General features: G+C 69.6%; 831 protein-coding genes, 16 tRNA genes, 1 other RNA gene and 8 pseudogenes (2 of these 856 cut by a window edge). 431 read left to right on the top strand and 425 right to left on the bottom strand.

All coding sequences use genetic code 11. The features are described from left to right. The 8 genes from H5368_RS04855 to H5368_RS04820 all read left to right on the top strand — a co-directional run. Nucleotides 1–139, top strand: the end of a protein-coding gene (locus tag H5368_RS04855; protein ID WP_182821896.1) for a glycosyltransferase. The gene continues 1,088 nt to the left of window position 1, outside the view; only the last 139 of its 1,227 coding nucleotides appear in the window; its start codon lies beyond the left edge, outside the window; it ends in the stop codon at nt 137–139. Between the two features lie 122 nt (nt 140–261). Continuing rightward, nucleotides 262–510, top strand: a complete 249-nt coding sequence (locus tag H5368_RS04850) for an acyl carrier protein (RefSeq protein ID WP_182821894.1) — start codon at nt 262–264, stop codon at nt 508–510. 7 nt (nt 511–517) lie between these two features. Next, nucleotides 518–2,041 carry an AMP-binding protein gene (locus H5368_RS04845; protein ID WP_182821892.1) on the top strand — a complete coding sequence of 508 codons (1,524 nt, stop codon included), beginning with the start codon at nt 518–520 and terminating at the stop codon, nt 2,039–2,041. After that, nucleotides 2,038–3,024, top strand: coding sequence for an NAD(+) synthase (nadE, locus tag H5368_RS04840; protein ID WP_182821890.1), 987 nt, complete (start codon nt 2,038–2,040; stop codon nt 3,022–3,024). Before H5368_RS04845 ends, nadE begins: the two co-directional genes overlap by 4 nt. Further along, nucleotides 3,021–4,094, top strand: coding sequence for a hypothetical protein (locus tag H5368_RS04835; protein ID WP_182821888.1), 1,074 nt, complete (start codon nt 3,021–3,023; stop codon nt 4,092–4,094). The genes nadE and H5368_RS04835 overlap by 4 nt, the downstream gene beginning before the upstream one ends. Before the next feature lie 3 nt (nt 4,095–4,097). Further along, nucleotides 4,098–5,300, top strand: coding sequence for a GNAT family N-acetyltransferase (locus tag H5368_RS04830; RefSeq protein WP_182821886.1), 1,203 nt, complete (start codon nt 4,098–4,100; stop codon nt 5,298–5,300). Nucleotides 5,301–5,316: 16 nt separating this feature from the next. Continuing rightward, complete coding sequence (locus tag H5368_RS04825; RefSeq protein ID WP_255486349.1) at nt 5,317–6,537, top strand: glycosyltransferase family 4 protein; 1,221 nt, start codon at nt 5,317–5,319, stop codon at nt 6,535–6,537. Between the two features lie 29 nt (nt 6,538–6,566). Beyond that, nucleotides 6,567–7,766: a pyridoxal-dependent decarboxylase, exosortase A system-associated gene (locus H5368_RS04820; protein WP_220486498.1), complete on the top strand. Its 1,200-nt coding sequence runs from the start codon at nt 6,567–6,569 to the stop codon at nt 7,764–7,766. A gap of 21 nt (nt 7,767–7,787) precedes the next feature. Here the strand turns inward: H5368_RS04820 and H5368_RS04815 are convergent, their stop codons facing one another. The 7 genes from H5368_RS04815 to thiD form a co-directional block, all read right to left on the bottom strand. Next, complete coding sequence (locus tag H5368_RS04815) at nt 7,788–8,510, bottom strand: acyltransferase (RefSeq protein WP_182821882.1); 723 nt, start codon at nt 8,508–8,510, stop codon at nt 7,788–7,790. A 25-nt stretch (nt 8,511–8,535) separates the two neighbouring features. Then, nucleotides 8,536–9,837 (bottom strand): hypothetical protein, encoded by a 1,302-nt coding sequence (locus tag H5368_RS04810; protein ID WP_182821880.1) that lies wholly within the window; start codon nt 9,835–9,837, stop codon nt 8,536–8,538. A gap of 38 nt (nt 9,838–9,875) precedes the next feature. Beyond that, entirely contained in the window at nt 9,876–10,646 is a 771-nt protein-coding gene (locus tag H5368_RS04805) for a CpsD/CapB family tyrosine-protein kinase (protein ID WP_182821877.1), read from the bottom strand. Continuing rightward, the gene (locus H5368_RS04800) at nt 10,643–12,232 is read right to left on the bottom strand and encodes an XrtA system polysaccharide chain length determinant (protein ID WP_182821875.1); all 1,590 of its coding nucleotides are present in this window, start codon (nt 12,230–12,232) and stop codon (nt 10,643–10,645) included. The genes H5368_RS04805 and H5368_RS04800 overlap by 4 nt, the downstream gene beginning before the upstream one ends. Continuing rightward, complete coding sequence (locus H5368_RS04795) at nt 12,232–12,849, bottom strand: XrtA/PEP-CTERM system exopolysaccharide export protein (RefSeq protein WP_182821874.1); 618 nt, start codon at nt 12,847–12,849, stop codon at nt 12,232–12,234. The genes H5368_RS04800 and H5368_RS04795 overlap by 1 nt, the downstream gene beginning before the upstream one ends. A 100-nt stretch (nt 12,850–12,949) precedes the next feature. Next, complete coding sequence (locus tag H5368_RS04790) at nt 12,950–13,765, bottom strand: alpha/beta fold hydrolase (protein ID WP_182821873.1); 816 nt, start codon at nt 13,763–13,765, stop codon at nt 12,950–12,952. A gap of 20 nt (nt 13,766–13,785) precedes the next feature. After that, nucleotides 13,786–14,589, bottom strand: coding sequence for a bifunctional hydroxymethylpyrimidine kinase/phosphomethylpyrimidine kinase (gene thiD, locus H5368_RS04785; protein ID WP_182821872.1), 804 nt, complete (start codon nt 14,587–14,589; stop codon nt 13,786–13,788). A 70-nt stretch (nt 14,590–14,659) separates the two neighbouring features. Between thiD and H5368_RS04780 the strand changes: the two genes are divergently transcribed. Then, entirely contained in the window at nt 14,660–16,330 is a 1,671-nt protein-coding gene (locus H5368_RS04780) for a SulP family inorganic anion transporter (RefSeq protein WP_182821871.1), read from the top strand. Between the two features lie 72 nt (nt 16,331–16,402). On the opposite strand, the gene H5368_RS04775 is transcribed toward H5368_RS04780, so the two are convergent. The 3 genes from H5368_RS04775 to H5368_RS04765 form a co-directional block, all read right to left on the bottom strand. Beyond that, a complete protein-coding gene (locus H5368_RS04775; RefSeq protein WP_182823760.1) occupies nt 16,403–17,806 on the bottom strand; it encodes a PhoH family protein in 1,404 nt (467 codons plus the stop codon). Nucleotides 17,807–17,914: 108 nt separating this feature from the next. Continuing rightward, nucleotides 17,915–18,394, bottom strand: coding sequence for a peroxiredoxin (locus H5368_RS04770; RefSeq protein ID WP_182821870.1), 480 nt, complete (start codon nt 18,392–18,394; stop codon nt 17,915–17,917). Between the two features lie 22 nt (nt 18,395–18,416). Beyond that, a complete protein-coding gene (locus H5368_RS04765; RefSeq protein ID WP_255486348.1) occupies nt 18,417–19,112 on the bottom strand; it encodes a glycine cleavage system protein R in 696 nt (231 codons plus the stop codon). A 66-nt stretch (nt 19,113–19,178) separates the two neighbouring features. On the opposite strand from H5368_RS04765, the gene dapA reads away from it, so the two are divergent. Further along, nucleotides 19,179–20,090 (top strand): 4-hydroxy-tetrahydrodipicolinate synthase, encoded by a 912-nt coding sequence (dapA, locus tag H5368_RS04760; protein WP_182821867.1) that lies wholly within the window; start codon nt 19,179–19,181, stop codon nt 20,088–20,090. Between the two features lie 22 nt (nt 20,091–20,112). After that, complete coding sequence (locus tag H5368_RS04755; RefSeq protein ID WP_182821865.1) at nt 20,113–20,631, top strand: hypothetical protein; 519 nt, start codon at nt 20,113–20,115, stop codon at nt 20,629–20,631. A gap of 16 nt (nt 20,632–20,647) precedes the next feature. Here H5368_RS04755 and fdxA read toward each other — a convergent pair whose 3' ends face one another. Together fdxA and H5368_RS04745 are read right to left on the bottom strand one after the other, a co-directional pair. Beyond that, the gene (gene fdxA, locus H5368_RS04750; protein WP_182821863.1) at nt 20,648–20,971 is read right to left on the bottom strand and encodes a ferredoxin FdxA; all 324 of its coding nucleotides are present in this window, start codon (nt 20,969–20,971) and stop codon (nt 20,648–20,650) included. Nucleotides 20,972–21,095: 124 nt separating this feature from the next. Continuing rightward, nucleotides 21,096–21,171: transfer RNA gene (locus H5368_RS04745), tRNA-Glu, on the bottom strand. Nucleotides 21,172–21,308: 137 nt separating this feature from the next. Between H5368_RS04745 and pcnB the strand changes: the two genes are divergently transcribed. The 6 genes from pcnB to pgi all read left to right on the top strand — a co-directional run bounded on the left by pcnB (nt 21,309) and on the right by pgi (nt 26,865). Beyond that, complete coding sequence (gene pcnB, locus H5368_RS04740) at nt 21,309–22,628, top strand: polynucleotide adenylyltransferase PcnB (RefSeq protein WP_182821860.1); 1,320 nt, start codon at nt 21,309–21,311, stop codon at nt 22,626–22,628. Beyond that, nucleotides 22,625–23,146 (top strand): 2-amino-4-hydroxy-6-hydroxymethyldihydropteridine diphosphokinase, encoded by a 522-nt coding sequence (folK, locus tag H5368_RS04735; protein ID WP_182821858.1) that lies wholly within the window; start codon nt 22,625–22,627, stop codon nt 23,144–23,146. Before pcnB ends, folK begins: the two co-directional genes overlap by 4 nt. 41 nt (nt 23,147–23,187) lie before the next feature. Further along, nucleotides 23,188–24,003, top strand: a complete 816-nt coding sequence (gene panB, locus H5368_RS04730; protein ID WP_182821856.1) for a 3-methyl-2-oxobutanoate hydroxymethyltransferase — start codon at nt 23,188–23,190, stop codon at nt 24,001–24,003. A gap of 15 nt (nt 24,004–24,018) precedes the next feature. Next, nucleotides 24,019–24,873 (top strand): pantoate--beta-alanine ligase, encoded by an 855-nt coding sequence (gene panC, locus H5368_RS04725; protein WP_182821854.1) that lies wholly within the window; start codon nt 24,019–24,021, stop codon nt 24,871–24,873. Nucleotides 24,874–24,965: 92 nt separating this feature from the next. Then, a complete protein-coding gene (gene panD, locus H5368_RS04720; RefSeq protein WP_182821852.1) occupies nt 24,966–25,346 on the top strand; it encodes an aspartate 1-decarboxylase in 381 nt (126 codons plus the stop codon). 4 nt (nt 25,347–25,350) lie between these two features. Then, nucleotides 25,351–26,865 (top strand): glucose-6-phosphate isomerase, encoded by a 1,515-nt coding sequence (gene pgi, locus H5368_RS04715; protein ID WP_182821850.1) that lies wholly within the window; start codon nt 25,351–25,353, stop codon nt 26,863–26,865. Here the strand turns inward: pgi and queG are convergent. After that, nucleotides 26,849–27,964, bottom strand: coding sequence for a tRNA epoxyqueuosine(34) reductase QueG (gene queG / locus H5368_RS04710; RefSeq protein WP_182823758.1), 1,116 nt, complete (start codon nt 27,962–27,964; stop codon nt 26,849–26,851). The two genes, pgi and queG, sit on opposite strands and share 17 nt — an antisense overlap. 59 nt (nt 27,965–28,023) lie before the next feature. Between queG and H5368_RS04705 the strand changes: the two genes are divergently transcribed. The 6 genes from H5368_RS04705 (at nt 28,024) to H5368_RS04680 (ending at nt 35,493) form a co-directional block, all read left to right on the top strand. After that, a complete protein-coding gene (locus H5368_RS04705; RefSeq protein WP_182821848.1) occupies nt 28,024–29,523 on the top strand; it encodes an NAD(P)H-hydrate dehydratase in 1,500 nt (499 codons plus the stop codon). After that, nucleotides 29,520–30,008 (top strand): tRNA (adenosine(37)-N6)-threonylcarbamoyltransferase complex ATPase subunit type 1 TsaE, encoded by a 489-nt coding sequence (tsaE, locus tag H5368_RS04700; protein WP_182821845.1) that lies wholly within the window; start codon nt 29,520–29,522, stop codon nt 30,006–30,008. Before H5368_RS04705 ends, tsaE begins: the two co-directional genes overlap by 4 nt. An 88-nt stretch (nt 30,009–30,096) precedes the next feature. Next, nucleotides 30,097–31,614, top strand: coding sequence for an N-acetylmuramoyl-L-alanine amidase (locus H5368_RS04695; RefSeq protein ID WP_182821843.1), 1,518 nt, complete (start codon nt 30,097–30,099; stop codon nt 31,612–31,614). A gap of 61 nt (nt 31,615–31,675) precedes the next feature. Further along, nucleotides 31,676–33,541: a DNA mismatch repair endonuclease MutL gene (mutL, locus tag H5368_RS04690; RefSeq protein ID WP_182821841.1), complete on the top strand. Its 1,866-nt coding sequence runs from the start codon at nt 31,676–31,678 to the stop codon at nt 33,539–33,541. Beyond that, on the top strand, nt 33,541–34,494 hold the full coding sequence (locus H5368_RS04685; RefSeq protein ID WP_182821839.1) for a DUF1684 domain-containing protein: 954 nt from the start codon (nt 33,541–33,543) through the stop codon (nt 34,492–34,494). The genes mutL and H5368_RS04685 overlap by 1 nt, the downstream gene beginning before the upstream one ends. Before the next feature lie 21 nt (nt 34,495–34,515). Next, nucleotides 34,516–35,493, top strand: coding sequence for a TraB/GumN family protein (locus H5368_RS04680; protein ID WP_182821837.1), 978 nt, complete (start codon nt 34,516–34,518; stop codon nt 35,491–35,493). Here the strand turns inward: H5368_RS04680 and rnfB are convergent. The 4 genes from rnfB to H5368_RS04660 form a co-directional block, all read right to left on the bottom strand. Continuing rightward, nucleotides 35,484–35,915, bottom strand: coding sequence for an Rnf electron transport complex subunit RnfB (rnfB, locus tag H5368_RS04675; protein ID WP_182823756.1), 432 nt, complete (start codon nt 35,913–35,915; stop codon nt 35,484–35,486). The genes H5368_RS04680 and rnfB overlap by 10 nt on opposite strands. A gap of 13 nt (nt 35,916–35,928) precedes the next feature. Beyond that, nucleotides 35,929–38,031 (bottom strand): methionine--tRNA ligase, encoded by a 2,103-nt coding sequence (gene metG / locus H5368_RS04670; protein ID WP_182821835.1) that lies wholly within the window; start codon nt 38,029–38,031, stop codon nt 35,929–35,931. 149 nt (nt 38,032–38,180) lie between these two features. Beyond that, the gene (locus tag H5368_RS04665; RefSeq protein ID WP_182821833.1) at nt 38,181–41,207 is read right to left on the bottom strand and encodes a TonB-dependent receptor; all 3,027 of its coding nucleotides are present in this window, start codon (nt 41,205–41,207) and stop codon (nt 38,181–38,183) included. Between the two features lie 257 nt (nt 41,208–41,464). After that, nucleotides 41,465–41,884, bottom strand: coding sequence for a DUF2147 domain-containing protein (locus H5368_RS04660; protein ID WP_182821830.1), 420 nt, complete (start codon nt 41,882–41,884; stop codon nt 41,465–41,467). Between the two features lie 82 nt (nt 41,885–41,966). Here H5368_RS04660 and apbC point away from each other — a divergent pair, with 82 nt between their 5' ends. Both apbC and dcd read left to right on the top strand, forming a co-directional pair. Continuing rightward, nucleotides 41,967–42,821, top strand: a complete 855-nt coding sequence (gene apbC, locus H5368_RS04655; protein WP_182821828.1) for an iron-sulfur cluster carrier protein ApbC — start codon at nt 41,967–41,969, stop codon at nt 42,819–42,821. Between the two features lie 12 nt (nt 42,822–42,833). Then, a complete protein-coding gene (gene dcd / locus H5368_RS04650; protein ID WP_182821826.1) occupies nt 42,834–43,412 on the top strand; it encodes a dCTP deaminase in 579 nt (192 codons plus the stop codon). Nucleotides 43,413–43,418: 6 nt separating this feature from the next. Here dcd and H5368_RS04645 read toward each other — a convergent pair whose 3' ends face one another. Next, the gene (locus H5368_RS04645; RefSeq protein WP_182821824.1) at nt 43,419–43,853 is read right to left on the bottom strand and encodes an HIT family protein; all 435 of its coding nucleotides are present in this window, start codon (nt 43,851–43,853) and stop codon (nt 43,419–43,421) included. 16 nt (nt 43,854–43,869) lie between these two features. Next, complete coding sequence (locus tag H5368_RS04640; protein ID WP_182821822.1) at nt 43,870–44,589, bottom strand: dienelactone hydrolase family protein; 720 nt, start codon at nt 44,587–44,589, stop codon at nt 43,870–43,872. 129 nt (nt 44,590–44,718) lie between these two features. On the opposite strand from H5368_RS04640, the gene rimO reads away from it, so the two are divergent. Continuing rightward, a complete protein-coding gene (gene rimO, locus H5368_RS04635; RefSeq protein WP_182821820.1) occupies nt 44,719–46,125 on the top strand; it encodes a 30S ribosomal protein S12 methylthiotransferase RimO in 1,407 nt (468 codons plus the stop codon). Here the strand turns inward: rimO and greB are convergent. The 3 genes from greB to H5368_RS04620 all read right to left on the bottom strand — a co-directional run bounded on the left by greB (nt 46,113) and on the right by H5368_RS04620 (nt 48,731). Further along, entirely contained in the window at nt 46,113–46,616 is a 504-nt protein-coding gene (greB, locus tag H5368_RS04630) for a transcription elongation factor GreB (protein ID WP_182821818.1), read from the bottom strand. The genes rimO and greB overlap by 13 nt on opposite strands. 5 nt (nt 46,617–46,621) lie before the next feature. Further along, entirely contained in the window at nt 46,622–47,116 is a 495-nt protein-coding gene (locus tag H5368_RS04625; protein ID WP_182821816.1) for a hypothetical protein, read from the bottom strand. 91 nt (nt 47,117–47,207) lie between these two features. Next, nucleotides 47,208–48,731, bottom strand: coding sequence for a helicase HerA-like domain-containing protein (locus H5368_RS04620; RefSeq protein WP_182821814.1), 1,524 nt, complete (start codon nt 48,729–48,731; stop codon nt 47,208–47,210). Between the two features lie 135 nt (nt 48,732–48,866). Between H5368_RS04620 and H5368_RS04615 the strand changes: the two genes are divergently transcribed. From H5368_RS04615 to H5368_RS04600, 4 genes are all read left to right on the top strand, one after another. Beyond that, nucleotides 48,867–50,417: a transglycosylase SLT domain-containing protein gene (locus H5368_RS04615; protein WP_182821812.1), complete on the top strand. Its 1,551-nt coding sequence runs from the start codon at nt 48,867–48,869 to the stop codon at nt 50,415–50,417. Between the two features lie 36 nt (nt 50,418–50,453). After that, complete coding sequence (locus tag H5368_RS04610; protein ID WP_182821810.1) at nt 50,454–52,055, top strand: YdiU family protein; 1,602 nt, start codon at nt 50,454–50,456, stop codon at nt 52,053–52,055. Nucleotides 52,056–52,095: 40 nt separating this feature from the next. After that, nucleotides 52,096–54,009 carry an ATP-binding cassette domain-containing protein gene (locus H5368_RS04605; RefSeq protein WP_182821808.1) on the top strand — a complete coding sequence of 638 codons (1,914 nt, stop codon included), beginning with the start codon at nt 52,096–52,098 and terminating at the stop codon, nt 54,007–54,009. Between the two features lie 158 nt (nt 54,010–54,167). Next, complete coding sequence (locus H5368_RS04600; protein ID WP_182821806.1) at nt 54,168–55,175, top strand: sensor domain-containing diguanylate cyclase; 1,008 nt, start codon at nt 54,168–54,170, stop codon at nt 55,173–55,175. Nucleotides 55,176–55,193: 18 nt separating this feature from the next. On the opposite strand, the gene H5368_RS04595 is transcribed toward H5368_RS04600, so the two are convergent. Then, nucleotides 55,194–56,993 (bottom strand): M14 family zinc carboxypeptidase, encoded by a 1,800-nt coding sequence (locus H5368_RS04595; RefSeq protein ID WP_182821804.1) that lies wholly within the window; start codon nt 56,991–56,993, stop codon nt 55,194–55,196. A gap of 119 nt (nt 56,994–57,112) precedes the next feature. Between H5368_RS04595 and H5368_RS04590 the strand changes: the two genes are divergently transcribed. Both H5368_RS04590 and H5368_RS04585 read left to right on the top strand, forming a co-directional pair. Then, a complete protein-coding gene (locus tag H5368_RS04590) occupies nt 57,113–58,672 on the top strand; it encodes an oligopeptide:H+ symporter (RefSeq protein WP_182821802.1) in 1,560 nt (519 codons plus the stop codon). 8 nt (nt 58,673–58,680) lie between these two features. Beyond that, entirely contained in the window at nt 58,681–59,292 is a 612-nt protein-coding gene (locus H5368_RS04585; RefSeq protein WP_182821800.1) for a rhomboid family intramembrane serine protease, read from the top strand. Nucleotides 59,293–59,307: 15 nt separating this feature from the next. On the opposite strand, the gene H5368_RS04580 is transcribed toward H5368_RS04585, so the two are convergent. After that, complete coding sequence (locus H5368_RS04580; RefSeq protein ID WP_182821797.1) at nt 59,308–59,487, bottom strand: hypothetical protein; 180 nt, start codon at nt 59,485–59,487, stop codon at nt 59,308–59,310. A 199-nt stretch (nt 59,488–59,686) separates the two neighbouring features. Here H5368_RS04580 and H5368_RS04575 point away from each other — a divergent pair, with 199 nt between their 5' ends. From H5368_RS04575 to cfa, 6 genes are all read left to right on the top strand, one after another. Continuing rightward, nucleotides 59,687–60,448 (top strand): hypothetical protein, encoded by a 762-nt coding sequence (locus H5368_RS04575; protein WP_182821795.1) that lies wholly within the window; start codon nt 59,687–59,689, stop codon nt 60,446–60,448. 11 nt (nt 60,449–60,459) lie between these two features. After that, on the top strand, nt 60,460–60,738 hold the full coding sequence (locus tag H5368_RS04570) for a GNAT family N-acetyltransferase (RefSeq protein WP_182821793.1): 279 nt from the start codon (nt 60,460–60,462) through the stop codon (nt 60,736–60,738). 81 nt (nt 60,739–60,819) lie between these two features. Beyond that, nucleotides 60,820–61,533, top strand: a complete 714-nt coding sequence (locus H5368_RS04565; protein WP_182821791.1) for a pseudouridine synthase — start codon at nt 60,820–60,822, stop codon at nt 61,531–61,533. Nucleotides 61,534–61,787: 254 nt separating this feature from the next. After that, nucleotides 61,788–61,997, top strand: a complete 210-nt coding sequence (locus H5368_RS04560) for a cold-shock protein (protein ID WP_096297887.1) — start codon at nt 61,788–61,790, stop codon at nt 61,995–61,997. A gap of 142 nt (nt 61,998–62,139) precedes the next feature. Beyond that, nucleotides 62,140–62,961, top strand: a complete 822-nt coding sequence (locus tag H5368_RS04555; protein WP_182821789.1) for a DUF3298 and DUF4163 domain-containing protein — start codon at nt 62,140–62,142, stop codon at nt 62,959–62,961. A gap of 87 nt (nt 62,962–63,048) precedes the next feature. Beyond that, nucleotides 63,049–64,179 carry a cyclopropane fatty acyl phospholipid synthase gene (gene cfa, locus H5368_RS04550; protein ID WP_182821787.1) on the top strand — a complete coding sequence of 377 codons (1,131 nt, stop codon included), beginning with the start codon at nt 63,049–63,051 and terminating at the stop codon, nt 64,177–64,179. Nucleotides 64,180–64,245: 66 nt separating this feature from the next. On the opposite strand, the gene H5368_RS04545 is transcribed toward cfa, so the two are convergent. Beyond that, nucleotides 64,246–66,471 carry a M3 family metallopeptidase gene (locus H5368_RS04545; RefSeq protein WP_182821785.1) on the bottom strand — a complete coding sequence of 742 codons (2,226 nt, stop codon included), beginning with the start codon at nt 66,469–66,471 and terminating at the stop codon, nt 64,246–64,248. 60 nt (nt 66,472–66,531) lie between these two features. On the opposite strand from H5368_RS04545, the gene H5368_RS04540 reads away from it, so the two are divergent. After that, a complete protein-coding gene (locus H5368_RS04540; RefSeq protein WP_182821782.1) occupies nt 66,532–67,041 on the top strand; it encodes a glutathione peroxidase in 510 nt (169 codons plus the stop codon). 33 nt (nt 67,042–67,074) lie between these two features. On the opposite strand, the gene H5368_RS04535 is transcribed toward H5368_RS04540, so the two are convergent. From H5368_RS04535 to H5368_RS04510, 6 genes are all read right to left on the bottom strand, one after another. After that, nucleotides 67,075–67,485 carry a universal stress protein gene (locus tag H5368_RS04535; protein ID WP_182821780.1) on the bottom strand — a complete coding sequence of 137 codons (411 nt, stop codon included), beginning with the start codon at nt 67,483–67,485 and terminating at the stop codon, nt 67,075–67,077. Between the two features lie 87 nt (nt 67,486–67,572). Continuing rightward, on the bottom strand, nt 67,573–68,382 hold the full coding sequence (locus tag H5368_RS04530) for a ferredoxin--NADP reductase (protein ID WP_182821778.1): 810 nt from the start codon (nt 68,380–68,382) through the stop codon (nt 67,573–67,575). A gap of 47 nt (nt 68,383–68,429) precedes the next feature. Further along, complete coding sequence (locus H5368_RS04525; RefSeq protein ID WP_182821776.1) at nt 68,430–70,313, bottom strand: ABC transporter ATP-binding protein; 1,884 nt, start codon at nt 70,311–70,313, stop codon at nt 68,430–68,432. Nucleotides 70,314–70,388: 75 nt separating this feature from the next. Then, nucleotides 70,389–71,273, bottom strand: coding sequence for a DUF4097 family beta strand repeat-containing protein (locus H5368_RS04520; RefSeq protein WP_182821774.1), 885 nt, complete (start codon nt 71,271–71,273; stop codon nt 70,389–70,391). A gap of 43 nt (nt 71,274–71,316) precedes the next feature. Next, complete coding sequence (locus tag H5368_RS04515) at nt 71,317–71,880, bottom strand: hypothetical protein (RefSeq protein WP_182821772.1); 564 nt, start codon at nt 71,878–71,880, stop codon at nt 71,317–71,319. Beyond that, entirely contained in the window at nt 71,877–72,452 is a 576-nt protein-coding gene (locus tag H5368_RS04510; RefSeq protein WP_223878033.1) for a sigma-70 family RNA polymerase sigma factor, read from the bottom strand. The genes H5368_RS04515 and H5368_RS04510 overlap by 4 nt, the downstream gene beginning before the upstream one ends. Nucleotides 72,453–72,561: 109 nt before the next feature. Between H5368_RS04510 and H5368_RS04505 the strand changes: the two genes are divergently transcribed. After that, nucleotides 72,562–74,091 (top strand): fumarate hydratase, encoded by a 1,530-nt coding sequence (locus tag H5368_RS04505; protein WP_182821768.1) that lies wholly within the window; start codon nt 72,562–72,564, stop codon nt 74,089–74,091. Nucleotides 74,092–74,154: 63 nt separating this feature from the next. On the opposite strand, the gene H5368_RS04500 is transcribed toward H5368_RS04505, so the two are convergent. From H5368_RS04500 to H5368_RS04480, 5 genes are all read right to left on the bottom strand, one after another. After that, entirely contained in the window at nt 74,155–75,420 is a 1,266-nt protein-coding gene (locus H5368_RS04500) for a phospholipase D-like domain-containing protein (protein WP_182823754.1), read from the bottom strand. A gap of 109 nt (nt 75,421–75,529) precedes the next feature. After that, on the bottom strand, nt 75,530–76,591 hold the full coding sequence (locus tag H5368_RS04495; protein ID WP_255486447.1) for a phospholipase A: 1,062 nt from the start codon (nt 76,589–76,591) through the stop codon (nt 75,530–75,532). Nucleotides 76,592–76,703: 112 nt separating this feature from the next. Further along, nucleotides 76,704–77,189: a DUF456 domain-containing protein gene (locus tag H5368_RS04490; protein WP_182821764.1), complete on the bottom strand. Its 486-nt coding sequence runs from the start codon at nt 77,187–77,189 to the stop codon at nt 76,704–76,706. Nucleotides 77,190–77,257: 68 nt separating this feature from the next. Further along, nucleotides 77,258–77,743, bottom strand: a complete 486-nt coding sequence (locus H5368_RS04485) for a glycine zipper 2TM domain-containing protein (protein WP_182821762.1) — start codon at nt 77,741–77,743, stop codon at nt 77,258–77,260. Nucleotides 77,744–77,826: 83 nt separating this feature from the next. Next, nucleotides 77,827–78,309 carry a hypothetical protein gene (locus H5368_RS04480; protein ID WP_255486346.1) on the bottom strand — a complete coding sequence of 161 codons (483 nt, stop codon included), beginning with the start codon at nt 78,307–78,309 and terminating at the stop codon, nt 77,827–77,829. Nucleotides 78,310–78,374: 65 nt separating this feature from the next. Here H5368_RS04480 and H5368_RS04475 point away from each other — a divergent pair, with 65 nt between their 5' ends. Continuing rightward, entirely contained in the window at nt 78,375–79,178 is an 804-nt protein-coding gene (locus tag H5368_RS04475; RefSeq protein ID WP_182821760.1) for a tRNA threonylcarbamoyladenosine dehydratase, read from the top strand. Here the strand turns inward: H5368_RS04475 and H5368_RS04470 are convergent. Further along, nucleotides 79,175–79,936, bottom strand: coding sequence for a TatD family hydrolase (locus tag H5368_RS04470; protein ID WP_182821758.1), 762 nt, complete (start codon nt 79,934–79,936; stop codon nt 79,175–79,177). The genes H5368_RS04475 and H5368_RS04470 overlap by 4 nt on opposite strands. 3 nt (nt 79,937–79,939) lie before the next feature. Beyond that, complete coding sequence (locus H5368_RS04465) at nt 79,940–80,170, bottom strand: DUF6116 family protein (protein WP_182821756.1); 231 nt, start codon at nt 80,168–80,170, stop codon at nt 79,940–79,942. 182 nt (nt 80,171–80,352) lie between these two features. Here H5368_RS04465 and H5368_RS04460 point away from each other — a divergent pair, with 182 nt between their 5' ends. The 4 genes from H5368_RS04460 (at nt 80,353) to H5368_RS04445 (ending at nt 85,454) form a co-directional block, all read left to right on the top strand. Then, a complete protein-coding gene (locus H5368_RS04460) occupies nt 80,353–81,171 on the top strand; it encodes a glycine zipper 2TM domain-containing protein (RefSeq protein WP_182821754.1) in 819 nt (272 codons plus the stop codon). 156 nt (nt 81,172–81,327) lie between these two features. Continuing rightward, nucleotides 81,328–82,497 carry an acyl-CoA dehydrogenase family protein gene (locus tag H5368_RS04455; RefSeq protein ID WP_182821752.1) on the top strand — a complete coding sequence of 390 codons (1,170 nt, stop codon included), beginning with the start codon at nt 81,328–81,330 and terminating at the stop codon, nt 82,495–82,497. A 59-nt stretch (nt 82,498–82,556) separates the two neighbouring features. Next, nucleotides 82,557–83,111: a GNAT family N-acetyltransferase gene (locus tag H5368_RS04450; RefSeq protein WP_182821750.1), complete on the top strand. Its 555-nt coding sequence runs from the start codon at nt 82,557–82,559 to the stop codon at nt 83,109–83,111. A 60-nt stretch (nt 83,112–83,171) separates the two neighbouring features. Next, a complete protein-coding gene (locus tag H5368_RS04445; RefSeq protein ID WP_182821748.1) occupies nt 83,172–85,454 on the top strand; it encodes a thiamine pyrophosphate-dependent enzyme in 2,283 nt (760 codons plus the stop codon). Nucleotides 85,455–85,483: 29 nt separating this feature from the next. On the opposite strand, the gene H5368_RS04440 is transcribed toward H5368_RS04445, so the two are convergent. The 3 genes from H5368_RS04440 to H5368_RS04430 all read right to left on the bottom strand — a co-directional run bounded on the left by H5368_RS04440 (nt 85,484) and on the right by H5368_RS04430 (nt 88,736). Then, complete coding sequence (locus H5368_RS04440) at nt 85,484–87,133, bottom strand: EAL domain-containing protein (protein ID WP_220486496.1); 1,650 nt, start codon at nt 87,131–87,133, stop codon at nt 85,484–85,486. Between the two features lie 100 nt (nt 87,134–87,233). Next, nucleotides 87,234–87,719: an OmpA family protein gene (locus tag H5368_RS04435; protein WP_182821744.1), complete on the bottom strand. Its 486-nt coding sequence runs from the start codon at nt 87,717–87,719 to the stop codon at nt 87,234–87,236. 123 nt (nt 87,720–87,842) lie between these two features. Further along, nucleotides 87,843–88,736, bottom strand: coding sequence for a folate-binding protein YgfZ (locus tag H5368_RS04430; protein ID WP_182821742.1), 894 nt, complete (start codon nt 88,734–88,736; stop codon nt 87,843–87,845). A 100-nt stretch (nt 88,737–88,836) separates the two neighbouring features. Between H5368_RS04430 and H5368_RS13590 the strand changes: the two are divergent. From H5368_RS13590 to H5368_RS04130, 60 genes and pseudogenes are all read left to right on the top strand, one after another. Continuing rightward, nucleotides 88,837–88,923: pseudogene (locus H5368_RS13590) on the top strand (DUF1674 domain-containing protein); the annotation flags it as partial. Nucleotides 88,924–89,007: 84 nt separating this feature from the next. Beyond that, nucleotides 89,008–89,397: a succinate dehydrogenase, cytochrome b556 subunit gene (gene sdhC, locus H5368_RS04420; protein ID WP_182821740.1), complete on the top strand. Its 390-nt coding sequence runs from the start codon at nt 89,008–89,010 to the stop codon at nt 89,395–89,397. Next, nucleotides 89,394–89,807: a succinate dehydrogenase, hydrophobic membrane anchor protein gene (sdhD, locus tag H5368_RS04415; RefSeq protein ID WP_182821738.1), complete on the top strand. Its 414-nt coding sequence runs from the start codon at nt 89,394–89,396 to the stop codon at nt 89,805–89,807. Before sdhC ends, sdhD begins: the two co-directional genes overlap by 4 nt. Before the next feature lie 15 nt (nt 89,808–89,822). Next, nucleotides 89,823–91,613 (top strand): succinate dehydrogenase flavoprotein subunit, encoded by a 1,791-nt coding sequence (gene sdhA / locus H5368_RS04410; RefSeq protein ID WP_182821736.1) that lies wholly within the window; start codon nt 89,823–89,825, stop codon nt 91,611–91,613. An 11-nt stretch (nt 91,614–91,624) separates the two neighbouring features. Further along, the gene (locus H5368_RS04405) at nt 91,625–92,416 is read left to right on the top strand and encodes a succinate dehydrogenase iron-sulfur subunit (protein ID WP_182821734.1); all 792 of its coding nucleotides are present in this window, start codon (nt 91,625–91,627) and stop codon (nt 92,414–92,416) included. Nucleotides 92,417–92,468: 52 nt separating this feature from the next. Continuing rightward, nucleotides 92,469–92,894 carry an MAPEG family protein gene (locus H5368_RS04400; RefSeq protein ID WP_182821732.1) on the top strand — a complete coding sequence of 142 codons (426 nt, stop codon included), beginning with the start codon at nt 92,469–92,471 and terminating at the stop codon, nt 92,892–92,894. A 20-nt stretch (nt 92,895–92,914) separates the two neighbouring features. Beyond that, nucleotides 92,915–93,163, top strand: coding sequence for a succinate dehydrogenase assembly factor 2 (locus tag H5368_RS04395; protein ID WP_182823745.1), 249 nt, complete (start codon nt 92,915–92,917; stop codon nt 93,161–93,163). Continuing rightward, nucleotides 93,093–93,563 (top strand): hypothetical protein, encoded by a 471-nt coding sequence (locus tag H5368_RS04390; RefSeq protein WP_255486344.1) that lies wholly within the window; start codon nt 93,093–93,095, stop codon nt 93,561–93,563. The genes H5368_RS04395 and H5368_RS04390 overlap by 71 nt, the downstream gene beginning before the upstream one ends. Nucleotides 93,564–93,589: 26 nt before the next feature. Then, complete coding sequence (locus H5368_RS04385; RefSeq protein ID WP_182821730.1) at nt 93,590–94,831, top strand: lipoprotein-releasing ABC transporter permease subunit; 1,242 nt, start codon at nt 93,590–93,592, stop codon at nt 94,829–94,831. After that, nucleotides 94,824–95,564: a lipoprotein-releasing ABC transporter ATP-binding protein LolD gene (gene lolD / locus H5368_RS04380; RefSeq protein ID WP_182821728.1), complete on the top strand. Its 741-nt coding sequence runs from the start codon at nt 94,824–94,826 to the stop codon at nt 95,562–95,564. The genes H5368_RS04385 and lolD overlap by 8 nt, the downstream gene beginning before the upstream one ends. A 144-nt stretch (nt 95,565–95,708) precedes the next feature. Then, nucleotides 95,709–98,159, top strand: a pseudogene (locus H5368_RS04375) (DNA internalization-related competence protein ComEC/Rec2); the annotation flags it as partial. Further along, entirely contained in the window at nt 98,107–98,796 is a 690-nt protein-coding gene (locus H5368_RS04370; protein WP_182821724.1) for a MotA/TolQ/ExbB proton channel family protein, read from the top strand. The pseudogene H5368_RS04375 and the gene H5368_RS04370, both read left to right, overlap by 53 nt. 7 nt (nt 98,797–98,803) lie before the next feature. After that, entirely contained in the window at nt 98,804–99,247 is a 444-nt protein-coding gene (locus H5368_RS04365) for a biopolymer transporter ExbD (protein WP_182821722.1), read from the top strand. Continuing rightward, nucleotides 99,244–101,085 (top strand): lipid A export permease/ATP-binding protein MsbA, encoded by a 1,842-nt coding sequence (msbA, locus tag H5368_RS04360; protein WP_182821720.1) that lies wholly within the window; start codon nt 99,244–99,246, stop codon nt 101,083–101,085. The genes H5368_RS04365 and msbA overlap by 4 nt, the downstream gene beginning before the upstream one ends. Then, a complete protein-coding gene (gene lpxK / locus H5368_RS04355) occupies nt 101,082–102,104 on the top strand; it encodes a tetraacyldisaccharide 4'-kinase (protein WP_182821717.1) in 1,023 nt (340 codons plus the stop codon). Before msbA ends, lpxK begins: the two co-directional genes overlap by 4 nt. Beyond that, nucleotides 102,097–102,870 (top strand): 3-deoxy-manno-octulosonate cytidylyltransferase, encoded by a 774-nt coding sequence (gene kdsB, locus H5368_RS04350; protein ID WP_182821715.1) that lies wholly within the window; start codon nt 102,097–102,099, stop codon nt 102,868–102,870. The genes lpxK and kdsB overlap by 8 nt, the downstream gene beginning before the upstream one ends. A 7-nt stretch (nt 102,871–102,877) precedes the next feature. Beyond that, nucleotides 102,878–104,302, top strand: coding sequence for a thioredoxin-like domain-containing protein (locus tag H5368_RS04345; RefSeq protein WP_182821713.1), 1,425 nt, complete (start codon nt 102,878–102,880; stop codon nt 104,300–104,302). Continuing rightward, nucleotides 104,299–106,212, top strand: coding sequence for an excinuclease ABC subunit UvrC (uvrC, locus tag H5368_RS04340; protein ID WP_182821712.1), 1,914 nt, complete (start codon nt 104,299–104,301; stop codon nt 106,210–106,212). Before H5368_RS04345 ends, uvrC begins: the two co-directional genes overlap by 4 nt. Continuing rightward, nucleotides 106,209–106,856 (top strand): CDP-diacylglycerol--glycerol-3-phosphate 3-phosphatidyltransferase, encoded by a 648-nt coding sequence (gene pgsA / locus H5368_RS04335; protein WP_182821710.1) that lies wholly within the window; start codon nt 106,209–106,211, stop codon nt 106,854–106,856. Before uvrC ends, pgsA begins: the two co-directional genes overlap by 4 nt. Further along, a tRNA-Gly gene (locus H5368_RS04330) sits at nt 106,847–106,922 on the top strand. Before pgsA ends, H5368_RS04330 begins: the two co-directional genes overlap by 10 nt. 75 nt (nt 106,923–106,997) lie before the next feature. Next, nucleotides 106,998–107,071: transfer RNA gene (locus H5368_RS04325), tRNA-Cys, on the top strand. A 528-nt stretch (nt 107,072–107,599) separates the two neighbouring features. Next, nucleotides 107,600–108,391, top strand: coding sequence for a CpsB/CapC family capsule biosynthesis tyrosine phosphatase (locus H5368_RS04320; RefSeq protein WP_182821708.1), 792 nt, complete (start codon nt 107,600–107,602; stop codon nt 108,389–108,391). Nucleotides 108,392–108,424: 33 nt separating this feature from the next. Beyond that, nucleotides 108,425–109,129, top strand: a complete 705-nt coding sequence (locus H5368_RS04315) for a polysaccharide biosynthesis/export family protein (protein ID WP_182821706.1) — start codon at nt 108,425–108,427, stop codon at nt 109,127–109,129. A 33-nt stretch (nt 109,130–109,162) separates the two neighbouring features. Continuing rightward, nucleotides 109,163–111,460: a polysaccharide biosynthesis tyrosine autokinase gene (locus H5368_RS04310; RefSeq protein WP_182821704.1), complete on the top strand. Its 2,298-nt coding sequence runs from the start codon at nt 109,163–109,165 to the stop codon at nt 111,458–111,460. Nucleotides 111,461–111,472: 12 nt separating this feature from the next. After that, the gene (locus H5368_RS04305; protein WP_182821701.1) at nt 111,473–112,981 is read left to right on the top strand and encodes a DnaJ domain-containing protein; all 1,509 of its coding nucleotides are present in this window, start codon (nt 111,473–111,475) and stop codon (nt 112,979–112,981) included. Further along, entirely contained in the window at nt 112,978–114,144 is a 1,167-nt protein-coding gene (locus H5368_RS04300) for a hypothetical protein (RefSeq protein ID WP_182821699.1), read from the top strand. The genes H5368_RS04305 and H5368_RS04300 overlap by 4 nt, the downstream gene beginning before the upstream one ends. Before the next feature lie 116 nt (nt 114,145–114,260). After that, nucleotides 114,261–114,701 (top strand): hypothetical protein, encoded by a 441-nt coding sequence (locus H5368_RS04295; protein WP_182821697.1) that lies wholly within the window; start codon nt 114,261–114,263, stop codon nt 114,699–114,701. 150 nt (nt 114,702–114,851) lie between these two features. Further along, a complete protein-coding gene (locus H5368_RS04290) occupies nt 114,852–115,280 on the top strand; it encodes a hypothetical protein (RefSeq protein WP_182821695.1) in 429 nt (142 codons plus the stop codon). Nucleotides 115,281–115,412: 132 nt separating this feature from the next. After that, entirely contained in the window at nt 115,413–116,753 is a 1,341-nt protein-coding gene (locus H5368_RS04285) for an O-antigen ligase family protein (RefSeq protein WP_182821693.1), read from the top strand. 28 nt (nt 116,754–116,781) lie between these two features. After that, complete coding sequence (gene tviB, locus H5368_RS04280; protein ID WP_182821691.1) at nt 116,782–118,065, top strand: Vi polysaccharide biosynthesis UDP-N-acetylglucosamine C-6 dehydrogenase TviB; 1,284 nt, start codon at nt 116,782–116,784, stop codon at nt 118,063–118,065. Nucleotides 118,066–118,165: 100 nt separating this feature from the next. Then, entirely contained in the window at nt 118,166–119,881 is a 1,716-nt protein-coding gene (locus H5368_RS04275; protein ID WP_182821688.1) for an ABC transporter ATP-binding protein, read from the top strand. Nucleotides 119,882–119,892: 11 nt separating this feature from the next. Then, complete coding sequence (gene pseB, locus H5368_RS04270; protein ID WP_182821686.1) at nt 119,893–120,909, top strand: UDP-N-acetylglucosamine 4,6-dehydratase (inverting); 1,017 nt, start codon at nt 119,893–119,895, stop codon at nt 120,907–120,909. Further along, nucleotides 120,906–122,066: a UDP-4-amino-4,6-dideoxy-N-acetyl-beta-L-altrosamine transaminase gene (gene pseC, locus H5368_RS04265; RefSeq protein ID WP_182821683.1), complete on the top strand. Its 1,161-nt coding sequence runs from the start codon at nt 120,906–120,908 to the stop codon at nt 122,064–122,066. Before pseB ends, pseC begins: the two co-directional genes overlap by 4 nt. After that, nucleotides 122,063–122,761, top strand: coding sequence for a pseudaminic acid cytidylyltransferase (gene pseF / locus H5368_RS04260; RefSeq protein WP_182821681.1), 699 nt, complete (start codon nt 122,063–122,065; stop codon nt 122,759–122,761). Before pseC ends, pseF begins: the two co-directional genes overlap by 4 nt. A gap of 1 nt (nt 122,762) precedes the next feature. Beyond that, nucleotides 122,763–123,878 (top strand): UDP-2,4-diacetamido-2,4,6-trideoxy-beta-L-altropyranose hydrolase, encoded by a 1,116-nt coding sequence (gene pseG / locus H5368_RS04255; protein WP_182821679.1) that lies wholly within the window; start codon nt 122,763–122,765, stop codon nt 123,876–123,878. Between the two features lie 34 nt (nt 123,879–123,912). Continuing rightward, a complete protein-coding gene (pseH, locus tag H5368_RS04250) occupies nt 123,913–124,395 on the top strand; it encodes a UDP-4-amino-4,6-dideoxy-N-acetyl-beta-L-altrosamine N-acetyltransferase (RefSeq protein ID WP_182821676.1) in 483 nt (160 codons plus the stop codon). A gap of 11 nt (nt 124,396–124,406) precedes the next feature. Then, on the top strand, nt 124,407–125,474 hold the full coding sequence (gene pseI, locus H5368_RS04245; RefSeq protein WP_182821674.1) for a pseudaminic acid synthase: 1,068 nt from the start codon (nt 124,407–124,409) through the stop codon (nt 125,472–125,474). Nucleotides 125,475–125,500: 26 nt separating this feature from the next. Next, nucleotides 125,501–126,907 carry a hypothetical protein gene (locus tag H5368_RS04240; RefSeq protein WP_182821672.1) on the top strand — a complete coding sequence of 469 codons (1,407 nt, stop codon included), beginning with the start codon at nt 125,501–125,503 and terminating at the stop codon, nt 126,905–126,907. Next, the gene (gene wecB, locus H5368_RS04235) at nt 126,885–127,997 is read left to right on the top strand and encodes a UDP-N-acetylglucosamine 2-epimerase (non-hydrolyzing) (RefSeq protein ID WP_220486494.1); all 1,113 of its coding nucleotides are present in this window, start codon (nt 126,885–126,887) and stop codon (nt 127,995–127,997) included. Before H5368_RS04240 ends, wecB begins: the two co-directional genes overlap by 23 nt. Continuing rightward, complete coding sequence (locus tag H5368_RS04230; protein ID WP_220486493.1) at nt 127,990–129,126, top strand: glycosyltransferase; 1,137 nt, start codon at nt 127,990–127,992, stop codon at nt 129,124–129,126. Before wecB ends, H5368_RS04230 begins: the two co-directional genes overlap by 8 nt. An 11-nt stretch (nt 129,127–129,137) precedes the next feature. Beyond that, a complete protein-coding gene (locus H5368_RS04225) occupies nt 129,138–130,448 on the top strand; it encodes a hypothetical protein (RefSeq protein WP_182821668.1) in 1,311 nt (436 codons plus the stop codon). A 19-nt stretch (nt 130,449–130,467) separates the two neighbouring features. Next, a complete protein-coding gene (locus tag H5368_RS04220; RefSeq protein WP_182821666.1) occupies nt 130,468–131,604 on the top strand; it encodes a hypothetical protein in 1,137 nt (378 codons plus the stop codon). 79 nt (nt 131,605–131,683) lie between these two features. Beyond that, a complete protein-coding gene (locus H5368_RS04215; protein WP_182821664.1) occupies nt 131,684–132,832 on the top strand; it encodes a glycosyltransferase in 1,149 nt (382 codons plus the stop codon). Beyond that, nucleotides 132,820–133,977, top strand: a complete 1,158-nt coding sequence (locus H5368_RS04210; protein ID WP_182821662.1) for a glycosyltransferase family 4 protein — start codon at nt 132,820–132,822, stop codon at nt 133,975–133,977. Before H5368_RS04215 ends, H5368_RS04210 begins: the two co-directional genes overlap by 13 nt. Then, complete coding sequence (locus H5368_RS04205) at nt 133,974–135,155, top strand: glycosyltransferase family 4 protein (protein ID WP_182821660.1); 1,182 nt, start codon at nt 133,974–133,976, stop codon at nt 135,153–135,155. The genes H5368_RS04210 and H5368_RS04205 overlap by 4 nt, the downstream gene beginning before the upstream one ends. Next, the gene (locus tag H5368_RS04200) at nt 135,152–136,276 is read left to right on the top strand and encodes a hypothetical protein (RefSeq protein WP_182821658.1); all 1,125 of its coding nucleotides are present in this window, start codon (nt 135,152–135,154) and stop codon (nt 136,274–136,276) included. Before H5368_RS04205 ends, H5368_RS04200 begins: the two co-directional genes overlap by 4 nt. 17 nt (nt 136,277–136,293) lie before the next feature. Next, nucleotides 136,294–137,313 (top strand): sugar-transfer associated ATP-grasp domain-containing protein, encoded by a 1,020-nt coding sequence (locus H5368_RS04195; RefSeq protein WP_220486492.1) that lies wholly within the window; start codon nt 136,294–136,296, stop codon nt 137,311–137,313. Further along, the gene (locus tag H5368_RS04190; RefSeq protein WP_182821656.1) at nt 137,310–138,518 is read left to right on the top strand and encodes an ATP-grasp domain-containing protein; all 1,209 of its coding nucleotides are present in this window, start codon (nt 137,310–137,312) and stop codon (nt 138,516–138,518) included. The genes H5368_RS04195 and H5368_RS04190 overlap by 4 nt, the downstream gene beginning before the upstream one ends. A gap of 27 nt (nt 138,519–138,545) precedes the next feature. After that, a complete protein-coding gene (locus tag H5368_RS04185) occupies nt 138,546–139,319 on the top strand; it encodes a YdcF family protein (protein WP_182821654.1) in 774 nt (257 codons plus the stop codon). Between the two features lie 50 nt (nt 139,320–139,369). After that, nucleotides 139,370–140,482, top strand: coding sequence for a GDP-mannose 4,6-dehydratase (gene gmd, locus H5368_RS04180; RefSeq protein WP_182821652.1), 1,113 nt, complete (start codon nt 139,370–139,372; stop codon nt 140,480–140,482). Nucleotides 140,483–140,484: 2 nt separating this feature from the next. After that, nucleotides 140,485–141,426 carry a GDP-L-fucose synthase gene (locus H5368_RS04175; RefSeq protein WP_182821650.1) on the top strand — a complete coding sequence of 314 codons (942 nt, stop codon included), beginning with the start codon at nt 140,485–140,487 and terminating at the stop codon, nt 141,424–141,426. A gap of 11 nt (nt 141,427–141,437) precedes the next feature. Next, on the top strand, nt 141,438–142,622 hold the full coding sequence (locus H5368_RS04170; RefSeq protein ID WP_182821648.1) for a LegC family aminotransferase: 1,185 nt from the start codon (nt 141,438–141,440) through the stop codon (nt 142,620–142,622). Further along, nucleotides 142,619–143,806, top strand: a complete 1,188-nt coding sequence (locus H5368_RS04165; protein WP_182821646.1) for a UDP-N-acetylglucosamine 4,6-dehydratase — start codon at nt 142,619–142,621, stop codon at nt 143,804–143,806. Before H5368_RS04170 ends, H5368_RS04165 begins: the two co-directional genes overlap by 4 nt. A 1-nt stretch (nt 143,807) precedes the next feature. Then, nucleotides 143,808–144,503 (top strand): sugar transferase, encoded by a 696-nt coding sequence (locus H5368_RS04160; RefSeq protein WP_182821644.1) that lies wholly within the window; start codon nt 143,808–143,810, stop codon nt 144,501–144,503. Nucleotides 144,504–144,573: 70 nt separating this feature from the next. Then, on the top strand, nt 144,574–145,035 hold the full coding sequence (locus tag H5368_RS04155) for a VanZ family protein (RefSeq protein WP_182821641.1): 462 nt from the start codon (nt 144,574–144,576) through the stop codon (nt 145,033–145,035). Nucleotides 145,036–145,071: 36 nt separating this feature from the next. Then, a complete protein-coding gene (locus tag H5368_RS04150; protein ID WP_182821639.1) occupies nt 145,072–145,506 on the top strand; it encodes a VanZ family protein in 435 nt (144 codons plus the stop codon). Nucleotides 145,507–145,559: 53 nt separating this feature from the next. Continuing rightward, nucleotides 145,560–146,906: a phosphomannomutase gene (locus tag H5368_RS04145; protein WP_182821637.1), complete on the top strand. Its 1,347-nt coding sequence runs from the start codon at nt 145,560–145,562 to the stop codon at nt 146,904–146,906. 305 nt (nt 146,907–147,211) lie between these two features. Further along, the gene (locus H5368_RS04140) at nt 147,212–147,742 is read left to right on the top strand and encodes a hypothetical protein (protein WP_182821635.1); all 531 of its coding nucleotides are present in this window, start codon (nt 147,212–147,214) and stop codon (nt 147,740–147,742) included. A gap of 145 nt (nt 147,743–147,887) precedes the next feature. After that, nucleotides 147,888–148,421, top strand: a complete 534-nt coding sequence (locus H5368_RS04135; RefSeq protein ID WP_182821633.1) for an outer membrane beta-barrel protein — start codon at nt 147,888–147,890, stop codon at nt 148,419–148,421. A gap of 346 nt (nt 148,422–148,767) precedes the next feature. Then, nucleotides 148,768–149,163 (top strand): GxxExxY protein, encoded by a 396-nt coding sequence (locus tag H5368_RS04130; RefSeq protein ID WP_220486491.1) that lies wholly within the window; start codon nt 148,768–148,770, stop codon nt 149,161–149,163. Between the two features lie 243 nt (nt 149,164–149,406). On the opposite strand, the gene H5368_RS04125 is transcribed toward H5368_RS04130, so the two are convergent. Both H5368_RS04125 and H5368_RS04120 read right to left on the bottom strand, forming a co-directional pair. Next, complete coding sequence (locus tag H5368_RS04125) at nt 149,407–150,699, bottom strand: type II toxin-antitoxin system HipA family toxin (protein ID WP_182821631.1); 1,293 nt, start codon at nt 150,697–150,699, stop codon at nt 149,407–149,409. After that, nucleotides 150,696–151,055 carry a helix-turn-helix transcriptional regulator gene (locus H5368_RS04120; protein ID WP_182821629.1) on the bottom strand — a complete coding sequence of 120 codons (360 nt, stop codon included), beginning with the start codon at nt 151,053–151,055 and terminating at the stop codon, nt 150,696–150,698. Before H5368_RS04120 ends, H5368_RS04125 begins: the two co-directional genes overlap by 4 nt. A 195-nt stretch (nt 151,056–151,250) precedes the next feature. Here H5368_RS04120 and H5368_RS04115 point away from each other — a divergent pair, with 195 nt between their 5' ends. Beyond that, on the top strand, nt 151,251–151,496 hold the full coding sequence (locus H5368_RS04115) for a type II toxin-antitoxin system prevent-host-death family antitoxin (protein ID WP_182821627.1): 246 nt from the start codon (nt 151,251–151,253) through the stop codon (nt 151,494–151,496). Further along, nucleotides 151,493–151,879 (top strand): type II toxin-antitoxin system VapC family toxin, encoded by a 387-nt coding sequence (locus H5368_RS04110; protein WP_182821624.1) that lies wholly within the window; start codon nt 151,493–151,495, stop codon nt 151,877–151,879. The genes H5368_RS04115 and H5368_RS04110 overlap by 4 nt, the downstream gene beginning before the upstream one ends. Nucleotides 151,880–152,082: 203 nt before the next feature. Here the strand turns inward: H5368_RS04110 and H5368_RS04105 are convergent, their stop codons facing one another. The 3 genes from H5368_RS04105 to H5368_RS04095 are packed head-to-tail and all read right to left on the bottom strand — an operon-like array spanning nt 152,083 to nt 154,311. After that, nucleotides 152,083–153,513, bottom strand: coding sequence for a deoxyribodipyrimidine photo-lyase (locus H5368_RS04105; RefSeq protein WP_182821622.1), 1,431 nt, complete (start codon nt 153,511–153,513; stop codon nt 152,083–152,085). Then, complete coding sequence (locus H5368_RS04100; RefSeq protein WP_182821620.1) at nt 153,513–153,743, bottom strand: DUF378 domain-containing protein; 231 nt, start codon at nt 153,741–153,743, stop codon at nt 153,513–153,515. Before H5368_RS04100 ends, H5368_RS04105 begins: the two co-directional genes overlap by 1 nt. A gap of 34 nt (nt 153,744–153,777) precedes the next feature. Next, entirely contained in the window at nt 153,778–154,311 is a 534-nt protein-coding gene (locus tag H5368_RS04095) for a fasciclin domain-containing protein (protein WP_182821618.1), read from the bottom strand. Between the two features lie 98 nt (nt 154,312–154,409). Between H5368_RS04095 and H5368_RS04090 the strand changes: the two genes are divergently transcribed. The 6 genes from H5368_RS04090 (at nt 154,410) to H5368_RS04065 (ending at nt 160,649) form a co-directional block, all read left to right on the top strand. Then, entirely contained in the window at nt 154,410–155,279 is an 870-nt protein-coding gene (locus H5368_RS04090) for a MerR family transcriptional regulator (RefSeq protein ID WP_182821616.1), read from the top strand. A gap of 178 nt (nt 155,280–155,457) precedes the next feature. Beyond that, on the top strand, nt 155,458–156,957 hold the full coding sequence (locus tag H5368_RS04085) for a catalase (protein WP_182821614.1): 1,500 nt from the start codon (nt 155,458–155,460) through the stop codon (nt 156,955–156,957). 75 nt (nt 156,958–157,032) lie between these two features. Next, nucleotides 157,033–158,043: an NAD-dependent epimerase gene (locus H5368_RS04080; protein ID WP_182821612.1), complete on the top strand. Its 1,011-nt coding sequence runs from the start codon at nt 157,033–157,035 to the stop codon at nt 158,041–158,043. Further along, nucleotides 158,040–159,050: a UDP-glucose 4-epimerase GalE gene (gene galE / locus H5368_RS04075; protein WP_182821610.1), complete on the top strand. Its 1,011-nt coding sequence runs from the start codon at nt 158,040–158,042 to the stop codon at nt 159,048–159,050. Before H5368_RS04080 ends, galE begins: the two co-directional genes overlap by 4 nt. A 261-nt stretch (nt 159,051–159,311) precedes the next feature. Then, nucleotides 159,312–160,460, top strand: coding sequence for an MraY family glycosyltransferase (locus tag H5368_RS04070; protein ID WP_182821608.1), 1,149 nt, complete (start codon nt 159,312–159,314; stop codon nt 160,458–160,460). Nucleotides 160,461–160,562: 102 nt separating this feature from the next. Beyond that, nucleotides 160,563–160,649 (top strand) — tRNA-Leu (locus H5368_RS04065). Nucleotides 160,650–160,657: 8 nt separating this feature from the next. Here the strand turns inward: H5368_RS04065 and H5368_RS04060 are convergent. Beyond that, complete coding sequence (locus H5368_RS04060) at nt 160,658–160,837, bottom strand: hypothetical protein (protein WP_182823963.1); 180 nt, start codon at nt 160,835–160,837, stop codon at nt 160,658–160,660. A gap of 121 nt (nt 160,838–160,958) precedes the next feature. Here H5368_RS04060 and H5368_RS04055 point away from each other — a divergent pair, with 121 nt between their 5' ends. Next, complete coding sequence (locus tag H5368_RS04055; protein WP_182823736.1) at nt 160,959–162,587, top strand: FMN-binding glutamate synthase family protein; 1,629 nt, start codon at nt 160,959–160,961, stop codon at nt 162,585–162,587. A gap of 4 nt (nt 162,588–162,591) precedes the next feature. On the opposite strand, the gene H5368_RS04050 is transcribed toward H5368_RS04055, so the two are convergent. Genes H5368_RS04050 through H5368_RS04035 form a run of 4 tightly spaced genes read right to left on the bottom strand, consistent with a single transcriptional unit; the run spans nt 162,592 to nt 167,164 of the window. Beyond that, nucleotides 162,592–163,830 carry a cation:dicarboxylase symporter family transporter gene (locus tag H5368_RS04050; RefSeq protein WP_343203852.1) on the bottom strand — a complete coding sequence of 413 codons (1,239 nt, stop codon included), beginning with the start codon at nt 163,828–163,830 and terminating at the stop codon, nt 162,592–162,594. Further along, a complete protein-coding gene (locus H5368_RS04045; protein WP_182821606.1) occupies nt 163,827–164,666 on the bottom strand; it encodes an SIS domain-containing protein in 840 nt (279 codons plus the stop codon). The genes H5368_RS04050 and H5368_RS04045 overlap by 4 nt, the downstream gene beginning before the upstream one ends. 12 nt (nt 164,667–164,678) lie before the next feature. Next, entirely contained in the window at nt 164,679–165,779 is a 1,101-nt protein-coding gene (locus H5368_RS04040) for a dipeptide epimerase (protein ID WP_182821604.1), read from the bottom strand. Further along, nucleotides 165,776–167,164, bottom strand: a complete 1,389-nt coding sequence (locus H5368_RS04035; RefSeq protein ID WP_182821602.1) for an SH3 domain-containing protein — start codon at nt 167,162–167,164, stop codon at nt 165,776–165,778. Before H5368_RS04035 ends, H5368_RS04040 begins: the two co-directional genes overlap by 4 nt. A 332-nt stretch (nt 167,165–167,496) precedes the next feature. Between H5368_RS04035 and H5368_RS04030 the strand changes: the two genes are divergently transcribed. The 3 genes from H5368_RS04030 to H5368_RS04020 all read left to right on the top strand — a co-directional run bounded on the left by H5368_RS04030 (nt 167,497) and on the right by H5368_RS04020 (nt 173,655). After that, nucleotides 167,497–168,879 (top strand): transglutaminase domain-containing protein, encoded by a 1,383-nt coding sequence (locus H5368_RS04030; protein ID WP_255486443.1) that lies wholly within the window; start codon nt 167,497–167,499, stop codon nt 168,877–168,879. Between the two features lie 41 nt (nt 168,880–168,920). Beyond that, nucleotides 168,921–171,965: a TonB-dependent receptor gene (locus tag H5368_RS04025; RefSeq protein ID WP_182821600.1), complete on the top strand. Its 3,045-nt coding sequence runs from the start codon at nt 168,921–168,923 to the stop codon at nt 171,963–171,965. 85 nt (nt 171,966–172,050) lie between these two features. Then, nucleotides 172,051–173,655, top strand: a complete 1,605-nt coding sequence (locus tag H5368_RS04020; RefSeq protein WP_182821598.1) for a serine hydrolase — start codon at nt 172,051–172,053, stop codon at nt 173,653–173,655. Here the strand turns inward: H5368_RS04020 and H5368_RS04015 are convergent. Continuing rightward, a complete protein-coding gene (locus H5368_RS04015) occupies nt 173,607–174,119 on the bottom strand; it encodes a YetF domain-containing protein (RefSeq protein WP_182821596.1) in 513 nt (170 codons plus the stop codon). The genes H5368_RS04020 and H5368_RS04015 overlap by 49 nt on opposite strands. Before the next feature lie 160 nt (nt 174,120–174,279). Here H5368_RS04015 and H5368_RS04010 point away from each other — a divergent pair, with 160 nt between their 5' ends. Both H5368_RS04010 and H5368_RS04005 read left to right on the top strand, forming a co-directional pair. Beyond that, nucleotides 174,280–174,642, top strand: a complete 363-nt coding sequence (locus tag H5368_RS04010) for an Hpt domain-containing protein (protein ID WP_182821594.1) — start codon at nt 174,280–174,282, stop codon at nt 174,640–174,642. After that, nucleotides 174,639–175,865, top strand: a complete 1,227-nt coding sequence (locus H5368_RS04005) for an EAL domain-containing response regulator (protein WP_182821592.1) — start codon at nt 174,639–174,641, stop codon at nt 175,863–175,865. Before H5368_RS04010 ends, H5368_RS04005 begins: the two co-directional genes overlap by 4 nt. A 56-nt stretch (nt 175,866–175,921) precedes the next feature. Here H5368_RS04005 and H5368_RS04000 read toward each other — a convergent pair. After that, a tRNA-Val gene (locus H5368_RS04000) sits at nt 175,922–175,996 on the bottom strand. Nucleotides 175,997–176,146: 150 nt separating this feature from the next. On the opposite strand from H5368_RS04000, the gene H5368_RS03995 reads away from it, so the two are divergent. The 4 genes from H5368_RS03995 to H5368_RS03980 all read left to right on the top strand — a co-directional run bounded on the left by H5368_RS03995 (nt 176,147) and on the right by H5368_RS03980 (nt 181,042). Continuing rightward, nucleotides 176,147–177,133, top strand: coding sequence for a Ku protein (locus H5368_RS03995; protein ID WP_182821590.1), 987 nt, complete (start codon nt 176,147–176,149; stop codon nt 177,131–177,133). Between the two features lie 9 nt (nt 177,134–177,142). Continuing rightward, nucleotides 177,143–179,593 (top strand): DNA ligase D, encoded by a 2,451-nt coding sequence (gene ligD, locus H5368_RS03990; protein WP_182821588.1) that lies wholly within the window; start codon nt 177,143–177,145, stop codon nt 179,591–179,593. 198 nt (nt 179,594–179,791) lie between these two features. Beyond that, nucleotides 179,792–180,736 carry an SDR family oxidoreductase gene (locus H5368_RS03985; protein ID WP_343203902.1) on the top strand — a complete coding sequence of 315 codons (945 nt, stop codon included), beginning with the start codon at nt 179,792–179,794 and terminating at the stop codon, nt 180,734–180,736. 96 nt (nt 180,737–180,832) lie between these two features. Then, nucleotides 180,833–181,042 carry a hypothetical protein gene (locus H5368_RS03980; protein WP_182821584.1) on the top strand — a complete coding sequence of 70 codons (210 nt, stop codon included), beginning with the start codon at nt 180,833–180,835 and terminating at the stop codon, nt 181,040–181,042. An 8-nt stretch (nt 181,043–181,050) separates the two neighbouring features. On the opposite strand, the gene dinG is transcribed toward H5368_RS03980, so the two are convergent. Then, entirely contained in the window at nt 181,051–183,180 is a 2,130-nt protein-coding gene (gene dinG / locus H5368_RS03975) for an ATP-dependent DNA helicase DinG (protein WP_182821581.1), read from the bottom strand. A gap of 89 nt (nt 183,181–183,269) precedes the next feature. Beyond that, nucleotides 183,270–183,345 (bottom strand) — tRNA-Phe (locus tag H5368_RS03970). Nucleotides 183,346–183,496: 151 nt separating this feature from the next. Here H5368_RS03970 and H5368_RS03965 point away from each other — a divergent pair. Beyond that, on the top strand, nt 183,497–183,955 hold the full coding sequence (locus H5368_RS03965; RefSeq protein ID WP_255486338.1) for a DUF6491 family protein: 459 nt from the start codon (nt 183,497–183,499) through the stop codon (nt 183,953–183,955). Here H5368_RS03965 and H5368_RS03960 read toward each other — a convergent pair. Genes H5368_RS03960 through ftsY form a run of 4 tightly spaced genes read right to left on the bottom strand, consistent with a single transcriptional unit; the run spans nt 183,931 to nt 187,830 of the window. Next, entirely contained in the window at nt 183,931–184,206 is a 276-nt protein-coding gene (locus H5368_RS03960) for an oxidative damage protection protein (protein ID WP_182821579.1), read from the bottom strand. The genes H5368_RS03965 and H5368_RS03960 overlap by 25 nt on opposite strands. Further along, a complete protein-coding gene (gene mutY, locus H5368_RS03955; RefSeq protein ID WP_343203878.1) occupies nt 184,203–185,285 on the bottom strand; it encodes an A/G-specific adenine glycosylase in 1,083 nt (360 codons plus the stop codon). Before mutY ends, H5368_RS03960 begins: the two co-directional genes overlap by 4 nt. Continuing rightward, entirely contained in the window at nt 185,282–186,520 is a 1,239-nt protein-coding gene (locus H5368_RS13470; RefSeq protein WP_255486336.1) for a hypothetical protein, read from the bottom strand. The genes mutY and H5368_RS13470 overlap by 4 nt, the downstream gene beginning before the upstream one ends. After that, nucleotides 186,517–187,830 carry a signal recognition particle-docking protein FtsY gene (ftsY, locus tag H5368_RS03950; protein WP_182821575.1) on the bottom strand — a complete coding sequence of 438 codons (1,314 nt, stop codon included), beginning with the start codon at nt 187,828–187,830 and terminating at the stop codon, nt 186,517–186,519. Before ftsY ends, H5368_RS13470 begins: the two co-directional genes overlap by 4 nt. Before the next feature lie 69 nt (nt 187,831–187,899). Here ftsY and rsmD point away from each other — a divergent pair, with 69 nt between their 5' ends. The 7 genes from rsmD to H5368_RS03915 all read left to right on the top strand — a co-directional run bounded on the left by rsmD (nt 187,900) and on the right by H5368_RS03915 (nt 193,254). Further along, nucleotides 187,900–188,523, top strand: a complete 624-nt coding sequence (gene rsmD / locus H5368_RS03945; protein ID WP_182821573.1) for a 16S rRNA (guanine(966)-N(2))-methyltransferase RsmD — start codon at nt 187,900–187,902, stop codon at nt 188,521–188,523. Nucleotides 188,524–188,590: 67 nt separating this feature from the next. Continuing rightward, complete coding sequence (coaD, locus tag H5368_RS03940) at nt 188,591–189,094, top strand: pantetheine-phosphate adenylyltransferase (RefSeq protein WP_182821571.1); 504 nt, start codon at nt 188,591–188,593, stop codon at nt 189,092–189,094. A 50-nt stretch (nt 189,095–189,144) separates the two neighbouring features. Then, nucleotides 189,145–189,642, top strand: a complete 498-nt coding sequence (locus tag H5368_RS03935; RefSeq protein ID WP_182821569.1) for a hypothetical protein — start codon at nt 189,145–189,147, stop codon at nt 189,640–189,642. Nucleotides 189,643–189,705: 63 nt separating this feature from the next. After that, on the top strand, nt 189,706–189,960 hold the full coding sequence (locus H5368_RS03930) for a YfhL family 4Fe-4S dicluster ferredoxin (protein WP_182821567.1): 255 nt from the start codon (nt 189,706–189,708) through the stop codon (nt 189,958–189,960). After that, nucleotides 189,957–191,738 carry a gamma-glutamyltransferase gene (ggt, locus tag H5368_RS03925; RefSeq protein WP_182821565.1) on the top strand — a complete coding sequence of 594 codons (1,782 nt, stop codon included), beginning with the start codon at nt 189,957–189,959 and terminating at the stop codon, nt 191,736–191,738. The genes H5368_RS03930 and ggt overlap by 4 nt, the downstream gene beginning before the upstream one ends. A gap of 15 nt (nt 191,739–191,753) precedes the next feature. Then, entirely contained in the window at nt 191,754–192,347 is a 594-nt protein-coding gene (locus H5368_RS03920; protein ID WP_182821562.1) for a hypothetical protein, read from the top strand. 13 nt (nt 192,348–192,360) lie between these two features. Beyond that, nucleotides 192,361–193,254 (top strand): MBL fold metallo-hydrolase, encoded by an 894-nt coding sequence (locus tag H5368_RS03915; protein WP_182821561.1) that lies wholly within the window; start codon nt 192,361–192,363, stop codon nt 193,252–193,254. A gap of 9 nt (nt 193,255–193,263) precedes the next feature. On the opposite strand, the gene H5368_RS03910 is transcribed toward H5368_RS03915, so the two are convergent. Further along, nucleotides 193,264–193,899 (bottom strand): winged helix-turn-helix domain-containing protein, encoded by a 636-nt coding sequence (locus tag H5368_RS03910; RefSeq protein ID WP_182821559.1) that lies wholly within the window; start codon nt 193,897–193,899, stop codon nt 193,264–193,266. A 73-nt stretch (nt 193,900–193,972) separates the two neighbouring features. Then, entirely contained in the window at nt 193,973–194,602 is a 630-nt protein-coding gene (upp, locus tag H5368_RS03905) for a uracil phosphoribosyltransferase (protein ID WP_182821557.1), read from the bottom strand. 173 nt (nt 194,603–194,775) lie between these two features. Between upp and H5368_RS03900 the strand changes: the two genes are divergently transcribed. After that, complete coding sequence (locus H5368_RS03900; protein ID WP_182821555.1) at nt 194,776–196,197, top strand: metallophosphoesterase family protein; 1,422 nt, start codon at nt 194,776–194,778, stop codon at nt 196,195–196,197. Nucleotides 196,198–196,485: 288 nt separating this feature from the next. Here H5368_RS03900 and H5368_RS03895 read toward each other — a convergent pair whose 3' ends face one another. Continuing rightward, on the bottom strand, nt 196,486–197,976 hold the full coding sequence (locus H5368_RS03895; protein ID WP_182821553.1) for an aminotransferase class III-fold pyridoxal phosphate-dependent enzyme: 1,491 nt from the start codon (nt 197,974–197,976) through the stop codon (nt 196,486–196,488). A 136-nt stretch (nt 197,977–198,112) separates the two neighbouring features. Between H5368_RS03895 and H5368_RS03890 the strand changes: the two genes are divergently transcribed. Together H5368_RS03890 and queA are read left to right on the top strand one after the other, a co-directional pair. Next, on the top strand, nt 198,113–198,544 hold the full coding sequence (locus tag H5368_RS03890; protein WP_182821551.1) for an Lrp/AsnC family transcriptional regulator: 432 nt from the start codon (nt 198,113–198,115) through the stop codon (nt 198,542–198,544). 13 nt (nt 198,545–198,557) lie between these two features. Next, a complete protein-coding gene (queA, locus tag H5368_RS03885; protein ID WP_182821548.1) occupies nt 198,558–199,589 on the top strand; it encodes a tRNA preQ1(34) S-adenosylmethionine ribosyltransferase-isomerase QueA in 1,032 nt (343 codons plus the stop codon). On the opposite strand, the gene H5368_RS03880 is transcribed toward queA, so the two are convergent. Further along, nucleotides 199,574–200,131: a YaeQ family protein gene (locus H5368_RS03880; protein WP_182821547.1), complete on the bottom strand. Its 558-nt coding sequence runs from the start codon at nt 200,129–200,131 to the stop codon at nt 199,574–199,576. The two genes, queA and H5368_RS03880, sit on opposite strands and share 16 nt — an antisense overlap. A gap of 196 nt (nt 200,132–200,327) precedes the next feature. On the opposite strand from H5368_RS03880, the gene H5368_RS03875 reads away from it, so the two are divergent. The 7 genes from H5368_RS03875 (at nt 200,328) to secF (ending at nt 208,724) form a co-directional block, all read left to right on the top strand. Continuing rightward, nucleotides 200,328–201,413: a Fe(3+) ABC transporter substrate-binding protein gene (locus tag H5368_RS03875; RefSeq protein ID WP_182821545.1), complete on the top strand. Its 1,086-nt coding sequence runs from the start codon at nt 200,328–200,330 to the stop codon at nt 201,411–201,413. A gap of 43 nt (nt 201,414–201,456) precedes the next feature. Next, on the top strand, nt 201,457–203,142 hold the full coding sequence (locus H5368_RS03870) for an iron ABC transporter permease (RefSeq protein ID WP_182821543.1): 1,686 nt from the start codon (nt 201,457–201,459) through the stop codon (nt 203,140–203,142). Further along, a complete protein-coding gene (locus H5368_RS03865) occupies nt 203,139–204,131 on the top strand; it encodes an ABC transporter ATP-binding protein (protein ID WP_182821541.1) in 993 nt (330 codons plus the stop codon). Before H5368_RS03870 ends, H5368_RS03865 begins: the two co-directional genes overlap by 4 nt. Nucleotides 204,132–204,201: 70 nt before the next feature. Further along, nucleotides 204,202–205,344 (top strand): tRNA guanosine(34) transglycosylase Tgt, encoded by a 1,143-nt coding sequence (gene tgt / locus H5368_RS03860; RefSeq protein WP_182821538.1) that lies wholly within the window; start codon nt 204,202–204,204, stop codon nt 205,342–205,344. Between the two features lie 88 nt (nt 205,345–205,432). Beyond that, entirely contained in the window at nt 205,433–205,783 is a 351-nt protein-coding gene (gene yajC / locus H5368_RS03855; RefSeq protein WP_182821537.1) for a preprotein translocase subunit YajC, read from the top strand. 99 nt (nt 205,784–205,882) lie between these two features. Beyond that, nucleotides 205,883–207,745 (top strand): protein translocase subunit SecD, encoded by a 1,863-nt coding sequence (gene secD / locus H5368_RS03850; RefSeq protein ID WP_182821534.1) that lies wholly within the window; start codon nt 205,883–205,885, stop codon nt 207,743–207,745. Nucleotides 207,746–207,758: 13 nt separating this feature from the next. Continuing rightward, nucleotides 207,759–208,724 (top strand): protein translocase subunit SecF, encoded by a 966-nt coding sequence (secF, locus tag H5368_RS03845; RefSeq protein WP_182821532.1) that lies wholly within the window; start codon nt 207,759–207,761, stop codon nt 208,722–208,724. Between the two features lie 172 nt (nt 208,725–208,896). On the opposite strand, the gene H5368_RS03840 is transcribed toward secF, so the two are convergent. Beyond that, the gene (locus H5368_RS03840; RefSeq protein ID WP_182821530.1) at nt 208,897–209,721 is read right to left on the bottom strand and encodes an inositol monophosphatase family protein; all 825 of its coding nucleotides are present in this window, start codon (nt 209,719–209,721) and stop codon (nt 208,897–208,899) included. Nucleotides 209,722–209,808: 87 nt separating this feature from the next. On the opposite strand from H5368_RS03840, the gene H5368_RS03835 reads away from it, so the two are divergent. The 3 genes from H5368_RS03835 to H5368_RS03825 all read left to right on the top strand — a co-directional run bounded on the left by H5368_RS03835 (nt 209,809) and on the right by H5368_RS03825 (nt 213,715). After that, nucleotides 209,809–210,588, top strand: coding sequence for an RNA methyltransferase (locus tag H5368_RS03835; protein ID WP_182821528.1), 780 nt, complete (start codon nt 209,809–209,811; stop codon nt 210,586–210,588). Nucleotides 210,589–210,668: 80 nt separating this feature from the next. Beyond that, complete coding sequence (locus H5368_RS03830) at nt 210,669–211,589, top strand: phosphate/phosphite/phosphonate ABC transporter substrate-binding protein (protein ID WP_223878041.1); 921 nt, start codon at nt 210,669–210,671, stop codon at nt 211,587–211,589. Further along, the gene (locus H5368_RS03825) at nt 211,586–213,715 is read left to right on the top strand and encodes a GGDEF domain-containing phosphodiesterase (protein ID WP_182821525.1); all 2,130 of its coding nucleotides are present in this window, start codon (nt 211,586–211,588) and stop codon (nt 213,713–213,715) included. Before H5368_RS03830 ends, H5368_RS03825 begins: the two co-directional genes overlap by 4 nt. 5 nt (nt 213,716–213,720) lie before the next feature. Here the strand turns inward: H5368_RS03825 and H5368_RS03820 are convergent, their stop codons facing one another. Together H5368_RS03820 and H5368_RS03815 are read right to left on the bottom strand one after the other, a co-directional pair. Further along, entirely contained in the window at nt 213,721–214,314 is a 594-nt protein-coding gene (locus H5368_RS03820; protein ID WP_343203877.1) for an exopolysaccharide biosynthesis protein, read from the bottom strand. A 49-nt stretch (nt 214,315–214,363) separates the two neighbouring features. Further along, nucleotides 214,364–215,674: a hemolysin family protein gene (locus H5368_RS03815; protein WP_182821520.1), complete on the bottom strand. Its 1,311-nt coding sequence runs from the start codon at nt 215,672–215,674 to the stop codon at nt 214,364–214,366. 275 nt (nt 215,675–215,949) lie between these two features. Here H5368_RS03815 and H5368_RS03810 point away from each other — a divergent pair, with 275 nt between their 5' ends. Next, on the top strand, nt 215,950–216,576 hold the full coding sequence (locus H5368_RS03810) for a DUF47 family protein (RefSeq protein WP_182821517.1): 627 nt from the start codon (nt 215,950–215,952) through the stop codon (nt 216,574–216,576). Between the two features lie 9 nt (nt 216,577–216,585). Beyond that, the gene (locus tag H5368_RS03805; RefSeq protein ID WP_182821515.1) at nt 216,586–217,698 is read left to right on the top strand and encodes an inorganic phosphate transporter; all 1,113 of its coding nucleotides are present in this window, start codon (nt 216,586–216,588) and stop codon (nt 217,696–217,698) included. Nucleotides 217,699–217,728: 30 nt separating this feature from the next. Here H5368_RS03805 and H5368_RS03800 read toward each other — a convergent pair whose 3' ends face one another. Continuing rightward, nucleotides 217,729–218,139 carry a hypothetical protein gene (locus H5368_RS03800; RefSeq protein WP_182821513.1) on the bottom strand — a complete coding sequence of 137 codons (411 nt, stop codon included), beginning with the start codon at nt 218,137–218,139 and terminating at the stop codon, nt 217,729–217,731. A 40-nt stretch (nt 218,140–218,179) separates the two neighbouring features. Between H5368_RS03800 and H5368_RS03795 the strand changes: the two genes are divergently transcribed. After that, nucleotides 218,180–218,512, top strand: coding sequence for an MGMT family protein (locus H5368_RS03795; RefSeq protein ID WP_255486333.1), 333 nt, complete (start codon nt 218,180–218,182; stop codon nt 218,510–218,512). 64 nt (nt 218,513–218,576) lie between these two features. Then, entirely contained in the window at nt 218,577–219,230 is a 654-nt protein-coding gene (locus H5368_RS03790; protein WP_182821508.1) for a rhomboid family intramembrane serine protease, read from the top strand. A gap of 24 nt (nt 219,231–219,254) precedes the next feature. Here the strand turns inward: H5368_RS03790 and H5368_RS03785 are convergent, their stop codons facing one another. The 3 genes from H5368_RS03785 to H5368_RS03775 form a co-directional block, all read right to left on the bottom strand. After that, nucleotides 219,255–221,264 carry a M13 family metallopeptidase gene (locus tag H5368_RS03785; protein ID WP_182821506.1) on the bottom strand — a complete coding sequence of 670 codons (2,010 nt, stop codon included), beginning with the start codon at nt 221,262–221,264 and terminating at the stop codon, nt 219,255–219,257. A 136-nt stretch (nt 221,265–221,400) separates the two neighbouring features. Next, nucleotides 221,401–223,485, bottom strand: a complete 2,085-nt coding sequence (locus tag H5368_RS03780; RefSeq protein ID WP_182823726.1) for a M13-type metalloendopeptidase — start codon at nt 223,483–223,485, stop codon at nt 221,401–221,403. A 133-nt stretch (nt 223,486–223,618) separates the two neighbouring features. After that, nucleotides 223,619–225,484: a monovalent cation:proton antiporter-2 (CPA2) family protein gene (locus H5368_RS03775; protein WP_182821504.1), complete on the bottom strand. Its 1,866-nt coding sequence runs from the start codon at nt 225,482–225,484 to the stop codon at nt 223,619–223,621. 343 nt (nt 225,485–225,827) lie between these two features. On the opposite strand from H5368_RS03775, the gene H5368_RS03770 reads away from it, so the two are divergent. Beyond that, the gene (locus tag H5368_RS03770; protein ID WP_182821502.1) at nt 225,828–227,180 is read left to right on the top strand and encodes a DEAD/DEAH box helicase; all 1,353 of its coding nucleotides are present in this window, start codon (nt 225,828–225,830) and stop codon (nt 227,178–227,180) included. An 82-nt stretch (nt 227,181–227,262) separates the two neighbouring features. On the opposite strand, the gene H5368_RS03765 is transcribed toward H5368_RS03770, so the two are convergent. The 3 genes from H5368_RS03765 to trxA form a co-directional block, all read right to left on the bottom strand. Next, the gene (locus tag H5368_RS03765; protein ID WP_182821499.1) at nt 227,263–229,278 is read right to left on the bottom strand and encodes a bifunctional serine/threonine-protein kinase/formylglycine-generating enzyme family protein; all 2,016 of its coding nucleotides are present in this window, start codon (nt 229,276–229,278) and stop codon (nt 227,263–227,265) included. Nucleotides 229,279–229,398: 120 nt separating this feature from the next. Then, nucleotides 229,399–229,866, bottom strand: a complete 468-nt coding sequence (locus tag H5368_RS03760) for a DUF4442 domain-containing protein (protein ID WP_182821497.1) — start codon at nt 229,864–229,866, stop codon at nt 229,399–229,401. A gap of 4 nt (nt 229,867–229,870) precedes the next feature. Beyond that, nucleotides 229,871–230,746, bottom strand: coding sequence for a thioredoxin (gene trxA / locus H5368_RS03755; RefSeq protein WP_182821494.1), 876 nt, complete (start codon nt 230,744–230,746; stop codon nt 229,871–229,873). 100 nt (nt 230,747–230,846) lie between these two features. Between trxA and H5368_RS03750 the strand changes: the two genes are divergently transcribed. The 7 genes from H5368_RS03750 to rlmH all read left to right on the top strand — a co-directional run bounded on the left by H5368_RS03750 (nt 230,847) and on the right by rlmH (nt 237,687). Then, on the top strand, nt 230,847–231,497 hold the full coding sequence (locus tag H5368_RS03750; protein ID WP_182821492.1) for a DUF998 domain-containing protein: 651 nt from the start codon (nt 230,847–230,849) through the stop codon (nt 231,495–231,497). Between the two features lie 87 nt (nt 231,498–231,584). Next, the gene (gene leuS, locus H5368_RS03745; protein WP_182821490.1) at nt 231,585–234,335 is read left to right on the top strand and encodes a leucine--tRNA ligase; all 2,751 of its coding nucleotides are present in this window, start codon (nt 231,585–231,587) and stop codon (nt 234,333–234,335) included. A 50-nt stretch (nt 234,336–234,385) separates the two neighbouring features. Further along, nucleotides 234,386–234,964, top strand: coding sequence for an LPS assembly lipoprotein LptE (gene lptE / locus H5368_RS03740; protein ID WP_182821488.1), 579 nt, complete (start codon nt 234,386–234,388; stop codon nt 234,962–234,964). Between the two features lie 19 nt (nt 234,965–234,983). After that, the gene (gene holA / locus H5368_RS03735) at nt 234,984–236,021 is read left to right on the top strand and encodes a DNA polymerase III subunit delta (protein WP_182821486.1); all 1,038 of its coding nucleotides are present in this window, start codon (nt 234,984–234,986) and stop codon (nt 236,019–236,021) included. Continuing rightward, nucleotides 236,018–236,701 (top strand): nicotinate-nucleotide adenylyltransferase, encoded by a 684-nt coding sequence (gene nadD, locus H5368_RS03730; protein ID WP_182821484.1) that lies wholly within the window; start codon nt 236,018–236,020, stop codon nt 236,699–236,701. Before holA ends, nadD begins: the two co-directional genes overlap by 4 nt. Nucleotides 236,702–236,729: 28 nt before the next feature. After that, nucleotides 236,730–237,182: a ribosome silencing factor gene (rsfS, locus tag H5368_RS03725; protein WP_182821482.1), complete on the top strand. Its 453-nt coding sequence runs from the start codon at nt 236,730–236,732 to the stop codon at nt 237,180–237,182. 34 nt (nt 237,183–237,216) lie between these two features. Further along, nucleotides 237,217–237,687, top strand: coding sequence for a 23S rRNA (pseudouridine(1915)-N(3))-methyltransferase RlmH (gene rlmH / locus H5368_RS03720; protein ID WP_182821481.1), 471 nt, complete (start codon nt 237,217–237,219; stop codon nt 237,685–237,687). 12 nt (nt 237,688–237,699) lie between these two features. Here the strand turns inward: rlmH and H5368_RS03715 are convergent, their stop codons facing one another. Further along, nucleotides 237,700–238,371, bottom strand: coding sequence for an energy transducer TonB (locus H5368_RS03715; RefSeq protein WP_182821479.1), 672 nt, complete (start codon nt 238,369–238,371; stop codon nt 237,700–237,702). Nucleotides 238,372–238,756: 385 nt separating this feature from the next. Next, nucleotides 238,757–239,494, bottom strand: a complete 738-nt coding sequence (locus H5368_RS03710) for an SIMPL domain-containing protein (protein ID WP_182821477.1) — start codon at nt 239,492–239,494, stop codon at nt 238,757–238,759. 122 nt (nt 239,495–239,616) lie between these two features. On the opposite strand from H5368_RS03710, the gene H5368_RS03705 reads away from it, so the two are divergent. Genes H5368_RS03705 through tldD form a run of 4 tightly spaced genes read left to right on the top strand, consistent with a single transcriptional unit; the run spans nt 239,617 to nt 247,091 of the window. Continuing rightward, nucleotides 239,617–240,213 carry a Maf family nucleotide pyrophosphatase gene (locus H5368_RS03705; RefSeq protein ID WP_182821475.1) on the top strand — a complete coding sequence of 199 codons (597 nt, stop codon included), beginning with the start codon at nt 239,617–239,619 and terminating at the stop codon, nt 240,211–240,213. Continuing rightward, nucleotides 240,210–241,691 (top strand): ribonuclease G, encoded by a 1,482-nt coding sequence (gene rng / locus H5368_RS03700; RefSeq protein ID WP_182821473.1) that lies wholly within the window; start codon nt 240,210–240,212, stop codon nt 241,689–241,691. The genes H5368_RS03705 and rng overlap by 4 nt, the downstream gene beginning before the upstream one ends. A gap of 27 nt (nt 241,692–241,718) precedes the next feature. Continuing rightward, entirely contained in the window at nt 241,719–245,594 is a 3,876-nt protein-coding gene (locus H5368_RS03695; RefSeq protein ID WP_182821471.1) for a YhdP family protein, read from the top strand. A gap of 54 nt (nt 245,595–245,648) precedes the next feature. Next, entirely contained in the window at nt 245,649–247,091 is a 1,443-nt protein-coding gene (tldD, locus tag H5368_RS03690) for a metalloprotease TldD (RefSeq protein WP_182821468.1), read from the top strand. A 62-nt stretch (nt 247,092–247,153) separates the two neighbouring features. Here the strand turns inward: tldD and yjgA are convergent, their stop codons facing one another. After that, nucleotides 247,154–247,741, bottom strand: coding sequence for a ribosome biogenesis factor YjgA (yjgA, locus tag H5368_RS03685; protein WP_182821466.1), 588 nt, complete (start codon nt 247,739–247,741; stop codon nt 247,154–247,156). Between the two features lie 90 nt (nt 247,742–247,831). Here yjgA and pmbA point away from each other — a divergent pair, with 90 nt between their 5' ends. Both pmbA and H5368_RS03675 read left to right on the top strand, forming a co-directional pair. Then, nucleotides 247,832–249,145, top strand: a complete 1,314-nt coding sequence (pmbA, locus tag H5368_RS03680) for a metalloprotease PmbA (RefSeq protein ID WP_255486439.1) — start codon at nt 247,832–247,834, stop codon at nt 249,143–249,145. Between the two features lie 85 nt (nt 249,146–249,230). Next, nucleotides 249,231–249,674, top strand: coding sequence for a DUF4870 domain-containing protein (locus H5368_RS03675; RefSeq protein WP_182821461.1), 444 nt, complete (start codon nt 249,231–249,233; stop codon nt 249,672–249,674). A gap of 10 nt (nt 249,675–249,684) precedes the next feature. On the opposite strand, the gene H5368_RS03670 is transcribed toward H5368_RS03675, so the two are convergent. From H5368_RS03670 to tilS, 3 genes are read right to left on the bottom strand one after another with little or no spacing between them, the layout of a single operon-like run. Beyond that, entirely contained in the window at nt 249,685–250,578 is an 894-nt protein-coding gene (locus H5368_RS03670) for a farnesyl diphosphate synthase (RefSeq protein WP_182821459.1), read from the bottom strand. Then, nucleotides 250,571–250,840, bottom strand: a complete 270-nt coding sequence (locus H5368_RS03665) for an exodeoxyribonuclease VII small subunit (protein ID WP_182821457.1) — start codon at nt 250,838–250,840, stop codon at nt 250,571–250,573. The genes H5368_RS03670 and H5368_RS03665 overlap by 8 nt, the downstream gene beginning before the upstream one ends. A 9-nt stretch (nt 250,841–250,849) precedes the next feature. Then, nucleotides 250,850–252,178: a tRNA lysidine(34) synthetase TilS gene (gene tilS / locus H5368_RS03660; RefSeq protein ID WP_182821455.1), complete on the bottom strand. Its 1,329-nt coding sequence runs from the start codon at nt 252,176–252,178 to the stop codon at nt 250,850–250,852. A gap of 104 nt (nt 252,179–252,282) precedes the next feature. Here tilS and H5368_RS03655 point away from each other — a divergent pair, with 104 nt between their 5' ends. Beyond that, nucleotides 252,283–253,350 (top strand): NADH:flavin oxidoreductase/NADH oxidase, encoded by a 1,068-nt coding sequence (locus H5368_RS03655; protein ID WP_182821453.1) that lies wholly within the window; start codon nt 252,283–252,285, stop codon nt 253,348–253,350. Nucleotides 253,351–253,374: 24 nt separating this feature from the next. Here H5368_RS03655 and H5368_RS03650 read toward each other — a convergent pair whose 3' ends face one another. The 3 genes from H5368_RS03650 to H5368_RS03640 form a co-directional block, all read right to left on the bottom strand. Next, entirely contained in the window at nt 253,375–254,334 is a 960-nt protein-coding gene (locus H5368_RS03650) for an acetyl-CoA carboxylase carboxyltransferase subunit alpha (protein WP_182821451.1), read from the bottom strand. Nucleotides 254,335–254,411: 77 nt separating this feature from the next. After that, a complete protein-coding gene (gene dnaE / locus H5368_RS03645) occupies nt 254,412–257,981 on the bottom strand; it encodes a DNA polymerase III subunit alpha (protein WP_182821449.1) in 3,570 nt (1,189 codons plus the stop codon). A gap of 84 nt (nt 257,982–258,065) precedes the next feature. Beyond that, the gene (locus H5368_RS03640) at nt 258,066–258,701 is read right to left on the bottom strand and encodes a hypothetical protein (protein WP_182821447.1); all 636 of its coding nucleotides are present in this window, start codon (nt 258,699–258,701) and stop codon (nt 258,066–258,068) included. A gap of 186 nt (nt 258,702–258,887) precedes the next feature. On the opposite strand from H5368_RS03640, the gene H5368_RS03635 reads away from it, so the two are divergent. Then, a complete protein-coding gene (locus H5368_RS03635; RefSeq protein ID WP_182821445.1) occupies nt 258,888–260,948 on the top strand; it encodes a tetratricopeptide repeat protein in 2,061 nt (686 codons plus the stop codon). 31 nt (nt 260,949–260,979) lie between these two features. On the opposite strand, the gene H5368_RS03630 is transcribed toward H5368_RS03635, so the two are convergent. The 20 genes from H5368_RS03630 to H5368_RS03535 form a co-directional block, all read right to left on the bottom strand. Further along, entirely contained in the window at nt 260,980–261,654 is a 675-nt protein-coding gene (locus H5368_RS03630; protein ID WP_182821443.1) for a ribonuclease HII, read from the bottom strand. Continuing rightward, the gene (gene lpxB, locus H5368_RS03625; protein WP_182821440.1) at nt 261,651–262,844 is read right to left on the bottom strand and encodes a lipid-A-disaccharide synthase; all 1,194 of its coding nucleotides are present in this window, start codon (nt 262,842–262,844) and stop codon (nt 261,651–261,653) included. The genes H5368_RS03630 and lpxB overlap by 4 nt, the downstream gene beginning before the upstream one ends. Next, nucleotides 262,841–263,626, bottom strand: a complete 786-nt coding sequence (lpxA, locus tag H5368_RS03620; protein WP_182821438.1) for an acyl-ACP--UDP-N-acetylglucosamine O-acyltransferase — start codon at nt 263,624–263,626, stop codon at nt 262,841–262,843. The genes lpxB and lpxA overlap by 4 nt, the downstream gene beginning before the upstream one ends. Before the next feature lies 1 nt (nt 263,627). Continuing rightward, the gene (fabZ, locus tag H5368_RS03615) at nt 263,628–264,086 is read right to left on the bottom strand and encodes a 3-hydroxyacyl-ACP dehydratase FabZ (protein WP_182821436.1); all 459 of its coding nucleotides are present in this window, start codon (nt 264,084–264,086) and stop codon (nt 263,628–263,630) included. Continuing rightward, nucleotides 264,083–265,108 carry a UDP-3-O-(3-hydroxymyristoyl)glucosamine N-acyltransferase gene (lpxD, locus tag H5368_RS03610; protein ID WP_182821434.1) on the bottom strand — a complete coding sequence of 342 codons (1,026 nt, stop codon included), beginning with the start codon at nt 265,106–265,108 and terminating at the stop codon, nt 264,083–264,085. Before lpxD ends, fabZ begins: the two co-directional genes overlap by 4 nt. A gap of 13 nt (nt 265,109–265,121) precedes the next feature. Then, entirely contained in the window at nt 265,122–267,584 is a 2,463-nt protein-coding gene (gene bamA, locus H5368_RS03605) for an outer membrane protein assembly factor BamA (RefSeq protein WP_182821433.1), read from the bottom strand. A gap of 63 nt (nt 267,585–267,647) precedes the next feature. Then, nucleotides 267,648–269,003: an RIP metalloprotease RseP gene (rseP, locus tag H5368_RS03600; RefSeq protein ID WP_182821430.1), complete on the bottom strand. Its 1,356-nt coding sequence runs from the start codon at nt 269,001–269,003 to the stop codon at nt 267,648–267,650. Nucleotides 269,004–269,024: 21 nt separating this feature from the next. Continuing rightward, the gene (locus H5368_RS03595; RefSeq protein ID WP_182823724.1) at nt 269,025–270,209 is read right to left on the bottom strand and encodes a 1-deoxy-D-xylulose-5-phosphate reductoisomerase; all 1,185 of its coding nucleotides are present in this window, start codon (nt 270,207–270,209) and stop codon (nt 269,025–269,027) included. Next, on the bottom strand, nt 270,194–271,018 hold the full coding sequence (locus H5368_RS03590; protein WP_182821428.1) for a phosphatidate cytidylyltransferase: 825 nt from the start codon (nt 271,016–271,018) through the stop codon (nt 270,194–270,196). Before H5368_RS03590 ends, H5368_RS03595 begins: the two co-directional genes overlap by 16 nt. Further along, nucleotides 271,015–271,785, bottom strand: coding sequence for a polyprenyl diphosphate synthase (uppS, locus tag H5368_RS03585; RefSeq protein WP_182821426.1), 771 nt, complete (start codon nt 271,783–271,785; stop codon nt 271,015–271,017). Before uppS ends, H5368_RS03590 begins: the two co-directional genes overlap by 4 nt. Nucleotides 271,786–271,795: 10 nt before the next feature. Next, on the bottom strand, nt 271,796–272,353 hold the full coding sequence (gene frr / locus H5368_RS03580) for a ribosome recycling factor (RefSeq protein WP_182821424.1): 558 nt from the start codon (nt 272,351–272,353) through the stop codon (nt 271,796–271,798). A gap of 60 nt (nt 272,354–272,413) precedes the next feature. Further along, entirely contained in the window at nt 272,414–273,373 is a 960-nt protein-coding gene (locus tag H5368_RS03575) for a cation diffusion facilitator family transporter (protein WP_182821422.1), read from the bottom strand. Between the two features lie 59 nt (nt 273,374–273,432). Then, nucleotides 273,433–274,155, bottom strand: coding sequence for a UMP kinase (pyrH, locus tag H5368_RS03570; protein ID WP_182821420.1), 723 nt, complete (start codon nt 274,153–274,155; stop codon nt 273,433–273,435). Nucleotides 274,156–274,286: 131 nt separating this feature from the next. Continuing rightward, the gene (gene tsf, locus H5368_RS03565) at nt 274,287–275,156 is read right to left on the bottom strand and encodes a translation elongation factor Ts (RefSeq protein ID WP_182821418.1); all 870 of its coding nucleotides are present in this window, start codon (nt 275,154–275,156) and stop codon (nt 274,287–274,289) included. An 87-nt stretch (nt 275,157–275,243) separates the two neighbouring features. Further along, nucleotides 275,244–276,128, bottom strand: a complete 885-nt coding sequence (rpsB, locus tag H5368_RS03560) for a 30S ribosomal protein S2 (RefSeq protein WP_182821416.1) — start codon at nt 276,126–276,128, stop codon at nt 275,244–275,246. Between the two features lie 313 nt (nt 276,129–276,441). Then, nucleotides 276,442–276,702, bottom strand: coding sequence for a hypothetical protein (locus H5368_RS03555; RefSeq protein WP_182821413.1), 261 nt, complete (start codon nt 276,700–276,702; stop codon nt 276,442–276,444). A gap of 139 nt (nt 276,703–276,841) precedes the next feature. Beyond that, nucleotides 276,842–277,900, bottom strand: coding sequence for a spore coat protein U domain-containing protein (locus tag H5368_RS03550; protein WP_182821411.1), 1,059 nt, complete (start codon nt 277,898–277,900; stop codon nt 276,842–276,844). Beyond that, nucleotides 277,897–280,290 carry a fimbria/pilus outer membrane usher protein gene (locus tag H5368_RS03545; RefSeq protein ID WP_182821408.1) on the bottom strand — a complete coding sequence of 798 codons (2,394 nt, stop codon included), beginning with the start codon at nt 280,288–280,290 and terminating at the stop codon, nt 277,897–277,899. Before H5368_RS03545 ends, H5368_RS03550 begins: the two co-directional genes overlap by 4 nt. Before the next feature lie 7 nt (nt 280,291–280,297). Further along, a complete protein-coding gene (locus H5368_RS03540; protein ID WP_182821406.1) occupies nt 280,298–281,101 on the bottom strand; it encodes a molecular chaperone in 804 nt (267 codons plus the stop codon). A 28-nt stretch (nt 281,102–281,129) separates the two neighbouring features. Continuing rightward, the gene (locus tag H5368_RS03535) at nt 281,130–281,654 is read right to left on the bottom strand and encodes a spore coat U domain-containing protein (protein WP_182821404.1); all 525 of its coding nucleotides are present in this window, start codon (nt 281,652–281,654) and stop codon (nt 281,130–281,132) included. 269 nt (nt 281,655–281,923) lie between these two features. On the opposite strand from H5368_RS03535, the gene map reads away from it, so the two are divergent. The 5 genes from map to dapE are packed head-to-tail and all read left to right on the top strand — an operon-like array spanning nt 281,924 to nt 287,842. After that, the gene (gene map / locus H5368_RS03530; protein WP_182821402.1) at nt 281,924–282,700 is read left to right on the top strand and encodes a type I methionyl aminopeptidase; all 777 of its coding nucleotides are present in this window, start codon (nt 281,924–281,926) and stop codon (nt 282,698–282,700) included. Nucleotides 282,701–282,719: 19 nt separating this feature from the next. Further along, entirely contained in the window at nt 282,720–285,332 is a 2,613-nt protein-coding gene (gene glnD, locus H5368_RS03525) for a [protein-PII] uridylyltransferase (RefSeq protein WP_182823723.1), read from the top strand. Next, nucleotides 285,329–286,333 (top strand): 2,3,4,5-tetrahydropyridine-2,6-dicarboxylate N-succinyltransferase, encoded by a 1,005-nt coding sequence (gene dapD, locus H5368_RS03520; protein WP_182821400.1) that lies wholly within the window; start codon nt 285,329–285,331, stop codon nt 286,331–286,333. Before glnD ends, dapD begins: the two co-directional genes overlap by 4 nt. A gap of 19 nt (nt 286,334–286,352) precedes the next feature. Further along, nucleotides 286,353–286,712 (top strand): Spx/MgsR family RNA polymerase-binding regulatory protein, encoded by a 360-nt coding sequence (locus tag H5368_RS03515; protein ID WP_182821397.1) that lies wholly within the window; start codon nt 286,353–286,355, stop codon nt 286,710–286,712. Further along, entirely contained in the window at nt 286,709–287,842 is a 1,134-nt protein-coding gene (dapE, locus tag H5368_RS03510) for a succinyl-diaminopimelate desuccinylase (protein WP_182821395.1), read from the top strand. The genes H5368_RS03515 and dapE overlap by 4 nt, the downstream gene beginning before the upstream one ends. A gap of 74 nt (nt 287,843–287,916) precedes the next feature. On the opposite strand, the gene H5368_RS03505 is transcribed toward dapE, so the two are convergent. Beyond that, nucleotides 287,917–288,612 (bottom strand): hypothetical protein, encoded by a 696-nt coding sequence (locus H5368_RS03505; RefSeq protein WP_182821393.1) that lies wholly within the window; start codon nt 288,610–288,612, stop codon nt 287,917–287,919. 356 nt (nt 288,613–288,968) lie between these two features. On the opposite strand from H5368_RS03505, the gene asnB reads away from it, so the two are divergent. Continuing rightward, a complete protein-coding gene (gene asnB, locus H5368_RS03500; protein ID WP_182821392.1) occupies nt 288,969–290,693 on the top strand; it encodes an asparagine synthase B in 1,725 nt (574 codons plus the stop codon). Nucleotides 290,694–290,705: 12 nt separating this feature from the next. Here asnB and H5368_RS03495 read toward each other — a convergent pair whose 3' ends face one another. The 4 genes from H5368_RS03495 to arsH all read right to left on the bottom strand — a co-directional run bounded on the left by H5368_RS03495 (nt 290,706) and on the right by arsH (nt 296,617). Beyond that, the gene (locus tag H5368_RS03495) at nt 290,706–293,066 is read right to left on the bottom strand and encodes a penicillin acylase family protein (protein ID WP_182821390.1); all 2,361 of its coding nucleotides are present in this window, start codon (nt 293,064–293,066) and stop codon (nt 290,706–290,708) included. A 39-nt stretch (nt 293,067–293,105) separates the two neighbouring features. Beyond that, a complete protein-coding gene (gene parC, locus H5368_RS03490; protein WP_182821388.1) occupies nt 293,106–295,349 on the bottom strand; it encodes a DNA topoisomerase IV subunit A in 2,244 nt (747 codons plus the stop codon). Nucleotides 295,350–295,428: 79 nt separating this feature from the next. Continuing rightward, nucleotides 295,429–295,842 carry an arsenate reductase (glutaredoxin) gene (gene arsC / locus H5368_RS03485; RefSeq protein ID WP_182821386.1) on the bottom strand — a complete coding sequence of 138 codons (414 nt, stop codon included), beginning with the start codon at nt 295,840–295,842 and terminating at the stop codon, nt 295,429–295,431. 10 nt (nt 295,843–295,852) lie between these two features. Beyond that, on the bottom strand, nt 295,853–296,617 hold the full coding sequence (gene arsH / locus H5368_RS03480) for an arsenical resistance protein ArsH (RefSeq protein WP_182821384.1): 765 nt from the start codon (nt 296,615–296,617) through the stop codon (nt 295,853–295,855). Between the two features lie 38 nt (nt 296,618–296,655). Between arsH and H5368_RS03475 the strand changes: the two genes are divergently transcribed. The 5 genes from H5368_RS03475 (at nt 296,656) to H5368_RS03455 (ending at nt 300,440) form a co-directional block, all read left to right on the top strand. Continuing rightward, nucleotides 296,656–297,006, top strand: coding sequence for a metalloregulator ArsR/SmtB family transcription factor (locus H5368_RS03475; protein WP_182821382.1), 351 nt, complete (start codon nt 296,656–296,658; stop codon nt 297,004–297,006). Between the two features lie 3 nt (nt 297,007–297,009). Continuing rightward, the gene (locus tag H5368_RS03470) at nt 297,010–298,296 is read left to right on the top strand and encodes an arsenic transporter (protein WP_182821380.1); all 1,287 of its coding nucleotides are present in this window, start codon (nt 297,010–297,012) and stop codon (nt 298,294–298,296) included. 64 nt (nt 298,297–298,360) lie between these two features. Beyond that, a complete protein-coding gene (locus tag H5368_RS03465; RefSeq protein ID WP_182821378.1) occupies nt 298,361–298,852 on the top strand; it encodes an arsenate reductase ArsC in 492 nt (163 codons plus the stop codon). Further along, nucleotides 298,849–299,346, top strand: coding sequence for a glyceraldehyde 3-phosphate dehydrogenase NAD-binding domain-containing protein (locus tag H5368_RS13405; protein WP_220486489.1), 498 nt, complete (start codon nt 298,849–298,851; stop codon nt 299,344–299,346). The genes H5368_RS03465 and H5368_RS13405 overlap by 4 nt, the downstream gene beginning before the upstream one ends. Next, nucleotides 299,343–300,440, top strand: a complete 1,098-nt coding sequence (locus H5368_RS03455) for an ArsO family NAD(P)H-dependent flavin-containing monooxygenase (protein WP_182823721.1) — start codon at nt 299,343–299,345, stop codon at nt 300,438–300,440. The genes H5368_RS13405 and H5368_RS03455 overlap by 4 nt, the downstream gene beginning before the upstream one ends. A gap of 186 nt (nt 300,441–300,626) precedes the next feature. On the opposite strand, the gene H5368_RS03450 is transcribed toward H5368_RS03455, so the two are convergent. Next, nucleotides 300,627–300,713: transfer RNA gene (locus H5368_RS03450), tRNA-Leu, on the bottom strand. A 254-nt stretch (nt 300,714–300,967) separates the two neighbouring features. Between H5368_RS03450 and rnr the strand changes: the two genes are divergently transcribed. After that, the gene (rnr, locus tag H5368_RS03445; protein ID WP_255486436.1) at nt 300,968–303,457 is read left to right on the top strand and encodes a ribonuclease R; all 2,490 of its coding nucleotides are present in this window, start codon (nt 300,968–300,970) and stop codon (nt 303,455–303,457) included. A 20-nt stretch (nt 303,458–303,477) separates the two neighbouring features. Next, nucleotides 303,478–304,236, top strand: coding sequence for a 23S rRNA (guanosine(2251)-2'-O)-methyltransferase RlmB (rlmB, locus tag H5368_RS03440; RefSeq protein ID WP_182821375.1), 759 nt, complete (start codon nt 303,478–303,480; stop codon nt 304,234–304,236). Nucleotides 304,237–304,331: 95 nt separating this feature from the next. Here the strand turns inward: rlmB and rnt are convergent. The 11 genes and pseudogenes from rnt to H5368_RS03385 form a co-directional block, all read right to left on the bottom strand. Then, a pseudogene (gene rnt / locus H5368_RS03435) lies at nt 304,332–304,907 on the bottom strand (ribonuclease T); the annotation flags it as partial. A 79-nt stretch (nt 304,908–304,986) separates the two neighbouring features. Beyond that, the gene (locus tag H5368_RS03430) at nt 304,987–305,787 is read right to left on the bottom strand and encodes a putative DNA-binding domain-containing protein (RefSeq protein WP_182821373.1); all 801 of its coding nucleotides are present in this window, start codon (nt 305,785–305,787) and stop codon (nt 304,987–304,989) included. Continuing rightward, nucleotides 305,777–306,625: a DUF692 domain-containing protein gene (locus tag H5368_RS03425; protein ID WP_343203876.1), complete on the bottom strand. Its 849-nt coding sequence runs from the start codon at nt 306,623–306,625 to the stop codon at nt 305,777–305,779. The genes H5368_RS03430 and H5368_RS03425 overlap by 11 nt, the downstream gene beginning before the upstream one ends. 57 nt (nt 306,626–306,682) lie before the next feature. Next, nucleotides 306,683–307,102 (bottom strand): EF-hand domain-containing protein, encoded by a 420-nt coding sequence (locus H5368_RS03420; RefSeq protein WP_182821369.1) that lies wholly within the window; start codon nt 307,100–307,102, stop codon nt 306,683–306,685. A gap of 86 nt (nt 307,103–307,188) precedes the next feature. Further along, on the bottom strand, nt 307,189–307,893 hold the full coding sequence (gene phoU, locus H5368_RS03415) for a phosphate signaling complex protein PhoU (protein ID WP_182821366.1): 705 nt from the start codon (nt 307,891–307,893) through the stop codon (nt 307,189–307,191). Next, nucleotides 307,890–308,732, bottom strand: a complete 843-nt coding sequence (pstB, locus tag H5368_RS03410) for a phosphate ABC transporter ATP-binding protein PstB (RefSeq protein ID WP_182821364.1) — start codon at nt 308,730–308,732, stop codon at nt 307,890–307,892. The genes phoU and pstB overlap by 4 nt, the downstream gene beginning before the upstream one ends. Nucleotides 308,733–308,757: 25 nt before the next feature. Continuing rightward, complete coding sequence (gene pstA / locus H5368_RS03405) at nt 308,758–309,639, bottom strand: phosphate ABC transporter permease PstA (RefSeq protein ID WP_182821362.1); 882 nt, start codon at nt 309,637–309,639, stop codon at nt 308,758–308,760. After that, nucleotides 309,639–310,607 (bottom strand): phosphate ABC transporter permease subunit PstC, encoded by a 969-nt coding sequence (gene pstC / locus H5368_RS03400; protein WP_182821360.1) that lies wholly within the window; start codon nt 310,605–310,607, stop codon nt 309,639–309,641. Before pstC ends, pstA begins: the two co-directional genes overlap by 1 nt. 52 nt (nt 310,608–310,659) lie before the next feature. Continuing rightward, nucleotides 310,660–311,748: a phosphate ABC transporter substrate-binding protein PstS gene (gene pstS, locus H5368_RS03395; protein ID WP_182821358.1), complete on the bottom strand. Its 1,089-nt coding sequence runs from the start codon at nt 311,746–311,748 to the stop codon at nt 310,660–310,662. Between the two features lie 387 nt (nt 311,749–312,135). Continuing rightward, the gene (locus H5368_RS03390) at nt 312,136–313,083 is read right to left on the bottom strand and encodes a restriction endonuclease (RefSeq protein WP_182821356.1); all 948 of its coding nucleotides are present in this window, start codon (nt 313,081–313,083) and stop codon (nt 312,136–312,138) included. Between the two features lie 82 nt (nt 313,084–313,165). Continuing rightward, nucleotides 313,166–313,441 carry a polyhydroxyalkanoic acid system family protein gene (locus tag H5368_RS03385; RefSeq protein ID WP_182821354.1) on the bottom strand — a complete coding sequence of 92 codons (276 nt, stop codon included), beginning with the start codon at nt 313,439–313,441 and terminating at the stop codon, nt 313,166–313,168. A gap of 86 nt (nt 313,442–313,527) precedes the next feature. On the opposite strand from H5368_RS03385, the gene H5368_RS03380 reads away from it, so the two are divergent. Next, nucleotides 313,528–314,322: an FHA domain-containing protein gene (locus tag H5368_RS03380; protein WP_182821352.1), complete on the top strand. Its 795-nt coding sequence runs from the start codon at nt 313,528–313,530 to the stop codon at nt 314,320–314,322. Here the strand turns inward: H5368_RS03380 and H5368_RS03375 are convergent. Both H5368_RS03375 and msrP read right to left on the bottom strand, forming a co-directional pair. Next, nucleotides 314,299–314,955: a protein-methionine-sulfoxide reductase heme-binding subunit MsrQ gene (locus tag H5368_RS03375; protein WP_182823714.1), complete on the bottom strand. Its 657-nt coding sequence runs from the start codon at nt 314,953–314,955 to the stop codon at nt 314,299–314,301. The two genes, H5368_RS03380 and H5368_RS03375, sit on opposite strands and share 24 nt — an antisense overlap. Further along, the gene (gene msrP / locus H5368_RS03370) at nt 314,946–315,917 is read right to left on the bottom strand and encodes a protein-methionine-sulfoxide reductase catalytic subunit MsrP (protein WP_182823712.1); all 972 of its coding nucleotides are present in this window, start codon (nt 315,915–315,917) and stop codon (nt 314,946–314,948) included. Before msrP ends, H5368_RS03375 begins: the two co-directional genes overlap by 10 nt. A 99-nt stretch (nt 315,918–316,016) precedes the next feature. Here msrP and serC point away from each other — a divergent pair, with 99 nt between their 5' ends. The 4 genes from serC to aroA are packed head-to-tail and all read left to right on the top strand — an operon-like array spanning nt 316,017 to nt 320,767. After that, entirely contained in the window at nt 316,017–317,123 is a 1,107-nt protein-coding gene (gene serC / locus H5368_RS03365; protein ID WP_182821350.1) for a 3-phosphoserine/phosphohydroxythreonine transaminase, read from the top strand. Continuing rightward, a complete protein-coding gene (gene pheA / locus H5368_RS03360) occupies nt 317,116–318,315 on the top strand; it encodes a prephenate dehydratase (RefSeq protein WP_182821348.1) in 1,200 nt (399 codons plus the stop codon). The genes serC and pheA overlap by 8 nt, the downstream gene beginning before the upstream one ends. Beyond that, the gene (gene hisC / locus H5368_RS03355) at nt 318,315–319,442 is read left to right on the top strand and encodes a histidinol-phosphate transaminase (protein ID WP_185115151.1); all 1,128 of its coding nucleotides are present in this window, start codon (nt 318,315–318,317) and stop codon (nt 319,440–319,442) included. Before pheA ends, hisC (H5368_RS03355) begins: the two co-directional genes overlap by 1 nt. After that, complete coding sequence (aroA, locus tag H5368_RS03350) at nt 319,439–320,767, top strand: 3-phosphoshikimate 1-carboxyvinyltransferase (protein ID WP_182821344.1); 1,329 nt, start codon at nt 319,439–319,441, stop codon at nt 320,765–320,767. Before hisC (H5368_RS03355) ends, aroA begins: the two co-directional genes overlap by 4 nt. A gap of 50 nt (nt 320,768–320,817) precedes the next feature. Here the strand turns inward: aroA and H5368_RS03345 are convergent, their stop codons facing one another. Both H5368_RS03345 and H5368_RS03340 read right to left on the bottom strand, forming a co-directional pair. Continuing rightward, on the bottom strand, nt 320,818–321,420 hold the full coding sequence (locus H5368_RS03345) for an energy transducer TonB (protein WP_182821341.1): 603 nt from the start codon (nt 321,418–321,420) through the stop codon (nt 320,818–320,820). A 72-nt stretch (nt 321,421–321,492) separates the two neighbouring features. Next, nucleotides 321,493–322,140, bottom strand: coding sequence for an energy transducer TonB (locus H5368_RS03340; RefSeq protein ID WP_182821339.1), 648 nt, complete (start codon nt 322,138–322,140; stop codon nt 321,493–321,495). A 106-nt stretch (nt 322,141–322,246) separates the two neighbouring features. On the opposite strand from H5368_RS03340, the gene serS reads away from it, so the two are divergent. From serS to H5368_RS03320, 4 genes are all read left to right on the top strand, one after another. Then, nucleotides 322,247–323,539 carry a serine--tRNA ligase gene (serS, locus tag H5368_RS03335; protein ID WP_182821337.1) on the top strand — a complete coding sequence of 431 codons (1,293 nt, stop codon included), beginning with the start codon at nt 322,247–322,249 and terminating at the stop codon, nt 323,537–323,539. Between the two features lie 90 nt (nt 323,540–323,629). Beyond that, a complete protein-coding gene (locus H5368_RS03330) occupies nt 323,630–324,610 on the top strand; it encodes a LysR substrate-binding domain-containing protein (protein ID WP_182821335.1) in 981 nt (326 codons plus the stop codon). A gap of 71 nt (nt 324,611–324,681) precedes the next feature. Then, nucleotides 324,682–324,771 (top strand) — tRNA-Ser (locus H5368_RS03325). Nucleotides 324,772–324,910: 139 nt separating this feature from the next. Further along, a complete protein-coding gene (locus H5368_RS03320) occupies nt 324,911–325,558 on the top strand; it encodes a response regulator (protein WP_182821333.1) in 648 nt (215 codons plus the stop codon). A gap of 21 nt (nt 325,559–325,579) precedes the next feature. On the opposite strand, the gene rne is transcribed toward H5368_RS03320, so the two are convergent. Beyond that, on the bottom strand, nt 325,580–328,786 hold the full coding sequence (gene rne, locus H5368_RS03315; RefSeq protein WP_182821331.1) for a ribonuclease E: 3,207 nt from the start codon (nt 328,784–328,786) through the stop codon (nt 325,580–325,582). 450 nt (nt 328,787–329,236) lie between these two features. Between rne and H5368_RS03310 the strand changes: the two genes are divergently transcribed. Further along, the gene (locus H5368_RS03310) at nt 329,237–330,205 is read left to right on the top strand and encodes an RluA family pseudouridine synthase (RefSeq protein WP_182821329.1); all 969 of its coding nucleotides are present in this window, start codon (nt 329,237–329,239) and stop codon (nt 330,203–330,205) included. Between the two features lie 40 nt (nt 330,206–330,245). Here H5368_RS03310 and H5368_RS03305 read toward each other — a convergent pair whose 3' ends face one another. After that, a complete protein-coding gene (locus H5368_RS03305) occupies nt 330,246–330,587 on the bottom strand; it encodes a 4a-hydroxytetrahydrobiopterin dehydratase (protein WP_182821327.1) in 342 nt (113 codons plus the stop codon). 108 nt (nt 330,588–330,695) lie between these two features. Here H5368_RS03305 and H5368_RS03300 point away from each other — a divergent pair, with 108 nt between their 5' ends. Continuing rightward, the gene (locus tag H5368_RS03300; protein WP_182821325.1) at nt 330,696–331,289 is read left to right on the top strand and encodes an NfuA family Fe-S biogenesis protein; all 594 of its coding nucleotides are present in this window, start codon (nt 330,696–330,698) and stop codon (nt 331,287–331,289) included. 28 nt (nt 331,290–331,317) lie between these two features. Beyond that, the gene (locus tag H5368_RS03295) at nt 331,318–333,012 is read left to right on the top strand and encodes a hypothetical protein (RefSeq protein ID WP_182821323.1); all 1,695 of its coding nucleotides are present in this window, start codon (nt 331,318–331,320) and stop codon (nt 333,010–333,012) included. 77 nt (nt 333,013–333,089) lie between these two features. On the opposite strand, the gene H5368_RS03290 is transcribed toward H5368_RS03295, so the two are convergent. Together H5368_RS03290 and H5368_RS03285 are read right to left on the bottom strand one after the other, a co-directional pair. Further along, on the bottom strand, nt 333,090–333,521 hold the full coding sequence (locus tag H5368_RS03290) for a c-type cytochrome (RefSeq protein ID WP_182821321.1): 432 nt from the start codon (nt 333,519–333,521) through the stop codon (nt 333,090–333,092). An 8-nt stretch (nt 333,522–333,529) separates the two neighbouring features. After that, a complete protein-coding gene (locus tag H5368_RS03285; protein WP_182823709.1) occupies nt 333,530–333,865 on the bottom strand; it encodes a cytochrome c in 336 nt (111 codons plus the stop codon). Nucleotides 333,866–334,120: 255 nt separating this feature from the next. On the opposite strand from H5368_RS03285, the gene H5368_RS03280 reads away from it, so the two are divergent. Genes H5368_RS03280 through H5368_RS03270 form a run of 3 tightly spaced genes read left to right on the top strand, consistent with a single transcriptional unit; the run spans nt 334,121 to nt 341,834 of the window. Then, the gene (locus tag H5368_RS03280) at nt 334,121–335,236 is read left to right on the top strand and encodes an efflux RND transporter periplasmic adaptor subunit (protein WP_223878044.1); all 1,116 of its coding nucleotides are present in this window, start codon (nt 334,121–334,123) and stop codon (nt 335,234–335,236) included. Further along, nucleotides 335,233–338,739, top strand: a complete 3,507-nt coding sequence (locus H5368_RS03275; RefSeq protein WP_182821317.1) for an efflux RND transporter permease subunit — start codon at nt 335,233–335,235, stop codon at nt 338,737–338,739. The genes H5368_RS03280 and H5368_RS03275 overlap by 4 nt, the downstream gene beginning before the upstream one ends. Beyond that, nucleotides 338,736–341,834 carry an efflux RND transporter permease subunit gene (locus H5368_RS03270; RefSeq protein ID WP_182821315.1) on the top strand — a complete coding sequence of 1,033 codons (3,099 nt, stop codon included), beginning with the start codon at nt 338,736–338,738 and terminating at the stop codon, nt 341,832–341,834. Before H5368_RS03275 ends, H5368_RS03270 begins: the two co-directional genes overlap by 4 nt. Here H5368_RS03270 and H5368_RS03265 read toward each other — a convergent pair. The 5 genes from H5368_RS03265 to ykgO all read right to left on the bottom strand — a co-directional run bounded on the left by H5368_RS03265 (nt 341,805) and on the right by ykgO (nt 345,691). Next, a complete protein-coding gene (locus tag H5368_RS03265) occupies nt 341,805–343,037 on the bottom strand; it encodes a TraB/GumN family protein (protein WP_182821313.1) in 1,233 nt (410 codons plus the stop codon). The two genes, H5368_RS03270 and H5368_RS03265, sit on opposite strands and share 30 nt — an antisense overlap. A 5-nt stretch (nt 343,038–343,042) precedes the next feature. Next, complete coding sequence (locus H5368_RS03260; RefSeq protein WP_182821311.1) at nt 343,043–343,927, bottom strand: carbon-nitrogen hydrolase; 885 nt, start codon at nt 343,925–343,927, stop codon at nt 343,043–343,045. Nucleotides 343,928–343,987: 60 nt separating this feature from the next. Then, entirely contained in the window at nt 343,988–345,019 is a 1,032-nt protein-coding gene (locus tag H5368_RS03255) for an agmatine deiminase family protein (RefSeq protein ID WP_182821309.1), read from the bottom strand. Nucleotides 345,020–345,023: 4 nt separating this feature from the next. After that, nucleotides 345,024–345,350, bottom strand: coding sequence for a hypothetical protein (locus H5368_RS03250; protein ID WP_182821307.1), 327 nt, complete (start codon nt 345,348–345,350; stop codon nt 345,024–345,026). Nucleotides 345,351–345,565: 215 nt separating this feature from the next. Next, nucleotides 345,566–345,691 carry a type B 50S ribosomal protein L36 gene (ykgO, locus tag H5368_RS03245; protein WP_057628212.1) on the bottom strand — a complete coding sequence of 42 codons (126 nt, stop codon included), beginning with the start codon at nt 345,689–345,691 and terminating at the stop codon, nt 345,566–345,568. A 132-nt stretch (nt 345,692–345,823) separates the two neighbouring features. Between ykgO and cmk the strand changes: the two genes are divergently transcribed. The 10 genes from cmk to H5368_RS03195 all read left to right on the top strand — a co-directional run bounded on the left by cmk (nt 345,824) and on the right by H5368_RS03195 (nt 355,375). Beyond that, the gene (cmk, locus tag H5368_RS03240; protein WP_182823707.1) at nt 345,824–346,504 is read left to right on the top strand and encodes a (d)CMP kinase; all 681 of its coding nucleotides are present in this window, start codon (nt 345,824–345,826) and stop codon (nt 346,502–346,504) included. Between the two features lie 156 nt (nt 346,505–346,660). Further along, entirely contained in the window at nt 346,661–348,349 is a 1,689-nt protein-coding gene (gene rpsA, locus H5368_RS03235) for a 30S ribosomal protein S1 (RefSeq protein ID WP_182821305.1), read from the top strand. A 68-nt stretch (nt 348,350–348,417) separates the two neighbouring features. Further along, a complete protein-coding gene (locus H5368_RS03230) occupies nt 348,418–348,720 on the top strand; it encodes an integration host factor subunit beta (protein WP_182821303.1) in 303 nt (100 codons plus the stop codon). Nucleotides 348,721–348,769: 49 nt separating this feature from the next. Continuing rightward, nucleotides 348,770–349,018, top strand: a complete 249-nt coding sequence (locus H5368_RS03225; protein ID WP_182821301.1) for a lipopolysaccharide assembly protein LapA domain-containing protein — start codon at nt 348,770–348,772, stop codon at nt 349,016–349,018. 1 nt (nt 349,019) lies between these two features. Continuing rightward, nucleotides 349,020–350,198, top strand: coding sequence for a lipopolysaccharide assembly protein LapB (gene lapB, locus H5368_RS03220; RefSeq protein WP_182821298.1), 1,179 nt, complete (start codon nt 349,020–349,022; stop codon nt 350,196–350,198). Next, nucleotides 350,096–351,223 (top strand): lipopolysaccharide biosynthesis protein, encoded by a 1,128-nt coding sequence (locus tag H5368_RS03215; RefSeq protein ID WP_255486312.1) that lies wholly within the window; start codon nt 350,096–350,098, stop codon nt 351,221–351,223. The genes lapB and H5368_RS03215 overlap by 103 nt, the downstream gene beginning before the upstream one ends. After that, on the top strand, nt 351,224–353,137 hold the full coding sequence (locus H5368_RS03210) for a nucleoside-diphosphate sugar epimerase/dehydratase (RefSeq protein WP_182821296.1): 1,914 nt from the start codon (nt 351,224–351,226) through the stop codon (nt 353,135–353,137). Next, nucleotides 353,134–354,033, top strand: coding sequence for a UTP--glucose-1-phosphate uridylyltransferase GalU (galU, locus tag H5368_RS03205; protein ID WP_182821294.1), 900 nt, complete (start codon nt 353,134–353,136; stop codon nt 354,031–354,033). The genes H5368_RS03210 and galU overlap by 4 nt, the downstream gene beginning before the upstream one ends. Before the next feature lie 124 nt (nt 354,034–354,157). After that, complete coding sequence (locus H5368_RS03200) at nt 354,158–354,679, top strand: hypothetical protein (protein ID WP_182821292.1); 522 nt, start codon at nt 354,158–354,160, stop codon at nt 354,677–354,679. A gap of 144 nt (nt 354,680–354,823) precedes the next feature. Then, nucleotides 354,824–355,375 carry a hypothetical protein gene (locus tag H5368_RS03195; RefSeq protein WP_182821290.1) on the top strand — a complete coding sequence of 184 codons (552 nt, stop codon included), beginning with the start codon at nt 354,824–354,826 and terminating at the stop codon, nt 355,373–355,375. Nucleotides 355,376–355,428: 53 nt separating this feature from the next. Here H5368_RS03195 and H5368_RS03190 read toward each other — a convergent pair whose 3' ends face one another. From H5368_RS03190 to H5368_RS03180, 3 genes are all read right to left on the bottom strand, one after another. Beyond that, nucleotides 355,429–356,634 (bottom strand): acetyl-CoA C-acyltransferase, encoded by a 1,206-nt coding sequence (locus tag H5368_RS03190; protein ID WP_182821288.1) that lies wholly within the window; start codon nt 356,632–356,634, stop codon nt 355,429–355,431. Nucleotides 356,635–356,665: 31 nt separating this feature from the next. Then, the gene (locus H5368_RS03185) at nt 356,666–359,038 is read right to left on the bottom strand and encodes a 3-hydroxyacyl-CoA dehydrogenase/enoyl-CoA hydratase family protein (protein ID WP_182821286.1); all 2,373 of its coding nucleotides are present in this window, start codon (nt 359,036–359,038) and stop codon (nt 356,666–356,668) included. 86 nt (nt 359,039–359,124) lie between these two features. Then, nucleotides 359,125–359,742 carry a TetR family transcriptional regulator gene (locus H5368_RS03180; protein WP_182821284.1) on the bottom strand — a complete coding sequence of 206 codons (618 nt, stop codon included), beginning with the start codon at nt 359,740–359,742 and terminating at the stop codon, nt 359,125–359,127. 222 nt (nt 359,743–359,964) lie between these two features. Between H5368_RS03180 and ndk the strand changes: the two genes are divergently transcribed. The 18 genes from ndk (at nt 359,965) to H5368_RS03090 (ending at nt 377,509) form a co-directional block, all read left to right on the top strand. Then, the gene (gene ndk, locus H5368_RS03175; protein WP_182821282.1) at nt 359,965–360,390 is read left to right on the top strand and encodes a nucleoside-diphosphate kinase; all 426 of its coding nucleotides are present in this window, start codon (nt 359,965–359,967) and stop codon (nt 360,388–360,390) included. 51 nt (nt 360,391–360,441) lie between these two features. Then, complete coding sequence (gene rlmN / locus H5368_RS03170; RefSeq protein WP_182821279.1) at nt 360,442–361,632, top strand: 23S rRNA (adenine(2503)-C(2))-methyltransferase RlmN; 1,191 nt, start codon at nt 360,442–360,444, stop codon at nt 361,630–361,632. Continuing rightward, nucleotides 361,619–362,434 carry a type IV pilus biogenesis/stability protein PilW gene (locus H5368_RS03165; RefSeq protein ID WP_182821276.1) on the top strand — a complete coding sequence of 272 codons (816 nt, stop codon included), beginning with the start codon at nt 361,619–361,621 and terminating at the stop codon, nt 362,432–362,434. Before rlmN ends, H5368_RS03165 begins: the two co-directional genes overlap by 14 nt. Beyond that, nucleotides 362,431–363,246: a RodZ domain-containing protein gene (locus tag H5368_RS03160; RefSeq protein WP_182821274.1), complete on the top strand. Its 816-nt coding sequence runs from the start codon at nt 362,431–362,433 to the stop codon at nt 363,244–363,246. The genes H5368_RS03165 and H5368_RS03160 overlap by 4 nt, the downstream gene beginning before the upstream one ends. 132 nt (nt 363,247–363,378) lie before the next feature. Next, nucleotides 363,379–364,023, top strand: coding sequence for a tetratricopeptide repeat protein (locus tag H5368_RS03155; protein ID WP_182821272.1), 645 nt, complete (start codon nt 363,379–363,381; stop codon nt 364,021–364,023). Next, nucleotides 364,020–365,231, top strand: a complete 1,212-nt coding sequence (bamB, locus tag H5368_RS03150) for an outer membrane protein assembly factor BamB (protein ID WP_182821270.1) — start codon at nt 364,020–364,022, stop codon at nt 365,229–365,231. Before H5368_RS03155 ends, bamB begins: the two co-directional genes overlap by 4 nt. Nucleotides 365,232–365,234: 3 nt before the next feature. Continuing rightward, nucleotides 365,235–366,650, top strand: a complete 1,416-nt coding sequence (gene der, locus H5368_RS03145; protein ID WP_182821267.1) for a ribosome biogenesis GTPase Der — start codon at nt 365,235–365,237, stop codon at nt 366,648–366,650. Further along, nucleotides 366,647–367,222 (top strand): NTP transferase domain-containing protein, encoded by a 576-nt coding sequence (locus tag H5368_RS03140; RefSeq protein WP_182821265.1) that lies wholly within the window; start codon nt 366,647–366,649, stop codon nt 367,220–367,222. Before der ends, H5368_RS03140 begins: the two co-directional genes overlap by 4 nt. Further along, nucleotides 367,219–368,454, top strand: coding sequence for a gephyrin-like molybdotransferase Glp (gene glp / locus H5368_RS03135; protein ID WP_182821263.1), 1,236 nt, complete (start codon nt 367,219–367,221; stop codon nt 368,452–368,454). The genes H5368_RS03140 and glp overlap by 4 nt, the downstream gene beginning before the upstream one ends. A gap of 78 nt (nt 368,455–368,532) precedes the next feature. Continuing rightward, nucleotides 368,533–369,669 (top strand): molybdopterin-synthase adenylyltransferase MoeB, encoded by a 1,137-nt coding sequence (gene moeB, locus H5368_RS03130; RefSeq protein WP_182821261.1) that lies wholly within the window; start codon nt 368,533–368,535, stop codon nt 369,667–369,669. An 85-nt stretch (nt 369,670–369,754) separates the two neighbouring features. Then, nucleotides 369,755–370,780, top strand: coding sequence for a DUF2272 domain-containing protein (locus H5368_RS03125; RefSeq protein WP_182821259.1), 1,026 nt, complete (start codon nt 369,755–369,757; stop codon nt 370,778–370,780). Between the two features lie 24 nt (nt 370,781–370,804). Next, nucleotides 370,805–371,686, top strand: coding sequence for a bifunctional methylenetetrahydrofolate dehydrogenase/methenyltetrahydrofolate cyclohydrolase FolD (folD, locus tag H5368_RS03120; protein WP_182821256.1), 882 nt, complete (start codon nt 370,805–370,807; stop codon nt 371,684–371,686). 77 nt (nt 371,687–371,763) lie between these two features. Then, nucleotides 371,764–373,221 (top strand): IMP dehydrogenase, encoded by a 1,458-nt coding sequence (guaB, locus tag H5368_RS03115; protein WP_182821254.1) that lies wholly within the window; start codon nt 371,764–371,766, stop codon nt 373,219–373,221. Between the two features lies 1 nt (nt 373,222). After that, nucleotides 373,223–373,444 (top strand): hypothetical protein, encoded by a 222-nt coding sequence (locus H5368_RS03110; RefSeq protein WP_182821252.1) that lies wholly within the window; start codon nt 373,223–373,225, stop codon nt 373,442–373,444. After that, the gene (gene guaA, locus H5368_RS03105; protein WP_182821250.1) at nt 373,441–375,024 is read left to right on the top strand and encodes a glutamine-hydrolyzing GMP synthase; all 1,584 of its coding nucleotides are present in this window, start codon (nt 373,441–373,443) and stop codon (nt 375,022–375,024) included. Before H5368_RS03110 ends, guaA begins: the two co-directional genes overlap by 4 nt. Next, the gene (gene tadA, locus H5368_RS03100; RefSeq protein ID WP_182821248.1) at nt 375,015–375,524 is read left to right on the top strand and encodes a tRNA adenosine(34) deaminase TadA; all 510 of its coding nucleotides are present in this window, start codon (nt 375,015–375,017) and stop codon (nt 375,522–375,524) included. Before guaA ends, tadA begins: the two co-directional genes overlap by 10 nt. A gap of 53 nt (nt 375,525–375,577) precedes the next feature. Then, on the top strand, nt 375,578–376,132 hold the full coding sequence (gene orn / locus H5368_RS03095; protein ID WP_223878046.1) for an oligoribonuclease: 555 nt from the start codon (nt 375,578–375,580) through the stop codon (nt 376,130–376,132). A 108-nt stretch (nt 376,133–376,240) separates the two neighbouring features. Continuing rightward, the gene (locus tag H5368_RS03090) at nt 376,241–377,509 is read left to right on the top strand and encodes a DUF2254 domain-containing protein (protein WP_182821246.1); all 1,269 of its coding nucleotides are present in this window, start codon (nt 376,241–376,243) and stop codon (nt 377,507–377,509) included. A gap of 46 nt (nt 377,510–377,555) precedes the next feature. On the opposite strand, the gene ppsA is transcribed toward H5368_RS03090, so the two are convergent. Continuing rightward, a complete protein-coding gene (gene ppsA, locus H5368_RS03085) occupies nt 377,556–379,931 on the bottom strand; it encodes a phosphoenolpyruvate synthase (RefSeq protein ID WP_182821244.1) in 2,376 nt (791 codons plus the stop codon). Between the two features lie 134 nt (nt 379,932–380,065). Here ppsA and H5368_RS03080 point away from each other — a divergent pair, with 134 nt between their 5' ends. The 3 genes from H5368_RS03080 to H5368_RS03070 are packed head-to-tail and all read left to right on the top strand — an operon-like array spanning nt 380,066 to nt 381,638. Continuing rightward, the gene (locus tag H5368_RS03080) at nt 380,066–380,887 is read left to right on the top strand and encodes a pyruvate, water dikinase regulatory protein (RefSeq protein WP_182821241.1); all 822 of its coding nucleotides are present in this window, start codon (nt 380,066–380,068) and stop codon (nt 380,885–380,887) included. A gap of 39 nt (nt 380,888–380,926) precedes the next feature. Further along, nucleotides 380,927–381,460, top strand: coding sequence for a DUF1249 domain-containing protein (locus H5368_RS03075; RefSeq protein ID WP_182821239.1), 534 nt, complete (start codon nt 380,927–380,929; stop codon nt 381,458–381,460). 4 nt (nt 381,461–381,464) lie between these two features. Further along, nucleotides 381,465–381,638, top strand: coding sequence for a hypothetical protein (locus H5368_RS03070; RefSeq protein ID WP_182821236.1), 174 nt, complete (start codon nt 381,465–381,467; stop codon nt 381,636–381,638). A gap of 77 nt (nt 381,639–381,715) precedes the next feature. Here H5368_RS03070 and H5368_RS03065 read toward each other — a convergent pair. The 7 genes from H5368_RS03065 to H5368_RS03035 form a co-directional block, all read right to left on the bottom strand. Beyond that, nucleotides 381,716–381,791: transfer RNA gene (locus H5368_RS03065), tRNA-Glu, on the bottom strand. A 38-nt stretch (nt 381,792–381,829) separates the two neighbouring features. After that, a tRNA-Ala gene (locus H5368_RS03060) sits at nt 381,830–381,905 on the bottom strand. Between the two features lie 69 nt (nt 381,906–381,974). Further along, a complete protein-coding gene (locus H5368_RS03055; RefSeq protein ID WP_182821234.1) occupies nt 381,975–382,868 on the bottom strand; it encodes a copper resistance protein B in 894 nt (297 codons plus the stop codon). Continuing rightward, the gene (locus H5368_RS03050; protein WP_182821232.1) at nt 382,865–384,640 is read right to left on the bottom strand and encodes a copper resistance system multicopper oxidase; all 1,776 of its coding nucleotides are present in this window, start codon (nt 384,638–384,640) and stop codon (nt 382,865–382,867) included. Before H5368_RS03050 ends, H5368_RS03055 begins: the two co-directional genes overlap by 4 nt. Nucleotides 384,641–384,656: 16 nt before the next feature. Next, nucleotides 384,657–387,002, bottom strand: coding sequence for a heavy metal translocating P-type ATPase (locus H5368_RS03045; protein WP_182821230.1), 2,346 nt, complete (start codon nt 387,000–387,002; stop codon nt 384,657–384,659). After that, nucleotides 386,999–387,397 carry a heavy metal-responsive transcriptional regulator gene (locus H5368_RS03040; RefSeq protein ID WP_182821228.1) on the bottom strand — a complete coding sequence of 133 codons (399 nt, stop codon included), beginning with the start codon at nt 387,395–387,397 and terminating at the stop codon, nt 386,999–387,001. The genes H5368_RS03045 and H5368_RS03040 overlap by 4 nt, the downstream gene beginning before the upstream one ends. A 6-nt stretch (nt 387,398–387,403) precedes the next feature. After that, complete coding sequence (locus tag H5368_RS03035; protein WP_182823701.1) at nt 387,404–387,775, bottom strand: DUF411 domain-containing protein; 372 nt, start codon at nt 387,773–387,775, stop codon at nt 387,404–387,406. A gap of 322 nt (nt 387,776–388,097) precedes the next feature. On the opposite strand from H5368_RS03035, the gene H5368_RS03030 reads away from it, so the two are divergent. From H5368_RS03030 to H5368_RS03010, 5 genes are all read left to right on the top strand, one after another. After that, on the top strand, nt 388,098–388,757 hold the full coding sequence (locus tag H5368_RS03030) for an NAD-dependent dehydratase (protein ID WP_182821226.1): 660 nt from the start codon (nt 388,098–388,100) through the stop codon (nt 388,755–388,757). A 98-nt stretch (nt 388,758–388,855) separates the two neighbouring features. Further along, a complete protein-coding gene (locus H5368_RS03025) occupies nt 388,856–389,134 on the top strand; it encodes a PepSY domain-containing protein (protein ID WP_182821224.1) in 279 nt (92 codons plus the stop codon). Nucleotides 389,135–389,145: 11 nt separating this feature from the next. Then, nucleotides 389,146–389,724 (top strand): cytochrome b/b6 domain-containing protein, encoded by a 579-nt coding sequence (locus tag H5368_RS03020; protein WP_255486307.1) that lies wholly within the window; start codon nt 389,146–389,148, stop codon nt 389,722–389,724. Between the two features lie 107 nt (nt 389,725–389,831). Beyond that, nucleotides 389,832–390,524, top strand: a complete 693-nt coding sequence (locus H5368_RS03015) for a response regulator transcription factor (RefSeq protein ID WP_182821221.1) — start codon at nt 389,832–389,834, stop codon at nt 390,522–390,524. After that, nucleotides 390,521–391,963 (top strand): ATP-binding protein, encoded by a 1,443-nt coding sequence (locus tag H5368_RS03010; RefSeq protein WP_182821219.1) that lies wholly within the window; start codon nt 390,521–390,523, stop codon nt 391,961–391,963. Before H5368_RS03015 ends, H5368_RS03010 begins: the two co-directional genes overlap by 4 nt. Here H5368_RS03010 and H5368_RS03005 read toward each other — a convergent pair. Further along, complete coding sequence (locus H5368_RS03005) at nt 391,893–392,591, bottom strand: SDR family oxidoreductase (protein WP_182821216.1); 699 nt, start codon at nt 392,589–392,591, stop codon at nt 391,893–391,895. The genes H5368_RS03010 and H5368_RS03005 overlap by 71 nt on opposite strands. 108 nt (nt 392,592–392,699) lie before the next feature. After that, complete coding sequence (locus tag H5368_RS03000; RefSeq protein ID WP_182821214.1) at nt 392,700–393,164, bottom strand: hypothetical protein; 465 nt, start codon at nt 393,162–393,164, stop codon at nt 392,700–392,702. Between the two features lie 211 nt (nt 393,165–393,375). On the opposite strand from H5368_RS03000, the gene hemN reads away from it, so the two are divergent. The 18 genes from hemN to H5368_RS02910 all read left to right on the top strand — a co-directional run bounded on the left by hemN (nt 393,376) and on the right by H5368_RS02910 (nt 411,880). Next, nucleotides 393,376–394,785 (top strand): oxygen-independent coproporphyrinogen III oxidase, encoded by a 1,410-nt coding sequence (hemN, locus tag H5368_RS02995; protein ID WP_182821212.1) that lies wholly within the window; start codon nt 393,376–393,378, stop codon nt 394,783–394,785. 19 nt (nt 394,786–394,804) lie between these two features. Then, nucleotides 394,805–395,563, top strand: coding sequence for a helix-turn-helix domain-containing protein (locus tag H5368_RS02990; protein WP_223878047.1), 759 nt, complete (start codon nt 394,805–394,807; stop codon nt 395,561–395,563). Nucleotides 395,564–395,707: 144 nt separating this feature from the next. Continuing rightward, nucleotides 395,708–398,035, top strand: a complete 2,328-nt coding sequence (locus H5368_RS02985; RefSeq protein WP_182821210.1) for a nitric-oxide reductase large subunit — start codon at nt 395,708–395,710, stop codon at nt 398,033–398,035. 3 nt (nt 398,036–398,038) lie between these two features. After that, nucleotides 398,039–399,280 (top strand): NnrS family protein, encoded by a 1,242-nt coding sequence (locus tag H5368_RS02980; RefSeq protein ID WP_182821208.1) that lies wholly within the window; start codon nt 398,039–398,041, stop codon nt 399,278–399,280. 3 nt (nt 399,281–399,283) lie between these two features. Beyond that, nucleotides 399,284–399,691, top strand: coding sequence for a SirB2 family protein (locus H5368_RS02975; RefSeq protein ID WP_182821206.1), 408 nt, complete (start codon nt 399,284–399,286; stop codon nt 399,689–399,691). A gap of 48 nt (nt 399,692–399,739) precedes the next feature. Beyond that, nucleotides 399,740–401,278 (top strand): copper-containing nitrite reductase, encoded by a 1,539-nt coding sequence (gene nirK / locus H5368_RS02970; protein WP_255486306.1) that lies wholly within the window; start codon nt 399,740–399,742, stop codon nt 401,276–401,278. A 3-nt stretch (nt 401,279–401,281) separates the two neighbouring features. Further along, nucleotides 401,282–402,052 (top strand): formylglycine-generating enzyme family protein, encoded by a 771-nt coding sequence (locus H5368_RS02965; RefSeq protein ID WP_182821204.1) that lies wholly within the window; start codon nt 401,282–401,284, stop codon nt 402,050–402,052. Then, nucleotides 402,049–402,624: an SCO family protein gene (locus H5368_RS02960; protein ID WP_182821202.1), complete on the top strand. Its 576-nt coding sequence runs from the start codon at nt 402,049–402,051 to the stop codon at nt 402,622–402,624. Before H5368_RS02965 ends, H5368_RS02960 begins: the two co-directional genes overlap by 4 nt. A gap of 271 nt (nt 402,625–402,895) precedes the next feature. Continuing rightward, the gene (ccoN, locus tag H5368_RS02955) at nt 402,896–404,398 is read left to right on the top strand and encodes a cytochrome-c oxidase, cbb3-type subunit I (protein WP_182821200.1); all 1,503 of its coding nucleotides are present in this window, start codon (nt 402,896–402,898) and stop codon (nt 404,396–404,398) included. A gap of 1 nt (nt 404,399) precedes the next feature. Beyond that, nucleotides 404,400–405,071 (top strand): cytochrome-c oxidase, cbb3-type subunit II, encoded by a 672-nt coding sequence (gene ccoO, locus H5368_RS02950; protein ID WP_182821198.1) that lies wholly within the window; start codon nt 404,400–404,402, stop codon nt 405,069–405,071. Beyond that, a complete protein-coding gene (locus H5368_RS02945) occupies nt 405,068–405,211 on the top strand; it encodes a cbb3-type cytochrome c oxidase subunit 3 (protein ID WP_182821196.1) in 144 nt (47 codons plus the stop codon). Before ccoO ends, H5368_RS02945 begins: the two co-directional genes overlap by 4 nt. Next, a complete protein-coding gene (gene ccoP / locus H5368_RS02940) occupies nt 405,208–406,152 on the top strand; it encodes a cytochrome-c oxidase, cbb3-type subunit III (protein ID WP_182821194.1) in 945 nt (314 codons plus the stop codon). Before H5368_RS02945 ends, ccoP begins: the two co-directional genes overlap by 4 nt. A 41-nt stretch (nt 406,153–406,193) precedes the next feature. Continuing rightward, the gene (locus H5368_RS02935; protein WP_182823695.1) at nt 406,194–406,445 is read left to right on the top strand and encodes a hypothetical protein; all 252 of its coding nucleotides are present in this window, start codon (nt 406,194–406,196) and stop codon (nt 406,443–406,445) included. Further along, nucleotides 406,445–407,998: a 4Fe-4S dicluster domain-containing protein gene (locus tag H5368_RS02930; protein ID WP_182821191.1), complete on the top strand. Its 1,554-nt coding sequence runs from the start codon at nt 406,445–406,447 to the stop codon at nt 407,996–407,998. The genes H5368_RS02935 and H5368_RS02930 overlap by 1 nt, the downstream gene beginning before the upstream one ends. Further along, the gene (locus H5368_RS02925; RefSeq protein ID WP_182821189.1) at nt 407,998–408,504 is read left to right on the top strand and encodes a FixH family protein; all 507 of its coding nucleotides are present in this window, start codon (nt 407,998–408,000) and stop codon (nt 408,502–408,504) included. Before H5368_RS02930 ends, H5368_RS02925 begins: the two co-directional genes overlap by 1 nt. 1 nt (nt 408,505) lies before the next feature. Further along, nucleotides 408,506–410,923 carry a heavy metal translocating P-type ATPase gene (locus tag H5368_RS02920; RefSeq protein ID WP_343203875.1) on the top strand — a complete coding sequence of 806 codons (2,418 nt, stop codon included), beginning with the start codon at nt 408,506–408,508 and terminating at the stop codon, nt 410,921–410,923. Beyond that, a complete protein-coding gene (gene ccoS, locus H5368_RS02915; protein ID WP_182821186.1) occupies nt 410,920–411,162 on the top strand; it encodes a cbb3-type cytochrome oxidase assembly protein CcoS in 243 nt (80 codons plus the stop codon). Before H5368_RS02920 ends, ccoS begins: the two co-directional genes overlap by 4 nt. Continuing rightward, a complete protein-coding gene (locus H5368_RS02910) occupies nt 411,152–411,880 on the top strand; it encodes a sulfite exporter TauE/SafE family protein (RefSeq protein ID WP_182821184.1) in 729 nt (242 codons plus the stop codon). Before ccoS ends, H5368_RS02910 begins: the two co-directional genes overlap by 11 nt. An 11-nt stretch (nt 411,881–411,891) precedes the next feature. On the opposite strand, the gene H5368_RS02905 is transcribed toward H5368_RS02910, so the two are convergent. The 5 genes from H5368_RS02905 to ald all read right to left on the bottom strand — a co-directional run bounded on the left by H5368_RS02905 (nt 411,892) and on the right by ald (nt 418,362). Then, a complete protein-coding gene (locus H5368_RS02905) occupies nt 411,892–413,235 on the bottom strand; it encodes a replication-associated recombination protein A (RefSeq protein WP_182821182.1) in 1,344 nt (447 codons plus the stop codon). Nucleotides 413,236–413,302: 67 nt separating this feature from the next. After that, entirely contained in the window at nt 413,303–413,908 is a 606-nt protein-coding gene (locus tag H5368_RS02900) for a hypothetical protein (RefSeq protein ID WP_182821180.1), read from the bottom strand. Nucleotides 413,909–414,150: 242 nt separating this feature from the next. Further along, entirely contained in the window at nt 414,151–414,774 is a 624-nt protein-coding gene (lolA, locus tag H5368_RS02895) for an outer membrane lipoprotein chaperone LolA (RefSeq protein ID WP_182821178.1), read from the bottom strand. 94 nt (nt 414,775–414,868) lie between these two features. Continuing rightward, nucleotides 414,869–417,235 carry a DNA translocase FtsK gene (locus H5368_RS02890; protein WP_182821175.1) on the bottom strand — a complete coding sequence of 789 codons (2,367 nt, stop codon included), beginning with the start codon at nt 417,233–417,235 and terminating at the stop codon, nt 414,869–414,871. A 56-nt stretch (nt 417,236–417,291) separates the two neighbouring features. Further along, a complete protein-coding gene (ald, locus tag H5368_RS02885; RefSeq protein WP_182821173.1) occupies nt 417,292–418,362 on the bottom strand; it encodes an alanine dehydrogenase in 1,071 nt (356 codons plus the stop codon). Nucleotides 418,363–418,525: 163 nt separating this feature from the next. Here ald and trxB point away from each other — a divergent pair, with 163 nt between their 5' ends. The 4 genes from trxB to infA all read left to right on the top strand — a co-directional run bounded on the left by trxB (nt 418,526) and on the right by infA (nt 421,755). Beyond that, a complete protein-coding gene (gene trxB / locus H5368_RS02880) occupies nt 418,526–419,479 on the top strand; it encodes a thioredoxin-disulfide reductase (RefSeq protein ID WP_182821171.1) in 954 nt (317 codons plus the stop codon). A gap of 38 nt (nt 419,480–419,517) precedes the next feature. Further along, nucleotides 419,518–420,660 (top strand): GNAT family N-acetyltransferase, encoded by a 1,143-nt coding sequence (locus H5368_RS02875; RefSeq protein WP_182821169.1) that lies wholly within the window; start codon nt 419,518–419,520, stop codon nt 420,658–420,660. Continuing rightward, nucleotides 420,657–421,448 (top strand): leucyl/phenylalanyl-tRNA--protein transferase, encoded by a 792-nt coding sequence (gene aat, locus H5368_RS02870; RefSeq protein ID WP_182821167.1) that lies wholly within the window; start codon nt 420,657–420,659, stop codon nt 421,446–421,448. The genes H5368_RS02875 and aat overlap by 4 nt, the downstream gene beginning before the upstream one ends. 88 nt (nt 421,449–421,536) lie before the next feature. Then, nucleotides 421,537–421,755, top strand: a complete 219-nt coding sequence (gene infA / locus H5368_RS02865) for a translation initiation factor IF-1 (RefSeq protein ID WP_182821165.1) — start codon at nt 421,537–421,539, stop codon at nt 421,753–421,755. Between the two features lie 86 nt (nt 421,756–421,841). Here infA and clpA read toward each other — a convergent pair whose 3' ends face one another. After that, on the bottom strand, nt 421,842–424,136 hold the full coding sequence (gene clpA / locus H5368_RS02860) for an ATP-dependent Clp protease ATP-binding subunit ClpA (protein ID WP_182821162.1): 2,295 nt from the start codon (nt 424,134–424,136) through the stop codon (nt 421,842–421,844). Between the two features lie 179 nt (nt 424,137–424,315). Further along, entirely contained in the window at nt 424,316–424,636 is a 321-nt protein-coding gene (clpS, locus tag H5368_RS02855) for an ATP-dependent Clp protease adapter ClpS (protein ID WP_182821160.1), read from the bottom strand. 166 nt (nt 424,637–424,802) lie between these two features. Here clpS and H5368_RS02850 point away from each other — a divergent pair, with 166 nt between their 5' ends. From H5368_RS02850 to H5368_RS02830, 5 genes are all read left to right on the top strand, one after another. Beyond that, nucleotides 424,803–425,285 carry an NUDIX hydrolase gene (locus H5368_RS02850; RefSeq protein ID WP_182821158.1) on the top strand — a complete coding sequence of 161 codons (483 nt, stop codon included), beginning with the start codon at nt 424,803–424,805 and terminating at the stop codon, nt 425,283–425,285. Then, nucleotides 425,282–426,394 (top strand): tRNA 2-thiouridine(34) synthase MnmA, encoded by a 1,113-nt coding sequence (gene mnmA, locus H5368_RS02845; RefSeq protein WP_182821156.1) that lies wholly within the window; start codon nt 425,282–425,284, stop codon nt 426,392–426,394. The genes H5368_RS02850 and mnmA overlap by 4 nt, the downstream gene beginning before the upstream one ends. Further along, the gene (hflD, locus tag H5368_RS02840; protein WP_223877923.1) at nt 426,391–426,999 is read left to right on the top strand and encodes a high frequency lysogenization protein HflD; all 609 of its coding nucleotides are present in this window, start codon (nt 426,391–426,393) and stop codon (nt 426,997–426,999) included. Before mnmA ends, hflD begins: the two co-directional genes overlap by 4 nt. Before the next feature lie 140 nt (nt 427,000–427,139). After that, nucleotides 427,140–427,919, top strand: coding sequence for a hypothetical protein (locus H5368_RS02835; protein WP_220486485.1), 780 nt, complete (start codon nt 427,140–427,142; stop codon nt 427,917–427,919). A 119-nt stretch (nt 427,920–428,038) separates the two neighbouring features. Continuing rightward, nucleotides 428,039–428,980 carry a hypothetical protein gene (locus H5368_RS02830; protein WP_182821153.1) on the top strand — a complete coding sequence of 314 codons (942 nt, stop codon included), beginning with the start codon at nt 428,039–428,041 and terminating at the stop codon, nt 428,978–428,980. Here H5368_RS02830 and H5368_RS02825 read toward each other — a convergent pair. From H5368_RS02825 to H5368_RS02810, 4 genes are all read right to left on the bottom strand, one after another. Next, nucleotides 428,958–430,169 (bottom strand): metallophosphoesterase, encoded by a 1,212-nt coding sequence (locus H5368_RS02825; protein ID WP_182821151.1) that lies wholly within the window; start codon nt 430,167–430,169, stop codon nt 428,958–428,960. The two genes, H5368_RS02830 and H5368_RS02825, sit on opposite strands and share 23 nt — an antisense overlap. 151 nt (nt 430,170–430,320) lie before the next feature. Beyond that, nucleotides 430,321–432,924 (bottom strand): bifunctional aconitate hydratase 2/2-methylisocitrate dehydratase, encoded by a 2,604-nt coding sequence (gene acnB, locus H5368_RS02820; protein ID WP_182821148.1) that lies wholly within the window; start codon nt 432,922–432,924, stop codon nt 430,321–430,323. Nucleotides 432,925–432,975: 51 nt separating this feature from the next. Then, on the bottom strand, nt 432,976–433,380 hold the full coding sequence (locus H5368_RS02815) for a type II toxin-antitoxin system VapC family toxin (protein WP_182821146.1): 405 nt from the start codon (nt 433,378–433,380) through the stop codon (nt 432,976–432,978). Continuing rightward, on the bottom strand, nt 433,377–433,628 hold the full coding sequence (locus H5368_RS02810; RefSeq protein ID WP_182821144.1) for an AbrB/MazE/SpoVT family DNA-binding domain-containing protein: 252 nt from the start codon (nt 433,626–433,628) through the stop codon (nt 433,377–433,379). The genes H5368_RS02815 and H5368_RS02810 overlap by 4 nt, the downstream gene beginning before the upstream one ends. Before the next feature lie 211 nt (nt 433,629–433,839). Between H5368_RS02810 and acnA the strand changes: the two genes are divergently transcribed. Next, complete coding sequence (gene acnA, locus H5368_RS02805; protein ID WP_182821142.1) at nt 433,840–436,599, top strand: aconitate hydratase AcnA; 2,760 nt, start codon at nt 433,840–433,842, stop codon at nt 436,597–436,599. A gap of 40 nt (nt 436,600–436,639) precedes the next feature. Here acnA and H5368_RS02800 read toward each other — a convergent pair whose 3' ends face one another. After that, the gene (locus H5368_RS02800; RefSeq protein WP_182821140.1) at nt 436,640–437,056 is read right to left on the bottom strand and encodes a nuclear transport factor 2 family protein; all 417 of its coding nucleotides are present in this window, start codon (nt 437,054–437,056) and stop codon (nt 436,640–436,642) included. A gap of 192 nt (nt 437,057–437,248) precedes the next feature. Between H5368_RS02800 and H5368_RS02795 the strand changes: the two genes are divergently transcribed. Next, the gene (locus H5368_RS02795) at nt 437,249–438,922 is read left to right on the top strand and encodes a long-chain fatty acid--CoA ligase (protein WP_182821137.1); all 1,674 of its coding nucleotides are present in this window, start codon (nt 437,249–437,251) and stop codon (nt 438,920–438,922) included. Nucleotides 438,923–439,107: 185 nt separating this feature from the next. Further along, nucleotides 439,108–440,025 carry a crotonase/enoyl-CoA hydratase family protein gene (locus tag H5368_RS02790; protein ID WP_182821135.1) on the top strand — a complete coding sequence of 306 codons (918 nt, stop codon included), beginning with the start codon at nt 439,108–439,110 and terminating at the stop codon, nt 440,023–440,025. 15 nt (nt 440,026–440,040) lie between these two features. On the opposite strand, the gene H5368_RS02785 is transcribed toward H5368_RS02790, so the two are convergent. The 15 genes from H5368_RS02785 to hrcA all read right to left on the bottom strand — a co-directional run bounded on the left by H5368_RS02785 (nt 440,041) and on the right by hrcA (nt 461,095). Continuing rightward, nucleotides 440,041–442,188 carry an ATP-binding protein gene (locus H5368_RS02785; protein ID WP_182821133.1) on the bottom strand — a complete coding sequence of 716 codons (2,148 nt, stop codon included), beginning with the start codon at nt 442,186–442,188 and terminating at the stop codon, nt 440,041–440,043. Between the two features lie 5 nt (nt 442,189–442,193). Beyond that, complete coding sequence (locus H5368_RS02780; protein WP_223877924.1) at nt 442,194–443,255, bottom strand: two-component system response regulator; 1,062 nt, start codon at nt 443,253–443,255, stop codon at nt 442,194–442,196. Between the two features lie 160 nt (nt 443,256–443,415). Further along, nucleotides 443,416–444,942: a lysine--tRNA ligase gene (gene lysS, locus H5368_RS02775; protein WP_182821128.1), complete on the bottom strand. Its 1,527-nt coding sequence runs from the start codon at nt 444,940–444,942 to the stop codon at nt 443,416–443,418. Between the two features lie 49 nt (nt 444,943–444,991). Next, nucleotides 444,992–446,120, bottom strand: a protein-coding gene (gene prfB, locus H5368_RS02770) for a peptide chain release factor 2 (protein ID WP_182821126.1) whose coding sequence is annotated in 2 segments (ribosomal slippage) — nt 444,992–446,044 and nt 446,046–446,120 — 1,128 coding nt in all. Because the reading frame shifts where the segments join, the coding sequence is not laid out codon by codon here. Between the two features lie 168 nt (nt 446,121–446,288). After that, nucleotides 446,289–447,638 carry a hypothetical protein gene (locus H5368_RS02765; protein WP_182821123.1) on the bottom strand — a complete coding sequence of 450 codons (1,350 nt, stop codon included), beginning with the start codon at nt 447,636–447,638 and terminating at the stop codon, nt 446,289–446,291. 108 nt (nt 447,639–447,746) lie between these two features. Beyond that, nucleotides 447,747–449,417, bottom strand: coding sequence for a single-stranded-DNA-specific exonuclease RecJ (gene recJ / locus H5368_RS02760; protein ID WP_182821121.1), 1,671 nt, complete (start codon nt 449,415–449,417; stop codon nt 447,747–447,749). A gap of 71 nt (nt 449,418–449,488) precedes the next feature. Next, on the bottom strand, nt 449,489–450,424 hold the full coding sequence (locus H5368_RS02755) for a phosphoglycerate mutase (protein WP_182821119.1): 936 nt from the start codon (nt 450,422–450,424) through the stop codon (nt 449,489–449,491). A gap of 22 nt (nt 450,425–450,446) precedes the next feature. Next, nucleotides 450,447–450,908 carry a transcription elongation factor GreA gene (greA, locus tag H5368_RS02750; protein WP_182823687.1) on the bottom strand — a complete coding sequence of 154 codons (462 nt, stop codon included), beginning with the start codon at nt 450,906–450,908 and terminating at the stop codon, nt 450,447–450,449. Between the two features lie 8 nt (nt 450,909–450,916). Continuing rightward, a complete protein-coding gene (carB, locus tag H5368_RS02745) occupies nt 450,917–454,162 on the bottom strand; it encodes a carbamoyl-phosphate synthase large subunit (protein ID WP_182821117.1) in 3,246 nt (1,081 codons plus the stop codon). Between the two features lie 3 nt (nt 454,163–454,165). Next, complete coding sequence (carA, locus tag H5368_RS02740; RefSeq protein ID WP_182821114.1) at nt 454,166–455,314, bottom strand: glutamine-hydrolyzing carbamoyl-phosphate synthase small subunit; 1,149 nt, start codon at nt 455,312–455,314, stop codon at nt 454,166–454,168. 144 nt (nt 455,315–455,458) lie between these two features. Next, on the bottom strand, nt 455,459–456,172 hold the full coding sequence (gene dapB / locus H5368_RS02735; protein ID WP_182821112.1) for a 4-hydroxy-tetrahydrodipicolinate reductase: 714 nt from the start codon (nt 456,170–456,172) through the stop codon (nt 455,459–455,461). Between the two features lie 69 nt (nt 456,173–456,241). Further along, on the bottom strand, nt 456,242–457,372 hold the full coding sequence (dnaJ, locus tag H5368_RS02730; RefSeq protein WP_182821110.1) for a molecular chaperone DnaJ: 1,131 nt from the start codon (nt 457,370–457,372) through the stop codon (nt 456,242–456,244). 111 nt (nt 457,373–457,483) lie between these two features. Next, nucleotides 457,484–459,403, bottom strand: coding sequence for a molecular chaperone DnaK (dnaK, locus tag H5368_RS02725; protein ID WP_182821108.1), 1,920 nt, complete (start codon nt 459,401–459,403; stop codon nt 457,484–457,486). 100 nt (nt 459,404–459,503) lie between these two features. Continuing rightward, the gene (gene grpE, locus H5368_RS02720) at nt 459,504–460,007 is read right to left on the bottom strand and encodes a nucleotide exchange factor GrpE (RefSeq protein WP_182821106.1); all 504 of its coding nucleotides are present in this window, start codon (nt 460,005–460,007) and stop codon (nt 459,504–459,506) included. A gap of 5 nt (nt 460,008–460,012) precedes the next feature. After that, complete coding sequence (gene hrcA / locus H5368_RS02715) at nt 460,013–461,095, bottom strand: heat-inducible transcriptional repressor HrcA (protein ID WP_182821104.1); 1,083 nt, start codon at nt 461,093–461,095, stop codon at nt 460,013–460,015. Between the two features lie 89 nt (nt 461,096–461,184). On the opposite strand from hrcA, the gene recN reads away from it, so the two are divergent. Further along, the gene (gene recN, locus H5368_RS02710) at nt 461,185–462,873 is read left to right on the top strand and encodes a DNA repair protein RecN (protein WP_182821101.1); all 1,689 of its coding nucleotides are present in this window, start codon (nt 461,185–461,187) and stop codon (nt 462,871–462,873) included. 9 nt (nt 462,874–462,882) lie between these two features. Here the strand turns inward: recN and fur are convergent, their stop codons facing one another. Further along, on the bottom strand, nt 462,883–463,287 hold the full coding sequence (fur, locus tag H5368_RS02705) for a ferric iron uptake transcriptional regulator (protein ID WP_182821099.1): 405 nt from the start codon (nt 463,285–463,287) through the stop codon (nt 462,883–462,885). A 103-nt stretch (nt 463,288–463,390) separates the two neighbouring features. On the opposite strand from fur, the gene bamE reads away from it, so the two are divergent. Then, on the top strand, nt 463,391–463,780 hold the full coding sequence (gene bamE / locus H5368_RS02700; RefSeq protein ID WP_182821097.1) for an outer membrane protein assembly factor BamE: 390 nt from the start codon (nt 463,391–463,393) through the stop codon (nt 463,778–463,780). A 4-nt stretch (nt 463,781–463,784) separates the two neighbouring features. Here the strand turns inward: bamE and H5368_RS02695 are convergent, their stop codons facing one another. Continuing rightward, a complete protein-coding gene (locus H5368_RS02695) occupies nt 463,785–464,039 on the bottom strand; it encodes an RnfH family protein (protein ID WP_182821095.1) in 255 nt (84 codons plus the stop codon). A gap of 1 nt (nt 464,040) precedes the next feature. Then, on the bottom strand, nt 464,041–464,472 hold the full coding sequence (locus H5368_RS02690) for a type II toxin-antitoxin system RatA family toxin (protein WP_182821093.1): 432 nt from the start codon (nt 464,470–464,472) through the stop codon (nt 464,041–464,043). Between the two features lie 55 nt (nt 464,473–464,527). On the opposite strand from H5368_RS02690, the gene smpB reads away from it, so the two are divergent. Beyond that, complete coding sequence (gene smpB / locus H5368_RS02685; protein WP_182821091.1) at nt 464,528–465,028, top strand: SsrA-binding protein SmpB; 501 nt, start codon at nt 464,528–464,530, stop codon at nt 465,026–465,028. A 6-nt stretch (nt 465,029–465,034) separates the two neighbouring features. Here the strand turns inward: smpB and H5368_RS02680 are convergent, their stop codons facing one another. Further along, nucleotides 465,035–467,227, bottom strand: a complete 2,193-nt coding sequence (locus H5368_RS02680; protein ID WP_182821089.1) for a CHASE domain-containing protein — start codon at nt 467,225–467,227, stop codon at nt 465,035–465,037. A gap of 143 nt (nt 467,228–467,370) precedes the next feature. Between H5368_RS02680 and ssrA the strand changes: the two genes are divergently transcribed. From ssrA to H5368_RS02665, 3 genes are all read left to right on the top strand, one after another. Next, nucleotides 467,371–467,724: a transfer-messenger RNA gene (gene ssrA, locus H5368_RS02675) on the top strand. A gap of 142 nt (nt 467,725–467,866) precedes the next feature. Beyond that, nucleotides 467,867–468,619, top strand: coding sequence for a response regulator (locus H5368_RS02670; protein WP_182821086.1), 753 nt, complete (start codon nt 467,867–467,869; stop codon nt 468,617–468,619). Then, on the top strand, nt 468,616–470,604 hold the full coding sequence (locus tag H5368_RS02665) for an ATP-binding protein (protein WP_182821084.1): 1,989 nt from the start codon (nt 468,616–468,618) through the stop codon (nt 470,602–470,604). Before H5368_RS02670 ends, H5368_RS02665 begins: the two co-directional genes overlap by 4 nt. A 27-nt stretch (nt 470,605–470,631) precedes the next feature. On the opposite strand, the gene H5368_RS02660 is transcribed toward H5368_RS02665, so the two are convergent. The 10 genes from H5368_RS02660 to H5368_RS02615 form a co-directional block, all read right to left on the bottom strand. After that, nucleotides 470,632–471,363, bottom strand: coding sequence for a helix-turn-helix domain-containing protein (locus H5368_RS02660; RefSeq protein ID WP_182821081.1), 732 nt, complete (start codon nt 471,361–471,363; stop codon nt 470,632–470,634). Between the two features lie 108 nt (nt 471,364–471,471). Continuing rightward, nucleotides 471,472–472,308, bottom strand: a complete 837-nt coding sequence (locus tag H5368_RS02655) for a universal stress protein (protein ID WP_182821079.1) — start codon at nt 472,306–472,308, stop codon at nt 471,472–471,474. 99 nt (nt 472,309–472,407) lie between these two features. Further along, entirely contained in the window at nt 472,408–473,085 is a 678-nt protein-coding gene (locus H5368_RS02650; protein ID WP_182821077.1) for an OmpA family protein, read from the bottom strand. A gap of 100 nt (nt 473,086–473,185) precedes the next feature. Beyond that, the gene (gene alr, locus H5368_RS02645) at nt 473,186–474,325 is read right to left on the bottom strand and encodes an alanine racemase (RefSeq protein ID WP_182821074.1); all 1,140 of its coding nucleotides are present in this window, start codon (nt 474,323–474,325) and stop codon (nt 473,186–473,188) included. Nucleotides 474,326–474,329: 4 nt separating this feature from the next. After that, nucleotides 474,330–475,745 carry a replicative DNA helicase gene (locus H5368_RS02640; protein WP_182821072.1) on the bottom strand — a complete coding sequence of 472 codons (1,416 nt, stop codon included), beginning with the start codon at nt 475,743–475,745 and terminating at the stop codon, nt 474,330–474,332. Nucleotides 475,746–475,939: 194 nt separating this feature from the next. Further along, nucleotides 475,940–476,392 (bottom strand): 50S ribosomal protein L9, encoded by a 453-nt coding sequence (gene rplI / locus H5368_RS02635; protein WP_182821070.1) that lies wholly within the window; start codon nt 476,390–476,392, stop codon nt 475,940–475,942. Nucleotides 476,393–476,495: 103 nt separating this feature from the next. Further along, entirely contained in the window at nt 476,496–476,726 is a 231-nt protein-coding gene (rpsR, locus tag H5368_RS02630) for a 30S ribosomal protein S18 (protein WP_182821068.1), read from the bottom strand. 11 nt (nt 476,727–476,737) lie between these two features. Beyond that, entirely contained in the window at nt 476,738–477,193 is a 456-nt protein-coding gene (gene rpsF, locus H5368_RS02625) for a 30S ribosomal protein S6 (protein ID WP_182821066.1), read from the bottom strand. 191 nt (nt 477,194–477,384) lie between these two features. Next, entirely contained in the window at nt 477,385–479,187 is a 1,803-nt protein-coding gene (locus H5368_RS02620) for a DUF885 domain-containing protein (protein WP_182821064.1), read from the bottom strand. A gap of 51 nt (nt 479,188–479,238) precedes the next feature. Beyond that, entirely contained in the window at nt 479,239–479,580 is a 342-nt protein-coding gene (locus H5368_RS02615; RefSeq protein ID WP_182821062.1) for an iron-sulfur cluster assembly accessory protein, read from the bottom strand. An 82-nt stretch (nt 479,581–479,662) separates the two neighbouring features. On the opposite strand from H5368_RS02615, the gene asnS reads away from it, so the two are divergent. The 14 genes from asnS (at nt 479,663) to H5368_RS02545 (ending at nt 492,157) form a co-directional block, all read left to right on the top strand. Beyond that, entirely contained in the window at nt 479,663–481,063 is a 1,401-nt protein-coding gene (gene asnS, locus H5368_RS02610; protein ID WP_182821060.1) for an asparagine--tRNA ligase, read from the top strand. 3 nt (nt 481,064–481,066) lie between these two features. Further along, on the top strand, nt 481,067–481,372 hold the full coding sequence (locus tag H5368_RS02605; protein ID WP_182821058.1) for a hypothetical protein: 306 nt from the start codon (nt 481,067–481,069) through the stop codon (nt 481,370–481,372). An 11-nt stretch (nt 481,373–481,383) separates the two neighbouring features. After that, nucleotides 481,384–481,713, top strand: a complete 330-nt coding sequence (locus H5368_RS02600; RefSeq protein WP_182823685.1) for a hypothetical protein — start codon at nt 481,384–481,386, stop codon at nt 481,711–481,713. Between the two features lie 37 nt (nt 481,714–481,750). Next, nucleotides 481,751–482,536, top strand: coding sequence for an SDR family oxidoreductase (locus H5368_RS02595; protein ID WP_182821056.1), 786 nt, complete (start codon nt 481,751–481,753; stop codon nt 482,534–482,536). Between the two features lie 98 nt (nt 482,537–482,634). Then, nucleotides 482,635–484,059 carry an aldehyde dehydrogenase gene (locus H5368_RS02590; protein ID WP_182821054.1) on the top strand — a complete coding sequence of 475 codons (1,425 nt, stop codon included), beginning with the start codon at nt 482,635–482,637 and terminating at the stop codon, nt 484,057–484,059. A gap of 32 nt (nt 484,060–484,091) precedes the next feature. After that, nucleotides 484,092–484,754, top strand: coding sequence for a carbonate dehydratase (gene can / locus H5368_RS02585; RefSeq protein ID WP_182821052.1), 663 nt, complete (start codon nt 484,092–484,094; stop codon nt 484,752–484,754). 1 nt (nt 484,755) lies between these two features. Continuing rightward, on the top strand, nt 484,756–485,193 hold the full coding sequence (locus tag H5368_RS02580) for a RidA family protein (RefSeq protein WP_182821050.1): 438 nt from the start codon (nt 484,756–484,758) through the stop codon (nt 485,191–485,193). Beyond that, nucleotides 485,190–485,738, top strand: coding sequence for a 3-hydroxyanthranilate 3,4-dioxygenase (locus H5368_RS02575; protein ID WP_182821048.1), 549 nt, complete (start codon nt 485,190–485,192; stop codon nt 485,736–485,738). The genes H5368_RS02580 and H5368_RS02575 overlap by 4 nt, the downstream gene beginning before the upstream one ends. A 10-nt stretch (nt 485,739–485,748) precedes the next feature. Beyond that, nucleotides 485,749–486,774: an amidohydrolase family protein gene (locus H5368_RS02570; protein ID WP_182821045.1), complete on the top strand. Its 1,026-nt coding sequence runs from the start codon at nt 485,749–485,751 to the stop codon at nt 486,772–486,774. A 34-nt stretch (nt 486,775–486,808) separates the two neighbouring features. Beyond that, entirely contained in the window at nt 486,809–488,101 is a 1,293-nt protein-coding gene (kynU, locus tag H5368_RS02565; RefSeq protein ID WP_182821043.1) for a kynureninase, read from the top strand. Further along, nucleotides 488,098–489,465 carry an NAD(P)/FAD-dependent oxidoreductase gene (locus H5368_RS02560; protein ID WP_343203874.1) on the top strand — a complete coding sequence of 456 codons (1,368 nt, stop codon included), beginning with the start codon at nt 488,098–488,100 and terminating at the stop codon, nt 489,463–489,465. Before kynU ends, H5368_RS02560 begins: the two co-directional genes overlap by 4 nt. Continuing rightward, the gene (gene sbcB, locus H5368_RS02555; RefSeq protein ID WP_182821039.1) at nt 489,465–490,913 is read left to right on the top strand and encodes an exodeoxyribonuclease I; all 1,449 of its coding nucleotides are present in this window, start codon (nt 489,465–489,467) and stop codon (nt 490,911–490,913) included. The genes H5368_RS02560 and sbcB overlap by 1 nt, the downstream gene beginning before the upstream one ends. Before the next feature lie 9 nt (nt 490,914–490,922). Further along, the gene (locus H5368_RS02550; protein WP_182821037.1) at nt 490,923–491,609 is read left to right on the top strand and encodes a DUF2461 domain-containing protein; all 687 of its coding nucleotides are present in this window, start codon (nt 490,923–490,925) and stop codon (nt 491,607–491,609) included. A gap of 2 nt (nt 491,610–491,611) precedes the next feature. After that, on the top strand, nt 491,612–492,157 hold the full coding sequence (locus tag H5368_RS02545) for a DUF2939 domain-containing protein (protein WP_182821035.1): 546 nt from the start codon (nt 491,612–491,614) through the stop codon (nt 492,155–492,157). 24 nt (nt 492,158–492,181) lie between these two features. Here H5368_RS02545 and H5368_RS02540 read toward each other — a convergent pair whose 3' ends face one another. The 4 genes from H5368_RS02540 to H5368_RS02525 form a co-directional block, all read right to left on the bottom strand. After that, nucleotides 492,182–493,087 carry a 5'-nucleotidase gene (locus tag H5368_RS02540; protein ID WP_182821032.1) on the bottom strand — a complete coding sequence of 302 codons (906 nt, stop codon included), beginning with the start codon at nt 493,085–493,087 and terminating at the stop codon, nt 492,182–492,184. Between the two features lie 70 nt (nt 493,088–493,157). After that, a complete protein-coding gene (locus H5368_RS02535; RefSeq protein ID WP_182821031.1) occupies nt 493,158–493,943 on the bottom strand; it encodes an NAD kinase in 786 nt (261 codons plus the stop codon). A gap of 77 nt (nt 493,944–494,020) precedes the next feature. Continuing rightward, complete coding sequence (locus H5368_RS02530; protein WP_182821029.1) at nt 494,021–498,910, bottom strand: NAD-glutamate dehydrogenase domain-containing protein; 4,890 nt, start codon at nt 498,908–498,910, stop codon at nt 494,021–494,023. A gap of 66 nt (nt 498,911–498,976) precedes the next feature. Further along, nucleotides 498,977–500,125 (bottom strand): acyl-CoA dehydrogenase family protein, encoded by a 1,149-nt coding sequence (locus tag H5368_RS02525; RefSeq protein WP_182821027.1) that lies wholly within the window; start codon nt 500,123–500,125, stop codon nt 498,977–498,979. Nucleotides 500,126–500,331: 206 nt separating this feature from the next. On the opposite strand from H5368_RS02525, the gene H5368_RS02520 reads away from it, so the two are divergent. Genes H5368_RS02520 through H5368_RS02505 form a run of 4 tightly spaced genes read left to right on the top strand, consistent with a single transcriptional unit; the run spans nt 500,332 to nt 506,186 of the window. After that, the gene (locus H5368_RS02520) at nt 500,332–501,261 is read left to right on the top strand and encodes a metalloregulator ArsR/SmtB family transcription factor (protein WP_182821025.1); all 930 of its coding nucleotides are present in this window, start codon (nt 500,332–500,334) and stop codon (nt 501,259–501,261) included. Then, complete coding sequence (locus H5368_RS02515) at nt 501,258–502,334, top strand: homocysteine S-methyltransferase family protein (RefSeq protein ID WP_182821023.1); 1,077 nt, start codon at nt 501,258–501,260, stop codon at nt 502,332–502,334. Before H5368_RS02520 ends, H5368_RS02515 begins: the two co-directional genes overlap by 4 nt. Further along, complete coding sequence (gene metH, locus H5368_RS02510; protein ID WP_182821021.1) at nt 502,331–505,018, top strand: methionine synthase; 2,688 nt, start codon at nt 502,331–502,333, stop codon at nt 505,016–505,018. Before H5368_RS02515 ends, metH begins: the two co-directional genes overlap by 4 nt. A 10-nt stretch (nt 505,019–505,028) precedes the next feature. Continuing rightward, nucleotides 505,029–506,186: an MFS transporter gene (locus tag H5368_RS02505; RefSeq protein WP_182821019.1), complete on the top strand. Its 1,158-nt coding sequence runs from the start codon at nt 505,029–505,031 to the stop codon at nt 506,184–506,186. 30 nt (nt 506,187–506,216) lie between these two features. On the opposite strand, the gene H5368_RS02500 is transcribed toward H5368_RS02505, so the two are convergent. From H5368_RS02500 to H5368_RS02480, 5 genes are read right to left on the bottom strand one after another with little or no spacing between them, the layout of a single operon-like run. Then, entirely contained in the window at nt 506,217–506,936 is a 720-nt protein-coding gene (locus H5368_RS02500; RefSeq protein ID WP_182821017.1) for a DUF2058 family protein, read from the bottom strand. Between the two features lie 6 nt (nt 506,937–506,942). Then, nucleotides 506,943–507,158, bottom strand: coding sequence for a SlyX family protein (locus H5368_RS02495; protein WP_182821014.1), 216 nt, complete (start codon nt 507,156–507,158; stop codon nt 506,943–506,945). A gap of 3 nt (nt 507,159–507,161) precedes the next feature. Next, complete coding sequence (locus H5368_RS02490; RefSeq protein WP_182821011.1) at nt 507,162–508,505, bottom strand: UDP-glucose/GDP-mannose dehydrogenase family protein; 1,344 nt, start codon at nt 508,503–508,505, stop codon at nt 507,162–507,164. Nucleotides 508,506–508,511: 6 nt separating this feature from the next. Further along, entirely contained in the window at nt 508,512–509,306 is a 795-nt protein-coding gene (locus H5368_RS02485) for an FKBP-type peptidyl-prolyl cis-trans isomerase (protein WP_182821008.1), read from the bottom strand. A gap of 56 nt (nt 509,307–509,362) precedes the next feature. Then, entirely contained in the window at nt 509,363–510,304 is a 942-nt protein-coding gene (locus H5368_RS02480) for an FKBP-type peptidyl-prolyl cis-trans isomerase (RefSeq protein WP_182821007.1), read from the bottom strand. 206 nt (nt 510,305–510,510) lie between these two features. Here H5368_RS02480 and H5368_RS02475 point away from each other — a divergent pair, with 206 nt between their 5' ends. The 4 genes from H5368_RS02475 to H5368_RS02460 are packed head-to-tail and all read left to right on the top strand — an operon-like array spanning nt 510,511 to nt 513,073. Continuing rightward, nucleotides 510,511–510,795, top strand: a complete 285-nt coding sequence (locus H5368_RS02475; protein WP_182821005.1) for a hypothetical protein — start codon at nt 510,511–510,513, stop codon at nt 510,793–510,795. Nucleotides 510,796–510,798: 3 nt separating this feature from the next. Then, on the top strand, nt 510,799–511,161 hold the full coding sequence (locus tag H5368_RS02470) for a GntR family transcriptional regulator (protein WP_182821003.1): 363 nt from the start codon (nt 510,799–510,801) through the stop codon (nt 511,159–511,161). Further along, nucleotides 511,158–512,030 carry an ABC transporter ATP-binding protein gene (locus tag H5368_RS02465; RefSeq protein ID WP_182821001.1) on the top strand — a complete coding sequence of 291 codons (873 nt, stop codon included), beginning with the start codon at nt 511,158–511,160 and terminating at the stop codon, nt 512,028–512,030. Before H5368_RS02470 ends, H5368_RS02465 begins: the two co-directional genes overlap by 4 nt. Then, nucleotides 512,027–513,073: a hypothetical protein gene (locus H5368_RS02460; protein WP_223877926.1), complete on the top strand. Its 1,047-nt coding sequence runs from the start codon at nt 512,027–512,029 to the stop codon at nt 513,071–513,073. The genes H5368_RS02465 and H5368_RS02460 overlap by 4 nt, the downstream gene beginning before the upstream one ends. A 74-nt stretch (nt 513,074–513,147) precedes the next feature. Here H5368_RS02460 and H5368_RS02455 read toward each other — a convergent pair whose 3' ends face one another. Beyond that, nucleotides 513,148–514,542 carry a class II fumarate hydratase gene (locus H5368_RS02455; RefSeq protein WP_182820999.1) on the bottom strand — a complete coding sequence of 465 codons (1,395 nt, stop codon included), beginning with the start codon at nt 514,540–514,542 and terminating at the stop codon, nt 513,148–513,150. Between the two features lie 147 nt (nt 514,543–514,689). Between H5368_RS02455 and purB the strand changes: the two genes are divergently transcribed. The 9 genes from purB (at nt 514,690) to pilH (ending at nt 526,122) form a co-directional block, all read left to right on the top strand. Further along, nucleotides 514,690–516,060, top strand: coding sequence for an adenylosuccinate lyase (gene purB / locus H5368_RS02450; RefSeq protein WP_182820997.1), 1,371 nt, complete (start codon nt 514,690–514,692; stop codon nt 516,058–516,060). A gap of 34 nt (nt 516,061–516,094) precedes the next feature. Further along, nucleotides 516,095–517,324 (top strand): cupin domain-containing protein, encoded by a 1,230-nt coding sequence (locus H5368_RS02445; RefSeq protein WP_182820995.1) that lies wholly within the window; start codon nt 516,095–516,097, stop codon nt 517,322–517,324. Then, nucleotides 517,321–518,232, top strand: coding sequence for a GNAT family N-acetyltransferase (locus H5368_RS02440; protein ID WP_343203873.1), 912 nt, complete (start codon nt 517,321–517,323; stop codon nt 518,230–518,232). The genes H5368_RS02445 and H5368_RS02440 overlap by 4 nt, the downstream gene beginning before the upstream one ends. A gap of 132 nt (nt 518,233–518,364) precedes the next feature. After that, nucleotides 518,365–521,232: a 2-oxoglutarate dehydrogenase E1 component gene (locus H5368_RS02435; protein ID WP_182820993.1), complete on the top strand. Its 2,868-nt coding sequence runs from the start codon at nt 518,365–518,367 to the stop codon at nt 521,230–521,232. Nucleotides 521,233–521,273: 41 nt separating this feature from the next. Continuing rightward, the gene (sucB, locus tag H5368_RS02430; RefSeq protein ID WP_182820991.1) at nt 521,274–522,512 is read left to right on the top strand and encodes a dihydrolipoyllysine-residue succinyltransferase; all 1,239 of its coding nucleotides are present in this window, start codon (nt 521,274–521,276) and stop codon (nt 522,510–522,512) included. Between the two features lie 15 nt (nt 522,513–522,527). Beyond that, entirely contained in the window at nt 522,528–523,964 is a 1,437-nt protein-coding gene (gene lpdA / locus H5368_RS02425; protein ID WP_182820989.1) for a dihydrolipoyl dehydrogenase, read from the top strand. A gap of 102 nt (nt 523,965–524,066) precedes the next feature. Further along, on the top strand, nt 524,067–524,660 hold the full coding sequence (locus tag H5368_RS02420; RefSeq protein WP_182820987.1) for a TIGR00730 family Rossman fold protein: 594 nt from the start codon (nt 524,067–524,069) through the stop codon (nt 524,658–524,660). 9 nt (nt 524,661–524,669) lie between these two features. Continuing rightward, a complete protein-coding gene (locus tag H5368_RS02415) occupies nt 524,670–525,662 on the top strand; it encodes a YhdH/YhfP family quinone oxidoreductase (protein WP_182820984.1) in 993 nt (330 codons plus the stop codon). Nucleotides 525,663–525,732: 70 nt separating this feature from the next. After that, nucleotides 525,733–526,122 carry a twitching motility response regulator PilH gene (gene pilH / locus H5368_RS02410; protein ID WP_182820982.1) on the top strand — a complete coding sequence of 130 codons (390 nt, stop codon included), beginning with the start codon at nt 525,733–525,735 and terminating at the stop codon, nt 526,120–526,122. Nucleotides 526,123–526,156: 34 nt separating this feature from the next. On the opposite strand, the gene H5368_RS02405 is transcribed toward pilH, so the two are convergent. Continuing rightward, on the bottom strand, nt 526,157–527,041 hold the full coding sequence (locus H5368_RS02405) for a DnaJ C-terminal domain-containing protein (RefSeq protein ID WP_182820979.1): 885 nt from the start codon (nt 527,039–527,041) through the stop codon (nt 526,157–526,159). Between the two features lie 129 nt (nt 527,042–527,170). Between H5368_RS02405 and H5368_RS02400 the strand changes: the two genes are divergently transcribed. Further along, a complete protein-coding gene (locus tag H5368_RS02400) occupies nt 527,171–527,650 on the top strand; it encodes a peroxiredoxin (RefSeq protein WP_182820977.1) in 480 nt (159 codons plus the stop codon). Between the two features lie 3 nt (nt 527,651–527,653). Here H5368_RS02400 and pbpC read toward each other — a convergent pair whose 3' ends face one another. The 8 genes from pbpC to smc form a co-directional block, all read right to left on the bottom strand. Beyond that, entirely contained in the window at nt 527,654–530,014 is a 2,361-nt protein-coding gene (gene pbpC, locus H5368_RS02395) for a penicillin-binding protein 1C (protein WP_182820975.1), read from the bottom strand. A gap of 55 nt (nt 530,015–530,069) precedes the next feature. After that, nucleotides 530,070–535,007: an alpha-2-macroglobulin gene (locus H5368_RS02390; RefSeq protein ID WP_182820973.1), complete on the bottom strand. Its 4,938-nt coding sequence runs from the start codon at nt 535,005–535,007 to the stop codon at nt 530,070–530,072. A 117-nt stretch (nt 535,008–535,124) separates the two neighbouring features. Next, nucleotides 535,125–537,851 carry a DNA gyrase subunit A gene (gene gyrA / locus H5368_RS02385; protein ID WP_182820971.1) on the bottom strand — a complete coding sequence of 909 codons (2,727 nt, stop codon included), beginning with the start codon at nt 537,849–537,851 and terminating at the stop codon, nt 535,125–535,127. A gap of 149 nt (nt 537,852–538,000) precedes the next feature. Beyond that, nucleotides 538,001–539,059 (bottom strand): S-methyl-5-thioribose-1-phosphate isomerase, encoded by a 1,059-nt coding sequence (gene mtnA / locus H5368_RS02380; RefSeq protein WP_182820969.1) that lies wholly within the window; start codon nt 539,057–539,059, stop codon nt 538,001–538,003. Nucleotides 539,060–539,088: 29 nt separating this feature from the next. Further along, on the bottom strand, nt 539,089–540,042 hold the full coding sequence (gene epmA, locus H5368_RS02375) for an EF-P lysine aminoacylase EpmA (RefSeq protein WP_182820967.1): 954 nt from the start codon (nt 540,040–540,042) through the stop codon (nt 539,089–539,091). Beyond that, complete coding sequence (gene ligA / locus H5368_RS02370) at nt 540,039–542,393, bottom strand: NAD-dependent DNA ligase LigA (protein ID WP_182820965.1); 2,355 nt, start codon at nt 542,391–542,393, stop codon at nt 540,039–540,041. The genes epmA and ligA overlap by 4 nt, the downstream gene beginning before the upstream one ends. Nucleotides 542,394–542,435: 42 nt before the next feature. Next, a complete protein-coding gene (gene zipA / locus H5368_RS02365) occupies nt 542,436–543,182 on the bottom strand; it encodes a cell division protein ZipA (RefSeq protein WP_182820962.1) in 747 nt (248 codons plus the stop codon). A 19-nt stretch (nt 543,183–543,201) separates the two neighbouring features. After that, nucleotides 543,202–546,705, bottom strand: a complete 3,504-nt coding sequence (gene smc / locus H5368_RS02360; RefSeq protein ID WP_182820960.1) for a chromosome segregation protein SMC — start codon at nt 546,703–546,705, stop codon at nt 543,202–543,204. A gap of 215 nt (nt 546,706–546,920) precedes the next feature. Between smc and H5368_RS02355 the strand changes: the two genes are divergently transcribed. Next, nucleotides 546,921–547,823: a DNA ligase gene (locus H5368_RS02355; protein ID WP_182820957.1), complete on the top strand. Its 903-nt coding sequence runs from the start codon at nt 546,921–546,923 to the stop codon at nt 547,821–547,823. Between the two features lie 24 nt (nt 547,824–547,847). On the opposite strand, the gene ugpC is transcribed toward H5368_RS02355, so the two are convergent. After that, on the bottom strand, nt 547,848–548,960 hold the full coding sequence (gene ugpC, locus H5368_RS02350; RefSeq protein ID WP_182823679.1) for a sn-glycerol-3-phosphate ABC transporter ATP-binding protein UgpC: 1,113 nt from the start codon (nt 548,958–548,960) through the stop codon (nt 547,848–547,850). Nucleotides 548,961–549,096: 136 nt separating this feature from the next. On the opposite strand from ugpC, the gene H5368_RS02345 reads away from it, so the two are divergent. Together H5368_RS02345 and pgl are read left to right on the top strand one after the other, a co-directional pair. After that, on the top strand, nt 549,097–550,476 hold the full coding sequence (locus H5368_RS02345) for a GH1 family beta-glucosidase (protein ID WP_182820955.1): 1,380 nt from the start codon (nt 549,097–549,099) through the stop codon (nt 550,474–550,476). 109 nt (nt 550,477–550,585) lie between these two features. Next, on the top strand, nt 550,586–551,329 hold the full coding sequence (gene pgl / locus H5368_RS02340) for a 6-phosphogluconolactonase (RefSeq protein ID WP_343203872.1): 744 nt from the start codon (nt 550,586–550,588) through the stop codon (nt 551,327–551,329). Nucleotides 551,330–551,356: 27 nt separating this feature from the next. On the opposite strand, the gene H5368_RS02335 is transcribed toward pgl, so the two are convergent. The 11 genes from H5368_RS02335 to H5368_RS02285 form a co-directional block, all read right to left on the bottom strand. Further along, nucleotides 551,357–552,406: a glutathione synthetase gene (locus tag H5368_RS02335; RefSeq protein ID WP_182820953.1), complete on the bottom strand. Its 1,050-nt coding sequence runs from the start codon at nt 552,404–552,406 to the stop codon at nt 551,357–551,359. Nucleotides 552,407–552,410: 4 nt separating this feature from the next. Beyond that, nucleotides 552,411–554,288 (bottom strand): tyrosine/phenylalanine carboxypeptidase domain-containing protein, encoded by a 1,878-nt coding sequence (locus H5368_RS02330; RefSeq protein WP_182820951.1) that lies wholly within the window; start codon nt 554,286–554,288, stop codon nt 552,411–552,413. Then, complete coding sequence (locus H5368_RS02325) at nt 554,281–555,024, bottom strand: N-formylglutamate amidohydrolase (protein ID WP_220486480.1); 744 nt, start codon at nt 555,022–555,024, stop codon at nt 554,281–554,283. The genes H5368_RS02330 and H5368_RS02325 overlap by 8 nt, the downstream gene beginning before the upstream one ends. A 162-nt stretch (nt 555,025–555,186) precedes the next feature. Next, nucleotides 555,187–558,291, bottom strand: a complete 3,105-nt coding sequence (locus tag H5368_RS02320) for a discoidin domain-containing protein (protein WP_182823672.1) — start codon at nt 558,289–558,291, stop codon at nt 555,187–555,189. A 50-nt stretch (nt 558,292–558,341) separates the two neighbouring features. Then, entirely contained in the window at nt 558,342–559,178 is an 837-nt protein-coding gene (locus H5368_RS02315; RefSeq protein ID WP_182820948.1) for a carbohydrate ABC transporter permease, read from the bottom strand. After that, the gene (locus H5368_RS02310) at nt 559,175–560,056 is read right to left on the bottom strand and encodes a sugar ABC transporter permease (protein ID WP_182820946.1); all 882 of its coding nucleotides are present in this window, start codon (nt 560,054–560,056) and stop codon (nt 559,175–559,177) included. Before H5368_RS02310 ends, H5368_RS02315 begins: the two co-directional genes overlap by 4 nt. Continuing rightward, nucleotides 560,053–561,300, bottom strand: coding sequence for a sugar ABC transporter substrate-binding protein (locus tag H5368_RS02305; protein ID WP_255486296.1), 1,248 nt, complete (start codon nt 561,298–561,300; stop codon nt 560,053–560,055). Before H5368_RS02305 ends, H5368_RS02310 begins: the two co-directional genes overlap by 4 nt. Before the next feature lie 57 nt (nt 561,301–561,357). After that, nucleotides 561,358–562,869, bottom strand: coding sequence for a glucoamylase family protein (locus H5368_RS02300; protein WP_255486426.1), 1,512 nt, complete (start codon nt 562,867–562,869; stop codon nt 561,358–561,360). Between the two features lie 76 nt (nt 562,870–562,945). Next, nucleotides 562,946–565,918: a TonB-dependent receptor gene (locus tag H5368_RS02295; RefSeq protein WP_182820942.1), complete on the bottom strand. Its 2,973-nt coding sequence runs from the start codon at nt 565,916–565,918 to the stop codon at nt 562,946–562,948. A 65-nt stretch (nt 565,919–565,983) separates the two neighbouring features. Next, a complete protein-coding gene (locus H5368_RS02290; RefSeq protein WP_182820939.1) occupies nt 565,984–567,042 on the bottom strand; it encodes a LacI family DNA-binding transcriptional regulator in 1,059 nt (352 codons plus the stop codon). Between the two features lie 126 nt (nt 567,043–567,168). Beyond that, nucleotides 567,169–567,468, bottom strand: coding sequence for a YciI family protein (locus H5368_RS02285; protein ID WP_182820937.1), 300 nt, complete (start codon nt 567,466–567,468; stop codon nt 567,169–567,171). A gap of 348 nt (nt 567,469–567,816) precedes the next feature. On the opposite strand from H5368_RS02285, the gene H5368_RS02280 reads away from it, so the two are divergent. From H5368_RS02280 to H5368_RS02270, 3 genes and pseudogenes are all read left to right on the top strand, one after another. Continuing rightward, nucleotides 567,817–568,770 carry a ScpA family protein gene (locus H5368_RS02280; protein ID WP_182820935.1) on the top strand — a complete coding sequence of 318 codons (954 nt, stop codon included), beginning with the start codon at nt 567,817–567,819 and terminating at the stop codon, nt 568,768–568,770. 26 nt (nt 568,771–568,796) lie between these two features. Continuing rightward, nucleotides 568,797–569,378: pseudogene (gene scpB, locus H5368_RS02275) on the top strand (SMC-Scp complex subunit ScpB); the annotation flags it as partial. Between the two features lie 193 nt (nt 569,379–569,571). Further along, the gene (locus H5368_RS02270) at nt 569,572–571,188 is read left to right on the top strand and encodes a pseudouridine synthase (protein WP_182820929.1); all 1,617 of its coding nucleotides are present in this window, start codon (nt 569,572–569,574) and stop codon (nt 571,186–571,188) included. A gap of 45 nt (nt 571,189–571,233) precedes the next feature. Here the strand turns inward: H5368_RS02270 and H5368_RS02265 are convergent, their stop codons facing one another. Genes H5368_RS02265 through H5368_RS02255 form a run of 3 tightly spaced genes read right to left on the bottom strand, consistent with a single transcriptional unit; the run spans nt 571,234 to nt 573,576 of the window. Beyond that, nucleotides 571,234–571,521 (bottom strand): DUF3247 family protein, encoded by a 288-nt coding sequence (locus tag H5368_RS02265; protein WP_182820927.1) that lies wholly within the window; start codon nt 571,519–571,521, stop codon nt 571,234–571,236. Between the two features lie 59 nt (nt 571,522–571,580). After that, nucleotides 571,581–572,378 carry an amidohydrolase gene (locus H5368_RS02260; RefSeq protein ID WP_182820925.1) on the bottom strand — a complete coding sequence of 266 codons (798 nt, stop codon included), beginning with the start codon at nt 572,376–572,378 and terminating at the stop codon, nt 571,581–571,583. Nucleotides 572,379–572,430: 52 nt separating this feature from the next. Further along, nucleotides 572,431–573,576 (bottom strand): pyridoxal phosphate-dependent aminotransferase, encoded by a 1,146-nt coding sequence (locus tag H5368_RS02255; protein WP_182820922.1) that lies wholly within the window; start codon nt 573,574–573,576, stop codon nt 572,431–572,433. 78 nt (nt 573,577–573,654) lie between these two features. Here H5368_RS02255 and H5368_RS02250 point away from each other — a divergent pair, with 78 nt between their 5' ends. From H5368_RS02250 to H5368_RS02155, 20 genes are all read left to right on the top strand, one after another. Beyond that, a complete protein-coding gene (locus tag H5368_RS02250) occupies nt 573,655–574,137 on the top strand; it encodes a DUF3293 domain-containing protein (RefSeq protein ID WP_182820920.1) in 483 nt (160 codons plus the stop codon). Nucleotides 574,138–574,173: 36 nt separating this feature from the next. Beyond that, on the top strand, nt 574,174–574,821 hold the full coding sequence (gene ccmA, locus H5368_RS02245) for a heme ABC exporter ATP-binding protein CcmA (protein WP_182820918.1): 648 nt from the start codon (nt 574,174–574,176) through the stop codon (nt 574,819–574,821). After that, on the top strand, nt 574,821–575,489 hold the full coding sequence (gene ccmB, locus H5368_RS02240; protein ID WP_182820916.1) for a heme exporter protein CcmB: 669 nt from the start codon (nt 574,821–574,823) through the stop codon (nt 575,487–575,489). Before ccmA ends, ccmB begins: the two co-directional genes overlap by 1 nt. Before the next feature lie 141 nt (nt 575,490–575,630). Next, nucleotides 575,631–576,380 (top strand): heme ABC transporter permease, encoded by a 750-nt coding sequence (locus H5368_RS02235; protein WP_182823668.1) that lies wholly within the window; start codon nt 575,631–575,633, stop codon nt 576,378–576,380. Beyond that, on the top strand, nt 576,377–576,547 hold the full coding sequence (locus H5368_RS02230; RefSeq protein ID WP_182820914.1) for a heme exporter protein CcmD: 171 nt from the start codon (nt 576,377–576,379) through the stop codon (nt 576,545–576,547). The genes H5368_RS02235 and H5368_RS02230 overlap by 4 nt, the downstream gene beginning before the upstream one ends. Then, complete coding sequence (gene ccmE, locus H5368_RS02225) at nt 576,544–577,032, top strand: cytochrome c maturation protein CcmE (protein WP_182820911.1); 489 nt, start codon at nt 576,544–576,546, stop codon at nt 577,030–577,032. The genes H5368_RS02230 and ccmE overlap by 4 nt, the downstream gene beginning before the upstream one ends. After that, nucleotides 577,033–578,955: a heme lyase CcmF/NrfE family subunit gene (locus tag H5368_RS02220; RefSeq protein WP_182820909.1), complete on the top strand. Its 1,923-nt coding sequence runs from the start codon at nt 577,033–577,035 to the stop codon at nt 578,953–578,955. After that, nucleotides 578,952–579,527, top strand: a complete 576-nt coding sequence (locus tag H5368_RS02215; RefSeq protein WP_182820907.1) for a DsbE family thiol:disulfide interchange protein — start codon at nt 578,952–578,954, stop codon at nt 579,525–579,527. The genes H5368_RS02220 and H5368_RS02215 overlap by 4 nt, the downstream gene beginning before the upstream one ends. Continuing rightward, complete coding sequence (locus tag H5368_RS02210; protein WP_182820905.1) at nt 579,527–579,985, top strand: cytochrome c-type biogenesis protein; 459 nt, start codon at nt 579,527–579,529, stop codon at nt 579,983–579,985. The genes H5368_RS02215 and H5368_RS02210 overlap by 1 nt, the downstream gene beginning before the upstream one ends. Then, nucleotides 579,985–581,064: a cytochrome C biogenesis protein gene (locus H5368_RS02205; protein WP_220486479.1), complete on the top strand. Its 1,080-nt coding sequence runs from the start codon at nt 579,985–579,987 to the stop codon at nt 581,062–581,064. Before H5368_RS02210 ends, H5368_RS02205 begins: the two co-directional genes overlap by 1 nt. Before the next feature lie 51 nt (nt 581,065–581,115). Further along, on the top strand, nt 581,116–582,231 hold the full coding sequence (locus tag H5368_RS02200) for a homoserine O-acetyltransferase (protein WP_182820901.1): 1,116 nt from the start codon (nt 581,116–581,118) through the stop codon (nt 582,229–582,231). A gap of 70 nt (nt 582,232–582,301) precedes the next feature. Next, nucleotides 582,302–582,910, top strand: coding sequence for a cysteine dioxygenase family protein (locus H5368_RS02195; protein WP_182820899.1), 609 nt, complete (start codon nt 582,302–582,304; stop codon nt 582,908–582,910). A 57-nt stretch (nt 582,911–582,967) separates the two neighbouring features. Continuing rightward, a tRNA-Leu gene (locus tag H5368_RS02190) sits at nt 582,968–583,054 on the top strand. Nucleotides 583,055–583,139: 85 nt separating this feature from the next. Next, complete coding sequence (locus H5368_RS02185; protein WP_182820897.1) at nt 583,140–584,219, top strand: site-specific integrase; 1,080 nt, start codon at nt 583,140–583,142, stop codon at nt 584,217–584,219. Next, on the top strand, nt 584,216–584,776 hold the full coding sequence (locus tag H5368_RS02180; protein ID WP_182820895.1) for a hypothetical protein: 561 nt from the start codon (nt 584,216–584,218) through the stop codon (nt 584,774–584,776). Before H5368_RS02185 ends, H5368_RS02180 begins: the two co-directional genes overlap by 4 nt. A gap of 96 nt (nt 584,777–584,872) precedes the next feature. Further along, on the top strand, nt 584,873–585,070 hold the full coding sequence (locus H5368_RS02175; RefSeq protein ID WP_182820893.1) for a DNA-binding protein: 198 nt from the start codon (nt 584,873–584,875) through the stop codon (nt 585,068–585,070). Further along, nucleotides 585,067–585,342, top strand: coding sequence for a hypothetical protein (locus H5368_RS02170; RefSeq protein ID WP_182820891.1), 276 nt, complete (start codon nt 585,067–585,069; stop codon nt 585,340–585,342). Before H5368_RS02175 ends, H5368_RS02170 begins: the two co-directional genes overlap by 4 nt. Next, a complete protein-coding gene (locus H5368_RS02165; protein WP_182820889.1) occupies nt 585,342–585,608 on the top strand; it encodes a hypothetical protein in 267 nt (88 codons plus the stop codon). The genes H5368_RS02170 and H5368_RS02165 overlap by 1 nt, the downstream gene beginning before the upstream one ends. A gap of 285 nt (nt 585,609–585,893) precedes the next feature. After that, on the top strand, nt 585,894–588,278 hold the full coding sequence (locus tag H5368_RS02160) for a phage/plasmid primase, P4 family (RefSeq protein ID WP_182820887.1): 2,385 nt from the start codon (nt 585,894–585,896) through the stop codon (nt 588,276–588,278). Nucleotides 588,279–588,481: 203 nt separating this feature from the next. Further along, nucleotides 588,482–589,201, top strand: coding sequence for a hypothetical protein (locus H5368_RS02155; RefSeq protein WP_182820885.1), 720 nt, complete (start codon nt 588,482–588,484; stop codon nt 589,199–589,201). Nucleotides 589,202–589,234: 33 nt separating this feature from the next. Here the strand turns inward: H5368_RS02155 and H5368_RS02150 are convergent, their stop codons facing one another. The 5 genes from H5368_RS02150 to H5368_RS02130 form a co-directional block, all read right to left on the bottom strand. After that, nucleotides 589,235–589,672 carry a terminase small subunit gene (locus H5368_RS02150; protein ID WP_182820883.1) on the bottom strand — a complete coding sequence of 146 codons (438 nt, stop codon included), beginning with the start codon at nt 589,670–589,672 and terminating at the stop codon, nt 589,235–589,237. Between the two features lie 102 nt (nt 589,673–589,774). Continuing rightward, nucleotides 589,775–590,932 (bottom strand): phage portal protein, encoded by a 1,158-nt coding sequence (locus tag H5368_RS02145; protein WP_182820881.1) that lies wholly within the window; start codon nt 590,930–590,932, stop codon nt 589,775–589,777. Continuing rightward, on the bottom strand, nt 590,929–591,462 hold the full coding sequence (locus H5368_RS02140; protein ID WP_182820878.1) for an HK97 family phage prohead protease: 534 nt from the start codon (nt 591,460–591,462) through the stop codon (nt 590,929–590,931). Before H5368_RS02140 ends, H5368_RS02145 begins: the two co-directional genes overlap by 4 nt. Before the next feature lie 59 nt (nt 591,463–591,521). Further along, nucleotides 591,522–592,745, bottom strand: a complete 1,224-nt coding sequence (locus tag H5368_RS02135; RefSeq protein WP_182820876.1) for a phage major capsid protein — start codon at nt 592,743–592,745, stop codon at nt 591,522–591,524. A 149-nt stretch (nt 592,746–592,894) separates the two neighbouring features. Next, nucleotides 592,895–593,305: a hypothetical protein gene (locus tag H5368_RS02130; protein WP_182820874.1), complete on the bottom strand. Its 411-nt coding sequence runs from the start codon at nt 593,303–593,305 to the stop codon at nt 592,895–592,897. Between the two features lie 385 nt (nt 593,306–593,690). On the opposite strand from H5368_RS02130, the gene H5368_RS02125 reads away from it, so the two are divergent. From H5368_RS02125 to H5368_RS02115, 3 genes are read left to right on the top strand one after another with little or no spacing between them, the layout of a single operon-like run. Then, complete coding sequence (locus H5368_RS02125; RefSeq protein ID WP_182820872.1) at nt 593,691–593,906, top strand: hypothetical protein; 216 nt, start codon at nt 593,691–593,693, stop codon at nt 593,904–593,906. Between the two features lie 54 nt (nt 593,907–593,960). Further along, on the top strand, nt 593,961–594,788 hold the full coding sequence (locus H5368_RS02120; RefSeq protein ID WP_182820870.1) for an NRDE family protein: 828 nt from the start codon (nt 593,961–593,963) through the stop codon (nt 594,786–594,788). After that, nucleotides 594,764–596,182 carry an alpha/beta hydrolase gene (locus H5368_RS02115; protein WP_182820868.1) on the top strand — a complete coding sequence of 473 codons (1,419 nt, stop codon included), beginning with the start codon at nt 594,764–594,766 and terminating at the stop codon, nt 596,180–596,182. The genes H5368_RS02120 and H5368_RS02115 overlap by 25 nt, the downstream gene beginning before the upstream one ends. A gap of 240 nt (nt 596,183–596,422) precedes the next feature. Here H5368_RS02115 and H5368_RS02110 read toward each other — a convergent pair whose 3' ends face one another. The 6 genes from H5368_RS02110 to H5368_RS02085 form a co-directional block, all read right to left on the bottom strand. Beyond that, nucleotides 596,423–596,851, bottom strand: coding sequence for a hypothetical protein (locus tag H5368_RS02110; RefSeq protein WP_223878064.1), 429 nt, complete (start codon nt 596,849–596,851; stop codon nt 596,423–596,425). 41 nt (nt 596,852–596,892) lie between these two features. After that, a complete protein-coding gene (locus H5368_RS02105) occupies nt 596,893–597,090 on the bottom strand; it encodes a PspC domain-containing protein (RefSeq protein ID WP_182820864.1) in 198 nt (65 codons plus the stop codon). After that, a complete protein-coding gene (locus H5368_RS02100; protein WP_182820862.1) occupies nt 597,087–598,151 on the bottom strand; it encodes a class III poly(R)-hydroxyalkanoic acid synthase subunit PhaC in 1,065 nt (354 codons plus the stop codon). The genes H5368_RS02105 and H5368_RS02100 overlap by 4 nt, the downstream gene beginning before the upstream one ends. 1 nt (nt 598,152) lies before the next feature. Next, entirely contained in the window at nt 598,153–599,535 is a 1,383-nt protein-coding gene (phaE, locus tag H5368_RS02095; protein WP_182820860.1) for a class III poly(R)-hydroxyalkanoic acid synthase subunit PhaE, read from the bottom strand. A gap of 58 nt (nt 599,536–599,593) precedes the next feature. Beyond that, nucleotides 599,594–600,226: a phosphatidylcholine/phosphatidylserine synthase gene (locus H5368_RS02090; protein WP_182820858.1), complete on the bottom strand. Its 633-nt coding sequence runs from the start codon at nt 600,224–600,226 to the stop codon at nt 599,594–599,596. Between the two features lie 68 nt (nt 600,227–600,294). Then, nucleotides 600,295–602,160: a D-(-)-3-hydroxybutyrate oligomer hydrolase gene (locus tag H5368_RS02085; protein WP_255486292.1), complete on the bottom strand. Its 1,866-nt coding sequence runs from the start codon at nt 602,158–602,160 to the stop codon at nt 600,295–600,297. A gap of 142 nt (nt 602,161–602,302) precedes the next feature. Here H5368_RS02085 and H5368_RS02080 point away from each other — a divergent pair, with 142 nt between their 5' ends. Then, nucleotides 602,303–603,106 carry a 3-hydroxybutyrate dehydrogenase gene (locus tag H5368_RS02080; protein ID WP_182820856.1) on the top strand — a complete coding sequence of 268 codons (804 nt, stop codon included), beginning with the start codon at nt 602,303–602,305 and terminating at the stop codon, nt 603,104–603,106. 31 nt (nt 603,107–603,137) lie between these two features. Next, a complete protein-coding gene (locus H5368_RS02075; RefSeq protein WP_182820854.1) occupies nt 603,138–603,809 on the top strand; it encodes a response regulator transcription factor in 672 nt (223 codons plus the stop codon). Nucleotides 603,810–603,833: 24 nt separating this feature from the next. On the opposite strand, the gene H5368_RS02070 is transcribed toward H5368_RS02075, so the two are convergent. From H5368_RS02070 to H5368_RS02060, 3 genes are all read right to left on the bottom strand, one after another. After that, complete coding sequence (locus H5368_RS02070) at nt 603,834–604,322, bottom strand: 8-oxo-dGTP diphosphatase (protein WP_182820851.1); 489 nt, start codon at nt 604,320–604,322, stop codon at nt 603,834–603,836. Nucleotides 604,323–604,397: 75 nt separating this feature from the next. Beyond that, nucleotides 604,398–607,766 (bottom strand): PAS-domain containing protein, encoded by a 3,369-nt coding sequence (locus H5368_RS02065; protein WP_182820849.1) that lies wholly within the window; start codon nt 607,764–607,766, stop codon nt 604,398–604,400. A gap of 109 nt (nt 607,767–607,875) precedes the next feature. Beyond that, nucleotides 607,876–610,161 carry a TonB-dependent receptor gene (locus tag H5368_RS02060; RefSeq protein WP_182820847.1) on the bottom strand — a complete coding sequence of 762 codons (2,286 nt, stop codon included), beginning with the start codon at nt 610,159–610,161 and terminating at the stop codon, nt 607,876–607,878. Nucleotides 610,162–610,331: 170 nt separating this feature from the next. Here H5368_RS02060 and H5368_RS02055 point away from each other — a divergent pair, with 170 nt between their 5' ends. The 3 genes from H5368_RS02055 to H5368_RS02045 all read left to right on the top strand — a co-directional run bounded on the left by H5368_RS02055 (nt 610,332) and on the right by H5368_RS02045 (nt 615,143). After that, a complete protein-coding gene (locus tag H5368_RS02055) occupies nt 610,332–611,735 on the top strand; it encodes a GntP family permease (protein WP_182820845.1) in 1,404 nt (467 codons plus the stop codon). A 119-nt stretch (nt 611,736–611,854) separates the two neighbouring features. After that, nucleotides 611,855–613,594 carry a DUF1800 domain-containing protein gene (locus H5368_RS02050; protein ID WP_182820843.1) on the top strand — a complete coding sequence of 580 codons (1,740 nt, stop codon included), beginning with the start codon at nt 611,855–611,857 and terminating at the stop codon, nt 613,592–613,594. A 10-nt stretch (nt 613,595–613,604) separates the two neighbouring features. Next, nucleotides 613,605–615,143, top strand: coding sequence for a DUF1501 domain-containing protein (locus tag H5368_RS02045; RefSeq protein ID WP_182823664.1), 1,539 nt, complete (start codon nt 613,605–613,607; stop codon nt 615,141–615,143). Between the two features lie 297 nt (nt 615,144–615,440). On the opposite strand, the gene pnp is transcribed toward H5368_RS02045, so the two are convergent. From pnp to prmB, 37 genes and pseudogenes are all read right to left on the bottom strand, one after another. Beyond that, the gene (gene pnp, locus H5368_RS02040; protein WP_182820841.1) at nt 615,441–617,549 is read right to left on the bottom strand and encodes a polyribonucleotide nucleotidyltransferase; all 2,109 of its coding nucleotides are present in this window, start codon (nt 617,547–617,549) and stop codon (nt 615,441–615,443) included. 124 nt (nt 617,550–617,673) lie between these two features. Beyond that, nucleotides 617,674–617,937 carry a 30S ribosomal protein S15 gene (gene rpsO / locus H5368_RS02035; protein ID WP_182820839.1) on the bottom strand — a complete coding sequence of 88 codons (264 nt, stop codon included), beginning with the start codon at nt 617,935–617,937 and terminating at the stop codon, nt 617,674–617,676. A gap of 178 nt (nt 617,938–618,115) precedes the next feature. After that, on the bottom strand, nt 618,116–619,099 hold the full coding sequence (gene truB / locus H5368_RS02030; RefSeq protein ID WP_182820837.1) for a tRNA pseudouridine(55) synthase TruB: 984 nt from the start codon (nt 619,097–619,099) through the stop codon (nt 618,116–618,118). 9 nt (nt 619,100–619,108) lie between these two features. Continuing rightward, a complete protein-coding gene (gene rbfA, locus H5368_RS02025; protein WP_182820835.1) occupies nt 619,109–619,495 on the bottom strand; it encodes a 30S ribosome-binding factor RbfA in 387 nt (128 codons plus the stop codon). Continuing rightward, nucleotides 619,492–622,068, bottom strand: a complete 2,577-nt coding sequence (infB, locus tag H5368_RS02020; RefSeq protein WP_182820833.1) for a translation initiation factor IF-2 — start codon at nt 622,066–622,068, stop codon at nt 619,492–619,494. The genes rbfA and infB overlap by 4 nt, the downstream gene beginning before the upstream one ends. Nucleotides 622,069–622,162: 94 nt before the next feature. Further along, nucleotides 622,163–623,674 carry a transcription termination factor NusA gene (nusA, locus tag H5368_RS02015; RefSeq protein WP_182820831.1) on the bottom strand — a complete coding sequence of 504 codons (1,512 nt, stop codon included), beginning with the start codon at nt 623,672–623,674 and terminating at the stop codon, nt 622,163–622,165. A 7-nt stretch (nt 623,675–623,681) separates the two neighbouring features. Beyond that, on the bottom strand, nt 623,682–624,281 hold the full coding sequence (gene rimP / locus H5368_RS02010; RefSeq protein WP_182820829.1) for a ribosome maturation factor RimP: 600 nt from the start codon (nt 624,279–624,281) through the stop codon (nt 623,682–623,684). Between the two features lie 184 nt (nt 624,282–624,465). Further along, nucleotides 624,466–624,542: transfer RNA gene (locus H5368_RS02005), tRNA-Met, on the bottom strand. Nucleotides 624,543–624,604: 62 nt separating this feature from the next. Next, entirely contained in the window at nt 624,605–626,062 is a 1,458-nt protein-coding gene (gene nuoN, locus H5368_RS02000) for an NADH-quinone oxidoreductase subunit NuoN (RefSeq protein WP_182820827.1), read from the bottom strand. A 28-nt stretch (nt 626,063–626,090) separates the two neighbouring features. Next, the gene (locus H5368_RS01995) at nt 626,091–627,602 is read right to left on the bottom strand and encodes an NADH-quinone oxidoreductase subunit M (RefSeq protein WP_182820825.1); all 1,512 of its coding nucleotides are present in this window, start codon (nt 627,600–627,602) and stop codon (nt 626,091–626,093) included. A gap of 13 nt (nt 627,603–627,615) precedes the next feature. Continuing rightward, a complete protein-coding gene (gene nuoL / locus H5368_RS01990; protein WP_182820823.1) occupies nt 627,616–629,700 on the bottom strand; it encodes an NADH-quinone oxidoreductase subunit L in 2,085 nt (694 codons plus the stop codon). Between the two features lie 3 nt (nt 629,701–629,703). Further along, nucleotides 629,704–630,027 carry an NADH-quinone oxidoreductase subunit NuoK gene (nuoK, locus tag H5368_RS01985; RefSeq protein ID WP_182820821.1) on the bottom strand — a complete coding sequence of 108 codons (324 nt, stop codon included), beginning with the start codon at nt 630,025–630,027 and terminating at the stop codon, nt 629,704–629,706. Beyond that, nucleotides 630,027–630,677 (bottom strand): NADH-quinone oxidoreductase subunit J, encoded by a 651-nt coding sequence (locus H5368_RS01980; protein WP_182820819.1) that lies wholly within the window; start codon nt 630,675–630,677, stop codon nt 630,027–630,029. Before H5368_RS01980 ends, nuoK begins: the two co-directional genes overlap by 1 nt. Before the next feature lie 3 nt (nt 630,678–630,680). After that, the gene (nuoI, locus tag H5368_RS01975; protein ID WP_182820817.1) at nt 630,681–631,169 is read right to left on the bottom strand and encodes an NADH-quinone oxidoreductase subunit NuoI; all 489 of its coding nucleotides are present in this window, start codon (nt 631,167–631,169) and stop codon (nt 630,681–630,683) included. After that, nucleotides 631,169–632,269 (bottom strand): NADH-quinone oxidoreductase subunit NuoH, encoded by a 1,101-nt coding sequence (nuoH, locus tag H5368_RS01970; protein WP_182820814.1) that lies wholly within the window; start codon nt 632,267–632,269, stop codon nt 631,169–631,171. Before nuoH ends, nuoI begins: the two co-directional genes overlap by 1 nt. Next, nucleotides 632,266–634,518 carry an NADH-quinone oxidoreductase subunit NuoG gene (nuoG, locus tag H5368_RS01965; protein WP_182820812.1) on the bottom strand — a complete coding sequence of 751 codons (2,253 nt, stop codon included), beginning with the start codon at nt 634,516–634,518 and terminating at the stop codon, nt 632,266–632,268. Before nuoG ends, nuoH begins: the two co-directional genes overlap by 4 nt. Beyond that, nucleotides 634,515–635,882 carry an NADH-quinone oxidoreductase subunit NuoF gene (gene nuoF, locus H5368_RS01960; protein ID WP_182820810.1) on the bottom strand — a complete coding sequence of 456 codons (1,368 nt, stop codon included), beginning with the start codon at nt 635,880–635,882 and terminating at the stop codon, nt 634,515–634,517. Before nuoF ends, nuoG begins: the two co-directional genes overlap by 4 nt. A 14-nt stretch (nt 635,883–635,896) precedes the next feature. Beyond that, nucleotides 635,897–636,424 (bottom strand): NADH-quinone oxidoreductase subunit NuoE, encoded by a 528-nt coding sequence (gene nuoE, locus H5368_RS01955; RefSeq protein WP_182820808.1) that lies wholly within the window; start codon nt 636,422–636,424, stop codon nt 635,897–635,899. Then, on the bottom strand, nt 636,421–637,731 hold the full coding sequence (locus H5368_RS01950) for an NADH-quinone oxidoreductase subunit D (RefSeq protein ID WP_182820806.1): 1,311 nt from the start codon (nt 637,729–637,731) through the stop codon (nt 636,421–636,423). Before H5368_RS01950 ends, nuoE begins: the two co-directional genes overlap by 4 nt. Then, nucleotides 637,728–638,510, bottom strand: coding sequence for an NADH-quinone oxidoreductase subunit C (locus H5368_RS01945; RefSeq protein WP_182820805.1), 783 nt, complete (start codon nt 638,508–638,510; stop codon nt 637,728–637,730). The genes H5368_RS01950 and H5368_RS01945 overlap by 4 nt, the downstream gene beginning before the upstream one ends. Beyond that, entirely contained in the window at nt 638,503–639,090 is a 588-nt protein-coding gene (locus H5368_RS01940; RefSeq protein ID WP_182820803.1) for an NADH-quinone oxidoreductase subunit B, read from the bottom strand. Before H5368_RS01940 ends, H5368_RS01945 begins: the two co-directional genes overlap by 8 nt. After that, nucleotides 639,081–639,437 (bottom strand): NADH-quinone oxidoreductase subunit A, encoded by a 357-nt coding sequence (locus H5368_RS01935; protein WP_182820801.1) that lies wholly within the window; start codon nt 639,435–639,437, stop codon nt 639,081–639,083. Before H5368_RS01935 ends, H5368_RS01940 begins: the two co-directional genes overlap by 10 nt. Before the next feature lie 88 nt (nt 639,438–639,525). Continuing rightward, nucleotides 639,526–639,610 (bottom strand) — tRNA-Leu (locus tag H5368_RS01930). A 63-nt stretch (nt 639,611–639,673) separates the two neighbouring features. Continuing rightward, entirely contained in the window at nt 639,674–640,120 is a 447-nt protein-coding gene (gene secG, locus H5368_RS01925) for a preprotein translocase subunit SecG (RefSeq protein WP_182820799.1), read from the bottom strand. Between the two features lie 24 nt (nt 640,121–640,144). Further along, nucleotides 640,145–640,897 carry a triose-phosphate isomerase gene (gene tpiA, locus H5368_RS01920; protein WP_182820797.1) on the bottom strand — a complete coding sequence of 251 codons (753 nt, stop codon included), beginning with the start codon at nt 640,895–640,897 and terminating at the stop codon, nt 640,145–640,147. 65 nt (nt 640,898–640,962) lie between these two features. Then, a complete protein-coding gene (locus H5368_RS01915) occupies nt 640,963–641,916 on the bottom strand; it encodes an isopenicillin N synthase family oxygenase (RefSeq protein ID WP_182820795.1) in 954 nt (317 codons plus the stop codon). A 75-nt stretch (nt 641,917–641,991) separates the two neighbouring features. Continuing rightward, nucleotides 641,992–643,392 (bottom strand): phosphoglucosamine mutase, encoded by a 1,401-nt coding sequence (gene glmM / locus H5368_RS01910; RefSeq protein WP_182820793.1) that lies wholly within the window; start codon nt 643,390–643,392, stop codon nt 641,992–641,994. Continuing rightward, on the bottom strand, nt 643,389–644,279 hold the full coding sequence (gene accD / locus H5368_RS01905) for an acetyl-CoA carboxylase, carboxyltransferase subunit beta (protein ID WP_182820791.1): 891 nt from the start codon (nt 644,277–644,279) through the stop codon (nt 643,389–643,391). Before accD ends, glmM begins: the two co-directional genes overlap by 4 nt. Nucleotides 644,280–644,325: 46 nt before the next feature. Further along, nucleotides 644,326–645,150: a tryptophan synthase subunit alpha gene (trpA, locus tag H5368_RS01900; protein ID WP_182823661.1), complete on the bottom strand. Its 825-nt coding sequence runs from the start codon at nt 645,148–645,150 to the stop codon at nt 644,326–644,328. 8 nt (nt 645,151–645,158) lie between these two features. After that, complete coding sequence (gene trpB / locus H5368_RS01895; RefSeq protein WP_182820789.1) at nt 645,159–646,373, bottom strand: tryptophan synthase subunit beta; 1,215 nt, start codon at nt 646,371–646,373, stop codon at nt 645,159–645,161. Continuing rightward, nucleotides 646,370–647,056, bottom strand: a complete 687-nt coding sequence (locus H5368_RS01890) for a phosphoribosylanthranilate isomerase (protein WP_182820787.1) — start codon at nt 647,054–647,056, stop codon at nt 646,370–646,372. Before H5368_RS01890 ends, trpB begins: the two co-directional genes overlap by 4 nt. Before the next feature lie 12 nt (nt 647,057–647,068). Next, nucleotides 647,069–647,887: a tRNA pseudouridine(38-40) synthase TruA gene (gene truA / locus H5368_RS01885; RefSeq protein ID WP_182820785.1), complete on the bottom strand. Its 819-nt coding sequence runs from the start codon at nt 647,885–647,887 to the stop codon at nt 647,069–647,071. A gap of 52 nt (nt 647,888–647,939) precedes the next feature. Continuing rightward, the gene (locus tag H5368_RS01880; protein ID WP_343203870.1) at nt 647,940–649,745 is read right to left on the bottom strand and encodes a FimV/HubP family polar landmark protein; all 1,806 of its coding nucleotides are present in this window, start codon (nt 649,743–649,745) and stop codon (nt 647,940–647,942) included. Between the two features lie 106 nt (nt 649,746–649,851). After that, nucleotides 649,852–650,868 (bottom strand): aspartate-semialdehyde dehydrogenase, encoded by a 1,017-nt coding sequence (locus tag H5368_RS01875; RefSeq protein WP_182820783.1) that lies wholly within the window; start codon nt 650,866–650,868, stop codon nt 649,852–649,854. A 53-nt stretch (nt 650,869–650,921) separates the two neighbouring features. After that, nucleotides 650,922–651,926, bottom strand: a complete 1,005-nt coding sequence (locus tag H5368_RS01870) for a D-glycerate dehydrogenase (protein WP_182820781.1) — start codon at nt 651,924–651,926, stop codon at nt 650,922–650,924. Continuing rightward, nucleotides 651,919–653,028 (bottom strand): chorismate synthase, encoded by a 1,110-nt coding sequence (gene aroC, locus H5368_RS01865; RefSeq protein ID WP_182820779.1) that lies wholly within the window; start codon nt 653,026–653,028, stop codon nt 651,919–651,921. Before aroC ends, H5368_RS01870 begins: the two co-directional genes overlap by 8 nt. A 130-nt stretch (nt 653,029–653,158) precedes the next feature. Further along, nucleotides 653,159–654,073, bottom strand: a pseudogene (gene prmB, locus H5368_RS01860) (50S ribosomal protein L3 N(5)-glutamine methyltransferase); the annotation flags it as partial. Nucleotides 654,074–654,206: 133 nt separating this feature from the next. Between prmB and H5368_RS01855 the strand changes: the two are divergent. The 3 genes from H5368_RS01855 to H5368_RS01845 all read left to right on the top strand — a co-directional run bounded on the left by H5368_RS01855 (nt 654,207) and on the right by H5368_RS01845 (nt 657,724). Continuing rightward, complete coding sequence (locus H5368_RS01855) at nt 654,207–654,857, top strand: SCO family protein (RefSeq protein WP_182820774.1); 651 nt, start codon at nt 654,207–654,209, stop codon at nt 654,855–654,857. Continuing rightward, the gene (asd, locus tag H5368_RS01850) at nt 654,854–655,702 is read left to right on the top strand and encodes an archaetidylserine decarboxylase (RefSeq protein ID WP_182820772.1); all 849 of its coding nucleotides are present in this window, start codon (nt 654,854–654,856) and stop codon (nt 655,700–655,702) included. Before H5368_RS01855 ends, asd begins: the two co-directional genes overlap by 4 nt. 93 nt (nt 655,703–655,795) lie before the next feature. Continuing rightward, entirely contained in the window at nt 655,796–657,724 is a 1,929-nt protein-coding gene (locus tag H5368_RS01845) for a DEAD/DEAH box helicase (RefSeq protein WP_182820770.1), read from the top strand. Nucleotides 657,725–657,743: 19 nt separating this feature from the next. On the opposite strand, the gene H5368_RS01840 is transcribed toward H5368_RS01845, so the two are convergent. Continuing rightward, on the bottom strand, nt 657,744–657,920 hold the full coding sequence (locus H5368_RS01840) for a hypothetical protein (protein WP_182820768.1): 177 nt from the start codon (nt 657,918–657,920) through the stop codon (nt 657,744–657,746). Continuing rightward, a complete protein-coding gene (locus tag H5368_RS01835; RefSeq protein WP_182820766.1) occupies nt 657,917–658,666 on the bottom strand; it encodes a sulfurtransferase in 750 nt (249 codons plus the stop codon). The genes H5368_RS01840 and H5368_RS01835 overlap by 4 nt, the downstream gene beginning before the upstream one ends. Nucleotides 658,667–658,790: 124 nt before the next feature. Here H5368_RS01835 and H5368_RS01830 point away from each other — a divergent pair, with 124 nt between their 5' ends. Continuing rightward, a complete protein-coding gene (locus H5368_RS01830; protein WP_182820764.1) occupies nt 658,791–659,972 on the top strand; it encodes an NAD(P)/FAD-dependent oxidoreductase in 1,182 nt (393 codons plus the stop codon). A 22-nt stretch (nt 659,973–659,994) separates the two neighbouring features. On the opposite strand, the gene H5368_RS01825 is transcribed toward H5368_RS01830, so the two are convergent. The 11 genes from H5368_RS01825 to H5368_RS01775 form a co-directional block, all read right to left on the bottom strand. Continuing rightward, a complete protein-coding gene (locus H5368_RS01825; RefSeq protein ID WP_182820762.1) occupies nt 659,995–660,615 on the bottom strand; it encodes a hypothetical protein in 621 nt (206 codons plus the stop codon). Between the two features lie 62 nt (nt 660,616–660,677). Further along, nucleotides 660,678–661,547, bottom strand: coding sequence for a hypothetical protein (locus tag H5368_RS01820; RefSeq protein ID WP_182820760.1), 870 nt, complete (start codon nt 661,545–661,547; stop codon nt 660,678–660,680). Beyond that, nucleotides 661,544–661,918 (bottom strand): DUF6164 family protein, encoded by a 375-nt coding sequence (locus H5368_RS01815; RefSeq protein ID WP_182820757.1) that lies wholly within the window; start codon nt 661,916–661,918, stop codon nt 661,544–661,546. Before H5368_RS01815 ends, H5368_RS01820 begins: the two co-directional genes overlap by 4 nt. Nucleotides 661,919–661,946: 28 nt before the next feature. Continuing rightward, nucleotides 661,947–663,797 carry a GGDEF domain-containing protein gene (locus tag H5368_RS01810; protein ID WP_220486468.1) on the bottom strand — a complete coding sequence of 617 codons (1,851 nt, stop codon included), beginning with the start codon at nt 663,795–663,797 and terminating at the stop codon, nt 661,947–661,949. Nucleotides 663,798–663,824: 27 nt separating this feature from the next. After that, nucleotides 663,825–664,103: a hypothetical protein gene (locus H5368_RS01805; RefSeq protein ID WP_182820753.1), complete on the bottom strand. Its 279-nt coding sequence runs from the start codon at nt 664,101–664,103 to the stop codon at nt 663,825–663,827. An 11-nt stretch (nt 664,104–664,114) separates the two neighbouring features. Beyond that, the gene (locus H5368_RS01800) at nt 664,115–664,933 is read right to left on the bottom strand and encodes an SAM-dependent methyltransferase (RefSeq protein WP_182820751.1); all 819 of its coding nucleotides are present in this window, start codon (nt 664,931–664,933) and stop codon (nt 664,115–664,117) included. Continuing rightward, a complete protein-coding gene (locus H5368_RS01795) occupies nt 664,933–665,460 on the bottom strand; it encodes a GNAT family N-acetyltransferase (RefSeq protein ID WP_182820749.1) in 528 nt (175 codons plus the stop codon). The genes H5368_RS01800 and H5368_RS01795 overlap by 1 nt, the downstream gene beginning before the upstream one ends. A gap of 18 nt (nt 665,461–665,478) precedes the next feature. Further along, nucleotides 665,479–666,099 carry a hypothetical protein gene (locus H5368_RS01790; RefSeq protein ID WP_182820746.1) on the bottom strand — a complete coding sequence of 207 codons (621 nt, stop codon included), beginning with the start codon at nt 666,097–666,099 and terminating at the stop codon, nt 665,479–665,481. Then, on the bottom strand, nt 666,092–666,895 hold the full coding sequence (locus tag H5368_RS01785; protein ID WP_343203869.1) for a transferase: 804 nt from the start codon (nt 666,893–666,895) through the stop codon (nt 666,092–666,094). The genes H5368_RS01790 and H5368_RS01785 overlap by 8 nt, the downstream gene beginning before the upstream one ends. A gap of 172 nt (nt 666,896–667,067) precedes the next feature. Further along, complete coding sequence (locus H5368_RS01780) at nt 667,068–667,334, bottom strand: DksA/TraR family C4-type zinc finger protein (protein WP_182820744.1); 267 nt, start codon at nt 667,332–667,334, stop codon at nt 667,068–667,070. A gap of 76 nt (nt 667,335–667,410) precedes the next feature. Beyond that, the gene (locus H5368_RS01775) at nt 667,411–667,650 is read right to left on the bottom strand and encodes a hypothetical protein (protein ID WP_182820742.1); all 240 of its coding nucleotides are present in this window, start codon (nt 667,648–667,650) and stop codon (nt 667,411–667,413) included. Between the two features lie 166 nt (nt 667,651–667,816). Between H5368_RS01775 and H5368_RS01770 the strand changes: the two genes are divergently transcribed. Together H5368_RS01770 and H5368_RS01765 are read left to right on the top strand one after the other, a co-directional pair. Continuing rightward, complete coding sequence (locus H5368_RS01770; RefSeq protein WP_182820739.1) at nt 667,817–670,891, top strand: ligand-binding sensor domain-containing diguanylate cyclase; 3,075 nt, start codon at nt 667,817–667,819, stop codon at nt 670,889–670,891. A 53-nt stretch (nt 670,892–670,944) separates the two neighbouring features. Then, nucleotides 670,945–672,264: a mechanosensitive ion channel family protein gene (locus H5368_RS01765; RefSeq protein ID WP_182820737.1), complete on the top strand. Its 1,320-nt coding sequence runs from the start codon at nt 670,945–670,947 to the stop codon at nt 672,262–672,264. A 71-nt stretch (nt 672,265–672,335) separates the two neighbouring features. On the opposite strand, the gene H5368_RS01760 is transcribed toward H5368_RS01765, so the two are convergent. Continuing rightward, entirely contained in the window at nt 672,336–672,494 is a 159-nt protein-coding gene (locus H5368_RS01760; RefSeq protein ID WP_182820735.1) for a hypothetical protein, read from the bottom strand. On the opposite strand from H5368_RS01760, the gene H5368_RS01755 reads away from it, so the two are divergent. Continuing rightward, entirely contained in the window at nt 672,481–672,681 is a 201-nt protein-coding gene (locus tag H5368_RS01755) for a hypothetical protein (protein ID WP_182820733.1), read from the top strand. The two genes, H5368_RS01760 and H5368_RS01755, sit on opposite strands and share 14 nt — an antisense overlap. Here H5368_RS01755 and H5368_RS01750 read toward each other — a convergent pair whose 3' ends face one another. From H5368_RS01750 to H5368_RS01725, 6 genes are all read right to left on the bottom strand, one after another. Then, nucleotides 672,682–673,221 (bottom strand): hypothetical protein, encoded by a 540-nt coding sequence (locus H5368_RS01750; protein ID WP_182820731.1) that lies wholly within the window; start codon nt 673,219–673,221, stop codon nt 672,682–672,684. A gap of 81 nt (nt 673,222–673,302) precedes the next feature. Next, complete coding sequence (locus H5368_RS01745) at nt 673,303–674,580, bottom strand: TIGR03862 family flavoprotein (RefSeq protein ID WP_182820729.1); 1,278 nt, start codon at nt 674,578–674,580, stop codon at nt 673,303–673,305. A 3-nt stretch (nt 674,581–674,583) separates the two neighbouring features. Further along, a complete protein-coding gene (locus tag H5368_RS01740; RefSeq protein ID WP_182820727.1) occupies nt 674,584–674,925 on the bottom strand; it encodes a zinc ribbon domain-containing protein YjdM in 342 nt (113 codons plus the stop codon). 94 nt (nt 674,926–675,019) lie between these two features. After that, nucleotides 675,020–675,193, bottom strand: a complete 174-nt coding sequence (locus H5368_RS01735; RefSeq protein WP_182820725.1) for a DUF1328 domain-containing protein — start codon at nt 675,191–675,193, stop codon at nt 675,020–675,022. 39 nt (nt 675,194–675,232) lie between these two features. Then, a complete protein-coding gene (locus H5368_RS01730; RefSeq protein WP_182820723.1) occupies nt 675,233–675,538 on the bottom strand; it encodes a hypothetical protein in 306 nt (101 codons plus the stop codon). Between the two features lie 88 nt (nt 675,539–675,626). Further along, the gene (locus H5368_RS01725; protein ID WP_182820721.1) at nt 675,627–676,160 is read right to left on the bottom strand and encodes a riboflavin biosynthesis protein RibA; all 534 of its coding nucleotides are present in this window, start codon (nt 676,158–676,160) and stop codon (nt 675,627–675,629) included. 155 nt (nt 676,161–676,315) lie between these two features. Between H5368_RS01725 and H5368_RS01720 the strand changes: the two genes are divergently transcribed. Continuing rightward, nucleotides 676,316–677,287, top strand: a complete 972-nt coding sequence (locus H5368_RS01720; protein ID WP_182820719.1) for an SDR family NAD(P)-dependent oxidoreductase — start codon at nt 676,316–676,318, stop codon at nt 677,285–677,287. A 24-nt stretch (nt 677,288–677,311) separates the two neighbouring features. Further along, nucleotides 677,312–677,644: pseudogene (locus H5368_RS01715) on the top strand (mechanosensitive ion channel family protein); the annotation flags it as partial. 38 nt (nt 677,645–677,682) lie between these two features. Here the strand turns inward: H5368_RS01715 and H5368_RS01710 are convergent. Together H5368_RS01710 and H5368_RS01705 are read right to left on the bottom strand one after the other, a co-directional pair. Beyond that, on the bottom strand, nt 677,683–677,991 hold the full coding sequence (locus H5368_RS01710) for an AzlD domain-containing protein (RefSeq protein WP_182820717.1): 309 nt from the start codon (nt 677,989–677,991) through the stop codon (nt 677,683–677,685). Further along, nucleotides 677,991–678,740: an AzlC family ABC transporter permease gene (locus tag H5368_RS01705; protein WP_182820715.1), complete on the bottom strand. Its 750-nt coding sequence runs from the start codon at nt 678,738–678,740 to the stop codon at nt 677,991–677,993. Before H5368_RS01705 ends, H5368_RS01710 begins: the two co-directional genes overlap by 1 nt. A gap of 184 nt (nt 678,741–678,924) precedes the next feature. Between H5368_RS01705 and H5368_RS01700 the strand changes: the two genes are divergently transcribed. From H5368_RS01700 to H5368_RS01675, 6 genes are all read left to right on the top strand, one after another. After that, on the top strand, nt 678,925–679,479 hold the full coding sequence (locus H5368_RS01700; protein WP_182820713.1) for an NADPH-dependent FMN reductase: 555 nt from the start codon (nt 678,925–678,927) through the stop codon (nt 679,477–679,479). Nucleotides 679,480–679,649: 170 nt separating this feature from the next. After that, nucleotides 679,650–680,336: a protein N-lysine methyltransferase family protein gene (locus tag H5368_RS01695; protein WP_223877933.1), complete on the top strand. Its 687-nt coding sequence runs from the start codon at nt 679,650–679,652 to the stop codon at nt 680,334–680,336. Further along, the gene (locus H5368_RS01690) at nt 680,333–680,638 is read left to right on the top strand and encodes a YkgJ family cysteine cluster protein (protein ID WP_185115396.1); all 306 of its coding nucleotides are present in this window, start codon (nt 680,333–680,335) and stop codon (nt 680,636–680,638) included. Before H5368_RS01695 ends, H5368_RS01690 begins: the two co-directional genes overlap by 4 nt. 13 nt (nt 680,639–680,651) lie before the next feature. Then, the gene (locus H5368_RS01685) at nt 680,652–680,915 is read left to right on the top strand and encodes a hypothetical protein (protein ID WP_223877934.1); all 264 of its coding nucleotides are present in this window, start codon (nt 680,652–680,654) and stop codon (nt 680,913–680,915) included. A 60-nt stretch (nt 680,916–680,975) separates the two neighbouring features. Further along, the gene (locus tag H5368_RS01680) at nt 680,976–681,524 is read left to right on the top strand and encodes a peroxiredoxin (RefSeq protein WP_182820710.1); all 549 of its coding nucleotides are present in this window, start codon (nt 680,976–680,978) and stop codon (nt 681,522–681,524) included. A gap of 51 nt (nt 681,525–681,575) precedes the next feature. After that, nucleotides 681,576–681,743 carry a hypothetical protein gene (locus H5368_RS01675; protein ID WP_182820708.1) on the top strand — a complete coding sequence of 56 codons (168 nt, stop codon included), beginning with the start codon at nt 681,576–681,578 and terminating at the stop codon, nt 681,741–681,743. Between the two features lie 11 nt (nt 681,744–681,754). On the opposite strand, the gene H5368_RS01670 is transcribed toward H5368_RS01675, so the two are convergent. Further along, nucleotides 681,755–682,711, bottom strand: a complete 957-nt coding sequence (locus tag H5368_RS01670) for an NAD(P)/FAD-dependent oxidoreductase (RefSeq protein ID WP_182820706.1) — start codon at nt 682,709–682,711, stop codon at nt 681,755–681,757. Next, entirely contained in the window at nt 682,708–683,613 is a 906-nt protein-coding gene (locus tag H5368_RS01665) for a dienelactone hydrolase family protein (protein ID WP_182820704.1), read from the bottom strand. The genes H5368_RS01670 and H5368_RS01665 overlap by 4 nt, the downstream gene beginning before the upstream one ends. A 292-nt stretch (nt 683,614–683,905) precedes the next feature. On the opposite strand from H5368_RS01665, the gene H5368_RS01660 reads away from it, so the two are divergent. Next, on the top strand, nt 683,906–684,211 hold the full coding sequence (locus H5368_RS01660; RefSeq protein ID WP_182823961.1) for a hypothetical protein: 306 nt from the start codon (nt 683,906–683,908) through the stop codon (nt 684,209–684,211). Between the two features lie 22 nt (nt 684,212–684,233). Here H5368_RS01660 and H5368_RS01655 read toward each other — a convergent pair whose 3' ends face one another. Together H5368_RS01655 and H5368_RS01650 are read right to left on the bottom strand one after the other, a co-directional pair. Then, nucleotides 684,234–685,091: a PA4780 family RIO1-like protein kinase gene (locus tag H5368_RS01655; protein WP_182820702.1), complete on the bottom strand. Its 858-nt coding sequence runs from the start codon at nt 685,089–685,091 to the stop codon at nt 684,234–684,236. 77 nt (nt 685,092–685,168) lie between these two features. After that, nucleotides 685,169–685,708, bottom strand: coding sequence for a DUF2058 domain-containing protein (locus H5368_RS01650; protein WP_182820700.1), 540 nt, complete (start codon nt 685,706–685,708; stop codon nt 685,169–685,171). A gap of 192 nt (nt 685,709–685,900) precedes the next feature. On the opposite strand from H5368_RS01650, the gene azu (H5368_RS01645) reads away from it, so the two are divergent. Both azu (H5368_RS01645) and nirK (H5368_RS01640) read left to right on the top strand, forming a co-directional pair. Then, entirely contained in the window at nt 685,901–686,356 is a 456-nt protein-coding gene (gene azu, locus H5368_RS01645) for an azurin (protein ID WP_182820697.1), read from the top strand. 173 nt (nt 686,357–686,529) lie between these two features. Further along, nucleotides 686,530–687,699, top strand: a complete 1,170-nt coding sequence (gene nirK / locus H5368_RS01640) for a copper-containing nitrite reductase (RefSeq protein WP_182820695.1) — start codon at nt 686,530–686,532, stop codon at nt 687,697–687,699. A 107-nt stretch (nt 687,700–687,806) separates the two neighbouring features. On the opposite strand, the gene H5368_RS01635 is transcribed toward nirK (H5368_RS01640), so the two are convergent. Further along, a complete protein-coding gene (locus H5368_RS01635) occupies nt 687,807–688,454 on the bottom strand; it encodes a DNA-3-methyladenine glycosylase (RefSeq protein ID WP_223877935.1) in 648 nt (215 codons plus the stop codon). Between the two features lie 31 nt (nt 688,455–688,485). Here H5368_RS01635 and H5368_RS01630 point away from each other — a divergent pair, with 31 nt between their 5' ends. After that, nucleotides 688,486–689,106, top strand: coding sequence for a trimeric intracellular cation channel family protein (locus H5368_RS01630; RefSeq protein WP_182820693.1), 621 nt, complete (start codon nt 688,486–688,488; stop codon nt 689,104–689,106). Between the two features lie 29 nt (nt 689,107–689,135). Here the strand turns inward: H5368_RS01630 and H5368_RS01625 are convergent, their stop codons facing one another. Genes H5368_RS01625 through H5368_RS01615 form a run of 3 tightly spaced genes read right to left on the bottom strand, consistent with a single transcriptional unit; the run spans nt 689,136 to nt 691,641 of the window. Further along, nucleotides 689,136–689,708: a DUF488 domain-containing protein gene (locus H5368_RS01625; protein WP_182820691.1), complete on the bottom strand. Its 573-nt coding sequence runs from the start codon at nt 689,706–689,708 to the stop codon at nt 689,136–689,138. A gap of 27 nt (nt 689,709–689,735) precedes the next feature. Then, nucleotides 689,736–690,719 carry a pseudouridine synthase gene (locus tag H5368_RS01620; protein ID WP_182820689.1) on the bottom strand — a complete coding sequence of 328 codons (984 nt, stop codon included), beginning with the start codon at nt 690,717–690,719 and terminating at the stop codon, nt 689,736–689,738. Then, nucleotides 690,664–691,641 (bottom strand): NAD(P)H-quinone oxidoreductase, encoded by a 978-nt coding sequence (locus H5368_RS01615; protein ID WP_182820687.1) that lies wholly within the window; start codon nt 691,639–691,641, stop codon nt 690,664–690,666. The genes H5368_RS01620 and H5368_RS01615 overlap by 56 nt, the downstream gene beginning before the upstream one ends. A gap of 122 nt (nt 691,642–691,763) precedes the next feature. Here H5368_RS01615 and azu (H5368_RS01610) point away from each other — a divergent pair, with 122 nt between their 5' ends. Further along, nucleotides 691,764–692,381, top strand: a complete 618-nt coding sequence (gene azu, locus H5368_RS01610) for an azurin (RefSeq protein WP_182820685.1) — start codon at nt 691,764–691,766, stop codon at nt 692,379–692,381. 68 nt (nt 692,382–692,449) lie between these two features. Here azu (H5368_RS01610) and H5368_RS01605 read toward each other — a convergent pair whose 3' ends face one another. Continuing rightward, nucleotides 692,450–693,346 (bottom strand): LysR family transcriptional regulator, encoded by an 897-nt coding sequence (locus tag H5368_RS01605; protein WP_182820683.1) that lies wholly within the window; start codon nt 693,344–693,346, stop codon nt 692,450–692,452. A gap of 101 nt (nt 693,347–693,447) precedes the next feature. Between H5368_RS01605 and H5368_RS01600 the strand changes: the two genes are divergently transcribed. Further along, nucleotides 693,448–694,284 (top strand): class III extradiol ring-cleavage dioxygenase, encoded by an 837-nt coding sequence (locus tag H5368_RS01600; protein ID WP_255486287.1) that lies wholly within the window; start codon nt 693,448–693,450, stop codon nt 694,282–694,284. Nucleotides 694,285–694,314: 30 nt separating this feature from the next. Beyond that, a complete protein-coding gene (locus H5368_RS01595; RefSeq protein WP_182820681.1) occupies nt 694,315–695,109 on the top strand; it encodes an SDR family oxidoreductase in 795 nt (264 codons plus the stop codon). Nucleotides 695,110–695,247: 138 nt separating this feature from the next. Here the strand turns inward: H5368_RS01595 and H5368_RS01590 are convergent, their stop codons facing one another. After that, nucleotides 695,248–696,177: a M14 family metallocarboxypeptidase gene (locus H5368_RS01590; protein ID WP_182820679.1), complete on the bottom strand. Its 930-nt coding sequence runs from the start codon at nt 696,175–696,177 to the stop codon at nt 695,248–695,250. After that, nucleotides 696,174–697,009: pseudogene (locus tag H5368_RS01585) on the bottom strand (alpha/beta hydrolase). The gene H5368_RS01590 and the pseudogene H5368_RS01585 overlap by 4 nt, the downstream one beginning before the upstream one ends. Nucleotides 697,010–697,169: 160 nt before the next feature. Here H5368_RS01585 and H5368_RS01580 point away from each other — a divergent pair. After that, entirely contained in the window at nt 697,170–697,403 is a 234-nt protein-coding gene (locus tag H5368_RS01580; RefSeq protein WP_220486464.1) for a DUF6522 family protein, read from the top strand. 10 nt (nt 697,404–697,413) lie between these two features. Here H5368_RS01580 and H5368_RS01575 read toward each other — a convergent pair whose 3' ends face one another. The 3 genes from H5368_RS01575 to H5368_RS01565 are packed head-to-tail and all read right to left on the bottom strand — an operon-like array spanning nt 697,414 to nt 699,774. Further along, nucleotides 697,414–697,788, bottom strand: a complete 375-nt coding sequence (locus tag H5368_RS01575; protein ID WP_182820677.1) for a YajD family HNH nuclease — start codon at nt 697,786–697,788, stop codon at nt 697,414–697,416. A gap of 52 nt (nt 697,789–697,840) precedes the next feature. Beyond that, nucleotides 697,841–698,743, bottom strand: a complete 903-nt coding sequence (locus H5368_RS01570; RefSeq protein WP_182820675.1) for an acyltransferase — start codon at nt 698,741–698,743, stop codon at nt 697,841–697,843. Then, nucleotides 698,743–699,774 carry a histone deacetylase family protein gene (locus H5368_RS01565; RefSeq protein ID WP_182820673.1) on the bottom strand — a complete coding sequence of 344 codons (1,032 nt, stop codon included), beginning with the start codon at nt 699,772–699,774 and terminating at the stop codon, nt 698,743–698,745. Before H5368_RS01565 ends, H5368_RS01570 begins: the two co-directional genes overlap by 1 nt. Before the next feature lie 186 nt (nt 699,775–699,960). Here H5368_RS01565 and H5368_RS01560 point away from each other — a divergent pair, with 186 nt between their 5' ends. Then, a complete protein-coding gene (locus H5368_RS01560; RefSeq protein ID WP_255486285.1) occupies nt 699,961–701,553 on the top strand; it encodes a M20/M25/M40 family metallo-hydrolase in 1,593 nt (530 codons plus the stop codon). Nucleotides 701,554–701,559: 6 nt separating this feature from the next. Here H5368_RS01560 and H5368_RS01555 read toward each other — a convergent pair whose 3' ends face one another. Both H5368_RS01555 and H5368_RS01550 read right to left on the bottom strand, forming a co-directional pair. Then, nucleotides 701,560–704,061 carry a diguanylate cyclase gene (locus H5368_RS01555; protein ID WP_182820671.1) on the bottom strand — a complete coding sequence of 834 codons (2,502 nt, stop codon included), beginning with the start codon at nt 704,059–704,061 and terminating at the stop codon, nt 701,560–701,562. A 33-nt stretch (nt 704,062–704,094) separates the two neighbouring features. Next, complete coding sequence (locus H5368_RS01550) at nt 704,095–704,310, bottom strand: hypothetical protein (protein ID WP_182820670.1); 216 nt, start codon at nt 704,308–704,310, stop codon at nt 704,095–704,097. Between the two features lie 92 nt (nt 704,311–704,402). Between H5368_RS01550 and chrA the strand changes: the two genes are divergently transcribed. Continuing rightward, nucleotides 704,403–705,632, top strand: coding sequence for a chromate efflux transporter (chrA, locus tag H5368_RS01545; RefSeq protein ID WP_182820669.1), 1,230 nt, complete (start codon nt 704,403–704,405; stop codon nt 705,630–705,632). A 52-nt stretch (nt 705,633–705,684) separates the two neighbouring features. Then, a complete protein-coding gene (locus H5368_RS01540; protein WP_182820668.1) occupies nt 705,685–706,431 on the top strand; it encodes a UPF0149 family protein in 747 nt (248 codons plus the stop codon). Between the two features lie 42 nt (nt 706,432–706,473). Here H5368_RS01540 and crcB read toward each other — a convergent pair whose 3' ends face one another. The 5 genes from crcB to H5368_RS01515 all read right to left on the bottom strand — a co-directional run bounded on the left by crcB (nt 706,474) and on the right by H5368_RS01515 (nt 709,546). Continuing rightward, nucleotides 706,474–706,857, bottom strand: coding sequence for a fluoride efflux transporter CrcB (gene crcB, locus H5368_RS01535; protein WP_182820667.1), 384 nt, complete (start codon nt 706,855–706,857; stop codon nt 706,474–706,476). A 54-nt stretch (nt 706,858–706,911) separates the two neighbouring features. Continuing rightward, complete coding sequence (locus H5368_RS01530; protein WP_343203901.1) at nt 706,912–707,100, bottom strand: hypothetical protein; 189 nt, start codon at nt 707,098–707,100, stop codon at nt 706,912–706,914. 303 nt (nt 707,101–707,403) lie between these two features. Beyond that, entirely contained in the window at nt 707,404–707,820 is a 417-nt protein-coding gene (locus H5368_RS01525; protein ID WP_182820665.1) for a DUF1801 domain-containing protein, read from the bottom strand. A gap of 150 nt (nt 707,821–707,970) precedes the next feature. Continuing rightward, complete coding sequence (locus H5368_RS01520) at nt 707,971–708,477, bottom strand: DUF4755 domain-containing protein (protein ID WP_182820663.1); 507 nt, start codon at nt 708,475–708,477, stop codon at nt 707,971–707,973. A 31-nt stretch (nt 708,478–708,508) separates the two neighbouring features. Further along, complete coding sequence (locus H5368_RS01515) at nt 708,509–709,546, bottom strand: hypothetical protein (RefSeq protein ID WP_182820661.1); 1,038 nt, start codon at nt 709,544–709,546, stop codon at nt 708,509–708,511. Between the two features lie 235 nt (nt 709,547–709,781). Between H5368_RS01515 and H5368_RS01510 the strand changes: the two genes are divergently transcribed. After that, nucleotides 709,782–709,982 (top strand): hypothetical protein, encoded by a 201-nt coding sequence (locus tag H5368_RS01510; RefSeq protein WP_182820659.1) that lies wholly within the window; start codon nt 709,782–709,784, stop codon nt 709,980–709,982. A gap of 96 nt (nt 709,983–710,078) precedes the next feature. Here H5368_RS01510 and H5368_RS01505 read toward each other — a convergent pair whose 3' ends face one another. From H5368_RS01505 to H5368_RS01490, 4 genes are all read right to left on the bottom strand, one after another. Then, a complete protein-coding gene (locus H5368_RS01505; protein WP_182820657.1) occupies nt 710,079–712,145 on the bottom strand; it encodes a S9 family peptidase in 2,067 nt (688 codons plus the stop codon). Nucleotides 712,146–712,268: 123 nt separating this feature from the next. Continuing rightward, complete coding sequence (locus H5368_RS01500) at nt 712,269–712,886, bottom strand: YbhB/YbcL family Raf kinase inhibitor-like protein (RefSeq protein ID WP_182820655.1); 618 nt, start codon at nt 712,884–712,886, stop codon at nt 712,269–712,271. 64 nt (nt 712,887–712,950) lie between these two features. Then, on the bottom strand, nt 712,951–714,426 hold the full coding sequence (locus H5368_RS01495; RefSeq protein ID WP_182820653.1) for a UdgX family uracil-DNA binding protein: 1,476 nt from the start codon (nt 714,424–714,426) through the stop codon (nt 712,951–712,953). Beyond that, nucleotides 714,426–715,649, bottom strand: coding sequence for a putative DNA modification/repair radical SAM protein (locus H5368_RS01490; RefSeq protein ID WP_182820651.1), 1,224 nt, complete (start codon nt 715,647–715,649; stop codon nt 714,426–714,428). The genes H5368_RS01495 and H5368_RS01490 overlap by 1 nt, the downstream gene beginning before the upstream one ends. Before the next feature lie 118 nt (nt 715,650–715,767). On the opposite strand from H5368_RS01490, the gene H5368_RS01485 reads away from it, so the two are divergent. Further along, on the top strand, nt 715,768–716,490 hold the full coding sequence (locus H5368_RS01485; protein ID WP_182820649.1) for an rRNA pseudouridine synthase: 723 nt from the start codon (nt 715,768–715,770) through the stop codon (nt 716,488–716,490). Nucleotides 716,491–716,497: 7 nt separating this feature from the next. Here the strand turns inward: H5368_RS01485 and H5368_RS01480 are convergent, their stop codons facing one another. The 5 genes from H5368_RS01480 to gntA form a co-directional block, all read right to left on the bottom strand. Next, a complete protein-coding gene (locus tag H5368_RS01480; protein WP_182820647.1) occupies nt 716,498–717,055 on the bottom strand; it encodes a DUF3228 family protein in 558 nt (185 codons plus the stop codon). After that, on the bottom strand, nt 717,052–717,648 hold the full coding sequence (locus H5368_RS01475; RefSeq protein ID WP_182820645.1) for a DUF6151 family protein: 597 nt from the start codon (nt 717,646–717,648) through the stop codon (nt 717,052–717,054). Before H5368_RS01475 ends, H5368_RS01480 begins: the two co-directional genes overlap by 4 nt. 13 nt (nt 717,649–717,661) lie before the next feature. Next, entirely contained in the window at nt 717,662–718,711 is a 1,050-nt protein-coding gene (locus H5368_RS01470) for an LD-carboxypeptidase (RefSeq protein ID WP_182820643.1), read from the bottom strand. 91 nt (nt 718,712–718,802) lie between these two features. Then, a complete protein-coding gene (locus H5368_RS01465; RefSeq protein ID WP_182820641.1) occupies nt 718,803–719,414 on the bottom strand; it encodes an urea carboxylase-associated family protein in 612 nt (203 codons plus the stop codon). After that, the gene (gene gntA, locus H5368_RS01460) at nt 719,411–720,106 is read right to left on the bottom strand and encodes a guanitoxin biosynthesis heme-dependent pre-guanitoxin N-hydroxylase GntA (RefSeq protein WP_305067756.1); all 696 of its coding nucleotides are present in this window, start codon (nt 720,104–720,106) and stop codon (nt 719,411–719,413) included. Before gntA ends, H5368_RS01465 begins: the two co-directional genes overlap by 4 nt. Nucleotides 720,107–720,412: 306 nt before the next feature. Between gntA and fabR the strand changes: the two genes are divergently transcribed. Then, complete coding sequence (gene fabR, locus H5368_RS01455; RefSeq protein ID WP_182820639.1) at nt 720,413–721,057, top strand: HTH-type transcriptional repressor FabR; 645 nt, start codon at nt 720,413–720,415, stop codon at nt 721,055–721,057. A gap of 53 nt (nt 721,058–721,110) precedes the next feature. On the opposite strand, the gene H5368_RS01450 is transcribed toward fabR, so the two are convergent. Beyond that, nucleotides 721,111–722,535 carry a hypothetical protein gene (locus H5368_RS01450; RefSeq protein ID WP_182820638.1) on the bottom strand — a complete coding sequence of 475 codons (1,425 nt, stop codon included), beginning with the start codon at nt 722,533–722,535 and terminating at the stop codon, nt 721,111–721,113. Between the two features lie 259 nt (nt 722,536–722,794). Between H5368_RS01450 and H5368_RS01445 the strand changes: the two genes are divergently transcribed. The 3 genes from H5368_RS01445 to H5368_RS01435 are packed head-to-tail and all read left to right on the top strand — an operon-like array spanning nt 722,795 to nt 723,995. After that, nucleotides 722,795–723,331 carry a DUF2975 domain-containing protein gene (locus tag H5368_RS01445; protein ID WP_182820637.1) on the top strand — a complete coding sequence of 179 codons (537 nt, stop codon included), beginning with the start codon at nt 722,795–722,797 and terminating at the stop codon, nt 723,329–723,331. A gap of 1 nt (nt 723,332) precedes the next feature. Further along, nucleotides 723,333–723,554 (top strand): helix-turn-helix transcriptional regulator, encoded by a 222-nt coding sequence (locus tag H5368_RS01440; protein WP_182820636.1) that lies wholly within the window; start codon nt 723,333–723,335, stop codon nt 723,552–723,554. Nucleotides 723,555–723,557: 3 nt separating this feature from the next. Further along, entirely contained in the window at nt 723,558–723,995 is a 438-nt protein-coding gene (locus H5368_RS01435; protein WP_182820635.1) for a hypothetical protein, read from the top strand. Between the two features lie 366 nt (nt 723,996–724,361). Here the strand turns inward: H5368_RS01435 and H5368_RS01430 are convergent, their stop codons facing one another. Next, nucleotides 724,362–724,709: a DUF1428 domain-containing protein gene (locus tag H5368_RS01430; RefSeq protein WP_182820634.1), complete on the bottom strand. Its 348-nt coding sequence runs from the start codon at nt 724,707–724,709 to the stop codon at nt 724,362–724,364. A 193-nt stretch (nt 724,710–724,902) separates the two neighbouring features. Between H5368_RS01430 and trmY the strand changes: the two genes are divergently transcribed. Further along, nucleotides 724,903–725,496 (top strand): tRNA (pseudouridine(54)-N(1))-methyltransferase TrmY, encoded by a 594-nt coding sequence (trmY, locus tag H5368_RS01425; RefSeq protein WP_182820633.1) that lies wholly within the window; start codon nt 724,903–724,905, stop codon nt 725,494–725,496. A gap of 17 nt (nt 725,497–725,513) precedes the next feature. Here trmY and H5368_RS01420 read toward each other — a convergent pair whose 3' ends face one another. Further along, entirely contained in the window at nt 725,514–725,984 is a 471-nt protein-coding gene (locus H5368_RS01420) for a DUF1456 family protein (protein ID WP_182820632.1), read from the bottom strand. 70 nt (nt 725,985–726,054) lie between these two features. Between H5368_RS01420 and H5368_RS01415 the strand changes: the two genes are divergently transcribed. Beyond that, a complete protein-coding gene (locus tag H5368_RS01415) occupies nt 726,055–727,935 on the top strand; it encodes a glycerophosphodiester phosphodiesterase family protein (protein WP_182820631.1) in 1,881 nt (626 codons plus the stop codon). Nucleotides 727,936–727,953: 18 nt separating this feature from the next. On the opposite strand, the gene H5368_RS01410 is transcribed toward H5368_RS01415, so the two are convergent. The 3 genes from H5368_RS01410 to H5368_RS01400 form a co-directional block, all read right to left on the bottom strand. Then, nucleotides 727,954–730,410, bottom strand: coding sequence for a cation-transporting P-type ATPase (locus H5368_RS01410; protein ID WP_182820630.1), 2,457 nt, complete (start codon nt 730,408–730,410; stop codon nt 727,954–727,956). A 66-nt stretch (nt 730,411–730,476) separates the two neighbouring features. Next, nucleotides 730,477–731,604 (bottom strand): PHB depolymerase family esterase, encoded by a 1,128-nt coding sequence (locus tag H5368_RS01405; protein WP_182820629.1) that lies wholly within the window; start codon nt 731,602–731,604, stop codon nt 730,477–730,479. A gap of 13 nt (nt 731,605–731,617) precedes the next feature. Beyond that, a complete protein-coding gene (locus tag H5368_RS01400; RefSeq protein ID WP_182820628.1) occupies nt 731,618–732,028 on the bottom strand; it encodes a CopG family transcriptional regulator in 411 nt (136 codons plus the stop codon). 185 nt (nt 732,029–732,213) lie between these two features. Here H5368_RS01400 and H5368_RS01395 point away from each other — a divergent pair, with 185 nt between their 5' ends. After that, the gene (locus H5368_RS01395; protein WP_182820627.1) at nt 732,214–733,479 is read left to right on the top strand and encodes a ferredoxin reductase family protein; all 1,266 of its coding nucleotides are present in this window, start codon (nt 732,214–732,216) and stop codon (nt 733,477–733,479) included. Nucleotides 733,480–733,487: 8 nt separating this feature from the next. Here the strand turns inward: H5368_RS01395 and H5368_RS01390 are convergent, their stop codons facing one another. The 5 genes from H5368_RS01390 to H5368_RS01370 form a co-directional block, all read right to left on the bottom strand. Next, the gene (locus tag H5368_RS01390; protein WP_182820626.1) at nt 733,488–734,162 is read right to left on the bottom strand and encodes a DUF5666 domain-containing protein; all 675 of its coding nucleotides are present in this window, start codon (nt 734,160–734,162) and stop codon (nt 733,488–733,490) included. A gap of 131 nt (nt 734,163–734,293) precedes the next feature. After that, complete coding sequence (locus H5368_RS01385) at nt 734,294–734,725, bottom strand: hypothetical protein (protein ID WP_182820625.1); 432 nt, start codon at nt 734,723–734,725, stop codon at nt 734,294–734,296. 81 nt (nt 734,726–734,806) lie between these two features. After that, nucleotides 734,807–736,894, bottom strand: a complete 2,088-nt coding sequence (locus tag H5368_RS01380; RefSeq protein ID WP_182820624.1) for a toll/interleukin-1 receptor domain-containing protein — start codon at nt 736,892–736,894, stop codon at nt 734,807–734,809. A gap of 63 nt (nt 736,895–736,957) precedes the next feature. After that, nucleotides 736,958–738,658 carry a hypothetical protein gene (locus H5368_RS01375; protein WP_182820623.1) on the bottom strand — a complete coding sequence of 567 codons (1,701 nt, stop codon included), beginning with the start codon at nt 738,656–738,658 and terminating at the stop codon, nt 736,958–736,960. Nucleotides 738,659–738,723: 65 nt separating this feature from the next. Next, nucleotides 738,724–739,359 (bottom strand): tetratricopeptide repeat protein, encoded by a 636-nt coding sequence (locus tag H5368_RS01370; protein ID WP_182820622.1) that lies wholly within the window; start codon nt 739,357–739,359, stop codon nt 738,724–738,726. A gap of 191 nt (nt 739,360–739,550) precedes the next feature. Between H5368_RS01370 and H5368_RS01365 the strand changes: the two genes are divergently transcribed. After that, a complete protein-coding gene (locus H5368_RS01365) occupies nt 739,551–740,030 on the top strand; it encodes a VOC family protein (RefSeq protein ID WP_182820621.1) in 480 nt (159 codons plus the stop codon). Nucleotides 740,031–740,071: 41 nt separating this feature from the next. Here H5368_RS01365 and H5368_RS01360 read toward each other — a convergent pair whose 3' ends face one another. From H5368_RS01360 to H5368_RS01330, 8 genes are all read right to left on the bottom strand, one after another. Further along, nucleotides 740,072–741,187, bottom strand: a complete 1,116-nt coding sequence (locus tag H5368_RS01360) for an alkene reductase (RefSeq protein ID WP_182820620.1) — start codon at nt 741,185–741,187, stop codon at nt 740,072–740,074. Between the two features lie 4 nt (nt 741,188–741,191). After that, a complete protein-coding gene (locus H5368_RS01355; RefSeq protein WP_182820619.1) occupies nt 741,192–741,752 on the bottom strand; it encodes a type 1 glutamine amidotransferase domain-containing protein in 561 nt (186 codons plus the stop codon). 124 nt (nt 741,753–741,876) lie between these two features. After that, nucleotides 741,877–743,904, bottom strand: a complete 2,028-nt coding sequence (locus tag H5368_RS01350) for a hypothetical protein (RefSeq protein WP_182820618.1) — start codon at nt 743,902–743,904, stop codon at nt 741,877–741,879. Between the two features lie 11 nt (nt 743,905–743,915). Then, nucleotides 743,916–744,716 (bottom strand): CbbQ/NirQ/NorQ/GpvN family protein, encoded by an 801-nt coding sequence (locus H5368_RS01345; RefSeq protein WP_182820617.1) that lies wholly within the window; start codon nt 744,714–744,716, stop codon nt 743,916–743,918. Nucleotides 744,717–744,719: 3 nt separating this feature from the next. Further along, nucleotides 744,720–746,087, bottom strand: coding sequence for a cbb3-type cytochrome c oxidase subunit I (locus H5368_RS01340; RefSeq protein ID WP_182820616.1), 1,368 nt, complete (start codon nt 746,085–746,087; stop codon nt 744,720–744,722). A gap of 38 nt (nt 746,088–746,125) precedes the next feature. Then, nucleotides 746,126–746,968 (bottom strand): cytochrome c, encoded by an 843-nt coding sequence (locus tag H5368_RS01335; RefSeq protein ID WP_182820615.1) that lies wholly within the window; start codon nt 746,966–746,968, stop codon nt 746,126–746,128. A 10-nt stretch (nt 746,969–746,978) separates the two neighbouring features. Continuing rightward, nucleotides 746,979–747,104: a hypothetical protein gene (locus tag H5368_RS13460; protein WP_255486281.1), complete on the bottom strand. Its 126-nt coding sequence runs from the start codon at nt 747,102–747,104 to the stop codon at nt 746,979–746,981. 140 nt (nt 747,105–747,244) lie between these two features. After that, nucleotides 747,245–748,198, bottom strand: a complete 954-nt coding sequence (locus H5368_RS01330; RefSeq protein ID WP_255486280.1) for a DUF4344 domain-containing metallopeptidase — start codon at nt 748,196–748,198, stop codon at nt 747,245–747,247. Between the two features lie 109 nt (nt 748,199–748,307). On the opposite strand from H5368_RS01330, the gene H5368_RS01325 reads away from it, so the two are divergent. The 3 genes from H5368_RS01325 to H5368_RS01315 are packed head-to-tail and all read left to right on the top strand — an operon-like array spanning nt 748,308 to nt 750,264. Next, entirely contained in the window at nt 748,308–749,096 is a 789-nt protein-coding gene (locus H5368_RS01325; protein WP_182820613.1) for an SHOCT domain-containing protein, read from the top strand. Between the two features lie 29 nt (nt 749,097–749,125). Beyond that, nucleotides 749,126–749,836 carry an SIMPL domain-containing protein gene (locus H5368_RS01320; protein ID WP_182820612.1) on the top strand — a complete coding sequence of 237 codons (711 nt, stop codon included), beginning with the start codon at nt 749,126–749,128 and terminating at the stop codon, nt 749,834–749,836. After that, complete coding sequence (locus tag H5368_RS01315; RefSeq protein WP_182820611.1) at nt 749,833–750,264, top strand: hypothetical protein; 432 nt, start codon at nt 749,833–749,835, stop codon at nt 750,262–750,264. The genes H5368_RS01320 and H5368_RS01315 overlap by 4 nt, the downstream gene beginning before the upstream one ends. A 58-nt stretch (nt 750,265–750,322) precedes the next feature. Here H5368_RS01315 and H5368_RS01310 read toward each other — a convergent pair whose 3' ends face one another. From H5368_RS01310 to H5368_RS01300, 3 genes are all read right to left on the bottom strand, one after another. Next, on the bottom strand, nt 750,323–751,126 hold the full coding sequence (locus H5368_RS01310; protein ID WP_182820610.1) for a hypothetical protein: 804 nt from the start codon (nt 751,124–751,126) through the stop codon (nt 750,323–750,325). Nucleotides 751,127–751,228: 102 nt separating this feature from the next. Then, nucleotides 751,229–752,104 carry an ABC transporter substrate-binding protein gene (locus H5368_RS01305; protein ID WP_182820609.1) on the bottom strand — a complete coding sequence of 292 codons (876 nt, stop codon included), beginning with the start codon at nt 752,102–752,104 and terminating at the stop codon, nt 751,229–751,231. Nucleotides 752,105–752,305: 201 nt separating this feature from the next. Continuing rightward, nucleotides 752,306–753,619 carry an aminotransferase class V-fold PLP-dependent enzyme gene (locus tag H5368_RS01300; protein WP_182820608.1) on the bottom strand — a complete coding sequence of 438 codons (1,314 nt, stop codon included), beginning with the start codon at nt 753,617–753,619 and terminating at the stop codon, nt 752,306–752,308. A 298-nt stretch (nt 753,620–753,917) separates the two neighbouring features. On the opposite strand from H5368_RS01300, the gene H5368_RS01295 reads away from it, so the two are divergent. Together H5368_RS01295 and H5368_RS01290 are read left to right on the top strand one after the other, a co-directional pair. Further along, nucleotides 753,918–754,871 (top strand): TerC family protein, encoded by a 954-nt coding sequence (locus tag H5368_RS01295; RefSeq protein ID WP_182820607.1) that lies wholly within the window; start codon nt 753,918–753,920, stop codon nt 754,869–754,871. Between the two features lie 125 nt (nt 754,872–754,996). Then, nucleotides 754,997–755,407: an RcnB family protein gene (locus H5368_RS01290; protein ID WP_182820606.1), complete on the top strand. Its 411-nt coding sequence runs from the start codon at nt 754,997–754,999 to the stop codon at nt 755,405–755,407. 55 nt (nt 755,408–755,462) lie between these two features. Here H5368_RS01290 and H5368_RS01285 read toward each other — a convergent pair whose 3' ends face one another. Next, nucleotides 755,463–755,633, bottom strand: a complete 171-nt coding sequence (locus H5368_RS01285) for a hypothetical protein (protein ID WP_182820605.1) — start codon at nt 755,631–755,633, stop codon at nt 755,463–755,465. Continuing rightward, on the bottom strand, nt 755,626–756,219 hold the full coding sequence (locus tag H5368_RS01280; RefSeq protein ID WP_182820604.1) for a nucleotidyltransferase family protein: 594 nt from the start codon (nt 756,217–756,219) through the stop codon (nt 755,626–755,628). Before H5368_RS01280 ends, H5368_RS01285 begins: the two co-directional genes overlap by 8 nt. A 92-nt stretch (nt 756,220–756,311) precedes the next feature. Between H5368_RS01280 and H5368_RS01275 the strand changes: the two genes are divergently transcribed. Further along, a complete protein-coding gene (locus H5368_RS01275; protein WP_182820603.1) occupies nt 756,312–756,755 on the top strand; it encodes an FKBP-type peptidyl-prolyl cis-trans isomerase in 444 nt (147 codons plus the stop codon). A gap of 42 nt (nt 756,756–756,797) precedes the next feature. Here H5368_RS01275 and H5368_RS01270 read toward each other — a convergent pair whose 3' ends face one another. The 4 genes from H5368_RS01270 to H5368_RS01255 form a co-directional block, all read right to left on the bottom strand. Beyond that, entirely contained in the window at nt 756,798–757,712 is a 915-nt protein-coding gene (locus tag H5368_RS01270; RefSeq protein ID WP_182820602.1) for a restriction endonuclease, read from the bottom strand. A gap of 36 nt (nt 757,713–757,748) precedes the next feature. Next, a complete protein-coding gene (locus H5368_RS01265; protein ID WP_182820601.1) occupies nt 757,749–758,342 on the bottom strand; it encodes a hypothetical protein in 594 nt (197 codons plus the stop codon). A 61-nt stretch (nt 758,343–758,403) separates the two neighbouring features. Continuing rightward, nucleotides 758,404–758,616, bottom strand: coding sequence for a hypothetical protein (locus H5368_RS01260; RefSeq protein WP_182820600.1), 213 nt, complete (start codon nt 758,614–758,616; stop codon nt 758,404–758,406). A gap of 10 nt (nt 758,617–758,626) precedes the next feature. Continuing rightward, nucleotides 758,627–758,995, bottom strand: a complete 369-nt coding sequence (locus H5368_RS01255) for a hypothetical protein (protein WP_182820599.1) — start codon at nt 758,993–758,995, stop codon at nt 758,627–758,629. Nucleotides 758,996–759,159: 164 nt separating this feature from the next. Here H5368_RS01255 and H5368_RS01250 point away from each other — a divergent pair, with 164 nt between their 5' ends. The 3 genes from H5368_RS01250 (at nt 759,160) to H5368_RS01240 (ending at nt 763,954) form a co-directional block, all read left to right on the top strand. Continuing rightward, nucleotides 759,160–762,249 carry a DUF3427 domain-containing protein gene (locus tag H5368_RS01250; protein WP_182820598.1) on the top strand — a complete coding sequence of 1,030 codons (3,090 nt, stop codon included), beginning with the start codon at nt 759,160–759,162 and terminating at the stop codon, nt 762,247–762,249. 85 nt (nt 762,250–762,334) lie between these two features. Further along, nucleotides 762,335–763,582: a hypothetical protein gene (locus H5368_RS01245; protein ID WP_182820597.1), complete on the top strand. Its 1,248-nt coding sequence runs from the start codon at nt 762,335–762,337 to the stop codon at nt 763,580–763,582. A gap of 60 nt (nt 763,583–763,642) precedes the next feature. Further along, a complete protein-coding gene (locus tag H5368_RS01240; RefSeq protein ID WP_255486276.1) occupies nt 763,643–763,954 on the top strand; it encodes a DUF1153 domain-containing protein in 312 nt (103 codons plus the stop codon). Here the strand turns inward: H5368_RS01240 and H5368_RS01235 are convergent. From H5368_RS01235 to H5368_RS01215, 5 genes are all read right to left on the bottom strand, one after another. Then, complete coding sequence (locus H5368_RS01235; RefSeq protein WP_182820596.1) at nt 763,916–765,364, bottom strand: RNA-directed DNA polymerase; 1,449 nt, start codon at nt 765,362–765,364, stop codon at nt 763,916–763,918. The two genes, H5368_RS01240 and H5368_RS01235, sit on opposite strands and share 39 nt — an antisense overlap. 1,240 nt (nt 765,365–766,604) lie before the next feature. Then, entirely contained in the window at nt 766,605–770,186 is a 3,582-nt protein-coding gene (locus H5368_RS01230; protein WP_182820595.1) for a methylmalonyl-CoA mutase family protein, read from the bottom strand. A 49-nt stretch (nt 770,187–770,235) separates the two neighbouring features. Continuing rightward, a complete protein-coding gene (locus H5368_RS01225) occupies nt 770,236–771,927 on the bottom strand; it encodes a GAF domain-containing protein (protein ID WP_182820594.1) in 1,692 nt (563 codons plus the stop codon). After that, the gene (locus H5368_RS01220; RefSeq protein ID WP_220486460.1) at nt 771,924–772,487 is read right to left on the bottom strand and encodes a biliverdin-producing heme oxygenase; all 564 of its coding nucleotides are present in this window, start codon (nt 772,485–772,487) and stop codon (nt 771,924–771,926) included. Before H5368_RS01220 ends, H5368_RS01225 begins: the two co-directional genes overlap by 4 nt. A gap of 142 nt (nt 772,488–772,629) precedes the next feature. Beyond that, complete coding sequence (locus H5368_RS01215; RefSeq protein ID WP_182820592.1) at nt 772,630–774,762, bottom strand: C1 family peptidase; 2,133 nt, start codon at nt 774,760–774,762, stop codon at nt 772,630–772,632. A gap of 85 nt (nt 774,763–774,847) precedes the next feature. Here H5368_RS01215 and H5368_RS01210 point away from each other — a divergent pair, with 85 nt between their 5' ends. From H5368_RS01210 to H5368_RS01200, 3 genes are all read left to right on the top strand, one after another. After that, nucleotides 774,848–776,476, top strand: a complete 1,629-nt coding sequence (locus tag H5368_RS01210) for a phospholipase D family protein (RefSeq protein ID WP_182820591.1) — start codon at nt 774,848–774,850, stop codon at nt 776,474–776,476. 192 nt (nt 776,477–776,668) lie between these two features. Beyond that, nucleotides 776,669–777,772, top strand: coding sequence for a Glu/Leu/Phe/Val dehydrogenase (locus H5368_RS01205; protein WP_182820590.1), 1,104 nt, complete (start codon nt 776,669–776,671; stop codon nt 777,770–777,772). 107 nt (nt 777,773–777,879) lie between these two features. Beyond that, nucleotides 777,880–779,037, top strand: a complete 1,158-nt coding sequence (locus tag H5368_RS01200) for an acyl-CoA dehydrogenase family protein (protein WP_182820589.1) — start codon at nt 777,880–777,882, stop codon at nt 779,035–779,037. Here H5368_RS01200 and H5368_RS01195 read toward each other — a convergent pair. Continuing rightward, entirely contained in the window at nt 779,034–781,883 is a 2,850-nt protein-coding gene (locus H5368_RS01195; protein ID WP_182820588.1) for an autotransporter serine protease, read from the bottom strand. The genes H5368_RS01200 and H5368_RS01195 overlap by 4 nt on opposite strands. A 148-nt stretch (nt 781,884–782,031) precedes the next feature. On the opposite strand from H5368_RS01195, the gene H5368_RS01190 reads away from it, so the two are divergent. The 7 genes from H5368_RS01190 (at nt 782,032) to H5368_RS01160 (ending at nt 788,048) form a co-directional block, all read left to right on the top strand. Beyond that, complete coding sequence (locus H5368_RS01190; RefSeq protein WP_182820587.1) at nt 782,032–783,207, top strand: acetyl-CoA C-acyltransferase; 1,176 nt, start codon at nt 782,032–782,034, stop codon at nt 783,205–783,207. A 122-nt stretch (nt 783,208–783,329) separates the two neighbouring features. Beyond that, a complete protein-coding gene (locus H5368_RS01185; RefSeq protein ID WP_182820586.1) occupies nt 783,330–783,677 on the top strand; it encodes a hypothetical protein in 348 nt (115 codons plus the stop codon). Between the two features lie 114 nt (nt 783,678–783,791). Continuing rightward, entirely contained in the window at nt 783,792–784,151 is a 360-nt protein-coding gene (locus H5368_RS01180; protein ID WP_182820585.1) for a hypothetical protein, read from the top strand. A 98-nt stretch (nt 784,152–784,249) separates the two neighbouring features. Then, nucleotides 784,250–785,857, top strand: coding sequence for a carboxyl transferase domain-containing protein (locus H5368_RS01175; protein ID WP_182820584.1), 1,608 nt, complete (start codon nt 784,250–784,252; stop codon nt 785,855–785,857). A gap of 125 nt (nt 785,858–785,982) precedes the next feature. Then, a complete protein-coding gene (locus H5368_RS01170) occupies nt 785,983–786,543 on the top strand; it encodes a polymer-forming cytoskeletal protein (protein WP_182820583.1) in 561 nt (186 codons plus the stop codon). Further along, entirely contained in the window at nt 786,540–786,908 is a 369-nt protein-coding gene (locus H5368_RS01165) for a hypothetical protein (protein WP_182820582.1), read from the top strand. The genes H5368_RS01170 and H5368_RS01165 overlap by 4 nt, the downstream gene beginning before the upstream one ends. Before the next feature lie 240 nt (nt 786,909–787,148). Continuing rightward, on the top strand, nt 787,149–788,048 hold the full coding sequence (locus H5368_RS01160) for a transporter (protein WP_182820581.1): 900 nt from the start codon (nt 787,149–787,151) through the stop codon (nt 788,046–788,048). 277 nt (nt 788,049–788,325) lie between these two features. Here H5368_RS01160 and H5368_RS01155 read toward each other — a convergent pair whose 3' ends face one another. From H5368_RS01155 to H5368_RS01145, 3 genes are read right to left on the bottom strand one after another with little or no spacing between them, the layout of a single operon-like run. Further along, nucleotides 788,326–788,565 carry a DUF6587 family protein gene (locus H5368_RS01155; protein ID WP_182820580.1) on the bottom strand — a complete coding sequence of 80 codons (240 nt, stop codon included), beginning with the start codon at nt 788,563–788,565 and terminating at the stop codon, nt 788,326–788,328. A 2-nt stretch (nt 788,566–788,567) separates the two neighbouring features. Beyond that, nucleotides 788,568–790,448, bottom strand: coding sequence for a ferrous iron transport protein B (gene feoB / locus H5368_RS01150; protein ID WP_182820579.1), 1,881 nt, complete (start codon nt 790,446–790,448; stop codon nt 788,568–788,570). Further along, nucleotides 790,445–790,693 carry a FeoA family protein gene (locus tag H5368_RS01145; RefSeq protein ID WP_182820578.1) on the bottom strand — a complete coding sequence of 83 codons (249 nt, stop codon included), beginning with the start codon at nt 790,691–790,693 and terminating at the stop codon, nt 790,445–790,447. The genes feoB and H5368_RS01145 overlap by 4 nt, the downstream gene beginning before the upstream one ends. An 84-nt stretch (nt 790,694–790,777) precedes the next feature. Here H5368_RS01145 and H5368_RS01140 point away from each other — a divergent pair, with 84 nt between their 5' ends. The 6 genes from H5368_RS01140 to yeiP all read left to right on the top strand — a co-directional run bounded on the left by H5368_RS01140 (nt 790,778) and on the right by yeiP (nt 798,546). Beyond that, nucleotides 790,778–791,563, top strand: coding sequence for an enoyl-CoA hydratase-related protein (locus tag H5368_RS01140; protein ID WP_182820577.1), 786 nt, complete (start codon nt 790,778–790,780; stop codon nt 791,561–791,563). Between the two features lie 111 nt (nt 791,564–791,674). Next, nucleotides 791,675–793,687, top strand: coding sequence for an acetyl/propionyl/methylcrotonyl-CoA carboxylase subunit alpha (locus tag H5368_RS01135; protein ID WP_182820576.1), 2,013 nt, complete (start codon nt 791,675–791,677; stop codon nt 793,685–793,687). An 8-nt stretch (nt 793,688–793,695) separates the two neighbouring features. Then, nucleotides 793,696–794,589 (top strand): hydroxymethylglutaryl-CoA lyase, encoded by an 894-nt coding sequence (locus H5368_RS01130; RefSeq protein WP_182823644.1) that lies wholly within the window; start codon nt 793,696–793,698, stop codon nt 794,587–794,589. Beyond that, nucleotides 794,586–797,168: an EAL domain-containing protein gene (locus H5368_RS01125; RefSeq protein WP_182820575.1), complete on the top strand. Its 2,583-nt coding sequence runs from the start codon at nt 794,586–794,588 to the stop codon at nt 797,166–797,168. Before H5368_RS01130 ends, H5368_RS01125 begins: the two co-directional genes overlap by 4 nt. Nucleotides 797,169–797,199: 31 nt before the next feature. Then, nucleotides 797,200–797,970, top strand: coding sequence for an SDR family NAD(P)-dependent oxidoreductase (locus H5368_RS01120; protein WP_182820574.1), 771 nt, complete (start codon nt 797,200–797,202; stop codon nt 797,968–797,970). A 9-nt stretch (nt 797,971–797,979) separates the two neighbouring features. Beyond that, nucleotides 797,980–798,546, top strand: coding sequence for an elongation factor P-like protein YeiP (yeiP, locus tag H5368_RS01115; protein ID WP_182820573.1), 567 nt, complete (start codon nt 797,980–797,982; stop codon nt 798,544–798,546). Here the strand turns inward: yeiP and H5368_RS01110 are convergent. The 3 genes from H5368_RS01110 to H5368_RS01100 are packed head-to-tail and all read right to left on the bottom strand — an operon-like array spanning nt 798,543 to nt 802,060. Next, nucleotides 798,543–800,333 (bottom strand): DUF4105 domain-containing protein, encoded by a 1,791-nt coding sequence (locus H5368_RS01110; protein ID WP_182820572.1) that lies wholly within the window; start codon nt 800,331–800,333, stop codon nt 798,543–798,545. The genes yeiP and H5368_RS01110 overlap by 4 nt on opposite strands. A gap of 15 nt (nt 800,334–800,348) precedes the next feature. Beyond that, nucleotides 800,349–800,651, bottom strand: a complete 303-nt coding sequence (locus H5368_RS01105; protein WP_182820571.1) for a DUF2388 domain-containing protein — start codon at nt 800,649–800,651, stop codon at nt 800,349–800,351. Continuing rightward, nucleotides 800,648–802,060: an FAD-binding oxidoreductase gene (locus H5368_RS01100; RefSeq protein ID WP_182820570.1), complete on the bottom strand. Its 1,413-nt coding sequence runs from the start codon at nt 802,058–802,060 to the stop codon at nt 800,648–800,650. Before H5368_RS01100 ends, H5368_RS01105 begins: the two co-directional genes overlap by 4 nt. 112 nt (nt 802,061–802,172) lie before the next feature. Here H5368_RS01100 and serA point away from each other — a divergent pair, with 112 nt between their 5' ends. Continuing rightward, nucleotides 802,173–803,414, top strand: a complete 1,242-nt coding sequence (gene serA / locus H5368_RS01095; protein ID WP_182823642.1) for a phosphoglycerate dehydrogenase — start codon at nt 802,173–802,175, stop codon at nt 803,412–803,414. Here serA and H5368_RS01090 read toward each other — a convergent pair. Beyond that, entirely contained in the window at nt 803,408–803,911 is a 504-nt protein-coding gene (locus H5368_RS01090) for an NUDIX hydrolase (protein WP_185115586.1), read from the bottom strand. The genes serA and H5368_RS01090 overlap by 7 nt on opposite strands. A 255-nt stretch (nt 803,912–804,166) precedes the next feature. Between H5368_RS01090 and H5368_RS01085 the strand changes: the two genes are divergently transcribed. Genes H5368_RS01085 through mtnC form a run of 5 tightly spaced genes read left to right on the top strand, consistent with a single transcriptional unit; the run spans nt 804,167 to nt 808,887 of the window. After that, nucleotides 804,167–805,633, top strand: a complete 1,467-nt coding sequence (locus H5368_RS01085; RefSeq protein WP_182820568.1) for an amino acid permease — start codon at nt 804,167–804,169, stop codon at nt 805,631–805,633. Nucleotides 805,634–805,645: 12 nt separating this feature from the next. Next, a complete protein-coding gene (locus tag H5368_RS01080) occupies nt 805,646–806,944 on the top strand; it encodes an amino acid permease (RefSeq protein ID WP_182820567.1) in 1,299 nt (432 codons plus the stop codon). A gap of 22 nt (nt 806,945–806,966) precedes the next feature. Next, nucleotides 806,967–807,611, top strand: coding sequence for a methylthioribulose 1-phosphate dehydratase (locus tag H5368_RS01075; RefSeq protein WP_182820566.1), 645 nt, complete (start codon nt 806,967–806,969; stop codon nt 807,609–807,611). A 16-nt stretch (nt 807,612–807,627) separates the two neighbouring features. After that, complete coding sequence (locus tag H5368_RS01070; RefSeq protein ID WP_182820565.1) at nt 807,628–808,182, top strand: acireductone dioxygenase; 555 nt, start codon at nt 807,628–807,630, stop codon at nt 808,180–808,182. A gap of 12 nt (nt 808,183–808,194) precedes the next feature. Next, a complete protein-coding gene (gene mtnC / locus H5368_RS01065; RefSeq protein WP_182820564.1) occupies nt 808,195–808,887 on the top strand; it encodes an acireductone synthase in 693 nt (230 codons plus the stop codon). 79 nt (nt 808,888–808,966) lie between these two features. On the opposite strand, the pseudogene H5368_RS01060 reads toward mtnC, so the two are convergent. After that, a pseudogene (locus H5368_RS01060) lies at nt 808,967–810,166 on the bottom strand (calcineurin-like phosphoesterase C-terminal domain-containing protein); the annotation flags it as partial. A gap of 205 nt (nt 810,167–810,371) precedes the next feature. Here H5368_RS01060 and H5368_RS01055 point away from each other — a divergent pair. Further along, the gene (locus tag H5368_RS01055; RefSeq protein WP_182820562.1) at nt 810,372–812,213 is read left to right on the top strand and encodes a diguanylate cyclase; all 1,842 of its coding nucleotides are present in this window, start codon (nt 810,372–810,374) and stop codon (nt 812,211–812,213) included. A 17-nt stretch (nt 812,214–812,230) separates the two neighbouring features. On the opposite strand, the gene hisIE is transcribed toward H5368_RS01055, so the two are convergent. The 14 genes from hisIE to hisS form a co-directional block, all read right to left on the bottom strand. After that, a complete protein-coding gene (gene hisIE, locus H5368_RS01050) occupies nt 812,231–812,830 on the bottom strand; it encodes a bifunctional phosphoribosyl-AMP cyclohydrolase/phosphoribosyl-ATP diphosphatase HisIE (protein ID WP_182820561.1) in 600 nt (199 codons plus the stop codon). Continuing rightward, entirely contained in the window at nt 812,823–813,596 is a 774-nt protein-coding gene (gene hisF / locus H5368_RS01045; RefSeq protein ID WP_182820560.1) for an imidazole glycerol phosphate synthase subunit HisF, read from the bottom strand. The genes hisIE and hisF overlap by 8 nt, the downstream gene beginning before the upstream one ends. After that, nucleotides 813,590–814,360 carry a HisA/HisF-related TIM barrel protein gene (locus H5368_RS01040; RefSeq protein WP_182820559.1) on the bottom strand — a complete coding sequence of 257 codons (771 nt, stop codon included), beginning with the start codon at nt 814,358–814,360 and terminating at the stop codon, nt 813,590–813,592. The genes hisF and H5368_RS01040 overlap by 7 nt, the downstream gene beginning before the upstream one ends. Continuing rightward, nucleotides 814,357–814,953 (bottom strand): imidazole glycerol phosphate synthase subunit HisH, encoded by a 597-nt coding sequence (hisH, locus tag H5368_RS01035; protein ID WP_182820558.1) that lies wholly within the window; start codon nt 814,951–814,953, stop codon nt 814,357–814,359. The genes H5368_RS01040 and hisH overlap by 4 nt, the downstream gene beginning before the upstream one ends. Nucleotides 814,954–814,955: 2 nt before the next feature. Continuing rightward, nucleotides 814,956–816,029, bottom strand: coding sequence for a bifunctional histidinol-phosphatase/imidazoleglycerol-phosphate dehydratase HisB (hisB, locus tag H5368_RS01030; RefSeq protein WP_182820557.1), 1,074 nt, complete (start codon nt 816,027–816,029; stop codon nt 814,956–814,958). Further along, nucleotides 816,026–817,108 carry a histidinol-phosphate transaminase gene (gene hisC, locus H5368_RS01025; protein ID WP_182820556.1) on the bottom strand — a complete coding sequence of 361 codons (1,083 nt, stop codon included), beginning with the start codon at nt 817,106–817,108 and terminating at the stop codon, nt 816,026–816,028. The genes hisB and hisC (H5368_RS01025) overlap by 4 nt, the downstream gene beginning before the upstream one ends. Further along, on the bottom strand, nt 817,105–818,412 hold the full coding sequence (gene hisD / locus H5368_RS01020) for a histidinol dehydrogenase (RefSeq protein WP_182820555.1): 1,308 nt from the start codon (nt 818,410–818,412) through the stop codon (nt 817,105–817,107). Before hisD ends, hisC (H5368_RS01025) begins: the two co-directional genes overlap by 4 nt. Then, nucleotides 818,409–819,323: an ATP phosphoribosyltransferase gene (gene hisG, locus H5368_RS01015; protein ID WP_182820554.1), complete on the bottom strand. Its 915-nt coding sequence runs from the start codon at nt 819,321–819,323 to the stop codon at nt 818,409–818,411. The genes hisD and hisG overlap by 4 nt, the downstream gene beginning before the upstream one ends. 11 nt (nt 819,324–819,334) lie before the next feature. Further along, the gene (locus tag H5368_RS01010; protein WP_182820553.1) at nt 819,335–819,661 is read right to left on the bottom strand and encodes a YerC/YecD family TrpR-related protein; all 327 of its coding nucleotides are present in this window, start codon (nt 819,659–819,661) and stop codon (nt 819,335–819,337) included. A gap of 100 nt (nt 819,662–819,761) precedes the next feature. Beyond that, entirely contained in the window at nt 819,762–821,555 is a 1,794-nt protein-coding gene (locus tag H5368_RS13585) for an XVIPCD domain-containing protein (RefSeq protein WP_343203868.1), read from the bottom strand. A gap of 53 nt (nt 821,556–821,608) precedes the next feature. Beyond that, complete coding sequence (locus H5368_RS01000) at nt 821,609–822,151, bottom strand: hypothetical protein (RefSeq protein ID WP_182820552.1); 543 nt, start codon at nt 822,149–822,151, stop codon at nt 821,609–821,611. 186 nt (nt 822,152–822,337) lie between these two features. Further along, nucleotides 822,338–822,694, bottom strand: a complete 357-nt coding sequence (locus H5368_RS00995) for a hypothetical protein (RefSeq protein WP_182820551.1) — start codon at nt 822,692–822,694, stop codon at nt 822,338–822,340. Continuing rightward, a complete protein-coding gene (locus H5368_RS00990; protein WP_182820550.1) occupies nt 822,691–824,598 on the bottom strand; it encodes an aromatic amino acid lyase in 1,908 nt (635 codons plus the stop codon). The genes H5368_RS00995 and H5368_RS00990 overlap by 4 nt, the downstream gene beginning before the upstream one ends. Continuing rightward, entirely contained in the window at nt 824,588–825,979 is a 1,392-nt protein-coding gene (hisS, locus tag H5368_RS00985) for a histidine--tRNA ligase (RefSeq protein WP_182820549.1), read from the bottom strand. Before hisS ends, H5368_RS00990 begins: the two co-directional genes overlap by 11 nt. 134 nt (nt 825,980–826,113) lie before the next feature. Between hisS and H5368_RS00980 the strand changes: the two genes are divergently transcribed. Both H5368_RS00980 and H5368_RS00975 read left to right on the top strand, forming a co-directional pair. Next, nucleotides 826,114–826,190 (top strand) — tRNA-Pro (locus H5368_RS00980). Nucleotides 826,191–826,275: 85 nt separating this feature from the next. Further along, entirely contained in the window at nt 826,276–827,553 is a 1,278-nt protein-coding gene (locus H5368_RS00975; protein WP_182820548.1) for an MFS transporter, read from the top strand. A gap of 38 nt (nt 827,554–827,591) precedes the next feature. Here the strand turns inward: H5368_RS00975 and H5368_RS00970 are convergent, their stop codons facing one another. The 8 genes from H5368_RS00970 to H5368_RS00935 all read right to left on the bottom strand — a co-directional run bounded on the left by H5368_RS00970 (nt 827,592) and on the right by H5368_RS00935 (nt 836,393). Next, nucleotides 827,592–828,620 (bottom strand): patatin-like phospholipase family protein, encoded by a 1,029-nt coding sequence (locus H5368_RS00970; RefSeq protein WP_182820547.1) that lies wholly within the window; start codon nt 828,618–828,620, stop codon nt 827,592–827,594. Between the two features lie 2 nt (nt 828,621–828,622). Continuing rightward, nucleotides 828,623–829,912, bottom strand: coding sequence for an argininosuccinate lyase (gene argH / locus H5368_RS00965; protein WP_182820546.1), 1,290 nt, complete (start codon nt 829,910–829,912; stop codon nt 828,623–828,625). A 16-nt stretch (nt 829,913–829,928) separates the two neighbouring features. Beyond that, a complete protein-coding gene (argC, locus tag H5368_RS00960) occupies nt 829,929–830,876 on the bottom strand; it encodes an N-acetyl-gamma-glutamyl-phosphate reductase (RefSeq protein ID WP_182820545.1) in 948 nt (315 codons plus the stop codon). Continuing rightward, nucleotides 830,869–832,242 (bottom strand): acetylglutamate kinase, encoded by a 1,374-nt coding sequence (locus H5368_RS00955; protein ID WP_182820544.1) that lies wholly within the window; start codon nt 832,240–832,242, stop codon nt 830,869–830,871. Before H5368_RS00955 ends, argC begins: the two co-directional genes overlap by 8 nt. Then, entirely contained in the window at nt 832,239–833,324 is a 1,086-nt protein-coding gene (locus H5368_RS00950) for an acetylornithine deacetylase (protein WP_182823638.1), read from the bottom strand. Before H5368_RS00950 ends, H5368_RS00955 begins: the two co-directional genes overlap by 4 nt. A gap of 17 nt (nt 833,325–833,341) precedes the next feature. After that, nucleotides 833,342–834,550, bottom strand: a complete 1,209-nt coding sequence (locus H5368_RS00945; protein ID WP_182820543.1) for an argininosuccinate synthase — start codon at nt 834,548–834,550, stop codon at nt 833,342–833,344. A 69-nt stretch (nt 834,551–834,619) separates the two neighbouring features. Further along, nucleotides 834,620–835,666 carry an N-acetylornithine carbamoyltransferase gene (locus H5368_RS00940; RefSeq protein ID WP_182820542.1) on the bottom strand — a complete coding sequence of 349 codons (1,047 nt, stop codon included), beginning with the start codon at nt 835,664–835,666 and terminating at the stop codon, nt 834,620–834,622. A 235-nt stretch (nt 835,667–835,901) separates the two neighbouring features. After that, complete coding sequence (locus H5368_RS00935; RefSeq protein ID WP_182820541.1) at nt 835,902–836,393, bottom strand: hypothetical protein; 492 nt, start codon at nt 836,391–836,393, stop codon at nt 835,902–835,904. Nucleotides 836,394–836,498: 105 nt separating this feature from the next. Here H5368_RS00935 and cysS point away from each other — a divergent pair, with 105 nt between their 5' ends. The 3 genes from cysS (at nt 836,499) to H5368_RS00920 (ending at nt 839,637) form a co-directional block, all read left to right on the top strand. Then, entirely contained in the window at nt 836,499–837,917 is a 1,419-nt protein-coding gene (gene cysS, locus H5368_RS00930; protein ID WP_182820540.1) for a cysteine--tRNA ligase, read from the top strand. Next, the gene (locus tag H5368_RS00925) at nt 837,914–838,354 is read left to right on the top strand and encodes a SufE family protein (protein WP_182820539.1); all 441 of its coding nucleotides are present in this window, start codon (nt 837,914–837,916) and stop codon (nt 838,352–838,354) included. Before cysS ends, H5368_RS00925 begins: the two co-directional genes overlap by 4 nt. 68 nt (nt 838,355–838,422) lie before the next feature. Then, entirely contained in the window at nt 838,423–839,637 is a 1,215-nt protein-coding gene (locus H5368_RS00920; RefSeq protein ID WP_255486419.1) for an MFS transporter, read from the top strand. Nucleotides 839,638–839,691: 54 nt separating this feature from the next. On the opposite strand, the gene dksA is transcribed toward H5368_RS00920, so the two are convergent. Beyond that, nucleotides 839,692–841,008, bottom strand: a complete 1,317-nt coding sequence (dksA, locus tag H5368_RS00915) for an RNA polymerase-binding protein DksA (RefSeq protein ID WP_255486272.1) — start codon at nt 841,006–841,008, stop codon at nt 839,692–839,694. Between dksA and yidD the strand changes: the two genes are divergently transcribed. Genes yidD through H5368_RS00900 form a run of 3 tightly spaced genes read left to right on the top strand, consistent with a single transcriptional unit; the run spans nt 841,001 to nt 843,451 of the window. Continuing rightward, on the top strand, nt 841,001–841,240 hold the full coding sequence (gene yidD, locus H5368_RS00910; protein WP_223877944.1) for a membrane protein insertion efficiency factor YidD: 240 nt from the start codon (nt 841,001–841,003) through the stop codon (nt 841,238–841,240). The two genes, dksA and yidD, sit on opposite strands and share 8 nt — an antisense overlap. Further along, entirely contained in the window at nt 841,233–842,582 is a 1,350-nt protein-coding gene (locus H5368_RS00905) for a dihydroorotase (RefSeq protein ID WP_182820537.1), read from the top strand. Before yidD ends, H5368_RS00905 begins: the two co-directional genes overlap by 8 nt. Beyond that, a complete protein-coding gene (locus H5368_RS00900; protein ID WP_182820536.1) occupies nt 842,582–843,451 on the top strand; it encodes a M23 family metallopeptidase in 870 nt (289 codons plus the stop codon). Before H5368_RS00905 ends, H5368_RS00900 begins: the two co-directional genes overlap by 1 nt. Nucleotides 843,452–843,455: 4 nt before the next feature. Here H5368_RS00900 and folE2 read toward each other — a convergent pair whose 3' ends face one another. The 6 genes from folE2 to efp form a co-directional block, all read right to left on the bottom strand. Beyond that, nucleotides 843,456–844,379 carry a GTP cyclohydrolase FolE2 gene (folE2, locus tag H5368_RS00895; RefSeq protein WP_182820535.1) on the bottom strand — a complete coding sequence of 308 codons (924 nt, stop codon included), beginning with the start codon at nt 844,377–844,379 and terminating at the stop codon, nt 843,456–843,458. A gap of 77 nt (nt 844,380–844,456) precedes the next feature. Then, nucleotides 844,457–845,131, bottom strand: a complete 675-nt coding sequence (locus tag H5368_RS00890) for a phytoene/squalene synthase family protein (protein WP_182820534.1) — start codon at nt 845,129–845,131, stop codon at nt 844,457–844,459. Beyond that, entirely contained in the window at nt 845,128–845,820 is a 693-nt protein-coding gene (gene gph / locus H5368_RS00885; protein WP_182820533.1) for a phosphoglycolate phosphatase, read from the bottom strand. The genes H5368_RS00890 and gph overlap by 4 nt, the downstream gene beginning before the upstream one ends. Next, complete coding sequence (gene ubiG, locus H5368_RS00880) at nt 845,817–846,542, bottom strand: bifunctional 2-polyprenyl-6-hydroxyphenol methylase/3-demethylubiquinol 3-O-methyltransferase UbiG (RefSeq protein WP_182823631.1); 726 nt, start codon at nt 846,540–846,542, stop codon at nt 845,817–845,819. Before ubiG ends, gph begins: the two co-directional genes overlap by 4 nt. Nucleotides 846,543–846,544: 2 nt before the next feature. Further along, the gene (locus H5368_RS00875; RefSeq protein WP_182820532.1) at nt 846,545–847,894 is read right to left on the bottom strand and encodes a TRZ/ATZ family hydrolase; all 1,350 of its coding nucleotides are present in this window, start codon (nt 847,892–847,894) and stop codon (nt 846,545–846,547) included. Then, nucleotides 847,894–848,460, bottom strand: a complete 567-nt coding sequence (efp, locus tag H5368_RS00870) for an elongation factor P (RefSeq protein WP_182820531.1) — start codon at nt 848,458–848,460, stop codon at nt 847,894–847,896. Before efp ends, H5368_RS00875 begins: the two co-directional genes overlap by 1 nt. Nucleotides 848,461–848,519: 59 nt before the next feature. Between efp and epmB the strand changes: the two genes are divergently transcribed. Together epmB and H5368_RS00860 are read left to right on the top strand one after the other, a co-directional pair. Next, nucleotides 848,520–849,524 carry an EF-P beta-lysylation protein EpmB gene (gene epmB / locus H5368_RS00865; protein ID WP_182820530.1) on the top strand — a complete coding sequence of 335 codons (1,005 nt, stop codon included), beginning with the start codon at nt 848,520–848,522 and terminating at the stop codon, nt 849,522–849,524. Between the two features lie 63 nt (nt 849,525–849,587). Beyond that, nucleotides 849,588–851,678, top strand: a complete 2,091-nt coding sequence (locus H5368_RS00860; RefSeq protein ID WP_182820529.1) for an EAL domain-containing protein — start codon at nt 849,588–849,590, stop codon at nt 851,676–851,678. A 562-nt stretch (nt 851,679–852,240) separates the two neighbouring features. Here the strand turns inward: H5368_RS00860 and htpX are convergent. Next, a complete protein-coding gene (gene htpX, locus H5368_RS00855; protein ID WP_182820528.1) occupies nt 852,241–853,146 on the bottom strand; it encodes a protease HtpX in 906 nt (301 codons plus the stop codon). A gap of 86 nt (nt 853,147–853,232) precedes the next feature. On the opposite strand from htpX, the gene gluQRS reads away from it, so the two are divergent. The 4 genes from gluQRS to phbB all read left to right on the top strand — a co-directional run bounded on the left by gluQRS (nt 853,233) and on the right by phbB (nt 856,309). Beyond that, nucleotides 853,233–854,162, top strand: a complete 930-nt coding sequence (gluQRS, locus tag H5368_RS00850) for a tRNA glutamyl-Q(34) synthetase GluQRS (protein ID WP_182820527.1) — start codon at nt 853,233–853,235, stop codon at nt 854,160–854,162. A gap of 50 nt (nt 854,163–854,212) precedes the next feature. Then, complete coding sequence (locus tag H5368_RS00845) at nt 854,213–854,953, top strand: beta-ketoacyl-ACP reductase (RefSeq protein WP_182820526.1); 741 nt, start codon at nt 854,213–854,215, stop codon at nt 854,951–854,953. Between the two features lie 88 nt (nt 854,954–855,041). Further along, nucleotides 855,042–855,560, top strand: a complete 519-nt coding sequence (gene phaR / locus H5368_RS00840) for a polyhydroxyalkanoate synthesis repressor PhaR (protein WP_182820525.1) — start codon at nt 855,042–855,044, stop codon at nt 855,558–855,560. Nucleotides 855,561–855,568: 8 nt separating this feature from the next. Then, a complete protein-coding gene (phbB, locus tag H5368_RS00835) occupies nt 855,569–856,309 on the top strand; it encodes an acetoacetyl-CoA reductase (RefSeq protein ID WP_182820524.1) in 741 nt (246 codons plus the stop codon). A 39-nt stretch (nt 856,310–856,348) separates the two neighbouring features. Here phbB and H5368_RS00830 read toward each other — a convergent pair whose 3' ends face one another. Both H5368_RS00830 and H5368_RS00825 read right to left on the bottom strand, forming a co-directional pair. Next, the gene (locus H5368_RS00830; RefSeq protein WP_182820523.1) at nt 856,349–857,257 is read right to left on the bottom strand and encodes a M48 family metallopeptidase; all 909 of its coding nucleotides are present in this window, start codon (nt 857,255–857,257) and stop codon (nt 856,349–856,351) included. A 22-nt stretch (nt 857,258–857,279) separates the two neighbouring features. Next, the gene (locus H5368_RS00825) at nt 857,280–859,163 is read right to left on the bottom strand and encodes an SUMF1/EgtB/PvdO family nonheme iron enzyme (RefSeq protein ID WP_343203867.1); all 1,884 of its coding nucleotides are present in this window, start codon (nt 859,161–859,163) and stop codon (nt 857,280–857,282) included. Between the two features lie 106 nt (nt 859,164–859,269). Between H5368_RS00825 and rnd the strand changes: the two genes are divergently transcribed. The 7 genes from rnd (at nt 859,270) to H5368_RS00790 (ending at nt 865,287) form a co-directional block, all read left to right on the top strand. Further along, nucleotides 859,270–860,388, top strand: a complete 1,119-nt coding sequence (gene rnd / locus H5368_RS00820) for a ribonuclease D (protein WP_182820521.1) — start codon at nt 859,270–859,272, stop codon at nt 860,386–860,388. Nucleotides 860,389–860,402: 14 nt separating this feature from the next. Next, a tRNA-Ala gene (locus H5368_RS00815) sits at nt 860,403–860,478 on the top strand. Nucleotides 860,479–860,562: 84 nt separating this feature from the next. Beyond that, a tRNA-Arg gene (locus H5368_RS00810) sits at nt 860,563–860,639 on the top strand. Nucleotides 860,640–860,707: 68 nt separating this feature from the next. Further along, nucleotides 860,708–862,243, top strand: a complete 1,536-nt coding sequence (locus tag H5368_RS00805) for an aldehyde dehydrogenase family protein (RefSeq protein WP_182820520.1) — start codon at nt 860,708–860,710, stop codon at nt 862,241–862,243. 7 nt (nt 862,244–862,250) lie between these two features. Further along, the gene (locus H5368_RS00800; RefSeq protein WP_182820519.1) at nt 862,251–863,306 is read left to right on the top strand and encodes a quinone-dependent dihydroorotate dehydrogenase; all 1,056 of its coding nucleotides are present in this window, start codon (nt 862,251–862,253) and stop codon (nt 863,304–863,306) included. Nucleotides 863,307–863,335: 29 nt separating this feature from the next. Next, nucleotides 863,336–864,376: a UDP-N-acetylmuramate dehydrogenase gene (gene murB / locus H5368_RS00795; protein ID WP_343203900.1), complete on the top strand. Its 1,041-nt coding sequence runs from the start codon at nt 863,336–863,338 to the stop codon at nt 864,374–864,376. 41 nt (nt 864,377–864,417) lie between these two features. Further along, nucleotides 864,418–865,287, top strand: a complete 870-nt coding sequence (locus tag H5368_RS00790) for a DMT family transporter (protein WP_182823629.1) — start codon at nt 864,418–864,420, stop codon at nt 865,285–865,287. A gap of 75 nt (nt 865,288–865,362) precedes the next feature. Here H5368_RS00790 and H5368_RS00785 read toward each other — a convergent pair whose 3' ends face one another. From H5368_RS00785 to ispG, 3 genes are all read right to left on the bottom strand, one after another. After that, on the bottom strand, nt 865,363–868,665 hold the full coding sequence (locus tag H5368_RS00785; RefSeq protein ID WP_182820517.1) for a S8 family serine peptidase: 3,303 nt from the start codon (nt 868,663–868,665) through the stop codon (nt 865,363–865,365). A 146-nt stretch (nt 868,666–868,811) separates the two neighbouring features. Next, the gene (locus H5368_RS00780) at nt 868,812–869,540 is read right to left on the bottom strand and encodes a phosphatase PAP2 family protein (RefSeq protein ID WP_182820516.1); all 729 of its coding nucleotides are present in this window, start codon (nt 869,538–869,540) and stop codon (nt 868,812–868,814) included. Beyond that, nucleotides 869,515–870,807: a flavodoxin-dependent (E)-4-hydroxy-3-methylbut-2-enyl-diphosphate synthase gene (gene ispG, locus H5368_RS00775; RefSeq protein WP_182820515.1), complete on the bottom strand. Its 1,293-nt coding sequence runs from the start codon at nt 870,805–870,807 to the stop codon at nt 869,515–869,517. Before ispG ends, H5368_RS00780 begins: the two co-directional genes overlap by 26 nt. 536 nt (nt 870,808–871,343) lie before the next feature. Here ispG and xseA point away from each other — a divergent pair. The 3 genes from xseA (at nt 871,344) to H5368_RS00760 (ending at nt 876,017) form a co-directional block, all read left to right on the top strand. Then, nucleotides 871,344–872,687, top strand: a complete 1,344-nt coding sequence (gene xseA / locus H5368_RS00770; protein ID WP_182820514.1) for an exodeoxyribonuclease VII large subunit — start codon at nt 871,344–871,346, stop codon at nt 872,685–872,687. Between the two features lie 180 nt (nt 872,688–872,867). Continuing rightward, entirely contained in the window at nt 872,868–874,259 is a 1,392-nt protein-coding gene (locus tag H5368_RS00765; protein WP_343203899.1) for an aldehyde dehydrogenase family protein, read from the top strand. Nucleotides 874,260–874,322: 63 nt separating this feature from the next. Next, a complete protein-coding gene (locus tag H5368_RS00760) occupies nt 874,323–876,017 on the top strand; it encodes a VWA domain-containing protein (RefSeq protein WP_182820512.1) in 1,695 nt (564 codons plus the stop codon). A gap of 30 nt (nt 876,018–876,047) precedes the next feature. On the opposite strand, the gene H5368_RS00755 is transcribed toward H5368_RS00760, so the two are convergent. Next, a complete protein-coding gene (locus tag H5368_RS00755; RefSeq protein ID WP_182820511.1) occupies nt 876,048–878,909 on the bottom strand; it encodes an EAL domain-containing protein in 2,862 nt (953 codons plus the stop codon). A 198-nt stretch (nt 878,910–879,107) separates the two neighbouring features. On the opposite strand from H5368_RS00755, the gene H5368_RS00750 reads away from it, so the two are divergent. Genes H5368_RS00750 through H5368_RS00735 form a run of 4 tightly spaced genes read left to right on the top strand, consistent with a single transcriptional unit; the run spans nt 879,108 to nt 883,172 of the window. After that, on the top strand, nt 879,108–879,731 hold the full coding sequence (locus H5368_RS00750; RefSeq protein WP_182823627.1) for an RNA polymerase sigma factor: 624 nt from the start codon (nt 879,108–879,110) through the stop codon (nt 879,729–879,731). Then, nucleotides 879,728–880,729 (top strand): hypothetical protein, encoded by a 1,002-nt coding sequence (locus H5368_RS00745; protein WP_182820510.1) that lies wholly within the window; start codon nt 879,728–879,730, stop codon nt 880,727–880,729. Before H5368_RS00750 ends, H5368_RS00745 begins: the two co-directional genes overlap by 4 nt. Next, a complete protein-coding gene (locus H5368_RS00740) occupies nt 880,729–881,316 on the top strand; it encodes a YigZ family protein (protein ID WP_182820509.1) in 588 nt (195 codons plus the stop codon). The genes H5368_RS00745 and H5368_RS00740 overlap by 1 nt, the downstream gene beginning before the upstream one ends. After that, entirely contained in the window at nt 881,316–883,172 is a 1,857-nt protein-coding gene (locus tag H5368_RS00735; protein ID WP_182820508.1) for an ABC transporter transmembrane domain-containing protein, read from the top strand. The genes H5368_RS00740 and H5368_RS00735 overlap by 1 nt, the downstream gene beginning before the upstream one ends. A gap of 46 nt (nt 883,173–883,218) precedes the next feature. Here the strand turns inward: H5368_RS00735 and H5368_RS00730 are convergent, their stop codons facing one another. The 3 genes from H5368_RS00730 to H5368_RS00720 form a co-directional block, all read right to left on the bottom strand. Beyond that, on the bottom strand, nt 883,219–884,847 hold the full coding sequence (locus tag H5368_RS00730; RefSeq protein ID WP_182820507.1) for an acyl-CoA dehydrogenase family protein: 1,629 nt from the start codon (nt 884,845–884,847) through the stop codon (nt 883,219–883,221). 25 nt (nt 884,848–884,872) lie between these two features. Beyond that, nucleotides 884,873–885,211 (bottom strand): hypothetical protein, encoded by a 339-nt coding sequence (locus tag H5368_RS00725; RefSeq protein ID WP_182820506.1) that lies wholly within the window; start codon nt 885,209–885,211, stop codon nt 884,873–884,875. A 72-nt stretch (nt 885,212–885,283) separates the two neighbouring features. Next, nucleotides 885,284–886,033: a DUF72 domain-containing protein gene (locus tag H5368_RS00720; protein ID WP_182820505.1), complete on the bottom strand. Its 750-nt coding sequence runs from the start codon at nt 886,031–886,033 to the stop codon at nt 885,284–885,286. 142 nt (nt 886,034–886,175) lie between these two features. Between H5368_RS00720 and H5368_RS00715 the strand changes: the two genes are divergently transcribed. Both H5368_RS00715 and H5368_RS00710 read left to right on the top strand, forming a co-directional pair. Beyond that, a complete protein-coding gene (locus H5368_RS00715; RefSeq protein ID WP_182820504.1) occupies nt 886,176–886,919 on the top strand; it encodes a DNA-formamidopyrimidine glycosylase family protein in 744 nt (247 codons plus the stop codon). Nucleotides 886,920–887,006: 87 nt separating this feature from the next. Next, nucleotides 887,007–887,531, top strand: coding sequence for a hemerythrin domain-containing protein (locus H5368_RS00710; RefSeq protein WP_182820503.1), 525 nt, complete (start codon nt 887,007–887,009; stop codon nt 887,529–887,531). Nucleotides 887,532–887,598: 67 nt separating this feature from the next. Here H5368_RS00710 and H5368_RS00705 read toward each other — a convergent pair whose 3' ends face one another. Next, nucleotides 887,599–889,200 carry an SDR family oxidoreductase gene (locus tag H5368_RS00705; protein ID WP_182820502.1) on the bottom strand — a complete coding sequence of 534 codons (1,602 nt, stop codon included), beginning with the start codon at nt 889,198–889,200 and terminating at the stop codon, nt 887,599–887,601. 103 nt (nt 889,201–889,303) lie between these two features. Beyond that, nucleotides 889,304–889,879 (bottom strand): tRNA (N6-threonylcarbamoyladenosine(37)-N6)-methyltransferase TrmO, encoded by a 576-nt coding sequence (tsaA, locus tag H5368_RS00700; protein ID WP_223877946.1) that lies wholly within the window; start codon nt 889,877–889,879, stop codon nt 889,304–889,306. A 103-nt stretch (nt 889,880–889,982) separates the two neighbouring features. Between tsaA and H5368_RS00695 the strand changes: the two genes are divergently transcribed. Beyond that, the gene (locus H5368_RS00695; protein WP_182820501.1) at nt 889,983–890,540 is read left to right on the top strand and encodes a hypothetical protein; all 558 of its coding nucleotides are present in this window, start codon (nt 889,983–889,985) and stop codon (nt 890,538–890,540) included. A 50-nt stretch (nt 890,541–890,590) separates the two neighbouring features. Here the strand turns inward: H5368_RS00695 and H5368_RS00690 are convergent, their stop codons facing one another. The 10 genes from H5368_RS00690 to H5368_RS00645 all read right to left on the bottom strand — a co-directional run bounded on the left by H5368_RS00690 (nt 890,591) and on the right by H5368_RS00645 (nt 900,731). Continuing rightward, the gene (locus H5368_RS00690) at nt 890,591–892,723 is read right to left on the bottom strand and encodes a M13-type metalloendopeptidase (protein WP_255486265.1); all 2,133 of its coding nucleotides are present in this window, start codon (nt 892,721–892,723) and stop codon (nt 890,591–890,593) included. A gap of 165 nt (nt 892,724–892,888) precedes the next feature. Next, on the bottom strand, nt 892,889–893,332 hold the full coding sequence (locus H5368_RS00685; protein WP_182820499.1) for a hypothetical protein: 444 nt from the start codon (nt 893,330–893,332) through the stop codon (nt 892,889–892,891). A gap of 111 nt (nt 893,333–893,443) precedes the next feature. Beyond that, on the bottom strand, nt 893,444–893,650 hold the full coding sequence (locus tag H5368_RS00680) for a cold-shock protein (protein WP_182820498.1): 207 nt from the start codon (nt 893,648–893,650) through the stop codon (nt 893,444–893,446). Between the two features lie 97 nt (nt 893,651–893,747). Next, nucleotides 893,748–894,500 carry an S-methyl-5'-thioinosine phosphorylase gene (locus H5368_RS00675; protein ID WP_182823623.1) on the bottom strand — a complete coding sequence of 251 codons (753 nt, stop codon included), beginning with the start codon at nt 894,498–894,500 and terminating at the stop codon, nt 893,748–893,750. Between the two features lie 24 nt (nt 894,501–894,524). After that, entirely contained in the window at nt 894,525–895,085 is a 561-nt protein-coding gene (locus H5368_RS00670) for a hypoxanthine-guanine phosphoribosyltransferase (RefSeq protein WP_182820497.1), read from the bottom strand. Beyond that, complete coding sequence (nagZ, locus tag H5368_RS00665) at nt 895,082–896,083, bottom strand: beta-N-acetylhexosaminidase (RefSeq protein ID WP_182820496.1); 1,002 nt, start codon at nt 896,081–896,083, stop codon at nt 895,082–895,084. The genes H5368_RS00670 and nagZ overlap by 4 nt, the downstream gene beginning before the upstream one ends. Nucleotides 896,084–896,095: 12 nt before the next feature. Then, nucleotides 896,096–896,611, bottom strand: a complete 516-nt coding sequence (locus tag H5368_RS00660; protein ID WP_182820495.1) for a CYTH domain-containing protein — start codon at nt 896,609–896,611, stop codon at nt 896,096–896,098. Between the two features lie 39 nt (nt 896,612–896,650). Further along, nucleotides 896,651–897,982: a 23S rRNA (uracil(1939)-C(5))-methyltransferase RlmD gene (gene rlmD / locus H5368_RS00655; RefSeq protein ID WP_182820494.1), complete on the bottom strand. Its 1,332-nt coding sequence runs from the start codon at nt 897,980–897,982 to the stop codon at nt 896,651–896,653. An 85-nt stretch (nt 897,983–898,067) separates the two neighbouring features. Continuing rightward, nucleotides 898,068–898,676, bottom strand: a complete 609-nt coding sequence (locus tag H5368_RS00650) for a YdbL family protein (RefSeq protein ID WP_182820493.1) — start codon at nt 898,674–898,676, stop codon at nt 898,068–898,070. Between the two features lie 24 nt (nt 898,677–898,700). Further along, nucleotides 898,701–900,731, bottom strand: coding sequence for a hypothetical protein (locus H5368_RS00645; protein ID WP_182820492.1), 2,031 nt, complete (start codon nt 900,729–900,731; stop codon nt 898,701–898,703). Between the two features lie 34 nt (nt 900,732–900,765). Between H5368_RS00645 and H5368_RS00640 the strand changes: the two genes are divergently transcribed. Continuing rightward, nucleotides 900,766–901,515, top strand: a complete 750-nt coding sequence (locus tag H5368_RS00640) for a response regulator (protein ID WP_182820491.1) — start codon at nt 900,766–900,768, stop codon at nt 901,513–901,515. Here the strand turns inward: H5368_RS00640 and recO are convergent. From recO to rpoE, 9 genes are all read right to left on the bottom strand, one after another. Next, nucleotides 901,491–902,237, bottom strand: a complete 747-nt coding sequence (gene recO / locus H5368_RS00635) for a DNA repair protein RecO (protein WP_182820490.1) — start codon at nt 902,235–902,237, stop codon at nt 901,491–901,493. The genes H5368_RS00640 and recO overlap by 25 nt on opposite strands. Before the next feature lie 18 nt (nt 902,238–902,255). Next, entirely contained in the window at nt 902,256–903,191 is a 936-nt protein-coding gene (era, locus tag H5368_RS00630; RefSeq protein WP_182820489.1) for a GTPase Era, read from the bottom strand. Then, nucleotides 903,188–903,871 carry a ribonuclease III gene (gene rnc / locus H5368_RS00625; RefSeq protein ID WP_182820488.1) on the bottom strand — a complete coding sequence of 228 codons (684 nt, stop codon included), beginning with the start codon at nt 903,869–903,871 and terminating at the stop codon, nt 903,188–903,190. The genes era and rnc overlap by 4 nt, the downstream gene beginning before the upstream one ends. Then, nucleotides 903,858–904,238 carry a DUF4845 domain-containing protein gene (locus H5368_RS00620; protein WP_182820487.1) on the bottom strand — a complete coding sequence of 127 codons (381 nt, stop codon included), beginning with the start codon at nt 904,236–904,238 and terminating at the stop codon, nt 903,858–903,860. Before H5368_RS00620 ends, rnc begins: the two co-directional genes overlap by 14 nt. Nucleotides 904,239–904,293: 55 nt before the next feature. Then, nucleotides 904,294–905,085 carry a signal peptidase I gene (gene lepB / locus H5368_RS00615; protein WP_182823622.1) on the bottom strand — a complete coding sequence of 264 codons (792 nt, stop codon included), beginning with the start codon at nt 905,083–905,085 and terminating at the stop codon, nt 904,294–904,296. Nucleotides 905,086–905,107: 22 nt separating this feature from the next. Then, the gene (gene lepA, locus H5368_RS00610) at nt 905,108–906,901 is read right to left on the bottom strand and encodes a translation elongation factor 4 (protein WP_182820486.1); all 1,794 of its coding nucleotides are present in this window, start codon (nt 906,899–906,901) and stop codon (nt 905,108–905,110) included. A 148-nt stretch (nt 906,902–907,049) separates the two neighbouring features. Beyond that, a complete protein-coding gene (locus tag H5368_RS00605; protein WP_182820485.1) occupies nt 907,050–908,564 on the bottom strand; it encodes a DegQ family serine endoprotease in 1,515 nt (504 codons plus the stop codon). A 69-nt stretch (nt 908,565–908,633) separates the two neighbouring features. Then, nucleotides 908,634–909,689, bottom strand: a complete 1,056-nt coding sequence (locus H5368_RS00600) for a sigma-E factor negative regulatory protein (RefSeq protein WP_182820484.1) — start codon at nt 909,687–909,689, stop codon at nt 908,634–908,636. Nucleotides 909,690–909,698: 9 nt separating this feature from the next. Further along, nucleotides 909,699–910,313: an RNA polymerase sigma factor RpoE gene (gene rpoE / locus H5368_RS00595; protein WP_182820483.1), complete on the bottom strand. Its 615-nt coding sequence runs from the start codon at nt 910,311–910,313 to the stop codon at nt 909,699–909,701. A gap of 197 nt (nt 910,314–910,510) precedes the next feature. Here rpoE and H5368_RS00590 point away from each other — a divergent pair, with 197 nt between their 5' ends. Continuing rightward, nucleotides 910,511–912,170, top strand: partial view of a 3-hydroxyacyl-CoA dehydrogenase NAD-binding domain-containing protein gene (locus H5368_RS00590; RefSeq protein WP_182820482.1) — the 5' portion only. The gene runs 395 nt beyond the window's last position; 1,660 of the gene's 2,055 nt are visible here — the first part of the coding sequence; it begins with the start codon at nt 910,511–910,513; the stop codon falls past the right edge of the window.

Genomic DNA, 912,170 nt, shown 5'->3' with positions numbered 1-912,170 from the left:
GACCTGGGACGCCGCCGCGATGTCGGCTGCCTGCAGTCGTGGCTGGGACGCGGTTGCCGTTGACACCCTGGCCGCCTGCGAGCACGTGCTGGCGCAATGGCGGCCGGCCGCGGTCACGCGTGCGGCATCAGCCGCCTAGGGCTGCCGCCCGCCCGCCCGCACAGGGCCGGTCTGCACGCCATTCCACGTTCTGTGGATGTGAGAGGGGCGGGCACGCATGTGCGATCCCCATCGCCGACCGATACGGACAGCGCGAGCCAGATGGACTTCAAGACAATCGTCAAGCCCTTCATCCTGGGCAATTTCCTGTTCACCGATGACGCCACCGCCGTCGCCGACGACTCGTCGCTGATCCGCGGTGGAATCGTCGACTCCACCGGCATCCTGGAACTGATCGAGTTCCTCGAAGCCACCTGCGGCATCCGCGTCGCCGCGGAAGAAATGGTGCCGGCCAACTTCGACTCCATCGACACCATCAGTGCATTCCTCCAGCGCAAGACGGCCGCCTGAGCGCGCCGTGATCGCACTGGCGCAACGCTTGCTGACCACGGCGCGGGCCACGCCGGATGCGCCCGCGCTCGTCGCCGGGGAACACCGCATGGACTATGCCGCGCTGGCGGACCAGGTGCGGCGGTTTGCCGCGATGCTGGAGTCCCGGGGTATCGGCGTTGGCGAGCGCGTGGCCATCGTGCTGCCGAACTCGATCGAGGCCGTGGTGGCCTGTTATGGCTGCTGGCTCGCCGGCTGCATCGCCGTTCCGCTGGCGTCGCGGTCGCCGACGCGCGAGCTGCGCCCACTGCTGCGGCATGCCGGGGCACGCATGACCGTGCTCGAAGCGTCCAACGCCGACGCGCACGCCGCCGTTGCCGGCTGCGACCGCCAACCGGCAACGATCGTGCTTGGCGACCGCGCGCCGGGCGCCGGCGCAACGGGCTGGGACGAGGCGCTGCGCATCGCGCCACGGGCCGGGTCGCGGGGTGCCGGTGCGGTGGCGTCGATCATGTACACCTCGGGCACCACGGGCCGACCCAAGGGCGTGACGCTGACGCACGCGAACTTCGCCGCCAACGTCGACGCCATCATCGCCTACCTCGCACTGGATGCCGCTGACAGCGCCATCTCGGTGCTGCCCTTCCATTACGCCTACGGTGCGTCGGTGCTGCACACGCACCTCGCGATCGGCGCGCGGGTGGTGATCGAGCCGAACCCGATGTTCCCGCGCCTGCTGGTCGAGACCATCGAGCGCGAGCGCCCAACCGGCTTCCCGGGCGTGGCGTCAAGCTTTGCACTGCTGCTCGACCACGCGGCACTCGCCGGACATGACCTGTCCAGCCTGCGCTACCTGACCAATGCCGGCGGTGCGCTGCCGGTCGCACTGGCACGGCGCCTGCGCGAAGCGCTGCCTGGCGCGGCGCTGATCGCCATGTACGGCCAGACCGAAGCCACGGCCCGATTGACGTGGCTGCCGTCCGATCGCCTGGACGCGAAGCCCGGTTCGGCTGGCCGGGCGATCGCCGGCGTGAGCCTGCAGGTGCGCGACGAGACCGGCATGCCATTGCCGCCGGGTGCGGAAGGCGAGGTCTGGGTCCGGGGTGACAACGTGATGTCCGGATACTGGCGCGATGCCGCCGCGACCGCCGCGGTCCTGCGCGACGGCTGGCTGCGCACGGGCGACATCGGCCATCTCGACGACGATGGCTTCCTGTTCCTGGCCGGGCGCCGCAGCGACCTGATCAAGACCGGCGGGCATCGCGTGCATCCGATGGAGGTGGAAGAAGTGCTGCACGAGCTGCCCGGCATCATCGAGGCGGCCGTGGCCGGGGTGGACGACGAGGTGCTGGGCCAGGTGGTCAAGGCCTGGGTGGTGACCGACGGGCGCGCGCTCGACGCGCGCGGCGTGCGTGCGCATTGCCGGGACAGGCTGGCGGCGCACAAGGTGCCGAAGCTCGTCGACTTTGTCGGCGCGCTGCCCAGGACCGCCTCCGGCAAGGTCCGGCGCGCCGTGCTGGCCGAACCCGTCGCGGAAGGGGAACCGTCATGACGCCCCTGGGTCACCACGTGCTCGACCTGGATCTCGAGGCCGAGGCCGACCGCATCGCCGCCAGCCTGCGCGCCGCCACCGCACGCGAACTCCATCGGCGCGGGCTGGTCGTGGCCATCTCCGGCGGAATCGATTCCTCCTGCTGCGCCGCGCTGGCAGTGCGGGCGCTCGGTCCGGATCGCGTGTTTGCCCTGATCCTGCCGGAGCGGGATTCCTCCGCCGACAGTGCGGCCCGCGCCAGGCTGCTCGCGGAGCACCTGGGCATCCGCAGCGAGACCAAGGACATCGCACCCGCGCTGGCGGCGATCGGCTGCTACGAGCAGCGCGATGCGGCCGTGCGCCGGGCGCTGCCCGGCTACGGCGACGACTGGCGCTTCAAGATCACCATCGACGGCGGCACCGAGGGCCGCATCAACGTCTTCCAGCTCGTGGCCGAGGCACCCGACGGCAGCCGGCACGCCTGCACCCTGGGGCTTGCCGATTACCTGCAGATCGTGGCCGCGACCAACTTCAAGCAACGCCTGCGCAAGGCGTTGGAGTACTTCCACGCCGACCGCCTCAACTACGCCGTGGTCGGCACCCCGAACCGGCTCGAATACGACCAGGGATTCTTCGTCAAGAACGGTGACGGCTCCGCCGATGTGAAGCCCATCGCGCATCTCTACAAGACACAGGTCTACGCCATGGCGCGCCACCTCGGGCTTCCCGAGCGGCTCTGCGCCGCGGTGCCCACCACCGATACCTACAGCCTGTCGCAGGGGCAGGACGAGTTCTACTTCGCGCTCGGCTACCGCGACATGGACCTTGCGCTGTGGGCGCTGGAGCATGGCCGCGACGCCGTCGACCTCGGCCAGGCGCTCGGGATGGACGCGCGACGCGCGGAGGCGATCTACGCCGACATCGAAAACAAGCGCCGCACCACGCGTTACCTGCACGCACCACCGGTCCTGATGGGCGAGCCCGGCCTGGCGTGCACGGCATGAACGTCGAAACCGCCACCTGCCTGCCCGACTACGTCGTTTTCGGCACAGAGGCACCGGACCCGCGCGCCGCCGCGATCGAGGCCTGGACCGGCACTCTCGGCCCCGACGACGCCCTCGAACAGCGATACGACGCGCTGTGCGAAGGCTCGCCGTGCGGCGCGCCGGTGCTGCGCCTGGTGCACCACGTCGCCAGCGGGCGCTGCGTGGGCGTTGCGGCGCTGGCACCGCGACGCATGGTCCTGCGCGGCCGCGAGGTCCGCGGCGCCGTGCTCGCGCATTTCGCCATCCATCGCGGGCACAGGTCGCTGGGTCCTGCGGTGATGCTGCTCGAGAGCCTCCTGGCCGCGGCCGCGGGCCGCGTCGACGTGGTGTATGGCATTCCGCGCAACAGCGAAGGCGCCGGCGCCGCGCTGCGCCGCGCCGGGCTGCGGCCGATCGGCGAGATGCAGAGGCTGGTGCGCGTGGTGCGCCATGGGCGGTACCTGGCGCGGAAGATCCCGGCGCCGTTGGCGCGCACGGCAGGCTGGGTGGTCGATCGCGTGCACGCCCTTCGCGACCTGACGGCTGCATGGCGCGCGCCGCCGCTGCGCAGGCAGTGGATCGACGCCTGCGACGCCCGCATGGACCGGATATGGGCCCGCGGTGACGCAGGCGAGGCGCTGACATCGGAGCGCGGCGCGGACATCCTGCGCTGGCGCTTCGACCATGCGCCAGGCGCCGGGGTGCGCTATCTGGTGCTCGAGGACGACCGCGGCGGCGCGCTCTGCTGGTTCGCATGCGAAGTCGATCCACGCTGGCCGCATATCCTCAACGTGGTCGATTTCTGGTCGCTTGGCGGCTGCGATGGGCCCAGCGCGCACCAGGTCCGCGCGCTGGTCCGCCAGGCATGGTGCGACGGCATGGCGACCGTCAGCCTGTCGCTGTGCGCGACCGCGGCGGGACGCGCACCATGGCGCTCTGCAGGCTTCGTCGAGCGCGGGCGGCAGGTCGTGTACGGCAGCTGGTTCGACAGCGACCTGGCCGCGCAGCCGCCGGCGCTGCATTTCACCGATTTCGAGCAGGACGGCTAGCGCATGGCCGGACACATCGCAGGCACGACCTGGCGCGACGCGCCGCGCGCCCCAGGCAAGGCACGGGTGATGCGCGGGGAAATCGCCGCGCTGGCAAGCCGCGAAGGGCTGGAAGCAGAGTGGCTTCAACTGGAGGCCGACGCGGATGGCTCGCCGTTCACCACCTGGCACTGGGTGGACGCCTGGCTGCGCAATCTTCCGGCCGAAGTCGTGCCGCTGGTGTTCCGCGCATACGACGCAGCCGGCCTGGGCGCGATCGGCCTGCTGGTGCTCGCGGCGGAGCAGGGCGCGCGCCGCCTGTTCGGCAGGTATTCGTTGCGCCTGCAGGAAACCGCCGACGCGGAACTCGACGAGATCACCGTCGAGTACTCCGGCCTGCTGGTGCGCCGCGGTGCCGAGGCGCGTGCCTACGCCGCGCTGTTCGAATCGTTGCACGCGTTCCAGCCCCGCTGGCGGCGGTTGCGCATCGTCGCGACGACGCACGGGGCCGCCATCGCCGCGGCGTTGCCGACGTCGATGCAGGCGGTCAGCATGCAGGCGCGGCGTTCGCACTACGTGGACCTCGCCGCCGTGCGTGCATCGGGAGGCGACTACGTGGCGACGCTGGGTGCGAGCAGCCGCGGCGGCCTCAGGCAGACCGCACGCGCGTACGCGGCATTGGGCCCGGTGCGCTGCGACGTCGCCACCGATGCCGGTACCGCATTGCAGTGGCTTGGCGAACTGGAAGCCTTGCACACCGGATACTGGCGCTCGAGGGGCCGGCAGGGGTCCTTCGCCAGCGCGTTCTTCGCGCGCTTCCATCGTGACCTCGTCGCGACGGGCACGACGACGGGGTACACCCGCATCACCAGGGTCAGCGCCGGTGACACCGTCGTCGGATATCTCTACAACCTGTGCTGGCGCAACCGGATCTACTTCTACAACAGCGGGCTCAACTACGGGCTGCTGGACAAGCACGATCGTCCCGGCATCTTCGCGCTGCGCGCGGCGATCGAACAGGCCGTGGGCGAGGGCCGCGACGAGTTCGATCTGCTCGCTGGAACGCAGGCGTACAAGACGCGCCTGGCCACGAGCTCGCGCCTCCTGCACTGGATCGACGTGCGCAGGAACGGGCCGATGGCGTCCTGCGAACGACTGCTGGCGACGCTGGCGCGACGGCATCGGGGGGCGATCCCGTTGGCGCAAGCGCTGGCCGTGCCGGACTGACACAAGGAACGATTGAATGGACAGCATGGGCAACGCGGGTCGCCAGGCGGTACGCAAGGTGCTCTACCACCACCGCACGCAGGGCAAGGCGGTCGAAGGCGTGCACATCCGCGGCATCACCGATGCCCTGCGCGCGCGGGGCGTCGCGGTCGACATCATCTCGCTGCCGGGCGCGGATCCGTATTCGTCGCCGCGCGCGATGTCGCCCACCCGCCAGGCGAGGCCGTGGATGAAGCTGGTCACCCGCCTGCCGGAGCCGCTGTTCGAACTCGCCGAGCTGGCCTACAACCTCGTGGCCGGCTTCCGGATCGCCGCCTGGTTGCATCGCAACCCCGACGTCGATTTCATCTACGAACGGTACTCGCTGTTCATGTACGCGCCGATCTGGCTGGCGCGGATGCGCGGCATCCCCATCATCCTGGAGGTCAACGACTCGGCCACCGTCGAGCGGGTCCGGCCACTGGCGTTCCGGCGCCTGGCGATGGCCATCGAGCGTCGGGCATTCCGCAAGGCCAGCGGGCTGGTGTTCGTGTCGAGCATCTTCCGCGACCGTGCCCTGGCGGCGCACGGCAGCATGGCACCCGCGATCGTCACGCCCAATGCCGCGGATATCGCCAAGTTCACCTTCACCGCGGAGCAGCGCGAGGGCACGCGGGCGCGCCTGGGCCTGGACGGCCACGTGGTCTGTGGCTACCTCGGCGGGTTCGTGCCATGGCATGCGATCGACCGCTTCGTGCGCCTGATCGCGGACCATCTCGCGGCGGCGCCGCAACTGAAGCTGCTGCTGGTCGGCGACGGGGCCACCTATCCCGCGCTGCGCGCGTTCGTCGAATCCCGGGGACTGTCCCGCCAGGTGGTCATGACAGGGCGCGTGGCGCACGACGAGGTGCCCGGCCTGCTTGCGGCGATGGACATGGCAGTGCTGCCGAGCGCCGGTGACTACACCTCGCCGGTGAAGCTGTTCGAGTTCATGGCCTGCGGCGTGCCCCCGGTCGCCCCTGATTTCGAGCCGATCCGCGAGGTGCTGGTGGAGGACGAGACGGGCTGGATGTTCCGGGCCGGCGACCTCGCCGCCGCGGTCGAGCGCGTGCTGGCGCACAGTCGCGACAGCGCCGGGCTGGCCCGCGTGGGTGCCGCCGCGCGCAACTACATCACCGCCCACCGGCAATGGCGCAACAACATCGAGGAGCTCCTCGCCTTCCACCATTCCCTTGCCTCAGGGATGGCCACCCGTTGATGGACACGAGAAGCACGAGGAACCCGACGATGACCTGGCCGACGGACGCGAGCGGTGAATTGCTGGTCGGTGGCAAGCCGCTGACACGCGTGGTCGCGGCGGTCGGCGCCACGCCCTGTTACCTCTACGACCGGGGTCGGCTGACCGCGCGCAGCAGGAGCCTGCGGGCCATGCTGCCGCCCGGCGTGCGCCTGCACTACGCGATGAAGGCCAACCCGATGCCGGCGCTCGTGGGGCACTTGGCGTCGCTGGTGGACGGCATCGACGTCGCCTCCGGGGGTGAACTGCGCGTGGCGCTCGACGCCGGCGCGGATCCCGAACACATCAGCTTCGCCGGCCCCGGCAAGTCAGCGTCCGAGCTTGCCCAGGCGCAGGCCGCCGGGGTGCTCGTGAACATCGAGTCGTTCCGGGAGATCGACATCCTGGCGCGCGCGAGCGACGCCACGGGAACGCCGGCACGTGTGGCGCTGCGCGTGAACCTGCCGTTCGAACTCAAGGCCTCGGGCATGAAGATGACCGGGGGCGCGCGCCAGTTCGGCATCGACGCCGAGGAGATCCCGGCCGCGCTGCGCGCGATCGGCGCGGCGGGGCTCGCGTTCGAGGGTTTCCACATGTTCGCCGGATCGCAGAACCTGCGCTCCGCGGCCATCGTCGAGGCGCAGTCGCGCAGCTACGACCTGGCCATGGAATGGGCGGGCCTGCTGCCGGCGCCGCTGCGCAGCCTGAACCTGGGCGGCGGCTTCGGGATCCCGTACGCAGCCAACGAGTCGGACCTCGACCTGGCTCCGGTGCTGGACAACCTGGCCGGCCTGTCCGCGCGGCTCGCCGGCGATGCGCCCGGCGCGCACATCGTGATCGAACTCGGCCGTTACCTCGTGGGCGAGGCGGGGATCTACGTGGCGCGCGTGGTCGACCGCAAGCATTCGCGCGGGCAGGTCTTCCTCGTCGTCGACGGCGGCATGCACCATCACCTGGCGGCGTCAGGCAACTTCGGCCAGGTCATGCGCCGCAACTATCCGGTTGCGGTCAATGGTCGCCACGGCACTGTCGAAACCGCCAGCGTGGTCGGGCCGCTGTGCACGCCGCTGGACCTGCTTGGCGACCGCATGGAACTCGGCGTGGCCGAGCCCGGTGACCTGGTGGTGGTGTTCCAGTCGGGAGCCTATGGGCGCAGTGCCAGCCCGCGTGCCTTCCTCGGCCATCCGGACGTGGTCGAAGCCCTGGTCTGAGGGCACCGGCGCGACCGCCTGTCAGGCGGCGGCAGCCTGCCCGACCATGCCGATCCGCCGGGCCGGGTTGCCGGCGACGATGCTGTAGGGCGCCACCTTGCCGGATACCACGGCGTGCGCGGAGACGATCGCGCCTTCGCCGATCTCGGTGCCGGGCATGACCAGCACGCCGGTGCCGATCCAGGCATGGTCGTGGACCACGATGGGCTTCACGTCCGCGGCGTCGGGTGCGCCGCCCATGCGGCGACGCTCGGGATCGGTGGGGTGGCCACCCGAGTCGCGGAACGTCACCCCGCCCGCGACCTGCACGTGGCGCCCTATGCGGATTTCGCGCCCCACCACGAAGCGCGTCTGGTGGGCGATGTCGGAATGGTCGCCGATCTCCAGCCGCGGCCTGCTGCTGAAGCTCGCGGCAAAGTTGATGGAGATCAGCCCGCTCACGCGCACGTGGTCGCCCACCACCAGCTCACCGCTGCCCTGCACCCAGGGCACGTGGATGCCCGTGGTCACGCCGCGGCCGACGCGGGTGCAGTACGCCTTGAACAGCGGCTCGGCGACCAGCACCCGGCGGAGGAAGAACAGCGTGCCGCGCGCGGCGAGGAAGAGCCAGAGATAGGGTTTCACCACGACGCGTGGTGCCGGCAAGGTCAGGCCGCGACCGATGCCCCGCAACCGCCGCGCCGCGGCGGCTGCGGGGTGGGGCGAGGTGCGCGCCCAGTGGCGCAGCGCCGCCAGCGTGTTCACGTCGGCGCGCCCAGGGCAGCGGCGCTCACCGCGGTCGGTTCCTGTACGACATCCACAGGTACCAGACGTTCTGGTGGACGTCGTCAAGGAGGTCACTGTCGCGCTCGTAGCGGGTGTAGCTGATGGCCGAACTCCAGTGCCGCGTCCACTGCTTTTCCAGGGTCACGCCGGCGCGCCGGGTGTCTTCCTGCGCACCGAGGTGCGTGTATTCGACGCGTTCGCTGCCGGCCCACGCCCGCAGCGTCACATCCGCGCCGAAGCGGTAGTCGAATCCGAGCAGCACGCCCTCGACGTCCTCGTCGGGCTGTTGCGCATCGAGGTAGCGCAGCCGCTGCGCGTACGGCTCGACCCGCCAGCCAAGGCGCTCGCCGCTGTAGGCCCAGGCGACGGTGACGCGTTTTTCGCGGTAGGCGGAGGCGATGACGGCACTGTCGTCGACCAGTACGCCTTCGGGAATGGTGGCTGCCACCCGACCGGCGACACCTTCGACGAGCGACGTGTCGGCAGCGTCCGAAAACTGGTCGACAAGCGTCAGTGCAAGCCGGCTGCGCTCACCGGGTCGCCAGCCGGCTTCGAGGCGCAGCAAGGGTCCACTGCTGCGCTCGCCGTCGGCATAGTCCAGCCGCGAGTAGCCGACGTCGATGGCGTAGTCGGTGTTGGCCTGGGCACGGATGTAGTGGGCGTACAGGTCGGCGCGCTCGTGGTCGCGGGCGGACAGGTCCTGGTCGTAGTCGACATCGGTCCACTGCGCGTTCAGGCCCAGGCTGCTGTTCGCGTCGAAGGCCTTGGCCACGCGCACCGCGGCGCCGATCCGGTTGGAGTCGAATTCGTCGGTGACCTCCGCGTGGGTGTCGATGTAGCGCGCTTCGGCGCGACCCTGCAGGGTGTCGCCGATGTTGAACAGGAAGTTCGGTCCCAGCGACAGCACGTTGACCTGCTGGCGGTTGTCGGGCGAGTCGGCGGCAAAGCGGTCGATCGCCTGGAGTTCCAGCTCGTCCTGGATCGAGAAGCTGAGGCGCTCGTCGATCATCACCCAGTTGAGGTAGGCGGACAGGACGCCTTCCACGCCGTCGTCGACGCCGTGATCGAAGTTGCGGTAGTCGCCGCGACCAGCCACCACGGCCTGCACGGTGGAACCTTCCTGGGTGACGACGAAGCCCACGCCGGTGCGCAGGATCCGCTGGCTGTCCGGGTCGACCGCCGCCAGCTGCACATTGTCATCGTGCTCCACGCCGGCATCGACCACGTAGTCGATGCGGAAGGCCTGGGCGACTGCTGGCGTCGCCAGCGCCGCCGCCACGGCAACCGCGATCAACGACGTCCGCATGCGGGACCTTCCCATTGGCAATCCCCCTCCGTTGGCGATCAGTGGTTGTCGTTGAACACGATGCCGGCGAGCTTGTCGGGGTCGAAGTTGGCCGCGGCCTTGTCGATCGCGTCCAGGGTCACCTTGCCGTAGCCGGCAACCAGCACCACGACATCGGCAAGGTCCGACAGGATGCGTGCGTCGGGGGAATTCAGGGCCGACGGCGCATCGAGGATGATGTAGCGGTTCGGGTCGGCCGAGCGCAGCGAATCGATCATGGTCCGCGCGCGCGCCGAGGTGAAGTACTCGCCGGCGATCTCGCGGACGCTGCCGTTGGGGATCAGCTGCAGGCGGGGGATGCCGGTGGGGTACTGGATCTCGGCGAGGTCGTCGATGCCACCGCCCAGGTAGTCCATCAGCCCGCGGTTGTCGCTGCCGGCGGCGAGTGCCATGTGGTGGCTCGGGTGCAGCGCATCGCAGTCGACCAGCAACGCCGTCTTGGCTTCGTCGAATGCGAAGGCCAGCGCGAGGTTGCGGGCGACGAAGCTGCCGCCACACCCGTGCGCCACCGGCGCCACCAGGGTGATGAAGTTCTGGTTGCCGCGCAGGTTGAGCAGCCTGGTGCGCAGGTCGCGGAACGCATCGGCCTGGACCCGGACCGAATCCTGGCGATGGATCAGGCGACGCTCCTCGAGCGCACGCGGCGAGAGGGGCGCCTGCTGGACGCGGGCCAGGTGGCGCGAACCTTCGTGGCGTGTTGCCGCGCCGTCGGCGGCAGGCTCCGCGGCGTCGCGCGCCGGGTGCGGGTCGATCAACGATGCGGTGCTCATGCGGCCACGACCTTGTAGGCGTAGGTGAAGACATAGACCAGTACCACCGAGCCGACCATCGCGATGGCGAGGGCCATCGAGGCGTACTCGCGGCGGCGCTCGCCCGGAGTCGGATAGGCGGGCACGGTGGTCAGCAGCGGCAGTTGCGTGTGCTTCACGATGAGATGGGGCGAGCGCACGCGCGGGTCGAGGCGCACCACCGCGAGCACCAGCGCCAACGGCAGCGCGATCGCCACCAGCAGGCCCGCGGCGGCGATGTGCATGAAGCGCAGGCCCGTCGGGCGCAGCGGCATGGTCGCGGGATCTTGCACGCGCAGGGTCAGGCCGCGATTTTCCTGGTCGAGGCCCATCGACACCCGCGCGTTCTCGCGCCGGCGCAGCAGGTCCTGGTAGATCTCGCGGTTGACCTCGTAGTCGCGGGTGAGCTCGGCCAGCGCACCCTCGGAGGCCGCGATCCGCCGGCTCCGGTCGAGTTCGTCATCCAGCAGCGACTGCGCGATCTGCAGCCGCGAGCGCGTGGCCGCGGTCTCGCGCCGCGCCTGCGCCAGCTGGCTGCGCAGCTCCTGGTAGAGCGGGTTGGCCTGCGCCTCGTCGGACAGGCCGCGTGCACCACCGGGTGATTCGCGGCGGCTGCGCTCGTCGGCAAGCATGCGGTTGATGTCGTCGATCTGGTGGCGGAGGCGGACGACGTCGGGATGCTGCTCGGTGTAGGCCAGCAGCAGCCGGTCGTGCTCGGACTGGAGCTCGATCAGGCGTGTGCGGTACAGGCCTTCGCGGGTCTGCACGGCGGTGACCGCGGACTCGCCGGAGAGCTGCGCCTCGATCGAGGATTCGCGCGACTCATGCTCCAGCAAGGCCATCCGCGTCTGCTCGAGCTGGGTGCGCAGTGCACCGATCCTGGAGGTGGCATCGGCGGCGCTGCCGGGCTGGGCGTCGACGTTGCGGGACTGGTATTCCTGCAGGTTGCCCTCGGCGCTCGACAGCTTGGCGTGGTACTCCTGCACCTTGCTGTCGATGAACTCGTAGGCCTCGCGGCTCTCGCGTCCCTTGGCCGCCGCGGCCTCGCTCATGAACATGGCCCCGAAGGCTTCGGTGATGCGGAAGGCGCGCTCGGGGTCGCGGTCGCGGTAGCTGATCTGCACGAGTTCCGGGCGCGGGCTCTCGATCAGGGTGCGGTTGCGGATGTCCTCCATCAGCCGGTCCTGTTCGAGCGCGCTGGGATTTTCATCAAGCCAGCCACCGACAGCCATGGCGGCCGACAGGACCTTGCGGCCGTAGACGATCTGGCGCGCCATGCCGGCGCGGTCGGCCACGCCGGTGGGCACCGCGCGGCCCTCGAGCAACGGCTGGATGATGTCGCTGTCCTGGGCGAGGATCGTGACCGACGCGGTATAGATGCGCGGGATCACGAACAGGCCCACGACCAGGGTGAGCAGGGCGATCGCGGTGAAGATGGAAACCAGCGGCACGATGCGCGTCCGCACTTCGCGCAGCAGGATGGGAAGAAGCTCGTTTGGCGTGAGTTCGGACGTGCTGGGCTGCGGAAGGCCGGGACGTCGCGGCGCGGCCAGGGCGTTGGAAGCCATCAGAATGCACGCTCCGGAATCGTGATCACGTCGCCTGGTGCCACCCGGTGGTTGGTGGTCAGGTCGCCGCGGTCGAGGATGCGGTCCAGGCGCACCGCATAGGTCGTGGTCGACTCGTCGTTGCGGCGGTACAGCGCGGCACGGTCGGACGCCGCGAACTCGTTGACGCCGCCTGCCGCCAGCACCGCGTCGAGCACGGTCATCCCCTGGCGGTACGGGATCGAGATCGGCTGGCGCACGGCGCCGGTGACGCGCACGCGGGACAGGTATTCGTGGCTGCGCAGGTCGGTCAGGATCACGGCGACCTGCGGGTCACGCACGAAGGCGGCAAGCTTCTGCTGGATGTCGGCGGCCACGGCCGAGGGGGCGAGGCCACCGGCCACCACGTCACCGACCAGCGGCACCGAGATCCTGCCGTCCGGCCGCACCGGTACCGTGATCCCCAGTTCGGGATTGCGCCACACCGTCACCTGGACGATATCGTCGACACCGATCAGGTATTCGCCGACAGCGGCGCGCGGCTGGTCCGGCGGGACATCCACGCTGCCGCGGCTCGATGCGCATGCGCCCAGCAGGGCAGCGAGCGCGAGGGTGGCGATCAATCGGAACACGATCATGTGCTGCACTTCCACGGAACCGGGATTGCCAGTAACAACGGCAAAGCCCGGTGCGCCCGGTCACCGCTTGAGCGTGCTGCGCCTGGTCAGCCGCGTATGTTCAGCTTCCGAGCGAGTCGGCGACCGCGTGCGGCGACTTCATCCATGCGTAGTGGTCCGCGGGCACGCCCAGTTGGGCAGTCGACAGCGTGGTGACCCGGGCCTGTGACCTGGGCAGTCTCGAGAGCAGGTGATGCAGCGATGAGGCGGGGGCCAGCCAGTCGCGCTCGAGGAGCGTGGCGCGCACCGGTATGTCGAGCGTGGCCATGCGTGGCTCCAGGTCGCCCAGGCCGCGCACCGCGTAGCGGCCGCTGATGGCCGTGGCGGACCAATCGCGCAGCAGTCCGCGTGCTTCGTTGCCGCCAAAGCCGATGCTGCGCCCTGGCAGCGCGCCGGCCCGATCCGCCAGCCAGGGCAGGAAGCGGTACGCCATCGGCAGCCACATGCGTTCGCGCAGGCGGAAGGCCCGCCACCACGGTGCGCCGCTGCCCACCAGCCAGAGCGTCGTGGCCGCGTCCGGGGCGAGCGCGAGCCTGCAGCAGGCGAGCTGGCCGCCGAGGCTGTGGCCACCGGCCACGCGCGCCAGGCCGGGCAGGGCCGCGTCGATCGCGGCCTCGCTGGCCGGGATGTCGTGTTCGAGCAGCTCGCGATAGCCCCAGTCCACCGCGCGGCCGGCGCGCAGGCTGCTGCTGCCATGGCCGCGCCATTCGTGGATGAAGACCGCCGTGCCGCGCTCGGCAAGCGCGTCGGCGAATGGCAGGTAATGGCGCGCCGCGATGCCGAGCGCCGGCAGCCACAGCAGGCTGCGGCGTGGCTGCGCCGGGATGCGCGCGAGCAGCTCGTAGCGGTGGTCGTCGCCGGTCCTGAGTGCAACCACGCGCGCATCGCCGGCACCGATCACCGCCGGCGCGCCGCCATGTGGCCAAGCACCAGCACGTCGCTGCGTCCCGGGCGGATGCCGAGCTGCAGCGCACGGTGCACGTAGGCCACGGCCTCGGCACAGGCCGCGGCCATGGGGCGACCGAGGCAGAGGTTCGCCGCGATCGCCGAGGCGAGGGTGCAGCCCGTGCCATGGCCATCGACGTCCATGCGCGGCTGGCGGAACTCGTGGACATCCGCGCCATCCGCCAGCCGGTCGACCACAACGCCGCCTTCGGCGAGGTGCCCGCCCTTCAGCAGCACGGCACGCGCGCCCATCGCGCGCAGCGCCGCAAGCGCGTCGCGCGCGTCCGCCGCGTCCGTGATCGACGCGCCGAGCAGCAGTTCGGCCTCGGGGATGTTCGGTGTCAGCAGGTCCGCCAAGGGCAGCAGGCGCGTGCGCATGGCATCGAGCGCGTCGGCTTCGAGCAGGCGCGCGCCGGAGGTGGCCACCATGACCGGATCGACAACCAGCCATGCTGGCCGGTGCACCTCGAGTGCGTCGGCGACCGCGTGGATCACCTCGGCCGAGGCCAGCATGCCGAGCTTGACCGCGCCGATGTTGAAATCGTCGAAGCAGGCGTCGATCTGCGCGCGCAGGAACGCCACCGGCGGCACGTGCACCGCGGTCACGCCACGCGTGTGCTGCGCGGTGAGCGCGGCGATCGCCGACAGGCCGTGCACGTCGTGCGCGGCGAACGCCTTGAGGTCGGCCTGGATGCCGGCGCCGCCGCCGGAGTCGGAGCCGGCGATGGTCAGCGCGGAAACGATGGTCTTGGACATGCGCCTATTGTGCCGGGTCCTCGCTGCCTATGATGGGGAGGTCCCCGATGGAAGCCGAGGCCCCCACCGCATGATCGCCGCAGTCGAAGCCTGGCGCGCCGGCCTGTTCAAGCGCGAGCGCTGGCTCGCCGACATCACCGCGGGCATCGTGGTGGGCATCGTCGCCCTGCCGCTGGCGATGGCGTTCGCGATCGCCAGCGGCGTCAAGCCGGAGCAGGGCCTGTACACCGCGATCATCGCGGGCGCGGCGGTGGCGCTGTTCGGCGGTACCCGCATCCAGGTGGCCGGCCCAACCGGCGCCTTCGTGGTCATCCTCGCCGGCGTGGTCGCCGAGTTCGGCGTGCAGGGGCTGCTGGTGGCCACGCTGATGGCCGGGGTGATCCTGGTGGTGATGGGGCTTGCGCGGCTTGGCGGGGTGATCCGCTTCATCCCCGATCCGGTGATCGTAGGTTTCACGGCCGGCATCGCGGTGATCATCTGGGTGGGCCAGTGGCAGTACTTCTTCGGGCTTCCGGCACCGGCCGGGGGGGCGTTCTACCACCAGGCCTGGAGCCTGCTGCAGGCGCTGCCCGGGCTGCACCTGCCGACCACGCTGCTGGCGCTGGGCAGCCTGGTGCTGGCGGTGCTGGGCCCGCGGTTGCCGTACCTGGCAAAGGTGCCGGGTCCGCTGCTGGCGATGCTCGCCGCCACCGCGTTCAACGCCGCGTTCGCGCCGGCGGGCGTGGCCACGATCGAATCGGCCTTCGGCGCGATCCCGCGCGAACTGCCGTCGTTCGCCTGGCCGGACATGGACTTCGACACCGTCACGCTGCTGCTGCCGGCGGCGTTCACCATCGCCATGCTCGGCGCGATCGAATCGCTGTTGTCGGCGGTGATCGCCGACGGCATGGGCGGCACCCGCCACGACTCCAACCAGGAGCTGGTGGGGCAGGGCATCGCCAACATCCTGTCGCCGCTGTTCGGCGGCATCGCCGCCACCGGCGCACTGGCGCGCACCGCCACCAACCACCGCAACGGCGCCACCGGACCGCTCGCCGCGATGGTGCACTCGATCACCCTGCTGCTGGTGCTGGTGGTCCTCGCCCCCTACGCGGGCAAGGTGCCACTGTGCGCGCTGGCGGCGATCCTGTTCGTGGTCGCCTGGAACATGAGCGAGGCAGGGCGCTTCCTGCGCATGGCGCGCAGGGCTCCGCGCGCCGACGTGGCAATCCTGCTGGTCACTTTCGCGCTCACCCTGCTGACCGACCTGGTGGTGGCGGTGAACATCGGCGTGATCCTGGCCATGTTCCAGTTCATGCGCCGGATGAGTGCTTCGGTGGAGGTGGTCCAGCACGGGCAGGCAAGCCTGCAGCAGGAGCTCGCCCTGGCCGGCATGGAGGCGCTGCCCGAGGACGTCCTGGTGTACGCGATCGAGGGACCGTTCTTCTTCGGTTCCGTCGACTCGCTGCAGCGTGCCCTGTCGTGGTCGCGCATCGCGCCAAGCCATGTCGTGCTGCGGCTCGAGCGCGTGCCCTTCATGGACGCCACCGGCCTGAAGCGCCTCGAATCGACGATCGCCGGCCTGCGCGCGCGCGGCATCCAGGTGCTGCTGAGCGGCGCCAACCTCGCCGTCCTGCGCAAGCTGGTTCGCGCCGACATCATCCGTCGCGACGACCCCGCCAGCTACTTCAAGGATCTCGCGTCCGCGCTGCGCCATGCGCAGGCCGCACGCACGAGCGACAAGGCGTCGCAGGACGAGTGACCGCACGCCCGGGGTCTTCCCCCGCGGGCGCGGAGGGAAGACGTGGCTGGTTGCCGTCCCGCGGCGACGCCCTTACAGCACCTCGGACGCGTAATCCGCCAGGCGCGAGCGCTCGCCGCGGCGCAGCGTCACGTGCGCGCTGTGCGCCCAGTGCTTGAAGCGATCCACCGCGTAGGTCAGGCCCGAGGTGGTTTCGGTGAGGTAGGGCGTATCGATCTGCTCCACGTTGCCCAGGCATACGATCTTGGTGCCCGGGCCCGCGCGCGTGATCAATGTCTTCATCTGCTTGGGGGTCAGGTTCTGCGCCTCGTCGAGGATCAGCCAGCGATCGAGCAGGGTGCGCCCGCGCATGAAGTTCATCGAGCGGATCTTGATGCGCGACGCCAGCAGGTCGTTGGTGGCCGCGCGGCCCCAGCTGCCGCCTTCCTTGTTGTGCGGCATCAGCACTTCCAGGTTGTCGGTGAGCGCGCCCATCCACGGCGTCATTTTTTCTTCTTCGGTACCCGGCAGGAAGCCGATGTCCTCGCCGACGCTGATGGTGGCGCGCGTCATGATGATCTCGCGGTAGCGCTGCGCATCCATCGTCTGCGCCAGGCCCGCCGCGAGCGCCAGCAAGGTCTTGCCGGTGCCGGCGGTGCCGAGCAGGGTGACGAAATCGATCTCCGGGTCCATCAGCGCGTTCAGCGCGAAGTTCTGTTCGCGGTTGCGCGCCACGATGCCCCACACCGCATGCTGGTGGCTGCGGTAGTCGTCGACGATCTGCAGCGTGACGCGGTCGCCTTCCACTTTCGCCACGCGCAGCTCGGCATCCTCGTCGCCGGGCAGGTACAGGTACTGGTTGGGGTACCAGTCGTCCTCGTCGCTGCGGCGCAGCTCGTAGTAGGTGCGGCCCTTTTCGGTCCAGGACTTCAGGTCCTTGCCATGCCGCTGCCAGAAATCGTCCGGCAGCGCGGTGGCGCCGGTGTAGAGCAGGCTGAAATCATCGAGCGCGCGGTCGTTCTCGTAGTCCTCGCTGGCGAGTCCCGCGATCGCCGCCTTGATGCGCAGGTTGATGTCCTTGGAGACGAACACCACCGGGTGGTCGGGCTCCGCGCGGCGCAGGTCGAGGATCGCGCCGAGGATGCGGTTGTCCGGCCCGGCCACCGCGAACGAGCCGGCATCCTCCCTGGGCGCGGTGGTCTGGAAGCGCAGGCAGCCGGAGCTGCCGGTGCCGCGCAGCTGCAGCCCGCCGGGGCGCTCCAGCCTGAGACCGGAGGCGATGCGGTCGGCGCCCTGCGCCTCGATCAGTTCGTTGATGAAGCGGCTGGCCTGGCGTGCGTTGCGGCTCGCCTCCGTCGTGCCCTTCTTGCCGTTGTCGAGCTCCTCGATGACCTGCATCGGCAGGTAGACGTCATGCTCCTCGAACTTGAACAGCGCGGTCGGGTCGTGCATCAGCACGTTGGTGTCGAGCACGTATATCAGCTTCGCGTCTGTGATCATCAGGACTCCAGTCCCGTCAGTGGAAGATGGCAAACGGATGCGCGCGGCGGCAGGCCGGCGGGGTGTGCGCGGGAGGGCGGGGACGCCGTGCTGCGCGGGGGCGGCTCACCTGGAGCGCGCGTCCTTCAGGGCGTCGAGCACGGCCTGGGCGTGGCCCGGCACGCGCACCTTGCGCCAGGCGCGATGGATGCGGCCGGCGGGATCAAGCAGGAACGTGCTGCGCTCGATGCCGAGCACCTTGCGGCCGTACATGTTCTTTTCGCGGATCACGTCGAAGGCGCGGCACAGGGCCTCGTCGGCATCGCTGACCAGCGGGAAGCGGAAGCCCTGCTTCGCGCAGAAGTTGTCGTGCGACTTCACCGTGTCGCGCGAGACGCCAAGCACGTCGGCGTCCAGCGCATGGAAATCGGCGAGCAGGACGTTGAAGTCCAGGCCCTCGGTGGTGCAGCCGGGCGTGGCGTCCTTGGGATAGAAGTACAGCACCAGCCAGCGGCCCGCATGCGCATCGAGCGTGGTCGTGCTGCCACCGGAGAGCTGCAGCGGAAGCTTGCGCGTGGCGCGGTCGATCGTGTCGTTCTCGTTCATCGGTCTGCTTTCGGCGCCCGCGTCAGAACTTCATCGGATCCATGATGGCGTCGAGGTTGAGGTGGTCGCAGAACTCGAGGAAGTCGTCGCGCAGCGCGGCGATGTGCATGTCGGCCGGCACGCCGATGGTGATCTGCGCCGAGAACATGTCGGCGCCGGTCTGCATGGCGCGGTAGCGCGAACAGTGCAGGCTTTCGATGGTGATGTTCTGGTGGTCGAAGAAATCCGCCAGCTGGAACAGGATCCCCGGCTTGTCCGACGCCACCACTTCGACGATGTACGGCAGCAGGTTGGACTGGATGGGCTTGGGGCCGGTGCGGTACCAGACCAGCTTCAGGTCTTCCTCGCGCTCCAGCCGCGAAAGCATGGCCTCGAGCTTGGCGACCGCGTCCCAGGAGCCGGTGGCCAGCGCGGTCACCGAGACATCGCGGCCAACGGTCGACAGGCGCGTGTCGACCAGGTTGCAGCCGCTGTCGGCAATGCGTCGCGACACCGCCAGCAGCGGCGAGCGGGGATGCGTCGTGTAGGCGTTGATCAGCAGGTGGTTTTCGGTCGGCGCGGGCCGGGCGGTGGTGTCGGTGTCGGTCAAGGCGGGTTCCACGGGAGCGGCGATGGCGAAGGAGACCCGGGGAGCCGCTTCCCGCCGGGGCCTGAACGCAGGCTCCGCGGGCGCCCGGAGGCTGTGGCCAGCATACTTGCCCGCGCTTCGAGGCCGCAAGTAAGATCGACCCCGCCGCGCGCATACTTGCGCCGCGTTCCGCACGTTTCCCCTCGAAGGCCCAGCTTGCATCTTTCCGGCAGCATCACCGCGCTGGTGACTCCCTTCACGGCGTCCGGCGACCTTGACCTCGACGCCTGGCAGCGCCTGATCGCCGCGCAGCTGGCGGCGGGCACCCAGGCGCTCGTGGTCGCCGGTTCCACCGGCGAGGCCGCGGCGCTGACCGACGACGAATACGAGACCCTGCTGCGTGCCGCCGTGGTGCAGGTGGCGGGGCATGTGCCGGTGTTGGCCGGCACCGGGCAGTCGGCCACCGCGCGCACCATTGCGCAGACGCGTCGCGCCGCCACGTGTGGCGCCGATGCGGCGCTGGTGGTCACGCCGCCCTACGTGCGGCCCACCCAGGCCGGCCTGCTGGCGCATTACCGCGCCGTGGCCGACGACGGCGCGCTGCCGGTGGTGCTGTACAACGTGCCGCCGCGCACCGGCTGCGACATGCTGCCGGCCACCGTTGCCGGGCTGGCCACGCATCCGGCCATCATCGGCATCAAGGAAGCGCGCGGCGACGCCGACCGCATGCAGGCGTTGCTGAGCCTGCGCGGCCCGGGCTTCAGCATCCTCAGCGGCGACGATCCCACGGCCGTGCGTGACATGCTGGCCGGCGCAGATGGCGTGGTGTCGGTGGCGTCCAACGCCGCGCCCGCGGCGTTCCGCCTGCTGTGCGACCTGGCCCGCAGCGGCGATGCCGTGGCGGCCGCCGCGCTCAATGCGCGGCTGGGCGAGACGGTCGCGTTCTGCGGGGTGGAATCCAACCCGATCCCGGTCAAGGCGCTGCTCGCAAGGCGCGGCCTCGGCCATCGCGACGGCATCCGCCTGCCGCTGCTGCCGCTGTCCCATGCCCATGCCGCCGCGGCCGACGGCATCGCCGCCGGCCTCGAGGCCCTCGAACAATCCTGCCGCGACCAGCTCGCGGCCTGAACCGCTTTCCCAGGAGACCGTCATGCCGCTTTCCCGCACAGCCCTTCGCTCGACCACCGTCGCCGCGCTCGCCGTCGTACTGGTCGCCACCACCGGCTGCAGCTGGTTCCGCAAGGACAGCGCCCTGTTCACGCCGAGCCCAGAGAACCGTCCGCTGGAAGTGCCGCCGGATCTCGACCGCCCCGACACCAGCTCGGCGCTGCGCATGCCCGAGGCCGGCGGCGTGAGCCGCTCGAGCATGTCGGCCCCGGCGGCCGCCATGGCCGCGGCCAGCAACGGCTTCACCGTGGCCGCCGAGCGCGACGCGGTGTTCCAGCGCGTCGAAGGCCTGCTGCAGGGCATCGACGGCGTCACCGTGGTCAGCAAGGCGCAGCTGCTTGGCACCTATGACATCGATTACGCCGACAGCAAGTTCCTGGTGCGCGTGACCAAGGTCGATGGCGGCACCTATGTCTCCGCGGTCGATCCGCGCGGGCTGGCCGCCACCGGCGAAGGCGCGGTCAAGGTGATCGCGGCGTTGAAGGCAGGCCTGGCGCCGTAAGCGCGGCAGGCGTTGCTCAGCGCTCGAGCAGCGGCAGCTTGTTCGGCTTGCCTTCCCATTCCTTGGCGTCGGGCGGGCCGTCCTTGCGGGTGGTGATCACCGGCCACTCCTTGGACAGCTCGGCGTTCAGCGCGAGAAAGCCTTCCTGCCCCGCGGGCACGTCGTCCTCGGGATAGATCGCGCCGATCGGGCACTCCGGTTCGCACAGCGTGCAGTCGATGCACTCGTCGGGGTCGATCACCAGGAAGTTTGGTCCTTCGTGGAAACAGTCGACCGGGCACACCTCGACGCAGTCGGTGTACTTGCACTTGATGCAGTTTTCGGTGACGACGAAGGGCATGGCGCGGGCAGGGTCCGTTGCAGGCCGGCCATTGTAGCGCCAGCAGGCAGGCCGCTGGCGGCGCGTGGCCGTCGCGCAAAAAGACAGGGCCCGCATCCGTCGCCGGTTGCGGGCCCTGTTGGATTGGTGCTCCCTACGGGATTCGAACCCGTGTTTTAGCCTTGAGAGGGCCACGTCCTGGGCCTCTAGACGAAGGGAGCTGGATGTTGCATCGCCGACCGTAAGGGCGGCACCGGTTGGACGACCGGCCCCACGACAGCGTCGTCAACGCAGCGTGGCTTGCTAGTATAACCAGCTGCGGGAGCTGTTTGGCAGCCCCACCCTGAACTTTTTACAGATGCCCAACGACATAACCATCGACTCCCCAGTCCTGCGGATCATCCCCCGCGACCAGCACTGCATTTCCCGCAAGGGCATCAGTCCCAACGCCCTGCGCGTCCTCTACCGCCTGCGCGAATCCGGCCACGACGCCTACCTGGTGGGTGGCGCGGTCAGGGACCTGCTGGTGGGCGGCAATCCCAAGGATTTCGACCTCGCCACCAGCGCCACGCCGGACGAGGTACGCGCGCTGTTCCGCAACTGCCGCGTGATCGGCCGCCGCTTCCGCCTGGCGCACGTGGTGTTCGGCCGCGAGATCATCGAGGTCGCCACCTTCCGCGCCAACGTCGACGACGGCAGCGGCGACCGCCAGACGCACGAAGGCGGCCGGCTGCTGCGCGACAACGTGTACGGCAGCGTCGAGGACGACGCGATCCGCCGCGACTTCACCGCCAACGCGCTGTACTACACGATCGACGACTTCTCGGTGCGCGACTACGTGGGCGGTTTCGAGGACGTGCAGAACCGCGTGCTCAGGCTGATCGGTGATCCGGAGACCCGCTATCGCGAGGATCCGGTGCGCATGCTGCGCGCGGTGCGCCTGGCGGCCAAGCTCGACTTCCGCATCGACGACGCCACCGCGGCGCCGCTGCATGCACTGGCGCCGCTGCTGGCCGAGGCCGCGCCGGCGCGGCTGTTCGAGGAATGCCTGAAGATGTTCCTGTCCGGCCACGCGGTCGCGAGTTTCGAAGGCCTCGAGCGCCACGGCCTGCTGCGCGCGCTGCTGCCCGAAAGCGCCGCGGCGCTGGCCGCGAACCGCAGCGGCGCGCTGCGCCGCGTGCTGATCGAAGGCCTGCGCGGCACCGATGCGCGGGTGGCGGCCGACGAGCCGGTATCGCCTTCGTTCCTGTTCGCGCTGCTGCTGTGGCCGGCCTATTGCCGCACCCTGATGAGCCTGCAGGCGCAGGACGTGCACGCCGCCGATGCCCAGCGCCGCGCCGCCGACCGCGTCACCGTGCACCAGCTGGAGGCGATCGCATTGCCGCGCCGCTTCTCGGTGCCGATGCAGGAGATCTGGCTGATGCAGTCGCGGTTCGGACAGCGCCAGCGCAAGCGCGTGACGCGCATGATCGCGCACCCGCGCTTCCGCGCCGCGTTTGATTTCCTGCTGGCCAGGCAGGCGGCGTCCGACGACCACGCCGAGGACATCGCGTTCTGGCGCGAGGCCCAGCTCGATCCCGACAACGCGATCGCCATCAGCTCTGCGTTCGAGGCCGACGACGAGGCCGCGCCGCCGCGCCGCCGCCGCCGCCGACCGCGTCCCGCGCAGGCGGGATGACCGCGCCGGCCGTCATCGCGGCCGTCGGCCTGGGAGGCAACGTCGGCGACGTGCGCCACGCGCTGGCGTCGGCGCTGGCGGCGCTTGACGCATTGCCCGGCACGCGGCTGCTGCGTGCTTCGCGGTGCTACCGCACGCCGGCCTGGGGCATGCAGGCGCAGCCCGATTTCATCAACGCCGCCGCCACGCTGCAGACCACGCTCGCGCCGCGCGCGCTGCTCGACGCACTGCTGGCGATCGAGCGCGACCACGGCCGCGAGCGCGCGGCCGACGGCAGCCGCTGGGGTCCGCGCACGCTGGACCTCGACCTGCTGGTGCACGCCACCGCGGTGGTGGAGGTGCCCGGACTCGTGCTGCCGCACCCGCAGATGCACCTGCGCGCCTTCGTGCTGGTGCCGCTGGCGGAGATCGCGCCGGACCTGGACGTGCCCGGCCACGGCTCGGTGCGCGCGCTGCTGGCCGAGGTGGACGCCAGTGGCGTGGTGGCGCTGGAGCCGGGGCATGCGGCGTCGGCGTAACATGGCCATCTCCCCTGGTTTCCGGTTGCAGCACTCCATCCATGGCCACCACTGAACAACGCCGTCCGATGACGGTGCCCGGACTTGCCGACGCGCGTCGCGCGGGCCGCAAGCTGACGATGCTGACCGCTTATGACGCGGGCTTCGCGCGCGTGTTCGACGCCGCCGGCATCGACCTCATCCTGATCGGCGATTCGCTGGGCATGGTGGTGCAGGGGCGCGATTCGACGCTGCCGGTGACCGTCGACGACATCACCTACCACACCGCCTGCGTCGCGCGCGTGGTGCGCCACGCGCTGCTGGTCTCCGACCTGCCGTTCCAGGCCGACGCCACGCCCGAGCGCGCGCTGGATGCGTCCACGCGCCTGCTGCAGGCTGGCGCGCAGATGGTCAAGCTGGAAGGCGCCGACCACAAGCTGGATGTGATCCGTTTCCTCACCGAGCGCGAGATCCCGGTCTCCGCGCACCTCGGCCTGACGCCGCAGTCGGTGCTGCGCTTTGGCGGTTTCAAGGTGCAGGGCCGCGACGATGCCGCCGCCGCCAAGCTGCGCGCCGACGCCCGCGCCGTGGTCGATGCCGGCGCCACGCTGGTGGTGCTGGAGGGCGTGCCGTCCCCGCTCGCCGCCGACATCACCCGCGACAGCGCCGCGCCCACGATCGGTATCGGCGCCGGCCCGCACTGCGACGGCCAGGTGCTGGTGATGCATGATTTCCTGGGCCTCGATTCCGGCCATCGCCGCCCGAAGTTCGTGAAGGACTTCCTTGCCGAGGGCGGTTCGGTCGAGGGCGCCGCGCGCGCCTACATCGCCGCCGTACAGGACGGCAGTTTCCCCGACGCCGCGCACTCGTACGCCTAAGGGCAGCGCAGGCACGTGACCGAAGTCGCCACCACGCTTGAGGTGCTGCGCGCACGCGTCGCCGGTTGGCGTCGCGAGGGCCTGCGCGTCGGACTGGTGCCGACCATGGGCAACCTGCATGAAGGCCATCATTCGCTGGTGCGGCTGGTGCGTGCACGCGCCGACCGCGTGGTGGCGAGCGTGTTCGTCAATCCCACCCAGTTCGGACCCGACGAGGACTACGCGCAGTATCCGCGCACGCCCGAAGCCGACGTGGCCGGGCTCGAGGCCGCCGGCTGCGACCTTGCCTGGATGCCGTCGGTGGAGCTGATGTATCCGCTGGGCCTGGCGCGTGCGGTGCGCGTGCAGGTGCCGGGCATCACCGACGTGCTGGATGGCGCGCACCGCCCCGGGCATTTCGACGGCGTGTGCACGGTGGTCGCGCGGCTGTTCAACCAGGTGCAGCCCGACGTCGCGGCGTTCGGCCGCAAGGACTACCAGCAGCTTGCGGTGATCCGGCACATGGTGCGCGACCTCGCGTTCCCGGTGGAGCTGCTGCCGGCACCGATCGTGCGCGAAGCCGACGGCCTGGCGCGCAGTTCGCGCAACCAGTACCTCGCCGCCGGCGAGCGCACGCTGGCCCCGTCGATCCACCGCAGCCTGCTGGCGATGCGCGATGCGCTGCGCGGCGGCATGCCGTGGCGCGAGGTCGAAGCGTTTGGTGGCGCGCAACTGGCGGCGGCCGGGTTCCAGGTCGACTACGCCGTGGTGCGTACCCCGTTGCTGGCCGAGCCGGGCAGCGAACAGGGCGGCGAACGCGTCGTGCTGGTGGCGGCACGCCTGGGGCGGACGCGGCTGATCGACAACCTGGAATTCAGCCTCGACGCGTGAACGGCCTGACCCGGGCGTTGGCGGGTGGTCAGGCCGTCATCTTGTAGAATCCGCGCATTCCCACCCCTGGACGGCCCCACGGCCCGACGCCCATGCTCCTCACGCTCCTCAAAGCCAAGATCCACCGCGCCACCGTCACCCACGCCGAGCTGCATTACGAAGGCTCCTGCGCGATCGACGGCCGCCTGCTCGACCTCGCCGGCATCCGCGAGTACGAGCGCATCGAGATTTACAACATCAACAACGGCAAGCGTTTCGCGACCTACGCGATCCGTGGCGAGGAAGGCAGCGGCATCATTTCCGTCAACGGGGCCGCCGCGCACCAGGCCGAGACCGGCGACCTGGTGATCATCTGCGCCTACGGCGCCTGCGACGAAGCCGAAGCGGCGGCGTTCAAGCCGAGCCTGGTGTACGTCGACCGGCAGAACCGCATGACGCATACCAACGACGCCATCCCCGCACAGGCCGCCTGAGGGGATGGCCGGCGAAGCGCTGGTCCGCCAACTCCTGGCCCACGCGGAGCGTCTCGCGCCGGCATGCATCGCCGGCCTGGTCGCCGGCGAACCCGGCCGCGCCGCGGCGCTCGCCCTGCGCGTCGGGCCGCTGTACGCCAGCTTCGCGCGCCAGCGCCTCGATGCTCCCACCCTCGCCACGCTTGGCGCGCTGGCCGGCCACGTACGGCTGTCGCTGGCGCTGCGGGCACTCGTCGACGGCGCCACCGTCAACGCCACCGAAGACCGCCCGGCGCTGCATACCGCGCTGCGTTCGGCGATCGGCCGCGGCGACGTGGCGCGTGACGCGCACGCTGCCGCGATGGCTGCACGTGGACGGATGGCGGCGCTCGCCGCCGGCCTGCGCGACTCGGGCGTCACCGACATCATCAACGTCGGCATCGGTGGTTCCGACCTCGGGCCGCGGCTGGTGGTGGATGCGCTGAAGGACCTGCATGACGGCCGCTTCCGCATCCATTTCGTCAGCAACGTCGACGGCAGCGAGATCCAGCACGTGCTGCGCGGGCTGGACCCGGCGCGCACTGCGGCGATCCTGGTGTCGAAGAGTTTCAGCACCCAGGAGACGCTGCTCAACGGCGCGGTGATCCGCGACTGGCTGGGCGGCGGCGAACGCCTGTACGCGGTGAGCGCGAACGTCGCGCGCGCCGAAGCCTTCGGCGTGGACCCGTCGCGCGTGCTGCCGATGTGGGACTGGGTGGGTGGCCGCTATTCGCTGTGGTCGCCGGTCGGGTTCGCGATCGCGCTGGCGGTCGGGATGGATGGTTTCAACGCCCTGCTGGCCGGTGCCGCGGAAATGGACGCGCACGCGGTCGAGGCGCCGCTGGACGCCAACCTGCCGATCCGCCATGCGCTGGTCGCGGTCTGGAACCGCAACGCGCTCGGCCTGCCGACGCAGGCGGTGCTGCCCTACGACCAGCGCCTCGCGCTGCTGCCGGCCTACCTGCAGCAACTGGTGATGGAAAGCCTGGGCAAGTCGGTGCGCGCGGATGGGCAACCCCCGGGCGTGGCCACGGTGCCGGTGCTGTGGGGCGCGGCCGGCACCGGCGCGCAGCACAGCTTCTTCCAGGCACTGCACCAGGGCACCGACGTCGTGCCGGCGGATTTCATCGGCGTGGTGCGCCCGGCGCATCCGTATCGCGAACACCACGAAGTACTGCTCGCCAACCTCCTGGCGCAGGCCGAGGCGCTGGCCAACGGCCATGTCGACGCCGACCCGCACAAGGCCCACGCCGGCAACCGGCCGTCCACGCTGCTGCTGCTCGATGCCCTGACCCCGCAGGCGCTGGGCGCGCTGCTGGCGATGTACGAACACAGCGTCTACGCGCAGTCGGTGCTGTGGGGCATCAATGCCTTCGACCAGTGGGGCGTGGAGCTGGGCAAGCGCCTGGCCGGGGACGTGCTGCCGGCGCTGCGTGGCGAATCCGCCGCCGCGGACGCGGTCACGCGCGCGCTGGTCGAGGAAATCAGGGCGCGGGAATGAGACGCAGCGGGATCGCCGCCGCCACGCCGCCACGCGCGCCGTGCCGCGCCAGCGCCCACGCGACATGCTCGGCCACCACCGGATCGGCACTGTCACGCCGCGAGGCGAGGGCGACCAGCACGTCCGGCGTGGACGGCGCGTTGCCCAGCGCCACGGCGATGTTGCGCAGCCAGCGCCGGTAGCCGCTGCGGCGCAGCGCGCTGCCTTCGGTGCGCTGCAGGAATTCGCCTTCGGTCCACGCGAACAGTTCGGCCAGCGTCGCCTCGTCCAGGTTGTTGCGCGCACGGAAGTCGGGCTCGTCGCTGCGCCGCGCGAACTTGTTCCAGGGACACACCAGCTGGCAGTCGTCGCAGCCGAAGATGCGGTTGCCGATCAGCGGCCGCAGTGCTTCGTCGATCGCGCCCTCGTGTTCGATGGTCAGGTAGCTGATGCAGCGCCGCGCGTCGAGCTGGTTTGGCGCCACGATCGCCTGCGTCGGGCAGATCTCCATGCAGCGCACGCAGCTGCCGCAGTGCGCGGTCGCCGGTGCATCGGCGGGCAGCGCAAGGTCGAGGTAGATCTCGCCCAGGAAGAACCAGGAGCCGCCGTCGCGATCGATCAGGCAGGTGTGCTTGCCGATCCAGCCGAGGCCGGCATTGCGCGCCAGGGCGCGTTCGAGCACCGGGGCGGAATCGACGAATACGCGATGGCCGAACGGGCCGACTTCGGCGGCGATCCGGTCGGCCAGCGCTTGCAGGCGGTTGCGCATCAGCTTGTGGTAATCACGCCCCAGCGCGTAGCGCGCGACATAGGCGCGCGTGCCGTCGGCAAGCGTCGCCCAGGCTTCCTGGTCGTCGCGGCGACCGTAGTCCAGGCCCACCGACAGCACGCTCACCGTGCCGGGCAGGAGGTCGGCGGGCCGCGAGCGCTTGTCGCCGTGGCGCGCCATCCAGTCCATCGAACCGTGGAAGCCGCGCGCCAGCCAGTCGCGCAGGTGGCCTTCGTCGGCGCCGAGCTCGATGCCGGAGATGCCGCAGCGCTGGAAGCCTGCTTCGCGCACCAGGTCGCGGATGCGCGTGGCGAGCGCCAGCAGGTCCGGTGCGGAGGCGGTCGCCTCGATGTGCGCGGCTGTCGGTGGCAGGGAAGGGATCACGATGCCGCAAGTATAGAATCTGCGCCATGCATGCCCCTGCAACCCCCGCCGGGACGCCACTTTACGACACCGCGGCCCTGCGCCTGCTGGAAACCCGTGCGACCGCGGCGCTGGGTGGTGACGCGTTCGAGTCCATGCGCCGCGCCGGCGTGTCGGCCTGGCGTTTCGCGCTGCGCCACTGGCCGCAGGCACAGCGCCTGCTGGTGCTGTGCGGACCGGGCAACAACGGTGGCGACGGCTACGTGTTCGCGCGCCATGCGCTTGAATCGGGGCGCGAGGTGACGCTGCTGCATCCCGCCGGGCACGAAGCGCGCAGCCCGCTGGCGCTGCGTGCGCAGGCGGAATACGCCGCTGCCGGCGGACGGGTCGATGTCGCCGGCGCCCGGCTGCCGGCGTGCGACCTGGTGGTGGACGCGGTGTTCGGCATCGGGTTCCGCGGCGCGCCGGATGCCGCGTGCGCGCGGCTGTTCGCGGCGGTGGATGCGCTCGGCATCGATGTGCTGGCGCTCGACGTGCCGTCCGGCATCGATGCCGGCAGCGGGGATGCCGCAGGCGCCGCGGTGCACGCCACGCGCACGTTGCAGTTCCTCGCCGCGCATGCCGGCCTGCGTACCGGCGCGGCGCTGGAATATACCGGCGTCCTGGCGCATGCCGACCTCGACCTCCACGACGAGGTGCACGGTGGCATCCCGACGTATGCACGCCTGCTGTCGCCCACGCCGGATGTGCTCGCCGCGGCGTTTCCGCCGCGCCGTCGCAATGCGCACAAGGGTGACGCCGGCCACGTACTGGTGGTGGGCGGCGACCACGGCATGGGCGGCGCGGTCATCATCGCCGCGGCGGCCGCACTGCGCGCCGGCGCCGGCCTGGTATCGGTCGCCACGCGCGAGGCGCACGTCGCCGCGTTGCTGGCGCGCATACCGGAAGCCATGGTGCATGGCGGGGATGATCCGGACGCATGGGCCGCGCTGTTTGCCACCGCCGGCGTGTGCGCGCTCGGCCCCGGGCTTGGCCGCACGGCGTGGGCGCACCGCTTGCTGGACATGGCGCTGGCGTCCGGCAGGCAGCTGGTGCTCGATGCCGATGCCCTCAACCTGCTGGCGGCCACGCCGCGCGCCTTGCCGCCAGCCACGATCATCACCCCGCACCCCGGCGAAGCCGCGCGCCTGCTTGGCGGCTCGGCGGTCGATGTGCAACGCGACCGCTTCGCCGCCCTGCGCGCGCTGCGCGAGCGGATGGGCTGCGTTGTGGTGCTGAAAGGCGCGGGCACGCTGGTCGCGGCGCCCGGGCGCGACACCATGGTGATCGATGCCGGCAATCCGGGCATGGCGGTCGGTGGCATGGGCGATGCGTTGACCGGGGTGATCGCCGCGCTCTGCGCGCAGGGACACGCGCCCGCCGATGCCGCGGAGCTTGGCGCGCTGCTGCACGGCGTGGCCGGCGACCGTGCCGCGGCCGCCGGCGGAACACGCGGGCTGCTGCCGACGGACCTGGTCGACGCGCTGCGGCGGAGCGTCAATCCATGAGCGCGCCGCCGCGCGAGCTGCACCTGGCCGACGAGACCGCCACCGCGGCGCTGGCCGCCGCGCTGGCGGCCACGCAGCCGGCGTGGGCGGCGGTGCACCTGCATGGCGATCTCGGCGCGGGCAAGTCGACGCTCGCGCGCGCCTGGTTGCGGGCGCTGGGCGTGACCGGCGCGGTCCGCAGCCCCACCTACACCCTGGTCGAACGCTATCCGCTGGCCGAGGGTGGTGAGGCGCTGCACCTCGACCTGTACCGGATCGGGGACGCCGGCGAGCTCGAGTTCCTCGGCCTCGACGACAGCGATGCCCGGCTGTGGCTGGTTGAATGGCCGGAACGCGGGCTGGCGGCCCTGCCGCGCGCCGACCTGGAGGTCTGGCTGGCGGTGGAGGGCGAAGGGCGCCATTGCCGGCTGCACGCGGCCACTGCGGCCGGGGCCGCCTGGCTCGCCGCGCTCGACGCATCACGCCGGGTTGCCGATCTTTCCTGAACCGCAGCCATAGGAAGGTCTGGCATGCCACGGATTCCAAAGGGAAAAGAAGTTGCAAACCTTTCGTTATGGTGATTGACTGATTGCCATGCGCGCCCGGGGAATCAACCTCCAGCAGATCCTGCTCGGTGCGGCCCTCTTGGCCGCACTGCTGTGGAATCTTGCCCACGCCGCTGAAATCAAGGGCTTGCGCGTCGATACCGGTCCCACCGGCACGCGTGCGGAACTGCAGCTCGACGCGCAGGCGGAATTCAAGCTCATCACCCTCGCCAACCCGGACCGTCTGGTCGTCGACCTGCCGGGCAGCCGTCTGGCGCGCGGCTTTTCATTGCCGGCGGCGGTGGGCGTGGTGAAGGCGGTACGCAATGGCCAGCCGGTGCCCGGCACCACGCGCATCGTGTTCGACCTCGCGTCCCCGGTGGTCGTGCTGAACCCTCGGATCGAGGCCGCCGGCAACGGCAGCCGCCTGGTCCTGGAGTGGCCCGGCGACCTGCCGGGCGATCCGATCGCGAAGATCGCCGCCGCCACGCAGGCGGCCCCGGGTCCGACTGCTGCCACGCAGGGGCCGGGCGCAGTGCCGCAGGTGACTGCTCCGGTGCCGGATCCTTCGGCGGCATCGGCCGCCGCCACCTCGCGGCTGATCGCCGGCCTGCCGCCCGTGGCCAAGCCTCCGGCCGCGGCCGTGCCGCAAGCGCAGCCGGCGCGATCCACGCCGCAGGAAAGCGCGCCACGCGTACTCCCTTCCGTGCCGACCACCGTCGCCACCGGCGTTCCGACGCGGGTCACGACGCCCGAGTCCGCCACGCCCACGCCGCCGCCCGCCAACCGGCCGGCCACCGCGGTCACCGGCCGTCCGCTGGTGATCGCCATCGACGCCGGCCATGGTGGCCAGGATCCCGGAGCCGTCGGCCCCACCGGCAAGCGCGAGAAGGACATCACGCTCGCGATTGCCCGCGAACTCGCGCGGCAGGTCAACGCCACGCCCGGCCTGAAGGCGCACCTGGTGCGCGACGTGGACGTGTTCATCCCGCTCAACCGCCGCGCCCAACTGGCGCGTGCCGCTGGTGCCGACCTGTTCATCTCCATCCATGCCGACGCCGCCGAGAACCGCAACGCCAAGGGTTCGTCGGTCTACGTGCTGTCGCTGAAGGGTGCGTCCTCGCAGCGCGCGCGCTGGCTGGCGGACAAGGAAAACGCCGCCGACCTGATCGGTGGCGGCAAGCTGCCGACGTCCGACAGCATGCTGACCAACGTGCTGCTCGACCTCACCCAGAGCGGGCAGATGAAGGCGTCGGAGGATGCCGGCAACCACATCCTCGCCGGCCTCAAGCGCATCGGCAACAACCACAAGCCGCATATCGAACGCGCCAATTTCGCCGTGCTGCGTACCTCCGACATGCCGGCGATGCTGGTCGAGACCGCGTTCCTGTCCAACCCGGAAGAAGAGAAGCGGCTGATCGATCCGGCGTTCCAGGCCAACGTGGCGCGCGCGGTGCTCGACGGGGTCAAGACCTACTTCACCAGCCAACCTCCGCCGGGCACGCTGTTCGCCGCGCGCGCGGCGTCGACGCAGGCTGCTGGCGCGGCGGGCGGCGGCAGCCCCTGAAGCTCGCTTATCATCGCGTCTGGCCCACACAGCCGGACGCGTCGCGGCCGGTGCCCATCCCTTGAGCATCCGCCAGCTTCCCGACACCCTCGTCAACCAGATCGCCGCCGGCGAAGTCATCGAACGCCCCGCGTCGGTGGTCAAGGAACTGGTCGAAAACGCGCTCGATGCCGGCGCGCGCCGCGTCGACATCGACCTCGAGGAGGGCGGCGTGCGCCTGGTGCGCGTGCGCGACGATGGCGGCGGCGTGGAGCCCGCGCAGCTGACGCTGGCGATCTCGCGCCACGCGACCAGCAAGATCGCCTCGCTCGACGACCTGGAAGTGGTGGCCACGCTCGGCTTCCGCGGCGAGGCCCTGCCGTCGATCGCCTCGGTCAGCCGCTTCACCATCACCTCGCGACGCGATGGCCAGGCGCACGGCGCCAGCCTGCAGGTCGATGGCGGCCAGGTCGGCGAGGTCGCCCCCAGCGCGCATCCGGTCGGCACCACGGTCGAGGTGCGCGACCTGTTCTTCAACGTGCCGGCGCGGCGCAAGTTCCTGCGCGCCGAGCGCACCGAGCTCGGGCACATCGAGGAGTGGCTGCGTTCGTTGGCGCTGGCGCGCCCGGACGTCGAGCTGCGCATCGCGCACAACGGGCGGGCGTCGCGGCGCTATCGCGGCGGCGACCTTGCCGGTGGCGAAGCCGCGGGCGAGCGCCTGGTGGAGACGCTTGGCGACGGCTTCGCGCAGCAGGCGCTGCGCGTGGACCACGCGGTCAACGCGCGCCAGGCCAGCGACGGCAGCCGGGTGCCGGCGCTGCGCGTGCATGGCTGGATCGCGCAGCCCACCTATTCGCGCGCCAGCGCCGACCAGCAGTACCTGTATGTCAACGGCCGCGCGGTGCGCGACCGCAGCGTCGCGCATGCGGTGAAGCAGGCCTATGCCGACGTCCTGTTCCACGGCCGGCAACCGGCCTACGTGCTGTTCCTGGAGATCGATCCGTCACGCGTGGACGTGAACGTGCACCCGGCCAAGCACGAGGTGCGTTTCCGTGATGCGCGGCTGGTGCATGACTTCGTCTACCGCGCGCTGCACGATGCGCTCGCCGAGACGCGCGCCGGCAACGCGCCGCTGGTCGCCGCGGTGGGCGTGCAGGCGGTGGTGTCGCGCGAACTGGCCGCGCAGGTGTCGTCGCAGTCGCACCTGTCGCTGGGCGTGGAGCAGGCGCGCGATGCGTATGCCGCGCTGTACGGCGCCGCGCTTAATGCCGGCGCTGCAGCGGCCGTGGCCGAAGGCGGCGCCCAGGCGTGGCCGGCATTTCCGGCGTCGGCGCAGCCACTGCCGGCCACCGGCGAGGACGGCATTCCACCACTGGGGTTCGCGCTCGCGCAGCTGCACGGCATCTTCATCCTCAGCCAAGCCGCCGACGGCCTGGTGGTGGTGGACATGCACGCCGCGCACGAACGCATCGGCTACGAAAAGCTGAAAAACGCCCACGACGGCGCCGGCGTGCGCGTGCAGCCGCTGCTGGTGCCGCAGCCGGTGGCGGTGAGCGAGCGCGAGGCCGACGTCGCCGAGCGCGAGGCCGCCACGCTCGCCGAACTCGGCTTCGAGGTCTCGCGCACAGGCCCGCAGTCGCTGCTCCTGCGCGGCGTGCCCGCGCTGCTCGCGCAGGGCGACAGCGAGGCATTGCTGCGCGACGTGCTCGCCGACTTGCGCGAGCATGGCGCCAGCCGTCGCGTGGGCGCGGCGCGCGACGAGCTGCTGTCGACCATGGCCTGCCACGGTGCGGTGCGCGCGAACCGCCGCCTCACGATCGCCGAAATGAACGGCCTGCTGCGCGACATGGAGGCCACCGAGCGCTCCGGGCAGTGCAACCACGGGCGTCCCACCTGGACGCGTTTTTCGCTCACCGACATCGACCGCTGGTTCCTGAGGGGACGCTGATGACCCGTTCCACGACGCGCGCAGGCACCGTCGCCGCCGCGCTTTCCCTGGCCCTGGCCCTGTCCGCCTGCGAGCGCGCCACACCCGGCACTGCGGCGGCTGCCGACCGCCCCGCAGCCAGCCAGGCGATGCTCACCCGCGAGGCCGACTGGCGCGCCGAGCGCCGTGCGCGGTTGCTGGCCGAGGACGGCTGGACCAGCCTGATCGGCCTGCACTGGGTGGAACTGCGCGCGCATTACCTCGGCAGCGACGCCACCAGCGGCATCCGCCTGGCCAAGGGCCCACCCAAGCTCGGGCTCGTGCAGCGCGACGGCGAGCGCATCTATTTCACCCCCCAGCGGAACGTGGCCGTGACCCTCGATGGTGCGCCGATCAAGGGGCGGGCCGAGCTGCGCGACGACCAGGCGGACGCGCCAAGCCTGCTCGGCTTCGACGACGGCAAGGGCGCGCTGACCGTGATCCGCCGCGGGCCACGCAAGGCGCTGCGCGTGCGCCATGCCGATGCCGCCACGCGCACCGGCTTCGGCAGCATCGAATACTGGCCGGTCGATCCCGGCTGGCTGGTGGACGCACGGTTCCGCGTGCACCCCGCGGGCCGCACCATCGACATCGCCAGCATCACCGGCGGCGTGGAGGCGATGGCCAACCCGGGCGTGGTGGAGTTCGAACGCGAGGGCGAGACGTACCGGCTCGAGGCGCTCGACGGCGGTGAAGGCGGACTGTTCCTGATCCTCGCCGACCGCACCAATGGCCACGGCAGCTATGGCGCGGGGCGTTATCTCGACGTCGCCGCGCCCGACGCGCAGGGTCGGGTGAGCCTCAACTTCAACCGCGCCTACAATCCACCCTGTGCCTTCACGGCGTTCGCCACCTGTCCCTTGCCGCCGCCGGAGAACCGCCTGGACCTGGCGGTGACCGCGGGCGAGATGGCCTACGCCGCACCCGTCAACTGAACCCACGACTCCAGGAACGCCATGCCCATCGCACGACGCCTCGCCACGCCGCTGCTTGCCGCCACCCTCGCCATGTTCCTGCTGCCGGGTGCCTCGGCGCGCGACGCGGACCAGGCCGCCCGGCCCGCGGCCGCGCACACCGCACCGGTCCCGCTGCTGTGGAAGGTCTCCGACGACGACAACGCGCTGTACCTGCTCGGCTCGTTCCACCTGCTGCTGCCTGGCGACTACCCGCTGTCGACCGATGTCGACCTGGCGTTCGCCGACGCCGAGAAGGTGCTGTTCGAGCTGTCGCCGGAGGAGATGGCGTCGCCGCAGCTGGGCCTGCAGATGGCGCAGGCGGCGATGCGCACCGACGGCACCACCCTCGACAGCCAGCTCCCGCCCGAACTGGCGCAGAAGCTCGCCGCATGGGGCGAAGCGAATGCGCCGCAGCTGGCCAGGCTGGGCATGGCACCGGCGACGCTGCAGGTGTTCGAGCCCTGGTTCGCCGGGCTGATGATCACCATCTCGCAGCTGACCGGCTACGGCCTCGATCCCGCGCTGGGCCTGGATGCGCACATCGCGGCGCGTGCCGGGACCGCGCAGAAGCCGACCGCCGGGCTTGAAAGCGGCGCGCAGCAGATCGCCTTCCTCGACGGCATGGGCGCCGACGAGCAGCTGCAGATGCTGTCCGATGCGATCGACCAGGGCGCGGCCGGGCGCGACGAAATGATGGCCCTGCACGCCGCCTGGCGCGCGGGCGACATCGACCTGATGCTGCGCGAGATGGTGGCGGAGATGCGCAAGGAATACCCCGAGCTCTACCGCGTCATCAACGTCGAGCGCAACGATGCCTGGCTGCCCAAGCTCGAGCAGCGCCTGCGCGAGGACGGCGACGACGACACCCTGGTGGTGGTCGGCGCGATGCACCTGCTGGGCGAGGACGGCGTGGTCGAGAAGCTGCGCGCCAGGGGCTACCAGGTGGAGCGCGTCTGCTCGGCCTGCGTTCAGCCCTGAGGCGGCGGGGCGGTCGTCGACCGCGCGGGCAGCATCACGATGCAGTCCACGGGACATGCCGGCACGCACAGCCGGCAGCCGGTGCACAGCGGTTCGAGGACCACGTGCATGTGCCTGGCGGCGCCGACGATCGCGTCCACCGGGCAGGCCTGGATGCATTTCGTGCAGCCGATGCAGTCGGCCTCGATGACCACGGCCACCTCGGGCGCGACCTTCAGCCCGAGCGCGCGGTCATAGGGGATCGCGGCCGTACCCAGCACGCGCGCCAGCGCACGTGCGCCGGCGTCACCGCCCGGCGGACAGCGGTCGGTGCCCGCCAGGCCCGCGGCCATCGCCTCGGCATACGGCCGGCAGCCGCCGTAGCCGCACTGCCCGCACTGGGTCTGCGGCAGGATGCGATCGAGGCGCGCGCAAAGGTCCATCACCCGTGGGCGGTCAGCGCACCGGCATGCCCGGCTCGGCGCCGGCATCGGCGCACAGCAGCGCCAGTGCGCCGCCGTCGAAACCCGCGGACAGGATCATCCCTTCGCTCAGGCCGAAGCGCATCTTGCGCGGCGCCAGGTTGGCGATGAACACCACGTTGCGGCCCACCAGGGCCTGCGGCTCGCCGTAGCTTGCGCGGATGCCGGAGAAGATCTGGCGGCAACCGAGTTCGCCGGCGTCGAGCTCGAAGCGCAGCAGCTTGTCGGAGCCTTCGACGAAGTCGCAGGCCAGCACGCGGCCGATGCGCAGGTCGAGCTTCGCGAAGTCTTCGATGGCGATGGTGGCAGCTGCGGGGGCGACTGCAGGCGTCGCGGCCGCCCCGGCCGTGGCTGCGGCCGGTGCCTTGTCCAGCGGGTCACCGGCGAGCTTGAGGCTGGCGGCCTGCGGCACGGCCTGGGTGGGCTTGAGGTTTTCCTTGCTGGCGTCGGTCATGGCGGCGATGTGCTTCGGGTCGATGCGGGTGAAGAGGGGCTGGTAGGCCTGGATGCGGTGGCCCAGCAGCGCTTGTGCGACGTCATCCCAGCTGCCCAGCGGCGCGGCGAGAAAAGCCTCGACCTGTGCCGCCATCGCCGGCAGCACCGGGCGCAGCGCGCCGGCCAGCACGCGGAACAGGTTCAGCCCCTGGGTGCAGACGGCATGCAGTTCGGCGTCGGCACCGTCCTGCTTGGCCAGCACCCACGGCTTCTTCTCGTCGATGTAGCGGTTGGCCTCGTCGGCCAGCGCCATGACCTGGCGCAGCACGCTGGCCGGCTCGTTGTTGTCGTAGGCCGTGCGCACGCCGTCGAGCGCGGCCACGAAGCGCGCATGCATGTCCGGCTCCGGCAGGGCGGCGGCCAGCATGCCGCCGAAACGCTTGTCGATGAAACCGGCGCAACGGCTGGCGAGGTTGACGAACTTGCCGACGATGTCGGAGTTCACCCGCGCCACGAAATCGGCCAGGTTGAGGTCGAGGTCGTCGACGCCGCCGGACGACTTGGCCGCGTAGTAGTAGCGCAGGGCTTCCGGCGCCAGGCCGGACTCCAGCCAGGTGCGCGCCATCACGAAGGTGCCGCGCGATTTCGACATCTTGGCGCCGTCGACAGTCAGGTAGCCGTTGACGTGCAGCCGAGTGGGCGCGCGCAGGCCGGCGCCGTGCAGCACCGCCGGCCAGAACAGGCCGTGGAAATTGACGATGTCCTTGCCGATGAAGTGGTGCATCTCGGTATCGCTGCCGGGCGTCACGAAGCGCTCGAAGTCCATGCCGTCGCGCGCGCACAGCGCCTTGAAGCTCGACAGGTAGCCGATCGGCGCGTCGATCCAGACGTACAGGTACTTGCCTGGGTGGCCGGGAATCTCGAAGCCGAAGTAGGGCGCGTCGCGCGAGATGTCCCAGGCGCGCAGGCCACCCTCGCCATCCAGCCATTCCATGAGCTTGGCCTTGACCCCGGGCACGGCCACGTCCCCGGCCAGCCAGTCGCGCAGGAAGGCCTCGAAATGGCCGAGCTCGAAGAAGAAATGTTCGGAGTCGCGCAGTTCCGGCGTGGCCCCGCTGACCACCGACCGCGGCGCGATCAGCTCGGTCGGCGAGTAGGTGGCGCCGCACTGCTCGCAGTTGTCGCCGTACTGGTCCGGCGTACCGCAGTTCGGGCAGGTGCCCTTGACGTAGCGATCGGGCAGGAACATGCCGCGTTCGGGATCGTAGAGCTGCGCCACGGAACGGCGCGCGATGTGCCCGCTCGCGTCCAGGCGAGCGTAGATCTCCTCGGTCAGCGCGCGGTTGCCGTCGGAATTGGTGGAGTCGTAGTGGTCGAATGCCACTCCGAAGTCGGCGAAATCGCGCTCATGCCCGACCTGGATGCCCGCCACGAAGAGCTCGGGCGTGGTGCCCGCCTTCTCCGCGGCCAGCATGATCGGCGTGCCGTGGGTGTCATCGGCGCACACGAAGTGCACCGTGTCGCCGGCCATGCGCCGCGCGCGCACCCAGATGTCGGCCTGCACGTAGCCGACCAGGTGGCCGATATGCAGCGGGCCGTTGGCGTAGGGCAGGGCGCAAGTGGTGAGGATGGCGCGGGGCATGGGCATCGGGCGCGGGTAAAGGCCGCGCATTATCGCATGCGTGCGTGCGAGGCCCGGTTGCCGCATCGAGCCGGCCTTGCCGGCGCCGCCCCGGAAAGAAAAAGGGCCCGGCTTGCGCCGGGCCCCCGCGGAACAGTGAAGCGAAACGCTTAGAACTTGTAGGTCGCGCCTACGTAGATGAAGCGACCGATGTTGTCGTAGAGCGCGGTGCCGAGGTCTGCACCGAAATAGTTCAGCGGCGGATCCTTGTCGAACACGTTGTCCACGCCAACGTACAGGTCCAGTCCGCTGTCACCGAACTTATAGCCGGCCTGCATGTTGTGGTAGACCCAGGAGCCGTTGCGGATCGGGCTCTGCGAGCCCGGGTTGGATCGGTAGCTCGCCGGCGTCACGCGGAGGTTGCCGTCCACGTAGTTCAGGTCCCACGAACCTCGCCAGTTGCCCCTGCGGTACGTGCCGTTGAGCTGCGCGCGCCAGCGGGGATCGGTGAAGTAGGTGACGTACTCGAGGAACTCGTCCGGGAAGTCCTGGAACGCCCACTCGCGCGACTGGATCATGCGCGTGCCGACGAAGCGCAGGGTGCTGTTGCCGCCCAGCATCTCGAAGCGGTAGTCCACCTCGAGGTCGACGCCCACGCGGCGCGACTTGGCGAGGTTTTCGTTCAGGGCCAGCCAGTTCGTGATGCTGTAGGCGGGGAAGTCGCGACCCTGCGGATCGGTGTAGCCGCCGGTCGGTGCGCGGCTGATGAAGCTGCAGAACTTGTTGTTGATGCCGCCGGGCGAGTCCACGCAGCGCGTCGCATTGGTCTGCGCCGTGACAGCGCCGATCGCGTCGTGCAGGGTGACGCGCCAGTAGTCGACGGACACGCCGAGGCCCTCGACGAACCCGGGCTGCCAGACAAAGCCGAACGACACCGACTCCGCCTCTTCCTGGGCCAGGTTCGGGTTGCCACCGCTCACGCCGGGGCGGTTCGCCGAGTAGGTGTCGACCCAGCCCACCGGGACGCCCAGCGCCGTGCAGTTCGCCTGGCGGAGAGCGACGTCAGGGGCGGTGGACGGGCGGTTGGGGTTGGTCACCTGGTAATTGCAGGGATCGTTGATGGTGGCGAAGTTCTGCGACTGCGGATTGAACAGCTCGCCGATGCTCGGCGCGCGGACCGCCTGGGCGTGCGTGCCGCGGAAGCGCAGCGACGGGATGATGGTCCAGTCAAGGCCCACGTTCCAGGTCACGGCCGAACCGATCGTGCTGTAGTCCGAGTAACGTCCCGCCAGGTCGATCGCGAGGCGCTCGACGCCCGGGAGGTCGGCCAGCACCGGGATGGTGGTCTCGGCGAACACTTCCGTCACGTCGTACTCGCCGCCGCGGCTCGGGATGGCGTTCAGGAACGTCAGGCCCAGGGCTGCCAGCGGATCGGTGTTCTCCTGGCTCTTCTCCTTGCGGTACTCGACACCGCCGGCGAAGCCGACGTCACCCGCCGGCAGCGAAAACAGGCGGCTGTTGGCGACGGACGCCGAAACCACGTGCTGCTCGAGCTTCGAGCTGTTCAGCGAGTTGGTGTTGAACCAAGCCGCCGCATCCGGGTTGACTGCACCGTTGCCGAAGGTGCTGAACGGCACGCAGCCCGTACGCGCAAACGTCGAGTAGATCGCGTTGGTGTGCGGGTTGATGGCATTCGGATTGAGCGTGGTGCGGCAGACGATGTTGCCGGTGGTCGGGTCGACGACCGAGTCCATGCCGGCGTGCCAGCGCTCGTTGATGCGGTTGTTCAGGTTGAGGCGCGAGATCGTCGTCTGGCCGTAGTTGGCCGAAGCCTCGTAGCTCCAGTCATCGCCGAAGTAACCCTCGATGCCCAGCACCGCGCGTGCGGTCTGACGCTCGACGTTCTCGCCACGGCGGCCGGCATCGACGTTGAAGCGGGAGACCTGGAGGATCTTCTGGCCGTCGAGGACGGGAAGCGTCGAGGCGTCCATGAGCGCACCCAGCTGGGGTGAGATGAAGGCGTTGTCGCGACGGATGCGGATCGGCTGGTCGAAGGCCGGCTGACCGAAGAACTGGGACTCGGTCTTGCTGTACTTGCCTTCGAAAAACAGGCGGTGGTTCTCATCGAGATCGAAGTTGACCACGCTGTTGAAGCTGAAACGGTCGAACGCCGGCTGCAGGTCCGCAACCGAGTTGAGGTCGGCGAAATCGCAGTCCACGCAGGACGAGGCGCTGACGACGGTGCCGTCATAGCGGTTGGGGCGGAAGCTGCCGTCCTGGTCGAAGATGTAGCGGTTGCCCCAGGTGGCCGGGTTTGCCGGGTTGAACGTGCCGATGGTGAAGGTGCCACCAAAGGAAATGGAGTGGTTGCCACCCGGGCCTGAAACGATCGTCTGCGGATTGCTCTCGCTCGGCGGCCTGCTGGCGTCGAAGTTCGGGTTGGGAACCGAGACGAGGAACTCGCGGCCGATGCGGCGATCGCCACGGCCGAAGCGGTCCTGCGTGCTGTATTCGAGCGAGATGGCGGCCGAGCCGCGGCCGTCGGCGAAGTCGCTGCCGCCGGAGAAGCTGATGAACGAGCGGTCGAAGCCGCCTTCGCTAGCCTGGCCAGTCTGGCCGCGCAGTTCGAAGCCTTCGAAGGACTTCTTCATGATGAAGTTGACCACGCCGGCGACGGCGTCAGCGCCGTAGACGGCCGATGCGCCGCCGGTGATCACTTCCACGCGCTCGATCCACTCGGTGGGGATCGTGTTCACGTCGACCGCGGTGGAGCCGGGGCTGGCGCCCACGTGGCGGCGGCCGTTGACCAGGACCAGCGTGCGCGAGGTGCCCATGCCACGCAGGTCGAGCAGGCCAAGGCCCGCGGTACCGATGAAGCGCGTGGAGTTGCCCAGGGTGTAGTTGGGCGAAAGGGCCGGAAGCTTGGTCATCAGGTCGCCGATGTTCACGGCACCGGTGGCCCGGATTTCTTCCGCGGTGATCGCCGTGACCGGCGACGGCGTGACGAATCCGGCGCGCGCGATGCGGGAGCCGGTGACCGTGACGCGGTCCAGGTCGGTGGTCGCCTGGTTGCTGCCCGTTTCGCTGGAGGCTGCGTCCTGCGCGAAGATCGGGCCAGTGGCCGGCAGGGCGATTGCAGCCAGAAGGGCTGCACTCAGGCGGCTTCGCCTGAAGGATGTGTTCTTGCTGAATGACATGGTTTGCTCCCCTGGAAGAAAACGACGCTTGGACTTGGATTCACGGGAGCGCGGTTTGCAAGGACCAGGCGCCGCCGTGAGCTGGCACGCTACCACCCCGAAAGCTTTCGTTAAAGCCAGTTGAAGATTTTGTTACGGCTACCGACGCGAGCCTTCGAATCGCGACCCGACTGACGGTTCCATTTCCCGTGTCGGCGCCCGCAAATGCGAAAAGCCCGGCTCTCGCCGGGCTTTTCTGATACGCCAGGGACGGCGGCCTATTCGCGGACCCAGACCTGCTCGCGGCAGATGAAGGCCACGCAGCCGGACACGCCCAGCCGGTTGTCATCGATCAGCTTGGCCTTGGCCTTGTAGGTCTTGCCCTTGGCCGGGTCGAGGATGTGGCCGCCCGTCCATTCGCCGGAGTCCGGCTTCAGGCCCCAGAGGATGGTCATGCCCTTGATCGGCTTGCCCTTGTTGGCCCCGTCGCACTCGTCGCAGGCCGGATTGGGGCCGCGGTCGGAGTGCAGGATGTCGACCACGCGGCCCGACAGCTTGCCGCCCGCCTCGGTGATCTCGACGATCGACTTCACCTTGCCGGTCTCGTCGTCGATGGTCTTCCAGCGGCCGACCGCGTCGGCGGCGATGGCCGGCGATGCCAGCATCATTGCCAGCAGGATGAAAAGTGGCTTGCGCATGTGGTCTCCGAAATGTGCCCGAGCGATGCCGCGTTTGTACCACGCCGCCCACGTGGGCGGAGCGGTCCATTAGACTGGCGGCATGTCAGCACGCATCCCGTCCCGCGCCGTCCAGGGCAAGCTTTCCCCCCTTCCACGCATCCGCAACATCATTGCCGTGGGTTCCGGCAAGGGTGGCGTGGGGAAATCCACGACCGCCGTGAACCTGGCGCTGGCCCTGGCCGCCACAGGCGTCCGGGTGGGCATCCTCGACGCCGACGTCTACGGCCCCAGCGTCCCGGCCATGCTGGGGTTGTCGGGCCGGCCCGACAGCCCGGACGGCAAGTCGATCATGCCGATGCGCGCGCACGGGGTGGAGGCGATGTCGATCGGCCTGCTGGTCGACCAGGACACGCCGATGATCTGGCGCGGGCCGATGGCGACCTCGGCCTTGACCCAACTGCTTGGCGACACGCTGTGGGGCGGCGAGGATGGGCTGGACTACCTGGTGGTGGACCTGCCGCCCGGCACCGGCGACATCCAGCTCACCCTGGCGCAGAAGATCCCGGTGGCCGGCGCGGTCATCGTCACCACGCCCCAGGACATGGCCACGCTCGATGCGCGCAAGGCGCTGAAGATGTTCGAGAAGGTCGAGGTCGCCGTGCTGGGCCTGGTCGAGAACATGGCCGTCCACGTGTGCACGAATTGCGGCCACGCCGAACACCTGTTCGGCCAGGGCGGCGGCAGTCGCATGGCGGCGCAGTACGGGGTGCCGCTGCTGGGCTCGCTGCCGCTGGAGCTCGCGATCCGCGAGCAGGGCGATGCCGGCGTGCCGGTCGTGGTGTCCGCTCCGGATTCGCCCGCGGCCGAAGCCTATCGCCAGCTGGCCCGCAACCTGGTCGCCGAGCTCGACAAGCGCCCGCGCGCGCCGAGCGCGATTTCCGCCTCGCTGATCTGACCGGAACCCCGAATGAGCATCAAGTCCGACCGCTGGATCCGCCGCATGTCCGAAACGCCGGGGGGCATGATCGAGCCCTTCGAGCCCGGCCAGGTCAAGCACGCCGGCAACGGCGAGCGCATCGTCAGCTACGGCACCTCGAGCTACGGCTACGACGTGCGCTGCTCGCGCGAGTTCAAGGTGTTCACCAACATCAACTCGACGATCGTCGACCCCAAGCGCTTCGACCCGAAGAGCTTCGTGGACATCGAGGCCGACGAATGCATCATCCCGCCGAATTCGTTCGCGCTGGCGCGCACGGTGGAGTACTTCCGCATCCCGCGTGACACGCTGGTCGTATGCCTGGGCAAGAGCACGTATGCGCGCTGCGGGATCATCGTCAACGTCACGCCGCTGGAGCCCGAGTGGGAAGGCCACGTGACGCTGGAGTTCAGCAACACCACGCCGTTGCCGGCACGCATCTACGCCAACGAAGGCGTGGCGCAGATGCTGTTCTTCCAGTCGTCGGCCGACGACATCTGCGAGACGTCCTACAAGGACCGCGGTGGCAAGTACCAGGGCCAGACCGGGGTCACCCTGCCGCGCACCTGAGGCGGTTCAGTCCAGCAGCGAGTGGCGCAGCACCGAAATGCAGTCCACCAGGGTTTCCGGCGCGTAGGGCCGCGCGGCCACGCGCCCCCAGACCGGCGCCGGCCAGGCCGGATCCTGTTCGAAACGCGCGATCACGTGCACGTGCAGCTGCGGCACCAGGTTGCCGAGTGCGGCGACGTTGAGCTTGTGCGGCCGGTATTCGGCGAGCAGCAGCTGCTCGCAGCGCGCGACTTCCTCGCCCAGCTGCGCGCGCTGCTCCGGCGACAGGTCGACCAGTTCCCGGGCCTCGGGCACCCGCGGCACCAGCACCAGCCACGGGTAGTTGCTGTCGTCCATCAGGCGCAGGTCGCACAGGGCGAGCGTGGCCAGCGGATGGGTGTCGGCGGCCAGCTGCGGGTGCAGGGCGTAGGGCTCGGGCTGGTGCTGTTTGCGCTTGGACATGGGGGAGTCCTCCGGGTCAGGGTGGCGGCGCGGCGCCTGCCGGGGCACCGCAGGCGCGGTGCAGGAAGTCGAGCGTGCGCTCGTGCGCCAGGCGGGCGCTCGCCGCGTCGTGGTGCAGCGGGTCGACGTCGCGGTTGAAGCCGTGGCCGGCATCGTGGACATGCAGTTCGGCGGCGGGCTGCGCGCGCCGGTGCGCCTCGACGTCGGCTGGCGGGATGCTGTGGTCGCGCCCGCCGAAGTGGAACAGCATCGGCGCACGCATCGGCTCGTCCAGGAATTGCACCGTGCGCGCGCCGTAGTAGCTCACCGCGGGCAGGCCGAGGCGGGTGTTGGCGAGCCAGGCCACGCTCCCGCCCCAGCAGAATCCGACCACGGCGACGCAGGCCGGCGCCCCGGGTGACGCCTCGGCCAGCAGCGTGCGCAGCTGCGCCGCCGCCGCGGCCACGATCGCCACCGCGCGCTCGAAGCCCAGTGCCGACGCCAGCGCGCGGCCGCCCTCGAAGCCCGCCTCGTCGTAGGCGAGCTGGGCGTCGCGTTCCACCGGATCGAACAGCGCCGGTGCCAGCGCAAGCAGGCCGTCGCGGGCATAGCGGTCGGTGACCGCGCGCATGTGGGCATTGACCCCGAAGATTTCCTGGACCACCACCAGGCCGCAGCGCGGGGTCGCATCGGGCCTGGCGAGCCACGTGCCCACCTCGCCGATTCCCGGAACCTCAAGCGTGCCGCGCGTGCCCATGGCGGGTCTCCTGGTGGGGCCGGCTGCTCCGGTCCTCGGGTCGAGTCTAGCCCCCCGGTATACTCGCGGCGCGAAATCCATCCCCCGGGCCTGCCGTTGCGCGGCCCCCCAGCGAGCCTCCCCGAACGCATGTCCCAGCCGTCCCCCGCACCAGCCAGCCCGCGCGTCGGGTTCGTCAGCCTCGGCTGCCCCAAGGCGCTCGTCGACTCCGAACGCATCCTCACCCAGCTGCGGGTGGAGGGCTACGAGCTCGTGCCCAGCTACGACGACGCCGACGTGGTGGTGGTCAACACCTGCGGCTTCATCGATTCCGCGGTGGCCGAGTCGCTGGACGCGATCGGCGAGGCCATGGCCGAGAACGGCAAGGTGATCGTGACCGGCTGCCTCGGCAAGCGCGCGGAGCTGATCCGCGAGGCGCATCCGGGCGTGCTGTCGATCAGCGGCCCGCAGGACTACGCCAGCGTGATGTCGGCGGTGTACGCGGCGCTGCCGCCGCGGCGCGATCCCTTCCTCGACCTCGTGCCGCGCCCGCGGCTCGGCGCGGAAGACTACGCGTCCGGCGTCAAGCTCACGCCCCGGCACTACGCCTACCTGAAGATTTCCGAGGGCTGCAACCACCGCTGCAGCTTCTGCATCATCCCGTCGATGCGCGGCGACCTGGTGTCGCGCCCGGTCGACGACGTGCTGCGCGAGGCCGAGCGCCTGGTCGCCGGCGGCGTGCGCGAGCTGCTGGTGGTGTCGCAGGACACCTCGGCCTACGGCGTCGACCTTCGCTATGCCGAGCGCACGTGGCGCGGCAAGGCGTACCAGACGCGCATGAAGGCGCTGTGCGAAGGCCTCTCGGAGCTCGACGCCTGGGTGCGCCTGCATTACGTCTACCCGTACCCGCACGTCGACGACATCATCGAACTCATGGTGCAGACGCGCGCCGACGGCCAGCCGCGGCTGCTGCCCTATCTCGACATCCCGTTCCAGCACGCCAGCCCGCGCATCCTGAAGCTGATGAAGCGGCCCGGCGCGGTCGAGCGCACGCTCGAGCGCGTGCAGGCGTGGCGCGCCGCCTGTCCGGAGCTCACCGTGCGCTCGACCTTCATCGTCGGCTTCCCGGGCGAGACCGATGCGGAGTTCGAGGCGCTGCTCGACTTCCTCGACGAGGCGCAGCTCGACCGGGTCGGCGCATTCGCCTATTCGCCGGTGGATGGCGCGGCGGCCAACGCGCTTCCGGACCCGGTGCCTGACGAGGTGAAGGAAGAGCGCCTGGCGCGTTTCATGGCGCGCCAGGCGGAGATCTCCGCCGCGCGGCTGGAGGCCAAGATAGGCAGCGTGCAGCGCTGCATCGTGGATGCCATCGACGGCGACCTCGCCATCGCGCGCTCGATGGCCGACGCCCCCGAGATCGACGGCCTGGTGCAGGTGCAGGACGGGCGCGAAGCGGGCCTGCGCCCCGGCGAGTTCGTCGACGTGCGCATCATGGGCAGCGACGAGCACGACCTCTACGGCGAGGTCGACTACGGTTCCACGCTCTACCTCGGATAGTCGACCGCGAGCACCGCGAACCGGCGCGCGCCGGTCGGGAGCTGCGCTTCGAATGCGTCGTCGACGCGCTTGCGCAGCAGCGCCCGCGCCAACGGTGCGTCGATGCTGATCCAGCCGAGCGTCGCGTCGATCTCGTCGGGGCCGACGATGCGGTAGCGGTGGACCTCGCCGGACGCGATGTCCTCGATCTCGACGCTCGCGCCGAAGAACACCGCGCCGGCGTCGGACGGGACGGTGTCGATGACGCGCAGGACCTCGAGGCGCTTCGACAGGTAGCGCACGCGGCGGTCGATCTCGCCGAGCTGCTTCTTGCGGTAGTGGTACTCGGCGTTTTCCGAGCGGTCACCCTCGGCGGCCGCGGCGCTCAGCGCGCGCACCACCTCGGGCCGGCGCACGCGCCAGAGATCATCCAGCTCGGCCTTCAGGCGCGCGTGGCCGGCGGGCGTGACCAGGGCGGTGCTCGCCTCCTGCGGCGGTCGCCAGCGGCCCATGCGCGTCAGCGCTTGCCGGTGGCGGCGCCGCGGCGCAGCGCCACGCCGCCGTCCTGGGGCGCGAGTTCGTCATGCGAGGGCAGGGCGAAGCGGTGGTCCGGCTCGTCCTTGGCGTCGGGGTCGAGCAGCACGAGGCCGCTGCCCGGCTCCAGTGACCAGCTGCCGACGCTCTCCACACCTGCCGAGCTGAGCGCGTAACGGCCATCCGGCTCGATCGCCAGCTGCGTGCCGGGCGCACGGAACACACCCGAAAACGCGCGTGCATCGAAACGCGTGCCGGCCCCGGCCGGCGAGGTGTGGTCGGCCACCACCACGGCGTCGGTGCCGGGTACGTTGGCCGCGGCCGGAATGGCTGCCGTCGGCGCCACGCCCGGACGCATGGCGCCCGCAGCGCGCGAGGCCTGCGGCACCGGCACCGGATCGGGATCCGGCGCCGGCCGGCAGCCGACGGTGGCCAGGGCGGCACCGAGCAGGAGGGCCGCGGGGGCGGTGTGGCGCATGGCATGCATCCGGGTGAGGGGTCGGGCGCAGTGTCGCCCGTCGTCCGTGGTCGCGGCGTGGTGCCCCACGCCGCCGAAAGTCGGCCCGAGCTCAGCGCTTGCCGGTGATCCCGCCGAAGATGCCGCGCAGGATCTGCCGCCCGATCTGGTTGCCCACGGTGCGCGCGGTCTGCTTGGCCATGGTCTCCACCATGCCCTGGCGCCGCTTGGTGCCGAACAGTGCGTCCTTCACCGACTGGCCGAAGCCGCCGCCTGCGGCGTCGTCCTCGGTCGTGGTGCGCGCCTTGGGCGCCTGTGCGGCTTCCAGCGTTGCCGCCGCCTTGGCCGCCAGCATCTCGAACGCGGATTCGCGGTCCACCGTGGTGTCGTACTTGCCGCCGACCGGGCTGGCCGCGCGCACGCGCGCGCGCTCGGCCTCGGTGATCGCGCCCATGCGGCAGCGCGGTGGCGCGATCAGGGTCTGCTCCACCGGCATCGGCGCACCCTTGCCCTGCAGGGTGGAGACCAGCGCCTCACCGGTGCCGAGCTGGGCGATGACCTTGGCCACGTCGAGCGCGGAGTTGGCCACGAAGGTCTCGGCCGCGGTGCGCACCGCCTTCTGGTCGCGCGGAGTGAAGGCGCGCAGGGCGTGCTGCACGCGGTTGCCGAGCTGGCCGAGGATCTCGTCGGGCACGTCATCGGGGAACTGCGAGCAGAAGTAGATGCCCACGCCCTTGGAGCGGATGATCCGCACCACCTGCTCGACACGCTGGCGCAGCGCCGGCGGCGCGTCCTTGAACAGCAGGTGCGCCTCGTCGAACACAAATACCAGCTTCGGCTTGTCCAGGTCGCCGACCTCGGGCAGGTTCTCGAACAGCTCCGACAGCAGCCACAGCAGGAACGTCGCGTACAGGCGCGGCTTCAGCACCAGCTGGTCGGCGGCGAGGATGCCGATCACGCCGCGGCCATCGGGCGTGGTGCGCATCAGGTCCGCCAGTTCAAGCGCCGGCTCGCCAAAGAACTGGTTGCCGCCTTCCTGTTCCAGGCGCAGCAGCGCGCGCTGGATGGCGCCGATCGACGGCGCGCTGACCAGGCCGTAGGACGTGGAGATGGCCTTGCGCTCTTCGGCCACCAGCGCCAGCAGGGCGCGCAGGTCGGCAAGGTCGAGCAGCAGCAGGCCGCGGTCGTCGGCCAGCTTGAAGGTGATGTCCAGCACGCCGGACTGGGTGTCGTTGAGCTCCAGCATGCGCCCCAGCAGCGTGGGGCCGATCTCGCTGACCGTGGTGCGTACCGGGTGCCCGGACTTGCCGTAGATGTCCCAGAACAGCACCGGGCTGGCCTCCGGCGTGTAGCCGTCGGCGCCGATCATCGCCGCGCGCTGCAGCAGCTTCTCGCCACCGTCGCCGGCGACGGCCAGCCCGGCCACGTCGCCCTTCACGTCGGCCAGGAACACCGGCACGCCAATGCGCGAGAAGCCTTCCGCCAGCGTCATCAGCGTGACCGTCTTGCCGGTGCCGGTGGCGCCGGCGACCAGCCCGTGGCGGTTGCCGTAGCGCGGCAGCAGGTGCACGCGGCCACCGGTCTCCGGCAGTGCATCGGGCGTCGTGACGGCCTTGCCGACGAGGATCGGGTCCATGGTCTCTCCTGTGCGCAAGCCCCGGATTCTAGCGGCTGAACCCCCCAGCCCGGCGCGCACGCGATGTCCTTGCCGCTGCTCGTCGCCGGCGGCTACCCTGCCAACCCCCGCAGTCCACCCCCCAAACCGATCCCCATGCCCGATTCCGCAGTGCTCTTCCGCCGCCTGGCGCTCGTCGCCATCGCCTTGACGTTCACCTTGCACGCCCCGGCGGCACTGGCGCAGTCCAAGCGCGACCGCGCCGCGACCGAGGGCCTGGTGGAACGCATGGCCGCGGCCGAGGTCCGCTACCGCGAATCGCTGGTGCGGGCGGCCAACAACGATCCCGAGGCGATCGCCGAAGGCAACGCCGCGCTGGAGGACATGGAGGACGTGATGGTCGCCTGCGAGAAGCAGCGCGGCTGCAACGTCAGCCGGATGCTGCCGGGCTGGAAGCGGCTGCTGAAGGCGCAGGCCGACGACGTCGCCGGCGTCGACGGCGAGGAGCCCGAGGCCTGGGCGGAAGGCGAGGGCGAACTGCCGACCGGCGACGTGCCCGACGCCGCGAGCGCCGCGGCGCTGCTCAGCGAGGACGGCCAGCGCTTCGTGCGCATGGTGCAGTTCAACCCGGCGGTGCAGGCCGGCATCCGCCGCTGGCTGACCGACATGCGCGTGTCGCTGGTCACCAGCCACGAGAACTACCAGTACATGCGCCACATGATGTCGCCGGCGTTCGAGCGTCGCGGCCTGCCCGAGGCGTTGCTGTTCGGGATCATGGCCAAGGAGTCCAACGGCCGCGTGCATGCCGGTTCGCGCGCCGGCGCGGTCGGCCCGCTGCAGTTCATGCCGGCTACCGGTCAGCGCTTCGGCCTGGGCCCCGACGGCACCGGCTTCGACACCCGCTACGACCCGCGCATGTCGTCCGACGCCGCCGCCAGCTACCTGAGCGAACGCTTTGCCGAGTTCGGCAACGACGTGGAGATGTGGCTGGCCGCCTACAACGGTGGCGAAGGACGCGCGGCGCGCATCCACCGCGGCAGCGGCGGGCGCAAGTTCTGGGACGCCGACGTCTACAGCCAGTTCCCCGCCGAGACCCGCGACTACGTGCCGATGGTGATCGCGGCGGCGTGGCTGTACCTGCATCCGCGCGAATACGGCCTGTCGTTCCCCAGGGTGGATGCGCGCCCGGCGACCTTCGCCCTGGCGCGCCCGGCGTCGATCTACGAGCTCACCATCTGCATGGGCGACGGCGGCAGCCGCCATGGCTACCTGCGCAGCCTGCGCAACCTCAATCCGCGCTACGAGGCCGACACGGTGATCGCTGGCGGCACGATGCTCACCGGCACGGTGCGCATGGCCGGCCTGTACAAGCGCTGGTGCGCCCAGGGCAAGCGCGCCGACCTCGCGCGGCAGCTGATGGGCAGCAGTGTGGATGCCGCGCTGGTGCGCACCGGGCCGATCGAAGTGGTACGACCGGGCGATGCGGGCGGCGAGGGTGCCGCCGGCATGCCGGGCGCCACCACGCCGGCGCCAGCGCCGCAGCGCGGCGCGCGCGAACACCGCGTCGCCCGTGGCGAGACGCTGGCGGCGGTGTCGCGCCGCTATGGCTGCGACGTGCGGGTGCTGGCGCGCGCGAACGGCGTGCAGGCGCCGGGGTATGCGATCCGCGTCGGCCAGCAGCTGAAGCTCGAGGGCTGCAAGGGCTGACGGCGGCGCTCACGCGGGTCCTGCGAGACTGCGCTCATGCCGCTGCGCTTCGACAACGCCTTCCTGCGTGAACTCCCCGGCGACCCCGACCAGGGGCCGGGCACGCGCGAGGTGCCGGGCGCGGCCTGGTCGCGGGTGATGCCGACGCCGGTGGCCGCGCCCCGACTCGTGGCCGTGTCCGCGGACATGGTCGCGGCGCTTGGGCTGGATGCGCATGACGTGGCCGCGCCCGGATTCGCCGCCACCTTCGCCGGCAACCACCTGTGCCCCGGCATGGATCCATGGGCCGCCAACTACGGTGGCCACCAGTTCGGCCACTGGGCGGGGCAGCTCGGCGATGGCCGCGCGATCAGCCTGGGCGAGGTGGTCGCGGGCGATGGCCGCCGCCACGAGCTGCAGCTCAAGGGCGCCGGACCCACGCCGTATTCGCGCCGTGCCGATGGCCGCGCGGTGCTGCGCTCCTCGATCCGCGAATTCCTGTGCAGCGAGGCCATGCACCATCTCGGGGTGCCGACCACCCGCGCGCTGTCGCTGGTGGCCACCGGCGACAGCGTGGTGCGCGACATGTTCTACGACGGCCACGCCGCGCCCGAGCCGGGCGCGGTCGTGTGCCGCGTGGCGCCGTCGTTCCTGCGCTTCGGCAGCTTCGAGCTGCCGGCCTCGCGCGGCGATGTCGTGCTGCTGCGGCAGCTGGCGGAGTTCTGCATCTGGCGCGACTTCCCCGAACTCCTGGGCAGCCGTGCCGGCGCGCCGCTGGCGCGGCTGCGCGACGCGGCCGCCTTCGACGGGACGCTGCTGGCGGCGTGGTTCCACGAAGTCTGTGTCCGTACCGCGGTCGTGGTAGGGCACTGGATGCGGGTCGGGTTCGTCCATGGCGTGCTCAACACCGACAACATGTCGATCCTCGGCCTGACCATCGATTACGGCCCCTACGGCTGGATCGACGACTACGACCCCGACTGGACGCCCAACACCACCGACGCCCAGGGCCGCCGCTACCGCTTCGGCTGGCAGCCGCGGGTGGCGCACTGGAACCTGGCGCGGCTGGCCCAGGCGCTGTCGCCGCTGTTCGCCACGGCCGCGCCGCTGCAGGCCGGCCTCGATGCGTACGCCGCCACCTGGGCCGAGGCCGAGCGTGACAACGCCGCCGGCAAGCTGGGGCTGTCGGCCTGCGACGACGACGACCTCGCGCTGATGCGCGAGCTGCAGGGGCTGCTGCACGCCGGAGGCGCCGACATGACGATTTTCTTCCGCGCACTGGCGGACATCGACCTCGCAAGCCCGACGTCCGCGCCGCTGCGCGCGGCGTTCTACGACGACGCGCTGCAGGCGGCGACCGAACCGGCGCTGGCCGAGTGGCTGGCCCGCTACGCCGCCCGCTGCCGCGCCGACGCGCTGCCTGCGGAGGCGCGCGTGGCGCACATGCACGCCGCCAATCCGCGCTTCGTGCTGCGCAATTACCTGGCGCAGCAGGCGATCGACCGTGCCACCCAGGGTGACGATGGCGGGGTGCTGGAGCTGCTCGAGGTCCTGCGCGACCCCTACGACGAGCAGCCGGGGCGCGAAGCCTTCGCCGCGCGCCGCCCTGACTGGGCCCGCGACCGCGCCGGCTGCTCGATGTTGTCCTGCAGTTCCTGAATATGCGGGCCGGGGTCCCCCGGACCGGTAGAATGCGCGGATGCCCCTGATTACCGTGAATGCCGTCGACTACAGCGTCGGCGGCCCATTGCTGCTCGAAAAAGTCGACCTCGCCATCGATGCCGGTGAGCGCATTGCGCTGATCGGCCGCAACGGCGCCGGAAAATCCACCCTGATGCGCCTGCTGTCGGGCGAACTCAAGCCCGATGACGGCGACATCCGCCGCGAGGGCGCGGTGCGCGTGTCGCGCCTGGAGCAGGAGGTGCCCGCGGGCGCCGCCGGCACCGTGTTCGACGTGGTCGCCGAGGGCATGGGCGAGCTCGGTGCGTGGCTGGCCGAGTTCCATCACCTGAGCCATGCCGAGGTGTTCGACGGCGATGCGATGTCGGCCGTGCAGGCGAAGATCGACGCCGTCGACGGCTGGGGTGCCGACCAGCGCGTGGAAGAGACGTTGCAGAAGCTCGACCTCAATGGCGACCTGGTGTTCGGCGAGCTGTCCGGCGGCATGAAGCGCCGGGTGCTGCTGGCGCGCGCGCTGGTGTCGACCCCCGACGTGCTGCTGCTGGACGAGCCCACCAACCACCTCGACATCGCCGCCATCGACTGGCTCGAAGGCTTCCTCAAGGGCTGGGCGGGCGCGCTGGTGTTCGTCACCCATGACCGGCGCTTCCTGCGCGCGCTGGCTACGCGCATCGTCGAGATCGACCGCGGCCAGGTCACCGACTGGCCGGGCGACTGGGCCAACTACCAGCGCCGCCGCGAGGAGCGGTTGAACGCCGAGGCGCAGGAAAACGCGCGCTTCGACAAGTTGCTGGCGCAGGAGGAGATCTGGATCCGCCAGGGCATCAAGGCGCGCCGCACCCGCGACGAAGGCCGCGTGCGCCGCCTGGAGGCGATGCGCAACGACCGTGCCCAGCGCCGCGACCTGACCGGCAACGTGCGCATGGAGACCGCGACCGCGGGCAACTCCGGCAAGAAGGTCATCGAGGCCAAGCACGTGTCCTTCAGCTACCCGGGCAAGACGCTCATCCGCGACTTCTCCGGCACCATCCTGCGCGGCGACCGTATCGGCCTGATCGGCGCCAACGGCACTGGCAAGACCACGCTGCTGAAGATGTTGCTGGGTGACCTGCAGCCGCAGCAGGGCGAGATCCGGATTGGCACCCAGCTGCAGGTCGCGTATTTCGACCAGTACCGCGCCACGTTGCGCGAGGACTGGAACGCGCTTGAGAACGTCGCGGAGGGCCAGGATTTCGTCGAGATCGGCGGCAAGCGCAAGCACGTCATCGGCTACCTGCAGGACTTCCTGTTCACGCCCGAGCGCGCGCGCGCGCCGATCACGCGCCTGTCCGGCGGCGAGCGCAACCGCCTGCTGCTGGCCAAGCTGTTCGCGCAGCCGTCCAACCTGCTGGTGATGGACGAACCGACCAACGACCTGGACGTCGAGACGCTGGAACTGCTGGAGGAGTTGCTCGGCGAGTACGCCGGCACGCTGCTGCTGGTCAGCCATGACCGCGACTTCCTCGACAACGTGGTGACCTCGACCCTGGTGATGGAAGGCGACGGCCGCGTGGGCGACTACGTCGGCGGCTACAGCGACTGGCTGCGGCAGCGCGCCGCGGTGCGTGCCGGCGACGCCGCGCCCCGCGCCCCGACGCCCGCGCCTGGCCAGGCGGGCAGCGGATCAGGGAGCGACGCCGCCGCGCAGGCAGTCGTGGTGTCCGCGCCCCGCCGCAAGCTCGGCTTCAAGCTGGAACGCGAGCTGGAACAGTTGCCCCTGCGCATCGAAAAACTCGAGGCGGACATTGCCCGGCACATTGCGGCGATGAACGACCCCGCGTTCTACCAGCAGGAGCGCGCCGCCATCGATGCGCACAACCACGCCGTCGCGCTCGCGCAGGCGGAACTCGATGCCGCCTACGCGCGCTGGACGGAGCTGGACGCGGCGTCGTGACGAGGCCGCCGGCCGCGCGTGGCGCCGGGCCGGAGTCGTCACCCGCGACGGGCTAGACTGCGCCGGATCGGGACAGGGGCGACACGACCACGATGGAGTTGCGGGCACCAGATGCCAGGGAGGCGCGTGAGCTGCGCTTCGTCGATCGCATGCACGGGATGCGCACGCTGGCCGTGCCGCTGGCCGGTCTCGCCGTGGGAATCGTGCTCCAGGGCCTGGGCGCGCCCGCCTGGGCGTGGGCGGTGCTGCTGTTCAACATGTTTGCCTGGCCGCATGTCGCGTGGTGGCGGGCGCGCCGCAGCGACACGCCGCAACGCGCCGAGTTCCACAACCTCATGGTGGATGCCTTCAGCGCGGGCGCGTGGATCGCGACCATGCAGTTCAACCTCGTGCCCAGCGCGGTGTTCTTCACGCTCATTGCGGTTGCGAACATCGCGGTCGGTGGCTGGCGGTTTGCCGCGCGCACCACCCTGGTGCTGGTGCTGGCCTGCCTCGCGGTGTCGGCCCTGCAGGGATTCCCGGTGCAGGTGGATGGCAGCCTGACCGATTCCCTGGGGGCCTTGCCGTTCCTGGTGCTGTTCGCATGCACGCTGGCCTTGCTCACCCATGCGCTGGGCCGCCGCGTGGCGCGCCAGAACCGCCTGCTGGAGCGCCTGAACCGGATGGACGTGCTGACCGGGTTGCCCAACCGCCGGCACTGGAACCAGGCGTTGACCACCGAACTCACGCGCCACATGCGCACGCGCCGGCCCGCGGTGCTGCTGCTGATCGACGTCGACAACTTCAAGGAAGTCAACGACGAGCATGGCCATGCGGCGGGTGACGAGGTGCTGCGCTGCATCGCCGACGTGCTGCGCGCCTGCGTGCGCGACATCGACACCGCCGCGCGCCATGGCGGCGACGAGTTCGGCGTGCTGCTCGCCGAAACCGACCTGCGCGGCGGCGCCGTGGTGGCCGAGCGCATCCGCACCGGTTTCCTCGCGGCGCGGTCGGTGGCCGCGTCCCGGCAGGACTGTACCTTGAGCATCGGCATGGCCGAGGCCGACTGGCTGGTGCTGACCGCCGACGAGTGGATGCACCGCGCCGACGCCGCGATGTATCGCGCCAAGGACGCGGGACGCAACCGCGTCGAAGTGCATGCCCCGGAGCTGGCGCGCACCGACTGAGCGCGGCAGGCGCGGGTGCTACGGTGCCCGGTCGATGCGGAACACCGGGTACAGCGCGTGGCGCTCGTCCCAGCTCGGATGCCTGCGGTGGAAGAACTCCAGGCGCGCCTGCGGGCTGCCGGCAAACGCCGCGTCGTCGCGCAGGCGGGCCTCGAACGCCGCTTTTACCGCAGGGTCCACGAGCATGTCGCGGGCCACGTCCTCGGCGACGTAGGCCTCCATGTATTCCTTGCGCTCGAAGGCGTTGTTGAACACGCCCCAGGCAGCAAGCGAATCCGGGGCCTGCGGCTCCAGCAGCGCCACCGCCACGCGCGCGCGTGCCTGCGCGATCGGCACGAACAGCGCGCCCGCGGCCAGCTCGCGCGTTTCGGGCCGCCAGTCGCCGGCGAGCTCCAGGCGCTGGTGGCCTTCGCTGGACGTCGCCGCAAAGTTCGCGGTGTCGGCGCGGAACACGTGCACGGGCATTGCCTGGCGCGCGCTGTCGAGGGTGCGGAATTCGACGCCGTGCAGGCGCAGCGCCGCGGCCACGCGCGCGGCATGGCGCGACGGCACCAGGTAGCCGCCACGTGGCGCCACGATCGTGCGGCCCGGCAAGACTTCGTCGCGCAACGGCATGGACCACGTCAGCGGCACGGACTCGTCGTAACGGGTCATCAATGCGCCGGAGATGTCCGAGGGCGTGCGCGTCCAGGCATAGCCGCGGAAGTCCACGTGGCGCACCCGGTCGCTGGCGCGGTAGTCGAGCGCCAGGGTAGTGCCGCCAAGACGGGTGGCGGCGGCATCGGCGTGCGTGGCGAGGCGCAGCCACCGCGCGCCGTCGCGGGCGGTGCGTTCCAGCATCGCCACCACCAGGTTGCGGGTGATGCGCACGCGCACCGGGTACGACTTCCACGAGTGCGTCTCGACCAGGATGCCGAAGCGGTTGCGCAACGGGAAATACCCGTGCGAGAAGCGCGGCGGCGGGACGCCGTCGGCAATCCCCGAGTCGGGGTTGTCGTCCTCGATGAAGGAGGGGTAGAACGGCAGCGGCAGTGAACCCGACGCGGTGAGCGCGGCGAGCAGGCCGGTGCGGAGGTCCAGTCCGGCGGCGCGCAGGCCGGCGTCGCCGGAATGCAGTGGCTCGACCTGCACCGAGATGTCGTGCTCGAACTGCGCGCCGTTGGTGGCGTGCAGGTCAACGGTGGCGATGGGGTCCCACTCCGCCACCAGCCGCAGCATGGCCTGCATCTCGGCCGAATCGGCCTTCAGGTAGTCGCGGTTGAGGTTGAAGTTCTGCGCCGTGGTGCGCCAGCCCATCTGCTCCGGGCCGCGCTGGTTGGGACGGTTCCAGGCGCCGAAGCGCTCGTGGCCGTCCACGTTGAACACCGGCACGAACACCAGCACCTGGCGCTCGAGCGCGCCCGGCGCGGCGGTTCCTTCCAGCACCTCGCGAAGCGCGAGGAAGCCGGCATCCTTGCCGTCGATCTCGCCGGCGTGGATGCCACCCTGGACCAGCAGCACCGGCAACCTGGCGGCGCGCGCCGCCGCGGGCGTGAGCGCGCCGCTGCGCGAGGCCACCAGCACCTTCATCGGCCGTCCCTCCGGCGTGGTGCCGAAGTCGCCGCAGCGCACGGCCTCCGGCCAACGCGCCGCGAAGGCCTCGCAGAGTGCCGGCACCTCGTCGTAGCGCCCGGTGCGGACGAAGCCGGAGCGCTCCGATTCGGTCACCAGCGTTGCCGCGGGCACCTCGTTGCCTGCACCCGAGGCCAGGGCGGGCAGGGTGCACGGCAGCAGGAGCAGTGCCAACAGCAACGGCAGGCGGCGGACGGGACTTGGCATGCGTGTTCCGGTGCGTACGGGTGGGCCGCGATCATGCCGTATCCCGCACCGGGCGGCGCGCGCGGCGCGGGTGGATACGCTAGCCTTCGCATCTTTCCGCACACGGGCCACCCCGGACGATGACCGCCAACGTTGCCGCAGGCGCGGGCAGGATGCCGCGCCAGATCCCCTTCATCATCGGCAACGAAGCCTGCGAGCGCTTCAGCTTCTACGGGATGCGCAACATCCTGGTGCAGTTCCTGATCACCTCGATGCTGCTGCAGGAGTTGACCGACTCCGCGCGCGCGGGCGAGGCCAAGGACATCATGCACAGCTTCATGATCGGGGTGTATTTCTTCCCGCTCCTGGGTGGCTGGCTGGCCGACCGCTGGTTCGGCAAGTACCACACGATCCTCTGGTTCAGCCTGGTCTATTGCGCGGGGCATGCCTGCCTGGCCATGTTCGAGGACAGTCGCGCAGGATTCTTCACGGGATTGGGCCTGATCGCCCTCGGCGCCGGCGGCATCAAGCCGCTGGTTGCGTCATTCATGGGCGACCAGTTCGACCAGTCCAACAAGCGCATGGCGCGACTGGTGTTCGACGCGTTCTACTGGATCATCAACTTCGGCTCGCTGTTCGCGTCGCTGCTGATCCCGATCGCGCTGAAGAACCTCGGCCCGGCCTGGGCGTTCGGCATCCCCGGCATCCTGATGTTCATCGCCACGCTGGTGTTCTGGCTGGGCCGGCACCGCTACGTGCGCGTGCCGCTGCCGCCCAAGGACCCGCATTCGTTCGCCAATGTGGTGCGCACCGCGCTGCTGGCGCGCGTGCCGGGGCGCGGGCGTCCCGGCCTGCTGCTCGCGGCGGCATGCCTGCTGCTGGCGCTGGGCTCGCTGACCCTGGTCGACACCCTCGGCATCGTGATCTGCCTGTGCATCGTGCTGGTGCTGGTGCTGGTGGGCATCGGCGGCGGGGCGTGGATGCAGCTCGACCGCGCCCGCGCCGTGCATCCCGAGGCCGCAGTGGACGGCGTGCGCTCGGTGCTGCGCGTGCTGGTGATCTTCGCGCTGACCACGCCGTTCTATTCGCTGTTCGACCAGAAGGCCTCGACCTGGGTGCTGCAGGGCCAGCAGATGACCATGCCCGACTGGTTCACCGCCTCGCAGATGCAGGCGTTGAACCCGGCGTTGGTGATGATCCTGATCCCGTTCAACAACCTGGTGCTGTACCCGCTGCTGCGCCGCATGGGCTGGGAGCCGACCGCGCTGCGGCGGATGACCGCGGGCATCGCCTTCAGCGGCCTGGCCTGGGTCGTGGTGGGTGGCATCCAGGTGGGCATGGATGGTGGTGATCCGATGTCGATTGCCTGGCAGATCCTGCCGTACGCGCTGCTGACCTTCGGCGAGGTGCTGGTGTCGGCGACGGGGCTGGAGTTCGCCTACAGCCAGGCACCGCAGGCCATGAAGGGCGTGGTGATGAGCTTCTGGAACCTCACCACGACCATCGGCAACCTGTGGGTGCTGCTGTCAAACGCGGCGGTGCGCAACGGCGCGGTGACCGAGCGGATAGCCAGTACCGGGCTGAGCGAGGCGGCCTTCCTGATGTTCTTCTTTGCAGGTTTCGCGTTCCTCGCGGCGCTGGCGTTCGGCCTGTACGCGCGGCGCTACCGGATGGTCGACAACTACCGCGCGGCGGTCTGAGGCAGCACATGGACGCACCCGTCACCCTCGTCATCCTCGCCGTCACCGTGCTGGTGTCCTGGCAGGCGTTCGGCAACCGCCGCCTGCTGGAGCGCCTGCTGCTGTGGCCGCCGGCGATCGAGCGCAACAGGCAGTTCGATCGCCTGGTCACGCACGGCTTCGTGCATGCCGACTGGCAGCACCTGCTGTTCAACATGGTCACGCTGTATTTCTTCGGTCGGCACGTGGAGCGCATGTTCGCGCCCTACCTCGGCGCGTTCGGCTTCGTGCTGTTCTACCTGTCGGCGATCGTGGTCGCGATCCTGCCGACGTACCTGCGCCACCGGCACGATGCCGCGTATCGCAGCCTGGGTGCGTCGGGCGCGGTGTCGGCGGTGCTGTTCGCCTTCATCCTGGTGCAGCCGTGGTCGCTGATCTTCGTGTTCTTCCTGCCGGTGCCAGCCATCGTGTACGCCGTGCTGTATGTCGGCTATTCGATCTGGATGGACCGCCAGGGTGGCGACAACGTCAACCACAGTGCGCACCTCTGGGGTGCGGGCTACGGCGTGCTGTTCACGGTGACGATGGAGCCGCGCGTGATCGAGGTGTTCCTGGCGCGGCTGATGTCGCCGTCGTTCTGACGGCGGGGCCCGCGGTCAGGAGATCGATTCTTCGGCCGTGGCAGCGGTGTCCACGTCGTACGCGCGCAGCAGGCGGGCGTAGACCAGCGAGTCGAGCTGGCTGAATTCCAGGTTGTCGACCTCGCCGGCGCGGACAAGGTCGAACAGCCGGGTGACGGCCTGGTGCTCGGTGCTGGTGTCGATATCGGCGTACATGGCTGGGCTCCCCTGGTGTTGGCGGGGTGGTACGCATCAAGCGTGCCAGTCGCGCTGGCGTCGCCCGGGCGCGCCGCCAGGTGACGCTGGGGGTCAGCCCCGCGCACGTGCGGGCCGGCTATGACGCGGTGCGCTGCGCTCACCGGGCGTGCATGGCGGGGGTGATATTGCTTGGCGCACACCCGCCAGGAGATTGCGAATGGCCGTCAACCGCCCGCAAGCAAGCGAACTGCTCAACATGTCCGAGATGCGCCTCTTCGACGACAGCCGCCCCTCCGCGCTGCGCGCGATGACCCGCGCCGCGCTGGCGGCCCGGGTCGCCAGGGCGCGCGCCGCCCGCGACCGCGCGCGCGACCTGCTGAAGCGGCAGAAGCAGGCCGCGCGGGCACGTGGTGACGTGGCTGGCGGGCGCACCGAAACGGCCCTTCGCACCGAGCGCAAGGAAGCCTTGCTGGTCGACATCCTGCAGCGCTTCGTGGAGGCGCGCCGCGAGGCGCCCGCCGCGGCGGCCGCATCCCGGGCCACCCCGGCAGGCAAGACCGCGACGCCTGCCGCGGCCAGGGCCGCGCCGGCCAAGCGGGCCGCGAAGACCACGAGGGTGGAGGAGGCCGCGAAGGCGACCGCGCCGGCCAAGGCCACCAAGACCATCAAGACCACCAAGACCACCAAGACCACCAAGGCCACCAAGGCCACCAAGGCCCTCACCCCCCGCAAGGCGCTGGCCAATACCCGCAAGCTGCTGGCCGCCAAGCAGCAGCGTGACCGCGAGGCGCAGCCCTGGCAGTCGCTCGACCCCACCACCAGCCACGTTCCGGATGCCGGCTACCAGTCGCCCGAGGCCAAGGCCAAGGCGCTGGAGTTGCATGCCGCGGAGAGCCGCCAGGCGTCGATCCATGGCAGCATGAGCGCGCGCGACCGGCACGCGCAGGGCCGTCGCGACCATCGCGGCGACACCGACTGAGGAGACGCGCGATGGAGCAGCTCGACATCATCCACCACGCCATCCCGGGGCGCTTTGTCGCCGACGTCGACGGCCATGCCGCCTATCTCGACTACGAGATGGGCGACGGGGTCATGCATATCACCCACACCGTGGTGCCGGAGCAGGTCGGCGGGCGCGGCATCGGCGCACAGCTGGTGCAGGCGGCGTTCCGCCATGCCCGCGAGGAAGGGTGGAAGGTGCGCAGCCTGTGCGCCTACGCCAGTGCCTGGCTGGCCAAGCATCCGGAATACGCCGACCTCGCCGCCTGAGGGTCCGCGGCGCCCGCGAGCGCGATCCGCCGGGGTCTGCCAGACTTGCGCCCCGTTTTGCCAGCCCCGGATCCGCGCTCCATGCGTCTCAACAAGCACATCAGCGACACCGGCGCCTGCTCCCGCCGCGAAGCGGACCGCCTGATCGGCGAGGGGCGGGTCACCGTGAACGGCCAGCGCGCCCGGATCGGTGCCGAGGTGGGCGAGGGCGACCAGGTGCGCCTCGACGGCCAGCCGCTCAGCGCGCGCAGCGCCGCCCCGGGGCGGCGCCGACACGTGTACATCGCGCTGTACAAGCCGGTAGGCATCACCTGCACCACCGAAAGCACGGTGGACGGCAACATCGTCGACTTCGTCGGCCACGAGCAGCGGATCTTCCCGATCGGGCGCCTGGACAAGGATTCCGAGGGCCTGATCCTGCTGACCAGCAACGGCGACATCGTCAACACGATCCTCCGCGCCGAGACGAAGCTCGAGAAGGAATACCTGGTGGCGGTGAACAACCCGGTCACCGACGCGTTCCTGCGCGGGATGGCCAAGGGCGTCCCGGTGCACGGCGAGCTGACGCTGCCGTGCCGGACCGGCAAGCTGGGCCGCTACGGCTTCCGGGTGACCCTGGTGCAGGGCCTGAACCGCCAGATCCGGCTGATGGCGGCGCACTTCGGCTACCGCGTGAAGCAGCTGGTGCGGGTACGGATCGGGCCGGTCAAGCTGGGCCACATGAAGCCGGGTCGCTGGCGCAACCTGACCGACTCGGAACTGGCCACGCTGCTGCCGGGGTTGGAGGCGCTGTAACCCGGCCAGCCAGGGGGTTCCAGCCACGGGCTATTCACACTTTCAATCGAAAGTGCGGTATGGTGCGCCCACTGTTCAAGGCGGGATCACGGTACATCGTGGCTCCGGTGCGGTAGATCCAAAGGTTTCAAGGCCGGTCGTACGGCCGGGTCCGGAAGATCCGCTCCATCGTTCCTGTGTTACCCCTTGCTTACACAGTCTCGGATCCGCTTGCGGACCGTGCATCCTCTAAAAATGTTCAAGGAGTAACACTCATGTCCGATCGTCAGACCGGCACCGTCAAGTGGTTCAACGACGCCAAGGGCTTTGGTTTCATCACGCCCGAGAGCGGCCAGGACCTCTTCGTCCACTTCCGTTCGATCCAGGGCACCGGCTTCAAGTCGCTGCAGGAAGGCCAGAAGGTTTCGTTCAAGGTCGTGCAGGGCCAGAAGGGTCTGCAGGCTGATGAGGTGCAGGCCGTCTAAGGCCCGCATTTCGCAACGCAGCTTTGCCGGAAACCCCGGGCGGAAACGCCCGGGGTTTTCCGTATGTGCGCGATGGCGTGATCGCAGGCATCACGTGCGAGCGCTTAGCCTTTCCACCGTCACGGACTTGAGGGGGATCCCGATGAAGCGCCTGCTGTTCTGCGTGCTGTTGCTTGTGTTGGCCGGCTGCCGCCGCGAGGCGGACGTGCCCGGCGGGTCCGGAGCCGTGGCCCCGGCGCCCGGTGGCGCCGCCACGCCCGCCGCGGCCGGCGCCGAAGTGCCGCTCGTGGACGTGATGGAAAGCACCAGCGGTTACATCATCGGCATCAGCTATCCACCGGGCGCGGCCCGGTACCCGGGCCTGGCCTCGGCGCTCAAGGCCTATGCCGACAGCGCGCGCGGCGACCTCATGGACGCGGTGGCCACCGCCGGCGAGGGCGGGGAGGGCATGCCCTACGACCTCTCGCTGCCGTTCGACATCGTGCTGGACACGCCGCAGCTGGTCGCGGTGAAGGCGGAGGGCACCAGCTACACCGGCGGTGCGCATGGCACGCCCCTGGTGGCGCGCTTTGTGTGGCTGCCCGAACGCCAGGAACTGCTGAGCGCCCCGGCGCTGATTCCCGATCCCGCCGGATGGCGCGATGTCTCCGCGTTCGTGCGCGAGTCGCTGCACGCGGCGCTCTCGCAGCGCATCGATGCCGACGAGCTCGAGCCGGTCGAGCGCGCGCGCCTGCTGCGTTCGATCGGCCGCATGATCGACGATGGCACGGAGCCGCAGCCGGCGAACTTCGCCGCCTTCGAGCCGGTGCCGGGCCCCGATGGCCGCCTGCGTGCGCTGCGCTTCGTGTTCCCGCCCTACCAGGTGGGGCCGTACTCCGACGGGGTGCAGACGGTCGAAGTGCCGGCATCGCTGCTGCTGCCGCACGTCGCGCCGGCCTATCGCGGCCTGTTCGCCGCCGGCTGAGGCCCGCTCCCCTCCAGCGGCCACGGCGTGGCCTGCGCCGCCACTCCGCGCTATCTTCGGCCCGGGCAAGTGCGGGAGACAGGCGCCATGCATCCGGTCCGTGAACGCATCGAGCGCCTGCTCGCCTCGGCGGACGTGCGCGTCGATGGCGAACGTGCCTGGGACATGCAGGTGCACGATGGCAGGCTCGCCGCGAGGCTGCTTGCCGGCGGATCGCTCGCCCTGGGCGATGCGTACATGGATGGCTGGTGGGATGCGGGCTCGCTGGACGGGTTGCTTGCCAGGCTGCTGGCCGGCGGCATCGACCGGCGCGCGCCGGGCCTGGCGGATGCCCGCGATGCGGTGCTCGCGCGGCTGGTCAACATGCAGTCCAGGCGACGCAGCCGCACCGTCGGCGAGCGCCATTACGACCTGGGCAATGCGTTCTATCGCGAAATGCTCGGGCGCTCGATGGTGTACAGCTGCGCCTACTGGCGCGACCGCGAGGGTCTGCCGCTCGACGACCTCGATGCCGCCCAGGACGCCAAGCTCGACCTGGTGTGCAGGAAGCTCGGGTTGAAACCCGGCATGCGCGTGCTCGACATTGGCTGCGGCTGGGGCGCGGCGCTGAAGTACGCGGCGGAACGCCATGGCGTGAGCGGCGTGGGCGTGACGATCTCGGCGGAGCAGGCGCACTTCGCGCGCGCGCTGTGCGCCGGCCTGCCGGTGGACATCAGGCTGCAGGATTACCGCGACCTGCGCGGTGAACGCTTCGATCGCGTGTTCTCGATCGGCATGTTCGAGCACGTCGGCCTGCGCAATTACCGGAGCTACTTCGAGCTGGTGCGCGCCGTGCTGCCGCGCGACGGCTTGTTCCTGCTGCACAGCATCGGCGGCAACGTGTCGCAACGGCGTACCGATCCGTGGATCGCGCGGCACATCTTCCCCAACTCGATGCTGCCGTCGGCACGGCAGATCGCCCAGGCCTGCGAAGGGCTGCTGGTGATCGAGGACTGGCACGGGTTTGGCGCGGATTACGACCGCACGCTGCAGGCATGGCGCGCCAACATCGAGTCGGCGTGGGAGCGGCTGCCGGCGGGCTACGACGTGCGGTTCCGGCGCATGTGGAGGTATTACCTGGCAGCGTCCATGGCGGGTTTCAGGACGCGGCGGATCCAGTTGTGGCAGGTGCTGATGTCGCCGGACGGCATACCGGGCGGGATTGTCGTACCGCGATAGCCGCACATCCCCGGCGGAACCGGACCCTTCCCCCGCCGGAGCGGAGGAAGGGTGGTCGCAATGGTGTTACCTGGCGTCGCTGCCGCCGCTCGGCGGCGCACCGTCGTCACTGACCGCACCGTCAAGCCCGCGCTTGACCAGCAGCGGCTGGATGTCCGGGGTCTTGCCCGAGAAGTCGGTGAACAGCTGCAGCGCGTCCTTGCTGCCGCCCTGCGACAGCAGCGTGGCGCGGAAGCGGTCGCCGTTGGCGCGCGTCAGGCCGCCGTTCTCCTCGATCCAGGCCACGGTGTTGGCGTCCAGCACCTCGGACCAGATGTAGGCGTAGTAGCCCGCCGCGTAGCCGCCCATGATGTGGCTGAAGTACGTGGTGCGGTAGCGCGGCGGCACGGCGGCGAAGTCGAGGCCGGCGGCCTTGAGCGCCGCGGCCTCGGTGGCCAGCACGTCGCCGGCCTTGGGCAGCTTGTCGGCCGGCAGCTGGTGCAGGTACTGGTCGAGCATCGCCGCGCCGAGGTACTCGGTGGTGGCGAAGCCCTGGTTGAACTTGGCGGTGGCGACCACCTTGTCCAGCAGCGCCTGCGGCATGGCTTCGCCGGTCACGTGGTGCTTGGCGTAGTTGGCCAGGATCGACGGCCAGTCGGCCCACATCTCGTTGACCTGCGACGGGAACTCGACGAAGTCGCGCGGCACGCTGGTGCCGCTGAAGTACGGGTACTTCACGTCCGAGAACATGCCGTGCAGCCCATGGCCGAACTCGTGGAACATCGTGGTGACCTCGTCCCAGGTCAGCAGCGTCGGGCCGGCCTGCGGCTTCGGGATGTTCTGGTGGTTGGCCACGACCGGCAGGGTCTTCTCCAGCCCCGACTGCGACACGTACGAGCTCATCCACGCGCCGCCGCGCTTGGAGTCGCGCGCGTAGGGGTCGAAGATGAAGATCGCGAGCTGGCTGCCGTCGGCGTTGTGCACGTCGTACACCCAGGTGTCGGCGTGGTACTTCGGCAGGTCGGTGCGCGCCTTGAACGTGATGCCGTACAGCTGGGTCGCGGCAAAGAACACGCCGTTCTCAAGCACGTTCTTCATTTCGAAGTAGGGCTTGAGCTGGGATTCGTCGAAGTCGTACTCCGCCTTGCGCACCTTCTCGGTGTAGTAGGCCCAGTCCCACGGCGCGAGCTGGAAGGTCGGCTCGCCCTTGGCGGCCTGCTCGCTGTCGATCATCGCCTGCAGCTTGGCGGCCTCGTTGCGGGCATTGGCGACCGCGGCCGGGGCCAACTGGCCGAGCATGGCATTGACCGCGTCGGTGCTCTTGGCGGTCTCGTCGGCAAGCACGTAGTCGGCGTAGGTCTCGAAGCCCAGCAGCTTCGCGCGTTCGGCGCGCAGCTTCAGCACGGTGGCCACGATCTCGCGGTTGTCCCACTTGTTGCCACGCGCGCCACGCACCACCGACGCCTCGTGCACGCGCTGGCGCAGGGCACGGTTGTTGAGCTGCGGCAGCGGCGGCTGGCCGGTGGTGTTGAGCAGGGTGATGACGTACTTGCCGTCGTGGCCGCGCGCCTTGGCGGCGGTGGCCGCCACGTCGATCTGCTCGGGGGTCAGGCCGTCGAGCTCGGCGGCGGTGTCGACCACCACCGCGGAATCGTTGACCTCGGCCAGCACGTTCTGGCTGAAGGTGGTGCCCAGCTTGGCCAGCTCGCCGTTGATTTCCTTCAGGCGCGCCTTCTGCGTCTCGTCCAGGGCCGCGCCGGAGCGCACAAGGTCCTTGTAGTACTCCTCGACCAGGCGCACGCCTTCGGCATCCAGGCCCAGCGTGGCGCGGGTGTCATGCAGGGTCTTGATGCGCGCGAACAGCTTGGGATCCAGCGAGATGGCATCGCGGTGCGCGGCGAACTTCGCCGAGTAGTCGGCCTGCAGCTTCTTGCGCGCGTCGTTGGTGTCGGTGCCCACCAGGTTGAAGAACACGCGCATCGCGCGGCCCAGCGTCTTGCCGTTGGTCTCCAGCGGCAGGATGGTGTTCTCGAAGGTCGGCGGCGCGGGGTTGTCGGCGATCGCGCGCACTTCGGCGAGCTGCTCGGCCATCCCGGCATCGAACGCGGGGGCGAAGTGCTCGTCGCGGATCCTGTCGAAATGCGGGTACTGCAGCGGCAGCGTGCTCTCGGACGCGAAGGGATTGCCCTTGCGGGCCTCGGCGCTGGCGGACATGGCGGACTCCGCGGGGGCGGCGGTGGACTGGGCGAGCGCGGGGGACAGCGCGGCGCCGGCGAGCACGGCCGCGAGGGCCAGGGACAGCGGATGCTTCATCAGTTACTCCGGAGGTAGACTCAACCACCCAAGGGTACCGTGCCCGGGTCCAGGCAGGACATGACGAAAGACAGGGGTACGCCGTCCGCCACGTCGGCCACCGCATTCAGCGCGACCCGCATCGATGGCCGGCCGCAGCCGCTCGCCGACTACGCCGGACAAGTGCTGCTGGTGGTGAACGTGGCGTCGCAGTGCGGATTCACGCCGCAATACGCGGGCCTGCAGCAGCTGTGGAGCGACTATCGCGACCGCGGGCTGGTCGTGCTCGGGTTCCCCTGCGACCAGTTCGGCCACCAGGAGCCGGGCAGCGATGACGAGATCGCGCGCTTCTGTTCCATCGACCAGGGCGTCGATTTCCCGATGTTCGCCAAGGTCGAGGTCAACGGCCGCGATGCGCACCCGCTGTGGACCTGGCTGAAATCCGAGAAAGGCGGGGTGCTGGGCATCGACGCCATCAAGTGGAACTTCACCAAGTTCCTGGTGGGACGCGATGGCCGCGTGCTGGCGCGCTATGCGCCCACCACCACGCCCGACGCCATGCGTGCCGATATCGAGGCCGCGCTCGGCTGAAACCTGCCCGGGCCTGCGCCCGGGGCGCGGCGATCAGCGGACGATGGTGACCGGCAGCTCGGTCTGGGCGATGACCTTGCTCGACACCGAGCCGAGGAACATGCCCTTGACCGAACCGCGTCCGTGCGAGCCCATCACCAGCAGCTCGGCCTTTGCGGTCCTGGCGGCCGCAAGAATGGCTTCGGCCGGCTCGCCGGTTACCGCCATCTCGCGCACCTCGATGGCGCTGCGGGCAAGCGCCTTGCGCGCCGGGGCGAGCATCTGTTCGTGGTTCTCGGCATGGATGCGCGCGACCGTCTCTTTGCCGATCCTGGTCGCCACGCCGGGGAAGGGCTCCGGGTTCACCGCGACCAGGAAGATCGTCGCCGGCTTTGCCAGTTTGCGCGCAAGCTGGTTGGCGTACTTCGCTGCGCGGACACTGATGTCGCTGCCGTCAACGGCCACCATGATCTTCATCGTCGGGAGTCCTCGGTTCTGGATCGATGCGGCGATTCTACGCGCTGGGCGCGCAGGCCGGCCAACGCGCCGGCATCACTTCTCGACGAAGGCGCGCTCGAACACGTAGTCGCCCGACACGCCGATGCGCTTCGACGCGGTGAAGCCGCGCCCATCGAGCAGGCTGCGGAAATCGGCGAGCATCTGCGGGCTGCCGCACAGCATGGCGCGGTCGTGGGCGACGTCGAGCGGGTCCAGGCCGAGGTCGGCCATCATCTGGCCACTCGCCATCAGCTCGGTCAGGCGTCCGCGCCGGGGGCGGCCGTCGAACACGAAGTCCTCGCGGCTCACCGCCGGGTAGTACAGCAGGCGGTCTCGCAGGATGTCGCCGAGCAGTTCGTGCCTGGGCAGTTCGTTGACGAAGTAGTCGCGGTAGGCGAGGTCGGCTTCGCGGCGCACGCCGTGGCAGAGCACCACGCGTTCGAAGCGCTCGTAGGTTTCCGGGTCCTTGATGATCGAAAGCCATGGCGCCAGGCCGGTGCCGGTGCCCAGCAGGTACAGGTTGCGGCCGGGGTGCAGGTCGCTGATGAGCAGGGTGCCGGTGGGCTTGCGGCCGATCAGCACATGGTCGCCGGGGCGGATGTCGCGCAGCCGGGACGTCAGTGCGCCGTCGGCCACCTTGATGCTGAAGAACTCGAGCTGCTCTTCCCAGTTGGCGCTGGCGATGGAATACGCGCGCAGCAGCGGCTTGCTGGAGCCGTCGCCCTGGGGGATCGGGAGCCCGATCATCACGAACTGGCCGTTCTCGAAGCGGAAGCCGTCGTCGCGGGTGGTGGTGAAGCTGAAGTAGTCGTCCGTCCAGTGACGGACGTCCAGCACCGTCTCGGTGCCAAACGCGGATGACATGCGGGGTTCTTGGCTGGGGAGGAAACCCCGCCATTGTACCGCCGCCGCTAGCGGTAGCCCGCGGCCTGCAGCTCGAACAGCTCGGCGTAGCGGCCGCCGGCGGCCATCAGCTCGGCGTGGGTGCCACTGGCTTCGATCCTGCCGTCGGCCATCACCAGGATGCGGTCGGCCATGCGCACGCTGGAGAAGCGGTGCGAGATCAGGATGGCGGTGCGGTTGTCGGACAGCTCGCGGAAGCGCTGGAAGACTTCGTATTCGCTGCGCGCGTCGAGCGCGGCGGTGGGTTCGTCGAGGATCATCACCTGGGCGTCGCGCATGTAGGCACGCGCGATGGCGACCTTCTGCCACTGGCCGCCCGACAGGTCCACGCCGGTCTTGAAGCGGCGGCCGATGACCTGGTCGTAGCCGCCGGGCAGGCCGGCGATGACCTCGTCTGCCAGCGCGCGGCGCGCGGCGGCCTCGATCCGCGGGCGGTCGCCCATGGCCTCCACCTGGCCGACGCCGATGTTCTCGGCCGCGGTCATGTGGAAGCGCACGAAGTCCTGGAAGATCACCCCGATGTTGGCGCGCAGGTCGTCGAGGTCGTAGTCGCGCAGGTCGCGGCCATCGAGGAGGATCCGGCCCTCGTCCGGGTCGTACAGGCGCGCCAGCAGCTTCACCAGCGTGGTCTTGCCGGCGCCGTTCTCGCCCACCAGGGCCAGCACTTCGCCGGCGTGGAGCTGGAAGTCGACGCCGCGCAGCGCCCAGCGCGCGGCGTCGGGATAGCGGAAGCCGACGTTGTCGAACACGAAGCCGGATGCGATCGGACGCGGGATGGGCGAGGCATCGGGGCGCGAGACGATCTCGGGCTGGATCTCGAAGAACGAGTACAGGTCGTCGAGGAACATCGCCTGGCCGGCGACCTGCGAGAACCCGATCAGCAGGCTTTCCAGCAGCTGCCGCAGGCGGCGGAAGCTGCCGGCCAGGAAGGTGAGGTCGCCGATGGTGAAGTCGCCCTGCACCGTGCGCCACGCGATATAGCCGTAGGCCACGTAGTAGCCCAGCGTGCCGAACGCCGCCAGCAGCGCGCCCCAGAACGCGCGCCGCCGCGCGAGCGTGCGGTTGGCAAGCAGGAACGCCTGCGACAGCACGCGGAAGCGTTCCACCAGGAAGCGGTTGAGGCCGAAGATCTTGACCTCCTTGGCGCTCTCCACGCTGGCACCGGTCTGGCGCAGGTACTCGAGCTGCCGCCGCTCGGGCGTCCACTGGAAGTTGAGCGAATAGTTGAGCGCGTTGAAGTGCGCCTCGCCGACGAACGCCGGGATCAGCGCGACCGCCAGCAGCACGATCAGCCACGGCGCATACACCAGCAGGCCGGCGGCAAAGCTCACCACGGTGATCATGTCCTGGGCCTGGCCGAACAGCTGGCCCATCAGGTTCATGCGGCCCATGGTCTGGCGGCGCGCGCGGTCCAGCTTGTCCTGCAGTTCCGGGTCCTCGAAATCCTCGAGGTCGAGCGTTGCCGCGTGCTCCATCAGCCGCACGCTGGCGGCGTTGGTGAACATTTCCGACAGCACCGAATCGCAGTACGACACCAGCCGACCGAGCAGGTCGGAGACGATCGCCAGCGCGAACTCCAGCGCGATCAGCATGGCCAGCGGGCGCAACAGCCCCGCTGCCCAGGCGTCGCCGAAGCCGCCGTCGATCGCGCCGCTGCCCACCAGGCGGATCGCCTCGTCGATGATCAGCTTGCCGATGTACAGCATGGCCACCGGCAACAGCGCGCGGATGACGCGCAGGCCGAGGCTGGCGACGGTCAGCGGGCGGCTGGTGCGCCAGATTTCCTTCAGGAACGGCGGCAGGTTGCGCAGCGCGTTGACGCGCTCGCGGAACGACGGGTTGGACGAGGGACGGGGCGGGGCGCTGTCGGCTGCGGGGCTGGCTGGGCTCATGGCGCCATCATGCCGGGCGCCCTGGAGGCACGGGTGAAATCACGGCCGGCGGGCAGGCGCCGCCGGCCGCTGTGGTCAGTCGAGCGACAGGCGCGCGTCGCCGGAGAACGTCTCCAGCTTGACCTCGCCGTCGCCGCTGCCGTAGCGGTGTTCGAAGCTCGCGCCCGGGCCGTACTTCTTGCGCTTGACGTCGGCACCGGCCGCGTCGAGCGAGCCGCTGAAGCTGGCGCCGCTGGCGCGCGCGGACAGATCGCGGGGCAGCGTGAGGCGGATGTCGCCGCTCACCGACTCCAGCGTGATGCTGCCGCCGCTGGCCAGGCCGGTGCGGATGCTGGTGTCGCCCGATACAGAGCTTGCGTCCAGCCGGCGCAGGCGTTCGCCGCGGGTGTCGATGTCGATGTTGCCGGACACCGACTCGGCCTCGACGCTGCTGCCGATGCGCCCGCGCAGCGCGATGTTGCCGCTGACGCTGTCGACAGCAACCTCGCGGCTGTTGAGGTTCAGCCGCAGGTTGCCGCTCACGCTTTCGATGCTCGCTTCGCCCGGCGCGCCCACCGCAACCACCGCGCCGCTGACGCTCTCGATGTCGAGCTTCGCGCCGCCGACCCCGGTGACGTTGACGCTGGCGGCGACCGAGTCGACCTCCAGGCTGGCCTGGCGCGGGATGTCGATGACCAGGGTGGTCGGTTCGGAATTGCGGCTGTTGCGCGGGTAGCGGACCTCCACCGAGAGGCTGCGCTCGCCCCCTTCGATGACCAGGCGTTCCACGCCGTCGCCGAGGCTGCCGGTGATGCGGACTTCGGCGCGGTCCCAGGTGCGCACCTCGATGCTGCCCTTGAGGTTGGAGACTTCGACGCTGCCGCGGGCGTCGAGCGTGCGGGTTTCGTTGATCGGGGTGGCGGCGAAGGCCGGCGCGGCGAGGGCGGCGACGACGCCGGTGAGGAGTAGGGAACGGATCATGGCGGGCTCCAGGTGGTCGGGCGGGACGTGAGGGGATACGGCATCAGGCAAGCCGGCGTGCCAGCGACAGCCGCTGCGCATAGATGCGCTGCAGGCGCTGCACCAGGAACACGGCATCGGGGTCGCGCTCCAGCGCGGCGCGCACTTCGCCTGCGCTGCGGTCGAGTTCCGCCGCCACGCCGCCGGCGGCATCCGGCACCATGGTGGTGGCGCGCGCGGCATCCAGCTCGCGCAGCGCGCCGAGGTACTCGCGGGTCATGGCGTCGGCGACGCGCAGCAGTGGTGGGTCCTCAGCGGCATCGGCCGTGGCGGCCAGCGCGGCCTGCGCGGTCTGCGGGGCGGGGCGCGGCGCCAGCTGCCAGGCCACGGCCACCGCGACCAGCAGGGACGCGGCGATGGCGTATGGCACCAGCCGGGCAGGACCGCGGTGCCGCGCGCGAGCTCGCGCGTGGCCGCCGCGGGCAGTCGCCGGCGGGCGCGCCAGCTGTGTGGCGATCGCAGGCCAGAGGTCGCGCTGTGGCGCCACGTCCCGGCGCAAGGCGGCGAGCCGCGCGTGCAGGTCCGGCGGCAGGCTGCCGTGGTCGGCGTCGTGATTGTCGTGGTTCATGCGAAGTCTCCAAGTCGCGTGCGGAGCAGCCGGCGCGCGCGGTGCAGCTGCGCCTTGGAACTGCCCACCGCCATGTCGAGGGTCATGGCGATCTCGTCGTGGCTCCAGCCCTCGATGTCGAACAGCACCAGCACCGCGCGGGCGCGCGGCGGCAACGACGCCACCGCGCGGTCGAGGTCGAGCGCCAGCGCGGTGCCGTGGCCGGCGGAATCGGCGCCGGCCAGCGCGTCGATCACGTCGCCGTCGTCGCCATCCAGCCCCGGCCGTGCATTGCGTGCGCGCAGGTCCATCAAGGCGGTGTTCACCGCCAGCCGGTGCAGCCAGGTGCCGAAGGCGCTGTCGCCGCGCCACTGCGGCAGCGCCCGCCAGGCGCGCAGGAAGGCCTCCTGCACGAGGTCCTCGGCGCGTGCGTGCTGCCAGCCGGCCAGCCGCAGCACCACGCCGTGCACGCGCGCTGCGTGGCGGCGGTACAGCGCCTCGAAGGCCGCGGCATCGCCTGCCGCCGCGGCGCGCGCCAGCGGCAGGTCACGGTCGCCGGCATCGGTGGCCCGGTCGTGGCAGGGGGCGGTCATCGCGGCATCGAGCATACCCAGTCGGATGCACCGTCATGCCGGAAGGTTTAAGCCGCGCCTGCACGGCAGCGTAAAATGCGCGATTGACCCGCCAGCAGCCGAGCCAGCCGTGACCGCCACCGCCATTCGCCAGGACGACCTGATCCAGAGCATCGCCGATGCCCTGCAGTACATCAGCTACTACCACCCGGTGGACTACATCCGGAACCTGGCCGCGGCCTACGAGCGCGAGGAGTCGCCGGCGGCGAAGGATGCGATGGCGCAGATCCTGATCAATTCGCGCATGTGCGCCGAGGGCCACCGGCCGATCTGCCAGGACACTGGCATCGTCACCGTGTTCCTCGAGATCGGCATGGACGTGCGCTGGGACGACGCCACCATGGGCGTCGAGGACATGGTCCACGAAGGCGTGCGCCGCGCCTACGCGCACCCCGACAACAAGCTGCGCGCGTCGGTGCTGGCCGACCCCGCCGGCAAGCGCATCAACACCCGCGACAACACGCCGGGGGTGGTGAACTTCAAGGTGGTGCCGGGCAGCAAGGTCGACGTGATCGTGGCCGCCAAGGGCGGCGGCTCGGAGGCCAAGGCCAAGTTCGCGATGCTCAATCCGTCCGACTCCATCGTCGACTGGGTGCTGAAGACGGTGCCCACCATGGGCGCGGGCTGGTGCCCGCCGGGCATGCTCGGCATCGGCATCGGCGGCACCGCGGAGAAGGCGATGCTGCTGGCCAAGGAGGCGCTGATGGAGCCGATCGACATCGTCGACCTGCAGGCGCGTGGCGCGTCGAATCGGGCGGAGGAACTGCGCCTGGAGCTGTACGACAAGGTCAACGCGCTCGGCATCGGTGCGCAGGGCCTGGGCGGGCTGACCACGGTGCTGGACATCAAGGTCAAGGACTACCCGACCCACGCCGCCAACCTGCCGGTGGCCATGATCCCCAACTGCGCGGCCACGCGCCATGCGCACTTCACGCTCGACGGCAGTGGTCCGGTGATGCTGGACCCGCCGTCGCTGGAGGACTGGCCGAAGCTGGTGCACGACACGTCCAAGGGCCGCCGCGTCGACCTGGACACGGTCACGCCGGAGGAGGTCGCCAGCTGGAAGCCGGGCGAGACACTGCTGCTCAACGGCAAGCTGCTGACCGGCCGCGATGCGGCGCACAAGCGCATGGTGGGCATGCTCGACCGCGGCGAGCCGCTGCCGGTCGATTTCCGCGGCCGCTTCATCTACTACGTGGGGCCGGTGGATCCGGTGCGCGACGAGGTGGTGGGACCCGCCGGTCCGACCACGGCAACGCGCATGGACAAGTTCACGGAGCAGGTGCTGAGCCAGACGGGCCTGCTCGGCATGATCGGCAAGGCGGAGCGGGGGCCGGTGGCGATCGAGGCGATCCGCAAGCACAGGTCGGCGTACCTGATGGCGGTCGGCGGTTCGGCCTACCTGGTGTCCAAGGCGATCAAGGCGGCGCGGGTGGTCGGCTTCGAGGACCTGGGCATGGAGGCGATCTACGAGTTCACGGTGCAGGACATGCCGGTGACGGTGGCGGTCGATTCCACCGGCGAGTCGGTGCACGAGACCGGGCCGCGGGAGTGGCAGTCGCGGATCGGGCGAATTCCGGTGGTGGTGGAGTCGGTCTGAGCTTCGCGGAAGCTGGTTTCTCGCGAAGGCGCGAAGGCGCGAAGGGGGGGCGGGGGGAAGCGCCTAGAGCTGGGAGCGGATGGGGCGGACGATCTGTTCGGCGAGTTTCTCGCGCAGCGGGCGCCGCTCCCACATTTCGTGGGAGTACTGTTTGGCGTGCTTCAGGTCGTCCTCGAACACCTGGGTCATGCGTTCGGCGAAGGCGTGGTCGTAGACGTTGAGGCTCGCCTCGTCGTTCAGGCGGAACGAGCGGATGTCGAAGTTGGTGGAGCCCACCGAAACCAGTTCGCGGTCCACGACCAGCAGCTTCACGTGGATCATGGTGGGCTGGTATTCGTGGATCTCGATGCTGGCCTGCAGCAGCTCGCCCCAGCTGGCCTTGGATGACAGGCGCACGGTCTCGGAGTCGATGTGCTTGCCGGGCAGCATCACGCGCACCTTCACCCCGCGCTTGCGGGCGGCGATCAGCGCCTTGGTGATCAATTCGTCCGGCACGAAGTAGGACGCGGTCAGGTCGATGCTGTGTTCGGCGGCGGCGATGGACGACAGGTACATCAGGTGCATGCTTTCGCTGCCGCCGGCGGGCGAGGCGATGAACAGGTGTGCGTCCATCTCGCCGGCCGGCCCGATCTCGGGGAAGTAGTCGGGGCCGTTGAGCAGCTCGCCGGTGGTCTTGATCCAGTTGTCGTTGAACGCGGCCTGCATCTGCGCCACGGCCGGGCCCTCGATGCGGAAGTGGGCTTCGCGCCAGTGGTCGGGATCCTGCGCGTGGCCAGTCCACTGGTCGGCGATGCCGACGCCGCCGGTGAAGCCGACACGCCCGTCAATCACCAGCAGCTTGCGGTGGGTGCGGTTGTTCATGCGGCCGAGGTTGTACCAGTGCAGCGGCCGGTAGCGCTCGACGCGCACGCCGGCGGCGTCCATGCGCTCCAGCAGCTCCGCGTCCATCTTGATGCTGCCCACCCAGTCGACCACCAGGTGCACGCGCACGCCGTCGCGGGCACGGGCGGCCAGCGCGTCGGCAAACTTGCGGCCGATGTCGCCCGACCAGTAGATGTAGGTCTCGAAGGTGATGGTCTTCTCGGCGGCGGCAATCGCCTCGAGCATCGCCGGGAAGATCTGGTCGCCGTTCTGGTAGTCGACCACATGGTTGCCGGGCAGGATCGCCGGGCCCAGCAGCACCGACATCTCGCGGCGGAACTGCGGGTCGGCCACGGCGTGCGTGTGCTCGACCTTGCGTTCGATCTTCTTCTCGGGCGTGGTGAAATTCATCGCCACTACCACGGCCAGTACCGTGGCGATGACGGTCAGGACGATGGTCCAGGCCATTTTCTTGCGGCTCCAGGTGCGGCGGGTCATGCAGTCCCCTCGGCGGTCTCTGGCCGGGTGCGCCTACTGTGGGTGCCGGGTATTCAGCATCGCGTGAAACCGGGCGCGCTCAGAACCAGTCGATCACCGAAATGCCGAAGCCGACATACGTCGCGCGATGGTCGTAGTCGAGCATGCTCTCGCCGTAGCCGTCGAACAGCTGCAGGTGGCCGCGCAACTGGTTGCTGATCGGGAAGCCCCAGTCGAACTGCAGCGCGCCGTGCGAATCCTCGCCGCCGCGCAGCGAGTGGCGCGCCATCAGCGAATACACCTGGCCGTCGTCGCGGGTGTGCACCAGGGTGACATCGCCGCGGCCGAGGTAGTTTTCGATCCCGGGATTGTCGTCATTGCCGCCGTCGGACAGCCGGATCCACGGGCGGAACGTCAGCGCCCAGTTGTCGCGGTCGAGCCCGACGTTGAACATCACCCGGTTCCAGCTGCGCGACAGCGGATCGGGGCGTCCGTTCGACTGGTGGTTGATGCCGATCGCCGCCATCCGCCCCTTCCAGCCCAACAGGCTGTAGTTGTTGCGGACCACGAGCAGCACTTCCGGCTCGTAGTTGGTCTCGCGGAACGGGCGCGAGGCGTCGCTGTTGAGCACCTGCCAGCGCGAGCTCTGCGTATAGCCCATCCACACGTCGCCGTTGTCGCCGAAGATGTTCTCCAGCGCCTTGGTCTTGAAGCTGATCTGGAACTTGGTCTCGAACTCGTCGGTGTCCATCGCCTGCGGCTCGACGCCGGGCGACGAACTCGCGGGCGAGCCGTTCTGGTCGCTGCTCCAGAACACCGGCAGCAGGTACACCGGCTTGTAGGCGCGCATGTTGAACGTGCCGAGCTTGGAGTCGCGCGCGAGCTCCCAGCGGCCGTCGAGCAGCGAGCCGCGGCCGGCGTTGGCCAGCGCCTCGCGGCGCGGATCATCGTCGTGCGGGTAGAAGTCGCTGCTGGTGTCGGCCGCCCGCGCCCGCGCCGGTGTGCTTTCGGGCGCTGCATCCTCCGCGCGTGCGCGCGCCGCGGCTTCGTCGGCGGCCTGCGGCGATCTCGCCTGGCGGCCCGCGGCGAGGTCATAGCAGGCAAGGCGCTCGACATCGATCTCCATCGCGACGCAGGCGACCGGGCTGGCGGGCAGCGGCATGGACTCGGCCAGCGCCGCAAAGGGCAGGGCACACAGCAGGGGCAGGACGGCCGGCAGGCGTGGTGGCATGGGGGGCTTGATCGCGGAACGTGGCGCGCAGTCTAGCGTGGCCTCACAGGAACCATGCGAAGGCGAACAGCCCGAGCATCGCGAAGGCCAGCGCGAGTTTCAGCACGACTCCGAACACGATGCCCAGCCAGGTGCCGAATCCGACCCGGGTCGCCTGCCCCACATCGCGCCCGTGCATCAGTTCGCCGGCCAGCGCGCCCACGAACGGGCCCGCGAACAGGCCCACCGGGCCGAAGAACAGGCCGGCGAAGGTGCCGAGGATCGCGCCGGCGACCGCCTTGCCGCTGGCGCCCACGCGCTTGGCACCGAGCGCGGTGGCCCAGAAGTCGATCACGATCGAGAGCACGGTCAGCACGCCAAGGACGGCGAGCGTGGCCACGCCGATCTGCTCGAATCCGCCAGCCCAGGCCGCAAGCAGCATGCCGGCGAACACCAGCGGCAGGCCGGGAAGCGCCGGCATGATCGTGCCGATGATGCCCGCCACCACCAGGATCGCGGCAAGGACGTAATAGAGGGACTGTGCATCCATGTGGGCAGCCTGCCTGTGCAAGGACGGCCCGCAATGCGGGCCGTCCGGGGAACAACGGGGGATGCGACTCAGCGCATCGTGGCGCGGCCACCTGCCACGCGCACGTACGAGCCTTCGCGGATGCCGCCGAGGTCGGTCTGGGTGACCACCGTCATGCGGCCGTTGTCGAGGCGCACGTGCACGTCATAGACCGAGTCGCCCTGCACGCGGTTCTGGATCGCGTTGCCGGCCACCGCGCCGCCGACCGCGCCGGCGACCGTCGCGGTGTTGCGGCGGCCCTCGCTGTCGGTGCTGCGGCCGGCGATCTCGCGCGCGGCCACGGCGCCCACCACGCCACCCAGGACCGCACCGGTGGCGTTGGGGGTGTTGCCGCCACGCGCGCGGTGGTCGATGCGGGTGACCACGCCGCAGTCCTGGCAGGCGTAGTTGGACGAGCCGGTGTTGCCGTAGCCACCGCCCGAATAACCGGGCGAGTACCCGGGCGACGTGCTGGCGCAGCCCACCAGAGTGAGCGCGGCAAGCGCGGTGGTGGCACCGATCAGGCGAATGTTCATTGCGTTGCTCCTGCGATCACGGGGGAGGCGGGAAGGAGTGACTTCCACCCGGCGACCTTAGGAGCAGCCTCGTGAACAGCCGATCAACCGCGGAAATCGCGATGGCAGGCCTTGCAGTCCTCGCCGATCGCCTCGGTGGTCGCCTTCAGGCCGGCGCAGTTCATGGGCGGTGACGCCAGCGCACCGTCGATCCCGGCGCGGAACTTGCCGGCATGGTCGGCGAAGCGGCTGTCGTCGCGCAGGTCGGCGAACGCGGGCTCCAGGTCGTTGCCCAGCGTGCGCAGCGCCTGCAGGTGCGGCAGCACGTCGGTCGGCGCGCAACGGTTGGCCTGCAGCGCGTCGCGCAACTGCGCGCTGTGCGCGGACAGCAGCTGCATGGCGGCGTGCGGGTAATGGTCCTGCCAGGTCTTGCGCGCTTCGAGCGTGCGCAACAGCATCACTACCGCAATCACGCCAAGCACCAGCCCGAGCAGGAACACGAACAGGTAGCGGGCCGCCGACGACGGCGGCTTGCCCGCCATGCTGGCGGGACGGGCGTGGGGCGTGGCGTCTGGCGGCATGGACATGCGGGCACTCCGGCTGGCGGTGGGTCAGCGCCGATTGTATGCGGCGCTCCCGCTAAAATGGGCGCATGGACAAGCACTGGCAGGACAGGTTCGCGGGCATCGACCGCCTTTACGGACGCGGCGCGGTGGAGCGCCTTGCCGCCTGCCACGTCGCGGTGGTCGGGCTGGGCGGCGTGGGCTCATGGGTGGCGGAGGCGCTGGCGCGCAGCGCGGTGGGCAGGCTCACGCTGATCGATGCCGACGACCTGTGCGTCTCCAACACCAACCGCCAGCTGCCGGCCTTGGAAGGCCAGTACGGGCGCGCCAAGGTCGAGGCGATGGCCGAGCGCTGCCGCGCGATCAATCCGGCGATGACGGTCGATGCCGTGCCGAGCTTCCTCACGCCGGCCAACCTCGACGAGCTGCTGGACCGCGGCTACGACCTGGTCATCGATGCCTGCGACAGTTTCCGCAGCAAGGTGGAGGCGATTGCCTGGTGCCGGCGCCGCAAGCTGCGCCTCATCACCGTGGGTTCGGCCGGCGGTCGCGTGGATCCCACCCTGGTGCGCGTGCGCGACCTGTCCAGGACCGAGCACGACGCGATGCTGGCCCTGGTGCGGCGCAAGCTGCGCGGCGAGTTCAATTTCCCCAAGGGGCCGCGGCGCTACTTCAGCGTGCCGGCGGTGTATTCGCTGGAGAATGTGCGCTATCCGCAGGCCGATGGAAGCGTCTGCGGCCTGCGCCCGCAGGTCGGCGGTGCCGAGGCGCTCAACCTCGACTGCGGTGGCGGCCTGGGCGCGGCCACGCACATCACCGGTGCATTCGCGTTCGCCGCGGCGGGCAAGGCGCTGGAGATGCTGCTGGCGCGTGCGCAGCCGCGCGAAGCCTAGCCGAGCGCGAACAGGCGGCGCGCGTTGGCGCTGGTGGCGTCGGCGACCACGCTGGCATCCACGCCGCGCAGCGCGGCGATCGTCGCGCACACCACCGCGAGCCGCGCCGGTTCATTGCGCTGGCCGCGGAGCCCGGCGTCGGGCTGGTCCGGCGCGTCGGTTTCCAGCAGCAGGTGTTCGATCGGCATGTCCGCGGCCAGCCGGCGCAGCCGCTGCGCGCGCTCGTAGGTCACCGGTCCGCCAAGCCCGAGCAGGAAGCCCTCGCGCCACAGCACCTCGGCTTGCTGGCGACTGCCGGAAAAACTGTGCACCACGCCGCGCAGGCCGCCGATGCGCCGGATCGCGGCGATCACCGCGTCCACCGCGCGGCGCGCGTGCACGATCACCGGCAGGTCGAACTCGCGCGCAAGCCGCAGCTGGCCGTCGAACCAGTGCGCCTGCCGCGCCGGGTCCAGGCCATCCACGAAGTAATCGAGGCCGCATTCGCCGACCGCCACCGGGCGCTCGCGCGCAAGCCAGGCATCCAGCTGCCCGAGGTCTCCCGGGCGGTGGTGGGCGAGGAAGGTCGGATGCAGGCCGTAGGCCGGGTACAGGCCAGCGTCGAGAGCGGCGGCATCGCGGAGGCCCGGCCAGGCATCGGCGTGCGTCGCCGGCAGCACCTGCATGCGCACGCCCGCCGCGCGCGCACGCGCGACCACGTCCGCGCGATCGGCGTCGAACTCCACTGCGTCGAGATGGCAATGGCTGTCGACCAGCATGTTTCAGCCGCGCCGGGCTTCGCCGTCGATGGTGGACTTCGCTGTCCCGCCCGCGGGCCGCTTGCGGCGCGCGAGCAGCAACGCACCCAGGCCGAACAGGATCTCGTCGACGAACGGCAGCGGATCCGGGACCACGAGGGTGACCAGGAACAGGCCAGCGGCCGCCATGAACAGCTTCGGGAAGCTCAGGCGACCCAGCCATCGCATCAGCGGGATCAGCAGGGGATTGGGCATGGCGACACTCCACGGGCGTGCGATGCGGGCACGCTAGCACGCGGCCGGGTGTGGCCTGGTTCACGGATCGGCAAGCTTGCGGGCGCGGTGGCCGGTGCCTGTTCAGGAAGGAAGTGTTCGAATCCCGTTATCCGCGGAACCTTCCGCACGATCCGCCGGTACCGCCCACGAGGAGGCGCTCCATGAAGAACAACACGCTAGCCATTGCCCTCGCTTCACTGCTCGTCGGTGGCGTTGCCGTCGCCGCCTTCCAGGGTGGTCGCACGGACCAGCCGCGCGCCGACATCGCCGCCGCCGGCACCTCGCTCGACGTCAACGGCGACGCCTCCGAGCCGCGCCTCGAGGATGGCGCCATCCCGAGCGCGGGTCGCCTTGAATATGCCGACGTCGTCGCCGTCAAGCCGGTGACCGAGCGCGAGGCGCTGTTCGCCACCGTGATCGGCTCCGAGGCGATCCGCGAAACCACCACCAGCTCCAGCCCGCGCCAGGTGTGCGAGGACGTGGTGGTGCAGGAACGCCTGCCCGAGCGCGACGGCAACATCGGCGGCACGGTCGCGGGCGCGGTGATCGGTGGCCTGGTCGGCAACCAGGTCGGCGGCGGCAACGGCCGCAAGCTGGCCACCGTGGCCGGTGCCGTTGGTGGCGGTTATGCCGGCCGCGCGGTGGATCGCCGCCATGTCGGTGGCCAGGTCGTGGAACGCGTCGACCGCCAGTGCCGCACCGTGCAGGACAGCGCACAGTCCTCGCGCGTGGTCGCCTACAACGTGACCTACCGCAACCCCGATGGCACCACCGGCACCATGCGCACCGACAGCAAGCCCGGCAACCGCATTCCGCTCGGCAACCAGGACGTGACCGTCGGCTACGACGTCACCTACCGCTACGACGGCGACGAGCGCAGCATCCGCATGGTCGAGCGCCCCGGCGACCGCCTGCCGGTGATCGATGGCCAGGTGGTGACCCAGGTCGCCAGCGTCGACGGCGACAGCGAACGCGGCTGATCGCCGAGCCACCACGCAGGCACTGACGCGGGCCCGGGATTTCCGGGCCCGCGTCGTTCCGGGGGGTCGCCGGCCGGGCCGGACCGGTGCCGTGGCCTGCCGGGCGCCGCCGACCATCGCTACAATGCCGGGTTTCCGCCGACCGGTTGCGCTTCCATGTCCCTGAATGCCCATGACCTCTACGACGTCCGCTCCCTGCTCAGCGACGAGGAGCGCGCCGTGCAGGACACGGTGGCGCGGTTCACCGACGAACGCGTGCTGCCGATCATCGGCGACTGCTTCGACCAGGGCCGCTTCCCGAAGGAGCTGATCCCGGAGATCGCCGCGCTCGGCCTGCTGGGCGCGACGCTTCCCGCCGAGTACGGCGGCTCGGAGCTCAACTACGTCAGCTACGGCCTGATCTGCCAGGAGCTGGAGCGCGGTGACAGCGGCATCCGCAGCTTCGCCAGCGTGCAGTCGTCGCTGTGCATGCATCCGATCTTCGCCTACGGCACCGAGGAGCAGAAGAAGCGCTGGCTGCCCGACATGGCCGCCGGCAAGGTGATCGGCTGCTTCGGCCTGACCGAGGCGCACGGCGGCTCCGACCCGGCCAACATGAAGACGCATGCCAGGCAGGACGGCGGCGACTGGGTCATCAACGGCGCCAAGATGTGGATCACCAACGGCAACCTGGCCGACATCGCCATCGTCTGGGCGCAGACCGACGACGGCATCCAGGGCTTCATCGTCGAGAAGGACTTCGCCGGCTTCAGCGCGCAGGAGATCAAGCACAAGATGAGCCTGCGCGCGTCGGTGACCAGCGGCCTGTTCTTCGACAACGTGCGCGTGCCCGAGGCCAACCGCCTGCCGAACGTCAAGGGCCTCAAGGGGCCGCTCGGCTGCCTGACCCAGGCGCGCTACGGCATCACCTGGGGGCCGATCGGCGCGGCGATCGCCTGCCTGGACGAGGCGCTGGAGTACAGCAAGGAGCGCATCCTGTTCGGCCGGCCGGTGGCCGCCACGCAGAGTGCGCAGATCAAGATGGCCGACTGGGCGCGGCGCATCACCGGCGCGCAACTGCTGAGCCTGCAGCTCGGCCGCCTGAAGGATGCCGGCAAGATGCAGCCCACCCAGGTGAGCCTGGCGAAGTGGAACAACTGCCGCATGGCCATCGACATCGCCCGCGAGGCCCGCGACCTGCTCGGCGGCGCCGGCATCACCACCGAACACTGCCCGATCCGCCACGCGCTGAACCTGGAATCGGTGATCACCTACGAGGGCACCGAGACCGTGCACCAGCTGGTGGTGGGCCGCGAGCTGACCGGCATCAACGCGTTCGCCGGCTGACTGCCGTCCGGGCGCCGCGCCGCGGCGCCCACTGCTCCACGCGATACAGGTGCGCTTCCATGGCCTTGACCGAGCCCTGCCTTGAAACCGATCGCCTGCTGCTGCGCCCGCCGCAGCTCGGCGACTTCGACCGCTACGCCGAACTGCTGGGCCACGAGCAGGCCGCGCGCCACATCGGCGGCCAGCAGCCGCGCGCGGCGGCGTGGCGCAAGTTCCTGCAGATGCCCGGTGCCTGGGCGGTGCAGGGCTTCGCCATGTTTTCAGTGATCGAGAAAGCAAGTGGCACCTGGCTCGGCCAGGTCGGTCCGTGGAAGCCGGAAGGCTGGCCGGGCAACGAGATCGGCTACTCCTTCCACCCCGATGCCTGGGGCAGGGGCTACGCCACCGAAGCCGCCACCGCCACGATCGACTGGGCGCTGGACAACCTCGGCTGGGACGGATTCATCCACTGCATCGCGCCGCAGAACCTCGCCTCGCAGCAGCTCGCCCGACGACTCGGCTCCACCCTGCGCGGACCCGGGCGCCTGCCCGCGCCGTATGAAGACGCGCCTGTCGACATCTGGGGCCAGAGCCGCGCGCAATGGCGCGCACGTGCCGCCACGCGCCCCACCTGACCCCCAATGCCCGAGTCGCCGCGCTGCCGGCGACGCCCTGACCACGGAAATCGCCACGCCATGTCGCAGCCTGTCCCACAGCCCATTCCCGCGCGCATGCGCGGCCTCAACCGCGCCGAGATCTGCGACGTCAATTTCAGCGAGTTCGTGCGCGGCTGGAACGGGCATGTCGATGCCCGGCCGTCGGCCGACGAGGCGATCCTCGATGGCAGCGCGCTCGACGCGCGCGGCTTCCGCGAGCTGTTCGAGTCGCAGCTGATCAGCCGCCACCTCGACCTGATGGCGCGCGTGCTGCGCGTGCAGGACAAGGTCTTCTACACCATCGGCTCCAGCGGCCACGAGGGCAATGCGATGGTCGCGCGGCTGACGCGGCATACCGATCCGGCGTTCCTGCACTACCGCTCCGGCGGCTTCATGGCCGAACGCTTCCGCAAGCTGCCGGGCATGGACCCGGTGATGGATTCGGCATTGTCGTTCGCCGCCAGCAAGGACGATCCGGCCAGCGGCGGCCGCCACAAGGTGTGGGGCAGCAAGCCGCTGTGGGTGCTGCCGCAGACGTCCACCATCGCATCCCACCTGCCCAAGGCGTTCGGCACGGCGGTGGCGATCGAACAGGGCCGGCGCATCGGCCATGCGCTGCCGATTCCCGCCGACAGCATCGCCATCTGCTCGTTCGGTGACGCGTCCAGCAACCACGCCACCGCGCAGACCGCGTTCAACGCCGCGGCCTGGACGGCGTACCAGAAGCTGCCGGCGCCGGTGCTGTTCGTCTGCGAGGACAACGGCATCGGCATCTCGGTGAAGACGCCCGACGGCTGGGTGGCGCGCAACTTCGCGCAGCGCCCGGACCTGGATTACTTCGCCGCGGACGGCCTCGACCTCGCCGCCGGCTACGGCGACGTGCAGCGCGCGGTCGAACACTGCCGGCGCACGCGTCGCCCGACCTTCCTGCACCTGCGCACCACGCGGATCATGGGCCACGCCGGCACCGACTTCGAGATCGAATGGCGGCCGCTGGAGGAGCTGTGCGCGGTGGAGGCGAGCGATCCGCTGCTGCGCTCGGTGGCGATCGCACTCGAGTCCGGGCTGATGTCGAAGGACGAGGTGCTCGCGCTGTACGAGGCGACGCGCGCCAGGTGCTTCGCCGCCGCCGAGGACGCCGACCGCCGCCCGCGCCTGGATTCGCTGGCAGACGTGATGGCGCCGCTCGCGCCGTACACGCCCGCGGCGGTGCAGGCCGAGGCCACCCGCGCCGACTTCGACGCGCGCCGGCTCGAGGTGTTCGGCGGCGAGGCGAAGCTGCCGGAGAACCAGCCGCCCAGGCACCTCGCCATCCAGATCAACCAGGCGTTGCACGACCTGTTCTGCAAGTACCCCGAGACCCTGCTGTTCGGCGAGGACGTGGCGCAGAAGGGCGGCGTGTACACCGTCACCAAGGGACTGCAGAAGGCGTTCGGTCCGCGCCGCGTGTTCAATACGCTGCTCGACGAGACGGTGATCCTCGGCCTGGCGCAGGGCTACGCCAACATGGGCCTGCTGCCGCTGCCCGAGATCCAGTACCTGGCGTACTTCCACAACGCCTGCGACCAGATCCGCGGCGAAGCGGCCAGCCTGCAGTTCTTCTCCAACGGCCAGTACCGCAACCCGATGGTGGTGCGCATCGCGTCACTCGGCTACCAGCGCGGCTTCGGCGGGCACTTCCACAACGACAACTCGATCACCGCGCTGCGCGACATCCCGGGCCTCGTGGTCGGCTGCCCGAGCCGTGGCGACGATGCCGCGACCATGCTGCGCACGCTGGCCGCGCTGGCCAAGGTCGACGGCCGCGTCTGTGCGCTGCTCGAACCGATCGCGCTGTACATGGCCAAGGACCTGCACGCGCCCGGCGACGGCGGCTGGCTGACCAGCTATCCGGCGCCCGGCGAGGCGATGACGCTCGGCGAAGGCCGCGTGTATGGCGAAGGCCACGACGACCTGGTGATCTTCACCTTCGGCAACGGCGTGCCGATGAGCCTGCGCGCCGCGCGCGCCATCGAGCAGACGCACGGCTGGAAGGTGCGCGTGGTCGACCTGCGCTGGCTGGTGCCGCTCAACGATGCCTTCATCCAGCAACAGGCAGCGAGCGCAAAACGCATCCTCGTGGTCGACGAAGGTCGGCGCAGCGCCGGCGTGGGCGAGGGCATCATCACCGCCGTGGTCGAAGGCGGGCATGGCGCGCTGCCGCTGCTGCGCGTGGTCGGCGCCGACACGTTCACGCCGCTCGCCGGTGCGGCGTTCCTGGTGATTCCCTCGGATGCCGAGATCGTGGCTGCCGCCGACCGCCTGGCCGTGCGCGCGCCGTAGCGCGTCGAGGCGCCACGCACCGGCGCGCGCTACGCCTGCGTGCGCAACAGCATCGCGAGTGTCTCGGCGTCCATCGGCCGCGCGATGCCGAAGCCCTGGCCGATGTCGCAGCCGGCAGCCACAAGCCAGTCGCGGGTGGCGTCGTCTTCGATCCCTTCGGCGGCCACGGTGGCGCCCAGTTCGTGCGCCAGGCCGATCATCGCCGTGACGATCGCCTGGTCCGAGCGCGAGTCGAGCACGGAGGTCACGAACGAGCGGTCGATCTTCAGCTCGTCGGGTGCCAGGCGGCGCAGGTTGACCAGCGAGGAGTGCCCGGCGCCGAAGTCGTCCACGGAGATGCCGATGCCCTGCGCGCGCAGCCGCGGCAGCGCCATGGCGACCAGATCAGGCTCACGCATCACGTCGGTCTCGGTGACCTCCAGCATCAGCCCGGGGCCGTGCCGGCGGTTGATGGCGATGATCGCGTCGACAAGCCCCGCGTCGGCCAGGTCGTTGGCCGAGATGTTCACCGAGACGTGCAGCGGCGGCTCCGCCACCGGCCACTGCCGGCGCTGCTGCAGGCCGCAGCGCACCAGGTGCAGGCTCATGGCGCCGATCACGCGCGCCTGTTCGGCAAGCGGCACGAACTCGTCCGGTGCCAGCGGGCCGCGCTGCGGGTGGTGCCAGCGGACCAGCAGTTCGGCGCCCAGCCAGCGGCCGCTGCGCAGGTCCAGCTTGGGCTGGAACGCGTAACCGAGGCGGCCGTGGTCGATGGCGTACTGCAGGTCGGCGAGCAACGCCAGGTCCTGCCTGGCGCAAGGCGCCACGGGCGCGCCCGCGCGCTGGCGCCTGCGCCATGCGAGGGTGCCGCCGCCGAGCATGATCAGCGCCCCCAGCGCGCCGCTGATCGCCGGCCACGGCAGTCCCCTCGGGGCGCTCAGGTTGCCGATCCATTCCACGTACAGGTCGTTCTGCGTTCCGCTGGCGCGCAGGCGTTCAAGCGAGGCGTCGATCCGCGCCACCAGGTCTGCGCGGCCGTGGCGGGCGGCGAAGACATAGCGGCGCTCCAGCAGCGGCGGGCTCAGTGCGACCATGTCGCGCAGGCCGTGCTGGTGGATGGCGTAGTAGCCGATGCCGGTGGGCGCGAGCGCATAGTCGGCCTCGCCACGGGCCACCGCGACCAGGGTGTCGGCCTCATTGTCGCGCTCCACCAGCACCACGCCGGGGCCGGCCTGCGTGCGCAGGGCTTCCCAGGCAAGGCCGGCATGCTGCACGGCCACGCGCACGTCGGCCAGCTCGTCGAGAGAATCCAGCACCGCCCGCGACCGCGGGCCGAACAGGGCATGGTGGCGGATCAGGAGCGGCTCGGTGAACAGGAAGCGCTGCTCGCGCTCGGCCGACCAGAACATCGGCACGATGTCGAGTTGGCCGCGGGCCAGGCGCTCCAGCGCGTCGTCCCATGCGCCCAGCTCGAAGCGCGGCTCCATGCCCAGGTCGCGCGCCACTTCACGCGCCAGCGCCACGTCGAAGCCGTCAGCCTGGCCGTTCGCGTCGATGAAATGGTAGGGCGGGTAATCGGCATCACCGCCGATGCGCAGCGTCTCCGCCGCCGTGGCGACCGCGATGGCCTGGGCGAAAAGTGCGATGGCCGCAAGCAGCCAGCCGGACCGCCTCGCCACTTCCCTGCCACGGCCGGTCATCGCCCTCCCCAAGGCTTCCATTGCGCGGCATCCGTTTGACCGTGGGCCATGTGTAGCACAGCCGGGTGGGTGCTCGACGCAACCCGGCTGCCGGGGACTGTTACGGCGCGACGACCTTGACGTCCACGCGCCGGTTGGGCGCCAGGCAGGTGATCAGCGCCTGGCCTTTTTCGCCGTCGCACGCCGCCACCGGTTCCACGCTGCCGCGGCCGACGGCGGTGATGCGGTCGGCGGGCACGCCGGCCGCCGCCAGGTAATCGCGCACGGCCGCCGCGCGCTTGCGCGACAGCTCCACGTTGCCCGCCGCGCTGCCGATGCGGTCGCTGTGGCCGATGACGTGCACCACGTCGACCGCCGGCAGGACCCGCACGCGCGCTGCCAACTGGTCGAGTTCGGCGCGTCCGGCCGGGCTGATGTTGTCGATGCCGGACTTGCCGAATTCGAACAGCGCGTCCCCCGACAGCGTCTGGTTGAAGCTCGCCGGTGGCGCCTCGGCGGCAGGCGCCGGCGGAGGCGTGCTGGTGGCACAGGCGGCCAGCAGGCAGGCGGCGAGCGAGGTCGCCACGAGTGCGATCGAACGGGTCATGCGTTTCCCCTTGCGTGATGGTCACGGGCCGGCCGGACGGCCGCCCGCTGCGCGGATTCCCCCGCAGCGGAGCATAGCGTCACGATGCCACCGCGCTGCGACGGCGCTCGCGGTTCGGGTGCGTCAGCGCGCCAGTCCGTCGCGCAGTGGCAGCACGGCCAGCGTCCGGCCATCGGCTTCGAACGTGGCCGAGTCATCCCGTTCCAGGGGCAGCACCGCAAGTGCGAGTGCTGCAGCAGGACATGCGCTGCCGGCCGCATCGCCACTGCACGCGACCGTGCCCAGCGGCTTGCCGTCGCCCAGCACGTCACTGCCCGCCGCCGGTGCAGCCGGTGCGCCGAACAGCACAAGCCCGCGCTTGGCCTTGCCGAGGAAATGCGTGCGCGCCACGATCTCCTGGCCGGGGTAGCAGCCCTTCTTCACGCTGTAGGCCTTCAGCCGGTCCAGCGACAGCTGTTGCGGCGTCCACGCTTCGGTCTGCGATGGCGGCAGCCGCGGCCAGCCGTGGGCGAGGTCGAAGGCGTGCCAGCGCGCCTGCGCCGCCGGGTCGGGCCCGGCCGCGACGGCGGAGACACGCAGGCTGCGGGGCAGGGTGCCGTCGCCGAAGTCGAGTTCGACGCCGGAGGCGTCGTCGCCCGCAAGGACCGCGCCGCTGGCGCGCTCCGGCGCGGTGAACGCACCCGCCACGTGCAGCTCCGGTCGCGCCGCCACCTTGACCTTGCTGCGGAACACCAGGCCGCGCAGGCGCGCTGCCAGCGCTTCGGGGTCGCCGTCTGGAACCAGCATCCAGACGCTCTCCGGACCCAGGCGCAGCACGGCGAACAGCGCAATCACCCGCCCCTTGGGCGTCAGCCAGCCGCTCCAGTGCCAGCCGTTGTCCGCAAGGGCTGCGACATCGCTCATGCACTGCGCTTGCGCGAAGGCGAGCGCGTCACGGCCTTCCAGGCTGATGACCGCGTGGTCGGGAAGTGCGAAGCAGCCGGCGTCCACGACGCCCGGCTTGTCCAATATGGCCATGGGAACTAGACTTTCATTCGTGCCAGACCCCGAGATCATAGGCGAAACGCCGCCCCCGACCGTCCCCGTGCATCCCGCGGACGCGGTGGCAACGCCGCCACCCGCGCCGGAATACGGGGGCCGCGACGGTCCCGACCCGACGCGCTACGGGGACTGGGAAAAGAACGGACGCTGCATCGACTTCTGATGCGTTCGCCGCCCCGGGCGGCCTGACCAGACCCCACCAGCCAACGCGGCAGTCATCGCCGCCCAGCGAGAGATGCCTGCCGCGATGAGACACCCAAACCGCCCCCTGTCGCCGCACCTCCAGGTGTACCGCTGGCAGATCACCATGCTGATGTCGATCCTGCACCGCGCCACCGGCATCGCGCTGGTGGTCGGCGCGTTCGGCCTGGCCTGGTGGCTGCTCGCCGTTGCCGCCGGCGGCGACGCCTACGCCTCGGCCAGCGCCTGCCTCGCGTCGCCGCTTGGCCGCATCGCGCTGTTCGGCTTCTCGCTGGCGCTGATGTACCACCTGCTCAACGGCATCCGCCACATGCTGTGGGATGCCGGCTGGGGCTTCGAGCTGCCGGAGGTGTACCGCTCCGGTTACGCCGTGTTCGTGCTGACCGCGGTGCTGACCGCGGCCATCTGGTTCTTCGCGCTGGGAGGTGCGGCATGAGCGACGTGAAAGCCGGCGCCGCCGCGCGCCGCGACCTGCGCACGCCGCTGGCGCGCGCCCGGGGCATCGGCTCCGGCAAGACCGGCACCGGCCACTTCTGGTACCTGCGCCTGACCTCGATCGCGCTGATGCTGCTGGTGCCGTGGCTGGTCGGCACGCTGGTGTCGCTGATCGGGGTCGACCTCGCCACCGCGCAGGCGGTGCTGGCGCGTCCCTACAACGCCATCCTGATGGCCGCCCTGCTGGTTGCGCTGTTCTGGCACACCAAGCTGGGCCTGCAGGTGGTGATCGAGGACTACGTGCACAACCGCGCGGTCGAAGTGACCCTGCTGGTGCTCAACTCACTGCTCTGCGCCCTCGGTGCCCTGGCTTCGCTGTACGCGATCGCCCGCATCGCGCTGCTTGCCTGACCTGCGAAGCCCAAGATGACCAACGCCTACAAGATCACCGAACACAAGTACGACATGATCGTGGTGGGGGCCGGCGGTGCCGGCCTGCGCGCCACCTTCGGCCTGGCCCACAAGGGCCTGAAGACCGCCTGCATCACCAAGGTGTTCCCGACCCGTTCGCACACCGTGGCCGCGCAGGGCGGCATTTCCGCCGCGCTCGGCAACATGGGCGAGGACGACTGGCGCTTCCACTTCTACGACACCATCAAGGGTTCCGACTGGCTGGGCGACCAGGACGCCATCCAGTACATGTGCCGCGAGGCGATCCCGGCGATCATCGAGCTCGAGCACCAGGGCGTGCCGTTCTCGCGCACCGAGGAGGGCAAGATCTACCAGCGCCCCTTCGGTGGCATGACCACGCACTACGGCAAGGGCACCGCGCAGCGCACCTGCGCTGCCGCCGACCGCACCGGCCACGCCATCCTGCACACGCTGTACCAGCAGTCGCTGGCGCACCAGGCCGAGTTCTTCGTCGAGTACTTCGCGCTCGATCTCATCATGGACGCCGACGGCGCCTGCCGCGGCGTGCTCGCCATCGACATGGCCGAAGGCACGCTGCACCTGTTCCGCGCCCAGGGCACGGTGCTGGCCACCGGCGGCTACGGCCGCGCGTACTTCTCCGCCACGTCCGCGCACACCTGCACCGGCGACGGCGGCGGCATGGCGCTGCGCGCCGGGCTGGGCCTGCAGGACATGGAGTTCGTGCAGTTCCATCCCACCGGCATCTACGGCGCCGGCTGCCTGATCACCGAGGGCGTGCGCGGCGAGGGCGGCATCCTGCGCAACTCCAACGGCGAGCGCTTCATGGAGCGCTATGCGCCCAACGCCAAGGACCTCGCGTCCCGCGACGTGGTGAGCCGCTCGATGACCATCGAGATCCGCGAAGGCCGCGGCGTGGGCGAGCACAAGGACCACATCCACCTCGACCTGACCCATCTCGATCCGGCCGACATCCACGAGAAGCTCCCCGGCATCGCCGAGAGCGCGCGGATCTTCGCCGGCGTCGACGTCGAGAAGCAGCCGATCCCGGTCATCCCCACCGTGCACTACAACATGGGCGGCGTGCCGACCAACTACCACGGCGAAGTGGTGCAGCTGAAGGACGGCAACCCCGACGCGATCGTCCCCGGGCTGTACGCCATCGGCGAGGCCGCCTGCGTCTCGGTGCACGGCGCCAACCGCCTCGGCTCCAACTCGCTGCTGGACCTCGTGGTGTTCGGCCGCGCGGTCGCCAACCGCTGCGCCGAGACCATCCGCCCGGGCGGGCCGCACAAGTCGCTGGCGCCGGACGCCTGCGACCGTTCGCTGGCGAACCTCGACAAGCTGCGCCATGCCAAGGGCGACACGCCCACGGCGGTGATCCGCGACCGCATGCAGCGCACCATGCAGGCGGATGCCGCGGTGTTCCGCACCGGCGAGACGCTGGCCGAGGGTGTCACCAGGATCCGCGAGATCAACGATTCGTTCGCCGATGTCCGCGTCAGCGACCGTTCGCTGGTGTGGAACTCGGACCTGATCGAGACCTTCGAGCTGCAGAACCTGCTGGGCCAGTCGCTGGCGACCATCGTGGCCGCGGAGAACCGCAAGGAATCGCGCGGCGCGCATGCCCGCGAGGACTTCCCGGACCGCAACGACGCCGAGTGGCAGAAGCACTCGCTGACCTGGGTGGACGATGCCGGCAACACCCGCATCGACTACCGCCCGGTGCACATGTACACCCTCGACGACGAAGTCGAAGTCGTGCCGCCCGTCGCGCGCGTCTACTAGGATCAAGGCAGATGGCTGAATTCTCACTCCCCAAGAACTCGACGATCCACAAGGGCAAGCGCTTCGCGGCGCCCGCCGGGGCCTCGCGCGTTCGCGAATTCAAGGTCTACCGCTGGAGCCCGGACGACAGCGAAAACCCGCGCACCGACACCTACGAGGTCGACCTCGACAAGTGCGGGCCGATGGTTCTCGACGCGCTCATCAAGATCAAGAACGAGATCGACCCCACGCTGACGTTCCGCCGTTCGTGCCGCGAGGGCATCTGCGGCTCGTGCGCGATGAACATCGACGGCACCAACACGCTGGCCTGCACCAAGGCCATCGCGGACTGCGGCAAGGGCAAGGGCGAAGTGCCGATCTACCCGCTGCCGCACATGGAGGTGGTCAAGGACCTGATCCCCGACATGACGCACTTCTACGCGCAGTACGCGTCCATCCAGCCGTGGATCCGCACCCAGAGCCTGCCGCCGCCGGACCGCGAGCGCCTGCAGAGCAAGGAAGACCGCGCGAAGCTCGACGGCCTGTACGAGTGCATCCTGTGCGCCTGCTGCAGCACCGCCTGCCCGAGCTACTGGTGGAACGGCGACCGCTACCTGGGCCCGGCAATCCTGCTGCAGGCCTACCGCTGGATCGTCGACTCGCGCGACGAGGACACCGGCGCGCGCCTCGACGACCTCGAGGACCCGTTCAAGCTCTACCGCTGCCACACCATCATGAACTGCACGCGCACCTGCCCGAAGGGACTCAATCCCGCCAAGGCGATCGGCGAGATCAAGCAGCTGATGCTGGCACGCCAGGTCTGATCCAACCCGCGCCGGCACCCGCCGGCGCGTTCGTTTCGGGGGAACGAAATCCATGCTGGCGACCCATCCGATCCTGCTGCCCGCGCTGGTGCTGGTGGCGCTGACCTTCGTGGTCATGGTGCGCATGTACCGACAGCGCGTGGCGCAGATGAAGCGCGAGCGCATCCACCCGCAGGCGGTGGCCACCTCCGCACAGTCCGCGCAGCTGCTCACCGACAGCGGCGCGGCCGACCACTACCGCAACCTGTTCGAGCTGCCGGTGCTGTTCTATTTCGGCGTCGCCGTCGCGCTGGCGCTTGGCGTGCACGACGTCGGCCTGCTGGTGCTGGCCTGGCTGTTCGTGGCGCTGCGCGTGGTGCACGCCGTGATCCACTGCGGCTACAACAAGGTCATGCACCGCTTCAAGGCGTTCCTCGCCGGCAGCGCGCTGCTGCTGCTGTTCTGGATCCGCCTGGCCTGGTGCCTGCTGGCGGCATGAGCACGCTGGACGACAGCATCCTGGATGACGACACCGAGTTCCGGCGCCTGCGCTGGAAGTGCCGCCGCGGCATGCGCGAGCTCGACCGCCTGCTCGAACGCTGGCTGGAGCGCGAATGGCGGCAATCCCCGGCCGACGAGCGCGCGGTTTTCCTGCGCCTGCTCGACAGCGAGGACGATAGGCTGTGGAAATGGTTCCTTGGCCACGCCCAGCCCGATGACCCCGAACTCGCCGCACTGGTCCGGCGCATCGCCGACCTGCCGCATTGAGTGGCGCCCCTCGCGCTGGCTGCTGGCCGCGCTGATCCTGCTCACCGCGCTGGCCGCGTGCGCGTTGCCGGCGAGCGGCCTGCCGCGGCCCCTGGCGTGGCTGCTGGTTCCGGTGGTGCTGGCATGCGGGCTGGCCGCGGCGCGTCGCCATGCCCGCGCGGCCCCGGGCGTGGTCGCAATCGATGCCAGGCGGCGCGTGCTGGTCGACGGCGTGGCGGTGGCGCAGCCACGGCTGCAATGGCGCGGACCCCTGGCGGTGCTGTCCTGGCGCGATGCCGGCGGGCACAGCCGCTACCGCAGCTGGTGGCCGGATACCCTGCCGCCGGCGCGCCGCCGTGAACTGCGGCTGGCCGCCGACAACCTGATTCCCGCCCGCGCCACGCCACAAATGGCACCATAGCGGCCTTCGAGCCCGCGCGAGACCCGATGTTCAAGCCCATCCCCGTGGCCATCGGCCTGCGCTACCTGCGCGCCAAACGCCGCAACGCCTTCATCTCCTTCATTTCCCTGGCCTCCATCCTCGGCATCGCCGTGGGCGTCACCGCGCTGATCACCACGCTCGCGGTGATGAGCGGCTTCCAGCGCGAGATCCGCGACCGCATGCTGGAGATGACCCAGCACGCCACGGTGTCCGCCGACGGCGCGCGCATGGAGAACTGGCGCGATGCGGTGGCCGCCGCCAAGCGTGACCCGCGCATCGCCGGCTCCGCGCCCTACATCTCCACCGAGGCCCTGCTGTCCGGCCAGCGCCGCCAGCCGGCCATGCTGCGCGGCATCGTCCCGGGTGATGAAGCCCAGGTGTCGGTGCTCGGCGAACGCATGGTCGAGGGCAGCCTCGATACGCTGGCTCCGCGCAGCTACAACATCGTGCTCGGGCGCGAACTCGCCGCGTGGCTGGGCGTGCGCGTCGGCGACAGCGTGATCGCCACCACCGACTACCAGGCCTCGCCCATGGGCGCGGTGCCGCAGCTCAAGCGCTTCACGGTCAGCGGCATCTTCGAGGCCGGCTACCAGGAGTTCGACAAGGGCCTGGCCATCGTCAACCTCGAGGACGCGCAGCGCCTGCTGCGCATGGGTGACGCCGTCACCGGCGTGCGCCTGCAGATGCACGACATGGACCTCGCGTTCGACATCGCCCGCGACCTCGCGCTGGCACTCGACGGCCCGTACCGCGTCAGCGACTGGACCAGCGAGAACGCCAACATGTTCCGCGCGCTCAAGCTCGAGAAGACCATGATGGCGATCCTGCTGTCGCTGATCATCGCCATGGGCGCGTTCAACCTGGTGTCGTCGCAGGTGATGCTGGTGACCGACAAGCAGGCCGACATCGCCATCCTGCGCACGCTCGGCCTCACCCCGCGCGGGGTGATGCAGGTGTTCATGGTGCAGGGCACGCTGATCGGCGTGATCGGCACGGTGCTGGGGGTGGTGGGCGGCATCGTGCTGACCCTCAACCTCGAACACATCCTGCGCGCCATCGAAGGCCTGTTCGGCGTGGTGCTGATGCCGGCCGACGTCTACTACATCACCGGCCTGCCGACCGAACTGTCGGCCAACGACATCGCCTGGATCGCCGCGGTGGCGCTGGCGATGGCGTTCGTGGCCACCATCTATCCCGCCTGGCGCGCGGCGCGCACGGCCCCGGCGGAGGCGCTGCGCTATGAGTGAGCACACGCGCGCATCGCGCATCAACCACGGCAACGGTCACCAGGGCGAAGTGCTGCGCGCCGAACGCCTGGGCAAGACCTACGCCGAAGGCAAGCTGCGCACGCCGGTGTTCGATGGCCTGGAGCTGCGCGTGGATGCCGGCGAGACGGTCGCCATCCTCGGCGCGTCCGGCGCCGGCAAGAGCACGCTGCTGCACCTGCTCGGCGGGCTGGACACGCCCACGGCGGGCGAGGTGTTCGTGTGCGGCCAGGCGATGGGCTCGCTGCCCGACGCCGAGCGCGGCCGGCTGCGCAACCGCGCGCTCGGCTTCGTCTACCAGTTCCACCACCTGCTGCCCGAATTCACCGCGCTCGAGAACGTGATGCTGCCGGTGATGCTGTCCGGCGCCGCGGTACCGGAATCGGCGGCCCGCGCACGCGCGCTGCTGGAATCCGTCGGCCTCGGTCACCGCCTCGAACACAAGCCCGGCGAACTCTCCGGCGGCGAACGCCAGCGCGCCGCCGTCGCCCGCGCCCTGGTCAACAGCCCCGCCTGCGTGCTCGGCGACGAACCCACCGGCAACCTCGACGACAGGACCGCCGCCACCGTCTTCGAACTGATGCTCGACCTCAACCGCGCCGAACGCACCGCACTGGTGCTGGTCACCCACGACCGCAGCCTGGCCCGCCGCCTCGACCGCGTCCTCGAACTCCACGAAGGCAAGCTCCGCGAAATCCCCCCCGCCACCGCCTGACCCAACCAACAACCGCCCCTCTTCGCGCCTTCGCGCCTTCGCGAGAAAAAAGCCCCTATCCCTGACCCCGCAACAGGGACGAAGGCGATCGCCACTACGTCCTGACGCAGCCACGCTGGCTTTCCTTGCATCCGGGCAGTCGGCATGAGCGGAATCATCGCGGCCCCCCCGCTCGGCGTGGGCGCCGCAGCAGCCCTGGTCGCCGGCGCCCAGGCCTGCCTGCTGCTCCCCGCGCTGCCCCCGGTCGCGTTGCTCGCGGCCCTGCTCCTCACCGGTCTCGTCGCCTGGTGGCGGCGCCAGGATCGCTGGCGATGGGCCGCCGCCGCGCTGTTCGGCTTCGGCCTGTGCGGCCTGCACGCGGCGGCATCGCTGGCCGCGCAACTGCCGCCCGCGCACGAGCGCGATGACTTCCAGCTCGGCGGCCGCGTCATCGGCCTGCCGGTGCACGAGGCGCGGCGCACGCGCTTCGACCTGCGCGTCGATGACGATCCCGCGCTGCCTGCGTTCCTGCGCGGCGCGCGGCTGCGCCTGTCCTGGTACGACAACGAATGGTCCGATGAACCCTCGCGCCGCGGCGAGATCGTCGCCGGTGGCGACTGGAACCTGCACGTGCGCCTGCGCGCGCCGCGCGGGCTGCGCAACCCGGGCAGCTTCGACAGCGAGAAGCACGCCATGGCGCAGCGCGTGGTCGCCACCGGCTACGTGCGCGAACCGGCCGACGCCGTGCAGCGCGGCCAGCCGCGCGGCATCGACGCTTGGCGCGACCGCATGGCCGCGCGCATCGATGCGGCGGTCACCAGCAGCTCGTCGCGCTACGTGCGCGCGCTGGCGCTCGGCGACACCCGCGCGCTCGACGATCGCGACTGGGAGATCCTGCGCGCCACCGGGCTCACCCACCTGATCGCGATCTCGGGCTTCCATGTCGGCATGGTCGCGGGCTTTTTCGCGCTGCTCGGCTCGGGGCTGTGGCGGCTGCTGCCCGGCCTCGGGCGCGTGCTGCCGCGGCCGCAGGCGTCGGCGGCGGTGGCGCTGTGCGGCGCGGTGGGCTATGCCGCGGTCGCCGGCTTCGCGCTGCCTACGGTGCGCACGGTGCTCATGATCGCCGTGGTGGTGGCGGCGCGGCTGTGGCGTCGGCCGCTGCGCATCGCCGATGCGCTGGCGCTGGCGGCGATCGCGGTGCTGCTGGTCGATCCGCTGGCGCTGCTGTCGGCGGGCTTCTGGCTCAGCTTCGCCGGCGTGGCCTGGCTGGTGTGGTGCCTGCCGCAGGCGCGCGGCGGCAACCTCGCGCGCGAGTTCCTGTCGGCGCAGTGGGTGGCCACGCTCGGCCTGCTGCCGCTCACGGTGATCCTGTTCGGGCAGGCCTCGCTGGCCGGGCCGTTCGCCAACCTGGTGGCGATTCCGTGGTGGAGCCTGGTGGTGGTGCCGCTGTCGCTGCTCGGCACCGCGCTGGACGGCCTGCACGCCGGCTGGGGCGAGGGCGCGTGGCGGCTGGCCGCGTGGGCGTTCGACCTGTCGTGGCCGGCATTCGCGCGGCTTGGCGCCAGCCCGCTGGCGCTGTGGTGGCTGCCCGAGCCGCGCTGGTTTGCCCTGCCGATGGCGCTGGCCGCGGCGTTCTGGCTGCTGCTGCCGCGCGGCATTCCCGGCAAGCCGCTGGCCGCGCTGCTGTGGCTGCCACTGCTGTGGCCCGATCGCCAGCTGCCGCGCCATGGCGAAGTGGAGCTGGTGGTGGTCGATGTCGGCCAGGGCCTGGCGCTGCTGGTGCGCACCGCGCGCCATGCGCTGCTGTACGACATGGGCCCGGCGATCCCCGAGGGCTACGACGCCGGCGAGCGCACCGTGGTGCCGGCGCTGCACGCACTCGGCGTGCGCCGGCTGGATGCCATGGTGGTGAGCCATGCCGATGCCGACCACGCCGGCGGGCTGGCCGCGGTGCGCCGGCGTTTCCCCGCGCCGCGCCTGCTCGCGCCGGAAGGCGCCGGCATCGACGAGGCGTCGCCGTGCCTGGCGGGCGCCCGGTGGCAGCACGATGGCGTGGCCTTCCGCATCCTGCATCCGCCGCTGCATTTCCCCTACCTGCGCAACGAGGCCAGCTGCGTGCTGCGCATCGAGAGCGTGCATGGCGCCATGCTGCTGGTCGGCGACATCGGCGCGCCGGTGGAGGAGCGCCTGGTCGGCCGCGTGCCGGAGGACCTTCCGGCCGAGGTGGTGGTGGTCGGGCATCACGGCTCGCGGCACTCGTCCACGCCGGGCTTCGTCTCCGCCATCGGCGCGCACCTGGCGCTGGTGTCGGCCGGCCACGGCAACCGCTTCGGGCACCCGGATGCCGGTGTCGTGGCGCGCTGGGAGGACGCGGGCGCCCGCGTGCTGGAGACCGCCGTGGGCGGAGCCTTGCGCATCCGCCTTGGCGCGGACGGCCTGGAGGCCGGCACCGAACGGGCGCGGCGGCCGCGGTTGTGGGATTCCGGGCGCAAGCGGGGGAAGAGGGTCGCGGTATCCTATCCGCCGGATTGAACGGCGGGCCCCCCGGCCCGGGGAGCAAGGCGTGCTGGAACTGGTCAAGGCAGGCGGATGGCCGATGCTGCCGCTGCTGCTGCTGTCGGCGGTGGCGCTGGCAATCATCGTCGAACGCTACTGGACGCTGCGCCGCAGCGTGGTGGTGCCCGCGGGCCTCGGCCGCGAAGTGCGCGACTGGGCCGGCCGCGGCGGCCATCTCGACCCCGCGCACATCGAGTCGCTGCGCGGCAACTCGCCGCTGGGCGCGCTGCTGGCGTCGGTGCTGGACATGCGCAACCGCCCGCGCGAGGAGATGCGCGAGCGCGTCGAGGATGTCGGCCGCCACCTGGTGCACCGCATGGAGCGCTACCTCAACGCGCTCGGCACCATCGCCGCCGCCGGCCCGCTGCTGGGCCTGTTCGGCACCGTGGTCGGCATGATCCAGATGTTCCTCGGCATCATGGATGTCGGCATGGGCGAGATGAACGAGCTCGCCGGCGGCATCGGCAAGGCGCTGGTGTGCGCGGCGGCCGGCATGATCGTCGCGGTGCCGGCGCTGATGTTCCACCGCTACTTCCGCGCGCGCATCGACGGCTACATCATCGACATGGAACACGAGGCGATCCAGCTGATGGACGCCATCGACCACCGTGCCAGGCGCGTCGCACCGGCCGCGGACGGCCACGCCGGCCATGCGGGCCACGACGCCGGCTACGCCATCGATCCGGCGCGGGCCTGAGCGCCGCATGCGCATCCGTGACCGCCGCGCCGAGGACGTGCCCGAGATCAACCTCGTGCCGCTGATCGACGTGATCCTGGTGCTGATCATCTTCTTCGTGGTCACCACCACCTTCGATACCCGCTCGGTGCTGAAGCTCGAACTGCCCAGCGCCGATGCGCGCCCGGCCGACAACGACCCGCAGGCGCTGAGCGTGCTGGTCAACGCCGACGGCCGCTACTTCATCGACGACCGCGAGGCGCTGCGCACCGACGTGGATTCGCTCAAGGCGACCATCATTGAAGTCGCGGGCGACGACCGCGAACGCGCCGTGCTGCTGCGCGCCGACGCACGCACGCCGCACCAGGCGGTGGTGACCGCGATGGACGCGCTCGGCCAGCTCGGCTTCAAGCGCGTGGCCATCGCCACCGCGCCCGCGTCCGGCGCGCGCACGGCGCCGCCCACGCAATGAGCGGAAGCACCCGCAACAGCACCGCTGCCGGCAAGCCCGCGGCCGGCGCGTCGGGGTCCGCCGTCGCGGCTGCTGCGGCCGCGGCCGAAGCTTCCACGCCCAGCGCCTGGGTCACCTACCGCCGCCTGCTCGGCTTCGCCGCGCGTTACTGGCCGCTGCTCACCGTGGCCACCGTCGGCATGGTGATCGAGGCCGGCGCGGGCGCGGCCTTCGTGTGGCTGATGAAGCCGCTGACCAACGACGGCTTCGTCGATCCCAAGCCCGAGATGGCGCTGATCCTGCCGCTGGCGATCATCTTCCTGTTCCTGCTGCGCGGCGTGGCGACTTTCTGCACCGACTACGGCATGGCGCGCTCCGGGCGCAGCGTGGTGCGCGACCTGCGCGAGCTGGTGCTGGGCAAGTACCTGCGCCTGCCGAGCAGCCGCTTCGATACCGAGGCCGTGCCCAACATGGTCAGCCGGCTCAACTTCGACACCGAGCAGGTCACCCAGGCCAGCGCCGATGCGCTGAAGATCATCGTCGCCGACGGCCTGACCATCCTGTTCCTGTTCGCGTTGATGCTCTACACCAGCGTCAAGGTCACCATGGCGATGATCCTGATCGCGCCGCTGATCGGGGTGCTGGTCTGGTACGTGGGCGGCCGCTACCGGCGCATCAGCCGCGGCATCCAGAGCAGCATGGGCGACCTGGCGCACAGCGCCGAGCAATCGCTGGCCGCGCAGCAGGACGTCAAGGTGCACGGCGCGCAGGCCTTCGAGCAGGCGCGCTATTCGTCGCTCGCCAACCGCGTGCTGCGGCTCAACATGAAGGTCGAGACCACCCGCGCGCTGTCGTCAGGGCTCGTGCAGATCCTCGCCGCGCTGGCGCTGGCGGCGATCGTGTGGGTGGCGATCGGCGAGGCGCTGGCCAAGCGCCTGGACCCCGGCGAGTTCATGCAGCTGATGACCGCGATGATGGGCATCATCCCGTCGCTCAGGCGCATCACCAACGTGCAGAGCGTGATCGGGCGCGGCGTGGCCGCGGCCGAGCGCCTGTTCTCGATCCTCGACGACGTCGAAGAGGACGACCGCGGCCGCACGCCGGTCGACCGCGCGCGCGGCGAGCTGGTGTTCGACGACGTCAGCCTGAGCTACGCGCGCGGCGAGGGCAGGGTGGCGCTGGACCACGTCAGCTTCACCGCGCGCCCGGGCACGGTCACCGCGATCGTCGGGCGCTCCGGCAGCGGCAAGACCAGCCTGATCCGCCTGGTGCCGCGCTTCTACGAGCCCGATTCCGGCCGCATCACCCTCGACGGCACGCCGCTGGCCGAGTACGCGCTCGCCGACCTGCGCCGCCAGGTGGCGCTGGTGGGCCAGCGCGTGGCGCTGTTCGACGACACCGTGGCCGCCAACATCGCCTACGGCATCGAGGCGCCGCGCGAGTCGATCCGCGCCGCCGCCGAAGCGGCGAATGCCTGGGAGTTCATCGAACGCCTGCCGCAGGGCCTGGACACCCCGATCGGCGAGAACGGCGCGCTGCTGTCCGGCGGCCAGCGCCAGCGCCTGGCCATCGCGCGCGCCATCCTGCGCGACGCGCCGATCCTGATCCTCGACGAAGCCACCGCCGCGCTCGACACCGAATCCGAACGCCTGGTGCAGGACGCGCTGCAGCGGCTGATGCCCGACCGCACCACGCTGGTCGTCGCGCACCGCCTGTCGACCATCGAACACGCCGACCAGGTGCTGGTGTTCGACCAGGGCCGGCTGCTGGAGCAGGGCACGCACACCGAGCTGCTGGCGCAGGGCGGGCTGTACGCGCACCTGCACGGCATGCAGTTCCGCGAAGGCGGGCCGGCGTGAGCCGCGTGCGCCAGGCGCCGCGCTGGTGGTTCGACGGCAGCACGCCGCCGCTGCCCGCGCGCATGCTGTCGAAGCTCTACGCCGCGGCCGTCGCCGCGCGCGTCTCGCTGTACCGCAAGGGCCTGCTGCGGCGGAAGCAGGCCGGCGCGCCGGTGGTCGTGGTCGGCAACCTGATCGCCGGCGGCAGCGGCAAGACCCCGCTCACGCTGGCCATCGTCGAGCGCCTGAAGGCCGCGGGCTTCACCCCGGGCGTCGCCAGCCGCGGCTACGGGCGCAAGGATGCGCGCGCCGCGGCCTGGGTGGATGCCGATACCGCGCCCGCCATCGGCGGCGACGAACCGGTGCTGATCGCCCGCCTGACGGGCGTGCGCGTGCGGGTGGATGCCGACCGCGCCGCCGCCGCGCGCGCGCTGGTCGCCGCCGGCTGCAACGTGGTGGTCTGCGATGACGGCCTGCAGCACTACGCACTGGCCCGCGACATCGAGATCGAAGTCATCGACGGCCGCCGCCGCCACGGCAACGGCCTGCCGCTGCCGGCCGGGCCGATGCGCGAACCCGCCGCGCGCGCCGCCAGCTGCGATTTCCGCGTGCTCAACGTCGGCAGCGATCCGGACCTCGTCGCCGGCTTCGGCGAATGGCCGATGTGGCTGGCGCCCGGCGACGCCATGCCGCTCGCCGGCGGCCGGCCGCGCAAGCTGTCGGACTTCATCGGCCAGCGCGTGCATGCCGTGGCCGGCATCGGCGACCCGGAGCGTTTCTTCACCATGCTGCGCAGCCTCGGCATCGCGGTGGTGCCGCATGCGTTCGCCGACCACCACGCCTACAGCGAGGACGACCTGCGCTTCGGCAGCGACCTGCCGGTGCTGATGACCGCCAAGGACGCGGTGAAGTGCGCGGCCTTCGTCACCGAGCGCCATTACATGGTGCCGGTGCGGGCGGAGCTGCCGGAGGCGTTCTGGATCGCGTTCCTGGCCAGGTTGCCCGCGGCGCGCACGCAGGCCGGCGGCGCCGATGCCTGAGCTCGACTTCATCGTCGCCATCCCCGCGCGCTTCGCGGCCACGCGCCTGCCGGGCAAGCCCCTGCAGCTGCTCGGCGGCGAGCCGCTGGTGCTGCATGTCGCACGCCGCGCCCTGGCCGCCGGCGCGCGCGAAGTCTGGGTGGCGGCCGACGACGCGCGCATCGCGCAGGCGCTGGACGGCAGCGGTGCGCGCGTGGCGATGACCTCGCCCGGCCACCTGTCCGGCAGCGACCGCCTGGCCGAATGCGCCGACATCGCCGGCTGGGCGGACGACGCGGTGGTCGTGAACCTGCAGGGCGACGAGCCGTTCGCCCCCGCGGCAGGGATCCGCGCGGTGGCGACCGCGCTGGTCGCGTCCGGCGCGGAGATGTCCACGCTCGCCACGCCGGTGGAGGACGTCGCCACGCTGTTCGACCCCAACGCCGTCAAGCTGGTCCGTGCCGCCAACGGCGACGCGCTGTACTTCAGCCGCGCGCCGCTGCCGTGGCCGCGCGATGCCTTCGCCACGGCGCAGGGGCGCGGGCAGATGCCCGGAGGCCACCACTGGCTGCGCCACATCGGCATCTACGGCTACCGCGCCGGCTTCCTGCGGCGCTTCGCGGCGCTGCCGCCCACGCCGCTCGAGCGCATCGAGTCGCTGGAGCAGCTGCGCGCGCTCGAGCACGGCCACCGCATCGCCGTGGCGCTGTCGCCGGAGCCGTTCCCGCCGGGCGTGGACACCCCCGAAGACCTGGCGCGCGCCGAGCTCCGACTGCAGCAGGCATAATCGGGCGATGGATGCAGTCCTCGCCCCGGAATTCCCGCCGAGCCTGGAATGGCTCAACACCACCGCGCCGGTGCGCATGGCGCAGCTGCGCGGGCGCGTCTGCGCGCTGGCCTTCGTCAACGCCGGCTCAGCGTGGTCCATGCAGCGCATGGTCGATCTCGCCCACCTGCGTGGCCGCCATGGCGAGCGCCTCAACGTGGTCGCCGTGCACGTGCCGCGTTTCGACCACGAGCGCGATCCGCGCCGCGCCGCCAAGCGCCTGAACCGGCAGACCATCGAATTCCCGGTCGCCCACGACGCCGACTGGACGCTGTGGCAGCACTACGGCATCGAGGCCTGGCCCACGGTGGTGCTGATCGACGCCGACGGCCGCATCCGCGAGCGCTTCACGGGTGACGGCCAGCTGCGCGAGCTGGACTCGGCGGTCGCCGCGCTGAACGCCGAGGCCAGGCCGCGCTCGCGCAACGTCGAGCCCATCGAGATGCGCCGCGTCGGCGAGCCGATGCTGCCGCTGCGCTTCCCGATGGGCATCGCCCTGTCGGGCAACTACCTGTACGTGGCCGACAGCGGCCACCACCGCGTGCTGGAGTGCGACCACTCCGGCCGCGTGCTGCGCCAGTTCGGCTCCGGCGGCCCGGGCTTCATCGACGGTCCGATGGAGTTGTCCGCGCTCAACCGGCCGCAGGGCCTGTGCATCGAGCGCGACATGCTCTACGTCGCCGATACCGGCAACCACGCGGTGCGCCGCATCCAGCTGCGCTCGGGCGACATCGACACCGTGCTCGGTGCCGGCCGCCCGGGCACCCCCGTCGAAGGCCCGGTCGGCGATCCGCGCACGGTGGCGCTGGACCAGCCGCGCGCGGTGTCGCTGGCCGCGGGCGCCATGTTCATCGCCACCGCCGGCGACAACCGCCTGTGGCGCTACGACATGGGCACGCCGGGCATCACGCTGCTCGCGGGTTCCGGCCTGCTGGACGTGGTCGACGGTGTCGGCCGCGCGGCGGCGTTCGCCGAGCCGGTGGCGCTGGCCTCGGTGCAGCAGGTGGTCTACGCGTGCGATGCCGCGGGCTCGGCGATCCGTTCCGCCAACGCGCGCAGCGGGCTGGTGTCGACGCTGGTCGGCCGCGACCCCTGGAACCACGGCAACGCCGACGGCGTGCGCACCGACGCCGCGCTGCAGCAGCCGCAGGCGATCGCGCTCGATCCCAATTCGCCGGTGCTGTGGATCGCCGACAGCGGCAACGACTGCCTGCGTTCGTTGCGCCTGGGTGGCGGCGAGATCAGCACCTGGCCGCTTCCGCAGCGCCTGCACGCGCCCTGCGGCCTGGCCGTGGCCGACGGGGTGGTGTGGATCGCCGACACCGACGCGCACGCCGTGCTGCGCCTCGACACCCGGGATGGCGCGCTGCGCCACATCCCCATCGGCGAATGACCGCGGCCGGCAGCGTGCCGCCCGACGGGCCGCCCCAGGGCGGGGCTGCGGCCTTCGACGGCAAGGCCTTCGTCCGCGGCCTGAGCACCGCGCCCGGCGTGTACCGCATGCACGCCGCCGACGACAGCGTGCTGTATGTCGGCAAGGCCGGCGCGCTGAAGAAGCGCGTTGCCAGCTACTTCAGCGCCAGCCCCAAGAGCCCGCGCACCACCGCCATGCTGGCGCAGGTGGCGCGCATGGAGGTCACGGTCACGCGCACCGAGGCCGAGGCGCTGCTGCTCGAAAACCAGCTCATCAAGTCGCTCAAGCCGCGCTACAACGTGCTGCTGCGCGACGACAAGAGCTATCCCTACATCCTGCTCACCCGCGAGGATGCGCCGCGCATCGCCATGCACCGCGGCCCGCAGACGGTGCCCGGCAACTACTACGGCCCGTACCCGGGCGTCATGGCGGTGCGCGAGACGCTCAACCTGCTGCACAAGCTGTTCAAGCTGCGCAGCTGCGAGGACAGCGTGTACCGCAACCGCACGCGGCCCTGCCTGCAGTACCAGATCGGCCGCTGCAGCGCGCCCTGCGTCGGCTTCGTCGAGCAGGCCGAGTACGACGATGCCGTGCGCCGCGTGCGGCTGTTCCTCGAAGGCCGCAGCGACCAGCTGGTCGACGAACTCGCCGCCGGCATGGAGGCGGCAAGCCAGGCACTCGCCTTCGAGCGCGCCGCGCGCCTGCGCGACACGCTCGCCAGCCTGCGCAGCATGCAGGCGCGGCAGTACGTCGACGGCCGCGCCGCGGATCTCGACGTGCTGGCCATCGCCATGGAAGGCACGCACGCCTGCGTGCTGCTGCTGGCGTTCCGCGACGGCCGCAACTTCGGCACCCGCGCGTTCTTCCCCAAGACCAACGGCGTCGATGAACCGGCCGAAGTGCTGGCGGCGTTCGTGTCGCAGTACTACACCGGCCAGGTGCCGCCGCAGGAGATCGTGCTCGACCGCGCCATCGAGGACATCGACCTGCTGCAGGAGGCGTTCTCGCTGCAGGCCGGGCGCAAGGTGGTCATCAAGCCCAGCGTGCGCGGCGAGCGCGCCGGCTATCTGGACATGGCGCGGCGCAATGCCGTGCAGCAGCTGGCGACCATGCTCGGCAGCCAGGCGGCGCAGGCCGCGCGCGCGGAATCGCTGCGCGCGCTGCTCGGCCTGGCCGCGCCGGCCAGGCGCATCGAGTGCTTCGACATCAGCCACACCATGGGCGAGGCCACCGTGGCCTCGTGCGTGGTGTTCGATGCCGAAGGCCCGGTGCGCGGCCAGTACCGGCGTTACAACATCGCCGGCATCGAGCCGGGCGACGACTACGCGGCCATGCACCAGGTGCTGTCGCGGCGCTTCCGCCGCGCCGCCGACAGCACGCCGGGCGAGGGCGACGGCCCGGTGCTGCCCGACGTGCTGCTGATCGACGGCGGCGGGGGGCAGGTGGCGCAGGCCAACGCGGTGCTCGGCGAACTCGGCATCCAGGGCGTCACCGTGGTCGGCGTGGCCAAGGGCGAAGCGCGCAAGGCCGGGCATGAAACGCTGCTGCTGCCGGACGGACGCGAGCTGCAGCCCGGCGCGGCATCGCCCGGCCTGCAGCTGGTGCAGCAGGTGCGCGACGAGGCGCACCGTTTCGCCATCACCGGCCACCGCGGCCGCCGGCAGAAGGCGCGCAGCACCAGCCGGCTCGAGGACATCCCGGGCATCGGCCCGCGCCGGCGCGCCAGCCTGCTCAAGCATTTCGGCGGGCTGGGCGGGCTGCGCGCGGCCGGCGTCGCCGAAATCGCGCGCGTCGAAGGCGTCAACCAGGCGCTCGCGGAACGGATTTACGCCACACTGCACGGCCTGGACGCCCCCGCGCCAGGCGCCAAGGCCACGCGAGACCCATGAAGCTCACCATCCCCACCTGGCTCACCCTGCTGCGCATCGTCCTCATTCCGGTGATGGTGCTGATGTTCTACCTGCCCTGGCAGTGGAGCAATTTCCTGACCGCGGCGATCTTCGGCTTCGCCGCCATCACCGACTGGCTGGATGGCTGGATCGCGCGCCGCTACAACCAGTACTCGGCGTTCGGGGCGTTCCTGGATCCGGTGGCCGACAAGCTGATGGTCGCCACCGCGCTGTTCCTGATCGTGCAGGGCCATCCCACGCCGTGGATGGCGTTCTGGGCGGCGGTGATCGTGGGCCGCGAGATCGCGGTGTCGGCGCTGCGCGAGTGGATGGCGGAGCTGGGGCAGAGCGCGACGGTGAAGGTGGCCACCATCGGCAAGATCAAGACGGTGGTGCAGATGGTGGCGCTGCTGGCGCTGCTGTACGCGGTGACGCCCGACAAGAATCCGCCGCGGCCGCAGGCGTGGCTCGGCGAGCCGATCTTCCACATCGGCGACTGGATGCTGGCGGTGGCGGCGCTGCTCACGCTGTGGTCCGGATTCGAGTATTTGCGTGCGGCGTGGCCGGTCCTTCGCGCAAGTGAGGGCGCACCTGTTGACAACGTATCCGCGACCCGTAAAATGCCTGGCTCAGCGCGGGAATAGCTCAGTTGGTAGAGCGCAACCTTGCCAAGGTTGAGGTCGCGAGTTCGAGTCTCGTTTCCCGCTCCAGGTTTGAGACAAGACCCCGGCAACGGGGTCTCGTTGTGTCAGGCCCGGCAATTCGCCTGGCGCCAGTTTCAAGTGGGCCTCATGGCAGAGTGGTCATGCAGCGGACTGCAAATCCGCGTACGCCGGTTCGATTCCGACTGAGGCCTCCAGAAAATCGAAAGGGCCAGCTTCTTTGCGCAACACGCAAAGAAGCTGGCCCTTTTTTCGTGCGCGTGCCGGGCACGAAGGCGCTGCGGGTGCCGGGTACCAAGGGCCTTGAGGACTCATGTCCCCCGGCGATGGCCTTGGCCATCGCCTCCTCCTTGACTTCGCCCTCAAGGCCCTTGGCACCCGGTGCGCCGCATCGCGCGTGGCTGAAAAGCACACCTCGCGATCCTGGCGCTTTGCTCTCCGTCTCGTGCTTTGCTCTTCGCCTTGGCCCTGGCTCGTCGTCTTGGCCGTTGCTCTCCAGTACCGGCAGGCGCCAAACAGACCCGAAGTGGTCGTGAGGCCTTCGCGGGGAAGTCAAGGAGGAGGTATCCGCCGCAGGCGGATACCGGGGGACATGAGCCGCGAAGGCCTCACGGCCACCACAGGGGCATTCGGCGCTCCAGCTTGGCGGCGTGAGGAGGGGTAAAGGCAGGCGGTGGTAAGGTGCGCGGCTGCATTGTTTGCACGCTGCCACACGGATCCGCGGCATGTTGGACCTCCATTGCCACCTGCTCCCCGCGATCGATGACGGGGCGGTTGACCTTGCCATGTCGCTGGAGATGGCCCGCATCGCGGTGGCCGATGGCATCACCGTGACGGCCTGCACCCCGCACATCTATCCCGGCATGTACGAGAACAAGGGCCCGGACATCCGCGCCGCGATCGTCGCCCTGCAGGCCGAGCTGGACCGCGAAGGCATCGCCCTGAAGCTCGTGGAAGGCGCCGACGTGCACCTCGACCAGGGGCTGGCCGCCGGCATCCGCGACGGCCGCATCCCCACGCTGGCCGGCTCCCGCTACCTGCTGTTCGAGCCGCCGCACCACGTGGCGCCGCCGCGCCTGGAAGACACCATGTTCGAGCTGATGGCCGCAGGTTATGTGCCTGTGGTCACACATCCGGAGCGGCTCACCTGGGTGGAGCAGCATTACGACACCTTCGTGCGCCTCGCCGGGCGCGGGGTGTTCATGCAGGTCACCGCCGGCGCGCTCACCGGGCGTTTTGGCCGCCGCGCGCAGTACTGGGGCGAGCGGTTCGTGGGCGAGGGCCACTGCCACATCCTTGCCACCGATGCCCACCACCCCACGCGCCGCCCGCCGCTGCTGGCCGAAGGCCGCGAGGCCGCGGCGCGCCTGGTGGGTGCCGAGGAGGCCGGGCACATGGTCCTCACCCGGCCGTCCGCCATGCTCCTGAATTCCGCAGCAGATACACTGCCGCCCCTTCCCGCACCACCGGCCAGGGCGCGCAAGCCCTTCTGGTCGCGCCTGCTCCGTTCCGCATGACCGCAACGGCGCTCCTGTCACGAGGCTATATATATGCGTAAGTCCTGGATCGTCCTGTTCGCGGTGCTGCTGGCCATGGTGCTGGGCGCGTGCGCCTCGCCCAACCGCGCCGCCCACCGCGCCAACATGGGCGTGGTGCTGCCGCCGCCGGATACCACCACCGCGTCGGGTGCCTACGAAGGCGCCACCGACTACCGCGTCGGCGCCCAGGACCTGCTGGAGATCAGCGTGTTCGGCGTGGAGGAGCTGAAGCACCAGGCGCGGGTCAACTCCAACGGCCTGATCAACGTGCCGCTGGTCGGCAGCGTGATGGCAGGCGGCAAGACCGTGCCCGAGCTCGAGGCCGAGCTGGGCCGCAAGTACGCCGACGGCTACCTGCAGAACCCGCAGGTCAGCATCTTCGTCAAGGAATACACCAGCCAGCGCGTCACCCTGGAAGGCGCGGTCAAGAAGCCGGGCATCTATCCGCTCACCGGCAAGACCACGTTGCTGCAGGCCGTGGCGATGGCAGAGGGGCTGGACGAGTTCGCCGACCTCGAAGGCGTGGTGCTGTTCCGCCACGTGGACGGCAAGCGCATGGCTGCCGCGTTCGACCTGGCCGCGGTGCGCCGTGGCGACATGCCGGACGCGCAGGTGTACGGCGACGACATCATTGTCGTCGAGCGTTCCGGCAGCAAGTCGGCGTTCCGCGAATTCCTGCGCACGGTGCCTGCAATGGCCATGTTCTTCGCGCTCTGAGCGCCATTAAAACCGTTACGGACAACAAACCACATGCAAGACGACAAGCTGCCGGGCGATCCGGCGGACGATTCCAGAAGCAACCTGCCGGCGCGCCGCGAAGGCACGCAGCTTCCCGCCATCGCCGGCGGGCGTGGCGTGGCCCTCGAGCTGTTCGAGGACAAGCGCGCCGACGATGACGAGATCGACCTGCTCGCCTACTGGCGCATCCTGGTCAAGCGCCGCTGGCTGGTGCTCGGCGTGCTCGGAACGGTGGTGGCATTGGCGCTGATCGCCACGCTGATGATGCCGCCGGTGTACCGCGCGTCCGCCACCCTGCAGATCGACCGCGAGTCGGTGCAGATCATGAACATCGAAGGCGTGGGCAATGCCGAAGGTTCGGCGCCGGACTTCCTGCAGACCCAGTACGAGCTGCTGAAGAGCCGCAGCCTGGCCGAGCGCGTTGCCAACGAGCTGCAGATCGATGCCGCCACCGTCGACCAGCTCGCCTCCACCGGCTGGTGGGAGCGCGCCACCGGTGCGCTGCGCCCGGAGACGAAGGTCGATGCGGAAGCGGAAGCGCTTCCCGATCCCATCGACGAGGGCACAAGCCCCGACGCGCTGTCCAACCTCGGCCAGGCCGTGGGCATCGTGCGCAACGGCCTCACCGTCGAGCCGGTGCGCAACTCGCGCCTGGTGCGCGTGCATTACGACTCCACGCTGCCGGCGTTCTCGGCGCGCGTGGTCAACGCGGTGGCCGATGGCTTCATCGCGTCCGCCATCGAGCGCAAGTTCGATGCCTCGTCGTATGCCAGCAAGTACCTGGAAGAGCAGCTCGCGCTCGCCAAGGGCCGCCTGGAAGAGTCCGAGCGCGCGCTGGTCGCGTTTGCGCTGAAAGAAAACATCGTCGCCAGCGGCGAGGGCAGCCAGTCGCTGGAAAGCCAGAACCTCGGCGCGCTGAACGCCGCGCTCGCCAGCGCGCAGGACGACCGCATCCGCGCCCAGGCGGCGTGGAGCCAGGTCAGCGGCGGCGGCGCGTTGCCGGCGGCGGCCATCGGCACCTCCATCCTCAATACCCTGCAGCAGCAGCGCGCCACGCTCAACGCGCAGTACCAGCAGCAGCTGCAGACCTACAAGCCCGAATACCCGAGCATGCAGGCGCTGAAGGGCCAGATCGACGAGGTCGACCGCCAGATCGCGCAGGAGCGCGCATCCGTGCGTGGCTCCATCAAGGCCGAGTACGACGCCGCCCAGGCCCGCGAGACCATGCTGGTCGCGCAACTCAACAGCCTGCGCACCAAGACGCTCGATGTCGACAACCGCTCCATCGACTACAACATCCTGCGCCGCGAGGTGGACACCAACCGCCAGCTCTACGACGGCCTGTTGCAGCGCTACAAGGAGATCGGCGTCGCCGGCGGTGCCGGCGTTGGCACCAACAACATCTCCATCGTCGACCGCGCAGTGGTGCCCACCGGGCGCTTCAAGCCCAGCCTGTCGAAGAACCTCGCCATCGGCCTGCTGCTCGGCCTGATGCTCGGCGTGCTGCTGGCGTTCGTGCTCGAATTCCTCGACGACACGCTCAAGAGCCCGGAAGACATCGAGCAGCACCTGCGTCTCGCCGTGCTCGGCATCATCCCCGACCTGCGCAAGCAGAGCGTCGCCGACGCCATCGCCGATCCGCGCTCGGCATTCTCCGAGGCGTATCGCTCGGTGCGCACCGCGCTGCAGTTCTCCACCGATCGCGGCGTGCCCAAGGTGCTGCTGGTCACCAGCCCCAGCGCGTCGGAAGGCAAGTCCACCACCGCGCACACGCTGGCGCGCAACTTCACCCAGCTCGGCAAGCGCGTGCTGCTGATCGAAGCCGACCTGCGCAATCCGTCGCTGCACAAGGTGCTCGGCGTGCGTTCGGAGACCGGGCTTTCGAGCCTGCTCGCCGGTGCCGCCAGCGCCAGCGACGTGGTGATGGATACCGACGACGAGCGCCTGAAGGTGATCCTCGCCGGCCCGCTGCCGCCCAACCCGGCGGAACTCCTGTCCGGCAGCCGCCTGCTGTCGATGCTCACCGTGGCCGCGGAAACCTACGACCAGGTGATCATCGACGGCCCGCCGGTGCTCGGCATCGCCGATGCGCCGATCCTGTCGAACGTGGTGTCCGGCACGCTGCTGGTGGTGCAGGCCGGCGAGACGCGCATCAAGACCGCGCAGGCCGCGCTCAAGCGCCTGGCCGCGGCGCGCGCGCGCGTCATCGGCGGGCTGCTCACGCACTACGACGCCAAGGTCGCGGGCTACGGTTACGACTACGCCTCGTACTACTCCTACGGCACCACGCCGAAGCTCGCCGGCAAGTAACGGGGCGCGGGGATGACCACGGGGAGCGACGACGCGCTGGATGTGGCGCTCGGCCTGCTGCGTGCACCCGCACTGCGTGGCACGTTGCGCGCCCGACCGCTGCCCGACGGCATGGGCGAGCTGCTGGCCATCGCGTCCGGCTCCGTCGATCGCGCACGCGCCGCCGCTTCGCGCACCGGCCACGATTACGGCGAGCTGCTCGAGGCCTCGCGCTTCTACGTGCAGCAGGTGCTCCTGGCCGAAGGAGCCGATGCCTACCGCGTGCTCGGCGTGGCGCGTGGCGCGGAGCATGCCGAGATCCGCGACCACCACCGCCTGCTGTTGCGCTGGCTGCATCCGGACCGCAACGAAGGCGCGCAGTGGGAGTCCGCCTTCGCCACGCGCGTCAACGCGGCCTGGACGCAGCTGCGCAGTGGCGAGGCCATGGCCGATTACGACGCGCAGCTGGATGCCGCCGCGGGGCAGGGCGCAACGCCATCGCCATTTAACGGAATGCGGGCGCGCCCGCGCGGTGTGCGGCTGGAGGGCGACGCGCCGACCAGTCGCGCCGGTCCATTTGCCGTCGCCGGGCTGGGCCTGGCCTGCGTCGCCCTGGCCTGGCTGGCGGTGCAGCGCGAAGGCGAGCTCGACCGGCTGCGCGATGCCCCGACGGATCTAGCCGCCGGCGTGAGTGCGGACGCGCTGTCGACACCGGCGCCGGCGCAATCGCAGGCGTCGACGCAGGAGGTGCCATCGTTGTCGCAGCGCGTGTCGGCGCTCGTTGAAGCCGCCCAGCAGCGCGCTTCAACGCCGCCGGCCGCGGCGGACATCGCGCCATCGCCGCCTGTCGCGCGCACTGCCGAGCAGCCTCCCGCCACGGCCGCAATGGCGGGCACCCGGGTTGCGCAACGCGCTGCCGCGCTTTCGCCAATACCCGCACTGACAGCGCCGGCACCGGCAGCGTCCCTAGCTTCGACAGCATCGGCACCGAAGGCAGCCACGCCACCGGCAACGCCACCAATCCGTCGCGCCGAGCCCGCACCGCAGGACACATCCGCCATCAGCATCGCCCACGCCGCCGCGTCTTCGCGCATCGCAGTAGCGGAAGAGTCGCCCGCGGCATTGGCCTACAGCGACGCCACGCCAGCCGCCACATCGCGGGCATCGTCCGCCACCCAATCCAACAGCACCCCCAGCGACCCGCTGCAACTCATGCGCGAAGCCGAAGCCACCGTCGGCACACTCACCGCATACCTCACCCGGACCGATGCGCCGGCGCCCGCCTTCCTCGACCCGGCGATCCGACTGCAAGCCGCCGGCGTGCGCAACCGCCTGCATGCAAGGCTCGACGCGCGGCAGCGCCGCAGCATGCAGATCGAGGCACCGGCCTGGACGCTCGACGACCGGCGCGCCGCGCTGCTCGGCGCCTACCGCATCCAGGCCGCGCGCGGCACGCAGGAAACCGGTCTGCTGCGCCTGCAGCTCGCCCGCGATAACGACGCCTGGCGCGTCTCCGAGTTGCAGCTGGAGCCGGCGCGATGAGCCCCGTGCGCTGGCTGCTGTTCGCGGCCTTGCTCGCCGTGCTGGCGTTCACCGGCGTGCGCCTGGTCGCCACCCGCGGCGCGCAGGCGGCCGTCAGCGCCGACCTGGCCGAAGCACAGGCCCGCCTGCGTGCCGGTGACCACGCGTCCGCCACCGCGCTGGCCCGCAGCGTGCTGGCGCGCGAACCCGCGCAGGGCCGCGCCTTCGGCATCCTCGCCGCGGCACTGGGCGACGAAGGCAGCGCACAAGACGTGCAGGCGCGGTACGAAATCGCCGCGCGCCGTGCCCCGCGCGACCTGCAGGTGCGCGGCTGGCTGGCGTCGCAGGCGCTCGAATCCGGCGACTACGCCACCGCCATCGACCACATCGACGCCATGCTCAGCGTCTCCGACCGCAGCCATCGCGAGCTGCTGCCGCTGCTGGCCCAGCTGTCGCAGGACCCCGGGTTCGCCAAGGCACTGGCCACGCATCTCGCGCAACACCCGCGCTGGCGCACGGCCATCCTCAACACCGCCGCCAACTCCGGCCTGCCGGATGCCGCCGACAACCTGCATGGCGCACTTCGCGCGCAGGGCCGCCTGGCGCCGGACGAGGTCGCGCGCTGGATCGACGGCATGCTGAAGGACGGGCGCTGGGGCAACGCCTACGCGCGCTGGGTCAGCGGCCTGGAAGACGTGCCCGAGCGCCTGCCGGTGCCGTGGAACGGCGACTTTTCGCGCATGCCCGCGTCCAGCGGCTTCGACTGGCGTCTGCGCCGCACCAATGGCGTGGTCTTCGACCGCATCGCGCTGCCCGGCGGCGCGCACGCCGCGCGCTTCGCGTTCCTGGGCCGGCCGGTGGCCGATGTCGGCCTTGAGCATCCGCTGCTGCTGGCCCCGGGGCGTCACGTCTTGACCCTGCGTGCGCGCACCCGCGCCCTGCGCTCGGACCAGGGCCTGGAATGGACCCTCACCTGCGGCGACGGCCGCACCCGCATCGCGCAAGGTGCGCGCGTGCGCGAGGCGCGCGACTGGGGCACGCTGGAGTTGGCGTTCGAAGTGCCGGCCAGCGAGGGCTGCGAAGGCCAGTGGCTGCGCCTGGTCAACCCGGCGCCACGCGGCGTGGCACAGGTGCTGCGTGGCGAACTGCATGTGACCGACGTCACCATCAAGCCCGCCGGCTGACGGCCCTGCCAACGCGCAGCCCGCAAGCGGCAAGGCGTGGGGCGGCTGGACGGACTGGCACGATTCCTGCATCATGCTTCGCGGTCGCAAGCAACATCCCACGGACGGATCACCACATGTCACGCATCGCCCTTCATTTAGCCAGCGCCCTCGTCGCCTGCGCGCTTGCCGCCAGCGCCCACGCGCAAACCCCAACTCCCGCAGCCGCCGCCATCGCGCCGGCAGCACCTGGCATCGCCCTCGGCGTGGACAGCGGCTCCGTGCTGGTCAGCACCGGCGGCGAGTTCGGCCAGGCCAGCAGCGGGCAGCCCATCGCCCCCGGCCATCGCGTGCTGGTGGCCGAAGGCGGCCGCGCATCGCTCACCTATGCCAACGGCTGCGCCAAGTCGCTGGCCACCGCTGGCGTGTACACGGTCAGCGCCGACTGCGACTCCACCCGCCCGGCCGGCGGGCTGAGCACCGGGGCCAAGCTCGGCATCGGTGCCAGCGTGGCGGCGATCGCCGCGGTTGCCGGTGGCGGCGGCAGCGATCGCGACACCCCGCCGGTCAGCCGCTGAGGCTGTCACGCTGCCGTCATTCCACTGAACCATCCTGTTGAAAACACAGGGAAATCAAGCGGATTCGCGGTTGCGCCAGCGCCCCTCGTGCTCTACCCTGTGTTGCGGCGCGTCAATGCCGCTCCCCACGCTACACACCGGAAGGATTCCATGAAGACCTCGCTCCTGCTCACCGCCGCACTCGCCACCATTTTCTCCGCGCCTGCCCTGGCGCAGGGTGCCGGTGCCACGCTCCGCATCGACAGCGGCAGCGCCATGGTCAGCACCGGCGGCGAGTTCTCCACCGCGTCCTCGGGCGCCCAGCTGCCCACCGGCGCGCGCGTCATGCTTGGCGAAGACAGCCGCTCCACGCTGGTCTACACCAACGGCTGCACCCAGGCCCTGAACGACCCGGGCGTGTATCGCGTTGCCGCCACCTGCGTCGCGGCCACCGGTGCGGGCGGCTCCAGCGCTGCCGGCACTGCCGGCGTCGACCTGGGTGGCGCTGCCATCATCACCGGCGTGACCGCGCTTGCCGCGGCCGGCCTGGCCAGCATGGACGACGTCGAGTACGTCGCGCCGCCGCCGGTCAGCCGCTGACCAACGCCCCGCACGGGGCCGGCAGACATCCGACGGGACGGGCTTGCCCCGTCCCGTTTTTATTGGGGAATCGAACAACGCATGGACGGTGCATCAGCCACCGCAGGTTTACGCGGGCGTGACACGGCGGCATTGGCTGCCGTCGTCGCGCTGCTGGTGCTGTCGCTGGTCGCCGGCGGCAGCTCGCAGGAGTCCGCCGGCGGCGTGTTCGCCGCGCGCCTCCTTGCCCTGCCGCTGATCGCCTGGGGCGGCTGGCTGTTGCTCCGCCAGGGCGCGGCTGATGCGACGCATCGCGCCGGCGCCGTGCAGTGGGCGTGGCTGCTGTTCTTGGCGGCGCTGGTGGCCATCCCGCTGCTGCAGCTGTGGCTGCCCGGCGCCATGGCGGGTGGCGAGGGCAGGGCGGCGCTGGGCCACGATCTGCAGCGCTTCGGCGCGGAGGCTCCCGCGCACTGGTCGCTGGCCCCCGCCGCCACGCGCGATGCCGGCTTCGCCCTGATGCCCGCGCTCGCGGTGTTCGCGCTCACCCTGGCGCTGCCCACGCAGGCACAGCGCAGGCTGGCCGTGGTCGTGGTGCTGATGGCCGTGGCCAGCCTGCTGCTCGGCATTGCCCAGCTCGGCGCGCCGCAGGAAAGCGCGCTTAACCCGTACCCGCAGTGGCAACCGGCCATGAACGGCTTCTTCGCCAACCCCAACCACCAGGCCACGCTGCTGGTGGTGGCCGCCACGCTGGGCTGCGCGCGGCTGGCCACGGCCGTGGGTCGCTGGCCCACCGGGCGCCCGCACCGCGCAGCAACCATCGCGGTCGCGGCGCTGGTGATGCTGCTGACGATCGTGGCGCTGCCCCTCACTGGCTCGCGTGCCGGCGTGGTGCTCTTCATCCTCGCCTGCGGCGTAGTGGTGGCGGCGCACTGGCCCGCATGGCGCGGCAGCCGCCGCGGTCGCGTCATGTTGGCCGCAAGCCTGGCGCTGGCTGGCGTCGGCCTGCTCGCGGCGCTGCGCTGGATGCAGGTGGACACCGTGGACGAGCTGCGCGCCCCGCTGCGCGCCGTCACCGGCGAGATCGCGGCGCGCTTCGCGCCCGCGGGCACGGGCCTGGGCAGCTACGTGCCGGTGTTCGAGCAGGAAGCCCCGCGCGAGATGCTGATGGGCGAGTACATCAACCATGCCCACAACGAATACGCGCAGTGGTGGCTCACGGCCGGCGTGCCGGCGCTGGTTGCCATGGTCCTCGGTACCGTAGCCCTCGCACTGACCGTGCGAGGCCTGTGGCGCCTGCCGGCGGACGCGCGCGGCCTGGGCGTGACCGCGCTGGTGGCGCTGGCCGCCATCCTGGCGCACTCCATCGTCGACTACCCGCTGCGCACGCCGGCCATGCTGGCGGTGGCCGCCGCCTTGGCCGGGATCGCCGCGGCACAGGCCGCGCGGGAAGGTCGTGGCCGCGACCCGCATCGATTGCCCGTCAAGACGGGATAATCGCCATCAACTTGTCAGGGGTTACCGCATGAACCAGTTTCCGGCGCCAGCTGCCACCCGCATCGCCGTGGTGGGCCTGGGCTACGTGGGCCTGCCGCTCGCCGTCGAGTTCGGCAAGCAGTACGCCACCGTGGGCTTCGACATCAACGCCGCGCGCGTGGCCGAGCTGTGCGCCGGCAAGGACAGCACGCTCGAGGTTGAGCCGGAGCTGCTGGCCAGCGCCACGCAGCTGGGCTTCACCAGCGATCTCGACGGCATCCGCGACTGCAACGTGTACGTGGTCACCGTGCCCACGCCCATCGACAGCGCCCGCCGCCCGGATCTCACCCCCTTGCGCCGCGCCAGCGAGTCGCTGGGCAAGGTGCTGCAGCCCGGTGACACCGTGGTGTACGAATCCACCGTGTATCCCGGCTGCACCGAAGAAGTGTGCGTGCCGATCCTGGAGCAGGTGAGCGGCCTGAAGTTCAACGTCGACTTCTTCTGCGGCTATTCGCCTGAGCGCATCAACCCCGGCGACAAGCAGCATCGCGTCACCACCATCATGAAGGTGACCTCCGGCTCCACGCCGGCCGCCGCGGACTTCGTGGACGCGCTGTACGCCAGCATCATCACCGCCGGTACCCACAAGGCCAGCAGCATCAAGGTGGCCGAGGCCGCCAAGGTCATCGAGAACACCCAGCGCGACCTCAACATCGCCTTGGTCAACGACCTGGCCATCCTGTTCAACAAGCTCGGCATCGACACCCTGGAAGTGCTGGAAGCCGCAGGCACAAAGTGGAACTTTCTCCCGTTCCGTCCGGGCCTGGTGGGCGGGCACTGCATCAGCGTGGATCCGTACTACCTGACCCACAAGGCGCAGGAGGTGGGGCACCACCCGGACGTGATCCTGGCCGGTCGTCGCACCAACGATGGCATGGGTGCCTACGTGGCCAATGAGGTGATCCGGCTGATGGTGCGCAAGGGCATCAACCCGGTGAACGCGAAGGTGCTGGTGCTGGGCCTGGCATTCAAGGAAAACTGCCCAGACCTGCGTAATACACGTGTGGTAGACGTAATCGACGGCCTCAAGGAGTACAGCGCGCAGGTGGACGTGTGCGACCCGTGGGTGAATCCGGCTGAGGCCAGGCACGAATACGGGTTGGACCTGCACACGCCCGCCAAGGGCGAGTACGACGCCATCGTGCTAGCTGTGGGGCATAAGGAGTTCTGCGACCTCGCGGATGAAGGCGTGCGCAAGTACGGCAAGCCGCAGTCCGTGGTGTACGACGTGAAGCATGTGTTGCCGCGGGAAACAGTGGATGGGCGCCTGTGATGCCTCGGCTAACCGAATGAGTACCGTAACATCAGCGTCAGCAAGTTTTCGGGCATTCATTGGGCACTTGGCACCGCGCAGGCGGCGGCAGCTTGGTCTGTTGTTCCTGCTCATGCTCGTGGGCTCACTGGCCGAGATCGTGACTATTGGCGCAGTTGTGCCGTTTATTACGCTGCTCGCGCGGCCTGAACTGGCCGCTGAATACCCCGCCCTCGAAGGCATCTTCTTACACATGGGCTGGCAGGATGTCGGATCATTGGTCCTGCCCATGTCGGCCATGTTCCTAGGAGTGGTTGCCACTGCAACGGCCATTCGGCTGCTGCTGATCTACCTGAGCAACAAGCTCGTCTATGCGATCGGGCAGGACATCGGCGTCAAACTCTTCCGGGTGATCCTGCACCAGCCTTACGCCTTCCATCTAACCCGCAATACCGGCGATGTGTTGGCGGACGTCAACAAGGTCCAGATGCTGCTGGGTGGCTTCCTGCGCCCGGCGATGGATGGTGCCATCGCGCTGATCCTCAGCATCGCCATCCTTGTTGCGCTGATGGTGGTGAATGCCGTCATTGCGCTCAGCGCCGGTATGCTGTTCGCTGCGATCTATTTTGCCGTGATCCGCCTGTTCCGTTCGCAGCTCAAAGTCAACAGCAAGGTGATCGCGGAAACCCAGGGTCGACGCATCCGCGTCGTGCAGGAGGGACTCGGGGGTATCCGCGATGTCCTGCTGGACGGCAACCAGGACCATTACGAAAGAGAGTTCAACGGCCATGACCGGCGGCTCCGCAGGGCCCAGGCCGCCAACGCCTTCTTGGGGCAGGCGCCGCGATTTGTAGTGGAGGCCATTGGCATCGCCGTCATCGTCGCCTTGGCCTATGCGCTTTCGCTGCAGCCAGGCGGGCTGCTGGGCTCCCTACCGATCCTGGCTGCCCTCGCGTTGGGCGCGGCGCGCCTGCTACCGCTGATCCAGAAGATCTACCTCGCCTGGGCGCAGTACACCGGCAATTTCAACGTCTTTGTGGACGTTCTCTCGGCCTTAAACCTGCCGATGATTATGGAGCGCGACGCCGCCCCAATACCGCTTCCGTTCAACAAGGAAATCCGGATCGAAGGTATCAGCTTTCGTTATGCGGAAGATGAGCCCGACGTACTTACGGATATCAACCTCACGATCCCCAAGGGAAGTCGGGTGGGCATCGTAGGCAAGACCGGTAGCGGCAAAAGCACTTTGATGGATATCGTGATGGGCCTGCTTGATCCGAGCCATGGCCGGTTTTTAGTTGATGGCGCATCCATTGATGGGAGCAATAGAAACGCTTGGCGCGACCACATCGCCCATGTGCCGCAGCACATCTATTTGTCCGACACGTCAATCGCCGAGAACATCGCGCTGGGCATCGCACCGGACTCCATAGATCACGTGCGGTTACATGAGGCGGCACGCCAAGCCCAAATCGCCGACTTCATAGAAGCCCATCGCCAAGGTTACGACGCTAAGGTAGGGGAGCGCGGCGTTCAACTTTCGGGTGGGCAACGCCAGCGCATCGGTATTGCACGTGCGCTGTACAAGCAGGCTGACGTGCTTGTATTCGACGAAGCCAGCAGCGCGCTCGATACCGGGACCGAGGCTGCGGTCATGGAAGCAGTTGGCCAACTTGGCCCAGAGCTGACCGTTATCATCATTGCTCATCGCGTACAGACGCTGCGGGTCTGCGACTTGGTACTGCGCTTGGACGAAGGACGAGTGGTGTCAGCGGGAAGCTATGAGGATGTGATCGAACAGAGCGCGTCCGCATTTACCAACGATACGAATCACTGAGAAGGCAAAATATGCTCAACGATACATCTATCCTCCTGACAGGTGGCACCGGCTCGTTCGGAAAGGCATTCGTCAAGACCGTCTTGGAGCGCTATCCGAACATCAAGCGTCTGGTGATCTACAGTCGTGACGAGCTCAAGCAGTTCGAGATGGCCCAACAGTTTCCAACCAAGAGCTATCCGCAGATTCGATACTTCATTGGCGATGTTCGTGACGCGGATAGGCTTCGCCGTGCAATGGAAGGAATCGACACCGTCGTGCACGCGGCAGCGTTGAAGCAGGTGCCGGCAGCTGAGTACAATCCGTTCGAGTGCATCAAGACCAACGTTATCGGTGCGCAGAACGTGATTGAAGCATGTCTGGACACTTCGGTCCGAAACGTCGTGGCCTTGTCCACAGACAAGGCAGCCGCGCCAATCAATCTATATGGAGCCACCAAACTGTGCTCCGACAAGCTTTTTACCGCCGCCAATAATATCCGTGGACATCGGGATATTCGCTTTAGCGTGGTCCGCTACGGCAACGTCATGGGAAGCCGCGGCTCGGTGATTCCGTTCTTTCTGGAGCGTAAGGCGAGCGGAACGCTGCCCATTACGGATCCTGCAATGACTCGGTTCAATATCAGCCTCCAAGAGGGCGTTGATATGGTGCTCTGGGCGCTGGACAACGCAGTGGGCGGGGAAATCTTCGTTCCAAAGATTCCCAGCTACCGGATTACTGACGTTGCCACGGCAATCGGCCCGGAGTGTGAGTACCCGGTGGTGGGCATCCGGCCTGGTGAAAAAGTTCACGAGGAGATGATCACCGCAAGCGATAGCTTTAACACGGTTGATCTTGGTCCCTACTTCGCCATCTTGCCCAGCGCCGGGGTTCATTCGGTGGCGAGTTACTGCACCGATCATGGCGGCAAGCCTGTTTCCGCCGGATATGCCTACAACAGCGGAAGCAACGATCGATTCTTGGATGTGGATGAACTGCGCGCGTTGATCCGCGAATACGTGGATCCGTCGTTTGAGACTGTGGAATGATTCCGTACGGTCGCCAAGACATCACCCAGGCGGACATCGATGCGGTAGTAGGCGTGTTACAGTCCGACTTCCTTACCCAGGGGCCCCAGGTGCCCCTGTTCGAGAAAGCGGTCGCAGAATACGTCGGCGCCCGCCACGCATTGGCGGTCAACAGCGCCACCTCAGCCCTGCATATCGCCTGTTTGGCGCTGGGTCTAGGTCCGGGCGAGTGGCTTTGGACCACGCCGGTCACTTTCGTTGCCTCCGCGAATTGCGGGCTGTATTGTGGCGCGCGGGTCGATTTCGTAGACATCGACCCACGTACCTACAACCTGTGCCCGCAGGCACTCGAGCGGAAGCTCGTCGCCGCGCAAGCTGCCGGCCGCCTGCCCAAGGTGGTGGTCGTTGTCCATCTGTGCGGGCAACCATGCGACATGGCCGCCATCCACGCGCTTGGCCAGCGCTACGGTTTCAGGATCATCGAAGACGCCTCGCATGCCATCGGAGGCAGGTACAAGGGTGAGTTCATCGGCAACGGCCGCTACAGCGACATCACCGTCTTCAGCTTCCACCCGGTCAAGATCATCACCACCGCCGAAGGCGGCATGGCGCTCACCAACGATGTGGAGCTCGCCAACAAGATGGCCCTGCTGCGCAGCCACGGTATCACTCGCGATGTGGCGCAGATGACGCACGCCTCCGACGGCCCCTGGTTCTACCAGCAGATCGACCTCGGCTTCAACTACCGAATGACCGAGATGCAGGCTGCCCTTGGTGTCAGCCAGATGGGCCGCCTCGACCAATACGTCGCGAGCCGCCACGAACTGGCCTCGCGCTACGACAAACTGCTTGCGGACCTGCCGGTGACTCGACCTTGGCAGCATCCTGACAGCTATTCCGGCCTGCACCTCTACGTCATCTGCCTCCAACTCGATCAAATCGACAAGACTCACCGCCAAGTGTTCGAGTCGCTGCGCGAACGGGGCATCGGCGTGAACCTGCACTACATCCCGGTGCACACTCAGCCCTACTACCAGCAAATGGGCTTCAAGGCAGGCGACTTCCCCGAAGCTGAGCGCTACTACGCCGAGGCGATCAGCCTGCCGATGTTCCAGACCTTGAGCGACGCGCAGCAGGATGAGGTTGTCGCAGCTTTGCGTATCTCTCTTGGATCATGAAAGTCGCCATCATCCCCGCCCGCGGCGGCAGCAAGCGCATCCCGCGCAAGAACATCAAGCCTTTCTGCGGCAAGCCGATGATCGCCTGGTCGATTCAGTCTGCGCGCCTTTCCGGCTGTTTCCACCGCATCATCGTTTCGACGGACGATGCCGAAATCGTCGAGGTCGCCCGTGCCCACGGCGCCGAAGTCCCCTTCATGCGCCCGCCCGAGCTGTCGGACGACCACACCGGCACCATCCCGGTCATCGCTCACGCCATCGACTGGATGACCCGCAACGCGAGCCCGGTCGACTTCGTCTGCTGCCTCTACGCTACCGCGCCCTTCGTCCAGGCCGAAGACCTGCGACGCGGGTTAGACGTGCTGCAACAGAGCGGCGCCGACTACGCTTTCTCCGTCACCAGTTACGCCTTCCCGATCCAGCGCGCGATCCGCATCACCACCGATCAGCGGGTGGAGATGCTCAACCGCGAGTACTTCAACGCCCGCTCGCAGGATCTGGAAGAAGCCTTCCATGATGCCGGTCAGTTCTACTGGGGCCGCGCCGCCGCCTGGCTGGCCGGTGAGCCGCTGTTCTCGCACGATGCTGCTCCCGTGCCGCTGCCGCGCCATCGCGTGCAGGACATCGACACCGCGGAGGACTGGGAACGCGCCGAATGGCTGTTCAAGGCCATGCAGTCGCGGGCGCAGGATTAATATGAAAGTTGCCTTCCGCTCCGACGCCTCGCGGCAAATCGGTACCGGTCACGTCATGCGCTGCCTGACGTTGGCCGACGCGCTCGCGGCCAGCGGCGCGGACTGCCAGTTCATCTGCCGCGCGCACGAAGGCAACCTGATCGACTTCATTCGAGGGAAGGGCTACGTCGTCCATGCGTTGCCTATTACCCATAAGGCAAGCGCGGACTCGACCGCGCCCGGCTCGGACGCATCTACCGCCGTCCTTGCCCACAGCCACTGGCTCGACGCCACGCAAGCGCAAGACGCCGAGGCTTGCGTCCGCATCCTGGCGGCGCAGCGCCCCGATTGGCTGATCGTCGATCACTACGCGCTCGATGCCCGCTGGGAGCGCACTCTGGCGCCGCACTACCAAAAGCTGATGGCGATTGACGACCTAGCAGACCGGCCCCACGCTTGCGATCTGCTACTCGACCAAACCTTCGGTCGCGAGGCGACGGACTATCGCTCCCTTGTACCCGCCGCCTGTCACCTGCTATGCGGCTCACAGTACGCTTTGCTGCGACCTGAATTCGCAGCCTTGCGCCCCTACAGCTTGCTGCGCCGAGCCCGGCCAGCGTTGCGCGAGGTACTGATCACCATGGGCGGCGTCGACAAGTACGACGCGACCGGGCAGGTGCTGCAGGCGCTGAGTACCAGCCCCCCCTTGCCTGCGGAGTGCCGAATCACGGTGGTCATGGGCGCGACGGGACCGTGGCTGACCAAGGTGCAGAGCCAGGCGCAAGACATGCCTTGGCCGACTCGCGTGCTGGTTGGGGTCAGCGACATGGCGCAACTGATGGCCGATAGCGATCTGGCTATTGGAGCGGCGGGGGCGACATCGTGGGAGCGGTGTTGTCTGGGAGTACCAACCATCATGCTCGTGTTGGCCGAGAACCAACGCAAGGTCGCGCAGGGTTTGGAACAGGCGGGTGCGGCAAAGCTCATCAACCTTAGCCACAGCGCACCTACCCAGATAAGCCAAGCGCTCGTTGCATTAATGGGCGATGCAGCGCAACTGCTGCATATGAGCGAGTGCGCCGCGAGCATCGTGGATGGATCGGGTGTGAATGCCGTGATGCTGGAACTGGAGGTTTGAGATGAGAAAATCCAATCTGACAGGCGTCCGACCAATGAACGAAGGGGATCTCGACCTGGTGCTGTCTTGGCGGAACCATCTAGAAGTTCGGCGCTATATGTACACGCAGCATGAGATAACGCGCGAGGAGCACGCGCGCTGGTTCGCACGGACGTCGCAGGATCCGGAAAGGCATCTGCTTATGTTCGAGATCGACACAACCCCCCTTGGCTTCATCAACCTCCACCAGATCGCGAGTGGTGGTATCGGTGACTGGGGCTTCTACGTGGCGCCGCATGCGCCAAAGGGAACTGGTCGAACACTTGGACTGACCGCTCTAAGGTATGCGTTTGAAGCTGCGCGGCTGCACAAACTGTGCGGTCAGGCACTAGCCGTCAACGAACCCTCCATTCGCTTCCACCTGAACCTGGGTTTCCAGCGAGAGGGCGTTTTGCGTCAACAACACTTCGACGGCCAGAAACACTACGATGTGGTTTGCTTCGGCCTGCTCGTCAGTGAATGGCATCTAGCGAATTAAGAGAGAATCCGATGTCGAACATGCCATACGTAACCATCGCCCAGCGTCGAATCGCTGCCGACGCGCCGCCCTACGTCATCGCCGAGCTCTCTGCCAACCATAACGGCAAGCTTGCCACCGCGATGAAGCTCATCGAGGAAGCAAAGGAGGCCGGGGCGGATGCGGTCAAGCTGCAGACCTACACCGCAGATACCATCACTTTGAACAGTGACGCCGAAGAGTTCCAGATTCACGGCGGCCTCTGGGACGGCAAGACGCTCTATCAGCTTTACCAAGAAGCGCACATGCCCTGGGCGTGGCACAAGCCCCTGTTCAACCATGCCCGCAAGCTCGGCATCACCATCTTCAGCTCGCCGTTTGACAACACCGCGGTCGACCTGCTTGAAGGCCTTAGCGCTCCGGCTTACAAGATCGCCTCTTTCGAGGCGGTCGACCTGCCCTTGATCAAGTACGTTGCCAACACTGGCAAGCCGATGATCATCTCCACCGGCATGGCGGATGCGGAGGAGATCCAAGAGGCCATCGACGCGGCACGCGAAGGTGGCTGCAAGGAGCTCGCCATCCTTCACTGCGTGAGCGGTTACCCCGCGCCGGCGGAGGACTACAACTTGCGAACCATCCCCGACATGATCAAGCGTTTCGGCCTGGTCACCGGCCTGTCCGACCACACACTCGACAACGTCACTGCGGTCGCCAGCGTCGTCGTGGGCGCGTCGATCATAGAAAAGCATTTCACCCTCGACCGCAGCGGCGGCGGTCCGGATGACAGCTTTTCTCTGGAGCCGGCGGAACTGGCGGCGCTTTGCCGCGACAGCAAGACCGTGTGGGCAGCGCTGGGGAAGGTGGATTACGGAAGCAAGTCGAGCGAGCAGGGCAACATGAAGTTCCGGCGATCTCTGTACTTCGTAAGGGATATGCAGGCGGGGGACGTGGTCACGGCTGACGACGTGCGAAGTGTGAGGCCTGGGTACGGGCTTCCACCCAAGTACCTGAATCAGGTTCTCGGTCAGGTGGTCGCCGTGGACGTGAAGGCTGGCACAGCAGTCAGTAGCGCCGCACTTACGGCTGACGGACGATGAGGGGCTAGGGGCTCCGTTGGTTGAATATGATTACTGATAAGAGTCCAGATTTTTTTCTGGCGCGATCCAATAAGGTTCTTGAAACCTGCGATTGGTTGGGACGCGTGCTGAATCGTATTCACCGCGTCGATTTCTCGCACAGTTTCTGGACGAGAGTTTTGGCTGCGTATGCGACTGCCGCCTACAATCAAAAGGAATTCTTCGCCGCGGAGGTTTATCCATTTCCGGTTACCTTCCAGCCGATCAATGGATGGTCGCCAGCGGGGAGGGTGGAGGTACTGCGGGATCGGGTTATAACGACATTGCGCTCGTACAGAGGAGCGCACCCCCTGACGGATATTCCGGACAAGATCCCAAAGTCCCGACGGATAGCCGTCGGCGTCCGAGCTGACTTAATTTCGAAGGAATTGGATGCTGTTCCCCTTAGCTTCAACTGGGTGCCATTTCTCGGAGATCACAATCCAGGTGCCAGAGCGCGACTGCTCGAAGAGGCAGAGCTTCAGAAGACGACGAGCTCCAAGAACATTTGCCGCAACGTGCCACAGATATATGTCGAATACTTCGATGCCTTGCTCGGACATTTGAAAAGGGCGGAGGCACTTGGAGTCGAAAAGGTGTTCGTTGAACACTATGGTTCGTCGTTTGAGCTAATCTTCGCCGCCTATCTGTCGGAGCGAATCGGGGCTGAGTTGAACCAGCTACAGCAGGGCGGATTCGTTGGCGAGACGGTTATTTCGATCGAACCGATGAAGCGGGCGCAGTACGACCGCCTCTTGACTTATGGATGGCGCGCGGGACCACAGGATTCGCCGTATTTTGCGATCCGACTGGAACAGTTCGAAGGCGATTTCAGGAGACACGCTGCCGAGAAGGTCTTCAGGGACTTGCTAGTCGTGTACGGGAGTCCAGCGACATCGCAAGCAATGCAAGAGCATTATGAAGAGTTTACCGAAGGGCTGCTGGCGGGAATTGACAGGAATAAATTTCCCAGGATCCTGTTGCGCCCAAGGGCGAAAAGCAGGTTCCTCAGGATGACTGACTACCCGAAGGCATTTAAGATGGCGAGGCGGAGTGAAATCGATAGCGGGCACCGCCCGATCTCTTCTCTTTGCGCGACATCTTCTCTGGTGATTCAAGTGACCACGCCGTCGACGAATTTCCTGGAATGCATTTTTGTGGATAAGCCGGTCTTAGCATTAGATACGAATCAATTCCCTACTCAGATCTTGAGGCCGCACCTTGAGTTCTTCAGGCGTGCGGGAATTCTTCATGAAAGTACTGCCGCTATGGTTGGATTCTTGAATTCGGTGGACGTATCCCTGTGGTGGGGGCAGTTGATCCGCGAAGAAGAATATAAAGAGTTCAAGAGGTTGTTCACAAGGTCGAGGGTGCAGTATCTGGAACAGTTGGATGGACGAGAAAATGATATCTAGAATTTCGATTGTTGCCGGAGCTCGCCCCAATTTTGTCAAGATTGCGCCAATTCTTCGCAATCTTGAGCGGGAACGCACCGTTGGAAGTAGCGGCATCCGGTGCCGCTTGATTCACACTGGACAGCATTATGACCATGGAATGAGCCAGAGTTTCTTCGACGATCTGGGCATCCGGGCGCCTGACGCTAATCTCAACTGCGGCTCGGGCACCCAAGCCGAAACGACGGCGGCAATTATGGTCGCTTTCGAGCGTGAGCTGACCACGCATCTGGCCGACCTTGTGCTGGTAGTTGGAGACGTGAACAGCACGCTGGCTTGCAGCATCGTCGCCAAGAAGATGGGGTGCCTGCTGGCACACGTCGAGGCGGGCATTCGCTCCGGTGATATGAGCATGCCGGAAGAAATTAATCGCATTGTGACGGACAGTTTGAGCGATATCTTCTACACGCCCAGTATCAGGGCCAATCAGAACCTTCAGCGGGCCGGAGTTGCGGAGAAGAGCATAGTTTTCGTTGGAAACGTGATGATTGACTCATTGGTTGGTAATTTGGAACGATTGCAGCGGCCAACTATCTGGGAAGAAGCGGGGTTGGCATCCGGGCAATACATCGTCCTCACCATGCATCGGCCTGCAACGGTAGATAATTCCAATCAGGTGCAAGGGTTGCTCGAAGTGATCTGCAGGCACACTGATCTGCCGATTGTCTTTCCAGTACACCCGCGTACGCGGGACAAGGTGGAGGGGGTAGCCCACCGCTACCCGAATCTTTTGTTGGTGCCACCTATGGGATACCTCGAGTTTATTTACCTGGTGCGACGGGCGAAAGGTGTGATCAGCGATTCGGGAGGCATCTCCGAAGAGACCACTTATCTGGGCGTGCCCTGCATCACCCTGCGCGACAACACCGAGCGACCGGAGACGATCACGCAAGGCACCAATCGTCTTGTGGGCCACGATCACGGGAGGCTGCGCAAAGCCATGGCGGACCTGATGGCTGGCAAGTGGCAGCATGGGCAGATACCAGAGAAGTGGGACGGCCGTACGGCCGAGCGCATCGCCGCGCACTTGGAAGGATTGGCTAGTGCGTAAGAAGAAGTATCTGATCGTCAGCCGTTCGTTCTATCCAGCCAATTCTCCGCGTGCCAACCGGACGACGGAACTCGCGAAAGAGCTGTGCCGACAGGGCCATACGGTAACGGTCTTGACGCCACACCATCCTGAGCAGGACGCCCTTGCCGCGGAGTACGGGATGGCAATGGCCGATCTCGGACAGGACTTGTGGCCTGAAGTCCCGATCTCATTCCGCGGTAAACAGAACATGATGCTGCGTGCCATCAGGCGCGCGCTGCTCTTGGCGATCGACTACCCCTCGATTCAGCTGCTTTGGCGCACCGCCCGGGCTTTGGAAAGACTCCCCCGGCACGATGTATTGATTTCGATCGCCGCCCCACACCCGGTTCACTGGGGGGTGGCGCGCGCACAGCGTCGCGGGCGGCTGCCGGCGGATGTGTGGCTGGCAGACTGCGGCGACCCTTACATGGGCCGGGAGAACGATTCGTTCTCCGTCATGCCTCATTTCAGCTTTCCGGAGAAAGCCTTCTGCCGGGGGGCTGACGCCATCACAGTGCCTGTGGAGGGAGCCAGAGATGCCTACTATCCGGAATTTCGCAGCAAGATCCATGTGATCCCACAGGGCTTTCGCTTCGCCGACTACGAACATCTGAAGATGATCACGCCTCTTCAGGATGGAGTGGTGCGCTTCGCCTACGCGGGGCTCTTCATTCCGGGGCGACGCGACCCGACTCGGTTCCTCCAAGAGCTGGCGGAGCGCAAGGAGGTCTTCGAGTTCCATGTGTTCACCACGAGTCCGATGCTTGTGGAACCATTCGCCAAGCGAGACCCCCGGATCATTGTTCGTGACGTCCTCCCGCGCAGGCGGGTCATGGAAGAGCTTGCGTCCATGGACTTCGTTGTCAACTTCGAAAACGTGGGTGCCCGTCAAACGCCAAGCAAGCTGATCGACTACTGGCTGTGCGGCCGGCCGATCCTCAACTTGCGCGACCATGATCTGCCGACCGAGGTGATCCATCAGTTTTTGGCCGGCCGGTACGATGCGGCGCTTCAGATCGATCGACCGGAACGCTACGACATTTCCAATGTCGTTTGCCAGTTCGACCGCCTGGCCGACGAGTCGCTGGCGCGCGGGTTGCAGCGCTGAGCAGGGCGGATATGCGGACACCTTCGGAACTTAGCCCCCGGCAGCTCACGGCCAGAAGCCCCACGCTTGGCCGTTCTGCACGGCTCTACCTGCTCGCGCTGCTGGCGCCTTTTGTCTCGGTGGTGCTGGCGGTGTTGCGTCCGCGGGATCCCGCATCCCGCAATTTGGTGTGGATATTTACCGTCTATTTTGGCGCAGCCTTCTACATGGCTGCCAACTCGGCGTCTGATTCCGTCAGGTATGCAGAGTGGCTGCAGGAAATGCACCAGTCCGATTTCGGACTGGGCGACCTGCTCGGGTTGTTTTTTTCGCAGGGCAGCAAATACCAGGACGTCTACCAACCCCTGCTGACCTATGTGATTTCGCTAGTGACTGATGAGTATCGGATACTCTTCGCGGCCTTCGGGCTGTTGTTCGGCTACGTGTATTCGCGCAACGTGTGGTTCCTGATTGACCGGATTCCCGGTCGGTTCGGCGCGCTGGTGGTGTTCCTCTTGGTGGCCTATGCCTTCCATGTCAACATCGGCTCTGGTCTCAACGGCGTCCGGATGTGGACGGCGCTTCACGTGTTCGTGTTCGGATTCCTGCACTACCATGCCACGGGGCGGAGGAAGTACCTCGCCATCGTCTTGGCTACACCTCTGATCCACTTCTCCTTCTGGCTCGCTTGCTTCGTGACGGCCGCCTATTTCTTGGTCCGACGGTTTGGTCTGGCTGTCTATGTGTTCTTTCTGATATCGATGCTGGGCGCCGCGCTTGACCTTTCCACCGTGCAGACACTGATGGGCTATCTTCCCTTGCCGATAGAGGAGCGCGCCTCCAGCTATATCGGCGCAGCAGACGCCAACCCGGACGTGATGGAGGACCGCAGGAACTCCGCGATCTGGTTCCTGCAGCTGAACCACTGGCTGACGGCCGCCTTCTTCACCTTCAGCGCAAGCTGGATGGTCTGGCGTGGATGCCTGCGTCAACACGGCGGCCTGGTACGCAACCTGCTTGTGTTCGGCATGCTTTTGTACGGGGTGATCAATCTGGTCAGCTACATTCCGTCACTGGGCCGATTCTATGCGCTGGCCGAGATGCTGCTCCTCGCTGCGCTCATCCTGTTCGTGGCGGTTGGGGCCGGCCGTAAGCGTCTGGATCGCCAAGTCATGGCTGGCGCCTCGTTGATGCTCATCCTCAACTTGGCCTTGGGCGTGCGCTTCATGCTCGGCTTTGCCTCGATCTGGTTAATTTTGGGCAATTTCTTTCTGGCGCCGTTCACAAGCGCTGATCAGAGCCTATATGAGTTGATTTTTTACGTACTGCGGGGAATGCGGTGAGCGCTCGGGGTGCGGGTTGATGAGGCTTCCACCGCTCAAGGAAAGTGCGCTGTGGCTGTACACCAATCTTCGTGGTTGGCGAACACGGCGCAAGCTTGTTGTGTTTGAGAGCGACGATTGGGGCGCAATCAGGATGCCCGGGCAGCATGCTTACGATGCCTTGCTCGCTGCCGGAATCCGGGTAGATCGCTCGCCCTATGATCGCCTCGATTGCTTGGAGCGCCGTGAAGATCTGGACGCGCTTTTCCAGGTTCTTGATACCTATCGCGATGCCCGAGGGGGGGCGGCCAAGTTCACTTTCAATACGATCATGGGGAACCCGGATTTCGAAGCGATCCGGCGTGATGGTTTTGAGCGGTTTCACCATCAGCATATATTTGACAGCTACCGCGACTATCACGGGGACAATTTGGAGCGGGTTTGGCGCGATGCGATGCTGGAGGGCCTGATCAAGCCCCAGTTCCATGGACGCGAGCATCTGAATTCGATGCTATGGATGAGAGACCTCACGACAGGGGTTCGGGAAACCCGGGCGGCATTTGAGTATCGCTTCTACGGATTGCGGGCGCAGACCTCATCCCGCTGGCAGCACCATTACAAGGCGGCGCATTGTGCCGAGTCACCGGACGAGATGCGGGAAATTGGCCGAATCGCGACGGATGGGCTCGACATATTTGAGCAGACGTTCGGGTTCCGAAGCAGCACCTTTGTTGCCTGCAATTATGTACTGCCAGCCGAGCTGGAGGGCCATCTTGCAGGGCAGGGCATATCCATGATTCAAACCCAGCGTGGATATGTCCAGCCCCAACCCGGTGACGAGGGGCGGCGGAAGCTTGTTTATCGTTATCCGGGCCAGGCTAACTCGTATGGACAGCGGTACAGCGTTCGCAACATCCTCTTCGAGCCGTATCTGGATGGAGGGCAGGACTGGTGCGAACGGGCCATTGGTGAAATGGCCTTGGCATTTCGCTTGGGAAAGCCTGCGGTAATTTGCACTCACCGGGTGAACTATGTAGGCGGCATGGACGTACAACATCGGGACAGCAGTCTCGCGCAGCTTGAGCGCTTCCTCAGCGCAATGCTCCAGCGCTGGCCCGACTTGGAGTTCATCAGCAGCGACGAGCTGGCTCATGCAATGGGGGCCGCCGGAGCATGATTGCCTTCTCTCTCATGTCAGCGGATGGATGGTTGCAGAAAGGTGCATCACGTTAATGCGTCATCGCGGACAGCCTAAGTTGAGTACGGCATTGCAGCCAGATGAGGACGTTGTCGGACAGCGTGTCGGCATAAGGATCTCCATCGTCTGCATTTCGCTGCGGAGTGGGGGCACCGAGCGGATCGTCAGCCGCATCGCGAACCATTTTTCCAGTCGGCATGACGTCAATATCATCACCCTTGCCCGGGGCGAGACGTTTTTTGCGCTAGAAGACGGGGTTCAGGTTTCGCAGCCGTCGCACTTCGTGGGGCGAACGGTAAAGCCGGTCAGGGTTCTGTTGCAGCTAGCTCACGTGTATTTCGCTTGCAGACGACTGCCGTCAGATCTTTGCCTCATTTTTGGAGAGGACATCAGTGGACCTGTGACTATCGCTGCCCGTCTCGGGGGGGTATTGCGTGCGTGGGTGTTCTTTCGCGGCTCCCCGGAACGTTCTCTGCACGGTGTGAACGGACTGCTCAACCCCGTCCTGTGTGGATTCGCGAGTCGGATCATAGTGCAGACCCGCTCTACGGCGGACGGACTGCTAAGGCGCTATCGTTTCAATAAGATCAGCGTCTGGTCGAACCCGATCGAGATGCCGGAAGTGGTGCGGGACATGCGCGCGCGCCAACTAATTATCGTCAACGTGGGATCCATTGGTCGCCTGAAAAATCAGGAAGGTTTGCTTCGGATCTATCATTCTCTGGAACGCAGGGAGCAATGGCACCTGTTGTTCATTGGTGATGGGCCGAAGCGCGTGCTGCTGGAACAACAGGTCGAACAACTTGGCATGCGCGCTTCGGTTCAGTTCTGCGGCCAGCGGAAAGACGTCGGCAGTGAACTTGGCCGTGCATCCATCTTTGCCTTCACCTCCCTCTCGGAAGGATTTCCAAATGCGCTGGCTGAGGCGCTCGCAGCCGGGTGCGCGTGCGTAAGTTACGACTGTCCGACCGGTCCGAGTGAACTGATCCAAGACGGGGTGAATGGATTTTTGGTGCCCTTGGGGGACGAGTCACTGTTTGCTCTGCGTCTTCAGCAGTTGATCGACGACGAGTCATTACGCTCCACTTTTTCAGCGGCGGGACGTGACTCCATGCGCCGGTATGAGGCGAGCGCAACCATGCAGAAGCTGGAGGCGATGATTGCCGCGGGTGGTCGGAAGAGGGGCAGGGCTACATGCGACTCCTGATCAACACCTCCATTCTTCGCTTTGGTGGTGCGGTCCAAGTGGCGCTGTCGTTCATCCATGAGTGCCGAAGCCATCCTCAGCACGAATACCACGTGGTGCTTGGACCTGGCGTGGGAGCGGTGCTGGATCCGGCCGCCTTTCCGTCAAACTTCCATTTCCAACACAGTGCCTTCGGCGTGATGGGGTTGCGTGCCACCCGGCGCGTGCATCGCGAGATGGTCGCGATTGAGGCACAAGTTCGCCCCGACTGCGTGGTCACCACCTCCGGCCCGTCCTACTGGCGCAGTCGCGCACCGCATCTGATGGGGTTCAACTTGCCCTTGTACATCTATCCGGAGTCGCCTTACGTGCAGGCCCTTTCGCCTGTGCGCAAGCTGCGGCTGGCCGCGCGCCGTTGGTTGCACTGCCGGTACTTCCGCCGCGATGCGGATGCGTTCATCGTGCAGACGGATGACGTGAACGAGCGCGTTCGGCGGTTGTTTGCAAGTGATCGCGTGCATACCGTCACCAACAACTGCAGCGGCTGGTACAACAACCCTCCGTCGCATGCGCCCAGACTGCCGCCACGCGCCGACGGGGTGTTTCGGTTCCTCACGCTTTCCAGCTACTACGCCCACAAGAACCTGGAGCTGATACCCAAGGTGGTTGCGGCACTTCCAGAGCATCTGCGTAATCGCGTGGAGTTTGTGCTGACCCTGGACGAGGAGACCTATCGGAGGCGGATCAGCACGTCCATCCCGCCGCAGCTGCGCCTGACCGGCCCCGTGCCGCCGCCCGAGTGTCCTGCCCTGTACGCCGAGTGTGACGCGATGTTTCTGCCGACGCTTGCCGAATGTTTTTCCGCGTCTTACCCGGAGGCGATGAGAATGGGCACTCCCATCGTCACCACCGATCTCGGCTTTGCAAGAAGCATCTGCCAAGATGCAGCGCTCTACTTCAATGCTGGCGACGCCGAGTCCGCGGCGGGCGAGGTCGCACGGTTGGTGGAGGATCCTGCGCTGCAGGCCACGCTGCGTGAGCGTGGTGCCAAGCGGCTGGCTGCGTTCGACACGCCGGCGCAACGAGCGGAAAAGATCTTGGAGATCTGCGAACAGTCGGCCGCGGCGCGGGATTATTCCGCCGGGGCCAAGAGCGCTCGACGATGAGTCCCAGGGGGGCAGGAGCGCCGACCGGACGCCATCTGGTCATTCTCAACCAGGCGGCGAACTACCTGACGGTGGGCTTCGCCAACGCGTTCAATCGCCGCTTCGGCTCGGTCACATTGGTGACCGGTAGCGTGCACGTGCAGGGAGAAGCGCTCGATCAAGAGATCAAAGTCCACTACATCAATCGCTGGCATGAACGGCCTGCCAGAAAGAAGGCGCTTTCTTACGGCCTGGCGCTGCTGCGCATGTGGTGGCTGCTCTTAACAAAGTATCGCCGACACGAGGTACTGTTTGTCTCTGTGCCCCCAATGGCGTACCTGCTGAACCTGGTTTTGCCGCATCGCTTCAGCATGGTGATCTGGGACATCTACCCGGATGTGCTGAAGATCAGCGGGATGAAGGAATCCCATCCTGTGTACCGCATCTGGAGCTGGCTGAATCGGCGCTCGTTCCAGCGGGCATATCGATTGTTCACCATCAGCGAAGTGATGGCCGACGCGCTGGGAAGGTATGTCGACCGCAACCGGTTGGTCGTGCAGCCGATCTGGTCGATGTTCCAGGGCGGCGAACGGGTCGAGCGCGCGGACAATCGCTTCCTGCGGGACCACCACACGGATGGGCGCTTTGTGGTCCAGTATTCCGGCAACATCGGGCTGACGCACAACGTGGAACTGCTGATCGACGTTGCCGAGCGGCTCAAGGATGATGACCGGATCCTGTTCCAGATCATCGGCCGCGGACCCCGAGAGCTCGCCATCCGCCGCAAGGTGGCGGAGCGCGGGCTTTCCAATGTAAAGATGCTGCCGTTCCAGTCCGACGACATGTTTCCACACTCTCTTTCCGCCGCGGACTTGGGAGTTGTGATGCTCGACGAACGGGTGAGCCAGGGCTCCGTGCCCAGCAAGGCCTACAATCTGATGAGCTTTGGGGTGCCATCGCTGTACGTGGCGACGCCGGACAGTGAGCTTGCCCGATATGCGAACGGGTTTGGTCATGCGCAATGTTTGTCTGCTGGGCAGCTTGGGAAAATTGCTGCGTTCATCCTGGAATTGGCGTCTCGACCTGAATTGCAGGAAAAGATGGCCGGAAATGCCAGGGTCGCGTCTGGTCATTTCACACGGGCCAACGCGGATTGCGTTGTCGATGCCTATCTTGAGAAGAGTGATTTGAAGCGATGAGGCGAGTATTCCTGGACAATATCAAGAACCTGCGCGGCTGGCGTGCGCCCCGCAAGCTTGTGTCTTTCGCTGTCGATGACTATTGCAATGTGCGCGTGGCTTCGGTCCGCGCGCTGGACAATCTGAAGCGGGCTGGCCTTGATGTATCGGGGCAGTTCGACCACCTGGATACCGTTGAAACGCGGCAGGACCTCGAAGCGCTGTTCGCGGTGCTCGACTCGGTGCGCGGTGTCAATGATCGACCGGCGCTGTTTACTGCGTATGCGCTCTCTGCGAACCCGGACTTTTCGCGCATCCGTGAGGGCGGACGGACCTATGAGTACGAGTCCGTTCCGGACACCTTCGCAAGGTTGTCCGACGAGCAGCCGGAAGCCTATGAGGGTGCATGGGCGCTTTGGAAGGAGGGCATGCGCAAGGGGCTGATCCAACCCCAGTTCCATGGCCGCGAACATCTCAACGTGGACCTGTTCGAGCGCAAGCTTCGCGCGGGCTCGGCCGACCTGAAGGTCAACCTCGAGAACAACAGTGTCGCCGCGCTCACCGCTGAGCGGTCAATGCCCGGCGTAGGTTTCACGCATGCATTCGGGCTGCACGCGCGCTCTGAGCTGGCGGGGCATGAGGATCTCCTGCGCGACGGTCTGGACCTGTTCGAGAAGGTCTGGGGCTTTCGCTCCTCCACTTTCACGCCGCCGGCGCAGAAGCTGCATCCGTCGCTGTACCGGGTGGCGGAGGCGGGTGGCGTGCGGTCCATCGACAAGCCGTTGCGCTGCGTTCGGGCGATGGGTGACGGTGCGCAGCGACGCGAGACGAACCGCAGCGGACGCCAGCGCGGTCAGGATCATGTGACGGTAGTGCGCAACGTGGTGTTCGAGCCAAGCAAGGACATGGGATTCGAGCCCGTTGAGCGCGCCATGGCTCAGGTTGCCGCGGCATTTCGCTGGGGTCGGCCGGCCGTCATCAGCTCGCATCGGGTGAATTACTGCGGCCATCTGGACGAATCCAACCGCACGAATGGACTGGATGCCCTGCGCCGGCTGCTCAAGCGCATCACCGCGCGTTGGCCCGAAGCGGAGTTTGTGAGCGTGGACAGGCTGGTCGGAGAAATGGAGGCAGTGGGGTGAGATTGGCGCATCGAGTGATGTATCTGGGCTATTACGCCCGTCGCATGAAGTGGCCGTTGTTGCGGAGCTTCATGCACGCTGTGAAAGAGCGTGAAGGCATGGGGATGGCGCGCCAGGTGTTCGCGTTCCTGCGTGACTCCCTTCGCTACAACATCTCACCCCTGGAGTGGTATCAGTTCGGGTTCGCCGGCTTGGGTCACGAGGAGAAGCTCACCTGGGCTGGTACGGGCACCATGTACGAGTTCCAGCTATCGGCCAATCCTCCGGACAAGCGTGGGGTGCTGGATGACAAGCGTCGGTTCCACAGTGCTTACCGTGAGTTCTTCCGCCATCCGCTCTGGTCCATCGACGAACTGGAGCGCGACCTGTCGCTGGCGGGGCGCGTTTTGTCCGGGCATGAACGCCTGGTATTCAAGAGCTCGAACGGCAAGTGCGGCGCCACCGTCAAGGTCCATCGTAGTGCGAACCTGAACCCGGAAGGCTTGGTCGAGTGGATGCAGGCGCACGGGTTCGACATGGTGGAGGCCTTTGTCGAGCAGCACCCGGCGTTGCAGGCGCTGTCCCCATCCGCTGTCAATACGGTGCGGATTTTCACGCTTCTGGACGATGGTGGGCAGGTCCGGATCCTCGGATGCCGTTTGCGCATTTCGGTGAATTCACACGTGGACAATTTGGCGGCTGGAAATCTGGCCGCACCGATCGACGAGGAGACCGGCATCGTCGACGGTCCCGGTGTTTATTCGGACATTACGCGGCCGTCGGAGAAGGCGCATCCGATCACGGGCACGCCCATTGTCGGGTTCGAGGTGCCGTTCTGGCGCGAAACGTTGGAATTGGTGCACAAGGCCAGCTTGATGCATCCGCAGAACCGTTCCATCGGTTGGGACCTGGTGATCACACCGGAGGGACCGGGACTGATCGAAGGCAATCACGACTGGTGCAAGCTCGTATGGCAGCTGCCCGTGGGGCGGGGCCTCAAATCTTTGCTGGATGTGTCCCGCGATCCTTCGATGATCGTTTCCGGGTGGCGCGAATGACCGGTATCGAAAGCCTTGGCGGCCCTCTCCCCGCCGCGTTCGCTACCTACGGCTGGTGTCGTTCGACCTACACCGTCGTGAAGTCCCTCGCACTGCGGGGCGTGGCCGTGCACGTGGGCGATTCATCTCCTATGGCTATGTCTCGCTACTCGCGTTACTGCAAGAGCTTCACCCGGCTCCCGGATTTCTATGAGAAGCCTGAGCAGTACGTGGATGCCTTGGCCCTGGCGATGGAAAAAACCGGAGCGAAGGTTCTGCTTCCCTGCTTTGAGGATATTGAAGTGGTGATCCGGCACCGCAGTCGGCTCCCCGACCATGTACTCATGGCTTTGCCCGGGCTTGCTGATTGGGAGCGCGCGGAGGACAAGTACGATTACGTGCAGGCGCTGGAGTCCACTTCGTGTCCTACGCCGCGCACCCGGAAAATTGGCTCTGCCGATGAGCTGGCGGACATACGCAAGGATTTCACCTTTCCCGTGGTGGTGAAGATCCGTACGGGAAACGGATCCAGGGGGGTAGAAATTGTCGACCGGCCGGATGACCTGGAGTCGACGTTCTTCCGCATCGTGGACACCTTTGGGCTGCCTCCGCATCGATGGCCGGTCATCCAGGAGCGGCTTACCGGCAGGAAGTTCAAGCAGGAAGGCATCTTCGTCGGGGGCCACAGCGTCGCGAATGTGGTCTACCAGATCCTGCGCTGCAAGGAGCCGGACCTGTTCGGGACTTCCACGCTCCGGGAAACGCTGGACCATCCCGAACTTGCGGGCTACGCCGTAGACGCGCTGTCCGCGCTGAACTGGAACGGTGTCTACAACACCGATTGGATCTGTGATGAAGAGGGGACGCCGCACCTGATCGACATCAACGGCCGGCTGAGCGGTGCGTTGGCCATTTGCTATGCCGCCGGGGTCGATATCCCGTGGATGTGGTACCAGATGGCGATCGGCCGCGTGCCTGATCCCCAGTTGGCCGAGCCGGGAGTCCGGGCCCGGTGGCTGCTTGGGGACATGATCGGCGTGGTCCAACATCTCCGCGCCGGGGCGTTCCGTCAGATGCTGCAGATTTTCCGGCCGCAGCGGGGCTACATCGACGACTTCTCTTTGGCAGACCCGGTTCCACTGGGCGCCGAGGCGGCCGACTATCTCTACAAGTTCGTGAGTTCGGGAGGGTCGTTCACGCCGACCACGAAGGGCATGGTCCGCTAGGGGCGGCCGCCTGCTGCCGGTGACTCGATGTACGAACTCATGAAATCCCTTTCGCTGCTTGCCTATCCGCTGGGGCTGGGCTTGCTGCTCTCTGCGGCGGCGCTGGTGCTGTGCCGTATCGGGCTGCAGCGGTCCGGCTCGATCGTGCTCGGGTCGTCGATCCTGGTCATGTGGGTATTCTCGATGCCGGTGGTGGCCGACCACATGGTGGCGGCGCTCGAACGCGGCTGGCCTGACGTGCGGGTGGAAGCGTTGCCCGAGGCGGATGCGGTGCTTGTGCTTGGCGGCGCGTTCGGCACCGGCAATGGTCGCTTCCTGTACCCCTCTGCCGGCGGGGCGGTGGACCGCTACTGGCACGCAGCCAGGATCTACCGTGCAGGGCGGGCGCCGCGGGTGATCCTTAGCGGAGGTCGTCAGCCGCATCGCACCGGCGGGCTCACGGAGGCCGGGGCAGGCGCGATGTTCCTGGCCGACATGGGCGTGCCGCGGGAGGCCATGATCCTTGAGGCGCGGGCGCTGACCACACGGGGCCATGCGGAAGAGCTTGGTCCGCTGCTGGCCGAGCATGGGATCGGCTCGCTGCTTGTGGTCACCTCGGCTGCGCATATGCGGCGATCGATGGCGACCCTTTCCGGACTTGACGTGACCCTTGTGCCTGTGGCTACCGGCTTTTCCGTTTCAGGCGAGTCCGGCTTCCGGGTGCGAAGGCTGCTGCCGAGCGCCAGCGCGCTGTCGCGAAGTACATGGGCCATCCATGAACACATCGGATTGGCCTACTACCGAATTCGCGGCTGGGCCTGAGGCCCCTCCGCACCTACCATTGACACTTCAAGAACGGAAGCAACAACCACATGACCAAGAAAGCATTGCTGACCGGCATCACCGGCCAGGATGGCGCCTACCTGACCGAGTTCCTGCTGGGGAAAGGGTATGAGGTGCACGGCATCAAGCGCCGCGCCTCCCAGTTCAACACCCAGCGCATCGACCATGTCTACCAGGACCCGCATGAGCCGGACCAGCGCCTGGTGCTGCACTACGGGGACCTGACCGACTCCACCAACCTGATCCGGGTGGTGCAGGAGGTGCAGCCGGACGAAATCTACAACCTGGGTGCCCAGAGCCACGTGGCGGTGTCCTTTGAGAGCCCGGAGTACACGGCCAACAGCGATGCCATGGGCACGCTGCGCCTGCTCGAGGCGATCCGCATCCTGAAGATGGAAGACCGGGTGAAGTTCTACCAGGCGTCCACCTCGGAAATGTTCGGCAAGGTGCAGGAGGTGCCGCAGCGCGAGACCACGCCGTTCTATCCGCGCTCACCCTATGGGGTCGCCAAACTTTACGCCCACTGGATCACGGTCAACTACCGCGAATCCTATGGCCTGTACGCGTGCAGCGGGATCCTGTTCAACCATGAGTCGCCGCTGCGCGGTGAGACCTTCGTGACCCGGAAGATCACGCGGGCGCTGGCGCGGATCTTCCTGGGCCTGGATGCCTGCCTGTACCTGGGCAACCTCAATGCCCTGCGCGACTGGGGCCACGCGCGCGACTACGTGGAGGCGCAGTGGCTGATGCTTCAGCAGGAGGAGGCAGAGGACTTCGTCATCGCTACCGGCAAGCAGCATTCGGTGCGTGACTTCGTGGTAGCGGCCGCGAGCCGCCTTGGGCTGGAGATCGAGTGGCGCGGCGAAGGCGCCGACGAGCATGGGGTTCTGGCCGCGGCACCCGATGAGTGCAAGACCCCGCCGGGTAGCCGGATCGTGGCGGTGGACAAGCGCTACTTCCGCCCTGCGGAAGTAGAAACGCTGTGGGGTGATGCGAGCAAGGCGAAGGAGAAGCTGGGCTGGGAGCCGCGTACCAGCTTCGATGAGCTGGTCTCGGAAATGGTGGAGAAGGACCTGGAGTGGGCGCAGCGCGACGCGCTAATCGAGAAGAACGGCTACCGCGCCTACCGGTTCCGGGAATGACCATGGACACCAACAGCAGCATTTTCGTGGCCGGCGGCCGCGGAATGGTTGGCAGTGCGATCCGCAGGGCGCTTGCGGCGGAGGGCTTTGGCAATGTTGTGGCACCCGCGCGCTCCGAGCTCGATCTCATGGATCAGCCCGCGGTCGCTACCTGGTTCGAGGTCAATCGCCCGGAGTACGTGTTCCTGGCGGCTGCCAAGGTGGGGGGCATCCACGCCAACGACACCTACCCGGCCGATTTTCTCCACGACAACCTGGTGATCGAGACCAATGTTATCCATTCGGCCTGGAAGATCGGCGCGAAGAAGCTCTGCTTCCTCGGCTCGTCGTGCATCTATCCAAAGCACGCGCCGCAGCCGATGAACGAGGACCAACTGCTCACCGGCCCGCTCGAGCCCACCAACGAGTGGTATGCGATTGCGAAGATTGCTGGGATCAAGCTGTGCCAGGCGTATCGCCGCCAGCACGGGTTCGATGCGATCAGCCTCATGCCGACCAACTTGTATGGACCGGGCGACAACTTCCACCCGGAGAACTCACATGTGCTGCCGGCGCTGATCCGGCGCTTCCACGAGGCCAAGGAGGAGGGACGCGCCAACGTGGTGATCTGGGGCTCCGGCACGCCGCGGCGTGAGTTCCTGCACGTGGACGACCTGGCGAACGCCTGTGTATTCCTGATGCGCGGCTATTCGAGTGAGCAGTTCGTCAACGTGGGCGTGGGCAAGGACATCTCCATCCTCGAGCTCGCACAGCTGGTCGCAGACGTGGTTGGCTACCGGGGCGAGATTCTTACCGACCCGGACAAGCCGGATGGCACCCCGCGAAAGCTGCTGGACGTATCGCGGCTCGAGGCGCTCGGATGGCGCGCCTCGATCGGTCTGGAAGTGGGGATCCGCGGTGCGTACCAGTGGTTCCTCGACAATCGCGGCACGGCAAGGCTTTAGGGGTTGGCGCCATGAAAGGTGATGGGGAAAGCATCGCGAGGGAACTCGTCGACATGGTGGCCGGGCTCTATGCGCCCGAACGGAAGGTACCCCTGCACCGCCCGGTGTTTGAGGGCAACGAGAAGCAGTATCTGGTCGACTGCATCGACTCCAACTTCGTCTCTTCGGTAGGCGCTAAAGTTGTCGAGTTCGAGCAGCGGATCGCGGAGTTCACCGGCGCCGGCTATGCGGTTGCGACCGTCAACGGCACCGCCGCGTTGCACGTGGCACTGCAACTTGCCGGCGTGGGCCGGGACGATGAGGTCATCAGCCAGGCGCTTACCTTTGTCGCGACCTGCAATGCCCTCAGCTATGCAGGCGCTATTCCGGTGTTCGTGGATGTAGACAGGGACACTTTGGGCCTTAGCCCGGTTGCCCTCCGGGCCTTCCTCGAAGCGCACGCCGAGCGCCGTGACGGCGGCTGCTGGAACATAACTTCGGGCCGTCGCATTGCCGCCTGCGTGCCGATGCACACCTTCGGAATTCCCCTGCGGATCGCCGAGGTGGCTGTCATCTGCGACGAGTGGGGCATCGCCTTGGTGGAGGATGCCGCCGAGTCGCTGGGCAGCTGGGTGGGCGATCGCCACACCGGCACCTTCGGCAGACTGGCCACGCTCAGCTTCAACGGCAACAAGGTGATCACTACCGGCGGCGGCGGGATGATCATTACAGACGACGCGGATCTCGCCAAGCGCGCGAAGCATCTGACCACCACAGCCAAGGTACCGCACCCCTTCGAGTTCGTGCACGACGAGATCGGCTACAACTACCGGTTGCCAAATCTCAACGCGGCGCTGGGCTGCGCGCAGATGGAGCTGCTGCCGCAGATGCTCGAGATCAAGGCCGGGGTGGCGCAGCGCTACCGCGATTTCTTCGCCGGCACCGGTGTCAGCTTCGTGGAGCCACTGCCGGGGGCGACGGCCAACTGGTGGTTGAACGCTATCGTGCTCGGCTCAGAGGAGGAGCGCGACGCCTTCCTGCAGTACACCAACAGCCGCGAAGTGATGACCCGCCCGGTCTGGCGCCTGATGTCGCGCTTGCCCATGTTCCAGCAATGCCAGCATGACGGGCTGGAGACTTCCCGTTGGCTGGAGGCGCGGGTCGTGAACTTGCCCTCCAGCGTTCCCGAGAGTGAATTCCCGAGGTTGCGTGCTTGAACATTCTTGAATTGATCGGCCGCACCGCGCCGCTCTTCGACACCGACATCCAGCGCCACGAAGCCGAACTCTCTGGCCTTGTGCAGTCCAGCCGCTTTTTGGTAATCGGCGGCGCCGGCTCCATCGGCCAGGCGGTGACGCGCGAAATCTTCAAGCGCAAGCCGCGTGTGCTGCACGTGGTCGACATCAGCGAAAACAACATGGTCGAGCTGGTGCGGGACATCCGCAGCACGCTGGGCTACATCGAGGGCGACTTCCGCACCTTCGCCATCGACTGCGGTAGCCGTGAGTTCGCCGCGCTGATGGCGGCCGGTCGGGGCTACGACTACGTGCTCAACCTCTCCGCACTCAAGCACGTGCGCAGCGAGAAGGACCCGTTTACCCTGATGCGGCTGGTCGAGGTGAACGTGCTCAACACCATCAGCACCATCGCCCAGGCGCGGGCGGGCGGGGCACGCAAGTACTTCTGCGTGTCCACCGACAAGGCTGCCAACCCGGTGAACATGATGGGTGCCAGCAAGCGGATCATGGAGATGTTCCTGATGCGCGCCAGCCTGGAGCAGCCGATTTCCACAGCGCGCTTCGCGAACGTCGCGTTCTCCGACGGCTCGCTTCTGCACGGGTTCAACCAGCGGGTTGCGAAGCGGCAGCCGATTTCGGCGCCAAACGACGTACGTCGCTACTTCGTGACGCCGCAGGAGTCGGGCGAGCTGTGCCTGAGCTCATGCCTGCTGGGCGGCAATCGAGACATTTTTTTCCCGAAGCTGAGCGAGGAGCTGGACCTGACCCGCTTCTCGGACATTGCCGTGCGCTACCTGCAGTCACTCGGTTTCGAGCCGCATGAGTGCGACAGCGAAGACGAGGCGCGTGAGTGGGCGGATGAACTGATCGCCGCCAAGAAGTGGCCGGTCTACTTCTTTGCGAGCGACACGACAGGTGAGAAGGACTTCGAGGAGTTCTTCACCGATGCCGAGACGCTGGACATGGACCGGTTCGCGAACATCGGCGTGATCCTCAATGAGCCATCGTTTGACGACGCGCGGCTGGAACACTTCCTCGCGACCATCGACGCTATCCGCAGCGGCGCGACCTGGGACAAGCCCGAGATCGTCGATCTCTTCAACCACATGATTCCGGACTTTGCCCACAAGGAAACGGGCAAGTATCTCGACAACAGGATGTGACATGCAGCGATTGCTCGACATTGTGTTTTCCGGCCTGGCCCTGCTGGTGCTCTCGCCCCTGCTGGTGCCCATCGCCATCGCACTGCGCCTGAGCGGCGAGGGCGAGATCTTCTACGTGCAGCAGCGGATCGGGCGAGGCGGTCGTTTCTTTGGTCTGTACAAGTTTGCGACCATGTTGAAGGACAGCCCCAACCTGGGCACTGGCACCGTGACCGTAAAGCACGATCCGCGTGTGCTGCCGATGGGCCGTTTTCTGCGCAAGACCAAGCTCAACGAGTTGCCGCAGCTGCTCAACATCTTCAAGGGCGACATGAGCATCATCGGCCCGCGGCCTCAGACGCAGCGCTGCTTCGACGCCTTCCCGCCGCGCTCGCAGGCGGAGATCGTGAAGGTGCGCCCGGGTCTGTCTGGCATCGGCTCGATCGTCTTCCGCAATGAGGAGGACCTGATGCACGCCAGTGCCGAACCCGAGCGCTTCTACGACGACGTGATCATGCCTTACAAGGGAGCGCTGGAAGAGTGGTACGTCGCCAACCAGGGGTTGTGGACCTACCTGTGCTGCATTGCCGTGACAGCGTGGGTGGTGCTGGTATCGGGATCCGGGGTTGCCTGGCGGGTGTTCCGGTTACCCGAGCCGCCGGTGGAACTGCTTGAAGCGGGCGGAGCGGTCGGGGCCTCCGACAGAGGGGTGCAATGACGCCGGTCGAATGCTACCGGGAGGTCGCCCGGCTGCACGTACCTCGGATCGATACCTCGGCAGCGCCATGATGAATGTTGTTTCCGACTTGGCGCTGGCTGTACTGGTGCTGGCCGTGGGCTGGTTTCTTGCTCGCCGCGGAAGCATCTTTGCGCGCGTGCTTATTTTCGGCTCCGCGCTGTTGATCTCCGCCCTTCTATTCCTGCCCGGCCCGCAGATCTCTGGCGCTGTTGGCGCGGATGGCCTCATTTTCCTCCGCCAACTCGCCGCTCACACTCCTTGGGGCGTCTCGGAATGGGTCCACTTCCTGATCTTCATGTGGCTTGGCTTCCTGCTGTGGCTGGTCCGCGCCGACCTGCGGGGATGGAAAGCCTGGACCTTAGTGGCGGTCCTCTCCGTTGGTGCCGAACTGGCTCAGGACCTCGCTCCCGGCCGCGCCCCCCGCCTGGACGATGTGCTGTTGAATCTGGCAGGGGGCATGGCCGGCATCCTCCTGGGCATTGCCCTCCGACGCCTCCGCAAGGGTCCATAGGCCCGGATATGCAGCGCGACCGTCCTGACGCTTGGCGTGGAGCTGCTGCTGGCCCGTGGTAGCCCTCCGGTGGTGGCGGTGCTGCTGGTAGCTTCCGCCCTGGCAGTGTCGGCGATGTTGTTCCTCCCCACCGCGGTGCTGGGCGACTGGTTCGGCATGGACCGCGTGCATCGCCTGTGCGGCCTGACACGCGGCACGCCGCAGGACCCGCCGGAATGGATTCACCTCTTCGCCTTCGTCTGGCTGGGCCTGCTGGTCTGGCTGGCGCGCAAGGACGTGCGCAACTGGTGGGGAGTTGTCTTGGTCGCGGCCTTTGGCGTGGCCGCGGAGTTGTCGCAATGGCTGACGGATGGGCGGCAGCCGAAGCTTGAGGATGCGGCGTTGAATGTTCTTGGCGGGTTGGCCGGGGTTCTGCTCGCGTGGATCGGTTGCTCGCTGATGGCCGCCTGGGGCCGTCGAAGCGGTCGCTGATGCGACAGCAGCTACCGGTATGATCCGGGTCCCCGCACCGCAGGAGCACGCCCGTGTCATCGAAAGCATTCAAGGCCTATGACATCCGCGGGCGGGTCCCCGATGAACTCGATGAAGCCCTGGCCATGCGCATCGGCGCTGCCACCTCGGAGTTGCTCGGCCCCGGTGCGGTCGTTGTCGGGCACGACATCCGCCTGAGCAGCCCTTCGCTGCAGGCGTCGCTGGCGCAGGGCCTGCGCGAAGCCGGCCGCGAGGTCGTCGATATTGGCCTCTGTGGCACCGAGGAGGTCTATTTCCAGACCGATCACCTGGGTGCGGCCGGTGGCGTGATGGTGACCGCCAGCCACAACCCCATGGACTACAACGGCCTGAAGCTGGTGCGCGAGAACGCGCGGCCGATCAGCGCCGATACCGGCCTGTTCACCATCCGCGACCGTGCGCTGTCCGACGACTTCACCGCGGGGCAGGGCGCCGGCGGCAGCCGCGCGATGACCGACAAGTCGGCGTACATCGCGCACCTGCTGACCTACGTGGCAGGCGTTGCGCTCAAGCCGCTGAAGATCGTCAGCAACCCGGGCAACGGCGGCGCCGGCACGGTCATCGACCTGCTGGCACCGCACCTGCCGTTCGAGTTCGTGCGCGTGCAGCACGAACCGGATGGCACCTTTCCGAACGGCATCCCCAACCCGCTGCTGCCCGACGCGCGCGCCGCCACCGCCGACGCGGTGAAAGCGCATGGCGCCGACTTCGGCATTGCCTGGGACGGCGACTTCGATCGCTGCTTCTTCTTCGACCACACCGGCCGCTTCATCGAGGGCTATTACCTGGTCGGGCTGCTGGCCAAGGCGCTGCTTGCGCGCAGCCCGGGCGGCAAGGTGGTGCACGACCCGCGGCTGCTGTGGAACACGGTGGAGATGGTGCGCGAGGCCGGCGGCACGCCCGTGCTGTGCAAGAGCGGCCACGCCTTCATCAAGGAGAAGATGCGCGCCGAGGACGCGATCTACGGCGGCGAGATGAGCGCGCACCACTACTTTCGCGAGTTCGCGTACGCCGACTCCGGGATGATCCCGTGGCTCCTGATCGCGGCTCTGGTGTCGACCAGCGGACTGTCGCTGGCCGAGCTGGTGGAAGACCGGATGGCGAAGTTTCCGTGCAGCGGCGAGATCAACTTCACGGTGGCGGATGCGGGGGCGTCGATTGCGGCGGTGCTGGGGCATTTCAGTGCGTTGGAGCCGGAGCTGGATTACACGGATGGGTTGTCGGCGGATTTCGGGGATTGGCGTTTCAATCTGCGCAGTTCGAATACGGAGCCGTTGATCCGGTTGAACATCGAGACGCGGGGGGATGAGGGGTTGCTGCTTGAGAAGGTGGGGGAGATCAGGGGGTTGTTGGGGGGGTAGAGCGGGGTCTCGCGAAGGCGCGAAGGCGCGAAGGGGAGCGACTTGGGGGGGGGCGGGCCGGGTTTACACGCGGTTGCTATGCGGGGGGCGGTACGGTGTGGCGTCTCCGTCGATGCGGGTGCGTGATGGATCCTCGGAAATCGATGGCAGCAATAATGGTGTTGGCGCTGCTGGCTGCATGCGGCGGGGAGGAGGCTCCGGCTGGGCAGTTGCCGGCTGCTGGACCAGAGGATCAGGTGGGGACGCCGGCGGTCGGGCCGCGCGAAGCGCTTCCGGGAAGCGCGTCGGGAGGGCCAGACGGCGGCGTGGAATCCGAGGTCGTCTACACCCCGATCGACTCGCTGGCGCCGACGCGTCAGCTCGACGTTACCGTGGAAGGCCAGCGCGAGGGTCGCGAGGCGCGCCTGTTCAAGAGCCCGCAGGGCTACGCCATCTATGTGCTGCCGCAGCTCGAGATGACGCCCGAGGAGCCGTGCTGCGACCTGGCGTATGCGCGCGTGGACGACGGGTTCTTCATGCGCATCGAGCGCATCGACGATGCGATGGACCTGGCCACGCTGCGCGAGAACATGCAGCTCGCCCTGTCCAGCGTCGGCCCGGCGGAGGAGGCGGGCTTGCAGGCGTATTTCCCGCCGGAGGCGCGCGCGGAAGTGGAGCTCTCCATGCGCGCGGTGGGCGACGGGGTGAGCATGGCGATGCTGGTGGCGCGCATCGACGGCGGTCGCTACCGGGTGACGCAGCACTTGCCGCACCGCGAGGCGCTGGAAGGCATCCCGCCGAGCTTCCGGGCGATGCTTGGCAGCCTGCGGACGACGGCGCCCAAGGGCGAGGGCTAAAAAGCCGATGCGAAGACTCGAGCAGCGCATCGCGCCAAAATAAAGCCTGCTGGTGGAACGATACGTGGTAATTTCGTGACTTCGTTCCACGAATCTGGACTCCATGTTCCGGGGCGTGACCCCACAGAACACAGGAGCTCCACCCATGAACAAGACCAACCTTCTTGCCGGTACCGTCCTCGCCGCCGCACTCGGCGCGCTGTCCTTCGGCGCCCAGGCCGCGGAGCCCGTCGGCTTCTACGCCGGCGCCGGTGTCGGCCAGTCCATGGTCGACGAGTACTTCGCCGACGACGAAGACACCGCGTTCCAGGTATTCGGCGGCTACCAGGTCAACCCGTACTTCGGCGTGGAACTGGGCTACACGGATTTCGGCGAGGCTGACCTCAGGGGCGGCGTGGGCAAGGTGGAATCCGACACCGTGTCCCTCGTTGCAGTGGGCACGCTGCCCTTCACCGACAGGTTCTCGGGTTACGCCAAGGCCGGCTTCCACAGCTGGGATGCCGAGGTCCGCGCGCCGGGCGTGGGCCGCGCAAGTGACGACGGCACCGACCCGACCTATGGCCTGGGCCTGCAGTACCGGTTCACCGACAACGTCGCGCTGCGCGGCGAGTACAGCCGCTTCGAGCTGGACGACGTGGATACCGACCTGGCACAGGTGCAGGTGCGCTTCGACTTCTGACCCGGTAGTGCGGTACGCGTGATCAAGGGCCGTCGGCAGGGATGCTGGCGGCTTTTTTTGTTCTCGCGAAGGCGCGAAGGCGCGAAGGAGGGCTTTTTGGGTTTGGTTTGGGTGGGGGCGGGCGTGGCGGTACCGGCACCCCCGATGGACCAACCCCTGACCTGCTTTTCTTCGCGCCTTCGCGCCTTCGCGAGAACCCGCTCTCGGCAATTGATTCCCCGGAGGTAATTTCTTGACTTGAGGTTGGGGGGATTGCTGACGGGTTTTTGCGGGGTGGTCGGGTTGGTGGGTGGTGTGGAGAAGAGCAGGGTCTCGCGAAGGCGCGAAGGCGCGAAGGGAGCGGGATATGGGGTTTGATATGGGGAGGGTGGAGGAGCGGGTGGGGCGGGCCGTGGTGGATGTGGCGGTGGCGGTGCATCGGGAGCTGGGGCCGGGGTTGTTGGAGTCGGTGTATGAGGTGGTGATGGGGGCGGAGTTGGGGAGGCGGGGGTTTGCGGTGCAGAGTCAGGTGCCGGTGGGGTTCGAGTGGCGCGGCCTGCGGTTCGAGGAGGGCTTTCGCGCCGACATGATCGTGGACGGCTGCGTGCTGCTGGAGCTGAAAAGCGTCGAACACCTCCACAACGCCCACCGCAAGCAACTCCTGACCTACCTCCGCCTGACCAATCTCAAACTCGGCTACCTCCTCAACTTCGCCGAGCCCCTCATGCGCCAAGGCATCACCCGCACCGTAAACAACCTCTGACCGCCCTTCTTCGCGCCTTAGCGCCTTCGCGAGAGACCGGGTTTTTTTGAAAAGCAGGGGGTCTCGCGAAGGCGCTAAGGCGCGAAGGGAGCGATGGCGGGGGTTGATTGGGCGGTGGTGTGGTGTGGCGGGTGGCGATCAGGGCGTGGGGCGCGGGGGCCGTGAACAACATCCGAGACGCCTTTCTTCGCGCCTTCGCGCCTTCGCGAGAGACCCGTTTTTCGCTTCTCTCCACGCCACGCGTTACGCCCGCATGGCCCGCCCGATCTCCACCGCCCTGCGCTCCGGCACGCCCGCCCGCTCGGCAAACCCCATCCAACCTTCCACCTGCGTACGGATCTCCGCCACCAGCTCCCGCGCCTTCGCCGGCTTGATGCCGCAGAACGCCCCGAACCGCACGAAGTCCTCCGCCTCAAAATGGTCGCGCTTGCCGTTGAGGCTCATCTGGTGCTGGTGCGTCCAGCTGCCCTGCGGGTTGTACGCGTAGCTGACATCGAACGCGGGCGACAGGCGCCACTCGCCCTTGCGGTTCATCAGGAAGGCGATGTTCTTGACGTGGTCATCCTGGTTGCGGATCAGCACGTTGAGCACGGCGCGGCGGAACTGCTGTTCGATGTCCAGCGCAGGCAGGCCGAGCAGGCGGATGGTTTCCACGGCCTGCTCGTAGGAATGCGCGCCGGCGGCGTTGAAATCGAAATGGCGCAGCGCGGCGAGCGACTGCATGTGCAGCTTGCCGCCGCTGGATGTGCGGTCGAAGCGGCGGGTCATGAAATGCGCGCGGCCGCCTTCGCGGTGGATGCGGCAGGCGCTCATGTCGATGCCGGCGGCGACCGCCAGCAGGTGGAAGGCGTATTCCACCAGGCCGAAACCTTGCGGGTCGGCGAGCTCCTTGTCGCGGTTGTCGCTGATGCCGTCGAACTTGATCAGCCAGGCGCTGAAGCCTTCGCCGGCCTTGACCTGGCCGGAGCGGAACTCGCCGGTCTGTTCGTTCCAGGCCAGCACGGCCTTGGCGCGCGCGCCACCGGCGGAGGTGCCCACGCGCAGGATGTCCTCGAGGTCGCCGCGGTCGTCATCGCCCATGAGCGCGCCGGCGAGTTGGCCACGCTGGTTGAGCACGTCGTTGGCGAGCCGGGTGAGGGCATCGATCTCGACGGCGCGTGACTGCCGCGGCAGGCCCGACAGGCTGGGATGGAATTCCAGCGCGCCCATGCCGCGGCTGCCGATGTAGCAAAGGCGCTCGACCGGGTTGAAGCTGCCGGGCGCGCGGCCTTGCGCGGCGAGCCACGCGTCGATGAGCGCGTTGCCGAAGCGGTCGGGCAGGGCGTCGGCGAGCATGCCCGGCAGGCCCTTGAACGCCTCGCGCGGGAGGCCGGGGAATTCGAAGGGTTCGCGGCCTGGCGGCATCATGATCGGGGCGACGCGGATGCCGCTGTCGGCGAAGTCCGGCATGTACTGGAACACCGCGCGGTCGCGGTCTTCCAGCCAGCTCACCGCGCCGATGTCGCGGCCCCAGAGGCGGACGGTGGCGTTGGTCACGGACTGTCGTCCTCGCCCCAGGCCCAGTCGGTGGCCTTGGGTGTTTCCGCAGGCGTGCTGGCGCGGCGGCGCTCGCGGCCGCCGAGCCTGGCGCGCTCCACGGGGCGCACACCGGGGGCGGGCAGGCTGTCGAGCAGGCGGCCATCCAGCCCCAGGACCTGCAGCACGCGCAGCAGGGTGTCGAGCGAGGCGTTGGCGCCGGCTTCCAGGCGCTTGATGCTGCTGGCTGAGGTGCCGGCCTCGCGGGCCAGCGCGGCCTGGGTCAGGTTGCGGGCGAGGCGCAGCTGGGCCAGACGCTCGCCGAGGGCGAGGAGGGAGGCTTGAATCGTAGCGTGACGGTCTGTGCAAGAGCCCATATATGACCCCTAAATCTATAAATTAAGCGTTGTGGGTCAAATAATGTCCCTATCGATACTCCCTGTCAAAGTCTCAGGGCGCGGTAGATCGAAGATCTGCGCGCGTGGTGGAAGGAAAGGCTCGCAGTGTTTCTGCACGTGACGCCACTTCCCGACCGGACTAGACTAAGCAAACTTAGCTAACCAGAGATGCGCATGGCCATCGTCAATATCCATGAAGCCAAGACCCAGCTGTCCCGCCTGATCGAGCGGGCACTGGCCGGGGAGTCCATGGTGATCGCCAAGGCGGGAAAGCCGTTGGTCAAGCTGGTGCGCCTGGATGCGCCGGACGCATCGCGAATCCGTCGCCTCGGCTTTCTCGTCGGCGAAATACAGGTGCCGGAAGAGTTCGACCGGATGGGCGCCGATGAAATCGACGCCATGTTCGGTGGCATGGCATGAAGTTCCTGCTGGATACGCATCTGCTGCTGTGGGCCGCAGGTGCGCCGGATCGCCTCCCTGCGCAGGCACGGAAACTGATGGAATCGCCGGAGCATGAGCTGGTGTTCAGCGCCGCCAGTCTGTGGGAAGTGGCGATCAAATCCGGACTTGGGCGCGAGGACTTTAAGGTGGACGCCAGCGTGCTGCGCCGCGGCCTGATCGAAAACGGCTACCTGGAGTTGCCCATTGCAGGTGACCACGTGGTCGCCGTGGCGGCGTTGCCGCCCCTGCACCGCGATCCGTTCGACCGGCTGCTGGTGGCCCAGGCGCAGGTGGAGGGCATCACCTTGTTGACGAGTGATCCGCTGGTGGCCGCGTACCCGGGGCCGGTGCGGAAGGTGTGAACTTGGCGGAGCCCGACCCGCACCGTAAACAACCTCTGACCAGCTCTCCTTTGCGCCTTCGCGCCTTCGCGAGACGGATCAAAAAGCAGGGTCTCGCGAAGGCGCGAAGGCGCTAAGAAAGGCAATTGCGGAGTTGCTGGCGCCGCCCCCATCAAATCGCTCTTCTTCGCGCCTTCGCGCCTTCGCGAGAGACCAGTCTTGGCTTATCCCACGCCACGGCTTGCGCCCTGTTTCAGCTGCGTGAACGCCTCGAGCGCATCGCGCCGGCTGTCTGCCAGGTCCACGATCGGACGCCGCGGATAGTGCCCGGTGCGGATGCCCGCCATCTCCCACGGCGCATGCCGCGCCTTCGCCGGCAAGCCGCGCAGCTCCGGCACCCAACGCGCGATGTACTCGCCCTTGGGGTCGAACTTCTGCGCCTGCAGCACCGGATTGAATACGCGGAAGTAGGGGGCGGCGTCCACGCCGGTGCCGGCGACCCACTGCCAGCCGAGCGTGTTGTTGGCGAGGTCGGCATCGACCAGCGTGTCCCAGAACCAGCGCGCGCCGTGGCGCCAGTGCATGCGCAGGTTCTTGGTGAGGAAGCTGGCGACGATCATGCGCACGCGGTTGTGCATCCAGCCGGTGGCCCGGAGCTCGCGCAGGCCGGCATCGATGATCGGCACGCCGGTCTGGCCGCGCTGCCAGGCGTGCAGCAGGTCGGGCGTGGGTTCGGCCCAGGCGAAGTCGGCGAAGCGCGGGTTGAAGTCGGTGTCCGGCGTGTGCGGGAAGTGGTGCAGCACGTGGTGGGCGAACTCGCGCCAGCCGAGCTCGCGCACGTAGGCGGCGCGTTCGTCTTCGTGGCCGGCATTGGCAAGCGCGTCGACGATGCGCCAGGGGGCAATTTCGCCGAAGTGCAGGTGTGGCGACATTCGCGAGGTGAGCGAACGGTCGGGGCGGTCGCGGCCCTGGCGGTAGTCGTGCAGGGCGTCGCTGGCGAACGTGCGCACGGCGGCATCGGCGCCGTGTTCGCCTGGGGTCCAGGTATTCCAGAAACTGGAATCCCAGCGGAGCGATGGCTGCAGGCCGAGGGAGTCGAGCGTGACTTCGCCGGGAAGGGCATCGTCGAATGATGGGAGCCGGTCGGGCGCGTCCATGAGGCGCGGCGGATTCCACTGCGCGAGTGCGGCCTTCCAGTAGGGGGTGAACACGCGGTAGGGATCGCCGAGGCGGGTTTCGACCTGCCAGGGTTCGAACAGCAGGCTGCCGTTGTACGCATCGGCGCGCAGGCCGTCGCGACGCAGTTCGCGGCGGACGTGGGTGTCGCGCGCGTCGATCGCGGGTTCGTGGCGGCGGTTCCAGAACACCGCGGACGCCCCGGAGGAGGCGGCCGCGGCACGCAGCGAGGGGAGGGAATCGCCGCGAAACACATGCAGGCGGGAGCCGCGTTGGCGCAGGTCGGCATCGAGCGCGGCAAGCGCGTGGTGCCGCCAGGCATCCGATGCGGCACCGGGCGCCCACGCGCCTTCTTCCTGTGGCGCGTGGACGTAGACCGGTACCGGTGCGAGGCCGGCGTTGAGCGCGCCCTGCAGGGCCGGGTTGTCCCGCAGGCGCAGGTCGTTGCGGAACCAGACCAGCGCTGCGGGGCGCGACATCAGCGGCGCAGCTCGGCCCGGCCGTCGTCGGTGGCCACGCTGGCCTGCATCAGCGGCAGTATCTGCCACAGCGCGGACAGACCGACCAGCACATAGACCAGGCGCGCCAGCATGGCGTCCTGGCCGCCGAAGATGGTGGCCACCAGGTCGAACTGGGCGGCACCGACCAGGCCCCAGTTGATGCCGCCGATGATCACCAGCGCGAGGGTCACGATGTTGAGGACTTTCATGGGTGTCTCCAGTCTAACGGGGGCAGGGGATGGCTCAGGTACCGGGGATCAGGACCTTGTCGATCACGTGGATGACGCCGTTGGTGGCGTTGACGTCGGCCTTCACCACCTTGGCGCCATCGACCGTCACGCCGCCGTTGGCGGCACTGATGTCGACCGACGCGCCGTTGACGGTCGCCGCGCTGTCCATGCCCGTGACGCGGGCGGCCGGGTAGCGGCCCGGGACCACGTGGTAGGTCAGGATGGCGACCAGCTTGGCCTTGTTCTCGGGCTTCAGCAGGTCGTCGACGGTGCCGGCCGGCAGTGCGGCAAAGGCCGCATCGGTGGGCGCGAACACGGTGAACGGGCCCTTGCCCTTGAGCGTGTCGACGAGATCCGCCGCGGTCAGGGCCGCGGCCAGGGTCTTGAACTGGCCGGCGGCCACGGCGGTGTCGACGATGTCCGACTGCGCCTTTGCGGGCTTGGCGGTGGCGGTGCCGGCGGAGCCGGCGAAGGCCAGCGGGGCGGCCAGGCCAAGGGCAAGGGCGATGGTCAGGCTGCGGAGCGGGTTGGCGTTGATGCGGGTCATCGGAGGTTCCGGGGTTGGGGTGGTGGCGCAAGTCTCCGCGCCAGGCCGTTAATCGTTTGTACAAAACAGTCATGTACATGTGTTGTACATTGCATGGCATGTTCCCCGTCAAGGCCGCCGCCGAACTCAGCGGGCTCACCCCCGAAACCCTGCGTGCCTGGGAGCGCCGCCATGCGGCCGTGGTGCCGCACCGCGACGACAAGGGCCGGCGGCTCTATGACAGCGCGATGGTGGAGCGCCTGGCGCGCCTGCACCGCCTGACCGATCGCGGCCATCCGATCCGCGACCTGGCCGCGCTGGCCGACGACGCGCTCGACCGGCTGCTGGAAGAAGGACGCCACACCGCGTACGGCGGCGTGGAAGCGCTGCCCGAACGCATGCTGGATGCGATCGCCGAGTACCAGGTGGACGTGTTCGACCGCGACCTGGCGGTGGCGATCACCACGCTGCCGCTGCCGGTGCTGATGGCGCGCGTGGTCACTCCGCTGCTGCGCGAGGTGGGCGTGCGCTGGGCCGACGGGCGCCTGGCCATTGCGCAGGAGCGCCTGGTGAGCAGCCTGCTGCGCGCGCGCCTGCTGTCGGTGCTCAACCAGCAGGCCCGCGGGTCGCGGCCGCGCGTGCTGTTCGCCACGCTGCCCGGCGAGCGCCACGAGCTGGGATTGATCGGCGCGGCGCTGCATGCCTACGAGGCCGGCGCGCCCGTGCTGTATCTCGGCACCGAGCTGCCGGCGCGTGAGTTGGCGCGCGTGGCCGAGCGGCTGGGCGCGGCGGCGGTCGCGATCAGCTCGGTCGATCCCGCGCAGGCACGCAGCGCGCTGCAGGATCTGCAGCTGCTGCACGAGGTGCTGCCGCCGGGCGTGGCGGTGTGCGTGGGTGGCGCGAATGCGCGCTACCTCGTCGAGGCGCTGGGCATCGCGCGGGTGCGCGCGGTGAGCGATGCGACGGAGCTGGCGCGCCACGCGGCGTGAACCCTTTGGAAGCCAGGCGGGTTTGATGGTTTGCTGCCCCTGGCAGCGCAGCCTTATAGGTACGGGCTATCGCATCTGCCAGTCCAATTCATTGGCATTCAGGGCGATGAAGGGTGGATGATCGGGTGGACCCGTGCTGCGCCGTCTGCAGCCATTCCCTGACCAGAGGACCAGCCAGATGAGCACTCCAGCCGACAAGCCGCACCCGCCCTCGACCACCGGCGCCGGCGCGCCCGCCGTGAGCGACCGCAACTCGCTGAGCATCGGGCCGGATGGCCCGATCGTGCTGCACGACGTCCACTTCCTCGAGCAGATGGCGCACTTCAACCGCGAGAAGGTGCCGGAGCGCCAGCCGCACGCCAAGGGCGCGGGCGCGTTCGGCACGTTCGAGACCACGCAGGACGTGTCGCGTTACACAAGGGCCGCGCTGTTCCAGCCAGGGGCGAAGACCGAGATGCTGGCGCGCTTCTCCACCGTGGCCGGCGAGATGGGCAGCCCGGACACCTGGCGCGACGTGCGCGGGTTTTCGCTGAAGTTCTACACCAGCGAGGGCAACTACGACCTGGTGGGCAACAACACGCCGGTGTTCTTCGTGCGCGACCCGATGAAGTTCCCGCATTTCATCCGCAGCCAGAAGCGCCTGGCCGATTCCGGCCTGCGCGACAACCACATGCAGTGGGACTTCTGGACCAACAACCCCGAATCCGCGCACCAGGTGACCTACCTGATGGGCCCGCGTGGCCTGCCGCGCACCTGGCGGCACATGAACGGCTACGGCTCGCACACCTACATGTGGGTGAACGCCGCCGGCGAGAAGTCCTGGGTCAAGTACCACTTCCACACCCGCCAGGGCATGGGCTTCTTCAACAACGGCGAGGCCAAGGACATGGCCGGCGCCGACGCCGACTTCCACCGCCGCGACCTGTTCGACGCCATCGCCCGCGGCGAGCATCCGCAATGGGTGATGTCGGTGCAGGTGATGCCGTACGCGGATGCCAAGGCCTACCGCATCAACCCCTTCGACCTGACCAAGGTGTGGCCGCACGCGGACTATCCGCTGATCGAGGTCGGCACCATGACGCTCAACCGCAACCCGGAGAACTTCTTCGCGCAGATCGAGCAGGCGGCGTTCTCTCCGGGCAACACGGTGCCGGGCATCGGGCTGTCGCCGGACAAGATGCTGCTGGGCCGCGCGTTCGCCTACAACGATGCGCAGCGCAACCGCATCGGCACCAACTTCCACCAGCTGCCGGTCAACCAGCCCAAGGTGCCGGTGAACACCTACATGTTCGACGGGCAGATGGCCTACCACCACAGTGGCAGTGCGCCGGTCTACGCGACCAACAGCGGCGGTCGCCCGTGGTCGGACGAGACCGGTGCGGTCGACAACGGCTGGGAGGCCGACGGCACCATGCTGCGCAGCGCCTACACCCTGCGCGCCGACGATGACGACTTCACCCAGCCCGGGATCCTCGTGCGCGAGGTGTTCAGCGACGCCGACCGCGATGGGCTGGTGGAAACGGTGGCCGGTGCGCTGCTCGGCGGCGTGCGCAGCCCGGTGCTGGAGCGCGCGTTCGACTATTGGAAATCGGTCGATGCCGACGTCGGCCGGCGCATCGAGGAGAAGGTGCGCAGCGGCAGCGCGCCGGAACCTGCGGCCGGCATGAGCGAAAGCTAGACCGCGCGCGCGGCGGCATGCCGGGGCGGCCCGGTGGGCGGGGTTATCATTGCCCTTCCCACCGGAGCCCCTTGAATGAAAGTCCTCGTCACCGGCACTGCCGGCTTCATCGGCAGCCATGTCGCCCTCAAGCTCCTTGCGCGCGGCGACGAGGTCATCGGCTTCGACAGCCTCAACGACTACTACGACGTCAACCTGAAGAAGGCGCGCCTGGCGCGCTTCATGGATCATCCGCGCTACACCCACGTGCAGGCGGATCTCGCCGATCGCGCGGCGGTGGAAGACGTGTTCGCGAAGCACAAGCCGCAGCGCGTGGTGAACCTGGCGGCGCAGGCCGGTGTGCGCTACGCGGCGGAAAACCCGCACGTGTACGTGGCCAGCAACGTCACCGGATTCCTGCACGTGCTGGAAGGCTGCCGCCACCACGGCGTGGAGCACCTGGTGTTCGCGTCCACGAGTTCGGTGTACGGCGCCAACCGCGCCATGCCGTTCAACGAGCACCAGGGCACCGAGCATCCGCTGACGTTGTACGCGGCCACCAAGAAGGCCAACGAGATGATGGCGCACTCGTATGCGCACCTCTACGGCATCGCCGCCACCGGGCTGCGCTTCTTCACCGTGTACGGGCCGTGGGGCCGGCCGGACATGGCGCTGTTCCTGTTCACCCGCGCGATCCTCGCCGGCGAGCCGATCAAGGTCTTCAACCACGGCCACCACCGCCGCAGCTTCACCTATGTCGACGACATCGTGGAAGGCGTGGTGCGCGCGCTGGACCGCGTGCCCACCGCCGACCCTGCGTGGAAGGGCGAGGCACCGGATCCGGGCACCAGCGGCGTGGCGCCGTACCGCATCTACAACATCGGCAACGAAGAGCCGGTGGAACTGCTGCGCTACATCGAGGTGCTGGAGCAATGCCTGGGCAGGAAGGCGGTGATGGAGTTGTTGCCGCTGCAGGCCGGCGACGTGCCCGATACCGAGGCCGACGTGTCCGCGCTGGTGGCCGACGTGGGCTACCGGCCGCAGGTGGGCGTGGAGGAAGGCGTGGCGAACTTCGTGCGCTGGTACCGCGAGTACCACGGCGCATGAAGATCCTGGTCTGCGGTGGCGCGGGCTACATCGGCAGCCACACCTGCGTGGCGCTGGCCGCGCGCGGCCACGACGCGGTGATCTACGACAACTTCTCCAACAGCTCGCCGGTCGCGGTGGAGCGCATCGCCGAGCTGGCCGAGCGCCCCGTGGCGCTCGTGGAAGGCGACATCCGCGATGCCGCGGCACTCGCCGGTGCGCTGGACGGCGTGGACGCCGTGATCCACTTCGCCGCGTTCAAGGCGGTGGGCGAGAGCTGCGAGCAGCCGCTGGCGTACTTCGAGAACAACATCGGCGGCAGCGTCACCCTGCTGCAGGCGATGGAAGCCGCAGGCGTCGCCAACCTGGTGTTCAGCTCGTCGGCCACCGTGTACGGCGACCCGGACAGCGTGCCGATCAGGGAGGACGCGCCGCTGCGCGTCACCAATCCCTATGGCCGCACCAAGCTGGTGGTCGAGGAGCTGATCGGCGACCTGTGTGCGGCGCGGCCGGGCTTCAACGCGCTGCTGCTGCGCTACTTCAATCCGGTGGGCGCGCACCCCAGCGGGCGCATCGGCGAAGACCCCGGCGGCATCCCCAACAACCTGATGCCGTACATCAGCCAGGTGGCGGTGGGCGCGCGCGACTGCCTGAGCGTGTTCGGTGGCGACTATGCGACGCCGGACGGCACCGGCGTGCGCGACTACATCCACGTGATGGATCTCGCCGAGGCGCACGTGCGCGCGGTGGAGACGCTGCGCCCGGGCTTCGGCTGCCAGGCGGTGAACCTGGGCACGGGGCAGGGCGTGAGCGTGCTGGAGCTGGTGCGCGCGTTCGAGCAGGCATCGGGTCGCAAGGTGCCGTACCGGGTCGTCGCGCGCCGCGCCGGCGACGTGGCCATGTGCTGGGCCGACCCCTCGCGCGCGGCCGAGCTGCTGGACTGGCGTGCCCGGCTCGACGTGCAGCGCATGTGCGAGGACGCCTGGCGCTGGCAGTCGGCGAACCCGGCGGGCTACCGCACCGGCTGAGCAACGCGCCGTGCATGTCGTGCGCCGCGCTTCCGGAAATGTGACGGCTATCGCATAATCCGCGCCGGGGACACATGCCGCCGCCGTTCGCTCGACGCCTGTCACGGCACTGCGATCGGCGCCGGCCAATATTTACCTGACTGACGTGCCGGTTCGCCCGCGGATTGTTGCGTAGAATGTTGCCCTGCAGCATTGGCGCGGAAATTGCTTCTGCTTTCCGCCACCGGAAGCGTATGGCGCATCGGAGAGCGCAGTCGAGACATGGAATTTCTGATTGAGACCGGATTGCTCCAGGGCCTGGCTGCCGCCGCGCTGACGTGGCTGACGATGAAGGCGCTGCATCCTTTCGCGCGCCGCCTGAACCTGCTCGACTTCCCCAAGGGGCGCAAGGACCACGCCCATCCGACCGCCATCACCGGTGGCCTGGCGATGGCGTTGGCGTTCATCGTGGTGCTGGTGACCGTACGCCACTCCTACGCGCTGGCGTCGCTGGTCTCGTTCACCAGCGCGTCGGTGCTGCTGGTGGCGGTGGGGCTGTACGACGACCGCAACGACCTGCGCTGGTACTGGCGCATTCTTGCGCAGACGATCGCCGCGCTGATCATGATCTACGGCGCCGGCGTGCGCGTGGAGCAGCTGGGCGCGGTGTTCGGCCTGGACGACCTGGCGCTGGGCTGGCTGTCGGTGCCGTTCACGGTGTTCGCGACCATCGGCATCATCAACGCCATCAACATGATCGACGGCGCGGACGGGCTGGCTGGCCTGCTGGTGGCGGCATGCCTGGTGATGCTGGCGGCAGCGGCGCTCTACGCGGGCAACGCGTCGCTTTCGCGGCTGGGCTTGACCATCGCCGGGGCGGTGGGTGCGTTCCTGGTCTACAACATGCGCTTCCCCTGGCAGCCGCGCGCCAAGGCGTTCATGGGCAACGCCGGCAGCGCCTTCCTGGGCCTGGTGGTGGCGTGGGTGGTGTTCCGCCTGACGCAGAACGCCAGCCATCCGGTGAACCCGGTGCTGGCGCTGTGGCTGATCCCGGTGCCGGTGATGGACTGCCTGGTGCTGACCGTGCGCCGTTCGCGCGAAGGCCGTTCGCCGTTCTCGGCGGGGCGCGACCACATTCATCACTTCATGCAGGACGGCGGCTTCGGGCCGACCCAGGCGGCGCTGCTGCTTGCGGCCTTCAGCGTGGCCTGTGGCCTGGCCGCGGGTCAGGCGATGCGTTTCGACGTGCCGCACCCGGTGATCCTGGCGACGTTCCTGCTGCTGTGCGTCGGCTGGTACTGGGTGAGCGCCGACCGGCTGCGCGCACTGGCGTTCTTCGCCGTGCTGCGCCGATTACCCGTGTTCGGCACGGCGCCGCAGCGGCCGCAATCGCGGCCTGGCGTTGATACCGTCGAGACCGACGGCGCCTGAACCCGGGTGCCCGGCGCCACTCGAACGCCACGCAAGGCCGGTCACCGACGCTTGCTGCGTATTGCATGCTGGGGCCGCGCGCCGCGCACCCATGCCTGAACTGCCCGGGTGGCGAAACTGGTATACGCAAGCGACTTAAAATCGCTCGGCCGCAAGGCCATGCGGGTTCGATCCCCGCCCCGGGCACCACGCAGGCATCAGTCGCGCGTTTTCGCCGGCACGAACGGCGAGACCGGATCGCTGGCCGGGAAGGTTTCTTCCAGGGCTTCGTCCTGGTTCTCGCTTTCATGCTGCTTGCGCTCGCGGCGCTGCTGCGGCTGCTCCGGCGGTTCGGGCTTGCACGAGTCGTTTGGCAGGTCTTTGCGGTCGCGTGTCACGGTGGTTCACCGGATGGATGCGGAGCCCATGGTGTAGCGCTTCGTGCGTTGTGGCGGCGTGACCTGCCGCGTCTGTGGGATCATGCGGCCGCGCCGCTCCGGCGTGTCATCCTGTCCCGCAATGCACCGCTATTTCGCCTACGTCGCCAGCATCGTCCTGGCCGTGCTGTCGCTCGTCGCCGCGCTGGCGTGGGCGCCCGGGTGGTGGGCGGCGTTCGTGGTGTTTGGCATGGCGGCGGTGGTCGGCACCGCAGACGTGCTGCAGCGCACCAGCACGCTGCGGCGCTGCTACCCGGTGCTGGCGCACTTCCGCTACGCGCTGGAGGGCATCGGGCCGGAGATCCGCCAGTACCTGATCGAGCGCGACACCGAGGAAGTGCCGTTCTCGCGCGAGCAGCGGGCGCTGATCTACCAGCGGGCCAAGCACGAGCAGGACACGGTGCCGTTCGGCACCGTGCACGACGTGTACGGCGGCGACTACGAGTGGATCAACCATTCGCTGGTGCCCACGCACCTGCAGAGCCACGATTTCCGGGTACGCGTGGGCGAAACGACGACGGCGCCCTACGACACCAGCGTGTTCAACATCTCGGCGATGAGCTTCGGCTCGCTGTCGGCGAACGCGATCCGCGCGCTCAACCTGGGCGCGAAGCGCGGCGGCTTCTACCACGATACCGGCGAGGGTTCGATCTCGTCGTACCACCGCGAGTTCGGCGGCGACCTGGTGTGGGAGATCGGCTCGGGCTACTTCGGCTGCCGCGACGACAACGGTGCGTTCGATGCCGGGCGCTTCGCGGCCAACGCCGCCGATCCGCAGGTCAAGATGATCGAGATCAAGCTGTCGCAGGGTGCCAAGCCGGGCCACGGCGGCATGCTGCCGGCCGCCAAGGTGACGCAGGAGATCTCGATCGCGCGCGGGGTGCCGGTGGGCGTGGACTGCATTTCGCCGTCGCAGCATTCGGCGTTCACCACGCCGGCGGGGCTCCTGGAATTCGTGGCCAGGCTGCGGGCGCTGTCGGGCGGAAAGCCGGTCGGATTCAAGCTGGCGATCGGCCACCCGTGGGAGTGGTTCGGTGTCGCCAAGGCGATGCATGAGACCGGGATCCTGCCGGATTTCATCGTGGTGGATGGCGCCGAGGGCGGCACGGGCGCGTCGCCGGTGGAGTTCATCAACCACATCGGCGTGCCCATGAACGAGGCGCTGATGCTGGTGCACAACACGCTGGTGGGCCTGGACCTCCGCGACCGGGTGAAGGTGGCCGCGGCAGGCAAGATCACCAGTGCATTCGGGATCGCGCGCACGCTGGCACTGGGCGCGGACTGGTGCAACGCCGGCCGTGCCTTCATGTTCTCGCTGGGCTGCATCCAGGCGCGCAGCTGCCACAACGACAAGTGCCCGACAGGCATCGCCACCCAGGATCCGTCGCGGTGGACGCGCCTGGACGTGGAGAACAAGGCGGCGCGCGTCGCCAACTACCAGCAGAACACGCTCAAGGCGCTACGCGACCTGCTGTGTGCGGCGGGCCTCAACGGTCCCGCCGAGCTCGGTCCGGAGCACATCCTGCGCCGCACCTCGAAGATCAACGTGCGTTCGCTGGCGGGCATCTACAACTACCTCAAGCCCGGCCAGCTGCTGTCCGGCGAGGTGCCCGACCACGCGGTGTTCCAGGCGTTCTGGCAGGTGTCGCGCAGCGATACCTTCGCCGCGCCGCGCAGGGTGATGGAGATGCGCGCCTCGAAGGCCGGCTGACGCGCTACCCGTCCTGGCGCGCCACGATGCTCGTGGCGGTGAGGTCGCCGGTGACGTTGCCCACGGTGGAGAACACGTCGGGGATGTTGTCGACCGCCAGCAGCAGCGCCAGCGGTTCCACCGGCAGGCCCATGGCCTGCGTGACCGGCAGGTTGTTGGTCATGAAGCTCACCTGCCCGGGCAGGCCCACCGAGCCCATGCTGATCAGCGCCGACAGCACGATCGCGGTGCCCACCTGCACGCCGCCCAGCTCGATGCCGTACATCCAGGCGATGAAGCTCACCACGCCGATGTACTGCACGGGGCTGGTGATGCGGAACAGCGACACCGCCATCGGCAGCACCAGCGAGGTGACGTGCAGCGGATAGCCGAGGCGCTCGCGCGCGCAGTCGACCATCGCCGGCAGCGACGCCAGCGATGACTGCGTGCTGGCGGCGATCGCCTGCGCCGGCGCGATGCCCGCCGCGAAGCGGCGCACCGGCTCGCGCGCCACCAGCGCCGCCACCAGGTACAGCAGCACGGTGACCATGATGTACAGCGTGCACAACAGCAGCACGTACCAGCCAAGCGCGCCCAGCACACCCGCACCGACGCGCGCGCACACCGCCAGCACCAGCGCGAACACGCCCACCGGCGCCGCCCAGAGCACCCAGCGCACGATCACGATCATGGTGTCGGCGATCGACTGCACCAGCGCCAGCAGCTGCGCGCGGCGCTCGGGCAGGATGCGCGTGGCGGCGAAGCCGAAGAACAGCGAGAACACCACCAGCGGCAGCATGGCGTTGGCCGCCGCCGCGGCCAGCGCGTTGTTGGGGATCACCGTGGCGATCCATTCGCCGAAGCTCGCGGCGCGGCCAGGCTGGGTGGCCTCGGAGCCGATCGCGGCGCGGAATGCCTCGACCAGCGACGCGTCGCGCGGCACCAGCGAGAGCAGGGTGGGCGCCATGACCGCCGTGAACGTGCCGGACGCGATCAGCAGCACGGCGAACACCAGCATGGCGCGGCGCGCGGTGCGGCCCGAGGCCGCGGCATCCGCTGCCGTGTTGACGCCCAGCACCACGAGCGCCGCGACCAGCGGCACCACGGTCATCTGCAGGGCGTTGAGCCAGAGCCTGCCGACCGGCTGCACCGCGTCGGCCACGTTGGCGGCGAGCGCGCTGTCGTGGAAGGCGAGGGCCAGCCCGACGACGGCGCCGAGGACGAGGGCGAGCAGGACGCGCGCGGCAGTGGACATTCGTTTCATGGTTCGATCATCGCCTGATTTGCGACCAGCTGGCGCAGGTGCGCCTCGTCCTCGCACAGCAGCAGGAACACCAGGTCGAGCAGGTGCTGCAGCGCCGCCTGGTACAGCAGCAGTTCAACGTGCCCGCGCGGCTCGTGCGCCGACACCAGCAGGCTGACCTCGGCATTCGCGCGCAGCGCGTTGGCGGTGTGGCGGGTGATGGTGACCACCTTGCCGCCGCGCGCACGGAACCGGCGCGCGGTATGGCAGAGCGTGCCCTCTTCGCCGTGTTCGGAGAACACCAGCAGCACGTCGCCGGGCGCGGCCGACGAGGTGCCCACGCCCATCAGCGCCGGGTCGAACAGGTGGATGGCGGTGCGCCCCAGCATCGCCAGCTTGATCGCGAACGCGCGCGCGTTGAGGCCGTCGTGGCCCAGGCCGACCGCGTACACCTTGTCTGCGGCGCGGATGGCGGCGGCCACCGCGTCGATGCGCTCATGCGGGTTGAGCACGCGCGTGGCCTGCTCGGCCTGCGACTTGGCGCGCCACAGCGTGTCGGCCAGCGCCGACCAGGGGTCGACGATCTCGGCGCCGGCGTCGATGCCCGAGCCGTCATCCTCGCCGTCGTGGCGCGCCAGCGACTCGCCGATCGAGTACTTGAGGTCCGGATAGCCCTTGAAGCCGAGCTTCTGGCTGAACTTCACCACGCTCGACTGGCTGATGCCGAGCGCATTGGCGAGCTGCTGCGAGGAGTAGTCGCGCAGCAGGTGCGCGTTCTCCAGCATGAAGTCGGCGATGCGGCGCTCGATGGCCGACATGCGGTCGCGTTCGCCACGGATCTTGAGCAGGGGAGGCATGTGCGCCGCCGGTCAGCCCGGGATGGCTTCCAGGCCGCGGATGCCGCGGATGCCGAGGCCGGGCGCGTCGCCCACCGAGATCTCGGACTCGTTGAACTCCACGCCGCCGTCCACCGGATTGAAGCGGCACAGCGACGGCCCGTCGAGGTCGACCTTGGTGATGGCGCCGCCCTTGGCGATCGCCAGGTGCACGGCTGCCGCCACGCTGACGCTGGATTCGATCATGCAGCCGATCATGCATTCAACGCCGTACACCGCGGCGATGTCGGCGATGCGCACCGCGTTGGAGATGCCACCGGTCTTCATCAGCTTGATGTTGATGATGTCGGCCGCGCGGCGCTGGATGAGGTCGATGACCTCCGCCGGGCCGAACACGCTTTCATCGGCCATCACCGGCGTGAGCACGCGCTCGGTGACGTACTTGAGCCCTTCGATGTCGCGCGCATGCACCGGCTGTTCCAGCAGCTCCAGCGCCACGCCGGCATCCTCGAGGGTGCCCACGGCGCGCACCGCCTGCTTCGGCGTCCAGCCCTGGTTGGCGTCCAGGCGCAGCAGGGCGCGGCCGTCGACTGCGGAGTGGATGGCCTTGACGCGCTCGATGTCGACGCCGATGTCCTTGCCCACCTTGATCTTCAGCGATTCAAAGCCGCGTTCCACCGCGGCCAGCGAGTCGGCCACCATCTTGTCGATGTAGTCGACGCTGATGGTGATGTCGGTGGTGACGACCGGGTCGCCGCCGCCGCCGAGGATGCGGTAGAGGGGGGCGCCGTAGAGCTGCCCGAACAGGTCGTAGAGGGCGATCTCCACCGCCGCCTTGGCGCTGGTGTTGCGCTCCATGGCCGACTGCACCAGGGCGACGTTGCGGTTGAGGTCGGCGACCTCGCGGCCGATCAGCCGTGGGCCGATCACGCGGCGGATGGCCTCAACGATCGAGCCGTGCGTGTCGCCGGTGATCACCGCGGTGGGCGCGGCCTCGCCGTAACCGACATGGCCGGTGTCGGTATGCACCTCGACCACGATGTCCTCGACGGTATCGACCGTGCGCAGCGCCGTCTTGAACGGCGTCTTCAACGGAACGCGCAGCATGCCGAGGCGGATTTCAGTGATCTTCATGGGCGGATGCGCTGGATGCTGGTGATGCGGTCGATGGTCGGTGTATCCGCGTTCGACAGCATCGGCAGGATCGGCGTGACCACCACGCCGTTGAGGTGCAGGCGGCGCAGTTCGCCATCGTCGCGGCGCCAGGTCATGCCGCTGGTGTCGTGGATGGCGTAGGGCGCACCGTCGACGTGGCCGAGCATCATCATCACGTGGCCCGGGATGTACACCAGGTCGCCGACGCGCGCTTCGCGCAGCAGCTTGCGGCGCCTGTCGTGGCTGTCGTCCGCGGTGAGCGGCAGGCGGTTCAGCGCCGGGCTGACCGCCTGGTGGCTGGTGTTGCGCGGCAGCAGCACGCCGAAGCTGCGGTAGACCTCGGAGACAAAGCCGCTGCAGTCGCGCGCGTTGTACGAATGCCCCCAGCCGTAGCGCTCGCCGAGGAACTTGAACGCCTGGCGGATGATGTTGGCCTCGGTCAGCGGCAGGTAGTCGTTGGCGACATCGGCCGAACGCGGGATGAGCGCGGGCGCGAAGGACAGCGTGCCGTCGGCCGCGCGCACCGGCAGTTCGACGACGTGTGCGGCATACGGATGCTGGCCGTTGACCGCGCGGTCGCCCGGCCAGTCGGCCAGTACCGGCACGCGCACGCCCATGTCGAGCTGCACGTCGGAGACCGCGGGCCGCTCGGGGGTGAAGACGGTGCGCGCGGTGGCGCCGGTGACGATGAGGTACGGCGCTCGGCGGCCGTAGTCGAGGATCGCCTGCCTGTCGCCTTGGGCGATGGCCTCCTTCTCCACCCACGCCGCATAGCGCTGGCTGACCACGAAGTACCAGGCGCGGTCGCGGCTCTCGTGGACGATGGCCACCGGATCGCCGGGGAACAGCGCGCTCTCCTGGAAGCGGTCGATGTCGTGGTCGTCCGGCGAATTGAACACGCGCAGGCGGGTGGGGAAGGTGCGCAGCGCGGCGCGGCGCACGGCCATGCCGTAGCGCGTGACCTGGGTCTGCGGGATGGACTTCAGCGCGAGGTTGGCTTCGATGCGCGCCATCTGCCGTTTGCTGCCGACCGCGCCGGTCTCGTCGTAGAGCTCGCGCTCGGGCATGACCGAAAGCGCTTCGATCCATGCCTTGACCTGTCCGCCGTCGAGCGTGCCGGGCAGCGCTTCGATGTCGTGCAGCGACGGGTCTTCGTCATGCATGCGCACGTTCTGCTGGGCGATCTGGTCGCGGCCGAGGATCACGCGGTCGGGCTGGCGCAGGCGTGCGATCCAGTAGTCCGGCGTGAGCTGCGCCTCGACGATGCCCGGCACGTCGTGTGCGGGCGGCGCGGGCACGGGTTCCCGCGCGGAAAGCGCGGGTGCGGCGAACAGCAGGAAGAGCAGCAGGGCTGCGTGGCGCATGGATTGTCCCCTCCCCGGCACATCGGGGCCGGGCTTGATCATGGAATACATCATTCGGCGAAATCAATACAAAAGAATAAATTATTGACCGCCTGTGAACGCCATGTTACACAGCCATTCAAGCCGTTCCCCCAGGGGCAAGGAGTGGGTCAGGCGTGCAGATGACGGGGGGTTCCAAACCGATGTCACGACGTGTGGGCCACGGCCTGCTGCGATCGGGAACCTGCGTGCTGCTGCTGGCGGTGGCCATGCAGGCGGGCGCGGGGCAGGCGCCGGCTGTTGCTGGCGACAGCGCCGGCAGCAGCGGCAACGCCGACATTGGCGAACGGCTCATGGCACCGACCGACATCGTGGCGCTGGTGGATGCCGGCGACTTCGCCGCTGCCGGCAAGCTGATCGACGCCGGACTCGCGCAGCAGGGACTCACCTCCGACCAGCGCATGGCGCTGGAGTTCCAGCGCGAACGCATGCGCCGCATCCTGATCGACTTCAGCCTGGACGAAGCCGGCGCCAGGGCGCGCCTGCGACGCGACATCCCGGACCTCGACGACGCCGAGTTCGCGCGTTGGGATGCCGCGGGTCTCATCGAAGCGCGGGTGATCGACGGCCAGCGCCGCTGGTTCAACCGCGGGCCTTCCAACCTGTATCGCCTGAGCGAGGAGGCCCGGCAGCGCCGGGCCACGCCGCCGAGGTTCAACGACAGTCCGCTGGAAGCCGCGCACCCGCACCACGCCGAGGTGCGCGACGCAGCGCTCGCCGGCGGCGCGCGCGCCGCGGCACCGCGCCGCGTGCGGGTGACGCAATCGCTGACCGTCGATGCCGACGCGGTACCGGCCGGCGAGACCGTGCGCGCATGGATTCCGTACCCGCGCGCGTTGCCGGGCCAGCAGGAAGACATCCGTTTCGTTGCCAGCGTGCCCGCAGGCCACGCGATCGCACCCGACACCACCTTGCAGCGCACCGTGTACCTCGAGGCACCCGCCGTGGCGGGCACGCCGACCGCGTTCTCGATCAGCTACGAATTGACCACGTTCGGCCAGTACGTCGCCATCGATCCCGACCGGGTGGTGGCGGCGGAGATCACGCCGGAGCTCGCGCCGTTCGTGGCCGAGCGTGCGCCGCACGTGGTGTTCAACGACGCGATGCGGCTGAAGTCGGCGCAGGTGCTGGCGGGCGAGACCAACCCCTACCGCATCGCGCAGAAGCTGTTCGCATCGGTCGACGCGCTGCCGTGGGCCGGCGCGCGCGAGTATTCCACCATCAGCAACATCAGCCAGCACGCGCTCGAGCAGGGCCATGCCGACTGCGGCCAGCAGACGCTGCTGCTGATCACCCTGCTGCGCATGAACGGCATTCCCGCGCGCTGGCAGTCCGGCTGGATCTTCTCCGACGGCGCCTACAACAACATGCACGACTGGGGCTGGATGTACCTGGCCCCGTACGGCTGGGTGCCGATGGATGTCACTTTCGGCCGCTTGCCGGGCGCCGGCGATGCGCTCGCAGGCTTCTATCTCGGCGGCATGGACGCCTACCGCATCGCCTTCAACGACGACTGGTCGCGCGAACTCGTGCCGGCCAAGCAGCACGTCCGCTCGGAAACCGTCGACCTGCAGCGCGGCGAAGCCGAGTGGGCAGGCGGCAACCTGTATTTCGACCAGTGGGATTACGGCTTCGAGTGGCAGCTGCTGCCACCCGATGCCGATGAACGTACCTGACCAAAGCCAACCATCACGCACATGTTCCGGGGAGAACCGCAATGAAGGCCAGCCATACCAGATTCCGTCGCGCCGCACTCAGCATCGCGCTGGGAGCGTGCCTGTCCACCATGGCGCCGATGGTGCTGGCGCAAAGCGCCACCGGCTCGGTCGCGGGTCGCGCCAGCGCCGGCGACCAGGTGCAGGTGACCAATGTCGCCACGGGCGCCACGCGCAATGTCACGGCGGGTGCGGACGGCACGTACCGCCTCGGCTCGCTGCAGGTGGGCAGCTACAACGTGCAGGTGATCCGCAACGGGCAGACGGTCGGTGAGCCGGTGCCGGTGGCCGTGTCGCTGGGTGGCACGACCACGGTGAACCTGGGCAGCGGCGGCGGCGTGGCCGACATGGCCGCGGTGACCGTGGTCGGTGATCGCGTGGTCAACCGCGTCGACGTCAAGTCCACCGAGACCGCCACCAACGTGACCCGCGAAGAAATCTCGCGGCTGCCGGTCGACCAGAGCCTCAGCTCGGTGGCCATGCTGGCGCCCGGCGTGATCGGCGGCAACTCCAGCTTCGGCGGCATGTCGTTCGGCGGCTCGTCGGTGGCGGAGAACTCGGTCTTCATCAATGGCCTGAACGTCACCGACTTCTATCGTCGCCAGAGCTTCTCCACCGCGCCGTTCGCGTTCTTCCAGGAGTTCCAGGTCAAGACCGGCGGCTATTCGGTGGAGTTCGGTCGCAGCACCGGTGGCGTGATCAACGCCGTGAGCCGCTCGGGCAGCAACGAATTCGACGCCGGCGTGGAATTCACCTTCGAACCGAGCGCGTGGCAGAGCTCGGGCGATGACCAGTTCTACGCCGACGGCAGCGTCAACGTGCGCGCCAGCCACGACCGCAGCAGCTTCACCAAGGCCAACGTCTGGGCGTCGGGTCCGATCGTGCGCGACCGGCTTTTCATGTTCGCCATGTACGAGCAGCGAGAGAACACCTCGGGCTTCACCAATGCCGGCGGCAGCAGCTGGAGCGAACGCGAGGGCAGCAACGGGTTCTGGGGCACCAAGGTCGACTGGGTCCTGTCCGACAACCACCTGCTGGAGCTGCTCGCGTTCTCCGACGAGGGCGACACCGACACCGCGCTCTACACCTATGATTTCGCCAGCCGCACGGTCGGCGACGCGCCGCCCAGCCAGTCCACGGCTTCCAGCGGCGGAAAGAGCGGCTCGGTCACCTACACCGGACACTTCGGCGAGAACTTCACCGCCAAGGCCATGTACGGGATCAACCGCAGCAGCAGCTTCCTGCGCTCGCCGCAGGATGCGCTGTGCAGCTGGGTCACCTACAACAACGCCTCCTACGGCGCGGTCTACCGTGGAATGGGCAGCCCGTCGCTGGGTTGCCACCCGGGTTCGAACGTGGTCTCGCACGAGGACGAGCGCAAGGCCAAGCGACTGGACTTCGAGTGGGCGGTGGGCGACCACTTGCTGCGCTTCGGCTGGGACCACGAGCTGATGACCACCGACCGGGTGACGTTTTACCCCGGCGACGGCGTGCAGTACACCGCGTACGGCCGCACCAGCGCCACCCAGGTGCTCGACAACGGCACGCCGCTTCCGGCGGGTGTCAACGCGTTCCTGATGGCCCGCGAGCGCGCGGACGGCGGCGTGTTCGACATCGAGGCCAGCGCCTACTACCTGGAAGATGTCTGGAGTGTCACGCCGAACCTGCTGGTCAACCTCGGCCTGCGCGTCGACACCTTCGACAACAAGACCGCGGCCGGCGCCAGCTTCATCGAGATGGACAACCTGGTGTCGCCGCGGTTCGGCTTCTCGTGGGACATGAAGGGTGACGGCAGCACCAAGCTGTTCGGCAACCTGGGCCGCTACTACATGCCGGTCACCAGCATCATCAGCTACAACTTCGCCGGTGGCCTGCTCGACGAACGCACGTTCTACGCGCTGAATGGCTGGAGCGCGGCGACCAACCCGGTGACGGGTGCGCCGTACATGGCACCGGTCATCGGCCAGCAGATCGGCGCGGTGGACGACCAGTTCAACATCAGCGTGCGCGACTACCGCCAGAGCGTGGACCAGGACATCGACGCTGTGTACCAGGACGAGGCCATCGTCGGCTTCCAGACGATGATCAACCAGGCCTGGTCGTGGGGCGTCAACGCCACCTACCGGCGCATGCCCAACGCGCTCGACGACGTGCGCATCAACGCGCTCTGCGGCGTGCGCCACGGTACCTTGTGGCCGATCGCCAACCCGGGCGACGAGTTGACCCTGTGGGGCACCACCGCGATGGGTTGCGCCCAGGACGGCTGGGTCACCATCGATACGGCCAAGGAGGGCTACATCACCGTGGGCAGCAACCGCGTGATCGGCTACTCCAAGCCCAAGCGCACCTACACCGGCGTGGAATTCCAGATCGACCGCGCCTGGGACGAGAAGTGGGCGTTCAACGCGTCCTACCTGTGGTCGAAGTCGGAGGGCAACCACGAAGGCCCGGTGAACTCCGATACCAACTACGGAGACACCGGCATGGTCCAGCACTGGGACCACCCGGCCAACAACGACCGCTACGGCGACCTGTTCAACGACCGCCGCCACCAGATCAAGCTGCGCGGCAGCTACCGCTTCAACGAAATGTGGAGCGTGGGCGGCACGGTGACCGCGCTGTCGGGCGGGCCGATCACCGCGTTCGGCGTGACCTGGCCGGACGAGAACTTCGCGGTGGCGAGCTACACCAGCGAGGGCAGCGGCGGCGGCACCGGCTGGCTGTGCGTGGCCCGGTGCTCCGGCAACGACCCGAATGGAGTTCCCTACACCTGGCAGGACCGCGTGTACGAGCGCACCGAGCGTGGCGCCTTCGGCCGCATGCCGTGGACCTATAACGTCGGCGCGAACGTCACCTGGGAACTGCCGGTGGACGGCATCGACCTGAAGGCCCGCCTGTCGGTCTACAACCTGCTCAACGACCAGGAAGTGATCAACGTGCGCGCCCGCTACGAGGGCAACCCAAACGAGCGCCGTCCGACCTTCGGCACCGGCACCCGCTGGCAGTCGCCGCGCTACGCGCAGCTGGTGGTGAGCTGGAACTTCTGATGCGCGGTTCGAAGTCGTGATGATGCATGCCCACCGCCGGTCCGCCGCCGGTGGGCATGCGAAGACTGCAGGGACGGGGCCTGAAATGCTGAAACGTGCTTGCTGCGCCGCGACGCTGGCCGTCGCGGTCTTTTTCGTGCCCGGTGCGGGCCGCGCCGCAGGGCCGCCGCCGTCCGCGGCGATCACGGCGGCGGTCGACGACGCGGTCGCGCGTTACGACCTGCCCGGCATCGCGGTGGGCGTGGTCGTGGATGGCGAGGTGCGCCAGGTCGAGGTGCGCGGCGAGATCGCAGCCGGGAGCGGGGAGGCGGTGGACCGGCACACGATCTTCAAGATCGCGTCCAACACCAAGGCGATGACGGCGGCGCTGCTTGCGCGCCAGGTCGATGCCGGGCTGCTGGCCTGGGACGACCCGGTGGTGAAGCACCTGCCGGGCTTCCGCATGTACGAGGACTGGGTGACGCGCGAGATCCAGGTGCGTGACCTGCTGATCCACAACAGCGGGCTGGGGCCGGGCGCGGGCGACCTGATGCTGTGGCCGGAGCCCAATGCGTTCACGCGCGACGAAGTCGTGGCGGGTCTTGCGCACCTGAAGCCGCGCTGGAGCTTCCGTTCGCGCTACGCCTACGACAACACGCTGTACATCGTGGCGGGCGAGGTCGCGGCGGCGGCGGGAGGCGTGCCCTATGACGAGCTGATGCGGCGCGAAGTGTTTGCGCCGCTCGGGCTGGAACGCTGTCGCGTCGGCGCGTGGAACGCCAGCGAGGCCGGCAACGTGGCGCAGCCGCATGCGCGCCGTGACGGACGCAACGTGGCAGTGCGTACCGACGTCGCAACGATCGCCGACATGCCGATGGCCGCCGCCGGCGGCATCCGCTGCAGCCTGGACGACATGCTGGCGTGGGCGCGGATGTGGCTGCAGCCGGAGCGACATGGCCTGGTCGCGGGCAAGCCATGGCTGTCCGCGACGCAACGCGACGCGGCATGGGTGGCGCATATGCCGATGCCCTTGTCGCGGCGCATGCGCGCCTGGGATGGCAGCCATTTTTCCGCATACGGCTACGGCTGGCGGCTGACCGATGTCGACGGTACGTGGAAGGTCTCCCACACCGGCACGCTGTCGGGCATGTATTCGGCGCTGACCCTGCTGCCGGAGAAGGGCGCCGGGTTCGTGCTGCTGATCAACGGCGACGCGGACGAGGCGCGCACGGTGCTGAACCAGGTGCTGGTGAAGCACTTCACTGCGGCAGGGGAGGCGCGCACGGTGGCCTACTACGCCGACGCGCTGGCCGCCGAGCGCGCGGCCGCGCGCGACGATCGCGCCGCCGGTGTTGCTGCACCGTTGGGTGGCACTACGCCGCGCACCCCGGTGGCGCCTGCCGCGATGGCGCGCTGGCTGGGCGTATACCGCGATCCGTGGTTCGGCGAGGCGTCGGTCTGCGCGCGCGGCGACGAGGTGCGCATGGTGGCTGCGAAGTCGCCCAGGCTGTCCGGTCGGGTGATGGCATCGGGCGGGCGCATGCTGGTCGAATGGGACACGCTCGACAGCGACGCCCACGCCTGGCTGGATTTCAGCGCAGGCGAGGGCGGTGGCGCGGCGCGCCTGGCGATGGCCAAGGTCGACCCGGACGCGGACTTCAGCTACGACTTCGAGGACCTGGCGTTCGTGCGCGTGGGCGACTGCCCCTGATCGCCATCGCGGGCGAGCAGGGTGATCTCGCCGGTAGTCTCCACGGTGGCGCATGCGACCTCATGGATGTCGTTGAGGCCTGCACGGCGGACGCATGCCATCAGTTCGTCCTCGGTGATCAGTTCCTTGCGCATTTCGCGGTACAGCAGGCGGCCATCACGCACGATCACGCGCGGCGCCTCGTCGGTGAGTCGGCTGAATGACGGAAAGCGGAACTCGAGCAGATTGATCAGATACGACCAGGCAGCCACCACGGACGCCAGGAACACGAAGTCGCTTGGCGATTCCGACCCCACCGACATGGCGTCGGCCACCAGCGCGCCCACGATCACCAACGCCAGCATGTCGACCGGTGAGTTGTTGCCGAGGCTGCGCTTGGGCAGGATCCGTACCACCACCATCACCGCGAAATAGATGGCGGTGCCGCGGAGCAGGAGTTGCGGAAGCGACGTGGACAGATCCATGGCAGGGCCGCGCGGAGGTTTGGGCGCGCAGGATAGGACCGGCGGGTCGCCGCGGCGTGATGCCGCGGGGTGTGACCGCCCGCACGCGCCGTCCGGGGCCAGCCCGGTAGCATGCTGCAAGGCAGCAATCATCTCGATCGAGCTGCTCCAGGGGGGGGGCATGCCATTCGACGTGCGGGTGCTGAGTGAAAGTTCGGGGGACGATCCAGGCGCCATGGTGGAACTCGTCGAGTGTTTCGACGAGGTCGCCACGGGCATCCGTGCCGGCCTCCTGCAGGCGATTGCGCAGGGCGACGCGGCGCAGGTCGCCGCGCTGGCGCATTCGCTGAAGTCTTCGTCCCGCGCGATGGGCGCGATGGCGCTGGGTGAGCTGTGCGCAGAGCTCGAAGCGCACGGCGGGGCAGGTCGCCTCGCCGGGTTGGGTCCGGCCGTGACCGCGGTGGTGGCGGAACTGGATGCCGCACTTGCGGCGATGCGGTACTGGCGCGCGGTGCAGGCGCCACAGGGGAGGACCGGCATTTGAAGATCCTGATCGTGGACGACGACGATTTCACCACCCGCCTGCTGCAGATCCAGCTGCGCGCGATGGGCCTGAAGGACAGCGGCTACGCCGGCATCGAGTCGAGCTCGAGCGGTGCCGACGCGATCGAGCGGCTCGCGCTCGCGCCCGCCGACTTCGGGCTGGTGTTCTGCGACCTGCGCATGCCTGGAATGGACGGCGTCGAATTCGTGCGCCACCTGGTCGCGACGGAATTCCGCGGCGGGCTGGTGCTCATCAGCGGCGCGGAGCCGCGCGTGCTGCAGATGGTCGAGCAACTGGCCCGCCAGCAGGGTCTGGACGTGCTCGGCAGCCTGGCCAAGCCGGTCACGCCGGGCAGCCTGCGCACGTTGCTGCAGGGGCGCGAGTCAGCCGGCCTCGGCGGCAAGTGGGCCGACTGCGCGACGCAACCAGGTACCACCGCCGATGCCGCCGAGCTTGAAGCGGCCATCAATGGCGGCGAAATCGTCAACCACTACCAGCCGAAGATCGACCTGCGCACCGGCGCGGTGGTGGGCATGGAAGCGCTGGCACGCTGGCAACACCCCGAGCGCGGCATCGTGGCACCGGATGACTTCCTGCCGCTGGTCGAAAGCGCCGGCCTCGTGACTCCGCTGACGCGCGCGGTGCTGGTCAATGCGCTGCAGCACGCATGCTCGTGGAATGGTGCCGGGGGCGGGCTGGACGTGGCGGTGAACGTGTCGCTGGCCAGCCTCGGCAGGCTGGACTTCCCCGATCGCCTGGCGGGATTGGCCGCCGAGGCGGGATTTCCGCTGGAGCGGCTGGTGCTCGAGCTGTCCGAATCACGCCTGCCGACCGAACCGCGCGCCCAGCTCGATATCCTGAGCCGGCTGCGGCTGAAAGGCGTGCGCCTGGCGCTCGACGATTTCGGCACCGGCTTCACCAAGCTGGCGCAGCTGCGCGACATGCCGTTCTCCGAGCTGAAGATCGACCGCGCGTTTGTCCAGGGCGTGGCCGGGGATGCCTCGCGGCGCGCGATCGTGCAGGCCGCGCTGGCGCTGGCGCGCGAACTCGATGTGGAGACGGTCGCCGAAGGCGTCGACAACGCGGAGGATCTCGCCTGCCTGCGCGCGCTCGGTTGCGGCATGTTCCAGGGCTACCTGGTGGCGGAACCGATGCCGGCCTGCGACGTGGTGCCCTGGCTGGATGCCTGGCCCACCCTGCGCGAGGGCGTGCTGGGCGCCTGAGCCCCGAGGCAACAAAAAACCCCCGGGAGACCGGGGGTTCTTGCATGCGCGAAACATGGTGGGCGGTGCAGGGATCGAACCTGCGACCCTTGCCGTGTGAAGGCAATGCTCTACCGCTGAGCTAACCGCCCGAAACAGCGCGCAAGTATACAGCAGCACACGCGGTTCCTGGCAAGGGTCCGGCCGACGCGGCCCGCATCGCCATGCCCGGGCAGGCTTCACCCGCGTCTCACCGCGCCAGTCCTAGCGTCGACAGCCCCAACCCCTTCGCGAGGGACGCCATGGCGCGCCCGATCTGGACCGGAACCCTTTCGTTCGGCCTGCTCAACGTGCCGGTGTCGCTGATGTCCGGCGAGCGCCGCATCGACCTGCATTTCCGCATGCTGGATTCGCGCGACAAGAATCCGGTCCGCTACGAGCGGGTCAACGCCGAGACCGGCGAGGAAGTGCCTTGGAAGGACATCGTCAAGGCCTTCGAGTACGACAAGGGCAGCTACGTGGTGCTGGAGCAGGAGGACATCAAGTCCGCCGCCCCCGAGAGCCACGAGACCGTGGAGGTCGAGACCTTCGTGGACGCGTCGGCGATCCCGTTCCAGTACTACGAGAAGCCCTACATCCTGGTGCCGGCCAAGAAGGCCGAGAAGGGCTACGTGCTGCTTCGCGAAACGCTCAAGGCGACCGGGCAGGCCGGCATCGCACGGGTGGTGATCCGCACCCGCGAATACCTGGCCGCGGTGCTGCCGCGCGATGATGCGCTGATGCTGATGCTGCTGCGCTATCCGCAGGAGCTGGTGGACCCTGCGGAGCACCGCCTGCCGGAGGGTGAATCCGCCGACTACAGGATCAGTCCGAAAGAGCTCGAGATGGCCAAGCAGCTCATCGCGTCGATGAGCGGCGAATGGGACCCGAGCGGGTACAAGGACGAATTCCGCGAGCGCCTGGAGAAGGTGATCCGCGACAAGATGAAGGCCGACGGCACGGTGGCCAAGCCGGACGACAGCGAGTTCGAGGCGCCGGAAGGCGCGGCGACCAATGTCGTGGACTTCATGGCACTGCTGCAGAAGAGCATCGGCAGCAACAAGCGCACGCCGGCGAAGAAGTCCGCGGAGGGCGACGACAAACCGGCGGCGAAGAAGGCCGCCGCGAAAAAGGCACCGGCGAAGAAAACCGCTGCCGCGAAGAAGGCCCCCGCCGACAAGCCGGCGGCAAAGACCGCCAAGGCGCCGGCGCGCAAGGCCGCCAAGGGCACGGCGCGCAAGGCGGGCTGAGGCAGCGCAATGAGCCTGCGCGAATACGCCCGCAAGCGTCGCTTCGACGGCACCCCCGAGCCGTCTGGCGATGCACCCACGAGCGTCGGCCATCGGCCGATCTTCGTGGTGCAACTGCACCACGCCAGCAGCCGCCACTACGACTTCCGCCTGGAGGCCGATGGCGCGCTGAAGAGCTGGGCGGTGCCGAAGGGGCCGTCGCTGCGCGCGGGCGAGAAGCGCCTGGCGGTGGAGGTGGAGGATCACCCGCTGTCGTACGCCACGTTCGCCGGTGACATCCCCGAAGGCCATTACGGCGCCGGCCACGTGGACGTGTTCGACCACGGCCACTGGGCCTGCGATGGCGACCCGCTGGAAGGCATCGCCGCCGGCAAGCTGGATTTCACCCTGAGCGGCAGCAAGCTCAAGGGCGCATGGAAGCTGGTGCGCACGAAGAAGGCGGGCCGCCAGGCGCAGTGGCTGCTGATGAAGCGCAGCGACGCGCACGCCGCGGACATGGAGGCGGACGACCTGGTGGATGCACCGTCGAAACCGCGTTCCGCCGCCAAGTCCGCCAAGGCAACCAAGGCCACGAAGCCCCGCGCCCCGCGCAAGGCCGACGCGCGCTGGCGCAAGGCCGCACTGGCGCTGCCGGGCGCGAAGGACACCGGCGTGCCGGCAGGATTCGAGCCGCAGCTGTGCACGTTGCGGGGCGCGGCGCCGCCGGGCGACGACTGGCTGCACGAGATCAAGTGGGACGGCTATCGGCTGATGGTCGACATGGTCGACGGCGTCGCGCGGTTGCGCTCGCGTGGCGGACTGGACTGGGACAAGACCTTCCCGGACGTGGCCGCAGCGGTCGCCGCGCTGCCGGTCTCCGACGCCTGCCTCGATGGCGAACTGGTGGTGCTTGGCCCCGACGGCCACAGCGACTTCTCCGAGCTGCAGCGGGTGATCGACGGCAGCTCGAAAGCCGCGCTGCGCTATCTGGTGTTCGACCTCGTCGGCCTGGCGGGTGTCGACCTGCGCGGCTCGCCGCTGGGCGCGCGCAAGGCCTTGCTGAAGTCGCTGCTGCCCGAGGCGCCGCACCTGCTGGCCTACAGCGACCACGTCGTCGGCCATGGCCCCGAGGTCTACGAGGAGACCGGCCGACAGGGCATCGAGGGCGTCATCTGCAAGCGCGCCGACAGCCTGTATCGCGGCGGCCGCGGCAACGACTGGCTGAAGGTGAAGCACGAATCGGCGGACGAGTTCGTGGTGGTCGGCTACACCGATCCCAAGCGCAGCCGTACCGGCTTCGGCGCGCTGCTGATGGCCACGCGCGAGCGTGGCGGGCTGCGCTACGTGGGGCGCGTGGGCACCGGTTTCGACGACGCCATGCTGCGCGACCTCACCGCGCGGCTGCGCAAGCTGGAGCAGAAGCAGGCGACGGTCGAGCTGCCGGACCACATCGCGCTGCCGCTGCGCACCGTGCACTGGGTGCGCCCGGAGCTGGTCGCCGAGGTGGCGTTCCGTGGCTGGGCCAAGGAGGGCCTGCTGCGCCAGGCCGCCTTCAAGCGCCTGCGCATCGACAAGACGGCGCGCGACGTGGAGGAACCGCAGGTGGCAAAGGACGAAGTGACGGCCGGGCGCATCACCAGCCCGGACCGGGTCGTGTTCGAGGGCGCGAAGTACACCAAGGGCGACGTGGCCGAGTACTACCGCAGCGTCGCCGACTGGCTGCTGCCGGAGCTTGCCGGGCGGCCACTGTCGCTGCTGCGCTGCCCCGACGGCACCAAGGGCCAGTGCTTCTTCCAGAAGCACCACGCCGAAAGCCTGGGCGACGATGTGCGCGCGATCGTGTTGAAGCAGAAGAGCGGCAAGGAGCCGTACCTGTACATCGACGACATCGCTGGCGTGATCGACCTGGTGCAGATGAACACGCTCGAGTTCCATCCCTGGGGATCGCGCGTGGACGATCCCGAGCTGCCGGACCGGCTGGTGTTCGACCTGGACCCCGGCGAAGGCCTGGGCTGGGCCGACGTGGTGCGCTCCGCGCGTGACATCCGCGCGCGCCTGGCTGAAGCGGGGCTGGAGAGCTTCGTGCGGCTGTCCGGCGGCAAGGGCGCGCACGTGGTGGCGCCGATCGCGCGCGGCCCGGACTGGGATGACGTGCGCGCGTTCTGCGGTGGCTTTGCCGAAGCGATGGCGCTGCAGGCGCCGGACCGCTACGTGGCCACGATGTCCAAGGCCAAGCGCTCGGGGAAGATGTTCATCGACTGGCTGCGCAACGCGCGCGGCGCCACCAGCGTGGCGTCGTGGTCGCTGCGCGCGCGCAAGGGCGCGCCGGTGGCGGTGCCGATCCGCTGGGATGAGCTGGGCAAGGTGGCGGGCCCCGCGGCGTTCGACCTCGCCAAGGCGAAGCAGCGGGCTGCTCGGTTGCGCAAGGATCCGTGGGATGGGTTCGCGACGCTGGAGCAGGCGTTGCCGAGCTGGGAGTGATGGGCGTGGCGCCATGTGCTCGCGATGCGGGCCGGCATGACGGGGCGACCACGGCGAGGGTGGCAGTCTCGTTCCATCAACTGACCTGGGAGCATGGATATGGCGAAGGCTGTCTCTCGCAAAGGCGCGAAGGGCGCGAAGGATGCGGCGCGCGCGAAGGGCGCTGGTGCTGACGCAACTGTCGCTCGCCAGCGTGAGATCCAGGCGAAGGCAGATGCAGCCTCGAAGCGCGCGTCGAAGAAGCGTGCCGGCAAGAAGGCGGCGAAGAAGGCGACGCAGGCGGGGACGCGGCGGCAGCCGGAGAATCCGATGCCTGCGCAGCATCTGGCCAAGCCAGGTCACGAGCATGCGCTGGCGTTGGCGCCGCGGTTCGAGGCGCCGGATTACGTCGGCAGTGGCAAGCTGGAGGGCGTGGCGGCCATCATCACCGGCGGCGATTCCGGCATCGGCCGGGCGGTGGCGGTGCTGTTCGCACGCGAAGGCGCCGATGTGGCGGTGATGCACCTGGACGAAGACGAAGACGCCGCGGTGACAAAGCGCCACGTCGAGGCCGAAGGCCGCCGCTGCCTGGTCATCGCCGGCGATGTCCGCGATCCGAAATTCTGCAGGAAGGCCGTGCGCAAGGCGGTCAAGGCGTTCGGACGGCTGGACGTGCTGGTCAACAATGCCGCCTTCCAGCAGCACGTCGATCGCCTGGAAGACCTGGGCAACCGCCACCTGCAGGAGACGCTGCAGACCAATATCGCCGGCTACTTCCACATGGCGCGCGCCGCGCTGCCACACATGGAGCGCGGTGCCAGCATCATCAACACCGGCTCCGAGACCGGCATCTTCGGCAGCCCGAAGCTGCTCGACTATTCCGCGACCAAGGGCGCGATCCACGCATTCACCATGTCGCTGGCGTCCAACCTGCTGGAGCGCGGCATCCGCGTGAACTGCGTGGCGCCAGGCCCTGTGTGGACGCCGCTCAACCCGGCCGACAAACCCGCCAAGGACGTCGCGGAGTTCGGCAAGGACAGCGACATGAAGCGCCCGGCGCAGCCGGAAGAGGTGTCGCCGGCGTACGTGTTCCTGGCGTCACCGGTGATGTCGTCGTACGTGAATGGCGTGATCCTGCCGGTGATGGGCGGGCCGCGTGGCTGATGCGCGCATCACGACAACGCGCGCGTGACGCCGAATTGACATGCAGCGCACGCGCCGTGGTCGAGCATCGGAGACCCCACCAGCGAGGCCACGACCATGACCCAGCCTGACAAGAAGTCCGACGTCCTCAAGGACCGCCCCGCAGGCGAGGACGCCCACCGCGAACAGCGCGAGTACCCGCACGGCTCGGGCGACCGCAACACGGTCTCGCCCTCAGCACCGGACGACGTGGATCGCAACTTCCACGGCGGCACGCAGCGCACCACCGAGTCCGACCCGAAGCCGCGCGACCCCGCGAAGCCTTAGCCCGCGCGTCAGCCGATCACGCGTTCGAACGGCGGCAGCGCATCGATGATGCGCTTGCCGTAGCGACGCGTAAGCAGGCGCGAGTCGAGGATGATGACGCGTCCGGTGTCGGTGGATGTGCGGATCAGGCGCCCGGCGAACTGGGTCAGCGTGCGCAGGGCATGCGGCACGGCGATCAGGTTGAAGGCGTTGTGGCCGCGGCTCTCCAGCCATTCGCCCAGCGTGGCGGTCTGCGGGTCTGTGGGCACGGAGAACGGCACCTGGGTGATCACCACCGTGGTGCAGGCCTCGCCGGGCAGGTCGAGGCCTTCGCCGAACGAGTTCAGGCCGAACAGCACCGAGCCCTTGCCCGCGGCGATGCGCGCGACGTGGTCGGCTACGGTCTGCGACTTGTTGCCCATGCCCTGCACGAGGATCTGCTTGCGGCGCGCGCCGGACATCAGCTCCGCCACTTTTTCCATTTTCCAGCGCGAAGTGAACAGCACCATGCTGCCCTTGCCCCAGTCGAGCTCGCGCTCGAGGTAGTCGGCGACGGCCACGGGATGGCCTTCGCGATCGTCGGGCGTGGCCGGGAACTGCGGGATGACCAGTTGCGCCTGGCGCGGCAGGTCGAAGGGCGAGGGCAGGCTCACCATTTCGGCGTGGTCGGGCAGCCCGGTGTCGATGGCGAACGCCTGGAAATCGCCACCGCCGGTCAGCGTGGCCGACGTCATCACCACCGAGTCGACGTCCTTCCACAGCAGCTGGCGCAGCACCTGTGCGGCCGAGACCGGCGAGCAGTGGCAGACCAGGTCGCCGTCGCGGGCCTGGGTGAGCCAGCGGGCCATGGGCGGCGAACCGTCGCGGTCTTCGCGCCGCCAGCCCGACCACAGCGCGTGCTGTTCCTCGACCATCTCCAGCGCCATGCCGAGATTGCGCTGCAGGCGCTCCTTGGCGGGATCGTCCTGCTTCGACTTGGCGACGATCTGCTGCGCGGAATGCACCCAGTTGAACAGGCTGCGCGTGTCGTCGCCGAGCGCTTCCACGGCGGGCATCCAGTCCGAGGGCAGGCGGCCATGCGGCGCGCGCCACATGGGATCGCGGTCACCGGGTTCGGGCGTCCAGGCGTGTTCGAGTTCGACGCGAAACGCCTTGAGCGCCTTGGCGACGCGCGCCGCCAGCTCCACGGCGTCGCTCGGCAGCAGCGTGCCGATCGTGTCCTTGCCGACCAGGCGGTAGCTGGCGGTGACCAGGCCCTGCATCCGTGCCACGCGCCTGGCCATGTCGCCCAGCGGCAGGCGCGCCGCGCCCTGGTCGATGGCGACGCTGGCGACGTGGTGGCCTTCATCGAGCACCAACAGCATGTCCGCGGGCGCCGCCAGCAACGGCTGGCTGTTTTCCGCATCCCCCAGCGACAGCGAAGAGAGCAGAAGCGCGTGGTTGGTGACCACGATCTGCGCGTCACGCACGGTGGTGCGCGCGGTGAGCACCGGGCACTGCGCGGCATAGCCGCAACGACGTCCCGCGCAGGCCGACGCCGGCGTGGTGATCTGGCTGCGCAGGGCAGGGCTGACGAGCTCCGGCGCGGCATCGAGGTCGCCATCCCACAGGCGATCGGTATAGGCCTCGAGGAGACGCGTCGCGGCCTCGATCTCGAACGGGGACAGCGGGCGGTCGTACAGTGGCTCCTCGTCGGGGAACATCGCATCCTGGCTTGAGCCGCCCTGCATTTCGGCGGCGTTGCGCGTGCACAGGTAGCGGGTGCGGCCCTTGGCCAGCGCCACGCGCGCCTGCAATCCGGTGGCGGCGAGGAACGCGGGGATGTCGCGTCCGACCAGCTGCGACTGCAGGGCGACGGTGCCTGTGCTGATGACCAGCTTCTTGCCGGTGGCCAGCGCGATCGGCACGCCGGCCGTCAGGTAGGCGAGGCTCTTGCCAACGCCGGTCGGTGCCTCCGCAATGCCGATGCCGCCAGTGGTCGCCAGCGCCCGCGACACCACGCCGATCATGTGGCTCTGCGCACGCCGCGTGCTGAAGCCGGGCGTGTTGGCCTGCAGGCTGCCGTAGGCGGCGCGGATGTGGTCTTTCAGTGCTTCGGTCAGGACGCGCGTGGTGGCAGTGGCCGCTTGTGCCGTGGGCTGCGGCCCGGAATCATTCATGGCGTGGATTTTCACATGTCCACGAACGAAAAGCCCCGCAGGGCAAATGCCGTGCAGGGCTTGCGGTCAGACTTGCTGTTGCGTCGCAATGGTGGCCGGGGAGGGAATCGAACCCCCGACACGGGGATTTTCAATCCCCTGCTCTACCAACTGAGCTACCCGGCCACTGGCGAGCGCGGAATGATACGGCGGCGGCGCGCGGGCGGCAAGCATCACCGCAGCTGAACCTGCCCGCGAGGTGCCGCAGCCGGCGCATGCGGCGCGTTGCATGATGGCGTCACCGATGGTAAATGCCGCACGGCGGCGGGAGGCAACGATGGCCACGCAAACAGTCGCCCGGATGGGCATGGCGCTCGCCGCGGCGCTGGTGGTGTCGGCATGTGCGACGGGTGGCGGACGCCTGGACGCGGGGGAAAAACTCACCATCTATCGCGCCGCGGCGGGTGCGCCGGTGGGCAGCTTTCCGTACCACGGCAACATCACTGGCTGGACGCCGCTGGGCGATGGCGCGATCGCGCTGTGGACCGGCCCGAGTCGCGCCTGGTTGCTGGACCTCGACGGCCCATGCCCGGACATCGACTTCAGTCCGGTGATCGCCGTGACCAGCAGCGAGGGCGGGCGTGTCATGGCACGCTTCGACAAGGTGCTGGCCAGCGGCCACGGCTCCATGCAGATCCCCTGCCGCATCCGCGAGATCCGGCCGCTCGACACCCGGCAGATCAAGGCCGCCGAGAAGGCGGCCCGCGACGATCAGGGCGCGTCTTCGGGCACGTAGCCGGCGGGCGCTTCGGCGCCGCCGCCGAACAGGAACTTCTCCATCTCGCCTTCGAGGAAGGCGCGGGTGGCGGGATCCAGCGGCGACAGCCGGTTCTCGTTGATCAGCATGGTCTGGTGCGCCAGCCACGCCGCCCAGCCGGCCTTGCCGATATGCGCGAACACGCGCTTGCCAAGATCGCCCGGCCACGGCACGAAGGCGAGGCCTTCGGCATCCTGTTTCTGGTATTCGCAGTACACGGTGCGGCTCATTGCGGCGGATCCTCCTGGTGCTCGGCGAACTGCATGTCGAGCAGTGTCCTGACGGGCGCCGGGATCCCGAGGGCATCGATCGCGTCATGCGACACCCAGCGCAGGTCGTCATTGTCGCCCACCGCGGCGGCGGGGGCGACGGCGCGCCAGCGCAGCGGGAGCAGCCTGAGCCGGTAATGGCTGAACGCGTGGGCGATCGGCTCCAGCGCCTCGCCTTGCGCATAGTCGCCGTCGGCGTGGGCGTGGAACAGCGCGCGCGCGGCGTCGTGGTCTTCGGCCTCGGGCAGGGACCAGAGCTGGGCCCACACACCGGCCGGAGGGCGTCGCCTCAGCAGCACGCGGCCTTCGCCGTCGCGCAGCACGAGCAGCACGGCTTCGCGCTGCGGCAGGGCCTTGCCGGGCTTCGGCGTGGGCAGTTCGGCGACGCGACCTTCGATGCGTGCGACGCAGCCGTCCTGCAGCGGGCAGAGGATGCACGCCGGGTCATGACGCGTGCACAGGGTGGCGCCGAGATCCATCTGCGCCTGTGTGTAGTCGGCCAGGCGCGCGTCGGGCAGCTGCGCCTGCGCGTGCTGCCAGAGCTGCTTCTCGACCGCCGGCAGGCCGGGCCAGCCGCTGACGCCATGGACGCGGGACAGCACGCGCTTGACGTTGCCGTCGAGGATCGCGTGTCGGTCGCCCCAGGCCTGCGACAGGATCGCGCCCGCGGTGCTGCGGCCGATGCCCGGCAGCGCGAGCAGCGCATCGAAATCGCGCGGCAGTCCGCCGTCGTGGCGTTCGACGCACGCGCGTGCCGCGGCATGCAGGTTGCGGGCGCGTGCGTAGTAACCCAGGCCCGACCAGAGCCCGAGCACGTCGTCGAGCGACGCCGCCGCGAGCGCCGGCAAGTCGGGCAGGGCCGCCACGAAGCGCTCGAAATAGGGCACCACAACGCGCACCTGCGTCTGCTGCAGCATGATTTCCGACAGCCACACCCGGTACGGCGAGCGCGGGTGCTGCCAGGGCAGGTCATGGCGGCCGTGGATGTCAAACCAGGCCAGCAGCCGCGGCGCGAAGCCACTGTCGAAAGCCGCGTTCACGGCGATTCGTCGATCGATACTTCGACGCCTTCCAGCACGCCGCCTGGCACTTCGATGCGTGGCGCAGTGGCGTGCGCACGCAACGGTGGCAGCGGCGACCCGTCCGCCGCGCCCTGCGACCAGGCGAGGACCTCGGTGATGCGGAACCGCGCTTCGGCGCGCGCGTCGCCCCGCGCAAGCTGTGCGGCCACCGGGTCGCCAAGCGTCGCCGCGCCGGCGTAGGCGATGGAAAACGGCAGCGGCGTGTCCGGTGCGTCCAGCGGCGACGGCAGCGTCGGCCAGGCTTGTGGCCATTCCGCGAAGCGCCCGGACAGCTCGACCAGCAGCGCGCGCGACAGTGCGATCCGCCCGCGTGCGTCGAGTGTCGGTATCACGCCTTCACCGTGCAGCACCACGTCCGCCGGCGCGAGCGACCACGCACCGTCGCGCAGCCGCAGCGGTCCATGCAGGCCCAGCGCGAATGGCAGCGTGGTGTCGCCGCCCTCGTAGCGCGCGCTGGCGCCAAGGCGCAACGGCTGCACGCGCAGGGTGCCGGCGTCGCTGCGAAGTGGCCCGGATGCGGTGAGGTAGGCGGGCAGCCGCCAGCTGCCGGTGTCGAGCGTGGCGCGGCCGGTGACAGCGGCACCGCTGCCGTTCTCCAGGCGTTCGGCCGCGATGCGCAGGTCGAACAGGACCGTCATCGGCGGTGCCAGCACCAGGCGACCGCGTGCCTGCGCGGCCAGCGGATCGCCCGCGCGCAGTGCCTCCAGTGAAAGCCGGAACCCTTCAACATGCCAACCAGCGCCGTCGATGTGCCCGTCGTTGACAAGCAGGCCGTTGCGCAGCGTCGGGATCCGCCCGTCGCCGGGTGGCCGCGCCGCAAGCCAGGCCTGCAGTGCGACGACATCGAGGCGTGGGGAGTCGAGTTCGATGCGGTCGAATTCGAGCGGCGCGGCGCGGTTGCGCAGCGTGGACCAGGGCAGGGAGAGGTACACGCGCCCGGCGCGCAGCAGCGGCGCGGCGGCGCCCGGCTGGCGCGCAACCACATCGCGCACCTCGAGCATCGGCGTGCCACGCAGGCGATAGCGCGCCTGGCCGGAAGCGCTGATCTCCAGGCCGAGGATGTCGCCCGCCGTGTCCAGCGCCAGCCGCGACAGTCGCTGCGGCTGCAGCAGCAGCGACAGCGCGACGACGGCTGCGAGCAGCAGCAATACCAGCGTCCCCGCCAGCCAGGCGGCAACGCGGCGCCGGGTCACGCGCCCAGCGCTTCCGGCAGCAGTGCGTCGACGAAGGCCTCGGCGTCGAATACGCGCAGGTCCTCGGGGCGCTCGCCGATGCCGGCATAGCGGATCGGGATGCCGAACTCGCGCGCCAGCGCGAACACCACGCCGCCCTTGGCGGTGCCGTCGAGCTTGGTGACCACCAGCCCGGTCACGCCGGCCGCGGCGTGGAACTGGCGCAGCTGCGACAGCGCGTTCTGGCCGGTGGTGCCGTCGATCACCAGCAGCACTTCGTGCGGTGCGGCGTCATCGAGCTTGCCGAGCACGCGCTTGATCTTGCCGAGCTCGTTCATCAGCCCCTGCTGGGTGTGCAGGCGCCCGGCGGTGTCGGCGATCAGGATGTCGGTGCCGCGCGCGCGTGCCGCCTGCAGCGCGTCGAACGCGACCGAGGCGGCATCGGCGTTCTGGCCCTGCGCGATCACCGGCACACCGTTGCGCTCGCCCCAGGCCTGCAGCTGCGCGACCGCGGCGGCGCGGAAGGTGTCGCCGGCGGCCAGCATCAGGCTGCGGCCCTCGTCCTTGTAGCGCCGCGCCAGCTTGCCGATGGTGGTGGTCTTGCCCACGCCGTTGACGCCAACGGTGAGGATCACGAACGGGCGCACCGCCGGGTCGATCACCAGTGGGCGCGCCACGGGCTCCAGCATGGCGATCAGGTCGCCGCGCAGCGCGCCGAGCATGGCGTTGGCATCGGCGAACTCGCGCGCCTTCATGCGCTTGCGCAGCGACTCGACCAGCTGGGTGGTGGCGGTGACGCCGACGTCGGCGGTGAGCAGCGCGGTTTCGATCTCGTCGAGCAGGTCGTCGTCGAGGCGTGGATTTCGCGAGAACAGGCCGCCGAGCCCCCGCGCGAAGCCGCTGCCCTTCAGGCGTTCGCGCCAGCCCGACTTGCCGGGTGCGGCGGCGGGCTTTTCCTGGGTGGTCGACGAAGCAGGCCTGGCCGGCACGGGCGCGACCAGGCCTGCCGTAAGCGGCGTGTCCGGTGCCACCGGAGCCGGTGGCTCGACAGCCACCGGTGCGGCGGCCACGGCGGCATCCATGAATGCCTGCACCTTGGCTTCGGCTTCCGCTGCGGCATCGGCCGCAGCAGCCGCATCGGCCGCGTGGACGGTGCCCGCTGCGTGGTCCACGTCGGCGACGGGCTCCGCGGCCGCGTCGCTCCCGGGCAGGTCGCGGCCAGGCGCGTTCGGAAACGCCGCCGCCAGCGCCTCGATGTCCAGCTTCGGCCTGCCGGCATTCCCTCCGCCGGTGCCTGCTTCGGGTTTCTTGCGGCGGAAAAAGCTCACCATTGCGCTGGCAACCGGACCGTGTGGGGGAGGGGGTGCACATCGCCGCGCGAGCGCGGACAATGACGCGGCATGGTATCACCGGCCCGAAATCCGACCCTTCCGCGACGCGCCGGGCCCGCCGGCAGCGTGCGCATCATCGGTGGGCGCTGGCGCGGGTCGAAGCTGCCGGTGGCCGATGCGCCCGGCCTGCGCCCGACCTCCGACCGCGCACGCGAGACCCTGTTCAACTGGCTGCAGCCGATGCTGCCCGGCGCGCGTGTGCTCGACCTGTTCGCCGGCAGCGGTGCACTCGGGCTTGAAGCGCTCTCGCGCGGTGCCGCCGAAGCGCTGCTGGTCGAACGCGATCCTGTGCTGGCCCAGGCGCTGCACGCCAGTTGCACCCGCCTGCACGCGGGTGATGCCGCGACCGTGGTGCGTGCCGACGCACTGGACTGGCTGCGCCTGCCGGTGCACGGGCAGTTCGACCTGGTGTTCCTGGACCCGCCATTCGCCGACGATGCCTGGGCCACGGCGCTGCAGCGCCTGCCGCCGTGGCTCGCGCGCGGCGCATGGCTGTACATGGAGTCGCCCGCCGGCGTTGCGCCCGCGCCCGGTGCGGGCTGGCGCCTGCATCGCGAGTCCTCCACGCGCGATGCGCGCCACGCGCTGTACCGCCAGGCGCCCGCCGACGCGGCCGGGCACGCCCCGGCTTGAGCGCCACCGGGCGCGGCGCTGCTACACTCGCCGCGGCCCCAGCCACCCGACCCGGCGCAGCGACGCGATGACCACAGCACGCAACAGGATCGCCGTCTATCCCGGCACCTTCGATCCGATCACCAACGGCCACGTCGACCTGGTGGACCGGGCCGCGCCGCTGTTCGAGAAGCTGATCGTCGGGGTTGCCGAAAGCCCGGGCAAGGGTCCAGCGCTGCCGCTGGCGCTGCGCGTCGAGCTCGCCCGCGAGGCGCTGGCCGCGCACGCCAACGTGGAGGTGATGGGCTTCGATTCGCTGCTGGCGCACTTCGTGGCCGAGGTCGGCGGCGGGGTGCTGCTGCGCGGCCTGCGCGCGGTGTCGGATTTCGAGTACGAGTTCCAGCTGGCCAGCATGAACCGGCACCTGATTCCCGAAGTCGAGACGCTGTTCCTGACCCCCGCGGAACAATATGGCTTCATCTCATCATCGCTGGTACGCGAGATCTCCCGCCTTGGCGGCGATGTCTCGGGGTTCGTGCCGGCGGCAGTGGCCGATGCGCTGCAGGCCGAATGGCGGCGCACCAAGCTTTGACCAGCGGAACCACACGTTCCGACCTTCCAGAAAAACATGGGGAAACTGCAATGAACACGATGTCCCGCCTGCTGCTGACCGCTTGCCTCGCACTTCCGTTGCTGGCCGCGTGCAAGAAGGAAGAAGCCGCGCCCGTCGCCGTCGCGGCGCCGCTGACCGCACCCGCGGCCGGGTCCGACGACGCCGCGTGGCGCGCCTACGTCTCCGACGTGGTGACGCGCAACATGGAGGGCATCGGCAACCAGCCCTTCGTGTATTTCCTGCCGTCCACGGCGGGCGCAGAGGACCAGACCGGCGCCTATGAGCGCCTGCTCGACAAGGCCAAGGGCGACGTGGCCCGCGGCATCGTCAAGGGCAACCTGCTTGCGTACGCGTCGGCCGATTCCGCCCGCATGGGCGACATCGTGGTGGAGTCGTTCGCCGGCGTGCCGGCCGACACCATGAAGGGCGTGCGCGTGCTGTTCATCGGCGCCGCGGCCGACAAGGACCGCGTGGCGACCGCCGTGGCTCCGGCCGGCGTCGAATACGTCTTCATCGAAGCGAAGTGATCCAGGCGCTGCCGCCGGCATCGTCCGGCGGCGGCCCTTGCGGGCAGGGTCTACAATGACCCCATGGCCCTGCGCATCAACGAACTCTGCGTCAACTGCGACGTCTGCGAGCCTGCCTGCCCGAACGAGGCGATCTCGCAGGGCGAGACCATCTATGTGATCGATCCCGCGCGCTGCACCGAGTGCGTGGGTCATTTCGACGAGCCGCAGTGCGTCGTCGTCTGCCCGGTCGAATGCATCGACCCGGACCTGGACATCCCTGAAACCCACGACCAGTTGCTTGCCAAGCTCATGCGACTGCGGGAGAACGTTGCATGAGCCTTCGCCACCTGTTGCACCTTGGCGCGCTGTCGCTGCTGTTGTCCCTGGTGCCGGCCTGCGCCAGCGTGGCCGATGGCGAACGCATCACCGCCGGCGCGACATCCGCCGCGCCTGCGTCCAGGCCGCCGGGCGTGGCCGTGGCCTCGGCGCACGCGCTGGCCACCGACGCCGGCCTGGAGATCCTGGCCGCTGGCGGCAACGCCTTCGACGCCGCGATCGCGGTGTCGGCGGTGCTGTCGGTGGTGGAGCCGATCAGTTCGGGCATCGGCGGTGGCGGATTCTTCCTGCTGCACGATGCCGCCAGCGGCAAGGACCTGTTCGTGGACGCGCGCGAGACCGCGCCGGCCGCTGCCACGGCTGCGAAGTACGTGCAGGCCGACGGTGGCTTCGACCGCGACCGTGCCACCAACGGTGCGTGGGCGGCCGGTATTCCGGGCCTTCCGGCGGCGTTCGTTCACCTGCAGGCGGAGCATGGCCAGCTGCCGCTTGCGCGCAGCCTGGCGCCGGCGATCCGCATCGCCCGCGACGGCTTCCCGGTGTATGCGCGCATGGCGCGCGGCTACCAGGCGCGGCGCGAGGTGATGGAGCGCTACCCCGGCACCCGCGAGGTGTACCTGGCCGGCGGCCGGCCGATCGCCGAAGGCGACCTGTTCCTCCAGCCCGACCTGGCGCGCACGCTGCAGGCCTTGGCCGACCACGGGTTCGACGGCTTCTATCGCGGCGACGTGGCGGAAAATCTGCTGGCCGGGGTGAGCGACGCCGGCGGCGAATGGACCGCCGAAGAGCTCGCAGCCTACCGGGTGCGGGTGCGCGAGCCGATGCGCTTCCGCTACCACGACTGGGAGGTGGTGACCGCGCCGCCGCCGTCGTCGGGCGGCATCGCCATGGCGCAGATGCTGCAGATCCTCGCGCCGTACGACCTGGATGCGCTGCCCGAGGCGCAGCGCGCCCACCTGGTGGTGGAGTCGATGCGCCGCGCGTTCCGTGACCGCACCTTCTACCTGGGCGATCCCGACTTCGTGAAGGTGCCGCAGCGCCTGCTCGCCAGCCCCGATTACGCGGCCGGCCTGCGCGCCACCATCCATCCCGAGAGGGCGACGCCCAGCGACCTGCTGTCGGGTGCGCCGACGCCGCTGGAAGACGACGAGACCACGCATTTCTCGATCATCGACGCCGACGGCAACCGCGTGGCGGCGACGCAGACGGTGAATCTGCTCTACGGCTCCGGCCTGGTGGCGCCCGGCACCGGCGTGCTGCTCAACAACGAGATGGACGATTTCGCGCTCATGCCGGGCACGCCCAACGCGTTCGGCGTGATGGGGTACGACGCCAACGCGCCGGCGCCGGGCAAGCGCATGCTGAGTTCGATGACGCCCACCTTCATGGTCTCCGACGAACGCATCGCCGTGCTCGGCACGCCCGGCGGCTCGCGCATCATCACCATGGTGCTGCTCGGCGCCCTCGGCTACGACGCCGGCCTGTCCGCGCAGGATGTCGCGGCCCTGCCGCGCTACCACCACCAGTGGATGCCGGACCGCATCTCGGCGGAGACCGGCACCTTCACCCCTGGCGTCGCGCGCGCGCTGCAGGCGATGGGCCACGCGGTCGACCTGCCGGAGCCCGAGCGCGACGGCCGCGCCTCCAGCCACGTCTGGGGCAACATGCAGACGGTGGCGTGGGACCGCACCACCAACACCCTCGAGGGTGGCAGCGATCCACGCAATCCGGTCGGCAAGGCCGCGGTCGTGGCCGCGCCGGCAGCGCCCGCCCGTTAGGCCACGGGGCGCGCCGTGATCGAGCCACCTCCGAAACCCTGGTACCTCAAACTGCCGGCCAAGCTGGGCGCGACCGTGTTCTTCCTGGTCGCGCTGACCACGCTGATCGGCAACCTGCTGGAGCTCGATGCCAAGCGGCGCGAGCGGGCGGAGCAGCTCGCGCCGGTGGCCACCATCGCGGTGCCGGCGCCTGCGGACCCCGACGGGACGCCGGCGGCACCGCCGGCGGCACGGCGCCTGGCCCTGCAGCTGGAGCGCATCGTGGTGCTTGGCGATGGCACGGTCGGCACCACCGACTGGCGCTTCGCGGTGGAGGCCGGCGGCGAGCCCTTGTTCGTGCTGCAGCAGGACGCGCTCGACGACACCGCCGGCCGCAACGTCGCGCTGCCGGCCGGCGCGCGCACCACGTTGCGGGTCGCCCCGGCGGGGTCGCTGGTGACGGTGAAGGCCTGGCGCGGCAGCCGGCTGCGGCTGCCGAGCGCGGAGCCCGATGCCAGCGGGCAGGGCAGGCTGGCGCTGGATGGCGCCATCGCGCCGCTCGAGGTGGTGGCGATCGATCCGGCCGGCGGCCATTTCATCCTGCATTTCTCGGCAACCGCCGCCGACTGAGTACTATCTGCCCATGAAACTCTGGTCGATCGACGGCAACACCCAGAAGCTCGACGGCGGCGCGATGTTCGGCAATGCGCCGCGCGCGGTCTGGGCCAAGTGGGCGGCGCCCGACGACGCCAACCGCATCCCGCTCGCCACGCGCTGCCTGCTGGCCACGCCACTTGCCGGGCGCACCGTGCTGTTCGAGACCGGGATCGGCGCGTTCTTCGAGCCGAAACTGCGCGAGCGATTCGGCGTCACCGAGGACCGCCACGTGCTGCTGGATTCGCTGGCCGCCGCCGGCTTCCGCCACGAGGACATCGACGTGGTGGTGCTGAGCCACCTGCACTTCGACCACGCCGGCGGCCTGCTCGCTCCGTGGGCGGAAGGCGCGGCGCCGGCGCTGCTGTTCCCCAATGCCACCTTCGTGCTCGGCCGCGAGCAATGGGCGCGCGCAGTGGATCCGCATCCGCGCGACCGCGCCAGCTACATCCCGGAGTTGCCCGGGCTGCTCGAGGCCAGCGGACGCCTGGAGCTGGTGGACGGCGTGCACACGCCCGCGCTCGGCAACAGCGTGCGTTTCCACTACAGCGACGGCCACACGCCGGGGATGATGCTGGCCGAGATCGTCGGCCCCGACCTGCGTGGCGGCGAGGCGCACGGCGGGGTGGTGTATTGCGCCGACCTGGTGCCGGGCCTGCCCTGGGTACACGTGCCGATCACGATGGGCTACGACCGCTGCGCCGAGACCCTGATCGACGAGAAGCAGGCGTTCCTCGAGGACAAGCTGGCGCGCAACGTGCACCTGTTCTTTACCCACGACCCGGAGTGCGCGCTGGCGCAACTGGCGCGCGACGCGCGCGGCCGGTTCACGGCGGAGCACCGGCTGGCCGGACTGCACGCACGGAGCCTGGGCGCTGCCTGAGCGCGGCGCTCAGCGCGCGACGGGGGCCAGCAGCAACCAGGCGGCCAGCAGTGCCGACAGCAGCAGGACGACGATGACCACGAGACGATGCCGGCGCGCGTGCCCGGCATGCTCGGGCGCGCCCGTTGCGTCGGCACTGATGTTCGGCGTCACGTGCCCGCTGCCCGGTGGCGCCGGGGCGCGCTGCCCGCGCGCCGCAGCCTGGACCGGCGTGCCGCTGGTTGCGGCACCGTTGCCTGGCAGGGTCGCGCCCGCCGGGACCAGCACCGCCGGCGTCGTCAGCCGGTAGCCCACGCCGTAGACCGTGGAAAGGGTCCGCCCGGCCTCGCTGCCCAGGGCGATGCGCAGCCGGCGCATGGTCTTGGACACCGCGCTGTCATTCACGTGCTCCACGCCTGGCCAGGCTTCGGCCACGAGGGTGCTGCGCGGCACGACCTGCTCGGCATGCCGCAGCAGGCAGCCCAGGACTGCGAAGGCACGCTCGTCGAGTTGTGCGCGGTAGTCGTCGCGGATCAGCTGGTGGCTGTCGATGTCGAGGCGGTTGCGTCCGAACAGCCAGTGCGCGCCCGCCGGTGCGCCGTCGGCCGCATGCGACCGGCGCGAGCCGGCAGGACCGGAAAACAGCGTGAACAAGGGGCTGGCCACACTTGGCCCAACGCCAGGCGTGCGCCAGGCAGGCCATCGGCGCGTGCAAGGCGCGCCGGCCGAGCCGGCGGACTCAGGCGCGGGTGCCGAAGATCTTGTCGCCGGCGTCGCCGAGGCCGGGATGGATGTAGCCCGTGTCGTCGAGGCGCTGGTCGATGGCTGCGGTGAAGACCTCGACATCCGGGTGCCGCGCCTCGAGCGCGCGCAGGCCTTCCGGTGCCGCCACCAGGAACAGGCCCTTGATTCGGCTGCATCCGGCGGCCTTGAGCATGTCGACGGTGGCGATCAGGGTGCCGCCGGTGGCCAGCATCGGGTCGAGGATCAGCGCGGTGCGGTCGGCCATCTCGCCGACCAGGTTCTCGTAGTAGGGCACCGCCTGGAGCGAGGCCTCGTCGCGCTTGATGCCGACCACGCTGACCTTGGCGGCCGGGATGAGTTCAAGCACCCCGGGCAGCATGCCCAGCCCCGCGCGCAGGATCGGCACCAGGGTCACCTTGCGGCCCTTGATGCGGGTCACGCGCACCGCGCCGGCCCAGCCGGCCACCTCGGCGTCTTCGGTCTCGAGGTCGGCGGTGGCTTCGTAGGTGAGCAGGGTGGCCACCTCGGCCGACAGCTCGCGGAAGGTCTTGGTGCTGTTGTCGGCGCGGCGCAGAAGGCCGAGCTTGTGCTGCACCAGCGGGTGGCGGACTTCGACGATCTTCATGCGCTATCCAGGCGTGCGATGCGCGAAGTCTGCAGCAAACCCGGTCAGAACGCAGTGCTTGCAACAGGACATGCCGGGGACAGCGGTGCATCAGCTGCAATCCGGGCGTCATGGAGCGAAGCGAAGATGTTGCGGTTCCATGACATCCGCCCCCGATGCAAGGTTGATTGCCGATGCTCCAGCGCCTGGTTTCCGTTTCTGTTTCCGCCCTGCTTGCAGTACTGCTCGCGCTGGCCGCGGCCAACCCCGTGATCGCCCGCGATACGGCAGTCGATGCCGCGGGTGACGCGCGCGAAGCGGAGCCCAACACCCTGGTGCCCGCGGGCGACCCGCGCTATGCGCCCGCAACGCGGCCGGACCGCGTCATCGCCTCGCCCGCCGCGGATCCGGCGCGTGGTTTCCACGTGGCATGGCGCACTGCCGACGGCGTGGATGCACCACTGCTGGAGCTGGTCGTCGCCGGCGACTCGCCGGACATGGGCGCGCCGCACCGTGTCGCCGCGCGCAGTCGCGCGTTCACGACGGAAAACGGCACGGGCCGGCAGCACCGGGTCACGGTCGACGGACTCGAGCCCGACACGCTGTACGCATTCCGCGTGCAGGGCGGCAACGGCTGGTGGAGCCCGTGGCGGCAGCTGCGCACCGCGGCGGCCGCGGGTGCGCCGCTGGAATTCCTGTACTTCGGCGACACCCAGAACAAGAACGCCAGCCTTGGCACGCGCGTCGTGCTCGAGGCGATGCGCCACGCCCCCAAGGCGCGCCTGGCGCTGTTCGCCGGTGACCTGGTGAGCGGCGGGGACGGCGAAGACGACAACGAGTGGGGCGAGTGGTCCGACATCGCCGCGCCGCTGGCATCGACCATGCTGGTCGCGCCCCTGGCCGGCAACCACGAGTACTTCGAGGAGTTCGAGGACACGCCCCGGGAGCGCCGCGTGCTGGGCGCGCACTGGGCGCACATGTTCGCGCTGCCCGGCAACGGCGCGCCGGGCGCTGAGGCGACGACCTACTGGTTCGACATGCACGACGCGCGCTTCGTGGTGCTCGATGGTACCTCGGCGCTCGACCTCGGCACCGTCAGGGCGCAGGCCGCGTGGCTCGACGGCGTGCTGCGCGACAGCCCGCGCGCGTGGACGGTCGTGGCCATCCACCAGCCCATGTACTCGCCGCGCGAAGGGCGCGACAACCGCGTGCTGCGCCGTCACCTGATGCCGGTACTGGAGCGCCACGCCGTCGACCTGGTGCTGCAGGGCCACGACCACACCTACGGTCGCCGCGCCGGCGACGCCGGCAAGGCCACGCCGCAATACGTGGTGTCGGTGGCCGGTGCCAAGCAGTACCTGTTGTCGCAGGAAGCGCGCGAGACCATGGCGCCGGTTGCCGAGGACACGCAGTTGTTCCAGGTGATCCGCATCGACGGCGACACCCTGCATTACGAGGCGCGCACCGCCACCGGTCGTCTCTACGACGCCTTCTCGCTGGTCGGCGATCGCGCCACGGGCCGCCGGATCATCGAACACACCGAAGGCCGGATCGGGCAGCGTGACTGCGGCCGCTCGGCCACGCTCAAGGGCCGCACGGATCGCTGCTGGGAGTAGGGCGCTTCACTTGGGTGGCGGGTACCAAGGGCCTTGAGGACTCATGTCCCCCGGCGATGGCCTTGGCCATCGCCTCCTCCTTGACTTCGCCCTCAAGGCCCTTGGCACCCGCCCCACAGCCGCGACCCGGCCCCAAAGTGGCCGGGAGGCCTTCGCGGGGAAGTCAAGGAGGAGGCATCCGCCGCGAGGCGGATGCCGGGGGACATGAGCCGCGAAGGCCTCACGGCCACCACAGGGCACGTCAGGCCTCCAACGCCCCTCAGGCCACGGAGTAGCAGCGCGAGGTAATCAGGCCGCCGCCTGCACCCGCGGGCCTTCGAGCAGCGCGCGCTTGACCATCGAGACCACCAGGTCCAGTTCGTCCTCGCCCATCTCGAAGCGCGGGGTGAAGCGCAGCGAGTTCTCGCCGCCGTGGATCACGCCCAGGCCCTGTTCGCGCAGCCACTCTTCCGACGAACCCGCGCCGTAGCCCTTGAAGCCCGGTGCCAGCTCGCAGGAGAACAGCAGGCCGGTGCCCTGAACCTTGGTGATCAGCCCGCCGAGTTCGGCCTTCAGCGCCTCCAGCTTGTCGAGCGCCTGCTGGCCGCGGGCGCGGATGTTGGCGCGCACCTCGGGCGTGACCAGGCCCAACACCGTGACGCCGACATCGGCCGCGCGCGGGTTCGCGGTCATGGTGTTGCCGTAGGTGCCACGCTTGTAGATGCCCGCGGCGCGCGCGTTCACCGCCAGCACCGACAGCGGATACTGGCCGGCGTTGAGCGCCTTCGAATAGGTCTCCATGTCCGGCGCCTCCTGGCCCTCGAAGCCGGGGTAATCGACGATCGACAGCGCGCCGGTGGCGCGCAGGCCGGCCTGGATGGAGTCGACCAGCAGCAGCGCGCCATGCGCCTTGGTGAGTTCGCGCGCGGCGGCGTAGAACGCGACCGGCACGCTGCGGCCCGGGTCGCCTTCGCCCATCACCGGCTCAAGGAACATCGCCTCGATGAACCAGCCCTTGGCATCGGCGTCGGCGAAGGCCTGCTTCAGCGCGGCCAGGTCGTAGGGCGGTACGACGATGACGCTGTCCTCGTGGCGGTAGCTGGCCAGTGCGCCTTCGTACGCCTTGCGCGAGGAATTGGAGTACAGCGCCGGTGCCTCGGTGCGACCGTGGAAGGCGCCCTTGACCACCAGGCGCTTGATCGTGCGGCCGGCGTGGCGGGCGCCGGACTCGGTCATGGTCTTGGCGTTGGTGTCGGCGATGCGCGCGGCCAGCGACACCGACTCGGAGCCGGAGTTGAGGCACATGATGGCGGCATACGGGCAACCGCCGATGCTGTGGCCGATCTCGGCGCGCAGCGCGCGGTCCAGGCGCAGCTGCGACAGGCTGGGCGTCATGACGTTGGCCATCGCCTGCGGCTTGGCCATCGCCTCGATCACCGCCTGCGGCGCGTGGCCGAAGCCGAGCATGCCGTAGCCGCCCGTGTCGTACAGCACCGCGCCCTTGAGGGTCACGATCCACGGCCCGCGCGCTGCGAGCGCGACGTAGGGGTTCACGCCGTCCTGCGGATAGAAGTTGACGTAGCCGGCCTGCACGGCCTGGATCTGCGCGTCCTCGTCGAGGTCGAGCAGGTCGGCGAAGTCGGCTTCGATACGCGAGAATTCCGCTGCCGCTGCGTCGATCGCGGCGACGAGGTCGGCGTGATTGGCGGCAAACCGCTCCACGGTGGCGTCATCGAGGCCGGGGGTGCGGCGGTGGCCCTTGCGGGCGCGGAGCGTGGCGAGCCTGGCGGTCACGGACATGGTGCTGATCCTCGGGTTGGAGTGGCACCCCTCCGGCGCCTCGACCTCTATTATCGCCATGGGTTCGGCGCTTGGTAGGTGCGAATTGCGCAATAGTCGGGTAGCTTTCGTCGAATCGACGTATGGAATGTGCGAGATGAAGCTCACAGGCTCCGATGAGGCCCTGCTGTCGCTGCTGCGCGAGAATGCCCGCGCGTCCACCGCCGAGATCGCCCGGCGCCTGCAACTGTCGCGGACCACGGTGCAGAGCCGGATCGAGCGCCTGGAGCGCATGGGCGTGATTGCCGGCTACACGGTGCGGGTGAAGGATGACTTCGAACGCGAGCGCATCCGCGCGCTGATCATGGTCACCGTGTTCCCCAAGCAGGCGCCGGCCGTGGTCGAGGCGCTGCGGCAGATGCCGGAGCTGCGCAGCCTGCAGTCGGTCAGCGGGCCCTGGGACCTGGTGGCGCAGGCCGTGGTGCCGACGATCGGCGACATGGATGCGTTGACCGACCACATCGGTGCGCTCGACGGCGTGGAACGCACCACCTCGTCGCTCGTGCTGTCCACCAAGTTCCAGCGCTGACGGAAACCCCGCTTTGAAAAAGTCCGATTTCCATTTCGACCTGCCGCAGGCGCTGATCGCCCAGGCGCCGCTGGCCGAGCGGTCGGCCAGCCGCATGCTGGTGGTGCCGCCGGGAAATGCCGCGTTCGAGGACCGCCAGGTGCGTGACCTCGCCGGGTTCCTGCGCAGCGGCGACCTCGTGGTGTTCAACGACACGCGGGTGATCCCGGCGCGGCTGTTCGGCCACAAGGCCGGCACCGGCGGACGCGTGGAAATCCTCATCGAGCGCCTGCTGCCCGGCAACGAGGCCCGCGCGCAGGTGGGTGCCAGCAAGACGCCGAAGCCGGGCAACCGCATCCTGTTCGACGCCGGCGGCGAAGCCGAAGTGCTGGCCCGCGACGGCGCCTTCCACCACCTGCGCTTCCATGTCGACGGCGCGCTGGAGTCGTGGCTGCTGAAGGCCGGCCGCCTGCCGCTGCCGCCGTACATCCAGCGCGATGCCGGCGCCGATGACGCCGAGCGCTACCAGACGGTGTTCGCGCGCGAGTCCGGCGCGGTGGCCGCGCCCACCGCCGGCCTGCATTTCGACGCGGCGCTGCTCGCGTCGCTGCGCGCGCGCGGCGTCGGTTTTGGCCACGTCACGCTGCATGTCGGCGCCGGCACGTTCCAGCCGATGCGCGTGGACGATGTGCGCGACCACCACATGCACAGCGAGTGGATCAACGTCGGCGCGGAACTGGTGGAGCAGGTGCACGCGACGCGCGCGGCCGGCGGACGCGTGGTGGCGGTGGGCACCACGGTGGTGCGGGCGATGGAGTCGGCCACGGTCGACGGCGTGTTGCGGCCATTCGCCGGCGAGACCAGCATCTTCATCTTCCCCGGCTACCGCATCACCTCGGCGGACGTGCTGCTGACCAACTTCCACCTGCCCGAGTCGACCCTGCTGATGCTGGTGTCGGCGTTCGCGGGCAAGGGCCGTGTGTTCGCGGCGTACGCGCACGCGGTGCGCGAGCGCTACCGCTTCTTCTCCTACGGCGATGCGATGCTGCTTTACCCCGGCAGCTGAGGGCCGCCCTGCAGCCAGCGCGGGGTGAACACGACGTTGGCGGCATCGCTCATCAGCTGCAGCTCGCCGTCCTGGATCATCGCGGTCAGGCGCATGCCGCGTTCGAGCAGGCTTTCCATCGCGGCCACGGTGTCGGCGCCGATGTCGACCACCACCAGGTTCCTGACGCGCGCCAGTGCCGCGCTGTTCTTGGTCCACCAGATCGCGGCGCCGCCGCCGCTGTAGGTCACCACCACGACCTGCCTGGCACGGCCGGCGGCCTTGCGGATGCGGCTTTCATCCGGCTGCCCGAGGTCGATCCACTGCTCGATGTCGCCGGTGTAGTCACGGCGCCAGAGGTCCGGTTCCTCCTCGTTGCTCAGCCCGCGGCCGAACTCGAGGCGCTCGTCGGCGAACAGCGCGAACGCCAGCAGCCGCACCATCAGCCGGCCCGGGGTCTCCGACGGGTGCTGCGCCAGGGTGAGGTTGTGCAGGGCGTAGTAGTGCCGGTCCATGTCGCTGACCTGCAGCTCGACCTTGTAGACGGTGGCATTGGGGGCCATGGGATGGGTCCGCGCAAAGCAGGCGATTGTAGGCGCTTTCGCCGCAGTGGCCGGCCGCAGCGGCAGGACGCAGCGGGGCCCGTGCACGGTGCGGCTGGTCGCTGCGGGCCGCGGGTGAGACAATAGTGATTCTCATTACCGACGTGCCGACCGTTGTCGCCGCGCCCGCCAATCATCGCCAGGAGTCTCCGTGCACATGCCGTCCCGATTCCCCCGTACTTCGAGCCTGCTCGCCGCAGCCTGCGCCGCGCTGCTCCTGGCCGCCTGCGGCAAGCAGGCGGCGCCCGCGCAGGAAGCCGGTGCCGCGACGCCGCAGGCAGACGCAGCGGCTGGCGCGGTCAACCTCTACACCACCCGCGAGCCCGGCCTGATCCAGCCGCTGCTGGACGCGTTCACCCGCGATACCGGCATCACGGTCAGCACGGTGCTGCTCAAGGACGGGTTGATGGAGCGCCTGAAGGCCGAAGGCGAGCGCTCGGCGGCCGACGTGCTGATGACCGTCGACACCGGCAACCTGCTTGACGTGGTCGAGGCCGGCCACACCCAGGCAGTGGACTCGGACGTGCTCGAATCCGCAATCCCGGCGCACCTGCGCGGTGCCGACGGCCACTGGTTCGCGCTTTCGCTGCGCGACCGCGTGCTGTACGCGCACCGCGACCTGGCGCTGGAGTCGTTCGCCTACGAGGACCTCGCCGACCCCAAGTGGAAGGGCAGGGTGTGCATCCGCTCCGGCCAGCACCCGTACAACACCAGCCTGTTCGCGGCGATGATCGCGCACAACGGCGAGGAGGCCACCGAGACCTGGCTGCGTGGCGTCAAGGCCAACCTGGCGCGCAAGGCGGCCGGCGGCGACCGCGATGTCGCCCGCGACATCCTCGCCGGCATCTGCGACATCGGCCTGGCCAACGCCTACTATGTCGGCCGCATGAAGAACGCCGAGCCGGGTTCCGAGCAGCACCAGTGGGGCGAGGCCATCAAGGTCATCCGCCCGGTGTTCGCCGACGGCGGCGGCACGCACGTCAACATCAGCGGCGCGGCAATTGCGCGACATGCGCCGAACCGTGACAACGCGGTGCGGTTGCTGGAATACCTGGTCTCCGACGAGGCGCAGAGCCTGTACGCGCGTGCCAACTACGAGTATCCGGTGAAGGCCGGCGTGGAACTGGATCCGGTGGTGGCGAGCTTCGGCGAGCTGCGCGTCGACCCGTTGCCGCTGACCGAGGTGGTGCGCCATCGCCGCCAAGCCAGCGAACTGGTCGACAAGGTGGGCTTCGACAACTGAACCGGTGCCGGTCCCGCGTGCCGGTCCGGCCGACGCCCAGCGCATGACGCTTCACGCAAACCGCGGTGCCGCGGCGGCGCTGCGCCGCCTCGACCCATGGCAGCTGGCCGCGGCAGGCATCGCCGCGGTGGTGCTGCTGCCGCTGCTGTCGCTGGCCTGGACCGCGCTGCAGGGCAGCGCCGGCATGTGGTCGCATGTCGCGGTGCACGTCTTGCCGACCGCCGCGCGCAACACCTTGCTGCTGCTGGGCGGCGTGGGCGTGCTGGTGGTGGCGATCGGCACCGGCGCGGCCTGGCTGGTCACCGCCTATGACTTCCCGGGCCGGCGCACGCTGGCGTGGGCATTGCTGCTGCCGCTGGCGGTGCCGACGTACATAGTGGCGTTCGCCTACCTGGACCTGCTGCATCCGCTGGGCCCGGTGCAGGGCGTGGTGCGCGCGCTGCTGGGCTACGACAGCCCGCGCGACTTCCGCCTGCCCGACATCCGCTCGCTGGCCGGTTGCATCGTGCTGCTCGGCTTCGTGCTGTATCCCTACGTGTACCTGACCACGCGCGCGATGTTCATGACCCAGGCGGCCGGGCTGATCGAGGCCGCGCGCACGCTGGGCGCCTCGCCGGCGGCGGTGTTCCGGCGCGTGGCGCTGCCGCTGGCCCGGCCCGCGATCGCGGTGGGCACGGCACTGGCGCTGATGGAGGCGCTCAACGACATCGGCGCCTCCGAATTCCTCGGCGTGCAGACGCTTACCGTGGCGGTGTACACGACCTGGATCACCCGTAGCGACCTGCCCGGTGCCGCGCAGATCGCGCTGTCGATGCTGGTGGTGGTGGTGGCGCTGCTGGCGCTGGAGCGCCACGCACGCCGCCGCCAGCGCTACGCCTCCGGACAGCGGCCGCGGCCGATGCAGCCGCTGCGGCTGCGTGGTGGCCGTGCGGTGCTGGCCTTCTCGCTCGCGCTGCTGCCGGTGGTGGTGGGCTTCGTGCTGCCGGCCGCCTACCTGGTGGTGGAGACATTGGCGCGGATGGGCAACGGCGGGGTGTCGCCGCAGTTGCTGGCGAGCACGCGCAACACGGTGCTGGTGGCGGTGGCCGCGACCCTGGCCACGGTGTTCGCCGGCCTGGTGATGGCGTGGGCGCTGCGGCTTGCGCAGGGCCGTCGCCGCGAGGCATCCGCCGCGCTGAGGCTGCGGGCGGCAAGCCTCGGCTACGCCGTGCCCGGCACGGTGCTGGCGATCGGCCTGCTGATGCCGCTGGCGTGGTTCGACGATGGTGCCAACCTGGCGCTGCGCGCGCTCGGCATGGAACCGCGGATGCTGCTGATGGGCTCGATGGCGGCGCTGGTGCTGGTGTACCTGCTGCGCTTCCTGGCGATCGCGGCCGGCGGCATCGAATCCGGCCTGGCGCGTATCCCGCCGTCGCTCGACCAGGCTGCGGCCAGCCTCGGCCACCGTGCCGGCGCGACCCTGCGCCGCGTGCACCTGCCACTGCTGCGCCCGTCGCTGGCCGCGGCCGCGCTGCTGGTGTTCGTGGACGCGATGAAGGAACTGTCGGCGACGCTGCTGCTGCGGCCGCTGGATTTCGAGACACTGGCGACCTGGCTGTATGCCGAGGCATCGCGTGGCACCTACGAGGAGGGAGCGGTGGCGGCATTGCTGATCGTGCTGGTGGGACTGTTGCCGGTGGTGCTGCTGGCACGCACCGGGCTGCGTTTCGGCCAGGAGCGCGCGTCGTGAGCGCGGCGCTGCTGCAGCTGGACGCGATCGATGTCTCCTATCCCGCACCCGGCGGGCCGAAGGTGGTGGTCGACCGGCTTTCGCTGCAGCTCGAGGCCGGCACCATCGGCTGCCTGCTCGGTGCTTCGGGCTGCGGCAAGACCACCGTGCTGCGCGCGGTCGCCGGCTTCGAACCGGTGCGCAAGGGATCCATCACCCTGGATGGCGGCTGCGTGTCGAGGCCCGGGCTGTCGCTGCCTCCGGAGCAGCGCCTGGTGGGGATGATGTTCCAGGACTACGCGCTGTTCCCGCACCTCGACGTGGCGGCCAATGTCGCGTTCGGACTGCAGCGGCTGGCGCGTGCGCCGCGCGCCGCGCGGGTGGCGGAACTGCTGGCACTGGTTGGCCTGTCGACCTCGGCCGGGGCCTATCCGCACGAGCTCTCCGGCGGCCAGCAGCAGCGCGTGGCACTCGCGCGCGCGCTGGCGCCGGGCCCGGCGCTGCTGCTGCTCGACGAGCCGTTCTCCAACCTCGACACCGATACCCGCGAACACCTGGCACTGGAGCTGCGCGCGCTGCTCAAGGCGGCCGGTACCACGGTGCTGATGGTCACCCACGACCAGGCGGAGGCGTTCGCCATGGCCGACCGCATCGGGGTGATGGACCGCGGCCGGATCCTGCAGTGGGACGGCGCCGAGGCGCTGTACCGGCAGCCGGCGGACCGCTTCGTGGCCGGCTTCATCGGGCGCGGCGCGCTGGTGCCGGCGGCGTCCCTGGGCCTGGCGGGCGACGATGACGTGCTGCTGCGTCCCGAGGCGCTGTACCCGCACGCGGAGGGCACGATCCACGGCGAGCTGCTGGCGTCTGCATTCCGCGGCCCCGGGCACGCCGGCAGCGTGCGCCTGCCTGGTGGCTGCGTGGTGGAGATCGACCTCGAGGCCGGCCACGTGCCGGGCGGCGCGATCCGCCTGCGCCTGGACGAGGACGGGCTGGTGCGCTTCCCGCGCTGAGCGCGGTTTCCGTGGCCGCGCCCGATCCGCGACAATGGCCGGCCTTGTCCACGCCCCGGCAGCACCGTCCATGTCCCGCATGCAGTTCCAGTTGTCCGCCCGCGACGGCGGCGCCCGCCGCGGCCGGCTCACGTTTCCGCGCGGGGTGATCGAAACGCCGGCGTTCATGCCGGTCGGCACCTACGGCACGGTCAAGGGCCTGCTGCCGGAACAGGTCAAGGCGCTGGGCGCGCAGATCATCCTGGGCAACACCTTTCACCTGTACCTGCGGCCGGGCCTGGAGGTGATCGAAGCGCACGGCGGGCTGCACGGCTTCATGCGCTGGGACGGGCCGATCCTCACCGACTCCGGCGGCTTCCAGGTGTTCTCGCTGGCGCACCGGCGCAAGATCACCGAGGCCGGCGTGACCTTCTCGGCGCCCACCGACGGCTCCAAGGTCTTCCTGGGGCCCGAGGAGTCGATGCACATCCAGAAGGTCCTCGGCTCGGACATCGTGATGATCTTCGACGAGTGCCCGCCGGTGCAGGTGGACGGCGCGCCCGTCGACGCGCGCGTTGTGGAGCGTTCGATGGAGCTGTCGCTGCGCTGGGCCGAACGCTCCCGGCGGGCCCACGAGGGCAACGACGCGGCGCTGTTCGGCATCGTGCAGGGCGGGGTGCACCACGACCTGCGCACGCGCTCGGCGGCAGGCCTCAAGGCGATCGGCTTCGACGGCTACGCGATCGGCGGCCTGGCGGTGGGCGAGACCGAGGCCGAGCGCAACGCCATGCTCGAACACACCTGCCCGCAGCTGCCGGAAGACCGCCCGCGCTACCTGATGGGCGTGGGCAGGCCCGAGGACCTGGTGGAGTCGGTGGCGCGCGGCGTGGACATGTTCGATTGCGTCATGCCGACCCGCAACGCGCGCAACGGCCACTACTTCACCTCCACCGGAACCGTGCGCATCCGCAACGCCCGCTACGACCGCGACAACGGGCCGATCGAGGCCGGTTGCGGCTGCCCGGCGTGTGCCGGCGGCTATAGCCGCGCCTACCTGCGCCACCTGGACCGCTGCAACGAGATGCTCGGCCCGATCCTCGGCACCCTGCACAACCTCTGGTACTACCAGTCGCTGATGGCGGGGATGCGCCAGGCGATCGAGGCGGGAACCTTCCAGGCCTTCCGCGAGTCTTTCCATGCCGTGCGCGCGGCCGCGGCCACCCGGCCAGGCTGACCGCGCGGCCTGCATCAGGCGTTGAAAGCGCCCGCCGCCGGCCGCATGGCATACTTCCCCGCTGATTTCCGCCTTGATGGATGAACCCATGAGCCTGCCCAACCCGCTCGACCTGCTGATCGCCCCCGCCTATGCCCAGGCCGCCGCCCCGGCCGCGGCGCCGAGCATGCTCACCACCCTCGCGTTCCCGGTGATCCTGCTGCTGATCATGTATTTCCTGATGATCCGCCCGCAGATGAAGCGCGCCAAGGAGCATCGCGGCATGCTGGAAAAGCTCGCGGTCGGCGACGAAGTGATCACCAGCGGCGGCATCGCCGGCGTGGTGCGCAACATCGGCGACAGCTTCCTGACCGTCGAGATCGCCAACGGCGTCGAGATCCGCGTGCAGAAGGGTTCGGTCGGCAACGTCCTGCCCAAGGGCACGCTCAAGGCGGCCTGACCGCCGCCACACGCTCTCCCGAGCCCGGCGAGCGGTTCCGCCGCCGGGCCCCGACCATGTCGCTCCCGTCCGCGGGAAGACCTCCCGCAAGACGAAGCCATGCTTGAATTTCCCCGCTGGAAGTACGTCGTCATCCTCATCGTGGTGCTGTTGAGTGCGCTGTACGCGCTGCCCAACATCTATCCGCAGGATCCCTCCGTGCAGATCACCGCCAACCGCGGCGCCACCATCGGCGCCGAGCTGCGCGGCAAGGTGGACGCCGCGCTGGCCGAAGCGGGCGTCACCGCCAAGGCGGTCGATACCGACGACAAGGAAATGATGGTGCGGCTGGCCAGCCTGTCCGACCAGACGCTGGTCGCCGACGCGCTGCGCCCGGTGCTGGGCGAGGACTACATCGTCGCGCTCAACCTCGCGTCCACCGTGCCGGCGTGGCTGGAAGCCGTCGGCGCGCGGCCCATGCTGCTGGGCCTGGACCTGCAGGGCGGCGTGCATTTCGTGCTGCAGGTCGACCAGAAGGCGGCGCTGGACAAGCGCCTTGATGCCTACGCCGACGAGATCCGCGCGGTGCTGCGCGACAACCGCATCCGCTACGAGTCGGTGGAGCGCACCGCCGGCGGCGTGACCGTCGCCAACCTGGCCGATGCCGCCGACGCCGACCGCGCCATGCGCCTGCTGGCCACCGCGCAGCCGACGCTGCTGCGCGAGGCGGTCGGCAAGCGCATCACCACCCGCGTCCCGGACGTCGAACTCAACCAGATCTCCACCGACGCGATCGACCAGAACATCACCACGCTGCGCAACCGCATCGACGAGATCGGCGTGGGCGACCCGGTGATCACCCGCCAGGGCGCCGACCGCGTGGTGGTGCAGCTGCCCGGCGTGCAGGACACGGCCGAGGCCAAGCGCATGATCGGCGCGACCGCCACGCTGGAATACCGCGCGGTGGTGGACGGCGATCCCTTCGACGCGGTGGCCAGCGGCAACGTGCCGCCCGAGGCGCGCGTGTACTACCGCCGCGAAGTCGGCGTCGACGGCCGCCCGATCCCGGTGCTGCTCAACAAGCGCGTGATCGCCTCCGGCGAGCAGATGGTGACCGCGCAGTCGACACTCGACGAGAACGGCATGCCGGCGGTAAGCGTGACGCTCAACAACCTCGGCGGCCAGCGCATGTTCGACTTCACCTCGATGAGCGTCGGCAAGCCCATGGCGGTGGTGTACATCGAGCGCATCCCGCAGCTGACGACCAATGCCGCCGGCGAGGAAGTGCGCAGCTTCCGCGTCAGCGAAGAGGTGATCTCGGTCGCGAACATCAACGGCGTGTTCGGCAAGCAGTTCCAGACCACGGGCCTGGAGAAGGCCGAGGCCGACGGCCTGGCGCGCCTGCTGCGCTCGGGTTCGCTGGCGGCGCCGATGGACTTCATCGAAGAGCGCATCGTCGGCCCGAGCCTCGGCAAGGAAAACGTCGCGCGCGGCACCACGGCGGTGCTCTACGCCTTCGTGTTCACCCTGCTGTTCTTCGGCATCTACTACCGCATGTTCGGCCTGTTCACCTGCATCGCGCTGCTGCTCAACCTGCTGATGGTGGTCGCGATCATGAGCCTGTTCGGTGCCACCATGTCGTTGCCGGGCTTCGCCGGCCTGGCGCTGTCCATTGGCATGTCGGTGGACGCGAACGTGCTCATCAACGAACGCATACGCGAGGAGTTGCGCGCGGGCATGCCGGCACGGGCGGCGATCGCCAACGGCTACGACAAGGCCTCGGGCACCATCTTCGACTCCAACATGACCGCACTGCTGGCCGGCATCGCGCTGTTCGCGTTCGGCACCGGGCCGCTGAAGGGCTTCGCGGTGACGATGGTGATCGGCATCCTGACCTCGGTGTTCACCGCGGTGACGGTGTCGCGCGGCATCGCCACGCTGGTGTACGGCGGGCGCAAGAAACTCACCACCCTGCCCATCTGACGGGAACACGACCATGACCATTTTCCCGTTGCGGCTGATCCCGGCCACCCCGAACATCGACTTCATGCGCCTGCGCTGGGTGTCGGTGCTGCTGTCGCTGGCGCTCACCATCGGCTCGATCGCGGCGATCGCCGGCATCGGCTTCAACTACGCGCTGGATTTCACCGGCGGCACCGTGGTGGAGCTGCGCTTCGAGCAGGCGGCCGACGTCGACGGCGTTCGCGAACGCCTGGAGGCGGCAGGCTACGGCAGCGCGCAGGTGCAGACCTACGGCAGCGGCAGCGACCTGCTGGTGCGCCTGCAGCCGCGTGACGGCGAGACCAGCGCCGACGCCAATGCGCGCACCGCCGAGGAAGTCCGCGCGGCGGCCTCCGCCGACGGCAATGAGGCGACCATCCAGGGCAACGCGTTCGTCGGGCCGCAGGTCGGCCGCGAGCTGGCCTGGAACGGGCTGTACGCGCTGCTGTTCGTGGTGGTCGGGTTCCTGATCTACATCGGCTTCCGGTTCGAGTGGAAGTTCGCGGTCGCGGCCATCGTCACCACCTTGAACGACGTGCTGATCGTCGCAGGCTTCTTTGCGGTCACCGGGCGCGAGTTCGACCTCACGGTGCTGGCCGGCCTGCTGTCGGTGATGGGCTTCTCGATCAACGACACCATCGTGGTGTTCGACCGCGTGCGCGAGAACTTCCGCAGCATGCGCGCGCCGCCGCACGAGGTGCTGAACGCGTCGATCAACCAGACCCTGTCGCGCACCATCATCACTTCGGTGGCGGCGTTCCTCACGGTGTTCGCGCTGTACCTGTACGGCGGCGGGTCGCTGCAGGGCATGTCGTCGGCGATGATGATCGGCATCGTATTCGGCACGCTGTCGTCGATCTTCGCGGCCTGCCCGCTGCTGACCATGGGCTTCCTGAAGGTCACCAAGCAGGACCTGCTGCCGAAGGCCCGTGACGACGAGGAACTCGCCCGCCGGCCCTGATCGCCCGCGTCTCCGTGCCCCGGAGCGCGGGGCTGGGTGCACGTACGAAAAACCCCGCATCGTGCGGGGTTTTTTTGTCAGCCATCGCTCTCCGAAAGACCTGCTTTTCTTCGCGTCCTCAGCGAGCTTCGCGAGACAAAGGCTTCATCCATCCGCCACCGGCCCCCAAGGTTCAGAACGCGGCCGCGTAGCCGGAGGCTTCGATGGTCTTCTGCAGGGCGTCGGCCAGCTTGAGGTTGCCGGCCAGGACCTGGCGGCTCTGCATGGCGATGTGCATCGGCCCCAGTGCCGCGCCGCGGAAGTCGCTGACGCGGCCGCCGGCTTCGCGCACCAGCAGGATGCCGGCGGCGACGTCCCACACCTGCACGCCGGCCTCGAAGTAGCCGTCGGTGCGCCCGGCGGCCACGTAGGCCAGGTCGAGCGCGGCGGAGCCCGTGCGGCGGATGTCCTCGGCCGTCGCCAGCACCTGGCGCACGCAGTCGAACTGCGCGGCCACGCGCGCGCGTTCGCGCGGCGCGAAGCCGGTGGTGATGGTGGCGCCGGCCAGGTCCTTGCGCTCGCCGATGCGGATGCGGTGGCCATTGAGCTGCGCGCCGCTGCCGCGGCTGGCGGTGAAGAGCTCGTTGCGCAGCGGGTCGAAGATCACCGCATGCAGCGGCTCGGGACCCTCGCACAGCGCGATCGAGACGCACCAGTGCGGAAAGCCGCGCAGGTAGTTGCTGGTACCGTCCAGCGGATCGATGACCCAGGTGTAGCGGCTTGGCCCGCGGCTGCCCTTGAGGGCCCCGCCTTCCTCGCCGAGCACGGCGTACTCCGGATAGGCGCGACGCAGTTCCTTGATCACCGCGGCTTCGGCCAGTCCGTCGACCTCGCTGGCGTAGTCCATCCGTTCCTTCTCGACCACGTTGAGTGCGTCGAGCTTGTTCATGTTGCGCAACAGGACGTTGCCGCCGGAGCGGGCCGCCTTGACCATGATGTTGACAGCAGGTTGTAGCATCGCGGGCAGGCTCCGGGCGCTTGGGATGGACGGCAGGGGAAAAGAACGGGCGGCTCGAGGCCGTCGCGCAGTTTACCATCCGCACCCATGAACATCGCGCAGCCAGTCGGCGAAATCCGCATCGTCCTCGTCGGGACCCAGCATCCGGGCAACATCGGTGCCGCCGCCCGGGCCATCAAGACCATGGGACTGGAGCGCCTGGTGCTGGTTGCGCCCGAGCGCTACCCGCATGGCGATGCCATCGCGATGGCGGCCGGTGCCGACGACGTGCTGGATGCGGCGCGCATCGTCGGCAGCCTCGCCGAGGCGGTCGCCGACTGCGCGCTGGTGCTGGGCTGCACCGCGCGCAGCCGGCGCATCGCCCTCGAGGAACTTGCGCCGCGCGCCGCCGCCGCGCGCCTGCACGACGCCGCGGCCGCGGGTGCGCAGGTGGCGCTGGTGTTCGGCCGCGAACGCACCGGCCTCGACAACGACGAGCTGCAGCTGTGCCATGCGGCGGTGCATATCCCCGCCAATCCCGACTACAGCTCGCTGAACCTGGCGGCCGCGGTGCAGGTGCTGTCCTACGAACTGCGGATGGCCGCACTGGCAAGCGACCCGCGGGCCACGCCGGTCGCGCCGTCCGGGGAACCGCGCGACGCGCCGGCCAGCCACGCCGAGCTGGAGGGCTTCTTCGCGCAGTTCGGCGAGACCCTCGATGCGATCGATTTCCACAAGGGCAGGGCACCGGAGTCGGCGATGCGCAAGCTGCGGCGGATCTTCCTGCGCTGTGGCCTCGACGCGCGCGAGGTACGCCTGCTGCGCGGCGTGCTCGCCGACGCCCAGCGCATGGCGCGCCTGGCGTCCGCGCCGCCCCCGGGGCCGTGAGTGGCAGGTGCCAGTGCGGGTGTTTTCCGCTAGGCTGCCACGCTGCACCGACACTGTGACGCGAGCCTCATTTGACCGCGATGTTCCGCCGCCTGCGCCACCTGCCAGCCGCGATGGTCCTGTGCCTTCTCGCGTTCCTGCCCGCGGCGTCGGCCAACGATGCCGGCGTGCTGGTGCTGGGGCGCATCAGCGACGACCCCGCCGCGCACTACGACCAGCTCAAGCCGCTGCTTGATTACGTGGTCCCGCGGATGGCGGATGTCGGCATCCGCGAGGGCCGGATCCTGATGGCGCGCGACCTGAAGCAGATGGAGAGCTACCTGCGCCGCGGCCGCGTGGACTGGGTCACGGAGACCACCGCGAGCGCCCTGCAGCTGCAGACGCGTGCCGGCGCCGAACCGCTGCTGCTCACCGAGCGCAGTGGCGTGAGTACCTACCGCACGGTGTTCTTCGCGCGCCGCGACAGCGGCATCGACAGCCTCGACGACCTGCGCGGGCGCAGCATCGCCTTCCAGAACCTCAATTCCACCAGCGCCTACTACCTGCCGGCGATGGAGATCATCAGCCGTGGCCTGCCGATGGAGATCCTGCTGTCGCCCGGCGACCGCCCGGTGGCAGGCTCGGTGGGCTACCTGTTCGCGCGTTCGGAGCTCAACATCGCCACCTGGGTGCACAAGCGGCTGGTCGATGCGGGTGCGCTCAGCAACCTCGACTGGGAAAGTCCGCAGCGCATGCCCGCGAGCTACCGCAGCGACCTGGTGGCGTTCCACGTCACCCCCGACTTCCCGCGCGCGCTGGAGATGGTCCGCGGCGACCTGGAACCCGCGGTCAAGGCGCGCCTGCGCGAGGTGCTGGCCGCCGCCGCCAACGACCCGGATGCCAGCGAGGCGCTGTTGCGCTTCTTCAACACCACGCGCTTCCTGCCCATGGACGCGGCGACCGCGCGCTCACTCGACGTGCTGCGCGCCGGCGTGGCGCGTGTCGGGGCGAAGATCGAATGAGGCTGCGCGACGGCCTGCATGCGCGGTTCCTGGCTGCGGTGGTGCTGGCGCTGCTGGTGGTGCTGGCGGTGGTGACGCTGGTCCTGCATCGCCAGGACGTGATGCGCCGGGAAGTGCTGGCGCTCAGCAAGGAGTCGATGCACGCGCTGGTCTTCGACCGGCTGGCCGAACGCGGCGAGGCGGCGGCGGTGCAGCTCGCGGCGAGCCTGGTCAACCCGCTGTACTACTTCGACCTGGACCAGATCGGCGCGCTGCTGCGCGCGGTGATGAAGCAGCCCGACGTCGCCTACGCGGTGGTCTACGACACCAGCGGCGCGGTGATCCATGACGGGTCCGGCGACATCGCGACCTTCGGCCAGGTGATGGACGACGCGCTGGCGTACGAGGCCATCGCCGGCACCGGCCCGCACGTGCAGTCCAGCGACCGCATCCTCGACGTGTCCACGCCGGTGCGGATGGGCGACCAGCGCCTCGGCGGCCTGCGCATCGGCTACTCGGTGGCGTCGGTCGCGGACGACGAGGCGCGCGCCGTGCAGGGCATGAGCGCGCGGCTGACCGAGATCGGGCGCCGCCATGCCGGCTGGATCGCGGCGTTGATGGCGGCGCTCGTGGTGTTTGGCGCGGCGGTCAGCTTCCTCGTGCAGCGCACGCTGGTGCGCCCGATCCGCCAGCTCGCCGACGCCGCGCGCGAGATCGAGGCCGGCAATTTTGCGGCCGCTGTCCCCAGCGACGGACGGCGCGACGAGCTCGGCGACCTGATGCGCGCGTTCGGCCGCATGGGCGACAGCATCGTGCGCCACGACCGCGACATGCGGCGCATGGCCTACACCGATGCGTTGACCGGCCTTTCGAACCGGCTGGCGTTCCGCGAGGTGCTCGACCGCCGCCTGATGGAGCTGCACGGCGCCGGCCACCAGCTGGCGCTGCTGTTCGCCGACATCGACGACTTCAAGCGCATCAACGACACCCTCGGCCACGACGCCGGCGACGAGGTGCTGGTGCAGTTCTCGACCCGCATCCAGGAGGCGGTGGAGCGCCACGGCGGCGCAGGCGCGCACCTCGCGCGGTTCGGCGGCGACGAGTTCGTGGTGCTGATCGAATCCGAGGCGCTGGCCGAGGGCGGCATCCGCGGCGTGGCCAGCCGGCTGGCGGAGACACTGGTGGCGGAGCTGAGCCGCCCGATCCTGGTGCGCGGCCGGCAGGTGTTCCTCGGGACCTCGATCGGCATCACCCTGTTCCCGGACGATGCCGTCGGCGCCAGCATGCTGATGAAAAACGGCGACATCGCGATGTACCAGGCCAAGGTGGCGGGCAAGAACTGCTACCGCTTCTACAGCCGCGCGATGGACCAGGCGGTCGAGCGCCGCGTGCGCATGGAGCAGGACCTGCGCGGGGCGTGGGAGCGCGGCGAGCTGAGCATTGTCTACCAGCCCGTGTTCCGGCTCGAGGACACCCGCCTGGTCGGCGCCGAGGCGCTGCTGCGCTGGAACCACCCGGAGCACGGCATGGTGGCGCCGTCGGTGTTCATCGATGTCGCCGAGCAGAGCGGCCTGATCGAGGTCATCGGCCCGCAGGTGTTGCGCGCGGCGTCGCAGGATGCGATGCGCTGGCGCCGCGACTTCCCGGGTCAAGAGCTGTTCGTCTCGGTCAACGTGTCGGCGCGGCAGCTGCGCACCGGCGACCTGGCGGCGCAGGTCGAGCGGGTGCTGGAGGAAACCGGCCTGCCGGCCGGCTGCCTGCACGTCGAACTCACCGAGACCGCGGTGATCGGCGACGAGTTGCGGGTCAGCAGCCTGCTGTCACGTTTGCGGACGGCCGGGGTGAAGGTCTGGCTGGATGATTTCGGCACCGGCTTCTCGGGCCTCAGCCACCTGCGGCGGGTGCCGGTGGACGGCGTGAAGATCGACCGCAGCTTCATCGCCGACGTGCTGCGCGACCCCGACGACCTGGCGCTGACCACCGCGATCATCGCCATGGCGCATTCGCTGGGCATCACCGTGGTCGCCGAAGGCGTGGAGAAGGAAGGCCAGTTCAACGTGTTGCGCGAGCGCGGCTGCGACCTCGCGCAGGGCTACTGGCTGGGCTATCCGATGACCGTGCACGACTTCCGCCGCCTGCTGGCCTGACAGCGTCAGAACAGGCGGTCGAGCCACTCCGTGGCCACCGCGGCGAGGGTGCCACCGGTCACGCCGAAGATCACGATGGCCGCGATCCCGGCGCCCCACGACAGCAGCAGCAGCGCGCCATCGCGCTCGAGCAGTGCCAGTGCATACGCCAGCAGCAGGACCCCGAACACGTAGTTGGTGAACGGGATCGGCAACGCCAGCAGCAGGCCGAGCAGCACAAGCAGCACGCCGGTGAACATGGTGGCCGCGCGGTGGTCGATGAGCGCCGCCAGGCGCGGCCGCACCAGGTGTTCCAGGCGCAGCAGCCACGGCGAGATCCGGTGCTCGAACCGCGCCAGCGTGCCGCGCCTGGGGCCGCGCGTGGCGACGAAGCCCGGCAGCCACGGGCGGCGCAGGCCGAGCACCAGCTGCAGGCCCACCAGGCTGACCAGCGGCCCGCTGAGCGCGCCGGCCACGCCGGGCACCGGCAGGAACGCCGGCAGGGTGGCGATGAACAGCAACATGCCGAACATGCTGCGGCCCAGGCCGTCGAGCAGGGTGCGCAGCGGCAGCAGTTCGTCGACCGGCCCGTCCACCAACGAGGCCAGGATGGTGCGCACGCTGGCCTGCGGCCGCTTCGCGCGCGGCCCGCCTGTTGCGCCGTCGTGGTCAGCCATCGCCGACCGGGGCGGTGGCGTCGGTGCGCTGCAGCAGCAGCTTGTCCACGCGTGGACCGTCCAGATCGACCACTTCGAGGCGCCACACGCCCCATTCGAAGTGCTCGCCGGCGTTGGGGATGCGGCCGAAGTGGGCGATGGTCATGCCGGCGGCGGTGTTGTAGTCGTGTTCGTCCTCGTTGGGCAGCGGTCCGCCACCCAGCAGCTCGCGCAGCGAGTCGGCGCCGAGCGCGCCATCGACCAGCCACGAGCCATCGTCGCGCTGCACCACCAGCGGATGCGAGTCGGCGCCTTCACCGCTGGAGGTGCGGCCGATGACGGCCTCGAGCACGTCGTTGACGCTGATGATGCCGGTGACGTCGCCGTATTCGTCCACTACCAGGGCCAGCGACTGCTGGCCTTCGCGCAGGATCTCCACCAGCTTCAGCGCCGGCGTGGACTCGGACACGAACAGCGGCTCGCGCATGTCCTTGAACAGGTCGAACTCACCCGTGTCGATGCGGTCGATCAGCGACTTCACCTCCAGCACGCCGACCACGTCGCTGTCGTCGCGGCGATACACCGGGTAACGCGAGAACGGGGTGGCGCGCATGATCGCCAGGTTGTCCTCGAAGCTCTTGGCGGCGTCGAGCCAGGCGATGCGCGTGCGCGGCGTCATCAGGCTCTCGGCGAAACGGTCGCCCAGCCTGAGCACGCGGTTCATCATGTTGCGTTCGTCGGCGTCGATCACGCCCTGCTCGTGGCCCTCGCTCACCAGCATGCGGATCTCCTCTTCGGAGACCGCGTTGCGGTTGTCGTCGCGGATGCCGAGCAGCCGCAGCACCAGGCGGTTGATCGCGCCCAGCGTCGCCACCACCGGCTTGGCACCGGTGGCCAGTGCCTGCAGCGGGATCGCCACCGCGGCCGAGATGCCCTCGGGGTTGGTCAGCGCCAGGCGCTTGGGGATCAGTTCGCCGAAGATCACCGACCCGGCGGTGATCAGCCCGACCGCGGTGCCGATGCCGATCGGGCGCGCGTACTCGATGGCGGTCGGGAACACGTCGGCCAGCCAGCTGGCGATCATCTGCCCGATCGCCTCGCCGCCGAACACGCCGGTGAGCACGCCGATCAGGGTGATGCCGATCTGCACGGTGGACAGCAGGTTGTCGGGGTGCTCGGCCAGCTTGAGCGCCGCGCGCGCGCCGCGGCTGGTCTCGGAGAGCTGGCGCAGGCGCGACGTGCGGGCGGTGACCAGCGCCATCTCGGACAGGGCGAAGAAACCGTTCAGCGCGATCAGCGCCATCACGATCAGCAGTTCGAGCACGGCGGCGGATCCTGTCGTCGGCAAGCGGCGCGGCGCGGTGCCGCGGGGCGTGTCTGCAGCACGGCAGGCGCGCGGGCCTGGCGGTGCTGCGGCGGTCTGGATTCGCTTTCCATCGGGTTCCGGGGGAGGGGCGCGCGGTGCGCGGGGCGATCATAGCAGGCGCCGCGACAGCGGCCGGAACCGTGGATACAGGGGCACAACGGTCTTTAAACCGTCATAATTCGCCGCCCGCGACGCCGGGTGCACCCCATTCGACTGCGACGAGGCAGCGCGCCATGTTTTCCCTGCAGACCATGTTCGGCCAAGGCAACCAGTTCTACACGCTGCTCGAGGAGGCGGCACAGGCCGCCCTGGACGCGGCCCGCGCGCTGCACCAGATGCTGAAGGAAGCCGACCGCCAGCCGGCGCTCGACGCCTTCAAGCTGGCGCGCCTGCGCGAGCGCGCGGCCTCGGAGAAGATCAGCCAGGCGCTGGTGGACAGCTTCATCACGCCGATCGAGCGCGAGGACATCGAGGCGCTGGGATCCGCGCTGTACAAGATCCCCAAGCAGATCGAGAAGTTCGCCGACCGCTACTCGATGGCCACCCAGCACCTGGAGCACATCGACTTCGCGCCGCGCGCGGCGATGCTCGAGCAGGCCGCCGGCGTGGTGCTGAAGATGGTCCGGCAGCTGCGCCACCTCAAGCTGGAGCCGATGAAGGCGCTCAACGACGAGCTGCGCGCGCTCGAGAACGAGGCCGACCGGCTGATGCTGGAGCTGTACCGCGACATCTACTCCGGCAAGCTCGATGCGCGGCAGATGTTCCTGCTCAAGGAGTTCTTCGAGATCCTGGAGAAAGCCATCGACCGCTGCCGCGAGGCCGGCGTGGTCGCGTTCGGCATCGTGCTGAAGAACAGCTGAGGCCGCGCCATGCTCGCCCTCGTGATGACCGTGGTCGTGGTGGCGCTCGCCTTCGAGTACATCAACGGCTTCCACGACACCGCCAACTCGATCGCCACCGTCGTCGCCACCAAGGTGCTGTCGCCGATGCAGGCGGTGGGCATGGCCGCGGGCATGAACCTGATCGGCGCGCTCGCCGGCACCGCCGTCGCCAAGACCATCTCCTCGGGGCTGATCGACGCCGGCGTGGTCGACGTCGGTTCGCTGCTGATCCTGTGCGCGCTGCTTGGTGGCATCGTCTGGAACCTGATCACCTGGTGGTGGGGCCTGCCGTCATCGTCGTCGCACGCGCTGATCGGCGGCCTGATGGGCGCCGCGCTGGCGGCGGCGTCGAACAATTTCGGGAGCATCATCTGGTCCGAACCCGCGGAGCCGCTCTACCAGAGTGCCGGCGTGTTGTGGAAGGTGATCGTGCCGATGGTGAGTTCGCCGGTACTCGGGTTCGCGGCGGGCTTCCTGTTGATGGGGGTGCTGTTCTTCACCATATCCATGATGGCGCGCAGTGGCGGCTGGCTGGCGCGCATCGCCCGGCCGCGCTGGGTCAACGGCTTCTTCGGCAAGGCGCAGATCGTCAGCGCCGCCGGCATGGGCTTCGCCCACGGCATGAACGATGCGCAGAAAACCATGGGCATCATCGCCCTGGCGCTGGTCAGTGCGCAGTCGGCCGGCACCCTGGATGCGCTGCCCCCATGGTTGGCCTTCCTGCATCCGTCGGACGCGGCGCTGGCCGAGGGTGACATCGACACCTGGATCAAGGTCAGCTGCGCGCTGGTGATGGCCGCGGGCACCGCCGCCGGCGGCTGGCGGATCATCAAGACGCTGGGCCACAAGCTGGTGAAGCTGCACCCGATCCACGGCTTCGCGGCCGAGACCAGCGCGGCCTCGGTGATCCTGGCGGCGTCGTCGCTGGGCATCCCGGTGTCGACCACGCACAACATCTCGTCGGCGATCATGGGCGTGGGTACCGCCAAGCGGCTCAACGCCATCAAGTGGTCGGTGGTGCACAAGATGCTGTGGGCGTGGATCCTGACCATCCCGATGTCGGGTGGCATCGCCTACCTGCTGTTCAAGCTGGCGGCCTGACCGACGGTCCCGCAGGCGGCCCGCGGTCTGTCAGAGCAGGTCGCCGTCGGCGCCGAGCGCGCGCTCGAGGCGGTCGCCCATGCCGCCGATCTCCAGCACCAGGCGGCCGAGCTCGGCCGCATCCAGGCTCTCGTAGGGGCGGTTCTCGCACAGCTGCAGGTAGGGCACGCCGTCGAGTTCGCCGATCGCCAGGTAGCCGACGCGCGTGCCCCAGTTGAACGACAGCGCGCGGCGCGCATCGATGCCGGTGATCGGCGCGACGGCGGTACTGGCGCGCAGGTAGCAGCGGCCGTCATCGTCGTGCAGTTCGGAAAGGAAGATCGCCTGGTGGCGACGGCCGGCGTCGAGCGACAGCTCCACGCAGAGCACGTACGGCTCCTGCATGGTGACCTTGAACCCGTTGCCGGCGACGTGGCGGCGGACCTGTTCGAAGTTCTGCATGGCGGGGACCGGGGATGGACGTGCTGGCTATGCTAGCGCAATGGACGCGCCGACCCCCGCCGAACTGATCCTTGCCGCCGTGCGCGCGATCCCCGCGGGCGAAGTGGCGGCGTACGGCGAAGTGGCGCGCCGCGCCGGCCTGCCGGGGCGTGCGCGCCTGGCGGCGCGCGTGCTGGCCGGCAACGACGACCCGCGCCTGCCCTGGCACCGCGTGCTGCGCAGCGACGGGCGCATCGCGTTCCCGCGCGACTCCGCCGGATGGCTCGAGCAGTCCAGGCGCCTGCGCGCTGAAGGCGTGGCGGTGGTGGAAGGCAGGGTGCGCATGCCGCGTGGCGCAGGCTCGCTCGATGCCGACATCTGGGGCCCGGCGTGAGCGCGTCGACCGGATCGCGGGTGCGCAGCCGTTATCATGGAGGCTGTCCGTCCAAGGATCGGGAATGCTGAACAACCTGCCGCCCGTCACCAAGGGGCTGTTGATCGTCAATGCCGGCGTGTTCCTGCTGCAGTCGGTGCTCGGCAACGTGGCATTCGCGCCGTTGATGCTGTGGCCGCTGGGCACCAATGCCTTCGACCTGATGGCCGGTGCCCAGGCGTTCCAGCCGTGGCAGCTGCTCACCTACGGCTTCCTGCATGGCAACCTCGCGCACCTGCTGTTCAACATGCTGGCGCTGGTGATGTTCGGCGCACAGCTCGAATACACCTGGGGCCAGAAGCGCTTCCTGACCTATTTCCTGGTGTGCGTGGCGGGTGCCGGGCTGTGCCAGCTCGGGGTGGGGAGCTGGGCGGTGTCGCAGGGCAGTGGGGCATTCCCCACGGTCGGCGCGTCCGGCGGCGTGTTCGGGTTGCTGCTGGCCTACGGCATGCTGTTCCCGAACCAGCGGGTGATGCTGCTCATCCCGCCGATCCCGATGAAGGCGCGCACGCTGGTGCTGGTCTACGGCGCGATCGAACTGCTGATGGGCATCACCGGCACGCAGTCGGGTGTCGCGCATTTCGCGCACCTCGGCGGCATGCTGTTCGGCTGGCTGCTGATCCGCAACTGGCGCGGCCAGCCGCCGTTCAAGCGGCGCGCGCCCACGCGACGGTTCTGATCGCCCGTCGCGTGGCTGGCGCGGTCAGCGCCAGAGCGAGACCTGGTCGTCGTCCTTGCGACGCATGGCGTCCGTCGCCTTGCAGGCGAACACCTCGCTGAAGGCAGGCTGGTTGCTGAGCGGACCGTTGGCGCGCCACTTGCCCGGCGCATGCGAAGCGCTGGTCGCCTGCTGTTCGGCGAAGGCGGCCGAGGGCTGCTGGCGCCAGAGTTCCGCCCAGGCGGTGTAGAACGCCTGCCTGCCGTCTTTCTCCAGCGCGGGCTGTGCCTGCTGCAGCGCGTCCCAGGCCAGCTCCACCGCGGCCAGGTCGGCCGCGTTCTCGTCGCGCGTCAGCGTGGCATTGACCTTGCGGCCTTCGAGGTTGGGAATGTCGTAGCCACCGTACTGCGCCGACAGACGGTTCAGGCGGTCACTCCACGCACCGGCGGTGCCCGGCGTCCACCAGTCGCGCACGGTGCCCGAGGCATCGAGCATGCGACCCTTGCCGTCGATCGCGTGGCTGAGTTCGTGCGCGATGAGCGCGCCGAGGCTTCCGTAATGCGCGGCACCGTCACGCGACATGTCCAGCACTGGCGGCTGCAGCACGGCGGCGGAAATGACCAGGCGGTTGTGGGCGGCGTCGTAGGCCAGCGCGGGCTGGTGCGGCTGCACGTTCCAGCGGCGCTCGGCGTTGCCGCGCCCGATGCGCTTCATCTCTTCGCGGTGGTGCCAGGTGGATGCGATCAGCATGTTGCCGCCGAAGCTGCCGCGGCCCATCGGCTGCACGGTGTAGTCGACGTCGCGCCGCGGTGCGCCGACTTCGATCTTCAGCGCCGCGAGCTTCTTGCCGGCTTCGGCGCGGGTGGCCTCGTCCATCCAGGTGTTGCGGGCCAGCCCGCGCACCAGCGCATCGCGGACTTCGCCGGCGATCGCCTCGGCGCGGCTGCGGCTCGCGTCGGGCAGGTAGCGGCCGACGTACTCGCGCGCCACCATCTGCCCCGCGGCGTGGTTGATCGCCTGCAGCGTCAGCAGTTCGCGGCTGGGCTGAGCGGTCTCGCTACGCAGCACGCGGCCACGGAAGTCGAATTCGGCGTCGCGGAACCCTTTCGACAGGTAAGGCGCCATCGCGTTGCCGACCTGGAAGCGCAGGTAGGTCTTCCACTGCGCCGGCTTCAGGCTGCCGACCATGTCGTCAAGCGCGGTGAACAGCGCGGGGTTGGCGATCGACACGCTGTCGTCGGTGACGCCCTGCGCGGCGAGGAAGGCGTCGAGCTGCAGGCGCTTGTATGTCTTGCCGAGCGTGTCGGTGGCGACCAGCGCGTGGTTCTGGCGCGGATCGCGCAGTGTCGGGATGGGACGCGAGGCGCGCGCGATGCGGGTTTCCAGGTCGATCACCTGCTGCGCTTCGCCCGCCAGGTCCTTCTCGGCGGTGCCGGTGAGGGCGAGGATCTTCTGCACGTAGTTGTTGTAGCGGCCGAGCAGGGCGCGCGCGTCGGCGTCCTCGCGGGTGTAGTACGCGGGGTCCGGCAGGCCGGTGCCGCCCTGGGCGAAATAGCCGACGTGGCGCTCGAGGTCGGCCAGGTCGAGGTCGGCGCTGAAGTTGAACGCCACCGGGATGCCGACCTGGTGCAGCGCGGCGATCGCCGGCGGCACGTCCTTGGCGCGCTTGATGCCATTGATGCGGTCGAGCAGGGGCGCGATCGGCCTGGAACCATCGGCCTCCACCGCGGCCTCGTCCAGGCCGCTGGCCCAGAAGTCACCGAGCAGCTTCTGCACGTTGCCCTGTGGCGCGCTCATCGACGTCGACAGCAGTTCGCGCTGCTGCTCCAGCACGCGCGCCTGCAGCTCTCCGAGCGCCGATACCGTGCCGGTCGCGGGCACCGGATTGGCAACCAGCCAGTCCTTGTTGGCAAAGGCGTAGAAATCGCCGCAGGCGGTCGGGCCGGCCGGCGCCTTCGGCGCGGCGCGGCGGCGCTGCGCGTCCGCGTCGGGGGCGGCGAGGCCGAGCAGCAGGCTGGCGGCGAGGGCAAGGACGAGCGGCTTGTGCTTCGGCATCTGGGGGACCTGCGGTGGGATCGCGGCAGTCTATCAAGCCGTGCGTGCGCGGCCATGAACCCGGCGCGCAGCCTGGAAACGCGGAAGGCCCGGCGTCTGCCGGGCCTTCCTTCACGCATTGCCCGTGGTCAGGCGCTTACCAGATGACGACCTGGTCCTTGCCGCCGCGAACCATCGGCTGGCCCGGCTTGCACGAGTACGCGGCCGCGAACGAGCCGAGGTTGGACGGCGCGCCGATCGCGCGGAAGTTCGCCGGTGCGTGCGGGTCGGTGTTGAGGCGCACGGCCAGTTCCTGGTCGGTGAAGTTGCGGCGCCACACCGTGGCCCAGTTGGCGAAGAAGCGCTGGTCGCGCGTCAGGCCGTCGGTGCCGGCATCGGCCGTGCCATCGGTCGCCTTCTTCATCGCGTCGTAGGCCACCGCCAGGCCGCCGAGGTCGGCGATGTTCTCGCCCAGCGTCAGCTTGCCATTGACGTTCTTGCCCGGCACCGCCTCGTAGCCGTCGAACTGCGCCACGAGCTGGTCGGTGAGCTTCTTGAAGCCGCTGGCGTCCGCCTCGCTCCACCAGTTCTCGAAGTTGCCGGTCGGACCGAAGCGGCTGCCCTGGTCGTCGTAGCCATGGATCATCTCGTGGCCGATCACCGCGCCGATGCCGCCGTAGTTCATCTCCGCCGGCGCCGCAGGATCGAAGAACGGCGGCTGCAGGATCGCCGCCGGGAACACGATCTCGTTCTGCAGCGGGTTGTAGTAGGCGTTGACCATCTGCGGCGGCATGCCCCACTCGGACTTGTCCACGGGCTTGCCGATCTTGGACAGGTTCCACTTGTAATTGAACTCGTTGGCGGCCAGCACGTTGCCGATGTAGCTGTCGCGCCCGGTGGCCAGGCCATTCCAGTCACGCCACTTGTCCGGGTAGCCGATCTTGGGGGTGAAGCCGGCCCACTTTTCCATCGCCTTGGCCTTGGTCTCGTCCGACATCCAGGCCAGGTTTTCGATGCGCAGCTTCAGCGCATCGCTCAGGTTCTTGACCAGGGTCTCCATCTGCGCCTTGGACTCGGCCGGGAACGCGACCTTCACGTACATCTGGCCCAGCGCCTCGCCGGCCTGCGATTCGATGACGTCGAGCACGCGCTTGCCGCGCTCCTTCATTTCCTTCTGGCCGCGCAGCACCTGGCTGTAGAAGTTGAAGTGTTCCTGCGCGAACGCGTCGGACAGGTAGGGCGACGCGCCATCCACGGCGTGGAAGCGCAGGTAGGCCTGCCACTGCGCCGGCGGCACGTCGGCCAGCATCTTGCTGATCTCGGCATGGAACGCCGGGATCGCCAGCGAGAACGTCGCCGGCGTGGCCACGCCCTGCGACTCGAAGAACGGCGCCCATGGGAAGTTCGGGGTCAGCTTGTCGGCGTCGGCGATGCTCACCGGGTTGTAGAACAGCGACACGTCGCGCGACATCTCCTCGCTCGACTTGGACGGCTTGGCCAGGCGCGTCTCGAACGCGATCACGTCCTTGGCCTGCGCCTGCGCATCGGCGGCGGCGATGCCCGACAGCTCCAGCACCTTGGCGATGTGCTGCTGGTAAGCGTCGAGCTTGTCCTTCTTGTCGGCGTCGAAGTAGTAGCCGCGATCCGGGAGGCCCAGGCCGCCCTGCATGGCGTAGGCCATGTTCATGTCGGACTTCTTGAAGTCGGCCTCGGCACCGAAGCCGAACAGGGTGTTCTGGCCCTTGGCCGCGCTGCTGCGCAGGTGCCCGACGATCTTCTCCTGGCTGTCGAGCGCGGCGATCGCGTCCAGCTCGCCCTGGATCGGGGTGATGCCCTGGGCGTTGATCTTCTCCGCGTCCATGCCGGTGGACCAGAAGTTGCCGACGATGGCTTCCACGCCACCGGCGTCGGCCATGGCCGCGGCCTGTTCGGCCAGCTGGCGCTGCACGGCCTGCGAGCGCTCGTCGAGCATCTCGAACGCGCCCCACGAGGTGCGGTCGCCGGGGATCGGGTTGGCCGCGAGCCAGGTGCCGTTGACGTGGCCGCCAAAGTCGACGCAGGCCTCGACCGAAGGATCGAGGTCCGAGGCCTTGAAGCTGTTGACGCCGGGGAGCTTCGATTCGTCGAGCGTCAGCGCGGCGGGCGCCGGCGCGGCGGCGGGGGTGGCGGTGGCGACGGGCGGGGCGGCCGTCTCGCGCTGGCAGGCGGCGAGCGCGACGGTGACCGCCAGCGACAGCAGCAGGATCTGGGGTGTGGACTTGGACTTGTGGCTCACGGTGTGCTCCGCCCGGTTGGGCATGGGAAAGGGCGCGGCCCGGGTCCGGGCCGACGCGCAACTCTACGCCCGCCAACCCCGCGGGTTGGTGTGTCGGAGGTCATGGCGCCGGTGCGCCATCGTCCTCGGCGGGGTCCGGCCGCCGCGTGCCGGGGCCGGGGTCGCCCGCCGGGTTGAGCACCTGTGCCTGGCGGCGGGGCGCGGTAAGCGGCGTGGGCAAGGGGCCGGCGCCGGTGTTGGTGCGCATCAGGCCGACGCCGGCGCCGATGCCCGCGGAGAGCTCCAGCTGGAAGCGTTCCACCTCGAGGCGTCGGACCTCGGCGGTGACCCGCGCCGCCTCGACCGGATCGACATCCAGCTGTCGCAGCGCCGCCTCGCCGAACAGCACCGCGGATTCGAAGGTCTCGCGCACCGAGTAGTCGACGCCCGCGATGGCGAGCTGCAGCGCGTGCACGCGGTCGTAGGCCCTCACCAGCAGCCGCGCCTGCGGGAACGCGCTGCGCGCCAGCGCCGCGATGCGGTCGGCGGCGTCCTTGTCGTCCACGCAGACCGCGATCGCGCGCGCACTGCCGGCGCCCGACGCACGCAGCACGTCCAGCCGGGTGCCGTCGCCGTAGTAGACCTTGAAGCCGAAGCCCGCCGCGTTGCGGATCATGTCGACGTCGCTGTCGATGATGGTCACGTCGATGTCGCGCGCCAGCAGCGACTGGCTGACCACCTGCCCGAAGCGGCCGAAGCCGATGATCAGCACGCTGCCGCTCTGGCCGGACGCGGCATCGATGCCGTCCAGCGAGGCGTCCGCGGCACGCGTCGCGCGCCGCACCAGCAGCATCGCAAGCGGGGTGAGCGCCATCGACAGCACCACGATCGCGGTCAGGCTGTCGTTGGCCCCGCCGCTGATGATGCCGGCGGACTCGGCGGCGGCGAACAGCACGAATGCGAACTCGCCGCCCTGCGCCATCAGCACGGCGCGGTCCAGCGCATTGCCGTGGCTGCTGCGCATGAAGCGCGCCACGGTGTAGATGCAAAGTGCCTTGGCGATCATCATCGCCGGCACCGCCAGCACCACCAGGCGCCAGTCCGCGGCCACTGCCGCCAGGTCCAGCGACATGCCGACGGCGAGGAAGAACAGGCCCAGCAGCAGGCCGCGGAACGGCTCGATGTCGGCTTCGAGTTCGTGGCGGAAGGTCGACTCCGACAGCAGCACGCCGGCCAGGAACGCGCCCATCGCCATCGACAGTCCGCCCATTTCCATCAGCAGCGCCGCGCCCAGCACCACCAGCAGGGCGGCCGCCGTCATCAGTTCGCGCGCGCGCGACGCCGCCAGCAGCCGGAACAGCGGGTTCAGCAGGTACAGGCCGGCCACCACCAGCGCGACCAGCGACGCGACCGCCATGGCTGACGATGCCAGCCGCGATGCGGCGCCGTCGGCATCGGGCAGCGGCGACATGAACGCCACCAGCGCCAGCAGCGGGACGATCAGCAGGTCTTCGAACAGCAGGATCGACACCATCTTCTGGCCGCGTGGGGTGGCGATGTCGCCCCGTTCGGCCAGCACCTGCATCACGATCGCGGTGGAGGTCAGCACGAAGCCGGCGGCGCCGATGAACGCCACCGGCGCGGGCAGCCCGAGCAGCAGGCCGACGCCGGCCAGCGCGGCGGCGCAGCCCAGGATCTGCAGCGGGCCGAGGCCGAAGATCTCCCGGCGCAGGCTCCACAGGTGCGACGGCCTCATCTCCAGCCCGACCACGAACAGGAACATCACCACGCCGAGCTCGGCGACGTGCAGGATCGCCTCGGGCCGCGCGAACCAGCCGAAGCCGAACGGGCCGATCACCATGCCCGCGGCCAGGTAGCCGAGCACGGAACCCAATCCGAGGCGGCGGAACAGCGGTACCGCGATCACCGCCGCGCCGAGCAGGGCGACCACGTGGACGAGTTGCGAGGTGTCGGAGGCTGCTTCCATGGGCATCGTTCGGGCGCGCAGGGCGTCGTCGGGGCAAGGTCGGGCGAGTATGCGCGCGGGTCGCGCCGGCGGCGTGCCATGAACCAAACGCGCTGTCCGCATGGCGGCATGCCGCGCATCGCGCATTCATGCCGTATGATGCCCGGGTTGGCGCACGGCAGTCCGTATCTCCGGTCATTGCCAAGCCGCGGCCGCCGCAAGGCGACACCACGGCCTCTTTTACTCCCGCACGTCTTTCGTAGCGCAGACACGGCCCGGTTCCTCCGGTCGCCGTCAAAAATTGATTGCCCGCCGCGCGGATCACGGAAATCGCCGGGCGAACTGTCGAACCAGGAGTTGTTCCATGACGTCCGATATCCGGACTTTCGAGAGCCTTGGGCTCTCGCAAGGGCTGCTGCGCGCGCTTGTCGCCAGCGGCTACACCCAGCCCACCCCGATCCAGGAACAGGCCATCCCGCTGATCCTCGCCGGCCATGACGTGCTTGGCGCGGCCCAGACCGGCACCGGCAAGACCGCCGCCTTCGGCCTGCCGATGCTGCAGCGCCTAGGCAAGGAAACCCCCGCCCGTGGCCCGCGCAAGCCGCGCGCGCTGGTGCTGGTGCCGACCCGCGAGCTCGCGGTCCAGGTTGCCGAAAGCATCAAGGAATACGGCCACCACATGAAGCTCAACGTCACCACGATCTTCGGTGGCGCCGGCATGCAGCCGCAGATCGACAACCTGCGCCGCGGCGTGGACATCCTCGTCGCCTGCCCGGGCCGCCTGCTGGACCACATGCAGTCCGGCCATGCCAAGCTCGACGCGGTCGAGATGCTGATCCTCGACGAAGCCGACCGCATGCTCGACATGGGCTTCCTGCCGTCGATCAAGCGCGTGCTTGCGCGCGTGCCCAAGGAGCGTCAGACGCTGCTGTTCTCGGCCACGTTCGAGGCGCGCATCAAGGCGCTGGCGCTGGAGTTCATGCGTGATCCGCGCCAGGTCGAGGTGGCGACGCAGAACACCATTGCCGACACCATCGTGCACCGTGCCCACCCGGTCGACTCGGCCGCCAAGCGCGACCTGCTGGTCGACATCCTGTCCAAGCGCCACACCGAGCAGGTGCTGATCTTCGGCAAGACCAAGCACGGCTGCAATCGCCTGGCCGAACAGCTGGAGAAGTCCGGCCTGCCGGCGGTCGCGATCCACGGCAACAAGAGCCAGGCGCAGCGGCAGAAGGCGCTCGACGCGTTCAAGTCCGGGCGCGCCCGGATCCTGGTGGCTACCGACGTCGCCGCGCGCGGCCTGGACATCCCGAACCTGCCGCTGGTGATCAACCACGACCTGCCGATGGTGGCCGAGGACTACGTGCACCGCATCGGCCGCACCGGCCGTGCCGGCGCGACGGGCGAGGCGCTGTCGCTGGTGTCCCCGGAAGAGGGCGCGCTGCTGCGCGACATCCAGAAGATGCTGAAGGCCGAGATCGAGATGGTGGTGGTGCCCGGCTTCGAGCCGAGCCGTCCGATCCGCCTCGACGCGCCCAGGCCGCCGAACGGTGGCCGTGGCGGGCGCCCGGCGGGTGACCAGCGTCCGGCGCGGCCCGCGGCGCATCGTGGCCATGGCAAGGCGCAGCCGCGCAGTGCACAGCCGCATGCGGGTCCGCAGGTGCCGGGCAGCCGTGGCCGTGGCCAGGGTGCGGGAAGGCGCGACTCGCGCGCCTGATCCAGGCCGGGCGTCACGCTTGAGCGCCACCGGGCAGCCGCCCGGTGGCGTTTTCATTTCCGGGTCGTGGGCAGCGGCGCGGTCAGAGGTCGCGGACCAGCCGGAACCCGACGTCGTCGTAGCCGCGGCCGCCCTCGCGTCGGCCGGCGTCACCGCGCCAGCTGCCGCCGCTGGTCACGCGGTACTCGCAGCTGCCGCTGCAATCGACGTTCCACTCGGCCACCGCACGCGATCCGCCGGCCGTCGCGGGCAGGCGACGCCACTCCGACGACGTCGGCAGGCGGTAGGAGCGGCCGTCGCGCTTGCCTGCCCAATGCGCATAGGCCGCGGCGTCGTCCCACGACACGCAGACCACCGCGTCACCGGCACCCTGGTCAAAGCCGGGGCTGCGCCAGGTGCGCGGCGCCACCACGCGCAGCAGCGAAGCGCGTTCGCGGCAGCGGGCCGGCTCGCGGCCGGTGGCGCCGGCGAATTCGCCGAAGTCGGCACGGCTGACCGCGCGGCGCATCGCGGCCAGGCGCATGCCGCCTTGCTGCACCAGCACCGTGTCGATGTTTCCGCCCTCGATACGCTCACCGGGCAGCGGGATCTTGCGCGCGCGTGTATCCAGCGCCGCCAGTGCACGCGCGTCGAGCCCCATCCTGCGCCCGGACTCCACCGCGGCGAGCGCGGCGGTACGGTCGTAGGCGGCCGCGGCGGTATCGACGCGACTGGAGATGGCCTTGCGTGTCCGTTCGCGCAGGCCCGCGAGCGCGGGCCCGTCGGAGCGCGCGGTGCGCGACGCGAGCTGGGTCGCCTGCATGACGCTGCTGCGGGCCGCGGCATCGTCGCCGCGCTGCATCTCGCGCTCGGCATCGAGGGCCAGCGCGGCGATCAGCGCGTCCGCGGTTCCCGCCACCTTGAGGTGGCCGCTGTCGGCCTGCCAGGCATTGAGGACGCTGGTGTAGGCGTTGTCGCCGGCGGGCGCGGTGAGCTTGCGCTCGCGCAACTGGCGTTCGGCCGCCACCAGCCAGGTCTCGGCATCGGATTCGGGTGCGGCACGCAGCAGCGCGTCGTCGGGGCTCGCGAGCGCGGTGATGCGTTTTCCGGCACCGATGCCCGTGGCCATGGACCCGTCGCCTGCGGTCGCTGCCGCCGCCGCGGCGTCGGCGCCGCCGGCGCGATAGAACGCGCGCGGCCCTGCGCCATCGCGCGAGGCCAGGCCGATCCCCGCGGCGACCACCAGGCCCGCGACCAGCCAGGCCTTGGCCGGCACCGCGCGCAGGCGCTTGCCCAGGTCATGGCCGACGTCGGCCGGCCCGCGCCCGCCGCGTTCCACCTTGTCCAGCGCCGCGAGCATCTGCGCGGCATCGCTGAAGCGCCGGTCGGGTGACTTGGCAAGTGCGCGATCGATGAATGGCTGCCAGTGGCGCAGTTCGCGCGGCAGGCGCGGGATCGGGTCCTGGACGTGCATGACCGCCATCGACAGCGCATCGGGTGCGTTGTAGGGCAGCGACCCGACCAGCATTTCCCAGGCCAGCACGCCCACGCTGTAGAGGTCGGCGCGTGCGTCCACGGGCTCGCCGCGCGCCTGCTCGGGTGGCATGTAGGCGGTGCTGCCCACGGCCAGGCCCGCGGTGGTGACGCGCGAACCGTAGCCGCGGCGCAGGGCGATGCCGAAATCGGCCAGCTGCGGCCGGTCGGTATCGTCGAACAGCACGTTCTCGGCCTTGACGTCGCGATGCACGATGCCGCGCGCGTGGGCATGGCGCAGCGCGTCCAGCAGCGCCTGCAGGATGGCGCGGACCTGCGGTTCCTTGCCGCGCAGGTCGCGCTGGCCGAGGTGGCCGTGGGCCATGTGCGGCATCGAGTAGTAGGGCAGGCCCTCGCCGGTGCGGCCGACGTCGTGGATGCCGACGATGTTGGGGTGGTCCAGGCGGGCGACGGTGCGCGCCTCGTTCTCGAAGCGGCGGCGGCTCACCTCGTCGGTCAGCGCGTCGGGCAGCATGACCTTGATCGCCACCTCGCGGCCCAGCGAGCGCTGCTCGCCGAGGTAGACCGTGGACATGCCGCCCGCACCGAGCACGCGCGTGAGCCGGTAGCCGGCGATCTCCGGCATCGGCATCGGTGCTGGCGCCCCTGCGCTGTGATCGTTGGCTTGCGACATCACGCCCCCCTGTGGCACCAGCGAGGATACCGGCTGGACATCAGCTGCGCCTGCGGCGGGATGCGACCCGGGTCACGCCCCGGCACCTCCGTGCGCCGCCTGCTTGCGGCGCACGTACAGCTGCTTGCGCACGCTGGCGACCACCTGCCCACCGGCGTCGTGCACCTGGGTGTCGAACCAGTGCAGGTGCTTGCCGCCGTTGGCGGTCGCCGCGCGCATGGTTTCAAGCACGTCCTCGCCGAGGTCGAAGCTCGCCTCCACCGTGCCGCGGCCCGGCTTGACGAAGCGGATCTCCGCGGCCTGGTCCCAGACCAGGTAACCGCGACCCAGCGAGCGCATGGTCAGCAGCATCCAGAACGGGTCGGTCATGGCGAACAGGCTGCCGCCGAAATGCGTGCCGACGTAGTTGCGGTTGAACCAGTGCTGGCGCATGCGCACGCGTGCATGGCGGTAGTCCTCGGAGATCGCGGTGATGCGGATGCCCGAAAACAGGAATGGCGGCCATACGTTCATGATCCGCCGCAGCGTGGAGGCCCGCACGCCGTCAGGACAGCAGCAGCGCCGACATCTGCCGGCGGTAGCGGGCGACGAGGTCGTCATCGTCGATCACGCGGAACGCTTCAATCAGCGCCTTGCGCGGAAGGCCGTCCTCGAAGCTGCGGTCGCGGCGCAGCATGTCCATGAACTGCTGCAGCGCGGCTTCCGGGCGGCCGGCGACGATGTGCTGCGCGCCGAGCAGGTGGCGGGCGCGCAGGTCGGCGGGGTCGCGGCTGATCGCCATCTCCAGCACCTCGACCGACGGCGCATCGCGCAGCAGTGCCGCGAAGTCGAGGCTGGCGCGGGCGCGCACCGCGCGGTCGTCGGTGGCGAGGTTGGCGGGCAGGGCATCCAGCAGCTGGCTGGCTTCCTGGGTGACACCGGTGGCGAGCAGGGCCAGTGCCAGCTCGAGCTTCAGGCTGTCGTCGTCCGGCGCGGCTTCGCTGGCGTGGCGCAGGCGCAGGACCTCGGCGTGCGGATCGGGCGGCGGCGGGGCGGCGGCCTCCGCGGCTTCGGCTTCGGCCGCGGCCGGCACGATGCCGTGCTGCGTCAGGAACTCGCGCAGCTGGCCCTCGGGCAGCGCGCCGGGGAACCCGTCGACCGGCTGCCCGTCCTTCACCAGGATGATGGTGGGGATGGAACGGACCTGGAACGCACCGGCCAGTTCCTGCTGGCTGTCGACATCGATCTTGGCCAGCACGAAGGCGCCGTTGTACTCGGCCGCGAGCTTCTCGAGGATCGGCCCGATGGTCTTGCACGGGCCACACCATTCGGCCCAGAAGTCGATCAGGACCGGCGTGTGCAGAGACCGGCCGAGGACGTCCGCCTCGAAGTTGTCGGCGGTGGCATCGAAGACGTGGGGTGACGCGGTGGACGGGGACATGGCGGGATCCAATCGGCGATCGACAGGAGATTGTGCCAGCGCTTGCCGTTTGCAAGCGCGCGGGGCGACGATGCCGCTCCCCCGGACAGGCACATGGCGCATGGCGGCAGCGCGCAACAGGTTGCACACGCACGCACGCACGCGCGATCCCTGGCGGTGGCTGGGCCTGGCCGCGGCGGCCAGCTTCGTGCTCGCGCTCGCAGGCTTCGGGATGGCGCTCGACGGATTTGCGCACCAGCTGCATCCGGTGGCGGTGCTGGGGGCCACCGGCGTGCCGCACGCGCCCGGATTCAACCTGCTTGCATTTCTGGTGCCCGGCGCGCTGGCGGCGGTCCTGGCGCTGCGCGCGCGCACCGCTCTGCGCCCTCCCGCTGCGCTTGCCGCACGCCTGGGCTGGACGCTGGCGCTGCTTGCGGCCCTCGCGTTTGCCGCACAGGGGCTGCTGCCGCTCGACCTCGATGCGCCCGACCAGGCGCGCAGCCGGCTGCACGGCGCGGCGTGGGCCATGTGGGAGATCGCGTTCGTGGCCGCGACGGTGCTGCTGGCGCTGGCGGGTGCGCGCACGCGCCCGGCGATGGCCGCCGTGCATGCCGCGTCCGGCGCCGCCGTGCTGGTGTTCGCCTCGCTGGCAGGCGACGCGCTGCCGGCGCCGCTGGTTCAGCGCATCGCGTTCGCCGCGTGGTTCGGCTGGCTGGCATGGATCTCCTGGACGGGTGCCGCCGGCACGGGCACGGCGCAACGCGGCGGCTGATGGCGGGCATGGCGCGCAGCGGCGTGAATGGCGGCCCCGGGTGCGCTGCGGTAGGCTTCCGGGCCCCCTTCCACCGGTTCAAGCCACGTGTCCAACGTCCCCGAAAGCCCTGATTCCCACAGCTACCAGCCACAGGCCGTCGAGGCGGCGGCGCAGGGCTTCTGGGATCGGGAGCGCGCGTTCGAGGTGTCCGAGGACAGCGCCAAGCCCAAGTTCTACTGCCTGGCGATGCTGCCGTACCCGTCCGGTGCGCTGCACATGGGCCACGTGCGCAACTACACCATCAGCGACGTGATCAGCCGGCACAAGCGCATGACCGGCCACAACGTGCTGCAGCCGATGGGCTGGGACGCGTTCGGCCTGCCGGCAGAGAATGCCGCGATCAAGAACCGCACCGCGCCGGCGAAGTGGACCTACGCCAACATCGACCACATGCGCGCGCAGTTGAAGTCGCTGGGCTACGCGATCGACTGGTCGCGCGAATTCGCCACCTGCAATCCCGACTACTACGTCCACGAGCAGCGCATGTTCGTGCGGCTGATGGAAAAGGGCCTCGCCTACCGCCGCAACTCGGTGGTCAACTGGGATCCGGTGGACCAGACGGTGCTCGCCAACGAGCAGGTGATCGACGGCCGCGGCTGGCGCTCCGGCGCGCGGGTGGAGAAGCGCGAGATCCCGCAGTGGTTCCTGCGCATCACCGATTACGCCCAGGAGCTGCTAGACGGACTGGACCGGCTGCCCGGGTGGCCGGAGCCGGTCAAGACCATGCAGCGCAACTGGATCGGCCGCAGCGAAGGCCTGGAACTCGGCTTCCGCGTGGACGGCGAGGACGCGCCGCTGGTGGTCTACACCACCCGCCCGGACACGCTGATGGGCGCGACCTTCATCAGCATCGCCGGTGAACACCCGCTGGCGCTGAAGGCCGCCCGCGACAACCCCGAACTGGCCGCGTTCCTCGCCGAACTGCGCCGCGGAGGCGTGTCCGAAGCCGACATCGAGGCGCAGGAGAAGCGCGGCATGGCCACCGGGCAGTGGGCCATCCACCCGGTGACCGGCGAGGACCTGCCGATCTATGTCGCCAATTTCGTGCTGATGGGCTACGGCACCGGTGCGGTGATGGCGGTGCCGGCGCACGACCAGCGCGACTGGGAGTTCGCCAAGGCCTACGGCCTGCCGGTGCATCCGGTGATCGTGCCTCCGGGTGTTGCCGACGCCTTGCGCGAGGTCGCCAGCGATGTCGCCCACGACTCTGATCCGTTCCAGGCGGCGCTGGCCGGCGGTTCGGTCGACGCGTACGACACCTCGGCCGCGGTGGCGATGGTCCGCGACTTCATGGCGGGCATCGAACAGCGCGGCGCGTACACCGAGCGCGGCATGCTGGTGAATTCCGGCGACTACGACGGCATGGATTTCGACGCCGCGTTCGCGGCGCTGGCCGCGCGTTTCGAAGCCGAGGGCATCGGCCGCCGCCGCGTCAATTTCCGCCTGCGCGACTGGGGCGTCAGCCGCCAGCGTTACTGGGGCTGCCCGATCCCGGTGGTGTACTGCGGCGCCTGCGGCGCGGTGCCGGTGCCGGAAGACCAGCTGCCGGTGCTCCTGCCTGAGGATGTCGAGGCCGCGTTTGCCTGCGGCACGGTGCACTCGCCGCTCAAGTCCGACCCGGAATGGCGCCGCACCAGCTGCCCGAAGTGCGGCCAACCGGCCGAGCGCGAGACGGACACCTTCGACACCTTCATGGAGTCGAGCTGGTACTACGCGCGCTACACCTCGCCCGGCGCCGCCGACATGGTCGATGCGCGCGGCAGGTACTGGACGCCGGTCGACCAGTACATCGGCGGCATCGAGCACGCCATCCTGCACCTGCTGTACTTCCGCTTCTTCCACAAGCTGCTGCGCGACCAGGGGCTGGTGGACAGCGACGAACCCGCGGTCAACCTGCTCACCCAGGGCATGGTGGTCGCCGACACCTATTACCGCGAGGCCGCCAACGGCGCGCGCGACTGGATCAACCCGGCCGATGTCGAGGTGGAGCGCGACGAGCGCGGCCGCGTGCTCGGCGCGCACCTGCGCAGCGACGGCCAGCCGGTGGTGGTCGGCGGCATCGAGAAAATGTCGAAGTCGAAGAACAACGGCGTCGATCCGCAGTCGATGGTCGACAAGTACGGCGCCGACACCGTGCGCCTGTTCTCGATGTTCGCCTCGCCGCCGACGCTGTCGCTGGAGTGGAACGAGGCCGGCGTGGAGGGCATGTCGCGCTTCATGCGCCGCTTCTGGCGCGAGGTCCAGAAGCACGCCGACACGCTTCCCTTGCCCGCGGGGGACGTGTCGCCACCCACGGCTGCGCAGCGCACCCTGCGGCGCCAGCTGCACGAGACCATCCAGAAGGTCGGCGACGACTACGGCCGCCGGCACAGCTTCAACACCGCGATCGCGGCACTGATGGAGCTGCTGAACCACGTCACCAAGTTCGACGACGCCTCGCCGGGTGGCCGCGCCGTGCGCCACGAAGCGCTGTCGGCCATGGTGCTGTTGCTGAACCCGGTCACCCCGCATGCCTGCCACGCGCTGTGGCAGGTGCTGGGCCACGCGGAGACGGTGCTGGAGGATGTCGCGTTCCCGGTCGCGGACCCGGCGGCGCTGGTGCGCGACGCGCTGACCCTGGCGGTGCAGGTGAACGGCAAGCTGCGCGGCACCATCGAGGTCGCCGCCGACGCGGCGCGCGAGGCCATCGAGGCCGCCGCGCTCGCCGAGCCCGGCGTGGCGCGCATGCTGGACGGACGCACGGTGCGCAAGGTGATCGTGGTGCCGGGCAAGATCGTGAACGTGGTGGCGTCATGACCGCCACGCCCCCGCTTGCCGCGCCTGTCCGCCTCGTACAGACTCCGTCGATGACCCGTTCCCATCTCCGTACCTTCGTGCTCGCGCTGCTGGTGCTCGCGCTCCCCGCCTGCGGCTTCCACCTCCGTGACGCGCTCTCGCTGCCGGCAGACCTGGACCGGGTCCGGGTGATCGCGCAGGACCCCTACAGCGCGCTGGCCCAGTCGCTGTCGCGCTCGCTCGAGCGCGCCGGCATCGAGGTGCCGGCGGGCGACAGCCCGGGTGCGTCGGTGCTGCGGATCCACTCCGAGCAGTGGGAGTCGCAGCCGCTCAGCGTCGACCAGTTCGGTCGCGCCCAGGAATACACGCTGCGCTACGCGTCGGTGTTCTCGCTGGTCGACGGGGAGGGCGGCACGCTCGTGCCGCAGCAGGTGATCGAACTGTCGCGCGACTACGTGTCGCTGCCCCAGGATTCCACCGGCTCGGAAAGCGAGCGCGAGCTGCTGTCGCGCGAGTTGCAGCGCGAGATGGCGTCGGCTGTGCTGCGCCGGATCGATTCGGTCACGCGCAGCCGCGCGGCGGACGCCGCGGCCGGCATTGCGGTCCCGGCCGTGCCCCCCGTCGCCGAGCCCGACGCGGGCACGCCCTGAGCGGGCCGGACCGGTCGCCATGGCCCGGGATCTGACCCCGGAGCAGCTCGCCTCGGGACTTGCCGGCATGCCGCTGGCACCCGTCTACCTGGTCGCCGGCCCGGAAATCCTGCGCGTGCTGGAAGCGGCGGATGCGATCCGCGCGCGGGCGCGCGAGGAGGGCTTCGCCGAGCGCGAGGTGTTCGATGTCGACGGTCGCGACATCGATTGGGACGGACTGGAAGCCAGCCTGCGCGCGCCCAGCCTGTTCTCGGCGCGGCGCGTGATCGAGGTGCGGCTGCCGACCGCCAAGCCGGGCAAGCAGGGTGCCGAGGTCATCACCACCTATTGTGCCGATCCGCCGCCCGACACCTGCCTGCTGGTCACCGGCGGCGAGTGGAGCGGCAAGCACGGCGGCAAGTGGAGCGAGGCGATCGCGCGTGCCGGTGCCATCGCCGTCGCTTGGGCGATCAAGCCGCATGAGCTGCACGGCTGGGTCGAGGCGCGGCTGCGGCGGCGCGGCGTGCGCGCCGACCGCGACGCCGTGCAGCTGCTGGTCGAACGCGTCGACGGCAACCTGCTGGCCGCCGCCCAGGAAATCGACAAGCTGGTATTGCTGGCCGAGGGTGGCGTGATCGATGCCGCGCGCATGCAGGTGCTGGTGGCCGACGCCGCGCGCTTCGACGTGTTCCGCCTGGTCGACGCTGCGCTCAACGGCGAGGGCGCGCAGGCGGTGCGCATGCTGGCCGGGCTGCGCGCCGAGGGCGAGGCGGTGCCCGCGCTGATGGGCATGGTGGTGATGGAGCTGCAGCGCGCGGCGGCGCTGGCGCGGGTGCAGGCGCGTGGCGGCAACCTGGCCGCGGAATTCAAGGTGCAGCGGGTCTGGGATGCGAAGCAGGCGGCCTACAAGCGCGCCCTGGCACGCCACCCGGCCGCCCGCTGGGAGCGCTTCGTGGCGGTGGCCGGACGCATCGACCGCATCGCCAAGGGGCGCGGCGAGGGTGATGCGTGGCAAGTGCTCGAGCGCCTGCTGCTCGCGGTCGCCGACGCGCGCGCGCTGCCGCTGCTCGCGGCGTGACACTGCTGGCCTGCTACGGCGGCAGCTTCGATCCGGTGCACCTCGGCCACCTCGCCATCGCGCGCGCGGTGCGCGACCGGCTCGGCGCCGAGGTCGTACTGGTGCCTGCGGCGGACCCGCCGCACAAGACGCACACGCATGCCGACGCCGAGGCGCGCGCGGCGATGCTGGAGCTGGCGATCGCCGGCGAGCCGGGGATGCGCGTCGACCGGCGCGAGCTGCATCGCGAGGGGCCGTCCTACACCATCGACACCCTGCGCCTGATCCGCGCCGAGCAGGGTCCGCAGCGGGCGATCGCCTGGGTCGTCGGCGGCGATTCGCTGCTCCGGCTCGACAGCTGGCACCGCTGGCGCGAGCTGTTCGCGCACGGCCACGTGCTGGCCGTGGAGCGTCCGGGTACGCCGCTGGACCCGTCCACCGTGGAGCGCCTGGCCGTGACGGTGTACCGAGGCATCGAGTTCAGGCGTCGCGCGGCCACCGCGCTTGCCGATTCGCCGGCGGGTGGCTACGCCGTACTCGCGCTGCCGGAGCTGCGCGCGGAGTCCTCCACCGAAGTCCGGCGCCGCATCGCCACCGGGGAAGACTGGCCGTCGCTGGTGCCAGCGGCCGTTGCCGCACATATCCGCCAACATGGGCTGTATGCCGGGGGTCCCGGGTCCGGGTCCGCCGCTTCGCTATAATCGCCGCCACGCCAACGAGTCGACCCCATTGACCACGCCCACCCAAGTCATCAAGACCAGCCTGCCCAACCCGCCCCCCGCCGTTGAAGTGCTGCTGGCCACCGTGCTCGAGGCGGTCGCCGAACTGAAGGCCCAGGACGTCGTTGAAATCGATGTCCGAGGCAAGACCAGCGTCTGCGACTACATGGTGGTGGCGTCCGGCACCTCGACCCGTCATGTCAAGGCGATCGCCAATGAGGTGGTCCGCTTCGCCAAGCGCCTGGACTGCCAGCCGCTGGGCGTGGAAGGCGAGCGCGAGGCCGAGTGGGTGCTGGTCGACCTGGGCGACGTGGTGGTGCACCTGATGCTGCCGCGCGTACGCGAGTTCTATGCACTCGAACGCCTGTGGACGGTCGGCGACGAGCCGCCTGGCCGCGACGATGCCCCCGAGGCCGCCGCCGACATGGCCGCGGTCCCCGCGCCCCGCCAGACGCGGCGCTGATCCCTCGCCTGCAGGCTGCTGGCGCGCGGACCCCATGAAGGCGCGCCTGGTCGCCGTCGGTGAACGCCCGCCGGGCTGGGTGTCCGAAGGCTTCGGCGAATACCGCAAGCGGCTGTCGCACTGGCTGCCGCTGGAGCTTGTCGAAATCACCCCGGGCCTGCGCGGCAAGGGCCGCGACGCCGTGCGCGCGACCTTTGACGAAGGCCAGCGCGTGCTGGCCGCGCTGCCGCGCGACGTGCACGTGGTCGCCCTGGACGGCCGCGGCCGCGCCTGGGATTCGGAGGCGCTGGCAACCCGCCTGGAACATTGGCGGGGCCAGGGGCGCGACCTCGCCTTCCTCGTCGGCGGGCCCGAGGGCCACGCCGACGAGGTGCTGGCGCGCGCCGACGAGACCTGGTCGCTGGGCCCGCTGACGCTGCCGCACATGCTGGTGCGCCTGGTGCTGGCGGAGCAGCTGTACCGCGCGGCCGCGCTGCTCGCCAACCACCCCTACCACCGCGCCTAGGCGCGGCGACGGTCAGCCGCGGTCGAGGCTGAACGCGATCGGCACCAGGCCCAGCGCCTGGACCGGCTCACCACCGCGCAGCGCCGGGCGGAAGCGCCAGTGGCGCAGCACGTGGCGGCGCGCGGCCTCGTCCAGGCGGCGATGGCCGCTGCCGGCATGGATCGTGACCTCCAGCGGCCGGCCATCCACGCCCACCAGCACCTGCAGCATCACCGTGCCCTCGGCGCCATCGCGCAGTGCGTCGCGCGGGTAGGGTGGCGCACTCGCGTCGCCGTACTCCAGCCGCATGCCGGTAACCGGGCCCTGCCCGGGCTGCGCGGCGACGGTATCGCCGGGATCGATGGCGGGCTGCGGATCCACCGCGATGCTGCCGTGCTCGACCACGACCGCCGCCGGCGTGGCGGCTGCCTGGATGCGTTGCAGCGGTGCCGGTGCGCGCACGGTGGGCTGCGGGCGCACCACCTCGACCCGCACCGGCGGCGGATCAGGGGGCCTGGGGCGGTCGGGGACCAGCACGACCACCGGCGGCGCTTCGGCGCGAGGCACCTCCAGTGGTCGCGTCATCGGCGCGAGCAGCAGCAGGAATGCCGCCGCGTTGAGCAGCAGGGTGCCGCTGATGCCGGCGATGCGGCCGGGATCGGGGCGTGCGGCGTCGTGACCGGGGACAACGGGCTGCAGGACCATGGACCACCTCCCTCGATGCACCGGCTGATGTCCGGTATCGATGCCAACGCGCGGGACGCGGCCGAGGGGTTGAGCGGGCCGCATGCGCGACTGGGCGATGTGTCCAGATTGCCCGCTCGATGCGGACGTCGCAAGGCACGCGCTGACGCGCGGCCGCCTGCAGGCGACCGCCGGTGAGGCCGTGCGGCGACCGGCTCAGTCGCCGCCGGGTGCGGGGTCGTGGCCGCGGTCGGGGGCCAGGCCGCCGTCTTCCGGATCCGGGCGTGGCTTCGCGCCGTCCCGAGCATCCTCGCGATCACGCGGCTGGGGTTCGGCGTAGCCCGGGTTCTTGCCTGGCCGAGTGTCCGGGGATGGTGGTGCGGGCTTGCGATCGGAGCCGCCCATGTCAGCGCCCCAGCTCGAATACGACGTCGAGGTTGGCGTCGAGCGTGGTTTCGCCCGGCGAGACCGACGTGGACGCCGCATCGCTCGCCATCTCCGCCTTCACCATCCTCATCATCGGCTGCGGGGGCTGGAAGGCGCCGCCCTCGCTGATGCTGACGATGCGGCGAACGCGCAGGTCGAGCGTCCTGGCATACATCGCGGCGCGCGCGCGCGCGAGCTCCAGCGCGGCGCGGCGCGCCTCGTCATACACCGCCTCGGGCTCGTCGATCTCGAACGCCGGGCCATTGATGTCGTTGGCACCGCTGGCGACCAGCGCGTCGAGCACCTTGCCGAGGCGGTCGATCTCGCGCACCTTGATGCTGACCGTGTTGCTGGCGCGGTAACCGGTGATTTCCGGCGCCTTGTTCTCCGCGTAGCGGTATTCGGGATTGACGCTGATCCCCGTGGTGCGGATGTCCTTTTCGGCCACGCCCGCTTCGCGGATCGCGGCCATCACCTTGGTCATCTGCGCGGCGTTGGCGCGCATCGCCGCGCTGGCGTCGGTGGCCTGGGTGACGACGCCGGCGGACGCCGTGGCGACATCGGGCACCCGGCTCGCCTGGCCGCGGGCCGAGACCGACAGCAGGGTGGCGTCGGCGCCGGCCTGCATGGCAGGGGTCTGTGCGGAAGCGGTCATGGGGGTGGCACCGAGGGCGAGGGCGCAGGCGAGCAGCAGCGGGCGCAGGGCGGAATGGGGCATCGTGGTCTCCAGGTGCGAAGGGAACAAGGGTCTTGCGCATGCAGTGAACGGGTCGTGAGCCGTTCCGGGGTTGGCCGGCGCGCGCGCGTCGGGCCAGCGTTCATGCGCGGTATCCTTGCCCGATGCTGCATCTTGCCTCGCAATCCCCCCGCCGCCGCGAATTGCTCGCGCGCCTAGGCCTCGACTTCGGCGTGCTCGATGTCGACGTCGTCGAAGTGCGTGCGCCGGGCGAAGCGCCGGCCAGCTACGTGGCGCGCGTCGCGCGCGAGAAAGCCGGGGCCGGACTGCTGCGCGTGGTCGCGGTGCCCGCTGCCGTGGTGCTGGGGTCGGACACCGAAGTGGTGCTCGATGACACGGTGTTCGGCAAGCCAGCGGACGCCGCCGAGGCGGCTGCGATGCTGCGGCGCCTGTCCGGGCGCAGCCACCAGGTGCTGACCGCGGTCGCGCTGGTGTCGGCCGGGCGCGAGGCGTCGGTGCTGGTGGCGACCGACGTCACGTTCGCCGACCTGTCCGACGAGGACATCACCGAATACGTCGCCAGCGGCGAGCCGATGGGTCGCGCCGGCGCGTATGCCGTGCAGGGCGGGGCCGAGCGCTTCGTGACCCGCCTCTCCGGCAGCTACTCGGCGGTGATGGGCCTGCCGCTGCACGAGACCGCCGTGCTCCTGCGCGGCTTCGGGATCACCGCGCGCACGCCGCGCGCCGGCGCCCTGGCATGAGCGAGGAAATCCTGGTCAACGTGACTCCGCGCGAGACCCGCGTGGCCGTGGTCGAGAACGGCATGCTGCAGGAGCTGCACATCGAACGCGGCTGGCGGCGTGGCGTGGTCGGCAACATCTACAAGGGCAAGGTGCAGCGGGTGATGCCGGGCATGCAGGCGGCGTTCGTCGACATCGGCCTGGAACGCGCCGCGTTCCTGCATGCCAACGACGTGATGCGCTCGCTGCGTCCACCCGAGCTGGTCGGCGACGAGCCGCCGCAGCCCGCGGCCACCCCCCCGGTCAGCGAGCTGCTGCGCGACGGCCAGGACATCGTGGTGCAGGTGGTCAAGGATCCGATCGGCACCAAGGGCGCACGCCTGACGATGCAGATCAGCATCCCGTCGCGCTACCTGGTGCTGCTGCCGCAGTCGACCGTGGTCGGCGTGTCCGCGCGGATCGAGGACGAAGCCGAGCGTGCGCGCCTGAAGTCGCTGGTCACCGGGTTCTCGGCGGGCAACCAGCACGGCTACATCGTGCGCACCAATGCCGAGGGCCAGCCGTCGGAAGCGCTGGCCGAGGACATCGCCTACCTGGCGCGCGCCTGGCTGCTGGTCGAAGGGCAGGTCGCCAGCGCGCGCGTCGGCACCTGCGTCTACGAGGACCTGACCCTGCCGATGCGTGCGGTGCGCGACCTGATGCGCCGCGACGTGGAAAAAGTGAAGGTGGATTCGCGCGAGACCTGCGATCGCCTGAAGGTGTTCGCCGCGCAATACATGCCCGGGCTCGCCGAGCGGATCGAGCACTACAGCGGCGCGCGCCCGGTGTTCGACCTGTATGGCGTGGAGGACGAGATCGGCCGCGCGCTGGAGAAGCAGGTGCCGCTGAAGTCCGGCGGCTACCTGGTCATCGACCAGACCGAGGCGATGACCACCGTCGACGTCAACACCGGCTCGTTCCTCGGCCAGCGCAACCTCGAGGAGACGGTGTACCGCACCAACCTGGAGGCCGCCCAGGCGGTGGCGCGCCAGCTGCGGCTGCGCAACCTGGGCGGCATCATCATCATCGACTTCATCGACATGGTGGATGCCGAGCATCGCCGCCAGGTGCTGCGCACGCTGGAGAAATCGCTGCTGCGCGACCACGCCAAGACCACGGTCTACGACTTCTCGCCGCTGGGCCTGGTGGAGATGACGCGCAAGCGCACCGTCGAAAGCCTGGAGCGCCAGCTCAGCGAGACCTGCCACGAATGCGGCGGCCGCGGCATGCTCAAGACCGACGAGACCGTGACCTACGAGATCTTCCGCGAGATCGTGCGCGCGGTGCGCCAGTTCGATGCCGAGCGCCTGCTGGTGATCGCGTCGCCGAAAGTCGTCACCCGGATCACCGAGGAGGAGTCGGCGGCGGTCGCCGAACTCGAGGAATTCCTCGGCAAGTCGATCCGCTTCCAGGCCGACGAGCAGTACTTCCAGGAACAGTTCGATGTGGTGCTGCTCTAGCCACGCCGGGCGCGCGGGGTGGGGCTGATGCCGTCGCCGCTGCGCCGTGGCGTGCGCGTGGCATGGCGCGGTGCCTGGTACGTGGTGGCCATCGGGCTGGTGCTGATGGCGCTGGGCGCCGGCATCACCAGCCAGCTGCTGCCGCTGGCCGAGCGCCATCCCGACCGTATCGCCGCCTGGCTGGGCGAGCGCGCGGGGCGCACGGTGGCCTTCGACCATGTGCAGACCGAATGGACCCGGCGCGGCCCCCTGCTGCGCCTCGACGGCCTGCGCATCGGCGACGGCCCGCACGCGATCCCGATCGGCGCGGCCGAAGTGCTGGTCTCGCAGTACGCGGGCCTGCTGCCGGGGCGTTCCTTCACCGAACTGCGGCTGCGCGGACTGGAACTCACGCTCGAGCGTGGCGATGACGGGCGCTGGGAAGTCCGCGGCCTGCCGGGCCAGGCGCAGTCGGGTGGCGACCCATTCGCCGCGCTCGAAGGCCTCGGCGAGCTGCAGGTCATCGATGGGCGCCTGGCGGTGCTCGCCCCGGCACTCGGCATCGATGCCGGGCTGAGCGAAGTCGACCTGCGCCTGCGCGTGGACGGTGCGCGCGTGCGCATCGCGGCGCGCGCATGGATGCGCAAGGGCGTCTCGCCGCTGGACATCAGCGCCGAACTCGATCGCGGCAGCGGCGATGGCCGTGCCTGGCTGGCGCTGCGCGATGCCGACCTGGAGGCCTGGTCCGGCCTGCGCGCGGCGGGCGTCGGCGCGGCGGCGGGCACCGGCAGGATCCAGGCCTGGGCGGACCTGCGTGGCAACCGCGTCACTGCCCTGCAGGTCGCGGGAAAGCTCGACGACGTGCGCCTGCGCGGCAGCGCGGTGGCGGGCGGCGTTCCACCCTCGCTGGATTTCGGGCGCGTCGAGATCGATGCGCGCTGGTCGGTGGTCGCGGGTGGCTGGCGCTTCGACGCGCCGCGGCTGCGCGTCGGTGCCGGCGACGACGCCCAGGTGCTCGATGGCCTGCTGCTCGCCGACGGGGCGCGCCGCGCGCTGGTCGCCGATCGGATCGACGCCGGCCCGCTGCTGGGATTGGCGGCGCTCGCCGGCGCCATGCCGCCCGCAGTCGCCAAATGGCTCCTCGACACGCGTCCGGGCGGCGTGCTGCGCGCTGTGGATGTCGCGGGTGATGCCAGCGGCCGCTTCCGCGCCCGTGCGCATGTCGAGGGCCTGCGGTTCGACGCGGTCGGAGACGCGCCGGGCGTGTCCGGACTCTCGGGCACGCTGTCCGGCGACGCCGACGGCGTGACCTTCGAATTCGACCGCCAGGCGACCCTGGGTTTCGACTGGCCGCGCGGCTTCGGGCCGCCGGCGCATGCGGTGCGCCTGGCCGGCCAGGTCACCGGCTGGCGCGACAGCGAGGGCTGGCACGTGGATACGCCGGCGCTGCGCGTGGCCGGCGACGGCTACGGCGCCGACGTGCGCGGTGGCCTGGTGTTCCAGGGCGACGGTTCGCGGCCGCGCGTGGACCTGGTCGCGGCCATCGACGACGCCAACATCGCCGTGGCCCGGCGGTTCTGGGTGCGGCACCGCATGCCGCGCGCGGCGCTGGCGTGGCTGGACGCGGCGCTCGTCGGCGGCCATGTGCGCGGCGGGCGTGCCGTGCTGTCCGGCGACCTCGACGACTGGCCGTTCAACGGCTCGGGGCAGGCCGCAGGTCCGGGGATGTTCCATGCGCGTGCACAACTCGACGACGTGGTGCTGCGCTTTGATCCCGACTGGCCGCTGGCCGAGGGCCTCGATGGCGACGTCGATTTCGTCGCCGACGGGTTTTCGGTGGCCGGCAGCGCCCGCGTGGCCGGTGTGCCACTGCCGGCGCTGTCCGGCGGCATCGCGCATTTCGGCGACGCGCCGCTGCTGGTGCGCGCCGACATCGCCGGCGATGCCGGGCCGGTGCTCGCGCTGCTGCGTGCCAGCCCGCTCCGCAAGGGCCGCGAAGCGCTGCTGCAGGGGCTGTCCGCCACGGGTCCGCTGCGCGCGCAGTTCGCGCTCGACCTGCCGCTGCACCGCTCACCGGCAAGGCCGGTGATCTCCGGCCGGGTGCTGCTGGAAGGCGCCACGCTGGGCGACAGGCGCTGGGACGTGGCGTTCGAGGATGTCCGCGGCGAAGCGCGCTACGACGGGCAGGGCTTCGTCGCCGAAGGGCTGCGCGTGCGCCGCGACGGCCAGGCCGGCACGCTGGCGTTGCGCGCCGGCATCGGGCACGTCGCCGATCGCGGCAATGCCTTCGAGGCGGAACTCGGCGCCAGCCTGGCCGCGTCCGAGCTCGCCGCACGCGCGCCGCAGCTGGCCTGGCTCGGCGACCGCCTGCGCGGGCGTTCGCGCTGGACGCTGGCGGTCGCGATCCCGGTCGACGCCGGTGCCGACGGCGGTGGCGGGCGCCTGCAGCTGCGCTCGGACCTGGTGGGCACGCAGTTGCTGCTGCCGGCGCCGCTCGACAAGGCGGCGGCCACGCCGCTGGCGGCCCGCATCGATGTCGACCTGCCGCTGGGCGAGGGCGACGTGGACGTGGTCCTCGGCAACCGGGTCGCGCTGCGCGCACGCAGCCGCGGCAACCGCACCGGGGTGCTCGCGGTGCTCGGCGGCAACCGCATCGAAGGCGAGCCGCCGGCCTCCGGGCTGGTGGTCAGCGGGCGCACCCCGGTGCTGGATGCGCTCGACTGGGCGGGCCTGGCCGGTGGCGGTGGTGGCGCGGACGGCGGCGCAGGTGGCGACGGGCTCGCGCTGCGCCGGATCGACGTGCAGGCCGGGCGCCTGCAGTTGCTGGGCAGCGCGTTCCCGCAGACCCGCGTGGTGGCCGAACCGGTGGCGACGGGAACCGCGGTGCGCTTCGACGGACCCGCACTGGCCGGTGGCCTGCTGCTGCCGCGACGTTCCGGTGCGGCGCTGACCGCACGGCTGCAGCGGCTGCATTTCCCCGCACCGGGTGCGCGCGCTGGCGGTGGCCGGCAGACCGCCGACGCGAAGACAGAGGCCCTGCCGGGCGAGGCCATCGATCCGGCGCGCATCCCGCCACTCGACATCAGCGTCGACGACCTCCGCTTCGGCGCTGCCACGCTCGGCACGGCCCGCCTGCGGACCCGACCGACCGCGAACGGGCTGCAGGTCGAGGAGTTCCATGCCGTGCAGGGCCGCCAGCGCATCGACGTGGAAGGTGACTGGCTGGGGCGCGGCGAGGCGGCGCGCACACGCGTGGAGGCCACCCTGGCAAGCCGCGACTTTGGCAGCCTGCTGTCCGGCTTCGGCCTGGGCCAGCGGCTGGACGGCGGCGAAGGCGAGGCGAACTTCGACGCCACCTGGCCTGGTGGCCCCGCGGGTTTCCGCCTCGACGCACTCCAGGGTCACCTGGCGGTGACCATCAAGGATGGCCGCCTGGTGGAGGTGGAACCCGGTGCCGGCCGCGTCCTCGGCCTGCTCAGCATCACCGAGCTGCCGAGGCGCCTCACCCTGGATTTCCGCGACTTCTTCTCGAAGGGTTTCGCCTTCAACCGCATCGGCGGCACGGTCGTGTTCGGTGGTGGCCAGGCGCGCAGCGACGACATGCTGATCGATGGCGCCGCGGCGGAGATCAGCATCCGCGGCACGGCCGACCTGCGCGCGCAGACCTACGACCAGCGCATCGAGGTCGTGCCGCGCACCGGCGGGCTGCTGACCGCGGTCGGGGCGCTCACCGCGGGCCCGGTCGGTGCCGCCGTCGGTGCGATGGCCAACGCGGTGTTCGAGCGGCCGCTGGGCCGCGTGGGCGCCAAGGTCTACCACGTCACCGGGCCGTGGAAGGACCCCAAGGTCGAGGTTGAAGGGCGCGAGGTGCCGCCCGCGGCGGGGACGGCGCCGGTGGACAGGGAGCCGGGCGGCGCGGGTTGATTCGCTGCCCGGTGCCCGCATGTTCCCGGGCTACGCTTTCCAGGACTCCAGCCGATGACCCAAGCCCTTGCCCTTGCCGAAGCCCGCCTGCTGCTGCCCGCGGGCCTGGATGGCGGCGGCCTCGAACGTGCGTTCGGGCAATTGCTGGGGCCGGGCATTGATTTCGGCGACCTGTATTTCCAGCACGCGCGGCGCGAGAGCTGGTCGGTCGAGGACGGCATCGTCAAGGACGGCTCGCACTCGATCGAGCAGGGCGTGGGCGTGCGCGCGATCAGCGGCGAGAAGACCGGGTTCGCGTATTCCGACGACATCAACGGTGCGGCGCTGCTTGCGGCGGCGCAGTCGGCCCGCGCCATCGCGCGCAGCGGACACGAGCATGCGGCGAAGACGCTGGTGCCGGCCGGCGCGCGTTCGCTGTACGCGGCGACCGACCCGATCGACGCGATGGGCAACGACGCCAAGGTCGAGGCGCTGCGCCGCGTGGACCGGCTGCTGCGCGCCGCCGACCCGCGCGTGAAGCAGGTGATGGTGAGCCTGTCGGGCGGTGTCGACACGATCCTCGTGGCGCGCTCGGATGGCGTGGTCGCCGGCGACGTGCGCCCGCTGGTGCGGCTCAACGTGCAGGTGATCGTGGAGCAGGGCGGCCGCCGCGAGAGCGGCTACGCCGGCTACGGCGGCCGTTACTCCTACGAAGAGCTGCTCGGCGACGGGCGTCCGGAGCAGTTCGCGCGCGAGGCGCTGCGCCAGGCGCTGGTCAACCTCGATGCGATCGACGCGCCGGCCGGCATCATGCCGGTGGTGCTTGGCCCCGGCTGGCCCGGCGTGCTGCTGCACGAAGCGGTCGGCCACGGCCTGGAGGGCGATTTCAACCGCAAGGGCACCAGCACCTATGCCGGGCGCATGGGCCAGCGCGTGGCCGCGCCGGGCGTGACCATCGTCGACGACGGCACGCTCGACAACCGCCGCGGCTCGCTCAACGTCGATGACGAAGGCACGCCCACGCAGTGCACCACCCTGATCGAGGACGGCGTGCTCACCGGCTACATGCAGGACACGCTGAACGCGCGCCTGATGGGCGTGGCGCCGACCGGCAACGGCCGCCGCGAGTCGTTCGCGCACCTGGTCATGCCGCGCATGACCAATACCTACATGCGCGCCGGCCAGGACGACCCCGCCGACATGATCCGTTCGGTGAAGAAGGGCCTGTACGCGGTCAACTTCGGCGGCGGCCAGGTCGACATCACCAGCGGCAAGTACGTGTTCTCGGCCACCGAGGCCTACCTGATCGAGGACGGCAGGGTCACCGCGCCGGTGAAGGGCGCCACCCTGATCGGCAACGGCCCTGAGACGATGCAGAAGGTGCGCATGGTCGGGCATGACATGGCGCTCGACGACGGCGTCGGCGTCTGCGGCAAGGACGGCCAGAGCGTGCCGGTGGGCGTGGGCCAGCCGTCGCTGCTGATCGATGGCATCACCGTCGGCGGCACGCGCGCCTGATGCCGGCGCGCATTGCCATGCGCGCGGGAGGAGGACCGCCTGCCGGAGCCGGCATTGCCGGCTCAGGACGTGGCGTCGTCGCCGTCCGGGTTGGCGCCCCCGTCGTTGAACTGCTCGGTCTCGCCGTCGCCGGGCTGCAGCAGCGTGCGCACCTCGCGGAACAGCTCGCGGAACGCGCGCGGCGGCTTGTTCGCCTTGCGCTCGGCGAGCGCGTTGCGCACCAGCTGCCGCAGGCGCTGGCGGTCGGCGCCGGGGAACTCGTCCAGCAGCGCGGCCAGCGCGGCGTCGCCGTCGTCGCCGAGCAGGCGTTCGCGCCAGTCCTCGGCGCGGTGCAGGCGCGCGGCGTCGATGCGCGCGGCTTCGCCGCCCACTTCCAGCGCGTCGCGGAGCGCGTCCAGCGCGTCGTCGTCCTCGCGGCGCAGCTGCTTGGCCAGGAACGCGATCTCGCGCTTGCGCGCGATGTGCGAGGTGATGCGCCGCGCCCGTTCGATGAACTCCGGCAGGTCTTCGCCGAGCGGCAGCTTGTCCAGCCGACCCGGGTCCAGCGCCACCAGCTGCTGCGCGAGCGCCAGCACGTCGAGCGCCTCGCGGCGCTGCGCGCTGCGGCTCTCGCCAAGGAATTCGCCGGTGTCTTCGTTCTTGCCACGCATGTGCCGCACCCCGTATAGACCATGAAGGATAATCCATTGCAGACCCAGCCGACCGTAGTCCCGCCCGCCACGGACGACAGCCGCGAGCGCCTGGCGCAGCTCCAGGGCATCACCGCGGAACTCCTCGACCGCGCGCGCGCCGCGGGCGCCAGCCAGGCCGAGGTGTCGTGCTCCGAGGAGCGCGGCCTGAACGTCAGCGTGCGCATGGGCGCGGTGGAGACGGTCGAATCCACGCATGACCGCGGCATCGGCGTGACCGTGTACTTCGGGCAGCGCAAGGGCAGCGCGAGCACCGCCGACCTGCGCCCCGAGAGCCTGGAAGCGACCGTGGCGCAGGCCTGCGCGATTGCCCGCCACACGGAGGACGACCCGGCGGCCGGGCTTGCCGACGCCGCGCTGATGGCGCGCGAGGTACGCGAATTCGATACCTGGCATCCCTGGGCGCTGGATGCCGACCACGCGATCGACCTGGCGCTGGCCTGCGAGCAGGCCGGACGCGATGCCGACTCGCGGATTGCCAACTCCGACGGCGCGTCGGTCGGCAGCGGCACCTCGCTCAGCGTCTACGCCAACAGCCACGGCTTCGTCGGCGCCGAGCGCGACAGCCACCACAGCATCGGCTGCGCGTTGATCGCCGGCGAAGGCGACGCCATGCAGCGCGACGGCTGGTACAGCGTGGCGCTGGCGGCCGAAGACCTGCAGTCGCCGGCCGCGATCGGCCGCCAGGCAGCGCAGCGCGCCGCAGCGCGCCTCGATCCCAAGCCGCTGGCGACCGGCCGCTACCCGGTGCTGTTCGCCTCCGAGGTCGCGCGTTCGCTGGTCGGGCACCTGCTGGGCGCGGTGTCCGGCGGCGCGCTGTACCGCGGCGCGAGCTTCCTGGTGGACAGCGTCGGCGAGCAGCTGTTCCCCGACTGGTTCGCGATCGACGAACGGCCGTTCCTGCAGCGCGGGCTGCGCTCGTCGGCCTACGACAGCGAGGGCGTGGCGACGCGCGAGTCGCCGCTGGTGGCCGGGGGCGTGCTGCAGCGCTACGTGCTGGGCAGCTATTCGGCGCGCAAGCTCGGGCTGCAGACCACCGGCAATGCCGGCGGCGTGCACAACCTGGAGGTGGTGGCCAATGCCGGCGACCTCGAGGACATGCTGCGCGGCATGGGCCGCGGCCTGCTGGTCACCGAGTTGATGGGGCAGGGCGTGAACACCGTCACCGGCGACTATTCGCGCGGCGCCGCCGGGTTCTGGATCGAGGACGGCGTGGTCGCCTTCCCGGTGGACGGCATCACGATCGCCGGCAAGCTGCGCGAGATGTTCTCCGCCATCGACGCCGTGGGGCGCGACGTCGACCCGCGCTCGCACATCCGCACCGGCTCGATCCTCATCGGTGGCATGACCGTCGCCGGGGAATGAGCCGGGTGCCATCGGTTGGGTTGCGCTGCCTCGCGGCATCCCCATGCTATGGGGAGGCCCGGATGCGCCGGCCAGGAGACCCGTGATGCAACAGACCACCCATCTCGCCAGCACACCCGCCACCGGCAGCGAACGCCAATGGGCCGCGCTGGCGCACATTGCCGCCCTTGTCCTTGCGCTGTGCACCAGCTGGATCGCCGGCGTGGCCGGCATCCTTGGCGCCGGGGCCGTCTACCTGTTCAAGCGCGGCGACTCGTCGTTCGTCGCCAACCATGCCCGCGAGGCGTTGAACTTCAACCTCAGCATGTTCATCTACGCCTGCATCGCCTTCGCGATCGGCGTGGTGCTGGTCGGGGCCACCGTGCTCACGCTCGGCATCGGCATCATCCTCACCGCGCCGGCCGGGCTGGCGCTGATGGTCGCCATCGCCGCGATCGCGCTGATGTGGCTGGTGTGCAGCATCATCGCCGCGATGAAAGCCTGGAACGGCGAGTCCTACCGCTACCCGCTGACGATGCGCCTGTTCTGACCCGCGCGCGTCAGTGCCTGCGCTGGACCGCGAATTCGGCGAGCGTGGCAAGCGTGGCGGCGCGCGGGCCGAACGGCGCCAGCGCGTAGCGGATGGTGGACGCGAGCGTCGCGAGGCGCCCGCGTGAGGCGTCCACGCCGACCAGCGCCGGGAACGTGGCCTTGTCCTGCGCCGCGTCCTTGCCGGCGGTCTTGCCCATCGTGGCACTGTCGCCCTCGACATCGAGCAGGTCGTCGCGCACCTGGAACGCAAGCCCGAGCGCGTCGGCGTAGGCGTCCAGGCGCAGGCGTGCGTCGGCATCCGCGCCGGCGACGATCGCGCCCATGCGCACGGCGGCGCGGATCAGGGCACCGGTCTTGAGCGCATGCAGGTGCTCCAGCGCGACCAGCGTGGCCGATGCGTCGCCGGTTGCGGCCAGGTCGAGCGCCTGTCCGCCGCACATGCCGGCGCCACCGGCCGCGGCGGCGAGTTCACGCAGCATCGCAACACGCACGGGATCGCTGGTCCCGGCGTCGGCCAGCACGGCGAAGGCCAGCGCCTGCAGTGCGTCGCCGGCGAGGATGGCGGTGGCTTCATCGAATGCGACGTGCACGGTGGGCTGGCCGCGGCGCAGGGCATCGTCGTCCATCGCCGGCAGGTCGTCGTGGACCAGCGAATAGGCATGCACGAGCTCGATCGCCGCGGCGGCCGCGTCGAGTGCGTCCTCATCCGCGCCAAAGGCGGTGCCGGTGGCGTACACCAGCAGCGGGCGCATGCGCTTGCCGCCGAGCAGCACGGCATGGCGCATGGCCGCGTGCAGGCGCGGTTCGGCGGCAGGGTTGCGTTCCAGCGTACGTTCGAGGACGGCGTCGATGCGCTCGCGCCACGCTGCGATCCGCGCGGCCCTCGCCTCGGGGTCAGGCATCGTCGATGTCGCGGCCCGGGAAGGGCTCGGCGCGCTCCGGTTGCTGTGGATCGGTCAGCAGGCGCACGCGGAGCTCGGCCTGCTCCAGTGCCTGCTGGCAGCGGCGGTAGAGGCCGACGCCGCGCTCATACGCGGCAAGCGAATCCTCGAGGCTCATCTCGCCGTGCTCCATCTTCTCCACCAGTTGCTCGAGCAGGTCGAGCGAGGCTTCGAAGTCGGCGACGGGCGAGGCGTCGTTGGTGGTGGCGGGCTTGCGTGGCATGCCGCCAGTTTACGCCATGTGCCGCCAGTGGAGGCCTGCGCCACGGGCGCGCAGCCACGTGGCAAGGCGGGCCGACAGCAGGCTGTCGCCGGCCGCGAGCAGGATGCCGTCGGCGGCCGTCAGCAGCGGCATGCGCGCGCGTTGCCAGGGCGGCAGCGCGTCGCGCTGGAGCAGGTCTTTCAGTGCATGCGAGTGCGTGCGGCCAGGGAGCACGATGCGTTCGCCGCCGCGCCGCGCATGCGCTGTCAGCGGTGCATCGAAGCCGTCCGCGCCGAGCAGCGACAGCGTGCCACCCCCGGGCAGCGGCAGCGGCGCGCGGCCGTCCCATCCGGTTTCCCAGTCCGCGGGCAGCGGCGCCAACTGGGCGCCGGCGTGCAGGCGGCCGCGCCACGCGTGGACCGCCGCGCCCGCCCATGCGAACGCCGCCACGCTGTCGCCGCGCGCCGGGAGCAGGTCGTCCGTGATGCGGGCGACGCCGGTGGCCGGCAATGGCGGCAGCGCCAGGTCGGCGATCCACGCGCGCAGCACGCGCGCGCGCCGCGCCGCGGGCAGCGCGAGCAGGGCACTGATGGACAGGCCCGGATCGCCTGGCGACGTGGTCGGTGATGCATCGCGTGCCGCATGGAGCCCCCTCTGGTCGCCTGCGGCCAGCAGGTCGCTGGCCTCCGCGGACAGCGCCGCGCAGCGCGCGAGCGCGGCGTCGGCCTCGGGCCAGCGTGCGCGCAGCAGCGGCATGACCTGGTGGCGCAGGTAGTTGCGGTCGTGGACGGAGTCGGTGTTCGCCGGGTCGTCCAGCCACGCAAGCGCGTGCCGCGTGGCGTAGGCATGCAGCGTGGCGCGCGGCAGCGCCAGCAGCGGGCGCCACAGCCCGCCCCGTGCGAAACGGCGCCAGGCGCGCATCGATGCGAGTCCGTCGGGGCCGGATGCGCGCAACGCACGCAGCAGGAAGGTCTCGGCCTGGTCATCGCGATGGTGCGCCAGCGCGAGCACCTCGCCGTCGCCCAGCGCGGCGGCGAACGCGGCGTGCCGCGCCGCGCGCGCGGCCGCCTCCAGCCCGAGTCCCGCATCGCGCGCCACGCCGACGCGCGCCACGTGCAAGGGCACGTCGAGCGTGGCGCAGGCGCGCGCACAGTGCGCGGCCCAGGCGTCGGCATCGGCGTGCAGTCCGTGGTGGACATGGATCGCGCGCAGTCCACGTGCGCGGATCGAGGCGTCGGCGGCCAGCAAGTGCAGCAGCACCGTGGAATCCAGCCCGCCGCTCAGCGCCACCAGCACCGCACCGGCAGACACCGGGCAATCGGGCAGGGCGATGCTGTCGGGAAACGGAGGCGAGCGCATGCCACGATGGTGCCATGCCCCCGCAATGCAGTGATCCGTCGCCGGGCACCTGCCTGCGGCCGCGCTGCGCCTACAGTGGTCCGCCACGTCCGCGGAAGACCTCCATGAGCCAGCTGTTCCAGCCACTGCGCCAGCGCGACATCGTGCTGCGCAACCGCATCGCCGTATCGCCGATGTGCATGTACTCGTCGGCCGACGGCCTGCCGGGCGACTGGCACCTGGTGCACCTGGGCAGCCGCGCCGCGGGTGGCGCCGGCGTGGTGATGACCGAGGCCGCGGCGGTGTGCGCCGAGGGGCGCATCTCGCCGCAGGACGCGGGCATCTGGAACGACGCGCAGGCCGTGGCCTGGGCGCCGGTGGCGCGCTTCATCGCCGGCCAGGGCGCGGTGCCGGCCATGCAGCTCGCGCACGCCGGGCGCAAGGCCAGCACCCATGCACCGTGGCGCGGCGATGGCGCGGTGCCGTTTGCGGACGGCGGCTGGACCGTCGTGGCGCCCTCGGCCGAAGCCTATGCCGACCACTATCCCCAGCCGCTGGAACTCGACGCGGACGGGATCGCGCGCGTGGTCGCGGATTTCCGCGCCGCCGCGGCACGTGCGCTGGATGCGGGCTTCCAGCTGGTCGAGCTCCATGCCGCGCATGGCTACCTGCTGCACCAGTTCCTGTCGCCGCTCGCCAACCGGCGCAGCGATGCCTGGGGTGGCGGCTTCGAGGGCCGCACGCGGATCGTCCGCGAGGTGGTGTCCGCCGTGCGCGAGGCGTGGCCCGAGCGCCTGCCGTTGTGGATGCGGATCTCGGCCACCGACTGGGTCGATGGTGGCTGGGACGTGGAGCAGAGCGTGGAACTGGCGCGCGGCGTGAAGGCGCTGGGCGTCGACCTCATCGACGTGTCCAGCGGCGGACTGGACCGGCGGCAGGAGATCGCGACCGGCCCCGGCTACCAGGTGCCGTTCGCCGCGCGCATCCGCCGCGAGGCTGGCATCGCCACCGGCGCCGTGGGCCTGGTGACCGAAGCGGCGCAGGCCGAGCGGATCGTGGCCACCGGCGATGCCGACGTGGTGCTGGTAGCGCGCGAGTCGCTGCGCGATCCGTACTTTCCGCTGCGCGCGGCGAAGGCGCTGGGCGTCACGCCCGCGGTGCCGGTGCAGTACCAGCGCGCCTGGGGCGACTAGGCGGCCCTGGCGCGTACGTGCCGCTCAGGCGGCTTCGTACGCGCCGTAGCTGCGCAGGCGCTTGTAGCGCCTGTCCAGCAGCTGCTCGCTGGACATGCCGTCGAGGGCGTCGAGCTCGTTGAGCAGCACGGCCTTCAGGCGCTTGGCCATCTGCTTCGGGTTGCGGTGCGCGCCGCCGATCGGCTCGCGTACCAGCTTGTCCACCAGGCCCAGGCCGAGCAGGCGCTTGGCGGTGAGACCGAGCTGCTCGGCGGCGTCGCGCGCCTTGCCGGCGTCCTTCCACAGGATCGAGGCGCAGCCTTCGGGCGAGATCACCGAATAGGTGCTGTATTCGAGCATCAGCGTGCGGTCGCCCACGCCGATCGCGAGCGCGCCACCCGAGCCGCCTTCGCCGATCACCGTACATATGATCGGCGTCTTCAGCTCGGCCATTTCCATCAGGTTGCGGGCGATCGCCTCGGACTGGCCGCGTTCTTCGGCGCCGATGCCGGGGTAGGCGCCAGGCGTGTCGATGAAGGTCAGCAGCGGCAGCCTGAAGCGCTCGGCCATCTTCATCAGGCGCAGCGCCTTGCGGTAACCCTCGGGGCGCGGCATGCCGAAGTTGCGGCGCACCTTGGCCTTCGTGTCGCGGCCCTTCTGGTGGCCGATGATCATCACCGGGCGGCCGCCGATGCGGCCGAGCCCGCCAACGATCGCCGGGTCGTCGGCGTACGCGCGGTCGCCGGCCAGTTCCTGGAACTCGTCGCAGATGAAGCGGATGTAGTCGTTGATGTAGGGCCGCGCCGGGTGGCGCGCGAGCTGCGACACCTGCCACGGCGACAGGTCGCGGAAGATCTGCGCGGTGCGCAGGCGCAGCTTGTCCTGCAGCGTGCGCAGTTCGGCGTCCACGTTCACCGACGAGCCGGATCCGGCATGGCGCAGGTCCTGGATGCGCGCCTCAAGGTCGGCGATCGGCTGTTCGAAGTCGAGGTAATTCGGGTTCATCGACGGTCTTGGCACGGGAAAGCGGCCAGTCTAGCCGACGGCGCCCGCGAAGGCCGTACCCCGGCGTGCGGTCGCGACTACGGCGCCGGTTGCGACCAGGGCCTGGCGCCGACCGCCACGCGCACCGCCTTGACACCGGGCTGCGCACGCAGTTCGCCGACCATGGTCGGGTCCACGCGCACCGACTGCGCGCCGTTCACGTCGAGGCTGCCGGCCGCGCCGCTGGCCAGCAGCAGGTCGTAGCGCAGTGGCGTGGATCCCGGACGGTGGCGCGCGAACAGCGCTTCGACGCGTTCCAGGACGCCTGCCACGCGCAGGTCCAGGCGCAGCGACATGCGCTGCGCGGCCTGCTCGCAGACCTGCTGGAAATCCCAGGCGCGGCGTGCGCGCAGCGAAAACCCGCCGCTGAACTCGTCTTCCCGCAACCCGCCTTCCACGATCACGATGCGGTCGCGCGTGAGCAGCGCCGCATTCTCGAACCAGGCGTCCGAGAAGAACGCGCATTCCAGCCGCCCGCGCCCGTCCTCGATGTGCACGAACGCCTGCGACTCGCCGCGCTTGCGCATGCCCGCGACCTGGCCGGCGACCACCACCGTGACCTCCTGGCGCCAGCCGCCGCGCCCCCCGTCCTTGCCGCCGCCGCGCGTCGATGCAGCCGATTCCCACAGCGCATCGAGCTGGCCGAGGTCGCAGCCGACCAGCGCCCTGAGTTCCTCGCGGCAGGGGTCGAGCGGATGGCCGCTGAGGTAATGGCCGAGCGTCTCGCGTTCGCCGGCAAGCCTCTGCTGTAGCGGCCATTCCGCGGTTTCGCGCAGCTCGATGCGCGCCGCCGCCTGCGGCTCGGCGAACCCGCCGAACAGCGAGGCCTGCCCGGCCTCGCGTTCGCGCGCGAGCTGTTCGGTCGCCTTCAGCACCTCGGGCAGCTGCAGCGTGAGCGAGGCGCGGTTGAGGCCGAGCGCGTCGAGCGCGCCGGCGTTGACCAGCGCCTCCAGCGTGCGCCGGTTGAGGCGCGCGGATTCCACGCGGCGGCAGAAATCGAGCAGGTCCGCGTACGGTCCGCCCCTGCGCCGCTCCTCCGCGATCGCCTCGCAGGCACCCTGGCCGACGCCCTTCACCGCGCCCAGCCCGTAGCGCAGCGTGACGCCGTCCATGGCCTGGAACATGTAGCCCGAGGCGTTGACGTCCGGCGGCTGCACGTCGAGTCCGAGCTTGCGCGCCTCGTCGAGGAACATGACCACCTTGTCGGTGTTGTCCATGTCCGACGACAGCACCGCCGCCATGAATTCGGCCGGGTGGTGCACCTTCAGCCACGCGGTCTGGTAGGCGACCAGCGCGTAGGCGGCCGAGTGCGACTTGTTGAAGCCGTACTCGGCGAACTTTTCCATCAGGTCGAAGATCTGCGTCGCCACCTTCGGGTCGACGCCGTTGCCGGCGGCGCCGGATTCGAACTTGGCGCGCTCCTTGGCCATCTCCGCGGCGTTCTTCTTGCCCATCGCGCGGCGCAGCAGGTCGGCGCCGCCCAGCGAGTAGCCGGCCAGGACCTGGGCGATCTGCATCACCTGTTCCTGGTAGACGATCACCCCGTAGGTCGGCTTGAGCACCGTTTCCAGCGACGGATGCGGATACCTGACCACGGCGTTGCCGTGCTTCCGGTCCACCCAGTCCTTGTCCATCCCCGAGCCCAGCGGGCCGGGGCGGAACAGCGCGGCCAGCGCGATGATGTCCTCGAACACGTCTGGCCTGGCGCGCTTGAGGAGCTCGCGCATGCCGCGCGATTCGAACTGGAACACCGCCACCGTCTCGCCGCGCGCGAACAGCTCGTAGGTGGCCTTGTCGTCGAGCGCGAGCTTGGTGATGTCGAGCGGCGCGGCCGACGGCTCCGCGCCGGTCCGCGCGCGCGCGTTGATCGCCTTCACCGCCCAGTCGATGATCGTCAGCGTGCGCAGGCCGAGGAAGTCGAACTTCACCAGCCCCACGCTTTCCACGTCGTCCTTGTCGAACTGGGTGACCGGGTTGCGGCCGCGGCCGTCGCCGTCGTGTTCGGCATACAGCGGGCAGAAGTCGGACAGCGGCGACGGCGCGATCACCACGCCGCCGGCGTGCTTGCCGGCGTTGCGCGTCAGGTCCTCGAGCTGCAGGGCGAGGTCGATGAGGTCGCGCACGTCGTCCTCGTCGCCGTAGCGGGCGATGAGTTCGTCGGAGCGCCAGGCGTCGTCCTTGCGCCCCTTCTCGGTGCGGCCGAGTGCATCGGCGAGCGACACGCCCAGCGTCATCGGCACCAGCTTGGCGACGCTGTCCACGAACCCGTATGGGAAGCCGAGCACGCGGCCGGTGTCGCGCACCACCGCCTTGGCGGCCATGGTGCCGTAGGTGATGATCTGGCTGACGCGGTCGCGGCCGTACTTGGCGGCGACGTACTCGATCACCTCGTCGCGGCGGTCCATGCAGAAGTCGATGTCGAAGTCGGGCATCGACACGCGTTCGGGGTTGAGGAAGCGCTCGAACAGCAGGTCGTAGGGCAGTGGGTCGAGGTCGGTGATGCCCAACGCCCAGGCGACCAGCGAGCCGGCGCCCGACCCGCGGCCCGGACCGACCGGGATGCCGTGGTCCTTGGCCCAGTTGATGAAGTCCGCGACGATCAGGAAGTAGCCGGGGAAGCCCATCGAGACGATGACGCCGAGCTCGGTGTCCAGGCGCGCGTCGTAGCTGGCGCGGTCGTGGCCGGGCGCCAGCGGCTGCACGGCCAGGCGCCGGTCGAGCCCGTCGCGCGCCTCGCTGCGGATCCACGAATCCAGGGTGTGGTCGCTGGGCACCGGGAACGCCGGCAGGTAGTACGTGCCCAGGCGCAGCTCGAGGTTGCAGCGCTGCGCGAGCGCCACGGCGTTGTCGATCGCGTCGGGCGCGTCGGTGAACAGCGCCACCATCTCGTCGGCGGACTTCAGGTACTGCTCGGCGGTGTGCTCGTGCGGGCGGCGCGGGTCGTCGAGCGCGCGCCCGGAGGCGATGCACACGCGCGCCTCGTGCGCGTCGAAGCCGTCGCCATCGAGGAAGCGCACCTCGTTGCCGGCCACCAGCGGCACCCCGCAGGGCGCGGCGGCGTACAGCGCGAAGTCGTTGAACGCGGCCTCGTCGGCAAACCCGCAGCGCGCCAGCTGCAGGTGCAGGCCGTCGTCGAGCACGCCGCGCCAGTCGCGCAGCCAGGCTTCGGCCAGGTCGTGCTTGCCGGCGGCCACCAGGCGTCCGGCCGGGGAGTGGCGGCCGGCGAGCGCGAACAGGCCGCGGTGGTCCTCGCGCAGCCATTCCGGACGCACCACCACGCCATCGTGGCGCTGGCCTTCCATCCAGGCACGCGTCAGCAGGCGCGAGAGCGCCAGGTAGCCGTCATGGTCGCGGCAGAGCAGGGTGAGCGTGGCCGGGGCATCGTTGCCGTCGGCGACACTGATGTCCGCGCCTGCGATCGGCTTGATGCCGGCGCCTTCGGCGGCCTTGAAGAATTTGACCAGCGAAAACAGGTTGTTGCGGTCGGTGACCGCGACCGATGGCTGGCCCATGGCCACGCAGCGCTTGACGAGGTCCGGGATGCGGATCGTCGAGTCGGCGAGTGAATACTCGCTGTGCAGGTTGAGGTGGACGAAACGAGGGGACATCGCGGGACCGGCGTGGCAACACGCAGGTTAGGTGCCCGCTCCCGCGCGGACAAGGCTTGACAGCCCGATCCGCGCGGATCGCCCTCAGTGGACCTGGAACCGTGCCGCGCCGGCCTCGTCGAGGTAGGTGCTGCGACCGCGCTCGAGGATGTGCGCCAGCAGCCGCACCTCGGCCTCGCGCGCCTCCAGCCATTCGTCGCGTCCGAACGCGATCCCGTGCGGGCGTTCGCCGCGCAGGATCGCCTCCTCGACCCGCAGGCGACGGAAATCGAGGTAGGCCTCGAGTTCATCGATCAGCGCCGGCATGGCCAGGTCGACCAGCAATGCGTAGTCGAGGCCACCGACCACCGGCACGGCGTCCGGCAACAGGCGCTCGGTGCCGTTGGCGTAGTCCTCCAGCAGGCGGATGCGATCCTTGAGGCCGGGGTCAAGCTGCCAGGCGGGTTCCCGCGCGAGCATCCGCAGGGCCCGCAGGCAGCGCGCCCGCTGTCGGATGCCGGCGAGCCTGGAACTGGTCGTCTGTTGTCCGAGGACCTGGCGCGTGGCGCTTGCGATGACGTCGAGCTGCGGGACCTGCTCCGGTCCGGCCAGCGCGCTGGCCACGCTCTGGAACCGCGCGATGGTGCGCTGGTCGGGGACCCGGCCGGCAATGTGGTTGCGACGCGCGCGCCCCGAAGGATCGGCCGTGGGCAACGGAAGAGTGTCGAGATGGACGTACATGGCGTTCTCCGGATGGAGCGCCTTCTGGCGGGATCCAAGCGTGCTGCAGTTTCGTCCGCGAAGCTTGACGGAAGCGTGCGGGGACCATGATGGAGATGCGAGGGAATGCGGTGTTGCCGGTCCGGGGCGGTTCCGGCGTTCTTACCGGGACCCGCTGCTGGGCGCTATCGGGCCGGCATTTCCATGGTGGATGACGCACGCGTCTATCGATTCGGTGACGTCGAAGTCGACACCGCCGCACACCGGGTCGTGCGCGGCGGGCACCCCGTGGCGCTGGAACCCAAGGCCTACGCGGTCCTGCTGGTGCTGCTGGCGCAACCCGGCTACGCGATTTCGCGCGATGACCTGCTCGACCAGGTCTGGGGACACCGCCATGTCACGCCAGGCGTCCTGAACCGGGTGGTTGCACAGCTGCGCAAGGCGCTGGGCGATCATGCGGAGCATCCGCGCTACATCCAGACCGTGCACGCGGTCGGGTACCGGTTCATGTGCGATCCGGAAGTGGATGTCGCCCCGGCACCGCCCGTCGCGTCGGATATTTCAGACGGCATGCCCGCGTTGGAAATTTCGGCGGTGCACGACCTGGCCGAGGAACGTGGCGCGGGCCGGTCTCCCTGGCTGCGCGTGGTGGCGGTGGCAATGCTGGTCGTGCTCGCGACGACCGCGTGGTGGCGCTTCGCCCCGCCCCAGGCCACGTCGCCTGCCGCGGCCACGATCGCGCTCCGCCCGTTCACGATGGTCGGCGGCAGCGCCGCCGATGCATGGTTCGCCGAAGGCCTCGCCGTGGAGTTGCACGACGCGCTGGCATCGGTGCCGGGCCTCAGGGTGGCGGCGCTGATGGACCCGTCGGATCCGCGCCGAAAGGCCGACGTGCGCGAGCTCGGGCGCATGCTCGATGTCCGCGCCGTGCTCGACGCCAGCGTCCGCCGCGATGGCGACCGGGTGCGCATCAGCGCGCGCCTCAGCGATACCGGCACCGGCTACGTGCTGTGGAGCCGCAGTTATGAACACGCGCTTTCGGAAGTGTTCGACACCCAGGGCGCGATCGCCGCCGAGGTCGTGGAATCCATGCTCGGCGCGGTGCCGGGCCAGGGCGAGTCGCTGCGGCGGCGCCTCGCGCCGACGCGCAGCGTGGCGGCGTTCGAGGCCTACCTGCGCGGCGTGGAACTCGCGCGCTCCCCGCTCGACCGCGAACGCAGTGGCCAGGCCGCGGAGGCGTTCCGCGCGGCGCTCGCCGAGGACGCGGGGTTCGCCCGCGCACAGGCGGCGCTGTGCACCACGGAAACCCGGCGCTTCGAGTACTGGAACGATGCCGAGGCCCACCAGCGTGCGCTGGCGGCCTGCAGGCGGGCGCTGGAGATGGTGCCGGTGCCGCCGGAGGCGTCGCTCGCCCTCGGCAACCTGCTGCGCGTGGATGGCGAGCTGGACAAGGCCGAGGTCCATTTCAACGCCGCCAGCCACGCACCGGCGGTCGCGGCGCTGGCGCATGTCGGCCTCGGCAAGGTGGCGGCGGCGCGTGGCGATGTCGCAGGGTCACGCCGGCAGTTCGACCGGGCGCTGGCGCTGGCGCCGCAGGACGCGCGGGTTCACGCCGAGATCGGCTACCAGGCGTATCGCGACGGGCGTCTGGGGGACGCGCGGCGCGCCTACCGCCGCGCGCTGGAGCTCGACCCCGACAACGCCGGCAACTGGAACACCCTCGGGTTCTTGCACCTGCTGGCGGGCGAGGACGACGAGGCTTCACGCGCCTTCGAGCGGTCGATCGCGATCACGCCCAGCGCCGACGTGCTGGCGAACTTCGCGCTCCTGCGCGGCCAGGCCGGCGATCACGAGGGCGCGGTCGCGCTGTACCGGCGCGCGCTCGAACTCGACCCCGACGACTACATCAACTGGGGCAACCTGGCCGACGGCCTGCGCGCCAGCGGCGCCGCACCGGCGGAGGTGCGGGCGGCCTACAGTGAGGCGGAGCAGCGCGTGCGCCGCTACCTGGGCATCAACGAGGGAGACGGCTATGCCCAGGCCGCGCTGGGCTGGTACTGCGCCAACCTCGGCAAGCGTGACGAGGCACTTGCCCTGGTGCGGACGTCCGGCGCCGCGGAAACCGGCGATCGCGCGGAGATCGCGCTCTACAACGCCGAGAGCCTGGCGATGCTGGGCCTGCGCGAGGCCGCGCGCCAGGAGTTCGAACGCGCGCGCGAAGCAGGGATTTCGGACGCACGGATCCGCGCAAGCCAGCTCCGCGAATGATCCCGCGCGCCGGCGTGCCGCGTCCGCTGAATCAAGGGGCGGACACGCCGAGGTTCGCGAACAGGTCGCGGGACTCGGATGCGCGCACCGGCGCGAAGCTCCTGCGATGCTCGGGGCAGGGGCCGTGCGCGCGCAGGGCCTGCAGGTGCGCGGGCGTGCCATAGCCCTTGTGCGCATCGAAGCCGTAGTGCGGATAGCACGCATGCAGCGCCTGCAGGGCGCGGTCGCGGGTGACCTTGGCGAGGATCGACGCGGCCATGATGCTGCGGTCCCGCGCGTCGCCGCCCACCCAGGCCTCGGCCGGGCAGGGCAGTCCGCGTGGCAGCGCGTTGCCGTCGATGCGTGCGCAGCCGGCGGCATGGGCGACGCCTTCGACGGCCTGGCGCATGCCCAGCATGGTCGCCTGGTGGATGTTGAGCCGGTCGATCTCGGAGGCGGCGATCGTCACCACGTGCCAGGCCAGCGCGCGCTCGACGATGCGCGCATACAGGGTTTCGCGCCGCGATGCGCACAGCTGCTTGGAGTCGTCGAGTCCGTTGACGCGCGGCCGCGCCGGGTCGAACACCACCGCGGCCACCACGACCGGGCCCGCCAGCGGGCCGCGGCCGGCTTCGTCGACGCCCGCGACCAGCAGGGTCGCCGCGAGGCTGCAGTCATGCCCATCGCTGCGGGTGATGCCGCCGGCGCGTGGGGGGCGCTGCCTCATGCCGGCGCCTCTGCGGACGCGGCGACGTGGTGGCGAGGATCGACGAGTTCGGCTACCGCGCCGGCGGCCTCGTGCGAGGCGTCGCGGCGCAGCATCAGGTGCAGTTCGCGGTAGCGCGGCGCGAGAGCCGCGACCGCATCGGGGTCGGCGAACCAGGCCAGCACCGCCTCCGCCAGTTTCTCCGGCGTGCAGTCGTCCTGCATCAGTTCGGGCGCGATGGTTTCGCCGGCCAGCACGTTGGGCAGCGCGTAGCGGTCGACCTTCAGCAGGCCGAGGCCCTTGACGATCGCATGCGTGGTCGGCGCGATGCGGTAGCCGACCACCATCGGCCGCTTGGCCAGCATGGTTTCGAGCGTCGCGGTGCCTGAGGCGAGCAGCACCACGTCGGCGGCGAACATCGCGTCGCGTGCCTGGCCGTCCAGCAGGTGGACCGCGGGCAGGATATGGGCCGGATCGGGGAGCAGCGCGGACAGGGCACCGCGGCACGCGGCGTTCGCTGCCGGCACCAGGACCTGCAGGCCGGGAATGCGCTGCCCGACCAGTGTCGCCGCCGCCAGGAAGGTGGGGCCGAGGCGTCCGATCTCGCCGAGCCGCGAGCCGGGCAGTACGGCCAGGACCGGTGCGCCGCCGGGCAGGCCAAGCCGCGCGCGCGCGGCGGCACGATCGGGTTCGAGCGGCATGGCATCGGCCATCGGGTGGCCGACGAAGCGCGCGTCCACGCCGTGGCGGGCGTAGATCGCCGGCTCCATCGGGAACAGGCACAGCACGCGGTCGGCGCTGCGGCCGATCTTCGCCGCGCGGCCCTGGCGCCAGGCCCACACCGAGGGGCTGACGTAATGCACGGTGCGGATGCCACGGGACTTGAGCTGGCGTTCCAGCCCGAGGTTGAAGTCGGGCGCATCGATGCCGATGAACACGTCCGGGCGCCAGTCGACAAGGCGCGCACGCAGCCCGCGTCGCAGCGCCAGCAGCCGCGGCAGGTGCGCGAGCACTTCGCTGAGGCCCATCACCGCCAGCTCGCCGGCGTCGTGCCAGGTGTCGACGCCGGCGGCGCGCATCGCATCGCCGCCGACGCCTGCGAACCCGGCATCCGGGAAACGCGCCCGCAGGCTGTCGACCAGTCCCGCGCCGAGCAGGTCGCCCGAGGCCTCGCCGGCCACCAGCGCGAAGCGCGGCGCGCGCGCGCTCACCGCAGCAGCGGCCGTTCGCCGGCCTCGATGAAGTCGAGCATGCGCCGCACGTCGTCGCTGTCGACGGCCATCGCCGCGAGCCTGGCGCGCGCGTCGTCCAGGCTGTCGCCGGACATGTACACCGCGCGGTAGGCGCGGCGGATCGCGGCGATACGCTCACCGTCGAACCCGCGGCGCTTCAGGCCCTCGGCGTTGATCCCGCGCGGCCGGCCGTAGCCGTCCTGCGCGACCATCAGGTAGGGCGCGACGTCGCCGTTGACGAACGCGCCCATGCCCACGAAGGCATGGTCGCCGACCCGGCAGAACTGGTGCACCCCGGCGAAGCCGCTGAGGATGACGTGGTCACCGACCGAGACATGGCCGGCCAGGGTGGCATTGTTGGAAAACACGCAGTGGTTGCCGACCACGCAGTCGTGCGCCACGTGCGCGTAGGCCAGCAGCCAGTTGTCGTCGCCGATGCGGGTGACGCCGCCACCGCCCAAGGTGCCGCGGCTGATGGTCACGAACTCGCGGATGACGTTGCGGTCGCCGATCACCAGCTCGACGCGCTCGCCGCGGTACTTCTTGTCCTGCGGCTCGCCGCCGATCGCGGCATGGCCGTGGACACGGTTGTCGCGGCCGATGCGGGTGGGCCCCTGGATGCTGCAGTGGCCGCCGATGCGGCTGCCATCGCCGATCTCGACGTCGGCGCCGATCGAGGTGAACGGGCCGATCGTGACCCCTTCGCCGATCCGCGCAGCAGGATCGACGACCGCGCTGGCGTGGATCGTCGTGGCGGCCATCTCAGTCCTTGACCTCGGCGCACAGGATGTCTGCGCACGCGACCTGTTCGCCGTCGACGCTGGCGAGGCCGCAATAGAGCGTCATGTTGCGGATCTCGCGCTTGATGGTGACCTCGAGGTCGAGGCGGTCGCCGGGCTCGACCATGCGCGAGAAGCGCGCGTTGTCGATCTTCACCAGGTACGACAGGCGTCCTTCCGCGGTGCCGCCCTGCGAGAGCTGGGTGAGCACGCCGCCGGCCTGCGCCAGTGCTTCGACCACCAGCACGCCCGGCATCACCGGGCGATCGGGGAAGTGCCCCTGGAAATACGCTTCGTTCACCGTGACGTTCTTGTAGGCGAGGACGCGCCTGTGCGCCTCGAATTCGACCACGCGGTCGACCAGCAGGAACGGATAGCGGTGCGGCAGCATGGTACGGATGGCATTGACGCCGATCGGCAACTGCACGGCGGGTGGGGTCATGGTGTCTCCTTGTCGAGGCGCTGCACCTGCCGGGCCAGCGCGTCGAGTTGCCTGAAGCGAGCGGCGCTCTTGCGCCAGCTCCGCGTGTCCATCAGTGGCGTGCCGGAAGAATACTCGCCCGGCGCGTCGATCGAACTGGTGACCAGGGCCATCGCGTTGATCATCGCGCGGTCGCAGACGGTGAGGTGGCCGAGGATGCCGGCGCCACCACCGACCAGGCAGTAGCGGCCGATCACCGCGCTGCCGGCAACCGCCGCGCAGCCGGCCATCGCGGTATGCGCGCCGATGCGGACGTTGTGGCCGATCTGGATCTGGTTGTCGAGGCGCACGTCCTCCTCGAGCACGGTGTCTTCGATGGCACCACGGTCGATGGTGGTGTTGGCGCCGATCTCGCAGTCGTCGCCGACGCGCACGCCGCCCTGCTGCGGCACCTTGGTCCAGCGCCCGCCGTCCATCGCCAGGCCGAAACCGTCGGCGCCGAGCACGGCACCCGGGTGGATCAGCACGCGCTCGCCCAGTCGCACGCGGCGCACCAGGGTGACGCGCGCCACCAGATGGCTGCCCGCGCCCACCACGCAGTCTTCGCCGATCACGCAGCCCGCGCCGATGATCGCGCCCGCACCCACCACAGAGCGCTCGCCGATGACCACGAAGGGACCGATCTCGGCGGAGGGATCGACTTTCGCCCCGGACCCGACCACCGCGCTGGCGTGCACGCCGGGGCGCGGCGCCCGTGGTGGATCGAACAGCGCGGCGATGCGCGCGAACGCGACGTAGGGGTCGCGCGCGACCAGCAGCGTGCGGTCAAGACCGTCGGCGTCCGACTCGCCCACCACCACCACGCCTGCCGCGGAGCCTGTCAGCTGGCTGCGGTAGCGCGGATTGGACAGGAACGAAAGCTGCCGCGGGCCGGCACCGGACAGCGTGGCGACCGCGTCGACCTCGGTCCCGCCGTCACCGCGCAGCACCAGCCCGAAGCGTTCGGCCAGCGCCGCCGCCGTCAGGGTCGTGGTCGAGTGCATGGGATGCCCGCCGTTAGAACGCGCCGCCGAAGGTGAACTGCAGGCGCTCGATCTCGTCGCCTTCCTTCTTGCGCAGCGGGAACGCGTAGCTGATCGAGATCGGCCCGACCGGTGCGCGCCACATCAGCGCCACGCCGGCCGACGAACGCAGTTCGCCGGTGTCGAACGCGTCCATGTCCTTGAACACGTTGCCGAAGTCGACGAACGCCGAGACGCGCGCCGCGGGCGAGTCGAGCAGGGTGGGGAAGAACATCTCCAGCGCGCCGATGGTCTTCACCGCGCCGCCGACGACCTGGCGGTAGTTGCTGCCGAACGCGGACTCGCGCGGGCCCAGGGTGTTGTCGCGGAACCCGCGTACCGAGCGCGCACCACCGGCGTAGAAGTTCTCGAAGAACGGCAGGCCGTCCGCGATCGCATTGCGGCGCTGCGGCAGGTCGTCGGTGTCCTCGGGCGAGTCCGGGTCGTAGACGATGCCTTCGCGGGCCGGCCCGTAACTGTCGCCGTAGCCGATCTCGGCGCGGGTGTTGAGCACCAGCGCGCGCGAGATGGGCCAGTACTTGGAAAACTCGTAGTTGAGCTTGTAGTACTCGGCGGTGGAGCCCGGCAGGGTGACCTCGGCCGAGATCCGCTGCAGCGTGCCGCGGCTCGGCTGCAGGAAATCGTTGCGGGTATCGCGGGCCCAGCCCACCTCGCCGCGCCAGGCGTGGAAGGTGCGCTGGCCGATGACATCGATGTAATCGACGATCGACTGCGGCGAGCTTCCGCGGAATGCGAAGATCTGGTTGCTGTCGATGCCGAACATCGCCGAGAAGCTGTCGTGTTCGGAAATCGGGATGCCGAGCATGACCTGCGCGGCGCGGCTGGTCGACGAGTACTGCGCGGTGTTGAACTCGGAGTTGTCGAATTCGCGCCACCAGACGTTGTAGCCGAGCGACAGGCCGTCATCGGTGAAGTAGGGGTTCACGTACGAGAACGAGTAGCGCTGCAGGTAGACGTTGCGCTGCGCCTCGATCGAGATCCGGTTGCCGCTGCCCAGGAAGTTGTTCTGCGACAGCTGCACCGACGTGGTCATGCCGCTGAGCTGCGAGTAGCCGAGGCCGAACATGAAGCTGCCCGACGTGGTCTCGGTGACGCTGAACTCCACGTCGACCAGGTCGTTGCTGCCGGCGACCGGCTTGCTCTCGACGTTGACGCTGCCGGATTCGAAGAAGCCGAGGCGCTGCAGGCGGACCTTGGAACGGTCGATCGCGGCCTGCGAATACCACGCGCCCTCGAACTGGCGCATCTCGCGGCGCATGACCTCGTCGGAGGTGCGCGAGTTGCCCTTGAACACGATGCGGCGCACGTTGACGCGCGGCCCCGGCACCACCTGCAGGTTGATCGAGACCTTGCGGTTCTCGCGGTCGATGTCGGGGATCACGTTGACCTGGGCGAACGCGTAGCCGATGTTGCTGAGCGTGGCGGTGATCTGGTCGGAGCTGAACTCGAGGAGCGCGCGCGAGAACGACATGCCCGACTGCATCAGCACCAGCTTCTCGATGTCCTCCTTGGGCAGCACCGTGTCGCCGGTGACCTCGACCTTGTCGACGGTGAACACCTCGCCCTCGGTGAGCCCTGCGGTGATGTACATCTCGCGCCGGTCGGGGCTGATCGCGACCTGGATGTTGTCCTCGCTGAAGTCGACGTAGCCGCGGTCGAGGTAGAAGTTGCGCAGCTTCTCGCGGTCGCCCTCGAGCTTCTCGCGCGAGTACTGGTCGTCGCGGCGGTACCAGCTGAGCCAGTTGCTCTCGCCGGACTCCCAGCTGTCGGTGAGCTCCTCGTCGTCGAAGGTTTCGTTGCCGACCAGGTTGATGTGGCTGATCTTGGCCGCCTTGCCTTCCTTGACGTTGATGGTCACGTCGACGCGGTTGCGGTCGAGCGTCGACACGGTCGGCGTGATCTCGACGTTGTACTTGCCGCGGTTGTTGTACTGGCGGGTGAGTTCCTGGGTGACGCGGTCCAGCGCGAGGCGGTCGAAGGTCTCGCCCTCGGCCAGGCCGATGTCGCGCAGGCCCTTGCTCAGGTCCTCGGTCTTGATGTCCTTGTTGCCGACCAGCGTGAGCTTGTTGATGGCCGGGCGCTCGGTCACCGTCACCACCAGGATGTCGCCCTGGCGGCCGATGCGCACGTCCTCGAAGAAGCCGGTCTTGTACAGCGCGCGGATGGCGTCGCCGACGCGGCTGCTGTCGACCGTATCGCCACGTTCGATCGGCAGGTACGTGAATACGGTGCCGGCGCCGATGCGCTGCAGGCCGTCGACACGGATGTCGCTGACCGTGAAGGCGCCCCGGGACACGGCTGTACTTGCCGGCGTGGCGGGCGGCGGCGCAATGCCGAAGGCGGCCTGCGGATCGACCGGCTGCTGGGCCAGGGCCGGGGTCGCGAGCGACGAGGCCAGGGCGAGGGCGAGCAGGCGGCGTTTCGGGTATCGCGTCATCAAATGCGTCCGGGTGTGGCGGTTCGGGGGTATACGGGTCGTGCAGCGGTCTTGCGGGTGGCGTCAGCGCACCAGTTGCAGGATGTCGTTGTAGAACGCCAGGCCCATCAGGCCGGCGAGCATCGCAAGTCCGACGTACTGGCCGGCAACCATCGCGCGCTCGCCGAGCGGGCTGCCCTTGACCAACTCGATAAGGTAATACAACAGGTGACCGCCGTCCAAGATCGGGATCGGCAGCAGGTTGATGATGGCCAGGCTGAGCGACAGCAGGGCGAGGAAGCTGAGGAACCACGCGGGCCCCAGGTTCGCCGAAGCGTTGGCGTAGCGGGCGATGGTGATCGGGCCGGACACGTTTTCCGCCGATGCGCGGCCGGTCAGCAGGCGCCGGATCATGCCCAGCGAGTCGCTGGCCAGGCGCCCGGTCTCGGCGACCGCGGCCGGCAGCGCGGCCAGCGGACCATGGCGCAGCAGGGCATCGGGCGTCGGCGCCCGGGCGGCATCGGGGGTGATGCCGAGCGCCCAGAAGGGTTCGCGGCCCTCGACTTCGGCCAGGGCAGGGGCGAGTTCCAGCGCCAGGCGCTCACCGTCGCGCTGCACCTCGACCATTCCGGTGCCACCCTGCTCGCCCAGCGCCTGCACCAGCGGGCCGATCGCGTCGAACGAGTCCACGGGGTTGCCGTCGATGGCGGTGATGCGGTCGCCGTCGGCCAGCACGCCCCAGGCGGCGCCGTCCTCGCGCACGCTGCCCACCACCGCCGGCAGCAGGTGGCTGCGCGGCACCAGGCCGATCGCGCGGACCGCGCCGCGCTCGTCCATGTCGGCGGGCAGGGTGGACAGCCGCAGGGCGCGGGTGGCCTCGTCGCCGGCGGCGGTGCGAACGCGCACGTCCAGATCGCCACGGTCCATCGCCGCGGTCGTCAGGGCGATCGCCGCCTCGCTCCAGGTCGGCGTGGCGCGTTCGCCGACCGAGAGCACCGTGTCGCCGGGCGCGAGGCCGGCCTCGGCGGCGATGCCCGAAACCTGGCCCAGCACCGGCATGAAATCAGGCCGGCCGATCACGAACATCGTCCACAGCAGCGCGACGCACAGCAGCAGGTTGGCCAGCGGGCCCGCGGCGACGATGGCGATCCGGCGCCACACGGATTTGCGGTTGAAGGCCTGCCCGGCCTCGGCCGGGTCGACGTCGCCCTCGCGCTCGTCGAGCATCTTCACGTAGCCGCCGAGCGGCAGCGCGGCGATGACGTATTCGGTGCCGTCGCGGCCGCGGCGCGACCACAGCGGCTTGCCGAAGCCGATCGAGAAGCGCAGCACCTTGACGCCGTTGCGGCGCGCCACCCAGTAGTGGCCGAATTCGTGGAATGTCACCAGCACGCCAAGGCTGACGATCATCCACCACACGGAACCGAGGAACGTACTCATGGGGGCGCGGATCCGTGTGCGTCAGGCGCGGTGGCGGGACAGGGCGGCGGTGGCGACGCGGCGGGCTTCGCCATCGGCTTCGCGCAGTACGTCGAGCGAGTCGGCGGCGCGCGCGGGCAGCGCCTCCAGGGTCTCCGCGACCAGCGCGGGAATGGACAGGAAGCCTACCCGGCCCTGAAGGAAGGCTGAAACCGCGATCTCGTTGGCGGCATTGAGCACCGCCGGCGCAGTTCCGCCGGCAGCCAGGGCGGCATAGGCGAGGCCGAGGCAGGGGAAGGCGGCGGTGTCCGGCGCCTCGAAGTCGAGCCGGCCATGCGCCAGCAGGTCGAGGCCGGCGACGCCCGACTGCACCCGCTCCGGCCAGCCCAACCCCACCGCCAGCGCCGTGCGCATGTCGGGCAGCCCCAGCTGCGCGAGGGTGGAGCCGTCGATGAACTCGACCAGCGAATGCACCAGGCTCTGCGGGTGGACAAGCACGTCGACCCGGCCCGGCGCCAGGCCGAACAGGTGGCAGGCCTCGATCACCTCGAGGCCCTTGTTCATGAGCGTGGCTGAATCCACCGAGATCTTCGGGCCCATGGACCACTTGGGGTGGGCCACGGCCTGCGCCGGGGTGACATCGGCCAGCGCGGCGTGGTCGCGCCCGCGGAACGGCCCGCCGGAGGCGGTCAGCACGATGCGCCGCACCCCAGCGGCGGCGCCGTCGCCGGGCAGGCACTGGAAGATGGCGTTGTGCTCGCTGTCGATCGGGATGATCCGTGCGCCGCCGTCGCGGGCCGCGGCCATCAGCAGCTCGCCGGCCAGTACCAGCGATTCCTTGTTGGCCAGCAGCAGGCGCTTGCCGGCGCGCGCCGCGGCCAGCGTGGAATCGAGGCCGGCGGCACCGACGATCGCGGCCACGACCGTGTCGCACTCCGGGCCCGAGGCGAGCGCGTCGATGGCGGCGGCCCCGGCATGCGCGCGCGTCGCCAGGCCGGCATCGGCCAGGCCGTCGCGCAGCGCGGCAAAGCCTGCGTCATCGGCGATCACCGCGTCGTCGGGGCGGTGCGTGCGGCACAGCGCGACCAACGCCGCGACGTTGCTGCCGGCGGCCAGCACGCTGGCGCGCATCGTGTCCGGATGGCGCGCCACGACGTCGAGCGCGGACGCACCGATCGAGCCGGTCGCGCCGAGGATCGCCACGCGTTGCATCAGAAGCCCAGCCAGAACTTGCCGAGCGCGAACACCGGGAGGGCGGCGAGCACGCTGTCGAGCCGGTCCATGATTCCGCCATGGCCGGGGATCAGGTTGCCCGAGTCCTTGGCGCCGACATGGCGCTTGAGCAGGCTCTCGAACAGGTCGCCCACGACCGAAAACAGCACCGTCAGCAGCGCCACCAGCGCCACCAGTGCAAGTTGCGCCGGCGACGTGCCCAGCAGCCACGCACCGAGCACGGCGACCAGGATGCCCACGGCCAGGCCGCCGACCAGGCCGGCGACGGTCTTGTTGGGACTGATGCGCGGTGCCAGCTTGCGCTTGCCCCAGGCGCGGCCGGCGAAGTACGCGCCGGTGTCGGTGGCCCAGACGGTGGCCAGGGCGAGCAGCAGCCAGCCCGGGCCGTCGTGGTGCAGCAGCGCGAGCGCGCACCAGGCGGGTATCACCGCCAGCGTCGCCGCGGCCAGCTTGAACACCCGCGCATTGGTGTCGTGGTCGGACGCGAAGTCGTAATGCACCAGCCACAGCATGGCCAGCAGCCACCACACCACGCCCACCACCAGCGCCAGCTTGAACAGCACCATCGTGCCGCCCGACCCGCCGGTGGCCCACGCCAGGGCGACCATCAACAGCAGGTTGAGCACCAGCAACGCGCCGCGCGCCAGCGTGTCCTCGATCTCGGCCAGCGCGAACCACTCCCACATGCCGGCGAGGAAGACGATCGCGGCAAGCAGCACCATCCACTGGGTCGGCAGCAGGAGCACGGCGGCGATGGTGGCCGGCCCCATGATGAAGGCGGCGAGGAGGCGGGTGCGGGTCATGGCGTCGGGGTGTCCGTGGTCGGTGCGGCGGCCACGGCCACCTGGTCGCCGGTCAGCCCGAAACGGCGCTCGCGGCTGGCGAAGGCGTCGAGCGCCTGTTGGAGGGTCGCGGCGTCGAGGTCGGGCCACAGCAGGTCGGTGAACCACAGTTCGGTGTAGGCCAGCTGCCACAGCAGGAAATTGCTGATGCGCAGGTCGCCGCCGGTGCGGATGAACAGGTCGGGTGCCGGCAGGTCGGCCAGCGCCAGGCGCGCGGCGAGCGCCGCCTCGTCGATGTCGTCCGGCGACATGCGGCCGGCGGCGACTTCCACGGCCAGTTCGCGCGCGGCGCGGGCGATGTCCTGCCGCCCGCCGTAGCTGGCGGCGATCGACAGTGCCAGCCGGCGATTGCCCGCGGTCAGTGCCTCGGCCGCCTGCATGCGCGCGGCGATGGCCGGGTCGAAGCGGCCACGCTCGCCGATGAAACGCACGCGCACGCCGCGCCGGTGCAGTTCGCCGACTTCGCGCTCCAGCGCATTGAGGAACAGCTTCATCAGCGCCCCGACCTCTTCGGCGGGACGGCCCCAGTTCTCGCTGGAAAACGCGAACAACGTGAGCGCCTGGATGCCGCGCTCGATGCAGAAATCGATGCACAGGTTGACCGCGCGCGCGCCGGCGCGATGGCCGATGGCGCGCGGGCGCTTGCGACGTGCCGCCCAGCGGCCATTGCCGTCCATGATGACGGCGACGTGGCGCGGTACCGGTTGCGATGTGGCCGTGGCGCTCATCGTGCCGCCATCAGACCGCCATCAGCTCCTGCTCCTTGGCCCTGACCACTTCATCGACGTCCTTGATCGCCTCGTCGGTGATCTTCTGGATCTCGATCTCGCTGCGGCGCTCGTCGTCCTCGGAGATCGCCTTTTCCTTCAGCATGTCCTTGACCTGCTGGTTGGCGTCGCGGCGGATGTTGCGGATCGCGACCTTCGCGCTCTCGCCTTCGCTGTGCACGACCTTGGTCAGGTCGCGGCGGCGCTCCTCGGTCAGCGCCGGCAGGTTGATGCGGATGACCATGCCCGAGGTGTTGGGCGTCAGGCCAAGGTCGGAGGCCAGGATCGCCTTCTCCACGGCACTGACCATCGGCTTTTCCCACGGCGTGATGGTCAGGGTGCGCGCGTCGCTGACCGTGACGGAGGCGACCTGCGTCAGCGGCATGTCGGAGCCGTAATAGTTGACCCTCAGGTGGTCGACCAGCGCGGTGGAGGCGCGCCCGGTGCGCACCTTGCCCAGGTCGTGGCGCAGGGCCTCGACGCTCTTCGCCATGCGCGTCTGCGCGTCCTTCTTGATCTGGTTGGGCATCGTGGCCTCGCTGCGGTAAGCAAGCGGCGGATTATAGGCGATGCCGGGACACGCGCGGCCTCACTCGCGCGCCGGAACGCCGCCGTCGTGCTCGTGTCCGCCACAGGCGGCGCCGCTCCGCTCGACCTGCAGCGTGGCGTGGCCGATGCCGAAGCGCGCCGCAAGCGATGCGCCCAGGTCATGCAGGAAGCGGTCGTCGTCGTCGCCCGACGGGCGCACCAGGTGCGCGGTCATCGCCACTTCGCCGGCGCCCAGCGACCAGATGTGCACGTGGTGCACCGAGTCGACCCCCGCTTGCGCGGCGAGGAACGTGCGCACCGCGGCCTGGTCGATCCCCGTCGGCACCGCGTCCATCGCGGCGTCGAAGCTGTCGCGCAGCAGCCGCGCCGCGCCGACCGCGACCACCACGCCGACCAGGAGTGCGGTGGCAGGGTCCAGCCAGGTCCAGCCCCAGGCCAGCATGCCGATGCCGGCCACCACCGTGGCCAGCGAGATCGCGGCATCGGCCAGCAGGTGCAGGTAGGCACCGCGGCGGTTGAGGTCGTGGCCGCGCCCGCCTTGCACCAGCAGCGCGCTGCCGAGGTTGACCGCGATGCCGATGGTGGCGACGACCACGATGGTCATGCCGGGGAGTTCGGGCGGGGCGGACAGGCGGCGCAGCGCCTCCCAGGCCAGCGCGCCGGACAGGCCCACGAGCAGGGTGGCATTGGCCAGCGGCGAGAGCAGTGTGGCGCGTCGCCAGCCGTAGGTGTGGCGTTCGGTGGCCGGCCATTGGGCCATGGCCGCCGCACCCCAGGCGAGCGCCAGTCCGAGCACGTCGCCGAGGTTGTGCAGCGCGTCGGACAGCAGCGCCAGTGAGTTGGTCAGGAACCCGTAGCCCGCCTCGAGGACGGTGTAGGCGAGGTTGACCAGGGTGACGGTGGCGAAGGCGCGCGTCGACGAACCCGGGGCAGGGCCATGGTGGTCGCTGCTGCCATGGGCATGGCCATGGTGATGGCCGGGGTCGTGTGGGGCGTGCATGGATTCGAGCCTGCCAGCCGCCGCGGGCGGACACTATTCCAGCGGCGGCTGGTTGCGCGTCAGCTGCGGCCCTGCACCAGCGTGCCGATCGGCTCGCCGCGCAGGATGCGCAGCAGCTGGCCCGGCTGCTCCATGTCGAAGATGCGCAGCGGCATGTCGGCGTCGCGGCACAGCGCGAACGCGGCGGTGTCCATCACCTGCAGGTCGCGGCTGAGCACTTCGTCATAGGTCAGGCGGTCGAAGCGCTTTGCGCCGGGGTGCTTCTTCGGGTCGGCGTCGTACACGCCGTCGACCTTGGTGGCCTTGAGCAGCAGGTCGGCGCCGATCTCGATCGCGCGCAGCGCGGCGCCGGAGTCGGTGGTGAAGAACGGGTTGCCGGTGCCGGCGGCGAAGATCGCGATGCGGCCCTTCTCGAGGTGGCGGATGGCGCGGCGGCGGATGTAGTCCTCGCACACGTCGTTGATCTTGATGGCGCTCATCACCCGCGCGCGCGCGCCGAGCTTTTCCAGCGCGTCCTGCATGGCCAGCGCGTTGATCACCGTCGCCAGCATGCCCATCTGGTCGCCGGTGACGCGGTCCATGCCGCCTGCGGCCAGGCCCGCGCCGCGGAAGATGTTGCCGCCGCCGACCACCACGCCGATCTCGGCGCCCGCCTGCTGCGCTTCGATGATCTCGCGCGCCAGGCGGCCGATGACCTTGGGGTCGATGCCGTAGTCCTCGTCGCCCATCAGGGCCTCGCCGGACAGCTTGAGCAGGACACGGCGGTAGGCGAGTTGGGACATGGGATACTCCGGCGGACAGCGGCGTGGATTCTATCCGATCACGCGACACGGGCGGCCGCTCGTGCAACAAAAAAAGGCCGCGGATTGCTCCGCGGCCCCTTTGCTTCACGACGGTTGCGCCGTACGGCAGATCAGGCCAGGCCGGCCTGCTTCATCACTTCGGCGGCGTAATCCTCGACCACCTTCTCGATGCCTTCGCCAACCGCCAGGCGCTCGAAGCGCACGACGTCGGCGCCGGCAGCCTTCAGCACCTGCTCGACGGTCTGGTTGGTGTCGAGCACGTAGGCCTGGCCGTACAGCGAGACTTCGTTGACGATCTTGGCCACCTTGCCGCCGATGATCTTCTCGAGGATCTCGGCCGGCTTGGCGCGGTCCTTCTCGGACATCTTGGCCAGCTCGATTTCCTTTTCCTTGGCAAGGAACTCGGCCGGAACGTCGGCCGCCTTGTTGTAGGGCGGGTTCATCGCGGCCACGTGCATGGCCAGGCCACGCGCGAGCTCGACATCGCCACCCTTGAGCTCGACCAGCACGCCGATGCGGCCGCCGTGCACGTAGGCGGCGACGTTGTCGGTGCTGGCGATGGTGGCCATGCGGCGCACCTGCACGTTCTCGCCGACCTTGGCGATCAGCGCGGCGCGCGCCTCGTCGACGGTCTTGCCGTCAACGGTGGCGGACTTCAGCGCGTCGATGTCCTGCACGCCAAGCGCGGCGTCGGCCACGGCCTGGGTGAAGGCGAGGAAGTTCTCGTCCTTGGCGACGAAGTCGGTCTCGGAGTTGATTTCCACCAGCACGGCGCGGCCGTCGGCCTGCGCGGCCACGATGCGGCCTTCGGCGGCGACGCGGTCGGCCTTCTTGTCGGCCTTGGCCAGGCCGGACTTGCGCAGCGCCTCGGCGGCGGCGTCGACGTTGCCGCCGGCCTCGGTCAGGGCCTTCTTGCATTCCATCATGCCGGCGCCGGTGCGCTCGCGCAGTTCCTTGACCAGGGTTGCGGTGATTTCCATGGGGACCTCGGTAGCTGTGGGTTCGATGGTCGGCGGCCGCGCACGATGGCGCGGTCGCCTGGTACGCCGCTGGGACGCAGGTGTGGCTTACTCGGCCGCAGGCGTCGCGTCGGCAGCCTTCGCCTCATCGGCGACAGGTGCCGCGTCGGCGGCCGGGGCGTCGGCCGCGGCCTCGTCAGCACCCTTGGCGGCGTCCGTGGGCTTGGCCTTGCGGGCCGGGGCGCGGCGCGGCTTGTCGCCATCGGCGCCTTCGCTGAAGTCTTCCTCGCGCACGTTGGCGGCGCTCGGCGCGGCAGCCTTGCCCTCGAGCACGGCGTCGGCCGCGGCGCGGGCGTACAGCTGCACGGCGCGGATGGCGTCGTCGTTGCCGGGGATGGCGTAGTCGACCAGGGCCGGGTCGTAGTTGGTGTCGACCACCGCGATCACCGGGATGCCGAGCTTCTTGGCTTCCTTGATGGCGATGTCTTCATGGCCGATGTCGATCACGAACAGCGCGTCGGGCAGGCGGTTCATTTCCTTGATGCCGCCCAGCGAGGCCAGCAGCTTCTCGCGCTCGCGGCGCAGGCCGAGGACTTCGTGCTTGACCAGCTTGTCGAAGCTGCCGTCGGTCTCGCCGGCTTCCAGCATCTTCAGGCGCGACACCGACTGCTTCACGGTGCGGAAGTTGGTCAGCGTGCCGCCGAGCCAGCGCTGGGTCATGTACGGCATGTTGCAACGCTCGGCTTCTTCCTTGATCGGATCGCGCGCGCTGCGCTTGGTGCCGACGAACAGGATCATGCCGCGCTTCTGCGCGATGCCCGAGATGAAGTTCATCGCGTCGGTGAACAGCGGAACGGTCTTCTCGAGGTTGATGATGTGGATCTTGCCGCGGGCGCCGAAGATGTACGGCGCCATCTTGGGGTTCCAGTAGCGGGTCTGGTGGCCGAAATGGACGCCGGCTTCGAGCATCTGGCGCATGGTGACCTGGGACATTGCATGTGACTCCTGATGGGGAACCCGGCCGCCGGAAGGGTAGGGGCGGCTCGCCACCGCGGCCCGCGAGGGCGACAGTCGGCGAAAGGTTCCGGGGTTGGGCCTCCCCGCTGCCTCCGTATCCAGATCCCGGGTCCTCGTGGACCAGGGACACCCCGGAACGGGTGTTTGCAGCAGGTGTGTATTCGCCTGCGTCCCTCGCTGAGGGATGCGCCATGCCCGGCGTGGGCAGCATTGCGGCAAGACCTGCCGGCAAAGCCCGACGATCATAGCGCCCGCGGCGGTCCGCTGGCAACCAGACGCCGGTCGGGGATCAGAATACGACCGTCGTGACCGGAGCCGCATCCTCGGTCGCCGCGGCCCCCGTGCCGTCGACGGGCGCGTTGTCGATCCGGTAGGGCTGCGGGGAGGAACACGTGACCCGCAGCGCATCGGGCCAGGCAGGTTCGCGCGACTGGATGGTGCACGCGTCCACCAGGACGAGCGTGACGCGCATCGGCACCTGGTCGCTTGCCTCGCCAGCGCCCGTTGCAAGCAATGCGAGGCACAGGACGAACATGCGCAGGGCGGACATCGGCGGGGGTTGGCACGAAGGTGGAAGGGATGCGCCGCATCATCCCCCTCGACATCCACCAACGTTGGAACCCCTGGCCGATCTGTGACCTGCATCGCCCCGCGACCGGACGCCGTAGACACTCCGGGCCCAGGGGACGTCAGAACACCAGCGTGATGGTGACGGTATCCGAATAGCTTCCGGCCGCCGGCGTCGGCTGCGCAGGGACGCGCCCATGCACCGTCAGGCTCTGCGTGGCATTGGTGCCGGTTCCGATGCTGTTGTCGGTGGCGATCGCCTTCCCACCCCAGCGCTGCGTGCGCTGCGCGTCCCGGTACAGCTCATAACGCAGGTAGTTGCCGTTCGGCCCGGCCATCCGCCGGGTGGTGCCTGCGGCATTGCTCCCGTCGTCCAGGCCCACGCGCCAGGGTGTCCCCGCGGGGCAACGCAACTGGATGGTCGAGGTCTGGTCGCGATTGCCCGGAAGCGAGGCGACGGCACCGAAGTCCAGGTCGGTGGCGGTGCTGACGTGGCAGGTGTTGGCGAAGGTCGCGCTGACATGCGTATAGAAGGTGACGCTCGGGGTTGCGTCCAGCAGGCAGCGCTCGGGGCCGGGGGCGGTGGGAGCGTTCCCGGGGCTGCCCTCGTTGTACGCGTAGCGGATCTGGCCGCCATGGATCTGGCTCTGGAACCCGTAGGTAGCCGGCAGGCTCTGTCCAACGCGTGCCCGGGCGTGGACGGGGAGGTAGGCGGTGCCTTGGTCGCCGGTCGTGTTCGTTCGCACATCCAGCACTGTGCTGTGCAGGACGTAACCACTGCTGCCCGCATTGGGGGGGATGAGCTGCGAATGGGCCGGGTCGGCATACAGGTCGTAGGCCATCTGCGCGCCGTTGTAGTTGGTCATCCAGCGCGGATTGATGCCGGGGATCGGGGTTCCCTCCGGGATGAACATGCAGATGCGATAGGCGATGGCCGGACGTCCATTTCCGCGATTGCAGGTGATCGCAAGGCTGTCGCTGGTGGACTTGCCCGTGCCGCCGACCTCGCCAAATGCGATGGCCAGGCTTCCCGTGGACCAGCAGCTCTGGGCGTGGGCGGGCAGCAGTGTGCCGCCGCCGAGAAGAAGCAGCAGGAAGGCCGGTTTCCATGCAGCGGTCGTGCGGTGCCGCCGCATCACGGCGCACGTACCCGTGCTGGAAGGAAGCGGCATGCGGTTCATCGGCATATCAGGTCGCCTGGCTCGTCGGGGGCTCCGCTGCCCGCGGGGAGGGTGGGCGCGGCCATGCACAGCTGGTCGCCGGTCTGGACGCGCAGGCGCATCCCCTCCGGCAGGTCCGTGAGCCACACCATTCCACCATGGCCGACCACGGTATCGGGTGCCCGGTCGGCATCGAATTCGCCGTCCGCGGGTTCCAGCCACACCCGGCTGCCGACGGGCAACAAGCTGCCTGCGTGGTCGCGCAGCACCAGGTCCACGGGATGGATGCGCTTCATCTTGAACGCCGCCAGCATGCCGCTGCGACGCTGCGGCACGGCATCGATGCTGGTTTCGCCCAGTTGGGTGTCGACCGGCAGGTCAAGCGGATCGATCGACAGCCGGTTGGCCTGCCATGCGTTCAGGCGGCTGACCAGCAGCAGCCCGTTCGCGTCGGTGTGACCCACGACCCGGTTCTCCAGGCGCACCGGAACACCGGCAAAACCGCTCGTGTCCACCACCGCGAACGCGTCGTCGACCCGGCGCATGGCGTAGGCGTGGCCGCGCACGAGTACGAGCCCGCCGCTGGCGCTGCCGTAGGTCGTGGTGGCCGACGGCGTGTTGCCATCGCCGCGCCAGTGGTTGGCGCCCAGTGTCCACTGCCCGTTCTGGCTGAGCCGGGAGACTTCGGCCTGCGCGCCCGGCTGGTCGCCGGCCGTGGCCTGGGCGCGCCATCCCCAGCCGCCCAGGTCGCTGTTCGGGGCGCGGTGCGCGCCCATCGACAGCCCGCGGCTGCGATCGCCATGGCGTGCACTCGCGGACACCGAAGCGTGGCGGTCCAGCGGCATCGACCAGTACAGATAGGCGCTGTCGCCGGCGTCGTCGTCGAGCCCGCGACTGAGGCTGACGCTCACCGTCGCGTTGCGCGGCAGCTGTCGCGACCAGTTGAGCGTGGCATAGCGGCGCGCCTGGTTGTCCTGGTCGGCCTGCAGGATGTAGCTGGCGCCGAGCTGACCGAGCCGGGTGTTGAAGCCGGCGAAGGCCTGGTCGGTGCGGCGTGGCAGCGCGCCGGTTTCGAGGCTGCCGGCGTCGCGGAATCCGGCGCTGCGGTGGGTGCTCGAGGCGAACAGGTTGAACGCCGGCGAGTTCCACTGGTAGCCAAGGCTGCCGAGCGTGCCGTTGTGCCCGGCGTGGCGGCTGCCGGCCGCGGCACCGGTCAGCAGGCCACCGCGCGCGCCCACGCGCCAGCCGCCCCCGACGCCCGCCAGTTGCAGGCCCGGGGCAAGCTGGGTGTGGCCTTCGAGCGTGGCGCGGTCGCTCATGCCGCGGCGGGCGGTCGCACTGAACACAGGATCATCGGCGTAGTCGAAGGACTGCTGGCCGTAGCTCCGACGCATCGCACCCAGCTCCACCGACCAGTCCACCAGCCCGGCCTCGAGCAGTTGCGGCGTGCCATACAGGGCGAAATCCAGCACCCGGCGCTGGCCGTTGATGTCGGTGAGCACCATCTGCGCCTGCCCGGCACCACTGAGCATCGGCGCGCTGTCGATCACGAACTGCCCGGGCTGCACGCGCTGGCTGGACTGCTGGATGCCGTTGATCAGGATGTCGACGGTCGACGGCAGCACCGCTTCGCCGGCGAAGGAGGCCAGCGGGGTTGTGATGCGGTATGGCTGCAGCGCGAAGTTGCGCGAGATGCGGATCCCGCCGATGCGGGTCGGGCGCGTCCACGACAGCGCGCCGGTAAGCGTGTCGCCGACGGTCACGGTGAGCATGCGCTCCGGGTCGTCGTATTCCCAGAACGAGTCCAGGCGCACTGCCTCGTGCCCGTCGCGCGCGCCGCGCGCGCGGAAGGCGCGGCTGCTGCCGGTGTTGACGAACACGCCGGGCCCCAGGCCGAAGAGGCGCAACTCGTTCCACGCGCCGAGGCTGGAACTGTTGTCGTCGTGCTGCCCGTAGACGTCGTAGTTCAGGATCAGGCCCGGGATGCGGCTGGCGGGGTCGGCCTGCAGCGGAGCGGGGGTGACGTAGCCGCCGCGCGCCTGCGCGGCCCCCAACAGGTCCAGCGGTGCAAGCAGGGCCAGGTGCTGCCGCGCTTCGTCGTACTGCACCTGCAGGCCCGGCAGGGCGTCCAGCGCGACCAGGCCCTGCGCTGTTGCGCTGCCCGTCCAGCGCAATCCCAGCCCGCGCAGCGTGGCGGCACTTGCGTGGAGCCGCCGGTGGACCAGGACGAAGCGCGCCAGCGTGCCGGTGGCGACCTCGTTGAGTGAAACGTCGAGGTAGAGCTCCTGGCTGCCAGGCGTTGTGGCTGCCTGTGCGCTGTCCGCTTCATCGGCCATGACCGCGGCCGCGCCCGCGCCGCGCGCCTGCACGCCGACCGGGACCGCGGACAGCGACAGGGCAATGGCCAGCACGGACAGTTCAGGGAGTCGGCGATGAAAGCGGCAGGATCTGCGGGTCCTGGTCGTCATTCAGTCTCACCCTGAGGCTTGCGCCGCGGAGCCCGTCGGCGGGCAGGGACAGCGGCCATTGCATGCGCTGGCCAGCGAGGACGTAGCCCACCAGTCCGGCAATGAGCGGCGTCTCGGCTCCGGCAGCGTCGATCCGTACCAGGTCGCTCAGCCGCACGCGGCGCGTGCCAAGGTTGACCACCGTCATGCGCGCGTCCTCGCCGGTCCCCTCCACGACGGTGGACAGCGTGGAGGCATCGGTGGGCGCGCGGGGCCCGGGTGCGTCCTGCGGCGTGGCGCCCGCAGGCAGCACGAAGACCGGCACCGAGTACTGCAACAGGAACTGCAGGCCCGACGAGGCCGGTTGCCCGGGGTCTGGCAACTCGTCGACGAGCAGGCGGAAAGCGCGCTCCGACGGCACCGCGCCGGCCTGCGGCCGCACGATGCGCACCAGCTGTCGCTGGCCGGGTGCGATCCGCACGATCGGCGGGCTGGGCAGCAGCTCGCGGCTCGGCTCGAGCCGATCAGCTGCGGCATCCTGTGACCACGCCATCACCCGGACCTGCGCCTGGATGGGCTGGTCGCCGGTGTTGCTCAACCACAGGGCCTCGGCCTGCTCGCCCGCCTCCAGTTCCACGGAAATGGGGGCGACCTGCAGGCTGGCGGCGCCGACCGGCAGCGCCGCGAGCATGCCCAGCCCCGCCAGCGCGAACGCCAGCCATCGGAACGGCCGGCGCCGCGGTGCCGGGGCGGAGTGGAGGTGCGTCCGGGTCATGGCCGCCGATCGCATCCGGGACCGATGCTCAGTACACCACCCGCGCGGTGACCGTGTCGGTGTAGGTGCCGGCCGGGAAGTTGGTGGACGGCACGCGTCCATGCACGGTGTAGGTCTGGCTCGCGGCGTTGCCGGTGCCGGTCTGCATGTTGACGGCGGTGGTGTTGCCCCAGAAGTTGCTGAAGCCGCCGTCGCGGTACAGGTCATACGGCACGTAGGCGCCACCGCTGAACATGCGACGATCACCCGCCGCCGGTGCCGCCGCATCGGCCGCCGAGTTGACGCCGCCGGTGAGGCCGATGGCGTAGGGCGTGCCCGCCGAGCAGTTCACGTTCAGGGTGCCCGTGGCAGTCACCGGTGCGCCGGTGGAGCGGGTGTGGCTCAGGAAGTCGATGTCGGTCGGCGCGGTGGCGCTGATGGTGCACGACTCCTGGATCACGATGCGGACCTGGAAGGTGGCGCTGTCTTCGGCCGCGTGCGCGCTGGCGATCATGCCAAGGGACAGGGCGCTGGCGAGAACGGAAAGCGTGATGGACTGCTTGGAGAGATGCATAGTGGTTCCCAGAGTGAGTGTGACGGGCCGCACGCTTGCGGACGGAGATCCTCAAGCAAAGGGCGTGCCAACTCCGGAAGATCCGCGGGCCATCATGTCTGCAGTGGCGTACGCAGCGGTATGGTCGGATCCGGGCAGCGTTCGCCCGCGGAATCCCGCGATGGCGGAGCACGGCGGCCGAGCTGCCGCAGCACGTCACATTCCGGGCATTCGCTGACCATGCGCGCGCCGTCCTGCGGGCTGGCAGCCGGGTGGGCGATAATGGCCCGATGACCATTACCCCCAAGACCCCCGAACAGATCGAGAAGATGCGCGTTTCCGGCGCCCTGGCCGCCGAGGTGCTGCAGGTGGTCGCCCCGCACGTGGTGCCGGGCGTGACCACCGAGGAGCTCGACCGCATCTGCCATGACCATATCGTCAACGTGCAGCAGGCCACGCCGGCCAACGTCGGCTACAAGGGCTATCCCAAGGCGACCTGCATCTCGGTCAACAACGTCATCTGCCACGGCATCCCCAACGACGCCAAGGTCCTGAAGGACGGCGACATCATCAATATCGACGTCACCGTCATCAAGGACGGCTGGCACGGCGACACCAGCCGCATGTATTTCGTCGGCACGCCGTCGGTGATGGCCAGGCGCCTGGTGGAGGTGACGCGCGAGGCGATGTTCCGCGGCATCCGTGCGGTGAAGCCGGGCGCCACGCTGGGCGACATCGGCCACGCCATCCAGTCCTACGCCGAGGCCGAACGCTTCAGCGTGGTGCGCGAGTACTGCGGCCACGGCATCGGGCAGGTCTACCACGAGGAGCCGCAGGTGCTGCACTACGGCCGCCCGGGCGAAGGCCTGGTGCTGGCCGAGGGCATGACCTTCACCATCGAGCCGATGATCAACGAGGGCGCGCGCCACACGCGCCTGCTGCCTGACGGCTGGACCGTGGTCACCAAGGACCGCAAGCTGTCCGCGCAGTGGGAGCACATGGTCGCGGTGACCGCCGACGGGGTCGAGATCCTGACCCGCCTGCCCGGCGACGACAACGGGCTCTGAGATGTCCACCGCCGCGCCCATGCCCCCGGACGCGACCGGTTGCGCGCCGCGCGAAGGCGATGCCGGCTGGGTGCTCGCGCAGCGCGACGCGCTGCTGCAGGGCGATGCGGATCTTGCCGGGCGCTTCGACCTCGGCATCGACGCCGATCGCCTGATCGCACAGCGCGCGCGCGCGGTCGACGCCATCGTGGTCGCGGCCTGGGAGCGCTGCATTCCCGCAGGCGCCGATGCGGCACTGTTCGCCGTTGGCGGCTACGGTCGTGGCGAGCTGTTCCCGCAGTCCGACATCGACCTGCTGGTGCTGGCCGAGCCCGACTCGCAGCTGCGCCATCGCGAGGCGCTGGCGCGCTTCATCGCCCTGCTCTGGGATGCCGGACTCGCGGCCAGCCACGCCACGCGTTCGCCCGTGCAGTGCACCGAAGCCGCCGCCGACCTGACGGTGATGACCGCGCTGCTGGATGCGCGCGCGCTGGTCGCGGACGCGGATGCGTTGGCCACCCTGGCACGTGCGATCGCGCCGGACCGCGCGTGGCCGGCGCGCGACTTTTTCCTGGCCAAGGCGGACGAACTGGCGCGCCGCCACGCGCGCTTCGGCGACACCTCGGACAACCTCGAACCCAACCTCAAGGAAGGCCCGGGCGGCCTGCGTGACCTGCAGACCGTGGGCTGGATGGCGCGCCGCGCGTTCGGCACGCACGAGCTGCAGCCGCTGGTCGCACTGGGCCAGGTCGGTGCCGACGAGGCCGCGGCGCTGGAGCGCGAGCGCCGCGCGCTGGGGCGCCTGCGGTTCGGCCTGCACCTGGTGGCCGGGCGCGCCGAGGAACGGCTGCGCTTCGACCACCAGAAGCCGCTGGCCGCGCGCCTCGGCTTCGCCGACGACCGTGACAACCTCGGCGTCGAGCAGATGATGCAGGGCTTCTACCAGAGCGCCGCGGTGGTGCGCCGGATCGGCGACCGCCTGCTGCAGCGCTTCGAGGAGCACTTCGACGGCACCGCCGCGCCCGAGCCGGTGGATGACGACTTCGAGCTGCGCCGTGGCTACCTCGCCGCCCGCGAGCATCACTGGCCGCATGGCGACATCGGCGCGGTGTTCGCGCTGTTCGCCACCTGGGCGCGGCTTGGCGAACTGCGCGGATTGCACACGCACACTGCGCGTGCGCTGGCCGAAGCGCTCCCCGTGCTGCCGGCCTATGGCGACGCCACGTCCGCGGCGCGTGCGGCGTTCATGGCGCTGCTCCGCGGGCCGTCGCCGGTGCGCACGCTGGAACGCATGGCGCGCCTGGGCGTACTGGGGCGCTGGATCCCGGCGTTCGCCCAGGTGTCCGGGCGCATGCAGTTCGACCTGTTCCACGTGTACACCGTCGACCAGCACACGCTGGCGGTGCTGCGCAATCTGGCGGCATTTGCCAACGATGATGGCGACGCGCGCTTCTCGATGGCGCACGAGGTCTGGCCGACGTTGCGCAAGCCGGAATTGCTGTTGCTGGCCGGGCTGTTCCACGACATCGCCAAGGGACGCGGTGGCGACCATTCCGAGCTCGGCGCGGTCGACGCGCGCGCCTTCGGCGAAGCGCACGGCCTCGGCGAGGGTGACACCGCGCTGGTGGAATGGCTGGTACGCAGGCACCTGCTGATGTCGATCACCGCGCAGAAACAGGACATCAGCGATCCGGCCGTGATCCACCGCTTCGCCACGGAAGTCGCCGACCGCGAGCGCCTTGACCATCTCTACCTGCTCACCTGCGCCGATATCGCAGGCACCTCGCCCAAGCTGTGGAACGCCTGGAAGGATCGGCTGCTGGCCGACCTGCGCAACGCGACGCGCCTGGCGCTTCGCCGCGGCCTGGAACATCCCGTGGCCGCCGGTGAGCGCATCGTGGAGGCGCACGCCGCGGCCAAGGCGCTGCTGGTCGCGGACGGGGTGGGCGATGACGAGGCCGAGGTGCTGCTCCGGCAGTTCCCGGAGGCGAGCTTCCTGCGCGCGCGGCCCGAGCAGATCGCATGGCAGGCCGGCGCGCTGCGCGAAGCCGGTGACGCCGGGGTCGTGGTGCGCGCGCGGCTGCTGGCCGCCGCCAGCCAGGCGATGGAGGTGTTCGTGCATGGCGATGACCGCGACGGCCTGTTCGCGGCGATCGTGATCACGCTCGACCGCCTGGGCCTGGAGATCCAGCACGCGCGCGCACTGGACGGGCCGGGCGGCGCCATCTTCGACAGCTTCCAGGTGCTTCCCGCCGACGCGCGTGCCGAGGGTGACGCGCAGGGCATCGCGCGCAGGCTGGCGGCGGTGCTCGCCGCACCGCTGGACCGCGTGCGTCCGGCGCGCCGCGCGCAACCGCGCCACCTGCGTCATTTTCGCATCCCGCCGCAGGTCGATTTCGCCACTGCCGCAGACGGCGGTGCCACCGTGCTCAGCCTGGTCTGCACCGACCGGCCAGGCCTGCTGGCCGACGTCGCGCATGTCCTGCGCCGCGAAGGCCTGCGCGTGCACGACGCACGCATCGCCACCTTCGGCGCACGCGCCGAGGACGTGTTCCGGATCACCGGACAGGACAACACACCGCTGGACCAGGACGCCTGTGCACGGCTGCACGACGCGCTGCTGGCCAGGATCGATGGAGAACCACCCGCATGACCACGAAGAAGAAGCTGCCGGCGAAGAAGGCAGCCAGCGCGAAGGCCACCGCGCCGTCGACGGCCGCGAAATCCACGCCAGCCACCGCCCCCGCGCCGGCCACCAAGTCCGCGAAGAAAGCCTCCAGGCCCGCGCCCTCGGTGGCCGTCGAACCGGCCGTCAGGAAGCCGGAACATGACCTGGCCTTCATGATCAACAGCGCCTGGGAGCGACGCGCCACGCTGACGCCGGAGGAACTCGAGGGCTCGACCCGGCCACTGGTGGAGCGCGTGATCGACGGCCTCGACAGTGGCCGCCTGCGCGTCGCCGAGCCGGACGGCGCCGGTGGCTGGACGGTCAACGAATGGCTGAAGAAGGCGGTGCTGCTGTACTTCCGCGTCCAGGAGATGGAGGTGATGGAAGGCTGGCCGTCGCCGTACTGGGACAAGATCCCGCTGCGCTTCGAGGATTTCGACGAAGCCGCGTTCCGCAAGGCCGGTGTGCGCGTGGTGCCGGGCGCCATCGCGCGGCGCGGAAGCTTCATCGACAGGGACGTGGTGCTGATGCCGTCGTTCGTCAACATCGGCGCGCACATCGGCACCGGCACCATGGTCGATACCTGGGCGACGGTCGGCTCCTGCGCGCAGGTCGGCAAGCACTGCCACATTTCCGGAGGCGCCGGCATCGGCGGCGTGCTGGAGCCGCTGCAGGCAACGCCCACGATCATCGAGGACCACTGCTTCATCGGCGCGCGTTCCGAAGTCGTGGAAGGTGTGATCGTCGGCCACCACAGCGTGATCGGCATGGGCGTGTTCCTCGGCCAGTCGACGCGCATCTACAACCGCATGACAGGCGAGACCAGCTACGGCGTGGTGCCGCCGGGCAGCGTGGTGGTGGCGGGCTCGCTGCCGTCCGCGGACGGCACGCATTCGCTGTACTGCGCGGTGATCGTCAAGCAGGTCGACGCGCGCACGCGCGCGAAGACCTCGGTCAATGACCTGCTGCGCGGGCACGCGCTCTGAGCGCGCGCGGAGGCCGGCGATGACCACCCTGTACGGGCTCGACAACTGCGACAGCTGCCGCAAGGCGCGCAAGTGGCTGGACCGCTTCGGCATCGCGCACACGTTCGTCGACTACCGCGCCAGCAAGCCGGAGCCCGAGGTGCTGCAGGAGTGGGCGGCGCAGGCCGGCGGCTTTGCGCTGCTGGTCAACAAGGCGTCGACCACCTGGCGCCAGCTGCCGGAGCACCGCAAGGCGGCGGGCTCGGATGCCGAATGGAAGCTGCTGCTGCGCGAGTACCCGCAGCTGGTCCGGCGCCCGGTGGTCGTCACCGACGATGGCGTGCTCAGCCAGGGCTTCAGCGACAACAGCTTCAGGAAGCGCTTTGGAGTGGGCGCGTGAGCGAGGTGCTGGCGCTGACCAAGGAACTGGTCATGCGCGCCTCGGTGACGCCGGACGATGCCGGCTGCCAGGTGCTGCTGGCCGAGCGCCTGGCGCGCGCCGGGTTCGGCTGCGAGCCGCTGCGCTTCGGCGCGGTCGACAACCTGTGGGCGACGCACGGCGAGGGTGGGCCGGTATTGGTTCTGTTGGGCCATACCGACGTGGTGCCGACGGGCCCGCGCGACGCCTGGGCCAGCGATCCGTTCGTGCCCGAAGTGCGCGACGGCAAGCTGTACGGTCGCGGCACCGCCGACATGAAGGGCAGCGTGGCCGCGTTCGTGGTCGCCATGGAACGTTTCGTGGCCGCGCATCCGCACCACCGCGGCACCATCGCGCTGCTGCTGACCTCCGACGAGGAGGGCGATGCGATCGATGGCGTGCGCCGCGTGGCGCAGGTGTTCCGCGAACGCGGCCAGCGCATCGACTGGTGCATTACCGGTGAACCTTCATCGAGCTCGCGCCTCGGTGACCTGGTGCGCGTCGGCCGTCGCGGTTCGCTGTCGGCGACGTTGCTGGTGCGCGGCATCCAAGGGCATGTCGCGTATCCGGAGAAGGCCCGCAACCCGGTGCACGCCGCATTGCCGGCGCTCGCGGAACTGACCGCGCGAAGCTGGGACGACGGCTTCGAGAGCTTCCCGCCCACCAGCCTGCAGGTCAGCAACGTGCAGGCCGGTACCGGCGCGGGCAACGTGATCCCGGGTGAGTTCACGGTGCACTTCAACCTGCGCTACAACCCGCACTGGGATGCGTCGCGGCTGGAGTCGACGATCGAATCGATGCTGGCCCGCCATGGCCTCGACTTCGACGTTGGCTGGCATCGCAGCGGCGAGCCGTTCCACACGCCGGAAGGGCCGCTGCGCGCCGCCGCGCGCGAGGTGCTGGCGCGCATGACCGGCAGCGAGCCCGAGGAGAGCACGGGTGGCGGCACCTCGGATGCGCGCTTCATCGCGCCGCTGGGTGCGCAGTGCATCGAGATCGGGCCTGTGAACGCCAGCATCCACCAGGTCGACGAGCATGTGGCGGTTGCCGATCTCGAAGCGCTGCCCGGGATCTACCAGGCGCTGATCGAGCACCTGCTCACTCCCGCCTGAGCCGCAAACGGCGACGGCCACCGGAATGCGGTGGCCGTCGCCATTATCAGGTGGCCGGTACGCGGCCGCGACGTTCAGGGCTTGCCGGGACCCTTGCCGTTTCCGTTGCCGTTTCCGTTGTTGCCATTGCCGCGGCCCTTGCCGTTGCCCTGGCTACCCTTGCCATTGCCATTGCCATTGCCTCGGCCCTGGCTTGCACCCTGGCCTTTGCCCGGCGCGGCATGCTCCGCGTGCCCGCGGCCCGGCCTGTCGTGCGAGGCCTTGCCGCCGCGGCGATCCGGGCGCGACCAGTCGACGCGCACGTCACGGTCGATCACGATCGGATGGCCCCAGCGGCCGTAGGTATCCACCTGGCCGCGCTTGAGCGCGTGGAACGCCGGTGAACCGGGCTTGATGCCCAAGCGCTGCGCGGTCGCGCCCCAACCCTGGCCGGGGTGGCGGTCGTACTCGCGCACGACGTCGCGGCACGGGATGCGCAGCGAATGCGCAAGCGCGCAGGCGTAGTACACGTCGCCCGGGGCCCAGCGGCGCTGGTCAAGCAGTTCGACCAGCAGCGGGCGCGGCGCACCGTAATAGCCGGTCATCTCGTCCATGAACGGGTCGCGGTACTGGCGGCCATAGTCGTTGATCTCGCCCAGGCGTGAATCGACCCAGACATCGCCGGTGCGGGTGTTGTAGCCGATGGTCTGGGCGGATGCGGTGGCGGCGGTGGCGGCCAGGCCAAGGCCCAGCGCGAGTACGAGCGTGCGGATGCGGTGGTTCCGGGTCATGTTCGTTCGCTCCTTGAGGGTGGCGACATTCTGGATCCCCAGGCGATGAATCGGGGGTGATGCATCGGCACCCGTGCGGAACGCGTTCAGCGGGTGGGAGGAAAGAGGGCGTCACGCGCGCTTGACGGCCACGTGGAGTGGAGGCTAGTTTCGAGGCCATGTCCCGCCACCCCGCCGCCACGCGCACTGCCTGCAACCGCAACAATCGCGGTTCGGACAATCGCGTGCGCGATCCGCGGGCGGGCGACTAGGCAGGCGACACCAGCCAGGCAACCCGAAACCCGCGCCCGGCGCGGGTTTTTCGTTTCCGCGCAGGCGTTCCACCGCCGGTGATTGCCGGCACAAGGAGCTACGCCATGTGTTCCATCCTCGGCATCTTCGACCTTCGCCTCGGGGCCGACGTGTCCCTGCTTCGTCCCCTGGCGCTGTCGCTCTCGACGCTGCAGCGCCATCGCGGTCCGGACTGGTCCGGCGTGCATGCCGAACCGGCCGCACTCCTCGTGCACGAGCGGCTGGCGATCGTCGACCCGGCCGGCGGCGCGCAGCCGCTGCGTTCGGCCGACGGCAGCCTGGTGCTGGCGGTCAATGGCGAGATCTACAACCATCGCGAGCTGCAGGACGGGCTGCAGGATGGCTACGCGTTCCAGACCGGTTCCGACTGCGAGGTGATCAACGCGTTGTACAGCCATCACGCCGGTCGCGCGGATACCGGCGCAGAGGCGGATGACATCGGCCCGTGGCTGGCGCGGCTCAACGGCATCTTCGCGTTCGCCCTGTGGGACAGCGTGCGCGGTCGCGCGGTGATTGCGCGGGATCCGATCGGCGTCTGCCCGCTCTACTGGGGCCATGACGGTGACGGCCGGCTGTGGGTCGCATCCGAAATGAAGGCGCTGGCCCGGCACTGCGACGACGTGGCGCAGTTCCCTCCGGGCCACTGGTACGACACCGCGACCGGCACGCTGCACCGCTACTTCTCTCCCGCGTGGCGCGACCATGACGCGACGCGCGGCATGGTGGTCGCAGCGGACGCGCTGCGGCACGCCTTCGAAGCGGCCGTCCATCGGCAGATGATGAGCGACGTGCCCTACGGCGTGCTGCTGTCGGGCGGGCTGGATTCGTCGCTGGTCGCCGCCTGCGCGGCGCGTTTCGCACGGCGGCGGATCGAGGATGACGACGCGTCCGAAGCGTGGTGGCCACGGCTGCACTCGTTCGCCATCGGCCTGGAAGGCTCGCCAGACCTCGCAGCGGCGGAAGTCGCGGCCGCCGCACTCGGCACCGTGCACCACGGTTTCATCTACACCTTGCAGGAAGGCATCGACGCGGTGCCGGAGGTGATCCGGCACATCGAAAGCCACGACGTGACCACGGTGCGCGCATCCACGCCGATGTACCTGCTGGCACGGCGCATCAAGGCGATGGGCGTGAAGATGGTGCTGTCGGGCGAGGGCAGCGACGAGATCTTCGGCGGCTACCTGTACTTCCACAAGGCGCCCGACGCGCGCGCGTTCCACGAGGAGACGGTGCGCAAGCTCGATGCGCTGTACCAGTACGACTGCCTGCGCGCCAACAAGGCGATGATGGCCTGGGGCGTCGAGGCGCGCGTGCCGTTCCTCGACCTGGAGTTCCTCGACCTGGCGATGGGCATGGACGCGCACGAGAAAATGGTGCGCCAGCGCGGCACGGCGCGCCCGCCGATCGAGAAGGCGGTGCTGCGCGAGGCATTCGACGGGTTGCTGCCCGACGCCATCCTGTGGCGGCAGAAGGAGCAGTTCAGCGATGGCGTCGGTTACGGCTGGATCGACGGGCTGAAGGCGCATGCCGCGCAGGTCGTCGGCGCGCGCGCATTCGCCGAAGCGGCTCAGCGCTTTCCGTACGCGCCGCCGCTGACGCGCGAAGCGTACTGGTACCGCAGCCTGTTCGACGATGCATTCCCCGGCGCGGCCTGCGCGCGCACCGTGCCCGGTGGGCCGTCGATCGCCTGTTCGTCGCCCGCGGCGATTGCCTGGGACGCGGCGTTCGCAGGCCAGGCTGATCCGTCCGGGCGCGCAGTGATCGGCGTGCACCAGCCCGCCGGCGTGTGACGCCTGCGCGCCTCAGCGCGGTGCGAGCACCAGTGCATGTTCGGCCTTGCCCGGCAGGAACGGCGTGGGCCGGCCGTGTACCCAGTCGTCGTGGCCCGCGCCCCAGAACGGCGACAGCGGATGGCCGCTCTGTCCGCCTGGCATGTGGATGAAGCCGTCGGCCTCGCGGCCGGGCGACACCACCATGCGCTGCGACGCGCCGAAGGCCGGGCCCTGCACGCGCGGCATGTGGGTGTCGCCGGGCAGCGCATCGGCCGGCATGCACAGCCACCCGCGCGCCGGCCTGGGCAGCGCGGACGCCAGCGGATGGCAGATGCGCGCGGTGTTGTATTCCCCCCAGTTGCGCGCGGCCAGCGGGCCCTGGGCCGACAGTTCGTCGCGCACCGCCACGGCGGCATCCTCGAACAGCGCTTCCCAGCTGGCGAAGCGTCGCGGCAGCAGGTGCGCGGGCCGCTGCGACACCAGCGGCCAGGCCACGCCTTCCAGCTGCGGCAGCGCCGGCATCGCGAAGTCGTCGCCGAGTGCCGCGCGTGCGGGCGCCAGCAGGCCATCGGCGATGCGCTCGTTGACCGCGATCCGCCAGGCACGCACCACGCGGTAGCTGGTGGACGCGGGATCGGCGCGACCCTCCCACTGCGCCGCGGCTGCGGAGAGGACCGCGAGTGCCGGCGTGGGCGATGTCGCCGAGCGCTCGCGCAACAGCCGCCACCAGCGCGCGAGGAACAGCGCGCGGTCGTCAAGCTGGATGGCGAGCAGGTCGCGCTCGTTGAAGCGGTCGGCCGCTCGCAGCGCGTCGCGGATCTGCGCGCCGCGCGCACCGAGCGCGTAGCCGCCGTCACCGATGCGTTCCAGCGAGGGCCCGCTCACCACGCGGCTGTTGGCCGTCCACAGGCGATCCACGGTGGGCGAGGCGAGGGTCGGGGCGTTGCGGGTGCTGGCCCCCCACGGCGGACACGCGTCGCTGCCCGCCTCCGTGACGGGTTGCACCGGCGTGCAGCCGGATGCGCGCTGCGGCAGCGGGCCGATCAGCCGCCATGCGATGCGACCACCACGGTCGCCGATGACGAGGTTCTGGGTGGGCATGGCGGCATCGCGCGCCAGCACCAGGGCATGGTCGATGCCGCGGGCGCGCGCCATGCCGGCCAGGCCGAAGTTGACCGCGCCCGGCAGGTGCGCCGTCCAGCGCAGGCTGAGCACGCGGCCATCGTCGAGTTCGTGCAAAACCGTGCCCCACGGCGTTTCGCGCACGTCCAGCGCCACCGGGTCCGCGCCGGCGACGAGGATCGTCTCGCGGTGCGTTTCCACCGCGGCGCACCCGCGGGCCGGGCTCGGGCCGCAGGGCGTTTCCAGCGCCCAGTCGAGGTAGTCACCGTAGCTGTTGGTGAAGCCCCAGGCCACGTGGCGATTCGAGCCCACGATCACCGCGGGCAGGCCGGGCAGGGTGAAGCCGGACACATCCACGCCGCCGGATTGCGCGCCCGCATCAGCGTAGTGCAGGCGCGCGCGAAACCAGGTGCCGGGCGCACGCAGGCCGAGGTGCATGTCGTCGGCGACGATGGCGCGGCCATCCGCGGTCAGCGTGCCGGCCACCGCGAAGTTGTTGCTGCCCGGCTCCGGCGCGTCCGGCAGCGGGCCAATGCCGCCGGCCTCCGGCGCGGGCAGCCGGCGCAGGTCGAGGACGTCCGCGCCGGGCAGCGTGGCATCGCCGATCGCATCGCCGGACAACGGCGCGTCCCAGCTGGAGCCGGCATGGGTGACCAGCGCATGCAGCGCCGCGGGCAGGTGCGGGCGCACCTTCCACAGCGCGAGCTCGCGCGCGTTGCCGGCGTCCTGCAGGTCGAAGTACATCGCGAATGCGACCAGCGCCGAGTCCTCGGCACGCCACGGCTCCGGCGCGGTGCGCAGCAGCAGGTAGGGCCATGGACGCACATCGAGCGCGGCCAGCCCGGCATTGACGCCTTCGACATAGGCATCGAGCTGCGCGCGCCGGTCGCCGAGGATGGCGTCGAGATTGGCCGCGATGCGTGCGCGCATCCGGTGCACGCGATGCGCGCGGTCGGCATCCAGCGCGACCGGGCCGAACAGCGCGGCGAGTTCGCCAGCCGCGGTGCGGCGCATCAGGTCCATTTCGAAGTAGCGTTCCTGCGCGTGCACGTAGCCCAGAGCGCGCATCGCATCGGCCTCGGTGCCGGCGTCGATGGTGGCCACGCCGAGCGCATCGCGGGTCACGGTGACCGGTGCCGCGAGGCCGGACAGCCCGGCATTGCCGTCGAGCAGCGGCAGGCTGGCGCGCAGCGCCCACCATCCCGCCAGCGCGGCCAGCGCCACGCACAGCAACAACAACGCCGCCAGCCGCAGGCACCAGCGCACCATGCACGATCCTCCCCCTCAGGAAGGATCGATTATGCGGACTTATTCCACCGAGAGCGCGTCGACTTTCTGCCATCCACGCGGCAGCAGGCCACCGCGACTGCCGCGCGCCGCCATGTAGGGTTCCAGCTCGCGCCAGGACAGGGTCATGGTGCGCGCGCCGGACTGCACCGCCAGGCTGCCGCCTTCGGGCACCGAGACGATCGCCACCACGCGTTCGGTGGCGCGCTTGGCCTTCGGGATCTCGATGATCTTGTTGCCCTTGCCGCGGTCGAGCTCGGGAAGTTCCGACACCGGGAACACCAGCAGGTGTCCGGCACTGGTCACCGCCACGATCCGGTCGCGCTCCACGCTCGCAACCGGCGCCGGCTGCAGCACGCGTGCCTCGGGCGACAGCGACAGCATCGCCTTGCCGGCCTTCTGCCGTCCGGTCAGGTTCTCGAAGCGGGTGACGAAGCCGTAGCCCGCCGATGACGCCAGCGCGAAGCGGCTGTCGTTCTCGCCGCTGGCCATCGCCACGAACGCCGCGCCCGCCACCGGCGAGAAGCGCCCGGTCAGCGGCTCGCCATTGCCACGCGCCGACGGCAGGCCGTGCGCGAGGGTGGAATAGCTGCGTCCGGTGGAGTCGAGGAAGGCCACCTGCTGCGAGGTGCGCCCACGCACCGCCTGCAGCGGCGCGTCGCCTTCGCGGTAGGACAGCGCCGAGGCCTCGACGTCATGGCCCTTGGCCGCGCGTACCCAGCCCTTCTGGCTGAGCACGATGGTCACCGGCTCGCTGGCCACGAGGTCGGTTTCGGCCAGCGCCTGCGCGGCGCCGCGCTCGACCAGCGGCGAGCGGCGGGCGTCGCCGAACTTCTTCGCGTCCGCCAGCAGCTCGTCCTTGACCATCTTGCGCAGCTTCGCCTTGCTGCCGAGCGTGGCCACGAGCGATTCGCGTTCGGCGGCCAGCGCATCCTGTTCGCCGCGGATCTTCATTTCCTCCAGCCGCGCCAGCTGCCGCAGCTTGGTTTCCAGGATGTAGTCGACCTGCTCGTCGTCGAGCGCGAAGCGCGCCTGCAGGACGGCCTTGGGCTCGTCCTCGGTGCGGATGATGCGGATCACTTCGTCGAGATTGAGGAACGCGACCAGCAGGCCTTCCAGCATGTGCAGGCGGCGCTCGACCTTGTCCAGGCGGTGCTGCAGGCGGCGGGTGACGGTGTCGGCGCGGAACACCAGCCATTCCGCCAACAGCGTGCGCAGGTCCTTGACCTGCGGCCGGCCGTCGAGGCCGATGATGTTGAGGTTGACCCGGTGGCTCTTCTCCAGGTCGGTGGTCGCGAACAGGTGGCCCATCAGCTGGTCGGCATCGACGCGGTTGGAGCGCGGGATCAGCACCAGGCGCACCGCGTTGGCGTGGTCGGACTCGTCGCGGATGTCCTCCAGCCACGGCAGCTTCTTGGCGCGCATCTGCGCGGCGATCTGTTCGATCACCTTGCCGGGGCTGGCCTGGTAGGGCAGCGTGGTGATGACGATGTTGGCGCCTTCGCGGTCGAAGGTGGCGCGGGAACGCACGCTGCCGTGGCCGGTCTCGTAGATCGCGCGCAGGTCGGCGGCCGGGGTGATGATCTCCGCGCCCGTGGGGTAGTCGGGGCCGCGCACGTGCTCGCAGAGGTCGGCGACCGTGGCTTCGGGGTCGTCGATCAGGCGCACGCAGGCGCTGACCACTTCATTGAGGTTGTGCGGCGGCACGTCGGTGGCCATGCCCACGGCGATGCCGGTGGTGCCGTTGAGCAGCAGGTGCGGCAGGCGCGCCGGGAGCCAGGTCGGCTCCTCGAGCGTGCCGTCGAAGTTGGGCACCCAGTCGACCGTGCCGTGGCCGAGTTCGCCGAGCAGCGCCTCGGCGATCGGCGTGAGCTTGGACTCGGTGTAGCGCATGGCCGCGAACGACTTGGGATCGTCGGCCGAGCCGAAGTTGCCCTGGCCCTCGATCAGCGGGTAGCGGTACGAGAACGGCTGCGCCATCAGCACCAGGGCTTCATAGCAGGCGCTGTCGCCGTGCGGGTGGTACTTGCCGATCACGTCGCCCACGGTGCGCGCGGATTTCTTCGGCTTGGCGCCGGCGCCGAGGCCGAGCTCGCTCATCGCGAAGATGATCCGGCGCTGTACCGGCTTCAGGCCGTCGCCGATGAAGGGCAGGGCGCGGTCGAGCACCACGTACATCGAGTAGTCGAGGTAGGCGCGCTCGGCGTACTCGCGCAGCGGGATCTGTTCGAAGCCGTGGAAAACGGGGCGGACGGTGTCGTTCATCGGGACTGCAAGGACCGGGGGACGGCAATTCTACCGGCCGCCGTGAGCCACGCGAAAAACCCGCGCCGGGGCTGCGTCGTCAGGCGCCGGCCCGCGGATCGGTGACGACCTCGCCATCTTCCTTGGTGAACGGCGCCGCGAGCGGCGGCAGGATGTCGAGCACGGCCTCGGACGGCCGGCTCAGCCGCACGCCGCGGTCGGTGCGCACGAAGGGACGGTTGATGAGGACGGGTTCGGCGAGCATGGCGTCGAGCAGGGCGTCTTCGGACAGCGCAGGGTCGTCGAGGCCCAGCTCCGCGTACTTCCCCTCCTTGGCGCGGATCGCATCGCGCACGCCAATGCCGGCGTCGCGGATCAGCGCGACGAGCTCTTCGCGCGACGGCGTGTCGGCCAGGTACTCGACGACTTGCGGTTCGATGCCGGCGTGGCGGATCAAGGCAAGCGTGTTGCGCGAGGTGCCGCAGCGGGGGTTGTGGTAGATCGTGGCGTGCATGGGGGCCTCCTCAGGTGCAGCAGGATCGGGCGGGCAATGTGTTGCCGGGTGCCGCTTCGACTGCCGAGCTGGCCGCCGCCAGCGCACGGGCAGCAAGGTCACCCTTGCGCTCACTGTAGCGGTTGGTCAGATGGTCGCTGCGGCCACGCACCAGCAGGGTGAACTTCACCAGCTCCTCGACCACGTCGACCACGCGGTCGTAGTACGGCGACGGCTTCATGCGGCCGGCGTCGTCGAACTCCTGCCAGGCCTTGGGCACCGACGACTGGTTGGGGATGGTCACCATCCTCATCCAGCGCCCGAGCAGGCGCAGGGCGTTGACCACGTTGAACGACTGCGAGCCGCCGCAGACCTGCATCACCGCCAGCGTCCGGCCCTGCGTTGGGCGCACGCCACCTTCCTCCAGCGGCAGCCAGTCGATCTGGTTCTTGAATACCGCGCTCACCGCGCCATGGCGTTCCGGACTCACCCACACCTGGCCTTCGGACCACAGCGACAGCGCGCGCAACTCCGCCACCTTCGGGTGGTCGGCATCGACGCTGCCCTGCATCGGCAGGCCATGGGGATCGAACACGCGGGTTTCCGCGCCGAAGTGGCGCAGCAGGCGCTCGGCCTCGCGCGCGAGCTTGCGGCTGCACGACTCCGGGCGCAGCGAACCGTACAGGAGCAGGATCCGTGGCGGATGTTCGCTGCCGGTCCCCGGCGCCAGTGGATCGAGAAACGAAACCGGCACCGCGTCGGGTACCAGGTTCGGGAGTCCGGCATGCGTCGTCATGGTTGCCTCACGCAAAATGTTTCGACTATTCTAGAAACATGGAACTGAAAAGCGCAACCGCCGCATTGGCCGCCCTGGGGCACCCGACGCGTCTGGCGGTGTTCCGCCTGCTGGTCGAGGCCGGGCCCGAAGGCCATACGCCGGGGGAGATCATGGATGCGCTGTCGCTGCCCGGCGCCACCCTGTCGTTCCATCTCAAGGAACTCACCGCGGCGGGCCTGATCGACGGCGAAGCACAGGGCCGGCACATTTCCTATCGCGCCGATTTCAGCGCGATGAACGGCCTGGTCGAGTTCCTGACCCGGAACTGCTGTGGCGGCGACCAGGGCCGTTGCCCGCCTGCATCCCGACCGGTCCCCGCTGGCGCCCGCAAAGCGCGTGGAGCCTGAGACGTGCTGCTCGCGCTGCTGATCTTCATCGCCACCATCGCCCTGGTCATCTGGCAACCGAAAGGCCTCGGCGTCGGCTGGAGTGCGTCGCTCGGCGCGGTGCTGGCGCTGCTGACGGGCGTCGTCGGCGTAGCCGACATCGCCACGGTCTGGGGCTTCGTCTGGAACGCCACCTTCACCTTCGTCTCGGTGATCCTCATCAGCTTGGTGCTCGACGAGGCGGGCTTCTTCGAATGGGCGGCGCTGCACGTGGCGCGCTGGGGCGGGGGCAACGGGCGCAGGCTGTTCGTCTTCCTCGTGCTGCTCGGTGCGGCGGTGGCGGCGCTGTTCGCCAACGACGGGGCGGCGCTCATCCTGACGCCGATCGTGATCGCGATGCTGCTGGCGCTGAAGTTCAGCCCCGCGGCCACCCTGGCGTTCGTGATGGGCGCGGGATTCATCGCCGACACCGCGAGCCTGCCGCTGGTGGTGTCCAACCTGGTCAACATCGTCTCGGTCGATTACTTCGACATCGGCTTCGCCGAGTACGCCTCGGTGATGGTCCCGGTCAACCTGGTTTCGGTGGCCGCAACGCTTGCCGTGCTGCTGTGGTTCTTCCGCCGCGACATTCCCGGGACCTACGACGTGACGCAGTTGCGGGATCCGGCTCTGGCCATCATCGATCGCGCCACCTTCAACGCCGGCTGGGTCGTGCTGGTCCTGTTGCTGGTCGGGTTTTTCGGGCTCGAACGCCTGGGCGTGCCGATCAGCGCGGTGGCCGGGGCCGGCGCGCTGGCGTTGCTGGTGGTGGCCGGGAGGGGGCACAGGATCTCGACCCGCAAGGTGGTGCGCGATGCGCCGTGGCAGATCGTGGTGTTCTCGCTGGGCATGTACCTCGTGGTCTATGGCCTGCGCAACAACGGATTGACCGACCACCTGGCCGGGTTGCTCGACTCGTTCGCCAGCCATGGCGCGTGGGCCGCGACCTTCGGCACCGGCCTGCTCTCGGCCTTCCTGTCGTCGGTCATGAACAACATGCCCACCGTGCTGGTGGGCGCACTGGCCATCGACGCCAGCCAGGCAGAGGGGCCGGTGCGCGAGGCGATGGTGTACGCAAACGTCATCGGCAGCGACCTGGGACCCAAGTTCACCCCGATCGGCAGCCTGGCCACGCTGCTGTGGCTGCATGTGCTTGCGCGCAAGGGCATCCGCATCACCTGGGGCTACTACTTCAAGGTCGGCATGGTCCTGACCCTGCCCGTGCTGCTGGCGACGCTGGCCGCGCTGGTGCTGCGCCTGGGACTCGCGTGAGCGGCGCTCGGCGGGCCCGGCCACTCCCAACCTGTTTTCCCCGCCCACTGCCGAGGTGACCGCCATGAAGGACCGATACAACATCCTGTTCGTATGCACCGGCAATTCGGCCCGCAGCATCATGGCCGAAGCCGTGGCCAACCGCCTCGGCGGCGAACGCATGCGCGCCTTCAGCGCGGGGAGCCATCCGCAAGGCCATGTGCACCGCGGCGCGCTGCAGGTGCTGGACGCCGCCGGCCTTGCGACATCCGGACTGCGCAGCAAGAGCTGGGAGGAATTCGCGGCTGCGGATGCACCGGTGATGGACCTGGTGATCACCGTCTGCGACCGCGCTGCGGCAGAGGCCTGCCCCCACTGGCCCGGTCATCCGGTCACCGCACACTGGAGCATTCCCGATCCGGCCGCCGTCGAAGGCAGTCCGGAGCAGGTGGAGCGGGCCTTCAGCCTTGCGCTGCAGATGCTGCACCAGCGGATCTCGTTGCTGCTGTCCCTGCGCCCCGGTGACTGGGACCGTCTTGCCATCGAATCCCTTGCCGCAATGGAGACCAACGCATGACCATCCGTGTCGGCATCAACGGCTTCGGCCGCATGGGTCGCCTGACGCTGCGCGCGGCGTGGGACGAGGCGGACATCGAGTTCGTCCACATCAACGATCCCGCAGGCGACGCGGCCACGCTGGCGCACCTGCTGAACTTCGATTCGGTCCACGGCCGCTGGGACCGCGCGATCGCCGCCGACGGCGATGTGCTGGTCGTCGACGGCAGGCGCATCCCCTCACGCGCAACAAGGAACTTGCGGCCAGCGACTGGTCGGCTTGCGACGTCGTGGTCGAAGCGTCATGCCGACGCCGACGGCGTTTCGCTGGACGTGGGCTTCTACTACATGGCCAACGCCATGGGCCGGCTGCTGGGTACGGTGCTGTCCGGCTGGGTATACCAGGCCGCGGGGCTGGAGGCCTGCCTTGCAATCTCCGCCGTGCTCGTCGCGCTTGCCGCGATCATTTCGATCGGACTGCCGCAGCATCACCCTTCCGGGGCGTCGTCCGCATGAGCACCACGCGGGACCTTGACGTGGATGTGCTGGTGATCGGGGGCGGGCAGGCCGCGCTCGCCACCGCGTACTTCCTGCGGCGCACGGGACTGTCGTTCCTGCTGGTCGACGCCGAGGATGGCCCCGGCGGGGCGTGGCGGCACGCATGGGATTCGTTGACGCTGTTCTCCCCCGCCACATGGAGTTCGATCGCGGGCCGGCAGATGGTGTCGCAAAGGGAAGGGTATCCCGCGCGCGACGACGTGCTCGCCTACCTGTCCGACTACGAGGCGTACTACGCGATCCCGGTCGAGCGGCCCGCGCTGGTGCAGTCCGTGCACCGCGCGGACGGCCGCCTCGTCGCATCCGGCGCGGGCCGGCGATGGTCGGCCCGCGCGATCGTCAGTGCGACCGGCACCTGGCGCAATCCCTTTGTTCCGGAGTATCCCGGGGCGGCCCTGTTTGCCGGCGAGCAGCTCCACTCCTCGCACTACGTCGAGCCGGAGCGTTTTACGGGGAAGAAGGTGCTGGTCGTGGGTGGAGGCAACTCGGGCGCGCAGATCCTCGCGGAGGTGTCGCGGGTGGCCGAGGCACGCTGGGTCACGCAGCAGGCGCCGTCCTTCCTGCCCGACGACGTCGATGGCCGCGTGCTGTTCGCGCGCGCCACCGAGCGCTGGAGGGCGCAGCAGGCTGGCAAGGTCGTGGACGTGCCCGTCGGCGGACTCGGTGACATCGTGATGGTGCCGCCGGTGCGCGAGGCCCGCGGGCGCGGCGTGCTCCATGCGGTGGCACCGTTCGAACGTTTCACCGCCACCGGCGTGGCGTGGGCCGACGGCCGCGCGGAGCAGGTGGATGCCGTGATCTGGTGCACCGGATTCAGGCCTGTACTGGGCCACCTGCAGCCGCTGGACGTGCTTGAAGCCGATGGCCGCGTTCTCGTCGACGGTACGCGCTCGGTGAGATGCCCGCAGCTCTGGCTGGTCGGCTACGGCGACTGGACCGGCGCGGCCTCGGCCACGCTGGTCGGCGTGACACGCTACGCCAGGGACACCGTAGCCGGGATCAGCGCCGCACTCGAGCCAGTTCCCCAGAACTCGCCGAACGCCTCGCCATAGCGGCAGCACCGGCACGTGGCGGGTGCGCAGCACGTGGGTGGTGGTGCTGCCCACGATCATGTTGCGGATCCGCGAATGTCCTGGGCACCCAGGACAGCGAAACCGGGGCGGAGGCACAAAAAACCCCGCTTTCGCGGGGTTTCGTGTCATCTCGTCGAAGGGCGTGGCCCCCCGACATGTTGCAGATGGTGCCCGGAAGAGGACTCGAACCTCCACGGAGTTGCCCCCGCTAGCACCTGAAGCTAGTGCGTCTACCAATTCCGCCACCCGGGCAGGTGGGCGCGTATGTTGCAATGCGGTGCACCCGGTGTCAACGCCTGTGTGAGAAGTTCACCACGGCCCGCGCGTACAATTGCGCGATGACAAAGACCACAGGCAAGGGCGGCAGCGGCCGCGACATCTCTTCCGCCAAGGCGAAGAGCGGCAAGGCGCAGGGCGACCAGCCCGGGAAGGGCGAGACCGGCGGCAAGGAACACGGCGCACATCCGCCATCGCCGCGCGCAAAGCCGGCCGCGCTGCCCGGCTGGATGCCCGATCCGGCACTGGTGCGCGCGATGTCGGCTTCATCGCGTGGCACGACGGCCAAGGCGCGCGACACGACGCGCGACGCGCCTCCGGATTCCCCCGCACAGGCCGAGGCGCAGAAGCCTGCCGCGCCCAAGACTCCGCCTCCCCAGGCGCGATCCACGCGCGCACCCACGCGCAGGGACGCACCGCAGCCGCACCGGAAGCAGGCACCGGCGCCTGCCGCGGGTATGCCGTTCCAGGATCCGCAGGCCGCACGTGAAGCCGGCCGCTACGAGCATCCGATCGCCAGCCGCGAAGCGATCCTTGAAGTGCTGGCCGGCGCCGATGGCCCGATGGATGCCGAAGCACTCGCCGCGCGCCTCGGCCTGCTCGAGCCGCACCGCGCCGACGCGCTGGACAAGCGCCTGGGTGCGATGGTTCGCGACGGCCAGATCCTCAAGAACCGGCGCGGCGGCTTCGTGCCGGCGCGCCAGCTCGACCTGATCCCGGGCACGGTGATCGCCAACCCGGAAGGCTTCGGCTTCCTGCGGCCGGAAACCGGCCACGGCGACGACCTGTTCCTGCCGCCGGCGGAAATGCGCAAGGTGATGCATGGCGACCGCGTGCTCGCGTCGGTCACCGGCGTCAACCGCCGCGGCCGCGAGGGTGCGATCGTCGAAGTGCTGGAGCGTCGCGTCACGCGCCTCATCGGCCGCTTCGCGCTGGAGTCCGGCATCAGCTACGTGGTGCCGGATGACAAGCGCATCCAGCGCAACATCCAGATTCCGGCAGATGCACGCCAGGAGGCACGCGACGGCCAGCTCGTGGTCTGCGCGATCGTCACCCCGCCCGACAGCCATCGCCCGCCGATCGGCCGCATCCTCGCGGTGCTCGGCGACAAGCTCACCGCGTCGATCGCGGTCGAGGCCGCGATCCACGGCCATGACATCCCGCACGAGTTCCCGCCCGAGGTGCTCGACGAGGCCATGGCCGTGCCGCTGGAGGTGGACGCCGCGTCCGCCGAGCGCCGTCTGGACCTGCGCCGCCTGCCGCTGGTGACCATCGACGGCGAGGACGCCAAGGACTTCGACGACGCCGTCTATTGCGAGCCCAACCGCGACGGTTTCCGCCTGATCGTGGCGATCGCCGACGTCTCGCACTACATCCGCCCGTCGGCGCCGCTCGATGTCGAGGCGCAGAAGCGCGCGACGTCGGTGTATTTCCCCGGCTTCGTCGTACCGATGCTCCCGGAAACGCTGTCCAACGGCATCTGTTCGTTGAAGCCCAAGGTCGATCGCCTGTGCTTCGCCTGCGACATGCAGGTCGACCGCAAGGGCAACGTGGTGTCGTCGTCGTTCCACGAGGCGGTGATGAACTCGCACGCGCGCCTGACCTACACCCAGGTCTGGAACGCGGTCGGCGAGGGCGTCCCCGAGGCCGATCGCGACGCCGCCCAGGCCTTCATCGGCGCGCAGCTGCCGCAGGTTCGCCAGCTGCACCAGCTGTTCCAGGTGCTGGAGAAGGCGCGCCGCCAGCGCGGCGCGATCGACTTCGAGACCTCCGAGGTGCGCTTCGTGCTCGGCCCGCAGGGCGAGGTGACCCAAGCCGGCATGATCCAGCGCAACGACGCGCACAAGCTGATCGAGGAATGCATGATCGCGGCCAATGTGCAGGCCGCGCTGTTCCTGCTCGAAGCCGCGGTGCCGGCGCCGTTCCGCGACCACGACCGGCCGCCGGAAGCCAAGTACGCCGACCTGCTGGAGTTCCTGAAGGAATTCCAGCTGCGCCTGCCGACCTGGCAGAAGGTGCAGCCCAGGGACTACCGCAAGCTGCTGGAGACCGTGCGCGAGCGCCCGGACGCGGCGCTGCTGGAGTCGGTGCTGCTGCGCAGCCAGTCGCTGGCGGTGTACGCGCCGGAGAACATCGGCCATTTCGGGCTGGCGCTGGAGGCGTACGCGCACTTCACGTCGCCGATCCGCCGCTACGCCGACCTGCTGGTGCACCGCGCCATCAAGCACGCGCTCAGCGGCGGCAAGGCCGCCAATTACGAATACTCCGCGCACCAGATGACCGCGCTGTCGCTGCAGTGCTCGGAGCGTTCGCGGCGCGCCGACGAGGCGCAGCGCGAGGTCGACGAGCGCTACCGCGCGGCATGGATGGAAGAGCACATCGGCCGCGAGTTCGACGGCGTGGTGAGCGGCGTGACCAGCTTCGGCCTGTTCATCGAACTGGCCGAGTCCAAGGTCAACGGCCTGGTGCACGTGACCCAGTTGCCCAACGACTTCTACCACTTCGACCCGATCCGCAAGACCCTGACCGGGCAGCGATCGGAGCGCGAATACCGTCTGGGCGACAGCGTGCGCATCGTGGTGCTCAAGGCCAGCGTGGAGGAGTTGAAGATCGACTTCCGTCTGGTCGGCGAAGGCCAGGGCACGCCCGGTGACCCGGGTGAGCCGCGCGGGCAAGCGCCGCGCGGCCAGCCGGCGAAGCGCGCGAAGAAGAAGTACTGAGCGCGACCGCCAGGGCACTTATGACAAGCAAGCAGAACCAGTGGATCGTCGGCATCAATGCGGTCGCGTCGGCGATCGAGCACGATGCAGACAATGTGCGCGAAGTGTTGCTGGAGGCGGGCGGCAAGAACCCCCGTATCGGCGACATCGAGGACAACGCGCGCCGACGCGGCATCGACGTGCGCCGCGTGGCGCAGCAGGCGCTGGACGGCGTGGCCGGTGGCCTGCGCCACCAGGGCGCGGTGGCGCGCTACGCCGCGGCGAAAACCTTCGACGAGGATGCGCTGCCGGGCCTGGTGGAGGCGGCCGAAGGCCGTGCGCTGCTGCTGGTGCTCGATGGCGTACAGGACCCGCACAACCTCGGCGCCTGCCTGCGCAGCGCCGCCGCGGCGGGCGTGACCGCGGTGCTGATCCCCAAGGACAAGGCGGTGCAGGTCAACGCCACGGTGCGCAAGACCTCGGCGGGCGCCGCGGACAGCATCCCGGTGGTGCGCGTGACCAACCTCGCGCGCAGCCTGCGCGAGCTGCAGAAGCAGGGCGTGTGGATCTACGGGCTGGCGGGTGACGCCGCCGCGTCGCTGTACGCCATCGACCTGCGCGGCAATGTGGCCCTGGTGCTGGGTGGCGAAGGCGAAGGCCTGCGTCGCTTGACCCGCGACATGTGCGACCAGCTGGTGTCGCTGCCGATGCCCGGTGCCATCGCGGCCGGCGTTGAAAGCCTCAATGTGTCGGTGGCCGCCGGCGTGTGCCTGTTCGAGGCGGTCCGCCAGCGCGTCTAGGCGGGCAGGGTGTCGCCGCCGACAGCCGGGGTGCCCTGCGCGCCGCCGGCACTGTCCGAGGCACCTGCCTCGGGCGCCGGCTGGGCATGCCGGCCCCAGGCGTTGGCGATGATGCAGAACAGTTCGCCGGTGCGTTCGGTGTCGTAGACGGCCGAGTGCGCCTCGTCGCTGTTCCAGTCCATGCCCGCCGCCTGCACCGCGCGCGCCAGCACGGTCTGGCCATAGGCGAGGCCCGCCATGGTGACGGTGTCGAACACGCTGAAGGGATGGAAGGGATTGCGCTTGTGCCCGCTGCGCGCGACCGCGGCATTGAGGAAATTCAGGTCGAAGTGCGCGTTGTGGCCCACCAGGATCGCGCGCTGGCAGCCGTGCTTGCGCATCGCCGCGCGCACCGGCGCGAACACGTGGTCCAGCGCCTCGTGCTCGCCTTTGGCGAAACGGAAGGGATGGTCGAGGTCGATGCCGGTGATCTGCAGCGACTTCGGATCGATGTCGGTACCGGGTGCCGGCACCACGTGCGCGCTGGCGCCTTCGCCGAGCACGTAGCGGCCGGTCGCGTCCAGGTCGACCGGGCGCACCGCGATCTCCAGCAGCGCGTGGCGGTTCCAGTCGAAGCCGCCGGTCTCGACATCGACCACCACCGGCAGGAAGCCGCGGAAGCGCGCCGACATGGGGGCGAAGGACGGGGGCGTGGAAGGTTCGGGCAGGGTGCTCACCGGCGCTAGTCTAGCCGAGCGCGCCGGCCACCTTTCAACGCCGCACCCCGGTCACGATGCCCTGGCGGTGCCATTGCCGCAGCATCGCCACGCCCTGCGCGAGAAAGCCGGCATCGCAGGCCATGCCGGCCTCGCCGGCCAGCGCCGCCAGCTGTTCGCGACCACCCAGGGCGGGCGCCTCATCCAGACGTTGCAGCAGCCGCCAGGCCAGCGCGCTGGGCGCGTGGAACCGGACCCGGCCATCGGCCTCGCGATGCAGCAGCAGGAGCGTCGGCTGCAGCGGTGGCTCGCCCGGCTGGAAATCCGGGCCGATGCGCTGCACCGGCCAGGCATAGGCCAGTGGCCAGGCCAGCGGCGACAGCACGGGCGCGCCCGACAGCAGCGCTGCGTCGACGTCGGTGGCGGGCGCGTCGAGCGGGTCATGGGCGATGTCATCGATGCGTGCCTCGCTGATCTGCAGCGCCAGTTCGATCCATTCGTAGTGCGCCAGTTCGGCCAGCCACGGCTCGCGGCCGCCACTGTCCTCGAGGTAGCGCAGGAACTCGCGCGCCACCTCGGTGAACAGCGGCGTGCGCGCGCCATGCCCCCGGTAGAAATCGCGCACGAGCGCTGGCCAGCGCTCGCCGTAGACACGCTTGATCACCGGGAAGTTGCCGCCCAGCAGGCCCTCGATGTTGTTGAAGAACAGGTCGCGGTAGATCTCCAGGCGGCGCGGCTCGATGCCGGCGGGCGGCGGTGCGCGTTCCGGGTCGCGGATGTAGGCGGCCAGCGCGTCCTGTTGCGCGCGCAGGGTTTCTTCGCCGCTCCGGTCGCCGGGGACGCGATCAGGCGGCATGGTCGCGCAGCGTCGCGGCAGTCAGATGGCCGCGCACGGTATCCAGTTCGCCGAGCAGCGCGTCGAAAGGCGGGAAGTTGAAGTCGCGCTCCAGGACCGTCGGGTGCGTGCCGTGCACGCGGTAGGCCTCGGCGAGCAGCGCCCAGACCGGGTCGCCGACCGCCGCGCCATGGGTGTCGATCTTCAGGTCCGGGGCTTCGTCGTAGTGGCCGGCGACATGGATGCAGGCGATTCGCGAGGATGGCAGCCCGCGCAGGAACGCATGCGCGTCATAGCCGTGGTTGGTCGCATTGACCACGATGTTGTTGACGTCGAGCAGGAGGTCACAGTCGGCTTCGGCCAGCACCGCGTTGATGAACTCCAGTTCGTCGAGCGCTGTCGCCGCTTCGACCGGAATGACGGCGTAGTAGGAAATGTTCTCGACCGCGATGCGGCGGCCCAGGATGTCCTGCGCACGGCGGATGCGCGCGGCGACGTGGTGCACCGCCTCCTCGGTGAACGGCAGCGGCAGCAGGTCGTAGAGCTGGCCCAGGCGGTCGCCGCAGGCACTCAGGTGTTCGCTGTAGAGCGGCGCACGGTGTGCGTCGAGAAAGCGCCGCAGCTTGTGCAGGAAGGTCTCGTCCAGCGCGGCCGGGCCGCCGAGGGAAAGCGACAGGCCATGGAAGACCATCGGGTGGCGTGCCGCCAGTTCGGCGAAGGCATCGCCCATGGCGCCGCCAACGCCCATCCAGTTTTCGGGCGCGGCCTCGAGGAAATCGAAGCTGCCCGCGGGCGCCGCGCGCAGCTCCGCGAGCAGGCCGCGGCGCAGCCCGAGGCCAACGCTGCGAGGGTCGAGCACCGGCACCATGGCGGCTACCGGTGCGCGCGCGCCGCGCGCACCGGTGTCAGGCCTGGCTCAGGCGGCGCCGCCGCACTTGCCCTCGCCGCACTTGCCTTCGCCGCACTTGCCTTCCTGTGCCGCCTTGCCGTCGCCTGCCTTCTTTTCGGCGTGGTGCGCGTCGTGCTCGGCCTGGTCGACGAAACCGTCGCTGTTGACGTCCATGGCCGCGAAGTAGGCGGCATCCTTGTCCGGGTGGCGCGCGGTGAATTCGGCGGCGGAGATGCGGCCATCACCGTCGCTGTCGACCTTGCTCATGCCGCAGGTGCCTTCGCCGGTCTTGGCGGCGGGCTCGCCGGTGGCCTGTGCGCTCACTGCGGTGCCGGCCGCCATGTAGCCGCTGCCCAGCTGGTGCATGGCGAACGCGGAGCCGGAAAGTGCGATGCCGCCGAGCGCGGCCATGGCCAGGGCGACGGGTTTGTTCGTGGGCTTCGACATGTCGGTCTCCATCTTGCCCGGCGGATGCCGGGAGGCGGATTATGCCGCAGCCCGGCGTGCTGCATAGCAGCACACGCGGCCGGCATTCAGGCGGTGGTATTGGTGTCGTCGCGCTTCTCGCGGGGCGGCAGGTTGTCCTCGCCACGCACCACGAACCAGATGTTCTCGGCGATGTTGGTGGCGTGGTCGCCGATCCGTTCGAGGTTCTTGGCCATGAACAGCAGGTGCGTGCAGCCGGTGATCGCGCGCGCGTCCTCCATCATGTAGGTGAGCAACTCGCGGAACAGGCGGGTGTAGGCGGCATCGAGTTCGGCATCGCGCTCGCGGACGCGCTGCGCGGCCTCCGCGTCGGCGTTGCGGTAGGCCTCGAGCACGTCGCGCACCTGGCGCGCGGCGAGCACCCCGAGTGGTGCAAGGCCCCCGGCGAGCGGCAGCGGCGGCGCCTGGTTGAGCGCCTTGGAGCGCTTGGCGATGTTGCTGGCGTAGTCGCCGATGCGCTCGAGGTCGGACACGATGCGCAGCGCGGCGAGGATTTCGCGCAGGTCGCGTGCCAGCGGGCCGCGCGTCGCGGTCATCATGACGTCCTGGCTGACCTCGCGCTCGATCGCGTCGATGGCCTCGTCGTTGGCGATGATGCGCTCGGCGGCGCGATCGTCGCGGCGCTCCACGACATCGAGCGCGGCTTCGAGCTGGGCGACCGACATCTCGCCCATGCGCAGGATCTCGTCGATGATGCGTTCGCGTTCTTCGTCCTGGGCGCGCAGGATGTGGTCATGGGGCTGCATGGTCATCCGAACCTTCCGGTGATGTAGTCCTCGGTCTGCTGCTTCGAGGGATTGGAAAAGATGGTCGCGGTGGCGTCGTGTTCGACCATATCGCCGAGATACATGAACGCCGTGTAATCGGAGACGCGCGCGGCCTGCTGCATGTTGTGGGTGACGATGACGATGGTGTAGTCGAGCTTGAGCTCTTCGATGAGCTGCTCGATGCGGCTGGTGGAGATCGGGTCCAGCGCCGAGGTCGGCTCGTCGAGCAGCAACACCTCCGGCTTCAGCGCCACCGCGCGTGCGATGCAAAGCCGCTGCTGCTGGCCGCCGGACAGGCCCAGCGCGCTCTGCTGCAGCTTGTCCTTGACCTCGTCCCACAGCGCCCCCTGGCGGAGCGCGCCTTCGACGCGCGCGTCCATCTCGGCCTTCGACAGCTTTTCGTGGTGGCGGATGGCGTAGGCGATGTTCTCGTAGATGGTCATCGGGAACGGCACCGGCTTCTGGAACACCATGCCGACCTTCGAACGCAGGCGGTTCATCGGGTACTTGGGCGCCAGGATGTCCTCGCCGTCGAGCAGGATGCTGCCGCTCGCCACCTGCCCCGGATACAGGGCGTAGATGCGGTTGAACACCCGCAGCAGCGTCGACTTGCCACAGCCGGACGGCCCGATGAGCGCACTCACGCGCTTTTCGGGGATGTCCATGTTGACGCCCTTGATGGCGTGGAACTTGCCGTAGTGGAAGTCGAGGCCGCGCACCTGGATCTTGATCGGCGCCTTCGCGGCGGCCGTGGCGCGTTCCGGGGTCGCGGTGGAAAACGCGATGCGCCCGGCTGCTTGGAGGTGGGGGGAGCTGTCGTTCATCGACGGGATCCGGAGGGGAAGGGTGTCAATCATTCGGGATGCGGTTGCGCAGCAGCAGCGCACGCGCCACCAGGCCGATCAGCAGCACGAACACGGTCAGCACCAGCGCACCGGCCCAGGCCAGCTGTTGCCAGCTCTCGTAGGGGCTGGCGGCGTACTGGTACATGACCGTGGGCACGCTGGCCATCGGCTGCATGATGTTGCTGTTCCAGTACAGGTTGCCGAACGCGGTGAACAGCAGCGGCGCGGTCTCGCCGCTGATCCGCGCCAGCGCCAGCAGGATGCCGGTCACGATGCCCGCCGACGCGCTGCGGTAGAGGACCTGCACGGTGACCTTCCACTGCGGGACGCCGAGCGACAGCGCCGCCTCGCGCATCTGCGTCGGCACCAGCCGCAGCATCTCGTCGGTGGTTCGCAGCACCACCGGCAGCACGATGAAGGCGAGCGCGACGGCACCGGCGAAGGCCGAGAAATTGCCGCCGCTGCGCATCACCAGCAAGGTGTACACGAACAGGCCGAGCACGATCGATGGTGCCGACATCAGGATGTCGTTGATGAAGCGCACGGTGCCCGCGATGCGGCTGCGGCTGCCGTACTCGGCCAGCCACGTGCCCGCGGCGACGCCCAGCGGCGCGCCGATCAGGATCGCCAGCCCGCACATCACGGCCGAGCCGAACAGCGCATTGCGCAGGCCGCCTTCGGCCATCGGCGGCGGCGTGTCCTGGGTGAACAGCTGCCAGTTCACGCCGGCGATGCCCTTGCTGACCAGCGTCCACAGGATCCAGGCCAGGAACACCAGCCCGAGCACGGCCGCAACGCAGGACAGCACCATCGCCGCCGCACTGGTGATGCGCCGGCGCAGGTACAGGCTGTCGGCGGCCCGCTGTCGATCGACCACGGCCGACATCAGTTGCCCTCCCTGCGTGCGAGCCGCGACAGCATCGTGCGTGCCAGCGCGAGCACGATGAAGGTCACGATGAACAACACGAAGCCGAGCAGCAGCAGCGCGGAGCGGTAGGTGTCGGTGGCTTCGCCGAAGTCGTTGGCGATCAGCGCGGCGATGGTGGTGCCGGGCTCAAGCAGCGACGGCGTCAGGCGCACGCTGTTGCCGACCACGAACGCGACCGCCATGGTCTCGCCCAGTGCGCGCCCCAGGCCGAGGAAGATGCCGCCGATCACCGCCGAGCGTGTGTAGGGCAGCACCACGTCCCAGCAGACCTCCCATTTCGTCGAGCCCAATGCATAGGCCGACTCCTTCAGCCGCGTTGGCACGGTCAGGAACACCTCGCGCATCACCGAAGAGATGAAGGGGATGACCATGATCGACAGCACCAGGCCGGCGGTGAGCAGGCCGATGCCCAGCGGCGGGCCCTGGAACAGCGCGCCGACCAGTGGCAGGGTGCCGACGTGGTCGTTGAGCCACGGGGTGACGTGTTCGGTCATCACCGGGACGAACACGAACAGGCCCCACATGCCGTAGATGATCGACGGAATGCCCGCCAGCAGCTCGATCGCTGTGCCGACCGGTCCACGCAGCCAGCGCGGCGCGACCTCGGTCAGGAACACCGCGATGCCGAAGCTCACCGGCACCGCCACCAGCATGGCGATGATCGCGGTGACCACCGTGCCGTAGATCGGCGCGAGCGCACCGTAGCGGTTCTCGACCGGATTCCACTCGGACGACAGGAAGAACGACAGTCCCTGCGATTGCAGGGCGTCACGGCCCCCCCAGAGCATCGCCAGCGCGGCGGTGGCGAGTGACAGCACCACGAAGACCACGGTGGCCACCAGCGCGTAGCGGAACCAGCGGTCGGCGCGCGCATCGCGCATGTCACGCGTGCGCGGGACGGTGTCGGGGAGTGTGCTGGCGCTCATCTGGGTCCCTGGCGTGCGAGGACGCCCGCCGCGGATGCGGCGGGCGCTGGCGTCACTTGTACTCGGCGGCCCAGTACGCCTCGATCTGCTGCACCAGCTCCGGCGGCAGCGGCACGTAGTGCAGGTCGGCGGCCTGCGCCTGGCCATTCTCGAGCGCCCACTTGAAGAAGGCCAGAGCGGCCTTGCTGCGCGCCGGATCCTTCGGCTGCTTGGGCATCAGCATGAAGTTGGTGGCGGTGATCGGCCAGGACTCGGCGCCGGGCGCGTCGGTGATCACCAGGTTGAAGTCGGTGGCGCCGGCCCAGTCGGCGGTACGCGCCGCGGCGGCGAAGCTGTCGGCGCTCGGTGTCACGAAGTTGCCGGCGGCGTTCTGCAGCGAGGCGTACGGCATGGTGTTCTGCAGCGCGTAGGCCAGCTCCACGTAACCGATCGAGCCCTTGATCTGCTGCACATACGAGGCCACGCCTTCGTTGCCCTTGCCACCGACGCCCAGCGGCCAGGACACCGAGGTGCCTTCGCCAACCTTCGCCTTCCACGCCGGGCTGACCTTGGACAGGTAGTTGGTGAAATTGAAGCTGGTGCCGGAGCCGTCGGAGCGGTGCACGATGCTGATCTTGCCCGCAGGCAGGCCCAGGCCGGGGTTCAGCGCGGTGATCGCCGGATCGTTCCAGGTCGAGACCGTGCCGAGGAAGATGTCGGCGAGCAGCGGGCCGCTGAGCTTCAGCGCACCCGGCGCCAGGCCTTCGATGTTCACCACCGGCACGACGCCGCCGATCGCGGACGGGAACTGGCCGAGGCCTGCCTCCGCCAACTCGGCGCTGCTCAGCGGCTTGTCGCTCGAGCCGAAATCGACGGTGCCGGCCTTGACCTGCGCGATGCCGCCGCCGGAGCCGATCGACTGGTAGTTCACCTGGCTGCCGGTGGCGGCGTTGTAATCGGCCGACCAGCGCGAAATCAGGGGATAGATGAACGAGGCGCCGGCGCCGGACACCTGCGTGGCGACCGCGTCGCCGGCGCTGTCGGCAGATCCCGAAGCCGCGTTGGATGCAGTGGCCGGTGCGTCGGCGGAGGGCTGGCAGGCGGCGGCAAACAGCGCGACGGCGAGCGCCAGCGAGGCAGTGCGGAGCGTGGGCAGGGACATGGTGGGGTTTCCATAGGGAAGGAACGCCTTGCGGCGTACGGCCATTGGATGATGTTTTTATGACGCCTTCATGACAGCTGCCGCGCGGTTGCGTGGTCCAGCAGAAGGTTCTTCTACCAGTACCGGGGGAAGGGTTTCGAAAAAGCGGTGCCTGGCTCTTGGCTTTGCCCTGGGTTGCGGAGCCCCGTGGCGGCCTCTGCGCCGGCTACCGGCGCCCGACGCAAAAAAAGGGCCCGCAACGGGCCCTGGAATGCGAAGCATGAGGAGGAGAGAGGAGGGCAGCTTCTGATGGTTCCGGCCGTGGCAGGCATTCAAGCCTGTCGCAGTGACCCGCACATGTCGCAGCGGTGACAGGTGGATGACAGCGCGGGCAAGCGACCGACGCCGTCAATAGCTGCGGCATTGGCGGAAGCGCACCGGTGCCGCGTGCCCGGCGGGTGGTGTCAGCTGGACACGCGACGCGGCCAACGCCGGATAGCGCTCGATCAGCGGACAGACCGCGGCGAAGGCGTCATGGTCGGTATCGACCGCGGCCAGGAACACCTCCATGGTGGAAGGCGACGACCAGATCACGCGGTCGACCATCGGCAACGTGGACACCGCACTGGCCACGTCGCGGCGCTGCTGCTCGAGCGCGGCGTCGTCGGGATAGCGTTCGGGCGCGGGCGGCGGCGGAGCAGCTGAAACTGGCGCCGCGCCGGCGGGGGCTGCCTGTGTCAGGGGTGCAGGCCCCGGCCGGGCATCGGCATCGCCACGCGATGCCGAAAGCGCGGTGAACAGCGCCACGCCCGCCAGCAGCGCCAGCAGCCAGGCCGCCAGCGTGCGCTGGCGCGCGCGCGTGGCCGCGGCGGCGCGCAGTTGCCCGAGCAGCGGCGCGGGCACCAGGGCGCGGAGTTCGGGCCAAAGGGTGGCGCCGTCGAGCAGTTCGATCTGCGCGCGGCGCGCCGGCGCGCGCGCGTCGGCGGCAAAGCGCCCCTGGGTGACCAGCAGGCCGCCCGCGGCGTCCTGCACGCGCATGGCGGCGGCCAGTTCGTCCACGTCACGCCGGCCGAGTACGAATGCGCGGCCGTGCTTGCAGGCCAGCAGGTGATGCACGCCTTCGCATTCGAGGGTGAAGTCGCCATCGCCGGAGGGCGCCTCGCGGTCGACCACGCGGGTGAAGCCACGCAGCGCGAGTGCATCGAGCACGAGCGTGATGAAGCTCCGCCACGACATCTCCGACAGCGCCTCGATGCCGCCCGCCGCCTCGTCGCGGCGCTGCAGCACGCCCCGGATGACGAACGTGGCCGCCGCACCCACGGCAAGCGCCGCGGCGATCGCTACCAGCCAATGCATTGCTGCGCCCACGCGTGCTCTCCTGTCCAGGGCGTGAAGGATAGTCGCAAAGGCCGCGCCGACGGCCGGCGCATGGGCCGGGTCAGGCGAAGCGCTCGTCCAGCACGCGGCGGATCTCGGATTCGATCGTCCCGCGCATTGCCGACATCAGGAATCCGAGCTTGGCGCTGAGGTGCAGTTCGCTGGGCAGCAGTGCGATATGGCCGTCGATGCCGCTGCGCGAGAAATGCAGGGTGTCGCCCTCCCAGACGCACTCGGCGCCAAAACGGTCGGCGAGCTTGTCGGCGACCTGCTGAACTGCGTCGCGCGCCTCGGCAGGTGGAAGGGAATGCGCGTGGCGGATGTCGATGCCGGACATGGGATCCAACCTCTCTGCGTGGCCGGCCATTCTGCGGGCGCGCCGGCAGCGTTCCAAGCCTTTCCGCATGCTAGATTGCCTGCCGCATGGATACGCTCAGGCTTCGATTCGCGGGCAACGACGTCGATCTCCCGCTCACGGGGGGCGTGCACGGCATTGGCCGCATTGCGGATGGCAGCGGCGCGCTGGGCCCGGTGGCCGCCTCGCCGGCTGTCGCATTCTGCGTCGACCGTCGTGGCGTATGGCTCACGGTCCCTCCCGAAACCCGTGGCGTGCACGTCAACGGCCGCCCCGTGCGGCGCATGGCGATGCTGCGCGTGGGCGACGCGATCTTCGTCGACGGCACCGAGATGCGGCTGGTCGCGGCGCAGCCACCGCGGCAGCCGGACGCCGGTTTCGAAGACAGCGGCACGGAGCCCGGGGATGCGCGCGTGGTGCTGCGCGGCGTCGGCGGCCAGTACCACGGCCGCAGCTTCACGCTGGAGCGGCCGCGCCTGGTGGGGCGTGCCGCCGAAGCCGATATCCGTATCGATGAACCGGCCTTCGCCGAGCGCCATGCACGCCTGGAGATCCACCGCGGCGAAGTGGTGCTGCGCGACCTGGGCTCCGCCGAAGGCAGCGTGGTGAACGGCGAGGCGGTCCGCGACGCCGTGCTGCAGGCCGGTGACCAGGTGGTGTTCGACGCCCACCACCGGTTCGTGGTCGAGGCCCCGGCCGCCGCGCGCACCGCGCGTGCCGTCGAGCCCGAGGATTCCGGCTTGCCTGCCGCGGCGGACCCGTCCCGGCGGGGCAGCGGTGGCATGCGGCTGCCGTGGCTGCTGGTCGCCGCACTCGTGCTGGCGGGATTGCTCGCGTTGCTACTGCTGTTTGGCGCCGGCTGACCCGGTTGCCGCAGGCCGCGCCGCGCCCGTGCGTGCGGCGCGCCGCCACACGCGCCAGCCAAGCAGCACCACGAGGATGCCGGCATACAGCGCCGGTTCGCGGACGTCGGATTTCACGATCCACCAGAAATGCAGCACCGCCAGTACCGCGATCGCGTACACCGCGCGGTGCAACCGGGTCCATCGCCTCCCGAGCCTGCGCATCCAGCCGCGGGTCGATGTCACCGCCAGCGGCACCAGCAGCAACCACGCGGCGAAGCCGACGGTAATGTAGGGGCGCTTGGCGATCTCCTCGAACACCAGCGCCCAGTAACCGCGCAGGTCGAGCACCAGGTAGGCAGCGAAGTGCAGCGTGGCGTAGGCGAACGCGTACAGGCCGAGCATGCGGCGGAAGCGCAGCACCACCGCCTGGCCGCTGAGCGCACGCAACGGTGAGATCGCGAGCGTGACCAGCAGCAGGCGCAGCGCCCACAATCCCAGTTCGTGTTCGATCGCGGCCACCGGCTCCGCGCCGAGGGCGTCGATGTCGGCCCCGGTGTACACCTGCCACACCTGCCAGCCCAGCCACCCGAGCGGCGCCAGCGCCAGCGCGTGGACGGCCGCCTTGGCCGCGGCGACCCGGTTCAGTACCAGCGCTCCAGGTCCAGGCCGGCGTACATCGAGGCGACCTGTTCGGCATAGCCGTTGAACGGGAGGGTAGGGATGCGCCCGGCGAACAGGCGGTTGGCGGTGCCGGCGATGCGCCGCTCGGTCTTCTGGCTCCAGCGCGGGTGGTCGACGGCGGGATTGACGTTGGCGAAGAACCCGTATTCCCGCGGCTGCATGTCGTTCCAGGCCGTGCGCGGGCGGGTGCGGGTGAACTCGATGGCGACGATCGACTTGATGCCCTTGAAGCCGTATTTCCATGGCACCACCAGCCGCAGCGGCGCGCCGTTCTGCTGCGGCAGCGGCTTGCCGTACATCCCGGTGACGAGCAGGGTCAGCGGGTGCATGGCCTCGTCCAGGCGCAGCCCCTCGCGGTAGGGCCAGTCGATGATGCGGCTGCGGACGCCCGGCATCTGCCGCGGGTCGGCGAGCGAGGTGAAGGCGACGTACTTCGCGGCGGCCGTTGGCTGCAGCCGCCTCAGCACCGCGCCAAGCGGGACGCCCAGCCACGGGATCACCATCGACCAGCCTTCCACGCAGCGCATGCGGTAGACGCGTTCTTCCGGAACCAGCCCGGCCAGCAGGCCATCGATGGCCAGGGTGCCGGGCTTCGCGCATTCGCCGGAGACCGCGATGTTCCAGGGCGAGGTCACCAGCGTCTTCGCCGCGCGCGACGGATCGGCCTTGCCGCTGCCGAACTCGTAGAAGTTGTTGTAGCTGGTCGCGTCCTCGTAGCGCGTCTGCTCCTCGGCGGTGCGCAGGCCGGCGGCCAGCGATGCCGCGGACGGTGCGGGGCCTGCCACGGGGGCTGGCGGTTCGCCGCCACGGCAGCCAGCCGCCACCAGGGCGGGTGCCACCGCCAGGGTCTTCAGCAGGCGCCTGCGGTCGCGGTAGACCGCCTCGTCGGTGATTTCATCGCTCGCGATGGTCGGGATGTCGCGGTGGCGCATGCTTCGGGTCTCCATCCGGCCGCTGCTGTTGCGCTGCGGCATACTGCGGTCCAAACCCCAACGCTGCGCCGATGGCGCGCGCAAATCAAGGAACCTGCCATGTCCCGCGCCTACAACTTCAGCCCCGGTCCAGCCGCCATTCCGGAGAGCGTGCTGCGCCAGGCGCAGCAGGACATGCTGGAGTGGGGCGATGCGGGGGCGTCGATCGTCGAGATCAGCCACCGCGGCCCCGAGTTCATGGCGGTGGCCGCGACGGCCGAGGCCGACCTGCGCACGCTGCTCGCCATTCCGGACGATTATGCGGTGCTGTTCCTGCCCGGCGGCGCCACCACCCAGCAGGCGCTGCTGCCCTTGAACTTCGCGTCGCCCGGGCAGCGCGCGGACTACGTGTTGACCGGGCACTGGGGCAAGACCGCGACGCGCCAGGCCGGCATGTACGTCGACCTCAACGTGGCCGCGAGCAGCGAGGCCGGTGGCTTCCGCGACATCCCGCCGGCGGGCGAATGGCGCCTGTCGCCGGATGCCGCCTATGTGCATGTCACCGCCAACGAGACCATCCATGGCGTGGAGTTCCGACCCGCGGTCGCCGGGGGGCATGCCTTCCCGGACACGGGCGACGTGCCGCTGTTCGCCGATTTCAGCTCCAGCATCGCCTCGGAGCCGCTCGACATCTCGCGCTTCGGTGCGATCTACGCGGGTGCGCAGAAGAACCTCGGGCCGGTCGGCATCGCGGTGGTGATCGTGCGCCGCGATCTCCTCGAGCGCGCCGGCCAGCCGCGCGCGGACATCTTCGACTACCGCCTGCAACTGGCGGCCGACTCGATGCTCAACACGCCGCCCACCTGGAACTGGTACCTCGCCGGACTGGTGTTCCGCTGGATGCTGGACGAAGGCGGCGTGACGGAGTTCGCGCGCCGCAACGCCGAGAAGGCGCGACTGCTGTACGCGGCGATCGACGGCTCCGGCGGCTTCTACCGCAACGAGGTCGCGACCGCGGTGCGCTCGCGGATGAACGTGCCGTTCTTCCTGGCCGACGACGCGCACGATGCCGCGTTCCTGGAAGGTGCGCGCGAAGCCGGGCTCATCGGCCTCAAGGGCCATCGCGTGCTCGGCGGCATGCGCGCCTCGATCTACAACGCCATGCCGGTGGCGGGCGTGGCGGCGCTGGTCGACTACATGCAGGCGTTCCAGCAGCGCCATGGCTGAATCGACACCGGGCAAAGGTCGCAGGAAGGCCGGCAAGAAGGTCGCAGGATCACCACCGCAGGCCGCGGCCACCGCGGCTCCGACGCGTGTCGCCGTCACGGCAGCGGCCAAGTCAAGGCCCGACCTGGCCACCGTGCGCGGGCAGATCGACGGCATCGACCGCGAGATCCAGGCGCTGATCGCCGAGCGTGCCCTGTTCGCGCGCCAGGTCGGGCGCGCCAAGGGCAAGCTGGCCGCGGCGGTCGAGTACTACCGGCCCGAACGCGAAGCCCAGGTGCTGCGCCGCGTGGTGGACCGCAACGACGGCCCGCTGGCTGACGAGGTGCTGGTGCGCCTGTTCCGCGAGATCATGTCGGCGTGCCTGGCCCAGCAGGAGCCGCTGAAGATCGGCTACCTGGGCCCGGAGGGCACGTTCTCGCAGCAGGCCGTGCACAAGCACTTCGGACATTCCGCGCGCGGCCTGCCGCTGGCGAGCGTGGAAGAGGTGTTCGACGAGGTCGCGGCTGGCGCCGCGGATTTCGGCGTGGTGCCGGTGGAGAACTCGGGGCAGGGCACGATCCAGTCGACGCTCGACCTGTTCCCCACCTCGCCGCTGAAGATCTGCGGCGAGGTGGAGCTGCGCGTGCACCAGTACCTGCTGTCGCGCACCGGTCGAATGGAAGACGTCGAACGCATCTATTCGCACGGCCTGTCGCTGGCGCAGTGCCGCAACTGGCTGCGGCAGCACCTGCCCGGCGTCGAGGCGCACGCGGTGTCGAGCAATGCCGAAGGCGCACGCCGCGCGCGCAACGCCGATGACGCCGCGGCCATCGCCGGCGACAGCGCCGGCCACGTCTACGGCCTGAAGGCCATCGCCGGACCGATCGAGGACCGCAGCGACAACACCACGCGCTTCCTGGTGATCGGGCGCGCGTCGTTCCCGCCGTCCGGCAACGACCGCACCTCGCTGCTGGTGTCCATTCGCGACCAGCCGGGCGCGCTGTACCAAGTGCTGGAGCCGCTGGCGCGGCACGGGATCAGCATGAACCGCATCGAGTCGCGGCCCGAGCACGGCGCGCTGTGGCAGTACGCGTTCTTCATCGATGTCGGCGGCCATGTCGACGAGTCCCCGCTGAAGGACGCATTGGCGGAGGTGGATGCATTCGCCGGCGACGTGCGGGTGCTCGGCTCGTATCCGGTGGCGGTGCCGTGATGGCGCACGACGATGCCGCATGGGCGCAGGCGCGTGCGGTCGCCCCGGTGCGGGCGCTGCGCGCCTACGACCCGGGGCATGACATCGTCGCGCTGCGCGGCGCCTTTGCTCCCGGCGTCCTGCTCGAACTCGGATCCAACGAGAATCCGTACGGGCCGGGTCCGCGCGCACGCGCCGCCGCCGGCGCGGCGCTCCGCGACATCCAGCGCTATCCCGATCCGCTGGCCGGCGGGCTCAGGCGCGCGCTGGCCGCGCATCACGGCGTGGAGCCCGCGCAACTGGTGATGGGCAACGGCTCGCACGAGTTGCTGATGCAACTGGCGCAGGTGTTCGCCGGCCCAGGTGACGAGGTGCTGGTACCGGAGTACGGGTTCGCGGTGTTCGCCATCGCCGCCCACGCCGCAGGTGCCACGCTGCGCCGCGCACCGTCATTCGCGGTGGATGCCGTGATGCCGCGCGGACACGACCTGGTTGCGCTGCGCGCGGCGGTCACGCCCGCCACCCGCCTGGTCTACATCGACAACCCCAACAATCCGACCGGCACCTGGTTTGGCGCGGCGGCATTCGCGCGGTTCATGGACGCGGTCCCGGACGACGTGGTGGTGGTGCTCGACGAAGCCTATGCCGAGCTTGCCGACGCGGCGGACTTCGCCAGCGCACTGGCGCTGCTGCCGCGCCACCGCAATCTGGTCATCACCCGCACCTTCAGCAAGGCCCATGGGCTGGCCGGGCTGCGGATCGGCTACGCCATCGCGAACGTGGCCGTGGCCGCGCTGCTCGAGCGCGTGCGCGAGAGCTTCAACGTGGGGCTGGTTGCGCAGGCGGCGGCGACCGCGGCGCTCGCCGACCAGGCCTGGCTCGCCGACACGTCGCGGCGCAACAGTGAGGAGCGTGGGCGCCTGGGTACGGCGCTGCGCGCACGCGGCTTCGCCGTGGCGCCTTCGCAGGCGAATTTCCTGCTGGTCGACACCGGTGCCGCGACGGCGCGCATCGAGGCGGCACTGCTCGCGTCGGGCATCGTGCTGCGGCCGATGGCGGGTTACGGGCTTTCCGGGAGCCTGCGGATCACCGTCGGCACGGCCGCCGACAACGCGCGCCTGCTGCAGGCGCTGGACGCGCTGCCGTGAGCGCCGTGCGCGAGGACTGGGTGGCCGCGCGCGGAAGGGCGCTGTCCGGCGACACCGGGGTCCCCGGCGACAAGTCGATCTCGCACCGCGCGGTGATGCTGGCTGCGCTGGCCGACGGTGTGTCGCGCATCGACGGCTTCCTCGAGGGCGAGGACACCCGCGCCACCGCGGCGATCTTCCGCGCGATGGGCGTGCGCATCGATGCGCCATCCGAGTCCACGCGGGTCGTCCACGGCGTTGGGCTCGACGGCCTGCGCGCGCCTGCGTCGCTGCTCGACTGCGGCAACTCGGGCACCGCCATGCGGCTCCTGTCCGGCCTGCTCGCGGGGCAACCCTTCGACACCGTGCTCGGTGGCGACGCGTCGCTGTCGCGCCGGCCGATGCTGCGGGTCATGGCGCCATTGCGCGCGATGGGTGCCGCGATCGACTCAGACGACGGCGAGCGGCCGCCACTGCGCATCGCTGGCGGGCATCGCCTGCAGGGCATCCGCTTCGATTCACCGGTGGCCAGCGCGCAGGTCAAGTCCGCGGTGCTGCTGGCCGGGCTGTACGCCGAGGGTGGCACCGAGGTGCACGAGCCGCATCCGACCCGCGACTACACCGAACGCATGTTGTCGGCATTCGGCTGGCCGGTTGACTACGCGCCCGGCATGGCGCGCCTGGCTGGCGGCCATCGGCTGCGCGCGCGCGACATCGAAGTGCCGGGTGACTTCTCGTCTGCGGCCTTCCTGATCGTGGCCGCCACGCTGGTGCCGGGGTCTTCGCTCGTGCTGCGTTCGGTCGGCGTCGATCCGCGCCGCACCGGGCTGCTCGATGCGCTGCGTGCGATGGGTGCCGACATCCGTGAACGCGAGCGCCGGGCGGGGGCCTGCGGTCCGCTGGCCGACCTCGAGGTGCGGTACGCGCCGCTGCACGGCATCGCCCTGCCAGAGGCGCTGGTCGCCGACATGATCGACGAGTTCCCGGTGTTCGCCATCGCCGCCGCCTGCGCGCAGGGCACCACGCGCGTGACCGGTGCGGCCGAACTGCGCGTCAAGGAGTCCGACAGGATCCACGCCATGGCGACCGGCCTGGCCGCGCTGGGCGCCGACGTGCGGGAAACACCGGATGGCATGGTCATCGAAGGCGGCCGGCTCCGCGCCGGGCGCGTCGACAGTCTCGGCGACCACCGCATCGCAATGGCGTTCGCGGTGGCGGCACAGCGCGTGGAGGGCGAGGTCGCGATTGCCGACGTGGCCAACGTCGCCACATCGTTTCCGGGGTTCGACGCGCTGGTGCGGTCGCTCGGCTTTGCGCTGGAGCGCGCGCCGCCGATCTCCGGCTGACTGCGAACCGCGTGCGGCACCACCAGCACGCGTCACCCGGGGTGCGACCATCAGCGGTCGAGGCGGAACTCCACCGGCACTTCAACGGTGGAGGTCACGGCCTTCCCGCCGCGCATCGCCGGATCGAAACGCCACTGGCGCACCGCTGTCACGGCCGCCTGGTCGAGCGCGCGCGAGCCGCTGCGGCGCGCCACATCCACGCTGACCGGCGCACCGCTGGCATCGATGTCGGCGCTCACCAGCACCGTGCCTTCCTCGCGGGCACGGTAGGCCGTCGCCGGGTAGGTCGGCTCGACGCGCGTGACCGGCCTGGCCGCGCGGTCGGGCTGGACCCGTGGCGGCACCTTCGCCGCCGGGGCGCGGGCTGGCGTGGCCTCACGCGCGCGCTCGGCCTCCTGGCGCGCCTCATCCGCGGCGCGCTCGCGTTCCGCGGCGGCGTCCTGCGCGTCGCCGATCTCCACGGCGGGCGGGAGGGCGGGTTGTGGCGCGCTGGAGACACTGCCGCGCTGGTTGTACACGTACCAGCCGAAGGCCAGCAGGGCGAGCAGCAGCAGGATCCAGATCAGCGGGCTGGCGCTCTTGCGCGCGTACACCGCGTCGTCGCCCCCGGGCGGCGGCGGCGGCGGGGCGGGCGACGGGTTCGGATTGGACATGGCGGGTTCCTCGCAGCGTGATACGCCGAGCCTTCCACACTGCAGGTTGTGTCCGTGTGTGCGCCGCGCCTGTCAGCGGCCACTTTCGAACAGGATCGGCACGTTGACGACGCCAGCGGTTGGCGTCCCGTCGCGCATCGCCGGCCGGAAGCGCCAGCGTCGCACGGCATCGCGCGCGGCGCGATCAAGGTCGGTCGAGCCGCTGCTCGAAATCACCTCGACCTGGGCCGGCAGGCCACGGGCGTCGACATGGATGCGCAACAGCACCTCGCCGGACTGCCCGCGGCGCAGCGCGTTCGGCGGATACCTGGGGCCCGGATTCTCGATTGGCACCGGCGAACTGGCGGAAAGACCGGTCTCGGCCGGGCGGCTGTCGCCAGCAAACGTCTCTGTCCCGGGCGGGGGCTCGGGTGGGCGCGCCGGCGCCCGGGCAGCGGGTTCTTCGATCCGTGCCGCCGACTCGGGGGTTTCCGGCAGCGTCGTGTCGGCAGGGAGGCCTCCAGGCGGCGGTGCGGGCAGGGGCCGGAAGGCCGGTGACGCGGTGGCCGGTGCCTGTTCGTCTGCGCGCACGGGCGCGTCGTCGCCGCGCTGGCCAAGCCAGATCAGCAGGAACAGCGCCATGCCCACGCCGACCGCGGCGGCGACCATCCACCAGCCGCGCAGGGAGGGCAGGGGAGAAGACTTGCGGGCGCGGTCGCGCGCGGGGCCGGGTGCGGGCATCGGGAGCCGTGATCAGTGGGGTGCCGCCGATTCTGCCACGCGTGCGTGCAGCATTCGGCCGACCGACGCGTGATAATCCCGGGTCCGTCACGAATCCACAGACCTGATGCTCGATCCCAACCTCCTCCGCCAGGATCCCCGCGCGCTTGCGCAGCAATTGCGCGAAAGCCGCGGCGTCGACCTCGATGCCGACTTGCTGGAGCGGCTGGAAACCGGGCGCAAGTCACTGCAGGTGCGCACCCAGGAATTGCAGAACCTGCGCAACACGCGCAGCAAGGCGATCGGCCAGGCCAAGGCGCGCGGCGAGGATGCCGCCCCGCTGTTGGCGGAAGTCGCCGGGCTGGGCGAGGAGTTGAAGGCATCCGAAGCCGGGCTGGACCGCATCAAGGCGGAACTCGAAGCCATTGCGCTCGGCCTGCCCAACCTGCCGGACGCCAGCGTACCGGCCGGCCGCGACGAGTCGGGCAACGTTGAACAGCATCGCTGGGGCACGCCGCGCGCGTTCGACTTCGCGGTGCGCGACCACGTCGACCTCGGCACGCGCCACGGCTGGCTCGACGGCGACGCCGGTGCCCGCCTCTCGGGTGCGCGCTTCACCGTGCTGCGCGGCCAGCTGGCACGCCTGCACCGCGCGCTCTCGCAGTTCATGCTCGACCTGCACGTGGGGAGCCACGGCTACGAGGAGACCAACGTCCCGCTGCTGGTCAACGCCGAGTCCATGCGTGGCACCGGCCAGCTGCCGAAGTTCGAGGACGACCTGTTCGCGACCGTGGTCGGCGAGGGCGACGCCGCCACCCGGCGCTACCTGGTGCCGACCGCCGAGGTGCCGTTGACCAACACCGTGCGCGACACGATCGTCGAGGCCGCCGACCTGCCGCTGCGGATGGCCGCGCATTCGCTGTGCTTCCGCGCCGAGGCCGGCGCCCATGGCCGCGACACCCGCGGCATGATCCGCCAGCACCAGTTCGAGAAGGTCGAACTGGTGTCGGTCACGCGTCCCGCCGACAGCGATGCCGAACACGAACGCATGACGCGCTGCGCCGAGGTGGTGCTGGAGTCGCTGGGCCTGCCATACCGGCGCATGTTGCTGTGCAGCGGCGACATGGGCTTCTCGGCGCAGAAGACCTACGACCTCGAGGTGTGGTTGCCCTCGCAGGACACCTGGCGGGAGATCTCGTCGTGCTCCAACTGCGGAGATTTCCAGGCCCGGCGCATGCAGGCGCGCTGGCGCAACGCTGAAACCGGCAAGCCCGAGCCGGTGCATACCCTCAACGGTTCCGGCGTTGCCGTGGGCCGCGCGCTGATCGCGGTCATGGAAAACTACCAGCAGGCGGACGGCACGATCACGGTGCCGGACGCCCTGCGGCCGTACATGGGTGGCCTGGAGTTGTTGTCCTGAAAACGGGACGGTCACCGGTTATCAGGCGTCATTGTTGCAATAGAGGGCGAATCTTGGTCAAATAGCGTCCATTGTTCCGGAGGATGCGCCATGCAGGATCTGAACGATCTCTATTACTTCGCCATGGTCGTCGACCATGGCGGATTCGCGGCGGCCGAGCGTGCCCTCGGCATTCCCAAATCCAGGCTCTCGCGGCGCATCAGCCAGCTGGAAACCGAGCTCGGCGTGCGCCTGCTGCAGCGCTCCACCCGCCGCTTCGCCGTCACCGACGTCGGCCAGAGCGTCTACCGCCATGCACAGTCGATGCTGGCCGAGGCCACCGCCGCGCGCGAGGTCGTGGACCGGCTCAGCGCCGAGCCGCGCGGACTGGTGCGCGTCAGCGTGCCGGTCGGCCTTGCCCAGCAGCAGATGCCGCAGATCCTGCCGGAATTCCTAGCGCGCCATCCGCAGGTGCGGCTGCAGATGCATGTCAGCAACCGCCGCGTCGACGTGATCAACGAAGGCTTCGACGTCGCCATCCGCGTGCGCAACAAGCTCGACGACGACGGCAGCCTGGTGATGCGCAGCTTCGGACAGATCCAGGAACTGCTGGTCGCCAGCCCGACCTATCTGGATCGCGCCGGCCGCCCGACGTCGCCGGAAGAATTGAACGACCACACGACCATGACGATGGGCGAGGACGAAGTGCGCCAGCGCTGGGAGCTGCAGGGCACGTCCGGCGAGACGCGACGCATCGAACTGAAGCCGCGCGTCGCCGGATTCGATTTCCCGATGCTGATGGCGCTTGCCAAGCAGGGGCTGGGCATCACCATGCTGCCGGAGACGCTGTGCGCCGAACCGGTGCGCAACGGCGAACTGGAAGTTGTGCTGCCCGAATGGCGGCTGCCGCAGGGCATCGCGCACGTCGTGTTCGCGTCGCGCCGCGGCATGTTGCCGGCGGTACGTGTGTTCATCGATTACCTGGCCGAGAAGCTGCCGCCGCTGATCGAGTCCTCGCGCGTGGATTGCGGCTCGTGCCGCCGCGGCGAGAGCGAAGGCCACGTGCACGCCGCGCCGGCCGCCGCCGCCTGAGCCGTGTCGCCCGGCGTCGCGCATGCGACAATCCGCGCCGCGCGCGATGCGTGCCACGTGCCTGCGTTCCCGGAGAGATGGCCGAGTGGTTTAAGGCAGCGGTCTTGAAAACCGCCGAAGGGTCAAACCTTCCGTGGGTTCGAATCCCACTCTCTCCGCCACTCCAGGCCCCCTTGCGTATCCCATGAATGCGCCCTGCGTCACGGATGCGCGGCAACTTTCGGGCCTCTCCGTCTTGCGACCCCCCAAGGGCGCGGGTAGCCTCCGCCACAGGGGCAACAAGCAGGAGAGGGGACAAGGATGACCATCAGGGTCTACGTGGTGGATGACCACGCACTGGTACGCGCCGGGATGCGCATGATCCTGTCGGCTGAAGCCGACATCGAAGTGGTGGGCGAGGCGGAGAGCGGCGAAGTGGCATTGCCACAGATCCGCGCGCTGAAGCCCGATATCGTGCTGTGTGACCTGCACCTGCCCGGCGTCAGCGGGCTGGAAGTCACCGAGCGCATCGTGCGCGGCGAATACGGGCCGCGCGTGATCGTGGTGTCGGTGCTCGAGGATGGGCCAATGCCCAAGCGCATGATCGCCGCCGGTGCGGCGGGTTATGTCGGCAAGGGTGGTGATGCGGCCGAGCTGTTGCGGGCGGTCCGCGAGGTCCACAACGGGCGCCGGTTCCTGGCCAGCAACGTGGCCCACAACCTTGCGCTGTCAGGACTGGAGGGCGACGAGTCGCCGTTCGATTCGCTGTCGCCGCGCGAGACGGAGGTCGCGATGCTGCTGGTGCAGGGCCTGCGCCAGGAAGAGATCGCGCGTCGGCTGAGCCTCAGCGCGAAAACCGTCAACACCCACAAGACGCGGCTGTTCGAGAAGCTGCGCATCCACGACAACATCGCGCTTGCAAGGCTTGCCAGCCAGTACGGCATGACCGATCCCGCGCACGCCATCTGACGCGCGCGGGACGGTTGGCGATCAGGCGCCGCGTGGCGCCTGGTCGTCGTCGCCGGACGGGGTGCGGTGGCGGCGGGCCTCCAGTTCGACCTCGCCCACGCTGTCTGCCTCGGTGTCCGCGCTGGCCGAGGCCACTGCGGCGGCTTCGCCCGCATCGGCCGGATGGCCGGCCGGGATGCCCGGGTCCATGTCGGCACTGGCCGGCTGCGCCGGTTCCACCGCGTCGAACAGGCCTCGCGGCTGTGCACCGAGGGGGGTGGGGGCCGGCTCGACCGCCATGTCAGGCTGGACGATCACGTCCGGTGCCACGACGACGTCAGGTTCGACCACCGGATCGGCGGCAACCACCACGTCCGGCTCGCCAGCGACCACGGGCGCCTCGAGCACCTGCGCAGGCTCCACCACGGGCGCGTTGACAGCCTGCGCCTGCTCGGTCACGGGCGCATCCACAACCGGCGTCGGGGCGACCACGGGGGCCTCGACAACCTGTGGCGCCGGCTGCGACACCGCGGTGGCGTGTTCCCCGGACTGCGCCCGGACCGGCTCGACCACCTCCGGCGTCGACACCGCGCTGGCCTGGACTGCCTCCATCCGGGCCGGTCGCGGCTCATGCGCCTGCTCGTCCGCGCCTGCGTCGGTGTCCAGTCCGATGACGGCGGCCGCGGCGGCAGCCGCCGGGGAGGCCGGCCTGCGCTTGCGCGCCGGCTTGGCTTCGGCCTCGTCGTCCTCGAAGTCGAACTCCGGCTGCGAGCTGTCGGCCGCGGCTACGTCGCCCGCGTCCTCGGCCGACACGCCATCGTCCTGGCCGTCGGCCGCGTTGCCTTCACCACCGCCGCGGCGGCGGCGACGGCCGCCGCGACGTCCGCGACGGCGACGCGGGCCTTCGCCAGTGCCGTCGGCGCTGTCGTCATCAGCCGTGGCATCGGCGCTGTCCTGCTGCTCATCGTCGTCCTCGTCGGAGTCGCCCGCGGCCGGGGGCGCGGGACGTGGCGTGGACTGGGCGACGGGGCGCGGTTCAACGGCCTGCACGGTGGCAGTGGCGGTCGTCGAAGCGGCTTCCGGCGCGACAACCGCGGCGGCGGCCGGCAGGATCGCCTCGTCCACGACCGACAGCTGGCTGCCGACCGCCTTCGCCGCCTCCACATTCGCCGGCTCGCGGCGCTGGCGGCCCTGCTGCTGGCCACGCTCGCCTTCGCCGCGCGGCGGCCTCGGCGGACGCGGCTGCCTGGCCTGCTGCTGTTGACCACCCGTGCCGGCGGGCTGCTTCGCCGCCTGCGGCTGTGCCTGCTGCTGCGGCTTGTCCTGCTGCCTGCCGCGGCCCGACTGCTGCTCGCCGCGACGGCCATCGCGGCGGCCATCGCGGCCATCGCGTGCACCGTTCTTGCCACCACGCGCGTCGCGCTCCTGGCGCGGGCCGCGCTCGCCGCGGTCGTTGCGGCGTCCATCCTGCTGGCCGGCATCGCGGCCCTGCGGTTGTGCGACGCTGCTCGAGCCACCCATCAACGACTTCAACCAACCCATCAGCCCGCCCGACGCGGCGGCCGGCGCCGGGGCAGGCGCCGCCGCGGCCACGGGTGCGACCTCCGGCTGCACTTCGGGCGCGGCGCGCTGCTCGCGCACCGGTGCCGGATGCGCATGCTGGACATGCGTGATCGCGGCAGGCGGCGGCACGTTGAGGTTGGCCTTGGTCAGCGCGATGGTGGCGACCTTGCGCGGCGTGCCGCGGCGATAGCTCGGCTTGGCCGAGTCTTCGTCGAGCTCGTTTGCGCGCAGGCGCGTGACCTCGTAGTGCGGGGTCTGCAGCTGTTCGTCGGCGACGATCACGATCGGCGACGCGTGGCGCTGCTCGATCTCGGCCAGCGCGCTGCGCTTCTCGTTGAGCAGGTAGTTGGCGATGTCAACCGGGGCCTGCACCAGCACCTGTCCGGTGTTGTCCTTCATGGCGTGCTCTTCGGCGACGCGCACGATCGACAGCGCCAGCGACTCGATGCTGCGCATGCGGCCGTGGCCCTCGCAGCGCGGACAGACGATCTGGCTGGACTCGCCCAGGCTCGGGCGCAGGCGCTGGCGCGACATCTCCAGCAGCCCGAAGCGCGAGATGCGGCCGATCTGCACGCGCGCGCGGTCGTACTTGAGCGCGTTCTGCAGCTTGTTCTCCACGTCGCGCTGGTGCTTGCTCGACGACATGTCGATGAAGTCGATGACCACCAGGCCGCCCAGGTCGCGCAGGCGCAGCTGGCGGGCGACCTCTTCGGCCGCCTCGAGGTTGGTGTGGAACGCGGTTTCCTCGATGTCGCCGCCCTTGGTGGCGCGCGCTGAGTTCACGTCGACCGCGGTCAGGGCTTCGGTCTGGTCGATCACCAGCGCGCCGCCGGAGGGCAGGCGGATGGTGCGCTCGTAGGCGTTCTCGATCTGCGACTCGATCTGGAACCGGTTGAACAGCGGCACGTCGTCGGTGTAGTAGCGCAGCTTGCGCAGGTTGTGCGGCATCACCTGCTCGACGAATTCCTTGGCCTCCTCGAACATTTCCGGGGTGTCGACCAGGATCTCGCCGATGTCGGCGCGCATGTAGTCGCGCAGCGCACGGATGATCAGCCGCGATTCCTGGTAGATCAGGAACGGCGCGGGCTTGCTCAGCGCGGCTTCGGCCACGGCGCGCCACACGCTCAACAAGTAGTCGAGGTCCCACTGGAGCTCTTCGGCGTCACGGCCGACGCCGGCGGTGCGGATGATCACGCCCATGTCATCGGGGATCTGGAGCGCGTCCATCGCCTTTTTCAGCTCGGCGCGGTCCTCGCCCTCGATGCGGCGCGACACGCCACCGGCGGTGGGCGAGTTCGGCATCAGCACCATGTAGCGGCCGGCGAGCGAGATGAACGTGGTCAGCGCCGCGCCCTTGTTGCCGCGCTCGTCCTTGTCGACCTGCACCACGACTTCCTGGCCTTCGCGCAGGAGCTCCTTGATGCCGGCCTTGTTGTGGTCGACGCCGGAGGCGAAATAGTCGCGGGAGATTTCCTTCAGCGGCAGGAAGCCGTGGCGCTCGGCGCCGTATTCGATGAAGGCGGCTTCAAGCGAGGGCTCGATGCGGGTGATGCGGCCCTTGTAGATATTGGATTTCTTGTGCTCTTTCGACGGTTGCTCGATGTCGATGTCGTACAGGTTCTGGCCGTCGACGATGGCGACGCGCAGCTCTTCTGCCTGCGTCGCGTTGATCAGCATGCGTTTCATGGTGCGTTCCTCGCGCGCTCTCGCACGCGGAACGCCGGGGCGTTTCGCCTGGATGTGGCCTGCCGCCGGCGCGTGAGCGCCAAGGCGACCTCGGTTGCTTCCAGCGCTGCACACCACGGCGGGCCGCGGGAGCGCTTGTACTCTTGATTTTGGTTTGGGCCGGCGGCAGCGGGTGCCGATGCCATGGAGGCAGGGGCGTCCGCGCCGCTGGGACATGTTCAGCGCCGGTGCCGTGGCACCGGGCGATCACAGGAACTGCTGTCCAGCCGCTAACATGGCTGCCCCGTGGGCAGTGGCCGCGCGCTGTACGGGATCCGCGGAAGGCCGGCTTTTGGCCGGTGAACTTCCTGCGAAATCAGCACCTTATCTCGCGGCGCGAGTGTATCAGAAAAAGACTCCGGGCCGGTTGCCGCAGGCAGCCGGCTCCGCATGCAGGCAGGACTCCAGCGAATGACCGAACGCAAGCCCGATCCACCCGCCACCGGCGGCGTCCGCACGGTTCGGATCCCCGACGATCGCGACGGGCAGCGCCTGGACAACTTCCTGCTCGGGCAGCTGAAAGGCGCACCGCGCTCGCTGGTCTACAAGATCGTGCGCAGCGGCCAGGTGCGCGTGAACGGCGGGCGGGTCAAGGCCGACCGGCGCCTGGAGGCGGGCGACGAGGTGCGGATTCCGCCGGTGCGGCTGGAGGAGGCCGGCGAAAAGGGCGTGCCCGGGCGCAGCCTGCTGGACGCCATGGCCGCCAGCATCGTGTTCGAGGACGCCCGGCTGCTTGCCATCAGCAAGCCGGCGGGCATCGCCAGCCACGGCGGCAGCGGCATCAGCTTCGGCGTGATCGAAACCCTGCGCGCCCTGCGGCCGGGCGAGCCACTGGAACTGGTGCACCGCCTGGACCGCGACACCTCCGGCCTCATGGTGGTGGCCAAGAAGCGATCGGCGCTGACCGGGCTGCAGGCGCTGATGCGCGAGGACGGCGGCGCGGGGCTGCGAAAGCGCTACCTGGCGCTGCTCACCGGGCGCATGCCCGACGGCGTGATGAGCGTGGATGCCCCGCTGCACGTCGGCCTGCGCCAGGGGGGCGAGCGCCATGTCCAGGTCAACCCGGCGGGCAAGGCCTCGCTCAGCCATTTCCGCGTGCTGGAGCGGCTGGGCGGACATTCCTATTGCGAGGTGCGCATCGAGACCGGCCGCACCCACCAGATCCGCGCCCATGCGCGGCATATCGGCCATCCAGTCGCCGGCGACGACAAGTACGGCGAGCCCGAGGTCAACCGCCGCCTGCGCGACCAGGTCGGGCTGCGGCGCATGTTCCTGCATGCGGCGTCGCTGGAATTCGCGCTCGACGACGGCAAGGCGCCCTACGTGCTGAGCGCGCCACTCGACCCGGAGCTGGGCGAGGTCCTGGACCGCTTGCGCTAGTCGCTCCCGCGGCCCACGGCCCTGGCACGTCCCGGATGGATCAGCCCGCGATCGCGTCCGCGCGCGCGGCGCAGATGAAATCGTTCTCGCTCAGCCCGCCGACATCGTGGGTGGAATAGCGGAGCACGCAGCGGTCGTAATGCACGCCGAGATCCGGGTGGTGGTCCTCGCGGTTGGCCATGTGCGCCAGCGCGTTCACGAACGACATGGTCCGGTAGTAATCGGGGAAGCGGAACGTGCGCGTCAGTGCCTGGCCGTTTTCGGCCAGCGCCCAGCCGGGCAGTTCCGGCAGCAGTTCGTGGACGCGCGCTTCGCTGAGCCTGTGTTCGCTGCCCTTGCGCGGCGTGCAATGTGCCTGGGCAAGCGGGATGAGGTCGGACATGGTGTCTCCTGTGGCCGGATGTACGGCCGGCCTGAACGAAAGGTGTGGCGCCGTGCGCGCGCCCGCCGTGTATACGGCAATGGCGGGCCGGGCGGCTAGAATACGCCCATGATCCAGATCTCCGAATCCGCGCAGACCCATTTCCGCAAGCTGATCGAACGCGAAGCCGTGTCGGGCATGGGCGTACGGCTGGCCGCGATGCGGGCCGGCACACCCGATGCCGACGTCCGGCTCGAGTTTGCCGCACCCGACGAACTGCAAGGCGACGAGTGGGCGATCGACTGCCAGGGGTTCACGCTCTGGCTGGACGCGACCAGCGTGCCGTACCTCGACGGCGCCGAGATCGACTACGCCACGCTCGCCACCGGCGGCCAGCTGCAGATCCGCGCGCCCAAGATCAAGGGCCAGGAACCCGACGCCGGCGCGTCGCTGGTCGAGCGCGTGCGCTGGACCGTGGAGCACGTGGTCAACCCGCAGCTCGCCCAGCATCGCGGCCATGTCGACGTGGAGGAAGTCCGCGCCGACGGCGTGGTCCTGCTGCGTTTCGGCGGCGGCTGCCACGGCTGCGGCATGGCCGACGTGACCCTCAAGCAGGGCATCGAGAAGACGCTGATGGAGCGCGTGCCGGGGGTGACCGCTGTGCGTGACGCCACCGACCACGACACCGGCGCCGCGCCGTACATCCCGCGCGCCTCGGCCTGATCGCGCAGCCGCGCTTCGACCGCGACGGATGTTCTCCTCCGCCGAACTGATCGAAGCCCTGCGCCGGCGCATGCGGCGTTCGCTGCGTCCGCCGCCTCCGGTGGGCGAGTTCCCGCCCGGCTGGCGCGAGTGGTTCGCCGCCACGGGCACGCGCAGTCGCGGGGTGGTGGGTGCCGCGGCCGGTGATATCGCCGCAATCCTGATGGCGCGCGAGCCGCAGCTGTCGACCCGCGTGCTCGAAGTGCTGGGCCCTTGGCGTGCCTACGCCACGTTGTGGCGCCAGGGCTGGCAGCCGGCCAGCCGCGATGAACGCGGCACGCGGGTCGCGGCGATGACGCTGAGCATGCTGTTGCACCTGTTGTTCGCGCTCGCCCTCGTGTGGCTGATGCATGCGCGCTTTTTCGTGTTTCCGGCGCCGGAAGCGGCCCGCGAGGGCGAGCAGGTGATCCAGGTCGAATTCATCGGCACCGGCACGCCCGAAGATGCCGGCGGCGGCGCCGCACAGGCGATCAGCGACGATGCGCCGGCGCCTGCCGCATCGGCATCGGCCGCGCCATCGGCGGCGACGTCACGCGAGCCGCAGGTCGTTCCGCCGCCAGCGCCGCTGCCCGAGCCGGGTGAGGCGCTGGCCGAGGCGCCCGCCGTGGCGGTGGTCGCACCGGCGCCGTCCCCGCTGCAGGTCACCGAGGTCGCCGTGCCGGACAGCGTCTTCACGGTGCCGCCGCCGCGGCCCGTCGACATCGCCGCGCCCACCGTTGCACCGAGGGATGTGGTGGCGCGCGTGCGTGAAATCGATGTCGCCGAAGCCCCGCTTTCGCCGGTGCTGGCCGAAGTGCGCACGCGCCCGATCGAGGTGGCCGTGCCCCGGCCCTCGCCGCGCGGCGTGGCCGTGGTCGAGCGCGAGATCGAGGTGGCCTCGGAGACCGCCAGGATCGACACGCTCCCAGCCCGCGAATTGCCGACGATCACCACCAGGCAGCCCGCCGCGCAGGCACCGGCGGTGCGCGACCGCGGCGTTCCGATGCCGAGCGCTCGCCCGGCCGCCGCTGCACCGGCAACAACCGTGGCGACCGCCACCGCGGCCGATGCTCCCGGCAGCGCGAGGCAGCCCGCTACCGGCACCGTCGCCGGCGCGACGCGGACGCCCGCAGGCGGGCGCCCGGATGCCACGGGCAGCGGTGCGCGTGCCACCGGGTCGGCGGCGGGTGCCGGTCCAGCCGCGGACGCCAAGCCGGGCACGCTGCCGTCGCCGCGTCGCGGTGACGACCGCGGTGATTCCACGCGCAACGTCGCCGGTGGCCAGGCCGGCAGCTCGGGCCTGTTCAACGCCGACGGCAGCGCGCGCCTGCCGGGTGGCGGCCGTGTCGGTGGCGGACTGCCACCGGGCACGATCACCGAGGACTTCGCCAAGATCGACCGCAATGGCACCTGGCTGAAGCGCCCGCCGATCGGCTACGAGCCGACGTCGCTGGACCGCTACTGGGTGCCGCATGAAAGCCTGCTGGCCGAATGGGTGCGCAAGAGCGTCACCGAGGTCAGGATCCCGATCCCGGGAAGCTCCAAGTCGATCCGCTGCGTGACGGTCATGCTGGCCCTCGGCGGGGCCTGCGACATCGTCGATCCCAACATGCAGGACATCGAAGCCACCGCGCGCAAGCCACCCGACGTGCCGTTCAAGCGCGAGCTGCAGGAAGACCAGGAAAGCCTGGGTCCGGCACCGTAGCGGAAAAAAGGAAAAGCCCGCGCCAGGCGGGCCTTCCAGGGCGCTTCAGTCGCGGGGAATTCGCGCGACAGCCGCCGTCACTTGCCGGCGTGCGCGCCGTGCAGGTCGCGCAGCTGGCCCGGGCGCGACGCGAAGTACGCGGCGAGGTCGGCGATCTGCTGGTCGTCCAGGCCACGCGCCTGGCTGGACATGAGCGCATGGTCGCGCGCGCCGCTGCGATAGGTCTGCAGCGCATGCGCGAGGTAGTCGCGGTACTGGCCACCGAGCTTGGGATAGGTGGGATCGAGCGGGACGTTGCCGTCGGCGCCATGGCAGTCGATGCACGACTGGCCGGTGGCGGCACCCTTGGCATTGGCCTGCTGCTCGCCCTGGGCGATGCGGCCAACCGGCAGCGCATTGACCGACGTGGCGGATGCGACACCGCTGGCCGTCGTGCCGTCGCCGCAGGCGGCGAGGCCGACGGTGGCGACCAGGACGAGGGCGAGGCGTGCGGCTTTGGCGATCGTCATGGGGCGGCTCACGGCGTCAGTCCGGAAATGAAGGCGGCGATGTCGGCGATGTCCTGCTCGGAAAAGCTCTGCGCCTGCACCTGCATGGTCGGGTGCTTGCGCGTGCCGTCGCGGTACTCGGTGAGCGCGTTGACCAGGTATTCGCTGGACTGGCCGCCGATCCGCGGCACGTGGTAGTGCGGATAGGCGTTCTTGTATCCCTCGATGCCGTGGCAACCCACGCACGTATAGGTAAGCATGCGCCCGCTCTCGGCGTTGCCCGCGGCGGCCTGCTGCGCGATGGCGGCGGGAGCGAACGAGGCAAGGGCAAGGGCGAGGCAGGCGGCGATCGGCATCGGTCGCATCATGTCTGGGTCCGCATCCTGAGGCTGGTGGTATGACTGGGAGCGAGCGGCCTTGCGGACGCGTGCAATCGGCGCAGTATAGCCGCCGACCCGACGACTGTTAACGCCGCGCGTTGGCGACCTCCACATGCGCACCGGTGCCTTGCCCTGCCGCTCGCCACCATGACCTTCGGCGGATATGCGTCGCGGGGCCGGTGCTATACCTTGCTACCACACCATTCTGGCTGCCTCTCCATGCTTCCGAGCTCACCCGTCATGCGTCGCCGCGCCGTCGGCCTCGCCGTCCTCATGTTGTCCGCCAGCCTGTTCCTGCAGGGCTGCCGCGGCGGCGCCGATGCCGCGGCGAAGGATGAGAAAAAGGCGCCCGAGGCGGTGCCGGTCGAAGCCGTGGCCGCTGCACCGCGCGCGATCGCGGCGAGCTACAGCGGCAGCGCGACCCTGGAGGCGCGCGCCGAAGCACAGGTGGTGTCGAAGACGTCGGGCGTCGCGTTGCAGGTGCTGGTGGAGGAGGGCGATGCGGTGCGCGCCGGCCAGGTGCTGGTGCGCATCGATGCCGATCGTGCACGGCTCAACCTGGCGCAGGTCGACGCGCAGATGCGCAAGCTCGAAGCCAATTTCCGCCGTGCCAGCCAGCTGGTCGAGCAGCAGATGGTCAGCGTCGGCGACCACGACCAGCTGCGCTACGACCTGGAAAACGCGCGCGCGGCGTGGCGGCTGGCGCAGCTGGAGCTGTCGTACACCAACGTGGTGGCGCCGATTTCGGGCGTGGTTGCATCGCGTTCCATCAAGACCGGCAACTTCGTGCAGATCAACACGCCGATCATCCGCATCGTCGACAACTCGCGGCTGGAGGCGACGCTCAACGTCCCCGAGCGCGACCTGACCACGCTGCGCGCCGGGTTGCCGGTGCGCATGCAGGTCGATGCGCTGCCCGGCCGCAGCTTCACCGGCGTGGTGGACCGCATCGCACCGGTGGTCGAGGCCGGCAGCGGCACCTTCCGCGTGGTCTGCGCCTTCGACCCCGATGACAGCGCGCTGCAGCCGGGCATGTTCGCGCGCATGGGCATCGACTACGACAACCGCGCCAACGCGCTGGCCATCCCGCGCACCGCACTGCTCGAGGACGAAGGCGACCCCGCGGTCTTCGTGGTCCGCGATGGCAAGGCCGTGCGCACGACCATCGAAACCGGCTATGTCGAAGGTGCCTTCGTCGAGGTCCGCAAGGGCCTGGACGCCGGTGATCGCGTGGTCACGGCGGGCAAGGTCACGCTGCGCGACGGCAGTGCGGTCCAGGTGATCGGCGATCCGCCCGCGGTGGCCGCCAAGGCGACCACCGAGGCCGGCGCCAAGGCCGCCGGGCAGACGCGATGAGCAGCCGCGGCGGGGAAGGCCGCGACCTGCACCACGCGGATGACGTCGACGGCACCGTGCGCGCCGACGGCCTGGTCGGATTCGCGGTGCGCCGCCGGGTGACGGTGGCGATGGTGACGGTCAGCATGCTGCTGTTCGGGCTGATCGCGCTGGGCAACCTCAAGGTCAACCTGCTGCCGGACATCAGCTATCCCACGCTGACCGTGCGCACCGAGTACACCGGTGCCGCGCCGCAGGAGATCGAGACCCTGGTCAGCGAGCCGGTGGAAGAGTCGCTGGGCGTGGTGAAGGGTCTGCGCCGGCTGAAGTCGGTGTCGCGCACCGGGCAGAGCGACGTGGTGCTCGAGTTCGCCTGGGGCACGGACATGGACCAGGCCAGCCTGGAGGTCCGCGACAAGATGGAGACGCTGCAGCTGCCGCTCGAGGTCACGCCTCCGGTGCTGCTGCGCTTCAACCCCGCGACCGAGCCGATCCTCCGCCTGGCGCTCAGCAGCAGTGCCGAGGGCGACGTCGAGCGCGAACTGCCGCTGCTGCGCCGCTATGCCGACGACGACCTGAAGAAGAAGCTTGAAACCGTGCCCGGTGCGGCGGCGGTGAAGGTCGGTGGTGGCCTCGAGGACGAGATCCAGGTCGAACTCGACCTGCAGAAGCTGTCGCAGATCGGCCTCTCGGTCGCCGCGGTCGTGCAGCGCCTGAAGGAAGAGAACATCAACCTGTCCGGCGGTCGCCTGGAGCAGGGCACGCAGCGCTACCTGGTGCGCACCGTCAACCAGTTCGCCGGCGTGGACGAAATCCGCGGCATGCTGGTGGCGACGCAGGCCGGTGGCTCCGGCGGCGCCGGCGGCGCCGATGAGGTCGCGCGTCTTGCGGCCGCGTCCGGAGACGCTTCGGTGATGGCCGCCGCGATGTCGGCGCAGAGTGCGGCTTCCGCATCCAACCGCGCCGTGGCCGATGGCCGTGCGGTGCGCCTGGGCGATATCGCCGAGGTCCGCCAGGGCTTCAAGGAACGCGAGGCGATCATCCGCCTCGACGGCCGCGAGGCGGTGGAGCTTGCGATCTACAAGGAGGGCGACGCCAACACGGTCGCCACGGCGGACGCCGTGGAGCAGCGCCTGGTGCAGATCCGCAAGGACCTGCCGTCGGGCATCGAGCTGGCGGTGGTGGACGACCAGGCGAAGTTCATCCGCGCGGCGATCTCCGATGTGCGCACCGACGCGCTGATCGGCGGCGCGCTGGCGATCCTGATCATCTTCCTGTTCCTGCGCAATGCGTGGAGCACGTTCGTGGTCGGCATCTCGCTGCCGGTGTCGATCATCACCACGTTCTTCTTCATGGACCAGTTCGGCCTGAGCCTCAACGTGATGTCGCTCGGCGGCCTGGCGCTGGCCACGGGCCTGGTGGTGGACGACTCGATCGTGGTGCTGGAGAGCATCGCCAAGGCGCGCGAACGCGGCCTGGGCGTGCTGGACGCGGCGATTGTCGGCACGCGCGAGGTGGGCATGGCGGTCGTGGCCTCCACGCTGACGATCATCGCGGTGTTCCTGCCGCTGGTGTTCGTGGAAGGCATTGCCGGGCAGCTGTTCCGCGACCAGGCGATGACCATCGCGCTGGCCGTCGGCATCTCGCTGCTGGTGGCACTGACCCTGATCCCGATGCTGAGCGCGCTCAAGGCGCGCGCGCCGCTCGCGTTCCCGGAAGAGGCCCCGCACCCGCAATGGCGGCCCGAAAAGCGCTGGCAGCGTCCTGCCGCCGCGACCGGGCGCGGCATCGGCTGGCTGTTGCATGCCGTGTTCTTCGGCATCGCCTGGGCGCTGGTGCGTGCCTGGCGGTTGCTGGTCGCGGCGGTCGGTCCGCCGATGCGCACGGCCAGCCGGGTGGCGATGGCGCCGTACGCGCGCGCCGAAAGCGGCTACCTGCGCGTGCTGCCGAAGGCGCTCGGCCGGCCACGGCTGGTCATCGGCGTGGCGCTTGCGGCGTTTGTCGCCACCATGGCCATCGTGCCCACGCTCGGCACCGACCTGATCCCGCAGCTCGCCCAGGACCGCTTCGAGATGACCGCACGGCTGCCGCCCGGCACGCCGCTGCGCGAGACCGATGCGCTGGTCCGCCAGGTGCAGCAGGCGCACGCCGACGACGAGGGCGTCGCGGTGCTGTTCGGCGTCAGCGGCACCGGCACGCGCCTGGATGCCAATCCCACCGACAGCGGCGAGAACATCGGCCGGCTGACCGTGGTGATGGAGGACGGCGGCAGCCGCGCGCTCGAGGCGGATCTGACCGAGGGCCTGCGCGCGACCATGCAGGAGCATCCGGGCGCTCAGGTCGATTTCAGCCGTCCGGCGCTCTTCAGCTTCTCCAGCCCGCTGGAGATCGAGCTGCGCGGCCAGGACCTGGACGACTTGGCGGCCGCCGGACAGCGCCTGGCCGCGCTGCTGCGCGACAGCCCGTACTACGCGGACGTCAAGTCGACCGTGGAGCAGGGCGCGCCCGAGATCCGCATCGTGTTCGACCAGGAACGCGCCGGTGCGCTCGGGCTGACCACGCGCCAGGTGGCCGATGCCGTGGTCAATTCGGTGCGTGGCGAGGTGGCCACGCGCTACGACTTCCGCGACCGCAAGATCGACGTGCTGGTGCGGGCGCAGGAAGGCGAGCGTGGTTCGGTGCAGGCGATCCGCGACCTGATCGTGAATCCGGCGTCCGCACGGCCCGTGCGCCTGTCGGCGGTGGCCGACGTGATCGCCACCACCGGCCCCAGCGAAGTGCATCGCGCCGACCAGGTGCGGGTGGCGGTGGTGTCGGCCAACCTGCGCGACATCGACCTGGGTGCCGCGGTCGAGGACGTGCGCCGCCTGGTCAGCGAGAACCCGCTTGGCGCCGGCATTGGCCTGCACGTCGGTGGCCAGGGCGAGGAGCTCGCCGATTCGCTCAATTCGCTGCTGTTCGCGTTCGCGCTGGCGATCTTCATGGTCTACCTGGTGATGGCGTCGCAGTTCGAATCGCTGCTGCATCCGTTCGTGATCCTGTTCACCATCCCCCTGGCGATGGTCGGCGCGATCCTGGCCCTGCTGCTGACCGGCAACACCGTCTCGGTGGTCGTGTTCATCGGCCTGATCCTGATGGTGGGCCTGGTGGTGAAGAACGCGATCATCCTGATCGACAAGGTCAACCAGCTGCGCGAAGCGGGCGTGGCCAAGCGCGAGGCGCTGGTGGAGGGTGCGCGTTCGCGCCTGCGCCCGATCGTGATGACCACGCTGTCCACGCTGTTCGGCTTCATGCCGCTGGCGCTGGCGTTCGGCGAGGGCGCCGAGGTCCGCTCGCCGATGGCGATCACGGTGATCGGCGGCTTGCTGGTGTCCACGCTGTTGACGTTGCTGGTGATCCCGGTGGTCTACGACCTGCTGGATCGCCGCGGTGACGCGCACTACCTGGAGCGCGGACGACGCGCGCGTGCCGCGACAGGTGCCGCGACAGGTGCCGCGACCGACGACGACGGGCTGCCTGCATGAGCGTTGCCGAGTTCAGCCTGCGTCGCCCGGTGACGACGGTGATGCTGTTCGTCTCGCTGTTCGTGGTCGGCCTGATCGCGTCGTTCCGGCTGCCATTGGAGGCACTGCCGGACGTGTCGGCACCGTTCCTGTTCGTGCAGCTGCCGTACGAGGGTTCCACGCCGGAGGAGGTCGAGCGCAATGTGCTCCGCCCGGCGGAGGAGGCGCTGGCCACGATGACCGGCGTCAAGCGCATGCGTGGCGAGGCCACCGCCAACGGCGCCGGCGTGTTCATGGAGTTCAGCGACTGGGACCGCGACATTGCGATCACCGCCTCCGAGGCGCGCGAGCGCCTGGATGCCATCCGCCAGGACCTGCCCGACGATTTCCGGCGCTACTTCGTGTTCAAGTGGTCCACCGGCGACCAGGCGATCCTGCGCGTGCGCCTGGCCGGCGATGTCGACCTGTCCTCGTCGTACGACCTGATCGACCGCCAGCTCAAGCGGCGCATCGAGCGCGTCCCGGGCGTTGCACGCGTGGAGATCAATGGCGCGCCTGCCAACGAGGTCGAGATCGCGATCGACCCCGACCGCCTCAACGCCCACGGCATCGCGCTCAATGCGCTTGCCGAGCGCCTGCGCACGGTGAACTTCTCGGTGTCGGCCGGCATGATCGAGGACGGCGGCGTGCGCCTGCGCGTGCAGCCGCAGGGCGAGGTGAGCGAACTGGCCGAGCTCCGCGACCTGGTGGTCGATGCCAGCGGCCTGCGGCTGGGTGACGTGGCCACCGTGCAGCTGAAACCCGAGCGGGTGGACGTCCGTCGCCGACTGGAAGGGCGCGCCGCGGTGGGGTTGGAGGTCTACAAGGAGCGCGATGCCAACCTGGTCGAGGTCTCGCGCAACGCGATGGCCGAGATGCGGGCGGCCGGCAACGAGCCCGGCCTGGAGGGCGTGGAGTTCAAGGTCCTGCAGGACATGGGCGAGTCCGTGACCAGTTCGCTGCTCGAGCTTGCCGAGGCCGGGGCGATCGGCCTGCTGCTGTCGATCCTGGTGCTGTTCTTCTTCCTGCGCCACTGGCCGTCCACGCTGATGGTGACCCTGGCCATCCCGATCTGCTTCGTGATGACGCTGGGCTTCATGCATTTCTTCGGCGTCACCCTGAACATCCTCAGCCTGATGGGCCTGCTGCTCGCGGTGGGCATGCTGGTCGACAACGCGGTGGTGGTGGTGGAGAGCATCTACCAGGAGCGCGAGCGCAACCCGGGTGACACCTGGCGGGCGTCGATCGTGGGCACCCGCAACGTGGCCATCGCGCTGTCGGCGGGCACCCTGTGCCATTGCATCGTGTTCCTGCCCAACCTGCTCGGCGAAACCAACGACATCAGCATCTTCATGGCGCAGATCGCCATCACCATCTCGGTGTCGCTGCTGGCCTCGTGGCTGGTGGCCGTGAGCCTGATCCCGATGCTGTCGGCGCGCATGCCCACGCCGCCGGCGCTGGCGGAGAAGGGCGGCATGATCCGCCGCATGCAGGGGCGCTACGCGCGCCTGCTGCGCTGGACGCTGGTGCATCGCGGCTGGAGCGTGGCCGGCATCGTGCTGGTGATCGCGGCCAGCGTGGTGCCGATCAAGGGCACGACCTTCGACATGTTCGGCGGTGGAGACCAGGGCGAGCTCAACGTGTACTACCAGTGGAAGGGCAGCTACACCACCGCGCAGATGTCGGAGGAGATCGGGCGCGTCGAGGACTTCCTCGACCAGAACCGCGAGCGCTTCCGCATCACCCAGATCTACTCCTGGTTCGGCGAAGACACCGATTCCGGAACAATGCTGACGTTCGACGACGACGTGAAGGACACCAGCGAACTCGCCGAGGCGATCAGCAAGGCGCTGCCCAGGTCGGCGCGGGCCGAGATCGGCGTGAGGGGAAACGGCGGGCAGGGCGGTGGAGGCGGCGGGTTGGGCAAGAACGTCAGCGTGCAGCTGGTGGGTGACAGTGCCGCGCAGCTGCGCGACATCGCCGACGACGTGGTGCCGATGCTCGAAGCACGGCCCGGGCTGCGCGACGTGCGCGTCGACCAGGGCGACCGCGGCGAGGAATTGGCGGTGCGCGTCGACCGCGAGCGTGCGGCGGCGTTCGGCTTCAGCGCCGAGCAGGTGTCGTCGTTCGTGGCGATGGCTTTGCGCGGCAGCCAGCTGCGCGAGTACCGCCGCGGCGACGCCGAAGTGCCGGTATGGGTGCGCTTCGAAGGTGCGCAGCAGTACCAGCCTTCGGACATCGCAGGCTTCATGGTGCGCAGCCCGGACGGGCGCCAAGTGCCGTTGCTGGCCATGGTGGACATGGAGGTGCAGCCGACGGACAGCCGCATCGCGCGCCACGACCGGCAGACCGCGGTCGGCATCCAGGCCAACCTGGAAGGCGAGACCACGATGGAGGAAGCGCGCAACGCGATGGAAAGCGTGATTGACTCGCTGTCGCTGCCGGCCGGCTACGGCCACAGTTTTTCGGGCAGCGGCTTCGAGGACGACCAGAAGGCCATGCAGCAGATGCTGTTCAACCTGGTGCTGGCGCTGCTGATGATCTACGTGGTGATGGCGGCGGTGTTCGAGTCGCTGCTGTTCCCCGCTGCCATCATGAGCTGCGTGCTGTTCTCGATCCTCGGCGTGTTCTGGCTGTTCTGGCTCACCGGCACGTCCTTCACGGTGATGGGCTTCATCGGCATCCTGGTGCTGATGGGCGTGGTGGTGAACAACGGCATCGTGATGGTGGAACACATCAACAACCTGCGCCGGCGCGGCATGTCACGCACCGACGCGCTGGTCGAGGGCAGTCGCGAGCGCCTGCGCCCGATCCTGATGACGATGGGCACGGCGATCCTGGCGATGGTGCCGATCTCGCTCAGCGACACGGTGGTGCTGGGCGGGCTGGCGTACTCGCCGATGGCGCGCGCGGTGGCCGGCGGGCTGGCGTTCTCGACCGTGGTCAGCCTGCTGTTCCTGCCGACGATCTACGCGATGCTGGACGACCTGGCCAACGGCAGCGCCAGGCTGCTGCGCCGCGCCCGTGCCGGGCGCGGTGGTCCGGCATCAGCCGAACAGCTTGCCGAGCATCCGTAGGCCGCCGGTCCAGACGCCGATCGCGGTGCCCATGCTGGTCAGGAAAAAGTTCAGCAGCACCCGCGCCACGCGGTTGCGCCACCAGCCGCGTACGGTGCCGACATCGTCGCGCAGGGCCATGAAATCGGCATAGGTCGGCTTGCGCAGCGCGGCTTCCACCAGCGCGCTGACCGTCCCCGAGGCGAGTGCGGGATGCAGCGGCGTGATGGGCGAGGCGATGAAGGCGGCCAGGATGCTCAGCGGATGGCCGCCGGCGATCGCGCAGCCCAGCGCACCCAGGCCGCCGGTCACCAGCACCCACTGCAGCATCAGGTCGGCGCCGACATCGAAACCGCCGCGCCAGAATCCCCAGGCAAAGCCGCCGAGCACGACCACGGCGATGGTGATCTCCATCCACGGCACGCGCGACTTGGGCTTGACGGTCTCGAGGCCCGCGCGCACATCGTGTGGCGGCTCGCGATCGTCCGCGAGGTGCGCCGCGAGGCCCTTGAGGTGTCCCGCGCCGACCACGGCCAGTACTTCGTGCGCGCCGGCCGGCGGTTCGCGCAGCCGCGCGGCCATGTAGCGGTCACGCTCGGTGATGATGGCTTCGTACAGCTCGGGAACTTCGCCGGCGAATTCGCTGAAGCTTGCTTCCAGCACATCACCCTGCTTGAGGCGCTCGATGTCGTCGTCGCCGACCGCGTCGCTGGCGATCAGCCCCATCATCAGGCTGCCGCTGACCTTGGCGCGGCCCCACCAGCCGAGGCGCTGCATCGCGCGCCGGAAGGTCAGGCCGACGTCACGGTCGATCAGCTGCAGCGGCAGGCCCAGGGCACGCGCGTCGGCGGCCGCGGCCATGAGCTCGGCGCCGGGCTCGACGCCCATCTGTTCGGCCAGCCGGCGCTGGTAGCTGGCGAGCGCCAGGTTGGCCGCGAACAGCGGCGTCTTGCCTTCGCGCAGCACCTTGACGAGGTCGAGCCGGCCCAACGAGTCGGGATCGGTCATCGCCTGCAGGCGCTGCGCGTCGAGTTCGACGGCGACCGCGTCGTAGTGGCCGCTGGCGATCGCCGCGCGCACCGCGTCCACGCTGGCGCGCGACACGTGCGCGGTGCCGAGGAGGGTGTAGCGCACGCCGTCGCGCTCCACGATGGCATGCGGCTGGCCGGCGAGGGCGGCCTCGGCCGCCGCGCGCGTCGCGGCCCCGTCAGGCGCGTCGGTCACGCCGTTCAATCGCGGTAGCGCCTGAGCAGGTCGCCGTACGCATCGATGCGGCGATCGCGCAGGAACGGCCAGATGCGGCGGACGTGTTCGCTGCGGCCCAGGTCGACTTCGCAGGTGAGGATGGTCGGGTCGCTGCCGGCCTCGGCCAGGAACTCCCCCTGCGGGCCGAGCACGTGGCTGTTGCCCCAGAAGTCGATGCCCGATGCGCCCAGCGGCGATGGCTCGTGGCCGACGCGGTTGCACGACAGCACCGGCAGGCCGTTGGCCACGGCATGGCCGCGGTGGCTGAGGATCCACGCATCGCGCTGGCGGGCCTTCTCCGCGGCGTCGTCGTCGGGGTCGAAGCCGATCGCGGTCGGGTAGAGCAGCAGTTCCGCGCCGGCCAGCGCCATCAGGCGCGCGGCCTCCGGGTACCACTGGTCCCAGCACACCAGCACGCCGAGGCGGCCGACGGCCGTATCGATCGGCTCGAAACCGAGGTCGCCGGGGGTGAAGTAGAACTTCTCGTAGAAGCCCGGATCATCGGGGATGTGCATCTTGCGGTACTTGCCGGCGGTCGAGCCGTCGGCGTCGAAGACCACGGCGGTGTTGTGGTACAGGCCGGCGGCGCGCTTCTCGAACAGCGAACTGACCAGCACCACGCCATGCTTGCGGGCCAGCGCGCCAAGGCGCTCCGTGCTTGGTCCGGGAATCGTCTCGGCCAGGTCGAACTCGTCGACGCACTCGTGCTGGCAGAAGTAGGCGCCGTTGTGCAGTTCCTGCAGCAGCACGAGCTTGGCGCCCTGCGCGGCGGCCTCGGCCACGCGCTGCTCGATGACGGCGAGGTTGGCCTCGGCGTTGCCGTGGTTGCGCTCCTGCACGAGGGCGACGGGGAGGGTGGTCTTCTTCATTCTGCTGCTGCCGTGGGCGGACGGACCCGCCATTGTAGTGGCGCGAGTGCCAACGCCCGCTTACACCAGCCCGCGCGGCAGTTGCATGCTGATGCAGTGGAGGCTGCCGTTCTGCCAGATCAGCGACCGGCACGGGACCTGCACGACTTCGCGGCCCGGGTGCGCCGCGGCCAGGACGTCGGCCGCGCGGTCGTCGGCGGGGTCGCCGTAGGCCGGCATCAGCACCGCGCCATCGATGACCAGGTAGTTGGCATAGCTTGCGGCGAGCCGCCGGCCTTCATCGACGACCGGCTGCGGCCACGGCAGCGGGTGCAGCGTGTAGGGCGCGCCATCGATCGTGCGCAGCGCCGCGATCTCGTCAGCCATGGCGCCGAGTTCGGCGTGGTGGCGGTCACCCGGGTCGTCGCAGGCCTGGAACACGATGCCATTGCCGGGCGCGAAGCGGGCGAGGGTGTCGATGTGGGCGTCGGTGTCGTCGCCCTCGAGGTAGCCGTGTTCGAGCCAGAGCACGCGGTCCTGCTGCAGCCATGCCGCGAGGCGCGCGGACAGGTCTTCGCGGCTGGCGTCCGGATGGCGCTCGTGCAGGCAGCGCCACGTGGTCAGCAGGCTGCCCGCGCCGTCGGTTTCGATGGCGCCGCCTTCAAGTGCGAAATCAATGTGTTGCCTGGTATTGTTGAAGAAGATTCCCGAGTCGGCGAGACGCTCGACCAGGCGGTCATCCTCGCTTGCCTCGAACTTGCCGCCCCAGCCGGTGAAGCGGAAATCCAGCAACCGGAACCCGTTCGCGCCAACCAGCGTGATCGGGCCGGTGTCGCGCAGCCAGGTGTCGTTGTAGGGAATGGCGAGGAACGCCACGCGTTCCATGTCGATGCGCGCCGACGCCAGGCGTGCGCGCGCATAGGCCTCGACGTCGTCGTCCGCCACGCACACCAGCACGCGCTGGAAGCGGGTGATGGCCGTGACCAGCGCGATGTAGGTCTCTTCGACGTCGGCCAGACGGTCGGCCCAGTCGGTGCCAGCGTGCGGCCACGCCAGCAGGATCGCCGACTGGGGTTCCCACTCGGCGGGGAAGCGCAGCGTGTCTTCGTTCATGGGCTCAGCGGATGGGCGGCTTGGGTCCGGCCTCGGCCGGCGTGGCCTGGTTGGCGACCGCATCGACGACGCGGGTCTTCTCGAAGTAGACCGTGAACGCCGGATAGACCCAGCGGTTGATGGTCGGCCACTGCCGCTTCTGGCCACCGCGCGGGTCGAGTCGCTCGCTTGGCGCGCCGAAGCGCGCCTCGACGTCGGCCATGGTCGTGCCGCGCGCGGGCATGGCGAGGCCGGTTTCGCTGCGGGCGCGATCGACCAGCAGGGTGTCGGCGGACGCCGTGCCGGCACAGGCCAGCAGGGCGGCGGTGGTCATGGCAAGGATCAGGCGCATGGTGGATCTCCCCGTGGGCGCTGCACGGCGCAGCCGCAGCGTTTTTAGCAGATCGCGCGGCCGTGCGCCGTGGCGACGCGACGAAGCGGGCGCACGGTCACGTCCGACGCGCACGCCGGATACGCGAAAGGCCGCATTTCTGCGGCCCTTCGGAATCGGGAGCTGTCCAGCCGCGGCGCGATGTCATGCGTCCGCGGCGGCTCCCTCCGCGCGGCTCAGCGCTGGCGGGCCTTGAAGCGCGGGTTGGACTTGCAGATCACGAAGATCTTGCCGCGACGACGAACGACCTTGCAGTCGCGGTGCCGGGTCTTCGCCGACTTGAGTGAGGACAGGACCTTCATGACAAACCTCGAAACGGGTTGGGGCAATCAAGCCGGCAATTCTACCGGGCTTTCCGCTCCAGACTCAAGCCCCCGCACGGTTTGCCGCCGGGCGCGGTCTAGAATGGCCACCCACCCGCGGAGTCGGACATGATCCAGGACGCCATACCCGTATTGACGATCGACGGCCCATCGGGCTCCGGCAAAGGCACGATCAGCCGTGCGGTGGCCGGGAGGCTGGGCTGGCACTACCTGGATTCCGGCGCCCTGTACCGCGCCATCGGCGTGGCCGCGGGTTGGGCCGACCTGGACCTGGACGACGGTGGCGCGCTGGTCCGCTGCGCCTTCGACACCCACATCGGCTTCCGCGACGACGGCCGCGGCGAGTTGCGGGTGCTCGTGAACGGCCACGACGCCACCGACGAGTTGCGCACCGAGACCGCGGGGGCCGCGGCCTCGGCGATCGCGGCCATCCCGGAAGTCCGTGCGGCACTCAAGGAGCGCCAGCGGGTGTTCCGCAAGCCCCCCGGGCTGGTCGCCGACGGTCGCGACATGGGCACGGTGATCTTCCCCGATGCGGCGACCAAGGTGTTCCTCACGGCCAGCGCCGAGGAGAGGGCGGAAAGGCGCTATAAGCAGTTGAAGGACAAGGGGGTTTCTGTTACGTTGGATGGTCTGCTGCGAGAGATTCTCGCCCGCGACGCCCGCGATGCCAATCGCGCGGTGGCGCCGCTGCGGCCGGCCGAAGACGCCGTCCGCATCGACACCACCGGCCTTGGCATCGAAACGGTCGTCGAGCGCGTTCTGGCCCTGGTGCCGGGGCACGCGGGCTGAACTTCCGCGGCAGGTTGGTCCCGCGTGGCACCTGCCGCGCGGATTTTCCGTGCAATGAGCACTCATGGCGACGCGCAATCCCGCGCAAGCCGCAACGGGTGGACCGGGCAACGCGCCTCGCGCGCCGGTCTGTTTCGTCAACCGGGTAATTTTTCAATGACCGAATCATTTGCAGAACTGTTTGAACAGAGCGAGGCCGCCCTCGGCAAGCTGAAGCCGGGTTCCATCGTCACCGGCGTCGTGATCCAGGTGCGGACCGACGTGGTGGTGATCAACGCCGGCCTCAAGTCCGAAGGCATCGTGCCGATCGAACAGTTCCGTAACGACGCCGGCGAGATCGACGTCGCCGAGGGCGACATCGTCAAGGTCGCGCTCGACTCCCTCGAGAACGGCTTCGGCGAGACGGTGCTGTCGCGCGAGAAGGCCAAGCGTTCCATGGTGTGGGACGAGCTCGAGGAAGCCCTCGAGAAGAACGAGACCATCACCGGCCGCATCAGCGGCAAGGTCAAGGGCGGTTTCACCGTCGACATCAAGGACGTCCGCGCGTTCCTGCCCGGTTCGCTGGTCGACGTGCGCCCGGTGCGCGACCCGGTGTACCTGGAAGGCAAGGAACTCGAGTTCAAGCTCATCAAGCTCGACCGCAAGCGCAACAACGTGGTCGTCTCCCGCCGTGCGGTGGTCGAGAGCGAGCATTCGGAAGAGCGCGAGCAGCTGATGGAGAAGCTGGTCGAGGGCGCCGTGCTGAAGGGCGTCGTCAAGAACCTGACCGACTACGGCGCGTTCGTGGACCTGGGCGGCATCGACGGCCTGCTGCACATCACCGACATGGCCTGGAAGCGCGTGCGCCATCCGTCCGAAGTCGTGGAAGTGGGCGCCGAGCTCGACGTGCGCGTGCTGAAGTACGACCGCGAGCGCAATCGCGTCAGCCTGGGCCTCAAGCAGCTGGGCGAGGATCCGTGGGACAACATCGCCCGCCGCTACCCGTCCAACACCCGCGTGTTCGGCAAGGTCTCCAACGTCACCGATTACGGCGCGTTCGTCGAGATCGAGCCGGGCGTCGAAGGCCTGGTGCACGTGTCCGAGATGGACTGGACCAACAAGAACGTCAACCCGCAGAAGGTCGTGCAGGTGGGTGACGAGCTCGAGGTCATGGTGCTCGACGTCGACGAAGAGCGTCGCCGCATCTCGCTGGGCATCAAGCAGGTCACGTCCAACCCGTGGGAGACCTTCGCGGCCATCCACAAGAAGGGTGACAAGGTCGACGGCCAGATCAAGTCGATCACCGACTTCGGCATCTTCATCGGCCTGGACGGCGGCATCGACGGCCTGATCCACCTGTCCGACATGAGCTGGAACACCAGCGGCGAAGACGTGGCGCGCAACCTCAAGAAGGGCGACACGCTGGAAGCCGTGGTGCTGGCCGTGGACCCGGAGCGCGAGCGCATCAGCCTGGGCGTCAAGCAGCTCGAGCAGGATCCGTTCGGCCAGTTCATGGCGGCGCATCCGCGTGGCACCAAGGTCACCGGCACCGTCCGTGAAGTCGACGCCAAGGGCGCGATCATCGACATCGCCGATGGCGTGGAAGGCTACGTGGCCGCGCGCGACATCTCCGATGAGCGCATCGACGACGCCAGCCAGCACCTGAAGGTGGGCGAGACCATCGAGGCCAAGTTCACCGGCATGGACCGCAAGGGCCGCACGCTGCAGCTGTCGATCCGCGCCAAGGACGAGGCCGAGGTGGCCGACACCCTGGCCGACTACAACCGCGCCGCGTCGGATGCCTCCAGTGGCACGACCAAACTCGGTGCCCTGCTGCGCGAGCAGCTGGACAGCAAGTCCGAGTAAGCCAGCAAGACCCGGGGCGGCCTGGCACCAGCCAGGCCGCTTTCGGTTGTCGAGGCCACGATGGCAACATGACCAAATCCGAACTGATCGAAATCCTCACCCAGCGCCAGGGGCACCTGAAGGCCGACGACGTCGACCTGGCGGTGAAGTCGCTGCTGGAGATGATGGGCGGCTCGCTGGCCACCGGCGAACGCATCGAAGTGCGCGGTTTCGGCAGCTTCTCATTGCACTACCGTCCCCCCCGCACCGGGCGCAATCCCAAGACCGGTGATGCCGTGGCGTTGCCCGGCAAGCATGTCCCGCACTTCAAGCCCGGCAAGGAACTTCGCGAACGCGTCAGCGACGTGATGCCGTTGCCTGCCGAGGACTGACCGCTCCACGTCTGTCTGCGTGGCGTGGGCTCGGCTAAGCTAGCGGCCCATGCGTCCTCTCCGAATCCTGTTCGCCCTTGCATGCCTCGTCGCAGGCGTCGCCGTGGGCGCACTCAACCCGCAGGTGGTCGCCGTGGACTTCGGCTTCGCCACGCTGCGCCCGACCCTCGGGGTCGCGCTGCTGGCCACGCTGCTGCTCGGCGCCATCCTTGGCGGCATGGCGATCGTGGCCTCCGTGGTGCTGCCGCTGCAACAGCGCCTGCGCCGCACGCGCGCCACCCCCACCGACGCGAGCTGAGATGGCCTTCATCACCGAGTGGTTCTGGTTCTTCCTGCTGCTGCCGATCGCGGCGCTCTCGGGCTGGGTGATCGGTCGCCGCGGCGGCGAGCGCCACAGCGACAGCCAGGTCAGCAAGCTGTCGACCACCTATTTCCGCGGCCTGAACTACCTGCTCAACGAGCAGCCGGACAAGGCCATCGAGCTGTTCCTGCATATCGCCGAGCTCGACAAGGACACCTTCGAGACCCAGGTCGCACTCGGGCACCTGTTCCGCCGCCGTGGCGAGGTCGACCGCGCGATCCGCCTGCACCAGGGCCTGGTGCAGCGTCCGGACCTCAACGACCAGCAGAAGGTGCAGGCCCTGCTGGCGCTCGGCGAGGACTACATGCGCTCTGGGCTGCTCGACCGCGCCGAGACCGTATTCACCGACCTCGCCCGGATCGACCAGCGCGCGCCGCAGGCGCTCAAGCACCTGATCGGCATCTACCAGGCAGAGCGCGACTGGCCGAAGGCCATCGAGAACGCCACCCGCTACGAGGCCGCGACCGGCGAGCCGATGGGCAAGCTGATCGGCCAGTTCGAATGCGAACTGGCCGAGCGCCTGCGCGTGGCCGGCGAACGCGACGCGGCCCGGGACGCGATCGCGCGTGCCTACGCCGCGGATTCGACGTCGGTGCGCGCCGGCATGCTCGAGGGCAAGCTGGAGATCGATGCCGGCAACGACGTCGCGGCCATCCGCGCCTTCGAACGCGCCGCGCGCCACGATCCGGATTTCCTGCCCGAGCTGCTGCCTCCGCTGCTCGCGGCGTATGCCCGGGTGGGCGACAGCCCCGGCGCGCGCACGTTCCTCACCGAGATGGCCGAACACTACAGCGGCGTCGCGCCGGTGCTGGCGCTGACGCGGCTGGTGCAGGCGGAGGAGGGCGTGCCGGCCGCGCGCGGGTACCTCGCGCAGCAGCTGAAGGACCGGCCTTCGGTTCGCGGCGAGGCCGCGCTGATCGAACTCGCGCTCGCCGATGGCGTCGAACACGGCGAGACGCTCGAGCAACTGCGCCACATCACCGACCAGTTGCTGGTGCGCAATCCGAGCTATCGATGCAATCGTTGCGGATTCGGCGCGCGCAGCCACCACTGGCAGTGCCCGTCCTGCAAGGAGTGGGGCACGATCAAGCCGCTGTTGAACTACGCAGTGGTCTGAGCGTGGGCGGCATGGTGTGGTCGTGGCTGGTGCCCTGGTTGCTTGCGTCCGCAGTGGTCGCGGCAGCCGGTGCGCGCGTGGCCCGCTGGCATGCAGTGCGCCACCGGTTGCTCGACCAGCCCGGCGCACGCCGCAGCCACAAGGTGCCGACGCCGCGCGGCGGTGGCATCGGCATCGCCATCGCCTGGGGTTTGGCCTGGCTGGTCGCGCCGTGGCTGCTGCCCGTGCCCGGCACGCTCGCGGCAGCCGTGCTGGCAGGCCTGCTGTTGGTCGCTGGCGTGGGCTTCGTCGACGACCACCGGGCGCTGTCGGCGTGGTGGCGGCTTGCGGCGCATGTGGCGGCGGGCGGACTGGTCGCGTTGGCACTCGCTGCCCATGGCGCGGCGCCGTGGCAGGTGCTGTTCGCGCTGGCCGCGGTCCCCGTGCTGGTCAATGTGTGGAACTTCATGGACGGCATCGACGGGCTGGCTGCAAGCCAGGCGGCCCTGGTCGCGCTCACGTTCGCGTTGCTTTCCGGCGCGCCCTCCGCCTGGGCCGTGCTGGCGCTGGCCCTGGCCGCGGCCTGTGCCGGGTTCCTGCCGATGAACTTCCCGCGGGCACGGATCTTCCTCGGCGATGTCGGCAGCGGCACCCTCGGCTACGCGATCGCGGTGCAGGCGAGCCTGCTGCTCTGGTCGGATGCGGGCGGGCAGGGTCTCGTGCCCGTCGTGCTGCTGCCGCTCTCGGCGTTCCTGGTTGACGCGACGTTGACATTGGGCAGGCGCATCGTGCGTGGCGAGGCATGGTGGATGCCACACGTGCAACATTCCTACCAGCAGCTCGCATTCAGCTTGGCCGACCATCGACCGGTCACACTGCTCTATGGCGCGTGGACGGCGGCTGCGCTGCTGTTGGCCCTGGTTTCCGCCACGCGCGTGACATCATTCCGTTTTGCCGCGGCGGCCATGTGCCTGCTGCTCGCGGCTGTTGCATGGCGCGCTGCCCGGGGGGGCGTCGGGCACCCAGACGAGCAGGATCGCCACTAGATGACCTTCTGGAAGGACAGGTTCAGGATCGCATTGCCGCGCTACGCCGTGGTCGGCCACGACCTGATGATGGTCTGGGTGGCCTGGTCCGGCCTCAACTATTTCCGGCAACCGGCGCTGGGCGGGGCCGGCGACGGCGCGGTGCTCACGCCCGAGCTCACCCTGATCCTGCTGGTACAGGGGCTGATCTTCTGGCAGGTGGGCCTGTACCGGGGCGTGTGGCGCTTTGCCAGCATCCCCGACCTCGTCAACATCATGAAGGCGAGCATGTTCGGCCTGCTCGCGATCGTGCCGTTGCTGTTCTTCGTGTTCGACCGCGCCGGTGAGATCCCGCGCACCGTGATGCTGGCCTATCCGGTGGTGCTGTCGGCACTGCTGGGCATGCCCCGGCTGCTGTACCGCGCCTGGAAGGACCACGGCACGTCGCGCACCGACCAGGCTGCGCTGCGGGTCCTGATCCTGGGTGCCGGGCAAGCGGGCGAAGCACTGGTCCGCGACCTGCGGCGGGCGGGTGCCTACCAGCCTGTGGGCTTCCTGGACGATGCCGCCAAGCTGCGCGGCAGCCACCTGCAGGGCCTGCCGGTGCTGGGCAAGATCGAGGACCTCGGGCGCATCGCGCCGGAGACCGCGGCGCAGTTGCTGGTCATCGCCATGCCGTCGCTCGACGCCACCGCCATGCGGCGCATCGTGGCCGCCTGCGAGCGCACCGGCCTGCCGTTCCGCACCGTGCCGCGGCTCAACGACCTGCTGGAAGGCCGCTCGCTGCCGGGTGAACTCAAGGAGGTCGCGATCGAGGACCTGCTCGGCCGCAAGCCGGTCACTCCGGACTGGAAGGCGATCCGCGGCTGGCTTGGCGGCCGCAGCGTCCTCGTCACCGGGGCCGGTGGGTCCATCGGCGCCGAGCTTTGCCGGCAGTGCGCCCGCCACGGTGCCCGACAGATCGCGCTGATCGAGATGGACGAGCTGGCGCTGGCGACCACCGAGGCGGAACTGCGTCGCGACTTCCCGCAGATCGAATGCATCCCCGTGCTGGGCGACTGCGGTGACCCCGCCGTGGTCCGCCACGCGCTGGCGCTGTCGGCGCCGGAGGCGGTGTTTCATGCCGCCGCCTACAAGCAGGTGCCGGTGCTGGAGTCGCAGCTGCGCGAAGCGGTGCGCAACAACGTGCTGGCAACCGAGACGGTCGCGCGCGAGGCCCAGGCCGCGGGCGTCGGTGCGTTCGTGCTCATCTCGACCGACAAGGCGGTGGACCCGGTCAACGTGCTCGGTGCCACCAAGCGGCTGGCCGAGATGGTGTGCCAGTCGATGACCCGGCGCGGGAACACGCGTTTCGTGACGGTCCGGTTCGGCAACGTGCTCGATTCCGCCGGCAGCGTCGTTCCGCTGTTCCGCGCGCAGATCCGCCAGGGCGGGCCGGTCACGGTGACCGATCCGGAGGTCACCCGCTACTTCATGACCATCCCCGAGGCCTGCCAACTGATCCTCCAGGCGGTGGCGATCGGGTCGATCGAGGCGGTCTACACCCTCGACATGGGCGAGCCGGTGTCGATCCGCCTGCTTGCCGAACAGATGATCACGCTGGCGGGCAAGCAGCCCGGACGCGACATCGCAATCGTGTACACCGGCCTGCGCCAGGGCGAGAAGCTGCACGAGACGCTGTTCCATGCGGAAGAGCGCTATCGGCCCACCTCGCATCCCAAGATCCTGCAAGCCGAGGCACGCGAGGTGGATACCGAGCGCATCGAAGCCGCCACCTCGCGCATGCGCGATGCCGTGGGTCGCTACGATGTGGAAGCGCTGGGTCGTCTGTTGCGCGACTCTGTCCCCGAATTCGCGCCGCTCATGGCGCACGAAGAACGCAAGATGGCGGCCACGGTGGTTGCCTTCCCGGCAAGGAACGCGAGAAGGACATGACGCAACGCATCCGCAAGGCGGTTTTCCCGGTGGCAGGCCTCGGGACCCGGTTCCTGCCCGCCACCAAGACGGTTCCCAAGGAGATGCTCCCGATCGTCGATCGGCCGCTGATCCAGTACGCGGTGGACGAGGCTGTGGAGGCCGGCTGCGACACGCTGATCTTCGTGACCAACCGCTACAAGCACGCGGTCGCCGATTATTTCGACAAGGCCTACGAACTCGAGCAGAAGCTTGAAAAGGCCGGCAAGCATGAATTGCTCGAGGTCGTCCGCAACGTGATTCCCGCGGGCGTCCGTGCCGTCTTCGTCACGCAAACCGAAGCCCTGGGCCTCGGGCATGCCGTCCTGTGTGCCAGGCCGGTGGTCGGTGACGAGCCGTTCGCGGTGCTGCTGCCGGACGACCTGATCTGGAACCGCGGGCCAGGCGCGCTGGCACAGATGGTGGACCTGGCGCAGGCCACCGGTTCAAGCGTGATCGCCACGCAGGTCGTGCCGAAGGAACAGACGTCGAGCTACGGGATTGTCGCGACCAGCGAATTCCAGGATCGGGCTGGCCGGATCACGGCGATTGTCGAAAAGCCGTCGCCCGAGGAAGCGCCAAGCAACCTGGCAGTGGTCGGGCGGTATGTCCTGTCGCCGCGGATCTTTCCGCTGCTCGAGGCCACCGCGCCGGGGCGGGGCGGGGAGATCCAGCTCACGGATGCGATCTCGGCCCTGCTGGCCGAGGACGAGGTGCTGGCCTACAGGTTCCAGGGCACCCGCTTCGATTGCGGCACCCATATCGGCCTGATCGAGGCCACCATTCGTCACGCACTGGACCATGAACTGCTCAGCGAGGCCGCCCAGGGCTTCATGCGTGACGCATTGTCTGAATTGGGTGTACTTGATGTCCAGTGAAAGTCGACGCGCGGCGCGCGTGACAGGTTCACGGGGGTATGGTTATAGTCGCCGGGTCGGGGGGGCGCGCAATCGCGTTCCTGCGTCAAGTGTCTGCACATCACCCTAGGGAGAGACCCATTCCATGAAGCTTGCATCAACTTTTGCGGCACTGACGCTTGCCGTCGCCGCGACCTACAGCGTCCCCGCCACCGCCCAGACTACCCATGCGAACGCGTCGCAGCCGGCCGCTCGCTGTCAGGGCGCCCTGCCGGCGTTCGAAACGGCCATCCGCAAGCGCCCGCTGGCCATCCAGAACGAAGGCACCGCGTCGAGCTACATCACCTGTGGCTTCGAGTTCGACGCCGGCGCGGCCATCGACAACTCGGCCGTCCTGCTCGACACCTACTTCACCAACACCACCACCGCGCCGGTTTCGCTGACCTGCACCGCGGTCACCGGTTGGCAGACCGGTGAAAACGAGTTCGTCAGCCGGACCGAAGTCATCGCTCCGGGTGCGCAGAGCGAGGACATGTTCTGGTTCGCCGACGACTTCGCGGGCGGCGGCATGGCCTCGGGCCTGGTTGCCATCAGCTGCAACCTGCCGGTCGGCGTGGGCATCAACGACACCTACATTTTCTGGGACACGGACGACGCCCCGGTCTGATCGCGCTGTCGTACGTAATCGCAGGGGCGCCGGATTTCCGGCGCCTTTTCGTTTCAGAGGCGTGCCGGGCCTTGCCGCCCGCACCCCCAAAGGCCAAGTGGACGCATGAATCGCAACAGCAGGACCCCCATCATCGTCGCCGCGGTGCTTGTCGCCGCGGTGGTCATCGGCACCATCGCGATGCGCGGCCGGAGCGAGCCCGCGCCCGCCACCGCGGCGGATTCCGCGGCAAGCGACGTCGCGCGCACGGTTCCGGCGCCGGTCAGCCCGCCGCCACGTTCCCCGGTCGCATCGCGCGCGTCGAGCGGGGCTCAGTTGGCCGCGCATGTCGAACGACGCGCGCAGCGCCGGGATGAGCATATCGCCCGGACCGCGGCGCTGAAGAAGCAATCCGCCGAGCGGTTCGCCGCCGAGCAGGTCGACCCGGCCTGGGCGCCGCAGAAGGAAGCCGAACTCACCGGCATTGCCGGCCAGCCCGGCTTTGCAACGGCGGGCGTCAAGGCGACCAGCCTGAGCATGGACTGCAAGAGCAGCATGTGCCGGATCGACGGGCAGTTCGCCAGCAATGGCGAAGCGGAAGACTGGATCCTGATCTACATGTCCAGCGTGGGTTCCGCGATGCCCAGCTCGGTGGTGTCGCGCACCCAGAATCCCGATGGCAGCACGCGCGTCGAGATCTACGGCCGGGCGCGCTGAGAACCACGGATCCGCGCGATGCAGTGACCGCACCGCGCGGATCATGCCGCCGGTCAGAGCGCCTCGAAGATCCCGGCGGCGCCCATGCCGGTGCCGATGCACATCGTCACCATGCCGTACTTCTGTTCGCGTCGACGCATGCCGTGGACGATGGTGGCCGTCCGCACCGCGCCCGTGGCGCCGAGCGGATGGCCGAGCGCGATGGCACCGCCCAGCGGGTTCACCTTCGACGGGTCGAGCCCGCAATCGCGGATCACCGCAAGCGCCTGGGCGGCGAAGGCTTCATTGAGCTCGATCCAGTCGAGCTGGTCGCGGGTCAGGCCCGCCTGCTTCAGGGCCTTCGGGATGGCCGCGATCGGCCCGATCCCCATCACCTCCGGACGCACGCCGGCCACCGAGAACGACACGAAGCGCGCGAGCGGCGTCAGGCCGTAGTCCTTGATGGCCTGTTCGGACGCGAGCAACACCGCGCCCGCGCCGTCGCTCATCTGCGACGAGTTGCCGGCGGTCACCGTGCCGCCGAACTGGCCGTTGCGGAACACCGGACGCAGCTTCGCCAGGCCCTCGGCCGACGTGTCGGCACGCGGGCCCTCGTCGTGCTCGACCAGAAGCTTCTTCGTGCGGATGGTCTTGCCGCCGAGGTCCGGCTGGCGCGAAAGCACTTCGTAGGGGCTGATCTCGTCGCGGAACTCGCCGGCCTTGGCCGCGGCCAGCGCCTTGCGGTGCGACTCGACCGCGAACGCGTCCTGGTCCTCGCGCGAGACCTTCCATTCCTCGGCGACCTTTTCCGCGGTGATGCCCATGCCGTAGGCGATGGCCACGTTGTCGTCGCGGAACACGCTTGGCGACAGCGCCACCTTGTTGCCCATCATCGGCACCATGCTCATGCTTTCGGTGCCGCCGGCGAGCATGAGGTCGGCATTGCCCAGCCGGATCTGGTCTGCGGCGAGCGCCACGGCCTGGAGGCCGGACGAGCAGAAGCGGTTGATGGTCTGTGCCGCCAGCGTGTCGGGCAGGCCGGCCAGCAGCACGCCGATGCGCGCCACGTTCATGCCTTGCTCGCCCTCGGGCATGGCGCAGCCGATGATCGCGTCGTCGATGCGGTTGACGTCGATGCCCGGTGCCTGCGCGACGACGGCCCTCAGCACGTGCGCCAGCATGTCGTCCGGCCGGGTGTTGCGGAACACCCCCTTGGGCGCCTTGCCCACCGGGGTGCGGGTGGCGGCGACGATGTATGCGTCCTGGATCTGCTTGCTCATGTTGGTCTTGTCCTGTGTCGTCGGGCGCGCGTCAGTTGCGCAGCGGCTTGCCGGTCTTGAGCATGTGCGCGATGCGCGACTGGGTCCTGTCCTGCTGCGCGAGCTCCACGAAGTGCTGGCGTTCCAGGCGCAACAGCCAGTCCTCGTCGACGACTGCGCCACGATCGACCTCGCCGCCGCACAGCACGGTGGCGATGCGGGTCGCGATCTCGTAGTCGTACTCGCTGATGAAACGACCTTCCAGCATGTTGACCAGCAGCATCTTGAATGTGGCGATGCCGACGTCGCCGGCAACACGCACCTGGCGCGCCGGCATGGGCGGGCGATAGCCCGCTTCGGCCAGCGCGGCGGCTTCCTGGCGCGCCACGTGCAACAGCTCGAAGGCGTTGAACACCACCCGGTCACCGGCGCGCAGGAGGCCCAGCTCCTTGGCCTCGACCGCCGAGGCCGACACCTTGGCCATCGCGATGGTCTCGAACACGCGCTTGAGCTCGACGAACACGTCACCGTTGGCTCCGGCGGCCTGCGAGGCGCGGACCGCGAGCTCCTTCAGTCCGCCGCCCGCCGGCAGCAGGCCCACGCCGGCCTCGACCAGTCCGATGTAGCTCTCGAGGTGCGCGACGGTCCGGGCGCTGTGCATCTGGAACTCGCAGCCGCCGCCGAGCGCCAGGCCGCGCACCGCGGCCACCACCGGCACCAGCGAATACTTGATCGCCTGGCTGGTGGCCTGGAAGTTCGCCACCATGGCTTCGAACGCGTCGACCTTGCCGGCCTGCAGCAGCCCGAGCGCACCGGCGAGGTCGGCACCGGCGGAGAACGGCTCCTTCGGCTGCCAGACCACGAGGCCGGCGAAGTCGCGCTCGGCGCGGGCCACGGCTTCCTGCAGGCCGTCCAGTACATGGTCGGACACGGTATGCATCTTGGTCTTGAACGACGCCACGGCGATGTCGTCGCCGTCGGTCCACATGCGGATGCCGTCGTTCTCGAAGACCGTCTCGCCCCTGGGGAACGACTCTCCCAGCAACGGATCCGGGAAACGCTGGCGCTTGTAGACGGGCAGGGCGGAGCGCGGCAGGCGGGCATTCTTGCCGGGGCTGTAGCTGCCCTCGGCCGAATGCACGCCGTCGCGCCCGTCGAACACCCAGTCCGGCAGGGGCGCGTCGCTCATCGCCTTCCCGGCGACGATGTCGTCGGCGATCCACTGCGCGACCTGTTTCCAGCCTGCCGCCTGCCACGTCTCGAACGGACCCAGCGACCAGCCGTAGCCCCAGCGGATCGCCAGGTCGACGTCGCGCGCGGTCTCGGCGATGTCGGCCAGGTGGTAGGCGCTGTAATGGAACAGGTCACGGAACGTGGCCCACAGGAATTTTGCCTGCGGGTGGTCGCTGGCGCGCAGTTTCGAGAACTTCTCGACCGGGTCGCGCGTCTTCAGGATCTCGACCACCTCGGGTGCGGCCACGCGGTCGGCAGGGCGGTAATCGCCGGCCGCCGGGTCGACGACCAGGATGTCCTTGCCCACCTTGCGGAAGATGCCGGCGCCGGTCTTCTGGCCCAGCGCGCCCTTCTCGACCAGCCCGGCGAGCCACTTCGGCGACTTGAAGTACTTGTGCCAGGGGTCGTCGGGCAGGGTGTCGGCCATCGTCCTGATGACGTGGGCCATGGTGTCCAGGCCGACGACATCGGACGTGCGGTAGGTCGCCGACTTGGGGCGTCCCACCAGCGGGCCGGTGAGGGCATCGACCTCGTCGAGCCCGAGGCCGGTCTCGCGGGTGTGGTGGATGGTGGACAGGATCGAGAACACGCCGATGCGGTTGCCGATGAAGTTGGGCGTGTCGCGGGCGTACACGACGCCCTTGCCCAGCGTCGTGGTCAGGAACGTCTCCAGGCCCTGCAGCACCGCCTTGTCGGTGGTGCGCGCCGGGATCAGCTCGGCCAGGTGCATGTAGCGCGGCGGGTTGAAGAAGTGCACCCCGCAGAACCGGCTGCGCAGCGACTCGGGCAGCACGTCGGCCAGCTTGTTGATGCCCAGGCCCGACGTGTTGCTGGCCAGTACGGCGTGGTCGGCGATGAACGGCGCGATCTTCGCGTACAGGTCCTGCTTCCAGTCCATGCGCTCGGCGATCGCCTCGATCACCAGGTCGCAGTCCTTGAGGCGCTGCAGGCCGAGCTCGTAGTTGGCCGGGGTGATCACCGTGGCCAGGTCCTTCGACGCCAGCGGGGCAGGGCTCAGCTTGCCGAGGTTGGCGATCGCCGTGGTGACGATGCCGTTGGGGTCGCCCTCCTTGGCCGGGAGGTCGAACAGCACCGTGTCGACGCCGGCATTGGTCAGGTGGGCCGCGATCTGCGCCCCCATTACCCCGGCCCCGAGTACCGCGGCCCTGCGCACAAGCAATTTCTCGGACATGTTTCCTGGCTCCATGATGGACTTGTGAAACAAGATCAAATCTTAAGCGCAACAATTTGATCTGATTGAATATCTGGTCGCAACGATCAACTCTTGAGGCCGGCGGCCGCGAACCGGATCAGCTCCTCGGCCGCACGCTTGCGGTGCGCCACCTCGCTGACGCTTGCCGGGCGCTTGATCAGGCCGAACTCGGACATGGCATAGGTGAGCGCTCCCGCCAGGAAATCCAGGCGCCAGTAAAGCTGCTCCTTGTCCAGCTGCGGCACGCACTCGGCAATCGCCTTGGCAAACTCGCGCAGCACGTGTCCGTACTGTTCTGACAGGAACTTGCGCAGGCCGTCATTCTTCTCGGCGTAGGCGCGGGCGATCACGCGGATGAAGGCCACGCCACCCTGGCGGTCACGCGCCAGCGCCAGCGCGGGCTCGATGAATGCCGCCAGCAGGGGCTCCAGCGCGCCGGGTGAGGCCTCGCGCGCCTCGCCGAGCAGTTCAAGCCGGCGGCGGCTCATCTCGTCCATGCGGCGGCGGAAGACCTCGTTGATGAGATTCTCCTTGCTGCCGAAGTGGTAATTGACCGCGGCGATGTTGACGTCCGCGCGGCTGGTGACCTGGCGCAGCGACGTGCCGCCAAAGCCATGCAGGGCGAACAGCTCCTCTGCGGCGCCGAGGATCCTGTCCTTGGTCGAAAACTGGGTGGTGGCCATGGCTGCCGGGAACCGATCCTGAATCAAACGCTTGTTTTGATACTAGGTGCAGGCCGCCGCTCCGGTCAATCGCCGATCATGTCGGAAGTGCGTGCAGGCAGCGTGTGCGTTCCGGTAGAATCACACTAGCCATATCGGCTAAACCCGCGCCCTGCGTGGGTTTTTTCTGTTACCTTCTGGGACTGCCTGAAACATGGCGGCCCGCCTTCCGGAGAATTCCCCATGGCGCTGGAGCGCACCCTGTCCATCATCAAGCCCGATGCCGTCGCCAAGAACGTCATCGGCGAGATCTATGCCCGCTTCGAGAAGGCCGGCCTCAAGATCGCCGCCGCGAAAATGAAGCAGCTGTCGCGCGCGGAGGCCGAAGGCTTCTACGCCGTGCACCGCGAGCGCCCGTTCTTCAATGCACTGGTCGAGTTCATGATCAGCGGCCCGGTGATGATCCAGGTCCTGGAAGGCGAGGGTGCCGTGCTCAAGCACCGCGACCTGATGGGCGCAACCAACCCGAAGGATGCCGCCGTCGGCACGATCCGCGCCGACTTCGCCGATTCCATCGATGCGAATGCCGTACACGGTTCCGACGCCGCCGAGACCGCTGCCGTCGAGATCGCGTACTTCTTCCCGTCGACCGACGTCTACGTTCGTTGATTTTCCTGCCACGGATATACGCGGTGGACGTGCCCTTGATCCGCGTGATCCGTGGCAAATGACCTTGACCTCAGAAGCCCAGTGACCGAAGCAACCGCCAAGCAGAACCTGCTCGACCTCGACCGCGAGGGGCTGGAGCGCTTTTTCGCCGATGAACTCGGCGAGAAGCGTTTCCGTGCGCATCAGGTGATGAAGTGGATCCACCACCGGCACGTCACCGACTTCGACGAAATGACCGACCTCGGCAAGCCGCTGCGCGCCAAGCTGCAGGAGCGGTCCGAGGTGATCGTGCCGCAGGTGCATTTCGACAAGCCGTCCACCGACGGAACGCACAAGTGGCTGCTGGGCATGGATGGCAAGAACGCCATCGAGACCGTGTACATCCCGGACAAGGGCCGCGGCACGTTGTGCGTGTCGTCGCAGGTCGGGTGCGCGCTCAACTGCAGCTTCTGTTCCACCGCGACCCAGGGTTTCAACCGCAACCTGTCGACCGCCGAGATCATCGGCCAGGTATGGGTGGCCGCGAAGCACCTCGGCAATATTCCGCACAAGCAGCGCCGGCTCACCAACGTGGTGATGATGGGCATGGGCGAGCCGCTGATGAACTTCGACAACGTGGTGCGCGCGATGAGCGTGATGCGCGACGACCTCGGCTACGGCCTGGCCAACAAGCGCGTCACCCTGTCCACCGCCGGCATGGTGCCGATGATCGACCGGCTGTCGGAGGAGAGCGACGTGTCGCTGGCCGTCTCCCTGCACGCCGCCAACGATGAGCTGCGCACCGAACTGGTGCCGCTCAACAAGAAGTACCCGATCGCCGAGCTGATGGCCGCCTGCGAGCGCTACGTGCGCCGCAAGCCGCGTTCGTCGATCACCTTCGAATACACGCTGATGAAGGACGTCAACGACCAGCCGGAGCACGCGCGCCAGCTGTCGCGGCTGATGCGCCAGTTCGGCAACGCCCTGCAGGTCAAGGACGCCGCCAAGGTCAACCTGATCCCGTTCAACCCGTTCCCCGGCACGCGGTACGAGCGTTCCGGCGAGGACGCGATCCGTGCGTTCCAGAAGCTGCTGCTCGACGCCCAGGTGCTCACCATGGTGCGTCGCACGCGCGGCGACGACATCGATGCCGCCTGCGGCCAGCTGAAGGGGCAGGTCGCCGACCGCACCCGCCGTCAGGCCGAGTTCCGCAAGCATCTCGCGCAGGTCTCGGACGGGGAGGGCGGCGATGCGGCGGCTTGACCTCGTTGGCCTGGCGGTGGCCTGCTCGCTGCTGGCCGCAGGCTGCTCGCGCCTCACCTTCGTCAAGCCGAGCGCGCAGCGCGGCGACTCGACACAGGTCGCCGCCCAGTACGATTTCAGCGATGACGGCCAGGCGCGCGGCAAGGCGTCCACGCGTGGCCACCTGTTGCGTGGCGAACAGGCGCTGCGCGCCGGCCGCTATCCGGAGGCCGCTGCCGAAGCACGTCTGGCGATGAAGATCGATGGCCGCGACGCCGATGCGCATACGCTGCTTGCGCTTGCGCTCGAGCGCCAGGGCGACAGCCGCGAAGCCGGCAAGCACTACGCCCGCGCCGCCGGACTCAAGCCTTCCGGCGCCACGTTCAACAACCATGGCGCATGGCTGTGCCGAAACGGACGCGCCGCCGAATCGCTGGCATGGTTCGACCGCGCCCTGGCCGACCGCAGCTATGCCAGCCCGGCCTCGGCGCTGGCCAACGCCGGCGCATGTGCCGACGAAGGCGGCCAGCCCGGGCGCACCCAGCGCGACCTGCGCGCGGCGCTCGCCCTCGATCCGGTGAATGCCGTCGGCCTGGAAGCGCTGGCCCGGCACCTGCACGGGCGTGGCGACGATTTCGAGGCGCGCGCGTTCTCCGAGCGCCGGCTGGAGGCGGCACCGGCGTCGCCGGCCGCGCTGCAACTTGCGTCACAGATCGAAGACAAGCTCGGCGACAAGGCTGCCGCCGCTCGTTATGTTCAGCGCCTGCGGACGGAATTCCCGCACGCGCAGGCAGTGCTGCCCGGGGACAGCAGTTCACGATGATGCCGCCAGACCACAACATGGCCGATGCCGAGCAGGGCTGTGGCCGCCGCCTGCGCAATGCGCGCGAGGCCGCAGGACTTTCGATCGAGGATGTCGCGACGCGGCTGAGGATGCCGGTGCGCGTCGTCGAATCGCTCGAAGCCGAAGACTGGAACCGGCTCGGTGCCCCGGTCTACGTGCGTGGCCAGTTGCGCAGCTACTCGCGCCTGCTGGGCCTGTCCACCGCCACCATGCAGGCTGTCGTCGGCGTCGCGCCGGTGGAGCCGGTGGCGCTGGTGCCTCGCACCTATGTGCCGCGCATGCGCATCGTGGCCGAGCAGTTCGCCAAGCGCCTGGTCTACGCGGTGATCACCGTCGCCATCGCCTTGCCGGTGTGGTTGGCCACCCGGCCGCACCTCGCCACGCAGGGCGCCGCGTCCGCCTCCCTCGACATGCCCGTGGTCTCCACTGCAGGCCAGCCCGGCGCGCCGGCGGTGGCCAGGCCGCGCCAGCCGGTGCCGCTGGTCGCATCGATGGCACCGGTCGCGCAGCGCGCCGGCAGCGCGACGGCGGCGCTTGAACTGCGCCTCGTCGATGACAGTTGGGTGGAGATCACCGGCCGCGACGGACAGGTCATCGAGCACTCCCTGCTGCGCGCGGGCAACACGCGCAGCTTCGTGGTCGGGGATGTCGGCGGCATGGTGTTCGGCAACGCCGCCGCGGTCGAACTGCGTCTCAACGGTGCCCGGCAGGACCTTGCACCCTTGCTTCGGGCGAACGTCGCCCGCTTTACGGTATCCTCTGACGGATCGCTGGTGCCTGCTGGTCGTTGACCGGGGTGTCACGGCAGCGGTGGCCCGCAGCGCGGGCCATCCGCGTGCAACCGAGGACCCGTTCGCGGGTCGCATTCCTTCCCATAGCTGCCCGCGGACACCCCGGGTGGCTCGCAGCCCGATCGGACGGTCATGGCAGTAGACGAGTTGCTCGATGAGCACGAACAGGGCGAACGTGTTCGCCAGTGGGTGCGCGAGAACGCCCTTGGCGTTTTCGCCGGAATTGCGGTGGCGCTGGGCCTGGTCTGGGGCTTCCAGCAGTGGCAGGCGCACCAGCTGGAGCAGCGCATGGCACAGGGTGATGCCTACGCGGCAGTGAATGCGAGCATCGCCGCCGGCGACCTGGACAAGGCCCGTGACCTGGCCGCCGCGGCCGAACTGAACGACGGCGCGTTTGCGGCGTTGCTGGCGCTGGACCTGGCGAAGGCGCAGGTCGATGCCGGCGACACCGACGCCGCCACGGCGACGCTGGCTGCCCTGACCGACCCCGGCCCGGCGCTGGAACCGGTGGTGGCGCGCCGCCTGGCGAGCCTGCACGTCGCGGCCGGCAAGGCCGACGAGGCGCTTGCGGTGCTGGGCGATGCCGCCGATGCCGGCAGCCTCGAGACCCGCGGCGATGCGCTCGTGGTGGCCGGTCGCACCGATGATGCACGCGCCGCGTATACCGCCGCGCTGGCGGCGCTGGACGTTGCCGCGGTGCCGCAGCGACGCATCCTTGAAATCAAACTGATCGATGCCGGCGGCGTGCCGGCCCACACGGAAGGCAACGCCCGATGACCCAAGCACAGCGCACCAGCCCGCCCCGGGCCGGTTCCCGATTCGCCACCCGCGCCGCGACCGTGCTGGTCTGCCTCGTCGTGGTCACGGGCTGCAGCACCGTCAAGGGCTGGTTCGGCGGCAAGGACAAGGACGCCAAGGCCGGCCAGCCGGCCGAGCTCGTCGAGTTCGCGGCCACCGCCAATCCCAGCCGCCTGTGGAAAGCCAGCGCCGGCAAGGGCGAGGGCTCCTCGGGCGCGCGCCAGGGTCCGGCCGTGGCCAATGGCAGGGTATTCGCCTCGTCCATCAAGGGCGGGGTCCGCGCGTTCGACCTGCAGTCCGGCGCCCAGGTCTGGCATCACGCCAGCGACCTGCGCCTGACCGGCGGTCCGGGCGCCGGCGACGGCCTGGTGGTCGCGGGCACGCTGGACGGTGAAGTCGTGGCGCTTGACGCGGCCACGGGCACGGAACGCTGGACGGCCAAGGTCACCAGCGAAGTCATCGCCGCACCGGCGATCGGCCAGGGCCTGGTGCTCGTGCGGTCCAATGAAGGACGCGTCACCGCGTTCGACGCGGCCACCGGCCAGCGCCGCTGGTTCTGGGTGCAGGACCTGCCCACGCTCACCGTCCGCGGCAATGCGCCGGTGACGCTTGGCCCCGGTCACGCCTTTGTCGGCATGGACGATGGTCGCGTGGTCGCGCTTGCCCTCGGCGATGGTCGGGTGCTGTGGGAGCAGCCGATCTCGCTTGGCGACGGCCGCACCGAGCTCGATCGCATGGCCGACGTCGACGGTGCGCCGGTGCTCGAGGACGCGGTCCTGTTCGCGAGCAGCTACAAGGGACGCACGATGGCCTTCGATGCGCCGACTGGCCGCCCGCTGTGGGCGTCGGAAAGCGGCGGCGCAGGCAGCGTGGCCGTGGGCAGCGATCGCCTCGTGGTGAGCGACCGGACCGGCACCGTATGGGCGATCGACAAGTACGTCGGCACCGCCTACTGGCAGCAGCCCGCGCTGGCCAACCGCAACCTCGGTCCCGCGCGCATCCATGGCGGCCATGCGGTGGTCGGTGATTTTGACGGTTACCTGCACTGGATGCGCCTGCTGGACGGCGAGTTCGTGGCGCGTGCGCGCGCCGGTCGCAGTGCACTCACCGGTCCTCCGGTCGTGGTCGACGGCATCCTCGTGGTCCAGGACGTCGGCGGCGACATCAGCGCCTGGCGCATCGACTGACCCATGCTGCCACTGGTCGCTCTGGTCGGTCGCCCGAACGTCGGGAAGTCGACGCTGTTCAATGCGCTGACGCGCACCCGCGATGCGCTGGTCCATGACCAGCCCGGGGTCACCCGCGACCGTCACTACGGCGTGTGCCGCCTGGACGAGGACCGGCCGTTCGCGCTGGTCGACACCGGCGGCATCTCCGCCGGCAACGCCCATCTCGAAACCGGCAACCTTGCGGGCGCCACCGCGCGCCAGGCCCGCGCAGGCGCCGAGGAAGCCGACCTCGTGCTGTTCGTGGTCGATGGCCGCGAAGGACCCTCGGCGCTGGACGACGAGATCCTCTCATGGCTGCGCAAGGCGTCGCGGCCCACGTTCCTGGTGGTCAACAAGACCGACGGGATCGACGCGCGCGAATCGCTCGCGGAATTCTCGCGCTACGGCTTCAGCGACGTGTTCGCGGTGTCGTCGGCGCACCGGCACGGCATCGACGACCTGGTCGACGATATCCTGGCCAGGTTGCCGGAGCAGGGCGAGGCACCGGTGCCGGACAACGATCCGGAACGGATCCGCGTCGCCTTCGTCGGTCGCCCCAATGTCGGCAAGTCGACGCTGGTCAACCGCATCCTCGGCGAGGAGCGGATGATCGCCTCCGAAGTCGCCGGCACCACGCGCGATTCGATCGCCGCCGACCTCGAGCGCGACGGCCGCCGCTACCGGCTGGTCGACACCGCCGGCATCCGCCGCAAGTCGCGCGTCGACGAAGCGGTGGAAACCTTCTCGATCATCAAGACCCTGCAGTCGATCGAGCAGTGCCAGGTGGCGGTGGTGATGATCGATGCCAACGAAGGCGTGACCGACCAGGACGCCAGCGTGCTGGGCGCGGTGCTCGATGCCGGACGCGCCCTGGTGGTGGCGGTGAACAAGTGGGACGGCCAGAGTGACTACCAGCGCGAGCAGGTCGAGTCGTTGCTGTCGCGCAAGCTCGCCTTCGTGGAGTGGGCGGAGGCGGTGCGCATCAGCGCGCTGCACGGCTCCGGACTGCGCGAACTGTTCCGCGCCATCCACCGCGCGCACGCCTCGGCCACGCGCCAGTTCAGCACCGCCGAGGTCACGCGCGCGGTCGAAGTGGCCTACGAATCCAATCCGCCGCCGGTGGTGCGCGGACATACCGCCAAGCTGCGCTTCGCGCACCCGGGTGGTGAAAACCCGCCGACCATCGTCATCCACGGTACGCGCCTGCGCACCTTGCCCGACAGTTACAAGCGCTACCTGGAAAACTTCTTCCGCAAGCGCTTCAAGCTGGTCGGAACGCCGGTGCAACTGGTGTTCAAGGAAGGCGAGAACCCCTACAAGGACCGCAAGAACGTGCTCAGCACGCGCCAGGTGGTCAAGAAGCGGCGGATGATCCGCCACGTCAAGCGCGGGAAGTGAACGCCGGCGCGACGACGCTTGGCCTGCTGGCCGGAGGGCGCGCCACGCGCCTGGGCGGGATCGACAAGGCCTGGCTCGAACGCGGTGGCGTTGCCCAGGTGCTGCGCCTGGCGGATCGCGTCCGCAGCGAGGTGGACGCCGTGATGGCCAGTGCCAACCGCGATCATGATCGTTATGCCGCCCACGGCATGGCGGCGGTCGCGGACCGGTTCACCGGCATCGGTCCACTCGGGGGACTGGATGCCCTGGCCGAAGCGTGCGCCACGCCTTGGCTGCTGACGCTGCCGGTCGACCTGCTGTCGGTCAACGACTGCCTGCTGCGCAGCCTGCGTGCGGCCGGCGAAACGGGCGCGTTTGCCGAAGACGATGACGGCATGCAGCCGCTGGTCGCGCTGTGGCGGGTGGCCGCCTTGCGCGCCGCACTCCCGGCGGCCATCGCGTCGGGCGCGCATGCGGTGCATCAGCTGCAGGCAGGCCTGGGCATGGCCCCGGTCCGCTTCGAGGGGGTGCGCTTCGGAAACCTCAACACGCCGTCGGATCTTGCCGCAGCCGGCATGGCGGCATCACCATGAACGATCCGGCGACGTTCCCGACGCGCATCAGCCACGCGGAAGCGCTGGCGATCGTCCGCACCCTGGGCGTCGCCCACGCCACCGGCGCGCAGGACCTGTCGCTTGCGCGCGCGCACGGCCACGTGCTGTCCGCGGACCTGGTGGCGGGCATCGCGCAGCCGCCGTTCGACAATTCGGCGATGGACGGCTACGCGCTGCGCCATGCGGATCTGGCGAATGTTGGCACCACCTGCCTGCGGCTGGTGGGCGAGCAGTTCGCCGGCCGCGCCCAGCCCTTGCTGGTGGGCGCCGGTGAATGCGTGCGGATCACCACCGGCGCACCCATGCCTGCGGGCACCGACACCGTGGCCATGAAAGAGGACACGTGTGTCGATGGTGACCGCGTGGACGTGCTGGTGGCGCCTGCCGCAGGCCGCCACGTGCGTCTTGCCGGCGAGGACTGCGTGCCTGGCGACCTCCTGTTGCGCGCAGGCGAAGTGCTCACGCCCGCGCGCGTCGCGCTGGCCGCGTCGCAGGGCGTGCCGACGCTGGCGGTCGCGCGCCGACCGACCGTGGCCGTGTTCACGACCGGCGACGAACTGGTGGAGCCGGGCCTGCCGCTGGCGCCCGGCCAGATCCACAACAGCAACCGCGAACTGCTGATGGGCCTGCTGCGCGCCGACGGCCTGGAGCCGGTCGCCTGGCCCACGCTGCCCGACGATCCCGCGCAGGTCGAGTCCGCGCTGCGCCACGCCGGCCATGCCTTTGACGTGGTGCTGACGTGCGGCGCGGTGTCCGCGGGCGAGAAGGACCATATTCCCGCGCTGCTGCAGGCCGAGGCGCGGATCGCCTTCTGGAAGGTGCGCATGAAGCCCGGCATGCCGCTGCTGCTGGCCGAAGGGGGTAGCCTCGGCGGAGCGCTGTTCCTGTGCCTGCCAGGCAACCCGGTTTCGGTGCTGGCGACGTGGCTGACCCTGGGCCGCCCGCTGGTGGACGCCATGCAGGGCCGGACGGCGCGACGTGCTCCGTGGCGGGCGCGGCTTGCCACCCCCTGGCGCAAGAGCCACGAGCGCCTCGAGTTCCTGCGCGGGCGACTGCGGCAGGGCGCGGACGGCGTGCCGGAGGTGGAGCCGAGTCCGGCGGATGGCTCACACCGCATGCGCGCGGCGGCGGATGCCGATGTGTTGCTGGTGCTGGACGAGGGCCCCCGGGACTACCCGGCGGGTGCGTTCGTCGATGTAATGCCGTGCTGAACCGGGCGAAGCGCGCATCCTGTCCACCTCGGGTTTCCCGCAGTCGGCGAAGCGACGGCAATGGTCGATAATCACGGCATGCCTGCCAACGAAACCACGCCGCGCGAGGCGCAGCGGCGACACGCTGCCGGCGCCCGCCTGGTCGACGTGCGCGAGGAACACGAGCGCAGCGCCGGCATGGCCGACGGCGCCGTCGGCATTTCACGTGCTGAACTCGAGGACGACCCGGGCTTCCACTTCCCGGACCGCGACACCGAACTGGTGTTGATCTGCCAGACCGGTGGCCGCTCGATGCTCGCCGCCGAGTCCTTGCAGCGGCTCGGCTATCGCCACGTCGCCTCCGTGCGCGGCGGCACGCTGCGCTGGATCGCGGAAGGCCTGCCGGTCACGCGGCCACCCGCGCACGAGGTCGACAGCGATTTCCACGAGCGCTACTCGCGGCACCTGCTGCTCCCGGAAGTCGGCGCTCGCGGCCAGCGCCGGCTGGAGGCCTCCCGCGTGCTGATGCTGGGCGCGGGCGGCCTGGGGTCGCCGGCGGCGTTCTACCTGGCTGCGGCCGGCATCGGCCACCTGCGCATCGCCGACGACGACATCATCGAGCGCAGCAACCTGCAGCGCCAGATCCTGCATACCGACGCCGACATCGGCATGCCCAAGGTCGACTCCGCCGAGACGCGCCTGTCGGCGCTCAACCCGCGCATCACCGTCGAAGCGGTCCGCGAACGGGTCACCTCAGGCAACGTCGAACGCCTGCTCGAGGGCGTCGACCTCGTGGTCGACGGTGCCGACAACTTCGCCGTGCGCTACCTGCTCAACGATGCCTGCGTGAAGCTCGCAATCCCCCTGGTGTACGGCGCAGTGCACAGGTTCGAAGGCCAGGTGAGCGTGTTCGACGCCGGCCGCCACCGCGGCCAGGCGCCGTGCTACCGCTGCCTGTTCCCCGAGCCGCCGCCGCCGGAGTCGGCACCCAGCTGCAGCGAGGCCGGCGTGCTCGGCGTGCTGCCCGGCGTGATCGGCATGCTGCAGGCCACCGAGGCACTCAAGCTGCTGCTGCACGTTGGCGAGCCGCTTGCCGGTCGCCTGCTGCACTTCGATGCGCTGGGAATGCACTTCCGCGAAACCACGCTGCGGCCGGATCCCGGATGCCCGGTATGCGCGCCCGGCACGCCGTTCCCCGGCTACATCGACTACGCCGCCTTCTGTTCGGGCGCCTGACGCGGCGCTGCGGCGTCGCCGCCGCGTGAGCGATCGGCGGCTTTGATGCCCTAGGCTGTGCGCTGCATCCGGGGAGCGACGATCGATGGCCAGACCCTCAGCTTGGCAACTGCTCGTTTGCGCGGCGACGCTCTGGTTGCTGGGCGCGGCCGGTACCGCACAGGCCGCCGACCCGTGTCCATTGCTGCGCGCGCAGACCGGCTCGCCCGCCATCGTCACGCGCATCGCCGCTGTCGCCTGCGAGGAGCACCAGCTCTGGTACCGGCCCTTCATCGATCGGGAAGGTCGCCTGGCCGGTTCGCAAGTTCGCGAGGCCGAGGCGGCGCTGCTCGCCAACGGCCAGCCGGCGTGGCTGCGTGTGGCCGACTACTGGCGCGGCAGCGGCCTGCTGTACCAGGCGCTGCAGCGCCCGGGCGCGAACGACTGCGTGCAGGCCAACGGCGCGTACGCGGCGCCCGCCTGTCGTGCCTTCATCGTCGATACCCCGTGGTCCGCCGCCTTCGTCTCATGGGTGCTGGGGCGTGCGGCGCTGCCGGGGTTCCGGGGTTCGGCAAGCCATGTCGGCTACGTGCGCGACGCCTACCGTGATCCCGAGGGGAGCGCCTACCGGGTCGCCGATCCGCGCGCGGTGCGGCCGGGGCAGGGCGACCTGCTGTGCTATGTGCGCGTGGCCGCGCGCAGCTACGGATTTCCCGGGCTTGCCAGCCTGTTGAGCAGTGACGACAGCGGCCTCGGCATGCACTGCGACATCGTGGTGGCCGCGCAACCCGGCGACGCGACGGCGTACCTGGTCGGCGGCAACGTGCTGGACGGGGTCACGATGCGCTTGCTGCCGCTCACCCCCGGTGGACAGTTCGCCGAGCTTCCGACGCGACCGGTGGATGGCGCCAGCTGCACGCCGGACACGCCGGCCGGGTGCAGCGCCAATCGCCAGGACTGGGCAGTGCTGCTGCAGCTGCGGCCGGCGCAGGAGCTCGCCGGGCTTGCGCCTGCACGGGCAGTCCTGCCACCGGCCATGGCGCCGTCATCCCCGCGGTGCTGCGTGAACTGCGTGGTCGGTTCGGGTGTTCCGCGCTGTCCTGCAAGCCGACCTTTGAATCAGGGACAATGACGCCCCCACGCGCACGGCATCGGTATGTCAGACATCTCCAGCCAGGCCCGCATCCTCGACGGCAGGCGGATCGCGGATGAGCTCCTCGATACCCTCAAGCTGCGCGTCGACCGGCGCATCGCCGCTGGCCACGCGCCGCCCGGGCTGGCCGTCGTGCTGGTGGGCGACAACCCGGCGTCGCGTTCGTACGTGCGCAACAAGCGGCGCGCCGCGGGCATCGTCGGCATCCGCGCGCTTGACTTCGACCTGCCGGAAGGCACCAGCGAGGCCGAACTGCTCGCGCTCATCGACCGGCTCAATGCCGATCCGTCAGTCAACGGCATCCTGGTGCAGCTGCCGCTGCCCGGCATCCCCGATGCCACGCGCCTGATCCACCGCATCGACCCGCGCAAGGACGTGGACGGCTTCCATCCCGAAAACGTCGGCCACCTGGCGCTGCGCCAGTTCGGGCTGCGGCCATGCACGCCGCGCGGCATCACCACGCTGCTGGCGTGGACCGACCGGCCGGTGCGCGGGCAGAGCGCGACGATCGTCGGCGTCAGCAACCACGTCGGCCGGCCGATGGCGCTGGAGCTGATGATCGCCGGCTGCACGGTCACCAGCTGCCACAAGTTCACGCCGCCCGAGGTGCTGCGCCGCCACGTGGGCGAGGCCGACATCCTGGTGGTCGCGGTGGGCAAGCCCGGCATGATCCCGGGCGACTGGATCAAGCCGGGCGCGGTGGTGATCGACGTCGGCATCAACCGCCTCGACGACGGCCGCCTGGTCGGCGATGTCGGGTTCGCCGAAGCCGCGACGCGGGCGAGCTGGATCACGCCGGTGCCGGGCGGCGTGGGCCCGATGACGGTGGCCACGCTGATGCAGAACACCCTGGAAGCCGCGGAAGCCGCCGACGGCGCGGAATAGGGCGTTCCGCACGCGCGGCGAGACCCGCCGGCCCGCGGCGGCGTACAATGGCACGCTTCACCCCAACTGGCCCGCCCATGCTGCGCATCCAGGCTGAAGCGCTGACCTACGACGATATTTCGCTGGTCCCCGCCCATTCCATCGTCCTGCCCAAGGACGTCACGCTCGCCACCCGGCTGACGCGCACGCTGCGCCTCAACATGCCGATCGTGTCGGCCGCCATGGACACCGTGACCGAAGCCAGGCTCGCCATCGCCATGGCCCAGCTCGGCGGCATCGGCATCATCCACAAGAACATGAGCCTCGAGCGCCAGGCGATCGAGGTCGGTAAGGTCAAGAATTTCGAGGCCGGCGTGATCCGCGAGCCGTTCACGGTCGGTCCGCAGACCTCGATCGGCGAAGTGCTGCGCCTCACCCGCGCGCGCAACATCTCCGGCGTGCCGGTGGTCGACGGCGACCAGCTGGTCGGCATCGTCACCGGCCGCGACATGCGCTTCGAGACCAAGCTCGACGACCCGGTGCGCAACATCATGACCCGCAAGGACAAGCTGGTCACGGTGGGCGAAGGCGCCAGCGACGAGGAAGTGATCGGCCTGCTGCACCGGCACCGTATCGAGAAGGTGCTGGTGGTCAACGACGCCTTCCAGTTGCGTGGCCTGATCACGGTGAAGGACATCCAGAAGGCCCGCGACAACCCGAATGCCGCCAAGGACGCCTCGGAAAGCCTGCTGGTCGGCGCCGCGGTCGGCGTGGGCGGTGACACCGAGGCGCGCATCGAGGCGTTGGCCGCGGCGGGTGTGGACGTGATCATCGTCGACACCGCGCACGGGCACTCGCAGGGCGTGCTGGACCGCGTGGCCTGGGCGAAGAAGCACTTTCCGCAACTGCAGGTCGTGGGCGGCAACATCGTCACCGGCGACGCGGCGCTGGCGCTGATGGACGCCGGTGCCGACGCGGTCAAGGTCGGCGTGGGCCCCGGTTCGATCTGCACCACGCGCGTGGTGGCGGGCGTGGGCGTACCGCAGATCACCGCCATCGACATGGTCGCCTCCGCGCTGCAGGACCGCATCCCGCTGATCGCCGACGGTGGCATCCGCTATTCGGGCGACATCGGCAAGGCGCTTGCCGCGGGCGCGTCCACGGTCATGATCGGCGGGCTGTTCGCCGGCACCGAGGAAACACCGGGCGAGACCGAGCTCTACCAGGGCCGCAGCTACAAGAGCTATCGCGGAATGGGCAGCCTTGCGGCGATGGAGAAGGGGTCCAGCGACCGCTATTTCCAGGAGGCCGCCGACGCCGACAAGCTGGTGCCGGAAGGCATTGAAGGCCGCGTGCCGTACCGCGGCCCGCTGAGCGGCGTGATCCACCAGTTGATCGGCGGCCTGCGCGCCACCATGGGCTATGTCGGCTGCGCCACCGTGGAAGACATGCGCACCCGACCGGAGTTCGTGAAGATCACCGGGGCCGGCCAGCGCGAGAGCCACGTCCACGACGTGCAGATCACCAAGGAACCGCCCAACTACAGGACCGGCTGAGATGGCTTCGCCCTCCGGCAAGCCACCCCGCCGGCGGCGCCTCGGCACGGGACTCGTGGTCCTGCTGCTGCTTGCCGCCGGCGTGTTCGCCTACGGCGAATACCGCGCCTGGCAGCTGCGTGATTCCTGCACCGGCAACGCCGGCCGCTGGGACCGCGAACGCCAGCAATGCACCTTCCACGGCGGCGAAGTTCCCGCGCCGCCCCTGAGCCCGCCTCCATGACCGACCCGCATCGCGACAAGATCCTGATCCTCGACTTCGGCGCGCAGTACACGCAGCTGATCGCGCGCCGCGTGCGCGAACTGGGCACCTACTGCGAGATCTGGGCCTGGGACCATGACCCGGCCGAGATCGCCGCGTTCGCGCCCAAGGGAATCATCCTGTCCGGGGGGCCGGAGTCGACCACCGGCATCGATGCCCCGGTCGCGCCGCAGGAGGTCTTCGACAGCGGCGTGCCGGTGCTGGGCATCTGCTACGGCATGCAGACCATGGCCAAGCAGCTGGGCGGCGAGACCGAGGCCGCCGACGCGCGCGAGTTCGGCCATGCCGAAGTCGTGCTGGTCGCCTCCGACCGCCTGTTCGGCGAGCTGAAGGACCATCCGGGCCTGCCGCCACGGTTGGACGTGTGGATGAGCCACGGTGACCACGTCTCGCGCGCGCCGCCCGGCTTCACCGTCACCGCAAGGACCGCGCGTGTGCCGGTGGCGGCGTTCGCCAACGAGGACAGGCGCTGGTACGGCGTGCAGTTCCACCCCGAGGTCACCCACACCAAGTCCGGGCACGAGCTGCTGCGCCGGTTCGTGGTGGAGATCTGCGGCTGCGACACGCTGTGGACGGCCGAGCACATCATCGACGACCAGGTGGCGCGCGTGCGCGCGGCCGTCGGCGGCGACGAGGTCATCCTCGGCCTGTCCGGCGGCGTCGACTCGTCCGTGGTCGCGGCCCTGCTGCACCGCGCGATCGGCGACCAGCTGACCTGCGTGTTCGTCGATACGGGCCTCTTGCGCTGGCAGGAAGGCGACCAGGTCATGGCCACCTTCGCCGACGCCTCCGACGCGCACGGCCTGGGCATCCGCGTGATCCGGGTCGATGCGCGCGAGCGTTATTTCGCGGCGCTCGCCGGGGTCACCGACCCCGAGGCCAAGCGCAAGATCATCGGCAACCTGTTCGTCGAGATCTTCGACGAGCAGGCCGGCAAGCTCGCCAATGCCAAGTGGCTGGCGCAGGGCACGATCTATCCGGACGTCATCGAATCCGCCGGCAGCAAGACCGGCAAGGCGCACGTCATCAAGAGCCACCACAACGTCGGCGGCCTGCCTGAGCACATGAAGATGGGCCTGGTGGAGCCCCTGCGCGAACTGTTCAAGGACGAGGTGCGGCGCATCGGCGTGGCGCTCGGACTGCCGCACGAGATGGTCTACCGGCATCCGTTCCCGGGCCCCGGCCTCGGCGTGCGCATCCTGGGCGAGGTGCGCCCGGAATACGCGGAGCTGCTGGCGCGCGCGGATGCCATCTTCATCGAGGAACTGCGCAAGGCGGACCTGTACGACAGCACCAGCCAGGCGTTCGCCGTGTTCCTGCCGGTAAAGTCGGTGGGCGTGGTGGGTGATGCGCGGGCCTACGAGTGGGTGATCGCATTGCGCGCGGTGGAGACCATCGACTTCATGACCGCGCAGTGGGCGCACCTGCCGTACGAGTTCCTCGGGCGTGTGTCCAACCGCATCATCAACGAGGTCCGCGGCGTGTCGCGCGTGGTGTACGACATCAGCGGCAAGCCGCCCGCCACGATCGAATGGGAGTGAGGCCTGCATTGCACGCGCCCGAAGCCGACACCGCACGCGACCTGCACTGGATGCACCACGCCCTTTCCCTCGCCGACCGCGCGCAGGGCGAGGACGACGAGATCCCGGTAGGGGCGGTGCTGGTGGACGCGGCAGGGAGGTTGCTCGGCGAAGGCTGGAACCGCAACATCACCGAGCACGATCCCAGCGCGCATGCCGAGATCGTCGCCATGCGCGAGGCAGGCAGGACGCTGGGCAACCACCGCCTGCTCGGCTGCACGCTGTACGTAACGCTGGAGCCCTGCGCGATGTGCGCCATGGCGATGGTGCACGCGCGCGTGGAGCGCGTGGTATTTGGCGCCACGGATCCCAAGACCGGTGCGGCAGGCAGCGTGTTCGACCTGCTGGCCGACCCGCGTCACAACCATCGCGTGTTGGTGGATGGTGGCGTGCTGGCCGAGGAAGCCGGCGCGCGCCTGCGCAGCTATTTCCGTGCCAAGCGCGGCCGCCCGCCGGCTTGAGGTTCGCGGCAGCGCGTTATCATGCGCATCCGTAGACATGGCAGGGAGCAGGCGTGGGCGCGAACGACAGGCTGGTCTGGATCGACCTTGAAATGACCGGGCTCGACACCGGCAGCGACACGATCCTCGAGATCGCGACTGTCGTCACCGATGCCAACCTCGAGGTGCTGGCCACCGGCCCGGAGCTTGCGATCGCGCATCCGCTCGAACGCCTCGAAGCGATGGACGACTGGAACCGCAACCAGCATGGCCGATCCGGCCTGTGGCGGCGCGTGCTGGAGGAGGGCGTCGACATGGCCGAGGCGGAGGAGCGCACTCTGGCCTTCCTCGCCGAATGGATCGGGCCGAACCAATCCCCGATCTGCGGCAACTCGATCTGCCAGGACCGGCGTTTCCTGCACCGCTGCATGCCGCGGCTGGAGCGTTATTTCCACTACCGAAACCTCGACGTGAGTACGGTCAAGGAACTGGCGCGGCGCTGGGCTCCGGAGGTCCTTGCGGGCGTGCGCAAGGCCGGCACGCACACCGCGCTCTCCGACGTGCAGGACTCCATCGCCGAACTGCGCCACTACCGCCAGGCGATGGGCGCCTTCGCTCCGCACGACTGAGTACGCGCCGCGCACCGTCATGCCCGGCGCGCAGCCCGTCCTGCTCGGGTCCGGGTACGGCGCAAGCGTTGCGCTACCCTTCCCGCGACAGCCAACGAGAAGCGACCGATGACATCACGCCTGCACTGGCTGCTGCTGCATCTGACCCGCAAACTCTGGTTCCGCGCCAGCCTGTTCTCGGTGATCGCGGTGGGAACCGCGCTTGCCGGCGCGTTGGCAAGCCCTTACATACCGGCCGAGCTTGCCGCCCAGCTCGGCGCCAATGCAGTCGGCAACATCCTCGACATCCTGGGCTCCAGCATGCTGGCGGTCACCATCTTCTCGCTCAGCACCATGGTGTCGGCCTATGCATCGGCGACCAGCAGCGCCACTCCGCGTGCGATCCAGCTGTTGCTGGCGGACACGACCAGCCAGAACACGCTGGCGATCTTCATCGGCTCGTTCGTGTTCAGCCTGGCTGGCCTGATCGCATTGAGCACCGGGTACTACGGCGAGCAGGGCCGCCTTGCCCTGTTCGTGGTGAGCCTGGCGGTGACCGTGGTGATCGTGGTGGCCCTGCTGCGCTGGATCGATCACGTATCCAGGCTCGGCCGCGTCGGTGACACCACCGACCGGGTCGAGGAGGCTGCCAGCGCCGCCATGCGCAGCCGCCGCGAACTGCCGCACCTGGGCGGCCAGCCCCTGCGCGATCCGGGTCAGGACATCCCCGGCGATGCCCGCACGATTCGATCACGCTGCATCGGGTACGTGCAGCACATCGACATGGGTGCGTTGCAGGAGTTGGCTGGATCCCACCACGGGCAACTGTTCCTGTGCGTACTGCCCGGGGCGTTCGTCGATCACTCGCGGGCCCTTGCGCACGGTCTTGGCATGCCGGCCAACGACAAGGTCGATGCGTCGGTGTGCAAGGCCTTCACCATCCAGGACACGCGGTCGTTCGACCAGGACCCCCGTTTCGGGGCTTCGGTGCTGTCGGAAATCGCTTCACGGGCGCTGTCACCCGCGATCAACGACCCGGGCACCGCGATCGACGTGATCGGTCGCGCGGTGCGCCTGCTGTCGATCTGGAGCGAGCCCGTCGAGCCTCGTGCAGTCGACTACCCGCTGGTGCACGTGCCCGGCATCGCGCTCATCGACCTGTTCGACGACCTGTTCACCCCGATCGCGCGCGATGGCGCAGCGGTGGTCGAGGTGGGTATTCGCCTGCAGAAGGGCTTGCGCGCACTTGTCCATCTGGACGGACCACGCTATGCCCATGCCGCGCGACACCATTCGCGCCTTGCCTGCGAGCGCGCGATGGCCGTGCTGCGGATCGAACACGACAAGGCGTTGATCCGCGCGCTTGCCGAAGAGATTGCCGGGAGCCCTGTCGCCTGACCCGATGCAGCCGGGCTCCCGTTCCGATCCGGGACGTACGACCCGCTCAGCCGGCAGCCTTCAACTTCGCCAGCCTCAGCCAGGTGTCGACCACGGTGTCGGGGTTGAGCGACAGGGACTCGATGCCTTCCTGCATCAGCCATTCGGCGAGATCCGGATGGTCGCTCGGGCCCTGGCCGCAGATGCCGATGTACTTGCCCTTGGCCTTCGCGGTCTGGATGGCCATCGACAGCAGCTTCTTCACCGCCGGGTCGCGCTCGTCGAACAGGTGGGCGACCACCGCCGAATCCCGGTCCAGGCCCAGGGTCAGCTGGGTCAGGTCGTTGGAGCCGATCGAGAACCCGTCGAACATTTCCAGGAACTCGTCCGCCAGCAGCGCGTTGGAGGGCACTTCGCACATCATGATGACCTTGAGCCCGTTGCGGCCGCGCACCAGGCCGTTGGCCTCGAGCACATCGAGCACTTTCCGGCCTTCGTCCAGCGTGCGCACGAACGGGATCATCACCCACAGGTTGTCGAGACCCATCTCCTCGCGCACGCGCAGCACCGCCTTGCACTCGAGCGCGAAGGCATCCGCGAACGACGGATCGACATAGCGGCTGGCCCCGCGGAAGCCGATCATCGGGTTCTCTTCTTCCGGCTCGTAGCGCTGGCCGCCGAGCAGGTTCGCGTACTCGTTGGACTTGAAGTCCGACATGCGCACGATCACCGGGTTCGGCGCCACCGACGCGGTCAGCGTGGCGATGCCCTCGGCGAGCCGGTCGACATAGAACTCGACCGGGCCCGCGTAACCGGCGATGCGTTCGTCGATCTTCCTGCGGATGTCCGCGTCCTGCTGGTCGTACTGCAGCAGGGCGTTGGGGTGCACGCCGATGTGGGCGGCGATGATCATCTCCAGGCGCGCGAGGCCGATGCCGGCGTTGGGCAGCTGGCCGAAGTCGAAGGCGCGCTCCGGGTTGGCCACGTTCATCATGATCTTGAGCGGCGCTTCGGGCATCGACGACAGGTCGGTGGTGATGTGCTCGAATGGCAGGGCGCCGTCATAGATGTAGCCGGTGTCGCCTTCGGCGCAGCTGATGGTGACGACGCTGCCGTCCTTGATCGTATCCAGGCCGTTGCCCGTGCCCACGACCGCCGGCACGCCGAGCTCGCGGGCGATGATGGCGGCGTGGCAGGTGCGGCCGCCACGGTTGGTGACGATGGCGGCGGCGCGCTTCATCACCGGCTCCCAGTCGGGGTCGGTCATGTCGGCGACCAGCACGTCGCCGGGCTGCACGCGGTTCATGTCGTCCAGCGTGCGCACCACGCGCGCGGTGCCGCTGCCGATCTTCTGGCCGATGGCGCGGCCTTCCGTGACCACGGGGCCGCGCGCGCCCAGCATGTAGCGCTCGATCTGCGTGGCCTTGGCGCGCGACCTGACCGTCTCGGGGCGCGCCTGGACGATGAACAGCTTGCCGCTGGCGCCGTCTTTCGCCCACTCGATGTCCATCGGGCGGCCATAGTGCTCTTCGATGGTCAGCGCCTGGCGGGCAAGCTCCGCCACGTCCGCATCGTCGATCGAGAAGCGGTTGCGCAGCGCTACGGGGGTGTCCTCGTTGCGCACGCGCTCGCCGGGCTGGTCGGAATACACCATGCGGATCTGCTTGGCGCCGAGCGAGCGGCGCAGGATCGCCGGCTTGCCCTGGCGCAGCGTGGGCTTGTAGACATAGAACTCGTCCGGGTTCACCGCGCCCTGCACGACGTTCTCGCCCAGGCCGTAGCTGGAGGTGATGAACACCACGTCGCGGAAGCCGGACTCGGTGTCGAGCGTGAACAGCACGCCGGACGCGCCGATGTCCGAGCGCACCATCAGCTGCACGCCGGCCGACAGGAACACGTCCTCGTGCTTGAAGCCGTGGTGCACGCGGTAGGCGATGGCGCGGTCGTTGTAGAGGCTGGCGAACACCTCCTTGACCTTGACGACCACGTCGTCGGCGCCGGTGACGTTGAGATAGGTTTCCTGCTGGCCCGCGAAGCTGGCGTCGGGCAGGTCTTCGGCCGTGGCCGAGGAGCGCACTGCCACCGCGACCTCACCGCCGCCGTTGCTGGCGCACAGCTTTGCGTAGGCGTCGCGGATCTCCTGTTCAAGCTCCGCCTGCAGCGGGGCCGCGATCACCCAGCCGCGGATCTCGGCGCCGGCAAGGTTCAGCGCCGGCACGTCCTCCACGTCGAGCGTGGCCAGTTTGTCGAAGATCCGCTGGTGCAGGTCGTTGTGCGCCACGAACGCCTGGAAGGCATCCGCGGTCGTGGCAAACCCGCCAGGCACCGAAACGCCGAGCCTTGCCAGGTTGCCGATCATCTCGCCGAGCGAGGAGTTCTTGCCGCCCACCTGGGCAAGGTCGGTCAGGCGCAGATCGTCTAGCCACAGGATATTGGCGCTCAAAACGGGCACTCCGGAGATGCGAAGGGGTCACGCTGGGGAAGGAAGCCACGACGCCGGGGGCGCCGGCGGCCGACATTGGCTATTTTAGCAAGCCAGCACGCCGCAATGCCCGCGGCTCCCCACAGGAACAACGCATGCCCATGCCGCGCCCGGTCTTTTACGTCTCAGACGGCACCGGAATCACCGCAGAGACGATCGGCCACAGCCTGCTGACGCAGTTCACCGATACCCGCTTCTCCACCGAGCGCATTCCATTCGTGGACAGCGTGGAGCGCGCCACCGAGATCGCCGCGCGCATCCAGGCGGCCGGCGTGACCAGCGGCCTGCGCCCGATCGTGGTCAATTCCTGCGTGGATCCCGACCTGACCCAGGCGATCGCCGGGAGCGGGGCACTGGTATTGGACGTGTTTGCGCCGTTCATCGCGCCGCTGGAGGCTGAACTGGGCCAGATGCGCCAATCGCGGGTCGGGCAGGCGCACGGCATGGTCGACTTCGACAGCTACCACCGGCGCATCAACGCCATGAACTACGCGCTGACCCACGACGACGGCATCGCCATCAACTACGACGCCGCCGACGTGATCCTGGTCGCGGTGTCGCGCGCCGGCAAGACGCCGACCTGCGTCTACCTGGCCCTGCATTACGGCGTGAGCGCGGCCAACTACCCGCTGACCGAAGAGGACCTGGAACACGACCGTCTGCCGCCACGGCTGCGCGCGCACCGCAGCAAGCTGTTCGCGCTGACCATCGACCCGGTGCGGTTGCAGCAGATCCGCCAGGAGCGGCGCCCCAATTCGAAGTATTCGCAGCTGGAGACCTGCAGGCGCGAGGTGGCGGCGGCGGAGGCGCTTTACCGCGCCGAGCGTGTGCCGGTGTTGAGCACCACGCACACCTCGATCGAGGAAATCGCCAGCAAGGTGATGAACACGCTGGGCATCCGCCGCGGGATGTTCTGACCCGGCCCCGGTGCAGGCGGCTGCGTGTAGGATCGGGACATGTCCAGTCTTGCCGCACGCCCGCTCCATGTCCCGCAGCTCAGCCGCCTCGGCTGGCTGATGGCGCTGTATGCCGAGAACCACGCGCGCCTGGTGCGCCTGTTCGAACCCGGTGACCTGGCCGAGGGCACGTACCTTTCGCGGACCGGGGACGGACTGGAGGTGAGGCTCGACGTGATCGTGCGCCACGCCTATACGAGCGAATTGCGCCTGGCCTACGACGCACTGCCGGATCCGGTGACCGGCGAACCGGATCCATCGGTGTACGTGCGCCTGTATCGCGACGCGCGCCAGGCGGAGGCGACGCATTGCTATGTCGGGCGCCGCTGGCAGGACACCATCGGCATGTTTCCGCCTCCCAAGGCGGTGCTCGGCCACCGCGTGCGCATGAACACGTTCCTGGGAAAATGGCTGCAATACCTGGCCGAACAAGGGCACGGCGTGGCGACCCTGGCGCCCCTCGCGACTTCATCCGGGGCGCCGGACGCGGTGCTAGCATCGGCGGGCACGTCCCCAGAAACCACCCCGAGGTGATCCCATGACGACCAAGCTCGACAAGCCCCTGAAGCGCGAAGTCCAGATCGGCGACAAGGCCTACACCCTCACCATCGACGCGACCGGCCTGAAGCTTGTCGAAAAAGGACATCGCAAGGGCATCGAGGTCGAGTGGACCGAGATCGCCAACCGCGACGGCGGCGGCAGCGACGGCTGAACGGTTCCGCGGCCGCAATGCGCGGGCCGTGCACGCAAAGAAAAAGCCCGCCATTGGCGGGCTTTTCCATGCAACGTTGGCGTCCCCACGGGGATTCGAACCCCGGTGTCCACCGTGAAAGGGTGGTGTCCTAGGCCTCTAGACGATGGGGACCTGGATCTTTGACCGCTGGTCCCGAGGGACCTTGTGATTGGTGGAGCCAGGCGGGATCGAACCGCCGACCTCCTGCATGCCATGCAGGCGCTCTCCCAGCTGAGCTATGGCCCCACGTCTTGGTGAGCGCGAGATTCTAGGGGCGGCGACGGATACCGTCAACACCTGTGTGATGCGGAACCTTCAGAACCACCAGCGAACGCCCGCGACCCATTGCGTCTCGTCGCCGTCGGCGCCTGCCGCGCGACGCAGTTCGGCGCTGCGCCCGTGGCGTCGTTCGCGCACGATGCCGATGTAGGGCGCGAACTGACGATGCACCTCGTAGCGCAGGCGCAGGCCGGTTTCGGTCGATGACAGGCCGGAGCCGATGCGGCGCGCCGCGTCGTCCTCGCCATGCACCCAGGCGCCAAGCGCCGGCTGCAGCACCAGGCGGTTGGTCAGCAGCAGGTCGTACTCCAGCTGCAGGTGGGCCGCGGTGCGGCCGGATGCGCCGACATACGCCGTCGCCGCGACCTCGAAACGCCCCGGCGCGAGGCCCTGGATGCCGATGGCGCCCCAGGTGCGCGACGGTCCCGGCTCGAAGTCCTGGCGCACGCCTGCCACCACGTCCCACCACGGGCCGATGCTGCGGCCGTACAGCAGCTCGGCGTCGGCGTGGTGGGTGCGCCCGCCGTCGCGTTCCACGCCGGCACGCAGCCACAGCCGGTCGGTGTCGGTGCCGTACCAGGCTTCGCCTTCGACACGTTGGCCGCGCCCATCGTCACTGTCGGTGATCTCGAAATGGTCGAGGAGCACGCGCCAGTTGCGTGGCGAGGCGTGCTCCATGCCGTGGCCGAGCTCGGGGAAGGCCGCGGCGCGGTCCGCGGCGGTAAGTGCAGGTACGGGGAAGTGCGGCTGGTCGGCGCCCACTGCGTTGTCATGCGCGTGACGGGGCGGCTTCGCCTCGCCAACCGCCGCGGGCACCGGACGTGTCGGTGCGTGCTGCGCGTGGTCCTCGTGCTGTGCGGCCGCGTTGCCACAGGCCAGCAGCGTGCCCAGGACGGCCGTGGCGACCCCGCTTGCGGAGGGGCGGCTCATGCGGACTCCTCCACGCGCACCTCGCGCATCATCCCGGCCTCCATGTGGTACAGCAGGTGGCAGTGGAAGGCCCAGCGCCCGAGCGCGTCGGCACGCACGCGATAGCTGCGCCGCGTACCCGGCGGCATGTCGACGGTGTGCTTGCGCACCTGGAAATTGCCGTCGGCGTCCTCGACGTCACTCCACATGCCGTGCAGGTGGATGGGGTGGGTCATCATGGTGTCGTTGACCAGCACGATGCGCATGCGCTCGCCGTAATTGAGGCGCAGCGGTTGGGCGTCGGCGAACGGCTGCGCATCGAACGACCAGGCGAACTTCTCCATGTGCCCGGTGAGGTGCAGCTCGACCTCGCGCGAGGGATCGCGTCCGTCGGGATCGCCGCCGATCGAGTGCATGTCAGCGTAGGTGAGCACGCGCCGGCCGTTGTCGCGCAGGCCGATGCCGGGATCGTCGAGCCTGGGCGCCGGGGTCATGGTCTGCATGTCGACGATCGGGCTGCCGTCCTCGCTCGGCGGATGCGCCTGCATCGCCATGCCGCCGCCGCCATGGCCCATGCTCGCGCCGCAGCCGCCTTCCATGGCCTTCATCATCGCCGCGCCGCAGCCGCCCTCCATGCCCTTGCCGCCGCCGGCATGGCTGCCGTGGCCCATGTCGTCCATGGTCAGCAGCGGGCGCGGGTCGTTGGCCGGCACGGGTGCGGCAAGCCCCGGGCGCACGGCGAGCGTGCCGCGTGCGTGGCCCGTGCGCCCCATGTCCTGGGCGAAGATGGTCCACGCATCCTGACCCGACGGCTCCACGATCACGTCGAAGGTTTCGGCCACCGCGATGCGGAACTCGTCCACGCTCACCGGATGGATCGGCAGGCCGTCCGCGGCCACCACGGTCATCTTCAGCCCGGGAATGCGCACGTCGAAGTAGGTCATCGCCGAGGCGTTGATGAAGCGCAGCAGCACCTTTTCTCCGCTGCGGTACAGGCCGGTCCAGTTGGCCGCGGGCGTGCTGCCGTTGCAGAGGTAGGTGTATGTGTGCGCGTTGATGTCGGAGATGTCGGTGGGCGTCATGCGCATCCGGCCCCAGGCGGCGCGGTCGCGCAGGGTGGCGGCCAGGCCGTCGCTGCGTACGTCGCGCACGAAATCGCCGACAGTCGGCTTGTAGTAATTGTCGAACTCGGCCAGCTTCTTCATCCGGCGATACAGCGCGGCGGGATCGTGGTCGGTCCAGTCGGACAGCAGCACCACGTGCTCGCGGTCATGGCGGTAGGGGAGGGGCGCGATCGGATCGATGATGATCGCGCCGTACAGCCCGGCCTGTTCCTGGAACAGCGAATGGCTGTGGTACCAGTAGCTGCCCGACTGGCGCAGCGTGAAGCGGTACAGGTAGGCCTCGCCCGGCGCGATGCCGTCGAAGCTCAGTCCGGGCACGCCGTCCATGTTGGCCGGCAGCAGGATGCCGTGCCAATGGATCGAGGTCGTCGCATCCGGCAGGCGGTTGGCCACGCGCAGGGTGACCGTGTCGCCTTCGCGCCAGCGCAGGATCGGTGCGGGCAGCTGGCCGTTGACGGTGATCGCGCGCCGCACGCGTCCGGTGAAGTCGACCTCGGTGGAGCCGATGGCAAGGTCGAACTCACGGCCGCGCAGTTCGGTGCCGGGCGTCGCGCGCCCGATGGCGGGCCCGTCGCCGGCCCAGCTGTTGAACGCCAGCAGGGAGCCAGCTGCGGCGACGCCGGTGACGAACTGGCGCCGCGCGGGATCGAGGGGTTTGTCTGGTGTCATCTGCGGATTCCGGAATTCAGTTGAAGCGCCGTGCACCCAGGCGCAGCGCATTGGCGACCACCGACACCGAGCTCAGGCTCATCGCCAGCGCCGCCAGCATGGGGCTCAGCAGCAGGCCGGTGAACGGATACAGCACGCCGGCCGCCACCGGCACGCCGATCGCGTTGTAGAGGAAGGCGAAGCCCAGGTTCTGCTTCATGTTGGCCACCGAGGCCTGCGCGATGCGCCGTGCACGCACGATGCCGCGCAGGTCGCCACCGACGAGCGTGACCTGGGCGCTCGACATGGCGACATCGGTCCCGGTGCCCATGGCGATGCCGACATCGGCGGACGCCAGCGCCGGTGCGTCGTTGATGCCGTCGCCCGCCATCGCCACGCGGCGGCCTTCGCCCTGCAGCCGCGCGACCAGCGCCGACTTGTCGGCTGGCCGCATCTCGCCGTGGACCTCGTCGATGCCGAGCTCGCGCGCGACCGCGCGTGCGGTTGCTTCGCCATCGCCGGTGGCCATGACGATGCGGATGCCCGCGGCATGCAGGCCGGCGATCGCCTCGTGGGTGCTGGCCTTGACCGGGTCGGCCAGGACCACCAGGCCGGCAAGGAGGCCGTCGACGGCCACGTGGACCACGCTGGCGCCATCGGCGCGCAGCGCGTCGGCACGGGTCGCAAGTGGCGCGGGATCCGCGCCCGCACCCTGCATCAACACGGTGTTGCCGACCGCGATGGCGCGGCCATCAATGCGACCGCGCACGCCGATGCCGGTGTCGGAGTCGAAGTCTTCGGCGGCCGAAAGCGGCAGGCCGCGCGCACGGGCCTCGGCCACGATGGCATCGGCCAGCGGGTGCTCGCTCACCTGGTCGAGGCTTGCCGCGAGCCTCAGGACCTCGGAGGCATCGAAGCCGTTGGCAGCCACCACGTCGCGGAACGCCGGCCGGCCCTCGGTGAGCGTGCCGGTCTTGTCGACGACGAGCGTGTCGACGACGGCAAGGCGCTCGATGGCCTCGGCATCGCGGAACAGCACGCCGGCCTTGGCTGCGCTGCCGGTCGCGACCATGATCGACATCGGCGTGGCCAGGCCGAGCGCGCAGGGGCAGGCGATGATCAGCACCGACACCGCGTTGAGCAGCGCGAACGTCCACGACGGCTCCGGGCCGAACATGCCCCAGACGAAGAACGTCAGCACCGCGATCCCCAGCACCGCCAGCACGAACCAGTAGGCGACCCGGTCGGCCAGGCGCTGCATCGGCGCGCGCGAGCGCTGCGCCTGCGCCACCAGCTGCACGATCCGCGCCAGCACCGTGTCGGCACCGACCTGGGTGGCGCGGATCACCAGTGCGCCGTTGCCGTTGAGCGTGGCGCCCACCACGCGGTCGCCGGGTGCCTTGGCCACCGGCACCGGTTCGCCGGTGAGCATGGACTCGTCGACCGGTGAGCGGCCCTCGATCACCTCGCCATCCACCGGCACCTTCTCGCCGGGGCGCACGCGCAGGCGATCGCCGACGTGCACATGGGCGAGCGGAATGTCCTCGTCGTCGCCATCGGCGCGCAGGCGACGCGCGGTGGTGGGTGCGAGGCCCAGCAGCGCCTTCATCGCCGACGAGGTCCTGGAGCGCGCCCGCAGCTCCAGCAACTGGCCGAGCAGGGTCAGCGAAACGATCGTGGCTGCGGCCTCGAAGTACACGCCGACCCGGCCGTGCTCGCGGAAGCCGTCCGGAAACAGCCCGGGCGCGATCGTGGCCACCGCGCTGTACACGAACGCCGCCGACACGCCGATGCCGATCAGCGTCCACATGTTCGGGCTGCGATTGCGGATCGACGCCACGCAGCGCTCGAGGAACGGGCGGCCAGCCCACAGCACCACCGGCGCCGTGAGTGCGAACTCGATCCAGGTGCGCGCGGTAGTGGACAGCGCGTGCAGGTGATGGCCCCACATCGCCAGCACCACCACCACCACGGTAAGCGGCAGCGTCCACCAGAAGCGCCGCGTGAAGTCGACCAGTTCCGGGCTGTCCGCGTCGTCCAGCGAAGGCATTTCCGGCTCGAGCGCCATGCCGCAGATCGGGCAGGTGCCGGGACCTTCCTGGCGGATTTCAGGATCCATGGGGCAGATGTAGATCGTGCCGGGCGGCGCGGCGGGCACGCTGTCCGGGGCAGGGGAGAGGTAACGCAGCGGATCGGCCACGAACTTCGTTCGGCAGCCGGCAGAGCAGAAGTGGTGGTCGATGCCGTCGTGGCGGGCGTGGTGTGGCGTGCGCGCCGGGTCGACGGACATGCCACACACGGGATCCCTGGCCGCGGCGGGTCCGTCGGCAACGTGCTTGCCGCACGCACCACCGGCGTGACCGGCGACCGTATCTTCGTTCATTCGTGTTCGCCTGAAAGGGAGGCCAGGATCGGGCAGTGCGTGACATCGCCGTGTCCCGGGCAGGCGTCCACCAGGGCACGCAGGCCGTCGCGGATGCGCTCGAGCTCATCGATCTTGCGCTCGACCTCGCCCAGCCGCAGGTGGGCGGCCTGGCGCACGGCCGCCATGTCCTCGCCACGGCTGGACCAGAGCGCCAGCAGGTCGCGGATCTCGCGCAGCGTGAACCCCAGGCCCTTGGCACGCCGCACGAACCGCAGCCGTGCGACATCGTCGTCGCCGAAGCTGCGGTAGCCCGACGCCTGCCGATCCGGCGCCGGCAGCACGCCGTTGCGCTCGTAGTACCGGATGGTGTCGATTGGTGTGTCGGTGCGCTTGCTGAGTTGTCCGATCTGCATGGCCTGCTACTCGCCGTGGCGCGCGTAGACCGACGTCGTGCCGTCGCGCGCCACCAGTTCGACCACGAACGGCTGGACGCGTCCGTCCGGCATTTCCATGCCCGGGGATCCGGCAGGCATGCCCGGCAGCACGAGCCCCTTGGCATCCGGCTTCTCCGCCAGCAGGCGCTTCACGTCTTCCGCGGGCACATGGCCCTCGATGAAGTATCCGCCGATCTCGGCTGTATGGCAGGACCCCTTGACGTAGGGCACGCCAAGGGCCTCCTTGACCGGGCCCATGTCGTCGACGTCGCGCACGTCGATGCCGAAGCCGGCGGCACGCATGTGCTCGATCCACGCGCTGCAGCAGCCGCAGCTCGGGCTCTTGTGCACGAGCATCGTGGGCAGGGCCGCCCTCGCCGGTGCGGCTGCAACGACTCGGGGTGAAGCCTGTCCTGCGGGCACGCTCGCGTTGCTGCATGCGAGCAGCGCCAGCGGCAGCAGGAAGAGCAGCGTGCGCGGGCGCTTGCGGATGATCGAGCGATGCATGGGAATGTCTCCACGATGGATGGCGCCCGGGGTGCGCGGGTGTGCCTGGTGGCGCGTAGTGTGGACCCTTGAGCAAGGTCCAAGGTCAAGCAGGGGTGCGGTTTGCGTGATAACCAACTCGAGATCTATCGCATAAGCTACGGATTCATATGACATTAGGTGGGTGTAATCCATGAAACTGCTGCTTGTGGGCGCAACCGGGCTGGTGGGCAGCCACGTCCTGGCGCTCGCGCTGGCCGACCCCCGGATCGGATCCGTGGCCGCTCCAGCGCGGCGTGACCTGCCCGCGCATCCACGACTGCTGTCTCCCCGCGTGGATTTCGAGCACTTGCCCGAATCCGCCAGCTGGTGGCAGGCGGGCGCCGTGATCTGCACGCTGGGGACCACGCTGCGCGCGGCCGGGTCGCGTGAGGCTTTCCGCCAGGTCGACTACGCGTATCCGCTCGCCGTCGCCCGCATCGCCAGGCGCCACGGCACGCCGACCTGTGTGCTCAACTCGGCAATGGGCGCGGATGTCGCGTCGAAATTCTTCTACAACCGCATCAAGGGCGAACTGGAGCGCGACCTGGCACAGGTCGGTTTTACGTCGCTGACGTTCGTGCGCCCCGGGCTGATCGGCGGCGAACGCGACGAGTTCCGCCCTGGTGAACGCGCCATGGCAGCTGTGCTCCGCGCTGCAGCGCCCATCCTGCCGCGGCGGTGGCGGATCAATCCCGCTGCGAACATCGCGAGGGCGCTGATCGAGGCGGCGCTTGGTGCCGCTGGCGGCATGCACGTGGTTCCGAGCGAGGATCTGTTCCGGCCAGAAACCAACAAGCCGCCACAGCAGTGACTGCGTGCGACCGGGATGCCGGCGCTTCTTAAGCGCCCCATAAGCCAATGGCGCTGCAATGCCTCCGTGGGCAGTCAGCCCGCTTACGGAGAACCTTCATGAAAGCCCTGCGTTCCGCCCTCGCTGTCGCCGTTGCCGCCGTGCTGGTGGCTCCAGCCGCCTTTGCCGGCCCGAAGTGCACCGATGCCCCGCGCAGCCAATGGCTGCCCGAACATGCCATGCAAGAACGCATCACCGCGGCCGGCTACACCATCGACAAGTTCAAGGTGTCCGGCTCGTGCTACGAAATCTACGGCAGGGACAAGGCCCGCCGCCGCGTGGAGATCTACTACGACCCGACCGATGGCCGCGTCGTCAAACAACGCGGCGACGAGTGAGGAGGCCGGCGATGGGCACGATCCTGCATTCCGCGGCCGGGCACCGTCAGGGCACCGGCCAACCGATGGTCAAGGTCTGGGATCCGCTGCTGCGGCTGGTCCACTGGTCGTTGGCGGCCTGCATCCTTGCTGCGTTCCTGGTGGAGGAGGGTGACACCGCCCATCGGCTGCTGGGCTATACCGCCCTGGGCTTGATCGCGTTCCGTGTGCTGTGGGGGCTGGTCGGGCCCAGGCATGCGCGCTTCCGTGAATGGGTGCGCGGGCCGCGCGCGGTCGCGGGCTATGTTCGCGAGCGGCTGGCCGGCCGCTCGCGCCGCCGACTGGGACACAACCCGGCCGCCGCGGTGATGATCCTGCTGCTGATGGCAGGCGTCGCCGCGGTGGGCATGACAGGTTGGATGCAGACCTGGGATGCGTTCCGCGGCGCCGAGTGGCTCGAGGACACGCACGAGGCGCTGGCCTGGGGCCTGCTCGGCTTGATCGGCTTCCACGTGTTGGCGGCGATCACCGAGAGCCTGCATTACCGCGAGAACCTGATTGCCGCGATGCTGCACGGCCGCAAGCGGGCGCTGGATGATGACGCCCGCTGATGTCGGGCCGCAGGGTGCCTCCGCCCGTCGGTCGGACCGGGCGGGGGCGGGCCAGTCCCTTGCCCAGGATCAAGGCGGTGTCTGGAGCGCTGGCTTAGCGTGGGGCCATGCGCATCCTCCTCGCTGAAGATGACCGTGCCCTGGGCCGCGCGCTGGCGGACGGACTGCGCCACCTCGGCCACGTGGTCGACTGGGTCGAGGACGGCAGGCACGCATTGCACGCATTCGACACGACGCCCTATGCGGCCGCGGTCCTGGACTGGAACCTGCCGCGGATGAGCGGCGTCGAGCTGATCGCCACGCTGCGGCACCGGGGCGACCGAACACCCGTGTTGCTGCTGACCGCGCGTGATGCCATCGACGATCGCATTGCCGGACTGGACTGCGGAGCCGACGATTATGTGGTCAAGCCCGTGCACCTGGAGGAACTGGCTGCGCGGATGCGCGCATTGCTGCGCCGCGGGGTTGGCGATCCGGCGCCACGGCAACGACTCGGTGCCCTGGAACTCGACCCGTCCACGCGCAGCGCGCAGCTGCTGGGTGCCCCGCTCGAACTGTCTCCGCGCGAATACGCCCTGCTGGAGTCGCTGGCGGCGCATCCCGGCCGGGCGTTGTCGCGCCCGCAACTGGAGGAAGCGGTTTACGGCTGGGGTGAGGAGGTCGCCAGCAACGCGATCGAGGTCCATGTCCACCACCTGCGCCGCAAGCTCGGTCCTGGCTGGGTGCGCACGCTGCGCGGCGTGGGCTACGCGCTGTATCCGCCCGATGCCGAGGTGGATGCCGCCGGAACGCCGCCATGAAGCGGCCCTCCCTGCAGCGCCGGCTGCTGTGGTGGGTGGGCGTGCCGGTGGTGGTCCTGTGGCTGGGTGCGGGGCTGTGGCTGGCGCAGGGTGCGCGGCACGAGACAGACGAGATGTTCGACCGCGAGCTGGAACGCACCGCAGCCAGCGTATTCGCGGTGATCGCCGCGATGCCGGGTGATGCACTGATCCGGCGCGACGGGCTGCAAGACGTCGACCATGACAACGAGGGCCCACGCCCCGAGATCGTGGTGCGCGACCGCAACGGCCGCGTGCTGCTCGATGCTTCGAGCTTGCCGCCGCTCGATGTCGACGAGGGCGACGCCCACTTCCACACGCTGCGCCACACCGGCGAAGCCTGGCGCGTGTACCAGCGCTGGGACGCGGCAGGCCGGCATTGGATCCAGGTCGCCGCACCGTTGCACGATCGCGACGAATTGTTGTGGGGACTGGTCCAGGCAATGCTGGTGCCGTTGCCCGTGCTGCTGTTGCTGCTGCCGCTTGCGACCTGGCTTGGGCTCCGCGCGGGCCTGGCGCCGTTGCACGCGGTGTCGCGCGCGATCGACGCCCAGCCAGCCCTCACGCCGGTGCTGACTCGCGATGACGTGCCCGGCGAGCTCCTGCAGCTGACCCGAGGGGTCGATGCGCTCGTGGGCACGTTGAACGCCGCCCTGGAGCGCGAGCGCCGCTTCACCGCTGACGCCGCGCACGAACTGCGACACCCGCTGTCAGTCCTTCAGATGGAGCTGGACCTCGCCGCAAGTGCCGGCGACGCCGCAGTCAGCCGGCAACACCTGCAGCGCGCCCGTGAAAGCCTGCAGCGCATGGAGCGGTTGGTGGCGCAACTGCTGACGTTGGCCCGCGTGGACTCGCTGGACGCCTTGCCGGACGCCGCTCCGCTGTCGTTGGCGACGCTGGTGCGCAGGGTGATGGCCGAGGCCGGCGAGCGCGCGATTCCCCGTGGCATCGCACTGTCGCTTTCGGCGCCAGGCGAGCCCATGGTGCATGGCAGCCGCGGCTTGCTGGAGATCGCCGTGCACAACCTGGTGGACAACGCGATCATCCACGGGCGCAGGAGCGGTCAAGTGCAGGTCGGCGTGCAGGGCTCGGGCGACTGGGTCGAACTGAGCGTCGAGGACGACGGCGCCGGCATCCGCGACGAACACGTCTCGCGGCTTGGCGACCGGTTCCTCCGCAGTGGCGGCGGCGGCAGTGGCCTGGGTCTGTCGATCGTGCACGCGATCGCCACCTTGCACGGCGGCTCACTTGTCGCCGGGCGCTCCGCTGCGGGTGGTGCCCGGCTGGTGCTGCGGTTGCCAGGGCAGGGGCAGCCCCCTGACGGCACACCCATTGCCAGACAGGGTGCGGTCAGCGCGCGCTGTCCAGATCCGTTGCCCCGCTGGAACTCAGGTAATGGGCCACCATCGGTGTCCAGATGAAGCCCGGGTGTACCGAGTTGACGCGGATCGCGTCCGCGGCATAGAGCAGGGCATCGGTCTTGGTCATCAGGGTGACCGCGCCCTTGGAGGCGTGGTACGGCGGCACGTCGGGTGCGCCGACCAGTCCGTAGATCGACGACAGGTTGATGATGCTGCCCTTGCCGGCACGCCGCATGCACGGAAGCACGTGCTTGGTGCAGAAGAACACACCCTTGACGTTGACGCCCTGTACCCGGTCCCACTCCGCCTCGCTTATCTCGTGAGTGGGCTTGTTGATGCCGGATATGCCAGCGTTGTTCACCAGCACATCGACGCCGCCGAAGTGCGCGACGACCTCGTCCACGGCTGCGCGCACGGATACCTCGCTGCTGACGTCGACGTGCCAGTACCGCGCTTCGTGCCCGTTCGCGCGCATCTCGTCCTGCAGCGCGATGCCGTCGCTATCGAGGACGTCGAACAGCGCAAGACGGGCTCCCTCATCCGCCAGTCGCAACGCGCACGCGCGAGCGATGCCGAGGGTGGCCCCGGTGCGCGTGCTGGCTGGGGCGCGCTGGCAATGGCGATGACGGCAGGGATTGGCAAGGTGTTCGGGAACGTCGGCATCTAATGACCTGCGTCGGATTCCCATTGACTTCGCATAATGCACATTATGTAAATACACGCAGGTTTTTCGGACCGGCCCAGTGTCGCCGGCGCCCTTGGCGCACGAGCAATGCAGTGCCACGAATACGCCCCGCTACTTGCACGCCTCGTAGACCTGGTCGTCGAGCCTGCGCAGCAGATCATGTGTGCGTTTGAGGCCCACGCGGCGCAGCGTGGCGTCGCGGCGCGCCTTGGCGGTGTCGCAGCCGTGCCGGTTGCCGGTGCCGCGCGTTGTCCGGTATCCCGGCACCGATCCGCCAGCGCGTGGCGCCAGCGACTGCAGGTAGCGTGAATTCGCATCATCCTGCTGGCGACGGCGCTCGAGTTCGGCGGCACGCTCTGGCGTCATGACCTCGGGCGTGGCGTCATATGACGCCGCCTGGCGCTGGCCGTCCGGACAGGCGCCGCTGGTGATCGTGATGTGTCCATCGCGGCCCACGCATTTCTGCACCGTCTGTGCCAATGTCGGCGTCACGGTGGCCAGCGCCATCGGCAACAGCAGGCCGGCAAGCGCTTTCGGGACAAACGGGTACCGCTGCGGAATCCTTTCCATGGCCATGCTGGCGCGTCCTTGTGTCAATCCCCGGGATGCGTCACCGCGACTGCGACCGCCTCGCGGAAACGCCCGCGCAGCATGTCACCGATCATGAACCGCTGCAGGGCATCGCCATGCCGACGGCGCCGCCCCGAGCGCCTGCAGCCCGGCGGCTCCGCTCCAGGCCTTGACCACGATCAAGGTACCCTCCTCCACTCGCGGACAAGATGTCGCCATGGACGCCTCCCTCCCCTTCAATGCCGAGCTCCTGCGCCGCTACGACCGCCCGGGCCCGCGCTACACCTCGTATCCGACCGCGCCGCAGTTCAGCGCCGCATTCGGCGAGGCCGAGCTGCGCGAAGCGGTGGATGCCAGCAACGGCGACCCGATCCCGCGCCGGCTGTCGCTGTATGTCCACGTTCCGTTCTGCGTCAGCCCCTGTTTCTACTGCGGCTGCAACCGCATCATCACCCGCGACAAGTCGCGCGCCGAAGGCTACCTGGCGCGCCTGTACCGGGAGATCGACCTGGTCGCGTCGCTGTTCGACCGCGACCGCGAAGTCGTGCAGCTGCACCTCGGCGGCGGCACGCCGAACTTCATGGCGCCCGGACAACTGGCGGAGCTCGTCGACACGCTGCGCCGCCAGTTCCATTTCGCGCGGCCCGAGGAAAGCGACATCTCCATCGAGCTCGACCCGCGCTTCGTCTCGCCGGCCGACATCGCCGAGCTCGGCAGCATCGGGTTCAACCGCGCGAGCTTCGGGGTACAGGATTTTGATCCGCTGGTGCAGGAAGCCGTCAACCGCATCCAGTCGGTGGAGGAAACCCGCGCGGTGGTCGAGGCCTGCCGCGCCAGCGGCTTCCGATCGGTCAACGTCGACCTGATCTACGGCCTGCCGAAGCAGAACCCGGCCGGTTTCGCGCGCACGCTCGACACGGTGCTCGAGATGCGCCCGGACCGCCTGGCGGTCTACGGCTATGCGCACATGCCCGACCTGTTTCGCGCGCAGAACCAGATCGACGCGGCAGACCTACCCAGTGCGGAGGAGAAACTCGGCCTGCTCGAGCTGGCCATCACGCGCCTCTCCGCCGGTGGCTACGAATACATCGGCATGGACCACTTCGCGCTGCCCGACGACGACCTCGCCATGGCGCAGGCGCGCGGCAGCCTGCACCGCAACTTCATGGGCTACACCACCCACGCCGACAGCGACCTGGTCGGCCTCGGCGTCAGTGCGATCAGCCATATCGGCGACACCTTCAGCCAGAACCCGCGCGACCTGCCCGGCTGGCAGATCGCGATCGACGAAGGCCGGCTGCCGGTGTTCCGCGGCATGCGCCTCAGCGCCGACGACATCCTGCGCGCGGATTTGATCCAGCGCCTGATGTGCCAGGCGGAGGTGCCGGTGGATGCGCTGGAGCGCCGCCACGACATCGTGTTCGCGGAGTATTTCGCGGCCGACATCGAGCGCCTGCGCCCGCTGCAGGAGGACGGACTGGTGCGTCTCGAGCCGGGCCGGATCGTGGTGACCGCGCGCGGTCGCCTGTTGTTGCGTAATATTGCGATGTGCTTCGACCACTACCTCCCCGCCCCCGACGCCACGCCGGCCGATACTTCGCGCCCGCGTTTCTCCCGCGCCATCTGAACCTGCGGGTGGCGATCGCGTGAGCAAGGTCGCGTTTCCGCGCCTCGATGCCAGCGTGCTGGCAGACGACGGCGACGACTACCGCTTCTGCTCCACCTGCGCCTTTTCCCAGGCGTGCTTGGCGGAGGGCATGGACAAGGCCTCACTGGGCGACCTGCACATGCTGGTGCAGCATGTGGGTCCGCTGCATGCCGGGGAACACCTGTTCCGCACCGGTGATCCGTTCGAGGCGATCGCGGCGGTGCGCGCCGGCACGGTCAAGACCTATGTCATCGACCGCAACGGCCGCGAACACGTGCTCGGGTTCCACCTGCCGGGCGAGGTGATCGGCCTGGACGGCATCGACGGCGACACCTATCCCTGCAATGCGGTGGCGCTGGACACGGTGATGCTCTGCCGGTTCTCGTTTCCGCAGATCTCGGTGCTCGCCGCGCGCCTGCCCGGGCTGCAGAAGCACCTGTTCCGGCTGCTCAGCCGTGATATCGGCCGCGCCGCCCTGCTCTCCGGAGACTGGAGCGCGGACGAGCGGATGGCGGCGTTCCTGGTGGGGATTTCGCGGAGGCTTGCCGCGCGCGGGTTCTCGCCCGACCGTTTCCAGCTGACCATGGCACGCACCGACATCGCCAATTACCTGCGCCTCGCGCCGGAAACGGTCAGCCGTGTGCTCAAGCGCCTGCAGGACGATGGCCTGCTTGGCGTCGACCGCCGCGAGCTGGAGATCCTCGACCGCAAGCGGATCGAGGCGCTGGCCGCGCCGGTGCTCTGGACGCAGGCCTGAGAGCCAGGCCCCCGCGGCAAGCAGCGGGTGGCCATGGTGCCCCGCGACGGATCCACGATACGCATGGCGGCACGCTTGACCTGGGTCATGGCGGCTGACCCCGCGTCGAGAAGATGATCCTCCCACTTAAACGCGGAGGGCGTCATGGGGACCTATCGAAAGCTCTGGCTGGGACTGGCAATACTGCTGGTCTCTTCGTTTTCCGTGCTGCTGTGGGCGGGAGGCGAGATTTTCCGCGCCGCGCCGCCCATGCCCGAACAGGTGGTGTCGGAGAGCGGCCAGGTCGTCTACACCCGCGCCGATATCGAACGCGGCCGCCAGGTCTGGCAATCCATCGGCGGCATGCAACTGGGCTCGATCTGGGGTCACGGCGGCTACGTCGCCCCGGACTGGAGCGCGGACTGGCTGCACCGCGAAGCGGTCGGCGTGCTCGACCTGTGGACGCGCGAGGCCGGTGGAACGAGCTGGGCCGAGTTGCCCGCAGTTGAACGCACCAGCCTGCAGGGGCGCCTGCAGGAATCCATCCGCCGCAACACCTACGATGCGGCCACCGGCACGATCACCCTCGATGCCGACCGCGTGTCGGCGATCGCCGAGGTGGCTGCGCACTACGTAAGCCTGTTCGGCAACGATCCGGCCACCGCGGGCCTGCGCGAGGCCTACGCGATGAAGAACGACACCGTGCCCGACGCCGACCATCGGCGCTCGCTGACGGCGTTCTTCTGGTGGACGTCCTGGGCGGCCACCACCGAGCGGCCCAGCGAAATCGGCGACGGCATGGTGCCGGAGAAGTCCGGCGTGGTACCGCAGCAGGTCACCTACACCAACAACTGGCCCAGCGAGCCGCTGGTCGGCAATCGCCCGGCCGCGCCGCTCTGGGTCTGGTCCGCCTTCAGCGTGCTGTTCCTGATCGCCGGCATCGCCCTGCTCGGCTGGTGGCATGCAGTGAGCCACGACAGGGAGGAGCGCGGTCACGCCATTCCGGCAAGCGACCCGTTCGCGGCGCTGCGCCTGACGCCGTCGATGCGCGCGGTGGCCAAGTATTTCTGGCTGGTGCTGGCGCTGTTCCTGGTGCAGATCCTGCTGGGCGCGATCACCGCGCATTACCAGGTGGAAGGCCAGGACGCGTACGGCTTTGCCCTTTCCGAGATCCTGCCCTACTCGCTCTCGCGCACCTGGCACACGCAACTCTCGGTGCTCTGGATCGCGGTCGCCTGGCTTGGCACCGGCCTGTACATCGCGCCACTGCTGTCGGGCCATGAACCGAAGTTCCAGCGGTTCGGCGTCAACTTCCTGTTCTTCTCGCTGATCATCATCGTGGTCGGCTCGTTCGCCGGCCAGTGGTTCGCGGTGATGCAGAAGCTGGGCCTGGAGCACAACTTCTGGTTCGGCCACCAGGGCTGGGAATACGCCGACATGGGCCGTTTCTGGCAGTGGTACCTGTTCATCGGCCTGTTGCTGTGGGTGGCGCTGGTGGGTCGCGCGCTGTGGCCCGTGTTGCGCAACCGCGACAACGAGTCGCGGCACATCGTCGGCCTGATGTTCATGGCCACCGCGGCGATCGGCCTGTTCTTCGCCTCGGCGCTGATGTGGGGCGAGCACACGCACATTTCCGAGGTCGAATACTGGCGCTGGTGGCTGGTGCACCTCTGGGTCGAAGGCTTCTTCGAAGTGTTCGCGACCGCGGTGATGGCGCTGATCTTCACCAAGCTGGGCCTGCTGAAGACGTCCACGGCCACGGTCGCGGTGCTGTTCGCCACCATCATCTTCATGGCCGGTGGCGTGCTGGGCACCCTGCACCACCTGTACTTCGTCGGCACGCCGACCGCGGTGGTGGCGCTGGGCGCGAGCTTCTCGGCGCTGGAAGTGGTTCCGCTGGCCTACATCGGCTTCGAGGCCTACCAGACCTGGAAGCACGGCAAGGCCACGCCGTGGATGGCGCGCTACCGCTGGCCGGTGATGTTCTTCATCGCGGTGTCGTTCTGGAACCTGGTGGGCGCGGGCCTGTTCGGCTTCCTGATCAACCCGCCGCTCTCGCTGTACTACATGCAGGGCCTGAACCTCACGCCGCTGCATGGCCACACCGCGCTGTTCGGCGTGTACGGCATGCTCGGCATCGCGCTGATGCTGTTCTGCCTGCGTGGCCTGCGCGGGCAGATGGTCTGGGACACGCGGGCCCTGAAGGTCTCGTTCTGGTGCCTCAACATCGGCCTGGCGCTGATGGCACTGCTGACACTGCTGCCACTGGGTACGATGCAGCTGCTGGCGGCGATCGAGCACGGCTATGCCCATGCGCGTTCGGCCGAGTTCATGCAGCGGCCGATCGTCGACCTGCTGGTGTGGATGCGGGTCCCGGGCGATACAATCTTCAGCGTGGGCGCGTTCGCCCTCAGCTGGTTCGTACTCAGGCTGTGGATCGCGCCGCGACGCGATCCGGCGCTGCTGCCCGGCACTGACACGGAGGTGGCTTGAGCCATGGGTGTTGCCCCCACCACGGCACGCAACGGCGCCACGGCGCCGCTCGCGAGGCTGGCCATCGCACCGCACCGGCTGCTGTTTTTCATCGGTACCGGCAACCTGCTGCTGGCGATGGCGTGGTGGACGGCGTGGCTGGTCTCCGCGCGCTGGCCACAGCTGCTGCAGATGCACCAGCCCGATCCCTACGCGGGTTGGCTGCATGCGCTGGTGATGCAGTACCAGATGCTGCCGAGCTTCATCTTCGGCTTCCTGCTGACGGTATTCCCGCGCTGGATGGCGCTGCCCGATGCGGCCCGCTGGCATTACGTGCCGGTCGGCCTCGGCCTGTTCGGTGGGCAGGTCGCGACACTGATGGGCGCACTGGGGGCGCCGGCCGGCATCGAGGTGGGGGTGATCATGACCCTGGCCGGATGGACCGCGGGCCTGTGCTTCCTGGGTGACCAGGTGGTGCGCGAGCGCGGCACCACCTGGCATGCGCGCTCGTGCTTCGCGGCGCTGGTGCTGGGGTGGATCGGCATCGCGGCGTTCGCGGCCACCCTGCTGGGGGCGTCGCCGCAGTGGGTATTCGCCAGCATCAAGATCGGGACGTTCGGGCTGCTGCTGCCCGTCTACCTGACGGTGGCGCACCGCATGTTCCCGTTCTTCGCCGCCAACGTGGTGCCCGGCTACGTGCCATGGCGCCCGCTCTGGCTGCTGGCGGCGTTCTGGGTGTTCAGCCTCATGCACCTGGGGCTCGAGCTGGTGCACGCATATGCCTGGCTGTGGCTGGCCGACCTGCCACTGCTGGCGCTGTCGCTGACGGCCCTCTGGCGCTGGTGGCCGCGCGGTCCGAAGCCCGGGATCCTCGCGGTGCTGTTCCTGGCCCTGGCATGGCTGCCGGCCACGTTCGCACTGTATGCGGCGCAGAGCCTGGTCTACCTCGCCGGCGAAGGCTTCATCCTCGGGCGCGCGCCGGCCCATGCCCTGTTTGTCGGCTTCTTCGGCAGCGTGCTGGTGGCCATGGTGACGCGCGTCACCCAGGGCCACTCGGGGCGGAAGATCGAGATGCCCAAGGTGGCCTGGATCGCGTTTGCCGGGATCCAGCTGGTGACGGTGGCGCGCATCGCCGCGGATCTCGCAGACGACTCCGGTGCGTGGTGGACGCTGGCCGCCGCGGGCTGGCTGGTGGTGCTGGCGCCGTGGGTGGCAAGGCTCGGCGGCATCTATCTGTCACCGCGTGCCGACGGAAAACCCGGCTAGGCCATGATCGAGTTCTATCCGCAGATCAAGTCGGTGCACGTGGCCACGGTCGTGGCCAGCGGCCTGCTGTTCGCCGTGCGCGGATTGCTGGTGCAGGTCGGGCAACCGCGCCTGGCCCTCGCCGCCCCCGTGCGCTACCTGAGCTACACCATCGACACCACGCTGCTGACCGCCGCGCTCATGTTGCTGACCATCCTGCCGGGCGCCATGTTCGCCAACGGCTGGCTGGTGGCCAAGATCGTGCTGCTGGTCGCCTACATCGTGCTTGGCGCCCATGCGCTGCGCCGTGGGCGGTCTGCGCGCGTACGCCTCGCCTGCTACGTGGCGGGGTTCGCTTTGTTCGGATTCATCTATACCATCGCACGAGCCCACCACCCGGCGGGCTTCTTCTGGCTGTTGTTCGCAGGTTGACCGGCGGCGGCGCCAGGAGGCGAGTCGACCACCACAAAGGGGCTACCCATGCAGGGTGCAGTGCGCAAGATCTCGATCCTCGTTGCGGCCCTGGCCGTGTTCTCAATGATCGGCTGCGACGGTGGCGACCGCACCCCGGCCGCGGCCAATTCCGGACAGGCCGCGGCCCCGGGCAAAGGCGATACCGGCGGCTCGCGCAAGGGCGACTTCGGTCCGCCGCAGGGCGAGCCGATCAAGGCCGTCCTGACTTCTCCGCCGCTCGTGCCCCCGGCCACCGGCCGCAACCATCCGGCCAAGGTCATCGTCGAGCTGGACGTCATCGAAAAGGTGATGCCGATCTCGGAAGGCGTCGACTACACCTTCTGGACCTTTGGCGGCACCGTGCCCGGCAGCTTCATCCGCGTGCGACAGGGCGATACGGTCGAATTCCACCTGCGCAACATGCCCGACAGCAAGATGCCCCACAACATCGACCTGCACGGCGTGACAGGCCCCGGCGGCGGCGCGGCTTCCAGCTTCACGGCGCCCGGCCACCGCACCCAGTTCACGTTCAAGGCGCTCAACGCCGGCCTCTACGTCTACCACTGCGCCACCGCGCCGGTGGGCATGCACGTGGCCAACGGCATGTACGGACTGATCCTGGTCGAGCCGCCGGAGGGCCTGTCGAAGGTCGACCGCGAGTACTACGTGATGCAGGGCGACTTCTACACGACCGGCAAGTACCGCGAGAAGGGCCTGCAGCCGTTCGACATGGAACGGGCCATCGACGAGAACCCGACCTACGTGCTCTTCAACGGGTCGGAAGGTTCGATCGCCGGCGACAACGCGCTGATGACCAAGGTCGGGGAGACTGTGCGCCTGTACGTCGGCAACGGAGGCCCCAACCTGATCTCAAGCTTCCACGTGATCGGCGAGATCTTCGACAAGGTCTGGTACGAGGGCGGCACGCACTTCCAGGAAAACGTGCAGACCACGCTGATCCCGGCGGGTGGCGCGGCGATGATGGAATTCCACATGGAAGTCCCGGGCAGCTACGTGCTGGTCGACCACAGCCTGTTCCGCGCTTTCAACAAGGGCGCGCTTGGCATCCTCAAGGCCGACGGACCCGAGAACAAGGAGATCTACTCCGGCCTCGAGGTCGACGAGATGTACATCGGCGATCGCGCCCAGGGCAACCTGGCCGCCGTGGCCACGGCCGCGGCCGCGCAGAAGACCGGAGATCTCACGGTCGAGGAGCAGATCGCGGCCGGCAAGGCGCTGTTCGCCGGCACCTGCTCGACCTGCCACATGCCCAACGGCGAAGGCATGGCGGGCGTGTTCCCCCCACTGGCCAAGTCGGACTACATCGCCGCCGACCCGACGTCGGTGCCGCGCGTGATCCTGCACGGGCTGGAGGGCAAGGTGACGGTCAACGGCACCGACTACAACTCGATCATGCCGCCGATGGCGCAGCTGACCGACGACGAAGTCGCCAACATCTCCACCTACGTGCTCAACACCTGGGGCAACCCCGGTGGCAAGGTCACCAAGGCCGAAGCCGCGACCATCCGCAAGGCCAAGCCCGCCAACGCCTCCGCCGGCCACTGAGCCATGCGCCGCCTCGCCGCGCTGCTGCTCCTGCTCCCGCTCGCCGGCCTCGCCGCCGGCGTCGGGGAGTACGTGAAGCTGCCCGGCGGGGCGTTCCGCACCGCACTGAAGTACGAAGACCGGACCGGACCCACGCGCATCGCGCCCTTCGAGATGATGCGCACCCCGGTAAGCAACGCGCGGTTCCTCGCGTTCGTCCGCAAGCATCCGCAATGGCGGCGTGACCGCGTCGCCTCGGTGATGGCCGAACCGCGCTACCTGTCGCACTGGGCGGGTGCGACCACGCTCGGCGATGCCGTGCGACCGGAACAGCCCGTGGTGCAGGTCAGCTGGTTCGCCGCGCAGGCCTACTGCGAGGCCGAAGGCGCGCGGCTGCCGACCTGGGACGAATGGGAGTACGCGGCGGCCGCCGACGAGACCCGCCGTGACGCCCGGCGCGATCCGCGCTGGCGCGAGCGCATCCTGTCCTGGTACTCGCGCCCGTCCAACGCCGCATTGCAGCGGGTCGGATTGCAGGCGCCGAATGCCTATGGCGTGCAGGACCTGCACGGCCTGGTCTGGGAATGGACCGAAGACGCGTCGGCGCTGATGATCGCCGAGGACAACCGCAACCAGGGCGACGCCGACAACGCGCGCTTCTGCGGGGCCGGTGCACTGTCGATGGACGACCGCGACAACTATGCGGTGCTGATGCGGGTGGCCATGCTGTCCTCGCTCGGTGCACGCGACACCACCGCCAACATGGGCTTCCGTTGCGTGAAGGACCTGCCATGAGCAAGTTGCTGGCGACCCTCCTGGGACTGCTCCTGGCGCTGGCCTGCACGCCCGCGTCCGCGGCGCAGCTACCGAAGGACTCCGTGTACGCGCTGCCGCTGCCGCTGGTGGACCAGGACGGACGCGCGTTCGACTGGCGCGAGCGGCGCGGAAAGGCCCAGCTGGTGTCGATGTTCTATACCTCGTGCCAGTACATCTGCCCGCTGATCGTCGACAGCGGCAAGGCCATCGAGCGGCAACTGTCTGCAAGCGAACGCGCCCGCCTCGGCCTGCTGCTGATCAGCATGGATCCTGCGCGCGACACGCCCGCCGCCCTCGCGAAAGTGGCCACCCAGCGCAAGCTGGACGCCACGCGCTGGACCTTGGCCCGGCCGCGGCCACAGGACGTACGCAGCATCGCCGGGCTGCTTGGCATCCGCTACCGGCTGCTGGAAGACGGCGAGTTCAACCACACCAGTGCGCTGGTGCTGCTCGATGCGGAGGGCCGGATCATCGCCCGCACCGAGCGCATGGGGAGCCGGCCGGACCCCGAGTTCCTCGCCGCGGTCAAACGCGCACTGGCGACGGATTGACCCACGCCGGCCGCGGCCCCCATGGCCCGCGGCCCGGAGTCCGCAGCGGCGCGGGGCCGTGGGACGGATCGTTGCCGTTTCCGCCCGGCCGGGACGTGCCCTTCCCCGTGGCGGACGCCTATAATGCGCGGTGCTGCATGCGTCGCCCTTGTGTCTGCCGGCCCATGCGCCAATCCTCCGCCGCGAACAAGCCGGCAGCGCTTTGATCACGATCAATGCCGGGCCCGCCCCCGTAGCGGAAAATAAACAACAGCAACCAAGGTCACCGCACATGTCCTCGACCCCCGCCACAGCTCCGGCCACGGCCGCATTCGGCCCGGATGCCGCCAGGTCCGGCTATTACAACGACAAGGTCGTGCGCCAGTTCACCGTCGCCACTGTCTTCTGGGGCATCGTCGGCATGGCCGTGGGCGTCTTCATCGCCGCGCAGCTGTACTGGCCGACCCTCGGCGAAGGCATCCCGTGGCTGAGTTACGGCCGCCTGCGCCCGCTGCACACCAACGGCGTGATCTTCGCCTTCGGCGTCTGCGCGCTGTTCGCGACCAGCCTCTACGTCGTGCAGCGCACCTGCCATGTCCGGCTGATCTCCGACAAGCTGGCATCGTTCGTGTTCTGGGGCTGGCAGCTGGTGCTGGTGCTGGCGGTGATCACCCTGCCCATGGGCCTGACCCAGGGCAAGGAATACGCCGAACTGGAATGGCCCATCGACCTGCTGCTGACCGTGGTCTGGGTCGCCTACGCGGTGCTGTTCTTCGGCACCATCGCCAAGCGCCGCGTGTCGCACATCTACGTCGCCAACTGGTTCTTCGGCGCGTACATCGTCACCGTCGCCATCCTGCACATCGTCAACAACATCGCCATCCCGTCGGGCCTCGGCAAGTCCTACCCGGTATACAGCGGCGCGGTCGATGCGATGGTGCAGTGGTGGTACGGCCACAACGCCGTCGGCTTCCTGCTGACCACGGCGTTCCTGGGCATGATGTATTACTTCGTGCCCAAGCAGGCCGGGCGCCCGGTCTACTCCTACCGCCTGTCGATCGTGCACTTCTGGGCGCTGATCGCGGTCTACATGTGGGCCGGTCCGCACCACCTGCAGTACACCGCCCTGCCCGACTGGGTGCAGTCGGTGGGCATGGTGTTCTCGCTGATCCTGCTGGCGCCCAGCTGGGGCGGCGCGATCAACGGAATCATGACGCTCTCCGGCGTCTGGTACAAACTCCGCACCGATCCGATCCTGAAGTTCCTGATCGTCGCGCTGTCGTTCTACATGATCGCCACCTTCGAGGGGCCGATGATGTCGATCAAGACGGTGAACTCGCTGTCGCACTACACCGACTGGACCGTCGGCCACGTGCACGCCGGCGCGCTGGGCTGGGTGGCCATGATCACCATCGGCTCCATCTATTCGCTGATGCCGCGCATCCTCGGCCTGAAGGAGATGTACTCGGTCAAGTGGATCGACACGCACTTCTGGCTGCACACCATCGGCGTGGTGTTCTACATCGCATCGATGTGGATCGCCGGCGTGATGCAGGGCCTGATGTGGCGCGCGACCAACGCCGACGGCACGCTGACCTACAGCTTCGTCGAGTCCCTCAATGCCACCTACCCCTACTACCTCGTGCGCTTCGGCGGCGGCCTGCTGGTGCTGACCGGCATGTTCCTGATGGCCCTCAACACCTGGAGGACGTTCCAGATGGCCAAGGCCCCGGCGCCGCAGCCGGTGCTCGCGCCCGATCCTTCCAGCGCCCGCGCTTCGACCCAGGCTGCCTGACATGAGCGAAAACAAGATTCCCCCGCCGCCCAATGCCCACGAAAAGGTCGAGAAGAACGTCGGCCTGCTGATCGGCCTGATCGCCGTCGCCGTGTCCTTCGGTGGACTGGCCGAGATCGTGCCGCTGATGTACCAGGCCGAGACCATCGAGCCGCTGCCGGGCGTGGAACCCTACCCCGCCCTGGAGCTCGCCGGGCGCGACATCTACGTCCGCGAGGGCTGCTACAACTGCCACTCGCAGATGGTGCGCACCCTGCGCTTCGAATCCGAGCGTTACGGCCACTACTCGCTGGCCGGCGAGTCGGTGTATGACCGTCCGCACCAGTGGGGTTCCAAGCGCACCGGTCCGGACCTGGCGCGCGTCGGTGGCCGTTATTCGGACGACTGGCATCGCGTGCACCTGGTCGACCCGCGCGCGGTGGTGCCCGAGTCCAACATGCCGTCCTTCCCCTGGTTGGCCAATGCACAGGTGAACGCCGCGACGATCGCGCGCAACATGCGCAACCTGCAGCGCCTCGGCGACCCGTATAGCGACGAGGACATTGCCGGCGTGGCCGAGGCGGTGGCCGGCAAGACCGAGCTCGATGCCATGGTGGCCTACCTGCAGGGCCTCGGGCGCCATGCCCCGACCGCGGCCGCCGTGTCCGCCGCGAAGGCGGAGGCCGCGCCATGATCGGCGGATTTGTCACGCTCGCCCTCCTGCTGCTGTTCGTGGGCGGCTGGATCTGGATCTGGCGACCTTCGCTCAAGGCCCAGTTCGATGCAGCCGCGCAGCGGCCCCTTGAAGACGATTCCCAGGAGCCCGCTCAATGACCACCGGTTGGAGCATCTACGTCATCGCGCTGGTCGTGCTCAATATCGCCGGCCTCTGGGCCCTGCTGGCCTGGACCAGCCGCCGCCGCCCGGGTGATCCCAAGCCGGAGGACACCAGCCACGTCTGGGACGAGGACATCACCGAGTACAACAAGCCGCTGCCGCGCTGGTGGATCATCGGCTTCTACCTGACCATGGTGTTCGCCGTCGGCTACCTGCTCTGGTATCCGGGCTTTGGCAACTTCAAGGGGTTTGGCAACTGGACCTCGTCCGCCGAGCATGACGCCGACAAGTCCAGGCAGGACGCGGTCCTCGCCGAGACCTTCAGGCCCTATGACGGTCGCGCCATCTCCGAGCTCGCTGGCGATCCGCGCGCGGTGCAGCTGGGGCGCGCGATCTTCGCCAACACCTGCGCCACCTGCCATGGCTCCTCGGCGCAGGGCGCGGTGGGCTACCCCAACCTGACCGACGATATCTGGCACTGGGGCGCCTCGGAGGCACGCGTGCTCGAGAGCATCCTCGACGGTCGCCAGGGCGTGATGCCGGAATGGGGCACGGTGCTCACCGGCATGGGCGGCGACAACGCCGTGCTTTCGGTGGCCACCTACGTGCGCGCGCTGGCGGGTGAGGTCCCGGCGAACGACTTCTTCGCCGCCCAGGGCAAGGGCCTGTACGAAGGCGTCTGCGTGGCCTGCCACGGCATCGACGGCAAGGGCAACCAGGACCTGGGCGCGCCCGACCTGACCGACGCCTACGCCATGTACGGCAACTCGGTGCAATCGATCATGGAAACCATCAACAACGGGCGCCACGGCGTCATGCCGGCGCATCGCGAGCTGCTTGGCGAGACCCGCTCGCGGCTGGTGGCCTCCTATGTGTGGTCGCTGTCCAACCCCACCGGTCCCGAGCCGACCCAGGGCCAGCCGCTGGGCGCGCAGTGAGCAACCTCCCCGGCCCCGGGTTCGACCATCCGCCGCGCCCCATGGCGCAGCGGGTCGGCGCGATCCTGTGGCCGAGCTTCTTCGCCGCGGGCGTGGCGACGATGGTGTTCTCCGCCTTCGTCGACCCGCTGATGCTGCGTGACATCACCTTCCCCGATGTCGAGATCAGCCGCAGCCTGGGCTACTCGATCGCGTTCTTCATGTTCTGGGTCGCCACCGCGGCGTCCAGCCTGTTCACATGGTTCCTGCTTCGCCCGGCCAGCCGGTTCAACAAGGCGCTCCCCCCAGACTGATGAGCCGTCGTATCCCCCTGGAGCTTGCCGGTGACGATGGCGGCTCGATGTATGTCAGCGAGCGCAAGGTCTACCCGCGCGAAGTCTCCGGACGCCTCAACACGCTGCGCGTGGCCGCCGTGTTCTGGCTGCTCGGCATGTTCTACGTGTTCCCGTGGCTGCGCTGGGACGGGCGCCAGGCGGTGCTGTTCGACCTGCCGGCACGCAAGTTCCACGTCTTCAGCCTGACGTTCTGGCCGCAGGACTTCCTGTTCCTGGCGCTGCTGCTGATCATCGCCGCGCTGGCGCTGTTCTTCTTCACCGCGCTGGCCGGGCGCCTGTTCTGCGGCTACGCCTGCCCGCAGACGGTGTGGACCGAAGTGTTCCTGTGGATGGAGCGCTGGACCGAGGGCGAGCGCAACAAGCGCATGCGGCTCGACGCCGGCCCATGGACGCGCGAGAAGGTCCTGCGCAAGGCGGCCAAGCACGCGCTGTGGCTGGTGTTCGCGTTGTGGACCGGCTTCACCTTCGTCGGCTTCTTCACCCCGATCACCGACCTGGCCGCGCGCCTGCCCACGCTGGCCTGGGGTGGCTGGGAGACGTTCTGGGTGCTGTTCTACGCGCTGGCCACCTGGGGCAACGCCGGTTTCCTGCGCGAGCAGGTGTGCAAGTACATGTGCCCGTACGCGCGCTTCCAGAGCGCCATGTTCGACCGCAACACGCTGATCATCGCCTACGACCCGATGCGCGGGGAGCCGCGCGGGCCGCGCAAGCGCGGCCTCGGCAGCGTGGCACAGCGCGCCCGCGGCCTGCTCGACCAGATCACCGCCTACGACTACGTGTTCCGCGCCGCGCTGCACCCGACCGCGGCCGACAACCGCGTGCAGGCCGCCGGCACCATCTCGCTTGGCGGCATGGGCGAGGTGGCGGAGCCCCTGCCGAAGTTCGACACCGCCGAACTCGGTGACTGCATCGACTGCACCCTCTGCGTGCAGGTCTGCCCGACCGGCATCGACATCCGCAACGGGCTGCAATACGAGTGCATCGCCTGTGGCGCCTGCATCGACGCCTGCGACGACGTCATGGACAAGATGGGCTTCGAGCGCGGCCTGATCCGCTACAGCACCCAGAATGCGATCGACAACAAGCCCACCCGCGTGCTGCGGCCCCGCGTGTTCGTCTACGGCATCCTGCTGCTGGCGCTCACCGTCGCCTGGGTGGTTGGCGTGGGCATGCGCAGCCCGCTGATCGTCGAGGTGCTGCGCGACCGCAATGCGCTCTACCGCGTGGTCGGCGACGGCCAGGTCGAGAACGACTACACACTCAAGATCGTCAACAAGAGCGACGATGCCCGCGCCTACCGCATCGTCGTCGAAGGCGGCGCGCCGGGCATCGAGCTGCGCGGCCGCGGCCTGGACGCGGTGCGCGCCGATGCCCAGCAGGTGATCAGCGTCCCGGTGGTCATCGCCGCTCCCGACTCCCTCAAGGGCCGCCACGCGCTGAGTTTTCGCGTCGAGACCATCGACGGCGAAGCCAGCGAAACGGTCGACAGCAGCTTCTTCGGACCCATGTGATGACAGACGACCGCAAACGCCCCTTCTGGCGCGAACCGATGATGTGGCTGGTGATCGGCCTGCCGCTGGCGTCGGTTGTCGCCGGCGTGATCCTCGTGGGCCTGGCGACCCGCGACTCAAGCGATGCGGTGGGCGACGTGGTCCAGCGCACCGCGCAGATCCAGGTCTCCGACCTGAGCCCCGACGCCCGCGCCCGCGACCTCGGCCTGAGCGCCATCATCCGCGTCGACGAAGGCTATGTGGAAGTGCTGCCGGTGACCGGCCAGTTCGACCGCGGGCAGCCCCTGCGCATCGTGCTGCGCCACCCCTCCCTGGCGGCGTCCGACGTCGAACTGCGCGCCGCGCCCGGCGAGTACGGCTGGCGTGCCGAGGCCGGGATCGGCCTCGACCACGACTGGAAGCTCGAGCTCATGCCCGAAGGCATGGCCTGGCGCCTGCAGGGACGCCTGCCGAAAGGACAGCGCGCGGCCCACGTGAAGCCGGCCTTCTCCGGCGAGCAGGAGTGAGGTGAACGCGGGCGCGGTCGCCACGGCCGCCGCCGTGCGCGACGCGCAGGGCGTGGCGGACGGCTGCTTCCACTGCAGCGAGGCCCTGCCCGCGGATCCGGCCAGCGCCCGCATCGATGGCGCGTACCGCCGCTTCTGCTGTGACGGCTGCGCCGCCGCGGCGCAGTGGATCCGCGATGCCAACCTGGTCGACTACTACCGCCTGCGCACCGAGCCGGGCGGACGTGCCGCGCTCGACCTGGACGCGCAGCTCGCCGCCTTCGACCGCGACGACGTCCAGGCCGGGCACGTGCGCGGGGTCGACGGCGGCCGTGAAATCACGGTACTGACCGACGGCATGCGTTGCGCGGCCTGTGCCTGGCTGGTCGACCGCGCGGTCGCGCGCGAGCCGGGCGTGATCGAGGTCGTGGCCAACGCCGTGACCGGTCGCATCCGCATCGCCTGGGACCCGGCGCGCACCGCGCTCTCGGGTCCGCTGCGCCGCCTGGCCGGGCTGGGTTACGTGCCCTACCTCGCCTCGGGCATCGCCCGCGAACGCGAGCGCCGCGCCGCACGCAACCGCGACCTGCTGCGCATGGGCATCGCTGGCCTGGCGTCGATGCAGGCGATGATGTTCGCCGAGGCGCTGTACCTCGACATTTACCAGCAGATGCCGCTGGCCACGCGCGATTTCTTCCGCTGGATCACCCTGCTGGTGTCGACGCCGGTGGTGTTCTGGTGCGGCTGGCCGTTCATCGCCGGCATGCTGCGGGAGCTGCGCAACCGCCACCTGGGCATGGACACGCTGATCGCCAGCTCCACGCTGCTTGCCTACTTCGCCAGCGTGTTCGAGACCATCCGCGGCGGAACGCATGTCTGGTACGACGCTGCGGTGATGTTCGTGTTCCTGCTGCTCGGCGCGCGCATGCTCGAGCAGCGCGCGCGACGCATCGCCGTGGCCCAGGTGGACACGCTGGCGCGGGCGCGGCCGGAGCTGGCGACGCGCGAACTTGCCGACGGCAGCCGCGAGGTCGTGCCGACGGCCGCGCTGCGGCCCGGTGATATCGCGTGCATCGCGGCGGGCGACACGGTGCCGGCGGACGGCACCCTGATCGACGCCGCCGCGCGGTTCGAGGAGGCCCTGCTCACCGGCGAGGTCCATCCGGTCCTGCACGCACCGGGCGACACGATCTACGCCGGTACCGTCTGCCGCGAGGCCCCGGCGCGCATCCGCGTCGAGCACGTGGGCGCGGCGACCCGGCTGTCGGAGCTGGAGTGGCTCGTGGAACGCGCGCAGTCGCATCGCCCGCGCGCGGCGCAGCTGGCCGACGCGTTCTCCAGCCGTTTCGTGGCCGGCATCCTGGTGGCGGCGGTGCTGGTGTACATCGGGTGGCGGATCTACGACCCGTCGCGTGCGCTCGAGGTCACCATCGCCCTGCTGGTGATCAGCTGCCCATGTGCACTCTCGCTGGCGGTGCCGACCGCGCTCGCCGTCGCCCACGGCGCGCTGGCGAAGCTCGGCGTGCTGTCGACCGATGGCGAGGCGCTGGGCTCGCTGGCCGCGGCCACCGACATCGTGTTCGACAAGACCGGAACCCTGGGCAGCGGCCGGCCGACGCTCGGGCGCGTGGAAGCCTTCGGCGATCTCGACGTCGAGGACGCGCTCGGGATTGCCACGGCGCTGGAGCGCGACAGCCTGCACCCGATTGCCCGCGCCTTCGAGGGACGCGACGCCGGCCTGGCCGTGGCGGCGGTGGAAGAACATGCGGGGCTGGGCATCGCCGGAACGGTCGAAGGCCGCGCCTGGCGCATGGGCCGCGCCGACTTCGCCGCGGGCCGCGTCGACGACGGCGCCCTGTGGCTCGGCGACGGCCAGCAGGCGGTGGCCAGGTTCACCCTGGAAGAGCCACCGCGTGATGACGCCGCCCGGGCGGTCACGGCGCTGCGCGAGCTCGGCGTCGATGTCCACCTGTCCAGCGGCGATGCGGCGACCACGGTGAACGCATTCGCCGACATGCTCGGCATCGACCATGCGGCGTCACGCCAGTCGCCCGAGGACAAGCTCGCCGGCGTGCGCGCGCTGCAGGCCAGCGGCAAGGTGGTGGCGATGGTCGGCGATGGGCTCAATGACGCCCCCGTGCTGGCCGGGGCCGACGTCTCGATCGCGATCGGCAGCGGCGCCGCCCTCGCCCACCGTGCTGCCGGCCTGGTGCTGACCGCTCCCTCGCTGCTGCGCATTCCCGCCGCGATCGCCCTGGCGCGCCGCACGCGCGCCATCGTGCGCCAGAACCTGGCCTGGGCGCTGGGCTACAACGTGGTGGCCATCCCGCTGGCCGCGGCCGGCCTGGTCACGCCGTGGGTGGCGGCGCTGGGCATGGCGGTGTCATCGCTCATCGTCACCCTCAATGCGCTGCGCCTGGCGCGGACCAGCGCGCCATGAACGTGCTGCTGTTCCTCATCCCGGTGAGCCTGGTGCTGCTGCTCGTGGCCGTCTGGGCATTCCGCTGGGCGGTGGGCAAGGGACAGTTTGAAAACCTCGATGCGGCTGCGATCGACATCCTGCGCGACGACAGCACGGACCAGGCGCCGGACGCCCTCCCGCCGAATGACGCGCCCGCCGGGGACGGCGAAGCGGGCGGCCGCCGCGGCCTGCGCGAAGGCGGGCCCCGTGCCGACTGACTGGCTGGCGATCGGTGCGGCGCTGCTCGCCGGCCTGATGGGCGGCGTGCACTGCGCGGCCATGTGTGGCGGGATCGCCACCGGGTTCTCCGCGATGGGTGGCCGCAACGGCTGGTGGCCGGCGCTGCAGCCCAACCTCGGCCGCGTTGGCGGCTACGTTGCGGCGGGCGCGATCGCCGGCGCGCTGGGTGGCGGCATCCTGGCGGTCGCGCGCAGTCCCTGGATCGCATTCGGCGCACGCATGCTGGTAGGCGTGGTGCTGGTGGTGGTCGCACTGCGGCTGCTCGACCGCAAGGGTCGCCTGGGTTTCCTCGGACGGCCAGGCTCGGCGCTTTGGCAGCGGCTGCGCAGGCTGCAGGCGCCCCTGCTCCCGGCCGACACCGTGGCCAAGCGCCTCGCGCTCGGCGTGCTCTGGGGGTGGATGCCGTGTGGCCTCAGTACCACCATGCTCGCCGCGGCCTGGTTGCAGGCCGACGCCCGCAACGGCGCGCTGACCATGGCGGCATTCGGCCTGGGCACCCTGCCACTGATGGTGTCGCTGACCTGGTCGGGCGCGCGCATCGGCCAATACCTGCAGCGCGGCCGTTGGCGGATGGGTCTCGGCCTGGTGGTGCTCGCCGCAGGCGTGCTCACCATTGCCGCACCGTGGCTGATGCACATTCCCGCACTGGCGGGACCGCTGGCGGCGCTCGGCTGCCTGCCGCCGCCGACGCGCTGACGCGCGGCCGGCTACGTGCGCCGCGCCCTGATCCGTGCCAGCTTCTCGCGCAGCTTGATCTCCAGGCCGCGCTCGACCGGGCGGTAGTACACGCGCTCGCCCATCGCATCGGGAAATCCGGTCTGGTCCGGGGCGATCCCGCCTTCCAGGTTGTGGTCGTACTGGTAGCCCTTGCCGTAGCCGAGCTGCTTCATGAGCCTGGTCGGTGCGTTGCGCAGGTGCATCGGCACGTCCGCGGTGCCGTGCGCCACCACGTCGCCGCGCGCTTCGCCGAAAGCGACATAGGCGGCGTTGGACTTGGCGGTGCTTGCCAGGTAGATCGCCACCTGCGCCAGCGCCAGGTCGCCCTCGGGGCTGCCGAGGCGGTCATGTGCATCCCAGGCTTCCAGCGCCATCGTCAGCGCGCGTGGATCGGCCAGGCCGATGTCCTCCACCGCCATCCGCGTGAGGCGGCGCGCGAGATAACCGGGATCCGCGCCGCCATCGAGCATGCGCGCCAGCCAGTACAGCGCGGCGTCCGGGTTGGAGCTGCGCACCGACTTGTGCAGCGCGGAGATCTGGTCGTAGAACTGTTCGCCGCCCTTGTCGAAGCGGCGGCTGCGGTCGGCCAATACCTGCGCCAGGGTGGCGTCGTTGATGGTGCCGCCCTCACCCGCCAGCTCGGCGGCGATTTCCAGCAGGGTGAGCGCGCGGCGCACGTCGCCGTCCGCCGCCGAAGCGATCATCGCCAGCTGCCCGTCGCCGATGGCGATGCCGCGTCCACCCAGTCCGCGCCGTAGGTCTTCGAGTGCGCGGCGCAGGGCGAGCACGATGTCGTCCGCCGACACCGCCTCGAGCACGTGCACGCGGCAACGCGAGAGCAGCGCGGAGTTGAGTTCGAACGAGGGGTTCTCGGTGGTCGCGCCGACGAACACGATCGTGCCGCGTTCGATGTACGGCAGGAACGCATCCTGCTGCACCTTGTTGAAGCGGTGTACCTCATCGACGAACAGCACCGTGCGCCGCCCGCCGGCGAAGCGCTGCTCGGCCTCGGCCAGCACCTTGCGCACCTCCGGCAGGCCCGAGAGCACCGCGGAAATCGCCTTGAACTCGGCATCGGCGTAGTCGGCGAGCAGTAGCGCGAGGGTGGTCTTGCCACAGCCGGGTGGGCCCCACAGCACCATCGAGTGCACGTTGCCGGCCTCGATCGCGCGGCGCAGTGCCGAGCCTTCCGCCAGCAGGCGGCGCTGACCGACCATCTCGTCGGGCGTGCGCGGGCGCATGCGCTCGGCCAGCGGGCGCATGGCAAGCGCATTCTCGTCTTCGGGCAGGAGGCCGGGCATGTCGGCGTCCGGGGCTGGCTTGCGGGGCAACATCGCATCCGGGTGTGGACCGGACGACAAGATAGCAAGTGGTGCGCCGTGACCGCGTACCGGGGCGGCCTCAGTAGCTCGCGACGGGTGCCGTCGGGTCGACGCTGATGTTGGCGCCCAGCTCCTGCCGCACGCGCAGCCAGGTCGCATCGCGGCGGTCGTAGACGGCCTCCACGTGCGCGCTGGTGTTGCCACCGGTGCCGAAATCGGCAACACCGGTGGCATCGATGCGCACGAACCGCGCGCCGGTTTCCACGCTGTTGATCGCGTCGAACTGCAGGTAGACGCGACCCGCGCCCGGCAGCTGCTCGAGTTCGGTGGCGAGACGGTCTTCGAGCTCCGAGATCAGCAGCGCGTCGTTGGGGACCTCGCGCTCGCCGTCGCCACCCAGTTGCACGTCGGGCCAGCCGGCGCTGGCGAACAGCGTGTCGTAACGGGTGCGGTACTGGAATGCGAGCCAGTCGCCGTCGGTGGCCATGCCGTCGCTCGCGGCGCCCGCGCCGATGCGCACCCGGCCACTGCCGCTGACCACATGGTCGCGGGCACTCTCGACGGCGACCTGCGCGCTGTCCAGGCGCACGTCGACCATGGCGTTCCCGAATTCCGCACCGAGTGCGCCGACCAGCACGGCGGCCACCGCGTTGCGGACGTCATCCCCGGCCGGCTGCGGCGCCATGCCGACAGCCTCCCCTACCCCGGCCTGGGGTGGATCGCCGGGCTGCGCGGACACACCCGCACCGGGCAGGCCCAGGCTCAGCACCAACAGGAAGGAACGGAAAGGGGTGGGGCGCGACAGCGGCATACGATACGTGCGGGAACTCGACGGCGACACTGTCCTCAACGCAGGAACGGCGCCACGGGGGCCACCCGTGACGCCGTCCTGGTCGCTCCGCCGCCGGCGGAGCCGTGTCGCGGGCTTCAGCCCTCGCCGATCACGTCAACACCCGGGCCCGGGGTGTACTTGAACGTGCCCGCGCCGAAGCGGGGATTGCGCTTCCAGCCGCTGAATGCGATCTCGGTGCGCTGGCCAAGCGAGTCGACCACCTCCATGCGCACCAGGCCCGCAGCCGAGAAGCCAAGCCGTGCGCTGGCAAAGCCCGCTTCGTCCTTTTTGGGCGTCAGCAGCAGCCACGACAGGCCATCGGCCTCGCCGGCCTCGCGGACGTTGTAGTCGCGATCGAGGCGCGACGGATCGATCAGCGCCGCCAGCGGGCTGTCCTGCTCGCCCGCACCCTGGTCACGCACCGTCACCTGCTCCAGGTCGGGGTCATGGATCCAGACCTTGCTGCCGTCGGCGACGATCAGCTGCGCGTACGGCTTGACGTATTCCCAGCGGAACAGGCGCGGCGCGGACATCGCGACGCGGCCGCTGGATGTCTCCTTGATGCGGCCATCGGCATCGAATGCCTTCTGCACGAACTGGCCGTCGAGGCCCTTGAGTCCGCGGGTGAAGCCATCGAGGTTGTCGCGCGCACCGGCGAACGCGGTGCCGGTGGCAAGCAGCGCGGCCAGCGCGACCAGCCAGAAACGGGAACGGATCATGTGGCGGGCTCCATGGGAAAGATGCGCTGCGAGTGTGCGGCGGCGTCGCTGAATGCGGGCTCACGCGGGCGCACCGGCATGGCTGCAGCCGCCGCTACTTCGGCGGCGGGGGCGCCAGCACCGAGCGGTCGCCGTTGTGCTCGGGCGGGGTGACCACGCCCGCGGCTTCCATCGCTTCCACCAGGCGCGCGGCGCGGTTGTAGCCGATCTTCAGCCGCCGTTGCACGCCGGAAATCGACGCACGGCGGGTCTCGGTGACCACGCGCACGGCTTCGTCATACAGTGGATCGCTCTCGTCGCCGGCACTGCCGCTGCTCTCCGGCAGGCCGCTGGCACCGACCACGACGCCGTCGCCCATCGACTGGATTTCCTCCAGCACGCCTTCGACGTAATCCGGGCCGCCGCCGGCCTGCCTGAGGTGCTCGACCACGCGATGCACTTCCTCGTCGGACACGAACGCGCCGTGCACGCGCTCCGGCATGGCGGTTCCGGGCGGCAGGTACAGCATGTCGCCATGGCCAAGCAGCGTCTCGGCGCCTGACTGGTCGAGGATGGTGCGCGAGTCGATCTTGCTCGACACCTGGAAGGCGATGCGCGTGGGGATGTTGGCCTTGATCAGGCCGGTGATCACGTCCACCGAGGGGCGCTGCGTGGCGAGGATCAGATGGATGCCGGCGGCGCGCGACTTCTGCGCGAGGCGTGCGATCAATTCTTCCACCTTCTTGCCGACGATCATCATCATGTCGGCGAATTCGTCGATGAAGATGACGATGAACGGCAGCGGCTCGAGCGGCTGCGGCGCTTCGTTCAATTCGGGGTTGGGCTTGAACAGCGGATCGAGCAGCGGCTGGCCGCTGTCCTGCGCGTCCTTCACCTTCTTGTTGAAGCCCGCGAGGTTGCGCACGCCGACCGCGCTCATCAGCTTGTAGCGGCGCTCCATCTCCGCCACGCACCAGCGCAGGCCATTGGCGGCCTCCTTCATGTCGGTGACCACCGGCGCAAGGAGATGCGGGATGCCCTGGTAGACGCTCAGCTCCAGCATCTTCGGGTCGATCATCAGCATGCGCACGTCCTTGGCGGACGCCTTGTACAGCAGGCTCAGCACCATGGCGTTGACCGCGACCGACTTGCCGGAGCCGGTGGTGCCGGCGACCAGCAGGTGCGGCATGCGTGCGAGGTCGGCGACCGTCGGCCGCCCGGCGATGTCCTTGCCCAGCGCCAGGGTGAGCGGGCTGCCGGACTTGTCATATTCCTTGGAGCGCAGCAGCTCGGAGAGGTAGATCATCTCGCGGTGCGTGTTGGGCGTTTCCAGGCCGATCACCGACTTGCCCGGGATCACGTCGACCACGCGCACCGACTTCACGCTGAGCCCGCGCGCGATGTCCTTGTCCAGCGAACTGACCTGGCTGACCTTCACGCCGGGCGCGGGTTCGATCTCGAAGCGGGTGATCACCGGCCCCGGATAGGCGCCGACCACTTGCGCGTCGATACGGAAGTCCTTGAGCTTGAACTCGATCTGCCGCGACAGCGTTTCCAGCGTGTCCTCGTCATACCCCTTCACCTGTGGCTTGGGGTCGTCGAGCAGGGCCAGCGGCGGGATACCGGTACCGTCAGCGACATGGAACAGCGGGATCTGCTGTTCGCGCTTGGCGCGCTCGCTCTTCTCCACCACCGGCGCCGGCGGCGGCTCGATCCGCACCGGCGCGCGCGTCTTGCGCAGTTCGCTGTCGATCTTGCGCACCTCGGTGCGCTCCTCGCGCTTGGCGCGGGCTTCCTGCCAGTCGACCGCCTGCTTGCTGCCGCGGCGGAACAGTTCGGGCAGGCGCAGCACCCATTGGCCGATGGCATCCATCACCCTGAACCACGACAGCCCCGTCGCCAGGGTCACCGACACCAGCAACAGGGCCAGCAGGAACAGGTTGCCGCCGACCGGTCCGAATGCCGAGTACAGCGAATTGCCGACCAGGCGGCCGAGGATGCCGCCGCTGCCGGCCGAATAGCCTTCCACCGCGCCGATGCGCAGGAACAGAAGCCCCGTGGAGGACACGATGAAGCCGACGATGCCGACCAGCCGCAGGGCCGGGCCGAGATCCGCCTGGCCATCGCCATCGGTGTCCATGCCGAACAGCGCGATCCACGCCACCGCGCCGAGGATCAGCGGCAGCACGAAGGCGACATGGCCGAACAGGCCCAGCAGCACGTCGGCCACCCAGGCGCCGACGCGGCCGCCGGCATTGTTGAGCGGTGCGGTCAGGCTGCCGGAATGCGACCAGCCCGGATCGGTCGGCGAGAACGTCACCATGCACACCAGCAGGTAGACCAGCAGCGGCGCGATCGCGATCAGCGCGATGTCGCGCAGCAGCTTCTGCCGGCGTGGGTTGGGCGCCGCGGGCGCGGCCTTGTCGGCGACAGCCTTGCGCTGCCGCCTGTTGCCGCGTTCCGCTACCGGGCGTGCTGCCACGTGTGATCAGACCTTAAGATTATCCCGCAATGGGATGATTCTACTCACCATTTGCCCTAAATGGGCAGGGCGAGCAGTGCCGGGTGCACCAGCTTGCCTGCGTCGACGTTCACGCCACGTGCCAGCGCATCGTTGCCGCGCCACGCCGGACCCGCCGCCAGCTTCGCCACCCACGGCAGGATTGCCGCGCAGATCGCCTGCGACGAGGTCCGCGGCACCGCGCCCGGCATGTTGGTGACGCAGAAGTGCGTGACGCCCTCCTCCACGTAGGTCGGATCCTTCCAGGTGGTCGGACGCGAGGTCTCGAAGCAGCCGCCCTGGTCGATGGCGATGTCCACCAGCACGCTGCCCGGCTCCATGGCCCTGAGCATGTCGCGGGTCATCACATGCGGCGCGCGCGCGCCGGCGACCAGCACCGCGCCCACCACCAGGTCCGCCGACGCGACTTCGCGCGCGATGACGTCCTGGTAGGGGTACAGCGCGGTGACGTTGTTGCCCAGGCGCATCATCTCGTCCATGCGGTCCTGGCGCATCTCAAACACGGTGACGCTGGCGCCAGCCGCGGCCGCGAGCGCCGCGGCGCCACCGCCGGCCTTGCCGGCACCGAACACCACCACCTTGCCGCGCGACGTCGACGGCAGCCCGCCGAGCAGCACGCCCTTGCCGCCCTGCGGCTGGTGCAGCAGCGTGGTGCCGACCTGGGTCGCGATGCGACCGGCGATGACCGACATCGGCGCCAGCAGCGGCAACTCGCCGTTGGGCAGCTCGACGGTCTCGAAGGCGATCGCGGTGAGGCCGATGTCGAGCAGCTGGCGCGTCAGCGCGGGCTCGGCGGCAAGGTGCAGGTAGCAGAACAGGAGGTGGTCACTGCGCAGGTGTTCGAGGTCGCCGGCGATCGGCTCCTTCACCTTCACGATCATCTCGCCCCTGGCGTACAGCTCGGCGGCATCTGCGGCGATGTTGACGCCGAGCGCGGCGTAGGCGGCATCGGCGAATCCGGACTTCATGCCGGCACCCGACTCGAGCCAGACCTCGTGACCGCGCTTGACCAGGTCGCCGGCCGCCTCGGGGACCAGCGCGACGCGACCTTCGAGCGTCTTGGTTTCTTTCGGGACACCGATTCGCATGGGTCGCTCCTGCACAAAAAACGCCGCGTCAGCGGCGAGTCGTCGTTTGCGGCAAGGAACCCAGCGTTGCGGTGAACCGCAACCCGCGCGCCTTGTCATGCTGCCGTGGCGCCGCCAAGCTATGCGCTTCCCAACGCCATGTTTCCATGGCTCGCGAGTATACATGAGCACTTCCAAGCACTGCCGCCTGCTGATCCTCGGTTCCGGCCCCGCCGGCTGGACCGCCGCCGTCTACGCCGCGCGCGCCAACCTCAAGCCGGTGCTGGTCACCGGCCTGCAGATGGGCGGGCAGCTGATGACCACCACCGAGGTCGACAACTGGCCCGGTGACGCGCATGGCCTGATGGGGCCGGACCTGATGAACCGGATGCAGGCGCATGCCGAGCGCTTCGATACCGAGGTCGTGTTCGACCAGGTGCACAGCGTCGACCTGTCGCAGCGTCCGTTCCGGCTCATCGGTGACAGCGGCGCCTACACCGCCGACGCGCTGATCATCGCCACCGGCGCCACCGCCAAGTACCTGGGGCTGCCGTCTGAAGAGGCCTTCAAGGGCCGCGGCGTGTCCGCCTGCGCGACCTGCGACGGATTTTTCTACAAGGACCAGGACGTGGCCGTGGTCGGCGGCGGCAACACCGCCGTGGAGGAAGCGCTGTACCTGTCCAACATCGCGCGCACCGTGTACCTGGTGCACCGCCGCGACAGCCTGCGCGCCGAGAAGATCATGCAGGACAAGCTGCAGGCGAAGATCAACGCCGGCAAGATCGTGCCGGTCTGGCACCACGTGGTCGACGAAGTGCTCGGCAACGAGGCCGGCGTGACCGGCCTGCGCCTGAAGTCGGTGCAGGACGACAGCACCCGCGAGATCGTGGTGCACGGCTTCTTCGTGGCCATCGGCCACACACCCAACACCTCGCTGTTCGAAGGCCAGCTGGCGATGAACAACGGTTACCTGGAGATCCGATCGGGACTCGCCGGTGGCGCCACCGAAACGTCGGTCAAGGGCGTGTTCGCCGCAGGTGACGTGGCCGACCAGGTCTACCGCCAGGCGATCACCTCGGCGGGCTTCGGCTGCATGGCCGCGCTGGATGCGGAACGCTTCCTCGACAAGGATGCCTGAGCCGCGGCGCGCGACGGTGGGGGCCGGCTGAGCCGCGCATGGCGGTCGCCCGCACCCATGCGTCGCTCTTCGAGGTCCCGGCCGCGGCCTGGGATGCGCTGCACGATGGCGGCAACCCGTTTGTCGCGCATGCGTTCCTCGCCGGTTTGGAATCCAGCGGCTGCCTGCGCGAAGGCTGGGGTTGGACACCGCGGCACATCGCCCTGTGGGACGGCGATGTGCTGGTGGCGGCCGCGCCCGGCTACCTGAAGGACAACTCGCACGGCGAGTTCGTGTTCGACCACGCCTGGGCGAATGCGTACGCGCGCCACGGCCTCGACTATTACCCGAAGTGGCTGGGCGCCGTGCCCTACTCGCCCGTGACCGGGCCGCGCCTGCTCGCGCGCAGCGACGCCGCGCGCGCCGCGCTGGTCGCCGCGATCACGGCCGACGCGCGCGCAGGCGGACGTTCTTCGGCGCACGTGAATTTCCACGAGGCGGCGGAAGACGCGGCATTCGATTCCACCTGGCTGCAGCGCCTCGACGTGCAGTACCACTGGCGCAACGACGCGGGCTGGCGTGATTTCAACGACTTCCTTGCGGCGATGGACCACAAGCATCGCAAGAACATCCGCCAGGAGCGCGCGCGCGTGGAGCGCGCCGGCGTGCGCTTCCGCGTACTGCACGGCGATGAGGCGAGCGATGCCGACCTCGACGCCATGCACGGCTTCTACCTGCAGACGTTCGCCGACTACGGCAACGCCCCCGCGCTGACCCCTGCCTTCCTGCGCCACCTGGCCAGGCGCATGCCGCGCGCGCTGGTGCTGGTGCTGGCCGATCTCGACGGTGCGCCCGTCGCGGGCGCGCTGTGCCTGCGCGGCCGCGACACGCTGTACGGTCGCTACTGGGGTGCCACGCGCGAGTTGCCGGGGCTGCATTTCGAGGCCTGCTACTACCAGGGCATCGCCTATTGCCTGCGCGAGGGCCTGGCCCGCTTCGAGCCCGGCGCGCAGGGCGTGCACAAGATCGCGCGCGGCTTCCTGCCAACCCTGGTGCGCAGCCACCACTGGATCGCCGAGCCGGTGTTCCGCGAGGCGCTGGCGCCCTGGTGCGCGGAGGAGCGCGATGTCGTGCATGCCCAGGCCCACGCGCTGCTGCAACGCTCGCCGTTCCGGAGCGATCCGCCGGGCGGTGCGTCGTGAGCCTGTCGCTGCCGCGGCTTGGCGCACGCGCCGATGCGCCATTCCCGGAACCGGGCAGCGCGCTGCGCGAGCCGGATGGCCTGCTCGCCTTCGGCGGCGACCTCTCGACGACGCGCTTGGCCAATGCCTACCGCCGCGGCATCTTCCCCTGGTACTCGGAAGGGCAGCCGATCCTCTGGTGGTCGCCGGATCCGCGCATGGTGTTCCGTACCGATAGCGTGCACCTGGCATCGCGCTTCCGCCGCAGCCTCAGGCATTCGCCCTGGCACGTTCGCGCGGATACCGCGTTCGACGCCGTGGTGGCGGCCTGCGCCGACGTGCCACGGCACGGCCAGCGCGGCACCTGGATCGACGCCGACATGCGCGCCGCCTACGGCCAGCTCCACCGTGCGGGCCTGGCGCACAGCATCGAGGTCGTCGACGCGGACGACCGCCTGGTCGGCGGCATGTACGGCGTCGCCATCGGCGCGATGTTCTTCGGCGAGAGCATGTTCAGTGCGGCCAGTGGCGGGTCCAAGCTGGCGCTCGCGGCGCTCGCCCTGCGCTTGCGCGAATGGGGCTGGCCGCTGATCGACGCGCAGGTCGACAACGCGCACCTGCGGCGCATGGGCGCGGAGACGTGGCCACGGGTGCGGTTCCTTGGCGAGGTGCGGCGCCTGGTGGCATATCCGGGTCGGGACGGGGCGTGGACCGATGCGTTCGGCGAGCTGCCGGCAACGGCGCTGGCGGCACCCCCGGACACGGCGCGATCGACCACCCGCGACGCCCTGCCGGTGGGTTCCGGTTAACGGAAATTTTGCGCTTGGACGCCATTCGTGGCAGAATCCCCTCTTTCGGGCGTCCAGCCCGAGCTCCTTGCATGGTCAAACAGGACGCATGGCAAAAGACGACGTCATAGAATTCGAAGGTTCGGTCTCCGAGACCCTCCCGAACACCATGTTCCGGGTGCGGCTCGAGAACGGCCACGAGGTCATCGCACACATTTCCGGGCGCATGCGCAAGAACTACATCCGCATCCTCACCGGCGATCGAGTCAAGATCGAGATGACCCCGTACGACCTCACCAAGGGTCGCATCACCTATCGCATGAAGTAAGCCGCCGCGCCCCTGCCGGCGCGAGACGAATAAAGGCGGCCATTGGCCGCCTTTATTCATTCCAACGCGCCGCAGGCAGCCGACGCTCAGCCCACCGTCACCGGCAGCAGCTTCTCCGCCTCGGGCTGCACGTCGAGCACGATCTCGCCGTCCAGGACATCCAGCGAGACGCGCCCACCCGACACCAGCTTCCCGAACAGCAGCTCGTCGGCCAGCGGACGCTTGACCTTGTCCTGGATCACGCGCGCCATGGGACGCGCGCCCATGAGCGGGTCGAACCCGTGCTGGGCCAGCCATTCGCGCGCCGCGGGTGTCGCCGCCAGGCTGACGCCCTTCTCGTGCAGCTGCTCCTCGAGCTCGATCAGGAACTTGTCGACTACGCGCAGGATGTGTTCGAAGGCCAGTGGCTGGAACTGCACCACCGCATCGAGCCGGTTGCGGAACTCCGGGGTGAAGCCCTTGCGGATCGCTTCCATCGCATCCGTGCTGTGGTCCTGCTGCATGAATCCGATCGTGCGCCGCGCGGCCTGTGCCGCGCCGGCATTGGTGGTCATCACCAGCACCACGTTGCGGAAGTTGGCCTCGCGCCCGTTGGTGTCGGTGAGGATGCCGCGGTCCATGACCTGCAGCAGGATGTTGAAGATGTCCGGATGCGCCTTCTCGACCTCGTCCAGCAGCAGCACGCAGTGCGGCGTCTTGACGATCTTCTCGGTCAGCAGGCCACCCTGGTCGAAGCCGACATAGCCCGGCGGCGCGCCGATCAGGCGGCTGACCGAATGCGGCTCCATGTACTCGGACATGTCGAAGCGGACCAGCTCGATGCCCAGCTGCAGCGCGAGCTGGCGGGTGACTTCGGTCTTGCCTACGCCGGTGGGTCCGGCGAACAGGAAGTTGCCGATCGGCTTGTCCGGATTGGCAAGGCCCGAGCGCGCGAGCTTGATCGCCGAGGCCAGCGTGCCGATCGCCGGATCCTGGCCGAAGATCACCATCTTCAGGTTGCGCTCCAGGTGCTGGAGCACGTCCTTGTCCGAGGCGCTGACCTGCTTGGCCGGGATGCGCGCCATCTTGGCGACGATGGTCTCGACTTCCTCCACATCGATCAGCTGCTTGCGCACGCCTTCCGGCAACAGCCGCTGGCGCGCGCCGGCCTCGTCGATCACGTCGATCGCCTTGTCCGGCAGCAACCGGTCACCGATGTGCTTCACCGACAGGTCCACCGCGGCCTGCAGCGCCTCGTCGGCGTAGGTGACCTGGTGGTGGGCCTCGTAGCGCGGCTTCAGGCCCTGCAGGATCTGGTAGGTCTCGCCCACCGTCGGCTCGACGATGTCGATCTTCTGGAAGCGGCGCGCCAGCGCGCGGTCCTTCTCGAAGATGCCGCGGTATTCCTGGAACGTGGTGGAACCGATGCAGCGCAGGTCCCCGGATGCCAACGCCGGCTTGATCAGGTTGGACGCATCCATGGTGCCGCCGGACGCGGAACCCGCGCCGATGATGGTGTGGATCTCGTCGATGAAGAGGATCGCGCCCTCGTGCTTGCCGATCGCGGCCAGCACCGCCTTCAGCCGCTTCTCGAAGTCGCCGCGGTACTTGGTGCCGGCCACCAGCGCACCCAGGTCGAGCGAGTAGATGGTGGCGTGCGCAAGCACCTCGGGCACCTCGCCCTCGACGATGCGTCGCGCCAGGCCCTCGGCGATCGCGGTCTTGCCCACGCCCGCCTCGCCGACGTACAGCGGGTTGTTCTTGCGGCGGCGGCAGAGCACCTGGATGGTGCGCTCGACTTCCTCCGCACGGCCGACGAGCGGATCGATGCGCCCTGCGCGCGCCATCGCGTTGAGGTCGGTGGCGAACTCGGCCAGCGCATCGCCCTTGCCGTCGCCCTCACCGCTCTCGCCGCCCTCGCCACGTGGGCGGGCGGATGCATCCTCGGCGTCGTGCGGCGGCTCGTCGCCGGTGCGCGCGATGCCGTGGGACAGGTAATTGACGACATCCAGCCGGGTCACGTCCTGCTGGTTCAGGAAATAGACGGCGTGCGAGTCCTTCTCGCCGAAGATCGCCACCAGCACGTTGGCGCCGGAGACCTCCTTCTTGCCCGAGGACTGCACGTGGTAGACGGCGCGCTGCAGCACGCGCTGGAAGCCGAGCGTGGGCTGGGTGTCGCGGCCGTCATCATCGGCCAGGCGTGACACCGAGCTGTCGATCGCCTGCTCGAGGTCGGCGCGCAGGCGATGGAAATCGGCGCTGCAGGCCTTCAGCACCATCTCGGCGGACGGGTTGTCGAGCAGCGCAAGCAGCAGGTGTTCGACCGTCATGTACTCGTCGCGCGCCTCGCGGGCGCGCTTGTAGCATTGGCCGATGCTGTATTCGAGGTCCTTGCTGAACATGGGGCGTGTGCCTCCTGGAATCACTAACCATCCAGATGGGGGTGCCGATGCGGCTTTTCCATCCGGAGATGACCCTCTTGTAGGCCTTTGCCAGCGTCGAGCGCAAGGGCCGGCGGTGGGCCCCAGTATCCCGCCAGCGGATGTCACGACAGGGTGCAGGAGCACACCCGCCGGGCCACTCAGGCCGGCTCCATCGTCGCCAGCAGGGGATGCTGGTTCAGGCGCGCATAGTCGTTGACCTGGGCGACCTTGGATTCCGCCACGTCGCGGATGAACACACCGCACACGCCGCGGCCACGGGTATGCACGTGGAGCATCACCTGGGTGGCGCGCTCGATGTCCAGGCTGAAGAAACGCACGAGCACCTCGACCACGAAGTCCATCGGCGTGTAGTCATCGTTCAGCAACAGCACGGAGTACAGCGGCGGTCGCGCCAGTTCGGGGCGGGCGGGTTCGACGACGACGCCGTGGTCGCGTTCGTGTTCTGTCTTGCGGCTCATGGCGGCCATTATACGGAGCCGGCGGTGGACGCCCATGCGCAACTGGGACGAAAATGCCACAACCTCCGCACCGCGAGCGCCCGATGCGCAACACCACCGCTAGGCAGCACGCAGGCGCCGGCACGAGCAGCATGCCCGTCCACGGGCGTGCCGTGGCGCACGCGGCATGACCTATCGCCAGGGGCGGTTCTGGCAACCGGATGTCACTGTGGCGACGGTGGTGCTCGACCGTGGGCGCCTGCTCTGCGTCGAGGAACATGCCGGCGGCGCGCTGGTGCTCAACCAGCCGGCGGGCCACCTGGAACCCGATGAAAGCCTGCTCGATGCCGCGGTGCGCGAGACCCTCGAGGAAACCGGCTGGACGGTCGAGCTGGAGGCCTTCATCGGCGCCTACCAGTGGACGTCACCGGTGCTGGCCGACGGCAGCGGTGGCCGCCACTACCTGCGCTTCGCGTTCGCCGCGCGGCCGGTCACGCACGACCCCGCACGGCGGCTGGACGACGGGATCGAACGGGCGCTGTGGCTGGCACCATCCGAACTCCAGGCCGCGTCGCCGCGGCACCGCAGCCCGCTCGTGTGGCAGGTGGTCGAGGACTTCCTGGGTGGCCAGCGCCATCCGCTCTCGCTGCTGCGCGCGCTTCACGCATGAGGCCGCCGGAAGTCATCGTCGGCATGTCCGGCGGGGTGGATTCTTCGGTCGCGGCGCTGCTTCTTCGTGACGCCGGCGCAGCCGTCGATGGCCTGTTCATGGACAACTGGGCCGACGACGGCAGCGGCGACTGCCGCGCCGAGGACGACCGCCGCGACGCCGTCGCGGTGTGTGGCCGGCTCGGCATCCGCATCCATTTCCGCGATTTCTCCGGCGAGTACTGGACGGGCGTTTTCGAGCATTTCCTGGCCGAGTACGCGCGCGGGCGCACGCCGAATCCGGACGTCCTCTGCAATCGCGAGATCAAGTTCCGCCATTTCCTGGATGCCGCCGTCGCGCTCGGTGCCGGGCGCATCGCCACCGGCCACTACGCGCGCATCGACCGCGCCGGCGACCAGTGGCGCCTGCTGCGCGCCGCCGATCGCGGCAAGGACCAGAGCTACTTCCTGCACCAGCTCGGCCAGGCGCAGCTCGCGGCCACGCTGTTCCCGCTCGGCGACCTGCACAAGGACGCGGTGCGCGCCCTCGCCCGCTCGGCCGGCCTGCCGACGGCGGAGAAGAAGGACTCGACCGGGATCTGCTTCGTCGGCGAGCGCGATTTCCGCACCTTCCTCGCGCGCTACCTGCCCGCGCAGCCCGGCGAAATCCGTACGCCGGATGGCCGCCGAGTCGGCACGCATGCCGGCGTGTTCTACTTCACCCTCGGCCAGCGCGAAGGCCTGAACATCGGCGGCCAGCGCGGATTCGCCGACAGCCCGTGGTACGTGGTCGGCAAGGATGTCGCCAGCAACGTGCTCACGGTTGACCAGGGGCACGACAGCCCACACCTGATGTCGGGCACGCTGTGGACCGAACACGCACACTGGATCGCCGGCGCACCGCCGGCGACGCGGTTCGCCTGCACGGCGCAGACGCGCTACCGCCAGAACGAGGAGCCATGCGAAGTGTTTGTTGACGATACCGGGAGCCTGCGGGTTGCCTTCGATCGCGCTCAGCGCGCGGTCACGCCGGGCCAGTCCCTGGTGCTCTACAGCGGCGACGCCTGCCTGGGGGGCGCGGTGATCGCGACCACCGACGCTCCGCTCACGCGCTCCGCGGTGCCGGCATGAGCATGCACGACCGCGTGCTGGCACTCGCCGGCCTGGCACAGGCGCTGCGCCAGGTGCGCCGCATCGCCGATACCGGCCAGGCCGAAGGCGCGGTGCTGCAGACCGCGCTCGACAGCGTGTTCCGCATCGACGCCGAATCCACCGCCGATGTCTACGGCGGCGTGGCCGCGGTACGTCCCGGCCTTGCACTGCTGCGCGACTACCTCACCAACCGCGGCCAGGATCCGCTGCTGCCCAAGCTGGCGTTGGCGGTCACCCAGCTCGAGCGCCGTTTCGTGCAGGACGACCAGATGGGTGAGCGCGTGCATGCCGGCATCCTCGCCGCGCGCGCCGACGCCGAGCGGCTGGGCAGCAGCACACACCCCGAGGTGCTGGGCAGCTTGGGCACGCTGTACGCCGACACCGTCAGCCACCTGCGCCCGCGCGTGCTGGTGCAGGGCAACCCCCACTACCTGGGGCAGGCCGCCGTGGTGGCGGAAATCCGCGCGGTGCTGCTGTCGGCGCTGCGTTCGGCGGTGCTGTGGCGGCAGGCCGGCGGGAGCCCCTGGGACCTCCTGTTCCAGCGCAGTGCGATGGGCCGCGCGGTCGAGGACCTGCTGGGCTGACGAGCGCACCGGCGCACGCCGCGGCCACCCCATGTGGTGGCCGTTGCCGCGGGCCGGCCGCGTATCCAGCTAGGCACAGGCGACGCCCGCAACGGGGCATGGGCTGCCGGCCTGCATTCCCGCACACCGGGAGATCGCTCGTGGCCGACAGATCGAACACCGACGGACCCGGCGAGTCCATGCCGCCTCCGGATGCCACGCCGCCACGGCAGGCGATCTTCAGGCTGCTGCGCCGGCTGTTCCTCTACCACGCCGCCATGGCGGCGACGCTGGCGATCCTGCTCGCGCTGTTCCCGACCACGCCGGAGCACCTTCCGATCGGGGGCGTCAGGGAACTGGCCAGCGGTGTCGACCCTGCGGTCGGCCGGGTGGACCATCCGGCGCCGACCACCGGAACCGCCTTCAGCGGGCAGGCGCCGCCACCGCCCCCCGATCTCGACCGCCTTGGCTATGCGCGGCGACTCGCCGTTGCACTGGTCGGGACCTGGCTGCTGATGCTGCCGGTGTCGTGGGTGCAGAAGGGCGTCCACCGCGGCAGCGACTACGATCATTCCCTCGACGAAACCACCCTGATCCTGCCCGGCGTGGTCGCGGCGATCGTGCTGGTCGTCCAGTACAGCCTGGCGCTGGCGTTCGCGCTGGCAGGCATCGTCGCCGGCGTGCAGTTCCGACGGGCACTCCAGGACACCTTCGACGCACTGTTCATCCTGGTGGCGATCGGCTGCGGCATCGCCGCCGGGGTCGGCGCGCTGGAGGTGGCCGCGGTGATGACGGTGTTCTTCTGCTACGCGACCCTGTACGTCTGCCGGTTCGGGGACGGCTTCGAATCCGACTACGTGGCCGAGCGCAAGGAAAAGAAGCGCCAGCTCAAGGCGGAGCATGAGGACCAGGGAGGAGGATCACGCAAGGATCCGTCGTGACTACGCGGCCTGCGGGATGGCTGCAGCTGCTCCTGTGCATCGCGGGATGGTTCGCCGCCGCTTGCGCGTGCGCCGCGGCCCCCGCCCGGCCGTTGTTCGAGTCGGCGGACGGGCTGACGGTGACCCTGACCCTGCAGGTGCCCTGGTCCGAATTGCTGCGCACGAAGAACGAAAAGCGCCGCTATCCCGCTGTGCTGGGCTACGTCGACGGCGCGGGCAGCGAGCACCGGATCGAGGCGACCGTCGAAACCCGCGGGCTCACCCGCTTGCGCATCTGCAGGTTCCCGCCGCTCATGATCCGCTTTGCCCGCCACGCCGCACTGGGCACCGACTTCGCGGGGCAGCGCACGCTGAAGCTGGTCACCCACTGCCGGCCGGGGGCGGTCGCGGAGCAGTACTACGTCCAGGAATTGCTGGCCTACCGGATCTTCAACCACGTCACCGAGCACAGCTTCAGGGTCCGTCCACTCCGGATCACCTATGAGGATGCAAGTGGCGGCGAATCGCACGGGACGCGCTTCGCCTTCCTGATCGAGGATCTGGATGCCGTGGCCAAACGCAATGGCTACAGGCGTTCGCCGCGGGCGCAGTTCGCGCAGGGCGATTTCGATCCCCTGGCGCTGACCCGCTTCATGCTGTTCCAGTACCTGATCGGCAACACCGACTGGGAGGTCCTGAGCGGACCGGAGAAGGACGCGTGCTGCCACAACGTCCGGATCCTGGTGCCGGCGGATGCACCGGGGCCGATGGTGGCGGTCCCCTACGACTTCGACGCCTCGGGGCTGGTGGATGCCAGCTACGCCGTGCCGAACGAGCGGCTGCCGATCCGGTCCGTCACCCAGCGCCTGTATCGCGGGTTCTGCCTCCACAACGACGCACTTGGGCCGGTGCGCCGCGAATTCCTCGCCAAGCGCGACGCGATCTTCGCGCTCGTGCGCAGCGAAGATCGGCTGAGCGGCGACCGCAAGCAGGCCACCATCGACTACTTCGAGGCATTCTTCGCCACGCTCGACAGCGATGCGCGGTTCGCGCGCGAGATCAGCGGGCGGTGCCGCAGATAGCGGCGGCCTCGAGGGGCTGCGCAGGGGTTGGTGCGACATTGGCCGGGGGCGCATCGAGCGTCCCGGCGCGCAGCGCCTCGCGACGCTTCGGCAATGCCGGGTTGGCGGGCTGCAGCGCGATCACCGCGTCCAGGTATTCCAGGCGCTGCCCGTCATCCATCGGCAGGCGCAGCCGCCCTCCCCGATAGCCGGCGAACAGTCCCTCGCGCGTCACCTCGAGCCAGCCGACATGGCCGCCGTATGCGGCGCTGATTCCGGTGTCGATCATGATGACGCGCCCCGCCAGGCGCGGCCAGATCACGCCGTCGGTGGGGGTATGGCCAATGACCACATGGGCTGCGCCGTGGCGCCCGAGGATGGCGTCGACCGTCTCCGTGGACGCTGCGGGATCAACGCCGGCCAGGCCGCGGTACCACAGCGGGCCGGCCTCGTCGCGCAGGATCCCGGGGGCGTCCGGGTCGCCGCCTCCCAGGGCGGCGCGCGCCATCGTGGTCATCGACTCGAGGCTGTTGCCGCAGTAGGTGCTGCCGATGCCGCCGTGCACGAAGACCAGGTCGTTGAGCTGGATGGCGACCTTGGTCTTCATCGTCCACAGGAACAGCTCGCCTTTCGGGTCCCAGCGTGGATCCCAGGCGAAGCGATGCTCCACCCAGCCGAGCGGATGCGAGAGATCCCACTGCGCGCGATGATCGGCCGGCAGTGCGGCGGCCTGCTCCGGGTCGCTGGCCGCGAGCGCCTCCAGCGTGGCCTTGTAATAGCGGTCCCTGAGCACCGGGGCACGCTTGCCCGCGAACGCACTGTATTCGCCTGCGCTGACGTAACGCAGGTCGCCGTAGACGTTCATCGCCTCGTGGTTGCCGAGCAGGTTGTGCACCTGGCCACCGCGCTTTTCGGCCTGCCCGCCCAGGCGCGCCATGTGGGCGATGATGCGGCGCGTGTCGGGCCCGCGATCCGGGATGTCACCGGTCTGGACCAGATGGGTGTCGCCGGCGATCCAGCGGCCGCGCCGGTCGACCACGCCTGCGGACTGGAGCACCGTCAGGTAGCTGTCGTAGTCGCCGTGCAGGTCCCCGATCGCGACGATACGGGCGACGTTGTCCCAGCGATATGCGTCGAGCTGCCGCGGCGCCGCCCACAGTGCCTGGGCGAAGAGCAGCATGCCGAACAGCAGATAGCGCGAACGTGCCACCGGGTCGCCTCAGGTCACCGGGAGTCGGGGGGACGGTTGCCGGGCGCCCATGGCGGGAGGATACATCCGCACCCGGTTCCGTGCCCCATCTCCACAACAGGAAAACGCCCGGCGGTGCCGGGCGTTTCCGTGCGTCCCGCAGTGGCCGGGATCAAGCCGTCGCGGCGTCCGCCACCTCGCGGTATTCCTCGATCTGGTCGAAGTTCATGTAGCGGTAGATCGTCTCGCCGCTGGTGTTCACGACGCCGATGTCCGCCAGGTATTCCTCGCGGGTCGGGATGCGGCCCAGGCGCGAACAGATCGCCGCCAGCTCCGCCGAGCCCAGGTAGACATCGGTGTTGCGGCCCAGGCGGTTCGGGAAGTTGCGGGTCGAGGTCGACATCGCGGTGGCGCCCTCGCGGATCTGCGCCTGGTTGCCCATGCACAGCGAGCAGCCCGGCATCTCCATGCGCGCGCCGGCGGCGCCGAACGTGCCGTAATGGCCTTCCTTGGTCAGCTCGGCGGCATCCATGCGCGTCGGCGGTGCGACCCACAGGCGCGTGGGAATGTCGCGCTTGCCTTCCAGCAGTTTGGCCGCGGCGCGGAAGTGGCCGATGTTGGTCATGCAGGAACCGATGAAGACCTCGTCGATCTTCGCGCCGGCGACGTCGGACAGGGTCCTGGCGTCGTCAGGATCGTTCGGGCAGCACACGATCGGCTCGACGATCTCGCCCAGGTCGATCTCGATCACCGCGGCGTACTCGGCGTCGGCGTCCGGCTCGAGCAGCTGCGGGTCGGCCAGCCACTGCTGCATCTTGTCGATGCGGCGCTGCAGGGTGCGCGCGTCGGCGTAGCCCTCGGTGATCATCCACTTCAGCAGGGTGATGTTGCTGGTGAGGTACTCGACGATCGGCGCACGGTCCAGGCGCACGGTGCAGCCGGCGGCGGAGCGCTCGGCGGACGCGTCGGCCAGCTCGAAGGCCTGCTCGATCTTGAGTTGCGGCAGGCCCTCGATCTCGAGGATGCGGCCCGAGAAGATGTTTTTCTTGCCCTGCTTGGCGACCGTCAGCAGCCCGGCCCTGATGGCGTAGAGCGGGATGGCATGCACCAGGTCGCGCAGCGTCACGCCCGGCTGCATGCTGCCCTTGAAGCGCACCAGCACCGATTCCGGCATGTCCAGCGGCATGACACCGGTTGCGGCGGCAAACGCCACCAGGCCCGAGCCGGCCGGGAACGAGATGCCGATCGGGAAGCGGGTATGCGAATCGCCGCCGGTGCCCACGGTATCGGGCAGCAGCATGCGGTTGAGCCAGCTGTGGATGATGCCGTCGCCCGGGCGCAACGACACGCCGCCGCGGGTCGAGATGAACTCGGGCAGCGTGTGGTGCGTCTTCACGTCCACCGGCTTGGGGTACGCCGCGGTGTGGCAGAAAGACTGCATCACCAGGTCCGACGAGAACCCCAGGCACGCCAGGTCCTTCAGTTCGTCGCGGGTCATCGGGCCGGTGGTGTCCTGCGAGCCCACGGTGGTCATCCTGGGTTCGCAGTAGGTGCCCGGGCGCATGCCTTGCTGCACGCCGTTCACGATGGGCAGGCCGCAGGCGCGGCCGACCATCTTCTGCGCGAGCGTGTAGCCGCGACCGGTGTCGGCGGGCGTGGCCGGCAGGCGGAACAGGTGCGCGGCCGGCAGGCCGAGCGCTTCGCGCGCGCGCGCCGTCAGGCCACGGCCGATGATCAGCGGAATGCGGCCACCGGCGCGCACCTCGTCGAACAGCACCTCTGACTTGACCTGGAATTCGGCGATCAACACGCCGTCCTTCAGCGCCTGGCCGTCGTAGGGACGCAGCTCGATCACGTCGCCATGCGCCATGTTCGACACATCGAGCTCGATCGGCAGCGCACCCGCGTCTTCCATGGTGTTGTAGAAGATCGGCGCGATCTTCGCACCCAGGCACACGCCGCCGAAGCGCTTGTTGGGAATGAACGGGATGTCGTCGCCAGTCCACCACAGCACCGAGTTGGTGGCCGACTTGCGGCTGGAGCCGGTGCCGACCACGTCACCGACATAGGCGACCAGGTGGCCTTTCGCCTTGAGGTCGGCGATGGCCTGGATCGGTCCACGCTTGCCGTCTTCCTCGGGCACGAACGGTGCGTCGGGGCGGCGGTTCTTCAGCATCGCCAGCGCGTGCATCGGGATGTCCGGGCGCGTGGTCGCATCCGGGGCCGGCGACAGGTCGTCGGTATTGGTTTCGCCGGGCACCTTGAAGACGGTGATGGTCAGGCTCTGCGGGACCTCCGGCTTGCTGGTGAACCACTCGGCATCAGCCCAACTCTGCATGACCGCGCGGGCACTGGCGTTGCCGGCCTTGGACTTTTGTTCCACATCGTGGAAGGCGTCGAAGACCAGCAGCGTGTGCTTGAGCGCATCGGCGGCGATGGTGCCGACCACCGCGTCATCCAGCAGGTCGACCAGGGGCGCGACGTTGTAGCCGCCGAGCATCGTGCCCAGCAGTGCGGTGGCACGCTCGCGCGAAATCAGCGCGCTGGGCTCGCTGCCCAATGCAACCGCCGCGAGATACGACGCCTTGACCTTGGCCGCGTCGTCGACGCCGGCGGGCACGCGATGGGTGATGAGATCGAGCAGGAACGCCTCCTCGCCGGGCGGCGGGGCCTTCAGCAGTTCGATCACATCGGCCGTCTGCTGCGCGGTCAGCGGCAGCGGCGGGATGCCAAGCGCTGCGCGCTCGGCCACATGGTGGCGATAGGCTTCCAACATGGTGCAGTGGTCTCCGTGGATGTTCGGGTGTGCGTTGATCGGGGCGAGGCGCTATTCGGGCGTGGGCACGATCAGCTTCAGGCCCTTGAAGTAGTCGCGGTAGAAACGGTCGTCGCGGGTGATCAGTCCGTCACACTGCAGCAGCGCGTGCGCACCGATCAGGAACTCGGGAACCGCGCGCGTGGGGGCGCCGCCACGCTGGCGGTGACGCCGCTGCATCTCCCCTGCGCGAAGCGCGGACTTGGCCTCCAGCGCGCTGAAGCGGATGCCCACCTCCTCCAGCACGGCCACCGCCTCGGAGCCGTCCTTGAGCGCACTGCAGACCTCGGCCAGCGCCACATCGCAGACCACTACCGTGCCGATGCCCAGGCACTGGCGCAGGCAGGCCTCGGTGGCATCCGCCATGGGCCCGTCGGCCAGCAGGTCGACAAGCACGGAGGAATCGATCGCGATCATGCGTCGGGGTCGCGGGCATCACCCGGGGCGCGGCCACGCAGGGCACGCATGGCCTCTTCGGTGGATGCGAAACCGTCGAGCCGGAAGCGGCCTCGGGCGCGCGAGATCGCATCGTCCACGCTCTTGCGCAGGATGATGCGCCCGCCATCCAGCTCGACCTTGAGGATGGTGCCCTTGGTCAGGCCGAGGGCATCGCGCACGGCCTTCGGCAGGGTGATCTGCCCGCGTTCGGCAACGGTGGCTTCCATGGCGGCGACTCCTGCCTGGCGGAATGCAGGCACAGGTGGGCTGGAACGGTATGCGCACATCATACATACTCATGCTTGCATACTCAACGCGCCATACTGTCCGCCTGCGGTTCCGGCGCTGCGCGCGCCGACAGTGCCACCCGGCCGTTACACAGGTCGCCGTAGACTGGCCCGCAGACCAACGCCCGCCATCCCCACAAGGAGCCCCGCCATGGCCGATTCATTCGCAACCCGCGACGTCCTCGCCGTCAACGGCCGGTCCTACACCTTCGCAAGCCTCGCCAGGCTGGGTGAGCGCTTCGACCTCACGCGCCTGCCCTACTCCATGAAGATCCTGCTGGAGAACCTGCTGCGGCACGAGGATGGTGGCGTCACTGTCGGCACCCACCACATCGAAGCGGTGGCGACGTGGGATCCCAAGGCCGAGCCGGACACCGAGATCGCGTTCATGCCGGCACGCGTGGTGCTGCAGGACTTCACGGGCGTGCCCTGCGTGGTGGACCTGGCGGCGATGCGCGACGCGGTGACACGCCTGGGCGGCAATCCGTCGCAGATCAATCCGCTGATCCCGTCGGAGCTTGTGATCGACCATTCGGTGCAGGTCGACGTGTTCGGCCGCGCGGACGCGCTGGATCTCAATGGCAAGATCGAATTCGAGCGCAACAAGGAACGCTACGGCTTCCTGCGCTGGGGCCAGAACGCGTTCAAGGACTTCAAGGTGGTGCCGCCCAACACCGGCATCGTCCACCAGGTGAACCTGGAGCACCTGGCACGGGTGGTGATGGAACGCGACGTCGACGGCACCCTCTGGGCGTTTCCCGACACCGTGTTCGGCACCGACAGCCACACCACCATGATCAACGGCATCGGCGTGCTGGGCTGGGGCGTGGGCGGCATCGAGGCCGAGGCCGCGATGCTCGGCCAGCCGTCGTCGATGCTCATCCCGCAGGTCGTCGGCTTCAAGCTGACCGGCAGGATGCCCGAGGGCGCCACCGCCACCGACCTCGTGCTCACCGTCACGCAGATGCTGCGCAAGCACGGCGTGGTGGGCAAGTTCGTCGAGTTCTTCGGCGAAGGCCTGCAGCACCTGCCGCTGGCCGACCGCGCGACGATCGGCAACATGGCGCCCGAGTACGGCGCCACCTGCGGCATCTTCCCGGTCGATTCCGAAGCCGTGCGCTACCTGCGCCTGTCTGGCCGCAGCGAGGAGCAGATCGCGCTCGTCGAGGCGTATGCGAAGGCGCAGGGGCTGTGGCACGCACCGGGCCAGCCGCAAGCGCTGTACTCCGCCGTGGTCGAACTCGACATGGGCACGGTCAAGCCATCGCTGGCCGGCCCCAAGCGCCCGCAGGACCGCGTGCTGCTGGAAGACGTCAAGTCCAACTTCAACGACAACGTCGGCCCACTCGTCGCGCACCGCAGCGCCTCCACCGACCACCAGGTCAACCGTTTCGACAAGGAAGGCGGAGACCAGCCACAGGCGGAACGCCTGGCTGCGAAGCCGGTGTCGAAGATCAGGCTCGACGACGGCGAACACCATCTCACCGACGGTTCCGTGGTGATCGCCGCGATCACCTCCTGCACCAACACCTCGAACCCGGCGGTCATGCTCGGCGCAGGCCTGCTGGCCCGCAATGCGGTGGCCAAGGGTCTCAAGGCGGCACCGTGGGTCAAGACCTCGCTTGGACCGGGCTCGCTGGTGGTCACCGACTACCTGAAGAAAGCCGGCGTCATGACCGACCTGGAGAAGCTCGGCTTCTTCGTGGTCGGCTACGGCTGCACCACCTGCATCGGCAACTCCGGGCCGCTGCCGGACGCGGTGTCGAAGGGCATCGCCGAGAACGACCTGGCAGTGGCGGCCGTGCTTTCGGGCAACCGCAACTTCGAAGGCCGCATCCACGCCGAAGTGAAGATGAACTACCTGGCGTCGCCGCCGCTGGTGGTGGCTTACGCGATCGCCGGCACGGTGGACATCGACATGACCCGCGAGCCGCTGGGCCAGGACGGCGACGGCAACGATGTCTACCTGCGCGACATCTGGCCGAGCAACAAGGAGATCGGGGACACCATCGCCGCGACGGTGGGCCCGGAGCTGTTCGCGCAGAACTACGCCGACGTGTTCAAGGGCGACGCCCGCTGGAACGCGATGGAATCGCCCGACAGCGAACTCTATGTGTGGGACGAAGCCTCGACCTACATCAAGAACCCGCCCTACTTCGACGGCATGACCATGGACGTCGGCAACATCGACGACATCCAGGGCGCGCGCGTGCTCGGCCTGTTCGGCGATTCCATCACCACCGACCATATCTCGCCGGCCGGCAGCATCAAGAAGGACTCGCCGGCGGGCGCGTTCCTGCAGTCGCGCGGCGTGCAGCCGGCGGACTTCAACAGCTACGGCTCGCGGCGCGGCAACGACGACGTCATGGTGCGCGGCACCTTCGCCAACATCCGCATCAAGAACCGCTTCTTCGACGGCGAGGAAGGCGGCAACACCCTGTACTTCGGCAGCACGCCGCCGGCGAAGATGTCGATCTACGACGCGGCGATGAAATACAAGTCCGACGGCACGCCGCTGGTGGTGCTGGCCGGCGCGGAGTACGGCACCGGCTCGTCGCGCGACTGGGCCGCCAAGGGCACCAACCTGCTCGGCGTCAAGGCGGTGATCGCGCAGAGCTTCGAGCGCATCCACCGCTCCAATCTCGTGGGCATGGGCGTCCTGCCGCTGCAGTTCCGTGATGGCGAGAACGCGGACGCGCTCGGGCTTGACGGTACCGAGGTGTTCGACATCGCCGGACTCGAGGACGGCCACTCGCGCTACGCCACGGTCACGGCGCGCCGGGCGGATGGCACCGCCAAGGCGTTCCAGGCACATGTGCTGTTGCTGACGCCCAAGGAAGTCGAATACTTCCGCCACGGCGGCCTGCTCCATTACGTGCTGCGCCAACTGGCCGCACAGGGCGCCAACTGAGCGCGCGGCGCCGGGCATGCGTGCCCGGCGCCGGCGTGTCCTATCCAGCCACCGGCGCCCAGGCGGCGCTGGTCATCCGCCATTCGCCGTCGACCAGCCGCCAGCCGGTATCGACCTGCCAGGCACGCGCGTTGTCGGGCAGCAGGTTCACGCCCGCGCGTCCGGTCAGCACCACGCTGAAGCGGACCCGCGCGTGGTCGCCCTGCAGCGCCACGTCCAGTGGTCCGGCGGTCACGCCCACGCCGTCGTGGCGCATGAGGTGCACCGCCGCCATGCGCCGCGCACCGTCGCGGTCAAGTCCGTCGGGCCCGATGAAATCCTCGGCGAGGAAGCCGCGCAGCACGCCAGCGTCACGCGCCTCGACCGCGAGGAACAGGCCGGCCAGCGCCTCGCGCAGCGCCTGTTCGGGTGGCGTGCGCGCGCATGCGGAAATCACCGCGGCCAGGACCAGCAGCACGGCTGCAAGCCACGGCGCGCGTGGGCGCCGGCGTGGTCCAACGTGCATCGCAAGCCCCTCTCCGGCGCGTCGCCGCGATCGCGCGCATCATAGCTGCACTGCGCCTTGCCCGGCACGCGAACGCTATGATCCAATCGGAACAGGCACGCTGCGGCACCACGCGCATCGACACTGCAATCAGGAGGGGAATGCATGAGTAGCACCGAGCGTCCGTGGCTGGCGAACTACCCCGCGGGCATCCCCGCCGAGATCGATCCGGAGGAGTTTTCGTCCATCCACGCGGTACTCGAAGGTGCCATCGCGAAGTACCGCGACCAGGCGGCGTTCTCCTGCATGGGCGTATCGATCACCTACGGCGAGCTCGATGAGCTCAGCACGCGGTTCGCGGCGTACCTGCTCTGCGAGCTGAAGCTCAAGAAGGGCGACCGCATCGCGATCATGATGCCCAACTGCCTGCAGTACCCCATCGCCACGTTCGGCGCGCTGCGCGCCGGGCTGACCGTGGTGAACACCAATCCGCTGTACACCCCGCGCGAACTGCGCCACCAACTGGTCGACTCCGGCGCGAAGGCCATCCTGGTGCTGGACAACTTCGGCCAGGTGGTCGAGAAGGTCCTTCCGGACACTGCCGTGCAGCATGTGATCACCACCGGGCTCGGCGACATGCTGGGCTTCCCCAAGGGCGCGATCGTCAACTTCGTCGTCAAGTACGTGAAAAAGATGGTGCCGGACTACAACATCGCCGGTGCCATGCGCTTCCGCGACGTGCTCAAGGCAGGCGCGCGGCACGCCATGCCGACGGTGGACATCGCCCCGGCGGACATCGCGTTCCTGCAGTACACCGGCGGCACCACGGGCGTCGCCAAGGGCGCGATGCTCACCCATCGCAACCTCGTCGCCAACATGCAGCAGGCCTCGGCCTGGGTGGGCCAGCAGGCACAGCCGGGCAAGGAGGTGATGATCACCGCGCTGCCGCTGTACCATATCTTCGCGCTGACGGCCAACGGCCTGGTCTTCATGAAGTTCGGCGCCAAGAACATCCTGATCACCAACCCGCGCGACATGCCGGGCTTCGTCAAGGAGCTCAAGCGCGAGCCGTTCACCGCGATCACCGGCGTCAACACGCTGTTCAACGGCCTGCTCAACACGCCCGGCTTCGAGGACGTCGACTTCTCGCAGCTGCGCCTGACGCTCGGCGGTGGCATGGCGGTGCAGCGCTCGGTGGCCGAACGCTGGAAGAAGGTCACCGGGGTGACCCTGGTGGAGGCCTACGGCCTCACGGAAACCTCGCCGGCGGCCTGCATCAATCCGATGGACATCGCCGAGTACAACGGCTCGATCGGCCTGCCGGTGCCGTCCACCGATGCCTGCATCAAGGACGAGGAAGGCCGCATGCTGCCCGCGGGCGAGGTTGGCGAGCTGTGCATCAAGGGGCCGCAGGTGATGCTGGGTTACTGGCACCGCCCCGAGGACACCGCCGAAGCGATCGATGCGGACGGCTGGCTGCACACCGGCGACATGGCACGGATGGAGCCGTCCGGGTTCTTCTACATCGTCGACCGCAAGAAGGACATGATCCTGGTCTCCGGCTTCAACGTGTACCCCAACGAGATCGAGGATGTCATCGCGATGATGCCGGGGGTGCTCGAGGTGGCGGCGGTGGGCGTGGCGGACGAGAAGTCGGGCGAGGCGGTCAAGGTCGTCATCGTCAAGAAGGACCCCTCGCTCACGGTGGAACAGGTGAAGGCCCACGCCCGCGCCGAGCTCACGGGCTACAAGCAACCGCGTTACGTGGAATTCCGTGACGAACTGCCCAAGACCAATGTCGGCAAGATCCTGCGGCGCGAGCTGCGCGACGAGGCCTGACCCGAAACCGTGACGGGCGTCACACAGTGACGCCCCGGGGCGTCCCCTGCCCCTGCCTGTCATTCCCGTCGCTTGCCGGCGGGCCTCAAACGGCGCATAGAGTGCCAGCGGGCAATTGAAAAACATCCCAGGGCTCCGCCGGTAGGCCCGGCCGGGGGCGCCCTGGCGTACAGGGGGACCTCCACATGACCAACGTAGAACTGTTGCACGGCAACGCTGCCACCGACCTCACCACCCTTCGCATCCAGCACGACCACTCGAACGACTCGCACTGGTGCTTCATGCACGCCCAGCAGGCGTTCTCGGATCCGACCTACCGTGCCTGCTTCTCGCCGCGCCTGCTGCGCGAGCTGCGCCTGTTTGCCCGCCAGGCCATCGAGGGGATCTCGGCCACCGCCGAAGCCGCCGGCACCGGCGTGGCCCTGTCGCACATCGTGCTTGGCTCCGACACGCACGTCTTCAACTTGGGTGGCGACCTGGCCCTGTTCGCGCAGCTGATCCGCGCCCGCGACCGCGACGGGTTGATGCGCTATGCCAGCGAATGCGTGGACAACATCCACCTGCTGCATTCGCGGCTGCATCCGAATGCGCACACCATCGCCCTGGTCGAGGGTGACGCCCTGGGCGGCGGCTTCGAGCTCGCACTGGCCTGCCAGACCATCGTGGCCGAGAGCGGCGTGCAGATGGGCTTCCCGGAGGTGCTGTTCGGCCTGTTCCCGGGCATGGGCGCCTACTCACTGCTCTCGCGCCGCGTGTCGCCGAAGCTTGCCGAGGAGATGATGCTCAACGGCGTCATGTACTCCAGCGACGAGCTGCACCGCATGGGCGTCGTGGACGTGCTGGTCCCCAAGGGCGAAGGCGTGCGCGCGGTGCACGAGGTCATCCGCCAGAACCGCCGCATCGCCGCCGCGCGTCTGGCACTGCATCGCGTGCGCGAAGTGGTCAACCCGGTCAGCCACCAGGAACTGATGGACATCACCCGCATCTGGGTGGACACCGCGCTGCAGCTCGGCGACAAGCAGTTGCGCATCATGGAGCGGCTGGTGCGTGCGCAGCTGCGTCGCCCCGAACCGCAGGTGGGCGTGGAAGCCGCCGCCCGCTGAGTCAGTAGTCCGTGCTCACGCACTCTCGGGGCCGACGCCTGCGTCGGCCCGCGAGAGGTCCCCGCGCTCGCGCAGCGCCGTCAGCGCCTGCTCGAGCTGCTGCCGCACCATCCGCACGATGCCCGCCCATTCGCGCAACAGGCGGTCGGCGGACATGCGCATGCCCTCCGACGCGGTGTCGGCCAGGCGCACCGCGCCCATGTTGCCCGCCGCGCCCTTGAGCGCATGGCAGGCGTCACGGAATTCCTCCCAGTTGCCGGCGGCACCCGCCACGTCGAGGTCGGCGACGCACTTGCGCGCGTCACGCGCGCACTCGACCAGGAAACGCTGCACGAACACCTCGCCCAACCCCATCTCGCGCAGTTCGTCGAGGATGTGCTGCGAGATCACGCTCTTGTCCATCGCGGCGCGGCCGGCGGTGGCTTGCGGCATTTCGACTGCCGGCTGGCCCGGGGCCACGCCGTCGGCGATCGCCGCCAGGCGCTCCAGCAGGCGCTCCACCATCACCGGCTTGGTCATGAATGCGTAGGCGCCGGCGCGTTCGCAGGCGTCGCGGGCTTCGGCGGTGGCGTCCGCGGTCAGCACGATGAATGGCGTGCGCTTGCGCCCCGCCTCCATGAAGCGGGCCTGCTTGAGGATCTCCAGGCCGCTCGCGCCGGGCATGTGCAGGTCGATGATCACCGCGTCGAATGCCTGCGATTCCAGTGCCACCAGCACGTCGTCACCGTCATCGACCATCTGCGGCCGATGGCCGGCCTTTTCCAGCAGCCGGCGCATGACCATGAGGTTCGCCCCCTGGTCGTCGGCCACCAGGATCCGCATCGGCCGCACACGCGCACGGTGGCGCACGAACGGATCGTCGAAGGCGATGACGTTGTCGAGGTTGGCCGCCGAGTCGTCGTGGACCACCGTCGCGAACGGCAGATCCGCCCAGAAGTGCGATCCGACGCCTGCTTCGCTTTCGACGCCGATGGTGCCGCCCATCTGCTCGGTCAGCGCCTTGGCGATGGTGGTGCCGAGGCCGGTGCCGCCATGGCGCCGCGCCAAGCCGGTATCCACCTGCTCGAATGCGTCGAAGATCCTGTCCAGCGAGCCCGCGGGAATGCCGATCCCGGTGTCGCGTACGGAAAACCGCAGCCAGACCTTGTCGGCGCCGCTGGACGCCATTGCCACCTGCAGTGCCACACGCCCGCAATCGGTGAACTTGATGGCATTCGACAGCAGGTTCACCAGGATCTGTCGCAGGTGGTTGGCATCGCCGTGCAGGATCTTGGGGATGTCGCTGGCGATGTCCATGCCCAGCGCCAGGCCCTTGGCGTGCGCGCCCGGCTCGAGCATGACCTGCACGCCCTTCACCAGTTCGCGGACCGCGAAATCGGCGTCGGTATGGTCGAACTTGCCGGCCTCGATGCGCGAGATGTCGAGCACCTCGTCCACCAGCGCCTGCAGCGCGCGCGCCGACGTCCGGATCACTTCGGCCGTGTCGCGCTGCTCGGCGGTGAGTGGCGTCGCCGACAGCAACTCCGACATGCCGACGATGCCGTTGAGCGGCGTGCGGAACTCGTGGCTCATGTTGGCGAGGAAGCGGCTCTTGGCTTCGTTGGCCGCCTTGGCGGCTTCGGTGGCCTTCACCAGGGCATTGAGCAGCGAGCTCAGGTACAGCGGCACCGCGACCAGGCCGGCGAGGAGGCCCCAGCCCAGCCGGGCATTCTCCTGCCAGTAAGGGGTTGCCAGCAGCGCCGCGCCAAACGACACCACCGCGAAGCCGATCGCCGCATGCAGCCAGCGTGAGCCATAGCGCAGGCCGTTGCCCACGGTGACCCACATGATGACCACGTACAGCCAGGCAAGCAGGTCGCCCAGCAGGTACATGCCGATGCCCATCAGGCTGTAGTCGGCGACCATGCCGAGCACGCGGCGTGGCGCGGACACGCCGGGCCGGGCCAGCAGCCAGCCAACCACGGCGAGCGCGACCACGAATTCCACGGCCAGCAACTGTTGCGAGAGCCGCAGCGCCTGCGCGACGTCAGGCCGCCCGCTGACCACCAGTTGCAGGTACGCCTCCACCACCACCAGCATCAACAGGCGCACGATCGCCTGCGCGTGCTCGCTGTCGGGGCGGTTGGCCAGGCGAAGCCTGGCCCATTGCAGGGCGCGCCTCACGCGGGTCAGTCCGCGGCGACCACTGCTGGCAGGGGTGGCGCATAGCGGGCGCATGCCTCCTCGACGCGCACCCGGTTGCGCACCAGCGCGTCCACGCAGCGCGGATCGAACAGCGTGCCGCTGTGGCCGCTGATGAACCCGAAGGTCTCGTCGATCGTCCAGGCACGCTTGTAGGGGCGCTTGGACACCAGCGCGTCGAACACGTCCGCCACTGCCACCACGCGCGCCTCGACCGGGATCTGCTCGCCGACCAGGCCGTCCGGATAGCCGCTGCCGTCATAGCGCTCCTGGTGCCGCAACGCGATGGTCGCGCCGGCCTGGATGAAGCGGTTCTGGCTGTCCTTGAGCAGCTCGTGGCCGATTTCCGGATGCTTGCGCATCAGCAAGGTCTCTTCCGCGGTCAGCGGGCCCGGCTTCATCAGGATCGCGTCGGGAATGGCGATCTTGCCGATGTCGTGGAGCGGCGCGGCGAGTTCGATCACCCGCACCTCATCCTCCATCATGCCCATGCCATCCGCGACGATCGCGGCCACGGCGGCGAGGCGCTCGAGGTTGGCGCTGGTGCCGGCGTCGCGGTAGGCGATGGCGCGGGCCAGCCGGGTCAGCGTCTCGCGCTCGCGCTCCTCGACCTCGTGCATGCTCGACAGCAGCCGCTGCTCGAGTGAGAGCGCGCGCTGCTTGACCGATTCGGACTGCTGGCGAAGCTGCAACAGGTTGCGGCAGCGCGCGCGCAACTCGCGCGGGCGCACCGGCTTGACCAGGAAGTCGATCACGCCCGAGTCGAGCGCCGCCTGGCGGATGGGTTCATCGCCGACCACGGTGACCAGCACGATCGGCACGTCGCGGTGCAGCAGCGGGCGGCGGAAGCGGCGCGCGAACTCCAGGCCATCCATGACCGGCATGCGGTAGTCGAGCAGCAGCAGGTCGGGACGGTTGTCCTCGCACCAGCGCAGTGCCACCTGCGGGTCGCCGAAGTCCAGCACCTCGAGTTCAGGGCTGATGTCCTCGAGGATGTGTCGCAGCATGGTGCGTGCGGATGTCTGGTCGTCGACGATGACGATATTCAAATGCGCTGGCTCCCTGACGCTCCCCGGTGATCCCCAACTTGCTCGCGGTCTCCCGGAAACAAGCAATTCCTGTGCCTTGCACTGCACCCCTGCAGCGGCGATCGCCCACCGGAGCATACGTCACTTGACGCTGGCAACGGTCAAACGGTGACGCTGGACGTCACTCGTGGCTGGGGTGCGCTTCTGGCCGCATGTACGGGAACAACAGTACGTCGCGGATCGAGGACGAACCTGTGATCAGCATCACGAGACGGTCGATGCCGATGCCCAGGCCACCGGTGGGCGGCAGGCCGACCTCGAGCGCGCGGATGTAGTCGGCGTCGTAATGCATCGCCTCGTCGTCACCGCCGGCCTTGGCTTCGACCTGCGCCTGGAAGCGCGCCATCTGGTCTTCGGGGTCATTGAGCTCGGAGAAGCCGTTGGCGATTTCCTTGCCGCCGATGAACAGCTCGAAGCGGTCGGTGATTCCGGGCTCGCTGTCGGATTCGCGCGCCAGTGGCGACACTTCCACGGGGTAGTGGGTGATGAAGGTCGGCTGCACCAGTCCGCCTTCGACGGTCTTCTCGAAGATTTCCAGCAACAGCTTGCCCCAGCCGTAGCCCGGCTTCACCGCGACCCGCAGCCGCTCGCAGTGCCGCGCCAGCGCATCGCGGTCGCGGCAGTCGGCGGCGCTGATCTCCGGGTTGAGTTCGCGCACGGCGTCCTCGAGCTTCCAGCGGCGGAACGCCGGCGCGAGGTCGATGTCGTGGCCATCCCACGCGAACCGCGTGCCGCCGGTGGCGTCGCCCGCCACGTCGCGGATCATCGCCTCGGTCAGGTCCATCACCTCGATGTACGTGGCATAGGCCTCGTACAGTTCGAGCATGGTGAATTCGGGATTGTGGCGCGTGCTGACGCCTTCGTTGCGGAAGTTGCGGTTGATCTCGTAGACGCGTTCGAAGCCGCCGACCACCAGGCGCTTGAGGTACAGCTCGGGCGCCACGCGCAGATAGAGGTCCAGGCCGAGCGCGTTGTGGTGGGTGGTGAACGGGCGCGCGGTGGCGCCGCCGGCGATGTAATGCATCATCGGCGTCTCGACCTCGAGGAAGCGGCGCGCATCCAGCCAGCGCCGCAGCGAGGACACGATGCGCGAGCGCATGACGAACACCTCGCGCGCGTCTGGCGACACGATCAGGTCGACGTAACGCTGGCGATAGCGCTGCTCGACGTCGGCCAGCCCGTGCCACTTGTCGGGCAGCGGGCGCAGCGACTTGGTCAGCAGCCGCAGCGTGTCGGCGCGCACCGACAGTTCGCCGGTGCGGGTGCGCGTCAGCCCGCCTTCGACGGCGACGATGTCACCCACGTCCCAGCCCTTGAACGCGTCGTAGCGCTCGCCCAGCGTGGAGGCCTGCAGGAACAGCTGGATGCGCCCGCTGACGTCCTGCACCTCGGCGAACGCCGCCTTGCCCATCACCCGCTTGGCGACCATGCGCCCGGCCATCGCGACGCGCCGGCCAGTGGCTTCCAGAGCGGCGGCATCCCAGGCGTCGCTGTCGGCGTACTCGGCCTGCAGGGCACCGGCATGGTCGGTGCGCCGGAAGTCGTTGGGAAACGCCACGCCCTGGCCGCGCAGGGCGGCGAGTTTGCCGCGACGCTCCGCGATCAGTGCGTTCTCGTCGGCGGGGGCGGGCTTGGCGGCGTGGGTCATGGCGTTCTTTGCTGGAGGGAGCGGCGTGCGCCCCGGATGGATGGCGCGGTCAGGCCGCGTCGGTGCGCTTGGAGCCGGCTTCGAGGCCGGTCTTCAGGCTGGCCTCGATGAATTCATCGAGGTCGCCATCAAGCACGTTCTGGGTGTCGGAACGCTCGATGCCGGTGCGCAGGTCCTTGATGCGGCTCTGGTCGAGCACGTAGTTGCGGATCTGGCTGCCCCAGCCGATGTCGGACTTGGTGGCTTCGAGCGCGTCCTTCTCGACGTTGCGCTTCTGCACCTCCAGCTCGTAGAGCTTGGCGGCGAGCATCTTCATCGCGGTGTCGCGGTTCTGGTGCTGGCTGCGCCCGGTCTGGCAGGCGACCACGGTGTTGGTCGGGATGTGCGTGATGCGCACCGCCGACTCGGTCTTGTTGACGTGCTGGCCGCCGGCGCCGGATGACCGGTACACGTCGGTGCGCAGGTCGGCCGGGTTGATCTGGATGTCGATGTCGTCGTCGACTTCCGGCGACACGAACACCGAGGTGAAGCTGGTGTGGCGGCGGTTGTCGGAATCGAACGGCGACTTGCGCACCAGGCGGTGCACGCCGATCTCGGTCTTCAGCCAGCCGTAGGCGTATTCGCCCTCGACGCGGAACGTGGCCGACTTCACGCCGGCGACATCGCCGCCGCTGACTTCCATGAGCTCGGTCTTCCAGCCGCGCTGCTCGCACCAGCGCAGGTACATGCGCAGCAGGATCTCGGCCCAGTCCTGGGCCTCGGTACCACCGGCACCGGCCTGGATGTCGACGAAGGCGTTGGCCGAGTCCATCTGCCCGGAGAACATGCGCTGGAACTCGAGCTTCTCGACCTGTCCGGCCAGCCGTTCGACGTCGCTCACCACCGCGTCCGCGGTGTCGTCGTCGTTCTCGTCCTCGGCCAGGTCAAGGAGTTCCGCGGCGCCGACCAGCCCGTCGGTCATGTCTCGGATGCCGTTGACCGTCTTGTCCAGCAGCGAGCGCTCGCGGCCCAGCGCCTGCGCGCGGGCGGGGTCGTTCCAGACATCGGGATTCTCGAGCTCGCGCTCTACCTCTTCGAGGCGTTCGCGCTTGGCATCGTAGTCAAAGAAACCCCCTGAGCGAATCCAGCCGGCCCTTGAGGTCGGCGATGCGCTGGCGGACGGGATTGAGCTCGATCATGTGCTGGTCGATCCGCGTGGAAAGAGGCGGATTCTAGCAATTCCAGCGGCGCGGCCGGCTGAAACCGGCCGCGCGCCGCATTTCACGGAGTCGCGGCTGCACGCGAGCGCGGCGCACGAACGCCCTTCCGTGCAGCCCCCCCGGTTGCACGGGGTCCCGGCTGCGTCCTCAGCGACGCTGGACCTGCACCCGGTAGCGACCACCCTCGCCACCGGTGGCCGACGACGCCTCGAGCACGTAGTCGCCCGCCTCCAGCGTGTGCGCGATGCGCGAATCGAACCCGCCGCCACCATCGTCGTCTTCCGCAAGCGGCTCGCCAGCCCGCAGGAGCCTGAGGTGCGCATCGACGCCGTCATTCGAGGCCATCTCGATGAGGTAGGTGCCGGCGCGCGCGACGTTGAAGCTGTAGCGGTCGGTCATGCCCGGCAGCAGCGTGGCCTCGCGGGCCTGGCCCACCTCAAGGCGGCCGCCGCCGGCATCGGCAGGCACCGGCGACAGGCGCGCCGCCAGCGTGAACAACCCTGCCCCGCCCTGCACGTTGAACGCGGATGCGCGCACGGCGTAGTCGCCGGCGCCCAGCACCGTCGCGATGCGCGCGTCGAGACGCTCGCCACCATCGTCGTCGTCGATCAGCACCCCTTCGCCGGTCAGCTGCAGGCGCGAATCCAGCTCGGGACTGCGCATGTCGATCGCGACCAGCTGCCGCTCCGCCAGGCGCAGGCGGTAGGTCACCGGCTGCCCCTGGTACAGCGCGGTCACATCGTTGCCGGCGACCAGATCGCCGTCGCTGGCCACGGTCACGCCAGCCGGAAGCTCGCGCTCGGCGACCGAGAGCTCGTACTGCCCACCCGCCTGCCCCTCGTAGCCGGAGGCCACCAGGGTGTAGGTGCCAGGAACGAGACGCGCGGTGAGCTGCGAGTTGCTGCCGTCGGCATCGTCGCTGCCGAGCGACAGACCATTGCCCTCCAGGCCCAGCACGGTGTCGAACTCGTCGGATGCCATGCGCACCGAGTACATGCCTTCTCGATCGATGCGCAGGGGAATGCGCTTGCTGCCGTCCAGCCAGTCGGTGATGGATGCGCCGCTCGCCAGTTCGCCACCGCCGTAGACCTGCAGCTCCGACGACGCCAGCGTGAACGGGCCGTACGCCGAAGCGTCGCTGCCGCTCACCGCGAGCACGTAGCGGCCGGCGCGCGATGCGCGCACGGCGAGCGTGGCCGTCTCGGACTCGGCGGAGGAGGTGCGCAGCAGCTGTCCGTCGAGGTACAGCGACAGCTGCGCCCGCAGCGGGCCTTCGACCACGAAGCGCACGCCCTGGTCGGCCTTCAGCGCTACGCCGAACAGTTCGCTGCGCGTGCCGTCGCGCCAGTTCAGGAGGTCGGCGCTGGTGATCTCGCCACGCAGTTGCTGCCCGGGTGTGATCGGCGTGGTGGCGGGGCCGGCCGCCGTGGCCGTGGTGCCCGCCAGAGACAGGCCCATTGCGACGGCCAGCGCCAGCGTCTTTGTCTCGTTTCGCATGCAGGGAATCCTTGGAAGTTCCGTGGCAGACGCCGCGTCTGGCCCGGTCGCGCCAGCGGATTATGCGAGTGCCGCGTATTCAGCGATAGCCCGCGACCTGCTGCCGGATCAGCAGGCTTCGAAGTGCTCGACCACCAGCTGGATGGCATCGCCGCCGCGGTAGTCGTCGGGCGCCAGGCGGTAGGCCAGGCGCGCGCGCGCCGGCGGCGCTTCGCCGCGCCAGGCACCGAAGTGGATGGCGGGAAGCGCCGTGCGCAGGCCCGCCACGCCCAGCGTCAGCTTGAGGTGGCGCTCGCCGACCACGCGCCAGTCGCGCACGTCGAACTCGCCATCGAACAGCGGCTCGGGGAATCCCTGCCCCCATGGCCCGCCGTCGCGCAGGGCTTCGGCGTGGGCGCGGTCGAACTCGCCGGGTGCGAGGGCGCCATCGCTGTCTATGACGGCGAGAAGCGCGCTGGCGTCGAGCATGGCTTCGGCGTGGGCGTGGAACGCCGCTTCGAAGGCAGGCAGGTCGGCCAGGTCCAGGCTCAGCCCCGCCGCCATGGCATGCCCGCCGAACTTCGCGATCAGCCCCGGGTGGCGTGCGTCCACCGCGGCGAGTGCATCGCGCACGTGGAACCCGGGAATCGAGCGAGCCGATCCGCGCAGGCTGGTGCTGCCCGCCTCCGCCGGCGCGAAGGCAACCACCGGCCGATGCAGGCGCTCCTTGAGCTTCGACGCCACCAGGCCGACGACGCCGGGGTGCCAGCCGGCGTCGAACGCGCACACCGCCGCGCGGGCGCCGTCATCGCGGCCATACGCGTCGAGCGCGTCCGTGGACAGGGCCAGCTCCGCTTCGTCCAGCATCGTCTGCTGCACCACCCTGCGCTCGCGGTTGATCGCGTCCAGGCGCTGCGCGAGTTCGCGTGCGCGCTCGGGCTCGTCGCACAGCAGGCATTCGATGCCGAGCGCCATGTCCTCCAGGCGCCCGGCGGCGTTCAGTCTCGGTGCAACGGCATAGCCGATATCGCCGGCACCCAGCGTGGCGGCCTGGCGCCCGGCGACTTCGATCAGTGCATTGAGTCCCGCGCAGCCGTGGCCGGCGCGCAGCCGGCGCAGCCCCGCCGACACCAGCGCGCGGTTGTTGGCGTCAAGCGGCACCAGGTCGGCCACGGTGCCGACCGCCACGAGATCCAGCAGCGTGGACAAGTCGGGGCCGTTTCCTTCCAGCCGGCCTTCCGCGCGCAGCCGCGCGCGCAGCGCCAGCAGCACGTAGAACATCACCCCAACGCCGGCCAGCGATTTGCTGGCAAAGCCGTCCCCGACGCGGTTCGGATTGACGATGGCGTGCGCGGCCGGCAGGCGTTCGCCCGGCAGGTGGTGGTCGGTGACCAGCACCTGCCAACCCAGGGCGCGCGCGGCATCGATACCGGCGTGGCAGGCGATGCCGTGGTCGACGGTGACCAGCAGGTCGGGCTGCAAGGGGGCGAGTTCGGCGACCAGCGAGGTCGACAGGCCGTAGCCGTGCGCCACCCGGTTGGGCACCGCGTGCAGCACCTCGCGCGCACCGAGCATCCGCAACCCGCGCACCGCGACCGCGCACGCCGTGGCGCCGTCGCAGTCGAAATCACCGACCACGAGGATGCGGCTGCCGGCGGCGATCGCGTCCGCCAGGAGCGCGGTGCCGGCATCGAGGTCGAGCATGCCCTCCGGCCGCAGCAGGCCGGCCAGGCGCGGGCGCGCGCTGTCGACGTCGTGCGCGCCGCGCGCGGCGTAGATCCGCTGCAGCAGGGGCGGCATGTCCGCCGGCCATGTGGTCGTCGCGGCCGGCGCGGCGGCAGCGGGTCGCCGTCGGATGCTGCGGACCGCGCTCAAGCGGCGGGCCAGGCGGCGCCGCGACGCCACACTCGCAGCGCATGCCAGCGTCGCAGGCGCAGGCGCCAACCGTCGCCGTCGTCGAGTTCCACGACGTTGATCGCGCCGGCACGCAGCGCTTCGAGCGCGGGCTGCAGCCAGTCGCGTTCGATCCACTGCAGGTCGCGCGTGCCTTCGATGTCATACACGCCGGCCTCCGCGGCGAACCGCGGCGGCAGCGCCGTGCCGCGTCCGCCGGCGGTCGCCAGTGCGCGCGCGGTGTCGTCATCGCTGAAGCCGTGCTTACCGGCCTGCGCGCCGCCGCCGAGGGCCACCGGCGGCAACGTGCCGCCGCCCCAGAACCAGAGCGCGTTCACCGGCGACTGCCCGCGCGCCACGCGCGCCGCATTCCAGGGATGGTTGTGCAGGGTCACCTGCACCTCGTTGGCCAGCGTGCGCCAGCGCCGCCCTTCGGGGCTGGTGTCGAGGTGCTCGAAGATGTCTTCGCCAAGCGCGTCGCCGGGATCGGAGAACGCCGGGATCTTCGCCTCGCGCGGCAGGCGCAGGTACCAGCGCGACGGGTGCGGCGCGTCCAGCGTGAAGCCGGCATCGCCGAACAGCGGGCGCAGCGCGGGCAGCAGCGCTTCGCAGTCGGCGGCGGTGAGCGCCAGCGCCTCCCCGTGGGCCATCAGCCGCACGCCGTTGATGTCGGGGCGCAACCAGGCCGGATCCGCACGCAGCCAGGCCGCGCCTACGGCATCGCCGACGTCCGCGTTTCGCGACAGCGCCGCGATTGGCCAGCCCTGCCCGACCAGCGGGAAATGCCGTAGCAGCTGCGCACGGCGCCCGGGCTCGCCGGCGGCGAGGCGGTCCCCGCGGGCCAGCATCGCCGCAGCGCCCGTGGACAGGCGCTGCCGCCCCAGCCGCGCGGCGGCCGGGAGCAGCAGTGTCACGGAAGCCGGCGCCATCGCCGGATCAGCCGTAGCTGACGGAAACGATCTCGTACTCGACGGTGCCGCCGGGCGCGTCGATGCTGACTTCGTCGCCCTCGTGCTTGCCGATCAGCGCCCGCGCCACCGGCGAGGAGATCGCGATCAGCCCGAGCTTGATGTCGGCCTCCAGGTCGCCAACGATCTGGTAGCGCTTTTCCTGGTCGGTCTCGACATCCGCCAGCACCACGGTGGCGCCGAACACGACCTTGCTGCCCACGTCGAGCGTGGCGATGTCGATCACCTGGGCGTGCGACAGCTCGCCCTCGAGCTGCTTGATGCGACCCTCGATGAAGCCCTGCTGCTCGCGTGCGGCGTGGTACTCGGCGTTCTCCTTGAGATCGCCATGCGCGCGCGCCTCGGAGATCGCATTGATCACCGCGGGCCGCTGCACCGACTTGAGTTCCTCGAGCTCGGCGCGAAGCCGCTGCGCGCCCTGCGCGGTAATGGGGGGTCTCATGCCTGTTTCAGTTCCTCATGCAGTTCGTGCAGGGCCCACACCGGACCCGTGCCGCGATATTCCAGAGAGTGCAGCAACGCCCGCGCACCGGCAATGGTGGTCGAGTACGTCACGCGCTGCTGCAGCGCCTCGCGCCGGATGGAGAACGAATCGGAGATCGCCTGCCGTCCTTCGGTGGTATTGACGATGTAGGCGATCTCGCCGTTCTTGATCAGGTCCACCACGTGCGGGCGGCCTTCGATGACCTTGTTGACGACATCGCAGGCCAGCCCGTTCTGCTGCAGCCACTGCGCCGTGCCGCGCGTGGCGACCAGGCTGAAGCCGCGCTCGAGCAGCGCCTGCGCGACCGGCAGCACGCGCTGCTTGTCCGGGTCGCGCACCGAGATGAACGCCTTGCCCGGCTCGGGCGCGCGGATGCTGGCCGCTTCCTGCGCACGCGCGAATGCGGCGCCGAAGCTGCGGCCCACGCCCATGACCTCGCCGGTGGAACGCATTTCCGGGCCGAGGATCGGGTCGACGCCCTGGAACTTGGCGAACGGGAAGATCGCCTCCTTCACCGAGTAGTAGTGCGGGATCACCTCGGTGGTCGCGCCGAGCTCGGCCAGTGTCTTGCCGGCCATGCAGCGCGCCGCGATCTTGGCCAGCGGGATGCCGGTGGCCTTGGACACGAACGGCACCGTGCGCGAGGCACGTGGGTTCACTTCCAGCAGGAAGATCACGTCCTCGCCGTCATCGCCCGCCTGCACCGCGAACTGGGTGTTCATCAGGCCGACCACGCCAAGCGCGCGCGCCAGCTGCGCGACCTGCTCGCGCAGCCGCGCCTGGGTGTCCGCGGACAGCGAGTACGGCGGCAGCGAGCACGACGAGTCACCGGAGTGCACGCCCGCCTCTTCGATGTGCTCCATCACGCCGCCGATCAGCACCGCACCGTCCTTGTCGGCGATCACGTCGATGTCGACTTCCACGGCGTTGTCGAGGAAGCGGTCGAGCAGTACCGGCGAATCGTTGGACACCTTGACCGCGTCGCGCATGTAGCGCGCTAGATCGGCATCGGCATGCACGACTTCCATGGCGCGGCCGCCGAGCACGTAGCTCGGGCGCACGACCAGCGGGTAGCCGATCTCGCGCGCCAGCAGCAGCGCCTGCTCGGCGCTGCGCGCGGTGCGGTTGGGCGGCTGCTTCAGGCCGAGCGTGTCGACCAGCTTCTGGAAGCGCTCGCGGTCCTCGGCCAGGTCGATCGAATCCGGGGAGGTGCCGATGATCGGCACGCCGTTGGCTTCCAGCGCGCGCGCGAGCTTCAGCGGCGTCTGTCCGCCGTAGTGCACGATCACGCCCTTCGGCTTCTCGAGTTCCACGATCTCCAGCACGTCTTCCAGCGTCACCGGCTCGAAGTACAGGCGGTCGGAGGTGTCGTAGTCGGTCGAGACCGTCTCCGGGTTGCAGTTGATCATGATGGTCTCGTAACCATCCTCGCGCAGCGCCATGGCGGCGTGCACGCAGCAGTAGTCGAACTCGATGCCCTGGCCGATGCGGTTCGGACCGCCACCGAGCACGATGATCTTGTCGCGCGTGGTAGGCGCGGCTTCGCACTCGTCCTCGTAGGTCGAATACATGTAGGCCGTGGTGGTGGCGAACTCGGCGGCGCAGGAGTCCACGCGCTTGTACACCGGACGGATGCCGAAGGCGCGGCGCAACGCGCGGATCGCCTTCTCCTCCACCTGCACCAGCTGCGCCAGGCGCGCGTCGGCGAAGCCCATGCGCTTGAGCGCGCGCAGGCGTGCGCCATCGAGCGCATCGACGCCGCGCGCGGCTACCTCGCGCTCCGCGGCCACGATGTCTTCCATCTGGTCCAGGAACCAGGGATCGACCCACGACAGCGCGTGCACGTCCTCGACCGACATGCCGGCGCGGAACGCATCGGCGATGTGGAACAGGCGCTCGGGGCCCGGCTCGCGCAGCTCGCGCTTCAGCACCACCAGGTCGTCCTCGCTGGTGAGGTCGAGGCCGGTGGGGTCGAGCCCGACCTTGCCGGTCTCCAGGCTGCGCAGCGCCTTCTGCAGCGATTCCTGGAAGGTACGGCCGATCGCCATCACCTCGCCTACCGACTTCATCTGCGTGGTCAACCGCGAGTCGGCCTGCGGGAACTTCTCGAACGCGAAGCGCGGGATCTTGGTCACCACGTAGTCGATGCTCGGCTCGAACGACGCCGGCGTGCGGCCACCGGTGATGTCGTTCTTCAACTCGTCGAGCGTGTAGCCGACCGCCAGCTTGGCCGCGATCTTGGCGATCGGGAAGCCGGTGGCCTTGGAGGCCAGCGCGGACGATCGCGACACGCGCGGGTTCATCTCGATCACCACCACGCGGCCGGTCTCGGTGTTGATGCCGAACTGCACGTTGGAGCCGCCGGTGTCGACGCCGATCTTGCGCAGCACCGCGATCGAGGCCTGGCGCAGGCGCTGGTATTCCTTGTCGGTGAGCGTCTGCGCGGGCGCGACGGTGATCGAGTCGCCGGTGTGCACGCCCATCGGGTCGAGGTTCTCGATCGAGCAGACGATGATGCAGTTGTCCGCGGTGTCGCGGACCACCTCCATCTCGAACTCCTTCCAGCCCAGCACCGATTCCTCGACCAGGATCTCGCCCACCGGCGACAGCTCGAGGCCGCGCTTGGCGATCTCCTCGAACTCTTCCTTGTTGTAGGCGATGCCGCCGCCGCTGCCACCGAGGGTGAAGCTCGGGCGGATGATCGTCGGGTAGCCGACCTTGGCCTGGGTGGCCACGGCCTGCTCGAACGTGCGCGCCACTTCGGCCTTGGGGCACTCCAGCCCGATCTCGGCCATCGCGACGCGGAACAGCTCGCGGTCCTCGGCCATCATGATGGCTTCGCGCCTGGCACCGATCAGCTCCACGCCGTACTTCTCGAGCACGCCGTGGTCGGCGAGGTCCAGCGCGCAGTTCAGCGCTGTCTGCCCGCCCATGGTGGGCAGCAGCGCGTCCGGGCGCTCCTTCTCGATGATCTTCTCGACCATCTGCCAGGTAATCGGCTCGATGTAGACCGCGTCGGCGGTATCCGGGTCGGTCATGATCGTCGCCGGATTGGAGTTGACCAGGACCACCCTGTAGCCCTCCTCGCGCAGCGCCTTGCAGGCCTGCGCGCCGGAGTAGTCGAACTCGCACGCCTGGCCGATGACGATCGGGCCCGCGCCGATGATGAGGATGGTCTTGAGGTCGCTGCGCCTTGGCATTGCTTATCCCGGAATGACTGAGGTTGTCTGGCCGCGCGCGGCCATCGCCGCCACGAAGCGGTCGAACAGCGGCGCGACATCGTGCGGGCCCGGTGCAGCCTCCGGATGTCCCTGGAAGCTGAAGGCAGGCGCGTCGAGAAGCTCGATGCCCTGGTTGGTGCCGTCGAACAGCGAACGATGCGTCACGCGCACGTTCGCGGGCAGCGATGCTTCGTCGACCGCGAAGCCGTGGTTCTGCGAGGTGATCATCACCCGCCCGGTATCGAGGTCCTGCACGGGATGGTTGGCGCCATGGTGGCCGTTGGCCATCTTCAGCGTGCGCCCGCCGACCGCGAGAGCGAGCAGCTGGTGGCCCAGGCAGATGCCGAATGTCGGCACCTTCGCGGCCAGGCAGCCGCGGATCGCCTCGATCGCGTAATCGCACGGTGCCGGGTCACCAGGACCGTTGGACAGGAACACGCCATCGGGGCGCAGCGCGAGCGCTTCTTCCGCCGTCGTGCGCGCGGGCACCACGGTCACGTCGCAGCCGCGCTCGGCCAGCATGCGCAGGATGTTGCGCTTCACGCCGTAATCCCAGGCCACCACCTTGAAGCGCGGTTCCACCTGGGTCCACGCACCGCTGTCGAGGTCGAGCTGGCCTTCGCGCCACTGGTAGCGGCCGGGGGTGCTGACCACCTCGGCGAGATCCATGCCCTTCAGGCCGGGGAACTTGCGCGCCGCCTCGATGGCGCGGGCGGCGTCGATGTCGCCGGCCATCACCGCGCCGTTCTGGGCGCCGCGCTCGCGCAGCAGGCGCGTCAGGCGACGGGTGTCGATGCCGGCGATCGCCACCACGCCACGATCGGCGAGCCACTCCGGCAGCGCGACCTGGCTGCGCCAGCTGCTGGGCCGGCGCGGCACGTCGCGCACCACCAGGCCGGCCGACCAGACGCGCGCGCCCTCGTCGTCCTCGGCGGTACAGCCGGTGTTGCCGATGTGCGGATACGTCAGGGTGACGATCTGGCGCGCGTACGAGGGGTCGGTGACGACCTCCTGGTAGCCGGTCATCGCGGTGTTGAACACCACTTCGCCGACCGAAAGGCCGGGCGCGCCGATGGAGACGCCTTCGAAGACGGTGCCGTCTTCAAGCGCGAGGATTGCAGGTGGGGTCACGAAGGTCGCCTACGTGGGGTTGCAGGAAGCCGCCGGAGCCGGTGGAATCCGGCGCCGGGACATGTGAATCAGGCGAGCGGGAATGATACGGAACCGCGACCCCAGGCGCCAGCGGCAGGGTGCCGGAACTGAACGCGCACGCCGCTACAGCAGGTCGCGCAGCCGCCAACTGCCGGGGGCGCGGCCGTGCAGGCGCGATGCCGCGTGCAGCGCGCCACGGGCGAACACGTCGCGGCTGGTCGCGCGGTGCACCAGTTCGATCCGCTCGCCGATGCCGGTGAACTGCACGGTGTGCTCGCCGACGATGTCGCCGGCGCGCAGGCTGGCGTAGCGGGGATCCGATCCGCCGCGCCCGGCCGCCGCGCCCAGGGCGATCGCCGTGCCGGAAGGCGCATCCTTCTTGTGCACGTGATGGGCTTCGACAATGTCGCAGTCCCAGCCGGGCAGCGCGGCGGCCGCGCGCTCCACCAGGTCTTCCAGCAGCGCCACGCCGAGGCTGAAATTGGCCGCCCAGACCAGCGGGATTCGCGCGGACGCCGCCGCCAGCGCCTCGCGTTGCGTGGCGCCCAGGCCGGTGGTGCCGGACACCAGGGCTGCGCCCCGCTCCACGCACAGCGCGAGTACCTGGTCGAAGGCCTCGGCCAGGCTGAAGTCGATGGCCACGTCGAACGCGGGCACGGCGCGCAGTTCCGCGGCGGCGAAATGCGGCACGCCATCCACCACGCGCTGGGCCGGCCGGCGCGACACCGCGGCCACCACCACGCAGCCCGGAACCGCACCGTCGGCACACAGGCGCATGAGCGCGTGGCCCATGCGCCCGCTGGCGCCATGGAGCATCAATCGGATGGGGGACGGCATCACGCAAGGCTAGCGGCGGTGCACGCCGCCGGCAAGGTCAGGGCCAGCGCGTGGCCGGCCACGCCGTGCTCAGGACGTCATGCGTTCCCAGAAGCCCTTGACGCCATCGACGAAGGTGCTGGCCTTGGGCGAGTGGCGGCGCGCGCCATCGCCGACGAACGTCGCTTCCAGCTGCTCCAGCAGCTCGCGCTGCTGGTTGGTCAGGTTGACCGGGGTCTCGATCACCACCTTGCAGTACAGGTCGCCCGGCGCGCGGCTGCGCACCGACTTCACGCCCTTGTCGCGCAGGCGGAAGACCTTGCCGGTCTGGGTTTCGGCGGGAATGCGGATCTCCGCTTCGCCGCCAAGCGTCGGCACGCGCGTGGTGTCACCGAGCGCGGCCTGGCCGATGCGGATCGGCACTTCGCAGTGCAGGTCGTCGCCGTCGCGCTCGAAGATCGGGTGCGGGCGCACGCGCACCTCGACGTACAGGTCGCCGGGCTGCGTGCCGGGAGGCCCCGCCTCGCCCTCGCCCGAGAGGCGGATGCGGTCACCGTTGTCCACGCCGGCCGGGATCTTGACCGACAGCACCTTCTCTTCCTCGACGCGGCCGTTGCCGCGGCAGGACGGGCACGGCGACTTGAAGGTCTGGCCGCGGCCGTGGCAATGCGGGCACGGCTGCTGCATCGAGAAGATGCCGCGCTGGAACCGCACCTGGCCACGCCCCTGGCAGGTGTCGCAGGTCTCGAGCTTGCCGTCCTCGGAGCCGGTGCCGTTGCAGGGATCGCAGGCGGCCAGCGTGGGCAGTTCGATGCGGCGCTCGACGCCCGCCACCGCCTCTTCGAGGTCGAGTTCCATCACGTAGCCGACATCGGCGCCGCGTCGCGGGCCGCGCGCGCCGCCGCCAGCGCCGCCGAAGATGTTGCCGAAAATGTCCCCGAAAATGTCGCCCATGTCCGGCTGGCCGGGACCGGCATTGCCGCCGCCCATGCCGTGCTCGAACGCGGCGTGGCCATGCTGGTCGTACATGCGGCGCTTGCCGCCGTCGGACAGCACTTCATAGGCCTCCTTGCACTCCTTGAACGCGGCCTCGGCCTCGTGGTTGCCCGGATTGCGGTCAGGGTGGTGCTTCATCGCGCTGCGGCGATAGGCCTTCTTCAGTTCATCGTCGCCGGCGTTGCGGGCAACGCCGAGGACTTCGTAGTAGTCGCGCTTGCTCATGGATCAGTGGTCATCTGTGTCGGGCGACGCACCCGTGCAACCGGGCGCGGAAACGACATCGGGAACCGCGCATACGCAGCCACGGTTCCCGACGTCACATACCGATGGCGGTCAGGCCTTGGAGTCGTCGTCCTTGACCTCGGTGAACTCGGCATCGACGACGTCGTCGCCGGCCGCCGGCGCACCGGCATCGCCACCCGCATCGCCACCACCCTGCTGGGCCGCGGCGGCGAAGAGCGCCTGGGCGGCCTCCTCGAGCACCTTGGTCCTGGCCTCGATCTGCACCTTGTCGTCGCCCTTCATGGCGGTCTCGACGTCGGCGATCGCGGCCTCGACCCGGCCGATCACGTCGCCCGGCACCTTGTCGCCGTTGTCCTTGATCGCCGTGCGCGTGCCGTGCACCAGCGCGTCCGCCTGGTTGCGGGCGCCGACCAGTTCGTGGAACTTCTTGTCGTCCTCGCGGTGCGCTTCGGCATCGGCCACCATCCGCTGGATTTCCTCGTCCGAAAGACCCGAGCCGGCCTTGATCTCGACCTTCTGCTCCTTGTTGGTCTTCTTGTCCTTGGCGGTGACGTGCACGATGCCGTTGGCGTCGATGTCGAACGACACCTCGACCTGCGGCATCCCGCGCGGGGCGGCGTCGATGCCGGTGAGGTCGAACTTGGCCAGCGACTTGTTGTAGCGGGCCTGCTCGCGCTCGCCCTGCAGCACGTGCACGGTGACCGCGGACTGGTTGTCCTCGGCGGTGGAGAAGGTCTGCGAGGCCTTGGTGGGCACCGTGGTGTTCTTCTCGATGATCTTGGTGAACACGCCACCCAGGGTCTCGATGCCGAGGCTCAGCGGGGTCACGTCGAGCAGCAGCACGTCCTTGACGTCGCCCGCCAGCACGCCGCCCTGCACCGCGGCGCCGATGGCGACCGCCTCGTCGGGGTTCACGTCCTTGCGCGGCTCCTTGCCGAAGAACTCGGCGACCGCCGCCTGCACCTTCGGCATGCGCGTCTGGCCGCCGACCAGGATCACCTCGTTGACGTCGCTGGCACGCAGGCCGGCGTCGTTGAGCGCGGTGCGGCACGGCTCGATGGTCTTCTTGATCAGGTCCTCGACCAGCGCCTCCAGCTTGGCGCGCGTCAGCTTGATGTTGAGGTGCTTCGGGCCCGAGGCGTCGGCGGTCACGTACGGCAGGTTGACCTCGGTGTGCTGCGCGGTGGACAGCTCGATCTTTGCGCGCTCTGCGGCATCGCGCAGGCGCTGCAGGGCCAGCGGATCCTTGCGCAGGTCCATGCCCTGGTCCTTGTTGAACTCGTCGACCAGGTAGTCGATGACGCGCTTGTCGAAGTCCTCGCCACCGAGGAAGGTGTCGCCGCTGGTGGCGAGCACCTCGAACTGCTTCTCGCCGTCGACTTCCGCGATCTCGATGATCGACATGTCGAAGGTGCCGCCGCCGAGGTCGTACACGGCGATCTTGCGGTCGCCGCCGTCCTTGTCCAAGCCATAGGCCAGCGCGGCCGCGGTCGGCTCGTTGATGATGCGCTTGACGTCGAGCCCGGCGATGCGGCCGGCGTCCTTGGTCGCCTGGCGCTGCGAGTCGTTGAAGTACGCAGGCACGGTGATGACGGCTTCGGTGACCTTCTCGCCCAGGTAGTCCTCGGCGGTCTTCTTCATCTTTTCCAGGATACGCGCGGAGACTTCCTGCGCCGACAGCTTCCGGCCGTCGCTGGTCGCGACCCAGGCGTCGCCGTTGTCGTGCTGGGCGATGGCGTACGGCACCAGGCCGATGTCCTTCTGCACCTCGGCGTCGGTGAACTTGCGGCCGATCAGGCGCTTCACCGCGTAGAAGGTGTTCTGCGGGTTGGTGACCGCCTGGCGCTTGGCCGACGCACCCACCAGCACCTCGCCGTCCTTGGTGTAGGCGACGACGGAGGGCGTGGTGCGGTCGCCCTCGCTGTTCTCGATGACGCGGGCCTTGCCGCCGTCCATGATCGCCACGCACGAGTTGGTCGTGCCCAGGTCGATGCCAATGATCTTTGCCATGGGATGTATGCCTCTTTGAGGTTTGTCTGGGGGGCGGCAAGCCGCCGATGACTGCTATCTGGGGACGCGGCGGGCGCCTTCAAGCGCCGGGGGCGCGGATTCAGTCGTCGCGGGCCACGGCGACGAGCGCCGGGCGCAGCAGCTGTTCGTTGAGCTGGTAGCCCTTCTGGAACAGCTGCGCGACCGCGCCGGCGGGAACGCCTGCGGCGTCCACCACGCTCATCGCCTGGTGCTGGTCGGGGTTGAACGCATCACCCGGCGCCGGCGCGAGCTGCACCAGCCCCTGGCTGGCCGTGACGCGCAGCAGTTCGCGCAGCGTCAGCTCCATGCCCGTGCGCATCGGATCGTCGGCCGCGCCCGCGAGCAGCGCCGCGTCGAGGCTGTCGAACACCGGCAGCAGGTCGCCGAGCAACTGCTTGTTGGCGAACCGGCAGGCATTCTGCACATCGCGCTGCAGGCGCTTGCGCTGGTTGTCAAGGTCGGCACGCTCCACCAGGGACTGCGCGCGCAGCTGCTCGAGCTCGCCGCGGAGGGCCTCGAGTTCGTCGTGCGGAATGGTGTCGGCGGCCTCGAGGGTATCGTCGGGCGTCTGTTCGTTGGTCATCGCTGTCAGGGTCCGGGAGTGTCGCGGTCCGCACTTTGTGGGGATGGCGGCTCCGGATTCAAGGCATTGCCCAGCATGTCGGCGGTGGCCTGCACCACCGGAATCACCCGGTCGTAGGCCATTCGCGTGGGGCCGATGACCCCGAGCACCCCCAGTACGCGCCCCCCTGCCCCGTACGGAGCGGTCACCAGCGACATGCCGGCCAGCGGCGCCAGCCCGGTCTCCTCACCGATGAACACGCGCACGCCCGGTGCCTTCACCGTGCGCTCCAGCAGCTGCAGTATTTCGCGTTTCTGCGCGAAGGCGTCGAACAGCTCGCGCAGGCGCTCGACGTCGGCCAGGTCCTGCACCCCGAGCAGGCGCGCCTGGCCGGAGACCACCACGTCCTCGTCGCCGGGCACCAGCACCTGCTCGGCGATTTCGGTGGTCGCCCGCAGCAGGCCCTCCATTTCGCTGCGCGCGGCGCGCAGGTCGCTGACCAGGGTGGCGCGGATCTCGTGCAGCGGGCGGCCGGCGAAATTGGCGTTGAGGTAGTTGGCCACCTGTTCGAGTTCGGCCGGGCCGTAGGGGCGCCGGGTCAGCACGATGCGGTTCTGCACCTCATGGTCGGCAAAGACCACGATCGCCATCACCCGCTGGCCGTCCAATGGCACGAAATCGATCTGCCGGAACGCGAACTGGCCGCGTCCCGGCACGCTGACCACGCCCACGAACCGGGTCATCGCCGAGACCAGCTCCGACGCGCTGCCGAGCAGCGACTGCGTGCCGCCGCCGGTTGCCAGCTCTCCGCGCAGGCGTGCCAGTTCCGGCTCCTGCAGCGGGCTCAGCTGCAGCAGCGAGTCGACGAACACGCGGTAGCCCTGCGGCGTGGGCACGCGCCCGGCCGACGCGTGCGGTGCCGCCAGCAGCCCGACCTCCTCCAGGTCGGCGAGGATGTTGCGGATGGTCGCCGGGCTGACATCCAGGCCGGCGTGGCGGGCCAGGGTCTGCGAACCCACGGGCTCGCCATCGCGGATGTGGCGCGCGATCAGGGTGCGCAGCAGCTGGCGTGCGCGGGCATCGAGGGGGTCATCGCGGCGTCGGGACATCCCGGGGGTATATGTCGCCCGGCTCCGAGTCGCAAGCGCTGCGACGCGGCGATGGCAGCCTGCCGTCCCTCGCGGCACAATCGCGTCCCATGCTCAAGCGCCTCTCCATCAAGGATTTCGCCGTCGTCGCCGCCACCGAGCTCGAGTTCGGGGCCGGTCTGACCGTGGTGTCGGGCGAGACCGGCGCCGGCAAGTCGCTGCTCGTCGATGCCCTCGGCTTCCTGTCGGGCCAGCGCGCCGACAGCGGCATGGTCCGGCATGCCGCGCAGCGCGCCGAGCTCGACGCCGACTTCGACCTCGCCGGCTCGCCGGCCGCGCAGGCCTGGCTGCGCGAACAGGAGTTCGACGACGGCGAGGCCTGCCAGCTGCGCCGCACCCTGCGCGCCGATGGCGGTTCGCGGGCGTGGATCAACGGACGCCCGGCCACGCTCTCGCAACTGGCCGCGCTGGCGGCTCACCTGGTCGAGATCCATGGCCAGCACGAGCACCAGGCGCTGCTGTCGCGCGCCAGCCAGCTCGCCCTGCTCGACGCCTTCGGCCGCCACGAGGCGCTGCTGGCCGCGGTGGCCGCCGCGGCGCGCGGCTGGGCCGCGCTGCTGCGCGAACGCGAGCAACTGACCGCCGCAGGGGATGTCTCCGACCGCATCGACTGGCTCGGCCACCAGCTGGGCGAACTCGAGCGCGAGGACCTGGATGCGGACGCCATCAGCGCGCTCGCCGCCGCGCATCGCCGCCAGGCCCATGCCACCACCCTGGTCGACGCCTGCGACGTCGCCCTCGCCCGCCTCGGTGACGGCCACGGCGCGCTGCCCGCCGAGCTGCACCAGCTGCGCGGCGGGCTGGCGCGGCTGCAGGACCACGAGCCGCGCCTGGGCGAGGTGCAATCCATGCTCGAGGGTGCCGCGATCCAGCTGGACGAGGCGGCGATCCTGCTCGACCGCATCCGCGCCGACCTGGACCTCGACCCCGCGCAGCTCGAGGACCACGAGCGCCGCCTCGCGCGCCTGCACGACCTGGCGCGAAAGCACCGCGTGGCACCCGAAGGGCTCGCCGCGCAGCGTGACGCACTGGCCGCCGAACACGAGGCACTGCACGCCTCAGCGCGGCGCCTCGGCAGCCTGGGCACCGAGATCGATGCCGCCGCGGAGGCCTGGCGCAAGGCCGCCGTGGCACTGGGCAAGGCGCGCGCGCGCGCCGGCAAGGCACTGGCTGTCGCCACCACCGCGCTCGTCGGCGAACTGGGCATGGGCGGCGGGCGATTCGAAGTCGCGCTGGAACCCACCGCCGGGGACGCTCCGGATGCGCAGGGCGCCGAGCGCGTCGAGTTCCTGGTGTCGGCCAATGCCGGGCAGCCGCCGCGACCGCTGCGCAAGGTCGCATCCGGCGGCGAACTGTCGCGCATTTCGCTGGCCATCGAAGTCGCCGCGCTGGGCCTCGACGCGGTGCAGACCATGGTCTTCGACGAAGTCGATTCCGGGATCGGCGGCGGCGTGGCGGAGATCGTCGGCCAGAAGCTGCGCGACCTCGGCAGCCGGCGCCAGGTGCTGTGCGTGACCCACCTGCCGCAGGTCGCGGCCCAGGGCCACGCGCACTACAGCGTCAGCAAGGCCGAACGCGGTGGCGTCACCCAGAGCGCGGTGCGCCTGCTCGACGACGGCGAACGCCAGGAAGAACTGGCGCGCATGCTGGGCGGGGTGGAGGTCAGCCGCGAGGCGCGTGCGGCCGCCAGGCGGCTGTTGCGCGATGCGGCGACAGGGGGCGTGGACGTCGCCGGCTGAGGCCTGCGGTCAGCGCTTCTTGCGCACGTACAGCACCAGCGAGTGCTCTTCGAGGATGTAGCCGTGCTGCGCGGCGATCCTGCTCTGCAGCTCCTCGATCTCCGGGCTCTCGAACTCGATGATGCGCCCGGTGTCGACGTCGACCATGTGGTCGTGGTGGCCACCGCGGTCGATCTCGTAGACCGCCGTGCCGCCCTCGAAATTGTGCTTGAGCACCAGCCCGGCCGCCTCGAACTGGGTCAGCACCCGGTAGACGGTGGCGAGGCCGATTTCATCGCCGCCTTCCAGCAGGTGGCGATAGATGTCCTCGGCGGTCATGTGGTGGTGCGCGGTCTTCTGCTCGAGCAGTTGCAGGATGCGCATCCGGGGATGCGTGACCTTCAACCCGGCCTTGCGAAGCTCATGGGTTTCCATGCCTGTTCCGTTCATTGGCGATTGGGGTGCCAGCTGCCGTGGAGCCGGTCGCGGCGGCCCGGCGAGTGTATCATCGCGGGGATTTCCGCCGTCCTGGGTTCCAATGCGCAAGCTCCTCGTCCCCGTCATCGTCGCCTGCCTCGCCACTGGCTGCGGGCTCGTCTACAAACAGCCGATCTACCAGGGCAACCTGCTGAAGAGCAGCGACGTCGCACAGCTGCAGGCGGGCATGAACCGCCAGCAGGTGTCGGCATTGCTCGGCACGCCATCGGTGCAGGACCCGTTCCACCAGGAGCGCTGGGACTACACCGCCAGCGAGCGCACCGGCCGCATCGGCAAGACCGAGGTGCACAACCTCACGCTGTGGTTCGAGGGCGACACGCTGGCCAAGTGGGAAGGCGACCAGTTCCCCGATCGCGACGCCGAAATGATCAAGGACGTGCGGCGCTCGTTCGGGCCGAACCTCGCGCGCGACAAGAAAAAGACGCGCTGACCGCTCAGCGGCGACGCGCGGCGCGCAGGCGCCTGGCATCCTTGGGGTCGACCTGCAGCGGCCGCAACAGCTCCACCCGGTCACCATCGCGCAGCGCGGTGGTGGCGGTGACACGCTCACCGAACACCGCGTAGCCAGCCACTGCTTGCAGCGGCAGGCCGCAGGCGGCAATGGCGTCGGCCACGCGCGCGCCGTCGCGCAGTTCCACTTGCACACTGTGGTGCGTGCGTGGAAACGCGAGCACCACTTCGACGCGCACCTCAGGCGTCCGGATCGTCGGCGATGCGCACGAAGTCGTCGACCATGCGGTCGACCAGCCCCTGGAAGCCGAGCTTCATCGCCGGCGCCAGCAGGCGGCTGCGCGGCTCGAAATCCAGGCTCAGCGTGACCTTGCACGCCGACTCGTCGAGCGCGTGGAACTCCCAGCGGCCTTCGAGGCGCTTGAACGGGCCATCGCGCAGGTGCATGTCGATGCGCTGCGGTGGCGTGAGCAGGTTCTCCGTGGTGAACCAGGTGCGCATGCCGGCGATGCCGAGTTCGAGGCGACCGAGCACGCGCCCCGGTGCGGACTCGAGCACTTCGGCACGATCGCACCACGCGAACCGTGCCGGATACGCCGCGATGTCGTTGACCAGCGCGAACATCCGCGACGCGGCGTGTCCGACCAGGGCTGAGCGCTTGATGATGGGCATGTGGGCAGGCGGTCTCGCGTTCCTTTCCCGCCCCGTGCCGTGTGAGAATGACGCGATGGGCAAGACTGCTGGCAAGGATAAGGGAAAGAGCGGCGCCGGGGGCACGATCGCGCTCAACAAGCGCGCGCGCCACGAGTACCACCTCGAGGACCGTTTCGAAGCCGGCATGGCGCTGCAGGGCTGGGAACTGAAGGCGATCCGCGCAGGCCGCGCCAACATCACCGAGAGCTACGCGGTGGTGCGCAGCGGCGAGATCTTCCTGTTCGGCGCGCAGATCACCCCGCTGCTGCAGGCGTCCACGCACGTCATCGCCGATGACCGCCGCACGCGCAAGCTGCTGCTGCACCGTCGCGAGATCGACATGCTGGTCGGCAAGGTGGAACGCGACGGCTACACCATCGTGCCCAGCGCGATGTACTGGAAGGGCAACAAGGTCAAGATCGAGATCTCGCTGGCCAAGGGCAAGCAGACCCACGACAAGCGCGACGCCGCCAGGGACCGCGACTGGGCGCGCGACAAGCAGCGCGTGATGCGGCGCCACAACCGCGACGCCTGAGCGGCTTCATCCCACGCCGGCATCGTCGGGCAGCGTGAAGCGGAAGCGCGCGCCCTCGCCCACCCTGCCCTCCGCGGTGATGCTGCCGCCGTGGCGCTCGATGATGCGCTTCACCGAGGCCAGGCCGATGCCCTCACCGACGAATTCGTCCTGCGCGTGCAGACGCTGGAACGGACGGAACAGCTTGCCGGCGTACGCCTCGTCGAAGCCGACGCCGTTGTCGGCCACCTCGAACCAGGTCTCGCCGGCATGTTCGACCCGGTGGAAGGCGATGTGGCCGCGCTCCCGGCCGCGGGTGAACTTCCAGGCGTTGCCGAGCAGGTTGTTGAGCAGGTTCCTCACCAGCACGCTGTCTCCTGATGCGTGCAGGCCGGGCTCGATCTGCGCGTCCACCTGCCGCTGCGGATCGCCGTGGCGCAGGTCGGCGACGATGTCCGCCGCCATCGCCGACAGGTCCAGGGGCTCGCGGCGCAGCTCGCCGCGGGACACCCGAGACATCTTCAGCAAGGCATCGATCAGCTCGCCCATGCGCGCCGCTGCGGCGCGCACGCGCGCGAGATAGCCACGCCCGGCATCGTCGAAGGCATCGGCATGGCGTTCGCCCAGCACGCGCGTGAAGCCGTCGATCGCCCGCAGCGGTGCACGCAGGTCATGCGAGATGGTGTAGGCGAAGGATTCCAGCGCCTCGTTGGCCCGCGTGAGTTCGCGCGTGCGCAGCGCGACCCGCGCCTCGAGGGTGCGGTTGAGCGCGTTGATCTGCGCCTCGGCGCGCACGCGGTCGGTGATGTCCTCCACCTGCGCCAGGCTGGCCACGTCCTGGCCCACGTCGCCCGGCACCTGCGCGTACGTCAGCAGCACATGGCGCAGCTCGCCGTCGTCGCGCCTGAGCTCGCGCGTCACGCGGTACACGCTGCCGGTCGCCGCGCGCGAGCGCTCTTCGGCGGCGTCGCCGGTGCCGCTGAACAACGCCTGGAAGTCGCGACCCATCAATTCCTCGGGCGACGCGCGCAGGATGTTGGCCAGGGCCAGGTTGGCATCCACCACGCGCCCGTCGCGGTCGAGCAGCGCCTTGCCGATCGCCGAAAAGCGCATCGCACTGCGGAAGCGCAGTTCGCTGCGCCGGTACGACTCGCTCATGCGCGCCGCGATCTGCTGCGCGCGCGACTGGGTCCGCGCCAGCGACAGCGCCACAGCGAACATCAGGAATGAGGCCAGCATGCCCAGCACGATCGTGCCCTGGGTGCCGAGCAGCGCCGACCCGCCGTTGCCGGCGCGCACCTGGTGGAAGTCCAGCCGCCAACGCCGGCCGTACACCTGCTCTTCGACGCTGTGGGTGACAGCGGCGGCATGCTTTCCGGGCGCAAGCACCGCATCGTGCGCATACACCAGCGTCTCGACACCGTCGCCGATGTCGACGATGCGCAGCCCCGGCGTGCCGGGCGCGTCCGCCACTGCCTGCTCGACGAAACCGTCGAGGCGGAATGGCGCGCAGACCCAGCCGGCCAGGGCCGCGGCGCGTGCGGACGGGTCGGACGGCACGATGCCCGCCCGGTACACCGGCGCGAAGATCACCAGGCCGCGCCCCGCTCCCACCTGCGCGAGTTGCAGCGGCGCGGTGATGCGCGCGGCCCCGCTGTCGCGCGCGGCCAGCATCGCCGCCGCGCGGGTGGGCTCCTGCAGCATGTCGAAACCGATGGTGTTGACGTTGGCGATCGTGCGCGGTTCCAGCAGGACCACCGGCCCGTACTGCGCACGCGCACCCGGCGGATCCACGTTGAACAGCCCCATCCCGGCCGCGCGGCGCCTGAGCTGCAGTTCCTGCAGGGCGGCCGGCGACAGCGCCTCGGCGTAACAGAGCCCGAGCATCGCCGGAAACCTGCGGTCGAGTTCCAGGCCGTCGGTGTAATGCCGCCACTGTTGCGGGCTGGGTGCCTGCACGGTGGCGAACAGCGACACGCCGCCACGGGTGATCAGTTCGTAGGTGAGCAGTTGCTGGCGCAGGCGCGCGACTACCTGTTCGGCCTCGCCCGCCAGCCGCGCCTGTGCAAGCTCGCGCTCGCGCGTGCCGGCACCGGTGGCGTAGATGGCCACCAGCGCGAGCGAAGCCACCAGCACCAGCGCGGCCAGGAGGTAGCCGTGCCGCGATGGCAGGGCGTCGGGTGACAGCAGGGCCTCGTCGGCGGTCATCGGCAGGAGCATACCGGCTGCGCGGCGACCCTTCCGGATGAACGTTGCCCGGCGCGGCTGCAGGCACCGGCCTTGCACGCGGCGCACGCGACCCTATACTTCACCTGTCTCGCAGTTTCACTGCCTTTCCGGCAGATGCCAGCTTTCCCGATCATGGGGGTGCACTGGCTTCGACGGGGGTCGCGAAATCGCCTGGCGCATGCCGAGGGGGTAGCTTTCCTCGTAAATCCAGCTGCAAAACTCTAGTTGCCAACGACGACAACTACGCTCTCGCCGCTTAAGGCGTAAGCCCCGAACCCACTTGTGCCCGTGCTCGTGGATGTAGGGTCATTATCACGGAACCGGCTGCGGTGGTTGCCTGTCAACCGCGGCTTAACAAAAACAGGCTGGTCCTGGGGTGCGCTTCGCCCACTGTGCTGCCACAGGACGAGACCCAACGGTGAGCTAAGCATGTAGTGCCGGGGATGGAGTGCCTTCGGACGGGGGTTCGATTCCCCCCACCTCCACCATCCACGAACGAACCCGACCCCACACGGTCGGGTTTTTTCGTTCTGGTCCACGTGAACCCACGCCCGCGCCGGGCGCCGTCGCGGGGGCCTGTGCGATCCTATGCACCATGGACGCGCCCCCTTCCCAGCGTTGCCTGGCCACATGAGCATCGACCCGTTTGCCGCCGGCGACGCACGCCCGCGCGTGCTCGTCGTCGACGACGACGCCGACATCGTCGCTCTGCTGGCGCGCTATCTGGGCAGCAACGGATTCGTGGTCTCGAGCGCCGCCAGTGGCGCCGACCTGCGCGAGGCCCTGGCCGGTGCGCTGCCCGACCTGGTGCTGCTCGACCTGGGTCTTCCCGACGAGGACGGCCTGTCGCTGCTGCAGCACCTGCGCCAGCAGTGGCGGCTTCCGGTGATCGTGGTCAGCGGACGTGGCGAAGCGGTGGAACGCGTGGTCGGGCTGGAGCTGGGTGCCGACGACTACATCGCCAAGCCCTTCGATTTCCGCGAACTGCTGGCGCGCGTGCGCTCGGTGCTGCGGCGCGCGCCGGCGGTGGCCGCGGACGTCCCCGCGCCGGCCCCGACGCCGATCCGGCGCCTCGCGTTCGAAGGCATGGTGCTCGACCTTGCCGCGCGCAGGCTGGCCGACGCGGGCGGCCGCGATATCCCGCTGACCACGGGCGAGTTCGACCTGCTGCGCGCCTTGCTGCAGCACCCCAACGAAGTGCTGAGCCGCGACCGGCTGATGAACACGCTGCACGGGCGCGAGGCCGGGCCGTTCGATCGCGCGATCGACGTCGGCATCGCGCGGCTGCGGCGCAAGATCGAGCGCGATCCGGCAACGCCCGAGCTGATCCGGTCGGTGCGCGGTGCCGGCTACCTGCTCGCTGCCGACGTCTGCCCGGCATGAGCGACGCGGGCGCCATCCCGGGACTGTTCGAGGCCGTGCCCGACGCCTTGCTGGTGGTCGACGGCGAAGGTCGCGTAGTGCGCGCGAACGCGCACGCGGAAGTCCTGTTCGGACACGCACGCGGCGCGATGGTGGGCCTGGAGATCGAGGACCTCGTGCCGGAAAGCGCGCGTGCGCGCCACCGCGTGTATCGCGACCGCTACATGTCGGCCCCGCACGTGCGACCGATGGGCGCCACCGGCCAGACCCTGGTGGGCCTGCGCAGCGACGGCACGAAGTTCCAGATCGAGATCGCGTTGAGTCCGCTGGACAGTGCGGACGGCAAGCGCTTCCTCGCCTCGGTGCGCGACATTTCCGGCAGCCAGCGCGTGCAGCAGGCGTTGGCGCGGGCCCGCTACGACGCGATCGCGGCGCGCATCGGCCAGCTGGCGCTGGAGGCGGCGGCGGAATCGAGCCTGCTCGAGGAGCTGCCGCCGCTGCTGGTGGAGGCGCTGGGCGTGCAGGCGGTGGCGATCGTCGCCGCCGCATCCGGCCAGCAGGCGGCCGCCGTGCGCGGTGCCGCGGGCACCGGCTGGCAGGCCGGGAGCACCGTGCCGCGGCCCTTCGCCGGCGAGCACCGGGACGCCTGGATCATCGGCGACATCGCCGCGGATCCATCTGCCGCCGCGCTGTTCCCGTTGCCGCTGCCGCCTTACGGCAGCGCGGTGCTGGTGCCGGTGTTCGAACATCGCCGGGTGACGGGCGCGCTGCTGGCGGCATCGCGCGAGACGCGCCGCTTCGACCACGATGCCTGCCACCTGCTGCAGACGGCGGCCACCACGCTGTCGACCTACGTGCAGCAGCGGCGCGCCGAAGAGCACCTCGCCCACGCGCAGCGGCTGGACGCGATCGGCCAGCTCACCGGCGGCGTGGCCCACGACTTCAACAACCTGCTCACGGTGATGTCCGGCAGCCTGCAACTGCTGGAGCCGGAAATCGCCAGCACCGATGGCCAGGCGCTGCTGGCCAGCGCGCTGCGTTCAGTCAGCCGCGGCGCCGAACTCACCGCCAAGCTGCTGGCGTTCGCGCGCCGGCAGCGCCTGCAACCGAGCGCCGTCGACGTGCCACGGCTGCTGCACGACCTGGAACAGGTGCTGCGGCGCACGCTCGGCGACAGCGTGCGCCTGCGCGTCGAGGTGGCACCCGGGCTGCCTCCCGCGTACGTCGATGCCGGCCAGCTCGAGGCCGCATTGCTCAACCTGGCGCTCAACGCGCGCGACGCGCTGGGCCGCGGTGGCGAGATCGTGTTCACGGCGGCCCCGGACGAGGTCGGCGCGGACCAGGCCAGCGCGGAACTCCCGGCCGGCGACTACCTGTGCCTCGGCGTCAGCGACGATGGCAGCGGGATGCCGCCCGACATCCTGGCGCACGCGATGGAGCCGTTTTTCACCACCAAGGGCCGCGAACGCGGCAGCGGCCTCGGCTTGAGCATGGTGTACGGCTTCGCGCGCCAGAGTGGCGGAGGCCTCGTGATCGACAGCGTGCCCGGGCACGGCACCGCGGTCCGGCTGTATGTGCCTGTGGCGCGCGACGCAGCTGCCGGAGTCGAGCCACTGGCCCGCCCCGCCGCCGGCAGCGGCCGGGGCGAAGGCGTACTGGTGGTCGAGGACGACGCCGCGGTGCGCGCGATCGCGGTGGCGTTCCTGCGCGGCGCCGGCTACCGGGTGCTGGCGGTGGCCGACGGCGAGACCGCGCTGCGCGTGCTGCGCGAAGAGCCGGCGATCGCCCTGCTCTTCAGTGACGTCATGCTCGGCCCGGGGATCGACGGCAAGGCGCTGGCCCGTGAAGCGCTCGCGTTGCGCCCGGGCCTTGCCGTGCTGTTGACCTCTGGCGACGAGGAACACGCCGCCGACGCCGGTGGCGGCCAGGGCCTGCGCCTGCTGCGCAAGCCCTGGCGGCGCGAGCAGCTCGCCGACGCGGTGCGCCGGGAACTGCAGGCGGGTTGAGGCGAAGGCGCGGCGCCGTGTACGCGCCTAGTGGCAACGCGCCTCACCCGCCAGCACCGCACGCAGGCCGGCTTCGTCGACGATGCCGATCCGCCGGCCGTCGACGTCGATCATGCCGTGCGCCTGCAGGCGCGACAGCGCCCGGGTCACGGTTTCCAGGGTGATCGCCAGGAAATTGCCGAGTTCGGCGCGCGTCATGCGCAACTGCAGCAGCTGCGGGTCAAGACCCATGGCGGCGAACCGCGCCGACAGGTCGAGCAGGAACGCCACCACGCGCTGGTCGGCGCCCAGCGTGCCGATGGCCAGCATCCAGCGCCAGTCGCGGCGGATCTCGGAAGCCAGCAGCGAGGTCAGGCGCTCGCGTACCTCGGGCATCAGGTCGTCGGGGCGCGCGCACGGCAGTTCCCAGACCTCGGCGGCGTCGAGGGCCACCGCATCGCAGGCCTGCGCCGGCATGTCGACCGCATCCAGCCCGAGCAGGTCGCCGCGCATGCGGAACCCGGTGATCTTCTCGCGGCCATCCTCGCTGAGCACGCTGGTGCGGAAGCAGCCCGAGCGCACGTAGTACAGCGACTGCCGCGGCTGGCCGGCGTGGAACAGCACCTGGCGTGCCGCCAGGCGATGCACGCGCGGTGGCCAGCGCAGCAGCAACGCCTCGAGTGCCGGCACCACGGGTGCCTGGCGATCGGCCGACCATGCGGCGGCGGGGCCGCGGAGGTGAGGGTCGAACAGGCTCGCGGGAGGAACTGGCTGGAGCATCGGGACGTCCACTGGATTGCGTTGCGATGCAATCTAATGGGCGTGGCGCGTCCCACGGGCAGCGGTCGGTAACCGTTGGTAACGGAATGTAACCGTGGCCGCGCGCGTTCAGTGCGACAGCAGCAACGGCACCGGCGAGCCCAGCAGCAGCTCGCGGGTCACGCCACCCATCACCCACTCGCGCAGCCGCGAGTGGCCATAGCCACCGGCCACGATCAGCTGCGCCGGCATCTCGCGCGCATGCTCAAGCACGATGGCGCTCACCGCGCGGCCGCGAGCGGCCTGCACCACCATGTCGGCGCGCACCGCGTGCCGCGCCAGGTGGGCGGCGACATCGACGAGCGCCTGCTCGCCTTCGGCGCCCGGCGAAGGGTCGACCACGACCACGTCCACGCGCGACGCATCGCGCAGCAGCGGCAGTGCGTCGTGCAGTGCGCGCGCGGCCTCCGCGCCAGGGCGCCAGGCGAGCAGCACCGCCCCACCCGCCTCCGGTGCGGCCGCGCCAGGTGGCACGACCAGCACCGGGCGTCCCGAACCGAGCAGCAGGGACGCCACGAAGTCGTGCGCCACGCTGCCCTCCGCACCATCGTTCGCCGGCCCCGCGACCACCGCGAGATCGGCGTTGTGGGCCATGTCGACCGACACGCGCGGTGGATCGGAAAAAAGCGCCTCGACCACGCGCACCTCGACCTGGACACCGTGGCCCGCGAGCGCGGCGCGCCGGGACGCGGCGTTGGCCTGGCCTTGGGCGCGCAAACGGTCGTGCACATCGCCGATCGCGATATCCGGCATCAGTCCCCAGGGGTTGGCTGTCGGCATGGGCAGGTTGACGATCTCCAGGATCGTCAGTTGCGCGTCGAACCGCCTGGCCAGCGCGAGCGCGGCGGTGATCGCGGCCTCGTCGCCCGGGGTGGCGGTGACGGGGACATACAGGCTCCTGGGCATGCGCGGCTCCGCGATCGCAAGGTGGGAACGCCGGGTGTATTCCGTCAAACGGAAAAGGGCCGCGCGAGCGGCCCTTCTCCTGGCGCAACCGACGGCGGATCAGCCGCGCAGCGGGACCACGCGGATCTCGACGCGACGATTGGCCGCGCGACCCTGCTCGGTGGAGTTGTCGGCGATGGGCATGTTCTTGCCGAAGCCGACGATCTCGAAGCGTTCGCGCTGCAGGCCCTGGCCGATGAGATAGTTGCCCACCGCCGACGCGCGCTGCTCGGAGATGCGCTGGTTGACGGCGTCGCCGCCGATGTTGTCGGTGTGCCCGGCCACTTCCACGATGGTCTGGTTGTACTCGGCCAGGGTGCGCGCCACGTTGTTGAGCGCCGGGTAGAACTGCGGCTTGAGCGCGGTCTTGTTGAAGTCGAAGGTCACGCCATCCGGCAAGTTGAGCTTGATGGTGTCGCCCTCGCGGTCGACGATGATGCCGGTGCCCGCGGTCTGGCGGCGCAGCTCGGCTTCCTGGCGGTCCTGGTAGACGCCGACGGCGCCACCGGCCAGTCCACCCACGCCCGCACCCACCAGCGCGCGCTGGCGGCGCTCGGTGGCGTCGGAACCGCTCAGCAGGCCGGCGACGGCGCCGATCCCCGCACCGATCAGCGCGCCGCGCTGGGTCCGGTTGGGATCGTTCGGATCGCTGGTCTGGCCGGTATAGGTGGCGCAGCCGGAGATGAGGACGGCGCTCGCTGCCGCAGTGGCGAAGAAGATACGGGGGGCTGTACGCATGGGGAACTCCTGGTCGGGCGGCATGCGCCCGGGGGTGGGTGATGAATGACCGGGCTCACGCTAACCGCGATGGTGTCCGCGCGGGGTGACGGCCCAGCGGCTATTCAGCTGACAGAAAGCCACCGCTGTAGACGCGTGGAATGCGGTCGTTCAAACCCACCAGCACTTCGTACGGAATCATGCCGGCCGCGGCCGCCACCTGTTCCGCCCGCAGCTCGGCATCGCCCTGGCGGCCGATCAGCACGACCTCGTCTTCGTTCCACGCGCTGTCGCGGCCGATGTCGACCATGAACTGGTCCATGCACACCCGCCCGACGATCGGATACCCGCGACCGCGCAGCAGCACGGTGCCGCGCGAGGACAGCGCACGCGGATAGCCGTCGCCGTAACCGATGGGCACCGTCACCACGCGGGTGTCCGTGGCCGGTGTCCAGGTGCCGCCGTAGCTGACCGCATGCCCGGCCTGCACCACCTTGAAATAGACCACGCGCGAAACCAGCGAAAGCGCCGGCTGCACCGCCACCGTGGCACGCGCCCCGGCACCCGGCAGCACGCCGTACAGCAGGATGCCGGGACGCACCATGTCGAGTCGCGTGTCCGGGCAATGCAGCACGCCGCCGGAGTTGGCGATGTGCCGGGGCGGCACTGGCGCGCCGATGCGGCCGAAGTGCGCGCAGGCGTCTTCGAACCGCGCCAGTTGCAGCGCCGTCGTGGGCGAGTCGGGTTCGTCCGCGCAGGCGAGGTGCGAATAGATCCCGGCCAGCCTGATCCAGCGCGACGCCACCGCGGCCTCGATGAAGGGCCCGGCGCTCCAGGCATGCACGCCGATGCGCTCCATGCCGGTGTCGATCTTCAGGTGCACCGTGGCGTGGCGACCCATCGACGCGGCCGCGGCCTCGACGTGGCGCAGCTTCTCCAGCGACGACACGGTGATTTCGAGGTCGTGGACCAGGTACTGCGCCACCTGCGGCCCGTAGATGCCGCCCAGCACCAGGATCGGCACGCTGATGCCGGCACGGCGCAGCGCGATGCCCTCCTCGGGGAAGGCCACGCCCAGGTGCTCGACGCCATGCACCTGCAGGTGGCGTGCCACCTGCACCAGGCCGTGGCCATAGGCGTTGGCCTTGACGATGGCCATCACCGGCACGCCGGCGTGGGCACGGATGGCACGCAGGTTGCCGGCGATGCGGTCGAGGTCGACCAGGATCCGCGTCGGGCGCTCGGCGGCATGCAGGCCCATGCCGCTACTCGAAGCTGCCCACCGAGTCGTGGGCGAGGTTGTCGAAGCGCGTGTACTCGCCGAAGAACTTCAGTTTCACCGAACCCGTGGGCCCGTTTCGCTGCTTGCCGATGATCACCTCGGCAAGGCCCTTGTCGGGCGAGTTTTCCTTGTTGTAGTAGTCGTCGCGGTAGATGAAGACGATCACGTCGGCGTCCTGCTCGATCGCGCCCGACTCGCGCAGGTCGGCCATCACCGGGCGCTTGTCGGCGCGTGTTTCCAGCGAGCGGTTGAGCTGCGACAGCGCCAGCACCGGCACGTTGAGTTCCTTGGCCAGGCTTTTCAGCGAGCGCGAGATCTCGGAGATCTCGGTGGCGCGGTTCTCGCTGTTGCCCGGTACCGCCATGAGCTGCAGGTAGTCGATGACGATCAGGCCGAGGTCGTGTTCGCGCTTCAGACGTCGCGCCTTGGCGCGCAGCGAATCGGGCGACAGCGCCGGGGTGTCGTCGATGAAGATCTTGGTTTCCTTGAGCAGGCGGATCGCGCTGGACACGCGGCTCCAGTCCTCGTCCTCGAGCAGGCCGGTGCGCAGGCGGGTGGCATTGACGCGGCCCACGGACGAGATCAGTCGCAGCGCGAGCTGGCTGGCCGACATTTCCATGGAGAACACGGCCACGGCCTTCTTGGTCTTCATGGCGGCGTACTCGGCCATGTTGAGCGCCAGCGTAGTCTTGCCCATCGCCGGGCGCGCGGCCAGGATCAGCAGGTCGGTGGGCTGCAGGCCGGCGGTCATCTCGTCGAATTCGACGTAGCCGGTGGGCAGTCCGGTGATGCCGCCGCCGTTGGCGTAGCGCGTCTGCAGCACGTCGAAGGCTTCGGCCATCGCCTTGTTGACCGGGGTGAAGTCGGTGCGGCCACGGTTGCCGGCCTCGGCGATCGCGAACACGTCCTGCTCGGCCTTGGCGAGCAACTCGGAACTCTCGCGGCCACCTGGCTGGAAGCCGTCGTTGACGATGGTGGTGCCGACTTCGATCAGCTGCCGCAGCACGGCCTTGTCGCGCACGATCTCGGCGTAGGCGACGATATTGGCCGCCGACGGCGTGGTGCTGGCCAGTTCAACCAGGTACGCGCCGCCCGCCACCATCTCCGACTGCCCCTGCGACTCGAACCACTCGCCCAGGGTCACCGCATCGTAGGGACGGTTGCGCTCGGCGAGTTCCTTGATGGCGCGAAAGATCAGCTGGTGGTCGCGACGGTAGAAGTCGGACTGGTCGAGCTGGTCGCCAACGCGGTCGTAGGCCTCCGGCGAGAGCATCAGCCCGCCCAGCACGGCCTGCTCGGCCTCGACCGACTGCGGCGGTATGCGCAGCTGTTCGACCCGGGCATCGCCACGCCCCTGGAAGGCGGGGCCTTCGTGCTGGAAGCCCGGTCGTGCACTCATCGGTATCAGGACTCCCCTTGTGGGACCGTCGCCGCGGCCCTTTCTTCGTTGTCGGATTGTTATCGTAGCCCCCGCTGCCGGAAAGCGCTGCAGATAACACTGTGGATAACCGGTGGGCATCGCACGGCGTGAGACGACGGAAAACGAAGACGGGCGCCTCTCGGCGCCCGTCGACGGAAACGCTTGGAACCCGATCAGGCGGCTTCGGGCGCCACCACCACGGTGACCGTGGTGTCGATGTCGGCGTGCAGGTGCAGCACGACCTCGTACTGGCCGGTGGCGCGGAACGCGCCCTCGCCCAGCACCACTTCCGACTTCTCGACCGGATGGCCGGCCTTGGTCAGCGCCTCGGCGATATCGCGCGGGCCGACCGAGCCGTACAGCTTGCCTTCGGTGGAGGCGTTGGCGTAGATCGTGACACTCACGCCCTCGAGCGACGCCAGGCGCGTGTTGGCTTCGTCGTGCGACGCCACGGCCTTGGCTTCGTACTCGGCGCGGCGCGCCTCGAAGTCGGCGAGGTTGGAGGCGGTGGCGGGAACGGCCTTGCCCTGCGGCACCAGGAAATTGCGGCCGTAGCCCGGCTTCACGTCGACCTTGTCGCCGAGGTTGCCGAGGTTCACGACCTTCTGCAGGAGGATCAGTTGCATGGTGGAGCTCCGTATTCGTTAGCGGCGCATGGCGCCGCAACTATGGCTGTCCGAACGGACGGTGTGAGGCGGACGCGCCTCCCGTACCGGGAGGCGCGCGCGATCACATGGTGTGGTTGTCGGTGTACGGGATCAGGGCCAGGAAACGGGCGCGCTTGACGGCCGTGGCCAGCTGGCGCTGGTACTTCGCCTTGGTGCCGGTGATGCGGCTCGGGACGATCTTGCCGTTCTCGGTCACGTTCTGGCGCAGGGTGTTGAGATCCTTGTAGTCGATCTCCTTGACACCCTCGGCGGTGAACTTGCAGAACTTGCGGCGGCGGAAGAACTTGGACATGTGCGTGCTCCTCAGGCGGCTTCGGTGGTGTCGGTGTCGGACTCGGGCTTGTCGCCCTCGCCTTCACCCTGGTCGTCACGCGGGCGGCGTTCGCCGCGCTCGGGACGGTCGCCGCGGTCGGGACGGTCGGTCTTCTCCGGCTTCTCGTCCTTGTTCTTCATGATCAGGGACTGTTCGGTGTCGGCCTCTTCGCGGCGGATCACCAGGTGGCGCAGGATGGCGTCGTTGAAGCGGAAGCCTTCCGCCAGCTCGTCGAGGACGGCCTGGCCGACTTCGATGTTGAGCAGCACGTAGTGGGCCTTGACCAGGTTGTCGATGGGATACGCCAGCTGGCGCCGGCCCCAGTCTTCGAGACGGTGGATCTTGCCCTCGCTGCCTTCGATCAGCGTCTTGTAACGCTCGACCATGGCAGGCACCTGCTCGCTCTGGTCCGGATGGACCAGGAACACGATCTCATAGTGACGCATGTGTATTTCCTTGTGGATATCGGCCGCGACGCGAGTCGCAGGCCCGGATAGCCCCCGGCAGTGGAACGAGCGGCCGTGGGGCAAGGTCTCCCGGCGAACGGGAGCCGGCAAGTATGGCAGCCCGGCGGCCGCGGGCGCAAATCGTGGCCTGCCGCGCCTTCAGGCGGGCCTGCGCGACCGTGGCGGGAATTTCAGCCCCCGACTGCGCCCTTGGCAGCCTGCTGCCCGGCGATCCAGGCGTCGATGTGCTGCTCCAGCGTCTCCAGCGGCACGGAGCCGGTGACCAGCACGGCGTCGTTGAAGTCGCGCAGGTCGAACGCGGGGCCCAGCGCGGCCTCGGCGCGGGCGCGCAGCTCGGAGATCTTCAGCTGGCCGATCTTGTAGGCCAGCGCCTGGCCGGGCCAGCCGATGTAGCGGTCGATCTCGTTGGTGACGTCCTGCAGCGTCTTGGGCGAATTGTCCATGAAGTAGTCGATCGCCTGCTGCCGGCTCCAGCCCTTGGCGTGCATGCCGGTGTCGACCACGAGCCGCACCGCGCGCCACATGTCGTAGGCCAGCTGGCCCATGCGGTCGAGCGGATCGTCGTAGAGGCCCATGTCGTAGCCGAGGCGCTCGGCGTACAGGCCCCAGCCTTCGCCGTAGGCGGTGAAGTAGCCGACGCGGCGGAAGGTGGGCACGCCGGGCAGTTCCAGCCCGCGCGCGAACTGGAAGTGGTGGCCGGGCACCGCTTCGTGCAGCGACAGGGCCATCATTTCCCAGGTCGGGCGCACCTCGGGCCGGTACAGGTTGACGTAGTAGTAGCCGGCGCGGCTGCCGTCGGTGGCGCCGGGCTGGTAATAGGCGGTGGTGGTGTCGGGTGCGATGTTGTCGGGGATCGGGCGCACGCCGTACGGGAGCCGCGGAATGGTGCGCGCGATCTTCACCAGCTCCGGGTCGATGCGCTTGGAGATCGCCTGGTAGGCCTCGAGCAGGGCCTCGGGGGTCTCGTGGAAGTACGCCGGGTCGCTGCGCAGGTGCTCGAAGAACGCCGCGAGGTCACCCTTGAAGCCGACCTCGCCCTTGACCCGCTCCATCTCGCCGCGGATGCGCGCCACTTCGCGCAGGCCGATGGCGTGGATCTCCTCGGCGCCGAGCTCGGTGGTGGTGAACTGGCGGGCCAGGAAGTCGTAGTAGGCACTGCCGCCGGGCAGGTCGGCGGCGGCGATGGTCTCGCGCGTCGCGGGCAGGTATTCGGTTTCGAAGAACTCGGCGAAGCGCCGGTATGCGGGGACGATGTCGCTGGCCACCACCGTGCGCGCCTCGGCCTCCAGGCCGGCCCGCTCCGCCTGCGGCACACCGTCGCGGAAACGGGTGAACGGGCGGTAGAAGGGGCTCCGCCGCGGATCTGCCACCACCTGCGCGGCGATCTGCCCGGGGATGCGCTCCATCAGCACGCGCGGCGGCACGTTGCCCGCGGCCATGCCTTCGCGCAGCAGCACGATGGTGGCGTCGACCTGCGCCGGGATGCCGCGCATGCGCGCCAGCCAGTCGCGGTAGTCCTTGACGGTCGCGAACGGCAGCACCTCGGCGATGCCTTCGGCGGTCTGCACACCGCCGCGCTGGCTGACGGCGCGCTGGTACTCGCGGTACTGCTGGCGCTCGACGGCCTTCTCCAGCTGCCAGGCCATGACGTCGTAGCTGAGCTGGTCCTGCGCCGGCAGTGCTGCACGGTCGATGGCGCGCAGGCGCGCCAGCGCATCGCGGTCGGCCGCCTGGTGCGCTGCGATCGCCGCCAGCGAGATGTCGCTCCAGCGGTCGTTGTAGAGGGCATCGCCGCGATAGCTGGCCGTTTCCGGGGATTCGCGCAGGCCGCGCTCCCACTCTTCGTCGAAGAAGCGGTGGAGCTCGGCGGATGCAGTGCCGGCTTTCGCCGATGGGGAAGCCGGGGCGTCGGCCGCGACCGCCACGGTGGTCAATGCGACGGACAGCAGCAACAGCATCAGCACGCGCGACATGGCGGGTCCGGAGAAGCGGGAATGGCCCCGGAGTCTAACCGCGTGACGGCGTCAGGCGGCCTTGTCGGCGTCGGTGGTGAAACTCTCACCGCAGCCGCACTCGGCGGCGACGTTCGGGTTGCGGAACACGAACTGCTCGTTCAAGCCGTTCCTGGTGAAGTCCATCTCGGTGCCGTCCACGAGCTCGAGGCTGTCGGCGGTGACGTAGATGCGCACGCCGTCCTGCTCGAACACGGTGTCGCCCTCGCGCGCGTCGCGGGCAAGGTCAACGGCGTAACCCCAGCCGGAACAGCCGGTGCGGTGCACGCCGAATCGCACGCCGAGCGCATCTGGCGCGCTGGCGAGGAATTCTTTCACCCTTTCCAGGGCGGCGGGAGCGAGGATGATGGCCATGATGTTGATTCTACTCCGTTGCGTGGCGCGGGTCCGGTAAACTGCCCGTCCTATCTCGGTCCATCCCCCAAGGATTCAAGGCATGACGGTGGTCAGCGTCGAGCACGCGCTCGCAGGCGGCATTCCCGCCGGTGGTGAAGTCACGGTCCGCGGCTGGGTACGCACCCGCCGCGACTCCAAGGCCGGGCTGTCCTTCGTCAACGTCAGCGACGGCTCGTGCTTCGCGCCGATCCAGGTGGTGGCGCCCAGCACGCTGCCCAACTACGAGGATGAGGTGAAGCGCCTGTCCGCGGGTTGCTCGGTCATCGCCCGCGGCACGCTGGTCGCATCCCAGGGCCAGGGCCAGAGCTTCGAAATCCAGGCGAAGGACATTGAAGTGGTCGGCTGGGTGGAAGATCCCGAGACCTATCCGATCCAGCCCAAGGCGCACTCGCTGGAGTTCCTGCGCGAGGTCGCGCACCTGCGCCCGCGCACCAACCTGTTCGGCGCGGTCACCCGCATCCGCCACTGCCTGGCGCAGGCGGTGCACCGCTATTTCCACGAGCAGGGCTACTTCTGGGTCAACACCCCGATCGTGACCACGTCGGATGCCGAGGGCGCGGGGCAGATGTTCCGCGTGTCCACGCTCGACATGGCCAACCTGCCGCGTGATGCGGGCGGCGCGGTCGACTTCGGCCGCGACTTCTTCGGCAAGGAGACCTTCCTCACCGTGTCCGGCCAGCTCAACGTCGAGGCCTTCTGCCTGGCGCTGAGCAAGGTGTACACCTTCGGCCCGACATTCCGTGCCGAGAACTCCAACACCACGCGGCACCTGGCCGAGTTCTGGATGATCGAGCCGGAGATCGCGTTCGCCGACCTCTCTGAAACCGCGCGCATCGCCGAGGAGTTCCTGAAGTACCTGTTCCGCGCGGTGCTCGACGAGCGCAGCGACGACATGGCCTTCATCGCCGAGCGCGTGCAGAAGGACGCCATCACGCGGCTTGAGGGCTTCATCAACGCGCCGTTCGAGCGCATCGAGTACGGCGATGCCATCAAGCTGCTGCAGGCGTCGGGACACAAGTTCGACTTCCCGGTCGAATGGGGCCTGGACCTGCAGACCGAGCACGAGCGCTGGCTGACCGAGCAGCACGTCGGCCGCCCGGTCGTGGTGACCAACTACCCGGAGCACATCAAGGCGTTCTACATGCGCCTCAACGACGACGGAAAGACCGTGGCCGCCATGGACGTGCTGGCGCCCGGCATCGGCGAGATCATCGGCGGCTCGCAGCGCGAGGAGCGCCTGGACGTGCTGGACGCGCGCATGGACCAGTTTGGACTCGACCGCGACCACTACGACTGGTACCGCGATTTCCGCCGCTACGGCACGGTGCCGCATGCCGGCTTCGGGCTCGGCTTCGAGCGCCTGATCGTCTACGTCTGCGGCCTGTCCAACATCCGCGACGCGATCCCCTACCCGCGCGCGCCCGGCCACGCGGAGTACTGAGGCATGCTCCTGTTCCTGGCCCTGTGCAGCGTGGGCGTGGCGATCGCCGCGGTGTCCGCGTTCATCATCTTCTGGCCGCTGTCGCTGGTGCACCTGCGCGACCGCCACCCGGGGCTGCGCGAGCGCCTCGGCGAAGGCGCGTTCCTGAATCCGAAGGTGCTGTGGTGGCTGCTGAACGGCGGCTACCGCGAAGCCGGCGACCACCGCTTCAGCGGCCTGGCCACCCCGGCGCGGGTATCGCTGATGACCCTGATCGGCAGCCTCGTTGCGGCAGCCCTGTTGTGGCTGTGGTCGGTGGCGCTGTCATGAGCGAGGACAGCATGGAACACGACGCCGGCGGCCACGGCTACACCCACCAGGAATGGTGGCTGGCGACGCTCGGCCACACCGTGGTCTGGGCGCGCCTGCGCGTGCGCGCCGCCGGCACCGCGGAAGTCTTCGACAGCGACGGCAACACGCTCGTGTACGACAGCGAGGACACCGCACGCGCGATGCTGATGGACGCCGAGTTCGTCGCCTTCGATGGCCTGGATGCCGACGATGCCGCCGAACGCGGCTTCATGCTGGACGCCCTCGAGCCGCCGCAGGGCGACAGCGACGAGTCGCTGCATCCGCGCATGGTGCAGAAGCTCGGCGGCGGCCGCGCCTGAGCCACCGCCCCACCCCCACTCACGAGGAGCCACCGCCATGGACCTGAACCTCAACGGCCGCCACGCACTGGTCTGCGGCGCGTCTGAAGGGATCGGCCGCGCCACCGCGGTCGAACTGGCCGCGCTTGGCGCCAGCGTCACCGTGCTGTCCCGCCGCGAGGACGCGCTGCGCGAAGTGATGGCCGGCCTGGCCAGCGGCGACGGCCGCCAGCACGACCTGGTGGTGGCCGACAGCGCCGACACCGAAGGCCTGCGCGTCGCCGTGGCCTCGGTGGTCGCCAGGCGCCCCGTGCACATCCTCGTCAACAACACCGGCGGCCCGCCGGGCGGCGCGCTGGCCGACGCGCAGCTGGCGGCGTTCGAGGACGCCTTCCGCCGCCACGTGCTTGCCAACCAGGTGCTGCTGCAGGCGGTGCTGCCGGGCATGCGCGAAGCGCGCTGGGGCCGCATCGTCAACGTGGTCTCGACCTCGGTACGCGAGCCGATCGCAGGCCTGGGCGTGTCCAACACCACGCGCGGCGCCGTCGCCTCCTGGGCCAAGACCCTGTCGCGCGAACTTGCACCCGAGGGCATCACCGTCAACAACGTGCTGCCCGGCTTCACCGAGACGGGGCGCATCCGCCAGATCATCAGCGACCGCGCCAGGAACGAAAACCGCAGCGAGGACGACATCCGCCGCGACATGGAGGGCGCCATCCCGGCCCGCCGCTTCGCCACAGCGGACGAGACCGGCGGCGTGATCGCATTCCTGTGCTCGCCGGCCGCGGCCTACGTCAACGGCGTCAGCCTGGCCGTGGATGGCGGGCGCATGGCCTCCATCTGAGGCCATGCCGCAAGCTGCGGAGATCCGCCGTGCCGCAGCGCAAGCGCGTCGGCACGGCCAACACTGACGATCGACCTGTCGCCGGGTAAGCTTGGCGGATGCGACGCTTCGGACACGTCATCAACGGCGCCACGCGCGAGGCCGGCAACGGCGGTTGGCGCGAGGTCTTCGATCCGGCGACCGCCCAGGCCTACGCCGAGGTCGCGGATGGCGGCGCGGCTGATGTCGCCGCCGCCGTAACCGCGGCCAGCGCCGCGTTCCCGGCCTGGTCGGCACTGCGCAACAGCGAGCGCTCGCGCTGGCTCGAGCGCCTGGCCGACGCGCTGGAGGCGCGGCTGGACGATTTCGCCCACGCAGAAGCGCGCGACGGCGGCAAGCCGTATGCGCTGGCCCGCGATGCCGAGATCCCGCGCGCGGTGTCCAACCTGCGCTTCTTCGCCCACGCCGCCACGCAGTTCGGCAGCCAATCGCACCACGGCGAAGCCGGGCTCAACTACACGCTGCGCCAGCCGCTCGGCGTGGTCGGAACGATCTCGCCGTGGAACCTGCCGCTGTACCTCTTCACCTGGAAGATCGCGCCGGCGCTGGCCGCGGGCAACACCGTGGTCGCCAAGCCCTCCGAGGTCACGCCCGCCACGGCGACCATGCTCGGCGAACTGGCGGCGGAGATCGGCGTCCCGGCCGGCGTGCTCAACGTCGTGCACGGGCTGGGGCCGGACGTCGGCGAAGCCATCGTCGGCCACCCGGACGTCAAGGCGGTGTCGTTCACCGGCAGCACCGCGGTCGGCCGGCGCATCGCCGGGATCGCCGCGCCGCTGCTGAAGAAGGTCTCGCTGGAGCTCGGCGGCAAGAACCCGACGCTGGTGTTCGCCGACAGCGACTGGCAGGACCAGCTCGACACCATCCTGCGTTCGGTGTTCCAGAACAGCGGGCAGATCTGCCTGTGCGGTTCGCGCATCCTGGTGGAGCGCCCGATCTACGCGGCGTTTCGCGATGCGTTGGTCGGACATGCGCTCGCGCTGCGCGTCGGCGACCCGATGGACAGTGATGCGCGGTTCGGCCCGCTGGTCTCGCAGGCGCACTTCGACAAGGTGGTGGCGGCGATCGGCCGCGCCCGCGACGAAGGCGGCCACGTGCTCTGCGGCGGCGGCGCGCTCGACCGGCCCGGCTGGTTCGTGGCACCGACGCTGATCGAGGGCCTCGGCCCCGACTGCGCCAGCAACCGCGAGGAGATCTTCGGCCCCGTCGCGACGCTGCAACCGTTTGACAGCGACGACGAAGCCCTGTCGCTGGCCAATGCCGGCGACTTCGGACTTGCTGCCTCGGTCTGGACGCGCGACCTCCCGCGCGCGCACCGCTTCGGCGCCGAGCTCCGCTGCGGCATCGTCTGGATCAACACCTGGCTGATGCGCGACCTGCGCACGCCGTTCGGCGGCATGGGCCAGTCCGGCCTGGGCCGCGAGGGCGGCGACGACGCCATGCGTTTCTTCACCGAGGCGCGCAACGTCTGCATCGCGCGCTGACCCGACATACGACACAGCACCACGGAATCACCATGCACCGAATGCACGACCTCCTCGAACGCAACCGCATCTGGGCCGAACGCGTCGAAGCCGAAGACCCCGGTTTCTTCACCCGCCTGTCAAAGATCCAGAAGCCCAGGTACCTGTGGATCGGCTGCTCGGACTCGCGCGTGCCGGCCAACCAGATCATCGACATGGCGCCGGGCGAGGTGTTCGTGCACCGCAACGTGGCCAACGTGGTGGTGCACACCGACCTCAACTGCCTGTCGGTCATCCAGTACGCCATCGACGTGCTCGAGGTGGAGCACATCCTGGTGGTCGGCCACTACGGCTGTGCCGGCGTCGGGGCGGCGCTCGACGGCCAGCGGGTGGGGCTGGCCGACAACTGGATCCGCCACGTCAAGGACGTCAAGCACAAGCACCGCGCCATCATCGAGGACCTCGACGACCACGCCATCCGCCACGACCGCCTGTGCGAACTCAACGCACTCGAGCAGATGATCAATGTTGCCGAAACAACCGTGGTCCGCGAGGCCTGGGCACGCGGCCAGAAGCTCGCGCTGCACGCCTGGGTCTACTCCCTGCGCAACGGCCGCGTGCACGACCTGGGGCTGTCGATCAACTCGCCTGCGGCGCTGCCGGAACAGTACGAACCGGCGGTCGAACGCATTCGCGACGACCGCGAGGACCGCTGACGTGGACGGCCATGTCGTCCGTACCGACGCCGCGCCGAAGCCGGTTGGCGCCTACCCGCATGCGCGGCGTGTCGGCGGGCTGCTGTTCCTGTCCGGCATCGGTCCGCGCGACCCGGCCAGCGACGCCATCCCCGGCAACGACTATTTCGCCGACGGCCGCGTGCGCGGCTACGACATCGTGGCGCAGGCGCGCGCGGTGTTCGCCAACGTGCGCGCCGTGCTCGAGGCCAGCGGTGCGCGCTGGGAGGACCTGGTCGACATCACCGTCTACCTCACCGACATGGCGCGCGACTTCAAGGCGTACAACGCGGTCTGGGCCGAGCACTTCCCGGACGCGGCCACCGCCCCGTGCCGCACCACGCTCGGCATCACCGCGCTGCCGACGCCGATCGCGATCGAACTGAAATGCGTCGCCGCCATCCAGGGAGCCCGGCCATGATTCCCGTACCGCTCAACTTCAGGCAGTGGATCGAGGACAACCGCCACCTGCTGAAGCCGCCCGTCGGCAACAAGTGCATCTACGACGGCGACTTCATCGTGATGGTGGTGGGCGGGCCGAACGCGCGCACCGACTACCACTTCGAGGAAGGCCCGGAGTGGTTCCACCAGCTCGAAGGCGAGATGGTGCTGCGCATCCAGGAAGACGGGAACGTCCGCGACATCCCGATCCGCGCCGGCGAGACGTTCCTCCTGCCGCCGCGCGTGCCGCACTCGCCGCAGCGGGCGGAAGGCTCGATCGGCCTGGTGATCGAACGCCGGCGCCTGGCGCACGAGGACGACGCGCTGATGTGGTTCTGCGACGCCTGCAACGAGAAGGTGTACGAGGAGTACTTCCACCTCCAGGACATCGAACAGGACTTCTTCCGCGTGTTCGAGACCTTCTACCGCAGCGAGGCGCTGCGCACCTGCAAGGCCTGCGGGCACCTCAACCCGCGGCCCACGCGCTACGAGATGCAGGCGGATTCGCAGGCCGACATCACGTGAGGCGGCCGCGATGCTGAAGATCGACATCCACGCCCACTACCTGCCGCGCGACTGGCCGGACCTCGCGCGCAAGTACGGCGACGAGCGCTTCCCCGTGCTGCACCACACCGATGACGGCCGCCACCGCATCTACAAGGACGGGCGCTTCTTCCGCGAGATCTGGTCGAAGACCTGGGACGCGCAGGAGCGCATCGACGACTACGCGCGCTTCGGCGTGCAGGTGCAGGTCATCAGCACCGTGCCGATGATGTTCAGCTACTGGGCGAAGCCCAACCAGGCGCTGGAACTGCACATGGCGCTCAACGACCACATGGCCGCGACCTGCCGCGCACACCCGCGCCACTACGCCGGCATCGGCACGGTGCCGCTGCAGTCGCCGCGGCTGGCGGTGCAGGAGCTCGAGCGCTGCATGGACCAGCTCGGTCTGCAGGGCGTGCAGATCGGCTCGCACATCCAGCTCGCCGACGGTACCCACTGGAACCTGGACGCGCCGGAACTGTTCCCGTTCTTCGAGGCCGCGGCCGACCTGGGCGCGGCGATCCTCGTGCACCCCTGGGACATGATGGGCACCGACACCATGCCGAAGTACTGGCTGCCGTGGCTGGTGGGCATGCCGGCCGAACAGTCGCGTGCGGCCTGCTCGCTGGTGTTCGGCGGCGTGCTGGAGCGGCTGCCCAAGCTGAAGATCTGCATGGCGCACGGCGGCGGCAGCTTCCCGTACACCATCGGCCGCATCGAGCATGGCTTCAACATGCGTCCCGATCTCGTCGCCACCGACAATCCGCGCAACCCGCGCGAGTACCTGTCGCGCCTGTACTTCGATTCCTGGGTCGCCGACAGCCGCGCGCTGCAGTACCTGCTCGACACCTGCGGCGTGGACCGCGTGATGCTGGGCACCGACTATCCCTTCCCGCTCGGCGAGCAGGTGCCGGGCGCGGGCATCGACGCCCTCGACCTGGACGCCGCCGGCAAGGCGCGCCTCTTCAGCGGCACCGCGCTCGAATGGCTCGGGCTGCCCGCGTCCAGGTTTGCGTGAAACGCATCTTGGCCACAAGAAAGGCTCCTTATCCATGACGGACCTGTACACCGACGACCACGCCCTCGCGCTGGACGATGCCGACCCGCTGCGGGCGCTGCGCGACGAGTTCATGATTCCGCGCCACGAAGGACGCGAACAGGCGTACTTCTGCGGAAATTCACTGGGCCTGCAGCCGAAGGCGGCGCGGGGCCACGTGCTGGACGTGCTCGACAAGTGGGCCGCCGAGGCGGTGGAGGCGCATTTCACCGGCACCACGCAGTGGATGCCGTACCACGCGCTGGTGCGCGACGGCCTGGCGCGCGTGGTCGGCGCCGAGCCCGGCGAGGTGGTGGCGATGAACTCGCTGACCGCCAACCTGCACCTGATGCTGGTGAGCTTCTACCGGCCCACGCGCGAACGTGCGGCGATCCTGATGGAGGCCGGGGCGTTTCCATCGGATCGTTACGCGCTCGAATCGCAACTGCGCTTCCATGGCTTCGACCCGGCGCGCGACCTGATCGAACTGGCGCCGGACGAGCCCGAAGGCCGCTTCTCGATGGCCGCGATCGAGCGCGCCATCGCCGAACACGGCCCGCGACTCGCACTCGTCCTTTGGCCGGGCGTGCAGTACCGCAGTGGCCAGGCCTTCGACCTTGCCGAGATCACGCGCCTCGGCCACGCCGCCGGCGCGGTGGTTGGCTTCGACCTCGCGCATGCCGCAGGCAACCTGCCGCTGCAGCTGCACGACAGCGGCGCCGACTTCGCGGTCTGGTGCCACTACAAATACCTCAACGCCGGCCCTGGCGCGGTCGCCGGTTGCTTCGTGCATGCGCGCCACGCGAACACCGACCGCCCGCGATTCGCCGGCTGGTGGGGCCACGAGGAAGCCTCGCGCTTCCGCATGGCGCCCGAGTTCAAGCCCACGCCCGGGGCCGACGGCTGGCAACTCAGCAACCCGCCGATCCTCGGCCTGGCGCCGCTGCGCGGCTCGCTCGAGCTGTTCGACCGCGCGGGCATGGAGGCGCTGCGCGCGAAGTCGGAAGCGCTTACCGGCTACCTGGAAGCGCTGATCGACGCGCAGCTCGCCGATACGCTGTGCATCGCCACCCCGCGCGAACCCGAGCGCCGTGGGGCGCAGCTGTCGCTGCGTGTCCTGCAGGGTCGCGGCATGCAGGGGCGCGACGCCGGCCGGTCGCTGTTCGGGCACCTGTCGGCGAACGGCGTGGTCGGCGACTGGCGCGAGCCGGACGTGATCCGCGTCTCCCCGGCGCCGATGTACAACACCCACGCCGACGTGCTGCGCTTCGTGCGCGAGGTGGTGGAATGGCGGGAGGCGACGGCGTGAGCGAGGCCAGGCACGCCACGATCATCGGCGCCGGCCTTGCCGGCGCGCTGATGGCCACCCTGCTCGCCCAGCGCGGCTGGCAGGTGGACGTGTTCGAGCGCCGCGGCGACCCGCGCGTGCACGGCTTCGCGGGTGGGCGCTCGATCAACCTGGCGCTGGCCGAACGCGGCCTGCACGCGCTGCGCGCCGCCGACGCGGATGGCGCGGTGCTGCGCCAGGCGGTGATGATGCGCGGGCGCATGGTCCACCCGCTCGAGGGTGAACCGCAGCTGCAGCGGTATGGCCGCGACGACAGCGAGGTGATCTGGTCGGTGAGCCGCGGCGAGCTCAATATCACGCTGATCGATGCCGCCGAAGCCGCCGGTGCCGTGCTTCACTTCGACCGCCGCCTGGACAGCGTGGATTTCGACGCGCGCGTGGCCACGTATCGCGGCGACCTGGCCGGGCACCGGCACACGTTCCACACGCTCATCGGCTGCGACGGCGCCGGCTCCACCCTGCGCGGCCTGATGGACGCACGCAAGCCGCTGGGCGAGCGCACCGACTGGCTCGGGCACGGCTACAAGGAGCTGGAAATCCCGCCGGCCGCCGACGGCGGTTTCCGCATCGAGCCCAACGCCCTGCACATCTGGCCGCGCGGGCGCTACATGTGCATCGCCCTGCCCAATGACGAACGCACGTTCACGGTGACACTGTTCATGGCCCTGCACGCCGACGGCAGCGGCGACCCTGACTTCGACCGCGTGAACACGGCGGCGGATGCGCGCGCGCTGTTCGCGCGTGACTTCGCCGACACGCTGCCACTGATCCCGGCGCTGGAGCACGACTTCGAGGCGAACCCGGTCGGCACGCTGGGCACGCTCTATCTCGACCGCTGGCACCTCGGCGGCGACGCGGTGCTGATCGGCGACGCCGCGCACGCCATGGTGCCGTTCCACGGCCAGGGCATGAACTGCGCGTTCGAGGACTGCGTGGCGCTGGCGCAGGCGCTCGATGCCGACAGCGACCTCGCCACGGCGTACGCCACGTTCGAGGCTGGCCGCAAGCCGGATGCCACGGCGATCCAGCGCATGGCGCTGGACAACTACATCGAGATGCGGGACCTGGTCGACGATCCCGGCTTCCTGCTGCAGCGCCAGCTGGAACTGGCGCTGCAGGCGCGCCATCCGCAGCGCTTCATCCCGCACTACGCCATGGTGACGTTCATGCGCATCCCGTACTCGCTGGCGCTGGCGCGCAGCGAGATCCAGCGCGGCATCCTCGAGAGCGCCACGCGCGGACATGCCTCGCTCGACGGCATCGACTGGGCCGAGGCGGATGCCGCCGTGCTCGGGCAGCTGGAGCCGCTGGAGGATGCGGCCTGATGGCGGCCAGCTTCCTGTTCTACGACCTGGAGACCTTCGGCACCGATCCCGGGCGCACGCGCATCGCGCAATTCGCCGCCATCCGCACCGACCAGGCGCTGGAGCAGATCGACGAGCCGATCGACATCATGGTGCGCCCGGCCGACGACCTGTTGCCGTCACCCGGGGCGACGCTCGTCACCGGCATCACGCCGCAGCACGCGCTGCGCACAGGGCTGCCCGAAGCCGAAGCCTTCTCGCGGATCATGGACGAGATGGCGCGGCCGGGCACCTGCACGCTGGGCTACAACTCGCTGCGCTTCGACGACGAGTTCATCCGCTGCGGCCTCTACCGCAACTTCCACGATCCCTATGAACGCGAGTGGCGTGGCGGCAATTCGCGCTGGGACCTGCTGGACGTCATGCGCCTGTGGCATGCACTGCGCCCTGACGGCCTGCACTGGCCGGCGCGCGAGGACGGCGCCACGTCCTTCCGCCTCGAGCACCTGGCGGCCGCCAACGACGTGCGCGTCGGCGACGCCCATGAGGCGCTGTCGGACGTGCGCGCGCTGATCGGCATCGCACGCCTGTTCCGCGCCGCGCAGCCACGCCTGTGGGACTACGCGCTGCGCCTGCGCGACAAGCGCCACGCGGCGACGCTCCTGGACACCGTTGCGATGACGCCTGTGCTGCACGTGTCGCAGCGCTATCCGGCAACGCGGCTGTGCGCCGCGGCGGTGCTGCCACTCGCGCGCCACCCGCGGATCGACAGCCGGGTGATCGTGTTCGACCTGGACGCCGAACCGGACGCCCTGCTCGACCTCGACGCCGCCACCATCGCCGAGCGCCTGTACGTGCGTGCCGCCGACCTGCCCGAAGACACCACGCGCGTGCCGCTGAAAGAGGTGCACCTCAACCGCTGCCCGGCGCTGGTGCAGTGGGACCACCTGCGCTCCGCCGACTTCGCGCGCCTGGCCATCGACCCGGCGACGGTCGAGGCGCGCGCGGCGCGCATCCGCGCCCACGGCCCGGCGATTTCCGAGAAGGTCCGCCAGGTCTATGCCCGCGACCAGGCGCGCGCGCCGTCCGACGTCGACGCGGCGATCTACGACGGCTTCATGGGCGATGGCGACAGGCGCCGCTGCGGCGACGTGCGCGCCACGCCTCCGGCAGCCCTCGGCGCGCGCGATTTCGGCTTCCAGGACCCGCGCCTGGCGGAGCTGCTGTTCCGCTACCGCGCCCGCAACTGGCCGGAGATGCTGGACGACGGCGAGCGCGCGCGCTGGGACGACTACCGGCGCCGTCGCCTGTTCGACGACGCCGGGCTCGGCGAGGTCAACCTGGCGCAGTTCGAAGCCGAGATCGCGCGCCTGCGCGCCGAGCGCGCCGGCAACGCCCGCGACCTGGGCCTGCTCGACCAGCTCGAGGCGTGGGGCCGCGGGATCGTCGCCACCCTGCCCACCGCCTGAGGACCGACGATGGCCACCTATTTCAGCGACAAGAGCCTGCGCTTCCTGCGCAACCTGGCGCGCCACAACGAGCGCACCTGGTTCCACGCCAACAAGCATGTCTACGAGGCCGAGGTGCGCGAACCGTTCCGCCGCCTGCTGGTGGACCTGCAGCCCGACCTGCTGTCCGTCAGCCCGCACTACCGGGCCGAGCCGCGCGCGGTCGGCGGCTCGCTGTTCCGCATCCAGCGCGACACGCGCTTCGCCAACGACAAGTCACCGTACAAGGGCTGGCAGGGCGCGCGCCTGTTCCACGCGCGCAGCCGCGAGACCGCGGCACCCTCGTTCTACCTGCACCTGCAGCCGGGCAACAGTTTCATCGGTGCCGGCCTGTGGCATCCGGAAACCCCGACCCTGCGACGCATCCGCCAGTTCATCGTCGACAACCCGGGCAGCTGGAAGACGGCCGCGCACGCACCGGCGTTCAAGCGCCGCTTCGCGCTGGAGGAGGACGACATGCTGGTGCGCCCGCCACGCGGGTTTCCCGAGGATTTCCCGTTCCTCGACGACCTGCGCCACAGGAACTTCGTGGCCTCGCGCGCGATCGACGACGCCACCATGACCGGCCCCCGCCTGCGCTCGGTGCTGGCCAGGGACGTGCAGGCGCTGGCCCCGTTCGTCGACTACCTGTGCGCAGCCCTGGACCTGGAGTTCTGATGATGGCAAAGACCAACAGCCGATGGATCATCCTCGCCTGCCTGCTGCTTGCGGCGTTGCTGGCCTGGGTGGCCAGCGGGCCATACCGCACGCTGGCCGCGATCCGCGACGCGGTGAAGACAGAAGACGCAGGCGCGCTGGCGCGCCAGGTCGATTTCCCCGCGCTGCGCGCCAGCCTGAAGCTGCAGCTGCAGGACCGCATCGTCCGCGAGGCCGGCGCAAGCGTGCAGGCGGATCCGTTCGGTGCGTTCGGGCTGCGCATCGCCACCGGACTCGCCGGCGGACTGGTCGATGCCATGGTCACGCCGGCCGGACTGGGCGCGCTGATGGAAGGCCGCAAGAGCTGGAACCGTGCCAGCGGCATCGCGCCGCCGTCGCGCCGCGACACCACGGGGCAGTCGGAGCCGCTGCCCGATCCGCGCCACCGCTTCGAGTCGCCGTCGCGCTTCACCGCCACCGTGGCCCACGCCGGCGGCGACGAGGTCGTGTTCGTGCTGACCCGGCAGGGGCTGCAGTGGAAGCTGTCGGATATCCGGCTCGCGGAGTGAGCTGCGCCGGAAATGGGTGAAGCGTCAGGCGTTGGAGACGCCGTGCGGCACGTGCCCGGTGGTGACGTGCTGGCGCGCCGACTCGATGTTGTGCTGCGAATCGTCGAAGAAGATGTCCGCGCCGAACACGTCCAGGAACGGACCCTTGGCGCGGCCGCCCAGGAACAGCGCCTCGTCCAGGCGCACGCCCCACTCGCGCAGCGTGCGGATCACGCGCTCGTGCGCGGGCGCAGAACGCGCTGTGACCAGCGCGGTACGGATCGGCGAGGCCTCGCCCGGCGGATAGGCCGCCTGCAGGTGGTGCAGCGCATCGAGGAAGCCGCGGAACGGACCGCCCGACAGCGCCTCGCGGGCGCGCTCGCGCTCGTGCTTGTGGAAGGCCTCGATGCCGCCTTCGCGCGACACCCGCTCGCCTTCGTCGCCGAAGATCACCGCGTCGCCGTCGAACGCGATGCGCAACTGGTCGTGGCGGTGCGCCGGCGCCTTGGCCGGCAGGATGGTGGCCGCGGCCACGCCGTTTTCCAGCGCCGCGCGCACCGAATCGGGATTGGCCGACAGGAACAGCTGCGCGCCGAACGGACGGATGTAGGGCCAGGTCGGCTCGCCGGAGGTGAACGTGGCGCGCGAGATGGCCAGGCCGTGGTGCTGGATGGCGTTGAAGATGCGCAGGCCGGTGTCGGCGGAGTTGCGCGACAGCAGGATCACCTCGACCCGCGGGGCATCGGGCGCGGCGCCCTCGTTGAGCCCCAGCAGCTTGCGCACCAGCGGGAACGCGATGCCCGGCTCGAGGATGTCGTCCTCGTTGGCGCGCTGGTGCTCGGCGTAGGCCTCGATGCCGTCACGCTCGAACAGCGCATGGCTGTCCTCGAGGTCGAACAGGGCGCGGGAGGAAATGGCGACGGTGAGCGGCGGGAGCACGGTGGATGGCATGCCGCCAGTATGCGCGAGCGCCGTCGCAGGACGCGAGACCACGCGCCGCGGCCTGCACGCGTTGTCGCGATCAGGCCTCGAACTGCTCGCTGAGGATGCGTTCTTCGAGGTTGTGCTCCGGATCGAACAGCAGGGTCACCGTGCGCTCGTGCGACTCCTGGATGGTCACCTCGACCACGTCGCGCACCTCGTGCGAGTCCGCCGTGGCGCTGACCGGGCGCTTGTAGGGATCAAGTACGCGGAAGCGCACCAGGGTGTCGGCCTTCAGCAACGCGCCGCGCCAGCGCCGCGGCCGGAACGGCGCGATCGGCGTGAGCGCCACCACGCTCGAGCCCAGCGGCAGGATCGGCCCGTGCGCGGAATAGTTGTAGGCGGTGCTGCCGGCGGGCGTGGCGACCATCACGCCGTCGCAGACCAGCTCGTCCAGGCGCACCTGGCCGTTGAGCTCGATGGCCACGTGCGCCGCCTGGCGCGTCTGGCGCAGCAGCGACACCTCGTTGTAGGCGAGCGAACCGACGCTCACCCCGGATTCGGTCGACGCCACCATTTCCAGCGGGCGCAGCACGGCCGGCTCCGCGGCCTGCAGCCGCACCATCAGGTCGGGCACCACCCCCTCGTTGCCATGATGGTGGTTCATCAAGAAGCCGACGCTGCCAAGCTTCAGCCCGTACACCGGCTTGCCCAGCGCGCCGTGGCGATGCAGCGTCTGCAGCATGAATCCATCGCCGCCGAGCGCACAGATGATGTCCGCGTCCTCGGGTCGCTGCTGGCCATGGCGGGAGGTGAGCTGCGCCAGTGCCTGCTGGGCGTCGGCCGTCTGGCTGGCGAGGAAGGCGATGCGGGGCGATCCGGTCATGTCGCCAGCATACCCGCAGGCCCGCCCTGCAACGCGGCCCTCCCCCGCATCGCGGGGGAGGGGGAAACGCCCGGCCCTCAGCCGGCGCTGGCCAGCTGCGCGAGCCGGCGCACCGCCACCGACGCCGTCGGATAGTCCAGCGTCTTCTGCGCCGCCAGCTCGGCGAGCATGGCGAGGGTGAACTTCAACGCCGCATCGTCGCGCGCGAGCCATTGCGCGACCTTGGCATCGGCATCACGAGCCGGCATCGACAGCACCTGGCCCACCAGCGCGCGGTGCTGCGCGGCGAGTTCGTCGCGCAGGGCGCCGTGCGCGACCGCATGCCAGCGCCCATCCACGGCCAGCGCATCGATCTGCGCGACCAGCCACGGCAGGTTGAGCGCATCGGCGAGGCGGAAGTGCACGCGTGCGACCTCGGCCGGCTTGCGCTTGCGCTCGCGCGAAAGCTCGATGATGTCCGGGCTCGCCTCCAGGTACGGCAGCGCCGCCAGCTGGCCGGCGAGCTCGGCCGGCACGCCCTTGGCGCGCCAGTCGGCCAGCGACTGCTCGTAGGCCGGGCGCTGCGCGGCGGTGAGGATGTCCTCGCCGGCGCGGATGGCCTGGAAGCCGTCGTGGTAGCGCTCGACCGCGCTGGTGATGGTGGGCAGCGCGCCCGGCCGTGCCAGCAGCCAACGCGTGAACGAGCGCTGCAGCGACCAGATCACCTGCAGGGCGTCGATCTGCACCGACTCGGCGACCTTGCCGTCGAGCGCGTCGATCTGCGCCCACAGCGTGCGGGCTTCCAGCGTCTCGCGGGTCACGGTGAACGCCTTGGCGACCTCGGCCGGCGTGCGCCCGCTGTCCTCCTGCATGCGCAGCAGGAAGGTCGCGCCCATGCGGTTGATGGTGGAGTTGGTGACCGCGGTGGCGATGATCTCGCGCTTCAGGCGGTGCTGCTCCATCGCCTTGGCGTACTTGGCCTGCAAGGGCTGCGGGAAGTAACGCTGCAGCTCACGCGAGAGGTACGGGTCTTCGGGGATGTCGGAATTGAGCAACTGCTCGAAGGCCACCAGCTTGGAGTACGAGAGCAGGATGGCGAGCTCCGGGCGGGTAAAGCCCTGGTTGCGCGCCTTGCGCTCGGCGATCTCCGCATCGCTGGGCAGGAACTCGATCTGGCGATCGAGCAGGCCCTGCGATTCCAGGGTGCGGATGAAGTGCTGCTTGGAGCCCAGGCGCGGCACGCTCATCCGCTCCATCAGGCTCAGCGCCTGGTTCTGGCGGTAGTTGTCGTGCAGCACCAGGCCGGCGACCTCATCGGTCATCGCCTTGAGCAGGCTGTTGCGGTCGGCGAGCTTGAGCTTGCCGGCCTGCACCTGCGCGTTGAGCAGGATCTTGATGTTCACCTCGTGGTCGGAGGTGTCCACGCCGGCGGAGTTGTCGATGAAGTCGGTGTTGAGCAGCACGCCGGCCAGCGCGGCCTCGATGCGGCCGCGCTGGGTCATGCCCAGGTTGCCGCCCTCGCCCACCACGCGGCAGCGCAGCTCGCCGCCATTGACGCGGATGGCGTTGTTGGCACGGTCGCCGACGTCGGCGTGGGTCTCCGCGGCGCCCTTGACGTAGGTGCCGATGCCGCCGTTCCAGAGCAGGTCGACCGGCGCCTTCAGCACCGCCGCCATCAGCTCGTTCGGGGTCATCGCGGTGACGGCCGCGTCCAGGCCCAGCGCGGCGCGCATTTCCGGCGAGACCGGGATCGACTTCAGGCTGCGCGCGAACACGCCGCCGCCCTGGCTGATGAGGCCCTTGTCGTAATCGTCCCAGCTCGAGCGCGGCACCTTGAACAGGCGCTGGCGCTCCTTGTAGGAGCTCGCCGAATCCGGGTTCGGGTCGACGAAGATATGGCGATGGTCCATCGCCGCCACCAGGCGGATGTGCTTCGACAGCAGCATGCCGTTGCCGAACACGTCGCCGGACATGTCGCCGATGCCGGCCACGGTGAAGTCCTGCTTCTGGCTGTCATGGCCGAGCGCGCGGAAGTGGCGCTTGACCGACTCCCAGGCGCCGCGCGCGGTGATGCCCATGCCCTTGTGGTCATAGCCCACCGAGCCGCCGGACGCGAACGCGTCGTCGAGCCAGTAGCCGTAGTCGCGGGAGATGCCGTTGGCGATGTCGGAGAAGGTCGCGGTGCCCTTGTCGGCGGCCACCACCATGTAGGGATCGGGATCGTCGTGGCGCACCACGTTCGCCGGCGGGATCACCTTGCCGTCCACGGTGAGGTTGTCGGTGACGTCGAGCAGGCCGCTGATGAAGCGGCGGTAGCAGGCGATGCCTTCCGCCTGCATCGCGTCGCGGTCGCCGCCCACGGGCGGGCGCTTGACGATGAAGCCGCCCTTGGAACCGACCGGCACGATCACGGTGTTCTTCACCATCTGCGCCTTCACCAGGCCCAGCACCTCGGTGCGGAAATCCTCGCGGCGGTCGGACCAGCGCAGGCCGCCGCGCGCCACCGGGCCAAAGCGCAGGTGGGTGCCCTCGACGTGCGGGCCGTAGACAAAGATCTCGCGGTAGGGGCGCGGCTTGGGCAGGTCCGGCACGGCGGCGGAGTCGAACTTGAAGGCCATGTAGTCCTTCGCCGCGCCGTCGGCGCCCAGCTGGTAGTAGCTGGTGCGCAGGGTGGCGTCGATCACGCCGACGTAGCTGCGCAGGATGCGGTCCTCGTCGAGGCTGGCCACGTCCTCGAGCATGTCGCGGATCGCGGCGCGCGCGGCGTCCATCGCGGCCGCCCTGCCCTTGTCGGCGGCGGGGTCGAAGCGCGCCTCGAACAGCGCCACCAGCAGGCGTGCCAGCGCCGGGTAACGCACCAGCGTCGCCTCGACGTAGCTCTGCGAGAACGGCACGCCGACCTGCAGCAGGTACTTGCAGTAGCCGCGCAGCACGGCCACCTGGCGCCACTCCAGCCCGGCCACCGCGACCAGGCGGTTGAAGCCGTCGTTCTCGGCATCGCCGCGCCAGATGCTGACGAACGCCTCCTCGAACTTCGCCGCATCGGGCTCGGCGCCACCGACGACCTCGACCTCGAAGTCCTGGATCCAGGCCACGCGCGGCGCGTCCGCGCCAACCGGCCGCCCTTCGAGGCGGTGCGGATGCTCGGCGATCACGCGCAGCCCCATGTTCTCCATCATCGGCAGCACGTCCGACAGCGGCACGTCATGGTCGGCACGGTAGAGCTTGAGGCGCAGCGGGCCCTCGCCTGGCTGCGCGCGCATGGCGCGCTGCAGGCTCAGGCGCAGGTCGTCCGGGCCGGCCAGCGCGTCGAGATGCACGACATCGGCCGCGGCGCCCTCGGGCGTCGCGCGCTCGATGTACTGCACCGGAAGCGCGCGCGCCCAGCCGGACGCCAGCGCGAGGCCACGCGCCTCGCCCTGTGCGCCGATCAGCGTCTCGCGCAGGTCGTCCTGCCAGTTGCGCACGATCGCGGCCAGCCCGTCCTGCAGCGCGGCCTCGTCCACGTCGACCGCCTCGCCGGTGCGCGGGCGCACCAGCATGTGCAGCTGCGCCAGCGGCGACTCGCCGAGGGTCACGTTGGCGTCGACATGGTCGGCGCCCAGCGCGTCCTTCAGCAACGCCTCCACGCGCAGGCGCACCTCGGTGTTGTAGCGGTCGCGCGGCACGTAGGCGAGCACGGAATAGAAACGGCCGTAGTGGTCGCGGCGCAGGAACAGGCGGCTGCGCACGCGCTCCTGCAGGCCGAGGATGCCGCTGGCGACCCGCTGCAGTTCGCCGCTCGAAGCCTGGAACAGCTCGTCGCGCGGCAGGCTCTCGAGGATGTGCTTGAGCGCCTTGCCGCTGTGGCCGGTATCGGCCAGGCCCGAGGCACCCATCACCTGCTCGTGGCGCTGGCGCACGATCGGGATGTCCCAGGGGCGGCGGTTGTAGGCGCTGGAGGTGTACAGGCCGAGGAAGCGCTTCTCGGTCGTGGCCTTGCCGCTCTTGCCGTCGAAGCCGAGCACGCCGATGTAATCCATGTAGCCGGGGCGGTGGATCGTGGAGCGGGCATTGGTCTTGGTGAGGATCAGCGGCTCGACGGTGCGCTCCGAGCGCTGCGCGCCGACCGTGCTCAGCAGGCGCGGCTTGCCGACGTCACGTCCGCGCAGCAGGCCCAGGCCGGTGCCGTCGATCGCCTGCAGCACGTCGTCGCGGCCCTTGCGCACGACTTCGTACTCGCGGTAGCCGAAGAATGTGAAGTGGTTGTCCGCTGCCCAACGCAGGAAGGCGCGGATCTCGGCGCGTTCCTCGTCGGACACCGGCAGCGGCGCGTCGGCAAGGCCGTCGGCCACCAGTTCCATGCGCGTGCGCATCGCGGCCCAGTCGTCGACGATGCTGCGGACATCCTCGAGCACGCCGCGCAGGGCCGCCTCGATACGCGCGCAGCCGTCCGGTGCCTGGCGGTCGATCTCCATGTGGATCAGGGACTCCGGCGCGCCCTCGCCCACGCCCTGCAGCTTGCCGGCGCGGTCGCGCCCGAGCTTCACCACGGGGTGTCCGAGCACGTGCACGCCGACGCCGAGTTCGGCCAGCGCCATGGTCACCGAATCGACCAGGAACGGCATGTCGTCATTGGCGATCTGCAGCACGGTGTGCTGCGTTTCCCAGCCGTGGCTGGCCAGGGTCGGGTTGAACAGGCGGACGCTCGCGACGCCCGGCTTGCGCTTGCCGAGGAAGCCGAGGAAGTCGGCGGCCAGCGCCGCCCAGCCATCGGCCTCATGCATGGCGATCTCGTCCTCGCCCATGCGCTGGTAGAACGCCGCCGCGAACGCGCTGGCGTCATCGCCGGCGGCCTTGCCCACGCGCTTGCGCAGCGCGGCCAGCACCGGGTCAAGGAGCCTTGCGTCGCGTGCGCCGGCGCGGCGCTCGCCGCTGGCGGGTGCGCGCGGCGCGTCCTGCTTCGCGTTGGTGTCGGGGGCGGGAGCCTTCTTGCGTGCGTTACTCATGTCGTCATCCGGATGCAATGAGGCCCGCGCAGGCGCGGGCCAGGGAGTTGTGCCTGCAGGGGTGCGTCAGCGCAGCCCGGTTTCCTGCCTGGCGATGACCAGCCGCTGGATCTCGCTGGTGCCTTCGTAGATTTCGGTGATCTTGGCGTCGCGGAAATAGCGCTCGATGGGCATTTCCTTGGAGTAGCCCATGCCACCGTGGATCTGCACGGCCTGATGGGCGATCCACATCGCGGCCTCGGAGGCGGTGAGCTTGGCCACGGCAGCCTCCGTGGTGAAGCGCTTGCCCTGCCCCTTCAGCCATGCCGCGCGCAGCGTGAGCAGCAGCGACGCATCGAGCTTGCACTTCATGTCCGCGATCTTGGCCTGGGTCATCTGGAACGCGCCGATGGGCTGGCCGAACGCCTTGCGCTCCTTCACGTATTCCAGCGTCGCCTCGTAGGCGGCGCGGCCGATGCCGATCGCCTGCGAGGCGATGCCGATGCGGCCGGCGTCGAGCACGCCCATGGCGATCTTGAACCCCTGGCCTTCCTCGCCGAGCACGTCGTCGGCGCTGGCCACGTAGTCCTGGAATTCGATCTCGCAGGTGGCCGAGGCGCGGATGCCGAGCTTGGGCTCGGTCTTGCCGCGGTGGAAACCGGCGCGGTCGCCGTCGACCATGAACGCGGTGATGCCGCGCGCGCCCTTTTCCGGGTCGGTCATGGCGAACAGCACGAAGTACTTCGCCACCGGGCCGGAGGTGATCCAGCTCTTCTTGCCGTTGATCACGTAGCTGCCGTCGGCCTGCTTCGCGGCGCGGCAGCGCATGGCGGTGGCGTCGGAGCCGGACTGCGGCTCGGTCAGGGCGAAGGCGCCGATCTCGCGGCCCTCGGCGATCGCGCGCACGTACTGCTGCTTCTGCGCCTCGGTGCCGTGGGTCAGGATGCCGTTGCAGAACAGCGAGTTGTTGACCGACATGATGGTGGAGTGCGCGGCATCGGCCGCGGCGATCTCGATCATCGCCAGCACGTAGGCCACCGGGTCCATGCCCGCGCCGCCGTATTCGGTCGGCACTTCGATGCCCATCAGGCCGTTCTCGCCGAGCAGGCGCATGTTCTCCAGCGGGAACTCGCCGCTGCGGTCGAAGCCCTCGGCGCTGGGCGCGATCTTCTCCTTCGCGATGCGCCGGGCCACGTCCTGGATCATCAACTGCTCTTCGGTAAGGCTGAAATCCACGCTTCGCTCCTGCTGTGCGCCGCGCGAATGCGGCGGCCGCTCCGGAGCGCATTCTAGCCAGCCCGCCGGGCCGCGGCCATCGAACACGCACGCGCGGCCGTCGCGCATTGGCATCGCATGCCCCGCGCGGGCGCCGGGGCGTCGCAACTTGACCCTGTGCGCGACGCCGCAGACAATGCATCGCTATATCGCGATGGGGAGATACCGTGGATCTTGAAGCCTGGTCGAGCCACCTGAAAGTGCTCGCCGATCCCACCCGCGTGCGGCTGCTGGCCCTGCTGGATGGCGACGAGATGACCGTGGCCGAGCTGTCCGCGATCACCCAGCTGGCGCAGCCACGCGTGTCCACCCACCTCGCCCGCCTCAAGGAAGCCGGACTGGTGCGCGACCGGCGCGCCGGTGTGTCCGCCTACTACCGCTTCGACGAGGAGCGTCTGGACCCCGCGCAACGCGCGCTCTGGGGCACGCTGCGCGACGGGAGTGACGACCCGCTGCTGCGCCAGGATGCCGAACGCGTGGCCGGGGTGCTGGCGATGCGCGCCGCCGACCAGAACTGGGCGGATTCGGTGGCCGGCGACATGGAGCGCCATTACTCGCCCGGCCGGACCTGGGAGGCGATGGCGCGCTCGGCGCTGCCCCTGCTCGAAACCGGCGACGTGCTCGACATCGCCTCCGGCGATGGCGTGCTGGCCGAACTGCTGGCGCCGCACGCCAAGCGCTACGTGTGCATCGACGCGAGCCCGCGCGTGGTCGCCGCCGCGCGCGAACGCCTGCGCCGCTACCGCAACGTGGAGGTCAGCGAGGCGGACATGCACGCGCTCCCGTTCGACGACGCAAGCTTCGACCTGGTGGTGCTGATGCATGCCCTGACCTACGCCAGCAAGCCCGCGGCGGCGGTGGCCGAATCCGCGCGGGTGCTGCGCCCGGGCGGGCGACTGCTGTTGACCAGCCTTGCGCGACACGAACACCGCGGTGCGGTCGATGCCTTCGGCCACGTGAACCTGGGGTTCACCGACAAGGAACTGAAGCGCTTCGTCGACAAGGCCGGCCTGTCGCTGCAGTCGTGCGAGACGGTCACCCGCGAAAAGCGCCCGCCCCACTTCGAAGTCATCTCGCTCATCGCAGGCAAGCCATGAACACCATCCCCTGGCTCCACCCGGCGCGCGTCGCCCTGCTCGAAGCCGCCCTCGCCGAGCGCATCCTGGTCATCGACGGCGCGATGGGCACCATGATCCAGCGCCACCGGCTGGAGGAAGCCGACTACCGCGGCGAGCGCTTCGCCGACGGCTTCGACCGCCTGCATCCGGGCGACGGCAGCAGCCACGACCTGAAGGGCAACAACGACCTGCTGACGCTGACCCGCCCCGACATCGTCGCGGGCGTGCACCAGGCATACCTGGATGCCGGGGCGGATCTTGTCGAGACCAACACCTTCAACGCCACCGCCGTCAGCCAGGCCGACTACCACCTGCAGCACCTCGTGCACGAACTCAACCGCGAGGGCGCGCGACTGGCACGCGCCTGCTGCGACGCGGCCGAAGCCGCCACGCCCGGCAAGCCCCGTTTCGTGATCGGCGTGCTGGGCCCGACCAGTCGCACCGCGTCCATCAGCCCCGACGTCAACGATCCCGGATTCCGCAATACCAGCTTCGACGGCCTGCGCGAAACCTATCGCGACGCGATCGACGGCCTGATCGACGGCGGCGCCGACACGCTGATGGTCGAGACCATCTTCGACACGCTCAATGCCAAGGCCGCGCTGTACGCGATCGAGGAAGCCTTCGATGCCCGCGGCGGACGCCTGCCGGTGATGATCTCCGGCACCATCACCGACGCCTCCGGGCGCACGCTGTCCGGGCAGACCGCCGAGGCCTTCCACATCTCGGTCGCGCATGCGCGGCCGCTGTCGATCGGGCTCAACTGCGCGCTCGGCGCGAAGGACCTGCGCCCACACATCGAAACCCTGGCCACGGTCGCCGACTGCCTGGTCAGCGCGCACCCCAACGCCGGCCTGCCGAATGCGTTTGCCGAGTACGACGAAACGCCCGAGGAAACCGCGGCGATGCTGGCCGAGTTCGCCGGCGCCGGCCTGCTGAACCTGGTCGGCGGCTGCTGCGGCACCACGCCCGACCACATCCGCGCGATCGCCGACGCCGTGCGCGACATACCCCCGCGCCGGCTGCCGGCAGGGCTGGAGGCCGCTGCATGAACACCCCCCGCTACACGCGACTGTCGGGCCTTGAGCCGCTGGTGATCACGCCCGAGCTGCTGTTCGTCAACGTCGGCGAGCGCACCAACGTCACCGGCAGCGCGCAGTTCAAGAAGCTCATCAAGGACGACCGCTTCGAGGAAGCGGTCGAAGTCGCCCGCCAGCAGGTCGCCAGCGGGGCGCAGATCCTCGATGTGAACATGGACGAGGGGCTGATCGACTCGGCCAAGGCGATGACGCGGTTCCTGACCCTGATCGCGTCCGAGCCCGACATCGCGCGCATCCCGGTGATGGTCGACTCTTCCAAATGGGAGGTGATCGAGGCCGGCCTGAAGTGCCTGCAGGGCAAGGGCGTGGTGAACTCGATCTCGCTCAAGGAGGGCGAGGAGGCGTTCGTCGCGCAGGCCCGCAAGGTGCTGCGCTACGGCGCGGCCGCCGTCGTCATGGCCTTCGACGAGGACGGCCAGGCCGACACCTGCGCGCGCAAGGTCGCGATCTGCACGCGCGCCTACCGGATCCTGGTGGACGAGGTCGGGTTTCCGCCCGAGGACATCATCTTCGACCCCAACATCTTCGCCATCGCCACGGGCCTCGAGGAGCACGACAACTACGCGGTGGACTTCATCGAGGCGACGCGCATCATCAGGGCGACGCTGCCGCACTGCCACGTGTCGGGTGGCGTGTCCAACGTGTCGTTCTCGTTCCGCGGCAACGAAACCGTGCGCCAGGCCATCCACAGCGCGTTCCTGTACCACGCGATCGCCGCCGGCATGGACATGGGCATAGTCAACGCCGGCGCCCTGCCGATCTACGACGACCTCGATCCGGAACTGCGCGAACACGTCGAGGACGTGATCCTCAACCGCCGCCCGGATTCGACCGAGCGCCTGCTGGCGCTGGCCGAGCGCTACAAGGGCAGCAAGGGCCAGAGCAAGGCGCAGGACCTGGCGTGGCGCGACAAGGACGTGCGCGCGCGCCTCAGCCACGCGCTGGTGCACGGCATCGACCAGTACGTCGAGACCGACACCGAGGAGGCGCGCCAGCTGTCCACGCGCCCGCTGGACGTCATCGAAGGCCCGCTGATGGACGGCATGAACGTGGTCGGCGACCTGTTCGGTGCCGGCAAGATGTTCCTGCCGCAGGTGGTCAAGTCGGCGCGGGTGATGAAGAAGGCGGTGGCCTACCTGCTGCCGTTCATCGAGGCCGAGAAGCTGCGCACCGGCGACACCGGCAAGAACAACGGCAAGATCGTCATGGCCACGGTCAAGGGCGACGTGCACGACATCGGCAAGAACATCGTCGGCGTGGTGCTGGCCTGCAACAACTTCGAGGTCATCGACCTCGGCGTGATGGTGCCGGCACAGAAGATCCTCGATACCGCGATCGCGGAGAACGCCGACCTGATCGGCGTGTCCGGCCTGATCACGCCGTCGCTGGAAGAGATGGGCCACGTGGCGCGCGAGATGCAGCGCCAGGGCATGACCATCCCGCTGATGATCGGCGGCGCCACCACGTCGCGCGCGCACACCGCGCTGAAGATCGATCCGTTCTACAAGTCGCCGACGATCTGGGTGAAGGACGCCTCGCGCGCCGTGGGCGTGGCCCAGTCGCTGATCTCCGGCGAGCTGCGCCAGGCCTTCGTCGCCGCCAACGAGGCCGACTACGCCGAGATCCGAGAACGCCACCGCAACCGGGGCGACGCCAAGCGCCTCGTGTCGCTCGACAAGGCGCGCGCGCAGCGCTTCGACGGCGGCTGGGACGGCTACCAGCCGCCCGTGCCCGCCAAGCCCGGCCTGACCGTGTTCGACGACTATCCGCTCGCCGACCTGGTCGAGATCATCGACTGGACGCCGTTCTTCCAGGCGTGGGAGCTGGCCGGCCGCTACCCGGCCATCCTCACCGACGAGGTCGTGGGCGAGGCCGCCAGCGAGCTGTACCGCGACGCGCGCGAGATGCTGGACACGATCATCCGCGAGAAGTGGCTGACGGCGAAGGCGGTGTTCGGCCTGTGGCCGGCCAACAGCGTCGGCGACGACATCGAGCTGCAGGTCGCGCCCGGCGAGACCACGCTGCTGCATTTCCTCCGCCAGCAGGTCGACAAGCCGGTGGAGCGCCCGGACTTCTGCCTCGCCGACTTCATCGCGCCGAAGCACGGCGGCGTGCAGGACTGGATGGGCATGTTCGCCGTCACCGCCGGCATCGGCATCGAGCCGCACCTGGAGCGCTTCGCCGCAGGACACGACGACTACCGCAGTATCCTGCTGAAGTCGCTGGCCGACCGCCTGGCCGAAGCACTGGCCGAGCACCTGCACCGCCGCGTGCGCACCGAATACTGGGGCTACGCCGCGGACGAGGCGCTCGACAACGACGCGCTGATCTCCGAACGCTACCGCGGCATCCGTCCCGCGCCGGGCTATCCGGCCTGCCCCGACCACAGCGAGAAGGTGGCGCTGTTCCAGGTGCTCGATGCCGAGGCGAATGCCGGCATGGAGCTGACCGACGGCTTCGCCATGCTGCCCACCGCGGCGGTGTCCGGCTACTACTTCAGCCATCCCGGCAGCCAGTATTTCGTGGTCGGCCGTCTGTCCAAGGAGCAGGTGGCGGACTACGCGCGGCGCAAGGGCGTGCCGCTGGCGCAGGCGGAACGCTGGCTGGCGTCGAACCTCGACTACGACCCCGAGTGAAGCCGCGCGCTTGAACGCATTGCCGATCGCGAGACTGTCGAGCTTCTACTTCTTCTATTACGCCGCGCTAGGCGCCTTCACGCCGTACTGGAGCCTGTACCTGCAGTCGCGCGGCATGGGCATCACCGCGATCAGCGTGATGATGAGCCTGTGGTACGCCACCCGCGTGGTGGCGCCGAGCACCTGGGCCACGCTCGCGGCCGCCTCGCCGCGCCCCATCCGCTGGCTGCGCGCGGGCAGCGTGCTGACGGTGCTGGCATTCGCCTGTTTCCTGCCGGCGCAGCCCGCCTGGGCGATGTTCGTGGTGATGGTGGCGTTCTGCTTCTTCTACAACGCGGTCATGCCGCAGTTCGAGGCGATCACCCTCGGACACCTTGGCGATGACAGCCATCGCTACGGCACCATCCGGGTCTGGGGCTCCATCGGCTTCATCCTGGTGACCGCGAGCTTCGGCTGGCTGATCGAGCGCCACGGGGCCGGGAAGCTGCCGTGGCTGATGCTTCCGCTGTTCGCGCTGATGGCCGCCAGCGCCTTCGCCAACCGCCAGCCGCACCTGGTCGAAGTGCGCAGCGAGGCCGCGAGCGGCTTCTGGCCGATCGTGCGCCAGCCACCGGTGCTGGCGTTCTTCGCGGCGGCCTTCCTGGAACAGCTGTCGTTCGGCCCCTACTACACGTTCTTCTCGGTCTACATGGACGCGCACGGCTACGCGACCTCGACGCTGGGGCTGCTGTGGACGGTCGGCGTGGTGTTCGAGGTCGCGGTGTTCTTCTCCATCGCCGGGTTCTTCGGGCGCTGGGACGCGAGCTGGCTGCTGCTGCTGTCGATGGCCAGCGCCGTGCTGCGCTGGTGGGCCACCGCGCTCTGGCCGGGCGACATGGCGGTCATGCTGGTCGCGCAGGCCACGCATGCGCTGAGCTTCGCGGCGTTCTTCGCCGCGTCGATGCAGCTGTTGGCGCGCTACTTCCCCGGCAAGCTCAATGGCCACGCGCAGGGACTGTTCTACGGCTTCTCGTCGGGACTCGGCGGCGTGCTCGGCGCGCTCATCGCCGGCCAGCTGTGGCGTTTCGGCGATGGCCGCGTCGCGTTCCTCGCGGCCGGCGGGTTCGCGCTGGCGGGCACGCTCATCGCCTGGTGGTGGCTGGTGCCGCGCAGCGATGCGAGGCGCTGAGCGCGTGGGCGGCGCTGCGCGGTGCGCCGGTTACCAGACCAGGTCGTCGGGCACCTGGAAGCGCGGGTCGGCATAGGGATCGTCGCCCGCGGGCGCCGCCGGATCGACCTTGAGCGCGACGGCGGCCGGATAGATCGCTTCCGCTTCCGCCATGACCGCGATATCCACCAGCACATAGCGGCCGTTGAGCTGCAGCACGCCGAGCTCGCCGGCATTCAGCGCCCGCAGCTGCTCCGCGGTGACGTGCACGCGCTTGATCTTGCCGCCGTAGTCGAAGTGCCGGACATGGTCGGCGTCGGCGGCATTCAGTGCCTTGCCTTCGAGCATGGCGGCGAGCTTGACCAGCGCCTCGCGGCGCAGGCGCGCGGCTTCCTGCTTCTGGCGCTCGGCCTCGATGCGCTCGTCCTTCTCGCGCTGCGCGCGGATGGCATACGCCTTGGCCAGGTCGATGTCGCCCTGGGAGCGGTTGCCGCGTGGTTTCGCGGCATCGTCCTGGCCGGTCCGGGCACCCGGCGGGCGACCCGGACGGGGCTGCTGGCCCGGCCGGGCATCGCTCCGCGCGCCGGGCTGGCCACGCTGCGCGCCGCGGCCGGCATCACCCGCACGGCCGCCGGCGGCGAGCTTGCCGCCACGCGGCGGCCCACCCGCGCCGGGGCGCACGTTGCGCGCGGCGGCGGGCTTCGGACGGTCGGGTTCCGGCGCCGGCTTGAAGCCCAGGCCAAGCAGCTGGTCTCGCAGGGAATCGGTCATGCTGGCTCAGTAATGCGGTGGAGGCGGCTCGAGGCCGGGGTCGCCGCCGGAGCCGGGGCGCGAGGCCCGCAGCTCTTCCAGCGCCCCGCGCAGCGTCTCGCTGGTACGTGACAGTTCGATGCGCGCGGCGGAGAGCGCATCGTTGAGTTCGTTCAAGGCGTGCTCCTGGAACGCCAGGCGCGTCTCCAGCTCAACCACGCGTGCCTCAAGATCGTGCGGCACGGCTCAGCCCGCGCGCAGCGAACGGCCGCGACCGATGCCGTAGTAGGCGATGCCGGCGTCCTCGACGGCTTCCGGCTGGTACAGGTTGCGGCCGTCGAACAGCACGCGATCGGCGAGCTGCGCGTGCAGGGTGTCGAAGTCGGCGCCGCGGAACTGCTTCCACTCGGTGACCACGATCAGCGCATCGGCACCGTCGAGCGCATCACCGGCCGATCCGCACAGCACCAGGTCGTCGCGCTCGCCGAAGATGCGCCGCGCCTCGTCGCTGGCCTCGGGGTCATAGGCGCGCACGCGCGCACCCGATTCCCAGAGCTGCGCCAGCAGGCGCCGGCTCGAAGCTTCGCGCATGTCGTCTGTGTCGGGCTTGAACGCCAGCCCCCACACCGCGAACGTCTTGCCGGCGATGCCGCCGGCACCGTAGTGGCGCAGCACGAGTTCGTGCAGGTGGCCCTTCTGGCGCTCGTTGACCGCCTCCACGGCCTCGAGCAGCAGCGGCGCATGGCCATGCTGCTGTGCGGTGCGCGCCAGGGCCTGCACGTCCTTGGGGAAGCACGAACCGCCGTAACCGGCGCCCGGATAGATGAAGTGCCAGCCGATGCGCGGATCCGAGCCGATGCCCTTGCGCACCATCTCCACGTCGGCGCCGACCCGCTCGGCGATGTTGGCGATCTCGTTCATGAAGCTGATCTTGGTCGCCAGCATCGCGTTGGCGGCGTACTTGGTCAGTTCGGCGGATCGCACGTCCATGACCACGAAGCGGTCGCGGTTGCGGTTGAACGGGGCATACAGGCGCTTGAGCGTCCCGGCGGCGGCCGGGTTGTCGACGCCGAGGACGATGCGGTCGGGACGCATGCAGTCGTCAACGGCCGCGCCTTCCTTCAGGAACTCGGGATTGGAGACCACGTCGAACGCGACCTCCACCCCGCGCGCTGCCAGCGCCGCGGCGATGGTTTCACGCACGCGGTCGGCGGTGCCCACCGGCACCGTCGACTTGCCGACCACCACGGCCGGACGCGTGAGGTACTGGCCGATCGTGCGCGCCACGGCCAGCACGTATTGCAGGTCGGCGCTGCCGTCCTCGTCCGGCGGCGTGCCGACCGCGATCAGCACCACCTCGCCGTGCTCGACCGCGGGCCCCGCCTCGGTGGTGAAGCGCAGCCGGCCCGACGCGTGGTTGGAGCGCACCAGCGGCTCGAGTCCGGGCTCGTAGATCGGGATGATGCCCCGCTCCAGGCGCTCGACCTTGCCGGCGTCGACATCGACGCAGATCACATCGTGGCCCACCTCGGCAAGGCAGGCACCCGTGACGAGACCCACGTAGCCCGTGCCGAAGATGCTGACGCGCATGCCTGATTACTCCGCCGGGGCGCCGAGGATCTCGAGCAGCTCGACCTCGAACACGAGCGTGCTGTTCGGCGCGATCGGGCCACCCGGCGTGCCGGCTTCGCCGTAACCCAGCGACGCCGGGATCCACAGCTTGTACTTGCTGCCCACCGGCATCAGCTGCAGGCCTTCGTTCCAGCCGGGGACGACCTGTGAGAGTTGGAACGTCGCCGGCTCGCCGCGATCGTAGGAGCTGTCGAACGTGGTGCCGTCGAGCAGCGCGCCCTTGTAGTGCACGCTCACGCGATCATCCGGACCGGGCTTGGCGCCGGTGCCCGGCTGCAGCACCTGGTACTGCAGGCCGGACGCCGTGACCTGCACGCCCTCGACCTTGGCATTGCCGGCCAGGAACGCCGCGCCCTCGGCGAGGTTGGCGGTGGCCTTCTTGCCGGCTTCGGCCGCCATCTTGGCCTGCATGCGCTGGCCAAAGGCCTCGAACACCGTGCGCGCCTGTTCCTCGGTCATCAGCGGGTCGGTGCCGTCGACCTTGCTGCGCATCGCCTTGACCATGGAATCGAAATCGATCTCGTCCTTGATCTCCTCCAGCGACGAACCGACCTGCAGGCCGATCGCATAGCCGGCCTGCTGCTTCTCGGTCTTCAGCCCCTTGATGTCCAGCGCGGGCGCGGCATCGGTGGCGGCGGTGGCGGCGGCGGCGCCGTCGGCAGTGGCGGCATCCTTGTCGATCTTCTTGCAGGCGCCCAGTGCGACCAGGAGCGAAGCGGCCAGCAGGCTGGTCGCGGCGACGCGTACGACATGGTTCATTCGGTGTTTCCTCGGGGAATACGTGGGATGCGGGAAGGCGTGCGGCGAACCGGCGCTCAGAGTACCTGCAGCAGCTCGACGTCGAACACCAGCGCGGAGTTCGGCGGGATCGAGCCGGGCGAGCCGTTGCGGCCGTAGGCGAGCTCGGCCGGGATCCAGAAGCGGTATTTGGCGCCCACCGGCATCAGCTGCAGGCCCTCGGTCCAGCCGGCGATGACCTGGTTCAGGCCGAAGGTGGCCGGATCGTTGCGCTCGTAGGAGCTGTCGAACACGGTGCCGTCGAGCAGCGTGCCCTGGTAATGCACGCGCACGCGCGAGTCGGCCATCGGCCGCTGGCCGGCGCCCTGGCGCAGCACCATGTACTGCAGCCCGGAAGCGGTACTCACCACGCCCTTGGCGGCCTTGTTGGTGGCCAGGAACGCCACGCCCTCGGCGGCGCCCTTCTGCGCGGCGGCCTCGGTCTCCAGGCGCATGCGCTCCTGCATGCGCTTGCCGAAGGCTTCGCGCAGCACGGCCTGCTCGGCGTCCGGGATGACCGGCGTGCCGCGGTCCAGGGTCACCGCCAGGCCCTGCTCGAACATGGCCATGTCGACCTCGTCCTTGATCGGCGCCAGGGAACGGCCGACGTCGGCGCCGACCAGCAGGCCGACCTTGTCCTTCGCCACCTTCGGCGGTTCGGTGCCCGGGGCCACGCCCTGCAGCGGCTGCCCGCTGCGCACCGCGACGCGCTGCATCAGCGCCGGGCCGATCTCGGCGGCCTCGGCTTCGGTCACCAGCGGCTTGCCGCCGGCGAAGGCATTGTCGATGGCGCGGCGGAACGCGGCGCGGTCGAGGTCGGGGCCGACCTGCTCGATCGAGCGGCCGACATCCATGCCGATCAGATAGCTGTTCTTCTCGCGCTCGGTGGACGGCACGGTCTTCTCCTGGGCGTGTGCGGGGGCGTGGGACAGGGCCGCAGCAATGGACAGCGCAGCCAGGCCGCGCAGCATGGAATTCATCCGGGGAAACTCCTGGGGCTTGGGCGCGCATCGCGCGACACGAAGCCCCCATTGTCGCGGGCCGGGCCCGCCCGGGCAATCTCCCCCATGCCCCGCCGGCACCCCTGCCTTCAGTTGGGTCGGCGCGATCGCGGCGGTGCTTGACGCGACGTGATCTGGTGTTATAGTTACATACAACACCGACTATCCAGAGCAGGACGTTCGCCATGAACCGCAAGCTCCGCGACACCCTGATCGCCCTGTCCACCTCCGGCCTGCTGCTGGTCGTCGGGCTGTTGGCCGGCAATCCGCAAACCATCGACTCCGCCGGCCCCGCGCCGGCCACGCTGGCGTCGGCCGCCGACCGGGGCGAGGGCGCCGAAGCCGGCGCCGGGCAGGCCCTGCCCCGGGTCCTGCGCCACGAAGCGCCGGGCCGGCGCACCTCCGGTCATCGCAAGTTCGCGCTGCCCTATTTCTCGTTCGCGCGGGACACGCGCCGCGGCAGGAGCTGAACCATGACCGCCATCCAATGGAGCGACGGCGCTCCCATCTACCGCCAGCTGAAGGAAAAGGTCATCGCCATGATGCTCGACGGCCTGCTCAAGCCCGGCGACGCGCTGCCCTCGGTGCGCCAGGTGGCCGCCGAATACCAGCTCAACCCGATCACCGTCTCGCGCGCCTACCAGGAGCTCGCCGACGAAGCGCTCGTCGAAAAACGCAGGGGACTTGGCATGTACGTCACTGAAGAAGCGTCGAAGAAGCTGCTGAAGAACGAACGCGAACGGTTCCTCACCGAAGAGTGGCCGCTGGTCCTGGAACGGATCCAGCGCCTCGGCCTGGCCGCCAAAGACCTGCTGCCCCAGGGAGACAAGGCATGAATGCCGTCGACACACCCGTCATCCAGGCCCGCGGCCTGCGCAAGTCCTACCGCGGCAAGCCGGCGCTCGACGGCACCAGCTTCAGCATCGCCCCGGGCCGCATCGTCGGCCTGATCGGCCCCAACGGCGCCGGCAAGACCACCGCGCTGAAGGCGATCCTGGGGCTGGTCGGCTTCGACGGCGACCTCGAGGTGCTCGGGCGTGACCCGCGCCGCGAGCGCGACGCGCTCATGAACGACGTCTGCTTCATCGCCGACGTCGCCGTGCTGCCGCGCTGGATGCGCGTCCGCGAGGCGATCGCCTTCGTCGAGGGCGTGCACCCGCGTTTCGACCGCGCCCGCTGCGAACGCTTCCTGGCCAACACCAAGCTCGACCCGAAGATGCGCGTGCGCGAGATGTCCAAGGGCATGATCGTGCAGCTGCACCTGGCGCTGGTGATGGCGATCGACGCGCGCCTGCTGGTGCTCGACGAACCCACGCTCGGCCTCGACATCCTCTACCGCAAGGAGTTCTACCAGCGACTGCTGGAGGACTACTTCGACGAGGAGAAGACCATCATCGTCACCACCCACCAGGTGGAGGAGATCGAGCACATCCTCACCGACGTGCTGTTCATCCGCGACGGGAAGATCGTCGTCGACGCGCCCATGGATACGCTCGCCGAGCGGTTCACCGAAGTGCTCGTGGATACCGGACAGCTTGATGCGGCACGCGCACTTGCACCCATCGAAGAGCGCGCCCTTCCTTTCGGAAAGACCGTGATGCTGTTCGACGGCGTCGCGCGCGCCTCGCTCGCCGCCTTCGGCGAAACCCGTACCCCCGGCCTCGCCGACCTGTTCGTGGCCACCATGAAAGGAACCTACGCATGAACGCCCACGCCGACACCCCCGTGGTGCGCACCCCGGCCCACCGCACGCACCGCTTCGCCCTGCTGCTGCGCCGCGAGTTCTGGGAGCACAAGGGCGGGTTCCTGTGGGCGCCGTTCATCGCCGGTGCCATCTCGGTGTTGCTGACGCTGGTGTTCATTGTCATCGCCCACGTCGCCGCGGGCAGGGTCTCGTCCGATGCCCAAATCATGCTCGACGACGGGTCTTCGATGTCGATCAACGGCCTCGACCTTGGCGCGCTGACCTCGCAGATGAGCGCGCAGGACAAGCTGGAACTGGCCAACGGCATCGACGTGACCATGCTGCTGTCGTCGAGCTGGCCGTTCATCGTGCTGGCGTTCGTGATGTTCTTCTATTGCCTGGGCGCGCTGTACGACGAGCGCAAGGACCGCAGCGTGCTGTTCTGGAAGTCGCTGCCGGTCTCGGATGGCGAAACGGTGCTGTCCAAGGTCGTCAGCGTGGCGCTGGTGGCGCCGCTGCTGGCCACCCTGGCCGCGATCGCCACCATGCTTGTATTCCTCACCCTGCTGAGCGCGGTGGTGATGTTCCACGGCGGCAACGCCTGGGAGCTGATCTGGGGCCCGGGCAGTCCCGCGCTGATGGCGGTCCAGTTGCTGGCGGCGATCCCGGTGTATGCGGTCTGGGCGCTGCCGACCATCGGCTGGCTGATGCTGTGCTCGGTGTGGTCGCGCAGCAAGCCGTTCCTGTGGGCGCTGATGGTCCCGGTACTGGCGGGCACCTTCGTCAGCATGTTCGGCGTGATGCGCCTGTTCAACGCCGACGCCAGCTGGTTCTGGGGACACGTGGTGGCGCGCATGCTGCTGGGCGTGGTGCCGATCACGCCGATGGACATCGCCCGGCTGGACGGCGCGGCCCTGGACGGTCCCGGCGGCATGTCGCTGCTGCTCGGCGTGCCCCAGGTGTATTCCAACCTGCAGTCGCCATCGATGTGGATCGGCGCCGCGGCCGGCATCGCGATGCTCTACGCCGCCACCCGCCTGCGCCGCTGGCGCGACGACGGCTGACGCCATCGCGTGCAGATCGAGGCCGCGCGTGTCCTGTCACGCGCGGCCTTTGGCGTTGCGGCGCTGCCGTGGCGTCAGTCGGCGCCGTGGATCCCGCCACGGGTGAGGGCCAGCGGATCAAGCAGCGCGCGCAGGCGCGCTTCGGGCATCCCGGTTGCTTCCATCGCCACCTCCAGCACGGGCCTGCCCTCGCGGTAGGCCTGCTTTGCGATCGCCGCAGCCTTTTCGTAGCCGATCACCGGGTTGAGCGCGGTCACCAGGATCGGATTGCGGCCCAGCGCGGCATCGACCACGTCGCGACGGACCTTGAGCCCGGCGATGCTGCCGTCCGCCAGCAGCAGCGACACGTTGGCCAGCAGGCCGATCGACTCCAGCAGGTTGCTCGCCACCAGCGGCAGGGTGACGTTCAACTGGAAGTTGCCGGTCTGGCCGGCGATCGTGATCGCCACGTGGTGGCCCATCACCTGCGCGCAGACCATGACCGTCGCTTCGGGGAGCACCGGATTGACCTTGCCGGGCATGATCGAGCTGCCTGGCTGCAGGGCCGGCAACTCGATCTCGCCAAGCCCGGCCAGCGGCCCGGCGTTCATCCAGCGCAGGTCGTTGGCGATCTTCATCAGCGCCACCGCCAGCGCGTTGAGCTGGCCGGACAGCTCCACCGCGTCGTCCTGGCAGGCGATGCCCTCGAACTTGTCGGCGGCGGACTCGAACTTCGTCTTCGTGGCCTGCGACAGGGCCTTGGCCATCTCGCGGCCGAAACGCGGGTCGGCGTTGATGCCGGTGCCGATCGCGGTGCCGCCGATCGGCAGCCGGCGCAGGCGCTTGAGCGCGTCGCCAAGCCGCGCCTCGGCCGAGGCCAGCTGCGCCGACCAGGCGCCGAACTCCTGGGCGAAGGTCAGCGGCATGGCGTCCATCAAGTGCGTCCGGCCGGTCTTGGCGACCTTGCCGAGCGCGCGGCCGCGGCGGTCGATGGTGCGCCGCAGGTGGGCAACCGCCGGCAGCAGGTCCTCGACCACCGCCAGCTGCGCACCCACGCGCAGGGCCGTCGGGATCACGTCATTGGAACTCTGGCCGAGGTTCACGTGGTCGTTGGGATGCACGGCGCGCTTCAGGGCGCGGCCGGCCAGCGTGGCGATCACCTCGTTGGCGTTCATGTTGGACGAGGTCCCGGAGCCGGTCTGGTAGATGTCGACCGGAAAATGCGCGTCGTGGGTGCCGGCCGCGACCTCCTTCGCGGCGCGTGCGATGCCGCGGGCCACGCCCTTCGGCAGCAGGCCGAAGCCGGCATTGACCTCGGCCGCGGCGGCCTTCACCAGGCCGAGCGCGCGGATGAAGCCGCGCGGCATCGGCCGGCCGCTGATCGGGAAGTTGTCGACAGCGCGCTGCGTCTGCGCGCCCCACAGCGCGTCGGCGGGCACCTGCAGCTCGCCCATGCTGTCGTGTTCGGTGCGGAAGTCCTGTCGCGCCATCGTGTCGGCCCGTTGCGGTGTGGATGCCGCGAGCATACGCCGCGCATCGCGAGGCCCGCGTCGGGCACGGGCCGCGCGCCGGCGCCTCGAGGGGCCGTCCGCAGGCGCGGCGGGTAGAATGTGCGGCCACGCCTGCCTGCTGCCGCCATGCCTGCCCTCGACCCCCTGCTCGCCCTGTCCCCGCTCGATGGCCGTTACGCCGGAAAGGTCGACGCGCTGCGCCCGATCTTCTCCGAGTACGGGCTGATCCACGCCCGCGTGCGGGTCGAGGTGGAGTGGTTGCTGGCGCTGGCCGCCGAGCCCGGCATCATCGAGCTGCCCGCGTTCGACGCCGCCGCGACCGCCCGCCTGCGCGCACTGGTCGAAGGGTTCTCGGTCGCCGACGCCGCCCGCGTCAAGGACATCGAGCGCACCACCAACCACGACGTCAAGGCGGTCGAGTACTTCATCAAGGAGCGTCTCGGCGACGACGCCACGCTGGGCCCTGCGCTCGAGTTCGTGCATTTCGCCTGCACCAGCGAGGACATCAACAACCTGTCCTACGCGCTGATGCTGCGCCAGGCACGCAGCGAGGTGCTGCTGCCGGCGCTTGCCGCCGTGATTGCCGCGCTGCGCGACATGGCCCACGCCCACGCCGGGCTGCCGATGCTGTCGCGCACGCACGGCCAGACCGCGTCGCCGACCACGGTGGGCAAGGAGCTGGCGAACGTCGTCGCGCGCCTCGAGCGCCAGGCGGCGCAGCTGGCGGCGGTGTCGCTGACCGGCAAGGCCAACGGCGCGGTCGGCAACTACAACGCGCACGTGGCGGCTTACCCGGGCGTCGACTGGCCGGCGTTCTCGCGGCGCTTCGTCGAATCGCTGGGGCTCGACTTCAATCCGTATACCACCCAGATCGAGCCGCACGACTGCATTGCCGAGATCGCCGACGCGCAGAAGCGCATCGCCACCATCTGCATCGACCTGTGCCGCGACACGTGGGGCTACATCTCGCTCGGCTACTTCAGGCAGGCGGTCAAGGCCGGCGAAGTCGGCAGTTCGACCATGCCGCACAAGGTCAATCCGATCGATTTCGAGAATGCCGAGGGCAACTTCGGCATCGCGGTGGCGCTGCTCGAGCACTTCGCCGCCAAGCTGCCGGTCAGCCGCTGGCAGCGCGACCTCACCGATTCCACGGTGCTGCGCGCATTGGGCACCGCGTTCGGCCACGCGCTGGTCGGTTTCGACGCCCTCGGCCGCGGCCTGGGCAAGCTCAGCGCGAATCCCGAACGCCTGGAAGCCGACCTCGACGGCGCCTGGGAAGTCCTGGCCGAAGCCGTGCAGACGGTGATGCGCCGTCACGGCCTGCCCAGCCCCTACGAACAACTCAAGGCGCTGACCCGCGGCCAGGGCATGAATGCCGTGTCGATGCGCGCGTTCATCGCCACCCTCGACCTGCCCGAAGGCGACCGCCAGCGCCTGCTCGAGATGACACCGGGCAGCTACACCGGCCTCGCCGCCGACCAGGCGCGCGCGATCTAGCGCCCGCCCGCCCCTCTCCACGGAACCTGCACAGATGGCCGCATCCCGCGCCAAACCCCTCCCCTTCGAAGTCCAGGGCAAGCCCGGACGCCTGCTGGGCATGACGCCGCGCGCGTTCCTGCGCGACTACTGGCAGAAGCGCCCGCTGCTGGTGCGCGGCGCCTTTCCGGGCTACACCTCGCCGGTCGAACCCGACGACCTGGCCGGGCTGGCCTGCGAGGACGGCGTGCTGGCGCGCCTGATCCAGCACGACCGCGCGAGCGACGGCTGGCAGGTCAGCAGCGGGCCCTTCCCGGAAGAGGTGTTCGCCGGCCTCGGCGAGCGCGACTGGACCCTGCTTGTGCAGGACATGGACAAGTGGGATCCGGACATCGCCGCGCTGGTCGATGCCTTCGATTTCCTGCCGCGCTGGCGCATCGACGACGTGATGGTGAGCTTCGCCGCCACCGGCGGGTCGGTCGGCGCGCACGTCGACCAGTACGACGTGTTCCTGCTGCAGGCCCAGGGCCACCGACGCTGGCAGATCGACGCCGGCGACGCGCTGGGCCGGGCCGTGCCCAGCCTGGCATTCCGCGACGATGTCGAACTGAAGCTGCTGCGCGAGTTCGTGCCGACCCACGACTGGGTGCTGGCGCCGGGCGACATGCTCTATTTGCCGCCCAACGTGCCGCACAACGGCGTCGCCGAGGATCCCTGCCTGACGTTCTCGCTCGGCATGCGCGCGCCGGCCACCGCCGAACTCATGGGCGATTACGTCGACACCCTCGCCGCCGAGGCCGACGAGTCGCTGCGCTACACCGATCCCGACCTGGCACCGCCGCGCGATGCCAACGAGATCGATGCGACGGCGATGGGTCGGGTGGTCGAGGCGCTGAACGCGATCCGCATGGCCGATGGCGATGCGCTTGGCGACTGGTTCGGGCGCTTCATCACCACCTATCGCAGCGCCGCGGGCCCCGGGCTTGCGGTACAGCCGCCGCGCTCGCGGATCGAGATCGAATGGGACCTGCAGCATGGGGCCACGCTGGTCCGCCACCCGTGGACACGCGTGGCGTGGCGCCGCGCCGCGCGTGGCGCGAGCCTGTATGTCGCCGGCCACTGCCACGCCCTGCCCGTGCGCGATGCGCAGCGCCTGTGCGCGGCCGCCGTGCTCGACGCCGCTACCTGGGACGCCTTGTCCGCGCCAGGTCGCGACTGCGTCATGGCGCTGGTGGCCGAAGGCCACTACCGCCTGGACATGGATGGCGACGGGGACGCGCCGTGAACCCGACATCGGTGTTCCGCGTCGACATCGTCGGCTGGGATGACGCCGGCCGCGCGCTCTCTGCGGTGCGCAACGCCGTGTTCGTCGACGAGATGGGCATCGACGCCAGCCTCGAGGACGACGGCCAGGACACCTGCTGCTGGCACGTGCAGGCGCGCGACCAGGACGGGCACACCATCGGCGCGGGCCGGCTGGACCCGGATGGCCGGATCGGGCGCATGGCCGTGCTCCCCGGGTGGCGCGACCGCGGCGTGGGCAACGCCATGCTGCAGGCGCTGCTGCGGCAGGCGCGGAGTGCCGGCCGCGGTGACGTGTTCCTGCATGCCCAGGTCGATGCGGTGCCCTTCTACCAGCGCAACGGTTTCACCGCCGAAGGCCCGCGTTTCCACGAAGCCGGCATCACCCACCAGACCATGCGCCTGGCATTCGATCGCGCGCAGTCGATCAGCGACCGCGAGGGCGCCGTGGCAATCACCACGGTACTGGTAGCCTCGGCACGCCGGCGCCTGCGCATCTTCAGCCGCGCGCTCGATCCCGGGCTGTACGACGACCCGCGCGTGCTGGCCGCACTGCGCAGCCTCGCCACCGGCACCAGCGGCGTCGACATCCAGGTGCTGCTGTTCGACGCCGGGGCCGCGCAGCGCGCCCATTCGCCGCTGGTGGCGCTGGCCCAGCGCCTGCCGAGCGTATTCGCCTTCCGCGAGGTCGACGACCCCGTTGACCGTGCCCGTGCCGACGCGTTCGTCGTCAATGATGCCGGCGGCTATTACCACCGCGGCCTGGGCCACCGGTTCGACGGCGAGGCGCAACGCGAAGGCGCGGGGCGCGCCCGCCAGCTGGCCGAAGGCTTCGACCCGGTCTGGGAACGCTCGCGCCCCTGCAGCGAACTGCGCGCACTGGGGCTCTGAAGCAGGCGTGATGCGCCGCGGCAGCCGCTGCGGCTATAATTGCCGTTCTGCATCCGCACTGCGCCACTGCCGCCCCACATGGTGCGTGCCAGGCGCGGCCAATCCCCCGAAACGAGCCCGACAAGACCAGACGTGGACAGTCTACTGAAGCAGTTTGCGCAGTCCTCCCAGCTTGGCGCCAATGCCGCCTATATCGAGGACCTGTACGAGCAGTATCTCGTGGACCCCGACGTCGTCGGCGACACATGGAAGGCCTGGTTCGACGCCTTCAAGGGGCGTGAGGCGGGGGACATCCCCCACTCGGTGGTGATCGACGCGGTCGCACGCGCCGGCCGCGAGGCCGCCGCAGGCACGCACAGCGTTGCGGGCCCGATCGACATGGAGGCCCAGCGCAAGCAGGGCTCGGTGCTCAAGTTGATCACCGCGTACCGCTCGCGCGGCCACCTGCGCGCCGAGACCGATCCGCTGGCGATGGCGACCAAGCCGGACGCACCGGATCTCGAGTTGCCGTTCCATGGCCTGTCCGATGCCGACCTCGACACCGAGTTCGCCACCGGCCCGGGTGGCAATGCCACCAGCACCTTCGGCGGCGCGGCGCGGATGCGCCTGCGCGACCTCCTTGGCATGCTGCGCGCGACCTATACCGGCCCGATCGGCGCCGAGTTCATGCACATCCCTGAAGCCGACCAGCGGCGCTGGATGTACGAGCGCATGGAGACCGCCAGCGGCCGCTTCAACCACGCCGCCGACGAGCAGCGCCGGATCCTCGAGCGCCTGACCGCGGCCGAAGGCCTGGAACGCTACCTGCACACCAAGTACGTCGGCCAGAAACGCTTCTCGCTCGAAGGTGGCGACTCGCTCATCCCGCTGCTCGACACCGTGATCCAGAACGCGGGTTCGGATGGCGTCAAGGACGTGGTGATCGGCATGGCCCACCGCGGCCGCCTCAATGTACTGGTCAATACCCTCGGCAAGAGCCCGCGCAAGCTGTTCGACGAGTTCGAGGGCAAGTTCGAGCACCACGACCGCGCCCACGCCGGCGACGTGAAGTACCACATGGGCTTCTCGGCCGACGTGGTCACGCCGGGCGGCCCGGTGCACCTCGCGCTGGCCTTCAATCCCTCGCACCTCGAGATCGTCGACCCGGTGGTCGCGGGCTCCGTGCGTTCGCGCCAGGAGCGCCGCGGCGACACCGCCCGCAAGCAGGTGATGCCGATCCTCATCCACGGCGACGCGGCGTTTGCCGGCCAGGGCGTGGTGATGGAGCTGTTCCAGATGTCGCAGGCGCGCGGATTCGCGGTCGGCGGCACGCTGCACATCGTCATCAACAACCAGGTCGGCTTCACCACCAGCCACCGTGAAGACGCGCGTTCCACGCTGTACTGCACCGACGTCGCCAAGATGATCGGCGCGCCGGTGCTGCACGTGAACGCCGACGATCCCGAAGCGGTCGCGTTCGCCGCGCGCCTGGCCTACGACTTCCGCCAGCAGTTCAGCAAGGACGTGGTCATCGACCTGGTCTGCTACCGCCGCTGGGGCCACAACGAGGCCGACGAGCCCGCCATCACCCAGCCGGTGATGTACCAGGTGATCCGCAAGCACAAGACCACCCGCGAGCTGTATGCCGCGCGCCTCGAGGCCGAGGGCGTGCTGCCCGCCGATGGCGGCAAGGCGCTGGTCGACAGTTTCCGCGACCGGCTCGATGCCGGCGAAGTGACCACCGAACTGGCACCGGTCGAGAAGACCCCGCCGGGCAGCGCGATGTTCGTCGACTGGGGCAAGTACCTCGCGGGCACCCTGTCCGACGAGATCAGCACGGCGATCGACGGCGAGCGCCTGCGCGCGCTGGCCACGTCCATCACCACGATCCCGGATGACGTGGAGCTGCATTCGCGCGTCGCCAAGGTCTACGAAGAGCGCCGCAAGATGGCCGCAGGCGAGGTGCCCGCGGACTGGGGCTTCGCCGAAAACCTCGCCTACGCCACCATCCTCGACGACGGCTACGGCCTGCGCCTGGTGGGCCAGGACGTTGGCCGCGGCACGTTCACGCACCGCCACGCGATCCTCCACGACCAGAAGACCGACGCGTACTACCTGCCGCTGGCCAAGCTGGCCACGTCGCCGGAGCGCGCCAGGATCATCGACTCGCTGCTCAGCGAGGAAGCGGTGATGGCCTACGAGTACGGTTTCTCCACCACCGACCCCAACACCCTGTGCATCTGGGAGGGCCAGTTCGGCGACTTCGCCAACGGCGCGCAGGTGGTGATCGACCAGTTCATCGCCTCCGGCGAAGCCAAGTGGGGCCGCATCACCGGCCTGACCCTGCTCCTGCCGCACGGCTACGAAGGCCAGGGCCCCGAGCACAGCTCGGCACGCCTGGAGCGCTTCCTGCAGCTGTGCGCGCTCGACAACATGCTGGTCTGTGTGCCGTCCACGCCTGCGCAGGCGTTCCACATGCTGCGCCGGCAGATGCTCATGACCACGCGCAAGCCGCTGGTGGTGATGTCGCCGAAGTCGCTGCTGCGCCACAAGCTCGCGGTGTCGACACTCGACGAGATGGCCGGTGGCGAGTTCCAGCACCTCATCGGCGATGCCAACGCCAAGCCGGCGAAGACCAGGCGCGTGGTGCTGTGCTCGGGCAAGGTTTACTACGACCTCATCGAGGACCAGGCCAAGCGCGGCCAGGACGATGTGGCCATTGTCCGCGTCGAGCAGCTCTATCCGTTCCCGCGCGTCGCGCTCGGCGCCGAGCTGGAAAAGTACGGCAAGGCCGCCACCGTGGTCTGGTGCCAGGAAGAGCCGCAGAACCAGGGCGCGTGGTACCAGATCCGCCACCACCTGCAGGCCTGCCTGGCGTCCGGCCAGGAGCTGCACTACGCCGGACGCCCGCGTTCGCCGTCGCCGGCTGCCGGGCACTTCGCCGACCACGTGGTCGAGCAGCAGAAGCTGGTCGCCGACGCCCTCATCGAACCTGCCGGCAGCGTTTTCGCAGCCGACTGACCCCTACACGCCAAAAGCCAAGACCAGGACGCACCCAGACCATGGCCACCGAAATCAAGGTACCGGTACTCCCCGAATCCGTTTCCGACGCGACCATCGCCACCTGGCACAAGAAGGTGGGCGACGCCGTCGCGCGCGACGAGAACATCGTCGACCTGGAGACCGACAAGGTCGTCCTCGAAGTGCCCTCCACCGTCGAGGGCGTGATCAAGGAGCTCAAGTTCGAAGAGGGCGCCACGGTCAACAGCCAGCAGGTGATCGCGATCATCGAGGAAGGCGCCGCCGCCGCGAAGGCCGACGCCGCCCCGGCTGCCGGTGCCGCCAAGGGCGAGCCCGCCGCCGGCGCGCAGGAAGTGATGCCCAAGGCCGAAGCCGCCAAGCTCGAAGCCAAGGCGCCCGCCTCCACGCGTCCCGCGCCCGTCGGTGGCACCGATGCCCTGCCCCCGGGCGCGCGTTTCACCGCGGTCAAGGACGGCATCGATCCGTCGCAGGTCGAAGGCACCGGCCGCCGTGGCGCGGTGACCAAGGAAGACCTGGTCAACTACGCCTCCGGCAAGAGCGCCGGCGTCTCCGGTGGTGCGCGCCCCGAGGAACGCGTGCCGATGACGCGCATCCGCAAGCGCATCGCCGAGCGCCTGATGCAGTCCAAGAATTCCACCGCCATGCTGACCTCGTTCAACGAGGTCAACCTGGGCAAGGTGATGGCGATGCGCAAGGAGCTGGGCGAGGCGTTCCAGAAGCAGTACGGCGTGAAGCTCGGCTTCATGAGCTTCTTCGCCAAGGCCGCGGCCAACGCGCTGCAGAAGTACCCGGTGGTCAACGCGTCGGTCGACGGCGACGACATCATCTACCACGGCTATTCCGACATCTCGATCGCGGTGTCCACCGAAAAGGGGCTGGTGACGCCGGTGCTGCGCAACGTCGAGCGCATGGGCTTCGCCGACATCGAGCTGCAGATCGGCGACTACGCGAAGAAGGCGCGCGACGGCAAGCTGTCGCTGGACGACCTGCAGGGCGGCACGTTCACGATCACCAACGGCGGCACCTTCGGCTCGCTGATGTCGACGCCGATCGTCAACCCGCCGCAGTCGGCGATCCTGGGCATGCACACCATCAAGGAGCGTCCGATCGTCGAGAACGGCGCCGTGGTCGCCGCGCCGATGATGTACATCGCACTCAGCTACGACCACCGCATCATCGACGGCAAGGACGCGGTGCTGTTCCTGGTCGACATCAAGGACCAGCTGGAAAACCCGCATCGCATGCTGTTGGGCATGTAACGAAAAGGAACGGACATGGCTGAACAGTTTGATGTTGTTGTCATCGGTGCGGGCCCCGCCGGCTACCACGCCGCGATCCGCGCCGCGCAGCTCGGCATGAAGGTCGCCTGCATCGACGCCGGGCTGGGCAAGGACGGCAAGCCCGCGCTCGGCGGCACCTGCCTGCGCGTGGGCTGCATCCCGTCGAAGGCGCTGCTGGATTCATCGCGCCAGTTCCACAACCTGCAGCACATCTTCAGCCAGCACGGCATCACCGCGACCGACCCGAAGATCGACGTCGGCACCATGGTCGGCCGCAAGGACGCCATCGTGAAGCAGTTCACCGGCGGCATCGCGCAGCTGTTCAAGGCCAACAAGGTCGCGCCGTTCTACGGCTTCGCCACCCTGCATGCCGATCGGCGGGTGTTGGTGAAGCAGCACGACGGCAGCGAGGTCGAGCTCACCGGCACCAACGTCATCATCGCCGCAGGCTCCGATTCCATCGAGCTGCCGTTCGCGAGGTTCGACGGCGACACGATCGTCGACAACGTCGGCGGCCTGGACTTCACGGAGGTGCCCAAGCGCCTGGCGGTCATCGGCGCGGGCGTGATCGGCCTGGAGCTCGGCAGCGTATGGAAGCGCCTCGGTGCCGAGGTCGTGATCCTGGAAGCCCTTCCCGACTTCCTGGCCGCGGCCGATGCCGAAGTGTCGAAGCTCGCGGCGCGCGAGTTCAAGAAGCAGGGCCTGGACATCAAGCTCGGCGCCAAGGTGTCGAAGGCGGAAGTGACCACCAAGGGCAAGACCAGGGAAGTCCAGGTCACCTACGCCGACAAGAACGGCGAGCAGACCATCACCGTCGACAAGCTGCTGGTGGCCGTGGGCCGCCGTGCCGCGTCGAAGGGGCTGCTGGCCGAGGGTTCCGGCGTGAAGCTCACCGAGCGTGGGCAGATCGAGGTCGACGAGCATTGCCATACCGGCGTCGACGGCGTCTGGGCGGTCGGCGACTGCGTGCGCGGGCCGATGCTGGCGCACAAGGGCTTCGAGGAAGGCATCGCGGTGGCCGAGCTGATCGCCGGCCTGCCCGGCCACGTCAACTTCGACACCATTCCCTGGGTCATCTACACCGAGCCGGAGCTCGCCTGGGTCGGCAAGACCGAGCAGCAGCTCAAGGAAGAAGGCATCCCGTACAAGTCCGGCAGCTTCCCGTTCGCCGCCAACGGCCGCGCCGTGGCGATGGTCGAGCCGGCCGGCTTCGTGAAGGTGCTGGCGCACGCCGAGACCGACCGCGTGCTCGGCATGCACCTGGTCGGCGCGAACGTGTCGGAGCTGGTGCACGAGGGCGTGCTGACCATGGAGTTCAAGGGCTCGGCCGACGACCTGGCGCGCATCTGCCACGCGCATCCGAGTCTCTCGGAAGCGATCCACGACGCCGCGATGGCGGTCGACAAGCGCGCCATCCACAAGGCGAACTGAGAACAGCGGCAGGTGGCCGATGCCACCGCGCCGGACCCAGCTGGAACACGCGCCGGGCATTGCCCGGCGTCGTCCTTTCCGGCCCATACGGAAACAACACAGATGAAAAGCCTTTGCGTGTACTGCGGCTCCAATACCGGCGCGAACCCCGCCTACCTCCGGCATGCGATCGCCCTGGGAACGCGCATGGCGCAGGACGGCATCCGCCTGGTCTATGGCGGCGGCAACATCGGCCTGATGGGCGCGGTGGCCGACGCGGTGCTCGCCGCGGGCGGCGAGGTGGTGGGCGTGATCCCGAAGCAGCTGGTCGACATGGAAGTGGCGCACCTCGGGCTTACCGAGCTGGAAGTCGTGGCATCGATGCACGAGCGCAAGTCGCGGATGTTCGACCTTGCCGACGCCTTCGTCGCCCTGCCCGGCGGTTTCGGCACGCTGGAGGAGATCGTCGAGATGCTCACCTGGCGGCAGCTCGGCATCAGCGACAAGCCGTGCGCGATCCTCGACGTCGAAGGCTACTACCAGCCGCTGATCGCGATGATGGACACGATGGTGGCCGAGCGGTTCCTGCACCCCGGCCAGCGCGAAGACCTGTGGACCGGCGGCGACATCGACGCCATGCTGGCGTGGATGCGCGACTACCGGCCGGCGCAGGCGTCGAAGTGGCTGGACGAGAAACGCAGCCGCGAGCTGCGCTGAGGAGGCACCATGACCATTCCCGGCCGCTTCAACGCCTTCCGCATCCACAACGACGACGCGGGCTATCGCAGCGGCATCGAGCAGGTCGGGATCGACGACCTCGCCGCCGGCGAGATCGTCATCCGCGCGGCGTACTCCTCGGTCAACTTCAAGGACGCGCTGGCCGGCACCGGCAAGGGCAAGATCCTGCGCCGGTTCCCCCTGGTCGGCGGCATCGACGTCGCCGGCCACGTGGTGGCGTCCAGTGACGCAGCGTTCAAGGAAGGCGACGCGGTGCTGGTCACCGGCGGCGGCCTGGGCGAGACCCGCGACGGCGGCTACAGCGAGTACGCGCGTCTCCAGTCGGCGACGGCCATCGCGCTGCCGGCGGGGCTGTCGCTGCGTGACGCGATGGTGCTCGGCACCGCCGGGTTCACCGCGGCGCTGGCGCTGCTGCGCATGACCGAAAACCGCCAGCATCCGGGCCTCGGCCCGATCGCGGTCACCGGGGCCAGCGGCGGGGTCGGTTCGCTCGCGGTCGACATCTTCTCGTCCGCCGGTTACGAGGTGCACGCGGTCAGCGGCAAGCCCGGACAGGCGGAGTACCTCGCGGCGATCGGCGCCAGCAAGGTGCTGGGCCGCGACGCGTTGGCCACCACGCGTCCGCTGGAGTCCGAGCGCTTCGGTGGCGGCCTCGACACGGTCGGCGGCGGCATGCTCGCCAGCCTGCTGGCGCAGACCGTCGCCTACGGCAACATCGCCAGCACCGGGCTTGCCGCAAGCCATGAACTGACGACTACCGTGATGCCCTTCATCCTGCGCGGCGTCTCGCTGCTCGGCGTGGCCTCGACCAGTCCCGCGCGCGACATCCGCGAAGAAGTCTGGCGCCGCCTCGCGTCGGACTGGAAGCCGCGCCACCTGGACCGCATCTGCACCCGCGAGGTGCGCATGGAGCAGCTGGCCGATGTGTTCGACGGCATGCTCGCGGGCGGTTCGCACGGGCGCACGCTGGTCGCGATCTGAGCAGCCGCGCACGGTGGCTTGCAGGTCCCACCGCGACGGCTACAATCGCGGGCACACACCGGGGGACAACATGGCGCGCATCCTGATCGTCGACGATTCGCCGTCGCAACTGATGGGCATCCGTCGCATCGTCGAAAAGCTGGGGCATGAAGCGCTGACCGCCGAGGACGGCGCGGCCGGTTTCGAGGCCGCCAAGCGCGAACTTCCCGACCTTGTGCTGATGGACGTGGTGATGCCGAACCTCAACGGCTTCCAGGCCACGCGCTCGATCACCCGCGAGCCGACCACGCGCCACATCCCGGTGATCCTGGTGACCACCAAGGACCAGGAAACCGACAAGGTCTGGGGCATGCGCCAGGGCGCGCGCGCCTACCTGACCAAGCCGTTTTCCGAGGCCGAACTGGCCGACGCGATCGTCCGCGTGATCGCACCGGAACCCGCGCCGCCGACCGCGGCCTGAGCACCGCGCGCGGCGCTGGCCGCGCCCGACACAGTCACCCGCCCGCGAACGCGTCGCGCAGGGCCGCGTAGGCCGCGCGCTGGGCGTCATCGCGCGGCGCCGGCGCCTGGATCTCGATCTCGACGATCTGGTCCCCATCGGCCTGGCCGCCGCTGCCCGGCAGTCCACGGCCACGCAGCCGCAGTCGACGCCCCGCCTCGGAGCCCGCAGGCACCTTCAGTTCCACCGTGCCACCGAGCGTCGGCACGCTGACACTGGCGCCCAGCGCGGCATCCCAGGGCGCCACCTGCAGGGCATAGATGATGTTGCGGCCATCGACCTCGAAGCGCGGGTCGGTGGCGTATTCGACCTCGAGCAGCAGGTTTCCGCCGCGTTCGCCCTGCCCGGCCAGGCGGATCACCTGCCCCGGGCGGATGCCACGCGGCACCCTGACCTGCAGCGTGCGCCCGCCGACCGAGATGCGCATCGCATCGCCGCGGTGCACGACGTCCAGCGGCACCGCCAGGCGTGCGCGGATGTCGCCGCGCGGCGGCGCGGAATAGCCCGGCCCACCGCGTTGGCCCTGGCGCCTGAACATGCTTTCGAAGAAGTCGCTGAAGCCGCCGTTGCCGCCGCCGCCGAATACCTCCTCGTAGTCGAAGCCCTGTCCGCCGCCACCACCGAAGCCGCCCGGGGGCGCCTGCACCTCGTCCCCCGGGCGGTAGCCACGCGCGCGCAGCTGGTCGTAGGACTTGCGCCGCTCGGGATCGCGCAGCGCTTCGTAGGCCTCGTTGACGGCCTTGAAACGCGCTTCCGCGTCGCGCTCCTTGCTCACGTCCGGGTGGTACTTGCGGGCCAGCCGCCGGTAGGCGGTCTTGAGCTCGGCCTCGCCCGCCGTGGGCTCGACGCCGAGGGTGTCGTAGTAGTCCTTGAACTGCATCGCTGCTCCGGGAACGCCCGCCGTGAAGGGGGGTCACGGCCTGCGGCAGGTTACCAAGATCGGTACGCGCCGTCGTGGCATCCTGTGCGCCTGCGGCAACGCCGCCGCCATCCCCACAGGAGCACGCGCATGTCCATCCAGCCCGGTGACACCATTCCCGAGGTCACGCTCAAGCACATCAACGACGGCGTGCAGACCATCGACACCCCGACCCTGTTCGCCAACAAGAAGGTGGTGCTGTTCGCCGTCCCCGGCGCGTTCACGCCGACCTGCTCCGACCACCACCTCCCCGGCTTCGTGCAGAACTTCGACAGGTTCCGCCAGCGCGGCATCGAAGTCGCCTGCATGGCGGTCAACGATCCCTTCGTGATGCAGGCCTGGGGCACGAGCCAGCACGTGCCGGACGGGCTGCGCATGCTGTCCGACGGCAACGGTGATTTCGCGCGCGCGCTCGGCCTGGAAATGGACGCCAGTGCGTTCGGCATGGGCACGCGCAGCAAGCGCTTCGCGCTCTATGCCGAGGACCGCGTGGTCAAGGCGCTGTTCGTCGAGGCCCCGGGCGAGTTCAAGGTGTCGGCCGCGGAGCACGTGCTCGACGCGATCGGCTGAGCCTCAGCGGCCGACGTCGAACGCGAGGCTCGACCACGCGCCACTGTCGGCGAGCGCGGTCAGCTGCTGGCGGCCGGGCGTTGCGAACTCGCGCTGCAGCACCTGGCCGGCGCGCGTCTCGCCGATCCAGCGGCCGTTGAGCAGCCACTGCACGCGGCCCGCTGCGCCGACCGCGCGAAGGGCCAGGCGCGGCGGGCGCGCGGCCCCGGGCGGGCGCACCAGGAGCGCGCCGTCATTGACGCCCTCGATGCGCAACGACGCCACGGCTTCACGGCCGTCGTCGCGGCAATCCGCGGCCAACGGTGGCAGTTCCGAGCGCGCACGTTCGGCTGCCGTGAGCCAGGGCGTGGCCAGCGCGGGCCAGCGCGCCAGCACCCGCGCTTCGCGCCGGTGCGCCTGCGTGCACTCGGCCGACAGGCGCTGCCCGCTTGCGGCATCGACCTCGAAGCGTTCCAGCCCGCCGGCCCACGCGCGGGCCTCGCGTTCGGGCAGCGTCGGCGGCACCGCGCCATCCAGCACCCAGGCCTGCATCGACCGCTGGCAGGCAGCCGCTGGCTGCGCGCTGGCCGACGTTCCCAGCGGCCAGCACACGGTCTCGCGGCCCACGCTTGCCGGGGCGGCTTGGCGCGCCCCGTCGCCCGGGCGACGCGGCAGGCTGTCGATCACCTCGAACATCAGCGGCAGCGCGGTCACCGCGCCGTACTGGCCCGGCAGCGGCGTACCGTCGGGTCGTCCGACCCACACGCCGACCGTGTGCCGGCGCGTTGCACCCAGCGCCCAGGCGTCGCGAAACCCGTAGCTCGTGCCGGTCTTCCACGCCACCCGCGGCCGCTGTCCGGTATCGAACGTGTCGATGCGCTCGCCGGGACGCGGATTGGCGGCGAGGATCTCGTTGACGATCCACGCCGCACCGGGTGACAGCAGTCGCCGCTCGACCTGCGGCGCATCCGGCATGTAGCGCACGCGGCCGGCGACGCCGCCACGCGCGAGCGACGCGTGCGCCCCGACCAGGTCCTCGAGCCGCGCGCCGGTGCCGCCGAGGATCAGCGACAGGTTGGGCTGCACCCCGCGCGGGAACCGCAGCGCGATCCCGGCGTGGTCGAGCCGCGCCGCGAAGCGCGTGGCGCCGACACGGTCGAGCAGGTCCACCGCCGGCACGTTGAGCGACAGGCGCAGCGCGGTGGCCAGCCCGACCGGGCCGTTGAAGGCGGCATCGAAGTTGCCGGGACGATAGCCGCCGAACGACTGCGGCGCGTCGAGCAGCAGGCTTTCCGAATGCACGATGCCGTCGTCGAGCGCCATGCCGTACAGGAATGGCTTCAGGGTCGATCCGGGCGAACGCCAGGCCTGCACCATGTCGACATGGCCCAGCCGCGGGGCGTCGCCGAACGCCGCCGAGCCCACGTAGGCCTGCGCTTCCATGCTGGCGTTGTCGACCACCAGCAGCGCCGCCGACGTGCGCTCGGGCAGGCTGGCGAAGTACGCGGTGACGCGTTCCTCGAGGGTGCGCTGCAGGGCGGCGTCGATGGTGGAGGTGATGCGCTCCTTGCCCGGCTGCGCGCTCCTCAGGCGCTGCGCGAGCAGCGCGGCGAGCAGCGGCGGGCGCAGCGCGCGCGCGACCACCGGCTCCACCATGGCGTCGTCGACCAGCGCCTGGTCCCAGCGGCCCAACGCCACCATCCGCGCCAGCACCTTGTCGCGCGCGCGGCGAGCGGCCTCCGGCTCGCGGTCCGGGCGCAGCCGCGTCGGTGCCTGCGGCAGCACGGCGAGCAACGCCGCTTCGGCGTGCGACAGGCGCGCCGCCGGCTTGCCCAGGTACGCCCAGCTCGCGGCCTCCACGCCTTCGATGGTGCCGCCGAACGGTGCGCGTTCCAGGTACAGGGCGAGGATCGCGCGCTTGGACAGATGCGCTTCGAGCTGCAGCGCGCGCAGCAGCTGCCGCAGCTTGCCGGGCAGCGTGCGCGGATGCGGGTCGAGGATGCGCGCCACCTGCATGGTCAGGGTGGAGCCGCCGGAGACGATGCGGCGATTGCTCGCCATCTGCCAGCCGGCGCGCAGCAGCGCCACCGGGTTCACGCCGGGATGCCGCCAGAACCAGCGGTCCTCGTAGGCGAGCAGCGCTTCCAGGTACAGCGGAGAGACCGACTCCGGCGTGGCCGGGTGTCGCCAGATGCCGTCGGCGTCGGCGAATGCACGCAGCGGCGTGCCGTCGCGCGCGGTCACCAGCGTGCTGGTGTCGCGGGCGCGCGGCAGCGGCGGCGGGAACACCTGGTCGAGTACCAGCAGCATGAGCAGCACGGCCACGGTGGCCCACCGCAGCCAGGGCAGCACGCGTCGCCAGCCGCGCCCGCGTGCTTCAGCCATTCCCGTGCACCAGTGCGCGTACGTCAGCGAGCGGGCGCGCGTCCACGCGGCCCGCTCACGGCTGCACCACCGTCATCTGCGCCGGTTGCGCATGGCCCACGCCGCGCAGCTCCGGCCGGTACATGTCCTCGACCAGCGGCGGCGGCACGGTGTAGCGACCGGGGGTAACCGCGCGCACCAGGTAGAACACATGCGCCGCGTTGCCGGCATCGAGCGACAGCGCGGCGACGTAGCGGTCGTCGCGGAACTCCTCGTGTCGCAGCTCTGCAGCGCTGGCGCGCTCCGACAATGCGATGCCGCCGATCACCACCTCGGCCCACTGCCCCGCATCACCGAGGTTCATGTTCTCGACCTCGAGCCCCGCCGGCAGCAGGTCGGTGAGCAGTGCGTCGGGCATGTCGCGGTCGGCGGTGATCGACACCCGCGCCACCAGAGCCTCGCCTTCCTTCAGCGGACGCGGCGTCCACGGCTTGCCGTCGGTGGCGAACCAGGCGCGCTCCACCCGGATCGCGCGCGCGTCGGGCGCGGGTGCGCTGCGCGGAATGCCGGCGACTTCGATGCTGGCGTACAGCGGCGATGTGCCCTGCGGCACGAAACGCACGCCCTTGGCCAGTGCGTCATGGCCGTAGCTGCGCGAGACGTACCGCACCGGCGCAATCGCCTCGTCCACGCCACCCTCGGTCAGGGTGCCCGACACCTCGCGGCCCGGCCCGGCGGCGAGCGTCTTGCCCAGGCGTGCAATCGCGGCCTGTTCCTGCGTGCTGAGGTGGAACCAGCGCGCCTTGCGCCGCGCCTCCAGCTCGCGCCCCAGCGCCACCAGCCGCGCGTCCCAGGACTTCGGCACCAGCTCGTGCCTGCGCGCGAGCGCGAGCATCAGCGCGGCATCGCGCAACGGCGTGCCGTAGTCGCCCAGGTAACCCGGCCGCTGGCCGGATGCGACGAAGGCTTCGTCGAGCGCCTTCTGCCCGCGCGCCTTGTCGCCCTGCAGCGACAGCGCCAGGCCGAGGTGTGCCAGCGGCATCGGTCCGCGCAGCACCTTGCGCTCGTTGTCGTACATCGCGCGCAACGTGCCCAGCGGCGCGCGGCCGACGCGCGCCAGCACGTAGCCGGCGTGCGCCTTGTAGGCGAAGCGCAGGTGCTCGCGGTTGTCCTGCCCGTAGAACTGCTGGCCGTCGGACAGCAGGTCCTCGGACAGGCGCGACAGCGCCTTCTGCAGCATCGCCTCGGGCACGTCGAAGCCGGCCTCGCGCGCATCGAGCATGAACTCCGCCGCGTACGGGGTGAGCATGGCATCGGTGCCGTCGGCACCACCCCACATCGAAAAGTGGCCGGACGACGCCTGCAGCGCCGCAAGCCTGCCGAGCGCGCCTTCCATGCGCCTGGTGCGGTCGTTGGCGGGCAGCGGGGTCATGCCGTAGGTCGCGGCGGTCGAGGCATCGAGCACGAGGGCCGCGTAGCCCTTGCTGGTGGTCTGCTCGGCGCAGCCGTAGGGATAGTCGAGCGCGCCCTGCAGGGCGCTGGCGAACGGGATCGGCGGCAGCGCGCCGACGCCGAAGCGCGCCTGCACCGATCCTGGAAGCAGGCCTTCCGCAAGGTCGGTACCGAGCACCACCGGCGCCAGCGGATCCAGCGTCATGGCACGCGTCCGTACCACCTGCGGCCACGGCGCGCGGACCGGCAGGTCATGGCGGCGGTCGACCTTCACCCCCGGGCCGTCGACGCGCACGCGCACCTTGGCGACGGCATGGCCGTCGCGCGCGAGCAGCGGGAACGACAGCGTCGTCTTGCCTTCCGCGGCAAGCGCGACATCGCGCGTGCCGTCGCCGACGTCGAGCGGGCCTTCGCCGTCGACGCGCACGCGGAACGTGCCCGGCTTGCCGGTGAAGTTGGCAAGGTCGAGCGTCACCGTGGCGCTGTCGCCCGGCGCCATCACCCGGGGCATGCCGGCCTCGGCGACCAGCGGCGCGCGCACCAGCAGTTCGGCATCGCGGTTGCCGTAGTGGGTGTCGCCATAGACCAGCGCCGACACCCGCAGCGTGCCGTTGAAATCCGGCATGGTGAACTCGACGCGCGCATTGCCCTTGGCGTCCAGGCGCACCGGGCCGGAGAACAGGTCCACGGTCTGCACGCGCGCCGTCGGCCGCCGCGCCTGCGGCAGCGCCGCGAGCCCAACGTCGCCGCCGAAGCGCAGGCGCGCGCTGCCTCCGTCGAAGCTCTCGATCACGCGGCCGTAGATGTCGTAGGCATCGGTGCCCAGCCGGCGCTGCGCGAAGAAGTGGCGATTCGCGTCCGGCACCGGATAGCGGGTGATGTTGAGGATGCCGACGTCCACCGCCGACACCGTGGCGTGGGCCAGCTGTCCGGCCAGCGCCGGCGCGCTCACGGTGACCTTGAGCAGTTCGCCCGGCACGGCCCTGGTCGGCAACGACATGCCGACCGCGGCGCGACGGTCGCCGCGCGCCATCGGTACATGCGCCACGCCCACCGCGCGCGCCGGGGTGACCTTGCTGGTCGCGCTGCCGCCGCGGAACACGAGCGCGGTCACGTACACGTCGTGGCGCTCCCAGTCTTCGCCCACCGGGATCCGGAACGTGCTGCCGGCCTTGGCGTCGATCGCCTGCACGTACAGCAGCCTGTCGCTCTCCACCAGCAGCAGGCCCTTGCCGGCGTGCGGGGGCGTGACCGTGACCTCGAGCGTGTCACCGGCGCGGTAGCCGGTCTTGTCGAGCGACAGCTTGACCTTGTCGGGACGCGCGTCGGGGCCGCGGTTCTCGTCGCCCCAGCTCCAGCCGGCGCGGAACGGATAGCGCATGACCAGGCCCGTGGCCGGGTCGCGCACCTCGATGCGGTATTCGCCCCACTCCACCGGAAAATCGAAACGCGCGGCGGTCGTTCCGGCGTCGATGCCGCGCTTCTCCACCACCTCGAAGCGGCGCGTGAAGTCGTAGTTCCAGCCGCCGTCGTCGTTGAAATTCCAGTGGTAGTCGCGGTGCTCGCGCACCAGGCTCAGCTCGAGTCCCTTCACCGGGCGCGGCGTGCCGTCGGCAGCCACGCGCACCAGCTCGAAGCGGGCACTGGCGTTGGCGTCGCTGCCTTCCTTGTCGTCGAACAGCGGGCGCACACCGACCAGCGCATCGGCTGGCCACAGCACGCGCTTGAGGCTGCGGTTGACGCTGCGTCCGCCGCTCTCGTACAGGCTGGCGGCAACCACCACCGCCAGCGGCGTCGTCGCGGCCACCTCCGCGGGCAGCGCGATGTCGTGCGCCAGCGCGCCCTTGGCATCAAGGCTGGCGTCGATGACGTCGCGCGCGTCGCGCGGCAGCTGCACCGTGGGGTCGCCGAAGAAGTAACCCGGCAGGCCATCCAGTGGATGCTGCTCCACGGCGACGGACATCTTGGCGGTGAGGCGGTTGCCGGCCGCCGGCGCGCCGTACAGGTAGGCGCCGCTGGCGCGAAGTCGCAGCGGCTCGCCCGGTTTCAGCAGCGCCTGCGCGCTGTCGAGCTCGAGCTTCATGCGCTCGGGCAGGAATTCCTCGATGCGCAGCGCCATGCCCTGCACCGCTTCGCGGCTGGCGGGATCGGTGCGGAATTCGAGCTGCCAGCGCCCGGTGGCAGCCTCCACCGGGATCTCGCGTTCGAAACGGTAGTAGCCCTGGGCACCGGCCTCGAGCCGGGACTCGATGAACGTCTTGCCGTCCGGCTGCTTGAGGCGTGCGAACAGCGGCTGGGCCTTGCCGTCCTTCGCAGCCGGCACCGGCCTGCCGTCGGCATCGCGCAACAGCGCGGAGACGCGCACGGTTTCACCCGGGCGGTACAGGTCGCGGCCGGACCAGGCGAAGACGTCGAACCAGGCGTTGCCGCGGCCCGCGACCGCGAACTCCGACAGGTCCAGCGCCGGCTGGTTGAACGGCAGCAGCGACACATCCTTGCCACGGGTGGCGACCAGCACCTGCGCCGCGACGAGCTTGTGGTCCAGCACGGCATTGCCGTTGCCGTCGGTCTCGGACTTGAAGACCGCCTCGCCGTTCGCGCCGAGCACGCGCAGCTCCACCCCGCCAAGCGCGGCACCTGTCTGCAGCGATGCGGTGTGCACGAACAGCTGGTCCCTGTAGGCGCGCAGGTGCAGGCCGATGTCGCTGACGGTGAAGAACGCGGTCTCGAACATGTCGCCGAAACGGCCGGCCTTCTTCATGACCGCGAAGTACAAGCCCGGCTCCTGCAGTTCGGGGATCGACTGGATCGGCAGGTAGGTCAGCACGCGCTCGTTGCGCTCGCCGCCCAGCACGAAGCGGTTGACGTACACCGGCTCGGCGAGCCTGGCGACGGACTTGCCCTGGCGGTAGTCGTTGTCGAGCTCCCAGCCGCTGCGGCGGCCGCCACGCTGATACTCGGCATAGAAGCGCGGCAGCGACGCCTCGGGCACGCGCAGGAATTCGACGTCGACCTCCTCGACGTTCACCGATACCACCGGCAGCCCGCGCGATTCGCGCGCCGGCAGCACGCTGCCCTGCGAGGCGAAGCCGACGACCGGCGCGAGTTCGCCCGTGGAGACCGTGCGCTGGATGTCCTGGCCCAGCGTGCTGCCGTCGGCAGCCGTCAATGCGCCGGAGATGCGCAAGGTGTATTCGCGGTTCGCTTCGGCGAACGGGAAGCGCAGCACGCGGCCGTCATCGTCCAGGCTCCAGCTGCTGTCGCCGGCGACCGGCTCGGCGAAGGTCAGCAGGCGATCGAAATCCTGGGTGCCAACCAGCGGCCGGGAAAACTCCACCGCCAGCGACAGCGAGCCTTCGGACTGGTCGGGCCAGGCGCGCACCAGACCGAAACCTTCGACTTCGGCGCGTTCGGCCTGGATGGCTTCGCCACCGGCAGCCGGCAGTTGCCCGCCCTCGTCGCGCTTGCAGCCGCCGAGGGCCAGTAGCGCCAATGCGGCGACCACGGCCACCACGTGCAGCACGGCGCGGCCCGTCCGCAGGGTGTCCTTCCCGTTGCGCATGTCACCTCCCGGAGTTGCCGGCAGTATAGACAGCGCCGGCGTACCGCAGGCCAACGCGCGGGGGCACGGAAGAGGGTCGACATGGCCGTGCCGCGTGTCGCGCGGCACGGCCTGCGGTCAGGCGTCGTCGCCCGGCGCGGCCTCGCTGGAGGCGCTGTCATCGACCGGCGCGGCGATGGCCGGCAACCCGCCATCGGCCACGTCGCCGAGGTCGTCCCCGTCCTCACCGATCGTGGCGTCGACGCGCTCGATCGCCTGCAGGCGCTCGTCCTCGGCCAGGCGGATCAGGGTCACGCCCTGGGTGTTGCGGCTGACCACCGAGATCTCGGCCGCACGGGTGCGCACCAACGTGCCGCCGTCGGAAATCAGCAGCACTTCGTCGCCGCGCGACAGCAGCACGGCCGCCACCAGTTGGCCGTTGCGGTCGGTGGTCTGGATGCCGATCACGCCCTGCGTGCCGCGGCCCTTGCGCGGGTACTCGGCCAGGCGCGTGCGCTTGCCGTAGCCGTTCTCGGTGGCGGTCAGGATGTAGGCATCGGCTTCGTCGTCGAGCACGATCGCGTTTTCGACGGTCTCCGCGCTGTCGATCGCGACGTCGTCGCCCTCATGTTCAATCGCATCGGCCGCGCTCTCGGTCACGATCAGGCTGACCACCGACTCGCCGCCGGCCAGGCGGATGCCGCGCACGCCGGTGGCGGTGCGGCCCATCGAGCGCACGGCGGCCTCGTCGAAGCGCACCGTCTTGCCGTTGGATGCGAACAGCATGATGTCGCGCTGGCCGTCGGTGAGTTCGGCGCCGATCAGCGCGTCGCCATCGTCGAGGTTGATCGCGATCTTGCCGCGCTGCAGGCGATAGGCGAACTCGGTCAGCGGGGTCTTCTTGACGGTGCCGTTGCGCGTCGCGAAGAACACGTACTGGTCGTCGCGGTATTCGCGCACCGGCAGTACCGCCTGCACGCGCTCGCCTTCCTCCAGCGGGATCCAGTTGATGATCGGGCGGCCGCGGGCGTTGGGCCCCGCTTCCGGCAGCTGGTACACCGACAGCCAGAACACGCGGCCCGCACTGGTGAAGGTCAGCAGCGTGTCATGCGTGTTGACCAGCCACAGCTGGTCGATGGAATCCTCGTCCTTGGTGGCCGCCGCGTTGCGGCCGCGTCCGCCGCGCTTCTGCGCGCGGTAGGCACTGACCGGCTGGCGCTTGGCGTAGCCGGCGCGCGACAGCGTCACCACCACTTCTTCAGGGGCGATCAGGTCGAGGATGTCGAGGTCTTCCTCGCTGGCGCGGATCTCGCTGCGGCGCGCGTCGCCGTACTCTTCCTGGATGTTGCGCAGCTCGGTGCGGATGACATCGAGCAGCACGTCGGGGTTCTCGAGGATCTCGATCAGGCCACGGATGGCCTCCAGCAGCACGCGGTATTCGTCGGTCAGCTTTTCCTGCTCCAGCCCGGTCAGGCGGTGCAGGCGCATCTCGAGGATCTGCTGCGCCTGGACGTCGGTGAGCTGGTAGCCGTCGGCAAGCAGGCCCACGCCCTTGGGCAGGTCATCCGGGCGCGACGCCTCGGCACCGGCGGCGGCGAGCAGCGTGCCCACCAGCCCCGGCTGCCAGACGCGCGCCAGCATGCGTTCCTTGGCGACCTGCGGGTTGTCGGAGGTCTTGATGAGCTCGATCATCTCGTCGATGTTGGCGAGCGCGACCGTCAGGCCTTCGAGCACGTGGGCGCGCGCGCGCGCCTTGCGCAGCTCGAAGATGGTGCGGCGGGTGACCACCTCGCGGCGGTGGCGCACGAAGGCTTCGAGGAAATCCTTGAGGTTCAGCACCCGCGGCCGGCCATCGACCAGCGCCACCATGTTGATGCCGAACACCGACTCCAGCTGGGTCTGCTGGTAGAGGTTGTTGAGCACCACTTCGGCCGACTCGCCGCGCTTGATCTCGATGTAGATGCGCATGCCGTCCTTGTCGGACTCGTCGCGCAGCTCGCTGATGCCCTCGAGCTTCTTCTCCTTGACCAGCTCGGCGATCTTCTCGATCAGCCGCGCCTTGTTGACCTGGTACGGGAGCTCGCTGACCGCGATCGCCTCGCGGCCGTTGTCGGCGACCTCGATATCGGCCTTGGCGCGCATGCGCACGCGGCCGCGGCCGGTGCGGTAGCCCAGGTGGATGCCGCTCACGCCGTTGATGATGCCGCCGGTGGGGAAGTCCGGCCCCGGGATGTGCTCCATCAGCCCGTCGATATCGATCGACGGATCGTCGATCAGCGCGATCAGCGCGTTGATCACCTCATTGAGGTTGTGCGGCGGGATGTTGGTGGCCATGCCCACCGCGATGCCGGTGGACCCGTTGACCAGGAGGTTCGGGAACCGGGTCGGCATGACCGTCGGCTCGTGTTCCTTCTCGTCGTAGTTGGGCTGGAAATCGACGGTGTCCTTGTCGATGTCGGCCATCAGCTCGTGCGCCAGGCGCGACATGCGCGCCTCGGTGTAACGCATCGCCGCGGCCGGGTCGCCGTCGACGGAGCCGAAGTTGCCCTGCCCGTCGACCAGCATGTAGCGCAGCGAGAACGGCTGCGCCATGCGCACCAGGGTGTCGTACACCGACTGGTCGCCGTGCGGATGGTACTTACCGATCACGTCACCGACGATGCGCGCGGACTTGAAGTACGGCTTGTTGCTGTGCGCGCCGAGCTCGGTCATCGCGAACAGCACGCGGCGGTGCACCGGCTTGAGGCCGTCGCGGACATCGGGGAGTGCGCGCCCCACGATCACGCTCATGGCGTAATCGAGGTAACTGCGGCGCATCTCGTCCTCGAGGTTGACGGGGATGATTTCCTTCGCGAGCTCTGCCATCAGGCGGTTGTTCCCTGCATGTCCGACCAGCCCCGCGCACGGCGCGCGACGCCTTCCGCGAGAGGTTCGCGGAACCTCGGGATTGTATCACGAACGGGCGCTCCCCTGCCCGCTTTTCCCCCGCTGAAACAACAACTTGCCGCCGACGATCAGCCGCCGAACAGTGCCCGCATGGACGCCTCGTCCGGACGCTCGACAACACCCTTCTCGGTCACGATGGCGTCGATCAGCGCGGCGGGGGTCACATCGAACACCGGGTTCCACGCCTTGATGCCGTCGGCCGCGACGCGCTGGCCGGCGACGCCGAGCAGTTCGCCCGGATCGCGCTCCTCGATTTCGATGAAGTCGCCCGAGGGCGTGGCCATGTCCACCGTCGACGCCGGCGCCACCACCATGAACCTGCGGCCATGGAAGCGCGCCGAAATCGCCAGCTGGTAGGTGCCGATCTTGTTGGCGACATCGCCGTTGGCGCAGATGCGGTCGGCACCGACCACCACCCAGTCGACCTCGCCCCCCTTGAGCAGATGCGAGGCCGCCGCGTCTGCAATGAGCGTGGCATCGATGCCATCCTCCTGCAGCTCCCAGGCGGTGAGCCGCGAGCCCTGCATCCACGGCCGCGTCTCGTCGGCGAACACGCGCTCGATGCGCCCCTGCGCCACACCGGCGCGGATCACGCCGAGCGCGGTGCCGAAGCCGGCGGTTGCCAGCGAGCCGGTATTGCAGTGGGTCAGCACGCCACTGCCGGGCGCGATCAGCGCCGCGCCGAGCGCGCCCATGCGGCGGTTGGCGGCGAGGTCCTCGGTTTCGATGGCGCGCGCCTCATGCTCCAGCACGTCGCGCCAGTCGGATCCCGCGACCACGAGCGCGCCGCGCATCCGCGCCAACGCCCAGGCCAGGTTGACCGCTGTCGGACGCGCGGCATTGAGGCGCTGCATCGCCGGCGCCAGCGCGGCGGCGGCGGCGACACCGTCGCCCGCCGCGACCTGCTGCCCGGCGAGCACCACGCCCCAGGCCGCGGCGATGCCGATCGCCGGCGCCCCACGCACGGCCAATGCGTGGATCGCGGCGGCGACCGCGTCGCTGTCGGCGCAGGACAGGTATTCGACCACCAGCGGCAGCTTGCGCTGGTCGAGCAGGTCCAGCGCGGTGCCGGTCCAGCGGATCGGGCGGATGCGGTCGTAACGGGCGTAATCGATCGTGGTGTCCATGCGGCCAGTTTACCGGCTGCGGCGCGACCCTAGGCGTGGGCGAAATCGAAGGCCAGCACGTCGGCGATCGCATGGCTGCCGAGCATCGCCATCAGCAGGCGGTCGACGCCGAGCGCCACGCCCGAGCATTCCGGCAGGCCGTCGGCCAGCGCGCCGAGCAGGGCCTCGTCCACCGGCGGCAGAACGGCGCCACGGGTGTCGCGCACGGCATGGTCGCGCGCGAAACGTGCGCGCTGTTCGTCGGCATCGGTGAGCTCGTGATACCCGTTGGCCAGCTCCAGCGGCCCGAGGTAGAGCTCGAAGCGCTCGGCCACCTCGACATCGCCGCGACGCACGACCTTCGCCAGCGCGCACTGCGATGCCGGATAGTCGTGCATGGCCAGCAGTTGCCCGGGCACGAACGCCGGCTGGATGTGGTGCGTCATCAGCAGGTCGAGCCAGTCGTCGCGGGTCAGGCCTTCGGGAGCGATGTGGCCGGCGAACGCCGCCTGCAGTTCGGCGATCGACGCGGTCATCGGGTCGAGGCCGAGCGCCTCGCGGTACACATCGCGGTACGACACCTTGCGCAGCGTCGCCTCGCGCCCGACCAGCGCCAGCGCCGCCTGGACGAGCGCCGCGGTCTCGTCGATGAGCGGCTCAAGCGTCCAGCCGACGCGGTACCACTCGAGCATGGTGAACTCCGGATTGTGGCGGCCGCCGGCTTCGCCATCGCGGAACACGCGTCCGAGCTCATAGCAATCGCCGACGCCCGCGGCGAGCAGGCGCTTCATCGGGTACTCGGCCGACGTGCGCAGCCAGCGCGTGCGCGGAGCGCCATCGGTGCGGCCGGCGAACTCCAGTGCGAACGACGCGATGTTGGGATCGGTATTGCCCGCGCGCGACATCATCGGCGTCTCGACCTCGAGCACGCCGCGCGCCGCGAAGAAATCGCGCAGCCGGGCGTTGAGGCGCGCGCGCAGGCGCAGCGCGTCCAGCCGCCTCACGCGTGTGCCGCCAGGAACGCCAGCAGCCGCGCTTCGTCCCAGACCTCGACACCCAGCTCTTCGGCCTTCGCCAGCTTGGAGCCGGCCTCGGCGCCGGCGACCACGAACGCGGTCTTCTTCGACACGCTGCCGGCCACCTTCGCGCCCAGCGCTTCCAGGCGTGCCTTGGCTTCGTCGCGGCCCATCGACTCCAGGGTGCCGGTGATCACCGCGGTCACGCCATCGAGCGGACCGGCGGCAGCCGCGGCCGCGGGCATTGCCGCCAGCAGTTCGGCCTGCATCGCCGCCGCGGCCTCCAGCAGCCGTGCGTTCGCAGGATCGGCACGCCAGGCTGCAAACGCAGCCGCGGCTTCTTCGGGCAGGCCGGCGATCACCATGTTGTGGCGGTCCGCAGCCAGCAGCCTGCGCACATCGGGGAAGGCATCCGCGAGCTGGCGCGCACGCAGCGGCGTCAGCCGCGGGATGCCGAGGTCTGCGAGCAGGGTCGCCAGGTCAAGGCTGTCGCGCAGCTTCGGCGACGGCGGGCGGGTGTCGGTCATGCGCACGCCGCGCGCGAGCAGCGCGTCGATCACCTGCTGGTTGCCCGGCTGGTCGAGGAAATGGCCGAGCGCGCGCGCGACCTCGTCGCCGACGTCGGGCACGCGCTTGAACAGCGGCCACGGCGCGCGGCGGATGCGCTCGAGATCGCCGAACCAGGCAGCCAGCGCCTTGGCCGTGCTCTCGCCGACGTGTTCGATGCCGAGCGCGAACAGGAAACGTTCGAGGGTGGTCTCGCGGCTGTGGTCGATCGCCGCCACCAGGTTCTCCGCCCACCGCGTGGCGATTTTTCCGGCGCGCACCGTCTCCGGCGTGGTGCCGTCGCGTTCGTCGGCGCGGCGCCGCATCTCCACGAAGTCCTCGACCGTGAGCCGGTACAGGTCGGCGACGCTGTCGCCGTAGCCGAAGTCGACCAGCGCCTGGATCAGGCGTTCGCCGAGGCCTTCGATGTCCATCGCGCGGCGCGAGGCGAAGTGGAACAGGCCCTGTACGCGCTGCGCCGGGCACACCAGCTCGCCGCTGCAGCGCGCCACCACCTCGCCTTCCTCGCGCACGATCTCCGAACCGCAGGCCGGGCACGCGGTGGGCATGCGCCACGGCGTGGTGCCGTCGGGCCGCTGTCCGGGGACGACGCGCAGCACCTCCGGGATCACGTCGCCGGCGCGGCGCACGATCACCGTGTCGCCGACGCGCACGTCAAGGCGCGCGACCTGGTCGGCGTTGTGCAGCGTCGCGCGGGTCACGGTCACGCCACCCACGTGCACCGGGCGCATCAGCACCCACGGCGTCACGGCACCCGTGCGGCCGACATTGACCTCGATGGCCTCGACCACCGTGGACTCCTCCTGCGCCGCGAACTTGTGCGCGATCGCCCAGCGCGGCGCGCGCGACACGAAACCCATCGCCTCCTGCTGGTCGCTGCGGTCGAGCTTGTAGACCACGCCGTCGATGTCGTAGGGCAGCGTGTCGCGCGCCTCGCCGATGCGGCGGTAGTAGGCCAGCACGCCGTCGAGGCCACGCGCCACGTCCACCAGCGGCGACACCGGGAAACCGAGCGTGCGCAGCCAGGCCAGCACCTGCGAATGCGTATCGGGCAACTCGACGCCTTCCACCACGCCCAGCGAATAGGCGAAGAACGCCAGCGGCCGCCGCGCGCTGACCGCCGGATCGAGCTGGCGCAGGGATCCCGCCGCGCCGTTGCGCGGGTTCGCGAGCGGCTTGGCGCCGTTGGCCAGCGCCCACTGGTTGTAGGCGTCGAAGCCGGCGCGCGGCATGTAGACCTCGCCGCGCACCTCGAGCACGTCCGGCACGCCGGGCGCCTGCGCGCCGGGCTGGCGCAGGCGCAGCGGCACGGCCTTGACCGTGCGCAGGTTGGCGGTGACGTCCTCGCCGCTCGCACCGTCGCCGCGCGTGGCGCCGCGCACGAACAGCCCCGCCTCGTAGCGCAGGCTGATCGCCAGCCCGTCGAACTTGGGCTCGACCGAAAACAGAGGCTCGGGCTCCCCCGTCTCGCGCACGATGCGGGCGACGAAGTCCGCCACCTCGTCGTCGCTGAACGCGTTGGCCAGCGACAGCATGGGCACCGCGTGGCGGACTTCGGCGAACCTGCCCGACGGCGCGTCGCCCACGCGCCGCGTCGGCGAGTCGGGCGTGGCCAGCGTCGGGTCGGCTGCTTCAAGCGCGACCAGCTCGCGCAGCAGGCGGTCGTAATCGGCGTCGGCGATCGCGGGATCGTCGAGCACATGGTAGCGGTGGTTGGCGTCGTCGATCAGTCGGCGCAGTTCGGCGGCGCGCTGCGGGGCGGTGTCGGGCATCGACGGATTGTAAGGCTTGCCGTTTGCGGCAGTCTCCCGGGATTACCAGCCCGGGCTGCGGGTGATCGGTACTTCCTGCTCGCGGTCGTAGCCGCGCAGCTCCTCGCGCAGGTGCGCGATGCGCTGCCGGCCCAGGGCGTTGCGCTGCTCGTCGAGAAGCACGCCGTCGAGCAGCTCGGCCATGCGCTCGGCGGTGGGCAGCATCGCGTCCCAGGCGTCCAGCGCGCGCAGCGGCGCGGGGAGCGTGAGGAAGAACGCGATCGCCGGGGTTTCCAGTGCCTGGATCTCGGCCATCTCGAAGCTGCCCGGCTTGCGGATGTTGGCGACGCTGAAGACCGGCCCGCGCTCGGGGTGGCCGTCGACCAGGCGGTGGAACACGTTCATGTGGCCGTAGGTCAGCCCGGCCTTTTCGGCGGCAACCACGATGTCCGGTCCGCGCAGCACCTGGCCGGCGCGCGCGGCGATGTACAGGGTCACGATCTTGTCGAACTCGTCGCTGACGCGGCGGCCGTACTCGCTGACCGTGGCGCCGGCGGTGCCGCCGACCGCGCCGTCGAGCAGCTCCATCTCGCTCTGCACGGTGGCGTCGCCGGGCGCCTGCCCGCCATCGCCGAGTTCACGCTCCAGCTGCGCGCCCAGCGTGGGCTCCAGACGGGTGTCACGCGGCGTGCGGTTCTCGACGCGCCGGCCCTGGCCGGTGCGCGGGCGCGTGCCGATGTACCACATGGCCGCGAACAGCAGGACGCCTGCCACCAGGATCCCCAAACGCAACAGCCATACATCGCTCATCGTGCTCTCCGGTACGGGTTCAGGCGGCGCCGGCCAGGCGGGCCGCTTCGGCGAGGTCGACCGAGACCAGCCGGCTCACGCCCGGCTCGCGCATGGTAACGCCCGACAGCTGCGTCGCGGCCTCCATGGTCGCCTTGTTGTGGGTAACGAACAGGAACTGCACCTTCTGGCTCATCTCCGAGACCATCGCCGTGAAGCGGCCGACGTTGGCTTCGTCGAGCGGCGCATCGACCTCGTCGAGCAGGCAGAACGGCGCGGGATTGAGCTGGAAGATCGCGAACACCAGCGCCACGGCGGTCATCGCCTTCTCGCCGCCGGACAGCAGCGAGATGTTCGACACGCGCTTGCCCGGGGGCCGCGCCATGATCGCCACCCCGGTATCCAGCAGGTCCTCGCCGGTGAGCTCCAGGTAGGCGTGCCCGCCGCCGAAGAGGCGCGGATAGATCTCCTGCACGCCGGAATTGACGCGGTCGAAGGTGTCCTTGAAACGGCCGCGCGTCTCGCGGTCGATCTTGCGGATCGCGTCCTCGAGGGTGTCGAGCGCCGAGGTGAGGTCGGCGTCCTGGCTGTCGAGGTATTCCTTGCGCTGCGCGGCTTCGGCATGCTCCTGGATCGCGGCCAGGTTGACCGGTTCCAGGCGGCGCAGGCGGTTGTCGAAGTCCTGCACCTGCTTGCCGGCGGCCTCGACCTCGGCATCTTCGGCGAGGCCTGCGACCACGTCCTCGAGCACGAAGCCGGCCTCGACGACCGCGGCGGCCAGCTGCTCGGCGTGGATCACCAGCGCCTGCTGGTCGAGCCGGCGCTGGGCGATGGCTTCACGCTGGGTAATGGCCTGCTCGTCGCGCTGGTGGCGGACCTGTTCGTACTCGCGCAGGCCGGCATCGACGCCTTCCAGCGCGCTGCGCGCCTGGGCCAGCGTCTGTTCGGCGCGGACGCGCTCGGCGAGGGCCAGCTGGCGCTGCTGCTCGAGCGTTTCGACCGGGGTGTCGCCTTCGGCGAGCTGCGCGGCGATCTCGCCCAGGCGGGCATCGAGCTGGCCGCGCTGCCCCCCCATGCGCAACAGCGCCTGGCGCAGCGCGGTCACCTGGGTGCGCTGCGATTCCAGCTGCAGGGCCAGCGCGTGGGCCTGCTCGCGTGACTCGCGGGCCGCACTGCGCGCGGCATCGCGGGCCTCGCTGAGGCGCGCGCGCTCGGCGTCGAGCTCGCGCCGCGTGGCTTCCAGGTCGCCCATGCGCGTGACCGCGTCTTCCAGGCGGCCACGGGCCTCGCGCGCCTGTTCGCCGCTGGTCGCGAGCGTTTCGGCGAGTTGCGCCAGCTCGACGTCGATGTTCCCGATGCGGTTGCGCGCGGCGTCCAGGCGGCCCTGCTGGCCCTGCATCTGGCCGGCGAGCTCCGAGACCGTGCGATGCGCCTGGTAGACCTGGCGCTGCACGTCCTCGCGCGCCTGTTCGGCCGCGAGCAGGCGCTCGCGGCCGCTGCCCTGGGCTTCCTCGAGCTCCGCCTCGCGGGCCTGCAATTCTTCGATGCGCTCGCGCAGGCCCTGGATCTCGCGCTCGCGCAGCAGCGCGCCCTGGCGCGCGGCGCCCGAGCGCAGCACGCGCAGCCAGCCGGCGCCGAAGCGCTCGCCGTCGCGGGTGATCACCGAGTCGGCGGGATCCAGTCGCGCCTGGAGTGCTCGCGCTTCGTCGAGCGACTCGGCCACGTGCAGGCGCGACAGCAGGCGACGGATCGCCAGCGGGCCGCGCACGCGGGCGGCGAGCGAGGTCGGCGCGAAATCCACATCGCCGGCCGCCGACGACACCAGCGCGATGCGCCCGTCGCCGAGATCGGCCAGCGCTTCCACCAGCGACTCCGGGCTGTCGACCAGCACGCCTTCGATCATCTGCCCGAGCGCGCCCTCGACCGCGTTCTCCCAGCCGGCCTCGACCTGCAGTGCCTCGCCGACGCGGGTGCCGGAATCCAGGCCGTGCTGGCGAAGCCAGGCCATGGCCGCGCCCTGCTCCTGGCCGAGCGCGGCGTGCTGCAGGGTTTCCAGCGAGGACAGCCGGCCGCGCGCTTCCTGCGCCTCCTTGCGCACGTCCGACAGCGCCTGCTGACCGGCGCGCTGCTGGTCCTGGAGTTCGAGCGCGGCCTGCTTGCGCGCCTCCAGGCCTTCACCCAGGGCCTCGATGGCGATGGTCTGTGTTTCGTGCTGGGCGGCCGCGGCTTCAAAGGCTTCGGCAAGCGCATCGAGGTCGAGCGCGGCACGCTCGGCGGACAGCTGCCCGCGACGGCGATCGGCTTCGAGCGACTGGCGGTCGAGATAGTCGACGCGGGTGCGCTCGACGTCGCCGGCACGCGCGGCCTCGGACTGGCCGCGGCTGTGCGCATCCCAACGCTCCTGCCAGCCGGCCAGCGCGGCTTCGGCGTCGCGCAGCGCGTCCTGGCGGGCGCTGTCGTCCTCGCGCAGCATCTCCAGCGCGGGTTCGGCCTCGGCCACGGATTCCGCCAGGATCGCGAGCCGCTCCTCGTCGCCGCTGATGTGCTGGCCGATCTCCGCCAGCGCGTCCTCGGCCTCTTCGCGGGCGCGCAGCAGGCGCTGCGACAGCTCGCGCTGGTGCGCGATCTGCTGCTCGACGCGCGCCAGCATGCCGCCGACCTCGTAGCCGGCGGCCTGCGCCGCGTTGAGCGCCTCCATGGCCTCCTCGCGCCGCACGCGCCCGCTCTCGATCTCGCGCTCGGCTTCGCGCTGCTCGGCGATCAGCTGCTGCAGGCGGGTCTCTTCCTGCGACAGCCCTTCGCGCAGGCTGGACAGCTTCGCGTCCAGCGCGCGGAATTCCAGCGCCTTCCACTCGGCATCGCGGATCCGGCGCTCGGCCTGGATGGCGGTGTACTGCTCGGCCTGGCGCGCCTGGCGCGCCAGGTGGCCGAGCTGCTTGCCGACCTCCTCGCGCAGGTCGCCGAGGCGATCCAGGTTCTCGCGGGTGTGGCGGATGCGCGTCTCGGTCTCCTTGCGCCGCTCCTTGTACTTGGAGATGCCGGCGGCCTCCTCCAGGTACACGCGCAGGTCCTCGGGCTTGGCCTCGATGATCTGGCTGATCATCCCCTGCTCGATGATCGAATAGCTGCGCGGCCCCAGGCCGGTGCCCAGGAACAGATCGGTGATGTCGCGGCGCCGGCACTTCGCCCCGTTCAGGTAATAGCTGCTCTGGCCGTCGCGCGACACCAGGCGCTTGACCGAAATTTCGTTGAAGGCGGCGAACTCGCCGGTGATGGTGTGGTCGCTGTTGTCGAAGACCAGCTCTACGGTGGCCTGCGAAACCGGCTTGCGGGCGGTCGATCCGGAGAAGATCACGTCGGTCAGCGAGTCGCCGCGCAGGCGGCTGGCCGAGCTCTCGCCCATCACCCAGCGCACGGCGTCGATGATGTTCGACTTGCCGCAGCCGTTCGGACCGACCACGCCGGTCATGTTGGTCGGCAGGTGCAGCGTGGTGGGATCGACGAAGGATTTGAAGCCGGAAAGCTTGATCGTGGACAGGCGCATGCGACGGTCTGGGGGCCTCGGCGGCGGCAGGCCGCAACAATCTCGAGTATAGCGGCACCTCCGCGGCGCGAGTCCGCCCCCCCGCGGCCCTTGCCGGCCCCGGCGGCCGGCCTGCAGGTGCGGCACTCCCCGACCGCCGGCCGCGCCTGCAGCCGATACGCGCCCTGACCGGGGACGACGCAGGCTGGCACGGCGCCCGAACGGAGAACCGCGCCATGATACGTCGCCCTACACGCCGCCCCGACACCCTGCGCGTGGCCGTGCTGGCCTGGGCCTGTGCCTGTGCCTCGGCCGCCGCACCGGTGCCAGCCGCGCAGCCCGGCCTGATGCAGGCCGCGGCCGTCAACGATGCGCCCGCGGACGCCCCTCCGGGTGACATCGCCGGCTACTGGATCAGCGAGAAGCTCGACGGCGTTCGCGGTCGCTGGGATGGCCGCCGGCTGTGGACGCGCGCGGGGCATGCCATCGATCCGCCCGACTGGTTCACGGCCGGCTGGCCGCAAAAGGCCATGGACGGCGAACTCTGGCTGGGCCGCGGACGCTTCGACGAGGTCGCCGCCCTGCTGCGCCGCAGCAGCAACGACGACGCCTGGCGCGCGGTCCGCTTCCTGGTGTTCGATCTCCCCGGACACGGTGGACCGTTCGCCGCGCGGGTCGAGACCATGCGCACGCTGCCGGGCGCCGGCGCGCCGCCCTGGCTGCGCGCAGTGGCGCAATCCCAGGTGGCCGATGCAGCGGGCCTGCAGGCGCGGCTGGCGGCGGTGCTGGCCGCCGGAGGCGAAGGACTGATGCTGCACCACGGGGCCGCCCTGTACACCGCCGGACGCAGCGAAGGCCTCCGCAAACTCAAGCCGCATGACGATGCCGAGGCGCGTGTGCTGGCCCACCTGCCCGGCAACGGCAAATACGCCGGCATGCTTGGAGCGCTGCTGGTGGAGCGGGCCGACGGGGCGCGTTTCCGGTTGGGCAGCGGCTTGAGCGATGCCGAACGCGCCACGCCGCCGCCCGTGGGCAGCCTCGTCACCTATCGCTACAACGGCTACACCGGCAACGGACTACCTCGGTTCGCGCGCTTCCTGCGCATCCGCACGCCCGCGGAAGCGCCCGGGCAGCGTTGACCCGAATACGCCGCGCGCACCGCGTCAGCCTCCCGCAGCCGCCTCCAGCCGGACGCCATCGGCGCCGTCGGCACCATCGAAGACATGCGCATGCTCGACCGCCACGCGCAGCGACAGCGCCTCGCCCGGGCGCGGCAGCACGCCCGGCGGCAGCCGCGCGACCAGCGCGTGGTCGCCCAGCCGGAGGTTGACGAAGACCTCGTTGCCCACCGGCTCCACCACTTCCACCAGCGCGTCGAACGCACCGGCATCCATATCGCCCGGCTCCGCGCGCAGCAGGTGCTCCGGACGCACGCCAAGCAACAGGCGCCGACCAGGCCAGTCCTGCGGCACCCGGAACCCCGGCAGCGGGACATGCGCGCCGTCGTCGGCGATGAAGCCTGCACCATCGGCATCCAGGTGGCCTGCGATCACGTTCATCGCAGGACTGCCCAGGAACGTGGCCACGAACACGTCGGCCGGCCGCTCGTAGAGCGCCATCGGCGTGTCCACCTGGCGGATGCGGCCACCGTCGAGCACCACGATGCGCTGGCCGAGGGTCATGGCCTCGACCTGATCGTGGGTCACGTAGACCATGGTCGCGCCGAGGCTGCGATGCAGGCGCGCGATCTCCACCCGCATCGCCGCGCGCAGCCGTGCATCGAGGTTGGAGAGCGGCTCGTCGAGCAGGAACACCTGCGGCTGGCGCACGAGCGCGCGCCCCAGCGCAACGCGTTGCCGCTGGCCACCCGACAACGCCGCCGGTTTGCGGTCGAGAAGGTCCTCGATGCCCAGCATGCGCGCCGCCTCGCCGACCCGCGCGGCGACCGTGGCCTTGTCATGCCCGCGCAGCTTGAGGCCGAAGCCCAGGTTGCCGGCAACGCTCATGTGCGGATACAGCGCGTAGCTCTGGAACACCATGGCGATGTCGCGGTCGCGCGGCGCGATATCGTTGACTATGCGGTCGCCGATGGCGATGGTGCCGCCGCTCACCGCCTCCAGCCCGGCGATCATGCGCAGCAGGGTCGACTTGCCGCAGCCCGAAGGGCCCACCAGCACCAGCAGTTCGCCATCGGCGACTTCGAACGCGGCATCGGACACCGCGACGAAGCCGTCGGGGTAGACCTTGCGGACGTGGTCGAGCCGCACCTGCGCCAATGCCATCTCCCATGCGTGGAAACAGGCGCGCGAAGCAGCGTCGCGCGTCGCGCCCGGCCTTGACAACGCACCGGACGGCTTCCGCTATTCTGGCATGTAACCGCTTCCAGCCCGCACGACTCCGGACCTGCCAACGATGCCGACCGATGCTCCCCCGACCCGCGACCTGCGCTTCCCGGAGGGCTTCCTCTGGGGCGCCGCCACCGCCGCGCACCAGATCGAGGGATCGCCCATGGCCGACGGCGCCGGCCCGAGCATCTGGACGCGCTTCGCGCATACCCCGGGCATGACCTTGAACGGCGACACCGGCGATGTCGCCTGCGACCACTACAACCGCTGGAAGGAAGACGTGGCGCTGATGCGCGAGCTCGGCCTGAAGGCCTACCGCTTCAGCGTGTCGTGGTCGCGGATCCATCCCGAGGGCATCGGCCGCGTCAACCAGGCCGGCGTGGATTTCTACTCGCGGCTGGTCGACGAACTGCTGGCCAACGACATCGAGCCCTTGCTCACGTTGTTCCACTGGGACCTGCCCGCGGCCCTGGACGACAGGGGCGGCTGGCTCAACCGCGACTGCGCCGACTGGTTCGCCGAATACGGCACCACCCTGTACCGCGCGCTCGACGGGCGGGTGAAGAAGTGGGTGACGCTCAACGAGCCGTGGGTGATCACCGATGGTGGCTACCTGCACGGCGCGCTGGCACCCGGCCACCGCAGCCGCTACGAGGCACCCATCGCCTCGCACAACTTGATGCGCGCGCATGGCGCCGCGGTGCAGGCGTACCGCGCGGAGGGCCGGCACGAGATCGGGCTGGTGGTCAACATCGAGCCCAAGCATGCGGCCAGCGACTCGACTGAAGACGCCGCCGCGGTCAAGCGCGCGCACGCCTACATGAACGAGCAGTACCTGCACCCCGCCCTGCTCGGCTGCTACCCACCCGAGCTTGCCGAGGTGTTCGGCGACGCCTGGCCCGAGATCGATGCCGCCGACTTCGAACTGATCCGCCAGCCGCTGGATTTCGTCGGCATCAACTACTACACGCGCAGCGTGACCCGCGCCGACGCCAGCTACCCGCTGCGCGCCGGTGCCGTTCGCCAGCCGGGTGCCACCTACACCGAAACCGGCTGGGAAGTGTTCCCCATGGCGCTCACCGAACTGCTGCTCTGGTTCAAGGACACCTACGGCGACCTGCCCCTGTACATCACCGAGAACGGCGCGGCGTTCTTCGACCCGCCGGTGGCGGAGGGCGGCCGCGTGCGCGACCCGTTGCGCATCGACTACCTGCGCAAGCACATCAGCGCGGTGCACGACGCCATCGCCGCGGGCGTCGACGTGCGTGGCTACATGGCCTGGTCGCTGCTCGACAACCTGGAATGGTCGTTGGGCTACTCCAAGCGCTTCGGCATCGTGCACGTCGACTACGCCACCCAGCAGCGCACGCCGAAGGACAGTGCGCGCTGGTACTCGGGGGTCATCGCCAGCAACGGGCGTGCACTCGCCGACCCGCTGCCCTACTGACCGACGGAGGCGCCGACATGCACGACATGTACGACATGCACCCGCTGTCCGGCGCCCACGCCCACCCTGCACCGCTGCCGGCACTCGCCACGCCGCGTCGGCGCGCCGTGTGAGCGGACGCGGCGCCGTGCACGCCGGTGACACCCTGCTCGAGGGCCGCGTGCAGTTCCAGGCGTTCCAGGACGCCACGCAATGGGCCTGGGCGGCCGCCGTGTCGATCTCCGCGGCGCTCAAGCGCGACCTGGAGCAGCTACCGCGCGCCCGCCTGCTGCTGTCGGGCGGCCACACCTCGGGACCGGCCTATGACGCGCTGTCGCGGGCACCGATCGAATGGGATCGCGTCGACGTGGCGCTGGTGGACGAACGCTGGCTGTTGCCCGAAGACGTCGACAGCAATGCCCGCCTCGTGCGCGACACGCTGCTGCGCAACCACGCCGCGCGCGCGCGCTTCGAAGCGATCACCCGTGCCGGGCGCAGCATCGAGGAGGCGGTGACCACCGCCAACATGCACGCGCGGCAGGCCGCGGGCGTGGTCGTGCTGGGCATGGGCGAGGACGGGCATACGGCGTCGCTGTTCCCGGGCATGCGCGGGCTGGACGACGCGCTCGCATCAACACGCGCCTACGTCGCGGTGGACGCCCGCGGCTGCGCGGGTGCCGGCGAATGGCCGCGCCGCATCAGCATGACGCCGGCTGGCCTGGCGCCAGCGCACAGCCGCTTCCTGCTGATACGCGGCCTGCACAAGCGCGCCCTGCTCGAGCGCGTGCTGGACGGCGACGACCAGGCGGAGTTCCCCGTGCGCAGCGCGTTCCTGACGCCGGGCGCACCGCTGCGCATCCTGTGGTGTCCCTGACCGCGCGCGGCGCTCCCTCGTGGCGACTCACAGCACCGCGAGCGCGCGGTTGTCGAAATGCCCCGGGAAGCCGGCGGCCACTTCCAGCTTGCGCTCGATCGACCCGAGGATCCGCTCGGCGAAGTTGACGCCGGCCAGCGCGCTGCAGGAGCCGAGGTTGCCGGGCGAGAACACGTTCACCTCGAGGATGGTGTCGCCGATGATGTCGATGCCCACCAGGAACATGCCATCACGCACCAGCTTCGGGCGGATCAGTTCGGCGACGCGCAGTTCGCGCTCGGTGATGCGCACCGGCTTGGCCTTGCCACCGGCGTGGATGTTGCTGCGGATGTCCTCCTTGGCGCCGACGCGGCGCATCGCCGCGTACTTGCCGTCGACCTCGAGCGGCACGCCATTCATCAGGAACAGGCGGATGTCGCCCTTCTCCGCCTCCGGCACCCACGCCTGGGCGATGATGTAGCCATCGCGCCCGATCGCCTCGATCATCTGGTTGAGGTTGCCGCCGGACTTCTGGTCCACCAGGAACACGCCCTGCCCGCCCGAGCCCTGCAGCGGCTTGAGCACGATGTTGCCGGCATGCCGCTTGGCAAAGGCCTTGATGTCCGACGCCTGGCGGCTGATCAGGGTCTCGGCCCGCACCGCGCGCGGGAACGACTGGAAGTACAGCTTGTTGGCTGCCTTCGCCAGCGCGTCGGGGTCGTTGAGCACCAGGCAGCCGCGCATGGCCGCCAGTCGGCCGAACTGCACGCCCACGGATTCCGCCCAAGGCCGCGTCGCCGCGTCGTTCGACGGGTCGCTGCGCAGCATCAGCACGTCGATGTCGGTGATGTCGACCAGCTTCTTGCGGGTGACGGCCTGCAGGTCGGCGAAGAACTTCTCCTGCGTGCGCTTGCCGGTTTTCTGCGCCGGCACGAGGTGCACGTGTGCGCGCATGCGGTCGTCGGTGCCGAGCACGAAATCGCCCGGCGTCATGTAGCAGACGTCGTGGCCACGGCGAGATGCCTCGTGGGCGAGCACGGTGGTGGTGTAGCCGGCGTACTCGGTTTCGAGGTCGTTGACATAGAAGGCGATCAGCATGGTTTCAGCCCTGCACAAGTTCGAGGAAGGGTTCGCCGCCGCGCACGCGCGCCAGCCGGGCACGCGCCTCCGGCCGCGAGAGGAATTCGGGTAGCACGGCCGGCTCGCGCAGGATTCCGCGCGCGCGCAACTCATCGACCACCGGCACATGGGAGGCGGCGATCTTGCCGGTCCAGAACGCGTCCAGCGGCTTTCCACCGGCGACCCAGGCAAAGACCTCGTTCAGCCCGCGCAGGTAGATCGCGTCCTTGGCGAGGCCACCGGAGCGAAACACACGGGCGACGACGGTGAACGCGGCACGCGCACCGAAGCCGTGATCGCGGCACAGCATGCGATCGCAGTCGACGAACCCCGCGCCGTCGAGCATCGCATCGACCACCACCACCCGCGCCGCGAGCAGCCGCAGGCGCGACCGACCCAGGCCGCCGACGAGGAACTCCGCGAACACGCCAAGGCCTTCCTGGATACCCTCGTAGCCGGCAAGGCCGCTGCCGAAGATCGACAGGCCCTGCGCGCCGCCGTTGACGCAGGTGAGCACGTGCACGCCGATTTCGTGCTGCAGCAGCGCATCCAGCCGCCAGCGGCGCATGCGCGTGGCGGTGGACACCAGCACCGAGCGCCCCGACACCATCAGCCCGGGGGCGATGTCATCGCGCAGGCAGACCTCGGCCTTGAACAGCGACGCCTTGTGCCGGTAGCCGGCAATCACGGCTTCCGCGGCTTCGCGCACCGCGTGGCAATCGACACAGGCGGTGTCTTCGCGATCGTCGGTGGCGTCGACGCGCGCGAGGATCCCGCGCGCCTCCTCCAGCAGTGGTGCCTCGATGGCGCCGTACTGGATGATCGAGGCGTATTTGAACGCCGGCGTGTTGCGGCCCTGGAGCATGGTCAGCTGCAGGTCGATCTCGCGTTGTTTCTGCAGGAACAGCTGTTCAAGCACGGGATCTTCCACGGCGCTGACGTCGATCGAGTACAGCGCACGCTTGGAGAGTTCGGGACTGACCGTCAACGGCCGGTAGCGGAACTCCGGCGCATGCTCGCGTCCGGCAGCGTGGTAGCGCTCCATGGCCTCGACGGTGTTGATCGGCGAGACCGAGAGCAGGAAATCGAACGACGCGCTGATGGCCGCCAGTTCGCGGTCGACGGCCACCGCGGCCTTGATGAAGCGGCTGCGCCCCAGGGTGCGGTGCGGAACGCGGATGCCTGGCGTGGCGGCCTCGACGAATGCCGCCAGGGCCTGCAACACGGCATCGAAGGCCAGCGTTTCCAGCTCGTGGAACACCTGCGGATAGACCGCATCGCTGCCCGGGGCGAGGTAGATCCGCGGCAGACCCAGCGACAGCACGCCGATGCCGTCGCTGCGTTCCACCAGGGCGGCGAGCGCCGCAGGCAGGTCGGGCATGCCGGACTCTTCGATCACGGCTTCACGCAGCTCGATGCAGGCCCCGGCCAGCGCGACCCGCAGGCGGCGTGCGGCGGCGTGGGCCGCAGCCCCGCCGCTTGCCGACACGGTGAAGCGGAACGGCTCCAGGCGTGTACTGTCCTCGGCAATCGAGGCATCGCGTGGCAGGTCGTGCAGCCACAGCAGCAGGTAGTTCGGGAAATCCCGGACCTGGTGCGCCAGCACCGCATCGAGGCGCGTGACCGCGCCGGCATCGGCGTCGCCACCCTCCGGCCACACCAGGTGCGCCGCGCTGATGGTGGCCAGCCGGCGCGCGATGCTCGCGGCGTCGTCGGCATGGCGGTTCAGCACCAGGAACGGCAACGGCCGGTCGATGTGCACGCGCCCGCCGGCGTCGAGCTCGCGGCGCCAGGCGCCCAGGCCGAAGTCGGGTGCCGGCGGCTTCTGCACGCGCGGCGCGGGGTGCGCGGGCTCAGGCATCCGCCAGCCACTCGCGGGCATGGGCCGCCGCGGCATCGAGCAGGCGGCGCATGCCCGCAAGCTCCGCAGGATCCGGAACGCCGGTCCATTCGTCCATGAAGGTCTTCTTGAACTCCAGCGCGATCGCGCAGCCGGTTTCCGGATAACGCGCATGCACGAAGCGCGCGAGCTCGCCTCGTCCTTGGAAGGCGATGTTCTCGCGCACGTCGGCCTGGCGGCCGTTGAAGTCGACCGCGCGCATGGTGTCCATGAGCGGGTCGAGCAGGCCCGCCCAGCGCCCGCGCGGCATCGACCAGCTGCCGATGTTGACCTCGGGCGCATCCTCCGCCGGCGTCGCCGCGGCGGCCGGGCCATCGCGTCGATGGTTGTAGCTGTGCACGTCGAACACCACGAACCGGCCGTGATGGCGCACGAGGTCGTCGAACACGGTGGCGAGGGTGCGATAGAAGGCGTGGTGCAGGCGCAGCGACTGCTGCACGAAGGCCTCGTCCGGCGGCGCGTCCCACAGGCGAAGGCCCCAGCACTGTTCCGGCACGCGGTACACGGCCTGCTCCACCCCGCGGTTGAGGTCGACCTCGAACCGCGAGCGGTGCACCACCACACGGCCCGGCACGCCGGCGATCGCCTGCCCGGTGAACGGGTCCTCTTCGCGCAGGCGCTCGTCGTCTGGCAGGCGCATCGCGGCCGCGACCTCCGGGCGCAGTGCGTGCCCGTCGTGGATGGCGGTGGCGAACACCGGGTCATCGGCGCGCTGCAGCGTCCACCAGGCGGTGGCATGCGGCGACAGGGGCGCGGACGGATCGACGGTGGCCAGGGCGGGCTCCAGGTTTTCGCGCCGCGATGGCGCGGCACCGCCTGTTCTATCCGCCGCGACGTGATCGGGATGTGGCCGCGGGACTCAGCGCAGCGCCACCTCCACGCGTGCGGGCAGCTCGCGAATGCGCAGCTCGCCGTCCTGCCACGCAGCCGGCACGCCGTTGATGGTCGTGGCACCGGGCGTGGACCCGCGACAGGGCCAGGGCAGGACAAGACCGCCCGCCGGCGGCTGCAGGCCGTCCGCGACCTCGAGCACCAGCGCCTCGCCTTCGCGGCGCAGCGCGTAGCCGAGCGTGCCCTGCGGCGTCCGCAGGCCGTGGATGGCAACGCCATGCGCCAGCCAGTCCTCGGGCACCCCGGCCGCAAGCACGATGCTGTCGTCGACCTCGCGCACGTAGGCGAACATGTCCAGCGCCGAGCGCACGAAGTCCGACGCCACCCAGGCGTGCGGCAGGTCGCCGAGGAAGAACTGCGTGCGCGGCGTGGGCGTGACCACCTCGGCCCACTGGTTCCAGGCCGGCGGCGCGCGGTCGGCGAAGAACCATTGCGCCGCTTCCTGCGCGCGCTCGCGCCAGCCCAGGCGCACTAAGGCGCCGACATTGCGCCACTCGTACGGCGTGTAGGCGGTCCACTCGCGCGTGCCGTCGCGGCGCGCGCTGAATTCCCGCCAGTAGCGCTCGAACGTGTTGTGCAGCAGGTCGGTGGGCAGCCGCCCCTGCTCGCCACCCGGCGCAAGCGCAATGGTGGTCGATGTGGCATCGAAGTCGCCGAGTTCCGCGGCACCGGGCAGGTAGTCGATGCCGTGCAGCCGCGCAGCGGCGCGCAGGGACGCATCCAGGTCTTCGCGGAACTGGTCGCGCGCGGTGGCCATGCGCGCGGCGTCATCCAGGTGGCCGAGGGCCTCCGCCACCACCACCGCGTCCTTGTAGCCGCGCAGCGCCCAGAAGTTGTCCCAGTAGGAATGCATCGGCTTGGCCGAATAGCCTTCGTGGCTGATCGACGCCGGCATCATTCCGTAGAAGGCCGGGTTGCGCGCGCGGTTGGCCTGTGTGCGCTCGCTCGCGCGCAGGCGTTCCATGTAGTCGAACGCACCGCGCACGTGCGGCCACATGCGCTCCAGGAACGCGCGGTCGCCGCTGTAGCGCCAGTATTCGGCGATGGTGAACACCAGCTCGCCGTGGCTGTCGTTCTCCGGTACCGGGTCGCTGCCACGGTCGTCGACGCAGCACGGCACCATGCCGTCGTCGAACTGGTGCGGTGCGTACCACTCCAGGTATTCGCGCACCGCATCATCACGCCCCAGCCGCAGCAGTCCCTCGGCGATCATCGCGCCGTCGCGGATCCAGCTGCGCGCATAGGCGCGCGTGCCGGGCTGCAGGCGCGGTCCCACACGGCTGATCAGCATGTGCGCCAGCGCCGTGCGCAGGGTATCCGCCAGCACCTGGCCCTGCGGCGGCAGGTCCAGCCGCACCTGGTCGAGCTTGCCGCGCCAGCCAGCGGCGACCTCCTGCTGCAGCGAATCGGCATCCCACCAGCGCCGCGCCGGTCCGCTACCGCCGGTCATCGGCACCATCACCTCGATGCTTCGCACCTCGCCGGGCGCCAGGCGCATGCGATAGACCAGTGCCGCCGATGCAAGCCCCGTGGGATCGCGATCGATGCGCGTGGCCGCTGGCAGCTTGCCGCCCGCGAGATGGGACACGGCCATGCCGGCATCGAACGAGGTCGCGAACGCGGCGGTCGGCACCTGCTTGGCGAACACGCGCGGCACACCGGCGACGCTGATGGTGCCGCCATCCACCGCGATCGACTGGATGCGGCTCACGCCGCCCAGCGTGTTGAGGAACTGCGCGGGCGGATTGACCTGCAGCGGCCGCGCGGCCAGCGCGAGCGTGAATTCGCGGGCGCGGGCACCCGTATTGGCCAGCCGGTAGCGCGCCACCAGCTGCGAGGCGGCCGGCGTGCCCTGCGCGAAGGCGGTGATGCGCAGCGCCATGTCCCCATGCCGCCAGTCGACGCTCGGCACCGGCAGATAGCCGTCCTGCAAGGACTGGCGAGGCGCCGCATCCGCCCAGGTCACGAGCTTGCCGTCCACGGTCACGAACGGCTCGAGGCTGAAACCGCCCTTGCCCACCTCGATCGCGCCGTCCTCGCCGATCAAGCCCTGCTGCAGGCCGCCGTCAAGGCCGACGATCGTCCAGTACGGCTGCTCGCCGCTGAAGCCGCGCGGGAACCAGCCGCGCGGTGCGTCGGCGGCCACCGCTTTCACGAAATCATTGGCGTGCGCCGAGAAGGCCAATGGCTGCACGCGCGCCGCGGCCAGCGCGAAGCGGTCGCCTGGTCCCGCGCGCAGGTCCAGCGCCAGGTAGCGCGCCTCGGCCTCCGGCAGCGCGATCCAGTCGCGCCCACCGTTGCCGCCCGCCACGTTGCGCACATCGCGCCAAACCAGGCCGTCGTCGGACAACTGCACGTCGTAGCGCGCGGCCTGTGCGCCGGGCAGCCAGTCGAGCACCAGCCCGCCGAATTCGCGGATGCTGCCGAGATCGAGCACCAGCCGCTGCCCGGCCGGCGCGACGTTCGCGGCGCGCCATGCAGTCGCGGTATTCCCGTCGACCGCCGCCGCGGCATCGCCCGCCGTGGCCGACGCCGCGGCCGACAACGGGCTGGCATCGACCGGCGCCAGTTCGCTGAAGGTCAGCGCATCGAAACACACGGATCCGCGCCCGCCGACGTTGTTGTACACCGTGAACTCGATCCGGCTGCTGGCGCGCAGCGCCGGATCCGCATCCGGCCCCCAGGCGCGCACCACGTGGCGCGCCTTGTGGCGCACCGGGGTCCAGCGCCTGGGAAGCTCGTACTTCGGCTGGTTCACCCACCACACGTTGTCGCCGCTGGCATCCACCAGCTTGAACTGCAGGTCGTTGGCCGGCGCGTTGCCGCGCAGCTGCAGATCGAAGCGGTAGTTGCCGGGATAGGTGATGGCCAGATCGCGCTGGATGCCTGCATGGCCGGAGACGCCGTTGAAGTCGTAGTCGAGGCACAGTGCCGCGCCATCGGCGCCGTCGACCTGGCGGATCGTGCCGCTGACCTGGTTGGAGGTGACCACGCGCCATGCCGCGGGATCGGAGAAATCATCCAGCACGCGCGTGGACAGCACCTCCTGCGCCACCGCCGGAAACGCGGCCATGCCGGCCACGGCCAGCACCGCACGCAACAGCACGTTCTTCGGCACCGCAATCACCCCTTTACGCTGCCCAGCAGCAGGCCCTGGATGTAGTAGCGCTGCAGCGCCAGGAACAGCAGCAGCACCGGCAGCACGGTCACCACCGCGCCGGCCATCATCATCTCCACGTCCATGATGTGCTCGCGCGACAGCGACGCCAGCGCCACAGGGAGCGTGTAGTTCGCCTGCTCGGTGAGCACGATCAACGGCCACATGAAGTCGTTCCAGGAGCCCATGAAGGTGAAGATGGCGAGCGTCACCAGCACCGGCTTGAGCATCGGCAGCACCACCTGGAAGAAGATGCGCGGCTCGCCGGCGCCGTCAATGCGCGCGGCTTCCAGCAGTTCGTCCGGGATCGAACGCGCGTATTGCCTGACCAGGAAGATGCCGAACACCGAGGCCAGCGCCGGGAAAATCACGCCGCCGAAGCTGTTGACCAGGCCGAGTTCCTTCATCAGCAGGAACAGCGGCAGCATCGCCACCTGCGCGGGCACCACCAGCGCCGCCAGCAGCATCTGGAACACGCGCTCGCGGCCGCGGAAGCGCAGCTTGGCAAAGGCGTAACCGGCCATGGTGTTGACCAGCAGCGAACCCGCGGTGATCGCCACGGACACCAGCAGGCTGTTGGCGAAATTGCGTGCCATGCCGGTGCGCGCGAACAGCGCGTGGTAATTCGCCAGCGTGGCCTGCGACGGCACCAGCGGCGGCGGGAACCCGCTGGCCTCGCCGGCCGGCATGAACGACACGGACGCCATCCACGCCAGCGGCGCCAGGCTGAGCAGCGCCAGCACGGCGAGCGCGCCGTTGACCAGCAGCACCGCGCTACGCGCTTCGCCCACGCCGCGGCTCATACCAGCCCCCGACGTCGCCCGATGCGCAGCAGCAGTGTCGTCACGGCCAGGATCACCAGGAACAGCATGAACGCCACCGCCGAAGCGCGCCCGAGATTCCACCACTTGAAGCCTTCCTCGAACATGAAATACAGCACGCTGACCGTCGATTGCAGCGGGTCGCCGCGGGTCATGACGTAAGGCTCGGCAAACAGCTGGAAGTAGCCGGAGACGGTGATCACCCCGACCACCAGCAGCACCGGCCCGAGCATCGGCAGGGTGATGTGCAGGAACTGGCGCCAGCGCGAGGCGCCGTCGATGCGCGCGGCTTCGTACAGGTCCACCGGGATCGCCTGCAGCCCGGCGATGAAGATCACCATGTTGTAGCCGAAGTTCTTCCACACGGCGAACAGGATGATGGTTGGCATGGCCCAGGCCGGATCGCCCAGCCAGTCGACCGGGCCGATGCCGACGTGGCCCAGCACCCAGTTCACCAGCCCGTAACTGGAATGGAACAGGTAGCGCCAGATCACAGCCACCGCCACCAGGGTGGTGACCACCGGCGCGAACAGCGCGGTGCGGAAGAACGCCCTGGCGCGCGCCAGCCCCGAGTTCAGCAGCAGCGCCGCGCCCAGGGACACCGCCACCGACAGCGGCACGCCCACCACCACGAAGTAACTGGTGTTCCACAGCGCCTTCCAGAACAGCGGCGTCTGCAGCAGGTCGATGTAGTTGCCCAGCGCCACGAAGCGCAGGTTGCCAGGCTCGGCCAGCGCATAGAGATCGAAGTCGGTGAGGCTGAGCAGCAGCGCCGACAGGACGGGCAGCGCGAAAAACACGCCGAGCACCAGCAGCGCCGGCGCCGCGAACAGCCACCCGGCCAGCGCGGCGCGGTTCAAGGCGCTGCCTCCGCCTTGCGCGCGCGTACCCAGCGCCGCTTGGCGAGGATGTCGTCGACCTTGGCGTCGAGCCGGCGCATGGCCTCGGATTGCGATTCGCGGCCGCGCACGACGCGCTCGGTGGCAAGACGCAGCTCCTGCGCGATGCGCTCCCATTCCAGCACCTGCGGCGTCGGCTCGACGCGCTCGAGCTGGTCGCGGAAGGCGCGCGAGAGTTCATCGTTGGCCAGCGCCGGATCCTCCCAGGTGCTGCGCCGCGGCGGCAGGTTGCCGATCATCGCGTGGAAGCGCTTCTGGACATCGGGGCGGGAAAGATACTCGACCAGCTTCCATGCCGCCTCCTTGCGCGGCGAATCGCGGAACAGCACCAGGCTGGTGCCGCCGGCGATGCCGGCGCCCGGGCCGTCGGGTCCCGGCAGGGCCATCGTGCCCCACTCACCCGCAAGCGCCGGCGGCTCGCGACGACGGAACTCGCGGATGTTCCAGGGACCGGACAGGTAGAACGCGAAGCTGCCTTTGAAGAACTCGTCCCAGACGTTGGAGATCTGGGTTTCCGACACCGCCGGCGCCCAGCCCTGTTCGAACATGTCGACATAGAACGCAAGCGCGCGCCCGATGCCGGGCGAGCTGAAATTGCCGCGTCCGTTGTCGTCGCGCAGCATCGGGGCGTCCTGCTGCAGGGCCAGCGACACCTGCGGCTCGAACTCGTTGAGCGGCATGAGGATCGCGTGCCGCCGGGGCCCGACCTCACGCTGGACGGCGGCCATGGCCACACGCCATTCCTCCCACGTCACCGGCAGCCGTTCGACGCCGGCCGCACGCAGGATGTCCTTGCGGTAGTACAGCAGGCGCGTGTCCACGTACCAGGGCACGCCGAGCAGCGTGCCGTCGATGACATTGGTGCCCCAGATGCCCGGGAAGTAATCGTCCTCGCGCACCACCGGCGACGCGTCCACGCGGTCCTGCAGCGGCTCGAGCACGCCGAGGGCCGCAAACTCCGGCATCCAGGTGTTGCCGAGCTGGCAGATGTCGGGGAGCCCGTCGCCGGCGAAGGCGGTCAGCAGCTTTTCGTGCGCGGCCGACCACGGAATGTGCTGCACCTCGACGCGGATGCCCGGGTGCTCACGCTCGAAGTCGACGATCAGCTCCGTGACCACCTCGGCCTCGCGGCCCATGGCCCAGAAGCGCAGCACGTCATCGTCCTGGCGCGCGCAGCCCGCGACGAGCACGACGGCCAGCAGCATCACCACCCTGAGGGGTGCGGGAACGCGGAAACACCGGAGCCATGCGGTCATTGCGGATCAGGGCGTCGCCGGTTCGAGCACGGCGTCGTCTTCGGTTTCGCGTTCAGTCTCGGCCGCCGGCATGGCGCCCTGCACCTGCGCCTCGCCCAGCCAGCCGCCCCTGAAGCCCGCGCGTTCCAGGCCGCGGCGGATGTGCGCATTGCGCTTCATGACCTCCCAGACAAAGCCGTTCCGGTAGTTGGCGATCATCAACAGGATCGGCCCCTGGTCGATGCCGATGTAATCGCTTGCCACCCAACCCTTGCCGGGCACGATGCGTCCGGTCTTGAGCGGCACGTCGTAGTTGAAGCTGGGATTGAACGCGTCCAGGAACCCGTAGCTGGAATACAGGTACTCGCCATGGTTCGCGTGCAGGGCCTCGGCCGCCGGGATCACCAGCTCCGGTGCGAACGGCAGCGAGCCGATCGCGGCCGTCGGCGCGATGGTGCCGTCGTCGAAGGCCACCGCGATGCCGGCGCCGCGCGCGGAATAGTGGCGGAACTCGCGCGGCGTACCGTCGTAGACCTGCTCGGTACGCTGCGGGCCGTCGCTGGCGGTCAGGCCCCAGATGTCGGCGCCGTAGCCGGCCCAACCCATCGGGTTCTCGATGGCGTAGGAGCGCTGCGCGTAGGTCGCACGCCGCGAATTCTCGAAATAGTCGATGCCGCGCCCGCGCATGTAGGCGTCGCGGATGCCGCGGAAATCGATCCAGACGTGGCTGTACTGGTGGCCGAACTGCGGCGCGAAGCTCAGGTATTCCTGTCCCTGGTAGATGCCCCAGCTGTCGTCGTAGGTCGTCGTCCACTGCGTCCAGGCCTCCGGCTCCACCGGATGGGTGGGCGATGCCAGCGCCAGGATGTAGACCAGCATCGCCTCGTCGTAGCCGCTCCAGTCGTGCTCGATGAAGCCGTTCTCCGGATACCAGCCCATCGAGATCAACGGCGGCCGCTGCTGCAGCCACGGCCATTCGACGCGCAGGTACAGCGCTTCCGCGATATCGCGGATCTCCTGCTCACGCGCGTCGTCGCGGTCGTAATAGCTCTGCGCGAACAGCACGCCCATCATCATCAGCCCGGTGTCGACGCTGGACAGCTCCACCCAGGGCTCGTAGCGGTGCCCGCTTTGCATGTCGAGGAAGTGGTAGAAAAACCCCTTGTGGCCGATGGTGCCGCGCGCACCCGGTCCCTGCCGTGCGTCACGCAGGAAGCGCAGCGTGAGCAGGGTGCGGTCCACGGCCTGCTGGCGGCTGATCCAGCCGTTCTCGATGCCCACCGGATACGCCGTCAGCGCGAAGCCGATCGCCGCGATGCTGGCGAACGGGCGCGACGGAAACCGGTCCGGCGTCATGCCGTTGGCTTCGTTGGTTGTATCCCAGAAGAACTGGAAGGTGCGCTTCTCGATGTCGGCGAACAGCGGCGTGAGCTCGGGCGGTCCGACCGCGCGCGGATCGGCCGGCGCGGTGACCACGACCTCCTCGATCGGTCCCGGCCGCGGCGGTTCCACCTGCTGCTGTTCGCGGCCACAGGCCATGAGCAGCAGTCCGCATGCCGCCAGGCAGAACCCCCGCAACGAAGCCGGCCACTGCATCCGCGTCAAGCCGGAGACCTCACCAGTTGAAACCCATCGACAGTTTGAAGGTGCGCGTGGGCAGCAGCTGGGTGGTCGCGCGGCCAAGGTTCGGATTGGGCTCGCCGGGCGCCCCGAACCAGTCGTCACGGCCGTCGTAGTTGACCCAGTTGAAGGCGTTCAGCAGGTCGCCGCGCACGTAGAAGCTGAAGCGATCACCGGCCTGCCACGTGCGAGTGGCAGCCAGGTCGAACTGCTTGAAGCCCAGCGTTTCATCGGGCGTGTAGTAATCGATGATGCAATCGTCCCAGCCCGCCAGGCAGTTGGTGCCCTGGCGCGGGCTCGGCGTCGCCAGCGTCAGCTTGGCCGACAGCGTGATGCCGCCCGGTGCGTCGTAGATGCCGGTCGCCACCATGCGATGTTCGGGCACACCGGTGGTGGCCAGCCAGCCGAAGCCGGACAGGTCGGGATAATCGAACGCGCCGCCGGAGGTGGTGTTGGCGTTCTGCTCCGCGTCCGTGAACGTGTAGGCGACGGTCATGCCCCAGCCGGACGACGCGGTATATGGCTTGTCGATCTTCAGCGCCAGGCTGTTGGCACGGGTTTCGAGGCCGTTGGTGCCGATGATGAGCCGGCCATAGCCGGGAACGCCGAACGCGGCGTCGTCCCACGGCGGTCCCCACGTCGTGCCGGGCGCGAAGAAGTCGCCGTCCGGACGGCGGTTGCCGAGATGGAATACCAGCCCGTCGTTGCTCCTGATGTGCGATAGCGTGACCTCGGTGATCCAGGGGCCATACAGGTTGCGCATGCCCAGGCTGAACTGGTCCGAGTACGGCGTCTTGATGTCGTTGTGCATGATGTAGCGCTCCGCGCCGAGGTTGGGGTTGGCGGTCACCAGCGCCTGCAGCACATCGCGGTCGAAGAAGCTCTCATCCCAGGGCCGGCATGTCGGCGCCGCCGTGTCGCAGCCGTGCCCGGCCGTGTCGAAGCGGTAGGTATAGGGCGGGAAGCTGTGCTTGGTGGCCTCGAGCGCCAGCTGCGAGAACAGGTTGCGGTCGTAGGAGCGCCCGGCGCCGCCGAACAGCACGTGGCGCTCGTCGCCACGCATGTCGTAGGAGAAGCCCAGCCGCGGCTGCCATGCGCCCTTGAAGTCGTCGCGCTCGGATCCCGTGCTGATGTAATCGTCGATGTCGATGCCCGAGCCGGGCGCGTTGATGTTGTCCCAGGCGCGCAGCGCGTCCACGAAATCGCCGGGCGTCACGTAGTCGGTATAGGCCGGGTTGGTCTCGTAATCCCAGCGCAGCCCGAGGTTGAGCGTGAGCCGGTCGTTGACCTCCCAGTCGTCCTGGAGATAGAGGCCGAACTGCTTGCCCGACGTGGTCAGGCTGCCCGTGCCCGAGCCGCCCAGCGGCGCGCCGAACCGCACCTGGTACGGCACCGTGATGTCCTGGTCGATGTCGTAGTAGTACTGGGCGTTGTATGGATTCTGCTCCAGCGCGGTGATGTCCACGTCCTTGTACTTGACGCCCATCTTGACCGTGTGGCTGCCGGCCCAGTCGAAGGCGTTGAGCGTCAGGTCGTTCTGCAGCGAGTACCCCTTCTGGCCCTTGTCCTGGTAGTCGGGCCCGCCCCCCGTCTGCAGGATCACCTCGCCCGGATCGTCGAGCGTGAGCACGTAGCCAGGCGCAATGGTGGCGGCGCGCGGCCGCCACGCCGCATCCTCGTAGGTGACGTGGAAATCATTGAGGAAGCGCTCGCCGCTGAACTGGTAGCGCAGGTCGACGCGCATGTCGTCGTTGTCCTTCTGGCTGCCGTACATCAGCGTGCGGGTGCCGTCGAAGTTGCTGAACTCGGTCTCTTCGCGGACCTTGCCGGTCAGCTCGACCAGGTGCGCATCACCCGGGGTCCAGGTCAGCTTGCCGAAGTACATGTCCTGCTTGAACGGTGCGCTGAACGTGCCCACCAGCGGCTGCAGCTCCGCGGGCAGGTCGCCCGGCCTGCTGTTGAACCCCTGCCCCGGCACGACCGCGCGCGGCGAAACGTACTCCTTGGCCTCGTAGGCGATGAAGAACTGCAACCGGTCGCGGATGATCGGGCCCTCGAAGGTCGCGCCGTACTGCTCCTCCCTGGACTCGTCCTTCTCGCCGCGCGCCTCCTCGCCCTCCGTGCCCGTGCGCCAGTCGGTCGACGTCAGGTCCCAGAAGAAGCTGCCGCCGAACTCGTTGCTGCCGGAGCGGGTCACCGCGGTGATCGCGGCGCTGCTCAGCTGGTCGTATTCGGCCTTGTAGTTGGACGAGATCACCTTGTACTCGCCGATCGCGGCCTGCGGGAACGGATTGCCGCGTGTCGAGTCCTGGCCGCTCACGCCGCCCGGCAGCACGTAGTTCTTTTGCCCCACGCCGTCGATGAACACGTTGATCGCGCTGGCGTCCTGTGCGCCCGAACGCAGGCGCGTCGAGCCCTGGCTGTCCTGCGAGAACTGCATGCCGGGCACGATGTCGGCGAACGCGAGGAAATTGCGCGTGCCCTGCGGCAATGCCTGGATCTGCTTCTGGGTGACATAGGTGGCGACCTCGGACGTGCGCGTCTCCACCAGCACCGGCGCGGTCACCGTCATGGTGTCGAGGGTCGTCGCGTCGCCCGCGGGTGCCGCCTCGGCCACGCCACCGACGCCCAGGTCCAGCGTGACTGTCTGGCCCACCAGCACCGTCACGTCGCGGCTGCTGGTCTGGCCGTTGGCGGCCACGTCGACGCGATATGCGCCCGGCGGCAGTCCGGCCACGCTGTAGCGGCCTCCGCTGGCGCGCACCGTGCGGCGCAGCCCGGTGGCGAGGTTGGTGGCGGTGACCTCGGCGTCAACGGCGGGCGCCGAATCGAGCATGACCTGGCCACGGATGGTGGCGGCCGTCGACTGGGCAAGCGCCGGGGGTGCGCCGAACAGCAGTGCGGTGGCCAGGGCGGCCGCCAGCAGCGAGCGCTGCGACGTACCGGATGTCGTGCGGAATCGAGTCATCTGTCTCCCCTCCCAGGGCGGTCTTTCCGGTTTGGACTGCCGCGCGGGGGCGCGACAGGGACAACTCATGTGGCATTCGCGCTGCGGCCCATGCCCGCGGCCGCACGGCCGATGGCGCGCACGCTGCTCCCGCGGACCACGAGCTGCGGCGCGACCGTGCGCCTGTCGTCGCCCACGCTGGCATCCCCGGGATCGCATTCCGATCGCACCTGCAGCAGCACGCCCAGTGCGCACGCCCCAAGCTCGGCGATGTCTACCCGCATGGTGGTGAGTGCCGGGTGCATGTGGCGGGCCAGCGGGATGTCGTCGAAACCAGCCAGCGCGATCTCGCCCGGCACCTGCACACCCGCGTCGACAAAGGCACGCAGGCAGCCGATCGCCATCGCATCGTTGGCCGCGAACACGGCATCGGGTCGCGGATCTTGCGCCAGCAGGATCCGCGCCGCGCGCGCGCCGGAAGCTTCGTCGAAGTCGCCCTCCACCACCACCGGGATGGCATCGGGAAGGCTTGCCGCGAGCTGCTCGCGATAGCCGCGCAGGCGCTCCCGCGCGTCATGGTTCTGCGTCGGCCCGGCGATGAAGGCGATGCGCCGGCGGCCGGCGTCCACCAGATGCCGCACCATGGCGCGCGCGCCGCCATGGTTGTCGACGCGGACCCATGGGCGCACCCCGTCGGGGTCACGGGTGTTGATCAACACCGCGGGCAGGTTCGGCGCCAGATAGTCGGCCAGGAACCGGGTGCCACCGTCGGTCGGTGCCATCACCAGCACGCCGTCGACGCGGCCGCGCATCGCCAGCAGGGCCGCGCCCTGCTCGCCGGCGTCGCCATGGTCGCTGGACAACAGCAGGAGCAGGCCATGGGCGCGCGCCGCCTGGCCGATGCCGCGGATCAGTTCGGAGAAGAATTCGCCGTGCAGGTCGGGCAACACCACGCCGATGGTGTGGCTGCGCCGGCTGCTGAGTGCGCGGGCCGCGTGATGCGGGCTGTAGCGGAGGTCGCTGGCGACCTGCAGCACGCGCGCGCGCACAGGGGCGGTGACGTTGGGTTGCCCGTTCAGCGCGCGTGACACCGTGGCGACCGAGACCCCTGCCTCACGGGCGACATCCTTGATGGTGACAGCCATCGGATCCAGTGCTGGAGGGGACTGCAGCCCAATGTAAGCGTTTACATAGGCGTCGGCAAAGACTCTCGATGCTGCGTCGCAACAGCCACCCGCGGGTTCACCGGATCAGGGCGGCGGCGTGCGGACTCAGGGCAACACCTTGCGGAACGGCCTGACCTCGACGCTCGCATAGACGCCCCCCGCGACGTAGGGATCGGCATCGGCCCAGGCACGCGCCTCGTCCAGCGATGCGAAGCGCGCCACCACGATGCTGCCGCTGTATCCGGCCGGCCCGGGATCCTCGGCGTCGATCGCCGGGCAAGGACCGGCCAGCAGCAGCCGGCCTTCGTCGCGCAGCTGCTCGAGGCGGGCCAGGTGGTCGGCGCGCGCGGCGTTGCGTTTGGCGAGGACATCCGGTCCGTCGCGACCTTCGATGGCGTACCACATGGTCCATGGCTCCGGTGCTGGAAAGGGAGGCGTGCATGCTAGCGCGGCGACGCCCGGGCACGCGGTTCATCGGTGCGCTGGACAAGCCACCGCGGCTACCCGTACCCTGAAGCCCAGTTCCGAGGCCGGAACGCAGCGGAGGCGTCAAGCGCGCCCGTCCTGTCCCCTCCCGGCCCGCCGATGACGACCCGGCCACCGCCGCCGACGCCCCAGCGTTGTAGCGCGCAGCTGCCGTGAGTCCGGAAGCAAGGCCGCGGCTCCCGCCGCAAGACTTTTACCCGAGGCACCAGGCAGCGCACCGCGTGCGCTTCCCTCTTGTTCCAGTGGCCCGGAGGGGCCGCAACACCGATGACCCCAGCTGCCACCAACGCCGCCGAAGCGCCAGACGCCGCCGTTCCCGCACCGCGGGCGGGCGACGAGCGTCCACGGCAGCAGGAGATGCCGCTGGCGGTGGTGCACGGCCAGGCGGTGCTGCAGATCCCGCAGGACCTGTACATCCCGCCCGACGCGCTCGAGGTCATCCTCGAGGCGTTCGAAGGACCGCTGGACCTGCTGCTGTACCTGATTCGCCGCCAGAACCTCGACATCCTCGACATCCCGGTCGCGGAGATCACCCGCCAGTACGTGACCTATATCGGGGTCATGCAGGACCTGCGTTTCGAACTGGCCGCCGAGTACCTGGTGATGGCCGCGATCCTGGCCGAGATCAAGTCGAGGATGCTGCTGCCGCGGCCGCCGAGCGAAGAAGGCCTGGAGGACGACCCGCGCGCCGACCTGGTGCGCCGCCTGCAGGAATACGAGCGTTTCAAGCAGGCCGCCGAGGACATCGACACCCTGCCCCGCCTCGACCGCGACACCACCGTGGCCAGCGCGCACGTACCCGAGCGCGCCTCGGTGCGCCTGCCGCCGCCGGTGGACCTGCGCGAAATGCTGCTGGCCCTGCACGATGTGCTCAAGCGCGCGGAACTGTTCACCGGCCACGCCATCCGCCGCGACGCGCTCAGCGTCCGCCAGCGCATGGGCGAGCTGCTGGCCCGCCTCGAAGATGGCGCCTTCCACCGCTTCGAGCAGCTGTTCGAAGCGCGCGAGGGCCGGCTGGGCATCATCGTCACGTTCCTGTCGATCCTCGAACTTGCCAAGGAACGCCTGCTCGACATCGTGCAGGAGGGGCCGCTGGCGCCGATCTACGTGAAGTCGCTGGCCATCGGCCACGACGCGGACGCGCCGCTGGAGTTCGCCAGCGAATTCGACGACGACATCGACGCCAACGACGACACCGCCACAAACGACATGGCGCGCTGACGCGCCACGTCCGCCACGGGACCTCCATGGATCAAGACCTGACCAAACGCATCGTCGAAGCCGCGCTGCTCGCAAGCAGCCAGCCGCTGACGGTCGCCCAGCTCGACGCGCTGTTCCCGCTCGACGAGCCCGCGCCCGACGACGCCGTCGCCCAGGCCCTCGAGGCGCTGCAGGCCGAAAGTGCGCAGCGCGGCGTGGAGCTGGTTGAAGTGGCCTCGGGCTGGCGCTACCAGGTAAGGGCCGACGTACACGCCTGGGTCGCGCGGCTGTGGACGGAGCGCCAGACGAAGTACACGCGCGCCACGCTGGAGACCCTGGCACTGATCGCCTACCGCCAGCCGATCACCCGCGGCGAGATCGAGCAGGTGCGCGGCGTGGCCACCAGCAGCAACATCATCAAGGCGCTCGAGGAACGCGAATGGATCCGCGTCGTCGGCCACCGCGACGTTCCCGGCCGCCCGGAGTTGCTGGGCACCACCAGAGGCTTCCTCGATTATTTCGGGCTGAAGCGCCTGGACGAATTGCCGCCGCTGTCCGAACTGAAGGACTTCGGCGAGCTCGAGCCACAGCTGGTGTTCGACCGCGTGCCGGCCGACGGCGCCATGCCGGTCGGCGACCTCGCGATCGATGGGCTCGATGACATCGGCGACGACGACACGGACGACACCGCTGACACGGCGCCAGACCACACACCCCCCGACGCCGCGGACGCCGCTGCGCCGGATCTCGACACACCCCAGCCGCAGGACGCGGCATACACAGATGCCCTCGCCGTAGAAGGCGACAGCACCGGAGCAGAGAATGACTGAAGACAAGAAGGGCGGCCGCAAGCTGTCGCTCAAGCGCGGCACCGACGCCAACGGCGTCCCCGAGGCCGCCACCCCGCGCATGGAAGAACGCCTGCACAAGGTGCTCGCGCAGGCCGGGCTCGGCTCGCGGCGCGCGCTCGAGCAGCGCATCGCCGACGGCCTGGTGAAGGTGAACGGCGAAGTCGCGCAGACCGGCATGAGCATCCGCGGCGGCGACCGTGTCGAACTCGACGGCCGCAGCTTCGTGGCCAGCGCGCTGACCGAACCCGCGCGCGTGCTGATCTACAACAAGCCCGAGGGCGAGGTCACCACGCGCGAGGATCCCGAAGGCCGGCCGACCATATTCGACTCGCTGCCCACGCTCAAGGGGGCGCGCTGGATCGCCATCGGCCGCCTCGACATCAACACCACCGGCCTGTTGCTGCTGACCACCGACGGCGAGATCGCCAACGCGATGATGCATCCGTCGTTCGAGGTCGCGCGCGAGTACGTGTGCCGTGTCCGTGCGCCGGAGGGCGAGGACAAGGTGGACGAGAAGATCGTCGACCGCCTGCGCCGTGGCGTGGCGCTCGAGGACGGCCCGGCGAAGTTCGACGAGGTCAAGCGCATCGGCGGCACCGATTCCAACGAATGGTTCCAGGTGCTGCTGAAGGAAGGCCGCAACCGCGAGGTCCGCCGGCTGTGGGAGTCGCAGGGCTGCCAGGTGAGCCGCCTGAAGCGCATCCGCTACGGCTCGGTGGAACTGCCGCAGCCGCTGCTGCGCGGCCAGTCGCAGGAGCTCGCCGCGGACAAGGTCGAGGCCCTGCGCCGCGAGCTCAAGCTCGATGACGGCGCACCTGCGGCGCTGACCCTGCTGCCGGTGATCGGCCAGCGCAGGGCATCCAAGTCCACCCTGCATGTCGGCGACCGCCCGCGTTCGGCCGGCTACGTCGGCGGCCACAGCACCGCCGACGAAGGCCGTGAACTGCGCCGCTTCGACAACGTCCGCGAGGACCGCGGCCGTCGCGGCCAGCACCGGCCCTCCGGTGGCCTGACCGTCACCGGCGAGGCGGCGGCGCGCCAGTCGCACAATCCGCTCAAGCCGCGCCGCGACCAGCGTGCGCTGCCCGAAGGCAACCCGGCGGCGTTCCGCAGCTGGTACGTGCCGGACGGCGTCGACACCGGCCCGAGTGGCCATCGCAACGCAGGCCCTGCGGGGCCCAAGCCGTATGGCGCGCGCAAGGCGGGTCCGGGTGGCGGCCAGGGCCGGCCCGGTGGCGGCGGACAGGGGCGTCCCGGCGGTGCCGGCGGCCCGGGTGGTGGCAAGCCGCAGCGTGCGGCGCGTCCGTACGGCCATCCCGGCAATGCGCCCTCGTTCCCGTCCGACCACGCCGGCGGGTATGCCGCGCAGGAACGTCCGCGTGGCGCGCGCCCGGCGGGCGCACGTCCGGGTGGTGCACGCCCGGGTGCCAGTGCCGGACCCGGCCGTCCCGGCGGGCGCCCCGGTGGCAACCCCGGCGCAGGCAAGCCCGGCGGCGGTCGTCCGGGTGGCAGCCGCCCGGCGGGTGGCAACCGCGGCCCGCGAGGTCCAGGTGGTGGCGGTGGTGGCGGCGGACGTCGCGGCGCCTGACGCCAGGATGCGCGATACGGTTCCCCGCAGCTGCGGGGGCCGTGCCTAGGCGGTTCCGAGCTGGCGGATCCCGCTGATGTCGTCCAGCCACAGGTAATGGGTCTGCGGCGGATCGTGCGCGTCGTCGATGCGCACGACCGCGTTCAATCCTTCCTGCCCGTGCGTGTCCAGGAACACCTGCACGATGGGCCGCATGGCGACGGTGCCCTGCACCAGGCTGCCGTCGCGCATGGTCACCGCAACGATCGCCTCGTCGGGCAGCAGGGCGCTGCGCGCCTCGATCGCACGGATGTCCTCGTTGCGGGTGAGTACCCTCGGGGCGACCTGGCCCATGGCCGACTCCTGCGCTGTGATGGCGCCATCGTGCCCCCGCGATCGTCAACGGCGCGCGATCAGACCCCGTCGAGGCTGAAGGCGTCGCCGTCGAGCAGCGCCGGGAACCGCGCGCGGTGGGCCGCGAGCTCGCCGGCCAGCAGGGTCGTGGTGACCACCACCTCTTCGTCGGTGCATTCGCTCAGCGCCGTACCCATGAAGTCGATCACCGCACTGTCGCCGTCGTACGCCAGGCCGTTGCCGTCACGGCCGACGCGGTTGAGGCCGGCCACGTAACACAGGTTCTCGATGGCGCGCGCACGCAGCAACGTCTTCCAGGCATGCGCGCGCGCCGCAGGCCAGTTGGCGATGTAGAACTGCAGGTCGAACTCCGGGCGACCGTCCGCGTCCTGGCGGTTGCGCGCGAACACCGGGAAGCGCAGGTCGTAGCAGACCAGCGGATTGATCCGCCAGCCCTTGAGCTCGACCACCAGGCGCGCCTTGCCCGCGGCATAGCGTTCGTGCTCGCCCGCGTAGCGGAACAGGTGGCGCTTGTCGTAATGCAGCACGTCGCCCTTCGGGTCCACCCAGAGCAGGCGGTTGAACACCTGGTCGCCGTCGCGCAGCTGCACGCTGCCGGCCACCACGGCGCCGATCGCAGTGGCGTGCTGGCGCATCCAGGCGACCGTCGGCCCGTCCATGCCTTCGGCCTGGTCGAGGGCCGCGTTGCTGAAGCCGCTGGTGAAGGTTTCCGGCAGCAACACCAGGTCCGTGGTGCCGCGCAGCGGGGCGATCAGCTCACCGTAGTAGTCGCGGTTGCCGGCGGGGTCGTGCCAGAGCGTGTCGCCCTGGACAAGGGAGATGCGCAGATTGTCCATGCCGCGATCTTAATCGCTCGGGGCGGCATTGCGCACCGCCCCGGCGACCAGGCTAGAGCCGCCGCAGCCGCTCGATCGCAGCGTCCAGCGTGGCCTGGTTCTTGGCAAAGCACAGCCGCGCCAGGCGCTGCCCGGCGGGCGGCGCATCGTAGAACGGTGACAGCGGGATCGCCGCGACGCCGTGCTCGACCGTGAGCCAGCGGCAGAAGGCCGCGTCGTCGAGGTCGCTGACGCCGGAATAGTCGACCAACTGGAAATAGCCGCCCGGCACCGGCAGCGGCCGCAGCCGCGTTTCCAGCAGCCGGGCGCGGAAGGCGTCGCGCTTGGCTTCGTAGAACGCGCCAAGGCCGAGATGGTGCTCCGGCTCCTCGCGCAGCATCTCGGCGAAGGCGTGCTGCGCCGGCGCGAAGGTACAGAACACGTTGTACTGGTGCACCTTGCGGAATTCGGCCGACAGCCCCGGCGGTGCGATGCAGTAGCCGACCTTCCAGCCGGTGCAGTGGTAGGTCTTGCCGAAGCTCGACACCACGAACGTGCGCTCGCGGAGCGCCGGATGGCGCAGCGCCGATTCATGGCGCGCGCCATCGAAGACGATGTGCTCGTAGACCTCGTCCGACAGCAGCCAGACGCCGGTCTCTGCGACGATTGCGGCCACCTCCTCCATGTCCGCCGCCGACAGCATCGCGCCGGAGGGGTTGTGCGGCGAATTGATGATCAGCATGCGGGTGCGCGGGCCGATCGTGTCGCGCACGCGCTGCCAGTCCGGCGCGAACGTTGCCGGGTCGAGCGGCACGTGCACCGCGCGTGCACCCGCAAGGTCGATCGCCGGCTCGTAGCAGTCGTAGGCCGGATCCAGCACCACCACCTCGTCGCCGGCGCGCACCACGGCATGGATGGCGTTGAAGATCGCTTCGGTGGCGCCGCTGGTCACCGTCACCTCCGCATCGGGATCCGGGCGGTGCCCGTACAGCGCGGCGGTCTTGTCGGCGATCGCCTCGCGCAGCGCGGCGATGCCGGTCATCGGCGCGTACTGGTTGTGGCCCGCGCGCATCGCGCGGTCGAGCGCATCGACCAGCCGCGCGGGCACGTCGAAATCGGGAAAACCCTGGCCCAGGTTGACCGCGCGGTGTTCGGCGGCCAGCTGCGACATCACGCTGAAGATGGTGGTGCCGACCTTGGGCAGTTTGGTGCCGGGCATCGCGATTCCTCCATTCCGGCACCGTGCCGGGAAACGATGGAGTTTACGGGGGCGGCGGCAGCAGGTTAAATCGCCGGCATGCCCGCCCCACTTCCCCCCGATGCCAGGACGCTGTCGCTGCTGGCGGACGCCTACCTCGATGCCGAGTACCGCTGGGGGCTGGACGGCGACTGGCACGACGTCCGCATCGGGCTGCCGATGCCCTCCCTCGACCTCGCGTACCCGGCTGCCACGAGCTTCGGGATCCTGTCGGCGTGGGACCCGGATTCCGTGCCGCGCGAAGACGCGGTCAATCGCCGTCAGGATGCCGCCCTGCAGGACATGCTGCTGGAACGCGGCGCGCCGCACCTGCCGGCCTTCGCCTCCGCGGTCAACCGCAGCTGGCGTGAGCCGGGCTGGCTGGTGATGGACATGGCGGTCAACGATTTCGATGCGCTCGCACGGCGTTTCGAGCAGCTCGGCACGCTGTGGTGGCCGCGCGGCGGCGTGGTGCGACTGCGCATGTACGCGGCACGCCCTGCGGGATACGAACGCCAGGACCTGGTCGACTGGCTAGAATGACCGCCACCTGGTCGCCGTCGCGGCCGCGGCCGCACGATGCCCGAGTCCCCTGATCCGCCACCAACGCCGCTGCTGTCCGCGCGCGGCCTGCGCTTCGCGCGCAATGAGCTGCCTGTGTTCGGCCCGGTCGATTTCGACGTGGCCGCGGGCGAGGCATTGCTGGTGCAGGGCGACAACGGCGCCGGCAAGACCACCCTGCTGCGCGTGCTCGCCGGCCTGCTGCATGCCGACGGCGGTGAGCTCAGGCTGCAGGGGCGGCCAGCGGTCCCTGCGCTGCGCGCACGCCTGGTGGCCTACCTCGGCCACCTCGCGGCGCAGAAGGCCGACCTCGGCGCGCTCGAGAACCTGGAGTTCCTGTGCGGCCTGCACGGCAAGCGCGCGGGCATGTCGCTCGAGGAGGCGATGGCGACCGTCGGCCTCGCCGGCTATGAGGACGCGCTGGCGCGCCAGCTGTCGGCCGGACAGCGCAAGCGCCTGTCGCTGGCGCGCCTGTGGCTGTCGCCGGCGCCGCTGTGGCTGCTCGACGAGCCCTACGCAAACCTCGACCTGGACGGCATCGAACTGGTGAACCGCATGGTCCAGGCACACCTGCGCGACGGCGGCGCGGCACTGGTCACCACCCACGGCGCCTATGCGGCGCCTCCTGTACGCACGCGCCTGCTGACACTGGAGCGGCCGTCGTGATGTGGCCTGCCGCCCGCGCGCTGGTCGTGCGCGACGTTCGCCTGCTGTGGCGGCGGCGCGGCGATGCCCTGCAGCCGGCGCTGTTCGCGCTGCTGGTGCTGGTGCTGTTCGCACTCGCCCTGGGCAGCGAGCCGGTGATGCTGGCGCGGGTGGCGCCCGGGGCGCTGTGGGTCGCCGTGCTGCTGTCCGGGCTGCTGGCGCTGGACACACTGTTCCGCGGCGATGCCGATGACGGCTCGCTGGAACAATGGCTGCTGGCGCCGGTACCGCTCGCCTGGCTGGTGCTGGTGCGCGTGGCCACGCACTGGCTGACGACCTCGCTGCCGCTGCTGGTGGCGATGCCGCTGCTGGCGGAACTGATGGGCCTGCCACGGGAGCACCTGCCGGTGTTGATGGTGTCGATGGCGCTCGGCACCCCGCTGCTGGCGCTGCTCGGCGCGGTGGTGGCCGCGCTCACCGTGGGCATGCGCCGCTCCGGCATCCTGGTCGCCCTGCTGGCGCTGCCGCTGTACGTGCCGGTGCTGGTGTTCGGTGCCGGCGCGGTGACCGCGTCCGCGCAGGGCTTCGACCCGGTCGGCGGGCTGCTGCTGCTGGCAGCGGGCCTGGTGGCGGCGCTGGTACTGGCGCCGCTGGCCGCGGCGGCGGCGATCCGCATCGCGCTGGGCTGAACCGTCCCGGCCATCGTGCTTGGCCCGGCGCAGGAAACCTGAAAAAATGGCCTGTCAGCGGGACATGTCCGACAATGCGACACGCTCCCCCTGCCCTGTGGGGCCCTGCCCCCTCCGCCTGGCGAGAACCTGATGTCGCAGATGCACCCGGTGATCCGCTGGTTCCACCAGCTCGGGTCACCCCCCTACTTCGACCGCTTCGCCGCGCGCTGGGCGCCGTGGGGGTACGGACTGGGCCTGCTGCTGATGGCCGTGGGCGCGTACGGCGCGCTGTTCCAGGTGCCGGCCGACTACCAGCAGGGCGACAGCTTCCGGATCCTCTACATCCATGTACCAGCGGCATGGATGAGCCTGGCCGTGTTCGGCCTGATGGCGCTGTATGCCGCGATCGCGCTGGTCTGGCGGATCAAGTTGTGCGAGATCCTGGCGATGGCCTGCGCGCCGGTCGGCGCCGCCTTCACCCTGGTGACGCTGCTGACCGGGTCGATCTGGGGCAAGCCGATGTGGGGCACCTGGTGGGACTGGGATCCGCGCCTGACCACGGAACTGGTGCTGCTGTTCCTGTACCTGGGCGTGATCGGGCTGTACCACGCCATCGACGACCGCCGTGCCGCGGCGCGCGCCGCCGGCCTGCTGGCGGTGGTCGGGGTGGTGATGCTGCCGGTCATCCGCTACTCCGTGGTGTGGTGGAACTCGCTGCACCAGGGCCAGACCATCCGCCTGTTCGGCGAATCGTCGATGGACGCGAGCATGCTGCCGCCGCTGGTGTGGATGCTGGTCGGCACCAAGCTCTGGTTCGCCGGCTCGCTGCTGGCGCGCGCGCGCGCCGACAACCTGCAGCGCGAGGCCGGCAAGGACTGGGTGCGGCGGCAACTGGAGGGGCCGGCGTGAGCTACCGCGAATACGTGATCGCCGCATACGCCGTGTTCGCGGCCATGCTGGCCTGGGATTTCGTCGCCCCGCGCCTGCGCATCGCGCGGCAGGTACGCATCACGCGGCGACAGGCCGCGCGTACGGCGCCGCGGCGCACCGACACCACTGGAGAACTGAAGCGATGAATCCCACCCGACGCCGGCGCCTGTGGTTCGTGGTCGCGCTGGTCGTGGCCGCGAGCCTGGTTGCCGTGCTGGTCGCCGCGGCGCTGCAGCGCAACGTGGCCTATCTGTACACGCCCGCGGAAATCCTCGACGGCCGCGCCGGCACCGAGGTCGCCTCGGGCGCAAGCCGCTTCCGGCTGGGCGGCATGGTGGCGGGCGATTCGTTCCGGCGCGAGGCGGGCTCGATGGAGGCGCATTTCCGCGTCACCGACGGCGATGCGGAAATGCCGGTGGTGTTCGCCGGCATCCTCCCGGACCTGTTCCGCGAGAACCAGGCGGTGGTGGCCACCGGCCGCATGCGTGATGACGGCACCTTCGTCGCCGAACAGGTGCTGGCCAAGCACGACGAGACCTACGTGCCCAAGGAAGTCGCCGACAAGATGGGTCTGGCGCACCAGAAGCACGACGTCACCCTGCCCGCCGCGCCTGCCCCGGGCGACCGCTAGGTGTTGCCCGAACTCGGCCAAGCCGCGCTGGTCCTCGCGCTGCTGTTCGCACTGCTGCAGGGCGTGTTGCCGCTGGCCGGCGCCAGTCGCGGCCACGTTGGCTGGATGGCGGTGGCGCGCCCCGCGGCGGTCGCCCAGCTGGTGCTGGTGGCCGCGGCCTATGCGGCGCTGACCGCGGCCTTCGTCGGCCAGGATTTTTCGGTGCGCTACGTGGCCGACAACTCCAACTCGCTGCTGCCGATGGTCTACCGCTACACCGCGGTGTGGGGCTCGCACGAGGGTTCGCTGTTGCTGTGGTCGCTGATGCTCGCCGCCTGGAACGCCGCGGTGGCGCTGACGTCCGGGCGCATGCCGCTGCATTTCAGCGCACGCGCGCTCGGCGTGATCGGCCTGGTGGCGGTGGGCTTCCTGTCGTTCATGCTGTTCACCTCCAACCCGTTCGAACGCCTGCTGCCGGCGGCGCTGGAAGGCCACGATCTCAACCCGCTGCTGCAGGACCCGGGGATGATCATCCATCCCCCGATGCTCTACATCGGCTACATCGGTTTCGTGGTGCCGTTCGCGTTCTCGATCGCCGCGCTGCTCGAAGGCGACCTCGACAAGCGCTGGCTGCGCTGGACGCGGCCGTGGACCAACGTCGCCTGGGGCTTCCTGACGCTGGGCATCGCGTTGGGCAGCTGGTGGGCGTACTACGAGCTCGGCTGGGGCGGCTGGTGGTTCTGGGACCCGGTGGAGAACGCGAGCTTCATGCCGTGGCTGGTCGGCGCCGCGCTGCTGCATTCGCAGGCGGTCAGCGAGAAGCGCGGCAGCTTCAACAGCTGGACCATTCTGCTCGCGATCGCGGCGTTCTCGCTGTCGCTGCTCGGCGCGTTCCTGGTGCGTTCGGGCGTGCTGACCAGCGTGCATTCGTTTGCCGCCGACCCGTCGCGGGGGCTCTTCATCCTCGCCTTCCTCGGCATCGTGATCGGCGGCGCGCTGCTGGTATACGTGCTGCGCGCGCCGAAGATGCAGGACGGCAAGCCGTTCGCCGCCAGCTCGCGCGAGACCCTGCTGCTGGTCAACAACCTGCTGCTGGCCTCGGCCTGCGCGATGGTGCTGCTGGGCACGCTGTACCCGCTGATCGCCGACGCGCTCGACCTCGGCAAGATCTCGGTCGGCCCGCCCTACTTCGGCACGCTGTTCCTGGTGCTGATGGCGCCGCTGGTCCTGCTGATCCCGTTCGGACCGCTCACCCGCTGGCAGCAGGAGCAGCCGTCGCGGCCGCTGGCGATGCTGGCACCCTGGTTCGCGCTGGCGCTTGCGCTCGCGGTCGTCGCCTGGTTCACCGCGCCGCAGGGCGCGGCCAAGACCGCGGCCGGCGTGGGCGGCGCCGCCTGGGTCGCGTTCGGCACGCTGCGCTTCGTGTGGACGCGCTTCCGCGCGAAGGGCGGCCGCTTCACCGCCGAGATGCTGGGCATGACCCTGGCGCACCTGGGCGTGGCGGTGTTCGTGATGGGCGCGCTGCTGGTGGAGGCGCAGAACGTGCTGCGCGAGCTCCCGATGACGCCGGGGCAGACACACGAGATCGGCCGCTACGCGTTCCGCTTCGACGGCGTGGAGCGGGTGCCAGGCCCCAACTACATGGCCGACCGTGGCACGGTGCAGGTGTTCCGCGACGACAAGCCGCTGACGCTGCTGCATCCCGAGAAGCGTGCGTATGCGAGCGGTGGCCAGGTGATGACCGATGCCGGCATCCACGCCGGCGTGACCGCCGACATCTTCGTGGCGCTGGGCGAGCCGCTGGGCGGCGAAAGCTGGGCGGTGCGCCTGCACGTCAAGCCGTTCGTGCGCTGGATCTGGTCGGGCGCGCTGCTGATGGCACTGGGTGGATTCGTGACCGCAGCCGACCGGCGCTTCAGGTTGCCGCCGAGGGACGCACAATGAACACGCCCGCACCCGCCAGCCGCAGCCGCCGGCTGCTTGCACTTGCCATCGCAGGTGGTTTCATCGTCCTGGTTGCGCTGCTTTATTACGGCGTCCGCCAGTCCGACCGCCCCGACCGCGAGTCGCTGCCTTCACCGCTGATCGGGCGCGCAGCCCCGGAGTTCTCGCTGCCGGTCCTGCACGATGCCAGCTACCGCGTTGGCAGCGCCGACCTGCGCGGCCAGCCCTACCTGCTCAACATCTGGGGCAGCTGGTGCCCGGCCTGCCGCGACGAACATCCGGTGCTGGCGAAGTATGCCGAGACCAAGCGCATCCGCGTCATCGGCTACAACTGGAAGGACGAGCCGGCCGATGCGCTGCGCTGGCTGGAACAGTTCGGCAATCCGTACTGGGTGGTGATCACCGACTACGAAGGCCGCACCGCCATCCAGTGGGGCATCTATGGCGCACCGGAAACGTTCCTGGTCGACGCCCAAGGCATCATCCGCTGGAAGCACGTCGGGCCGCTGACCGACGAGATCGTCGACGAGGTGTTGGCCCCGATGGTGGACGCCATGGCGAAGGAAGGATGATGGCGCGTACCGCACTGCTGGCGTTCCTCGCGTGCCTGTTGCTCGCGGTGCTGCCACCGGCGCCGGCCATCGCGCAGGTGGTTCGCGACGTGGCGCCCCTGGAGTTCCAGGACCGCGCGGAGGAGCGCCGCTTCCACGCGCTGGTGTCCGAGTTGCGCTGCGTGATGTGCCAGAACCAGTCGCTGGCCGATTCCGACGCGGCGATCGCCCACGACCTGCGCCGCGAGGTCTTCGACCTGATGCGCGAAGGCCGCAGCGATGCGGAGATCAAGACGTTCCTGGTCGAGCGCTACGGCGAATTCGTGCTGTATCGCCCGCAGCTCGGCGGCGGCACCTGGCTGCTGTGGTTTGGCCCGGGCATCGTCCTGCTGCTGGGCGCGGCGGCGCTGGTGCACGTGGTGCGCAAGCGCGCCGGCGTGAACCGCCTGACCCCCGATGACGACAGGCAGGAGTGGTGATGGCGATCGTGTTCATGATCGCGCTGGTGCTGGTCGCGCTGGTCGCCACAGGCCTTGTTGCGCTGCCGCTGCGCAAGGCATCACCGCGCGCGTACGCGGGCGTGGTGGCCGTGGTGCCGGTGCTGGCGCTCGCGCTGTACCAGATGCTCGGCAACCCGGCGGCGCTTGAAGCCGCGGCGCGCAGCGTCGCGGCTGCCCCGTCAGGCGCCGCGGAGCAGGTCGACCCGGCTGCGTTCCAGGCCGCCGTCAGCGAACTTCGCGAAGCGCTCGCGCGCAATCCCGACCAGCCCGAAGGCTGGCAGCTGCTGGCCCGCTCCCTCAAGGCGCAAGGTGATGCCGCAGGCGCGAACGCCGCCTACGCCAAGGCGCTGGAGCTGGTTGCCGATGATCCGGCACTGCTTGTTGAAGCCGCCCAGGCCCGCGCCGAGGCGCATCCCCGCAAGCGGTTCGACGACAGCGCGTTCGCCCTGCTGGAGCGCGCGGTGGCCCTCCAGCCGCGCGACCAGCGCGCACGCTGGTTCATCGGCATCGCCCAGCGCCAGCGCGGCCTGGATGCCGAAGCCGCCGCCACCTGGGAAGCCCTGCTGCCCGATGTCGATGCCGCCACGGCGCTGAGCCTGCGCGAGCAGATCGCCATCGCGCGCCAGGCCGCCGGTGCTGCACCGGGCGATGCGGCCGGCGCCGCCACAGCCAGCGCGGTGCCGCCTGCCGGACCCGTCTCGACGTCCGCCGGCCTGCGCGTCAAGGTCAGCTTGGACCCGGATTTCGCCGCGCGTGTACGCCTCCGCGGCGACGCCACGGTGTTCGTGATGGCGCGCGCGCCGGATGGCCCGCCGATGCCGGTGGCCGCCGAACGCCACGCCATCCAGGACCTGCCGCTCGACATCATGCTCGACGATGCCGACAGCCCCATGCCCACCAGCAAGCTCTCGCAACTGCGCGACGTGGTGGTGACCGCGCGCCTGTCCGCCAGCGGCACCGCGGAGCGGAGCGACAACGACATCGAGTCGGCGCCGGTGCGGGTCACGCTGCCCAGCGACGCCACCATCGAGCTGGTGATCGGTGCCGGGCGCGACTGACGCGTGGCTGTCATCGCGGCCGCGGCGACGTCGCGGTCTAGACTTGCCGCCATGACCGAATTCATTCCGCCCGGCACGCGCTGGATCGACCTGCCCTCGCCGTTCGCCATCAAGCGCGGCGGCGCGCTGCTGTCGGGCCGCGTGGCCTATGAGACCTGGGGCCGGCTTGATGCCGCATGCGGCAACGCCGTGCTCATCCTGACCGGGCTGTCGCCCGACGCCCACGCCGCTGCCAGCGAAGCCGACCCTTCCCCGGGCTGGTGGGAGGCGATGGTGGGACCGGGCAAGGCGATCGACACCGACCGCTGGTTCGTGGTCTGCGTGAACTCGCTCGGCAGCTGCAAGGGCTCGAGCGGTCCGGCATCGATCGACCCCGCGACCGGCGCGCCCTGGCGCCTGGCATTCCCGGAGCTGTCGATCGAGGACATCGCCGACGCCGCCGCGCACGTGGTGCGCGCGCTGGGAATCAACAAGCTCGCGAGCGTGATCGGCAACTCGATGGGCGGCATGTCGGCGCTGGCCCTGCTCGCGCGCCACCCGGGCATCGCGCGCAGCCACATCAACATTTCCGGCGCGGCGCGCGCGCTGCCGTTCTCGATCGCGATCCGCTCGCTGCAGCGCGAGGCCATCCGCCTTGACCCCAACTGGAACAACGGCGAGTACGACGAGGCGCACTACCCGGAAAGCGGCATGCGCATGGCGCGCAAGCTCGGCGTCATCACCTACCGCTCGGCGCTGGAGTGGGACGGGCGCTTCGGGCGCGTGCGCCTGGACTCCGACCGCCGCGACGGCGAGGACCCGTTCGGCCTGGAGTTCGAGGTCGAGAGCTATCTCGAGGCCCATGCGCGGCGCTTCGTGCGCAATTTCGATCCCAATTGCTACCTCTACCTCAGCCGCTCGATGGACTGGTTCGACCTGGGCGAGAGCTGCGCCGGCACCACCGAAGCGGGCCTGGCCGCCATCCAGGTGGAGCGCGCGCTGGCGATCGGCGTGGCCACCGACATCCTGTTCCCGCTGCAGCAGCAGGAGCAGATCGCCGACGGCCTGCGCGCCGGGGGCGTGCAGGCCGACTTCCTCGGATTGCCCTCGCCGCAGGGCCATGACGCGTTCCTGGTCGATTTCGAACGTTTCACGCCGGCGGTTGGCGGGTTCCTGGGCGCGCTGTAACCGCGCCGCGCTGGTGCGCTGCAACACGGGCGCTCGGGCGGCGATGCGGGCGGCGTCGTACACTCGAAGCATGACTGCAACCGCCAACACCATCGCAACCGCGGCACCCGACATCGCGTTCCCGGGCCGCGAACGCATGCTCACCGCCATCGACACGGCCATCGCCAGCGGCGATTGCCACGCGGTCACCGCGGCGCTGCGCACCGTGCTGTGCATCCTGATCCGCGATCCCGAGGTCAGGCTTCCGGACTGCGTGCACGCCCCGATCTCCGGCCACTACGCGCGCCGCGAGCTGTATCGCAGCGCGGTGCACGGCTACAGCGTGGTCGCGATGACCTGGGGGCCGGGACAGGGCACGCCGATCCACGACCATGCCGGCTGCTGGTGCGTGGAAGGCGTGTGGAACGGCGAGCTCGAGATCACCCAGTACGAACTGCTCGAACGCGACGGCGATCGCGTCCGCTTCCGCGCCGCGGGTGGCATCCAGGCAGGCCCGGGCAGCGCCGGCAGCCTGATTCCGCCGCACGAGTACCACACCATCCGCAACGCCAGCCCGGACGTGGTGGCGGTGTCACTGCACATCTACGAAGCGCCGCTGGAATGCTGCTCGCGCTTCGAGCCGCATTCGGGCGAGTGGTACCGGCGCGTCGACAACACGCTGCAGACCGACGCCGCCTGACGGCGATCGATCGCGACCCTCACAGCGCGCGCGGCGGACGATATACTTCGCGGCCGCGCCGGAATGGCGGAATCGGTAGACGCAGCGGACTCAAAATCCGCCGCCCTTAAAAGCGTGGGGGTTCGAGTCCCCCTTCCGGCACCAATAAAATCAATATGTTACGCGCCATTGCTTGCGTCTGACCCTGCCCCGTGGGACAACTACGGGACACAGGAGCCAACGAAAGCCAATGGCCACCATCGAAAAGCGCACTGCAAGTGACGGTACGACCAGCTACAGGGTGAAAGTCCGGCTGCGCGGTGAGCGGCCCAGGTCGCGCACCTTCCAGCGCATCACTGACGCCAAAGCATGGGCTGCTAAGGTGGAGTCGGACCTTGGCCACGGTGTGTACGTGCCCACGACTGCAGACAGGCGTACCAGTCTCGGCGACCTGATAGACAAGTACGTTACCGATTATCTGCCGGTCAAGGCGAACAATCGTGACCACGCCGGGCAGGTCGCCATGCTTTCATGGTGGCGTGAAGAATACGGTTTCGTCACCCTCGACAAGCTGCAGCCGGCTGTGTTCTCCGAAGCGCGTGGCAAGCTCGCAAAGCGGCTGAACCGCTACGGCAACCCGCTCAGCGGTGCCACAATAAACCGCTACCTTGCCGCCATTAGTGCGGTCTGCAAATGGGCGTGGAAGGAACTGCACGCGCTGCAGTCCAATCCAGTCCTAAGCGTGAGCAAAGCGGCCGAAAGCGAGGGAGTCATCCGCTTTCTGTCAGACGACGAGCGCAAAGCACTGTTTAAGGCGTGTAATGCCCACCCCAACCGAAACATTCGCACCGCCGTGACGCTGGCGCTTGCAACCGGTGCGCGCTATTCCAACATCCGCAATCTGCGATGGCCGGATGTTGACATGGACAGTTGGCGTCTATGTTTCCGCGAAACAAAGACTGGTCAGCCGCGATACGTCCCGGTCGTGGGCGTGGCGCAGAACGCATTGCGCGACCAATTTAACGCGGACCCCACTAAGGATGGATGGGTATTCAAGGGTCAAGGCGACAAGACCCCAGCCGACTTAGAAAAGCACTGGCGCGAAGTGCGGGACGCTGCCGACCTGCAAGACTTCCGATTCCACGATCTAAGACACACGACAGCCAGCTATCTGACACAAAGCGGCGCAGGGCTGGCCCAAGTTGCCGACGCGTTAGGCCACCGGACGCTTGTTATGGCTAAACGCTACTCCCACCAGTCAGGCGAGCACGTGCGCGCCACGCTGGCGACCATCGCAGACAGGCTGGCATCTGTGGAGGATGACGAATGAATATCGGCGGCCCCCTTGATGCGGACTTTGACGCAGACGCAGCGCGTATCCATATGCAGACAGAAGCGAGCGCACACGGCGTGGCAATCGACGCAGACGCGGTACTAACGACGCTGGCCAGTTGCGTCGGCTGGTATCGAGTCGAATGCGAGGTGCAGTCACCTAAAGAGCAGCGTGGCAATGCAGACAGAATTGTCACACTGCTGACAGAACTGCGCGAGCTGATGTCACTAGACTACATGAGTCCAGACTTCCGCGCACTGCTCCAAGAGAACATGCGAACACTTGGCGTTGCCGCTCCGGATTGGGCAAAGCTGCAGGTTTGTGCGACCAGCGCACGCGACAACCTACGGCAGCCGAAGCGTGGCGAGCGCACAAGTACAGCACCGAAGCATCACGCGATCCGAAGGTTATATGAATCAGTGCGGGCATCCACGACTCCGCAGATGGGGATGGAACTAGCCGACGAGCTCGCCGCCACCCTGTTCAGCGGTGCGGCCGGGGTTCCTACTCCAACCGACCGTGACGAGCTGCGAAAGATCACGCGGGGTAACTAACTCAAAGAATTCGCGTTCTACCCTGCGTCACTTTCGGGGGAAGTGACGCAGGGTATCCCACACCGGCCAATAACGGCCCTTGTGGAGGTAGCCGCGATGAAACGCGATCTAAAGACCGTCGCCGCGTTCGCAGCAGATGGGCCGTTTACCGAAGCGCAAGTGCGCTGGTGGATCTTCAACGAGTCACAGAACGGGCTGCAGGCCGAAGGTGCAATCGTGCGCATCGGCCGGCGCGTGTACATCGACACGCTGGCGTTTGATCGCTGGATTGAGGCACAGCAGGTGGCTGCATGACCGCCGGCATCTGGCCAGACCCGCTGCAGCAGTTCCGACAGCAGCAGCTGCTGAGTAGCGAGCACATCGCGCTAATGCGAATGGGCGTCATTGAGGAATATATCAAAGACACCTACGGCATCGACGCGACCGCCGAGAACGTGCCAGCCGAGATAAAGGCCGTGGCATTCCTGATGCTCCAGCGGTTGGACGCCGAGAACGACGAGCAGCGGGCCAAGTTCGATGCCGCGATAGCGAATGCAGCAGCGGCGCACCGCCAGGCGGTGCACTGATGAACGAGCTGATCACCGTAGCCGATATCTCCTACTTCCAGACCCGCTATGAAAAGACTTGGCAGCACACCCTATCGTACGCAATCGCGACTGCCATTGAATACGCGGAAGAGCACGCCCCGAAGTCTGCGAAGTTCATCGTGGCTCAGCTGCACCTCCGGTATGTCATGCAGACCGATCCCGGCGAGAAACAGCTAATCCGTCACGCCATTGATGGGGCGATAGAAGCGGCAAGGTGGGCTGAGAATGCACACACTCCCCGCTGATCCAGCGCTTGTCGAATACCTCATGCAGCGTAACGGGATGACACGCGGCCAGGTGCTAGAGAACTGGCGGACCGCGTGCGCTTGGCTTGGCCGATACAGCGTCAACATCCACGATCCCAAAGCGCAAGCGGCCTTGCAGTTGTTCACGCATGGCCTTTGTGCCAAGTCAGCGGACAGCGCGCAGTCATTCAAATTCTCCGCTGCGGAGCTACTGATGCCGCTGCTTTGATTTAGCCCGCTCCCACGTACTTGGCAGGCGTGGTTCTCAACCTAGGGCTAAACAAAATGACACCAAACTTTGACCGTGCGGTCGGCGGGCTTGCCGATATGCCGCAGTGGTTCCCGTGGCGATTGGAATGGGACGCCTCCGCTGGCAAGTATCACAAAACGCCCTGCGCTCACGATGGCAGCATCTATCGCGTGGATGCCAGCAATCCGGCTGCGTGGTTCGACTACGACACGGTGGCAGCTGTGGTGGCCAGGCTGAACGCTGCTACCCCTGGCCATGAGCTGCGTTATGCGATGGGGTTCTGGCTGACCGCTGATTGCGGCTACTGGCTACTTGACCTTGATCACGCTGATGGTTCCAGCTTTGCACAGCAGCTGGCCGCAGCATTTCCCGGTGCGATGGTGGAAGTTAGCAGCAGCGGCAAGGGTATCCACGTCATTGGCCGTGGTGTTGCGCCACCGCATCGGAACAAGCCACCGCAGGCCGTCGCCGCGCAGCTGGTGCCGTTGCAAATCGAGCTGTACAGCCAAAATCGCGGCATCTGCTTTGGCCTGACAGGTGAAGCCACGGGCTGCGCTGATGCGCGCTTTGATGTCGTGCCGTTGGTGGACGCCTACTTCCCCCCTAACCCCGTGGCCATTGGCAGCGGCCAGCCCGTAGCCGGTGCAGGCTTTACCGGCTCCGACGATGAGTTGATCGCGCGCGCAGTGAGCGCAAAAATGTCAGCGGCGGTAGCGTTCGGCGGTCGGGCATCATTCGCGCAGCTGTGGACCGGGCAGGTAGACAAGAATTCCGAGAATGATGCAGCACTAGCGGCCCACCTGCTGTGGTGGTGCGGCGGCGATGAGGATAGGACCGCGCGCTTGATGCTGCGTAGTGGCCTCTCACGAAGCAAGTGGCACGAGTCGCGGCCAGGTGGCACCTATCTCAGCCACACCATTAGCGAAATTGCCGCACGGTGCAGTTCCTACTATGTCGAGCAGGCCAATGTCTCGGTTACGCATGGCGAGGACGGCACCGCCAGCACGACAAGCGATTTGGCCAACGCCCGCCGCCTAAAGAATGTGCATGGCCAGGACTTGATGTATGTGCCGGGCATCGGCTGGCACGTGTGGACGGATGGTGGCCCCTGGCAGCCGGATGATGACCACGCGCGCCGGCTTGCGTTCGGCCTTGGCAAGATTATCCAGGCAGAAGCCCACGCAATGGACGATTGGGCGAACGACCCGGACATTAACGGCAGCGATGAACAAAAGCGCCGCCAAGGAATTCAAAAGAATCTCTCCCGGTGGGCTCGGTCATCTGAGTTTGTTGTCAGCGTGCGCCATACACTTGAGGCCGCGCAGACGATGCTCAGCGTCAAGGCAGACCAGCTAGACGCCTCACCGGAACTGGTAGGCACGCCATCGGGCGTCATCGAGTTGGCCACGGGTACACAGCGCGAACACCGCCGCGAGGATCGGATTACCAAACGTATAGCGGTTGACTACGATCCGGCAGCACGCGCGCCCACTTGGGAGAAGTTCATCGCCCGCATCATGGGTGGTGACCGGGAACTAATGATCTACCTGCAGACGCTGGCCGGCTACATGCTCAGCGGCGAGCGTGGTGAGCATCTGCTGCCGGTGTTCTATGGCTCCGGTGGCAATGGCAAATCGAAGTTTATCGAAGCACTGCAGGGCGTGATGGGCGACTACGCCGGAACAGCAGCGCCAGGCCTATTGCTGGCACGCAAGGATTCGGACCAGCTAGCGGCCATCGCTGCGCTCCGTGGCTTGCGGCTGGTCGTCGTGAGCGAGTCGGGCGAAACGGAACGGCTGGATGAGTCACGCGTAAAACAGATTACCGGCGGTGACAGGCTCACAGGCAGGCCGCTATATCAGAACTTCGTGGAGTTCACGCCCACGCATCTGGCGCTGCTGCAGACGAATCATCGGCCACGGGTAAGCGGCACTGACGATGGCATCTGGCGACGGCTCAAGCTGGTCCCGTTCGCTGTCAGCGTCCCGAAGGAAGAACAGGACGCCAACCTAGGGCAGAAGTTGCGCGCTGAGTTCCCCGGCATCCTTGCATGGATGGTGGAGGGTTGGCGGCTATACCAGCGGCAAGGATTTATCGAGCCGGCAGCGATAAAGATGGCCACGGCAGATTACAGAGGTAATAGCGATCAAGTCGGACTGTTCATCGCAGAGCGTTGCGTAATCGGTCCCGAACACACGACGTCGGCCAGCGCTATTTACGCAGCGTATAAATTTTGGTGCGCAGAGAATGGTGAGCATCCGATGACGCAGCGCGGATTCGGCCTCAAACTGTCTGAGAGACCCGGCATCATGCAGACTCGCACGATGTCGGCCCGAGGCTGGCGCGGGCTTGGTATCGCTTCACACGGCGATCTAGGGCACGTCGGGGGTCAGGTGGTGCCGCTGACCCGGCAGGCATGACCACGCCATGACGCAACATGACGCAATGACGTGTTTCTCACTATGTTTGCCCATGGAAGAATACAACCTATCTGTTTCCTCAAGAACTCTTCCAGCCTAGTAACATAAGGAAAGAAGCGTCATTGCGTCATCATGTGTCATACAATTGGCGCGTCTAAAGCTTAGCCGCCCTGGCTAGAGACAAGATATAGGAGATATCAAGAATGCGGTCGTGGCCGTTCGCATCCGTCGTAGGGCTTGCCATCCCATACGGGTTCTTGCTCGCAACTCTGTATCTATTCGCTCACTGGAGGCCGGTCGGACTGAATCCATTTCAGTTTGCGAACGCGGCCGACCTAGTGTCCGCAACTACGGCCGGCTTGATTGTGGGTCTTGGCACCTTGGTCGCGGGAGGGATCATCGGGATGTATGTGAGTAGCAAGTCAGTAGCCGCAGCGGAGATCGCGGGTCCAGACAAGCTGAGAACGGATATGCCGAAGAATATTGCAATCATCGTTGTGATAACTGTGACGGTAATAGTCATGACCGTTATTGCTTGGATAATGATGTCGCCATTTAGGTGGGTTTGCACAGGAGTGGTGGTGGCCATGTCCGCGCAGATAGCATTGGACGGCAATAAGTTCTTCGATTCGAGCTTCCCGCATATAAGTCAGAAAGTTGCGTTTTTGCAAGTGGCCATCATCCTGCCGTTCGCGTCGACGTATGCAGGTGAAAGGGACATCGAGAAAGTGCTTTCCGGGGACAGTGCGCGGGTTATCGACGCCGCGAGAAGCGAGGTAGGCGTAAACGTTGAAGATGGGGTCAGGTACGTTGGAATGCTTGGCGACTTTCACATACTGTTCGAGCCGGCGACGAGATCGACTATCGTTCTTCAATCCGACGCGAGAATAGTGTTCGCTAAGTTAAACAATGAAAAGATGTAATTATCGATGGCGCATTGTGTATTTGCTTGTGCGTTAACGTACGACATGTAGAGACGGAGATCGCTTCGGGCTAAACCTGCCTCCGTTCCCACTAGCAATTTCTGCTGCGCGATCCTTGGCCGTCTGTTTCTTGCCGACTTCACCCATGCGCGCATGCTGATACGGCAGCAGTTGCTTTGCAGCATCTGCGCGGACGGCAATGGGCAGTTGCTGATGGTTCATCACGTCCACAAGAAACGACATCGGATCGGCGTAATGATCCTTTGGCATGGCGGGCGGTTGGATGGCCACGCCGCTGGTTGGCGCTACGTCTTTCAGCGCCTTGCGGATCGCGGGATGCTTCATAAGCCTGTCACCCGCCTGCGCCGCACCGCCTACCGCATAGCCGGCAGCTACCGCTGCGTCACGGTTGGTGCAGCCCGCTGCCTTGTGTGTCACGAATGACTGTTGTTTAGGTGTCATCTTGGCCATGATTGTTAATCCTGTCAGGTGATATTCAACGTCGATGCGGGGACTAGCGGTCTAGACGTCACTCAGTCCCCAGTGATTGCCAGTGGCGTACCGTCGCTAGCGTCACGTCACGTCGCGGGCTGGCAGGTTCTCCAATTTGCGAACCTCCGCCACGTCGAGCCATCCAGCGCCGATACCGCTGGCGTAGAACTCGCTGCGCTCCTTCGGCTGCGCTCGCAGCAGTCCTTCTAGACTGTGTTCCGCGTAATAGCGGCCACGCGACACAGTGCCCAGTAGCTGATGCGCTATCGCTTCCTCCCAGCACGTGAGCCAGCGTTGCAGACTGAAACGAGCGAACTGCAATCCAAGCTCGGTAATGTTGCTGAAAGTCGCGTGTGTCAGCTCAGCGACCAGTGTGGGCGGTACGCGAAAGATGCGACACACTTCGGTCACGCTGAACTGCATGGCCGTCAACCACTCCGCATCCTCATTGCTCAGCCCGACCGTCTGATACTTCATGTGTTTATTCAGGAGCAACGTCTTACCTGCGTTGGCAGGTGATGCGTAACTCTCCAAGCGGTCGCGGATCGAATTCAGTTCCTCGGTGGTCCAGTCGCGGCTGCCTTCATTGCTGATGATCGACGCAGGCCGCGCACCGCGCCCAAATACGGCGGACCCATGCTGACGCAGCGACAGCGACAGCCCAATGGTTTCGCGTGCAATGGCAATGCGTGACTTGCCGACAATGCTCCCCGGCTCGGTGCGGTCACGCAGATGCAGCACTTCACCTTGCAGCAGGCGCAGCACCTTGCCGTGGTCATCCGTGTAGTCATACCGATAGCGCCCATTGTCCAGGCGCACGATGGTCACCCGGTTGGGGTGCATCGGATGCAGCGCGACAACCTCACCGCTGCCGTTGGTTTCTTTGCGCGCGTAGGCGTTGCCGTGTAGCAGCATGGCGGCGGTTTGCGACTCGCGGAATTCCATGCCGGTTTGCCAGTCATTCGGGCGATCCAACACCCGCGACAGCCAATGACCGTCAGCCCGCTCCCGGTCGCCGCCAGCGGTGCGCTGGTATACGTGCAAGGGCAGGCACGCGGTGGATTCACTCAGCGCCTGCACACACGCGTAGACCGTGCTGATACTTTCCGCAGACTTGGCGTCAACGTATGCGCCTGCGTTGCTATTACCGCCGGCCCCGCTGGCCAGTGCGTTCCGTGACGCATCATCGGCGCGTGTCTCGGTGCGCTTGCCACCGCGCAGCATGTCCATAATTTTCATGTGGCGTCCCTCACGGTGTCGAGCCAGTAGCGCAATACGGCCAGCTGGCTTTGCGGCTGCAGGCTGCGCAATGAAACCTCGGTGTCCCCGTAGGCTGGCCACGCGCTGACAATGGAAACCTCGCGTAGATCGACGCTACGCAATTCGCGGCTGTTGCCGGTCCATTGGTCGCCACCATCGGGCACCGTGAAGCCGAACGAACACCCGCCCAGGTCGCCACGCTCAGCCAGGGTGATCAAGTCGCGGCCAGGGGCGGTATCGGGTACGGCCAACGTGAACGCCAAACCGGTGGCATCCTCGCGCAGTTCCAGCGAGCCGCTACGGGTGCGCCCCAGTACGCGGCTGGTGTCGTGATCCGCCAGCGCAAGCACGTCCCGGCCATCGGCCAGTGACGCAGCGAATGCACCGGGCTTGATGACCTCGGTGAAGCTGCCAATGGTGGTGGGCGTGTTGAATTTGGCGATGTAGCCGGTGAGCTTGCGGCCATTGGCGGTCACGCCAGCGGTAGCCCGCTTTTCAAATGTTGTCATGTGCATATCCCTCAAATGCACACGCCCGCCGCTATGGACGGGCGTGCACGTGCGGCCAGTTACGGCGCGGCAGTGGTGGCGACCACAAACGCCTGTTCATGGCGGATGGCCACGTCCACCGTGGACATCGCGCGGACCAGCACACCGCCGCGCCGGTAGGGCGTTTCGGCGTACGGGTTCACGAGGATTTCCACCGCGCCCCACTGGCCAAGCAGCACCTGCGACCAATCGCCAAGGATGGCGGTATCGACCGGGGCCGCATTGCTGGACACAGCCGGCAGTTCACCGACGGTGCGAGCGGTAGCCAGGTAGTCACTGCCGGCGCTCCCCGACTTGAGGACGGCGCGCAGCGCGGTCAGTACGCCGGGTGTGGTGTACCAGCCAGACGGATTGACGTTGACCGCCGCCAGCATCTGCTCGATTGCCAGCACGGCTGCCCAGCCGCCCGGCACGACAGCCTCCTGCACGCCGGCGCGGTTGATGATGCCCAGCGGCTGGCCGTTCGCACCGGTGCCGGCAATAATTGCCCGGTCAACGGCCTGCGCCACGGCAAACGACAGATCATCCCGTACCAGATCCTCGATGGCCGGGGCCGACTGCTGAATGAGCTGGCGCGACATCTCGGTGATGCCGCCCACGTGGTGAGGCGTGAGGGTCACGCTATCGAAGTCCATATCGGACTCCGGCAGCGCCTGCCCTTCGGACACCCAGCCCGCCGACAGACCTGCGCCGGCCTTCGGGATGCTGACATTGCCCGTCAAGCCGGACAGGGTGCGCACGCCCAGTGCCTTGACCAGCAGCGAGTTACGCAGCGGCCCGATGTACTGGTCTGCGCGGTGCTGCGTACCTACCAGCTCGCCAGCGTTGGCGGTGGTGGTGGCGCGGCGCTCAAAGGCCGACAGCGGCACAAGGATGCCGCCATGCTTGGCCACGCCGTGGCGGCGCTCCAACTCGGCGTGCATTTCCGCTTCGGGACCGGTCAGCGCGCGCCCTTCCATGCCGGCGCGCAGCACCGTCAGCAGGGAGACTCGGGATTCCAGCGTGTGGGCGTTGTCGCCACCGGCACCGTGGATGGTCACGCCCGCTTGGCGGCGCTCGATGTCGTCCACGAACTGCTGCCGCGCTTCCTGCTGCTCCAGGTCGAGAATGATGGCCTTGATCGCGTCAAAGGCGCTGACCTCATCGGCGGACAGCTGGCGCTTGTCGGCTTCGGCCTTGGCGATGATCGCGCGCGCTTCAGCGGCACGGGCAGCGCGCAGCTGCCTGATTTCCTGCAATGTCATGTGATGCTCCGGGGTGTTGTTGGGGACGTCCCGGATGGGGTAACTACGCGCGCACGCGAACGCCGGCAAACATGGCGCTTGTTTGCTATCGATGGATGTTGACTGATGCGATTGGCAATGGTTCTGCCGGAACAACTGCGCAGCAAAAATTAACCGCGATCACCATCTTTCGCCGACGCCAGCCCGAAACAAACACCAGCAATCCAAGCCGCCACAGCAAGCGTGCCGCTTATAGCCTCTGCAGTTGTCACCGCCGGCACTATCCAGCCGACTACTACTATTGTCAGCCCTACCACGCCGAGAATTGTCCCCAAAACAACACCGGCAATGAACTTGTGGCTAGGCGCAAACCAATAGGAAATGCTGGCGAAAATGTAGCCAAAGATGCCTGCGTTGAGCACCGGCATCACATATAGGAAGTACCAGCCCTCCTCGGTGTAGTAACCAGTGAACCTCATGCTGAACCACTGGAACGCATAGAAAAGCATGGAGCCGAGAAAGGCGCCAATAAACGCTGCGAAAGGCAACAGCGGCCAGCGCCACCATCCATTGGCAAACATACCTACCTCCCATTTTCCCCATGGGACATTGGTGGGACAACGCGAGCTAATTCGCCTTGCATTCCCCAACCACCACCAACACCTAAGCCCTTGATAACATGCTTACCAACAAACCCCAACTGCAGGCTTGTGGGACTCAAAATCCGCCGCCCTTAAAAGCGTGTGGGTTCGAGTCCCACTTCCGGCACCAGGCTTGTAGGAAAAATCTGACAGCGTTTGCCGTGAAGGGCCGATGCCCAGGCGGCACCCGATCTGGGAACCTGTCCGTTCCGGCAGCACAGCGCCCCAACGGACGGGGACGCCGCCATTCAAGGACGATCGGCCACGACCAGGATCAGGTCGTGGTGCTGGGCCGGCAACCGCTCCCCGCCTTCGGGTGACCGCCATGACGCGGATCCTGCTCAACGTGGAACCAGCCGGCGATGCGGGCTGGGACGTCAGCTTTCACCGCCTCCTGCTCGACCACCACGCCTCGCCGGACGATGCCGTCCGCGCCGCCTCCGAACATGCCTATCGCCGCTATGTCGTCACCGGCACGCCCACCGGCGTCGCGCTGGCGCTGGGTGATGGCGAGGCCGTGATCGTCCAGGCCAACGGCTGACCGCATCCCGCCTGGCGCCGCCCGTGGTTGGCGCGGCACGGCTATCATGGCGGCATGTGCCTGATCGCCCTCGCCTGGCGCCATCACCCGCGCCACCTGCTGGCGATCGCCGCCAACCGCGACGAATTCCATGCCCGCCCGACCGCGCCCGCGGCGCTGGATCCCGGTGCGCCAGCGGTCTACGGTGGCCGCGACCTGGTCCAGGGTGGCGGTTGGCTGCAGGTGTCCGCGCAGGGCCGCCTGGCCGCGGTGACCAACGTGCGCGACGGCCGCGCCGATGCCACGCCGGCGCCACGTTCGCGCGGCTGGCTGGTGCGTGACTTCGTCCGTGGCTCCGACGGCCCGGTGGCCTTTGCCGCGGCGCGCGTCCCCGGCAGCGACTACGGGCCGTTCAACGCCGTGTTCTGCGACGGCGACGTCCTGGTCCACGCCAGCAACCGGCCACGCCAGCCGCCCGCGCCGGTGGCCGCCGGCGTGCATGCGATGTCCAACGGCGCATTCGACGCCGCATGGCCCAAGAGCACGCACGCCACGCGCGCCTTGGCCGCGTGGCTGGAGTCGCCGCTGGCGCTGGCCGATCCGATGGCCGTGCCGACGGCACTCGATCCGCTGTTCAGTGCGCTTGCCGACGAGACACACGCGCATGACGGTGCGCTGCCCGACACCGGCGTGGGCCTCGAGCTGGAGCGCGCGCTGTCGCCGCCGTTCGTACGCGGGCCGCGTTACGGCACGCGCTGCAGCAGCGTGGTGCTGTTTGGTGCCGCCGCGGTCGTGTTCGCCGAGCGCCGCTACGGACCCGATGGCGTGCCTGCCGGCAGTAGCATTGCCCTGATTCCACTACCCGCCAACGAAAACCGATGCCCCCTGCCCCGATGCGCGTGATCCGCGCGGCCCTCGTCGCCACCGCGCTCTGCCTGCTGGCCGCGTGCGCACCGCAACAGGCCGCACCCGCGGCCACGCCCCTGCCTGCCGATTTCGCCTGCCAGGCTGGTGCATGGCGCACCGCCACGGGTGCGCCGTTCGTGCTGTCGCCGGTGGACGACGGCCTGCGCTATCGCCTGCTGGACGGACGCACCGGCAGGTTCGAGACCACGGGCCACGCACTCGGCGACACGATCGCGGCCACCGAGGGCTGGCGCGAGGCCGGCCCGCCATCGGCCACCGCGGTGTTCGGAGCATGCCGCCGTGGCCGCATGCAGGTCGCGTTCGGCGCCGAGCCGCCGTCCACCGCGACCCGCATGCCACAGGAGATCCGCGACGTGCGCTTCCGCAGCAACGGGATCGAACTGCGCGGACGCCTGGTCCTGCCGCTGCCAACGCGCTCGCCGCTGCCGCTGGCCGTGCTGGTGCATGGCTCGGAGTCATGGTCGGCGGTGGACAGGCAGGCACTGCAGTACCTGCTGCCGGCGCAGGGGGTGGCGACGTTCGTGTACGACAAGCGTGGCACCGGCGCGTCGCAGGGCAGCTACACGCAGGACTTCGAGGTGCTCGCCGATGACGCGGTCGCGGCGATGGCCGAGGCGCGGCGCATGGCCGGCAGCAAGTATTCGCATGCCGGTTTCGTGGGCGGCAGCCAGGCCGGCTGGGTGGCGCCGTTGGCGGCGTCGCGCGGCAAGGCGGGTTACGTGGTGGCGTTGTACGGCCTGGCGGAAAGCCCTCTGGCGGAAGATCGCGAGGAAGTCATGTCGGTGCTGCGGGCGCGCGGCCACGGCGACGACGTGCTGCGCAAGGCGCGCGAACTCACCGACGCCAGCGGCGAGGTCATGGCATCGGGCTTCACGCGCGGCTTCGACCAGCTTGCGACGGTGCGCGCACGCTACGCCGGCGAGGCCTGGCTGGACGATGTCGAGGGCGAGTTCAGCGGTGAACTGCTGCGGATCCCCGCATGGTTGCCGCAATGGCTGGTGCGCAGCATGGCGCGGGGTCGCGACGTGGGCACGCCGTGGCATCACGACCCGCTGCCGGTGCTCGCAAGCCTGCAGGTGCCACAGCTCTGGGTGCTGGCGGGAGACGATCGCGAGGCGCCGCCGGCCAACACGCTCGCACGCCTGCAGGAACTGCAGGCGCAGCAGCGGCCGATCGACATCGTGCTCTACCCGGGCACCGACCACGGCATCCACGAATTCACCGAAGTCGACGGCGAGCGCGTCGACCTGCGCAATCCCGAGGGCTACCACGCGCTGCTGGCAGGCTGGATCCACGACCTGCAGTTGCCGGACGTGGCGACCGCTGCACGCATCAGCCCACGGCGCGGCGTGGCGGTGCCGCAAGAATGAGTCGTTCTGCCCGCCGTTCCGGATGAACTGCTTGGGCGCAAAGGCCCTTGGCATCCGGCACCCGCGTCACATCCGCGCCGCGCTTTTCCCCGTACACGAGGCCCGCATAAAGAAAGGCCCAGTCGGTCGGGTTTTCCCCGGCGGGCTGAGCCTTCCGTTGTCGAAGCGATTGCGTCGGGCTTTCGCCTTCCGCTTGTTCTTCGACGCGAGCAGGGTATCGCAGCGCGTGTTACCCGGACGTCAACTGCGTCGACCGTTCGTCCGACCAGCCGACCACGGCCACCATCCGCGACCGGTCTGCGCGTAGCGGTCCGCCGCGCGCTCGAAGCGGTTGCGCACGCTGATGCCTCCGCACATGAAATACAGCGGCAGGAACAGCACGCCCAGCACCATGTACTGCAGCACGTGGGCACGCTCGTGGTCGGCAAGCGCGATCGACGGCTCCTCGCCCAGTCCCGCGCGGTGCGCGTAGGTATGGCAGGCGCAGTCGAGCGTGTCGCCGGTGTGCAGGATGACGTTGCCCAGCGTCAATGCGCCGCCGGGGCCCCACGGGACACGGTCGAACACCAGCGCGAGATCGCGCGGCCGCACTGTCAGGCGTGCGCCGAACGGCAGCGCGGCGCATCCGGCGACGGCGCCGGCAAGCGTGTACGGCAGCGCCCAGGCGATCCCGAGCACATGCGCCAGCGGGCGCAGCGCACGCTCCGCGTTCAATCGTCCTCGGGCACCAGCAGCCACAGCGCCAGGTAGACCAGGATGCCGGGGAATGCGATCGACGCCGCGGCGACCAGCACGTAGATGATCCGCAGCAGCGTCGAGTTCCAGCCGAAGCGGCGCGCGATGCCGCCGATGACCCCGGCGAGCACGCGGTCCTCGCGCGAACGGCTGAGCCCGGGACGGGTGCTCATCGTTCGGCCAGCCAGCCGTGGATGGCGTCGGGCACCAGCTTCTGCGCACGCCCGGACACGTAGATGCCGATATGCCCGCCGCGGAACGACAGCTCCGAATAGTCGTCGGTACCCACCAGGCCGCCCATCGGCCGCGATGCCGACGGCGGCACCAGGTGGTCCTGTTCGGCGTAGATGTTGAGCACCGGCATCTCCACGAGGCCCAGGTGCACCTCGCGGCCACCGATGACGATGCCGCCGTTGACGAAGCCGTTGCCCTGGTAGAACTGCTTGATGAACTGGCGGAATGCCTCGCCTGCCTGGTCGGGCGAGTCGAAGATCCACTTCTCCATGCGCAGGAAATCCTCCAGCGCGGCCTTGTCGTCGAGGATGTCGGCAAGGCCGACGTACTTCTGGACGAACAGCCGCCATGGCTTCAGCGTCAGGTAGCACAGGTTCATCATGTCGGCGGGCACGTTGCCGAGCGTGTCGACGAACAGGTCCACGTCGATGCCGCGCGTCCAGTTGGACAGCATGTTGTCGTCGGTGTGGAAATCCACCGGCGTGACCATGGTGACCAGGTTGCGCACCTTGGCCGGGTTGAGCGCGGCGTAGCTCAGCGAGAACGCGCCGCCCTGGCAGATGCCGAGCAGGTTGATCGCGTCCAGGCCGTGCGTGGCGCGCAGGTGGTCGACCGCGCCGCCGATGAAGCGTTCGATGTAGTCCTCGAGTGTGAGGTACCGGTCGGAACGGTCCGGGTAGCCCCAGTCGATGATGTATACGTCTTCGCCGCGGGCGAGCAGCTGGCGCACCAGCGACTTGTCGTCCTGCAGGTCGACCATGTACGGGCGGTTGACCAGCGCGTAGGCGATCAGCAGCGGCACCTGCGCGGTCGGTGCCTTGGCGCCGATGAAGCGGTACAGCACCACCTTGCCGTCGCGCCAGACCTCCTGCCGTGGGGTAGCGCCGAAGTCGACGTCGTCGACCACGCGCAGGGTCTGCAGGCCGGCGCCCAGCTTCTGCTGCAGGCGCGTGAACTCGGCCACGAGGCCGGCCGGAGTGATATCGAGGGGACCCTGCATGTCAGCGCTTCCTCTTCGCCGGCGACTTGCCACTGCCCGACGGCATCGGTCGCGGCGCCTTGGGGATGGTGTTCGCGATCACGCTGCCGAACCCTGCCGCCTTCGAACGCGAGGTCCTGGCGGAGGTAGCACGCGAGGTGCCGGGACTGGCGGCGGCGGACTTCTTCGCGGACTTCTTCGCCGACGACTTCACGGCTTTCTTCGCAGCCTTCTTCGCAAGCCTGGGTGCTTTGGCGGGTGTCGCTCCGGCGACGGTGTCCGCCGCGGTGCGCGCCGCGCGCGTGGCTGGCGCCGCCGGTGTCCCGCCAGCCTGCCCCTGCCCCTGCGCCACGGCATCGCGCAGCTTGCGGACGTCGCGCTCGAGTTGCGCCACCTTGCGATGCGCGCCGTCGAGCTCACTGCGCGTCGGCATGCCCACCTGCGCGCAGGCGTCCTCGACCGCACGCTGCACGCAGGCGCGCACGCGCATCTGCGCGTTGACCATATCGCCGTAGACCTTGCGGAACTCCGGCGACAGCGCGATGCGCGCATAGGCCTCCTCGGCGGCATCGATCCAGGTGTCGAACAGCGCGCGTGCCGACTGGATCTGGCGGCCCGGTTCCTCGTGCGACTCGAGCCTGGTCTCGAAGATCTCGTAGGCCTCCTGCGAGGCCTTCAGCATCAGCGCGTTGTAGGCGCTGGTCGCGTGCTGGTACTCGAGCTGCGCGCGCAGCAGTTCCTGCTGGCGTTCCTGGTGCTCGCGCGCGAAACCGAACGTGGGCATGCGCAACGCCGCACCGGCCTCGCTGCGCATGGACTGCAGCCATGGCGAAGCATCTTCGACCCACTGGTCCAGGCCCTGCATGCCGTGGCCGCGCATGGTGCGCAGCATCTCCGGGAACGGGTTCTCACCCGCGGCACCGAGTGCTTCCTTCCAGGCGCGGGCGACATCGGCGGCACTGGCATCCTGTCCGGCGAAGCGGCCGGCGACCTGCTGCATCTGCCCGTACCACTGCCGCGCCTGTGTATTGAATCGTTCCAGCGCGTCGTTGACCTGGCCCCGCCCGCCATGCGCGAGGCGCGACCACCAGTCGATCGCTTCGTGCCAGCCCTGTGCGGCCGCCGCACCGTGCGCCCCGTCCATGCCGTGTAGCCCCGACATGCCAGGCATTCCGGCCATCCCGGGAATCCCGGTCATGCCCGGAATCCCGGTCATGCCGGGCATCCCTGCCATTCCAGGCATACCCGCCATCCCGGCGAACGGCCCCATGCCCGCCATTGCGTACGGGTCCGGCATGCCCGGCATCGCGCCCGTGGAGCCCGCGGCGCTGCGCAGCGCGTCGCCCCAGGCAGCCCAGTAGCGCCGTGACAGCGCCTCGAAATCATCCTGCTGGTTCACCGGCATCGCCCGCCTCCGTCATGTCGCCCGATCATAGCAACCGCCGCCGACCGCGCCAGCGCGATCAGGGCTTGGGAATGCGCAACGTCTTGCTGATCATCAGCGAGCCCGACAGCGCGTACACCAGCACCAGCGGGTGCAGCTGCCACGGTCCGAGCTGCACGCTTCCGAGCCACAACGCATCGCCGATCGCGCCCTGCCACGCGGCCACAGCGAGCAACAGCACGATCACCACGCTGCTCGGGATCGGCGTGCCCTCGAAGTACTTCACCTTGTCGCCGCCGTCGGCCAGCGTCTCCGCCGTGACGTTGTAGCGCGCAAGGCGGCTCACGCCACAGGCGACGAACCAGCTCAGCACCACCCAGTCCCAGCCGCCCTGCATGCCGCAGGCATAGGCCAGCGCGGCCGGCGCGACGCCGAACGAAATGACGTCGGCCAGCGAATCAAGCTCGCGGCCGAGGGTCGACGACACCTTGCGCCAGCGGGCGATGCGTCCGTCCAGCGCGTCGAACACGAACGCCAGCGGGATCAACGCCATGCCCAGCATCAGGTCGCGGATGCCCCCCTCGGCCGCACCCTCCTGAAGGTAGCGCATGGCGGCGAAGATCGCGCCGGTGCCGCAGATGGCGTTGGCGAGGGTGAACCAATCCGCGAGATGGAAATCGCGGAGCATCGAGAAATGGCGCTGGCGTGGCATGGGCGTTCCGTGCACTGCGGGACCCCCAGCATGCCAAATCCGGCCAGCGCCGTCGCGGCGCGCGATCTTCAGCGCGGAATGGCGAGGTGCGCCGCCTCCAGCGCGGTGCCCGCCGGGCGCACGCGAGTTTCGATCTCGGCGTCCGCGGGCAGCGCCGCGCCGCTGTCGAGATGTGCATCGACCCGGTCCAGCGCGGCGTACACGTAAGGCAGCAGCGGCAGGTAACGTGAACCGTAGTCGGGCAGCATCAGGAAGGCGTCGAAGTGCTGCGCGTTGCGCACCTGCCAGAAGCTCACCTCGCGGCCGGCCGAGCGCGCACTGGCAACGTAGGGCGCGCTGGTGAACGCCATCGGTATCAAGCCGTCGTCGGCACCGTGCACCACGATCACCGGGAGCCCGGCGCGCGGCGGCGCGGCGCGGGTCGCGGCAATGCCGTCACGGACCCGGACCGCAGCCTCGCTGTCGCCTGTCCACAGGCCGCGCAGGCACTGCAGCCCGGCCAGCGTCAGGTCGGGCGGCGCAATGCCGCTGTCAACCAGGCCCACGCCGGCGCCCGGCGGGATTCCGCTGGCGTCCGACCACCAGGCCACGCGCTCGGCGGCGGTCGCGGCGCGCGGCGCCATGTCCGTGCCTTGCGCCGAGTAGCTGAAGCCGCACGGGCCCTCGCCCACGCCGTAGCGGCCATAGGCGGATGCGTACGTCGCCGCCACCGCGCGCCACAGGTCGAAGCCGGCCGACAGCGCGCCGGCGCGCAGGGCGGCATCGGTCCAGCCGGCACCACGCATCGTGTCGTACGCCGAGCGCGCCTGCGCGGCCGTGTCGTCGCCGGTCACCAGCCCCGCGGCTTCCAGCGATGCGCAACGTGCGGACCAGAACGGCGCCACCTGTGCCGTCACCGGCGGCTGCGGCAGGTCCTGCATGTGCAGCAGCGCGCAGGGCATCAGCAGCGCGGCTTCGGTGGTGTAGTCGTAGAGCGCGCGACTGCCGTTGCCGCTGGAATAGATGCTCGGCTCGCCGGCCACCACCGCATCGAGCCAGTCGCCTTCCAGCTCCGCCGCGCGCAGCACCGCGCCGCCTCCGTTGGAGATGCCGACCGCGATCACGCGGGTGTTGGCGAAGGTGAACGGTGCCCCTGCCGGCAGCGCTTCGTCGAGCGCGTGCAGCGCGAACTCGGCCGCCTGCTTCACATGCAGGCCCCAGTCGGCTTCGGGGTTGTCCTTCGAATGCGCGTGCTTGAACGCGACGCCGGATGCGCCCTCGGCCGCATCCGGCACGAACGCCAGGTCGTCGGCCTCGCCCGCGCCCGCCACGCGGCCATCGGCCGTGGCACCCGCGCGCGCGTCGAGGTCGAAGTAGTCGCTGCCGGCGCCCTTGTCGGTGTAGGCCACGGCGCAGCCCTTCGGCAGCCCCCAGGCGCCGGCCACCGAGATCGAACCGTAGATGCCACGCGAGCCGGACGAGGCGGTCACCACCACGCAGCGCTTCGCCGCGTCGAACGCGTCAGGCACCTGCACCAGCACGCGGTGCGGATGCGTGGCGCCGGGCACCCGCGCATAGGCCGAGAACTCGCGGCCGGGCACGCCGGCCACGCTGCCATAGAGGCTGCCGTAGCCGCCCGCGGGCGTCAGGTCGGCGATGCCGCGCCAGCTGCTCCAGATCGCGCGGCGGCGCAGTTCCCCGGCGGTCGGGGCGGCGGCGTCGGCAAATGCCGGCGGCACCATCAGGCGCAGGCTGTCGAGGCCGAGCCCGGCGCTCAGGAGGTCGTCGCCATCGCGATGCGTGGTGTGGCGCGGGTGCTCGAACATGGTCGCTTCCGAGGTGGCGGTGCGCCCGGCGCTGGAGGCGCAGCCGGCGAGGATCGCGGCAAGCGCGAGCGAACCCGCGCTTTTTGCGATGAGGCGCGAATCGACGCGCCGGGGAACAGTGATGGGCATGCGCACGGCGCGATCCTTGGAAAACCGGGGTATGCCGGCACCGTAGCAGCCACGCGCGGCGCGGGCATCGTACCTTTGTACGCCGCGCTGGCCGTGCCGTATTTGCTAACTTGGCCGCCTTGCCCCTCCGACGCCCCACGCCATGACCGACACCTTCCTCTCCGGCCGCACCGCACTGGTCACCGGCAGCACCTCCGGCATCGGCCTCGGCATTGCCCAGGCACTGGCGGCCGCCGGTGCGCGCGTCGCGATCAACGGCCTCGGCGACCAGGCGCAGGTGGATGCGGCACTCGCCGCGGTGCGCGCCGCCGGCGCGGCCGACGTCCGCCATTTCAACGCCGACCTGCGCGACCCCGCCGCCATCGAAGCCATGATGGCGGAGATCGAGGCATGGTCGCCGCTGGACGTGCTGGTCAACAACGCGGGCATCCAGCACGCCGTGCCGCTCGCCGAAATGCCGGTGGCCAAGTGGGACGACATCATCGCCATCAACCTCAGCGCCACCTTCCACACCATGCGCCTGGCGATGCCTGGCATGGCCGCGCGCGGCTTTGGCCGGGTCATCAACGTGGCCTCGGTGCACGGACTGGTGGGATCGGTGAACAAGGCGCCGTACGTGGCCAGCAAGCATGGCGTGCTGGGCCTGGGCAAGGTGGCAGCGCTGGAGTACGCGGCTTCGGGAAGTCGCGACAGCGGTGGCGTGACCGTCAATGCGATCTGCCCCGGCTGGGTGGAAACCCCCTTGATCGAGCCGCAGATCGAGGCTCGCCGCGACGGCGGCAGCCGCGACGACGGGGTGCGCGCCCTGCTCTCCGAGAAGCAGCCCAGCCTGCGCATGACGCTGCCCGCCGAGATCGGCGCGCTGGCCATCTGGCTGTGCCGCCGCGAGGCGCACAACGTCACTGGTGCCGCATTCCCGGTCGACGGCGGCTGGTCCGCGCAGTAAGCCCGCAGCGCGCAACGCCTGCGCACCGCCCATGCCCACCCTGCTGATCGCCGACGACCACCCGCTGTTCCGCGCCGCGCTGCGTGGCGCCGCGCGCGAGGCTGCCGAAGACATCGAGACGCTCGAGTCCGGGACGCTCGACGAGACCATCGCCGCCCTCGAGGCGCGCACCGACATCGACCTGGTGCTGCTCGACCTGCACATGCCGGGCAACCATGGGCTGGCCGGCCTGGCGGCGATCCGCGCGCAGTTCCCGGCGGTCGCCGTGGTGCTGGTGTCGGCCAACGAGGATCCGCACGTGGTGCGCCGCGCGATCGACCACGGTGCCGCCGGCTACATCCCCAAGAGCGCCGGACTCGACGAGATGCGCGAGGCCATCGCCACCGTGCTGGCCTGCGAGGAATGGCTGCCGCCGGCGCTTCGCGGCGCGGTGGCGCGTGCCCATTCCGCGCCGCGCGACGCCGACCTCGCCGCGCGCCTTGCCAGCCTCACGCCACAGCAGTTCCGGGTGCTGGTGCTGGTCGCCGAAGGCCTGCTCAACAAGCAGATCGCCGACCGGCTGGACGTGCAGGAGCGCACGGTGAAGGCGCACCTGTCGGCGATCTTCGACAAGCTCGGCGCACGCAACCGCACCCAGGCCGGCGTGATCCTGCGCGAGCTGGAGCTCAGCGACCCGTCGCGCCAGGTGAAGGACGACGGTTGAAGCCGGCAATGCACGGCGACGCACCTAGATCCGCGACACCGCCCACGACACCATGTTCCCGTCGCGGTACGGCATTACCCCGTGGAAGGCGCGCGGATCGGCGTCGAACACCAGCGGCAGGAACCGGCGGTCGCCATCCCACAGCGGCAGTTCAAGGATGCGGTCGACGTCGACCCACTCCAGCGTACCCTCCGGATTCGACGCCGGCGGCGTGCCGGTAAAGCCGGTGACGAGGAACACGAAGCCGAACCAGTCCTCGCCCTGCTTGCCGAAGCCCGGCCAGCTGATGGTGCCGCGCAGCTGCAGGTCGGTGCAGTGGATGCCGGCCTCTTCCATGATCTCGCGGCGCATGCCGGCCACCACGTCCTCATCGGCTTCCAGCTTGCCGCCCAGGCCGTTGTACTTGCCGAGGTGCTGGTCGTCGTCGCGCGCATTGCGGTGCACCAGCAGCACCTGGCGACGGTCAGGCGAAAGGATGTAGCCGAGGGTGGCGAGGATGGGGGTATAGGGCATTGCGCGACCGCGTGGAAGTTTCGGCCATTGTAGGGCGGCGGCAAGTGCCGCCCGTGCAGCACAGGCACCCACGACTCATTCCTCGAACGCTTCCGCGGCCGGCTCGCGGTCCGTCGTGGTGCGCATCGCCAGCAGCCGGCCAAGCATCGACTTCAACGCCAGCGGCCGCACCGGCTTCTGCAGCAGGCCGAGGCCACGCTCGGCCACCTGGCGACGCACCTGATCGGTGGCATCGGCGCTGAGCACCAGCGCAGGCGCGGCACCGAAGCGCGCGGCCAGGCGCTGCTGCAGCTCGATGCCGGTGTCGCCGTCATCGAGGTGGTAGTCGAGCAGCCACAGCGCAGCCGACCGTGTGGCCAGCGCCGCTTCCGCGCCAGCGCCGTCGGGCACCGCGACCACCTCCGCACCCCAGCCTGCGAGCAGCGTGCGCAAGGCCTCGAGCGCCAGCGGATCGTTGTCGACCACCAGCACGCGGGCATCGACCAGCCCGGGGCGCAGGCGCGGCACCAGCGCCGACTGTGACGTGCCCGCGACGCGCGGCAGGGTGATCGAGAACGCCGTACCCCTGCCCACCGTGCTGCGCAATACGATGCCGGTGCCGAGCAGACCGGCGATGCGGTCGGCGATGGCAAGGCCCAGCCCGAGTCCCTGCCCCGCCACGCCGTCGCCGCGGCGGAACTCCTCGAAGATCAGCTGCTGCTGCAACGGGGCGATCCCGGGCCCCGTGTCGTGCACCTCGATGCGCAGCGCGCCGCCGACATGGCGCACGCCGAGCAGGATCCGACCGCGCCCCGCATAGCGCACGGCGTTGGCCAGGAAGTTCTGCAGCACGCGGCGCAGGAGCTGCGGATCGCTGTCCGTCCAGGCGGAGGTCGCCACCAGCGTGAACGCGAGGCCGCGCTCTTCGGCCAGCGCCTGGAATTCCGAGGCCAGCGGCTCGAGCACGTCGGACAGCGGGAACGCGCGCGGCTGCGGCACCAGCCCGCCGGCCTCCAGGCGCGCCATGTCGAACAGGCCCGTGAGCAGGTCGGTGGTGGAGTCCAGCGCGCCGCGGATCTGGCCGAGCGATGCGCGCGGCGCGCCGTCGAGCTGCGACGCCAGCGCGTCCGTGAACAACTGTGCGGCATGCAGCGGCTGCAGGAGGTCGTGGCCGACTGCGGTGAGGAAGCGGCTCTTGGCCTCGTTGGCGCGCTCGGCCTCGCGGCGCGCCTGGTCGAGGCTCGCGGTGCGCTCGTCGACGCGCTGCTCGAGGGTTTCGTTGCTGCGCTTGAGCTCGGCCTCGGTGCGGCGGAACGCGGTGACGTCGCTGAAGGTGGCGACGAATCCGCCGCCGGGCATCGGGTTGCCGCGGATCTCGACGATGCCGCCATCCGGGAACACCCGCTCGCTGACGTAGGGCGTGCCGGCCTGCATGTGGCGCAGGCGCTTGCCCGACTCGGCCTCGACGCTGCCGCTCACCCGGCCCACCAGCCCGCTGCGCAGGTTGTGGGTGACCAGCTCGGCGACCGGCACGCCAACGCGGAGCAGTCCGCGCGGGTAGCCGAACAGCTCGGCGTAACGGCTGTTCCACGCCACCAGCCGCAGCTCGCGGTCGACCACGCTGATGCCCTGGCTCATGTTCTCCATCGCGGCCTCGAGCAGGCGCTGGTTGAAGCGCAGGTCCTGCGAGGCCTCGCCGACGATGGCGGCGACGGTGTCGAGGTCGGGGCCCGCCTCCCGGCGCGCGGCATCCAGCAACAGGCGCGCCGAGGCGCTGCCGAGCACCGCCGCCAGCTCGCGCTCCAGGCGCGCTTCGATCACCGCCGGCACCGCGCCGCTGCCCGGTGCACCGCGCAGCAGGTCGTCGACGGTGCGCGCGGACAGGAAGCGGCGGCCGGCATTGCGCAGCGTGCGCAGGTCCGAGCCGCGCGCGACGTCGCGGCGAGGTGCCGCCAACCACGCCGACAGCAGCAGGGTCGCAACGATGCCGACGAACAGGCTCACGCCTACGGCGCGCCCCAGGCGGCTCCAGCTGGTCAGCCCGAAGAGCGCGTCCGGCGCCAGCCAGGCCAGGCCGAAGGGGCCGTCGACCAACCACGTGCCGTCGCCCCCGTTCAAGGCCACCAGCATCGGCGACACCATCACCCAGCCCCAGGCCGCGAACGCCAGCGCGATGCCCCAGGCAGCCGCCTGGGGCGGCGTGCGCGTGCGCCACACCGCGCAGGCGAGCGCAGGCGCCAGCGTCGCCAGCGCCGAGAACGACACCGCGCCGACGTCGGCCAGCGCCTCGTTGCCACCGATCAACCGGCTGTAGGCCCACGCCAGCAGCATGATTGCGAGGATGCCGCCACGCCGCAGGGTGAGCAGCGCGCCGCGGTGGTCGTCGCCACGCGCCGCCGACCACGCGCCACGCAGCAGGCCCGGTGCAAACCAGTGGTTGCCGATCATCAGGCTGAGCGCGAGCGTGCTCACCACCACCATGCCGGTGGCCGCGCTCAGGCCGCCCAGGAACGCGAACAGCGCCACGCCGTTGTGACCATGCGCGGCGGGCAGCGCCAGCGCGTACATGTCCGACGGCACGCTGTCGCCAAGCAGCGCGGCGCCCGCGCGCGCCAGCGGCAGCGCCGGCAGCGCGATCAGCAGCAGGTACAGCGGGAACTGCCAGCGCGCGGTGCGCACGTGGCGCTCGTCGCGGCACTCCACCACGCCGACGTGGAACTGGTGCGGCAGGATGAACATGGCCAGCGCGCCCAGCAGCACCAGCGGCGCAAAGCCGCCGACCGGCTCCGGCGGCGGCGGCGGCGCTTCGGGCAATGCGTCGATGCCGAACCAGACAAAGGCACCCAGCGCCAGCATCGCCGCCAGCTTGAACAGCGATTCGAACGCCATGGCAAGCACCAGGCCGCGGTTGTGCTCGGCCGCACTCGCCCGCCGCGTGCCGAACACGATCGCGAACACCGCCATCGCCACCGCCACGTACAGCGCACCGTCGCGCCATGCCGGCATGTCCGGGTCGACCACCCCGCCCGTGGTCACGGCGGCAAAGCTCATGGTCACCGCCTTGAGCTGCAGCGCGATGTACGGCACCAGGCCGAGCACCGCCACCAGGGTGACCGTGGCGGCAAGCCAGGCATCCTTGCCGAGGCGGGTGGCGATCAGGTCGGCGATCGAGGTGGCGTTGCTTTCGCGCGCCAGCTGCACCAGCCGCAGCATGAAGCCCACGGCCACCGCGTAGAACAGGATCGCGCCGAGGAAGGTCGGCGGCAGCGGCCAGCCGTAGCGCGCTGCCTGGGTGACGGTGCCGTAGAAGGTCCACGAGGTGCAGTGCACCGCCAGCGACAGCGCGTAGACGTGATGCCAGTGCCGGGCCAGCACGCCGGGCCTGCGTTCTGCGTACACCGCGGTGCCGAACAGCACGGCCAGCCACAGCAGCGCCGCGGTGACCACGATGCCGACGCTCAGCATTCCCCCATCTCCGCCACCGGACCCGCCTGCAAGACCGCCGGCGAGCATAACGCAGCGGCGGGCCGAAGCCCGCCGCTGGAATCACCCTGGCTCGCTGGCCCGGCTCGGATCAGAAGCTGAAGTTGCGACGGACCGACAGGTACCAGTTGCGCGGCGGTGCGTAGTACGCCGTCTGGATGTTGGCCACCGAGGAGAATTCCTGGCCTTCCGTCTTGTACAGCTCGTCGGTGGCGTTGCGCACGCCGGCGCGGATCTGCCAGGCGTACTGCGGGGAATCCCACGCCGTGAACAGCCCGGCGGTGGTGTAGCCCTCCTGCATCAGACCCGGGCGGTTGTCGACCGACAGCCAGGTGTCACCGCGGTAGGCGACGTCGCCGCCGACGGTCAGCGCACCGCTGCCACCCAGCTGGAAGGTATGCTGCAGGGCGACGCGGGCGGTCCAGTCCGGCGAGAACGGCACGTGCTCATGCAGCGTCGGGTCGTAGGACGGATTGGCGGGATCGGTGGTGCGCAGGTCCGCGAACGACTTGTAGCTGGCATCCATCCAGCCGACCTGGCCGCTGAGCAGGGTGGCATCACCCAGCCTGGCAACGCCCTCGAACTCGAATCCGTTGATTTCCATCTCGGCGGCGTTGAGCACCGGGAACGAGAACGTCGGGACCGGCGAGTCCGGGTTCAGGACCTCGGATACGCGCGCCTGGAAATCCTCGTAACTGCTGTGGAACGCAGCGAAGTTCGCAGTGAAGCGGCCGTCATCCGAGCGCATCTTAACGCCCGCCTCGTAGGTCCAGACGACCTCGGGCTCGAACGCCGCCGAGGTGGTTTCCAGCGCCGTGTTGGCGCGGCCATTGAAGCCACCGGACTTGAAGCCGCGGTTGGCGGACACGTAGCCCATCACGTTGTCGCTGAAGGCCTTCTGCAGGCTCAGTGACGGCGTCCACGCATCCCAGCTCTGCTTGCCGCTGAATGCCACGGTCTCGTTGATGGCCGCGAACAGCGGGCCCCAGAAGGTGCTGGTGGTGCGCTGGTAGTCCTTCTCGTCGCGCGAGTAGCGCAGGCCGGCAGCGAGCGTCCAGGTCGGGGCGAACTCCCAGTTGGCGTGCGCGAAGGCGGCCACGCTGGTGGTCTCGAGGTCGTCATCGATCGTGCGCAGGAAGGCGATCGGCGTCCCCGCGAAGCCGAAGAAGTCACTGGCGTAGGCTTCCTGGTGGGACGGCAGCGTCTCGTTCATGTAGTACGCGCCGAAGATCGCCTGCAGGTTGCCGCCGTTGTCGTACTGCAGTTGCAGTTCCTGGCTGAACTGTTCCTGGTCGACTTCCACCAGCACGTCGCCCAGTTCCCACTCGGACGCGTCGATGTCGATGTAGGAGCTGGTATCGAGCTTGCGCCAGGCGCTGATGCTCTTGACCGACCACTGTTCGCCCAGATCCCACTCCAGGTTGGCGCTGAAGCCCTTGTGCGTCATCTCCTGTCCCTGGTCGGGACGGAAGGAGGTACGGCTCTCGAAATCGTAGTCGTCGGTCGATGGCGCGTGCAGCACCACCGGGCCGAACGCGAGGTCGGTGCGGATCAGCGGCGCCGTCGGCTGGCCCAGGGTCAGGGCGTTGTCCTGGCGCGTGTAATCGACCGACAGGGTGGCGCTGAAGGTATCGGTGGGGCGCAGCGCGAGCTTGCCGCGCATGGCGAGCGTGTCCTCTCCGTTGTAGTCCTCGCCCGTGACCGGGTCTTCGACGTAGCCATCGTTCTTCAGGTACGCACCGGCGATGCTGAACGCAGCGCGCTCGGACAGCTGCTCGCCGAGATAGGCGCGGAAATCGGTGCGGCCGAAGCTGCCGACGCCGACCTCGACCGCCCCACCCTGGTCGTCGAACGGGTTCTTGGTGGCGACCTTGATCGCGCCGCCGGTGGAGTTCTTGCCGTACAGCGTGCCCTGCGGGCCGCGCAGCACTTCGACCTGCTGCACGTCGAACAGCGAGAACAGCGCGCCGTTGATGCGCGAGTAGTAGACGTCGTCGACGTACATGCCGACACCCGGGTCGAAGGTCTGCAGCGAATCGGGCTGGCCGATGCCGCGGATGAACACGTTGACCGTGTTCGACGAGCCGCGGCCCTGCACGATGTTGAGGTTGGGCACGGCGCCCTGCAGGCCGCTGATGTCGGTGGCCTGGAGGTCCTTGAGCTGCTCCTCGCCGAATGCGCTGACCGCGACCGGCACGTCCATGATCGACTCGGTGCGACGGCGTGCGGTGACGGTGATGGCGTCCAGCTGGGTGGCGCTGGCACGCGTGGCCGGGGCCTGTTCGGCGGGGGCGTCCTGCGCCTGGAGCGCCGGAGCGGCCAGTGCCATGACGATCGCCAGGCTGAGGGTGGTGCAACGGATGTGGGCAGGCTTCATGGTGTCCCCAAGGAATAGGCTTCGCGTACGGCCGGTCGCCGACGTGGTGACAGCGTAGGGAGCGCGCCCGCGCGGCGGCATCGTACCTTCGGACAATGGGCCGCGATGGCCGGCGCTGACGACACTGTCGACCGTGGAATCGTGCGTGGCACGATCGCAAGGACCCGTCGATGTCGTTCCTGATCGTGCTCGCGGCACTGGTATTCCTGATGCTGGTGGCCTACCGCGGCTACAGCGTCATCCTGTTCGCCCCCATCGCCGCCATGGGCGCGGTGCTGCTGATCGACCCGTCGCTGGTCGCGCCGATGTTCACCGGCCTGTTCATGGACAAGATGGTCGGCTTCCTCAAGCTGTACTTCCCGGTGTTTCTGCTGGGCGCGGTGTTCGGCAAGCTGATCGAGATCTCGGGCTTCTCCAAGTCGATCGTGGCGGCGACCATCCGCGTGGTCGGCGCACAGCGGGCGATGCTGTCGATCGTGATCGTCTGCGCGCTGCTCACCTACGGCGGCGTGTCGCTGTTCGTGGTGGTGTTCGCGGTGTATCCGTTCGCCGCCGAACTCTTCCGCCAGAGCGACATCCCCAAGCGCCTGATCCCCGGCACCATCGCGCTCGGCGCGTTCACCTTCACCATGGACGCGCTGCCCGGCACGCCGCAGATCCAGAACATCATTCCGACCGCCTTCTTCGGCACCGACACCTGGGCCGCACCGGTGCTGGGCACGCTGGGCGGGGTGTTCATCATCATCCTCGGCATGCTGTACCTGGAATGGCGGCGACGCGTGGCGCACCGCGCCGGCGAAGGCTACGGTGATCCGGCGACGCTCCTCAACGAACCCGTCGAGTTCGTCGGCGGCAAGCTCGCCAACCCGATGGTCGCGCTGCTGCCGCTGGTGATGGTGGGCGTTTCCAACCTCGTGCTGACGCGCCTGCTGCCCGGCGTATACGGCGCCAGCCACAGCTTCATTCCCGCGGTGGTCGGCAATCCCGCGCCGGTGGTGCAGGAAGTCGCCAAGATCTCGGCGATCTGGGCCGTGCAGGGCGCGCTGCTGATCGGCATCGCCACGGTGCTGGTGTTTGCGTGGCGTACGGTGTTCGCGCAGTTCGCGGAGGGCACCAAGTCGGCCATTGGCGGTGCGCTGCTGGCGTCGATGAACACCGCGTCCGAGTATGGCTTTGGCGCGGTGATTGCTGCGCTGCCCGGCTTCCTGGTGGTGGCCAACGCGCTCGGTTCGATTCCGGATCCGCTGGTGAACGAGGCGGTCACGGTGACCGCGCTGGCCGGCATCACCGGCTCGGCGTCTGGCGGCATGTCGATCGCGCTTGCCGCGATGGCCGACAGCTTCATCGCCAACGCCAACGCCGCCGGCATCCCGATGGAGGTGCTGCACCGCGTCGCCTCGATGGCCTCCGGCGGCATGGACACCCTGCCCCACAACGGCGCGGTGATCACCCTGCTCGCGGTGACCGGCCTGACCCACCGGCAGGCCTACAAGGACATCTTCGCGATCACCATCATCAAGACCATGGCGGTGTTCTTCATCATCGCCACGTTCTATCTCACCGGCTGGGTCTGACCCGGCAAGCCGGCGGAGCCGCGCGCTGGTGCATGATCCCGGCACTGGGTCACATCCCCCGCGGCGCGAATCCGCAATAGTCGCCGAGGGGCTGCGTCCGGCCTGTCCGGGGATCGAAGATGGCCGAAACAAGGGTGGCAAGCCGCCGCGGCGCGATGGGCAACGTGCCGGCGCGGCGCTATGGCGGATACTCGATCGAGGCGGCCACGCGCCCGCCCCGCGACATTCCACCGGCGCCTCCGCCGCCGCCCGGCGCGCCTGGTCCCCGTCCGCGCCCCCCGCACGAAGCGCTCGCCCCCCCGCCGGCATGGGTGCGCGCATGGCACCGCCTCGGTTACGGCATCACACCGACCGCGAAGCAGGAGTTCGACGCACTCGGCAGCAACGATGTCGCCCGCTACGAGGCGATGCTCGAGCAGCAGCTGGCCTGGGAGTCGATCAGCGACTCCGCGCTGGATGCACGCCTGGCCGCCGCCGGCTACAGCACCCTCGCCAAGACCCTGCCCCAGCTGTGGGCCGATCATGTCGCCAGTGGGCCGGCGTACGAAGTGCGGATGCTCCCGGCGTGGGAGGTGCAGCGCGCCTCGCTGGTGCGCGCGGTGTTCTCGCGCCGCCAGCTGCACGAGCGAATGACCACGTTCTGGCACGACCACTTCAACGTCATGCTCAGCGACTACGACGCCGGCCCCGTGTACGTGCACTACAACCGCGATGTCATGCGCAGCCATGCGATGGGCAACTTCCGCACCATGCTCGAGGCGATGGCGCGCAGCACGTCGATGATGTTCTTCCTCGACAACCGCACCAACCGGCGCTCGGGCCCCAACGAGAATTTCGCGCGCGAACTGCTGGAACTGCATACCTTCGGCGCGGAGAACTACCTGGGCTTCGTCAACCCGTCCGCGGTCCCGCCGTGTCCGGAGGACCCGACCTACCCGATCGGCTACACCGACATCGACGTGTACGAGACCGCGGCCGCGTTCACCGGCTGGAGCGTGCGCACCGGCACCGGCGGCGACGGCACGTTCGTCTACAACGCCAGCGACCATGACACCGGGCCGAAGATGGTGCTCGGCATGTACCTGCTGCCCGAACAGGCCGCGCTGAAGGACGGCCGCGACGTCCTGGACCGCGTCGCCAGCCATCCTCGCGTCGCGAAGTTCATCTGCCGCAAGCTGATCCGCCACTTCGCCAGCGACGTTCCGCCGCAGTCCCTGGTCAACAGCGCCGCGGCGATGTTCCGCGCGCAGTGGCAGAACCCCGACCAGCTCCGCCTGGTGCTGCGCCACATCCTGCGCTCCGAAGTCGTCCGCGAAGGCTGGGACGGAAAACGTCGCCGGCCATCGGAAGTGGTCGCGGCGGCCATGCGCGCCGCAGGCGCCGACTGGACCCTCCGCCCCGACCACGACCGCAGCAACGATTTCATGTGGCGCCTGGGTGCGACCGGCCACTCGCCCTACGACTGGCCGGCGCCCAACGGCTATCCCGACACGGCCACGGCCTGGTCAGGTGCCAACAGCTTCGCCATGACGTGGAAGATGCTCGGCTGGCTGACCGAGGCCAGCGACGGCACGCAGCGGCTGATGCCGATCGTGGAGACGTCGCGGGCAGCCGTGGCGCAGTGGACGCCGCGCGCGCTGGTCGACTTCTGGTGCCAGCGCGTCCTCGGCCATGCCCCCGCGGCAGCCCGCCTGCAGCTGCTCTACCGGTTCATGGCGCAGAACGGCAGCATCGACACCAGCGTGATCCTCGACGACAACGCGTGGCGCGGCAGCGACCTGAAGGGACACTACAACCACGACCGGCTGCGCAGCATGGTGTCCATGCTGCTGATGTCCCCCGAATTCTCCACCCGCTGAGGACGCAGGCATGGTCGACATCGAACTCTCGCGCCGCGAATTCCTCAAGGGCTGCTGTGCCACCGCCGCGATCGCCGGCGCCGCGCCCGCGCTGCTGTACTCGCGCCCCGCGTTCGCGGGCACTCCGCATGACACCCTGGTCCACGTGTTCCTGCGCGGCGGCATCGACGGCCTGAACCTGGTGGTGCCGACCGCCGGCGAGGACCGCATCCACTACGAGCAGGCGCGCCCTTCGCTGGCCATCGCCGCCACCGGGGCGTACGCGGCACTGCCGCTCAGCCTCGCCGGCGGTACCGCCACCGGCTTCGGGTTGCACCCCTCGGCCATCGGGCTGCACGAACTGTGGGGGGAGTCGAAGCTGGCGATCGTGCATGGCTGCGGCATGCAGACCACGGTCACGCGCAGCCATTTCGATGCGCAGCTGTACTGCGACCTCGGCACGCCGGGGCAGCAGGGCGGCGGCACCGGCTGGCTGACGCGCGCATGGAACAGCGATCCCGGCGCGGCGGACAACACGGCCATGCCGATGCTGGCGGTCAACACCCGGCAGCCCGCGAACATGCTGGGCGGCACGGATGCGCTGTCGATGGGCACGCCGACCGACTTCGCGCTCAACGCCGGTCCCTGGCAGTGGCGCGAAGGGGGTGGCGGACGCGCCGCCGGGGTGCTCGGCGTCAACGACCTGCTGGCGGAATACCTGGCAGGACGCAGCGCAGTCGAACGCCAGGCCGCGCTGGCCGAGCAGTCGCTGCGCATGGTGCGTGCGCAGCCCTACAGCGCCGCCCTGCCCGCCGGGTGGCCCACCAGCACCTTCGCGCGCCAGCTGTGGACGGTGGCGCAGTCGATCCGCTTCGGCGTGGGCCTGCGCTATGCGGCAGTGGACCTGGGCGGCTGGGACACCCACGAAGGCCAGGGCACGGCGGGCAGCGGCTACCACTACTACCAGAACAAGATCGCCGAACTCTCGCAGGCCCTCACCGCGTTCTACGTCGAGATGGCCGCCGGTGGCGAGGCGTCGCGGGTGACCGTGGTGGTGCAATCGGAGTTCGGGCGGCGTGTGCGCCAGAACGGCAGCGGAGGCACCGACCACGGCTACGGCAATCCGATGCTGGTGCTCGGCGGGCCGGTCAACGGGCGTCGCTTCTATGGCCAGTGGATGGGCCTGGATCCCGAGGTGCTGTCGCCCTACTTCGGCGACATCCCGGTCGCCACCGACTTCCGTCGGGTCCTGTCGGAGCTGCTGATCCGGCGGATGGGCAACAACCGCCTCGGGCAGGTGTTTCCCGCCTACGCCGGCTATGCGCCGCTCGGCCTGTTCCAGGGCAATGACATGCCGCCGGAGTACGGCACGCCACCCTCCTCGCGCACGCGCCTGCGGGCGCTGGCGCGCCACCGCCAGCCGGCCGACGGCGAATCGATCCAGGGCGGCATGCGCGCCACCGCGGACACGGGTGGGAACCGCCTGGCACGCGGCCTCAGTGCCCTGCGTCGCAAGGCGGTACGCGCCAGGATGCGCGTGCAGCGAGCGCTCGCCCGCCTGGCGTCCTGACACGCGCCACCCCCGCCGCCCTCCGCCAACGGCGGGCGCCCGGACAAAGAAGGTTGCACCGCGGCCTTCTTCGCGCCTTCGCGCCTTCGCGAGACCCCTGCTCCTGCGCAAATCCCTGGCTCTCGCGAAGGCGCGAAGGCGCGAAGCCAAGGGGCCTCCAGGTCAACGCGCGGCGAACAAGCAGACGTTCCTTGCCACGGGAACGTTTCTCCTGCGCCGGTAAACAAACCAAAAAAAGAGCGGGCCTGAGCCCGCTCTTCTGGTTTCCGGCGTGAACCGGGCAGCGACGCGTGCGGCTTACTCGCCGACCACGCCCTCGCCTTCCTCGACCGCCTTCATCGACAGGCGGATGCGGCCCTGCTTGTCGACCTCCAGCACCTTGACCTTGACCATGTCGCCTTCCTTGAGCACGTCGCCGACCTTCTCGACGCGCTCGTTGGAGATCTGCGACACGTGGACCAGGCCGTCCTTGCCGGGGGAGATGGTGACGAATGCACCGAAGTCCATCAGCTTGACGACCTTGCCCTCGTAGATCCGGCCCGGCTCGACGTCGGAGGTGATCTGCTCGATGCGCTCCTTGGCGGCGCGGCCGGCGGCGGCGTCGACCGATGCGATCGTGATCGTGCCGTCGTCCTGGATGTCGATCTGGGTGCCGGTTTCCTTGGTGATCGCCTGGATGACCGAACCGCCCTTGCCGATCACTTCGCGGATCTTGTCGGGGTGGATCCTGATGGTGATCAGGCGCGGCGCGAACTCGGAGAGCTCCGAACGCGGCGCGGTCAGCGCGGCTTCCATTTCCTTGAGGATGTGCAGGCGGCCCTGCTTGGCCTGCGCCAGCGCGACCTTCATGATCTCTTCGGTGATGCCCTGGATCTTGATGTCCATCTGCAGCGCCGAGATGCCGTTGGTGGTACCGGCCACCTTGAAGTCCATGTCGCCGAGGTGGTCCTCGTCGCCGAGGATGTCGGACAGCACGACATAGTCATCGCCTTCCTTCACCAGGCCCATCGCGATGCCGGCGACCGGCGCCTTGATCGGCACGCCCGCGTCCATCAGCGCCAGCGACGAACCGCAGACCGACGCCATCGACGACGAACCGTTCGACTCGGTGATCTCGGACACGACGCGGATGGTGTACGGGAACTCTTCCATCGTCGGCATCACGGCGAGCACGCCGCGCTTGGCAAGGCGGCCGTGGCCGATCTCGCGACGCTTCGGACCCATCATGCGGCCGGCTTCGCCCACCGAATAGGGAGGGAAGTTGTAATGGAACAGGAAGTGTTCCTTGTACTCGCCGGACACGGCGTCGATGATCTGGCCGTCGCGGGCGGTGCCGAGCGTCACGGCGACGATCGCCTGGGTCTCGCCACGGGTGAACAGCGACGAGCCGTGCACGCGCGGCAGGATGCCGACGCGGCTGGCGATCGGGCGGACCGTGTCGAGCGCGCGGCCGTCGATGCGGACCCTGGTCTTGAGGACCGAGTTGCGCATGGTCTGGTATTCCTGCTCGCTGAACTCCTTCGAGAGGTCGCCCGGTGCCCAGGCATTGGCCTCGGCATGCGGTGCCAGCGCGTTCAGGATCGCCTTCTTGACGGTCGAGATGGCGTCCTTGCGCTCGAGCTTGTCACGCACCTGGAACGCGGCCGCGAGCTGCTCGCCGACGGCGGTGCGGATGGCGTGCACGATGCCTTCGTCCGCGGCGGGCGCGGTCCAGCTCCACTTGGGCTTGCCGGCTTCGGCGACGAGTTCGTTGATGGTGCTGATCGCGACCTGCATCTGCTGGTGGCCGAACATCACCGCACCGAGCATCACGTCTTCGGACAGCTCCCTAGCTTCCGACTCGACCATCAGCACCGCGTTGGCGGTACCGGCGACGACCAGCTCGAGCTCGGACTCCTTCAGCTCGGAGATCGTGGGATTGAGCAGGTACTGGCCGTCCTTGTAGCCGACCTTGGCGGCGCCGATCGGGCCGTCAAACGGCGCGCCCGACAGCGACAGCGCGGCCGAGGCACCGATCAGGGCGAGGATGTCGCCGTCGACCTCGGGGTTCATCGACATCACCGTGGCGATGATCTGCACTTCGTTGCGGAAGCCGTCCGGGAACAGCGGGCGGATCGGGCGGTCGATCAGGCGCGAGATCAGCGTTTCCTTCTCGGTCTGGCGGCCCTCGCGCTTGAAGAAACCGCCCGGGATGCGGCCGCCGGCGTAGAACTTCTCCTGGTAGTCGACGGTGAGCGGGAAGAAATCCTGCCCCTCGCGCGCGGTCTTGTTGGCGACGGCGCTGACCAGCAGCACGGTGCCCTCGCACGAGACCATGACCGCGCCGCCGGCCTGGCGGGCGATTTCACCGGTCTCGATGGTGACCGTGCGGTTGCCGTACTCGAAGCTCTTGATCACTTTTGCCACGTTGGTGATTCCTTGATGACTCTTGCGATGAACCGGGCGGGACCCTTGCCCCGTGCCGGGTGGCGCGCACTGGCGGCGTGCCGAAATAAAACCGCGGCGCATCTCTGCGCCGCGGTGGGGTGGATCAGCGACGCAGGCCGAGCTTCTCGATCAGCGCCTTGTAACGCGCGCTGTCCTTGCGGTGCAGGTAGTCGAGCAGGCTGCGGCGGCGGTTGACCATCATCAGCAGCCCGCGGCGGCTGTGGTGGTCCTGCTTGTGCGCCTTGAAATGCTCGGTCAGGTGCACGATGCGTGCGGTGAGCAGGGCGACCTGGACTTCCGGGGAGCCGGTGTCCGCGTCGCCGCGCTTGTTGTCTTCAATGATCTTGCCGGTGTCGATGGTGGACATGCTGTGCAACCTTCTGGTGATGCGTGGACCGCAGGAACACCGTGGCACGCCGGTTGGCATGCACGGGCACCACGTGACCCGCCGCGAGCGGTGGAGCGTGATCGGCGCGGAAGCGCCGGAATTGACACGAAAAAGCCGGGAGATTGTAGCCCGGGGGCCACCCCGCGGACAAGGCGGATCACGCCGTCGCGGCACCGCCCGTCGGTTGGGCGCAGGCCCAGGCGAACATGCGCCGCGGCCGCAACGCGCCATCGGCATCCACTTCGCCCAGACCCAGCACGCGCGCGTCGGGACCGTGGATCGCCACCTCCCCCTGCGGGCTGAATGGCCCGGGGGCGCCCTGCCCGTACGACAGGCGCGCGGCGTCGGCGGCGCCCACGGCGACCCGTGGCCAGGCATCCATGCCGGATTCGATGGGCAGCAGGCAGGATTCGAGGCAGTGCTCGCCGCGTGCCGCGAGCGCGGCCAGGTCGTCGAGCGTCCACATCCGCGGGTCCCTGAACGGGTCCACCCACAGGCGCCGCAGCTCGGACACGTGCGCGCCGCAGCCCAGTGCTTCACCGAGATCGCGCACCAGGCTGCGCACGTAGGTGCCGGACCCGCATTCAACACGCAGGCGCAGGATGTGCGGCGGACGGCCATCGCCGGGCACGTCGAGCAGATCGGCGGCCGAGAGCAGCGTAAAGGCGTGCACGTCCACGGGGCGCGGTTCGACTTCCACCGGCTCGCCGCGCCGGGCCTTGGCGTACAGCGGTTCGCCGCCGCGCTTGAGTGCAGAATAGATCGGGGGCCGCTGCTGGATGTGGCCGGTGAGCGCCGCCAGCGCGGCATCGAGGGTGGCGACATCGAGCAGCGGCACCGGGCGCTCGCGCAGCAGCTGGCCGTCGGCATCGTCGCTGTCGGTCACCTGGCCGAGGCGCGCGACAACGTCGTAGGCCTTGCGCGCACCCAGCAGGCCGCCGGCAATCTTGGTGGCTTCGCCGAAGCACACGGGCAGCAGGCCGGTGGCCAGCGGGTCGAGGCTGCCGGTATGCCCGCCCTTCTCGGCGCGGAACATGTGGCGGACGCGCTGCAGCGCCTGGTTGGAACTCAGCCCGCGCGGCTTGTCGAGCAGCAGGATGCCGTCGAGCTTGCGGAAGCGCGTACGTGGCTTGGCAGTCATCGCGGGGGATCAGTCCCCGCTGCCGGGCTCGCCGGAGTCATCGCGGTCGCCGGGCCCGCCCGCTTCGCGCAGCAGGTTCTCGATGCGCTCGCCGCGGTCGACGGAGTCGTCGTAATGGAAATGCAGCTCCGGCACGTGGCGCATCTTCACCGTATGCGCAAGGCGGTAGCGGACTTCGTACGCCACCGCCTTCAGGCCCTTCATGGCCTCGGCGGCGCGCTCGGGGTCGAGCGCGGTCACGAAGACCTTGGCGTGCGCCATGTCACGGGTGACCTCGACGTCGGAGACGCTGAGCGACGGCAGGCCGTGCTGCGCGACCGCGTCGCGCACGAGGGTGCCCAGCTCGCGGCGGAGCTGGGCGGACACGCGGTCGGTTCTGTGGAAGGACTTCTTCACAGCGTGCGCTGGACCTCGACGCGCTCGAAGCACTCGATCTTGTCGCCCGGCTTGACGTCGTTGTACGCCTTCACGCCGATGCCGCATTCGGTGTGGACGCGGACCTCGTCGACGTTCTCCTTGAAGCGGCGCAGCGATTCCAGCTCGCCCTCGAAGATGACCGTCTCGTCGCGAAGCACGCGGATCGGCTTGTGGCGCTTGACCACGCCCTCGATGACCATGCTGCCGGCGACCGCGCCGAACTTGGAGCTGCGGAACACCTCGCGCACCTCGGCGGTGCCGATGATGTCCTCGCGGATCTCGACGCCGAGGATGCCCGACGCCACCTGCTTCACCTGGTCGATCACGTCATAGATGATCGAGAAGTAACGCAGGTCGAGGCCGGTGGATTCGATCAGCTTGCGCGCCGACGCATCGGCGCGGACGTTGAAGCCGATGATCGTGGCCTTGGAGGCGGCGGCGGAGTTGGCGTCGGACTCGGTGATCGCGCCCACGCCGGAGCGGATGATGTTGACCCGGATCTCGTCGTTGGAGAGCGCGGTGAGTGCCTGGCGCAGTGCTTCCACCGAACCCTGCACGTCGGCCTTGACCACCAGCGGCAGCTCGAGCTGCTGGCCGCCGCCCATCTGCGCCATGATGTCTTCCATGCGGTTGCCGGCAGCCTGCACCAGGCGCTGCTCGCGGCGCTTGGTCTCGCGCTGCTGGGCCACGTCCTTGGCGAGGCGCTCGTCCTCGACCACCACGAAGTCGTCGCCGGCATCGGGCACGCCCGAAAGGCCCAGCACCTGCACCGGGATGGACGGGCCGGCGCCATCGACCTGCACGCCGCTCTCGTTGAACAGCGCGCGGACGCGGCCGTACTCGATGCCGCACACCAGGTAGTCGCCCTTGTTGAGCATGCCCTGCTGCACCAGCACCGTGGCCACCGGGCCGCGGCCCTTGTCCAGCGAGGACTCGATCACCACGCCCGAGGCGCGGCCATCGGCGACCGCGCTCAGCTCGAGCACTTCGGCCTGCAGGCCGATCGCGTCCAGCAGGTCGTCCACGCCGTCGCCGGTCTTGGCCGACAGCTCGACCATCTGCGTGTCGCCGCCGAATTCCTCGGCCACGATCTCGTGGGTCAGCAGTTCGTTCTTGATGCGCTGCGGGTCGGCTTCGGACTTGTCGATCTTGTTGATGGCGATGATCAGCGGGACCTTGGCGGCCCGGGCGTGCTGGATCGCCTCGATGGTCTGCGGCATCACGCCGTCGTCGGCGGCGACCACGAGCACCACGATGTCGGTGAGCTTGGCGCCGCGCGAACGCATCGAACTGAACGCGGCATGGCCGGGCGTGTCGAGGAAGCTGATGACGCCCTTCGGCGTATCGACGTGGTACGCGCCGATATGCTGGGTGATGCCGCCGGCTTCGCCTGTGGCGACCTTGGTGCGGCGGATGTAGTCCAGCAGCGAGGTCTTGCCGTGGTCGACGTGGCCCATGATGGTGACCACCGGCGGACGCGCGACCTTGTCGCCCTGCACGCCTTCGCCATGCGCGATCAGCTCGCTCTCGGCATCGTCGGCATCGGCGCGCACGGCGGTGTGTCCGAGCTCCTCGACGACCAGCATCGCCGTGTCATGGTCGATGGACTGGGTGATGGTGGCCATCACGCCCATCTTGAACAGCGCCTTGACCACTTCGCCGCCCTTCATCGCCAGCTTCTGCGCAAGGTCGGCCACGGTGATCGCTTCGCCGATCGCGACTTCGCGCACGACCGGCGCGATCGGCCGGGTGAACCCGGTACCGGTGCGGCTCTGGTCGCGGTTGTTGCCGCGCTGCGGGCGTGCCTTCGGGCGCGCGGTGCTGCGGCGCGCGCGGTCGGCTGCGGAAAGATGCATCTTGCCGGCGAAACGCGCGGCGCTGTCGTCGTCCTCGCCACCGGCGGGTGCCTGGTGCGAACCGCGTGCACCCTTGGGCTTGGCGGCGCCACGGTCATCACTGCGCGGCGGCGCCGGCTTGGGATGGCCATGGCCGTGGGTCGCAGCGGGCTTGCGCACGGCATCGTCGTCGCCCGCGGCGGGCGCGGCCGGGGCTGCCGCGGCGCGCAGGCGCGCGGCCTCGGCGTCGGCGGCCACGCGCTTGCGCTCCTCGATCTCTTCGGCGCGACGGCGGTCGTCGGCGGCCAGGCGCTCCTGCTCGTCCCGGTTGTGCTGGCGCGACTCCTCGAGCTTGCGCAGGATGTCGGCGCGCTCCTCGTCCTCGGTCATGCCCTGCGGGCCCGTACCGGGCCTCACCAGCGTGACCTTCTTGCGCACGACGACGTCGACGGTCGGCTTGTTCTTGCCGCCGCCCACGGTGAGCGTGCTCTTGCGGTTGAGGGTGATCTTCTTCGGCGCGACCGGATCCTCGGACACCGTTTCGGTGCGGCCATGGGTCCGGCGCAGGAAGCCGAGAAGCTTCACCTTCTCGGTGCTGGTCACGACCTGGTCGGGATTGTTGAACGACATGCCCGCTTCGGACAGTTGCTCAAGCAGCTTCTCGACCGGCGTGTTCACCAGTTCGGCCAGCTTGCGGATGGTGGTTTGCTGCGACATTCGGCTTCCGGTTCCTTTGGCGTCGGCATGTGCCGCGCTATGGAGATGGATCAATTCTGGGTGCTTGCTGGTCGGGGGCCTGGACCCCTGACTGTCAGCCTTCGCTTTCCAGGCGCGCGATCTCTTCGGCCCGCGCGGCAAGGATCAGCGCGGCGGCACGATCGAGCTCGAGGCCCTCGATGCCGAACTCCAGCACTTCGTCGGCGGCCAGGTCGGACAGGTCCTCGCTGGTGCGCACGCCGTGCGCGGCCAGCGCGAACGCGGTCTCGTCGTCCATGCCTTCGAGCTGCAACAGGTCGTCCGCCGGGGCGTTCTCGTCGAGTTCCTCGGCGTCGGCCAGCGCGTCGTTGAGCAGCGCGTCGCGGGCGCGGGCGCGCAGTTCCTCGACGATGTCCTCGTCGAAGCCCTCCACCGCCAGCAGCTCGCCGACGGGCACGTACGCGATTTCCTCGACCGTGCTGAAGCCTTCGGTGACGAGGATGGTGGCGATCTCCTCGTCGACCTCGAGCTTCTCCTGGAACAGGGCGCGCGCCGTGGCCTGCTCGGCATCGGACTTCGCGGCCACCTGGTCCTGGGTCATCACGTTGAGCTGCCAGCCCGACAGGCGGCTGGCGAGGCGCACGTTCTGGCCGCCCTTGCCGATCGCCTGCGCGAGGCGGTCTTCGGCCACCGCGAGGTCCATCGAGTGCTTGTCTTCGTCGACCACGATCGACTGCACTTCCGCCGGCGCCATGGCATTGATCACGAACTGCGCCGGGTTGTCGGACCACAGCACGATGTCGACGCGCTCGCCGTTGAGCTCGTTGCTCACGGCCTGCACGCGCGAACCGCGCATGCCGATGCAGGCGCCGATCGGATCGGTGCGGGTGTCGTAGGCGACCACGGCGATCTTGGCGCGGTCGCCGGGATCACGCGCGCAGGCCTTGATCTCGACCAGGCCCTGGCCGACTTCCGGCACTTCGAGCTTGAACAGCTCCATCATGAATTCAGGGGCGGCGCGGCTGATGAACAGCTGCGGGCCGCGGGGCTCGCTGCGCACGTCGTACAGGTAACCGCGGATGCGGTCCCCGGCGCGCACGACGTCGCGCGGGATCGCCTTGTCCTTGGGGATGAAGGCTTCGGCGTTGCCACCGAGGTCGACGAAGACGTTGCCGCGCTCGACGCGCTTGACCACGCCGGTGACCAGCTCGCCCACCCGATCCTTCCAGGCATCGACGACCTGCTGGCGCTCGGCTTCGCGCACGCGCTGCACGATCACCTGCTTGGCCGCCTGCGCGGCGATGCGCCCGAAGTCGACGTTGTCGATCTGCTCTTCGATGTAGTCGCCGACCTCGACCCCTTCGGCTTCGTCGACCGCGTCCATCAGGCGGATCTGGCGGTCCGGGGACTCCATCACCACGTCGTCGGCCACCACTTCCCAGCGGCGGAACGTTTCGTAGTTGCCGTCCTTGGAATCGATGGTCACGCGCGTCAGCACGTCCTGGTCGAGGTAGCGCTTCTTGGCCGCGGTGGCCAGCGCGGCCTCGATGGCTTCAAGGATGACCGACTCCGGCACGCCCTTTTCATTGGCGACGGCGTCGACGACCAGCAACAGTTCCTTGCTCATTCCTGTATTACTCCGCACGGGACGGCTTGGAGGCCGCCGGCTTGTTGGTTTGTCTGTTGTGCGGCGTGCCCTTGCCGGGGCGGTCGTCACGCCCGGAGGCGTCCTTCGCCGGCCCGTAGCCGAGGGCGACCCAGTCGGGTACCAGCCGCGCCTTCTCGATATTGCCGGCGGCCACCGCAATCGGCTGGCCGTCGACATCAAATGTGATGGTCTCGCCTTCCACCGCGGCGATCCGTCCCGTCAGGCGACGACGGCCGTCCTGCGGCAGCTGCAGGGTGACCTTGGCCTGCTCGCCCATGAAGCGCGCGAAGTGCGCCGCCTTGAACAGCAGCCGGTCAACGCCGGGCGACGACACTTCCAGCGTGTAGTTGCCGCTGATCGGATCCTCGACGTCGAGCTGGGCCGAGACCTCGCGGCTCACGGCCTCGCAGTCCTCGATCCCCACGCCCTGCGTGTCCGCGGACGTTTCGGCACCGGGTCGCTCGATGTACAGCCGCACCACGGCACTGCCGGGCGCCGACAGGTATTCCACGCCCAGCAACTCCAGCCCCAGCGCGGCGACGGTCGGAGACAGCAGGTTGGCGATGTCGGTTGATTTGTCCGTCACGTTTGCCTCCTCCTCCAGATGCGGTCGCGCTTTGGCGGCGCCAAAAAAAAACAAAGGGCCCAATGGGCCCTTGTCCGATACTGCTGGATCCGGTGCCGGCGCGCCTCATTGCGCACCGGACGAGCCCAAACTTTCCTTAATCGAAAAAAGCCTCCTTGGAGGCTTTTCGTCGACCGCGAAAAGCTGGTAGCGGGGGCAGGATTTGAACCTGCGACCTTCGGGTTATGAGCCCGACGAGCTGCCAGACTGCTCCACCCCGCAGCAGAAGCGGAATTATGAAGGAACGCCCCGGGCAATGCAAGCCCTCGGACGTTCCCGGATGCCTATGCGGCCAACGCCGCCTGGCACCAGGCCATGACCGGGTTCCAGTACACGCCCAGCACCAGCAGGGCGAGCGCATTCACCGCGAACAGGGTGCGCAGTGGCGCGTCGGCACGGGCCTCCAGCGGCGCACCCACCGGCTCGTCGAAATACATGACCTTGATGACGCGCAGGTAATAGAACGCGCCCACCACGGCGAACACGATGCCGACGATGGCCAGCCACATCAGGTCGCCCTGCAGGGCGGCACGCAGCACCGCCAGCTTGGCCCAGAACCCGAGGAACGGCGGCACGCCGGCCATCGAAGCCATGATGCACAGCACCAGCGCCGCCATCCACGGGCTGCGCGCATTCAGGCCGCGGAAGTCGTCGATGCGGTCGGCCTCGAAGCCGCGGTTGGACAGCACGATGATCGCGCCGAACCCCGCCGCCGCCATCAGCGCGTAGCTGATCGCATAGAACATCGCCGCCGCGTAGCCCTCCACTCCGCCGCCGGCGAAGCCGAGCAGCAGGAAGCCGACGTGCGACACGGTGGAGTACGCCAGCATCCGCTTCAGGTTGGCCTGCGCAATCGCGAACAGGTTGCCGACCACCAGCGAGAGCGCGGCGATGCCGGCCAGCAGCAGCTGCCACTGGTCCTGGAGCGCCCCGCCGCCCAAGCCGTCCTCGAGCAGGCGATAGGCCATGCCGAACACGGCAAGCTTGGGTGCCGAGCCGATGAACAGCGTGATCGGCGTGGGCGCACCGTGGTACGCATCGGGCAGCCACATGTGGAACGGCGCGGCGCCGAACTTGAAGCAGATGCCGACCACCATGAACGCGGTGCCGGTGAGCAGCAGGGTGGCCGTGCCGCCTTCGAGACCCATTGCGGTCTCGCGCAGGGTCGCCAGGTCCAGGGTACCGGTGGCGCCGTAGACCAGCGACATGCCGTACAGCAGCAGGCCCGAGGCCAGCGCGCCCAGCACGAAGTACTTCATGCCGGCCTCGGATGCGACCGGGCTGTCACGATCGATCGCCACCAGGGCGTACTGGCACAGGGCCAGCAGTTCGAGACCGACATAGACCAGGGTGAGGTTGCCGGCGGAAACCAGCAGCATCATGCCCGCGGTGGCGAACATCACCAGCACCGGCAGCTCGCCCTTGTAGAGGTCGCGTTCGCGCATGTACGACCATGCGTAAACGAGCGACGCGGCGCTGAGCAGGACCAGCACCGTCTTCAGCACGTCGGCGACCGGGTCGCGTACGAACATGCCGCCCAGCACCGTGCCCTGCCCGCCCACGCCGGCGAACGCCATTGCCGCCGCGACCACCAGCAGCAGCACGGCGAGCACGTGAGTCACCACGCGGCGACGCTCGCCGATGAACAGGTCAAGCATCAGCAGCGCGAACGCGCCAAGCACCACCACGAACTCGGGCGCCAGCGGCGCGATGTCGGCCAGCGTCCGGATCGGCGGGGTCATTGCTCCAGGCATCATCGCGGGGTCTTCCTCAAAGCTTGCTGTTGGCGAGCACGCTCGCCAGTTGCGCGATGGACGGTTCCATCAGGTCGATCAGGGGCTTCGGCCACACGCCAATGAGCAGCACGCCGGCGGCGAACACGCCCAACACCAGGATCTCGCGGCCGTTGATATCCTTCAGCCCGGCGACATGGGCATTGCCGATCTCGCCGTACAGCACGCGCTTGACCAGCCACAGGGTGTACCCGGCGCTGATGATGAGCGTGAGCGCGGCGGTGAAGGCGATCAGCGGGTGGTGCTGGAACGACGCCAGCACGATCATGAATTCGCCCACGAAGCCCGAGGTGCCCGGCAGGCCGGCGTTGGCCATGCCGAAGAACACGAACAGCACGGCGAACCAAGGCATCACGTTGGCCACGCCGCCGTAGTCGCGGATCATGCGCGTGTGCATGCGGTCGTAGAGCACGCCGACACAGCTGAACATCGCGCCGGAGATGAAGCCGTGCGAGACCATCTGCACCATCGCACCCTGCAGGCCGAGCTGCGCCGCATCGGTGTTGCCGACATCGCGCACCAGCGCGAAGGCGATGAAGGTGCCCAGGGTCACGAAGCCCATGTGCGCGACCGACGAATAGGCGATGAGCTTCTTCATGTCGTCCTGCACCAGCGCCACCATGCCCACGTAGACCACGGCGATCAGCGACAGCGCGATCATCAACCAGGCCCACTCGTGGCCGGCGTCGGGCACGATCGGCAGGCTGAAGCGCAGGAACCCGTAGCCGCCGATCTTCAGCATGATCGCCGCCAGAATCACCGAGCCGCCGGTCGGCGCCTCGACGTGCGCATCCGGCAACCACGTGTGCACCGGGAACATCGGCACCTTGACCGCGAACGCGATCAGGAAGGCGAAGAACAGCCAGGCCTGCTCGGTGGCATCCAGCGGAAGCGCGTACAGGTCGGGCAGCTGCCAACTGCCGGCCTTCAGGTACAGGTAGATCAGCCCGACCAGCATGAACACCGAGCCGAGGAAGGTGTACAGGAAGAACTTCACCGACGCGTACACGCGCCGCGGGCCGCCCCAGACGCCGATGATGATGAACATCGGGATCAGCATGCCTTCGAAGAACACGTAGAAGAGCATGGCGTCGACCGCCGAGAACACGCCGATCATCAGGCCCTCGAGGATCAGCATGGCGGCGTAATACTGGTTGACGCGCTTGTCGATCGAGGTCCAGGCACCGACCAGCACCAGCGCGGTGACCAGCGTGGTGAGGATGATCAGCGCGACCGAGATGCCGTCGCCGCCCAGGTGGTACTGGATGTCGTAGGCGGGGATCCACTCCCGCGCCTCGACGAACTGCATGCCGACCACGGCGTGGTCGAAGCCGGTGAACAACGGGATGCTGATGGCGAACGCCACCAGCGCGATCGCCAGCGACAGCCAGCGGGCGGCGTTGGCGCGGCTGTTGCCGAGCGCGAGCACCAGCGCGCCACCGAGGATCGGCAGCCAGATGAGGATGCTGAGGAGAGGCCAGTTCGACACGTATCGTCTTCCGTCAGGTCCAGTAGTGGATGACAACGGCCAGGAGCACGATCAGGCCGAGGATCATCGCGAATGCATAGTCGGGCAGGCGCCCGGTCTGCAGCTTGCGCAGTACGCGCGCCGCCAGGCCGACGCTGTTCGCGGAGCCGTTGACAATGGCCCCGTCGATCACGCGGCGGTCCACAAGGTCGGAGGCCTCGCCCAGCAGCAGGCTGCCGCCAGCCAGGCCACCGATCCACAGGTCGTCGGCCCAGTACTTCTTCTCCAGCACCTTGACCGGCAGCGCGAACACGCGCCGCGCCCTGGACGCGAGGTCCGGCTTCCACCAGTACATGACGGTCGCAAGCACGAAGCCGGCCACGGTCAGCAGGAACGCCGGTGCCATGAAGCCATGCGTGGCGAATGCCACCGGGCCGTGCCACAGCGCCTCGCCGACCATTGCGACCGTGTCGCGCGCGGCGGCGACGTCGATCGCGCCGAGGAAGAACGGCAGCACCTCGCGGTGGCCGCTCCAGTCGGTGCCGAACAGCATCGGCCCGGCGGTGAAGAAACCGATCAGGACCGACGGGATCGCCAGCAGCACCAGCGGCAGCGTGACCACCCACGGCGATTCACGCGGCTCGACCGGGCCGTGGTTGGCGTGGTCGTCGCCGTGGTGGGCTGCGTCATGGCCGTGGACGTCGACCGGCGCGTCGCGGAAGCGCTCGCGGCCGAAGAACGTCAGGTACAGCAGGCGGAAGCTGTAGAACGAGGTCACGAACGCGCCCGCCAGCACCGCCCAGTAGCCGTAGGTACCCACCCAGCCCATGTTCGCCGAAGCGTGCTTGGCCGCTTCGATGATCGTGTCCTTGGAGTAGAAGCCGCTGAAGAACGGCGTGCCGATCAGTGCCAGCGTGCCGAGCATCATGGTCCAGAAGGTGACCGGCATGTACTTGCGCAGGCCGCCCATGCGGCGCATGTCCTGCTCGTGGTGCAGGGCGATGATCACCGAACCGGCGCCGAGGAACAGCAGCGCCTTGAAGAAGGCGTGGGTCATCAGGTGGAACACCGCCGCCGAGTACGCGGACACGCCCAGGGCCACCGTCATGTAGCCCAGCTGCGACAGCGTGGAGTACGCGATCACCCGCTTGATGTCGTTCTGCACGATGCCGATCAGGCCGGTGAAGAACGCGGTCGTGGCGCCGATGAACAGCACGAACTGCAGCGCGGTCTCCGACAGCTCGAACAGCGGCGACATGCGCGCCACCATGAAGATGCCGGCGGTGACCATGGTCGCGGCGTGGATCAGCGCGGAGATCGGGGTCGGGCCTTCCATCGAGTCGGGAAGCCAGACGTGCAGCGGCACCTGTGCCGACTTGCCCATCGCGCCCACGAACAGGCAGATGCACACCACCGTGGCCGCCGACCAGGCGTGGCCGTCGAAGATCTCGATCACCTGGCCGCCGCCGATGCGGTCGCTGGCGTTGGCGAATACCGTGGCGTAGTCGAGGGTGCCGAACCAGTACAGCACGCCGGCGATGCCGAGCAGGAAGCCGAAGTCGCCAACGCGGTTGACCACGAACGCCTTCATGTTGGCGAAGATCGCCGACGGACGCTTGAACCAGAAGCCGATCAGCAGGTACGACACCAGTCCCACCGCTTCCCAGCCGAAGAACAGCTGGAAGAAGTTGTTCGACATCACCAGGGTCAGCATCGAGAACGTGAACAGGCTGATGTAGCTGAAGAAGCGCTGGTAGCCGGGGTCCTCGGCCATGTAGCCGATCGTGTACACGTGCACCAGCAGCGACACGAAGGTCACCACGACCATCATCATCGCGGTCAGCTTGTCGACCATGAAGCCGACGTGGGCCTCGTAACCCGCGACCTGGAACCAGGTGTAGATGTTCTCGTTGAACGGCGAGGCACCCTGCCCCGCCAGTTGCCAGAGCACATGGCCCGACAGCGCGCAGCTCACCGCGACGCCGAGGATGGTGACGGTGTGCGAGCCGGCGCGCCCGACCTGGCGGCCGAACAGGCCGGCGAGGATCGCGCCCAGGAGCGGCGCCAGCACGATCGCCAGCAGCACCGTCTTCGAGATGAGGATTTCCGTGACAGGCATCGGTCAGCCCTTCAACGTGTCGAGTTCGGCGACGTTGATGGTGCGCCGGTTGCGGAACAGGGTGACCAGGATGGCCAGGCCGATGGCGGCCTCGGCCGCGGCCACCGTGAGGATGAAGAACACGAACACCTGGCCGGCCGCGTCGTTCATCTCGCGCGAGAACGCCACGAAGTTGATGTTCACCGCGAGCAGCATCAGCTCCAGCGACATCAGCAGCACGATGACATTCTTGCGGTTGAGGTAGATGCCGGCAACGCTGATGCAGAACAGCACGGCGCCGAGCGCCAGGTAGTGGCCGAGGGCCAGGCCCTGTCCCAGGAACTCCATTACTTCTCCTCCCCACCGGCGTCGGGCGCCGGGGTGTCGTCGGCCACGTGCACCGAAGACGGCATCTTGACCATGCGCAGGCGATCGCCTGCACGCACGCGCGCCTGCTGCGCGGGATTCTGGTGCTTGGTTCCTTCGCGGCGGCGCAACGTCAGGGTGACCGCCGCGATCACGGCCACGGTCAGGATCACCGCGGCGACCTCGAACGGCAGCAGGAAGTCGGTGAACAGGCGGCGCGCGATCCACACCGTGTTGGACACCTGCTCGCCGTCCACCGCGGCCTCCGCTGCGAACGGGGTGGCGACGAACGCCTTGACGCCGATGAGCGTCAGGATCTCGACCAGCATCACCACTGCGACCAGCAGGCCCACCGGCAGGTGGCGCACGTAGCCCTTGTGCATCTGCTCTTCGTCGATGTCGAGCATCATCACCACGAACAGGAACAGCACCATCACCGCGCCCACGTACACCAGCACCAGCGCGACGCCCAGGAACTCGGCGCCGGCGATGATCCAGGTGCAGGCCACGGTGAAGAAGGTCAGCACCAGGAACAGTGCGGCGTGCACCGGGTTGCGGACGCTGATCACGGCCACCGCCGAGACCACGGTGACCGCGGCGAATGCCAGGAAAGCGAGAAGGGCGAAGTCCATGGTTTACCTGTATCCGGCGTCGGCGGTGCGGCGCTCGGCGATCTCGGCCTCGAGCCGGTCACCGATGGCCAGCAGCTGCTGCTTGTTGACGATGTTCTCGCCGCGGTTCTCGAAGTGGTACTCGTGGATATGCGTCTCCACGATCGAGTCCACCGGGCACGACTCTTCGCAGAATCCGCAGAAGATGCACTTGAACAGGTCGATGTCGTAGCGCGTGGTCCGGCGCGTGCCGTCCTCGCGCTGCTCGGAATCGATGGTGATCGCCAGCGCCGGGCACACGGCCTCGCACAGCTTGCATGCGATGCAGCGTTCTTCGCCGTTGGGATAGCGGCGCAGCGCGTGCAGTCCGCGGAAGCGCGGAGACTGCGGGGTCTTTTCCATCGGGTACATGATCGTGTACTTGGGACGGAACAGGTACCGCAGCGTCAGCGACATGCCGGCCAACATCTCCAGCAGCAGCAGGCTCTTCGCCCAGGAAAGGATCTTGCCCATCACGCACCTGCCTCGAACACGCCGAAGTACGCCATCAGCGCGGTAACCGCGATCCACGCGATCGCCAGCGGGATGAACACCTTCCAGCCCAGGCGCATGATCTGGTCATAGCGGTAGCGCGGGAACGTGGCGCGGAACCACACGAAGCAGCTCGCGAAGAAGAACGCCTTGGCGATCAGCCACCACCAGCCGTCGACCGCCAGCCACTCGAGCACCGGCACGCCGGCGAACCAGCCCTGGAACGGCGACAGCCAGCCGCCCAGGAAGAAGATCGCGGTGAGCACGCTCACCAGGATCATGTTGGCGTACTCGGCCAGGAAGAACAGCGCGAACACCGAGCCGGAGTACTCCACCATGTGCCCGGCGACGATCTCGGACTCACCCTCGACCACGTCGAACGGCGAGCGGTTGGTCTCGGCCACGCCGGAGATGAAGTAGATGACGAACAGCGGCAGCAGCGGCAGCCAGAACCACTCGAGGAAGCCGGCGTTTCCGGACTGCGCCATCACGATGGCGCTCAGGTTGAGGCTGCCCGAAGCGACCATCACGCCGACCAGCGCGAAGCCCATCGCGATCTCGTAGCTCACCATCTGCGCCGCGGCGCGCATGGCACCGAGGAAGGCGTACTTCGAGTTCGACGCCCAGCCGGCAATGATGATGCCGTACACGCCGAGCGAGACCACCGCCAGCAGGTACAGCAGGCCCGCGTTGGCATTGGACAGCACCATCTGCGCGTCGAACGGCACCACCGCCCAGGCGGCGAGCGCCGGGACCATGGTGATCATCGGCGCCAGCACGTACAGCACCGGGTGCGCGCGCGTCGGCTGGATGACTTCCTTGAACAGGAGCTTGAAGACGTCGGCGAAGGCCTGCAGCACGCCCCAGCCGACATACATCGGGCCGTGGCGGATGTGCATCCAGCCGATCAGCTTGCGCTCCCAGACCACGTAGAACGCCACGGCGATGATCACCGGCATGGCGATACAGAGGATCAGCAGCACCAGCCAGATGACGGTACCGATGGGGCCGAGCGCATCGAGCCATTCGCGGAACGGCGAAACGGCGTCGAGCACCAGGCTTGCGGTATTGGTCGTGCTCATGCGGCCACCACCCTGGCGCGGCCGCCGGCAAGCGCCGCCGTGGCGCCGTACCCGGATTCGACCCACGCCGCGCCCCGCGCGACGCGGTCGCTGGCGACTACCTGCAGGGTGGCGGTGCCGGCGTGGTTGGACACCTTGGCCATGGCGCCATCGGCCACGCCCGCCGCCGACGCATCGTCGGGGTGGAGCGTGATGCGCGGACCGGCGGTGAGCGGATGTGCCTGCAGCGCGGCCGCGCGACGCGTGACGCCGTCGGTGCGGTAGATCGCCTGCGACACGGCGAGCTCAAGGCCTTCGCCGCCGCCCTCGCCCACCGTGGTCGCGGAGGCCGACACCGCGACGCTGCGCGGCGCCATGCCGGCGCGCACTTCGGCCAGATCGACGAAATCGAAGCCCGGCAGCGCCAGCAGCCCGCCGAGTGCACGCAGGGCCTTCCAGCCTGGTCGCGCCTGATCCGGCAACTTGCCGGCGGCGACGGCGCGCTGCTCGCGGCCATCGAGGTTGGTCAGGGTGGCGTCGATCTCGGGCAGCAGGCCGATCGGCAGGATCACATCGGCCACGCGGCGCGTCGATGCGCAGGCGAAGTGGCTGAAGGCCACGACCTGCGCGCCGCCAAGCGCGGCCATCGCACTCGCCTGGTCGGCGAAGTCGAGTCCAGGCTCGACGCCGTACGTCACGTAGCCGCTGCGCGGCTGCGCCAGCATCGTGCCCGCGTCACGCGAAGCCGGCAGGACGCCGTTGCGCGCCAGGCCGAGCGCGTTCGCGCCCTGCGGGATGCGGCACAGCGCGCCGTTGCCGGAGGCGGCAAGCGCGGCGGCCGCGGCGCGGATGTCCGCGGCATGCGCGCCGTTCTCGGCCACGCCACCGACGATCACCACCACGCGCGCGCTGTCCTTCAGTGCGGCGGCAAGCTCCACGGAGCCGAGCGCGGCGGCGATGCGGGACGGCGCGACGATCGTCTTCGACGTGATGTCGAAGGCGAACTCGAAGTCCACCGGATTGACCACGTGCACGCGCGCGCCACGGACCCAGGCCTTGCGCACGCGCTGGTGCAGCAACGGCAGTTCGTAACGCAGGTGGCTGCCGACGATGACGATCGCGTCCGCCTGTTCGATGTCTTCCACCGGCATGGCGAACGGCTCGGCCACCGCGGCGTCGGAGAGGTCACGCTGGGAAATGCGGTGGTCGAGGTTGCCGGTGCCAAGGGCCTCGGCCAGGCGCGCCAGCAGCGCGCCCTCCTCGTTGGAGGTCGCCGGATGCACCAGGATGCCGAGGTCGTCGGCGGCATTGTCGCGCAGGATCTGCGCGGCACGCGCCAGCGCCTCGTCCCATGACGCCTCGCGCCAGTCGCCGTCATCGCCATTGCTGGCGACGCGCAGCAGCGGTCGGCTGGCGCGGTCGTCGGCGTACAGGCCCTGGTGCGAATAGCGGTCACGGTCCGAGATCCAGCACTCGTTGACGGCCTCGTTGTCGCGCGGAACCGCGCGCATCACCTCGCCGCGGCGCGAATGCAGGAACAGGTTGCTGCCGAGCGCGTCGTGGTAGCCCAGCGACTCGCGTGCGATCAGCTCCCAAGGGCGCGCGCGGAAGCGGAACACCTTGTTGGTGAGCGCGCCGACCGGGCACACGTCGATCACGTTGCCGGACAGTTCGGTGGTCAGCGGCTTGCCATCGTAGGTGCCGATCTGCAGGCTTTCGCCGCGCTGCATGCCGCCGAGTTCATAGGTACCGGCGATTTCGGCGGTGAAGCGGATGCAGCGCGTGCACTGGATGCAGCGCGTCATGTCGGTGGCCACCAGCGGACCCATGTCCTCGTCGGCCACCACGCGCTTGCGCTCGCTGAAACGGCTGACCGAACGGCCGTAGCCGAGCGACAGGTCCTGCAGCTCGCATTCGCCACCCTGGTCGCAGACCGGGCAGTCCAGCGGGTGGTTGATGAGCAGGAATTCCATCACGTTGCGCTGCGACTTGAGCGCCTTCTCGCTGCGCGTCTGCACGCGCATGCCGTCCATCACCGGCGTGGCGCAGGCCGGTGCGGGCTTGCCCATCTTTTCCACGTCGACCAGGCACATGCGGCAGTTGGCCGCGATGGCGAGCTTGTCGTGGTAGCAGAACCGCGGGATCGGGATGCCGGCCTTGTCGGCGGCATGGATGATCATCGAGCCCTTGGGCGCGGCCATCTCCACGCCGTCGATGAAGACGGTGACCTGGTCGGGCGCGAGGTTGGGATTCACCGGCTGGGCGCTCATGCGGCCACCTTCGCAACGACCGTGCCGTCGCGCTGGTCGTCGACCAGGAAGCGGCCGTTGACGATCGCGTACTCGAATTCGTCCCAGTAATGGCGCAGGAAGCCCTGCACCGGCCATGCCGCCGCTTCGCCGAACGCGCAGATGGTGTGGCCCTCGATCTGGCCGGCCGCGGCGCGCAGCATCTCGAGGTCGGACAGCGTGCCCTGGCGCTCGACGATGCGCGTGATCATGCGGTACATCCAGCCCGTGCCCTCGCGGCAGGGCGTGCACTGGCCGCAGGATTCCTGGAAGTAGAAGCGCGCGATGCGCTGGCAGGCGCGGACCATGCAGGCGGTGTCATCCATCACGATCACCGCGCCCGAGCCGAGGCCGGAGCCGGCCTTCTGCAGCGCGTCGTAATCCATGGTGAGGCCCATCATGGTGTCGCCGGGCAGCACCGGCATCGACGAGCCACCGGGGATCACCGCCTTGATGCGGCGCCCCGGGTGCATGCCGCCGGCCATCTCCAGCAGTTCGCTGAAGGGCGTGCCCAGGCGGATCTCGTAGTTGCCCGGGCGCGTGACCTGGCCGGAGACCGAGAAGATCTTGCAGCCGCCGTTGTTGGGCTTGCCGAGGTTGGCGAACCACTCCGGGCCGTTGCGCACGATGGCCGGCACCGAGGCGAAGGTCTCGGTGTTGTTGATGGTGGTCGGCTTGCCGTACAGGCCGAAGTTGGCCGGGAACGGCGGCTTGAACCGCGGCTGGCCCTTCTTGCCTTCCAGCGACTCCATCAGCGCGGTTTCTTCGCCGCAGATGTAGGCGCCGGCGCCGAGCACGTTGTGGATCTCGATGTCGGTGCCCGAGCCGAGGATGTCGCGGCCCAGCCAGCCATTGGCATAGGCCTCGGCGGTGGCTTCCTCGAGGTGCTCGAAGGGTTCGTGGTGGAACTCGCCGCGCAGGTAGTTGTAGCCGACCGTGGAGCCGGTGGCGTAGCAGGCGATCGCCATGCCCTCGATCACCGAATGCGGGTTGTAGCGCAGGATATCGCGGTCCTTGCAGGTGCCCGGCTCCGACTCGTCGGAGTTGCAGAGGATGTACTTCTGCATGCCGCTGCCCTTGGGCATGAAGCTCCACTTCAGCCCGGTCGGGAATCCCGCGCCGCCGCGGCCGCGCAGGCCCGACTGCTTGACCATCTCGATGACGGCCGTCGGGTCCATCTTCTCTTCCAGGATCCGACGCAGCGCGCTGTAGCCGCCGGTCTTGAGATAGCTCTCGTACGACCACGGCTTGTCGAAATGCAGCGTGGTGTAGACGGCCTGGTGCTCCTTCGGCGCGGGGCCGACGGGGCCGTAGCCTTCGGAGACGTGGTGTTGATGCTGCGCCATGCCGGTGTCCAGCCTCACTTCAATCCGTCGAGCAGCTCGTCGACCTTCGCGGCGTCGAGCTTCTCGTGGTAATGGCCGTTGATCACGACCACCGGGGCGCCGCAGCATGCCGCGACGCACTCTTCCTCGCGCTTGAGGTAGACGCGGCCGTCGGCGGTGGATTCGCCGAGCTTGCAGCCGAGTTTCTTCTCGGCATGCGCGACCAGGTCTTCGGCGCCGTTGAGCCAGCAGCTGATGTTGGTGCAGATGGCGACGTTGTTGCGGCCGACCGGCTTCGTCTCGAACATCGAGTAGAAGGTCGCGACCTCGTACGCCCACACCGGCGGCAGGTCGAGATACTTCGCCACCGCCGCGATCAGTTCGTCGGTGAGGAAACCATTGTTCTGCTGCTGCACCGCGAACAGCCCCTGCAGCACCGCCGAACGCTTGCGGTCGGCGGGAAACTTGGTCAACCAGTGGTCGATGTGCGCGCGCGTGTCGTCACTCAACGCGACCATCGGGTCCACGTTGCGCGCGTTCTCGAAGTTGCCGGTGGCTCTCATCGGTCTACTTCCCCGAAAACGATGTCATAGGTGCCGATCATCGCCACGACGTCGGACAGCATGTGCCCCTTCACCACCGCGTCCATCGACGACAGGTGCGCGAAGCCGGGCGCGCGCAGGTGCACGCGGAAGGGCTTGTTGGCGCCGTCGCTGACCAGGTAGCAGCCGAACTCGCCCTTGGGCGCCTCGACCGCGCAGTAGGTCTCGCCGGCCGGCACGCAATAGCCCTCGGAGAACAGCTTGAAGTGGTGGATCAGGGCTTCCATGTCGTCCTTCATCTCCTCGCGGGAGGGAGGCGCGACCTTGAAGTTGTCGACCATCACCGGGCCAGGATTGGCCTTCAGCCACGCCACGCACTGGGCGATGATGCGATTGGACTGGCGCATCTCCGCGACGCGCACCAGATAACGGTCGTAGCAATCGCCGTTGGTGCCGACCGCGATGTCGAAGTCGACCTGGTCGTAGCGCGCGTAGGGCTGCTTCTTGCGCAGGTCCCACTCGACGCCCGAACCGCGCAACATCGCGCCGGTCATGCCCCAGGCCATGGCCTTCTCGGGGCTGACCACGCCGATGCCGACGGTGCGCTGCTTCCAGATGCGGTTGTCGGTGAGGAGCGTCTCGTACTCGTCGACGCGGCCCGGGAAGTCGCGGGTGAACGCCTCGAGGAAATCGAGCATCGTGCCTTCGCGCGACTCGTTGAAGCGCTTCAGCTTGGCGCCCTTTCGCCACGGCGACTCGCGGTACTTCGACATGTGGTCGGGCAGGTCGCGGTACACGCCACCGGGGCGGTAGTACGCCGCGTGCATGCGCGCGCCGCTGACCGCCTCATAGACGTCCATCAGCTCTTCGCGCTCGCGGAACGAATACAGCATGACCGCCATCGCGCCGAGGTCGAGGCCGTTGGAGCCGATCCACATCAGGTGGTTCAGGATCCGCGTGATCTCGTCGAACATCGTGCGGATCCACTGCGCGCGCTCGGGTGCCTCGATGCCCATCAGGGACTCGATGGCGCGCACATAGGCGTGCTCGTTGCACATCATCGACACGTAGTCGAGGCGATCCATGTAGCCGATCGAATGGTTGAACGGCTTGGACTCGGCCAGCTTCTCGGTGCCCCGGTGCAGCAGCCCGACATGCGGGTCGGCGCGGACCACGGTCTCGCCGTCCATCTCCAGGATCAGGCGCAACACGCCGTGCGCGGCCGGATGCTGCGGGCCGAAGTTCATCGTGTAGTTGCGGATTTCCTGGCGCGCTTCGCCGGGATTGCTGGCGAAGCCACTGCCGGCGGCGTGCGGATGCGCGCTCATTTCGCCTCTCCTGCGCCGGTGCGGGCAGCGCCGACCTTCAGGTCGCGGTCCTCGCCGGCGGCGGTTGCATAACGTGCGTCGTCGCGGATCACGCGCGGCACGCCGACGCGGGGCTCGACCGAAGTCACCGGCTCGTACACCACGCGCTGCTTCTCGGCGTCGTAACGGACCTCGACATTGCCGATCAGCGGGAAGTCCTTGCGGAACGGATGGCCGATGAAGCCGTAGTCGGTGAGGATGCGGCGCAGGTCGGGGTGTCCGGCAAACATGATGCCGAACAGGTCGAACGCCTCGCGCTCGAACCAGTTGACGCCCGGCCACAGGTCATTGACCGAGGCCACGACCGGCAGCGCGTCATCGGCCGCGAAGCACTTCACCTGCACGCGGCGGTTGTTGGCGATCGACAGCAGCTGCACGACCACCGCGAAGCGCTGCACGGGAACGGTGATCGCGCCTTCGCCATCGGGCTGCGCGAGCTGCTGGGTGTGCTGCTCGCCGAAGGCGAAGCGCCCTGCCCCCTTGCCCTCCACGCCGCGGCTGAAGCCTTCAGAGGAGACGTCGGTGTCCCACTCGTCGCTGCCGTGGCCGAGGTAGTCGATGCCGCACAGGTCAATCAGCATCTCGAAGCCGAACTCGTCGCGCAGCGCCTGGCAGCTCGCGTGCCAGTCAGCCGGCGCGACGACCATGGCGACTTCACCACGCGGGAGCGCGACATGCACGGCAGCGGCGGCGAAGCGCGTGCGCAGGCGCGCGGCGAACGCGGTCGCGGACTCAGCCATTGCGCTGGCCCACCTTGTTCTCGCCGAAATTGGTGGAGCGGCGGATTTTCTTCTGCAACTGCAGGATGCCGTGCACCAGGGCCTCGGCCGTCGGCGGGCAGCCCGGGACATAGATGTCCACCGGCACCACGCGGTCGCAGCCGCGGACCACGGAATACGAATAGTGGTAGTAGCCGCCGCCATTGGCACAGCTGCCCATCGAGATCACCCACTTGGGGTCGGGCATCTGGTCGTAGACCTTGCGCAGCGCCGGGGCCATCTTGTTGACCAGGGTGCCGGCCACGATCATCACGTCGGACTGGCGCGGCGACGGGCGGAAGATCACGCCGTAACGGTCCATGTCGAGGCGCGCGGCGCCGGCATGCATCATCTCGACCGCGCAGCAGGCGAGGCCGAACGTGACCGGCCACATCGAGCCGGTGCGCGCCCAGTTGAGGAGGATGTCCGAGCTGGTGGTGACGAAGCCCTGCTCCAGCAGCGGGTTGTCGCCCGCGGGACGCAGGATGTCGTCGACGCGGCCTTCCGGCAGCGGGTTGCTCGCGGAGTCCGCAATCGCGCGGATCGCCCGGGTCACTCCCATTCCAGCGCTCCCTTCTTCCAGACATAGATGAAACCGAGCAGCAGCATGCCCACGAAGATGCCCATCTCGATGAGGCCGAGCACGCCGAGCTCACGGAACACGGTGGCCCACGGCACGATGAAGATGATTTCCAGGTCGAAGACGATGAACTGGATGGCGATCAGGTAATAGCGCACGTCGAACGGCATGCGCGCGTCCTCGAAGGGCGCGTAGCCGCATTCGTAGGCGGAGAGCTTCTCGACGGTGGGGTGCTTGGGCCCCAGCAGGTTGCCGACCAGGATCAGGGCGATGCCGATCCCCGTGGCGACGATCAGGAACAATAGGGTCGGCAGATATTCGGCCAGCACGTGTGTTCTCTCGGCTACGGGCCGCGAGGGCGGCCGTTGCTCTTCTACCGCGAAGCGCGACCGGACCGGCCGCGTTTCGCGATGTGTGTGGTGCCCAAGGGGGGACTCGAACCCCCACGACCTAAGCCGCTACCACCTCAAGGTAGTGCGTCTACCAATTCCGCCACCTGGGCAAATCTTCTGTGTCCGCCTCGCCCGCGCAGCAGCGCTGCGGGACCGCGACATTGTAATCGCTATCAGCCGCCCTGCGGACCCTCCTGCGCCGGAACGGGCTGCGCGGGCGCATCAGCCGGAGGCTGCGCGTCGGGTGCCGTGGGCACCGGGGATTGCTCGGGAACGGTCGACGGCGCGGCCGGGACCGTGCCTTGCGGGGCCGCGACAGGCGCGGGTGCCGTCGGAACCTCGGACATCACGCCCAGGTCGACCTGCGTGGCGCCCTGCTGGCGCGCGGAGTTGGTGGCCTGCCACGCCATGAACAGCGTGATGGCGAAGAACGAGATGGCCAGCCACTTGGTGGACTTGGACAGGAAATTGGATGCGCCGCGCGAGCCGAACACCGTCGCCGAGGCGCCACCGCCGAAGCCGGAGCCCGCCGAGGCACCGGCGCCGCGCTGCATCAGGATCAGGGCGACCATCGCGATGGCGATGAGCACGAAGACCACGTTGAGGATGAGGGGAAGCATGTTCTCGACTCTCTTGTGCGCCGCTTACGCGGCCGCCGCTGCAACAATGGCCAGGAAGTCCGTGGCCACCAGCGATGCACCGCCGATCAGGCCTCCATCGACGTCTGGCTGCGAAAACAGCTCGACGGCGTTGGCGGGCTTCACGCTGCCGCCGTAAAGCAGGGGCAGGGAATTCGCAATTCTAGCATCCCGCGAAGCGACCTCGCTACGGATGAATGCATGGATCGCCTGCGCCTGTGCCGGCGTGGCGGTCAGGCCGGTGCCGATCGCCCAGACCGGCTCGTAGGCGACCACCGCATCGGCGAACCCTTCGGCGCCGACCAGGTCCAGCACCGGGCGCAGCTGCGCCGCAATCGCCTCTTCTTCCGCCCCGGACTCGCGCTGCTGCAGCGACTCGCCCACGCAGAGGATCGGCCGCAGCCCCGCGGCCAGCGCGGCCTGGAACTTCGCGGCCACCAGGGCGCTGTCCTCGCAGTGGTACTCGCGGCGTTCGGAATGCCCGACCAGCACATAGCGCGCGCCGACGTCGGCCAGCATGGCCGCGGAAACCTCGCCGGTATACGCACCCTCGCCGTGCACGCCGACGTCCTGCGCGCCGAACGCCAGGCCGCGCCCGGCGAACTGCTTGGCCAGCGCACCCAGGTACGGCATCGGCGGCAGCACGACCACCTCGACCGCGTCACCCGCCAGGCCTTCGGCAATGCGGGCGACCAGCCCGCTGGCGAATTCGCGGCTGCCATGCAGCTTCCAGTTGCCGGCGACGATGCGTTGGCGCATTGCGGACCTCGGGGGACGGACGGGCCGGAGATTCTAGGCCGTCCGGCCGCGGAAGGGGTAGCCGCCTACTTCAGCTTGATCTCGCGCAGGCGCTCTTCGAGGTAGCCCTGCGCGGTGATCGGCTCGGGGTAGCGGCTCGGATTGTCGGCGGTCACGCACGAGGGCAGCACGTCGATCAGGAAATCGGGGTTGGGGTGCAGGAAGAACGGCACCGAGTAGCGCGGCTGGCGCGCCAGTTCGCCCGGCGGATTGACCACGCGGTGGATGGTGGACGGATACACGTGGTTGGTCAGGCGCTGCAGCATGTCGCCGATGTTGACCACGATGGTGTCGGCATCCGAGGTGAACGGGACCCACTCGCCCTGGTGCGACAGCACTTCAAGGCCCGCCGCACTCGCGCCAACCAGCAGGGTGATCAGGTTGATGTCGCCATGCGCGCCGGCGCGCACGTTGGGGATGTCGTCGGCGGTGATCGGCGGGTAATGGATCGGCCGCAGGATCGAGTTGCCGGAGGCGGTCTTGTCGGCGAAATAGTCTTCCGGCAGCTCGATGTGCAGCGCCAGCGCGCGCAGCACCTGCGAGCCGAGCGCGTCGAGCGCCTGGTACAGCGCGTAGCCTGCCTCACGGAACGCAGGCACTTCGGCGGGCCAGACGTTGTCGCCCATCACGTCGCGGTACGGGGAGTCGGCGGCGATCTCGCGGCCGATGTGCCAGAACTCCTTCAGGTCGAAGTGCTTGGAGTCCTTGGCCGTCTCCACGCCGAACGGCGTGTAGCCGCGCGCGCCACCGCCGCCCGCCACGTGGTAGCGCTTCTTGACGTCGTCGGGCAGCGCGAAGAACGCCTTGAACGCGGCGTAGGCGTCATCGATCAGCGGCTGGCCGATGCCGTGGTTGCGGATGCCGGCGAATCCCCATTCGCGGTACGCGGCACCGAGCTCGTCGATGAAAGCCTGGCGGTCTTCGGCGCTGGTCGGCTGGGTGAAGCGGCGGATGTCGAGGGTGGGGATCTGCGCGGCCATGACGGGTCTCTGTGGCAACGCGCCCGCAGGATCGCGGGCGCAGGCCGCACATGATACCGCCGCCGGGGCCGCGGCTCAGGCGGCGGCGCGCACGGCCTCGGCGAGGCGCTCGACGGTGGCCCGCACCAGCGCCTCGTCATCGGCCTCGACGGTCACCCGGACCACCGGCTCGGTGCCCGACGGCCGCAGGAACGCCCTGCCCCGCCCGGCCACGGCCTGCTGGGCCTCGGCCAACGCGAGCTGCACACTGGCCGCTTCAGCCGGCCTGGCACCGTTGCCGCAGCGCACGTTGATGGTCTGCTGCGGCGCCTTCTGCAGATCGCGCAGGACATCGCGCAGCGACACGCCGGTGCGCGCCAGCACTTCCAGTACCTGCAGGGCGCTGACGATGCCGTCGCCGGTGGTGGTTCGGTCCAGGCACATCAGGTGGCCGGAAGCCTCGCCGCCGAGGATGCCGCCGTGCTCGACCAGCGCCTGGTGCACGTGGCGGTCGCCGACCTTGCTGCGCATGAATGCAATGCCGCGCGCGGCCAGCGCCTGCTCCAGCGCGTAGTTGGTCATCAGCGTGCCGACCACCGGGCCGCGCAGACGGCCTGTGCGCTGCCAGTCGCAGGCCAGCAGGTAGACGAGGTCGTCGCCGTCGCGGATGGTGCCGGCGTCGTCCACGAACAGCACGCGGTCGCCATCACCGTCGAAGGCGATGCCGAGTTCGGCGCCACTGGCGCGCACGCGTTCCACCAGGGCCTGCGGATGCGTGGAGCCGACCCCGTCGTTGATGTTCAGGCCGTTGGGCTCGGCACCGATCACCTCGACGCGCGCGCCGAGCTCGCGCAGCACCATCGGCCCGACCTGGTAGGTCGCGCCATGCGCGCAGTCGACCACGATGCGCATGCCATCCAGGTCGAAGCTGCGCGGCACGGTGCCCTTGCAGGCCTCGAGGTAGCGGCCCACGGCATCGCGGGTGCGCAGCGCCCTGCCCAGCAGGTCCGAGGCCACGGTCTGGAACGGTTGCTCCAGGGAGGCCTCGATCGCGAGTTCGGTGGCGTCGTCGAGCTTCTCACCCTGCGCGGAGAAGAACTTGATGCCGTTGTCGTGGTGCGGGTTGTGCGATGCGGAGATCACGATGCCGCCGTCGGCGCGCATGGCATGCGTGAGGTGCGCCACCGCCGGCGTGGGCATCGGGCCCATCAGCTGCACGTCGACGCCCGCGGCGACCAGGCCGGCCTCCAGCGCCGCCTCGAACATGTAGTTCGAGATCCGCGTGTCCTTGCCGATCAGCACCAGCGGCTTGCGCCACTCGTCGCCGGCCTTGACCGCGGCGACCAGCGCGTGGCCATACGCGTTGCCGAGGCGGAGCACGAAGTCGGCCGAGATCGGGCCCTCGCCCACGCGGCCGCGGATGCCGTCGGTACCGAACCAGCGGCGCTTGCTGCCGGCCGTGGCGACGTCGGGCACGGGTGTGTTCGCGATGTTCATGCCGTCCGGGTGTCCTCGTCTGCCGCCTGCGGGTATCGCATCATCAACGCGACCAGCGCGGCGATCCGGTCGCGCAGTTCGCGGCGGTCGCAGATCTGGTCGATCGCACCGTGCTCGAGCAGGAACTCCGAGCGCTGGAAGCCTTCGGGCAGGGTTTCGCGCACGGTCTGTTCGATCACGCGCGGGCCGGCGAAGCCGATCAGCGCCTTGGGCTCGGCGAGGTTGATGTCGCCGAGCATGGCGAACGACGCCGACACGCCACCGGTGGTCGGGTGCGTCATCACCGAGATGTAGGGCAGGCCCGCGGCGCGCAGGCGCCCCAGCGCGGCCGAGGTCTTGGCCATCTGCAGCAGCGAATACAGGCTTTCCTGCATGCGCGCGCCGCCGCTGGCCGAGAAGTTCACGAACGGCGAGCCGATCGCGAGCGCGCGTTCGGCGGCCAGGGCGAAGCGTTCACCGACCACCGAGCCCATCGAGCCGCCCATGAAGGCGAAGTCGAAGGCACTGGCGACGATGGCGTGGCCCTTCAGCGTGCCCTCGAGCGCCACCAGCGCGTCGCGCTCGCCGGTGGCCTTCTGCGCGGCCTTGAGGCGCTCGGAGTACTTTTTCTGGTCACGGAAGCGCAGCACGTCGACCGGGCCGAGCGCTGCACCGATCTCGCGGCCGCTGCCGGCATCGAGCAACGCGGCCAGGCGCGCGCGGGCGCGGATCGCCATGTGGTGGGCGCACTTCGGGCAGACCTCGAGGTTTTCCTCGAGTTCGGGGCGGTACAGCACGGCGCCGCAGCTGTCGCATTTTTCCCACAGCCCTTCCGGGACGCTGCGCTTGCGCGCCGGACCGCTGTCGGTGCGGATGCGGGCGGGCGTGAGTTTCTTCAGCCAGGACATGCGGTACTCGAATCCTTTGCGGCCAGGCCGCGACAAGCCGGGTAGTCTAGCGCAGCGCCCCGGAGCCGCCCGCGGCGTCGAGCGCCTGGCGCAGCGGCGCCAGGAACGCGGCCGCCGCTTCGGCGCCATGCCCCTCGCCCGCGGAGGCCATGGCCTTGACCAGGGCGCTGCCGACCACCACGCCGTCGGCATCGCGGCCCATGGCCACGGCGCTGTCGGCGTCGTGGATGCCGAACCCCACCACCACCGGCACCGTACTGCCGGCGCGGATGGCGCGAAGCTGGCGCGACGCGGCGTCGGCATCCAGGCGCGCCGAATCGCCGGTCACCCCCGCGAAACTGACGTAATACAGGTAGCCCTGCGCCTGTGCGCAGAGCAGCTCGACGCGCGCCGGCGCGGTGGTTGGCGAGGCCAGCAGCACCAGCGCCACGCCGTGCACGGCAAAACCGGCGCGGACGTCGGCGGCCTCTTCGGGCGGCAGGTCGACGAGCAGCATGCCGTCGACGCCCGCGGCACTCGCGGCGGCGGCGAAGGCCTCGGGGCCACGGACCTCGACCGGGTTGAGGTAACCCATCAGCACCACCGGCGTGGTCGTGTCGCGCGCACGGAACGCGCGCACCTGGTCCAGCACCCAGGCCATGCCCGCGCCACGCGCGAGCGCGCGCTCGGAGCTGCGCTGGATGGTGGGACCGTCGGCCATCGGGTCCGAGAACGGCACGCCGACCTCGATCACGTCCGCGCCCGCCGCCACCAGCGCGTGCATCACCGGCACGGTATCGGCCAAACCCGGATCGCCGGCGGTGATGAACGGGATCAGCGCCTTGCGGCCCGCCTGGCGCAGCGCGGCGAAGCGCGCGTCGATGCGCGCGATGCCGGCGTTCAAACCTCCACTCCTTCGCGCGCGGCGATGGTGTGCACATCCTTGTCGCCACGACCCGACAGGTTGCACAGCACGATCGCGTCCCTGGGCATCGTGCGTGCGAGCTTCATCGCCTGGGCGATCGCATGGCTCGATTCCAGCGCGGCCAGGATGCCTTCGGTGCGCGCCAGCAGGTGGAACGCTTCCAGCGCCTCGTCGTCGGTCACGCCGACATACTCGGCGCGGCCGGTGTCCGCGAGGAAGGCGTGTTCCGGACCGACGCCCGGATAGTCCAGCCCGGCGGAGATGGAGTGCGTCTCGATCACCTGGCCGTCGTCGTCGCACAGCAGGTAGGTGCGGTTGCCGTGCAGCACGCCCGGGCGGCCGGCGGCGATCGATGCGGCATGGCGGCCGGTCTCGATGCCGTCGCCCGCCGCCTCCGCACCGACCAGGCGCACCGCGCGGTCGTTGAGGAAGGCATGGAAGATGCCGATGGCATTGCTGCCGCCGCCGACGCAGGCGGTGATGGCATCCGGCAGGCGACCGTGCACATCAAGCATCTGCGCGCGCGCCTCGCGGCCGACCACGGCGTTGAAATCACGGACCATGCGCGGATAGGGATCGGGGCCGGCCACGGTGCCGATGATGTAGAAGGTGCCGGCCACGTTGGTCACCCAGTCGCGCATCGCCTCGTTGAGCGCATCCTTGAGCGTCGCCGAGCCGCTGGTCACCGGCACCACCGAGGCGCCGAGCAGCTTCATGCGGTAGACGTTGATCTTCTGCCGCTCGATGTCGGTGGCGCCCATGTACACCACGCACTCCAGGCCCAGTCGCGCGGCCACGGTGGCGGACGCAACGCCGTGCTGGCCGGCACCGGTCTCGGCGATGATCCGGGTCTTGCCCATGCGGCTGGCAAGCAGCGCCTGGCCGATGGTGTTGTTGATCTTGTGCGCGCCGGTGTGGTTCAGGTCTTCGCGCTTGAGCAGGATGCGCGCGCCGCCGACGTGGCGCGACAGACGCGTGGCCTCGTAGATCGGACTCGGCCGGCCGACGTAGTTGCGCAGGTCGTCCTCGAACGCGGCAATGAACGCCGGGTCGACGCGGGCGGCATCGTAGGCCGCGGCCAGCTCCTCGAGCGGCCCGACCAGGGTTTCGGCGACGAAGCGGCCGCCGTAGCGCCCGAAGTGGCCCTGCGCGTCAGGGAAGGCGTGGAAATCATCGGGCATGCGGGTCATCGCGCGGCCTCCCGTGCGACGGCATCGGTGTCGGGGTCCACGTGGCAGTCGGCGCGGCGCACTTCCTCGACGAAGGCGCGCATGCGCTCGCCGTCCTTGATACCGGCTTCCGATTCGATGCCGCTGCTGGCATCCACGCCCCATGGCAAGGTGGCCAGGATGGCATCGAAGACGTTGCCCGCATGCAGCCCGCCCGACACCAGCGCCGGCTTGCCGATGCGCGGCAGCCGCGCCCAGTCGAACACGCGACCGCTGCCGCCGGTCTGCCCGCCGCCGTGGCTGTCGAACAGGAACGCCACCGCGGCCGGGTGCCCGCCCTCGATGGCGCGCGGGTCGACCGTGGCGCCGCCGCCCATCGGTACGGCCTTGATGTAGGGCACGCCGAAGCCGCGGCAGAACGCGTCATCTTCGTCGCCATGGAACTGCAGCAGGCTGGGCCGCACCTGCTTGACGATTTCGCGCACCTCGTCTGCGGGGTTGTCGCGGAACACCGCGACCGCGTCCACCAGTGGCGCCAGGGCCTGGCGCAGCGCGCGGGCCTCGGCATGGTGCAGCAGGCGCGGGCTGCCGTGTGCGAACACGAAGCCGATGGCGTCGACGCCCAGCTCGCTTGCCAGGCGGACATCGCCGGCGCGGGTCAGGCCACAGAACTTGATGCGGGTGCGGTACAGGGTGCGTGACATGGCATTCGCTGTTCAATACAGGGGCACAGCATGCGCCCCCGGGGTGGGGTGAAGCGTGACTTCGGCCGGCAGGCCGCACTCGGCGGGGTACAGCGGGCCGAGGAACAACAGGCCGTCGGGCGGCGCGGTGGCGCCGGCGACGCTGCGGTCGCCACCGGCCAGCAGTTCGGCGATCCAGCCCTCCGGGCGGGCGCCGCAACCGACCTCGAGCAGCGAGCCGACGATGTTGCGCACCATATGATGCAGGAACGCGTTGGCGCGCACCTCCACCACCACCTGCTCGCCGGCGCGGCGGACATCGATCGCCTGCAGGTCGCGGCGCGCGTGCGGGGCTTGGCAGTGCACGGTGCGGAACGCGGAAAAGTCGAATTCGCCGACCAGGGCCTGCGCGGCGCGGTGCATGGCGTCGGCGTCCAGCGGGCGTCGCACCCAGGACAGGTACTGGCGCCCCAACGCCGGGCGCACGGCGCGGTTGAGGATGCTGTAGCGGTAGTGTCGCGCGCGCGCCGAGAAGCGCGCGCTGAAGTCGCCAGCCACCGGCTGGCACCAGCGCACGCACATCGCCGGCGGCAGCAGCGCGCTGGTGCCCAGCACCCAGTTGCGTGGATCGCGCACGGCCCCGCTGTCGAAATGCACCACCTGGCACTGCGCGTGCACGCCGGCATCGGTGCGCCCGGCGCACACGGTGGAGACCGGCGCGTCGGCGACGCGCGAGAGGGCCTTTTCCAGCGCGCCCTGCAGGGTCGGGGTGCTTTCCACCCCGTCGCGCGTCAGGCGCTGCCAGCCGGAAAACCCGCTGCCGTCGTATTCGATGCCCAGGGCGTAGCGCATGGCGTGCAGATGCCGGCCCGCGCCGCGGCAGGCCGCGGCGCTGGAGTCGGCGTCAGGCGATCCCGTCCAGCAGGCGCAGTGCTTCGGCGCGCTGCGCGGATTCGCTGCCGTTGGCGACTTCGTGCAGCAGGCCGCGCGCGGTGTCCACGTCACCGAGGTCGAGATAGGCGCGGGCCAGCTCCAGCCGTTCCACGCCGCCCTCGGCCAGTTCCGCGACCGCGGCACCCGGCGCATCCACCGCATGTTGCGGCAGCGCCGGACCGCCGGCGTGCCACGTCGGCGCTCCGACCGGAGCGGAGGCCTCGTTCGCGCCCTCGCCCCCGCGGCCGGCCCCGTACTCCGGCACGACCGGTGCAGCCGCGCCACTGGCGGGTGCCTCGGCGCTGTCTGCTGACGTGGCCAGCGCGGCGGCGGTCACGAAGCGGGGCCGCTTGGCCGGCGCGGGCCGGCGGCGGGCCAGCAGCCAGGCGATCACCGCAGCCGCGAGCAGGCCGAGCCCGATCCAGGCCCAGGGCATCCCGCCATCCTGCCGCGGCTGGGCCGGCGCAGCGCCGTCGACCGCGGCGCTGGCGGCGGTGCCGGTGCCGGCGTCGGCGTTGGAGCCGGCAAGCCGGTCCTGGGCCGCCGCGAGCTCGCTGTCCTTCAGGCTGATCAGCTGCTGCTGCTGCGCCTGCAGGCGCTCGAGGTCGGCGACCCGGGTCTTGAGTTCGGCCACCTCGGCCTCGCGCGCGGCCAGCGCCTCCCGGCCCTGGAGCACTTCCTGTTGCAGTTCCTGTCGCAGCATCTCGCCCTCGCCACCGGCCTGGATGCCGGATCGTACGCCTGCCTGCCGGCCGCCCGGAGCGGACGGCGGCACGATTTCAAGCCTGGCACCCGGCGCCTGCGCGGCCGCGGCGCGGGTCGCGGACGCGTCCGGGCCTTCGCCCGGGGCCTGCGCCGCGACGGGTGCGGCGTCCGTGGCGGCCGCGGCCGGCTGTGGTGTCGGGCGGCGCATGTCACGCCATTGCGCCACCTGCTCGCGCAGCACCGCGCGCGCCTCGGCCATGTCCTGCCCGGCGACCTCGTCGCGCGACGGCATGCGCAGCACCGCGCCCTGGCGGACCAGGTTGAGGTTGCCGCCGATGAAGGCGGCCGGATTGGCGCGGAACAGCGCGACGATCGCCTGTTCGCGGCTCACGCCGTCGCCGACCAGTGAACCGGCGATCACGCCAAGCGTGTCGCCGGCCTTCACCGGTCCGTACTCGCCGGGCGATGCCTCGACGGCTGCCGGTGCCGGGCGCACCGGGGCCGGCGCCGCGGCGGGCGCCGGCGTGGCGGCGATCGCCTCGGGTTCGGCGACCTCCTGCGTGGCGACAGGCACTTCGGCCGGACGCACGATGGCGTCCGTGGGTGCGGCCCGCGGCGCCTGGATCACCGGCTGCGCGGGTGCGGAGACCGTGCTCGGGGCATCCACCAGCGCCGAGTATTCGCGCACCAGCCTGCCCTGTCCCCAGTCGACCTCGACCAGGAAGGTCAGCAGCGACTCGGTCACCGGGGCGCGGCTGGTGACGCGGATGACCGGATTGCCACGGGCGTCGAGCGCGACCGCGAACTGCAGGTCGGACACGATTCCGCGCGGCGGCTCGAGCCCGATGCGGGCAAATGTGTCGGGCGAAGCGAGTCGCGCCTGCAGGCGGTCGAGTTCGGCCGGATCGCTGGAGATGACCTGGATCTCGGCCAGCAAGGGCTGGTCGCGCTGCGACTTGACCTCGATGCGGCCCAGCCCGAGCGCCAGCACCTGGCCGGCGACCAGTGCCAGCACCAGCCCCAATGCGGCCGCCCAGGCGATCGGGCCTCTAGTTCGCTGCTTCGTGGTCACGCGTTTCCCCGGCAAATCCGCGTCGACTCTAGCCGCGCGGAGGCGCGATTGGCAATGCGCGCGCGCCCACCACACCGTGCGGCACCTCCGCTGGCGAGGTGCGGCCTCACCCTTCGGCCACGACCAGTTCGGCGATCTGCACGGCGTTCAGCGCCGCGCCCTTGCGGATGTTGTCCGACACCACCCACAGGTCCAGCCCGTGGGGATGCGAGAAGTCCTCGCGGATGCGGCCGACAAACACGCCGTCGCGGCCCGACGCATGCGTGACCGGCGTCGGATAGCCGCCCGCCACGCGCTCGTCCACCACCACCACGCCGGGGGCGGCCTCCAGCAGTGCACGTGCCTCGGCGACGGTGATGTGCCCGCGGGTCTCGATGTGCAGGGCCTCGGAATGGCCGTAGAAGACCGGCACCCGCACCGCGGTCGCGTTCACCTGGATGGAGGCGTCGCCGAGGATCTTGCGCGTCTCCCAGACCAGTTTCATCTCCTCGCGGGTGTAACCGTTGTCCAGGAACTCGTCGATATGCGGGATCAGGTTGAACGCGATCTGCACCGGGAAACGCTGCGGATCGGCTTCCTGGAAGCCGAGCAATGCGGCGGTCTGCCGGCCGAGTTCCTCGAGTGCACCGCGCCCCGCGCCCGACACCGACTGGTAGGTCGCCACGTTGATGCGCTCGATGCCGACGCTGCGATGGATCGGCGCCAACGCCACCAGCATCTGCATGGTCGAGCAGTTGGGGTTGGCGATGATCCCGCGCGGGCGGTACTTCACCGCTTCCGGATTGACCTCGGCGACCACCAGCGGCACGTCGTCGTCCAGGCGGAACGCCGAGCTGTTGTCGACCACCACCGCGCCGGCCGCGGCGAAGCGCGGCGCGAATTCCTTCGACACCGCGCCGCCGGCGGCGAACAGGGCGATGTCCACGCCCGCCGGATCGAAGCCCGCGAGATCGCGGATGACCACTTCGTTGTCGCCGAAATCGATCGTCCCACCGGCCGAGCGTTCGCTGGCCAGCGCCACCAGCTCGCCCACGGGGAACGCGCGTTCGGCCAGCAGCGCCAGCATCGCCTCGCCCACCACGCCGGTCGCACCGACCACCGCCACCCTGTACTGCCTGCCCATTGTCGCTCCACGTGATTCCCGCGGCGGAGCCGTGGGGGCGTGGATTATCGCAGTCAGCGGCGGCCGGCGTCGGGGCGGGGCCGGATCGGCGTCGGCGGACGGCCGGCGTGCGGTCCCCGGCCCAGGGCCGCCACCAGGTTGTCCACCGCCAGAGAAACCATCGCGCGGCGCGTGGCCAGCGTGGCGCTGGCGATGTGCGGGGTCAGCACCACGTTGCGGCAGCCCAGCAGGCGCGGATTGACGACGGGCTCGCCTTCGAACACGTCCAGCCCTGCCGCGGCGAGCCGCCCACCCGCGAGCGCGTCCGCAAGCGCGTCCTCGTCGACCAGGCCCCCGCGGGCGATGTTGGTCAGCGTGGCGCCGGGCCGCATGCGCGCCAGCGCGGCGGCATCGATGATGTGGTGGTTCGCGGCGGAGTACGGCAACACCAGGACCAGGTGGTCCGACGTCGCCAACAGCGTATCGCGGTCGACATACGCCGCGGCGCAGTCACGCTCGACGCTGTCCGGGAGCCGGTTGCGGTTGTGGTAGAGCACGCGCATGTCGAAACCTCGGGCGCGCCGCGCGATGCCCTGGCCGATCCGGCCCATGCCGAGGATGCCCAGCGTGCTGCCATGGATCCCGGTGCCGAGCAGCTCGTGGAAGCCCCAGCCCTGCCAGTTGCCTGCGCGCAGCCAGTGCTCCGCCTCGGTGATCCGTCGCGCCGTGGCCATCATCAACGCGAACCCGAAGTCGGCGGTGGTTTCGGTAAGGACGTCCGGCGTGTTGGTGGCGACGATGCCGCGCGCGTCCAGCGCCGCGATGTCGAGGTTGTTGTAGCCCACGCCGACATTGGCCACGGCGCGCAGCCGCGGTGCGCCGGCGACCTCGGCCGCGCCGATGCGGTCGTTGAGCGTGACCAGGGCGCCATCGACGTCGGCCAGCGCGGCGGCGATCGCCCCCGGCGCATGGTCGGTGACGCGTGCCGTGCGGCTGACGTCGAACCAGTCGTCCAGCCGCGCCTCGATGTCCCCGTACAGGGGCTGGGACACCCACACCCGCGGCCTGGCTTCAGACATCGCCGGCCGGGTCGGTGCCCGCCGGGATGCGCGGCGACACCATGCCCACGTCGCCACACTGGGCGCGGTGGCGCAGGGCCTGGTCGACCAGCACCAGTGCCAGCATCGCCTCGCAGATCGGCGTGGCGCGGATGCCGACGCAGGGATCGTGGCGGCCGGTGGTGACCACGTCGACGACGTTGCCGCCGGCATCCAGCCCGGCCACGGGCAGGCGCAGGCTGGAGGTCGGCTTGAAGGCCACCGAGCACACCACCTGCTGGCCGCTGCTGATGCCGCCGAGGATGCCGCCGGCGTGGTTGGACGCGAAGCCGCCCGGCGTCATCGCGTCGCGATGCACGCTGCCCGCCTGCGCCACCGACGCGAACCCGTCGCCGATCTCCACGCCCTTGACGGCGTTGATCGACATCATCGCTGCGGCAAGCTCCGCATCGAGCTTGCCGTACACCGGCTCGCCCCAGCCGGGTGGCACGCCGTCGGCGACCACCGTGACGCGCGCGCCGACCGAGTCGCCGGACTTGCGCAGCGCATCCATGTAGGCCTCGAGTTCGTCCACCTGCGCGGCATCCGGCCAGAAGAACGGATTGCCCTCCACCGCGCTCCAGTCGTGGCCGCGCGGCAGCATCTCGCCGATCTGCGCGAGGTGGCCACGCACGCGCACGCCGTGGCGCGCGGCCAGCCATTTCTTCGCCACCACGCCGGCGGCCACCCGCATCGTGGTCTCGCGCGCCGAGCTGCGCCCGCCGCCCCGCGGGTCGCGGATGCCGTACTTCTGCCAGTAGGTGTAGTCGGCGTGCCCCGGACGGAACTGCGTGGCGATGGACGCGTAGTCCTTGCTGCGCGCGTCGGTGTTGCGCACCAGCAATGCGACCGGCGTGCCGGTGGTGGTGCCCTCGTAGACGCCCGAGAGGATCTCGACGGCATCGTCCTCGCGCCGTGCCGAGGTGTGCCGCGTGCGCCCGGTGGCGCGACGCGCGAGGTCATGGGCGAAATCCTCCGCGGCCAGCGCGATGCCGGGCGGGCAGCCATCGATCACGCAGCCGATCGCCGGCCCGTGCGACTCGCCGAAGGTGGTGACGCGGAACAGCTGGCCGAAGGTGTTCATGGCCCTGGCCCCGGGACGCGCTCGGTGTCCGCGGGCCGCGGCATCAGAACAGGCCGCCGGCGGCCGTGCCCCCGTCCGCGCGAGCCGCTGTGGCCGCTGTAGCCGCGGCCGCCGGACGCACGCCCGCCTCGCGGGCATCGGCCAGCACGCGGATCCGCGCGTTGTGCGTCACCAGGTCATGGCGTTCGACCACGAACACGCCCATCTGACCGACCTTGAACTCGACCCACATCAGCGGCAGCTCCGGCAGCAGCGCGGTCAGCGCGTGCTCCGCCTCGCCGACTTCGCAGACCAGCACGCCGTCGTCGGTGAGGTGCAGCGGCGCATCGCGCAGGATGCGCAGCACCAGGTCCAGGCCGTCATCGCCGGCGCGCAGGCCGAGCTCGGGCTCGTGGGCGTATTCGCGCGGCAGCGCATCGGTCTCGGCGTTGGTGACGTACGGCGGGTTACTGACGATCAGGTCGTAGTGCTCGCCCTGCAGGGCGGAGAACAGGTCCGACCGCAGGAAGCGCGCGTTGCGCACCAGCAGGCGTTTCTCGTTCTCGGCGGCCAGCGCCAGCGCGTCGTCACTCAGGTCCACGCCGTCGACATGCCATTCCGGGTTGTAGTGCGCCATCGCCAGCGCGATGCAGCCGGAGCCTGTGCACAGGTCCAGCGCGCGGTGGACATCGCGGCCGCCCAGCCACGGCTCGAAGCCACCTTCGATCAGCTCGGCGATCGGCGAGCGCGGCACCAGGGCGCGCGGGTCGGACTTGAAGCACAGCCCGGCGAACCAGGCCTCGCCGGTCAGGTAGGCGACCGGCGTGCGCTCTTCGATGCGGCGGATGAAGAGCTCCAGCACGTCTTCCTTCTCGGCTTCGGTCACCCGTGCCTGGCCGTACACCGGGCTCAGGTCATGCGGCAGGTGCAGCGCATGCAGGGTCAGGTGCGTGGCTTCGTCGAGCGCGTTGTCGTAGCTGTGGCCGAAGGTCAGCCCGGCTGCATTGAAGCGGCTGGCGCCGTAGCGGATCAGGTCGATGATGGTCTGGAGCTGCTGGGTCGTCATGGTGCGTGGTCACGGCGCTTTCGGCGCGGTTTCGCAGTATAGGCGAAGCTCCCGCAGGCTCGCGGGCGTGGCCGCGGGTGCCGTGCCACGGGCCGGCTATGATGGCGGCCCCCGGTTTCCGCGTCGGTTCTCCATGTTCAATCGCACCACTCTCCTCGTCCTCGCCGTGGCACTGGCCGCCGGTCTCGGCCTGGTCGCATCGCAGCTTTGGTTCCCGGGCGCGCCGAAGCCGGCCGCGGGTCCGGAGCTGCAGGCCGTGCGCCTGTTCCCGCAGCCGCGGGTGCTGCCGGCGTTCGCGCTGCAGCAGTCGGATGGCACGCAGCTGGTGCCGGGCGAGCTCAACGGCCATTGGACGCTGGTGTTCCTGGGCTTTACCCACTGCCCTGATGTCTGCCCGACCACGCTCGCCGAACTGGCGCGCGCACAGGCGGAATGGGAGACGCTGCCGGACGGCGTGCGTCCGCGGGTCCTGTTCGTATCGGTCGATCCGGAGCGCGACACGCCGGACCGGATCGGCGAGTACGCGCACCACTTCCACCGCGACACGCTGGCCGCGACCGCCGACATCCCCACGCTGGAAGCGTTCGCCCGGTCCCTGTCGCTGGTGTTCATGAAGGCGCCCGCCGCCGATGGCGCGCCGGCCGACCAGTACAGCATCGACCACTCCGCGGCGATGGCCGTGCTCGACGCGGAGGGCCGCATGGCCGGCGTGGTGCAGCCGCCGTTCGACCCGGCCGCGATCGCCGCCGACCTCGCCGCGCTGACCGGCGTGCAGGCACGATGAGCCTCGTCACCCGGCTCACCTACGCACTGCCGCATCGCCTGGCCTCGTCGCTGGCGCGCCGCCTGGCGTACTCCGACCATCCGCGCGTCAGCCGCTGGCTGATCGACACCGTGGTCGAGCGCTTCGGGGTCGACCTGGACGAAGCGGCGCAGCCCGACCCGGCCGCCTACCCGACCTTCAATGCGTTCTTCACCCGCGCCCTGCGCCCGGGCGCGCGCGCGGCCGATCCCGACCCCAGGGCGCTGGTGATGCCGGCGGATGGGCGCATCAGCCAGTGCGGCGCCATCGAGGGCGGCCGCATCTTCCAGGCCAAGGGTCAGTCGTTCACCGCCACCGAACTGCTGGGCGATGCGGTGGCGGCCGCGCCCTACCGGGACGGCCTGTTCGCCACCGTGTATCTGTCGCCGCGTGACTACCACCGCGTGCACATGCCCTGGGGCGGGCGGCTGATGCGCACGGTGCACGTACCCGGCCGCCTGTTCAGCGTGGGCCCGGCCGCGGTCGCGCACGTGCCGCGCCTGTTCGCCCGCAACGAGCGCCTGGTCTGCCATTTCGACACCGATTTCGGACCGATGGCCGTGGTCATGGTCGGCGCGTTGCTGGTGTCCGGCGTGGAGACCGTGTGGAGTGGCGAGGAGATCCCGGCCTATGGCCACGCCATCACCAGCAAGGAATACGGCGCCGGCAAGGTCGTCGAACTGCGCCGTTTCGAGGAAATGGCGCGCTTCAACTACGGCTCCACGGTGATCGTGTTGCTGCCGCCGGGCGTGGCGGAACTCGCCCCCGGCCTGGTTGCGGAAGGTGCCGTGCGGCTCGGCGAGCGACTGGCGACGCGCCTGGGCTGAGCCCCGCTCCGCGACAGGATTTCTCAGGCACACGGTCGGGCGCGTAGAATGCGCCCCCTGCAAGGCCGTCCCGGCCCCGCCCAAGGCCGACTCATGAGCACCGAAGCCACCACCCCCGACACCCCATCCTTCTCCGACCTGGGTCTGCCGGGTCCGCTGCTGCAGGCGCTGTCCGCCGTCGGCTATGAGACCCCCTCGCCGATCCAGGCGGCCACCATTCCGCCGCTGCTGGCCGGCCGCGACGTGCTCGGCCAGGCGCAGACCGGCACCGGCAAGACCGCCGCGTTCGCCCTGCCCGCGCTGGCGCGCATCGACCCCGCGCAGCGCAAGCCGCAGGTCCTGGTGCTGGCGCCGACGCGCGAGCTGGCGATCCAGGTCGCCGAGGCCTTCCAGAAGTACGCCGCGCACATGCCCGGCTTCCAGGTGCTGCCGATCTACGGCGGCCAGGGCTATGCGCCGCAGTTGTCCGCGCTCAAGCGCGGCGTGCAGGTGATCGTCGGCACGCCCGGCCGCGTGATCGACCACCTCAACCGCGGTTCGCTGGACCTGTCCGAGCTGCGCTGCCTGGTGCTCGACGAAGCCGACGAGATGCTGCGCATGGGCTTCATCGACGACGTCGAGGCGGTGCTGAAGAAGACCCCCGAAACGCGCCAGGTGGCGCTGTTCTCGGCGACCATGCCGCAGCAGATCCGGCGCATCGCGCAGACCTACCTGAAGGACCCGGTCGAGATCGCCATCAAGGCGACCACCACCACCGCGGCCAACATCCGCCAGCGCTACTGGATGGTCAGCGGCACCAACAAGCTCGACGCCCTCACCCGCATCCTGGAGGCCGAACCCTTCGACGGCATGCTGGTGTTCGCGCGCACCAAGCTCGGCACCCAGGAACTGGCCGAGAAGCTCGCGGCGCGCGGCCTGTCCGCGGCCGCGATCCACGGCGACGTGGAGCAGAAGCAGCGCGAGAAGATGGTGCAGTCACTGAAGGACGGGCGCATCGACATCCTGGTGGCGACCGACGTGGCCGCGCGCGGGCTCGACGTCGACCGCATCAGCCACGTGCTGAACTACGACATCCCCTACGACACCGAGAGCTACGTGCACCGCATCGGCCGCACCGGCCGCGCCGGGCGCAGCGGCGAGGCGATCCTGTTCGTGGCGCCGCGCGAGCGCGGCATGCTCGGCGCGATCGAGCGCGCCACGCGGCAGAAGATCGAGCCCATGCAGCTGCCGAGCGTCGACGCGGTCAACGACCAGCGCGTGGCGCGCTTCCTGGGCCGCATCGGCGAGGCGCTGGAATCGGATTCCGACCTGGCGATGTACCGCAGCCTGGTGGAACGCTACGAGAGCGAGCACAACGTGCCGATGGTGGAGATCGCCGCGGCGCTGGCCAAGATGGTGCAGGGAGACACGCCGCTGCTGCTGGTGGCACCGCCCGAGCGTGCGCAGTACGAGCGCCCGCAGCACGAGCGCGCGCAGGGCCCGCGCCCGCCGCGCGACGACGGCTACGCGCCGCGTGGCCGCGAGCAGGCGCCGCGCCACGAGCGCGCGCCGCATTCCGCCGTTGCCGGCGAACCCGGCGCAGCCTCCTTCGACCGCGCACCGCGCCCGCCGCGCGACGCGCCGGACGTCGGCATGGAGACCTTCCGCATCGAGGTGGGCCACAGCCACGGCGTGCAGCCGGGCAACATCGTCGGCGCGATCGCCAACGAGGCCGACCTCGAGAGCCGCTACATCGGCCGCATCGACATCCGCGACGACTACAGCCTGGTCGACCTGCCCGAAGGCATGCCGCACGAGCTGATGGAGCACCTGAAGAAGGTGTACGTGGGCGGGCAGCCGCTGAAGATCCGCCGTGCCGAACCCGCCGATTCGGCCGGTGGCAGCGCGGGCCGTCCGGGCAAGCGCCCGTTCTCGCCGCGTCCGCCCGGTGACCGTCCGCGGCCGGCGGGCGCGCGTGGCCCGCGCCCGCCATTCCCGCCGCGCACCCCGCACCGCAAGGGTCCGCCGCGCGGCGAAGGCTGAGATCCGCGCGCGGGCCGGGTCACGGTCCCAGGACGTGCACCACCTCGGCCAGCTCCGGCCAGCCGAGGAGCGGCGCCAGCAACCAGTACGCCGCCACGACCACCACGATCCACAGCGCGATCTTCATCACCACGCCGACCACCTTGAACAGCAGGTAGAGCGCGACGATCACGGCCATCAGGGCCAGCCAGCTCATGCCCGTGCTCCCGCGGGCGCGGTGACCGGCCGCAGTGCCGGATCCAGCGCGACGCGTTCGTCGAACACGAAGCAGTGGCCGTCGTAGCCGAAGCCGCCGACCTGTTCGAAGTACCCCAGGATCCCGCCATCCAGCTGCAGCGCATGGGCGAAGCCGTTCGCGCGCATCCACGGCACCGCCTTCTCGCAGCGGATGCCGCCGGTGCAGAAGCCGACCACGGTGGCATCGGCCAGCGCCTCGCGATGGGCGTCGAGGGCCTCCGGCAGGTCGGTGAAATTGTCGATCGGCAGCGCGACCGCACCGCTGAAGCTGCCGTGGCCGACTTCCTCGCGGTTGCGGGTGTCGAGCAGGACCACGCGGCGGCCGTCGTCGTCGCGGCCGGATTCCAGCCAGCGCGCCAGCGTGTGCGGCGTGACCGACGGTGCGCGCCCGTCCAGCGGCGAGGCATCGTGGCGGCGGAAACTGATGATCTCCGGCTTCACCTTGACCTTGAGGCGCGCGAACGGCGCGGTGTCGCTGCGGCTGCGCTTGGCCTGCAGGGTGGCGAAACGGGGATCCTCGCGAAGCGCGCCAAGGAAGGCGTCGATCGCTTCTCCGTTTCCCGCGAGGAACAGGTTGATGCCCTCGGCCGCGACCAGCACGGTCCCGAGCAGGCCGTCGGACATCGCGCGGGCGCGCACGTGGGCGGCGACCACGCCGGGGTCGTCGATGGCGACGAAGTGATAGGCGGCGATGCTAATGAACATCGCGGCATTCTACGTGCGCCACGCTATCCTTTGCGGCAATGAGCAGCTACCACGGCCCGCGCGCCAGCGTCCGCGGCGACGCGATCCGGAACACGACACACCAGCGGCGCGGGTCGCGCGCGGCATGAGCGACACCTGCGACGTGCTGGTGATCGGCGCCGGCGCCGCCGGCCTGATGTGCGCGGCCACCGCCGGCCAGCGCGGCCGCCGTGTGCGCGTGGTCGAACGCGCCAACAAGGTTGGCAAGAAGATCCTCATGTCCGGCGGCGGGCGCTGCAACTTCACCAACACCGGCACCTCGCCCGCCAACTTCCTGTCGGCCAATCCGCACTTCTGCAAGTCTGCGCTGGCGCGCTACACGCCGGCGGACTTCATCGCCCTGGTCGACGGCCACGGCATCGCCTGGCACGAGAAGGAACTCGGCCAGCTGTTCTGCGACGAGTCCGCGAAACTCATCGTGAAGATGCTGCTCGACGAGTGCGCGCAGGCCGGCGTGGCACTGGACGTCGGCTGCGACGTGCACGTCGTGCAGCGCGCGGGCGACGGCTTCGTGGTCGAGACCGGCCGCGGCCGGGTCACCACGCAGTCGCTGGTCGTGGCCAGTGGCGCGCTGTCGATCCCGAGCCTGGGCGGCAGCGGCTTCGGTTACGCGCTGGCGCGCCAGTTCGGGCATGCGGTGCTGCCCACGCGCGCCGGATTGGTGCCGCTGACCCTGAGCGGGGTGCACGCCGAGCGCCTCGAGGGGCTGAGCGGCCTCTCGCTGCAGGTGGAAGCGGCGAGCCGCGGGCAGGCCTTCCGCAACGCCATGCTGGTCACCCACCGCGGGCTCAGCGGCCCGGCCATGCTGCAGGTGTCCTCGTACTGGGAGCCGGGTGAGCCTCTGGTCATCGACCTGCTGCCGGGAGTCGACGCGTCCGCCCTGCTGAGGGGCGCGCGCGCGGAACGTCCGGCGACCGAACTGCGCACGCTGCTGGCCGAACACCTCCCGCGGCGCTTCGCGCAGCGCCTGTGCGAGCACTGGATGGAGAGCCGGCCCCTGCGCCAGTACGGCGATCGCGAACTGGACACCATGGCGGCCACGCTCGCGCACTGGCCGATCGTCGCCAGCGGCACCGAGGGCTATCGCACCGCCGAGGTCACCCTGGGCGGCGTGGACACCGACGGCCTGTCGTCATCCACCATGATGTCGCGCACCGTGCCCGGCCTGTTCTTCGTCGGCGAGGTGGTCGACGTCACCGGCTGGCTGGGCGGCTACAACTTCCAGTGGGCGTGGGCGTCGGGCCACGCCGCGGGCGAGGTCGCCTGATTCCGGGACGACTGCCCGGGTCTCAAGGCCTGGCGAGGTAGAAGGTGGATGCGCACAGCGCCGTTCCGGTCGCGGTGGCGGCCGGGATGCCGCCGCCTTGCAGCGCCAGCAGCTTGACCAGCCGGTAGTCGCCCTCGACATGGCTGGCGAGCGCGAAGTAGCCGGTCGCGTTGCGGCCGCAGAACGCGTTGTCGGGATGCGCGGTGGGTCGCGTCTCTTCGATCACGCGGCGCAGTTCCACCGGTTGGCCGGCGTCGATCGACATCACGTCGGCATAGCGCTGGCCGGCGGCGTACTCGTCGCCGCCGCGCACGATCGCGACGCGCTCGGTCAGGAACGCCGCGCCATTGGCAGCGGTGATGCGGCCGTCCTCGATCTCCACGACGCCGGTCATGGCCTCGGCCACCGGATTGCCGGGCTCGAAGCGGCCCAGCGCCAGTGGCCGCAGGGTCGGCGGCGCGGCGCGCTCGATGGTGGCGTTGGCGGTGTCGGGCTCGAGCGCTTCGCGCGGCATCGGCGGCGGCGCGCTGGTCACCGCTGGCTGGCCGGCGGTGGCGACGGGTGCTTCCCTGCCGCCGCAGGCGGACAGGGCGAGGGCGATCAGTGCGAAGGCACACGCGTGTCGGGACTTTGCTGGATTCAATGCGATGCCAGGGCGGGATGCGACGCCCGATCATAGACGCGCCGCGTTCAACGCGCGTTAGGTCAGCGCGGCTCGGGCAGTGCCGGCGTGGTCTCGCTGAGGATCCGCAGGCTTTCCGCCTGGCGGATGCGGCGTGCCTCGAGTTCGGCGGCGATGGCGTCGCCGGCTGGCGTGCCGGGCCGGGTATCCGCGTCCGCGGCATCGGCGCGCAGCGCGCGTCCCGGCAACACGCTGCCGCCGGCGAACTGCGGCGGCGGCGCGTCGCCGGCCACGTTGGCGGCACACTCCGCGGCGAGCGCCGCTGCCGGGCGACGCCCGCCGGCCGCGACTTCCTGCACGGTGATGGCGACACCGGTGACGTCACCATGCGCAGCCAGCCGACGGCAGGCCTCGGCAATCAACTGGTGGCCGCTCGCGCCGCCGGCCGCCACCAGCAGCATGCTCATGCGATCCACCCAGCCGGCCGCTCGCACGCCCGGCATCGCCTCGACCTCGCGCCGCGCGGCCTCGCGGCGGATCGCGCTGCCGCGGTCGGCCAGCATCGCCTCGCGTTGCGTGCGCGCATCGAGGCTGGCAAGCCGCGCCATCACCTGCTCTTCGTCGCCGCGTCCGGCATCACGGCCGAGCGCCTCGACCTGCGCGCCGCTCGCGGACACGGCTTCGACATCCCGGGTCGGTCGCGATGGTGCCGACGACGTGGCCGCTGCCGGTGCGGCATGTCCCGCATCGGCCGACGCGGGCACGGTGGCGACCGGGGCGGCGGGCGGATCGGCCGCGCCGGGCCCGATCCAGTCGCGCACGCTGCGATAGCCGAGCCAGGGCAACACCAGCAACAGCACCACGACCACCCGGAACACCTTTCGCGCACGGCGCCGCCGCAGGTGGGCGGCGCGATCGGGCCAGTGCGGCTGCCGGGCCGCCTTGTCGTTCACGCCCAGGCGCGCCACAGCAGCAGCACCGGCAGGGCCACCAGCGCGAGCAGCAGCACGATGCCGGCCACGGTCGCCACCACGCGCAGCGGCTCGGCGCGCGCGACGTCGCGCAGCGTCTCGGCCCGGCCCTCGCCCAGCTCGCGCGCGCGCGCCTCACGTGCCTGTGCCTGGCGCCGCGCCTGGTACTCGTCCATCAGCCGTCGCGCCTTCGGGAAGTCGGCGTCGTCGCTGATCCAGATGCCGCCATACGAAATGCCCCAGCGGCTCGGCAGGGTTTCGTGGAAGCCGATGGCGTGCGCGTCGAGGAACGCGCGCACCTCGTCGGCCTCGTCGTCGGGCACCATGCGCATGTTGAGGAGCAGCTTGGCCATGGCGGCAAGGATACCCGCCGCGGCCGCCTCAGGACGCCGTCGCGCGCCGCCTTTCGCCCGTGTGCAGCGACACGGGCTCGTCCATGCGCGCCGATGGCGGATGGGCGTCGGCCACCGGCAGCGCGGCAGGCCCGGGGATCCCGTACAGGCATACGCGGTTGCGGCCGCCGCGCTTGGCGCGATAGAGCATGCGGTCGGCGTGTGTCAGCAGTCGCGTCAGGTCGTATCCGGACAGCGTGGTGGTGCTGATGCCGAAGCTCGCGGTGACGGCGAAGGCATACCCGCTTCCACGCGTGTCGATGGCGGCGATGCAGCGGCGGCACTCTTCGGCGACACGCACCGCCTCGGCACCGTCCGCGCCAACCAGGAGCAGCGCGAATTCCTCGCCGCCGAGGCGCCCGAACCAGTCGACGTCGCGGCGCGCCGTGGCGCAGGCCTCCACCACGCGCTGCAGCACCCAGTCGCCCACGCCATGCCCGTAGTGGTCGTTGATCGACTTGAACCGGTCGAGGTCGAACATCACCAGCGCGGCGTCCTCGCCCATCCGCGCGCTGCGCGCCAGCGTGGCCGCGGCGCGGTCGTTGAAGTGGTGGCGGTTGCTGATGCCGGTCAGTGCGTCGGTTTCGGCCAGGTGCCGCAGCGAGACCTGCACGCGCTTGGTCTTGTAGGCCCAGAACGCGATCGAGGCCAGCAACAAGAGCAGCATCAGCACCAGCAGGCGGGAATTCTGCGCCGACTGTTCCTGCACGCGCTGCTGCAGCTGCAGCACTTCGTTCTGGCGGTTGAGCAGCTCGATCTGCTGGGTCTGCTGAAACGTTTCGTGGCTGACGATCTGGTAGGCCAGCTCGCGCGCCTTCACTTCGTCGAGCTGCGCCTTGTCGGCCTCGGCGTACCGGCGGTAGTGGGCCAGCGCCTGCACGGGATCGTTGCGCGCCTCGGCCACGCGATAGCGGGTCAGGTGCGCCGCGACCAGCGACCTGGTGAAATCGCCGCCCCCGCGCTCGATGGTGGCCAGTGCATGGGCATCTGCCCCGGCCGGGTCGCCGGCGGCCAGCTTGTATTCCGCCAGCAGCGCGTGGAACTCGCCGATCAGCGGCGGGTAGCCGGTGCGCTCGACCTCGGGCAGGTGGCGCTCGAGGATCGCGACCGCGCGCGGCCGGTTGCCCTCGCCGTCCCACTTGCGCGCGAGCATGGCCCGCACCAGGTTGGCCACCACCGCCTCGCGCTGGGCCTCGCAGACGTCGACCAGCGCGGTGAACTCGCGGTCCTCGGCCGGTGACTGCTTCAGCTCCTGCATCGCCTGGAGACGGGTCTGGCCGGCAAAGCACCGGGCGCGGGGCGCTTCGGTCGTGGACAACACGCGCTCGGCGTACTCGCGCCCGATCCGGTACTGCCCGGCCTGGTTGTGGATGACCGCCGCCACGCCGAACACGTGCTCGCGGTTGGCGTCGTCGATGTCGTCGCGGGTGAACGGCAATACCTTGCCGAGCATGCGCAGGCCGCCCGCGAAGTCGCGGGTGATCGCGCGTGCATTGACCACCAGCGCGCCGGCGCGGACCTTCATGTTGGCACCCTGCGCACGCTCGAACAGCGCGGTGGCCGCGGCGATGCCCTCCTCGTAGCGACCGCCAAGCACCAGCGCGTACGCGTTCAGGTAGTCAAGGCGCTCGCCTTGCCCGGCCGTGAGGTCGTCGGGCGTGGTGGCGTTGAGTTCGGCGAGAAGTTCGCGGAACGTGGCCGGATCGGCGCTGCGCAGCGTGTCGGCCTGTTCGAGGCGGGCGTCGAACGTCGCCGTCGGGCCGGCATTTTCCGCGCCCACCACGACCGCCCCCGGCAGGAGGCTCACCAACAGGCAGACCATCAGCCACTGCTTGCGCATTGTTGCCGGCGACTCCGTGTGTGCGCGTCAGCTTTCGGGCGACTCGTCCGGCGGGTCGCGCTTGTCGTCGTCGTCCGGACGATCCCGCTGCGGGGGTGCCGGCGTGTCTTCCTGGGGTGTCCAGAGCTGCATCATCACGTGCTCGGGAGCGCCGAGCAAGACAGCCAGGCCGGGACCGTCGCCGGACAGCAGCGCGGCACGCTGGGCCGCATCGAGGCCGGAGGAGGCGTCAGCCGCAAGCCCGGTGGCGCACATGTGCGCCGGGCTCGCGCCCAGCGCCTCGAGGATACGGATCGCATTCGACATCGGTGGGTCCCCTAATCAGTGGTCTGGATGGTGGTGAAACCTGGCTCGGCGGCTTCGATCGCGGCGATCTCCTCCAGCATCGCGCGGTCCCGCTGCAGCGCCGCACAAGGCGGCAGCACCAGCGTCGTCTGTGGATGCAACCCCGCTCCCCCGAGGCCTGACAGCCGCATCCCCTCGATGCGCGGCCGGGCCGTGGCGAGCGTAGCAGCTTCGTACAGCGTCACGTGGTGGTCCGCCGGGTAGTCCTGGAGCAGGCGCTGCAGCAGCAGGCGCTGCCACGCGCCCATGGAGAGTTGACGTCCTCCCGGCCCGGAAACGGCCATCCCCACCTGCCACAGCACCAGCAGCGCGCCGCGGTCCACCTGGCGGCGGTACTGCAGGAACTGCCCCGCTTCGAAATGCTGGCAGCCGGTGGCGCCCGGATCGAGGCCGAGGTCGGCGTACAGGCAATCCTCGGCGGAGATGCCCGGCTCCATGTGCGCCGTGTAGCCCTCGGCGCGGGCCTGGGCGATGGCCTGGTGCGGTGCCACCGCGAACACCCCGGGATGCCCATAGAACGCGGCGCAGACGCGCTGGCCGGCGCGCACCTCGCACAGCATCAGCCCGACCATGTCGGCGTAGGCCTGGCGCCTGCTGCGGCCACCGCCGTAACACGGCTGCAGGCTGCGCACGTCGCGGTGCATGCCCTGCAGCCAGAGTTCCACCAGCGGATCCGACACCGCCATGAAGACCACGTCCGCACCCTCGATGGTGGCGCGCGCACGTGCGCCGATGTGGGCGCCGAGCATCATGCCGATGCCGACGCACGCCAGGCTTCCCGCTTTCGACATCACCCTGCCTCCTGCGTCGCGCGTGCCCAGTGCGCGCGCGTCAGCCGCCAGCGGCATTCCCCGGCCAGGCCGTCCGCCGCGGGTTGGAACCCGGCGCGCCTCATGAGCCCTGCCGCCGCGGCGTGGTCGCGCGCATGGCGCGTCCACAAGGCCAGCAACGGAGACGCGGTGAATGCCACGTCGACCAGGGCCGCGATGCCCGCGCTGGCGACGCCGGCTCCCTGTGCCCCGGGCGGCAGCAGCACGCCGACTTCGGCAGCGTCGCCGGCGCCGGCGTGGATCTGCAGCGCCATCAGGCCAGCGGGTGGACCGGCAACGGTGGCGGCAACACGCCATGGCAGCAGCCAATACGCGGCACGCGGGGGCCGCGCGGCGAGTTGCGCCATGACGCGCGCGAATGCCGTGCGCGCAGCCTCGGGCGCGAGGGCCGGGCCGACATGGCGCATCGTGTCCGGGTCGCCATACAGCGCGCAGTACAGCGCTTCATCGCGCGCCTCGAGGACGCGCAGCGGGGTCCCCGCGAGCACGGGTGCGGGTATCCGCACTCAGCGCCACCCGGCCAGCACGCGACGCAGGTTCGCGCGCGCCGGCGCATCCAGGCGCGCATGGAACCAGTCGCTGAGGTAGATACGCTCGCTGGCGAGCAGCGCCTCGAGGAATTTCCTGCGCCCCCGGCGGAACAGCCATGCGGGCACGCGCCCCCGGTATTCCCTGGCGATCCCTTGGTCATAGGCGTCGAATTCGGCGGCAGCGGCGCCCAGGATCGCCATGTCGCAATCCAGGAAATGCATGCTGTCGCCGGCGTCGGGCCCGTCACCGAGATCGGCCCTGGCGATGTGTCCGTGGCGTGCCGTGAGTTCGACCAGGCGCGCGACGCGGACCGTGTCGATGCCCGCGTCCGGCAGCCAGCGCGCGATGGCGTCCCCGGCCAGGGCCGCCGAGCGCGACTCGTTGTCGCGGCGACCGGCGACGTAGATCGCGTCGTGGTACAGGACGGCCAGCCAGACCTCGCGCGGGCGATGCCAGCCGGGGCCGTCGTCCACCTCTTCGAATCGCGCGAGCACCGCTTCGACATGGTCGAAGCCGTGATACGCCCGCGGCGGGGTGGCGTACGCGGCGCGAAGCGCCGCGAACTGTCCCGCCGGCAGCGGCACGCGCTCATGCATCGACCTGCACCCCGACTCCACGCAGACGCAGGGCACGCGCGACGCGCTCGAGCGAAGGCGACAGCGCCGCATGCGCCGCGGCGGGCAGTGCCGCGCGCACGCGGGCGAGGTCCGCCGCGTCGCCTGCCGGCGCCACGCCGGCCCAGGCGAACACGATCTGGTTGCTCATGCGCGGCTCCTCCACCACCAGCACGTTGCCGGCGCCGAAGCTGCGTCGCAGCCGCTCGAGGTGCGGCGCGGTGTCGACGCAGAACAGGTTGGTGGCGAGCACGCCACCGGGGCGCAATGCGTTCCGGCAGGCGTCGTGGAAGGCCACCGTGGACAGCGCCGCCGGAATGCCGCCGGCATCGTAGCCATCCACCAGCAGCAGGTCGTAGCGGCCGGGCCGTGTCGCGACGAAGCGCGCGCCGTCATCCAGCACGACCTCCAGGCGGGCGTCGTCATCCGGCACCTGGAACTCCCGGCGCAGGGCGATCACGCCGGGATGGTTCTCAACGACCTCCAGCCGCGCGCCCGGCAGGTGCCGGTGGATGAATTTCGCCTGGGAACCACCACCCAGCCCGACCATGCAGATCGTGCGCGGGCGTGGTTGCCACAACAGGGCCGCAAGCATCGTGCGGGTGTAATCGATCAGCAACTGGTCGGGCGCATCCCCGAGCATCCGGCTCTGCGTCTGGCCACGCGTGAACTGCAGCGCGGTGTACGCGCCGACGCGCCGCAGGCGGGCCGGGCGCAGCGGCAGCCCGGTCGGGTCGAGCGGACGGACGCGGCGGCGCAGACCGGCAAGCCAGGTCACAATCCGCCGCCCGAATCGGCCGTCATCCAACTGCACGCACATCCCGCTTGTAAAGACGCCGGCAGCCTAGCGCAGCAATCGTCCGGCCGTCAGCACCCATGCCTCGTGCAGCGACGGCTGAACGCCCGGTGGCCACTGCCCGCCCTGCAGCGGATCCACTGACCGGGCGGGATCAGCGCAGCTGGCTGTCCTTGCTGCCGCGGCGGTTGTATCCGCCTGCCGCGCCCTCGTCTTCGTCGCGCACGGCCTGGCACGCGACGCACAGCCGCACGCCGGGCACGGCCTTGCGGCGCGCGTCGGGAATGGCGGCGTCGCATTCCTCGCAGTTCGCCAGTCCCGGCCCCTGCGGCATCCGGCTGCGCGCCCGTTCGATGCCGTCCTTCACGGTGGCATCGATCTGGTCCTGCACCGCTCCGTCTCCAGCCCAGCCCGTGGCCATGGTCGCGCCCCGCCTTGTGTCTGCCGTAGCGGGAGTTATCGGGACGCGATGCCGGAAGACAAGCCTTCCGGCCGGGTCAGCCCCCGCAGCCGCCGCAACAGGTCGAAGGCTGCTGCTCCACTGCACTCGCTGGCGTGTCCAGGCCGGTCGAGCTCAACAGGGCCGCCACCTCCGCGGCCCCCAGCGTGGTCGCCACGCGCAGCGGTGAACCGCTGGCGTGCAGGTCGGCCAGGGCCGCGGGATCGGCGGCGCGCAGCGCCTCGTTCACGGCGGCCACGTTGGCCACCCGGCCATTCAGGGCGATTTCGTATTCCATGGTCTCATCCTGTCGCAGGCGCCCATCGCGCCGTACCGCCATCGTCGGCCGCGCAGCGGTCGCCGGCCATGATCCGGGTCAAGCGCGATGCACGGCGCTTGAGGCCAGTGGCACGTGTCTTGCATGCTTGGACGCGATGCCGCGACCAACCACCTTCCGGACCACCTTGGCCAGGCGCCTCGCCGCGATGGTGTTGCTGCTGGTGGCAGCGCCGGCGCTGGCGGCCGACCTCGCGGCACCGCAGCGGCTGGAAGCCTTCGGGCCTGATGAAGGGCTGCCGCAGTCGACGGTGAACGCGCTCGCCGGCGACGACCAGGGCTTCCTGTGGGTCGCCACCCAGGACGGCCTTGCCCGCTTCGATGGCCACCGCTTCCAGTCCTGGCGGCGCAAGCGCCGGGACGACCAGGGCCTTGCCAGCAGCAGCATCGACGCGCTGGCATTCGAGCCTGGCACCACAAGGCTCTGGCTCGGCACCGACGACACCGGCGTCGAGATCATCCACCTGCCGACCTGGGAGCGCGTCCGCTTCACCCGCGGCGACGGGCTGTCCAACGACCGCATCACATCGATCCTGGTGGACCCCGATGGCGGCGCATGGATCGGGACGGCCGGTGGACTCGACCACGTCGGCATTGCACCGCGCCACGTGCGCAAGCTGGGGGGCGGCGAGATCGCCGGCGTGGCAGCACTGACGCAGGGCGGCGCACTCGCCCTCGGCCGCGACTGCCGCCTCTGGCACGCCACGCCCGCGACGCTGACCGCCCTGCCCCACCGCGGCGGCAGCGGCAGCGCCTGCATCGCGCTGCAGTCGGGTCCGGAAGGTGCGTGGATCGCCAGTGAACGGGGTGGCCTGGCGCTGGTGGATGTCCGCGACGGGCGGCGGCTGCGCAGTTACACCGTCGGCGAACTGCAACCCGGGGCCAGCGTGATCACGGCCCTGTTGCGCAGGCGCGACGGCAGCGTGCTGGTCGGCTTCGGCAACGGCGCCGTCGCGCAACTGGACGCGGCCGGGCCGAGGCCCCTGCAACTCGACCGCGACCTCGGCAATCCGGTGGTGACGCTCCATGAGAGCGCGACCGATGCGTTGTGGATCGGCACGTACACCTCGGGGCTGTACTTCGCGCGCCCGCTGTCGCACGTGATCCGCTTCGGGCGCTCCGACGCCGCGCAGATGCAGGGCTGGCCCAGCGTCAGCCTGCGCGCGCTCTGGGGCGAGGGCGGGCACCTGCTGGTCGGTACCGACAACGGCCTCATGCAACAGCGCGCGGCCGGCGGCGAATGGATGCAGGTGCCGGGTTTCGAAGGCCGGACGGTGCGCGTGATCGGTCGCGCGATCGATGGCGGCTGGTGGATCGGCACCCACGACGGCCTGTGGCACTGGCCCGGCGGCGGCGCGCCACGGCGCATCCCCGGCCTGCCCGATCCGCGCATCGACGCCATGCTGGTCGAAGGCGGCACGGTCTGGGTCGCGACCCGCGGCGGCCTGGCCCGCGTCAGCAATGGCGAGGTCGTCGAGGATCCCGCACTCGCACCGCTCGCCGGCCGCCAGGTCACCGCACTGCTGCGCGACGACGATCGCCTGTGGATCGCGACCAATACCGGCGGGCTCTGGCAGCTCGACGCGGGCGCGGTGGCCGCGCCGTCGCGGCACGCGGGCCTGCACCACTCGCTGTGGTCGCTGGCCGCCGACGACGACGCGCTGTGGGTGGGCAGCTACAGCCACGGCCTGTACCGGATCGACCGCGGCAGCGGCGCGATCCGCAACTACAGCGACCGCGACGGACTGGCCAACAACGTGGTGTACGCGATCCTGCGCGACGCCGCCGGACGCCTGTGGCTGAGCACCAACAACGGGCTGTCCGTGGTCGCCCCCGGCGACGGGTCCATCCAGGTGCTGGGGCCGCGCGACGGCCTGCAGAACCGCGAGTACAACAGCGGCTCGGCGTTCCGCGACCGCGGCGGCCTGCTGTATTTCGGCGGCACGCGCGGCCTGGACGTGCTCGATCCGGACAGGCTGCCCGCGCAGAGCCCCTCGGCCCGCGCGGTGCTGACCACGCTGCGCATCTCGCCTTCGGGCGCCGGCGGCGACGAGGCCGCGCCGGTGGAATCCGACATCGTGTATGCCGACCGCCTGTCTCTGGCGTGGCGCGACCGCATGTTCTCCATCGCCATGACGTCGATCGACTTCGGCGCCGCGGAAGTGGCACAGCTGCGCTACCGCATGCGCGGCCTGCATGACGCCTGGGTGTATCCACGCGCGCCACGCGCCGAGTTCTCGGTCAGCAGCCTGCCACCCGGCGACTACGTGCTCGAGGTCGAGGCCGCTGGCCGCGACGGCCGCTATGGCGACACACGGCGCCTGGAGCTGCGCATGGCGCCGCCGTGGTGGCGGCATGACCTGGCCTATGCCGGCTACGCGCTCGCGGTGCTCGCGCTGTTCGCCCTGCTGGTGCGCCGCGCGGGCTCGGCGGTGCGTCGCGAGCGCCGCCAGGTCGAGCTCCTGGAGCGCACCGTGGCGGAGCGTACCGCGCAGCTGCAGGAGGCCAACCTGCGGCTGAGCACCACCAACGCCCAGCTCGACATCGCCACCCGTCGCGACCCGCTCACGCGCATCTCCAACCGCCGCGACCTGCAGGACTGGCTGGGCCGCGAGGCCGGCGCGCTGCGCACCGCCATCGAACAGGCCGGCGGCGAGCCGGAGCGGCTGGTGTTTTTCATGATCGACATCGACGACTTCAAGCGGGTCAACGACCGCCACGGCCACCAGGCCGGCGACGAGGTGCTGGTGCACTTCGCCGACCGGCTCCGGCTGCTGAGCCGCGACCACGACCTGCTGGTGCGCTGGGGCGGCGAGGAGTTCCTGCTGATCACCCGCTTCACCCGCGTCGCCGATGCCGCGCAGCTTGCCGAGCGCATCCGCGAGGCGATCGCCGGGCAACCGATCCGGGTCGCACCGGGGCTGGTGCTGCCGCTCACCTGCTCGATCGGGTTCGCGCCGTGGCCGTTCGCGCTGGAATGCCCGGATGTCGGCGACTGGGAAGCCTGCGTGGGCCTCGCCGACCGTTGCCTGTATGCCGCCAAGCGTGGCACCAAGGATGCCTGGGTCGGCGTGGTGCCGGGGCCCCGCCCCGACCGCGCCGGCGTGCAGGCACTGCTGGCGGGCGCTTCGCCCGGAGAGGTCGGCGAGGAGTGCGCGCAGGTGCTGCATTCGGGCACGGTGGCACCGGGTTTCGCGCGCTGACGCGCACCGGCGCATGCACGCGCCGTGGCAGCGGGCCATGCGAGGATTGCGCCATGCATGCTCGCCCCGCGCTCTCTTCGTTTGCCGCCAGCCTGGTGCTGGCGTTCCTGTTCGCGATCGCCGCAGGCCAGCCGGCCCGTGCGCAGGCCGCGAGTGCGCCCGACCCGACCGCGGTCACGCCGGACGCCAGCGCCGACCTCGCGGCCAGCAGGCGCCTGGCGCAGAGCCTGCGCGAGGTCGACGGCCTGCAGGATGTCACGGTCACCGTCCGCGGCGGCGTGGCGCGGCTGCAGGGCGACGTGATCGACATCGAGGACCGCTCGCTCGCCGAACAGGTGGCCGGGCAGCAGGACGGGATCACCGCCGTCGACAACCAGCTGGCGCTCAGCACGCGGCTGTCCGACCGCTTCGACACCGCCACCCAGCTCGCGGTCGACAAGCTGATGCGGCTGGTGGCGGCGCTGCCGCTGCTGGTGGTCGCGATCGCGGTGGTGATGCTGTCGTGGTGGCTGGGCAAGCTGGTGGGCGCGCGCATCGGCCGCCGCCAGTGGCGCAGCGACAATCCGTACTTCGCCAGCCTGCTGCAGCGCCTCGCGCAGTGGCTGACGCTGCTCGGTGGCCTGCTGGTGGCGCTGGACCTGCTCGGTGCCTCCGCGCTGGTCGGGGCGGTGCTGGGTTCCGCAGGCGTGGTCGGGCTGGTGCTCGGCTTCGCGTTCAAGGACATCGCCGAGAACTACGTGGCCGGCATCCTGCTCAGCCTGCGGCGGCCGTTCGTGCCCGGCGACCTGCTGCGCATCGACAGCTATGAAGGCAAGGTCGCGGCACTGACCTCGCGCGCGACGGTGCTGGTGACCCTCGACGGCAACCGCCTCACCCTGCCCAACGCGCTGGTGTTCAAGTCGGTGGTGCTCAACTACACGCGCAACGCGCGCCGGCGCATCGACTTCACCATCCCGGTCGACGGCGGCGAATCGATCCGCCAGGCGCAGCAGGTGGCCATGGGCGCGCTGTGCGCGGTGACGGGCGTGCTCGACGATCCGTCGCCGTCGTGGACGGTCGCCGAGTACGACGCCTCCGGGCTCACGCTGCGCTTCTTCGCGTGGGTGGACCAGCGCCAGGCCGATCCCGGCAAGGTGCGCAGCGAAGCCCTGCACGTGGTGCGCACGGCGCTCGCCGAGGCCGGCATCGAAGCCCCGCGCGCTGTGCATTACGTGGCCCCGCTGCCGCAGGCTGCCATGCCCGCAGCTGCCGAGGCCGTCGGCCCGCCGGCGGACACCTCGGTGAACCGCGACATCGATGCGCAGGTGGCGGCCGAACAGCGCGCACACGCCGATGAAGACCTGATCACCGATGAGCGCGCAGCGGCGACCTGAGGGCCGGCGCGTGCGACGCACCCCGGCCGGGTGGGTCGATTCCTACACGGGCGCGAGCCAGTCACCGACGGTCAGGCCGGCCGCGGGGCGGCAAGCTGCGCAAGCCCCGGCAGCACGGCCGTGCACCGGTCACGGATGCCGCTCAGCAACGGAATGGCCGCGACCTTGAGCAAGTCGTAAAGCTGGGCCGGGGCACCCATCCGCTGGAGCAGCGCCGTGGTCAGGATCACGCTGGAGGACGCGGGCTTTCGGGTCCGCGGGTCGAGCTTCGATGAAACCTTCGCCAGCCGCTTCAAGGCCATGATGGCCGCGCACGCGGTGGCCCTGGGCGATGCCACAACGGCCGGTACGGCAATCACGATCGAGCTTCCCGAGGGCTGGGGAGACCGCATCCTGATCGAGCCGCACCGCGGCTGATCACCCCTCGCCAGGGACCGGAGCCGGCATGTCGGCGGGTCGCGCGCATCCGCTGGCGGCAGGGCCGCCGTCCAGCGCGACCGATCCGCGGTAGGGAAACACCGCGCCCGACATGGAGTCCTCGCAGCGCCCCGTGGCAATGCGCACGTCGATCGTGCGTCCGGCATCGTCGCGCGCGCGCACCACGCGTTCTCCCAGCGTGCTGTCGCCGCCATCCTGGATGAAGCGACGGTCGGACACATCGGGGCCGTTGAGCACGACGCGCCCCGCTTCGACACGCGCGTTCCAGAACGGCTCGTTGGTCGAGACCACGAACGCCTCGGGCAGCGCCTGGTCGACAGCGCCTGCCGCGTCCTTCCCCCCCGGCCGCGCGGAGCCGCGGGTTTCCGCTGCCCGGCCCGTCGACACTTCCGAGGCCACCGGCCCCGGCGGGTGCTCGGGCGCGTCGGGCACCTCGGGTGGCGACGGCGGCACCGCCGGGCGGTCGCAGGCCGTGGCCAGGGCCATGAGCAGGATCAGCGGCAGGATTCTCGTGTCCATGGCGACGGGTCTCCATCGGGTCCCGGCGAGCGCGCGGGACGGCCACGGCACATTGCCACGGCGTGCCGCCCCTGCGCGTGATCAGCCGGCAGGCGTCGCGGCTTGCATCCCGAGCCACTGCAGGGCGCCGCGCGCGGCAACGAGCCCGCTGGCGAAGCACGCCGTCAGCAGGTAGCCACCGGTCGGTGCCTCCCAGTCGAGCATCTCGCCGGCGACAAACGTGCCCGGGCGTGCCTCCAGCATCAGTGCGCCATCCACGGCCTCCAGGCGCACGCCGCCGGCCGTGCTGATCGCTTCCTCGAGCGGGCGCGGCGCGCGCAGCAGCAGCGGCAGGCGCTTGGCCGTCGCGGCCAGCGCGGCCATGTCGTGCATGCGGTCTGCGCCCAGCACCTCCCGCAGAAGCCCGACCCTGGCCCCGGCGATGCCGGTCGTGCGGCGCAGGTGCTCGCCGATGCTGCGCTTGCCGCGCGGGCGCGCCAGGTCCTGCTGAAGGCGCGCTTCGTCGCGGCCCGGGCTGAGGTCGAGATGCACCACGGCATGGCCATCGCGCGCGATCAGCTCACGCAGCGTCGCCGACGCGGCATACACCAGGCTGCCCTCGACGCCGTGCGCCGACACCACGGCTTCGCCCTGCAGCGCACGCGGGGTGCCGTCCAGGTCCAGCCAGTGCAGCACCAGCGGCTTCAGCGGCGCTCCGGCATGGCGCGCGCTGAAATGCGGCGACCAGGCGACGTCGAAGCCGCAGTTGGACGGCCGCAGCGGTGCCAGGTCCACGCCCGCCGCACGCAACACGGCCTGCCAGGCGCCGTCCGAGCCGAGCTGCGGCCAGCTGCCGCCACCAAGGGCCAGCACCGTGGCGTCGGCTTCGACCGAGCGCGCGCCGTCGGGTGTTTCGAAGCGCAGCGCGCCATCCGCGTCCCAGCCGCACCAGCGATGCTGGACGTGGAACGCCACGCCTTGCGTGCGCAGGCCCCGCACCCAGCCCCGCAGCAGGGGCGCGGCCTTGAGGTCGGACGGGAACACGCGCCCGGACGATCCGACGAAAGTCTCCACGCCCAGGCCCCGCGCCCACGCGCGCAACGCGTCGGCGTCGAATGCGGACAACCAGCCCCCGACCTCGCCCGCGCGCGCGCCGTAGCGGCCGGCGAACAGCGCCGGCGGATCGGAGTGGGTGAGGTTCAGGCCGCCCTTGCCGGCGATCAGGAACTTGCGGCCGACCGAACCCTTGGCCTCGAACAGGTCGACATCGGCACCCGCCGCGCGCAGCACTTCCGCCGCCATCAGTCCGGCGGGGCCGCCGCCGACCACGGCAACCCGGCGACGTGCCGGCGCCTCCGCCGCTGCCCGGCTCGGACACATGCGTCAGGCCTTGCGCAGGAAGCAGGTCTTGAGCACGAGGTCGCGGATCTTGTCCGAGTGGCCCTCGATATGCTCGGCGTCGTCCTCGACCAGGCGGATGTTGCGGATCACCGAACCTTGCTTGAGCGGGATCGACGACCCCTTCACCTTCAGGTCCTTGATCACCACCACCGTATCGCCGGCAGCCAGCACGTTGCCGTTGCTGTCGCGCACCACCAGCGCGATCGCGCCGGCGTCGGCGTCACCGGCCGCCCACTCATGGCCGCAGTCGGCGCACATCCACAGGGCGCCATCGGCGTAGGTGTTCTCGAGGCCGCATTGCGGACAGGCGGGGATGGCGGGCATGGGAGCTCCACGATGCGTCGGGGCCACCCATTGTAGCCGGCCGTGCCATCGCGTCCTTGGCAACCTGCCCGACGCGCGACCGCGTCAACCCTCCTCAGGTGACCGCTTTGAACACCGTCAGCCCGAGCACGAACAGCACCACGGCGAGGATGATCGCCGCCCAGAACAGGAACTTGGCGATACCCATCGCGGCGCCGGCGACACCGCTAAACCCCAGCGCGCCGGCGATCAGGCCGATGACCGCCAGGATGATGGCCCACTTGATCATGTCGACTCCCTGCACGCCGCACATGCGGCAACGGAAGCTTCACGCAAGCGGCGTGCGCCCGCCGTGAACCGGAGGCGAGGCGCGCGCCGCGACGCGCACCGCCGGGTCGGCGAAGTAGCGGCCAATCTGGTACCAGACCAGCATCGCACCGCCACCGATGACCAGCGCGCCCGGCGCATTGCCCGGCTGCCACAGGTACAGGGCGACGGCCACCCCCGACATCACCAGCAGCCATGCCCAGGCTTGCCAGCGCCGCAGCAGGGCCCTGCGCGTTTCTTTGCCGATGATCTCCCGTGCCCGCGCCTCGCTGATGCCGAATTCCTGGCTGATCGCTTCCGCCCTCATCCCGTCCCCTTCGCCTGCTGCGAGCGCCCGATTACGCCATGGAACCCGGCCGCGTGGAAGGGGGTAGCAGGCAATCAGGTCGCCTGCGTTACAGCGTGGACGTGGTGTCGCCACCGAGCGCCTCGAGTGCCTGCGCCGCCCGGGCGCGCTGTTCCGACGAAAACGCATGCACCACCACCGACGAGCGGCCCTCGTCCAGCGCCGTGACCGCGTTCTGCACGAAGCGGTCGTGATCGGGGCGCAGCGCGACCAGTCCACCCAGCATCAGGCCGGCCGTGGCGCCGAAGAACAGCAGCACCAGCACCGAGGCCACCGGCGAACGCACCACGAACTGCAGCCCGGCGAAATACAGCACGGCGAAGGCCACGACGCCGAGCACCGCGCCGGCGATCCCCAGGCGCACGTGGGCACGCACGATGGTCTTCCAGATGCCCTGGCTTTCGGGTTCCAGCTTGCGGCGCGCATGCGCTTCGCCGGGCAGCAACAGCTGGACCTGCGCAGGTTGCAGGCCGAGCGAGGCCTGCACGCTGGTGGCGGCGTCGCGGGCAGCGCCTGCGGTGGCGAACACCGCCACCACCTTGCTGTTGGAGACCTCGCCGGTCAGCACCGTTTCTCCGCTCATGGCATGTCCTCCTGGAAGCCCGTGGCAAGGCTGCCGCAACGGGCATTGCGGCGTCGTGACGGCATGTGGACCGCACGCCCCCCGCCAATGGCTGCTTGCGCATGGCGCTCGAGGGCTCGACCATCCACGGCTCGCCTGTCATCGGAATTCCATCGATGCGAATCGATCTTTCGCGCCGCCAGGTCCTGCACGCCGCCGGCTTCGCACTGCTGGCGCCGACGTTGGGCCACGCCCGTGCGCTCGCCGCGGCTGCGGACGTCGTGCCGGAGCCACCTTCCGGTTTCGATTCCGCAACAACCGCCGAAGCGGCCACCCGCGGGCTCGACCTCGCAGGCCGGACCGCGCTGGTCACCGGAGCGACGTCGGGCATCGGCATGGAGACGATGCGCGTGCTCGCCCTGCGCGGCGCGCATGTCATCGCCACTGCACGCTCGCGCGACAAGGGGGAGGCTGCCCGCCGGGGCATGCGTGGACGCATCACGCCGGTGGTACTCGACCTGGCGGACTTCGATTCGGTGCGCGCCTGCGCGGCGCAGGTCCGCGCGCTCTCGCCGAAGCTGGATGCGCTGGTCTGCAATGCCGGCATCGTGCTCGACCGGCTCGAGCAGGTGCGCGGGCTCGAGAAGCAGTTCGTGGTCAACCATCTCGGCCACTTCCTGCTGGTCAATGAACTGCTGGCGCAGGTGCGCGCGGCGGCGCAGGGGCGCGTGGTGGTGCTCGGCAGCGGCGACCACGAGCGGGCACCGACCGGTGGCATCCAGTTCGATGACCTGTCCGGGGCCGGCTGGAATGCCCGCTACAGCCACTCCAAGCTCGCCAACGGCCTGTTCTCCCTGGAACTCGCGCGACGCCTGCGCGGCACGTCCGCCACGGCCAACTGCGTGACGCCGGGTCACACGCGCACCAACATCCTGCGCGACGTCGGCAATGCCTACCGCGACAGCGCGCGCACAGTGCAGGTGGGCGCGGCCACGCCGTGCTACGCGGCCGTGCATCCTGCGATCGCCGGCGTCAGCGGTACCTACCTGCGTGACTTCCGCGCGGCAGCACAGGGTGCGCACCAGCGGGATGCGGCCATGGCGCGGCGGCTGTGGGATGTTTCGGCAGCGCTCACCCGCAATACATGACACACAAGGAAGCCGCGCGTGATCGTCGCCGCAGTGGCGTTCTTCGCGGCATGGAGCGTGCTGTCGAACATCTTCTGCGCGATGCTGATCCTGGCCACGCGGCCGTTCCGCCTGCACGACGACATCGAACTGCTGGAAGGCGGCGACAAGCCCGGGCTCGGCGGTCGCGTCACCGACATCAACCTGGTCTACACCACGCTGCTGGAAACCACGGATGACGGCGAACCGCGGGGCAGCGTGCTGCGCGTCCCCAACAGCCTGTTCTTCCAGCGCACGGTGCGTCGTTGGCGCAGCAACGACGAGCGCCGCGAGTGGTCGATGCGACCGCCCAGGCGCGAGCGTGAACTTGACGTCTGACGGTGGCGCGCCCCCTGGCGCGCATGCGCGCGCGCCGGCTACTGCAGCCAGGCGCGCAGCAGGGCCGGCGCGGCGGCGCCCACCAGCACCACCACCAGGAAAGGCATGCGCAACAGCAGCGCCAACGCGGCCGCAGCGAACGCCGCCACGCGCGCATCGAAGGCCAGCGCCTGGCCGCTGGCGAAGGCGTTCATCGCCGTCAGCGACGCCAGCAGGCCGATCGTCAGCGTCCCCGCCACACGTCGCATCCGTGGCGCTTGCAGCCAGCGCGCAGGCACCAGGTAGCCCGACAGTTTGATCGCGTAGGCCGCGACGCTGGCCAGCAGGATCCACGCCCACACCGACATCAGCGCGGATCTTCCGCTGGCAGGACCCGTGGCCCCGCACCCGCGTGCTCGGCCGGATCGATGTCGGGCTCCAGGCCTTCGTCGGCCGGGCCGTGGCCGAACCAGCCCCACAACGCGGCGACCAGCGCAGCCACCAGGATCGGCACGCCGGGCGGAGCCCACGGCACCGCCAGCACCGTGGCCAGCGCGCAGGCCACCGCCAGCGCAACCGGTTCGCGGGCCGACAGCCGGGGCCATAGCAAGGCGAGGAACGCGGCCACCGCCGCGCCATCCAGTCCCCAGCGGCGGGGATCGCCGAGCGCATCGCCCAGCAGCGCGCCTGCGGCGGTGAACAGCGACCACAGCACGTAGACGCCGAGGCCTGCCGTCCAGAATCCGCGACGCTGTTCGTCCGGCTCGACCTGTCCCGCGGCCGTTGCCGCCGATTCGTCGATCGTGACCTGCGCCGCAACCCAGCGCCGCCAGCCGCGCGGCCGCAGCATGCGGTTGATCTGCATGCCATAGACCGCGTTGCGCACGCCGAGCAGCGTCGCCGCGCCGAACGCCGCCGAACCGCTGCCGCCGCCAGCCAGCACGCCGATGAACGCGAACTGCGAACCGCCGGTGAACATCAGCATGCTCAACGCGACCACCTGCCATGCGTCCAGGCCGGCGGCGACGCCGAGCGCGCCGAACGACAGGCCGTAGAGGCCGGTGGCGAAGGCGATCGAGAGGCCGATCCGGACCGCCGGCGAATGGATGAGGCGCATGCGCGCATTTTGCCATGGGGCGTCCAGCGTGCCGCTCCGTGCATGGCGATGGGACGCTTCGTTCGCGCAATGGCGTCGGGATGCATCGTTCCGCGCGAAAACGGCGGCAGGGCCTTCCTGTCGCTTGAAGCATCGCTACTCTCGCACCAGTTCTTTCCGCCTCCATCCAATAACTGGACATCCCGTGAGCACCTACCGCCTCGCCATCATCGTCGGCAGCAACCGTCGCGAATCCATCAACCGCAAGCTCGCCGAAGCCATGACGCGGCTGCTGCCCGCCAACTTCGAAGTCAGCTATCCGCGCATCGACGACCTGCCCATGTACAACATGGACCTCGAAGGCGAGCGCCCCGCGGCGGTCACCCGCTTCACCGACGAGGTCCGCGCCGCCGACGCCGTGGCCGTGGTGATGCCCGAACACAACCGCTCGCTCCCCGCGGTACTGAAGAACGCGATCGACTGGGGGTCCAAGCCGATGGACGCCAACGTCTGGCGCGGCAAGGCGGCCTCGATCACCGGCACCACGCCGGGCGCGATCGGCACCGCCGTCGGCCAGCAGCACCTGCGCCAGATCCTCGGCATCCTCGGCGCCGTGGTGCAGGGCGGCGAGGCCTACATCCAGTTCAAGCCGGACCTCATTGGTGCCGACGGCGACTTCACCGATCCGGCCACCCGCGCCTTCCTGCAGGCCTACGTGGACGGTTTCGTCGACCTGGTCACGCGACTCGACAAGCGCTGAACCGCAGCGGCAGCAGCGGGCCGTTCAGGGCCCGCCGCCTGCCGCCTGCTAAGATGCGGGCATCGGCACACCTGCGCCGCACGCGCGTCCCGCGCGACCCACGGTCGCCCGCCTCGCTCCCCCACGCGTCACCGCTCCGTTTTCCGGAGCGACGCCCCATGGATGCGCCCGTGCCCGGATACCTCACACGCAATCTCGTGACCCACGTCGATGGCGTGGCGTTCCAGCTGCGCGTGCTCAGCGACCTGCAGCAATACGCCGATCCTGACAGCCATGCCGACGCGCTTGGCATTTCCTCCGCGCAATGGAGCCTGTTCGGCCAGCTCTGGCCGGCGGGACGCCTGCTGGCAGGTGCCATGCAGCATGTCGACATCGCCGGTCGCCGCATCCTCGAACTCGGCTGCGGCATCGGCCTGGCCAGCCTGGTGCTGCAGCGTCGCGGCGCCGATGTCATCGCCTCCGACATCCATCCGCTGGCGGATGCCTTCCTGGCCTACAACGCCGCGCTGAACGCCCTGCCCGCCGTGCACTACCGGCACATGCGCTGGGAGGAACCGCTGCCGTCGCTCGGCATGTTCGACCTGGTCATCGCCAGCGACGTGCTCTACGAACGCGGCCACGCCGCACTGCTGTCCGAAGTGGTCGCGCGGCACACCCTGCCGGAAGCCGAAGTGATCGTCAGCGATGCCGGACGCGGCCACGGCGCCGCGTTTGCCCGCGCGCTTGGCGTGCTCGGATTCATCCCCACCGCCGGCGACGAACATGCAGCCATCGCCGCCGAGACCGGACCAGGCGCCACGCCCGGCTGCCGCCTGCTGCATTTCCGGCGCACGCTCGCGTCCCGGCGCGCCGCGTGAGCACGCGCGACGATGATTGCGCACGCTGCGACGCGGTCTGCTGCCGCCTGACCGTGGTGCTGCAACCCGAAGACCGCATCCCGGCCTACCTCACCGCGACCACCAGCGCCGGCCTGCACGTTATGGCGCGCGACGAGGAAGGCTGGTGCGTGGCCGTGGATCCGGCGCACATGCATTGTTCGATCTACGAGACGCGACCCGAGGTCTGCCGCCGCTTCGTGATGGGCGCGCCCTATTGCAGCGCGATCCGCGAGGATTACAGTGCCAGCAGGGCACAGGGCATTCCCCTGGTCATGTACTGAACCGGAGCCACGCATGTCCAGCAAGCCACCACCCGCTTCCAGCTCGGCCACCAGCCGCATCTTCGCCGTCGGCAAGGCGCCCAAGGCGGGCGAGCGCGGCGCCGGCATGACGCGCGAGCGCATCGCGTCGGACCTCGCCGCGTTCCACGCGACCGGCGGCCACATCGAGGTGCTGGGCACGACGCGCCTGCTCACGCGCATCGGCGGTGACCCCGCCCCGCCCGTCGCCGAGGCCGCCCTGCCTGCGGTGAAGCCCGCGCGCCGCGGCAAGGCCTGATCCACGTCGCCGCCGGCGGCGGTGTATAACGCAGGTCCCCACATCTGCAGGAGCCGCGCGATGAACGTATTGTCCAGGCTGGCCACCGTCGCACTCGCGGCCACCGTGCTGCTCGCCGCGCCGTCGATGGCCGCGCTCAAGTCCGGTGATCCTGCACCCGATTTCAGCGCGCCGGCATTCATGGCCGGCGAGCCGTTCACGTTCAAGCTGGCAGATGCCCTGCGCAAGGGCCCGGTCGTGGTGTACTTCTTCCCGGCCGCGCGCACACCCGGCTGCAATCTCGAGGCGAGCCTGTTCTCGAAGGCGATCGACCGCTTCGCGGCTCACGACGCCACGGTGATCGGCGTCACCGCCGGCAACATCGAGCAGCTGGCCGGCTTTTCCGCGGACACCGAAACCTGCGCCGGCAAGTTCCCTGTCGCCGCCGACCCGGGTGCCGCGATCGCCATGAAGTACGACGCCGTGCTGGAAGGCCGGCCGGACATGTCCAGCCGCACCTCCTACGTGATCTCAAAGTCCGGCGAGATCGTCCTCGCTTACTCGGATTCCAATCCCAACCGGCACGTCGCGGAGACGCTGGCGGCGGTCGCCGCGCTCGACGGCAAGTAGCAAACCGCCCCAGGGCTTACACTGTCGGGACTCCCAGCAAAAGGAAATCCCTTGGCCAAGCCAAATTATTCGTTCGAGAAGCGCCAGCGCGAGCTGGCGAAGAAGAAGGCCCAGGACGAAAAGGACGCCCGCAAGCGCGCCGCGCGCGAAGCGGCCAAGCCGCAATCGCCCGACGCCGCCGAACCCGCTGCGGAAGACGCCGCGCCCGAGTCGACCTGAGGCGCCCGCGCTCAGTCGAGCCGGCTGCCCTCCAGTTCCCGCAGCCAGTTGTGGGCGCGGGTGGCGGCGATTGCCCCGTGGCCCACGGCCACGCTGATCTGGTCCAGGCCGTCCACGATATCGCCCACGCAGTACAACCCCGGGACCCTGGTCCCGAACGGTGAGCGCATGTCGGTGCTGCCGTTTTGGTCCACCTCCAGCCCCAGCATCACCGCGAGTTCGGTGCGCTGGCGGCAGCCCAGCGCCGGATAGACCACGTCGAACGCCAGGGGCGCTTCGACGCCTTCGACATGGATGTCGAAGCGGTCGCGGTTAGGCGCGTAGCGCACCACGGGCCGGGCGACGATGGTGATCCCGGCGTCGGCCAGCTGCGCGCGCTCCTCGCGCGTGAGTTCGTCGTTGCTGCGCGGCAGCAGGGTGATGTCATCGGTGAAGGTGCGCAGGAACAGTGCCTCGGCGGCGCCCTGCCCGTCGCAGCCAATCACCGCCACGCGGTGGTCGATGTGCTCGTAGCCGTCGCAGACCGGGCAATAGCGCAGCACCCCGGCCTCGATCGCGGCCTCGTGGACCTCATGCGGCAGCGGGATCTGTTCCAGGCGCAGCCCGGTGGCAAGCACCAGCGCGCGGGCATGCAGGCGCTGGCCATCCTTCAGCGTCAGCGTGAATCCCGGGTCCCGACCCTCCACTCCGGCCGCGGCCGCCACGACCTCGGCTTCGAGGACTTCGGCGCCGTAGCGTCCGGCGTGCCCCTGCATGCGCTCCAGCAGCTCGGGACCGGCCACGCCGTCCGGAAACCCGGGCGCGTTGTGGGTCAGCGGAATGCGCGCCGCGCGCGAGCGGCCGTCATGCACCACCAGCACCCGGCGGCGGAACCGCGCGAGGTAGAGCGCGGCGGACCAGCCGCCCGGCCCCGCTCCCACCACGATGCAATCCCAGCATTCGCCCGGCTGCAGGTCCGGGGCGCTCACGGGGTGACCCGCAGCGTACGCTTGAACAAGGCAAGCATCCGCGCCCACGCCTCCGTGGCAGCCGCTTCGTCGTAGCGTGGCGTGGTGTCGTTGTTGAAGCCGTGCTGGGTACCGGCGGGCTGGAAGAGCGCATGGCGCACGCCGGCCGCCTTCAGCGCCTCCGCGTACGCCGGCCATGCGGCGTTGATCCGTTCGTCGTCGGACGCCAGCACGACCAGCAGTTCGGCGCGGATCTTCGCCACCTCCTCCAGCGGCGCCGCACTGCCGTAGAACGGCACCGCGGCGGCGAGGTCCGGCAACTGCGTGGCCAGGTAATTGGCCATGCCGCCGCCGTAGCAGAATCCGACCACGCCCATGCGCCCGTTGCCGCCCTCGATGCCCTGGAGGAGCCTCGCCGCGGCAATGAAATCCTCGCGGGTGCGGGCCTGGTCGAGGCCCTGGAACAGCTTGCGCGCGGCGTCTTCGTCGCCCGGATAGCCGCCCAGCGGAAACAGCGCATCCGGCGCGAACGCGATGTACCCGGCCAGCGCCAGGCGCCGCGCCACGTCCTCGATGTGCGGGTTGAGGCCACGGTTCTCATGCACCACCAGCACCGTGGGCAGTGGCCCGCCGGCACCTGCTGGACGGACGAGGTAGCCGCGCGCGCGGCCATAGCCCTGCGGGGAATCGAACTCGAGATGGCGCGCGTCCAGCCGGGCGTCGTCGGGCTTGACCTGCTGCGCCAGGGCGAACTGCGGGGACAGTGCCGCCAGCAGGCCCGCCGCCGTGGTCGCGCCCGCGGTGAAGCGCGCGGCGCCGGCCAGGAACCCGCGCCGGTCGATGTCGCCATGCACGTACCGGTCGAACAACTGGAGGACGGCGGGGTCGAAATCGGCTGCGGTCTTGCGCGGCGGAACAGGCATGTCGGCGTCCGGTGTTGGCGATGACCGCCGCATCCTAGCAAGCGCGCGCATGCACGGCGTCTGCGCCAGAGTGCCCGCACAACGTCGCGCTGACGTCACTGAATACACGCCACGACGCGCGGAATTGCCGTCAAAAGTCGTTCAAACGTTGCACGTTGGCCGAACTTCGGCGGCGTAGCTGGCGGTTTCCCGCCAGTTATCGTATAATGCACGTTCCTTCCGCCACCGCCATTCCCTTACGGGCCGTGGCCGCATGTCTGCAACACGCAGCCCCATCAGCACGAGGAGACGCATGTCCAGCAAGACCACCCCGACCGCAGTCAAGCCAACGACCCCTTCACGCGTGTTCGCCGCCAGCTCCCGTGGCGCGCAGAACGCCAGCCTCAGCAGCGACACCATCGCCGCCGACATCGCGGCGTTCAAGACCCATGGGGGCCGGATCGAGGTCCTCGGCATCACCCCGCTCCGCACCCAGGCGCAGGGCCCGGCGTTCCGCTCCAAGAGCACCGCCAAGCGCGCCACGGCAACCGCGGCACGCGCCGCGACCGCGACAGTGGTCGCACCCGCCGCGACCAAGAAGAAGAAGTCCGCCGGCTGAGACGGCCGGTGCCCGCGCCGGGTCAATCGACTTCGGCCGCCGCCTCGCGTCCCTGCTGGCGGATCAGGGCTTCCTCGCGCGCGTCATTGATCGCCTCGCGCACGCTGTCCAGGTCGGCAACGCGCTCATCGTGCACGAAGGTGCCGGTGAGCACGGAGTCCGGCCGCAGTTCACCCGCTTCGAACAGCGCCCACATCTCCTCGCCGTACCAGGTATCCAGCAGCTCCGGCGCCCATTGGCCCAGGCCCGCGGTGAGGTTGTTGACGTCGCGCAGCAGCATGGTGCGCGCGGCGTTGTTGCCGCCCGCGCTGACCACCTGCGGGAAGTCGATGACCACCGGCCCGTCCGGGCCGACCAGGACGTTGTACGGCGACAGGTCGCCGTGGATCAGCCCGCAGCACAGCATCAGCACCACCTGGCGCACCAGCACCGCGTGATACGCGCGTGCCTGCTCCGCGGTGAGTTCAACCTCGCCGAGCCGTGACGCCACGAATCCATCGGCGTCGGTGACCATTTCCATCACCAGCACGCCGTGGTGGAAGCCGTGCGGCTCGGGCACGCGCACGCCGGCATCGCGCAGCTGGTACAGCGCCTCGACCTCGGTGTTCTTCCACGCCTCTTCCTGCTGCCGACGCCCGTAGCGGGAGGCCTTGCCGATCGCACGCATCTCGCGGCTGCCGCGCACCTTGCGGCCTTCCTGGTACTGCACGCGCTGCTGGAAGCTGCGCTGTGCCATGTCCTTGTAGACCTTCGCGCAGCGCAGCTCGCCGCCGGCGCGCACTACGTACACCGCTGCTTCCTTGCCGCTCTTGAGGGGGCGCACGACCTCGTCGATGACGCCGTCGTCGATCAGCGCCTGCAGCGGGGCTGGGGTTCTCATTCAGTTCCTGGGGGCGTGGCGCGGGATCGCGCCGAAGCCGGCCATTCTCGCATTACCCGGTCGCAGGCCATGAACGGCTACCAGACCAGGTCGTCGGGCACCTTGAAGCGGCTGTACCAGTCATCGTCGGCGGCATCGGACTGCGGTGGCGCGCTGCGCGCATGGTCCAGCGCGATCATCGCCGGGTCGCGGGCCCCGACCTTCTCCGCGGCGGCGCGCGGGATGATGGCGTAGCCGCCGTCGTGGCAGGCGACCACCAGGCTGCCGGCGGCAAGCTGGCGACGCACCGCATCGGTCACCGGCAGGGTGCGGATCGCCCCTGCATGGGTGAACCGGTAGTCGATCGTGCCGTCCACGGCGAGCCGGTTCTGTTCCACGATCTGCCGCACCTGCGCCCGCAGTTCCTGCGCCCGCGCCTGCTCGTTGCGTTCGGCGGACAGCGCGCGGTCGCGCTCGATCTTGTCCAGTCGCGCGCGTTCCAGCGCGGCCTTGCCTTCATCGGCGGGTGGCGGGGACTTGGCATGGCGCTGGCGGGTCTGCTCGCGCGCCACCTGGTCGACCCTGGACTTCTTCGCCAGTCCGGCCTTGAGCAGTTGTTCCTGCAGTGGATTGCGCATGTCGGTGCCCTTGCATGGTGCCGCCCCGATGATACGCGGCCCGCGCCGACCGCGCCCCGCCAGGCCGCGGCGGATGACCCGGCCATGAACCCGGGTGCCTTTCGCCGGGCCGGATGACGCAGGTCAAGGAGCTGCCGGCAGACGCGCGGCAGACTGCATGCATCACGAAAACCAACGTCACCGGAGATCATCATGAAGAAGTCCATTCCCGTCCTTGTCGGCCTCGCGCTCCTTTCCGCGGGCGGGCTGGCCAGCGCCGCCAACTGCAGCATCGTGCTCGACAGCAACGACCGCATGCAGTACGACCAGAAGAGCATCGAGGTGTCGGCCGGCTGCGCGACGGTGACCGTCGAACTCAAGCACAGCGGCAAGCTGCCCAAGACGGCGATGGGCCACAACGTGGTGATCACCACCGAAGCCGACGCCACGCCGGTGGCACAGGCCGCGGTGAAGGCAGGCGCCGCGAATGGCTACGTACCGGCGGGCGACAAGCGCATCATCGCCGCCACCAAGATGCTCGGCGGCGGTGAGAGCACCAAGATCACGTTCCCGGGCCGCGCGCTCAAGGCCGGCAGCGACTACGCGTTCTTCTGCTCGTTCCCGGGCCACTCGGCGCTGATGCGCGGCAAGCTGGTGGTCAAGCCCTGAGCCGTTGCGCCCTGCTCCACGACGGACATGCCGGCCTCGCGCCGGCATGTTTTTTTGCGTGTGCAAGATTCCTGCACGGCATGCATTCAAACACTTGATTGGGGTCAAGGCGTGCGCGTCGCGGCACCTGTAGATTTTTCGGCAACGGGGGAAAGGCCCCCATGGAGCTGGAAATGAATGTCCTGAAGACCACGCTGCTCTCAGCGGCCCTCGCACTTGCCTGCGGCGCATTCGCCGCCCCGCCGGCATACGCCGTGGATGCGCTCGAACTCATGCAGTCCACCATCGACCAGGCCCCCGACCTGTCGGCACTCGCCGAGCACAAGGTGCAGCTGGTGCGGCCGCCGTTCGTGCACGCGCACGACCAGGTCGCACCCGGCGCGCCGCGGCTGGTGAAGTTCACCCTGCCGATCGAGGAAAAGGAAATCGTGATCGACGACAAGGGCACGCGCATGCACGCGATGACCTTCGGCGGTTCGATCCCCGGCCCGATGATGGTGGTGCACGAGGGCGACTACGTCGAACTCAAGCTGATCAACCTGGCCAGCAACAGCATGCCGCACAACATCGATTTCCACGCGGCCACCGGCGCGCTGGGTGGTGGCGACTTCACCGTCGTCTCGCCGGGCGAGGAAGTCACGCTGCGCTGGAAGGCGACGCGCTCCGGCACCTTCATCTACCACTGCGCCCCGGGTGGCTCGATGACGCCGTGGCACGTGGTACAGGGCATGCACGGCACGATCATGGTGCTGCCGCGCGACGGCCTGAAGGATGGCGACGGCAAGCCGCTGCGTTACGACCGCGCCTACTACGTCGGCGAGACGGACTTCTACATCCCGCGCGACGCCGATGGCAACTTCCGCTCCTATGGCAGTTCCGCCGAATCGCTGCCCGACACGCTGGCCACCATGCGCACGCTTACGCCTTCGCACATCGTCTTCAACGGCGCGGTCGGCGCGCTCACCGGCGAGAACGCGATGACGGCGAAGGTGGGTGAAACGGTGCTGTTCGTGCACTCGCAGGCCAACCGCGACACGCGTCCGCACCTGATCGGCGGCCACGGCGACTACGTCTGGGAGGAGGGCAAGTTCGACAACGCGCCGATGAAGGACCTCGAAACCTGGTTCATCCGCGGCGGTTCGGCGGGCGCAGCGTTGTACACGTTCCTGCAGCCGGGGCTGCACGTGTACCTCAACCACAACCTGATCGAGGCGGTGGAACTGGGTGCCGCGGGACACGTCCAGGTCTCCGGTGATCGCTGGAACCACGACCTGATGACGCAGCCCGCCAAGACGGGCCCGATCCGCCCCGACACGGACCTGTCGATGCCGGTCGCGCGCTGACGCGGTCCGCGCAGAGGCGGCAACACGCAAGGGCACCGCGATCGCGGTGCCCTTCGCGTTTGCGGCGTCATGACGCTCCTGGAACGCGCGCGGCGGCGCGCCAACCGTCAGCGCGCCAGCCACCGCCAGGGCAGTTCGACGGCCTTGGAAATCCCGATGCGCGGCGTGGCCCGCAGTGGTCCCCCGCCGCGAAAGCCGTCGTCGAAGATGCCCACGCGCGTGCTCTCCACCAGGTCTTCACCGTCGAACGTGCCGTCGATGCCCAGCGCCTGGGTCAGTTTTCCCGGCCCGTTGGCGAGGTCGGCATCACGCGACGCGCGCGGCCGCGCCGCACGCATGGCCTCGATGCCGGCCAGCGGCAGCAGCCCACGCATCAGCACGCCCGAACCATCGCCACAGGTCGCGTTGCAGCACCAGTGGATGCCGTAGCTGAAGTAGACATACAGGTGGCCCGGCGGGCCGAACATGGTGGCGTTGCGCTTTGTCGGCCCGCGGAAGGAGTGCGCCGCGGGATCGTCGCGCCCGCGATAGGCCTCGACCTCGACGATGCGACCGGCGCGGCCATCGGCCACGCGCAGGATCCGGTGCACCAGCGTCGGCGCTACGTCGAGCACATCGCGGTCGAAGAAGCTTCGGGGAAGGCGCGTCATGCCGGGCACGTCGTGGGCGGTGGGCGTGGCATCAGGGGCGCCATCCTGCCACGCCGACCCGGCCACCATCGCCACGCGGTCTTCGCACACTGCGGCCTGGGGCATGATGTGCGGCGGGGACCCACGGAGGCGCGCGATGACGCCATGGCTGGTGGTACTGCTGGACCTGCTTGGCACCTTCGCCTTCGCCATCAGCGGCGCGACGCTGGGCGTGCGCAAGCGCCTGGACTTCTTCGGCGTCATGGTGCTGGCGTTCGCGGCCGCAACCGCCGGCGGCATAGCACGCGACACCCTGCTTGGTGCCACGCCGCCCATTGCGCTGGCCGACTGGCGCTACCTCGCGGTGTCGGCGGTGGCCGGAGTCACCGTGTTCTTCGGCTATGAGCAGGTGGAACGCATGCGCAACCCGGTGCAGCTGTTCGATGCGGTGGGCCTGTCCCTGTTCGCGGTCACCGGCGCGGCCAAGGCGCTGGCCTTCGGGCTGGGCGGCACCGGCGCGGTGCTGCTGGGCATGCTGTCGGGCATCGGCGGTGGCATCGTGCGCGACGTGCTGGTGGCCGAAGTGCCGGCGGTGCTGCATCGCGAACTGTATGCCGTGGCCGCGGGGGCCGGCGCAGCCTGCGTGGTGGGCGGCGTGGCGCTGGGCTTCCGGCCGGGTCCCGCGATGGTGGCCGGTGCCGCACTGTGCTTCGTGCTGCGCTTCCTCGCCATCCGGCGCGGATGGCAGCTGCCGGTGGCCCGCAATCCCGGGGAATGACCGCCGGCGATGCGACCGCGGCATCGGCGTCAGCCGCCGCCGCCGAACAACGACGCCTGCGCCGGCGGGTACACCAGGCGTCCGTCCACCACGCGTGCGGGCGAGGTCCAGGGGTGCGGCGTGGGTGCGCTGGCGCCCAGGACGTGCAGGACCTCGACGCCGCGCAGCTTGAGCACGTCCGCCACCAGCGCGCGGTGGCAGCGCCACCACAGCAACTCCGCGCACATCAGTGCGCTGCGCCGACGCGACGCCATCTGCAGCGTGACCGCCAGCCCTTCGGCGAATTCGGCGCTGTCCAGGTGGTCCGCGTAGCCCTGGAAGGAGGCGTTGCGCCAGCCCGTGTTCAGCGAGCCGGGACGCGCCCTGCGGCGTCCGCCAAGCTGCGGCAGCCAGGCGTATTCGATGTCGCGCGCCGGCAGGCTGTCGGCGAGCGCCTCGCGCGCAAACCACGGATGGCGGCGCGAGCCCGGGAAGCGCCGCACGTCGAGGATCGCCTCGATGCGGTGCTGCGCGAGCATCGCCACGAAATCGTCGAACGCCAACGTTGAATGCCCGATCGTCCAGATCGTCGCGACATCGGGCGCTGGTGCGTCACCTGGCATGCCGCGACGGTAGGCGGCCCCCGGCCATCAGCGCGTGAATGACTGGTCCGCGAGCTGCAGCCCGCTGCTGAACTCACGGCGCCGGCCATCGAGCGGATCGTCGAACGCGAGCGAGTGCGCGAGCAGCTGCAGCGGCCGCGCGTGGTCATCGGCCACGGCAGCGTGCAGCTCCGGATACAGCGGGTCATTGAGGATCGGCGCACCGAGTGCGGCCATGTGCACGCGCAGCTGGTGCTTGCGGCCGCTGACCGGGCGCAGCCGGTAGCACCACGCGCGCTCGCCGCGTTCGACCACGTCCAGCCAGGTCTCGCTGTTGGCTTCACCAACGACCTCGCGCATGCGGAAGAACGGCTCGCCGCGCTCCAGGCGGCTGCGGTGCACCTGCGGGAACGCCAGCGCGGGCAGCGGCGGCGCCAGGGCCAGGTAGGCCTTGTCGATGCGCCTCTCGCGGAACAACGCATGGTAGCGCGCACGGCTGTCGCGGTTCGCCGAGAACAGCACCAGTCCCGCGGTCAGGCGATCAATGCGGTGCAGCGGCACCAGGTTTTGGTTGCCGAGCCGCCGCACCAGCCGTCCGACCAGGGTCTCCCGCACGTAGGCGCCGGTGGGCGCGACCGGCAGGAAATGCGGCTTGTCGGCGACCACCAGGTGCGCGTCGACATGCAGCACCGCCTCGGTGACGGGAATGCGCGGCTCGTCGGCGACTTCGCGGAAGTAGCGGATCTCGGCTCCAGTCCGGTACGGCGCGGTCACCGCGAGCGGCCGGCCATCGGCATCCAGCACGCGGCCGCGTGCGAAGCGGTCCAGCCAGGCCGTGCGGTCGATCGCGGGAAACCGCTCGCAAAGGGCTTCGAGCACCGTCGCCCAGGGGCCTGGCGGCAGCTGCAGCCGGCTGGCGGGAACGTCGCCCTGCGACACCCGGCTCAGCCCAGCCACGCGCCGCCGGCACGCTGGCTCATCGCGCCAGCAGCACGATCTTGCCGGTGTGACGACCGCTCTCGAGCCACGCATGCGCCTCGGCCGCCTGCGCCAGCGGGAACGTGCGGTCGACCACGGCGCGCACCTGCCCCGACTCGATCCACGGCCACGCCACGCGCTCGACCTCGGCCGCGAGCCGCGCCTTCTCGTCGGCGCTGCGCGGACGCAGCATGGAGCCGGTGATCACCGCCTGCTTGCGCATCACCGTCGCCACCGGAACCTGCAGTTCATTGCCGCCCTGGGCGGCGATGTAGACGATGCGGCCACCGGTGTTGAGCGCGTCGAGCGTCGCGGCGAAGTATGGTGCGCCGACCATGTCCACGGCCACGTCGATGCCGCCCGCGGCTACCGCAGCCGCAGCGAAATCCTCACGCGTGGTGTCCACCGCCACGTCGGCACCGAGCGCGCGCGCGGCGGCCGCCTTGTCCGCGCCGCGCGCGGTGGCCACGACGCGTGCGCCGGCGGCCTTCGCCATCTGGATCGCGGCCACGCCGATGCCCGACGTCGCGCCGTGAACCAGCAACGTCTCGCCGGCACGCAGCGCGCCGTGCTCGAACACGTTCGCGTACACCGTGAACAACGTCTCCGGCAGCGCCGCGGCCTGCACGAAATCCAGCCCCGCCGGCACCGGCAGCGCGTGGCGCGCGTCGACCAGCGCATACCCGGCGTAGCCGCCGCCGCCGAGCAGCGCGCAGACCCGGTCGCCGACTTTCCAGCGGCCCGCGGCTTCGACCACCTCGCCGGCGACTTCCAGCCCCAGGGTGTCGGGCGCACCCGGCGGCGGCGGATAGCGGCCGGTGCGCTGCAGCACGTCGGGGCGGTTCACGCCGGCCGCGTGCACCCGCAGCAGCAGCTCACCCTCGCGCGGTCGCGGGCGCGGCACTGTCACCGCATGCAGGGCCTCGGCGGGGCCGGAGCCACCGCGGATGGCGATCGCAGTCATCGTGTCCGGCATCCGGATGCTCCGCAACGTGGGGCCCACACGGTACACCGCCCGCGGCGCGCGCCGGCCGTCTTCACACCCAACGCCCACGCGGCGCGCGACCATCGCCCGGTCTACAACGCAAAGAGGTTGACATGAAGACTTCGATCGCACTCCTCGCCGCCGCCTGCGCCCTGTCGCTGGCTGCGTGCGGCAACAACGAACCGGGCACCGACACCAGCGCCACCCCGGGCCCGTCCACGGCACCGGTGGCGACCACCCCCCCGGTCGAAGCGCCGCCGGTCGAGACCCCCGCTGACACCATGCCGCCAGCGACGTCCGAAGCGCCCGCCACCGGCACCAGCGGCAAGCCGAACGCCGTGGTGGACAACTGCAAGACCACCATCGAAGGCAACGATGCGATGCAGTACAACGTCGGCGCGATCGTGGTGCCGGCCTCGTGCAGCGAATTCACCATCACCCTGCAGCATGTCGGCAAGCTGCCGGTCGCCGCCATGGGCCACAACGTCGTGATCAGCAGCGAGTCCAACATGATGGGCGTCAACGCCGACGGTATCGCCGCGGGTGCGGGTGCAAGCTTCGTCAAGGCCGACGATTCACGCGTGGTCGCGCACACCGAGATGATCGGCGGCGGCCAGAGCACGTCCGTCACCTTCCCGGTATCCAAGCTCCAGGATGGCGGACCGTACATGTTCTTCTGCAGCTTCCCGGGCCATGCGGCACTGATGAAGGGTTCCATCAGCGTCGGCTGATACCGACCCGATGTCCGCGATGCCAGGGAGGGCGTCGCGGCCATGGCGCGGCACGCCGCCCATGGCGCTCATTGCCTGTCGGCGAACGCCTCGGCCAGATAGTCGATCATCACCCGCACCTTGGCCGGCGGGCGCCGGTCCGGCGGATACAGCACATGGATCCCGCCAAGGTCGACGACCGGCCGGTCCAGCTCGAGCGCCACCAGCTCGCCGCGCTCCAGCGCCGTGGCGACGATGAAGTCAGGCTGATAGATGATGCCCTGCCCGCCCACCGCCGCCGCCAGCAGCGCGTCGCCGTTGTTGGCCATCAGGTTGCCCGAAGCCGGCACGCGGAATTCGCCACGCAGGCCAAAGGCCCAATGGCTGCCGTCCTGCATGGCCGTGAGCGTGTAGCCCAGGCAATTGTGTTGCGCCAGTTCTGCGATGCGCCGCGGCAGCCCGCGGCGGTCGAGATAGGTCGGCGCCGCGCACACGCGCATCGCGCAGTCCGCTAGCCGCCGCGCCTGCAGCGGACTGTCGGCCAGCCGCCCGATGCGGATCGCCAGGTCCCAGTTGTCGGCAATCACGTCCAGCTGTGCATCGCTCAGGCCAAGCTCGACCCGAACTTCGGGATGCAGCCGCGCGAACGCCGGCATCAACGGCGCGATGAAACGGCTGCCGAACGACAGCGGCACGTTCATGCGCAGCAGCCCACTCGCCTTGACGCGCTGCGATGCGGCCTCCGCCTCGGCTTCGTCGATCTCGGCAAGGATGCGCTGGCAGGCATCGAGGTAATTGCTGCCGGCCTCGGTGAGTGCAAGGCGGCGCGTGGTGCGATGGAACAGCTTGACGCCCAGCCGCGCTTCCAGCGCATTGACATGCTTGGTCGCCATGGCCGGCGACATGCCCAACTGGCGTGCGGCCGCGGACAGGCTGCCGGCAGCAGCCGCACGCACGAACACCCGCATGCTGGTGATGCGATCCATCCCGCCTCCTACTGTCAGTGCGAAGTCTTGGTCGATACTAGCCGGTTCTCCACCTCCGGGTCGCGACCCATACTGGACCCATCGATCAGCGGAGACACCTCATGATGACCAGTGACAACCGCCGTGACCCGGGCCAGCCTGCCCGGATGCCGGTGTTCTTCATCCCCCATGGCGCCGGCCCATGCTTTTTCATGGACTGGAATCCCGCCGACACCTGGAACCGGATGGCGGCTTTCCTCAAGGGCGTGTCCGCGACGCTTCCGGCGCGGCCCAAGGCCATCGTGCTGGTCTCCGGCCACTGGCTGGAGCCCGGCTTCAACGTCACCGGCAGCGCACGCCCGCCGCTCATCTACGACTATTCCGGCTTCCCGCCGCACACCTACGAGCTGGCGTATCCCGCACCGGGCAGCCCGGCGCTCGCCGAACAGGTCGCGGGGCTGCTTGGCCAGGACGGTGCAACCGCGCGGGTGGACGGCGGACGCGGCTTCGACCACGGCGTGTTCATCCCGCTGAAGCTGATGTTCCCCGCGGCGGACATCCCGGTGGTGCAGCTGTCGCTGCGCGCCGACCTCGACCCGGGTGCCCACCTCGAGGCGGGCCGCACGCTGGCCGCACTGCGCGACGAAGGCGTGCTGATCATCGGCAGCGGCATGAGCTTCCACAACATGCGCGGCTATGGCGATGCGCGCTTCACGCCGGTCTCCGCCGAATTCGACGCCTGGCTGACCGCCGCCGTGGAACACGCGCCTGCGGAACGCGACGCCCTGCTCGCCGACTGGACCCAGGCGCCGCACGCGCGGCTGTGCCATCCACCGGGCGGCGAGGAACACCTGCTTCCGCTGCTCGTCGCCGCGGGCGCTGCCGCCGACTCCGAGGGCCGCAAGGTCTACTCGGAGACTGTCATGGCCACCACCATTTCCGCATTCCGCTTCGGCTGAGCACGCGCCGCGGCACACGAGGAGCAAGCAATGAAGATCGACCTTTCGGGCAAGACCGCCATCGTCACCGGGTCCACCGGCGGCATCGGTCTGGCCATCACCAGCGGACTGGCGGACGCAGGCGCACGCGTCACCATCGTCGGCCGCACGCAGGCGCGCGTGGATGACGCCCTCGCCACGCTGCGCGCCCACGCCGCCGGCGCCGATGTGAGCGGCGTGGTCGCCGACGTCGGCATCGCCGACGGCTGCGCCACGCTGATCGCCGCGCGGTCCGACGCCGACATCCTGGTCAACAACCTCGGCATCTATGGCGCGCAGGAATTTTTCGCCATCGACGACGCGCTGTGGAGCGAGTACTTCGAGGTCAACGTGCTCAGCGGCGTGCGCCTGGCGCGGCACTACGCGCGCGGCATGCGCGACCGCGGCTGGGGGCGGATCCAGTTCATCTCCAGCGAATCGGCGCTCAACATCCCCGCCGAGATGGTGCATTACGGGGTGAGCAAGGCCGCGCTGCAGGGCCTGTCGCGCGGGCTGGCCAAGGTGCTCGCCGGCACCGGCGTCACCGTCAACACCATCCTGCCGGGCCCCACGCGCACCGGGGGCGCGATCGCGATGATGGCCGACCTGGCCGCGGAGCGCGGCGTGCCGGCATCGGACATGGAAGCCTTGTTCCTCGCCGAAAACCGCCCGTCCAGCCTGCTGAAGCGCTTCGCCACGCCCGAGGAAGTCGCCAACATCTGCGTCTACGCCGCGTCGCCGCAGGCCAGCGCCACCACCGGCGCGGCGCTGCGGGTCGAAGGCGGCATCGTCGAAAGCATCGCCTGAGGCTGATCGGCGCACACGCCGGCCCAGGTCGCACCGGCATGGCTGATGGGTCGCCCCGCAGTCACCGCGCCGATCGCCAGCGCCACCAGCGCGGCGCAGTTCGACGAGTTGATGGGCGCGGCCCGGCGCGGCCCGCGCTCAGCCTGCGTGCGACAACGCGAATGCGATCGCGGCGCACACCGCCGCCACCTGCGCGGCGTTGCACTGTGCCGGCGTGGCGGCCGGGCTGTCGGGATAGACCTCGGTGGTCGTGGTATAGCGTGCGCCGGTGATGCCCGCGCACAGCCCCAGCGACGCGAGCGGGTAGCGGATGACGCCGGGTGCCACCACCGGCGAGCCGATGATGTCGCCGTTGTCATCGGCAGGCGCGATGTGGGTGACCGCGGCCACGGCGTCGATCACCGCATGCTGGAATGCCGGCTGCGGATGCACGCTGTCGTCCACCAGGTAGAAACCGTCGGGGATGCCGCCCGGCTCGAACGGTTTGCCGTCGCGGGCGGCCAGCGCCGGACGGAACTCGCTTTCGTCGCTGTCGGTGGTCTCGTGCAGGTCGATGTGCATCAGCACGCGGTCGCGCAGGGGCGCGACAAGCTGCATCAACGCAGCGGATTCCCGCACCGGGCTGTCGACGCGGAAGGAGCGGTTGGGATCGATGGCGTCGGCATTCCAGCGTTGGATGCGTTCGTAGCCCCATGGACTGACGCACGGCACCACCAGCAGGTTGGCGCGGCCCGCATATTCCACGGCGCGCTGGTCCAGGAACTGCAGCGCGCCCTGCACGCCGCTGGTCTCGTAGCCATGCACGCCGCCGGTGACCAGCATGACCGGCAGCGCGTCGTCCCAGCCGCGGCTGCGTACTGCGAACAGCGGATACCGGCCGTCGTGCCCGTGGTCCAGCACGCCGTACTGCTGCACGTCGAAGCGATCGCGCAGGCGGTCGATCGCGGCGACGACCTCATCGGCATAGCTGCGCTGCACCTGCTGGCGTGAGCGCCATTCCGACTTCTCGCGCGGGCCCCAAGGCTCGCCGGGAATGCCGATGGGTCCGGGGTTCGCGTGAATCGTCATGCTGCCTGCTTCGCGAGAAATGCCAGCAGCGCCTGGTTGAAGGCATCGGCATGGCTGAGGTTGCAGCCGTGTGGCGCGTCGGCCAGGACCACCAGCTCGCTGCCTGGGATGGCCGCATGCGTGCGCTTGCCGGATCCTTCGAACGGCACGTTGCCGTCGCTGTCGCCGTGCAGCACCAGCGTCGGGACGCTGACCTTGGCCAGATCGCCGCGGAAGTCGGTGGTGGCGAAGGCCTTCATGCAGCCCAGCGCAGCGGCCTGGTCGGACTGCCTGCAGAGCGCGATGGCCTCCTGGCGCTGCGCCTCGGTCACCTTCAGTTCGCCGTTGGCGCTGAAGAAGGTGGTGGTGAATTTGTCGAAGAAGGCCTCGCGATCCGCCCTCAGGCCGTCTTCCTTCTCCTTCGCCGCGTCCTGCGTCAGGGGACCGTCCGGATTGTCCTCGGTCTTCATCAGGTACGGCGGCACGGCCGAGGCGAACACGACGCTGCGCAGGCGGTCTTCGCCGTGGTTGGCCACATAGCGCGCCACCTCGCCACCGCCATCGAGAATCCGACGAGGGTGACGTCGCGAAGGTCGAGATCCTCGATGACACCGGCGAGATCCGCGGCCAGGGTGTCGTAGTCGAAGCCGTCCGCGGGCTTCGCCGAACGCCCGAAGCCGCGGCGGTCATACGCCACGACACGGAACCCCGCGGAGCGCAGGGGCCCGACCTGTGCGCTCCACGAGTCGGCCGACAGCGGCCAGCCATGGATCAGCACCACGGGGCGTCCATCGCCGCCGCTGTCCTCGACGTGCAGGCGGACGCGGTCCGGGTTCTTGTTGGAAGCGGGCATGGGGAATCCTTGCAGGTGACATGGGCCGGCGGGCGCCGGACCCTGCGATGGTCGCGGATGCGACGTTAAGACGCGGTCCCGCTGCACGGCATGATCCCGGTCAAGGCGGAGTCCCCGCTTCTGCGCCACCCTTGGCACGATCGGAACAGAGGACCCGGCCTTGAGCATCCCTCCCATCGAAATCGATGCCGTGCTGGTCGCGCGCGCCCTGGAGCTCGGGGTCGACGAGTTCCGGCAGCTGATGGCGGACAGCAAGATTTCCGTCCTGTGCGAACGCGGGACCGGCGAAGACGCGGGGCACTATCGCGCGAGCTTCTATTACGGCGCGCGACGCGCGCGGTTCGTGGTTGACGGGAAGGGGCGGCCGCGACCGGACAGCCCGGAGCCGTCATGATCGAAGAGCCTCAGTCCTTGCCTTTGAGCAGCGACTTGAGGCCGGCGAACGGGTTTGAAGTGGCCGATGCGGGCGCATCCTCCGCGGCCAACGCGCTGACGCCGGTATGGTCGAGCTGGCGCGAGTGCTCGTTGTCGTGGCAATACACGCAGAGCAGCTCCCAGTTGCTGCCATCGGCCGGGTTGTCGTCGTGGTTGTGGTTGCGGTGGTGCACGGTGAGTTCGCGCAGGTTGGTGCGGGTGAACTCGCGCGCGCAGCGTCCGCAGATCCACGGGTACATCTTCAGCGCGCGCTCGCGGTAGCCCAGGTCGCGCTGCTCGGCGCTGCGGCGCGCCTCGGCCACGATGCGGTCGAGCCTGGCCTCGTCGGGTACGCGTGTGGACATGTCGGTTTCCGGGCTCGGTGGCCGAGAAGCGTAGCACCGGGCCGGACAGCGGTCAGCGCGCCTCGGGGCCTGGCGGCGGCGACTGCAGCATGCGCTGCAGGTCGGCATCCTTCTCGTCCCACATGCCGTTCATCCATCGCTGGAATCGGGCGCGCACGGCGCGGTCATCGCGCGAGCCGCCACCGGACAGGTCGGCGGGGATCTCACGCTGCCGCACCAGCACGTTGATCGCGGGGACGCGTCCCCCCATCAGGTCCACCAGCGTCGGGCGACCGCCGGGGTAGGCGATGGTCACGTCGAGCACGGCATGCAGCCCGCCACCCATGGCGTCGATCACGTACGACACGCCACCGGACTTCGGCTTCAGCAGGTGCCGGTACGGCGAGGCCTGCGCGGCATGTTTTCCAGGCGTGAAGCGCGTACCTTCCACGAAATTCATCACCGCCACCGGAATGTCGCGGAATTTCTCGCAGGCGCGCCGCGCCGCTTCCATGTCGCGTCGCCCCAGCTCCGGGTTCTTGGCGATCTCGCGGCGCGTGTAGCGGCCCATGAACGGGAAATCCAGCGCCCACCACGCCAGGCCCAGCACCGGCACCCAGAACAGCTGGCGCTTGAGGAAGAACCGCAAGAGCGGGATGCGGCGGTTGAACACCTTCTGCAGCACCACGATGTCCACCCAGCTCTGGTGGTTGGCCAGCACCAGGTAGTGCCCGTCGACCTGCAGGTGCGCGTCGACCACCACGTCGAAACGGGTGCCGCTGAAAAGGTCGATCAGCGCGGTGTTGACCGCGATCCAGTTCTCCGCCGCACCGGTCAGCAACGGGTTGGCCGCCAGGCGCACGCGCCGGAACGGCAGCAGCGCCTTGACCAGGGCCACCGCCAGCAAGGGCAGCGCATGCACCAGCGTGTTGATGACCACCAGCACGAACACCAGCGTCGCGCGCAGCGCGCCCATCAGCGGCACGCTCCGAACGCACCGAGCACGCCGGCGACGTTGGTCCCGATCTCGCGCACAGCGTAGCCGCCCTCCTGCACCAGCACGGTTGGCAGGCCGAGCGAAGCCAGCCGCGCGCCCAGTTGCGGGAACCGCTCCGCGCCGAGCTTGAACGCGCTGATCGGATCGCCCTCGTAGATGTCCACGCCCAGCGAGACCACCAGCGCGTCGGCTCCGAAGTCCGCGATCCGCTGCAGCGCGGTGTCGAGCGCCGCGTCGTACGTGTCCCAGCCGGTGCCGCGCGGCAGTGGGAGGTTGAGGGTGAAGCCTTCGCCCGCGCCCGCGCCGCGCTCGTCGGCGTAGCCCAGGAAATACGGGTATTCCGTCTCCGGCGTGCCATGGATGGACACGAACAGCACGTCGTCGCGCTCCCAGAAGATGTCCTGGGTGCCATTGCCGTGGTGGTAGTCGACGTCGAACAGGGCCACCTTGCCGAAGCCGCGCTCACGCAGCTGCTGCGCGGCGAGCGCGGCGTTGTTGAGGAAGCAGTACCCGCCGTACACGCTGCGGCCGGCGTGGTGACCCGGCGGGCGGCACAACGCGTACGCGGATCGCTCACCCTCGGCGACCAGCGCGGCGGCGGTCATCGCGCACTGCGCCGCCGCGAACGCCGCATCCCAGGTGCCTTCCACGATCGGCGTGCCGGCATCGAATGCGTAATAGCCCATCGCGCCGCTGATGCCGGACGGCACGCGATCGCGGCGCAGCCCGCGCGCGGGAAAGCCGCTGGGCAACATGAAACCGTCGCGCCCGTCCTCGCGCCAGCGCGCATGCGCGGTGCGCAGGAACGCGACGAAGTCCGCATCGTGCACCGCCAGCAACGCCTCCGGGTCGAAGTCCCGCGGCGCCACGAGCGCATGCCCCGCATCCACCAGCGCCTCGCGGATGTACTCGGCGCGCGCCGGCATTTCGTAGCAGGGCACCAGCGCACCGCGATGGAGCTCCATGCCACCGTCGTGGCGCAGGTGCAAGGGCGAGTGGACGATCTGCATCGGGGCTCCCGGACGGTCTGAGCCGGCAATTCTAGCCACCCGCGGCCATCGCGGGCAGCGCCGCCTGACCGCCGGGCGGTGGGCGGGATTTGCGGCGGGCGTGACTAAAGACCGGCGAGCACCGCGCCGCTGCCCGCTACAGTCGATCCCTTTGGCGCGCCCTGCCCGGGCGCCGGGGAGTGCCGGATGTTGAAGCGTTGCGCGATGCTGTTCTGCCTGGGTGCCAGCGGCCTGTCGGTGGCCGCAGAGCCGGTCGACCTGGACATGGTCAGCCGCATCCGCCAGGAGGCGTTCCACAACTCGCAGGTGATGGCGACCTTCAGCCACCTCACCGAGGCCATCGGCCCGCGCCTTACAAATTCACCGCAGATGGCCGAGGCCAACGCCTGGACGCGCGGCAAATTCAACGAGTGGGGCCTGGCCAACGTGCGTGACGAGGCCTTTGACGGCTTCGGTCGCGGCTGGGAGTTCAGCCACGCCAGCGTGCAGATGCTTGAACCGCGCACCCAGCCGCTGCACGCGCTGCCCAAGGCCTGGACGCCCGGCACCGACGGCCCGGTGGAGGGCGAGGCGATGGTCGTCACCATCAAGACGCGCGAGGACCTGGAGAAGTACAAGGGCAAGCTGGCCGGCAAGATCCTGCTGCTGAGCGAAGCGCGCGAGTACGTGCGCGGCGAAAAGGCCGACTCGCACCGCCACGACGATGCCGGCCTGGCCGAACTGCAGGCGTTCTCCGTGCCCAAGGACGAGAAGGACAGCCGCGCCAAGCGCGCGAAGGAATACACCGAGCGCACCGAGCTGGCCAAGGCGACCAACGAATTCTTCGTCGCCGAAGGCGCGCTGGCTGCGCTGTCGATCAGCGGCTGGGACAACGGCATCATCCGCGTCGGCGGCGGCGGCTCGCGCAAGGCCGGCGAATCGGCGGGCATCCCGGAACTGGCCATGGCGGCCGAGCACTACAACCCGCTGGTGCGCGCCGTCGAGCGCGGCCAGGCGGTGAAACTGCGCGTCAACGTGGGCGCCCGCTTCACCGACGAAGCCGACCAGCCCGGCTACAACACGCTGGCCGAGATCCCCGGGCGCGGTGGCAAGGCCGGCGAGATCGTCATGCTCGGCGCGCACATGGACTCATGGCATACCGGCACCGGCGCGGCCGACAACGCCGCGGGCGTCGCGGTGATGATGGAAGCCATGCGCATCCTCAAGGCGGTGGGCGCGCGACCCGACCGCACCATCCGCGTGGCGCTGTGGAGCGGCGAGGAACAGGGCCTGGTCGGTTCGCAGTCGCACGTGGCGCGCCACTTCGCCGCGCATCCGGAGCCCGTCGATCCGGCGCAGCAGGCGCTGCCCGGCTCGCTGCGCGAACCCACCGGTCCGCTGCAGAAGAAGCGCGACTACGAGCGCTTCTCGGCGTACTTCAACATGGACAACGGCTCGGGCCGCTTCCGTGGCATCTACGCGCAGGAGAACCTGGCCGCGGTGCCGATCTTCCAGGCCTGGCTGGCGCCGTTCCACGACGTGGGTGCGACCACCGTGGCCACGCGCAACACCGGCAGCACCGACCACATTCCCTTCGACCGCGTCGGGCTGCCCGGCTTCCAGTTCATCCAGGACCGGCTGGACTACTTCACCAACGTCCACCACAGCCACCTCGACACCTGGGACCACGTGGAGCCCGAAGACCTCAAGCAGGCCGCGGCCATCGTCGCCTCGTTCGTCTACCACGCGGCCACGCGCGAGGAGCGCATGCCGCGCAAGCCGGTGCTGGAACGCGACTGAGCCGGCTCAGCCCACCGCCCGCAGCGGATCCTCGCGCAGCTCGCCCAGGGCGGGGATGACCAGGGTGGTGTATTCCTCGTAGCGCGCCGCCGGCAGGTCCTGCAGCGCCAGGCGCTCGATGCGCGGTGAGGCGATCGGCAGTTGCGCCGCCTCGTACAGGATCACGTCGTGATCCGCCGGGTACCAGCGCAGCAGCTTGTCGACCAGCGCCTGCAGACCGTCGCGCTCGGCGTGCAGGCGGCGGCACGACAGGTCGCCGGACAGCGCCACCTGCCACAGCAGCACCAGGCCCGCGCTGTCGGGCTGGCGGTCGTAGACCATGAAATGCGTCGCTTCCATCGACTGCACGCCGCGCTTGCCGGGGTCGATGCCGAGGTCGGCGTACAGGCAAGCCTCCGCCGAAATGCCCGGCTCCATGCGCGCCGCGATGCCCCTGGCGCGCGCTTTGTCCAGCACCAGGTGCGGCACGTCGGCAAACACGCCCGGGTGCCCGTAGAACACCGCGCATACGTGCCTGCCCGCGTTGACCTCGGCCATGATCGCCGCGTCGATCTCGCGGTAGGTCTGGCGCCGGTCCTTGCCCGGCGCGTAATGCGCACCGAGGTTGATCGCATCCGGCCGGAAGCGCTGGATCATGCCCAGCGCGAACGGATCCACCAGGCAGAACACGACTTCGGCCTCGCGGATTTCCGACAGGCAACGTTCGCTGGCATGGCGGCCGAACTGGATGCCGCTGCCCACCACCACCAGGCTCCCGGCCGCGGCCCGCGCGCCTGCGGCGGCCGCCGTGCCGGCCAGCACCACGCGGTCCCGCCCGTCGTGCTTGGCGCGGTACAGCGCGCGGTCTGCGCGGTGGATCAGCTGCTCCAGCGAGGCGGTCTCGCCGTCGTCCTGGCAGATGCCGGCACTGACCTTGAACTCGAAGCGCTGGCCGAACACGGTGATCGGCTCGATGCGGCCACGCAGCCGGCCCATGAGCGCTTCGGCGGCCGCCGCTTCCGCGTCGAGCAGGATGGTGAACTCGTCGCCGCCGCTGCGCCCGGCAATGCCCTGCGTGCCGACGATGTCGGTGATCCACGCGCCCAGCGAGCGCAGCGCCTCGTCGCCGGCGGCGTGGCCGTAGCGGTCGTTGACCTGCTTGAACATGTCGATGTCGGCGACGATCGCGGTGAACGGCCGGCCATCGCCGCGCGCACGCGCGAACGCCTTGGCGCCGAGCTTGCGTACCTGTTGATAGTTGTACAGCCGCGTGAGTCCGTCGTGCTCGGACTGCCAGCGGTAACGGCGGCGCTCGCGCATCGAGCGGCGCAGCAGGCCGAACAGCAGGATCGCGGTAACCAGCAACCCGGCCATGCCGCCCGCGAGCAGCCACTGGCGGCGCTGGGTGGCGGTGACCTGCAGCGCGGCGAGTTCCTTCTCCGCTTCGAGCAGCGCGATCTGCTGCTCCTTCAGCCGCGTGTCGAACTCGACCTGCAGGAAGGCCAGCCGTCGCTCGCGGGCATCGCGCTCGGCCGCCTTGGAGGCATCCATGGACCGCCTGTAATGCGCCAGTGCCTGGACCGCATCACCACGCCGCTCGGCCAGCCTGGCAATCAGGCCCTCGGTCTCGGCGATCGCGAGATGCGTCTCCTGCGCGCTGTAGTAGTCGAGCGTGTCGCCCAGCAGCGCCTCCGCCTCGCCGAGTCCGCGGTTGGCTTCGATCAGGCCTTCGGCTACGCCCAGCCGCGCGCTCCAGGCACCGGCCGCGAAACCGGCGGCCTCGAAGTCCGCCAGCGCCTGGCGTGACCAATCCAGGGCCTCGGCATGGCGCCCCTGGCGGGCCAGCATCTTGCCCACGCCGTATTTGCCGTTGGCGATGAACACCACGTCGCCGGCGCGCGTGCAGGCCTCGATCTGGCGGTGCCGCCAGGCCGTCGACTCCTCGATGTTGCCGGCGTGGTCCTCGACGATGGCCACGTCGGTCACCGCCATGCACACCGCCCTGGGGTCGGTGCCGGATTCGACCGCGGCAAGCGCATTGAGCGCGAGCTCGCGTGCCTTGGCGTGTTCGCCGACCAGCGTGTGCAGGTAGCTCGCCGCACCAAGCAGGCCCGGGGCTTCGGCCGGCGCCTGCGACAGGTACGGCAGTCCCTCGCCGAGCAGCGCGAACGCCGCCGTCCAGTTCTCGAGGTTGGCGGCGATGCTAACGGCGGTCGTGTACACACGCACGCGCAGCGAAGCGGGCAACTCGCGCCGCAGCAGTTCCGACAGCCCGTCCAGCGCGACGGACTGCTCGCCAGCCAGGGCCAGGTTGCGCAGGCGCACGTATTCAACACGCTGACGCTGCGTCGCGGTCAACGCCCCCGGGCGGCTGGCGAGGGCGGCGATCTTTGCTTCGGCGTCGCGCCAGTGCGCGGCCACGGCCAGGCGCTCGATCTCGGCCACCGCGGCCTCGGCGCTGTCCGTGGCCAGCGCCGGCGTGCCGACCAGTGCCAGCAGCACCAGCGCGACGGAATGGAACCGGCTCATGCGCGCGTCATGGTCGACAGGCCGCGGAACCGGCTACTCGTACGCCTTGATGATGTGGTTGGTGGCGAACTGCCCGTCCTCCAGACCGGTCAGGCGCTTGATCGCCGCGTAATCACCGGCGAGCAGGGCCTTCTGCTCTTCGCCCGACAGCCCGGCGCGGCGTACCACGGCGGCCGGGTCCTTCGCATATTCCGCCGCCAGCGCGGCATCGCTGCCAAGCCTGCGCATCAGATCAAGCAGTGTCGACATGTCGCTCCCCCCAAAGGAATCGGCCTGCGCGATGGCCGCACGGGATGCCCCGTGCCCCCGGCCATGCAGACCGGCGACATTACCATATGGCCATGACTGCCCATGCGCCCTCCCGACCAGTCGGCCACCGTTCTCCGGGACGCCTGCGCGAGGTGTTCCTGGCCTTTCTGCGGCTGGGCCTGACCGCCTTCGGCGGCCCGCTCGCGCATCTGGGATACATGCGCGAGGAGTTCGTGCAGCGGCGCCGCTGGCTGGACGATGCCGCGTTCGCGCAGCTGCTCGCGGTCTGCCAGTTCCTGCCGGGGCCGGCGAGCAGCCAGATGGGCTTCGCGATCGGCCTGTTGCGCGGCGGCTGGGGTGGCGCGCTGGCTGCGTTTGTCGCGTTCACGCTGCCCTCCGCGCTGCTGCTGTTCGCGTTCGCCGCGCTGGCGCCGCACCTGGCCGACGGTCCGGGCCAGGCGGCCATGCACGGTCTGAAGCTGGTGGCAGTGGCGGTGGTGGCGCACGCGTTGCTGGGCATGGCGCGAAAGCTCGCACCCGACGTGACGCGTGTGCTGATCGCCGTCGCCGCAGGCCTGCTCGTGGCGCTGGCCGGCACGGCCTGGATGCAGCTGCTGGCCATCGCGCTGGGTGGCGCGCTGGGGTTGTGGCTCTGCCGCGGACTGCCGCCGGCCGCGGCCATGGCGCGCGTACCGCTGCCGCACGGCACGCGTGGTGCCGCGGTGTTCGCAGCGCTGTTCCTGCTCGGACTGGGCGTCGCGCTGCTGCTGCCGGCGGACGGCGCACCGGGCGCCGCCCACCTCGCCGCCGCGTTCTACCAGGCCGGCGCGCTGGTGTTCGGCGGCGGTCACGTGGTGCTTCCACTCCTACAGCAGACGGTGGTCGAGAGCGGTTGGGTCGGCCTCGACGCCTTCCTTGCCGGCTACGGCGCCGCCCAGGCGGTTCCGGGCCCGATGTTCTCGCTGGCTGCCTTCCTTGGTGCCGAAGTACCGCTGGGCCTGCCGGCGGCGGTGGGCGCGACGGTCGCGCTGCTGGCGGTGTTCCTGCCCGGCTTCCTGCTGCTGCTCGCGGTGCTGCCGCTATGGGCGCGCGTGGCGCCGCGGCCACGCGTGACCCACGCGGTGGCCGGCATCAATGCCGCGGTGGTGGGGCTGCTGGCCGCGGCGCTGTACGACCCCGTGCTGGCGTCCGGCATCCGCGGACCGGCGGATCTCGCCATTGCCGCGCTGGGATTCCTTCTGCTGGCGGTCGCACGGGTGTCGGCACTGTGGGTGGTGCTCTGGTGCGTGGCGGCATCCATGGCCCTGGGCGCACTGGGGTAGGCAGGCGCGGAAACCCCTACCATGCGCGCCTCACCCTGCCCCGGCTGCCGCCATGTCCACTCCGACCACCCCCGCCTACCTCGACGACGACCAGATCGAACGCCTTGCCGCCCTGCTTGACCAGCGCGCGGTGCCGTTCAAGGGCTTCAACCTGGAGGCGCTCGACGGATTTCTCTCGGCGTTGGTGGTGGGGCCCTCGGCGGTGCCCGTGGACGAATGGCAGCCGGTGGTCTGGGGCGGCAAGCCGCGGCGCTGGGAGTCACCCGACGAGGCGGCCCAGGTGCAGGCCCTGCTGATGGGCCACTGGAACATGTGCAGCGCGCGCGTGCGCTACGGCGACGACGACCTGCCCGACCACCTCGCCCCGCTGCTGTGGCTGCCCGAGGATCCGGAACTGACCGGCGAAGAGGCCCTGCGCGAGGACGAACTCGATGTCGGCCACGACTGGGCATTGGGATTCTTCGCCGCGGTCGGCCTGCGCGAGGAGCAGTGGGACAAATGGCTCGACGACAACGCGTGGATGGACGACATCTTCGACATGCTCGACCGGCTCGCCAGCGGCGAAGTGCTCGACACCGAAGATCCGTCCGCGCCGGCGACCCCCATCAGCTACCGCGAGCGCCTGGAGATCATCGTCGGGCTACCGGGCATGCTGGCCGACCTCAACCACCACCGCGTGGAAGCATTGACCCCGCGCGAACCGATCCGCCGCGAAGCCACGCCCGAGCGCAACGCGCCCTGCCCTTGCGGCAGCGGCAAGAAGTACAAGAAGTGCTGCGGGAGTCCGGCCACCGGCTAGCCAGCGGTCGGGACGCTGACCGGCAGGCTTGATGGCTCGGACTCAACGCGAGACCAGGTCCACCAGCCTGAGCCCCAGCCACACCGCCGCAATGCCCAGCACCACGCTGCCGCCGGCATACAGCGCGGCGGTGGCCAGCTCGCCGCGGCGGACCAGGTACATCGCCTCCAGGCCGAATGCCGAGAACGTGGTGAAGCCGCCCAGCAGCCCCGTGAACAGGAACAGCCGCGCGTCCGGCCCGAACGCATCGTGCCGCTCCGCGAGCCCGGCGAGGATGCCCACCACCAGGCAACCGAACACGTTCACCGCGAAGGTGCTGTACGGAAACCGCTCCTGCGCGGTCAGGTGCAGGACCAGCCCGCCAAGCTTGTAGCGCGCAATCGCGCCGAGAAAGCCGCCGAAGCCGACGAGCAGGATGCCTTGCATGTCAGCGCCGCAGGAAAGGTGGAGCCGCAGCATGGGCCATGCGCGGCGGACGTGTCACCCCACGCCACGCGGCAGCACAGACCACGCCATGTGCACCGTGCCGTCCACGACCGACTCGACCGCGAAGCCCAGGCGCGCGTACAACGCGCGAGCCGGATTCTCCTCGTAGACGCGCAGCTGCAGCCGGCGAAACCCGCGGCCGGCGGCCAAGCCCTGCGCCTGCCGCACCGCCCATGTGCCGATGCCTGCCCCTGGCGTCCGGGCACCACCTGCAGGTCGCGCAGCCCGAGCGCGTCACCCTCGGGCAGCAGCCGCAGCAGGCCGACCATGTCCAACCCGTCCAGGATCAACAGGTTCTCAAAGGCCGCCCAGCTGCCGCGGAAGCGCCCCGGGTCCCAGGCGACGCCGCGCACCGCGCGGTACGCGGCCATGTTGCGGCGACTCAGCGATTCGCAGAACGCGAAGTCATCGGCATCAGCGGTGCGCAGGGCAAGGATCATGGCGAAGGCCGCGGGCGGGAACGGAATCCGGCGCGTGCTGCGACGACTAGACGGGAAGCCGCTTGACCGCCGCCACGGAATCCGCGACCAGCTTTTCCAGCACCTCGGGATCCACGTCGGAGAGCCTGCGGATGGACAGGCACGACTTGCCCATCTTGTGGCGACCGAGCCGCGCCAGCAGCCCGGCCTGGACGGGGCCGCTGGCCGTGAGGTACACGCTGATGTCGTGCTTGCGCGGCGAGAACCCGGTGACCGCCATGTCGCCCTCGCGGCCGCTCGCGTACCTGTAGTGATAGCTGTCGAAGCCGACGATGCTTGGGCCCCACATGGCCGCCGGCTTGCCGGTGATCCTGGCCATCATGGCGAGGAGCGCCTGGCAGTCCTCACGGCGCTGGTCGTCTTCGACGGCGTCAAGGAACGTGGAGACGCTTGAGTCGGTTGGCTTGGTCTTGTTTTCGCTCATGGTGTCCGTGATCCGTCGGTTGGCTGAAGAAACCAGGGCAGGCGCCACCGTTATAACCCCGCGCTCCGTTCGAAGAAGCCGACGCTCCGCCGCAAGTCCGGGATCAAGCCGCGCCGCAAAGCAGCGTCGGCTTGAACGAATCACGCGGGATCAGCCTTCGTTGACGCACTGCTGAAGTATTTCCATCCATTTCGCCTGTTCTTTCTTCTGGAACATCTCAACGCGCCATGTCGTGTTGTCGATATCCTTTGTGTAAACAAAGAAGCCACTTGCCCGCCTGTTTGCGATGCTTCGCCCGAGATTGGCGGCGCCAACATTCGACGCGCCGGCAAGACTCGATCCGCCATGAACGGCCATGCCGCCTGACTGAATATTCGATTCCCAGGAGCGAATCATTTCAAACGGATACTCTTTGATCAGAGATTTCTCTCTGAGCTTTACCAAGCGCTTCTCTGGACAGACCGCGATGCCCGTTCTTCCGTACGAGAAGGAGTACTTGAACCCTTCGCCGAAGCTTGGTTTGGAGGAATTCTTCCTGGCCAGCCCGACGATGCCCCAAAGCAGAAGCCCAAGACCCAGAAATGAAAGAAGGCCTCCGAATGGAACTCCAAAGAACGGCGAAACGAAAAGCAGCGCGCCCACAACCATCTTGATCATCACGTTTCCCCTTGCGTGTGTTGTCGGTCAGTCAAGTCCGTTCTTCATCCCTAGACATAGCCACCATCCTGCTCCTGCGCCCTTCCCAGCGCCACCAGCATCTCCAACAGCCTGGGCAGCCGCTTCTTCCAAGGGCCGCGCGCAGTGAACCTGGCGGCAAGCGCATCAATCGAGAGCGGCACGGGCTTGCAGCGATGACTTCCGCGACGGCGCGGACCTGGTCGACAGCGTCCTTCGGCCACGGCTGGGGTTTGGTTGCCGGAGCGGCAGCGAGTTCGGGGTCGGTCTCGGAGGCTTCGCCAGCGTCGCGGTCACTGTCGAAGCTGACATGTCCGGATTCGCGCTCGCGGACCGCGTCGGGGTTCTGGAAATCCGGGCGCAGCCAGCGGATAAGGCCGCGTGCCTCCTCGGCGGCGCGCTCGGCATTAAAGGCAACAAGCCGCTCAGGAATCACTTCGTCGAAACTGCGCTTCGCGTCTTCGCGAGAGACGCCTTCGTCCGGCGCGGCCGTGCCGTGCACCACACGCAGCAGCGGCAGCAAATCGCCCCAGCCGTAGGCGTACAGCACGGCCTCGTCGAGCTCGTCGTGCAGCTGACGGAGAACGGAGACCAGCCCCTGCTCGTGGATCGCGCGCTCTTTCGCGGTCAATGGCTGGCCGCTGCGCAGGGCTTCGAGCACGTTGTACATGCCGGTCAGGGTCAGGCCGGGATGGGCGGCCTGCTGGCGTTTGCGGTGGGCGTCGAGCTGTTCTGCGAGGTTGCGGATGCGTCCGGAAGTGTATTCGCCGTAGGTTTCAGTCTCCGCGGTGGTGCCGTCCGGATTGAGGAGGACGACGCCAATGGGGCCGCCGAACTTATCGGCATCGTGCAGATCTGGCAAAGGGAATGGCTCGAAGCAGCGGGTCTTGTTGTAGACAAGATCGTTTCCTACACCCATTCGCTCGCCAGATGCCAAGGACCAACCGCGATGAACTTCGGACGACAAGACGCCAAGCGTCACTCCATCTGACAGTGCGGCGATGCCCTGCCATCGCGCGATGAACGCTGCGGCAGTGGCGCCGTCGGCCACGTGCGTGTCGTCTGCTGCTTCAGTCACCGGTTGGGCCCCCCGCCCTCCATGGCTGCACGGAGCATACGCGAGAGGCGTCACCGATGGCACTTGATGCACGCTGACGGCAATTCATCGATCAGCGGTGAACCGGTTCACATTGACACTCGCGTATTCAAGCAAAACACACGGAAATCTCACCCCTGCAGGATCAGTGTCGACTCACTCGACATGGTGCCGAACAAGGAGAATCCCCATGGGCAACAACACCCAGAACGAGCGTGACCAGGACAAGCAGCACAAGCAGCATGGCACGCAAGGCCAGCAGCAGGGCCAGAAGCAGGGTCAGAACCAGGACCAGGACCAGCAGCGCGACCAGAACCGGACGCGCAGCCAGCAAGACCAGCAGCAGGGCCAGAACCAGACGGGCGGCAAGCAGGATCAATCCCGCAATTGACGGGACTCACATCCGAGACCAGAAGAGCCCCCACCGGGGCTCTTCTCGTTTCGCGCGATACGCCTGCGGGCCATCGGCCCGCAGGCGCTGCAATCGCTACTTGCGGATGACCTGCGTGTGGCCTTTCAGTGCTTCAGCGAGGCCCGGCACGCCATCGGCGCCGGTGGGCACGCTGATGCTGGAGCCGGTGAACTCGGCACCGATCGGCTCGGCACGACCACCGAGGCACGTGGCGAGAAAGCCTTCGGCCACCGCGTTGAACGCCTTGTTGTTTTCCGGCCGCGCAAAGCCATGGCCTTCGTCGGGGAACAGCACGTAGGTCACCGGGATGTTGTTGGCGGTCATCGCCTTGACGATCTGGTCGCTCTCGTCCTGCTTCACGCGCGGGTCGTTGGCGCCCTGCCCGATCAGCAGCGGCTTGCTGATGCGGTCGGCATGCGTCAGCGGCGAACGCTCGGTGAGCCACTTCTTGCCTTCGTCGGTGCGCGGGTCGCCCATGCGCTTGGCGAGCTGCTCGTAGAAGCTGGCCCAGTACGGCGGCACGGTACTGAGCAGGGTGTTGAGATTGGACGGGCCGACGATGTCCACGCCGCAGGCGAAGGTGTCGGGCGTGAACGTGAGGCCGGTGAGCGTTGCGTAGCCGCCGTAGCTGCCGCCCATGATGGCAACCTGGTCGGCCGTGGTGACGCCCTCGTCCACCGCCCACTGCACGGCATCCAGCAGGTCGTCGTGCATCTTGGCCGCCCACTCGCCGTTGCCGGCATTGGTGAACTCCTTGCCGAAGCCGGTGGAGCCGCGGAAGTTGACCGTCAGCGTGGCGTAGCCGCGGTTGGCCAGCCACTGGTTGAAGCCGCTGTAGCCGTACTCGTCGCGCGCCCAGGGCCCGCCGTGCACCAGCAGCACCAGCGGCACGGCCACGTCGGCCTTGCCGTCGCCGTTGGCATCGGCACTCCTGGGCAGGGACAGATAGCTGACCAGCGTCTTGCCGTCGCGCGAGGTGATCTCCTGCGGCCACTGCGGCACCAGCGGCTTGCCGTCCAGTGCGGGGCGTGCGGAGAACAGCTTGGTCAGCGTGCCGCCGTCCGCACGGTCGTAGCGGTAATAGACGACCGGCGCGTCGGCGGCGGAATAGGTGACGATCCAGGTGCTGTCACCGAGCGTGCGCGCGTTCACCCCGACCTCGCCGGGGCCGATGGCCTGCAGCTTGTCGAGATCCGCGGCGATGGCCGGGTCTACCACCTGCCACTCTTCGCGCAGGTAGTTCACCGCCACCGCCTGCACCTTGCCGGTGGTCGGGTGGGCGATGGCCTGGCCGACGTCGGCACGCGCGTCCTCCAGCACCAGCGCGCGTTCGCCGCTGGCGACATCGACGGCGTACAGCGCCGAGGTGTTGCGGCCACGCGAATCCAGCATGTACAGCGTGCTGCCGTCGGCAGTCAGGCCGGCGGGCTGGGTGGTCATGGAATCCTCGAACGGGATGTCCGAATAGACCTTCCAGCCGCCCTGGCCGTCCGGCTGCAGGATGTCCTGCCCGCCATCGGCGCGTGCACGCGTGGCGTAGCGCACCTGCAAACCGTCGTCGGCCAGGTAGCCGCCGATCTCGTCGTCGTTCTTCTCCACCAGCGTGCGTTCGCCGCTGGCCAGGTCGACCTTGTAGAGGTCGTGCCACTTCGGGTCACGATCGTTCATGCCCACCAGCAGCGTGCCGGGGTGCGCGTGGCTTGCGCCGGACACCTGCGCGGTGGTCTTGGCGAACGGGGTCAGGTCGGTGGTCTTGCCCGTCGCGACGTTGACGCTGAAAAGGTGGAAGTCCTCGTCGCCGCCGCTGTCACGCAGGTACAGCAGCGTGTCCGGCAGGTACGACCAGAAGTAATTGCGGATGCCGCGCGCGGTGTCCCTGGTGACCGCACGCGCGGCGGCCGGGTTGTCGACCGGTGCCACCCAGACATTCATCACGCCGTCCACCGGCGCCACCCAGCTGAGGGTCCTGCCGTCGGGGCTGATCATCACCATTGCGCGCTCGGGGTTGCCGAACAGCGCCTCGCGCTTGATCAGCTCCACGCCGGCGATGCGCTCGGCGGCGGTGGGCGTGGCCTGCGCGAGCGCGGTGGAAACGGACATGGCAAGCACCAGGCCTGCGACGGGAACAAGCGGTCGTTGCATGGTGAACTCCTTGGGTGTGTCGGACAGGCGCGGTGGATCGTCTCAGTAGAGCACCCCGGGGGAAGCGCTGGCATATGCCGGCTGGCAGGGGGACCACTGCCATGACCCATGCAGGTGGCGCGGTCAGGGTGCGGGCGCCTCGGGCGCGGCGTACGTGCCCACCAGCCGCGCCCTGCCCAGCACATGGCCGCGCATCGCGTTGACCAGCGCGTTGCGATCGGCATCGGCGGCGATATCGAGCGTGGTATCCAGGGCGAACAGCTGCACGTGGTAGTGGTGCACGCCGCTGCCCGCCGGCGGCTTGGGACCGAAGTAGCCGGTGGACCCGCGGTCGTTGAGGCCCTGCTGCATGCCGTCCGGAGCGGCCAGCACGGGCTCCGCGGCGAGGCCCGCGGGCAACGCGGCGACCCCGGCCGGGATGTTCCAGGCCACCCAGTGCACGTAGGGCGCTGGCCGGTCGGCATCCGGGTCTTCCATCACCAGCGCATACGAGGCCGCGCCCGCCACGGGCTGCCAGGCCAGCGCCGGCGACACGTCGTCGCCATATGCGCTGTGGCGCAGCGGGATCGCCTGGCCGTCGGCGAAGGATGTCGAGGTCAGTACGAAGTCGCCAACACCCGCGGCCTGTGCCACGGCACCGTCGAACGCGAGCGAAGCATCTTCGCCGCGGCACGCCGCGAGTGCGGCCAACAGGCTCGCGAGGGCGAGCGGAAACAGTGCGCGTCGGCGCGTCGAGGTCATGGGTGGCATCCCGTTGTCGCGTGGCATGGGCAGCACGCGTGAACGAGGCGCAAGGCGCGTGTGCCTATCGGGACAACGCGTTCCGCAGCATGCGCAGGTCAGCCAGGAACGCCTCCCTGGCCGCTGGCTGTTCGGCCGCGGGCAGCCGCAGCAGGTACGAGGGATGCACCGTGGCCAACACCGCGGTGCCATCGGCGAGCGGGTGCCAGCGGCCGCGCTCGCGGAGCACGGCAAAGCCCGCACCGAGCAGCGCCTGCGCCGCCATCGCGCCCAGGCACAGCACGAAGCGCGGGCGCAGCTGTGCGAGTTCCGCCTCCAGCCATGGGCGGCAGGCAGCCTGCTCGCCGGCATCGGCGCGCACGTGCAGGCGGTGCTTGCCGCGCGGGGCGTACTTGAAGTGCTTGACCGTGTTGGTGACATACAGCGTGCCCCGGTCGATGCCGACCTCGTGCAGCGCGCGTGCGAACAGCTGGCCCGCCGGGCCCACGAACGGGCGGCCTGCCAGGTCTTCCTGGTCGCCGGGCTGCTCGCCGATCACCATCACACGCGCGTCGGCCGGGCCTTCGCCGGGCACCGCCTGCGTGGCGGGACGCCACAGCGCGCAGGCGCGGCACGCGGACACCGCCTGGTGCACGCCGTCCAGGCCAGCAGCCGGGAGCGCCCGCGACGGCAGGTCCGGGGCCGGGAACGCCTTGCGCGGCACCGTCGGCGCCGCGTCCACCATCTGCTGCATGCGCGCGCCGGCATCGCGGACCAGCGCCGGGATCAGCGACGTTTCCGGCATGTTCTTCCAGTAGCGCCGCGGCATTTCCTTGACCATCGCGTCCACCTTGAGCCGCGCCGGGTTGAAGATGTTGGCGTAGTACACGCGCCACAGGTCTTCCAGCGCGTCGCCGTCGGGCGCGTCGCCGCGGTGCGCGCCCTCGCCCAGGTGCAGGGCCTCGCCATCCCAGTGGGCGCTGCGCGCGGGCGTGAGGATCGACCAGCGCATGCCGGCAAAGCGGCGCACGAAGAACGGCGCGACCTGCGGCAGCACGTCGTGCTCCGGCTCGAACCACGCGATGTAGACCGCGCCGCGGGCGTCGGCCACTTCGCGAAATCGTACGAAGGCCTTCATCTTGTGCTTCTCGCGGCTCACCGCCTTGGCGGCATCGTGCGCCCAGGCCACGTCCGGATCGGTGGCCATGGCCAGCAGCTCGCGTTCACCGTGCACAAGCCGCCACAACAGGCGATAGAGCCGCGCGTGCCGCTGCGGATTGGCGTGGGCGATGACCAGTGTGGCGAGCGCCAGGAACTCGCGTGGCACGCGTGGCGCGCGCGACACGGCCGCGCGCGCGGGGAATGCCCCCGCGCCGGCGGGTCCAGACGTGGCGAGAACGTCCGCATCGATTGTCGGAGACGTCATCCCGCCGAGCAGATCACCCTGCGCTCCACCCTCCCACAACACCTCGGCCGGCGGCACGGCGGCCAACAGCAGGCCGCGTGCCGCTTCGCGCCACTGCGCGAGGTCCGCAGCATCGTCGAGGATGACGCGGCGCATCAGTGCCCGAACAGATCCGGCTGCCGCGGCGGCGCGGCCATCGCGGCGCGCAGCACCACGCTTTCCACGTCGCCGCGCGGGCGATGGTCCGGCGTGCAGATGAAGGGCGACACCTTGCCCATCGCCACGCGCAACCGCACCAGGTCGTCGTAGCGCAGGCGGCGGTGGCGGCGCATCACCAGCAGCTTGTGCACGGTTTTGGCGCCGAGCCCCGGCACGCGCAGCAGCATCTCGCGCGGCGCGGTGTCGAGGTCCACCGGAAACTGCTCGCGGTGGCGCAGCGCCCACGCAAGCTTGGGGTCGATGTCGAGATCGAGCATGCCGTCGGCGCCCGGCGGCGCGATCTCGCCCACCTCGAAGCCGTAGAACCGCATCAGCCAGTCGGCCTGGTACAGGCGGTGCTCGCGCAGCAGCGGTGGCGGCCGCAGCGGCAGCGCGCGCGAGGCGTCCGGGATCGGGCTGAAGGCCGAGAAGTACACGCGCCTCAGCCGGTAGCTGGTGTAGAGCGTGCTGCTGGTTTCCAGCACGTCGCGGTCGCTGGCGGCGTCCGCGCCGACGATCATCTGCGTGCTCTGCCCGGCCGGCGCGAAGCGCGGCGCCTTCTTCTCGGCCTTGGCCTCCTCGATGCCCAGCCGCAGCCGGCCCATCGACCGGCGGATGCCTTGCGCGTCCTTCTCCGGCGCCAGCGCCTTCAGCCCGCCCTCGGTGGGCATCTCGACGTTGATGCTCAGCCGGTCGGCCCAGCGGCCGGCGGCGGCCAGGAGTTCCGGCGAGGCGTCGGGGATGGTCTTGAGGTGGATGTAGCCGCGGAACTTCTCTTCCACGCGCAGCCGCCGCGCCACCTCCACCAGCTGCTCCATGGTGTAGTCGCCGGACTGGATGATGCCCGACGACAGGAACAGGCCCTCGATGTAGTTGCGCCGGTAGAAATCCATGGTCAGCCGCACGACTTCTTCGACGTTGAAGCGTGCGCGGCGCACGTTGGAGCTGCGCCGGTTGATGCAGTAGGCGCAGTCGTAGATGCAGAAGTTGGTGAGCAGGATCTTCAGCAGCGAGATGCAGCGGCCGTCGGGCGCGTAGGCGTGGCAGATGCCCATGCCTCCGGTGGAGCCGATGCCGCCGGGCGTGCCGCGCGCGTCGCGCTTTGCGCCGCCACTGGACGAGCAGGACGCGTCGTATTTGGCGGCATCGGCCAGCACGGCGAGCTTGTCGGTGAGCTGCATCGGCGGAGGGTCCCAGGAGGACGTCTCGCGTGGTGAGACCGGCACCCCCAGGCCGGTTCATCAAACTGAACTCCGTGCGGGTCGCTACACTGCCTGCCCCGATTCCCGGCGTTGCCCGATGTCCGATCCTGTTCGACTGGCCAAACGCGTGGCCGACCTGGCCCGCTGCTCACGCATCGAGGCCGAGCAGTACATCAAGGGCGGCTGGGTGTCGGTGGACGGCCGCGTGGTGGAGGATCCGGCGCACCCGGTGACCGCCGAAACCGTCGACCTCGACCCCGCGGCGAAGCTCGAGACGGTGGAGCCGGCAACCATCCTGCTGCACAAGCCGGTCGGCTACGACGCCATCAGCGGCCGCCGCGCCGCGGCGGGGCTGGTGCAGCCGGAAACGCGCTGGGAGGACGACCCGACCGGCGAGCGCCTGCTCGAGCGCCATTTCCACCGCCTGACGCCACTGGTGCCGCTGGATGCCGACGCCAGCGGCCTGATGGTGTTCACCCAGGATGGACGCGTGTGGCGGCGCCTGACCGAGGACGGCGACGAGATCGAACACGAGTACGTGGTCGAGGTGAGCGGCGACATCGCGCCCTACGGCCTGCGCCGGCTGTGCCACGGCCTGCACTACGGCGGCCGCGCGCTGCCACCGTGCAAGGTCAGCTGGCAGAACGAGATCCGCCTGCGCTTCGCCATCAAGGGCGCGCAGGGCGGGCAGCTGCGCGACATGTGCGCGCAGGTGGGGCTGGAGGTGGTGGCGATCCGCCGCATCCGCATCGGCAAGGTGCCGCTGGCGAAGATGCCGGTGGGCACGTGGCGCTACCTGCCGGCGGGCGAACGCTTCTGAGCCCGCGTCAGCCGCGCCAGTTGGCGTGCGTGCGCCAGAACTCCACGCTGGCGCGGTAGGCCTCGCGGTCGATGGCAACACCGGAGCCGCCTTCGTCCACGCCCAAGGCGTTGCGCATCATGGTGATCGGCGCCATCGGCGTTTCCACCGGCTCCGCGGTGTACATGCAGCCCACCACGCCCCAGTCGGCGTCGATCACCGTGCCCTCCTCCGCCAGCTGCCCACGGCTGTAGAGGATCACGATCAGGTAGTCGGCGACCGGCGGCTCCAGGCCTTCGAACCAGCGCACCAGCACCGGCAGCTCGGCGCGCGTGCGCGCTTCGTAGTCGGAGCGCAGCAGGTGGCGGTTGGCGTCGCTGATCGGCACCGCCAGGCAGCGGGTGCTTGTCCAGTTGCGGTGCACATGCAGCTTGCAGAACGGCGCGTAGCCGTCGAGCACCTGCAGTGGCGGCACGGCGTTGAGGTGGCGCTCGAACGCCTCGGGCGTGCAGTCCTGGATGGTGTTGCCGCGCGGCTCGCGCGGGAACAGGCGGGCGCGGGCGAAACCGGTGAGGACGATGGTCATGCGGGCGGTGCGCTGGCCGCGGCGCGCTCCTGCAGCGTCAGCACCCGCGGCTCGGCCACCGGCCGCGATGACCCGGCTTCAAAGAACGGGTTGTCCGCGCCGCGGCCGCGCAGCCTTGCCGCGGCCACGCCCGCCATGATGCGCAGCACGCCGAGTGTCGTGCGCACTGGCGTGGCCGCCACCTGGCCCTCGGCGGACGCGGTGTGGAGCGCGATGCGCGACGGCCCGAAGGCGGCATCCACCTCGTCGGGCGCAGCGGCGACGCAGTGTGCGAGCACGCCCACGTAGGGCAGCGAGCGCTCGCGTGGGGTATTGGCGATGGGCGTGTTGCAGCAGGCCGCGTACCAGCGCAGCAGGCCCCTGGGGCTGAGCGACAGGCAGGCCAGCTGCGCACCGCCGGCGGTGATGCGCAGGCCGGCGGGCAGCATGGCGATGATGTCCGCGCCGCCATGGGCATCGAGCACCTCGGCGCGGCCGAGCGTGCGCGCGGAGGCGCGGCAGTCGCGGCAGTAGCAGGTGGCGCGGACGTAGGCGTGGCGGGGCGTGATCTTGCCCTGCAGGGTGCCGCACGCGCACTGGAACGGGATCGTCATGGCACGCCCCGCGCTACGCCTGGAACACCGGGTCGAGCAGGCGGAAGCTGCCTGCATCCGCATCCAGCTCGACGCGGCCACCGACCGGCAGGATGAACTGCCTGCGGATGTGGCCGATCATCGCGCCGCGATACGCCGGGATGCCCAGCGGGCGGATGTAGTCATCGAGGATCTCCTGCAGCGTCAGCGAGCCGTAGCCGTCGCCGGGGTTGCAGTCGGTGCACTCGCCGAAGACGAAGCCCGCAATCTGGTCCAGGGCACCCATCAGCTTCAAGGTGCTGAACATGCGGTCCACCCGGTAGGGCGCCTCTTCCACATCCTCCAGGAACAGGATCCTGCCCTTGAAGTCCGGCAGGTACGGTGACCCGGCCAGTGCCGTCAGCACCGCCAGGTTGCCGCCCACGAGTTCACCCCGCGCCTTGCCTCCGGTGATGGTGACGCTGCGGTTGGTCCGCTGCACCAGCTCGTCGCCGGCCTCGTCCACGTTGCGGTAGTGCATCAGCTCGCGCTTGAGGAACAACCGCCGGAACTGGTCGGCGTTGAAGCTGTTCCAGCTGCCCGAGCCGTTGGGTCCATGGAAGGTGACGAGTCCCGTCTTCGCGTGGATCGCACTGTGCAACGCAGTGATGTCCGAATAGCCGAGCAGCGCCTTGGGATTGGCGCGTATCACGTCGTAATCCAGCAGCGGCAGGAGCCGCGCGGCTCCGGACCCGCCGCGCACGCAGATCACCGCCTTGATGTCACCGTCGGCGAACGCCACGTTGAGATCGTCCGCGCGCGCGGCATCGCTGCCGGCAAGATGGCCGCGCCGCGCCGCGTAGTTCGCCCCGGCCTTGACCTTGAAGCCCAGCGCTTCCATGACTTCGCGCGCGAGCTGCAGGTTGAAGCCGTCATCCACCTGCGACGACGGGCTGACCAGCGCCACGGTGTCGCCACGGTTGAGCGCCACCGGAAGCAGTCGGCTGGCGCCGGACGCGGGCGCCGCGATGGCCTTGCCGGTGCCTGCCAGCGGCAGCAGCAGCCCGGCCAGTGCGGCCGTGCCAAGGAAATGTCGTCTGTGCATGTCGCGCCTGCCGGTTCAATCGCTGCCGCCAGACTAGCAACATGCACCGCGGGCATGAAGCCGTTGCCGCGCCGGCAGGACGCGACCGTTGTCAGGCCGCGACGCCGCGCTCCACCCTGAAATCGATGGGCTTGTAGCTGAAGTTGTTCGACTGCCCCGCCGAACACGCGGTCATCGCCACCACCATCGGCATCTCCGCACGCAGGCGGATGAAGTCGCCGGCCTTGCTCAGCGGCGGCAGCACCGCGACCTTGCCGGTATTGGCATCCACGGTGACGTTCATGAAGATGTTGAACGCGATCGGCACGCGATCGGTGCCGATGCCATACGGCGCGAGTGCGGACGCGAGGTTGCCCTCGCAGCCGGGGCGGCCTTCGGCCTCGCCGTAGAGCAGCTCGAACATGCGCTTGGAGCACGGCGTCAGGGTGAAGTCATGGCGCCCGCAGCTGTCCTCGAGGATGGTGAACATCGGGCGGCTGCGATTGGAATACAGCACGTCGCCCGTGCTCAGCCACAGCTTGGAGGCGTAGTCGATCGAGCGACCGGAAGACAGGTACTCGGCCAGGTCATCGCGCGAGAACGCGGTCAGGTCGCTCACCTGCTGGCCCATGGGGTCGATGACCACCAGTTCGTCTCCCGCCTCCAACTCCACCGCGCGCCCCGAGCAGGGCGCGATGCGCTCGGCCACGTAGGCATTGCTCATTTCGGGCTCCGCACGCGGAACGGGCAGGTCCAGTCCGGCTCAGCCTCGCGACCGCTGTACTGGCGGGTCTCGGCGGCGGCACCGAAGTCGGCCAGGTTGGGATTGATCGAGCCCTGCAGCGCGGTGTCGCGCGCGCGGGTGGCGGCCTGCATCTTCTGGTATCGCCCGTCGGCGCGCAGCTGTTCGAACTGGCGATGCGAATTGAACACCAGCGCCGGCCAGGCGAAGCGCCGGGCCATGCGTGAAGCGCCCGGGTGCAGCCCGATCACGAAGAACGGATGCCCCGCCAGGCTGAGGCTGAATTTCGGGTCCTCGGGATCGCGGCTCACGTCGGGCGCCCAGCGCGTGCCACGGCGCACGTCGAGATCATGCAGGCGCTGCAACTGCGACCACAGCATGGCTTCGAAGCGGCGCTCGTCGGTATCCTGCGGACCGTCGAACAGGGCCACGAACGAATGGATCGTGCTGTCGGCGGGATCAAGCTCGGCAAGGTGCGTGGCGAAGCCCGCGAGGGCATCGAGCAGCGGGGCGTCGTTGCCACGATCGCCAAGCCGCGCGAACTCGTGCACGGCGATCGCGTCGCGGGCCAGCGCGGCCTTGGAACCCACGCAGGGAAACGATGGCGCGCCCACGAACTCGCGGAACTGCGCGCTCATGGCGCCACCTGCGGGCGGAACGGGGGACCGCGCCAGCTGGTCTTCGGCGGGCGCGGTGACGTGGGGGCATCGGCGTGGAGCGGTGGAATTCATCGGGAAAATGGGTCTCGTGGGGGCGGATGTGCTTCGTGCGTCGGGGATTCGACGCGTCGAGGCTAGCCATCGCTCTGCCACAGCAGCGTGTACGCAAGGCAGGCCAGGCCTGCGGATTGCTGAAAGCGTTCACTATTTCGATGCGTGCGGTCGCGCCGGGCACGCGCCCGGTTTCCACCGATTCAGCTTCCTGCACTGATCCCGTGCGGATTGGGCGATGATGGGCGACTGTTCACCTGCGACACACACGTGCCCGATCCCGCCCTGCCCACACGCCCCGCCCTCGGCCGGCGACCCTCGATCACGCGCGAGGACCTGATCAGCGCGGCGCTTGCCCTGCTCGGCCCCAACCGCAGCGTGTCCACGCTGGGCCTGCGCGAAGTCGCACGCGAGGCGCGCATCGCACCCAACAGTTTCTATCGCCATTTCCGCGACATCGACGAACTCGCGGTCACGCTGATCGAGCGCGCGGGCGTGTCGCTGCGCACGATCATCGGCCAGGCACGCCGCCAGCGCGCAAGCTCGGGCCACGGCGTGGTGCGCAGTTCGGTGGAAGCGTTCTTCGACCAGCTGAGCGCCGACGACCAGCTCCTGCACCTGCTGTTGCGCGAGGGCCTGGCCGGTTCGGATGCCTACAAGCAGGCGGTGGACCGCCAGCTCAGCTACTTCGAGGAAGAGCTGCGCGTCGACCTGATCCTGCTGGCCAAGGTCACCGGCGTGCCGCTGCACGAACCGGCCGTGGTGGCCCGTGCCATTACCCGCCTGGTGTTCGCGGTGGGCGCCAGCGCGATGGACATGCCGCGCGAGCGCTACCCGCGGCAGATCGAGGACCTCACGATGATGGTCAAGATGATCGTCATCGGCGCACGCGCGATGCACGCCGCCGACAAGTGACAACGCCGGACGGGTGTCCGGCGTTGTCGGTGTTGCCGTAGCGGAAGCTTCGCTTACTGCGCGGTGCAGGTCGGGGCGTACATCCAGTAGATCGAATCGTTGCAGCGCCCACCGTTGGTGTTGTACGCCTGCCCGCGGATCGCCCGGACCTGGGTCGAGGAATCATCGTGGCAGTTGTGGTGCCCGCCGCGACCGATCGCCCAGTACGGCGTGGCGCAGGTGTGGCCACCGGCATCGGTGCGCCGCGAGGGCATGCGGTAGTAGGTCAGGCGCGGGCCGGTGAAGGTGCACTTGTGCGTCATGTTCTCGGTGGCCGCGCAGGTGCCGTGGTTGCAGAAGCTGGTCCAGCCCTGGTGCGTCTTCACCGTGGATGTCGCGCTGTTGTAGCGCCACTTGCCCACGCGGGTGCCGGAATGTTCGGCGATGACCACGAACGGCTTGCGCCACACCTGCACGTAGGTCTGGTACATGCCGCCCGCCGCACGCCTCACGTCGCCCGCGGCCGGCGTGGCGTCGTCGCGCACCGGAAGCAGGTGGGTGGCCAGGGTCTGCGCCAGGCGCTGCAGCGTCGCCTGTTCGGCGCGGTTGCCGAGCGACACGCCCGGCGCCCACGTGCTGCTGTAGGCGAGCGCGTTCAACGCCGTCGCCGCGCGGCCGAAATCGGTGGCCAGGGCGTGGTGGCCGCGCGCGGTTTCGGTGTCCATCGCAGCCGCCCAGTCCTTCGGCACCTCGTCGCCACCGAGTTCGGATGCCAGCACGTAGCCGTCGGCGGCCTTGACCATCGAATAGGCATCGATGCGGCCCATCTGGCCATCGGCGTCGGGCTCGTCGGCGATGTACTTCTGCGTGCCGAGCAGGGTGATGCCGCTGCCGAGGTTGGCCTGGATGGTGCCGTCACCCTCTCGGGCGATCGCGAGGTCCCTGGCCGAGCGCAGGTAGAAGTCCGCAACCTGGGCCGCATCCGGGGCCGAAGCCCGCCGCGCATCCACGTCGGCACGCAGCGGATAGCGCGCGGCCGAGGCGCCCGCCGCCTGCCTGGCGAGGTCGGCAAGCGCCGACTTCTCGGCCGACAGCGCGCCATGCAGGGTGGCCGCGTCCAGCGCCCCGCCCAGCCTGGACAGCAGGTCGGAATAGCCGAAGCCGTCCGACTTCGTGAACTCGCCCTTCTGCGGCTCCCACTGCTTGTCATACGGCGTGCCGGCCAGCGCCACCGTGCGCGCTTCGCCGTCGATCAGGCGCAGGCTGAGCGCGCCCGGCGCGCCGGTCGCGGCATCCAGCGACCTGCGCGCCTCGAAGTACAGCTCGGTGCCGTTGACGGTGTACACACCCGCCACGCCCAGCTCCGGATCAGCGAGGAAGAACTTCACGTTGCCGTCTGGCTTTGCGGCGCGTTCAACGCCGGCGGCCATCGCCGCCCCGGTGAAGGCCATGCCCATGGCCAGCGCGATGCCGACCGCCATCTTTCCCATTCGATTCATTCGATGTACCCCTGGTGCTGTGTCGTTGGACCACGAAAACGCGGAAAACCAAGTAACAACTCGTCCCCGAGTCCGGTCGGCATTCCGCCGGAGACAGGCTCCTGGGCGGGCTCGCGGATAGACTCATATACGACTGTACACAAAGTAGACAGTTGTGCATCTTGCGTTGCAGCACGGTTCGCGGACGTCAGCGGGCCGCCGCTTGCATATTGATTTTCGATATGTTTAATACCGCTTATCGATGCGCAGGAACCAGCCCATGAACGTCCCCCCGAACGCACCCACGGCCGCCCTGGCATGGTCCCGGCCGCTGATCCGCGCGCTGATCGTCCTCAACCTGCTTTACGCCGCCGGCGTGCTGCTGATGTTCGTCCTCAGCCTGATCCCCGGGACCCTCCTCTGGGACGCGCTCGGCATGCTGTTCCCGGCCGAGCACCGCGGACGGATCGTCTTCGGCCTGCGCACGATCATGATCGTCGGCATCGCTGCCGCCGGCGTGGTCGACCGGGTGCTGCGCCAGCTGCTGGCCATCGTCGATACCGTGCGTGCCGGCGACCCGTTCGTCTCAGGCAACGCGCGCCGGCTGGAGGCCATCGCCTGGTGGGTGCTGCTGGGCGAGGGCCTGCGGTTGCTTATCGGCGCGATCGCGCTCGCCACCACGTCGTCGATGCCGGAGCTCGATCTCGACCTGCACTTCTCCGCGGCGCCGTGGTTGGCCGTGCTGCTGCTGTTCGTGCTCGCGCGCGTGTTCGCCGAGGGCGCGCGCATGCGCAGCGACCTCGAAGGCACCGTGTGACATGGCGATCGTCGTCCACCTCGACGCGCTGCTGCACGAACGGCGCATGACGCTCACCGAACTGGCCGCGCGCGTCGACATCACGCTCGCCAACCTGTCGATCCTGAAGACCGGCAAGGCCAGGGCGATCCGGTTTTCCACGCTGGAGGCCATCTGTGCGGCGCTCGACTGCCAGCCCGGCGACCTGCTCGCCTTCGATCCCACCCGACCCTCCGAGGAATAAGCGATGAACGTGCTCGCCCGGCCATTCGTGTCCGACCCACGGCGCCATGAAGGCGTCCGCCCGTTCCATATCTGGGGCCTGCGGCTGTTCTACCTGCTGATGCTGGTCATGGTCGCGCCCGCGGCCTGGGGCGCCCTGCTCCGGCACCAGGGGCCGTGGGATCCCACGCATGCCGTCGCCCTGTGCGTCTGGGCGACGTATCCCGCACTCGCCCTCTTCGGCCTGCTGCGGCCGCTGCGCTGGTTGCCGCTGATGGTGTTCACCATCGGCTACAAGACGCTGTGGCTGGCCTTCGTCGCCTGGCCGTTGTGGAACGCCGGCACGCTCGCCGGTTCGGACGCCGGGGAGACCGCATTCGCTTTTGCGTTCGTGCCGGTGCTGGCGGCCGTGGTGCCCTGGGGGTACGTGTGGCGGGAGTTCGTGCTGCCGGCCAGGCGCTGACCTGGTGCTCCGCGGCGGTGCCGCTTGCGTCGCTGAGTGATCCCGGCTGGCGCATACTTGACGGGCCGCCTGCACCCGCAGTGCCTTATCGATGCGCCGAGGAGAATGAAATGAGCAAGGGTCTGGACAAGAAAAAGGAAACGAAGAAGAAACCGGCCAAGACCGCGAAGGAAAAGAAGGCCGAGAAGCGCGACAAGAACGCCACCAAGGTGTTCGGCCCGACCTGATCGCGGCAACGCACGATCAACTCGAAAGGCCCGGACATGTCCGGGCCTTTTTTCCGGGAGCTCGAGTGGTGGCCGGGAGGCATTGGCGGGCCACGCGTACCGCGGCGTACCGGCTGCCCGAAATCAGCGCCGAATCGGATCAGCTTTCGAACACCGTCTGGAACCCGCCCCAGATCATCCGCTTGCCGTCGAACGGCATGTCCATGTCCTTCATCGCCGGATCGTCCTGCATCTTTTCCCACGCGGCATCCGCGGTCGCCTTGTCGGGCCAGACAATCCAGGCGAACACGACCTGCTCGCCGTCTTCCAGCTTGACCGCGCGCTTGAAGTCGGTGGTCTTGCCGTCTTCGATGTGTTCTCCCCAGGCCTCGACCTGCTTCAGCGCGCCGTGCTTCTGGAACAACTGCCAACCCGCCTGCGCGGACTTGATGTAGCGATCCTTGTTGGCCGTGGGGACGGGGGCAAGGAAGCCGGTGACGTAGGTCATGGGGGTACTCCTGTCGGGGTATGCGGTGACGATCGCCGCTGCAAGTCTTCACAACGATCCCGACGCTGCCGATCGGCCACCGGCTTGCGCGAGGGGTCCACACGGCCTCGCGCCTGTCGACCCCTGCCCCCGTTTGACGGGACAATGGCCGCCGGCATGCTCCATGCCGCGTGCAACCACGCCCGGGACATCGATGCGAACCTTCGTACTGCGAGCGCGCGCCGCACCCACCGACAGCCAGGCACTGCTGGCGTCGGTCGGCAAGGATGCGCACACCGAGATCCTCGCGCACACCTTGATGAATGCCTTCTTCGTGGCGCAATCGCATCGCCCGGATGTGGTGGTCTACCTGGTGCTGGAAAGCACGCGGGATTTCTCGCGCACCATCGCGTTCGACGTCAACGCCATGCACGAGATCGGCGGCTTCGACGAGCGCGCGCTGCTGGGCAAGGTGGCGAAGGCGCTGGATGTGTCGAAGGGCATGGGCAAGGACGAGTCGCGCCCGGTGGAATCGGGCGTCACCGTGCGCACGTCAAGCTTCGAGCGGCTGGTGCAGGCGCTGGCCGAGGACCACCAGTTGTTCCTGCTCGACCCCAAGGGCACGCCGATCCGCGAGCAGGTGTTCGCAGGCAACCCCTGTTTCCTGCTGACCGACCATATCCCGATGCCGAAGAAGACCATTCCCGGCCTCGAGCGCATGGGCGCGAAGAAGATCACGCTCGGGTCGAAGATGCTGTTCGCATCGCAGTGCGTGGTGCTGGTGCACCACGAGCTCGACCAGCGCTGACGCGCGCCGCCGCCCGGTCAGGCGCCGCGCACGCGCAGCGTCAGCCCCTTGAGGAAATTGCGCAGCAGCTGGTCGCCGCACTGGCGGAAATTCTTGTGCCCGGGCTGGCGGAACAGCGCCGACAGCTCCGGCTTGGACACGGGGAACCCGGCCGCCGCGAAGATGTCGTGCATGTCCACGTCCTTGAGTTCGAACGCCACCCGCAGCTTCTTCAGCACCACGTTGTTGCTGATGCGCTTCTCCACCGGCCGCGCCGGCACGCTGCCGTCACGGCCGCGCAGGTGGATGATCAGGCCGTCGAGGAAATGCGCGAGCACGGCATCGCCGCAGGGCACGTGCCCGGGCTCGTCTTCCTTCAGCAGGAACGGCCGCACGTCATCCTTGTCCAGGGCGAAGTCCGGATCGGCGAGATGCACGATCTCCACCATCTTGCTGTCGCCCAGGTCGAGCATGTAGCGGATGCTGCGCAGGACGTCGTTGTTGATCATTGCCTGGAATGCGGTCGGGGAAGGTCGCCAGTCTACCGGGGGGCGACGGCGGGCTGTCTAAACTGGCGCGATGCCGACCCCCACCGACATGGACAACGCTGGCACCGGTGCCGCCGGCGCGCAGGCGACCGTGGCCGGCGACCGCCTGCTGCTGCGCGGCATCCTCGTCCACGACATCCGCCGCGACCTGCGCCGCCACCTGCGGCCGATGCTGGCCTGGTACCTGCTGTTCACCGCCTTCGCGACGGTGGCGGCGGCGCCGTTGACCACATGGTCGCTCGCGGCGCTCCTGCACTGGATCGAGCGGCCGTTCATGGGCGACTTCGACGACCTGGCCGACAACCTGCTGGCGATCGCCTGGCTCATGCTGGCCGGCGCGCTGTCCTGGTACGTGGTCATGCTGCAGCAGGCCGGCATGTTGCTGGTGTCGGCGAGTCACGGCTGTCGCTACCGCACCGCGGCGGCGGCACTGCTGGGCATGCTGCGGCGCGCGGGACCGCTCGCGGTGCTGGCGGCCTGGCAGGTGTTCGCCCATGCGCTGCTCGCCGCGCCGTGGCTTGCGATCGGCGTGCTGCTGTACCGCTGGCTGCTCGGCGGCTACGACCCGTACTACGTGCTGGCGGCGCGTCCGGCGGCACTGTGGTGGTTCCTCGCCGGCTTCATGCCGGTGCTGGTGGGGGGACTGCTGCTGCACGCCACGCTCTACTTCCGCTGGCTGCTCGCCACGCCGGCGCTGGTGCTGGAAGGCCTGTCACCGGTCGCGGCGCTGCTGCGCAGCCGCGCGCTCACCCGCGGCAGGCACCTGCGCATCGCCACGCTGGTGGTGGGCGTGGCGCTCGCCGTGGCCGCCATGCCACTGCTGGTCACCGAACTCTATGACCGTGCTGCCACGCCGATGCTGGACTGGCTGCCCGACCAGCGCCTGCCGACCAGTGCGGGCATGGTGGTGTACCTGACGCTCTACGCGGCCACCGTGCTCGGCGTGCTGCTGCTCGGCACCACCCTCAACACGCTGCTGGTGCGTGCGCTGTTCCTGCGCCTCGGCGGCGCGCGGGGCGCGCGCGCGGTGCCCGCATCCCCGCCGCGCCCGGGGCGCTTCGTCTGGGGCGCGGAAGCGGTGTTCCTGGTCGTGGCGCTGGTGCAGGCCGCGATCGCCGTGACCAGCATGAACCTGCAGCGCGAAGTCACCGTCACCGCGCATCGCGGCGCGGCGGCGCTTGCGCCCGAGAACACCCTGGCAGCGTTCGCTGCGGCCATCGACGCGGGGGCGGACGCGATCGAGTTCGACGTGCGGCTGAGCGCGGACGGCGCCGTGGTGGTGTTCCACGACAGCGATTTCCGCCGCATCGCCGGCGACCCGCGGACCGTGTCGCAGACCCCACTCGCGGCGATGCGCGACATCGACGTGGGCAGCTGGTTCGCACCGGCTTTTTCCGGCGAGCGCATCGCGACGCTGGGCGAAGCGCTGGCCTTCATCGACCGCCGCGCACTCGCGCTGGTCGAGCTCAAGCCGGACGCGCACAACGCACAGGCGCTGCTCGAGGCCACCCTGCGCGAGGTCCGGCGCGGTGGCCACGATGACGCGGTCATGCTCGCCTCACTGTCGCCCGAACTGGTGCGCGCGGCACGCGCCGCGGCGCCCGAAGCCCGGCTGGCACTGTTCACCAATGCCGCGTTGCCCGGCACCTCGCGCCGCACCGACTTCGACATGCTCGGCCTCAACCACCTGCAGGTCGACGGTGGCGCGGTTGCCGATGCGCGCCGCCGTGGCTACCTGCTGCAGGCGTGGACGGTCAACGACCCGGCGCGCATGGCACGCTACATGGATCTCGGCGTGGACGACATCAGCACCGACGTGCCCGGCGAGGCGGTGCGCCTGCGTGCGCAGCGCGCCGCGCTGGGCGACGTGGAACTGCTGCTCGTGCGCCTGCACAGCTGGTTCCGGCGCTGATCCGCGGCAAGCCGGCGGTCAGTGCAACGTGCGCCTGAGCGGCAGCGCCGACAGCCCCGCCACGACCGCGAGCGCGACAGCCGCGGCCAGCCCTGTCGCGCCCAGCGGTTGCACTTCCAGCAGTTCCGAAAGCGCCGGCACCTGGATCAGCGCCACGCTCGCCAGGCTCGCCGCGGCGATGCCAAGCGGCAGCCGGCCGCGCAGGCCGGTGAGCACCGCCAGGAACGCCACGCTGCACAGGATCAGCACGGCGAGCGCCAGCGAGCGCCCGGCCGCGGCATCGCCCGCGGCCGCCACCTGCCCGCCGATCCGGTAGCCGGCCAGCACCGCGCAGGTCGCGACGGTGCCGGCGAATCCCAGCGCCCACCATGCGCGCGGCGAGAAGAACCGCACCGGCCCGGCCGGTGGCGGGCGTCCTTCGAGGCGTGCATTGCTGCGCAGCTGGAACGCGAGCATCGCCGTCGGGTGGATCAGCAACTCGAGCCAGACGATGTGGATCGGCAGGTACAGCAGCGGGAACCCGAGCAGCGGCACCAGCGCCGCCGACAGCACCAGCGGCAGGTGCACCAGGATCAGGTAGGCGAAGCCGCGCTGCAGGTTGGCGAACAGCTGCCGGCCCTCGGCGATGGCGTTCACCAGGGTGCGGAAGTTGTCGTCCAGCAGCACGATGGCCGCCGCCTCGCGCGCACTGCGCGTGCCGCGCTCGCCCATGGCGATGCCGATGTCGGCGGCCTGCAGTGCCGGCACGTCGTTGACGCCGTCGCCGGTGACCGCCACGGTATGCCCGCGCGCCTGCAGCGCCTGCACAAGCTGCAGCTTCTGCCCCGGGGCCGCGCGCGCGATCACGTCGGCGCCGGCGAGTTCATCGGCATCCACCCGCGTGTCCTGGCGTCCTTCCAGGCTCAGCACCACGGGCTGGCCACCACCGATGCCGATTTCGCCGGCGATGGCACCGGCGGTGAGTGGATGGTCGCCGGTGACCATGATCACGCGGATGCCCGCGGCCAGGCAGGCCTGGACCGATTCGCGCACGCCCTCGCGCAGCGGGTCGCCGAAGGCAAGCAGTCCGGCCATCGTGTAGCCGGCGTCCGGCTCCCGCGCGGCGTCGTGGTCGCCCGGCAGCACGCGCTGCGCGCAGGCGATGACCTTGTAGCCGCGACCGGCCAGCGCATGCAGCTTCGCGCGCCATGCGTCGTGGCCGTCGGCGCCTGGCGTGCACATGGCCAGCACCGTTTCCGGCGCGCCCTTGACCACGGCGACCACGCCGGCGCCGTCGCGCAGCAAGGCGGTCTCGCGACGGCGCTCCTCGGTGAAGGGAAACGTGGCCAGGCGCTCCCGGTGCTCCGCCGCCGGCGGCGCCGCCTCGCGGATCGCACGGTCCATCGGATCATGGTTGGCCGCGGCCGATGCACGCGCCGCAATCGCCAGCAGCGCCGGCGCGTCCACGCCATCGGCCGGCACGGTCTCGACCAGCCGCAACTCGCCTTCGGTGAGCGTGCCGGTCTTGTCGGAGCAGATCGCACTCACCCGACCGATGTTCTCCACCGCCACCGCGCGCCGCACCAGCGCCTGGCGCTGTGCCAGGCGATAGACGCCCACCCCGAGGAACAGGGTGAACACGACCGGAAACTCCTCGGGCAACGCGGCCACCGCCAGGGTCAGCGCACTGATCAAGGCGTCCACCAGCCCGTGCCCCTGCGCCAGCCGCACGGCCGCAAGCACCAGGCACAGCAGCAGCGCCGCAATCAGCAGCACGCGCACCAGGCGCGTCACCGACTGCTGCAATGGCGTGCGCGCCTGCCCGCCGGCGCGCGACAGGCGCACGATCTCGCCGTAGCGGGTCAAGGCACCGGTGTGCACGATCCACAGCCGCGCGCTGCCGGTCAGCAGGCGCGTGCCGGCGTGCGCCCAGTTGCCGGCATCGGCGCTTTCGGGCAGTGCGCCGGCCGCGTTGAACACGCGCTTGCGGACCGGCAGCGACTCGCCTGTGAGCGAGGACTCGTCGAACTGCGGATCGCTGCCGGCCAGCACCAGGCCGTCCGCCGGCACCCAGTCGCCGGCGGCCACCTCCACCACGTCGCCCGGCAGCAGTTCGCGCGAGGGCAGCACATGCCAGCCGCCATCGCGCAGCACCCGGGCCTCGGTGGCCAGGCGACTCGCCAGGCCCTCGGTGGAGGCCTGCGTGCGGCGGTGCAGCCAGGCGTCCATGCCCAGCAGCGGGATGATGGCCACCAGCAACACGATTGCCTCGGCATGGTCTCCGAGCGCAAAGAACAGCAGGCTCACCACCAGCAGGAACCACAGCATCGGGTCGCGCGCGGAGGACGCGGCCGCCGTCCACCAGCGGCGCTGCTTCGTCTCGGTTACATCGTTGTCGCCGAAGCGCTGCCGGCGCTCGGCCACCTGCCCGGCACGCAGGCCGGTGCGCGGATCGCTGTCTTCAAGCACATCGCGTGGCAAGGGCCAGGTCGGCATCGCGGCCTCCGTTGCAGAGCGGCCTACTCTAAGCGCTCCGACAGGCCTGGTTGCGACGCAGGTGCTTCAGCGCATGGAACGCCTGCAGCCTGCAAAGAACCGCAGCATCTGCGCGGACGCATCCGGTCCCTGCGGATCGGTGTAGCTGCCCGTCGCATCGCCGCCGGCCCAGGCGTGGCCCGCGCCATGCACCACCCAGTGTTCGGCCGCGATGCGGCCGTCGGGGGTGCGGTGCACGGTGCGCGTGGAGCTGCGCCCACCCGGCGCGGTGTCGCGCTCAACCGTGCCGGCCCCCACCGCGTCACCTGCCCCGCTGCCTCCGCCAAGGCTCTGCTCCACGACGCCGTGGCCATTGCCGGGATGCACGGTCGTGTCGCTGTCGCCATGGAACACGATCGCCGGCACGGGCGCGCTGCCGGTCGCCGGCGGACGCGCGCGTCCTTCGCCGCCCTTGCGCATGGCGGCGAAGGCCGAGGGCACGTCGCTGGCCATGCCGATCGGCAGGCCCGAGTGCACGCCGATGGCGGCGTAGACATCGGCATGCGTGCTGGCGAGCACCGCGGCCATCGCGCCGCCGGCGGACAGGCCGGCCACATACACGCGATCGGCATCCAGCCGGTGCGTGGCGACGAGCTCGCGGGTCAGCGCGGCGAGGATTGCCGGCTCACCCTGCCCGCGCTGCTGGTCGCTGCCGCGGAACCAGTTCCAGCAGCGGTTGGGGTTGCGCTCCGTCGACTGCGCCGGCCAGGCCACGACGTAGCCCTGTGCGTCGGCAAGCCGGTTCATGCGCGTGCCACGGGCAAAGTCCTCCGGCGTCTGCGTGCAGCCGTGCAGCATCACCAGCAGCGGCGCGCCCGCGGTGTCGAGGCCTGCCGGAACATGCAGCAGGTACTCCAGCGTGCCGGCGCTGCAGGTGAAGCGCAGACGCGCATCGGTGGCGGTGCGCCGCTTGCGCATCGAATCCGCGGACGGTGTGCCGGTGGGGCTCGCCCTGCCGCCGTCGACCACGCGGAACTCGCCTTCGATGTACGGCTCGCGCGACGCCGCAGCACCGCGCACGCCCTGCGCCGGCGGCACCGGTGCGGCGCTGGCGTTGCCGCCAAGCGCGTCCTGCAGGGTGCGGGTTGCGGCCTGCAGATCGCCGCTCTGCATCAGGCGCATCGCCTGGCGCATGGTGTTGTTGCCGGGGGTCATGGGATGTCCTGGGTCAGTGGATACGGCCGGCCAATGCGGCCTTCACGCTGTGGCTCGCCTGCAGCACGCCGAGTACCGAAATCGATTCGATGGCGGCGAGCGCGAGCTCGGGTGAAACGTCGTCGGCGATCCGCACCAGCCCGAGGGCCTGGATCCGCAGGCGTTCGCCGGCATCGCGCGCGGCCTCGAGCTCGCGGCGCCCGTAGTCCTGCAGCCCCATCACCAGGGTGCGGCGCGCGACGGTGGTGCGCAGCACCTCGCCGTGCGCCGCCAGCTGGTTGCGGATGGCGGTACGGATGAGATCGGTGCGGTTGGAATAGAACCCCTCCTGCACCAGGAGGTCGATCTGGCCGAGATCCACCACTCCGAGGTTGATGGTGATCTTCTCGTTGTCGGCGACGGCACGCGGGCGTGGCTCGGTCATGCGAGGGATGCTTCTGGATGGCGTGGACCATCCTAGCACCATCCATGTGGATGTTGCTGAACCCGCCCTTTTGGAAAAGGGCCAGTGCGTTGGGCGTCACCGCTTGATCCAGCGCAAGGCTGCGCCGAGGGATCGCGCCTACAGTCGCGGACGAGGCGCCCTCGCACGCGCCGACGAGGTGTGCCGTGCAGCTCAGGTCCTGGCAGGTCATCACACTCCTGGTCGCCGTGAGTTCGCTGCTGGCCGGTGTTGAACTTCCGGCCGGCGCACGGCTGGGCACGGCCGGACTGAGCCTGGCGTCTGGCGTGTCCGCGCTCGCGCTGATGGCCGCGGCCGCGGTGCTGGGGGCGCGCTGGACCTGCGTGGAAGTGGCGTTCGGTGGCCTCGACCGCGTGTACCTGGCGCACAAGTGGATCGGCATCTGGGCGCTCGGCCTGGCCTCGGTGCACCTGTTGTTCAAGGCGGGCGTGCCGGAATGGCAGACCGCCGCGATCCTCGAACTCCCCAAGGGCTGGCCGCGCCTGCTGCGGCAGCTGTCCTTCCTCGGACTGATGTTCATCGTGCTGCTGGCGCTGAACCGCAACATCGCCTACGGCACCTGGCGCTGGTGGCACAAGCTGTCGGGACCGCTGTTCGTGGTGGTGGTGCTGCACTGGCTCAGCTTCAAGCAGCCGCTGCCGCTGGCCAGCCCCGCCGGTGCCTGGCTGTTGGCGCTGTCGGCGCTGGGCATCGCCGGTGCCGCCTGGAAGCTGCTGCTGTACCCGCTGCTGGCGCGCAGTGCCGAGTACCGCGTGGTGTCGATCACGCCCGGTGCGGCGGCGATCCACATGGAGCTCGAACCGGTCAAGGCGGGCATCGACTTCCAGCCCGGGCAGTTCGGATTCCTGCGCATGAACGCGCAGGGCCTGCGCGAACCGCACCCGTTCACCATCGCCACCGGCAAGCGCGGCGATGGCCGCATCGAGTTCGTCATCCGCGCCCTGGGCGACTACACCAACAAGCTGGTCGCCGACGCACGGGTTGGCATGTACGCGCAGATCCACGCGCCGTTCGGCCGCTTCGCGCGGCACCGCAGCGCGCGCCGCGAAATCTGGATCGGCGGCGGCGTGGGCATCTCGCCCTTCATCGCCTGGCTGAAGGACCACGCGACCGGCACGCTCGACAGCGTCACGCTGTTTTATTTCTACACGCCCGGGCGCGACTTCCCCGAGTTCGAGGTCATGCGCGCCATGGCGGAAGCGCGTGGTGCGGAACTGGTCGGCGTGCCCGGCGGCGGCGGCGATCCCGCGTTCGTCGAGCGCTTCGCCGCCATCTGCCGCGAAGGCGATCCGGCCGGCATCGACATCGCCTTCTGCGGGCCGAAGGGCCTCACGCCGCGGATCCGCGAGCAGATGCGCGCCAACGGCGTGCCGGACGCCAACCTGCGCTACGAACAGTTCGAATTCCGGTAGGCAGTCCGTCAGCGGCCGGCCGAGCGCTCCACGATGATGCGTTCGGCCAACCACGCGTTGTTGCCGACCTGCCGCGCCTGGATCCGCACCTGGTCACCGCGCTGCATGTCCTCCGGACGGTAGCGGCGGCCCTGGTACTCGACCGTGGTGCGCTCGTCGTAGCGCAGCTGCATGGTGTTGCCGTAGCCGGCGCCGTCGAGGCGGATCAGGCGCGAGCGCGCGTCGACCAGGGCGACCGAGCCGCGGAGGTCCTGGGCGTTGCCACCGCCATAGCCACCGCCGTAGCCGCCCTCGCGCACATCACGCAGCACCTCGACCCGGCGCGCCCAGAGTTCGCGCCCGGACTGCGAGACCTCGATGCGCACCACGTCGCCGCGCTCCAGGCCTTCCACCGAACTCTCGCGCCCCTGGTAGAACAGGCGCGTGCGCTGGTCGTAGCGTACTTCTGCGCGTTGCCCGCGTCCGCCGCGCTGGTCGTCAACCACCAGCAGGATGCGGTCGTAGGACGTGTCGAGGCTGTCGACGGTGCCCTGCAGCTGGCTGCCGTACTGCGAGGGGTAGCCCTGGCCAGGCTGCCCGTAGCCGTCGGGATTGCCGGCGTAGCCACCGGGGCTCACGCAACCGGCGAGCGCAAGCACGCTCGTGGCCAGCACCAGTCCGATACCGCGGGTCGCGTAGCGCATGGAATTCTCCGGAGGACAGTCGAGGATTGCCATATGCCCCCCGAGGCCGTGAACGCCGGGTAATCGCCGCGCGGCCGTCGCCCGCGATCACCACCACCCGGCCATGGCGCAACGCATGGCCGGGTGGTGCATCACTTGGTCTGGGTCTGCCCGACCGGCTTGTTCTTGATCGGCGGATCGCAGGGCAAGGTGCAGTTGGCCGTGGTGTCCTTGACGATCACGGCGTACGCACCATCACCACTGGAGGTGTCGCTGTCGGTGATCACGGCGATGCGCGGCGATGGCCCCGCGGCCCACGACAGCTGCGACTCGATGTCGCCGGTGAAGTCCACGCGGTCCACCTGGTAGCGCGGGTCCAGCCCGACCGTGACGGTGATGGTGCCGCTCTCGCCGTCGGCGGTCTGCTCCACGCCGCCGGCGTCATCGGTACCGCCGGTATAGCGGTAGCTGTAGGCCTGCCCGTTGCTGCCGGTGGTGGTGGTGTAGCCGTCGCTGCCGCTGGATGCGAAGTTGCGCACATCCAGGACCACGTCGACATTGTCGTTGCCGTTTTCGACTTTCATGACGCACTCCTTCCGGGGGTCGGCCATCCGGGGCCGGGGGGAGCAGGCGTCCGCCTGCAGGTGAAGCCGGTATCCGCGCGCTCATGGCCGGGTGGCCAGCGCGTCGTCGCGCCAGGGCCACGGCCGCGACGGCACGTAGCCCGCGGCGTCCAGGCGCTGCACATGCGGTCGCGCCTGCGCATCCTGGCCGAGGCGATGCAGGCTGCGCACCAGGGTGTCCAGGCGATCGAATGGCGGCGCGTCACCGGCGTCGGCAAGCAGCAGGTCGCGCGCCCGCAGTGACGCGGCGCGTGCGCCCTCGTCGTCGGACGCCATGTCCGCGGCCTCGGCGGCCAGGTCGAGGTTGCAGGCCAGCAGCAGGCGCAGCCGCTCGTTGTGTTCCTTGCGCCAGGCCGGCTCCAGCAGCGCCGCGGCATCCTGTACGTGCGTTCGTGCCGCCGCGGCGTCACCGCGCGCCAACGCCAGCTGCGCCTTGAGGCTGTGCGTGGTCGCCAGCAGGTGCAGCACCCGGTCGGATTCGGGTTCGGCGCGTTGCGCGCGCGACACGATCGCCAGCGCATCGGACGCCAGCGCGGCGGCGCCGGCCATGCCCGATGCCTGCGCAAGCCTGGCCTGCAGCAGGCGGGTGACGCCGAGCGTGACCTGCCAGCTCTGGTTGTGCGGATCCTGGCGTGCCAGCGCCGCGGCGCGCGGTGCGGCCACGGCCAGGCTCGCACGCGCCTCCTCCCAGCGCCCGCGCCGCGTCTGCACCTGCGCCAGCAGCAGCAGCGCGTCCAGGTGCTGCACGCGCCATTCGGCGACGTCCGGTTCGTCGGCCATGTTGCGGCGCATGCCGTCCACCTGTTCGGCCTGGAACGTCTCCGCGTCCAGCAGCGCGCCGCGGCGGTCGGCCAGGGTGCCCAGCCATGACGCGACGTTGGCCGCCTCGGCGCGCAGCGCGGTGTCGTGCGGGCGCTCGCGCAACCAGCCGCGGTACAGCGCGAGTTCCTGCTCGAGTGCGCGTTCGGCCTCGTCGGGGCGGCCCTGGGCTTCGTCGAGCACGGCAAGGTTGTGGTGGCCGTAGGCGACCTCGCGTTGCCAGTCGGAGTTGTCGCGGTCCATCGCCGCCAGCCGCACCGCGCTGTCGCGGTAGCGCCGCAGCCACCTGCCCGCGTCCTCGCTGCGGCCCTGCTGCAGCGCCACGTATCCGATCCAGAACTCGGCCTGCGCCAGGTCGAACAGGCGCTGGCCGCTGTCCGGCGCGCGTGCGTGCAGCAAGGTGCTGCGCGCGTGTGCCTCGCGGAACGCGGCCATCGCCGCGTCGTGGTCGCCACCTTCCAGCCGCACCTGGCCGATGCCGGCCAGCGAACGCGCCTGCTCCTCCAGCGCGCGGTCGCTGATGTCGCGCGGATCGAGCGCGGCGAAATAGCCCGTGGCCTTGTCGTCCACCGCGCGCATCAGGTCCAGCCGCCCGACCGTGGCAAGTTTCTCGCGCAGGTCGCCCAGCATGAAACCCAGGATGTCTTCCGCCTGCGCCTGCCGCCGTTGCGCATCGTTGCGCGCCACGTACGCGGTGGCCGCCAGCCCCAGCGCCAGCGCCATGCCGGCCGTCGATGCCACCGACACGATCGCCATCCGGCGCATGCGCCGCTGCGCCTCGCGCTGCGCCAGCGCGTCGTAGCCGACGCCCAGCAGCCCCGCCACCAGCTTCAGGAAGGCGCGCTGGCGGCCGTCGCCCTCGGGGCGCGCGTCGGCGGCCAGGGGCTCGTGCACGCGCGCGCCATTGGCCGCCGGGCGCAGCAGCATCGGCGGAAAGCAGGCCTGCGCCGGATCGCTGGCACCCGGTTCGCCGCCCACCACGAAGCACAGCACGCGGTCGCCGCGGCCGCTGTCCTGGAAGGCTTCGATCTCGGCGTTGACCCAGCGCGAGCCGGCAGCCGCGGGCGAACACAGGACCACCAGCGCATCGGAAGCGGCGAGTGCCGCGCGGATGGTTTCGCCGAGGTCACCCGCGCTGGGGAGCTCGTCGCGATCGAGGAAGAAACTGCCGAGACGGCGCTCGATCACCCCGTGCGTGCCCTGCGTGCCCACCAGGTGCGACGGCACGCGGTAGGTCTCCAGCCGCCGCAGCAGCCAGCGCGCCCAGGCGGCGTCGGCGTGGCTGTAGCTCAGGAAGGCACGAAAGCGCATGGACGGAAATGCCCGGAGCGTCAGGATTCCAACGCGATCCGCCGCCGGCAGCGGCCAGGGGGATCAGATGCGCGACTGCGGCAGCGGGCGCTCGCGGTGCAGCAGGGTCCACTCGGCGTGCTCGGTGAGCGCCGCCTCGCCGAGCGCGGCCAGGATGCGCTGCCGGGCCACCACGTCCACGACCGCCGCCAGCCGGCGATGCGCCGAGGCGAAGATGCGCTGCATGAAGCGGTATTGCCGGATCAGTTCCTTGTCCGCCTTCTTGTGCATGTAGGCCTCGTGCACCGCCGCCGCCACCGACAGGATGCCCATCACCGAGACCAGCACCTGCTTGGTCTGCGCGTCGAGGCGGCTGGCAAAGATCGCCAGCAGCACGCACAGCGCCACGCCCAGGCCGATGCAGGCCAATCCCAGGAGTTCCGCACGCCGGTGCAGTCGCGCGCGGCGCAGCGAGCTGCCGGCGTAGTAGCCGAGCTGGCCGTCGCCGCCGGGCTCGCCGATCCACTCGGCAACCACCGACTGCACCTGCGCCGCGTCGGCCGTCACCGGCACGCGCATGCCGTCGATGCCGGCACCGCGCATCACGTTGCGGATCCAGCCGAGCTCCACGTCCTGCTTCTGCATGAAGTTGTCGTGCGCGAACGCGCGCGTGCCCGCCACCACGATGCCCGCGCGCCGCCAGTACGACTGCACGCGCAGGCCTTCGGCGAGCGCGCGGTAATCCAGGTACTTGCGCTGCCATTCGCGCCGGCTGGCAATGAGCATCAGCACCGTGCCGGCGGCGAACAGCAGCAGGAACAGGTAGATCACCAGGTCGTCGCTGACGATGTCGGTGTAGGTGAAGAACGCGAAGCCCATCAGCGCCACCAGCACGTAGGTCGCCGACAGCACGCGCGCCACCCGCCGCTGGTAGAGGCGCGCCAGCCAGTCGGCGCCGGCGAACGTCCGCCACACCGGGCACGCAGCGGCCGCGGGCGACGGCGCCGGCTCCGCCACGATCGGCGCCGCGTACCTGCGCAGGTCCACGTTGAACGCCGCCTGCCGCGAGAACATCCGCGCGAACGCGTCCGGCAGCGAGGAGCCGGCCTGCGCGCCCTCGCCCGCCACCAGCCAGCGCGGCCGCGCGTCCGCGAGGTCCGCCGCGCCGCGGCGTGCCGCGGGCAGGTGATGGACGACGTTTTCCTGGTCCGGCCCGAGCAGGGTGTCGGTGGCGCGGCGGTTGTCGGGGTCGGCCGGCGTGGCGCCTTCCAGATGGAAGCGCACGATGTCCGCCGTGCCGCCCACGCGCCCCGACGGCTGGCCGTCCCACAGCGCGAGCAGCACGTGGCCATGGCTGGACACGAAGATCCCCGCCTGCCGGTAGCGCCGGTCGCGCGTCGGCCCGGGCAACGCGAGCGATGCCACGGTCTCGCCACGCTCCAGCGGCAGCTCCATCACTTCAACCTGGTGCAACTGCCGCTCCAGCATCTGCAGGCTGGCGGGATCCTCGAAGTCTTCCCGGTACAGCGCGAGCGGCAACGGCAGCGGCGCCACCACGTGCAGGCCGAGCGCCAGCGCCACCTGGGCGACCAGCTGGTCGGCACCTTCGGCCATCGGCGACAGCACCACAAGCGGCAAGCCGTGGAACCGCGCCTGCAGCTCCTGCAGGAAGGTCCGCACACCGGCTTCAAGCCCGGCGATGTCCTGCCCGCGCAGGTGGCGATGCCCGGTCACGCCAACCACCAGGCTGTTGGCGAGCACGGACAGGTCGGGGCTGGCGGCCATGGGCGTTCCCGGCGACGGAAGCCCGCGCCTCTAGCGTAGAGACGCAAATCGCTGGGAAAACGGGCCTATTGCTGCGCTGTTGCGACCCACGCCGCGAACAGGGCCTGCATGCGCTCGCGCTGCGCAGGCGACCAGCGCCGGGTCCTGACGGCCACGCCTTCCGGCGTGCTCCATTCCGGATTGGCCACGGCCGCGGTGGCATACCACTGCAATGCGGGCTCGGACTGGCCGGCGGACCAGTACAGCAACGCCAGGCTGTAGGGCGCCCAGAACGGCCCACCGCCGTGCAGCGCGATCGCCCGCTGCCAGTCGGCATACGTGGCCGCGAAGTCGCCCTCGTCGTAGTTCGACCAGCCCCGCGACCACAACACATGCCGCTCGTAGCGGCTGCCCGGCTCCGACGCCGCCAGCGCCGCGTCGTAATCGCGACGTGCACGCTTGGCGTCGCCACCTTCCATGAACAGGAAGGCGCGGTGCGCAAGCGCCGACACGTTGCGTGGGTTGTTCTGGATCGCGGCATTGAGCAGCTGGCGGAAGCGGGCACGACTGCCGGGCGGCGTGGGCAGGTAGCTGGCCGCCTCGTCATCGTCGACATACCGGCCCTCCGGCTGCACGACCGGCAACGCATCGCCCGCCACGGCGGCACCGGCGGCACCGGCGATGCACAGCAACAACAGGATCAATGCGATGCGATGCGTCATCTGGCGGCTCCGGGCAGGTGCGCGGAGATTGCCACATGATCGCGATGGCCAACGCGACGACCGGCGAAGTACGGCCGCGGGTTGCAGGCGCCCGCGCCCTCGCTCGCGGCCGTTTAACGGCTGGTGGCGTAGGTAGGCGGTTCCCGCCCGGGCTGGCACCACCCGCCACGCCGAAGTCCGAGGACAAGACCATGATCGCGAAGAACACCATCTGCCTGTGGTTCGACAGCGACGCGCTCGATGCCGCCACCTTCTACGCCGAGACCTTCCCCGACAGCGCGGTCACCGCCGTCAACCGCGCACCCGGCGACTACCCGTCCGGCAAGGAAGGCGACGTGCTGACGGTCGAGTTCACCGTGCTGGGCATCCCCTGCCTCGGCCTCAACGGCGGCGACACGTTCAGGCACAGCGAAGCGTTCTCGTTCCAGGTGGCCACCGACGACCAGGCCGAGACCGACCGCCTGTGGAACGCGATCGTCGGCAACGGCGGCCAGGAAAGCGAATGCGGCTGGTGCAAGGACAGGTGGGGCATCTCGTGGCAGATCACCCCGCGCGTCCTCACCGAGGCCTACACCGGCCCCGACCGTGCCGCGGCCAAGCGCGTGTTCAACGCCATGATGACCATGCGCAAGATCGACGTCGCCGCTATAGAGGCCGCACGCCGCGGCTGAGCGCCCCCAGGTCGCTCACGCCACGGTGTGCCTGTGCCTGATCAAGGCTCTGGATGCTGCTGATCGAGCGTCGGGTAATCGGTGTAGCCCTTCGCGTCGCCGCCATAGAACGTGGACCGGTCCGGCGTGTTGAGGTCCGCGCCCGTGCGGAAGCGCTCCACCAGATCCGGGTTGGCGATGTACAGGCGGCCAAAGGCCACCGCATCGCCCACGCCGGACGCGACCAGTGCTTCGGCGCTTTCTGCCGTATAGCCGCCGCAGAACACCAGGGTGCCCGGGAACGCCTGGCGCAGCGCGCGACGGAACGTGTCGCTGAGCTTCGGGCCACCGGCCCAGTCCGGTTCGGCGATGTGCAGGTAGGCGATGCCGCGGTCACTGAACTCGCGCGCCAGGTACAGCGCGCTTTGCTCGGGCTCGAGGTCGGCGATGTCGTGGCCGGTGAAGTGCGGCGACATGCGCACACCCACGCGCCCCGCGCCAAGCTCGGCAATCACCGCATCCACCACCTCCAGCACGATGCGGGCGCGGTTTTCGAGCGAGCCGCCGTAGCCATCCGTACGCCGGTTGCTGTTGGTCGCCAGGAACTGCTGCAGCAGGTAGCCGTTGGCCGCGTGGATCTCCACCATGTCGAAGCCGGCGCGATCGGCGCGTTGCGCCGCCTGCACGAACTCCGCGATCACCGCGGGGATCTCCTCCGTTGCCAACGCGCGCGGCATGGTCGACGGCAGGTTGGCGGGCGTGCCGTCGGCCTGGATCACGAAGCACGTGGCGCCCTTGGCGACGATGGCTGAAGGCGCGACCGGCACCGCACCATCGGGCCGCAGCAGCGGATGCGAGATGCGCCCGACGTGCCACAGCTGCGCCGCGATCCGCCCGCCGCGGGCATGCACGGCATCGGTCACCAGCTTCCAGCCGGCTTCCTGCGCGTCGCTATGGATGCCAGGCGTGAGCGCATAGCCCTGGCCCTGCGGCGAGACCTGCGTCGCCTCGGAGACGATCAGCCCGGCGCCGGCGCGCTGCGCGTAGTACTCCGCGTTCATGGCGGTCGGCACGTCGCCGGGCTGGCCGGCGCGCGAACGCGTCAGCGGCGCCATGAGCACGCGGTTGGGCAGCGCCACGGCGCCGGCCTGGATCGGTGACAGCAGGTTCGTATGCATCGGTTCAGTGCTGCGGCGCGTGCCGCCCCTCCGCGAACTCTTCCACGATCTTGCGGCAGAACGCCGGCAGGTCGTCCGGCTTGCGGCTCGACACCAGGCCCTTGTCGGTCACCACTTCCTCGTCCACCACCTCGGCGCCGGCATTGCGCAGGTCGGTGCGCACGCTGGGCCACGAGGTCATGCGGCGGCCGCGCACCACGTCGGCCTCGATCAGCACCCACGGCCCGTGGCAGATGACACCGATCGGCTTGCCGCTGCGCGCGAAATCGCGCACGAAGGCGACGGCCGCAGCATCCATGCGCAGCGTGTCGGGATTGGCCACGCCACCGGGCAGGATCAGCGCGTCGAACTCGTCAATGCTGGCGTCGGCCACCAGGCCATCCACCTTGAGGCGGTCGCCGGGCTTGTCGTGGTGCATGCCCTGGATCTCGCCGGCCTTGATCGACAGCAGGCGGACCGTGGCGCCGGCCTCTTCCACCGCCTTCCTGGGCTCGGTGAGCTCGATCTGCTCCACGCCATCGGTGGCGAGGATGGCGACGGTCCTGTCCTGGAGTGGCTTGCTCATGGAGGTGTCCTGTGGCTTCGCGGGGCACCGGGCCCCGGCAGCACAGGATGCGGCAGCGGCGATGGAAGCTGCGTGAGGCGCGGGACATCCGCAAGGCGCCCGGCGCGTCTCCCGGAGCCACGGCTCAGCGCGCCAGCAATCGCCTGGTCCAGTCCAGCAGCACCAGCGGCAGGCGCTCGGGCGTCGCCAGCAGGGCGTAATGGCCTGCGCCAAACACCTTCGGCAGATAGCCGGGTGCCTGCAGGTCCACGGTCAGGCAGAACGGGAAGATGCCCTGCAGCCGTGCCTCGGTGACCGACTGGCGCATGTCCTCGACGCCGAACAGGCCGTCGTAGCGGTCGGCGTCGTTGGGCTTGCCGTCCGACAGCATCAGCAGCAGGCGGTGCTCGGCGGGCTGCTTCATCAGCAGCGCCGTGGCATGGCGGATCGCGGCGCCGGCGCGCGTGTAGTGCTCGGGCTCGAGGCCGGCGATGCGCAGTGCGACGTCCTGGCCGTAGGCCTCGTCGAAGGCCTTGAGCATGCGCAGCGTCACGCCGTGCGGGCCCTCGCCGGAAAAGGCCATCACCGAGAACGGCTCGCCCAGGCCTTCAAGGGCCATGCAGACCAGCAGCAGGGCCTCGCGCTCGACGTCGATCACGCGCCGGCCATCGCCGATGAAGCTGTCGGTGGACCCGCTGGCGTCGACCAGCAACGACACCGCGATGCTGCGCCGGCCCGGCCGGCGCGCCTCGTACAGCCCCTCGCGCAGGAAGCCCCCCGCGCGCAGGTCGGCTCGGCCTTGCACGCAGGCATCGATATCGATGTCGTCGCCGTCGCTCTGCCGGCGCAGGCGGACGCGCTCGGGGCGCAGCGCCTCGAACTGGCGACGGATGCCGTCGAGGTGCGAGCGATGCCGCGCCAGGGTCGCGTCGATCCAGCGGCTGTCGCCTTCCACCGGCGGCAGCATGCGCACCGTGGTGCCGTGCTCGATGTAGGACCGGCTGGCGTGGTCCCACTCGGGATAGCGCAACCGGCTGCCGCCGGCGTCGGGAGCGTCGAACTCGATCCTGGCGCGGCTGGCGGGCGGATCGTCGGACAGCAGGACTTCGCGCGGCGGATCGGGCGCGGCGACCATCCGCGTCGAAGCCAGCTCGGAAAGCATGTCGCCGTACTCGTCCGCGCTGGTCTCGTCGTCGCGGTCCACCGGGCGCTGCAGGCCGAAGGGATCCTCGGCGACCTCGTGCGGCGCGTCCTGCTGGATCATCCACACGCCGGGCTCGCCGCCCTTGTCCTCGTCCCCGTTCGCTTCGCGCTCCTCGGGGCGCCGCTCCATGCGCGCGCTGCGCACGGGTCCGGCGTCGTCGTCGTGGTCGAAGGGCTTGCCATCCACAAGCCGGGCGGCGGCGCCCGCCTCGCGCAGCTCGCCCGTCCACCAGTCGCGGTACAGCGGCATCGGGCCGAGCCGCTGCACATCCGCGTCGGCGAGGCCCCAGTCGCGCAGCAGCCGCGCCGCGTGCGCGAGCGAGTCCTCGACCGTGCCCGCGGGCGGTTCCGCTGCGGCCGCCACGTCGCGCTCCAGGATGTCGCGCACCAGCTGCTCCAGCGGCTGCCGTGCCGGCGCGAAATCGGCCAGCGGTGGCCGTTCTGCAAGCGCACGCCGGCGCAGCCGCGTCAGCGCCGGCACCAGTCCCGGGAAGCTGCGCGCGATGTCGGCCTCGGCAGCCTGGGCTTCGAGCACCAGCGCGGTATCGCGCTGCAGCGGCGAGCCGCGCCGGGCGAGGATCGCCTGCACGCTGCCACGCATGGCCCGACGCGCCTGCTGCAGCGCCATCGCGCGATACAGCTCCGATGCCTCGGCGGCATCGCAGGTGCCCAGGTGCGCCGGGAGCCAGATCGCATCGCCGCTGGTGGCCGGCAGCGCCTGGCGGTGGCGTGGATAGGCGCTGCGGTGGAACAGCCGGTGCAGCACGGTCGGGCGCGCCGGCGGCAGCGCCACGCGCATCGGCAGGCTGGTGCCGCAGGCGGCCGCGAGCAGCAGGTCCAGGCGCCGCGCCAGCGACGCCAGCGCGATCGGGGCATCGGGTTCGCGCGCGTAGTGCCGGCGCCAGGTGTCGCGGATGAACACGGTCGCGTGCCGCGCGGCATCGACGACAACGTCTTCGGCCTCGGCCACGTCGGATCCGCCTAGGGGAACATCGCGTCAACGAGTTCGCGCATCGCACCGAGCAGGGTCGGGTCGTCGCTGAGCGGCGACACCACCGCGGCGTTGCACGCCTCGCGCACGCCGATGCCGCTGGCGACCAGGCGGCCGGCGGCAATCAGCAGGCGCGTGCTTGGCACCTCGGCCAGGCCCCGGTCGCGCAACGAGCGCAGGCGCCCGGCCAGCTCCACGAGCGCCACCGCCGTGCCGCCGTCCACCCCGCTTTCGGTCGCCACGATCGCGGCTTCCGCCGGCGGCTCGGGAAAGCCCAGCTCGATCGCCACGAAGCGCTGGCGCGTGCTCGGCTTCAGGTCCTTGAGCATGCGCTGGTAGCCGGGGTTGTAGGAGATCACCAGCTGGAAGCCCGGTGCCGCTTCCAGCGTCTCGCCGGTGCGGTCGATCGGCAGGATGCGCCGGTAGTCGGTGAGCGGATGCAGGACCACGATGGTGTCCTGGCGCGCCTCCACCACTTCGTCGAGGTAGCAGATGGCACCCTCGCGCACGGCCCGGGTCAGCGGGCCGTCCTGCCAGACGGTATCGTCGTGGCGGATCAGGAACCGGCCGATCAGGTCGCTCGCGGTCAGGTCGTCGTGGCAGGCCACCGTGATCAGCGGGCGCCCGAGCCGCCAGGCCATGTGTTCGACGAAACGGGTCTTGCCGCAGCCGGTCGGGCCCTTCAGCATCACCGCCAGCCCGCCGGCGTGGCACTGCTCGACGATCCCGACTTCGTTGCCGGTGGGCAGGTAGTACGGGCCGGCCCCGGCCGGCCCCGTGCGCGCATCCACCGGTCAGCGCCCCGGTTTCACCTGCAGCTCGCCCTCGGCACCGTCCGCGATCACATCGAACTGCGGCCGATACCGGAAGAAGTCGAAGATGAACATCGCGACGCCGGTGGCGAAGATCGTCGCCGTCAGGATCAGCATGATGAAGTGCACCTGGATCTTCAGCTGCGCGTCCAGGTAGCCCATGCCCATGATCCGCTCGAGGTACACCTGGGCGATGCCTGCGGTGCCGAAGGACAGCGTCATGCCGAACATGCCCGACACCTGCAGCCAGAACGCCCAGTAGCCAAGCGGCGAGTGCTTGCCCGCGGGCCGGTTGGTCAGGCCCGGCAGCGCGTAGGTGATCATCGCCATGATGATCATCGCGTAGGCGCCATAGAACGCCGAGTGCGCGTGCATGGCGGTGATCAGCGTGCCGTGGGTCCACTTGTTGACGCTGGGCCAGGTGTGGGCCAGGCCGAGCAGGCCCGCGCCGAACAGCGCGAAGATCGCGCTGCCGATGGTCCAGTGCAGGGCCAGGGTGTTCGGGTGGGTCACCCCGCCGCGCCGCATCGCCGCATAGGCGTAGATCGCCATCGCGGCCAGCGCCAGCGGTTCCAGCGCGCTGAAGAACCCACCGATCGGCAGCCAGATCTGCGGCACGCCCACCCAGTAGTAATGGTGCGCGGTGCCGAGGATGCCGGCAAAGAACACCAGGCCCACGATCACGTACAGCCACTTCTCCATCACCTCGCGATCGATGCCCGACAGGCGGATCAGCAGGTAGGCGAGGAAGCCCGCCATGATCATCATCCACACGCCCTCGACCCACAGGTGGATGGTCCACCAGCGGTAGAAGATCGAGACGGTGTAGTTCTCGTAGTGCAGCAGCGCCGGGGTGTAGAGCACCGCCGACAGCGCGAGGCCACCGATCAGCACGCCCTCGGTCGTGGTCAACCGCCCCGACCTCTTGATGGTCATGCCGATGTTGTAGAGGAACATCAGCATGCAGATCACGATGACGATCTTGTGCGGCAGCGGCTGCTCCAGCAGCTTGTTGCCGGTGCCGTAGCGGAACACGTAGCCGATGACCGCGGTAACGCCCATCAGCGTCCACAGCCCCAGCTGCCAGTACGCGAGCTTGGTGCTGTACAGCTCGGTGCGCGACTCGTCGGGCACCATCCAGTAGGTGGCGCCCATGAACCCGGTCAGCACCCAGACGATCAGCAGGTTGGTGTGGATGGTCTTGGTGACGTCGAACGGCAGGATGTACAGCAGCGGGTCCGGCCCGAGGTACTTGGCGGCCGACAGCAGACCGAACACGATCTGCAGCCCGAACAGCACCATGGCCACGGCGAAATACCAGTAGGCCACTGATTGGGACTTGTAACGCATGGAAGATCTCCCGGTGCCGGCGCAGCACGCCGCCAGTGTTATTTCATCGATCCAAGGAAGGCCACGAGCTGGTCGACCTGCTCTTCGGTGAGGGATTCTGGATATGTGTTGGGCATGAACGACGTACCTTCCGCCGAGAACATCGCCCCGGGAACCAGGTGCGCGCTGGGCGACACGATCGACTCGCGGATATAGCCCTCCACGTCGGTGGCGCTGCCGGTGTAGTCCGCGGACGCGATCGTCTGCGCCGCGCGCTCCGCCATGCCCGCCATCGATGGGCCGGCGAGCTGGACGCCGGGCTGCAGCGAATGGCAGGCCGTGCAGACCGGCACCGCGGTGCCGAACAGGTTCTCGCCGATCGCGCGCGGATCGCTGTCCGCGCGCACGGGCCTGACGGCCCCGGCCTCCGCCGCACCCGCGGCGGTGCCCTGTGCGGCGACGATGGCGCTGCCGCCGGCCACCAGGATGGGGCGCGGCGGCCAGCCCTGGTTGTCGACCTTGGACACCCAGTCGAGGAACTTGACCAGGTTCGCGATCTCGACTTCGCTGAGGTTCTGCGTCGGCATCAGGCGGCGATGGCGCTGCTCGTCGTAGAACTGCGACGGGTCACGCATGTAGGCCTTGAGGTAGGCCTCGCCGCGGTGCTGGGCGATCTTGGTCAGGTCGGGCGCGTAGTAGGCGCCTTCGCCGAACAGGGTATGGCAGTTGATGCAGTTGTACTTGTGCCAGACATCCTTGCCGTGCGTGACCTCCGGCGTGATGTCCGCCGCATTGGTGAGGTCGTCGAAGCGCGCATGGCTGTACAGGGTCAGGCCGAGGAATGCGACGGCGGCGAGGCCTGTTGCGACGATGGCGAAGATCCGGGACTGGCGCTTGTTCATGGTGTCGCTCCTAGACGGAGATCGAGGGCCAGTACGCAATCGCCGTGTAGCTGGCGTAGATCACGGCCACCGCCATCAGCAACAACACCAGCATGCCGAGCCAGCGCACGGGTGAAACAAGATTGCTTGCATTCATTGGTCAGCTCCCCGAACGGGTCGACTCAGCACACGCGTGCGACCGACTGTGTCATCAAGTCCGCTTTCATGCAACGCAGGGCGAACCCGGGGTGTCGGAGCGCGAAACCAGGAGCGGGTTCTCGCGAAGGCGCGAAGTGGTCACCACTGGTGTTGCAGGTAGCGCTGCGCTTCGTCCTCGTACAGCTCGAAGTCGGGTGCGAGATGCGGGAGCAGCAGGCGCAGCCAGGCGCGCGTGGCCATCCGTGTCTCGCGCGGGCAGCCCTGCGCGCGTGCCGGGGTCAGGTCGCCCGCATCCACCATGTCGGCGAACTCGGCCGGGTCGGTACCGTAGATCAGGCACTGCAGGTTGAAGTAGCGCTGTTCGCCCAGCGCGTGCTCGTCGGCATAGGCGTGGAGGTTGTAGGCGCCGGTACTGCGGGAGAGGAGCCAGTCGGCTGCCATGCGCAGGTTGCCGATCACCTGCGCGGAGGTTTCGTCCAGGTCGGCGAACCGCAGCATCAGGATCGCCGCCAACTGGTCCATGGCGTCCTCCTGGCGGCCGGTCACGGGCAGGTCCAGCAGGTGCGCCAGCGCATGCCCGGTTTCATGCAGCACGATGAAGCGGATGTTGGCGCGTACGTAGCGCAGCGGGTAGCCGTCATCCAGCCCGCCCCGCTGCTGCTGCTCCAGGCCGCGCTCGTAGAGCGTGCGCAGCGTCTCGTAGCACAGCACCACCTCGGTCTCGGCCGGCCGATAGAAGGCGCCGAACTCGCCGCACTCGGCGGTGACATAGCGCAGGCGTCGCGGCAGCACGAACAGCCCGTCCATCGCCTGCACTTCCGGCAGGCGATGCAGCAGGTCGGCGTCGCGCACGCGCACGTGGATCTGCTGCAGGCCGGGCGAATCCGGCGGCGCGTAGGCGTACTCGAACGCCCTCACGGCCGGCACCGGCGCGCCACCGGCCGACCGCTGCTTCGCGCGGACCAGCGTGCGCGGCCAGGCATCGGAGATCGGGCGCTGCACCGCCTCGCGCACGCTCCGGTCACCCGTCACCGGACCGGGCACGCCGACACAGCCGGCGGCCACCGACATCGCCACAAGCAGCGCGATCATTCTCATCAGTCCGGCCAGATCGGCCCCTCCACGGTGCTGCAGCGAGTATGCCGGACCGCGGGTTATGCTTCCTTCGTGGACGGGGCCACGCATCAAGGGGAGATCCAACATGAAGACTGCATTGCGCATCATGCTGCTTGCTGCGTGCCTGGTTGCCGCACCGGCCTTCGCGGCCAGGATCGTGGCGGAGGACTACGCCATGCGCGTGCCTGCGCCATCCACGCCCGGCACGGACATCCGCATCACGTTGATCGACAGTCGCCCGTATGTGCTCGACGGCGACAGCGATGAAACGTACGAGGGCATGACACGCGAGCTGTACGGCATTCCGATCAGCCGCAACACCGCCGACCGCACGCCGCTGGCGATGTACATCGGCGAGCGGCTGCGCATCGGATTCGAGCGCGCCGGATATTCGGCAACGCTCGTGCCGAGCCCCAAGGGCTCGGACGCGGCGGAGCGCAGCCGCGCCCTGCGCCACGATGGCCCGGGGCTGCTGATGGTCATGACGCTGCGCGAGTGGTCCTACGACCAGGGCTTCGCAAGCCCCGAGTTCACCCACGACGTCACCCTCGACATCCATGACGCGCAAGGCAACTGGCTTGCCACACAGGACTTCCAGGGCGTCGACCCCATGCCCAAGGGCGGCTGGAAGCACTACAAGCGGCGCTATGCCGAGCTCTACCAGGACATCTTCGATCGCTTCCTTGCCTCGCCCGTGGTGTTGGCGGGGCTCGCGGGAGAGCGGACCACGTCAGTCCCGGCACCCGCGGCACCTGAGGTGCCCGCTCAGACGATTGAAGCCCGCCTTGCGGCGCTGAAGGAGCTGCGCGCAAGCGGCGCGATCGACGAGAGCGCCTTCCAGGCACAGCAGGAACGCATCCTCTCCGAGCTTTGATCCGTCACCAGTGCACGCGGAGTCCAGAAATGCGCCCATGGTTGATCGCCGTCATCCTCCCCCTGCTCTCCGCCGCCGCACTGGCGGGGACCCCGCTCCCTGACGCACCGCATGTCGTCGTGCAGGGCGAAGGCCTGTTCAGCGTGGCGCCGGATTCGGCGACGGTCGCGATGGTGGTGCGCCACCGCTCCGCGGATCCCGCAGAAGCCAAGCGCGTGGTGGACCGTGCGGTCAACGCGCTGCTCAAGGTGGCGCCGGGCTTCGACGTGGCACCCGACGACATGACCGCGTCCGACCTCGCGCTGCGCGAAGACATCGATTACGACGACAACGACCGCCCCCTGTCGCGGGGTCACGTCGCCAGCCGCGAAGTGAAGGTGCGCCTCGACGATCTCGACAGGCTTGGCGCCTGGCTCGATGCGGCGCTGGCCGCCGGCTTCACCGACGTCTCCGATGTCACCTTCAAGTCCAGCAAGGAAGCCAGCCTTCGCGAGGACGCACGCGCCCGCGCGGTGGCCGACGCCCGCGAAAAGGCCGCGAGTCTTGCCGTGGCATTCGGCGGCGGCCTCGGGCCGGTGTACAGCATCAACAGCCTCAACTCGAGGCAGTCCGACGGCTACGGCGCCACCACGCTGGACCGCATCGAAGTCACCGGCTCGCGCATCGACAGCGGCCGCTACCTGCAGCCGACGATCGACTTCACCGAACGCGTATCGGCGGTGTTCGAGATCACGCGGTGAGTCCGCAGGTGCGCGACGAGCCGAGCATCGGTTCGGTGGACATGAGTGGGGTCGAGTTCCGCAGGCCGCGCCCCAGGTCGCAACCGGAAGACGCACATCCGTACGCGGGCCTCTGGTGGCGCATCGCGCTTGGCGTATTCGTGGGCGCGCTCGCGCACAGCGTCGTGGTGGGCATCTATGTGCAGTGGGAGCTGCAGCAACTGGTCAAGTCCTGGGAAGCCGAAGCCGGTACCGCCCAGCGTGAGCTGGAGAACGCCTTGCGACAGTTCGCACCCATCGGAGATCGATCCTCGACGGCGCGGTCCACGATCCCGCGCGGGCGAGCCGCCCCGCTCCGCCCACTCGCGTCCGGCGAACGCTGCGTCGGCGGCAAGCGCTTCCGCGCGGTTCCGAACGGCTGGGTGCAGGTGAACGAACCCTGCGGCTGATGCTGCAACGCTTGCCGCTTCGGACCGACGCGGCCACGAAGCCGCTGCGGCGTCGACCTCAATCCTCGGCGTTCGGATCAAGCTTGCTGATTGCACCATGCTCGATGCTCCAGATCGTGCGGTCGGGCGGCGTCATCACGAACATCGGCGTATTGGCCCACAGGCTCCAGTGGACGTGCGCCTCGGTGGGCACCGGATCCAGGAGATGCGTGATCATCATCGCCGCCGTCCCGCGTCCCTTGCCGAGGCTGATACAGCTTTTCGTGAACGCGCGTTGCGCCGTGACCGCCCCGCCCTCCACGTCCATGCGATGCGTGCCCCCAAGCGGCACCGCGTCGTTGCGCTTGGTGCCGGGCAGCAGATAGACGCGCCAGCGATCGGTCGTGTCCGAGCCTGAAGGCAGCACCACGGTGTTGTAATCCTTGGAACACAGCTCGAATGGCGCCGCCATCGCCGCGTTGCGCGCAACGACCGCGCTCGCCTCGAAGGGGCTGAGCGGCTCGGGAGCGTCGAGCGTCGCAATGGGTCCGGGCTCGCCCGATGTCGGCACCAGCACCCGGTACAGCGCGGCCGGCGTGGCGTCGACGAAGGTCACCGCGATGCCATCGGCCCGCGCCTCGGTGACCCAGCCCCTGACACGCCGGTCGCGCCTGGACTTGCGCTGGGCCATGAGGGCATCCGTCGCCAGCGCAGCGGCCCGGTCGTGCTCGTAGATTTCGCGGCCGGTGCGTTCCGCGCTGGCCAGCGCAATGGCTTCCTGCTCGGGCGGCAGCGCCTGCGGCAAGGCGTCATTGGCGGCAGCCGCCAGACCGGCCAGGAGCAGCACGGCGCCGGAGAGGGCTACGCGGATCGAGGCGTGCATGTTTTTCCCCTGAGTTATCCCCGGGCGGAGGATAGCTTGGAGGCGCGTATGCGTGGCAACGCCCGCAACATTCCCATGGGCGCGCCGCGGGCCAGCCCTCGCTCAGCTGTACAACGCCGCATACCCCGCCTCGTCCACCTGGCTCAGCCCCAGCCGGTCGAACTGCGCCCACATGCCGTGCCAGCGCGCGGCATCGCGCTGCACGGGGCTGACCAGGCGCGGACAGGTGTCGGCGATGATCGCGTCCATCAGTCCGGTGGGCTGCGTGGCGCTGTAGCGGTACCACAGCGCCGCGGCCTGCGCCGGGCCGTCGCGGCACAGGCGCGCGCCCTGCCCGATCAGCCGGGTCACGGTGTCCACGACCGCCGGGTGCTCCGCCAGGAAGCCCTGCGAGGTGAAGAGCTCGAGCGCCGAGAAGTTGTGCAGGCCGACGTCGCCGGTGGTGATGAAGTGCGTGTCCATCCCCGCCAACCGCGCCTCGACACCCTCGAAGTTGGCGAAGCACAGCCACGCGCCGTCGAACCCCGCGCGCAGATTGGCCAGGTGCTCGAAGCCGGCACCCTCGATGGCGACCTGGGCGTGATCGAACGCCGCACCCTGGCGCGTGCACCAGCGCGCAAGGATTTCCCGGGCGATCGTATCGGTCACGCCGCCGGCGACCGGCGATGCCAGCCGCACCGTGCCGCCAGCCAGCAGGCGCTGGCCTGCCGCCCGCTGCAGCAGGATGCCGCCGTCGGTTTCGAAGAAGCAGCCGAGCGCCTTCAGGCCCGGGCGATGCGCGTCGATCATGTGCAAGGGCTCGTTGCACGCGAAGGCGACATCACCACTGACCGTCGCGGCAAGTCCGTCGTAATGGTCGTCGGGCACCAGCAGCTCGAGCTCCAGGCCGGCATCGCGGTACCAGCCCAGGTCGATGCCGGCGATCAGCGGCAGGTGATCGGGGTTGAGGAACCATTCGAGGGAGAGCTGCAGCCTCATACTCACGCGGTCCCCGCCACGCTCGCACCGGCAGCGAGGCACGCGGCCAGGGTCACGCCATATCGCCAATGGTGTCGCTTCATCGTCTTCCCCTGTTGGTCGTGCTGTTGCTTGAATGATGCCGAACTTGCTGCGGTGTTGCCTGATCAGCGACCGGGAGTCGCCCCGACGGTCACCTGCGCCTGGGCGTGAACCCCTGCCCTAGCCGGAGATCTCCCGCACCGCCCGCACCGCGCGCTCCACTTCCTCGTCCGTGTTCACCAGGCTCGGCGCCAGCCGGGCATAGGTGATGGCGTAGGGACTGGTGCTGGCGATGATCCGGCGCGCCAGCAACTGCTTCACCACCTCCGCCGGCGCCACGCCCTGCACCTCGAACGCCACCAGCCCCGCCGACAGCCCCGCTGACATCGGTGTGTGCAATGTCACCTTCGGGTTGGCGGCCAGTCCGGCCTTGCACTGGTCGTTGAGCGCGCGGATCCGCGCGGCAACCCGCGCACGCCCCATCTGCCGGTGCATGCGGAATGCTGCGGCGGTGGCCCACTGGTGCTCGTAGGCGTGGAAGCCGCCAGGCGCCATGCGGTCGGCGGTGGTGGGCGACACCGGCGCCTGCTGCCGCTCCCAGGCGACGTACTGGTCGAGATCGGTGAAGCTGGGAATCAGCGGCCGCAGGCGCGCCCAGTTCTCCGCATTGGCCCAGACCAGGCCGGTGCCGCGCGGCGCGAACATCCACTTGTGGGTGCCGGCACAGAAGTAATCGCAGCCCATGGTCGCGACGGTCTGGTCGGTGGAACCGAGCCCGTGCACGCCGTCGACCACCAGCAGCAGCGGCTGGCCGGCGCGTGCGCGCAGCGCCGCGGCAATCTCGCGGATGGGCAGGCGGATGCCGCTGCTCGAATGCACCCAGGTCAGCCCCACCACCCGCGTCCTGGGGCCGATGCCCTTGAGCAGCGCTTCGATGATCGACCCGATGCTGGCCGACGCCGCGTCCTCGAACAGCGGGACCATGCGCATCGTCGCCCCACTGCGTTCGACGGCCAGGCGGATCGACTCATGGTGGGAGTAGTGGTCGTGCGTCGTGCACAGCACTTCGTCGCCGGCCTTGAGCGGCAGGCCCTGGTACACCAGCGCCAGGCCGGTGGTGGTGTTGCCGGTCAGGCAGACATCCTGCGGTCGCGCCCCCAGGTAGTCGGCGATCTCGGCCTGCACATGCACATGCAGGTTGTCCGCGCCTTCCGAGAACATGCCGTGCTCCACGGTGACGAAGGGATTGCGGTCGATGGCGCGGCGGTAGCCCTCGATCGCCGCCTGCACCGGCGCAGGGTGGCTGGCGATGAAGAAGCTGGCGAAGTGCATCCAGGCAGGGTCGAGCGCGAACTGGGCGCGCACGGATTCCCAGGTGGAGAGGTCGGGCGTGGGCGCTGTCTCGGCCTCGACTGCGGCCAGCAGGCTGGTGGGCAGGAGGGCGACGGAGAGCGCGGCGGGTGCCGCGAGGAACCTGCGTCGCGTGATCTGCATGGCCGATCTCCCGGTCCGGCCCGCGGAGGGCCGATGCAGCGTCAACGCGGGGTGCAGCCGGGCGCGGCCACGCGGGTTGCGCGTAGCGGCCGGGGCACCGCACAATGCCCGCCGAAGGGGAGTAGCTCCCAGCGTGCAGGCCGTCATTACGAGCAGCGATGCTCCGGTCCCACGGCAGCCCACCGGGCTGTGAGCAAGACCTTCGCCGCGATGGCGAAGGTGCGTCCCCGGATCTCCGAGCAAGGGTTCCGTGCCGCCTGCGTCCGCGGCCGACCTCTCCCCCTGCCCGGAAATCACGATGGAAACGATAGGCAATGTCTGGTTGTGGGCCGGTTTCTCCGGCCTGGTGCTGATCGCGCTGATGGTCGACCTGGTGCTGATGCGCCATGGCGGCGCGCACAAGGTCACGTTCAAGGAAGCGACGTGGTGGAGCCTGGGCTGGGTGGCCCTGGCGATGGCCTTCAATGCCGCCCTGTGGTGGTACATCGGCCAGACCGCCGGCCCCGACGAGGCCCGGCGCGTGGGCCTCGAGTTCCTCACCGGCTACCTGGTGGAGAAGGCGCTGGCCGTCGACAACATCTTCGTGTTCCTGATGTTGATGACCTACTTTGCCGTGCCCGAAGTGCAGCGCCAGCGCGTGCTGGTGATCGGCATCCTCGGCGCGATCGTGCTGCGCGCGATCCTGATCTTCGCCGGCGCCGCGCTGCTGGCCCAGTTCCACTGGATGCTCTACGTGTTCGGCGCGTTCCTGCTGCTGACGGGCGTCAAGATGTGGTTCGCCGCGGGCAAGGAGCCCGACCTGGAAAAGAATCCGTTGCTGCGCTGGCTCACCGCGCACGTGCCCTTCGTGCGCCGCTATCACGGCAGCGCGCTGTGGCTGGGCAGCGGCAGCCGTCGCAAGTTCACCCCGCTGTTCATCGTGCTGGTGATGATCGGCATCACCGACGTGATCTTCGCGGTGGACTCGATCCCGGCGATCTTCGCCATCACCACCGACCCGTTCATCGTGCTGACCTCGAACGTGTTCGCGGTGCTGGGCCTGCGCGCGATGTTCTTCCTGCTCGCCGGCATGGCCGAACGCTTCCACCTGCTGCCCTACGGCCTGGCAGTGGTGCTGGTGTTCATCGGCACGAAGATGCTGCTGATCGACGTGTACAAGATCCCGGTGCTGTGGTCGCTGGCCGTCGTGGCGATGATCCTGGCAGGTACCGTGGTGCTGAGCCTGGCGCGCCCGCGAGAGGTTGCGCCGTGATCAATGGCCTCGACGTTCCTGACCGCAACCTGCATGCGGATCTGTGTTGGAGAGTCCGTCGGCAGTACGTTCACGTTGCGACCGACAGCATGGGCCCCACTCATCCACTCCATGAGGTCGCTGCCATGAAACGCCTCCTGCTCGCCGCCGCGCTCGCCACCGTTGCCGTCTCCGCCACCGGCCTTGCCGAAGCGCGTGACAACCACCGCCATGACCGCCACGACCAGAAGGCCGAACGCGACTACTGGAAGGACCGCCAGAAGGCCGAGAGGCGCGCCCGCAAGGACTACGAGAAAGCCGAGCGCGACTACAGGAAGGCCGTCCGCGAGGACGAGAAGGCGTACCGCCGCTGGGCGCGCGGCCAGTACATCCCCGTCGAGTACCGGCAGCCGCGCTACTACGTGCATGACTACCGCAGCTACGGCTGGGACGCGCCGCCGGCCGGCTACACCTACGTGCGCCCTGATCCGCAGGACGACACCTACTACATGATCGAACTCGCCTCCGGGCTTGTCGCGCGCATCCTGGGCGACTGAGGGGCGGCCGCGCCCGCTAGCGGCGCGGCTTGCGCGAGCAGGCTCCTGCAAGGCGCTACAGCAGGAAGCAGCCCCGCGTCGGGCCGGGCGGGCGCACATCGCCGGCGGGGCGCAGCATCCTCACCACCTCCATGAGTTCGATCCACGCCTGGATCGGGTCTGCCGGCGCCGGCAGCCGCTGCACACCGCCCTCGCCCACCAGGACGACGCTGGGGCGATCAGCCACGGACTTCGTCGATGAGTGCTTCAAGCAGTTCCTCCCGTTCGAACAAGCGGAAGTACTCCCTCAGTGCCTCATGGTCGAGGGTTTCGTGGTGGGCGCGCAGCAGGGCGCGGATATCGTCAAGGTCCCGGGCCCGTGTCGGATCGTTGACGTACCCCTGAAGCTTGAACGCCACCAGGCCCTCTGCGCTGATTACCCGCAGCCGTCCCATCGGGGTGTCCCGTTCACCGGCGGCCGCCAGCAACTGCCGGGCAATCGGACGATGCGCGTACAACAGGTCGAGGCCGTCCTCGCCGCGCAGATAATTGGCGGCGTCCACGCTGCGATGGACGCACTGGTAGCCCAACTCCAGCAGGAACCCGTGCAACCGGTCGGCATCGTCGGCATCCACAAGAAAGTCGACATCGCGCGTTGCACGCACAACGTTGTGCGCGGCAAGCGCAAGCCCGCCGATCAACGCCGGAGGCGTCTGCAGCCGGGTGAAAGCGACGAGGGCTTCCCTGATCTGGTCAAGCAGGCTGGCCATGCGCGCATCGTAGCGCAGCAGGCCGCCGCGGCGACCTTCGCGCCAGCGCTCAAACGCACCCATGCCAGGAGCTGGGCGCGCGATTGTGGCGAGATCGGAGCGAACAAGCCTCGCACCGGGCTACCCTCCCGGTTCCGTCCAACGCGCCGCATCCAATGACCCATCGCCTGCTCCGCCACGCCGCCACCCTGTCCGCCCTGCTGCTGCTCGCCGCCTGCGGCAGCCCGCCGCCCTACAGCGGCGGTGACGTGGCCGAACTGCAGCGCATCGAAGTGACGACGGGCGAAGGCATTGCGGCCGCGGCCGGTGACGAGGTCAGCGTGCATTACACCGGCTGGCTCTACGACCAGCACGCGCCGGACAAGCGTGGCGCGAAGTTCGACAGCTCCCGCGATCGCGGCCAGCCCTTCGCGTTCGAGCTGGGCCGGGGCCGGGTGATCCGGGGCTGGGACGAGGGTGTGGTGGGCATGCAGGTTGGCGGCACACGTGAACTGCATATCCCCGCGTTCCTTGGCTACGGCGCCGAGGGCGCCGGCAGGACCATCCCGCCGGGTGCATCGCTGGTCTTCGAGGTGGAGTTGCTGGAGATCCGGAGGTAGCGCGCGCGGAATCTGCAGCGCCGAGTGCCCTCGCCCTGCGGATTAATGCACCGGCCGCCGGCGCGGATCGTGCGGCAGCTCCGGCGTAGAACGCTCGAGGATCCGCATCGATTCGGCATTGCGCTGTCGCCAGCGCTCTGTTTCAGCAGGCGAGACCTCGTGGATCACCGGGGGCGGTGGAGCCGAGGATGCACCCGGCACGGCCCGTGATTGCGCCGCCTCGGGCTGGAGGCGCTGCACTGTGGGGCGCCCCGTGGCGGACGCCGTGGGCTGCAGCGACGGCGCCAGGTTCTCAAAGATGCGCTGGAACTGGCTCGCCATGAACCACAGCAGCGCCAACGCCACAATCAGCTTTAGCGCTCCGATCGCGAAGCTGGTCCAGAGCATGTCGGACGCCAGCGAGCTGCGTCTCCGCTGTGGACCGCGCAGCCTGTCCTCCGCGGCCGCGACCAGGCGTTCGGCGGCATAGCGCCCGAATGCTCCGGCAGGTTCGCGCCAGCAGGAATCGGCCGATCCCGACCGACCAGAATCGATGGGGCCCGCGTTCGACGGGAGTGGCCCGAGCATGTCGCGCAGCTCATCGCCGTCGATCAGCTGCACGTGCCCGTGGCGGCTTGCCGCTTCGATGGCCGCCTTGGTGAACCCGCCGCTGGTCACCAGAATTGCTGCGGTGGCCTGCTCGTTCACCATGATTCCCAGCAGCTGGTGCACGTCGTTGTGAGGGACCTTGTACGCGTTCCAGTGCTTGCACTGGACGACGACCCTCTCGCCGTCACGGCGCAGCCGCAAGTCAACGCCACCGTCGAAGCGGCTGGCGCGCCCGCCAGTCCCGCAGTGATCGACCTCGTACCCTTCGCGGCTGTAATAGTCGGCCAGCAGCCGTTCGACGCGATCCCAAGGCTCCGCCGCCAGCGCGTCCCGGCTACGCACGGCGACACGCTTCAGCCCAAAGGCCATCCCTGTTCTCTCCTGTCTTCCTGCCCCGAAAAGCGCTTACGGCGAGGTCAGTCGCCCGCAGGCGTCACAACGCTTCGCTGGATCAGGCTCATAAGGAGTCTGCACCGGCGCCGGAGCTGTGGTCGCTGGCGGCGGGGCAACAGCTTCGGCGTGCACAGCGGCGGGCGGCGCGGCCGCCGGGGCCATTGCGACCGGGACAGCTTGCGGCACCACTACCGCTTGCGCGCCATCCGGCACGTAGATCGCAAGACCATTGCCGGTGCGGTTCATGATTGCGGACGAGATCCCGACGCCGTAAGCGCTGTTGCCGCTGACCCAGGCGTTGCCGCTACCTACGCTGCCGGCGTACTGGTTTCCCATGCCCTGCAGCAGGATGCCGTTGGCGCCCAGTGCCGCGGCTTCTTCCTTCATGCGCGCGATGACCGTGTTGGTCCGCTGCTGGTCCGTGAAATTGACCGCACCGCGATTGCTGGCTTCGAGCAGGGCGACCGTCTCGTAGCGCGGCGGCGGCTCGACATATAGCCGCACTTCCTCGGCGGAGATCGGCTCGCGAGCCTGCCCCACCAGCACATGTGACGATGCGCAACCCGAGAGTACGAGTGCGGCGAGAAATCCGATAACGAGCTTCATGGGACACCCTCCTTGTGAGTCCCTACCAGTGAGCAGGTCTCGTGCCAGCCACTCGGACCGTCTACCGGCGCAGAACTACTGACGGCGGGGCGAAGCCGCGGCAGAACGTGACCTTCTGCGTCGCGTGCACCCCAGTCCCACACCCCGCGAACGGTTCCGGCTCATCAATCTCTACCCCCAGCACCCGCGCCAGGCTCTCCTCGCTGCGCTCGGTGGTGAACTCCACCCACAGTGGCAGGTGCTCGCACATGCCCGGCGAGACGGGATCGCGCACGACAGCCCTGCTACAGATCGCAGTTCGGCGACAGCCGCACATCCCACTGGCGCGCAGCGGCCCGCATGCGCGCGACAAACGATTCGAGCGCACCCCAGATGGGCAGCGCCGAGTCGTCATCGGTCACCGCCGACAGCCCGGCGAACTCGTGATAGGCGTGATCAAGCTCGGAAGGCCCCTCGCCTACCGCCTCCCAGTGCTCGCGGCAGAGCGAAGGAATCCCGACCTGCTCTGCGACGAACTGGTTGCCCCACTCAAGGCAGGACCGCATGGTCGCCTCGGCGCCCGCGTCGTAGCCCGACAGGCGCAAGCGGCCAACTGTCTTGAAGTTGCCACCGTCCCGGTACATGTACCCGAAGATGCTGGTGTTGCAGTCCATGTCGTCCGTTTCCGCCATTGGATAGGCCTAGAGGGTAGAAACGGCGGGTCTCATTACCTGCGATGGCTAAGCAAGCCCCAGCACTTAAACGGCCAACGGATTTGCAGGCTCTGCACAACAGCGATCCGACGCTATCCTGGTCCCAGCAAAATCAGGGGATAGGAATGGTAGGACTACCGCGCGGACTGTTCGAACAACTCGTCACACAGACGCTCGAACAGGAACTTGGCGAAGTTGGGGCGGCGCATCACGTGCATCGCTCGCCGCTCCATCCCGAGGAGGCACCTGACCGCATTGCACTTCACCTTGCCACGCTCATCCGGCGCGCGATCGGTGGATTGGAGACTCGGCAGCGGGCAACCGTCGGCCTCGAGATTGCGCGGCGCCTCGTAGGCATCCTCGAAGTTGATGGCAAGGGGGTCGACATGGGCGACTCTCCTGCGACTGCAGGCGATGTGCTCCGCGCGATCACCGGGCTTCTGCCAGACGGGTCGCCGCCGCCTAGGTCGCGTCCCGCGACACCCCTACTCGACACAACGTTACTGACCAATGCCCCCGGCGAACCGCGGATCGGCTTTCAGCTCGGCACAGAAGTCGCCTCCGCTGATCGGATCGATGTGCTCATGGCCTTCGTCAGGCAGACAGGCATCCGCCCGCTACTGGACCGGCTCCGCCGCCACGTCGAAGACGGCAAGACACTCCGGTTGCTTACGACGACTTACACCAATTCAACAGAAGGCGCCGCCCTCGATGCACTGTGCGAGTTGGGCGCCGAGATCCGAGTGTCGTACGACACCACCATGACCCGCCTGCACGCGAAGGCGTGGTTGTTCCATCGCCACAGTGGCTACTCGACCGCATACATCGGCTCATCCAACCTGACGCACTCCGCCCAAGTCACCGGCCTCGAGTGGAACGTTCGCGTCTCCGGCGCGCGCAACCCGGACGTGATCGACAAGTTCAACGCGGTCTTCGAGAGCTACTGGAACAATTCGGACTTCCGCCCGTATGACGCCGGCGAATTTCACGAACTGACGCAGACAGCACCCAGCGGTCCACGCGTCTACCTCAGCCCTGTGGAGATCCGGCCCGAGCCGTTCCAAGCTCGCCTCCTTGAGCAGCTGGAGCTCGCGCGCTTTCAGGGCCGCCACCGGAACCTGCTGGTCGCTGCCACCGGCACCGGCAAGACCGTCATGTCGGCTCTGGATTACGTCCGGCTTCGTGCCCGACTGCCTCGCGCACGCCTGCTCTTCGTTGCACATCGACAGGAGATCCTCGACCAGGCGCTGCGGACGTTTCGCCATGCGCTTCGCGATGCTGCCTTCGGCGAGCTGTGGGTAGGCGGCGACAAGCCGCGGATGTTTGAGCACGTGTTCGCGTCGGTGGCCAGCTTGAGCGCATCCGGTGTCAATAAGCTTCCGGCGGACCATTTCGATGTCGTGATTGTTGACGAGTTCCACCACGCGGCCGCCAAGACGTACGACGCGCTCTTGCATCACTTGACGCCACGCGAGCTGCTTGGGCTCACCGCGACGCCGGAGCGCGCAGACGGCTTGCCGATCCTGCAATGGTTCGATGGCCGAATCGCCGCCGAGCTTCGGCTGTGGGATGCAATCGACCAACATCGGCTGTGCCCGTTCTCCTACTTCGGTGTCGCCGATGGCGTCGACTACAGCACCGTCTCCTGGCGTCGGGGCCGCGGCTACGACCTCTCGGAGCTGACCACCCTGCTAACGGCGGACCATGTGCTGGCGCGCCGCATCATCGCCAACGTGGTGCGCATCGTCCCGGATGCGAGGCAGATGCGTGCGCTGGGCTTTTGCGTGTCGGTCGCGCATGCGCAATTCATGGCACAGCAATTCAACGCTGCCGGTCTTCCGTCCAAGGCGATCTGGTCGGACACCCCTGACGACGTCCGCCGCCAGTCCTTGGCTGATCTTGGCGCGGGGCGGCTGCGAGTGCTGTTCTCGGTGGATCTGTTCAACGAGGGAGTCGATATCCCCACTGTCGACACCCTTATCATGCTGCGGCCAACTGACAGCGCCACCATCTTCTTGCAGCAGCTCGGTCGTGGCCTTCGCCGTGAGCCGAACAAGTCGATGTGCACAGTCGTCGACTTCATTGGGCATCACCGCAAGGAATTCCAGTTCCAACGTCGGTTTGGTGCGTTGCTGCCCGGAGGCCGTCAGAAGCTAGTGCAGCAGATCGAAGGCGAGTTCCCGTTCCTGCCCAGCGGCTGCCACATGCAGCTGGACCCCGTCGCCAGCAAGCTGGTGGTGGACAACATCCGAGAGAGCCTGCCCACGCGCTGGCCAGAGAAGGCGCGAGAGCTCAGCCGCGTCGCGGAGGGCGATCGCGAGATTACCCTCGCCCGCTTCCTTGACGCTTCCGGACTCAGCCTTGAGGACATCTATGCCGGCCAGCATTGCTGGTCAGACCTGCTCGAGGCCGGTGGCTTGCCTACTGCGCCCGCAGGTCCGCACGAAGCCATCCTACGGCGCGCGCTTGGGCGCCTCCTGCACGTCGATGACCACCAGCGGATTGGCGCCTACCGTGACTGGACCGAGCGGAACCAGCCTCCGAAGATCGACGAGGCGGATCTGCTTAACCGCCGTCTGGCTCACATGTTGGCCGCCGTTCTCACCGAATCTATCCCAGGTGCCCCAGATAGCCTGGATGAGGCGCTCGCGCTGATCTGGAGCCATACGCAGGTCGTTGTAGAGCTGGGGCAACTCATGGATGTGCTGGAGCGGCGGATTGACCATTTGCACTCGGCGCTGCCATCGCACCCGGACGTACCGCTACAGATCCATGCCCGCTATACGCGACGAGAGATTCTTGCCGCCTTCGGCAATGGGCAAGACCTCAGGCTCGCGGAATGGCGCGAAGGCTCGCGATGGCTTGAGCCGCACCGTGTCGACCTACTCGCCTTCACCTTGGACAAGACCAGCGAGCACTTCTCGCCAACGACCCGCTATCGGGATTACGCGATCAGTCCCTCACTGCTGCACTGGGAGAGTCAGTCGACGATCCGGGAAGCGAGTCCTACTGGCCGCCGCTACCAAACGCACAAGGCACAGGGGACCCACGTGCTGCCCTTCGCGCGGCTGACCACCGACGACCGAGCCTTCTGGCTGCTCGGCCCCGCCCACTTTGTCTCCAGCGAGGGGGAGCGCCCGATGGCCATCACCTGGAGCCTCGAGAATCCTCTGCCTGGCGACCTATATGCGAAGTTCGCCGCTGCGGTCAGCTAGGCGCATTCGTACCAGTGCCCCGTGGATCGATCGAGCTAATGCGTGTCCCGTAGAGCAGTGCCCCGGGAAATAAGGAGCTTGGAACGTGACTAACCACCTGAATTTTTTTGTGCCCTATGAATCTGCCACGTCATGGCATGAGAATCAGCTAACGCGCGCATTGCTGGTCGTCCTGCGCTACAGCCCGATAGCCCATCAAGCATGGCTGCACCTCGTTGCACCCGAACGCTCCCTACAGACGTTGCCAAAAGCGGAGTTCGCGACACAGCGGCAGCGCATCATGACGGGACCGCCAGGTGCGGAAGGCGACGCAATCCCGGGCATAAGCGTCTGGTTGGCCCCAGATGCAGAGAGGGTCCGCGCCTCAGTTGAGGCCTCTGACCGACAGCAGGTTCTTGACGCCATCATCTCCTACGGCAGCGACCTAGTTATCGTTGTTGAAAACAAGATCAGCTGGCGCGGCCCTACGGAACAGGCGCACCGCATCAATCTCCACGGCGCGCCCGTTAAATTCGACGAGCAGCCTCGATCGGTGCAGTGGCAGCATCTTCTGGAGATCCTGGCCGATCTAGTTGAGCGTGACTTGGTGCATGGTGCGGAACGTCTCTTGATCGGCGACTTCCTTGATCTTGTAGACGACTACTTCCCTCACATCGGCCCATATTCGACGCTCGGCCGGTGCGGAAGTCACGCCTTCCGACTAGAGCGTCGCCTCGATGTCGTTCAAGGGGTAGTGGTCGGCATCGACAAGGGAAAGGGTACGGGTTGGCGAGACATCGCCGGCACGCCGAAGATATTCATGGCGTGGTTAGGCTTCATCGGGGACGACAGCACGGTAAGGCTGCGAATGTATCCCGCCGATACCCTTGGACAGGCGCGGGCATTCTACGGCGACCCAGAGTCTGTCGATTTGGTCCTGGCGCTGCGATCGGAAGGATGGCGAGTTGAGCCCAACTTCCATTGGGGCTTCATGGCCGGCGGCTATGCATGGTCTGACACGCGTCTGCCTGCCGACGAGTATTGCGCCTACTGGGTAGAACGCATTGCTGGTACTCGCGAACTTCCCCGGACCGACTGGGATTCCTACTGGACCAAATTGGAGGCAGATGGCATCGTCGAGCCAACTGCGAAGGCTGCGTTCGACCGCGAGTTCACCGCAAGCCAACGCCAGAAGGCTCATCCGCGCCCCGGCATCTTCTGTGAGTTCAGCTGGCCGCTTCCGGAAGCGGCTCAGATGGATGATCGCGGGACGTTTACTGAGACCATCCGTGCACGCATGAACCAGTTGCTCGGCGCCCTAGGTGCTCCTGAGGTGCGTGCGCGAGGCGCCTAAACATGGGTGTAATGACCCAGTGATTTCCTGCTCAGGTGTAACCTTTTCGAGGAGACACGAATGAGTGCGGTGATGGAAGAAGAGATCAAGCGTTGGACGGCCCGCCGGAAGTCAGCGCTGGTGCTGGAGATCATCCAGGGCAGGACCACTGTGTCGGAGGCAAGGCGGCAGTTCGACCTGACGCCGTCGGAGATCGAGGGCTGGGTCGACGACGCCAAGCGCGGCATGGAGAACGCCCTGCGGGCGCAGCCCGAAGACGTCCGGGAGCAGTACGAGCGGCAGCTCAAGGATCTACGTTCGCAGGCGCATCGTATCCACATTGCATTTCTGCCTCTAACTGCCGTAGCCGGAGTCGAGAGAGAGCGCATCTAACACGATCGACTCAGCTGACATCAATCTAGTCTGTGCGATTTCGCGTGCGCGCGCCGATGAGAAGTTGGTCGCGAGAGATGACACTTCATGACCGTACCCTGATATACGCCCATCTAGTTCAACTCGCTCACCTCGAGCAATCGCGACCAGTCCGCGCAGATCGTTCGGCCTACCTACTGGGTCATCCGCCGGTTCTCCCAAGCCCCTAAGTGCTATGTGCACCTCAAGATCAGCGGAAATTTCTGCCCCCCCCAGTAGCGCCATCGCTGCAGCGGCCTCAGGCACGTCACCTTGCCTAAGAGCTAATAACTGTGTCGCCGCCGCGACCGCTGGCCCCGGAGTCAAAGCAAGACCCGAGAACTCGTCGTTCAAAGCTTCGCACACGACCCTGGCCTCAAAAAGCTCATCAACGCCCTGTGTGAACTGAACGATGGATACCAGATCAGCCTTGCTAGAAAAATATAAAGCGCGATTAATCGCGAACCTAGCGCCTTGGACCTGCCAGCGTCGGGAAACAGAGAGCGGATCGCCCGCGACACCTTTAGAAATTACGCTGTCAAGCAGTGACATTATTTGGTTTCGACATCCCTTCGCAGCGCTCACGACATCGTCGACCCGATCAGAGCGATATTTGAGAACGACCCTCCAATCGTTCTTAAAGAACCCCACAACTCGACGCCTCCAATCGGCATCTCTGCTGGCGAACATCAGCTGATCAAGTGGCAAGTAGATGTCATGAGCGCGAAGAGACTCGCCGAGCAGGCCCAATTGGTCTGGATTTCTTGCGAGATAGAGCTTAATCCGGAACTTGAGGTCACGGAGACAATCACCACCTCCGTCCACCGAACGCATTGTGGCAGTTTGGTACCCCTGCCACGCTTGAGCGTCCGCGATCGAGTCCTTCTTTGGATTCCTCTTAAGCCCAAGTGACCCAAGATGGCAATCCAAAGTTGAGAGCGCGCTGTCCACTTCGTCAGCTTTGACAACCATTACAACGTCATCGACGTAGCGGAAGTAGCGGGAAGGGAATTTCAGCCTCAAGCCACTGTCCAGCGAATGGAGATACACAGAAGCAAGAGCATGAGATAGCTCCAGCCCCACCTGGAGCCCTCCTGTTGCAACCGAAATCGCCCGCCTTGCAGCCGATTCCACAACCCTCAGATTTCGAGGCGTTGCGAGAGCAGTTTTGGCAAAGCGACCAAGTAACTTTTCAAGTGCCGCCATTCCATCAACGGAAGGGTAGAAGTTCTCGATATCGGCAACAACAGCGACGGAATCGCCAGTGGCGAGGGCGGCAAAAATAGCGTCGTTCCGCTCCCGGTAGCCATCAGCGAAGTATTCAAAACTACGCCCATAGTCACGGCTGGGGGGAGGTCGATAGCTAAACACATCCTCCTGTTTGGCGAGCACACCTGACCCGTGAAGTAACGCGAGCGCAAACGTATCAGCGAGTACGCTAGTGGGAGAGGGGAGGGAATAGTCGCGATAGGTGGTCCGCCCAGCCCCATTGGACTTGAAGCGCTTAAGTGAGAGCACACGATCATGCTTCCTAACCGTAGCCTGCATGACCAATGCATCAATGACCGACTCCCGACGCGACTGCTCGACAGACTCAAGTAACATTCTTAGAGCTACATACGACGGCAAGTGCGTCGAACGAAGGTAGTTAAGAGTCCGCAGGACTAGAACATCAGTATTCATCAGCTCAATGAGCCTGGTTCTGCTCTTAGCACTTGAACGCCAGAGTGGACTTCGCACGATAAAACCGGATCAAAAAACCTATACCGCACTCCGGGATCGGACTTGCCTCCAGTGAACTTTAACCAACTTGCTAAGCGGGAGAGTACTTCTCCGAAAACGGAGAGAGTTCGAACTGCCCTGTTAGAGGTGGGCTCGACCCAACACACTGAGTAAGGCTCAGCTATTCGCCCGACGAATTGGCCTAGAAAATGGTGGAATTTCTCACTCAAATTGCAATCGCTCAGCGCATCACTAAAGTTGCTGACAAGCAAGAAAACTTGGTCGCATCCCGCCGCCATGTTCACTAGTGTGTCGATAAAGCTAGAGGAACTTCTGATGTCCGTTGCGTCCCAGACTTGTGAGCGAAACGTCACATCCACGCGCTGATCTTTGAGATAACCCGCCATATCGGCGGCTAGATTTTGGAAGTGCTCCATTCCTCGCATCGAGATGTCTCCACCCAAGACATCGACGCGCAGGTCCGTTGTCGGCAAGAGACTATTTTTGCGCTGCTCATATAGTGCGGATAGAAGTCCTAGTGATCCGGCGCCGGATCCACAAGGTACTTCGACAAGTAGAACGCGTCCGTCGGCGAAGAACTGATGAATGAGATACGACACGTCCTCAAGGACATTTAGAGGATCAATGCAAACGTAAATAGTGCGCGCTGCCGAGTTGGAAAATTGGCCGGCAAAATGACGGTCGCTCTCGTCGCGACCGGCACCACCAGTTTCCCCTCGACTTCGACTTTCTCGAGCTGAATCTAGAAGGCCCTCGCTACCCAGACGCCCCACATATCGCTCAGCAAGCGCATCACCTATTCGAAGCAAATCTCCATCCCACAAAGCCTTACACGGCATGACTCCCCCTTTGCCAGTTCGCCCTTATCGGTAGCCGCGTGGCGGTCGCACTACATATTTCGCCGATACTCCCCACCCACGTCATACAACGCATGGCTGATCTGCCCCAGGCTATGCGTCTTCACCGCCTCCATCAGCGCTTCGAACACATTGCGCCTCTCCCGCGCCGTGTTCTGAAGGTACGCGAGGCCATGGCCGTCGTGCACCATCGCAGGCTCCTCATCCGCCGCCGCCTGGTGCGCGTGTGACGTCTCGCCGGCCGGCGCCAGGGCGTTGCGCCCCTGCTGCCACAGCTCAACGTTCTCGATCTGCTGCCCCTTCTCTTCTTCCGTTGAGCGGATCAGTTCGATCTCGGTCGCGATTTCGCCGGCGTGCTCCTTCGGCAGGAACGTGTTCACGCCCACCAGCGGCAGGCTGCCGTCGTGCTTCTTGTGTTCGTAGTACAGGCTCTCTTCCTGGATCTTGCCGCGCTGGTACATGGTGTCCATGGCGCCCAGCACGCCGCCGCGCTCGCTGATGGCTTCGAACTCCTTGTACACGGCCTCTTCCACCATGCCGGTCAGGTAGTCGACGGCAAAGCTGCCCTGCCAGGGGTTCTCGTTGAAGTTGAGCCCCAGCTCCTTGTTGATGATCATCTGGATGGCCACGGCGCGGCGCACGCTCTCTTCGGTCGGCGTGGTGATGGCTTCGTCGTAGGCGTTGGTGTGCAGGGAGTTGCAGTTGTCGAACAGGGCGTACAGCGCCTGCAGCGTGGTGCGGATGTCGTTGAACTGGATCTCCTGCGCGTGCAGGCTGCGGCCGCTGGTCTGGATGTGGTACTTCATCATCTGGCTGCGTTCGTTGGCGCCGTAGCGCTCGCGCATGGCGCGCGCCCAGATGCGGCGGGCCACGCGGCCGATCACGGTGTACTCGGGGTCCATGCCGTTGGAGAAGAAGAACGACAGGTTGGGCGCAAAGTCGTCGATCTTCATGCCCCGCGCCAGGTAGTACTCGACGATCGTAAATCCGTTGCTGAGCGTAAAGGCCAGCTGGCTGATCGGGTTCGCGCCGGCTTCGGCGATGTGATACCCGCTGATGCTCACCGAGTAGAAGTTGCGCACGCCGTTGTCGACAAAGTACTGCTGGATGTCGCCCATCATCCGCAGCGCGAACTCGGTGCTGAAGATGCAGGTGTTCTGCGCCTGGTCCTCTTTCAGGATGTCGGCCTGCACCGTGCCGCGCACGGTCTTGAGCGTTTCGGCCTTGATGCGGGCATACGTCTCCGCATCCACCATCTCGTTGCCGGTCACGCCCAGCAGGCCCAGGCCCAGCCCATCATTGGTCGGCGGCAGCTCCCCGTGATAACGCGGCCTCTGCTTCCCTTCAAACACCTTCGCGAGAGTCCGCTCTGCAGCCTCCCAGCGCGCCGGATCCGCCTTCAGGTACTTCTCCACCTGCTGGTCGACGGCGCAGTTCATGAACATCGCCAGGATCATCGGCGCGGGGCCGTTGATGGTCATCGACACGCTGGTGGTGGGCGCGCACAGGTCGAAGCCGGAGTACAGCTTCTTCATGTCGTCGAGCGTGGGCACGTTGACGCCGGAGTTGCCGATCTTGCCGTAGATGTCCGGGCGCGGCGCCGGGTCTTCGCCGTACAGCGTGACCGAGTCGAACGCTGTGGACAGCCGCGCGGCCGGCTGGCCGACGGACAGGTAATGGAACCGCCGATTGGTCCGCTCCGGCGTGCCCTCACCGGCAAACATCCGGATCGGGTCCTCCCCGGTGCGCCGATACGGATACACCCCACCCGTATACGGATAGCTGCCCGGCAGGTTCTCCTTGCCCAGGAACGTCAGCAACTCACCCCAGCTCTTGTACGTCGGCGCCGCGATCTTCGGAATCTTCTGGTGGCTCAGCGACTCCCGATAGTTCTCCACCCGGATCGCCCTGCCCCGCACCTCATACTCGGTCACCTCATCGGTAATCGACTTCAGGCGCTGCGGCCAGGCGCGCAGCAGGTTCAGCGAATCGGGCGTGAGCGACTGCAGCGCGTCGTTGTAGCGCTGGCGGAGCGTCAGCAGGCTGCGATCCACCACCCCCGCATCGCTTTCCTTCGCGTCTTCGCGCCTTCGCGAGACAACATCCCCCATCCCGTAAAGATCCAGCGCCGCTGGCAGCGCCGGATCACCCAACTCCTGCAGCGACTGCCAGAACGCCTGCGCCCGATCCGCGGCTTCCGCCTGCTTCTCGATGCTGGCGTTGATCGCCCTGCCCTGCTCCGCGATCTCCGCGAGATACCGCACCCGCGCCCCCGGAATCAGCACCGTAGCCCGCGGCTCCTTCAACGTCGTATCCAGCTTCGGAGTCCACTTCTCCGCCGGCAGCGACAGCTTCTCCCGCAACAACCGGCACAGGTTGGCAAACATCCAGCTGATGCCGGGGTCGTTGAACTGGCTGGCGATGGTGGGATAGACCGGCACGTCCTCGTCGGCGGTCTTGAACGCGACGCGGTTGCGCTTCCACTGCTTGCGGATGTCGCGCAGCGCGTCTTCGGCGCCGCGCTTGTCGTACTTGTTGAGCACGATCAGCTCGGCGAAGTCGATCATGTCGATCTTCTCCAGCTGGCTGGCCGCGCCGTAATCAGAGGTCATGACGTACATCGGGAAGTCGACCATGTCGACGATCTCCGAGTCCGACTGGCCGATGCCCGCGGTCTCCACGATCACCAGCCCAAAGCCCAGCCCGCGCAGGTAGGCAATGCAGTCCTTGAGCACCGCGTTGGTGGCCACGTTCTGCCGCCGCGTGGCCATGGAGCGCATGTACACGCGATGCGAGCGCAGCGAGTTCATGCGGATGCGGTCCCCGAGCAGCGCGCCGCCGCTGCGGCGGCGGGTGGGATCCACCGAGATCACCGCGATGCGGATGTCCGGGAAGCTCGACAGGAAGCGGTTGAGCAGCTCATCGGTGACCGACGACTTGCCTGCCCCGCCGGTGCCGGTGATGCCGATCACCGGGGCATGCGTGCCGACGTCCCACTGGCGGCGCAACGCGGTGAGCTCGGCCTCGCTGTAAGTGCCCGCCTCGATCGCCGACAGCGCGTGGCCGATGGCGACCTGGTCCGGATCCACGTGCGACGGGCCAATGCGGGCGATCACGTCGTCAGCCGGCGGCAGGTGGGCCTGGCCGCGCTGCTCGCGGGCGGCGGCAACGCGGGCGACCACGTCCTCGATCATCTCCACCAGGCCCAGCTTCATGCCGTCGTTGGGGTGGTAGATGCGCTCGACGCCGTAGTCCTGCAGCTCGCGGATCTCCTCCGGGGTGATGGTGCCGCCACCGCCGGCGACCACGCGGATGTGGCCTGCGCCGTGCTCGCGCAGCATGTCGACCATGTACTTCATGTACTCGACGTGCCCGCCCTGGTAGCTGGACAGGGCGATGGCGTCGGCATCCTCCTGCAGCGCGGCGCGCACCACGTCTTCCACCGAGCGGTTGTGGCCGAGGTGGATAACCTCCGCGCCCTGCGCCTGGATCAGCCGCCGCATGATGTTGATGGCGGCGTCGTGGCCGTCGAACAGGCTGGCGGCCGTGACGAAGCGCAGCGGGCTGGTTTCAGGCTGCGCGGTCGGGACATGCTGGCTGGCGGGAACGCTCATCGGGGGGCAATCCGTACAAATCGTGGGTACGGCCCGATTGTATCCCGCGCTATTCCGCGACGTCGGCCAGCGCGCCCAGCTCCTCTTCCATCTGCAGCAGCAGCGTGTTCAAGCGCTGCAGGCGCGCGCGGCCGGTGCGCGCGGTGGACAGCAGCTCGGCCAGGCGCCGCAGTCGCGTGACCTGTTCGCGGGCCTCGTGGCTGACCAGGCGCTCGTCCATCTGCGCGTCTTCCAGGCGCGGCAGCGAGGGCGCGGCCACCAGGTAGCGCTCGATGACCAGGCACAGGTGGTGCGCGCGCTCGGTGTCGCCCTTGGTCCAGGGTGCCGCGGTGCCCACCACCTCCTGCTCCCAGGCCTCGAAGCTGGTGCGCGGGCCGATCTTGCCGCCGTCCGGATCCACCTGGAACGGGCGGTCGGGTCGCCCGGCCCAGCGCACGGTTTCGCGCTGCTCGGCGCGGAACAGCAGCAGCCAGTCGTCGCTGCCTTCACCCAGCGGCATGCTGAACAGCCCGCAGGGGCCGGACGCGTCATCGCTGGACCATTCGTTGCAGCTGCGCGCGGTGGCCGGGCCGCGGCGACCCTGGCCGCGCGCCCACTGCAGCGCCGCCACGAGCCCGGGGGCATCGGGCACCACGCCATGGGCGCGCAGCTCGCCGCCGATGTGCAGCGCCACGCCGTCGGCGCGCATCGCGCCCAGCAGCAGGCCGAGGTTGTCCAGCAGGATCTCCGAGGGCACCTGCGCGGCGCGCAGCAGCGCTTCCAGCGCGTTGCGCTGCGCGCGCAGGGTGTCGTCGCGGCGCGCGCGGGCGCGCAGCTCGCTGGCATCGAGGATCATCGACACGTGGCGCCCCACCATGTCCAGCGCCTGGCGCTGGCGCGCGCCGATCGGGCGCGGGGCATCGTGGTGGCAGGCCACCAGTCCCCACAGCTGGCCGTTGACCACCAGCGAGATCGACATGGACGCGGCCACGCCCATGTTGTGCAGGTATTCCACGTGCACCGGCGCCACCGCGCGCAGCACGTCGAAACTCATGTCCAGCGGCGCGCCCAGCGACGGCAGCTGGTGCACCGGCACCGGCGTGCAGCGGGTGTCGGCGATCACCCGCAGGCGGTTGCGCACGTACAGCCCGCGCGCCTGCGGCGGGATGTCGGACGCGGGAAAGCGCAGCCCCGCATACGAGGCCATGCCGCCGGCCAGCGCCTCGGCGACGACTTCGCCGGTGTGGTCGCGCAGGAACCGGTACACCATCACCCGCCCGTAGCCCGACAGCGCCTGCACCTTGTGCGCCACCGCGTCGAGGAAATCCTTTCCGCCGGAGGCTTCGTCCAGGCCGGTGACCACCAGGTGCCCGCCCTCCAGCGGCGGCGCCAGGCCCGCGGGCTGCAGCTCGACGTGCACCAGGTCGCCCATGGCATGCGTGGACAGCTCGTGCATGGCGCCCATCGGCCCGACGTTGATGATGCCGGCGAACTGCGACAGCCCGCCCACGCCGCGCGCGAGCACCGCGTCGATCGCGTCCAGCGGGCCGCTGTCGAGCAGCGTTTCCACGGGCTGGCCGAGCATGGCGTCGATGCCGTCCACTTCGAACAGGTCCACCGCGTTGGCGGACACGGCGACGATGCGGCGGTCCGTCCGGCCGAACACCACCAGCACGCCGGGCGGCTGGATGGCGCCGATGATGTGGATGGGTTCCTGGGCGCAGGTGTCCAGCGCGCGCTGCAGCACGGGATCGATGTTCATGCGACCACCACTCCATGTGGGTCGAGATTGCGATGCACCATGGCGAACCCGCGGCGCGCACCACGCACGGCATCGGCCACGGCCTCGGCGGGCAGCGCGTCCAGCAGGCCGGCGAAACAGCGCCAGCGCCGCGGATCACGCGCCAGGTGGCGCATGAAGCGCCGTGCGCCGGCGACCTCGGGATGCGACCGCTCCAGCGCGTCGACATCACGCGCCAGCACGCGCGCGCCCAGCGCGGAGCCTTCCATCACGTAGCAGCCGCCCAGCCATTCGGCGGGCGTGACGGCACCGGCGACCGCGCTGCTGCACGCAGGCGCGTGCAGCGCGGCGAGGTCGGCGCGCAGGAAATCGACGCGCTCGCTGTCGCGCCAGCAGGCCAGTTCCGCCGGCCACGTGGGCGACCAGCTGTCGGCCAGCCACTGCGCCAGCGGCAGCAGCGCGCCGAGGTAGCGCGTGTAGTCCTCGAAGCCGTGCAGCCCGTCGGGCAGCGCGGCGTCCAGCGCCTCATGCGTGGCACGGGTGGCGGCGCGCACTTCTCCCAGCGCTCCCGCGTGGCGCATGCCGACGTTCGCGCCCGTCGGGCGCGCATCCTGTACGGCATCCTGCATTGCCACCCTCGCTTCACGCGCGCCGTCGTGGCGCCACTGCGCTATCTAATCACCCGCCGCGCGGCGGCGTAAACCGGGCGCATCCGCCCCCCGTTCATGTAACTGACCCTGACAACGCGTCGCAGGCCCGGTCGCGGCGCGCGCCCAGGTCGGCACGGGTGCTGCGCACGGCGAATTCCGCCGGCGCCGGGGACCGCCCGAGGATGAACGCGATCAGCGCCTGCAGCGTGGCCGGATCGTCATCGAAACCGCCGTGCGTGGACGCGCGCGAGGCGCCGGGGTCGCCCAGCGGGAGGGCGTTGGGCGCCTGCACCCAGGCGAGGCGGCCGGCTTCGATCAGTCTGGTGACGCGTTCGTGGCCCCAGGCCTGGTCGGCGGGTTCGCGCGCCTGGATGAAGCGCGCCATGCCGGCGATCGGCGTGCCCTGGCGCAGGCGGCGGTCGATCCAGCTGCGCGGCTGCTGTTCCAGCGCGCGGGCCACCAGGTACAGCAGCGACTTGTTGTACAGGCGCATGCAGTGGTCGTCCTGCTCGGCGCTGTCGGTGAGCGTGGCCAGCGAGGCGCGCGCCACCGCCCGCGACGAGATCGCCGGCACGTAGGCCTGGATGAAGCCGTCCATGTCGATCGCCGGCGCCCACAGCGACACGCTGGCCACGCGCCCGCCCATGCCGAGCATGCCGTTGGCCGGGCCACCGATGATCTGCCCGGGCCGGGTGAGCAGTTGCAGCAGCGGCGCCATGAGGATGCTGCCGGCGCTGTGCGCGGCGATGTGGATCTCGACCTTGGCGTCCTCGCGCCGCCATTCGTCCACCAGCCGCGCCACCTGCGCGGCGCCACCGTGCTCCACCCAGCCACCGCCGGGCGCGGCGCGCACGGCGGTGGTGGCCAGCGTGGCGTTCTCCTTCATCTCCTCCCACACCGCGCGGCCGCCGATGGCACGCGCGAGGGGCTCGACGGTGTCATCCAGGCGATCGAGCAGCAGGTCCTTGGCCTTGTCGACGATGCCCTCGCTGCGCGGGCGCGCGGCGTCCTTCAGGATGTTGCCGAGCGTGGTCCACAGGTCGGTCTTCCAGATGAAGGCCAGCGGGTAGATCTCCTGCGCCAGCATGGCCTCGCGGTAGTCGGCGACGCGCTGGATGGCGGCATCCTCCGGCACCAGGCCGCCGTGCGCGTACAGCAGCACGCGCTTCTTCTTCCAGCCGGCGGTGATGGCGCGCATGTCGCGGCGCACGATGTTGCGCACGTCGTCCTGGGTGCAGGCAAAGCGCCCATCGCAGCGCAGCGCGCCGTTGTTGCCGAGGCTCACGATGTGCGGGCGCAGGTCGGCCTGCGCATAGCCCACCGACTGCCGGCCGAGCGGCGAGTTGCTGACCGCTGCCGAGCCGGCGCGCTCCAGCGCCACCGGCACCGCCAGCCGTGCCACCCAGACATCGGTGCCGTGCTCCAGCCATTCGTCGTAGCCGACATGGCCGAAGCCGCCACGGCCCCAGCCGGTGCCCCAGGCGTTCTGGATCCAGAAGCCGGAGTGGTCGTAGCCGACGATCGCGAACGCGTGGTAGCCGATCGGCTCCTGCTTCGCCCAGGCGATGTGGCCATCCGCGGGCGGCGCGTGCCAGCCGGCGTGCACGGCGCAGGAGGCGAACAGCACGCGCACTTCGCCGAACGCGGCATGCATGGCCACCAGGTCCTTGTGGTTGACGCGCGCGTAGGCGCCCATGGGATTGCGCATGGCGTCGCGCGCGCGTTCCTCTGTATAGGCCTCGATCGCGATGCCGGGGCGGTACGGCCACAGTGCTTCGGCACACACGCCATGGCGGTGCCAGGCCTTCATGGCGCCGCGGCAGCTGGAGCCGGAATAGCCCTCGCCTTCCCATTCGTCGTAGCGGCGCGCCATGTCGTAGAACATGCGTGCGCTGACCGCGGACGCGTCCGGCTGTGGGCGGCGACGGCGCAGCAGCGTATGCGCCACGGTGGCCAGGCCGAACGCGGTGCAGGCGCCATCCACGCCCTGGTCGAGCACCGGCACGCCGAGCGCGAGATGCTCGTCGAGCGCGACTTCGGTGGCCACGTCGACCAGCGTGGGTTCGAACATGCGATCGCGGAAGTCGGCGGTATCCGGGCGCGCATCGAACAGCCGCGTGCCAGCGCCGGGCTGCAGCACGGCCAGCGGAGGCGTTGCGATGACGGGTCCTTCCGCGGTGCGCGGCGTGCTGCGACGGGTGGCCATGCTCGTCTCTCCTTGCTGGGGGGACAACGCGGCGGCTACAGTCGCGCGGCCGCGGCTCTGCGCGGCATCCACGTTCGAGCACACGATGACCCGGGTCAAGCGCATCCTGCTGTGGGGCACGTTTTCAGCCGCGGCCCTGGTGGGCAGCGGACTGCTGCTGGCCGACCACCTGACGCCCGCGGCCAATGGCGCGCCGAGCCACGCGTTGCCGCTGTCGCCGGACCAGACCGGGCTGGACCGCGAACTCGTGCCGCTGCTGGCGCGCAACCCCGGCAAGACCGGCGCGCTGCTGCTCACCGACGGCATCGACGCCTTTGCCGCGCGCGCGATGTCCGCCCGCCAGGCTGGGCGCAGCCTGGACCTGCAGTACTACATCTGGCACGACGACCTCACCGGCCGCCTGCTGGCACGCGAGGCGTGGCTGGCAGCGGAGCGCGGCGTACGCGTGCGCCTGCTGCTCGACGACATCAGCGCCGGCGGCAATGACGACAAGCTGCTGCTGCTCGACAGCCATGCCGGCATCGAGGTGCGGGTGTACAACCCGTTCCGCAACCGCGACGGCATCTCGCGCCTGCTGGAAATGCTGCAGCGGGTCTTCAGCCTCAACCACCGCATGCACAACAAGGCCTGGATCGCCGACGGCCGGGTGGCGGTGGTGGGCGGGCGCAACATCGGCCTGGAGTATTTCAGCGCGTCCGATGACGCCAACTTCCACGACCTCGACCTGCTGCTGTTCGGCCCGGCGGTGGCCGATGCCGATGCGATCTTCGATGCGTTCTGGAACAGCGAGGCGGCGGTGCCGCTGGCCGGGCTGAGCAAGCGCCGCACCTTCGATCGCGAGGCGATCCTGGCGGGGATCGGCGGCGAGGCCGCGAGCGCCGACGCGCGCCGCTACCTGGACCGCGTGGAGTCGTCGACCACGGTGCAGGCCTACCTGGGACAGAAGCTGGCGCCGTTCTGGAGCGAGCACATCGAGGTGGTGTCCGACCCGCCGCTCAAGCACGACGGCGACGACCAGCGCGGCTGGCTGGTGCACCGGATCGATGCCGCCCTGCGCGACGCCGGCCGCGCGGCGCTGCTGATCTCGCCCTACTTCGTGCCCGGCGACGCCATCACCCTGCAGCTCACCGGCCTGGTCGCGCAGGGCGTGCACGTGGGCGTGGTGACCAATTCGCTGGCCGCCAACGACGTGGCCGCGGTGCATGGCGGCTACGCGAAGTACCGCAAGCCGCTGCTGGCCGGCGGCGTGCACCTGTACGAACTGCGCCATGAAGCGGCGCGGGCGGGTGCCGGCCGGGACGTGCCGCGAGGCAACGCGGGCCGCGGCAGTGGCAGTGGCAGTGGCTTCGGCGGCAGCGGCAGCGGCAGCGGCAGCGGCCGCGGGGCCAGCCTGCATACCAAGGCGTTCCTGATCGACCGCAGCCAGGGCTTCATCGGCTCCTACAACCTCGACCCGCGCTCGGCCTACCTGAACACGGAAATGGGCGTGTTTTTCGACCACGCCGGCCTGGCCGACGCGCTGCGCGCCGAATACCGGCACCTCGCCGGCCCGCAGCTGAGCTACCGGGTGGAGCTGGATGCCGACGGCGACCTGCGCTGGCTGGACGCCGCCGCCACGCCGCCACGGCTGCTGACCCGCGAGCCCGACGCCGCCTTCTGGCCCAGGGTGCAGGCCGCGATCTTCCGCTGGCTGCCGCTCGACTCGCAGCTCTGAGCCCGCCCGGCCGGCGCGCCGGCCGCTGCCGCGCATACGGGCTTTTGCCGCGGTGGGGGCGTAGAATGCCGCGGCTGTTGCCCCCGGTTTCACCGCACGGGCGCGCACAACCAAAGAATTCAGCCACTTACCACAGATTGCCGGCGCCTTTCGCGCTTCCGCGAAACCTCCCGCCGGCTGCGGAGTTTTGGAATGATCTTCGAGCACCTCGATACCTACGGCCACGAGCAGGTCGTGTTCTGCCACAACAAGGACGCCGGCCTGAAGGCGATCATCGCCATCCACAACACCGTGCTGGGCCCGGCGCTGGGCGGCACCCGCATGTGGCCGTACAAGACCGAGGCCGAGGCGCTCAACGACGTGCTGCGCCTGTCGCGCGGCATGACGTACAAGAATGCGGTCGCCGGCCTGGACATCGGCGGCGGCAAGGCGGTGATCATCGGCGACCCCGCGACCGACAAGTCCGAGGCGCTGTTCCGCGCGTTCGGCCAGTTCGTGCAGTCGCTGGGCGGGCGCTACATCACCGCCGAGGACGTCGGCATCGACGTCAACGACATGGAATACGTGTACCGCGAGACCGAGTTCGTGACCGGCGTGCACCAGGTGCATGGCGGCTCGGGCGACCCGTCGCCGTTCACGGCCTACGGTTCGCTGCAGGGCCTGATGGCCACGCTGCAGAAGAAGTACGGCGACGAGGAAGTCGGCAACTACAGCTACGCCGTGCAGGGCCTGGGCCACGTGGGCATGGAGTACGTGAAGCTGCTGAACGAGCGCGGCGCGAAGATCTTCGTGACCGACATCAACAAGGCGCTGCTGGACAAGGCGGTCAACGAGTACGGTGCCGAAGCGGTTGCGCCGGACGACATCTACGACGTCGACGCCGACGTCTACTCGCCCTGCGCGCTGGGCGGCACGCTCAACGAGCAGACGCTCGACCGCATGAAGTTCAAGGTCATCTGCGGGCCGGCCAACAACCAGCTGGCCAGCAACGCGATCGGCGACGAAGTGGCCAAGCGCGGCATCGTGTACGCGCCGGACTACGCCGTGAACGCCGGCGGCGTGATGAACGTGGCGCTGGAGATGACCGGCTACAACCGCGAGCGCGCCATGCGCATGATGCGCACGATCTACCACAACCTGACGCGCATCTTCGAGATCTCCGAGCGCGACGGCATCCCGACCTACAAGGCCGCCGACCGCATGGCCGAAGAGCGCATCGAGGTGATGGGCAAGCTGAAGCTGCCGCTGGGTCGCAGCACCCCGCGCTTCCAGGGCCGCATCCGCGGCGGCGCATAATCATCCGCGCCACGTAGTACGCGACGACGGGGCCGAGTGCCCCGTCGTTGTTTCCGAACTTCGCGCCGGCACCGGATGTGCCGGCCGCACCACATGGAGGATCGAACATGCGCCCGTTTCCACTGGGAGAAGACATCGACGCGCTGCGCGACGCCGTGCGCCGTTTCGCCGAGGCCGAGATCGCGCCGCTCGCCGAGGCCGCCGACCGCGACAACGCGTTCCCGCAGGCGCTGTGGCCCAAGCTTGGCGAGATGGGCCTGCTCGGCCTGACCGTGCCGGGTGAATTCGGCGGCAGCGACATGGGCTACCTGGCGCACCTGGTGGCGATGGAGGAGATCTCGCGCGCCTCGGGCGCCATCGGCCTGTCGTACGGCGCGCACTCCAACCTCTGCGTCAACAACCTGCATGCCAACGGCACCGACGCGCAGCGCGCGAAGTACCTGCCGAAACTCTGCAGCGGCGAATGGAAGGGCGCGCTGGCCATGAGCGAGGCCGGCGCCGGCTCCGACGTGGTCGGCTCGATGGCCTGCCGCGCCGAGCTGCGCGACGGCGTGTGGGTCGCCAACGGCAGCAAGATGTGGATCACCAACGGCCCCGAGGCCGACGTGCTGGTGGTGTACATGCGCACCGCAGGCAAGGATGCCGGCAGCAAGTGCATGACGGCGTTCATCGTGGAACGCGGCATGCCCGGCTTCCGCACCGCGCAGAAGCTCGACAAGCTGGGCATGCGCGGCTCCAACACCTGCGAGCTGGTGTTCGAGGACTGCGCGATCCCGGTGGAGAACGTGCTGGGCGAGGTGAACCAGGGCGTGCGCGTGCTGATGAAGGGCCTGGACACCGAACGCCTGGTGCTCTCGGGCGGCCCGATCGGCCTGATGCAGGCGGCGCTGGATGCCGCCCTGCCCTACGTGCGCGAGCGCCGCCAGTTCGATGCCGCCATCGGCACCTTCGGCATCATGCAGGCCAAGATCGCCGACATGTACACCGCGCTGCAGTCCAGCCGCGCGTTTGCCTACCAGGTGGCGCGCGACTACGACGCCGGCCACCGCTCGCGCGTGGATGCGGCCAGCTGCCTGCTGCACGCCTCCGAAGCCGCGGTGCAGGTGGCGCTGGAAGGCATCCAGGCGCTGGGCGGCAACGGCTACATCAACGAGTACCCCACCGGCCGCATCCTGCGCGACGCCAAGCTGTACGCGATCGGCGCCGGCACCAACGAGATCCGGCGCATGCTGATCGGCCGCGAGCTGTTCGAAGGGCGGGCCTAGAACCCCGCCGCGTAGCGCAGCGAGACCATCCGCTCATCGCCGCGCGGACCGAAGCGCTGGTCGAAGCCGAGACCCAGCATCGCGTTGCGGCCTAACCTTGACTGCACACCCAGGCCGAACGCGCCGCCCGACAGCGCCGGCGCCTGCCCGCCCAGCGGTGCCCAGGCCTGCACGCCGGTGAAGCTCGCCGCCACGTCGAAGCCGCTTGCGGCCAGCGTCTCCTGCCACTCGCCGTAGCCGTGCACGCGCAGGCCGTGCCACGCGCCTTGCATGCGCAGGCCTGCGATCGCTTGGCTGCGGCTTGCCGACCACGCGTCCGTGCGCAGGCCGAAGCCGTCGGCCCCGCCTTCGTTGAAGCCGTCGCTGCGCATGCGCGCGTGTTGGGCGGCGATGTAGGGCGTGAGTGCGACGCCGGCGATGTCGAAGCGGTAGCCGGTCTCGAGGCTGGCCGCGGAGTAGTCGCCGCCGTAGCGGCTGGAGACGCCCGCGGTGTCGCCGCCGGCAAACAGGCGGCGCTCGATGTCGCGCTGGAAACGCCCCGACGTGGCCTGACCCGATAGATAGGCGTTGCCGCGCAGCCAGCCGGCATACGCCGTGCCCAGGGTCTGGCGGTCGTGGCCGCGATCGCCAAGGCCTTCGACGCGGCCCAGCGCGCGGGTCTCGCCGAAGGCGAAGCCGGCGGTCGCGCCGTTGCCGAGGTCGTGATCGCGCCCCATCAACCAGCCGTCGACCGCGAAGCCGTTGCCGGCAAGGCCGCCCTCGCCCGCGCTGCCGAGCGTGCGCGTCCATGCGCCCGCGCCGCGCGCATTGCCGTCGAACGCATCCAAGCGCGACGACAGCGCGCGCCGGCCCATGTCGATGGTGTCGAGCGTCATCGCCGTGGCCGCGGCGTGCAGCTCGCCCGACAGGCTTGACAGCGCCCGCTGTGCGCCGGCCTGGGTGCCAATGCGCTGGAACTCGCCGGCAGCAGTGATGAAGCCGCCGTCGATCGCCCCGCCGGCATCACGCTGCTGGCGGTCGATCTCGCGGAACGCCTGCTCGATGCGCTCCGCCGACAGCATGCTGGCCGGCGTGACGGCGTCGAACGAGGCCGCGACCGCGGTGATGTCCAGGCGCTGGATGTCGAGCCAGACGTGGAAGTCGGTATAGGCCAGGCTGGCGTCGAGGAACACGCCCGGTGCCGCGGTCAGCGCGTCGAAGGTGCCGGTGACACGTGCCGTCGCGAACAGGAGCTCCTCGCGGCTCGACGAGGTGTAGCCGTTGCGCACGCCGAGCACCTGCAGGGCGCCGCCCTCGATGACCGCGGCGCCGATGACGCGCAGTCCGGTGCCCAGCTCGATGCCGAGCGTGGCGCCGGCACGGTGGATGAGGTCGCCCTGCACCTCGAGGGTGAGGCGGTCACTGCCGCCCTGGCCGCCGGGTGCGCGCACCTCGACCCGGCCGGCGTTCTCCAGGCCGCCCCAGAGCCGCGTCCCGGTGAGGAACCGGCCTGCGGGACCCACCCACACGTCGCCCGCCACCCCGCCCCTGGCATGCAGCGTACCCTCCGCGACCTCGAGCCCGCCGCCGTTGAGCGCGTTGTTTTCCAGCACCAGCGTGCCGCTGCCCTGCTTGCGCACCGCACCGGCGCCGGAGAGCTGGTTCCACCAGCTCGAGCTGAAGCCGTCGAAGTCCGCGGTGACCGTGCCCCAGTCGAGCCGCGCCGGACCGCCGACCGCCTTGCCGACATCGAGTGCGCCGTTGCCGAACACCGGGTCGATGCCGCTGGCGCCGAGATCGGTCGCGGTGCCAAGCAGCGTCTGCCGCACCAGGTCGTTGTTGAAGTACGGGAACGCCTGCCACACCAGCGCGGCAGCGCCCGACACCAGCGGCGCCGCGAGCGACGTGCCGGACCAGCGCCAGTAGTCCGGGGCATGCGGCGGATTGTCCGCGCCGGTGACCACCACGGTGCCGGGCGCGACCATGCAGTAGTCCATGGCGATGCCGCAGGCATTGGAGTATGTGGCCAGGTGCGAGGTGCTGCCTTCGGCAAGCGCCGCCACCGCGATCCAGCCGCGCGCAAGGTCCGCCGCGGGCAGGCTGCCGCCGGGGCCTTGCTGGCTCGGCAGCGCCGCCATGTCGGATGGAGCGGCAAAGGCGGAGTTGCCGGTGGCGAACACCACCAGGCCGTCGTTGCCGATGATGAACGGCCGGTACTCGGCGGCGATCGCCGCGGTGACGTTCGGATTGCTCCAGTACAGCCCGCCCCAGGAGTTGTTCATGATGCGCACGCCGCGGTCGATCAGGTCGCGGTGCACGCCGGCCAGGCCCAGCGGTCCGTCGACCTCGTTGCCCTCGCCGGAGCCGTCGTCTTCCGGCGGGCTGTCGCTGATGATGCGCGCGGACACGATTTCCGCTCCCGGCGCGATGCCGCCGGGCCACTTGCCGAACGCCTGCCCCGCCGCGGCCTGCGCCACCGCGGTGCCGTGGCCCACCACATCGTCCACCGTCAGGTTGTTGTTGCGGCCGTCGATGTACACGAGGTTCGACACCACCCGGCCGCCGAACGCCGGATGGTTGCGGTTGACGCCGCTGTCGACGAAGCCGATGCGCACGCCGGCACCGGTGTAGCCGGCGGCGTGCGCCGCGGCGGCATTCGTATGGACGAGATGCTGGCTGTACGCCGGATTGGGCGCTTCCACCACCGGCGGCGGGGGTGGCGGGGGTGGCGCTGCTGGCGGCGGGTCGACACGCACATTGTCACCACCACCACCGCCGCCACATGCCGCAAGCGCGGCTGCCAGCATCGCCACTGCCAGCCTTGCGATGGTCCTGCCATCGGTGCCTGCCCACCTGATTCCCGCCATCACCCTCTCCCTGGAAGTTGCCGCAGCACCGCTATTACGCCAAAAACCCGCCAGGCGCCAAGCATGGCAGCCGCGGCTGGCCCGAATGGACGATTCCGCGGCGCTGGCGCGGTGCGATAATGCCAGCACAATCCCCACGGAGTTCACCATGACCGACATCGTCATCGTCGGTGCCAAGCGCACCGCCATCGGTTCCATGCTCGGCCAGTTCACCGGCGTGCCCACCCCGACCCTCGGTGCCACGGCGATCTCCGCCGCGCTCGCCGCTGCGGGCGTCGCTGGCGATCAGGTCGACGAAGTGCTGATGGGCTGCGTGCTGCCGGCCGGCCTTGGCCAGGCGCCCGCGCGCCAGGCTTCGCGCGCCGCGGGCATCCACGATGCCGCCGGCTGCACCACCGTCAACAAGGTGTGCGGCTCGGGCATGAAGACCATCATGCTGGCGCACGACATGATCAAGGCCGGCTCGGCCTCGGTGGTGGTGGCGGGCGGCATGGAGTCGATGACCAATGCGCCGCACCTGCTCAACGGTTCGCGCACCGGCCTGCGCTTCGGCAGCGCCGAGTTCCTCGACCACATGGCCCACGATGGCCTGACCAACCCCGACGACGGCAAGGCGATGGGCGTGTTCGGCGATGCCGCCTGCGAGAAGTACGGCTTCAGCCGCGAGGCGCTCGATGCGTTCTCCACCGAGAGCGTGCGTCGCGCGCAGCAGGCGCAGGCCTCGGGTGCCTACAGGGACGAGATCGCGCCGGTCACCGTGAAGTCCCGCAAGGGCGAGGTGGTGGTGGACAGCGACGAGGAACCGGGCCGCATCGATGTCGGCAAGATCCCGGGCCTGCGCCCGGCGTTCGGCAAGGACGGGCTGCTGACGGCGGCATCCTCCTCGAAGATTTCCGATGGCGCCGCCGCGGTCGTGCTGATGTCGGCCGACGAGGCCGCGCGCCGCGGGATCGCCCCGCTGGCGCGCATCGTGGCGCATGCCGGCCACGCGCAGGCCCCGGAATGGTTCACCACCGCGCCGGTGAAAGCGATTTCAAGCGTGCTTGCCAAAGCCGGCTGGACGGTCGCCGACGTCGACCTGTTCGAGATCAACGAGGCGTTCGCGTGCGTCGCCATGGCGCCCATGCACGATCTCGACATTCCCCACGCCAAGGTAAACGTCAATGGTGGCGCCTGCGCCCTGGGACACCCGATCGGCGCCAGCGGAGCGCGCCTGGTGGTCACCCTGCTGCACGCCCTGAAGGCCAGCGGCGGCAAGCGCGGCGTGGCGTCCCTGTGTATTGGTGGTGGCGAAGCGACGGCGATTGCGGTGGAACTTGCCTGATCCGTTAACGCGCCCTTTACCTCTGGCACTTCAAACTACCGCTTGACAGCCAATCGAGGCTTGTCATCATTGTCGCGGCGCGCAGTTGCGCGTTGCCCAATCCACGACGAGGAATGTACCAAATGACCATCAACAAGCTGCTGATCGCGCTGGCGCTGGGCTTCGCCCTGACCGCGTGCACCAACAAGGACGCCGCCGCCGACGCCGCTGCCGACGCCGCGCAGACCGCCGACCAGGCTGCTGCCGACGCCGCCATGGCCGGCACGCAGGCTGCCGACGCCGCTGCCGACTCGGCCGTTGCCGCTGCTGACGCCGCTGCCGACCAGGCCGCTGCCGCTGCTGCCGCGACCACCGGCGAAGCCGCCGACGCTGCTGCCGATGCCGCCGAAGACGCGCTCGACACCGCGCAGGACGCTGCCGACGCCGCCGAGAACGAGGCCGAGGCTGTCAAGGACGCGGCGACCCCGTAATCGGGTCGGTCGTATCGCAAGCGTCATGTAAAAAGAGAAGCCGCTGGTCCGCCAGCGGCTTTTCCTTTCCGACCGTTGCACCTCCGCTCCACCACACTGCCCAGGGGATATCCCATGAAGATCAAGACCATCGCGCTGCTGGCCGCCTGCACCTTCGCGCTCGCCGCGTGCCAGAACGAGACCTCCACCGCCCAGCAGGCGTCGGCCGAAGCCGAAGCCACCGCCGAGACCGCCGGCGACTCCATCGGCCAGGCCGCTGAAGCCACCGGTGACGCCGTTGCCGCGTCTGCCAACGCCGCTGCCGCTGCCGCCGGCGAAACCGCCGCCGAAGCCGAAATGGCCGTCGACCAGGCCACCGCCGAAGCGCAGGCCGCTGCCGCTGCCGCCGCCGACAATGCGCAGGCCGCCACCGCCGAAGCACTGCGCGACGCCGCCGACTCGGCCGACCGCGCCGCCGAGAAGGTCGAAGACTGACCTTCGCCGCCAGGCTTTGCCCGGCAGCAGGGCCCGCTTCGGCGGGCCTTTTTTCTTGCGGGTATCCTTGCCGGCCACCCGCAGCCCGATGTGAGCGCATGCCCGTCCTCAGCAGCAGCCTGGACACCGCGTCCAGCGACTTCACCGGCAATGTCGAACACCACCTCGCCCTGGTCGACGAACTCGACAGGCGCCTGGCACGCGCGGCCGACGGCGGTGGCGACAAGGCACGCGAGAAGCACGTCGCGCGCGGCAAGCTGCTGCCGCGCGAGCGCATCGCCGCCCTGCTCGACCCGGGTTCGCCGTTCCTCGAGATCGCGCCGCTGGCCGCCGAGGACATGTACGGCGCCGCCGCGCCCGCGGCCGGCATGGTCTGCGGCATCGGCCGGGTGATGGGCCAGGAAGTGGTGGTGGTGGCCAACGACGCCACGGTCAAGGGCGGTACCTACTTCCCGATGACGGTGAAGAAGCACCTGCGCGCGCAGGAGATCGCGCGCGAGAACCACCTGCCCTGCGTCTACCTGGTCGATTCCGGCGGCGCGTTCCTGCCGCTGCAGGACGAGGTGTTCCCGGACCGCGAGCACTTCGGCCGCATCTTCTACAACCAGGCGCGGATGAGCGCCGACAACATCCCGCAGGTCGCGGTGGTGATGGGCTCGTGCACCGCCGGCGGCGCCTACGTGCCGGCGATGTGCGACGAGTCGATCATCGTCAAGGACCAGGGCACGATCTTCCTCGGCGGCCCGCCGCTGGTGAAGGCAGCCACAGGCGAGATCGTCGATGCCGAGGCGCTCGGCGGCGCCGACGTGCATACCTCGGTGTCCGGCGTCGCCGACCACTTCGCCGAGGACGACCGGCACGCGCTGCAGATCGCCCGCGACATCGTCGGCAACCTCAACCGGCGCAAGCAGCTGCCGGTGGCGGTGCGCGAGCCGCGCGAGCCGCTGTTCGCGGCCGAGGAGCTGTACGGCATCGTGCCGCAGGACACGCGGCGACCCTTCGACATCCGCGAGGTGATCGCGCGCATCGTCGACGGCAGCGAGTTCCAGGAGTTCAAGGCGCGCTACGGCAAGACCCTGGTCACCGGCTTCGCGCACCTGCACGGCTACCCGGTCGGCATCGTCGCCAACAACGGCATCCTGTTCTCCGAGAGCGCGCTCAAGGGCGCGCACTTCATCGAGCTGTGCAACCAGCGCGGCATCCCGCTGGTGTTCCTGCAGAACATCACCGGCTTCATGGTCGGCCGCAAGTACGAGAACGCCGGCATCGCCAAGGACGGCGCGAAGATGGTCACCGCGGTCGCGTGCTCGTCCGTGCCGAAGTTCACCGTGGTGATCGGCGGCAGCTTCGGCGCCGGCAACTACGCCATGTGCGGCCGCGCCTACGGCGCGCGCTTCCTGTGGATGTGGCCCAACGCGCGCATCAGCGTGATGGGCGGCGAGCAGGCGGCGAGCGTGCTGGCCACCGTCACACGCGACGGCATCGAGGCGCGCGGCGGCAGCTGGAGCGCGGACGAGGAGGCGGCCTTCAAGGCACCCATCCGCGAGCAGTACGAGGCCCAGGGCAGCCCGTGGTACGCCACGGCGCGGCTGTGGGACGACGGCATCATCGACCCCGCCGACACCCGGCGGGTGCTCGGCCTGGCGGTGTCCGCATCGCTCAATGCCCCCGTGGAACCGGCCCGCTACGGCGTTTTCCGCATGTAGCGACGCGCGCAAGTCATTGGTGCGGTTCAGGTTTGGTGACCCGTGTCACAGCGATGTGAAGGCGTTCGCGTGATAGGCTCGGACTTCCCTGACGCCCTGCCCTGTACCCGAGGAAGCATCCCCCGATGGCCATTTTCAACCCGCAAGGTTCCGCCAAGAAAGACACCTCGTTGCCGTTCGGCAACAACACCGCCACCAGCCACCTCGACACGCCGGTGCGCGAGCCCGCGCCCGCGATCGCCGACTTCACGCCGGTGCAGACGCCCACGCCGACCCCGCGCGTGCCTGCGCAGCCGCAGCTCAAGGAATCGCTGATCGCCGCCGACCTCACCATCGAGGGCAAGATCTCGGGCAGCGGCCACGTGCGCATCGCCGGCAAGTTCAAGGGCGACGTGAACGTCGAAGGCGACCTGACCATCGAAACCGGCGCCAAGCTCAACGGTGGCGTGCGCGCGCAGCGGGTCACGGTGGCCGGCGAGCTGGAAGGCAACATCGAGTCGGCGTCGCGCGTGGAACTGCAGGCGTCGTCGGTGCTGATGGGCGACGTCAAGGCGGGCACGCTGACGGTGGCCGCCGGTGCGCGCATCCGCGGTAACGTGGAGTGTGGCTGGGGCGACGATGCGCCGGGCAAGGACGACAAGGGCAAGAAGGACGCCTCGAAGGCCGGGCTCGACCTGGTCTCGTGAGCACACGCCCCGGTGCGGCAGGTGCCACGCGCACCTGCCCGCACTGCAAGACGACGATCCTGGAAAGCGCGGTGACGTGCCCGTCGTGCCGGCACTACCTGCGTTTCGAAGACAAGGCCCAGCCGACCCAGGTCACGCGTGCACTGCAGGTGGAGGGCGAGATCCGCCATCCCGCCGAGGGCGGCGCGTGGGAGTACTCGGTGGTGTTGACCATTCGTGACGACGAGGGCAAGGAGGTCTCGCACCAGGTGGTCGGCGTGGGCGCCATCCATCCGGGCGATGCGCGCACGTTCACGCTGGCGGTGGAGTTGATGCCGACCAACGACATGCGGCGGATGCCGAAGCGGCCTACTTCGCGGCACTGAGGTGATTGGCTTGGCGAGGCGGTGGGCGTGCACCGTGCTCCACCGTCTTGCGTGCCGAGGCCGGCTCCGCACGGTGCACGCCCACCGCGCCGATTGCTGTCGCGGGGTTGGCGTCCCTTCGGGCCGCGAAAGGCTTGCCACGGGCGGGTTGGCGCATCGCGCAGCGGGCCTAAAGGCCCGAAGGGCCGTCAGACCGCGGAGCGATGTGACGACCCGCCAGCGCGACCTGGACTCTCCGCCATGCACACGCCTTTTGCATCGAACCGCGCCGCCATCCTTACGCCGGACCCGGCGGATGAGACGTATGCCGGGAGCTGGCCCGATGTACTCGCGCGGCTCTCCGACGCGCTCGCCACCGCAGGCGTGACGGCAACGCCGACTCCCTGGACCGCGCATGTCGACGACTGCGGGCAGCTCATGGAATTTCCGCTCGTGCTGCCGCTGCTCGCATGGGGCTACCACCTCGACCACGCGCGCTGGCTGCGGGCATGCCGGGCGTGGCAGGACGCGGGCGTGCCGATCGCGAATCCGGCCGAAGTGCTGGCTTCCAACTCCGACAAGCACTACCTCGACGCACTGGCGCGACGCGGTATCGCCATCCCGCCCACCACCTGGACCGAGCGCGTCACGCGCGAACAGATCGATGCGATGTTCGAGGCAACCGGCGCCGCACAGCTGATCGTCAAGCCCGCCGTGTCCGGCGGTGCCTGGCAGACGCAGCGCGTGCGTCGCGGCGAGGCACTGGTGGGCGCGCCCGACGGTGCCGCGATGATCCAGCCCTACCTGCCGACGATCGAGACCGAGGGCGAAACCTCGCTGCTGTTTTTCGGCGGGCGCCTGAGCCACGCCGTCAACAAGCGCCCGGTGGACGGCGACTTCCGCATCCAGGTGCAATACGGCGGCCTCTACAGCGCCGTGCCGAGCCCGCCCGCCGGCGCGCTCGCGCTGGCCGAGCAGACCCTGGCCGCGATCGGCGCGCCCTTGCTGTACGCCCGCATCGATGTCGTGCCCGTCGCCGACGGCCGCTGGCTGCTGATGGAAGCCGAACTGATCGAACCGGATTTCTACCTCGGCCTGGATCCCAACGCCGGCGCCGGATTCGCCCAGGCAGTCCGCGCCCATCTCACGACGACACCGTAGGGCGGGCAGGCCCGCCAGCGCGCCCCGGCTTTTCCACCACCCTGCGAAACCGTCGCCACGGGCGGGTTGGTGCATCGCGCAGCGGGCCTGAAGGCCCGAAGGGCCGTCAGACCGCGAAGCGATGTGCCAACCCGCCAGCGCGCGCCCCGGCTTTTCCGCCGCCCGGCGAAACCGTCGGCACGGGCGGGTTGGCGCATCGCGCAGCGGGCCTAAAGGCCCGAAGGGCCGTCAGACCGCGAAGCGATGTGCCAACCCGCCAGCGCGCGACATGAGAGCCTCAACTGCAGCCACCACACGACCCACCGCCACAACTGGTGCCGGAGCCGCTACCCGCGGGAGCGATACGCAGGCCGAGACGGCGCATCCAAGGCGGGCGGCCATCGCGCACGAGTGGCAGCGCGACGGCGATGCGCAGGCGGCGCGTGGTGCCGGGAAACTGCCGGCGCAGCGCCATCCAGGCGGCGAGCAGCACCACCAGCGCCACCACCCCGTATTGCACGGCCAGGCCGATGCCCATCGTCAGCCGCCGCCCAGGGCCACGGTGATCTGGTAGGTCGCAAACGAGGCCAGGTAGGCCAGCAGGAACAGGAACACGGCGTTGATGGCCATCAGCTTCCACGACCCGGTCTCGCGGCGGATGGCGGCCCAGGTGGCGATGCACTGCGGCGCGTAGATGAACCACACCAGCAGCGAGAGCCCGGTGGCCAGCGACCAGCCGTCGCTGATGATCGGCAACAGGGCCTGGCTGGCCGCATCGTCGTCGACGGCCGACAGGGCATACACCGTGGCCAGCGCGGACACCGCCACTTCGCGCGCGGCAAGGCCCGGGATCAACGCGATGCAGATCTGCCAGTTGAAGCCGATCGGTGCGAACACCGCCGCAAGCGCGTGGCCGATGCGGCCGGCGAAGCTGTAGTCGATGGCGGGGCCGATGGCGTCGGCCGGCGGCGCCGGGAATGACAGCAGCACCCACAGCAGCACGGTCAGCGCGAAGATGATGCCGCCGACGCGCTTGAGGAAGATCATGCCGCGCTCGTAGAGCCCGATCAGCAGATCGCGCGGGTGCGGCACCCGGTACGACGGCAGCTCCAGCAGCAGCGGGTGCTCGCCCTTGTCGCGGCGCCAGCGCTTCATGATCCACGACACGGCCAGCGCGCTGACGATGCCGGCCATGTACAGCGCGAACAGCACCAGGCCCTGCAGGTTGAACATGCCGGCGACTTCGCGCGCCGGGATGAACGCGCCGATCAGCAGCGCATACACCGGCAGTCGCGCCGAGCAGGTCATTAGCGGCGCCACCATGATCGTGGCGATGCGGTCGCGCGGATCCTGGATGGAGCGCGTGGACATGATGCCGGGCACCGCGCAGGCGAAGCTCGACAGCAGCGGGATGAACGAACGTCCGGAGAGGCCCGCCGCCGCCATCATGCGGTCGAGCAGGAACGCCGCGCGCGGCAGGTAGCCGGACTCCTCCAGCGCGAGGATGAAGGCGAACAGCACCAGGATCTGCGGCAGGAACACCACCACCCCGCCCAGCCCGGCGATGATGCCGTCGACCAGCAGGCTGCGCAGCGGGCCGTCCGGCATGGTCGTGGCGACGGCATCGCCCAGCCACGCGGTGCCCCCCTCGATCAGGTCCATCACCGGCGTGGCCCAGGCGTACACCGCCTGGAAAATCAGGAACATGACCACCGCCAGCGTCAGCAGGCCCGACACGGGGTGCAGCAGCCAGCGGTCGAGGCTGTCGTCCAGGCGCGCGGTGCGCGTGGGCATGCTGACCGCAAGCGCCAGCAGGCGCCGGGTCTCCGCGTGCAGGGCGTCGCTGTCGACCGTCGCGTCCGCGCCACCCAGGCGCCTGTGCGGCGCCCGCGGTGCCGCGGTCATCGCTTCGATCTGTTCGACCAGCGCCACGGCACCGTCGTGCTGCACGGCAATGGTCTCCACCACCGGCACGCCGAGTTCGGCCTCCAGCGCGGCGCGGTCGATCACCACGCCGCGGCGCGCGGCGGCGTCGGCCATGTTGAGCGCCACCACCATCGGCAGGCCGAGCTCGCGCACTTCCAGCGCGAAGCGCAGGTGCAGGCGCAGGTTGGTGGCGTCGACCACGCAGACGATGGCGTCGGGCACCGGCTCGCCCGGATAGAAGCCGCGGCACAGGTCGCGGGTGATCGCCTCGTCCAGGCTCGAGGGATGCAGGCTGTAGGCACCCGGCAGGTCGAGCACCGCGTACTGGCGCCCGGACGGCGCGACCAGCCGCCCTTCCTTGCGCTCCACGGTGACGCCCGTGTAGTTGGCGACCTTCTGCCGGCTGCCGGTCAGCTGGTTGAACAGCGCGGTCTTGCCGCAGTTCGGATTGCCGACCAGGGCCAGTCGCGGCAGCGCCTTGGCGTCGACGCTCATGGGCGAGCGTCGCCATTGCGCAGCACCACCCGCGCGGCCTCGTCGCGACGCAGGGCGAAGCGCGTGTAGCCGACCTGGACCAGCAGCGGTTCGGAACCGAACGGCCCGGCGGCGGTGACCTGCACTTCCTCGCCGGCCACGAACCCGAGCTCGCGCAGGCGGCGCGCGATGTGGTCGTTGTCGTAGCGCGCCTCGACGCGGTCGACGATCGCAGGCGTGCGGCGCGGCAGCTCGGTCAGCCTCACGGGAACTTCCAAATGGGAACAGTTCTCATTGTAGCGCGGTCACGGGGCGCGGCTATCATTTATGTCCTTACGCGGAGGCTCACGATGCCGGCACCCCTGACACTCACCCGGCACGGCGCGGTGGCGCGCCTGTGCCTGGACCGTCCGACACTGCACAACGCCTTCGACGCGGCGCTGATCGCGGAACTGACCGCGGCACTCGATGCGCTGGCCGGCGATGCGTCGGTCCGGGTGGTGGTGCTGGAGGGCCGCGGGGCCTCGTTCTCGGCCGGCGCCGACCTCAACTGGATGCGCGCCATGGCCAGTGCCGACGAGGGCGCGAACCGCGACGACGCCCTCGCCCTGGCGCGGCTGATGCGCAGCCTCGATCGCCTGCCCAGGCCGACCATCGCGCGCGTGCACGGCGCGGCATTCGGCGGCGGCGTGGGCCTGGTGGCCTGCTGCGACATCGCCATCGGCGTGCCGGAGGCGAAGTTCGGCCTCACCGAAAGCCGCCTGGGCCTGCTGCCGGCGGTGATCTCGCCCTACGTGATCGCCGCCATCGGCAGCCGCCAGGCACGGCGCTGGTTCGCCACCGCCGAGATCTTCGATGCCGCCGAGGCGCTGCGCATCGGCCTGTTGCACCAGGTGGTGCCCGCCGACCAGCTGGATGCCGCCGTGGATCGCCAGGTGGCCCTGCTGCTGAAAGCCGCGCCGTTCGCCTCGGCCGACGCCAAGCGGCTGGTGCGCGAAGTCGCCGCGGCCACCGACCCCGACCGCCTCGACCACGACAACGCCGCCCTGATCGCCGCCCTGCGCGTCTCACCCGAAGGCCAGGAAGGCCTCGGCGCGTTCCTCGACAAGCGCGTTCCACGCTGGGTCGTCGAGTAGAAAAGTACCCCGTGTAGTACTTCGCGTCCTTCGCGACCTTCGCGAGAACACCCTTCGCACCTAGACTCTCCTCCATCCGCGTCTATCCGCGGAAATCCGTGGCCAAAAAAAATGCCCTTCACCAAGATTCTGATCGCCAACCGCGGCGAAATCGCCTGCCGCGTCATCCGCACCGCGCGGCGCATGGGCATCGCCACGGTGGCGGTGTATTCCGAGGCCGACGCCGATGCACAGCATGTGCGACTGGCGGACGAGGCGTATCCGATCGGTGGCCGGCGGCCGCAGGACAGCTACCTGCGTGGCGACGTGATCCTCGACGTGGCGAAGCAGTCCGGTGCACGGGCCATCCATCCCGGTTACGGCTTCCTCAGCGAGAACGCCGACTTCGCGGATGCGGTCGAGGGCGCCGGCATCGCCTTCATCGGCCCCAAGGCGGCGTCGATGCGCAAGATGGGCAGCAAGGCCGGCGCCAAGGAGCTGATGCACGCCGCGGGCGTCCCGGTGGTGCCCGGCTATACCGGCGAGGACCAGGCGCCGGAGCTCCTGCGGCGCGAAGCCGACCGCATCGGCTATCCGCTGATGATCAAGGCCGCGCACGGCGGCGGCGGCAAGGGCATGCGCGTGGTGCGCGCGGCCGCGGAATTCCTGCCGGCGCTGGAAAGCTGCCAGCGCGAGGCGCGCAATGCCTTCGGCCGCGACCGCGTGCTGCTGGAGCGCTACATCGAGTCGCCGCGGCACATCGAGATCCAGGTGTTCGGCGATGCCCACGGCAACGCCATCCATCTCAACGAACGCGAGTGCTCGGCGCAGCGCCGCTACCAGAAGGTGCTCGAGGAGGCGCCCTCGCCGTTCCTCACGCCGGAACTGCGCGCGCGCATGGGCGAGGCCGCGGTGCTGGCCGCGCGCGCCATCGATTACGCCAACGCCGGCACGGTGGAGTTCATCGTCGCGCCGTCGGGCGAGTTCTTCTTCATGGAGATCAACACCCGGCTGCAGGTGGAACACCCGGTCACCGAGATGGTCACCGGCCTGGACCTGGTGGAGTGGCAGCTGCGCGTGGCCGCCGGCGAACCGCTGCCGCTGGCGCAGGACGCGATTCCGCGCGACGGCCACGCCATCGAGGTGCGGCTGTATGCCGAAGATCCGGACGCGGGCTTCCTGCCCGGCTCCGGCCGCCTGCAGCGCCTGCGCCTGCCGCAACCTTCGGCGCACGTGCGCGTCGATGCCGGCGTGGTCGAAGGCGACGTGGTGACGATCTTCTACGACCCGATGATCGCCAAGCTGATCGTGCACGACCGCGACCGCGCCGGCGCGCTGGCGCGGCTGCGCGACGCGCTGGCCGACTGCGCGATCGAAGGCCCGAAGTCGAACATCGCCTTTCTCGAACGCCTGGTCCGCCATCCGGCGGTGGTCGACGGCAGCATCGACACCGGCTACCTCGACCGCCATCTTGACGAGTTCATCGGAAACGACGGCGCCGCCGATGCCGGCGACCACGATGCCGCGCTGCTGGCCGCCGCCACCGCCGCGCTGCTCGCCGAAGAGGCCGAAGCCCGCTGCGCCGCGGCCGGCAGCAGCGACCCGGGCTCGCCCTGGGCGGTCGCCGACGGCTGGCGCCTGGGCCACGCCGGCCTGCGCCGCGTGGTGCTGCGCGCCGACGGCCTGCGCCACGTGTTCGAGGCGCACGGTGCCAACGGCGACTACCGCATCAGCCGCCAAGGCGCTGACAGCGTGGTGGCTGGCGCGCGCCTTGCCGATGGCGGCCTGTCGGCGCGCTTCGGCGGTGCCGGCCGGCGCTACCGGCTGGACACCCACGCCACGCGCCTGCTGCTGCATGACGGCCGTCGCCACTGGCGCTTCGAGCGTGCCCCGGCCTACGAGGCCGAGCTCGCCGACACGGCCGGCACCGGCGACCGTATCGCGGCACCCATGCCCGGGCGTATCGTCGTCACCAGGGTGGCCCCGGGGGACAGCGTGGCGCAGGGACAGGAACTGCTGGTCATGGAGGCGATGAAGATGGAGCTCGCCCTCAAGGCGCCGCGCGACGGCGTGGTGGCCGAACTGCGCGCACGCGAAGGCGACTTCGTCGAGGCCGACGCCGTGCTGGTCCTGCTGGAGTCCTGAGCATGGCCCTGCCGTCACGGGTGCGCATCGTCGAGGTCGGGCCGCGCGACGGCCTGCAGAACGAGGCCGCGATCATCGCCACCGCCGACAAGATCGCCCTGGTCGACCGCTTGTCCGCCACCGGCCTGCAGGCGATCGAGGCCACCAGTTTCGTCAGCCCGAAGTGGGTGCCGCAGCTGGCCGACGCCGCGGAAGTGTTCACCGGCATCGCGCGCCGCGACGGCGTGGCCTATCCGGTGCTGGTGCCCAACCTGCACGGCTACACGCGCGCACGCTCGGTCGGCGCCACCGAGGTGGCGGTGTTCACCGCGGCGTCGGACACCTTCAACCGCCGCAACACCAACGCCGGCATCGACGAGTCGCTGGAACGCTTCCGCCCGGTGCTGGCGCAGGCCGCGGAAGACGGCGTGCGCGTGCGCGGCTACGTCTCAACCGCGCTCGGCTGCCCCTACCAGGGCGACGTGCCGGTCGCCGAGGTGGTGCGCGTGGCGCGTGCACTGCATGCCATGGGCTGCTACGAGATCTCGCTGGGCGACACCATCGGCGTGGGCACCCCGGGCAAGGCGCGCGCGATGCTGCGTGCGGTGGCCGGCGACGTGCCGATGGATGCGCTGGCGGTGCATTTCCACGACACCTACGGACAGGCGCTGGCCAATGTACTGGCCTGCCTGGAGGAAGGCGTGGCGGTGGTCGATGCCGCGGTCTCGGGCACCGGCGGCTGCCCGTACGCCAAGGGTGCCAGCGGCAACCTCGCCACCGAGGACCTCGTGTATATGCTGCACGGCATGGGCATCCACACCGGTGTCGACCTCGACGCGCTGGCCGATACCGGTCGCTGGCTGGCGGGGCTGCTTGGCCGCGAAAGCGGCAGCCGGGTGACCCGGGCACGCGCCACGACATGAGCGCATCGGGCCTGCAGGAAACCCCGGTGCCACCGTCGGCCAACGACGGCAGCGCACAGGTCCTGGCAGCGCTCGACTGCGCCTCCCGCGACTCCACCCTGCCCGCCCGCACCCGCGACCTGCTCTGCCGCGCACGCGATGCGCTGCAGGCGGCCAGCGTCGACGCCGAGATCGCGCGCCTGCGCTACCACGCGCTGTTCGACGCGGTGCCGGACCCGGTCAGCATCATCGACGAGCACGGCACCGTGCTCGACCTCAACAAGGCCGGCATGGCGGCCTACCGCCGGCCGCGCGAGGAGGTCGTCGGCCAGCCGATCCACGTGCTCAACCCAGACCTGCCCGAGGACCACATGGGCCCGGTGTGGGAGGCGGTGGACCGCGGCGAGAGCTTCGTCATCGAAGTGAGCAACATGCGCGCCGACGGCACGCGCTTCCCGGTGGAAGTGCATTCGGCGGGTTTCCTGCATGAGGGCCGCAGGTGCGTGGTGGCGGTGGCGCGCGACCTCAGCCGCAGGCAGGAAGCCGAGGTGCGCTACCGCGAACTGATGGAGGTGATCGACAAGGGCATCGTGATCCAGACAGCCGATGGCAGCCTGGTCTACGCCAACTCGGCGGCGCTGCGCATGATCGGCGTGCCCGGGCATGTGCCGGGCTACCCGAAGCAGCGCACGCCGCGGCCAGCCGGCGAATGGATGGTGCTGCGCGAGGACGGCAGCGAAATGCCGGCCGACGAATACCCGGCCATGCGCGCCATCCGCGAGGGCCGCCTGGTCGGCAGCACCCTGCTTGGCCTCTACCACCGCCCCCAACGCAAGCTGCGCTGGCTGTCGGTGACCGCGGTGCCGCAGTACGCCGCCGGCAGCGACCGGCCGCACCAGGCGTTGTCGATGTTCTCCGACGTCACTGCGCTCAAGCGCGACAGCGCGCTGTTCCACCGCGTGCAGGCGCTGGCGCGCATTGGCGGCTGGGAATGGGACCGCGCCAGCGCGCGGCTGTACCTCACCGATGTCGCCGCCGGGATCCTGGCGCAGGCGCAGGTGCCGGCTTCGATCGACGACATGATCGCCTGCCTCGCCCACGACGACCGCCCGCGCTTCCGACGCGCGGTGGAGGCGACGATCCTCGAAGGCCACGGCTTCGACCTCGAGTTGCAGGGCGCGCGGGCCGACGGCCACGCGTTCTGGGTGCGCGTGATCGGCGAGGCCGAGCCTGGCGACCCGGGCGCAAGCCGCATCACCGGCACCCTGCAGGACATCACCGCGCACAAGCAGGGCCAGGAAACCCTGCGCGTGCAGGCGCGCACCGACCCGCTCACCGGGCTGCTCAACCGCGATGCGATCCTCGGCGAACTGGCCGCGCGCATGGCCGATGCGACGCAGTCGCGGGTGGCGGTGCTGTACATCGACCTCGACCGTTTCAAGATGGTCAACGACGTGCTGGGGCATGCCGCCGGCGACGACCTGCTGGTGACCGCCGCGCAGCGCCTGCGCCGCGCGGTGGGCACCGAGGGCCTGATCGCACGTTTCGGCGGGGACGAGTTCCTGGTCGCCTGCTCCACGGCCGACGATCCGGATTGCCCGGAACGCCTGGCGGACGCCATCCTCGACGTGTTCGCGGTGGGCTTCGGCGTGGACAAGGAGGAGTTCGCGGTCACCGCCAGCATCGGCATCGCACGTGCACCCGACGACGGCGAGACGCCGCACGCGCTGATCCAGAGCGCCGACACCGCGATGTACGAATCCAAGCGCCGCGTGCGCAACGGCCGGCAGGTGTTCACCCCGGCCATGGCGCAGTCGCAGCGCGACCGCCTGCGCTTCGAGACGCAGCTGCGCCATGCCGCGGACAATGACGAATTCCACCTCGTCTATCAGCCGCAGGTGGACCTGGCCAGCGGCCGCATCGTCGCCGCCGAGGCGCTGATCCGCTGGCGCAACGAGCGCCTCGGCGAGATGCGGCCCGACCATTTCATCGCCCACGCCGAAAGCACCGGCGACATAGTGCGCATCGGCCATTGGGTGCTGTCCATGGCCTGCCGCCAGGTGGCCGAATGGCGCGATGCCGGCCATGGCATCGTGCGCGTCGCGGTCAACGTCTCCTACCGGCAGTTCCTCGGCGACGACCTCGCCGCCAAGGTGCGCGCGCTGCTCGACGAGTACGCCCTGCCCGGTTCCGCCCTGGAGCTGGAGTTCACCGAGCGCGTGCTGATCGAGGACGCGCCCGAGACGCTGAACACCTTCGCGCAGCTGCGCGCGATGGGCGTCGCGCTGGCGATCGATGATTTCGGCGAGGGCTACAGCGCGCTGAACTACCTGCGCCGCCTGCCGATCCAGGGCCTGAAGCTGAGTCAGCTGTTCGTCACCGGCGTGCCCGGCAACGCCTCGGACGTCGCCGTCTGCCAGGCGGTGGCCGGCATCGCGCACAGCCTTGGTCTGGGCCTGGTTGCCGAAGGCGTGGAAAACGAGGAGCAGCGCGCGTTCCTGCTCGCGCTCGGCGTGCCGGTGGGCCAGGGGTTCCTGTTCGCGCCGGGCCTGCCGGCCGACCAGTTCGCGCTGCGCCTGGGAGCGCCGGTGTCGGGCTAAAATCGCGGGCTCCCTTCAAGGAACCCACTCCATGCGGATCCAGGACACCCGCGCCATCGTCACCGGTGGCGTCTCCGGCCTCGGCCTCGCCGTCGCCACCCGCATCGTCGAGGCTGGCGGCAAGGTCGCGCTGTTCGACGTCAACGACGACAAGGCCGGCGCCGCGATCGCCGCGCTGGGCGAAGCCAACGCACGCTACTTCCGCACCGATGTCACCAGCGAGGATGGCGTGGCCGCCAACGTGGCGGCGGCCAGGGACTTCCTCGGCGGCCTGGACGCGGCGATCAACTGCGCCGGCATCCTTGGTGCCGGCCGCGTGCTCGGCCGCGAAGCACCCATGCCGCTGCAGCAGTTCTCGACCACGGTAATGGTGAACCTGGTCGGCAGCTTCAACGTCGCCAAGGCCGCCGCCGCGCAGATGCAGCACAACGCGCCGGGCGACGACGGCGAGCGCGGCGTGATCATCAACACCGCCTCGGTCGCCGCCTACGAAGGCCAGATCGGCCAGGCCGCGTACTCGGCGTCCAAGGGCGGCGTGGTCGCGATGACCCTGCCGATGGCGCGCGAGCTCGCGCGCTTCGGCATCCGCGTCAACACCATCGCCCCCGGCATCTTCTGGACGCCGATGGTCGACGGCATGCCCGAGGACGTGCAGGCCTCGCTCGGCGCGTCGATCCCGTTCCCCTCGCGCCTCGGCCGCCCCGAGGAGTTCGCCGACCTGGTGGCCTACGTCATCGGCAACCGCTACATCAACGGCGAGACCATCCGCCTCGACGGCGCCGTGCGCCTCGCACCGAAATAAGGACCCACGATGAAGGCCTACGACGTCAAGAAAGGAAACGTGGTCGAACACAACGGCACCGTCTACCAGGTCCGCGACATCGACCGCAGCTCGCCGCAGGGCCGCGGCGGCAACGTGCGCTTCCGGTTCACCATGTACAGCGTGCCCGGCGGCAACAAGACCGACGCCTCGTTCGATGGTGACGACGACCTGGCGGAAGTCGAGCTGCTGCGCCGGCAGGCCAGCTTCTCCTACAAGGACGGCGACGCCTTCGTGTTCATGGACGACGAGGACTTCACGCCCTACCCGCTCGATCCGGCGATGGTCGGCGACGGCGCCGGCTACATCACCGACGGCTTGAGCGGCTGCTACGTGCAGCTGATCGACGACGCCCCGGTCGCCCTCCAGCTGCCGCAGACCGTGACCCTCGAAGTCGTGGAAACCCCGCCCGAACTGAAGGGTGGTACCGCGACCAAGCGGCCTAAACCGGCGCGGCTGTCGACCGGCATCGAGATCCAGGTGCCCGAGTACATCGGCAACGGCGAACGCGTGCTGGTCAACACCACCAGCGGCGAGTTCTCAGGCCGCGCGGACTAGCCCGCGCGCTGCGGAGTGGCCAACGCCCGCAGCCGCAGACCGATGCGCGCGACATTGGCTTCGACCTGGCGCAATGTCGCGCGCATCCCGGGATCCAGCCAGGCGCGAGCCTGCGCGCGCAGATCGGCCTCGACCCCGCGCAAGCGCGCCGCGCGTGCGGCCGCACCGCTGCGCGCCTGTTCGCGCTCCTCATGCTGCGGCAGCCCGTAGCCGGGCAACGACACCAGTTCCGCCGGGCTCGAGAAGACGGACCCGTCGCGAAGCGCCGCCCGCACCACCGGCGCGAGTTCGCCCGCATCGCGCCTGGATAGCCGGCGTTTGAGCACGTCGCGCGCGCGCAGCTCCAGGCGCTGCAATGCCGCTTCCTCCAGCAGCAGCAGCGCCGCCGAGGCGCGCATGTCGGCGTGCGGCAGCCATTCCGCGCGCACCTGCGGCGGCAGCGCGAACCACGCGTCGACATTCTCCGCCGGCAACGCCAACTCCGCGCGCGCGACCTCGTACAGCGCCGCGTAGTGCGTGCTCCAGGGCTCGAACCGGTAGCCGAGGCGCAGCGCTTCCATGGCCCCTGCCGGTACCTGCGCATCGTCCACCACGCCCGCGCGCCGCAACCGCCGCAGCAGGCCTTTCGGCGTAATGCCGGACAGGTCGGCGGCGGCGAGCCGCGGCACGCCATCGTGCAGCAGCTTGAACGTCTCGACTGCGCAGTTGTTGCCGACGAAGCGGTAGTGGCCGTCATAGCTCCAGTGCACGCGCGCGGCGCGCTGCAGCAGCGCCGCGATGTCATCCGCATCCAGGCGCAGCGGCAACGAGTCGAGGCCGCGCAGTTCGACGCGCGTGTATTCGTCGATGACCTGCTGCAGCGGCAGCACGAACAGCCGTGACGGGTAGCCGCCGGTCAGGCCGCGCCAGTTGGAGACCTGCACGTCGTCGACGAAGGCGCGGAACGACAGCACGCGATGGTGGTCGAGGTCGAGCCGGCACTCCGGGCCCGGCGCGCGCCCGGGCGCGCACACCACCAGCCGCAGCATGGAATGACCCCAGCGGCTCATCACCGCGTCGCTGCCGTCCGCCAGCAGGAAATCGACCGCGTACACGCGCGCCGGATCCAGCTCCAGCAGCGGCGCGGCATCGGCATCGGTCAGCACGCCGGCATCCACGTAGGGGAGCGTAACCGGGCACGGCTGCGCGGGCGGCGACCAGCCGAGATGCGCCGACAGGTGCGCGTGCAGCGACGGCCGGCGGCACGCGTACGCGGGATCGAGCAGGAAGTGCTCGAGATTGACCGCGACGAACTCCGCGGGCGACGCGAGCTCGTAGGCATCCGGGCTGCGTTCGCCGAAGGCATTGCGCGCGTCCCGGCCTGGCCACAGCGGCCGCACCTGCCAGCCGGCCAGGTCCAGCGTGCGCGGCTCGCGCGAGAGTCCACCGGGGCCCAGGTCCCAGGCGTGGGCGATCTCGTGGACGAGGGCCGCCACCGCGGCACCGCGCGCGGATGTGGGCCCGCTGGTCGACCACGCGGCCAGCAGGGCGCGATCCAGCATGATGCGCTGGCGGAGGATGCGGCCGTGGACCTGCGCCGGCAGGTCGTCGCGCCAGCCCAGGGTCAGGGTGGCATCCCAGTCCTGAAGCGCGGGCGGCAGCCGCGCCAGCGTGGCCTCCACCAGGCGTCGGCTGGCCTCCAGTTCGGCGTCGGGGATGCCGGCTTCCACGGTCAACAGCAGGGCCGCATGCGCCGGCCACGACACGGCCAGCAAACACGGCAGCAGGCGCGGCGCCCAGCGACGCATCAGCGCATCAGCGCATCAGCGGGCGAGGATCGCCCGCGCCAGTTCAAGGTCGCTGGCCTCGCGAGCCGCGGCGGACTGCCCGCGCAGGTGGCGCAATGCCGCCTCGAGGCGCGCACCGCGGATGCGGCCATCGGTGGCGACGAAACCGGCCGCATCCTCGCGCGCCTGCAGCACGATCTTGTCGTTGCCCGACGTGGATCCGGACGAGCCGGCGCTGGATGCCGAAGAGGCACCGCCGCTGGTGCCGGCGAAGCTGGAGGCGTGCGCGGTGGCGGTGGCGAGGAGGAGCAGCGCGCAGGCGCAGAGCGATCGGATCATGGCGTGGAGTCACTGGTGGGGGAGTCGGCGTCGAACAGCTTGCCGGGGTTGAGGATACCGGCCGGGTCCAGCGCGGCGCGCACCGCGCGCATCACCGCGATCTCCGCCGCATCGCGGGTGGAGCCGAGGAACGCCTTCTTGACCAGGCCGATGCCGTGCTCGGCGGAAATGCTACCGCCATGGCGGTTCAGCAGGCTGGCGAGGTGTGCAGTGACCGCGCCGCAGCGCGCCACGAACTGATCCTGATCCATGTCGGCCGGCTTGAGCACGTTGATGTGCAGGTTGCCGTCGCCGATGTGCCCGAACCAGACGACTTCGAAATCCGGATATTCGGCCGCCAGCAGCGCCTGCGCCTCGGCCAGGAACGCGGGCATCGCCGACACCCGCACGGCCACGTCGTTCTTGTAAGGCAACGATGCTGCGAGGCTTTCGGTGATGTCCTCGCGCAGCCGCCACAGCTGCGCTGCCTGCGCGTCGCTGCCGGCAATCACGCCGTCGGCCACCCAACCCTGCTCCGCGCAGTGGCTGAAGGCGTCGAGCAGGCGCGGATCATCGGCGCCGTCGGCAGCGAACTCGGCCACCACGTAGTACGGATGCACGTCGGCGAACGGCGCCTGCGCGCCATGCGCGAGCACGTGGTGCAGGGCGCGATCGGTGAAGAACTCGAACGCCTCCAGCGCAAGCCGCGCGCGCAGCGCCTGGAAGACCTGCATCAGCACCGCGAACGAGGGCAGCGCCAGGAGCATGGTCGCGGTGGGCGGCGGCGGCGCGGTGAGCCGCAGCGTGGCTTCCACCACCACGCCCAGCGTGCCCTCCGAGGCGATGGCGAGATGACGCAGGTCGTAGCCGCTGGAGTTCTTCACCAGGCCGCGGTTGAGGTCTAGGACGTCACCAGCGACCGTCACCAGCTTCAGCCCGGCGACCCATTCGCGGGTGTTGCCGTAGCGCAGCACGCGGATGCCGCCGGCGTTGGTGGCGATGTTGCCGCCGATGGTGCAGGAGCCGCGCGAGGCGAAATCGACCGGGTAGTACAGTCCGTGGCTGCGCGCCGCCTCCTGCACCGTCTCCAGCGCGACGCCGGCCTCGACGACCAGCGTGCGGTCGACCGCATCGAAGGCGAGCACGCGGCGCATGCGTTCCAGGCTCAGCACCAGCTCGCCGTTGGCGGCCACCGCGCCGCCGGACAATCCCGTGCGGCCACCTGACGGGACCACCGCCACGCCTTCCACCCCGGCCCAGCGCAGCACCGCGGAGACCTGCGCAGTGCTGGCCGGAAACGCCACCGCCAGCGGCGCGGGCGTCCAGCGCCGGGTCCAGTCGCGGCCGTAATGCAGCAGGTCGTGGGCCTCGGTGGTCAGCGCCAGGCCCGGGACGGCGTCATGCAGGCGCTGGAGGCGCGGATCGTTCATCGGGACCTCGGCTGGCTGCAGTGCGGCCAGCCTGCCAGCCGCCCGTGCCAGCGTCCAGCGCTGCGGTGCAACATGCGCGCCCGGCTGGCACACTTGGGGGCCCGCCCGGCGCATCCGCATGCTCAAGACCTCCTACCCCCGCAAGGACATCCGCGTGCTGCTGCTCGAGGGCGTCAGCGACAGCGCGGTCGAGGTGTTCCGCAATGCCGGCTACTCGAACATCGAGGCGTTCGCGTCGTCGCTGCCCGAGGGCGAGCTGCGCGCGCGCATCGCCGAAGCGCACATCGTCGGCATCCGCTCGCGCACCCAGCTGACCGCCGAGGTGCTGGCCGACGCGCGGCGCCTGCTGGCGGTCGGCTGCTTCTGCATCGGCACCAACCAGGTGGACCTGGATGCCGCCGAGCTCGCCGGCGTGCCGGTGTTCAACGCCCCCTACTCCAACACCCGCAGCGTGGCCGAGCTGGTGATCGCCGAGGCTATCATGCTGATGCGCGGCATCCCGCGGAAGCACGCGGCCTGCCTGCGCGGCGACTGGCTGAAATCTGCGACCGGCAGCCACGAGGTGCGCGGCAAGACGCTCGGCATCATCGGCTACGGCCACATCGGCACCCAGGTCGGGCTGCTGGCGGAAGGCTTCGGCATGCGCGTGCTGTTCCACGACATCGAGGCCAAGCTCTCGCTCGGCAACGCGCAGGCCGCGACCGGCCTGGACGACCTGCTGGCGCGCTCGGACGTCGTGACCCTGCACGTGCCGGAGAACGCGTCCACGCGGATGATGATCGGCGCCGCGGAACTGGCGGCCATGAGGCCCGGCGTGCACCTGATCAACGCCTCGCGCGGTACCGTGGTCGACATCGACGCCCTGGCCGCGGCGCTCGACAGCGGCCAGGTCGGCGGCGCGGCGGTGGATGTGTTCCCGGTGGAGCCGAAGGGCAACGATGACGCGTTCGCCTCGCCGCTGACGCGCTTCGACAACGTGATCCTCACCCCGCACGTCGGCGGCAGCACGCTCGAGGCGCAGGACAACATCGGCATCGAGGTGGCGTCGAAGCTGGTGCGCTACAGCGACAACGGCAGCACGCTGTCGGCGGTCAACTTCCCCGAGGTCACCCTGCCCGGGCACGAAGGCAGCCAGCGCCTGCTGCATATCCACCGCAACGTCCCCGGCGTGCTGTCGCAGGTCAACGACATCTTCTCGCAGGCAGGCGTGAACATCGACGGGCAGTTCCTGCGCACCGACAGCAAGGTCGGCTACGTGGTGATCGACATCACCGCCACGCCGGAGCAGGCGCAGGGCCTGCGGACCGCGCTGGCCGCGGTGCCCGCCACGCTGCGCGCGCGCATCCTCTACTGAGGCGCGCGCGCCAGCCACTTGCGCGCCATGCGCCGCAATGAGGGGTCGATGCCGTCGTCGTCGGCGGCGACGGCGGCGATGTCGCGCCACGCCAGCGCATGCGACTCGTCGCTGACGACATAACGCTCGTCGGCGCCCGCGCGCACCACGTAGCGCACGTCGTGGTGCCAGTGGCCCGGGACCTCGTTGCGCGCCGGGATCCAGTGCCGGTCGAGGTCGAAGATCCCGCCTTCCACCGCCAGCCCGATGAGCCCGGTCTCCTCTTCAGCCTCGCGCAGGGCGACGCGCGCAAGGTCGCGATCACCATCGGCGTGGCCGCCCGGCTGCAGCCAGCGGTCGAGCTTGCGATGGTGGGTGAGCAGCGTGCGCCCGCCGTCGGCACTCACCACGAACGCGGACGCGGTGAAATGACCCGCCAGTCGCGTGCGCAGGAATGGATCTTCCCGATCGCGCAGGAGCTCGATGAACACCCGCGCCGCGTCCCCCTCATCCGGCATACGTCGCGCGTGCGCGGCAAACGCAACGGCGAGCAGATCGACGGCTGGATCGCCGCCAGCGTACGGATGGATGGTGCATTGCGACATTCTTCGGCTCGCGCTCGGCGGTCCATTATCGCCCTGCACATGCCCGACGATCCCGCTTGTGATCCCCGCCATGCTTTGGCAAGGTACGGCAGCCATGGTGCCCACGGCGCCGTCAAATGCAGCGCGGTCCCCACGCCGTCCGTTGCCACAACGAAGGGGAACACGCGAATGCTCAGGGACCTCATGCGGGTCAAGGCGATCGAGCCTGCTCCACACGTCGATGCCGGCGAACCGGTCGAGGGCAGCCTGCAGGGCGAGATCAGCCTGAAGCGCACGCTCACCGCGACGCAGCTGTTCCTGCTGGGCGTGGGCGCGGTGATCGGCGCGGGCATCTTCGTGCTGACCGGGCATGCCGCGGCGGAACACGCCGGGCCGGCGGTGGTCCTGAGCTTCGTGCTGGCGGGCTTCGCCTGCGCATTGGCGGGCCTGTGCTACGCCGAGTTCGCGTCGATGATGCCGGTCTCCGGCAGCGCCTACTCCTATGCCTACGCCACGCTCGGCGAGTTCGTGGCGTGGTTCATCGGCTGGTGCCTGGTGCTGGAATACCTGTTCGCGGCCTCCACCGTGGCGGTCGGCTGGTCGGGCTACCTCAACGGCTTCCTCGGCACGCTCGGCATCCCGATCCCGGATGCACTGTCGATGGCCACGTTCACCGTCACCAACGGCGAATTCGTGCGTACCGGCGCGATCCTCAACCTGCCGGCTGTGGGCATCGTGGCCGCGGTGAGCGGCCTGTGCTACGTCGGCATCACCCAGTCTGCGTTCGTGAACTCCATCATCGTGGCCATCAAGGTCACGGTGATCATGCTGTTCATCGGCTTCGGCCTGCAGTACATCGACCCGGCCAACTGGCAGCCCTTCATCCCCGACAACGAGGGGCCGGGCAAGTACGGCGTGGAAGGCATCGTGCGCGGCGCGTCGATCGTGTTCTTCGCCTACATCGGCTTCGATGCGGTCTCCACCGCGGCGGGCGAGGCGAAAAACCCGCAGCGCGACATGCCGATCGGCATCCTCGGGTCGCTGGTGTTCTGCACCATCGTCTACATCCTGGTCTGCGGCGTGCTGACCGGCCTGGTGCCGTACCCGCAGCTGTCGACGCCGAAGCCCGTGTCCACCGCGCTGGAGGCCTACCCGAGCCTGCTGTGGCTGAAGTCGCTGGTCGAGGTGGGTGCGATCGCCGGCCTGTCGTCGGTGATCCTGGTGATGCTGATGGCGCAGCCGCGCATCTTCTACAGCATGGCGCGCGATGGCCTGCTGCCGAAGATCTTCGGCCGTGTTCACCCGAAGTACCAGACGCCCTACGTGGGCACGATCATCGTCGGCGCGATTGCCGCGTGCCTGGCGGGATTCCTGCCGATCGGCCTGCTCGGCGAGATGGTGTCGATGGGCACCCTGCTGGCGTTCGCCACGGTGTCGGCCGGCGTGCTGGTGTTGCGCATCAAGCGGCCCGACCTTGCGCGTCCGTTCCGGGTGCCGCTGGTGTACGTCGTGTCGCCGCTCGGCGTCGCGGCCTGCCTGTACCTGTTCCTGCCGCCCTTCATGGAGCACTGGCCGCTGTTCGTGGGCTGGATGGCCATCGGCATGGTGATCTACTTCGGCTACGGCCACTGGCACAGCAAGCTGCGTACGCGTTGAGGGCGGGCCGCCATGACTGACGTCGTCGCCAGCGCGAAGAAGATCGGCCCGGTGCTGGCGACGTTCGTCGTCGCCAACAACATGATCGGCTCGGGATTCTTCCTGCTGCCGGCCACGCTGGCCAAGTCCGGCGGCGTGACCGCGCTGGCCTGGCTGCTCGGCACGATCCTCGCGATCGTGCTCGGCGCGGCGTTCGCGCGGCTGGCGCGCGCCTACCCGGACATGACCTCGCCCGACGACTACGTGCGACCCGCTTTGGGCCGCGACATGGGCTTCCTGGCCACCACGCTGTACTGGATCTCGTCGTGGATCGGCAACAACGCCATCGCGGTGGCGGCATTCGGCTACATCGTGGCCCTGCTCCAGCTGGGTGACGGACAGGGCGTGCGCCTGTTCGGCCAGGTCGCGCTGATCTGGCTGATGTTCGCCATCAACCTGATGGGGCCGCGCCCGATCGCGCGCTTCCAGTCGTTGTGCGTGGTGTTTGGCCTGCTGCCGGTGGTCGCGGTGCTGACCGCCGGCTGGGGCAGCTTCGACCCCGAGATCTACCGCGCCGCATGGAATGTCAGCGGCGAGACCGACGCGGTGGTGGTGATGGCGTCGCTGGCGCCGATCTTCTGGGCGTTCGTGGGCCTTGAGACCGGGGCGATGGTCGCCGGCGTGGTGCGTGACCCGGACCGCAACGTGCCGCGCGCCACCATCGGCGGCATCCTGATCGCCGGCGTGGTCTACCTGGTGTCGTCGGTGCTGATGATGGGCATCGTGCCCGCCGAACGCATCGCCGAATCGAGCGCGCCCTTCGCGCTGGTCGCCGGCGAGATGTTCGGAGTGTGGGCGGTGCCGGTGATCGCGGCGGCGGCGGCCATCAAGGCGACCGGCACGCTGGGCGGCTGGATGCTGGTCAGTGGCGAATCCGGCGCGCGCGCCGCGCATCGCGGCTTCCTGCCGGCGATCTTCGGACGCCTGAATCCCAACGGCTCGGCGCGCTGGGGGCTGTTCATCATCGCGTCGGCGATGACCCTGATCGCGGTGTTCACCCTGGCGCCGACGGTGTCGTCGCAGTTCGAGACCATCATCAACATGGTGGTGACGCTGGTGGTGATGGCGTACATCGCAGCCGGCCTCAGCCTCCTGCTCGGCTCGCCGGAGCTGCCGTCGGGCCCGCGCGAGCGCCTGCTCGGCATGGGCGCCCTGGTTGCCTGCGGCCTGCTGGTCTATTCCACGCCGGTGGACACGCTGGTCGGCGGGCTGGTGATCGCCCTGCTGTGCTGGGCCGGCTACCGGGGATTCGCGCGCCGCGCCACGCGTTAGACCCGCGCGGTAGAATCCGGGCATGGCCGACACCCTGCCCTACGACACCCACGCACTGCGCGAGCGCGCCGGCGAACTCATCATCAACGTGCGCGAATTGTCCGCGGCCGGCTGGACACCCGCGACCAGCAGCAACTTCTCGCGCCGGCTCGACGACCGCCACGCCGCGATCACCGTTTCCGGCCGCGACAAGGGCAAGCTGTGCGAGGCCGACATCATGGTCGTGGACTTCGACGGCCGCGCCGTCGGCAGCGACCACCGGCCCTCGGCCGAGACCCTGCTGCACACCCAGCTGTACCGCCGCTTTCCCGACATCGGCTGCGTGCTGCATACGCACTCGCGCACGCAGACCGTTGCCTCGCGGCTGTACGCCGGTGCCGGCCACGTGCACCTGGCCGGCTACGAACTGCTGAAGGCGTTCGCCGGCACGTCCACACACGAGGTGGAACTCGACCTGCCGGTGCTGCCCAACAGCCAGGACATGCCCACGCTGGCCGCGCAGGTCGACGCCCTGCTCGACGATGGCCCGATGTGGGGCTACCTGATCGACGGCCATGGCCTGTACGCCTGGGGCCGCGACATGGCCGAGGCGCGCCGCCACCTCGAAGCCTTCGAATTCCTGCTCGGCTGCGAGCTCGAGCTGTTGCGGCTGCAGCCGCGCCACTGATCCACAGGAGTCCCCCATGAGCCGCCTGCGCATCTTCGCCGACGACACCCCCACCACCCCGCTGCTCGACACCGGCGACGGCGACGCCATCGCGCGCGAGCTGAACGCGATCGGCGTGACGTTCGAGCGCTGGCAGGCCACGCAGCCGATCGCCGCGGGCGCGTCGCAGGACGAGGTGATTGCCGCGTACAAGGCCGACATCGACCGCATCAGCGCCGAGCGTGGCTTCACCACCGTCGACGTGATCAGCATCGCCCCCGACAATCCGAAGCGCGAGGAAATGCGCGGCAAGTTCCTGGATGAGCACTTCCACAAGGAAGACGAGGTGCGCTTCTTCGTCGCCGGGTCCGGGCTGTTCACCCTGCACGTCGACGGCAAGGTCTACGAGATCGAGTGCGTCAAGGACGACCTGATCGCGGTCCCCGATGGCACCACGCACTGGTTCGACATGGGACCGGAGCCGGAATTCGTCGCCATCCGCTTCTTCCAGCAGCCCGACGGCTGGGTCGGCCACTTCACCGGCACCGACATCGCGCGGAAGTTTCCCCGCTACGAAAAAGGCGCGCGCTGAGGCGCGGCTTCCATGAAAACGACTGTACTCACCGACATCGAGGGCACCACGGGCAGTATCGCGTTCGTGCGCGACGTGCTGTTTCCGTACGCGCGGCGCGAGCTGCCACGGTTCGTGCGCGAGCGCGGCCATGACCCCGAGGTGCGGCGCTGGCTCGACGAGGTGGCCACCGCGCATGGCGCGATGTGCGACGACGCGATGATCGTCGAGACGCTGCAGGGCTGGATCGACGAGGACCGCAAGCACACCGCGCTCAAGGCGCTGCAGGGCATGCTGTGGAGCGACGGTTACCGGCGCGCCGATTTCACCGCGCACATCTACCCGGACGCGGTCGCGGGGCTGCGCCGCTGGCACGACGCGGGCCACCCGCTGGCGGTGTACTCATCCGGTTCCGTGCCCGCGCAGAAGCTGTTCTTCGGCCATTCCGATGCCGGCGACCTGCTGCCACTGTTCGACGCGTTCTTCGACACCGAGGTCGGCGGCAAGCGCGAGGCCGCGAGCTACGCCAACATCGCGGCGCGCCTGCAGCGCGACCCGGGCGAGATCGTCTTCCTGTCCGACGTGGTGGCCGAACTCGACGCCGCACGCGATGCCGGCCTGCGCACGGTGCTGGTCGACCGACTGCAGGATTACCCGGAGCCGCGCACGGGCGATGCGGCCAACGGCCACGCGCGCGTGGATTCGTTCGACGCCATCACGCCCTGACCTGTCCGCGCAACTATCGGGTCGCCGTGGCGAGACCCGTGCCCCCGTGCGCCGCCTTCCAGCGTGATGCGCCGTGCCCGGGAGCGGCCTGGTCCAGGCGATAGCGGGTCAGGGCGCGCTGCTCGCCGTGCCAGCGGTCGAACGTGCGCACCTCGACCTCATGCTCGCCCGGCGCGAGGTCGGTTGGCAGCGCGCCGCGCCAAAGATGTGCCGAGACCTCGGCTTCCGGCGAACGGTCGTAGCCACGCAGCGCACCGGCGGCGTCATCGCGCACGTTCTCGGCCAGCAGCCGCGGGTCGGCGCGCAGCACCTTGGCCATCGCGCGCCAGTCACCGCGGTCGATGCGGTACTCGACCACGCTGTCGTCCTCGGCCATGAACACGTTGGCGTAGACCGCCCAGGCCGGATAGGCACCGTGGCGCAGCACCGCGGGCGCGTGCAGCGCCATGGCCTGGGTAAAGGCCGGGTCGTGCGTCGGCAGCCGCGCCGGGTGCCAGGACAGGCGGTAATCGCCGTCGGGAGCGATCCGCAGCAGCGCGTGGCCGTTGGGCGTGCCGTCGGCCATGGTGGCGTCCGGGATGCCTTCGGCATCCGGAGCGCCCGACCAGAACGCGCCGCTGGCCGCGCCGACGTTGTACTCGTGCAGTGGCGTGGCGCCGTGCCAGCCGTCCGCGGGCCCGTGCCGGTAATGACGCTGGGTGTGGCGATGCCCGCTGAGCACGAGCACCTTGGGGAAATCGCGCAGCATCGCGAACAGCCGCTCGCGGTCGGCGCGGCGGAAGGTCTCGGCGCGGCCCGGCGCCGCGGTGTCGAACAGCGGGATGTGCATCGCCAGCACCAGCAGGCGGTCGTGCGGCTGGGCGGGTAGCCACGCCTCGAGCATCGCGAACTGGTCCTCGCGCAGGCCACCGACGTAGCCGCTGCCCGCACCCGGCAGCTTGACGACGTTGTCGAGCACCACGAACGCCGCCTCCGGCTCCTCGCGCACGTAGCTGTCCGGGCCATAGCTGCGGTGGAACGCCGACAGCGAACCGGCATCGCCTTCCGCGCCCGGGTCCAGGTCGTGGTTGCCCGGCACGTGCAGCCACGGGATGCCGAGCCGCGCGGTGGCCGCATTGACCTCCGGGTACAGCGCGACGGCGTCATCGACGATGTCGCCCAGGGTGATGCCGAGATCGGCACCCATGCCGCCATCGGCGCGCAACGGCTCGACGATGTCGCGCGCGTAATAGTCGATGTCGCGCGCCGACTTCACCTGCGGGTCGGCGAACAGCAGCACGGTGAGCGCATCGCGGGCCGTGGCCGGGCCCGCCAGCGCCAACAGCAATGCAATCCCGGTAATCCAGCGCAGCAAAGGCATACCTGCTCCGTCGTGATCGGTGGCCCATTATGCCGGCGACCCGCGTTTGCAAAAGTACGACGCCGCGGGGATATGATCAGCCCAGACGGGGGGGCAGGGGCGACATGGAAGCAGGCATGTGCAGATGGGCATGATCCAGGCGCGGCCCGGACCCGCCAGGGGCCTGCTGCTGACCTGCCTCTGCCTGTTGCTGGCATGCGCCACAAGCGCGTGGGCCGCGCCCACGCTGGGCCTTGGCGCAACGACCGGCGAGGTCGCGCTCGCGCCCTACATGAGCTACCGCCACGACACCGACGCCAGCGACGGGGTGGAGGACGCGTGGCGGCGCGTCGGCAACGGCGTGTTCGCACCGCTGCCGCGCAGCGATGCCACCTTCGGCTTCCAGAACGGCGCGTTCTGGTTCCATGCGGCGATCATCAACGAGAACCGCGCGGAACCGCGCTGGCTGCTGGTGCAGGCCTATCCGCTCAGCGACCACATCGACCTCTATGTCCGTTACCCCGACGGGCGCATCGAGCACCGCGCGGGCGGCGACACCCTGCCCTTCGCCGCGCGCAGCATCCGCTACCGGCATCCCAACTTCCTGCTCGACCTGCCGGTGGGCCAGCGCGTCGAACTGCTGATCCGGGTGCAGAGCCAGAGCTCGATGCAGGTGCCGCTGGTGCTGTACACCCCGAGCGCGTTCATCGAGATGTCGCGCGATGCGCAGTTCGCCATCGGCCTGTATTACGGCATCCTGCTGGCGCTGTTCTTCTACAACCTGGTGCTGTGGCTGGTGCTGCGCGATGCCAGTTACTTCTGGTACCTGTTCCACATCGGGGCGTTCGGCCTGGTGCTGTTCTGCCTGAACGGCCTGGGCTTCGAGTACCTGTGGCCGGACAACACCTGGCTTGCCGACAAGTCGGTGCCGCTGTCGATCAGCCTGGCGCTGGTGGGCATGCACCAGTTCGCGCGCGTGTTCCTCGGGCTGGGCGAGCGCTGGCCGCGCGGCAATGCCGTGAGCATCGCCGCCATCGCCGCATTCGTGGCATTCGGCATCGCCGCGATCATCGTGCCCTACCGCATCATCACCCAGGCGGTGTCGCTGGCGGTGCTGGCCAGCATCATCTGGATCACCATCGTCAGCATCGTGGCGCTGCGCCGAGGCTACGCGCCGGCGCGGCTGTTCCTGCTGTCGTGGAGCATGTTCCTCGCCGGTACCGCGGTGTTCACGCTGGTCGCGTTCGGCGTGTTGCCCAAGTCGTTCATCACCGAGTACGGCGTGCAGCTGGGCTCCGCGCTGGAGATGCTGTTCCTGTCGATCGCGCTGAGCTACCGGTATGCGTCACTGCGCAACGAGAACGAACGCATCGTCAGCGACGCCAACCTGATGCTCGAGCGCAAGGTGGCGCAGCGGACCAGCGAGGTGCGCAATGCGCTGGCGCAGCTGGAGGAGGCGCATGCGCGGCTGCACGATTCCAGCCGCCGCGACGGGCTGACCGGCCTCTACAACCGCACCTATTTCCACGAAGCCTTCGAGCGGATGCTGCGCGAGTGCAACGACGGCGGCAAGCCGCTGTCGCTGCTGATGATCGACCTCGACCATTTCAAGTCGGTCAACGACGAGCACGGCCATTTGGTGGGCGACGACTGCCTGCGCTGGGCCACGCAACGCATCGGCCGTGCGCTGCGGCCACACGACGCGTTGCCGGCGCGCTTTGGCGGCGAGGAGTTCGTGGTCGCGCTGCCGGGCCACGACCTGCACGCCGCGGTCGCGGTGGCCGAGGCGGTGCGCCAGTCGCTCATTGCAGAGCCCTGCATTTCCAATGGCGACACCATCCACATGTCGGCCAGTGTCGGCGTGCACACCATCGAGCCCGGCACGATCGACGACATCGACGACGCCTTCCAGATCGCCGACCAGGCGCTGTACAGCGCCAAGGCCAACGGCCGCGACTGCGTGAAGACGTCGGCGTCGGTGGCCTGAGCGCTCGTGCCTGGCAATCAGGCGTTGCGCGCGCGCAGCACCTGGTCCAGGTCGGCCAGGCCCAGGCCGCGGGCGCGCAGCAGGACCAGCAGGTGGTACGCCAGGTCGGCGGCTTCGCCCAGCAGCGCGGTGTCGTCCTCGACCACCGCGGCCAGCGCGGTCTCCACGCCTTCCTCGCCGACCTTCTGCGCGATGCGGCGGATGCCGCCGGCCAGCAGCCGCGTCGTGTAGCTGCCTTCGGGCATGCTGGCGGCACGGCCTTCGATGACCCGGTCGAGGTGCGCAAGCGCGCTGCCCGTCGCCCCTGCGAAGCAGCTGTCTCGGCCCAGGTGGCAGGTGGGTCCCTGCGGCTCCGCCGTGACCAGCAGGGTGTCGGCATCGCAGTCGGCCTCGATGGCCACCAGCTTCAGATGGTGCCCACTGGATTCGCCCTTGACCCACAGGCGCTGGCGGCTGCGGCTGAAGAAGGTGACCAGGCCGCTCTCCTGCGTGGCCGCAAGCGACTCGGGGGTCATCCAGCCCAGCATCAGCACCTGCCGCGTGCGCGCATCCTGCACGATCGCGGGCAGCAGCCCGCCGCCCTTGTCCCAGTCCAGCGCCGGCATGGCGTCACGCATCGCGCACCTCGATGCCCTGCGCGCGCAGGGCCTGTTTGAGAACGGGGATGGCGATTTCGCCGGAGTGGAAGACGCTGGCGGCCAGCGCCGCATCGACGTCAGCCTCGCGGAACACTTCGGCGAAGTGCGCGATCGCGCCGGCGCCACCCGATGCCACCAGCGGCACCTGGCATGCCTTGCGCGCGGCGCTCAGCTGTTCGATGTCGTAGCCGACACGCGCGCCGTCGCTGGCCATGCAGTTCAGCACCACCTCGCCGGCACCGAGCGCCTGCACCTCCTCGATCCAGTCAAGCGTGCCCCGCCCGGGGGCGCGCATCGCCGCCGCATCGCCGGTGTGGCTGCGCACGCGCCATTTGCCGTCGGCCTCGCGCAGCGAGTCGATACCGACGACCACGCACTGCACGCCGAACGCGTCCGCCAGCTCGGTGACCAGCGCCGGACGCTCGAGCGCGGGCGTGTTGATCGAGATCTTGTCGGCGCCCGCGTGCAGCACGCGGCGCGCGTCGTCGACGCTGCGGATGCCGCCGGCGACGCAGAACGGGATATCCAGCAGCCGCGCCAGGCGCTCGATCCATGCGATGTCGACGCTGCGCCCGCGCGGACTGGCGCCGATGTCGTAGAACACCAGCTCGTCGGCACCCTGGTCGCGGTAGCGCTGCGCGAGCGTGGCGATGTCACCGACGTCGACGTGGTCGCGGAAGCGCACGCCCTTCACCACGCGTCCGTCCTGCACGTCGAGACAGGGAATGATGCGGCGGCTCAGCATGGCGGCGCCTGCCCGGATGCGGCTGCGTCATCAAGCGCAAGCGCGTCGTGCAGGCCGAGCCTGCCTTCCAGCAGCGCCTTGCCGAGCACGATCCCGTCGCAGCCGATGGCGCGCGCCGCGGCGATGTCGTCGGCGTCTCGGGCTCCGCCGCTGGCCTGCAGCCGCAGCGTCGGGGCCAGCGTGCGCAGGCGCGCATACAGCGAAAGGTTGGGGCCGGAAAGCATGCCGTCGCGGCCGATGTCGGTGCACAGGAGATGCTGCAGCCCGGAGCCGGCATGGAACGCGACCAGCGCGTCCAGTGTCTCCGCGGCGTCCTCGGTCCATCCGTGTGTGGCTGGGCGCCACTGCCCGTCGGCTGCCTGGCGCGCGTCCAGCGCGACCACGATCCGCGCCGCGCCATGCCGCGCCACCCAGCCTGCGACCATGTCGCGCCGGGCGACCGCCAGCGAGCCGATGACCACGCGGTCCGCGCCGGCGTCCAGCATCGCGTCGACATCGCCCTCGCTGCGCACGCCGCCACCGGTCTGCACCGACAGGCCGGTCTGCGCCTTGATGCGCGACAGCAGCGGCGCCAGCGTGTAGCCGCCGGCACGTGCCGCGTCGAGATCGACCAGGTGCAGCCAGCGGGCACCCGCTTCGGCGTAGCGCATGGCCAGATCCAGCGGCGCATCCGCGTAGCGCGACTCGCGCGCGTAGTCGCCCTGCGCCAGTCGCACCACGCGGCCATCGCGGACATCGATCGCGGGATAGACGTTGAACCTCATGCACGCGCTCCAAGGAAATTGTGCAGCAGCCGCGCGCCGGCTGCCCCCGAACGCTCGGGATGGAACTGCGCGCCGGCCACGAGGTCCTGCTCCACCACTGCCGCGAACGACGTACCGTGCGTGCAGTCGGCCACGCAGTTGCCTGTCACGGGCGCAGCGTAGCCATGCACGAAATAGACCCATGCCCCGTCCTCGATGCCGGCCATCAGCCGCGAATCGCCGCGCATGCGCAGCCGGTTCCAGCCCATGTGCGGGACGCGCAGGCCCGGCGCCGGCGCCAGCCGCCGCACGCTGCCGCGCAGCAGGCCGAGGCAGGGCACGTCGCCCTCCTCGGAGTCCTCGAACAGCAGCTGCATGCCCAGGCAGATGCCCAGCAGCGGAACCGTCGGCTCGCGCAGCACCGTGTCGAAACCACGCTCGCGCAGCAGCCGCATCGCCGGCGCGGCGGCACCGACACCCGGCAGGATCACGCGTGCGGCGCCACGCAGCCCATCGGCATCGCGGGCGATGCGAGGCCTGGCGCCGAGCCGCTCGAGCGCGTAGCGCACCGAGCCCAGGTTGGCGCCGCCGGCATCGATGATGACCACGTCCATGGCTACAGCGTGCCCTTGGTACTGGGCAGCACCTGGCCGCTGCGCGCGACCGCCTGCCGCAGCGCCCGCGCGAAGGCCTTGAAGCAGGCTTCGACCTTATGGTGGTCGTTGTCGCCCATGACCTGCAGGTGCAGGTTCAAGCCGCAGGCATCGCACAGCGAGCGGAAGAAGTGCGCCACCAGTTCGGTCGGCAGGTCGCCGACGCGCTCGCGCCGGAATACGCCGTCGAACACCAGGTACGGCCGCCCGCCCAAGTCCAGCGCCGCGCTGGCCAGGGTCTCGTCCATCGGCAGCGTGAAACCGTAGCGGCCGATGCCACGCTTGTCGCCCAGCGCCTCGCGCAGCGCCTGGCCCAGCGCCAGCCCGGTGTCCTCGACGGTGTGGTGTTCGTCGATGTGCAGGTCGCCTTCGGCCTGCACCCGCAGCGCGATGCCGCCGTGCTTGCCGATCTGCTCCAGCATGTGGTCGAAGAACGCCAGGCCGGTGGCGATGGCGGGCTCCGCCACGCTGTCCAGGTCGATGTCCACGCGAATGCGGGTCTCGCGCGTTTCGCGCACCACGCTGGCGCGGCGCGGGGCATCGACCAGCGCGTGCGCGATCGCCGGCCAGTCCCATTCGCCACCAAACCTCGCCGTGCGCAGGTGGAAGCCGCGGATGCCGAGGTTTGCCGCGAACTGCATGTCCGTCTCGCGGTCGCCGACCACCGCCGAACGCGCCCAGTCGATGCCGCGGTCCTTGAGGTAAGGCATCACCATGCCAAGGCCCGGCTTGCGCGTGGGCGCGTTGTCGGCCGGCATGCTGCTGTCGATGAGCACGTCGCGGAAGACGATGCCCTGGCTCTCGAACACCTGCATCATCACCGCCTGCGGCGCGTCGAAGTGCTCCTGCGGGAAGGCGTCGGTGCCCAGCCCATCCTGGTTGCTGACGATGACGAACTGGTAGCCGGCATCGCGCAGGCGCAGCAGGGCCGGCACCACGTCGCGGCAGAAGCGCAGCTTGTGCAGGCCGTCGATCTGCAGGTCGTCGGGCTCCTCGATGAGCGTGCCGTCGCGGTCGACGAACAGGATCGGAGTCATGGTGTGCTCCCCGCCGCGCCCAGCGCGGCCAATACGCGGTCGTTCTCGGCCGCCGTGCCGATGGTGATGCGCAGCGCATCGTCAAGGCCGGCGACAGCGCGCTGGTCGCGCACCACCACGCCGGCCGCCTGCAGCGCGGCGAGCGCGGCGCCGGCATCGGCGAAGCGCAGCAGCAGGAAGTTGCCGGCCGACGGATACACCCGGCGCACGCCGGGCAGGCCGGCCAGCGCAAGGCGCATGCGTTCGCGCTCGGCGACCACCAGGTCCACGCGTGCGCGGGTGGTGGCCAGCGCGTCCGGCGCCAGCGCCGCCAGGGCCAGCGCCGCACACGGTGCCGGCACCGGATAGGGTGCCTGGCAGGCGCGCAGCGCGGCGATGAGGTCGGCATCCGCGATCACGCAGCCGATCCGCGCCGCCGCAAGCGCATGCGCCTTGGACAGCGTGCGCAGCACGGCCAGGTTGGCGCAGCTGGCCAGCAGCGTGGTCGCCGACGCCTGGGTGTCGAACTCCGCGTAGGCCTCGTCGACCACCACCAGCGCGCGGCCGGCGAGCCGCGCCGCGATGTCGGCAACGAGCGCGAGCGGGATCGCGCCGCCCGTCGGGTTGGATGGCGAGCACAGGAACACGATCCGCGCGTTGCCCTGCACGGCCGCGGCGACCAGGGCATCGGCATCCAGCTCGAATCCGGCATCGGCGTCGCGCAGCGGCACCTCGATCAACGGCGCTCCCTGCAGCCGCGCGCTGACCGCATACATGCCGAACACCGGCGGCGTGGCCAGCACCGCGTCGATGCCGGCGCGGCACAGCGCGCGCACCAGCAGGTCGATCGCCTCGTCGCTGCCGCGGCCGACCAGCAACTGGTCGGGCTCGCAGCCGTACAGCGAAGCCAGCGCGGCGCGCAGTGTGGCGGGCTGCGGCTCCGGGTAGCGGTTGGTGCCGCCGCCGGCATCGCCGGGGTTCGGCCACGCGCTTTCATTGGCATTGAGCCAGACATCGCCGCGCGCCACTTCACCGCGCGCGGAGCGATAGCCCGCGAATCCGCGCAGGTCCGGGCGCAGCAGGTCGATGGCCGCGCTCATGCGCATGCCTGCCGTGGCGCCTGCAGCCGCAGACGCACCGCGTTGGCGTGCGCCTCGAGGCCTTCGGCTTCCGCCAGCACGACCGCGTCCGGACCGATCGCGGCGATGCCCGCGGCGGTCGCAGACTGCACGCTCACGAAGTTCTGGAAGCTGGCCACGCTCACCCCGCTCCAGGCCGCCGCCGCGCCGCCGGTCGGCAGCACGTGGTTGGTACCGCTGCAGTAGTCGCCGAGCGCTTCGGGGGTGTGGTCACCCAGGAACACCGAGCCTGCGGCCGCGACCCGATCGAGCCAGTCGCGCGGCGCGCGCAACGCCAGGATCAGGTGCTCCGGCGCGTAGTCGTTGCTGATCGCGAACGCCTCGTCGAGCGTGTCCACCAGCACCAGTCGCGACGCCGACAGCGCCTCGCGCGCGATCGCCGCACGCGGCAACGCGGCCAACTGCGCCTCGAGTTCGACACCCACGCGCTCGAGCAACGCCTCGCTGTCCGACAGCAGCAGCACCTGCGAATCCGGCCCGTGCTCCGCCTGCGACAACAGGTCGGCCGCGACCCACGCGGCATCGGCACCGGCATCCGCGATCACCAGCACCTCCGACGGCCCCGCGGGCATGTCGATCGCCGCCAGGCCGGCCTGCGCCACCTGGCGCTTGGCCTCGGTGACGTAGGCGTTGCCCGGCCCGAACACCTTGTCGCACGACGGCACGCTCGCCGTGCCGCAGGCCATCGCCGCGATCGCCTGCGCGCCGCCGATCTTGAAGACCCGGGTGATGCCACACAGAGCGGCCGCCACCAGCACCGCCGGATCGGCGCTGCCGTCGGCGCGTGGCGGGGTGCACAGCACGATGTCCGCGCAACCGGCGAGGCTTGCGGGCACGCCGAGCATCAGCGCGGTGGACGGCAGTGGCGCGCTGCCGGCGGGCACGTACAGGCCGACGCGGCGGATCGGCCGCACGACGCGCTCGCAGGTGACGCCCGGCGCGGTCTCCACGGCGTAGTCGCCCTGCATGCCGGCGCGGTGGAAGGTTTCGATGCGTGCCTTTGCCGCGGTCATCGCACCGCGAAGGGCATCGGAGACATGCGCCTGCGCGGCGAGGAACTCGTCGTCGCCCACCGCCAACGCCTCCAGATCGACACCGTCGAACTGGCGTGCGTACTCCGTCAGGGCCGCGTCGGCACGCAGCCGCACCTGCTCGATGATGGCCGCGACTGAGCGCGCGGTCGCGTCCGACGTTGCCTGCGTGGGCCGGCGCAGCGCTGTGCTGCGCGCATCGGCATCCAGCGTGGACCAGCGCAGTCGCCTCATGCCAGCGTCCTCTCGACCGGCAGCACCATCAGGCCGCTGGCGCCGGCGGATTTCAGGTCTTCCAGCCGCTGCCAGGTCATCGCGCCATGGCACAGCGCCTGCAGCGACAGGCTGTCGGCGCCATCGACCTGCAGCACCGTCGGCGGCTCGGCGTCCGGCAGCAGCTTCATCAGCCCCGGCATCGCACTGCGCGGCGCCTGGAACAGCAACAGCCGGCTGTCGCGGATCTTCAGCACGCCATCCAGCCTGCGCAGCAGCAACTGCGCGAGGTCGGCGCGGGCGTCGGTGAACGGTTGCGGCGGCCCGGCAAGCACCGCCTCGCTGCGCAGCAACGTCGCCACCGGCACCAGCTGGTTTGCCGACAGCGTCGCGCCGCTGGACACCAGGTCACAGATCGCATCCGCCTGCCCCAGCCGCGGCGCGATCTCGACCGACCCCGACAGCGTGACCACCGAAGCGGACACACCATTCGCCTGCAGCCACTGGCGCAGCAACGCCGGGTAACTGGTGGCGATGCGCGCACCTTCGAGCTGCGCAGGCCCGTCCCATGCCTGGCCTTCCGGCAGCGCGATATCGAGCCGGCAGCCACCGAAGCCCAGCGCCCGCAGCTCGCGCGCCGCCGCAGCGCCGCCCCGCGCCGCGCGCTCGGCCGAGTATTCGTCCAGCACGTTGCGCCCGACGATGCCGTAGTCGCAGACGCCGTCGGCGAGCAGACCGGGAATGTCGTCGTCACGCACCAGCAGCAGGTCCACCGGCAGCGACTCGCCGTAGCAGAACAGGCGGTCGCGGCTCTCGCGCCACGACAGCCCGCAGGACGCGAGCAGCGCGCGCGCCGGCTCGCCGAGGCGACCGGATTTCTGGATGGCGATGCGCAATCGATCGCGGCGCGGCGCGGCGACGGGAGGACTCATGGCGGGGGCCTTCAGTGGGATTCGGCGAGGCGGGGAAACTGGCGACGCACGGCCGCGGCATAGCCGCCTTCGCCCTGCTCCAGCGTGCGGGCGACGCGCCCGACGGTGGTCACGCTGACCATGGTGCGTTCGTGGATCTCGCGATACGGCACGCCTTCAAGCAGCAGCGGCACCACGCGCCAGCGATCGGACATGGCCTCCAGCTCGGCCGGAGTGCACAGGTCGCGCAGGAACGCCGCCACGTCCGACGGGTTGTCGAGCGCGGCGAGCGCCTCCGCCAGTGCCTGGAATCCGGCATCGGCGTCCTTCCTCGACAGTGTGAGCGGGCGTTGCTTCATTGTTCCAGCGTGTTAATGCGTTAGTACATTATGCACAGCGCTCGAGGCGGCGCAAGCCCGCTCGTTCATTGGCTATTGCGGGGAGCGACCGGAGGGCTGCCTAGGGGGCTCCGGGCCCAGCGTGCCGGGGTGCCACTTGTTGAAGGGAAGCAAGCTCCGGCGATTGCCCCGGCCTGTCCACAGAGCGATTGCACTGTCGGAGGACCTCGTCCACATCGACGCCAGCGACATCCTGCACCGACGTCACGCTCCAGCGCGTAGCGGGATCGCGAGGGTCTCCCTGCCAGGCGACGAGCCTGGCTTCGGGATTGGATTTGCCGGCGGAGCACCCGACACTGGCCCGGACATGGTTCACCCCGGTCATGCCGGCGCAACGGAGGTCGCGCAACACGTCGGCGGTGACTTGCTCGAGCTCGGAGGCCGGCTCTGCAATTTCGCGCTCAGCATTCGCTGCCGACAACTGCTCGTCAACCTCGTGATACATGACGAGGTCTGCGACATCCTGCCCGTGACCGGGATCCAGACTGATCCCGAGATCCCCGTTGTCGAAACCTGCTACACGAATCGCCGCGCCACCCTGCAGCGTCACGAGTAGATCAGTGCCATCGAGCTGGTAGGTATGACAGCCGTCGCTGCTCCGGTAGATACCCTCAGGGTCTGCCGGCGCTTGCGCACCACCGCCCAGCGTCTTGCCATCCCAATGAACTTGACCAAGCCCATCTTCGTCCCTGACCACGTCGCCGCTATCAACCAGATAGGTATCGAAACCAATCCCCCCCAGCAACTGATCCTGGTCCGCCCCGCCGATCAGAATGTCATGGCCGCGGCCGCCGACCAAAGTGTCGTCACCCCCCATGCCGAGCAGCAAGTCGTTCCTACCGACCTCCACACCGGCGCGCGCCACTGTGCCATCGAGGGCATGGGCGCGATCGGTGTCGACGCGTTCTGATGTCGAATTTCTCTGCGCCACGGTAAGCCGATCTCCGAGACGAAGTTGGCGACCAGGATCTACATGAATTGCAGTGGCATCCAGGATCCCGGCGTCAAGACGGTCAGCAACTTCTGGGAACTCGCCGCGCAACCCATGCAGCAAGGCGCGCTTGGCCGGCTCCAGCGCAGCATTGATTGTCGGCACCGGGCCAGACTCGAGAAGCAGTTCCCTGTAGTCTCTATTCGCCAGACCGATTACGTCGAGCCTGCTTGGCACACCTTCGAAGCTGACACCCCACGCCGACTCCAGCGCCCTGATGCTGTCGCGGTGCAGCTGGAACATGCCATAGACGCTGAGCGCCTCTTCGGGACTGATATTCGCGGGGTCGTCGTACAGTCCAAAGATCGCCGCTTCCATGCCTCGTCGCTTGCGCAAGCCACGTTCTGCGCCCGGGTTCGACCCCCAGCTGTTGTAGCGGAGCTGGTACCAGGCCTCAGCGCGATCTCCCTCACGAATCGCCTCAGCAAACCCTTCCATTCGGGTCCTGACGGCATGTTGTCCGCGGTTATAGGTGACAGATACCAGAACGGCTCTTTCCTTTGAATACGGCATGCCTAGGCTGTTCGCCGGATCTTCGTACTCCGGGATCGATGCCAGCTCCAGGAGATCGCGGGCTTCTTCGCGCGTTAGTGCGCGAGCAAACCGGAGGCCCAACCTGGTTCGCTCTGCGTTGGTCGTGGCGGCATCAATCCGCTCCAGATGCCGACGTTGCGTTTCGTCCAGCTGGATGTTCGCTCGTTCCCAAAGCTCAACGTTGTTGGCTCTGTTGAACGTATAGCCGAACCCGATGGTTGCAGCGCCATCTCGAAGATCATACGCACGCGCCTCGAACGCCTCGGTATGCATGATCAGATTCGCTGCGAGCCTCTTGTACTCTGCTTGCGTGATTTCTATGTATTCCACGGCAATCCTTGCCCCCCGCCCTGTCCTGGGTTGTCAACACCTACAAGACCTTACTAGTTGGGCGGCATGAATCTGCGCTCGCCATAGACGTGCTGCAATTCCACGTCGTGGCCGCCTTCTGACCTCGCACGGATGCGCACCTCCGTCGCCCACTCTTCTGGGCACTTCGCGAAGGCATCCTGGCGGGCGCTACCGGCTTCGCAGACCCCGAGCGCAACAGGACCCAGCAGAAGTCTTCCGCCGCTCTCAACCTCAATCAAGGGGTAGTCGTCTGCAGCGCCACGCTCGCCCTGCGGGTTGGCGTTGTAGTAACCCGCACTGATCCGGACAAGCAGGCTTCCACAGATCCTGCTTTCCGTTCGCGTGCCTGTCCGGCGAACGTTTTGATGCCCATCCCCGGGTTCGAACACGACCAATGAGGAGATATCGATTTCTTCACTCTCGACATTTTGCCTGGGGGCGATTGCAGGCACATTGACCCGGAGATCCAGAAGTGATGCAGATGCATCACACGTAAGCTGAAGCTTGGGAGGATCCTGACTCCGCGCCGGTATCGCAAGCAGCGAGAGAAAGGCGACTGCGAGGAAATGCTTCATGTTCCTTCCTTGTGCCGGTATTAATAGGCCCACCCTCGCGCCATTGCGGCGGAGTCGGGTGCCATGGCGTGCTTCCTTGCACGCGCCGAGTCTAGCGCCATCCGGGGCGCGGGACGTGGGCTGTTCCGCAGTTCGGGAAATCCCCTACACGGCCTGCGGCGGGACGGTCTCGGGCGCCACGTTTGGCTACCTGCCGCGCCGCTCGGCCACGATCCAGGCCAGCGCCACGCCACAGAGCGCCCCCACCATCTCCATCAGCACGCGGGTGCCGAGGCCGTTGGGGTCGTGGATCCTGGCGAGTGCGATGCGCGCATACACCGGCGACTCCAGCTTGACCACGCCCAGGTAGAACAGGTGCCAGATGTCGATGCCGGCGCCGATGACCACCGCCGACAGGCAGGCCCAGCCGATGGCGTGGCCGGGCGTCCAGCGCTGGCGCACGCCGATGGCGTGGAAGAGCGCGTAGGCCAGCACCCCGACCAGCAGTGCGATCAGTCCCGCTTCGAACGCGCCGATCCAGCCGAAGTGCAGCGGCAGGTTCAAGCCCTGGCGCCGGTGCGCGGGATGGCGCCCAACAGCGCGCCCTCTTCCACCAGTTTCACTGCGGCGGCGACTTCGCCATCCAGCGCGCGGTCGCGGTGGAGGAACGGGATGCGCGCGCGGATCACGGCATGCGCCGCCGCCACGGACTTGCCGGGGTGGAACGCCTCCGCGGCCGCGAGCTCGCCGCGCAGGCCGTCGACCTCGGCGATGAACTTCGCCCGCGCCGCGGCATCCGGCAATGCGCCGGCCTGCACCTTCGCGGCAAACGCCGATGCGTCGACGCGCCGCGCCAGGTCACGGGCGGCATTGATCATGTCGCGCCGCAGGTCCAACGCCTGCGCTGCGGTGTACAGCTCGAGCGCGAGCACCTTGCCGAGGTCGGCGGCCATGGCCAGCACGTGGCGGGCCTCGTTGGCGCCCATCGACACGTGGTCCTCGGCGTTGGCCGAGGTCGGGATGGAATACACGCTGGTCGGCATGGCGCGGCTGGCAAGGTCGTTGACGATCGCGGCGGCGGTGTACTGCACGATCATGAAGCCGGATTCGGTGCCGTCCTCGTTGCCGATCAGGAACGCCGGCAGGCCGTCATTGGTGGCCGGGTCGACCAGCTTGTTGAGGCGGCGCTCGGAGATCGAGGCCAGCACCGGGATCGCGGCCTTGACGTAGCTCATCGCCAGCGCGAGCGGCATGCCGTGGAAGTGCCCGGCGGAGATGACCTGCTCCTCGACGTGCTCGGCGACCTTGTCCGGGAACACCAGCGGGTTGTCGGTGACCGAATTGAGCTCGACCTCGAGCACGCGTGCGGCCTGTGCAACCGCATCGCGCACCGCGCCGTGCACCTGTGGAACGCAGCGTAGCGAATAGCTGTCCTGCGGCTGGTGCTTCTTGCCGCCGCGGAACGGGCGGAAGCGGTCGTAGAACTTTTCGCGGCCATGCCGCTGGCCCAGCGGCACCCAGTCCCATCCGATGTCGAAATTGAGCGCCTGCGCCTCGGCATCGTCCCAACTCGACGGCAGCCACTGCCGGAAACGCGGCACGAGGTGGTACGGGATGTCGGCCAGCGTGGAGCCTTCAAGCAGCGCGCGCAGCTGCGCGGCGGCCGCCACCTGGCCCGGGTGCGGGCGAAGCGCATGCACGTCCTCGGCGAACGCGCCCAGACGCCCGGCGAAGGCATCGATGGTCATCGCTGCGGCGAGGTCCGCGGTGTCGAGCAGGTCTTCGAGCTGCGCCACCGCCAGCACGCCCATCGCCAGCATCTGCGCGGTGCCGTTGTTGAGCGCCAGGCCTTCCTTGTACGACAGCTGCAGCGGCGCCAGGCCGGCGCGGCGCAGCGCCTCGGCGCCGGCCATGCGCTCGCCTTCGACGAAGGCCTCGCCACCGCCAAGCAGCACGATCGCCAGGTGCGACAGCGGCGACAGGTCTCCCGAGGCACCCACCGAGCCAAGGGCCGGCACCACCGGCACGATGCCGGCGTTGAGCATCGCGGCCATGGCCTGCAGCGTGCCGACGCGGATGCCGGAGTGCCCGCGCAGCAGGGTGTTGATGCGGATGCACAGCATCGCGCGCACCACGTCGGCGGCCAGCGGCTCACCGACGTTCACCGCGTGGGTGATGATCAGGTTGTGCTGCAGCTCCTCGTGCAGCGAGCGGCCGGATGGCCTGGCGCCCGGCAGCTCGTCGCGCAGCGGATGCGCACCGAGCAGCTTGTCGGCGTTGCTGCCGAAGCCGGTCGACACGCCATAGATCGGCTCCTCGCGGCGTACCTGCTCGGCGAGGAAATCGGCGGCACGGGCGACGGCGGTCAATGCGGACTCATCCAGCGCGACGCTGGCGCCACGCGCCACCGCCACCAGCTGGGCGCGCGTCAGCGACAGCCCATCCAGGCGGATCACGTCACTGCCCACGCTGCACCTTCCATTGTTCGCGCTCCACCAGCAGCGTCCGCGCCAGCTCGGCTTCCGCGACCTCGAACTGTTCGCCACGGCGGAGGTCCTTGACCGCCACCACGCCGCGCTCGGCCTCGTTGTCGCCGCGGATCACCACGAAGCGGATGCCGGCGCGGTCGGCGTACTGCATCTGCTTGGCGAGCTTGCGCGGCTCCAGCTGCGTTTCGACGTTCAGGCCGGCCGCGCGCAGGCGCTGCGACAACGCCAGTGCATGTTCCAGTCCCGTGTCGTCGAACAGCGTGACCAGCGCATCCACCGAACTCTCCGCCGTGGTGACCAGCCCTGCCTCGCGCAGCTGCCAGAACAGCCGCGTCAATCCGATCGAGATGCCGACGCCGGGCAGCTTCGACTTGGTGTAGTGGCCGGCGAGATCTTCGTAGCGTCCGCCCGAGCAGATCGAGCCGATACCCGGGTTTTCGTCGAGCACGGTCTCGTAGACCATTCCGGTGTAGTAATCCAGGCCGCGCGCGATCGACAGGTTGATCGCGTAACGCGCCTCGGGCACACCCATTGCCTTCAGCGTGCCGAGCAGCGCACGCAGCTCGTCGCGGCCTTCCTCGAACAGCGTGGTGCCGGCACCGAGCGCATCGAGCCGCGCCAGCGCGTCGTCGTGGCCCGTGGAGCGCACGCGCGAGAACGCCATCAGCCGTTCCACGACGTCCGCGGCAATTCCAAAGCCCTCGCCTTCGAGCGTCGCACGCACTGCGTCTTCGCCACGCTTGTCGAGCTTGTCGATCTCGCGCAGCACCGCCGCCTGGCGGTCGCCTTCGATGCCCAGGCCCTCGAAGTAGCCGCGCAGCAGCTTGCGATGGTTGAGCTGGATGGTGAACGCGCCGATGCCCAGCGCTTCGAACACCGCATGGATCACCGCCGGGATCTCGGCGTCGAAGCGCGGCGACAGCGTGTCCTTGCCGATCACGTCGATGTCGCACTGGTAGAACTCGCGGAAACGGCCGCGCTGGGCGCGCTCGCCGCGGTACACGCGCTGCATCTGGTAGCGGCGGAACGGGAACGCGAGGTCGTGTTCGTGTTCGGCCACGTAGCGGGCCAGCGGCACGGTCAGGTCGAAGCGCAGCGCCATCTCCGGCACGCCCTCGGCACCGCCGGCCTCGGCCGCCTTGCCCAGCGCACCGGTGGACTGCACGAAATACACCTGGCGCTCGGTCTCGCCGCCGGTCTTGGTCAGCAGGACCTCGGACAGCTCGAACACCGGGGTTTCCACCGGCAGGAAGCCGAAGCGCTCGAAGGTGCCGCGTATGGTGTCGAGCATGCGCTGGAAGGCGATCTGGTCGCGGGGCAGCAGCTCCATGACGCCCGGGGGCGTGCGTGGCTTGATCAAGGCGGGAAACTCCGGGGACAAGGTGGACCGGTGAGCCCCGCATTCTAGCGACTGCGGGCGCATCCCCGGCACGGCCGACGAGAAGGGGCTTGCCCTTCGCGTCCGCGACTCCTAAAATGCGCGGCTCACCGACTCGGGGTGTAGCTCAGCCTGGTAGAGCGCTACGTTCGGGACGTAGAAGTCGCAGGTTCGAATCCTGTCTCCCCGACCACTCGGTGATAGCAAGCGAAGACCGGCCCCATCGGCCGGTCTTTTCGTTTCCGCGCCGCGCGCGGCCTCCTGGAGTTCCCTCCCCCATGCGTACAGCAGCGGCCCGGGCATCGTCCACACCCGCCCTCGGCGCGGGCGCGGCGCTGGTGCTCGCCGGGATCGTGCTGTCCGCGTTCAACCTGCGCACCGCCGTCACCTCCATCACGCCGCTGCTGGACGTCCTGGGCCGCGAGTTCGCCTTCGGCGCCACCATGGCGGGCGTGCTGGGCATGCTGCCGAGCGCCGCCTTCGCGGTGTTCGGGGTGGCTACCCCGGCCATCGCGCATCGCGCGGGCCTGGAGCGCACGGTATTGCTGGCCATGGCGCTGGCCGCGGCCGGGCTCGTGCTGCGCTCATTCGCGCCCGGTACTCCGGTGCTGATCGCCGGCTCGGTGGTGGCCCTGGCCGGCGCCGGCATTGGCAACGTGGTGCTGCCGCCACTGGTCAAGCGCTACTTCGCCACGCGCATCGGCGTGGTCAGCACGCTGTACATCGCGGTGCTGCAGATGGGCACGATCCTACCGGCGCTGCTGGCCGTCCCGGTGGCCGCCGCGGTGGGCTGGCGCATTTCCCTGGGTGCATGGGCCCTGGTCGCGGTGGCGGCGATGCTGCCCTGGCTGGGCGTGCTGTGGATCGAGCGCCGCGCCGATTCCGCGCTGGCACGCGTCCACGACCGCGCCGTGCTGCCCGGCGACGGCGCCCCCGAACTCGCCGCCCCGCCCCCGCGCGTGCGCACCTGGCGCACCGCGATCGGCTGGGGCATGGCGCTGATGTTCGGCATGACCTCGCTGATGACCTACGCCCTGTTCACCTGGCTGCCCAAGCTGCTGACCGACGCCGGCGCCAGCCCGGCCTTCGGCGGCGCGATGGTCGCCCTGTTCGCAGGCCTGGGCCTGTTTGGCGCGCTGGTGATGCCGGCGATCGCGGTGCGCATGCGCAACCCCTTCCCGATCGTCCTCGCCTGCGCCGCCTGCCAGGTGGTGGCTTACGTGGGCCTGCTGCTTGCTCCGATGGCCGTCCCGCTCATCTGGGTGTCCCTGCTTGGCCTCGGCGGCTGCACCTTCCCGCTGGCGCTGACTCTGCTCAACAAGCGGACGCGCACGCCGGCCGGATCCGCCGCGCTGTCCGGCTTCACCCAAGGCATGGGTTACACGCTGGCCTGCCTGGGCCCGCTGCTGTTCGGGCTGCTGCATGAGGCCACCGGCAGCTGGGCCTGGCCCTTCGCCATGCTCGCCGCAAGTGCCGTGGTGATGCTGCTGGGTGCCTGGCAGGCCTGCAAGCCCCGCTATCTTGAGGATGCCTGGCAGCGTGCCACCACTGCCTGACGCTGCCGAACCACCCGGCATACGCCAGGTGCCGACGCTTACCGGAAGCCGGCGACATCCACCGTCGAACGCTTGCCAACCGAAATCGCGTCGCCGGCAAGCCACGCCTGTGCGCAACTGCGGCCGTGGTCGCGCAGGGTTTCAAGGAACGGCAGGCTGGTGGTCGACCTGGAATCGTTGTCGAGCCGGGCCATCAGCGCATCGTCGGCAATGAGGTGCAGGCGCTTGCGGCGGACCGGATGCTCCTTCACCAGCCACGGCACGATCGAGCGGCGCATGAACTCGCGCATGCGCACCAGGCTGCGCATCTCGGCCAGGAACGCGGCGTTGAACGCCAGCACCTGCGAGCGGTCGCGGATGTCGGACGCGGTGCGCGGCGTGGCGCCGTGGGTCGCGGGGTTGAGCAGCACCATCAGCACGTCGTCCACCCTGCACTCGGCGAGCAGCGGCAAGACCGGCGGGTTGGCGGCGAAGGCACCGTCCCAGTACGGCTCACCGTCGATCTCCACGGCCTGGTACAGCGCCGGCAGGCAGGCCGAGGCGAGCACCGCATCGGCGCTGATTTCGGCGGTGCGGAACAGCCGCAGGCGGCCGGTATTGGCGTGGGTCGCGGCAATGAACAGGTCGAAGCCCGGCTCTGCGCGCAAGCGTTCAAAATCGACCTGTGCCTCGACGATGTCGCGCAGCGGGTCGTAGCCCATGGGATTGAACTGCGCAGGTGCGAGGAAACCACTCCACTGCAGCATCAGCGAAGCCATCGGCGAGGGCCGGCCATCGCTTGCACCGGCGCCGACGTGCAGCAGCGACGCATTGCCGCCCACCGCGCTCCAGAAGCGAGACAGCGCGTCACGCGCGCCATCACGGCCACCTTCCAGCAGGCCATGCGCAAGCACGACCGCGTTCATGGCGCCGGCGCTGGTGCCGCTGGCGCCGCACAGGTCGAAGCGGCCGTCCTCGAGCAGGGCATCAAGTACGCCCCAGGTGAACGCGCCATGGGCGCCGCCACCCTGCAGGGCCAGGCTGAGCGGGCGCGCCGTCGCGCGCGTGCGCCGCTTCCGCGGGGCCATGCTCATTGGAGTGCTTGCAACCGCGCGCGCAATTCCTCCAGGCACAGGTCACCCGCGGCCCCCGGCGATACCCGCGCGGCCAGGCTGGCAGCCGGATCGCCTTCGGCCCAACGCGCCGGATCCGCGGCCGCTCGATAGGCATCGCGGAACGGCACGCCCGCGCGCGCCATGTCGACGGCGAGGTCGGTGGCGTACATCGACGGCTCCAGCGCGGCGCGCATGCGGTCGGTGTTCCAGTCGAGGTTGCGCAGCAGGTCCGGCAGCAGCGCCAACGCCTGCAGGCCCTTGCCGAAGCCATGGAACAGCGCGCCCTTCGACAGCTGCAGGTCGCGGTGGTAGCCGGACGGCAGCGAAAGCAGCTGCTCGATCTCGCAGCGCGCCGCGGCCACGCTGGCGTAGGTCGCGCGCATCAGCTCGATGACGTCCGGATTGCGCTTGTTGGGCATGATCGAGCTGCCGGTGGTGTACTGCGCCGGAAGCCGCACGAAGCCGGATTCGGCCGCCGTGAACAGGCTCAGGTCCCAGGCCAGGCGGCGCAGGTCGAGCATGGCGCTCGACAGCGCTTCCAGCGCCGCCATTTCGAACTTGCCGCGCGACAGCTGCGCGTAGGTCGCCGCCACCTGCATGCGCCCGAAGCCGAGCGCCGCGGTGGTGTGCCCGCGGTCGAGCGGGAGGTTCACGCCGTAGCCGGCGGCGCTGCCGAGCGGATTGGCGTCGATCCACGCCAGGGTGTCGCGCGCGCGCGCCGCGTTGTCGATGAACGCCTCCGCCCACGCCGACCACCACATGCCCAGCGACGACACCACGGCGCGCTGCAGGTGCGTGTAGCCGGGCAGCGGCACGTCGCGCTCTGCCGCGGCGCGGTCGAGCGCGATGCCCGCGACCTCCACGCACAGCGCCTGCGTGCGCGCCAGCTGCGCCTTCAGCCACAGCCGCGTCGCCACCAGCACCTGGTCATTGCGGCTGCGCCCGGTGTGGATGCGGCGACCGGCGTCGCCAAGGCGCTCGGTGAGGCGCGCCTCGATCGCCGAGTGGCCGTCCTCGTAGCGGTCGTCGAGCACGAAGCGGCCGGCGCTGAAATCGCCTGCCAGCGCATCCAGTTCGCGCTCGATGCCGGCCAATTCGTCATTGGCCAGGATGGCGATGCGCGCCAGGCCCTGCGCGTGCGCGCGGCTGGCCTCGATGTCGTTCAGGAAGAACTCGCGGTCCAGCACCACGTCGTCGCCGGCCAAAAAGGCCTGGATCGCGGTGTCGACGCTGACGCCGGGCTTTTGCCACAGAAGGTCGGACATGTCGGTTCCAGCGGGATCAGTCGAGCGGAATGCCTTGCGTCTCGGGATAGCCGAAGGCGAGGTTGAGGTTCTGCAGCGCCTGCGTGGCGGCGCCTTTGAGCAGGTTGTCGAGCGTGGCCACCACCACCAGGCGGCGGCCGTCGGCCGACAGCGTGAAGCCGCCGACCTCCACGCCGTGGCGGCCGGCGATCGCGCTCACCCACGGCGCGTCATCCACCACCCGCAGCAGCGGCTCGCCGGCATAGCGGGCGTGGTAGCGCGCGCGCACTGCGTCCAGCGTCACCGGTGCGCGCAGGTGCAGGTTGGCGGTGAGCGTGATGCCGCGGAAGTGCGGCGCCACGTGCGGCATGAACTCGACCGGCGCGCCAAGCTGGCGGGTGACCTCGCGCTCGTGCAGGTGATCCACCAGCGCGTAGGGCATCAGGTTGTCGCGCAGCTTGCCGGGATCGTTGCGGTCGGACGGCGAGGTGCCGGCGCCGGAGAATCCGGACACGCCGAAACACTGCACGGGACCTTCGAGCTGGTCGAGCATCGGCGCGATGGCGAACTGCATGGCGCTGGCGTAGCAGCCCGGGTTGGCGATGCGCCGCTGCCCGGCATACGTGCTCCGGGTCAGTTCCGGCAGCCCGTAATACCAGGCGTCGTCGAAGCGATGGTCGGCCGACAGGTCCACGATCACCGGGTCGGCACCCTGCCCGGCCAGGCCGGCGACGCAGGCATCCGACTTGCCGTTGGGCAGCGCCAGCACGCAGGCGTCCACGGCGTATCCGCCAAGCGATTCGTGCGCGATGTTGGCGTAGCGCAGTTCGCCGCGATACTCGGGTACGTGCGCCGACACCGGCTGGCCGTCGAGTTCGCGCGAGGACACGAACGCGAGCTCGAAACCCGGGTGCGCGGCGAGCAGGCGGATCAGCTCGGCGCCGGTGTGGCCGCGCGCGCCAACGATGCCGACCGACTTAACCATGCCGCACCGCCGCTGCCGCACCCGGCGCAGGATCAAGCAGCGTCGGCTGGCGCACCGCGCAATGCGCCACCGCGCGCTCGATGTCGGGGAACGCCTGCAGGCCGTACCAGAACACTTTCCACTTCGCCTGCTTGTAGCAGCCGTCGGACTCGGCGTAGTAGAAGATGTTGACGGCGTTGTCGTGGCGCGAGCGCCAGAACAGGCGCGGGGTTTCCTCGCGCATCACCTGCCACACCGCGCGCCCGAGGCCTTCGCCCTGCGCGTCGTCGAGCACCGCGAACTTGTCGAGGTACGGCACGCCATCCACTTCGGTGAGGATCACCGCGGTGCGGTAGTGCTCGCTGACGTAGGCGCGCAGCAGCGGCGTGCGATCGAAGTAGTCAACGGCCAGCGTACGTGCGAACGCCGACTCGATCAGCGTGCGCAGCCGCGGCAGGTCCAGCTGGTCCCAGCGCTCCGCGCGCAGCACGCGCTCGCCGCGCCGCACCAGGGTGCCGGAGCCCTTGTGGGTGAACAGTTCCTTGGCGAGCTCGCCGGGTCGGGTGATCGACACCGACGACGAATGCGGCAGCGCCATCAGCAGGTCGTGGATCTGCTCGATCTTCACCCGCATGCCGGAGTGCAGCCAGGGCTGGGCCAGCAACTCGTCGTATTCGGTGCTGAGGTTGATCGAGTCGATCACCTCGCCATCGGCGCCGAGCAGGCCACCGGTGCCGGTGAGGAACACGATCTTGTACGGCTGCAGCGTCTTGATCAGTTCATTCGCGGCCCAGTCGGCATTGACGTTGACGATCTGGCCTTGCGCGGTCTCGCCGAGCGAGGCGATCACCGGAATCGAGCCGGCCTTGATGGCCGCCGCCACGCCATCGGTGTCGACGCGCGCCACCTTGCCGACCAGCCCGTAGCGCTCGCGGTCGAGGAACGCGCACTCGAACACGCCGGACTGGATCGACGTGGCACGCACGCCCTCGGCCTGCAGCGCCTCCACCAGGCGCAGGTTCTCCTCGCGCATCACGCGGCGCACGATGGCCAGCCCTTCGGCATCGGTATAGCGCAGGTTGTCGACCACGCGCTTGTCGATGCCCGCCTCGCGCATGGCCTCGTCGAGCTGCGGCCCGGCCCCGTGCAGCACGATCGGCGTCAGGCCGACCTGCTGCAGGAACGCCAGCGACGACACCAGCTCGTCGAGCTGGTCGCGCAGCACCGCGCCGCCCACCTTCACCACCGCGAAGCGCGCGGCATCGAGCTGCGAGAAGCGCTTCAGGTACTGGCTGATTTCCTTGGCGCTGCCCATGCCGGACAGCAGGCGGACGATGGTCTGCCGGGTCTGGCGGTGGACGTTCTGCATGGCGGGCGTTGCGTTCATGTGGCCTTCGAGAGGATGGCGTGCACGGCGCCGGCGTAGCGTGCGAGCTGGTCGAGCGAAACCCATTCGTCGGCGGTATGCGCCTGGGCGATGTGCCCGGGCCCGAAGACGATGGCGTTGAGGCCGGCGGCCGAGAACAGCGAGGCCTCGGTCCAGAAATCCACGGCGTTGCCGATCGGCAGGCCAAGCCCGTCGGCGAGGTCGCGCGCGGCCAGGCGGCGCTCCTCGGCGGCGGACACGTCACCGGCGGGCAGCGACGGCCCGAAGAACGTGGCGAGGTACTCGCTGCCTTCGGCGGCGAGTGCGGCGAAACGCGCGTGCAGCGAGTCCATGTCCTGCGACGGCAGTGGCCGGAAGCCGAAGCGCACCTCGGCCGCGGGCGCGATCACGTTGGCCTTGATGCCGCCCTCGACGCGGCCGATGTTGAAGCGCAGGCCGGTCAGGCCGCCGAAACGCTGGTGCGCCTCGCCTTCGGCGAGCGCCAGCGCTTCAACACCCCAGCGCATGGCCTTGTGCACGGCGCTCGCCGAGAGCGCCTGCGCGCCCGAGGCGTGGCCGGCTTCGCCGTGGAAGCGCAGCTGCACGGCGGCGATGCCGCGGTGGGCGAGCACCGCCTCGCAGCCGGTCGGCTCGGCCACCAGCACGTCGTCGAAGCCGTGCGCGGACGCCAGGAACGCGGCGATGCAGCGCGGGTCGTTGGCTTCCTCGTCGCTGGAAAACAGGAACGCCGCATCGCCGTCGCTGGCCTGCGCCGCGGCGATCAGCGCCGCGGCCGCACCCTTGATGTCGCAGGCGCCGAGGCCGATCGCGCGCCCGTCCTCGACGCGCAGCACGTGCGGGTCGGCGGTCCATGCCGGCGAATCGGGCACGGTGTCCAGATGCACGTTGAACAGCAGCGCCGGCCGGCCGCGGCGCGCGAACAGCGACACCGCGCCGGCGCCGTGGTCGCTGACCGTCACCTCGAAATCCGGCAGCTGGGCGCGGATGTAGTCGAAGATCCCGCCGCTGTCGATCGCGCGCGGCGGGTTGCGGGTGTCGAACGCCACCAGCGCGCGCAGGTGGCGCAGCACGGCATCCAGCAGCGGGTCGCCGGCCTGGCTCACTTGCGGTTGACCTCCGCCCACAGCGTGGAGCTCATGCCGAACAGCTTGATGAAGCCCTCGGCCTCCTCGACGCCCCAGTCGGCCGACTGCGCATAGGTCGCGCCGCTGGCGTTGAGGATGTGCGGCGAGCGCACCGCGACCGCGTCGACGCGGCCACCGCGCGTTTCAAGCACCACCTCGCCATTGACGGTCGCCTGCGACGAGGCCAGGAACGCTTCGAGGTCGGTCTTCAGCGGGTCATGGAAGAAGCCTTCGTACACCAGTTCCACCCACTTGCGCGCGACGTCGGGCTTGAAGCGGTTCTGCTGCTTGGTGAGCACCGCCTCCTCCAGCGCGCGGTGCGCGACCAGCAGCGCGGTCAGGCCCGGCGCCTCGTACACGATGCGGCCCTTGAGGCCGATGGTGGTGTCGCCGGTGTACATGCCGCGGCCGACGCCATACGGCGCGAACATGGTGTTGAGGCGCGCCAGCAGCGTTTCGCCGCGCATCTCCTCGCCGTCCATGGCCACGGCTTCGCCGTTGACGAAACGCAGCGCCAGGCTCAGCGGCTGTTCCGGCCACGCCGCGCGCGGCGCGCACCAGCCGCGTGCGCCCTCGCCCGGGGCTTCCCAGCGGTCGATCTCGCCGCCGGACATGGTCAGCCCGAGCAGGTTCTCGTTGATCGTGTAGGCGCGCTGCTTGGCGCGCACGCCGAAGCCGCGCTCGGCCAGGTACTCCTGCTCGTAGGCACGCGTCTGCGTGTGTTCCTTCTGGATCTCGCGGATCGGCGCCACGATGCGGAAATCGCCCGAGGCCTTCACCGCCAGGTCGAAACGTACCTGGTCGTTGCCCATCCCGGTGCAGCCGTGCGCGATGGCGTTGGTGCCGAGGTCGCGCGCGCGCGCCAGGGTGGCGTCGACGATCAGGTAGCGGTCGGAGACCAGCAGCGGGTACTGGCCCTGATAGCACTCGCCGGCCCACACGAACGGCTTCACGAAGCCGTCCCAGATCGCCGGGCCGCCGTCGATGGTCTGATGGCTCGCCACACCCAGCTCGGCGGCGCGCTTTTCGATGAACGCACGCTCGTCGGCGTCGACGCCGCCGGTGTCGGCGAACACGGTGTGCACGGTCCAGCCCTGCTCCTTGAGCCACGGCACGCAGAAGCTGGTGTCGAGGCCGCCGGAAAAGGCGAGGACGATGTCTCTGGATGTCTCGGGGGTGTTCATGGATGCCGCTCGATCTGGACGTGGGGGGGAGTCGGTGCCGCAGGGTGCGCGCGGGCGCGCGCTGCCGGATTACTGCCTGGCCAGTGCCGCCATCACCGCCTTCTGCACGTGCAGGCGGTTGCCGGCCTCGTCGACGGCGATGCAGCGCGGCGAATCCATCACCGCATCGCTGGCCTTGATGTTGCGCCGCAGCGGCAGGCAGTGGCTGAAGACGGCATCGTTGGTGCGCGCCATCTTGGCCTCGTCGACCATGAAGTGGCGGTACTGGTCGCGGATCGGCTTCTCCGGCGCCCAGTTGCCGAAGTACGGCAGCGCGCCCCAACTCTTGGCGTACACCACGTCGGCGCCGGCATAGGCGCTGTCGATGTCGTGGCTGACGGTGAGCGAGCCGCCGCTCCCGGCGATGTTGTCGGCCGCCCAGCCCATGTAGCGCTCGTCCAGCACGTACTCCGGCGTGGGGCACAGCAGCGTCACGTCCATGCCCAGCCGGGTGGCGATGGTCAGCGCCGAGTTGGCGACGGCGGTGTTGAGCGGCTTGGGGTGGTAGGTCCAGGTGAGCACGTACTTCTTGCCGCGCAGGTCGCGCGTGCCGAAGTGCTCCTGCAGCGCCAGCGCATGCGCCAGCTCCTGGCAGGGATGGGTGATGGTTTCCATGTTGATCACGGGCACCGTGGCGTACTTCGCAAAGCCGGCCAGCACGCGGTCCTCGCGGTCCACCGACCAGTCGACGAACTTCGGGAACGCACGCACGCCGATCATGTCGACGTAGCGGCTGAGCACGCGTGCGACCTCGGCGATGTGCTCCTCGGCCTCGCCGTCCATCACCGTGCCCAGGTCGAACTCGATCGGCCAGGCGTCCTTGCCGGGCTGCAGGACCACCGCGTGGCCGCCGAGCTGGAACGCGCCGAGCTCGAAGCTGGTGCGCGTGCGCAGCGAGGGATTGAAGAACAGCAGGGCGATCGACTTGCCCTTGAAGGCGTCGCCGAGGCGGTCGCGCTTCATGCGTTCGGCGTCGGCGAGCACGGCGTCGAGCTCCGCGCGGCTCCAGTCCTGGGTGTTGAGGAAATGCCTGATTGGAGCGGGCTTGATTGGAGCGGGATTGATCGGGGCGGTCATGACATGGTCCATGGGGCTGGAAACGAAAAAACCCGGCTCGGGCCGGGCTCTGGACAACGGATATACAGGCGATCCGGTCTCAACCCGCGCGAATGAGGGCGTCCGGTCGGTGCGCGCGCGAGGTCATCCCGGCCGCCATGCGGGCGGAGGTCAGGATGGCGACGGCGTTGGCGGCGGTGTGCTGCATGACCCGGAATGGTCCCATGGCCGTGGCCCGCGGTGCAAGGGAGGGGCCTCAGTCCTGGTTGCCGGCCGGCGTCACCGGGGTCACCGACACCCGCACCCGCAGCCGGTTGCCGGGGTCGGCCGGCAGCCGCGAGCGGTACTTGCTGCCGCGATGGACGTAATCGACGTCGTAGGCGATCGGACGGCGGAACTCGCGCTCCACGGGCACCATGCGGCAGCCCGGCGTGTCGGCGTCCCCGCCTTCGACCTCGGCGGTGCGCGCCGGACTGAGCACATCCTTGACCGCGCCCACCACGCGCGCCAGGCCGCGGCGCGATTCGGCATCGGCGGCGTCCTGCACCATCGAGGACTGCTCGCAGCGCTCCACCATGCTGGTGGCGCGCAGGGTCTGGTAGACGGGCTCGGCGCGCAGCACCTGGGCGTACTCGTAGCGCACGTTCTCCGACTGGATCACCGTGTGCTGCGCCCACGCCGCGGGGGCCGCTAGAGCGGCGGCGACGAGCAGCGGCAGGCACCGCTTGGCAGGCGAGAAGGGGTGCATGGTGTCCCGGCAGTGTATGGGCTGGCAGGCCCGAAGGGCTGAATCGTGGCTGTCGTGGCCCTGCCGCGACCGCTAGAATCAGGGGCCTGCACAGCGGCCGAAGCGATGACCCTGCGACTGTTCAACAGCCTGACCCGGCGGGTCGAGGACTTCCAGCCCGAGGATCCTGCGCGCACGACGATGTACGTCTGCGGGCCCACGGTCTACAACTATGTGCACATCGGCAACGCGCGTGGGCCGGTGGTGTTCGACGTGCTGGCGCGGCTGCTGCGCCGCCGTTTCGGTCGGCTGGACTACGCCCGCAACATCACCGACGTCGACGACAAGATCAATGCCGCCGCCGCGGAACAGGGCGTGCCGATCTCGGCGATCACCGACCGCTTTGCCGTCGCCTACCGCGAGGACATGGCGGCACTGGGCGTGGCGCCGCCCGACATCGAGCCCGAGGCCACGCGCCACATCCCGCAGATCATCGCCATGGTCGAGCGCCTGGTTGCCGCCGGCAATGCCTACGCCGTCGAAGGCCACGTGCTGTTCGCGGTCGCAAGCTTCGAGGCCTACGGCAAGCTTTCGCGCCGCGAGCTCGAGGACATGCTGGCCGGTGCCCGCGTCGAGGTCGCGCCGTACAAGCGCGATCCCGGCGACTTCGTGCTGTGGAAACCCTCCACCGGCGACCTGCCCGGCTGGGACTCGCCCTGGGGCCATGGCCGCCCGGGCTGGCACATCGAATGCTCGGCGATGGCGGCCGCCCACCTCGGCGAGACCATCGACATCCACGCCGGCGGCGTCGACCTGCAGTTCCCGCACCACGAGAACGAGATCGCGCAGAGCGAATGCGCGCACGGCGGCAAGCCCTTCGCGCGGTTCTGGCTGCACAACGGCATGCTCAACTTCGGCGGCGCCAAGATGTCGAAGTCGCTGGGCAACATCGAAAAGGTCCACGACCTGGTGCGCGCCCACCCGCCCGAGGCGCTGCGCCATGCGCTGATGTCGGCGCACTACCGGCAGCCCCTGGACTGGTCGGATGCGCTGGTCGAACAGAGTGTGCGCACCCTGGACCGGCTGTACGGCACGCTGCGCGACATCGACGCGCTGCTGCCGGCAGGTACGGCCCCCGACGTCGCGATCCCCGACGCCGTCGAAGCCGCGCTCGACGACGACCTCAACACACCACAGGCGTTGGCCGAACTCGCCGCGATCGCCGGCAACGCGCGCGTGCTGCGCAGCGCGATCGGCAACGGCGAAACATCGGGTGTCGGCCCCCTGCTGGCGCTGGCCACGCTCGGCGCCAGCCTGCGCACCGGCGCGCGCGTGCTCGGGCTGCTGCAGCAGTCACCGGCGGCGTGGTTCGGGCGCGGCACCTCGGGCGACGACGACGCGCGCATCCAGGCGCTGGTGGAGGAACGCGGCGCCGCCAAGCAGGCCCGCGACTTCACGCGCGCGGACGCCATCCGCGATCAGTTGGCGGGCGAAGGCGTGCTGCTCGAGGACACGCCGCAGGGCGTACGCTGGAAACGCGCATGAACGACACCGTGTTCCCGCTCGAAGCCACCGCCGACGAGGCGCAGGCCGCGATCCGCGAGGAGTTCGCGTTCTTCAGCGACTGGTCGGAGCGCTACCAGTACCTGATCGACCTCGGCCGCAAGCTGCCGCCGTTCCCGGACGCGCTGCGCACCGAGCAGCACCGCCTGCTCGGCTGCCAGTCGATGGTGTGGATCGTGCCGTCCGGCGACGCCACGCGGCTTGAGTTCGCCGCGGCCAGCGACTCCGCCATCGTCTCCGGCCTGGTGTTCCTGGCGCTGCGCGTCTACGCCGGCCGCAGCGCCGCCGAGATCCTGGCCAGCGAGCCGGGATACATCGCCGATATCGGGCTGGCGAAGCACCTGTCGCCGACCCGCAGCAACGGACTGGCCGCGCTGCTGGCCGTGATCCGCGACACCGCGCAGCGCGCGCAGGCGTGACCACGGCGGGCGCCGCGGCCACGCCTCCCGGCGACACGGACCGCGCTGCGCGGGAGCACCCGGCACCGCTGCGCAGCCGTGCTTTCCGCGGGCTGATGGCCTACCGGATCTGCAACATCCTGTCGTACCAGATGGTCGCGGTGACGGTGGGCTGGCATGTCTACGAGCTGACCCGCGACCCGTGGATGCTCGGCCTGATCGGCCTGGCGGAGCTGGTGCCGTACTTCTGCGTGGCGCCGTTCGCCGGCTACCTGGTGGACCACCTGCCGCGGCGCAGGCTTGGCATGTTTGCGTGCATCGGCTTGGCACTGACACCGATCGCGCTGGCATTGATCGCCGCCGGCATGCCCGGCCAGGTTCACGTCGGCTGGATCTACGCCGCGGTCGCGCTGACCGGCGCGGTGCGTGCGTTCCTTGGCCCGGTCTACAACGCGCTGTTCGCGCGCGTGCTGCCGCGCGCGCAGTTCGCTCGCGGTGCAGGCGTCGGCTCGATCGTGTTCCAGTCGGCACTGGTGCTGGGGCCGGCGGCAGGCGGGTTGGTGGTGGGCCTGGCCGGCAAGTCCGCGGCCTATGCGACCGCAGCAGGATTTGCCCTGCTGGCGGCGGTGGCCGTGGGTCGCCTGAAGGTGACCGAGCCCGCGATCACCCTGCAGGGCGCGCCGATCTTCGCCAGCATCGCCGAAGGGGCGCGCTTCGTGTTCTCGCACCAGATCCTGCTGGCCGCGCTGGCGCTCGACATGTTCGCGGTGCTGTTTGGCGGGGCGATCTCCCTGGCACCGGCCTTCATCAAGGAAATCCTGCACTACGGCCCCGAGGGCCTCGGGATCCTGCGCAGCGCGCCGGCGCTGGGCGCGGTGGCGATGGGCGTGTGGCTGGCGCGACGTCCACCGACGCGCAACGCCGGGCGCACCCTGCTGTTCGCGGTGGCCGGCTTCGGCATCTGCATCATCGGCTTCGGGCTGTCGACCGCGTTCTGGCTGTCGGCGTTCTTCCTGCTGATGTCGGGCGTGTGCGACGGCGTGTCGGTGGTGCTGCGCTCGACCATCCTGCAGCTGGCGACGCCCGACCGGATGCGCGGGCGGGTGTCGTCGATCAACGGCCTGTTCGTGGGATCGTCCAACGAGCTCGGTGCGTTCTACGCCGGCTCGATGGCGAGATTGCTCGGGCTGGTGCCGGCAGTGGTGCTGGGTGGCTGCGTGACCATGGTCGTGGCTGCGGTCGCCGCCAGGCGCGCGCCGCAACTGCGCAGACTGGACCTGCGCGAGCTGGCGTCAGGTCCGTAGGACTCCGGCGGCATCGCCGGGCTCTTCTCGTGACCCACGCAGCTTGGGGCTGGCTCAGTCGCCGATCTGCTTGCGCAGGTGCTCCCAGCGCTCCTGCTCGTCGATCGTGCGCTCGGCGGTGAGGCGCGCCTCGAGGCGATCCAGGCCGATTTCTTCGCCGGAATCGACGCTGTAGCCGTATTCGCCGGAATCCACGCGCTTGAGCGTGCTGTCGATCTTGCCGATCAGCTTGCGATAGCGGTCGCGGGTGCGCAGCTCCAGCGAGTTCTCGGTTTCGCGCGTGGCGCGCTCGGCATCGTCACCGACGTCGCGCACCTCGTCCTTGAGGTTCTCGATGGTCTGCTTGGATTCCTCCACCAGGTCGGCACGCCATTCCGCCAGGCGCTTGCGGAAGTACTCCAGCTGCAGCGGGCTCATGTACTCCTCGTCGGCACCCGGCTTGTAGCCCTCGGGCACGATCGGGCGACCATTGGACGGATCGGTCTTGTAGGGCACGACCTTGTAGCGGGTCTTCGGCGCGGGGGCCGCAGGCGGGCGATTGGTGATCGCCACGGCGACCTTGCCCGCAGGCCGCGCCGGGGCCGGCTTGGCTGCAGGGGCAACCTTGGTCGCGGCCTTGGCACTCGCCTTGGTCGCCGACTTCTGGACGACGGGCTGGGCAGGAACAGCCACCTTGCCGGCCACGGCCTTGCCTGCCGGCGCCCTGGCCACCGGCGCGGCGGCCTTCGCGGCCGGCTTGGGCGCAGCAGCGACGGTCTTCTTCGCCGCCGGCGATGACGTGGCAATCGCCTTCTTCGGCGCGGCCTTGGCCACGGTTGACTTCGCCACGACCTTTCTTGCCGCGGCCTTCTTGGCCACGACCTTCTTTACCGTCGGCTTGGCGACGGTTTTCGCAATCTTCTTCACAGCAACCTTCTTGGGGGCCGTCTTGGCGACGGACTTCTTGGCCACGGGCTTTTTCGCCACGGCCTTCTTGGCGGCTGGCTTCGCCGCGGGCTTGTTCACTGCCTTCTTCGCCGCAGGCTTTGCGGCCTTTCCGGCAACGGGCTTCTTTGCAACGGGCTTCCTGGCGGCAAGGGTCTTGGGCGCGGCCTTGGCAGCCTTCTTCGCGGCCTTCTTTGCCGCGGGCCTGGCGGCCTTGGCGGCCTTCTTGACTGTCTTCTTCACTGCCACGGTCAGCGATCCTTGTACTGGGAAGTGGGTGCCGGCGCGAACGCCGCCGGCAATCCGCCCAACATGACTGCAGCGCGGTGAGGATTCCATGCACGCCGGCGCCGCACCCCGCGCTTGGACGGGAAAGCGGGGTGTTATACCCTGCCCTGACTGCAGCGGCAACCGCGGCAGGCCTTTGCGTCGGCGCCACGTGATCAATCGTCTCCTCATCGCGCTGCTGCGCGGTTACAAACGCTGGCTCAGCCCGCTGCTCGGTCCGCGTTGCCGGTTCGCGCCGACCTGTTCGGAATACGCCATGCAGGCCCTGGCCCGCCACGGGACACTGCGCGGCGGCTGGCTCGCGGTGCGTCGCGTTGGCCGCTGCCACCCACTCAATCCCGGTGGGCACGACCCCGTGCCACCGCGCGCAAGGAACGGAATGGATGACTGACACCCTGATCGTCAACGCCCGGCTGGTGAACGAAGGCCGCGAGTTCGACGCCGACCTGCGCATCCGCGCGGGGCGCATCGACGCCATCGGCTCCAGCCTCGCCGCGCGCGATGGCGATACCGTGGTCGATGCCTCGGGCCGCCTTTTACTGCCGGGGATGATCGATGACCAGGTGCATTTCCGCGAACCCGGCATGGAATACAAGGCCGACATGGCCACCGAATCCGCGGCGGCCGTCGCCGGTGGCCTGACCAGCTTCATGGACATGCCCAATACCAGTCCGCCGACGCTCGATGCCGCGGCGCTCGAGGACAAGTACGCGCGCGCCGCCGGCCGCGCCCGCGCCAACCATGGCTTCTACATGGGCGCGAGCAACGACAACCTGGAGGCGGTGCGCGCCATCGACCCGCGCGCCACGCCCGGGCTGAAGGTGTTCATGGGCGCATCCACCGGCAACATGCTGGTCGACGACCCGGCCACGCTGGACGCGATCTTCCGCGAAACCCCGGTGCCGATCATCACCCACTGCGAGGACACGCCGATGATCGAGGCGGCGCAGGCCGCCGCACGGGCGAAGTATGGCGACGACATCCCCGCTGAGCTGCACCCCGACATCCGCTCGCGCGAGGCCTGCATCAAGTCCACGCGCCTGGCGCTGGAACTCGCGCGCCGCCACGACACGCGGCTGCACGTGCTGCACATCTCCACTGCCGACGAGCTCGCCCTGTTCGAGGCCGGCCCGCTGGTCGACGCCGCGGGCCGCCTGCGCAAGCGCATCACCGCCGAGACCTGCATCCATTTCCTGCGCTTCGACCGCGCCGACTACGCGCGCCTCGGCCACCAGATCAAGTGCAACCCGGCGATCAAGGACGCCTCCGACCGCGCGGCGCTGCTGCGCGCACTGGCCGACGACGTGATCGACGTGCTCGCCACCGACCACGCGCCGCACACCTGGGAGGAGAAGCACAACCCTTACGTGCGCGCGCCGAGCGGCTTGCCGCTGGTGCAGTACGCGCTGGTCGCGGCGCTGGAATGCGTGCGCGAAGGCCACTTCGATGTGGCGCGCGTGGTGCAGAAGTTCGCGCATGCCCCGGCGCAGCTGTTCGGTGTCGCCGATCGCGGCTTCCTGCGCGAGGGCTACCACGCCGACCTGGTGCTGGTGGAGGACCGGCCGTTCACCGTGAAGCGCGAGGACGTGCTGTCGAAATGCGGCTGGTCGCCGTTCGAGGGCACCACGTTCCGTTCGCGCATCGCGTCGACCTGGGTGAATGGCGCGCTGGCGTGGGACGGCAGTGCGCTGGTGGGCACGCCACAGGGGCGGCGCCTGGAGTTCGCGCGTTGATGCGCCCCGCGGGCGCGCTGCCGGCGCTGCTGGCGCTGGCCGTTGGCGTCGCGTCCGCGCTCGCCGCGCCCGCCGCGGCTGCACGGCAGGCTTCGAGCGATGCGCCGGCAGCTGCCGACGCGCGCGTCGTGTTCCCGGCCAGCGTGCAGCAGGGCGCGCTGGTAATCGGCAAGGTGCCGCCGGGCAGCCGCGTCGACTACGACGGCCGCGTGCTGCGCACCACCGGCTACGGCAGCGTGGTGTTCGGCGTTAGCCGCGATGCCGCCGGCCCGCTGCGCGTCGGCGTGACCGCACCCGACGGCCGCCGCACGCACGCGAGCATCGCCGTCACCCCGCGCGACTGGCCGATGGAACACGTGAACGGGGTGCCGCCGAAAACCGTCGAGCCGCCGCCGGCGATCGCCGAACGCATCCGCCGCGAACAGGCCCGCGTCACCGCGGTGCGCGTGCGCGACGACGACCGCGCCGACTTCGCGCGGCGCTTCCAGCGTCCGGTCGAAGGCCGCATCAGCGGGCGCTTCGGCAGCGGCCGCATCTACAACGGCAAGCCAGGCGCAGGGCATTCCGGCATGGACATCGCCGCGCCCACCGGCACCGCGGTGAAGGCACCGGCAGCCGGCGTGGTGACGTTCGCCGACCCGGGCCTCTACCTCACCGGCGGCACCGTGGTGATCGACCACGGCCACGGCGTGAGCTCCAACTTCCTGCACCTTTCGCGCATCGATGTCGCGGAAGGCGACCGCGTCGAGCAGGGCCAGGCCTTTGCCGCCGTCGGCGCCACGGGACGCGCCACCGGCCCGCACCTGCACTGGGGCATGAACTGGTTCGACGTGCGCGTCGACCCGCTGCTGGTGCTGGAACGCCCCTAGGGCGTCAGCCGACGGCGCCGCTGACGCGGGCGACCGCGTCGTGCGCGTGCAGGCTTTCGAAGTGCGACACGGTGATGTCGAAGCGCGCGACGCGCGCATCCGCGGCGACGGCGGCGGCGACGCGGCGCGCCGCGTCCTCGCAGAACATCAGGTTGGCGGCATTGGCGCGGGCGAAGGCCTGTTCGTCCTCGCGCTTGACCGCGGTCTGCACCGGCGTGCCAAGCGCCGCCTCGACCGCGTCCACCAGTTCGCGCAGCGGCAGCATGCCGATGCCCGGGCGCAGCATCACGCGCACGTCGGCGCGGCTGCGCTGCGCGTGCGGAGTTGCGGCGAGTCCGCGCTCGGATGCGAGCCAGTGGCGCACGGCCGGGGCGGACGGTGACGGCTCCCCGCTGAAATCGTCTGCGAAGCGATCGGCGTTGGCCTTGCGCGACAGCGCGGCGGAGGCCGGGCAGGTGCTCGAGTAGTCCACGCCGAACGCGAGCACCACCTCTATCCCGGTAGCGGACAGGCTGGCGTCGAGTTCGACCGGATAGGCCTTCCAGCCGGCGTTGTCGCTGGCCAACGCGCGGCGCAGCAGCAGGTGCTGGTAGCGGAGCGTCAGGCGGGCGGTACTGGCCAGCCCGCTCTGCGAGTCGATGCAGTCCTGCAGCAGCCGGCCGAGCACCGGCACCGTCAGCGGCTGCGCGGCCAGGGTGTCCTGCAGGCGCAGGTAGAGCCGCGACATGTGGATGCCACGCGTATCCGCACTGGTGAGGTTGACGCCGATGTCCGCCGACGCCGGCACCAGCATGGAGTCGCCACCCTCCGTGGCCACGCGCAAGGGCAGCGCGATCCTGCGCATGCCGACCCAGTCGAGCGGGCGCGCGGCGGCGGCGAGATCGTCGGCGACGTCGGGCAGCGCCTGCGGTTGCGTGGTGGAGGTCAAGCGGCGTGCCTGCAATCGAGAACGGTTTGCAATTGTACCCGGCGCTGCAAACCGGTCGCTGCAACGCTGCGTCGCGGTCAGGCCGCGCGGCGCGCCCCGCGCCACGCGGCCAGCAGCGCCCGCAGCGGCGGCACCGCCCGTTCGGGATGTGCCATGCGCGCCCGCAGCAGCGCGAGCTGGATGCCACGTGGCCGCGTGCCCGGCTGCACCGTCATTGCCGTCGCCTCTGGGATGGGGGCGGCACCGACCGCGCCGACCAGCAACGCCTTCTCGCCGGCCAGTGTGGCCAAAACCGCGGCGACCGCGCCCGCATCGACCGTGCGGCCGGCGAACAACGCTGCCTCGCACGCGGCAACCGCCTCGGCGAAGGCCTGGCCGTCCGCAGGCATGGACGCCATCGGCAGGCTGTCGTGTTCGTCCTGGTCGCGCATGGCGCGCAGCGTGGGCAGCGCCAAGCCCAGCGCGCGCCACGGCGCCTGGCACGGTTGCAGCACCGCACCCAGCGGATGCCGGCGCGCGCCCTTCTCCCAACCTGCCAGTTCCTCCTGCCACCACGCCAGCTTGGCCAGCCCTGGCGTGGGATCGCTGCCGGCCCAGGCCGCGTCGCTCAGCTCCTGCAGCAGGCTGAACCAGGCCTCCACCACGTCGCGCTGCGCCGCCGGTACGAACACCATCGCCAGCGCCCACTCTGGCCAGCGCGTGCGCCACTTGGCGACGAAGCCGGCGGCCTCGTCGCGCACATCGATGCTCACGGCCAGGCCGCCGGGTCAAGCAGGTCGCGCGGCGCGTCGGCCATGGCGTCGGCCTGCCAGGTGAGTGGGTCGTCGTGCTGCAGGCGGTAGCCCCACAGCGCGACCAGCGAGCGCATGCCGGCGGCACGCGCGGCGAGGATGTCGCGCTCGTCATCGCCCACGTACACGCAGTCGGCGGGCGCAAAGCCCAGCTGCGCCGCGGCGTGCAGCAGCGGCAGCGGGTGCGGCTTGCGTTCGGCCAGGCTGTCGCCGCCGATCAGCACCGCGCTGCGCGTCTCCCAGCCCAGCGACGGCATCAGCGCGCGCGCCAGGTACTCCGGCTTGTTGGTGATGATGCCCCAGCACGTGCCATCGGCCTCGAGTGCAGCCAGCATGGCCTCGATGCCGTCGAACGCGGCGCCGTGGCGACCGAGTTCGATGGCATAGGTGTCCAGGAACTCGCGCACGATCTCCGGCCCGACTTCGCCGCCCAGCTCGGGGAATCCGGCCGCGCTCATGGCCCGCGCGCCGCGCGAGACGTGCGGGCGCACGTCAGCAAGCTCCATCGGTGCCGCCCCGCGCGCGGCGCGCATGCGGTTGAGGGTGGCGGCCATGTCCGGGGCGCTGTCGAGCAGGGTGCCGTCGAGATCGAACAGCACGCAGCGCGGGAAGCGGCCGCCCTGCCCGGCCGGCGACGCAGCTCCGCTCACGCCGCGTCCGGCCTGCGCGCGCAGGCGAGGTAGTTGACGTCGGTGCGCGACGACAGCCGCGCCGCGTTGCGCCAGGGCTCGTAGACCATGCCGCTGACGTCCTCCAGCTCCAGCCCCGCACCGCGCAACCATGCCGCGAGCTCGGAAGGCTTGATGAAGTCGCGGTACTGGTGGGTGCCGCGCGGCAGCAGCCGCGCGATGTACTCGGCGCCGACGATCGCCAGCGCGAACGCCGCCGGTGTGCGGTTGAGCGTGGACACGAACAGCCGGCCGCCCGGCTTCAGCAGGCGCGCGCAGGCGCCGAGGATGGCGCCCGGGTCGGGCACGTGCTCGAGCATTTCCATGCAGGTCACGGTATCGAACGCGCCCGGCATTTCGTCGGCCAGCGCTTCCACCGACTGCAGCCGGTAGTCGACCTTGAGGCCGGACTCCAGCCCGTGCAGGCGCGCGACCTTGACCAGCTCGTCGGCGAGGTCGATCGCGGTGACCTCGGCGCCGATGCGCGCCATGGCCTCGCTCAGCAGCCCGCCGCCGCAGCCCACATCCAGCACGCGGCGGCCGGGCAACGGTGCACGCGCCTGCACATACGCCAGGCGCACGGGATTGAGTGCGTGCAGCGGCTTTTGCGGGCCGTCGGGATCCCACCAGCGGGTGGCGAGCGCGGCAAACTTGTCGAGCTCGGACTGGCGAAAGTTGGGGCGTGCGTCGGATGAGGGCTGCATGGTCATGGCTGCCTGCGGTCGATGCCGGCAATGCGCTCGCGCCATTGCCGTGCGTTGGCGGTGATGGCGGCCACATCCATGTCGACCAGCTGGCGGGCGCGCAGTCGCGCGCGACCGGCGATCCAGACGTCGCTCACCTGGTGGCGGCCGGCGGCGTAGACCAGCTGCGAGACCACGTGGTGCAGAGGCTGGGTCTCGAGGTCGGAGAGTTCGATGCAGGCGAGGTCGGCCTGCTTGCCGGGCTCGATCGAGCCGACCAGGTGGTCGAGGCCCATCGCCTTCGCGCCACCGAGCGTCGCCGCGCGCAGCGCGGTGAACGCGTCGAATGCCTCGGCGTCCCGCGCCACCGCCTTGGCCAGCAGCGCCGCGGTGCGGGTTTCCGAGACCATGTCGAGGTCATTGTTGCTGGCGCAGCCGTCCGTGCCGATGGCGAGGTTCACGCCGGCGCGCTCCAGCGCGCAGGCCGGGCAGAACCCGGAGGCGAGCTTGAGGTTGGACTCGGGGCAATGCACCACGCTCACGCCGCGCGCGGCGCACAGATGGATCTCGGCATCGGTCAGCTGGGTCATGTGCACCGCGATCAGGCGGTCGTTGACCAGACCCAGGCGGTCGAGCCGCGCCAGCGGACGCTGGCCGTGCTCGCGCAGCGACTGCTCGACCTCCTGCGCGGTCTCGTGCAGGTGCAGGTGCACCGGCACGTCGAGCTGGTCGGCCAGCATGCGTACGCGCTCGAAGTTGGCGTCGCTGACGGTGTACGGCGCGTGCGGCGCGAACGCCATCGACACCAGCGGATCGTCGCGCCACTGGTCGTGGACTTCACCGGCCTTGTCGAAGTACTCGTCGTCGCTCTTCGCCCAGGCGGTGGGGAAGTCGATGACCGGCAGGCCGACCCGGGCGCGGAAGCCGTGGCGCTTGTACACCGCGGCCTGCACGTCGGGGAAGAAGTAGTTCTCGTTGGCGCAGGTGGTGCCGCCGCGCAGCATCTCCGCGATGGCGAGCGTGATGCCGTCGGCGACGAAGTCCGGTGCCATCACCGCGGCCTCGATCGGCCAGATGTGCTGCTGCAGCCACACCTTGAGCGGCAGGTCGTCGGCGATCCCGCGCAACAGGGTCATCGGATTGTGGGTGTGGGCATTGACGAAGCCCGGCACCACCACCGCGCCGGGGCGCGCCACGGTTTCGGCCGCGCGGAAACGCAGGCGCGCCTCCGCGACCGGCAGCACCGCGACGATCACGCCGTCGCGGACTGCCACTGCATGGTCCTCCAGCACCACCGCGTGCGGCTCGACCGGCACCACGAAGCCGGCCTCGAGCAGCAGGTCGCAGGCCTCGGGCGTGTCCGCTGCGGTCATCACTTGACCCGGCTGACGTACTCGCCGGAGCGGGTGTCGACCTTGATGACCTCTTCCTGGCTGACGAACAGCGGCACGCGCACCACCGCGCCGGTTTCCAGCGTGGCCGGCTTGCCGCCGCCGCCGGAGGTGTCGCCGCGCACGCCGGGATCGGTCTCGGCGATCTTGAGCTCGACGAAGTTCGGCGGCGTGACCTGGATCGGCGTGCCGTTCCACAGGGTCACCACGCAATCCTCCTCGCCCTTCAGCCACTTCTCGGCGCCGCCCATGCCGGCCTTGTCGGCCTGCACCTGCTCGAAGTTTTCCGGATCCATGAAGTGCCAGTACTCGCCGTCGGCATACAGGTAGCGCATGTCGGTATCGACCACGTCGGCGGCTTCCATGGAGTCGGTCGCCTTCATGGTGACTTCCTGCACGCGGCCCGACTTGATCAGGCGGTACTTCACGCGGGTGAACGCCTGGCCCTTGCCCGGCTTGACGTACTCGGTGTCGGTGATGACGGCCGGATCATTGTTGACCAGGATCTTCATCCCGTTCTTGACGTCGTTCATGCCATAGCTGGCCATGCGTGCTCCTGCAGGGGTTCGGCGGGGGTGGGCCGCGCGAGCGGCTAGAATGTCGCGAAATGATACTCGCAGCCCCCCTTCCCATGCAGCCACGCGGTTGGCAGCAGGCCTGGCGCGACTCGGTTCGCGACCCGCGCGAGCTGCTTGCCCTGCTCGGCCTGGAGGCCGAAGCCGGGGCTGTCCCGGAGGCCGCGCTGGCTGCATTCGCGCTGCGGGTGCCGCGCGCGTTCATCGGCCGCATGCGCCATGGCGACCGCCACGACCCGCTGCTGCGCCAGGTCCTGCCGCTGGACGAGGAACTGCGCACGGTGCCCGGGTTCGGGCTGGACGCGGTCGGCGACGGCGCCGCGCGCGTGGCCCGCGGGGTGATCCACAAGTACCAGGGCCGCGCCCTGCTGGTAGCCACCGGCAGCTGCGCGATCAACTGCCGCTACTGTTTCCGCCGCCACTTCCCCTACGCCGAAGAGACCGCGGCAAGTGGCGGCTGGGCCGCCGCTGTCGATGCGATTGCCGCCGACCCGTCGGTGAGCGAGGTGATCCTGTCCGGCGGCGACCCGCTGGCACTCGCCACCCACAAGCTGGCTGAAGTCACCGACCGCCTGCGCGCCGTGCCCCACGTGCGCCGCCTGCGCATCCACACCCGGCTGCCGGTGGTGCTGCCGGAGCGCGTGGATGACGCCCTGCTGGCGTGGCTGTCCGCCCTGCCCTGGCCGGTGGCCATGGTGGTGCACGCCAACCACGGCAACGAATTCGACGCCAACGTGGACGCCGCCATGGCCGCGCTGCGCGGCACCGGGGCCACCCTGCTCAACCAGGCGGTGCTGCTGGCGGGGGTGAACGATTCGGTGGACGCGCTGGCCACCCTGTGCGAGCGCGGCTTCGATGCCGGCGTGTTGCCCTACTACCTGCACCAGCTCGACCGCGTCGCCGGCACCGCACATTTCGAGGTGCCCGACGCACGCGCCCGCGCACTGCATGCGGCGCTGGTGGCGCGCCTGCCCGGCTATCTCGTCCCCCGGCTGGTGCGCGAAGTCGCCGGCGATGCTTCGAAACGCGCGCTTTGATGCGCACTGTCGTGGACGCCAGGCGTCGGCGCATGGCATAACGCCGCTACCACGGAGACCCACATGTCCAAGAGCCAGGATGCCGCCCTGCGGTTGATGATCGTCGACGACAGCGTCGAAGCGGCCGAAGCCATCGTCAGCACGCTGCGCAATGCCGGCATCGCGGTGCGCCCGCTGCGGCCCGCATCGGCGGAGGAGTCCGCGACGACCATCGCCGGGCAGCCGATCGACGTGGTGGTCGCCGAACAGGCGTCGGTGACCGTGCCGCTCGGGACACTGATGCAGCAGGTGCTGGCGAGCGGCAAGGACCTTCCTGTGGTGGTGGTGGCCGGGGCCATCGACGAGGCCGGCTATGTCGAGGCGCTGTCCGCCGGGGTGCGCGCGGTCACCCTGCGCGAGCGGCCGCAACTGCTGCTGGCCGCGGTGCGCGACGCCTGGGCCGATGTCGAGGCCCGGCGCGCGCTGCGCCGGCTCGAAGGCCGCCTTCGCGAAACCGAGCGCCGCTGCGATGCGCTGATCGACTCCTCGCGCGAGCCGATCGCCTACATCCACGAAGGCATGCACATCCGCGCCAACCAGGCCTACCTGGAGATGTTCGGCTACGACGATTTCGAGGACGTCGAGGGCATGTCGCTGCTCGACATGGTCGCGCCGCAGCACATCGAAGGCTTCCGCCAGCTGCTCAAGGACCTCGCCCGTGGCGACGCCCCGCCGCCGCGCCACGAACTGGAGGCGCGCGACATCAACGGCAACGCCTTTCCCGCGGCCATGGAGTTCACCCAGGCGCAGTACGAGGGCGAACCCTGCCTGCAGGTCATCTTCCGCCGCCAGGACGTGTTCGACCCGGAACTGGCGCTGGAGATCGAGGAGCTGCGCCAGCGCGACCAGGCCACCGGGCTGTTCAACCGGGCGACGTTCCTGCGCGCGCTGGAGGATGCCGTCGACGCGGTCTCCCAGGGCAGTGCGCAGCACGGCCTGCTGCTGGTCGAGCCCGACCACTACCAGCACCTGCTCGCCGATATCGGCCTGGATTCCGCCGATGGGCTGCTCGCCGCAGTAGGCGCGCGCCTGCAGTCGGTCATTGCTGTCGAGAGTGACGATGCAATCACCGCGCGCTTCGGCGAGCACACGCTTGCCGTGCTGTTGCGCAACAGCGACCACACCCGCACCCAGGCCATCGCCACGCGCGTGCTGGAGGCCTTTGCGGCCGAGCTGTTCGACATCGGCGAGCGCTCCAGCGTGATCACGGCCAGCATTGGCGGCGTACAGGTCGGCGAAAAGATCGCCAGCGTCAGCCAGGTGCTGGCCAAGGCGACCGAAGGCGTCGCCTCGGCCAACGGCACCGGCGGCAACCGCCTGGAGCTGTTCGACGCCAGCGCGGTCGACCGCGCCGAGGAAGAGCACGTCCAGGCCTGGGTGACCCGCCTGCGCGACGCGCTGGACAACGAGGGATTCGTGCTGCACTACCAGCCCGTGATCAGCCTGCAGGGCGATACCGGCGCGGTCTACGAGGCCTTCCTGCGGCTGAAGGGTGCCGACGGCGAACTGATCAAGCCGCTGACCTTCCTGCAGATCGCCGAGGAGCACGGTCTGCTCTGGGAGATCGACCGTTACGTGGTGGGCCACACCATCAAGGTGATCGGCGAGCGCATCCGCGCCGGCCGCCCGACCACGCTGCTGGTCAAGGTGAGCCAGGCGTCACTGGCCGACGACAGCCTGCCCCGCTTCATCGGCGAGCAGCTGCTTGCCCATGGCGTGCCCGGCGAGTACCTGGTGCTGGAGTTGCCCGAGGCCAAGGTGTTCACCCACCTCAAGGCGGCGCAGGCGTTCGCCGCCGCCATCGGACGCCTCGACTGCCGGATCGCACTGGAGCACTTCGGTGCGGGCCTGGATTCGTTCCAGCTGCTGGCGCACCTGAAGCCGAACATGCTGAAGATCGATCCGGGCTTCACCGAGGAGCTGGCCAAGAGCCCCGACAACCAGCAACGCGTCCGCGAGATCGCCGGCAAGGCCCGCGAGCTCGGCATCCAGACCATGGCCGAGTTCGTCAGCGATGCGGCGACGATGTCGGTGCTGTTCGGCACCGGGGTGGATTACGTGTCCGGGCACTTCCTGGCGCCGTCCGGGCCGGACATGGGTTACGACTTCGAATAAGACGGGGACTTTCGCGAGGCCACGGTCCGGCTGGAGGCTGCAGGCCGCAAGCTTCGCTGGCGTTCCGAGGCGTGCTTTCGCGAGGCCACGGCCCGGCTGGGGTCACAGGCCCGCAAGCTTCGCTGGCGTTCCGAGGCGTGCGCTTGCGGGCCTGTGACCCCAGCCTCCTCGTGATCCTGCTGCAGTGAGGAGAGTGGCTTGGACGGGACAGCGCTCTTGACGTAATGGCGTACGACGTCTCGCGCAACCACACTCCGCCATAAACCTGCACGTCGCCGCGCGCTGCAAAGGCTGTCCGCGCATGTCGGCACGCGCACGCCTCGGAACGCCAGCGAAGCGTGTCGGCATGCGCGGACAGCCGTCGCGAAGACCCACGGCGCGTGCCAACAACCCGCCACGGCCCAACACCGGCTGGCCGCGCATGCCGGCATTCGCACGCCTCGGAACGCCAGCGAAGAATGCCGGCATGTGCGGGCAGCCGCCGCCAGAACCCACGGCGCGCCCCAACAACGCGCCACAGCCCACCACAGGCTGACCGTGCCGCTGCCTCAGGCCAGCGAGCTCAGGCCAGGAAGCCTTGCTGCAGCGCGGCCTTGCCGTCGATGCTGCCGGCTTCGAGCGCACGGATGCGTTCTTCCAGCGGCGGGTGGCTCATCATCAACCGGCGCAGGCCGTGGGCCACGCCGCCGCTGATGCCGAACGCCGCGACCTGCTTGGGCAGCGTGTTGGCGCCCTGGTTGAGCGACAGGCGCCTGAGCGCGGCGACCATCTTGTCGCGGCCGGCGAGCGCCGCGCCACCGGCGTCGGCCCGGAACTCGCGGTGGCGCGAGAACCACATCGCGATCAGGCTCGCGAACAACCCGAACACCAGGTCGAGCGCGAACACGATGGCGTAGTACGCCATGCCGCCGCCGCCTTCCCGGCCATTGCTCAGGTAGCCATCCACCGCGCGCCCGACCACCCGCGCAAGCACGATCACGAACGTGTTCAGCACCCCCTGCAGCAGCGCCATGGTCACCATGTCGCCGTTGGCCACGTGGCTGATCTCGTGCGCCAGCACGGCCTCGGCCTCGCCATGGTCCATCGAACGCAGCAGCCCGGTCGACACCGCGACCAGCGCGTTGTTGCGGCTCGCGCCGGTCGCGAAGGCGTTGATCTCCGGCGCCTCGTACACGGCCACTTCGGGCATGCCGATGCCGGCGGCCTGCGCCTGGCGGGCGACGGTGTCCACCAGCCAGCGCTCGGTCTCGTTGCGCGGCTGGGTGATGACGTGCAGCCCGGCGGCGCGCTTGGCCACCCACTTCGACGACAGCAGCGAGATCAGCGAACCGCCGAAGCCGAACAGCAGCGCCATCACCAGCAACCCGCCCATCGACTGCGGGTTGATGCCGAACACGGACATGATGATGCTGAGCAGCGCGAGCACTGCCAGGTTGGTGGCAAGGAAAAGAGCGACGCGCTTGAGCATGGCGGGTGTCCTGGGATGACGCGGGGATAACGTGCAAATTGTGGCCATGCACGCTTAAATTCAAGCCGACGCCCAGGTTGCCGCCCGTGCCCAGCCAGCCACCCGATCCACCGTCGCGGCCGCCGTACCGCGGCCGCTTCGCACCCTCGCCCACCGGCCCCCTGCATTTCGGCTCACTGCTGGTGGCCTTCGGCAGCTGGCTGCTGGCGCGCCGCGCCGGCGGCGAGTGGCTGGTGCGGGTGGAGGACGTCGACCCGCCGCGCGAGGCGGTTGGCGCCGCACGCGCGCAACTGCGCACCCTGGACGCGTTCGGCCTGCACCCGGATGGCGCGGTGGAGTACCAGTCGCGGCGCGGGGCGCTGTACGCGGCGGCGCTGGCGCGCCTGGCCGAGGCCGGCCTGGCATTCGAGTGCCACTGCAGCCGTGCAGACCTGGTCGCCAGCGGCGGAATCCACCGCCGCTGCGTGTCCGGCGCACGACGTGCCGATCCCGCGATGCGGCTGCGCGTGCCCGACGGCACGCGCATCGCATTCGACGACGGCGCGCACGGCCGCATCGTCCAGGATGTCGCGCGCGAGGTCGGCGACTTCGTGCTGCGCCGCGCCGACGGCCCCTGGGCGTACCAGCTTGCCGTGGTCGTCGACGATGCCGCGCAGGGCATCACCGACATCGTGCGCGGCGCCGACCTGCTCGACTCCACCCCGCGCCAGTTGCTGCTGCAGCAGGCGCTGGGCCTGCCGCGGCCACGCTACCTGCACCTGCCGCTGGTGCTCGGCGCCGATGGCCGCAAGCTGTCGAAATCGCTGCACGCGATGCCGGTCGATGACGCCCGCCCGCTGCCGGCGCTGCGTGCCGCGTGGCGCGCGCTGGGCCAGGACCCGTGCGCGTTGCCACCACGGGCCGCGCTCGCACCGTTCCTGGCCGCGGCGGTGGCGGCGGTCGATCCCGCCCGCATCCCGCAGGCGCCGGTGGCCATCGCCGCATTGCACAACGGCCCCGCAATGGATGGCGCATAGAATCCGCGGCAACGGACGCGTCGGGCGTCCATGCAACGGGGAGCGCGGACATGCAAGGACGGGTGGCATTGGTGACCGGCGGGACCGGCGGCATCGGCACGGCGATCTGCAAGCGGCTGGCGGACGCGGGCTACCGCGTGGCCACCAACTACCGCAACGAGGAGCGCGCGAAAGCGTGGCAGCAGGAGATGCGTGCCCAGGGTTGCGAGGTGGCGCTTGCGCGCGGCGACGTGTCCAGTGCCGAAGACGCGGCCGCCATGGTGCGCGACGTGGAGGCGCAGCTCGGCCCGGTCGACATCCTGGTCAACAACGCCGGCATCACCCGCGACGGCACCTTCCACAAGATGACCGCCGAGCACTGGAACGAGGTCATCGACACCAACCTCAACTCCTGCTTCAACGTCACCCGCGCGGTGATCGAGGGCATGCGCGAGCGCAAGTGGGGCCGCATCATCCAGATCAGCTCGATCAACGGCCAGAAGGGCCAGTACGGCCAGGCCAACTACGCCGCCGCCAAGGCCGGCATGCACGGCTTCACGATTTCGCTGGCGCAGGAAAACGCGCGGTTCGGCATCACCGTCAACACCGTGTCCCCGGGCTACATCGGCACCGACATGGTGATGGCGGTGCCCGAGGCCGTGCGCGAGAAGATCGTCGCCCAGATCCCCACCGGCAGGCTGGGCCGCCCCGATGAAATCGCCTACGCGGTGGCATTCTTCCTGCCTGACGAAGCCGCCTGGATCACCGGCGCCAACCTCTCGGCCAACGGCGGCCAATACATGGGCTGGTGAACGCGGCGGCGCCCTCCGGGCGCCGGTTGCAAGCCCTGCTGCACTGCGCCATGCTGCGGGCAAGTCCCGTTTTCAGAGCGCCTGCTCCATGGCCATGCGCGTCATCAAGAAGTATCCCAACCGCCGTCTCTACGACACCGAGATCTCGAGCTACATCACCATCGAGGACGTCCGGCAGCTGATCGTCGACGGCGAGGACTTCGAGGTCCGCGACGCCAAGAGCGGCGACGACCTGACCCGCCAGGTGCTGCTGCAGATCATCACCGAGCACGAGCAGGACGGGCAGCCGATGCTGTCCACCGAGTTGCTCAGCCAGATCATCCGCTTCTACGGCGATTCCCTGCAGGGCTTCATGGGGACCTACCTCGAGCGTTCGATGCATACGTTCCTCGAGCAGCAGCAGCAGTTCCGCCAGCAGATGGGCGGGATGCTCGGGCAGACGCCGTGGGCGATGGTGAACCAGCTCACCGAGCGCAACATGGCGATGTGGCAGGAGCTGCAGAAGAGCCTCGTCGCCGGTGTGGCGCACCCGTCCGGGGAGCCGGCCGGCAAGGCGGACAAGACCGACAGCACCGCCGCCGGCAACCAGAAGCCACGCGGCAAGTGAGCGCCACCATGGGGAAACGCGTTGCCGTCGTCACCGGCGGCATCGGCGGGCTGGGCACGGCCATCTGCCGGACGCTCGCCGCGTCGGGCCAGCGCGTGATCGCCGCCGACCTCGGACGCGATGCCGCACGTGTCGAAGCCTTCGAAGCCGCGGTCGCCGGGCTGGACGTGGCCTTCATGCCGCTGGATGTCACCGATTTCGACGCCTGCGGCGCCCTGGTGGCCAGCGTCGAGTCCGGCGAAGGCCGCCTGGACGTACTGGTCAACGCCGCCGGCATCACCCGCGACGGCACGCTGCGCAAGATGGATCGCAGCCACTGGGATGCGGTACTGTCGGTGAACCTGGATGGCGTGTTCAACATCTGCCGCCATGCGCTCGAGGGCATGACGGCTCGCGGCCATGGCCGTATCGTCAACATCAGTTCGGTGAACGGGCAGACGGGCCAGTTCGGGCAGACCAACTACGCCGCCGCCAAGGCCGGCATGCACGGCTTCACCATGGCCCTGGCGCGCGAAGTTGCGCGCAAGGGCGTGACCGTCAACTCGGTGTCACCCGGCTATTGCGAAACCGCGCTGGTGATGGCCATCCCCGAAGACATCCGCGCCGGCATCGTCGACCAGGTGCCCGTCGGCCGCCTCGGCCGCCCCGACGAGATCGCCCGCACCGTCGCCTTCCTCGCCGCCGAGGACGCCGGCTACATCACCGGCGCCAACATCCCCGTCAACGGCGGGATGTTCATGAGCTTCTGATCTGCCCGGAAAGCCTTCTTGCCGCGGATCTACGCGCATTCAGCGCGCGGCCGTAGCCCCCTGCGGGCAGAAGCGTTTCTGGTATTCCATCGCCTTGGGCATCAGCGACTGCAGGTTCTCGATGCGCGTGCCGGGATTGGGATGCGTGGACGAGAACTCCGGCGGGGCTTCGCCGCCACTGGACGCGCTCATGCGCTCCCACAGCGGCACCGCTTCCTGCGGGTCGTAGCAGGCGGCGGCGGCGAGCATCAGGCCGACCACGTCGGCTTCGGTCTCGTGCTTGCGCGCGTACGGCAACAGGTAGCCGTAGCCCATCGCGGCCATCACCATCTGCTGCTGCTGCGGGTCCATGCCGCTCATCGCGCCCGCCATCTGCCCGACCTGGGTCAGCTTCTGCTGCGCCATGCGCTGCGCACCGTGGCGCAGCAGGGCGTGGGCGATCTCGTGGCCCATCACCACCGCCATCGCATCGTCGTTCTGCGCCACCGGCACCAGGCCCGTGTACACCGCCATCTTGCCGCCGGGGAGGCAGAAGGCATTCGCCTGCTCGGACTGGATGACATTGACGTCCCACTCGAAGCCGGCCGAGAAGCCCGGCGCCTGCTGCCCGTTTTCCGCCGCCAGCGCCGCCTCCACTTCAGGCACCTTGGCGATCAGCCGCTGCGCGATTTCGCGGATCTCGCGCGCGATCGGCAGGTTGGGGTCCACCGGCCGTTCGGTCGACAGGATTTCCTCGTAGGCCTGCAGGCCCAGCGCCTTTTCGTCCTCGATCGACAGCGACTTGTCGATCAGCACCTTCTCGCCGGTCACCGGGTCGACGGTCTGGTTGGAGAAGTAGTAGTAGGCGCCATAGCCGAGGAAAGCGATCAGGATCAGGATCCTGGGATTGAAGCCGCGACGCGGCGACGACTGGCGCTGCTGTTGACGTCCCAACGGGTCCTGACGCATTCGCCTTGCTCCTGCCCTGGTTTCAGATGTCGCGCGCGACGCGGAACCCCACGCGCGCATTGGTGTTGTCGACCGGTGCCGGTGCGCGCCAGGCGCTGCGCGTCTGCACCGGCGAGCTCGCCCAGGCACCGCCGCGCACCACCTGCGTGCGGCAACCCGGATTCACCCAGGCCGCGCCGTCACCAGGAGCCCGCCGATAGCTGTCATGCCAGCAGTCGGCGACCCATTCGCTGACATTGCCCGCGAGGTCGTGAAGACCGAATGCATTTGCCGAGAAACTCCCCACCGGCGCGGGACCCCAGTGGCCGTCTTCGTAATCGGCGAACGCGTTGCTCCAGCTGCGCCCACCCGGCGAGCGGTCGCCGGCCCCGGTGAGGTTGCCAGCGCCGGGGGGAGGCGCGGCGTCGCCCCACGGGTACTGGCCACTGCCACCGGCGCGCAGCGCGTACTCGAATTCCGCCTCGCTCGGCAGACGGTAGCGCTGGCCCGTCACTGATGCCAACCAGTCGGCATAGGCCTGCGCGTCGCGTGCACTGACGTGCACCACCGGCAACACCCCATCGGCGGGCGCGCCTGAAAAATCGGTGCGCCAGTCAGCCTTGCTGCGGCGCACGAAGTTGCCGCTGCGCTCGTCGTAGCTCATCGAGAACCCGCGCCGCTCGGCCCGGCTGCGATGACCGGTGGCCTCGACGAACCTGCGGAACTCCGCCACGGTCACCTCGTGCCGTGACAGCGCGAAGCCGCGATCGAAGCGCAGGTTGCGGCTCGGGCGCTCGCTGTCTTCCGCATCCCGGTCATCGGCTCCGGCACCCATGGTGAAGCCGCCGTGCGGCACCACCACCATCTGCGGTCCGCGCCCACCGCCGGCGGCATCGGTGAACCGCTGGCCGGGCCGGAAGCTGCCGTAGTGCACCGCCAGGTCGATGCGCTCGCGCAACTCGACCACCGCCGGATCGCCGGGCGCGGCCAGGGTGAGCATCTGCGCCAGGCGGGTGCGCGCGCGCTCGATGCCGTCGGCGGCATGCAGCGCGGCCATCGCCTCGTCGCGCAGGGCCAGCACGCGCGCACGGCGCATGGTGGCCACGCGATCGCGCGCATCGGGGATCGTGGCACTGCCCTCGCGCACCTTGGACGCATGCGCAAGCCAGGCCTCGGCGGCGTCGAAATCGCCCTTCGCCGCGGCGTCTTCGGCGCGCCGGATCAGCGCACTCTCGACCGCGGCCAGGGTCTGCATGGCGCGCGGCTGGCCTTTGGACAGGGCGAGCACCTCGCGCACGCGGGCCAGCGCGCCGCCACCGTCTTCGCCGAGCCGCCCGGCGCGCAGTTCACCTTCGGCGGTGCGGTTGAGCTCCCACAGCTGTTCGGCACGGTCGACCTTCGCCAGGTACCCGCGCACCGCCTTGTCAGCCGGACGCAGGCTGCGCGCGACCGCAGCGACCTGCTGCGCGCGGCGCAGGGCCGCGATGTCGTCGCCGGCACCGGCCAGCGCCTGGTCGCCCTGCGCGAGCAGGTCCTGCAGCGCGCGATCCAGGCCGGCCCGCGCCGTGCGGTCGTCGCCATCGCGGTCCAGGATGGCGAGATACAGCGGTATCGCCGATCCCGGACCGGCATCGAGGTCGCCGGCTTCAAGCGCCGCCTGCGCGCGCGCACGGGTCACTGCCATGTCTTCGTCGTCTTCAGGCAGGTCCACGTGCGGCGCGCGCCACGTCAGGCGCTCGGCGATGCCGTCATCACCCGTGATGGTGACGCTGCCATCGCCGGTGGCGGCGCCGGCGGCATCGGCGTTGGGATCGGTGTCACCGGCGTCGCGGTTGCAGGCGGCCAGCAGCGCGACCGCCAGCGTGACCAGGGCGATGACGGGCGCACGGCAACGTGGGCGGGCGGAGGCTGGGCGCGGGGCATTCACGGGCGCCAGATTACGGCAAGCGGCCGCATCCGCGCAGCGGCCCGCGCCGCTGGGCGCCTGTGACGGCGTTTGCCGACCATGCCGCGTGGTCGGTAAGCTGGCGCCGATGGACCAAGACTTCACCTGGATTGCCGAGCCGGCCGCCCTGCTCGCCCGCTTCGAAACACGCCCCGCCCGCATCGGCCTGGATACCGAGTTCATCCGCGAACGCACCTGGTGGCCGCAACTGGCCCTGGTGCAGATCGCCGTGCACGACGAGATCCTGCTGGTCGACACACTGGCACCCGGCACCTGCGAGGCGCTGCGCCCGATCCTGCTGGATCCCGCGATCACCAAGGTGATGCACAGCGCCAGCGAGGACCTGATCGCATTCCGCCGCGCCTGCGACGCCGTGCCCGAGGGCCTGTTCGACACCCAGGTCGCGGCGGCGATCGGCGGGGTGGCCGCCGGTGCCGGCTACCAGAAGCTGGTGGCGGAGATCCTCGGCGTGACGCTGTCCAAGGGCGAGACGCGTTCCGAATGGCTGCGGCGGCCGCTGTCCGATGCGCAGCTGGCCTATGCCGCCGATGACGTGCGCCACCTGTTCGCCCTGCATGACCATCTGCGCGAGCGCCTCGAAGCGCTCGGGCGCATGGACTGGTTGAAAGAGGACTGCGCGCGCATGCGCGACACCGCGTGCAGCGACCCCCTGGAGCGCTGGCCACACTTGCCGATCCGCGCCGCGCAATACCTCGACGGCGATGGCCAGCGCCGCCTGCTGCGCCTGCTGCGCTGGCGCGACGCCTGGGCACGCGAGCACGACCGGCCGCGCACCTGGGTGCTGGACAACGATCTCGCCGCCGGCATCGCCCGCGCCAATCCCGCGGATACCGGTGCGCTGAAGCAGCTGCTCGATGCCCACCCCAAGGCGCCGCGCAAGCTGGGTGCCGAACTCTGGACCGCCCTGGGCACGCCGCTTGCCGACGAGGCCGACGCGCCTCCGATCCGCACCGAGGAGCGCGACAAGGCCGCCGTGCGCCGCCTGCAGGACGCCGTGGCCGCGCGCAGCGCCGAACTCGGCCTTCCCGATGGCGTGCTCGCCTCGCGGCGTCGCCTGGAATCGCTGCTCGACGACGGCGACTGGTCGGTGCTGGGCGGCTGGCGCCGGGAGCTGCTGGCACCCACGCTGGCGCCATTGCTCGCCGGCGCCACGCAGGGTTTGCCGAGCGGCGGAAGCACCGTATAGAATCCGCGGATCGTGGGGCGGTAGCTCAGCTGGGAGAGCGTCGCGTTCGCATCGCGAAGGTCAGGGGTTCGATCCCCCTCCGCTCCACCACGATTCCAGACGCCCGACCGGCAACGGTCGGGCGTTTTTCTTTTTGCCGGCACCGTGCGCGGCGTGCCAAAATCGCGGGTTGCAGCCCCCGTAGCTCAGCTGGATAGAGCGTCCCCCTCCTAAGGGGAAGGTCGTGCGTTCGAATCGCGCCGGGGGCACCACTCTCATCGCATCGACGGACGGTCGCCCCTGGGCCCGCCGCCGCGGCGCACGATCGCAGGAGCCTGCCATGTCCCACCCCGTCCTCACCGCCCTCGGCCTGTCGGCCCACGAGTCCGGCACCTTCCTTGGTGGCGGCGAATGGTCGAAGACCGCCGATGCCGGTGTGCTCGAGCCGGTCAATCCGAGTACTGGCGAGGTGCTGGCCAAGGTCAATGCGACCTCGCAGGCCGACTACGAACTGATCGTCGAGCGCGCGCAGGCCGCCTTCAAGGTCTGGCGCACCACGCCCGCCCCGCGCCGCGGCGAAGCCATCCGCCTGTGCGCCGACGCACTGCGCGCGCACAAGGACCAGTTGGGCTCGCTGGTCGCGCTCGAAATGGGCAAGTCGAAGCCGGAAGGCGATGGCGAGGTCCAGGAGATGATCGACATCGGCGACTTCGCCGTCGGCCTGTCGCGCCAGCTGTACGGCCTGACCATGCATTCCGAGCGCCCGGGCCACCGCATGTACGAGCAGTGGCATCCGCTGGGCATCGTCGGCATCATCTCGGCGTTCAACTTCCCGGTCGCGGTCTGGGCGTGGAACTCGTTCATCGCCGCGGTCTGTGGCGACATCTCGATCTGGAAGCCCTCGGGCAAGACCCCGCTGTCGGCGATCGCGTCGATGCGCATCTGCAACGAGGCGCTGGCCAAGGCCGGCTTCCCCGACCTGTTCTTCCTGTTCAACGATGCCGGCAACGACCTCGCCGAGCGCTTCGTGGACGACAAGCGCATCGCGCTGGTGAGCTTCACCGGCTCCACGCGCGTCGGCCGCCAGGTCGGTGAGCGCGTCGCGCGCCGCATGGGCCGCTCGCTGCTGGAACTGGGCGGCAACAACGCGATCATCGTCGACGAGACCGCGGACCTCGCGCTCGCCATCCCGGCGATCGCCTTCGGCGCCGTCGGCACCGCCGGCCAGCGCTGCACCAGCACCCGCCGCGTGTTCATCCACGAGTCGATCTTCGACGAGGTGCTGGGCAAGCTGAAGACCGCCTACGCGCAGGTCGAGAAGAAGATCGGCGACCCGACGGATGCCGCCAACCTGATGGGCCCGCTCAACAGCCAGTCCGCGGTCGACGCCTTCCTGGCGGCGATCGAGCAGGCCAAGGCCGCCGGCGGCAAGGTCGAGAGCGGCGGCACCGCGCTCACCGACCGCAAGGGCTTCTTCGTGCTGCCGACCATCATCACCGGCCTGGCCAACAGCGCCGAGGTGGTGCAGACCGAGACCTTCGCGCCGATCCTGTACGTGATGAAGTACTCGCAGCTCGACGAGGCGATCGCCATGCAGAACGATGTGCCGCAGGGCCTGTCGTCGTCGATCTTCACCACCAACCTCAAGCGCGCCGAGGCGTTCCTGTCGGCGGCCGGTTCGGACTGCGGCATCGCCAACGTCAACATCGGCACCTCGGGCGCCGAGATCGGCGGGGCGTTCGGCGGCGAGAAGGAAACCGGCGGCGGGCGCGAGTCCGGCTCCGACGCCTGGCGCGCCTACATGCGCCGCCAGACCAACACCATCAACTACTCGGACGCGCTGCCGCTGGCCCAGGGCATCAAGTTCGATATCTGAGGACGCGATGTACGGGTTGGCACGGCCTTTCCTCTTCGCACTCGAGCCGGAACGTGCACACCGGCTCGGCCTGGCGTCCATGGAGGCGCTGCACCGCATGCGGCTGCAGCGCGTGCTCGGCGCCCGGCCGCGTCAGTTTCCGACGCGCGCCTTCGGCCTGGATTTCCCCAACCCCGTGGGTCTTGCCGCGGGGCTGGACAAGAACGGCGAGCACATCGATGCGCTGCTCGCGCTGGGCTTCGGCTTCGTCGAGATCGGTACGGTTACGCCGCGCCCGCAGCCCGGCAACCAGGCACCGCGCATGTTCCGGCTGCCGCAGTACCGTGCGCTGATCAACCGGCTGGGCTTCAACAACCACGGCGTGGATGCGCTGGTGCGCAACGTGGAGCGCGCCACTCGGCGCGGTGGCCTGCTCGGCATCAACATCGGCAAGAACAAGGACACCCCGAACGAATCCGCGGCAGTCGACTACCTGCATTGCCTGGAGCGCGTCTACCCGCTCGCCGACTACGTGACGGTCAACATTTCATCGCCCAATACCGCGGGCCTGCGCGAACTGCAGGAAGAACAGTCGCTGCGGCGGCTGGTCGGCGAGCTGCGCGAGGCGCAGGAGCGGCTGGCCGCGCGCCATGGCCGCCGCGTGCCGCTGCTGGTGAAGGTGGCACCCGACCTCAGCGACGAGGACATCGACGCCGCCGCGCGCGTGCTTGGTGACCTCTCGGTCGACGGCGTGATCGCGACCAACACGACCGTGTCGCGCATCGCCGTGCAGGGCCATCGGCATGCGGCCCAGGCGGGCGGTCTGTCCGGCGAGCCGCTGATGAACAAGTCGACCGCGGTGCTGCGCATGTTGCGCACGCGGTTGCCCGACGGCATCCCGCTGATCGGCGTTGGCGGAGTGATGTCCGGCGCCGATGCGGCCAAGAAGACCGCGGCCGGGGCGACCCTGGTGCAGCTCTACACCGGGCTGGTGTATCGCGGACCGCGCCTGATCGGCGAGTGCGTGGAGGCCATCCGCCGCCGCAAGGAAGCCCCCAGCCGCGGAAACCTGCCCAACCTGTGAGCGCCACGCCGATCGACGCCCCGCACGCCGTGCGCTGGACACGCGACGCCGACCTGGCCGATCGCACCACGTTCCGCGTGCCCGCGCGCGCCGCGTGGCTGGTCGAGGTGGACGACGCCGCCGCCCTGCCCCTTGTACTCGCCGACCCGCGGATCGCCGACGGCGAACTGCTGGTGCTCGGTGGCGGCAGCAACCTGCTGTTCGCGGCGAACCTCGATGGCGTTGCCCTGGCCATGTGCGACAGCGCGATCGCCGTGATCGACGGGGACGCGGACACGGACACGGACACGGTCATCGTGCGCGCCGGCGCCGGTCGCGGTTGGCACGAGTTCGTGCGCGACACGCTCGCCCTCGGGCTGTCGGGGCTGGAGAACCTGTCCCTGATCCCGGGCACGGTGGGCGCCGCGCCGATCCAGAACATCGGCGCCTACGGCGTCGAGATCGATCGCCGCGTGCACGCAGTCGAGGCCTGGGACCGCGACGCGGGCCGCCTGGTGCGGCTCGATCCCGCCGACTGCGGTTTCGCCTACCGCGACAGCCGCTTCAAGCGCGAACGCGCGCGCTGGATCGTCACCGCGGTGGAATTCGCGCTGTCGCGCACACCGCGGCTGGAACTCGGCTATGCCGGCATCGGCGAAGAGCTTGCAGCCATGGGCATCGCGTTGCCCACCCCGGCCGACGTGTCGCAGGCGGTGTGCCGCATTCGCCGGCGCAAGCTCCCGGATCCCGCCGTGCTCGGCAATGCCGGCAGCTTTTTCAAGAACCCGATCGTGCCGGCGACGCAGGCCGACGCGCTCCTCGCCGCGCACCGGGCGCTGCCGTGTTTCGCGGCCGGCGCCACCGACATGCGCAAGCTGTCGGCCGCATGGCTGATCGACGCCGCCGGCTGGAAAGGCCATCGCGACGGCGACGCCGGCGTGGCACCCGGCCACGCCCTGGTGCTGGTCAACCATGGCGCTGCCAGCGGTGGCCAGCTGCTCGCGCTGGCGCAGCGGATCGCCGCCTCGGTGCAGGCGCGCTTCGGCGTCGCGCTCGAGCCGGAGCCCCGCATCGTCGGCGCCGCGTGGTGAGCAACGCGCCCGCCAACCCGCAGTCACGCGCCGCCCTGCTGATGCTCGGCAGCACCACGTTCTTCGCCGCCATGGCGGTCATGATCCGCATCGCCTCGGCGGACCTCTCGACCGCCCAGATCGCGTTCTTCCGCAACCTGTTCGGCCTGCTGTTCCTGCTGCCGTTCCTGTTCCGCGGCGGCTGGCGCCTGCCGCGCACCGCGCAGCTGCCCCGCTACCTGGTGCGCTGCGCGATCGGCGTGGCGTCGATGCTGTGCGGCTTCTGGGCGCTGGGCAACCTGCCGATGGCGCAGGCGGTGGCGCTGTCGTATGCCACGCCGCTGCTCGCCACCGTGGCCGCGGTGTTCATCCTCGGCGAAACCGTGCGCATGCGGCGCTGGTCGGCGGTGGTGATCGGCCTGGTCGGCGTGCTGGTGATCGTGCGCCCGGGCAGCGAGGCCTTCAGCGCCGGCAGCCTGGTGGCGCTGGGCGGCGCCCTGCTTTCGGCGCTGGTGGCGATCCAGATCAAGCAGCTGTCGCGGGTGGACGCCGCCGACACCATCGTCTTCTACACCTACGTGTTCTGGGTGCCGATGTCGCTGCTGCCGGCGCTGTTCGCATGGCAGTGGCCGCAGGGCATCACCTGGCTGTGGCTGCTGCTGCTCGGTGCATTCGGCACCGGTGGCCAGCTGCTGTGGACCAGGGCACTGAAGATCGGCGAGGTGTCGGCGCTGCAGCCGATCAGCTTCATGCAATTGCCGCTGGTGGCGCTGGCGGCCTGGCTGCTGTTCGGCGAGGCGCCCACGCAGTGGACCCTGATGGGCGCCGGCATCATCCTGGGCGCCAACATCTACATCGCGCACCGCGAGGTGCAGCTGGCGCGACGCGCCGCGACCAGCGGCCCGGCCGGGGCGGCCAAGCCAGGCGAGTGACGGTGCGGACTGGCGCAACAGCAAAGGGCCCGGTTTCCCGGGCCCCTTGCCATCAAGACGCTGCGTGGAGCGGGGTCACTGCGTGACGGTAAGCGCCACGCGTGTCGCCTTCTTCGCCACCGCCGGGTCGTTGCTTGCGACGCAGGCGAAGCCCGAGTAGCTGCCCGCCGCCAGGCCGTTGCCCAGCAGCGTGGCGACCAGCGACTGCGAGCCGCCCGCGGCCAGCGAACCCGAGGCCGGGGTGACCGCGCCCAGCCAACTGGCGCCACACGCCACCTCGCCGTCGACCTGCAGGTCGAGCGAGGGGAACGCCACGTTGGCGGTCCACGCACCGCTGCCATCGCCGGCCACGTTGAGGCTGGCAAAGCCACCTTGCCCGGCGCTGCTGCCGTACCAGGCCCAGCGGTTGGCGAACGTGCCGGCGGTGTTGATCACCACCCAGTAGCGTCCGGGGGCCAGCGTGACGGACTGGCCGGCCGCCACCAGGTCCAGGCCGATGCGTCCACCCTCGACCAGCACGCCCGTGGCAAGCGCTGATCTGGAGTGCGTCCACACCGCGGCGCCCGGGTTGGTCTGCGGGTTGCCCGCCGGCATGCCGCCGGCGTCCGGGTAGATGCTCCAGCGCAGGTTCGGCGACGCCGTGGGGAGCGCCACGCCGCTGACGACGAATCCCTCGGCGGTGATCCTGGTGATGCGCGTGCTCGCGTCGACCGTGAAGTCATCACTGGAGAACTGGGCCAGCAAGCCACCCGCCGATGCCGGGTCGCTGTACTGGCTGGCGCGGAAGCCGCTGGTGGCCGTGCCGCGCCAGGTCTCGACCAGCCTGCTGATCGCATTGCCGGTGTTGTCGGCCGACCAGGCCAGCGCCGAGCCGCCGGCGTTGGTCATCGGCACCGTCACCGAGCCCTGGCCGCCCGCCGCAACACTGGCCTGCACCACGCCCGGCAGCACCAGTACCGGCGGCTGCACCGCCACGCCGATCGGCAGGTTCAGCACCGGATCCGCCTTGCCACCCTTCACGCCACTGGGCGCCAGGCGCAGGTTGCCGAAGCTCCAGCTGCCGTTGTTCGGCAGGTTGCCGCTGTCGATGGTCACCACGAACGTCACGCTGCCATTGGCCGGCACGCGCGCGAGGCTTGGCTGCACGCGCCCACGCAGGCCAGCCAGGCTTGCCGCCCAGATCTGGGTACGGCCGTCGACGTTGCGGAAGGTGCGGGTGAACGTGCATCCCCCGGCGCAGTTGCGGTCGGCCAGGCTTGGCAGGTTGAGCGTGGCGGGATCGCCACCCGTGGCCGGGTTGGCCGCGGCGTAGTTCAACGCGGTCTCATCGAGCACCAGGCCGGCGCGCACCGCCTGGTCCACGCGGATCCGGCCCGAACCCCGCGCGAACGGGTTGGCGGGCGTGACCTCGTTTTCGAGGAAGACCGTCGTGGTGGCGGTCATCGCCAGGGCCGACTTCACCTCGGAGACACTCCAGCCGGGACGCGCCTGGCGGACCAGGGCCGCGGCACCCGCCTGGTGCGGAGACGCCATCGACGTGCCGTTCATCAGGCCCACGGCGTTCTCCGAACCGCTGATCGTGGTCCCCGACACGGCGGCCAGGATGCCGTAGCCGGGTGCAGTGACGTCGGGCTTGATCAGGCTGAAGGTGCCTGCCGGGCCGCGCGAGCTGAAAGCGGCCAGCGCATCGGCGGTGTTGGGCAGCGGCGCCGCCGGAAAGCCGATGGTGGCGGTGGCCGCCGGGTTGGCCGCGTTGAAGTCACGCAGCGCGTTGCCCACCGCCTGCGGCACGCCGAACGCCGGCACGGTGGTGTCGGGCACCGAAGGCACCAGCACTTCCGGCAGGTTGTTGGCGATCACCACCGCCACCGCCCCCGCGGCGGACGCGGCATTGGTCTTGATGGTGAAGCTGCAGCCGCCACGGCGGACCACGGCGATCGCACCGTTGAAGGTGCCGGCCGGGTAACCCGCGCAGCCGTCGTCGACCGCATCGACGGTGGGGCTCACGCGCAGCGGCGTGCTGGCCGGGTACGCCACGGTGTGGCCCACGCCGTTGGCGCCGGTGGAGAGCTCGATGGCCGTCAGCGGCTCGGGCACGGTGCCCGGCCCGGTGACCTGCATCAGGAACGAGAAGCCCTCGCGCCCGTGGCGCGCCGCCGCGGTCGAGGACACCCATGGCTCCACGTGGCCAAGCGTGCCGGCTGCCGGACCGCTGTTGCCGGCCGAGGCCGCCACGAACACGCCCGCTTCCACCACGTTGAGGAAGGCCAGCGAGACCGCCTCGCCCCAGGGCTGCGCACCACCGCCGATGGAGTAGTTGATGACGTCGGCGACGCCGTCGATCACGATCTGGTCGATCGCCGCCACCGCCGACACGTTCGGGCACAGGCCCTGTCCGGTGGAGATGTTGGTGTAGCAGATGTCGAAGGCCACGATGCCGGCACGCGGCGCGACACCCGAGATCGACGCCTGCGCGCCGCTGATCGCGACCACGCGGCGATTGCCGGCGACCGTCGACGCGACGTGGCTGCCGTGCGAGTTGGTGTCGCCGAAGCCAGGCTCCTCGCGGAAACCCGGATTGCTGCAGGCATTGCCCGGCGCCGCGCACACGAAGTCGTAGCCGCCGATCAGCTTGTCGTTGCAGCGGCCCGCGTCGACGCCGCCGGGTGCGCAGGTGCCGAGGTAGTTGCCGCTGCCGAGCGGGTTGACGTGCACATGGCCGTCCACCGGGTCGACCGCCGCGAAGGACTGGCTGCCGAAGTTGATGCCCGAATCCAGGATCGCGGCCACCATGCCTTCGCCCTGGAACGCGCCGCCGGCGGCGCTGCCGGACCACACGGCCGGTGCGCCGATATGGCCCGGACCGGTGTCGGTGTCGAGCGCGTACTCGCGATAGCCCTCGACCAGCCTGACGTCCGGCATGCGGCCCACCTTCGCCGCCTCCGAAGCCGTCAGCGTGACCACGATGCCGTTCACCGCGTGCTGCATGCGATGCCCGACCTGCAGGCTGCGGCCGAGCGCGCGGCTGATGTCGGACTCGCGCGCGGCCTGGCGGCTGCGCAGGTAGTCTACGTAGGCACCGGCCTGGCGGCTGGCGGCGTCGAGGCGTCCGCCCGCGCTGCGCGCCGGGGCCGCGATTCCGCGCACATCGCCGCGGTAGCTGGCCAGGGCGGGCTCGTTGAACAGCACGATGTGCGGTTCCGCGGCTTCCTTTGGCGCGCGCGCCGCGGTGCCCGCGACGGGCCCGGCCCCGAGGGACGTGGCCTGCGTGGTCGCGGGTGTCGCGAGCCTGGATTTCACTCCGATGGCGGCGGCGGCGGCGGCCGACACCACGATGGCGACGGCGACTGCCGCCACCACTGCTGGCTTCGTGGTCATGTCATCTCCCCTGGAACGTGGTCTGGATACGTGTGTGTTTCGACACTCGTCCACGCAGCCGGTGTTGATGCGACCCGGCCCATGTGGTGCCCCCCGGCAGCGGCTGGCCGTGCATGTCGCCACGGTCCACCGACGCCGAGCATCCTTCACTCCAGTGGCGGGGGCAAGCCCTTCCTGCCGACGCGCCCGGCCCCGTACTTGACAAGCAGCCAGGTCGCGGCCGTCCAGGCGAGCGCGGCTGTCCAGCCCGCGAGGATGTCCGACGGGTAATGCACGCCCAGGTAGACGCGCGACAGCCCGACCAGCAGCACGAAGCCGAGCATCGCCACCAGCACCGGCCAGCGCCAGCGCGTGTGCCAGCACAGCAGCACCAGTACCATCGCCAGCGTCATCGAACCCATGGCATGGCCGCTCGGGAAACTGAACGTGTGCTCGGGCGCGATCGCCTCCCACAACGTCGGGCGCTCGCGCGCGAAAGCCAGCTTGGCGGCCATGTTGAGCAGCGCGGAGCCCAGCAGCGCGACCCCTGCGAACAGCCCTTCGCGATGCCGCCGCGCCAGCGCCAGGCCGAGCACGAGCAGGATGTCCACCGGCACCACGCCCCACTCGTAGCCCAGCTTCGAAGCAAGCAGGAACAGCTGGTCCAGCCCTCCCGCCGCCGCCTCGCGCGCGAACAGCAGGATCGGCTCGTCAAAGGCGAAGGGCTCGCCCTCCAGCACTTCGTCGGCGAGTTCCGCGAAGCCCCACAACGGCAGCAGCAGGCCCACGAACACCAGCACCAGCCGCCAGCCATGGCGCTGCAGGAAGCCGGCACCGAAGCGGGCATCCGACAACAGGTTGGCGAGCGCCTCAGTCGGCGTGCGCGGCGCGGCCATAGCGTCGGTCGACGTAGCTGTCGATCAGGTCGACGAATTCGCCGGCGATGTTGCCGCCGCGCAAGGTCAGCGCCTTCTCGCCGTCGATGAACACCGGCGCCGAGGGCGCCTCGCCCGTGCCAGGCAGCGAGATGCCGATGTCGGCATGCCGCGACTCGCCCGGCCCGTTGACCACGCAGCCCATCACCGCCAGCGTCATGTGCTCGGCGCCCGGATGGCTGATCTTCCACTCCGGCATCTTCGCGCGCACGTGTTCCTGCACCACCTGGGCCAGTTCCTGGAAGAACTCCGACGTGGTGCGGCCGCAGCCCGGGCAGGCGGTGACCATCGGCGTGAACGCGCGCAGGCCCATGGTCTGCAGCAGTTCCTGCGCCACCACCACCTCCTGCGTGCGCGGCGCACCCGGTTCGGGCGTGAGCGAGATGCGGATGGTGTCGCCGATGCCTTCCTGCATCAGCACCGCGAGTGCGGCGCTCGACGCCACGATGCCCTTGCTGCCGATGCCGGCCTCGGTAAGCCCGAGGTGCAACGCGAAATCGCTGCGCACCGCCAGGTCGCGGTACACCGCGATCAGCTCCTGCACGCCGCTCACCTTGCAGCTCAGCACGATCCTGTCGGGGCCCAGGCCCAGCTCAACCGCGCGCGTCGCCGAATCCAGCGCCGAGCGGATCAGCGCCTCGCGCAGCACACGCCCGGCATCCCAGGGCGCGGCGCGCAGCGCGTTCTCATCCATCAGCGCGGCGGCCAGCGACTGGTCCAGCGACCCCCAGTTGACCCCGATGCGCACCGGCTTGCCGTAACGCGTCGCAAACTCGATGAGTTGCGCGAACTGCGTATCGCGCTTGCGGCCGAAGCCGACGTTGCCCGGGTTGATGCGGTACTTCGCCAGCGCCTCCGCGCATGCCGGCTCCGCGGCCAGCAGCTGGTGCCCGTTGTAGTGGAAGTCGCCGACGATCGGCACCTCGATGCCCATCATCGCCAGCTTCTCGACGATCCGCGGCACCGCCGCCGCCGACTCGGCATTGTTCACGGTGACCCGAACCAGCTCCGATCCCGCCCGCCACAGCTCGGCCACCTGCTTCGTGGTGGACGCGACATCGGCGGTATCGGTATTGGTCATCGACTGCACCACCACCGGCGCGTCGCCACCGACCAGCACGCTGCCCACCCGCACCTGCCGCGTGGCGCGCCGCGGCGCCGGGCCGAATGCCCACTCTTCAAGGCTGCCGGCGCTGCCGGCGTGACGGATGCTGGGAATGGCGTTCATTGCGGCATTTTAGTCCCTGCCGCCGTGATTGTTCCGGGGCCTTCACTTGGTTGGTCTTGGCGGAGGATGTACGGGTACTCCGCCGGCTGGTCCCCGCTGCATGGGTCATGGCAGGTCGGGAGATGGGCGGGTACTGCGCGGCGGTCCCGCAGCGCGGGCCCTTGAGGCCGGCTGCGTACCCGTACACCCTCCGCTGCCACCGGCGCTGCGGCTTGGGGGAAAGCGTCGCGCTGGCCGCCTCATCCCGGTGGCTGCAGGACCGCGTCGTCGGGGCAGCGCGGCTCTTGCTCTCCCTGCGGCCGCCAGAAGCGCGCCATGGCGGGTTGGTGGGTGCGTAGTGGGCCTAAAGACCCCCGCTGCGACCAAAGCCCCGAGGAAACACCCGCCAGTCCGAAAGGGGGTCAGCCCACGGAGTACCCACCAACCCGCCAGCCAGCCAGCCAGTCAGCCAACGGTGCTGTTCTTCCCACAAACCGCGGAAGGCCAGCCCGCCCACAGTGCCCAGGCCCGCCGCCCGCGCACGGTATCCTGCCCACATGCCTGCCGCGTCCGAAAACATCCTTACCCCGAGCCAGCTCAACACCCTCGCCCGCAGCCTGCTCGAGGACGCCTTTCCGGTCGTGCTGGTCGAAGGCGAACTCGCCAACGTCTCCCGCCCCGCCTCCGGACACCTGTATTTCACCCTCAAGGACGCCCGCGCCCAGGTGCGCTGCGCCCTGTTCCGCCCCAAGAGCCAATGGCTGAAGTTCCAGCCCCGTGACGGCCTGAAGGTGATCGCCCGCGGCCGGCTCACGCTCTACGAAGCGCGTGGCGACTACCAGCTGATCCTCGACTCGCTCGAGGAGGCCGGCGAAGGCGCCCTGCGCCGCGCCTTCGAAGAACTGAAGGCACGCCTGCAGGCCGAAGGCCTGTTCGACGACGCCCGCAAGCGCCCGCTGCCCGCCTACCCCCGGCGCCTGGCCGTGATCACCTCCCCCTCGGGCGCCGCCGTGCGCGACGTCCTCAGCGTGCTTGCCCGGCGCTTTCCCCTGGTTGAAGTGGATGTCCTGCCGGTTCCCGTGCAGGGCGAGGCTGCCGCGGCTCAGATCCGCGCGATGCTCGAGCGCGCGGGGGCGAGCGGCCGCTATGACGTCCTCGTGCTGGCGCGCGGTGGCGGCTCGCTGGAAGACCTCTGGGCGTTCAACGACGAAGCCCTGGCACGCGCGATCGCCGCCTCGCCGGTCCCGGTGGTGTCCGCCGTCGGCCATGAGACCGACTTCAGCCTGGCCGACTTCGCCGCCGACCTGCGCGCACCGACGCCATCTGTGGCCGCCGAACTGCTGGTGCCCGACCGCGTCGACGTCGGCACCCGCTTGCGCGGCCTGCACCAGCGACTGGGCGCCCTGCACCTGCAGCAGCTGCGCAACGCCATGCAGCGCACCGACCGCGCCGCGCTGCGCCTGCACGCCGTGCGCCCGCAGGCGCGCCTGCAGGCGCTGGGGCAACGCCAGCAGGACGCGCTGCGCCGGCTGCAGGCCGCGTGGCGCGTGCGCGACGCCGAATGGCGTTCCGGCCTGCGCCACGCCGATGCCGTGCTGCGCGCAACGCACCCCGCGCGGCGCCTTGCTGCGCTGCGCGAACGCCTTGCGAGCCTGGCACCGCGGCCGCAGGCGGCGGTCGCCCGTCGGCTGCGCGACGACGCCCTGCGCCTGCACGGCCTCGCGCGCTCGCTGCAGGCGGTGAGCCCGCTGGCCACCGTTGCGCGCGGCTACGCGATCCTGCAGCACGCCGACGGCCGCGTGGTGCGCACCACGGGCGATGCCGCCGTCGGCGATGTGCTCGACGCACGCCTTGCCGACGGTGCCCTGCGCTTGCGCGTGGAGTCGCGCAAGGACACGTAAGGGCCGCTCCGGCCTGACCCCGTGATCACCGCTGTTGCGCATAATCGCGTGCAGTGCGTGCGCACGGGCGATCAGAGGAGAACGACGGTGGCGAAAACCGGCAAGGGCGGCGCGGCCGCGACCGGCAGGCAGCGCGACGGGCTTGCAGCGAGCTACCCCTACTACCTCGCCAACCGCGCGGTGGCGGCCAACACCGACCTCGACGTCTTCGACAAGTACACCGGCAAGCGCGCCACGCGCGTGGCGCTGGCCGATGCCGCCACCGTGCGCAAGGCGATCGTGGCCGCGCACAAGGCGCGCCGGGCGATGGCCGCCTTCCCGCCCGACGCGCGCCGTGACGTGCTCGAACACTGCGTCAGGCGCTTCGGCGAGCGCGCCGACGAACTCGCCCATGCACTGTGCATCGAGGCCGGCAAGCCGATCCGCGACGCGCGCGGCGAGGTGACCCGGCTCATCGACACCTTCCGCATCGCCGCCGGCGAAGCCACGCGCATCACCGGCGAGGTCCTCGAACTGCAGGTGTCCGAGCGCAGCCGTGGCTACCGCGGCATGGTCAAGCGTGTCCCGGTTGGCGCGTGCAGCTTCATCACGCCGTTCAATTTCCCGCTCAACCTGGTCGCGCACAAGGTGGCGCCGGCGATCGCCGCCGGCTGCCCGTTCGTGCTCAAGCCGGCGGCGAAGACCCCGGTGGGTGCGCTGATCATTGCCGAAGTGCTGGCCGAAACCGACCTGCCGATGGGCGCGTTCTCGGTCCTGCCCTGCGACAACGACGCGGCGTCGGCGCTGGTCGAGGACGACCGCATCGCCCTGCTCAGCTTCACCGGCGGCCTGGTCGGCTGGGACCTCAAGGCGCGCGCCGGGCGCAAGAAGGTGACGCTGGAACTCGGTGGCAACGCGGCCTGCATCGTCGATGCAGACCCTGGCGCCAGCCTCGACCACATCGTGGAGCGGCTGGTGTTCGGCGCGTACTACCAGTCCGGCCAGAGCTGCATCAGCGTGCAGCGCATCTATGTGCATGCGTCGGTGTACCCGGCGCTGCGCCGCAAGCTCAAGGCCGCGGTGGCGGCCTTGCGCATGGGCGATCCGCGCGACGCGCGCACGGTGATCGGGCCGATGATCGACGAGGCGGCCGCGAAGCGCGTCGACGCGTGGATCCAGTCCGCGCGCAGGGCGGGCGCGAAACAGCTCGCCGGCGGCATCCGCGTCGGCAACATGCTGCCCGCGGCGCTGCTGGAAGACGTGCCGCCCGGCGCCGAACTGATGCGCCAGGAAGCCTTCGGCCCGGTGGCATGCATGCAAGCCTTCGATACGTTCGAGGACGCGCTGGCGCGCGCCAACGACAGCGACTTCGGCCTGCAGGCGGGCGTGTTCACCGCCAGCCTTGCCCACGCCATGCGCGCCTGGGATGCGCTCGACGTCGGCGGCGTGGTGGTCGGCGACGTGCCCAGCTTCCGCGTCGACAACATGCCCTACGGCGGCGTGCGCGGTTCGGGCCTGGGACGGGAGGGCGTGCGCAGCGCGATCGAGGACATGACCGAGCCGCGCCTGCTGGTGATCCGCGATCCGGTTTGAGGGCCCGCAACCCCGTCCGGCCCGCCGGCCCGTTGGCTTGGGGGTCAACCTCGGGAGCCACCCATGAACCGACACACCCTGGCCGCACTGGCCACCACCCTGCTGCTCGCAGCCTGCCAGACGGCGAATCACGAGGCGGCCGCGCCCTCGGCGCCGCCCGTCATCTTCGATGCCCCCGCGCCGGCCACGGCGACGGAGATCGGGCAGCAGCGCGCCGTGGCGGCCGACGCGATGGCGCGCGAACACGCCGTGCGCACCACGGCGGCGGCGCAGCGCACGTACATGCCGTCGCCGCCCCCTGCGCCTCCGATGTTCGCGCCCCCGCCCGCCAACACCGAGCAGTACGCGGCGCGCAGCGACAACCCGGTGCAGCGCGCGTCCGAGCAGCCGGTGTCGACCTTCTCGGTGGACGTCGACACCGGCAGCTACAGCAACGTGCGCCGCATGCTGCGCCAGGGCACGCGCCCACCCGCGGACGCAGTGCGCGCCGAAGAGTTCATCAATTACTTCCGCCATGGCCATCCGGCGCCCGCCAGTCGCGACGTGCCGTTCCGCGCGACCGTCGAGATCGCCCCGGCGCCGTGGAACCCCAGGCGCCACCTGATGATGGTCGGCCTCAAGGGCTATGACGTGCCGAAGGCGGAGCTGCCGCCGGCCAACCTGGTGTTCCTGGTCGACACCTCCGGCTCGATGCATTCCGAAGACAAGCTGCCGCTGCTGAAGCAGGCGTTCTCGGCGCTGGCCTCGCAGCTGCGTGCGCAGGACAGGGTGTCGATCGTGGCCTACGCCGGTTCGGCCGGCCTGGTGCTGCCGCCGACGCCGGGCAACCGCCAGGGCGAGATCATCGCCGCGCTGGAGCGGCTGCAGGCCGGCGGCAGCACCAACGGGGGCGAAGGCATCACGCTCGCCTATGCCATGGCGCGCCAGGGCTTCGTGGCCGGCGGCGCCAACCGCGTGATCCTGGCCACCGACGGCGACTTCAACGTCGGCACCGTCGACCGGGCGGCGCTCGAAACCCTGGTCGGCGACCAGCGCAAGTCGGGCATCGCGCTGACCACGCTCGGCTTCGGCCAGGGCAACTACAACGATGCGATGGCCGAGCGCCTGGCCAATGTCGGCGACGGCAACCACGCATACATCGACACCGTGCTGGAGGCGCGCAAGGTGCTGGTGGAGGAGATGTCGGCGACGCTGCTGACGATCGCGCGCGACGTCAAGGTGCAGGTCGAGTTCAACCCGGCGGTGGTTTCCGAGTATCGCCTTGTCGGCTACGAGAACCGCAGGCTGCAGCGCGAGGACTTCGCCAACGACCGCGTCGATGCAGGCGACATCGGCGCGGGCCACGAGGTCACCGCGCTGTACGAGGTCGCCCTGGTCGGCTCGGGCGCCGAACGCCTGCCCGCGCTGCGCTACGGCGCCACGCAGGCGCAGCCCGCAGGCGGCGCCGAGCTCGCGCACCTGCGCCTGCGCTACAAGCGCCCGGGCGAGGACGCCAGCCGGCTGATCGAAGTGCCCGTGCGCCGCGACGCGATCCGCGCGCAAGCCAGCGCGACGATGCGCTTCGCGGCCACCGTGGCGGCGTTCGCCGACGCGCTGCGCGGCGGGCGCAACATCGAGGGCTGGGACTGGGATGCGATCGCGCACAGCGCGCGCGCCAGCCGTGGCGACGACCGCTGGGGCCTGCGCGCCGAGTTCGCGGAGCTGGTCGAAGCCGGCCGCATCGCCACCGGTGGCGACGTCACGCGACCGGCCGACTGAGCGGTGTCCCCAGGCGCCGCCTGCCCACGCTCAGCGCGGCCGGCGCCCCGCCGCCGGTGCCGGCAGGGGGCGACCGAACAGGAAGCCCTGGCCATAGGTGCAACCGAGCTCGCGCAGGGTCTGCGCCTGCGTGGCCGTCTCGACGCCCTCGCCCACCGTCTGGATGCCGAGCGTGCGCGCCAGCACCAGGATCGCGCGCACCAGCGCCAGGCTCTCGGGATGCAGGTCGTCATCGAGGCCAGCCACGAAGCTCTGGTCGATCTTCAGCGCGTGGATCGGGAAGCGATGCAGGTACGACAGCGCCGAGAACCCGGTGCCGAAGTCGTCGAGCAGCGCCAGCACGCCGCGCTCGCGCAGGCTGTTGAGCATGCGCAGCGCGCGCGGGGCGTCGTCGAGCAGCGCGACCTCGGTGATCTCGATGCGCAGCCGCGACGCATCGGCACCCGCATCGTCGACCATCCGCAGCAGGCGCTCGGCGAAGTTCTCGGAATGGAAGTGGCGCGGCGAGACGTTGATCGAGACATGGCCGCGATGGCCGCGGGTCATCCACTCGAACACGCGCCGGTACAGCAGCCAGTCGACCTGCTCGATCAGGCCGCTGTCCTCGCCCACGCCGATGAACTCCGACGGCTGCAGGGGTCCGCGTTGTTCGTGGTTCCAGCGCAACAGCGCCTCGTGGCCCACCACTTCGCCGCTGGCCAGGTCGACGATCGGCTGGAAGTACGGCTCGAAGGCGTCGTTGAGGATCGCGCGGCGCAGGTCGGCCTCGAGGTCCAGCAGGCGCGTCGCCTCGGCGCGCATGTTCTCGTCGAACAGTTCGCTGCGGTCGCGCCCGCGCGCCTTGGCGCGGTACATCGCCGCGTCGGCATCGCGCAGCAGGTCCTCGCCGTGGCGGTAGCGCGACTGCCACAGGGCGATGCCGACGCTGGCCGAGGGAAACAGCTCGCGCCCGGCGATCCACATCGGCTCGCCCAGGGCGGTCAGGATCCGCGCCGCGACGGCCTGCGCCACGTCGCCGTCGGCGGCGTCGGCCAGCAGCACGGCGAACTCGTCGCCGCCCAGGCGCGCGACCACGTCACCCTCGCGCAGCATGCTGCCGATGCGCCGCCCGGCCTCCACCAGCATCTCGTCGCCGGCGGCGTGGCCCACGCTGTCGTTCACCAGCTTGAAGCGGTCGAGGTCGAGGAACAGCACCGCGAACGGCCCGCGCGCCTGGCTGCGCGTTTCCGCCACGGCGGTATCCAGGCATTCCAGAAGGCGGGTGCGGTTGGGCAGGCCGGTGAGATGGTCGTGGCGCGCCTGGTGGAGCAGGCGCTCCTCGGCCCGCAGGCGCTCGCCGACCTGCGCGCGCAGCTCGCGGTTGGCGCTCTCGAGCTCGCGGGTGCGCGCCTCCACGCGCGACTCGAGCTCGGCGTGCGCGGCTTTCAGGTGTTCCTGCGAGCGCTTGCGCGCCAGCGCGCCGCCGATGTGGTCGGCAACGAAGGTCAGCAGCCCCTGGTCGCGCCCGCTGAACCCGATGTCCGGCGAATAGCTCTGCACCGCGATCACGCCCACCACCACGCCATCGCGCGACAGCGGCACGCCGAGCCAGCAGTGGGCCAGGCTGCCGTGATGGCGCAGCTCGCCGCTGGCTTCGAGCTCGGCGATCCTGGCGCGGTCGGCAAGCAGCGCACGGCCGTGATCGATCACGTACTCGCTCAGCCCCCGGGTCATCCGCCGCCGGCGGCGCACGGCGTCGCGCTCGTCGACGGAGTACGGGAACTCGATGTGCTTGCCGTCGGCCGAGACCATGGCGATGTAGAAGTTGCGCGCGTACAGCAGCTCGCCAACCACCGCGTGGAGGTCCGCGTAGAAGCGTTCCACGCTGCCGGCGGCGACCGACAGCTCGCTGATCCGGAACAGCGCACGCTGCAGGCGCTCGGCGCGCTGGCGCTCGACGATCTCCGCCTGCAGCACCTGGTTGGCCCGCTGCAGCTCGCGCGTGCGCGCCTCGACGCGGCGCTCCAGCTCGGCGTGCGCGTGCTTGCGGTCCAGCGCGGTGAGGATGTGCTGGGCCACGAACTCCAGCAGCACGCGGTCCTCGTCGCTGTAGCAGTCGGGCTTGTCGTAGCTCTGCACCACGATCGCGCCGCTGACGCGGCTGTCGCGGCGCATCGGCACGCCAAGCCAGTCCGCGCTGTCGGGTCCGAGGAACTGGTCGCGGCCGACCTTCAGCTGGCGTCGGATCCGCGCCGAGGGCCCGAGCAGCGGGCGGCCGTGCACCAGCATCGCCACGGTGAGGCTGTTGGGGATGTCGGACAGCGCGATCTCGGTGTCCGGATCAGCCACCCAGGGGTCGCGCTGGTCGGCGAAGTACAGGAAACGCACGGTTTCGCGGACGTCGTCGTAGAGCACGATGTAGAAATTCTCGGCCGACATGAGGCTGCCGACCACGCCGTGGATGCGCGCCAGCACGTCATGCATGTCCAGCCCGGAGCCGGCGACATCGGCGATCTCGTACAGCGCCTGCTGCAGGCGTTCGGATTTCCGCAGGGATGCGATGCGCGCTTCGCCCTGCGCTGCCGACAACGTCGCGGTGACCGCGCGCCGCGCCAGCGCGCGCCAGGCGTCGAGGGAGGCGGGCGTGAGCGGTTCGGGCAGCCGCGCGGCGATCGCCAGCGCCGCCCCCTCACTGCTCCAGGCCTCGTCGATCGCGGCGCCGTCGCCGGCGTGCGCTTCGCCGCCGGTCAGCGCAAGCGCGTGGGCGCGCAACGCGGGCGGCACCCCGTCCACCGCCGACATGCCGACGCCGATGCGCGGATCGTTCCAGCACACCACCACGCCCGAGCCGGTGGGCAGCGACTGCGCGAGCACGTCCGCCAGCCCCGCCAGGTCGCCCTCGCGCGGCGTCATCGCTATCGGAACATCCAGCACTGCCTGCACGCGCCACTTCTCCTCGCAGACGAGGACCCTTCGGGAACAACGCTGAACGCGCTCACGGCCGGCAAGGCATCCAGGCCGCCCCCCACGGCCGGTCCGCGCATGATGCATGGTCGCGCCGCCGGCCGCACGGGCTTCCCGCCGCGGCGCGCAGCCCGTACCCTCGCGACGATGGACGAGCGCGCCGCCAACGACGGTTCAAAGGGCAGCGACGAGGCGCTGATGCTGGCCTGGGCGGATGGTGACGTGGCCGCGTTCGAGCAGCTCTACGCGCGCCATCGCCAGCGCCTGCACCGCTACCTGCTGCGCCTCCTGCGCGACCCCGCGCTGGCCGACGACGTGTACCAGGACACCTGGCAGCGCGTGATCGCGGCGCGCCGCGACTGGCGCCCTGAAGCCGGCTTTTCGACCTGGCTCTATCGCATCGCGCACAACCGCATGAACGACCATTGGCGCGCCATGCAGCACCGCCCGCCCGCGCCCGCCGATGCCGACCTGCGCACCGCGCGCGTGGAGGATCCCGACACGCCGGAGCGCAACCTGTCGGCATTCGAATCCCGGCGCAACCTGCAGCTGGCGCTGGACGCGCTGCCATCCGAGCAGCGCGAGGTCCTGGTGCTGCGGCTGGAGCAGGAACTGAGCCTCGAGGAGATCGGCGGGATCACCGGCGTGGGCCGCGAGACCGTCAAGTCACGGCTGCGCTACGCCATGGACAAGCTGCGCCAGCGCCTGCAGCCCGCCGATGCCGGGGACGGCGCTGTCGTGCCCGTTGCCGCGCAGGAGCGTCCGGCATGAGCCGCGTGCCCCCGCGCGGGACTCCGTTGGACCACGAGGAGCGCGAGCTCGCGGCGCTGCTGGCGCGCGACAGGCCATCTGCCGGCCCGTCGCCGGCGCTGGATGCCGCGATCCTGGCGACGGCGCGCAAGGCCGCACGCGACGCGCCTGGCCTTGCGTCACGCGCTACCCGCCGGCCGCGCATGGCGTGGGCCGCGGGTGCGGGGCTGGCGGCGTCGCTGGTGCTCGCCGTCGGCGTGGCTTGGCAAATCCGCCCACAGGGCGATGCGATCGAAGTGCCGGACGAGGCACCGCGCGCAGCCGTGGCCCGTGAGGTTGGCACTGCAACGCCACCGCCGGCGCCAGCCGTGGAGAACCAGGCCGCGATCCACGACGACACCGCTGTACCGTCCATCGCCGATCCGGGCGCGGCATCGCGCGTTGAAGCACGGCTGCCACCCGCGCCGTCCACGGCCGCAGCCGCCGCAGTGCATGTGAGATCCGCACCGCCCGGCGACGGGATGCCCGCGATGGACAAGCCGGCATCGCCGGCTCCCCCTGCGCCTGCCTCGCCCCCGCCGCCTGCGCCTGTCGTGTTCGACGCGCCTGAGCCCGTCACCGCTGCCGCGCCGCAGCGCGAATCCGCCCGGCAGGCCGGCGCTGCGGCGGCCGATGCCGAACGACGCAGCCTGGCCCAGGACGCAGCCACCGACGCTGCGCGACAGCGCGTCGAGCGCACGGCGCAACAAGCGACACGCCCTGCAGCGGCGGCTACCGCTGCGAAAGCGGCGTCGTCACCTCCGCTTCGCCAGGACGATGGCCACGCCTACGACCAACCGCTGGATGATGCCCCGCCGGCCTCCGCCGATGCACCCGAAGTGCGCGAGGCATGGCTGGCGCGCATCCGCGAACTCGTCGCCGAAGAACGCTACGCCGAGGCCCGCGCCAGCTTCGAGGAATTCCGCCGCCGCTATCCCGACGTGGACGTGCCACGCGACCTGCGGGTGCTGTTGCCGTAATGCGCACCACCCTGGCCGCAACCGCGGTGCACGAGATCGCAGTCCGCCACAGCCGCTTCCTCGCCCACGCCGCGCCAGTGGAGTCGGCAGATGACGCTGCCGCCTTCATGGCCGCGGTGTCGGTGGCCGACGCCACCCACAACTGCTGGGCGTGGCGGATCGGCGCCGGCTACCGCTCCAGCGACGACGGCGAGCCCGCCGGCACCGCCGGCCGGCCGATCCTCGCGGCCATCGATGGCCAGGGCCTGGATGGCGTGGCGGTGGTGGTGACGCGCTGGTACGGCGGCATCAAGCTCGGCGCCGGCGGCCTGGTGCGCGCCTATGGCGGTGCCGCGGCGGAATGCCTGCGCACCGCGCCGCGCCGCGACGTGATCGACATGGCGGAGCTGCGCGTCGCCTGCGGCTTTGCCGATTGCGGCGAGGTGCACGCGGCGCTGCCGGCATTCGCGGCCGAGAAGCTCTCGGAAACCTTCGATGCCGACGGTGCGCACTTCCATGTGCGGCTGCCGGCGGATGCGGTGGAGGGCTTCCGTGCGCGCCTGCGCGACGCCACCCGCGACCGCGTGCGCATCGGCGACAATGGCTGATGGCCCGATTCCCGCAAGCGTCGCAGCAGGCAAACCAACCCACCGCAACCGCCGGCAGCGACAGCCCACCCGGCGACGCCGCGCCCGCCGGCGAGCGCAAGGCACCGTTCGCCAGCCTGCGCGGCCTGTTGCCGTTCCTGGCGCGCCACAAGGGCCTGCTGGTCGCCTGGCTGCTGGCGCTGGTCGCCTCCAGCACCGCGACGCTCAGCCTGCCGGTGGCGGTGCGCCACATGATCGATCGCGGGTTCGCCAGCGGGTCGGGCATCGATGCGGCCTTTGGCCTGCTGCTGGCGGTCGCGGTGGCGCTGGCGCTGGCGACCGCCGCGCGGTTTTTCTTCGTCTCGCTGCTCGGCGAGCGCGTGGTCGCCGACCTGCGCAACCAGCTCTACGGCCACCTGATCGGACTCGACCAGGCATTCTTCTCGCGCAGCCGCTCCGGCGAACTAGTGTCGCGGCTGACGGCTGATACCGAGCTGCTGCGCAGCGTGGTGGCGACCAGCATGTCGGTGGCCCTGCGCAGCACGGTGATGGTGCTGGGCAGCGTGGCGATGATGGTGGTCACCAGCCCCAGGCTGGCGCTGTGGACGCTGGTCGGCATCCCGCTCTTCGTGCTGCCGCTGGTGCTGGGCGGCCGCCGCCTGCAGCGCATCTCGCGGCAGAGCCAGGACCGCATCGCCGATGCCAACGCGCTCGCCAACGAGACCCTGGGCGCGGTGTCCACGGTGCAGGCACATGCCCGCGAGGAACACGAGCGCGCGCGCTTCGGAGCCGCCGTGGCCATGTCGGTCGCCACCGCGCGCCGCCGCATCACCGTGCAGGCGATGGTGACCGCGGTCGCCATCACCGCGGTGTTCGGCGCGATCACGCTGGTGCTGTGGTCGGGCGCGCACGACGTGGCCGGGGGCACCATGACCGCGGGCACGCTCGGCCAGTTCGTGCTGTACGCGCTGTTCGGCGGCGGCTCGGTGGGCGCGCTGGCCGAGGTCTGGAACGAACTGCAGAAAGCCGCCGGCGGCATGGGGCGAATCAGCGAACTGCTCGACGAACGCGCCCTGGTCTCCACCCCGGCCACACCCGCCACCCTGCCCCGGCCGGTGCGCGGCGAAGTCGCGCTGCGCGACGTGACCTTCCACTATCCGTCGCGCCCGGACATGCCGGCGCTGCACGGCTTCACGCTGGCCGTGGCGCCGGGAGAGACGGTCGCGCTGGTCGGCCCGTCGGGCGCCGGCAAGAGCACGGTGTTCTCGCTGTTGCTGCGCTTCTATGACCCGCAGTCCGGGGTGCTGACGCTGGACGGCGTGGACCTGCGCACGCTCGACCCGATCGCGCTGCGCGGTGCGATCGCGGTGGTGCCGCAGCAGCCGACGATCTTCGCCGCCAGCGCGCGCGACAACATCCGTTACGGCCGCCTGGAGGCGACCGACGCCGAAGTCGAAGCCGCCGCGCGCGCGGCCGAGGCGCACGACTTCATCACCGCCCTGCCCGGCGGCTACGACGAACAGCTGGGCGAACGCGGCGCGCGCCTGTCCGGCGGCCAGCAGCAGCGGATCGCGATCGCGCGCGCCCTGCTGCGCGACGCGCCCGTGCTGCTGCTCGACGAAGCCACGTCCGCACTCGACGCACAGAGCGAGCGCGCCGTGCAGCACGCGCTCGAGCGACTGATGGCGGGCCGCACCACGCTGGTGGTGGCGCATCGCCTGGCCACGGTGCTCAAGGCCGACCGCATCGTGGTGGTGGACGCCGGGTGCATCGTCGCCGAGGGCACCCACGCCGAGCTGATGGCGCAGAACGGGCTGTATGCGGAGCTTGCGCGGCTGCAGTTCCTGGATGTGCAGGGCGTGTCCGCAGACGCATAGCGGGTGTCGATGCACTCGCCCATGCGCGGCACGCACGGCGACGGCCTCAAGCTGGAAGCGCGCGCTCGATGGCGGCGTGGGTGGCCAGCTCCGCCGGCAGCGTGCCCATCGCCAGGCCATGCGCGCCGCCCAGGCGGCTGCGACAGAACGCTTCGGCCACCGGGCTGCCGGCACGCAGCAGCACCGAGGCCTGCAGCGCGAGCGCGATGCGTTCGACCAGCAGGCGTGCGCCGGCCTCGGACGCGTCCGGCAGGGCCAGGCGCAATGCCGCGCGCGCGGCGTCCAGCGCCGGGTGCAGCCCGCGCGCGGCGTCGATCTCGGCGAGCAGCGCCGCGCCGGCCTCGGGTTCGCGCGCCAGCGCACGCAGCACGTCCAGGCACTGGATGTTGCCGCTGCCTTCCCAGATCGAATTCAGTGGCGCCTGGCGGTACAGCCGGGGCAGCAGCGAGTCCTCGATGTAGCCGGCACCGCCCAGGCATTCCTGCGCCTCGTTGACCAGTGCCGGCGCGCGGCGGCAGATCCAGTACTTGCCGACCGCGGTGGCGACGCGGGCGAACGCGGCTTCGTGCGGGTCGTGCGGCGCGGCATCCACCGAACGCGCCACGCGCATCGCCAGCGCCAGCGCCGCCTCGGATTCGACGGCCAGGTCGGCCAACACGTTGCGCATCAGCGGCTGCTCCGCGAGGCGCTTGCCGAACGCGCTGCGGTGCCGGCAGTGGTGGATCGCCTGCGCCAGCGCCATGCGCGTGCCCGCGGCCGAACCCAGCATGCAGTCGAGGCGGGTGAGCATCACCATCTGCAGGATGGTGGCGACGCCGCGGCCCTCGTCGCCCACGCGCCAGGCGGCCGCGCCCTCGAAATCGACCTCGGACGAAGCGTTCGACCAGTCGCCGAGCTTGTCCTTGAGGCGCACGAGCGAGAACGCGTTGCGGGTGCCGTCGGACCGCCGCCGCGGCATCAGGAAGCAGCTCAAGCCATCGGACGCCTGGGCCAGCACCAGGAAACCGTCGGACATCGGCGCCGAGAAGAACCACTTGTGCCCGCGCAGCATGTACGCATCTCCGGCCACGGCGTCGCCATCGGCCAGCGGCGTGGCCGTGGTGGTGTTGGCGCGCACGTCGCTGCCGCCCTGCTTCTCGGTCATGCCCATGCCGATGGTGACGCCCGGCTTGGCATGGATGGCGAGATCCGACGCGTCGTAGCGGCAGCTCGCGACCTTGTCCGCCCACTCGCGCAGCCTCGGGGCCAGGCGCAGGACCGGCACCGCGGCATGGGTCATGGTCAGCGGGCAGCTGGTGCCGGGTTCCACCTGGTGGTGCAGGTAACTCAGCGCCGCGCGCGCCACGTGCGCACCCGTGCCGGGCTGCGCCCAGGACAGGCCGGCCACGCCGTGCTCCACCGCGACCTGCATCAGCCGGTGGTAGTTGGGGTGGAAGTCCACCACGTCGATGCGCCGGCCGAAGCGGTCGTGCGTGCGCAGCCGCGGCCGGTCGCGATGGGCGTCGTGCGACAGCGCCAGGAGCTCGCCGCCGGCGATGGCGCCGTACGCGGCAACGTGCGCGGTGAACGCCGCCGCGCCTTCGCGCGGGAGCGCGTCACGCAGCACGACATCGTCGCCCCAGAGGTCACGCGGCGCGAACTCGGGCGGCTGGTTGTCGACGACGTGCGTGACCATGGCGCGCTCCACTCCGGGCTGCGGGTCAGCCCTTGGCGCCGGCCCCGCGCGTCGGCCAGGCCAGCATGTGCTCCGGCACCACGCCACCGCGCCGCGGCTGTGGCCCCACGACCACCGTGGTCGCCTTGTTGGCGATGATGTACGGCTTCACGTCGTCGATGAAGCGCAGCTTGCCGGTCGCGCGCTCCGCGAACTGCTTGGCGGTGATGCGCACGTGGCAGTTCAGGAACGGCCCGGCGATGTTGCGGCCCTTGGACACGTAGACGATGCGGCCGTCGCGGTCGCGGCCCAGCACCAGGCGCTCCTGCTTGCGGGTGGTGCTGTAGATCCAGCCGGGCTGGATATCGGATTCAGGGATCGCCATGGGGGCTGTCCGCCTGGTTCGGAAACGATGCACAGCGTAGTCGCAGCGGTGCCGGCATGCACCCCCGGCGGGTCAGCGCGTGGCCAGCGCCTGGAACGCGGCGGCATTGGGCGTGGCATGGCCGTGCGCGGTGTTGTCGAACACCACCCAGGCCTCGCTGCCGCGCGGCGTCGCGGCGGCGACCTGCTTCGCGAGCGCCGCCAGCGCATCGGCGACGTAGTCGCTGTAGTAGACCCGCGGCGCGCCGTGCCAGCGCCAGTAGCGCAGCGCCGGATCGCCTCCCGGCTCCGCGGCGGTCGCCACCGGCGCCGGATCCGCCGCGACCCGCGCGACGCGGTGGCGCTGCCACAGCGCGTCGACGCGCGGCGCGAACCAGCTGGCGTGGCGCGGCTCACAGGCGATGCCACCCGCCCAGCGCCGGCGCAGCATGGCGAAGAACGTCGCCGCCATGCGGCCGTCGAACGCGAGGCTCGGCGGCAGCTGCACCAGCAGGCAGCCGAGCTTGTCGCCCAGGCCACCGGCCTGGTCGAGGAAGGCGTCAAGCAGAGGTCCCGCCGCCCGCAGGCGCTGGTCGTGGGTGATGGTCCTCGGCAACTTGGCGGAGAACCGGAACGCGTCGGGCACCGCGTCCGCCCAGCGCTCGTACGTGGCCCGCCGGTGCGGGCGGTGGAACGAGGAGTTGATCTCCGCCATCGCGAAGCGGCTCGCGTAGGTGGCGAGCATGCTGTCGCCCATGGCGAACAGCGGCCGATGCCCGGCGGCGATCGACCAGCCCGCGGTGCCGGTGCGGATCGACGCGCTGGAGATGCGGGAACGTGGCATGCGCTGTCCAGCTCGCGTGGGTGGTGGCCTACGGATATCACCCGCTCGCCGCCCTTGTCGTGAAGCCGGCAACACGCAGCCGGTCCGCCCGCGCCCACGATCGTTGACATCCGTGTCACCCGGCGTGGCGATACTCGCCGCCATGCCGGAAGGTCCCTCCATTGTCCTCTTGCGCGAGGATGCCGCGCGCTTCGCCGGCCGCAAGGTGCTGCGCGTGTCGGGTAACAGCACGCAGGACATCGAGCGCATGCGCACCCGCAAGGTGATGGCCGTGCGCAGCTGGGGCAAGCACTTCCTGCTCGAGTTCGACGGCTTCAGCCTGCGCATCCACTTCCTGCTGTTCGGCAGCTACCGCATCAACGAGACCAAGCCCACGCCGCCGCGCCTGGGCCTGGGCTTCAGCAAGGGCGAGGAGCTCAACTTCTACGCCTGCTCGGTGCGCTTCGTCGAAGGTGCGCTCGACGACAGCTATGACTGGCGCGGCGACGTCATGAACGACGCCTGGGACCCGGCGCTGGCGCGGCGCAAGCTGCGCGCGCAGCCGGAGGCCTTGGCCGCGGACGTGCTGCTCGACCAGGACGTGTTCGCCGGCGTCGGCAACATCATCAAGAACGAGGTGCTGCACCGGATCCGCGTGCACCCCGAAAGCACGGTGGGCGCCCTGCCCGCGCGCAAGTTGTCCGAACTGGTCGCGCAGGCGCGCGAGTACAGCTTCGACTTCTACCGCTGGAAGAAGGCCTACGTGCTGAAGAAGAACTACCAGGTGCACACCAGGCGCAGCTGCCCGCGCGACGGCACCCCGCTGTCCTTCCGCAAGCACCTCGGCCGCGCGCAGCGGCGGGCCTTCTGGTGCGACACCTGCCAGCGACTGTACGTCCCCGACTGACCAGCCCCGGACGGCGGCCGCGGGCCTTCACGCCGGCATCCGCCGCACCGGGTTTCGATGACCAACCCTCCCGCACGAGCCACGCCAATGCGCAGCATCCTCGCCACCTTGAAGAAGGAACACGACGCCCTCCGCGGCCTGTTCGAGCAGATCAACGCCACCACCGACCGCGCCGAAAAGACGCGAGGCGACCTGCTGGAGAAGATCGAGGCGAACCTGATCCCGCACGCGAAATGGGAGGAGCTGGTGTTTTATCCGGCGTTCGCCAAGCGCGCCTCGCATGAGCAGCTGCTGCAGCACGCCGAGGCGATCCAGGAGCATCGTGCGGTCGAGTTGACCGTACTCCCCGACCTGCACGCGTCGGACAAGACCACGCGCCAGTTCGCGGGTTCGGTGAAAGTGCTCGGCGAGTTCATCGACCACCATGCGAAGGAGGAGGAGAAGGAGATGTTCGCCTCGGCGCGCGAGCTGTTCACCCCCGAGGAACTCGCCGAGTTCGACGAACAGTACGAGGCGTGGAAGGCGTCGCCGGCCGCGGCCGGGATCACTGCGCACGCCAAGATCAAGACCGGATTGAAGTCGGTGCTGCGCAATCCGAAGGCGCCGGGCTGAGGCCCGTTCGCGTTCGATCAGCCGACAGAGCCGGGCGCGCCGCGTGGCGCTCCCGGGCTCCACCTGCTCACCAGTCGGTCGGCTTGTAGTCCTTCAGGAACTGGCCCCAGACGTGCTCGCCGGTGTTGAGGCCGGCGATGATCGGATCGACGATGCGCGCCGCGCCGTCGACGATGTCGAGCGGCGGGTGGAAGCGCTCCTCGATGGTCTTGCGCGCCGCGATCTCCACCGGATCCTCGTCGGTCACCCAGCCGGTGTCCACGGAATTCATGTGGATGCCGTCGCCGTGGTAATCGGCCGCCGAGGTGCGCGTCATCATGTTGAGCGCGGCCTTGGCCATGTTGGTGTGCGGGTGCCGGGTGGTCTTGAAGTTGCGGTAGAACTGCCCCTCCACCGCCGACACGTTGACGATGTGGCGGTCACGGCTTGGGGCGCTGCCGTCGGGCGTGCGCAGCAGCAGGGGTTTGAGCCGCGCATTGATCAGGAACGGCGCGATCGCGTTGACCAGCTGCACTTCGAGCAGCTCGACCGACGGCACTTCATCCATCATCAACCGCCATGAATTGCGACCGCGAAGGTCGACCTGCTGCAGGTCCTGGTCCAGGCGCCCTTCCGGGAACAGGTGCGACTGGCCCAGCAGCTCTTCGGCCAGCAGCGGCACCTGCGACAGCTCGGCGGCGCGGGTCAGGCCCGCGGCGGCCTCGTGCCGCAGGTCGCGACCGGCAAGCGCACTGCCCTCGCCTTCCGGCAGCACCGCGGTCGCGCGCAGGCCTTCGTAGCGGCCCAGCAGCATGCGCTGGTGTTCGGGCGCGTCGTGCAGCGCGGCGGTTTCCGCCGCCATCATGTGGGCGTAGAACTCCGGCGGGCGACGCACCGTCTGGCAGGCGTTGTTGATGATGAAATCGAGGCGGTCGTGCGTTGCCAGCAGCTGGCTGCAGAACGCTTCGACGCTCGGCGTGTGGCGCAGGTCGAGTCCGAAGATCTCCAGGCGGTCGTGCCAGTCGGCGAAGTCCGGCTCCTCGGCGTAGCGCGCGGCGGAGTCACGCGGGAAGCGCGTGGTCACGATCAGCCGCGCACCACAGCGCAGCAGCTTCAGCCCGGCCTGGTAGCCGATCTTGACCCGGCCGCCGGTCAGCAGCGCGACGCGCCCGCGCAGGTCGGTGAGCTCGGTGCGCTTGGCGAAATTGAAATCCCCGCAGGTCGGGCACAGCTGGTCGTAAAAGTGGTGGATGCGCGTGTACTTCTGCTTGCACACATAGCAGTGCTGCGGCTCCAGGGCTTCGTGATGCGGCGGCACGTCCGCGTCGAGGTCGCGGGGCTTGAAATCCGCTGGCGGGAAATAGTTCGGCGTGGTGAACACCGGCTGGCGGCGCAGGGTGCGGATGCCGGTGGCATCCAGGAGCGCGTCGTCGCGCTGGTTCTTTTCCAGCACGCGGCTGCGCTTGGCCTGCTTGCGGCGCTGGCGGCGCGCCACGGGATCGACCGGCGCACTGATCGCGGCCAGCGCGCGGTGCAGGCGCTCGCGGGTGTCATCGTCCAGCGCGTCGAGCAGCGCGTGGTCGGCGGCGACGGTTTCGAGGGTGTCGGTGGCGTCCCGCAGGCGCGCTGCGAGCGTATCGTCGGGCAGGTCGGCGCGGGCGTCAGGTGCGCCCGGTGGGGTCGTGGTCATGCGCATAGTTTGCGGGGTCGACGCCGCAAACGACAGCACTGGCGCCTGGAGATCGCGGTCAGCCGCGCCTGCACGGGCCTGCGCGGCGGCGCCCGATGCCGGTTCAGCCAGTCAGCGGCCGCCGTGGCCCGGGTGCGGAATGCTGGCCGGTGCAGGCGTCGATCGCGTCGATCCAGCCGGCCGCCGCCCCTGGAAACGCGTCCGCGTAGGGCACGTAGGGCTTGATGTCCAGCACCGGGGTGCCATCGAGGAGGTCCAGCCCGCGCACCCGCAGCGCGCGCGCCTCCACCGCCACCAGCTCCACCGCCGACAGCCCGATCGCGTTCGGCCGATGCGGCGCGCGGGTGGCGAGCACGCTGCGCTTGCCGCCGCCGCGCGGCGGGCGTACCTCGGTCTTCCATCCCTCGCTGCGGTCGAACACGAACACCAGCCAGATCCGCGCAAAGCCGGCCAGGTCGCGGAACGCGGCCGCCGGCAGCGTGTCGATGAATTCGATATGCGCGTTGGCGGCATCCCCGGTCTCGGTACCTTCGACCACGGTGGCCTGGTGCGGCGCGTCGATGCGGCGCGCATACGGCGAGCGCACGTATGCGATCGGGCTGAACGTGAACACCTGGGCATCGCGCGGTGCGGGCGCGGCGGAGCCGGGGTCGGGCGGCATGGGCAGGTCTTGCGGCATGGGTTGGCCATGGTCCCATGGCTGCGGCCGGCGCGCGTGGCGCGCGCACGCCGTGGCCACCACGCTGCGCTTATCCTGTGCGCCCCGCACCGGACCACCCGCCATGCACGCTCCCGACAGCGAATTCGACCCGGATGACAACTACGCGGGCGGGTTCGACCCCGACCTGGAAATCGACGAGGACGCCGGCAGCGAGGCGCTGGTCTGGCACCTGCTGCTGCTGCTCAATCCCGGCGACGAAGAGACCGCGCTGCAGCAGTTCGCCGCTTACCAGGAGGCGACCGCCGACGCCGACGAGGACGAGTTCGAACCGGCCTGGGTGCTGAAGGACATCATCGACTGGAAATCCGGTTTCCAGGTGCACGACGACGATGCCGCCGCGTTCGTGGAGAGCATCACCGAACTCGTCTCGCGCTGGAACCTCGACCTCGACTGGGGTGTCGAAGATCCGACCGACGACGAATTCCTCGCCGACGCCAGCATCGCCGACCTGCTGCACGTGGCCTACGACGCGCTGCGCGCGTACGGCTACACCCTGTGGGTGTGGGAAACCGGCACCGACACTGTCGCCGGCTGGATCGCGCTCAGCCGCGATGACGATGCGATGCGCGCGATCGCGCCGGCGATCGGCATCGAGCTGCGCCCGGGCGGGCTGGCATAGAGGCCGCGCACGGGCCGCAGTCGGCGCCCCGTGCGCGCACTACCGCCGAACTACCAGATGCGGACCCGATCCTCGGGCGCGATCCACAGCGGATCGCTTTCGCTGACGTCGAATGCGTCATACCAGGCGTCGATGTTGCGCAGCGGCGCGAACGCGCGGATGTGGCCCGGCGAATGCGTGCCGTTGACCAGCTGCTGGCGCAGGGCGTCGTCGCGCCACAGCGTGCGCCACACCTGGGCCCAGCCCATGAACAGGCGCTGTTCACCGCTGAAACCGTCGATCACCGGCGCCGGCTTGCCGTCGAGCGAGCGACGGTAGGCTCCCAGTGCGATGGTCAGGCCGCCCAGGTCGCCGATGTTCTCGCCCATGGCCACCTTGCCGTTGATGCGCATGCCCGGCAGCTGCGGGAACTCGAAAGCCTCGTACTGGGCGCCGAGCTTCGCGGCCTGGACCTCGAACTTGGCGGCGTCGTCGGCCGTCCACCAATCGCGCAGCAGGCCGCCACCGTCGGACTTGCGGCCCTGGTCGTCGAAGCCGTGGATGATCTCGTGGCCGATCACGCCGCCGATGGCGCCGTAGTTCACCGCAGGATCCGCGTCGGGATCGAAGAACGGCGGCTGCAGGATCGCGGCCGGGAACACGATCTCGTTCTTCACCGAGGAGTAGTAGGCGTTGACCGTCTGCGGGGTCATGCCCCACTCGGCCTTGTCGACCTGATGGCCGATGCGCGCGCGGTCGTAGTCCCATTCGAAGGCGGCCGAACGCAGCGCGTTGCCGAGCACGTCGCCGTCCCTGACCTCCAGCGCGGCGTAGTCGCGCCAGGTCTCCGGGTGGCCGATCTTCAGGCCGAAGCCGGCCAGCTTGGCGCGGGCCTCCGCCTTGGTGTCCTCGCCCATCCATTCCAGCTGGTCCAGGCGCGCGCCCATGGCCGCCTTCACGTTGGCCACCAGCTCGTCCATCTTGGCCTTGGCGTCCGGCGGGAAATACAGCTGCACGTAGTCGCGGCCGATGGCCTCGCCCATCGCCTCCTCGGCATGCGCCACGCCGCGCTTCCAGCGTTCCTTCTGCTCCGGCTGCCCGGAGAGGAACTTCGAGCGGAAGTCGAAGTGGGCGTCGACGAACGCCTCCGACAGCAGCGGCGCCGCCTGGTCGGTGACGTGGAAGGCCTGCCAGGCCTTGAGGGTGTCGAGGTCGGCATCGGCGAAGAGCCCGGCCAGCTTCGGCATCGCGCTGTCCTGGCGCACGACCGCGCGCGACGCCTGTTCGACGCCGGCGGCGGCGAAGTAGCGCTCCCAGTTGAAGCCGGGCGCGGTGGCGGCGAAGTCGGCGCGCTCGACCGGGTTGTAGGTGCGGCTGCGGTCACGGCTCTCGGCACGGGTCCAGTGGGCTTCGGCCACCGCCTTCTCGAAGTCGAACACGCGCTGCGCATTGCCCTTCGGATCGTTCCAGCCGCCCAGCTGCAGCAGCTGCGCGATGTAGGCGACGTAGCGCTCGCGCTGCGGCGCGAACTTCTCGTCCAGATACATCTGGCGGTCGCCGAGGCCGAGGCCGGACTGGCTCATGTAGAGCGTGTAGCGGTCGGGATCGCGCTGGTCGTCGGACACGCCCAGGCGGAACAGGGTGGCGCCGACGCTGCCGGACGCCGCGCCCATGAGGTCGGCCAGTGCGTCCTTGTCGGCCACGGCGCGGATGGCGTCGAGGTGCGGCGCCAGCGGCTTCGCGCCCAGGGCCTCGATCGCGGCCTCGTCGAGGAAGCTGCGGTACAGCGTGGCGACCTTGGCGGCGTCGCCGGTCGCGGCATCGCCCTGCCCCACGTAGCCCTCGACCAGGCCGCGAACGCGCGCCTCGGACAGGTCGCGCAGGACCAGGAAGGAGCCGTACATCGACTTGTCCGAGGGAATGTCGGTGTTCGCGGCCCACGTGCCGCTGACGTAGCCGAAGAAGTCCGCGCCCGGCGACACATCGCGGTCCATCCCCGCGGTGTCGATGCCCCAACTGCCGAAGCGGTCGGCGGCGACGCTCGCACCGGCGCTGCCGGCACCCGAATCGTCAGCGGCATACAGCAGGCTGGTGTCGCAGGCGATGTCCAGGCAGCCGGCGGCATCGCGGGCGTCATGCGCGGAAGCGGGTGCGGCGATCGCAAGGGCGAGCACGGTCGCGGCGGAAAGCAGGCTGGTCTTCAAATCGTAACTCCTGGCAGGTGGACGGACGCCCGCGGGCATCAACCCTGCAAGCATACCCAACCCCGCTTTTTCGAGCCGATGGCCAAGCCCGGTCCCGCTCACTTCACCGGTGCTCGACCTGCGCGACGCCGAGCTGCGCGCAGCCGGCGAACGCATCGCGCTCAGCTAGAGTCCCGCGATCCGAAGCCTGCGGTACTCCGCAGCGGCCTGTGCCGGCGTGGGATCGGACATGGCCATGCCGTTGATGAAGACCGCCGGTGCGCCGCGCTTGAAGACCTCGACCGCGCGGTTGGCGCCCGCGACCTGCTCCGGCGTTGGATTGTCGAACGCGAATGAAATCGAGTGGCCCCGCACCACCGGCACGCCCTTGTCCTGCAGGAACGCGACCAGCGCCTCGCTGCGCCGCGCCTGGTCGGAAGGACAGTTTTGCGGCGCAAGGACCAGTACCGCGTGGCGTGATGCGCCATCGGGCATCTGCACCGATACAAAGCCGTTTTCGCTCACGCTGGCACCGGCGTCGAACCCGCTGCTCGAATCCGGTCGGCCATCCCACCAGCGCCAGGCGCCGAACAGGCAAGCGACCAGCAACAAGGTGGGGACGAGGCGCATCGTCGGATTGTCATGGAGCGCCATGCGCGCTGCAAGCGCGTCGGCGCATAAAAAAGGGGCCCGCTCAGCGAGGCCCCGGAACAGGGAAAACTGTCTTATCGATCGAAGCGTTTACGCAACGGCTGCAACGCCTGTCGCCTGTGCGCCCTTCGGCCCCTGGGTGACTTCATAGCTGACGCGCTGCCCTTCCTGCAGGCTGCGGAAGCCTTCCGATGAGATTGCCGAGTAGTGCACGAAGACATCCGTGCTGCCGTCCTCCGGTGCGATGAACCCGAAGCCCTTGGCGTCGTTGAACCACTTCACTGTGCCGTATTGCATGACTCTTTCCACCTCGTCTGGATGCGATTGCGTGTGTCGGCGTGCAAGGCGCCGGGTCACACGGCCCGAGTATGCAAAGCAACCCGGCCGACTTCAATCACCCCGCGAGCAGGGCCGCGACCAGGCCGGGCACCCCGGATGACGCCGCTTCGACGTTGGCCACCACTTCTTCGAGCGTGATCACCTCGTCGTGTACCGGCCCGGCACCGGCCGCCCAGTTGGCGACGATCGCCAGGCAGGCGTAGTCGAGTCCGAGCTCGCGCGCCAGCCCGGCCTCGGGCATGCCGGTCATGCCGACCAGGTCGCAGCCGTCGCGCGCCATGCGCGCGATCTCGGCGCGGGTCTCCAGGCGCGGGCCCTGGGTGACGCCATAGCATCCGCCGTCCAGCAGCGCGACGCCCGCCTCCGCCGCCGCGCCGATCACCGCGTGGCGCAGCGACGGGGTGTACGGATCGCCGAAGTCCACGTGCAGCACCTCGCTGCCCGGCTCTTCGCAGAAGGTCGCCACGCGTCCCCAGGTGTAGTCGATCAGCTGGTCCGGGCAGGCCAGCACGCGCGGACCGAATCGCGCGGTAATGCCGCCCACGGTATTCAGCGCGAGCACGCGGCGCGCGCCGAGCGCCTGCAGCGCCACCAGGTTGGCGCGGTAGTTCACCTGGTGCGGCGGCACCGAATGGCCTTCGCCATGACGGGCAAGGAACGCGACGCGATGCCCGTCCAGGGTGCCGATGCGGACCGGCCCGGAGGGCGCGCCGAAGCGGGTCACCGGCTGGTGCGGCTCGACGTCCTCCAGTCCGGCCAGCTGGTACAGCCCGGTCCCGCCGATGACGGCGAGCGCGAGGTCGGTGATCGGCTGGCTCACGGGAATCTCCGGTCAGTCGGCGAGTGCGTAGATGGCCGGCAGGTTGCGGCCCTGCTCGTTGAAATCCATGCCGTAGCCGAACACGTAACGGTCGGGGACCTCGACGCCGGAGTAGTCGGCGCACACGCCTTCCACGCAGCGGTCGTGGATCTTGGTCGCCAGCACCGCCACGCGCACGTCGGCCGCGCCTTCGTCCTGGCACCAGCGGATCACGGCATTGAGCGTGTGGCCTTCGTCGAGGATGTCGTCGACCAGCAGCACGCGGCGGCCGCGCATGGGGGTGGACGGACGGTGCAGCCAGGCCAGGCGCGAGCCGCTGGTGGCGCCGCGGTAGCGGGTGGCGTGCAGGTAGTCGAACTCGAGGTCAAGCCCGCGCTCGCCCAGCGCGAACGCCAGCTGCGCGGCGAACGGCATGCCGCCATGCATGATGGTGATGTACAGCGGCGGGCGCGCGTCGTCGGCGTAGTCCGGCACGATGGCATCGGCCATGCCTTCGATGGCGGCTTCCAGCGTGGCGCGGTCGTGGATCACGTCAGCGCCGGCCAGCGCGTCGACGAGCAGCGCCGCGCTCATGCCGGCACCCCGCCGCCCTGCCCCTGGCGCGCACGGCTGTAGCGCGCATCGGCGAGCAATCCGTCCCAGCCGAGTGCCCCGCGGCCCAGCAGCCCGGTGAGCGCCATGGTGTTGAGCGTGCGGCCTTCGACGGCCACCAGCGACTCCTCGACCAGGTCCGGGTGGCAGACCAGCACCACGTCGCAGCCGGCGTCGAGGTGCGCATCGATGCGCTGCTTCACGCCGCCGGCGGAGAACGCCGCGGCCATGCCGATGTCGTCGGAGAACACCACGCCGCGGAAGCCCATCTCGGTGCGCAGGATGTCGTTGATCCAGCGCGGCGAGTAGCCGGCCGGTTCGGGCGCGACCTGCGGGTAGACCACGTGCGCCAGCATCACCGCGTCGGCGCCCGCGTCGATGCCGGCCACGAACGGGACCAGGTCGTCGGCGCGGATCGCCTCGAGAGGCCGGTCATCGACCGCGTCGTCGAAATGCGTGTCCTCGCGCACCGAGCCGTGGCCCGGGAAGTGCTTCAGGGTGGCGGCCATGCCGGCAGCGTGCATGCCCTCGACGTAGGCGCGGGTGAACGCGGCGACCACCTGCGGGTCATCCGAGAACGCGCGGTCGCCGATGGCGAGGTTGCCGCGACCCAGGTCGACCACCGGCGCGAAGCTCAGGTCGACGCCGGAAGCGCGCACTTCGCTGGCCATCAGCCAGGCGTGCTCGCGGGCGCGCTCGAGCGCGGCCTGCGGATCAACAGCGTAGTCACGCCCGAAGCCCTGCAACGACGGCAGCGCGCTGTAGCCCTCGCGGAAACGCTGCACGCGGCCGCCTTCCTGGTCGACGCAGACCAGCTGCGGCCTTGGCGCGGCGGCGCGGATCGCCGCCGACAGCTCGGCGACCTGCTCGCGCGATGCGAAGTTGCGGGTGAACAGGATCACGCCGGCGCAGGCGTCGTGCTGCAGCCAGTCGCGTTCGCGCGCGGTGAGTTCGGTGCCTTCGACGCCGATGACGAGCATGGACTTTCTCCTTCAGGCTTCCGGGCCGGCGCGCTCGGCCTCGCTCCATTGCGAGTACGGGCGCGAGGCCAGGGCCAGATTGTAGTAGCGCGGGCAGTCGGTCGCTTCGGCGCCCAGCCAGTCCGGGCGCAGGAATGTCTCATCGGCGCTGCCGAGTTCGACCTCGGCGACTACCAGACCGGCGTTGTCGCCGAGGAACTCGTCGACTTCCCAGAGGTGGTCGCCGTGGCAGACGAGGTGCCGGCGCTTGTCGAGCAGACCGCCGACGCACAGCGCGAGCAGCGCGCGCGCGTCGTTGACCGGGATCAGGTAGTCGAACTCCTGCCGGGTGTGGCCGAGCTCGCGCGACTTCAGGTTGAGGAAGGCTTCGTCGCCGGCGATGCGCACGCGCACCGAAGCGTTCTGGCGGCCTTCGTCCATCGCCGCCTGGTCGTTGATGTAGCCCTGCGCCATCGGCACGACCGCGTGCGCGGCGGCGCGCCAGCCGTCGCCGGTAACCAGGAACTTGCGCTCGATCTCAATTGCCATCGGGGACTCCTGCGTGGGTGCTGGCGCGGCCGGGGTGCGTCATGCCGGTTCGAACACGGCGATCGATTCGACGTGGGCGGTGTGCGGGAACATGTCCATCACCCCGGCCGAACGCAGGCGCCAGCCGCGCTCGTTGACCAGGTAACCGGCATCGCGCGCCAGCGAGCCGGGATGGCAGCTGACGTAGACGATGCGCTTCAGGCCCTTCAGCGGCAGTTGCTTGAGCACGTCGAGCGCGCCGGCGCGCGCCGGATCGAGCAGCAGCTTGTCGAAGCCGGCACGCATCCACGGCTCGCGCGAGAGATCGGTGGAAAGATCCGCCACGTGGAAGCTGACGTGCGGCATGCCATTGCGCTCGGCGTTTTCGCGCGCGCGTGCCACCAGCCCGGCATCGCCTTCCACGCCGACCACCTCGGCGGCGACGCGCCCAAGTGGGAGGGTGAAATTGCCCAGCCCGCAGAACAGGTCGAGCACGCGCTCGCCGGGCTGCACGTCGAGCAGCGCGAGTGCATGCGCGATCATCTTCTCGTTGAGGTCGGCATTCACCTGGATGAAGTCCAGCGGCCGGAACCCGAGCTCGATGTCCCACGGCGCCAGCCGGAACGACAGCGCCACATCTTCCGGCCACAGCGGCTGCAGGGAATCGGGGCCGCCGGGCTGCAGGAACACGGCGAAGCCCTGTTCCTGCGCGAACGCCACCAGCCGCGCGCGGTCGGCATCGCCCAGCGGCTGCAGGTGGCGGAACACCAGCGCGATGCTGTCGTCGCCGGCGATGAACTCGATCTGCGGGATGTCGCTGCGTGCGTCCAGCGAGTCGACCAGCGCCGCCAGCGCCTCGACGCGCATGCCCAGCGCCGGGATGACGGTGTGGCACTCGCGCAGCTCGGCGACGAAGCGCGGGTCGCGCTCGCGGAAACCGACCAGCGTCTTGCCTTTCTTCTCCACCCGGCGCACGGAGAACCGGCCCTTGCGGCGGTAGCCCCAGGCGGCGCCGCTCAGCGGCGGCAGCACCGCATCCGGGGTGACGTGGCCGATGCGCGCGAGGTTATCGTTCAGCACCCGCGCCTTGGCGACGATCTGCCGGTCCTCGGCCAGGTGCTGCAGCGTGCAGCCGCCGCAGGTACCGAAGTGCGGGCAGCGCGGCACGACGCGCTCCGGCGACGCGGTCAGCACCTCGACCGCTTCGGCTTCATCGAAATGCCGCGAGCGTGCGGTCTGCCGCGCCATCACCACCTCGCCCGGCAGCGCGCCGGCCACGAACACCGCCTTGCCGGCGTTGACGTGGCCTGCGGGGCGCCGGGCAACGCCGCGGCCGTCATGGCTGAGGTCGAGGATCTCGGCCTGGAAGGGGGTCTGGTCGATGCGAGCCAATGCGTTGCGGCCCTCGGGAACGGCCGCGCATTGTCGCAGAAGCCGCCGGCGCGGGCGCCGCGCGGCGGCTCCGGTGAGGCGCCGCCTACTTCTGCTTCCAGGCGCCGCCCTGCTGGTACCACCACCCCGGCCGCGCGCTGTCGATCCACTGCCGTGCGAACACCTCGCGGATCTGCGCCTCCCACTCGGGATGGCCGTTGGCGACCGCGATTTCGCGATACACCGCCTTGCGGTCGCGGTTGTCATCGGCGACCGCGGCGTTCACCGCCACGCGATCCTTGAGCGGCACCTTGGCCGCCTCGCGCACCACCAGCAGGCCATCGCCGCCGAAGCCCAGCGCGCCGCTGTCGAAGTGCGGGCGCAGGCTCGCGAACCGCGACTCCATCCGCGACTGGATCGCCTGGATGGCCGGCGTGCGGATGGTGATGTCCGGCGCCTGCGCATGGGCCGGCGCGATGCCCAGCAGCATCCACGGATCGAAGGCCACGCGCCGCGATGCGCGCTCGGCCGGAAGCATCGCCATGCCCCCTCCGGGCGCGGGCACGGCCTCGGGCGCGGCCTCGTCGCCGATCACCTTTTCGACGAACTCGCGCGCTGCTTCGCGAGCCTCCGCCGCCGGGAAGTAGACATTGATGGTGACGCAGGCGGTGAGCACCAGCGCGGCGACAAACGGCAATCCCATCCTGTGGCGCATGCAGTCCTCCTCGGACGCGGTCGATCAGTCGAACACGGGGGTGACATCGCCGGACCCCACCGCCGCCAGGCGTTCGACCAGGGTTTCCCAGTCGACGTTGCGGTTGTAGCCGACGATGTCCAGGCGCGGCAGGCCGGCACCTTCGACGATAGCAAACCCTGCGCCCCGGGGATGAAGCCCAGCCATCGCGCAGACGCCATTGGCCAGCCGGCAGGAGATGCCGATGCGGCGGTAGCCGAAGTCGTCGAACACCGCGAGCAGCCGTCCCTGCAGGCTGGTCACGAACGAGGCATCGCCGACGCTGGAGATGTTCTGCACCGCGCGCTGGCTGATGCGCTGGCGGACCCCGCGCGTCTTCTCGGTGTGCAGCTCGGCATCGAATGCGGTGGCCTGCCAGTCGACCAGGCGCAGGCCCAGCACCTCGCCGTGCAGGCGCCCGCTGATGCTGCCGAAATCGAACACGCCGGTCAGCGCCTGCATGTCGAGGCCCTCGAGCACGATGTCGGCCGACAGCGTGGGCGCCACGCCGAACGGCCGTTCCATGGCCAGCGACGACACCCGCACCTCGCCGTCGAAGGCGCGCATCGACAGGCCACCATCGAAGGCGAGGCGCTCGCCGGCATAGCGCATCCGCGGGATCACCCCCGACAGCGTGCCCGGGAACGCCGGCAGCCCGAGCGCCGTGGCCAGGCTCGCCATGTCCAGCGCCTCCACCGCCACCGCGCCTTCCATCTCCATGCCCTTGCCATCGCGCGGAAGTGCCAGCGACACCCCGGACAGCGCGAGTTCTCCGCCGAGCAGCGCCACGCGCACCGGCTCACGCAGCGCGAGGCGGCCGTCGCGGCTGCGCCACGGCAGGCGCGCCGGCCCGAACGCGATATCGCCCAGCGCACCGTCGCGCCAGCCGAGCGTGCTGTCGGCGCTGCCGCCGGCGACGATGCGCAGTTCGCCGTCGAGCCCGTTGAAGGCGAAGCGTCCATCCGGCGCCGCCACGTCCAGCGCGACCGAGCGCAACGCGAGCGCGTGCAGCGCGCCGTCGCGCAGGGCGAGTTCAACCGACAGCGCGCCTTCCAGCGTCAAGCCGGTCAATCCGGCAATGCCCAGCCAGCCGGACAGATAGCGTTCGGGCAGCACCGCGACCGCAGCGCTGTGCAATGCCAGGTCGAGGCTGCGCACGCTGCCGTCGCCGGCCAGCGCCGCGCGTCCACTGGCCTCCAGCACGCCCGGATCACTGGCGGAGAATGCCGGCACGGTCCACCCTTCGGCGCCCCCCTGAAGGGCCACGCGCACCGCCACCGGGTGCGCCGGCAGCGCGACGTAGGCGTTGCCGAACAGCAGTTCGCCGCCGCGCAGCGCGCCATCCACGGTGACGTGGGGCCCGCCGGCCAGCGCGCGCCAGTCGATCCGCAGCCGGGCGTCCAGGCCCTCGCCAGCGATGCTGCCGTCGGCGGTGTCGAATGCAACGCCGCCCAAGGTGAGTGGGGCCTCCACGTGCAGCGGCCCGCCACGGGGGGCGTGCACGCGGACCGTGCCATCGAGCGTGCCGCCGTGGAGTCGACCGGCCAACCAGGCCTGGCTGGCCAGCGCCTGCGCCCAGGCGACGGGCACCGCCACCAGATCGATGCGCGTGAGGTCGGGCGCGGCGCGCTCGTACTGCACCGCCAGCCGCGCCTGCCCCTGCCCGCCCGCCGACAGCGCCGCGTCGACCTTCGCCATGCCTGGTGCCAACGCCAGGGCCAGCCGCAACGGCGCGCCGCGCTGCTGGCGCACCTGGCCATCGCAGCGCCAGCCGCCCTGGCCATCGCGGCGCAGCGGACAGCGCCAGTCGACGTCGCGGAAGCGATACCCGAGGTCCGGCGCATCGACCCGTGCCGCGCGCAACTGCAGTTCACCCTGCGTCGCGCCCTCCGGCCAACGCAGGCGCACGTGCACGCCCTCCAGGGTGGCCACCGGCGTGGCGACGCGCGTGATGGTCGCCGACAGGGTGCGCGCCCACGCCGCATCCGCCGCTCCCAGCAGCACCAGCAAAAGCAGCGGTAAGATCGCCCTCGGCATGGCCGCCAGAATAACGACAGGACGACACGCGCCGATGAAGCCACGCATCCTGCTGGTCGAGGACGACCCCACCACCGCCGCCTTCATGACCGCCGCGATCGAAGCGTTGCCGGCCACCGTGGATGTCGCGGGCAGTCGGGCCGACGCCCTTGCCAAGGCCGCCGATGTCCGCCACGCACTGTGGCTGTTCGATGCGCACCTGCCCGATGGCGATGGCGCGGGCCTGCTGGCCGAACTGCGGGCACTCGGCCTGGCCACGCCCGCGATCGCGCACACCGCCGCCCACGACCCCTGGCTGCACCACGAGCTGCGCGCCGCCGGTTTCGCGTCGGTGCTGGTCAAGCCGCTGGCGGCCTCCGCATTGCGCGCGTCGCTCGCCACGGCGATCGGTGCATGGCATCCATCGCGGGTGGCCGAGGACGTGGCCGAGGTGGCCGACGTGGCCGACGTGGCCGAGTTGGCCGGGGATGCGGTCGATCCACCGCCCAGGTGGGACGATGCCGCCGCGCTGCGTGCGCTCAACGGCGAGCGCGCGCACGTCGATGCGCTGCGTGTCCTGTTCCTCGACGAACTGCCCGCGGCGCGCGAAGGCGTGGTGGCGTCGGCACTCGACGGCGACGAACGCCGGATGCGCGATGCCTTGCACCGGCTGCGCGCCAGCTGCGGCTTCGTCGGCGCCGCGCGTCTTGGCGATGCAGTCGCGGTGCTTGAAGGCGCACCCGGCTCGGCCGCCGCACTGCAGGCGTTCAAGGACGCCGCTCAGGAGCTGCTGCCACCGCCGTGAGTGGTGAGCCGGCCGAGGTCGGCCATCAGTTGCCACGAGGTGAGCGGCCGCGCGCCGAGGTGCGACATCAGCACCTCGCGCAGCACGCGCCGCAAGCCACCGAGTTCCTCGGGCGGCGGCGCTCGGTCGTCGGCCGCCAGGTCGAGCAGCGCGCGCCCGGTGGCGCTGCGTGAACGTTCGCCGTCGCGCTCCCCACGCACCCGGCGCGGCCCCTGCTCGGGATCGAGGCGGTAGCGCGCGGCCGGATCCAACGGCACGCCGTCGGCGTCATGTGCAAGGTCGAACCCCACGCCCAGCACCTCGAGCAGGTCGCGCTCGAAGCGGCGCAATGTCCACGCCAGCGGCTCGCCGGCGCCAAGCCGCGCACGCAACTCGCCGTAGAGCGCGTACAGCTCGGGCTGCGGATCCTGGCGTGGCGCCAGCCGCAGCACGAGTTCGTTGACGTAGAAGCCGGCGAGCATCAGTTCGCCCTGCAGCCTCGGCGCGGCATCGATCGCCTCGGCGGCGTTGAGGTGCGCGAGCTCGCCGCGCTGCACGGCGTCGAAGCGGATGTGCTGCAGCGGCTGCAGCGCCGCGCGCAGCGCCTGTCGCCGCGGTCCATGCACGCCGCGCGCCACCAGCCCCATGCGTCCGTGCTCGGCGGTCAGGACCTCGAGCAGCAGGCTGGTTTCCCGCCACGGCCGGGCATGGAGGACATAGGCGGGCTGGCCGAGCAAGCGCATGCCCGCATTGTAGGGGCGCTACTCGTCGTAGCCGAAGGTGCGTAGCGCGGCCTCGTCGTCGGACCAGCCCTGGCGCACGCGCACCCAGGTTTCCAGGAACACCTTGCAGCCGAACAGCCGCTCCATCGACAACCGCGCCTTGCTGCCGATCTCGCGCAGGCGGGTGCCGCCCTTGCCGATGACGATCGCCTTCTGGCCGTCGCGCTCGACCCACACGACCGCGCCGATGCGCATCATCGGCCCGGACTTGGTGGACTCCTCGGTGAACGACTCGATCTCCACCGTGGTCGCATACGGGAGTTCCGCGCCCAGCTGGCGCATCAGCTGCTCACGCAGCATCTCGCCCGCCAGGAAGCGCTGGCTCTTGTCGGTGATCTCGTCCTCGGCGTACATCGGCGGCTGTTCCGGCACCAGCGTCAGCAGCTGTGCGACCAACGCCTCCAGGCCCTTGCGCTTAAGGGCCGAGATCGGGTGCACGCCGGCGAACTCGCGTCCCTCGGTCACCTTTTGCAGGTACGGCAGCAACGCCGCCTTGTCGCGGATGCGGTCCACCTGGTTGACGACGAGGACCACCGGCACCGCCGCCTCGCGCAGTGACTCGTACGCCAGCGTGTCCTCCTCGTCCCAGCGGCCGGCCTCGACCACCAGCAGCACGGCCTCGACGCCTTCAACGGCTCCGCGCGCGGCACGGTTCATCATCCGGTGCATCGCGGTCGCCGACTGGCTGCGCTCGCCGCGATGGATGCCGGGCGTGTCGACCAGCAGCAGCTGGCCGCCGGGCACGGTGGCGATGCCCAGCAGCCGGTGGCGCGTGGTCTGCGGGCGATTGGAGACGATGCTCACCTTGGCGCCGACCAGCGCATTGACCAGGGTGGACTTGCCGACATTGGGCCGTCCGATGACGGCGATGGCGCCGCTGCGGTGGCCGGCTTCGGCGTCGTTGGGGGTGTTCATGGCTTGTCTGCTTCCAGTTGTGCAAGTACGGCGCCAGCGGCGGCCTGCTCGGCGGCGCGGCGCGAACTGCCCTCGCCCGATGCCGACAGCGCGGGTTCGACCAACGTGCAGCGCACGTGGAAGACCTTGGCGTGTTCGTCACCGGCCTCGGACAGGAGATCGTAGACCGGCAGCGGGCGCTGGCGACCCTGCAGCCACTCCTGCAGCCGGGTCTTGGGGTCCTTGCCGATGCGGCCGGCGGCAAGCCCCGCCAGCGCCGGTTCGAACCACGGCAGCACGGCACTGCGGCAGGCATCGAAACCGGCGTCGAGGTAGATGGCGCCGACCAGCGCCTCGAGCGCGTCGGACAGGATCGAGTCGCGGCGGTGGCCGCCGGATTTCATCTCGCCGGGGCCGAGGGTGATGCGCGCGCCGAGGTCGAGCCCGCGCGCGATACGCGCCAGCGAGGATTCCCGCACCAGTTCGGCGCGGGCGCGGGTCATCACGCCCTCGTCGGCCTTGGGCCAGCGCAGGTACAGCGCTTCGGCGACGATCAGGCCGACCAGCGCATCGCCGAGGAATTCAAGTCGTTCGTTGTGCGGGGCGCCGGCGCTGCGGTGGGTCAGCGCCTGCGCCAGCAAGCCGCCATCGCGGAACGCATGCCCCGCGAAGCGGACGGCAGCGGCATCAGTTGAGGTCACCGGACCTGGTCAACATCTGCGTGGTGTCGAACCTGCCCACCACATCGAGGTTCGCGATCACCGGCTTGCGCACCTCGTAGTTCACATCCATCTGCCAGCCGTTGTCGACGCGCTTGATCTTGACGTGCTCGGCCTTCACGTTCTCGGCGTAGCTGATGTACAGCCGGCGGAAGAACAGGTCCTGGATCTTGCGCGGGTCGGTGTTGGCGATGCCCGGCTCGTTGGCCAGGCCCTTCAGCGCGGACCGCACGCTGTAGTACTCGGAATACATCGGGAACAGCTTCATGCCGACATAGGCGAACAGGCCGACCACGGCCAGCACGATCACGAACCCCAGCAGGGTGATGCCGCGTTGCGCGTTTCTCATAGCAGTTTCCCCTCGATCCCCTGGAACACCAGTATCCATGCCCCGTGCCGATGGCTCAGGGAATGCGCGTGCCGATGCGGCTGAAATCCACTCCGCCGGCGGAACTGTCGAAATTCATCCACACCAGGAACGCCTTGCCGCGAAGCTGGCCTTCCGGAAGGGTGCCCCAGAAGCGGCTGTCGTCGCTTCTATCACGATTGTCGCCCATGACGAAATACTCGCCGGCCGGCACCGTCCACTCGCCGACGCCGTGGTTGGCGAACAGCGGGCTGTCGACTTCGAGCAGTTCGTGGCGACGCCCGCCAAGGTCCTCGGTGAGCAGGGTGGCGCCGCTCATCTCCTCGCCGCGGCCCTTGCCCACGTAGCGGCCGACGGGCTCGTACGCCACCGCGTCGCCGTTCACGAACACCGTGTTGTCGCGGTAGGCGATCCGGTCACCCGGAAGGCCCACCACGCGCTTGATCCAGTCCTGGTCGGGGTACTGCGGCGGACGGAACACCACCACGTCACCGCGCGCGGGCTCGCCGATGGCAACGACCTTGTGGTTGTTCACCGGCAGCCGCAGCCCGTAGGCGAACTTGTTGACCAGGATGAAGTCGCCGACCAGCAGCGTCGGCATCATGGAGGTCGAAGGGATGCGGAACGGCTCGGCGATGAAGCTGCGCAGCACCAGCACCACCGCGAGGATCGGGAAGAAGGCGCGCGCGTAGTCGACGACCCACGGCTCCTGTGGCTCCAGCAGGCCGGCGGCGGCCGCGCGGCGCTTGGCGAACACCAGCCTGTCGAGCAGCCAGATGAGGCCACTCAGCAGGGTCAGGAGGACCAGCCCCATCTCAAACCATTTCATCATCACGGAGCTCCCGGTGCGGCTATTTGTTGTCGACCTGGAGGACCGCGAGGAAGGCTTCCTGCGGGATCTCGACGCGTCCGACCTGCTTCATGCGCTTCTTGCCTTCCTTCTGCTTCTCGAGCAGCTTCTTCTTGCGCGAGATGTCGCCACCATAACATTTGGCCAACACGTTCTTGCGCATCGCCTTGACCGTGGTGCGGGCGATGATCTGCGAGCCGACGGCGGCCTGGATGGCCACGTCGAACATCTGCCGCGGGATGAGCTCGCGCATTTTTTCGGTGATGTCGCGGCCGCGGCGGTCGGCATGCTGGCGGTGCACGATCAGCGACAGCGCGTCGACCTTGTCGCCGTTGATCAGGGTGTCGATGCGCACGAACGGACCGGCGTCGAAGCGCAGGAACTGGTAGTCCAGCGACGCGTAGCCGCGCGACACCGACTTCAGGCGGTCGAAGAAGTCGAGCACCACTTCCGCCATCGGCAGCTCGTAGCTGATCTGCACCTGGCTGCCGAGGTAGTTGATGCCGATCTGGCTGCCGCGCTTTTCCTCGCACAGGGTGATCACGTTGCCCACGTAATCCGGCGGGGTGAGGATGTTGGCGCGGATGATCGGCTCGCGGACCTCTTCGATCAGGTTCACCGGCGGAAGCTTGGCCGGGTTGTCGAGGGTGAGGATGCTGCCGTCGGTCTTGAGTACTTCGTACACCACCGTCGGCGCGGTCGAAATGAGGTTGAGGTCGTACTCGCGCTCCAGGCGCTCCTGCACGATCTCCATGTGCAGCATGCCGAGGAAGCCGCAGCGGAAGCCGAAGCCCATGGCCTCGGAACTCTCCGGCTCGAAGCGCAGCGCGGCGTCGTTGAGGCGCAGCTTGTCGAGCGCCTCGCGCAGCGACGGGTAGTCGTCGGCATCCACCGGGAACAGGCCGGCGAACACGCGCGGCTGCATTTCCTGGAAACCCGGCAGCGGCGCCGGCGCCGGATCCGTGGCCAGGGTCAGCGTGTCGCCGACCGGCGCGCCGTGCACGTCCTTGATGGACGCGTTGATCCAGCCCACCTCGCCGGCGCGGAGCTTGGCCAGCTCCTTGCGCTTGGGCGTGAACACGCCGACCTTGTCCACCTGGTGGGTACGGCCGGTGGACATGACCAGCATCTTGTCGCCGGCCTTGATCTCGCCCTGCATCACCCGCACCAGCGACACGACGCCCAGGTAGTTGTCGAACCAGGAGTCGATGATCAGCGCCTGCAGCTTGTCGGTCTCGCGCGGCGCCGGCGGCGGGATGCGCAGCACGATGGCCTCGAGCACGTCCTCGACGTTCAAGCCGGTCTTGGCGCTGATCGCCACCGCGTCGCTGGCATCGATGCCGATCACCGCCTCGATCTCGGCCTTGGCGCGCTCGATGTCGGCGGTCGGCAGGTCGATCTTGTTGATCACCGGCACCACTTCCAGGCCCTGCTCCACCGCGGTGTAGCAGTTGGCGACCGACTGCGCCTCGACGCCCTGCGCGGCATCGACCACCAGCAGCGCGCCCTCGCAGGCAGCCAGCGAGCGGCTGACCTCGTAGCTGAAATCGACGTGGCCCGGCGTGTCGATGAAGTTCAGGAAATAGGTCTGGCCATCGCGCGCGGTGTACGGCAGCGACACCGATTGCGCCTTGATGGTGATGCCGCGCTCGCGCTCGATCGGATTGTTGTCGAGGACCTGCGTCTCCATCTCGCGCGCGGTCAGGCCGCCACAGATCTGGATGATGCGGTCGGCCAGCGTGGACTTGCCGTGGTCGACGTGGGCGATGATGGAGAAGTTGCGGATGTTCCGCATCGAATCTGGGGGCATGGGGATCGCAGGCGGGGCCGTATCGGGCCGGATGGCGTCGAACGGAACATTGTCGCACAGGGTGGCGGCGGCCCGATCCGCCCCTTCGGGGCACCTTCCCCCGCAGTGCGGGGGAAGGGTTTCACCCGAACGGCTATTCGGCGGCGGTGCGCGGGGTCACCGCGATGAACTGGGTGCCGCCACTGCGGTTGCGTACCAGCAGCATCACCGTCTGGCCGGGGCGTACCGCGGCCAGCTCGCGATCGAGGTCGGCGGGCGAACCCACGCCCTTGCGGCCCACCGAGAGCACCACGTCACCGGGCTGGATGCCCGCCGCGCGGGCGGCCAGGCCCTCGACGCGGGCAATCGCCACGCCGTCGCCGTCCGGCAGTTCGAGCTGCCGGCGTTGCGCGGCGGACAGCTCCTGGCCCACCAGCCCGAGCGGGTTGCTCGATTTCGCCGGCGCAGCACCGCCCTGCACCGGGCGGACGCTGGCAACGCCCTCGTCCAGCTCGCCCAGCGTGACCGTGACATCGCGGCTGCGCCCCTCGCGCCACACCTTCAGGGTGGCCCGGCTGCCGGGCGCCTTGGCACCGACGATCGGCGGCAGGTCGCTGGACTGGATGACGCGCGTGCCGTCGATCTCGCGGATCACGTCACCTCGCTCCAGCCCCGCCTTCTCCGCGGGACCACCGGGGACGACATCGGCCACCAGCGCGCCCAGCGTATCCGGCAGCCCCAGGCCGCTCGCGGCGTCGGTGGTGATCTGCTGCACCTGCACGCCGATCTGGCCGCGCTTGACCTGACCGGTGGTCTTCAGCTGCTCGGCGACATTCATCGCCACATCGATCGGGATCGCGAAGCTGACACCCATGTAGCCGCCCGAGTTGGAGAAGATCTGCGAGTTGATGCCCACCACCTCGCCGGCGGTGTTGAGCAGCGGCCCGCCGGAATTGCCGCGGTTGATCGCGACGTCGGTCTGGATGAAGGGCACGTAGCGCTGGTTGGCATACGGATTGGAGCGACCGACCGCGCTGATGATGCCGGCGGTGACCGACTGGTCGAGGCCGAACGGGGAGCCGATCGCCACCGCCCACTGGCCGGGCTTGAGCGCCGCGGAGTTGCCGGCGCGCAGGTACGGCAGGCTGGCGCCGGCCTTGATCTTGAGCAGGGCGACATCGGACTGCTCGTCGCCGCCCACCAGCTCGGCGGTGAACTCGCGGCGATCGGACAGCTTGACCTTGAGCTCGTCGGCCCCGGCGACCACGTGATGGTTGGTGAGCACGTAGCCGTCGGCCGAGATCAGGAACCCGGTGCCCATCGACATGCCGCGGCGACCGCCGGGATCCTGCGGCATGCCGGGGAACGGCGTACCCGGACCGAAGAAGCGCCGGAAGAACTCGGGCATCTCGTCGGGCATCTGCTGTTGCTGTTGCTGGGGGCGGGCGGCGGTCGTACCACCGCTCACGGCCTCGATGTTGACCACCGCCGGGCCGACACGCTCGACCAGCCGCGTGAAGTCGGGCAGGCCGGACACCATCGATGGCGACGGCGCGGCCGCCGGCACCGTGGCGGCACCCGACTGGGCGGTGGCGGCCGGCAGGATGACGGCGGCGGTACCGGCGGCGGTCAAGGTGACCAGGGCAAGGGCGTACACGGGGGATTTCATCGGGGATTCGGCCTCGATAAAGGGGGGGTCAACGGGAGGCCCACGGCGGCGCGCGCCGTGGGGCGTGAATCAGTCGGTGCCAGTGCCCGGCTCGGGCCTCGCGTCGCGGGCGTCGGCCCCCGGCACGACGGACTGGCGCACCGGCGAGGGTTCGACAAGGCGCGGCTGGAACGGCGCGAACGCGGCGTCGGACGGTGCCGACGGCAGGCCATAGCGCGCCGCGAACGGTTGGTTGCCGGCGGCAAGCCCCGGCAGCACCGCGCGCGGCCACGGCCGCGACGGTGCCACGGCCTGGGCGCCAAACGGGGCGCCGAAGGCGCGCGCATCCGGCAGGTCGGCCAGCAGTCCGACCGCGTCGTCCGTGGATGTCGGCCCCATTCCCGGCGTCATCGACGTGCCCGCAACCGCCCTGGCGCGGACCGGCGTGCTGGCCGCGACACGGCGGGCGGCGCGCTGCGACTGGCCACGCGAGCGCCGCTCGGCGGCACGCCGCGGCACCTCCGCGACCGCCACCGAGGTCGTCGCGGCCCAGGCGCCCTCGCTGCCTTCCGGCAGTTGGGACGCGGGTGCTTCGTTACCCGCCAGCAGGGGGCCGGGAACCGCGGTCGGCGCCGCGGTGTCGGGCACGCGCGCGAGACTGTCGCGGACCTCGCGCGCACCGGGCGGTGCGTCGATGGCCTGTGCCACCAGCTCGCCGCCGCCGGCGGTTGCCGGCAGCGGGCTGTCCGGCAGCTGCCGAGCCATGAACAGTGCGACCAGGGCCATCGAGGCCGCCAGCGCACCTCCGCCCCAGCGCACCAGGCGCGCACGCGGGCGGCGGAAGAGCGCTTGCCCGGTACCGTTGGCCGAGCCAGCGTCCGGCGCGGCGATCGCCAATGCCACGCGGCGCGAGAAATCGGCCGGCAGCAGTGCGTGGCCGTGCCCGCGCAGCACGTCGCCGCAGACCTGCCAGCGCTCCCAGCAGTCCGCCAGGTCGGTGTCGTGCTGCAGCCTGCGCAACATGAAACGCGCCTGGTCCGGCGACAGTTCGCCATCCAGCATCGCCGACAGCTGGCGGCGGTTGTGGGTGTAGAGCTTGTCCGGCGGGGCCGGTTGGAACTCCAGGTCTTCAGCGTCGTGGTTCATCGTCATGCTCTATCGCACCGCGCGTCGGGACGCGGTTTCGTTGTCCATCAGTGGCGCGAGTTCGACGTCGATCGCCTCGCGGGCCCGGAAGATCCGCGAGCGGACCGTACCGATCGGGCAATCCATGCGCTGGGCGATCTCCTCGTAGCTCAGGCCTTCGACTTCGCGCAGCGTGATCGCCGTGCGCAGCTCGTCCGGCAGGGCTTCGACCGCGCGCATCACCGTTTGTTCCAGCTGCTGGCGCATCAGTTCACGCTCCGGGGTGTCGTTGTCGCGCAGGCGGATCGCGGAATCGAAATGTTCGGCATCCTCGATTTCCACGTCGTCCGTCGGCGGGCGGCGGTTGCTGGCCACCAGGTGGTTCTTGGCGGTGTTCACGGCGATGCGGTGCAGCCAGGTATAGAACTGTGCATCGCCACGAAAACTCCCGATCGCGCGGTAGGCCCGGATGAAGGTGTCCTGGGCCACGTCCTGGCATTCGCTCCAGTCACGGATGTAGCGTCCGATGAGGGCGGCGATGCGGTGCTGGTACTTGCGCACCAGCAGGTCGAACGCCGCGGTGTCGCCCTGCTGGACGCGGCGCACGAGATCGTGATCGAGGTGTTCGGTGTCGCTTTCGGCCATGGGCCCGGCGCTCCTTCCGCCCGGCCTGCAGGCGGGGCTTGTGACCATGTGCGGCGGGAAAAGTTCCCGGCTGGCGGATGATCTGGGGCCCGCAGGCCACTGCCGCAAGGCGCGAAGTCCCAGACAAGCCGATTTGACGCGGGCTGAACGGACTCTGGATCATAGGTCCCCGCACGTACCCCAACGGATGGTTCCGAATGATTGCTGGCCTCGATGGTCTGCGCTTCAGCCACTGGCAAGCCGAAGAGCGTGCCGATGGCGTCGTGCTGCTGACGTTCGACCGCGCCGGCGAGTCGGTGAACACCTTTGCACAGGACGTGCTGGTCGAACTCGACGCGCTGCTCGAACGCCTGGCGCTCGATCCACCGAAGGCGCTGGTGCTGCGCTCCGGCAAGGCGCGCGGCTTCATCGCCGGCGCCGACATCCGCGAGTTCGCCGCGTTCGATGCCAAGGGCACCATCGGGGATTCCATCCGCCGCGGCCAACAGGCCTTCCAGCGGCTGGCCGACCTGCCCTGCCCCACGGTGGCCGCGATCCACGGCTTCTGCATGGGCGGCGGCACCGAGATCGCGCTGGCCTGCCGCTGGCGCGTGGCCAGCAACGATCCGTCCACGCGCATCGGCCTGCCCGAGGTGAAGCTCGGCATCTATCCCGGTTGGGGCGGCAGCGTGCGCCTGCCGCGGCTGGTGGGCACGCCGGCGGCGATGGACATGATGTTGACCGGCCGCACCCTGTCGGCGTCGGCGGCAAAGGGCATCGGCCTGGTCGACGAGGTGGTCGAGCCCGCGCGCCTGGTCGATGCAGCCGTCGCGCTCGCGATCGGTGGACGCGTCCGCCCGTTCAAGCAGCGCGCCACGGCCTGGCTGACCAACACCTGGCCGGCGCGCCAACTGCTGGCGCCGATGCTGGTGAAGCAGGTTGCGCGCAAGGCGCGCAAGGAGCACTACCCCGCGCCGTACGCGTTGATCGAGACCTGGCGGCGCACGGGCGGCGGCGTGCAGAAGCGCCTCGCGGCCGAGCGCAAGTCTGTGGTCAGGCTGGCCGGCACGCCCACCGCGCGCAACCTGACGCGGGTGTTCTTCCTCCAGGAACGCCTGAAGGGCATGGGCGGCAAGGACAGTGGCATCCAGCACGTGCATGTCGTCGGCGCCGGTGTGATGGGCGGCGACATCGCCGCCTGGGCGGCCTACAAGGGCTTCGACGTCACCCTGCAGGACCGCGAGCAGCCCTTCATCGACAAGGCCATGGCGCGCGCGCAAGAGCTGTTCGCGAAGAAGGTCAAGGACGCGGCCAGGCGGCCCGCGGTTGCCGCGCGCCTGAAGGCCGACCTCGCTGGCGACGGCGTGGCCACCGCGGACCTGGTGATCGAGGCCATCATCGAGCAGCCCGAAGCCAAGCGCGCGCTGTACGCCAGCGTGGAGCCACGGCTGAAAGCCGACGCGCTGCTGACCACCAACACCTCGTCGATCCCGCTCGACGAGCTGCGCGGCGGGTTGGCACAGCCGGCGCGCTTCGCCGGCCTGCACTATTTCAACCCGGTGGCGATGATGCCGCTGGTCGAGATCGTACGCCACGACGTCATGGACCCGGAGACCGAACGGCGCCTGGCGGCGTTCTGCAAGGCGATCGACAAGCTGCCGGTGCCTGTGACGGGCACCCCGGGCTTCCTGGTCAACCGCCTGCTGTTCCCGTACATGCTCGAGGCCGCGACCGCACACGCCGAGGGCATCCCGGGTGCGGTGATCGACAAGGCCGCGGTGAAGTTCGGCATGCCGATGGGTCCGATCGAGCTGATCGACACGGTGGGCCTGGACGTGGCGGTGGGCGTGGGCGCGGAGCTCGCGCCGTTCCTCGGCC

The organism is Luteimonas sp. MC1782, assembly GCF_014164605.1.
Taxonomy (GTDB): domain Bacteria; phylum Pseudomonadota; class Gammaproteobacteria; order Xanthomonadales; family Xanthomonadaceae; genus Luteimonas.
The sequence above is the reverse complement of the archived record's forward strand: the minus strand, read 5'-3'. Positions and strand labels throughout refer to the sequence as shown.

Excerpts from the sequence above, each read along its gene's own strand:
- H5368_RS04620 (WP_182821814.1), bottom strand. The coding sequence starts at position 48,731 with ATGGACCCGATCCTCGTCGGCAAGGCCGTCACGACGCCCGATGCACTG.
- H5368_RS01120 (WP_182820574.1), top strand. The coding sequence starts at position 797,200 with ATGCGGATCCAGGACACCCGCGCCATCGTCACCGGTGGCGTCTCCGGC.
- H5368_RS03650 (WP_182821451.1), bottom strand. The coding sequence starts at position 254,334 with ATGAACCCGAATTACCTCGACTTCGAACAGCCGATCGCCGACCTTGAG.
- H5368_RS03210 (WP_182821296.1), top strand. The coding sequence starts at position 351,224 with ATGACCTTCTGGAAGGACAGGTTCAGGATCGCATTGCCGCGCTACGCC.
- H5368_RS02355 (WP_182820957.1), top strand. The coding sequence starts at position 546,921 with ATGATACGTCGCCCTACACGCCGCCCCGACACCCTGCGCGTGGCCGTG.
- H5368_RS03800 (WP_182821513.1), bottom strand. The coding sequence starts at position 218,139 with ATGCAGAACTTCGAACAGGTCCGCCGCCACGTCGCCGGCAACGGGTTC.
- H5368_RS04820 (WP_220486498.1), top strand. The coding sequence starts at position 6,567 with ATGACCTGGCCGACGGACGCGAGCGGTGAATTGCTGGTCGGTGGCAAG.
- H5368_RS03535 (WP_182821404.1), bottom strand. The coding sequence starts at position 281,654 with ATGCATCTCTCCAAGCAGTCCATCACGCTTTCCGTTCTCGCCAGCGCC.
- H5368_RS00845 (WP_182820526.1), top strand. The coding sequence starts at position 854,213 with ATGCAAGGACGGGTGGCATTGGTGACCGGCGGGACCGGCGGCATCGGC.
- tilS (WP_182821455.1), bottom strand. The coding sequence starts at position 252,178 with ATGCGCTCGCCTCCGTTTCCCGACAGCATCGCCCTGCCCGATTGCCCG.
- H5368_RS04600 (WP_182821806.1), top strand. The coding sequence starts at position 54,168 with ATGCGCACGCTGGCCGTGCCGCTGGCCGGTCTCGCCGTGGGAATCGTG.
- phbB (WP_182820524.1), top strand. The coding sequence starts at position 855,569 with ATGGGGAAACGCGTTGCCGTCGTCACCGGCGGCATCGGCGGGCTGGGC.
- H5368_RS04585 (WP_182821800.1), top strand. The coding sequence starts at position 58,681 with ATGGACGCACCCGTCACCCTCGTCATCCTCGCCGTCACCGTGCTGGTG.
- H5368_RS02045 (WP_182823664.1), top strand. The coding sequence starts at position 613,605 with ATGGTCGACATCGAACTCTCGCGCCGCGAATTCCTCAAGGGCTGCTGT.
- H5368_RS03030 (WP_182821226.1), top strand. The coding sequence starts at position 388,098 with ATGAAACTGCTGCTTGTGGGCGCAACCGGGCTGGTGGGCAGCCACGTC.
- H5368_RS03080 (WP_182821241.1), top strand. The coding sequence starts at position 380,066 with ATGCCCATGCCGCGCCCGGTCTTTTACGTCTCAGACGGCACCGGAATC.
- H5368_RS02595 (WP_182821056.1), top strand. The coding sequence starts at position 481,751 with ATGGACCTGAACCTCAACGGCCGCCACGCACTGGTCTGCGGCGCGTCT.
- rpoE (WP_182820483.1), bottom strand. The coding sequence starts at position 910,313 with ATGGCCGAAAGCGACACCGAACACCTCGATCACGATCTCGTGCGCCGC.
- H5368_RS02270 (WP_182820929.1), top strand. The coding sequence starts at position 569,572 with ATGACTGAAGACAAGAAGGGCGGCCGCAAGCTGTCGCTCAAGCGCGGC.
- H5368_RS02540 (WP_182821032.1), bottom strand. The coding sequence starts at position 493,087 with ATGCCATCCACCGTGCTCCCGCCGCTCACCGTCGCCATTTCCTCCCGC.
- H5368_RS01380 (WP_182820624.1), bottom strand. The coding sequence starts at position 736,894 with ATGCGCTTTCGTGCCTTCCTGAGCTACAGCCACGCCGACGCCGCCTGG.
- H5368_RS01550 (WP_182820670.1), bottom strand. The coding sequence starts at position 704,310 with ATGTCGACACTGCTTGATCTGATGCGCAGGCTTGGCAGCGATGCCGCG.
- glnD (WP_182823723.1), top strand. The coding sequence starts at position 282,720 with ATGCCCCCGGACGCGACCGGTTGCGCGCCGCGCGAAGGCGATGCCGGC.
- tpiA (WP_182820797.1), bottom strand. The coding sequence starts at position 640,897 with ATGCGCCAACGCATCGTCGCCGGCAACTGGAAGCTGCATGGCAGCCGC.
- H5368_RS04130 (WP_220486491.1), top strand. The coding sequence starts at position 148,768 with ATGGGGTTTGATATGGGGAGGGTGGAGGAGCGGGTGGGGCGGGCCGTG.
- H5368_RS02650 (WP_182821077.1), bottom strand. The coding sequence starts at position 473,085 with ATGCGTACAGCCCCCCGTATCTTCTTCGCCACTGCGGCAGCGAGCGCC.
- H5368_RS03010 (WP_182821219.1), top strand. The coding sequence starts at position 390,521 with ATGAAGCGGCCCTCCCTGCAGCGCCGGCTGCTGTGGTGGGTGGGCGTG.
- H5368_RS04190 (WP_182821656.1), top strand. The coding sequence starts at position 137,310 with ATGACCGGTATCGAAAGCCTTGGCGGCCCTCTCCCCGCCGCGTTCGCT.
- H5368_RS00875 (WP_182820532.1), bottom strand. The coding sequence starts at position 847,894 with ATGACCGCAGCGGACACGCCCGAGGCCTGCGACCTGCTGCTCGAGGCC.
- H5368_RS02620 (WP_182821064.1), bottom strand. The coding sequence starts at position 479,187 with ATGTCGCGCGTGCTGATGCTGTTGCTGCTGTCCGTCGCATTGACCACC.
- H5368_RS04195 (WP_220486492.1), top strand. The coding sequence starts at position 136,294 with ATGTATCTGGGCTATTACGCCCGTCGCATGAAGTGGCCGTTGTTGCGG.
- H5368_RS01385 (WP_182820625.1), bottom strand. The coding sequence starts at position 734,725 with ATGAAAGTCGAAAACGGCAACGACAATGTCGACGTGGTCCTGGATGTG.
- H5368_RS00685 (WP_182820499.1), bottom strand. The coding sequence starts at position 893,332 with ATGCGCCTCGTCCCCACCTTGTTGCTGGTCGCTTGCCTGTTCGGCGCC.
- H5368_RS02390 (WP_182820973.1), bottom strand. The coding sequence starts at position 535,007 with ATGCGCAACGGGAAGGACACCCTGCGGACGGGCCGCGCCGTGCTGCAC.
- H5368_RS04030 (WP_255486443.1), top strand. The coding sequence starts at position 167,497 with ATGGCACCGACCGACATCGTGGCGCTGGTGGATGCCGGCGACTTCGCC.
- H5368_RS04055 (WP_182823736.1), top strand. The coding sequence starts at position 160,959 with ATGCACCGCTATTTCGCCTACGTCGCCAGCATCGTCCTGGCCGTGCTG.
- H5368_RS03070 (WP_182821236.1), top strand. The coding sequence starts at position 381,465 with ATGACGACCAAGCTCGACAAGCCCCTGAAGCGCGAAGTCCAGATCGGC.
- H5368_RS04625 (WP_182821816.1), bottom strand. The coding sequence starts at position 47,116 with ATGCGCCACACCGCCCCCGCGGCCCTCCTGCTCGGTGCCGCCCTGGCC.
- H5368_RS02850 (WP_182821158.1), top strand. The coding sequence starts at position 424,803 with ATGACCTATCGCCAGGGGCGGTTCTGGCAACCGGATGTCACTGTGGCG.
- H5368_RS01625 (WP_182820691.1), bottom strand. The coding sequence starts at position 689,708 with ATGCCAGGTGACGCACCAGCGCCCGATGTCGCGACGATCTGGACGATC.
- rne (WP_182821331.1), bottom strand. The coding sequence starts at position 328,786 with ATGAAACGCATGCTGATCAACGCGACGCAGGCAGAAGAGCTGCGCGTC.
- H5368_RS02330 (WP_182820951.1), bottom strand. The coding sequence starts at position 554,288 with ATGCCTGAGCCCGCGCACCCCGCGCCGCGCGTGCAGAAGCCGCCGGCA.
- H5368_RS04430 (WP_182821742.1), bottom strand. The coding sequence starts at position 88,736 with ATGGCCATATTGGACAAGCCGGGCGTCGTGGACGCCGGCTGCTTCGCA.
- rseP (WP_182821430.1), bottom strand. The coding sequence starts at position 269,003 with ATGAGTACGTTCCTCGGTTCCGTGTGGTGGATGATCGTCAGCCTTGGC.
- greB (WP_182821818.1), bottom strand. The coding sequence starts at position 46,616 with ATGGGCCGCTGGCGACCGCCGCAGGAGGCGAGCACCGCCCTGGTCACG.
- H5368_RS03670 (WP_182821459.1), bottom strand. The coding sequence starts at position 250,578 with ATGCCTGACCCCGAGGCGAGGGCCGCGCGGATCGCAGCGTGGCGCGAG.
- alr (WP_182821074.1), bottom strand. The coding sequence starts at position 474,325 with ATGGGCCTGCATGCCGCCGAGCGCCCGACGCGGATCCTGGTCGACCTC.
- H5368_RS02165 (WP_182820889.1), top strand. The coding sequence starts at position 585,342 with ATGAACGAGCTGATCACCGTAGCCGATATCTCCTACTTCCAGACCCGC.
- folK (WP_182821858.1), top strand. The coding sequence starts at position 22,625 with ATGACCGCGCCGGCCGTCATCGCGGCCGTCGGCCTGGGAGGCAACGTC.
- H5368_RS04095 (WP_182821618.1), bottom strand. The coding sequence starts at position 154,311 with ATGACCCGCATCAACGCCAACCCGCTCCGCAGCCTGACCATCGCCCTT.
- H5368_RS00805 (WP_182820520.1), top strand. The coding sequence starts at position 860,708 with ATGTCCCACCCCGTCCTCACCGCCCTCGGCCTGTCGGCCCACGAGTCC.
- H5368_RS02900 (WP_182821180.1), bottom strand. The coding sequence starts at position 413,908 with ATGGCGCCGCAGCCGGCCGGGGATGACGTCCGCAACGCGGTGGCCGCC.
- H5368_RS01295 (WP_182820607.1), top strand. The coding sequence starts at position 753,918 with ATGGAAACGATAGGCAATGTCTGGTTGTGGGCCGGTTTCTCCGGCCTG.
- nirK (WP_182820695.1), top strand. The coding sequence starts at position 686,530 with ATGAATGTCCTGAAGACCACGCTGCTCTCAGCGGCCCTCGCACTTGCC.
- H5368_RS02175 (WP_182820893.1), top strand. The coding sequence starts at position 584,873 with ATGAAACGCGATCTAAAGACCGTCGCCGCGTTCGCAGCAGATGGGCCG.
- H5368_RS01375 (WP_182820623.1), bottom strand. The coding sequence starts at position 738,658 with ATGGCCGCCAGCCCCGACCTGTCCGTGCTCGCCAACAGCCTGGTGGTT.
- H5368_RS02105 (WP_182820864.1), bottom strand. The coding sequence starts at position 597,090 with ATGAGCACCCGTCCCGGGCTCAGCCGTTCGCGCGAGGACCGCGTGCTC.
- glp (WP_182821263.1), top strand. The coding sequence starts at position 367,219 with ATGAACGATCCGGCGACGTTCCCGACGCGCATCAGCCACGCGGAAGCG.
- rsmD (WP_182821573.1), top strand. The coding sequence starts at position 187,900 with ATGGTATCACCGGCCCGAAATCCGACCCTTCCGCGACGCGCCGGGCCC.
- H5368_RS04575 (WP_182821795.1), top strand. The coding sequence starts at position 59,687 with ATGGCCGTCAACCGCCCGCAAGCAAGCGAACTGCTCAACATGTCCGAG.
- H5368_RS02465 (WP_182821001.1), top strand. The coding sequence starts at position 511,158 with ATGAATGCCGTCGACACACCCGTCATCCAGGCCCGCGGCCTGCGCAAG.
- trxA (WP_182821494.1), bottom strand. The coding sequence starts at position 230,746 with ATGTCCCCGTCCACCGCGTCACCCCACGTCTTCGATGCCACCGCCGAC.
- H5368_RS04835 (WP_182821888.1), top strand. The coding sequence starts at position 3,021 with ATGAACGTCGAAACCGCCACCTGCCTGCCCGACTACGTCGTTTTCGGC.
- pseI (WP_182821674.1), top strand. The coding sequence starts at position 124,407 with ATGTCGAACATGCCATACGTAACCATCGCCCAGCGTCGAATCGCTGCC.
- H5368_RS00800 (WP_182820519.1), top strand. The coding sequence starts at position 862,251 with ATGTACGGGTTGGCACGGCCTTTCCTCTTCGCACTCGAGCCGGAACGT.
- H5368_RS01105 (WP_182820571.1), bottom strand. The coding sequence starts at position 800,651 with ATGATCCGATCGCTCTGCGCCTGCGCGCTGCTCCTCCTCGCCACCGCC.
- H5368_RS00705 (WP_182820502.1), bottom strand. The coding sequence starts at position 889,200 with ATGACCACGACCCCACCGGGCGCACCTGACGCCCGCGCCGACCTGCCC.
- H5368_RS00900 (WP_182820536.1), top strand. The coding sequence starts at position 842,582 with ATGCGCCCCGCGGGCGCGCTGCCGGCGCTGCTGGCGCTGGCCGTTGGC.
- H5368_RS02810 (WP_182821144.1), bottom strand. The coding sequence starts at position 433,628 with ATGGAAGCCACCGTTGCCGAACGCGGGCAGATCACCCTGCCGAAGGCC.
- nuoI (WP_182820817.1), bottom strand. The coding sequence starts at position 631,169 with ATGGGCAAGATCCTTTCCTGGGCGAAGAGCCTGCTGCTGCTGGAGATG.
- lolA (WP_182821178.1), bottom strand. The coding sequence starts at position 414,774 with ATGATCCGTTCCCGTTTCTGGCTGGTCGCGCTGGCCGCGCTGCTTGCC.
- arsH (WP_182821384.1), bottom strand. The coding sequence starts at position 296,617 with ATGACGACGCATGCCGGACTCCCGAACCTGGTACCCGACGCGGTGCCG.
- H5368_RS01225 (WP_182820594.1), bottom strand. The coding sequence starts at position 771,927 with ATGAACATCGATCCCGTGCTGCAGCGCGCGCTGGACACCTGCGCCCAG.
- H5368_RS01440 (WP_182820636.1), top strand. The coding sequence starts at position 723,333 with ATGGCGATCGTCGTCCACCTCGACGCGCTGCTGCACGAACGGCGCATG.
- H5368_RS04090 (WP_182821616.1), top strand. The coding sequence starts at position 154,410 with ATGTTCCCCGTCAAGGCCGCCGCCGAACTCAGCGGGCTCACCCCCGAA.
- H5368_RS01520 (WP_182820663.1), bottom strand. The coding sequence starts at position 708,477 with ATGATCAAGATGGTTGTGGGCGCGCTGCTTTTCGTTTCGCCGTTCTTT.
- gyrA (WP_182820971.1), bottom strand. The coding sequence starts at position 537,851 with ATGGCAGAGCTCGCGAAGGAAATCATCCCCGTCAACCTCGAGGACGAG.
- H5368_RS04345 (WP_182821713.1), top strand. The coding sequence starts at position 102,878 with ATGGATGCAGTCCTCGCCCCGGAATTCCCGCCGAGCCTGGAATGGCTC.
- H5368_RS01405 (WP_182820629.1), bottom strand. The coding sequence starts at position 731,604 with ATGACCCCCGGCAACAACACCATGCGCCAGGCGATGCGCCTGATGCAG.
- H5368_RS01250 (WP_182820598.1), top strand. The coding sequence starts at position 759,160 with ATGGTAGGACTACCGCGCGGACTGTTCGAACAACTCGTCACACAGACG.
- nusA (WP_182820831.1), bottom strand. The coding sequence starts at position 623,674 with ATGAGCAAGGAACTGTTGCTGGTCGTCGACGCCGTCGCCAATGAAAAG.
- H5368_RS00860 (WP_182820529.1), top strand. The coding sequence starts at position 849,588 with ATGTCCAAGAGCCAGGATGCCGCCCTGCGGTTGATGATCGTCGACGAC.
- H5368_RS04615 (WP_182821812.1), top strand. The coding sequence starts at position 48,867 with ATGCCCGATTCCGCAGTGCTCTTCCGCCGCCTGGCGCTCGTCGCCATC.
- mtnA (WP_182820969.1), bottom strand. The coding sequence starts at position 539,059 with ATGGACACCACGATCGATTACGCCCGTTACGACCGCATCCGCCCGATC.
- wecB (WP_220486494.1), top strand. The coding sequence starts at position 126,885 with ATGGACGAGAAAATGATATCTAGAATTTCGATTGTTGCCGGAGCTCGC.
- sucB (WP_182820991.1), top strand. The coding sequence starts at position 521,274 with ATGGCCACCGAAATCAAGGTACCGGTACTCCCCGAATCCGTTTCCGAC.
- H5368_RS04510 (WP_223878033.1), bottom strand. The coding sequence starts at position 72,452 with ATGACCGCCCCCTGCCACGACCGGGCCACCGATGCCGGCGACCGTGAC.
- H5368_RS04570 (WP_182821793.1), top strand. The coding sequence starts at position 60,460 with ATGGAGCAGCTCGACATCATCCACCACGCCATCCCGGGGCGCTTTGTC.
- H5368_RS04445 (WP_182821748.1), top strand. The coding sequence starts at position 83,172 with ATGTCGCAGCCTGTCCCACAGCCCATTCCCGCGCGCATGCGCGGCCTC.
- phaE (WP_182820860.1), bottom strand. The coding sequence starts at position 599,535 with ATGCCGGTGAACCAGCAGGATGATTTCGAGGCGCTGTCACGGCGCTAC.
- H5368_RS04405 (WP_182821734.1), top strand. The coding sequence starts at position 91,625 with ATGGCTGAATTCTCACTCCCCAAGAACTCGACGATCCACAAGGGCAAG.
- H5368_RS02445 (WP_182820995.1), top strand. The coding sequence starts at position 516,095 with ATGGCCGCATCCCGCGCCAAACCCCTCCCCTTCGAAGTCCAGGGCAAG.
- H5368_RS03015 (WP_182821221.1), top strand. The coding sequence starts at position 389,832 with ATGCGCATCCTCCTCGCTGAAGATGACCGTGCCCTGGGCCGCGCGCTG.
- H5368_RS01200 (WP_182820589.1), top strand. The coding sequence starts at position 777,880 with ATGCGCCCGTTTCCACTGGGAGAAGACATCGACGCGCTGCGCGACGCC.
- nuoN (WP_182820827.1), bottom strand. The coding sequence starts at position 626,062 with ATGACCCCGCCGATCCGGACGCTGGCCGACATCGCGCCGCTGGCGCCC.
- H5368_RS02795 (WP_182821137.1), top strand. The coding sequence starts at position 437,249 with ATGAGTAGCACCGAGCGTCCGTGGCTGGCGAACTACCCCGCGGGCATC.
- H5368_RS04040 (WP_182821604.1), bottom strand. The coding sequence starts at position 165,779 with ATGAAGATCACTGAAATCCGCCTCGGCATGCTGCGCGTTCCGTTGAAG.
- H5368_RS01435 (WP_182820635.1), top strand. The coding sequence starts at position 723,558 with ATGAACGTGCTCGCCCGGCCATTCGTGTCCGACCCACGGCGCCATGAA.
- H5368_RS01290 (WP_182820606.1), top strand. The coding sequence starts at position 754,997 with ATGAAACGCCTCCTGCTCGCCGCCGCGCTCGCCACCGTTGCCGTCTCC.
- H5368_RS00725 (WP_182820506.1), bottom strand. The coding sequence starts at position 885,211 with ATGGCGATCCCTGAATCCGATATCCAGCCCGGCTGGATCTACAGCACC.
- H5368_RS01360 (WP_182820620.1), bottom strand. The coding sequence starts at position 741,187 with ATGCATACGAACCTGCTGTCACCGATCCAGGCCGGCGCCGTGGCGCTG.
- H5368_RS02665 (WP_182821084.1), top strand. The coding sequence starts at position 468,616 with ATGAGCGACGCGGGCGCCATCCCGGGACTGTTCGAGGCCGTGCCCGAC.
- H5368_RS03090 (WP_182821246.1), top strand. The coding sequence starts at position 376,241 with ATGACATCACGCCTGCACTGGCTGCTGCTGCATCTGACCCGCAAACTC.
- rpsB (WP_182821416.1), bottom strand. The coding sequence starts at position 276,128 with ATGTCCCAGGTCACCATGCGCCAGATGCTCGAAGCCGGCGTCCATTTC.
- H5368_RS01685 (WP_223877934.1), top strand. The coding sequence starts at position 680,652 with ATGTCCAGCAAGCCACCACCCGCTTCCAGCTCGGCCACCAGCCGCATC.
- nuoK (WP_182820821.1), bottom strand. The coding sequence starts at position 630,027 with ATGGAGTTCCTGGGACAGGGCCTGGCCCTCGGCCACTACCTGGCGCTC.
- lptE (WP_182821488.1), top strand. The coding sequence starts at position 234,386 with ATGACCCGTTCCCATCTCCGTACCTTCGTGCTCGCGCTGCTGGTGCTC.
- H5368_RS02875 (WP_182821169.1), top strand. The coding sequence starts at position 419,518 with ATGGCGGTCGCCCGCACCCATGCGTCGCTCTTCGAGGTCCCGGCCGCG.
- cfa (WP_182821787.1), top strand. The coding sequence starts at position 63,049 with ATGCATCCGGTCCGTGAACGCATCGAGCGCCTGCTCGCCTCGGCGGAC.
- nuoH (WP_182820814.1), bottom strand. The coding sequence starts at position 632,269 with ATGAGCACGACCAATACCGCAAGCCTGGTGCTCGACGCCGTTTCGCCG.
- H5368_RS02670 (WP_182821086.1), top strand. The coding sequence starts at position 467,867 with ATGAGCATCGACCCGTTTGCCGCCGGCGACGCACGCCCGCGCGTGCTC.
- H5368_RS01630 (WP_182820693.1), top strand. The coding sequence starts at position 688,486 with ATGACGCCATGGCTGGTGGTACTGCTGGACCTGCTTGGCACCTTCGCC.
- H5368_RS03775 (WP_182821504.1), bottom strand. The coding sequence starts at position 225,484 with ATGGAAGCAGCCTCCGACACCTCGCAACTCGTCCACGTGGTCGCCCTG.
- serS (WP_182821337.1), top strand. The coding sequence starts at position 322,247 with ATGCTCGATCCCAACCTCCTCCGCCAGGATCCCCGCGCGCTTGCGCAG.
- infA (WP_182821165.1), top strand. The coding sequence starts at position 421,537 with ATGGCAAAAGACGACGTCATAGAATTCGAAGGTTCGGTCTCCGAGACC.
- H5368_RS04520 (WP_182821774.1), bottom strand. The coding sequence starts at position 71,273 with ATGATCCGTTCCCTACTCCTCACCGGCGTCGTCGCCGCCCTCGCCGCG.
- H5368_RS02200 (WP_182820901.1), top strand. The coding sequence starts at position 581,116 with ATGACCGAATTCATTCCGCCCGGCACGCGCTGGATCGACCTGCCCTCG.
- H5368_RS01305 (WP_182820609.1), bottom strand. The coding sequence starts at position 752,104 with ATGAGGCTGCAGCTCTCCCTCGAATGGTTCCTCAACCCCGATCACCTG.
- ccmA (WP_182820918.1), top strand. The coding sequence starts at position 574,174 with ATGCCCGAGTCCCCTGATCCGCCACCAACGCCGCTGCTGTCCGCGCGC.
- H5368_RS03810 (WP_182821517.1), top strand. The coding sequence starts at position 215,950 with ATGTTTTCCCTGCAGACCATGTTCGGCCAAGGCAACCAGTTCTACACG.
- H5368_RS03715 (WP_182821479.1), bottom strand. The coding sequence starts at position 238,371 with ATGGTCCTGCAGCCCGTTGTCCCCGGTCACGACGCCGCACGCCCCGAT.
- H5368_RS02285 (WP_182820937.1), bottom strand. The coding sequence starts at position 567,468 with ATGTGGTACGCCATCGAAGGTCGCGACGGACCGGATGTCCTCGCCAAA.
- H5368_RS03185 (WP_182821286.1), bottom strand. The coding sequence starts at position 359,038 with ATGTCCGAGAAATTGCTTGTGCGCAGGGCCGCGGTACTCGGGGCCGGG.
- H5368_RS03655 (WP_182821453.1), top strand. The coding sequence starts at position 252,283 with ATGAGCCAGCTGTTCCAGCCACTGCGCCAGCGCGACATCGTGCTGCGC.
- arsC (WP_182821386.1), bottom strand. The coding sequence starts at position 295,842 with ATGCACGCCACGATCTACCACAACCCCCGCTGCGGCACCTCGCGCAAC.
- H5368_RS03190 (WP_182821288.1), bottom strand. The coding sequence starts at position 356,634 with ATGAGCAAGCAGATCCAGGACGCATACATCGTCGCCGCCACCCGCACC.
- H5368_RS02255 (WP_182820922.1), bottom strand. The coding sequence starts at position 573,576 with ATGCCCGGCACCAAACTGCCCAAGGTCGGCACCACCATCTTCAGCGTG.
- H5368_RS01300 (WP_182820608.1), bottom strand. The coding sequence starts at position 753,619 with ATGCAGATCACGCGACGCAGGTTCCTCGCGGCACCCGCCGCGCTCTCC.
- metH (WP_182821021.1), top strand. The coding sequence starts at position 502,331 with ATGAACACCCCCCGCTACACGCGACTGTCGGGCCTTGAGCCGCTGGTG.
- H5368_RS04435 (WP_182821744.1), bottom strand. The coding sequence starts at position 87,719 with ATGACCCGTTCGATCGCACTCGTGGCGACCTCGCTCGCCGCCTGCCTG.
- ccmB (WP_182820916.1), top strand. The coding sequence starts at position 574,821 with ATGTGGCCTGCCGCCCGCGCGCTGGTCGTGCGCGACGTTCGCCTGCTG.
- H5368_RS01710 (WP_182820717.1), bottom strand. The coding sequence starts at position 677,991 with ATGTCGGTGTGGGCGTGGATCCTGCTGGCCAGCGTCGCGGCCTACGCG.
- dapB (WP_182821112.1), bottom strand. The coding sequence starts at position 456,172 with ATGCCGTCCCCCATCCGATTGATGCTCCATGGCGCCAGCGGGCGCATG.
- H5368_RS02460 (WP_223877926.1), top strand. The coding sequence starts at position 512,027 with ATGAACGCCCACGCCGACACCCCCGTGGTGCGCACCCCGGCCCACCGC.
- smpB (WP_182821091.1), top strand. The coding sequence starts at position 464,528 with ATGGGCAAGACTGCTGGCAAGGATAAGGGAAAGAGCGGCGCCGGGGGC.
- H5368_RS03275 (WP_182821317.1), top strand. The coding sequence starts at position 335,233 with ATGAGCAGCCGCGGCGGGGAAGGCCGCGACCTGCACCACGCGGATGAC.
- H5368_RS01870 (WP_182820781.1), bottom strand. The coding sequence starts at position 651,926 with ATGTCTGAAGCCAGGCCGCGGGTGTGGGTGTCCCAGCCCCTGTACGGG.
- H5368_RS00695 (WP_182820501.1), top strand. The coding sequence starts at position 889,983 with ATGCACGCTCCCGACAGCGAATTCGACCCGGATGACAACTACGCGGGC.
- H5368_RS02210 (WP_182820905.1), top strand. The coding sequence starts at position 579,527 with ATGGCGCGTACCGCACTGCTGGCGTTCCTCGCGTGCCTGTTGCTCGCG.
- H5368_RS01790 (WP_182820746.1), bottom strand. The coding sequence starts at position 666,099 with ATGCATGAGCGCGTGCCGCTGCCGGCGGGACAGTTCGCGGCGCTTCGC.
- H5368_RS02250 (WP_182820920.1), top strand. The coding sequence starts at position 573,655 with ATGCCCGCCCCACTTCCCCCCGATGCCAGGACGCTGTCGCTGCTGGCG.
- H5368_RS04660 (WP_182821830.1), bottom strand. The coding sequence starts at position 41,884 with ATGCGCAAGCCACTTTTCATCCTGCTGGCAATGATGCTGGCATCGCCG.
- ccoN (WP_182821200.1), top strand. The coding sequence starts at position 402,896 with ATGTCCTCGACCCCCGCCACAGCTCCGGCCACGGCCGCATTCGGCCCG.
- H5368_RS01240 (WP_255486276.1), top strand. The coding sequence starts at position 763,643 with ATGAGTGCGGTGATGGAAGAAGAGATCAAGCGTTGGACGGCCCGCCGG.
- H5368_RS04115 (WP_182821627.1), top strand. The coding sequence starts at position 151,251 with ATGGCCATCGTCAATATCCATGAAGCCAAGACCCAGCTGTCCCGCCTG.
- efp (WP_182820531.1), bottom strand. The coding sequence starts at position 848,460 with ATGGCCAGCTATGGCATGAACGACGTCAAGAACGGGATGAAGATCCTG.
- H5368_RS04385 (WP_182821730.1), top strand. The coding sequence starts at position 93,590 with ATGTTCAAGCCCATCCCCGTGGCCATCGGCCTGCGCTACCTGCGCGCC.
- H5368_RS01475 (WP_182820645.1), bottom strand. The coding sequence starts at position 717,648 with ATGACGATCCCGTTCCAGTGCGCGTGCGGCACCCTGCAGGGCAAGATC.
- trxB (WP_182821171.1), top strand. The coding sequence starts at position 418,526 with ATGAGCACTTCCAAGCACTGCCGCCTGCTGATCCTCGGTTCCGGCCCC.
- lysS (WP_182821128.1), bottom strand. The coding sequence starts at position 444,942 with ATGACCCACGCCGCCAAGCCCGCCCCCGCCGACGAGAACGCACTGATC.
- pstS (WP_182821358.1), bottom strand. The coding sequence starts at position 311,748 with ATGTCCCTGCCCACGCTCCGCACTGCCTCGCTGGCGCTCGCCGTCGCG.
- H5368_RS02515 (WP_182821023.1), top strand. The coding sequence starts at position 501,258 with ATGAACACCATCCCCTGGCTCCACCCGGCGCGCGTCGCCCTGCTCGAA.
- rng (WP_182821473.1), top strand. The coding sequence starts at position 240,210 with ATGAGCGAGGAAATCCTGGTCAACGTGACTCCGCGCGAGACCCGCGTG.
- H5368_RS02640 (WP_182821072.1), bottom strand. The coding sequence starts at position 475,745 with ATGAGTGCACGACCGGGCTTCCAGCACGAAGGCCCCGCCTTCCAGGGG.
- bamB (WP_182821270.1), top strand. The coding sequence starts at position 364,020 with ATGACCCAAGCACAGCGCACCAGCCCGCCCCGGGCCGGTTCCCGATTC.
- H5368_RS03270 (WP_182821315.1), top strand. The coding sequence starts at position 338,736 with ATGAGCGTTGCCGAGTTCAGCCTGCGTCGCCCGGTGACGACGGTGATG.
- nagZ (WP_182820496.1), bottom strand. The coding sequence starts at position 896,083 with ATGCTCGTCATCGGCGTCGAAGGCACCGAACTCACCGCGCGCGAACGC.
- H5368_RS04605 (WP_182821808.1), top strand. The coding sequence starts at position 52,096 with ATGCCCCTGATTACCGTGAATGCCGTCGACTACAGCGTCGGCGGCCCA.
- H5368_RS01160 (WP_182820581.1), top strand. The coding sequence starts at position 787,149 with ATGCACACGCCTTTTGCATCGAACCGCGCCGCCATCCTTACGCCGGAC.
- H5368_RS02480 (WP_182821007.1), bottom strand. The coding sequence starts at position 510,304 with ATGAATTCCATGCTGCGCGGCCTGGCTGCGCTGTCCATTGCTGCGGCC.
- H5368_RS03830 (WP_223878041.1), top strand. The coding sequence starts at position 210,669 with ATGTTCCGCCGCCTGCGCCACCTGCCAGCCGCGATGGTCCTGTGCCTT.
- H5368_RS01430 (WP_182820634.1), bottom strand. The coding sequence starts at position 724,709 with ATGACCTACGTCACCGGCTTCCTTGCCCCCGTCCCCACGGCCAACAAG.
- H5368_RS03935 (WP_182821569.1), top strand. The coding sequence starts at position 189,145 with ATGAACACGATGTCCCGCCTGCTGCTGACCGCTTGCCTCGCACTTCCG.
- H5368_RS02815 (WP_182821146.1), bottom strand. The coding sequence starts at position 433,380 with ATGATCGCGATCGATTCCTCCGTGCTTGTCGACCTGCTGGCCGACGGG.
- H5368_RS03050 (WP_182821232.1), bottom strand. The coding sequence starts at position 384,640 with ATGACACCAGACAAACCCCTCGATCCCGCGCGGCGCCAGTTCGTCACC.
- pseG (WP_182821679.1), top strand. The coding sequence starts at position 122,763 with ATGAAAGTTGCCTTCCGCTCCGACGCCTCGCGGCAAATCGGTACCGGT.
- H5368_RS03390 (WP_182821356.1), bottom strand. The coding sequence starts at position 313,083 with ATGCATTGGCTGGTAGCGATCGCCGCGGCGCTTGCCGTGGGTGCGGCG.
- H5368_RS01620 (WP_182820689.1), bottom strand. The coding sequence starts at position 690,719 with ATGCGTGGCTCGAGAGCGGTCGTCACACCGGCAAGATCGTGCTGCTGG.
- H5368_RS02260 (WP_182820925.1), bottom strand. The coding sequence starts at position 572,378 with ATGGACAATCTGCGCATCTCCCTTGTCCAGGGCGACACGCTCTGGCAC.
- H5368_RS01650 (WP_182820700.1), bottom strand. The coding sequence starts at position 685,708 with ATGCGCAATCCACTGCAGGAACAACTGCTCAAGGCCGGACTGGCGAAG.
- H5368_RS03200 (WP_182821292.1), top strand. The coding sequence starts at position 354,158 with ATGAAGCTTGCATCAACTTTTGCGGCACTGACGCTTGCCGTCGCCGCG.
- hisH (WP_182820558.1), bottom strand. The coding sequence starts at position 814,953 with ATGGACGTGGTCATCATCGATGCCGGCGGCGCCAACCTGGGCTCGGTG.
- H5368_RS03125 (WP_182821259.1), top strand. The coding sequence starts at position 369,755 with ATGGCCAGACCCTCAGCTTGGCAACTGCTCGTTTGCGCGGCGACGCTC.
- H5368_RS01390 (WP_182820626.1), bottom strand. The coding sequence starts at position 734,162 with ATGCGCTACGCGACCCGCGGTATCGGACTGGTGCTGGCCACGAGCGTG.
- dnaJ (WP_182821110.1), bottom strand. The coding sequence starts at position 457,372 with ATGAGCAAGCGCGACTACTACGAAGTCCTCGGCGTTGCCCGCAACGCC.
- H5368_RS00600 (WP_182820484.1), bottom strand. The coding sequence starts at position 909,689 with ATGAACCACGACGCTGAAGACCTGGAGTTCCAACCGGCCCCGCCGGAC.
- H5368_RS03260 (WP_182821311.1), bottom strand. The coding sequence starts at position 343,927 with ATGAAGAAGACCACCCTCCCCGTCGCCCTCGTGCAGGAGCGCAACCAC.
- H5368_RS03075 (WP_182821239.1), top strand. The coding sequence starts at position 380,927 with ATGTCCAGTCTTGCCGCACGCCCGCTCCATGTCCCGCAGCTCAGCCGC.
- H5368_RS00940 (WP_182820542.1), bottom strand. The coding sequence starts at position 835,666 with ATGACCGCCCCGATCAATCCCGCTCCAATCAAGCCCGCTCCAATCAGG.
- H5368_RS00780 (WP_182820516.1), bottom strand. The coding sequence starts at position 869,540 with ATGGCCGCGCCGCGCACGCCGACTGAGGCGCTCGCCAACCTGTTGTCG.
- yeiP (WP_182820573.1), top strand. The coding sequence starts at position 797,980 with ATGAAGGCCTACGACGTCAAGAAAGGAAACGTGGTCGAACACAACGGC.
- H5368_RS04185 (WP_182821654.1), top strand. The coding sequence starts at position 138,546 with ATGTACGAACTCATGAAATCCCTTTCGCTGCTTGCCTATCCGCTGGGG.
- fdxA (WP_182821863.1), bottom strand. The coding sequence starts at position 20,971 with ATGCCCTTCGTCGTCACCGAAAACTGCATCAAGTGCAAGTACACCGAC.
- H5368_RS00660 (WP_182820495.1), bottom strand. The coding sequence starts at position 896,611 with ATGGCAATTGAGATCGAGCGCAAGTTCCTGGTTACCGGCGACGGCTGG.
- truB (WP_182820837.1), bottom strand. The coding sequence starts at position 619,099 with ATGACTGCCAAGCCACGTACGCGCTTCCGCAAGCTCGACGGCATCCTG.
- H5368_RS01490 (WP_182820651.1), bottom strand. The coding sequence starts at position 715,649 with ATGCAGCTCACCGACAAGCTCGCCGTGCTGGCCGATGCCGCCAAATAC.
- recO (WP_182820490.1), bottom strand. The coding sequence starts at position 902,237 with ATGCGCTTGCTCGGCCAGCCCGCCTATGTCCTCCATGCCCGGCCGTGG.
- dinG (WP_182821581.1), bottom strand. The coding sequence starts at position 183,180 with ATGAATGATTCCGGGCCGCAGCCCACGGCACAAGCGGCCACTGCCACC.
- H5368_RS03505 (WP_182821393.1), bottom strand. The coding sequence starts at position 288,612 with ATGACCCGGAACCACCGCATCCGCACGCTCGTACTCGCGCTGGGCCTT.
- H5368_RS04800 (WP_182821875.1), bottom strand. The coding sequence starts at position 12,232 with ATGGCTTCCAACGCCCTGGCCGCGCCGCGACGTCCCGGCCTTCCGCAG.
- H5368_RS00925 (WP_182820539.1), top strand. The coding sequence starts at position 837,914 with ATGAACGACACCGTGTTCCCGCTCGAAGCCACCGCCGACGAGGCGCAG.
- H5368_RS01010 (WP_182820553.1), bottom strand. The coding sequence starts at position 819,661 with ATGAAGCAACGCCCGCTCACACTGTCGAGGAAGGACGCCGATGCCGGA.
- htpX (WP_182820528.1), bottom strand. The coding sequence starts at position 853,146 with ATGCTCAAGCGCGTCGCTCTTTTCCTTGCCACCAACCTGGCAGTGCTC.
- H5368_RS00935 (WP_182820541.1), bottom strand. The coding sequence starts at position 836,393 with ATGCACCCCTTCTCGCCTGCCAAGCGGTGCCTGCCGCTGCTCGTCGCC.
- H5368_RS01470 (WP_182820643.1), bottom strand. The coding sequence starts at position 718,711 with ATGCACAGACGACATTTCCTTGGCACGGCCGCACTGGCCGGGCTGCTG.
- H5368_RS03295 (WP_182821323.1), top strand. The coding sequence starts at position 331,318 with ATGTTCTCCTCCGCCGAACTGATCGAAGCCCTGCGCCGGCGCATGCGG.
- rlmB (WP_182821375.1), top strand. The coding sequence starts at position 303,478 with ATGACAAGCAAGCAGAACCAGTGGATCGTCGGCATCAATGCGGTCGCG.
- ggt (WP_182821565.1), top strand. The coding sequence starts at position 189,957 with ATGAGCCTTCGCCACCTGTTGCACCTTGGCGCGCTGTCGCTGCTGTTG.
- H5368_RS01090 (WP_185115586.1), bottom strand. The coding sequence starts at position 803,911 with ATGCCGGATGAGGGGGACGCGGCGCGGGTGTTCATCGAGCTCCTGCGC.
- H5368_RS03320 (WP_182821333.1), top strand. The coding sequence starts at position 324,911 with ATGACCATCAGGGTCTACGTGGTGGATGACCACGCACTGGTACGCGCC.
- H5368_RS01705 (WP_182820715.1), bottom strand. The coding sequence starts at position 678,740 with ATGCGCCTCATCCATTCGCCGGCGGTCCGGATCGGCCTCTCGATCGCC.
- H5368_RS04400 (WP_182821732.1), top strand. The coding sequence starts at position 92,469 with ATGCTGGCGACCCATCCGATCCTGCTGCCCGCGCTGGTGCTGGTGGCG.
- acnB (WP_182821148.1), bottom strand. The coding sequence starts at position 432,924 with ATGTTGGAAGCCTATCGCCACCATGTGGCCGAGCGCGCAGCGCTTGGC.
- H5368_RS04020 (WP_182821598.1), top strand. The coding sequence starts at position 172,051 with ATGCTGAAACGTGCTTGCTGCGCCGCGACGCTGGCCGTCGCGGTCTTT.
- H5368_RS04220 (WP_182821666.1), top strand. The coding sequence starts at position 130,468 with ATGAGGCTTCCACCGCTCAAGGAAAGTGCGCTGTGGCTGTACACCAAT.
- asnS (WP_182821060.1), top strand. The coding sequence starts at position 479,663 with ATGACGGTGGTCAGCGTCGAGCACGCGCTCGCAGGCGGCATTCCCGCC.
- H5368_RS02135 (WP_182820876.1), bottom strand. The coding sequence starts at position 592,745 with ATGACATTGCAGGAAATCAGGCAGCTGCGCGCTGCCCGTGCCGCTGAA.
- H5368_RS01070 (WP_182820565.1), top strand. The coding sequence starts at position 807,628 with ATGAGCCGCCTGCGCATCTTCGCCGACGACACCCCCACCACCCCGCTG.
- H5368_RS01275 (WP_182820603.1), top strand. The coding sequence starts at position 756,312 with ATGACCCATCGCCTGCTCCGCCACGCCGCCACCCTGTCCGCCCTGCTG.
- H5368_RS01495 (WP_182820653.1), bottom strand. The coding sequence starts at position 714,426 with ATGCGCCGCGTCATCCTCGACGATGCTGCGGACCTCGCGCAGTGGCGC.
- H5368_RS02965 (WP_182821204.1), top strand. The coding sequence starts at position 401,282 with ATGCGCCGCCTCGCCGCGCTGCTGCTCCTGCTCCCGCTCGCCGGCCTC.
- H5368_RS03960 (WP_182821579.1), bottom strand. The coding sequence starts at position 184,206 with ATGAGCCGCACCGTGTACTGCGAATACCAGAAACAGGATGCCGAAGGC.
- H5368_RS01940 (WP_182820803.1), bottom strand. The coding sequence starts at position 639,090 with ATGGGAGTGACCCGGGCGATCCGCGCGATTGCGGACTCCGCGAGCAAC.
- H5368_RS04540 (WP_182821782.1), top strand. The coding sequence starts at position 66,532 with ATGACGAAAGACAGGGGTACGCCGTCCGCCACGTCGGCCACCGCATTC.
- H5368_RS02765 (WP_182821123.1), bottom strand. The coding sequence starts at position 447,638 with ATGCGAAACGAGACAAAGACGCTGGCGCTGGCCGTCGCAATGGGCCTG.
- H5368_RS04120 (WP_182821629.1), bottom strand. The coding sequence starts at position 151,055 with ATGGGCTCTTGCACAGACCGTCACGCTACGATTCAAGCCTCCCTCCTC.
- H5368_RS04320 (WP_182821708.1), top strand. The coding sequence starts at position 107,600 with ATGTTGGACCTCCATTGCCACCTGCTCCCCGCGATCGATGACGGGGCG.
- uvrC (WP_182821712.1), top strand. The coding sequence starts at position 104,299 with ATGACCGCGGCCGGCAGCGTGCCGCCCGACGGGCCGCCCCAGGGCGGG.
- H5368_RS04610 (WP_182821810.1), top strand. The coding sequence starts at position 50,454 with ATGCCGCTGCGCTTCGACAACGCCTTCCTGCGTGAACTCCCCGGCGAC.
- H5368_RS01575 (WP_182820677.1), bottom strand. The coding sequence starts at position 697,788 with ATGTCCACACGCGTACCCGACGAGGCCAGGCTCGACCGCATCGTGGCC.
- truA (WP_182820785.1), bottom strand. The coding sequence starts at position 647,887 with ATGCGCTACGCCCTGGGCATCGAATACGACGGCAGCGGGTTTTCCGGC.
- H5368_RS01565 (WP_182820673.1), bottom strand. The coding sequence starts at position 699,774 with ATGCAGATCGTCCACTCGCCCTTGCACCTGCGCCACGACGGTGGCATG.
- H5368_RS01805 (WP_182820753.1), bottom strand. The coding sequence starts at position 664,103 with ATGTCGAATGCGATCCGTATCCTCGAGGCGCTGGGCGCGAGCCCGGCG.
- H5368_RS02655 (WP_182821079.1), bottom strand. The coding sequence starts at position 472,308 with ATGCCCAGGAGCCTGTATGTCCCCGTCACCGCCACCCCGGGCGACGAG.
- H5368_RS01740 (WP_182820727.1), bottom strand. The coding sequence starts at position 674,925 with ATGCCCGCCATCCCCGCCTGTCCGCAATGCGGCCTCGAGAACACCTAC.
- H5368_RS01540 (WP_182820668.1), top strand. The coding sequence starts at position 705,685 with ATGTCCACTCCGACCACCCCCGCCTACCTCGACGACGACCAGATCGAA.
- hemN (WP_182821212.1), top strand. The coding sequence starts at position 393,376 with ATGGACGCCTCCCTCCCCTTCAATGCCGAGCTCCTGCGCCGCTACGAC.
- ubiG (WP_182823631.1), bottom strand. The coding sequence starts at position 846,542 with ATGCAGCCCTCATCCGACGCACGCCCCAACTTTCGCCAGTCCGAGCTC.
- H5368_RS01590 (WP_182820679.1), bottom strand. The coding sequence starts at position 696,177 with ATGACGATTCACGCGAACCCCGGACCCATCGGCATTCCCGGCGAGCCT.
- ald (WP_182821173.1), bottom strand. The coding sequence starts at position 418,362 with ATGCGAATCGGTGTCCCGAAAGAAACCAAGACGCTCGAAGGTCGCGTC.
- H5368_RS03000 (WP_182821214.1), bottom strand. The coding sequence starts at position 393,164 with ATGGCCATGGAAAGGATTCCGCAGCGGTACCCGTTTGTCCCGAAAGCG.
- dcd (WP_182821826.1), top strand. The coding sequence starts at position 42,834 with ATGAGCATCAAGTCCGACCGCTGGATCCGCCGCATGTCCGAAACGCCG.
- nadE (WP_182821890.1), top strand. The coding sequence starts at position 2,038 with ATGACGCCCCTGGGTCACCACGTGCTCGACCTGGATCTCGAGGCCGAG.
- H5368_RS00740 (WP_182820509.1), top strand. The coding sequence starts at position 880,729 with ATGCGCACCACCCTGGCCGCAACCGCGGTGCACGAGATCGCAGTCCGC.
- era (WP_182820489.1), bottom strand. The coding sequence starts at position 903,191 with ATGAACACCCCCAACGACGCCGAAGCCGGCCACCGCAGCGGCGCCATC.
- H5368_RS04825 (WP_255486349.1), top strand. The coding sequence starts at position 5,317 with ATGGACAGCATGGGCAACGCGGGTCGCCAGGCGGTACGCAAGGTGCTC.
- frr (WP_182821424.1), bottom strand. The coding sequence starts at position 272,353 with ATGCCCAACCAGATCAAGAAGGACGCGCAGACGCGCATGGCGAAGAGC.
- nirK (WP_255486306.1), top strand. The coding sequence starts at position 399,740 with ATGCAGGGTGCAGTGCGCAAGATCTCGATCCTCGTTGCGGCCCTGGCC.
- H5368_RS01340 (WP_182820616.1), bottom strand. The coding sequence starts at position 746,087 with ATGCGTTACAAGTCCCAATCAGTGGCCTACTGGTATTTCGCCGTGGCC.
- H5368_RS02605 (WP_182821058.1), top strand. The coding sequence starts at position 481,067 with ATGCTCCTGTTCCTGGCCCTGTGCAGCGTGGGCGTGGCGATCGCCGCG.
- H5368_RS02690 (WP_182821093.1), bottom strand. The coding sequence starts at position 464,472 with ATGCCCATCATCAAGCGCTCAGCCCTGGTCGGACACGCCGCGTCGCGG.
- nuoF (WP_182820810.1), bottom strand. The coding sequence starts at position 635,882 with ATGGCGCAGCATCAACACCACGTCTCCGAAGGCTACGGCCCCGTCGGC.
- phoU (WP_182821366.1), bottom strand. The coding sequence starts at position 307,893 with ATGACCATGCAGCCCCATGACCACATCCTGCGCGCCCAGGACGAAGAA.
- hisB (WP_182820557.1), bottom strand. The coding sequence starts at position 816,029 with ATGACTCCGATCCTGTTCGTCGACCGCGACGGCACGCTCATCGAGGAG.
- H5368_RS02195 (WP_182820899.1), top strand. The coding sequence starts at position 582,302 with ATGACTGCAACCGCCAACACCATCGCAACCGCGGCACCCGACATCGCG.
- H5368_RS03110 (WP_182821252.1), top strand. The coding sequence starts at position 373,223 with ATGGCTTCGCCCTCCGGCAAGCCACCCCGCCGGCGGCGCCTCGGCACG.
- H5368_RS01720 (WP_182820719.1), top strand. The coding sequence starts at position 676,316 with ATGCGAATCGATCTTTCGCGCCGCCAGGTCCTGCACGCCGCCGGCTTC.
- H5368_RS01080 (WP_182820567.1), top strand. The coding sequence starts at position 805,646 with ATGACTGACGTCGTCGCCAGCGCGAAGAAGATCGGCCCGGTGCTGGCG.
- msbA (WP_182821720.1), top strand. The coding sequence starts at position 99,244 with ATGAGCGGAAGCACCCGCAACAGCACCGCTGCCGGCAAGCCCGCGGCC.
- H5368_RS03995 (WP_182821590.1), top strand. The coding sequence starts at position 176,147 with ATGGCGCGCCCGATCTGGACCGGAACCCTTTCGTTCGGCCTGCTCAAC.
- H5368_RS04450 (WP_182821750.1), top strand. The coding sequence starts at position 82,557 with ATGGCCTTGACCGAGCCCTGCCTTGAAACCGATCGCCTGCTGCTGCGC.
- sdhD (WP_182821738.1), top strand. The coding sequence starts at position 89,394 with ATGAGCGACGTGAAAGCCGGCGCCGCCGCGCGCCGCGACCTGCGCACG.
- H5368_RS03055 (WP_182821234.1), bottom strand. The coding sequence starts at position 382,868 with ATGAGCCGCCCCTCCGCAAGCGGGGTCGCCACGGCCGTCCTGGGCACG.
- rpsO (WP_182820839.1), bottom strand. The coding sequence starts at position 617,937 with ATGTCCACCATCGACACCGGCAAGATCATTGAAGACAACAAGCGCGGC.
- secD (WP_182821534.1), top strand. The coding sequence starts at position 205,883 with ATGCTTGAATTTCCCCGCTGGAAGTACGTCGTCATCCTCATCGTGGTG.
- H5368_RS00905 (WP_182820537.1), top strand. The coding sequence starts at position 841,233 with ATGACTGACACCCTGATCGTCAACGCCCGGCTGGTGAACGAAGGCCGC.
- H5368_RS00715 (WP_182820504.1), top strand. The coding sequence starts at position 886,176 with ATGCCGGAAGGTCCCTCCATTGTCCTCTTGCGCGAGGATGCCGCGCGC.
- ccoP (WP_182821194.1), top strand. The coding sequence starts at position 405,208 with ATGACCACCGGTTGGAGCATCTACGTCATCGCGCTGGTCGTGCTCAAT.
- panD (WP_182821852.1), top strand. The coding sequence starts at position 24,966 with ATGCTCCTCACGCTCCTCAAAGCCAAGATCCACCGCGCCACCGTCACC.
- H5368_RS04025 (WP_182821600.1), top strand. The coding sequence starts at position 168,921 with ATGAAGGCCAGCCATACCAGATTCCGTCGCGCCGCACTCAGCATCGCG.
- H5368_RS03875 (WP_182821545.1), top strand. The coding sequence starts at position 200,328 with ATGCCGTCCCGATTCCCCCGTACTTCGAGCCTGCTCGCCGCAGCCTGC.
- H5368_RS02140 (WP_182820878.1), bottom strand. The coding sequence starts at position 591,462 with ATGACAACATTTGAAAAGCGGGCTACCGCTGGCGTGACCGCCAATGGC.
- parC (WP_182821388.1), bottom strand. The coding sequence starts at position 295,349 with ATGAACGACACCGTCCGCCCCGTTTTCCACGGCTTCGAACAGATCCCG.
- H5368_RS00720 (WP_182820505.1), bottom strand. The coding sequence starts at position 886,033 with ATGCCACGTTCCCGCATCTCCAGCGCGTCGATCCGCACCGGCACCGCG.
- grpE (WP_182821106.1), bottom strand. The coding sequence starts at position 460,007 with ATGACCAACGAACAGACGCCCGACGATACCCTCGAGGCCGCCGACACC.
- H5368_RS01890 (WP_182820787.1), bottom strand. The coding sequence starts at position 647,056 with ATGTCACGCACCCTGTACCGCACCCGCATCAAGTTCTGTGGCCTGACC.
- H5368_RS04565 (WP_182821791.1), top strand. The coding sequence starts at position 60,820 with ATGCGTCTCAACAAGCACATCAGCGACACCGGCGCCTGCTCCCGCCGC.
- gmd (WP_182821652.1), top strand. The coding sequence starts at position 139,370 with ATGACCAAGAAAGCATTGCTGACCGGCATCACCGGCCAGGATGGCGCC.
- trpB (WP_182820789.1), bottom strand. The coding sequence starts at position 646,373 with ATGACCCGCATGCCCGATGATTTCCACGCCTTCCCTGACGCGCAGGGC.
- H5368_RS02160 (WP_182820887.1), top strand. The coding sequence starts at position 585,894 with ATGACACCAAACTTTGACCGTGCGGTCGGCGGGCTTGCCGATATGCCG.
- H5368_RS04580 (WP_182821797.1), bottom strand. The coding sequence starts at position 59,487 with ATGTACGCCGATATCGACACCAGCACCGAGCACCAGGCCGTCACCCGG.
- H5368_RS03965 (WP_255486338.1), top strand. The coding sequence starts at position 183,497 with ATGGCCACGCAAACAGTCGCCCGGATGGGCATGGCGCTCGCCGCGGCG.
- H5368_RS04645 (WP_182821824.1), bottom strand. The coding sequence starts at position 43,853 with ATGTCCAAGCGCAAACAGCACCAGCCCGAGCCCTACGCCCTGCACCCG.
- H5368_RS04780 (WP_182821871.1), top strand. The coding sequence starts at position 14,660 with ATGATCGCCGCAGTCGAAGCCTGGCGCGCCGGCCTGTTCAAGCGCGAG.
- H5368_RS03025 (WP_182821224.1), top strand. The coding sequence starts at position 388,856 with ATGAAAGCCCTGCGTTCCGCCCTCGCTGTCGCCGTTGCCGCCGTGCTG.
- clpA (WP_182821162.1), bottom strand. The coding sequence starts at position 424,136 with ATGTTCAGCAAGGACCTCGAATACAGCATCGGCCAATGCTACAAGCGC.
- H5368_RS02155 (WP_182820885.1), top strand. The coding sequence starts at position 588,482 with ATGCGGTCGTGGCCGTTCGCATCCGTCGTAGGGCTTGCCATCCCATAC.
- bamE (WP_182821097.1), top strand. The coding sequence starts at position 463,391 with ATGCGCAAGCTCCTCGTCCCCGTCATCGTCGCCTGCCTCGCCACTGGC.
- hisIE (WP_182820561.1), bottom strand. The coding sequence starts at position 812,830 with ATGCGTGACGCCATGCCGGCGCTGGACTGGGACAAGGGCGGCGGGCTG.
- H5368_RS02570 (WP_182821045.1), top strand. The coding sequence starts at position 485,749 with ATGCTGAAGATCGACATCCACGCCCACTACCTGCCGCGCGACTGGCCG.
- H5368_RS02335 (WP_182820953.1), bottom strand. The coding sequence starts at position 552,406 with ATGCTGATCGCCTTCTATGTCAACGACCTCGAAACCGAGTACGCCGGC.
- H5368_RS01310 (WP_182820610.1), bottom strand. The coding sequence starts at position 751,126 with ATGCACGCCTCGATCCGCGTAGCCCTCTCCGGCGCCGTGCTGCTCCTG.
- H5368_RS01110 (WP_182820572.1), bottom strand. The coding sequence starts at position 800,333 with ATGCGTCGCTGGGCGCCGCGCCTGCTGCCGTGTTTGCTGGCCGTGTCG.
- ligD (WP_182821588.1), top strand. The coding sequence starts at position 177,143 with ATGAGCCTGCGCGAATACGCCCGCAAGCGTCGCTTCGACGGCACCCCC.
- hisC (WP_185115151.1), top strand. The coding sequence starts at position 318,315 with ATGGCGCACGACGATGCCGCATGGGCGCAGGCGCGTGCGGTCGCCCCG.
- H5368_RS00755 (WP_182820511.1), bottom strand. The coding sequence starts at position 878,909 with ATGACGCCGCGCGAGGGCGACCTGGCGGGGCTGGCGGACGTGCTCGCG.
- yajC (WP_182821537.1), top strand. The coding sequence starts at position 205,433 with ATGAGCCTGCCCAACCCGCTCGACCTGCTGATCGCCCCCGCCTATGCC.
- H5368_RS01745 (WP_182820729.1), bottom strand. The coding sequence starts at position 674,580 with ATGTGTCCGAGCCGGGCAGCGGCGGAGGCGCCGGCACGTCGCCGGGTT.
- glmM (WP_182820793.1), bottom strand. The coding sequence starts at position 643,392 with ATGAACATCGCGAACACACCCGTGCCCGACGTCGCCACGGCCGGCAGC.
- H5368_RS03040 (WP_182821228.1), bottom strand. The coding sequence starts at position 387,397 with ATGCAGATCGGACAACTCAGCAAGCGCACCGACACACCAATCGACACC.
- mtnC (WP_182820564.1), top strand. The coding sequence starts at position 808,195 with ATGAAAACGACTGTACTCACCGACATCGAGGGCACCACGGGCAGTATC.
- H5368_RS00955 (WP_182820544.1), bottom strand. The coding sequence starts at position 832,242 with ATGAACGCAACGCCCGCCATGCAGAACGTCCACCGCCAGACCCGGCAG.
- crcB (WP_182820667.1), bottom strand. The coding sequence starts at position 706,857 with ATGCAAGGCATCCTGCTCGTCGGCTTCGGCGGCTTTCTCGGCGCGATT.
- H5368_RS04205 (WP_182821660.1), top strand. The coding sequence starts at position 133,974 with ATGAGTCCCAGGGGGGCAGGAGCGCCGACCGGACGCCATCTGGTCATT.
- H5368_RS01775 (WP_182820742.1), bottom strand. The coding sequence starts at position 667,650 with ATGGAATACGAAATCGCCCTGAATGGCCGGGTGGCCAACGTGGCCGCC.
- H5368_RS03705 (WP_182821475.1), top strand. The coding sequence starts at position 239,617 with ATGCTGCATCTTGCCTCGCAATCCCCCCGCCGCCGCGAATTGCTCGCG.
- H5368_RS02960 (WP_182821202.1), top strand. The coding sequence starts at position 402,049 with ATGAGCAAGTTGCTGGCGACCCTCCTGGGACTGCTCCTGGCGCTGGCC.
- H5368_RS01370 (WP_182820622.1), bottom strand. The coding sequence starts at position 739,359 with ATGACGCATCGCATCGCATTGATCCTGTTGTTGCTGTGCATCGCCGGT.
- H5368_RS03380 (WP_182821352.1), top strand. The coding sequence starts at position 313,528 with ATGGATACGCTCAGGCTTCGATTCGCGGGCAACGACGTCGATCTCCCG.
- H5368_RS04485 (WP_182821762.1), bottom strand. The coding sequence starts at position 77,743 with ATGAACATTCGCCTGATCGGTGCCACCACCGCGCTTGCCGCGCTCACT.
- tadA (WP_182821248.1), top strand. The coding sequence starts at position 375,015 with ATGGGAGTGAGGCCTGCATTGCACGCGCCCGAAGCCGACACCGCACGC.
- H5368_RS03695 (WP_182821471.1), top strand. The coding sequence starts at position 241,719 with ATGCCGTCGCCGCTGCGCCGTGGCGTGCGCGTGGCATGGCGCGGTGCC.
- H5368_RS02115 (WP_182820868.1), top strand. The coding sequence starts at position 594,764 with ATGCCCCCTGCCCCGATGCGCGTGATCCGCGCGGCCCTCGTCGCCACC.
- H5368_RS02125 (WP_182820872.1), top strand. The coding sequence starts at position 593,691 with ATGACGCGGATCCTGCTCAACGTGGAACCAGCCGGCGATGCGGGCTGG.
- H5368_RS02305 (WP_255486296.1), bottom strand. The coding sequence starts at position 561,300 with ATGCTGCTGGCCGTCGTGCTCGTCGCGGGCTGCGCGCGCCAGGACGAT.
- H5368_RS02975 (WP_182821206.1), top strand. The coding sequence starts at position 399,284 with ATGATCGAGTTCTATCCGCAGATCAAGTCGGTGCACGTGGCCACGGTC.
- H5368_RS01040 (WP_182820559.1), bottom strand. The coding sequence starts at position 814,360 with ATGAGGTTCAACGTCTATCCCGCGATCGATGTCCGCGATGGCCGCGTG.
- H5368_RS02930 (WP_182821191.1), top strand. The coding sequence starts at position 406,445 with ATGAGCCGTCGTATCCCCCTGGAGCTTGCCGGTGACGATGGCGGCTCG.
- H5368_RS03665 (WP_182821457.1), bottom strand. The coding sequence starts at position 250,840 with ATGCCACGCAAGCCCGCCACCACCAACGACGCCTCGCCCGTCGCCGAC.
- tviB (WP_182821691.1), top strand. The coding sequence starts at position 116,782 with ATGAACCAGTTTCCGGCGCCAGCTGCCACCCGCATCGCCGTGGTGGGC.
- H5368_RS04290 (WP_182821695.1), top strand. The coding sequence starts at position 114,852 with ATGAAGACCTCGCTCCTGCTCACCGCCGCACTCGCCACCATTTTCTCC.
- H5368_RS04110 (WP_182821624.1), top strand. The coding sequence starts at position 151,493 with ATGAAGTTCCTGCTGGATACGCATCTGCTGCTGTGGGCCGCAGGTGCG.
- H5368_RS03790 (WP_182821508.1), top strand. The coding sequence starts at position 218,577 with ATGCTGAACAACCTGCCGCCCGTCACCAAGGGGCTGTTGATCGTCAAT.
- H5368_RS04770 (WP_182821870.1), bottom strand. The coding sequence starts at position 18,394 with ATGAACGAGAACGACACGATCGACCGCGCCACGCGCAAGCTTCCGCTG.
- H5368_RS03180 (WP_182821284.1), bottom strand. The coding sequence starts at position 359,742 with ATGGCCACCACCCAGTTTTCGACCAAGGACAGGATCCTCGGCGCCGCA.
- ccoO (WP_182821198.1), top strand. The coding sequence starts at position 404,400 with ATGAGCGAAAACAAGATTCCCCCGCCGCCCAATGCCCACGAAAAGGTC.
- H5368_RS03160 (WP_182821274.1), top strand. The coding sequence starts at position 362,431 with ATGATGCCGCCAGACCACAACATGGCCGATGCCGAGCAGGGCTGTGGC.
- rimO (WP_182821820.1), top strand. The coding sequence starts at position 44,719 with ATGTCCCAGCCGTCCCCCGCACCAGCCAGCCCGCGCGTCGGGTTCGTC.
- H5368_RS01750 (WP_182820731.1), bottom strand. The coding sequence starts at position 673,221 with ATGGACACGAGAATCCTGCCGCTGATCCTGCTCATGGCCCTGGCCACG.
- H5368_RS01480 (WP_182820647.1), bottom strand. The coding sequence starts at position 717,055 with ATGACCATCGTCCTCACCGGTTTCGCCCGCGCCCGCCTGTTCCCGCGC.
- H5368_RS03540 (WP_182821406.1), bottom strand. The coding sequence starts at position 281,101 with ATGACCCGGACGCACCTCCACTCCGCCCCGGCACCGCGGCGCCGGCCG.
- H5368_RS03825 (WP_182821525.1), top strand. The coding sequence starts at position 211,586 with ATGAGGCTGCGCGACGGCCTGCATGCGCGGTTCCTGGCTGCGGTGGTG.
- H5368_RS02185 (WP_182820897.1), top strand. The coding sequence starts at position 583,140 with ATGGCCACCATCGAAAAGCGCACTGCAAGTGACGGTACGACCAGCTAC.
- H5368_RS03795 (WP_255486333.1), top strand. The coding sequence starts at position 218,180 with ATGGACGCGCCGACCCCCGCCGAACTGATCCTTGCCGCCGTGCGCGCG.
- H5368_RS03035 (WP_182823701.1), bottom strand. The coding sequence starts at position 387,775 with ATGCTCGTGCACAAGAGCCCGAGCTGCGGCTGCTGCAGCGCGTGGATC.
- H5368_RS13460 (WP_255486281.1), bottom strand. The coding sequence starts at position 747,104 with ATGAATGCAAGCAATCTTGTTTCACCCGTGCGCTGGCTCGGCATGCTG.
- H5368_RS03215 (WP_255486312.1), top strand. The coding sequence starts at position 350,096 with ATGCAATCGTTGCGGATTCGGCGCGCGCAGCCACCACTGGCAGTGCCC.
- H5368_RS04685 (WP_182821839.1), top strand. The coding sequence starts at position 33,541 with ATGACCCGTTCCACGACGCGCGCAGGCACCGTCGCCGCCGCGCTTTCC.
- coaD (WP_182821571.1), top strand. The coding sequence starts at position 188,591 with ATGACCACAGCACGCAACAGGATCGCCGTCTATCCCGGCACCTTCGAT.
- H5368_RS03710 (WP_182821477.1), bottom strand. The coding sequence starts at position 239,494 with ATGCCCCATTCCGCCCTGCGCCCGCTGCTGCTCGCCTGCGCCCTCGCC.
- H5368_RS02265 (WP_182820927.1), bottom strand. The coding sequence starts at position 571,521 with ATGGGCCAGGTCGCCCCGAGGGTACTCACCCGCAACGAGGACATCCGT.
- H5368_RS00790 (WP_182823629.1), top strand. The coding sequence starts at position 864,418 with ATGCTCGGCAGCACCACGTTCTTCGCCGCCATGGCGGTCATGATCCGC.
- holA (WP_182821486.1), top strand. The coding sequence starts at position 234,984 with ATGGCCCGGGATCTGACCCCGGAGCAGCTCGCCTCGGGACTTGCCGGC.
- H5368_RS01505 (WP_182820657.1), bottom strand. The coding sequence starts at position 712,145 with ATGCAACGACCGCTTGTTCCCGTCGCAGGCCTGGTGCTTGCCATGTCC.
- pseB (WP_182821686.1), top strand. The coding sequence starts at position 119,893 with ATGCTCAACGATACATCTATCCTCCTGACAGGTGGCACCGGCTCGTTC.
- H5368_RS00710 (WP_182820503.1), top strand. The coding sequence starts at position 887,007 with ATGCGCAGCATCCTCGCCACCTTGAAGAAGGAACACGACGCCCTCCGC.
- cysS (WP_182820540.1), top strand. The coding sequence starts at position 836,499 with ATGACCCTGCGACTGTTCAACAGCCTGACCCGGCGGGTCGAGGACTTC.
- H5368_RS01415 (WP_182820631.1), top strand. The coding sequence starts at position 726,055 with ATGCCGACCCCCACCGACATGGACAACGCTGGCACCGGTGCCGCCGGC.
- H5368_RS00650 (WP_182820493.1), bottom strand. The coding sequence starts at position 898,676 with ATGCGCCACAGGATGGGATTGCCGTTTGTCGCCGCGCTGGTGCTCACC.
- H5368_RS03300 (WP_182821325.1), top strand. The coding sequence starts at position 330,696 with ATGATCCAGATCTCCGAATCCGCGCAGACCCATTTCCGCAAGCTGATC.
- H5368_RS00975 (WP_182820548.1), top strand. The coding sequence starts at position 826,276 with ATGCGTACAGCAGCGGCCCGGGCATCGTCCACACCCGCCCTCGGCGCG.
- H5368_RS04680 (WP_182821837.1), top strand. The coding sequence starts at position 34,516 with ATGCCCATCGCACGACGCCTCGCCACGCCGCTGCTTGCCGCCACCCTC.
- map (WP_182821402.1), top strand. The coding sequence starts at position 281,924 with ATGACCATTACCCCCAAGACCCCCGAACAGATCGAGAAGATGCGCGTT.
- lpdA (WP_182820989.1), top strand. The coding sequence starts at position 522,528 with ATGGCTGAACAGTTTGATGTTGTTGTCATCGGTGCGGGCCCCGCCGGC.
- H5368_RS01950 (WP_182820806.1), bottom strand. The coding sequence starts at position 637,731 with ATGAGCGCGCATCCGCACGCCGCCGGCAGTGGCTTCGCCAGCAATCCC.
- H5368_RS01420 (WP_182820632.1), bottom strand. The coding sequence starts at position 725,984 with ATGATCAACAACGACGTCCTGCGCAGCATCCGCTACATGCTCGACCTG.
- rlmH (WP_182821481.1), top strand. The coding sequence starts at position 237,217 with ATGAAGGCGCGCCTGGTCGCCGTCGGTGAACGCCCGCCGGGCTGGGTG.
- H5368_RS04810 (WP_182821880.1), bottom strand. The coding sequence starts at position 9,837 with ATGCGGACGTCGTTGATCGCGGTTGCCGTGGCGGCGGCGCTGGCGACG.
- H5368_RS01980 (WP_182820819.1), bottom strand. The coding sequence starts at position 630,677 with ATGGACTTCGCCCTTCTCGCTTTCCTGGCATTCGCCGCGGTCACCGTG.
- H5368_RS04050 (WP_343203852.1), bottom strand. The coding sequence starts at position 163,830 with ATGAAACGAATGTCCACTGCCGCGCGCGTCCTGCTCGCCCTCGTCCTC.
- msrP (WP_182823712.1), bottom strand. The coding sequence starts at position 315,917 with ATGCGCCACCGCGACATCCCGACCATCGCGAGCGATGAAATCACCGAC.
- H5368_RS01615 (WP_182820687.1), bottom strand. The coding sequence starts at position 691,641 with ATGCCGGACACGATGACTGCGATCGCCATCCGCGGTGGCTCCGGCCCC.
- H5368_RS04470 (WP_182821758.1), bottom strand. The coding sequence starts at position 79,936 with ATGCTGGTCGACAGCCATTGCCATCTCGACGCAGTGGAGTTCGACGCC.
- H5368_RS01220 (WP_220486460.1), bottom strand. The coding sequence starts at position 772,487 with ATGCGCCACGCGGGAGCGCTGGGAGAAGTGCGCGCCGCCACCCGTGCC.
- metG (WP_182821835.1), bottom strand. The coding sequence starts at position 38,031 with ATGCCCCGCGCCATCCTCACCACTTGCGCCCTGCCCTACGCCAACGGC.
- lolD (WP_182821728.1), top strand. The coding sequence starts at position 94,824 with ATGAGTGAGCACACGCGCGCATCGCGCATCAACCACGGCAACGGTCAC.
- rplI (WP_182821070.1), bottom strand. The coding sequence starts at position 476,392 with ATGCAACTGATCCTCCTGCAGAAGGTCGTGAACCTCGGCAACCTCGGC.
- sbcB (WP_182821039.1), top strand. The coding sequence starts at position 489,465 with ATGGCGGCCAGCTTCCTGTTCTACGACCTGGAGACCTTCGGCACCGAT.
- H5368_RS02100 (WP_182820862.1), bottom strand. The coding sequence starts at position 598,151 with ATGCAGGGTCCCCTCGATATCACTCCGGCCGGCCTCGTGGCCGAGTTC.
- chrA (WP_182820669.1), top strand. The coding sequence starts at position 704,403 with ATGACTGCCCATGCGCCCTCCCGACCAGTCGGCCACCGTTCTCCGGGA.
- galU (WP_182821294.1), top strand. The coding sequence starts at position 353,134 with ATGACGCAACGCATCCGCAAGGCGGTTTTCCCGGTGGCAGGCCTCGGG.
- H5368_RS04465 (WP_182821756.1), bottom strand. The coding sequence starts at position 80,170 with ATGCCCAATCCCCTGCTGATCCCGCTGATGCGATGGCTGGGTCGCCTG.
- H5368_RS00830 (WP_182820523.1), bottom strand. The coding sequence starts at position 857,257 with ATGCGTCAGGACCCGTTGGGACGTCAACAGCAGCGCCAGTCGTCGCCG.
- rnr (WP_255486436.1), top strand. The coding sequence starts at position 300,968 with ATGCCCGATCCGGCACTGGTGCGCGCGATGTCGGCTTCATCGCGTGGC.
- guaB (WP_182821254.1), top strand. The coding sequence starts at position 371,764 with ATGCTGCGCATCCAGGCTGAAGCGCTGACCTACGACGATATTTCGCTG.
- H5368_RS04200 (WP_182821658.1), top strand. The coding sequence starts at position 135,152 with ATGAGGCGAGTATTCCTGGACAATATCAAGAACCTGCGCGGCTGGCGT.
- apbC (WP_182821828.1), top strand. The coding sequence starts at position 41,967 with ATGTCAGCACGCATCCCGTCCCGCGCCGTCCAGGGCAAGCTTTCCCCC.
- H5368_RS03455 (WP_182823721.1), top strand. The coding sequence starts at position 299,343 with ATGAGCACCACGCGGGACCTTGACGTGGATGTGCTGGTGATCGGGGGC.
- H5368_RS02535 (WP_182821031.1), bottom strand. The coding sequence starts at position 493,943 with ATGACCGGATCGCCCCGCATCGCCTTCCTCGCCAGCCAGACGGCCGAC.
- H5368_RS00680 (WP_182820498.1), bottom strand. The coding sequence starts at position 893,650 with ATGCAATACGGCACAGTGAAGTGGTTCAACGACGCCAAGGGCTTCGGG.
- bamA (WP_182821433.1), bottom strand. The coding sequence starts at position 267,584 with ATGACGCGATACCCGAAACGCCGCCTGCTCGCCCTCGCCCTGGCCTCG.
- ndk (WP_182821282.1), top strand. The coding sequence starts at position 359,965 with ATGGCGCTGGAGCGCACCCTGTCCATCATCAAGCCCGATGCCGTCGCC.
- H5368_RS03675 (WP_182821461.1), top strand. The coding sequence starts at position 249,231 with ATGCAACAGACCACCCATCTCGCCAGCACACCCGCCACCGGCAGCGAA.
- rpsF (WP_182821066.1), bottom strand. The coding sequence starts at position 477,193 with ATGCGTCACTATGAGATCGTGTTCCTGGTCCATCCGGACCAGAGCGAG.
- secG (WP_182820799.1), bottom strand. The coding sequence starts at position 640,120 with ATGCTTCCCCTCATCCTCAACGTGGTCTTCGTGCTCATCGCCATCGCG.
- uppS (WP_182821426.1), bottom strand. The coding sequence starts at position 271,785 with ATGAGCGCCACGGCCACATCGCAACCGGTACCGCGCCACGTCGCCGTC.
- H5368_RS02075 (WP_182820854.1), top strand. The coding sequence starts at position 603,138 with ATGCCCACCCTGCTGATCGCCGACGACCACCCGCTGTTCCGCGCCGCG.
- epmB (WP_182820530.1), top strand. The coding sequence starts at position 848,520 with ATGATACTCGCAGCCCCCCTTCCCATGCAGCCACGCGGTTGGCAGCAG.
- H5368_RS01875 (WP_182820783.1), bottom strand. The coding sequence starts at position 650,868 with ATGGGCAGGCAGTACAGGGTGGCGGTGGTCGGTGCGACCGGCGTGGTG.
- H5368_RS02080 (WP_182820856.1), top strand. The coding sequence starts at position 602,303 with ATGACCGACACCTTCCTCTCCGGCCGCACCGCACTGGTCACCGGCAGC.
- H5368_RS02295 (WP_182820942.1), bottom strand. The coding sequence starts at position 565,918 with ATGACTCGATTCCGCACGACATCCGGTACGTCGCAGCGCTCGCTGCTG.
- H5368_RS01000 (WP_182820552.1), bottom strand. The coding sequence starts at position 822,151 with ATGAAGCATTTCCTCGCAGTCGCCTTTCTCTCGCTGCTTGCGATACCG.
- H5368_RS01255 (WP_182820599.1), bottom strand. The coding sequence starts at position 758,995 with ATGGACTGCAACACCAGCATCTTCGGGTACATGTACCGGGACGGTGGC.
- ispG (WP_182820515.1), bottom strand. The coding sequence starts at position 870,807 with ATGAACGCCATTCCCAGCATCCGTCACGCCGGCAGCGCCGGCAGCCTT.
- H5368_RS03255 (WP_182821309.1), bottom strand. The coding sequence starts at position 345,019 with ATGAACGAAGACACGCTGCGCTTCCCCGCCGAGTGGGAACCCCAGTCG.
- H5368_RS03430 (WP_182821373.1), bottom strand. The coding sequence starts at position 305,787 with ATGCCGCCTGATCGCGTCCCCGGCGACCGGAGCGGCGAAGAAACCCTG.
- thiD (WP_182821872.1), bottom strand. The coding sequence starts at position 14,589 with ATGTCCAAGACCATCGTTTCCGCGCTGACCATCGCCGGCTCCGACTCC.
- H5368_RS00750 (WP_182823627.1), top strand. The coding sequence starts at position 879,108 with ATGGACGAGCGCGCCGCCAACGACGGTTCAAAGGGCAGCGACGAGGCG.
- H5368_RS04755 (WP_182821865.1), top strand. The coding sequence starts at position 20,113 with ATGCCGCTTTCCCGCACAGCCCTTCGCTCGACCACCGTCGCCGCGCTC.
- H5368_RS01155 (WP_182820580.1), bottom strand. The coding sequence starts at position 788,565 with ATGGGCATCGGCCTGGCCGTGCAATACGGGGTGGTGGCGCTGGTGGTG.
- H5368_RS04560 (WP_096297887.1), top strand. The coding sequence starts at position 61,788 with ATGTCCGATCGTCAGACCGGCACCGTCAAGTGGTTCAACGACGCCAAG.
- fabZ (WP_182821436.1), bottom strand. The coding sequence starts at position 264,086 with ATGACCCCACCCGCCGTGCAGTTGCCGATCGGCGTCAATGCCATCCGT.
- H5368_RS02280 (WP_182820935.1), top strand. The coding sequence starts at position 567,817 with ATGACCCCAGCTGCCACCAACGCCGCCGAAGCGCCAGACGCCGCCGTT.
- H5368_RS02150 (WP_182820883.1), bottom strand. The coding sequence starts at position 589,672 with ATGGCCAAGATGACACCTAAACAACAGTCATTCGTGACACACAAGGCA.
- tsaE (WP_182821845.1), top strand. The coding sequence starts at position 29,520 with ATGAGCGCGCCGCCGCGCGAGCTGCACCTGGCCGACGAGACCGCCACC.
- H5368_RS03915 (WP_182821561.1), top strand. The coding sequence starts at position 192,361 with ATGAAACTCTGGTCGATCGACGGCAACACCCAGAAGCTCGACGGCGGC.
- H5368_RS01665 (WP_182820704.1), bottom strand. The coding sequence starts at position 683,613 with ATGCCTGTTCCGCCGCGCAAGACCGCAGCCGATTTCGACCCCGCCGTC.
- H5368_RS04640 (WP_182821822.1), bottom strand. The coding sequence starts at position 44,589 with ATGGGCACGCGCGGCACGCTTGAGGTTCCGGGAATCGGCGAGGTGGGC.
- H5368_RS03835 (WP_182821528.1), top strand. The coding sequence starts at position 209,809 with ATGAACATCGCGCAGCCAGTCGGCGAAATCCGCATCGTCCTCGTCGGG.
- H5368_RS01605 (WP_182820683.1), bottom strand. The coding sequence starts at position 693,346 with ATGGATCGCATCACCAGCATGCGGGTGTTCGTGCGTGCGGCTGCTGCC.
- H5368_RS04490 (WP_182821764.1), bottom strand. The coding sequence starts at position 77,189 with ATGGATGCACAGTCCCTCTATTACGTCCTTGCCGCGATCCTGGTGGTG.
- H5368_RS04515 (WP_182821772.1), bottom strand. The coding sequence starts at position 71,880 with ATGAACCACGACAATCACGACGCCGACCACGGCAGCCTGCCGCCGGAC.
- H5368_RS01835 (WP_182820766.1), bottom strand. The coding sequence starts at position 658,666 with ATGTTCATTAGCATCGCCGCCTATCACTTCGTCGCCATCGACGACCCC.
- H5368_RS01205 (WP_182820590.1), top strand. The coding sequence starts at position 776,669 with ATGATCTTCGAGCACCTCGATACCTACGGCCACGAGCAGGTCGTGTTC.
- H5368_RS02415 (WP_182820984.1), top strand. The coding sequence starts at position 524,670 with ATGACCATTCCCGGCCGCTTCAACGCCTTCCGCATCCACAACGACGAC.
- H5368_RS02345 (WP_182820955.1), top strand. The coding sequence starts at position 549,097 with ATGCCGACCGATGCTCCCCCGACCCGCGACCTGCGCTTCCCGGAGGGC.
- H5368_RS02600 (WP_182823685.1), top strand. The coding sequence starts at position 481,384 with ATGGAACACGACGCCGGCGGCCACGGCTACACCCACCAGGAATGGTGG.
- dnaE (WP_182821449.1), bottom strand. The coding sequence starts at position 257,981 with ATGTCCCCTCGTTTCGTCCACCTCAACCTGCACAGCGAGTATTCACTC.
- H5368_RS03515 (WP_182821397.1), top strand. The coding sequence starts at position 286,353 with ATGACCACCCTGTACGGGCTCGACAACTGCGACAGCTGCCGCAAGGCG.
- H5368_RS01500 (WP_182820655.1), bottom strand. The coding sequence starts at position 712,886 with ATGACCTCGACGCGCCGACGCGCACTGTTTCCGCTCGCCCTCGCGAGC.
- H5368_RS01810 (WP_220486468.1), bottom strand. The coding sequence starts at position 663,797 with ATGCGCAAGCAGTGGCTGATGGTCTGCCTGTTGGTGAGCCTCCTGCCG.
- purB (WP_182820997.1), top strand. The coding sequence starts at position 514,690 with ATGCCTGCCCTCGACCCCCTGCTCGCCCTGTCCCCGCTCGATGGCCGT.
- H5368_RS01735 (WP_182820725.1), bottom strand. The coding sequence starts at position 675,193 with ATGATCAAGTGGGCCATCATCCTGGCGGTCATCGGCCTGATCGCCGGC.
- tgt (WP_182821538.1), top strand. The coding sequence starts at position 204,202 with ATGTCCCGCATGCAGTTCCAGTTGTCCGCCCGCGACGGCGGCGCCCGC.
- lepB (WP_182823622.1), bottom strand. The coding sequence starts at position 905,085 with ATGAAATGGTTTGAGATGGGGCTGGTCCTCCTGACCCTGCTGAGTGGC.
- H5368_RS01815 (WP_182820757.1), bottom strand. The coding sequence starts at position 661,918 with ATGGCCAAGCTGCTCCTCAACATGCGCATGGTGCCCGACGACGAGGCC.
- pyrH (WP_182821420.1), bottom strand. The coding sequence starts at position 274,155 with ATGTCCCAACTCGCCTACCGCCGTGTCCTGCTCAAGCTGTCCGGCGAG.
- H5368_RS04210 (WP_182821662.1), top strand. The coding sequence starts at position 132,820 with ATGCGACTCCTGATCAACACCTCCATTCTTCGCTTTGGTGGTGCGGTC.
- H5368_RS04365 (WP_182821722.1), top strand. The coding sequence starts at position 98,804 with ATGCGCATCCGTGACCGCCGCGCCGAGGACGTGCCCGAGATCAACCTC.
- secF (WP_182821532.1), top strand. The coding sequence starts at position 207,759 with ATGACCATTTTCCCGTTGCGGCTGATCCCGGCCACCCCGAACATCGAC.
- pseC (WP_182821683.1), top strand. The coding sequence starts at position 120,906 with ATGATTCCGTACGGTCGCCAAGACATCACCCAGGCGGACATCGATGCG.
- H5368_RS04530 (WP_182821778.1), bottom strand. The coding sequence starts at position 68,382 with ATGTCATCCGCGTTTGGCACCGAGACGGTGCTGGACGTCCGTCACTGG.
- H5368_RS02935 (WP_182823695.1), top strand. The coding sequence starts at position 406,194 with ATGGCGCAGCGGGTCGGCGCGATCCTGTGGCCGAGCTTCTTCGCCGCG.
- H5368_RS02235 (WP_182823668.1), top strand. The coding sequence starts at position 575,631 with ATGCACCCGGTGATCCGCTGGTTCCACCAGCTCGGGTCACCCCCCTAC.
- zipA (WP_182820962.1), bottom strand. The coding sequence starts at position 543,182 with ATGAGCGATGTATGGCTGTTGCGTTTGGGGATCCTGGTGGCAGGCGTC.
- H5368_RS01465 (WP_182820641.1), bottom strand. The coding sequence starts at position 719,414 with ATGAGCAATGCCTACGTGGCCGAGCGCATCGCGCCCTGCTCGGGGCGC.
- hrcA (WP_182821104.1), bottom strand. The coding sequence starts at position 461,095 with ATGTCCCGACGCCGCGATGACCCCCTCGATGCCCGCGCACGCCAGCTG.
- H5368_RS01265 (WP_182820601.1), bottom strand. The coding sequence starts at position 758,342 with ATGAAGCTCGTTATCGGATTTCTCGCCGCACTCGTACTCTCGGGTTGC.
- H5368_RS02090 (WP_182820858.1), bottom strand. The coding sequence starts at position 600,226 with ATGCCACGCCAGCGCCATTTCTCGATGCTCCGCGATTTCCATCTCGCG.
- azu (WP_182820685.1), top strand. The coding sequence starts at position 691,764 with ATGAAGACTTCGATCGCACTCCTCGCCGCCGCCTGCGCCCTGTCGCTG.
- asnB (WP_182821392.1), top strand. The coding sequence starts at position 288,969 with ATGTGTTCCATCCTCGGCATCTTCGACCTTCGCCTCGGGGCCGACGTG.
- moeB (WP_182821261.1), top strand. The coding sequence starts at position 368,533 with ATGCCTGCCAACGAAACCACGCCGCGCGAGGCGCAGCGGCGACACGCT.
- H5368_RS01270 (WP_182820602.1), bottom strand. The coding sequence starts at position 757,712 with ATGGCCTTTGGGCTGAAGCGTGTCGCCGTGCGTAGCCGGGACGCGCTG.
- H5368_RS02290 (WP_182820939.1), bottom strand. The coding sequence starts at position 567,042 with ATGGCTGTCACCATCAAGGATGTCGCCCGTGAGGCAGGGGTCTCGGTC.
- rpsR (WP_182821068.1), bottom strand. The coding sequence starts at position 476,726 with ATGTCCAAGTTCTTCCGCCGCCGCAAGTTCTGCAAGTTCACCGCCGAG.
- H5368_RS02945 (WP_182821196.1), top strand. The coding sequence starts at position 405,068 with ATGATCGGCGGATTTGTCACGCTCGCCCTCCTGCTGCTGTTCGTGGGC.
- H5368_RS00760 (WP_182820512.1), top strand. The coding sequence starts at position 874,323 with ATGAACCGACACACCCTGGCCGCACTGGCCACCACCCTGCTGCTCGCA.
- H5368_RS02455 (WP_182820999.1), bottom strand. The coding sequence starts at position 514,542 with ATGGCGCGACAGGACTTCCGCACCGAACACGACAGCATGGGCGAGCTG.
- H5368_RS02550 (WP_182821037.1), top strand. The coding sequence starts at position 490,923 with ATGGCCACCTATTTCAGCGACAAGAGCCTGCGCTTCCTGCGCAACCTG.
- H5368_RS04170 (WP_182821648.1), top strand. The coding sequence starts at position 141,438 with ATGAAAGGTGATGGGGAAAGCATCGCGAGGGAACTCGTCGACATGGTG.
- serC (WP_182821350.1), top strand. The coding sequence starts at position 316,017 with ATGTCCCGCGCCTACAACTTCAGCCCCGGTCCAGCCGCCATTCCGGAG.
- H5368_RS01170 (WP_182820583.1), top strand. The coding sequence starts at position 785,983 with ATGGCCATTTTCAACCCGCAAGGTTCCGCCAAGAAAGACACCTCGTTG.
- H5368_RS01725 (WP_182820721.1), bottom strand. The coding sequence starts at position 676,160 with ATGAGCGGAGAAACGGTGCTGACCGGCGAGGTCTCCAACAGCAAGGTG.
- rnfB (WP_182823756.1), bottom strand. The coding sequence starts at position 35,915 with ATGGACCTTTGCGCGCGCCTCGATCGCATCCTGCCGCAGACCCAGTGC.
- H5368_RS02055 (WP_182820845.1), top strand. The coding sequence starts at position 610,332 with ATGTCGTTCCTGATCGTGCTCGCGGCACTGGTATTCCTGATGCTGGTG.
- H5368_RS04595 (WP_182821804.1), bottom strand. The coding sequence starts at position 56,993 with ATGCCAAGTCCCGTCCGCCGCCTGCCGTTGCTGTTGGCACTGCTCCTG.
- yjgA (WP_182821466.1), bottom strand. The coding sequence starts at position 247,741 with ATGCGTGGCAAGAACGAAGACACCGGCGAATTCCTTGGCGAGAGCCGC.
- H5368_RS03785 (WP_182821506.1), bottom strand. The coding sequence starts at position 221,264 with ATGCCGAAGCACAAGCCGCTCGTCCTTGCCCTCGCCGCCAGCCTGCTG.
- fur (WP_182821099.1), bottom strand. The coding sequence starts at position 463,287 with ATGGAAACCCATGAGCTTCGCAAGGCCGGGTTGAAGGTCACGCATCCC.
- H5368_RS03385 (WP_182821354.1), bottom strand. The coding sequence starts at position 313,441 with ATGTCCGGCATCGACATCCGCCACGCGCATTCCCTTCCACCTGCCGAG.
- pgsA (WP_182821710.1), top strand. The coding sequence starts at position 106,209 with ATGAAGCTCACCATCCCCACCTGGCTCACCCTGCTGCGCATCGTCCTC.
- H5368_RS04225 (WP_182821668.1), top strand. The coding sequence starts at position 129,138 with ATGCGGACACCTTCGGAACTTAGCCCCCGGCAGCTCACGGCCAGAAGC.
- H5368_RS01600 (WP_255486287.1), top strand. The coding sequence starts at position 693,448 with ATGATGACCAGTGACAACCGCCGTGACCCGGGCCAGCCTGCCCGGATG.
- pbpC (WP_182820975.1), bottom strand. The coding sequence starts at position 530,014 with ATGGCTGAAGCACGCGGGCGCGGCTGGCGACGCGTGCTGCCCTGGCTG.
- H5368_RS01915 (WP_182820795.1), bottom strand. The coding sequence starts at position 641,916 with ATGGCCGCGCAGATCCCCACCCTCGACATCCGCCGCTTCACCCAGCCG.
- H5368_RS04805 (WP_182821877.1), bottom strand. The coding sequence starts at position 10,646 with ATGAGCACCGCATCGTTGATCGACCCGCACCCGGCGCGCGACGCCGCG.
- H5368_RS01280 (WP_182820604.1), bottom strand. The coding sequence starts at position 756,219 with ATGGGTGCGTTTGAGCGCTGGCGCGAAGGTCGCCGCGGCGGCCTGCTG.
- H5368_RS01175 (WP_182820584.1), top strand. The coding sequence starts at position 784,250 with ATGCCCGTCCTCAGCAGCAGCCTGGACACCGCGTCCAGCGACTTCACC.
- H5368_RS03750 (WP_182821492.1), top strand. The coding sequence starts at position 230,847 with ATGGCGGCAGCGCGCAACAGGTTGCACACGCACGCACGCACGCGCGAT.
- H5368_RS00735 (WP_182820508.1), top strand. The coding sequence starts at position 881,316 with ATGGCCCGATTCCCGCAAGCGTCGCAGCAGGCAAACCAACCCACCGCA.
- phaR (WP_182820525.1), top strand. The coding sequence starts at position 855,042 with ATGGCCATGCGCGTCATCAAGAAGTATCCCAACCGCCGTCTCTACGAC.
- azu (WP_182820697.1), top strand. The coding sequence starts at position 685,901 with ATGAAGAAGTCCATTCCCGTCCTTGTCGGCCTCGCGCTCCTTTCCGCG.
- H5368_RS01320 (WP_182820612.1), top strand. The coding sequence starts at position 749,126 with ATGCGCCCATGGTTGATCGCCGTCATCCTCCCCCTGCTCTCCGCCGCC.
- H5368_RS02180 (WP_182820895.1), top strand. The coding sequence starts at position 584,216 with ATGAATATCGGCGGCCCCCTTGATGCGGACTTTGACGCAGACGCAGCG.
- rpsA (WP_182821305.1), top strand. The coding sequence starts at position 346,661 with ATGACCGAATCATTTGCAGAACTGTTTGAACAGAGCGAGGCCGCCCTC.
- H5368_RS04070 (WP_182821608.1), top strand. The coding sequence starts at position 159,312 with ATGGAATTTCTGATTGAGACCGGATTGCTCCAGGGCCTGGCTGCCGCC.
- H5368_RS03155 (WP_182821272.1), top strand. The coding sequence starts at position 363,379 with ATGGCAGTAGACGAGTTGCTCGATGAGCACGAACAGGGCGAACGTGTT.
- H5368_RS03805 (WP_182821515.1), top strand. The coding sequence starts at position 216,586 with ATGCTCGCCCTCGTGATGACCGTGGTCGTGGTGGCGCTCGCCTTCGAG.
- H5368_RS04010 (WP_182821594.1), top strand. The coding sequence starts at position 174,280 with ATGCCATTCGACGTGCGGGTGCTGAGTGAAAGTTCGGGGGACGATCCA.
- H5368_RS01230 (WP_182820595.1), bottom strand. The coding sequence starts at position 770,186 with ATGAGCGTTCCCGCCAGCCAGCATGTCCCGACCGCGCAGCCTGAAACC.
- H5368_RS04100 (WP_182821620.1), bottom strand. The coding sequence starts at position 153,743 with ATGAAAGTCCTCAACATCGTGACCCTCGCGCTGGTGATCATCGGCGGC.
- lpxD (WP_182821434.1), bottom strand. The coding sequence starts at position 265,108 with ATGCACTCGACCACGACCCTGACGGCGGCGGCGCTGGCCGAACGCTTC.
- H5368_RS03005 (WP_182821216.1), bottom strand. The coding sequence starts at position 392,591 with ATGGGAATCCGACGCAGGTCATTAGATGCCGACGTTCCCGAACACCTT.
- H5368_RS02680 (WP_182821089.1), bottom strand. The coding sequence starts at position 467,227 with ATGCTCCTGCCGATGACCGCCGACGAGGCCCTGCTGTCACCCGACGCC.
- H5368_RS03465 (WP_182821378.1), top strand. The coding sequence starts at position 298,361 with ATGAAGGACCGATACAACATCCTGTTCGTATGCACCGGCAATTCGGCC.
- H5368_RS02205 (WP_220486479.1), top strand. The coding sequence starts at position 579,985 with ATGGCGATCGTGTTCATGATCGCGCTGGTGCTGGTCGCGCTGGTCGCC.
- H5368_RS03930 (WP_182821567.1), top strand. The coding sequence starts at position 189,706 with ATGGCCCTGCGCATCAACGAACTCTGCGTCAACTGCGACGTCTGCGAG.
- H5368_RS03575 (WP_182821422.1), bottom strand. The coding sequence starts at position 273,373 with ATGCACGCCCCACACGACCCCGGCCATCACCATGGCCATGCCCATGGC.
- H5368_RS04035 (WP_182821602.1), bottom strand. The coding sequence starts at position 167,164 with ATGCGCCACGCAGCCCTGCTGCTCTTCCTGCTGTTCGCCGCACCCGCG.
- H5368_RS00730 (WP_182820507.1), bottom strand. The coding sequence starts at position 884,847 with ATGGTCACGCACGTCGTCGACAACCAGCCGCCCGAGTTCGCGCCGCGT.
- H5368_RS03870 (WP_182821543.1), top strand. The coding sequence starts at position 201,457 with ATGACGCTTCACGCAAACCGCGGTGCCGCGGCGGCGCTGCGCCGCCTC.
- H5368_RS04440 (WP_220486496.1), bottom strand. The coding sequence starts at position 87,133 with ATGACCGGCCGTGGCAGGGAAGTGGCGAGGCGGTCCGGCTGGCTGCTT.
- recN (WP_182821101.1), top strand. The coding sequence starts at position 461,185 with ATGCTCAAGCGCCTCTCCATCAAGGATTTCGCCGTCGTCGCCGCCACC.
- H5368_RS00645 (WP_182820492.1), bottom strand. The coding sequence starts at position 900,731 with ATGCCGAGGGCGATCTTACCGCTGCTTTTGCTGGTGCTGCTGGGAGCG.
- H5368_RS02145 (WP_182820881.1), bottom strand. The coding sequence starts at position 590,932 with ATGAAAATTATGGACATGCTGCGCGGTGGCAAGCGCACCGAGACACGC.
- H5368_RS04475 (WP_182821760.1), top strand. The coding sequence starts at position 78,375 with ATGGACAAGCACTGGCAGGACAGGTTCGCGGGCATCGACCGCCTTTAC.
- recJ (WP_182821121.1), bottom strand. The coding sequence starts at position 449,417 with ATGCCGCCCCTGCTGCAGCGGATCTACGCCGCGCGCGGCGCGCACGAC.
- H5368_RS03550 (WP_182821411.1), bottom strand. The coding sequence starts at position 277,900 with ATGAACCGCATGCCGCTTCCTTCCAGCACGGGTACGTGCGCCGTGATG.
- hisD (WP_182820555.1), bottom strand. The coding sequence starts at position 818,412 with ATGAGGCGACTGCGCTGGTCCACGCTGGATGCCGATGCGCGCAGCACA.
- H5368_RS01365 (WP_182820621.1), top strand. The coding sequence starts at position 739,551 with ATGATCGCGAAGAACACCATCTGCCTGTGGTTCGACAGCGACGCGCTC.
- dapD (WP_182821400.1), top strand. The coding sequence starts at position 285,329 with ATGACCACGAAGAAGAAGCTGCCGGCGAAGAAGGCAGCCAGCGCGAAG.
- H5368_RS01335 (WP_182820615.1), bottom strand. The coding sequence starts at position 746,968 with ATGAACAAGCGCCAGTCCCGGATCTTCGCCATCGTCGCAACAGGCCTC.
- H5368_RS01765 (WP_182820737.1), top strand. The coding sequence starts at position 670,945 with ATGCATGCTCGCCCCGCGCTCTCTTCGTTTGCCGCCAGCCTGGTGCTG.
- nuoL (WP_182820823.1), bottom strand. The coding sequence starts at position 629,700 with ATGCCTGTCACGGAAATCCTCATCTCGAAGACGGTGCTGCTGGCGATC.
- H5368_RS02060 (WP_182820847.1), bottom strand. The coding sequence starts at position 610,161 with ATGAAGCCTGCCCACATCCGTTGCACCACCCTCAGCCTGGCGATCGTC.
- H5368_RS01555 (WP_182820671.1), bottom strand. The coding sequence starts at position 704,061 with ATGAGCCGGTTCCATTCCGTCGCGCTGGTGCTGCTGGCACTGGTCGGC.
- H5368_RS01140 (WP_182820577.1), top strand. The coding sequence starts at position 790,778 with ATGCCGGCACCCCTGACACTCACCCGGCACGGCGCGGTGGCGCGCCTG.
- H5368_RS04085 (WP_182821614.1), top strand. The coding sequence starts at position 155,458 with ATGAGCACTCCAGCCGACAAGCCGCACCCGCCCTCGACCACCGGCGCC.
- H5368_RS01800 (WP_182820751.1), bottom strand. The coding sequence starts at position 664,933 with ATGTCGAAAGCGGGAAGCCTGGCGTGCGTCGGCATCGGCATGATGCTC.
- H5368_RS02545 (WP_182821035.1), top strand. The coding sequence starts at position 491,612 with ATGGCAAAGACCAACAGCCGATGGATCATCCTCGCCTGCCTGCTGCTT.
- ccoS (WP_182821186.1), top strand. The coding sequence starts at position 410,920 with ATGAACGTGCTGCTGTTCCTCATCCCGGTGAGCCTGGTGCTGCTGCTC.
- H5368_RS01570 (WP_182820675.1), bottom strand. The coding sequence starts at position 698,743 with ATGGGCGCGCTGCGCGCGACGCTGGTGTTCGTGCTGGTGGTCATCAAC.
- panB (WP_182821856.1), top strand. The coding sequence starts at position 23,188 with ATGGCCACCACTGAACAACGCCGTCCGATGACGGTGCCCGGACTTGCC.
- H5368_RS01210 (WP_182820591.1), top strand. The coding sequence starts at position 774,848 with ATGACCCGGGTCAAGCGCATCCTGCTGTGGGGCACGTTTTCAGCCGCG.
- H5368_RS01085 (WP_182820568.1), top strand. The coding sequence starts at position 804,167 with ATGCTCAGGGACCTCATGCGGGTCAAGGCGATCGAGCCTGCTCCACAC.
- hisF (WP_182820560.1), bottom strand. The coding sequence starts at position 813,596 with ATGCTGAGCCGCCGCATCATTCCCTGTCTCGACGTGCAGGACGGACGC.
- H5368_RS04305 (WP_182821701.1), top strand. The coding sequence starts at position 111,473 with ATGACCACGGGGAGCGACGACGCGCTGGATGTGGCGCTCGGCCTGCTG.
- H5368_RS01485 (WP_182820649.1), top strand. The coding sequence starts at position 715,768 with ATGTCCGATCCTGTTCGACTGGCCAAACGCGTGGCCGACCTGGCCCGC.
- H5368_RS02475 (WP_182821005.1), top strand. The coding sequence starts at position 510,511 with ATGAACCGCAAGCTCCGCGACACCCTGATCGCCCTGTCCACCTCCGGC.
- H5368_RS03420 (WP_182821369.1), bottom strand. The coding sequence starts at position 307,102 with ATGTCGAAGCCCACGAACAAACCCGTCGCCCTGGCCATGGCCGCGCTC.
- H5368_RS00970 (WP_182820547.1), bottom strand. The coding sequence starts at position 828,620 with ATGGCCCCGCGGAAGCGGCGCACGCGCGCGACGGCGCGCCCGCTCAGC.
- ccmE (WP_182820911.1), top strand. The coding sequence starts at position 576,544 with ATGAATCCCACCCGACGCCGGCGCCTGTGGTTCGTGGTCGCGCTGGTC.
- guaA (WP_182821250.1), top strand. The coding sequence starts at position 373,441 with ATGACCGACCCGCATCGCGACAAGATCCTGATCCTCGACTTCGGCGCG.
- H5368_RS01510 (WP_182820659.1), top strand. The coding sequence starts at position 709,782 with ATGGGCAACAACACCCAGAACGAGCGTGACCAGGACAAGCAGCACAAG.
- H5368_RS01560 (WP_255486285.1), top strand. The coding sequence starts at position 699,961 with ATGTTGAAGCGTTGCGCGATGCTGTTCTGCCTGGGTGCCAGCGGCCTG.
- kdsB (WP_182821715.1), top strand. The coding sequence starts at position 102,097 with ATGCCTGAGCTCGACTTCATCGTCGCCATCCCCGCGCGCTTCGCGGCC.
- H5368_RS01730 (WP_182820723.1), bottom strand. The coding sequence starts at position 675,538 with ATGAGGGCGGAAGCGATCAGCCAGGAATTCGGCATCAGCGAGGCGCGG.
- H5368_RS03840 (WP_182821530.1), bottom strand. The coding sequence starts at position 209,721 with ATGCTACAACCTGCTGTCAACATCATGGTCAAGGCGGCCCGCTCCGGC.
- accD (WP_182820791.1), bottom strand. The coding sequence starts at position 644,279 with ATGTCCTGGCTGAAGAAACTCACGCCCGCCCGCATCCGCACCGACAGC.
- clpS (WP_182821160.1), bottom strand. The coding sequence starts at position 424,636 with ATGAGCCGCAAGACAGAACACGAACGCGACCACGGCGTCGTCGTCGAA.
- folD (WP_182821256.1), top strand. The coding sequence starts at position 370,805 with ATGTCAGACATCTCCAGCCAGGCCCGCATCCTCGACGGCAGGCGGATC.
- H5368_RS02490 (WP_182821011.1), bottom strand. The coding sequence starts at position 508,505 with ATGCGCGTCAGCATCTTCGGCACGGGCTACGTGGGTCTCGTCACGGGT.
- H5368_RS03330 (WP_182821335.1), top strand. The coding sequence starts at position 323,630 with ATGCAGGATCTGAACGATCTCTATTACTTCGCCATGGTCGTCGACCAT.
- H5368_RS02660 (WP_182821081.1), bottom strand. The coding sequence starts at position 471,363 with ATGCTCCAGCCAGTTCCTCCCGCGAGCCTGTTCGACCCTCACCTCCGC.
- sdhA (WP_182821736.1), top strand. The coding sequence starts at position 89,823 with ATGACCAACGCCTACAAGATCACCGAACACAAGTACGACATGATCGTG.
- H5368_RS00670 (WP_182820497.1), bottom strand. The coding sequence starts at position 895,085 with ATGAGCGCGGCGCTGCTCGTCGACGCGCTGGCCGGCGCTGACGTGATC.
- H5368_RS00605 (WP_182820485.1), bottom strand. The coding sequence starts at position 908,564 with ATGAAATCCCCCGTGTACGCCCTTGCCCTGGTCACCTTGACCGCCGCC.
- H5368_RS04590 (WP_182821802.1), top strand. The coding sequence starts at position 57,113 with ATGACCGCCAACGTTGCCGCAGGCGCGGGCAGGATGCCGCGCCAGATC.
- H5368_RS01135 (WP_182820576.1), top strand. The coding sequence starts at position 791,675 with ATGCCCTTCACCAAGATTCTGATCGCCAACCGCGGCGAAATCGCCTGC.
- H5368_RS02420 (WP_182820987.1), top strand. The coding sequence starts at position 524,067 with ATGAAAAGCCTTTGCGTGTACTGCGGCTCCAATACCGGCGCGAACCCC.
- H5368_RS04080 (WP_182821612.1), top strand. The coding sequence starts at position 157,033 with ATGAAAGTCCTCGTCACCGGCACTGCCGGCTTCATCGGCAGCCATGTC.
- der (WP_182821267.1), top strand. The coding sequence starts at position 365,235 with ATGCTGCCACTGGTCGCTCTGGTCGGTCGCCCGAACGTCGGGAAGTCG.
- H5368_RS04555 (WP_182821789.1), top strand. The coding sequence starts at position 62,140 with ATGAAGCGCCTGCTGTTCTGCGTGCTGTTGCTTGTGTTGGCCGGCTGC.
- H5368_RS02615 (WP_182821062.1), bottom strand. The coding sequence starts at position 479,580 with ATGGCCATCATCCTCGCTCCCGCCGCCCTGGAAAGGGTGAAAGAATTC.
- H5368_RS03590 (WP_182821428.1), bottom strand. The coding sequence starts at position 271,018 with ATGACCCGCACCCGCCTCCTCGCCGCCTTCATCATGGGGCCGGCCACC.
- tsf (WP_182821418.1), bottom strand. The coding sequence starts at position 275,156 with ATGGAAATCACCGCAACCCTGGTCAAGGAACTGCGCGAGCGCACCGGC.
- H5368_RS02575 (WP_182821048.1), top strand. The coding sequence starts at position 485,190 with ATGATTCCCGTACCGCTCAACTTCAGGCAGTGGATCGAGGACAACCGC.
- H5368_RS03765 (WP_182821499.1), bottom strand. The coding sequence starts at position 229,278 with ATGCCGGAGATCGCCGGCTACCGGCTCACGCGCGTGCTCGGTGCGGGC.
- H5368_RS04015 (WP_182821596.1), bottom strand. The coding sequence starts at position 174,119 with ATGGATCTGTCCACGTCGCTTCCGCAACTCCTGCTCCGCGGCACCGCC.
- H5368_RS02400 (WP_182820977.1), top strand. The coding sequence starts at position 527,171 with ATGTCCATCCAGCCCGGTGACACCATTCCCGAGGTCACGCTCAAGCAC.
- rnd (WP_182820521.1), top strand. The coding sequence starts at position 859,270 with ATGGACCAAGACTTCACCTGGATTGCCGAGCCGGCCGCCCTGCTCGCC.
- H5368_RS01190 (WP_182820587.1), top strand. The coding sequence starts at position 782,032 with ATGACCGACATCGTCATCGTCGGTGCCAAGCGCACCGCCATCGGTTCC.
- H5368_RS04300 (WP_182821699.1), top strand. The coding sequence starts at position 112,978 with ATGAGCCCCGTGCGCTGGCTGCTGTTCGCGGCCTTGCTCGCCGTGCTG.
- H5368_RS00640 (WP_182820491.1), top strand. The coding sequence starts at position 900,766 with ATGAAGCCACGCATCCTGCTGGTCGAGGACGACCCCACCACCGCCGCC.
- H5368_RS04480 (WP_255486346.1), bottom strand. The coding sequence starts at position 78,309 with ATGTCCATGCCGCCAGACGCCACGCCCCACGCCCGTCCCGCCAGCATG.
- H5368_RS03640 (WP_182821447.1), bottom strand. The coding sequence starts at position 258,701 with ATGTACGTCCATCTCGACACTCTTCCGTTGCCCACGGCCGATCCTTCG.
- H5368_RS01215 (WP_182820592.1), bottom strand. The coding sequence starts at position 774,762 with ATGGCCACCCGTCGCAGCACGCCGCGCACCGCGGAAGGACCCGTCATC.
- H5368_RS02320 (WP_182823672.1), bottom strand. The coding sequence starts at position 558,291 with ATGGCCGCGTTTCCGGCGGTGGCGCAGGAGGTGCTGTCCACGCGCGTG.
- hisG (WP_182820554.1), bottom strand. The coding sequence starts at position 819,323 with ATGAGTCCTCCCGTCGCCGCGCCGCGCCGCGATCGATTGCGCATCGCC.
- H5368_RS03290 (WP_182821321.1), bottom strand. The coding sequence starts at position 333,521 with ATGACGATCGCCAAAGCCGCACGCCTCGCCCTCGTCCTGGTCGCCACC.
- H5368_RS04160 (WP_182821644.1), top strand. The coding sequence starts at position 143,808 with ATGCAGCGATTGCTCGACATTGTGTTTTCCGGCCTGGCCCTGCTGGTG.
- sdhC (WP_182821740.1), top strand. The coding sequence starts at position 89,008 with ATGAGACACCCAAACCGCCCCCTGTCGCCGCACCTCCAGGTGTACCGC.
- H5368_RS03630 (WP_182821443.1), bottom strand. The coding sequence starts at position 261,654 with ATGAGGCAGCGCCCCCCACGCGCCGGCGGCATCACCCGCAGCGATGGG.
- H5368_RS02050 (WP_182820843.1), top strand. The coding sequence starts at position 611,855 with ATGGCCGAAACAAGGGTGGCAAGCCGCCGCGGCGCGATGGGCAACGTG.
- H5368_RS02085 (WP_255486292.1), bottom strand. The coding sequence starts at position 602,160 with ATGCCCATCACTGTTCCCCGGCGCGTCGATTCGCGCCTCATCGCAAAA.
- H5368_RS02065 (WP_182820849.1), bottom strand. The coding sequence starts at position 607,766 with ATGCTGAGCGTCGGCATCGTGGTCACCGCGGCGCTGCTGTGGCTGGCC.
- H5368_RS04155 (WP_182821641.1), top strand. The coding sequence starts at position 144,574 with ATGAATGTTGTTTCCGACTTGGCGCTGGCTGTACTGGTGCTGGCCGTG.
- H5368_RS02985 (WP_182821210.1), top strand. The coding sequence starts at position 395,708 with ATGGGGACCTATCGAAAGCTCTGGCTGGGACTGGCAATACTGCTGGTC.
- H5368_RS01330 (WP_255486280.1), bottom strand. The coding sequence starts at position 748,198 with ATGATCGCGCTGCTTGTGGCGATGTCGGTGGCCGCCGGCTGTGTCGGC.
- pilH (WP_182820982.1), top strand. The coding sequence starts at position 525,733 with ATGGCGCGCATCCTGATCGTCGACGATTCGCCGTCGCAACTGATGGGC.
- asd (WP_182820772.1), top strand. The coding sequence starts at position 654,854 with ATGAGCCTCGTCACCCGGCTCACCTACGCACTGCCGCATCGCCTGGCC.
- H5368_RS02530 (WP_182821029.1), bottom strand. The coding sequence starts at position 498,910 with ATGAGTAACGCACGCAAGAAGGCTCCCGCCCCCGACACCAACGCGAAG.
- H5368_RS01445 (WP_182820637.1), top strand. The coding sequence starts at position 722,795 with ATGAACGTCCCCCCGAACGCACCCACGGCCGCCCTGGCATGGTCCCGG.
- H5368_RS04310 (WP_182821704.1), top strand. The coding sequence starts at position 109,163 with ATGCAAGACGACAAGCTGCCGGGCGATCCGGCGGACGATTCCAGAAGC.
- dnaK (WP_182821108.1), bottom strand. The coding sequence starts at position 459,403 with ATGGCAAAGATCATTGGCATCGACCTGGGCACGACCAACTCGTGCGTG.
- upp (WP_182821557.1), bottom strand. The coding sequence starts at position 194,602 with ATGAAGATCGTCGAAGTCCGCCACCCGCTGGTGCAGCACAAGCTCGGC.
- H5368_RS03345 (WP_182821341.1), bottom strand. The coding sequence starts at position 321,420 with ATGTCCAATCCGAACCCGTCGCCCGCCCCGCCGCCGCCGCCGCCCGGG.
- H5368_RS02120 (WP_182820870.1), top strand. The coding sequence starts at position 593,961 with ATGTGCCTGATCGCCCTCGCCTGGCGCCATCACCCGCGCCACCTGCTG.
- H5368_RS03895 (WP_182821553.1), bottom strand. The coding sequence starts at position 197,976 with ATGTCCGTGACCGCCAGGCTCGCCACGCTCCGCGCCCGCAAGGGCCAC.
- H5368_RS01055 (WP_182820562.1), top strand. The coding sequence starts at position 810,372 with ATGGGCATGATCCAGGCGCGGCCCGGACCCGCCAGGGGCCTGCTGCTG.
- H5368_RS03230 (WP_182821303.1), top strand. The coding sequence starts at position 348,418 with ATGACCAAATCCGAACTGATCGAAATCCTCACCCAGCGCCAGGGGCAC.
- H5368_RS03495 (WP_182821390.1), bottom strand. The coding sequence starts at position 293,066 with ATGGTGCGCTGGTGCCTGCGGCTGGCGGCGTTGTTGTTGCTGTGCGTG.
- H5368_RS02485 (WP_182821008.1), bottom strand. The coding sequence starts at position 509,306 with ATGAACCATGTCGTACGCGTCGCCGCGACCAGCCTGCTGGCCGCTTCG.
- pgi (WP_182821850.1), top strand. The coding sequence starts at position 25,351 with ATGGCCGGCGAAGCGCTGGTCCGCCAACTCCTGGCCCACGCGGAGCGT.
- can (WP_182821052.1), top strand. The coding sequence starts at position 484,092 with ATGCACCGAATGCACGACCTCCTCGAACGCAACCGCATCTGGGCCGAA.
- H5368_RS01410 (WP_182820630.1), bottom strand. The coding sequence starts at position 730,410 with ATGCCGACCTGGCCCTTGCCACGCGATGTGCTTGAAGACAGCGATCCG.
- H5368_RS03890 (WP_182821551.1), top strand. The coding sequence starts at position 198,113 with ATGAAGCTCACAGGCTCCGATGAGGCCCTGCTGTCGCTGCTGCGCGAG.
- H5368_RS03250 (WP_182821307.1), bottom strand. The coding sequence starts at position 345,350 with ATGCGCCTGATCCTTGCCATGACCACCGCCGCCCTGCTGGCCTGTGCC.
- H5368_RS01185 (WP_182820586.1), top strand. The coding sequence starts at position 783,330 with ATGACCATCAACAAGCTGCTGATCGCGCTGGCGCTGGGCTTCGCCCTG.
- H5368_RS03310 (WP_182821329.1), top strand. The coding sequence starts at position 329,237 with ATGACCGAACGCAAGCCCGATCCACCCGCCACCGGCGGCGTCCGCACG.
- ftsY (WP_182821575.1), bottom strand. The coding sequence starts at position 187,830 with ATGGTGAGCTTTTTCCGCCGCAAGAAACCCGAAGCAGGCACCGGCGGA.
- H5368_RS01855 (WP_182820774.1), top strand. The coding sequence starts at position 654,207 with ATGTTCAATCGCACCACTCTCCTCGTCCTCGCCGTGGCACTGGCCGCC.
- hflD (WP_223877923.1), top strand. The coding sequence starts at position 426,391 with ATGAGCATGCACGACCGCGTGCTGGCACTCGCCGGCCTGGCACAGGCG.
- H5368_RS04495 (WP_255486447.1), bottom strand. The coding sequence starts at position 76,591 with ATGCCGCTGCCCGCCAGCCCGGTCGCCTGCGTCGCGATGGAGATCGAT.
- H5368_RS04455 (WP_182821752.1), top strand. The coding sequence starts at position 81,328 with ATGTCCCTGAATGCCCATGACCTCTACGACGTCCGCTCCCTGCTCAGC.
- H5368_RS03770 (WP_182821502.1), top strand. The coding sequence starts at position 225,828 with ATGACGTCCGATATCCGGACTTTCGAGAGCCTTGGGCTCTCGCAAGGG.
- H5368_RS02590 (WP_182821054.1), top strand. The coding sequence starts at position 482,635 with ATGCGACGCTTCGGACACGTCATCAACGGCGCCACGCGCGAGGCCGGC.
- H5368_RS02470 (WP_182821003.1), top strand. The coding sequence starts at position 510,799 with ATGACCGCCATCCAATGGAGCGACGGCGCTCCCATCTACCGCCAGCTG.
- lepA (WP_182820486.1), bottom strand. The coding sequence starts at position 906,901 with ATGCGGAACATCCGCAACTTCTCCATCATCGCCCACGTCGACCACGGC.
- H5368_RS01525 (WP_182820665.1), bottom strand. The coding sequence starts at position 707,820 with ATGAGCGAAAACAAGACCAAGCCAACCGACTCAAGCGTCTCCACGTTC.
- H5368_RS04695 (WP_182821843.1), top strand. The coding sequence starts at position 30,097 with ATGCGCGCCCGGGGAATCAACCTCCAGCAGATCCTGCTCGGTGCGGCC.
- H5368_RS03555 (WP_182821413.1), bottom strand. The coding sequence starts at position 276,702 with ATGTCCGCCCTGCGCATGTTCGTCCTGTGCCTCGCATTGCTTGCAACG.
- H5368_RS04315 (WP_182821706.1), top strand. The coding sequence starts at position 108,425 with ATGCGTAAGTCCTGGATCGTCCTGTTCGCGGTGCTGCTGGCCATGGTG.
- H5368_RS04525 (WP_182821776.1), bottom strand. The coding sequence starts at position 70,313 with ATGAGCCCAGCCAGCCCCGCAGCCGACAGCGCCCCGCCCCGTCCCTCG.
- H5368_RS02980 (WP_182821208.1), top strand. The coding sequence starts at position 398,039 with ATGGGTGTTGCCCCCACCACGGCACGCAACGGCGCCACGGCGCCGCTC.
- H5368_RS03165 (WP_182821276.1), top strand. The coding sequence starts at position 361,619 with ATGCGGCGGCTTGACCTCGTTGGCCTGGCGGTGGCCTGCTCGCTGCTG.
- infB (WP_182820833.1), bottom strand. The coding sequence starts at position 622,068 with ATGTCGCAGCAAACCACCATCCGCAAGCTGGCCGAACTGGTGAACACG.
- acnA (WP_182821142.1), top strand. The coding sequence starts at position 433,840 with ATGGCCGATTCATTCGCAACCCGCGACGTCCTCGCCGTCAACGGCCGG.
- H5368_RS01655 (WP_182820702.1), bottom strand. The coding sequence starts at position 685,091 with ATGAGAACCCCAGCCCCGCTGCAGGCGCTGATCGACGACGGCGTCATC.
- H5368_RS03280 (WP_223878044.1), top strand. The coding sequence starts at position 334,121 with ATGCGTCGCCGCGCCGTCGGCCTCGCCGTCCTCATGTTGTCCGCCAGC.
- H5368_RS02925 (WP_182821189.1), top strand. The coding sequence starts at position 407,998 with ATGACAGACGACCGCAAACGCCCCTTCTGGCGCGAACCGATGATGTGG.
- H5368_RS00620 (WP_182820487.1), bottom strand. The coding sequence starts at position 904,238 with ATGAGAAACGCGCAACGCGGCATCACCCTGCTGGGGTTCGTGATCGTG.
- H5368_RS02905 (WP_182821182.1), bottom strand. The coding sequence starts at position 413,235 with ATGTTGCCCCGCAAGCCAGCCCCGGACGCCGACATGCCCGGCCTCCTG.
- H5368_RS00745 (WP_182820510.1), top strand. The coding sequence starts at position 879,728 with ATGAGCCGCGTGCCCCCGCGCGGGACTCCGTTGGACCACGAGGAGCGC.
- H5368_RS04295 (WP_182821697.1), top strand. The coding sequence starts at position 114,261 with ATGTCACGCATCGCCCTTCATTTAGCCAGCGCCCTCGTCGCCTGCGCG.
- H5368_RS02130 (WP_182820874.1), bottom strand. The coding sequence starts at position 593,305 with ATGTTTGCCAATGGATGGTGGCGCTGGCCGCTGTTGCCTTTCGCAGCG.
- H5368_RS01355 (WP_182820619.1), bottom strand. The coding sequence starts at position 741,752 with ATGAGCAAGCCACTCCAGGACAGGACCGTCGCCATCCTCGCCACCGAT.
- H5368_RS03045 (WP_182821230.1), bottom strand. The coding sequence starts at position 387,002 with ATGAACGAAGATACGGTCGCCGGTCACGCCGGTGGTGCGTGCGGCAAG.
- H5368_RS01595 (WP_182820681.1), top strand. The coding sequence starts at position 694,315 with ATGAAGATCGACCTTTCGGGCAAGACCGCCATCGTCACCGGGTCCACC.
- feoB (WP_182820579.1), bottom strand. The coding sequence starts at position 790,448 with ATGAGCGTCGACGCCAAGGCGCTGCCGCGACTGGCCCTGGTCGGCAAT.
- H5368_RS03340 (WP_182821339.1), bottom strand. The coding sequence starts at position 322,140 with ATGCCCGCACCCGGCCCCGCGCGCGACCGCGCCCGCAAGTCTTCTCCC.
- H5368_RS02790 (WP_182821135.1), top strand. The coding sequence starts at position 439,108 with ATGACCAACGTAGAACTGTTGCACGGCAACGCTGCCACCGACCTCACC.
- pseH (WP_182821676.1), top strand. The coding sequence starts at position 123,913 with ATGAACGAAGGGGATCTCGACCTGGTGCTGTCTTGGCGGAACCATCTA.
- H5368_RS01325 (WP_182820613.1), top strand. The coding sequence starts at position 748,308 with ATGAAGACTGCATTGCGCATCATGCTGCTTGCTGCGTGCCTGGTTGCC.
- H5368_RS04850 (WP_182821894.1), top strand. The coding sequence starts at position 262 with ATGGACTTCAAGACAATCGTCAAGCCCTTCATCCTGGGCAATTTCCTG.
- H5368_RS03225 (WP_182821301.1), top strand. The coding sequence starts at position 348,770 with ATGCGTCCTCTCCGAATCCTGTTCGCCCTTGCATGCCTCGTCGCAGGC.
- H5368_RS04175 (WP_182821650.1), top strand. The coding sequence starts at position 140,485 with ATGGACACCAACAGCAGCATTTTCGTGGCCGGCGGCCGCGGAATGGTT.
- argC (WP_182820545.1), bottom strand. The coding sequence starts at position 830,876 with ATGGTTAAGTCGGTCGGCATCGTTGGCGCGCGCGGCCACACCGGCGCC.
- H5368_RS01845 (WP_182820770.1), top strand. The coding sequence starts at position 655,796 with ATGAGCACCGAAGCCACCACCCCCGACACCCCATCCTTCTCCGACCTG.
- H5368_RS04105 (WP_182821622.1), bottom strand. The coding sequence starts at position 153,513 with ATGTCGCGCCCCGCAGCGCTGGTCTGGTTCCGCAACGACCTGCGCCTG.
- H5368_RS03900 (WP_182821555.1), top strand. The coding sequence starts at position 194,776 with ATGCTCCAGCGCCTGGTTTCCGTTTCTGTTTCCGCCCTGCTTGCAGTA.
- H5368_RS13405 (WP_220486489.1), top strand. The coding sequence starts at position 298,849 with ATGACCATCCGTGTCGGCATCAACGGCTTCGGCCGCATGGGTCGCCTG.
- H5368_RS04460 (WP_182821754.1), top strand. The coding sequence starts at position 80,353 with ATGAAGAACAACACGCTAGCCATTGCCCTCGCTTCACTGCTCGTCGGT.
- H5368_RS01840 (WP_182820768.1), bottom strand. The coding sequence starts at position 657,920 with ATGAGCTGGCTGGCCCTGATGGCCGTGATCGTCGCGCTCTACCTGCTG.
- H5368_RS04545 (WP_182821785.1), bottom strand. The coding sequence starts at position 66,471 with ATGAAGCATCCGCTGTCCCTGGCCCTCGCGGCCGTGCTCGCCGGCGCC.
- H5368_RS04705 (WP_182821848.1), top strand. The coding sequence starts at position 28,024 with ATGCATGCCCCTGCAACCCCCGCCGGGACGCCACTTTACGACACCGCG.
- H5368_RS01195 (WP_182820588.1), bottom strand. The coding sequence starts at position 781,883 with ATGGCGGGAATCAGGTGGGCAGGCACCGATGGCAGGACCATCGCAAGG.
- galE (WP_182821610.1), top strand. The coding sequence starts at position 158,040 with ATGAAGATCCTGGTCTGCGGTGGCGCGGGCTACATCGGCAGCCACACC.
- H5368_RS03305 (WP_182821327.1), bottom strand. The coding sequence starts at position 330,587 with ATGTCCGACCTCATCCCGCTTGCCCAGGCACATTGCACGCCGCGCAAG.
- hisC (WP_182820556.1), bottom strand. The coding sequence starts at position 817,108 with ATGAGCGCGGCCATCGACCTGCTGCGCCCGGACCTGCGCGGATTCGCG.
- pseF (WP_182821681.1), top strand. The coding sequence starts at position 122,063 with ATGAAAGTCGCCATCATCCCCGCCCGCGGCGGCAGCAAGCGCATCCCG.
- trmY (WP_182820633.1), top strand. The coding sequence starts at position 724,903 with ATGCGAACCTTCGTACTGCGAGCGCGCGCCGCACCCACCGACAGCCAG.
- H5368_RS00945 (WP_182820543.1), bottom strand. The coding sequence starts at position 834,550 with ATGAACACCCCCGAGACATCCAGAGACATCGTCCTCGCCTTTTCCGGC.
- H5368_RS01945 (WP_182820805.1), bottom strand. The coding sequence starts at position 638,510 with ATGGCTGAGTCCGCGACCGCGTTCGCCGCGCGCCTGCGCACGCGCTTC.
- H5368_RS01180 (WP_182820585.1), top strand. The coding sequence starts at position 783,792 with ATGAAGATCAAGACCATCGCGCTGCTGGCCGCCTGCACCTTCGCGCTC.
- tldD (WP_182821468.1), top strand. The coding sequence starts at position 245,649 with ATGACCCAAGCCCTTGCCCTTGCCGAAGCCCGCCTGCTGCTGCCCGCG.
- H5368_RS00785 (WP_182820517.1), bottom strand. The coding sequence starts at position 868,665 with ATGACCACGAAGCCAGCAGTGGTGGCGGCAGTCGCCGTCGCCATCGTG.
- lapB (WP_182821298.1), top strand. The coding sequence starts at position 349,020 with ATGGCCTTCATCACCGAGTGGTTCTGGTTCTTCCTGCTGCTGCCGATC.
- lpxA (WP_182821438.1), bottom strand. The coding sequence starts at position 263,626 with ATGGCCGCCACGACGATCCACGCCAGCGCGGTCGTCGATCCTGCTGCG.
- H5368_RS04500 (WP_182823754.1), bottom strand. The coding sequence starts at position 75,420 with ATGGCCTGGACCATCGTCCTGACCGTCATCGCCACGGTACTGGCCGTG.
- mnmA (WP_182821156.1), top strand. The coding sequence starts at position 425,282 with ATGAGGCCGCCGGAAGTCATCGTCGGCATGTCCGGCGGGGTGGATTCT.
- nuoG (WP_182820812.1), bottom strand. The coding sequence starts at position 634,518 with ATGAGCGCCCAGCCGGTGAATCCCAACCTCGCGCCCGACCAGGTCACC.
- H5368_RS04795 (WP_182821874.1), bottom strand. The coding sequence starts at position 12,849 with ATGATCGTGTTCCGATTGATCGCCACCCTCGCGCTCGCTGCCCTGCTG.
- pstB (WP_182821364.1), bottom strand. The coding sequence starts at position 308,732 with ATGAACGACAGCTCCCCCCACCTCCAAGCAGCCGGGCGCATCGCGTTT.
- H5368_RS03020 (WP_255486307.1), top strand. The coding sequence starts at position 389,146 with ATGGGCACGATCCTGCATTCCGCGGCCGGGCACCGTCAGGGCACCGGC.
- H5368_RS02315 (WP_182820948.1), bottom strand. The coding sequence starts at position 559,178 with ATGAGCCGCGGCGTGGGCGAAGCGCGTAGCGCGGTGCTGCTGGTCAAC.
- H5368_RS02215 (WP_182820907.1), top strand. The coding sequence starts at position 578,952 with ATGAACACGCCCGCACCCGCCAGCCGCAGCCGCCGGCTGCTTGCACTT.
- H5368_RS01780 (WP_182820744.1), bottom strand. The coding sequence starts at position 667,334 with ATGGCCACGGGCTGGGCTGGAGACGGAGCGGTGCAGGACCAGATCGAT.
- pcnB (WP_182821860.1), top strand. The coding sequence starts at position 21,309 with ATGCCCAACGACATAACCATCGACTCCCCAGTCCTGCGGATCATCCCC.
- H5368_RS01100 (WP_182820570.1), bottom strand. The coding sequence starts at position 802,060 with ATGAACGATCCGCGCCTCCAGCGCCTGCATGACGCCGTCCCGGGCCTG.
- xseA (WP_182820514.1), top strand. The coding sequence starts at position 871,344 with ATGCCTGCCGCGTCCGAAAACATCCTTACCCCGAGCCAGCTCAACACC.
- H5368_RS02405 (WP_182820979.1), bottom strand. The coding sequence starts at position 527,041 with ATGCAGTTCAAGGACTACTACGACACCCTCGGCGTCGAGCCCACGGCG.
- ligA (WP_182820965.1), bottom strand. The coding sequence starts at position 542,393 with ATGCCCGACACCGCCCCGCAGCGCGCCGCCGAACTGCGCCGACTGATC.
- H5368_RS04240 (WP_182821672.1), top strand. The coding sequence starts at position 125,501 with ATGATTACTGATAAGAGTCCAGATTTTTTTCTGGCGCGATCCAATAAG.
- argH (WP_182820546.1), bottom strand. The coding sequence starts at position 829,912 with ATGTCCGACCTTCTGTGGCAAAAGCCCGGCGTCAGCGTCGACACCGCG.
- H5368_RS04665 (WP_182821833.1), bottom strand. The coding sequence starts at position 41,207 with ATGTCATTCAGCAAGAACACATCCTTCAGGCGAAGCCGCCTGAGTGCA.
- H5368_RS01450 (WP_182820638.1), bottom strand. The coding sequence starts at position 722,535 with ATGAATCGAATGGGAAAGATGGCGGTCGGCATCGCGCTGGCCATGGGC.
- aroC (WP_182820779.1), bottom strand. The coding sequence starts at position 653,028 with ATGAACACCTTCGGCCAGCTGTTCCGCGTCACCACCTTCGGCGAGTCG.
- pstA (WP_182821362.1), bottom strand. The coding sequence starts at position 309,639 with ATGTCGGCCGTGGTCGATCGACAGCGGGCCGCCGACAGCCTGTACCTG.
- H5368_RS04135 (WP_182821633.1), top strand. The coding sequence starts at position 147,888 with ATGAACAAGACCAACCTTCTTGCCGGTACCGTCCTCGCCGCCGCACTC.
- kynU (WP_182821043.1), top strand. The coding sequence starts at position 486,809 with ATGACGGACCTGTACACCGACGACCACGCCCTCGCGCTGGACGATGCC.
- smc (WP_182820960.1), bottom strand. The coding sequence starts at position 546,705 with ATGCGCCTGTCCACGATCAAGCTTTCCGGCTTCAAATCCTTCGTCGAT.
- H5368_RS04045 (WP_182821606.1), bottom strand. The coding sequence starts at position 164,666 with ATGCCTCCCCTGCTCAAGATCCGTGGCGAACGCGACCGCATGTCGGCC.
- H5368_RS01830 (WP_182820764.1), top strand. The coding sequence starts at position 658,791 with ATGAGCGACACCTGCGACGTGCTGGTGATCGGCGCCGGCGCCGCCGGC.
- H5368_RS01660 (WP_182823961.1), top strand. The coding sequence starts at position 683,906 with ATGTCCAGCAAGACCACCCCGACCGCAGTCAAGCCAACGACCCCTTCA.
- H5368_RS01400 (WP_182820628.1), bottom strand. The coding sequence starts at position 732,028 with ATGACCGAGCCACGCCCGCGTGCCGTCGCCGACAACGAGAAGATCACC.
- pstC (WP_182821360.1), bottom strand. The coding sequence starts at position 310,607 with ATGAGCGCCAGCACACTCCCCGACACCGTCCCGCGCACGCGTGACATG.
- H5368_RS02170 (WP_182820891.1), top strand. The coding sequence starts at position 585,067 with ATGACCGCCGGCATCTGGCCAGACCCGCTGCAGCAGTTCCGACAGCAG.
- H5368_RS02500 (WP_182821017.1), bottom strand. The coding sequence starts at position 506,936 with ATGACCGATTCCCTGCGAGACCAGCTGCTTGGCCTGGGCTTCAAGCCG.
- H5368_RS03880 (WP_182821547.1), bottom strand. The coding sequence starts at position 200,131 with ATGGCCCCCAATGCCACCGTCTACAAGGTCGAGCTGCAGGTCAGCGAC.
- H5368_RS04830 (WP_182821886.1), top strand. The coding sequence starts at position 4,098 with ATGGCCGGACACATCGCAGGCACGACCTGGCGCGACGCGCCGCGCGCC.
- H5368_RS01635 (WP_223877935.1), bottom strand. The coding sequence starts at position 688,454 with ATGCCCCAGGCCGCAGTGTGCGAAGACCGCGTGGCGATGGTGGCCGGG.
- nuoE (WP_182820808.1), bottom strand. The coding sequence starts at position 636,424 with ATGAGAGCCACCGGCAACTTCGAGAACGCGCGCAACGTGGACCCGATG.
- pheA (WP_182821348.1), top strand. The coding sequence starts at position 317,116 with ATGGCTGAATCGACACCGGGCAAAGGTCGCAGGAAGGCCGGCAAGAAG.
- H5368_RS02070 (WP_182820851.1), bottom strand. The coding sequence starts at position 604,322 with ATGCCCTATACCCCCATCCTCGCCACCCTCGGCTACATCCTTTCGCCT.
- H5368_RS02300 (WP_255486426.1), bottom strand. The coding sequence starts at position 562,869 with ATGGCCTGTGGCCGCGAACAGCAGCAGGTGGAACCGCCGCGGCCGGGA.
- ykgO (WP_057628212.1), bottom strand. The coding sequence starts at position 345,691 with ATGAAGGTCCTGTCCTCACTCAAGTCGGCGAAGACCCGGCACCGCGAC.
- H5368_RS03475 (WP_182821382.1), top strand. The coding sequence starts at position 296,656 with ATGGAACTGAAAAGCGCAACCGCCGCATTGGCCGCCCTGGGGCACCCG.
- tsaA (WP_223877946.1), bottom strand. The coding sequence starts at position 889,879 with ATGCCGCAAGACCTGCCCATGCCGCCCGACCCCGGCTCCGCCGCGCCC.
- H5368_RS01075 (WP_182820566.1), top strand. The coding sequence starts at position 806,967 with ATGGCCGACACCCTGCCCTACGACACCCACGCACTGCGCGAGCGCGCC.
- H5368_RS01680 (WP_182820710.1), top strand. The coding sequence starts at position 680,976 with ATGAACGTATTGTCCAGGCTGGCCACCGTCGCACTCGCGGCCACCGTG.
- carB (WP_182821117.1), bottom strand. The coding sequence starts at position 454,162 with ATGCCAAGGCGCAGCGACCTCAAGACCATCCTCATCATCGGCGCGGGC.
- H5368_RS03980 (WP_182821584.1), top strand. The coding sequence starts at position 180,833 with ATGACCCAGCCTGACAAGAAGTCCGACGTCCTCAAGGACCGCCCCGCA.
- H5368_RS03285 (WP_182823709.1), bottom strand. The coding sequence starts at position 333,865 with ATGCGACCGATGCCGATCGCCGCCTGCCTCGCCCTTGCCCTTGCCTCG.
- H5368_RS01125 (WP_182820575.1), top strand. The coding sequence starts at position 794,586 with ATGAGCGCATCGGGCCTGCAGGAAACCCCGGTGCCACCGTCGGCCAAC.